The sequence below is a fragment of the Halomonas sp. E14 genome, from assembly GCF_052568415.1.
Map to the genome: position 1 here is coordinate 446,458 of NZ_CP199423.1, position 902,621 is coordinate 1,349,078.

Annotated in this window: 813 protein-coding genes, 23 tRNA genes, 1 other RNA gene, 3 pseudogenes and 1 riboswitch (2 of these 841 only partly in view); of the genes and pseudogenes, 493 read left to right on the forward strand and 347 right to left on the reverse strand. The window is 65.4% G+C overall.

Annotated features, from left to right (window positions below; all coding sequences use genetic code 11):
• Window positions 1-366, forward strand: the final stretch of a protein-coding gene (rpoH, locus tag ACT7B3_RS02035; protein WP_444678551.1) for an RNA polymerase sigma factor RpoH. 501 nt of this gene lie to the left of the window's left edge; 366 of the gene's 867 nt are visible here — the last part of the coding sequence; the start codon falls outside the window, past its left edge; its stop codon occupies window positions 364-366.
• Between the two features lie 65 nt (window positions 367-431).
• On the opposite strand, the gene slmA is transcribed toward rpoH, so the two are convergent.
• The 5 genes from slmA to coaBC form a co-directional block, all read right to left on the reverse strand.
• Window positions 432-1,046 (reverse strand): nucleoid occlusion factor SlmA, encoded by a 615-nt coding sequence (gene slmA, locus ACT7B3_RS02040; RefSeq protein WP_445156692.1) that lies wholly within the window; start codon window positions 1,044-1,046, stop codon window positions 432-434.
• A gap of 72 nt (window positions 1,047-1,118) precedes the next feature.
• Window positions 1,119-2,036 carry an acetylglutamate kinase gene (gene argB, locus ACT7B3_RS02045; RefSeq protein ID WP_444678550.1) on the reverse strand — a complete coding sequence of 306 codons (918 nt, stop codon included), beginning with the start codon at window positions 2,034-2,036 and terminating at the stop codon, window positions 1,119-1,121.
• Window positions 2,037-2,075: 39 nt separating this feature from the next.
• The gene (locus ACT7B3_RS02050) at window positions 2,076-3,473 is read right to left on the reverse strand and encodes a phosphomannomutase/phosphoglucomutase (RefSeq protein ID WP_445156693.1); all 1,398 of its coding nucleotides are present in this window, start codon (window positions 3,471-3,473) and stop codon (window positions 2,076-2,078) included.
• 104 nt (window positions 3,474-3,577) lie between these two features.
• A complete protein-coding gene (gene dut, locus ACT7B3_RS02055; protein WP_444678548.1) occupies window positions 3,578-4,060 on the reverse strand; it encodes a dUTP diphosphatase in 483 nt (160 codons plus the stop codon).
• A gap of 27 nt (window positions 4,061-4,087) precedes the next feature.
• Window positions 4,088-5,353, reverse strand: coding sequence for a bifunctional phosphopantothenoylcysteine decarboxylase/phosphopantothenate--cysteine ligase CoaBC (gene coaBC, locus ACT7B3_RS02060; protein WP_445156694.1), 1,266 nt, complete (start codon window positions 5,351-5,353; stop codon window positions 4,088-4,090).
• A 145-nt stretch (window positions 5,354-5,498) separates the two neighbouring features.
• On the opposite strand from coaBC, the gene radC reads away from it, so the two are divergent.
• The 12 genes from radC (at window position 5,499) to ACT7B3_RS02120 (ending at window position 16,700) form a co-directional block, all read left to right on the forward strand.
• On the forward strand, window positions 5,499-6,173 hold the full coding sequence (radC, locus tag ACT7B3_RS02065; RefSeq protein WP_444678547.1) for a RadC family protein: 675 nt from the start codon (window positions 5,499-5,501) through the stop codon (window positions 6,171-6,173).
• A 325-nt stretch (window positions 6,174-6,498) separates the two neighbouring features.
• Window positions 6,499-6,735 (forward strand): 50S ribosomal protein L28, encoded by a 237-nt coding sequence (rpmB, locus tag ACT7B3_RS02070; RefSeq protein WP_444678546.1) that lies wholly within the window; start codon window positions 6,499-6,501, stop codon window positions 6,733-6,735.
• Between the two features lie 25 nt (window positions 6,736-6,760).
• Entirely contained in the window at window positions 6,761-6,916 is a 156-nt protein-coding gene (gene rpmG / locus ACT7B3_RS02075; protein ID WP_086509014.1) for a 50S ribosomal protein L33, read from the forward strand.
• Between the two features lie 167 nt (window positions 6,917-7,083).
• Complete coding sequence (gene mutM / locus ACT7B3_RS02080; protein WP_445156695.1) at window positions 7,084-7,932, forward strand: bifunctional DNA-formamidopyrimidine glycosylase/DNA-(apurinic or apyrimidinic site) lyase; 849 nt, start codon at window positions 7,084-7,086, stop codon at window positions 7,930-7,932.
• 19 nt (window positions 7,933-7,951) lie between these two features.
• Window positions 7,952-9,142, forward strand: a complete 1,191-nt coding sequence (locus tag ACT7B3_RS02085) for a class I SAM-dependent rRNA methyltransferase (RefSeq protein ID WP_445156696.1) — start codon at window positions 7,952-7,954, stop codon at window positions 9,140-9,142.
• 21 nt (window positions 9,143-9,163) lie between these two features.
• Entirely contained in the window at window positions 9,164-9,475 is a 312-nt protein-coding gene (locus ACT7B3_RS02090; protein WP_445156697.1) for a putative signal transducing protein, read from the forward strand.
• A 36-nt stretch (window positions 9,476-9,511) separates the two neighbouring features.
• Window positions 9,512-9,946, forward strand: coding sequence for an acyl-CoA thioesterase (locus ACT7B3_RS02095; protein WP_445158832.1), 435 nt, complete (start codon window positions 9,512-9,514; stop codon window positions 9,944-9,946).
• 93 nt (window positions 9,947-10,039) lie between these two features.
• Window positions 10,040-11,065 (forward strand): tryptophan--tRNA ligase, encoded by a 1,026-nt coding sequence (locus ACT7B3_RS02100; protein WP_445156698.1) that lies wholly within the window; start codon window positions 10,040-10,042, stop codon window positions 11,063-11,065.
• A 139-nt stretch (window positions 11,066-11,204) separates the two neighbouring features.
• Window positions 11,205-12,410, forward strand: coding sequence for a YeeE/YedE family protein (locus ACT7B3_RS02105; RefSeq protein ID WP_445156699.1), 1,206 nt, complete (start codon window positions 11,205-11,207; stop codon window positions 12,408-12,410).
• A gap of 128 nt (window positions 12,411-12,538) precedes the next feature.
• On the forward strand, window positions 12,539-14,218 hold the full coding sequence (locus ACT7B3_RS02110) for an NAD-dependent malic enzyme (RefSeq protein WP_445156700.1): 1,680 nt from the start codon (window positions 12,539-12,541) through the stop codon (window positions 14,216-14,218).
• A gap of 89 nt (window positions 14,219-14,307) precedes the next feature.
• A complete protein-coding gene (locus tag ACT7B3_RS02115) occupies window positions 14,308-15,588 on the forward strand; it encodes a hypothetical protein (RefSeq protein WP_445156701.1) in 1,281 nt (426 codons plus the stop codon).
• A gap of 2 nt (window positions 15,589-15,590) precedes the next feature.
• Window positions 15,591-16,700 carry a hypothetical protein gene (locus tag ACT7B3_RS02120; protein WP_445156702.1) on the forward strand — a complete coding sequence of 370 codons (1,110 nt, stop codon included), beginning with the start codon at window positions 15,591-15,593 and terminating at the stop codon, window positions 16,698-16,700.
• Between the two features lie 43 nt (window positions 16,701-16,743).
• Here the strand turns inward: ACT7B3_RS02120 and acnA are convergent, their stop codons facing one another.
• Window positions 16,744-19,494 (reverse strand): aconitate hydratase AcnA, encoded by a 2,751-nt coding sequence (gene acnA / locus ACT7B3_RS02125; RefSeq protein WP_445156703.1) that lies wholly within the window; start codon window positions 19,492-19,494, stop codon window positions 16,744-16,746.
• Between the two features lie 276 nt (window positions 19,495-19,770).
• Between acnA and trxB the strand changes: the two genes are divergently transcribed.
• On the forward strand, window positions 19,771-20,724 hold the full coding sequence (gene trxB, locus ACT7B3_RS02130; RefSeq protein WP_445156704.1) for a thioredoxin-disulfide reductase: 954 nt from the start codon (window positions 19,771-19,773) through the stop codon (window positions 20,722-20,724).
• Between the two features lie 65 nt (window positions 20,725-20,789).
• On the opposite strand, the gene ACT7B3_RS02135 is transcribed toward trxB, so the two are convergent.
• Window positions 20,790-21,059, reverse strand: a complete 270-nt coding sequence (locus tag ACT7B3_RS02135; protein ID WP_445156705.1) for a SlyX family protein — start codon at window positions 21,057-21,059, stop codon at window positions 20,790-20,792.
• 96 nt (window positions 21,060-21,155) lie between these two features.
• Here ACT7B3_RS02135 and ACT7B3_RS02140 point away from each other — a divergent pair, with 96 nt between their 5' ends.
• Window positions 21,156-21,620 (forward strand): cold-shock protein, encoded by a 465-nt coding sequence (locus tag ACT7B3_RS02140; protein ID WP_444678539.1) that lies wholly within the window; start codon window positions 21,156-21,158, stop codon window positions 21,618-21,620.
• A gap of 190 nt (window positions 21,621-21,810) precedes the next feature.
• On the opposite strand, the gene ACT7B3_RS02145 is transcribed toward ACT7B3_RS02140, so the two are convergent.
• From ACT7B3_RS02145 to map, 7 genes are all read right to left on the reverse strand, one after another.
• Window positions 21,811-22,218, reverse strand: coding sequence for a hypothetical protein (locus ACT7B3_RS02145; protein WP_445156706.1), 408 nt, complete (start codon window positions 22,216-22,218; stop codon window positions 21,811-21,813).
• Between the two features lie 20 nt (window positions 22,219-22,238).
• Window positions 22,239-23,408, reverse strand: a complete 1,170-nt coding sequence (gene dapE / locus ACT7B3_RS02150; RefSeq protein WP_444678538.1) for a succinyl-diaminopimelate desuccinylase — start codon at window positions 23,406-23,408, stop codon at window positions 22,239-22,241.
• A gap of 51 nt (window positions 23,409-23,459) precedes the next feature.
• Window positions 23,460-24,485: a 2,3,4,5-tetrahydropyridine-2,6-dicarboxylate N-succinyltransferase gene (dapD, locus tag ACT7B3_RS02155; protein WP_445156707.1), complete on the reverse strand. Its 1,026-nt coding sequence runs from the start codon at window positions 24,483-24,485 to the stop codon at window positions 23,460-23,462.
• 34 nt (window positions 24,486-24,519) lie between these two features.
• Window positions 24,520-24,864 carry a Spx/MgsR family RNA polymerase-binding regulatory protein gene (locus tag ACT7B3_RS02160; protein ID WP_445156708.1) on the reverse strand — a complete coding sequence of 115 codons (345 nt, stop codon included), beginning with the start codon at window positions 24,862-24,864 and terminating at the stop codon, window positions 24,520-24,522.
• Window positions 24,864-26,063 carry a succinyldiaminopimelate transaminase gene (gene dapC, locus ACT7B3_RS02165; protein ID WP_445156709.1) on the reverse strand — a complete coding sequence of 400 codons (1,200 nt, stop codon included), beginning with the start codon at window positions 26,061-26,063 and terminating at the stop codon, window positions 24,864-24,866. Before dapC ends, ACT7B3_RS02160 begins: the two co-directional genes overlap by 1 nt.
• Window positions 26,064-26,184: 121 nt before the next feature.
• Window positions 26,185-28,866, reverse strand: a complete 2,682-nt coding sequence (locus ACT7B3_RS02170) for a [protein-PII] uridylyltransferase (protein ID WP_445156710.1) — start codon at window positions 28,864-28,866, stop codon at window positions 26,185-26,187.
• 12 nt (window positions 28,867-28,878) lie between these two features.
• Window positions 28,879-29,670 carry a type I methionyl aminopeptidase gene (gene map / locus ACT7B3_RS02175; RefSeq protein ID WP_445156711.1) on the reverse strand — a complete coding sequence of 264 codons (792 nt, stop codon included), beginning with the start codon at window positions 29,668-29,670 and terminating at the stop codon, window positions 28,879-28,881.
• Between the two features lie 372 nt (window positions 29,671-30,042).
• On the opposite strand from map, the gene rpsB reads away from it, so the two are divergent.
• The 18 genes from rpsB (at window position 30,043) to tilS (ending at window position 50,913) form a co-directional block, all read left to right on the forward strand.
• Window positions 30,043-30,789 (forward strand): 30S ribosomal protein S2, encoded by a 747-nt coding sequence (gene rpsB / locus ACT7B3_RS02180; RefSeq protein ID WP_444678536.1) that lies wholly within the window; start codon window positions 30,043-30,045, stop codon window positions 30,787-30,789.
• Between the two features lie 165 nt (window positions 30,790-30,954).
• Entirely contained in the window at window positions 30,955-31,824 is an 870-nt protein-coding gene (gene tsf, locus ACT7B3_RS02185) for a translation elongation factor Ts (protein WP_444678535.1), read from the forward strand.
• A 109-nt stretch (window positions 31,825-31,933) separates the two neighbouring features.
• The gene (gene pyrH, locus ACT7B3_RS02190; RefSeq protein WP_445156712.1) at window positions 31,934-32,692 is read left to right on the forward strand and encodes a UMP kinase; all 759 of its coding nucleotides are present in this window, start codon (window positions 31,934-31,936) and stop codon (window positions 32,690-32,692) included.
• 4 nt (window positions 32,693-32,696) lie between these two features.
• Window positions 32,697-33,254 (forward strand): ribosome recycling factor, encoded by a 558-nt coding sequence (gene frr, locus ACT7B3_RS02195; RefSeq protein WP_444678533.1) that lies wholly within the window; start codon window positions 32,697-32,699, stop codon window positions 33,252-33,254.
• A gap of 61 nt (window positions 33,255-33,315) precedes the next feature.
• Window positions 33,316-34,086 (forward strand): polyprenyl diphosphate synthase, encoded by a 771-nt coding sequence (gene uppS / locus ACT7B3_RS02200; RefSeq protein WP_444678532.1) that lies wholly within the window; start codon window positions 33,316-33,318, stop codon window positions 34,084-34,086.
• On the forward strand, window positions 34,079-34,879 hold the full coding sequence (locus ACT7B3_RS02205) for a phosphatidate cytidylyltransferase (protein ID WP_445156713.1): 801 nt from the start codon (window positions 34,079-34,081) through the stop codon (window positions 34,877-34,879). The genes uppS and ACT7B3_RS02205 overlap by 8 nt, the downstream gene beginning before the upstream one ends.
• A 2-nt stretch (window positions 34,880-34,881) precedes the next feature.
• The gene (gene ispC / locus ACT7B3_RS02210; protein WP_445156714.1) at window positions 34,882-36,063 is read left to right on the forward strand and encodes a 1-deoxy-D-xylulose-5-phosphate reductoisomerase; all 1,182 of its coding nucleotides are present in this window, start codon (window positions 34,882-34,884) and stop codon (window positions 36,061-36,063) included.
• Window positions 36,064-36,105: 42 nt separating this feature from the next.
• Window positions 36,106-37,464: an RIP metalloprotease RseP gene (rseP, locus tag ACT7B3_RS02215; RefSeq protein WP_445156715.1), complete on the forward strand. Its 1,359-nt coding sequence runs from the start codon at window positions 36,106-36,108 to the stop codon at window positions 37,462-37,464.
• Between the two features lie 128 nt (window positions 37,465-37,592).
• Entirely contained in the window at window positions 37,593-39,932 is a 2,340-nt protein-coding gene (gene bamA / locus ACT7B3_RS02220; protein ID WP_445156716.1) for an outer membrane protein assembly factor BamA, read from the forward strand.
• Window positions 39,933-39,957: 25 nt separating this feature from the next.
• On the forward strand, window positions 39,958-40,461 hold the full coding sequence (locus ACT7B3_RS02225) for an OmpH family outer membrane protein (RefSeq protein WP_445156717.1): 504 nt from the start codon (window positions 39,958-39,960) through the stop codon (window positions 40,459-40,461).
• Window positions 40,462-40,506: 45 nt separating this feature from the next.
• Window positions 40,507-41,547 (forward strand): UDP-3-O-(3-hydroxymyristoyl)glucosamine N-acyltransferase, encoded by a 1,041-nt coding sequence (gene lpxD, locus ACT7B3_RS02230; protein WP_445156718.1) that lies wholly within the window; start codon window positions 40,507-40,509, stop codon window positions 41,545-41,547.
• 123 nt (window positions 41,548-41,670) lie between these two features.
• On the forward strand, window positions 41,671-42,114 hold the full coding sequence (fabZ, locus tag ACT7B3_RS02235) for a 3-hydroxyacyl-ACP dehydratase FabZ (protein ID WP_444678528.1): 444 nt from the start codon (window positions 41,671-41,673) through the stop codon (window positions 42,112-42,114).
• Window positions 42,111-42,878 (forward strand): acyl-ACP--UDP-N-acetylglucosamine O-acyltransferase, encoded by a 768-nt coding sequence (gene lpxA / locus ACT7B3_RS02240; RefSeq protein WP_444678527.1) that lies wholly within the window; start codon window positions 42,111-42,113, stop codon window positions 42,876-42,878. The genes fabZ and lpxA overlap by 4 nt, the downstream gene beginning before the upstream one ends.
• Window positions 42,879-42,901: 23 nt before the next feature.
• Window positions 42,902-44,122 carry a lipid-A-disaccharide synthase gene (lpxB, locus tag ACT7B3_RS02245; protein WP_444678526.1) on the forward strand — a complete coding sequence of 407 codons (1,221 nt, stop codon included), beginning with the start codon at window positions 42,902-42,904 and terminating at the stop codon, window positions 44,120-44,122.
• Window positions 44,119-44,730 (forward strand): ribonuclease HII, encoded by a 612-nt coding sequence (gene rnhB / locus ACT7B3_RS02250; protein ID WP_445156719.1) that lies wholly within the window; start codon window positions 44,119-44,121, stop codon window positions 44,728-44,730. Before lpxB ends, rnhB begins: the two co-directional genes overlap by 4 nt.
• 28 nt (window positions 44,731-44,758) lie before the next feature.
• Window positions 44,759-48,262: a DNA polymerase III subunit alpha gene (gene dnaE, locus ACT7B3_RS02255; RefSeq protein ID WP_445156720.1), complete on the forward strand. Its 3,504-nt coding sequence runs from the start codon at window positions 44,759-44,761 to the stop codon at window positions 48,260-48,262.
• Window positions 48,263-48,668: 406 nt separating this feature from the next.
• The gene (gene accA, locus ACT7B3_RS02260) at window positions 48,669-49,622 is read left to right on the forward strand and encodes an acetyl-CoA carboxylase carboxyl transferase subunit alpha (RefSeq protein WP_445156721.1); all 954 of its coding nucleotides are present in this window, start codon (window positions 48,669-48,671) and stop codon (window positions 49,620-49,622) included.
• A complete protein-coding gene (gene tilS / locus ACT7B3_RS02265; protein ID WP_445156722.1) occupies window positions 49,606-50,913 on the forward strand; it encodes a tRNA lysidine(34) synthetase TilS in 1,308 nt (435 codons plus the stop codon). The genes accA and tilS overlap by 17 nt, the downstream gene beginning before the upstream one ends.
• Here tilS and ACT7B3_RS02270 read toward each other — a convergent pair.
• Window positions 50,900-52,429, reverse strand: a complete 1,530-nt coding sequence (locus ACT7B3_RS02270) for a Ppx/GppA phosphatase family protein (protein WP_445158833.1) — start codon at window positions 52,427-52,429, stop codon at window positions 50,900-50,902. The genes tilS and ACT7B3_RS02270 overlap by 14 nt on opposite strands.
• A gap of 460 nt (window positions 52,430-52,889) precedes the next feature.
• On the opposite strand from ACT7B3_RS02270, the gene rho reads away from it, so the two are divergent.
• The 7 genes from rho (at window position 52,890) to ACT7B3_RS02305 (ending at window position 59,618) form a co-directional block, all read left to right on the forward strand.
• On the forward strand, window positions 52,890-54,149 hold the full coding sequence (gene rho / locus ACT7B3_RS02275; protein ID WP_444678524.1) for a transcription termination factor Rho: 1,260 nt from the start codon (window positions 52,890-52,892) through the stop codon (window positions 54,147-54,149).
• A 72-nt stretch (window positions 54,150-54,221) separates the two neighbouring features.
• Window positions 54,222-55,721: a 4-hydroxy-3-polyprenylbenzoate decarboxylase gene (gene ubiD / locus ACT7B3_RS02280; protein ID WP_445156723.1), complete on the forward strand. Its 1,500-nt coding sequence runs from the start codon at window positions 54,222-54,224 to the stop codon at window positions 55,719-55,721.
• Complete coding sequence (locus ACT7B3_RS02285) at window positions 55,718-56,497, forward strand: NAD(P)H-flavin reductase (protein WP_444678523.1); 780 nt, start codon at window positions 55,718-55,720, stop codon at window positions 56,495-56,497. Before ubiD ends, ACT7B3_RS02285 begins: the two co-directional genes overlap by 4 nt.
• A complete protein-coding gene (folM, locus tag ACT7B3_RS02290; RefSeq protein ID WP_444678522.1) occupies window positions 56,494-57,207 on the forward strand; it encodes a dihydromonapterin reductase in 714 nt (237 codons plus the stop codon). The genes ACT7B3_RS02285 and folM overlap by 4 nt, the downstream gene beginning before the upstream one ends.
• 83 nt (window positions 57,208-57,290) lie before the next feature.
• Window positions 57,291-57,413, forward strand: a complete 123-nt coding sequence (locus ACT7B3_RS02295; protein WP_444678521.1) for a hypothetical protein — start codon at window positions 57,291-57,293, stop codon at window positions 57,411-57,413.
• A 528-nt stretch (window positions 57,414-57,941) separates the two neighbouring features.
• On the forward strand, window positions 57,942-59,030 hold the full coding sequence (locus ACT7B3_RS02300) for a 3-deoxy-7-phosphoheptulonate synthase (RefSeq protein ID WP_444679384.1): 1,089 nt from the start codon (window positions 57,942-57,944) through the stop codon (window positions 59,028-59,030).
• 75 nt (window positions 59,031-59,105) lie between these two features.
• On the forward strand, window positions 59,106-59,618 hold the full coding sequence (locus ACT7B3_RS02305) for a DUF3087 family protein (protein WP_444678520.1): 513 nt from the start codon (window positions 59,106-59,108) through the stop codon (window positions 59,616-59,618).
• Window positions 59,619-59,648: 30 nt separating this feature from the next.
• Here ACT7B3_RS02305 and hemB read toward each other — a convergent pair whose 3' ends face one another.
• A complete protein-coding gene (gene hemB, locus ACT7B3_RS02310; protein WP_445158834.1) occupies window positions 59,649-60,647 on the reverse strand; it encodes a porphobilinogen synthase in 999 nt (332 codons plus the stop codon).
• 235 nt (window positions 60,648-60,882) lie between these two features.
• Here hemB and elbB point away from each other — a divergent pair, with 235 nt between their 5' ends.
• Complete coding sequence (elbB, locus tag ACT7B3_RS02315; RefSeq protein WP_445156724.1) at window positions 60,883-61,545, forward strand: isoprenoid biosynthesis glyoxalase ElbB; 663 nt, start codon at window positions 60,883-60,885, stop codon at window positions 61,543-61,545.
• A 120-nt stretch (window positions 61,546-61,665) separates the two neighbouring features.
• Here elbB and tatC read toward each other — a convergent pair whose 3' ends face one another.
• From tatC to ACT7B3_RS02380, 13 genes are all read right to left on the reverse strand, one after another.
• Window positions 61,666-62,457 carry a twin-arginine translocase subunit TatC gene (gene tatC / locus ACT7B3_RS02320; protein WP_444678519.1) on the reverse strand — a complete coding sequence of 264 codons (792 nt, stop codon included), beginning with the start codon at window positions 62,455-62,457 and terminating at the stop codon, window positions 61,666-61,668.
• Window positions 62,454-62,951 (reverse strand): Sec-independent protein translocase protein TatB, encoded by a 498-nt coding sequence (tatB, locus tag ACT7B3_RS02325; protein ID WP_444678518.1) that lies wholly within the window; start codon window positions 62,949-62,951, stop codon window positions 62,454-62,456. Before tatB ends, tatC begins: the two co-directional genes overlap by 4 nt.
• Window positions 62,952-62,957: 6 nt before the next feature.
• Window positions 62,958-63,212 (reverse strand): Sec-independent protein translocase subunit TatA, encoded by a 255-nt coding sequence (gene tatA / locus ACT7B3_RS02330; RefSeq protein WP_444678517.1) that lies wholly within the window; start codon window positions 63,210-63,212, stop codon window positions 62,958-62,960.
• Window positions 63,213-63,260: 48 nt separating this feature from the next.
• A complete protein-coding gene (locus ACT7B3_RS02335; RefSeq protein ID WP_444678516.1) occupies window positions 63,261-63,596 on the reverse strand; it encodes a phosphoribosyl-ATP diphosphatase in 336 nt (111 codons plus the stop codon).
• Between the two features lie 30 nt (window positions 63,597-63,626).
• On the reverse strand, window positions 63,627-65,249 hold the full coding sequence (ubiB, locus tag ACT7B3_RS02340; protein ID WP_444679382.1) for a ubiquinone biosynthesis regulatory protein kinase UbiB: 1,623 nt from the start codon (window positions 65,247-65,249) through the stop codon (window positions 63,627-63,629).
• Complete coding sequence (locus ACT7B3_RS02345) at window positions 65,249-65,887, reverse strand: ubiquinone biosynthesis accessory factor UbiJ (protein WP_445156725.1); 639 nt, start codon at window positions 65,885-65,887, stop codon at window positions 65,249-65,251. Before ACT7B3_RS02345 ends, ubiB begins: the two co-directional genes overlap by 1 nt.
• 7 nt (window positions 65,888-65,894) lie before the next feature.
• Complete coding sequence (gene ubiE, locus ACT7B3_RS02350) at window positions 65,895-66,662, reverse strand: bifunctional demethylmenaquinone methyltransferase/2-methoxy-6-polyprenyl-1,4-benzoquinol methylase UbiE (RefSeq protein WP_444678514.1); 768 nt, start codon at window positions 66,660-66,662, stop codon at window positions 65,895-65,897.
• Between the two features lie 113 nt (window positions 66,663-66,775).
• Window positions 66,776-67,159 (reverse strand): gamma-butyrobetaine hydroxylase-like domain-containing protein, encoded by a 384-nt coding sequence (locus ACT7B3_RS02355; RefSeq protein ID WP_444678513.1) that lies wholly within the window; start codon window positions 67,157-67,159, stop codon window positions 66,776-66,778.
• A gap of 196 nt (window positions 67,160-67,355) precedes the next feature.
• Window positions 67,356-68,678: an ATP-dependent protease ATPase subunit HslU gene (gene hslU / locus ACT7B3_RS02360; protein ID WP_445156726.1), complete on the reverse strand. Its 1,323-nt coding sequence runs from the start codon at window positions 68,676-68,678 to the stop codon at window positions 67,356-67,358.
• An 11-nt stretch (window positions 68,679-68,689) separates the two neighbouring features.
• Window positions 68,690-69,208 carry an ATP-dependent protease subunit HslV gene (hslV, locus tag ACT7B3_RS02365; protein WP_444678511.1) on the reverse strand — a complete coding sequence of 173 codons (519 nt, stop codon included), beginning with the start codon at window positions 69,206-69,208 and terminating at the stop codon, window positions 68,690-68,692.
• 142 nt (window positions 69,209-69,350) lie between these two features.
• Window positions 69,351-70,064 carry an SPOR domain-containing protein gene (locus ACT7B3_RS02370; protein WP_445156727.1) on the reverse strand — a complete coding sequence of 238 codons (714 nt, stop codon included), beginning with the start codon at window positions 70,062-70,064 and terminating at the stop codon, window positions 69,351-69,353.
• 3 nt (window positions 70,065-70,067) lie between these two features.
• Window positions 70,068-71,753, reverse strand: a complete 1,686-nt coding sequence (gene argS / locus ACT7B3_RS02375; RefSeq protein ID WP_445156728.1) for an arginine--tRNA ligase — start codon at window positions 71,751-71,753, stop codon at window positions 70,068-70,070.
• Window positions 71,754-71,894: 141 nt separating this feature from the next.
• Window positions 71,895-74,156: a primosomal protein N' gene (locus tag ACT7B3_RS02380; protein ID WP_445156729.1), complete on the reverse strand. Its 2,262-nt coding sequence runs from the start codon at window positions 74,154-74,156 to the stop codon at window positions 71,895-71,897.
• A 160-nt stretch (window positions 74,157-74,316) separates the two neighbouring features.
• Between ACT7B3_RS02380 and rpmE the strand changes: the two genes are divergently transcribed.
• Window positions 74,317-74,532, forward strand: a complete 216-nt coding sequence (gene rpmE / locus ACT7B3_RS02385; protein WP_444678508.1) for a 50S ribosomal protein L31 — start codon at window positions 74,317-74,319, stop codon at window positions 74,530-74,532.
• A gap of 351 nt (window positions 74,533-74,883) precedes the next feature.
• Complete coding sequence (locus ACT7B3_RS02390; protein ID WP_444678507.1) at window positions 74,884-76,155, forward strand: malic enzyme-like NAD(P)-binding protein; 1,272 nt, start codon at window positions 74,884-74,886, stop codon at window positions 76,153-76,155.
• A gap of 132 nt (window positions 76,156-76,287) precedes the next feature.
• Here the strand turns inward: ACT7B3_RS02390 and ACT7B3_RS02395 are convergent, their stop codons facing one another.
• Both ACT7B3_RS02395 and ACT7B3_RS02400 read right to left on the reverse strand, forming a co-directional pair.
• Window positions 76,288-77,040 (reverse strand): DUF481 domain-containing protein, encoded by a 753-nt coding sequence (locus ACT7B3_RS02395; RefSeq protein WP_444678506.1) that lies wholly within the window; start codon window positions 77,038-77,040, stop codon window positions 76,288-76,290.
• 205 nt (window positions 77,041-77,245) lie between these two features.
• Window positions 77,246-79,771, reverse strand: coding sequence for a penicillin-binding protein 1A (locus tag ACT7B3_RS02400; protein ID WP_445156730.1), 2,526 nt, complete (start codon window positions 79,769-79,771; stop codon window positions 77,246-77,248).
• A 256-nt stretch (window positions 79,772-80,027) separates the two neighbouring features.
• Between ACT7B3_RS02400 and pilM the strand changes: the two genes are divergently transcribed.
• The 13 genes from pilM (at window position 80,028) to eno (ending at window position 97,175) form a co-directional block, all read left to right on the forward strand.
• Window positions 80,028-81,089 carry a type IV pilus assembly protein PilM gene (pilM, locus tag ACT7B3_RS02405; RefSeq protein ID WP_444678505.1) on the forward strand — a complete coding sequence of 354 codons (1,062 nt, stop codon included), beginning with the start codon at window positions 80,028-80,030 and terminating at the stop codon, window positions 81,087-81,089.
• Entirely contained in the window at window positions 81,086-81,661 is a 576-nt protein-coding gene (locus ACT7B3_RS02410; protein ID WP_445156731.1) for a PilN domain-containing protein, read from the forward strand. Before pilM ends, ACT7B3_RS02410 begins: the two co-directional genes overlap by 4 nt.
• A complete protein-coding gene (locus ACT7B3_RS02415; RefSeq protein WP_445156732.1) occupies window positions 81,658-82,281 on the forward strand; it encodes a type 4a pilus biogenesis protein PilO in 624 nt (207 codons plus the stop codon). The genes ACT7B3_RS02410 and ACT7B3_RS02415 overlap by 4 nt, the downstream gene beginning before the upstream one ends.
• Window positions 82,278-82,799, forward strand: coding sequence for a pilus assembly protein PilP (locus ACT7B3_RS02420; protein WP_445156733.1), 522 nt, complete (start codon window positions 82,278-82,280; stop codon window positions 82,797-82,799). The genes ACT7B3_RS02415 and ACT7B3_RS02420 overlap by 4 nt, the downstream gene beginning before the upstream one ends.
• 70 nt (window positions 82,800-82,869) lie before the next feature.
• Complete coding sequence (pilQ, locus tag ACT7B3_RS02425) at window positions 82,870-84,981, forward strand: type IV pilus secretin PilQ (protein WP_445156734.1); 2,112 nt, start codon at window positions 82,870-82,872, stop codon at window positions 84,979-84,981.
• A complete protein-coding gene (gene aroK / locus ACT7B3_RS02430; protein ID WP_444678501.1) occupies window positions 84,981-85,523 on the forward strand; it encodes a shikimate kinase AroK in 543 nt (180 codons plus the stop codon). The genes pilQ and aroK overlap by 1 nt, the downstream gene beginning before the upstream one ends.
• Window positions 85,524-85,526: 3 nt before the next feature.
• The gene (gene aroB / locus ACT7B3_RS02435; RefSeq protein WP_445156735.1) at window positions 85,527-86,639 is read left to right on the forward strand and encodes a 3-dehydroquinate synthase; all 1,113 of its coding nucleotides are present in this window, start codon (window positions 85,527-85,529) and stop codon (window positions 86,637-86,639) included.
• Window positions 86,640-86,779: 140 nt separating this feature from the next.
• Window positions 86,780-87,073: a hypothetical protein gene (locus tag ACT7B3_RS02440; RefSeq protein WP_445156736.1), complete on the forward strand. Its 294-nt coding sequence runs from the start codon at window positions 86,780-86,782 to the stop codon at window positions 87,071-87,073.
• Window positions 87,074-87,123: 50 nt separating this feature from the next.
• Window positions 87,124-91,575, forward strand: coding sequence for a glutamate synthase large subunit (gltB, locus tag ACT7B3_RS02445; protein WP_445156737.1), 4,452 nt, complete (start codon window positions 87,124-87,126; stop codon window positions 91,573-91,575).
• A gap of 23 nt (window positions 91,576-91,598) precedes the next feature.
• The gene (locus ACT7B3_RS02450) at window positions 91,599-93,020 is read left to right on the forward strand and encodes an FAD-dependent oxidoreductase (protein ID WP_445156738.1); all 1,422 of its coding nucleotides are present in this window, start codon (window positions 91,599-91,601) and stop codon (window positions 93,018-93,020) included.
• 282 nt (window positions 93,021-93,302) lie between these two features.
• Window positions 93,303-94,958, forward strand: a complete 1,656-nt coding sequence (locus ACT7B3_RS02455) for a CTP synthase (protein WP_444678497.1) — start codon at window positions 93,303-93,305, stop codon at window positions 94,956-94,958.
• Window positions 94,959-94,972: 14 nt separating this feature from the next.
• Entirely contained in the window at window positions 94,973-95,830 is an 858-nt protein-coding gene (gene kdsA, locus ACT7B3_RS02460) for a 3-deoxy-8-phosphooctulonate synthase (protein ID WP_444679381.1), read from the forward strand.
• A 52-nt stretch (window positions 95,831-95,882) separates the two neighbouring features.
• Window positions 95,883-97,175 (forward strand): phosphopyruvate hydratase, encoded by a 1,293-nt coding sequence (gene eno / locus ACT7B3_RS02465; protein WP_444678496.1) that lies wholly within the window; start codon window positions 95,883-95,885, stop codon window positions 97,173-97,175.
• Window positions 97,176-97,802: 627 nt separating this feature from the next.
• Here eno and fdxA read toward each other — a convergent pair.
• Together fdxA and mutS are read right to left on the reverse strand one after the other, a co-directional pair.
• Window positions 97,803-98,126 (reverse strand): ferredoxin FdxA, encoded by a 324-nt coding sequence (gene fdxA / locus ACT7B3_RS02470; protein WP_444678495.1) that lies wholly within the window; start codon window positions 98,124-98,126, stop codon window positions 97,803-97,805.
• A gap of 168 nt (window positions 98,127-98,294) precedes the next feature.
• Window positions 98,295-100,871, reverse strand: coding sequence for a DNA mismatch repair protein MutS (gene mutS / locus ACT7B3_RS02475; protein ID WP_444678494.1), 2,577 nt, complete (start codon window positions 100,869-100,871; stop codon window positions 98,295-98,297).
• 140 nt (window positions 100,872-101,011) lie between these two features.
• On the opposite strand from mutS, the gene ACT7B3_RS02480 reads away from it, so the two are divergent.
• From ACT7B3_RS02480 to ACT7B3_RS02520, 9 genes are all read left to right on the forward strand, one after another.
• Entirely contained in the window at window positions 101,012-101,530 is a 519-nt protein-coding gene (locus tag ACT7B3_RS02480; RefSeq protein ID WP_445156739.1) for a CinA family protein, read from the forward strand.
• 134 nt (window positions 101,531-101,664) lie between these two features.
• On the forward strand, window positions 101,665-102,726 hold the full coding sequence (gene recA / locus ACT7B3_RS02485) for a recombinase RecA (RefSeq protein WP_444678493.1): 1,062 nt from the start codon (window positions 101,665-101,667) through the stop codon (window positions 102,724-102,726).
• A gap of 2 nt (window positions 102,727-102,728) precedes the next feature.
• Window positions 102,729-103,217: a regulatory protein RecX gene (locus tag ACT7B3_RS02490; RefSeq protein WP_445156740.1), complete on the forward strand. Its 489-nt coding sequence runs from the start codon at window positions 102,729-102,731 to the stop codon at window positions 103,215-103,217.
• A 244-nt stretch (window positions 103,218-103,461) separates the two neighbouring features.
• On the forward strand, window positions 103,462-106,071 hold the full coding sequence (gene alaS, locus ACT7B3_RS02495) for an alanine--tRNA ligase (RefSeq protein ID WP_445156741.1): 2,610 nt from the start codon (window positions 103,462-103,464) through the stop codon (window positions 106,069-106,071).
• Window positions 106,072-106,172: 101 nt separating this feature from the next.
• The gene (locus ACT7B3_RS02500) at window positions 106,173-107,423 is read left to right on the forward strand and encodes an aspartate kinase (protein ID WP_445156742.1); all 1,251 of its coding nucleotides are present in this window, start codon (window positions 106,173-106,175) and stop codon (window positions 107,421-107,423) included.
• Window positions 107,424-107,649: 226 nt separating this feature from the next.
• Complete coding sequence (gene csrA / locus ACT7B3_RS02505) at window positions 107,650-107,850, forward strand: carbon storage regulator CsrA (RefSeq protein WP_444678489.1); 201 nt, start codon at window positions 107,650-107,652, stop codon at window positions 107,848-107,850.
• 97 nt (window positions 107,851-107,947) lie between these two features.
• Window positions 107,948-108,040 (forward strand) — tRNA-Ser (locus ACT7B3_RS02510).
• A 29-nt stretch (window positions 108,041-108,069) separates the two neighbouring features.
• Window positions 108,070-108,146: transfer RNA gene (locus ACT7B3_RS02515), tRNA-Arg, on the forward strand.
• Between the two features lie 91 nt (window positions 108,147-108,237).
• Window positions 108,238-108,314 (forward strand) — tRNA-Arg (locus tag ACT7B3_RS02520).
• A gap of 281 nt (window positions 108,315-108,595) precedes the next feature.
• Here the strand turns inward: ACT7B3_RS02520 and ACT7B3_RS02525 are convergent.
• Window positions 108,596-109,564 (reverse strand): tRNA dihydrouridine synthase, encoded by a 969-nt coding sequence (locus ACT7B3_RS02525; RefSeq protein ID WP_445156743.1) that lies wholly within the window; start codon window positions 109,562-109,564, stop codon window positions 108,596-108,598.
• Between the two features lie 170 nt (window positions 109,565-109,734).
• On the opposite strand from ACT7B3_RS02525, the gene ACT7B3_RS02530 reads away from it, so the two are divergent.
• The 3 genes from ACT7B3_RS02530 to ACT7B3_RS02540 all read left to right on the forward strand — a co-directional run bounded on the left by ACT7B3_RS02530 (window position 109,735) and on the right by ACT7B3_RS02540 (window position 113,207).
• Window positions 109,735-109,977, forward strand: coding sequence for an OadG family protein (locus ACT7B3_RS02530; protein ID WP_445156744.1), 243 nt, complete (start codon window positions 109,735-109,737; stop codon window positions 109,975-109,977).
• 63 nt (window positions 109,978-110,040) lie between these two features.
• Window positions 110,041-111,873 carry a sodium-extruding oxaloacetate decarboxylase subunit alpha gene (oadA, locus tag ACT7B3_RS02535; RefSeq protein WP_445156745.1) on the forward strand — a complete coding sequence of 611 codons (1,833 nt, stop codon included), beginning with the start codon at window positions 110,041-110,043 and terminating at the stop codon, window positions 111,871-111,873.
• 11 nt (window positions 111,874-111,884) lie between these two features.
• Window positions 111,885-113,207: a sodium ion-translocating decarboxylase subunit beta gene (locus ACT7B3_RS02540; protein WP_445156746.1), complete on the forward strand. Its 1,323-nt coding sequence runs from the start codon at window positions 111,885-111,887 to the stop codon at window positions 113,205-113,207.
• Window positions 113,208-113,290: 83 nt separating this feature from the next.
• Here ACT7B3_RS02540 and ACT7B3_RS02545 read toward each other — a convergent pair whose 3' ends face one another.
• The 4 genes from ACT7B3_RS02545 to ACT7B3_RS02560 form a co-directional block, all read right to left on the reverse strand.
• A complete protein-coding gene (locus ACT7B3_RS02545) occupies window positions 113,291-113,632 on the reverse strand; it encodes a 2Fe-2S iron-sulfur cluster-binding protein (RefSeq protein ID WP_445156747.1) in 342 nt (113 codons plus the stop codon).
• A gap of 223 nt (window positions 113,633-113,855) precedes the next feature.
• A complete protein-coding gene (locus ACT7B3_RS02550) occupies window positions 113,856-115,337 on the reverse strand; it encodes a hypothetical protein (protein ID WP_445156748.1) in 1,482 nt (493 codons plus the stop codon).
• A gap of 242 nt (window positions 115,338-115,579) precedes the next feature.
• Window positions 115,580-116,110 carry a chromate transporter gene (locus tag ACT7B3_RS02555; protein WP_445156749.1) on the reverse strand — a complete coding sequence of 177 codons (531 nt, stop codon included), beginning with the start codon at window positions 116,108-116,110 and terminating at the stop codon, window positions 115,580-115,582.
• Window positions 116,107-116,676 (reverse strand): chromate transporter, encoded by a 570-nt coding sequence (locus tag ACT7B3_RS02560; RefSeq protein ID WP_445156750.1) that lies wholly within the window; start codon window positions 116,674-116,676, stop codon window positions 116,107-116,109. The genes ACT7B3_RS02555 and ACT7B3_RS02560 overlap by 4 nt, the downstream gene beginning before the upstream one ends.
• Window positions 116,677-116,853: 177 nt before the next feature.
• Between ACT7B3_RS02560 and ACT7B3_RS02565 the strand changes: the two genes are divergently transcribed.
• The 4 genes from ACT7B3_RS02565 to ACT7B3_RS02580 all read left to right on the forward strand — a co-directional run bounded on the left by ACT7B3_RS02565 (window position 116,854) and on the right by ACT7B3_RS02580 (window position 119,661).
• A complete protein-coding gene (locus ACT7B3_RS02565; protein ID WP_444678482.1) occupies window positions 116,854-117,516 on the forward strand; it encodes a GntR family transcriptional regulator in 663 nt (220 codons plus the stop codon).
• A gap of 159 nt (window positions 117,517-117,675) precedes the next feature.
• The gene (locus ACT7B3_RS02570) at window positions 117,676-118,476 is read left to right on the forward strand and encodes a creatininase family protein (protein WP_444678481.1); all 801 of its coding nucleotides are present in this window, start codon (window positions 117,676-117,678) and stop codon (window positions 118,474-118,476) included.
• 63 nt (window positions 118,477-118,539) lie between these two features.
• Window positions 118,540-118,845, forward strand: a complete 306-nt coding sequence (locus tag ACT7B3_RS02575; protein WP_445156751.1) for a hypothetical protein — start codon at window positions 118,540-118,542, stop codon at window positions 118,843-118,845.
• A 156-nt stretch (window positions 118,846-119,001) separates the two neighbouring features.
• The gene (locus ACT7B3_RS02580) at window positions 119,002-119,661 is read left to right on the forward strand and encodes a GntR family transcriptional regulator (RefSeq protein ID WP_444678479.1); all 660 of its coding nucleotides are present in this window, start codon (window positions 119,002-119,004) and stop codon (window positions 119,659-119,661) included.
• Window positions 119,662-119,747: 86 nt separating this feature from the next.
• On the opposite strand, the gene ACT7B3_RS02585 is transcribed toward ACT7B3_RS02580, so the two are convergent.
• The 10 genes from ACT7B3_RS02585 to ACT7B3_RS02630 all read right to left on the reverse strand — a co-directional run bounded on the left by ACT7B3_RS02585 (window position 119,748) and on the right by ACT7B3_RS02630 (window position 128,462).
• The gene (locus ACT7B3_RS02585; protein WP_445156752.1) at window positions 119,748-120,038 is read right to left on the reverse strand and encodes a DUF1330 domain-containing protein; all 291 of its coding nucleotides are present in this window, start codon (window positions 120,036-120,038) and stop codon (window positions 119,748-119,750) included.
• A 29-nt stretch (window positions 120,039-120,067) separates the two neighbouring features.
• Window positions 120,068-120,871, reverse strand: coding sequence for an aspartate dehydrogenase (gene nadX, locus ACT7B3_RS02590; RefSeq protein WP_445156753.1), 804 nt, complete (start codon window positions 120,869-120,871; stop codon window positions 120,068-120,070).
• Window positions 120,872-120,883: 12 nt separating this feature from the next.
• Entirely contained in the window at window positions 120,884-121,222 is a 339-nt protein-coding gene (locus tag ACT7B3_RS02595) for a 2Fe-2S iron-sulfur cluster-binding protein (protein WP_445156754.1), read from the reverse strand.
• 28 nt (window positions 121,223-121,250) lie between these two features.
• Entirely contained in the window at window positions 121,251-122,267 is a 1,017-nt protein-coding gene (locus ACT7B3_RS02600) for a 2Fe-2S iron-sulfur cluster-binding protein (protein WP_445156755.1), read from the reverse strand.
• Between the two features lie 132 nt (window positions 122,268-122,399).
• Window positions 122,400-122,879 (reverse strand): GlcG/HbpS family heme-binding protein, encoded by a 480-nt coding sequence (locus ACT7B3_RS02605; protein WP_010630074.1) that lies wholly within the window; start codon window positions 122,877-122,879, stop codon window positions 122,400-122,402.
• A gap of 42 nt (window positions 122,880-122,921) precedes the next feature.
• Complete coding sequence (locus tag ACT7B3_RS02610) at window positions 122,922-124,376, reverse strand: aldehyde dehydrogenase family protein (RefSeq protein ID WP_445156756.1); 1,455 nt, start codon at window positions 124,374-124,376, stop codon at window positions 122,922-122,924.
• Between the two features lie 122 nt (window positions 124,377-124,498).
• The gene (locus tag ACT7B3_RS02615; protein ID WP_445156757.1) at window positions 124,499-125,230 is read right to left on the reverse strand and encodes a TenA family transcriptional regulator; all 732 of its coding nucleotides are present in this window, start codon (window positions 125,228-125,230) and stop codon (window positions 124,499-124,501) included.
• 511 nt (window positions 125,231-125,741) lie between these two features.
• On the reverse strand, window positions 125,742-127,349 hold the full coding sequence (locus tag ACT7B3_RS02620) for a gamma-glutamyltransferase family protein (RefSeq protein ID WP_445156758.1): 1,608 nt from the start codon (window positions 127,347-127,349) through the stop codon (window positions 125,742-125,744).
• Between the two features lie 10 nt (window positions 127,350-127,359).
• Entirely contained in the window at window positions 127,360-127,980 is a 621-nt protein-coding gene (locus ACT7B3_RS02625; RefSeq protein WP_445156759.1) for an IMPACT family protein, read from the reverse strand.
• Window positions 127,980-128,462, reverse strand: a complete 483-nt coding sequence (locus tag ACT7B3_RS02630) for a LexA family protein (protein WP_444678469.1) — start codon at window positions 128,460-128,462, stop codon at window positions 127,980-127,982. Before ACT7B3_RS02630 ends, ACT7B3_RS02625 begins: the two co-directional genes overlap by 1 nt.
• 208 nt (window positions 128,463-128,670) lie before the next feature.
• On the opposite strand from ACT7B3_RS02630, the gene ccmA reads away from it, so the two are divergent.
• From ccmA to ACT7B3_RS02700, 14 genes and pseudogenes are all read left to right on the forward strand, one after another.
• The gene (gene ccmA, locus ACT7B3_RS02635) at window positions 128,671-129,315 is read left to right on the forward strand and encodes a cytochrome c biogenesis heme-transporting ATPase CcmA (RefSeq protein ID WP_445156760.1); all 645 of its coding nucleotides are present in this window, start codon (window positions 128,671-128,673) and stop codon (window positions 129,313-129,315) included.
• Window positions 129,302-130,039, forward strand: coding sequence for a heme exporter protein CcmB (gene ccmB / locus ACT7B3_RS02640; RefSeq protein WP_445156761.1), 738 nt, complete (start codon window positions 129,302-129,304; stop codon window positions 130,037-130,039). Before ccmA ends, ccmB begins: the two co-directional genes overlap by 14 nt.
• A 13-nt stretch (window positions 130,040-130,052) precedes the next feature.
• Window positions 130,053-130,793 carry a heme ABC transporter permease gene (locus ACT7B3_RS02645; protein ID WP_445156762.1) on the forward strand — a complete coding sequence of 247 codons (741 nt, stop codon included), beginning with the start codon at window positions 130,053-130,055 and terminating at the stop codon, window positions 130,791-130,793.
• Window positions 130,793-131,032, forward strand: coding sequence for a heme exporter protein CcmD (ccmD, locus tag ACT7B3_RS02650; RefSeq protein WP_445156763.1), 240 nt, complete (start codon window positions 130,793-130,795; stop codon window positions 131,030-131,032). The genes ACT7B3_RS02645 and ccmD overlap by 1 nt, the downstream gene beginning before the upstream one ends.
• Window positions 131,022-131,534, forward strand: a complete 513-nt coding sequence (gene ccmE, locus ACT7B3_RS02655) for a cytochrome c maturation protein CcmE (protein WP_444678467.1) — start codon at window positions 131,022-131,024, stop codon at window positions 131,532-131,534. The genes ccmD and ccmE overlap by 11 nt, the downstream gene beginning before the upstream one ends.
• A 12-nt stretch (window positions 131,535-131,546) precedes the next feature.
• The gene (locus ACT7B3_RS02660) at window positions 131,547-133,568 is read left to right on the forward strand and encodes a heme lyase CcmF/NrfE family subunit (RefSeq protein WP_445156764.1); all 2,022 of its coding nucleotides are present in this window, start codon (window positions 131,547-131,549) and stop codon (window positions 133,566-133,568) included.
• On the forward strand, window positions 133,565-134,095 hold the full coding sequence (locus tag ACT7B3_RS02665) for a DsbE family thiol:disulfide interchange protein (RefSeq protein ID WP_444678466.1): 531 nt from the start codon (window positions 133,565-133,567) through the stop codon (window positions 134,093-134,095). The genes ACT7B3_RS02660 and ACT7B3_RS02665 overlap by 4 nt, the downstream gene beginning before the upstream one ends.
• Window positions 134,086-134,559, forward strand: coding sequence for a cytochrome c-type biogenesis protein (locus tag ACT7B3_RS02670; RefSeq protein ID WP_444678465.1), 474 nt, complete (start codon window positions 134,086-134,088; stop codon window positions 134,557-134,559). Before ACT7B3_RS02665 ends, ACT7B3_RS02670 begins: the two co-directional genes overlap by 10 nt.
• Window positions 134,556-135,782, forward strand: coding sequence for a c-type cytochrome biogenesis protein CcmI (ccmI, locus tag ACT7B3_RS02675; protein ID WP_445156765.1), 1,227 nt, complete (start codon window positions 134,556-134,558; stop codon window positions 135,780-135,782). The genes ACT7B3_RS02670 and ccmI overlap by 4 nt, the downstream gene beginning before the upstream one ends.
• A 5-nt stretch (window positions 135,783-135,787) precedes the next feature.
• Window positions 135,788-139,282 carry a chromosome segregation protein SMC gene (gene smc, locus ACT7B3_RS02680; RefSeq protein WP_445156766.1) on the forward strand — a complete coding sequence of 1,165 codons (3,495 nt, stop codon included), beginning with the start codon at window positions 135,788-135,790 and terminating at the stop codon, window positions 139,280-139,282.
• A gap of 223 nt (window positions 139,283-139,505) precedes the next feature.
• A complete protein-coding gene (gene zipA / locus ACT7B3_RS02685) occupies window positions 139,506-141,266 on the forward strand; it encodes a cell division protein ZipA (RefSeq protein ID WP_445156767.1) in 1,761 nt (586 codons plus the stop codon).
• A 104-nt stretch (window positions 141,267-141,370) separates the two neighbouring features.
• Window positions 141,371-143,365: pseudogene (gene ligA, locus ACT7B3_RS02690) on the forward strand (NAD-dependent DNA ligase LigA); the annotation flags it as partial.
• Window positions 143,366-143,431: 66 nt separating this feature from the next.
• Window positions 143,432-143,701, forward strand: a complete 270-nt coding sequence (locus ACT7B3_RS02695) for a YheU family protein (protein ID WP_010630056.1) — start codon at window positions 143,432-143,434, stop codon at window positions 143,699-143,701.
• Between the two features lie 164 nt (window positions 143,702-143,865).
• Window positions 143,866-146,481 carry a putative bifunctional diguanylate cyclase/phosphodiesterase gene (locus tag ACT7B3_RS02700; protein ID WP_445156768.1) on the forward strand — a complete coding sequence of 872 codons (2,616 nt, stop codon included), beginning with the start codon at window positions 143,866-143,868 and terminating at the stop codon, window positions 146,479-146,481.
• A 57-nt stretch (window positions 146,482-146,538) separates the two neighbouring features.
• On the opposite strand, the gene mnmC is transcribed toward ACT7B3_RS02700, so the two are convergent.
• Window positions 146,539-148,554: a bifunctional tRNA (5-methylaminomethyl-2-thiouridine)(34)-methyltransferase MnmD/FAD-dependent 5-carboxymethylaminomethyl-2-thiouridine(34) oxidoreductase MnmC gene (mnmC, locus tag ACT7B3_RS02705; RefSeq protein ID WP_445156769.1), complete on the reverse strand. Its 2,016-nt coding sequence runs from the start codon at window positions 148,552-148,554 to the stop codon at window positions 146,539-146,541.
• Window positions 148,555-148,770: 216 nt separating this feature from the next.
• Window positions 148,771-149,070 carry a YciI family protein gene (locus ACT7B3_RS02710; protein ID WP_444678461.1) on the reverse strand — a complete coding sequence of 100 codons (300 nt, stop codon included), beginning with the start codon at window positions 149,068-149,070 and terminating at the stop codon, window positions 148,771-148,773.
• Window positions 149,071-149,189: 119 nt separating this feature from the next.
• On the opposite strand from ACT7B3_RS02710, the gene ACT7B3_RS02715 reads away from it, so the two are divergent.
• Both ACT7B3_RS02715 and ACT7B3_RS02720 read left to right on the forward strand, forming a co-directional pair.
• The gene (locus tag ACT7B3_RS02715; protein WP_445156770.1) at window positions 149,190-150,113 is read left to right on the forward strand and encodes a PHP domain-containing protein; all 924 of its coding nucleotides are present in this window, start codon (window positions 149,190-149,192) and stop codon (window positions 150,111-150,113) included.
• Between the two features lie 31 nt (window positions 150,114-150,144).
• Window positions 150,145-150,768 (forward strand): L-threonylcarbamoyladenylate synthase, encoded by a 624-nt coding sequence (locus tag ACT7B3_RS02720; RefSeq protein WP_445156771.1) that lies wholly within the window; start codon window positions 150,145-150,147, stop codon window positions 150,766-150,768.
• A gap of 15 nt (window positions 150,769-150,783) precedes the next feature.
• Here ACT7B3_RS02720 and ACT7B3_RS02725 read toward each other — a convergent pair whose 3' ends face one another.
• Both ACT7B3_RS02725 and ACT7B3_RS02730 read right to left on the reverse strand, forming a co-directional pair.
• The gene (locus ACT7B3_RS02725) at window positions 150,784-151,665 is read right to left on the reverse strand and encodes an ion transporter (protein WP_445156772.1); all 882 of its coding nucleotides are present in this window, start codon (window positions 151,663-151,665) and stop codon (window positions 150,784-150,786) included.
• A gap of 45 nt (window positions 151,666-151,710) precedes the next feature.
• The gene (locus tag ACT7B3_RS02730; protein ID WP_445156773.1) at window positions 151,711-152,553 is read right to left on the reverse strand and encodes a CYTH domain-containing protein; all 843 of its coding nucleotides are present in this window, start codon (window positions 152,551-152,553) and stop codon (window positions 151,711-151,713) included.
• Between the two features lie 114 nt (window positions 152,554-152,667).
• Here ACT7B3_RS02730 and ACT7B3_RS02735 point away from each other — a divergent pair, with 114 nt between their 5' ends.
• From ACT7B3_RS02735 to glrR, 6 genes are all read left to right on the forward strand, one after another.
• Window positions 152,668-153,348, forward strand: a complete 681-nt coding sequence (locus ACT7B3_RS02735; protein ID WP_444678458.1) for a TIGR00153 family protein — start codon at window positions 152,668-152,670, stop codon at window positions 153,346-153,348.
• A 67-nt stretch (window positions 153,349-153,415) separates the two neighbouring features.
• Window positions 153,416-154,681, forward strand: a complete 1,266-nt coding sequence (locus tag ACT7B3_RS02740; protein WP_444678457.1) for an inorganic phosphate transporter — start codon at window positions 153,416-153,418, stop codon at window positions 154,679-154,681.
• Between the two features lie 128 nt (window positions 154,682-154,809).
• Window positions 154,810-156,123, forward strand: coding sequence for an amino-acid N-acetyltransferase (gene argA / locus ACT7B3_RS02745; RefSeq protein WP_444678456.1), 1,314 nt, complete (start codon window positions 154,810-154,812; stop codon window positions 156,121-156,123).
• Window positions 156,124-156,989: 866 nt separating this feature from the next.
• Complete coding sequence (locus tag ACT7B3_RS02750; protein ID WP_444678455.1) at window positions 156,990-158,489, forward strand: sensor histidine kinase; 1,500 nt, start codon at window positions 156,990-156,992, stop codon at window positions 158,487-158,489.
• The gene (locus ACT7B3_RS02755; protein WP_445156774.1) at window positions 158,486-159,040 is read left to right on the forward strand and encodes a hypothetical protein; all 555 of its coding nucleotides are present in this window, start codon (window positions 158,486-158,488) and stop codon (window positions 159,038-159,040) included. Before ACT7B3_RS02750 ends, ACT7B3_RS02755 begins: the two co-directional genes overlap by 4 nt.
• Before the next feature lie 23 nt (window positions 159,041-159,063).
• The gene (gene glrR, locus ACT7B3_RS02760) at window positions 159,064-160,473 is read left to right on the forward strand and encodes a two-component system response regulator GlrR (RefSeq protein WP_444678453.1); all 1,410 of its coding nucleotides are present in this window, start codon (window positions 159,064-159,066) and stop codon (window positions 160,471-160,473) included.
• Window positions 160,474-160,516: 43 nt separating this feature from the next.
• Here the strand turns inward: glrR and xseA are convergent, their stop codons facing one another.
• The 3 genes from xseA to ACT7B3_RS02775 form a co-directional block, all read right to left on the reverse strand.
• Window positions 160,517-161,854, reverse strand: a complete 1,338-nt coding sequence (gene xseA, locus ACT7B3_RS02765) for an exodeoxyribonuclease VII large subunit (RefSeq protein WP_445156775.1) — start codon at window positions 161,852-161,854, stop codon at window positions 160,517-160,519.
• A 133-nt stretch (window positions 161,855-161,987) separates the two neighbouring features.
• The gene (locus ACT7B3_RS02770; protein WP_444678452.1) at window positions 161,988-162,632 is read right to left on the reverse strand and encodes a PRC-barrel domain-containing protein; all 645 of its coding nucleotides are present in this window, start codon (window positions 162,630-162,632) and stop codon (window positions 161,988-161,990) included.
• 61 nt (window positions 162,633-162,693) lie between these two features.
• Complete coding sequence (locus ACT7B3_RS02775; RefSeq protein WP_444678451.1) at window positions 162,694-162,891, reverse strand: CsbD family protein; 198 nt, start codon at window positions 162,889-162,891, stop codon at window positions 162,694-162,696.
• A 228-nt stretch (window positions 162,892-163,119) separates the two neighbouring features.
• On the opposite strand from ACT7B3_RS02775, the gene guaB reads away from it, so the two are divergent.
• The 9 genes from guaB to ACT7B3_RS02820 all read left to right on the forward strand — a co-directional run bounded on the left by guaB (window position 163,120) and on the right by ACT7B3_RS02820 (window position 174,122).
• Window positions 163,120-164,589: an IMP dehydrogenase gene (guaB, locus tag ACT7B3_RS02780; RefSeq protein ID WP_444678450.1), complete on the forward strand. Its 1,470-nt coding sequence runs from the start codon at window positions 163,120-163,122 to the stop codon at window positions 164,587-164,589.
• 103 nt (window positions 164,590-164,692) lie between these two features.
• Window positions 164,693-166,267, forward strand: a complete 1,575-nt coding sequence (gene guaA / locus ACT7B3_RS02785; RefSeq protein ID WP_445156776.1) for a glutamine-hydrolyzing GMP synthase — start codon at window positions 164,693-164,695, stop codon at window positions 166,265-166,267.
• Between the two features lie 489 nt (window positions 166,268-166,756).
• On the forward strand, window positions 166,757-167,191 hold the full coding sequence (locus tag ACT7B3_RS02790; RefSeq protein ID WP_445156777.1) for a TIR domain-containing protein: 435 nt from the start codon (window positions 166,757-166,759) through the stop codon (window positions 167,189-167,191).
• Window positions 167,184-168,068: a DUF4231 domain-containing protein gene (locus tag ACT7B3_RS02795; RefSeq protein WP_445156778.1), complete on the forward strand. Its 885-nt coding sequence runs from the start codon at window positions 167,184-167,186 to the stop codon at window positions 168,066-168,068. The genes ACT7B3_RS02790 and ACT7B3_RS02795 overlap by 8 nt, the downstream gene beginning before the upstream one ends.
• Before the next feature lie 126 nt (window positions 168,069-168,194).
• Entirely contained in the window at window positions 168,195-168,587 is a 393-nt protein-coding gene (locus tag ACT7B3_RS02800; RefSeq protein WP_445156779.1) for a TIR domain-containing protein, read from the forward strand.
• Between the two features lie 12 nt (window positions 168,588-168,599).
• On the forward strand, window positions 168,600-169,919 hold the full coding sequence (locus tag ACT7B3_RS02805) for a TRAFs-binding domain-containing protein (RefSeq protein WP_445156780.1): 1,320 nt from the start codon (window positions 168,600-168,602) through the stop codon (window positions 169,917-169,919).
• A gap of 261 nt (window positions 169,920-170,180) precedes the next feature.
• A complete protein-coding gene (locus ACT7B3_RS02810; protein ID WP_445156781.1) occupies window positions 170,181-171,062 on the forward strand; it encodes a HamA C-terminal domain-containing protein in 882 nt (293 codons plus the stop codon).
• Window positions 171,063-171,075: 13 nt separating this feature from the next.
• On the forward strand, window positions 171,076-173,307 hold the full coding sequence (locus tag ACT7B3_RS02815) for a DEAD/DEAH box helicase (RefSeq protein ID WP_445156782.1): 2,232 nt from the start codon (window positions 171,076-171,078) through the stop codon (window positions 173,305-173,307).
• A gap of 362 nt (window positions 173,308-173,669) precedes the next feature.
• Window positions 173,670-174,122, forward strand: a complete 453-nt coding sequence (locus ACT7B3_RS02820; RefSeq protein ID WP_445156783.1) for an HNH endonuclease — start codon at window positions 173,670-173,672, stop codon at window positions 174,120-174,122.
• Window positions 174,123-174,476: 354 nt separating this feature from the next.
• Here the strand turns inward: ACT7B3_RS02820 and ACT7B3_RS02825 are convergent, their stop codons facing one another.
• From ACT7B3_RS02825 to ACT7B3_RS02835, 3 genes are all read right to left on the reverse strand, one after another.
• The gene (locus tag ACT7B3_RS02825; protein WP_445156784.1) at window positions 174,477-175,718 is read right to left on the reverse strand and encodes an NAD(P)/FAD-dependent oxidoreductase; all 1,242 of its coding nucleotides are present in this window, start codon (window positions 175,716-175,718) and stop codon (window positions 174,477-174,479) included.
• 343 nt (window positions 175,719-176,061) lie between these two features.
• A complete protein-coding gene (locus ACT7B3_RS02830; protein ID WP_445156785.1) occupies window positions 176,062-176,604 on the reverse strand; it encodes an HD domain-containing protein in 543 nt (180 codons plus the stop codon).
• A 294-nt stretch (window positions 176,605-176,898) separates the two neighbouring features.
• Window positions 176,899-177,105 (reverse strand): cold-shock protein, encoded by a 207-nt coding sequence (locus ACT7B3_RS02835; RefSeq protein WP_444678443.1) that lies wholly within the window; start codon window positions 177,103-177,105, stop codon window positions 176,899-176,901.
• A gap of 96 nt (window positions 177,106-177,201) precedes the next feature.
• On the opposite strand from ACT7B3_RS02835, the gene ACT7B3_RS02840 reads away from it, so the two are divergent.
• The 4 genes from ACT7B3_RS02840 (at window position 177,202) to ACT7B3_RS02855 (ending at window position 180,692) form a co-directional block, all read left to right on the forward strand.
• The gene (locus ACT7B3_RS02840; RefSeq protein WP_445156786.1) at window positions 177,202-177,486 is read left to right on the forward strand and encodes a hypothetical protein; all 285 of its coding nucleotides are present in this window, start codon (window positions 177,202-177,204) and stop codon (window positions 177,484-177,486) included.
• A 70-nt stretch (window positions 177,487-177,556) separates the two neighbouring features.
• The gene (locus tag ACT7B3_RS02845) at window positions 177,557-179,290 is read left to right on the forward strand and encodes a mechanosensitive ion channel family protein (RefSeq protein WP_445156787.1); all 1,734 of its coding nucleotides are present in this window, start codon (window positions 177,557-177,559) and stop codon (window positions 179,288-179,290) included.
• A gap of 117 nt (window positions 179,291-179,407) precedes the next feature.
• A complete protein-coding gene (gene yghU / locus ACT7B3_RS02850; protein ID WP_445156788.1) occupies window positions 179,408-180,283 on the forward strand; it encodes a glutathione-dependent disulfide-bond oxidoreductase in 876 nt (291 codons plus the stop codon).
• 187 nt (window positions 180,284-180,470) lie between these two features.
• On the forward strand, window positions 180,471-180,692 hold the full coding sequence (locus tag ACT7B3_RS02855) for a hypothetical protein (RefSeq protein ID WP_444678440.1): 222 nt from the start codon (window positions 180,471-180,473) through the stop codon (window positions 180,690-180,692).
• A 160-nt stretch (window positions 180,693-180,852) separates the two neighbouring features.
• Here ACT7B3_RS02855 and ACT7B3_RS02860 read toward each other — a convergent pair whose 3' ends face one another.
• Window positions 180,853-181,236, reverse strand: a complete 384-nt coding sequence (locus tag ACT7B3_RS02860; protein ID WP_445156789.1) for a septal ring lytic transglycosylase RlpA family protein — start codon at window positions 181,234-181,236, stop codon at window positions 180,853-180,855.
• A 196-nt stretch (window positions 181,237-181,432) separates the two neighbouring features.
• The gene (locus ACT7B3_RS02865) at window positions 181,433-182,317 is read right to left on the reverse strand and encodes a diguanylate cyclase (RefSeq protein ID WP_445156790.1); all 885 of its coding nucleotides are present in this window, start codon (window positions 182,315-182,317) and stop codon (window positions 181,433-181,435) included.
• Between the two features lie 612 nt (window positions 182,318-182,929).
• Between ACT7B3_RS02865 and ACT7B3_RS02870 the strand changes: the two genes are divergently transcribed.
• On the forward strand, window positions 182,930-183,322 hold the full coding sequence (locus ACT7B3_RS02870; RefSeq protein WP_445156791.1) for an HIT family protein: 393 nt from the start codon (window positions 182,930-182,932) through the stop codon (window positions 183,320-183,322).
• A 475-nt stretch (window positions 183,323-183,797) separates the two neighbouring features.
• Here ACT7B3_RS02870 and ACT7B3_RS02875 read toward each other — a convergent pair whose 3' ends face one another.
• Entirely contained in the window at window positions 183,798-184,109 is a 312-nt protein-coding gene (locus tag ACT7B3_RS02875) for a hypothetical protein (RefSeq protein WP_445156792.1), read from the reverse strand.
• A 363-nt stretch (window positions 184,110-184,472) separates the two neighbouring features.
• The gene (locus tag ACT7B3_RS02880) at window positions 184,473-184,784 is read right to left on the reverse strand and encodes a hypothetical protein (RefSeq protein ID WP_444678436.1); all 312 of its coding nucleotides are present in this window, start codon (window positions 184,782-184,784) and stop codon (window positions 184,473-184,475) included.
• Window positions 184,785-185,017: 233 nt separating this feature from the next.
• Between ACT7B3_RS02880 and ACT7B3_RS02885 the strand changes: the two genes are divergently transcribed.
• Window positions 185,018-187,711 (forward strand): AsmA family protein, encoded by a 2,694-nt coding sequence (locus ACT7B3_RS02885; protein WP_445156793.1) that lies wholly within the window; start codon window positions 185,018-185,020, stop codon window positions 187,709-187,711.
• A 16-nt stretch (window positions 187,712-187,727) separates the two neighbouring features.
• On the opposite strand, the gene ACT7B3_RS02890 is transcribed toward ACT7B3_RS02885, so the two are convergent.
• From ACT7B3_RS02890 to ACT7B3_RS02900, 3 genes are all read right to left on the reverse strand, one after another.
• A complete protein-coding gene (locus ACT7B3_RS02890) occupies window positions 187,728-188,060 on the reverse strand; it encodes a hypothetical protein (protein WP_444678433.1) in 333 nt (110 codons plus the stop codon).
• Window positions 188,061-188,162: 102 nt separating this feature from the next.
• Window positions 188,163-189,629, reverse strand: coding sequence for a dihydrolipoyl dehydrogenase (locus ACT7B3_RS02895; RefSeq protein WP_445156794.1), 1,467 nt, complete (start codon window positions 189,627-189,629; stop codon window positions 188,163-188,165).
• A gap of 184 nt (window positions 189,630-189,813) precedes the next feature.
• Complete coding sequence (locus ACT7B3_RS02900; protein ID WP_444678431.1) at window positions 189,814-190,002, reverse strand: DUF3008 family protein; 189 nt, start codon at window positions 190,000-190,002, stop codon at window positions 189,814-189,816.
• Between the two features lie 146 nt (window positions 190,003-190,148).
• On the opposite strand from ACT7B3_RS02900, the gene ACT7B3_RS02905 reads away from it, so the two are divergent.
• The 5 genes from ACT7B3_RS02905 (at window position 190,149) to ACT7B3_RS02925 (ending at window position 193,686) form a co-directional block, all read left to right on the forward strand.
• Window positions 190,149-190,361: a tautomerase family protein gene (locus ACT7B3_RS02905; protein ID WP_445156795.1), complete on the forward strand. Its 213-nt coding sequence runs from the start codon at window positions 190,149-190,151 to the stop codon at window positions 190,359-190,361.
• Window positions 190,362-190,434: 73 nt separating this feature from the next.
• Complete coding sequence (locus ACT7B3_RS02910) at window positions 190,435-191,184, forward strand: creatininase family protein (protein ID WP_445156796.1); 750 nt, start codon at window positions 190,435-190,437, stop codon at window positions 191,182-191,184.
• A 324-nt stretch (window positions 191,185-191,508) separates the two neighbouring features.
• Window positions 191,509-191,997, forward strand: coding sequence for a hypothetical protein (locus ACT7B3_RS02915; protein ID WP_444678428.1), 489 nt, complete (start codon window positions 191,509-191,511; stop codon window positions 191,995-191,997).
• Between the two features lie 97 nt (window positions 191,998-192,094).
• On the forward strand, window positions 192,095-192,547 hold the full coding sequence (locus ACT7B3_RS02920) for a phage holin family protein (RefSeq protein WP_444678427.1): 453 nt from the start codon (window positions 192,095-192,097) through the stop codon (window positions 192,545-192,547).
• Window positions 192,544-193,686 (forward strand): DUF3618 domain-containing protein, encoded by a 1,143-nt coding sequence (locus tag ACT7B3_RS02925; RefSeq protein WP_445156797.1) that lies wholly within the window; start codon window positions 192,544-192,546, stop codon window positions 193,684-193,686. The genes ACT7B3_RS02920 and ACT7B3_RS02925 overlap by 4 nt, the downstream gene beginning before the upstream one ends.
• Before the next feature lie 93 nt (window positions 193,687-193,779).
• On the opposite strand, the gene ACT7B3_RS02930 is transcribed toward ACT7B3_RS02925, so the two are convergent.
• The gene (locus tag ACT7B3_RS02930) at window positions 193,780-194,502 is read right to left on the reverse strand and encodes a YebC/PmpR family DNA-binding transcriptional regulator (protein WP_444678425.1); all 723 of its coding nucleotides are present in this window, start codon (window positions 194,500-194,502) and stop codon (window positions 193,780-193,782) included.
• A gap of 372 nt (window positions 194,503-194,874) precedes the next feature.
• On the opposite strand from ACT7B3_RS02930, the gene dbpA reads away from it, so the two are divergent.
• The 3 genes from dbpA (at window position 194,875) to ACT7B3_RS02945 (ending at window position 199,104) form a co-directional block, all read left to right on the forward strand.
• Window positions 194,875-196,275: an ATP-dependent RNA helicase DbpA gene (gene dbpA / locus ACT7B3_RS02935; protein WP_445156798.1), complete on the forward strand. Its 1,401-nt coding sequence runs from the start codon at window positions 194,875-194,877 to the stop codon at window positions 196,273-196,275.
• A gap of 27 nt (window positions 196,276-196,302) precedes the next feature.
• Window positions 196,303-197,205 (forward strand): PA4780 family RIO1-like protein kinase, encoded by a 903-nt coding sequence (locus tag ACT7B3_RS02940; protein WP_445156799.1) that lies wholly within the window; start codon window positions 196,303-196,305, stop codon window positions 197,203-197,205.
• Between the two features lie 114 nt (window positions 197,206-197,319).
• A complete protein-coding gene (locus tag ACT7B3_RS02945; RefSeq protein WP_444678424.1) occupies window positions 197,320-199,104 on the forward strand; it encodes a sensor domain-containing phosphodiesterase in 1,785 nt (594 codons plus the stop codon).
• 224 nt (window positions 199,105-199,328) lie between these two features.
• On the opposite strand, the pseudogene ACT7B3_RS02950 reads toward ACT7B3_RS02945, so the two are convergent.
• Window positions 199,329-199,548: pseudogene (locus ACT7B3_RS02950) on the reverse strand (methyl-accepting chemotaxis protein); the annotation flags it as partial.
• A 59-nt stretch (window positions 199,549-199,607) separates the two neighbouring features.
• Window positions 199,608-202,043, reverse strand: coding sequence for a membrane-bound PQQ-dependent dehydrogenase, glucose/quinate/shikimate family (locus tag ACT7B3_RS02955; protein ID WP_445156800.1), 2,436 nt, complete (start codon window positions 202,041-202,043; stop codon window positions 199,608-199,610).
• 366 nt (window positions 202,044-202,409) lie between these two features.
• Here ACT7B3_RS02955 and ACT7B3_RS02960 point away from each other — a divergent pair, with 366 nt between their 5' ends.
• Window positions 202,410-203,078 carry a glutathione S-transferase family protein gene (locus ACT7B3_RS02960; protein ID WP_445156801.1) on the forward strand — a complete coding sequence of 223 codons (669 nt, stop codon included), beginning with the start codon at window positions 202,410-202,412 and terminating at the stop codon, window positions 203,076-203,078.
• A 10-nt stretch (window positions 203,079-203,088) separates the two neighbouring features.
• Here ACT7B3_RS02960 and ACT7B3_RS02965 read toward each other — a convergent pair whose 3' ends face one another.
• Window positions 203,089-204,153, reverse strand: a complete 1,065-nt coding sequence (locus ACT7B3_RS02965; RefSeq protein WP_445156802.1) for a calcium/sodium antiporter — start codon at window positions 204,151-204,153, stop codon at window positions 203,089-203,091.
• Window positions 204,154-204,370: 217 nt separating this feature from the next.
• Window positions 204,371-205,669: an NAD(P)/FAD-dependent oxidoreductase gene (locus ACT7B3_RS02970; protein WP_445156803.1), complete on the reverse strand. Its 1,299-nt coding sequence runs from the start codon at window positions 205,667-205,669 to the stop codon at window positions 204,371-204,373.
• Between the two features lie 229 nt (window positions 205,670-205,898).
• Between ACT7B3_RS02970 and ACT7B3_RS02975 the strand changes: the two genes are divergently transcribed.
• Entirely contained in the window at window positions 205,899-206,033 is a 135-nt protein-coding gene (locus ACT7B3_RS02975) for a hypothetical protein (RefSeq protein WP_445156804.1), read from the forward strand.
• 38 nt (window positions 206,034-206,071) lie between these two features.
• On the opposite strand, the gene ACT7B3_RS02980 is transcribed toward ACT7B3_RS02975, so the two are convergent.
• A complete protein-coding gene (locus ACT7B3_RS02980; RefSeq protein WP_444678418.1) occupies window positions 206,072-206,230 on the reverse strand; it encodes a hypothetical protein in 159 nt (52 codons plus the stop codon).
• A gap of 214 nt (window positions 206,231-206,444) precedes the next feature.
• Here ACT7B3_RS02980 and ACT7B3_RS02985 point away from each other — a divergent pair, with 214 nt between their 5' ends.
• The 7 genes from ACT7B3_RS02985 (at window position 206,445) to ACT7B3_RS03015 (ending at window position 212,013) form a co-directional block, all read left to right on the forward strand.
• The gene (locus tag ACT7B3_RS02985; RefSeq protein ID WP_445156805.1) at window positions 206,445-207,452 is read left to right on the forward strand and encodes a zinc-dependent alcohol dehydrogenase family protein; all 1,008 of its coding nucleotides are present in this window, start codon (window positions 206,445-206,447) and stop codon (window positions 207,450-207,452) included.
• A 327-nt stretch (window positions 207,453-207,779) separates the two neighbouring features.
• Window positions 207,780-207,854: a pyrroloquinoline quinone precursor peptide PqqA gene (gene pqqA / locus ACT7B3_RS02990; protein ID WP_444679379.1), complete on the forward strand. Its 75-nt coding sequence runs from the start codon at window positions 207,780-207,782 to the stop codon at window positions 207,852-207,854.
• Window positions 207,855-207,960: 106 nt separating this feature from the next.
• Entirely contained in the window at window positions 207,961-208,215 is a 255-nt protein-coding gene (gene pqqD, locus ACT7B3_RS02995; protein WP_444678417.1) for a pyrroloquinoline quinone biosynthesis peptide chaperone PqqD, read from the forward strand.
• Window positions 208,184-209,326 (forward strand): pyrroloquinoline quinone biosynthesis protein PqqE, encoded by a 1,143-nt coding sequence (gene pqqE / locus ACT7B3_RS03000; protein WP_445156806.1) that lies wholly within the window; start codon window positions 208,184-208,186, stop codon window positions 209,324-209,326. Before pqqD ends, pqqE begins: the two co-directional genes overlap by 32 nt.
• Window positions 209,327-209,425: 99 nt before the next feature.
• A complete protein-coding gene (locus ACT7B3_RS03005) occupies window positions 209,426-209,926 on the forward strand; it encodes a urate hydroxylase PuuD (protein WP_444678416.1) in 501 nt (166 codons plus the stop codon).
• Window positions 209,927-209,968: 42 nt separating this feature from the next.
• Entirely contained in the window at window positions 209,969-211,099 is a 1,131-nt protein-coding gene (gene serC, locus ACT7B3_RS03010) for a 3-phosphoserine/phosphohydroxythreonine transaminase (protein WP_444678415.1), read from the forward strand.
• The gene (locus ACT7B3_RS03015) at window positions 211,084-212,013 is read left to right on the forward strand and encodes a hypothetical protein (RefSeq protein WP_445156807.1); all 930 of its coding nucleotides are present in this window, start codon (window positions 211,084-211,086) and stop codon (window positions 212,011-212,013) included. The genes serC and ACT7B3_RS03015 overlap by 16 nt, the downstream gene beginning before the upstream one ends.
• On the opposite strand, the gene nfo is transcribed toward ACT7B3_RS03015, so the two are convergent.
• A complete protein-coding gene (gene nfo / locus ACT7B3_RS03020) occupies window positions 211,986-212,843 on the reverse strand; it encodes a deoxyribonuclease IV (protein WP_444678413.1) in 858 nt (285 codons plus the stop codon). The two genes, ACT7B3_RS03015 and nfo, sit on opposite strands and share 28 nt — an antisense overlap.
• 158 nt (window positions 212,844-213,001) lie before the next feature.
• Between nfo and ACT7B3_RS03025 the strand changes: the two genes are divergently transcribed.
• Genes ACT7B3_RS03025 through pdxR form a run of 3 tightly spaced genes read left to right on the forward strand, consistent with a single transcriptional unit; the run spans window position 213,002 to window position 216,103 of the window.
• Entirely contained in the window at window positions 213,002-213,517 is a 516-nt protein-coding gene (locus tag ACT7B3_RS03025) for an SRPBCC family protein (RefSeq protein WP_444678412.1), read from the forward strand.
• Between the two features lie 47 nt (window positions 213,518-213,564).
• Window positions 213,565-214,572, forward strand: coding sequence for a GGDEF domain-containing protein (locus tag ACT7B3_RS03030; RefSeq protein ID WP_445156808.1), 1,008 nt, complete (start codon window positions 213,565-213,567; stop codon window positions 214,570-214,572).
• Window positions 214,556-216,103 (forward strand): MocR-like pyridoxine biosynthesis transcription factor PdxR, encoded by a 1,548-nt coding sequence (pdxR, locus tag ACT7B3_RS03035; protein WP_445156809.1) that lies wholly within the window; start codon window positions 214,556-214,558, stop codon window positions 216,101-216,103. Before ACT7B3_RS03030 ends, pdxR begins: the two co-directional genes overlap by 17 nt.
• Here the strand turns inward: pdxR and ACT7B3_RS03040 are convergent.
• Genes ACT7B3_RS03040 through ACT7B3_RS03050 form a run of 3 tightly spaced genes read right to left on the reverse strand, consistent with a single transcriptional unit; the run spans window position 216,095 to window position 217,898 of the window.
• Window positions 216,095-216,814, reverse strand: coding sequence for a GNAT family N-acetyltransferase (locus ACT7B3_RS03040; RefSeq protein ID WP_445156810.1), 720 nt, complete (start codon window positions 216,812-216,814; stop codon window positions 216,095-216,097). The two genes, pdxR and ACT7B3_RS03040, sit on opposite strands and share 9 nt — an antisense overlap.
• On the reverse strand, window positions 216,811-217,422 hold the full coding sequence (locus ACT7B3_RS03045; RefSeq protein ID WP_445156811.1) for an FMN-binding negative transcriptional regulator: 612 nt from the start codon (window positions 217,420-217,422) through the stop codon (window positions 216,811-216,813). The genes ACT7B3_RS03040 and ACT7B3_RS03045 overlap by 4 nt, the downstream gene beginning before the upstream one ends.
• 11 nt (window positions 217,423-217,433) lie before the next feature.
• Window positions 217,434-217,898 (reverse strand): GNAT family N-acetyltransferase, encoded by a 465-nt coding sequence (locus tag ACT7B3_RS03050; RefSeq protein WP_445156812.1) that lies wholly within the window; start codon window positions 217,896-217,898, stop codon window positions 217,434-217,436.
• Between the two features lie 368 nt (window positions 217,899-218,266).
• Here ACT7B3_RS03050 and ogt point away from each other — a divergent pair, with 368 nt between their 5' ends.
• On the forward strand, window positions 218,267-218,788 hold the full coding sequence (gene ogt / locus ACT7B3_RS03055; protein WP_445156813.1) for a methylated-DNA--[protein]-cysteine S-methyltransferase: 522 nt from the start codon (window positions 218,267-218,269) through the stop codon (window positions 218,786-218,788).
• A gap of 23 nt (window positions 218,789-218,811) precedes the next feature.
• Here the strand turns inward: ogt and ACT7B3_RS03060 are convergent, their stop codons facing one another.
• On the reverse strand, window positions 218,812-220,089 hold the full coding sequence (locus ACT7B3_RS03060; protein WP_444678406.1) for an MgtC/SapB family protein: 1,278 nt from the start codon (window positions 220,087-220,089) through the stop codon (window positions 218,812-218,814).
• A 155-nt stretch (window positions 220,090-220,244) separates the two neighbouring features.
• Here ACT7B3_RS03060 and ACT7B3_RS03065 point away from each other — a divergent pair, with 155 nt between their 5' ends.
• The 3 genes from ACT7B3_RS03065 (at window position 220,245) to ACT7B3_RS03075 (ending at window position 222,948) form a co-directional block, all read left to right on the forward strand.
• Window positions 220,245-220,697 carry a LexA family protein gene (locus ACT7B3_RS03065; RefSeq protein ID WP_445156814.1) on the forward strand — a complete coding sequence of 151 codons (453 nt, stop codon included), beginning with the start codon at window positions 220,245-220,247 and terminating at the stop codon, window positions 220,695-220,697.
• A 2-nt stretch (window positions 220,698-220,699) separates the two neighbouring features.
• The gene (locus ACT7B3_RS03070) at window positions 220,700-221,974 is read left to right on the forward strand and encodes a Y-family DNA polymerase (RefSeq protein ID WP_444678405.1); all 1,275 of its coding nucleotides are present in this window, start codon (window positions 220,700-220,702) and stop codon (window positions 221,972-221,974) included.
• Window positions 221,975-222,078: 104 nt separating this feature from the next.
• Complete coding sequence (locus ACT7B3_RS03075) at window positions 222,079-222,948, forward strand: bifunctional nuclease domain-containing protein (protein ID WP_445156815.1); 870 nt, start codon at window positions 222,079-222,081, stop codon at window positions 222,946-222,948.
• 43 nt (window positions 222,949-222,991) lie between these two features.
• Here the strand turns inward: ACT7B3_RS03075 and ACT7B3_RS03080 are convergent, their stop codons facing one another.
• Together ACT7B3_RS03080 and ACT7B3_RS03085 are read right to left on the reverse strand one after the other, a co-directional pair.
• The gene (locus tag ACT7B3_RS03080) at window positions 222,992-224,746 is read right to left on the reverse strand and encodes a methyl-accepting chemotaxis protein (protein ID WP_445156816.1); all 1,755 of its coding nucleotides are present in this window, start codon (window positions 224,744-224,746) and stop codon (window positions 222,992-222,994) included.
• 116 nt (window positions 224,747-224,862) lie between these two features.
• The gene (locus tag ACT7B3_RS03085; RefSeq protein ID WP_444678403.1) at window positions 224,863-225,684 is read right to left on the reverse strand and encodes an acyl-CoA thioesterase; all 822 of its coding nucleotides are present in this window, start codon (window positions 225,682-225,684) and stop codon (window positions 224,863-224,865) included.
• Window positions 225,685-225,743: 59 nt separating this feature from the next.
• Here ACT7B3_RS03085 and tadA point away from each other — a divergent pair, with 59 nt between their 5' ends.
• Entirely contained in the window at window positions 225,744-226,235 is a 492-nt protein-coding gene (tadA, locus tag ACT7B3_RS03090) for a tRNA adenosine(34) deaminase TadA (protein WP_445156817.1), read from the forward strand.
• On the opposite strand, the gene ACT7B3_RS03095 is transcribed toward tadA, so the two are convergent.
• Together ACT7B3_RS03095 and mltF are read right to left on the reverse strand one after the other, a co-directional pair.
• Window positions 226,212-228,182 carry a diguanylate cyclase gene (locus ACT7B3_RS03095; RefSeq protein ID WP_445156818.1) on the reverse strand — a complete coding sequence of 657 codons (1,971 nt, stop codon included), beginning with the start codon at window positions 228,180-228,182 and terminating at the stop codon, window positions 226,212-226,214. The genes tadA and ACT7B3_RS03095 overlap by 24 nt on opposite strands.
• A gap of 12 nt (window positions 228,183-228,194) precedes the next feature.
• On the reverse strand, window positions 228,195-229,661 hold the full coding sequence (gene mltF, locus ACT7B3_RS03100; RefSeq protein WP_444678400.1) for a membrane-bound lytic murein transglycosylase MltF: 1,467 nt from the start codon (window positions 229,659-229,661) through the stop codon (window positions 228,195-228,197).
• 153 nt (window positions 229,662-229,814) lie between these two features.
• On the opposite strand from mltF, the gene purL reads away from it, so the two are divergent.
• The gene (gene purL, locus ACT7B3_RS03105; RefSeq protein WP_445156819.1) at window positions 229,815-233,768 is read left to right on the forward strand and encodes a phosphoribosylformylglycinamidine synthase; all 3,954 of its coding nucleotides are present in this window, start codon (window positions 229,815-229,817) and stop codon (window positions 233,766-233,768) included.
• An 81-nt stretch (window positions 233,769-233,849) separates the two neighbouring features.
• On the opposite strand, the gene ACT7B3_RS03110 is transcribed toward purL, so the two are convergent.
• The gene (locus tag ACT7B3_RS03110) at window positions 233,850-234,314 is read right to left on the reverse strand and encodes a hypothetical protein (RefSeq protein WP_445156820.1); all 465 of its coding nucleotides are present in this window, start codon (window positions 234,312-234,314) and stop codon (window positions 233,850-233,852) included.
• Between the two features lie 345 nt (window positions 234,315-234,659).
• Between ACT7B3_RS03110 and ACT7B3_RS03115 the strand changes: the two genes are divergently transcribed.
• The 8 genes from ACT7B3_RS03115 to nadA all read left to right on the forward strand — a co-directional run bounded on the left by ACT7B3_RS03115 (window position 234,660) and on the right by nadA (window position 241,667).
• Window positions 234,660-235,454 carry a crotonase/enoyl-CoA hydratase family protein gene (locus ACT7B3_RS03115; protein ID WP_445156821.1) on the forward strand — a complete coding sequence of 265 codons (795 nt, stop codon included), beginning with the start codon at window positions 234,660-234,662 and terminating at the stop codon, window positions 235,452-235,454.
• A gap of 12 nt (window positions 235,455-235,466) precedes the next feature.
• Window positions 235,467-237,371, forward strand: coding sequence for a DEAD/DEAH box helicase family protein (locus ACT7B3_RS03120; protein WP_445156822.1), 1,905 nt, complete (start codon window positions 235,467-235,469; stop codon window positions 237,369-237,371).
• A 100-nt stretch (window positions 237,372-237,471) separates the two neighbouring features.
• Window positions 237,472-238,413: a segregation and condensation protein A gene (locus ACT7B3_RS03125; protein ID WP_445156823.1), complete on the forward strand. Its 942-nt coding sequence runs from the start codon at window positions 237,472-237,474 to the stop codon at window positions 238,411-238,413.
• Window positions 238,410-239,249 (forward strand): SMC-Scp complex subunit ScpB, encoded by an 840-nt coding sequence (gene scpB / locus ACT7B3_RS03130; RefSeq protein WP_445156824.1) that lies wholly within the window; start codon window positions 238,410-238,412, stop codon window positions 239,247-239,249. Before ACT7B3_RS03125 ends, scpB begins: the two co-directional genes overlap by 4 nt.
• Complete coding sequence (gene rluB, locus ACT7B3_RS03135; protein WP_445156825.1) at window positions 239,246-240,103, forward strand: 23S rRNA pseudouridine(2605) synthase RluB; 858 nt, start codon at window positions 239,246-239,248, stop codon at window positions 240,101-240,103. Before scpB ends, rluB begins: the two co-directional genes overlap by 4 nt.
• 97 nt (window positions 240,104-240,200) lie before the next feature.
• Window positions 240,201-240,276 (forward strand) — tRNA-Lys (locus ACT7B3_RS03140).
• Between the two features lie 30 nt (window positions 240,277-240,306).
• Window positions 240,307-240,382: transfer RNA gene (locus tag ACT7B3_RS03145), tRNA-Lys, on the forward strand.
• A gap of 256 nt (window positions 240,383-240,638) precedes the next feature.
• A complete protein-coding gene (gene nadA / locus ACT7B3_RS03150) occupies window positions 240,639-241,667 on the forward strand; it encodes a quinolinate synthase NadA (protein ID WP_445156826.1) in 1,029 nt (342 codons plus the stop codon).
• A gap of 64 nt (window positions 241,668-241,731) precedes the next feature.
• Here the strand turns inward: nadA and ACT7B3_RS03155 are convergent, their stop codons facing one another.
• On the reverse strand, window positions 241,732-243,198 hold the full coding sequence (locus ACT7B3_RS03155) for a M48 family metalloprotease (protein WP_445156827.1): 1,467 nt from the start codon (window positions 243,196-243,198) through the stop codon (window positions 241,732-241,734).
• A 146-nt stretch (window positions 243,199-243,344) separates the two neighbouring features.
• On the opposite strand from ACT7B3_RS03155, the gene ACT7B3_RS03160 reads away from it, so the two are divergent.
• Together ACT7B3_RS03160 and ACT7B3_RS03165 are read left to right on the forward strand one after the other, a co-directional pair.
• Entirely contained in the window at window positions 243,345-243,593 is a 249-nt protein-coding gene (locus ACT7B3_RS03160) for a sulfurtransferase TusA family protein (protein WP_445156828.1), read from the forward strand.
• Complete coding sequence (locus ACT7B3_RS03165; protein ID WP_444678394.1) at window positions 243,590-244,693, forward strand: AI-2E family transporter; 1,104 nt, start codon at window positions 243,590-243,592, stop codon at window positions 244,691-244,693. Before ACT7B3_RS03160 ends, ACT7B3_RS03165 begins: the two co-directional genes overlap by 4 nt.
• A gap of 41 nt (window positions 244,694-244,734) precedes the next feature.
• Here the strand turns inward: ACT7B3_RS03165 and ACT7B3_RS03170 are convergent, their stop codons facing one another.
• On the reverse strand, window positions 244,735-245,211 hold the full coding sequence (locus ACT7B3_RS03170) for a peroxiredoxin (protein WP_445156829.1): 477 nt from the start codon (window positions 245,209-245,211) through the stop codon (window positions 244,735-244,737).
• A gap of 184 nt (window positions 245,212-245,395) precedes the next feature.
• Between ACT7B3_RS03170 and dapA the strand changes: the two genes are divergently transcribed.
• Genes dapA through purC form a run of 4 tightly spaced genes read left to right on the forward strand, consistent with a single transcriptional unit; the run spans window position 245,396 to window position 248,865 of the window.
• Entirely contained in the window at window positions 245,396-246,280 is an 885-nt protein-coding gene (dapA, locus tag ACT7B3_RS03175) for a 4-hydroxy-tetrahydrodipicolinate synthase (RefSeq protein ID WP_445156830.1), read from the forward strand.
• A gap of 47 nt (window positions 246,281-246,327) precedes the next feature.
• The gene (locus ACT7B3_RS03180) at window positions 246,328-247,299 is read left to right on the forward strand and encodes a lipoprotein, NlpB (protein ID WP_445156831.1); all 972 of its coding nucleotides are present in this window, start codon (window positions 246,328-246,330) and stop codon (window positions 247,297-247,299) included.
• Window positions 247,299-248,108, forward strand: a complete 810-nt coding sequence (locus ACT7B3_RS03185) for an MBL fold metallo-hydrolase (RefSeq protein ID WP_445156832.1) — start codon at window positions 247,299-247,301, stop codon at window positions 248,106-248,108. The genes ACT7B3_RS03180 and ACT7B3_RS03185 overlap by 1 nt, the downstream gene beginning before the upstream one ends.
• Before the next feature lie 43 nt (window positions 248,109-248,151).
• Entirely contained in the window at window positions 248,152-248,865 is a 714-nt protein-coding gene (purC, locus tag ACT7B3_RS03190) for a phosphoribosylaminoimidazolesuccinocarboxamide synthase (protein ID WP_445156833.1), read from the forward strand.
• Between the two features lie 62 nt (window positions 248,866-248,927).
• Here purC and tsaA read toward each other — a convergent pair whose 3' ends face one another.
• Window positions 248,928-249,653, reverse strand: coding sequence for a tRNA (N6-threonylcarbamoyladenosine(37)-N6)-methyltransferase TrmO (tsaA, locus tag ACT7B3_RS03195; protein ID WP_445156834.1), 726 nt, complete (start codon window positions 249,651-249,653; stop codon window positions 248,928-248,930).
• Window positions 249,654-249,737: 84 nt separating this feature from the next.
• Here tsaA and ACT7B3_RS03200 point away from each other — a divergent pair, with 84 nt between their 5' ends.
• Window positions 249,738-250,271, forward strand: coding sequence for a GNAT family N-acetyltransferase (locus ACT7B3_RS03200; RefSeq protein WP_445156835.1), 534 nt, complete (start codon window positions 249,738-249,740; stop codon window positions 250,269-250,271).
• A gap of 49 nt (window positions 250,272-250,320) precedes the next feature.
• Here the strand turns inward: ACT7B3_RS03200 and nadC are convergent, their stop codons facing one another.
• Window positions 250,321-251,175: a carboxylating nicotinate-nucleotide diphosphorylase gene (gene nadC, locus ACT7B3_RS03205; protein ID WP_445158835.1), complete on the reverse strand. Its 855-nt coding sequence runs from the start codon at window positions 251,173-251,175 to the stop codon at window positions 250,321-250,323.
• 79 nt (window positions 251,176-251,254) lie between these two features.
• Between nadC and ampD the strand changes: the two genes are divergently transcribed.
• From ampD to ACT7B3_RS03235, 6 genes are all read left to right on the forward strand, one after another.
• Entirely contained in the window at window positions 251,255-251,827 is a 573-nt protein-coding gene (ampD, locus tag ACT7B3_RS03210; RefSeq protein WP_445156836.1) for a 1,6-anhydro-N-acetylmuramyl-L-alanine amidase AmpD, read from the forward strand.
• Between the two features lie 316 nt (window positions 251,828-252,143).
• Complete coding sequence (aceE, locus tag ACT7B3_RS03215; protein ID WP_444678387.1) at window positions 252,144-254,816, forward strand: pyruvate dehydrogenase (acetyl-transferring), homodimeric type; 2,673 nt, start codon at window positions 252,144-252,146, stop codon at window positions 254,814-254,816.
• Between the two features lie 61 nt (window positions 254,817-254,877).
• On the forward strand, window positions 254,878-256,902 hold the full coding sequence (gene aceF, locus ACT7B3_RS03220; RefSeq protein ID WP_444678386.1) for a pyruvate dehydrogenase complex dihydrolipoyllysine-residue acetyltransferase: 2,025 nt from the start codon (window positions 254,878-254,880) through the stop codon (window positions 256,900-256,902).
• A gap of 237 nt (window positions 256,903-257,139) precedes the next feature.
• Window positions 257,140-257,796, forward strand: a complete 657-nt coding sequence (gene adk, locus ACT7B3_RS03225; protein WP_444678385.1) for an adenylate kinase — start codon at window positions 257,140-257,142, stop codon at window positions 257,794-257,796.
• Window positions 257,797-257,932: 136 nt separating this feature from the next.
• Window positions 257,933-258,637 (forward strand): tRNA (adenosine(37)-N6)-threonylcarbamoyltransferase complex dimerization subunit type 1 TsaB, encoded by a 705-nt coding sequence (tsaB, locus tag ACT7B3_RS03230; protein ID WP_445156837.1) that lies wholly within the window; start codon window positions 257,933-257,935, stop codon window positions 258,635-258,637.
• Complete coding sequence (locus ACT7B3_RS03235; protein ID WP_445156838.1) at window positions 258,619-259,350, forward strand: class I SAM-dependent methyltransferase; 732 nt, start codon at window positions 258,619-258,621, stop codon at window positions 259,348-259,350. Before tsaB ends, ACT7B3_RS03235 begins: the two co-directional genes overlap by 19 nt.
• A 54-nt stretch (window positions 259,351-259,404) precedes the next feature.
• Here ACT7B3_RS03235 and plsB read toward each other — a convergent pair whose 3' ends face one another.
• The gene (plsB, locus tag ACT7B3_RS03240; protein ID WP_445156839.1) at window positions 259,405-261,822 is read right to left on the reverse strand and encodes a glycerol-3-phosphate 1-O-acyltransferase PlsB; all 2,418 of its coding nucleotides are present in this window, start codon (window positions 261,820-261,822) and stop codon (window positions 259,405-259,407) included.
• Window positions 261,823-261,940: 118 nt separating this feature from the next.
• Between plsB and ACT7B3_RS03245 the strand changes: the two genes are divergently transcribed.
• Window positions 261,941-263,062, forward strand: a complete 1,122-nt coding sequence (locus tag ACT7B3_RS03245; RefSeq protein ID WP_445156840.1) for a phospholipase D-like domain-containing protein — start codon at window positions 261,941-261,943, stop codon at window positions 263,060-263,062.
• Between the two features lie 4 nt (window positions 263,063-263,066).
• On the opposite strand, the gene ACT7B3_RS03250 is transcribed toward ACT7B3_RS03245, so the two are convergent.
• Window positions 263,067-263,741 carry a YecA/YgfB family protein gene (locus ACT7B3_RS03250; RefSeq protein WP_444678379.1) on the reverse strand — a complete coding sequence of 225 codons (675 nt, stop codon included), beginning with the start codon at window positions 263,739-263,741 and terminating at the stop codon, window positions 263,067-263,069.
• Between the two features lie 110 nt (window positions 263,742-263,851).
• Here ACT7B3_RS03250 and ACT7B3_RS03255 point away from each other — a divergent pair, with 110 nt between their 5' ends.
• On the forward strand, window positions 263,852-264,424 hold the full coding sequence (locus tag ACT7B3_RS03255; protein ID WP_445156841.1) for a SprT family zinc-dependent metalloprotease: 573 nt from the start codon (window positions 263,852-263,854) through the stop codon (window positions 264,422-264,424).
• A 144-nt stretch (window positions 264,425-264,568) separates the two neighbouring features.
• Window positions 264,569-266,518: an acetate--CoA ligase gene (gene acs, locus ACT7B3_RS03260; RefSeq protein ID WP_444678377.1), complete on the forward strand. Its 1,950-nt coding sequence runs from the start codon at window positions 264,569-264,571 to the stop codon at window positions 266,516-266,518.
• Window positions 266,519-266,571: 53 nt separating this feature from the next.
• Here acs and ku (ACT7B3_RS03265) read toward each other — a convergent pair whose 3' ends face one another.
• From ku (ACT7B3_RS03265) to ACT7B3_RS03285, 5 genes are all read right to left on the reverse strand, one after another.
• Window positions 266,572-267,849, reverse strand: coding sequence for a non-homologous end joining protein Ku (gene ku, locus ACT7B3_RS03265; RefSeq protein WP_445156842.1), 1,278 nt, complete (start codon window positions 267,847-267,849; stop codon window positions 266,572-266,574).
• Entirely contained in the window at window positions 267,842-268,618 is a 777-nt protein-coding gene (gene ku / locus ACT7B3_RS03270; protein ID WP_444678374.1) for a non-homologous end joining protein Ku, read from the reverse strand. The genes ku (ACT7B3_RS03265) and ku (ACT7B3_RS03270) overlap by 8 nt, the downstream gene beginning before the upstream one ends.
• The gene (locus ACT7B3_RS03275) at window positions 268,618-268,836 is read right to left on the reverse strand and encodes a hypothetical protein (RefSeq protein ID WP_444678373.1); all 219 of its coding nucleotides are present in this window, start codon (window positions 268,834-268,836) and stop codon (window positions 268,618-268,620) included. Before ACT7B3_RS03275 ends, ku (ACT7B3_RS03270) begins: the two co-directional genes overlap by 1 nt.
• Before the next feature lie 27 nt (window positions 268,837-268,863).
• Window positions 268,864-271,407: a DNA ligase D gene (ligD, locus tag ACT7B3_RS03280; protein ID WP_445156843.1), complete on the reverse strand. Its 2,544-nt coding sequence runs from the start codon at window positions 271,405-271,407 to the stop codon at window positions 268,864-268,866.
• Window positions 271,408-271,575: 168 nt separating this feature from the next.
• Window positions 271,576-272,028 (reverse strand): hemerythrin domain-containing protein, encoded by a 453-nt coding sequence (locus tag ACT7B3_RS03285; protein WP_444678372.1) that lies wholly within the window; start codon window positions 272,026-272,028, stop codon window positions 271,576-271,578.
• A 252-nt stretch (window positions 272,029-272,280) separates the two neighbouring features.
• On the opposite strand from ACT7B3_RS03285, the gene ACT7B3_RS03290 reads away from it, so the two are divergent.
• Both ACT7B3_RS03290 and ACT7B3_RS03295 read left to right on the forward strand, forming a co-directional pair.
• Complete coding sequence (locus ACT7B3_RS03290) at window positions 272,281-273,570, forward strand: ATP-grasp domain-containing protein (protein WP_445156844.1); 1,290 nt, start codon at window positions 272,281-272,283, stop codon at window positions 273,568-273,570.
• 17 nt (window positions 273,571-273,587) lie between these two features.
• Complete coding sequence (locus ACT7B3_RS03295; RefSeq protein WP_445156845.1) at window positions 273,588-275,630, forward strand: CocE/NonD family hydrolase; 2,043 nt, start codon at window positions 273,588-273,590, stop codon at window positions 275,628-275,630.
• Between the two features lie 197 nt (window positions 275,631-275,827).
• On the opposite strand, the gene ACT7B3_RS03300 is transcribed toward ACT7B3_RS03295, so the two are convergent.
• The 3 genes from ACT7B3_RS03300 to ACT7B3_RS03310 all read right to left on the reverse strand — a co-directional run bounded on the left by ACT7B3_RS03300 (window position 275,828) and on the right by ACT7B3_RS03310 (window position 277,815).
• Window positions 275,828-276,346 (reverse strand): ferritin-like domain-containing protein, encoded by a 519-nt coding sequence (locus tag ACT7B3_RS03300; RefSeq protein WP_445156846.1) that lies wholly within the window; start codon window positions 276,344-276,346, stop codon window positions 275,828-275,830.
• 40 nt (window positions 276,347-276,386) lie between these two features.
• Window positions 276,387-277,223 carry a manganese catalase family protein gene (locus ACT7B3_RS03305; protein ID WP_445156847.1) on the reverse strand — a complete coding sequence of 279 codons (837 nt, stop codon included), beginning with the start codon at window positions 277,221-277,223 and terminating at the stop codon, window positions 276,387-276,389.
• A 163-nt stretch (window positions 277,224-277,386) separates the two neighbouring features.
• Window positions 277,387-277,815, reverse strand: coding sequence for a general stress protein (locus ACT7B3_RS03310; protein ID WP_444678369.1), 429 nt, complete (start codon window positions 277,813-277,815; stop codon window positions 277,387-277,389).
• Between the two features lie 309 nt (window positions 277,816-278,124).
• Here ACT7B3_RS03310 and ACT7B3_RS03315 point away from each other — a divergent pair, with 309 nt between their 5' ends.
• On the forward strand, window positions 278,125-278,787 hold the full coding sequence (locus ACT7B3_RS03315; protein ID WP_444678368.1) for a LuxR C-terminal-related transcriptional regulator: 663 nt from the start codon (window positions 278,125-278,127) through the stop codon (window positions 278,785-278,787).
• A 100-nt stretch (window positions 278,788-278,887) separates the two neighbouring features.
• Here the strand turns inward: ACT7B3_RS03315 and ACT7B3_RS03320 are convergent, their stop codons facing one another.
• The 4 genes from ACT7B3_RS03320 to ACT7B3_RS03335 all read right to left on the reverse strand — a co-directional run bounded on the left by ACT7B3_RS03320 (window position 278,888) and on the right by ACT7B3_RS03335 (window position 285,609).
• Window positions 278,888-282,835 carry a hybrid sensor histidine kinase/response regulator gene (locus ACT7B3_RS03320; protein ID WP_445156848.1) on the reverse strand — a complete coding sequence of 1,316 codons (3,948 nt, stop codon included), beginning with the start codon at window positions 282,833-282,835 and terminating at the stop codon, window positions 278,888-278,890.
• Between the two features lie 102 nt (window positions 282,836-282,937).
• Window positions 282,938-283,450: a hypothetical protein gene (locus ACT7B3_RS03325; protein ID WP_445156849.1), complete on the reverse strand. Its 513-nt coding sequence runs from the start codon at window positions 283,448-283,450 to the stop codon at window positions 282,938-282,940.
• Window positions 283,451-283,545: 95 nt separating this feature from the next.
• Window positions 283,546-285,342 carry a sodium:solute symporter family protein gene (locus tag ACT7B3_RS03330; protein WP_445156850.1) on the reverse strand — a complete coding sequence of 599 codons (1,797 nt, stop codon included), beginning with the start codon at window positions 285,340-285,342 and terminating at the stop codon, window positions 283,546-283,548.
• Window positions 285,343-285,348: 6 nt separating this feature from the next.
• Window positions 285,349-285,609, reverse strand: a complete 261-nt coding sequence (locus tag ACT7B3_RS03335; protein ID WP_445156851.1) for a DUF4212 domain-containing protein — start codon at window positions 285,607-285,609, stop codon at window positions 285,349-285,351.
• Between the two features lie 736 nt (window positions 285,610-286,345).
• On the opposite strand from ACT7B3_RS03335, the gene ACT7B3_RS03340 reads away from it, so the two are divergent.
• The 3 genes from ACT7B3_RS03340 to ttcA all read left to right on the forward strand — a co-directional run bounded on the left by ACT7B3_RS03340 (window position 286,346) and on the right by ttcA (window position 289,872).
• The gene (locus ACT7B3_RS03340; protein WP_444678366.1) at window positions 286,346-288,166 is read left to right on the forward strand and encodes a putative nucleotidyltransferase substrate binding domain-containing protein; all 1,821 of its coding nucleotides are present in this window, start codon (window positions 286,346-286,348) and stop codon (window positions 288,164-288,166) included.
• 47 nt (window positions 288,167-288,213) lie between these two features.
• On the forward strand, window positions 288,214-288,843 hold the full coding sequence (locus ACT7B3_RS03345) for a 3'-5' exonuclease (protein WP_445156852.1): 630 nt from the start codon (window positions 288,214-288,216) through the stop codon (window positions 288,841-288,843).
• Window positions 288,844-288,927: 84 nt separating this feature from the next.
• Window positions 288,928-289,872, forward strand: coding sequence for a tRNA 2-thiocytidine(32) synthetase TtcA (gene ttcA / locus ACT7B3_RS03350; protein ID WP_445156853.1), 945 nt, complete (start codon window positions 288,928-288,930; stop codon window positions 289,870-289,872).
• Between the two features lie 113 nt (window positions 289,873-289,985).
• Here ttcA and fnr read toward each other — a convergent pair whose 3' ends face one another.
• The 11 genes from fnr to ccoN all read right to left on the reverse strand — a co-directional run bounded on the left by fnr (window position 289,986) and on the right by ccoN (window position 301,090).
• Window positions 289,986-290,732 carry a fumarate/nitrate reduction transcriptional regulator Fnr gene (gene fnr, locus ACT7B3_RS03355; protein ID WP_445156854.1) on the reverse strand — a complete coding sequence of 249 codons (747 nt, stop codon included), beginning with the start codon at window positions 290,730-290,732 and terminating at the stop codon, window positions 289,986-289,988.
• A gap of 118 nt (window positions 290,733-290,850) precedes the next feature.
• Window positions 290,851-292,266, reverse strand: a complete 1,416-nt coding sequence (hemN, locus tag ACT7B3_RS03360) for an oxygen-independent coproporphyrinogen III oxidase (protein WP_444678363.1) — start codon at window positions 292,264-292,266, stop codon at window positions 290,851-290,853.
• A gap of 102 nt (window positions 292,267-292,368) precedes the next feature.
• Window positions 292,369-293,061, reverse strand: coding sequence for a sulfite exporter TauE/SafE family protein (locus tag ACT7B3_RS03365; protein WP_444678362.1), 693 nt, complete (start codon window positions 293,059-293,061; stop codon window positions 292,369-292,371).
• Window positions 293,061-293,276 (reverse strand): cbb3-type cytochrome oxidase assembly protein CcoS, encoded by a 216-nt coding sequence (ccoS, locus tag ACT7B3_RS03370; protein WP_444678361.1) that lies wholly within the window; start codon window positions 293,274-293,276, stop codon window positions 293,061-293,063. Before ccoS ends, ACT7B3_RS03365 begins: the two co-directional genes overlap by 1 nt.
• A complete protein-coding gene (locus tag ACT7B3_RS03375) occupies window positions 293,273-295,750 on the reverse strand; it encodes a heavy metal translocating P-type ATPase (protein WP_445156855.1) in 2,478 nt (825 codons plus the stop codon). Before ACT7B3_RS03375 ends, ccoS begins: the two co-directional genes overlap by 4 nt.
• A 28-nt stretch (window positions 295,751-295,778) precedes the next feature.
• Window positions 295,779-296,291: a FixH family protein gene (locus ACT7B3_RS03380; protein WP_445156856.1), complete on the reverse strand. Its 513-nt coding sequence runs from the start codon at window positions 296,289-296,291 to the stop codon at window positions 295,779-295,781.
• A 4-nt stretch (window positions 296,292-296,295) separates the two neighbouring features.
• Window positions 296,296-297,735 carry a cytochrome c oxidase accessory protein CcoG gene (ccoG, locus tag ACT7B3_RS03385; RefSeq protein WP_445156857.1) on the reverse strand — a complete coding sequence of 480 codons (1,440 nt, stop codon included), beginning with the start codon at window positions 297,733-297,735 and terminating at the stop codon, window positions 296,296-296,298.
• A gap of 129 nt (window positions 297,736-297,864) precedes the next feature.
• Complete coding sequence (gene ccoP / locus ACT7B3_RS03390) at window positions 297,865-298,794, reverse strand: cytochrome-c oxidase, cbb3-type subunit III (RefSeq protein WP_445156858.1); 930 nt, start codon at window positions 298,792-298,794, stop codon at window positions 297,865-297,867.
• On the reverse strand, window positions 298,791-299,030 hold the full coding sequence (locus tag ACT7B3_RS03395) for a cbb3-type cytochrome oxidase subunit 3 (protein ID WP_444678360.1): 240 nt from the start codon (window positions 299,028-299,030) through the stop codon (window positions 298,791-298,793). The genes ccoP and ACT7B3_RS03395 overlap by 4 nt, the downstream gene beginning before the upstream one ends.
• Window position 299,031: 1 nt before the next feature.
• Window positions 299,032-299,640, reverse strand: coding sequence for a cytochrome-c oxidase, cbb3-type subunit II (gene ccoO, locus ACT7B3_RS03400; protein ID WP_445156859.1), 609 nt, complete (start codon window positions 299,638-299,640; stop codon window positions 299,032-299,034).
• Between the two features lie 22 nt (window positions 299,641-299,662).
• Window positions 299,663-301,090, reverse strand: coding sequence for a cytochrome-c oxidase, cbb3-type subunit I (ccoN, locus tag ACT7B3_RS03405; protein WP_444678358.1), 1,428 nt, complete (start codon window positions 301,088-301,090; stop codon window positions 299,663-299,665).
• A gap of 588 nt (window positions 301,091-301,678) precedes the next feature.
• Here ccoN and ACT7B3_RS03410 point away from each other — a divergent pair.
• From ACT7B3_RS03410 to ACT7B3_RS03450, 9 genes are all read left to right on the forward strand, one after another.
• A tRNA-Val gene (locus ACT7B3_RS03410) sits at window positions 301,679-301,754 on the forward strand.
• A 38-nt stretch (window positions 301,755-301,792) separates the two neighbouring features.
• Window positions 301,793-301,869: transfer RNA gene (locus ACT7B3_RS03415), tRNA-Asp, on the forward strand.
• Window positions 301,870-301,898: 29 nt separating this feature from the next.
• Window positions 301,899-301,975: transfer RNA gene (locus tag ACT7B3_RS03420), tRNA-Asp, on the forward strand.
• Between the two features lie 112 nt (window positions 301,976-302,087).
• A tRNA-Val gene (locus ACT7B3_RS03425) sits at window positions 302,088-302,164 on the forward strand.
• A gap of 3 nt (window positions 302,165-302,167) precedes the next feature.
• Window positions 302,168-302,244, forward strand: a tRNA-Asp gene (locus ACT7B3_RS03430).
• Between the two features lie 209 nt (window positions 302,245-302,453).
• The gene (locus ACT7B3_RS03435) at window positions 302,454-304,490 is read left to right on the forward strand and encodes an FAD-dependent oxidoreductase (protein ID WP_445156860.1); all 2,037 of its coding nucleotides are present in this window, start codon (window positions 302,454-302,456) and stop codon (window positions 304,488-304,490) included.
• A 391-nt stretch (window positions 304,491-304,881) separates the two neighbouring features.
• The gene (locus ACT7B3_RS03440) at window positions 304,882-306,804 is read left to right on the forward strand and encodes a PrkA family serine protein kinase (protein WP_445156861.1); all 1,923 of its coding nucleotides are present in this window, start codon (window positions 304,882-304,884) and stop codon (window positions 306,802-306,804) included.
• 23 nt (window positions 306,805-306,827) lie between these two features.
• A complete protein-coding gene (locus tag ACT7B3_RS03445; protein ID WP_445156862.1) occupies window positions 306,828-308,111 on the forward strand; it encodes a YeaH/YhbH family protein in 1,284 nt (427 codons plus the stop codon).
• An 18-nt stretch (window positions 308,112-308,129) separates the two neighbouring features.
• On the forward strand, window positions 308,130-309,689 hold the full coding sequence (locus ACT7B3_RS03450) for a SpoVR family protein (protein ID WP_445156863.1): 1,560 nt from the start codon (window positions 308,130-308,132) through the stop codon (window positions 309,687-309,689).
• A gap of 47 nt (window positions 309,690-309,736) precedes the next feature.
• Here ACT7B3_RS03450 and ACT7B3_RS03455 read toward each other — a convergent pair whose 3' ends face one another.
• Window positions 309,737-310,051 carry a high-potential iron-sulfur protein gene (locus tag ACT7B3_RS03455; protein WP_444678356.1) on the reverse strand — a complete coding sequence of 105 codons (315 nt, stop codon included), beginning with the start codon at window positions 310,049-310,051 and terminating at the stop codon, window positions 309,737-309,739.
• Window positions 310,052-310,306: 255 nt separating this feature from the next.
• Here ACT7B3_RS03455 and ACT7B3_RS03460 point away from each other — a divergent pair, with 255 nt between their 5' ends.
• A complete protein-coding gene (locus ACT7B3_RS03460; protein WP_444678355.1) occupies window positions 310,307-310,726 on the forward strand; it encodes a CopD family protein in 420 nt (139 codons plus the stop codon).
• A gap of 54 nt (window positions 310,727-310,780) precedes the next feature.
• Here the strand turns inward: ACT7B3_RS03460 and ACT7B3_RS03465 are convergent, their stop codons facing one another.
• A complete protein-coding gene (locus ACT7B3_RS03465) occupies window positions 310,781-311,245 on the reverse strand; it encodes a DUF2231 domain-containing protein (protein ID WP_444678354.1) in 465 nt (154 codons plus the stop codon).
• 21 nt (window positions 311,246-311,266) lie between these two features.
• On the opposite strand from ACT7B3_RS03465, the gene coxB reads away from it, so the two are divergent.
• The 5 genes from coxB to ACT7B3_RS03490 all read left to right on the forward strand — a co-directional run bounded on the left by coxB (window position 311,267) and on the right by ACT7B3_RS03490 (window position 316,597).
• Window positions 311,267-312,346 (forward strand): cytochrome c oxidase subunit II, encoded by a 1,080-nt coding sequence (gene coxB / locus ACT7B3_RS03470; protein ID WP_445156864.1) that lies wholly within the window; start codon window positions 311,267-311,269, stop codon window positions 312,344-312,346.
• The gene (ctaD, locus tag ACT7B3_RS03475; protein WP_445156865.1) at window positions 312,343-314,874 is read left to right on the forward strand and encodes a cytochrome c oxidase subunit I; all 2,532 of its coding nucleotides are present in this window, start codon (window positions 312,343-312,345) and stop codon (window positions 314,872-314,874) included. The genes coxB and ctaD overlap by 4 nt, the downstream gene beginning before the upstream one ends.
• The gene (locus ACT7B3_RS03480; RefSeq protein ID WP_444678351.1) at window positions 314,871-315,221 is read left to right on the forward strand and encodes a hypothetical protein; all 351 of its coding nucleotides are present in this window, start codon (window positions 314,871-314,873) and stop codon (window positions 315,219-315,221) included. Before ctaD ends, ACT7B3_RS03480 begins: the two co-directional genes overlap by 4 nt.
• A 138-nt stretch (window positions 315,222-315,359) precedes the next feature.
• Complete coding sequence (locus ACT7B3_RS03485) at window positions 315,360-315,635, forward strand: Lrp/AsnC family transcriptional regulator (protein WP_086508531.1); 276 nt, start codon at window positions 315,360-315,362, stop codon at window positions 315,633-315,635.
• A 77-nt stretch (window positions 315,636-315,712) separates the two neighbouring features.
• Window positions 315,713-316,597 carry a DNA/RNA non-specific endonuclease gene (locus ACT7B3_RS03490; RefSeq protein WP_444678350.1) on the forward strand — a complete coding sequence of 295 codons (885 nt, stop codon included), beginning with the start codon at window positions 315,713-315,715 and terminating at the stop codon, window positions 316,595-316,597.
• A 227-nt stretch (window positions 316,598-316,824) separates the two neighbouring features.
• Here the strand turns inward: ACT7B3_RS03490 and ACT7B3_RS03495 are convergent.
• From ACT7B3_RS03495 to ACT7B3_RS03505, 3 genes are all read right to left on the reverse strand, one after another.
• Window positions 316,825-316,911 (reverse strand) — tRNA-Leu (locus ACT7B3_RS03495).
• A gap of 44 nt (window positions 316,912-316,955) precedes the next feature.
• Window positions 316,956-317,042, reverse strand: a tRNA-Leu gene (locus tag ACT7B3_RS03500).
• 67 nt (window positions 317,043-317,109) lie between these two features.
• Window positions 317,110-317,196: transfer RNA gene (locus ACT7B3_RS03505), tRNA-Leu, on the reverse strand.
• 221 nt (window positions 317,197-317,417) lie between these two features.
• Between ACT7B3_RS03505 and rnr the strand changes: the two genes are divergently transcribed.
• From rnr to ACT7B3_RS03550, 9 genes are all read left to right on the forward strand, one after another.
• Complete coding sequence (rnr, locus tag ACT7B3_RS03510; protein ID WP_444678349.1) at window positions 317,418-319,814, forward strand: ribonuclease R; 2,397 nt, start codon at window positions 317,418-317,420, stop codon at window positions 319,812-319,814.
• 107 nt (window positions 319,815-319,921) lie between these two features.
• A complete protein-coding gene (gene rlmB, locus ACT7B3_RS03515; protein ID WP_445158836.1) occupies window positions 319,922-320,647 on the forward strand; it encodes a 23S rRNA (guanosine(2251)-2'-O)-methyltransferase RlmB in 726 nt (241 codons plus the stop codon).
• 158 nt (window positions 320,648-320,805) lie between these two features.
• The gene (gene rpsF / locus ACT7B3_RS03520) at window positions 320,806-321,189 is read left to right on the forward strand and encodes a 30S ribosomal protein S6 (protein ID WP_444678347.1); all 384 of its coding nucleotides are present in this window, start codon (window positions 320,806-320,808) and stop codon (window positions 321,187-321,189) included.
• Between the two features lie 23 nt (window positions 321,190-321,212).
• Window positions 321,213-321,440, forward strand: coding sequence for a 30S ribosomal protein S18 (gene rpsR / locus ACT7B3_RS03525; RefSeq protein WP_010629658.1), 228 nt, complete (start codon window positions 321,213-321,215; stop codon window positions 321,438-321,440).
• A gap of 12 nt (window positions 321,441-321,452) precedes the next feature.
• The gene (locus ACT7B3_RS03530; RefSeq protein WP_444678346.1) at window positions 321,453-322,307 is read left to right on the forward strand and encodes a hypothetical protein; all 855 of its coding nucleotides are present in this window, start codon (window positions 321,453-321,455) and stop codon (window positions 322,305-322,307) included.
• A 15-nt stretch (window positions 322,308-322,322) separates the two neighbouring features.
• On the forward strand, window positions 322,323-322,769 hold the full coding sequence (rplI, locus tag ACT7B3_RS03535) for a 50S ribosomal protein L9 (protein ID WP_444678345.1): 447 nt from the start codon (window positions 322,323-322,325) through the stop codon (window positions 322,767-322,769).
• 201 nt (window positions 322,770-322,970) lie between these two features.
• Window positions 322,971-324,359 carry a replicative DNA helicase gene (gene dnaB / locus ACT7B3_RS03540; RefSeq protein ID WP_444678344.1) on the forward strand — a complete coding sequence of 463 codons (1,389 nt, stop codon included), beginning with the start codon at window positions 322,971-322,973 and terminating at the stop codon, window positions 324,357-324,359.
• 72 nt (window positions 324,360-324,431) lie between these two features.
• Window positions 324,432-324,725, forward strand: coding sequence for a hypothetical protein (locus ACT7B3_RS03545; RefSeq protein ID WP_444678343.1), 294 nt, complete (start codon window positions 324,432-324,434; stop codon window positions 324,723-324,725).
• A gap of 132 nt (window positions 324,726-324,857) precedes the next feature.
• Window positions 324,858-325,160 carry a DUF6482 family protein gene (locus tag ACT7B3_RS03550; protein WP_444678342.1) on the forward strand — a complete coding sequence of 101 codons (303 nt, stop codon included), beginning with the start codon at window positions 324,858-324,860 and terminating at the stop codon, window positions 325,158-325,160.
• 158 nt (window positions 325,161-325,318) lie between these two features.
• Here ACT7B3_RS03550 and ACT7B3_RS03555 read toward each other — a convergent pair whose 3' ends face one another.
• Window positions 325,319-325,594 carry a thiol-disulfide oxidoreductase DCC family protein gene (locus ACT7B3_RS03555; RefSeq protein ID WP_445156866.1) on the reverse strand — a complete coding sequence of 92 codons (276 nt, stop codon included), beginning with the start codon at window positions 325,592-325,594 and terminating at the stop codon, window positions 325,319-325,321.
• Between the two features lie 131 nt (window positions 325,595-325,725).
• Here ACT7B3_RS03555 and hemH point away from each other — a divergent pair, with 131 nt between their 5' ends.
• On the forward strand, window positions 325,726-326,814 hold the full coding sequence (gene hemH, locus ACT7B3_RS03560) for a ferrochelatase (protein WP_445156867.1): 1,089 nt from the start codon (window positions 325,726-325,728) through the stop codon (window positions 326,812-326,814).
• Window positions 326,815-326,902: 88 nt separating this feature from the next.
• On the opposite strand, the gene ACT7B3_RS03565 is transcribed toward hemH, so the two are convergent.
• From ACT7B3_RS03565 to ACT7B3_RS03590, 6 genes are read right to left on the reverse strand one after another with little or no spacing between them, the layout of a single operon-like run.
• Window positions 326,903-327,337: a Na+/H+ antiporter subunit G gene (locus tag ACT7B3_RS03565; protein WP_444678341.1), complete on the reverse strand. Its 435-nt coding sequence runs from the start codon at window positions 327,335-327,337 to the stop codon at window positions 326,903-326,905.
• Between the two features lie 12 nt (window positions 327,338-327,349).
• Window positions 327,350-327,619, reverse strand: coding sequence for a K+/H+ antiporter subunit F (locus ACT7B3_RS03570; RefSeq protein WP_444678340.1), 270 nt, complete (start codon window positions 327,617-327,619; stop codon window positions 327,350-327,352).
• Window positions 327,613-328,110, reverse strand: a complete 498-nt coding sequence (locus ACT7B3_RS03575) for a Na+/H+ antiporter subunit E (RefSeq protein WP_445156868.1) — start codon at window positions 328,108-328,110, stop codon at window positions 327,613-327,615. Before ACT7B3_RS03575 ends, ACT7B3_RS03570 begins: the two co-directional genes overlap by 7 nt.
• Complete coding sequence (locus ACT7B3_RS03580; RefSeq protein ID WP_445158837.1) at window positions 328,107-329,657, reverse strand: monovalent cation/H+ antiporter subunit D; 1,551 nt, start codon at window positions 329,655-329,657, stop codon at window positions 328,107-328,109. Before ACT7B3_RS03580 ends, ACT7B3_RS03575 begins: the two co-directional genes overlap by 4 nt.
• Window positions 329,654-329,995 (reverse strand): Na+/H+ antiporter subunit C, encoded by a 342-nt coding sequence (locus ACT7B3_RS03585; RefSeq protein ID WP_445158838.1) that lies wholly within the window; start codon window positions 329,993-329,995, stop codon window positions 329,654-329,656. The genes ACT7B3_RS03580 and ACT7B3_RS03585 overlap by 4 nt, the downstream gene beginning before the upstream one ends.
• On the reverse strand, window positions 329,995-332,805 hold the full coding sequence (locus ACT7B3_RS03590) for a monovalent cation/H+ antiporter subunit A (RefSeq protein WP_445156869.1): 2,811 nt from the start codon (window positions 332,803-332,805) through the stop codon (window positions 329,995-329,997). The genes ACT7B3_RS03585 and ACT7B3_RS03590 overlap by 1 nt, the downstream gene beginning before the upstream one ends.
• A 449-nt stretch (window positions 332,806-333,254) precedes the next feature.
• On the opposite strand from ACT7B3_RS03590, the gene ACT7B3_RS03595 reads away from it, so the two are divergent.
• The 8 genes from ACT7B3_RS03595 (at window position 333,255) to ACT7B3_RS03630 (ending at window position 340,522) form a co-directional block, all read left to right on the forward strand.
• Entirely contained in the window at window positions 333,255-335,585 is a 2,331-nt protein-coding gene (locus tag ACT7B3_RS03595) for a putative monovalent cation/H+ antiporter subunit A (protein WP_445156870.1), read from the forward strand.
• A complete protein-coding gene (locus tag ACT7B3_RS03600; protein WP_444678338.1) occupies window positions 335,578-336,009 on the forward strand; it encodes a Na+/H+ antiporter subunit B in 432 nt (143 codons plus the stop codon). Before ACT7B3_RS03595 ends, ACT7B3_RS03600 begins: the two co-directional genes overlap by 8 nt.
• A gap of 51 nt (window positions 336,010-336,060) precedes the next feature.
• Window positions 336,061-336,408, forward strand: a complete 348-nt coding sequence (locus ACT7B3_RS03605) for a Na+/H+ antiporter subunit C (protein ID WP_445156871.1) — start codon at window positions 336,061-336,063, stop codon at window positions 336,406-336,408.
• Entirely contained in the window at window positions 336,405-337,979 is a 1,575-nt protein-coding gene (locus ACT7B3_RS03610) for a Na+/H+ antiporter subunit D (protein WP_445156872.1), read from the forward strand. Before ACT7B3_RS03605 ends, ACT7B3_RS03610 begins: the two co-directional genes overlap by 4 nt.
• Entirely contained in the window at window positions 337,976-338,449 is a 474-nt protein-coding gene (locus ACT7B3_RS03615; RefSeq protein WP_444678337.1) for a Na+/H+ antiporter subunit E, read from the forward strand. The genes ACT7B3_RS03610 and ACT7B3_RS03615 overlap by 4 nt, the downstream gene beginning before the upstream one ends.
• Before the next feature lie 24 nt (window positions 338,450-338,473).
• Window positions 338,474-338,743 carry a monovalent cation/H+ antiporter complex subunit F gene (locus ACT7B3_RS03620; RefSeq protein ID WP_444678336.1) on the forward strand — a complete coding sequence of 90 codons (270 nt, stop codon included), beginning with the start codon at window positions 338,474-338,476 and terminating at the stop codon, window positions 338,741-338,743.
• Window positions 338,736-339,140 (forward strand): monovalent cation/H(+) antiporter subunit G, encoded by a 405-nt coding sequence (gene mnhG / locus ACT7B3_RS03625; RefSeq protein ID WP_444678335.1) that lies wholly within the window; start codon window positions 338,736-338,738, stop codon window positions 339,138-339,140. Before ACT7B3_RS03620 ends, mnhG begins: the two co-directional genes overlap by 8 nt.
• A 104-nt stretch (window positions 339,141-339,244) precedes the next feature.
• Window positions 339,245-340,522 carry a lytic murein transglycosylase gene (locus tag ACT7B3_RS03630; RefSeq protein ID WP_445156873.1) on the forward strand — a complete coding sequence of 426 codons (1,278 nt, stop codon included), beginning with the start codon at window positions 339,245-339,247 and terminating at the stop codon, window positions 340,520-340,522.
• 45 nt (window positions 340,523-340,567) lie between these two features.
• On the opposite strand, the gene ACT7B3_RS03635 is transcribed toward ACT7B3_RS03630, so the two are convergent.
• Window positions 340,568-341,152, reverse strand: coding sequence for a hypothetical protein (locus tag ACT7B3_RS03635; protein ID WP_445156874.1), 585 nt, complete (start codon window positions 341,150-341,152; stop codon window positions 340,568-340,570).
• Between the two features lie 154 nt (window positions 341,153-341,306).
• Between ACT7B3_RS03635 and rloA3 the strand changes: the two genes are divergently transcribed.
• On the forward strand, window positions 341,307-341,921 hold the full coding sequence (gene rloA3, locus ACT7B3_RS03640; RefSeq protein ID WP_444678332.1) for a retropepsin-like aspartic peptidase RloA3: 615 nt from the start codon (window positions 341,307-341,309) through the stop codon (window positions 341,919-341,921).
• Between the two features lie 11 nt (window positions 341,922-341,932).
• Here the strand turns inward: rloA3 and ACT7B3_RS03645 are convergent, their stop codons facing one another.
• A complete protein-coding gene (locus tag ACT7B3_RS03645) occupies window positions 341,933-342,646 on the reverse strand; it encodes a 16S rRNA (uracil(1498)-N(3))-methyltransferase (RefSeq protein ID WP_445156875.1) in 714 nt (237 codons plus the stop codon).
• 92 nt (window positions 342,647-342,738) lie between these two features.
• Here ACT7B3_RS03645 and phaR point away from each other — a divergent pair, with 92 nt between their 5' ends.
• The 6 genes from phaR (at window position 342,739) to coq7 (ending at window position 347,329) form a co-directional block, all read left to right on the forward strand.
• Window positions 342,739-343,230 carry a polyhydroxyalkanoate synthesis repressor PhaR gene (phaR, locus tag ACT7B3_RS03650; protein ID WP_444678331.1) on the forward strand — a complete coding sequence of 164 codons (492 nt, stop codon included), beginning with the start codon at window positions 342,739-342,741 and terminating at the stop codon, window positions 343,228-343,230.
• A gap of 161 nt (window positions 343,231-343,391) precedes the next feature.
• Window positions 343,392-344,687 carry a phosphoribosylamine--glycine ligase gene (gene purD / locus ACT7B3_RS03655; protein WP_445156876.1) on the forward strand — a complete coding sequence of 432 codons (1,296 nt, stop codon included), beginning with the start codon at window positions 343,392-343,394 and terminating at the stop codon, window positions 344,685-344,687.
• 35 nt (window positions 344,688-344,722) lie between these two features.
• Window positions 344,723-345,163 (forward strand): acyl-CoA thioesterase, encoded by a 441-nt coding sequence (locus tag ACT7B3_RS03660; RefSeq protein WP_444678330.1) that lies wholly within the window; start codon window positions 344,723-344,725, stop codon window positions 345,161-345,163.
• Window positions 345,163-346,035, forward strand: a complete 873-nt coding sequence (locus ACT7B3_RS03665; RefSeq protein WP_445156877.1) for a phosphoribulokinase — start codon at window positions 345,163-345,165, stop codon at window positions 346,033-346,035. Before ACT7B3_RS03660 ends, ACT7B3_RS03665 begins: the two co-directional genes overlap by 1 nt.
• A gap of 159 nt (window positions 346,036-346,194) precedes the next feature.
• Window positions 346,195-346,539 (forward strand): histidine triad nucleotide-binding protein, encoded by a 345-nt coding sequence (locus ACT7B3_RS03670; protein WP_444678329.1) that lies wholly within the window; start codon window positions 346,195-346,197, stop codon window positions 346,537-346,539.
• Window positions 346,540-346,684: 145 nt separating this feature from the next.
• A complete protein-coding gene (gene coq7 / locus ACT7B3_RS03675; protein ID WP_445156878.1) occupies window positions 346,685-347,329 on the forward strand; it encodes a 2-polyprenyl-3-methyl-6-methoxy-1,4-benzoquinone monooxygenase in 645 nt (214 codons plus the stop codon).
• Window positions 347,330-347,401: 72 nt separating this feature from the next.
• On the opposite strand, the gene ACT7B3_RS03680 is transcribed toward coq7, so the two are convergent.
• The 3 genes from ACT7B3_RS03680 to ACT7B3_RS03690 all read right to left on the reverse strand — a co-directional run bounded on the left by ACT7B3_RS03680 (window position 347,402) and on the right by ACT7B3_RS03690 (window position 349,592).
• On the reverse strand, window positions 347,402-347,821 hold the full coding sequence (locus ACT7B3_RS03680) for an OsmC family protein (protein ID WP_445156879.1): 420 nt from the start codon (window positions 347,819-347,821) through the stop codon (window positions 347,402-347,404).
• 65 nt (window positions 347,822-347,886) lie between these two features.
• Complete coding sequence (murU, locus tag ACT7B3_RS03685) at window positions 347,887-348,555, reverse strand: N-acetylmuramate alpha-1-phosphate uridylyltransferase MurU (RefSeq protein ID WP_445156880.1); 669 nt, start codon at window positions 348,553-348,555, stop codon at window positions 347,887-347,889.
• Window positions 348,552-349,592 (reverse strand): aminoglycoside phosphotransferase family protein, encoded by a 1,041-nt coding sequence (locus ACT7B3_RS03690; protein ID WP_445156881.1) that lies wholly within the window; start codon window positions 349,590-349,592, stop codon window positions 348,552-348,554. The genes murU and ACT7B3_RS03690 overlap by 4 nt, the downstream gene beginning before the upstream one ends.
• 139 nt (window positions 349,593-349,731) lie before the next feature.
• Here ACT7B3_RS03690 and ACT7B3_RS03695 point away from each other — a divergent pair, with 139 nt between their 5' ends.
• The 8 genes from ACT7B3_RS03695 to ACT7B3_RS03730 all read left to right on the forward strand — a co-directional run bounded on the left by ACT7B3_RS03695 (window position 349,732) and on the right by ACT7B3_RS03730 (window position 357,612).
• Complete coding sequence (locus tag ACT7B3_RS03695) at window positions 349,732-352,173, forward strand: LPS-assembly protein LptD (RefSeq protein ID WP_445156882.1); 2,442 nt, start codon at window positions 349,732-349,734, stop codon at window positions 352,171-352,173.
• Window positions 352,174-352,218: 45 nt separating this feature from the next.
• Window positions 352,219-352,884 carry a SurA N-terminal domain-containing protein gene (locus ACT7B3_RS03700; RefSeq protein ID WP_445156883.1) on the forward strand — a complete coding sequence of 222 codons (666 nt, stop codon included), beginning with the start codon at window positions 352,219-352,221 and terminating at the stop codon, window positions 352,882-352,884.
• Window positions 352,884-353,948 carry a 4-hydroxythreonine-4-phosphate dehydrogenase PdxA gene (pdxA, locus tag ACT7B3_RS03705; RefSeq protein WP_445156884.1) on the forward strand — a complete coding sequence of 355 codons (1,065 nt, stop codon included), beginning with the start codon at window positions 352,884-352,886 and terminating at the stop codon, window positions 353,946-353,948. Before ACT7B3_RS03700 ends, pdxA begins: the two co-directional genes overlap by 1 nt.
• 25 nt (window positions 353,949-353,973) lie before the next feature.
• Complete coding sequence (gene rsmA / locus ACT7B3_RS03710) at window positions 353,974-354,786, forward strand: 16S rRNA (adenine(1518)-N(6)/adenine(1519)-N(6))-dimethyltransferase RsmA (RefSeq protein WP_445156885.1); 813 nt, start codon at window positions 353,974-353,976, stop codon at window positions 354,784-354,786.
• Window positions 354,783-355,181: a Co2+/Mg2+ efflux protein ApaG gene (apaG, locus tag ACT7B3_RS03715; RefSeq protein ID WP_445156886.1), complete on the forward strand. Its 399-nt coding sequence runs from the start codon at window positions 354,783-354,785 to the stop codon at window positions 355,179-355,181. The genes rsmA and apaG overlap by 4 nt, the downstream gene beginning before the upstream one ends.
• A gap of 48 nt (window positions 355,182-355,229) precedes the next feature.
• Window positions 355,230-356,057 carry a symmetrical bis(5'-nucleosyl)-tetraphosphatase gene (locus ACT7B3_RS03720; RefSeq protein WP_444678324.1) on the forward strand — a complete coding sequence of 276 codons (828 nt, stop codon included), beginning with the start codon at window positions 355,230-355,232 and terminating at the stop codon, window positions 356,055-356,057.
• Window positions 356,058-356,147: 90 nt separating this feature from the next.
• Complete coding sequence (glpE, locus tag ACT7B3_RS03725) at window positions 356,148-356,477, forward strand: thiosulfate sulfurtransferase GlpE (RefSeq protein WP_444678323.1); 330 nt, start codon at window positions 356,148-356,150, stop codon at window positions 356,475-356,477.
• Entirely contained in the window at window positions 356,464-357,612 is a 1,149-nt protein-coding gene (locus ACT7B3_RS03730) for a polynucleotide adenylyltransferase (RefSeq protein WP_445156887.1), read from the forward strand. The genes glpE and ACT7B3_RS03730 overlap by 14 nt, the downstream gene beginning before the upstream one ends.
• A 15-nt stretch (window positions 357,613-357,627) precedes the next feature.
• Here the strand turns inward: ACT7B3_RS03730 and ACT7B3_RS03735 are convergent, their stop codons facing one another.
• From ACT7B3_RS03735 to folB, 3 genes are read right to left on the reverse strand one after another with little or no spacing between them, the layout of a single operon-like run.
• Entirely contained in the window at window positions 357,628-358,557 is a 930-nt protein-coding gene (locus ACT7B3_RS03735) for an exopolyphosphatase (protein ID WP_445156888.1), read from the reverse strand.
• A 60-nt stretch (window positions 358,558-358,617) separates the two neighbouring features.
• The gene (folK, locus tag ACT7B3_RS03740; RefSeq protein ID WP_445156889.1) at window positions 358,618-359,115 is read right to left on the reverse strand and encodes a 2-amino-4-hydroxy-6-hydroxymethyldihydropteridine diphosphokinase; all 498 of its coding nucleotides are present in this window, start codon (window positions 359,113-359,115) and stop codon (window positions 358,618-358,620) included.
• A complete protein-coding gene (gene folB / locus ACT7B3_RS03745) occupies window positions 359,115-359,480 on the reverse strand; it encodes a dihydroneopterin aldolase (protein WP_445156890.1) in 366 nt (121 codons plus the stop codon). Before folB ends, folK begins: the two co-directional genes overlap by 1 nt.
• Window positions 359,481-359,611: 131 nt before the next feature.
• On the opposite strand from folB, the gene plsY reads away from it, so the two are divergent.
• Window positions 359,612-360,202, forward strand: coding sequence for a glycerol-3-phosphate 1-O-acyltransferase PlsY (gene plsY, locus ACT7B3_RS03750; protein ID WP_444678320.1), 591 nt, complete (start codon window positions 359,612-359,614; stop codon window positions 360,200-360,202).
• Between the two features lie 2 nt (window positions 360,203-360,204).
• Here plsY and tsaD read toward each other — a convergent pair whose 3' ends face one another.
• Complete coding sequence (tsaD, locus tag ACT7B3_RS03755) at window positions 360,205-361,242, reverse strand: tRNA (adenosine(37)-N6)-threonylcarbamoyltransferase complex transferase subunit TsaD (protein ID WP_444678319.1); 1,038 nt, start codon at window positions 361,240-361,242, stop codon at window positions 360,205-360,207.
• Window positions 361,243-361,500: 258 nt separating this feature from the next.
• Between tsaD and ACT7B3_RS03760 the strand changes: the two genes are divergently transcribed.
• Window positions 361,501-363,492, forward strand: a complete 1,992-nt coding sequence (locus tag ACT7B3_RS03760; protein ID WP_445156891.1) for a methyl-accepting chemotaxis protein — start codon at window positions 361,501-361,503, stop codon at window positions 363,490-363,492.
• Between the two features lie 105 nt (window positions 363,493-363,597).
• Here ACT7B3_RS03760 and ACT7B3_RS03765 read toward each other — a convergent pair whose 3' ends face one another.
• On the reverse strand, window positions 363,598-367,260 hold the full coding sequence (locus ACT7B3_RS03765) for an EAL domain-containing protein (protein ID WP_445156892.1): 3,663 nt from the start codon (window positions 367,258-367,260) through the stop codon (window positions 363,598-363,600).
• A gap of 358 nt (window positions 367,261-367,618) precedes the next feature.
• On the opposite strand from ACT7B3_RS03765, the gene rpsU reads away from it, so the two are divergent.
• The 3 genes from rpsU (at window position 367,619) to rpoD (ending at window position 371,891) form a co-directional block, all read left to right on the forward strand.
• Window positions 367,619-367,834: a 30S ribosomal protein S21 gene (gene rpsU, locus ACT7B3_RS03770; protein ID WP_444678316.1), complete on the forward strand. Its 216-nt coding sequence runs from the start codon at window positions 367,619-367,621 to the stop codon at window positions 367,832-367,834.
• Window positions 367,835-367,976: 142 nt separating this feature from the next.
• Window positions 367,977-369,812, forward strand: a complete 1,836-nt coding sequence (gene dnaG, locus ACT7B3_RS03775; RefSeq protein WP_445156893.1) for a DNA primase — start codon at window positions 367,977-367,979, stop codon at window positions 369,810-369,812.
• A gap of 222 nt (window positions 369,813-370,034) precedes the next feature.
• Complete coding sequence (gene rpoD / locus ACT7B3_RS03780) at window positions 370,035-371,891, forward strand: RNA polymerase sigma factor RpoD (RefSeq protein WP_444678315.1); 1,857 nt, start codon at window positions 370,035-370,037, stop codon at window positions 371,889-371,891.
• 128 nt (window positions 371,892-372,019) lie between these two features.
• Here rpoD and ACT7B3_RS03785 read toward each other — a convergent pair whose 3' ends face one another.
• Entirely contained in the window at window positions 372,020-372,958 is a 939-nt protein-coding gene (locus ACT7B3_RS03785) for a LysR substrate-binding domain-containing protein (RefSeq protein WP_445156894.1), read from the reverse strand.
• Window positions 372,959-373,105: 147 nt separating this feature from the next.
• Here ACT7B3_RS03785 and ACT7B3_RS03790 point away from each other — a divergent pair, with 147 nt between their 5' ends.
• From ACT7B3_RS03790 to ACT7B3_RS03815, 6 genes are all read left to right on the forward strand, one after another.
• Entirely contained in the window at window positions 373,106-374,485 is a 1,380-nt protein-coding gene (locus ACT7B3_RS03790) for an L-serine ammonia-lyase (protein WP_445156895.1), read from the forward strand.
• 299 nt (window positions 374,486-374,784) lie between these two features.
• Window positions 374,785-375,555: an ABC transporter ATP-binding protein gene (locus ACT7B3_RS03795; protein ID WP_444678314.1), complete on the forward strand. Its 771-nt coding sequence runs from the start codon at window positions 374,785-374,787 to the stop codon at window positions 375,553-375,555.
• Window positions 375,552-376,304, forward strand: a complete 753-nt coding sequence (locus tag ACT7B3_RS03800; RefSeq protein WP_444678313.1) for an ABC transporter ATP-binding protein — start codon at window positions 375,552-375,554, stop codon at window positions 376,302-376,304. The genes ACT7B3_RS03795 and ACT7B3_RS03800 overlap by 4 nt, the downstream gene beginning before the upstream one ends.
• Before the next feature lie 174 nt (window positions 376,305-376,478).
• Window positions 376,479-377,699 (forward strand): ABC transporter substrate-binding protein, encoded by a 1,221-nt coding sequence (locus ACT7B3_RS03805; RefSeq protein ID WP_445156896.1) that lies wholly within the window; start codon window positions 376,479-376,481, stop codon window positions 377,697-377,699.
• A 60-nt stretch (window positions 377,700-377,759) separates the two neighbouring features.
• Window positions 377,760-378,647 carry a branched-chain amino acid ABC transporter permease gene (locus tag ACT7B3_RS03810; protein WP_444678311.1) on the forward strand — a complete coding sequence of 296 codons (888 nt, stop codon included), beginning with the start codon at window positions 377,760-377,762 and terminating at the stop codon, window positions 378,645-378,647.
• A gap of 4 nt (window positions 378,648-378,651) precedes the next feature.
• A complete protein-coding gene (locus tag ACT7B3_RS03815) occupies window positions 378,652-379,635 on the forward strand; it encodes a branched-chain amino acid ABC transporter permease (RefSeq protein WP_444678310.1) in 984 nt (327 codons plus the stop codon).
• 68 nt (window positions 379,636-379,703) lie between these two features.
• Here the strand turns inward: ACT7B3_RS03815 and ACT7B3_RS03820 are convergent, their stop codons facing one another.
• Window positions 379,704-380,600 (reverse strand): LysR family transcriptional regulator, encoded by an 897-nt coding sequence (locus ACT7B3_RS03820; protein WP_445156897.1) that lies wholly within the window; start codon window positions 380,598-380,600, stop codon window positions 379,704-379,706.
• A 123-nt stretch (window positions 380,601-380,723) separates the two neighbouring features.
• Between ACT7B3_RS03820 and ACT7B3_RS03825 the strand changes: the two genes are divergently transcribed.
• The 3 genes from ACT7B3_RS03825 to mtgA all read left to right on the forward strand — a co-directional run bounded on the left by ACT7B3_RS03825 (window position 380,724) and on the right by mtgA (window position 383,545).
• Window positions 380,724-381,833 (forward strand): S-(hydroxymethyl)glutathione dehydrogenase/class III alcohol dehydrogenase, encoded by a 1,110-nt coding sequence (locus tag ACT7B3_RS03825; RefSeq protein WP_444678309.1) that lies wholly within the window; start codon window positions 380,724-380,726, stop codon window positions 381,831-381,833.
• A gap of 125 nt (window positions 381,834-381,958) precedes the next feature.
• Window positions 381,959-382,813: an S-formylglutathione hydrolase gene (gene fghA, locus ACT7B3_RS03830; RefSeq protein WP_444678308.1), complete on the forward strand. Its 855-nt coding sequence runs from the start codon at window positions 381,959-381,961 to the stop codon at window positions 382,811-382,813.
• A 66-nt stretch (window positions 382,814-382,879) separates the two neighbouring features.
• Window positions 382,880-383,545 carry a monofunctional biosynthetic peptidoglycan transglycosylase gene (gene mtgA / locus ACT7B3_RS03835; RefSeq protein ID WP_444678307.1) on the forward strand — a complete coding sequence of 222 codons (666 nt, stop codon included), beginning with the start codon at window positions 382,880-382,882 and terminating at the stop codon, window positions 383,543-383,545.
• A 7-nt stretch (window positions 383,546-383,552) separates the two neighbouring features.
• On the opposite strand, the gene ACT7B3_RS03840 is transcribed toward mtgA, so the two are convergent.
• On the reverse strand, window positions 383,553-384,467 hold the full coding sequence (locus tag ACT7B3_RS03840; protein ID WP_445156898.1) for a DMT family transporter: 915 nt from the start codon (window positions 384,465-384,467) through the stop codon (window positions 383,553-383,555).
• Window positions 384,468-384,754: 287 nt separating this feature from the next.
• Here ACT7B3_RS03840 and ACT7B3_RS03845 point away from each other — a divergent pair, with 287 nt between their 5' ends.
• From ACT7B3_RS03845 to ACT7B3_RS03855, 3 genes are all read left to right on the forward strand, one after another.
• Window positions 384,755-385,144, forward strand: a complete 390-nt coding sequence (locus ACT7B3_RS03845; protein ID WP_445156899.1) for a DUF4168 domain-containing protein — start codon at window positions 384,755-384,757, stop codon at window positions 385,142-385,144.
• 121 nt (window positions 385,145-385,265) lie between these two features.
• Entirely contained in the window at window positions 385,266-387,173 is a 1,908-nt protein-coding gene (locus ACT7B3_RS03850; RefSeq protein WP_445156900.1) for a DUF294 nucleotidyltransferase-like domain-containing protein, read from the forward strand.
• 1 nt (window position 387,174) lies between these two features.
• Window positions 387,175-387,897 carry a 3'-5' exonuclease gene (locus ACT7B3_RS03855; protein WP_444678305.1) on the forward strand — a complete coding sequence of 241 codons (723 nt, stop codon included), beginning with the start codon at window positions 387,175-387,177 and terminating at the stop codon, window positions 387,895-387,897.
• Window positions 387,898-387,906: 9 nt separating this feature from the next.
• On the opposite strand, the gene ACT7B3_RS03860 is transcribed toward ACT7B3_RS03855, so the two are convergent.
• Both ACT7B3_RS03860 and ACT7B3_RS03865 read right to left on the reverse strand, forming a co-directional pair.
• Entirely contained in the window at window positions 387,907-389,691 is a 1,785-nt protein-coding gene (locus ACT7B3_RS03860; protein WP_445156901.1) for a putative bifunctional diguanylate cyclase/phosphodiesterase, read from the reverse strand.
• Window positions 389,692-389,874: 183 nt separating this feature from the next.
• The gene (locus tag ACT7B3_RS03865) at window positions 389,875-391,536 is read right to left on the reverse strand and encodes a BCCT family transporter (protein ID WP_445156902.1); all 1,662 of its coding nucleotides are present in this window, start codon (window positions 391,534-391,536) and stop codon (window positions 389,875-389,877) included.
• 447 nt (window positions 391,537-391,983) lie between these two features.
• Here ACT7B3_RS03865 and ACT7B3_RS03870 point away from each other — a divergent pair, with 447 nt between their 5' ends.
• A complete protein-coding gene (locus tag ACT7B3_RS03870) occupies window positions 391,984-392,391 on the forward strand; it encodes a hypothetical protein (protein WP_445156903.1) in 408 nt (135 codons plus the stop codon).
• A 117-nt stretch (window positions 392,392-392,508) separates the two neighbouring features.
• Window positions 392,509-393,258, forward strand: coding sequence for a hypothetical protein (locus ACT7B3_RS03875; protein WP_445156904.1), 750 nt, complete (start codon window positions 392,509-392,511; stop codon window positions 393,256-393,258).
• Between the two features lie 395 nt (window positions 393,259-393,653).
• On the opposite strand, the gene ACT7B3_RS03880 is transcribed toward ACT7B3_RS03875, so the two are convergent.
• From ACT7B3_RS03880 to ACT7B3_RS03895, 4 genes are all read right to left on the reverse strand, one after another.
• Entirely contained in the window at window positions 393,654-395,045 is a 1,392-nt protein-coding gene (locus ACT7B3_RS03880; RefSeq protein WP_445156905.1) for a sigma-54-dependent transcriptional regulator, read from the reverse strand.
• A complete protein-coding gene (locus tag ACT7B3_RS03885) occupies window positions 395,042-396,499 on the reverse strand; it encodes an ATP-binding protein (RefSeq protein WP_445156906.1) in 1,458 nt (485 codons plus the stop codon). Before ACT7B3_RS03885 ends, ACT7B3_RS03880 begins: the two co-directional genes overlap by 4 nt.
• A 60-nt stretch (window positions 396,500-396,559) precedes the next feature.
• Window positions 396,560-397,690: a PQQ-dependent sugar dehydrogenase gene (locus tag ACT7B3_RS03890; protein ID WP_445156907.1), complete on the reverse strand. Its 1,131-nt coding sequence runs from the start codon at window positions 397,688-397,690 to the stop codon at window positions 396,560-396,562.
• Window positions 397,691-397,797: 107 nt separating this feature from the next.
• On the reverse strand, window positions 397,798-398,673 hold the full coding sequence (locus ACT7B3_RS03895) for an AEC family transporter (protein WP_445156908.1): 876 nt from the start codon (window positions 398,671-398,673) through the stop codon (window positions 397,798-397,800).
• A 243-nt stretch (window positions 398,674-398,916) separates the two neighbouring features.
• Here ACT7B3_RS03895 and ACT7B3_RS03900 point away from each other — a divergent pair, with 243 nt between their 5' ends.
• Window positions 398,917-399,963: an extracellular solute-binding protein gene (locus tag ACT7B3_RS03900; protein WP_445156909.1), complete on the forward strand. Its 1,047-nt coding sequence runs from the start codon at window positions 398,917-398,919 to the stop codon at window positions 399,961-399,963.
• Window positions 399,964-400,024: 61 nt separating this feature from the next.
• Window positions 400,025-401,845 (forward strand): ABC transporter ATP-binding protein, encoded by a 1,821-nt coding sequence (locus ACT7B3_RS03905; protein ID WP_445156910.1) that lies wholly within the window; start codon window positions 400,025-400,027, stop codon window positions 401,843-401,845.
• 164 nt (window positions 401,846-402,009) lie between these two features.
• Here the strand turns inward: ACT7B3_RS03905 and ACT7B3_RS03910 are convergent, their stop codons facing one another.
• Window positions 402,010-402,594, reverse strand: coding sequence for a YceI family protein (locus ACT7B3_RS03910; protein ID WP_445156911.1), 585 nt, complete (start codon window positions 402,592-402,594; stop codon window positions 402,010-402,012).
• 145 nt (window positions 402,595-402,739) lie between these two features.
• Between ACT7B3_RS03910 and ACT7B3_RS03915 the strand changes: the two genes are divergently transcribed.
• A tRNA-Ile gene (locus ACT7B3_RS03915) sits at window positions 402,740-402,816 on the forward strand.
• A 187-nt stretch (window positions 402,817-403,003) separates the two neighbouring features.
• Here ACT7B3_RS03915 and ACT7B3_RS03920 read toward each other — a convergent pair.
• Window positions 403,004-404,053, reverse strand: a complete 1,050-nt coding sequence (locus ACT7B3_RS03920) for a bile acid:sodium symporter family protein (RefSeq protein WP_445156912.1) — start codon at window positions 404,051-404,053, stop codon at window positions 403,004-403,006.
• Window positions 404,054-404,151: 98 nt separating this feature from the next.
• Between ACT7B3_RS03920 and ACT7B3_RS03925 the strand changes: the two genes are divergently transcribed.
• The gene (locus ACT7B3_RS03925; protein WP_445156913.1) at window positions 404,152-404,931 is read left to right on the forward strand and encodes a helix-turn-helix domain-containing protein; all 780 of its coding nucleotides are present in this window, start codon (window positions 404,152-404,154) and stop codon (window positions 404,929-404,931) included.
• Window positions 404,932-405,000: 69 nt separating this feature from the next.
• Here ACT7B3_RS03925 and ACT7B3_RS03930 read toward each other — a convergent pair whose 3' ends face one another.
• The 5 genes from ACT7B3_RS03930 to ACT7B3_RS03950 all read right to left on the reverse strand — a co-directional run bounded on the left by ACT7B3_RS03930 (window position 405,001) and on the right by ACT7B3_RS03950 (window position 411,307).
• On the reverse strand, window positions 405,001-406,662 hold the full coding sequence (locus ACT7B3_RS03930; RefSeq protein WP_444678291.1) for a methyl-accepting chemotaxis protein: 1,662 nt from the start codon (window positions 406,660-406,662) through the stop codon (window positions 405,001-405,003).
• A gap of 81 nt (window positions 406,663-406,743) precedes the next feature.
• The gene (locus tag ACT7B3_RS03935) at window positions 406,744-408,186 is read right to left on the reverse strand and encodes a uracil-xanthine permease family protein (protein WP_445156914.1); all 1,443 of its coding nucleotides are present in this window, start codon (window positions 408,184-408,186) and stop codon (window positions 406,744-406,746) included.
• A gap of 205 nt (window positions 408,187-408,391) precedes the next feature.
• On the reverse strand, window positions 408,392-410,122 hold the full coding sequence (locus ACT7B3_RS03940; protein WP_445156915.1) for an ExeM/NucH family extracellular endonuclease: 1,731 nt from the start codon (window positions 410,120-410,122) through the stop codon (window positions 408,392-408,394).
• A gap of 67 nt (window positions 410,123-410,189) precedes the next feature.
• Complete coding sequence (gene luxS, locus ACT7B3_RS03945; protein WP_444678289.1) at window positions 410,190-410,714, reverse strand: S-ribosylhomocysteine lyase; 525 nt, start codon at window positions 410,712-410,714, stop codon at window positions 410,190-410,192.
• Window positions 410,715-410,815: 101 nt separating this feature from the next.
• Window positions 410,816-411,307: a YciE/YciF ferroxidase family protein gene (locus ACT7B3_RS03950; protein ID WP_444678288.1), complete on the reverse strand. Its 492-nt coding sequence runs from the start codon at window positions 411,305-411,307 to the stop codon at window positions 410,816-410,818.
• Between the two features lie 229 nt (window positions 411,308-411,536).
• Between ACT7B3_RS03950 and ACT7B3_RS03955 the strand changes: the two genes are divergently transcribed.
• A complete protein-coding gene (locus ACT7B3_RS03955; RefSeq protein ID WP_445156916.1) occupies window positions 411,537-413,039 on the forward strand; it encodes an FAD-dependent oxidoreductase in 1,503 nt (500 codons plus the stop codon).
• 26 nt (window positions 413,040-413,065) lie between these two features.
• On the opposite strand, the gene ACT7B3_RS03960 is transcribed toward ACT7B3_RS03955, so the two are convergent.
• Both ACT7B3_RS03960 and ACT7B3_RS03965 read right to left on the reverse strand, forming a co-directional pair.
• Window positions 413,066-413,851, reverse strand: a complete 786-nt coding sequence (locus ACT7B3_RS03960; protein WP_445156917.1) for a cytochrome c oxidase assembly protein — start codon at window positions 413,849-413,851, stop codon at window positions 413,066-413,068.
• Window positions 413,852-413,853: 2 nt separating this feature from the next.
• The gene (locus ACT7B3_RS03965) at window positions 413,854-414,321 is read right to left on the reverse strand and encodes a DUF2243 domain-containing protein (protein WP_445156918.1); all 468 of its coding nucleotides are present in this window, start codon (window positions 414,319-414,321) and stop codon (window positions 413,854-413,856) included.
• Between the two features lie 194 nt (window positions 414,322-414,515).
• Between ACT7B3_RS03965 and ACT7B3_RS03970 the strand changes: the two genes are divergently transcribed.
• Window positions 414,516-415,082: an NnrU family protein gene (locus ACT7B3_RS03970; protein WP_445156919.1), complete on the forward strand. Its 567-nt coding sequence runs from the start codon at window positions 414,516-414,518 to the stop codon at window positions 415,080-415,082.
• 115 nt (window positions 415,083-415,197) lie between these two features.
• Complete coding sequence (locus tag ACT7B3_RS03975) at window positions 415,198-416,277, forward strand: NAD(P)-dependent alcohol dehydrogenase (protein ID WP_445156920.1); 1,080 nt, start codon at window positions 415,198-415,200, stop codon at window positions 416,275-416,277.
• A gap of 39 nt (window positions 416,278-416,316) precedes the next feature.
• Here ACT7B3_RS03975 and ACT7B3_RS03980 read toward each other — a convergent pair whose 3' ends face one another.
• The 3 genes from ACT7B3_RS03980 to ACT7B3_RS03990 form a co-directional block, all read right to left on the reverse strand.
• Window positions 416,317-418,278 (reverse strand): alkaline phosphatase D family protein, encoded by a 1,962-nt coding sequence (locus ACT7B3_RS03980; RefSeq protein ID WP_445156921.1) that lies wholly within the window; start codon window positions 418,276-418,278, stop codon window positions 416,317-416,319.
• 295 nt (window positions 418,279-418,573) lie between these two features.
• Entirely contained in the window at window positions 418,574-420,307 is a 1,734-nt protein-coding gene (locus tag ACT7B3_RS03985) for an isocitrate/isopropylmalate family dehydrogenase (RefSeq protein ID WP_445156922.1), read from the reverse strand.
• A 135-nt stretch (window positions 420,308-420,442) separates the two neighbouring features.
• Window positions 420,443-421,345 (reverse strand): LysR family transcriptional regulator, encoded by a 903-nt coding sequence (locus ACT7B3_RS03990; protein WP_445156923.1) that lies wholly within the window; start codon window positions 421,343-421,345, stop codon window positions 420,443-420,445.
• 172 nt (window positions 421,346-421,517) lie between these two features.
• On the opposite strand from ACT7B3_RS03990, the gene ACT7B3_RS03995 reads away from it, so the two are divergent.
• From ACT7B3_RS03995 to ACT7B3_RS04050, 12 genes are all read left to right on the forward strand, one after another.
• On the forward strand, window positions 421,518-423,029 hold the full coding sequence (locus ACT7B3_RS03995) for a CoA-acylating methylmalonate-semialdehyde dehydrogenase (RefSeq protein ID WP_445156924.1): 1,512 nt from the start codon (window positions 421,518-421,520) through the stop codon (window positions 423,027-423,029).
• 19 nt (window positions 423,030-423,048) lie between these two features.
• Entirely contained in the window at window positions 423,049-424,698 is a 1,650-nt protein-coding gene (locus ACT7B3_RS04000; RefSeq protein WP_444678278.1) for a GMC family oxidoreductase, read from the forward strand.
• A gap of 200 nt (window positions 424,699-424,898) precedes the next feature.
• The gene (locus ACT7B3_RS04005) at window positions 424,899-425,105 is read left to right on the forward strand and encodes a cold-shock protein (RefSeq protein WP_010629501.1); all 207 of its coding nucleotides are present in this window, start codon (window positions 424,899-424,901) and stop codon (window positions 425,103-425,105) included.
• A 189-nt stretch (window positions 425,106-425,294) separates the two neighbouring features.
• Window positions 425,295-427,064, forward strand: a complete 1,770-nt coding sequence (locus ACT7B3_RS04010; RefSeq protein ID WP_445158839.1) for an SLC13 family permease — start codon at window positions 425,295-425,297, stop codon at window positions 427,062-427,064.
• A gap of 78 nt (window positions 427,065-427,142) precedes the next feature.
• Window positions 427,143-427,808, forward strand: coding sequence for an alpha/beta hydrolase (locus ACT7B3_RS04015; protein WP_444678277.1), 666 nt, complete (start codon window positions 427,143-427,145; stop codon window positions 427,806-427,808).
• Window positions 427,809-427,813: 5 nt separating this feature from the next.
• Window positions 427,814-428,746: a prenyltransferase gene (locus tag ACT7B3_RS04020; RefSeq protein ID WP_445156925.1), complete on the forward strand. Its 933-nt coding sequence runs from the start codon at window positions 427,814-427,816 to the stop codon at window positions 428,744-428,746.
• Between the two features lie 89 nt (window positions 428,747-428,835).
• Window positions 428,836-430,038: a tryptophan synthase subunit beta gene (gene trpB / locus ACT7B3_RS04025; RefSeq protein ID WP_444678275.1), complete on the forward strand. Its 1,203-nt coding sequence runs from the start codon at window positions 428,836-428,838 to the stop codon at window positions 430,036-430,038.
• A gap of 136 nt (window positions 430,039-430,174) precedes the next feature.
• Window positions 430,175-430,399, forward strand: coding sequence for a hypothetical protein (locus ACT7B3_RS04030; RefSeq protein WP_445156926.1), 225 nt, complete (start codon window positions 430,175-430,177; stop codon window positions 430,397-430,399).
• A gap of 10 nt (window positions 430,400-430,409) precedes the next feature.
• Complete coding sequence (locus tag ACT7B3_RS04035; RefSeq protein WP_445156927.1) at window positions 430,410-431,084, forward strand: NADH-quinone oxidoreductase subunit K; 675 nt, start codon at window positions 430,410-430,412, stop codon at window positions 431,082-431,084.
• Window positions 431,081-432,571: a complex I subunit 5 family protein gene (locus tag ACT7B3_RS04040; protein ID WP_191223353.1), complete on the forward strand. Its 1,491-nt coding sequence runs from the start codon at window positions 431,081-431,083 to the stop codon at window positions 432,569-432,571. Before ACT7B3_RS04035 ends, ACT7B3_RS04040 begins: the two co-directional genes overlap by 4 nt.
• Window positions 432,568-434,073, forward strand: a complete 1,506-nt coding sequence (locus ACT7B3_RS04045) for a proton-conducting transporter transmembrane domain-containing protein (protein WP_444678271.1) — start codon at window positions 432,568-432,570, stop codon at window positions 434,071-434,073. Before ACT7B3_RS04040 ends, ACT7B3_RS04045 begins: the two co-directional genes overlap by 4 nt.
• Window positions 434,070-435,872: a complex I subunit 5 family protein gene (locus ACT7B3_RS04050; protein ID WP_445156928.1), complete on the forward strand. Its 1,803-nt coding sequence runs from the start codon at window positions 434,070-434,072 to the stop codon at window positions 435,870-435,872. Before ACT7B3_RS04045 ends, ACT7B3_RS04050 begins: the two co-directional genes overlap by 4 nt.
• A gap of 51 nt (window positions 435,873-435,923) precedes the next feature.
• Here the strand turns inward: ACT7B3_RS04050 and ACT7B3_RS04055 are convergent, their stop codons facing one another.
• Entirely contained in the window at window positions 435,924-437,339 is a 1,416-nt protein-coding gene (locus ACT7B3_RS04055) for a PhoH family protein (RefSeq protein ID WP_445156929.1), read from the reverse strand.
• Between the two features lie 280 nt (window positions 437,340-437,619).
• Window positions 437,620-438,105, reverse strand: a complete 486-nt coding sequence (locus ACT7B3_RS04060) for a phosphate-starvation-inducible PsiE family protein (protein ID WP_444678269.1) — start codon at window positions 438,103-438,105, stop codon at window positions 437,620-437,622.
• A 312-nt stretch (window positions 438,106-438,417) separates the two neighbouring features.
• Here ACT7B3_RS04060 and ACT7B3_RS04065 point away from each other — a divergent pair, with 312 nt between their 5' ends.
• The 3 genes from ACT7B3_RS04065 to ACT7B3_RS04075 all read left to right on the forward strand — a co-directional run bounded on the left by ACT7B3_RS04065 (window position 438,418) and on the right by ACT7B3_RS04075 (window position 441,186).
• The gene (locus ACT7B3_RS04065) at window positions 438,418-438,792 is read left to right on the forward strand and encodes a CidA/LrgA family protein (RefSeq protein WP_444678268.1); all 375 of its coding nucleotides are present in this window, start codon (window positions 438,418-438,420) and stop codon (window positions 438,790-438,792) included.
• The gene (locus tag ACT7B3_RS04070) at window positions 438,789-439,499 is read left to right on the forward strand and encodes an LrgB family protein (RefSeq protein ID WP_445156930.1); all 711 of its coding nucleotides are present in this window, start codon (window positions 438,789-438,791) and stop codon (window positions 439,497-439,499) included. Before ACT7B3_RS04065 ends, ACT7B3_RS04070 begins: the two co-directional genes overlap by 4 nt.
• Window positions 439,500-439,977: 478 nt before the next feature.
• A complete protein-coding gene (locus ACT7B3_RS04075) occupies window positions 439,978-441,186 on the forward strand; it encodes a hypothetical protein (RefSeq protein WP_445156931.1) in 1,209 nt (402 codons plus the stop codon).
• A gap of 197 nt (window positions 441,187-441,383) precedes the next feature.
• Here the strand turns inward: ACT7B3_RS04075 and ACT7B3_RS04080 are convergent, their stop codons facing one another.
• Window positions 441,384-442,124: a dienelactone hydrolase family protein gene (locus tag ACT7B3_RS04080; RefSeq protein ID WP_445156932.1), complete on the reverse strand. Its 741-nt coding sequence runs from the start codon at window positions 442,122-442,124 to the stop codon at window positions 441,384-441,386.
• Between the two features lie 196 nt (window positions 442,125-442,320).
• On the opposite strand from ACT7B3_RS04080, the gene ACT7B3_RS04085 reads away from it, so the two are divergent.
• Window positions 442,321-442,884: a hypothetical protein gene (locus ACT7B3_RS04085; RefSeq protein ID WP_445156933.1), complete on the forward strand. Its 564-nt coding sequence runs from the start codon at window positions 442,321-442,323 to the stop codon at window positions 442,882-442,884.
• Between the two features lie 297 nt (window positions 442,885-443,181).
• Complete coding sequence (locus tag ACT7B3_RS04090) at window positions 443,182-443,952, forward strand: NERD domain-containing protein (RefSeq protein WP_445156934.1); 771 nt, start codon at window positions 443,182-443,184, stop codon at window positions 443,950-443,952.
• Between the two features lie 190 nt (window positions 443,953-444,142).
• On the opposite strand, the gene ACT7B3_RS04095 is transcribed toward ACT7B3_RS04090, so the two are convergent.
• Window positions 444,143-444,403, reverse strand: coding sequence for a tyrosine-type recombinase/integrase (locus tag ACT7B3_RS04095; RefSeq protein WP_445156935.1), 261 nt, complete (start codon window positions 444,401-444,403; stop codon window positions 444,143-444,145).
• Between the two features lie 198 nt (window positions 444,404-444,601).
• On the reverse strand, window positions 444,602-444,832 hold the full coding sequence (locus ACT7B3_RS04100) for a site-specific integrase (protein ID WP_445156936.1): 231 nt from the start codon (window positions 444,830-444,832) through the stop codon (window positions 444,602-444,604).
• A gap of 227 nt (window positions 444,833-445,059) precedes the next feature.
• On the opposite strand from ACT7B3_RS04100, the gene ACT7B3_RS04105 reads away from it, so the two are divergent.
• The 3 genes from ACT7B3_RS04105 (at window position 445,060) to ACT7B3_RS04115 (ending at window position 448,666) form a co-directional block, all read left to right on the forward strand.
• Complete coding sequence (locus ACT7B3_RS04105; protein ID WP_445156937.1) at window positions 445,060-445,770, forward strand: DUF6414 family protein; 711 nt, start codon at window positions 445,060-445,062, stop codon at window positions 445,768-445,770.
• A gap of 391 nt (window positions 445,771-446,161) precedes the next feature.
• Window positions 446,162-446,521: a hypothetical protein gene (locus ACT7B3_RS04110; RefSeq protein ID WP_445156938.1), complete on the forward strand. Its 360-nt coding sequence runs from the start codon at window positions 446,162-446,164 to the stop codon at window positions 446,519-446,521.
• Window positions 446,522-446,929: 408 nt separating this feature from the next.
• Window positions 446,930-448,666, forward strand: a complete 1,737-nt coding sequence (locus ACT7B3_RS04115; protein WP_445156939.1) for an Eco57I restriction-modification methylase domain-containing protein — start codon at window positions 446,930-446,932, stop codon at window positions 448,664-448,666.
• Window positions 448,667-448,705: 39 nt separating this feature from the next.
• Here ACT7B3_RS04115 and ACT7B3_RS04120 read toward each other — a convergent pair whose 3' ends face one another.
• Window positions 448,706-449,758: a hypothetical protein gene (locus tag ACT7B3_RS04120; RefSeq protein WP_445156940.1), complete on the reverse strand. Its 1,053-nt coding sequence runs from the start codon at window positions 449,756-449,758 to the stop codon at window positions 448,706-448,708.
• The gene (locus ACT7B3_RS04125) at window positions 449,748-450,005 is read right to left on the reverse strand and encodes a helix-turn-helix domain-containing protein (RefSeq protein ID WP_445156941.1); all 258 of its coding nucleotides are present in this window, start codon (window positions 450,003-450,005) and stop codon (window positions 449,748-449,750) included. The genes ACT7B3_RS04120 and ACT7B3_RS04125 overlap by 11 nt, the downstream gene beginning before the upstream one ends.
• Before the next feature lie 278 nt (window positions 450,006-450,283).
• On the opposite strand from ACT7B3_RS04125, the gene ACT7B3_RS04130 reads away from it, so the two are divergent.
• Complete coding sequence (locus tag ACT7B3_RS04130; protein WP_445156942.1) at window positions 450,284-450,769, forward strand: VOC family protein; 486 nt, start codon at window positions 450,284-450,286, stop codon at window positions 450,767-450,769.
• Between the two features lie 85 nt (window positions 450,770-450,854).
• Here ACT7B3_RS04130 and nirD read toward each other — a convergent pair whose 3' ends face one another.
• The 5 genes from nirD to ACT7B3_RS04155 form a co-directional block, all read right to left on the reverse strand.
• Window positions 450,855-451,226, reverse strand: coding sequence for a nitrite reductase small subunit NirD (gene nirD, locus ACT7B3_RS04135; RefSeq protein ID WP_445156943.1), 372 nt, complete (start codon window positions 451,224-451,226; stop codon window positions 450,855-450,857).
• A 71-nt stretch (window positions 451,227-451,297) separates the two neighbouring features.
• Window positions 451,298-453,820: a nitrite reductase large subunit NirB gene (gene nirB / locus ACT7B3_RS04140; RefSeq protein WP_445156944.1), complete on the reverse strand. Its 2,523-nt coding sequence runs from the start codon at window positions 453,818-453,820 to the stop codon at window positions 451,298-451,300.
• Complete coding sequence (locus ACT7B3_RS04145; protein ID WP_444678257.1) at window positions 453,817-455,145, reverse strand: NAD(P)/FAD-dependent oxidoreductase; 1,329 nt, start codon at window positions 455,143-455,145, stop codon at window positions 453,817-453,819. Before ACT7B3_RS04145 ends, nirB begins: the two co-directional genes overlap by 4 nt.
• A 268-nt stretch (window positions 455,146-455,413) precedes the next feature.
• Window positions 455,414-456,454, reverse strand: coding sequence for a CmpA/NrtA family ABC transporter substrate-binding protein (locus tag ACT7B3_RS04150; RefSeq protein WP_445156945.1), 1,041 nt, complete (start codon window positions 456,452-456,454; stop codon window positions 455,414-455,416).
• Window positions 456,451-457,083 carry an ANTAR domain-containing response regulator gene (locus tag ACT7B3_RS04155; protein ID WP_445156946.1) on the reverse strand — a complete coding sequence of 211 codons (633 nt, stop codon included), beginning with the start codon at window positions 457,081-457,083 and terminating at the stop codon, window positions 456,451-456,453. Before ACT7B3_RS04155 ends, ACT7B3_RS04150 begins: the two co-directional genes overlap by 4 nt.
• A 575-nt stretch (window positions 457,084-457,658) precedes the next feature.
• On the opposite strand from ACT7B3_RS04155, the gene ACT7B3_RS04160 reads away from it, so the two are divergent.
• The 3 genes from ACT7B3_RS04160 (at window position 457,659) to ACT7B3_RS04170 (ending at window position 462,583) form a co-directional block, all read left to right on the forward strand.
• On the forward strand, window positions 457,659-460,469 hold the full coding sequence (locus ACT7B3_RS04160; protein WP_445156947.1) for a nitrate reductase: 2,811 nt from the start codon (window positions 457,659-457,661) through the stop codon (window positions 460,467-460,469).
• Entirely contained in the window at window positions 460,429-461,391 is a 963-nt protein-coding gene (gene cobA, locus ACT7B3_RS04165; RefSeq protein ID WP_445156948.1) for a uroporphyrinogen-III C-methyltransferase, read from the forward strand. The genes ACT7B3_RS04160 and cobA overlap by 41 nt, the downstream gene beginning before the upstream one ends.
• Window positions 461,392-461,518: 127 nt before the next feature.
• Complete coding sequence (locus tag ACT7B3_RS04170; protein WP_444678254.1) at window positions 461,519-462,583, forward strand: AI-2E family transporter; 1,065 nt, start codon at window positions 461,519-461,521, stop codon at window positions 462,581-462,583.
• A gap of 61 nt (window positions 462,584-462,644) precedes the next feature.
• Here ACT7B3_RS04170 and ACT7B3_RS04175 read toward each other — a convergent pair whose 3' ends face one another.
• Together ACT7B3_RS04175 and ACT7B3_RS04180 are read right to left on the reverse strand one after the other, a co-directional pair.
• Entirely contained in the window at window positions 462,645-463,124 is a 480-nt protein-coding gene (locus ACT7B3_RS04175; protein ID WP_444678253.1) for a peroxiredoxin, read from the reverse strand.
• Window positions 463,125-463,208: 84 nt separating this feature from the next.
• Window positions 463,209-463,631 carry a GFA family protein gene (locus ACT7B3_RS04180; protein ID WP_444678252.1) on the reverse strand — a complete coding sequence of 141 codons (423 nt, stop codon included), beginning with the start codon at window positions 463,629-463,631 and terminating at the stop codon, window positions 463,209-463,211.
• 176 nt (window positions 463,632-463,807) lie between these two features.
• Between ACT7B3_RS04180 and ACT7B3_RS04185 the strand changes: the two genes are divergently transcribed.
• On the forward strand, window positions 463,808-465,097 hold the full coding sequence (locus ACT7B3_RS04185) for a phospholipase D-like domain-containing protein (protein WP_445156949.1): 1,290 nt from the start codon (window positions 463,808-463,810) through the stop codon (window positions 465,095-465,097).
• On the opposite strand, the gene ACT7B3_RS04190 is transcribed toward ACT7B3_RS04185, so the two are convergent.
• From ACT7B3_RS04190 to ACT7B3_RS04200, 3 genes are all read right to left on the reverse strand, one after another.
• Entirely contained in the window at window positions 465,091-466,254 is a 1,164-nt protein-coding gene (locus ACT7B3_RS04190) for a histone deacetylase family protein (RefSeq protein ID WP_445156950.1), read from the reverse strand. The two genes, ACT7B3_RS04185 and ACT7B3_RS04190, sit on opposite strands and share 7 nt — an antisense overlap.
• A gap of 261 nt (window positions 466,255-466,515) precedes the next feature.
• Window positions 466,516-467,868 carry a NarK family nitrate/nitrite MFS transporter gene (locus ACT7B3_RS04195; protein ID WP_445156951.1) on the reverse strand — a complete coding sequence of 451 codons (1,353 nt, stop codon included), beginning with the start codon at window positions 467,866-467,868 and terminating at the stop codon, window positions 466,516-466,518.
• A gap of 271 nt (window positions 467,869-468,139) precedes the next feature.
• A complete protein-coding gene (locus ACT7B3_RS04200; RefSeq protein WP_445156952.1) occupies window positions 468,140-468,910 on the reverse strand; it encodes a murein L,D-transpeptidase catalytic domain family protein in 771 nt (256 codons plus the stop codon).
• Window positions 468,911-469,073: 163 nt separating this feature from the next.
• On the opposite strand from ACT7B3_RS04200, the gene ACT7B3_RS04205 reads away from it, so the two are divergent.
• Window positions 469,074-470,702 carry a L,D-transpeptidase family protein gene (locus tag ACT7B3_RS04205; protein ID WP_445156953.1) on the forward strand — a complete coding sequence of 543 codons (1,629 nt, stop codon included), beginning with the start codon at window positions 469,074-469,076 and terminating at the stop codon, window positions 470,700-470,702.
• Window positions 470,703-470,717: 15 nt separating this feature from the next.
• Here the strand turns inward: ACT7B3_RS04205 and ACT7B3_RS04210 are convergent, their stop codons facing one another.
• The 3 genes from ACT7B3_RS04210 to ACT7B3_RS04220 form a co-directional block, all read right to left on the reverse strand.
• On the reverse strand, window positions 470,718-472,574 hold the full coding sequence (locus ACT7B3_RS04210) for an ABC transporter ATP-binding protein (RefSeq protein ID WP_445158840.1): 1,857 nt from the start codon (window positions 472,572-472,574) through the stop codon (window positions 470,718-470,720).
• 113 nt (window positions 472,575-472,687) lie between these two features.
• Window positions 472,688-474,403 carry a peptidoglycan DD-metalloendopeptidase family protein gene (locus ACT7B3_RS04215; RefSeq protein ID WP_444678247.1) on the reverse strand — a complete coding sequence of 572 codons (1,716 nt, stop codon included), beginning with the start codon at window positions 474,401-474,403 and terminating at the stop codon, window positions 472,688-472,690.
• A gap of 281 nt (window positions 474,404-474,684) precedes the next feature.
• On the reverse strand, window positions 474,685-475,536 hold the full coding sequence (locus tag ACT7B3_RS04220) for a pirin family protein (RefSeq protein WP_444678246.1): 852 nt from the start codon (window positions 475,534-475,536) through the stop codon (window positions 474,685-474,687).
• A 94-nt stretch (window positions 475,537-475,630) separates the two neighbouring features.
• On the opposite strand from ACT7B3_RS04220, the gene ACT7B3_RS04225 reads away from it, so the two are divergent.
• The 3 genes from ACT7B3_RS04225 (at window position 475,631) to ACT7B3_RS04235 (ending at window position 478,498) form a co-directional block, all read left to right on the forward strand.
• Complete coding sequence (locus ACT7B3_RS04225; RefSeq protein WP_445156954.1) at window positions 475,631-476,524, forward strand: LysR family transcriptional regulator; 894 nt, start codon at window positions 475,631-475,633, stop codon at window positions 476,522-476,524.
• Between the two features lie 96 nt (window positions 476,525-476,620).
• On the forward strand, window positions 476,621-477,622 hold the full coding sequence (locus ACT7B3_RS04230) for a glutathione S-transferase family protein (RefSeq protein WP_445156955.1): 1,002 nt from the start codon (window positions 476,621-476,623) through the stop codon (window positions 477,620-477,622).
• A gap of 228 nt (window positions 477,623-477,850) precedes the next feature.
• The gene (locus tag ACT7B3_RS04235) at window positions 477,851-478,498 is read left to right on the forward strand and encodes an outer membrane protein (RefSeq protein WP_445156956.1); all 648 of its coding nucleotides are present in this window, start codon (window positions 477,851-477,853) and stop codon (window positions 478,496-478,498) included.
• A gap of 84 nt (window positions 478,499-478,582) precedes the next feature.
• Here the strand turns inward: ACT7B3_RS04235 and ACT7B3_RS04240 are convergent, their stop codons facing one another.
• Complete coding sequence (locus ACT7B3_RS04240; protein WP_445156957.1) at window positions 478,583-479,032, reverse strand: YaiI/YqxD family protein; 450 nt, start codon at window positions 479,030-479,032, stop codon at window positions 478,583-478,585.
• A 436-nt stretch (window positions 479,033-479,468) separates the two neighbouring features.
• Here ACT7B3_RS04240 and ACT7B3_RS04245 point away from each other — a divergent pair, with 436 nt between their 5' ends.
• Both ACT7B3_RS04245 and ACT7B3_RS04250 read left to right on the forward strand, forming a co-directional pair.
• On the forward strand, window positions 479,469-481,202 hold the full coding sequence (locus tag ACT7B3_RS04245) for a DEAD/DEAH box helicase (RefSeq protein ID WP_445156958.1): 1,734 nt from the start codon (window positions 479,469-479,471) through the stop codon (window positions 481,200-481,202).
• A gap of 246 nt (window positions 481,203-481,448) precedes the next feature.
• The gene (locus tag ACT7B3_RS04250; RefSeq protein WP_445156959.1) at window positions 481,449-482,567 is read left to right on the forward strand and encodes an alkene reductase; all 1,119 of its coding nucleotides are present in this window, start codon (window positions 481,449-481,451) and stop codon (window positions 482,565-482,567) included.
• A gap of 38 nt (window positions 482,568-482,605) precedes the next feature.
• Here ACT7B3_RS04250 and argE read toward each other — a convergent pair whose 3' ends face one another.
• Entirely contained in the window at window positions 482,606-483,757 is a 1,152-nt protein-coding gene (gene argE / locus ACT7B3_RS04255) for an acetylornithine deacetylase (RefSeq protein ID WP_445156960.1), read from the reverse strand.
• Window positions 483,758-483,978: 221 nt separating this feature from the next.
• Between argE and katG the strand changes: the two genes are divergently transcribed.
• The gene (gene katG / locus ACT7B3_RS04260) at window positions 483,979-486,204 is read left to right on the forward strand and encodes a catalase/peroxidase HPI (protein WP_445156961.1); all 2,226 of its coding nucleotides are present in this window, start codon (window positions 483,979-483,981) and stop codon (window positions 486,202-486,204) included.
• 252 nt (window positions 486,205-486,456) lie between these two features.
• Here the strand turns inward: katG and ACT7B3_RS04265 are convergent, their stop codons facing one another.
• The 3 genes from ACT7B3_RS04265 to ACT7B3_RS04275 form a co-directional block, all read right to left on the reverse strand.
• A complete protein-coding gene (locus ACT7B3_RS04265; protein ID WP_445156962.1) occupies window positions 486,457-487,335 on the reverse strand; it encodes an alpha/beta fold hydrolase in 879 nt (292 codons plus the stop codon).
• 129 nt (window positions 487,336-487,464) lie between these two features.
• The gene (locus tag ACT7B3_RS04270) at window positions 487,465-490,761 is read right to left on the reverse strand and encodes an AAA family ATPase (protein ID WP_445156963.1); all 3,297 of its coding nucleotides are present in this window, start codon (window positions 490,759-490,761) and stop codon (window positions 487,465-487,467) included.
• Window positions 490,758-492,080 (reverse strand): exonuclease SbcCD subunit D, encoded by a 1,323-nt coding sequence (locus ACT7B3_RS04275; RefSeq protein ID WP_445156964.1) that lies wholly within the window; start codon window positions 492,078-492,080, stop codon window positions 490,758-490,760. The genes ACT7B3_RS04270 and ACT7B3_RS04275 overlap by 4 nt, the downstream gene beginning before the upstream one ends.
• A gap of 132 nt (window positions 492,081-492,212) precedes the next feature.
• Here ACT7B3_RS04275 and nfi point away from each other — a divergent pair, with 132 nt between their 5' ends.
• Together nfi and ACT7B3_RS04285 are read left to right on the forward strand one after the other, a co-directional pair.
• A complete protein-coding gene (nfi, locus tag ACT7B3_RS04280) occupies window positions 492,213-492,908 on the forward strand; it encodes a deoxyribonuclease V (RefSeq protein ID WP_445156965.1) in 696 nt (231 codons plus the stop codon).
• A 61-nt stretch (window positions 492,909-492,969) separates the two neighbouring features.
• Window positions 492,970-493,536 carry a DUF1415 domain-containing protein gene (locus tag ACT7B3_RS04285; protein WP_445156966.1) on the forward strand — a complete coding sequence of 189 codons (567 nt, stop codon included), beginning with the start codon at window positions 492,970-492,972 and terminating at the stop codon, window positions 493,534-493,536.
• Here ACT7B3_RS04285 and ACT7B3_RS04290 read toward each other — a convergent pair.
• On the reverse strand, window positions 493,533-494,423 hold the full coding sequence (locus tag ACT7B3_RS04290) for an aldo/keto reductase (protein ID WP_445156967.1): 891 nt from the start codon (window positions 494,421-494,423) through the stop codon (window positions 493,533-493,535). The genes ACT7B3_RS04285 and ACT7B3_RS04290 overlap by 4 nt on opposite strands.
• A gap of 132 nt (window positions 494,424-494,555) precedes the next feature.
• Between ACT7B3_RS04290 and ACT7B3_RS04295 the strand changes: the two genes are divergently transcribed.
• Window positions 494,556-494,987 carry an OsmC family protein gene (locus ACT7B3_RS04295; RefSeq protein ID WP_444678233.1) on the forward strand — a complete coding sequence of 144 codons (432 nt, stop codon included), beginning with the start codon at window positions 494,556-494,558 and terminating at the stop codon, window positions 494,985-494,987.
• Window positions 494,988-495,030: 43 nt separating this feature from the next.
• Here the strand turns inward: ACT7B3_RS04295 and ACT7B3_RS04300 are convergent, their stop codons facing one another.
• Together ACT7B3_RS04300 and ACT7B3_RS04305 are read right to left on the reverse strand one after the other, a co-directional pair.
• Window positions 495,031-495,708 (reverse strand): gamma-glutamyl-gamma-aminobutyrate hydrolase family protein, encoded by a 678-nt coding sequence (locus tag ACT7B3_RS04300; RefSeq protein WP_445156968.1) that lies wholly within the window; start codon window positions 495,706-495,708, stop codon window positions 495,031-495,033.
• The gene (locus tag ACT7B3_RS04305) at window positions 495,705-496,724 is read right to left on the reverse strand and encodes an amidoligase family protein (RefSeq protein ID WP_445156969.1); all 1,020 of its coding nucleotides are present in this window, start codon (window positions 496,722-496,724) and stop codon (window positions 495,705-495,707) included. The genes ACT7B3_RS04300 and ACT7B3_RS04305 overlap by 4 nt, the downstream gene beginning before the upstream one ends.
• A gap of 122 nt (window positions 496,725-496,846) precedes the next feature.
• Here ACT7B3_RS04305 and ACT7B3_RS04310 point away from each other — a divergent pair, with 122 nt between their 5' ends.
• The 3 genes from ACT7B3_RS04310 to ACT7B3_RS04320 all read left to right on the forward strand — a co-directional run bounded on the left by ACT7B3_RS04310 (window position 496,847) and on the right by ACT7B3_RS04320 (window position 501,710).
• Window positions 496,847-499,201 carry a mechanosensitive ion channel domain-containing protein gene (locus ACT7B3_RS04310; RefSeq protein WP_445156970.1) on the forward strand — a complete coding sequence of 785 codons (2,355 nt, stop codon included), beginning with the start codon at window positions 496,847-496,849 and terminating at the stop codon, window positions 499,199-499,201.
• Window positions 499,202-499,333: 132 nt separating this feature from the next.
• On the forward strand, window positions 499,334-500,830 hold the full coding sequence (locus ACT7B3_RS04315) for a hypothetical protein (RefSeq protein ID WP_445156971.1): 1,497 nt from the start codon (window positions 499,334-499,336) through the stop codon (window positions 500,828-500,830).
• Between the two features lie 187 nt (window positions 500,831-501,017).
• Window positions 501,018-501,710 carry a CBS domain-containing protein gene (locus tag ACT7B3_RS04320; RefSeq protein WP_445156972.1) on the forward strand — a complete coding sequence of 231 codons (693 nt, stop codon included), beginning with the start codon at window positions 501,018-501,020 and terminating at the stop codon, window positions 501,708-501,710.
• A gap of 55 nt (window positions 501,711-501,765) precedes the next feature.
• Here the strand turns inward: ACT7B3_RS04320 and ACT7B3_RS04325 are convergent, their stop codons facing one another.
• On the reverse strand, window positions 501,766-502,890 hold the full coding sequence (locus ACT7B3_RS04325; protein ID WP_445156973.1) for an aminotransferase class V-fold PLP-dependent enzyme: 1,125 nt from the start codon (window positions 502,888-502,890) through the stop codon (window positions 501,766-501,768).
• A gap of 203 nt (window positions 502,891-503,093) precedes the next feature.
• On the reverse strand, window positions 503,094-503,696 hold the full coding sequence (locus tag ACT7B3_RS04330) for a class I SAM-dependent methyltransferase (protein WP_444678228.1): 603 nt from the start codon (window positions 503,694-503,696) through the stop codon (window positions 503,094-503,096).
• A gap of 297 nt (window positions 503,697-503,993) precedes the next feature.
• Here ACT7B3_RS04330 and ACT7B3_RS04335 point away from each other — a divergent pair, with 297 nt between their 5' ends.
• The 4 genes from ACT7B3_RS04335 to ACT7B3_RS04350 all read left to right on the forward strand — a co-directional run bounded on the left by ACT7B3_RS04335 (window position 503,994) and on the right by ACT7B3_RS04350 (window position 508,460).
• Complete coding sequence (locus ACT7B3_RS04335) at window positions 503,994-505,115, forward strand: ABC transporter ATP-binding protein (RefSeq protein ID WP_445156974.1); 1,122 nt, start codon at window positions 503,994-503,996, stop codon at window positions 505,113-505,115.
• 92 nt (window positions 505,116-505,207) lie between these two features.
• Entirely contained in the window at window positions 505,208-506,269 is a 1,062-nt protein-coding gene (locus ACT7B3_RS04340; RefSeq protein ID WP_445156975.1) for an ABC transporter substrate-binding protein, read from the forward strand.
• 97 nt (window positions 506,270-506,366) lie between these two features.
• Window positions 506,367-507,632 carry an ABC transporter permease gene (locus ACT7B3_RS04345; RefSeq protein ID WP_445156976.1) on the forward strand — a complete coding sequence of 422 codons (1,266 nt, stop codon included), beginning with the start codon at window positions 506,367-506,369 and terminating at the stop codon, window positions 507,630-507,632.
• Window positions 507,633-507,635: 3 nt separating this feature from the next.
• Complete coding sequence (locus ACT7B3_RS04350) at window positions 507,636-508,460, forward strand: ABC transporter permease (RefSeq protein WP_444678223.1); 825 nt, start codon at window positions 507,636-507,638, stop codon at window positions 508,458-508,460.
• Between the two features lie 40 nt (window positions 508,461-508,500).
• On the opposite strand, the gene pta is transcribed toward ACT7B3_RS04350, so the two are convergent.
• On the reverse strand, window positions 508,501-510,675 hold the full coding sequence (gene pta / locus ACT7B3_RS04355) for a phosphate acetyltransferase (protein ID WP_445156977.1): 2,175 nt from the start codon (window positions 510,673-510,675) through the stop codon (window positions 508,501-508,503).
• Window positions 510,672-511,850 (reverse strand): acetate/propionate family kinase, encoded by a 1,179-nt coding sequence (locus tag ACT7B3_RS04360; protein ID WP_445156978.1) that lies wholly within the window; start codon window positions 511,848-511,850, stop codon window positions 510,672-510,674. The genes pta and ACT7B3_RS04360 overlap by 4 nt, the downstream gene beginning before the upstream one ends.
• A gap of 172 nt (window positions 511,851-512,022) precedes the next feature.
• Here ACT7B3_RS04360 and ACT7B3_RS04365 point away from each other — a divergent pair, with 172 nt between their 5' ends.
• Together ACT7B3_RS04365 and ACT7B3_RS04370 are read left to right on the forward strand one after the other, a co-directional pair.
• The gene (locus ACT7B3_RS04365) at window positions 512,023-512,946 is read left to right on the forward strand and encodes an EamA family transporter (protein WP_445156979.1); all 924 of its coding nucleotides are present in this window, start codon (window positions 512,023-512,025) and stop codon (window positions 512,944-512,946) included.
• 78 nt (window positions 512,947-513,024) lie between these two features.
• Complete coding sequence (locus tag ACT7B3_RS04370; protein ID WP_445156980.1) at window positions 513,025-513,528, forward strand: porin family protein; 504 nt, start codon at window positions 513,025-513,027, stop codon at window positions 513,526-513,528.
• 76 nt (window positions 513,529-513,604) lie between these two features.
• On the opposite strand, the gene ACT7B3_RS04375 is transcribed toward ACT7B3_RS04370, so the two are convergent.
• From ACT7B3_RS04375 to ACT7B3_RS04405, 7 genes are all read right to left on the reverse strand, one after another.
• Complete coding sequence (locus ACT7B3_RS04375; RefSeq protein WP_445156981.1) at window positions 513,605-514,840, reverse strand: Card1-like endonuclease domain-containing protein; 1,236 nt, start codon at window positions 514,838-514,840, stop codon at window positions 513,605-513,607.
• Between the two features lie 126 nt (window positions 514,841-514,966).
• Complete coding sequence (thiC, locus tag ACT7B3_RS04380) at window positions 514,967-516,856, reverse strand: phosphomethylpyrimidine synthase ThiC (RefSeq protein ID WP_445156982.1); 1,890 nt, start codon at window positions 516,854-516,856, stop codon at window positions 514,967-514,969.
• A gap of 39 nt (window positions 516,857-516,895) precedes the next feature.
• Window positions 516,896-517,564, reverse strand: coding sequence for a thiaminase II (gene tenA, locus ACT7B3_RS04385; protein ID WP_445156983.1), 669 nt, complete (start codon window positions 517,562-517,564; stop codon window positions 516,896-516,898).
• Window positions 517,565-517,644: 80 nt separating this feature from the next.
• A riboswitch (TPP riboswitch) is annotated at window positions 517,645-517,778 on the reverse strand.
• 54 nt (window positions 517,779-517,832) lie between these two features.
• Complete coding sequence (locus ACT7B3_RS04390) at window positions 517,833-521,216, reverse strand: hypothetical protein (protein ID WP_445156984.1); 3,384 nt, start codon at window positions 521,214-521,216, stop codon at window positions 517,833-517,835.
• Window positions 521,217-521,267: 51 nt separating this feature from the next.
• Window positions 521,268-522,197, reverse strand: coding sequence for a lysophospholipid acyltransferase family protein (locus ACT7B3_RS04395; RefSeq protein ID WP_445156985.1), 930 nt, complete (start codon window positions 522,195-522,197; stop codon window positions 521,268-521,270).
• 18 nt (window positions 522,198-522,215) lie between these two features.
• Complete coding sequence (locus ACT7B3_RS04400; protein WP_445156986.1) at window positions 522,216-522,602, reverse strand: DUF4870 family protein; 387 nt, start codon at window positions 522,600-522,602, stop codon at window positions 522,216-522,218.
• A gap of 65 nt (window positions 522,603-522,667) precedes the next feature.
• A complete protein-coding gene (locus ACT7B3_RS04405; RefSeq protein WP_445156987.1) occupies window positions 522,668-523,060 on the reverse strand; it encodes a VOC family protein in 393 nt (130 codons plus the stop codon).
• Window positions 523,061-523,126: 66 nt separating this feature from the next.
• Here ACT7B3_RS04405 and ACT7B3_RS04410 point away from each other — a divergent pair, with 66 nt between their 5' ends.
• From ACT7B3_RS04410 to ACT7B3_RS04435, 6 genes are all read left to right on the forward strand, one after another.
• Window positions 523,127-523,762 (forward strand): class I SAM-dependent methyltransferase, encoded by a 636-nt coding sequence (locus ACT7B3_RS04410; protein WP_445156988.1) that lies wholly within the window; start codon window positions 523,127-523,129, stop codon window positions 523,760-523,762.
• 217 nt (window positions 523,763-523,979) lie between these two features.
• A complete protein-coding gene (locus ACT7B3_RS04415) occupies window positions 523,980-525,380 on the forward strand; it encodes an MFS transporter (RefSeq protein WP_445156989.1) in 1,401 nt (466 codons plus the stop codon).
• A 153-nt stretch (window positions 525,381-525,533) separates the two neighbouring features.
• The gene (locus tag ACT7B3_RS04420) at window positions 525,534-527,315 is read left to right on the forward strand and encodes an acyl-CoA dehydrogenase (protein ID WP_445156990.1); all 1,782 of its coding nucleotides are present in this window, start codon (window positions 525,534-525,536) and stop codon (window positions 527,313-527,315) included.
• Between the two features lie 79 nt (window positions 527,316-527,394).
• Window positions 527,395-529,026 (forward strand): acyl-CoA synthetase, encoded by a 1,632-nt coding sequence (locus ACT7B3_RS04425; protein WP_445156991.1) that lies wholly within the window; start codon window positions 527,395-527,397, stop codon window positions 529,024-529,026.
• 14 nt (window positions 529,027-529,040) lie between these two features.
• Complete coding sequence (locus ACT7B3_RS04430; protein ID WP_445156992.1) at window positions 529,041-529,889, forward strand: 3-hydroxybutyryl-CoA dehydrogenase; 849 nt, start codon at window positions 529,041-529,043, stop codon at window positions 529,887-529,889.
• 94 nt (window positions 529,890-529,983) lie between these two features.
• The gene (locus ACT7B3_RS04435; RefSeq protein ID WP_445156993.1) at window positions 529,984-530,757 is read left to right on the forward strand and encodes an enoyl-CoA hydratase-related protein; all 774 of its coding nucleotides are present in this window, start codon (window positions 529,984-529,986) and stop codon (window positions 530,755-530,757) included.
• A 116-nt stretch (window positions 530,758-530,873) separates the two neighbouring features.
• Here ACT7B3_RS04435 and ACT7B3_RS04440 read toward each other — a convergent pair whose 3' ends face one another.
• From ACT7B3_RS04440 to ACT7B3_RS04455, 4 genes are all read right to left on the reverse strand, one after another.
• Window positions 530,874-531,299, reverse strand: a complete 426-nt coding sequence (locus ACT7B3_RS04440; RefSeq protein ID WP_445156994.1) for a VOC family protein — start codon at window positions 531,297-531,299, stop codon at window positions 530,874-530,876.
• Window positions 531,296-532,309, reverse strand: coding sequence for a DMT family transporter (locus ACT7B3_RS04445; RefSeq protein ID WP_445156995.1), 1,014 nt, complete (start codon window positions 532,307-532,309; stop codon window positions 531,296-531,298). The genes ACT7B3_RS04440 and ACT7B3_RS04445 overlap by 4 nt, the downstream gene beginning before the upstream one ends.
• A 109-nt stretch (window positions 532,310-532,418) precedes the next feature.
• Entirely contained in the window at window positions 532,419-532,805 is a 387-nt protein-coding gene (locus ACT7B3_RS04450; protein ID WP_445156996.1) for a Rieske (2Fe-2S) protein, read from the reverse strand.
• An 86-nt stretch (window positions 532,806-532,891) separates the two neighbouring features.
• On the reverse strand, window positions 532,892-533,164 hold the full coding sequence (locus ACT7B3_RS04455; protein WP_445156997.1) for a DUF5666 domain-containing protein: 273 nt from the start codon (window positions 533,162-533,164) through the stop codon (window positions 532,892-532,894).
• A 91-nt stretch (window positions 533,165-533,255) separates the two neighbouring features.
• On the opposite strand from ACT7B3_RS04455, the gene ACT7B3_RS04460 reads away from it, so the two are divergent.
• From ACT7B3_RS04460 to ACT7B3_RS04480, 5 genes are all read left to right on the forward strand, one after another.
• Entirely contained in the window at window positions 533,256-534,101 is an 846-nt protein-coding gene (locus ACT7B3_RS04460) for an MOSC domain-containing protein (protein WP_445156998.1), read from the forward strand.
• Between the two features lie 75 nt (window positions 534,102-534,176).
• Window positions 534,177-534,617 (forward strand): YtoQ family protein, encoded by a 441-nt coding sequence (locus ACT7B3_RS04465; RefSeq protein ID WP_445156999.1) that lies wholly within the window; start codon window positions 534,177-534,179, stop codon window positions 534,615-534,617.
• Between the two features lie 86 nt (window positions 534,618-534,703).
• The gene (gene trkI / locus ACT7B3_RS04470) at window positions 534,704-536,206 is read left to right on the forward strand and encodes a Trk system potassium transporter TrkI (protein ID WP_445157000.1); all 1,503 of its coding nucleotides are present in this window, start codon (window positions 534,704-534,706) and stop codon (window positions 536,204-536,206) included.
• A gap of 9 nt (window positions 536,207-536,215) precedes the next feature.
• Window positions 536,216-538,219 (forward strand): ATP-binding protein, encoded by a 2,004-nt coding sequence (locus ACT7B3_RS04475; RefSeq protein ID WP_445157001.1) that lies wholly within the window; start codon window positions 536,216-536,218, stop codon window positions 538,217-538,219.
• On the forward strand, window positions 538,209-538,922 hold the full coding sequence (locus ACT7B3_RS04480) for a response regulator (protein WP_445157002.1): 714 nt from the start codon (window positions 538,209-538,211) through the stop codon (window positions 538,920-538,922). Before ACT7B3_RS04475 ends, ACT7B3_RS04480 begins: the two co-directional genes overlap by 11 nt.
• Before the next feature lie 34 nt (window positions 538,923-538,956).
• On the opposite strand, the gene ACT7B3_RS04485 is transcribed toward ACT7B3_RS04480, so the two are convergent.
• The 8 genes from ACT7B3_RS04485 to ACT7B3_RS04520 all read right to left on the reverse strand — a co-directional run bounded on the left by ACT7B3_RS04485 (window position 538,957) and on the right by ACT7B3_RS04520 (window position 544,840).
• Window positions 538,957-539,400, reverse strand: coding sequence for a DUF411 domain-containing protein (locus tag ACT7B3_RS04485; protein WP_445157003.1), 444 nt, complete (start codon window positions 539,398-539,400; stop codon window positions 538,957-538,959).
• Window positions 539,397-539,549 carry a hypothetical protein gene (locus ACT7B3_RS04490; protein WP_445157004.1) on the reverse strand — a complete coding sequence of 51 codons (153 nt, stop codon included), beginning with the start codon at window positions 539,547-539,549 and terminating at the stop codon, window positions 539,397-539,399. Before ACT7B3_RS04490 ends, ACT7B3_RS04485 begins: the two co-directional genes overlap by 4 nt.
• 14 nt (window positions 539,550-539,563) lie before the next feature.
• Window positions 539,564-540,679 (reverse strand): YncE family protein, encoded by a 1,116-nt coding sequence (locus tag ACT7B3_RS04495; RefSeq protein ID WP_445157005.1) that lies wholly within the window; start codon window positions 540,677-540,679, stop codon window positions 539,564-539,566.
• 69 nt (window positions 540,680-540,748) lie between these two features.
• The gene (locus ACT7B3_RS04500) at window positions 540,749-541,060 is read right to left on the reverse strand and encodes a hypothetical protein (RefSeq protein WP_445157006.1); all 312 of its coding nucleotides are present in this window, start codon (window positions 541,058-541,060) and stop codon (window positions 540,749-540,751) included.
• Between the two features lie 78 nt (window positions 541,061-541,138).
• A complete protein-coding gene (locus ACT7B3_RS04505; RefSeq protein ID WP_103970527.1) occupies window positions 541,139-541,402 on the reverse strand; it encodes a DUF2933 domain-containing protein in 264 nt (87 codons plus the stop codon).
• Window positions 541,399-543,678 (reverse strand): heavy metal translocating P-type ATPase, encoded by a 2,280-nt coding sequence (locus ACT7B3_RS04510; protein ID WP_445157007.1) that lies wholly within the window; start codon window positions 543,676-543,678, stop codon window positions 541,399-541,401. Before ACT7B3_RS04510 ends, ACT7B3_RS04505 begins: the two co-directional genes overlap by 4 nt.
• Before the next feature lie 70 nt (window positions 543,679-543,748).
• A complete protein-coding gene (locus ACT7B3_RS04515) occupies window positions 543,749-544,333 on the reverse strand; it encodes a Spy/CpxP family protein refolding chaperone (protein ID WP_445157008.1) in 585 nt (194 codons plus the stop codon).
• 108 nt (window positions 544,334-544,441) lie between these two features.
• Window positions 544,442-544,840 (reverse strand): hypothetical protein, encoded by a 399-nt coding sequence (locus ACT7B3_RS04520; protein ID WP_445157009.1) that lies wholly within the window; start codon window positions 544,838-544,840, stop codon window positions 544,442-544,444.
• A gap of 701 nt (window positions 544,841-545,541) precedes the next feature.
• On the opposite strand from ACT7B3_RS04520, the gene lgt reads away from it, so the two are divergent.
• The 3 genes from lgt to ACT7B3_RS04535 all read left to right on the forward strand — a co-directional run bounded on the left by lgt (window position 545,542) and on the right by ACT7B3_RS04535 (window position 549,009).
• Window positions 545,542-546,357, forward strand: a complete 816-nt coding sequence (gene lgt / locus ACT7B3_RS04525) for a prolipoprotein diacylglyceryl transferase (protein ID WP_445157010.1) — start codon at window positions 545,542-545,544, stop codon at window positions 546,355-546,357.
• Window positions 546,357-547,823: a cardiolipin synthase gene (gene cls, locus ACT7B3_RS04530; protein WP_445157011.1), complete on the forward strand. Its 1,467-nt coding sequence runs from the start codon at window positions 546,357-546,359 to the stop codon at window positions 547,821-547,823. The genes lgt and cls overlap by 1 nt, the downstream gene beginning before the upstream one ends.
• 109 nt (window positions 547,824-547,932) lie before the next feature.
• A complete protein-coding gene (locus ACT7B3_RS04535; RefSeq protein WP_445157012.1) occupies window positions 547,933-549,009 on the forward strand; it encodes a L,D-transpeptidase family protein in 1,077 nt (358 codons plus the stop codon).
• A gap of 55 nt (window positions 549,010-549,064) precedes the next feature.
• Here ACT7B3_RS04535 and ACT7B3_RS04540 read toward each other — a convergent pair whose 3' ends face one another.
• Entirely contained in the window at window positions 549,065-549,427 is a 363-nt protein-coding gene (locus ACT7B3_RS04540) for a c-type cytochrome (RefSeq protein ID WP_445157013.1), read from the reverse strand.
• 36 nt (window positions 549,428-549,463) lie between these two features.
• Here ACT7B3_RS04540 and ACT7B3_RS04545 point away from each other — a divergent pair, with 36 nt between their 5' ends.
• Entirely contained in the window at window positions 549,464-549,949 is a 486-nt protein-coding gene (locus tag ACT7B3_RS04545) for a hypothetical protein (protein ID WP_445157014.1), read from the forward strand.
• Between the two features lie 137 nt (window positions 549,950-550,086).
• On the opposite strand, the gene ACT7B3_RS04550 is transcribed toward ACT7B3_RS04545, so the two are convergent.
• Window positions 550,087-550,410, reverse strand: coding sequence for a hypothetical protein (locus ACT7B3_RS04550; protein ID WP_445157015.1), 324 nt, complete (start codon window positions 550,408-550,410; stop codon window positions 550,087-550,089).
• 620 nt (window positions 550,411-551,030) lie between these two features.
• Here ACT7B3_RS04550 and ACT7B3_RS04555 point away from each other — a divergent pair.
• From ACT7B3_RS04555 to ACT7B3_RS04575, 5 genes are all read left to right on the forward strand, one after another.
• On the forward strand, window positions 551,031-552,671 hold the full coding sequence (locus ACT7B3_RS04555) for a multicopper oxidase family protein (protein WP_445157016.1): 1,641 nt from the start codon (window positions 551,031-551,033) through the stop codon (window positions 552,669-552,671).
• Window positions 552,672-552,743: 72 nt separating this feature from the next.
• A complete protein-coding gene (locus ACT7B3_RS04560) occupies window positions 552,744-553,613 on the forward strand; it encodes a WD40/YVTN/BNR-like repeat-containing protein (RefSeq protein WP_445157017.1) in 870 nt (289 codons plus the stop codon).
• Between the two features lie 68 nt (window positions 553,614-553,681).
• Window positions 553,682-554,452: a ferric reductase-like transmembrane domain-containing protein gene (locus ACT7B3_RS04565; RefSeq protein ID WP_445158841.1), complete on the forward strand. Its 771-nt coding sequence runs from the start codon at window positions 553,682-553,684 to the stop codon at window positions 554,450-554,452.
• 137 nt (window positions 554,453-554,589) lie between these two features.
• Window positions 554,590-554,958: a cation transporter gene (locus tag ACT7B3_RS04570; protein WP_191224382.1), complete on the forward strand. Its 369-nt coding sequence runs from the start codon at window positions 554,590-554,592 to the stop codon at window positions 554,956-554,958.
• Between the two features lie 128 nt (window positions 554,959-555,086).
• Entirely contained in the window at window positions 555,087-555,434 is a 348-nt protein-coding gene (locus tag ACT7B3_RS04575) for a hypothetical protein (RefSeq protein WP_234251131.1), read from the forward strand.
• Here the strand turns inward: ACT7B3_RS04575 and ACT7B3_RS04580 are convergent.
• Together ACT7B3_RS04580 and ACT7B3_RS04585 are read right to left on the reverse strand one after the other, a co-directional pair.
• On the reverse strand, window positions 555,413-556,477 hold the full coding sequence (locus ACT7B3_RS04580) for an AI-2E family transporter (RefSeq protein WP_445157018.1): 1,065 nt from the start codon (window positions 556,475-556,477) through the stop codon (window positions 555,413-555,415). The genes ACT7B3_RS04575 and ACT7B3_RS04580 overlap by 22 nt on opposite strands.
• 132 nt (window positions 556,478-556,609) lie before the next feature.
• Window positions 556,610-557,068 carry an ATPase gene (locus ACT7B3_RS04585; protein WP_445157019.1) on the reverse strand — a complete coding sequence of 153 codons (459 nt, stop codon included), beginning with the start codon at window positions 557,066-557,068 and terminating at the stop codon, window positions 556,610-556,612.
• Between the two features lie 362 nt (window positions 557,069-557,430).
• On the opposite strand from ACT7B3_RS04585, the gene ACT7B3_RS04590 reads away from it, so the two are divergent.
• Entirely contained in the window at window positions 557,431-557,868 is a 438-nt protein-coding gene (locus tag ACT7B3_RS04590; RefSeq protein WP_200825324.1) for a hypothetical protein, read from the forward strand.
• A 22-nt stretch (window positions 557,869-557,890) separates the two neighbouring features.
• Here ACT7B3_RS04590 and ACT7B3_RS04595 read toward each other — a convergent pair whose 3' ends face one another.
• Window positions 557,891-559,315, reverse strand: coding sequence for a heavy metal sensor histidine kinase (locus tag ACT7B3_RS04595; protein WP_445157020.1), 1,425 nt, complete (start codon window positions 559,313-559,315; stop codon window positions 557,891-557,893).
• A complete protein-coding gene (locus tag ACT7B3_RS04600; RefSeq protein ID WP_445157021.1) occupies window positions 559,315-559,992 on the reverse strand; it encodes a heavy metal response regulator transcription factor in 678 nt (225 codons plus the stop codon). Before ACT7B3_RS04600 ends, ACT7B3_RS04595 begins: the two co-directional genes overlap by 1 nt.
• A gap of 217 nt (window positions 559,993-560,209) precedes the next feature.
• Here ACT7B3_RS04600 and ACT7B3_RS04605 point away from each other — a divergent pair, with 217 nt between their 5' ends.
• The 5 genes from ACT7B3_RS04605 (at window position 560,210) to ACT7B3_RS04625 (ending at window position 566,993) form a co-directional block, all read left to right on the forward strand.
• Complete coding sequence (locus ACT7B3_RS04605; protein WP_445157022.1) at window positions 560,210-560,626, forward strand: hypothetical protein; 417 nt, start codon at window positions 560,210-560,212, stop codon at window positions 560,624-560,626.
• A 164-nt stretch (window positions 560,627-560,790) separates the two neighbouring features.
• On the forward strand, window positions 560,791-562,011 hold the full coding sequence (locus ACT7B3_RS04610) for a TolC family protein (protein ID WP_234245967.1): 1,221 nt from the start codon (window positions 560,791-560,793) through the stop codon (window positions 562,009-562,011).
• Window positions 562,008-563,468, forward strand: coding sequence for an efflux RND transporter periplasmic adaptor subunit (locus ACT7B3_RS04615; RefSeq protein ID WP_445157023.1), 1,461 nt, complete (start codon window positions 562,008-562,010; stop codon window positions 563,466-563,468). The genes ACT7B3_RS04610 and ACT7B3_RS04615 overlap by 4 nt, the downstream gene beginning before the upstream one ends.
• Before the next feature lie 11 nt (window positions 563,469-563,479).
• Window positions 563,480-566,626, forward strand: a complete 3,147-nt coding sequence (locus ACT7B3_RS04620) for an efflux RND transporter permease subunit (RefSeq protein ID WP_445157024.1) — start codon at window positions 563,480-563,482, stop codon at window positions 566,624-566,626.
• 1 nt (window position 566,627) lies between these two features.
• Window positions 566,628-566,993, forward strand: coding sequence for a copper-binding protein (locus ACT7B3_RS04625; RefSeq protein WP_086511137.1), 366 nt, complete (start codon window positions 566,628-566,630; stop codon window positions 566,991-566,993).
• Window positions 566,994-567,051: 58 nt separating this feature from the next.
• Here the strand turns inward: ACT7B3_RS04625 and ACT7B3_RS04630 are convergent, their stop codons facing one another.
• From ACT7B3_RS04630 to ACT7B3_RS04645, 4 genes are read right to left on the reverse strand one after another with little or no spacing between them, the layout of a single operon-like run.
• Window positions 567,052-567,684, reverse strand: coding sequence for a response regulator transcription factor (locus ACT7B3_RS04630; RefSeq protein WP_086511136.1), 633 nt, complete (start codon window positions 567,682-567,684; stop codon window positions 567,052-567,054).
• Entirely contained in the window at window positions 567,681-569,306 is a 1,626-nt protein-coding gene (locus ACT7B3_RS04635; RefSeq protein WP_445157025.1) for an ATP-binding protein, read from the reverse strand. Before ACT7B3_RS04635 ends, ACT7B3_RS04630 begins: the two co-directional genes overlap by 4 nt.
• On the reverse strand, window positions 569,306-569,965 hold the full coding sequence (locus ACT7B3_RS04640; RefSeq protein WP_445157026.1) for a 2OG-Fe(II) oxygenase: 660 nt from the start codon (window positions 569,963-569,965) through the stop codon (window positions 569,306-569,308). The genes ACT7B3_RS04635 and ACT7B3_RS04640 overlap by 1 nt, the downstream gene beginning before the upstream one ends.
• Before the next feature lie 25 nt (window positions 569,966-569,990).
• The gene (locus tag ACT7B3_RS04645; RefSeq protein WP_445157027.1) at window positions 569,991-570,635 is read right to left on the reverse strand and encodes a CoA pyrophosphatase; all 645 of its coding nucleotides are present in this window, start codon (window positions 570,633-570,635) and stop codon (window positions 569,991-569,993) included.
• Window positions 570,636-570,705: 70 nt separating this feature from the next.
• On the opposite strand from ACT7B3_RS04645, the gene ACT7B3_RS04650 reads away from it, so the two are divergent.
• Complete coding sequence (locus ACT7B3_RS04650; protein ID WP_445157028.1) at window positions 570,706-571,263, forward strand: NUDIX hydrolase; 558 nt, start codon at window positions 570,706-570,708, stop codon at window positions 571,261-571,263.
• Between the two features lie 51 nt (window positions 571,264-571,314).
• Here the strand turns inward: ACT7B3_RS04650 and ACT7B3_RS04655 are convergent, their stop codons facing one another.
• Window positions 571,315-571,626 carry an NGG1p interacting factor NIF3 gene (locus ACT7B3_RS04655; protein ID WP_445157029.1) on the reverse strand — a complete coding sequence of 104 codons (312 nt, stop codon included), beginning with the start codon at window positions 571,624-571,626 and terminating at the stop codon, window positions 571,315-571,317.
• Window positions 571,627-571,855: 229 nt separating this feature from the next.
• Here ACT7B3_RS04655 and ACT7B3_RS04660 point away from each other — a divergent pair, with 229 nt between their 5' ends.
• From ACT7B3_RS04660 to ACT7B3_RS04675, 4 genes are all read left to right on the forward strand, one after another.
• The gene (locus ACT7B3_RS04660) at window positions 571,856-572,362 is read left to right on the forward strand and encodes a fasciclin domain-containing protein (RefSeq protein ID WP_445157030.1); all 507 of its coding nucleotides are present in this window, start codon (window positions 571,856-571,858) and stop codon (window positions 572,360-572,362) included.
• 220 nt (window positions 572,363-572,582) lie between these two features.
• Complete coding sequence (locus ACT7B3_RS04665; RefSeq protein WP_445157031.1) at window positions 572,583-573,560, forward strand: lipid A deacylase LpxR family protein; 978 nt, start codon at window positions 572,583-572,585, stop codon at window positions 573,558-573,560.
• A gap of 217 nt (window positions 573,561-573,777) precedes the next feature.
• Window positions 573,778-575,010: an efflux RND transporter periplasmic adaptor subunit gene (locus tag ACT7B3_RS04670; protein WP_445157032.1), complete on the forward strand. Its 1,233-nt coding sequence runs from the start codon at window positions 573,778-573,780 to the stop codon at window positions 575,008-575,010.
• On the forward strand, window positions 575,010-578,153 hold the full coding sequence (locus ACT7B3_RS04675) for an efflux RND transporter permease subunit (protein WP_445157033.1): 3,144 nt from the start codon (window positions 575,010-575,012) through the stop codon (window positions 578,151-578,153). The genes ACT7B3_RS04670 and ACT7B3_RS04675 overlap by 1 nt, the downstream gene beginning before the upstream one ends.
• 34 nt (window positions 578,154-578,187) lie before the next feature.
• Here the strand turns inward: ACT7B3_RS04675 and ACT7B3_RS04680 are convergent, their stop codons facing one another.
• From ACT7B3_RS04680 to ACT7B3_RS04690, 3 genes are all read right to left on the reverse strand, one after another.
• The gene (locus ACT7B3_RS04680) at window positions 578,188-581,241 is read right to left on the reverse strand and encodes an efflux RND transporter permease subunit (RefSeq protein WP_445157034.1); all 3,054 of its coding nucleotides are present in this window, start codon (window positions 581,239-581,241) and stop codon (window positions 578,188-578,190) included.
• Between the two features lie 10 nt (window positions 581,242-581,251).
• Window positions 581,252-582,304 carry an efflux RND transporter periplasmic adaptor subunit gene (locus ACT7B3_RS04685; protein WP_445157035.1) on the reverse strand — a complete coding sequence of 351 codons (1,053 nt, stop codon included), beginning with the start codon at window positions 582,302-582,304 and terminating at the stop codon, window positions 581,252-581,254.
• Between the two features lie 175 nt (window positions 582,305-582,479).
• The gene (locus ACT7B3_RS04690; RefSeq protein WP_445157036.1) at window positions 582,480-583,124 is read right to left on the reverse strand and encodes a TetR family transcriptional regulator; all 645 of its coding nucleotides are present in this window, start codon (window positions 583,122-583,124) and stop codon (window positions 582,480-582,482) included.
• 160 nt (window positions 583,125-583,284) lie between these two features.
• Between ACT7B3_RS04690 and ACT7B3_RS04695 the strand changes: the two genes are divergently transcribed.
• Window positions 583,285-584,316, forward strand: coding sequence for a succinylglutamate desuccinylase/aspartoacylase family protein (locus tag ACT7B3_RS04695; protein ID WP_445157037.1), 1,032 nt, complete (start codon window positions 583,285-583,287; stop codon window positions 584,314-584,316).
• Window positions 584,317-584,321: 5 nt separating this feature from the next.
• Here ACT7B3_RS04695 and dusA read toward each other — a convergent pair whose 3' ends face one another.
• Window positions 584,322-585,365 (reverse strand): tRNA dihydrouridine(20/20a) synthase DusA, encoded by a 1,044-nt coding sequence (gene dusA, locus ACT7B3_RS04700; protein ID WP_445157038.1) that lies wholly within the window; start codon window positions 585,363-585,365, stop codon window positions 584,322-584,324.
• A 100-nt stretch (window positions 585,366-585,465) separates the two neighbouring features.
• On the opposite strand from dusA, the gene ACT7B3_RS04705 reads away from it, so the two are divergent.
• Window positions 585,466-586,536, forward strand: a complete 1,071-nt coding sequence (locus ACT7B3_RS04705) for a site-specific integrase (RefSeq protein ID WP_445157039.1) — start codon at window positions 585,466-585,468, stop codon at window positions 586,534-586,536.
• Between the two features lie 4 nt (window positions 586,537-586,540).
• On the opposite strand, the gene ACT7B3_RS04710 is transcribed toward ACT7B3_RS04705, so the two are convergent.
• Genes ACT7B3_RS04710 through ACT7B3_RS04760 form a run of 11 tightly spaced genes read right to left on the reverse strand, consistent with a single transcriptional unit; the run spans window position 586,541 to window position 591,986 of the window.
• The gene (locus ACT7B3_RS04710; RefSeq protein ID WP_445157040.1) at window positions 586,541-586,798 is read right to left on the reverse strand and encodes a pyocin activator PrtN family protein; all 258 of its coding nucleotides are present in this window, start codon (window positions 586,796-586,798) and stop codon (window positions 586,541-586,543) included.
• Window positions 586,795-587,082: a hypothetical protein gene (locus ACT7B3_RS04715; RefSeq protein WP_445157041.1), complete on the reverse strand. Its 288-nt coding sequence runs from the start codon at window positions 587,080-587,082 to the stop codon at window positions 586,795-586,797. The genes ACT7B3_RS04710 and ACT7B3_RS04715 overlap by 4 nt, the downstream gene beginning before the upstream one ends.
• Complete coding sequence (locus ACT7B3_RS04720) at window positions 587,069-587,287, reverse strand: TraR/DksA C4-type zinc finger protein (protein ID WP_445157042.1); 219 nt, start codon at window positions 587,285-587,287, stop codon at window positions 587,069-587,071. Before ACT7B3_RS04720 ends, ACT7B3_RS04715 begins: the two co-directional genes overlap by 14 nt.
• Complete coding sequence (locus ACT7B3_RS04725) at window positions 587,280-587,495, reverse strand: hypothetical protein (RefSeq protein ID WP_445157043.1); 216 nt, start codon at window positions 587,493-587,495, stop codon at window positions 587,280-587,282. Before ACT7B3_RS04725 ends, ACT7B3_RS04720 begins: the two co-directional genes overlap by 8 nt.
• Window positions 587,492-587,890, reverse strand: a complete 399-nt coding sequence (locus tag ACT7B3_RS04730; RefSeq protein ID WP_445157044.1) for a DUF7673 family protein — start codon at window positions 587,888-587,890, stop codon at window positions 587,492-587,494. The genes ACT7B3_RS04725 and ACT7B3_RS04730 overlap by 4 nt, the downstream gene beginning before the upstream one ends.
• A gap of 2 nt (window positions 587,891-587,892) precedes the next feature.
• On the reverse strand, window positions 587,893-588,210 hold the full coding sequence (locus ACT7B3_RS04735) for a phage antirepressor KilAC domain-containing protein (protein ID WP_445157045.1): 318 nt from the start codon (window positions 588,208-588,210) through the stop codon (window positions 587,893-587,895).
• 19 nt (window positions 588,211-588,229) lie between these two features.
• Window positions 588,230-590,878 carry a toprim domain-containing protein gene (locus ACT7B3_RS04740; RefSeq protein ID WP_445157046.1) on the reverse strand — a complete coding sequence of 883 codons (2,649 nt, stop codon included), beginning with the start codon at window positions 590,876-590,878 and terminating at the stop codon, window positions 588,230-588,232.
• A gap of 22 nt (window positions 590,879-590,900) precedes the next feature.
• Complete coding sequence (locus tag ACT7B3_RS04745) at window positions 590,901-591,236, reverse strand: hypothetical protein (RefSeq protein ID WP_445157047.1); 336 nt, start codon at window positions 591,234-591,236, stop codon at window positions 590,901-590,903.
• A gap of 43 nt (window positions 591,237-591,279) precedes the next feature.
• Window positions 591,280-591,543, reverse strand: coding sequence for an ogr/Delta-like zinc finger family protein (locus ACT7B3_RS04750; protein ID WP_160113393.1), 264 nt, complete (start codon window positions 591,541-591,543; stop codon window positions 591,280-591,282).
• A gap of 2 nt (window positions 591,544-591,545) precedes the next feature.
• Entirely contained in the window at window positions 591,546-591,746 is a 201-nt protein-coding gene (locus ACT7B3_RS04755) for a hypothetical protein (RefSeq protein ID WP_234277656.1), read from the reverse strand.
• Between the two features lie 42 nt (window positions 591,747-591,788).
• A complete protein-coding gene (locus ACT7B3_RS04760) occupies window positions 591,789-591,986 on the reverse strand; it encodes a hypothetical protein (protein ID WP_445157048.1) in 198 nt (65 codons plus the stop codon).
• Window positions 591,987-592,094: 108 nt separating this feature from the next.
• On the opposite strand from ACT7B3_RS04760, the gene ACT7B3_RS04765 reads away from it, so the two are divergent.
• Window positions 592,095-592,550, forward strand: coding sequence for a hypothetical protein (locus tag ACT7B3_RS04765; RefSeq protein ID WP_445157049.1), 456 nt, complete (start codon window positions 592,095-592,097; stop codon window positions 592,548-592,550).
• On the opposite strand, the gene ACT7B3_RS04770 is transcribed toward ACT7B3_RS04765, so the two are convergent.
• Window positions 592,551-592,691: a hypothetical protein gene (locus ACT7B3_RS04770; protein ID WP_445157050.1), complete on the reverse strand. Its 141-nt coding sequence runs from the start codon at window positions 592,689-592,691 to the stop codon at window positions 592,551-592,553.
• 199 nt (window positions 592,692-592,890) lie between these two features.
• On the opposite strand from ACT7B3_RS04770, the gene ACT7B3_RS04775 reads away from it, so the two are divergent.
• From ACT7B3_RS04775 to ACT7B3_RS04790, 4 genes are read left to right on the forward strand one after another with little or no spacing between them, the layout of a single operon-like run.
• Window positions 592,891-593,541 carry an XRE family transcriptional regulator gene (locus tag ACT7B3_RS04775; RefSeq protein ID WP_445157051.1) on the forward strand — a complete coding sequence of 217 codons (651 nt, stop codon included), beginning with the start codon at window positions 592,891-592,893 and terminating at the stop codon, window positions 593,539-593,541.
• Between the two features lie 28 nt (window positions 593,542-593,569).
• Window positions 593,570-595,291 carry a DGQHR domain-containing protein gene (locus ACT7B3_RS04780; RefSeq protein WP_445157052.1) on the forward strand — a complete coding sequence of 574 codons (1,722 nt, stop codon included), beginning with the start codon at window positions 593,570-593,572 and terminating at the stop codon, window positions 595,289-595,291.
• On the forward strand, window positions 595,263-596,267 hold the full coding sequence (locus ACT7B3_RS04785) for a DNA-methyltransferase (protein ID WP_445157053.1): 1,005 nt from the start codon (window positions 595,263-595,265) through the stop codon (window positions 596,265-596,267). The genes ACT7B3_RS04780 and ACT7B3_RS04785 overlap by 29 nt, the downstream gene beginning before the upstream one ends.
• A gap of 2 nt (window positions 596,268-596,269) precedes the next feature.
• Complete coding sequence (locus ACT7B3_RS04790; protein WP_445157054.1) at window positions 596,270-596,929, forward strand: SOS response-associated peptidase; 660 nt, start codon at window positions 596,270-596,272, stop codon at window positions 596,927-596,929.
• 432 nt (window positions 596,930-597,361) lie between these two features.
• On the opposite strand, the gene ACT7B3_RS04795 is transcribed toward ACT7B3_RS04790, so the two are convergent.
• Both ACT7B3_RS04795 and ACT7B3_RS04800 read right to left on the reverse strand, forming a co-directional pair.
• Entirely contained in the window at window positions 597,362-598,645 is a 1,284-nt protein-coding gene (locus ACT7B3_RS04795; protein WP_445157055.1) for a Y-family DNA polymerase, read from the reverse strand.
• Window positions 598,642-599,082 (reverse strand): LexA family protein, encoded by a 441-nt coding sequence (locus ACT7B3_RS04800; protein ID WP_103970428.1) that lies wholly within the window; start codon window positions 599,080-599,082, stop codon window positions 598,642-598,644. The genes ACT7B3_RS04795 and ACT7B3_RS04800 overlap by 4 nt, the downstream gene beginning before the upstream one ends.
• Before the next feature lie 131 nt (window positions 599,083-599,213).
• Between ACT7B3_RS04800 and ACT7B3_RS04805 the strand changes: the two genes are divergently transcribed.
• The gene (locus ACT7B3_RS04805) at window positions 599,214-599,564 is read left to right on the forward strand and encodes a S24 family peptidase (protein WP_445157056.1); all 351 of its coding nucleotides are present in this window, start codon (window positions 599,214-599,216) and stop codon (window positions 599,562-599,564) included.
• Window positions 599,565-599,728: 164 nt separating this feature from the next.
• Here ACT7B3_RS04805 and ACT7B3_RS04810 read toward each other — a convergent pair whose 3' ends face one another.
• Both ACT7B3_RS04810 and ACT7B3_RS04815 read right to left on the reverse strand, forming a co-directional pair.
• Window positions 599,729-600,769 (reverse strand): contractile injection system protein, VgrG/Pvc8 family, encoded by a 1,041-nt coding sequence (locus ACT7B3_RS04810; protein WP_445157057.1) that lies wholly within the window; start codon window positions 600,767-600,769, stop codon window positions 599,729-599,731.
• Window positions 600,770-600,776: 7 nt separating this feature from the next.
• A complete protein-coding gene (locus ACT7B3_RS04815) occupies window positions 600,777-601,202 on the reverse strand; it encodes a phage tail protein (protein WP_445157058.1) in 426 nt (141 codons plus the stop codon).
• A 29-nt stretch (window positions 601,203-601,231) separates the two neighbouring features.
• Between ACT7B3_RS04815 and ACT7B3_RS04820 the strand changes: the two genes are divergently transcribed.
• Entirely contained in the window at window positions 601,232-601,702 is a 471-nt protein-coding gene (locus ACT7B3_RS04820) for a hypothetical protein (protein WP_445157059.1), read from the forward strand.
• On the opposite strand, the gene ACT7B3_RS04825 is transcribed toward ACT7B3_RS04820, so the two are convergent.
• Genes ACT7B3_RS04825 through ACT7B3_RS04845 form a run of 5 tightly spaced genes read right to left on the reverse strand, consistent with a single transcriptional unit; the run spans window position 601,662 to window position 606,481 of the window.
• Window positions 601,662-604,274 carry a phage tail tape measure protein gene (locus ACT7B3_RS04825; RefSeq protein WP_445157060.1) on the reverse strand — a complete coding sequence of 871 codons (2,613 nt, stop codon included), beginning with the start codon at window positions 604,272-604,274 and terminating at the stop codon, window positions 601,662-601,664. The two genes, ACT7B3_RS04820 and ACT7B3_RS04825, sit on opposite strands and share 41 nt — an antisense overlap.
• An 11-nt stretch (window positions 604,275-604,285) precedes the next feature.
• Entirely contained in the window at window positions 604,286-604,405 is a 120-nt protein-coding gene (locus ACT7B3_RS04830; protein WP_445157061.1) for a GpE family phage tail protein, read from the reverse strand.
• 26 nt (window positions 604,406-604,431) lie between these two features.
• The gene (locus ACT7B3_RS04835; protein ID WP_149328927.1) at window positions 604,432-604,728 is read right to left on the reverse strand and encodes a phage tail assembly protein; all 297 of its coding nucleotides are present in this window, start codon (window positions 604,726-604,728) and stop codon (window positions 604,432-604,434) included.
• 39 nt (window positions 604,729-604,767) lie between these two features.
• Window positions 604,768-605,277: a phage major tail tube protein gene (locus ACT7B3_RS04840; RefSeq protein WP_181517042.1), complete on the reverse strand. Its 510-nt coding sequence runs from the start codon at window positions 605,275-605,277 to the stop codon at window positions 604,768-604,770.
• Window positions 605,278-605,311: 34 nt separating this feature from the next.
• Window positions 605,312-606,481, reverse strand: coding sequence for a phage tail sheath protein (locus ACT7B3_RS04845; protein ID WP_445157062.1), 1,170 nt, complete (start codon window positions 606,479-606,481; stop codon window positions 605,312-605,314).
• Window positions 606,482-606,669: 188 nt separating this feature from the next.
• On the opposite strand from ACT7B3_RS04845, the gene ACT7B3_RS04850 reads away from it, so the two are divergent.
• Together ACT7B3_RS04850 and ACT7B3_RS04855 are read left to right on the forward strand one after the other, a co-directional pair.
• Window positions 606,670-608,163: an MBOAT family O-acyltransferase gene (locus ACT7B3_RS04850; protein WP_445157063.1), complete on the forward strand. Its 1,494-nt coding sequence runs from the start codon at window positions 606,670-606,672 to the stop codon at window positions 608,161-608,163.
• Entirely contained in the window at window positions 608,138-609,244 is a 1,107-nt protein-coding gene (locus ACT7B3_RS04855; RefSeq protein WP_445157064.1) for a hypothetical protein, read from the forward strand. The genes ACT7B3_RS04850 and ACT7B3_RS04855 overlap by 26 nt, the downstream gene beginning before the upstream one ends.
• A gap of 5 nt (window positions 609,245-609,249) precedes the next feature.
• Here ACT7B3_RS04855 and ACT7B3_RS04860 read toward each other — a convergent pair whose 3' ends face one another.
• From ACT7B3_RS04860 to ACT7B3_RS04945, 18 genes are all read right to left on the reverse strand, one after another.
• Complete coding sequence (locus ACT7B3_RS04860) at window positions 609,250-609,897, reverse strand: DUF4376 domain-containing protein (RefSeq protein WP_445157065.1); 648 nt, start codon at window positions 609,895-609,897, stop codon at window positions 609,250-609,252.
• Window positions 609,857-610,981, reverse strand: a complete 1,125-nt coding sequence (locus ACT7B3_RS04865; RefSeq protein ID WP_445157066.1) for a phage tail-collar fiber domain-containing protein — start codon at window positions 610,979-610,981, stop codon at window positions 609,857-609,859. The genes ACT7B3_RS04860 and ACT7B3_RS04865 overlap by 41 nt, the downstream gene beginning before the upstream one ends.
• On the reverse strand, window positions 610,974-611,600 hold the full coding sequence (locus ACT7B3_RS04870; protein ID WP_445157067.1) for a phage tail protein I: 627 nt from the start codon (window positions 611,598-611,600) through the stop codon (window positions 610,974-610,976). Before ACT7B3_RS04870 ends, ACT7B3_RS04865 begins: the two co-directional genes overlap by 8 nt.
• Window positions 611,593-612,510, reverse strand: coding sequence for a baseplate J/gp47 family protein (locus ACT7B3_RS04875; protein ID WP_445157068.1), 918 nt, complete (start codon window positions 612,508-612,510; stop codon window positions 611,593-611,595). Before ACT7B3_RS04875 ends, ACT7B3_RS04870 begins: the two co-directional genes overlap by 8 nt.
• The gene (locus ACT7B3_RS04880) at window positions 612,507-612,860 is read right to left on the reverse strand and encodes a GPW/gp25 family protein (RefSeq protein WP_445157069.1); all 354 of its coding nucleotides are present in this window, start codon (window positions 612,858-612,860) and stop codon (window positions 612,507-612,509) included. Before ACT7B3_RS04880 ends, ACT7B3_RS04875 begins: the two co-directional genes overlap by 4 nt.
• A 7-nt stretch (window positions 612,861-612,867) precedes the next feature.
• Window positions 612,868-613,065, reverse strand: coding sequence for a hypothetical protein (locus tag ACT7B3_RS04885; protein ID WP_445157070.1), 198 nt, complete (start codon window positions 613,063-613,065; stop codon window positions 612,868-612,870).
• 2 nt (window positions 613,066-613,067) lie between these two features.
• A complete protein-coding gene (locus tag ACT7B3_RS04890; RefSeq protein ID WP_445157071.1) occupies window positions 613,068-613,583 on the reverse strand; it encodes a phage baseplate assembly protein V in 516 nt (171 codons plus the stop codon).
• Between the two features lie 61 nt (window positions 613,584-613,644).
• Window positions 613,645-614,103: a phage virion morphogenesis protein gene (locus tag ACT7B3_RS04895; protein ID WP_445157072.1), complete on the reverse strand. Its 459-nt coding sequence runs from the start codon at window positions 614,101-614,103 to the stop codon at window positions 613,645-613,647.
• Window positions 614,096-614,584 carry a phage tail protein gene (locus tag ACT7B3_RS04900; protein WP_445157073.1) on the reverse strand — a complete coding sequence of 163 codons (489 nt, stop codon included), beginning with the start codon at window positions 614,582-614,584 and terminating at the stop codon, window positions 614,096-614,098. Before ACT7B3_RS04900 ends, ACT7B3_RS04895 begins: the two co-directional genes overlap by 8 nt.
• Before the next feature lie 105 nt (window positions 614,585-614,689).
• Window positions 614,690-615,061 (reverse strand): hypothetical protein, encoded by a 372-nt coding sequence (locus tag ACT7B3_RS04905; RefSeq protein ID WP_445157074.1) that lies wholly within the window; start codon window positions 615,059-615,061, stop codon window positions 614,690-614,692.
• The gene (locus ACT7B3_RS04910) at window positions 615,058-615,507 is read right to left on the reverse strand and encodes a D-Ala-D-Ala carboxypeptidase family metallohydrolase (protein ID WP_445157075.1); all 450 of its coding nucleotides are present in this window, start codon (window positions 615,505-615,507) and stop codon (window positions 615,058-615,060) included. The genes ACT7B3_RS04905 and ACT7B3_RS04910 overlap by 4 nt, the downstream gene beginning before the upstream one ends.
• Window positions 615,507-615,782 carry a phage holin family protein gene (locus tag ACT7B3_RS04915; RefSeq protein ID WP_160113422.1) on the reverse strand — a complete coding sequence of 92 codons (276 nt, stop codon included), beginning with the start codon at window positions 615,780-615,782 and terminating at the stop codon, window positions 615,507-615,509. Before ACT7B3_RS04915 ends, ACT7B3_RS04910 begins: the two co-directional genes overlap by 1 nt.
• The gene (locus ACT7B3_RS04920; protein WP_103970403.1) at window positions 615,779-616,165 is read right to left on the reverse strand and encodes a putative holin; all 387 of its coding nucleotides are present in this window, start codon (window positions 616,163-616,165) and stop codon (window positions 615,779-615,781) included. The genes ACT7B3_RS04915 and ACT7B3_RS04920 overlap by 4 nt, the downstream gene beginning before the upstream one ends.
• Before the next feature lie 4 nt (window positions 616,166-616,169).
• Window positions 616,170-616,382: a tail protein X gene (locus ACT7B3_RS04925; RefSeq protein WP_103970402.1), complete on the reverse strand. Its 213-nt coding sequence runs from the start codon at window positions 616,380-616,382 to the stop codon at window positions 616,170-616,172.
• On the reverse strand, window positions 616,382-616,852 hold the full coding sequence (locus ACT7B3_RS04930; protein ID WP_445157076.1) for a head completion/stabilization protein: 471 nt from the start codon (window positions 616,850-616,852) through the stop codon (window positions 616,382-616,384). Before ACT7B3_RS04930 ends, ACT7B3_RS04925 begins: the two co-directional genes overlap by 1 nt.
• A 95-nt stretch (window positions 616,853-616,947) precedes the next feature.
• Entirely contained in the window at window positions 616,948-617,628 is a 681-nt protein-coding gene (gene gpM, locus ACT7B3_RS04935; protein ID WP_445157077.1) for a phage terminase small subunit, read from the reverse strand.
• Window positions 617,629-617,637: 9 nt separating this feature from the next.
• Window positions 617,638-618,660 (reverse strand): phage major capsid protein, P2 family, encoded by a 1,023-nt coding sequence (locus ACT7B3_RS04940; RefSeq protein WP_445157078.1) that lies wholly within the window; start codon window positions 618,658-618,660, stop codon window positions 617,638-617,640.
• Between the two features lie 15 nt (window positions 618,661-618,675).
• Window positions 618,676-619,494, reverse strand: a complete 819-nt coding sequence (locus ACT7B3_RS04945; protein WP_445157079.1) for a GPO family capsid scaffolding protein — start codon at window positions 619,492-619,494, stop codon at window positions 618,676-618,678.
• 154 nt (window positions 619,495-619,648) lie between these two features.
• Between ACT7B3_RS04945 and ACT7B3_RS04950 the strand changes: the two genes are divergently transcribed.
• The 5 genes from ACT7B3_RS04950 (at window position 619,649) to ACT7B3_RS04970 (ending at window position 626,186) form a co-directional block, all read left to right on the forward strand.
• The gene (locus ACT7B3_RS04950; protein ID WP_445157080.1) at window positions 619,649-621,433 is read left to right on the forward strand and encodes a terminase large subunit domain-containing protein; all 1,785 of its coding nucleotides are present in this window, start codon (window positions 619,649-619,651) and stop codon (window positions 621,431-621,433) included.
• Window positions 621,430-622,476, forward strand: a complete 1,047-nt coding sequence (locus ACT7B3_RS04955; RefSeq protein ID WP_445157081.1) for a phage portal protein — start codon at window positions 621,430-621,432, stop codon at window positions 622,474-622,476. Before ACT7B3_RS04950 ends, ACT7B3_RS04955 begins: the two co-directional genes overlap by 4 nt.
• Before the next feature lie 131 nt (window positions 622,477-622,607).
• Window positions 622,608-623,369: a DNA adenine methylase gene (locus ACT7B3_RS04960; RefSeq protein ID WP_445157082.1), complete on the forward strand. Its 762-nt coding sequence runs from the start codon at window positions 622,608-622,610 to the stop codon at window positions 623,367-623,369.
• A gap of 1,488 nt (window positions 623,370-624,857) precedes the next feature.
• A complete protein-coding gene (locus tag ACT7B3_RS04965; protein WP_445157083.1) occupies window positions 624,858-625,466 on the forward strand; it encodes a hypothetical protein in 609 nt (202 codons plus the stop codon).
• A 120-nt stretch (window positions 625,467-625,586) separates the two neighbouring features.
• On the forward strand, window positions 625,587-626,186 hold the full coding sequence (locus ACT7B3_RS04970) for a hypothetical protein (protein ID WP_445157084.1): 600 nt from the start codon (window positions 625,587-625,589) through the stop codon (window positions 626,184-626,186).
• 10 nt (window positions 626,187-626,196) lie between these two features.
• Here ACT7B3_RS04970 and ACT7B3_RS04975 read toward each other — a convergent pair whose 3' ends face one another.
• Window positions 626,197-626,790, reverse strand: a complete 594-nt coding sequence (locus ACT7B3_RS04975; protein WP_445157085.1) for a helix-turn-helix domain-containing protein — start codon at window positions 626,788-626,790, stop codon at window positions 626,197-626,199.
• 228 nt (window positions 626,791-627,018) lie between these two features.
• On the opposite strand from ACT7B3_RS04975, the gene gltX reads away from it, so the two are divergent.
• From gltX to ACT7B3_RS04990, 3 genes are all read left to right on the forward strand, one after another.
• Window positions 627,019-628,500 carry a glutamate--tRNA ligase gene (gltX, locus tag ACT7B3_RS04980; protein ID WP_445157086.1) on the forward strand — a complete coding sequence of 494 codons (1,482 nt, stop codon included), beginning with the start codon at window positions 627,019-627,021 and terminating at the stop codon, window positions 628,498-628,500.
• A 168-nt stretch (window positions 628,501-628,668) separates the two neighbouring features.
• Window positions 628,669-628,744, forward strand: a tRNA-Ala gene (locus ACT7B3_RS04985).
• Between the two features lie 20 nt (window positions 628,745-628,764).
• Window positions 628,765-628,840: transfer RNA gene (locus ACT7B3_RS04990), tRNA-Glu, on the forward strand.
• Window positions 628,841-629,317: 477 nt separating this feature from the next.
• Here the strand turns inward: ACT7B3_RS04990 and ACT7B3_RS04995 are convergent.
• Both ACT7B3_RS04995 and gltA read right to left on the reverse strand, forming a co-directional pair.
• Window positions 629,318-630,202: an NAD(P)-dependent oxidoreductase gene (locus tag ACT7B3_RS04995; protein WP_445158842.1), complete on the reverse strand. Its 885-nt coding sequence runs from the start codon at window positions 630,200-630,202 to the stop codon at window positions 629,318-629,320.
• A gap of 133 nt (window positions 630,203-630,335) precedes the next feature.
• The gene (gltA, locus tag ACT7B3_RS05000; RefSeq protein WP_444678165.1) at window positions 630,336-631,619 is read right to left on the reverse strand and encodes a citrate synthase; all 1,284 of its coding nucleotides are present in this window, start codon (window positions 631,617-631,619) and stop codon (window positions 630,336-630,338) included.
• Between the two features lie 458 nt (window positions 631,620-632,077).
• Between gltA and sdhC the strand changes: the two genes are divergently transcribed.
• The 9 genes from sdhC (at window position 632,078) to sucD (ending at window position 643,635) form a co-directional block, all read left to right on the forward strand.
• Window positions 632,078-632,455, forward strand: coding sequence for a succinate dehydrogenase, cytochrome b556 subunit (gene sdhC, locus ACT7B3_RS05005; RefSeq protein WP_444678164.1), 378 nt, complete (start codon window positions 632,078-632,080; stop codon window positions 632,453-632,455).
• Complete coding sequence (gene sdhD, locus ACT7B3_RS05010) at window positions 632,449-632,796, forward strand: succinate dehydrogenase, hydrophobic membrane anchor protein (protein WP_444678163.1); 348 nt, start codon at window positions 632,449-632,451, stop codon at window positions 632,794-632,796. Before sdhC ends, sdhD begins: the two co-directional genes overlap by 7 nt.
• Window positions 632,797-632,799: 3 nt before the next feature.
• The gene (gene sdhA / locus ACT7B3_RS05015; RefSeq protein ID WP_444678162.1) at window positions 632,800-634,572 is read left to right on the forward strand and encodes a succinate dehydrogenase flavoprotein subunit; all 1,773 of its coding nucleotides are present in this window, start codon (window positions 632,800-632,802) and stop codon (window positions 634,570-634,572) included.
• Window positions 634,573-634,585: 13 nt separating this feature from the next.
• Window positions 634,586-635,290, forward strand: coding sequence for a succinate dehydrogenase iron-sulfur subunit (locus ACT7B3_RS05020; protein WP_444678161.1), 705 nt, complete (start codon window positions 634,586-634,588; stop codon window positions 635,288-635,290).
• Window positions 635,291-635,560: 270 nt separating this feature from the next.
• Window positions 635,561-638,392 carry a 2-oxoglutarate dehydrogenase E1 component gene (locus ACT7B3_RS05025; RefSeq protein ID WP_445157087.1) on the forward strand — a complete coding sequence of 944 codons (2,832 nt, stop codon included), beginning with the start codon at window positions 635,561-635,563 and terminating at the stop codon, window positions 638,390-638,392.
• Window positions 638,393-638,434: 42 nt separating this feature from the next.
• Window positions 638,435-639,970, forward strand: coding sequence for a 2-oxoglutarate dehydrogenase complex dihydrolipoyllysine-residue succinyltransferase (odhB, locus tag ACT7B3_RS05030; protein ID WP_445157088.1), 1,536 nt, complete (start codon window positions 638,435-638,437; stop codon window positions 639,968-639,970).
• A gap of 49 nt (window positions 639,971-640,019) precedes the next feature.
• Entirely contained in the window at window positions 640,020-641,459 is a 1,440-nt protein-coding gene (gene lpdA, locus ACT7B3_RS05035) for a dihydrolipoyl dehydrogenase (RefSeq protein ID WP_444678159.1), read from the forward strand.
• 137 nt (window positions 641,460-641,596) lie between these two features.
• Window positions 641,597-642,763: an ADP-forming succinate--CoA ligase subunit beta gene (sucC, locus tag ACT7B3_RS05040; RefSeq protein WP_444678158.1), complete on the forward strand. Its 1,167-nt coding sequence runs from the start codon at window positions 641,597-641,599 to the stop codon at window positions 642,761-642,763.
• On the forward strand, window positions 642,763-643,635 hold the full coding sequence (sucD, locus tag ACT7B3_RS05045) for a succinate--CoA ligase subunit alpha (protein ID WP_445157089.1): 873 nt from the start codon (window positions 642,763-642,765) through the stop codon (window positions 643,633-643,635). Before sucC ends, sucD begins: the two co-directional genes overlap by 1 nt.
• A 101-nt stretch (window positions 643,636-643,736) precedes the next feature.
• Here sucD and siaD read toward each other — a convergent pair whose 3' ends face one another.
• The 9 genes from siaD to ACT7B3_RS05090 all read right to left on the reverse strand — a co-directional run bounded on the left by siaD (window position 643,737) and on the right by ACT7B3_RS05090 (window position 653,203).
• Window positions 643,737-644,507: a biofilm regulation diguanylate cyclase SiaD gene (siaD, locus tag ACT7B3_RS05050; RefSeq protein WP_445157090.1), complete on the reverse strand. Its 771-nt coding sequence runs from the start codon at window positions 644,505-644,507 to the stop codon at window positions 643,737-643,739.
• On the reverse strand, window positions 644,504-644,893 hold the full coding sequence (gene siaC / locus ACT7B3_RS05055; protein ID WP_444678156.1) for a biofilm regulation phosphoprotein SiaC: 390 nt from the start codon (window positions 644,891-644,893) through the stop codon (window positions 644,504-644,506). Before siaC ends, siaD begins: the two co-directional genes overlap by 4 nt.
• A 17-nt stretch (window positions 644,894-644,910) precedes the next feature.
• Entirely contained in the window at window positions 644,911-645,447 is a 537-nt protein-coding gene (siaB, locus tag ACT7B3_RS05060) for a biofilm regulation protein kinase SiaB (RefSeq protein ID WP_445157091.1), read from the reverse strand.
• Window positions 645,448-647,517 carry a biofilm regulation protein phosphatase SiaA gene (gene siaA / locus ACT7B3_RS05065; RefSeq protein ID WP_445157092.1) on the reverse strand — a complete coding sequence of 690 codons (2,070 nt, stop codon included), beginning with the start codon at window positions 647,515-647,517 and terminating at the stop codon, window positions 645,448-645,450.
• A 275-nt stretch (window positions 647,518-647,792) separates the two neighbouring features.
• The gene (locus ACT7B3_RS05070) at window positions 647,793-649,733 is read right to left on the reverse strand and encodes an exoribonuclease II (protein ID WP_445158843.1); all 1,941 of its coding nucleotides are present in this window, start codon (window positions 649,731-649,733) and stop codon (window positions 647,793-647,795) included.
• A 201-nt stretch (window positions 649,734-649,934) separates the two neighbouring features.
• A complete protein-coding gene (locus ACT7B3_RS05075) occupies window positions 649,935-650,375 on the reverse strand; it encodes a universal stress protein (RefSeq protein ID WP_445157093.1) in 441 nt (146 codons plus the stop codon).
• A gap of 105 nt (window positions 650,376-650,480) precedes the next feature.
• Window positions 650,481-651,539: a TIGR01620 family protein gene (locus ACT7B3_RS05080; protein WP_445157094.1), complete on the reverse strand. Its 1,059-nt coding sequence runs from the start codon at window positions 651,537-651,539 to the stop codon at window positions 650,481-650,483.
• Window positions 651,536-652,927, reverse strand: coding sequence for a YcjX family protein (locus ACT7B3_RS05085; RefSeq protein WP_444678151.1), 1,392 nt, complete (start codon window positions 652,925-652,927; stop codon window positions 651,536-651,538). The genes ACT7B3_RS05080 and ACT7B3_RS05085 overlap by 4 nt, the downstream gene beginning before the upstream one ends.
• Window positions 652,928-653,023: 96 nt before the next feature.
• Window positions 653,024-653,203, reverse strand: a complete 180-nt coding sequence (locus ACT7B3_RS05090; protein WP_444678150.1) for a hypothetical protein — start codon at window positions 653,201-653,203, stop codon at window positions 653,024-653,026.
• A 97-nt stretch (window positions 653,204-653,300) separates the two neighbouring features.
• Between ACT7B3_RS05090 and ACT7B3_RS05095 the strand changes: the two genes are divergently transcribed.
• Entirely contained in the window at window positions 653,301-653,855 is a 555-nt protein-coding gene (locus ACT7B3_RS05095) for a DUF924 family protein (protein WP_445157095.1), read from the forward strand.
• 86 nt (window positions 653,856-653,941) lie between these two features.
• The gene (locus ACT7B3_RS05100; protein ID WP_444678149.1) at window positions 653,942-654,184 is read left to right on the forward strand and encodes a GlsB/YeaQ/YmgE family stress response membrane protein; all 243 of its coding nucleotides are present in this window, start codon (window positions 653,942-653,944) and stop codon (window positions 654,182-654,184) included.
• Between the two features lie 69 nt (window positions 654,185-654,253).
• On the opposite strand, the gene ACT7B3_RS05105 is transcribed toward ACT7B3_RS05100, so the two are convergent.
• Window positions 654,254-654,928 (reverse strand): hypothetical protein, encoded by a 675-nt coding sequence (locus tag ACT7B3_RS05105; RefSeq protein ID WP_444678148.1) that lies wholly within the window; start codon window positions 654,926-654,928, stop codon window positions 654,254-654,256.
• A 236-nt stretch (window positions 654,929-655,164) separates the two neighbouring features.
• Here ACT7B3_RS05105 and katE point away from each other — a divergent pair, with 236 nt between their 5' ends.
• A complete protein-coding gene (gene katE / locus ACT7B3_RS05110; protein WP_445157096.1) occupies window positions 655,165-657,315 on the forward strand; it encodes a catalase HPII in 2,151 nt (716 codons plus the stop codon).
• 91 nt (window positions 657,316-657,406) lie between these two features.
• Here katE and gabT read toward each other — a convergent pair whose 3' ends face one another.
• Window positions 657,407-658,702: a 4-aminobutyrate--2-oxoglutarate transaminase gene (gabT, locus tag ACT7B3_RS05115; protein WP_445157097.1), complete on the reverse strand. Its 1,296-nt coding sequence runs from the start codon at window positions 658,700-658,702 to the stop codon at window positions 657,407-657,409.
• 34 nt (window positions 658,703-658,736) lie between these two features.
• On the reverse strand, window positions 658,737-660,182 hold the full coding sequence (locus tag ACT7B3_RS05120) for an NAD-dependent succinate-semialdehyde dehydrogenase (protein WP_445157098.1): 1,446 nt from the start codon (window positions 660,180-660,182) through the stop codon (window positions 658,737-658,739).
• Window positions 660,183-660,441: 259 nt separating this feature from the next.
• Between ACT7B3_RS05120 and ACT7B3_RS05125 the strand changes: the two genes are divergently transcribed.
• A complete protein-coding gene (locus tag ACT7B3_RS05125) occupies window positions 660,442-662,913 on the forward strand; it encodes a DUF1266 domain-containing protein (protein ID WP_445157099.1) in 2,472 nt (823 codons plus the stop codon).
• 240 nt (window positions 662,914-663,153) lie between these two features.
• Window positions 663,154-663,774: a C40 family peptidase gene (locus ACT7B3_RS05130; protein WP_444678145.1), complete on the forward strand. Its 621-nt coding sequence runs from the start codon at window positions 663,154-663,156 to the stop codon at window positions 663,772-663,774.
• A gap of 13 nt (window positions 663,775-663,787) precedes the next feature.
• Here ACT7B3_RS05130 and ACT7B3_RS05135 read toward each other — a convergent pair whose 3' ends face one another.
• The gene (locus ACT7B3_RS05135) at window positions 663,788-664,675 is read right to left on the reverse strand and encodes a LysR family transcriptional regulator (protein ID WP_445157100.1); all 888 of its coding nucleotides are present in this window, start codon (window positions 664,673-664,675) and stop codon (window positions 663,788-663,790) included.
• A 107-nt stretch (window positions 664,676-664,782) separates the two neighbouring features.
• On the opposite strand from ACT7B3_RS05135, the gene ACT7B3_RS05140 reads away from it, so the two are divergent.
• Complete coding sequence (locus ACT7B3_RS05140) at window positions 664,783-665,985, forward strand: MFS transporter (protein ID WP_445157101.1); 1,203 nt, start codon at window positions 664,783-664,785, stop codon at window positions 665,983-665,985.
• A gap of 118 nt (window positions 665,986-666,103) precedes the next feature.
• On the opposite strand, the gene ACT7B3_RS05145 is transcribed toward ACT7B3_RS05140, so the two are convergent.
• Complete coding sequence (locus tag ACT7B3_RS05145; protein WP_444678144.1) at window positions 666,104-666,586, reverse strand: FKBP-type peptidyl-prolyl cis-trans isomerase; 483 nt, start codon at window positions 666,584-666,586, stop codon at window positions 666,104-666,106.
• A gap of 204 nt (window positions 666,587-666,790) precedes the next feature.
• Between ACT7B3_RS05145 and ACT7B3_RS05150 the strand changes: the two genes are divergently transcribed.
• Window positions 666,791-667,075 (forward strand): hypothetical protein, encoded by a 285-nt coding sequence (locus ACT7B3_RS05150; protein ID WP_444678143.1) that lies wholly within the window; start codon window positions 666,791-666,793, stop codon window positions 667,073-667,075.
• Between the two features lie 141 nt (window positions 667,076-667,216).
• Here the strand turns inward: ACT7B3_RS05150 and ACT7B3_RS05155 are convergent, their stop codons facing one another.
• The 11 genes from ACT7B3_RS05155 to ACT7B3_RS05205 form a co-directional block, all read right to left on the reverse strand.
• Entirely contained in the window at window positions 667,217-667,684 is a 468-nt protein-coding gene (locus ACT7B3_RS05155) for a hypothetical protein (RefSeq protein ID WP_445157102.1), read from the reverse strand.
• A 290-nt stretch (window positions 667,685-667,974) separates the two neighbouring features.
• Complete coding sequence (locus ACT7B3_RS05160) at window positions 667,975-669,570, reverse strand: isocitrate lyase (RefSeq protein WP_445157103.1); 1,596 nt, start codon at window positions 669,568-669,570, stop codon at window positions 667,975-667,977.
• Between the two features lie 326 nt (window positions 669,571-669,896).
• Window positions 669,897-670,331, reverse strand: a complete 435-nt coding sequence (locus ACT7B3_RS05165) for a GNAT family N-acetyltransferase (RefSeq protein WP_445157104.1) — start codon at window positions 670,329-670,331, stop codon at window positions 669,897-669,899.
• A 4-nt stretch (window positions 670,332-670,335) separates the two neighbouring features.
• Complete coding sequence (locus ACT7B3_RS05170; protein ID WP_445157105.1) at window positions 670,336-671,508, reverse strand: JmjC domain-containing protein; 1,173 nt, start codon at window positions 671,506-671,508, stop codon at window positions 670,336-670,338.
• Window positions 671,509-671,610: 102 nt separating this feature from the next.
• Window positions 671,611-671,790 carry a DUF1289 domain-containing protein gene (locus ACT7B3_RS05175; RefSeq protein WP_445157106.1) on the reverse strand — a complete coding sequence of 60 codons (180 nt, stop codon included), beginning with the start codon at window positions 671,788-671,790 and terminating at the stop codon, window positions 671,611-671,613.
• Window positions 671,787-672,350 carry a cob(I)yrinic acid a,c-diamide adenosyltransferase gene (locus ACT7B3_RS05180; RefSeq protein ID WP_445157107.1) on the reverse strand — a complete coding sequence of 188 codons (564 nt, stop codon included), beginning with the start codon at window positions 672,348-672,350 and terminating at the stop codon, window positions 671,787-671,789. The genes ACT7B3_RS05175 and ACT7B3_RS05180 overlap by 4 nt, the downstream gene beginning before the upstream one ends.
• 28 nt (window positions 672,351-672,378) lie before the next feature.
• A complete protein-coding gene (gene purB, locus ACT7B3_RS05185; protein WP_445158844.1) occupies window positions 672,379-673,743 on the reverse strand; it encodes an adenylosuccinate lyase in 1,365 nt (454 codons plus the stop codon).
• Window positions 673,744-673,788: 45 nt separating this feature from the next.
• Complete coding sequence (hflD, locus tag ACT7B3_RS05190; protein ID WP_445157108.1) at window positions 673,789-674,427, reverse strand: high frequency lysogenization protein HflD; 639 nt, start codon at window positions 674,425-674,427, stop codon at window positions 673,789-673,791.
• Window positions 674,424-675,536, reverse strand: a complete 1,113-nt coding sequence (gene mnmA / locus ACT7B3_RS05195; protein WP_445157109.1) for a tRNA 2-thiouridine(34) synthase MnmA — start codon at window positions 675,534-675,536, stop codon at window positions 674,424-674,426. Before mnmA ends, hflD begins: the two co-directional genes overlap by 4 nt.
• Window positions 675,537-675,738: 202 nt before the next feature.
• Complete coding sequence (locus ACT7B3_RS05200; protein WP_444678139.1) at window positions 675,739-676,191, reverse strand: NUDIX domain-containing protein; 453 nt, start codon at window positions 676,189-676,191, stop codon at window positions 675,739-675,741.
• On the reverse strand, window positions 676,188-676,796 hold the full coding sequence (locus tag ACT7B3_RS05205; RefSeq protein ID WP_445157110.1) for a pseudouridine synthase: 609 nt from the start codon (window positions 676,794-676,796) through the stop codon (window positions 676,188-676,190). The genes ACT7B3_RS05200 and ACT7B3_RS05205 overlap by 4 nt, the downstream gene beginning before the upstream one ends.
• A gap of 284 nt (window positions 676,797-677,080) precedes the next feature.
• Here ACT7B3_RS05205 and ACT7B3_RS05210 point away from each other — a divergent pair, with 284 nt between their 5' ends.
• From ACT7B3_RS05210 to clpA, 4 genes are all read left to right on the forward strand, one after another.
• Window positions 677,081-679,318: an NADP-dependent isocitrate dehydrogenase gene (locus tag ACT7B3_RS05210; RefSeq protein ID WP_445157111.1), complete on the forward strand. Its 2,238-nt coding sequence runs from the start codon at window positions 677,081-677,083 to the stop codon at window positions 679,316-679,318.
• A gap of 140 nt (window positions 679,319-679,458) precedes the next feature.
• Window positions 679,459-680,715 carry an NADP-dependent isocitrate dehydrogenase gene (gene icd, locus ACT7B3_RS05215; protein WP_445157112.1) on the forward strand — a complete coding sequence of 419 codons (1,257 nt, stop codon included), beginning with the start codon at window positions 679,459-679,461 and terminating at the stop codon, window positions 680,713-680,715.
• A 189-nt stretch (window positions 680,716-680,904) separates the two neighbouring features.
• Window positions 680,905-681,243, forward strand: coding sequence for an ATP-dependent Clp protease adapter ClpS (clpS, locus tag ACT7B3_RS05220; protein WP_444679360.1), 339 nt, complete (start codon window positions 680,905-680,907; stop codon window positions 681,241-681,243).
• A gap of 140 nt (window positions 681,244-681,383) precedes the next feature.
• Complete coding sequence (clpA, locus tag ACT7B3_RS05225) at window positions 681,384-683,660, forward strand: ATP-dependent Clp protease ATP-binding subunit ClpA (RefSeq protein ID WP_445157113.1); 2,277 nt, start codon at window positions 681,384-681,386, stop codon at window positions 683,658-683,660.
• Between the two features lie 94 nt (window positions 683,661-683,754).
• On the opposite strand, the gene infA is transcribed toward clpA, so the two are convergent.
• The 3 genes from infA to aat form a co-directional block, all read right to left on the reverse strand.
• Window positions 683,755-683,973 (reverse strand): translation initiation factor IF-1, encoded by a 219-nt coding sequence (infA, locus tag ACT7B3_RS05230; protein ID WP_010627817.1) that lies wholly within the window; start codon window positions 683,971-683,973, stop codon window positions 683,755-683,757.
• Between the two features lie 113 nt (window positions 683,974-684,086).
• Window positions 684,087-684,842, reverse strand: a complete 756-nt coding sequence (locus ACT7B3_RS05235) for an arginyltransferase (RefSeq protein ID WP_445157114.1) — start codon at window positions 684,840-684,842, stop codon at window positions 684,087-684,089.
• Window positions 684,839-685,597, reverse strand: a complete 759-nt coding sequence (aat, locus tag ACT7B3_RS05240) for a leucyl/phenylalanyl-tRNA--protein transferase (RefSeq protein ID WP_445157115.1) — start codon at window positions 685,595-685,597, stop codon at window positions 684,839-684,841. Before aat ends, ACT7B3_RS05235 begins: the two co-directional genes overlap by 4 nt.
• A 235-nt stretch (window positions 685,598-685,832) precedes the next feature.
• On the opposite strand from aat, the gene ACT7B3_RS05245 reads away from it, so the two are divergent.
• The 3 genes from ACT7B3_RS05245 to ACT7B3_RS05255 all read left to right on the forward strand — a co-directional run bounded on the left by ACT7B3_RS05245 (window position 685,833) and on the right by ACT7B3_RS05255 (window position 691,678).
• Window positions 685,833-689,165 (forward strand): DNA translocase FtsK 4TM domain-containing protein, encoded by a 3,333-nt coding sequence (locus ACT7B3_RS05245; RefSeq protein ID WP_445157116.1) that lies wholly within the window; start codon window positions 685,833-685,835, stop codon window positions 689,163-689,165.
• 120 nt (window positions 689,166-689,285) lie between these two features.
• Window positions 689,286-689,915: an outer membrane lipoprotein chaperone LolA gene (gene lolA, locus ACT7B3_RS05250; protein ID WP_445157117.1), complete on the forward strand. Its 630-nt coding sequence runs from the start codon at window positions 689,286-689,288 to the stop codon at window positions 689,913-689,915.
• Between the two features lie 320 nt (window positions 689,916-690,235).
• Window positions 690,236-691,678 (forward strand): APC family permease, encoded by a 1,443-nt coding sequence (locus ACT7B3_RS05255; protein WP_445157118.1) that lies wholly within the window; start codon window positions 690,236-690,238, stop codon window positions 691,676-691,678.
• A gap of 71 nt (window positions 691,679-691,749) precedes the next feature.
• Here the strand turns inward: ACT7B3_RS05255 and ACT7B3_RS05260 are convergent, their stop codons facing one another.
• On the reverse strand, window positions 691,750-693,084 hold the full coding sequence (locus ACT7B3_RS05260) for a replication-associated recombination protein A (protein ID WP_445157119.1): 1,335 nt from the start codon (window positions 693,082-693,084) through the stop codon (window positions 691,750-691,752).
• Between the two features lie 224 nt (window positions 693,085-693,308).
• Between ACT7B3_RS05260 and ACT7B3_RS05265 the strand changes: the two genes are divergently transcribed.
• The 5 genes from ACT7B3_RS05265 (at window position 693,309) to ACT7B3_RS05285 (ending at window position 702,042) form a co-directional block, all read left to right on the forward strand.
• Window positions 693,309-693,854, forward strand: coding sequence for a hemerythrin domain-containing protein (locus ACT7B3_RS05265; RefSeq protein ID WP_444679359.1), 546 nt, complete (start codon window positions 693,309-693,311; stop codon window positions 693,852-693,854).
• A 97-nt stretch (window positions 693,855-693,951) separates the two neighbouring features.
• Window positions 693,952-694,728, forward strand: coding sequence for a glutamate racemase (gene murI / locus ACT7B3_RS05270; protein WP_445157120.1), 777 nt, complete (start codon window positions 693,952-693,954; stop codon window positions 694,726-694,728).
• A 39-nt stretch (window positions 694,729-694,767) separates the two neighbouring features.
• Window positions 694,768-695,877, forward strand: coding sequence for a tRNA (uridine(54)-C5)-methyltransferase TrmA (gene trmA, locus ACT7B3_RS05275; RefSeq protein WP_445157121.1), 1,110 nt, complete (start codon window positions 694,768-694,770; stop codon window positions 695,875-695,877).
• A gap of 193 nt (window positions 695,878-696,070) precedes the next feature.
• Window positions 696,071-700,909 carry an NAD-glutamate dehydrogenase gene (locus tag ACT7B3_RS05280; protein ID WP_445157122.1) on the forward strand — a complete coding sequence of 1,613 codons (4,839 nt, stop codon included), beginning with the start codon at window positions 696,071-696,073 and terminating at the stop codon, window positions 700,907-700,909.
• A 107-nt stretch (window positions 700,910-701,016) separates the two neighbouring features.
• The gene (locus tag ACT7B3_RS05285; protein WP_445157123.1) at window positions 701,017-702,042 is read left to right on the forward strand and encodes a quinone-dependent dihydroorotate dehydrogenase; all 1,026 of its coding nucleotides are present in this window, start codon (window positions 701,017-701,019) and stop codon (window positions 702,040-702,042) included.
• A gap of 90 nt (window positions 702,043-702,132) precedes the next feature.
• Here the strand turns inward: ACT7B3_RS05285 and rmf are convergent, their stop codons facing one another.
• The gene (gene rmf, locus ACT7B3_RS05290) at window positions 702,133-702,339 is read right to left on the reverse strand and encodes a ribosome modulation factor (RefSeq protein ID WP_043516906.1); all 207 of its coding nucleotides are present in this window, start codon (window positions 702,337-702,339) and stop codon (window positions 702,133-702,135) included.
• A 277-nt stretch (window positions 702,340-702,616) separates the two neighbouring features.
• On the opposite strand from rmf, the gene rlmKL reads away from it, so the two are divergent.
• Window positions 702,617-704,809, forward strand: a complete 2,193-nt coding sequence (gene rlmKL, locus ACT7B3_RS05295; protein WP_445157124.1) for a bifunctional 23S rRNA (guanine(2069)-N(7))-methyltransferase RlmK/23S rRNA (guanine(2445)-N(2))-methyltransferase RlmL — start codon at window positions 702,617-702,619, stop codon at window positions 704,807-704,809.
• A complete protein-coding gene (locus tag ACT7B3_RS05300) occupies window positions 704,806-705,159 on the forward strand; it encodes a glutaredoxin family protein (RefSeq protein WP_445157125.1) in 354 nt (117 codons plus the stop codon). Before rlmKL ends, ACT7B3_RS05300 begins: the two co-directional genes overlap by 4 nt.
• Window positions 705,160-705,177: 18 nt before the next feature.
• On the opposite strand, the gene ACT7B3_RS05305 is transcribed toward ACT7B3_RS05300, so the two are convergent.
• The gene (locus tag ACT7B3_RS05305; protein ID WP_445157126.1) at window positions 705,178-705,459 is read right to left on the reverse strand and encodes a hypothetical protein; all 282 of its coding nucleotides are present in this window, start codon (window positions 705,457-705,459) and stop codon (window positions 705,178-705,180) included.
• A 154-nt stretch (window positions 705,460-705,613) separates the two neighbouring features.
• On the opposite strand from ACT7B3_RS05305, the gene pdxB reads away from it, so the two are divergent.
• Both pdxB and ACT7B3_RS05315 read left to right on the forward strand, forming a co-directional pair.
• Window positions 705,614-706,789 carry a 4-phosphoerythronate dehydrogenase PdxB gene (gene pdxB / locus ACT7B3_RS05310; RefSeq protein WP_445157127.1) on the forward strand — a complete coding sequence of 392 codons (1,176 nt, stop codon included), beginning with the start codon at window positions 705,614-705,616 and terminating at the stop codon, window positions 706,787-706,789.
• 465 nt (window positions 706,790-707,254) lie between these two features.
• Window positions 707,255-708,505 carry a sensor domain-containing phosphodiesterase gene (locus ACT7B3_RS05315; protein ID WP_445157128.1) on the forward strand — a complete coding sequence of 417 codons (1,251 nt, stop codon included), beginning with the start codon at window positions 707,255-707,257 and terminating at the stop codon, window positions 708,503-708,505.
• Between the two features lie 34 nt (window positions 708,506-708,539).
• On the opposite strand, the gene htpX is transcribed toward ACT7B3_RS05315, so the two are convergent.
• From htpX to msrB, 4 genes are all read right to left on the reverse strand, one after another.
• Window positions 708,540-709,439, reverse strand: a complete 900-nt coding sequence (gene htpX / locus ACT7B3_RS05320) for a protease HtpX (protein WP_444678129.1) — start codon at window positions 709,437-709,439, stop codon at window positions 708,540-708,542.
• A gap of 127 nt (window positions 709,440-709,566) precedes the next feature.
• Window positions 709,567-710,799 carry a pyridoxal phosphate-dependent aminotransferase gene (locus ACT7B3_RS05325; RefSeq protein WP_444678128.1) on the reverse strand — a complete coding sequence of 411 codons (1,233 nt, stop codon included), beginning with the start codon at window positions 710,797-710,799 and terminating at the stop codon, window positions 709,567-709,569.
• Between the two features lie 64 nt (window positions 710,800-710,863).
• Window positions 710,864-711,844 carry a ribosome biogenesis GTPase YlqF gene (ylqF, locus tag ACT7B3_RS05330; protein ID WP_445157129.1) on the reverse strand — a complete coding sequence of 327 codons (981 nt, stop codon included), beginning with the start codon at window positions 711,842-711,844 and terminating at the stop codon, window positions 710,864-710,866.
• A 70-nt stretch (window positions 711,845-711,914) separates the two neighbouring features.
• A complete protein-coding gene (gene msrB / locus ACT7B3_RS05335; protein WP_444678127.1) occupies window positions 711,915-712,316 on the reverse strand; it encodes a peptide-methionine (R)-S-oxide reductase MsrB in 402 nt (133 codons plus the stop codon).
• Between the two features lie 151 nt (window positions 712,317-712,467).
• Between msrB and ACT7B3_RS05340 the strand changes: the two genes are divergently transcribed.
• From ACT7B3_RS05340 to ACT7B3_RS05395, 12 genes are all read left to right on the forward strand, one after another.
• Window positions 712,468-712,543: transfer RNA gene (locus ACT7B3_RS05340), tRNA-Glu, on the forward strand.
• Between the two features lie 53 nt (window positions 712,544-712,596).
• Window positions 712,597-712,671, forward strand: a tRNA-Gly gene (locus tag ACT7B3_RS05345).
• A gap of 40 nt (window positions 712,672-712,711) precedes the next feature.
• Window positions 712,712-712,787 (forward strand) — tRNA-Glu (locus ACT7B3_RS05350).
• Between the two features lie 52 nt (window positions 712,788-712,839).
• Window positions 712,840-712,914 (forward strand) — tRNA-Gly (locus ACT7B3_RS05355).
• A gap of 18 nt (window positions 712,915-712,932) precedes the next feature.
• Window positions 712,933-713,008: transfer RNA gene (locus ACT7B3_RS05360), tRNA-Glu, on the forward strand.
• Window positions 713,009-713,053: 45 nt separating this feature from the next.
• Window positions 713,054-713,128: transfer RNA gene (locus ACT7B3_RS05365), tRNA-Gly, on the forward strand.
• A gap of 163 nt (window positions 713,129-713,291) precedes the next feature.
• Window positions 713,292-714,254 carry an ABC transporter ATP-binding protein gene (locus ACT7B3_RS05370; RefSeq protein ID WP_445157130.1) on the forward strand — a complete coding sequence of 321 codons (963 nt, stop codon included), beginning with the start codon at window positions 713,292-713,294 and terminating at the stop codon, window positions 714,252-714,254.
• Window positions 714,251-715,024: an ABC transporter permease gene (locus ACT7B3_RS05375; RefSeq protein WP_086511757.1), complete on the forward strand. Its 774-nt coding sequence runs from the start codon at window positions 714,251-714,253 to the stop codon at window positions 715,022-715,024. Before ACT7B3_RS05370 ends, ACT7B3_RS05375 begins: the two co-directional genes overlap by 4 nt.
• Window positions 715,021-715,854 carry an NADPH-dependent 7-cyano-7-deazaguanine reductase QueF gene (queF, locus tag ACT7B3_RS05380; RefSeq protein WP_445157131.1) on the forward strand — a complete coding sequence of 278 codons (834 nt, stop codon included), beginning with the start codon at window positions 715,021-715,023 and terminating at the stop codon, window positions 715,852-715,854. Before ACT7B3_RS05375 ends, queF begins: the two co-directional genes overlap by 4 nt.
• 105 nt (window positions 715,855-715,959) lie before the next feature.
• Complete coding sequence (locus ACT7B3_RS05385) at window positions 715,960-716,520, forward strand: nitroreductase family protein (RefSeq protein WP_445157132.1); 561 nt, start codon at window positions 715,960-715,962, stop codon at window positions 716,518-716,520.
• A gap of 3 nt (window positions 716,521-716,523) precedes the next feature.
• The gene (locus ACT7B3_RS05390; protein WP_445157133.1) at window positions 716,524-717,027 is read left to right on the forward strand and encodes a YiiD C-terminal domain-containing protein; all 504 of its coding nucleotides are present in this window, start codon (window positions 716,524-716,526) and stop codon (window positions 717,025-717,027) included.
• Window positions 717,028-717,132: 105 nt separating this feature from the next.
• Window positions 717,133-717,220: transfer RNA gene (locus tag ACT7B3_RS05395), tRNA-Ser, on the forward strand.
• A 133-nt stretch (window positions 717,221-717,353) separates the two neighbouring features.
• On the opposite strand, the gene ACT7B3_RS05400 is transcribed toward ACT7B3_RS05395, so the two are convergent.
• The gene (locus ACT7B3_RS05400) at window positions 717,354-717,551 is read right to left on the reverse strand and encodes a hypothetical protein (protein ID WP_444678123.1); all 198 of its coding nucleotides are present in this window, start codon (window positions 717,549-717,551) and stop codon (window positions 717,354-717,356) included.
• An 809-nt stretch (window positions 717,552-718,360) separates the two neighbouring features.
• Between ACT7B3_RS05400 and ACT7B3_RS05405 the strand changes: the two genes are divergently transcribed.
• On the forward strand, window positions 718,361-718,789 hold the full coding sequence (locus ACT7B3_RS05405; protein ID WP_445157134.1) for a DUF3617 domain-containing protein: 429 nt from the start codon (window positions 718,361-718,363) through the stop codon (window positions 718,787-718,789).
• A 123-nt stretch (window positions 718,790-718,912) separates the two neighbouring features.
• Here ACT7B3_RS05405 and ACT7B3_RS05410 read toward each other — a convergent pair whose 3' ends face one another.
• Together ACT7B3_RS05410 and ACT7B3_RS05415 are read right to left on the reverse strand one after the other, a co-directional pair.
• A complete protein-coding gene (locus tag ACT7B3_RS05410; protein WP_445157135.1) occupies window positions 718,913-722,035 on the reverse strand; it encodes an efflux RND transporter permease subunit in 3,123 nt (1,040 codons plus the stop codon).
• Window positions 722,035-723,168: an efflux RND transporter periplasmic adaptor subunit gene (locus ACT7B3_RS05415; protein WP_445157136.1), complete on the reverse strand. Its 1,134-nt coding sequence runs from the start codon at window positions 723,166-723,168 to the stop codon at window positions 722,035-722,037. The genes ACT7B3_RS05410 and ACT7B3_RS05415 overlap by 1 nt, the downstream gene beginning before the upstream one ends.
• A 238-nt stretch (window positions 723,169-723,406) precedes the next feature.
• On the opposite strand from ACT7B3_RS05415, the gene ACT7B3_RS05420 reads away from it, so the two are divergent.
• The 4 genes from ACT7B3_RS05420 to ACT7B3_RS05435 all read left to right on the forward strand — a co-directional run bounded on the left by ACT7B3_RS05420 (window position 723,407) and on the right by ACT7B3_RS05435 (window position 727,687).
• Window positions 723,407-724,612: an NAD(P)/FAD-dependent oxidoreductase gene (locus tag ACT7B3_RS05420; protein ID WP_445157137.1), complete on the forward strand. Its 1,206-nt coding sequence runs from the start codon at window positions 723,407-723,409 to the stop codon at window positions 724,610-724,612.
• 102 nt (window positions 724,613-724,714) lie between these two features.
• Window positions 724,715-726,010 carry an ergothioneine biosynthesis protein EgtB gene (egtB, locus tag ACT7B3_RS05425; protein WP_445157138.1) on the forward strand — a complete coding sequence of 432 codons (1,296 nt, stop codon included), beginning with the start codon at window positions 724,715-724,717 and terminating at the stop codon, window positions 726,008-726,010.
• A gap of 1 nt (window position 726,011) precedes the next feature.
• Window positions 726,012-726,977: an L-histidine N(alpha)-methyltransferase gene (gene egtD / locus ACT7B3_RS05430; RefSeq protein ID WP_445157139.1), complete on the forward strand. Its 966-nt coding sequence runs from the start codon at window positions 726,012-726,014 to the stop codon at window positions 726,975-726,977.
• 56 nt (window positions 726,978-727,033) lie between these two features.
• Window positions 727,034-727,687 (forward strand): hypothetical protein, encoded by a 654-nt coding sequence (locus ACT7B3_RS05435; RefSeq protein WP_444678119.1) that lies wholly within the window; start codon window positions 727,034-727,036, stop codon window positions 727,685-727,687.
• 64 nt (window positions 727,688-727,751) lie between these two features.
• Here the strand turns inward: ACT7B3_RS05435 and ACT7B3_RS05440 are convergent, their stop codons facing one another.
• From ACT7B3_RS05440 to ACT7B3_RS05455, 4 genes are all read right to left on the reverse strand, one after another.
• Entirely contained in the window at window positions 727,752-728,075 is a 324-nt protein-coding gene (locus ACT7B3_RS05440; protein ID WP_445157140.1) for a YqjK family protein, read from the reverse strand.
• Complete coding sequence (locus ACT7B3_RS05445) at window positions 728,056-728,454, reverse strand: phage holin family protein (protein ID WP_444678117.1); 399 nt, start codon at window positions 728,452-728,454, stop codon at window positions 728,056-728,058. Before ACT7B3_RS05445 ends, ACT7B3_RS05440 begins: the two co-directional genes overlap by 20 nt.
• A complete protein-coding gene (locus tag ACT7B3_RS05450; RefSeq protein WP_444678116.1) occupies window positions 728,454-728,786 on the reverse strand; it encodes a DUF883 family protein in 333 nt (110 codons plus the stop codon). Before ACT7B3_RS05450 ends, ACT7B3_RS05445 begins: the two co-directional genes overlap by 1 nt.
• 91 nt (window positions 728,787-728,877) lie before the next feature.
• Window positions 728,878-729,891: a phospholipase A gene (locus ACT7B3_RS05455; protein ID WP_444678115.1), complete on the reverse strand. Its 1,014-nt coding sequence runs from the start codon at window positions 729,889-729,891 to the stop codon at window positions 728,878-728,880.
• 128 nt (window positions 729,892-730,019) lie between these two features.
• Between ACT7B3_RS05455 and mscK the strand changes: the two are divergent.
• A pseudogene (gene mscK / locus ACT7B3_RS05460) lies at window positions 730,020-733,443 on the forward strand (mechanosensitive channel MscK).
• Window positions 733,444-733,452: 9 nt separating this feature from the next.
• On the opposite strand, the gene ACT7B3_RS05465 reads toward mscK, so the two are convergent.
• Entirely contained in the window at window positions 733,453-734,217 is a 765-nt protein-coding gene (locus ACT7B3_RS05465; RefSeq protein WP_445157141.1) for a TlyA family RNA methyltransferase, read from the reverse strand.
• A 94-nt stretch (window positions 734,218-734,311) separates the two neighbouring features.
• Between ACT7B3_RS05465 and ACT7B3_RS05470 the strand changes: the two genes are divergently transcribed.
• Window positions 734,312-735,334 carry an AbrB family transcriptional regulator gene (locus tag ACT7B3_RS05470; RefSeq protein WP_445157142.1) on the forward strand — a complete coding sequence of 341 codons (1,023 nt, stop codon included), beginning with the start codon at window positions 734,312-734,314 and terminating at the stop codon, window positions 735,332-735,334.
• 69 nt (window positions 735,335-735,403) lie between these two features.
• On the forward strand, window positions 735,404-737,395 hold the full coding sequence (locus ACT7B3_RS05475; RefSeq protein ID WP_445157143.1) for a cation:proton antiporter domain-containing protein: 1,992 nt from the start codon (window positions 735,404-735,406) through the stop codon (window positions 737,393-737,395).
• 3 nt (window positions 737,396-737,398) lie between these two features.
• On the opposite strand, the gene ACT7B3_RS05480 is transcribed toward ACT7B3_RS05475, so the two are convergent.
• From ACT7B3_RS05480 to ACT7B3_RS05490, 3 genes are all read right to left on the reverse strand, one after another.
• Window positions 737,399-737,746: a P-II family nitrogen regulator gene (locus ACT7B3_RS05480; RefSeq protein ID WP_086508445.1), complete on the reverse strand. Its 348-nt coding sequence runs from the start codon at window positions 737,744-737,746 to the stop codon at window positions 737,399-737,401.
• 77 nt (window positions 737,747-737,823) lie between these two features.
• Complete coding sequence (locus ACT7B3_RS05485) at window positions 737,824-739,845, reverse strand: hypothetical protein (protein WP_445158845.1); 2,022 nt, start codon at window positions 739,843-739,845, stop codon at window positions 737,824-737,826.
• A gap of 66 nt (window positions 739,846-739,911) precedes the next feature.
• Window positions 739,912-741,135, reverse strand: a complete 1,224-nt coding sequence (locus tag ACT7B3_RS05490) for an ATP-grasp domain-containing protein (protein WP_444678108.1) — start codon at window positions 741,133-741,135, stop codon at window positions 739,912-739,914.
• 190 nt (window positions 741,136-741,325) lie between these two features.
• On the opposite strand from ACT7B3_RS05490, the gene ffs reads away from it, so the two are divergent.
• Together ffs and ACT7B3_RS05500 are read left to right on the forward strand one after the other, a co-directional pair.
• Window positions 741,326-741,422: signal recognition particle sRNA small type (ffs, locus tag ACT7B3_RS05495), an RNA gene on the forward strand.
• Window positions 741,423-741,719: 297 nt separating this feature from the next.
• Window positions 741,720-742,025: a hypothetical protein gene (locus ACT7B3_RS05500; RefSeq protein ID WP_444678107.1), complete on the forward strand. Its 306-nt coding sequence runs from the start codon at window positions 741,720-741,722 to the stop codon at window positions 742,023-742,025.
• 166 nt (window positions 742,026-742,191) lie between these two features.
• Here the strand turns inward: ACT7B3_RS05500 and ACT7B3_RS05505 are convergent, their stop codons facing one another.
• Both ACT7B3_RS05505 and ACT7B3_RS05510 read right to left on the reverse strand, forming a co-directional pair.
• Window positions 742,192-743,403 (reverse strand): iron-containing alcohol dehydrogenase, encoded by a 1,212-nt coding sequence (locus ACT7B3_RS05505; RefSeq protein WP_444678106.1) that lies wholly within the window; start codon window positions 743,401-743,403, stop codon window positions 742,192-742,194.
• Between the two features lie 175 nt (window positions 743,404-743,578).
• The gene (locus ACT7B3_RS05510) at window positions 743,579-744,865 is read right to left on the reverse strand and encodes an NAD(P)/FAD-dependent oxidoreductase (RefSeq protein WP_445157144.1); all 1,287 of its coding nucleotides are present in this window, start codon (window positions 744,863-744,865) and stop codon (window positions 743,579-743,581) included.
• Between the two features lie 226 nt (window positions 744,866-745,091).
• Here ACT7B3_RS05510 and dnaX point away from each other — a divergent pair, with 226 nt between their 5' ends.
• The 6 genes from dnaX to ACT7B3_RS05540 all read left to right on the forward strand — a co-directional run bounded on the left by dnaX (window position 745,092) and on the right by ACT7B3_RS05540 (window position 750,184).
• Window positions 745,092-747,137, forward strand: a complete 2,046-nt coding sequence (dnaX, locus tag ACT7B3_RS05515) for a DNA polymerase III subunit gamma/tau (protein ID WP_445157145.1) — start codon at window positions 745,092-745,094, stop codon at window positions 747,135-747,137.
• 31 nt (window positions 747,138-747,168) lie between these two features.
• Window positions 747,169-747,495, forward strand: coding sequence for a YbaB/EbfC family nucleoid-associated protein (locus ACT7B3_RS05520; protein ID WP_444678104.1), 327 nt, complete (start codon window positions 747,169-747,171; stop codon window positions 747,493-747,495).
• 169 nt (window positions 747,496-747,664) lie between these two features.
• Entirely contained in the window at window positions 747,665-748,270 is a 606-nt protein-coding gene (recR, locus tag ACT7B3_RS05525) for a recombination mediator RecR (protein WP_445157146.1), read from the forward strand.
• Between the two features lie 25 nt (window positions 748,271-748,295).
• The gene (rnd, locus tag ACT7B3_RS05530; protein ID WP_445157147.1) at window positions 748,296-749,426 is read left to right on the forward strand and encodes a ribonuclease D; all 1,131 of its coding nucleotides are present in this window, start codon (window positions 748,296-748,298) and stop codon (window positions 749,424-749,426) included.
• Window positions 749,423-749,734, forward strand: coding sequence for a YcgL domain-containing protein (locus tag ACT7B3_RS05535; RefSeq protein WP_444678101.1), 312 nt, complete (start codon window positions 749,423-749,425; stop codon window positions 749,732-749,734). Before rnd ends, ACT7B3_RS05535 begins: the two co-directional genes overlap by 4 nt.
• Window positions 749,735-750,184, forward strand: a complete 450-nt coding sequence (locus ACT7B3_RS05540; RefSeq protein ID WP_444678100.1) for a YcgN family cysteine cluster protein — start codon at window positions 749,735-749,737, stop codon at window positions 750,182-750,184.
• 15 nt (window positions 750,185-750,199) lie between these two features.
• On the opposite strand, the gene ACT7B3_RS05545 is transcribed toward ACT7B3_RS05540, so the two are convergent.
• Window positions 750,200-752,284 carry a S9 family peptidase gene (locus ACT7B3_RS05545; RefSeq protein ID WP_445157148.1) on the reverse strand — a complete coding sequence of 695 codons (2,085 nt, stop codon included), beginning with the start codon at window positions 752,282-752,284 and terminating at the stop codon, window positions 750,200-750,202.
• An 84-nt stretch (window positions 752,285-752,368) separates the two neighbouring features.
• On the opposite strand from ACT7B3_RS05545, the gene ACT7B3_RS05550 reads away from it, so the two are divergent.
• From ACT7B3_RS05550 to ACT7B3_RS05590, 9 genes are all read left to right on the forward strand, one after another.
• Window positions 752,369-752,845, forward strand: coding sequence for a hypothetical protein (locus tag ACT7B3_RS05550; RefSeq protein ID WP_445157149.1), 477 nt, complete (start codon window positions 752,369-752,371; stop codon window positions 752,843-752,845).
• A gap of 27 nt (window positions 752,846-752,872) precedes the next feature.
• Window positions 752,873-754,696: a VWA domain-containing protein gene (locus ACT7B3_RS05555; RefSeq protein ID WP_445157150.1), complete on the forward strand. Its 1,824-nt coding sequence runs from the start codon at window positions 752,873-752,875 to the stop codon at window positions 754,694-754,696.
• Complete coding sequence (locus tag ACT7B3_RS05560; protein ID WP_445157151.1) at window positions 754,689-755,507, forward strand: class II glutamine amidotransferase; 819 nt, start codon at window positions 754,689-754,691, stop codon at window positions 755,505-755,507. The genes ACT7B3_RS05555 and ACT7B3_RS05560 overlap by 8 nt, the downstream gene beginning before the upstream one ends.
• A gap of 234 nt (window positions 755,508-755,741) precedes the next feature.
• Window positions 755,742-757,421, forward strand: a complete 1,680-nt coding sequence (locus ACT7B3_RS05565) for an AMP-binding protein (RefSeq protein ID WP_445157152.1) — start codon at window positions 755,742-755,744, stop codon at window positions 757,419-757,421.
• A gap of 127 nt (window positions 757,422-757,548) precedes the next feature.
• Window positions 757,549-761,577 carry an ATP-dependent RNA helicase HrpA gene (gene hrpA, locus ACT7B3_RS05570; protein ID WP_445157153.1) on the forward strand — a complete coding sequence of 1,343 codons (4,029 nt, stop codon included), beginning with the start codon at window positions 757,549-757,551 and terminating at the stop codon, window positions 761,575-761,577.
• A gap of 92 nt (window positions 761,578-761,669) precedes the next feature.
• On the forward strand, window positions 761,670-762,791 hold the full coding sequence (locus ACT7B3_RS05575; RefSeq protein ID WP_445157154.1) for a beta-ketoacyl-ACP synthase III: 1,122 nt from the start codon (window positions 761,670-761,672) through the stop codon (window positions 762,789-762,791).
• Window positions 762,792-762,828: 37 nt separating this feature from the next.
• Window positions 762,829-763,608, forward strand: coding sequence for an MlaA family lipoprotein (locus ACT7B3_RS05580; protein WP_445157155.1), 780 nt, complete (start codon window positions 762,829-762,831; stop codon window positions 763,606-763,608).
• A gap of 11 nt (window positions 763,609-763,619) precedes the next feature.
• A complete protein-coding gene (locus ACT7B3_RS05585; RefSeq protein WP_445157156.1) occupies window positions 763,620-764,828 on the forward strand; it encodes a PP2C family protein-serine/threonine phosphatase in 1,209 nt (402 codons plus the stop codon).
• Entirely contained in the window at window positions 764,815-765,327 is a 513-nt protein-coding gene (locus tag ACT7B3_RS05590; protein WP_444678094.1) for an STAS domain-containing protein, read from the forward strand. Before ACT7B3_RS05585 ends, ACT7B3_RS05590 begins: the two co-directional genes overlap by 14 nt.
• 130 nt (window positions 765,328-765,457) lie before the next feature.
• On the opposite strand, the gene tal is transcribed toward ACT7B3_RS05590, so the two are convergent.
• Window positions 765,458-766,402, reverse strand: coding sequence for a transaldolase (gene tal / locus ACT7B3_RS05595; protein WP_445157157.1), 945 nt, complete (start codon window positions 766,400-766,402; stop codon window positions 765,458-765,460).
• Window positions 766,403-766,551: 149 nt separating this feature from the next.
• Between tal and ACT7B3_RS05600 the strand changes: the two genes are divergently transcribed.
• From ACT7B3_RS05600 to ACT7B3_RS05630, 7 genes are all read left to right on the forward strand, one after another.
• A complete protein-coding gene (locus ACT7B3_RS05600) occupies window positions 766,552-767,736 on the forward strand; it encodes a multidrug effflux MFS transporter (RefSeq protein WP_445157158.1) in 1,185 nt (394 codons plus the stop codon).
• Window positions 767,729-768,463 (forward strand): TSUP family transporter, encoded by a 735-nt coding sequence (locus tag ACT7B3_RS05605; protein ID WP_445157159.1) that lies wholly within the window; start codon window positions 767,729-767,731, stop codon window positions 768,461-768,463. The genes ACT7B3_RS05600 and ACT7B3_RS05605 overlap by 8 nt, the downstream gene beginning before the upstream one ends.
• Window positions 768,464-768,600: 137 nt before the next feature.
• The gene (locus tag ACT7B3_RS05610) at window positions 768,601-769,617 is read left to right on the forward strand and encodes a substrate-binding domain-containing protein (protein WP_445157160.1); all 1,017 of its coding nucleotides are present in this window, start codon (window positions 768,601-768,603) and stop codon (window positions 769,615-769,617) included.
• Window positions 769,618-769,689: 72 nt separating this feature from the next.
• A complete protein-coding gene (pstC, locus tag ACT7B3_RS05615) occupies window positions 769,690-771,060 on the forward strand; it encodes a phosphate ABC transporter permease subunit PstC (protein ID WP_086508411.1) in 1,371 nt (456 codons plus the stop codon).
• A 6-nt stretch (window positions 771,061-771,066) separates the two neighbouring features.
• Window positions 771,067-772,437, forward strand: coding sequence for a phosphate ABC transporter permease PstA (gene pstA, locus ACT7B3_RS05620; protein WP_445157161.1), 1,371 nt, complete (start codon window positions 771,067-771,069; stop codon window positions 772,435-772,437).
• Between the two features lie 2 nt (window positions 772,438-772,439).
• Window positions 772,440-773,252, forward strand: a complete 813-nt coding sequence (gene pstB / locus ACT7B3_RS05625) for a phosphate ABC transporter ATP-binding protein PstB (RefSeq protein WP_445157162.1) — start codon at window positions 772,440-772,442, stop codon at window positions 773,250-773,252.
• An 88-nt stretch (window positions 773,253-773,340) separates the two neighbouring features.
• The gene (locus ACT7B3_RS05630; RefSeq protein WP_444678085.1) at window positions 773,341-773,694 is read left to right on the forward strand and encodes a metalloregulator ArsR/SmtB family transcription factor; all 354 of its coding nucleotides are present in this window, start codon (window positions 773,341-773,343) and stop codon (window positions 773,692-773,694) included.
• Between the two features lie 7 nt (window positions 773,695-773,701).
• On the opposite strand, the gene ACT7B3_RS05635 is transcribed toward ACT7B3_RS05630, so the two are convergent.
• Together ACT7B3_RS05635 and arsB are read right to left on the reverse strand one after the other, a co-directional pair.
• Window positions 773,702-774,904: an MFS transporter gene (locus ACT7B3_RS05635; protein WP_445157163.1), complete on the reverse strand. Its 1,203-nt coding sequence runs from the start codon at window positions 774,902-774,904 to the stop codon at window positions 773,702-773,704.
• Between the two features lie 52 nt (window positions 774,905-774,956).
• Entirely contained in the window at window positions 774,957-776,027 is a 1,071-nt protein-coding gene (arsB, locus tag ACT7B3_RS05640; protein ID WP_445157164.1) for an ACR3 family arsenite efflux transporter, read from the reverse strand.
• 131 nt (window positions 776,028-776,158) lie between these two features.
• Between arsB and ACT7B3_RS05645 the strand changes: the two genes are divergently transcribed.
• On the forward strand, window positions 776,159-776,773 hold the full coding sequence (locus ACT7B3_RS05645) for an ABC transporter ATP-binding protein (protein WP_445157165.1): 615 nt from the start codon (window positions 776,159-776,161) through the stop codon (window positions 776,771-776,773).
• Window positions 776,770-777,573, forward strand: a complete 804-nt coding sequence (locus ACT7B3_RS05650; RefSeq protein WP_445157166.1) for an ABC transporter permease — start codon at window positions 776,770-776,772, stop codon at window positions 777,571-777,573. Before ACT7B3_RS05645 ends, ACT7B3_RS05650 begins: the two co-directional genes overlap by 4 nt.
• A 92-nt stretch (window positions 777,574-777,665) precedes the next feature.
• Here the strand turns inward: ACT7B3_RS05650 and ACT7B3_RS05655 are convergent, their stop codons facing one another.
• Window positions 777,666-778,853 carry an acetyl-CoA C-acyltransferase gene (locus ACT7B3_RS05655; RefSeq protein ID WP_445157167.1) on the reverse strand — a complete coding sequence of 396 codons (1,188 nt, stop codon included), beginning with the start codon at window positions 778,851-778,853 and terminating at the stop codon, window positions 777,666-777,668.
• A 164-nt stretch (window positions 778,854-779,017) separates the two neighbouring features.
• Here ACT7B3_RS05655 and ACT7B3_RS05660 point away from each other — a divergent pair, with 164 nt between their 5' ends.
• From ACT7B3_RS05660 to ACT7B3_RS05675, 4 genes are all read left to right on the forward strand, one after another.
• Window positions 779,018-779,623 carry a TetR/AcrR family transcriptional regulator gene (locus ACT7B3_RS05660; RefSeq protein ID WP_445157168.1) on the forward strand — a complete coding sequence of 202 codons (606 nt, stop codon included), beginning with the start codon at window positions 779,018-779,020 and terminating at the stop codon, window positions 779,621-779,623.
• A gap of 220 nt (window positions 779,624-779,843) precedes the next feature.
• On the forward strand, window positions 779,844-781,520 hold the full coding sequence (locus ACT7B3_RS05665; protein WP_445157169.1) for an AMP-binding protein: 1,677 nt from the start codon (window positions 779,844-779,846) through the stop codon (window positions 781,518-781,520).
• A 17-nt stretch (window positions 781,521-781,537) separates the two neighbouring features.
• Window positions 781,538-782,305, forward strand: a complete 768-nt coding sequence (locus ACT7B3_RS05670) for an SDR family NAD(P)-dependent oxidoreductase (protein ID WP_444678078.1) — start codon at window positions 781,538-781,540, stop codon at window positions 782,303-782,305.
• A gap of 238 nt (window positions 782,306-782,543) precedes the next feature.
• Window positions 782,544-784,355: an acyl-CoA dehydrogenase C-terminal domain-containing protein gene (locus ACT7B3_RS05675; RefSeq protein ID WP_445157170.1), complete on the forward strand. Its 1,812-nt coding sequence runs from the start codon at window positions 782,544-782,546 to the stop codon at window positions 784,353-784,355.
• Window positions 784,356-784,511: 156 nt separating this feature from the next.
• Here the strand turns inward: ACT7B3_RS05675 and ACT7B3_RS05680 are convergent, their stop codons facing one another.
• Together ACT7B3_RS05680 and ACT7B3_RS05685 are read right to left on the reverse strand one after the other, a co-directional pair.
• A complete protein-coding gene (locus tag ACT7B3_RS05680; protein WP_445157171.1) occupies window positions 784,512-785,552 on the reverse strand; it encodes an alpha/beta fold hydrolase in 1,041 nt (346 codons plus the stop codon).
• Window positions 785,549-785,851: a winged helix-turn-helix domain-containing protein gene (locus ACT7B3_RS05685; protein WP_445157172.1), complete on the reverse strand. Its 303-nt coding sequence runs from the start codon at window positions 785,849-785,851 to the stop codon at window positions 785,549-785,551. The genes ACT7B3_RS05680 and ACT7B3_RS05685 overlap by 4 nt, the downstream gene beginning before the upstream one ends.
• A 211-nt stretch (window positions 785,852-786,062) precedes the next feature.
• On the opposite strand from ACT7B3_RS05685, the gene ACT7B3_RS05690 reads away from it, so the two are divergent.
• The gene (locus tag ACT7B3_RS05690; RefSeq protein ID WP_445157173.1) at window positions 786,063-786,323 is read left to right on the forward strand and encodes a hypothetical protein; all 261 of its coding nucleotides are present in this window, start codon (window positions 786,063-786,065) and stop codon (window positions 786,321-786,323) included.
• 21 nt (window positions 786,324-786,344) lie between these two features.
• On the opposite strand, the gene ACT7B3_RS05695 is transcribed toward ACT7B3_RS05690, so the two are convergent.
• Window positions 786,345-786,806, reverse strand: a complete 462-nt coding sequence (locus ACT7B3_RS05695; RefSeq protein WP_445157174.1) for a DUF721 domain-containing protein — start codon at window positions 786,804-786,806, stop codon at window positions 786,345-786,347.
• Between the two features lie 239 nt (window positions 786,807-787,045).
• Between ACT7B3_RS05695 and ACT7B3_RS05700 the strand changes: the two genes are divergently transcribed.
• The 4 genes from ACT7B3_RS05700 (at window position 787,046) to ACT7B3_RS05715 (ending at window position 792,563) form a co-directional block, all read left to right on the forward strand.
• Window positions 787,046-787,369, forward strand: coding sequence for a hypothetical protein (locus ACT7B3_RS05700; protein WP_445157175.1), 324 nt, complete (start codon window positions 787,046-787,048; stop codon window positions 787,367-787,369).
• A gap of 85 nt (window positions 787,370-787,454) precedes the next feature.
• Entirely contained in the window at window positions 787,455-790,187 is a 2,733-nt protein-coding gene (secA, locus tag ACT7B3_RS05705) for a preprotein translocase subunit SecA (protein WP_445157176.1), read from the forward strand.
• Between the two features lie 86 nt (window positions 790,188-790,273).
• On the forward strand, window positions 790,274-791,503 hold the full coding sequence (argJ, locus tag ACT7B3_RS05710; RefSeq protein WP_445157177.1) for a bifunctional glutamate N-acetyltransferase/amino-acid acetyltransferase ArgJ: 1,230 nt from the start codon (window positions 790,274-790,276) through the stop codon (window positions 791,501-791,503).
• Between the two features lie 100 nt (window positions 791,504-791,603).
• Complete coding sequence (locus tag ACT7B3_RS05715; RefSeq protein WP_445158846.1) at window positions 791,604-792,563, forward strand: Nudix family hydrolase; 960 nt, start codon at window positions 791,604-791,606, stop codon at window positions 792,561-792,563.
• 298 nt (window positions 792,564-792,861) lie between these two features.
• Here ACT7B3_RS05715 and ACT7B3_RS05720 read toward each other — a convergent pair whose 3' ends face one another.
• A complete protein-coding gene (locus tag ACT7B3_RS05720) occupies window positions 792,862-793,764 on the reverse strand; it encodes a carbon-nitrogen hydrolase (RefSeq protein ID WP_445157178.1) in 903 nt (300 codons plus the stop codon).
• The gene (locus tag ACT7B3_RS05725) at window positions 793,761-794,822 is read right to left on the reverse strand and encodes an agmatine deiminase family protein (RefSeq protein WP_444678073.1); all 1,062 of its coding nucleotides are present in this window, start codon (window positions 794,820-794,822) and stop codon (window positions 793,761-793,763) included. Before ACT7B3_RS05725 ends, ACT7B3_RS05720 begins: the two co-directional genes overlap by 4 nt.
• A gap of 186 nt (window positions 794,823-795,008) precedes the next feature.
• On the opposite strand from ACT7B3_RS05725, the gene ACT7B3_RS05730 reads away from it, so the two are divergent.
• Entirely contained in the window at window positions 795,009-796,250 is a 1,242-nt protein-coding gene (locus ACT7B3_RS05730; RefSeq protein ID WP_444678072.1) for a lipoprotein-releasing ABC transporter permease subunit, read from the forward strand.
• Complete coding sequence (locus ACT7B3_RS05735; protein WP_444678071.1) at window positions 796,243-796,974, forward strand: ABC transporter ATP-binding protein; 732 nt, start codon at window positions 796,243-796,245, stop codon at window positions 796,972-796,974. The genes ACT7B3_RS05730 and ACT7B3_RS05735 overlap by 8 nt, the downstream gene beginning before the upstream one ends.
• A 95-nt stretch (window positions 796,975-797,069) precedes the next feature.
• Here the strand turns inward: ACT7B3_RS05735 and ACT7B3_RS05740 are convergent, their stop codons facing one another.
• Complete coding sequence (locus ACT7B3_RS05740) at window positions 797,070-797,609, reverse strand: DUF2062 domain-containing protein (RefSeq protein ID WP_445157179.1); 540 nt, start codon at window positions 797,607-797,609, stop codon at window positions 797,070-797,072.
• Window positions 797,610-797,736: 127 nt separating this feature from the next.
• On the opposite strand from ACT7B3_RS05740, the gene ACT7B3_RS05745 reads away from it, so the two are divergent.
• From ACT7B3_RS05745 to murB, 9 genes are read left to right on the forward strand one after another with little or no spacing between them, the layout of a single operon-like run.
• A complete protein-coding gene (locus tag ACT7B3_RS05745) occupies window positions 797,737-800,028 on the forward strand; it encodes a DNA internalization-related competence protein ComEC/Rec2 (protein WP_445157180.1) in 2,292 nt (763 codons plus the stop codon).
• 36 nt (window positions 800,029-800,064) lie between these two features.
• Complete coding sequence (locus ACT7B3_RS05750) at window positions 800,065-800,751, forward strand: MotA/TolQ/ExbB proton channel family protein (RefSeq protein WP_445157181.1); 687 nt, start codon at window positions 800,065-800,067, stop codon at window positions 800,749-800,751.
• Window positions 800,748-801,176, forward strand: coding sequence for an ExbD/TolR family protein (locus tag ACT7B3_RS05755; protein WP_444678067.1), 429 nt, complete (start codon window positions 800,748-800,750; stop codon window positions 801,174-801,176). Before ACT7B3_RS05750 ends, ACT7B3_RS05755 begins: the two co-directional genes overlap by 4 nt.
• Window positions 801,173-802,927 carry a lipid A export permease/ATP-binding protein MsbA gene (gene msbA / locus ACT7B3_RS05760; RefSeq protein ID WP_445157182.1) on the forward strand — a complete coding sequence of 585 codons (1,755 nt, stop codon included), beginning with the start codon at window positions 801,173-801,175 and terminating at the stop codon, window positions 802,925-802,927. Before ACT7B3_RS05755 ends, msbA begins: the two co-directional genes overlap by 4 nt.
• A complete protein-coding gene (lpxK, locus tag ACT7B3_RS05765) occupies window positions 802,924-803,955 on the forward strand; it encodes a tetraacyldisaccharide 4'-kinase (RefSeq protein ID WP_445157183.1) in 1,032 nt (343 codons plus the stop codon). The genes msbA and lpxK overlap by 4 nt, the downstream gene beginning before the upstream one ends.
• A gap of 30 nt (window positions 803,956-803,985) precedes the next feature.
• Window positions 803,986-804,195 carry a Trm112 family protein gene (locus ACT7B3_RS05770; protein WP_444678065.1) on the forward strand — a complete coding sequence of 70 codons (210 nt, stop codon included), beginning with the start codon at window positions 803,986-803,988 and terminating at the stop codon, window positions 804,193-804,195.
• Window positions 804,195-804,968 carry a 3-deoxy-manno-octulosonate cytidylyltransferase gene (kdsB, locus tag ACT7B3_RS05775; protein ID WP_444678064.1) on the forward strand — a complete coding sequence of 258 codons (774 nt, stop codon included), beginning with the start codon at window positions 804,195-804,197 and terminating at the stop codon, window positions 804,966-804,968. The genes ACT7B3_RS05770 and kdsB overlap by 1 nt, the downstream gene beginning before the upstream one ends.
• A gap of 12 nt (window positions 804,969-804,980) precedes the next feature.
• Complete coding sequence (locus tag ACT7B3_RS05780; RefSeq protein WP_445157184.1) at window positions 804,981-805,475, forward strand: low molecular weight protein-tyrosine-phosphatase; 495 nt, start codon at window positions 804,981-804,983, stop codon at window positions 805,473-805,475.
• 11 nt (window positions 805,476-805,486) lie between these two features.
• On the forward strand, window positions 805,487-806,479 hold the full coding sequence (gene murB, locus ACT7B3_RS05785; RefSeq protein WP_445157185.1) for a UDP-N-acetylmuramate dehydrogenase: 993 nt from the start codon (window positions 805,487-805,489) through the stop codon (window positions 806,477-806,479).
• An 88-nt stretch (window positions 806,480-806,567) separates the two neighbouring features.
• Here murB and rne read toward each other — a convergent pair whose 3' ends face one another.
• On the reverse strand, window positions 806,568-809,837 hold the full coding sequence (gene rne / locus ACT7B3_RS05790) for a ribonuclease E (RefSeq protein ID WP_445157186.1): 3,270 nt from the start codon (window positions 809,835-809,837) through the stop codon (window positions 806,568-806,570).
• A gap of 574 nt (window positions 809,838-810,411) precedes the next feature.
• Between rne and ACT7B3_RS05795 the strand changes: the two genes are divergently transcribed.
• From ACT7B3_RS05795 to sppA, 3 genes are read left to right on the forward strand one after another with little or no spacing between them, the layout of a single operon-like run.
• Window positions 810,412-811,362, forward strand: coding sequence for an RluA family pseudouridine synthase (locus ACT7B3_RS05795; RefSeq protein ID WP_445157187.1), 951 nt, complete (start codon window positions 810,412-810,414; stop codon window positions 811,360-811,362).
• A gap of 18 nt (window positions 811,363-811,380) precedes the next feature.
• Window positions 811,381-812,031 (forward strand): HAD family hydrolase, encoded by a 651-nt coding sequence (locus tag ACT7B3_RS05800; protein ID WP_445157188.1) that lies wholly within the window; start codon window positions 811,381-811,383, stop codon window positions 812,029-812,031.
• Window positions 812,032-812,054: 23 nt separating this feature from the next.
• The gene (sppA, locus tag ACT7B3_RS05805; RefSeq protein WP_444678060.1) at window positions 812,055-813,134 is read left to right on the forward strand and encodes a signal peptide peptidase SppA; all 1,080 of its coding nucleotides are present in this window, start codon (window positions 812,055-812,057) and stop codon (window positions 813,132-813,134) included.
• Window positions 813,135-813,172: 38 nt separating this feature from the next.
• Here sppA and ACT7B3_RS05810 read toward each other — a convergent pair whose 3' ends face one another.
• Window positions 813,173-813,769 (reverse strand): Maf family protein, encoded by a 597-nt coding sequence (locus ACT7B3_RS05810; protein WP_444678059.1) that lies wholly within the window; start codon window positions 813,767-813,769, stop codon window positions 813,173-813,175.
• Window positions 813,770-813,902: 133 nt separating this feature from the next.
• Here ACT7B3_RS05810 and ACT7B3_RS05815 point away from each other — a divergent pair, with 133 nt between their 5' ends.
• From ACT7B3_RS05815 to ACT7B3_RS05900, 18 genes are all read left to right on the forward strand, one after another.
• Entirely contained in the window at window positions 813,903-814,427 is a 525-nt protein-coding gene (locus ACT7B3_RS05815; RefSeq protein WP_445157189.1) for a YceD family protein, read from the forward strand.
• Between the two features lie 35 nt (window positions 814,428-814,462).
• Window positions 814,463-814,633 (forward strand): 50S ribosomal protein L32, encoded by a 171-nt coding sequence (gene rpmF / locus ACT7B3_RS05820; RefSeq protein WP_102588615.1) that lies wholly within the window; start codon window positions 814,463-814,465, stop codon window positions 814,631-814,633.
• Window positions 814,634-814,668: 35 nt separating this feature from the next.
• Window positions 814,669-815,706, forward strand: coding sequence for a phosphate acyltransferase PlsX (gene plsX, locus ACT7B3_RS05825; RefSeq protein ID WP_444679355.1), 1,038 nt, complete (start codon window positions 814,669-814,671; stop codon window positions 815,704-815,706).
• A 5-nt stretch (window positions 815,707-815,711) separates the two neighbouring features.
• The gene (fabD, locus tag ACT7B3_RS05830; protein WP_444678058.1) at window positions 815,712-816,665 is read left to right on the forward strand and encodes an ACP S-malonyltransferase; all 954 of its coding nucleotides are present in this window, start codon (window positions 815,712-815,714) and stop codon (window positions 816,663-816,665) included.
• A gap of 58 nt (window positions 816,666-816,723) precedes the next feature.
• Window positions 816,724-817,467, forward strand: a complete 744-nt coding sequence (fabG, locus tag ACT7B3_RS05835) for a 3-oxoacyl-ACP reductase FabG (protein ID WP_445157190.1) — start codon at window positions 816,724-816,726, stop codon at window positions 817,465-817,467.
• A gap of 123 nt (window positions 817,468-817,590) precedes the next feature.
• A complete protein-coding gene (gene acpP / locus ACT7B3_RS05840) occupies window positions 817,591-817,824 on the forward strand; it encodes an acyl carrier protein (protein WP_008956801.1) in 234 nt (77 codons plus the stop codon).
• Window positions 817,825-818,015: 191 nt separating this feature from the next.
• Entirely contained in the window at window positions 818,016-819,257 is a 1,242-nt protein-coding gene (fabF, locus tag ACT7B3_RS05845; protein ID WP_445158847.1) for a beta-ketoacyl-ACP synthase II, read from the forward strand.
• A gap of 24 nt (window positions 819,258-819,281) precedes the next feature.
• On the forward strand, window positions 819,282-820,103 hold the full coding sequence (pabC, locus tag ACT7B3_RS05850; protein ID WP_444678056.1) for an aminodeoxychorismate lyase: 822 nt from the start codon (window positions 819,282-819,284) through the stop codon (window positions 820,101-820,103).
• A 10-nt stretch (window positions 820,104-820,113) separates the two neighbouring features.
• The gene (gene mltG, locus ACT7B3_RS05855; protein ID WP_444678055.1) at window positions 820,114-821,118 is read left to right on the forward strand and encodes an endolytic transglycosylase MltG; all 1,005 of its coding nucleotides are present in this window, start codon (window positions 820,114-820,116) and stop codon (window positions 821,116-821,118) included.
• 35 nt (window positions 821,119-821,153) lie between these two features.
• Complete coding sequence (tmk, locus tag ACT7B3_RS05860) at window positions 821,154-821,807, forward strand: dTMP kinase (protein WP_445157191.1); 654 nt, start codon at window positions 821,154-821,156, stop codon at window positions 821,805-821,807.
• Window positions 821,808-821,818: 11 nt separating this feature from the next.
• Entirely contained in the window at window positions 821,819-822,799 is a 981-nt protein-coding gene (locus tag ACT7B3_RS05865) for a DNA polymerase III subunit delta' (protein WP_445157192.1), read from the forward strand.
• 25 nt (window positions 822,800-822,824) lie between these two features.
• Window positions 822,825-823,160: a PilZ domain-containing protein gene (locus tag ACT7B3_RS05870; protein WP_444678052.1), complete on the forward strand. Its 336-nt coding sequence runs from the start codon at window positions 822,825-822,827 to the stop codon at window positions 823,158-823,160.
• Window positions 823,161-823,198: 38 nt separating this feature from the next.
• Window positions 823,199-824,053: a TatD family hydrolase gene (locus ACT7B3_RS05875; protein ID WP_445157193.1), complete on the forward strand. Its 855-nt coding sequence runs from the start codon at window positions 823,199-823,201 to the stop codon at window positions 824,051-824,053.
• Between the two features lie 53 nt (window positions 824,054-824,106).
• Window positions 824,107-824,661 (forward strand): DUF1285 domain-containing protein, encoded by a 555-nt coding sequence (locus tag ACT7B3_RS05880; protein ID WP_445157194.1) that lies wholly within the window; start codon window positions 824,107-824,109, stop codon window positions 824,659-824,661.
• Complete coding sequence (locus ACT7B3_RS05885) at window positions 824,658-826,889, forward strand: ATP-dependent helicase (RefSeq protein ID WP_445157195.1); 2,232 nt, start codon at window positions 824,658-824,660, stop codon at window positions 826,887-826,889. Before ACT7B3_RS05880 ends, ACT7B3_RS05885 begins: the two co-directional genes overlap by 4 nt.
• The gene (locus ACT7B3_RS05890) at window positions 826,886-827,767 is read left to right on the forward strand and encodes a sulfurtransferase (RefSeq protein ID WP_445157196.1); all 882 of its coding nucleotides are present in this window, start codon (window positions 826,886-826,888) and stop codon (window positions 827,765-827,767) included. The genes ACT7B3_RS05885 and ACT7B3_RS05890 overlap by 4 nt, the downstream gene beginning before the upstream one ends.
• Window positions 827,768-827,849: 82 nt before the next feature.
• Window positions 827,850-828,827, forward strand: coding sequence for a Gfo/Idh/MocA family oxidoreductase (locus ACT7B3_RS05895; protein WP_445157197.1), 978 nt, complete (start codon window positions 827,850-827,852; stop codon window positions 828,825-828,827).
• Window positions 828,828-828,840: 13 nt separating this feature from the next.
• The gene (locus ACT7B3_RS05900) at window positions 828,841-829,929 is read left to right on the forward strand and encodes a DegT/DnrJ/EryC1/StrS family aminotransferase (protein ID WP_445157198.1); all 1,089 of its coding nucleotides are present in this window, start codon (window positions 828,841-828,843) and stop codon (window positions 829,927-829,929) included.
• A 206-nt stretch (window positions 829,930-830,135) separates the two neighbouring features.
• Here the strand turns inward: ACT7B3_RS05900 and ACT7B3_RS05905 are convergent, their stop codons facing one another.
• Window positions 830,136-831,806 (reverse strand): electron transfer flavoprotein-ubiquinone oxidoreductase, encoded by a 1,671-nt coding sequence (locus ACT7B3_RS05905; RefSeq protein WP_444678046.1) that lies wholly within the window; start codon window positions 831,804-831,806, stop codon window positions 830,136-830,138.
• Window positions 831,807-832,160: 354 nt separating this feature from the next.
• On the opposite strand from ACT7B3_RS05905, the gene ACT7B3_RS05910 reads away from it, so the two are divergent.
• From ACT7B3_RS05910 to ACT7B3_RS05950, 9 genes are all read left to right on the forward strand, one after another.
• On the forward strand, window positions 832,161-832,910 hold the full coding sequence (locus ACT7B3_RS05910) for an electron transfer flavoprotein subunit beta/FixA family protein (RefSeq protein WP_444678045.1): 750 nt from the start codon (window positions 832,161-832,163) through the stop codon (window positions 832,908-832,910).
• A gap of 70 nt (window positions 832,911-832,980) precedes the next feature.
• Window positions 832,981-833,907 (forward strand): electron transfer flavoprotein subunit alpha/FixB family protein, encoded by a 927-nt coding sequence (locus tag ACT7B3_RS05915; protein WP_444678044.1) that lies wholly within the window; start codon window positions 832,981-832,983, stop codon window positions 833,905-833,907.
• Between the two features lie 206 nt (window positions 833,908-834,113).
• On the forward strand, window positions 834,114-834,725 hold the full coding sequence (locus ACT7B3_RS05920; protein ID WP_444678043.1) for a superoxide dismutase: 612 nt from the start codon (window positions 834,114-834,116) through the stop codon (window positions 834,723-834,725).
• 341 nt (window positions 834,726-835,066) lie between these two features.
• The gene (locus ACT7B3_RS05925; protein ID WP_445157199.1) at window positions 835,067-835,837 is read left to right on the forward strand and encodes a DUF3450 domain-containing protein; all 771 of its coding nucleotides are present in this window, start codon (window positions 835,067-835,069) and stop codon (window positions 835,835-835,837) included.
• Window positions 835,834-837,207 (forward strand): MotA/TolQ/ExbB proton channel family protein, encoded by a 1,374-nt coding sequence (locus ACT7B3_RS05930; RefSeq protein WP_445157200.1) that lies wholly within the window; start codon window positions 835,834-835,836, stop codon window positions 837,205-837,207. The genes ACT7B3_RS05925 and ACT7B3_RS05930 overlap by 4 nt, the downstream gene beginning before the upstream one ends.
• A complete protein-coding gene (locus ACT7B3_RS05935) occupies window positions 837,191-837,739 on the forward strand; it encodes a MotA/TolQ/ExbB proton channel family protein (protein ID WP_445157201.1) in 549 nt (182 codons plus the stop codon). The genes ACT7B3_RS05930 and ACT7B3_RS05935 overlap by 17 nt, the downstream gene beginning before the upstream one ends.
• Window positions 837,732-838,139: an ExbD/TolR family protein gene (locus ACT7B3_RS05940; protein WP_445157202.1), complete on the forward strand. Its 408-nt coding sequence runs from the start codon at window positions 837,732-837,734 to the stop codon at window positions 838,137-838,139. The genes ACT7B3_RS05935 and ACT7B3_RS05940 overlap by 8 nt, the downstream gene beginning before the upstream one ends.
• The gene (locus tag ACT7B3_RS05945) at window positions 838,136-838,903 is read left to right on the forward strand and encodes an energy transducer TonB (protein WP_445157203.1); all 768 of its coding nucleotides are present in this window, start codon (window positions 838,136-838,138) and stop codon (window positions 838,901-838,903) included. The genes ACT7B3_RS05940 and ACT7B3_RS05945 overlap by 4 nt, the downstream gene beginning before the upstream one ends.
• A 4-nt stretch (window positions 838,904-838,907) precedes the next feature.
• Window positions 838,908-839,987, forward strand: a complete 1,080-nt coding sequence (locus ACT7B3_RS05950) for a hypothetical protein (protein WP_445157204.1) — start codon at window positions 838,908-838,910, stop codon at window positions 839,985-839,987.
• Between the two features lie 51 nt (window positions 839,988-840,038).
• Here ACT7B3_RS05950 and xthA read toward each other — a convergent pair whose 3' ends face one another.
• Both xthA and ACT7B3_RS05960 read right to left on the reverse strand, forming a co-directional pair.
• Window positions 840,039-840,869, reverse strand: a complete 831-nt coding sequence (xthA, locus tag ACT7B3_RS05955) for an exodeoxyribonuclease III (RefSeq protein ID WP_445158848.1) — start codon at window positions 840,867-840,869, stop codon at window positions 840,039-840,041.
• Window positions 840,869-841,117 carry a hypothetical protein gene (locus ACT7B3_RS05960; RefSeq protein WP_444678037.1) on the reverse strand — a complete coding sequence of 83 codons (249 nt, stop codon included), beginning with the start codon at window positions 841,115-841,117 and terminating at the stop codon, window positions 840,869-840,871. Before ACT7B3_RS05960 ends, xthA begins: the two co-directional genes overlap by 1 nt.
• Window positions 841,118-841,264: 147 nt before the next feature.
• Between ACT7B3_RS05960 and rhlB the strand changes: the two genes are divergently transcribed.
• Window positions 841,265-842,539 carry an ATP-dependent RNA helicase RhlB gene (rhlB, locus tag ACT7B3_RS05965; RefSeq protein ID WP_444678036.1) on the forward strand — a complete coding sequence of 425 codons (1,275 nt, stop codon included), beginning with the start codon at window positions 841,265-841,267 and terminating at the stop codon, window positions 842,537-842,539.
• 204 nt (window positions 842,540-842,743) lie between these two features.
• Window positions 842,744-844,876 carry an ATP-dependent DNA helicase DinG gene (dinG, locus tag ACT7B3_RS05970; RefSeq protein WP_445157205.1) on the forward strand — a complete coding sequence of 711 codons (2,133 nt, stop codon included), beginning with the start codon at window positions 842,744-842,746 and terminating at the stop codon, window positions 844,874-844,876.
• A 125-nt stretch (window positions 844,877-845,001) separates the two neighbouring features.
• On the opposite strand, the gene ACT7B3_RS05975 is transcribed toward dinG, so the two are convergent.
• Window positions 845,002-846,078 carry a 3-deoxy-7-phosphoheptulonate synthase gene (locus ACT7B3_RS05975; RefSeq protein WP_445157206.1) on the reverse strand — a complete coding sequence of 359 codons (1,077 nt, stop codon included), beginning with the start codon at window positions 846,076-846,078 and terminating at the stop codon, window positions 845,002-845,004.
• Window positions 846,079-846,376: 298 nt separating this feature from the next.
• Between ACT7B3_RS05975 and rpoE the strand changes: the two genes are divergently transcribed.
• The 11 genes from rpoE to acpS all read left to right on the forward strand — a co-directional run bounded on the left by rpoE (window position 846,377) and on the right by acpS (window position 856,812).
• The gene (rpoE, locus tag ACT7B3_RS05980; RefSeq protein ID WP_444678035.1) at window positions 846,377-846,982 is read left to right on the forward strand and encodes an RNA polymerase sigma factor RpoE; all 606 of its coding nucleotides are present in this window, start codon (window positions 846,377-846,379) and stop codon (window positions 846,980-846,982) included.
• A 180-nt stretch (window positions 846,983-847,162) separates the two neighbouring features.
• Window positions 847,163-847,861, forward strand: coding sequence for a sigma-E factor negative regulatory protein (locus ACT7B3_RS05985; RefSeq protein WP_445157207.1), 699 nt, complete (start codon window positions 847,163-847,165; stop codon window positions 847,859-847,861).
• Window positions 847,861-848,847, forward strand: coding sequence for a MucB/RseB C-terminal domain-containing protein (locus ACT7B3_RS05990; RefSeq protein ID WP_445157208.1), 987 nt, complete (start codon window positions 847,861-847,863; stop codon window positions 848,845-848,847). Before ACT7B3_RS05985 ends, ACT7B3_RS05990 begins: the two co-directional genes overlap by 1 nt.
• 191 nt (window positions 848,848-849,038) lie before the next feature.
• Entirely contained in the window at window positions 849,039-850,454 is a 1,416-nt protein-coding gene (locus ACT7B3_RS05995; protein WP_445157209.1) for a DegQ family serine endoprotease, read from the forward strand.
• Window positions 850,455-850,646: 192 nt separating this feature from the next.
• Window positions 850,647-852,464, forward strand: coding sequence for a translation elongation factor 4 (gene lepA, locus ACT7B3_RS06000; RefSeq protein WP_445157210.1), 1,818 nt, complete (start codon window positions 850,647-850,649; stop codon window positions 852,462-852,464).
• Between the two features lie 13 nt (window positions 852,465-852,477).
• Window positions 852,478-853,281 carry a signal peptidase I gene (gene lepB / locus ACT7B3_RS06005; protein ID WP_445157211.1) on the forward strand — a complete coding sequence of 268 codons (804 nt, stop codon included), beginning with the start codon at window positions 852,478-852,480 and terminating at the stop codon, window positions 853,279-853,281.
• A gap of 24 nt (window positions 853,282-853,305) precedes the next feature.
• Window positions 853,306-853,998 carry a ribonuclease III gene (gene rnc, locus ACT7B3_RS06010; RefSeq protein WP_444678031.1) on the forward strand — a complete coding sequence of 231 codons (693 nt, stop codon included), beginning with the start codon at window positions 853,306-853,308 and terminating at the stop codon, window positions 853,996-853,998.
• On the forward strand, window positions 853,995-854,894 hold the full coding sequence (era, locus tag ACT7B3_RS06015; RefSeq protein ID WP_444678030.1) for a GTPase Era: 900 nt from the start codon (window positions 853,995-853,997) through the stop codon (window positions 854,892-854,894). The genes rnc and era overlap by 4 nt, the downstream gene beginning before the upstream one ends.
• Before the next feature lie 3 nt (window positions 854,895-854,897).
• Entirely contained in the window at window positions 854,898-855,599 is a 702-nt protein-coding gene (gene recO / locus ACT7B3_RS06020) for a DNA repair protein RecO (RefSeq protein ID WP_445157212.1), read from the forward strand.
• 32 nt (window positions 855,600-855,631) lie between these two features.
• On the forward strand, window positions 855,632-856,438 hold the full coding sequence (pdxJ, locus tag ACT7B3_RS06025) for a pyridoxine 5'-phosphate synthase (RefSeq protein ID WP_445157213.1): 807 nt from the start codon (window positions 855,632-855,634) through the stop codon (window positions 856,436-856,438).
• Window positions 856,435-856,812, forward strand: a complete 378-nt coding sequence (gene acpS / locus ACT7B3_RS06030; RefSeq protein ID WP_445157214.1) for a holo-ACP synthase — start codon at window positions 856,435-856,437, stop codon at window positions 856,810-856,812. The genes pdxJ and acpS overlap by 4 nt, the downstream gene beginning before the upstream one ends.
• On the opposite strand, the gene ACT7B3_RS06035 is transcribed toward acpS, so the two are convergent.
• Window positions 856,752-859,463, reverse strand: coding sequence for an ATP-binding protein (locus tag ACT7B3_RS06035; RefSeq protein WP_445157215.1), 2,712 nt, complete (start codon window positions 859,461-859,463; stop codon window positions 856,752-856,754). The two genes, acpS and ACT7B3_RS06035, sit on opposite strands and share 61 nt — an antisense overlap.
• A gap of 137 nt (window positions 859,464-859,600) precedes the next feature.
• Between ACT7B3_RS06035 and cysM the strand changes: the two genes are divergently transcribed.
• The 5 genes from cysM to ppc are packed head-to-tail and all read left to right on the forward strand — an operon-like array spanning window position 859,601 to window position 867,758.
• Window positions 859,601-860,497, forward strand: coding sequence for a cysteine synthase CysM (gene cysM, locus ACT7B3_RS06040; protein ID WP_444678023.1), 897 nt, complete (start codon window positions 859,601-859,603; stop codon window positions 860,495-860,497).
• Window position 860,498: 1 nt separating this feature from the next.
• Window positions 860,499-861,917, forward strand: a complete 1,419-nt coding sequence (locus tag ACT7B3_RS06045; protein ID WP_445157216.1) for a TRAM domain-containing protein — start codon at window positions 860,499-860,501, stop codon at window positions 861,915-861,917.
• Window positions 861,918-861,919: 2 nt separating this feature from the next.
• A complete protein-coding gene (gene relA, locus ACT7B3_RS06050; RefSeq protein WP_445157217.1) occupies window positions 861,920-864,196 on the forward strand; it encodes a GTP diphosphokinase in 2,277 nt (758 codons plus the stop codon).
• Complete coding sequence (mazG, locus tag ACT7B3_RS06055; protein WP_445157218.1) at window positions 864,193-865,083, forward strand: nucleoside triphosphate pyrophosphohydrolase; 891 nt, start codon at window positions 864,193-864,195, stop codon at window positions 865,081-865,083. Before relA ends, mazG begins: the two co-directional genes overlap by 4 nt.
• The gene (ppc, locus tag ACT7B3_RS06060; protein WP_445157219.1) at window positions 865,080-867,758 is read left to right on the forward strand and encodes a phosphoenolpyruvate carboxylase; all 2,679 of its coding nucleotides are present in this window, start codon (window positions 865,080-865,082) and stop codon (window positions 867,756-867,758) included. Before mazG ends, ppc begins: the two co-directional genes overlap by 4 nt.
• A gap of 102 nt (window positions 867,759-867,860) precedes the next feature.
• Here ppc and ACT7B3_RS06065 read toward each other — a convergent pair whose 3' ends face one another.
• Together ACT7B3_RS06065 and ACT7B3_RS06070 are read right to left on the reverse strand one after the other, a co-directional pair.
• Entirely contained in the window at window positions 867,861-868,586 is a 726-nt protein-coding gene (locus tag ACT7B3_RS06065) for a hypothetical protein (protein ID WP_445157220.1), read from the reverse strand.
• A 108-nt stretch (window positions 868,587-868,694) separates the two neighbouring features.
• Window positions 868,695-869,594: a ketopantoate reductase family protein gene (locus ACT7B3_RS06070; RefSeq protein WP_445157221.1), complete on the reverse strand. Its 900-nt coding sequence runs from the start codon at window positions 869,592-869,594 to the stop codon at window positions 868,695-868,697.
• Window positions 869,595-869,726: 132 nt separating this feature from the next.
• Here ACT7B3_RS06070 and ACT7B3_RS06075 point away from each other — a divergent pair, with 132 nt between their 5' ends.
• Entirely contained in the window at window positions 869,727-870,755 is a 1,029-nt protein-coding gene (locus ACT7B3_RS06075) for an SDR family oxidoreductase (protein WP_445157222.1), read from the forward strand.
• Between the two features lie 24 nt (window positions 870,756-870,779).
• On the opposite strand, the gene ACT7B3_RS06080 is transcribed toward ACT7B3_RS06075, so the two are convergent.
• Window positions 870,780-872,720: a DNA topoisomerase III gene (locus tag ACT7B3_RS06080; RefSeq protein ID WP_445157223.1), complete on the reverse strand. Its 1,941-nt coding sequence runs from the start codon at window positions 872,718-872,720 to the stop codon at window positions 870,780-870,782.
• A gap of 207 nt (window positions 872,721-872,927) precedes the next feature.
• On the opposite strand from ACT7B3_RS06080, the gene ACT7B3_RS06085 reads away from it, so the two are divergent.
• Both ACT7B3_RS06085 and ACT7B3_RS06090 read left to right on the forward strand, forming a co-directional pair.
• Window positions 872,928-874,172, forward strand: coding sequence for an ABC1 kinase family protein (locus tag ACT7B3_RS06085; protein WP_445157224.1), 1,245 nt, complete (start codon window positions 872,928-872,930; stop codon window positions 874,170-874,172).
• Between the two features lie 89 nt (window positions 874,173-874,261).
• A complete protein-coding gene (locus ACT7B3_RS06090; RefSeq protein WP_445157225.1) occupies window positions 874,262-876,079 on the forward strand; it encodes an SEC-C metal-binding domain-containing protein in 1,818 nt (605 codons plus the stop codon).
• 37 nt (window positions 876,080-876,116) lie between these two features.
• Here the strand turns inward: ACT7B3_RS06090 and ACT7B3_RS06095 are convergent, their stop codons facing one another.
• Window positions 876,117-877,484, reverse strand: a complete 1,368-nt coding sequence (locus ACT7B3_RS06095) for an AmpG family muropeptide MFS transporter (protein ID WP_445157226.1) — start codon at window positions 877,482-877,484, stop codon at window positions 876,117-876,119.
• A gap of 158 nt (window positions 877,485-877,642) precedes the next feature.
• Here ACT7B3_RS06095 and rfaH point away from each other — a divergent pair, with 158 nt between their 5' ends.
• The 6 genes from rfaH (at window position 877,643) to ACT7B3_RS06125 (ending at window position 881,746) form a co-directional block, all read left to right on the forward strand.
• Window positions 877,643-878,182, forward strand: coding sequence for a transcription/translation regulatory transformer protein RfaH (gene rfaH / locus ACT7B3_RS06100; RefSeq protein ID WP_445157227.1), 540 nt, complete (start codon window positions 877,643-877,645; stop codon window positions 878,180-878,182).
• Window positions 878,183-878,371: 189 nt separating this feature from the next.
• The gene (gene ccoM / locus ACT7B3_RS06105) at window positions 878,372-878,488 is read left to right on the forward strand and encodes a cytochrome c oxidase subunit CcoM (protein WP_444678016.1); all 117 of its coding nucleotides are present in this window, start codon (window positions 878,372-878,374) and stop codon (window positions 878,486-878,488) included.
• A 164-nt stretch (window positions 878,489-878,652) separates the two neighbouring features.
• Entirely contained in the window at window positions 878,653-879,138 is a 486-nt protein-coding gene (locus ACT7B3_RS06110) for a hypothetical protein (RefSeq protein WP_444678015.1), read from the forward strand.
• A gap of 26 nt (window positions 879,139-879,164) precedes the next feature.
• Window positions 879,165-880,262 carry a diguanylate cyclase domain-containing protein gene (locus ACT7B3_RS06115; RefSeq protein ID WP_445157228.1) on the forward strand — a complete coding sequence of 366 codons (1,098 nt, stop codon included), beginning with the start codon at window positions 879,165-879,167 and terminating at the stop codon, window positions 880,260-880,262.
• A 93-nt stretch (window positions 880,263-880,355) separates the two neighbouring features.
• Window positions 880,356-881,306, forward strand: coding sequence for an alpha/beta fold hydrolase (locus tag ACT7B3_RS06120; protein ID WP_445157229.1), 951 nt, complete (start codon window positions 880,356-880,358; stop codon window positions 881,304-881,306).
• Window positions 881,303-881,746, forward strand: a complete 444-nt coding sequence (locus tag ACT7B3_RS06125) for a hypothetical protein (protein ID WP_445157230.1) — start codon at window positions 881,303-881,305, stop codon at window positions 881,744-881,746. The genes ACT7B3_RS06120 and ACT7B3_RS06125 overlap by 4 nt, the downstream gene beginning before the upstream one ends.
• Here ACT7B3_RS06125 and ACT7B3_RS06130 read toward each other — a convergent pair.
• Together ACT7B3_RS06130 and ACT7B3_RS06135 are read right to left on the reverse strand one after the other, a co-directional pair.
• Entirely contained in the window at window positions 881,738-882,367 is a 630-nt protein-coding gene (locus ACT7B3_RS06130) for a lytic transglycosylase domain-containing protein (RefSeq protein WP_445157231.1), read from the reverse strand. The two genes, ACT7B3_RS06125 and ACT7B3_RS06130, sit on opposite strands and share 9 nt — an antisense overlap.
• A 37-nt stretch (window positions 882,368-882,404) precedes the next feature.
• Entirely contained in the window at window positions 882,405-884,126 is a 1,722-nt protein-coding gene (locus ACT7B3_RS06135; protein WP_445157232.1) for a proline--tRNA ligase, read from the reverse strand.
• A 365-nt stretch (window positions 884,127-884,491) separates the two neighbouring features.
• Here ACT7B3_RS06135 and ACT7B3_RS06140 point away from each other — a divergent pair, with 365 nt between their 5' ends.
• The gene (locus ACT7B3_RS06140; protein ID WP_445157233.1) at window positions 884,492-884,929 is read left to right on the forward strand and encodes a hypothetical protein; all 438 of its coding nucleotides are present in this window, start codon (window positions 884,492-884,494) and stop codon (window positions 884,927-884,929) included.
• Between the two features lie 6 nt (window positions 884,930-884,935).
• On the opposite strand, the gene ACT7B3_RS06145 is transcribed toward ACT7B3_RS06140, so the two are convergent.
• The 8 genes from ACT7B3_RS06145 to ACT7B3_RS06180 form a co-directional block, all read right to left on the reverse strand.
• Window positions 884,936-885,844: an N-acetylmuramoyl-L-alanine amidase gene (locus ACT7B3_RS06145; protein WP_445157234.1), complete on the reverse strand. Its 909-nt coding sequence runs from the start codon at window positions 885,842-885,844 to the stop codon at window positions 884,936-884,938.
• Window positions 885,845-885,873: 29 nt separating this feature from the next.
• Complete coding sequence (locus tag ACT7B3_RS06150) at window positions 885,874-886,641, reverse strand: DUF3307 domain-containing protein (protein ID WP_445157235.1); 768 nt, start codon at window positions 886,639-886,641, stop codon at window positions 885,874-885,876.
• Window positions 886,638-887,300 carry a hypothetical protein gene (locus tag ACT7B3_RS06155; protein WP_445157236.1) on the reverse strand — a complete coding sequence of 221 codons (663 nt, stop codon included), beginning with the start codon at window positions 887,298-887,300 and terminating at the stop codon, window positions 886,638-886,640. The genes ACT7B3_RS06150 and ACT7B3_RS06155 overlap by 4 nt, the downstream gene beginning before the upstream one ends.
• 108 nt (window positions 887,301-887,408) lie before the next feature.
• The gene (locus ACT7B3_RS06160; RefSeq protein ID WP_445157237.1) at window positions 887,409-888,587 is read right to left on the reverse strand and encodes a vWA domain-containing protein; all 1,179 of its coding nucleotides are present in this window, start codon (window positions 888,585-888,587) and stop codon (window positions 887,409-887,411) included.
• A 3-nt stretch (window positions 888,588-888,590) separates the two neighbouring features.
• Entirely contained in the window at window positions 888,591-889,445 is an 855-nt protein-coding gene (locus tag ACT7B3_RS06165) for an AAA family ATPase (protein WP_445157238.1), read from the reverse strand.
• Between the two features lie 82 nt (window positions 889,446-889,527).
• A complete protein-coding gene (locus ACT7B3_RS06170; RefSeq protein WP_445157239.1) occupies window positions 889,528-890,292 on the reverse strand; it encodes an SDR family oxidoreductase in 765 nt (254 codons plus the stop codon).
• A gap of 13 nt (window positions 890,293-890,305) precedes the next feature.
• On the reverse strand, window positions 890,306-891,187 hold the full coding sequence (locus ACT7B3_RS06175) for an NAD(P)-dependent oxidoreductase (RefSeq protein WP_445157240.1): 882 nt from the start codon (window positions 891,185-891,187) through the stop codon (window positions 890,306-890,308).
• A gap of 250 nt (window positions 891,188-891,437) precedes the next feature.
• A complete protein-coding gene (locus ACT7B3_RS06180; protein WP_444678002.1) occupies window positions 891,438-892,013 on the reverse strand; it encodes a hemerythrin domain-containing protein in 576 nt (191 codons plus the stop codon).
• Between the two features lie 437 nt (window positions 892,014-892,450).
• Between ACT7B3_RS06180 and ACT7B3_RS06185 the strand changes: the two genes are divergently transcribed.
• The 3 genes from ACT7B3_RS06185 (at window position 892,451) to ACT7B3_RS06195 (ending at window position 894,802) form a co-directional block, all read left to right on the forward strand.
• On the forward strand, window positions 892,451-892,924 hold the full coding sequence (locus ACT7B3_RS06185; protein WP_445157241.1) for a cytochrome-c oxidase: 474 nt from the start codon (window positions 892,451-892,453) through the stop codon (window positions 892,922-892,924).
• A gap of 109 nt (window positions 892,925-893,033) precedes the next feature.
• Entirely contained in the window at window positions 893,034-893,315 is a 282-nt protein-coding gene (locus tag ACT7B3_RS06190; RefSeq protein ID WP_444678000.1) for a DUF503 domain-containing protein, read from the forward strand.
• Between the two features lie 509 nt (window positions 893,316-893,824).
• Window positions 893,825-894,802 (forward strand): patatin-like phospholipase family protein, encoded by a 978-nt coding sequence (locus ACT7B3_RS06195; protein WP_445157242.1) that lies wholly within the window; start codon window positions 893,825-893,827, stop codon window positions 894,800-894,802.
• A 211-nt stretch (window positions 894,803-895,013) separates the two neighbouring features.
• Here ACT7B3_RS06195 and ACT7B3_RS06200 read toward each other — a convergent pair whose 3' ends face one another.
• Window positions 895,014-895,304, reverse strand: a complete 291-nt coding sequence (locus ACT7B3_RS06200) for a general stress protein (protein WP_445157243.1) — start codon at window positions 895,302-895,304, stop codon at window positions 895,014-895,016.
• A gap of 360 nt (window positions 895,305-895,664) precedes the next feature.
• On the opposite strand from ACT7B3_RS06200, the gene ACT7B3_RS06205 reads away from it, so the two are divergent.
• Window positions 895,665-897,440 (forward strand): methyl-accepting chemotaxis protein, encoded by a 1,776-nt coding sequence (locus ACT7B3_RS06205; protein ID WP_445157244.1) that lies wholly within the window; start codon window positions 895,665-895,667, stop codon window positions 897,438-897,440.
• Window positions 897,441-897,579: 139 nt separating this feature from the next.
• On the opposite strand, the gene ACT7B3_RS06210 is transcribed toward ACT7B3_RS06205, so the two are convergent.
• The 5 genes from ACT7B3_RS06210 to ACT7B3_RS06230 form a co-directional block, all read right to left on the reverse strand.
• Entirely contained in the window at window positions 897,580-899,355 is a 1,776-nt protein-coding gene (locus ACT7B3_RS06210; RefSeq protein ID WP_445157245.1) for an ABC transporter transmembrane domain-containing protein, read from the reverse strand.
• 139 nt (window positions 899,356-899,494) lie between these two features.
• Window positions 899,495-900,508, reverse strand: coding sequence for a nucleoid-associated protein YejK (gene yejK / locus ACT7B3_RS06215; protein ID WP_445157246.1), 1,014 nt, complete (start codon window positions 900,506-900,508; stop codon window positions 899,495-899,497).
• A 158-nt stretch (window positions 900,509-900,666) separates the two neighbouring features.
• Window positions 900,667-901,428, reverse strand: coding sequence for an ABC transporter permease (locus ACT7B3_RS06220; RefSeq protein ID WP_445157247.1), 762 nt, complete (start codon window positions 901,426-901,428; stop codon window positions 900,667-900,669).
• Entirely contained in the window at window positions 901,425-902,348 is a 924-nt protein-coding gene (locus tag ACT7B3_RS06225; RefSeq protein ID WP_445158849.1) for an ABC transporter ATP-binding protein, read from the reverse strand. The genes ACT7B3_RS06220 and ACT7B3_RS06225 overlap by 4 nt, the downstream gene beginning before the upstream one ends.
• A 212-nt stretch (window positions 902,349-902,560) precedes the next feature.
• Window positions 902,561-902,621: the 3' end of a peptidylprolyl isomerase gene (locus ACT7B3_RS06230; protein ID WP_444677994.1), read on the reverse strand. Its footprint extends 218 nt past the window's final position; only the last 61 of its 279 coding nucleotides appear in the window; the start codon falls outside the window, past its right edge — the gene reads right to left on this strand; its stop codon occupies window positions 902,561-902,563.

A 902,621-nucleotide genomic window follows, 5' to 3' on the forward strand; every position in this document is an offset into this window, starting at 1 on the left:
GTAGTGCGCGAGATGGAAGGGCGCCTGGCGGCCCACGACGCCGGCTTCGATGCCGCGCCGAGTGACGACGAGGATTCCGCCTACCAGGCGCCGATCCACTACCTGGACGATGCCGGCGCCGACCCGGCGACCCAGCTCGAGGACAGCGACTGGGAGGACGACGCCAGCCGTCGGCTGCAGCTGGCGCTGGAGGCCCTCGACGAGCGTTCGCGCGATATTCTGCGCCAGCGCTGGCTGGCCGATGAGAAGGCCACCTTGCACGAGCTGGCCGACGTGTATGGCGTCTCCGCCGAGCGTATTCGCCAGCTCGAGAAGAATGCCATGAAGAAGATTCGCCAGCAGCTCGGCGATACCCTGGCTGCCTGAGCGCCGCGCTGGCGCTCACCTGGCGTACACATGGAAGCCCTGGCCTCTGCCAGGGCTTCTTGCGTTCAAGCGATTCTGGCGGTGGGTTCGCGCAGCAGCTGGCCAGCCAGCAGGCCCCACTGATCGTCCCAGTGCTCGGTGGGGCGGCGCTGGAAGTCGCTGCGCACGTACTGCGAAATGCGGCCTTCCGCCACGGCCATCAGCAGGTTGGCGGCCGCCGGTACCGGCAGGGTGGGGCGCCGCCCCTCGCGCAGTTCCGCTTCGCGCAGCACCTGCTTGAGCTGGGTCTCGAGGCGCTCGAAGAGCTGATGGATGCGCAGCCGCAGGCGAGCGGTCTCGCCGGTCAGCACGTCGCCGCCGAGCAGGCGGGAGAGGCCTGGGTTCTTCTCGGCGAAGGCCAGCAGCAGGGTGAGGATCTGCGCACAGCGCGGCACGGCGTGGGGAGTGTCGTCGAGGATGCGCGTGATGCGCTCGAACAGGGTCTCCTCGATGAAGGCGATGAGGTCTTCATACATGCGGGCCTTGCTCGGGAAGTGGCGGTAGAGCGCCGCTTCGGAAACCCCTACCTGGCGCGCCAGGGCGGCAATGGTGATGCGCTTGCCGCTGTCCTCCTCCAGCATCAGGGCGAGCGCCTGCAGGATCTGCTCGCGCCGGTGAGTCGTTGGTGTTGCCTGCGTCATGTCGAGTGATCTTTTCGTTATCGTGATGTCGTCAAGACGGCCCGCCGGGCGACAGCCGCGGCGGACCTGGCGTCAGGGCGTGTTTCCTTCCTGGTCGGCGTCGGTGATCAGGGTGCCGACGCCGGCATTGGTGAAGATCTCCAGCAGGGTGGCGTGGGCCACGCGGCCGTCGATGATATGTGCGCTCTTGACGCCACCCTTGACGGCCTCCAGGGCGCAGCGGATCTTCGGCAGCATGCCGCCATGGATGGTGCCGTCGGCAATCAGGCCGTCGACCTGAGCAGTGGTGAGCCCGGTGAGCACCTCGCCCTCGGCGTTCATCAGGCCGGCCACGTTGGTCAGCAGCATCAGTTTCTCCGCCCCCAGCGCCTCGGCGACCTTGCCGGCCACCAGGTCGGCGTTGATGTTGTAGCTGTTGCCCTTGGCATCGACGCCGATCGGGGCGATCACCGGGATGAAGTCGCGCTCGGCGAGCATCTCGATCAGCTCGGTGGAGACATGCTCCACCTCGCCGACGTGGCCGATGTCGATGATCTCGGGGGCGGTCATCTCCGGCGTCTGGTGCTCGACCTTGAGCTGGCGCGCGCGAATTTGGGCGCCGTCCTTGCCGGTCAGGCCGATCGCCTTGCCACCGCACTGGTTGATCAGGTTGACGATCTCCTTGTTGACCAGCCCACCCAGCACCATCTCCACCACGTCCATGGTCTGCGAGTCGGTGACCCGCATGCCGTTGACGAAGCGCGACTCGATCTTGAGCTTGGCCAGCAGGTCGCCGATCTGCGGGCCGCCGCCATGCACCACCACCGGGTTGATGCCCACTTCCTTCATCAGCACCATATTGCGGGCGAAGGAGTCGATCAGGGTGTCTTCGGTCATGGCATTGCCGCCGTACTTGACGACGACGGTCTTGCCAGAAAAGCGCTGGATGTAGGGAAGCGCCTCGGAGAGCACTTCCACCACCAGCCGCGGATCACGAGTCGTATCGGTCATGGTCCTTCCTTAAAGGAGCAGAACGGTAGGGCGCTGCCGTCAGCTCGGCAGCGTCAACGCCGGGTCGACCTGCTGTAGGGCCTCGGCGAAACGGTTGCGAATACGGTCCAGGGCGGCATCGCTCTTGCCTTCGAAGCGCAGCACCAGCACCGGGGTGGTGTTGGAGGCGCGGCACAGCCCCCAGCCGTCGGGATAGTCGACGCGGATGCCGTCGAGGGTGGTCTTGATGCCCTCGTCGCCGAAGTCGCCCTCGCGGGCCAGCTTCGCCACCAGGTCGAACTTGTTCTCGTCGGTCACCTGGACGTTGATCTCCGGCGTGCCGATGTCCTGCGGGTAGCGGGCGAAGAAGGCGTCGGCATCGACCTCCTGCTTCGACAGGATCTCGAGCAGCCGGGCGGCCCCGTACAGGCCGTCGTCGAAGCCGTACCAGCGCTCCTTGAAGAAGATGTGGCCGCTCATCTCGCCGGCGAGCTGGGCGCCGGTCTCCTTCATGCGCGCCTTGATCAGCGAATGGCCGGTGCGCCACATCTCCGGCGTGCCGCCCGCTTCCTCGACCACGCGGGCCAGGTTGCCGGTGCACTTGACGTCGAAGATCACCCGGGCGCCGGGGTTGCGAGAGAGCATGTCCTCGGCGAAGGCCATCATCAGGTGGTCGGGGTAGATCAGCTGGCCGCTTGGCGTCACCACGCCCAGGCGGTCGCCGTCGCCGTCGAAGGCCAGGCCGATGTCGGCACCGGTCTCCTTTACCGCGCGCATCACGTCCTGCAGGTTCTCCACCTTGCCGGGGTCGGGGTGATGGTTGGGGAAATTGCCGTCGATCTCGGCGAACAGCGGGATCATCTCGGCGCCGAGCCGTTCGATCAGCTTGGGGCCCAGCTCGCCGGCCACGCCGTTGCCGCAGTCGACCACCGCCTTGAGCGGGCGCTCCAGCTTGACGTCGCCAAGGATGCGCTCGAGATAGGCGTCGCGCACGTCCTCCTGGCGAACCTGGCCCTGGCCTTCGCTCAGGTCGCCGGTCTCGATGCGGCGGTACAGCGCGGTGATCGCCTCGCCGGACAGCGTCTCGCCGGCCAGCACGATCTTGAAGCCGTTGTAGTCGGGCGGGTTGTGGCTGCCGGTGACCATCACGCCGGAGGCGGTGCCGTCGAGCAGATGGGTGGCGAAATAGAGTACCGGGGTGGGCACCATGCCGATGTCGATTACGTCGCGTCCGGCGGCGGTCAGGCCGCGCATCAGCGCTTCGCTCAGCCGCGGCCCGGAGAGGCGCCCGTCGCGGGCCACCACTACGGTGGTTTCGCCGCGAGCGGCGGCCTCGGAGCCGATGGCGCGGCCGATCAGCTCGACCGCTTCCTCGGTCAAGGTGTCGTCGACGATGCCGCGGATGTCGTAGGCGCGGAAGATGGAGGCCGGGACGCTGCTGTTCGTGACTTGGCTCATGGCGGTTCCTTGTCAGACAGAATTGGTAGGTCGGTTGGGGTCAGGTTGCGGACACGGCCGCCCGGCTGCGGGTCCTTGAGGCGGGCGGCATGATGTGCGGGGCCTTACTGGCGGCCCGAGCTGCCGAAGCCGCCTTCGCCGCGCAGGCTGGCCGTGAAGCTGTCGACGACGTCGAGCTCGGCCTGCACCACGGGCACCAGCACATATTGCGCCAGGCGCTCGAAAGGCTCCAGTGTGAAGGGGGAGTCGCTGCGGTTCCAGGCGGAGATCATCAGCTCGCCTTGGTAGTCGGAGTCGATCAGTCCCACCAGGTTGCCCAGCACGATGCCGTGCTTATGGCCCAGGCCCGAGCGCGGCAGGATCAGGCCGGCCAGTCCCGGGTCGCCGATATGCACGGCGAGCCCGGTGCGGATCAGCTCGCACTGGCCGGGAGCCAGCGTCAGCGGCGCGTCGAGCAGGGCACGCAGGTCCATGCCGGCGGAGCCCTGGGTAGCATAGCCGGGCAGGTAGTCGCGCATGCGCTCGTCGAGCAGCTTGACCTCGAGGCGAGGACGGGCGGTTGGCAGGGCGTGTCGGGACTCGGGCATGGGGATTCCGTTGTGTTCAGGTCGAAGTCAGTGGGTGTGGCGGCTCGGCAGGCGGCTCAGGGCGCGCTCGATCACGGCGTCGGCCAGCCGGCGCTTGGGCTGGGGCGGCAGGCTTTCGCCACCCTCGCCATCGCCGTCGCGCCAGAGCAGCAGGGCTGCGTTGTCGTCCGACCCGAAGCCGAGCCCTGCGCTGGAGACGTCGTTGGCGACGATCATGTCGAGCCGCTTGCGCGCGAGCTTGTCGCGGGCGTAGGCCTCCAGGTCACGGGTCTCGGCAGCGAAGCCCACCACGAAGGGGCGTCCAGTGGCGGCATCGCGCCGGCTGGCCACCTCGGCGATGATGTCGGGGTTCTTGACCAGCCTGAGCGTCAGCCCTTCGTCGTCGTCACGCTTCTTGAGCTTGTGCTCGGCCGGCGCCTCGGCGCGGTAGTCGGCCACCGCCGCACAGCCGATGAAGAGGTCGCAGTCGTCCAGCAGGCGCAGGCTCGCCTCGTGCATTTGCCGCGCCGTTTCCACGTCCAGCCGCTCGACGCCCGCCGGGGTGGCGAGCGCGACCGGGCCACATATCAGCGTGACGCGGGCGCCGCGTTGCACCGCAGCGTCCGCCAGGGCGAAGCCCATCTTGCCGGAACTGTGGTTGGAGAGGTAACGCACCGGATCCAGCGGCTCGCGGGTGGGGCCTGCGGTGATCACCACGTGCAGGCCCTGGGCGGTGGCCTCCTGCGCCAAAGCGGCGGGCGACGGCAGCAGCTCGGCCACGATGGCCTCGGGCTCGAGCATGCGGCCCGGGCCCACGTCGCCGCAGGCCTGGTCGCCGCTGTCGGGCCCCAGCAGCCGCCAGCCGTCCTGCGCCAGGCGGGTGGCGTTGCGCTGGGTGGCGGGGTGGCGCCACATGGCCTGGTTCATGGCCGGCGCCAGCACCTTCTCGGCCTCGCTGGCCAGGCACAGGGTGGTGAGCAGGTCATCGGCCATGCCTTGGGCCATGCGCGCCATCAGGTCGGCCGTGGCGGGGGCGATGACGATGGTATCGGCCCAGCGGGCCAGTTCGATATGGCCCATGCCGGCTTCGGCTTCCGGGTCGAGCAGCGAGGTGCGCACCGGCTCGCCGGTAAGCGCCTGCAGCGTCAGCGGGGTGATGAAAGCCTGGGCGCCTTCGGTCATGACCACGCGAACCTCGCACCCCGCCTGCTTGAGCAGACGAGCGAGCTGGGCGCTCTTGTAGGCGGCAATGCCGGCGCTGATGCCGAGCAGAATGCGCCGTCCGGCGCTTCGGTTGCTTGTAAGCGTGGCCATGCTGAAATCCTGAACTCTAACCGACCGCCTACCTTACCATCGCCCCGCCGCGTGCGCAGCCGAAGGCTTCTACGGCAAAGGGTTTGACTGGATTGTAACAATGCGTGACGCTTGGCTCGCAAGGGGGCGTGGCAAGGAGTCAAGCATGTCGATTCGTGACTGGCCCGAGGGCGAGCGCCCGCGGGAAAAGCTGCTGGCGCTGGGGCCCGAGGCGCTTTCGGATGCCGAGCTGCTGGCGATCTTCCTGCGGGTGGGCGTGGCCGGGCGCTCGGCGGTGGACCTGGCCCGCGACCTGCTGAACGCCTTCGGCGGCCTGCGCCCGCTGCTCGAGGCCGACCAGGCGCGCTTCTGCGCTGAACGCGGGCTGGGCACGGCCAAGTTCGTCCAGCTCCAGGCGACTCTGGAGCTCTCCAAGCGCCACCTTGCCGCGCAATTGGCACGCGGCAATGCGCTGACCTCGCCCGCCCTGGTGCGCGCCTACCTGGCGACCCAGCTGCGCCATCTGGGCCATGAGGAGTTCGCCGCGCTGTTCCTCGACACCCAGCATCGGGTGATCCGCTTCGAGTCGCTGTTTCGCGGCACGCTGGACAGTGCCTCGGTCTATCCGCGCGAGGTGGCGCGCCGTGCCCTGGAGCTGGGCGCCGGAGCGATCATCTTTGCCCACAACCACCCCTCCGGCGTGGCCGAGCCCTCCGATGCCGACCGGCGCATCACCGAGCGGCTGCGCGAGGCGCTCGCGCTGTTCGAGATCCGCGTGCTGGATCACTTCGTCGTCGGTGACGGGGAGGTCGTTTCCTTCGCCGAAAGAGGGTGGATCTAGGTAGGAATCGGCTGAGCTCGGCCATGCATGGCCAACCCCGGTCCTGCAAGCGAAGCAGGGCAAATGTAGTGTCCAAGGATGAATTCGCAGCGCCTCCTCGCCGGGCATTGCCGCCGGCAAAGCCGGTATAGATGAGGAAAGCTTGCGGGAGAGGGGGTAAGGGAGTGTAGAATACGCGGCTACTATTGCCTGCCGGGGCGCGCTCTGCTATAAAGTGCAGCCTTTGAATTCCCTTGGGTCAAATGACAACGGGGTCGTTCCCGGTTTGCCCGACAGGTTTTGAACACTCAGGTTTGACCACCTGGCCAAGCGGTTGGAGGCTCCCATGTCCAAAGTATGTCAGGTTACCGGCAAGCGTCCGGTGACTGGTAACAACGTATCACACTCCCAGCGCAAGACCCGTCGTCGCTTCTTGCCGAACCTGCACACCCATCGTTTCTGGGTGGAGTCGGAGAATCGCTTCGTCAAGCTGCGCATCTCTTCCAAGGGCATGCGCATCATCGACAAGAAGGGCATCGACGAGGTGCTCAGCGACATCCGCAAGCGCGGCGAAGCCGTCTAAGCGACCATTCAGGGAGTAAGCAGCCATGCGTGACAAGATCAAGCTGGTGTCCAGTGCCGGTACCGGTCACTTCTACACCACCGACAAGAACAAGCGGAACACCCCGGACAAGCTCGAGTTCAAGAAATTCGATCCGGTCGTCCGCAAGCACGTGATGTACAAGGAAGCTAAGATCAAGTAAGCCTTGGTCGTCTTCCGCAGGTGTTCAAGCCTGTTCTTCTGAACCCGGCCATGTCAGCCGGGTTCAGGCGTTTCTGGGCGGCGCACCCTGCCATGCAGTGGTACCGTGCCGCCGCTCGCCGCTGAGGCACGCCTGCCCGCCCCACCCGCTGTCGTCACGAGTAAGCCATGCCTGAACTGCCCGAGGTCGAAACCACCCGACGCGGCATCGCGCCTCATGTGGAGGGCCGAGAGATCGTCGAGGTGATTGTGCGTCAGCCGCGCCTGCGCGTGCCGGTGCCCGGCGATTTCAGCGAGCGGCTGGTCGGTGCGCGCATCGGTATGCTGTCGCGCCGTGCCAAGTACCTGCTGCTGCCGATCGAGGGCGAGGGCGAGGGAGAGGGAGAGGGAGAGGGGGCCGGCAGCCTGATCTGGCACCTGGGCATGTCTGGCAGCCTGCGCATTGCCCGGCTGGGCGACCTGCCGAAGACGCATGATCACATCGACCTGGTGTTCGCCGACGGCGCCATCCTGCGTTACCACGATCCGCGCCGCTTCGGCTTCGTCGACTGGCTGGCAGGCGGCGCCGATTGTGACCCACGGCTGGCGAACCTGGGCCCGGAACCGCTGTCCGAGGCCTTTGACGGCGAGCGGCTGTATCGTCTTGCACAGGGGCGGCGCATCGCGGTGAAGCCGTTCCTGATGGACAACGCCGTGGTGGTGGGCGTGGGTAATATCTACGCCAGCGAGGCGCTGTTCCTGGCCGGCATCGACCCGCGGCGGGCGGCCGGCCGCATCTCCCGCGAGCGTTATGAGAGGCTTGCCGTCGCGGTGCGCGAGGTGCTGGCCGCGGCCATTTCACAGGGCGGGACGACGTTGCGCGACTTTGTCAGCGGTACCGGCGAGCCGGGCTACTTCAAGCAGCGGCTCAACGTCTACGGACGCCATGGGCAAGGCTGTCGGCGCTGCAACGCCGAACTTCGGCTGGTGACGCTGGGCCAGCGGGCCAGCGTGTTCTGCCCCACCTGCCAACGATGATATCCACACGAGACGAACCATGATCCAGACCCTGCGCCTCAAGAAGAATGCCGACCGCCGCCTCAAGGCCGGCCACCTATGGCTTTACTCCAATGAGGTGGATATCGAGGTCACGCCGCTCAAGGGCCTGGAGCCTGGCGCCCAGGTGGTGGTCGAGGCCGCGAACGGCAAGGCGATGGGGGTGGCCTACGTCAATCCCAACTCGCTGATCTGCGCCCGAGTGGTGTCGCGCGATCCCGAGATGCGCCTCGACCGTTCGCTGCTGGTGCACCGCTTCAACCAGGCGCTGGCGTTGCGTCAACGCCTCTACGCCAAGCCGTACTATCGCCTGGTGCACGGCGAGGGCGACCTGCTACCGGGGCTGGTGGTGGATCGCTTTGACGACGTGCTGGTGGTGCAGCTCAACACCCTGGGCATGGAGCGCCTGGCCGAGGAGATCGTCGCCGCCCTCGACAAGGTGATCGAGCCGCGCGTCATCGTGTTCAAGAACGACTCCTCCGGGCGTCGCCAGGAGCAGCTCGAGCGCCAGGTCACCCTGGCCAAGGGCGAGCTCGACGGCCCGGTGCTGGTGGAGGAGAACGGCGTGCGTTTCCACGTGCCGGTGCTCGACGGCCAGAAGACCGGCTGGTTCTACGATCACCGCGGCAACCGCGCCTGGCTTAACGGCCTGGTGGCCGGCAAGCGGGTGCTGGATATGTTCAGCTACGTCGGCGGCTGGGGCGTGCAGGCGGCGGCCCATGGCGCCCGCGAGGTGCTGTGCGTGGATTCAAGCGCCCAGGCGCTCGAGCGCGTGGCGGAGAACGCGGCGCTCAACGGCCTGCACGAGCAGGTGGCGGTGGGAGAAGCCGACGCCTTCGAGGCGTTGGCCGCGCTCAAGGCCGATGGTGAACAGTTCGACGTGGTGATTCTCGACCCGCCGGCCTTCATCAAGAAGCGCAAGGACATCCCCAACGGCGAACGCGCCTACGCCAGGCTCAACCGCGAGGCGATGCGCCTGCTGGGCCGTGACGGCCTGCTGCTCTCGGCCTCCTGTTCCATGCACCTGGCCCACGACCGGCTGGTGGACGTGGTGCGCGGCGCGGTGCGTCACCAGGACCGCCACGGCCAGATCGTCTATCAGGGCCACCAGGCGGCGGACCATCCGGTGCACCCGGCGATTCCCGAGACCGCCTACCTGAAGGCGCTGGGCGTTCGTGTCTTCCGCGACTGACATGCCATTCAGGGTGCGATCATGAGCCACGTGCGCGTCTTCGCCCACGCCAATGCGCTGCTGGTCAGCCACGTGCGCAACGTGCTGGCCGCGGCGGGCATCCCCGTGTCGCTGCGCAACATGGTGCTGGGCGGCGGAGCGGGGGAGCTGCCGCTGAGCGAATGCGAGCCCGAGGTGTGGGTGGCGGTGCATGACCGCGAGCGCGCCGAGGCCCTAATTCACGCCAGCCTGACCGGCGCGCCGGGCGCGCCGGACTGGCACTGTCCCGGCTGTGGCGAAGTGCTGGAGGGCACCTTCGACGCCTGCTGGCGTTGCGGCACTACCCGGCCCTGAGTCGCACCGGCTTCACCGCAAGGAGAGCACATGCCACTGGAATGGGACCTTCCCCAGCCCTATGTCATCGAACTCGAGGTGGGCGCCTCGGCCATCGACGAATACGGCCATGCCAACAATGCCGAGTACCTGCGCTGGATCGAGCAGGTGAGCTGGGCGCACTCCGAGCGCCTGGGGCTGAGCCTGGCGCGCTACCGTGAGCTCGACCGCGCCATGGCCGTGCATCGCCACGAGCTGGACTACCTGGCACCGGCCTTCGAGGGCGAGCGCCTGGCGCTTGCCACCTGGATCGTCGGCTGCGACGGCCGCCTGACCCTGACCCGGCGCTTCCAGCTCGTCCGACCGGCCGATGGCCGTACCCTGCTGCGCGCCCGTACCCGCTTCGCCTGCATCGAGCTTTCCAGCGGTCGGCCCCGGCGCCTGCCGGGTGAATACGTGCAACGCTATGGTGATGCGCTCGTCGCCGAGTGAGAGGCGCTTGCGGGCGTGGCCTCGGCCAGGTCGCCTTGACCGCCCCCTCGCGTTACCATAGCGGGCATTTCCGACAAGCAGAGTCCGCTTTCCATGAGTGCAGCTTCCCAGAAGACACGCGTTCTCACCGGTATCACCACCACCGGTACCCCGCACCTCGGCAACTATGTCGGCGCCATCAAGCCCGCCATCGCCGCGAGCCAGGACCCGAGCGTGCAGTCCTACTACTTTCTCGCCGACCTGCATGCACTGATCAAGTGCCAGGACCCGCAGCGGGTGCAGGAGTCGCGTCTGGAGATCGCCGCCACCTGGCTGGCGTTGGGACTCGATACCGACAACGCCATCTTCTACCGCCAGTCGGACATTCCCGAGATCCCCGAGCTGACCTGGATGCTCTCCTGCGTGTGCGCCAAGGGCCTGATGAACCGCGCCCACGCCTACAAGGCGGCGGTGGCCGAGAACGAGGCCGCCGGCAACCAGGACCCCGACAAGGGCATCACCATGGGCCTGTTCGGCTACCCGGTGCTGATGGCCGCCGACATCCTGATGTTCAACGCCCACAAGGTGCCGGTGGGGCGCGACCAGATCCAGCACATCGAGATGGCCCGCGACATCGGTGGGCGTTTCAACCACCTGTTCAAGGGCGAGTACTTCACCCTGCCCGAAGCGGTGGTCGACGACGAGGTGGCGGTGCTGGGCGGGCTCGACGGGCGCAAGATGTCCAAGAGCTACAACAACACCATCCCGCTGTTCGTCTCCGAGAAGAAGCTGCTCAAGCTGGTGCGCAAGATCAAGACCAACTCGCTGGAGCCCGGCGAGCCCAAGGACCCGGAAGGCTGCACCCTGTTCCAGATCTACTCCGCCTTCGCCAGCCGCGAGGAGCGCGAGGCGATGCGCGGCGAATACGCCAATGGCATCGGCTGGGGCGAGGTCAAGAATCGCCTGTTCGAACTGCTCGATGCCCAGCTGCGCGAGCCTCGCGAGCGCTACGAGGCGCTGATGCAGGACCCGGCGCACATTGAGAGCGTGCTGCTCAAGGGGGCCGAACGGGCCCGCGCCGAGGCCGCGCCGTTCATGGACCGGCTGCGCGTGGCGGTGGGCCTGGGACGTTTCGTCTAGCCTTCAAGCCTGACCTTCAAAGCTGACCTTGGAAGGAACTGTACGGGGCGCCTGCGGGCGCCCCGTTGCGTTGTGTCCACGCTGGCGGAGTGCGGCCTAACTTGCCAAGCTTCAGGAGCAAAACGAAAGGAGGAATTTCATGGCCACTGCTCTGGAAGCAAAACGGCCACGGCAGATCTCGCTGGCACTCGGTGCCCTGCTGCTGGCAGGTGCGCTGCTGGTGGGGCTTGCCTTCGGCACTCGCCTGGGGCTGCTGATGCTGGTCGGGGGGCTCCTGGGGGTGTCGCTCTACCACGCCGCCTTCGGCTTCACGGCGGCCTGGCGAGTGTTCATCAGCGAGCGCCGCGGGCGCGGGCTGCGCGCCCAGATGGTGATGCTGGCCATCGCCGTGCTGCTGTTCTTTCCTGCCCTGGGGGCGGGCAGCCTGTGGGGCCAGGAGGTGAACGGCTTCGTCTCGCCCATCGGGGTCTCGGTGGTGGTGGGCGCCTTCCTGTTCGGCATCGGCATGCAGCTCGGCGGCGGCTGCGCCTCGGGCACGCTGTTCACCGCCGGCGGCGGCAATGCGCGCATGGTGATTACGCTGCTGTTCTTCATCATCGGCTCGCTGATCGGTACCGCCCACTTCGCCTGGTGGATGAGCCTGCCGGCCTTCGAGCCGGTCTCGCTGGTGCATGCCTTCGGACCCCTGGGCGGCATCGCCGTGAGCCTGGCGCTGTTCGGCGGCATCGCCGCCCTGACGGTGCTGCTGGAGAAGCGCCGCCATGGTGGGCTGGAGGAGGTGCCGCGCTGGAACCTGCGCGACCGCCGCTGGCTGACCGGCCCCTGGCCGCTGCTGCTAGGGGCGGTGGCGCTGGCGCTGCTCAACTTCGCCACCCTGGCGCTGGCCGGGCGCCCCTGGGGCATCACCTCCGCCTTCGCCCTGTGGGGAGCCAAGGCCTACGAACTGGTGGGCGGCGACGTGACCCAGTGGAGCTATTGGCAGAGCCCGGCCAATGCCGCCGCGCTGCGCGCCAGCGTCTGGAGCGACATCACCACGGTGATGAACGTAGGCATCATCCTCGGCGCCATGGTGGCAGCCACGCTGGCCGGGCGTTTTGCCCCGACCCTGCGCATACCGCTGGGCTCGATCATGGCCGCCATTATCGGCGGGCTGATGCTGGGCTACGGCGCCCGGCTCGCCTTCGGCTGCAACATCGGCGCCTACTTCAGCGGCATCGCCTCGGGCAGCCTGCACGGTTGGGTATGGCTGGTGGCAGGGTTCGCCGGCAACCTGCTCGGGGTGCGCCTGCGCCCACTGTTCTTCGGCCGCGCGCCCGGCGACAGAACCCGCGCCAAGGTGAGCTGAATGGGCCGTGGCGCCGCCGCCGCAGAGGCGTGGTAGAGTTACGCCAAGGCGCCGCAGAGCGCTTGGGAAAACTCGGCCTGCCGAGCGTTCCTTACGGCCCGGTTCCAGTCACCGTATCGAGATCAGAGATGTCCACCGAAACCAAACGACCGCTCTATATTCCCTACGCAGGCCCCTCGTTGCTCGAGATGCCACTGCTCAACAAAGGCAGCGCCTTTTCCCGCGAGGAGCGGCTCGAATTCAACCTGATCGGCCTGCTGCCGCAGAACGTCGAATCCATCGAGGAGCAGGCCGAGCGGGCCTACCGCCAGTATCAGCAGTGCTACAGTGACCTGGACCGGCACATCCACCTGCGGGCGATCCAGGACGACAACGAAACGCTCTACTATCACCTGGTGATGGAGCATCTCGAGGAGATGCTGCCGATCATCTACACCCCCACGGTGGGCCAGGCGTGCGAGGAGTTCTCCAACATCTATCGTAGCCACCGCGGCCTGTTCGTCAGCTACCCGGACCGCGAGCGCATCGACGATATCCTGCGCAGCGCCACCAAGGGTAATGTCAGGGTGATCGTGGTGACCGACGGCGAACGCATCCTCGGCCTTGGCGACCAGGGTATCGGCGGCATGGGCATCCCGATCGGCAAGCTGGCACTCTACACCGCCTGTGGTGGCATCAGCCCGGCCTATACCTTGCCGATCATGCTCGACGTGGGTACCAACAACCAGGCGCTGCTCGACGACCCCATGTACATGGGTTGGCGGCATCCGCGGATCTCTCAGGAGGAGTACGACGCCTTCCTCGAGGACTTCATCGCCGCGGTGAAGCGCCGCTGGCCCAACGTGCTGCTGCAGTTCGAGGACTTCGCGCAGGCCAATGCGGTGCCGTTGCTGGAGCGCTATCGCGATCAGCTGTGCTGCTTCAACGACGACGTGCAGGGCACTGCGGCAGTGGCCGTGGGCACCCTGATGGCCGCCTGCCAGGCCCGCGACGAGACCATCGCCGACCAGCGCGTGGTTTTCGTCGGCGCCGGCTCCGCGGGCTGCGGCATCGCCGAGCAGGTGGTCGTCGCGATGCAGGCGGAGGGCCTCTCCGAGAAGGAGGCGCGCCGCCGGGTGTTCATGGTCGACCGCGAAGGCCTGGTCACCAGCGACCAGGCGTGGCTGCGCGACTTCCAGCGCCGCCTGGCGCACGACCCGGCGCTGGTCAAGGAGTGGCAGGACCAGTCGCTGCTCGAGGTGGCGCGGCATATCAAGCCGACGGTGCTGATCGGCGTGTCGGGCCAGCCGGGGCTGTTCTCCGAAGAGGTGATCCGCGCCATGCACGCCGGCTGCGAACGCCCGGTGGTCATGCCGCTCTCCAACCCCACGTCGCGCGCCGAGGCCACCCCGTGGGACGTGCTGCACTGGACCGACGGCCAGGCGCTGGTGGCCACCGGTAGCCCGTTCCAGCCGGTGGTCTACGACGGCACGACCTACCCCATCGCCCAGTGCAACAACGCCTATATCTTCCCCGGCATCGGCCTGGGCGTGGTGGCCAGCGGCGCCAAGCGTGTCACCGATGCCATGCTGATGTCCGCCTCGCGGGCGCTGGCCCGCGAGGCGCCGCTGGTGAAGGAGGGCGAGGGCGCACTGCTGCCGCCGCTGTCGCAGATCCGCGAGTTGTCCAAGGTCATCGCCTTCGACGTGGCGGCCCAGGCGCAGCAGGAGGGTGTGGCGCTGCGCACCGACGGCATCAAGCTGCGCCAGGCGATCGAGCGCAGCAGCTGGACGCCGGCGTATCGCAGCTATCGGCGGCGCTCCTTTTAACTAACTCAAGGACCTCCCGGTTGGGAGGTCTGTTTGTTTTTGGATAGTTAAAAAAATAGAAATGGTTTTTAAGTGCGCTGGGAGGTTCTATGGACAATAAAGTTGCGGTAGCAAGGTGTCATGAAATACAGCTTGCTGTGCGTGATAAGGAGGTTTCTCGGTTTGAGTCAATCACTGAAGTCGGCATGGCTGTCCAGCTTGCTTTGCATATTAGAGGGCTCCCGTTAGTAGATTACGAAATGCTGAAGTTGGTGGCTTCTACTATGCTAGGTGTGCCACGCCTTGCTGTGGATCGGATAGTTGAGCTGCTGGCGGAGATTGAATTTGTAAGAGTGCAGAGAGAAGGCCGGCGAATAAAAAGTGTTTTACCAGTAGTGCCTTATTTCGAAAAAATGTATGAGGGTATTGGGGAGTATTTTGAAAATACTGCTGCGCCCGATGAATTCGAGTTGCTGACTCTAGAGATAGTGGATCGGCTGGCTTCCGCTCCTCAAAATGCTGACTCACTTGCAAATAAACTTGGTGCTGATAGAAAAGCCTTTGATTCCAGTGTGGAAATAGGAACGAAAGGAAACTTTTTGTTATCAAGGAGGGCGCGTTCAAAAACAGTGCTTCTTAACCCTTCTTATTTTTCTGAAAACGCCGATATTTTTGTTGATCATGTTGCAAAGTGCGGAGCAAAAGGTGTCGAAAGAACCCTTCAGCTAATACAGTCAGCGCAGGGTTGGCCTTTGTCGTTAATCGAACGTACGGGTGAGATCGGTAGTAGAAAAGTAACAGTAGACGATATCGCACTTTTGAAGCGCTTGGCTCAGGAGGGTGCGGTAAAGCCGCCAAGAATTACAACTTCACATGCTGGTGATAGTCTTTTTATATTTACTCCCACGCCAAGCTTCGGAAAGCTTACACCTTTTAGAAGAGAGGTGTATGAACGTGCTCTAGCAATAGTTTCTGCTGTTCGGTTGGGTCAGTTGTTGCCAAATCGTTACCGCATCAGAAGTCCAGGCGCTGTGCTTTACAAATTGAAGCAAGAACTATGTTTGTCGCCAACTACAGACTATGCTGAACAATACAGAAATCTCGTTGATTACCGTATTGCCCAGCTAGTGTCTGTTACTGGAGGGTATAAGCAGCTCAGAATCATTGATACTCCTGAGAATAGGGAAGCGCTGCAAATCGCTTATGATTTGGTGCAGGGGAATGAACCTCCTGATTTGACGGTTGATAAGGAGGCGCATAAGGCGATGACGGGGTCTCAAGAATATGTAGAGTCTCTAATTAGCTCTCGATTGTTGCGTGAAAAAGAAACCGTAACTCTTTCGGACGAGAAGAGGTTTGAATATGAGCAACTTCTTCTAGAAGGGGTTTGAAAATGCTTAAAGATCGAGCCCAAAAAGCACTTGCGCTAAAGCTAAGTCTTTCTAAGCGCTGGCTTCCGCAGCTAGAGATAGAGGTAGAGCCGTCGACTCGGGTTGAACGCTCAAAATATGTCCTAACCGATGTCGATGTTTTGGCCGTTGTTCCTTCAGCGATTGGTGGCCATTCAAGGGTGATTTTTGATTGTAAAAGTGGTGCAAGAGAGTCGGCTATAGGTAGAGCTTTTTGGTTACATGGTGTCATGGAAAAAACGCACTCATCACATGGGTTCGTTTTTCTAAATCAGAAAGTAAGTATTACGCATGATCATAGGATAAGTGCGTCGGATTTAGAGGTTTCATTGTTGCATGAGGGTGAGATTGAGTCTTTAGCTCAATGCATGGGAGGTGGGGTGGAGATCCCCGATGCTGCCATGGGAAATATCGATCTATGGGATCAATTCCTTGCTTTGGGAAAAAAATACCCTGCACTTGAACCTTATCATATTTTTTCCAGATCAAGCTTTTGGATGATAAGGGACGTTGGTGAACAATGTCGCAAAGTTGTAGCGAAGTTGCGAGCCATTAAGACTGAGCTTGATCCTGAGAAGCCCGAACATCTCGCGATTTTCGGAGATGCGCTATGCTTATTCCTTTTGTCATTGTCAGAAATGGCAAATCGTTTGTACCTCGTCTTGCTAAGGCCTTCTTCCCATCACGAATTTTCATCTTCTTTGCTTTCGCTTCTTTATGGCGGTTATGATAATCTAGAGATTGCTCAGAGAATTAGAAAACTAACATCTAATGGTAGTGTGTCGAGTGACTCTCCCGCTATATTCCCCGAGCTGGACGCCTTTGAACAACTTGTTAGAGAGATACTTCAGGCTCCCCAGCAGGTTTTGCCGTCATCGATATTGGCCAGAGAAATAGGGTTCACACTGATGTCTTCAAAACCAATTACCGATATTACGAAAGATATCGTCTGGGAGTCCCCTTATGCTGCTAAGTTTCTGCTGGTGGCGGCTGAGTATTTGCAATTGGCATCTAAGTTGCCCAGTGAGTTTTCACTCCATTTTGGTGAAACCGCACTAAGAGCCTCGAGCTCTGCTTTGAAAAAAAGCAAATAAGCCCCGCTTCGGCGGGGCCTTTGCGTGAGCGCAGGAGGCGGGCCTACGCCGCGCCGATCATCCGCCGCAGCACGTAGTGGAGGATGCCGCCGTGGCGGTAGTACTCCAGCTCGTTGGCGGTGTCGATGCGGCACAGGGCCTCGATACGCTTCTCGCCCTTGGCGCTCTTCACCGTGACCTTCACCTTGCCGCCCGGGGTGAGGTCGGAGAGCCCCTCGATGGAGATCGTCTCGTCACCGGTCAGGCCCAGGCTCTTGCGGTCCTCGCCTTGGGGGAACTGCAACGGCACCACGCCCATGCCGATCAGGTTGGAGCGGTGGATGCGCTCGTAGGACTCTGCCAGTACCGCGCGCACCCCGAGCAGGCGCGTGCCCTTGGCGGCCCAGTCGCGCGAGGAGCCGGTGCCATACTCCTTGCCCGCCACCACCACCAGCGGCGTACCCTGCTCCTGGTATTTCATGGCGGCATCGTAGATCGCCATCTGCTCGCCCGAGGGCACGTGGCGGGTCTCGCCGCCGACCACGCCGTCGAGCATCTCGTTGCGGATGCGCACGTTGGCGAAGGTGCCGCGCATCATCACCTCGTGGTTGCCGCGCCGCGAGCCGTAGGAGTTGAAGTCCACCGGCTGGATGCCGTGCTCCTGCAGGTAGCGCCCGGCCGGGCTGGCGGGCTTGATGGCGCCGGCCGGCGAGATGTGGTCGGTGGTCACCGAGTCGCCCAGCAGGGCCAGGATGTGGGCGTCCTCGACATCCTCGATCGGCGCCGGGTCGCGGCCCATGCCTTCGAAGAAGGGCGGGTGCTGGATGTAGGTGGAGGCGGAGGACCACTCGTAGACCTGGCTCTGCGGCACCTGCAGCGATTTCCAGATCTCGTCGCCCTCGAACACTTCCGCATACTCCTTGCGGAACATGTCGGTCTTGACCTTTTCCACGGCGTCGGCGATCTCGGCCTGGGTGGGCCAGATGTCCTTCAGGTAGACCGGGCTGCCGTCCGAGCCCTCGCCCAGCGGGTCCCGGGTGAGGTCGAGACGCACGTTGCCGGCCAGGGCGTAGGCCACCACCAGCGGCGGCGAGGCGAGCCAGTTGGTCTTCACCAGCGGATGGATGCGCCCCTCGAAGTTGCGATTGCCGGACAGCACCGCGGCCACGGTCAGGTCGCCGTCCTCGATCGCCTTCTCGATCTGCTGCGGCAAGGGGCCGGAGTTGCCGATGCAGGTGGTGCAGCCGTAGCCGACCAGGTGGAAGCCCAGGGCGTCGAGATCCTCCTGTACCCCCGCAGCCTGGAAGTATTCCGTCACCACCTTGGAGCCCGGCGCCAACGAGGTCTTGACCCAGGGCTTGGTCGCCAGGCCCTTGGCGCGGGCCTTGCGCGCCAGCAGGCCGGCGGCGAGCATGACGCTGGGGTTGGAGGTGTTGGTGCAGGAGGTGATGGCGGCGATGACCACGGCGCCTGGGTTGAGCATAAACTGCTCGCCGTCCAGGTCGACGTTCTGGCTGTCGCGATGCTCGTAGCTCTCGTGCACGCCCACCGCCGTCTGGCCCCCTTCGGCATTGAGCCGCCCCTTCTCCACGCCACTCGGCGACTTGGCCTGCTCCTCACCCTCCATCAGCTTCTCGAAGGTGGTCTTCATGTCCTTCAGGGCGACGCGATCCTGGGGCCGCTTGGGGCCGGCCAGGCTGGCCTCGACGTCACCGAGGTCGAGATGCAGAACATCGCTGAAGATCGGCTCGTCGCCGGGCTCGCGCCACAGTCCCTGGGCCTTGCAGTAGGCCTCCACCAGTTCGATCTGTGCCGCGTCGCGCCCGGTGAGGCGCAGGTAGGCAAGCGTTTCGTCATCGACCGGGAAGAAGCCGCAGGTGGCGCCGTACTCCGGCGCCATGTTGCCGATGGTGGCGCGGTCGGCCAGCGGCAGGTCGGCCAGGCCGTCGCCGTAGAACTCGACGAACTTGCCCACCACGCCGTGGCTGCGCAGCATCTGGGTCACCGTCAGCACCAGGTCGGTGGCGGTGATGCCCTCCTTGAGCCTGCCGGTGAGCTTCAAGCCCACCACCTCGGGAATCAGCATTGAGACGGGCTGGCCGAGCATGGCGGCCTCGGCCTCGATGCCGCCCACGCCCCAGCCGAGTACGCCGAGCCCGTTGATCATGGTGGTGTGGGAGTCGGTGCCCACCAGGGTGTCCGGGTAGGCGAAGGTCTTGCCGTCCTCCTCCTTGGTCCACACCGTGCGGCCGAGGTACTCCAGGTTGACCTGGTGGCAGATCCCGGTGCCGGGCGGCACCACGCTGAAGTTGTCGAAGGCCTGCTGGCCCCAGCGCAGGAATTCGTAGCGCTCCTGGTTGCGCTCCATCTCGATGGCGACGTTGTCCTTGAAGGCGGTGGGGTTGCCGAACTTGTCGACCATCACCGAGTGGTCGATGACCAGGTCCACCGGCGAGAGCGGGTTGATGCGCGAGGGGTCCTCGCCGAGCTTCTGTACCGCGGCGCGCATGGAGGCCAGGTCCACCACGCCGGGCACGCCGGTGAAATCCTGCATCAGCACCCGCGCCGGACGATAGCCGACCTCGCGGCTGGCACGCCCCCCCTGCTGCCAGTCGACCAGCGCCTGAAGGTCTTCGTGCGCCACGCTCGGGTCATGCGCGAAGCGCAGCTGGTTTTCCAGCAGGATCTTCAGCGTCTTGGGCAGCCGATCAATGTTGCCGAGGCGTTCGGCGGCCTTCGGCAGGCTGTAGTAGTGGTAGGTGGTGCCGCCGGCGACCAGGGTCTGCAAGGTATCCGGCATCTCGTCACGGCTCATGAAGGCCTCCTGTCACGGTGTGAACGTTCCCTATCCTCAACGTCATAGGTAGCACATGGTCATGATAGGACCCTCTTTCAAGCAGTGCCCGAGGTTTCTCCGTGCAACGCAGGCCGGCGGCGTGCGCCAGGCGAGGATGGAGAAGGGGCGAGGCCCTGGGCGCACGGGGCTGGTACAATACGGCCCACTGTTGGCTGCGGCCGGCGACATGGGCGCCGCCGGCCGGGCGCGGCGTGGCACGCCACCTTCCCGATTTCGAGTTGCGAGGACTCCTGCATGAGCGATGTGCGTCATCACCGCCTGATCATTCTCGGCTCCGGTCCGGCCGGCTACACCGCCGCCGTCTACGCGGCGCGGGCCAACCTCAAGCCGGTGCTGATCACCGGCATCCAGGCCGGCGGCCAGCTGACCACCACCACCGAGGTGGACAACTGGCCCGGCGACGACGCCGGCGTGCAGGGGCCTGAGCTGATGGAGCGCATGAAGCGCCACGCCGAACGCTTCGATACCGAGGTTCTGTTCGACCACATCCACGAGGTGGACCTGCAGCGCCGTCCCTTCACCCTCAAGGGCGACAGCGGCAGCTATACCTGCGATGCGCTGATCGTCGCCACCGGCGCCAGCGCCCGCTACCTGGGGCTGCCCTCGGAGCAGCAGTTCATGGGCCAGGGGGTGTCGGCCTGCGCGACCTGCGACGGCTTCTTCTACCGTAACCAGGAGGTGGTGGTGGTGGGCGGCGGCAACACCGCCGTGGAAGAGGCGCTCTACCTCTCCAACATCGCCGCCAAGGTGACCCTGGTGCATCGCCGCGACACGCTGCGCGCCGAGAAGATCCTGCAGGACAGGCTGCGCGAGAAGGCCGAGAGCGGCAACGTGGTGCTGGAATGGAACCACGTGGTGGAGGAGGTGCTGGGCGACGCCAGCGGGGTCACCGGGGTACGCATCCGCTCGACCGTCGACGACGCCGTCAAGGAGCTCCAGGCTCCCGGTGTGTTCATCGCCATCGGCCACAGCCCCAATACCGCCATCTTCGAGGGCCAGCTCGCGATGCGCGACGGCTACATCACGGTGAAGTCGGGGCTCGACGGCAATGCCACCGCCACCAGCATCCCCGGCGTGTTCGCCGCCGGTGACGTGATGGACCATGTCTACCGCCAGGCGGTGACTTCCGCCGGCACCGGCTGCATGGCGGCACTGGATGCCGAGCGCTACCTGGACGATCTCACCTGATCCGTGCCGCCAGGTAACGACGCGAGCGAGTCCCTCCCGCTCCAGGCCCTGGGGGCCAGAACGGGTCAATAGTGCGGCGGCACCTCATCCTGCGGTGACGGTGCCGCCATCTCCGCTTCCTGCAGCGCCTGCTGCTGGTCACGCAGCTTTTCCTGCATCAGCGCATTGATGCGCTCCAGCTGGGCCAGGCGCCGCTCCTGCCCGGCCACGGCCTCATCCAGCGTATCCAGCCAGTGTTCCTGGTAGGCGATACGGCTCTCCAGTGCGTCCAGCCGGGCGGCAAGCGAAGCCTCCGGGCTCATGCTAGAATCGTCGCGCTGCGTGTCGCTGTTCATCGTGACACCTTCATTGGTCGACGGTCCGCTGTGTCGCGTCGACATTGGATATCTTGTTTCGCCAAATTCCACATAACAAGTGAGCAATACGGATCCATGAATCGCAAGGTTATCATTCGCTGTACGCTGATCAGTCTGCTGTTGGCGCTGCCGGCACCGCTGCTGATCGCCCTGTTCCTGTCGCTGACGGGGGACGGGCTGGCGCATTCGCTGTTTGCCCTGCTCGAGGTCGAGGCTGTCGCCCTAGTCTATGTTGCCGTAGCAGCCGCAGTAATGCTGCTGCTGCTGATCGCCACCCTGGCCACTCATGCGCTTAGCCCCCGCCTGGCCGTGCTGGCCGAGGTAGAGGACGACGATCGCGAGATCGGCGAGGTCAAGTGGTTCAATGTCAACAAGGGCTATGGTTTCATCAAGCGCGAAAGCGGCGAGGACGTCTTCGTGCACTTCCGCGCCATTCGCGGTCGCGGTCACCGCACCCTGGCCGAAGGGCAGAAGGTGCGCTACCACGTGATCGAAAATGATCGGGGGCTGCAGGCCGACGACGTCACGGTAATCACTTAGGATAGCGGCTGCGCTCGACCAGGCGGTGTGGGAATGGCAGCGCGAGGGCTCATTGACTAACGTAAGCTCCGCTCTCTCACTGCGATCCCGCCTAGCCTGGCCATCGCTCGCAGCTTCTCGCATTGCGTTTCGCTCTATCCCTGCTCATCGCCCCGCATGTTTCAAACATGCGGGGCGATGTCGTTTCGGGTCACTGGCCGGAGTCGGGCCAGTCGATGGCGCCTTCATGGCCGTCGGGAAGCACCTGCCAGAAGCGGTCGGGGTCGTCGCCGGGCTGCCAGCCGCCGAGCGAGCAGCGTACCTCGCAGCCGAGCCGGGCGGCGGCGTCGCGGGCGCAGTCGGCATCGCGCGGCCACGGCGTGTGGGCGCTGTCGAACCACAGGCTGGCGAAGCCGTCGGCGGCTTTCTCGACCAGCAGCACCGGCACCTCGTGTCCATCGCGGTGGCCGCGGGTCTGCCAGCGGTTGCGCCCGGCACCGCGCAGCGGGGCGGCATCCAGCGTCTCGCCGAGCCAGGCGTCGATGGCCGGGAGCGGGGCCTGGCGCAGGTAGATCTCGATGTCCGGGTAGCGCAATGGGGTGTCGGGCTGGTCTGGCATGGCGTCCTCTCTCGGCGCGTTCAGGGCTTGGCGGTACCGTTGACGAACAGCTTGGCCAGGATCGCTTCGTAGATCCGGCTGAGGTCGTCGAGGTCGGCGGCGCGCACGCGTTCGTTGGTCTGGTGAATGGTGGCGTTGCACGGCCCCAGCTCCACTACCTGGGTGCCCAGTGTGGCGATGAAACGCCCGTCAGACGTGCCGCCGCTGGTGGAGAGCCGCGGGCGGCGGCCAAGCACCGTTTCCACGCCGTGCAGGGCGGCTTCCACCAGTTCGCCTTCGGCGGTCAGGAACGGCTCGCCGTTGAGCGTCCAATCAAGCTGGTACTCGAGGCCATGGGTGTCGAGGATCGTCTGGGTTCGGCTGCGCAGCTGCTCGTGGGTCACTTCGGTGGAGAAGCGGAAGTTGAACACCACTTCCACGTCGCCGGGAATCACGTTGGTGGCGCCGGTGCCGGCGCGGATGTTGGAGATCTGGAAGCTGGTGGCCGGGAAGAAGGCGTTGCCGCTGTCCCAGTGCTCCTGTATCAGGGCGTCGAGCGCCGGCATCGCCTGGTGAATGGGATTGCGTGCCAGGTGCGGGTAGGCCACGTGACCCTGAATGCCTTTGATGTGCAGTACGCCGCCCAGCGAGCCGCGGCGGCCGTTCTTGATCACGTCGCCCAGCGCCTCGGTGGAGGAGGGCTCGCCGACGATGCAGTAGTCGAGCCGTTCGTGGCGCTCGCGCAGGTGCTCGACCACGGCGCGGGTGCCGTCCACCGCCGGTCCCTCCTCGTCGGAGGTGACCAGAAAGGCGATGCGCCCATGGTGGTCGGGGTGGGCGGTGACGAAGCGCTCCACGGCGGTGACCATAGCCGCCAGGCTGCCCTTCATGTCGGCCGCGCCGCGCCCGCGCAGCATGCCGTCGGCGTCGATGCTGGGCTCGAAGGGCGGGGTGCTCCAGTGCACATGGGGGCCGCTCGGCACCACGTCGGTGTGGCCGGCGAAGGCCAGCACCGGGCCGTGATGGCCGTGGGTCGCCCAGAAATTCTCTACATCGCCGAAGGGCAGCCGTTCGATATGAAAGCCGAGGCGTTCGAGGCGCTCGATCATCAGCGCCTGGCAGCCCAGGTCGTCGGGGGTGACCGAGGGCAGGCGCATCAGCGCCATGGCCAGGTCCAGGGTGGGGGACAGCTCAGAAGTCGTCGAGGACATGCAGGTTCCGGAGATGGGGCGGGCGGCACCGGACGGTGCCGCCTTCGCGCCTCAGTTGTGGGCGTGCAGCGCTTCGTTCAGCGCGATGGCGCTCTTGTTGGTCAGGCACTCGATGCGCCCGTTCTGGGAATTGCGGCGCAGCAGCAGGTCGCTGTGGCCGGCCAGCTCGCGGGCCGCCACGGTCTTGACCACCTGGCCCTGGTCATCGAGCAGGGTGACCTTGGCCCCGGCGGTGATATAGAGCCCCGCCTCGACGGTGCAGCGGTCGCCCAGCGGGATGCCGATGCCGGCGTTGGCCCCGATCAGGCAGCCTTCGCCCACTTTGATGACCAGGTTGCCGCCGCCGGAGAGGGTACCCATGGTGGAGCAGCCGCCGCCCAGGTCGGAGCCCTTGCCCACCACCACGCCAGCGGAGATGCGCCCTTCGATCATGCCGGGGCCTTCGGTGCCGGCATTGAAGTTGACGAAGCCCTCGTGCATCACGGTGGTGCCTTCGCCAAGGTAGGCGCCCAGGCGTACCCGGGCGGTGTCGCCGATGCGCACGCCGCTCGGCACCACGTAATCGGTCATCTTGGGAAACTTGTCCACGCAGTCCACCGACAGGGTGCGGCCCTCCAGGCGCGCCTTGAGGCGGCGTGCCGGCAGCTCGTCGATGTCGATCGGCCCTTCGCTGGTCCAGGCCACGTTGCGCAGCAGGCCGAACATGCCGGTCAGGTCGACCCCGTGCGGCTTGACCAGGCGGTGCGACAGCAGGTGCAGCTTGAGGTACACCTCGGGCACGCTCTGCGGTGCCGCGTCGTGCTCGAGGAAGGTGGCGACCAGCGGCCGCTGGCTGGCGGCCAGTGCCTCGACCAGCTCCGCCTGGGCGGCCTGCCCCGCGGCCTTGAGTGCCTCGGCCAGCGTGGCGCAGTGCTCTGGCAGGAAGCTGACGGCGCTGTTGCCGGCCGGCACCTCGAGCACCTGGCCGATGGCTTCCACCAGGCTGGCTTCCGGCTTGAGCAGCGGCGCCGGGTAGTAGATCTCCAGCCAATCGCCCTGGGTGTTCTGGGTGCCGATTCCGAAGGCAAAGCTCAGCATGGGGTGTCCTCGCGTCTTGATGGGAGTAAGGGGGTCAACCTTTGAGGTCGTCGTAGTCGCCGTCGCGATAGCCGACACGCAGCGTATCGCCGATGTCGAGCAGCGGCCGCTTGAGCAGCGTGGGGTTGGCCATGATCAGCTCGCGCGCCTTGTTGGCGTCGATCTCCTGCTTGTCCTCCTCGGGGAGGTTGCGCCAGGTGGTGCTGCGCCGGTTGAGCACCTCCAGCACCGGCACGCGCTCGAGGAGATGCTCGAGCAGGGCGGCGGAGAGGCCGTCCTCGCGTAGGTCATGCACCTGATAGGGGATTCCCTTCTCATCCAGCGCCTTGCGGGCCTTGCGACAGGTATCGCAGCTCTTGATCACGTACAGGGTCGCCATCATGCCCTCCTTTCGATGAAACGGCGAATGCGTCGGGCCGCCTCTACGGTGGGTTCGAGCTCGGCCACCAGCGCCAGGCGGATGCGCCCGGCACCGGGATTGGTGCCGTCGGTGCCCTGGCGACCCATATAGCTGCCGGGCAGCACGCTGACGTGGTCGGCGGCGAACAGCTCGCGGGTGAAGGCCTCGTCATCGCCGCCGGGCACTGCCGGCCATAGGTAGAAGCTGGCCTCGGGCACGGGAAATTCAAGCACCGGGGCGAGGATCTCGGTGACCGCGGCGAACTTCTCGCGGTAGGCGTCGCGATTGGCGCGCACGTGGGCCTCGTCGTTCCAGGCGGTGATCGAGGCGTGCTGCAGCGGCAGCGACATGGCGCAGCCGTGATAGGTGCGATAGCGCTTGAACGGCGCGATCAGCTCGGCGTCGCCGGCAACGAAGCCCGAGCGCAGCCCCGGCAGGTTGGAGCGCTTGGAGAGCGAGTGGAACACCAGGCAGCGACGGTAGTCGTGGCGGCCCATCGCCGCGCAGGCCTCCAGCAACCCCGGCGGCGGCGCGGCTTCGTCCAGGTAGAGCTCGGAGTAGCACTCGTCGGAGGCGATGATGAAGCCGTACTCGTCGGCCAGCGCGATCAGCTTCTGGAACTCGGCGAGCGGGGTCACCGCACCGGTGGGGTTGCCCGGCGAACAGAGGAAGAGGATCTGCACCTCGCGCCACACCTCGGCCGGCACGGCATCGAAGTCGGGGCGGAAGCCGTGCTCGGCCCGGCAGTCGAGGTAGAGCGGCTGGCCCCCGGCGAGCAGGGTAGCGCCTTCGTAGATTTGATAGAAGGGGTTGGGCACCGCCACCCGGGCCGGGCGGGTGCGGTCCAGCGTCGCCTGGACGAAGGCGAACAGCGCCTCGCGGGTGCCGTTGACCGGCAGCACCTGGCGCTCGGGGTCGAGCCCGTCAAGCTTGAAGCGTCGTGTGGCCCAGGCGGCGATGGCCCCGCGCAGCTCGGCGATACCGGCGGTGGCCGGATAGCGGGCGAAGTCGAGCTGATGCGCCTGCAGGGTCTGCAGGGCGGCGGCGAAGGGTGCGTGCTGCGGTTCGCCGATGGTCAGCGGAATGTGGGCAAGCCCTGCGGGAGGCGTCACGCCGGCCTTCAGCGCGGCAAGCTTCTCGAAGGGGTAGGGCTTCAAGGCGTCGAGATCGGGGTTCATCGGTGTCCAGGCGCCGTGGAGCGGCGTCGTTATCGTGGCTGCGGGCAGAGCGCCGATTATAGGGAAGGCCCCCACTCGCCTCAAATCCCGTGCGCTTGGCGCCAGCCAGTCGCGGCAGGCCTCAGCCCGCCACGTCGAGTACCTCGATCAGTCGCTCGCGCAGGCGCTGCTGGCGCTCGGGATCGGTCAGCGGTGCGCCGGCCTTGTCGGTGATGAAGAAGACGTCCTCCACGCGCTCGCCCAGGGTGGCGATCTTGGCCGCCGAGAGCGAGATGTCTTGTTCCATGAAGATGCGCCCCACCCGGGCCAGCAGGCCGGGGCGGTCGGGCGCGGTCAGCTCCAGCAGGGTGCGCTCGTTGGCCGGGTCCTGCTCGATCAGCACTTCGGTGGGCACCTTGAAGTGGCGCAGCTGGCGCGGCGTATGGCGGGTCACGATTTGCGGATAGTCGTCGGGGTCATCGAGCTCTTCGACCAGGTGGGCGCGGATTTCCTCGATGCGCAGCGGATCGCGGATGGCGCGTCCCTGGTCGTCGAGCACGATGAAAGTGTTGAGCGTCCAGTCGTTGCTCGAGGTGGCGATGCGGGCGTCGTGGATCGACAGCCCGAGCTGTTCCATGGCCGCGGCGGTGGCGGCGAACAGGTCGTCCACCGAGCGGGTGTGGATGAACACCTTGGTGCCGCCCTCGGACATGTCGTCGGTCGGTGCGCTGATCAGCACCAGCGGCAGCGGGGATTCGCGATGGGCAAGAATGCCCAGGGTCTGCCACACGATCTCGCTCGGCGCGTACTGCAGGAAATACTCCTCGCCGAGCAGCTCCCACAGGCGCTCGACCCGTTCCAGCTCGGCGCCCACCGCCGACAGCAGCGAGCGCGCCTCGCAGCGTGTTTCGTGCACCCAGTCGTCGCGGTCGAGCGGGTTGTCCAGGCCGCGGCGCAGGGCGCGCTTGGTCTCGGCGTGGAGCTGGCGCAGCAGCGAGGCGCGCCAGCCGTTCCACAGCGTCGGGTTGGTGGCGTTGATGTCGGCCACCGTCAGCACGTAGAGGTAGTCCAGGCGGGTCTCGTCACCGACATGGGCGGCGAATTCGCGGATCACGTCGGGGTCGGTGATGTCGCGCTTCTGAGCCACCATCGACATCAGCAGGTGGTTCTCCACCAGCCAGCTCACCAGTCGGGTGTCGCGGCTGGTCAGGCCGTGGCGTTCGGCGAAGCGCTCCACGTCGCGGGCGCCGAGAATCGAGTGGTCGCCGCCGCGTCCCTTGCCGATATCGTGATAGAGCCCGGCGATCCACAGCAGCTCGAGTTTGGGCAGCTGATGCACCAGTGCCGCCGCCACCGGGAATTCCTCGCGTGCCTCGGGCTTGCGGAACTGATGAATGAACTTGAGCAGGCGCAGCGTGTGGGCATCCACGGTGTAGATGTGGAACAGGTCGTGCTGCATCAGCCCCACCGCCTGGCCGAACTCCGGCAGGTACTTGCCCAGCACGCCGTAGCGATTCATGCGCCGCAGCTGGCGCGCCACGTTGCCGCTGGAGCACAGCAGCGACATGAACAGGTGCTGATGCCGGGGGTCGTCGCGGTAGAGGTCGTCGATCTGGTGGCGATGGTCGCGGATCAGGCGGATGGTGTCGGCGCGCACGCCCTCGATTTCGGGGTGCTCCGCCATCAGCAGGAACAGTTCGAGCAGCGCCGAGGGGTGGTCGCGGAACACCGAGCGCTGGCGCGCCTGGATGTAGCTGCCCTCGATCTCGAAGCGCTCGTTGAGGGGGTGCGTCTCCAGACGCTCGCCGCCACGCAGGATGGCCTCGTCGAAGTGCTGCAGCAGCATGTCGTTGAGCCCCGCCAGCGCCGTGACATGGCGATAGTAGCGCTTCATGAACTGCTCGACGGCGAGGCGCTCGGGAGTGTCGCGAAAGCCGAACAGCTCGGCGATGGTGCGCTGGTGATCGAACAGCAGGCGATCCTCGGCGCGGTCGGTGAGCATGTGCAGCGCATAGCGCACCTGCCATAGGAAGGCCTGGCCCTGGCTCAGGATGCGCAGCTCGGCGTCGTTCATGAAGCCTTCGGCGACCAGGTCCTCATAGCGCTGGCTGCCGAAATGACGCTTGGCTACCCAGCCGATCATCTGGATGTCGCGCAAGCCGCCCGGTGAGCTCTTGATATTGGGCTCGAGGTGATACTCGGTGTTGTTGAAGCGGTGATGGCGGCTGATCTGCTCCTGCCACTTGGCCTCGAAGAAGCGCGCCGCCGGCCACATGGCTTCGGGCGCGATACGCTCCTTCATGGCCTTGCGCAGCGATTCGGGGCCGGCCAGGGTGCGTGACTCCATCAGGTTGGTAATGATGGTGATGTCGCCTGCGGCCTCGCGCTCGCAGTCGGCGAGCGAGCGCACGCTGTGGCCGATCTCCAGTCCGATGTCCCAGAGGAAGGTGATGAAGGCGGTCAGGGCGTCGCGGTAGGGGGTGTCGTCGTCGTGGGCCAGCAGCAGCATGAGGTCGACGTCGGAGTGCGGGTGCAGCTCGCCGCGGCCGTAGCCGCCCACGGCGAGCAGCGCCACGCCGTCGTCGGGCCACGCCTGCAGCGACCAGGCCACGCCGAGCAGCTGGTCGAGGCACCAGGCGCGGCCATGCACCAGATCGCGAATGTCGGCCCCGGCGCGGAAGCGTTCGTCGAGCCGCTGCTGGATTTCCCGCAGTGCGGCCTTGAACGGCGCGATCGGCGAGCGGGTGCCGGCCAGCTCGCGGGTAAACTGCTCGGCATCGAACAGCGTGGGGTCGGGCGCGAAGCGATAGTGGTGCAGCAGCATGGCGGTCTCGACTCAGTGGTCGAGGAAGGAGAGATCTTCCTCGTGGCGTGCCGTGAGCACCTCGACGCCGGTCTCGGTGACCAGCAGCGTATGCTCCCACTGCGCGGAAAGGCTCTTGTCGCGAGTCACCGCGGTCCAGCCGTCGCGCAGTACCTTGGTCTGGTGGCTGCCGACGTTGATCATCGGTTCGATGGTCAGGCACATGCCGGCGCGCAGCACGGCGTCCGCTTCGGGGGCGTAGCCGTCGTAGTGCAGCACCTGCGGGTCTTCATGGAAGGTGGCGCCGATGCCGTGGCCGCAGAAGTCGCGTACCACCGAATAGCCGTTGGTCTCGGCGTGCTCCTGGATGGCGCGTGCCAGTTCGGACAGGCGCGCACCCGGGCGCACCAAAGCGATGCTACGGTAGAGGCATTCCTGGGTCACCCGGCACAGCCGCTCGCCCTGGATGTTCTCGCCGACGATGAACATGACGCTGGAGTCGCCGTGGTAGCCGGCAGCGGTCTTCACGGTGACATCGATGTTCATGATGTCGCCTTTCTTGAGCTTCTTGTCAGCGGCGGGAATGCCGTGACACACCACATGATTGATTGAGGTGCAGATTGACTTGGGAAAGCCGTGATAGTCGAGCGGCGCCGGGGTGGAGCCCAGCTCGTTGACGATAAAATCGTGGCACAGGCGGTCGAGCTCTCCGGTGGAGACGCCGGCCTGCACATGGGGCGCGATCATTTCTAGCACGCTGGCGGCCTGGCGGCCCGCCTCACGCATCTTCTCGATCTCGTCAGGGGTCTTGATGGGTATGTTCATGGACTCTCGCTGGCTGCGGGTGGCGGCGCCGGCAATTAAGGCGGTAAGAGCGGCGGGCGACTTCATCTCGCTAGCGAACTATGGTATAAAGCCGCGCGCTTTACTGCAATCGTCGCCCTGCGGCCCGCCGAGCTATCCCGGCAGCCGGCGGCGGAGCGCGTATCTTCCCCAGGCGGTGTTGGCCATGCGGCTCGCCGTTGGTGAAGGCGCCGACTCAGCCGGCAGTCGCTGTGAGGCAGCGTCGTAAAGTGCAGACACAGCCTTGAAAACACACACGCACCGGCACATGGTCCCGGGTGCTGTCGCGGTTCATCCCGTCAGTCGGATCCATGGGGTGCGTGGAGGCCTAACCCGATTTTTCAGGAGTCATCCATGGCACACGTCAATATGCGCGACCTGCTCAAGGCGGGCGCACACTTCGGTCACCAGACCCGTTACTGGAACCCGAAGATGGGCAAGTACATCTTCGGTGCACGTAACAAGATTCACATCATCAACCTCGAGCACACCCTGCCGGCCCTCAACGAGGTGATCGACGTGGTCGAGAAGATGGCGGCGTCGAACAACAAGATCATGTTCGTCGGCACCAAGCGCAGCGCCAGCAAGATCATCAAGGAAGAGGCAACCCGCGTCGGTATGCCCTTCGTCAATCATCGCTGGCTCGGCGGTATGCTGACCAACTACAAGACCATTCGTCAGTCGATCAAGCGTCTGCGCGACCTCGAGACCATGCGCGAGGACGGCACTTTCGACAAGCTGACCAAGAAAGAAGTCCTGATGGCGACCCGCGAGCAGGAGAAGCTCGAGCGTTCCATCGGCGGTATCAAGGAAATGGGCGGCCTGCCCGACGCGCTGTTCGTGATCGACGTGGACCACGAGCGCATCGCCATCAACGAGGCGAACAAGCTCGGCATCCCGGTCATCGGCGTGGTGGACACCAACTCCGATCCGGATGGCGTCGACTACGTGATCCCGGGCAACGATGACTCCATTCGTGCCATCCAGATCTACGTCCAGGCGATCGCCAATGCCTGCGCACGTGCGAAGGAAGGCCGCCCCGACGAATTCGTCGAGGTCACCGAGAGTGAAGGCGGCGACGCCACCGCCGCCGCCGAGTAACGGCGAGCTGCCCGGGCCGCATGTCGGTCCGGGTGGTGCGGCCGGCGAGCCGGCCGCTCCTCTTTCCCCCGCCTTGGCGGGGCAGAATTTTCCGGACTCGCGGTCCGGCGCCCTTATCTCCCCGGTCGAACCAGTCCCGGGTTCAACTATCAAGAGGTGAATTCCATGGCAGCGATCAGTGCCTCCCAGGTCAAGGAACTGCGCGAGCGTACCGGCCTCGGCATGATGGAGTGCAAGAAGGCACTCACCGAAGCAGAGGGTGACATCGAAGTTGCGATCGACAACCTGCGCAAAAGCTCCGGTCTGAAGGCCGCCAAGAAGGCCGGCCGCACCGCCGCCGAAGGCGCCGTGGTGACTCGTGTCGCCGAAGACGGCAGCTATGGCGTAGTGGTCGAGATCAACTCCGAGACCGACTTTGTCGCCCGTGACGCCAACTTCAAGGCCTTCGCCGACAAGGTGGTCGACGCCTTCTTCGCCGCCAAGAGCGAAGACGTCGCCGCCGTGACCGCCGGCGAGATCGAGACCGCACGCGAGCAGCTGGTGCAGAAGATCGGCGAGAACATCGGCGTGCGTCGCTGTGTGCTGGTCGAGGCCGGCGCCGGCGAGCTGGTGGGAGAGTACGTCCACGGCGGCCGTATCGGCGTGCTGACCGTACTCAAGGGCGGCAACAGCGAAGTGGCCAAGGACGTCGCCATGCACGTGGCCGCGATCAACCCGGCCGTGGCGCGTCCCGAGGACATGCCGCAGGAGCAGCTCGACAAGGAGAAGGCGATCATCCTGGCCCAGCCGGACATGGCCGGCAAGCCCGAGCAGATCGCCGAGAAGATGGTCGAAGGCCGCCTGAAGAAGTACCTGGCCGAGAACAGTCTGACCGAACAGCCTTTCGTCAAGGACCCCAACCAGACCGTCACTGACTTCGTCAAGGCGGCTGGCGGTGAGGTGGTTCGCTTCATTCGCTTTGAAGTGGGCGAAGGCATCGAGAAGGAAGAGGTCGACTTCGCCAAGGAAGTCATGGAACAGGCTGGCCGTCGCTGAGGTCAGAGGTTCCAGTCCCTGTACGGCGTGCGCGCAAGCGCACGCCGTTGCGTATCCGGCCGGTGCATCCGGCCATTCGCTCGCTCTGCTGATGCCCAAGGAGAAGGCCATGCCCACGACCGATCAGATCGACAGCACCAAGACCCGTACCGACAAGTCGAAATACAAGCGTATCCTGCTCAAGCTCTCCGGCGAGGCGCTGATGGGCGAGCATGACTTCGGCATCGACCCCAAGGTGCTGGACCGCATGGCGCTGGAGATCGGCCAACTGGTGGGCATTGGTGTGCAGGTGGGGATCGTGATCGGTGGTGGCAACCTGTTTCGCGGGGCCGCGCTGAATGAAGCGGGCATGGACCGGGTCACCGGCGACCACATGGGCATGTTGGCCACGGTGATGAACGCCCTGGCCATGCGAGACGCCCTGGAGCGCTCCAATATCCGCTCGCGCGTCATGTCGGCCATTCCCATGAGCGGGGTAGTGGAACACTACGACCGCCGCACCGCCATTCGCTACCTCACCTCCGGAGACGTGGTATTGTTCTCCGCCGGCACCGGCAACCCCTTCTTCACCACCGACTCCGCCGCCTGCCTGCGCGGCATCGAGATCGACGCCAACGTGGTGGTAAAGGCCACCAAGGTGGACGGGGTCTACGACAAGGATCCGGTGAAGCACAGCGATGCGGTCAAGTACGATCAGTTGAGCTACGATGACGCCCTTGACCAGAAGCTCGGTATCATGGATTTGACCGCTATCTGCCTGGTGCGGGACCATGACATGCCGGTACGCGTCTTCAACATGAACAAGCCGGGCGCCCTGCTGAACCTGGTAGTGGGCGGCAAGGAAGGCACGCTGATAGACAGAGGTTGACACCGTGATCAATGAGATCCAGAAAGATGCCGAAAGCCGCATGAAGAAGAGCCTCGACGCCCTTCATGCCAATTTCAACAAGATCCGTACCGGGCGTGCCCACGCCAGCATTCTCGATTCGGTCACCGTGGACTACTACGGCAGCCAGGTACCGCTCAATCAGGTGGCTTCGGTCAACGTCGAGGACGCCCGCACCCTCTCGGTGGTGCCCTGGGAGCAGAACATGGTGCCCAAGATCGAGAAGGCGATCATGAGCTCCGACCTGGGCCTCAACCCCTCCAGCGCCGGCAATGTCATCCGCGTGCCGATGCCGATGCTGACCGAAGAGACCCGCAAGGGCTACATCAAGCAGGCCCGCGCCGAGGCCGAGAACGGCCGGGTGGCAGTGCGCAACGTGCGTCGCGATGCCAACAACGATCTCAAGAACCTGCTCAAGGAGAAGGAGATCTCCGAGGACGAGCAGCGCCGTGCCGAGGATGTCATTCAGAAGCTGACCGATAAGTATATCGCCGAGATTGACAAGCAGCTCGAAGTGAAGGAACACGACCTGATGCAGGTCTGAGCCGCGCCGGGCACGGCCTGTGTGCCGCTGCCCGGTCCTCCCATCCCCATTGCGAGACATCATGACGTCAGCGCAAACCCCAGAGTCGCAGCCGGCCGCGTTCGGTTCGAACGTGCCGCGACATGTGGCCATCATCATGGACGGCAACAACCGCTGGGCGCGCGCCCACGGATTATCCGGAGTGCGCGGGCACCGCGCCGGCGTGGAAGCCGTACGCGCCGTGATCCGGCGCGCCGCCGAGCGCGGCGTACAAACCCTGACCCTGTTCGCCTTCTCCAGCGAGAACTGGCGCCGCCCCGAAGCGGAAGTCAGTGCGCTGATGGAGCTCTTCCTCCTCGCGCTCAAGCGGGAAGTGAAGAAGCTCCATGACAACGATATCCGCCTCACGGTGATCGGTGATCGCACTGCCTTCTCCGCCTCGATCCAGAAGTACATCGCCCGCGCCGAGGCGCTGACCCGCGACAACCGGCGCATGCACCTGGTGATCGCGGCCAACTACGGCGGCCAGTGGGACATCACCGAGGCGGCGCGGCGACTGGCTCTCAAGAGCCGGAACGGCGAGCTGGACCCGGCGGCCATCGACGAGGCGCGCCTGCAGCAGGAGCTGTGCCTGGGCGACGATGCCCCGGTGGATCTGTGCATCCGTACCAGCGGCGAGCAGCGCATCTCCAACTTCCTGCTGTGGCAGATGGCCTATGCCGAGCTCTACTTCACGCCACAGCTGTGGCCCGACTTCGACGGCGAGTCCTTCGATCTCGCCCTCGACGACTTCCGCCGACGGCAGCGCCGCTTCGGCATGACCGACGAACAGATCGAGGCTGAGGGTGCTTAGACAGCGAGTCATTACGGCGGTGTGGCTGGCGCCGCTGATGCTGGCCGGCCTGTTCGGCCTTTCCGGCAGCGCCTTCGCCGCCTTTACCGGGGGCATCGTGCTGCTGGCCACCTGGGAATGGACCAATCTGGCCGGGGTCGGAGAGACGACTCGGCGGCTGGCCCTGGTGGCGGGCATGGCGCTGCTGATGCTCGTGCTGTGGGGAGCGGGCGCCGCGCTGTCGGTCGGGCTCCTGTGGCTGGCGCTGGCGGGCTGGCTGGTCAACCTCTACTGGATCGTTCAGTACCCTGCGCGCAGTGAACAGTGGCAGTCCATGGCCATGCGCCTGGCCATGGGGCTGTGGGTGCTGCTGCCGACCTGGGTCGGCTTCAACGTGCTGCGCGATACCGGCGGCATCTGGCTGCTCTACGTGCTGCTGCTGGTATGGGGAGCCGACATCGGCGCCTATTTCAGCGGCCGCGCCTGGGGCCGGCGCAAGCTGGCGCCGGCGGTCAGCCCGGGCAAGTCGTGGGAAGGCGTGGCCGGTGGGATGTCGGTGACGCTGGTGCTGGCGCTAGTGTTCGCCACCTGGCAGGGGCTGGGTGCGGCGGCCGGCCTGGGGCTGATCGTGGTCACGGCGATCGTGACGCTGGTCTCGGTGATGGGCGACCTGTTCGAGAGCATGCTCAAGCGCTTCCGCGGCATCAAGGACTCCAGCAACCTGCTGCCGGGCCATGGCGGCGTGCTCGACCGCATCGACAGCCTGACGGCGGCGGTGCCGCTGTTCGCGCTGCTCTCGCTGGGAGTGCTGTAAGCATGCGGCAGCAGTGCGTCACGGTACTGGGGGCGACCGGCTCTATCGGCAAAAGTACGCTCGACGTGGTGGCGCGGCACCCCGAGCGCTACCGGGTGCATGCGCTGACCGCGCATCGCTCTCGCGAGGCGCTGTTGGCGCAGTGCCTGCGCCATCGCCCCCGCATGGCGGTGCTGGGCACGGAGCACGATGCCGCCTGGCTGCGCGCCCGGCTGACCGAGGCGGGGCTGGCCGTGGAGGTGCGCGCCGGCGACGAGGCACTCGTCGAGGCAGCCGGTGCGGTCGAGGTCGACGTGGTGATGGCAGCCATCGTCGGCGCCGCGGGGCTGTTGCCGACGCTGGCCGCGGTGCGCGGCGGCAAGCGCGTGCTGCTGGCCAACAAGGAAGCGCTGGTGATGTCCGGGGCGCTATTCATGGAAGCCGTCGAGCACCATGGCGCCACGCTGCTGCCGATCGATTCCGAACATAATGCCATCTACCAGTGTCTACCCTCCGAGCATCGCGGCGGCCTGGCGCGCCATGGTGTGACGCAGCTGCTGCTGACCGCTTCCGGCGGGCCGTTCCGCGGCTGGAGCGCGGCACGGCTGGCCAGCGTCACCCCGGAACAGGCCTGCGCGCATCCCAACTGGTCGATGGGTCGCAAGATCTCCGTAGACAGCGCCACCCTGATGAACAAGGGGCTGGAGCTGATCGAGGCGTGCTGGCTGTTCGATGCGCGGCCGGAGCAGATCCAGGTGGTGGTGCATCCGCAAAGTGTGATCCACTCGATGGCTGCCTATAGCGACGGCTCGGTACTGGCGCAGTTGGGCAACCCCGACATGCGCACGCCGATCGCCTACGGCCTGGCGTGGCCGGAGCGCATCGATGCCGGGGTCGAGGCGCTGGACCTGTTCCAGATCGCCCGGCTCGACTTCGAGGCGCCCGACGAGCGCGCCTTCCCCTGCCTGCGCCTGGCGCGTGACGCCATGGCAGCGGGCGGCACGGCGCCCGCGGTGCTCAATGCCGCCAACGAGGTGGCGGTGGACGCCTTCCTGTCCGGCCGGCTGCCCTTCGTCGGCATCGGCGAGCTGGTCGAGGCGACCCTGAATGCCCTGCCGGTGGAGGCGGGGCGCGATCTCGACACCATTCTGGCGATGGATGCGCACGCACGCACGCTGGCCAGGCAGTGGCTGCAACAGCGCTAAGCCTGCCGCACTCGCTTACACGTCATCATCAAGGAGGCTGACTTGGGCCTGATCCAGAACATACTGGCCGTCATCGTGGTGCTGGGTCTGCTGATCACCTTCCACGAGTTCGGTCACTACTGGGTGGCGCGTCGCTGCGGCGTGCGGGTGCTGCGCTTTTCGGTGGGGTTCGGCAAGCCGATCTGGTCGCGGGTCGACCGCCACGGAACCGAGTTCGCCGTGGCGGCGATTCCGCTCGGCGGCTACGTCAAGATGCTCGATGAGCGCGAAGCCCCGGTGCCCGAGGCGCAGTTGCACGAAGCCTTCAACCGCAAGACGGTGTGGCAGCGTATCGCCATCGTTGCCGCCGGCCCGCTGGCCAACTTCCTGCTCGCCATCGTCGCCTACTGGGCGCTATTCGTTGCCGGCATGACCACCGTGGCTCCGGTGGTGGGAGGGGTGGTGCCGGACTCCCCGGCGGCGCGCAGCGGTCTTTCCAGCGGCCAGGAGATCGTGGCGGTACAGGGCGACGCCGTGCGCTCGTGGGAGGAGATCAACCTGCGGCTGGTGGCGCTGATCGGACTCAGCGGCGATCTCGTCGTGGAGGCCCGCGACGGAACCTCGGAGCGGACTCGCGAGCATCGCCTGCCGGTGCAGAGCTACCTGGTCCGCCAGGATCCACCGCAGCCGCTGGCGACGCTGGGCATCACCCCCTGGCAGCCGCCGTTCCCGGCTGTGCTGGGGCAGGTGATCGAGGGTGAAGCCGCGGCCCGGGCGGGACTTGCCAGCGGCGATGAGGTGCTGAGCGTCAACGGCCGTGCGGTGGATGACTGGATGGCGTTCGTCAACACCGTGCGCGAAAGTCCGGGAGAGGCGCTGGCACTCGAGGTGGCGCGTGGCGATACGCGCTTCGAAACGACCCTGGTGCCGGGCGAGCGCGAGCTCGAGGGCGGCGCCTCGATCGGCTATGTCGGGGCCGGCGTGGCCCCGGTGGAGTGGCCGGAGGAGTTCCGCCGCGAGATTCGCTACGGTCCGGTGGCCGCGATCGGCCAGGCGGTGTCGCGTACCGGCGAGATGACGGTGCTGACCCTCGATGCCATCCGCAAGATGCTGGTGGGGCTGATCTCGCCCACCAACCTGTCCGGCCCCATCACCATCGCCCAGATGGCCGGGGACACGGCACGCTCCGGCCTGGAGACCTTCGTCAGTTTCCTGGCTTACCTCTCCATCAGCCTGGCGGTGCTCAACCTGCTGCCGATACCGGTGCTGGATGGCGGCCATCTGCTTTATTATTTCGTCGAGGCGGTTCGCGGGCGGCCGGTATCCGAGCAGGTCCAGGCGATCGGGCTGCGCATCGGCCTGGCCATGGTCGCCACGCTGATGCTGATGGCCTTGTATTTCGATTTAATGCGTCTCTGGTAGCGAGCGACTCATCCCCCACTGGGGGCGCACAGGGCGGAGCGTCGCTCCAGCCTTGTCAGTCACCCGCACATATGTATAAGGTGCCTGTTCTGGATAGGCAGGCGGATCAACGCGAGCGAAGCGACTGCATGAAGATCAAGACCCTCGGATTGGCGGCACTGCTGCTGGCCAGTTCCACTACGGTGCTGGCCGAACCTTTCGAAGTTACCGATATTCGCGTGGAGGGATTGCAGCGGGTTTCCGCGGCTTCCGTCTTCAACGCCTTTCCCATCAGCGCTCGCGATCGCGTGGATGACCGGGAGCTGGCCGAAGCGGTCCGCAGCCTGTTCGCCACCGGGCTGTTCGACGATATCGAGCTTGCCCGCGACGGCGACGTCTTGGTGATCCAGGTCGTCGAGCGGCCGACCATCTCGCGGCTCAACATCAGCGGCAATCGCCGGCTCTCCGAAAGCGACCTGCGCGATGGCCTGCGCCAGGCGGGCCTGGTCGAAGGCCAGGTGCTGCAGATCTCGACCCTGGAGGAGATCCAGCGCGAGCTCGAGGGCGTCTATCAGGCGCAGGGCCGCTACAGCGCCCGTATCGAGACCAATGTGCGCGAGATCGACCAGGGGCGGGTTCAGGTCGACATCGAGATCAACGAAGGGGCGGTGGCCAAGATCCGCCAGATCAATATCGTCGGCAACCGCCAGTTCGATGACGACCAGCTGCGCGATGTGTTCGAGCTCAACGACCGTCCCGGTCGTTTCTTCGGCTGGTTCTCCCGCGACGAGTATTCCCGCGAGGCGCTGGCTGGCGACCTGGAGCGGCTGCGCTCGTTCTATCTCGACCGTGGCTACGTCAACTTCGCCATCACCTCCACCCAGGTCTCGATCAGCCCCGACAAGTCGCAGATTTTCGTCACCGTCAACGTCGACGAGGGCAGCCAGTTCCGCCTTGGCGACATCCGCTTCGCCGGCGATCTGCAGATCAGCGAGCGCGAGGCGCGCGAGCTGCTGCAGGTCGAGCGTGGCCAGATCTTCTCGCGCACCGACGTCACTGCCTCCACCGAGGCGTTGCGCTCGCGGCTTGGGGCCGAGGGGTTCGCCTTCGCGCGCGTCGACGGCGTACCGGAGCCCGGTGCCGACGGTACCGTGAACCTGACCTTCCGCGTCGAGCCGGGTCAGCGTGCCTACGTGCGGCGCATCAACTTCATCGGCAACACCAGCACCCAGGATGAGGTGCTGCGCCGCGAGATGATCCAGATGGAGGGGGCGCCGGCCTCCACCGAGTCGATCAGCCAGTCGCGCCGGCGCCTCGAGCGCCTGGGCTTCTTCCGCCAGGTGGAAGTGGAAACCCAGCCGGTGGCCGGCGAGCCCGACAAGCTCGACGTCACCTATACCGTCGAGGAGCAGCCCTCCGGCTCGATCTCGGCAAGCGTCGGCTTCTCCCAGAGCGCCGGGGTGATCTACGGCCTGGCGCTGGCCCAGAACAACTTCCTGGGCACCGGCAATCGGGTCAACATCGGTGCGCAGCGCAGCGATACCTTCACCAGCCTCAACTTCGGCTTCACCGACCCGTACTGGACGCTGGACGGCATCTCGCGCGGCTACAACCTGTTCTACCGCGAGACCGACTACGAAGACTCCGACATCTCGACCTACTCCACCGACGCCTACGGCGCGGGGATCAATTTCGGCTACCCGGTCAGCGAGCTGTCGCGGCTCAACTTCGGCGCCAGCGTCGAGGACCTGACGGTCAAGACCTACCGCGACACGGCCTCCGAGATTGTGCGCTACGTCGAGGACCAGGGCGACAACGCCCAGAGCCTCAAGCTGACCGCCAGCTGGACGCGCAACAACCTGAACCGCGGCATCATGCCGACCGACGGCAACTACCAGCGCCTGGCGCTGGAAACCGCCGCCCCGGGCAGCGACGCCGACTACGTCAAGCTGCGCGCCCGCGCCCAGCAGCTGTTCCCGCTCAACGAGGAGCAGTCGTGGGTGCTCAAGTTCGGCACCACCCTGGGCTATGCCGACAGCATCGGCAGCGATCCCTATCCGTTCTACGAGAACTTCTTTGCCGGCGGCCTCGGCTCGGTGCGTGGCTTCACCGCCAACACCCTGGGCGAGCGCACCACGCCGCGCGAGGCGGGGCGCGACCGTACCCTGGGCGGCAACGTGCTGGTCGAAGGCAGCGCCGAGCTGCTCTTCCCGCTGCCCTTCGTCGAGGACCACCGCTCGCTGCAGACCGGCTTCTTCCTCGATGCCGGCAACACCTTCCTGACCAGCTGCTACGACGTGATGCCGGAAGACCAGCCGTCGCGCTGCACGTCGGGCGTCGACCTGGGCGAGCTGCGCTACAGCGTGGGCATCGGGCTCTCCTGGCTGACCCCGGTGGGGCCGCTGACCTTCAGCATTGCCGAGCCGCTCAACGACAAGAGCGGTGACGATACCCAGTTCTTCCAATTCTCCCTGGGCCAGACCTTCTGATCCGATTCGCTCGAGGAATCATGCAATGCGCAAGTTTTCCGCCATTCTCTGCCTGGGTCTGTTCGGCGCCCTGGCCCTTCCTGCCCAGGCGGCGGATGTCGCCGTGCTGGACTGGCGCCAGGCGCTGCTGACTTCCGATGCCGCCCAGCGCTCGATGGAGCAGATGGAGAGCCGGCTGAGCGGTCAGCAGCAGGAGGCCCAGTCGCTGGGCCAGGAGCTCCAGCAGCTGCAGCAGCGGCTACAGCAGGGCGGCAGCCTTCCCGACGCCGAGCGCCAGGCGCTGCTGCAGGAATTCCAGCAGAAGGGCAGCCGCTTCGAGCAGCTTCGCCAGCAGATCTTCGAGGAGCAGATGCGCTCGGAGCAGGCCTTCCTGCGGGAAGCCGAGCCCAAGCTCGAGCGTGCCGTCGAGCAGGTGATCCAGCGTCACGGCGTCCAGGTGCTGGTGGAACCGCAAGGCGTGCTGCACTCCGAGATCGACCTGCCGAACTTGACGCGGGAAGTGACCGAGATCCTCAATTCGCTCAACTGATCCGTCGCGACGGTTAACCGCGCGCGCTGCCGACTTCGGATACCCATGACACAGCCATCACGCCCCCAGCTCACCCTTCAGGACATTGCCGACCGGCTCGGTGCCCGGCTCGTCGGCGACGGTTCACGCCGCCTCTCCGGGCTGGCTACCTTGAAGCGGGCAGGCCCCGACCAGATCGCCTTCGTGGCCAACCGCTCCTACCTCAAGGACCTGGCCGCCACCCGCGCGGGCGCCGTGCTGCTGCATCCGGAGCATGCGGCCTCGTGTCCGGTGGACAGGCTCGAGCTGGACAACCCCTACCTCGGCTATGCCCAGGTGTCACGCCTGTTCGACCCGATCCTGGCCCAGCCGAGCGGCGGCATTCATGCCTCGGCGGTGGTCGCCGAGGACGTGGCCATCGGTGAGCGCGTCGAGATCGGGCCCAATGCGGTGATCGAGGCCGGCGTCGAGCTGGGCGACGAGGTGGTGATCGGCGCCGGCTGCTTCATCGGGGCCGGCACCCGTATCGGCGCGCAGTCGCTGCTGCATGCCAACGTCACCGTCAGCCATGGCGTGACCATCGGCCGGCGCGCCATCCTACACAGCGGCTGCGTGATCGGCGGCGATGGCTTCGGCTTTGCCCACGACGGTCGCGGCTGGCACAAGATCGCCCAGCTCGGCGGCGTGGTGCTGGGCGACGACGTCGAGGTGGGTAGTTGTTCGAGCATCGACCGCGGCGCACTGGACGACACCGTGATCGGCAACGACGTCAAGATCGACAGCCAGGTGCAGATTGCGCACAACGTCCACATCGGCGACCACACCGCGCTGGCCGGCTGCGTCGGTATCGCCGGTTCCACCCGGATCGGGCGCAACTGCCTGCTGGGCGGGGGCGTGGGGATCTCCGGCCACCTGACGATCTGCGACGGCGTGCAGGTCACCGGCATGAGCCTGGTGACCAATTCGATACACGAGGCGGGCATCTATTCATCGGGCACCGGGGCCATGCACAACGCCCAGTGGCGCAAGAACGCGGTGCGCTTCAAGCAGCTCGACGACATCGCCCGTCGACTGACGCGGCTGGAGAAGCGCGGCGAGCAGGGTTGAGCCGGCGACGCGCGACGCTATAATCCATCGCCTGCCCGGCCGACGTGCGGGCGTATCGGGAAGCCTGAGGCAGCCACCTGCTGCCTTGCCTGGCTTCCCTACTTCATTTCAGAGGTCGCTACGATGGTAATGGACATCAACGAGATTCGAGATTATCTACCGCACCGCTACCCGTTCCTGCTGATCGATCGGGTGACGGCGCTGAGCCTCGGCGAATCCATCGTTGCCTACAAGAACGTCAGCATCAATGAGCCGTTCTTCAATGGCCACTTCCCCCACCACCCGATCATGCCCGGCGTGCTGGTGCTTGAAGCCCTGGCCCAGGCCTGCGGTATCCTGGGGTTCAAGACCGTCAACAAGCTGCCCGCCGACGGCTACGTCTATTATCTGGTAGGCAGCGACAACGTGCGCTTCAAGCGGCCGGTCATGCCGGGCGACCGCCTGGTGCTGGAAGCCAAGGTCGAGCGTGAAAAGCGCGGCATCTGGAAGTTCGCCTGCCGTGCTACCGTAGACGGTGAACTGGTCTGCGAGGCCGATATCATCTGTGCCGAGAGGAAGGTTGCTTGATTCATTCCACAGCCATCGTCGATCCCAGCGCCCGCTTGGCCGAAGATGTCGAGGTCGGGCCCTTTTCCGTGATTGGACCCGACGTCGAGATCGGGCCCGGCAGCCGCATCGGGCCGCATGTGGTCATCAAGGGGCCCACCGTGCTCGGTGCACGCACCCGGATCTTCCAGTTCGCCTCGGTGGGCGAGGACTGCCAGGACAAGAAATACGCCGGTGAGCCGACGCGGCTGATCATGGGCGACGACAACGTCATTCGCGAGGGCGTGACCCTGCACCGCGGCACCGCGCAGGATCGCGGCGAGACCGTCATCGGCTCGCGCAACCTGTTCATGGCCTACTGCCACGTGGGCCACGACTGCCTGATCGGCAGCGACTGCGTCTTCGCCAACCAGGTCACCCTGGCCGGCCATGTCACTATCGGCAACTTCGTCATCCTCGGCGGCCTCTCCGCCATTCATCAGTTCTGCCACGTCGGGGCCCACGCCATGGCCGGCGGCGGCTCGATCATTACCAAGGACACCCCGGCCTACGTGCTGATCAACGGCAACCCTGCCGCGGCCCATGGGTTGAACCTGGTCGGACTGAAGCGGCGCGGCTTTTCCGCCGAGGCGATCAAGGCGCTGGGCGATGCCTACCGGCTGGTCTATCGCCAGGGCCTGACCGTGGCCCAGGCGCTCGAGGAGATCCGCAGCCGCTATGCGCTGCCTGAAACCGAAGCCTTTGCCGCTTCCATCGAGATTTCGTCGCGCGGCATCGTTCGCTGAGCTGGCGTCGAAACGGGTCTGATATGAGCCAGCTTGCGCGTGTCTACATTGTCGCCGGAGAGATGTCCGGCGACCTGCTCGGCGCCAGCCTGATGCGTGCGCTCAAGGCGCGTCATCCCGGCGTCGAGTTCCGCGGCATCGGCGGCCCGGGCATGCTTGCCGAAGGCATCGACAGCCGCTTTCCTCTCGAGACGCTCTCGGTGATGGGCCTGGTCGAGGTGCTCAAGCACCTGCCCGAGCTGATCCGGGTGCGACGCACGCTGCGTGCCGACGCCCTGGCCTGGCGGCCGGACGTGATGATCGGTATCGATGCCCCCGACTTCAACCTCGGCCTGGAGCGCCAGCTGCGCGAGGCGGGGCTCGCTACCGTGCACTATGTCAGCCCCACCGTCTGGGCCTGGCGCCAGGGGCGGGTCAAGGGCATCGCCAGGTCGGTCGATGCGATGCTCACCTTCCTGCCCTTCGAAGCTGCCTTCTACGCGCAGCACCACCTCCCGGTGGCCTTCGTCGGGCATCCGCTGGCCGACGAGCTGCCGCTGGTCAACGATCGCGGTGCGGCACGAGAGGAAATCGGCCTGCCGCTCGATGCCCAGGTGCTGGCCGTTCTGCCGGGCTCCCGAGCCAACGAGATCCGCTTTCTCGGCGAGACCTTCCTCGACGCCGCCGAGCGGCTGTGCCGCGAACGCCCCGACTTGCGCGTCGTGATACCGGCGGCCACCCCGCTGCGCCGCCAGGAGCTTGAACGCCTGCTGGACGCCAGGCCGCTGCTGGCCGAGCGGCTGACGCTGCTCGATGGCCAGGCGCGCCAGGCGATGGTTGCCAGCGACGCCGTGCTGCTCGCCTCGGGCACCGCCGCCCTGGAGGCGATGCTGTGCCACCGTGCCATGCTGGTGGCCTACCGCATGGCGCCGCTCACCCACTGGTTGGCCAGCCGCCTGGTCAAGACGCCCTGGATCTCGCTGCCTAACCTGATCGCCCAGGCGTCGATGGTTCCGGAGCTGATCCAAGATGCCGCCACGCCCGAGGCCATCGTCGAACGCCTCGGGCCGATGCTCGATGACGGCGAGGCACGTGGCGCTCTGGAGGCACGCTTCGCCGCGCTGCACGCCGGGCTGCAGCGCAACGCCAGCGCCAGGGCGGTGGAAGCCATCGAAGCCGTGGTGGCGGGCCGCCCGCTGCCCGAGTCGCTGGCCAGCGAGGCAATGGTGTCCGATTCAGGAAGCGTCGGCAGGAGCGAGACATGAACGTGGCGGCCTTTCCCCCGCTGGTGATCGACTACCAGGGCCACCTGCTGGCCGGCGTCGATGAAGTGGGCCGCGGCCCGCTGGTCGGCGCGGTGGTCGCCGCGGCGGTGATCCTCGATCCGCTGCGTCCCATTGCCGGCCTGACCGACTCCAAGAAGCTCGCGCCGCAGCGTCGCGTGGAACTGGACGCGGAGATTCGCGCCAAGGCGCTGGCCTTCGCCGTGGCCGAGGCGAGCCATGCCGAAGTCGATGCGCTGAACATCTACCATGCTACCCACCTGGCCATGCGCCGGGCGATCGATGCGCTGACGCTGCAGCCCGAATATCTGCTGGTCGACGGCAATCGGCTCCCGGGCCATCCACTGCCCGGCCAGGCGGTGGTGAAGGGTGACGCCAGGCATCCGGCCATCGCCGCCGCCTCGATACTCGCCAAGGTGGCGCGTGACGCCCAGATGGTGGCGCTCGACGGCCTCTATCCCGAATATGGTTTCTCCCGCCACAAGGGCTATGCCACGCCCGAGCACCTGGCGGCGCTGGAACGCCTCGGGCCCTTGCCCGAGCATCGTCGCTCCTTCGCCCCGATCAAGGGGCAGTTAGAGCTGCTCTGACCATTTACCGCCAAGCCCCGAGCCTCTTATGACCCCGCCTTTCGTCCACCTGCGCGTTCATACCGAATATTCCCTGGTCGACGGCCTGGTGCGGCTCAAGCCGCTGGTCAAGGCCACCGCCGAGCAGGGCATGCCGGCACTGGCCGTGACCGACGAGGCCAACCTGTTCGGCCTGGTCAAGTTCTACCGCGGCGCCCAGGGAGCGGGCCTCAAGCCGATCATCGGCGCCGACCTGTGGCTCGCCAACCCGCATGACGAGACGCACCCCTACCGGCTGACCCTGCTGGCGATGAACGACACCGGCTATCGCAACCTCACCGAGCTGATCTCGCGGGGCTGGATGGAAGGGCAGCGCCAGGGGCGGGCGCTGCTGGAGAAGGCCTGGGTGCTGGCGCAGAGCGAGGGCCTGATCGCGCTCTCAGGTGGCCGCGAAGGTGAGATCGGCCGCCACCTGCTGGCCGACCATCGCGACGAGGCGCGTGTGCTGCTCGAGGAGTGGCAGGCGGCCTTCCCGGAGCGCTTCTACCTGGAGCTGACCCGCACCGGGCGGCCGCTGGAGGAGGAGTGCGTGCACCTCTCGGTGGCGCTGGCCGTGGCCACGGGCACGCCGGTGGTGGCGACCAACGACGTGCGCTTCCTCGAGCGTGACGACTTCTGGGCCCACGAGACCCGGGTCGCCATCGGCGAGGGCAAGGCGCTGGACGACCCGCGCCGCGAGCGCAAGTACACCGAAGAGCAGTACCTCAAGAGCCCGGCGGAGATGGCCGAGCTGTTCGCCGACATCCCCGAGGCGCTCGAGAACAGCGTGATGATCGCCGCGCGCTGTAGCGTCGACGTGCGTCTGGGCGAGATATTCCTGCCGGAGTTCGAGATTCCCGAGGGCATGACCCAGGACGAATTCTTCCGCAAGGTCTCCCACGACGGCCTCGACGAGCGCCTCGACTTCCTCTACCCGGTCGAGACGTACCCGCGCGACGGCGCCGAGTACGTCGAGATCGACAAGCGCTATCGCGAGCGGCTGGACTTCGAGCTCGACATCATCATTCAGATGGGCTTCCCCGGCTACTTCCTGATCGTGATGGACTTCATCAAGTGGGCCAAGGACAACGACGTGCCGGTGGGACCGGGGCGGGGCTCGGGTGCCGGCTCGCTGGTGGCCTACGCGCAGAAGATCACCGACCTCGATCCGCTGGAGTACGACCTGCTGTTCGAGCGCTTCCTCAACCCCGAGCGGGTCTCGATGCCCGACTTCGACGTCGACTTCTGCATGGAGAAGCGCGACCGGGTGATCGAGTACGTGGCCGACCGCTACGGGCGCAACGCGGTGTCGCAGATCGTCACCTTCGGCACCATGGCCGCCAAGGCGGTGGTGCGCGACGTGGCCCGCGCCCAGGGCAAGCCCTATTCGCTGGGTGACAAGCTCTCCAAGCTGATCCCCTTTGAGGTGGGCATGACCCTGGCCAAGGCCATCGAGGCGGAGCCGGCGCTCAAGGAGTTCGTCGAGAACGACGAGGAGGCCGCCGAGATCTGGGAGATGGCGCTCAAGCTCGAGGGCATCACCCGCGGCACCGGCAAGCACGCCGGCGGCGTGGTGATCGCGCCGACCAAGCTCACCGACTTCTCGCCGCTGCTGTGCGACGAGGAGGGCAACGGCCTGGTGGTGCAGTTCGACAAGAACGACATCGAGGAGGCCGGGCTGGTCAAGTTCGACTTCCTCGGCCTGCGCACCCTGACCATCATCGACTGGGCGCTGGAGATGGTCGACAAGGTGCGCGCCGTGAAGGGCGAGGGGCCGCTCAATATCGACCGCATTCCGCTCGACGATGCGCCGACCTTCGAGATGCTCAAGCGCGCCGAGACCACGGCGGTGTTCCAGCTCGAATCGCGCGGCATGAAGGAGCTCATCAAGCGCCTGCTGCCCGACTCGCTGGAGGACATGATCGCCCTCGTCGCCCTGTTCCGCCCGGGGCCGCTGCAGTCGGGCATGGTCGACGACTTCATCAACCGCAAGCACGGCCGCGCCGAGCTCGCCTACCCGCATCCGGACTACCAGCACGAGTGGCTCAAGCCGGTGCTCGAGCCCACCTACGGCATCATCCTCTACCAGGAGCAGGTGATGCAGATTGCCCAGGTGTTGGCGGGCTACAGCCTGGGCCAGGCCGACATGCTGCGCCGCGCCATGGGCAAGAAGAAACCCGAGGAGATGGCCAAGCAGCGCAGCGGCTTCATGGAGGGCTGTGCGGCCAACGGCATCGACAAGGAGCTGGCCGGCAACATCTTCGACCTGGTGGAGAAGTTCGCCGGCTACGGCTTCAACAAGTCGCACTCGGCGGCTTACGGCCTGGTCTCCTACCAGACCGCCTGGCTCAAGACCCACTACCCCGGCCCGTTCATGGCCGCGGTGATGTCCACCGAAATGGACAACCTCGACAAGGTGGTGCCGCTGATCGAGGAGTCGCGGCGCCTCGGCCTTACCGTGACCCCGCCGGACGTGAACATCGGCGGCTACAAGTTCACCGTCGATACCGAGGGTCGCGTCGTCTACGGCCTGGGCGCGATTCGCGGCGTGGGCGAGGGGCCCATCGGCGCCATCGTCGAGGCCCGCGAGGCCGAGGGCCCGTTCAGCGACCTGTTCGACTTCTGCCGCCGGGTCGACCCCAAGCGCATGAACAAGCGCACCCTGGAGGCGTTGATCCGCTCCGGCGCCCTGGACAACCTGGGACCCAACCGGGCGGTGCTCAGCGCCGCCCTGGACGACGCCCTGCGCGCCGCGGCCCAGACCCAGACCAACCAGAACCTGGGCATGATGGACATGTTCGGCGAAGCCTTCGCCGACGACGAGACCCAGAGCGACCCCTACGAAGGCTATCGCCAGGTGCGCGAGTGGACCGACAAGGAGCGCCTGGCGGGCGAGAAGGAGACCCTGGGCCTCTATCTCACCGGGCACCCCATCGACGAATACGAGAAGGAGCTGGCCCGCTTCGTCTCGACTCGTATCAGCGACCTCAAGCCGTCGCGGGAGCCGCAGCGGGTCGCTGGCCTGGTGGTGGCGGTGCGCACCATGAAGTCCAAGCGCGGCGACACCATGGCCTTCATCACCCTGGACGACCGCACCGGACGCATCGAGGCCTCGCTGTTCGGCGAGCTGTACGATTCCCTGCGCGGCCAGATCGAGGCCGACCAGGTGTTGATCGTCGAGGGCGAGGTCTCAAGCGACGACTTCTCCGGCGGCCTGCGCCTGCGCGGCAAGGAGGTCACGCCGATGGTGGCCGCCCGCACGCGCTACGGCGAGGCGGTAGAGCTGTCGCTGGACGGCACCCGGGTCAACGGCCGGCTGGTGGAGAGCCTGCGCGAGAGCCTCATGCCGCATCGCAACGGCGACGGCCTGCCGGTGCGCCTGCGCTACCGCAACGAAGCCGCCGCCGGCTGGCTGGAGCTGGACGCCCAGTGGCGCGTGGCCCCCAGCGACGAGCTGCTGATCGCGCTGCGCGAGGTAGAGGGGCAGGACGGCGTGCGCCTCAAATACCGCTAGGCCTAAGAAAAGTGCCTGCGCTCGGTCATACGGCGTTAAAAAACGGCTTAAAATGCTCATTTACTAAAGTAAACTCGTGTGCGAGCCCAGTCCGTTTTGCGCCGTTTTTTGCCTTGTCTGACCATCGCTCGCCGACTTTTCGACAGGACCTGGACTCACCACCTTGGCTGCGAGCGGCGCCGGGGACAGGTCGCAGCGGAGGTCTTTTGCCATGGATGGCAAAAGTAGCGCCCAGGGATGGGTTCACAGCGCCTCCGCAGAGACCTGTCGCCGGAAAAGCCGCTTTTCCGCGCCTTGCGCCGTGCGTTGAGGGTGCGATAATGCCCGACACTCGATTTTATGGCTTCCGGGACGAACAGCGTTCATCATGCCCCGGCGACAGCAATGACAAGGCGGCCCAGCCACTATGAATCCCAATTACCTCGATTTCGAACAGCCCATCGCCGAACTCCAGGCCAAGATCGAAGAGCTGCGCCTGGTCGGCAACGACAGCCAGCTCAACCTCAGCGACGAGATCAGCCGCCTGGAGGAGAAGAGCCGCAAGCTCACCGAGTCGATCTTCAAGGACCTGAGCCCCTGGCAGGTGTCGCAGATTTCCCGCCACCCCCAGCGCCCCTATACGCTGGACTACCTCGAATACATCTTCACCGACTTCGACGAGCTGCACGGCGACCGCCGCTTCGCCGACGACCCGGCCATCGTCGGGGGCATCGCCCGTCTCGAGGGGCGTCCGGTGATGGTCATCGGCCATCAGAAAGGGCGTGAGGTGAAGGAGAAGGTGCGTCGCAACTTCGGCATGCCGCGTCCCGAGGGCTATCGCAAGGCGTGCCGCCTGATGGAGATGGCCGAGCGCTTCAAGATGCCGGTGCTGACCTTCATCGACACCCCCGGCGCCTACCCCGGTATCGACGCCGAAGAGCGCGGCCAGAGCGAAGCCATCGCCTACAACCTGGCGGTAATGTCGCGGCTCAAGACGCCGATACTCTCCACCGTGGTGGGCGAGGGCGGCTCCGGCGGCGCGCTGGCGATCGGCGTGTGCGACGAGCTGGCCATGCTGCAGTACTCCACCTATTCGGTCATCTCGCCGGAAGGCTGTGCCTCGATCCTGTGGAAGAGCGCCGAGAAGGCCGCCGATGCCGCCCAGGCCATGGGCATCACCGCCGAGCGGCTGCAGGAGCTGGGCTTCGTCGACACCCTGATCGAGGAGCCGCTGGGCGGCGCCCATCGGCAGCCGCAGGCCACCGCCGAGCGGGTCAGGGAGGCGCTGCTGGCGAGCCTGGATCGACTCGAAGCGATGGAGACCGATGCGCTGCTCGAACGCCGGTATGAGCGGTTGATGAGCTATGGCGCTCCAGCATAAGCGCGCATCGCTGCAAGCCCTGATCGACGACGCCCTGGCGGAGACCCCGCCGGGGCGTGTCGTCTGGGTGGCGCTCTCCGGCGGGCTGGATTCGAGCCTGCTGCTCACGCTGGCGGCCCAGGCCTGTCGGCGCCATCCCCGCCCGCTTCACGCACTGCACGTTCACCATGGCCTTCAGCATGCCGCCGACGGCTTCGAGCGGCACTGCCGTCGGCTGGCCTCTCGCCTCGGGGTGCCGCTCTTTGTCGAGCATGTGGCGGTCGAGCGTGACGCCGGGCTGGGGCTCGAGGGGGCGGCGCGGGAAGCGCGCTACGCGGCGTTCGCCCGCCGTGTGGTGCCGGGCGAGACGCTGTGGCTGGCTCAGCACCGCGATGACCAGGCCGAAACCTTCCTGCTCGCCGCCCTGCGCGGCAGCGGCGTGCGCGGCCTGGCGGGCATGCCAACGGTGCGCGAGTGGCAGGGCAGGTGCTTCGCGCGCCCGCTGCTGGCGCATTCGCGTGCGGAGCTGGAAGCCGAAGCGGCGCGGCTCGGCCTGAATTGGATCGACGATCCCACCAATCGCGACGAGGCGCTCGACCGCAACTTCCTGCGCCTCCGCCTGCTGCCGCTATTGCAGGCGCGCTGGCCCCACGCCGCCCAGGCGCTGGCGAGCAGTGCGGCGCATGCGACCGAAGCCGATAGCTTGATCGACGACCTGGCTGCGCAGGACCTGGCTGCGCTGGGCGGCGACGCCGCTCGCCTGCCACTGGCGGGGTTGGCGGGCCTTTCGCCGGCGCGACAGCGCGTGCTGGTGCGCCATGCCTGCCGGCGCCTTGGCCTGCCCACGCCGCCGCAGGGTCGCCTGGCCACGCTGCTGGCCCAGCTCGAGGCGCGCCCCGATGCTCAGGCCCATGTGGCCTGGGCCGAGGCCGAGGCGCGGATCTGGCGCGGCGGCCTCCATTTGCTGCGCCGTCAGCCTCCGCCCCGGGGCGCTTGGCCCCTGGCTTGGGACGGCCGGTCGCCGCTTGCCACCCCATGGGGCAAGGCCGAGGCCACGCTTGTGCCCGACGAGGGAGGCGAGGCCTGCCTTGAGCTTAGGCAGCGCGAAGGGGGCGAGCGGCTGCGCCTGGCGGGGCGGGGCTCGCGGGAGCTCAAGCGATTGCTGCAAGAAGCCGCCCTGCCGCCCTGGGCACGCGAGCGAGTGGTGGTGGTTTGGCACGCGGCAGAGCCGGTGGCGGCGCTGGCGCTGCCGGAAGGCCGTTGGCTGGCGGTGGCAGCGGGCTGGTCGGCCCACCCGGTCAGCTCAGGCTGAGGTTGAAGCCGGCGGCGCTCTGGTAGGCGATCTCCTGCTCGAGGTCGGTGCGCAGCAGGGTCTGGTCGCGCTCGTCATCCGCCAGGTGGAGCGTCAGGGCTTCGCCCTGAACTTCGAGCTGGGGAGTAGCCACGGGCTGTTCGCCTCGCGGGTGATTGAGCAGCACCGCCAGGCGCAGCAGGCGCGCCAGGCGGGCGTGGGAGCGCTGCTGCGACTCGGGCAGCGCGCGCCACTCGCGCAGCGGGAACTTGCGGCGATGCGCGCGCACCAGAAAGGCCAGCAGCCGCTGCTCGGGGCGCGAGAAGCCGGCCAGGTCGGAATGTTCCAGCAGGTAGGCGCCGTGGCGATGGAACTGGCTGTGGGAGATGGCCAGGCCGATCTCGTGCAGGCGGGCCGCCCAGTCGAGGAAGCGCGCCTGGTCGTCGTCGAGCGCCCATGCCGTGCGCACCTGGTCCAGCAGCTGGCCGGCCGAGTTCGCCACGTGCTCGGCCTGGCGCCCGTCCACGCCGTGGCGCTGCTGCAGCGAGGCGAGCGTCTTGTGGCGGATATCCTCGGAACTGTTGCGGCCCACCATGTCATACAGCACGCCTTCGCGCAGGGCGCCGTCGGCGTAGCGCAAGCGCTCCAGCGCGAAGGCGTCGAAGATGGCGCTGAGGATGGCAACGCCGGCGGGAAACACCCGGGCGCGGTCCGGCTTGAGCCCCTCCAGCGCCACCCGGTCGAGGTGTCCGCAGGCGATCAGCGTGCTGCGTACCTGCTGAAGGCCCTCGCGGGTCACCACGCCGTCGGGGGCGCCTCCGGCGGCGGCGATGACCGCGGCGGCCGCCTTGATCGTGCCGCTCGAGCCCACCGGGTCATCCCAGCCCAGCTCGCAGTAGGGGCGGCGGATGTTGGCCAGCTCCGACATGGCGGCGAGTTCGGCGAGGCGCATGTGCCGCTCGTTGATCTCGCCCCCTTCGAAGAAGCGGCGGGTAAAGGTCACGCAGCCCAGCTGCAAACTTTCCAGGGCCAGCGGTTCGAAGCGTTCGCCGATGATGAACTCGGTGGAGCCGCCGCCGATGTCGATGATCAGCCGCCGGCCGCTCTCGGCCAGGGAGTGGGCGGCGCCCAGATAGATCAGGCGAGCCTCCTCGCGTCCGCCGATGATCTCGATGCGATGCCCGAGCAGCGCTTCGGCACGGTCGATGAAGGCCTGGCTATTGCGTGCGCCGCGCAGCGCGTTGGTGCCGACCACGCGCAGCTGCCCCTGGGGGATGTCGGCCACGAAAGGCGCGAAGCGGGCCAGGCAGCCGAGCGCCCGCTGCATGGCGGCCTCTTCCAGCCGGCCGTCGCCGTCGAGTCCTGCGGCCAGCTGCACCTTCTCACCGCGGCGGGCCACCACTTGCAGTCGCTCGTCTTGGTAATGCGCCACCAGTAGGTGAAAGCTGTTGGAGCCCAGGTCGATCGCAGCCAGGCGCTGCGGGCAGGGTACCTGGGACGAAAGGGGGGCGTCGGTGGCGGGTTGGGGCCGTTCCATGGGTAAGATCATCACGCAGCGTCCTGATGGCGAATAGCTAAAGGTTGCGGCGATGGTGAGAACCTGTCAATCGCGAGGGGTTGATCGGTAGACTTGCGTTCGGCGGCGGCCTTGACTAACATCGGGTCGTTCGCCTGTTCCGAATGCTTTCCGACCGCGTCGCGGTCAACATCAAGTCGTCAGTCAGCCCCTTATTGTCGTTAGTTGTCTTGTGCCGGAAGCCATGTTGGCACTTGAAACGCACCAGGCGATTACACTCCAGGCGACATAAAGTGCTGCTTCCTCGAACACGATACCGTTTCGACGGCCCCTTCAGAGCGGTCGTGAGCGGCGGTCAATCGCCCTGCGAGTGGAAGCGTCTCCGGGCTCTGAACGCACCCAAGCGGCGTACCGTTCTTTTCCAGCTTCTTCCCACGGCGCCGTGCCGCCACGCTGACATGAGCAACTTCCGAACACACCGATGAATCTTACCGAACTCAAGCAAAAATCCGTGCCAGAGCTCCTGGAGCTTGCCCGCGAGATGGGCATCGATAACCTGGCGCGCTCACGCAAGCAGGACATTATCTTCGCCATCCTCAAGAAGCACGCCAAGAGCGGCGAGGATATCTATGGCGATGGCGTTCTGGAGATTCTCCAGGATGGTTTCGGCTTCCTGCGCAGCGCCGACAGCTCCTACCTGGCCGGCCCCGACGACATCTATGTCTCGCCGTCGCAGATCCGCCGCTTCAACCTGCGCAAGGGCGATTCGATCTCCGGCAAGATTCGTCCGCCGAAGGAAGGCGAGCGTTATTTCGCGCTGCTCAAGGTCAGTCAGATCAACTTTGACAAGCCCGAAAACGCCAAGCACAAGATCCTGTTCGAGAACCTCACGCCGCTGTTCCCCCAGGAGCGGCTGCGCATGGAGATCGGCAACGGCTCCACCGAGGATCTCACCGCTCGCATCATCGATCTCACCGCGCCCATCGGCAAGGGCCAGCGCGGGCTGATCGTCTCGCCGCCCAAGGCGGGCAAGACGCTGATGCTGCAGAATATCGCCACCTCGATCACGCGCAACAACCCCGAGTGCCACCTGATCGTGCTGCTGATCGACGAGCGTCCGGAAGAAGTGACCGAGATGTCGCGCACCGTGCGCGGCGAAGTGGTCGCCTCGACCTTCGACGAGCCGCCGGCGCGCCACGTGCAGGTTGCCGAGATGGTGATCGAGAAGGCCAAGCGCCTGGTCGAGCACAAGAAGGATGTGGTCATCCTGCTCGACTCCATTACCCGCCTGGCACGCGCCTACAACACCGTGGTGCCCAGCTCCGGCAAGGTGCTCACCGGCGGTGTCGACGCCCACGCCCTGGAGAAGCCCAAGCGCTTCTTCGGTGCCGCGCGTAACATCGAAGAGGGCGGCAGCCTGACCATCATCGCCACCGCGCTGGTCGATACCGGCTCGAAGATGGACGAGGTGATCTTCGAGGAGTTCAAGGGCACCGGCAACATGGAAGCCCACCTGGACCGCAAGCTCGCCGAGCGGCGCGTCTATCCGGCACTCAACATCCGCCGCTCCGGCACCCGCCGCGAGGACCTGATCGCCTCCGAGGACGAGATGCAGCGCATGTGGATCCTGCGCAAGCTGCTCAATCCGATGGACGACACGGCAGCTACCGAGTTCCTGATCGACCGCCTGAAGGATACCAAGACGAACCTGGAATTCTTCGAGGCGATGAAGCGCCGCTAGGCGGGTTCGGCGGTGCGCAAGGGGGCAGCATGCTATGCTGCCCCTTTCGTCGTTCCGGAAACGGGAATTGGAATGAAGTACAAGGACCTGCGTGACTTCATCGCGGCCCTGGAAGCCCAGGGCGAGCTGATACGAGTTTCAGCCGAGGTGGACCCCTACCTCGAGATCACCGAGATCTGCGACCGCACCCTGCGTGCCGGCGGCCCGGCGCTGCTGTTCGAGAACGTCAAGGGCCACGATATGCCGCTGCTCGGCAACCTGTTCGGCACGCCGAGGCGGGTCGCCCTGGGCATGGGCCAGGACTCGGTCGAGGCGCTGCGCGAGGTGGGGCAACTGCTCGCCTTCCTCAAGGAACCCGACCCGCCCAAGGGCTTTCGCGATGCCTGGGACAAGCTGCCGATCTTCAAGCAGGTGATGAGCATGGGGCCCAAGGTGGTGCGCAGCGCCCCGGTGCAGCAGGTGATCCTCGAAGGCGACGACGTCGACCTCGACCGCCTGCCGATCCAGCACTGCTGGCCCGGCGATGCCGCGCCGCTGGTCACCTGGCCGCTGGTGGTGACCCGCGGGCCGCACAAGAAGCGCCAGAACCTGGGCATCTATCGCCAGCAGAAGCTGGGCAAGAACCGCCTGATCATGCGCTGGCTGTCGCACCGTGGCGGTGCGCTGGACTTCCTCGAGTTCCAGCAGACCCATCCCGGCGAGCCCTTTCCGGTGGCGGTGGCGCTGGGCGCCGATCCGGCGACGATTCTCGGCGCGGTGACCCCGGTACCGGATTCGCTCTCCGAGTACGCCTTCGCCGGGCTGTTGCGCGGTTCGCGCACCGAGCTGGTCAAGTGCGGCCATGCCGATCTGGAAGTGCCTGCGTCTGCAGAAATCATTCTGGAAGGCTTCATCTATCCCGATGACATGGCGCCGGAAGGCCCCTACGGCGACCACACCGGCTACTACAACGAGGTCGACGAGTTCCCGGTGTTCACCGTGACGCGCATGACCCTGCGCCGCGACGCCATCTACCACTCGACCTACACCGGGCGGCCGCCCGATGAGCCGGCGATCCTCGGTGTCGCCCTCAACGAAGTGTTCGTGCCGATCCTGCGCAAGCAGTTTCCCGAGATCGTCGACTTCTACCTGCCGCCGGAGGGCTGCTCCTACCGCATGGCGGTGGTGACCATGAAGAAGCAGTACCCGGGCCACGCCAAGCGCGTGATGATGGGCGTGTGGAGCTTCCTGCGCCAGTTCATGTACACCAAGTTTGTGGTGGTGCTCGACGACGACGTCGACGCCCGTGACTGGAAGGATGTGATCTGGGCCATCACCACCCGCATGGACCCGGCCCGCGATACCGTGATGGTCGAGAACACGCCGATCGACTACCTCGACTTCGCCTCGCCGGTGGCGGGGCTGGGGTCCAAGATGGGGCTCGATGCCACCAGCAAGTGGCCCGGCGAGACCGATCGCGAATGGGGCACGCCCATCGTCATGGACGAGGCCGTCAAGGCCCGCGTCAGTGAGCGCTGGAACGAGCTGGGCATCGAGCTGCCCCCTTACCCTGACGACAAGAGGCACGCATGACCCCGAGGACCCTGAGCTGCCAGGTGACGGCAGTGGAGGACCTGACTCCCGACGTGTTTCGCGTACGCCTGGAAGGGCGCGCCGAGGCCATGGCCCATGAGCCGGGCCAGTATCTGGAGCTCAAGCTCGACGACGAGACCTGGGTGCCGTTTTCCATTGCCAGCGCGCATCGCGGCGACGGCAGCCTGGAGCTGCATATCCAGCACTGGCCGGAGCGTGAGAACTCCGCCCGGCTGCGCGAGCTGATCGTGGAGGCGCGCCATCTCGGTGTGCGTCTGCCGGGCGGTGACTGTGTGCTCGATCATGACAGCCAGCGGCCGCTGCTGCTGATCGCGGCCGGCACCGGCTTCGCCCAGATGAAGGCGATCGCCGAGGCCTCGCTGCAGGCCTCGCCCGAGCGGACAATCGAGCTGTGGTGGGCGGCGCGCCAGCGGCGCGATCTCTATCTCGAGAGCCTGCCACGGGAGTGGGCCGAGCAGCATGCCAACGTGCACTTCCATCTGGTCACCGAAGCCGCGCCGGAAGCGGCGGTGAGCGGCGAGCGTGTCCACGGCCACCTGGGGCGGATCGACCAGGCGCTCGCCACTGGCCTCGAGGATGTCAGCGGGCATGACGTCTACCTCTCCGGCTCGCCGGGCATGGTCTACGCCTGCGTCGACGTGCTGGCCTCGCTGGGTCTCGAGCCGTCGCGGGTCTTCTCCGACGTCTTCGCCTATGCGCCGCGCCAGCCGCTGGTGCCCACCGTCGGCGTGCTGCGCCGGGGGAGCGCGGGGTGAGCGCCTCGCCGATCCTGATCACCGGCGGCGCCCAGCGCCTGGGGCGGCACTGCGCCGAACGGCTGGTTGACGACGGGCATCCGGTCATTATCAGCTACCGGCGCGAGCGGCCGGCGCTCGAGGTGTTGCGCCGCCGCGGCATCGTCACCCTGATGGCGGATTTCGCCAGCGAGGCGGGCATTCTCGACTTCATCGCCCGGCTCAAGGCCGAGACCGGATCGCTGCGAGCGATCGTGCACAACGCCAGCGACTGGGCGCCGGACGGCCGCGACGAGCAGGCCGGGGCCACCTTCGAGCGGCTGTTCCGCGTGCACATGCTGGCGCCCTACCTGATCAACCTGCACTGTCGCGAGCTGCTCGAGGCCTGCGGCGAGCCGCAGCGCGACATCGTGCATATGACTGACTACGTGGCGCAGAAGGGCTCGGAAAAGCATGCTGCCTACGCCGCCACCAAGGCGGGGCTCGAGAATCTGACGCTCTCCTTCGCGGCCCTGTACGCTCCGCAGATCCAGGTCAACGCCATCGCCCCGGCGTTGATCATGCTCAATGAAGGCGACGACGAGGCCTATGCCGAGAAGGCCAGGGCCAAGTCGGCCATGGGTATGGTGCCGGGGCCGGGCGTGATCTACCAGAGCCTGCGCTACCTGCTCGACAACCGCTACGTGACCGGCATCACGCTGCCGGTCGATGGCGGGCGCCACCTTCGCTAGACTGTCAGTCACGCAGTCGCTTTGAAGGCACGATAGGCTGCGCAAAGACCAGCCCATGGCCAGCCAATGGAGAGGAGGCGAATATGGCACCCTTGAAGGAATATCACGATGAGAGCGGCCCGCTGTGGCTGCTGGCGATGCTGGCGGTACTGCCCCTGAACCTGCTGCCCCTGCTGATTGGCATCGTTCGTGCCGTGGCCGCCTGAGGTCGAGCTTGCCAAGCTTGTCGCGATGCGGCACGATGAAAAAAATGGAAAACAGGAACTCAACCATGACGCTGCTCCCCGGCCTGACACCTGATGCTCTTCGCTGCGCTTCCTGCGTGGCGCAGCAGCGTGGTGCGGGTTTTGGTGGCCAGTATTGGTACTGGTTTAGCGCCGGTGTGCCGGCGGCCGGGTCCTGAGTCGGACGCAGCTGCTAGGGCACACCCAACCGGGTTGCCTTCCTCCTAAAACCCCTGGTCGGCAACCCGACCGGGGGTTTTACGTTTGGTAGTTCCTTTTTAGAGCTTCGACTGACTAGAGCTTCAACTGACGAACATATCAACCGAGGAGACGCACCATGATCGCACGCCGCGCCACTTTCGCCGCCCGCTCTCGCCACGACTATTATGGCTGGGGTTATGGCTGGCGATTTAGCGCCACGCGGTCGGTTCAGTGCGCCACCTCCGACCGTGAGATGACTGGTGGCAACGCCACGACACGATGTTTACCGATCTCACGGAGCCGTTGACCATGAACGCCCACGCCTCACTTGCCGAACGTCTCATCCTCGAACCGCACGCGCCACAGCCCGGTGGCGACGCGGCGAATCACACCGAACTGCACCTGCCCTCACCGGGCGAACTGCGCCGCCACCTGCCCTTGGCCTCGCCGTTGGCCGAGCGCATTGACGCCCAGCGCCGTGCCGTGCAGGCCATCGTGCAAGGCCAGGACGACCGCCTGCTGATCGTCGTCGGGCCCTGTTCGATTCACGATCCGGTGGCGGCGCTGGAGTACGCCCAGCGCCTGGCGGCGCTCTCTGAGCGCGTGGACGACCGGCTGCTGCTGGTCATGCGGGTCTACGTGGAAAAGCCGAGGACCACCGTCGGCTGGAAGGGATTGGCGTACGACCCCGACCTGGACGGCAGCGGTGATATGGCGCGTGGGCTCCAGCTGTCGCGCCAACTGATGCGCGAAGTGGCCTCGCTGGGCCTGCCGGTGGCCACTGAGCTGCTGCAGCCGCTGCTGGCGCCCTACCTCGACGACCTGCTGGCCTGGGTGGCCATCGGGGCACGCACCACCGAATCCCAGCTGCATCGAGAGCTGGCCAGCGGGCTGCAGGCCGCGGTGGGCTTCAAGAATGGCACCGGCGGCGACGTCGACGTGGCGCTGCAGGCCATCCAGGCGGCGGCCCACCCGCACCAGCACTTTGCCCTGGCGGCCGATGGACGTCCGGTGATGCGTGAAACCGCCGGCAACCCGCATACCCATGTGGTGCTGCGCGGCGGCCACGCTGGTCCCAACTACGACTCGGTGTCGGTGCGTGCGGCCTGCCAAGGCCTTGAGCGCGCTGCCCTGGCGCCCCGCCTCATGGTGGATTGCAGCCATGCCAACGCGTGCAAGGACCACCGCCGCCAGGGCGCGGTGCTGCGAGACGTGCTGGCGCAGCGGCTGGCCGGCGAGAAAGCGCTGATGGGCCTGATGCTGGAAAGCCACCTGGAAGAAGGCCGTCAGGCCCTCGACCTTGGGGCGCTGCGCTATGGGGTATCGGTCACCGATGCCTGCCTAGGTTGGCAGGATACCGAAGCGCTGCTGCTCGAAACGGCAGAACGGCTGCGCTGAGCCTGGCCGGGGCGACTGTACCTGGACAGCCGATGCCGGGATAATCCCGGCATCTTGCTGCCACAGGAAGCCCTCATGTCCTTCACCTTCGAGCATCACGACCCGGAAACCTATCGCCGCAAGGCACGACTCATCAGCCTGGCCATGGCCGGCCAGCTCCTTGTCTTCGGCCTGGTATTTTCCCAGCTGCTGGTGGCGACCTTCGGCTCCAGCCTATGGCTCAACGCCCTCGGGGTCCTGCTTGGCCTGGTGGTGACCAGCCTGACCTTCGCCGTGCTGCGCGAGCGTCCCTGGATGACCGAGATGCGCTACGTGTGGCAGCTCAAGCACCATCTTTCCCGGGTCAGCGGTTACCTGTCGACCCTGCGGCGCGAAATGGAGCAGGGTAACGGCGTGGCCCTGCACCTGATGACCTTCTATCACCAGGGCATGGCCCAATTGGCCGAACTCAACGGACGCACGCTCGACGACGACGCCGAGCTGCTCGGCGAGCGTGCCAGGATTCGCCAGCTGCGTGAGGAGCGCGGGCTGCCCGAGCGGGTGGAAGGCTTCGATCCCAATGACCTTTCCGCCTTCCGCAAGAGCTGAAGGGAGCCCGGCGTGCGGCCGGGCCTGCCGTCAACATGCCAGCAGCGTCGCCGCCCGCTTGGCAAAGTAGGTCAGGATGCCGTCGGCGCCGGCGCGCTTGAAGCACACCAGCGACTCCAGCATCACCTCGTCGGCGTCGAGCCAGCCGTTGTCGAAGGCGGCCATGTGCATGGCGTACTCGCCGCTCACCTGGTAGGCATAGGTCGGTACCTTGAGCTCATCCTTGATGCGACGTACCACGTCGAGGTAGGGCATCCCCGGCTTCACCATCACCATGTCGGCGCCTTCGGCCAGGTCCAGGGCCACCTCGTGCAGGGCCTCGTCGCTGTTGGCCGGGTCCATCTGGTAGGTGCGCTTGTCCGCCTTGCCCAGGTTGGCGGCCGAGCCCACCGCGTCGCGGAAGGGGCCGTAGTAGCGCGAGGCGTACTTGGCGCTGTAGGCCATGATGCGCACGTTGTGCAGGTGTTCCTGCTCGAGCACCTGGCGGATCTCGCCGATGCGACCGTCCATCATGTCGGAGGGCGCGACGACGTCGGCGCCGGCCTCGGCGTGGGACAGCGCCTGCTTGAGCAGCGTCTCCACCGTGCGGTCGTTGAGCACGTAGCCGCTGTCGTCGATGATGCCGTCCTGGCCGTGGATGGTATAGGGGTCGAGCGCCACGTCGGTCATGATGCCGAGCTCAGGCACCGCCTCCTTCAGGGCCCGCACGCTGCGCTGCACCAGGCCGTTGGCGTTGTAGGACTCCTCGGCCAGCTCGCTCTTGAGTCCCTGATCCACCACCGGGAACAGGGCCAGGGCGGGAATGCCGAGCCGGTGCGCCTCGCGGGCCTCCTCGATCAGCAGGTCCAGCGACAGGCGCTCGACGCCAGGCATCGAGGGAATGGCCTCGCGACGCTGCTCGCCGTCGAGCACGAACACCGGCCAGATCAGGTCGGCGGCGGTCAGGGTCGATTCGCGCATCAGGCGGCGTGAGAAGTCGTCGCGGCGCATGCGGCGCATCCGCGTGGCAGGGAACTGGCGCGTGGTCATGAAGCTCAAGATGCTCTACTCCTGCGGTGGGCCACGTTCGCCTGGGCATCCAGTGGCGGCAGTGTGCCCGGAAACGATGACAGTCCAGGGTCGCTCAAGGCGTATCCGCAAAGTATATCAGCGACGATGCGGGCAGAAAGCTGATCCTTGTCGCCCTGTGCGCGACTCTCTAAAGTGTGGGCTTCGGATTCAGCTAGCACCCTCTCGCGGGGAGCCGTATTACAAGGAGAAAGGCATGAGCAAACAGGTGGCAGTCATCCTGTCGGGCTGCGGTGTGCAGGATGGCTCGGAAATCTACGAGACCACCCTGACCCTGCTGCGGTTGGACCAACTGGGCATCGGCTATCGCTGCTTTGCGCCGGATGTCATGCAGCGCCATGTGATCGATCATCAGAGCGGCGAGGTGTCCGAGGGTGAGCCGCGCAATGTGCTGGTGGAGTCGGCGCGCCTGGCACGCGGCGAGATCTCGCCGCTGCAGGAGCTTGACGCTGAGCAGTACGATGCGGTGATCCTGCCGGGTGGCTTCGGCGCGGCCAAGAACCTGTCGAATTTTGCCGAGACGGGCAGCGACATGGAGCTGCTGGAGGGCCTGGTCGATGCGGTGGCGCCGTTCCACGCGGCGCGCAAGCCGATCGGCCTGATGTGCATCAGTCCGGCCCTGGTGCCGAAACTGCTGGGGCCGGGCATCGCCGTGACCATCGGCCACGATCCCGGCGTGGCCGGCGCCATCAGTAACATGGGCGGGCTGCATCGCAGCTGCGGCGTGGAGGACATCGTCGTGGACTTCGAGAATCGGGTGGTGACCACGCCCGCCTACATGCTGGCCACACGCATCAGCGAGGCCGCTACCGGGATCTTCAAGCTGGTGGATCGCATCGACGAGCTGATGGATCGCTGAACCGGCGAGACGGTGCCAGGAGACCCCGCCGAAAACGGTCACGGCCCGCCCTTAGGGGCGGGCCGTAGCGTCTAGGGCGCTGATTGCAAAAGCGGCTTCGTCAGGGTCGACGGGTCGCCGTCACGACTCCTTGCGCTTGCTCACCTCTCCGGCCTCGGCTTCCGCCGCCTGGCGGCGGCGGTGGCGTACCAGCCTGCCGAACAGGATGCCCACTTCGTAGAGCAGGTACATGGGAATTGCCAGCAGGCTCTGCGAGATCACATCGGGCGGTGTGAGCAGCATGCCGACCACGAAGCAGCCGAGCAGGATATAGGGCCGCTTGCGCGACAGGCTCTCCACCGTGGTGGCGCCCGAGGCGATCAGCAGGAAAGTGGCAATGGGGATCTCGAAGGCCACGCCGAAGGCGAAGAATAGCTTGAGAACAAAGTTCAGGTACTGATTGATATCGGTCATCACCGCCACGTTCTCCGGCCCGGTCTGGGTGAAGAACTGGAACAGCAGCGGGAACACCACGTAATAGGCGAAAGCGGCGCCGGCGTAGAACAGCCCGATGCTGGACGCCAGCAGCGGCAGCGCCAGGGCCTTCTCGTTGTCGTAGAGGCCGGGGGCGACGAAGGCCCACGCCTGGTGCAGCACGTAGGGGATGGCGACGAATACCGCCACCACCAGGGTCAGCTTGAAGGGAGCCAGAAACGGCGAGGCCACTTCGGTGGCGATCATCTGCGAACCCTCGGGCAGCAGCGCCATCAGCGGCTGGGCCACGAAGGTGTAGATCTCGTTGGCGAAGGGGTACAGACCGAGAAAGATCACGAAGATCGCTACCACCGCGCGCAGCAGTCGCGAGCGAAGTTCGATGAGGTGCTCGATCAGGGGAGCCTGGCCAAGTTCCTGCTTGTCGTCGGAGTCGCTCATCGGGAAGCGGCGTCCTTGTCGTTGGGAGCGTTACCGGTGGGAGCGTTGCCGTCAGAAGCGCTGCCATCGGTGCTCTGCCCGGCCGGGGGCGGGGCGGGGTCTACGGGCTTGCGCACCCCGGCCAGGGCGTCGTCCAGGCGCGCCGATGCCGAGCGGGGCGGCGCATCCGCCGCTCCTCCCTTGTCGCCGGGGGACGAGTCGTGGTCGCCTCGGCGCGGGGTCGACGTGGTGTACGGCTTGGCGATACTTTCCACGTCTCGCTTGGCCCGTTCCAGGCTCTCGTCGAGCTTGGCCTGCTGCTCCTTGAGCTTCTGGCGAAGCTCTTCCGTCTCGAGCTGCGCATTGATCTCGCGCTGCATGCTCGATACGGTGCGCTTGATCTTGCCGACCCACAGGCCCAGGGTCCGGGCGGCCTTGGGCAGGCGCTCCGGGCCGAGAACCAGCAGGCCGACGATCCCGAGGATGAGGAGTTCCAGGAAACCAATATCGAACATGGCGGCTTATTTGCGCTCTTCCCGGTCCTGAATCGTTTCCCTGGCCTTCTCTTCCGCCCGCACGTCGTAGGTGTTGGGCTGCTCCTCGTGGGTCACCTTGGCCTGGGGCTTGTCCTTGTCGTCCTCGTTGACGGCCTGCTTGAAGCCCTTCACCGCTCCTCCCAGGTCGGAGCCGACGTTGCGCAGCTTCTTGGTGCCGAAGACCAGAATGATGATGCCGAGTACGATCAGCAGTTGCCAGATACTGATGCCACCTAACATGGGGGGTTCCTCATTGAATCGCGTTTCCGGCTGATCCGGAAGACATGGTCAGTTTGACCTCGCGGCCTTCTCATCGTGCCCCGAGATGCCGAAGCGACGGGCCAGCTCGTCGAGCACATCCTGCTGGTCGAGCCCAAGATGCGATAGCATCACCAGGCTATGAAACCACAGGTCGGCGGTTTCGGCGACCAGCGCCTGGCGCTGGGCGGCGTCGCCGTGCTCGGCGTCCTTGGCCGCCAGCAGGGTCTCCGTGGCCTCTTCGCCGACCTTCTCGAGTATCTTGTTCAGCCCCTTGTGGTGCAGGGCCGCCACGTAGGAGTCCTCGGGGGCGGCGCTGCGGCGCTGCTGCAGAACCTCGAAGAGTTCGCCGAGAATATCACGCATAAATGAACTCCTGATTGCGGTGGATCAAGATCACTGCCAGGCCAGCAGCAGCAGTGCCACGATGGCGGCGGCGAGGATCGGCAAGGGCTGCTGGGCGGCCCAGGCGGTGAGCGGCTGCCAGGCCAGGGCGAGGCCGCCCAGCAGCAGCCCGAGGCGCACACGTCGGCCGCGGCGGCGGTCCTGCGTCAGCTGCTGGTGGATGCCTCGCAGCGCCAGCGACTGGCGCTGGCGCTGGCGGTGCTCGTGCTCGAGCCGGGTCAGCGCCTGATGCGCCACCGAGGGCAGCTCCGGCAGCTGGCGCGAGAGTTCCGGCGCCTGGCGCTTGAGCGACTCCCACAGGCCGGTGGCGCCGGCGCGCTCTTGCATCCAGCGCTCCAGATAGGGCTTGGCGGTGGTCCACAGGTCGAGGTCGGGATGGAGCTGGCGTCCCAGACCCTCGATGTTGAGCAGGGTCTTCTGCAGTAGCACCAGCTGCGGCTGCACCTCCATGTTGAAGCGCCGGGCGGTCTGGAACAGTCCCAGCAGCACCTGGCCGAAGGAGATGTCTTTGAGTGGCTTCTCCAGGATCGGCTCGCATACCGTGCGGATGGCGGCGGCAAACTCGTTGGCACGGGTGTTCTCGCCGACCCAGCCCGACTCGATGTGCAGCGCGGCCACCTGATAATAGTCCTGGTGGAAGAAAGCCAGCAGATTGCGCGCCAGGTAGTCCTGATCCTCGCGGGTCAGGCTGCCGACGATGCCGCAGTCGATGGCGATGTACTGCGGGTCGCCGGGGTTCTCGCGGGACACGAAGATGTTGCCCGGGTGCATGTCGGCGTGGAAGAAATTGTCGCGGAACACCTGGGTGAAGAAGATCTCCACGCCGCGCTCGGCGAGCCGCTTGAGGTCGGTGCCCTGGGCCTTGAGCGCCGCGATGTCGGCCACCGGAATGCCGTGGATTCGCTCCTGCACCAAGACCCGCTTGCGGGTGTGCGACCAGTGGATGGTCGGAACGTAGAGCAGCGGGGAGGCGCCGAAGTTGCGCTTGAGCTGGGAGGTGTTGGCGGCCTCCTTGCGCAGGTCGAGTTCGTCGAACAGGGTCGCCTCGTAGTCGCGCACCACCTCCACCGGACGCAGGCGGCGCGCCTCGGGAATCAGCGACAGCAGGCCGGCCACGCGGTACATCAGCGCCATGTCCTGACGCATGACGCGATCGATGGCAGGGCGGATAATCTTGACCACCACGTCCTCGCCGCTGTGCAGGCGGGCGGCATGCACCTGGGCGATGGAGGCCGAGGCCAGCGGCTCGGCGTCGAAGTGGGCGAACGCGATGTCCAGCGGCATGCGTAGCTCGGCCTCCACCAGCGCCTGGGCCTCGGCACCGGGGAAGGGCGGTACCTGGTCCTGCAGGCGCCGGAGCTCGTCGGCGATCTCTTCGGGCAGCAGATCGCGGCGGGTGGAGAGCAGCTGGCCGAATTTGACGAACACCGGGCCGAGCGACTCCAGCGCCAGCCGCAGCCGCTCGCCGTCGCTGCGCCGGCCTATTGGCACCACGCGCAGCGGCGAGAGCAGGAATACCAGCCGCAGCCACAGGGGCATGCGCTGCAGCGGCAACAGGGTATCGAGCCGGTAGCGCGTGACCACCCAGATGATCCGCAGCAGGCGCAGCCCCATCATGTAGCGGCCTCGCTTTCCAGCCGGCGCCGCAGGCGGTTCAGGCGGGCTTCCAGGCGGTCGGCGGCCACTTCCAGCTCGGTGAGATGGTCACGCAGGTTGTCGAACTGCTGTCGGCCGGGCAGCAGCCGGGCCTCCTCGAACACGTACTCGGCGATGTCGGCGCGCATCTCTTCGTGGGCGCGCAGGCCCCAGCGGGCCAGGCGCCGCAGCCCCTCGGCCAGGCTGTGGGCGGGTACGTCGCCCACCCAGCGCGCCAGCTCCGCTTCCCAGTCGAGGTCGAGGTCGAGGAACAGGTCGCGAGCCTCTTCCAGCAGGTGGACGCGACCGCGCATGGCCAGCTTGCCCTGGAACATCAGCCGCTCCATGGGTTCGCCGCCGAGCAGTTCGCCGAGCGTCTCGGCGTCCAGTTCGATGACCGCATCGGCCTCGCTCTCGTGCCCCTCTTCCTGACGCATCAGGTCGACACCCTGGGCGTGAAATCCCATCAGCAGCGTCAGCGACGGGCGCTCCAGGCGCAGCAGCAGGCGTTGCCCGGTCAGCCGCGAGAGACGAGAGGGTGACGCGGGGTCGCGGGCGAGCACGGCGTTGACGGTACGCTCGATGCCGGCCAGCAGCAGGGTCGGGGTCAACGTCATTGCGCCCTCAGAGCTTGATGCCGCGGTGCAGGGCGACGATGCCCCCGGTGAGATTGGTGTACTCGACCCGCTCGAGGCCGGCGGTTTCCATCATTGCCTTGAGCGTCTCCTGGTCCGGGTGCATGCGAATCGACTCGGCCAGGTAGCGGTAGCTGTCGGAATCGCCCGCCACCACCTGGCCCATGAAGGGTAGCAGGCGGAAGGAGTACTCGTCGTAGGCGCGGGTCAGCAGCGGATTGGAGGGCTTGGAGAATTCGAGCACCAGCAGGCGGCCGCCGGGCTTGAGCACCCGGGCCATGGAGCGCAGCGCGGCGTCCTTGTCGGTGACGTTGCGCAGGCCGAAGGCGATGGTGATGCAGTCGAAGCTGTTGTCGGGGAAGGGCAGGCACTCGGCGTTGGCCTGCACGTATTCGACGTTGCCGCCGACGCCGTTGTCGAGCAGCTTGTCGCGGCCCACGCGCAGCATGGATTCGTTGATGTCCGCCAGCACCACTCGGCCGCGGGGGCCGACCATGCGCGAGAACTTGAGTGTCAGGTCACCCGTTCCGCCGGCGATGTCGAGCACGCTGTGGCCGGGTCGCACGCCTGAGCGTTCGATGGTGAGGCGCTTCCACAGGCGGTGGATCCCCAGCGACATGAGGTCGTTCATGACGTCGTAGCGCGCCGCCACGGAGTGGAAGACGTCGGCCACGCGCGAGGCCTTCTCCTCGATCGGCACTTCCTGGTAGCCGAAGTGAGTGGTGCGCTGGTCCCCGGGGGTGGAGTGAGGGCTCATGCGAAAAAGGCTCCCGAATCGCTGCGGAAAGGTGAGGGCTCGGCCTCATGATGGGCGACATTGTAGCCTTCCCTCGGCTGCCTTGTCTTTGACCTGCTGGGTTACTGGAGCCACTAGAGCTGCTTGATCTCGATGCCCAGCGGTTCGCGGCTGGCCCCGGCCTTCTCCAGGCGGGCCAGATAGTCGGCCCAGTAGGCTTCGTGACGGGTGGCCAGCTCGAAAAGGTACTCCCAGCTGTAGATGCCGCTGTCGTGGCCGTCGTCGAAGGCGAGCTTGACCGCGTAGCGGCCCACCGGCTCGATGTCCTTGAGGCCGACGTCCTTCTTGCCCACCTGCAGCACCGCCTGACTGGGATGGTGGCCGCGCACCTCGGCGGAGGGCGAGTAGACCCGCAGGTACTCCACCGGCAGGCGGTGGCTCTCGCCGTCGGCGTAGGTGAGTTCGAGCTCGCGGTCCTTCTTGTGGTAATGGATCTTGCTGGGGGTGGGGGCAGTCATTCAGGACTCCGCTTGCGTTGGTGAAGCGCAGCTGTCCGGCGACAGGCGCTTCGCGGAGGCGCTGTGAACCCATCCCTGGGCGCTACATTCGCCATCCCTGGCGAATGACCTCCGCTACGACCTGTCCCCGGCGCTGCGCTCATGTAGGCCTCGCTGCTGCGACACTGGCGAACCGAGCAGTACTACGACGCTCGTATCAAAGGATATACCGCGACAGATCCTCGTCCATGGCCAGTTCGCCGAGCTGGGAGTCGACATAGGCGGCATCGATCGACAGCGGGCTGCCGAAATCGCCGCCCTTGAACGAGGCTTCCTCGAGCAGCCGTTCCATCACCGTATGCAGGCGCCGTGCGCCGATGTTCTCGGTGCCCTCGTTGACCTTCCAGGCGATCTCGGCGATGCGCTCGATGCCGTCCTCGGTGAACTCGATCTCAAGCCCCTCGGTGGCCAGCAGCGCCTTGTACTGCTTGGTCAGGGCGGCAGAGGGCTCGGTGAGGATGCGCTTGAAGTCGTCGGGGGTGAGCGCCTCGAGCTCGACCCGGATCGGCAGGCGGCCCTGCAGCTCGGGGATCAGGTCGGAGGGGCGCGACAGGTGGAAGGCGCCGGAGGCGATGAACAGGATATGGTCGGTCTTGACCATGCCGTACTTGGTCGAGACGGTGGAGCCCTCGATCAGCGGCAGCAGGTCGCGCTGCACGCCCTCGCGGGACACCTCGCCGCCGCTGGACTGGCCGCTGCCCTTGGCCACCTTGTCGATCTCGTCGAGAAAGACGATGCCGTTCTGCTCCACGGCGTCGATGGCGCGGTGCTTGATCTCCTCCTCGTTGACCAGCTTGGCGGCTTCCTCGTCGCGCAGCAGGGCGAAGGCATCCTTGACCTTGACCCGGCGGGTCTCGGTCTTGTGACGGCCTATGTTGGAGAACAGGCTCTGCAGCTGGCTGGTCATCTCCTCCATGCCCGGCGGGGTCATGATGTCGATGCCCGGGCCCTGGGGCGTGATCTCGATGTCGATCTCCTTGTCGTCGAGATCGCCCTCGCGCAGCTTCTTGCGGAAGATCTGGCGCGTCGAGCTGTCGCTGCGGGCGCTCTCTTCCTGGCCGCGGGGCGGCGGCAGCAGGGCGTCGAGGATGCGATCCTCGGCGGCGTCCTCGGCGCGGTGGCGCACCTCGTCCTTGGCCTGCTCGCGCACCAGCTTGATGGCGGCTTCGGTGAGGTCGCGGACGATCGACTCCACGTCGCGGCCGACGTAGCCCACCTCGGTGAACTTGGTCGCCTCGACCTTGATGAACGGGGCGCGGGCGAGCTTGGCCAGGCGCCGGGCAATTTCGGTCTTGCCCACCCCGGTGGGGCCGATCATGAGGATGTTCTTGGGCGTGACCTCGGGGCGCAGCTCATCGTCGAGCTGCATGCGACGCCAGCGGTTGCGCAGGGCGATGGCCACAGCGCGCTTGGCGTCCTGCTGGCCGACGATGTACTGATCCAGGGCGTGGACGATCTCGCGGGGTGTCATCTGGGACATGGTGGCGGCCTTCACAGCGTTTCGAGGGTGACGTGGTGGTTGGTGAACACGCAGATGTCGCCGGCGATCGCCAGTGACTTCTCGGTGATCTCCTGGGCCGAGAGGTCGGTGTTCTCCAGCAGCGCTCGGGCCGCGGCCAGGGCGTAGTTGCCGCCCGAGCCGATGGCGATGATGCCGCGCTCCGGCTCCACCACGTCGCCGTTGCCGGTGATGATCAGCGAGGCGTTCTTGTCGGCCACGGCCAGCAGCGCCTCGAGGCGGCGCAGGGCGCGGTCGGTGCGCCAGTCCTTGGCCAGCTCCACGGCGGCCTTGACCAGATTGCCCTGGTACTTTTCCAGCTGCGCCTCGAAGCGCTCGAACAGGGTGAAGGCGTCGGCGGTGCCGCCGGCGAAGCCGGCCAGCACCTGGCCGCGATAGAGCCGCCGCACTTTGCTGGCGTTGCCCTTCATCACGGTATTGCCCAGCGATACCTGGCCGTCGCCGGCCAGGGCCACCTGGTCACCGCGGCGTACGGAAACGATCGTGGTCATGGAGATGACTCCGAAACGGGGAGCCTGGGGCTCCCGGTGACTTTCGGCCTCCGGCGTTGCCGGAGGCCGTAAACGAGCATTCAGGGGAAGTGCGGGCGAGCACCGGGGAATTCAAGCTCGGCCTTCAAGTGCGAAGCCAGGCTCAGTTGGTGGCGCGATGACGCAGCGGGGTGATGCCTTGCGTCACCATCAGGTCCTCGGCGCGATTCAGCTCGCGAGTGTCGTCGTAGGGGCCAACCATCACGCGGTGCCATGTTTGGCCGTCGGCCGACTGCACCTGGCTCACCTGGGCCACCAGGCTCAGGTTGCGCAGGCGCTGACGCAGCTGCTCGGCGTCCTGGGGCTGGCGGAAGGAGGCTGCCTGCAGCATGTAGCGCGTGCCTGCCGGGGCGGCGGCCTCGCTTGCTGGGGTGGCGTTCACCTCATCGCGCAGGTTGGCGGCGATCACCTGGGCGATGGGATCGTCGGCCGGGGCCGCCTGGGTGACGGCGTTGGCATCCAGCGGCGGCGGCACGTTGACGGTGGGTGGTGAGGCGGTGGAGGCGATGTCCTGCGGCGCTACCACCTCTTCGGGCAGCAGAGTGTAGAACTCGAAGGTCGGCATGCGCGGCTCGCTGCGTTCGGGCGCCGGTGCCGGCGATTCGACCGGCGTGCGCGGCATGAAGCGAGCGAGGGGCGAATCATGGCCTTCCTGCCAAGGCGCGGTGCCGTGCTGGTGCTGTGCCAGCAGGAAGCCGGCGATCACGCCTGCGACCCCCCATACCCAGCCTGGCAGCTGGAACCCCCGGCGCTGGCTGGAGGCACTCCTGCGGCTGGAGGTGGCGCCGCGCTTCCTTGGCGTGCGTCGGGTGGCCATGGCTTACATCTCCTCCGGGGCGCTGACGCCCATCAGGTCGAGGCCGTTGCGCAGCACCTGGCGCGTGGCCAGTCCCAGGGCCAGGCGGGCGTTGCGCAGCTCGTCGTCATCGACCATGACCTTGACCGCGTTGTAGCAGGAGTGGAACTCGGCGGCGAGGTCGAGCAGGTACTGGGCGACCTGCTGCGGCTCACGGCAGCGGGCGGCGTGGTCGATCACCTCGGGGAAGCGCGACAGGCGATTCATGACGGCCTTTTCCTGGTCCTCTTCCAGCCGGCCCAGGCTGACCATGGCCAGGTCGTGGTCGAAGCCGAGCCCCTGGGCCTCGGCCTTGCGCAGCATGCTGCACACCCGGGCATGGGCGTACTGCACGTAGTAGACCGGGTTGTCGTTGGACTGCGAGCGGGCCAGGTCGATGTCGAAGGTGAGCTGCGAGTCGGCGCGGCGCGCGGCGAGGAAGAAACGGGTGGCGTCGCGACCCACCTCGTCGATCAGGTCACGCACGGTGACGTAGCTGCCGGCACGCTTGGAGAGTTTCACCTCCACCCCGGAGCGGGTCACCATCACCATCTGGTGCAGCACGTAGTCGGGCCAGCCCTGGGGGATGCCGGCCTCCAGCGCCTGCAGGCCGGCGCGCACCCGGGTCACGGTGGAGTGGTGATCGGCGCCCTGTTCGTTGATCACCGTGGAGAAGCCGCGCTGCCACTTGTTCAGGTGGTAGGCCACGTCGGGCAGGAAGTAGGTATAGCTGCCGTCGGACTTGCGCATCACCCGGTCCTTGTCGTCGCCGAAGGCGGTGGTGCGCAGCCACAGGGCGCCGTCCTGCTCGTAAGTGTGGCCATTACCGATCAGGCGTTCGACCGCCTCTTCGACCTTGCCCTCGCGGTAGAGCGAGGACTCGAGGAAGTAGACGTCGAAGGCGACGCCGAAGGCCTTGAGGTCGAGATCCTGCTCGCGGCGCAGCCAGGCCACGGCGAAGTCGCGGATGGCGTCGAGGTCGTTCGGGTCGGCCTTGGCGATGACGTGGCGGTCGTCGGCATGCACCGTCTCGCCGGCCAGGTAGTCGTTGGCCACCTCGGTAATGTAGTCGCCGCGGTAGCCGTCGGCGGGCCAGCCGGCGTCGTCGGGCGTCAGCCCCTTGGCGCGAGCCTGCACCGAGAGCGCCAGGTTGGCGATCTGGGCGCCGGCGTCGTTGTAGTAGAACTCGCGGGTGACGTCGTAGCCGGTGGCTTCGAGTAGCCGGCTGATGCAGTCGCCGATGGCTGCGCCGCGGCCGTGGCCCACGTGCAACGGCCCGGTGGGGTTGGCCGAGACGAACTCGACCTGCACCTTCTGGCCGCGCCCGGCCAGGCTGCGGCCGAAGGTGTCGCCGGCATCGAGCACATGGCGCACGATTTGCGCGGCGGCGTCGGTGGCGGCGAAGAAGTTGACGAAGCCGGGACCGGCGATGGCGACCTTCTCCACAGCGTCGCTTTGCGGCAGCGCGGCGATCAGCGCCTCGGCCAGTTCGCGCGGCGGCTTGCCGGCCGGCTTGGCCAGCATCAGTGCCAGGTTGCTGGCGTAGTCGCCGTGGGCTTTGTCCTTGGTGGGATCGACCTTGATCACGGGAGCGAGGTCGGCAGGCAGGGTGCCCTGCTGCTTGAGGGTCTCAAGGGCGCGCTCGAGCAGGGAGATGATCGTCTCTTTCATGAAGCTATGTACGTCCTGTGATACCGGGCCCGCAGCGGATGGGAACGCCGTGCGACGCGCGGACGGTCGCAGGCGGGAACTCGCCCGGTTGGGCATGATGGGCCATTATCGGCAATTGTGGCGCGGCTTTAAAGGCCGGACTCAGCTCAGCGTCTGTGGGTCGACGTCCAGCGACCAGCGCACCCGACGCGCTTCCGCGCTCTCCTCCAGCCAGGCAGTGAGCTGGGCGCAGGCTTCATGCAGTGGGCTGCGCCGCGCTGCGGTCAGCATCAGCTGAAGGTGGTAGCGCCCTTGGCGCCGCTCCATGGGGGCCGGCACCGGGCCGAGGCAGTCCACGGGCAGGCCGCGTTCGGCCAGCCAGGGGCGCAGGCGGGCGGCGATCTCCCTGAGCAGGACGGCTGCGGTCTCCTCCTGGGGGCTTTCCACCCGTAGCAGGGCGAGAAAACGGAAGGGCGGCAGGCCGGCGGCCTGGCGCTCGGCCAGCAGCTGCTCGGCCAGCGCGTCGTAGCCTTGGCTAGCGAGCAGGCGCAGGTGCGGGTCGTCGGGATGCTGGGTCTGGACCAGCACGCGCCCCGGGTGGGCGGCGCGGCCGGCGCGGCCGGCGACCTGCACCAGCAGCTGGGCGCTGTGCTCCAGGGCGCGAAAGTCGCTGGCATAGAGCCCGGCGTCGGCGTTGACCACCACCACCAGGGTGACATGGGGCAGGTGATGACCCTTGGCCAGCATCTGGGTGCCGACCAGCAGGCAGGGCTCGCCGCGTCGTACCTGGCTGAGAGTGGTTTCGAGCGCGTCGCGGCGACGCGTGCTGTCGCGGTCGATGCGGTGTACCGGTACCTTGGGAAACAGCGCGGCCAGGGTCTCCTCGGTGCGCTCGGTGCCGCTGCCCAGCGGGCGCAGGTCGGCGCTGCCGCAAGCGGGGCAAGCGGCGGGCACGGCTTGGCGTCGGTCGCAGTGGTGGCAGGCTAGCATCGGCGGCTGGCGATGCAGGGTCATGCGCGCATCGCAGCGGTCGCAGTCGGCCAGCCAGCCGCAGGCGTGGCAGGAGAGGGTCGGGGCGAAGCCACGGCGATTGATGAACACCAGCACCTGGTGCCCGGCGGCGAGAGTCTCACGAATCGCCTCGATGGCTGGTGGAATGAGCCCGCCCTGGCGCGGGCGGCTGCGCATGTCGAGCAGCTCCAGGTGCGCCGGCGCGTGGCGCGTGGCGCGCTGCGTCAATCGCAGCAGGCGATAGTCACCGCGGCGCGCCCGGTGCAAGCTTTCCAGCGACGGCGTGGCGCTGCCCAGCAGCAGGGGAATGTCATGCTGCCGGGCGCGCACCACGGCCAGATCGCGGGCATGGTAGCGCAGCCCGTCCTGCTGCTTGAAGGAGGTGTCGTGCTCCTCGTCGATGATCAGCGCGCCAGGCCGCAGCAGCGGTGTGAAGATCGCCGAACGGGTGCCGATAACAATGGCGGCGCGTCCGCTGGCCGCCGCCTCCCAGGCATCGAGCCGCTCGTTTTCGGTCAGTGCCGAATGCAGGGCCACCACCGGCACCAGGAAGCGGCGCCGAAAGCGCGCCAGGGTCTGAGGGGTCAGGCCGATTTCGGGCACCAGCAGCAGGGCCTGGCGACCACGGCTGACCACGGCTTCGATCAGCTGCAGGTAGACCTCGGTCTTGCCGCTGCCGGTGACGCCATGCAGCAGGCAGGGGTGAAACGCCTCGAGCCGGGCATGCACGGTGGCCAGGGCGGCGGCCTGCTCGGCATTCAGCGGCAGCGCGGGTTCGGCCAGCACGCGACCGGCTGGGGGCGGGCGCGGAGCGGCCAGCGGTGTCTCGTGTCGCTCTACCAGCCCCTTGACGACCAAGGCCTTGAGCTGCTCGCGGCCGAACCCCTGGGCCAGTACGGCCTGAGTGGCGAGGCCGTGGGGGTGCTGGCGCAGTATGGCCAGCAGCGCCGCCTGGCGCGGCGCGCGCTTCAGTACTTCGGGCATATCGGCTGGCTGGGGCGCGGGCGAGCCGGCTGCGGCGCTGGCGCGCCACTGTTCACGTACGCGACCGGCAAGGGCGCGCCCCTGGCGCAGCAGCACCGGCATTGCCTGGTGGAAAGTGTCGCCCAGGGAGTGCTGGTAATAGCGCGCGGCGAAGTGGCACAGCCACTGCCAGTCCTCGGGCAGCGGGGCTTCATCGAGACAGGCGTCGATCGGCCTGAGCCGGGCCAGGGGCAGCTCGCTCTGCTGCGCGCAGGCCACCACGACCCCCACCGCCAGGCGCCGGCCGAAGGGAACGCGCACGCGCAGCCCCGGTCGCCAGCCTTCCGCTGGTGGATCGGGGCATGGCAGATAGTCGAAAAGGCGCCGCAGCGGCGTGGGCAGCGCGACCCGTAAAATGCAGGGGGCGGCGTGGCGTGGGGGAGCGGGCAATTGGCCTCCGGCGTCGGCTCTGGTATACTATGCGGCCGTCGTGCCGCAGTAGGGTCGGCGGCTGAACCGGTTACATGTCAACGTTCGTGAAGCAGACAACCCGTATGCGGTGCCTGGCACAGGATCAGGTGGCGGCATACAGCGCTAATTGAGGCTCAAGATGAAACAAGGTATTCACCCGGATTACAAGAAGGTCGCCGTGACCTGTTCCTGCGGCGCGTCCTTCGAGATCGGCTCCACCGTCGGTCACGACCTGTCACTGGATGTTTGCTCCCAGTGCCACCCGTTCTACACCGGCAAGCAGAAGCAGGCGTCCACCGGTGGCCGCGTCGAGCGCTTCAACAAGCGTTTCGGTGCCGCCATGAAGCGTGGCTGAAACTCGTCGCGCCTTGCCGAGACGAAAGCGGTAGCCAAGGACACCCGCCGACAGGCGGGTGTCTTTTTTTGCGCCGACTTTTTTTGCGTCGACTTTTTTTGCGCGCTGCCGTGTCGTGCGGCGCTTGCTGCGCCCTGGATGGCGCTGCGTCGATGCGTCGCGCTTGACTCTCAGGAGAACGATAAGCAAAGCGTTATGCATGGGCCTATAAGTATAAGTAGCAGCAAATAGTGGGTAATGTTCGCGAACGAGCGTTCAAAAGGCTCGATGTTGTCAATCTTGAGATATGGAAGCTTTTTCTATATTGTGGGGCTTCTTCTTTTCTTCTCAGTATGGATACCGGATCACAGCATGACAGACGCCAAGAAGCAGGCCGCGCTGGACTATCACGCCAAGCCCATCCCCGGGAAGCTTTCCGTGGAGCTGACCAAGCCGACGGCAACCGCTCGTGATCTCGCCCTGGCCTACAGTCCGGGCGTCGCCGAACCGGTGCGTGAGATCGCTCGTGACCCGGAGAATGCCTACCGCTACACCGGCAAGGGCAACCTGGTGGCGGTCATTTCCGACGGCACGGCCATCCTGGGGCTCGGCAACCTGGGCCCGCTGGCCAGCAAGCCGGTCATGGAAGGCAAGGGCGTACTGTTCAAGTGCTTCGCCGGAATCAACTCGGTGGACGTCGAGGTCAATGCGGAGAGTCCGCAGGCCTTCATCGACACCGTGGCGCGCATTGCCGACACCTGGGGCGGCATCAACCTCGAGGACATCAAGGCGCCGGAGTGCTTCGAGATCGAGCAGGCGCTGATCGAGCAGTGCAGCATCCCCGTGTTCCACGATGACCAGCACGGCACCGCCATCGTCACCGCCGCCGGCATGCTCAACGCGCTGGAGATCGCCGGCAAGCGCCTGGAAGAGGCGCGGATCGTCTGCCTGGGTGCCGGCGCGGCGGCCATTGCCTGCATGAAGCTGCTGGTCTCCTGCGGCGCGCGTGCCGAGAATTTGGTGATGCTCGATCGCCGTGGCGTCATCCACACCGGCCGCGAGGGGCTCAACCCCTACAAGGCGATGTTCGCCGTGGAGACCGACAAGCGGACGCTGGACGACGCCATCGACGGTGCCGACGTCTTCATCGGGCTCTCCGGGCCCAACCTGATGACGGCAGAGCACATGCGCAAGATGGCGCCGAACCCCATCGTGTTCGCCTGCACCAACCCTGACCCGGAGATTCATCCCGACGTGGCGCGCGAGGCGCGTCCGGACGTGATCATGGCCACCGGCCGCTCCGATTTTCCCAATCAGGTAAACAACGTGCTGGGCTTCCCGTTCATCTTCCGCGGCGCCCTGGACGTGCGTGCCACGCGCATCAACGAAGAGATGAAGGTGGCGGCGGTCCATGCGCTGAAGGACCTGGCGCGCGAGCCGGTGCCGCAGGAGGTGCTGGACGCCTATGAGCGTGAGCACATGGAATTCGGTCCTGAGTACATCATCCCCACCCCGGTCGATATACGTCTGCTGGAGCGAATTCCGGCGGCGGTGGCGCAGGCGGCGGTGGACTCGGGCGTGGCGCGCCGGCCCTACCCGGCGCACTACCCGCTGAAGACCGTGGACGATGTCTACGGCCAATGAGGCTCCGACGACGCATCCAGCTACGCAACAGCCGGCCCAAGGGCCGGCTGTTGCGTTGGCAGAACGCATTGCCCTGCCCACTATGGAAGTGACCTAGCAACTCTAGCATCGACCCAGCAGGTAAGAATTGTCCTACCAGGTATAAAGGAGGGTGACGTTCGACGTGTGGTCGGTGCGCTCCTCTGCCGACTGGGGCGGGTCGGAGTTGTGTCGCACCTCGTGGGAGAGCCGCAGCGAAAGGCGGGAGTTCAGCCGTGCGGTCAGCGACGAGAGCGAGCGGGTGGTGGTGTTCTCCTGGGTGCCTTCCACCGACAGCTCCTGGCGCAGGCTGGCAAAGCGCGACAGCGTCCAGTGATAGTCGAGCGCGCCATAGATCACCCCGAGATTCTCGTCCTCCTCATTTTCGACCCGATCCTGGCGAAACCCCGGTCCCGCTTCGAGCGACAGGCGATGTCGCTCGCGTTGGATGACATGGCGGCCATAGCCGCCGATGGCGGCGAGCTGGTAGTCGTAGCCGCTGAAGCGATCCTTCTCCCAGCGGGCGAAGCCGAACAAATAGTGGGGGCCGTAGAAGTCGAAGCGCTCGCGACCGGAGAGCAGGTACTGCTCGGCGCTGGTGTCGCCGTCGCGAGTGACGTTGCGCACCTCGCCGCGCAGGGTGTGCGTCCAGTCGCCGGTCAGCCAAGTAAGGCGGCTCTTGCCGATCAGCGTCTGGCTGTCGGTGTTGCCGGTGAGGTGGGTGTATCCCAGCTCGGCCTCGCCGCTGAAGGTCGGTGAGTCGTCGTCGGGCGGGGGTGGCGCGTAGAACACGCTGGCGCCCAGTGCTGTGCCTGGCAGCAGGGTCAGGCCAAGCAAGGTGCAGAGGAAGCGGAGCAGAGGTGACATGCGAAACATCCTGTTTTGCCTGGTTCGCTGAGCTGCAAGGCGAAGGCGTCGTCGCAAGACGAAGCCGGGGGCATCCTGCCCCTCAGGTTTGACCGGAGAATCGAGCCGAAGATCCCTCGCATGTCCCGTTCTGCGTGCAGCCTGGCTGACATGCTTTTCGCGCGGCACGCCGCCCTGGCCTGGCGAAGGCCGGGGCGGGCCTGCCTCAGAAGATCGCTTCGTAGCTGCCGGTGCCCTGGGCGCCGCTGCGCTGCTCGATCTCCTGTTCGACGCGCCGGGGTTCCAGCTCCGGCAGGTAGTCGGGATGGAAGATTTCCGTGATGCCGCCGGACTGGCCGTCGGCCAGGCGACGCCCCGTCTGCTCGTCGACCCGTGCGCGCACCAGCCCCAGGGGCGCTTGCGGCATGGCTTCCGGCCGGCCGTTCAGGGCATTGCCCATGAAGTCGATCCAGATCGGCAGTGCGGCGACGCCGCCATATTCGGCGATGGACTCGTTGTTGTCCTTGCCGATCCAGACGGTCACTACCAGGTCGCTGTTGTAGCCGGCGAACCAGCCGTCGCGCTGGTTGTTGGTTGTGCCCGTCTTGCCCACCACGTCCCTGCGGTTCAGTGATAGCGCCGAGCGGCCGGTGCCGCTCTCGATCACGTCACGCAGCATATCGCGCAGGATGTAGACGGCGATCGGATCGGCCACCCGCGGTGCGACGGGGAACAGGCGTCCGTCGATCTCGACTTCGCTTTGGCCGTCGCTGCAGTCGCGGCAGGCCACGGCGGGGCGGGCCTCCTCGATGACCTGCTCGTCGCTGCCGCGCGTGACCCGTTCGATGAACCAGGGCGCCACCTGATAGCCGCCGTTGGCCAGCACCGCATAGGCGTTGGTCATTTCCAGCGGAGTGAGGTCGGCGCTGCCCAGGGCCAGCGACAGGCCGCGCGGCAGGCGGCTTGAGGCGAAGCCGAAGCCTTCTAGATAGCGGATGGTGTTGTCGAGCCCCAGGGTCTGCAGCACGCGAATGGTGACCAGATTGCGCGAGCGCGCCAGCGCCACGCGAAGCCGCATCGGGCCGAGGAAGTCGCCGCTGGAATTGACGGGGCGCCACAGGCTGCTGCCGTCGTGCATCACCACCGGCGCGTCGTTGACCACGCTGGATGCGGTCATCAGGCCGGTGTCGAGGGCCGCCAGGAACACGAACGGCTTGAAGATCGAGCCGGACTGCCGCTGCGCCTGGACGGCACGGTTAAACTTGCTGGCATTGAAGCTGAAGCCGCCCTGCAGCGCCAGGATGGCGCCGGTGTCCGGCTCGAGCACCACGATGGAGCCTTCCGCGTCGGGGCGCTGGGAAAGCCGCCAGGAGCCGTTTTCACGCTGCAGGATGCGCACCAGGTCGCCGCGCCCGGCAATCTCTGCCGCCGAGCTTGGCTCGGGGCCGCGGGCGCGCGGATTGCGATAGGCGCGCGCCCAGGAGAGGCCATCCCAGCCCAGGGTGACGACTTCGCCGCCACGGGTCAGCACGCGCATCTCACGGCCTTCGCTGGCGACTACGATGGCCGGCTGCAGCGGCCCAAAGCCCGGCGTGCGCTCGAGCACGCGCAGCCAGTTGCTGACGTCGCCTTCGATGCCGGCGATCTCGGTCTGGCTGCGCTGGGCGGCTTGACGGGCGGTTTCCATGATTTCGGGCGATTCGGACAGCTCCTCCTCCAGCCCGCGGCGCTCGGTACGCGCCTGGGCCTCGGCCAGGCTCGAGGGGATGCCGCTCTCTTCCGGGCCGCGCCAGCCGTGACGCGTATCGTAGTCGATCAGGCCGCGCGCCAGCGCTTGCCGCGCATAGGGCTGCAGCTGGCTGTCCACCGTGGTATGGATGCGATAGCCGCCGGTGTAAGCTGTTTCGCCGAAGCGCTCCACGGCGTACTGACGCGCCATCTCCGCCACGTAGTCGGCGTCGACCTCGATCTGGGCCACGTGACGGCGGGCTGTGACCGGCTCCTGTACGGCAGCTTCGTAGGTCGCCTGATCGATGTTGCCGAGATGGCGCATGCGATAGAGGATCCAGTTGCGGCGGATCAACGAGCGCTCGGGATTGGCCAGCGGGTTGAACGACGACGGCGCCTTGGGCAGGCCGGCGATCATCGCCTTCTCTGCAAGGGTCAGCTCGTCGAGGGGCTTGTTGTAGTAGACCTCCGCGGCGGCGGCAATGCCGTAGGCGCGGTTGCCCAGAAAGATCTTGTTGACGTAGAGCTCGAGGATCTCCTCCTTGGTCAGGATGCGCTCCATCTGCAGCGCCAGCAGGATCTCGCGGATCTTGCGGGTGAAAGTCCGGTCGAGCGTCAGCAGGTAGTTGCGCGCCACCTGCATGGTGATGGTGGAGCCGCCCGACTGGATGTCGCCGCCGCTAGAAATCAACTCTACCGCCGCACGCGCTAGCCCGCGAGGGTCCACGCCGCGATGCTCGAAGAAAGCCGCATCCTCCGCGGCTAGCAGTGCCTGGATGAAGTCGGTGGGAATCTCGTCGAAGTCGACCGCCATGCGACGCTCTTCGCCGTACTCGCCGATCAGCTTGCCGTCGCGGGTAAAGATCCTCAGCGGCGTGTGCAGTTCGAAATCCTGGAGCTGGCGTACGTCGGGCAGGCCGGGCGAGAAGTACAGTGCGGCCCCGGCAATGCCGAGCAGGCCTGCCGTCAGTACCGACAACAGCAACCAAAAGGCCGAAAGAAACAGGGTCTTGATCCACTTCATGAAAAGGCGGTATCCGTGGTGGAAGCAGAAAAGGGGCGGGGCGAAGGGCCTTCATGGGCAAGAAGCCATTATATGAAGCCGAGCCCCAGGTCACCAGCACAGAGCCGAGCAGCTTCCCATTTCTTGCGCATTCCTGTCCGCTCGTGTGAGCCGGCCATGCTGGCGATATTATTTGCCTAAGCCATATTGCGGGATACGGCTTAAGGCGCGACGATAACAAATAGAAACGCAGCGGATACGCAGGGACAACAACACAATGCGACTCAGACCCTCCCGCAAGGGGTTGATAGGTGTCGATATCACCTCGGCCACCGTCAAGCTCATCGAGCTTCGGCAGGCCGGCTCGCGGCACCAGGTCGACAGTTACGCCGTACGGCCGCTGCGCGAAGGTGCTGTGGTCGAGCGCAGAATCCGCGACATGGGCGAGGTGGTCGACGCTTTGCGGCGGGCGGTGGAAAGCGCCAAGCCGACCTCCAGGCTTGCCGTGGCAGCGGTGCCGGCGAGCGCCGCCATCACCAAGACCCTTACGTTGCCCGCCTCGCTCAACGACGAGGAGATCGAGGCCCGCATTCAGCTTGAATCAGACAAGCACATCCCTTTTCCGTTCAGCGAGGTGGCCTTCGATTTCCAGCGCCTGGGTCTCAACGCGCGCTATGGCGACCAGCAGGACGTGCTGCTCGTGGCCTGCCGCCAGCAGGATGTGAGTCAATTGACCGACGCCTTGCACCAAGCCGGCCTGACTCCTGCGGCGGTCGATGTCGAGACCTTTGCCATGGAGCGCGCCTTCACCGAGCTGCGGCGCCAATTGCCCCACGCCAGCGGCACGCAAGACGGTGTTGCCCTGGTGGATATCGGCGCCACCATGAACGCCTTCCATGTGCTGCATGGCGGACGCATCGTCTATAGCCGCGACACCGTTTTCGGCGGGCGCCAGCTGACCGAGGAGGTACGCGTGCGCTATGGCCTCACGCTGGAGGAGGCGGGGCTGGCTAAGAAGCGCGGCGGGTTGCCGGAGGACTACCACACCAGCGTGCTGGGGCCTTTCGTCGACTCCCTGGTGCAGCAGGTGGGGCGCTCGCTGCAGCTTTACTATACCGCCGGGCGCAAGCAGGAGGTGCGCCGCATGCTGCTGGGCGGCGGTTGCAGCGTACTGCCTGGCCTGAAGGAGCGGCTGGCGCAGGAGACCGGCATGGAAGTGGTGATCGCCAATCCCTTCCAGAACATGCGTATCAGCTCGCGAATCGATGTCCAGACGCTGGCCAGCGATGCCCCCGCCATGCTGACCGCCTGTGGCCTGGCCATGAGGGCGCCGTCATGACGATCGAAATCAACCTGCTGTCCTGGCGGGAGCGCAGGCGTGAGCGCCGCAGCCGACGTTTCTACCTGGCCGTCATTGCCTTTGCCCTGCTGGGCGCGGCCGGTGGCCTTGGTCTGACCTACCACGTCGACGATCGGCTCGATGCCCAGAAGAAGCGCAACGCCTTCATTCGCGAGCAGACCCAGCGGCTGGAGGGTGATATCCGCCTGATCGGTGAGACCGAATCCATCCAGCAGCGCATGTCGCGCCAGATCGAGGTCTTTAGCGACCTGCAGCAGGGGCGTTCGCTCACCGTGCTGGTATTGCGCGACCTGGCCGTCAGTCTGGTCGACGGCGTGCACTATACCCAGCTGAGCCGCCAGGGCGACCAGCTGCACCTCTCGGGGCAGGCGGAAAGCAACCATCACGTGTCCGAGCAGTTGCGTAGCCTCGCCGCGGCGCCTGCCTTCGCTGAGCCGGTGCTTTCTGAGGTCGAGTCGGACGGCGGGCCGCGGCGTCGCTTCAGCCTCGGGATCAATCAACTGGTTCGGGCGAGTGAGCCGAGCGTGGCGGCTGGCGAGGAGGTGCCATGAACCTGCAAGCGGAAATCCGGCGTCTTCGTGAAGTGGACTGGCGATCGCTGGATCTCAAGGAGTCGGGCACCTGGCCGGTCCTGCTCCAGATGTTCTGCTGCGTGCTGGTGTTCGTGCTGTTGCTCGTTGCGACGCGCTGGTACCTGGTGGGCCCGAAGGTTGAAGAGCTGCAACGGGCCGAGGCCGAGGAGGCGCAGCTGCTGAGCGATTTTCGCAACCGGGCGGCCCAGGCGGCGCGCCTGCCCGACATGCTCGAGCAGATGGCGCATATCGAAACGCGCATGAGCGAAGTGATGGCGATGCTGCCCTCGGGAGCCGAGATCCCCGCCCTGCTCGACAGTATCAGCGAGCTTGCGCTGGACCAGCACCTGAGCATCGACTTCATTCGGCTGCGCAGCACCGTTGCACAGGATTTTTACATCGAGCGGCCTTTCGATATTCAGGTGGAGGGGGATTACCACCATATCGCCGGCTTCCTCGCCGGAATCGCGGCGTTGCCAAGAATCGTCACGCTGCATGATTTCACCCTTGTGCCCGCAGAAGACGGCGGCCGCCTCAGGCTCTCCATGCTGGCACGCACCTATAGCTACCGCGCGGCGAACGAGGAGGCCACTCCATGAGGCGTCTGGCCATCGTTATCGCCGCTGCGGCCCTCGGGCTGGCGGGCTGCGCCGATCCAGAGCTGGAGGCGCTCGACCGGCAGCTGGAAGAGATACGGCGCAATCCCGGCGGCATGGCCCGTATCGAGCTTCCCGAGGTACCGCGCTATGACGCCGTGCCGTACCGGGAGGGCAATCGCCGTAGCCCCTTCCGACAGGCGCTGCCCGAGCCGGAGGCCCAGGTGGCGCTGAACGGCGAGCTGGCACCCGATCACAACCGGCCGCGCGAACCGCTCGAAGCCTATGCCCTGGAAGACCTGGCGCTAGTCGGCCTGCTCAGCATTCGGGGGCAAACCTACGCCCTGGTCCGGTCGCCGGGAGGGGAGGTGCATCGATTGAGGACGGGCAGCTATCTGGGCAACAACCACGGTCGCATCGAGGAGGTATCGCAGCGCTCGATACGCCTCGTGGAGCTGGTGGCCACGGGGGGCGGCGGCTGGGTGGAGCGGCGTGTCCAATTGGCGCTGACCAACGAATAAGCGGGGCGATCGCAGCGGCGTACCCGGGCAAGGGGTGCACGCTATGCGTACCAGGCAGGGAAGGAAAACTATGACACACCTTTTACGCACCATGACGGGAATCTGCCTGCTGCTGGCCTCCGTGCAGGCACTGGCCAATACGGCACTGACGGCGCTCGACTTCCGCCAAGGTCAGGGCGGCGAACTGCAGGTGGACCTGACGTTCAGCCAGGGGGTGCCCGAGGTGCGCGGCTATCGCCTCGATGAACCGGCGCGCCTGTCGATCGACCTGATCGATGCCACGAACCAGCTGGAGCAGCGACGTATCGACCTCGGTATCGGCGGCGTCGAGCAGGTCACGGCGCTCGAGGCCGGCTCCCGCACCCGCCTGGTCTTCCACCTCGACGGCCCGCTGCCCTATGACACCGTGCAGCAGGGCAATCAGCTGCGCATTACCATTGGCGGCTCCCCTTTGGGCGTTGCCGCAGCGGCGAGCATCGAGCCCTCTGCCCCGCGTGTGGCGCTGCCGACAAGCCCGACGCTGCCGACGGTGACCGATATCGACTTTCGCCGCGGCGAAGGCGGCGCCGGGCGGGTCATCCTCACCTTCGACCGGGCCGGGGTCGACGCGCGGGTGCGCGAAGCGGGGCGCGGCCGCATCGTGGCGGAGCTAGTCGGGGTGGAGCTTCCTGAGGCACATAACCAGGTGCTCGATGTCACGGATTTCGGCACGCCGCTGCGGCGCATCACGCCGCGGGCCGGGCGCGACGGCGTGACCTTCGAGATCGAAGGCAGCGGTGAATTCGCCATGGTCTCGACCCAAAGCGGTCGCCAGCTGACCATTGAGGCGCAGCCGATCACCCCGCAGCAGCGCGAAGAGCGCGTGCGTCAGCAGTTTCCCTATAGCGGCGAGCGGATCACGCTGAACTTCCAGGATATCGAAGTGCGCTCGGTGCTGGCGATCATCGCCGACTTCACCGGCCTGAACCTAGTGGCCAGCGACAGCGTGACGGGGCGCGTCACCCTCAACCTGCAGGACGTGCCCTGGGACCAGGCGCTCGACCTGGTGCTCAAAAGCCATGGGCTGGCCAGCCGGCAGGAGGGCAACGTCATTGTCGTGGCGCCGGCCAGTGAGCTGGCCAGCATCGAGCGCCAGGCGCTCGAGGCCAGGACCCAGATCGAGACGCTGGCACCCCTGGTCACCGAATATGTGGAGGTGAGGTACGCGCGGGCCGAAGAGCTGGCGGCACTGCTGCGCGGCGCCGACGGCTTCGGCCTGCTCACCGAGCGCGGCCGGGTGGCCGTCGATCCGCGCACCAACATGCTGCTGATACAGGATACCGCCGAGCAGATCCAGGAGATCCTGCGTACCCTGGACCGGCTCGACGTGGCGGTGCGCCAGGTGCAGATCGAGGCGCGCATCGTGGTGGCGCGAGACGGGGTGGCGCAGCAGCTTGGCGTCAACTGGGGGGCGTCATCGCGGGGCAGCAGCCGGCTCAACCTGGGGGGGGCCTCAAGCGGCTCGCCCGTTGCTGTGTATGGAGATGACTTCACTGGGCAGCGCGATTCCCGCGGGCAGTTAATCGCCGGTAGTCTGACTGGCAATCAATATCAGCGGGGTGGTCTGGCCGTCGATCTGGGCAGCGCCAACCCCATGACCAGCTTCGGCTTCGGCTACCTGTCGGGCGATATCCTGCTTGACCTGGAGCTGCGTGCGCTGGAGAGCGAGAGCAAGAGCCAGACCATCTCGCAGCCCAGGGTGATCACCGCCAACCAGCGTACGGCGGTGATCAAGCAGGGCCAGGAGCGGGCCTACACCGCCCAGTCGGGCGATACGCTGAACACCGAGTTCAAGGAGGCGGTGCTGTCGCTAGAGGTGACGCCGCAGATTACTCCGGACAACCGCATCATCATGGACCTGATGATCACCAACGACAGCTTCCAGAATGTTCCGCGCGGTGAAGAGCCGGCCATCGACACCAACAGCATCGAGACCCAGGTGCTGGCGGACAACGGCGAGACGGTGGTGCTGGGCGGTATCCTCACCACCGAGCAGATCAGCCGCCTGGCCAAGACGCCCTTCTTCGGCGACCTGCCTGTGCTGGGCAGGCTTTTCCGGTACAATGAGAGCAGTAATGAAAAGGTGGAGCTGCTCATCTTCATCACTCCACGGATAATCGAAGACGGCCTGGCGATTCGCTGATGCAGGACTTGCCCAACCTTATCCTTGTCGGCCCCATGGGGGCCGGCAAGAGCACCATCGGCCGCCTTCTGGCGGCCGAGTTGTCACGCGATTTCTACGACACCGACCATGAGATCCAGGCGCGCTGCGGTGCCGACATCCCCTGGATCTTCGACGTAGAGGGCGAGGCCGGCTTTCGTCAGCGCGAAGAGCAGATGATCGAGGAGCTGACCGAGCTCGACGGGGTGGTGATTGCCACCGGCGGCGGCGCGGTGCTGCGCGAGGAGAACCGTCGCCGCCTGCGCGAGCGGGGCACCGTCATCTACCTGTTTACCACCGTCGAGCAGCAGCTCAAGCGCGTCGCCAAGGACCGCAACCGCCCGCTGCTGCAGCGCCCCGACCGCGAGCAGGTGCTGCGCGAGATGTTCGCCCTGCGCGATCCGCTGTATCGCGCCACGGCGGATGTCGTGGTGCGTACCGACCGGCGCAGCCCGCGCGCCGTCGTCAACGATATCGTGCGTCGCGTGCAGCGGCTGACCGATCCCCTACAAGCGAAGGTCTGACCCATGTCACAGAGCGAAACTTCCTCGGCCCGGCGCAGCCTGCAGGTGGCGCTGGGCGAGCGCAGCTATCCCATCCACATTGGCGCCGGCCTGCTCGGCGATGCCGGCTGCCTGGCGCCCTACCTGGCCGGCCGCCAGGTGATGATCGTGACCAACGAGACGGTGGCGCCGCTGTACCTGGAAACCCTGCGTCGCGGCTTGTCGTCCGATCTTGAGGTGCGCGAGCTGGTGCTGCCCGACGGCGAGGCGACCAAGACCCTGTCCAGCGTCGAGCGTATCTGGAATGCCTTGCTGGAAGCCGGCTTCAACCGCCGCTGCACGCTGATTGCCCTGGGGGGCGGCGTGATCGGCGACATGGTCGGCTTCGCCGCCGCCTGCTACCAGCGCGGCGTGGCCTTCATCCAGGTGCCCACCACCCTGCTCTCGCAGGTGGATTCGTCGGTGGGTGGCAAGACCGGCGTCAACCATCCGCTGGGCAAGAACATGATCGGCGCCTTCTGGCAGCCGCGGGCGGTGCTGATCGATACCGATACGCTGAAGACGCTGCCGCCCAAAGAGCTGTCGGCGGGGCTGGCCGAGGTGATCAAGTACGGCCTGATCCGCGATGCCGAGTTCCTGGCCTGGCTGGAAGCCGAAATGTCCGCGCTGAGGGGGCTTGATCCCGCGGCGCTGGCCTGGGCCATCGAGCGCAGCTGCGCCCTCAAGGCTGAGATCGTCGCCGAAGACGAGACCGAGCAGGGGGTGCGTGCGCTGCTCAACCTGGGCCACACCTTCGGCCATGCCATCGAGGCGCACCAGGGTTACGGCAGCTGGCTGCACGGCGAGGCGGTGGGGACCGGCATGATGATGGCGGCTGAGCTCTCGCACCGCCTTGGCTGGCTGGCCCAGGCGGAGGTCGAGCGTGCAGCGGCCATTATTGCCGCTGCGGGCCTGCCTCTGGCGGCTCCGGCCGCCATGGGTGTCGAGGACTTCCTGGCCCGGATGCGGCTGGACAAAAAGAACGTTGACCAGCGCCTGCGCCTGATCCTGCTCCAGGCGCTGGGTCAGGCGGTGGTGTACGACGAGACGCCACCTACGCTGCTCGACGAGCTGTTGGAGAGCTTCCCTAGGGCGTAAGTTCGCTAGCCCTGACGGGGCGCACCTGTCCCAGCAAAAGAGAGGCCGTGCGGAGAGATCCGCGCGGCCTTTCTTGTGGAGTGTGCAAAGCGCTGCTGGGCTGGCTGTCTTGTGGTCGCCGCCCTTGGAGCGGTTTCGGCATGAATCCGTATGCCTCATGCGTTATCGGCATGGGTAAAAACGACAATTTTAGACTAAAGTCTAATGCCTTGGTTTTGCCGTTTGAAAAACGTTTATGCGATCCGCAAGTGCTTGAACTATTGGTTGTTTTTGTTTGGCGCGGGTTGGCAAGTTGCGGATTTGACGAGAGTTTTAGGTGGGTGTGGCGATGCGGGCAATTGCACGTCGAGGGCGGAAGTGTCTATGCTGGGCGTCCTTTTCTCGCAACGGCAGCAGGCTGCTTATGCGGCCATAACAAAAAGAAAACCGATTAAAATATATAACTGCTGTCGCTTGGTCAATAGACATTCTTTGAGGCACGCCCATGAACCAAGGCCTACACCACCCCGGCGAGTTTCGTGACAACTGCGGCTTCGGCCTGATCGCCCATATGGAAGGGCAGGCCAGCCACGACCTGCTGCGCACCGCCATCGAATCCCTCACCTGCATGACGCATCGCGGCGGTATCGCCGCCGATGGCAAGACTGGCGATGGCTGTGGCCTGTTGCTGAAGATGCCCGAGGCCTTCATGCGCGAAGTGGCCGCCGAGGCGCTGGACGTCGAACTTGGCGATCGATTCGCCGTGGGTGCGGTATTCCTGCCCGACGACGACGCCAAGGAAGCGCGCGCGCGCGGCATTCTAGAGGGCGAGCTGCGTGCCTGCGGCCTGGTGATCCGGGGCTGGCGAGACGTGCCGGTGGACCCCGCCTACTGTGGCCCCATCGCACGAGCCTGCCTGCCGCGCATCCGCCACCTGTTCGTCGAGCCGGGCAAGCTGGGCGACCCCGAGCGCTTCGATGTCGACCTGTTCATGGCGCGCCGCCGCGCAGAACAGATGCTGCGTGACGAGCCGGATTTCTACGTCTGTTCGCTCTCCACCCAGGTCATCTCCTACAAGGGTCTGATGATGCCGGTGGATCTGCCGACCTTCTTCAAGGATCTTGGCGACGAGCGGCTGCACACCGCGATCTGCGTCTTCCATCAGCGCTTCTCCACCAACACCGCGCCGCGCTGGCCGCTGGCCCAGCCGTTCCGTCTGCTCGCCCACAATGGCGAGATCAACACCATCGAGGCCAACCGCAGCTGGGCCAACTCACGCAAGGCGAACTTCGTCAACGAGCGGCTGCCCGACATCGCCGAGCTCGACGAGATCGTCAACACCGTGGGCTCCGACTCCTCCAGCATGGACAACATGCTCGAAGTGCTGCTGATGGGCGGCATGGAGTTGCATCGCGCGGTGCGCATGATGGTGCCGCCGGCGTGGCAGAACGTTGAAACCATGAGCGGGGAGCTGCGCGCCTTCTACGAATACAACTCCATGCACATGGAGCCGTGGGATGGGCCCGCCGGGGTGGTCATGACAGATGGTCGCCAGGCGATCTGCATGCTCGACCGCAACGGCCTGCGTCCGGCGCGCTGGGTGATCACCAAGAACGGCTACATCACCCTGGCGTCGGAGATCGGTACCTATGGCTACAAGCCCGAGGACGTGGTAGCCAAGGGGCGCGTCGGGCCCGGCCAGATCCTTGCCGTGGATACCCAGACCGGCGAGGTGCTACATACCGCGGACATCGATGAGCGGCTCAAGTCCGCCTATCCCTACAAGCGCTGGCTGAAGGAGGAGGCGCACTACCTGGAGTCGGCGCTGACCGAGCTGGCCAGCTTCCAGAACATGGACGCCGACGAGGTCAAGGCGTGGCAGAAGATGTTCCAGGTCACCTTCGAGGAGCGCGACCAGGTGCTGCGCCCGCTGGCCGAAAGCGGCCAGGAGGCGGTCGGTTCCATGGGTGACGACACGCCCATGGCGGTGCTCTCGCGCCGCAGCCGCCTGCTCACCGACTTCTTCCGCCAGAAGTTCGCCCAGGTCACCAACCCGCCCATCGACCCGCTGCGCGAAGCGATCGTGATGTCGCTGGAAACCTGCATCGGCGCCGAGCTCAACGTGTTCAAGGCCACGCCCGAGCACGCCCACCGGATCATCCTGACCACGCCGGTGCTGTCGCCGCGCAAGTTCACCGCGCTGCTCGAGCAGGACGATCCCGCGTTCTGCCATGAGCGCCTGAGCCTGGGCTACGACCCGGAGCAGATGGGGCTCAAGGCAGCTATCGTTGAACTGTGCCGCCAGGCCGAGGCGGCGGTGCGCGACGGCAAGGTAATCATGGTGCTTTCCGATGCCGAACTGCCCCAGGGCCAGCTGCCGATTCATGCGGCGCTGGCGGTAGGGGCGGTGCACCACCATCTCAGCAAGCTGGCCCTGCGCCCGCGTGCCAACATCGTGGTGGAGACCGGCTACGCCCGCGACGCCCACCAGATGGCGGTGCTGTTCGGCGTGGGAGCCACCGCGGTGTTCCCGTGGCTGGCCTATCAGGTGATGGCCGACATGCACCGCACCGGCGAGCTGACCGGCAACCCGGCCGATGCCCGCGAGAACTATCGCAAGGGCATGCAGAAGGGGCTCTACAAGATCCTCTCCAAGATGGGCATCTCGACCCTGGCTTCCTATCGCGGTTCGCAGCTGTTCGAAGCGGTGGGGCTGTCGTCGGAAGTGGTCGAGCTGTGCTTCACCGGCATGGCCTCGCGCATCGAGGGCACCGGCTTCAGCGAACTGCAGCTGCAGCAGGAGTGGCTGGCCCGCGATGCCTGGACGCCGCGCAAGGGCATCAACCAGGGCGGCCTGCTCAAGTACGTGCACGATCACGAGTACCACGCCTACAACCCCGATGTGGTGAAGGCGCTGCAGGAGGCCGTGCAGGAGGGCGACTATCGGAAGTGGAAGAAGTTTGCCGGACTGGTCAATGAGCGCCCAGTGGCTACCATCCGCGACCTGCTGAAGCTCAAGGTCTCCGAGACACCGCTGCCGCTCGAGGAAGTAGAGTCCATCGACGAGCTGATCCCGCGCTTCGACAGTGCCGGGATGTCCCTTGGCGCGCTGTCGCCCGAGGCCCACGAGGCGCTGGCCCAGGCCATGAACGAAGCCGGCGGGCGCTCCAACTCCGGCGAGGGCGGCGAGGATCCGGCGCGCTACGGCACCATTCGCAGCTCCAAGATCAAGCAGATCGCCTCCGGGCGCTTCGGCGTCACCCCGGCCTACCTGGTCAACGCCGAGGTGCTGCAGATCAAGGTGGCCCAGGGCGCCAAGCCCGGCGAGGGCGGCCAGCTGCCCGGCGGCAAGGTCAACGCACTGATCGCCCGGCTGCGCTACTCGGTGCCCGGCGTGACGCTGATCTCGCCGCCGCCGCATCACGACATCTACTCCATCGAGGACCTGGCGCAGCTGATCTTCGACCTCAAGCAGGTCAATCCGGAGGCGCAGGTGTCGGTGAAGCTGGTCTCCGAGCCCGGCATCGGCACCATCGCCACCGGCGTGGCCAAGGCCTACGCCGACCTGATCACCGTGTCGGGCTACGACGGCGGTACCGCAGCGAGCCCGCTGACCTCGATCAAGCATGCCGGCTCGCCGTGGGAGCTGGGGCTGCCCGAGGTGCACCAGGCGCTGCGCATCAACGGTCTGCGCGACAAGATCCGCCTGCAGACCGACGGCGGCCTGAAGACCGGCCTCGACGTGGTCAAGGCAGCCATACTGGGCGCCGAGAGCTTTGGCTTCGGCACCGCGCCGATGGTGGCGCTGGGCTGCAAGTACCTGCGCATTTGTCACCTCAACAACTGCGCCACCGGGGTGGCCACCCAGCACCAGTATCTGCGCGACGAGCATTTCCGCGGCACCGTGGACATGGTCAAGAACTACTTCCGCTTCATCGCCGAAGAGGTGCGCGAGCTGCTGGCGCTGATGGGCGTGCGCAAGCTGACCGACCTGATCGGTCGCACCGACCTGCTCGAGGTGCTGGAGGGCGAGACCGCCTCCCAGCGCAGGCTCGACCTGACGCCGCTGCTGGCCAATGACTTCGTGCCGGCCGATGCACCGCAATTCTGCCAGGTCAGCCGCAACGTGCCGCATGACCCGGGTACCAAGAACCAGGAGGTGCTGGCCACCATCGAGAAGGCGATTGCCGACAAGAGCGGCGGTGAATTCCACTTTACCCTCACCAACTGCGACCGCTCGGTGCCGGCGCTCTCTTCCGGCGCGGTAGCCAAGCACTATGGCGAAGCCGGCCTCGAGGATGCGCCGATCACGCTGCGTTTCACCGGGGTGGCCGGGCAGAGCTTCGGCGTGTGGAACGCCCGCGGCCTCAACCTCTATCTGGAAGGTGATGCCAACGACTACGTCGGCAAGGGCATGAACGGCGGCAAGGTGGTACTGGTACCGCCGCGTGGCAGCCGCTTCGAGAGCCATAAGACGGCGATCATCGGCAACACCTGCCTGTACGGCGCCACCGGCGGCAAGCTGTTCGCCGCCGGTACCGCGGGCGAGCGCTTCGCCGTGCGCAACTCCGGCGCCCACGCGGTGATCGAAGGGGCCGGCGACCACTGCTGCGAATATATGACCGGCGGCCTGATCTGCGTGCTCGGCGAGACCGGCGTCAACTTCGGCGCCGGCATGACCGGCGGCTTCGCCTACGTGCTCGACGAGGATCGCTCCTTCGTCGATCGCTACAACCATGAGCTGGTGGAGATCCACCGAGTCAACACCGAGGCCATGGAGGCCTATCGGCGTCACTTGCGGGAGATCATCGAAGAGTTCGTGGCCGAGACGGGCTCTGCCCGCGGGCGCGAGATTCTCGACGACTTCAGCGACTTCGTCCGCCATTTCTGGCTGGTTAAGCCCAAGGCAGCGAGCCTGAACAGCCTGCTTGACGAATCGCGCAGACGCCCCGAGTGAGCCGGATTCCAGGAGATACACCGATGGCCAACCGTTTGACCAGAAATGACTTCCAGTTCATCGACGTGGGTCGCCAGGACCCGCAGAAGAAGGACGCCCGGACTCGCTCGCGCGAGTTCGCCGAGATCTACGAGCCGTTCAAGCCCCAGGAGGCGGCCAGCCAGTCGCACCGCTGCCTGCACTGCGGCAATCCGTACTGCGAGTGGAAGTGCCCGGTGCACAATTACATTCCCAACTGGCTGCAGCTGGTGGCCGAGGGCAACATCCTCGAGGCGGCGGAGCTGTCGCACAAGACCAACTCGCTGCCCGAGGTGTGCGGCCGGGTGTGCCCCCAGGACCGCCTGTGCGAGGGCGCCTGTACCCTCAACGACGGCTTCGGCGCGGTAACCATCGGCTCGGTGGAGAAGTACATCACCGACACCGCCTTCGCCATGGGCTGGCGCCCCGACATGTCCCAGGTGACCTGGACCGACAAGAAGGTCGCCATCGTCGGTGCCGGCCCCGCGGGGCTGGGTTGCGCCGACATCCTGGTGCGCAACGGCGTACGCCCGGTGATCTACGATCGCTATCCCGAGATCGGCGGCCTGCTGACCTTCGGCATCCCCGAATTCAAGCTCGACAAATCGGTCATGGAGCGGCGCCGTGCGGTCTTCGAAGAGATGGGCATCGAGTTTCGCCTGGGCGTCGAGATCGGCAAGGATATTCCCTTCGAAAAGCTGCTCGAGCAGTACGACGCGGTGTTCCTCGGCATGGGCACCTACAAGTACATGACCGGCGGCTTCCCCGGCGAGGACCTGCCCGGCGTGCACAAGGCGCTTGACTACCTGATCGCCAACGTCAACCACTGCCTCGGTTTCGAGAAGAATCCGGCCGACTTCGTCTCGCTGGAAGGTCAAAGGGTAGTGGTGCTGGGCGGTGGCGACACCGCCATGGACTGCAACCGCACGGCGATTCGTCAGGGCGCGGCCACGGTGACCTGTGCCTATCGTCGCGACGAGGAGAACATGCCCGGCTCCAAGCGCGAGGTGGCCAATGCCCGCGAGGAGGGCGTCGAGTTCCTGTTCAACCGCCAGCCGGTGGCGGTGGTGGGCGAAGACAAGGTCGAGGGCGTGAAGGTGGTGCGTACCCGCCTGGGCGAGCCCGACGAGAACGGTCGCCGTCGCCCCGAGGTGGTGCCCGGCTCCGAGGAGATCCTGCCCGCCGACGCGGTGGTCATCGCCTTCGGCTTCCAGCCGAGCCCGGCGCCCTGGTTCGATCAGTTCGGCATCGAGCTCGACGAGCGTGACCGTGTGGTGGCTCCCGAGAAGGGCACCTACCCCTTCCAGACCACCAACGAGAAAATCTTCGCCGGCGGCGACATGGTGCGCGGCTCCGACCTGGTGGTCACCGCCGTGTTCGAGGGCCGTCAGGCCGCCGAGGGTATCCTCGACTACCTGAAGGTTTGAGGCTCTGCTGATGTGGGGCGGGCCTATGGCGGCCCGCCATCGCGGCTACCCCGTCGGCAGGCGGGGGCGCCGTTAATACATCCCTGTACGCTACCGATTCCTTCCCTGGAATCGGACCCCCGCTGAGACCTGCCCGCGGCGCCGCTCATCTTCACAGGCTGGCGCTTGTTTGAGGGCTGCGGTCGGCCAAAATTGAGCCATTGGTCGCAATCTGCTACGCTGTCGTCCCATCCTGGCGCGGCTTTCTGTCGTGCCTCATGATCACGTTTCGACAGGTTCTCCATGACACGATATATCTTCGTGACCGGCGGCGTTGTGTCCTCACTTGGCAAGGGCATCGCGTCGGCCTCGCTGGCGGCGATTCTCGAGGCGCGCGGCCTCAAGGTCACCATGCTCAAGCTCGATCCCTACATCAACGTGGATCCGGGCACCATGAGCCCCTTCCAGCACGGCGAGGTGTTCGTCACCGAAGATGGCGCCGAGACCGACCTCGACCTGGGCCACTACGAGCGCTTCATCCGCACCAAGATGACCCAGGGCAACAACTTCACCACCGGCCGCGTCTACGAGCACGTGCTGCGCCGCGAGCGCCGCGGCGACTACCTGGGTGGCACCGTGCAGGTGATCCCGCACATCACCGACGAGATCAAGCGCCGCGTGTATGCCGGCGGCGAGGGCTTCGACGTGGCGCTGGTGGAGATCGGCGGCACCGTGGGCGACATCGAGTCGCTGCCGTTCCTCGAGTCGATCCGCCAGATCAGAAGCGAGCTGGGCGCCAGCCGGGCGATCTTCATGCACCTGACTCTGGTGCCCTACATCAAGACCGCCGGCGAGACCAAGACCAAGCCGACCCAGCACAGCGTCAAGGAGCTGCGCTCCATCGGTATCCAGCCCGACATCCTGATCTGCAGAAGTGAAGTCGAGCTGGAGGAGACCGAGCGGCGCAAGATTGCGCTGTTCACCAACGTCGAAGAGCGCGCCGTGGTGCCGCTGCAGGATGCCGACACCATCTACCGCATTCCGCTGATGCTCCACGAGCACGGCCTTGACGAGATCGTCTGCGACAAGCTGCGCCTCGAGGCCGACGAGGCCGACCTCACCGAGTGGGTGCACGTGCTCGATGCCAAGCTCAACCCGCTCAAGTCGATCAACATCGCCATGGTCGGCAAGTACATGGAGCTGCTCGACGCCTACAAGTCGCTCAACGAGGCGCTGATCCACGCCGGCATCCAGACCCGGGTCAAGGTCAACGTGGACTACATCGACTCCGAGATCATCGAGCGCCAGGGCACCGAGCGCCTGGCTGGCAAGGACGCGATCCTGGTGCCCGGCGGGTTCGGCGAGCGCGGCGTGGAAGGCAAGATCGAGACCGCCCGTTTCGCCCGCGAGAACGGCATCCCCTACCTCGGCATCTGCCTCGGCATGCAGGTGGCGGTGATCGAATTCGCCCGTCACGTGGCCGGTTGGGAAGACGCCAACTCCACCGAGTTCACCCACGACACCCAGCACCCGGTGGTCGGCCTGATCACCGAATGGATCAACGCCGAGGGCAAGATCGAGCTGCGCGATGCGGCCTCCGACCTGGGCGGCACCATGCGCCTGGGCGGCCAGGTCTGTCGTCTCGCCCCCGGCAGTAAGGCGCGTGAGGCCTACGGCAACGACGAGATCGTCGAGCGTCACCGCCATCGCTTCGAGGTCAACAACCAGTTCGTCGAGCAGCTCGAGCAGGCCGGCCTGGTAGTGTCGGGCAAGAGTGTGGACAACTCGCTGGTGGAGATGATCGAGCTGCCCGACCACCCCTGGTTCGTGGCCTGTCAGTTCCATCCCGAGTTCACTTCCACGCCGCGCGACGGCCATCCGCTGTTCACCGGCTTCGTCAACGCGGCGCTGGAGCACAAGGCGGCGCGCACCCGCGCGCTCTCCTCGCACCAGGAATGAGGCCCGTGTCTGCCATGATCCCGTCCACGCCCGAACGCCATCTTTCCTTTGCCGGCCTCACCGCCGGCAATTCTTTGCCGCTGATGCTGCTCGGCGGCATGAACGTGCTGGAGTCCCGTGAGCTGGCCCTCGAGGTGGCCGAGACCTATGTCGAGGTGACCGGTCGGCTCGGCATGCCCTATGTGTTCAAGGCCAGCTTCGACAAGGCCAACCGTAGCTCCATCCACTCCTTCCGCGGTCCCGGCCTGGAGAAGGGGCTGGAGATACTGGCTGAGATCAAGCAGCGCTTCGGCGTGCCGGTCATCACCGACGTGCACGAACCATGGCAGGCCGAGCCGGTGGCCGAGGTGGCCGACATCATCCAGCTGCCCGCCTTCCTGGCCCGCCAGACCGACCTGGTGGTGGCCATGGCCAAAACCGGTGCGGTGATCAACATCAAGAAGCCGCAGTTCCTGGCGCCCCACGAGATGCGTCATATCATTCGCAAATGCGAAGAGGCGGGTAACGATCGCGTGTTGCTTTGCGAGCGTGGCTCAAGCTTCGGGTATAATAATTTGGTGGTCGATATGCTCGGTTTCGGTGACATGAAGCAGACAGGCTGCCCTGTCTTTTTCGATGTCACGCACGCCCTGCAGCGCCCGGGCGGGCGTGCCGACAGTGCCGGCGGACGCCGCCAGCAGGTCGCTGAGCTGGCACGTGCCGGGGTGGCGGTGGGGCTGGCGGGGCTCTTCCTCGAGGCCCATCCGGACCCGGACAGCGCTCTGTGCGACGGTCCCTGCGCCCTGCCGCTGGATCAGCTCGAGCCGTTCTTGGCCCAGTTGAAGGCTCTGGACGAACTGGTCAAGGGTTTCCCGGCGCTGACGATCACCTGAACGGCCCCACCGACGATTCAAACAACGCTGACTCAATAAAAGGACGACTGAGATGACCAAGATTGTCGAAATCCGCGCCCTCGAAGTGCTCGATTCCCGCGGCAACCCCACCGTGCAGGCCGAAGTGCGCCTGGAAAGCGGTGCCGTGGGCGTGGCCTGTGCGCCGAGCGGTGCCTCCACTGGCTCCCGTGAGGCCCTGGAGCTGCGTGACGGTGATAAGTCCCGCTACCTGGGCAAGGGTGTACTGAAGGCGGTAGAGGCGGTCAATGGTGCCATCCGCGAGCGTCTGGTCGGCATGGATGCCCGCGATCAGCGCGGCCTCGACAATGCGATGCTTGAGCTCGACGGTACCGACAACAAGGCCAAGCTGGGCGCCAATGCCATCCTCGCCGTGTCACTGGCGGCGGCCAAGGCGGCGGCCAACGCCAAAGGCATGCCGCTGTACGCCCACATCGCCGAACTCTACGGCCAGCCGGGCCAGTACCGCATGCCGGTGCCGATGATGAACATCCTCAACGGCGGCGAGCATGCCGACAACAACGTCGACATTCAGGAGTTCATGGTGCAGCCGGTGGGTGCCGCGAACTTCCGCGAGGCCCTGCGGGTCGGCGCCGAGATCTTCCACGCGCTGAAGAAGGTGCTGTCGGCCAGGGGCCTCTCCACCGCCGTGGGCGACGAGGGCGGCTTCGCGCCCAACCTGGAGTCCAACGCCGAGGCGCTCGCCGTGATCAAGCAGGCCGTCGCCGATGCCGGCTACGAGCTTGGCCGTGACGTGACCCTGGCGCTGGACTGCGCCTCCTCCGAGTTCTACCAGGACGGCCAGTACAACCTCTCCGGTGAGGGCAAGAGCTTCGATGCCAATGGCTTCGTCGACTACCTGGCCGAGCTGTGCGACCAGTACCCCATCGTCTCCATCGAAGACGGCATGGACGAGTCCGACTGGGGCGGCTGGAAGGCGCTGACCGACAAGCTCGGTGACAAGGTGCAGCTGGTCGGCGACGACCTGTTCGTCACCAATACCAAGATCCTCAAGCGCGGTATCGACGAGAAGATCGGCAACTCCATCCTGATCAAGTTCAATCAGATTGGCTCGCTCTCCGAGACGCTGGACGCCATCAAGATGGCCCAGGACGCCGGCTTCACCGCGGTGATCTCCCACCGCAGCGGCGAGACCGAGGACACCACCATCGCCGACCTGGCCGTAGGTACCTCGGCCGGTCAGATCAAGACCGGTTCGCTGTGCCGCTCCGACCGCGTGGCCAAGTACAACCGCCTGCTGGTGATCGAGCAAGAGCTCGGCGAACGTGTGGGCTACCCTGGCCGTGCTGCGATCAAGGGTCAGTAACGCTTCGCCCGGCAGGCGTAAAAGCCTCTTAAGTGAGTTTTGGCTACAAGTTTTGTAGGAAATCGCTGACACATTGGCGACGCAATTCGCTGGTGAAGCTGTCAGAAATGCCGATGCCTTGGGTATCGGCATTTTTTTATCCTATTGATAAATATTGGGTATTTTTCCTGTTCTTGATAAGCATCAGGTGAATATGTGTGCGTTTGGCTATTTTGCACGCTACGGCGCAAATGCCACAATGAAAACAGGAAAAGGCAGAGCGGGATGCTCGCCGGCAGGATGCAAACGGGATGCTCTAAGGCGTGCCTGGTGTGGCTGGAAGTCGCTCTCTGGGCAGGGAAGTCGCCACAGGAAATCGAACGGAGGGAACCGTTCAAGGAATTGCTGGGAGCCGGGCGGCCTGAGGGCCGCCTTTTTCATGCCTGTGTATTCGCATTCCGTTCGTCAGCCGTCAACTTAGCGCCTGACCTGTCGCGCCGGTTTTCAGCCCCCGTGTTTCAGCCTATGCCTTAGCCGGGGCCAGAAGCGGGAAATATAGGGGCGGGAGAAGTAGCAGGCAGGGCGCCGAAGGCGAACGGCCTGGGGCGCCTTGTTTGTGCAGGCAGGTGCTTCGTGCAGGTGGGAGCTTCAGCGCTCGAGATACTGCAGCTTGCCGGCCTTGCCGTCCCACTCCTGGGCGTCAGGCAGAGGGTCCTTTTTCTCCGCGATGTTGGGCCACACTTCGGACAGCTCCGCATTGATCGCGATGAAGGCCTCCTGGCCTTCCGGGAGCTCATCCTCAGAAAAGATCGCCTCGGCAGGGCATTCCGGTTCGCACAGGGCGCAGTCGATGCACTCGTCCGGGTGAATCACCAGGAAATTGGGGCCTTCGTAGAAGCAGTCCACCGGGCAGACCTCGACGCAATCGGTGTACTTGCACTTGATGCAGTTTTCGGTGACGACAAAGGTCATTGCCTGTCTCCCTCCTTGCGGCCGGGTACGTGGCATGCGATGCCCGGTCGGGTGTTGATGTATCTCTGATAGTCAATTTGGTTATAAAAAACTGTTTTTTTATAAAACCAATAGGCTAAACGCATCATTCTAGACATGGCGTTAGGCTTGAGCAAGCGGCTTTCACGATTAGAGTTGTTCCCGCCAGCGGTAGATCAGCGCCAGCGCTTGGCGGGGCGTCAGGTCATCCGGATCGAGCCCGGCCAACGCGTCCAGCAGCGGATGAGGCGTGCTGGCGAAGAGATCGCTCTGCATCGGCTTGGCAGCGCTTGTCGCCTGCGCACCGCCACGGTGACCCTGGTCGACCTCCTGCTGTTCGAGCTGCGTCAATTTATCGCGCGCCCGCGCTATCACCGATGAGGGAACCCCGGCCAGTTGGGCTACCTGAAGACCGTAGCTCTGGCTGGCGGGGCCTTCCTCCACCCGATGCATAAAGACGATGCCGTCACGGTGCTCGGCGGCAGTCAGGTGCACGTTGGCCACCGCCTCGGCCTGATCCGCCAGGGCAGTCATCTCGAAGTAGTGGGTGGCGAACAGGGTGAAGGCGCGGGTGCGCGTCAGGTGCTCGGCGCTGGCCCAGGCCAGCGACAGCCCGTCGAAGGTGCTGGTGCCGCGGCCGATCTCGTCCATCAGCACCAGGCTGTGGTCGGTGGCGTTATGCAGGATGTTCGCCGTTTCGGTCATCTCCACCATGAAGGTGGAACGGCCTCCGGCCAGGTCGTCCGACGAGCCGATGCGAGTAAAGATACGGTCCACCGGCCCGATGCACGCCTCGTCGGCGGGAACGAAGCTGCCGGTATGGGCAAGCAGCACGATCAGCGCCGCCTGGCGCATGAAGGTCGACTTGCCGCCCATGTTGGGCCCGGTGATGACCAGCATGCGACGCCGTTCGTCGAGCCGCAGGTCGTTGGGCACGAAGGGGGCGTCGCTGACATGCTCCACTACCGGGTGGCGCCCGCCACGGATCTCGATGCCTGCCAGCTCCTGCAGCCTTGGGCGCGAGAAACCGAGCGCCTGGGCGCGCTCGGCGAAGGCGGCCAGCACGTCCAGCGCGGCCAGGGCGCGGCCGGTGCCTTGCAGCGCTGTCAGCTCGCCGTTAAGCGCATCGAGCAGGCTGTCGTAGAGCAGCTTCTCGCGGGCCAGGGCGCGTGATTTAGCCGACAGCGCCTTGTCCTCGAACGCCTTGAGTTCGGGAATGATGAAGCGCTCGGCGTTCTTCAGCGTCTGGCGGCGTACATAATCGACCGGGGCCTCGCGAGCCTGGGCGCGAGGAATCTCGATATAGTAGCCGTGCACACGGTTGTAGCCCACCTTGAGCCCGGCCAGGCCGGTGCGCTCGCGCTCGCGGGTCTCGAGCTGTACCAGGTAGTCGCCGGCGTGTTCGGCGAGCCCGCGGTAGTCGTCCAGCTCGGCATCGAAGCCGTCGCGGATCACGCCGCCCTCGCGGATCACCACCGGCGGGTTGTCGTTGAGTCCGCGGCTGAGCATGTCGGCAAGCTCGGGGTAGGGGCGAATATGGTGTGCCAGCTCGTCGATGGCAGTGCCTTCGCTGTAGTCCTGCAGCTCGCGCTGGAGCTCCGGCAGGGCGAGCAGGGCGTCGCGCAGGCGGGCCAGGTCTCGCGGCCGGGCGCTGTAGAGCGCCACGCGGGCGAGGATGCGCTCGACGTCGCCGATCGCCTTGAGCAGCTCGCGCAGGGCAACGAAGCCCTCCTGCTCGAGCAGAAGGGCGACCGCCGCCTGGCGCCCCTCGACCTGGGTGCGGTCGCGCAGCGGCCGGTTGAGCCAGCGCTTGAGCAGCCGCGACCCCATGGCGGTGGCGGTGGTGTCGAGCACACTGGCCAGGGTGTTGTCGCTGCCGCCGCCGAGATTGATGTCGATCTCGAGATTGCGGCGGCTGGCGGCGTCGATCACCACGGCGTCATCGCGGTTTTCCACGCCCAGCGCGGTGACGTGGGGCAGGCGCGAGCGCTGAGTGTCGCGGGCATACTCCACCAGCACCCCGGCGGCGGTGAGAGCGGCCTCGAGATGGGCGCAGCCGAAGCCGCGCAGGTCCTGCACCTCGAACTGGTCGCACAGCAGCCGGGTGGCGGCGTCGAGATTGAACAGCCAGTCGCTCTGTCGCCGCACGCCCGGGCGGTTTTCCAATGCAGGCGGCAGCGACAGGCTTTCGGGCACCAGCAGTTCGGCGGGATCGAGGCGCTGCAGTTCGGCCAGCATGTCGCCCTCGCTCTCCACCTCGAGCACGCTGAAGCGCCCGCTTGAGAGCTCCAGCCAGGCGATGCCCCAGCAGTCGCCGGAAGGGTGCACGGCCACCAGCAGGTTGTCGCGACGGGCGTCGAGCAGCGCCTCGTCGTGGAGCGTGCCGGGAGTGACGATGCGCACCACCTTGCGCTCCACCGGCCCCTTGCTCGCCGCCGGGTCGCCTATCTGCTCGCAGATCGCCACCGATTCGCCGGCCTTGACCAGGCGCGCCAGGTAGCCTTCGGCGCTGTGGTAGGGCACGCCGGCCATGGGAATCGGCTTGCCGGCCGACTGACCGCGGCTTGTCAGGGTGATGTCGAGCAGGGCAGCGGCGCGCCTGGCGTCGTCGAAAAAGAGCTCATAGAAATCGCCCATCCGATAGAACAGCAGCACGTCGGGGTGCTCGCGCTTGATCTTGAGGTACTGGGCCATCATCGGCGTGGGCTGAGCGCTGGCCTGGGACATGGAATTCCTGTGCTGATCCGTCGACGTGGAGCCGGCCGGGAGCGTCTGAACGCCACGGCCTGCACATGAAGGGCAAAGGCGCTATTGTACCAAAACTTCTCGCGTAAGCGCGCCGGCCACATCTTCTGCAGGAGCCTCCGATGCCTCACAGTGCCGCCAGCCTGGCCAATCTCGATCTCATCACCCTCGCCGAGCGCCTCGGCAGGCGTTGCCGCGAGCGTAGCCTCACGATCACGGCGGCCGAGTCCTGTACCGGCGGGGGCGTGGCCAGCGCCATCACCGCGGTGGCCGGCAGTTCCGCCTACTTCGAGACGGGCTATGTCACCTATTCGAACGGGGCCAAGACGCGCCTGCTCGGCGTTGCTGACGACCTGCTCGAGCGCCATGGCGCCGTCAGCCGTGAAGTGGTGGAGGCCATGGTGGCAGGCGCCTGCCGCGACAGTGGTGCCAGCCTCGGCGTGGCGGTCAGCGGCGTGGCCGGGCCCGACGGCGGTTCGCCGGACAAGCCGGTGGGTACCGTGTGGCTGGCCTGGGGCAATGCGGCGCAGCAGCAGGCCGAGCGCTTCCAGTTCCCGGGAGATCGCCGTGCGGTGCGCGAGCGAGCGGTGCGTGCGGCCCTTGTCGGCTTGATCCGCTACCTGGAAGCGCATCAGCAATAGCGTCATGGGCTAGTCGAGCGAGACTTTTTTCGCCATACTACTGGCCAATCATACAGTGTTAGGGCCTGCGTCTCGGCGGCCCACCCCATCTTCGTTTGCCCGGCAAACGTGAAGCGTTCTGCGAGGAGAGCCTCATGGCACAGGATGAAAACCGCTCCAAGGCATTGAATGCCGCCCTTTCCCAGATCGAGCGCCAGTTCGGCAAGGGAACCGTGATGCGCCTGGGCGATGCGCCGCGGGTGGTCATGCCCTCGGTCTCCACCGGCTCGCTGGGGCTCGATATCGCGCTCGGCATCGGCGGCCTGCCCTATGGCCGTGTCGTCGAGATCTTCGGTCCGGAATCTTCGGGCAAGACCACGCTGACCCTGTCGGTCATTGCCGAGGCGCAGAAGCAGGGCAAGACCTGCGCTTTCATCGACGCCGAGCACGCCCTCGACCCGAGCTACGCCGAGAAGCTCGGCGTCAATCTCGACGACCTGCTGGTCTCGCAGCCCGACACCGGCGAGCAGGCGCTGGAGATCTGCGACATGCTGGTGCGCTCTGGCGGCGTCGACGTGATCATCATCGACTCGGTGGCGGCGCTCACCCCGCGCGCCGAGATCGAGGGCGAGATGGGCGACTCCCACGTCGGCCTGCAGGCACGCCTGATGTCCCAGGCGCTGCGCAAGATCACCGGCCACATCAAGAACGCCAACTGCCTGGTGGTCTTCATCAACCAGATCCGCATGAAGATCGGCGTGATGTTCGGCAGCCCCGAGACCACTACCGGCGGCAACGCGCTCAAGTTTTACGCCAGCGTACGCCTCGACATTCGCCGTACCGGCTCGGTCAAGCAGGGCGACGAGGTGACCGGTAACGAGACGCGGGTCAAGGTGGTCAAGAACAAGGTGGCGCCGCCGTTCCGCCAGGCCGAGTTCCAGATTCTCTACGGCAAGGGCATCTACCACGCCGGCGAGGTGATCGACCTTGGCGTACAGTGCAACCTGGTCGACAAGGCCGGGGCCTGGTACAGCTACAAGGGCAACAAGATCGGCCAGGGCAAGGCCAATGCCGCCCAGTTCCTCGAGGACAACCCAGCGGTGATGGAGGAGATCGAGAGCCAGATCCGCGCCCAGCTGCTGGTGACCGCAGCGCCGAAGGAGGAGCCGAGCGAGCCGGCCGCCGCCGACGTCGAGCGTGAGGACGACCTGCTGTAGGCATGCGCGAACCTTCGGCAAACGCACCGACATCGTCCCCCCGAGACGATGCCATTCGCCTATTGGCTCGCCGCGACTATGCGCGCGGCGAGCTGTGCGAACGCCTGGTGGCCAAGGGGCATCCGATGGAGGCCGTCGCAGCGTGCCTGGACGAGCTGGCCGAACAGGGGCTGCAGTCCGATGCGCGCTTTGCGGCACTCTTTCTGCGCTCGCGCGTAGCGCGCGGCCAGGGTCCGTTGAAGATCCGCGTCGAGCTTGAGCGGCGCGGTGTTGATCGTGATCTGATTGCCGCGACGCTGGCCGAGGCCGAGCGGGAAGGCGAGGTCGACTGGTTTGCCCTGGCGGCCGAGACGCTGGCCAGGCGCTTCTCCCACCCTGATGTCTCCCCGCGCGAGCGCGCCCGGCGCGAGCGCTTCCTCGTGTCTCGCGGCTTCAGCTTCGATCACCTGCGGCATGCCCTGGCGCATGCCTGGGATGCCGACACCGGCTGACCCGGCCAGAGCAATGAACTTCACCATCGCGCGTGTCGTGCTCCTGGCTCCCGCTTTCCTGCCCTCCTTGCGCAGTGAACTCGGCGGCGCCCCTTTAGTCGCTTGACAACTGCGCTATAATGCATCCCTTTGCGAACGCCCTGGGTGGCATTCTCGATGCCCCAGGCGCGTGTTTTCGGCCCTGCTCAACGGAGTCGAGCGCGCCTGACCATCGGGTCACCACGCTCATCGCCACGGATATCCCATGAAAAGCGCAGACATCAGACAAGCCTTTCTGACCTACTTCGAGGAGCATGGCCACACCGTCGTTCCTTCGAGCTCCCTGGTGCCGGGCAACGACCCGACGCTGCTGTTTACCAATGCCGGGATGGTGCCGTTCAAGGACGTCTTCCTCGGCCGTGATCCGCGCCCCTACGTGCGCGCAGCCTCGTCGCAGCGCTGCGTACGCGCCGGCGGCAAGCACAACGACCTGGACAACGTCGGCTACACCGCGCGTCACCACACCTTCTTCGAGATGCTGGGCAACTTCAGCTTCGGTGACTATTTCAAGCGCGATGCGATCCGCTTTGCCTGGGTGTTCCTCACCGAGGTGCTGCAGCTGCCCAAGGAGAAACTATGGGTGACGGTGCACGTCAGCGATGACGAGGCGGAGGCGATCTGGAAGGAGGAGATGGGCATCGACCCGGCGCGCTTCTCCAAGCTCGACGAAGACAACTTCTGGCAGATGGGCGATACCGGCCCCTGCGGGCCCAGCTCTGAGATCTTTTACGATCACGGCCCCGAAGTGTGGGGCGGCCCGCCTGGAAGCCCCGAGGAGGACGGCGATCGCTACATCGAGATCTGGAACCTCGTCTTCATGCAGTTCGACCGCGATGCGGCCGGCAACCTCAACCCGCTGCCTAAGCCCTCGATCGATACCGGCATGGGGCTGGAGCGGATTGCAGCGGTCATGCAGGGCGTGCACTCGAACTACGAAATCGACCTGTTCCAGAGCCTGCTGGCAGCGGCCGCGCAGCGTACCGGCCACCAGGACACGGCGAACCCGTCGCTGCGAGTGATCGCCGACCATATCCGCTCCTGCGCCTTTCTCATTGCCGACGGGGTGATGCCCTCCAACGAGGGGCGTGGCTACGTGCTGCGTCGGATCATCCGTCGCGCCATCCGCCACGGCCACAAGCTTGGTGCCAAGGAGCCGTTCTTCCACAAGCTGGTGGGCGCCCTCGATGCCGAGATGGGGGCTGCCTATCCGGAGCTGCGCGAAGCCCGCCACCAGATCGAGCTCATCCTGCTGAAGGAGGAGGAGCAGTTCGCGCGCACCCTCGAGCACGGCATGAGCCTGCTCGAAGCTGCGCTGGCCGAGCTCGAGGGCGAGGTGCTGCCCGGCGAGACGGTGTTCAAGCTGTACGACACTTACGGCTTCCCCTACGACCTGACCGCCGACGTCTGCCGTGAACGCGGCGTGACGCTGGATGCGGCAGGCTTCGAGCGCGAACTCGAGGCGCAGCGCGAGCGGGCGCGGGCCGCCAGCCAGTTCGGCGCCGACTACCACGCCGCGCTGGAGCTTGACGGCGAGACCGCCTTTACCGGCTACGAGGTCCTCGAGGGACAGGCCAGCGTGACCGCCATCGTTGATCGCGAGGGCAATGCGCTGGTGGCGCTCGAGCCCGAGCAGCGCGGCATCGTGGTGCTCGACCGTACGCCGTTCTATGGTGAATCGGGCGGCCAGGTGGGCGACACCGGCTACCTGCTGTTGGACAGCGGACGCTTCCTGGTCACCGACACCCAAAAGCAGGGCGGCCACCACCTGCACCATGGCGTGCTGCTCGAGGGTAGTCTTCGCGTGGGGGCCGAGGTGCGTCCCCAGGTCGACGCTGCGCTGCGGGGCGCCACCATCCGCAACCACTCCGCCACCCACCTGATGCACAAGGCGCTGCGCCTGGTGCTGGGCGATCACGTGCAGCAGAAGGGCTCGCTGGTCACGCCGGAGCGGCTGCGCTTCGACTTCAGCCACTTCGAAGCGATGACGCCAGAGCAGCTCGCCGAGGTGGAGCGCCTGGTCAACGCGCAGATCCTGGCCAATGCGCCGACCCGCATCGAGCAGATGACCCTCGACCAGGCCAAGGCCAAGGGCGCGGCGGCGCTGTTCGAAGCCAAGTACGCCGACAGCGTGCGGGTGCTGACCATCGGCGCCGATGACTTCTCGATCGAGCTGTGCGGCGGCACCCACGTGGCCCGCAGCGGCGACATTGGCTGCTTCCACATCGTCACCGAGCAGGGCATTGCCGCAGGCGTGCGTCGTATCGAGGCGATCACCGGCGAGGGTGCGCTGGCCTACTTCCGTGAGCAGGAAGCGCGGGTCATGCGTCTTGGTGAGCGTCTCAAGGCCAGGCCTGAGCAGGTGGAGGAGCGCGTCGAGTCGCTGGTGGAGCGTAACCGCGCTCTGGAGAAGGAGCTCGAACGACTCAAGGCCAAGCTGGCCAGCGCTGCCGGGAGTGATATGCTCGGTCAGGCTCACGACGTGGCCGGGGTCAAGGTGCTGGCCACGCGGCTGGAAGGCGTCTCTGCCAAGGAGCTGCGCGGCGTGCTCGACCAGCTGAAGCACAAGCTCGGCTCGGGTGTGGTAGTGCTGGGCGTGGCGGATCGTGAGGCCGGCAAGGTCAGCCTGATCGCTGGCGTCACCGACGACCTCACCGGGCGCGTCAAGGCCGGCGAACTGGTCAACCACGTGGCCTCTCAGGTAGGCGGCAAGGGCGGCGGACGTGCGGACATGGCCCAGGCCGGCGGCAGCGATGCCGCGGCACTGCCGGGAGCGCTGGCGAGCGTTCCCGCCTGGGTCGAACAGCAGCTTCTGTAACAGGTACGGGGCCGGCGACAGCAATGTTTCCGGCCCTTGCGCTTGTAGCGAATTTCACTCATCCGAGCGTGACCCGCTCGACAAGCGAGGGAAAACCGTAGATGGCACTTTACGTACAGAAATTCGGCGGTACCTCGGTGGGCTCCGTGGAGCGCATCAAGGCCGTGGCCGAAAAGGTCAAAGGATTCCGCGATGCCGGCCACCAGGTGGTCGTCGTGGTATCTGCCATGAGTGGCGAGACCAACCGACTGATCGGCCTGGCCAACGAGATCAGCGACGAGCCCACGCCGCGCGAGATGGACATGCTGGTCTCCACCGGCGAGCAGGTCACCATCTCCCTGCTGGCTCTAGCGCTGCACAAGCTGGGCGTGCCGGCGACTTCCTATACCGGTTCCCAGGTGGGCATTCTCACTGACAGCGCCCACACCAAGGCCCGCATCCAGCGCATCGAGACCGATGAGATGCGCGAAGACCTCGATGAGGGCAAGGTGGTCGTAGTTGCCGGCTTCCAGGGTGTCGACGAGGAGGGCAACATCACGACCCTCGGTCGCGGTGGCTCCGACACCACCGGCGTGGCGCTGGCGGCAGCGCTTGGCGCCGACGAGTGCCAGATCTACACCGATGTGGACGGCGTCTACACCACCGACCCACGCGTCTGCTCCAAGGCGCAGCGCCTCGATACCATCACCGTCGAGGAGATGCTTGAGCTGGCGAGTCTTGGCTCCAAGGTGCTGCAGATTCGCTCGGTAGAGTTCGCCGGCAAGTACAATGTCCCGCTGCGCGTGCTGTCCAGCTTCGAGGATGGCCCCGGCACCCTGATCGTTGCTGAATCCGACCAAGATGAGGACTCCATGGAAGAACCGCTGATCTCCGGTATCGCCTTCACCGCCAACGAGGCCAAGCTGACCCTGCTCAACACGCCGGACGTACCGGGTGTGGCATCGCGTATTCTCGGCCCCATCGCAGATGCGAATATCGAAGTCGACATGATCGTGCAGAACGTGGCGCCGACAGGTGACTACACCGACTTTACCTTCACCGTGGCCAAGGGTGACTACAAGAAGACGCTCAAGATTCTTGAAGAGCAGGTTATCCCGGACCTTGGCGGCGGTGAGATCAACGGCGATGACAATATTGCCAAGGTTTCGCTGGTAGGCGTCGGCATGCGCTCCCATGCCGGTGTGGCGTCAAAGATGTTCCGCGTCCTGGCCGACGAGAATATCAATATCCGCATGGTTTCCACCTCGGAAATCAAGATCTCGGTGGTCATCGACGAGAAGCAGATGGAACTTGCTGTACGTGCCCTGCATACCGCTTTCGGTTTGGATAAAAGCGATATCGAAAGTGAATAGGGAAAAAAGACAACTTACAAGATAAGACGACTGACACGGCTTGCATCTCCTACCCTACAGGGGAGCTGTAACAAGCACGAGCGTGCTCACCTGTAGTGCAAGCGTATCTTAAGTGATACGGTTAGGTGGTGCGCCGTGGCACTTTGTTACATAATGGATGCAAAGTTGTAGTACTGATGGAGTCAGTACGCATTCCGTTGCCAGTCGTCTGAGAAGGAGATCAGTCATGCTCATCCTGACCCGCCGAGTCGGAGAAACCTTGATGATCGGTGATGACATCACCGTCACCGTCCTTGGCGTCAAGGGCAACCAGGTCCGTATCGGCGTCAACGCGCCCAAGGATGTCGCCGTACATCGCGAGGAAATCTATCAGCGTATCCAGCGCGAGAAGTCCGATGGAGAAGGAGGGAGTGGTTCCGGAGCCTGACGCCACGGTTGGGGCCATCTGTCCAGCGCAAAATAAATAGCTGAATGCACTGGACAATGGAGGGCTGAGGCGATAGGATGTGCGCCGTGTCGATGAGGGAGAGGTGGCCGAGTGGCTGAAGGCGCTCCCCTGCTAAGGGAGTATGGGGTTTATAGCCCCATCGAGGGTTCGAATCCCTCCCTCTCCGCCATGCGGCACGCGACACCAAGCAAGTATGATGCGCCCGTAGCTCAGCTGGATAGAGTACCTGACTACGAATCAGGTGGTCGGAGGTTCGAATCCTCCCGGGCGCGCCAAGCTGAAGTCGAAGCAAGATGTCGATATGAAGCTAGCTGCTTGGGAACGCCAAATAGGCAAGTTAGAAAAAACGGCTCAGCCGTACCTTAAGCGCCCGTAGCTCAGCTGGATAGAGTACCTGACTACGAATCAGGTGGTCGGAGGTTCGAATCCTCCCGGGCGCGCCAGTTTCAGACCCGTCCTCGTCAGAGGGCGGGTTTTCTGTCTGTAGGCTGCTGTTGGCGCATGGCGCTGCCATGCGCGCTTCGCTTTGGCTGGCTGCAGTGGCACGCCTGGCGTGTGTCGACTGCGCGATCGTTTGGGCGCCCATCGTTGCGATGGGCGCCTTCTTTTTGCCTTGCTTTCCTTTCCTATCCTTCTCTGGCTCTGTGCTCAGCGGCGTAACCCGTGGCCCACCGGCCTGGACTCTGGGCGGCGTCGTGGGTGCCTGGAGGGGCGTCAGGCGGGTTCAGGCGGGTTCAGACACGTTCGCGGCTGGCGCTGCCTGTCGGTCGCAGTGAAGCCCTTCGAGCAGCTGGTCGAGGTCGTTGATGCGCTTCACGCTGTGAAAGCGCTGCCTGGCATCGTCGCTGCCCTGCTGCATGTGATGAAGCCACTGCTTGACCAGGGAGGTGACGATTCTGTCGGGTAGCGTGCGGCGCTGCACGCTGGCGAACTCCGTCAGGATGTCGGCGCGTGCCTGCCAGGGGGTCTCGGGGAGTCGGTTGCCGGTGCTTTGCCAGTGGCGAATGCGAGGCGCAAGCCCTGGGTCGGCCAGGGCGCCGCGCCCCAGCATCACATCCTGGCAGCCTGACAGGGTCCTGGCTTTCCAGTAGTCCTCCAGCGTCCAGATCTCGCCGTTGGCAACGATCGGGATGCGCAGCCGGCAGCGAATACGGCCGATCCACTCCCAGTGGGCCGGAGGGCGGTAGCCTTCGTCGCGGGTGCGGGCATGCACGGTCAGCTGTGCTGCGCCGCCATCCTCGGCCGCCATGGCGCAGGCCAGCGCTAGACGGCGGTCGGCGAAGCCCAGGCGAATCTTGGCTGTCACCGGCACGCTGCCCTCTACCGCACGGTACACGGCGGCCACGGCCGCCTGTACGCGACTGGGGTTGCGCAGCAGGGAGGCGCCACCGTCGTGACGGTTCACCAGCTTGGCTGGGCAGCCGAAGTTGAGGTCGATGGCGCTGGCGCCCAGTTCGACCGCCTGGCGTGCATTGGCCGCCAGCGCGATCGGGTCGCTGCCCAATAGCTGCAGCGCTACCGGAACACCGGAAGGCGTGGATGGCGGGCAGTCGAGCAGTTCGGGGCAGTGCTTGTGAAAGACGCGGGGCGGCAGGCGAGCGTCGACCACCCGCACGAACTCAGTGACGGCCCAGTCGAACCCGGGTTGGCGCGTCAATAGATCGCGGGTGAGGGCATCGATGACGCCTTCCATGGGAGCAAGGCCGATCCGACCTTTTTGTAGTAAAACAACAACGCTGGCTTCCACCATATCGCACTTGCAATAATTCCAGAGTGTGGCAGTTTATAGGACAATTTGAAACGCTTCTCACCCTTTTAGCTTCAGGATGCTGACAAAAAAGAGAAGCTTTGAGGAGAAACGCTATGCAGGACACGCAGCTTCTGCAGGACGGCCTGGCCCTGATGGGGGTCGGCATGGGCTTCGTTTTTGTTTTTCTTACCGCGCTGGTGCTGGCCACGACCCTGATGTCGTTGGTAGTACGCCGCCTGGCGCCGACGCCGGTGCCCGCACCGTCGGCGCCCCGGCCCGCGGCCGACAAGGGGGATGAGGCCGAGCTGCTTGCCGTCATCAGCGCCGCCGTGCACCGCTATCGCCGCCGGCGCTGAGCGGTCAGCGCCAGCCGTCGGCGCCATCTTACACCCAAAACTATTAGCCATGGGATCATCCTCATGAGTGAGACCAAACGTCCGCTGGGCATCACCGACGTCGTGCTCCGCGACGCCCATCAGTCCCTGTTCGCCACCCGCCTGCGCCTCGATGACATGCTGCCGATCGCCGAGAAACTCGACAAGGTGGGTTTCTGGTCGCTGGAGTCCTGGGGCGGGGCCACCTTCGACGCCTGTATCCGCTACCTCGGCGAGGATCCGTGGGAGCGGATACGGGCGTTGAAGGAGGCGATGCCCAACACCCCCCAGCAGATGCTGCTGCGCGGCCAGAACCTGCTCGGCTACCGCCACTACGCCGATGACGTGGTCGACCGCTTCGTCGAGCGGGCCAAGACCAACGGCGTCGACGTGTTCCGCGTGTTCGATGCCATGAACGACCCGCGCAACCTCGAGCGTGCCATCCGCGCGGTGCGTCAGGTGGGCGGGCACGCCCAGGGCACCATCTCCTATACCGTGAGCCCGGTGCACACCCTGGACAGCTGGGTCGAATTGGCCGAGACCATCGCCGCCATGGGCGCCGATTCGCTGGCGATCAAGGACATGGCAGGCCTGCTGGCCCCCTACGATGCCTACGAGCTGGTCACGCGGCTGAAGAAATCGCTGTCGATTCCCATCCACATGCAGTGCCACGCTACCACCGGGATGTCCACCGCCACCATCCTCAAGGCGGTCGAGGCCGGGATCGACAACGTCGACACGGCCATCTCCTCGATGTCGATGACCTACGGCCACAGCCCCACCGAGTCGGTGGTGGCGATCCTCAAGGGCACCGAGCGCGACACCCACCTCGACCTCGAACTGCTCGAGGACATCGCCGGCTACTTCCGCGAGGTGCGCAAGAAGTACGCCGCCTTCGAAGGTTCGCTCAAGGGCATCGACTCGCGCATCTTGGTCGCCCAGGTGCCGGGCGGCATGCTCACCAACATGGAGAGCCAGCTCAAGGAGCAGGGCGCCGGCGACAGGCTCGACGACGTGCTGGCCGAGATTCCCCGCGTGCGCGAGGACCTGGGCTTCATCCCGCTGGTCACCCCCACCTCGCAGATCGTCGGCACCCAGGCGGTGATGAACGTGATGCTGGGCGAGCGCTACAAGTCGATCTCCAAGGAGGTGCAGGCGCTGCTCAAGGGCGAGTATGGCGCCGCGCCGGCTCCCTTCGACAAGGCGCTGCAGAATCGCGTGCTGGAGGGCGGCGAGCCGATCACCTGTCGCCCCGCCGACCTGCTCGAGCCCGAGATGGAGCGCCTGGCTGTCGAACTCAAGGAGAAGGCCAAGACCGACGGTATCCGCCTCGCTGAGGGTGAGCGCGAGATCGACGACGTGCTCACCTACGCGCTGTTCCCGCAGATCGGGCTCAAGTTCCTCAAGCATCGCGACAACCCTGATGCCTTCGAGCCCGTGCCCCAGGCGCCGGGCAAGGAAGAGGCCGATGCCACCCTGCCGGCGAAGGCGGGCGCCAAGCTGCCCGCGACTCCGGCTGCCGTGCCCGCCGGCCCCGAGACCTATACCGTCAAGGTCAACGGCAAGCAGTACGTGGTCGAAGTCGCCGAAGGCGGCGAGATCGGCGCCGTGAGCGAATCCACCGCCACGCCCGCCGCTCAGCCTGCCGCCGGCGCTGCGGCACCGACCGGCGAGACCATTGCTGCACCGCTGGCCGGCAACATCTTCAAGGTCAACGTGCGCCCGGGGGATACGGTCGAGGCGGGCGATGTGGTGATCATCCTCGAAGCCATGAAGATGGAAACCGAGGTGCGCGCCGCCAGCGCCGGTACGGTCTCGGCGGTCAAGGTCAGCGAAGGGGACAGCGTCTCCGTCGGTGACCCCCTGATCGTGCTGTAAGGACCACTTCCATGGAAAAGTTATTGACGCTATGGGAGGGGTCGGGTCTCTACAACCTGACCCTGGGCCAGGCGGTGATGATCGCCGTAGGGCTGGTGCTGCTCTATCTCGCCATTCACAAGAAGTTCGAACCGCTGCTGCTGGTGCCGATCGGCTTCGGCGGGATACTGGCCAACATCCCCGAGGCGGGCCTGGCGATCTCGGCGCTGGACCAGGCCATCGAGGTGGCGCGCCCAGCGGTGCTGCAGCAGATCGCCGCGGCGCTGGGGGCCACCCTCGATCCGCTGGCCGGTGACGAGGCCTGGCGCAACACCCTCAAGGCACTGCTCGACAACGGCGTCGCGCCGGATCAGCTGCGTGCCGCCCGCGACATCGCCATCAACGTCGGCTATGGCGACGGCCTGCTGTATGTCTTCTACAGCCTGGCCGTGACGTCGGGCATCGCCCCGCTGCTGATCTTCATGGGCGTGGGTGCCATGACCGACTTCGGCCCGCTGCTGGCCAACCCGCGCACGCTGTTTCTCGGCGCGGCGGCCCAGTTCGGTATCTTCGCCACCCTGTTCGGGGCGGTGGCCATGTCGACGCTGGGCTGGATGGACTTCTCCATCGAGCAGGCGGCGGCCATCGGCATCATCGGCGGCGCCGACGGCCCCACCTCGATCTACGTCTCGAGCGTGCTGGCTCCCGAGCTGCTGGGTGCCATCGCCGTGGCAGCCTACGCTTACATGGCGCTGGTGCCGATGATCCAGCCGCCGATCATGCGGCTGCTGACCACCCGCAAGGAGCGCGCCATCACCATGACGCAGCTGCGGCCGGTCTCAAAGCTGGAGAAGATCGCCTTTCCCGTGCTGCTGCTGTTGCTGGTGGCGCTGTTCCTGCCCGATGCCGCCCCGCTGCTGGGCATGTTCTGCTTCGGCAACCTGATGCGCGAGTGCGGCGTGGTCGAGCGACTGACCGATACCGCGCAGAATGCCCTGATCAACATCGTCACCATCGTGCTGGGGCTGGCCGTGGGCTCGCGGCTGATGGCCGAAAGCTTCCTGGCCCTGGAGACGCTGGGCATCATGGCGCTGGGCATGGTGGCGTTCGCCATCGGCACGGCGGCGGGGGTACTGATGGCCAAGCTGATGAACCTGGTGAGCCGCATGCCGATCAACCCGCTGATCGGCGCGGCCGGGGTCTCGGCGGTACCGATGGCCGCCCGGGTGGCGAACAAGGTGGGGCTGGAGTCGAACCCGCACAACTTCCTGCTGATGCACGCCATGGGGCCCAACGTGGCGGGCGTGATCGGTTCGGCGGTGGCGGCGGGGGTGATGATCAAGTACCTGGGCTGATAGCCAGGAATACCAAGAGCCCGCCGGCGCGTGCCGGCGGGCTCTTGCGTATCTGTCCCTGGCCTGGGTGGCCTGCGAGCGGTTCAGGAGGCGGTGGTGCTGCCGGCGGGCTTGGTGCCAGCGGCGGCGGTGGGGCTCTCCTGGGCCAGCTCGAGATCCTCTTCCACCCACAGCTGGCAGGCCAGCCGGTAGCCCTGCTCAAGGCGCGTACCGAGCATCTTCTTCTCTTTCCAGTTGGGCTCGGGCAGGGCCTCGCCGCCCTTGAGCACCTTGCACATGCACTTGGCGCACTTGCCCATGCCGCAGCCATAGCTCAGGTGGGGGTAGGGAAACTGGCGGATGCCCGCACGCACCACCAGGTTGGTGTTGGGCTGGACTTCGCCTTCGAAGACCTCGCCGTTCTTGTGAATCTTGATCAGGGGCATAGTCATCACCTAGTCGTTTCGTCAGGTTGCGCATCGCGGTGCGCTTGGTCAGTCTTGCCTTTTGGCATATGGTATACCATGTGCCACCTGCGGGTGTTCGTCAACCCTCCTTTGCGCTATTTTCCGGGTCTCCTCTTACCTTGAGCGAAGCCGCCCTAAACGAACACACCCGGCGCCATGGCGCCGGGTGAAGGGGGTTACTGCCTGTAGGACCTGCTCTTCGCTATATCAGCAGGAACACGGCGAGCAGCGAGGCCACGATGATGCCGGTGATGACCGGGACGAAGTTGCGTCGCACCAGGGCGGCGGGACTGACCCCGGCGATACCGGCATCGGCTGCCACGCCGAAGGCCCAGGCCGCCAGCGTGCCGCCACCGGCGAAGATCGCCGCTACCTGACCCAAGGCTGCCAGCACGTGGATGTCGACATCGGCAGCGGTTCCCAGCGCGCCCGACAGCGAGCCTACCAGCGGCAGGCCGGAGAAGCCCGAACCGTCCATGCCGGAAAGCAGGCCGATGAAGGCCATGCCGAAGACCAGCAGGAAGACGTTGCCGTCGATGAAGTGGCCGATGTTATGGCCGATATCGAACAGGTAGCCTGACGCACCGGCGCCGATCACCTCGGCGGAGTGGCCGGGGTGGCCGAGGAAGAAGAAGCCGGCGATCGGAATGATCGGGGCAAAGATCTTGATGGCGAAGAAGAAGCCCTCGCGGGTGTAGGTGCTGATGCCATCCAGGGCGTGGTGCCCGTGGGAGGCGAACGAGGAGAGTACCAGCAGCAGTGTGGCGGTACCGCCCAGCAGCGCCGTGGCTCCGCCGCCGCGAATGGCCTGGTCGGGCATGAACACGGCACGATAGATCATCAGGCCGGCAATACCAAGCAGGATGATGGGAACCGCGATAGCGAAAATCCGAGCGTAGGGACCGGCTTCGGGCTCCTCCTCATCCTTGACGGTACTGGCCTGCACGGCGGCGGCGCCGGCCGAGCGCGGGGTGAAGACCTCGTCGGTCTGGGGTGCCTCGAGCACGCCGGAGCGCATGTCACGACGCAGGGCGAGACAGGCCATGGTGATGGCCACGCCGCCCACCACCAGCGAGAACAGCAGGGTGTAGGGCACCAGCACGGTGGTGTCGATGCCCGCGGCGCCAGCGGTGAGGCGGCTGGCGCCCTGGATGACCGGGTCGGCGGAGAGCGCCATGCCGTGGCCGAACAGGTTCACCGCCATGGCGGCGCCGATGGCCGGCAGGCCGACCTGCATGGCGACAGGAATGAGGACCGTGCCGACCAAGGCCACGGCCGGGGTCGGCCAGAAGAAGGCGGCGGCGATGTACATGGTGATGCCGACCACGAAGAAGGCGGTCCAGGGGCCGACCATCAGCTTCTTCATCGGAGCCACCATCAGCCTGTCGGCGCCCTGGCTTTGCAGCGACTTGAGCATGGCCACCATCAGGGCGATGACCAGCATGATATCGAAGAGCTCGGTGCCGGCATTGAGCAGGGCCCGGAAGACCACCTGCACCGCAAAGATCGTTTGGTTGAGCACGCCCTCGTGGGGGGCGTCGGCCAGCAGGCCAAGCATGAAGATACCGGCGATGGAGGGGACGATGACTCCCTTGCGAAAGCCGATGGAGACGAAGATCGCCAGGATCACCAGCAGGAAGATCCAGTGCGAGGCGGTTAGTTGAACCTGTTCAAGCTGTTCCATATTGCACCTTGTCGTGTCGTCAGGCTGGGGCGATGGGGCCGAGTCACTCGGGACGCCATCGTCTGCTTGTAGTTGTCGGTTGCTGAATTGCCACGGTCGGTCTCGTGCATTGCCTTGCATGTCACGAAAGCGGTGCTGACGTCTTCCGCGCATGGGTTGTCGTTATCGCAATCGTCGTCGTTGCATGCTCCTCTCCTCCAGTGCAGGGGGTGGCTATCCATGAGGTAACCGGTAGCGCAGCGCTAGCCCAGCATCAGGCCGCCATAGGCCAGTGCGCCGACTACCACGAGAGCGGGGTGTGCCTTGAAGCGGAGCAGCGCAATGGCGGCCGCTGCACCGATCAAAAGGGTGTGAACGAGCCCGGCCCCGGCCAGACCCTCGGAAAAGAAGCTCAGGATCATGCCGGCCATCATGATGGCGATCACCGGGCGAACCCACTGACTCATGCGCTTGACCCGCGGCGAGTCGCGATAGCGGTAGAGCAGGCCCAGGGCACCCAGCATCAGCAGCAGGGTGGGCACCACGGTGGCCAGCACGGCGACCACTGCGCCGCCAACGCCGGCCACTTCATAGCCGACATAGCCCGCCATCTTGGTGGCGATGGGGCTTGGCAGGGCGTTGCCCAGTCCCAGGACCTCGGCGAACTCCTGGGGGTTCATCCAGCCGTAGCGACCTACCACCTCCGCCTCGATCAGCGGAATGATGGCGGGGCCACCGCCGTAGCCGACGATGTTGGGAATGAAGAAGGCCAGGAAGAGCTGTACGTAGATCATTGGGCCGCCTCCTTGGTCACCTTGCCTTTCGTCAGCGGCAGCATGGCGGCGACCAGCAGGGCACCGATGACCAGCCCGGGATGGAGACCGGCCCAATAGATCAGTATCCCGGCCACGCCGGCCATGATCAGGCTCACTCCCCAGCCCAGTGCCAGGCGCGACTTGTCGAGAAAGTCCCAGGCCAGCTGGCCCATCATCACCATGACCACCGGCACCATGCCCTGGCTCATGCCTTGGATCCAGGCCACGTCGCGATAGCGGCTGAACAGGCCGAGCAGCAGGATCATGACCACGATCATCGGCAGGATCACCGCCAGCACCGCATTGACACAGCCCAGGGCGCCACCTACGCGGTAGCCGATATAGCCCGGCATCTTGGTGGCGATGGGGCCCGGCAGGGTGTTGGCGATGGCCAGGACATCGGCGAACTCCTCATCCTTCATCCAGCCGTGGTGCTTGACCACTTCCTGGTGTACCAGAGGAATCATCGAAGGGCCCCCACCGAACCCCAGGAGGCCGATGCGGAGAAAGGAAAAAAACAGCTTGCCCTGTTGCGATGCCGTCATGTCAGCGAGCGCCTTTATTGGTTCCAGTTGATTATTTATAGAAAAACAACGCGGTAGTGATTCGGCTGTTGTACTTTTTCTAGGAATAATCGATTATTTGACTCAGACTATGACGCATCTGAGGAGCACGTCAATATCGGTATACCAAATTCCAAAGAAAATATGTGGAGCCACGCCATGACCGATATCATCAAGCAGGGCAACGCCACCGCGGCGAGCCGGATCTACGAGCTGTTGCGCCAGGACCTGCTCGACGGCCGCTACCGTGCCGGTGAGCGCCTCTCCATCACGCTGTTGCGGGAAACCTATCAGGTGGGGCTGAGCCCGTTGCGCGAGGCGCTCAATCGCCTGGCGGCCTATGGCCTGCTGCGCCAGGAGAACCAGCGCGGTTTTCGCGTGCTCGAACTCAGTCTGGAGGAGCTTGCCGACATCACGGCGATGCGCCTGCGCCTTGAAGGCACGGCGCTCGAGCTGGCCATAGCGCATGGTGATGCAGAGTGGGAGTCCCAGCTGCTGGCGGCCAATCATCGCCTGTCGCTGGCAGACAAGCGCACCTCCGTGGTGGAGTGGGAGCAGCTGCATTCGCGGTTTCACAATGCTCTGGTGGCACCCTGCGGCTCGGCCTGGCTGCTGCGCTTCATCAGCCAGCTGCACGACCAGTTCGACCGCTATCGCCGGGTGGCCCCGAGGGCCCTCGAGCTTCGCCACCGGCTCGATGCCCAGCACCAGGAGCTGGTCGACCTGGCCCTGGCACGCGATGCACGCCGTGCCCGGGAGCTGATCGAGGACCACATCTCCCTCTCCAGTGAAGTGGCCATGCTCAGCTGTCGAGAGGCTTGATTCGCCGGCCGGAGCGAGATTGTCGCGCGAGGGCTTTACAGGCGCAGCGGGATTCGACTAGTGTTGGTATATGGTATACCAGGCGCCAAGGCGCTTGCCCCTGACAACACCGCCTGCCGCAGCGAATACCTGACGAGCAGGCGCTCGAAGGAGAGCGGGATGGAAAGCTACCTGCTGACAGAGATGACCTGGCCGGAGGTCGAAGAGGCCCTCAAGACCGTGAAGCTGGCCATCGTGCCGGTCGGCGCCCACGAGCAGCACGGCCCGCACATGAACGAGAGCTGCGATGCCGTGCTGGCCACCGAGATGGCCAAGCGGCTTGCCGAAGTGCTCCACCCCCAGGTGCTGGTAACCCCGACGGTCAGCATGGGCGTCTCGCCCCACCACCTGAACTTCCCCGGCACCATCAGCCTGCGCCCCGAGACGCTGCTGGCGGTGCTGCGTGACATGGTGGTATCGCTCCAGCGTCATGGCATCGACAAGGTGCTCTTCCTCAACAGCCACGGCGGCAACCAGGGCACGCTGGGCCTGGCCTGCGCCACCTTCGCCCAGGAGCTGGGCGTGGACTGCTTCTACGCCAAGACCACGGCGTCGGCCAAGAAGGCCATGAAGGAGCACATCTCCTCCACCCTGTTCGGCCATAGCTGCGAGCGCGAGGTGTCCGAGGCGTACTACCTCGCCCCTCACCTGGTGCGTCCCGAAAGGCTCGTGAAGGGCGATATCGTGCACGGTGGGCGCTGGGAAGGCATGCGGCCCGGCAACCCCATCCAGGGCTTCTATCGCTATGAGGAGATGACCCGCAACGGCTGCATCGGCGATGCCACCCAGGCCAGCTATGCCATCGGCAAGGCCATCGTCGAAGAGGCGCTGGAGGAGCTTTCCGCCGCTCTGCGGCCGATGCTGGAGGAGCGTTCCGATGCAAGCCGTGCTGCAAGGGGCGAGCGGGAGCTTGCCACCTGAGCCTGCTCTTGCCGAGCAGCCATCACGACCGCGATGACCCGACCACAACAAGAGAGCAATGACATGTACATCATCCTGACAAGCAAGCTGGGCGAATACGATGCCAGGCCGGGGCAGGGCATCGCCCCGGTCGAGACCTACGAGTACTTCTTCTACGGCAAGAAAAAGGCCGACTTCACCATTGCCGAGGTCAATGGCGACGAGGGCCGGGTGAACATCGTCGAGACCGCCGAGGACGGCAAGACCAACAGCGTACCGCTGAAGTTCTTCGAGCGCTTCGACAGCGTGGAGGCGGCGCGTGCCGAACTCGAGCAGCTGGTCACCTTCGGCTCAATCGACGCTCGCTTGAAGAAAGCCGAGCTGCATTGAGCTTCTGACCAGCAGCCTTCACGGCCCCGTCACCGTCGGTGCGGGGCCGAGCGCATGGCGGTCCTCCGTGTACCAGATACCATCGCTTTGCCGTGATGTGTTACAATCATCTTTCCCTTTCTTATCCCAGCCCCGAGACGCCCGATGGTAGCCCGAATGGAAGAGTCCTGGACCCAGGAAGACCTCTCGCCGATCCGCGACAAGGTTTACGCCTATCTCAAGGACGCCATCCTGCGTGGCGAATACAAGGCGGGTGATCGCCTGGTCGAGAGAGTGCTGGCCGACAAGCTCAACATCAGTCGGACGCCCATCCGGGAGGCGCTGTTCCGCCTCGAGACCCAGCGCTTCGTACGCACGGTGCCGCGCAAGGGCGTGGTGGTTAACGAGATCACCCAGGCCGAGATTCTCGAGGTGTTCATGATTCTGGCCTCGCTGGAGTCGCTGGCGGCCCGCCTGGCGGCGCAGAAGATCAATGACGAGATCGCGGCCGATATCGACCAGCTCATCGCCGAGATCGATGCCGCGCTCGACATCGGCGGCGGCGACGAGGTGGAGCTCAACGTCCAGTACAACGAGCTGATTGGCCGGGCGGCGGGCAACCCCAAGCTCCACGAGATGCTGGTCGACCTCAAGGACTACGTGCGGGCCTTCTCCAACCTCAGCAGCGCCCTCCCGGGGCGTACTAAGGAAGCGTTGCGCGAGCATCGGGACATATTGAGCGCGATTCGCAACGGGGAAGAGGATCTGGCCGAGAGCTTTACCCGCATCCACCTCGAGAAGTCGCGCAAGGCCTACATGAGCCGCTCCCACGTCTGACGCTAGCCGACCACAGCACAACGCAACCCGGGCGCCTTGGCGCCCGGGTTGCTGTTTTTTACCTGCTGCCTGGCGGTGTCCTGGCGTCAGGCGCCCTCGACGATGCGGATGTCCCTGATCGCGCCGTCGCCCAGCGCTTCTAGCGCCGCCCCGTACGCCTCGCCATCGTGGGTCGCCCGTGCACTCTCGAGATCGGGAAACTCGATGATAATGGTGCGATCCTTGAGGCCCTGCTCATAGGCAAAGGCGGCGATGTCCCTGGCCAGGAAGTGGCCGCCGCCTGTGGTGATGGCAGGCAGGGCAAGCTCTATATAGCGGGCATACCTGGTCCTGTCCGAGATTTCCCGGTAGCAGGAGACCCAATAGGCTTTCTTCATTTTCGAGCTCCTTGAACGCGTCAGCGATGCTAGCCGATCACCAGCGGCGAGGAGAGGTTCTTCAGCGCCCGGGCGACGCTCATGGCGACGATATAGCCAGTCTTGGGGTTGCTGGGAGAGGGCGTGTTCTGCACTTCGATGCGCACCTCGCCGAATAGGCCCTTGGCGCTGACCTCGTGCACGTTCTTGTCGATGGTGGGATCGACCAGCACCCTCACCTCGGTGGCCTCGAAGCCGATACCGGCCAGGCTAAGTGCCGCCGAGACATTGACGCTCTCCGGGAACACCCGTGACGATTCGCGGGCATTGCCCTCGAAGATCACCGTCGGCTGCGTCACCGTGTCGAGGTTTACTACTTCCTCGGCAAAGGTGCCGCGCCAGGCCTTGACCGGCTTGCGTGTGGTCAGCGTGACGCGCTCCAGCGGCCCCTGGGCGGCGGCGGCGATGCGGTCGAGCCCGGCGATGGCCGCCGAGGGCACCAGTACCCGCTTGCCGTGTTGGCTGGCGCTGGCCATGACCCGGTCGAACAGGGCCTGGTCGCAAAAGGCGCCCACCGAGACCACCATGAAGTCGCAGCCGTGGGATAGCGCTGCCTCGGCGTAGCGGAACACCGCCGCGTGACCGGCGGTCTCGACCACCACGTCGGGGCGGCGCTCGAAGAAGGCCGCTTCGCTGTCGGTGATCAGACAGTCGCCCAGGGCGACGTCGGCGTACTTGGCCGCATCGCGCACCAGAACGGCGGCCAGACGCGTGTCACCCGCCTGACCGCCGAGGATGGCCTCGGCGACATCCTTGCCCGCCGTGCCATAGCCGATGAGTCCTACGTTCAGCATCGTCATGACTCCCTACGCTTCTGCCTTGGGCTTGACTTGGCCTGCGCCGGCATTGCCACCCTTGGTCGACTCTTCCCAGGAGACCTTGACGTCGCCCTTGAGGAAGGTCTGACAGGCCAGACGGTAGCCCTGCTCGATCTCTTCCTTGGTGAGCAGCTTTTCTTCCTTCTTTTTCACGGCGTCGGTGTTTTCCAGGCCTTCCTCGACCAAACACTTGCAGGTGCCACACAGGCCGCCGCCGCACTTGAATGGAATGCCCCCCTTCTCGCGCAGGGACATGCGCAGCAAGTTGGAGTCTTCGGGAACACTGATGACCTTGCCACCGTTGGTGATGAAAGTGATATCCGGCATGTCGATTACCTCGCTGGTTCCGGTTGCGTCAGGCAGCGCTGCCTTCGAGCTCATGGGTGAAGTTGAAGCTGTCGGCGTAGATCCGCTCGATGTCGAGCCCGCGCTTGGCAAAACTTGTCTTGGCCGCGGCGATCATCGGCGGGGGGCCGCACAGGTAGGCATCGAAGGCGCTCAGGTCGTTGAAGTCTTCGCATACCGCCTCATGCACGAAGCCGCGGCGACCGTCCCAGTCAGGGTCGGGCTCGGAGAGGACTGGCACGTAGCGGAAGCCGGGCAGCGTCCGGGCCCACTCGCTGAGCTGGTCGTGGAGGTAGAGGTCCTCGGCGCGGCGCACCCCCCAGTAAAGGGCGATGCCCGGGCGGTCGTCGTGGTCGAGCAGCGACTCGATAATGCTCTTGAGCGGTGCCAGGCCGGTGCCGCCGCCCACCATCAGCAGGTCGCGGGGACTCTCGGCGTCATGTCGGAAGTTGCCCAGCGGCAGCTCCACGTCGAGGGTGTCGCCAGGCTGGTAGTGAGTCTCCAGCCGGCCGGTGAAGTGCCCGCCCGGTACCCGGCGGACATGAAAGTCGAACAGCTCGCCGCGGTGGGGCGAGGCCATGGAGAAGCTGCGCGGGGTGCCGTCGTCGAGCATCACGTTGAGGTACTGCCCCGGGTGGAAGACCACCTCGCTCGCCGTGGGGATGCGCAGCACCAGGTGGGTCACGTCGTGGCTCAGCTTGTCGAGCGTCTCGATGGTGGCGACATGGAAATCGGCCGGAATGTGACCCGCAGGCAGCAGCTTGGCGCTGATGGTCAGGTCGCTCTGGGCACATGCCTGGCAGGCCAGCGCATAGCCCTCCTCGGCCTCCTCTTCGGTCAGGCCGAAGGGGAACTCCTCGTACTCGACCGTGCCTTCCAACAGTTTGACGCGGCAGGCGCCGCAGCCACCGAAGCGGCAGTCGTGAGCGAGCGGAAAGCCTGCTCGCTCGGCGGCTTCGAGCAGCGGCTCGCCGGCCTGGGCTTCGAAGCTTTCTGACGTGTCGGAGAGGGTAATACGGTAGCTCATGGCAGCCTCCTGGAGCGCACCCGTTTCAAGGCAGGGTCTTGTCGTTGTTGCCGAGTCGGTGCTTGGCCGGTCGTCTGGGGGGTCGGCAAGGGCGGGACGCCTTGCCGACGGTCATGCTTGGCTCGGCCGGGCTTACTTCTTGATGTCGGCCTCGACCACCACTTCGTGGCCGGACTCGCGCAGGTGGTCCTGCAGTGCTTGGAGCGCAGCCAGGCCGGCCTGGGTGTCCTGCTCGCCGTTGCCGCCGCTCAGGCCCACGCCACCGATCACCTCGCCGTCGACGACGATGGGGAAGCCGCCGACGAACACGGCGAACTTGCCCTCGAAGCTCCACTGGATGCCGAAGGCCTCGTTGCCGGGCAGGGCGGGGCCGTTGGGGGCGGTATTGAACAGGTGGGTCGAGCGCTTGTGGCCGGCGGCGGTGAAGGCCTTGTTCCAGGCGATCTGCGGGCCGGTGACGCGGGCACCGTTCATGCGCTCGAGTGCCAGGGGGTAGCCGCCGTCATCCACTACGCAGATGGTTTCCAGCACGCCGATCTCCTCGGAGCGCTTCTTGGCGGCTTCCACCATCAGCTTGGCTTCTTCCAGTTCCAGTCGAAATACCTGTTTCATGTCTTTCACCTTGTCGTCAGGTTGTCGTTGTAGGTGTCGCGCTTAGCGGCCGAGGTAGACGGTCTTGGTCTGGGTGAAGAAGTCGAGCCCGGCGCGTCCCGACTCACGGAACGTGGAGGTGCTCGACTGCTTCAGGCCGCCGAAGGGGGCGTTGACCAGATTGCCGGTGGTGGTGCGGTTGACCTTGACCGTGCCGGCCTGGATATCGAGCGGGAAGCGCTGGATATAGCCGATGTCGTTGGTCACCAGGGCAGCGGAGAGGCCATAAGGCGTGTCGTTGGCCTTGGCGATGGCATCCTCGTAGCCGTCGATCTCGATCACCGCGACCACCGGGCCGAAGATCTCCTCGCGGGCGATGCGCATCTGCTGGGTCACGTCGCTGAAGATGGCCGGTGCCATGTAGAAGCCCTTGGCGAACTCGCCTTCGGTGAGGTGCTCGCCGCCGTGAACGTGCGTGGCCTCCTGCTTGCCCGCCTCGACGTAGCCGAGCACGGTGTCGAGCTGCTGGCGGGTGGCCAGCGGGCCGATCTGGGTGCCCTCGGTCATGCCGTTGCCGATCTTCAGCGTCTTGACCTTCTCCACCAGTCGCGTGAGGTACTCCTCCTTGCGACTGCGGGAGATCAGCACCCGGCTGGTGCCGGTGCAGGCCTGGCCGGTCAGCGAGAAGCCGCCCTTGACGGTGAGGTCGACCGCGATGTCGATATCGGCATCGTCGAGCACGATCAGCGGGTTCTTGCCGCCGAGCTCCATCTGGGTGCGGGTGGCCATGGGCGCGGCGCGGTGGATGCGCTCGCCCGCGGCGGTGGAACCGGTGAAGGAGATGGCCTTGACCGTCGGGTTGGCGGTGAGCTCCTCGCCGATCGCCGAGGCGGCACCGGTGATGAAGTTGAACACGCCTGCCGGCACGCCGGCATGGTGCAGGGCCTCGGCCAGCCGATAGCCGATCAGCGGCGCGTCGGAGGAGGGCTTGAACACCACGGTGTTGCCGGTGATCAGGGCCGGGGCGATCTTGCGTGCCGGGATCGAGATGGGGAAGTTCCACGGCGAGATGATGGTGGCCACGCCGAGCGGCTCGCGCTGGGTGTAGACCATCATCTTGGCATCGTCCTGGGGGAAGGTCTCGCCGGTGATGGTCTGGCCTTCCACTGCGTAGAAGCGCAGGGTCTGGGCCGAGCGCGCGATCTCGTCGCGGCTGTTGGCCAGCAGCTTGCCCTCTTCGCGGGTCAGCTCCTCGGCAAACTGCTCGACGTTCTGCATCAGATAGTCGGCGGCCTGGTTAAGGATCTTGGCGCGCTGCGAGATCGGGGTCTCGCGCCAGGCGGCGAAGGCACGATCCGCGGCCTCGATGGCCCGACGGGCATCGTCGATGGAAGACGCCTGGAAGTGGCCGAGCAGGTCATCCTGGTCGGCGGGGCTGCGGTTCTCGAAGGTCTTCCCCGAGGCGCTGGCGACCCACTGGCCGTCGATGTAGTTGAGAAACTGGGTTGCGTTATCCAAGACGCTTACCTCTTTGTCGTCGCTGGCTGTGTCACTGCTGTCGTCACAGATGCGCGTCGCGCTGGCCATCTGCCGGCATGCCGCTGGCAGATGGCAGGGCGCGAGGCCGGGGCCGGTCTTGATCAAGCCGCCATGTCCAGCTCGGAGAGCGGCAGCTCGTCGACGACATAGTCGTAGTACAGCGCGGTGGTGTAGAGCAGGCGCATCTGGGCGCCGATCTCGCAAATCTTCAGGCAGCGCTGCTGCAGCTCGACGGTGTCGGCGTGCTCCAGCACGATCTGATAGCCGCGCTCGCCGTGGATCTCGTCGGAGACGATGTGCAGATCGAAGAACTCGACCTCTTCGTCGGTGAAGCCATACTTCTCGCGCAGGGTCGGGGTCTGGCGGCGGTAGATCGAGGGCACCTGGGACTCCAGGCCGACCACCAGCGCTGCCACGGCGACCACCGGATGCTCGCGCATGGCCACGGCATAGCACCAGCTCTGCAGGCCGCGAGTGGTAGGCGACATGTTGTCCGGATCTTCGACGCGCTCGCGGGTGGTGCCGCAGGCCTCGGCGAAGCGGATCAGCAGGTCGGTATGACGATCGCCGCCCAGCTCTTCCTCATACATGTTCTGCAGCAGGAAGTCCTTGGCCTCTTTGAAGTTCTCCGGGGTGTTTGCATAGATGTAGGCCAGGTAATCGGCGAACGGACCCACATAGTGGTAGTGGTTCTCGGCCCACTTGGCCAGGTGCTCGCGCGACAGCTTGCCGCTGGCCCAGGCCACGCTGAACGGTGCCTTGTTGGCGCTCTTGCCTTTGATGGCCTCTTCGAGGGCGGTGCGGAATTCGTCGCGATTCATCAACTGTGCCATGGGGAGGACTCCTGTGTTGTCGCTCTTGCGCCGCCTGGCCATCAGGCCGCGCTCTTGTTGTTAACTCTCATGGTGCCGGCCATTCGCCGGGTTTCGCTGGATGGCTCTTGGTATACCAAAAGCCATGTGTGCAGCGTAATTTCACGACGCTTTACCTGTCAAGGCTTTTTCTGACCTGGGTCAATTTTCCGTTATTGACCTTTTCGCATGGCTCGTAACGCGTGGGGGTTGTCGACTATATGACTGAATTTATTTGGGGTTTATGGAGGAGGGAGCGTTCGGGTGGGGTTGGTCAAAGGCCGGATATGGCTTTCGTACACGGTATACCATGTCTGATGGTATACCAAAGTGGAAGGCAGTTCACCCTGGGTTGGCTCACCGGCACGCGCGGGCGAGGCGGAAGACGTTGGTGGGCTTCAGCGAAGGACGCAGGTGGGTCGCAAAGACTGGGGCGGAAAGGCCGGGGCGAACGCGTTGCCGGGCAGCGGGCCTGCCTTGCAGGCCCGCGCCGTTACCAGGGCAGGATAGCGCTGTCGGTACGCGGCTCGGTGCCGCCGCAGTAGCTGCCGTGGCGGGGGTCGCGCAGGATGATCTGGCCGCGGCCGAAGGCCAGCGAGTCGGTGGCCTTGACGATGGTGTGGCCGCGACGTGCCAGGGCCTGGGCGAGATGATCGGGAAAGTGGGGTTCCACCTGAATCGTGGTGCCGTGAGTCCACATCCAGCGCGGCAGGTCCAGCGCGGCCTGCGGGTTCAGGCCCTCGTCGAGCATGGCGGTGACTACCTGCACGTGCCCCTGGGGTTGCATGAAGGCGCCCATCACGCCGAAGGGGCCCACGGCCTGGCCTTGGCGGGTGATGAAGCCGGGAATGATGGTGTGGTAGGGGCGCTTGCCGGGGGCGAGCACGTTGACGTGGTCGGCGTCAAGCGAGAAGGCGCGGCCGCGGTTGTGCAGGCTGATGCCGGTGCCCGGCGCGACAATGCCGGAACCGAAGCCTTCGTAGTTGCTCTGGATCAGCGACACCATGTTGCCCTCGGCATCCGCCGTGGCGAGGTAGACGGTGCCACCCTTGAGCGGATTGCCGTAGCTCGGCTGCAGGGCGTCATGGCCAATGAGGCGGGCCCGGCGGCGCAGGTAGTCGGCGTCCAGCAGCGCGTCCACGCCGACGTGCATGGCGCTGCGCTCGCTGAGGTAGTGCAGGCCGTCGGCGTAGGCCAGTTTGGTCGCCTCGATGCGCTGATGCAGCAGTTCCACCGGGTCGCGCAGCGGCTCGCCCAGCGCCTCTAGCATGCCGAAGGCCTGCAGGGCGACCAGGCCACTGCCGTTGGGCGGAAGCTCCCAGATTTCGTGGCCGCGATAGCCGATGCTGATGGGGTCGACCCATTCAGGCTGAAAGGTGGCCAGGTCGGCCTGGCGCAGGAAGCCGCCGTGACGCTGCATGAATCGGTCGATCCGTTCGGCCAGCTCGCCGCGATAGAAGGCTTCTGCGCGGCTGTCGGCGATGCGTCGCAGGGTGTCGGCCATTTCCCCTGAGCGCCAGATCTCGCCCGGCTGCGGTGCGCGTCCGTTCGGCGCGAAATGTGCGAACCAGGGGGCGAATGGCTCGCTCTGGCACGGGAGATAGCGCTGCAATGCCCGCTGCCAGGCCAGTGCCACCGTGGGCGAGACGGCGTAGCCGCCCTCGGCGTGGGCGATGGCCGGCGCCAGCAGGTCGGCGAAGGGCAGGCTGCCGAAGCGCTGCGAGAGCGCCGCCCAGGCGGAGGGAGCGCCGGGCACCGTGACCGGCGTCAGCCCCACGGCCGGCATCTCGCTGTGGCCCAAGGCCATGACCGCCTCGCGGGAGATGGCCTGCGGCGCCGGGCCGCTGGCGTTGAGGCCATGCAGTTGCCCGTGCATCCACACCAAGGCGAAGGCGTCGCCGCCGATGCCGTTGGCGGTTGGCTCCACCACCGTGAGGGCGGCAGCTGCCGCGATGGCGGCATCCACGGCGTTACCGCCACGCTTGAGCATCTCCATGCCGGCCTGGGTGGCCAGGGGCTGTGAGGTGGCCACCATGCCGCGGTGGCCGTAGGTAGCCGTGCGGCGCGAGGGGCTGGGGTAGTAGAGGGGATCGAAGGTCATGGGAGTCTCTTCAACGGGAGTCGAGGCGGGCGAGGCGCCCGCGCAGCCGGGTGGCGAGGGGTTGCAGGTCGACCTCGACGTCACTCGGCCAGGCGGCTGTCAGTACCACGCCATCGCTGAGATAGGCGGCTCCGTCAACTGGAGCGTCGTAAGCAGCCAGCCAGGCGCGGGCCTCGGCTTCGCCGGCGAAATCGACCTTTAGCCGCACGGGCAGACGCTCCACCACTTCACGGCAGGCCAGCCCCTCGAGCGCCTGGCTTACCGCCTGGGCATAGGCGCGGGCCAGGCCGCCGGTGCCGAGCTTGGTGCCCCCGAAGTGGCGGGTCACCACGCAGCCTACCTGGCCGATGCCGGCCCCTTCCAGTACCTGGTACATGGGGCGCCCGGCAGTGCCGCCGGGTTCACCGTCGTCGGAAAAGCCGATGGCGTTCTGCTCGCCCGGCGGGCCGGCGATGAAGGCGCTGCAGTGGTGGCTGGCATTGGGGTGGGTTTGCCTTGCTGCCGCCAGCAGGGCTTCGAAGGCGGCCACGCTCGGAGCGTGACAGAGCCAGGCGATGAAGCGGCTGCGCTCCACCTCGGTCACGCTCTCCTGCCACTTGCCCTCGGGCAGGTCGGGGGCCGGGTAGCGCATCAGTGTGTCAGCTCGCGCCGCCCGTCGCGCTGGCGTACCACACCCATCACCATGCCGAGCACCTGGATGTCGCTGTTCTTGAGGAAGATCGGGGCCATGCTCTCGTTGGCCGGCTGCAGGCGAACGCCGCTCTTCTCTATATAAAGCTTCTTCAGCGTGACCTCCTGCTGGTTGATCAGCACCACTGCCGTCTCGCCGTTCTCGGCGCTCTCCTGGCGTTCGATGATGATCACGTCGCCGTCGTGAATATTGCAATCCACCATCGAATTGCCGCGCACGCGCAGCGCGTAGGTATTGCGCCGAACCATGCAGGCGGGGGCCTGGATGGTATCGCCGGTGGGGCAGGCCTCGATGGGCAGGCCCGCGGAGACGTCGCCCAGCAGCGGCACGTCGACCAGCTGGGTGGCATCGATACTTGCCCAGGCGGTGGCTATCGGCAGGCTGGGGCGCCGTTGTAGGTACTGCACGGAAAGCGGCGGCATGGCGGTTTCCCCTCTCGTCGCGATGAAGACTGTCAAAATATACAGTCTTCTTGTATCTTATCAGTCGTACGCCGACTGACAAGTTCCCGGCCTCAACGCAAGCGTTGACCTGCGACAAGGAGGGCTTCGTGCGGCGTCGGGTTTGCTAGCAGCCAAAAACCATTCAGTGTAGCATTTCCCTAGAATTTACCATTCCTGGAGAGTGCCATTGAGCCTGCGGCTGCAAGCGCAAAGCCTGGCCTGTGAACGTGACGATCGTTGGCTGTTCCGGGGGCTGGATCTCGATATACGTGGCGGTGAAATCGTGCGTGTGGAAGGTCCGAACGGCAGTGGCAAGACCACCCTGCTCAAGATCTTGTCCGGCCAGCTGTCGGACTACGAAGGCGAGCTCTTCTGGGGCGAGCGCCCCATGCGCCAGGCGCGTGAATCCTTTCTGACCAATCTTCTCTACCTTGGGCATGCGCCCGGGGTGAAGGCGGCGCTGACCCCGTTGGAAAACCTGGCCTGGTACCAGGCGCTGGCCGGCCAGCCGGTCGACGAGCAGGCGCGTCTTGCCGCGCTGGAAGAGGTCGGGCTGGCTGGCTTCGAAGATGTTCCCGCAGGCCAGCTTTCGGCGGGGCAGCAGCGCCGGGTGGCGCTGGCGCGGCTCACCCTCACCCCCTGTTCGCTGTGGGTGCTCGATGAACCCTTCACTGCCATCGACCGTGATGGCGTCCAGGCGCTGGAACAGCGACTGGTCCTGCATGCCCGTCGGGGAGGCTGCGTGCTGGTGACGACCCACCACGAGCTCACGCCTTGCCCCGAGCTGCGCCGCATTCGCCTTGGTGAAGGAGGGCGCGATGAAAGCCACTGACGGCTCGATGCTGGAAAACGTCATGCTGAGCTGCGAGGAACCCCGCGGTGGATTGGCTGTCGCAGTGTGGGCAACGCTCAAGCGTGATCTGGTGCTGCTGATGCGGCGGCGCAGCGAAGTGCTTAACCCGCTGGTTTTCTTCGCGATCGTGATCACCCTTTTTCCCATTGGCATCTCGCCAGATCCGGCCCTGCTGGCGGCAATCGCGCCAGGCCTGCTGTGGGTGGCGGCGCTGCTGGCAGCCCTGCTGTCGCTGGACAGTCTGTTTCGTGCCGATTTCGATGACGGCTCGTTGGAGCAGCTGCTGCTGACGCCTCAGCCGCTGCCGTTGCTGGTGCTGGCCAAGGTGGCCGTGCACTGGCTGCTGACCGGGCTGCCGCTGGCGCTGATGGCGCCCTTGCTCGGGCTCATGTTGGCGCTGCCGGCGGGCAGCTACGTAGTTCTTGCGGTTTCACTGGCGCTGGGCAGCGCCAGTCTCAGCCTGATTGGTGCCATCGGAGCGGCGCTGACGGTGGGGCTGTCACGGGGAGGCGTGCTGCTCTCCCTGCTGGTACTGCCTCTTTACATTCCGGTGCTGATCTTCGGTGCTGGAGCCGTGCAGGCGGCCATCTTCGGCGATGGCGTGCTGGCGCATCTATCAATTCTCGGCGCGCTGCTGGCGCTGGCCTTGATCTTTGCACCCTTGGCAATCGCGGCATCGCTGCGCATCAGTATCAACGGTTGAGAGGTTGACGGGCATGTGGGCCTTCATTAACAAGTTGCGTTCCCCCAAGTGGTTCTATGCCATCAGCGCTCGGCTTCAGCCCTGGTTCTGGGCAGCGGCACTGATCCTCATCGTCACGGGCACGGTGTGGGGGCTGGCCTTCGCGCCGGCCGACTACCAGCAGGGCAACAGCTTCCGCATCATCTACGTGCACGTGCCGGCGGCCTTCCTGGCACAGTCGATCTTCGTCTCAATGGCGATGACCGGGTTGGTGTTCATGGTGTGGAAGATCAAGATCTGCGACATGGCCGCCGCCGTGATGGCACCGCTGGGCGCCGCCATGACCTTCGTCGCGCTGTTTTCCGGCGCAGTGTGGGGCGTGCCGACCTGGGGTACCTGGTGGATGTGGGACGCCCGCCTCACCTCGATGCTGATCCTGCTGTTCCTGTACCTGGGCGTGATCGCCCTGCGCGGCGCCTTCGCCAGCCGCGACAGCGCCTCGCGCGCCGCCTCGGTGCTGGCCATGGTCGGGGTCATCAACATTCCGATCATCAAGTACTCGGTGGACTGGTGGTACACCCTGCATCAGCCGGCCACCTTTACCGTCACCGGGCGGGTCGGCATGCCGATGGAAATGTGGCTGCCGCTGCTGATCATGGTGCTGGGCTTCTACAGCTTCTTCATCGCCTTTACCTTGATGCGCACTCGCAGTGAGATCCTGCGTCGCGAATCCAATAAGCACTGGGTCCGGGAACTGGCCGAGGAGACTCCGTGATGGCTTTCGACTCCTTTACCGAATTTTTTGCCATGGGTGGCCATGCCCCCTATGTCTGGGCGTCCTGGGGCGTTACCGCGGTGCTGCTGCTGGGCCTCGTGCTCCACGCGCGCGCCGAGCGTCGCCAGCTGCTGCGCCAATTGAAGCGCCGGATGCGCCGCGAAGACCATCAGTCCAGCCGCGCCATGGGCGCGGTCCAGATTCAAACTAGCAGGGGTGGAAACGCCAATGACGCCTAAACGTAAGCAAAAACTGTTCATGTTCCTGGGGCTGGTCTCACTCGCGGCTATCGCCGTGGGGCTGACCCTGTATGCGCTGCGCGCCAACATCAATCTGTTCTTCAGTCCGATCCAGATTGCCGCAGGCGATGCGCCGTTCGACCGCCAGATCCGTGCGGGTGGCATGGTGCGTGAAGGCAGCGTCTACCGGAACCCCGACAGTCTCGACGTCGAGTTCGTGGTGACCGACTACGTAGAAGACGTGCGCGTTCACTACAGCGGCATCCTGCCCGACCTGTTCCGCGAAGGGCAGGGCGTGGTGGTAGTGGGCCAACTGCAGCAAAGCGGCTACATCAAGGCCGACCAGGTGCTGGCGCGCCACGACGAGAACTACATGCCGCCCGAAGTTGCCGATGCGCTGGAAGCGGCGGGCTATTCTCCTGCGGACTTCCAGGCCAAGGCTGCCAAGGTGGCCAAGCGTGTCGAAGAGCGCGAGGAACAGGAAGGCGCAAGCCAGTACTAAGCCGGAGCTTCCATGCTGATTCAGATGATCCCCGAGGTCGGCCATTTCGCCCTGATAATTGCGCTGCTGTTCGCCGTGACGCAGTCGGTGCTGCCGCTGGCCGGCGCCGCGCTGCGCCGGCCGCTGTGGATGGCCTATGCAAGACCCATGGCGGCCGGGCAGTTCCTGTTCGTCGCCATCGCCTACGCGGCGTTGACGGCCAGCTACATGCTGGACGACTTCAGCGTGCTCAACGTGGCCAATAATTCCAACTCCATGCTGCCCTGGTACTACAAGTTCAGCGCCGTGTGGGGCAACCATGAAGGCTCGGTGCTGCTATGGAGCCTGATGCTGGCGGGGTGGGGCTACTTTGCCGCGCGCTATTCCCGCGAGCTGCCGCGGGACATGGTGGCCCGGGTGCTGGGCGTGCTGGGCCTGGTATGCGTCGGCTTCCTGCTGTTCATCCTGGTCACCTCCAACCCCTTCGAGCGCCTGCTGCCGCAGATGCCTCAGGACGGCGCCGACCTCAACCCGCTGCTGCAGGACATTGGCCTGATCCTACATCCGCCCATGCTCTACATGGGCTACGTGGGCTTCTCGGTGGTGTTCGCCTTCGCCATCGCCGCGCTGCTCGGTGGTCGGCTGGATGCCGCCTGGGCGCGCTGGGCACGGCCCTGGACCAACCTGGCGTGGGCCTTCCTCACGGTGGGTATCGCCCTGGGCAGCTGGTGGGCCTACTACGAGCTGGGCTGGGGCGGCTGGTGGTTCTGGGATCCGGTCGAGAACGCCTCGCTGCTGCCGTGGCTCACCGGCACCGCGCTGATGCACTCGCTGGCGGTGACCGAGAAGCGTGGCTCGTTCAAGAGCTGGACCCTGCTGCTGGCGATCACCACCTTCTCGCTGTCGCTGCTGGGCACCTTCCTGGTGCGTTCCGGCGTGCTGACCTCGGTGCACGCCTTCGCCAACGACCCCTCGCGCGGCTTCTTCATCCTGATGCTGCTTGGCATCACCGTGGGCCTGTCGCTGCTGATCTTTGCCCTGCGCGCGCCGCGAGTCAGCCACAAGGTGAGCTTCGGCTGGCTGTCGCGTGACGCGCTGCTGCTGATCAACAACATCATGCTGGTGATTATGACCGTCACCGTGCTGATGGGCACCGTCTATCCGCTGCTGCTCGATGCCCTCGACCTGGGCAAGATCAGCGTGGGTCCTCCCTACTTCAATGCGCTGTTCGTGCCGCTGACCCTGATCATGTGCATCTTCATGGGCCTGGGGCCGGTGGCGCGCTGGAAGGATACCAGCAGTAAACTGCTGATCCAGCGGCTGTGGCTCGCTGCCGCGGTGGCGCTGGTGCTGGGCATGGCGCTGCCGCTGATCTTCGCCGAGCGCTGGAGCGCGGCGGTGGCGATCGGCCTGATCGCCGCGCTGTGGATCGTGCTGCCCATGTTCCGCGACCTCTACGACAAGACCCGCCACGCCAGCTCACTGGGCGCCGGGCTCAAGAAACTGTCGCTGGCCTACTGGGGCATGCAGCTGGGTCACCTCGGCGTGGCGGTGACCATCATCGGCGTGGCGATCGTGTCGAACTACAACATCGAACGCAATGTCCGCATGAGTGTCGGCGACAGCGTCAACGTGGCCGGCTACACCTTCACCATGACCGAGCTGACCAGCCGTCGCGGCCCTAACTTCCTGGCCGACCGGGCGGTGATCGAGGTGCAGCGCGATGGCAGGAACCGCAGCTTCACCATGAACCCAGAGAAGCGCCTCTATATCGCCCGCGGCATGCCGATGACTCAGGTCGCATTGCGGCCCGGTTTCCTCCGTGACCTCTACGTGGCCATGGGCGAAGACCTCGGCGACGGCAGCTGGGCGATGCGGGTGCAGTACAAGCCGTTTGTGCGCTGGCTGTGGCTGGGTGCCCTGCTGATGGCAGCCGGTGGCGTGCTGGCCGTGGCCGACAAGCGCTATCGCCGCCTGGCCACCGCACCGGACCCCGAGAGCGAAGCCGCCCTTGCCGGCAGCCGTGACGGCAAGCCGCAGGAGGCCACCGCATGAATCGCCGCCTGCTGCTGCTATTGCCGCTGCTTGGCTTCCTGGTGCTGTCGGTATTCTTGTATCAGGGGCTGTCGCTCAACCCCTTCCATCGCGAGTCGGCGCTGATGGCGCGTGACTTCCCGGAGTTCGACCTGCCGACCCTGGAGGACCCGGATCGCCGCGTGGACCGCTCCCTGCTGCAGACCGGCGAGATGACGCTGGTCAATGTCTGGGGCGAGTGGTGCCCGGAGTGCAAGCGCGAGATGCCTCAGCTGCTGGATCTGGCAAGCCGCGGCATCCGCATGGTCGGGATCAGCTGGAAAGATACCCGCGATAAGGGGCTCGGCTTCCTCGAAGAGTTCGGCAACCCGTTCGAGATCAACATCTTCGATCCCGACAACGAACTCGGCTTCGAGCTGGGCGTGTTCGGCGCTCCCGAAACCTTCCTGGTGGATCGCGAAGGCATCATCCGCTACCACCATACGGGCTATATCTCGGCCCAGGACGTACGTGAACACATCCTGCCGGAGGTGCAGAAATGGCAGTGATCCGTTGGGCCTTGCTGGCCCTGCTGACCATGCTGGTGGCGAGCTCGGTTCAGGCCGCCGCCATCGAAGTGCGTGAATTCGACGACCCGGTGCTGGAACAGCGTTATCGTAGCCTCACGGCTTCGCTGCGCTGCCCCACCTGCGAGAATCAGGCCATCAACGACTCCGACGCGCCGGTCTCGGGCGACATGCGCGACCGCGTCTACTTCCTGCTCCATGAAGGTGTCTCCGACATGGAGATCCGTGACCACATGGTCGAGCGCTTCGGCAACTACGTGCTCTACAACCCGCGCCTTGAAGGCCGCACCTTCCTGCTGTGGGGCCTGCCTGCCGGCCTGGTGGTGGCGGGTGCCGTGCTGGTCGGGCTGGTGGTGCGGGCCCGTCGCAATGCCTCGGCGCGTGAGCTGAGTGCCGACGAGCGGGCTCGGCTGGATGCATTAATCAATCGCGGGAGACCCGAATGATCGAGCTATGGGTAGCCTTTGCCCTCCTGCTGCTTCCGGCCCTGTGGCTGCTGGTGGCACCGCTGCGGCGCGCACGCCTGGTGCACGACGCCCAGCGCGATTTTGAAGCCAACGACAAGTCCACCGAGCAGAACGTGGCCATCTACCAGCGGCGCCTGGCATCACTGGAGGCCGCGCTGGAGCGCGGTGACATCGACGAGGCGCGCTACGCCGAAGATCGTCTCGATCTCGATCGTAGCCTGCTCGAGGACGCCGAAGACCAGGTACGCAGGCCCCTGCATTCGCCGGCCTCCGGCCGTTTGGCGGTGCCGATCGTGGCCCTGGCGGTGGTGATCGGTGCGGTAGGCTGGTATCTGCAGCACGGCGCCGAGGACGACCTGATCCTCTACGACGTCTTCCAGACCAGCGACTCGCTGCCGATGCTGATGCAGCGCCTGGAAGGGGAGGCGCAGCGCCAGCCCGGCAACCCCAACATCTGGGCCACGCTCTATCCGATCTATCGTGATTCGGGTCAGGGGCCGGCCGCGCTGAATGCCCTGGAAAACCTGATCGCGATCGAAGGCCGGGTGCCGACGCTGCTGGCCCAGAAGGCGCAGCTCAAGTTCTTCATGGCCGACCGCAGCATGACCGATGAGGTCCAGGCCCTGGTCGATGAAACGCTGGCGTACAACCCCAGCGAGCCGACCATCATGGGGTTGCTGGGCGTGCTGGCATTCGATGACGAAAACTACGAGCAGGCCATCGACCACTGGCGTCGGGCCATTGCCGGCATGCCGGACTCTGGCTCGGCCGAGGCGCTGCGTGAAGGCATCCGCGTCGCTCAGCAGCGGCTGGGCGTGGCGCCCGAGCAGATGGAACCGGTGGCGCATGGCCCCGGCGTGCACCTGCAGGTGAGCCTCGACGAGCGCCTGCAAGGGCTGCTGGACGACGACACCCGCGTGTTCATTGTCGCCCGCGACATGGCAGGCGAGCTGCCGCCGCTGGCGGTGGCCCGGGTCACCCTGGGCGACCTGCCGACCACGCTGATCCTCGACGACCGCCACGCCATGTCCGCCGATGCCAGCCTGTCCCAGGTGAGCGAAGTCCGCCTGCTGGTGCGCGTCTCCAAGAGCGGGGGCACCACGCCGGAGGTCGGCGACATGTTCACCGACCTGGAGGGGGTGACAGTCGGCGACGTTGAAGGCGAACCTGTGGAGATCGTGATCGACCGCGTCATCGAGTAGCCGGGATGCGCCTGACCTCGATTCGCCTAAGCGGCTTCAAGTCCTTTGTCGATCCCGTCACGGTGCCGTTCGATGGCAACATGACCGCCATCGTCGGCCCCAACGGCTGCGGTAAATCCAACATCATCGACGCCGTCCGCTGGGTCATGGGCGAATCTTCGGCCAAGACCCTGCGCGGCGAATCGATGACGGATGTCATCTTCAACGGCTCCACCGCGCGCAAGCCGGTGGGGCAGGCTGCCATCGAGCTGCGCTTCGACAACAGCGACGGCACCATGGGCGGCCCCTATGCCCAGTACGCCGAGCTTGCGGTCAAGCGCCAGGTCTCCCGCGACGGCCAGTCCAGCTACTTCTTCAACGGCCAGAAGTGTCGCCGCCGCGATATCGCCGACCTGTTCCTCGGCACTGGCCTCGGCCCCCGCTCCTACGCCATCATCGGCCAAGGCATGATCTCGCGCCTGATCGAGGCACGTCCCGAAGAGCTGCGTGCCACGCTCGAAGAGGCTGCCGGCATCTCCAAGTACAAGGAGCGCCGCCGCGAGACCGAGAATCGCATGCGCCGTACCCGCGAGAACCTCGAGCGACTCGAGGACATTCGCGACGAACTCGACAAGCAGCTCGAGCGCCTGCGCCGCCAGGCGGAGGCCGCCCGTCGCTACCAGACCCTCAAGGCAGAAGAGCATCGGCTCAAGGGCGAGCTGGCGCTGCTGCGTGGCCGCGCCCTGCGTGTGCGCCAGGGCGAAGAGGAGCGGCGGGTGCGCGAGCTGGAAACCGCCGTCGAGCGCGAGGTGCTGGGACTGCGCCAGTGCGAGACCCGGCTGGAAGAAGCGCGGGCCGACCACGACAGCCTGGCCGAGACGCTCGAGGCGTGTCAGGCACGCTTCTTCGAGACCACCGGCGCCATCGCCCGCCTCGAGCAGAGCCTGGAGCACGCCCGCAGCCGCGAAGGGCAGCTCGCCCGCGACCTGGAAAGCGCCCGCCAGGAGCTGGCCGAGCTCGACCGCCTGGGCGAACACGACCACGACCGACTGCTGCGGCTCGACGAACGCCTGGTGACCCTGGTGCCGGAGCAGGAGGAGGTGGCCGAACAGCTCGCCGAGCTCGAGGCGATGCTGGAGGAGGCTGCGCCCGAGGCCGAAGAGGCCGAAGAGGCATTCGAGCGCTTCAGCGAGCAATGGCGTGAGGCCAGCCGCGAGGCCGAGCGCAGCCAGGACCGGCTGCGCGAACTCGAGAGTCGCCTGGCTCGGCTCGAGGTCGATGCCCAGCGGCGCCGCCAGCAGCAGCAAGAGCTTCCCGACCTGGCGGAACTTACCGCCCGGCGCGATGAGCTCGCGTCACGTCTGGAAGAGCTCGGCCTGGCCCAGGAAGAGGTCGAAGCGCGCCGAGCGGCGCTTCAGGGCGTTCGCGAGGCGGCCCGTGACGCCACCGCCGTACAGGAGCGCGAGCGCGAGGCCGAGCGCGCCCGGCGCAGCGCGCTGCAGGGCGAGCTGGCTTCCCTCGAAGCGCTGGTCCAGGCCGCGCTCGGCGATCCGGATGGCGCCCTGAGCGAGCACCTGGCAGGTCATGTTCTGCAGGAGCTGCCGCGGCTGGGCGAGTCGCTCGACGTCGACCCCGGCTGGGAGGCCAGCATTTCCTGGGTGCTGGCGCCCTGGCTCAAGGCCCGCCTGGCTGCCCCGGAAATTTTTCGTGCGGCAAGCGAGGCACCGCCCGCCGAGCTGGGCGCGCTGTCGCCCCAGGCCGAGGCGGCCTTCGCCCCGGCTAGCCTGGCCGCCAAGGTGCGCGGCGCCGGCGCCGCCGCGGCCTGGCTGGCGCCGATCCGCTGCGTGGACAGCAGCGACCAGGCCTGGGCCGAGCGTGCCCGACTGGGCGAGGGGGAGAGCCTGATCACCCCGCAGGGCCTGTGGCTAGGGCGTGACTGGGTGCGTCATCGCGGCCAGGGCGCCGGGCCGGATGCGCTGCTGGTCAGCCGGCGTCGTCTCGCGGAGGCGCGTGATGAACTCGATGAGATCGAGGCGCGCCTGGCTGCACGCGAGCTTGCCATCGAGGCCGAGCGGGAGCGCGCCGAGCAGGCCGAGCGTGACCTCGAGGCAATCCGCCAGGAGGAGCGACGCCTGGCCGGCGAGCAGCAGCAGTTGGCGGCGCAGGAGGGTGGCCTGGCCAGTCGCCTGGAGCACCTGCAGGGGCGTGCCGGCGAGCTGGCCGAGGAGCTGGCGGGCCTCGACGAGGCGCGTGAGGAGACACGCCTGGCCATCGAGGAGGCCCGCGAGCGCTGGCAGCAGGCTATGGCGAGCCTGGAGAAGGGCGCGGAGCAGCGCGAACGGCTTGAGCGCGCCCGCAGCGCTGTCCGTGAGCGTCTGGCGGGACTGCGCGGACGCCAGCGCCCGCTGCAAGAAAAAGCGCAGCAGTTGGCCCTGGAGCACCAGCGTCTCGCCACCGAGCGTGCCGGCCTGGCCGAACAGCAGGGTCGCAGCGGTGATTCCCGCGCGCGCCTGCTGGCTCGCTGCGAGGAGCTGACCGAGGCGCTCGAACACTTGCGCGAACCCGACGAGGAGCAGCGCGAGCGGCTCGACGAGCTGCTGCACCGGCGCGAGGGCGATGAGCGTGCGCTCAACGAGGCCAGGGCGCGCGCCGCGGAGCTGGTCGAGCGGCTGCGCGAGGACGAGCTGGCGCGGCAGGGCCACGAGCGCAGCCTGGAAGGCATCCGCGAGCGGCTGCAAGAAGCGCGGTTGCAGGTGCAGGCACTGGCGCTGAAGGCCGAGACCCAGGATGAACAGCTGACCGAGCTTGGCCATCAGGTCGCTCTGCTGGAGACCGAGCTCGACCCCAACGCCACCGAGTCGGCCTGGCAGGTGCGGCTAGAAGAGGTGGGCGAGCGGGTGCGTCGGCTGGGAGCGATCAACCTGGCCGCCATCGAGGAGTACGACCAGCAGGCTGAGCGCCGTGACTACCTCAAGGCCCAGCAGGCCGAACTCAACGAAGCGCTGGAGACGCTCGAGCGTGCGATCCGGCGCATCGACCAGGAGACGCGTAGCCGTTTTCGCGACACCTTTGAGCGGGTCAACCAAGGGCTGCAAGCGCTTTTCCCGCGGGTCTTCGGCGGCGGAACCGCATGGTTGACGCTGACCGGGGAGGATTTGCTCGATACGGGTGTGGCCATCATGGCCAGGCCGCCCGGTAAGAAGAACAGCACCATTCACCTGCTCTCGGGTGGCGAAAAGGCATTGACGGCACTATCGCTGGTCTTTGCTATCTTCCAACTCAACCCGGCACCTTTTTGCATGCTCGATGAAGTCGATGCGCCGTTGGATGATGCCAATGTCGGTCGCTATGCCAGACTAGTTAAGGATATGTCGGACACGGTTCAGTTCATTTACATTACGCATAATAAAATTGCGATGGAGGCCGCCGAAAGATTAATGGGCGTAACGATGCAGGAACCGGGCGTTTCACGGCTGGTGGCGGTAGGTGTCGAAGAGGCGGCAGCGCTAGCCGAGGCCTGACACCCTTGAAACTCACAGGCAAACGCGATATCAGAATGCACGTCATAGTCTAATTGCATACGGCTAGTGCAAGATGACAGGGAAAGGCGCAGGGTCGATTGACTCTCAAGCGAGAATGCCGGGGCTTGACAAACAAAAACAGTGGCCCTTTTTTTGGCGATCGCGCTATGCTGTTTACGGACATTCAACCGGCATGGCGCCCTAGTGATAGGCAAGACGACCCATGGAACTTAGAGAATGGCTGATCATTCTGGGGCTGGCTCTGGTGACCCTCATCGTCATTGATGGGGTGCGTCGCCTGAAACGCCAGCGCCGAGTGCCCCGCCTGGACCAGGTAGGGGAAAACAACCACCTCAGTGGACAGGGTGCCACTGCCGAAGACGAGGGAGATCCCAACTGGGAATTGCCTAACGGCGGCGCACGCGTCGTCAGCCCTGCCAAGTACGATGTAAAGGCCAAGCCGAAGCTGGAGCGCCAGGAGCATCCTGGGCCTTCGCGCGTGCTGGCCGAATTCAAGGAGAGGCCGGACCCTTCGCCTGTCACGCATTCCGAGCCTGCGGCAGCGACACGCAGCAAGCCGGCCGTACACGCATCGACAGGTGCAGCTGTCAAGGCGGCGCCGGACGCCGTGGCCGCCGCGCTGCGGTCGGGTGCCGCAACCCCGGCCGACGCTGCGTCTGCAGCGGCGGTAGAAAAGCCGAGCCCCGCGACCGATCCGGCACCCGCCAAGCGCGAGACCGAACGCAGCGAGCCGACCCTGGCCGACCTCCCTTCGCATGACGCTGCGCCTCCGGCCAAGCCGATCGAAGTCGAAAGCGCAAAAATCGAACGCGACGAGATACAAAGCGCTGCGGCCGAACGCGACGCCGTTGCCGCACGCCAGGCATCGACCTCCGCCGCCGAACCCGCTGCGACCAAGACCACGGCTACAACGGCCGAGTCGCCGCAGCCCACCAGCACCCAGCGGCGCGAGCCGGTGCTTTCTGCCCTTGACGACGAACCAACCCTGGCGGCAGCGGACGAGCCGCTGATGGCAGATCCCGAGGATCACGACGAGCTGCACGATGAAGACGAGCGCTACCGCCTGGTCGATCTCGAAGGCATGGGCGACTCGATCAAGAGCAGCTCGCGCCGCATGGGCCAGTCGGTGCAGCGCTTCGGCCTCTCCATGCAGCAGCGCATGGCCAAGCGCCGTGAGCAGAAGCGCGAGGAAAAGGCGCGCCGCGAGAAGGAGCGCGCCGAGAAGGCCGCCCGCGAAGCCGAGCGTCGTCGCGTAGAGGCCGAAGCCCAGGCCGCCCGGGATGCCGAGCGCCGTCGCCTGGAAGCCGAGGTCATCGACCTTGCCGATGACGATGATCCGCTGTTCGCCCCGTCGCGCCCGCGCTCCGCCGAGTTCGAGCATGCCGCCTACGGCGAGCCGGCCGCTCCGCTGCCTGAAGCCATCAACGACGATGACGACGTGGTACGCGCCCACCCGACCCTGGCGCGTGCGCTACGCCACAACGTCAACGCCGAGCGGGCGCGCGAGACGCTGAGCCAGGCCGACGAGATCATCGTCATCAGCGTGCTGTCGCGCGACGAGGAGGGCTTCTCGGGCGGGGCGCTGCTCAACCTGATGCTGGCCTGCGGCTTGCGCTACAGCAGCGAGATGGGCATCTTCCACCGCTTCGAGACCGAGAACCCCGACAGCGAACTGCAGTTCTCGATGGTCAACGTGCTCAAGCCGGGCACCTTCCCGATCGAAGCGATGGACGAGTTCCGTACCCCGGGCATCACTCTGCTGATGCCGCTGCCCGGCGCGCTGGATACCGCCGCGGCGTTCGAAGCCATGGTTGAGACCGCCATGGTCATCGTGCGCAACCTCGGCGGTGAGCTGAAGGACGAGAACCACAGCGTGATGACGGCCCAGACCGTGGAGTTTGCTCGCCAGAGAGTGAAGGAGTTCGAGCGACGCAACCGCCTCAACCGCTATCAGGTGAACTGACGCCAAGCCGACAAGCAGGCAAGGCGGCCCCGACAACCCCGTGAGCGATCACGGGGTTGTCGTGTTAGTGGCTGCCACCATTCAACACGAGACCTAGCCGATCCATGAACCAGCCAGACCAGGACACCCTCGACGAGATCGCCCGGCTGCGCGCCGAGCTCGATGACGCCAACTATCGCTACTACGTGCTCGACGAGCCGCACCTCACCGACGCCGAGTACGACCGTAAGCTGCGCCGCCTGCAGGAGCTGGAGCAGGCCCATCCCGAGCTGGTGACGCCCGACTCGCCGACCCAGCGGGTGGGCGCGCCGCCGGACACCGGCTTCCCCGCGGTTGAGCACGCGGTGCCCATGCTGTCGCTGGACAACGCCTTGAACGAAGAGGAGCTCGAAGCCTTCGTCAAGCGGGTGGCGGAGCGGCTGGAAATCGACTCCGAGACGATCCGCTTCTGCTGCGAGCCCAAGCTCGACGGCGCCGCCGTGTCACTGGTCTACGAGCGCGGCGTGCTGCTCAGCGGCGCGACCCGTGGCGACGGGCGCACCGGCGAGGGCATCACCTCCAACCTGCGCACGCTGCGCTCGATCCCGCTCAAGCTGCGTGGCGACGCTCCCGAGCTGCTCGAAGTGCGCGGCGAGGTGATCATGAGCCATGCGGGCTTCGAGCGGCTCAACGAGCGCGCCCGGGAAGAGGACGGCAAGGTGTTCGCCAATCCGCGCAACGCAGCGGCGGGCAGCCTGCGCCAGCTCGACCCCGAGATCACGGCCAAGCGGCCGCTGGAGTTCAGCGCCTACCAGGTGGCGCGTATCGAACCGGCTCCGGGCGATGCCAGCCACAGCGAGCTGATGACGCACCTCAAGGCCTTCGGCTTTCGCACCAGCAGCCTGCTGGAGGTGGTCAGCGGCAGCCAGGGCGTCGTCGACTACTGCCGGCGGCTGGGCGAGCGGCGCGACGGCCTCGGCTACGACATCGACGGTGCGGTGATCAAGGTCGATGACCTGCGCCTGCAGCGCGAGCTGGGCTTCGTCGCCCGGGCGCCGCGCTGGGCCACGGCGTTCAAGTTCCCCGCCCAGGAGGCGACCACCCGGCTCAACGACGTCGAGTTCCAGGTCGGTCGCACCGGCGCGATCACCCCGGTGGCGCGCCTCGAGCCGGTCTCGGTGGCCGGGGTCACCGTCTCCAATGCCAGCCTGCACAACGCCGACGAGATCGCCCGCCTCGATGTCATGATCGGCGACAGCGTGGTGATCCGCCGCGCCGGCGACGTCATTCCCCAGGTGGTGCGGGTGCTGCCCGAGAGGCGGCCCGCCGACGCGCGCGAGATCGTTTTTCCCGAGCGCTGTCCGGTGTGCGACGCCGAAATCGAGCGCCTCGAAGGGGAGGCGGTAGCGCGCTGCTCGGGCGGACTCTACTGCGCTGCTCAGCGCAAGGAGGCGCTCAAATACTTCGCCTCGCGCCGGGCCATGGACATCGACGGCCTAGGGGAGAAGCTGATCGACCAGCTGGTCGAGCTCGACTGGGTCAAGACGCCTGCCGATCTGTTCCGCCTCGATGCTGAACGCCTGGCCACGCTGCCGCGCATGGCGCAGAAGTCCTCCGAGAAGCTGGTGGCGGCGCTGGAGAAGGCCAAGAGCACCACGCTGCCGCGCTTCATCTTTGCCCTGGGCATTCGTGAGGTGGGCGAGGCCACGGCGGCCAACCTGGCCCGCCACTTCGGCACCCTGGACGCGCTGATGGAGGCCGAGCAGGCCGACCTCGAAGCGGTAGCAGACGTTGGCCCGGTGGTGGCCGCTCACGTGCATACTTTCTTCCGTCAGCCGCATAATCGCGAGACCATCGAGGCCCTGCGCGAGCAGGGCGTGAACTGGGCCGAGGAAACCATCGGCGAGCGGCCCCAGCCGCTGGCGGGGCAGACCTGGGTACTCACCGGTAGCCTGGAGAGCATGACCCGCGACGAAGGCAAGGAGCGGCTGCAGGCGCTGGGGGCCAAGGTGGCCGGCAGCGTCTCCAAGAAGACCACCGGCGTGGTGGCCGGCGAGGCCGCCGGCAGCAAGCTGGCCAAGGCGCAGGAGCTGGGCGTCGAAGTGCTCGACGAGGCCGCTTTCCTCGAACGGCTGGCGGCCTGGGAGCGCGGCGAGGGCGCGCCGGACAGTGAAGGGGAGCCGTTCATGAGCGGCCGTTTCATCGAAGTACCCTACCGTATGCTGCCGGGCGAGACGCTGGATGCCCTGCTGGAGGCCTTCGTCACCCGCCAGGGCTACGATACCACTGACACCGGCGAGGGCATGCGCGGCTGGGTCGCCGAGCTCAAGCGTCAGCTGGAGCGCGGCGAGCTGCTCATCGCCCACGACCTGCAGACCGAGACCACCGAGGTGATGACGCTGGCCCAGTGGCGCGCCTTCGGCCGCGACCTGGCCGACGACGAAGAGGAAGGATAGGCGGCCGACTCGACTAAGGATGAGTGCCGCCGCGGCGGAACATCGGGACATATTGATGCAGGTCAAAGGCAGGCGACGACAATGTGTCGAGAATGTAACAGCATTCTTCTGCCGTTAGCTCAGGGTTGAGGTTCGGCGCCTCCTGTCTTGTGATTGGGAACGTCATGTTGACCCATGCCCGCGCTTTGCTTTCCTGCATGCGAACCCTCAAGGGCTTCGTGCTGGTCGCCATCATCTCGGCCTCGATGACCGTCTTCGCCGGGGTGACCCTGGTGACCACCCTGCTCTACGAGAACATCCTGGCCCGCCAGGCCGAGCAGACCTCGGAAACCCTGGCCAGGCAGAGCTTCACGGCCATGCTGCAGATCATGCGCCAGGGCTGGACCCGAGAGCAGATGGAGGCCTTCATCGAGGAGACCCAGCAGCTCTATGCCGGAAGCGGCTATCGGTTCGCCTTCTACCGCGGCAAGCGCGTGTCCGAACGCTACGGCGAGATCGACCAGCCGGCCATGGATATCGTCATCCAGGCGGCCTTCGCCTCGGGCGAGGCGCGGGTCTGGAACCAGGATGGCCAGGTGCGCCGCGTCATGCCGCTGCTGGCCCGCTCGGACTGCCTGACCTGCCACCAGAATGCCGCCACCGGCGACGTGCTGGGGATCATCGACCTCCAGCACGACCTGTCGCCCATCAGCCGTGAGATGCGTCTCAACTATGTGGCGATGTTCCTGGTGGCGTCGGTGTTCGTCCTGCTACTGGCGCTGGCCATCTCGACCCTCTTCTCCGATCGAATCCAGCGCACCCTGGGGCTCTTTCGCCAGCGCATGTCCGCAGTGAATTCGATCGAGGACTTCCGCCAGCTCGACGTGACCGATGCCAATGTGCCGTTCATCGAACTCAACGATGCGCTGCAGCAGGTCAATGCCCTGGTGGGGCGGCTGCGCAACGTGGCGGTGGACAAGGACATCCTCGAGTTCGAGATCCGCCTGCTGAGCAAGTTCATCATCACTTCCGACGTGGTGCGCGACTGGCGCGAGTTCATCAAGGAGCTGCTGGGCGATATCAACACCATCATCGTGGCGCATACCCTGGTGACGATCTTCCAGGTCGAAGAGGAGGGCTACGAGCTAGAGGTATTCTGGTACCGCGAGGTGACGGCGCAGACGCAGCAGACCTTTGCCCACCTGCTGACCCAACTGCTGGAGCGACACCACAACGGCCAGGCCGCCGCCGTGCTCAAGGTGACGCACCACAGCGTCTGCAGCGCGGCAGAGGATGGCCAGCCCATGCACGACCTCTCGGCCGAGGATATCCGCCTACAGACCAAGTCGCTGCTGCTGGAGGCGCCGAAGATTGGCGGTATCGTTGGCATCGGCGTGCAGTCGGACCTGGCGCAGGACCCGATCCGCCACATCGTCATCGACGGCATCCTGTCGACGCTGCTCAACCTGGTGGGCTCGGTCAAGGCGATCTACAAGTACACCAAGGATCTTGAGTTCTACGCCACCCGCGATCCGCTGACCAACCTGCATAACCAGCGCGTCTTCAAGGACATGCTGCACTACGAGGTGGCCCGTGCGTCGCGCCACCAGGATCGCTTCAGCCTGCTGATGCTCGACATGGACAACTTCAAGTCGGTCAACGACCGTCACGGCCACGCCTTCGGCGACCAGTTCCTGCATGCCGTGGCCAATACCCTGGCGCACTCGGTGCGCCCCGGTGACTTCCTGGCGCGCTACGGCGGTGACGAGTTCACTGTCATCCTGCCGGAAACCAGCGAGGAGCAGGCCTACTCGGTGGCCATGCGCATTGCCCAGAACCTGACCAGCCAGGTGCTCACTGCTCCGGATGGCACGGCGGTGCGCGCCACCACCTCGGTGGGCATCGCCAGCTATCCCAACCATGCCGCCAATTCCCACGACCTCTTCCTGATGGCCGACAACATGATGTACAAGGCCAAGCGCAAGGGTAAGAACTGCGTGGCGCTGCCCGACGACGAGGAAGTGGCGGCGGTGTTCCGTGAGGTAGGCGAGAAGAACCAGATGGTGCTCAGCGCGCTGGAAGAGCAGCGCATCGTGCCCTACTTCCAGCCCATTGCCGACGTCAACACGGGTGAAGTCCATATCCACGAGCTGCTGATGCGCATCCAGATCGGCGAGCGCATCATCCCCGCCGGCGAGTTCATCGAGATCGCCGAGAGCATCGGCGTGATCCACAAGATGGACTACCTGCTGATCGAGAAGGCCTTCGCCCAGATCCGCGAGCAGGGCTACGACGGCATGCTGTTCATCAACCTGTCGCCCAAATCGCTGATCATCGGTGAGTTCATCGCTCACATTCACCAGTTGGCCATCGACTACGGCATCAAGCCCAGCCGCATCGTATTCGAGCTCACCGAGCGCGAGACCGTCAGCAACCTCACCCTGCTCGAGAAGTTCGTGCTCGACCTAAAGCTCGAAGGCTTCAATTTCGCCATCGACGACTTCGGTTCAGGCTTCTCCTCGTTCCGCTATCTCAAGCAGTTCCCCATCGACGTGATCAAGATCGAAGGGGAGTTCATCCGCAACATGCTGCAAGACGAGAAGTACATGGCCTTCGTCAAGAGCATCGTCACGCTGGCGGGGAGCCTGGGTGTCAGCACCATCGCCGAGTTCATCGAGGACGAGGAGGTGCTAGCCGCCGTGGCCGAACTGGGGATCGACTACGGCCAGGGCTACCACCTCGGCCGGCCTTCGCCGCGCTTCGTCACCGCCAGCCGGGCCGAGCGGCTCACGTCACAATGACGCCTGTGACTGAGTCGCCGGCGGGCGCGGCAACGCCCAAGTGACCGCAGCAACACCCTAGTGACCGCGGATCAAGTCGCGAATGATGCGCCGCCCCGGGTGGAGATGATCCACCAGCGGCCACTCCAGCGGCAGGGGCTCGTCGCAGATCCGCGAGGCGAGCAGCTCGGCGCACAGCGGGGCGCTGGCCATCCCCCGCGAGCCGTGGGCGGCGCTGATCCACAGTCCCGCATGGTGGCGTCCGGCGATCTCGGGCACTCGCGAAGCATCCTTGGCCAGCACGCCGTAGTCGTGCCGCCACGCCGCGGCGTCGGGCACCGGCCCGCAGTACGGTGACTTGTCGGGGCTGGCGGCACGCACGCCGACCCGCCCGGTGAGCCGCTGCGGCGAAAGGTCGGCCCCGGCGGCACGCAGGCCCGCCACCAGCGCGGGCAGGCCGCGCTCGAGCTCCGCCAGGTTGGCGGCGTGGTCGGCCTCGCGTTCCGCCATGTCGGTCTCCTTGGGCCCGAAGGTGGCGCCGAAGTTGAGCACGCCGTCCGCCGCTGGGGGCACATAGCCGCCGGCGCACACCACCCGGCCGAGCCTGGGAGCGCCTTCGGGCACTCGCAGCTGGCTGATCTGGCCGCGCACCGGCTGCAGCGGCAGCGCTTCGGACTGGGCAAAGCGGGCCGCCTCGACGGCGGCGGCGATCACCACCTGATCGGCCGCGAGGCGTTCGCCGTCGGCCAGCGCCAGGGTCCAGCCCGATGCGCCGGGCTCCAGCGCCGCCACCTCGGCCTGGCGGAAGCACACCCCCGGCGTGGCCGCCAGGCGCACGCACAGCTCCATCGGCTTGACCCAGGCGGCGCAGGGGTAGTCCAGCGCCGGCGCGCCGACATCGACACCGGCCACGGCGCTGGCCGTCTCGGCGTCGAGCCCACGCACCACGCTTTCGGGTAAGGGGTGGTTGGCCAGGAAGCGAGCCTGGCGCGCCTGTTCCTTGTCGTCCAGAGCGAGCTGCAGTACGCCGCTGGGCTGCCACAGCGCCTGCTGCGGGTCGAGCTGGGCCAGCCAGCGCCGGCTGTGCAGTAGCCCGGCCAGGTAGGTGCGGCTCTGCAGGTTGGTATCGGCGGCCAGCTTGACGTAGAGCGCCCCCTGCAGGTGAGTGGTGCCGAGGCTGGCGCGATCGAAGCGATCGATCAGCGTCACCGCGATGCCGCGCCGCGCCAGGGCAGCGGCGACGCTGGCCCCGGCGATGCCGGCGCCGATCACCGCTACGTGGCGGGGCGGCTGGACGGCGGGCGGAGTGAACCAGGGCGTAGCCTGGCGGCGCGCATCCGGCGGCGGCGAGGCGATTTCACCGACCAGCATCTCGCGCTTGCGACCGAACCCTGGCGCCTTACGCCAGGCAAAACCGGCCGCCGCCAGGCCGCGCTTGACCGCGCCGGCACAGGTAAAGGTGGCGAAGGTGGCGCCGGGGCGCGAGCGGGCGGCCATGGCGTCGAACAGCGCCTGCTGCCACATTTCGGGATTCTTCGCCGGAGCGAAGCCGTCGAGGAACCAGGCGTCGACCTGGCCGTCGAGCAGGGCCAGGCGCTCGGCGGCATCGCCCAGGTGCAGGTCAAGGGTCACCCGCGGGGAAAGCCACAGACGATGCACCCCGGTAACCGGCTCGGGCCACTGCGCCAGCAGCGCCTCGGCGCGCTCGGCCAGGTCGGGCCAGGCGGCAAGCGCGCGGGCCAGGTCGTCGCGGTGGAGCGGATACTTCTCGGTGGAGACCAGGTGCAGCCTCGCCTGTGCCGGGGCGTGCGTCTCGAAGCAGGCCCAGGCGCACAGCATGTTGAGCCCGGTGCCGAAGCCGGTCTCGCCGATCACGAAGGGGCGGCCGGCGGGCCATGCGGCCAGGCGCTGCGGTAGGCCGTTGCCCTGAATGAAGACATGCTCGGTCTCGGCGCGGCCGTCGTGGCGCGAGAAGTAGACGTCGTCGAAGGCCGGCGAATGGGGGGCTTCGCCGCCGGCCGCGTCGGGCTGCCAGTCGAGGCGGGCGGGCTCCAGGCCGGCTAGCGGCGGAAGGGGGGCGTAAGGGAAGGACACGGGCTTCTCCGAAGCGTGGGCACGCGATGCTCAAGAGTTGATCGATGGCGCCGGGCCGGCCTGCCATGGGGGCTGGCGGCAGGCATCCGCGGCGTGTCAACAGTGTTATCCACAGGAACTGTGAGTAAGGCGCCTGGGGGCCACGGCCAGGGGAAGGGGCGTATCGCGGGGGCCGGCCGGCGGCGTTCTGCGCGCCGCGCGCCCGGCCCCGGTGGCTCAGGGCAGGACCTTCTTGAACGGCTTCACGGTCACCTTGGCATAGACCCCGGCAATCATGTAGGGGTCGGCATCGGCCCACGCCTGCGCCGCCTCGAGGGTGTCGAACTCCGCCACCACCAGGCTACCGCTGAAACCGGCTTCGCCGGGGTTGTCGGCGTCGATGGCGGGGTGGGGGCCGGCCAGCACCAGGCGACCCTCGTCGCGAAGCTTCTCCAGGCGCGCCAGGTGGTCGGGACGGGCCGCCAGCCGGCGTTCCAGGCTGTTGTTGACGTCTTCACAGATAAAGGCGTAGAGCATTGCAGCGTTTCCTCGGGCAGCGCGGCACATACCGCGGTCTCGTAAGGTGCCGGCATTGACCGTCGTCGGGCGGACGCGCACCATGGGCGATTATTCTGACAAAGTTGCTCCCCTGCGTCATGCCAACCGCTCAGTTCCCCCTGCGTTTCACCGGCGATCCCGCGCCTATCGGGGTCGATTTCCACATGCACTCGACGGCCTCGGACGGCGCCCTCGCGCCCGCCGACCTGGTGGCCCTGTGCGCCCAGCGCGGCGTGCGGCTGATGGCGCTGACCGACCACGACACCATGGCCGGCGTGCCGGAGGCCGCGGCGGCCGCGGCAGACCTGGGGATCATGCTGGTGCCGGGAACCGAGCTCTCCACCCTGTGGCAGGGCATCGGTATTCATGTGGTGGGCCTGCTGCCTGAAGGGGCCAGCGGCGAACTCGCCGCCGGGCTCGAGGCCCAGGCCCGCTCCCGAGAGGCGCGAGCCAGAACCATCGCCGAGCGCATGGAAAAGCTCGGCCTCGACAACGCCCTGGCAAGGGCCCGCGAGCAGGCCGGGCCCTACCGCCCGCTAGGCCGGCCCGATTTTGCCCGCGCACTGGTGGCGGCGGGGCTGGTGCCCGACGTGGCCACGGCGTTTCGCAAGCACCTGGGCAGCGGCAAGGCGGGCGACGTCAAGGCCCACTGGCCGGCGCTGGACGAGGTGGTGGGCTGGATCGTGGCAGCGGGCGGGGTGGCGGTGCTGGCACATCCGCTGCGCCATGGCCTGACCCGGCGCAAGCGCGGCCTGCTGCTCGACAGCTTCGTCGAGGCCGGCGGCCAGGCCGCGGAGTGGGTCAACGGGTTCCAGAATGCCGACGTGACGCGGGACCTGGCGCGCCAGCTCGACGAGCGTGGCCTTTATGCCTCGCTCGGCAGCGACTTTCACTTCCCCGGCGGCCACCTGGCGCCGGGCAGCATGAGTCCGCTGCCGCGTGCCGCCGTGCCGCCGGTATGGGCGCACCCGACGCTAGCCGGTGTCATCGCAAACTACCACGGGCCTGCCGGCGCGCTATAGTGGGCAGATCGAACAGAGCAGGGAACCGAACATGAGCCAATTTCTACAGATCCACCCGGACAACCCGCAGCAGCGCCTGATCGCCCAGGCGGTACAGATCGTGCGCCAGGGCGGGGTAATCGCCTATCCCACCGACTCCGGCTACGCGCTGGGCTGCCACCTGGGCGACAAGAAGGCGATCGAGAAGATCAAGTGGCTGCGTTCGCTGGACGACAAGCATAACTTCACCCTGGTGTGCTCCGACCTTTCCGACATCGGCACCTACGCCAAGGTCGACAACAGCGTGTTTCGCCTGCTCAAGGCCAACACCCCGGGGGCCTATACCTTCATCCTCCATGCCACCACGGAAGTGCCGCGCCTGCTGCTGCACCCCAAGCGGCGCTCCATCGGCGTGCGCGTGCCCGATCATCGCATCACCCATGCGCTGCTTGCGGCGCTGGGCGAGCCGCTGATGAGTGTGACGCTGATCCCAGTGGGTGAGACGCTGCCGCTGACCGACCCGGAGGAGATTCGCGACCGCTACAGCGCCCACCTGGATGCGATCATCGATGGCGGTGCCTGCCACCTGGAGCCCACCAGCGTGATCGACCTGCGCGAACTGCCGCCGACCATCGTGCGCGAAGGGCGCGGCGACCTGGCGCCGTTCGGCGGCTGAGCGGGCCGCCCGGCGTCAGCGCGCCCTCTTGCCTCGCGGCTTGCGCTTGTTGGGATCGGGCGTTTCCTCATCCAGCCAGGTGCCGCACTTGAGGCAGTAGCGTGCCCGCCGCTCGTGGCGGTCGTGGCCACAGCCGGGGCAGGCTTGTTCAGAGTAGCGGTCGGCGCGAATCGAGCGGATCACCTCGGCGGAGAACACCCCGGTGGGCACGGCGATGATCGAGTAGCCGATCAGCATGATCAGCGTCGAGATGGACTGGCCAAGCGGCGTGACGGGAACGATGTCGCCATAGCCCACCGTGGTCAGGGTGACGATGGCCCAGTAGATCGAGATGGGGATGCTGGTGAAGCCCGCCTCGGCAGGCTCGATCATGTACATCAGCGAAGCGAACAGGGTCACCAGCAGGAACACGGTGAACAGGAATAGGAAGATCTGGTGCACGCTGTTCTTGAGGGCTTCCACCAACAGGCGGCCTTCGCCCACGAACTGCATCAGGCGCAGCACGCGGAAGATGCGCAGCACCCTCAGCAGGCGCACGATGACCAAGGTCTGGGTGCCGGGTATCAGCAGCATAAGCCAGGTGGGCAGGATGGCCACGATGTCGATCACGCCGTAGAAGCTGCGCACGTACCGCATCGGCTTGTCGAGGATATAGAGGCGTATCGCCAGCTCGACGGTGAACAGAAGGGTGAAGCCCCACTCGATCCAGTAGAACCACTCGCCGTAGGTGGTGCTGAAGCCCTCGACGGTATCGAGCATCACCACCAGCACGCTGGCCAGGATCACGACGATCAAGGCGATATCGAAGGCTTTTGCCAGCGGGGTGTCCGACTCGAAGATGATCTGGAACAGGCGCGTGCGCACGCCTTCGCCGGCTGGACGGAAAGGCGCTGTCATGGCTTGGCTTCCTGCATCAAGGGCTCCTGAATCCTTTCCTGTGACTTACGACGCCAGGCGCTGCGCGAGTTGCAGCGCGGTACGCCCAAAATCGACGCCGAGCCAATCGGGCTCTTCCAGCAGGGCCGCCAGCCGGCCGGCCTCGGGGTGGCCGTCGGCCTCCAGTACCTGCAGCGTCGCCCTGGCGTGCGCCTTCCAACCATCCTCGCCGGTATCGGCGTAGGCGTCCAATGCCAGCAGGGCACGGTGCAGCCGTTCACCTGCCAGGGTGCCATCGGGCAGGGTCCACTGGCCGGTGAGCAGCGCACTGCCTCGCAGGGCCTTGCTGGCGTCGGCTGGGCGCAGTGCCAGCGTTTCGGCGAAGGCCCTGGCCAGCGACCAGAGCGCCTCGGCGTCGCCATGCTTGAGTTCGAGCTCCAGCTCTCGAATCGGTACCTGCCGTCCGGCGGCGCGAATCTCGCCCTGGTCCAGCGCCACCTCGATGTGGGCCTCGGCCAGCTCCAATTGCCAACGGCGGCGCTCGAAGTCGGTGGTGAAGCGCGGCTCCAAGCGGGCCAGCAGGTCCGGGCCCAGCTCGGCCATGGGCGGCAGCGCGGCGAGCCGCTCGCGGTCGAGCGCCTCGCCGGCCACCGGCCACTCCCATTCGCCGCGCTGGCTGAGCCCGCCGCTGCCCACCCCGCTGGTCTTCAGCGTCTGTATCCAGTGCCCTTCCTGGTAGCGCAGGCGCAGCGCCATGCCGCGTGACTCCAGCGTGCCTTCGGCGGTGTCGTAATAGGTGTTGGCCAGGCGCCGGGTGTCGGCAGGCAGGCGCTGCAGCAGCGGATGCCGGCACAGGCGCTCGGCGCTCTCGCGGGCCAGCGCCAGCTTCATTTCGATCTCTTGGCTCACGTAGTAACTCCTTGAACCTGTTCCCGTGCGGCGGGCGTCAGGTGATTTTTTCGATGACGTAACAAAGGCCAGTCTCTATACTGGCGCCGCCATTCCACAAGCGCATGATACGCCATGGTAAAGCCCAACCCGTTTTCCGCGATGTTCGGCCGCTCGCCTTTCCAGCCCCTGCTGGCCCACATCGAAAAGGCCAGCGAATGTGCCGACCAGTTGCTGCCCTTCTTCGAGGCGTCGCTGGCCGGTGAGTGGGAGGACGCAGCTCGAATCCGCGAAACCATCACTCAGCTCGAGCACGACGCCGACAATCTCAAGACCGAGCTGCGCCTCAACCTGCCCAATACGCTATTCCTTCCCGTCTCCCGCAGTGACCTTCTCGACCTGATTACGGTTCAGGACAAGATCGCCAACAAGGTGCGCGATATCACCGGCATCATGCTGGGTCGCCGCATGCGGGTTCCCGACGAGCTGGCCCAGCCGATGCGCGACTACATGCAGACCTCCGTGGCCTGCGTCGCCCAGGCGCGCCAGGCCCTGGAAGAGCTCGAAGACCTGCTCGAGTCCGGCTTCGGGCGCCACGTGACCGACGTGATGCTCAACCTGATTCGTGAGCTGCACGTGCTCGAACAGCAGGCCGACCATCAGCAGATAGCGATTCGCCGCCAGCTCTTCGACCTGGAGGATCGCCTCAAGCCGGTCGATGTGGTCTTCCTCTACAAGATCATCGATTGGGTCGGCGAGCTTTCCGATCGCGCGGAACGCGTCGGCAGCCGCCTGCAGATTCTCACCGCACGGTAAGAGCTGACGCCACCGGCGATCCCGGGGCGGCATCTCTCACTCTGACAGCCACATAGGAACCAACCCTATGTCGATCATTGCGCAGCACGGTGAAGTGTTCATCATCCTCGCCTGCCTGTTCGGTTTCTTCATGGCCTGGGGCGTGGGGGCCAACGACGTCGCCAACGCCATGGGCACCTCGGTGGGCTCCAAGGCCATCACCATCAAGCAGGCGATCATCATCGCCGTGATCTTCGAATTCCTCGGCGCCTGGCTGGCCGGCGGCGAGGTGACCGCGACCATTCGCGGCGGCATCGTCGACCCCGTACTGCTGCAGGCCAATCCGGAGCTGCTGGTCTACGGCATGCTCTCGGCGCTGCTAGCCGCCGCCATCTGGCTGCTGGTGGCCTCAGCCAAGGGCTGGCCGGTGTCCACCACCCACTCCATCGTCGGTGCCATCGTCGGCTTCGGTGCGGTGGGGCTGGGCATGGAGGCGGTGGCCTGGGGCCGGGTCGGCACCATCGCCTCGAGCTGGGTGGTGTCGCCGCTGCTGGCCGGCACCATTGCCTTTATCCTGTTCAAGTCGGTGCAGCACCTGATCTTCGAGGCCAAGGACCCCTTCGCCGCGGCCAAGCGCACCGTGCCGTTCTATATCTTCCTGGTCGGCTTCATCGTCTCCATGGTTACCCTGACCAAGGGCTTGACTCATGTGGGGCTCGACTTCACCTTCGCCCAGAGTTTCCTGCTTTCCCTGCTGATGGGGCTTGGCATCATGGGCCTCGGCATCCTGATGGAGAGCCGAGTCAAGGGCGAGCGTCATATCGACGACCAGTTCGGCTACGGCAGCGTGGAGCGGGTGTTCGGCGTGCTGATGATCTTCACCGCCTGCGCCATGGCCTTCGCTCACGGCTCCAACGATGTGGCCAACGCTGTGGGGCCGCTGGCGGCGGTGATCAGCGTGGTGCGCAGTGATGGCGTGATCGACTCTGCGGCGCTGGTGCCCTGGTGGGTGCTGATGCTCGGCGGCGGCGGCATCGTGGCCGGTCTGGTCACCTACGGTCACAAGGTCATCGCCACCGTCGGCACCGGCATCACCGAGCTGACCCCCAGCCGCGGCTTTGCCGCCACCCTGGCGGCGGCTACCACCGTGGTGCTGGCCTCGGGCACCGGGCTGCCCATCTCCACCACCCATACCCTGGTGGGGGCGGTGCTCGGCGTGGGGCTGGCACGCGGCATGGCGGCGCTCAACCTGCGCGTGATCGGCACCATCGTCATGTCATGGCTGATTACCCTGCCGGCGGGGGCCGGCCTGGCGATCATGTTCTTCTTCCTGTTCCGCGCGATCTTCGGCTGACGCGCACCTCGCCTGGCAACAGCGGCTGGCGACCGCGGCGGCGGCATCCTACGGGTGCCGCCGTTTTCGTCGCTCTGATATAGTCGTCTCGCCACCCCTTCCTCTCATCTCCTGCCGGAGAGCGGCCTTTGGATAACCGTTTCCCTTTTGCCGACTGGTTTCGCAATTCGTCCCCCTATATCAATGCACACCGGGGCCGAACCTTCGTGATTCTCATCGAAGGCGAGGCCATGGCGCGCGGCCGCGGCGAGCAGCTGATCCAGGATCTGGCCCTGCTGCACACCCTGGGCGTGCGCCTGGTGGTGGCGTTCGGCATCCGCCCCCAGGTGGAGCGAGCGCTGAGTGAAAGCGGCATCGTGCCGCAGCACCACAACGGGCGCTGGGTGGCCGACGAGCAGCTGATGAGCTGCATCCAGCAGGTGGCGGCCGAACAGCGGCTGTGGCTGGAGGCGCGCCTCTCATTGGGCCTGCCCAATACTCCGTTGCACGGGGTCGAGCTGACCGCGGTATCCGGAAACCTGGTGATGGCCAAGCCGCTGGGCGTGCGTGACGGCGTCGACTATGACCACAGTGGCGAGGTGCGCCGGGTGCGCGTTTCGGCGGTGCAGGGGCTGCTCGACCGCGGCTCGCTGGTGCTGCTGCCGCCGCTGGGCTTCTCCAGCACCGGGGAGGTCTTCGACCTGGATGCCTCCGAGGTAGCGCAGCATGCCGCCATGGCGCTGGGGGCCGACAAGCTGATCCTGCTGGGCGAAGCGGCCGGGCTCTACGACGAGAACGGCGCGCTGCAGCGCCAGCTGACCCCGGCCGAGGCGGAAACCCTGCTGGCTCGTGCCACGCTTGGCGAGGAGCAGGCCAGGCACCTGGCCGCGGCCTGCGAGGCGGCGCGCCATGGCGTGGCACGTACCCACCTGCTGTCGTGGCACGATCACGATGCGCTGCTTGCCGAGCTCTTCACCCGAGATGGCGTGGGTACCATGATCACCCAGCATCGCTACGAACAGCTGCGCCTGGCCGAACTCGGCGACATTGGCGGCCTGCTCGAGCTGCTCGAGCCCCTGGAGCGGCGTGGCATGCTGGTACCGCGCTCGCGTGAGCGGCTGGAGCACGAGATCGACGACTATCTGGTCATCGAGCGCGACGGCATGGTAATCGGCTGTGCCGCGCTGCACTGCTTCGGTGACGCCGATATGGGTGAGCTCGCCTGCCTGGCCATTCACACCGAGTATCGCGGCGGCGCCCGCGGTGCGCTGCTGCTGTCGGGTATCGAGCGCCGTGCGCGGCGGCTGGGGATCGCCTCGCTGTTCGTGCTGACTACCCATACCGCCCACTGGTTCGTCGAGCACGGTTTCCGGCCGGCGGATATCGACGTGCTGCCACCGCTGAAGCGCGACACCTACAACCACGCCCGCAAGTCCAAGATCCTGGTCAAACCCCTCGCTTGATCCCTCAATAGCACGCCTGCGTGCTGCCGAGCCTGCCTCGGCAGCGCCTGTTGTCGCCGTGCGGCAACGCGGCCTGCCCTGTTGTCTCTTCGTGGCAACACCATAAGGCATTGATGTAATAATAGTTTCTTCCATGCCAAGGAATGCTGTCGCCAAATGCTGACAAAAAAGAGCGCCGAATGGCTCGTTTCGGCGCGGATCGGGTCGCTGCGCGACGCGCTGCCTTTTTGATATTACTTAAGCTGTTGTTTTTAAATTAAATTAAGAAAAGATGGCACGGCTATCGCAATAGTCTAGGTGAGCGGCGAAGAGGTGATTCACACGGCTCGAATCACCAGGTTGTCGAGAAGCTCGGGGACCACCCCCATGCCCTGTGCACCCGGGCGTCACGATGACAACGTTTGCTCCGCGATGTGTAACTCAGGTTGCGATGAGACGGGTACCGCCGCCAGGCATGGAAGGGTACCTGAAGGGCAAGGATGCCCCGGCAAGGATGCCTCATCCCCTTCGGGGGATCGAATTTCGGGCCAGCGCTTACGGTTGATGTAGCGATGGTGCCAAGGAACGAAGCCGAGCGGGCGTACCGCTTGTCTGCCCCGACCAGCTCCTGGAAGCTCATGGGCGTCGGCAGGGCTTCGCGGCCTTCGGGCCACGGAAAGTATGTGACATGGCTCGGCCAGGCGATCGATGTCGATATTTTCCACCCCCTTTAGTTCCCTGCGTACTTGGGCCGGCCTTGCCGGCCTTTTTTTTTTACATAGCGGCAGCATTTCCTGCCCCAGTGCACCGGTCAGGTGCGGAACTCTGTTATTCTTTCAGGCAAGGCTATGGTGGTCCCCACTTCTCTCCTGAGCACACTATTGGTCATGACCAAACGGGTCTCGCGCCGTTGGCGTCCGCGCTCCTTGCCGCAGCTGGTATTGATGGCGTTTCTGGTGGTAATGCTGCCGCTGGGCATTTTGATGTATCAGGCCGGTCAGGCGCTCGCCGAGCTTTCCCAACTGGCCGACGTGAGCGCGCGTCAGGCCGTAGAGCAGTCGCGTCGTGCGCGCCAGCTCAGTAATCTGGCGGTGGAGATGGAGCGCAGCGCGCGCCAGTACGCGGTGCTGGAGCAGGAGAGCCTGCTCGACATCTACCACGAGAAGCACACCGAGTTTACCGCGCTGCTGGCCCAGCAGCGCCGGCTGCTGGCCAACGACACCGACCTGCGCGCGCTCGAGGAGCAGCTGTTGCTGCTGTCGCAGCTGCCGGAGCTGGAGCCCGAGGCGCTGGAGCTGTGGCTCGCCCTGTTCGGCCCGTTCGCCGAGCACACCGAGGCGATTCGCCGCGCCACCAACCAGCAGATCGACAACCGCATCGAGCTGATTCGCGAACGCGCCCAGGCGGTGCAGACCCGGCTCTGGTCGCAGACCGCCGCGCTGGTATCGGCCAGCCTGTTGCTGATGCTGCTGTTCAGCTGGCTGATCGTGCGCCCCGTGCGCCAGCTCGAGCGCCGCATCCTCGGCATCGGCAGCGGCAAGGAACACATTCACCTCGAGCATATCCAGGGGCCCGCCGAGCTGGTCAGGCTGGGTGACAGGCTCGACTGGCTATCGACCCGGCTCAGCGATCTAGAGGCGCAGAAGCAGCAGTTCCTGCGCCACATGTCGCATGAACTCAAGACCCCGCTGGCCAGTGTCCGCGAAGGCTCGGCGCTGCTAGCCGACGGCGTGGCCGGCGAGCTGACGCCACGCCAGCGCGAGATCCTCTCGCTGATCGACGCCAGCGGCAGCGAGCTGCAGCGTCTGATCGAACAGCTGCTGGACTACAACCTGCTGCAGCACAGCCAGGGGATCCGCCTGGAGAGGGTCGACCTGGCCGGCTTGATCCAGGCCACGCTGGCCAAGCATCGCCTGGCGCTGGAAAAGAAAGGCATGCAGGTGACCGTGTTCCCCGGCCCCCTGGAGTGGGTGGTGGATCGCATGGCCATGGGGCGGATTTTCGACAACCTGATCTCCAATGCCATCGCCTACGGTGAAGATGGCGGCATTTTGCTGATCCGGGCGCATCCGGGGCGGGATCACCTGTTCCTCGAGGTGGCTAATAGCGGCCAGGCCATCGCCGCTACGGACAAGGCGCGTCTGTTCGAACCTTTCTATCAGGGCCGTTCGCGGCGCAAGGGGCCGCTGAAGGGCTCCGGCATCGGCCTGTCGGTCGCGGCGGACTGCGCCCGCCTTCATCAAGGCGCGTTGGCGCTGGTCGACGACCCGGAGCTTGCCGTCTGTTTCCGCCTGACGCTGCCGCGCCGCGCGGCTCCCTTGACCCAGCACGGACGCAAGAGAGAGCCCAAGGAAAGGGGCATCAGTGCACGGAGCGAGAGAGTATGAACCCTACGGTGTTCAATGCCGGCGTGGTGGCAGTGGCCCTGGTTCTGGGCGGCTGCCAGTACCTGCCTGACTATGCCTTGTTGCAGGACGAAGAGAACGAAGCCGAGGTCGATGTCGTCTGCGGGGGCGAGCCTTCCTTTGTCGAGGGCGCCTGCCTGCTGCCCGACTGGGTGGCCTTCGGCCTTGCCTCCCAGCGTGGCGACCACCACTGGCGCCGTGACAAGCTGCAGGAACTCGAGGGCCGGCAGGGCATTGATGTGAGCGAGCGTGAGCTGGTCCGCGCGGTTGCCCTGGCCTGGGGCACCGAGCGGCAGTGGGCGCAGGCTTCCGAGCTTTACCGGGCGCATATCGACCAGGCGCCGGCCGACCTGCAGCCGCTGCTGCGCTACTGGCTCAACGAGCTGGAGGGACGGCGCGCCATGGCCAGCCAGACTGAGCGCTCCCGCAGCCAGCTCTCGGCGCTGCAGCAGGAAAAGGCCGAGCTTGCCGACAAGCTCGAAGCGCTCACCACCATCGAGCAGAATATCAACCTGAGACAGCAGTCGCCCTGAGCGGCGAGGGAGTAGATGACGTGATGCAAGCGGCTCGACTCGCTGATCACTCCAGAACCGAGGCCCGCAGGAGCGCCGGCCGCGAGGCGCAGGCTTCCGGTGCCCATATCCTGCTGGTAGACGACGATGTCAGCCTACTGCGGCTGCTGGGCATGCGCCTGGAGAGCCGCGGCTTTCGTGTCACCACGGTGGAGAGCGGCCCCGAGGCGTTGCGCTGCCTGGCGGAAGAGCGCCCCGACCTCGTGCTGTCGGACCTGCGCATGGACGAGATGGACGGCCTGACGCTGTTCCAGGCGATACAGCGTCAGGTCCCCGGCCTGCCGGTGATCATCCTCACCGCCCACGGCTCGATTCCCGATGCGGTAAATGCCACCCAGCAGGGCGTATTCAGCTTCCTGACCAAGCCCGTCGACCGCGACGAGCTGTTTCGAGCCATTGATGAAGCCCTGGCCCAGGCGCCTCCCGTCGGCAGCGAGGGCGACGACACCTGGCGCGCCGCTATCCTTACCCGCAGCCCCGAAATGGAACGCGTGCTGGAGCAGGCCCACATGGTGGCGGCCTCCGATGTCAGCGTGCTGATCACCGGCCCCTCCGGCTCGGGCAAGGAGCTGCTGGCACGTGCCATCCACGATGCCAGCCCGCGCGCCAACAAGCCGTTCGTGGCGATCAACTGCGGTGCGCTGCCCGAGCAGCTGCTGGAGAGCGAACTTTTCGGCCATGCCAAAGGCGCCTTCACCGGCGCAGTGAGCGAGCACAAGGGCCTGTTCCAGGCGGCGGACGGCGGCACGCTGTTTCTCGACGAGATCGGCGACATGCCGCTGCCGCTGCAAGTCAAGCTGCTGCGTGCGCTGCAGGAGCGCCAGATACGTCCGCTCGGCTCGACCCAGTCGATTCCGGTCAACGTGCGCATTCTCTCCGCCACCCATCGTGACCTTAGTCAGGCCATGCACCAGGGCGAGTTCCGCGAGGACTTCTTCTACCGCCTCAACGTGGTCAACCTGAAGCTGCCGGCGCTGAAAGACCGTGCCGAGGACGTGCCGCTGCTGGCGCGCCACCTGGTGGCCCAGGCGGCGGCCCGCCACAAGCCGTTCGTGAAGGGGTTTTCGCCGGAGGCGCTCAACCTGCTGGCCACCAGCGCCTGGCCCGGCAACGTGCGGCAGCTGGTCAACGTGGTGGAGCAGTGCGTAGCGCTGACGCGTTCGCCGATGATCCCCGAAGCGCTGGTGGCGCAGGCCCTGGCCGCCGAAGACAGCGCGCTGCCCACCTTCAACGATGCCCGTGCCAGCTTCGAGCGTAGCTACCTGGTCAAGGTGCTCAAGATTACCGAAGGCAACGTGACCCAGGCCGCGCGTATCGCCGGACGCAACCGCACCGACTTCTACAAGCTGTTGGCTCGTCACGAGCTGGAGCCGAGCACCTTCAAGCCGGAGTAACGCCCGCCCCTGCCTAAAAGAGCGCCTGCCATAGGCGCTCTTTTCATTTCAGGCGGCGCTTCACCTCCACCCTCAGCCTTCCCTCTCCCAGTCGTGCGGTCAGCGCCTGGCCGGGCTGGGTGTCGGCTGCGCGCCGCACCACCTGGCCTTGCTCGTCCTGCAGGATAGCGTAGCCGCGCCCCAGCACCGCCAGCGGGCTCACCGTTTGCAGCTGACGGGCCAGGCCGGCCAGGCGGTCGTGCGAATGCGCCAACCTGCGGCGCATGGCCTGGGCCAGCCGTTCCTGGGCGCGCGCCAGCCGGCTCTCGGCCTGTTCGGCTTCGCGCTGCGGATGGCAGGCGGCGAGCCGCCGCGTCAGGTGGCGCAGCTGCTCGCGCTCGCCGGCAAGCCGGGTGCGCAGCGCACGTACCAGGCGGTCTTCGCGTTCGTTCAGGGCCTGGCGCTGACGGGCCAGCACGTCGCCGGGGTGACGCAGCCGGGCGCGGGCATGGTCGAGCCGTTGGCTTTCACGTGCCAGGCGTGCCTGGGTGCAGCGCGCCAGCCGCTGCTCCAGCTCCTGCAGGCGGCGCGACAGGTCGCGGCGATCCGGCACCAGCATCTCGGCGGCGGCGGAGGGGGTGGGTGCGCGCAGGTCGGCGGCCAGGTCCGCCAGGGTGGTGTCGATCTCGTGCCCGACGGCCGACACGACCGGCAAGCGCGAGTGGAAGATCGCCCGGGCCAGGTGCTCGTCGTTGAACGCCCACAGGTCTTCCAGGCTGCCACCGCCGCGGGTGATCAGCACCGCATCGCGGGCCGGATCCAGCGCCTGCTGGCGATTGAGCAGCCCCAGGGCGGCGATCAGCGCCGGTGCCGCTTCGCGGCCCTGCACCGGCACGCCGATCAGGGTGACCTGGGTCAGCGGCCAGCGGGCGCCGAGCACGGCCAGCACGTCGCGAATGGCGGCGCCGCTGGGGGACGTCAACACCAGCAGGTGGCGCGGCGGGTAGGGCAGGGGCCTAGCGTTGGCGAACACGCCCTCGTCGGCCAGGCGCTGGCGGAGCTGGGCCAGCGCCAGCAGCAGTTCGCCTTCGCCGGCCAGGCGCACGGCCTCGACGATCATCTGGTAGTCGCCCCGCGGCTCGAACAATGAGACCTGGCCACGCACGCGCACGCGGTCGCCGTCACGCATGGGCGCGGCGACGAAGCGGGCGCGTTGGCGAAACAGGGCGCAGCGCAGCTGTGCCGAGCTGTCCTTCAGCGTGAAATACAGGTGACCGGAGGCAGGCCGCGATACGCCGGAAAGCTCCCCTTCGACCCAAACCTCGCCGATGCCTTGCTCAAGCAGCTGGCGGGCGCGGCGATTCAGGTCGCTGACGGAGAGGGGCGTGTCGGCTGGGGGCATGGCGGTGACTCCTGCGGGCGATCGTGCCACTTTAGCACGGCTGCCGCGCAGCCAAGTTCACGAGCCAGCTTCACAACGAAGACGCCGGGCCACGAGGCCCGGCGTTGCGTTCTTCAGGGGAGGGGACGCTAACTCAATCGAAATCGTCCACCACATCCTCGTCGGTGTATTCGGCATCGTCGCGGTCGGTGCGGTCGCGGTTGACGCCGTCGGTGGCACCCACGGTGTCGCCATCGGCCTCGCCGTCGCGGAAGGCGGTGCCGCCATCGTCACCCCGCGTGCCGGTGCCCGCCGTGCCGGTGGTCTGCCAGACGCCCTCGCGATCGCCGCGCTCTTCGGTGCGACGGTTGCGCTCGTCGTTGAACCACTGCTCGTCGTAGGACGGGAAGTTCTCGAGTTCGTCTTCAGTGGCGTCGACCAGGATACGGTGGGTCACGTCGTTCTGGCCGAAGACGCCGCCGTCATCGCGCTCGGTTTCCATGCTGAAATGCTCGATGCCAACGACCACGTCGTCGCCACCCATGCCCCACAGGCCGCCGGCGCTGACGATCAGGGCCGTTACCTGGCCGTCATCGTCGATCAGGATGTTCTCGACGGTGCCGACTTCTTCGTCGGTGTCATTGGCGTGATAGACATCGGCGCCGATGATGTCGTTGGCGGAGTAGAGGCCCTGGGCCATCCGCTGGTCAGTCTGGTCCTGCTGTGCCACCGCTTGAGTGCCGAAGGCGAGGCTGCCGGCAATGGCAGCGACTGCGATAGTAAGAGCGTGCTTCTGCATGGTCACTTCTCCTTAGACCTGTCCGTAGACCTTGGATCGTGGTTTTGTGATGCGGGGGCGGTTAGAGGCCGCGAGCCCAATCATCGACCTGGCGTTCCGCTTCCTCGCGCTCCAGGCCATAGCGTTTCTGGATCTTGCCGACCAGCTCGTCCTTCTTGCCGCCGACTTGGTCCAGTTCGTCATCGGTCAGCTCGCCCCAACTGGCGCGGGCCTTGCCCTTCATTTCCTTCCAGGTGCCTTCGATCTGGTCCCAGTTCATTTCCGTCACTCCTATCCGTGAGTGGACCCGTTGCGCACTTCTCAAGCTAGTTCAGCTTCCTGCCGCTGTAAGTCAGCGTCGGTGTCTATCTGTTTCAGAATGTAGACGGGCGGTATGTCGGTGGGCGGCTGGCTCGGGACGGTGCCGCATTGCCCGTGTCTTGGAGCGAGCGTTATAATGGTCGATTCACTTTTCCCCCCTCCCCACCAGCACTGGGTGTTGCCGACTATGTTACGTATGGCCCAAGAAGCTCTTACGTTCGACGACGTATTACTCGTACCCGGCTACTCCGAGGTCCTGCCCAAGGACGTCAGCCTGCGAACCCGCCTGACCCGCGACCTATATCTCAACATTCCCCTCGTCTCTGCCGCCATGGACACCGTGACCGAAGCCCGCCTGGCCATCGCCATGGCCCAGGAAGGCGGCATCGGCATCATCCACAAGAACATGAGCGTTACCGCTCAGGCCGCCGAGGTGCGCAAGGTCAAGAAGCACGAGAGCGTAATCGTCAAGGACCCGGTCACCGTCGGGCCCAAGGCCAAGCTCGAAGACCTGCTGAGCATGGCCGAGGAGTACGGCTTCTCCGGCTTTCCGGTAGTCGAGGGCGAGACCCTGGTGGGGATCGTGACCGAGCGCGACATGCGCTTCCAGCCCAACCAGGGCGACAGCGTTGCCGACATCATGACCCCGCGTGAACGGCTGGTGACGGTGGCCGAGGGCACCGGGCTCGACGTGATCAAGGCCAAGATGCAGGAGCACCGGGTCGAGAAGATGCTGGTGGTGGACGAGGGCTTCCACCTGCGCGGTCTGGTCACCTTCCAGGACATCGAGAAGGCGCGCACCTTCCCCAACGCCGCCAAGGACGCCGACGGCCGCCTGCTGGTGGGCGCCGCCGTGGGCACCGGCCCCGAAACCCCCGACCGCGTCGCCGCGCTGGTGGAAGCCGGGGTCGACGTGATCATCGTCGACACCGCCCACGGCCACTCCAAGGGCGTGATCGACCGCGTGGCCTGGGTCAAGGAGCACTTTCCGCAGATCCAGGTGATCGGCGGCAACATTGCCACCGCCGCCGCCGCCCGTGCCTTGGCCGAGGCCGGCGCCGACGGCGTCAAGGTGGGCATCGGCCCCGGCTCCATCTGCACCACCCGCGTGGTGGCCGGCGTCGGCGTGCCGCAGATTACCGCGGTGTCCAACGTGGCCGAGGCGCTCAAGGCGTACGACATCCCGCTGATCGCCGACGGCGGCGTGCGCTACTCCGGCGACCTGGCCAAGGCGATTGCCGCCGGCGCCAGCGCGGTGATGGTGGGTGGCCTGTTGGCCGGTACCGAGGAAGCCCCGGGTGAGGTCGAACTGTTCCAGGGCCGTACCTATAAGGCCTACCGCGGCATGGGCTCGATGGGCGCCATGGCCCAGAGCCAGGGCAGCGCCGACCGCTACTTCCAGGACAAGGACGCCGGCGCCGAGAAGCTGGTGCCGGAAGGCATTGAAGGCCGCGTACCCTACAAGGGCGTGATGAGCGCCATCGTGCACCAGCTGATGGGCGGCCTGCGCGCCTCCATGGGCTACACCGGCTGCACCAACATCCAGGAGATGCGCACCAAGCCGGAGTTCGTGCAGATCACCGGCGCCGGCTTCGCCGAATCGCACGTGCATGATGTGCAGATCACCAAAGAAGCCCCGAACTATAGAGCGGGTTAACCGCTCGCTGAGTATCGACCGCGGCGGAGGCTAACTCCGCCGCTCGCTTTTCAGACGCCTTGCCCTTGGCCCGCCGCCATACGTTGCCAGTAGAGACGACCCGATGACCGACATTCACGCCCACAAGATCCTCATCCTCGACTTCGGCTCCCAGTACACTCAGCTGATCGCCCGCCGCGTGCGCGAGATCGGCGTGTACTCCGAAGTGCGTGCCTACGACATCACAGAGGAAGAGATCCGCGAATACGCCCCCAATGGCATCATCCTCTCCGGCGGGCCGGAATCCACCGTGGCCTCCGGCTCACCCCGCGCGCCCGAGTGCGTGTTCGAGATGGGCCTGCCGGTGCTCGGCATCTGCTACGGCATGCAGACCATGGCGGTGCAGCTCGGCGGCGCCGTGGAAGGCTCCGACAAGCAGGAGTTCGGCTACGCCCAGGTCAAGATCGACAGCGACGACGACCTGTTCCGCGACATCAAGGACCACGTGGACCACGACGGCAAGGCGCTGCTCGACGTGTGGATGAGCCACGGCGACAAGGTGGCCCGCGCCCCTGAACCGTTCACCGTGACCGCCTCCACCCCCAGCTGCCCTGTGGCCGCCATGACCTGGCCCGAGAAGCGCTTCTACGCCGTGCAGTTCCACCCCGAGGTGACCCACACCCTGCAAGGCCAGCGTATCCTCGAGCACTTCGTGGTTGGTGTTTGCCAAGCGGAATGCCTGTGGACCCCGGCCAAGATCATCGAAGACCAGATCGCCCGCGTGCGCGACCAGGTAGGCGACCGCCACGTGCTGCTCGGCCTCTCCGGCGGCGTGGACTCCTCAGTGGTGGCGGCGCTCTTGCACCGCGCCATTGGCGACCAGCTCACCTGCGTATTCGTGGATAACGGCCTGCTGCGCAAGAACGAAGGCGACCAGGTAATGGAAACCTTCGCCCGCCACATGGGCGTGAAGGTGATCCGCGTGGACGCCGAAGAACTGTTCCTCTCCAAGCTGAAAGGGGAGAACGACCCGGAAGCCAAGCGCAAGATCATCGGCAACACCTTCATCGACGTGTTCGATGAAGAGGCCAGCAAGATCGAAGGCGTGGACTTCCTGGCCCAGGGCACCATCTACCCCGACGTGATCGAATCCGCCGCCAGCAAGACCGGCAAGGCCCACGTGATCAAGTCGCACCACAACGTCGGCGGCCTGCCCGAGACCATGAAGCTGCAGCTGGTCGAACCGCTGCGCGAACTGTTCAAGGACGAAGTGCGCAAGCTCGGCCTGGAACTCGGCCTGCCCTACGACATGGTGTACCGCCACCCCTTCCCGGGGCCGGGCCTGGGCGTGCGCATTCTCGGCGAAGTGAAGAAGGAGTACGCCGACATCCTGCGCGAAGCCGACGCCATCTTCATCGAGGAGCTGCACAACGCCGACTGGTACCACAAGACCAGCCAGGCCTTCGCCGTGTTCCTGCCGGTGAAATCCGTCGGCGTGGTCGGCGACGGCCGCCGCTACGAATGGGTCATCGCCCTGCGCGCCGTGGAAACCATCGACTTCATGACCGCACGCTGGGCCCACCTGCCGTATGAGTTGCTGGAAAAGGTCTCCAACCGCATCATCAACGAGATCCGCGGCGTCTCCCGCGTGACGTACGACGTCAGCAGCAAGCCGCCTGCAACGATCGAGTGGGAGTGAGGTACGCCTAGGCAGAACGCCTGACACGGCTAAGCTGACCGGGATCAAGGGTCTACCAAAGGGTAGGCCCTTTTTCTTTGCAATCCGTTACAGGATTCAGTTAACTCAGTTTAAGGTCGCCGAGACGACTGCCGAAAGAACAGATAGGACAACGCAGACAGGGCTGTCGCAGGGAAAGGATGTCATCCCCGGGCGGTAGTGTGCTTTGAGCTATAAATGCAGTCGATCTTCGAAGACTACCTTTGAAATAGTCTAGCGGAAGTGTAGTGCGGGGTTCCGCTTCCGACCCAGAGCGGCCATGCTGGCTAAGGTAGCAGGCAGGTCCATTCAGTATGTGCTAGCCCGAACTATACTTTAACTTCTAACGTCTTCAATAGGATGAGATATGCTCCATCGCGCGGCACAACAATGTTGAACGATCATGAGCGTTCAAATGGAATGCCAAGCATGCTATATAATTTAACTTTCATGCACAACGAAGAGTGAAGAATGAGCACTAGAAGAATCAACGTATTTATTAGCCATGCTTGGTCCTATTCCGGGCATTACAATTCTTTGTCAAGTTGGATTTTTGATGAAAAATGGCGGTCGGGGCAGGCATCACTCGACTTTAGAGACTTCTCTGTCCCCAAAGATGATCCGATACACGATGCGAAAAATGACTCAGAGTTGAGGGATGCCCTTTACAGGCAGATTGGGTTGAGCCATGTAATCGTTATTCCGACGGGGATGTATGCGAACTACAGCAAATGGATTCAGAAAGAAATTGACGGTTCAAAAAAATACAACAAACCGATCCTTGCCGTGAATCCGTGGGCTTCTATAAGGAGGTCAAGCGTAGTGGCGGCGGCAGCTAAAAAAACAGTGGGCTGGAATAAAAAAAGTGTTGTAGTAGGGATATGGGATCTGTACATCAATGTGTAAAGTGAAGGTATCTTCTGAAGATCTTCCTGGTCTCTATCAATCAGCAAACAGTTGCTCTATACGCGCTCAGAAAGTTTATTTCCGCTCTCTGATGTGGTACTTGCTGCTCTTGATTGTAGCGGCACTTCTTCCTTTTCTAGTAAAATCCACTGCTATGGGCGCCCTAGCCTCTGCGATTCTTTTCCTGGCTACCTTGGGCATCCTAATATTTCTAAGAGTCAAACGACCTGACGATATATGGTACAACGGCCGGGCCGTCGCTGAATCGGTGAAAACAATTAGTTGGCGATGGATGATGAGGGCTGACCCTTATCATGATGCGGATACACTAGATAGCGTATCAAGAGACTTTATTCGTGATTTGAGAAAAATTCTTTCACATAACGAAAGCTTGTCTCATTCTCTGGAGGCGCGATCAGGAGCCAAAGAGCCGATTACAGATCGAATGAGGGAATGTCGGGGGTTATCGATTCAGGATCGGTTGGCAGTATATAAAAAGTACAGAATACAAGATCAAGCCAGTTTTTATTCAGAGAAAGCTGAGTTCAATAAAAGAAGAGCCTCTCAATGGTTCTGGGCTTCCGTAACTTTACACTCGCTTGCGATACTAATACTTTTGTTTCGTATAAAGGAACCTGCGTTCATATTCCCGGTTGAAGTCGTAGCAACCGCGGCTGGTGCTGCGCTTACCTGGCTCCAAGCCAAAAAACATAATGAACTTAGCTCAGCCTATTCATTGACGACTCATGAGATTGTGCTTATAGAGGGGGAGGCTCTATCAGTAAATGACGAGCAAGATTTGTCCGACTTCGTGGTTAGTAGCGAAGCCGCGTTCTCAAGGGAGCACACACAATGGGCAGCTCGTCGGATAGATTAGTGCATAAAAGTTGCTGCTCGCGGATAAATTACTCGCTGCGCTCCTAACCTACCAGTTAGCAATATGTTGGGCGGCGCATGATGCGCTCACCGATAAAAAATAGTTATTTTATCAAGGAGATATGAAATGCCTAATGTCTGTTTTTTTAGCTTCACAGAAGCTGATCGTGAAGTTGTCCTCACTATCAAGGGTCGGGCTGTAAATCCGAATTACAGGAATCTCAATTTTCGCGTTAAGGACCTTTTGAAGCGCTGGAATACTGAGGATGTTGGCGTAATCCGCCAGGCGATTTCTAAAGCCATGATTGGAACTTCACGGACAATCGTGTTCGTCGGAGAAAGAACGTATCGTAGTCGATGGGTACGTGAAGAGGTTGAAAAGACGCTAAGAAATAATAAGCCCGTGTACGCTATTCGTTTGAATAACACGAATGGCACTAAGCCTAAGGTTTTAGAGGAGAATGAGATCCATCTATACAACTGGAGCGAGGACAGGCTTCAAGATATCGCTACTCGGTGAAGGATAGAAACCATGAAGCCATATTGCTTTGTGCTTATGCCGTTCGGGCGGAAATCTGATGAAAGCGGGCGTTTTGTTGAATTTGATGCTGTGTACGATAAGATAATTGCGCCTGCAATAGAGGATGCAAGCTTAGAGCCTATAAGAGCTGATGAAGAGATAATTGGCGGCATAATACATAAACCAATGTTCGAGCGTCTAATGATGTGTGAATATGCCGTCGCGGATCTCACAACAGCAAACGCGAATGTCTTTTATGAGCTAGGAATCAGGCATGGAGTTAGACCATATAGCACAGTACCTATCGCTGCTAGTGGAATGCGTCTGCCGTTTGATGTAGCGCCTTTGAGGGCAATTTTCTATGAATTAGACGATTATGGGTTTCCAGTAAAGCCTGAGTCGGCACGTAAACTATTGAGGGAAAGGCTTGAGGCCTGCCGTGACCCTTCTGACGATAGTCCACTGTATCAATTATTAATGGATTTCCCACGACCTGATCTTCAAAGGTTAAAAACAGATTCTTTTAGAGATTTAGTTGAATATTCGAAATCAATAAAGGAGCGCTTAAGGCACGCGCGTGAGGAAGGTAGAGGTGCTGTCAATGTCATTGAAAAAGAAATAGAAGTAGTCGATGCTGACCCAGCTATTGTTATTGATATTTTCCTCTCTTATCGAGCAGTGAAAGACTGGCAGGGGATGATCGATTTGGTCAATAAAATGGCACCACCTCTAAAGCAAACCATTCTTGTTCAGGAGCAGCTGGGGTTTGCCTTGAACAGGCTGCAGCACCGCAAAGAATCCGAGCGTATATTAATCGAAATTATCGATAGCTATGGGCCAAGTAGCGAAACCAACGGAATACTTGGCCGGGTATATAAAGATCAGTGGGCAATAGCAAAGGAAAATGGAAGTCCTACAGCCAGTGCTTATTTGAAAAAGGCTATTGATGCCTATCTGCAAGGCTTTGAGGCAGATTGGAGGGATGCATACCCTGGAATCAATGCGGTAACGCTTATGGAGTGTTCTGATCCTCCTGATCCACGGCGAACTGAGCTTATTCCGGTGGTGGCGTATTCGGTAAAGAGGCGATTAGCCAGTAAAAACCCTGATTACTGGGATCACGCGACCGAATTAGAAGTACATGTTTTATCCCAGGAGGCTGAAAAGGCTCACGCTGCGCTTGGAATGGTTCTAGCATCGATTCGAGAAACGTGGGAGCCGGAGACGACTGCTAACAATATTAGAATGATAAGAAAAGCACGAGAAAGCAGAGGAGCTGACTGCGACTGGATTAAAGATATTGAAAGCGCTCTGGAGCAGGCCCAAAAATGACTCACAATTGAAGGTGCCCTACAAGGGGCACAAGCCAACCGGTTTTTTCGCTGCCGCTCCAAATCGGCGGCTTAGCCTAGGCGTTATACGTATCAAAAATCGCAATGTCCGCTCCTGGCCGTTAGCTGTCCGTTGATGAGGTAACTAATATTGAGCTGTGCTAACAAAGCGCTGCTGTTGGACAAATTTTCCGCTGCGCTCCAAATTTGCCGCAGAGCACGGCGTTCTGAGCAAAAGAAACATAGGAGTAAACTATAAGAAATGGACTCATCTCTTAAGACAAGACTATGCAATCAAATCTTCAAAGTTGAAGTTGGCGTCCAGTCAGCGGGCGAAGATGATGCTTCTTTTACACTTGATTATGAAGACGGAAGGTACCGGCAAAATGAACTGGTTGGCATAATTAGAGATGCCGTTCCATTTTTTGCACTCACAGAAGATGAGATTTCAACAATAGATAAATCCGAATGGAACAAAAACAGTTTTACGCGAATATCAGATGCAAATAGAAAGTCAAAAGGGGATTATGGCGAACTTTTATTGTTTTTAATCTTAAGCGTTTTTTATGACGTTCCAAAGTTTGTTACAAAAGCTAGACTACGATCAACTACAAGAGAGCAAATCAAAGGGTTTGATTGTGCGCACTTTTCCATTAGTGATTCAAAAGTCACATTATGGCTTGGTGAAGCTAAGTTCCATCAAAGCATTAGCAGCGCTATAACTTCGGCCCTCAAATCGCTCCAGGAGCATCTGAATGACTCGGGAAGGATAAAGTCAGAGCTAAGGTTGCTTGGGGGCGAAATAGAAATAAACAAACAGCTTGAAGAGGAAAAGTATGAACTATTAAAAAGTTATGTTGCTGGAGGAAGATCATTAGATAAAGTTGATATTGCGGTCCCTGTTTTGTGCACATACGACAGCAAGTGCATAAAGAATTTTTCTGGAAAAATGGATAGTGATATTGAATCTGATGATTTCAAAGATAAAATGAGTGTTGAGCTAGAAGAAAACTTTAAAAATATTTACAGTAAGGATTGGCCAAAAAGAAAAAACATAAAAATTGTCTTTTTCATTGTGCCTTTAGAGTCAGTTTCTGAGTTAAAGAAAAGCATTGAACTTGTAGAAAATGCCATGAAATTTTGATTGGAGTTAGTATATGAACCAGCGAATAGCTTATGGCATTGAAAAAATAAAAGATAAGCAAGAAGTTAGCATAGACATTCTTGAAAATTTACTTATTGATGTGTATCGATTGCTTGATTCCAAAGATGAACGAGATTATAACCAATGCCTTTCTGCAATATGTCATTTAGCCAACTACAATTCAACTGATAGCATGGTGCAGCAGCTTTTGCATGACTGCATCGTTAAATCGAGAATATTTTTATATGATAATCTTTTAAAAAAGAATAATGAAACCTATTTTCCAAACATTTCATTCCAAGATAATCTTCTTAGAAATTTTTATACCAGCAAAAAAACCAATACAACTTTAACAAGACCTCAAAAAGAAATATTTGACTCTTTTCAAAGAAACAGAAGACTAGTGGTCAGTGCCCCAACATCCTTTGGGAAAACGCGAATTGTTAGAGAAATTATCCTGCACAACAATTACAAGAATATTGCATTTATAATGCCCACAGTTTCTCTGCTCTCAGAGCAATATCAAGAACTAAGAAGCAGTGTTGAAGGATACACAATCTCAAAATCCTCAAAAGTTAAAGTTGATAAAGATAAAAGCTATATTTTTGTTTTAACACCAGAGAGAATGTCAGCATTTTTAGAAGAAAATCCAAAGTTTGAAATAGATTTTTTCGTCATGGACGAAATTTACAAAGTAGATTACAAGCTTGATGATGACCGGTTCAGGGTGTTTTCAGACATTCTCTACCGCTTAGCCAAAACTGGTTCTGATTTTTATCTCGCCGGCCCATACATATCAGATTTCAGCAAAAATTTCAGAGAGAAGTTTAAGGTAGAACTAAAAAAGTATTCAACTGAAATAGTACAAAAAGATTACTACGCTTTAGATAACGAAAAGGACAAGGGGCTTCACTCTATAGAAAACGGTTCTATTAAAATTATTGGGGATAAGTTTAAAAACCTTCTCAGGTTAGTGTCTGAAGAGTCTATTGATGGTAAATTTTTAATATACCGATATCAGAAACAATATGTGGAAGATACCGCAAAAAAGTTTTTAGGTACATGGCCAGTAAAGCCACATAACAAAGAACTAGTCGAGTATCTATCAAGTTCTGTATCGCCCACCTGGGATTTGATTTCATGTATCAAACGCGGGATAGCTTTTCATCATGGTGCGATGCCAAGGCATATTCAGGACTTGATTGTAGATGAGTTTAATGACAGTAGTGACAATGGGCTAAATTATCTTTTCTGTACTACTTCCCTAACTGAAGGTATCAATTCAGCTGCAAAAAACGTCGTCATTTACGACAAGAAAATTGGTACAGGTGACCTGCTTAAGACATTAGATAGAAAAAATATAGAAGGTCGCGCTGGGCGTTTTATGCAACATTTTATCGGACGTGTATTTCATCTTGAAACGCAAGAAGATGATGATAGAGAGACGTCTGTCGAAATTGAATACCTAGACAATGAATGTGCTTCACTAGAAACTTTAATTCAGTTGGAAAGTGATGATGTGCCAAGTTCAAGAGGTGAGCTTTTAAAGACTCATGCTGAAAATCTTGCTGAGCTAGAAATTGATCCATTAATCATAAAAGAAAATAGGTTTGTGAAAGTCGATGGGCAAATCGAGTTAATTAATCACCTAAGAACAGGCGGAAATCTAGATCGTTATTATTTTAAAGAGCAACTACCATTAAAAGACTGCTTGGAAAATATTTTATCATGTTGCTACGATTATCTTTTCACCGATCATGATAAAGGTAGAAATTTCGATACAGAAATCGGAAAGTCAATTCTAATCGGTCTCACGAAGTACTATATTTATTACACACCTTCGTTCAAAGAGCTTCTAAGTTCAGACACAGTACTAAGAGCAAGAGCGAACGAAAACTCTCGAATTAGATATGTGTTTGATTTGATGTCTAAGTACTTTGAGTTTTCATGGCCTAAGTATCTTAAAACGTTCTCTAACGTCTATAATTTTGTAGCATCAGAAAAGCGCCAGCCATTAATAGCCCTTGATATGGTTATAGCTAAACTAGAGTATGGAACTACCGAAAATCATGAAATTATATTAAGAGATTCCGGCCTCCCTAATGAAATTATAAAAAAAATATCACACTACTTTAAAGGATGTGAAACCTATGAAGACATATATAGTGTCAGTCGGTCAAAAAATAATGAAATAATAAATTCTATTCACCCTATAGAAAGTAAAATATTTCGTAAGTACATATAGGCACAGAACAAGTAAATCCAGGTGACGACTACAGCGCACCTGATTTAGGCGTTAGGTCCCTGGAGGAAGAATTGAGTACCGTGTATCCATTTAAGGCCGGAAACCAGTATGCCGAATAGATGTGTTTCGCATTCTTGGCATTGATGACCCTGGTGGCGACAGGGTATACCTCACACGAGGACGATCAATTCATTTTCTGCGGCGTCGGTACCACTGGCCGGACTGGTCACGATTAACGCAACAGATTTGTGGGCGACAAACTAATTTTGTTCGGGAGTCACAATCTAAGCTGCATCAGCCCTCCATTCAAAATTTTCTGAATCCCGCAGGGCACGTTTATCTCTTCTTCCGGGAAGATAATCGTGAAGCATTCACGTTCGCTGGCCCACCCAAAAAGCTACAAGGACTCCAGCCCAGTTGAAGTAACCTGGGGGTTCGGAGGAACTGATTTCAACCGCCCCGGAGTCCTTCCTGAAGAAATCGAAAACCCAGAGAGTGTTTCAGAGGAAGCGAAGAAGACGATAGCCGTAAACGTCTATGAGCGTGATCCCAACGCACGTAAAAAGTGTCTTAAGCATTGGGGCACAAAATGCGTAATCTGCAACTTTGATTTTGAACGCGTCTACGGAGAGCTGGGCCGTGGACTTATCCACGTACATCACCTGAAGCCGTTGGCTGAAGTGGGCGAGGAATACGATCTAAACCCGGTTTCGGATTTACGCCCAATCTGCCCCAATTGCCACGCTATGCTTCATCGAAAACGGCCCGCTTTGTCGATTGCAGAGCTGAAAGAATTCATAGTATACGGTGGTTAGTATCAAGGAGTAATCTAACAAAACGCTGCTGGCGAAGTTTGACCCGCTGCCATTATTGTTTCCAAAAAAGAGGCCGTCGGCTCAAACGCACCTGGAGTTAGACGTTTTAGGCGCGGCCATTGCCATTCAGTTTGAGACTGATAATCCCAAAGCTTCGTAACTCGCCATTGCGTTTGCCACCTAACCAGCTTGTCATTCTCTTTATTGTGAAAAATCTAGTCGCCAAGATGCTAGAGAGTTGTGAGTTTGCAAAAAGCAGGCGCCTCAATGAACTTCGCCCCAAAGGTTGGTTGGTGTCCAACTTTTGGGATGCAGTTCACACATTGGGCGCCCGCTTTCGTCATGGCCTTGCCTTCAAAAGCGATCGACCCGGAACGGAGCCATATCCACCGCGGGCGCTTCGCCATCCATCATCTGGGCGAGCAATTCGCCGGTGGCCGGGCCCAGGGTAAAGCCCTGGTGGCCATGGCCGAAGGCGAGCCACAGCCCTTCCTTGTCGGGGGCGGGGCCGATCACCGGCTTCATGTCGGGCAGGCAGGGGCGGGCGCCTTTCCAGGGCTGGCTGTCGCGGCGCTTGCCCAGCGGGAACAGCTTGCGTGCCACCTTTTCGGCGGCCTCCAGCTGCTTGTACTTGGGCGGCGAGTTTAGGTCGGCCAGCTCGGCGCCGGTGGTCAGGCGAATGCCGGCGCGCATGGGTTCGAGCAGGAAGCCCTTCTCGGCGTCCATCACCCAGTGGTTGAGCTTGGCATCCCGTTCGGCGGAGTAGTGCATGTGGTAGCCGCGCTTCACGAACAGCGGCACTTTCATGCCCAGCTTCGCCAGCAGCTCTCCGGCCCAGGGGCCCAGGGCCACCACCACTTCCTTAGCTTCCAGGGCGCCTTCGCTGGTATCGACTCGCCAGCCGCCCTCAACCTGGCGCACGTCCTCGACGCTGGCCTGCTTCACCTGGCCGCCTTGGTCGGCAAAGCTGCGGGCGTAGGCCTGTACCAGGCCGCCCGGGTCCGAGACCATCCAGGGCTGCGTCCAGTGGATCGCTCCGATCAGCCCTTTGGCCAGGTGCGGCTCCTTGGCGTAGAGCGCCTCGGCGTCCAGCACCTCGTATTCCACCCCGAAGCGCTCGTGGTTTTCTCGGGCTTCTTGCTGGCGCTCCTCAAATTCTTTCTGGGTGCGGTACAGCTCCAGCCAGCCGCCCTTGCGCACCAGCGCCTCGGCGCCGGCGGCTTCGATCATCGGCGCGTGGGCATCCTGGCAGCGCATGATCAGCGAGGCCCACTCGTTCACGATGCGCTCGTAGCGCTTACCGCTGGAGTTCAGCCAGTAGTTCAGCAGCGGGCCCGCCGCGCTCAGCATGCCAGTGGGGCGGTAGCGGATGTCTACCTGGCGGTTGGGCACCACCCGCAGCAGGGTGGCGACATCGCGGGGAAAGGCGTAAGGGCGCACCGCCTCGCGCTGGATGATGCCGGCATTGCCGAAGGAAGTCTCTAGGCCCGGCTCGCGGCGGTCCACCAGCGTGACATCATGACCGCGACGCACCAGATGCCAGGCTACAGATACGCCGACCATGCCGGCACCAAGAACGATGATTTTGCGGGCCATGAAGGTCTCCCTGCCGATGGAAAATGGAAAGCTCCGCCGCGGGCAGAGCCTGTCATTGCGCGGAGTGTATCAGCACTTCCCAGAAAATCGGCTGCCTGCTGGAAATTAAGATAAAGCCGCCATAACTCTGCTTTCAGACAGAATTTTCGCCCATAGTCATAAGGTTGAAGAGAATTTTTGTTTGTAGCGGGCTCCTGGTCCTGCTCGCGCCCTTATCGAATAGTGTAGGTGCTGCCTTGAGGGCCGCCATGGTCTGGCTGTGCTCTGATCAAGGGCGGGTGGGGCGGTCGTACTGCTGGTCTTTGGTGAATGGTAGCGATGAGGCTCGGGAGGCTGTCGCTGGTTATCGCGAAGCGCCGCGGATCTTGGCCTCGCCCTCCGTCAAGACGCTCCATGCCTGGCGCCTCAGTGCCTCGTCACCCGCCGTCATCACTTCCAGAAGCTGGCGCTTTTCGGCCAGGTAGACCCGGGCGAAGCCATGGTCTCGCGCGACAATGCTGCCGGTGTTGTCGATCAGGTCGGCGTACTTGATGGTCTGCGCCTGTGGGGATACCTGCGCCAGCCTGTCGCGCTCCAGTGCCTTGCGGTGGGCGCGATTGCCGATTTCCGGATTGGAGAACTGGTTCGTCAATTCCAGCACCAGCAGGGAGACACGCTGACCGAAGCACTCCTCGATGTCCAACGCCGTCACGTCGGTGTCTTCGAGCACGTCGTGAAGGTAGGCGGCGGCGATCATCTCTGCTGTTGCCGACCCTACGGCCGCCACCATCTCGGCAACGTCCACCGGGTGCTGCCAGTAGGGCTCGTCGGTGTACTTGCGTCGCTGCCCCACGGCCTGGTGGGCGGCGCGGCTGAACAGCGCAGCGTGTCTGATCATGTCGTGCATCTGGTCACTCCCGTTGCTGTACTTTCCATCCTGTTGCCAGCCATCGTCGAGCATGGAGTTCTTCACGGGGAGTATTAGCAGAGAACGAGCTGGTGTAATAGGTTGGTTGTAGATCAACGGCTGGATTGTATTGATGCAGAGGCAGAGTATTTCAATACTTTTGGGTTGCTCAGGCTAGACGCTAATTGATAAAGGCCACGCTCGATAAGTGTCATGTTTAATAAAGCAGCAAGGCCCGCCTAGGCGGGCCTTGCTATCGAGCCGTGAGACTCGACAAATCGTTTAACCGTTAGGTTAGGCGATTTGCTTGATATTCGAAGCCTGAAGGCCTTTCTTGCCCTGGGTCACGTCAAACGAGACGCTTTGACCTTCCTGCAGGGACTTGAAGCCATCAGATTGAATTTCGGAGAAATGGGCGAACACGTCGTCGCTGCCATCGGCAGGAGAAATGAAGCCAAAACCCTTGGAGTCGTTGAACCACTTGACTGTTCCAGTCGTCATAATCGAATTCCTTTCGCGCATTTTAGCGCCTTGCCTTTGTCCTGGTGTTACCCAGATGAGTAGCGGGTAAAACAAGGAAAATCACAGGGCTGCCGAATGAATCCGAACGCTACTGAAACCATGCCGCTTGCTTACCAACTGCAGCTACGGTGTCACGTTGACTGTTTCAGGTCAAAGCCTTTCGTTGCTGTTTTTAGTGAATGTCGTGAAGAGCATGTTTTCGTTGAAGTTAATAAAAAATTAAATTCCGGTTTGAACGGAAGTGCTGATCTCGACATAGGCAAGAGGGGGCTGGGCAGGTCGGAGGCGGCACTGGGCTGGACGAAGCGCAAGCCGTTGGCTGTACTGCAAGCAACCTTGGGGCTGGCTGGCGCGGCATGATCGCCGAGCGGGCAGCCCCACGCTGGCCGAGGGAGGCGCCAGCGTTTCGCTTCGTATCAGGATGAGCTGTATGACGGGAAACGGCACATGGCGACGAGTGGCAGTGTGGGCCGTCTTGCTGATGGGGATTGTCATTGCGCTGCCGGGCTTTGCGCAGGTGCCCCAAGGGGCGGGTGGCAATGGGCCTGAAAGCGAGAGTGAAAGCGAGGCCGAGGAGAAGGAGTGGTTTCCCCTCGACTCGCTGAATGTCGGGCTTGGTGAGGTACCCGAAGGCGTATTGCGCTCCACCCCGCGGGATTCGGTCCGCAGCTTCCAGCAGCTTACCGGGCAGGAGCGGTATGCCGACGCGGCGCACCTGCTCAATCTTTCCGAGCTGGAACCGGAGGCACAGCGCCAGCAAGGGGCGGAGTTGGTGCGGCAGCTGGCCGAGGTGTTTCAGCGCGGCGAGGGGCTGGATGCTTCCGAGCTTTCCGGGCGGCAGGATGCCGCCATCGAGGACCCTTCAGGGCAGCACCCCCAGGCGGGTGAGCCGCGGCGAGATATCGAGCTGGCATCGCTCGAGGCCGGCGGTGAAGCCTATGATATCCGCCTGGCTCGCTATCGGGTGGACGATGAAGACCCGGTCTGGCTGATTACGCCGAACAGCATCGCTTCCATTCCCGTGCTCTACGAGGCGTTCGGCCCCTCGCTGATCGAGCGCTATATCCCCGAGCGCTTCAAGACCCCGCTCGGCCGGCTTCAGCTCTGGGAGTGGATCGCCATTCCGCTCTTCTTGCTGTTGATCGGCCTGGTGGGCTGGGGGGTTTACTGGTTTGTGGGCCTGCTGGCCTACTGGTTTCCCAGCGGGGTGGTGAGCATCTTCACCGGCCGCATCCGTGGCCCCATGGCGCTGCTGATCATGGCGTTCGTGGCGCAGACGCTGCTCGACTACGTGGTGTCGTTCACGGCGATGGCCACCACCTTCATCAGCGTGATGCTCATTGCGCTGATCGCCTGGAGTGTCGCCAGCATTGCGCTGCGCCTGGTGGATACCTTCCTGCTCAAGGTCACCCGGCGCTTCGTGGGCGAAATCGACGACACCAAGCCCAAGGATGAGCGCAGACTTCTGACATCGCTCTATGCGCTGCGCCGGGTCATCATCCTGGTCACGGTCATCGCCGTTGCCGTTTATGTGCTGAGCCAGATCCAGCTCTTCGAGACGCTGGGCATGTCGCTGCTGGCGTCGGCCAGCGTGGTAGCCGTGCTGGTGGGTATCGCGGGCCAGGCGGTGCTGAGCAACATTCTTTCCTCGTTCCAGCTCTCGCTGGCCAAGCCCATCCGCATCGGCGACCTGGTGATGTTCGAAGGGCAGTGGTGCTACGTGGAGGGTATCTTCTATACCTATATCCGTCTGCGGGTGTGGGATGAGCGGCGGGTGATCGTGCCGGTGACCTACTTTGCCTCCAAGCCCTTCGAGAACTTCTCGGTGATCAATCCCAAGATGTACCGCAGCCTGGAGTTGACCCTGCACCTGAGCGCCGATATCGAGGTGATTCGTGAGAAATTCATGGCGCTGGCCGAGCAGGAGGAGAACGTCATCGAGCATCACAAGCTGTGCTGCTACGTGACCGGCCAGACCGAAAGGGCGCAGACCGTGGTCTGCTATCTGATGGGTTCCGACCCCTTCGCCGGCTGGGTGGCAGAGATGCAGATCCGCGAGAAGCTGATGGCCTTCATTCGTGACGAGCACCCGGAATGGTGGCCCCGCGAGGTGGTGGTCTTGAGCCAGCGAGATATCGCCCGTGGCGATAAGCCCGATGCCTAGCGAGAAGGCCGGCGGTATGCTCGAACCCCAACTTTTAACCGGCTATCTTTTGCCTACTGCTCGCGTTCGCTGTTCGGCAGCAGACGCGGCTGTTTCGCTAGCCGTTGGGGAATTGCCATGAGTTCAGACAATGCGTACGTGCCGCCCAGGGTATGGAAATGGGAGAGGGCGAGCGGCGGCCAGTTCGCCAGCATCAATCGACCGGTAGCGGGGCCGACCCACGACCAGGCGCTGCCGGTGGGCGAGCACCCGTTCCAGCTCTATTCGCTGGCCACGCCCAATGGGGTGAAGGTCACGGTGATGTTCGAGGAGCTGCTGGCGTTGGGCCACAGGCAGGCCGAGTACGATGCCTGGCTGATTCGTATCGCCGAGGGTGAGCAGTTCGGCAGCGGGTTCGTGGCGGTGAACCCCAACTCCAAGATCCCGGCGCTGATGGATCACAGCACCTCGCCGCCCACCCGAGTGTTCGAATCGGGCGCCATCCTGCTCTACCTGGCAGAAAAGTTCGGCGAGTTCCTACCCCGCGACCCGGCTGGGCGAACGGAGGCGTTGAACTGGCTATTCTGGCAGATGGGCAGCGCACCCTATCTCGGCGGCGGCTTCGGCCACTTCTATGCCTACGCACCCACCAAGATCGAATACGCCATCGACCGCTTCGCTATGGAGGCCAAGCGCCAGCTCGACGTGCTGGATCGTCGCCTGGCCGAAAGCCGCTACCTGGGGGGCGAGGCCTACACCATCGCCGACATCGCCAACTGGCCCTGGTATGGGCAGCTGGCGCTGGGGCGGCTTTACGAGGCGGGTGAATTTCTGCAGGTCGAGACGTACGAACACGTGCAGCGGTGGGCCAGGGAGATCGATGCCCGTCCGGCGGTAACGCGCGGTCGCATGGTCAACCGCACCTTCGGTGAGCCGGAAGAGCAGCTGCACGAGCGCCACGCCGCCAGCGACTTCGACACCGACACCCAGGACAAGCTCGTACCGCGGCGCTGAGGGAGGGGGCGATAGCGCGGGTAGCGAGGCGATGCTCATGTGATACGTTCAGGCTATTGAAGCGATAGGCTGGCTCTCTCGAACCTTCCCTGCATGGCTAGGCTCCAATGTCATACCCGTAACCACGTAAAGCATGAGCGGCAGTATGACAATACAAGCCATCCACCATCAGGGAAGGAGCTGGCATATGATGACGCGTCTAGGTTGTGTTCTGTATTTGATCGGGATCGGGGTGGCCATCGTGATGGTATTCCCGTTGATCTCGGCCTTGGCCTATTCAGCGCTGACAGGCTTCGAGCAGATTCGCTGGGGGCTCTTCTTCTCCGGCAGCCTGTTCTTCCTCGTTATCGCTGCGATGGCCTTCCTGCTTGGCAAAGGCGCCAACCACGCCCTCAGCAACGCGAGTTGAAGCTGAGGCTTCCTGCCTGACAATGTCACCCGCACAAGCCGGCAGCGTGAATCGCGCTGCCGGCTTGTGCTTTTGGTCGTCTCGATGAAAAAACAGCGCAAAGACGAATTTACCCAGGGTAAAGAAGTCTTTGCGCTGTTTTTTGTTGTGCCTGCCGAGGCTAGTTGATGGCGGTGACCTGAACGGGAACGGTGCCGCGCCGCAGCATGCCAAGCTCTCGTGCCGCCTGTTTCGAGAGATCGATGATCCGGCCTTCAATGAAGGGGCCGCGGTCGTTGATCAGCACCTTCACCTCCTGGCCCGTATCCGCACGGGTGACCAATACCTCGGTGCCGAGGGGGAGGCTGGGGTGGGCGGCCGTCAGGGCCTGTTGGTCGAAGGGTTCGCCACTGGCGGTGGTGGCGCCCTGAAAGCGATCGCTGTAGTAGGAGGCGATGCCTTCCTCGATGGTGTCGCTAGTCTCGGCGTGGGCGATGGTAGCGCTCAGTGCCAGGAGTAAGCCTGCAAGTAAGCAGGCGTAACGCGTTCGGGGTCGTGCTCCCATAGGGTTACCTCAGGTTTATCGTGTGGCGGTTATCGCTGACATCGATGAGGTGCTGGCGAGCTGTCTGGATAGTAACCGCCCAGCCTGATCGCGGCAACCCCACGGTTCCTGCAGTTCAAAACGGTTTGGCACTGATACCTGCAAAATGGGCGGCGATGAACTCAAGTTTCGAGGCTTGGCATCGCCGCCACAGGCTTCAGGCCTGCCCGGCCAGGCTGGGGGCGCTGTCCGGTTCGCTGGCGATCAGCCGCAGGCGCGGCACGCTGCCGGTTCGATTGCGCCCTTTCGCCTTGGCGAGATAGAGCCCCTCGTCGGCCTGCTTGATCAGGGTGTGGCGATCGCTGCCATGCTGGGGAAGCGTGGAGGCGACGCCGATGCTGACGGTGAGATGGTCGGCAACTGGCGACTCGGGGAAGCTGAGCGCACGCTCGGCCAGCAGGCTATGCACGCGCTGCGCCATGCGCGTCGCACCTTCCAGGCTGGTGCGCGGCATGATGATCGCCATCTCTTCGCCGCCGTAGCGTGCCACCAGGTCGCCGGGGCGAGCCGCTGCAGCCTGCAGCACATCGCCGACCTGGCGCAGGCATTCGTCACCTTCCAGGTGGCCGTAGCTGTCGTTGTAGAGCTTGAAGTGATCGACATCGATCAGCAGCAGGCTGATCGGCTGGTGCTCACGTGCGGCGCGGCGCCACTCCAGCTGGTAGACGCGCTCGAATTCGCGCCGATTGGCCATGGCAAGCAGGCCATCGCTGGCGGCCTGCTTGTGCAGTGCTTCGTTGCGGGCTCTAAGCGCCCGATGCTCGGCCTGCAGCTTGGCTTCACGCACCTGCTGCCATTTCCAGGCCGGGATGAGCAGGGTGGCCACGGTGGCCAGGATGCCCGCCAGGAAGGAGACGAGCATAGGATTGGCTTGAAGCGCCTGGGGAATCAGCAGTTGCAGCGCGTAGGCGGTAGCGGGGAACAGGGCCAGCTCTTGGGGCACCAGGTTGCCCAGGGCGAGCGCCGCGTCCAGCAGCAGAATGGTGCCGAGCACTGCGCCAGCATGGGCTGAGCTTAAATGGGACGGTAATTTGACCTTCATGTGCAACGCCTCTTCCTGAGTCTTACTGCAATGCCGGCGTGATAACGTCTTCCTATGGGGTGGCGACCAGTTCTCTTGCTGTCTAGACCGATAAAAAAAGAAGGCCGCGGAGCGGCCCAAGTACGCAGGGAACTATCGGTCATTGCCGGCTGACCGTGAAACTGCCGGAACGATCAGCAATGAAAACTGTGGGCCGAGCTTGCCGGGACTCCTGTCCCGTGGGCCTGTCCATGGCGAAGCAAGAGCTCCGGGCCTGGGGCGGCACGAGGGTTTTGCCAGCGTGCCTTCCTGTCTCGCCTGTCACTGGAACTAATGTAAGCGATAAACATGCCAGCTGTTAAAATTTTTGTTATCTAACAGTTTCTTAGTGTTACGAAAAAGCGGCGAGGGGAGCCTGGGTTGGCCAACTCCTTCTTTTCGGCACTCATATCTGTCGCCATTTGCGGACGCTTGGCAGGGGGTTTAGAAATAATTAAGTAAAATCATGTTGTTATGTGTCACTTTTTGGCGACATATTAAGTGTGCCGTTTCGCTCACCGTGCGTTCTATTGCGTTATCAGCGTAGTTGGGGTCTATTCGCTTTAGTGCAAAAGCCTGCTGAGGAGGCGTGAAATGGCAACGGTGTTTACCCGTATCATGCAAGGCGAGCTTCCGGGCCACTTCGTGTGGGACGACGAGCAGTGTGTGGCGATCATGACGCTGAACCCGATGAAGCCTGGCCACCTGCTGGTGATACCGCGCCAGGAGATCGACCATTGGGACGACCTGCCGGCCGAGCTCAGCGATCACCTGATGGCGGTTTCCCGAACGCTGGCCAAGGCCCTGAAAAAGGCCTTTCCCTGCGAGCGGGTCGGGCTGATGCTGGTCGGGCTCGAGGTACCTCATGTGCATGTTCACCTGGTGCCGCTCGATGCGATGGGGGACATCCAGGTCGTGGGGTTGCCCCAAGCCACGCCCGACGCGCTGTCGGCCGCTGCCCAGCGGGTGCGTGATGCGCTGGGTTGAAGCTAAGTTTCTTTGGTTAGGCTGGCGGTATGTCGGGCCAGGCGCGGTCCGTCGGGCCAAGCGCGTATTTCAGGACAGGCGCGTACCTTGGTAACTAAACAGGAGGCGTGACGCCTCCTGAGGGTGGGTTACTCCTAGTGGGGATTCCGCGAGGGCCCGCTGCGTCCTGGCTGGGCTCGGTTGGCGGGGTTGAGCCTAAGGTAGTCGGCGAAAGCGTCGAACGCGTTACGTTGCTCGCGGGCTTGCTGTGCCCAATGGAGTATTACTTCGGTGTTGAACGGCGTGGGTTTCACATCGGATAGAGTCATCGGGGGTCCTCCTTGTGGGACGACACCCTCAGGGTAGGCTGAATTGCTGCGGTGCAGCATGTATTTTTGTAACCATGCTGGAGGCTGAACCGCTCGCCTGCCCTACAACCCCTTTGACCTCATGCAGTTGGCTACAGCGCCCCATGGCATGGCCATGGGGCAAGTGATCACTGCGGGCGGCTTTGCTGGTAAAGTTCCGCTTTGGCGTCGCGCATGACATCCTCGCAGGCGGCCTGATGGGCCAACTGGGTGAGCAGGCTTTGCGTGACTTCAAAGCCCTTGCCAAGACAGTTGTCGATCTCCTGCCGGCTGACCAAGGGATAGACGGTGTATTGCACTTTCAAGGTTCTTCCGCCACCGTCCAGCTTGTCCGCGAATTCTCTAATGCGCCAGGCGATACGCTCCTTCCAGCTTGCGCGTTCTTCCGCCCCGTCGTTAACACTGAACGTGCACTGCCATTCAGGCTTGTAGACTTTCATGAGAACCTCCTGTGCAAGCTTGGAATGATCGAACGTGGCATTTTCTCCGTGGTAACAGGACTGCGTAATCAGCTTACCAATTTTACGAAATGGTGACATCCGTCGCGCTGGCGCGTATGCCGCTGTTCCTTTCGTAGGAAACAGGCATCAGTTCAGCCTACAGGCCCTCTTGGCGAGAGTCCCGGCTTTTCTTGCTTGTGTGAGTCCCTGGCTGCTTGGGCGGGACACCACGACTGGCTTGCTCTGCGGGTGGGCAGCAGGCGCAGCGGCAGTCGGCACGGCCTGTCTACCACAGAAAGGGCTGGCTGCGCTTAACGGCAGTGGGTGGGTGACCGACATGTGGCCGCAGGGCATGCCAAGGGCTCAGCGGTGCTGCTGCTCCTCGAAGAGCTCGGCCTTGGCATCGCGCATCACGTCTTCACAGGCGGCCTGCTGGGCCAGCTGATTCAACAGGTTATGCGTCACTTCGAAGCCCTTCACCAGGCAGGTATCGACGTCCTGGCGGCTGACTTCCGGCATCACGCTGCATTCGATCTTGACGGTTCTTCCGTTGCCATCGAGTCTGTCGGCCATTTGCCGCAGGTACCAGGCAATACGCTCCTTCCAGTTCGCATTTCCTTGCGCGCCTTCGTTCACGGTGAACGTGCATTGCCACTCAGGTTTATAGACCTTCATGTGAACCTCCTGTTCTGACCGGTAGGTATCAGGGTGGGTGGTACTCCTTGCGTGCAGGTTCCTGACTCTCAGCATAGAAGCTTTACCGCCTTTGGGCAGCGTTGGCCTGTACGCCTTGGTAAGGCTCCGTCACGCTCGGTGTGTTGGCGCGGTCAGCCAACAGCGCCTCGCCTGGGTTACGTTGCCGCTTCGCTTGGACTGTGGCGCCATCCCTGTCCATGGTTAGGGAAGGCGTGGCAGACAGGGATGACACCGTGGGCAAGCGAGCCAAGATCGTGGCAATTGCGCTGGGCATGCTGGTTGGGCTGGGAGTGGCCGCCGTGCTGTTCCTGGAGTCCGCCTGGATGCGGGGCTGGCTCGAGGACCAGGCCAGCGAGCAGCTGGGGCGCCCGGTAGAGATCGCCGATCATGGCATTCGCTGGGGTCTGCCGCTGACCCTGGAGCTTGACGAGGTGCGCATTGCCAACCCCGACTGGGCCGAGACGCCCGATCTGGCCCGTATCGACCAGCTTGCCATTACCCTCGACGTGGGTCGCCTGCTGCGCGGCGAGATCGAGCTGGAACGCGTCGCCCTGCAGCGCCCCGAGCTTCTGGTGCTTCGCCGCGACGACGGCAGCACCAACCTGGATGACCTGATGGACGGCGAGCCCACGCAGGAGCAGGAGGCCCCGCTCTGGCCCGAAGTCTTCGTCATCGAGCAGGGCGCGCTGAGTTTTCGCGATGAGGGGCAAACCATTGCGCTTGAGGTCGCCTTCGAGACACCCGGCGAGAGCACGGGGGCGCTAAGCCTGAGGCTGCAGGGTGAAGGCGAGGTGCAGCAGGATGACGTGCAGTTCCAGGCTGGTGCGCAGTTCGACATCGAGGCGCGCCGTGGCGCGGTCGAGGATTTCGTCGGTCAACTCGGCGATAGTCGACTGGAGGGCGCGCTGGCGTTCGACCTCGGGGCCGAGTCGCCCCAACTGGCCGTGCGGCTGCATGGCGATACCCTCGACCTGGACCGCCTCGGACTCATGCCGGGCCCCGACGAGGAAGACGCGGCGCAGCCGGATGACCCCGAGGCGGGCGAGTGGGATCGCGGCCTGGCGCAGGTGCTGGCCGAGCTCGAAGCCATCGAGGCGGAGCTCGATCTGGCGCTGGAGCGCCTGCACTACGGCGGCCAGTCGCTGCACGACCTGGAGGCCCAGGCCGCCGTGTCGCAAGGGCGGCTGACGATCGAGCGGCTGCAAGCCTACCAGGCCACGGACGAGGAGGGTGCGCGCTCGCTGTGGGCGCAGGGCTGGCTCGAATCGCAAGACGGCCGGCTGGCAGCCGACCTGTCGGCGCGCTTCGAGCGAATCGACCTGACGGCGGCGCTGGCACCGTTCGGCCTCGGGGAGATAGGCACGCTGGACGGCGAGCTCAACCTGCAGCGGGTCGAGGAGGGGCTGGTCTTCGATGACACGCGCCTGGACTACGAGGCGCCGCAGTGGGAGCTGTCGCTTTCGTTGCGTGCCGACAGCGTCGAGCGGGAGGGTGAGCCGCGGGTGCATCTGGTTGGTGATGGTCGCTACGCCGGTGAGCCTTTTGCCTTCGACCTGCACGTCGGGCCGCTGCTCGACCTTACCGACGATGAGACCCCCTATCCGGTGGCCGGGGAGCTGAGCGCCGGCGACACGCATCTCAGCCTGGATGGCAGCGCGGTACAACCCTTTGCCCTGGGGTCGGTGGAAGGGCACCTCACTCTGCAAGGGCCGAGCCCGGCGCAGCTGACCGACCTGACCGGGATCAACCTGCCTGAGCTGCCGCCCTACCGGGTAAGCGGCTACCTGAGCTACGCCGATGACCTGCTCACCCTCGACGGCCTCGACGGCTCCTTCGGCGACAGCGATGTGGCCGGTGATGTGCGCCTGCGGCTGGGCGAGCCGCCGCAGCTGTGGGCCACGCTGGTGTCACGGCAGCTGGAAGCCGACGACCTGTTGCCGATGCTGGGCGTGTCACCGGATACCGGACCCGGCGAGACGGCTTCTGCCGAACAGCAGCGCTGGGACGCGGAGGAGGAGAGCCGCCAGATGCTGTTCCCCGACCGCCCCTGGGACCTGGAGGCGCTGCGTGGCACCGATATCGTGCTGGACTACCAGGCGGCGAACGTTCAGGCGGAGCATGTGCCCTTCACCGACCTGGCCCTTGCGCTTGAGCTGGAAGGTGGAGTGATGAGCGTCGAGCCGCTGCAGGTGGGGCTCGGCGGTGGCCAGGTGAGTGCCTCCTGGATGATGGATGCACGCCAGGAGGCCTTGGAGGGTAGCCTCCAGCTCGCCATCGACCAGGTCAACCTGCAGGCGCTGCTGGACGAGGCGGGCCTGCCGGAGGTCGCCCGGGATACCCTGGGCGTGATCGGCGGGCGTGGCGACTTCCACTATCGCGGGCGCTCACTGCATGAGGTCATGGCCGGGCTCGATGGCGAACTTGAACTGGCAATGGCGCAGGGGTGGCTGGACATCATTGCCGCCGAGCTGCTGCCGCTGAACGTAGCCAACGCGCTGCTGGCCGCGCTCACCGGTGAGGAGCAGGTCCAGCTCGAATGCAGCTACGTGCAGCTGGTTGCCGAGCGAGGGGTGGTCGACCTGGCGCAGTTCTTCATGGCCACGGAGATCGCACACTTCACCGGTGCCGGGGCGATCAACCTGGAAACGGAGCAGCTCGACATGGCCTTCGAAGGGCACAACCGCGACCTGACCCTGTTCACCGGCAACTCGCCGGTGCAATTGCTAGGGCCGCTGCGCGAGCCGGAAGTCAACGTGATCACTCGTGAGCTGCTGGCGCGAGGGGCGCTGTCGGTGCTGGGCGCAATCGTGGCCCCGCCCCTGGCGATTCTGCCCTGGGTGGACCTGGGCGGCGGCGAGCAGGTCGGCATGGGCTGCGAGCAGGCGCTGCGGGAGTTCGAGCGCTAAGCGCGGTGGTGTGATATCAGTCGGCTTCGTGCCAGTCGCGGTGGCCGCAGCTCAGGCAGTGAAAGCGCGCCTCGAGGCCGGTGTCGGTATCGGCGCGACGCAGGGTGCCGGGTTCGAAGGTGAAGGCACGCAGCGAGCAGCGGGGGCAGCGCAGCACCTCGTGGCGGGGCCTGGTCGGAGTGGCCTGCCCGGCAGCGGTGGGCCCGGCCTCGGGAAAGGCCTGATCGAGCTCGGCCTGCAGGGAGTCGGCCAGGTGCTGGGCCTCGGCGACGTGCTCGCGGTCGGCCAGCTGGGCGAGGCGGGCAATGCCGGCACGCAGCGCCGCCAGGTGGGAGGTGGTATCGGCCATTGGCTTGTTTCTCCAGCGCATCGCCCGTGGGCGGCAGGGGGGCAGCTTAACGTGCGCGCTGGCGCAGGGAAAAGGGCTGGCCTCAGCAAGCGCTAGCCTCGCTCAATCCCCCGGGCCGTATTCGAGGCAGCGGGCCGTGATTGCCGGTCCATGCTCCAGCTTGGCGCTGAGATCGCGCAGCGCGCTGCGCAGAGCTTCTTCCAGCACCGGGTGGTAGAAGGGCATCTCGAGCAGGCGGCTGACGCAGGCTCGCTCCTCCACGGCCCAGGCCAGCAGGTGCGCCATGTGCTCCACCTGCGGCCCGAACAGCTCCGCTCCCAGTAGCAGCCCGGTGCCGTGCTCGGCATACAGGTGCAGGCGCCCGCGCTCCTGGCGCATCACCACGGCGCGCCCCTGGCCCTCGAAGGAGGCTTCGCCGGTGGCCACGTGGCGGCAGCCGCCCAGCCGCTCTTCATGTGCCTGGCGGCTGAGCCCGACCGTGGCGATCTGCGGGTCGGTGAAGACGATCGACAGCGGCGTGGTGCGGCGGCCGGCGCGCCGCTCGGGATAGCGGCCGGCATTGTCGCCGGCGATACGCCCCTGCAGGCTGGCTTCATGCAGCAGAGGCAGTTCGTGATTGGCGTCGCCGGCGATGAAGACCGGGCTTGGGCCGCCGTCGGCGGCGTGGCACTGCAGAGTGAAGCGGTCGAAATGGGGCACGCCGTGCTCGTCCAGCTCCAGTTCGGCCTGTTCCAGTGCCAGCGCTTCGAGGTTGGGGCGCCGGCCGGTGGCGGCCAGCAGGTAGTCGAAGCGTTCAGTGAGGCGGCGGCCGCTGTGGCGCTCCTGAAAGGTAATGACAACCTGGTTGCCCTCTCGCCTGATCTCCTCGACCTTGGCCTGCGGATCGACATAGAAGCTTTCGTTGAAGGTTCGGTCGGCATAGTCGCGCAGCTTGGCATCCTGGAAGGGGCCGAGGGAGCCGCTCTTGCCGAAGATGCGCAGCCGTACCCCCAGGCGATGCAGGGCCTGGCCTAGCTCCAGGCCGATGATGCCGGGGCCGAATACTGCCACGGACTCGGGCAGCGTCTGCCAGCGGAAGACGTCGTCGTTGACGACCAGCCGGTCGCCGGCGTTGCTCAAGAGGTCGGGCCAATGATTGCGCGAGCCCGTGGCAATGACGATGGCGCGTGCCTTCACGCGCAGGTCGTCGCCGACCCGCAGCACCTGGGGCGATTCGAAGCGGGCGGTGCCGGCCAGGCGCTGCTCGGCGGGGATGCGCTCCATGGAGTCGAGCACCTGGCCGACGAAGCGGTCGCGCTCCTGGTGCAGCCACGCCATGACGGCGCCCCCGTCGACCTCGACCGACCCCGTGCGGATGCCGAAGCCGGTGGCGTCGCGGGTGCGCTGGGCCGCCTCGGCGGCGGCGAGCAGCAGCTTGGATGGCATGCAGCCCACGCGCGCGCAGGTGGTGCCGCCTTCGCCGCCCTCGATCAGCACAATCTTATCGCCATGCTGCCGAGCGGCCTGCCAGGCGCTCAGCCCGGCGGTGCCGGCCCCGATGATGGCGACATCGACCTCTCGATTCTGCATTCGCTCTCCCTGGCCAGGCCCCTGCAGCTTGCTCTAGGCCGGCCGGCTGCGCCTTGCGGCCTTCATCCTGCTGCGTTTCGCCCTGCTGCATTCATTGCGCTGGATGGCGTCACGCAGCATCGTGCCGCGTTCAGCCACGCTTCATCACAGCGTAGTCGACCGGCGCGGCACGGGGCGTTCCCCTTCAGGACTTGCGATTGTGCTCGGGTTTGCCCTTCTGGCGGGTAGATGCCATCTTTTCCAGCTCTTTCTCGTCCATCGACTCGTACATCTGCTTGGCGGCCCCTTCCAGTTCGCTGACCTTCTTTTCGCCGCGCTTGGCCGAGAGTGCGGCACCGGCGGCCATCTGCTGGGCCTGGGACTTGGCGGGCATGGCTTCCTCCTTCCTGGTGGCAAGCATGGGTGTGCTTCGTTCAGCCTAGTCAGCGTGGCCGACGCCTGCCACCGCCATGCCGGAAGCAGGGTTGCGGCGAGCGGGCTTTCGCCGGACGATAGAGGCTTTTCAGCAGGGAGCCGGGCATGCCCATCGTGACCATTCAGCAGTTCCCCCGCGAGCTCGAGCAGCGCCGCGAACTCGCGCGGCGCATCACCGAGGCCTTCGTGGCGGTGTACGGCAGCACGCCGGAGAGCGTGCAGGTGTTCTTCAATGAAGTCGACGCGGCGCACTGGGCCAAGGGGGGAGTCATGGGCTGCGACACGGTTGCGCCGAGCCCCGCCCGCGACACCCAATGACAGGCTCGCCTCGGCAAGCCGGCGCCCGCAAGCCGGCCACTGCCGACAGGCCCCACCCAGCGAGGAAGAGACGATGAGGCTGCAGCATGCTACCTGGCAGGAGGTCGAGGCTTACCTGCAACACGCCACCGGCATCATCCTGCCCATAGGCTCCACCGAGCAGCACGGGCCCAACGGCCTGGTAGGCACCGACGCCATCTGCCCCGAGGCCATCGCCTGGGAGCTCGGTGAGCGCGAGGGGGTGCTGGTGGGGCCGACGCTGAGCCTTGGCATGGCGCAGCATCACCTGGCCTTTCCCGGCAGCATCAGCCTGCGCCCGAGCACTCTGATCGCGCTGGTACGCGATACCGTGGTGTCGCTGGGCCGCCATGGCTTCACCCATGTGTTCTTCCTCAACGGCCATGGCGGCAACATCGCCACCCTGAGTGCGGCCTATGCCGAGGTTTATGCGGAGCAGAGCATGGGCTACGCCTCTCCGCTCGCCTCGCTGAACCTGACCACCCACAACTGGTTCGCTGGCCCCCGCGTACGTGAGCTGGCGCAAGCCCTGTATGGCAACGCCGAAGGCTCCCACGCGACCGCCTCGGAGGTGTCGCTGTCGTGGTACGCCTGCCCACAGGCGGTCAAGCAGGTGGCCATGTCGCCGACCGTGGCGCCTGTCGGCAGCGCCCAGTGCCATGCCGAGGCGTTTCGTCGCCGCTTCCCCGACGGCCGCATGGGCTCCAATCCCGCGCTGGCCAGCGTCGAGCATGGGCGCCGGTTCCTCGAGGCAGGCGTTGACGATGCCTGGGAGGCGTACCAGGCGTTCATCGGTCAGGCGTGATGGGCATTCCTTTGGGCTCGCCACCGGCGAGCTCGTCTTCCTCCACTTTCCCCGCCGGTCGGCCGCGCTGTCAGGCCCTGGACGATCGGCGCCGCAACTAATTTACCCCGCCCTTTCTGAGGGCCCGCCCCTTTCTTTCGAGTGTCCGAAAGTTGCGATTTATTGCGCAGTGTTGTAACCCAAAGCGCCGCCACTGCTGGTTTGGCGGCTTGCATTGACAGGGTGGTGACGGCAGCTATTTTTCGAATGATAGCGAAGGAAAGGCGTGGCCTTATCCCTTGCGCGAAAGGCGACGGTGAACATTGCAGGACATGGAGGTAGCAAATGAGAGAGACCGACAGCCGCACAAACCAGGGCTATTCCGAGCATGCATCCGAGCTGGGTGACGAGCTCAAGCGTGAAGCCTCGCAAGCCAAGGAGGAGGTGCGCGATGCCGCCCGTGAGCAGGCGCAAGGGCTGCTTGATCGACAGAAGGCGGCCGCCGCGGAGCAGGCAGAGAAGGTATCGACTGTGCTGCACAAGATGGCCGACGAGTTCGAAGAGCAGCACCAGCCCTATTTTTCCGATTGTCTCCACGAGCTGGCCCACCGCTCCGACCAGGTGTCACGCACCCTGCGTGAGCGCGACCTGCAGAGTCTGATGGAACAGACCCGCGACTACGGCCGCCGCCATCCCGCGCTGTTTCTCGGCGGTGCCGTTGCGGCAGGCTTCATGTTGTCGCGCTTCCTGCGCAGCTCTGCCGAGCATGGCGCCCATTCGTCCGGTCGGTCGAGCCAGGCGTCATCCATGACGTCGATGAATGGCCCTCACTGAACGAGAGGGAGTTCATCGTCTGTTCCTCATAGCTCACGTGACACTGCGCTGGTGAGGCGAGCCCCGTCTTGCCGGTGAAACAAGGAGGCTTTTTCTCATGGAGCCAGAAAGCAGAGTCAGAACGGGAGGGGGCGGCACGGGAGAGAGCACCATCGGTGCGCTGTTTTCCAGCCTGACCCGTGAAGTCACCGCCCTGGTACGCAAGGAGTCCGAGCTGGCCAGGGTCGAAATGACGGAGAAGGCCGGCCAGGCCATGGGCGGCGTCGCGGCGATCGCCATTGCCGGCGGGGTGCTGCTGTGCGGCTTCCTGGTACTGCTGGCGGCGGCTGTCTTCGGGCTCAACACGGTGCTGCCGCCCGAGACCACGCCGTGGCTATCGGCGCTGATCGTCGGGGTGGTGGTTGTAATCATCGGCTTCATCATGCTGCAGGCCGGGCGCAAGAAGCTCGACCGCGAGGCCTTGATGCCGACGCGCACCATGGCCAGTTTCCGCCGTGACAGGGAGCTCGCTCAGCAGCATGAAGATGTGGTCAAGGAGGAGCTGAGATGAGCGACAGCAGGCGGCGCAAGCCGGAAGAGATCGAAAACGAGATCTATCAGGCACGGGCACGCCTGGATGAAACCCTGCATGAGATTGAGGAGCGCTTCTCGCCCCAGCAGCTCATGAATGCCACCTACGACTATCTGCGCCACGGCGGGGCACACGAGATCGCCGACAGCCTGGGCAGAACCGTGCGAGAGAATCCGCTGCCGGTGGTGCTCACCGGCGTCGGGCTTGGCTGGCTGATGCTTAGCCAGCGCGGCCAGCGGCACGCTTACCATCAAGACGACCACCATCAGGGCGAGACGGAACATCGACCCGGCGGGTACAGGCGCCAAGCAGGCTATCCTGGCGCCACCGTGCCCACTCATTCGCGTATGCCGAACGGAGGCGACATGGCAGACGATACCCATTCCCAGAGCAAGACCCCTACCGGCGCCGGCACCACCACCCTGGGGCATGACCCCGCGGCGCTCGGCGCCACGCAGCAGCATGCGTCAGGCGCAGGTTCTCAGTCCCCCGAGCATCAGTCCCACGAGCATGGCGGCCTGTCCGACAAGGCGCACCAGATGACTGACAAGGCCCAGCAGATGATGGGCAAGGTGAAGCATCAGGCCCAGCACGTAGGCAGCCAGCTGCGCAGCGGAGCGTCGCATGTCAATGAGCGCCAGCATGCGGCCATGGATGCGGTGAGCCACAGGGCCCGTGACACGGGGCATGGCATCACCCAGTTCGTGCAGGACCACCCGCTGATCGCCGGAGCGCTGGGGGTGGCGGTTGGCGCGGCCCTGGGCAGCCTGTTTGCCCCCACCCGCGTCGAGAATCGCCATCTCGGTGAGGTGCGCGACCGGGCCATGCATCGGGCCTCCGAGTACGGCCACGAGCAGATGGATCACGCCAAGGAAAAAATTCATGAAACTGCCGACAGGGTGCGTTCCGAGGTGCGCAGCCATGCGTCGGCGAACGAGGAGTCCCACGGTTCGTCGCGTGGCTATGTGGAGAATCCTTCCAGCGAGGAGCGCTATGCCAAGGCCGGTTCCGGCGGCAAGGGTGAAGGCGGGCTAAAGAGCGAAGGAGCCGCCAAGAGTGCAGGCACCGCTGCCTCGCGTGGCGACGGAGCGCACAAGGGCGGCAGCGGCCGGACCTGAGTGCTGCGCTCAAACGTCGAAACCCGCACCGGCTGAGGCTGGTGCGGGTTTTTTCTTGCGTATGGGCCTGCTTGGAGATGGTGCCGCTGGACGTCAGCCGGCGATCTCGGCGTTGTGGTAGACGTTCTGCACGTCATCCAGGTCGCTCAGCGTGTCGATCAGCTTCTCGAACAGGGCTACGTCGTCCCCCTCCACCGTGGTGGTGGTCTGGGGCACGAACTGGATCTCGCTGACCTCGAAGTCGATGTCGCCGAAGGCGTCGACCAGCGCCTGCCTGGCCTTGGCATACTCGGTGTGCGGCGCGAAGACGGTGATGCGGCCTTCCTCATTCTCGATGTCGGTGACGTCGACATCGGCCTCCATGAGCGCTTCAAGCGTCGCTTCCTCGTCGTTGCCGGCGAAGGCGAGAATGGCGCAGTGATCGAACATGTGGCTGACGCTGCCCGGCGTGCCGAGCTTGCTCTTGGCCTTGTTGAAACAGGCGCGTACGTCGCCGAAGGTGCGGTTCGGGTTGTCGGTAAGGCAGTCGACGATGACCATGCAGTTGCCCGGGCCGAAGCCTTCGTAGCGGGCCGGTGAATAATCCTCGCCGCCCACGCCGCTGGCCTTGTCGAGCGCCTTCTCGATCACGTGGCTCGGCACCTGATCCTTCTTCGCTCGTTCCATCAGCCCGCGCAGCGTCAGGTTGCCGTTGGGGTCGGTGCCGCCCTGCTTGGCGCAGACATAGATCTCGCGCCCGTACTTGCTGTACACCTTGGTCTTGGCGGCGGCCGTCTTGGCCATGGATTCCTTGCGGTTCTGAAAGGCCCTGCCCATAGCGTTGTCCTGTGGCATCGAATACGAGGCTGGATTCTACGAAACCGGCCTGCCGGGGAACAGCCCTAAATCGTCACTCCCGTCGCGGCCATGATGCGTGTCATGGCCTATTCTGCAGGCGGGCGCTCAACCGCGGGAGCTTGTCCATGGCGCAGCTTCGCTGCCGTCATGCCTTGCCGCGCCGGCCAGTGGCGTTAAGCTGCCGTTGGCCGCTGGCTTTTCGTGCAGCCAGCAAAGCCGGGCGGCTTCGCTCGTCAGCGCATGGCGCTTTCTGCTACCCTGACTGACTGGTTTTATCCCCGGCTTGTGCCTTGCCGCATCCCGCCTTTGCTTGCCGCCCCGGCAACCGCTCAATCTCTGCAGGTTCTTTCTGTGTCCGATACCCCCCACGATGAGGCGTTTGCCTCGCTGCCCCTGGCCCCGGAATTGCTGGCCAATCTCGATTCGCTCGGCTACCACGCCATGACGCCGGTGCAGGCCGCCAGCCTGCCGCCGGTGCTGGCGGGCCGCGACGTGATCGCCCAGGCCAGGACCGGTTCGGGCAAGACCGCGGCGTTCGGCCTGGGGCTGCTCTCGCGCCTCGAGGTCTCGCGCTTTCGGGTCCAGGCGCTGGTGCTCTGCCCCACGCGCGAGCTGGCCGACCAGGTGGCCGGCGAACTCCGGCGGCTGGCGCGCACGCTGCCCAACGTCAAGGTACTGACCCTGTGCGGCGGGGCGCCCTTCGGCCCGCAGCTGGCCTCGCTGGCGCATGGCGCGCATGTGGTGGTGGGCACGCCCGGTCGTATTGAGGAGCACCTGCGCAAGGGCGCGCTCGATCTCGCTGCGCTCGACGTACTGGTGCTGGACGAGGCCGACCGCATGCTCGACATGGGCTTTCAGGCGAGCCTGGAGGCGATCGTCGCCGCGACGCCCGCCAGCCGCCAGACCCTGCTGTTCAGCGCCACCTACAGCGACGAGGTCAGGGGCATCGCCCAGGGGCTGATGCGTGACCCGGCCGAGGTGGCGGTGGCCGAAACCCATGACGAGTGCACCATTCGCCAGCGCGTCTACCGGGTGGCCGACGAGACGCAGCGTTTCGCCGCGCTGCGCGGGCTGCTGCTGCAGCACCGGCCGCGCTCCAGCGTGGTGTTCTGCAACACCCGGCGTGAGGCCCAGGCGCTCGCCGACGCCCTCGCTGAGGCGGGCTTCAGCGCCCTGGCGCTGCACGGCGACCTGGAGCAGCGCGATCGCGACCGTATCCTGGTGCTGTTCGCCAATGGCAGCGTCTCCATCCTGGTGGCCACCGACGTGGCGGCCCGCGGGCTGGATATCGCCGCGCTGGATGCGGTATTCAACTATCAGATCGCCCGCGACCTGGAGGTCCACGTGCATCGCGTCGGACGTACCGGCCGCGCCGGCGGCTCCGGCATCGCCTGTACCCTGGTCAGCGAGAGCGAGGCCTATCGCCTCGAGCGGCTGAACGAATTCCTCGGTGAGCCGCTCGAGGAGGCACCGCTGCCGCCGCGCAGCGTGCTGACACGGGAGCCGTTCCTGCCGGAAATGGCCACGCTGCAGCTCGACGGCGGCAAGAAGCAGAAGGTGCGTCCCGGCGATATCCTCGGTGCCTTGACCGGCGAGGGGGGCATCGAGGGAGCCCAGGTGGGCAAGATCAAGGTGCTGGAGCGCAGCGCCTACGTGGCGGTGCAGCGCGAGGTCGCCAAGGCGGCGCTTGCCCAGCTCGGCACGGGCAAGCTCAAGGGGCGCTCGTTTCGCGCCCGACGCGTCAGCCGCTGATGGCCGCTTTGACCAGTAGGAGGATAGGTGAAGGTACCTAAACGATTGCAGCCGCTGATCGACGATGGCTTGGTCGACGCAGTCGAGAGCCAGCTGATGAGCGGCAAGGAGGCCCAGGTCTTCGTGGTGATTTCCCACGGCGAGCGGCGCTGTGCCAAGGTCTTCAAGGAGGCCAAGCAGCGCAGCTTCAAGCAGGCGGTGCAGTACCAGGAGGGGCGCCGCGAGCGCAACAGCCGCCGCTCGCGGGCCATGGCCAAGAAGACCCGCTACGGCCAGAAGGAGCAGGAGCAGGCCTGGCTCAACGCCGAGGTCGATGCCCTCTACCGGCTGGCGGCGGCGGACGTGCGGGTGCCGCAGCCCTACGGCTTCATCGACGGCGTGCTGCTGATGGAGATGATCAGCGATGCCGAGGGCCTGACCGCCCCGCGCCTGGACGACGTGACCCTGAACCCCGAACAGGCCCGCGAGTACTACGCCAAGATCCTGCGCGACGTGGTCAAGATGCTGTGCGCCGGCCTGGTGCACGGCGATCTCTCCGAGTTCAACGTGCTGCTGGCCACCGACGGCCCGGTGATCATCGACCTGCCCCAGGCGGTGGACGCCGCCGGCAACAACAGCGCCGAGTGGATGTTCGAGCGCGACGTGGACAACATGCGTCGCTACTTCGGGCGCTTCGCCCCGGAGCTGCTCGGCACCGACTACGGCAAGGAGATCTGGGCGCTCTACGAAGCCGGCGAACTGCACCCGGAGAGCCCGTTGACCGGCTGCTTCGAGCACGACACCGGCACCGTGGACGTGAACGAGCTGATGAGCGTGATCGACGACGTGCGCGAGGAAGAAGCCTACCGCCAGGGGAGGCGCAACCGCAGCGACGAACCCGGCGTGGAGGAGGCCGCCGAGGAGTGGCAGGAGTCCCAGCGGGAGCGTTGAGCCGGCGGCCCAGGTCAGCCTCCCGCCAATTATGGCTCCCATTGGGAAGGTTGATTAGGCCGGGGCGGTGGCCCATGGTTAAGTGCTGGCGCAAAATCGGCAGGGGACCCTTCGATGCATAACGACGTTCACGATCTCGATTATGAGCAGGCGCGGCTCTATGCGCTGCGCCAGCTCAATCTTCTGGACACGCCTCCCAGCGAGAGCTTTGATCGCATCACGCGCATGGCCAGCAAGTTTTTCGACATGCCGATCGCCGCCGTTTCGCTGACCGACGCCGATCGCCAGTGGTTCAAGTCGCGTGTCGGCGTCGATCACTGGGAGATTCCCCGCTACAAGGCCTGCTGCGGCGAAGTGGCGGACGAGTCCGAAGTGCTGGTGGTGCCGGACCTGCTTGAGTCCCCGACCTATCACGACAGCCTGCTGGCCCAGTCCGGCATTCGCTTTTATGCCGGGGCCCCGCTGCGGACACAGGATGGCTATACCCTGGGCGCCATGTGCGTGCTCGACACCCAGCCGCGAAAGATCGGCGAGGAGGAGTTGCGGGTGCTACAGGACATGGCCGCCATGGTCATGGCCCAGGTCGAACTGCAGCATGCTTTCGGCAGGATTGACCCGCTCAGTGGGCTGCCCAACCGCAGCCAGTTCGCCGAGGACCTCGACGATCTGAGCCGCGATGCGCCCGGCGAAAGCCGCTGTGCGATCTTCACCGAGGTGCTCGACATCAACGAGGTCAGCACCTTGCACCGTGTCATGGGACCGAGCTACGTCGATGAGTTTGCGCGGCTGGCCGGGCGCGGGCTGCAGCAGGCACTGGGCGGGGAGAACCGACTCTACTCGGTGGGGCCCGGCCAGTTCGTCCATCTGGTGGAGGTCTGCAGCGATGACGCGCTGATCGAAGGGGCGCTGCACCTGCGCGAAACCCTGCTGTCGCTGGAACTGCTGCGCGACTCGCCGATTCTGGTGCGTCCCGCGGTGGGGATCGCACCGCTACGCCTGGGCAGGGATCGTGCGGCGGACGTGTTGCGAACCGCCCACAGCGCCTGCCTGGATGCCCGCCAGACCGAGGCCGGCGCCGGGATCTACTCCCAGGCAATGGATGCCGCCCATCGGCGCCGCTTCCTGCTGCTGTCGGACTTTCGCGATGCGCTTAACGCTGCCGATCAACTGCGCCTGGTCTATCAGCCCCGCGTCGAGCTGAGCACTCACCGCTGCCTCGGGGTGGAAGCCCTGCTGCGCTGGCACCACCCCAAGCTCGGCGAGGTTTCCCCTGCCGAGTTCATTCCGCTGATCGAAAATACGCCGCTGGCTCGCCCGCTGACGGCCTGGGTGGTGACCAAGGCTATCGAGCAGGCTCGGGCCTGGCGGTGTCAGGGGCTGACCATCGGCGTCTCGCTCAACGTCTCGGCCTGCAACCTGGAGGAGGAGGATTTCGCCGAGCGGGTGCTGGCCCAGATTCGGCAGGCTGGCCTGCCCGCCTCGGCCATCGAGCTGGAGCTGACGGAAACGGCGCTATTCGGCCAGGGGCGTGCCGCCTCGCAGCAGCTCGATCGGCTGATCGAGGCAGGCATCGGCATCGCGATCGACGATTTTGGCACCGGTTACAGTAGCCTGGCCTACCTGCAGGAGATTCCCGCCGACGTCGTCAAGATCGACCGCTCCTTCGTCAAGGGACTGGACGACTCCGCCCGCAGCCGCACCATGGTCGAGGCAATGCTGAGCATGGCCAACAGCCTGGGCTATCGCGTGGTGGCCGAAGGCGTGGAAACCCGGCAGACCTACGACTATCTGGCAGCGCTTGGCTGCCACGAAGCCCAGGGGTTCTTGATCTCACGCCCCCTGGAGGTGGCCGACCTGGAACGCTGGGTGCGCAGCGCAAGCGGGTCACCCGGCAGCTGATGCTGCCGGGCGCCGCACGTTACGCCGCGAGGGGAGCCGTCAGGGCAGCGGAGCGCGGCATGCCCGGCAGCCTTCAATGTCGGCCAGGCAGGAGGCCACGTCACGAAGCGTGGTCAGCATCTGCTGTATGGTGCCGTCTACATCTTGGGTCTACTGCACATCCTGGCGCACGCTGTCGCCGGTTTGCTGCACTCGTTCACGAATGCGACCGGCCGTCTCGCTGGTGCGGCTCGCCAAGGTGCGCACTTCGCTGGCAACTACCGCGAAGCCGCGCCCATGCTCGCCGGCCCGTGCCGCCTCGACCGAAGCATTGAGTGCCAGCAGGTTGGTCTGGAAGGTGATGTCGTCGATCTCTCCCAGCAGGGAGGCGATCTTCTGGGAGTGCGCCTCCAGTACCCGCATCGCTTCGCGTAGGGAGGTGGCTTTCTCCCTGCATTGCCGGGCGGCACCCAAGGGGCGGTAGATGCCGAAGCGGCCCTTCGCCGATGCCTGCGCCGGGTGGCTCACTCGGGCAGGGCGTAGGCCATCACGCTGTCGCCCAGGCTGGTCTCGGCCTGAAAGGCACCGCCCGCGGCGATCACTACGTACTGACGCCCCTCGTGCATGTAGGTCAACGGCGTTGCCTGGCCGCCGGCGGGCAGGCGTGCCTCCCACAGCATGTCGCCGCTGGTGTTGTCAAAAGCGCGGATGTAGTCGTCCATGGTGGCGCCGATGAAGGTCACGCCGCCGGCGGTGGTGACCGGCCCCGCGCTGGTGGGCGCGCCGACGGTCATCTTGAGTCGCGTGGGAATGCCCCAGGGGCCCTGGTCGAAGCTGGTGCCGATCGGCCGGGACCAGACCAGTTCGCCGGTGGCGAGATCGGTGGCGCTGAGAAAGCCCCAGGGCGGCGCGGCACAGGGCATGTCCAGCGGCGAGAGCCAGGCGCCACGCTGCGCCGCCACCGGGGCGCCGAGCATGGGCTGTGCTTCCTGATCGATATAGCTGGCATCCTCTTCGCCGATGGGGGCGATGTTCTCCATCTCGTCGGCTTCCTCGCGCGGGTAGAGCACCACCCGTGACGGCATGCGGTTGTTGTTGACGATCATCAGACCGTTGTCGAGATCGAAGGCGGCGCTACCCCAGTTGATGCCACCGAGAATGCCCGGGAACTGTAGCATGCCGCCGGGATGGTCGAGGGTCGGGGGAGTGAACATGCCTTCGTAGCGCATGCGCTCGAACTGAATCCGGCAGTAGAGGTGGTCGATGGGGGTGGCGCCCCAGGTGTGGGCGCCGGTGAAATGCTCGACCTCCTGGCCGGGTATCGAGCCGAAGTTCGGCATCTGTGGAGAGAAGCGCTGCACCTCGGCGGTCCAGTCGCCCTCGATGGCGCCCTGGGGGGCCGGGCGCTCCTCGATGGGCAGCAGGGGCTCACCGGTCTCCCGGTCGAAGACGAACACCTGGCCGTACTTGGTCGCCTGAACCACGGCGGGACGGGGCCCGTCGTCGGTGGGAAAGTCGATCAGCGCGGGCTGGGCGCCGAGGTCGTAGTCCCACAGGTCGTGGAGCACCGTGGTGAATTTCCAGCGCACTTCACCGCTGTCGACCTCCACCGCCACCAGCGTCGAGGTGAACTCCTCCTCCTCGGGGCTGCGGTCGCCGCCGTACTGGTCATTGGCGGGGTTGCCGGTGGGCAGGTAGACCAGCCCCAGCTCTTCGTCCGCGGAGATCGCGGTCCACACGTTGGGCGTGCCGCGCGGGTAGACCTCGTCTTCGGGCGGCTGCCGGTCCGGTGTGGTCCATACCGAGTCCCAGGTCCACTGCCATTCGCCGCTGATGGCGTCGTAGGCACGTACGGCGCCGGAGGGCGCGTCGCGGCGCTGGTTGTCGGTGACCTGGTGGCCCACCACGACGATGCCGTTCACCACGATCGGCCCCGAGGTGTTGGAGAGCAGTCCCAGCGCCTGCGGGTCCATGCGGTCGTTGAGATCCACCGTGCCGTCGTCACCGAAGCCGCTGCACAGCGAGCCGTCTTCGGCGTCCAGTGCCATCAGGCGGCCGTCCAGCGTGCCCAGCAGCAGGCGACGAGGGCACTCCTCGACTGGCTCGGGAGCCTCGAAATAAGCCACCGAGCGGCAGGCGGTCGAGAACACGTGCTCCTGGGCCTCCACCGCCACTTGCGGGTCGAAGTGCCACTGCGGCTCGCCCGTGCCGGGGTCGAGGGCGAAGACCTGGTTGCTCTGGGTGCAGACGTAAAGGCTGTTGCCGATCTTCAGCGGCGTATTCTGGAAGGCGTAGGGGGCGGCATCGCTGGGCGGCTCGTCGCCGGTATTGAACTCCCAGGCCACCTCCAGCCGATCGGCGTTGTGCGGCGTGATCTGGTCGGCCGGCGAGAAGCGCTGGGCCAGATTGGTACCCCCGTAGGCAACCCAGTCGGTGTCGTCCGGGGCACTCGGCTGACGGATCTCCTCGGCCGCTGCCGTGGTGGGGGCGTCGGGGCCGGAGTCGACGACGAGCCACAGCACCGCTCCGGCATAGCCGACGAGGATCAGCACGCCGAGCAGCGGGCCGGCATAGGGCAGGGCGGGCTGGTAATAGCCGCGGCGGTACAGCACCGGCAATAACAGCAGGGCGACAGCCAGCAGCCCGGCCATGAGGCCGGTGCGTGCCATCAGGTCGATGTGCCAGACCGGCATCCAGCCCTTCATGGCAATTTCCCACAGCGACCAGAGGAAGGTGCCTGCCACGGTAGCGGCATAGACCCACGCCCCCGCTGGCAAGCCCAGCTTGAGCATGACGGCAGCCACCAGCGTGCCGATGCCGGCCAGGAGAAAGTAGAACGTACCGCCGAGGTAGAGCAGGTAGGCGCCACCCAGCGACATGGCCAGGCCGAGCAGCAGCAGAGCATAGGCGAGAACGGTGACGGCCCAGCCGGCCGCTCCTCGTGAGGTATGCACATCCATGGCGTTACCTGTGGTCAAGGGCGAGAAGATCGGGTCCGCTTGCGGGAATGGCTTAAAGCTAGGCCACATCCGGGGCAGGCGCCATGCTTGGGAGGGGAGCTAGCTCCGCGAGGTGTTGGGGTCGGCCGAGTGTTCCGGGTTGCCCTTCCGCCGGAATGTTGAACTAGTCTCATGACATTCCCTTCAGAACGACGGAAAGGGGTGCTGTGAGGAAGGTCGTTACCCTGGGCCTGACCTGCTGAGCTATCGGGACTCTCGAGCGTTTGACGTGCCGATCAGCAAGGCTCCCTGGCAGTGGCGGCTCAGCATCGCGCAGCCGCTTCGTGCCCGTAAGCCAACACGTTCAAGGACAGACCGGAGGCCGCCATGATCACACTCCATCACTGCATTAGCGCCCGCTCGTTTCGTCCCCTGTGGTTGCTCGAAGAGATTGGTGTGCCCTATGAGCTGGTGATGCACGACTTTCCGCCCCGGGTACGCGACGAAGCCTTTCTCGAGATCAATCCGCTGGGAACGGTGCCGGCGCTGTTCGACGACAGGGTGACGATGACCGAATCGGCGGCCATCTGCCAGTATCTCGCCGGTCGCCATCCCCAGGCGGGCCTCGCGGTAACGCCGGACGACCCCGCCTACGGCGACTACCTCAACTTCCTGCACTTCGGCGAAGCGACGCTGACCTTTCCCCAGACCCTGGTGCTGCGCTACGGCCGGTTCGAGCCCGAGGAGCGCCGTTCGCCCCAGGTGGTGGAGGACTACTCACGCTGGTTCCTCTCCCGCCTGCGTACCCTGGAGCCGCACCTGGAGCGTGAAGCGTTCGTCTGTGCCGGGCGCTTCACCGCGGCCGACGTGTCGGTGGGCTATGCGCTGCTGCTGGCCAGCTACATCGGCCTGGACGAGCGCTTCAAGCCCGCCGTGGCGGCCTATTGGCAGCGCCTGCAGGCGCGGGAGGCCTTCCAGCGGGCCAAGGCCGTCGAGCGGGAGGCGGCCCTGGCCCAGGGCGTCTCCCCCAAGCCGGCCATGGACATGCTGGGCTGAGCCTCAGGCGCTACTCGTTGGCTCTTCGGCGCAGCTCGGGCAGGACCAGCACGGCCAGGGTCAGGGCGGTGATCGGCAGCACGAAATAGAGCATCAGGGCACTGAAACCGGCCAGCGCGTCGTGGTGGGTGGCAGCCAGTACCAGGTAGGCGGTGTAGGCCACGTAGTAACCCAGCAGCACGGCCCCTTCCCAGCGATCGATGGCGCTGGCGGTGAAGCAGATCGGCAGACAGGCGGCGGCCACCGCGACCATCACCGGCAGGTCGAGGCTGAGCATGGCCTGGGTCACGGCGATGCCGGCAGGGGCGATCAGGGCGGTGATGCCCAGCACGCCGAGCAGGTTGAAGATGTTGCTGCCCACTACGTTGCCCACGGCGATGTCGCGCTGGCCGCGCAGGGCCGCAACGATCGAGGTCACGACCTCGGGTAGCGAGGTGCCTGCCGCCACCAGGGTCAGCCCGATCACCTGATCGCTGACCCCGAACCAGCCGGCCATGGTCACGGCCGAGTCGACGAACAGGCGTGAGCCGGCCACCAGCATGGCAAGCCCACCGAGGACGTAGAGTGCGTCATGCCATCCGGGGCGGGCCAGGGCCTCGCGGTCGGCTGCCGGCGCGTCGCTGGCCGCCTGGCGTTTACCCTGCCAAAGCAGGAAGACGGTGTAGACCACCAGGCCAAGGACCAGCAGCCCACCGTCGAGCCGGCCGACGCTGCCGTCCAGTGTCATCACCAGCACCGCCAGGGAAAGCACGATCATCAGCGGAATATCCAGGCGGATCAGCTGCTGGGCCACCGCCAGCGGCACGATCAGCGCCGAGACGCCGAGAATGAACAGCACGTTGAAGATATTGCTGCCCACCACGTTGCCCATGGCGATGCCCGCCTGACCGTCCAGAGCGGCCTTGAGGCTGACCACGAGCTCCGGTGCGCTGGTGCCGAAAGCCACCACCGTGAGCCCGATCACCAGCGGCGGAATGCCCAATCGCGCCGCCAGGCGCGACGCACCTTGCACCAGACCCTCCGCCCCCACGATCAACAGCCCCAGGCCGAGGGCCAACAGCAGCAGCGTCACCATTCGGGAGTTCCTCGCCGTGAAAAGGGTGTAAGACGAACGAGCCGCTGGGAGAGGTGAAAGCGTTCAGGCCGCCAAGCGGTCGGGTCGTTGTGGCTTCTTCGTCGCACATAATCGCTGGGTTAGGCTTCACCCACCCGCTTCGGCCCCGCGCCTGCAGGTGGACGCTGCCCTGGCAGGCGGCATCGTGGACACCGGGCAGTGGAGGCTTAGCCGGTGGTCAATGCAGCTTCATGCGCGGGCGGATAAAGCGGTTGAGCCCGTCCGAGAGCAGGATCAACGCTGTCTTGGCCGTGCCGTGGATGGCGCGCTGGTGCATACGATAGAGCGAGGCGTAGAAGAACTTGGCCAGGCGCCCCTCGATGAACAGGCTGCGCGCCGAGGCGCCGCGCATCAGGCTGCCGATCGCCTCGAAGTGAGCCAGCGAGATGAGCGAGCCGCGGTCACGATAGCGGAACGGCTTGAGGGTGCCGTTGTCGAGCCGGGCAAGCAGGTTCTTGTAGAGCCGCTGGGCCTGCTGGTGGGCGGCCTGCGCTCGTGGCGGTACCACGCTGCCGTCCGGCTGGGGGCAGCTGGCGCAGTCGCCGAGCACGAAGATGTCGGGGTCGTCGACGCTCTGCAGGGTCGGCTCCACCTGGATGCGCTGGTTGCGATCCAGGCTCAGCCCCAGGTCGCGCAGCACGTTGGGCGCCTTGATCCCGGCGGCCCAGACGTTGAGGTCCGTTTCGATGCGCTTCTCGTCGGCGGTGACGATGGCGTGCTCCTCCACGCGTACCACCCGGGTGGCGGTGTGCACCTTCACGCCGAGTCGTTCCAGCTCGGTACGCACGGCAATGCGAATGCGCTCGGGCAGGGCCGGCAGTACATCAGGGGCCGCTTCGATCAGGTGGACCTCCAGGTGGCGGCTGTCCATTTCGGTGAAGCCGTAGCTGTGCAGCATGCGCGAAGCGTCGTAGAGCTCCGCCGAAAGCTCTACGCCGGTGGCGCCGGCGCCGACGATGCCCACCGTGAGGTGCGGATGCTCTCGCCGTTCGGGGTCGCTGTAGCGCAAGAAGGTATTGAGCATGTCGTGGCGGAAGGCCTCGGCCTGGGCCGGGCTGTCGAGGAAGTGGCAATGATCGGCGACCCCCGCGGTGCCGAAGTCGTTGCTCACGCTGCCCAGCGCCAGCACTAGCAGGTCATAGTCCAGGCTGCGGGCCGGCAGCACTTCTTCGCCGTGGTCGTCGAGCACCGGGGCCAGGCGCAGCTGGCGGGCCTCGCGGTCGAGCCCTTCGAAGGTGCCGCGCTGGAAGCGGTAACCGTTGAGCTGGGCATGGCTCTGATAGGAAATCTCGTCGATGCTGGAGTCGAGCGCGCCGGTGGCGACCTCGTGCAGCAGCGGCTTCCAGATATGGGTGGGGTTGCGGTCGATCAGCGTAATCTCCGCCTTGCCGCGTCGTCCCAGTCGGCGGCCGAGGCGGGTGACCAGCTCCAGCCCGCCGGCGCCGCCACCGACTACAACGATTCGTCTTCCTGCCATGTAGGGCTCCGTCAGGATGAAGGTGTCATTGAGACATGGGTGCCTTTACTGTACCGCTGGGCGCCACTTCAGTGCGACATGGTGCCGATGGCGAGGGTCGTCGCCCGGCGGCCAAGGCGCCGAGATCCGCTTCGCACTGGCCGAGGGTTCGCTGGGAGCGCTGCTGGTGGCGGCAAGCGACAAGGGGTTTGCGCCATTTCCTGGGGAGAGGCCCCCGAGGCTTTGCTGCATGCGGGAAGATCGCTTTTCTGCGGCTAGCCTGGTCGCCGACGCCGGCGCCTTCGATGAAGGGTTGGCCACGGTGGCCGGCTTCGTCGAGGCGCCCGAGGAGCGGAGCCCTTGCGAATCAGCCCCCGACACCTAGGGTGGCGGGGGCTGCTGCGAACTCGATGACAAAGGCGCTCAATCGCGCCGCGGGCGATTCCGGCTGGGGCCGCGCTCAGGCTCTTCGATACGCGCTTCCTTGCGGACGGGACGCCGCTGTTTCCCGAGCATGGCGTGCGCCAAGGCCAACAGCGCCACTGCGGCCACGCCCACGGTCAGCGTCTCTATGATTCCCATGTGCATGTCCTCCTGTGGTGAATGGGCGACCCCGGGACGCCTTCTGCCCCGGCGAAAGTCCTGCCTCATGCTCAAGGTGGCAGCTTTCGGGCTGGCCGACAAATGCTTTGACCCAATGAAGCTCATTAAGTTTTCCCGCACCCGGGCGGCTGGGGTTGCCAGGGGGTGCCAGGAGTGCCAGGTTTCAGGAGGGTTTCCTCCACAGGAGAAAGCAATGAAAGCGGTGACCGTACCCAGCCCGGGCGGGCTGGAGCGACTCGAACTGACGGACCGAGCCGAGCCAGGTTCGCCCGGCCCCGGCGAGATCCGGGTGCGTATCCGGGCCAGCTCGCTCAACTTTCATGACTACGGTGTCGTCTCCGGCATGATTCCGGCGGCGGATGGTCGCATTCCCATGTCCGATGGCGCGGGCGACGTCGAGGCCGTGGGCGAGGGCGTGGATGAATTCGCGCCGGGCGATGCGGTGGTGTCGACCTTCTTCCCCGGCTGGCTCGACGGCCCGGCACGGGTGGGCGACTTCCGCACCACGCCGGGCGACGGCGTGGACGGCTACGCCTGCGAATGGGTGGTGCGTCCGGCGACCTGGTTCACCCACGCGCCGCGCGGCTACAGCCATGCCGAAGCGGCGACCCTGACCACGGCGGGCCTTACCGCCTGGCGGGCGCTGGTGGTCGATGCCGGGCTCAAGGCGGGGGACACCATCCTCACGCTGGGCACCGGGGGGGTGTCAATCTTCGCCCTGCAGTTCGCCAAGGCGATGGGTGCGCGTGTCATTGCCACCTCTTCTTCCGACGAAAAGATCGCTCGCCTGCAGCAGCTGGGTGCCGATCACACCATCAACTACCGGGCCGAGCCCGAGTGGGGCCGTCGCGTCAAGACGCTCACCGATGGGCGCGGCGTCGACCATGTGATCGAGGTCGGCGGGCCTGGCACGCTGCCGCAGTCGATCGAGGCGGTGCGCATCGGCGGCCATATCTCGCTCATCGGCGTGCTGACCGGCCGTGGCGGCGAGATTCCCACCGCCAAGCTGATGGCCAAGCAGGCCCGTCTTCAGGGCTTGATCGTCGGCAGCCGAACCCACCAGCAGGAGATGATTCGCGGCATCGAGGCCAGCGGCCTGCGCCCGATCATCGACAGCACCTTCTCGCTGGAAGAGATCGCCGATGCCTTCCGCCACGAGGAGGCGGGGCGCCACTTCGGCAAGATCTGCCTGGGCTGGTAGCCGGCGGCGCCGTTCCCCGCGGCAGCCTCGCTAAATGGCAGCGATCGTCATGGCACGATCGGCATCTCGCGTTTGGCGCTTCGCAGCGCTCATCAGCGCACACGCTTATCGCTAGGTAATGCTCCCCACTCTCGGCCCCAACGGCAGCGGTTCTTGCGCCGCCCGTGGGGCCTGCCTTGCCTTGCTGCTTCTTCGTGGAAAGCGACGTACCTGAGACCTAGGAAGGTCCGGCTTCCTTCCAAAGTGCTATACATGCATTTCATATGCCTCTCTAGTATCAATAGGCAACACCTGGGTAGAACAATCACACGCAATTGGAGGTGAATCATGCAATGGGTTGAGCCGGCTTTCTGTGACCTTCGGCTGGGATTTGAAGTCACGGCCTATGTCTACGTTCGGTAGTTGATACCGACCGGGAGCGGCCCGTGTCGCTCCCGGCTTCTCGCCAATAACAACAACGGAGGCGGGTGTGATTCCACAGCCAAAGGTGGCGATACACGATCGCTATATGATTAGTCCTACCTTCCTTTTTCGTTGGGAAGAATCCCAGGAAGCCCATGTGCTTCTCTACCCCGAGGGGGTGGTGAAGCTGAATGATACGGCCGCCAATATCCTCATGCTTTGCAATGGCGAAGCCACGGTGGACGTCCTGATTGACGAGCTTCAATCCCACTATGCTGCCGAGCGTGATCTCATCGCCAAAGGCGTCATCGATTTCCTGGAGGTGTCCCATGCCAAAGGCTGGATCCGCCTTGCGCCTTGACGGCGACGGCAAGCCCATCTGGGTGCTATTGGAGCTTACCTACCAGTGTCCGTTGAAGTGCGTCTTCTGCAGCAATCCGGTCGATTTCGATCGTGGTCGCGACAAGGAGTTGAGCACCGACGAGTGGAAGCGCGTCATTCACGATGCCCGCCAAATGGGCGCCATGCAGATCGGCTTTTCGGGGGGTGAACCCACGCTGCGCAAGGATCTCGAGGCGCTGGTGGCGGAGGCCAACGGGCTGGGCTACTACACCAACCTGATCACCTCCGGCATCGGGCTGACCGCCAAGCGGCTGGAAGCGCTCAAGGCCGCGGGTCTCAAGCATATCCAGCTGGGTTTCCAGTCGAGCGACCCGGCCACGGCGAACCGCCTGGCGGGTGTGGAATGTTTCGACAGGAAGCTCGCCATTGCCCGGGAGATCAAGGCCCAGGGGTTCCCCATGGTGCTCAATGTGCCGATCACCCGGCACAACATTGCGCAGGTACCGGAAATCATCGCGCTGGCCAGCGAGCTGGGCGTGGAGTACCTGGAGCTTGCCAACGTGCAGTACTACAACTGGGCGCTGCTCAACCGTGACGAACTGCTGCCGACCCGCGAAGCACTGGAACGGGCCGAGCGGGAAGTGAACCTGGCGCGCCAGCGGCTGGGCGATAGCATGACCATTTTCTTCGTCATTCCCGACTACTACGAGGGGCGTCCCAAGGCCTGTATGAACGGCTGGGGTGCGATTCACCTGACCATCGCCCCGGATGGCACGGCCTTGCCCTGCTCCCAGGCGCGCTCGATCGAAGGGCTGCAATTCCCCAACGTGCGCGAGCATAGCCTGGCGTGGCTGTGGCGCGAGTCGCCGGCGTTCCAGATGTTTCGCGGCGATGCGTGGATGAAGGAGCCCTGCCGCAGCTGCGACGAGCGGGAGCGGGACTTCGGCGGCTGCCGCTGCCAGGCCATGCTGCTGACCGGCGATGCCGCCAACACCGATCCCGCCTGCAGCAAGTCGCCCCATCACCATCTGATTCAGGAGGCGGTGCGCCAGGCAACGGCTGCGGAGCGCCCGGCCGGCGAGCTGATCGCACGCCAGGGCGGTGCCGCCCTGGGGCGGGAGGTGACATGAAGCTGCCGCACGATTCCCTGGGCGGCACCCTGGCCGCCGGGCTGGCCCTTACCGGCGTGCTCTTCCTGCTCGTCCGGACCCTGGTCTAGGAGGCTGCGCATGGCAATGCTCGACTTCGTGTTCCGCTGGGCGCACCTGCTCTTCGCGCTGATCTGGATCGGCCACAACTATGCCAATGTGGTGAAACACCCCACCTTCACGCCCTTGAACGGCGAGCCGAGCGAGACCGAGCGCAGCGCGGCCCTCGAGGCGCGCATGCAGCGCGAGCACGCCATCTTCCGCCATGCCTCCATCGTCGTCTGGCTGTCCGGCATGGGTATGCTGTGGTACCGCGGCTGGCTGGTCGATGCTCTGTTGCTCCAGGGCCCCTATGCCGTGATCGGCATGGGGGCCTGGATCGGCACCCTGATGCTGCTCAACCTGTGGCTGGTGCTGTGGCCCCACCAGAAGAAGGTGCTGGGCTTCGTGCCGGCGCCGATGGAGGAGCGGGTGCGCTGCTCGCGCATCACCTACCTGTCGTCGCGCACCAATACCATCCTGTCGATCCCGCTGCTGTTCTTCATGGCGGCCAGTGGCCATGGCCTGCATCTCTTCTTCTGATCGCCCTGTTCGATGCACGCCAGGGCCCGAGAGGTAACGCCCATGCCCCGTCCCTCCTACAACTTCGCCGCCGGCCCCGGCATGTTGCCCCGCGAGGTGCTGCAGCAGGCCCGCGACGAGCTGATGGACTGGCAGCACAGCGGCATGTCCGTGCTGGAGATGCCCTTCACCAGCGAGGCGTACCGGGCGATCGAACAGCAGGCGCTGCGCGACCTGGCCGAGCTGCTCGATCTGCCGGCGCACTACCGCATCCTGTTCCTGCAGGGTGGGGCCTCGGCGCAGTTCGCGCTGCTGCCGCTGAATCTGTTGCCGCCCGGCGGGCGGGCCGACTACCTCGACACCGGACACTGGTCGCGCAAGGCGATCGCCGAGGGGCGCCGTCATGCCCGGGTGCGGGTTGCCGCCAGCGGGGCCGCCCATGGCTACCGCCGGATTCCTCCGTTCGCCGAATGGCGACTCGATCCGCGGGCGGGCTACTGCCACCTGACCAGCAACGAAACGGCCGACGGCCTGGCCTACACTTGGCTGCCCGATACCGGCGAAGTGCCGCTGGTCGCCGATATGACCTCCGACTTCCTGTCGCGCCCGGTTCCCATCGAGCGTTTCGGGATGATCTATGCCGGGGCGCAGAAGAACATCGGCCCGACGGGGCTGACGATCGTCATTATCCGCGACGACCTGCTGCGCCCGGCGCGGCCGCAGACGCCGACGCTCTTCAGCTACCGCGAGCAGGCCTGCTGCGAGGGTCGTCTCAACACGCCGCTGACCTATGCCGTTTATCTGGCCGGCCTGACGTTTCGCTGGCTGCGGCGGCAGGGCGGGCTGGGCGCCATGGCGGTGCGCAACCGACGCAAGAGCGACAGGCTCTACGTCGCCATCGACGCCAGCGCGCTCTATGTCTGTCGGCAGCAGGCCGCCGACCGTTCCTGCATGAATGTCTGCTTCGAGCTTGCCGCCCCCGGCCTGACCGCCGAGTTTCTGGCCCAGGCCACCGCCCAGGGGCTGCTGCATCTGCACGGGCACCCGGCCGTCGGCGGGGTGCGGGCCAGCCTCTACAACGCCATGCCTGAAGCCGGGGTCGAGGCGCTGATCCGCTTCATGCAGGCGTTCGAGGCGCGATATGCCGGGCGCCGTGGAGTGCCGCCGGAGGCCGGGGCATGCCCCGCCGCCTGATGCTGGCGCTGATGCGCCGCTCGCCGGCGCTGGGGCGCCGGCTGGCCTTCGCCCGTACGTGCCTTGCCGCCAGGCGACGCGGCCAGGGGCAGGCCGGCCGGGCCCGCGCCCAGCCGCGCATGGCGCCGGTTCGGGTTATGGGGCTGGCGTTCGCCAATCCACTAGGCATTGCGGCCGGCTTCGACAAGCGGGGGCAACTGGGCCGGCAGGCAGGGGCACTGGGTTTTGGCGCCATCGAGATCGGCACCTTGACACCGCCCCAGGCGGCCGCCTGGGGCGCCGGCCAGGCCGCTGCGGCAGGCGGCGGCGCGGTGCTGGGCGTCAGCCTCGGCATGGCCGCGGACACCGAGCCGGGGGCTGCCGTCGACGATTACTTGGCCGGAATGTGCTCGGCCTGGGCGCACGCCGACTACTTGACCATCAACCTGTGCAGCCCCCAGGCCGGTGCGCTGCTGGCCCCCGCCTGCCGTGAATGGCTGGAGGCGCTGCTGGTAGCACTCAAGCAGCAGCAGCGGGATCTGGCCGCGCTGACCGGGCGCCAGGTGCCCCTGGCGGTGAAGCTTCGGCTACCGCTGGCGGGGCAGGCCCTGCCAGCGGTAGCGAGCCGGCTGGCGGCGCTGCGGTTCGATGCGCTGGTGGCGGCGTTCGACCTGGGTCCGCCGGCTACCCCGCAGCGCTACCTCGACTGGCAGACGCCCGAGCGGCAGCGTCAGGCCTGCATTCAGGTGAGCCGTCTGGCCGCCGCGCTGGCCGGGCGGCTGCCGATCATCTCGGTGGGCGGCATCTGCTCGGCGGCGCAGGTGGCCGCCCGGCTGCAGGCCGGTGCGGCCCTGGTGCAACTGCACGATGCGCTGGTCTACGAAGGGCCGCTGGTGGCCCGGGCCCTTCAGCCCTCGCCGTCAGTCACGGCCTGAGCGCGCAGCCAGGCGATCTCCTCGGCCCAGATTTCGGGCTCGATGGTTTCCAGCACCATGGGAATCTCGTCGATGCGTGGGTCGCGCATCAGCGTGGTGAAGGCGTCGAGCCCGATGTTGCCCTGGCCCAGGCTGTGGTGGCGGTCGACCCGGCTGGCGTACTCGCTCTTGGCGTCGTTGAGGTGCATGCCGCGCAGGTACGTGAAGCCGACCACTTCATCGAAGGTGTCCAGGGTGGCGGTGCAGGCCTCGGGGGTGCGCAGGTCGTAGCCGGCGGCGAAGGCGTGGCAGGTGTCGAGGCAAACGCCGACCCGCGACTTGTCCTCGACCTGCTCGATGATCTCGGCCAGGTGCTCGAAGCGCCAGCCCAGGTTGGTGCCCTGGCCGGCGGTGTTCTCGATCACGGCAGTGACGCCGCGGGTCTTGTCGAGGGCCAGGTTGATCGACTCGGCGATGCGGGTCAGGCATTCGCTTTCGCTGATCTTCTTCAGGTGGCTGCCCGGGTGGAAGTTGAGCAGCGTCAGGCCGAGCTGCTCGCAGCGCTGCATCTCGTCGAGGAAGGCCGCACGGGATTTCTCCAGGCCGGCCGGGTCCGGGTGGCCGAGGTTGATCAGGTAGCTGTCGTGGGGAAGGATCTGCCCCGGGCCGAAGCCGTGACGCTCGCAGGCGTTGCGAAAGGCCTTGATGGTGGCACCGTCGAGTGGCTTGGCGCGCCACTGGCGCTGGTTCTTGGTGAACAGCGCAAAGGCATCGGCGCCGATCTCGACGGCGCGCAGCACGGCCTGGTCCGGGCCGCCGGCCGCACTGACATGAGCCCCGAGGTATTTCATCTGACGTCTCCAGCTGGGGAAGGTGAGGGGAGTGAAGGTGAAGGGGAAATAGTAGCGCAGCCTGCCGCCCGGCGGCGCCGGGGCAAGGGAAAGACTAGGCTGAGCGAAGAGCGCGCCGTTGCGTTGCCTCGGCGTGGCGATATGACAAGGATGGTGTCATGGCGGATTTTCACTTCGTCTCCCGCTGGTATCTGGAGGCGCCTGTCGAGCAGGTCTACGAGGCCCTGGCGACCCCGTGCCACTGGCCGCAGTGGTGGCCGGAGCTGATCGACGTCGAGGAGCGTGAGCGCGGCGATCGGCAGGGCATCGGACGCACCGAGCATTTCGTGTGGCGAAGCCCGCTGCGCTATACCCTGCGCTTCGATATGCGCGTGTGCCGGGTGCGCTCGCCGTGGCTGATCGAGGGCGAGGCGAGCGGCGATGTGACTGGCCTGGGGCGCTGGGAGCTTAGCGAGCAGGCCGGCCGAACCTGCGTGAAGTATACCTGGCAGGTGCGCACCACCCGGCCATGGATGGGCTGGCTGGCGCGCCTGGCTCGGCCGCTGGTGATCTGGAGCCATCATGCCGTGATGCGGCATGGCGCCGAGGGCCTGGCGCGGCATCTGGCTCGGCCGCTGGAAGCCGCGGTGGAAGAACCGTCGCCCTTGCCGGGCAGGCATGGCAGTCGGCGTTAGGCGACGGTATCCTGCTGCTAAAACCCCTGATAGTTACTGCTGAAAACATGAAGAAAACGCGGGAACAGGAAGCCTTGGCGCCATCGGCCGGGCACAGCCCCGAGGTGGCGGCCGCCGGCGAATCCGACGCGCTGCGCCATGAGCTGGAGCGCCTGCGCAGCGAGAACGTTCGGCTCAAGCGCACCCTGCATCGTGTCCAGCAGATCGCCCGCCTGGGTTATTGGAAGCTCAGCCTGAAGACCCAGGACGTGTTCTGGTCGGATGTGATCTACGACATCTTCGGCGTCGCAGCGTCCTCGTTCACGCCCAGCGTGGAGGCGTTCAAGCAGCGCGTGCATCCGGAGGACCTGCCGATGGTCGAGGCCGCCATCGCCAAGGCGCTGGGGCGCGGCAACTACGATGTGATTCATCGCATCATCCGCCCCAATGGCGAGGTGCGCTGGGTGCATGAGCTGGCTGATTACGTGCCCGATGACGACGACCAGATGCTCATCGGCACGCTGCGCGACATCACCGATCAGAAGATTCTGGAGCAGCGTCTGCGCCTGCTGTCACGCACCGACGAACTCACCGGCCTGTTCAATCGGCGCTACTTCATGAAGCGCCTGGTGCAGGAGCTGGCGCGTTTCCGCCGCTATGCGCGGCCGGCTTCGGTGATCCTGTTCGATTTCGATCACTTCAAGCGCATCAATGACACCCATGGCCATCCTGCGGGTGACCAGGTGCTGGTTCAGACCAGCCGCATGCTGCGCGGCAAGCTGCGGGTCAACGACATTCCAGCGCGCCTGGGAGGCGAGGAGTTTGCGATCCTGCTGCCGGAAACCGAGCTCGATGGCGCCATCGGCGTAGCGGAGAAGCTGCGCCAGCAAGTCAGCGCGCTCTCCTTCGCTTCGGAAGAGGGCCACCTCTTCACCGCCTCGATCACCTGCGGCGTATCGGCCTTCCGCGACCGCGAGGAGACCATCGAAGCCACCCTGCATCGCGCCGACCGCAACCTCTATCAAGGCAAGCGCGCGGGGCGCAATCGGGTTATCGCGGATGAGTGGGATAGCTGACAGGGGGCTGTCTGCCACACCTGCCGGCATCGGGCAGACCGACTGGCTGGCCGATGCGCTGGGCTTGGCGCTGGTAGAAGGCTCGCCCCAGCCGCTGGCCACGCGTCTCTATCATCAGCTGCGCGAGTGGATCCAGACGGGACGCCTGGTTTGCGGTCAGCGACTGCCCTCATCGCGTCAGCTGGCTGGCGAGCTGGGGTTGGGGCGCAACACGGTGCTGGCTGCCTTCGATCAGCTGCTGGCTGAGGGCTTCCTGGTCACGCGTCATGGATCGGGCACTTTCGTTGCCGACCTGGCGTTTCCATGTACCGCTCAACCCATCGCCCAGCCGGCAAAAGCGGTTGGGCTCACTACGTCGCACACGCTACCGTCGCGAGCGGATGCGCCGTCGCTCTCTTCGCGCGGCACGTCGTTGCTGGCGTTCTGTCATGCCGGTCGGGAACGTCCCATCCTGGCCCCCGGCGTGCCGGCGCTGGATCGTTTTCCCCATGGCCCGTGGCAGCGGCTGATACGCCGCCACCAGCAGCGCATGCCGCAGGAGTGGCTGGCCTATCAGGCCCAGGGCGGCGTGCCGACGCTGCGCGAGGCGCTGGCCGACTACCTGCAGCTCTCGCGCTCGGTGCGCTGTCGCCCCGAGCAGATTCTCATCGTGCAGGGGGCGCAGCAGGGCTTCGAGCTGATCGCCAGGCTGCTCAGCGACCCCGGCGACAAGGTGTGGATCGAGGAGCCGGGCTACCCTGGCGCTCAGGCCTGCTTTGCGGCTGCCGGACTCGATTTGCAGGCGGTGCCGGTGGATGACGAAGGCCTCAGCGTCGCGGCTGCGGCGCACGCCGAGAGTCCGAGACTGATCTATGTGACGCCCTCGCATCAATACCCCAGCGGCGTGACCATGAGCCTGTCCCGTCGCTTGGCGCTGCTGGAAGCCGCGGAGCGGCACGGTGCCTGGATCGTCGAGGACGACTACGACAGCGAGTTTCGCTACGGGCAGCGTCCCATCGCCGCCCTGCAGGGGCTCGTCGACGATAGCCGTGTCATCTACGTGGGCACCTTCAGCAAGGTGATGTATCCCGGGCTGCGCCTGGGCTACGTGGTACTGCCCGAGGCCTTGGTCGAGCCGTTCCGCCGGGCCAACGCGCGGCTTCACCGCGAGGGGCAGTACCCGGTACAGGCGGCCTTGGCGGAGTTCATCGTCGGCGGGCAGTTCTCACGTCACATCCGACGCATGCGTGACTGCTACCGTCGGCGTCAGGCGCTGCTGCGCAAGGCCCTGGCGCCCGCCGTGGCACGCGGCCTGCGTCTCTCCGACGGGCAGGCCGGCATGCATCTGGTGGCCTGGCTCGACGAGGCGGAGCAAGAGCGTGAACTGCTCGGGCGGGGTGCGGCGCAGGGCCTCTCGCTGTCGCCGCTGTCGAGTTATTACCTCAAGGCACCCGCTCGCCCCGGCCTGGTGCTGGGCTATGCCGGTACCGTGGAGGCCGAGATCGAACGGGCCGGGCGCTGGCTGGCGCGCGAATGGCTGAGCCTAGGTTGACAGCGCCGATAGCGACGACCTCTGACGACCCGCGTCATCGAAGTTGTCCGCTGCGAGCCAGCGCATCAGGCGGGCTTCGTTGGCAGGCCATTCGTCGTCGAGCAGCGAGAACCAGGCGGTGTCGCGGTTGCGTCCCTCGACTACACGGTGCTGACGGAATATCCCCTCGAAGCGAAAGCCCAGGCGCTCGGCGGCACGCCGCGAGGCGGCGTTGAGCGCATCGCACTTCCATTCGTAGCGCCGGTAGCCCAGGGCGAAGGCGTGGCGCATCATCAGCAGCATGGCTTCGGTGGCCGCCGGCGTGCGGCGAAGCGGCGGCGTGAAATGGAGATGGCCGACCTCGATGCTGCCGTGCTCCGGCACGATGTTGAGGTAGCTGGCCAGCCCCAGGGCCCGCCCGGATTTTGCTTCGACGATGGCGAAGAAGAGTGGGTCCTCGCTGCGCGCACGCTCGGCCAGCCAGGCATGACACTGCTCGGCATCGCTGAACGGCATGCCGCCGGAATAGGCCCAGCGTGCTTGTGGTGTGTCATGGGGCCCCTCACCGGGCAATAGAAAGGCGGCGAACAGCGAATCGCCATGGCGCTCTGCCGACAGCGGTTCGAGGCGAACCCGTTCTCCCTGCAGAGGGGTTCGCTGCGGCCGGCTTGCCGGCTGCCAGCCGGGCAGGGCGACACCGAGGGGGCGGTCGTCTACGGGCCGCGTGCTCATGCCTGCCGCTCCTCGTCTGCCAGTGTCTGCATCTCGTGCCAAAGCTGGCGCGCCTGCGGGTCGGCGCTCTGCGCCAGGGCCGCTTCGACCCCTGCCTGATCGGCCCGGGAGCGCTGCCGGCCGAGTTTGGCCTTGCCTTCGAGGGCTTCGATGCGCAGGCGAAAGCCGACCACGCCGGCCTGCATCTTTTCCAGGTAGTCGTGCTCGCGGCCCAGCGAATCGAGCAGGGCGGGTTCGAAGTGGGCCAGGCTGCGCGCGAGCAGCTCCCGCGTGGCCGCGGCGTCCAGCAGCTCCAGGCGCCCCGTGGCATGCACGGCCAGGTAGTTCCAGGTGGGCACGGCAGGCCGGCTGGCGTACCAGCTCGGCGAGACATAGGCGTGGGGCCCGCTGAAGATCGCCAGCGCCCGGTTGCCGTCCAGCGCTCGCCAGTGAGGATTGGCCCGGGCGACGTGGCCGTAGAGCGAACCGAGCTCGCCTTCGCTTCGTTCCAGCGTCAGGGGCAGGTGGGTAGCCTGCAGATCGGCGCCGACCAGCACGGCGAAGCCGTAGCGCTCGACCAGCGCCCAGGCCTGCTCGCGCGTCAGCCGCATCGATGGGGGAACGTACATGGCGCCTCCGCTCAGCCCTGGTCTGCCTGGGTGTCGAACAGCAGACCGTAGTGATAGAAGGTCGTATCGCGCTGCCAGCCGAGCGATTCGTAGAGCGCCTGGGCGGTGCGGTTGTCGATCTCGGTGGCGAGCTTGAGATGGCCGACGCCATGGGCTCGGGCGAGCTCCCTGGCGGCCTGCATCAGGGCGCGCCCGACGCCGCTGCGACGAGCCTCGGGGGCGACGAACAGATCGTTGAGCAGCCACAGCGGAGCCAGGCGCACGGTGGAAAGCAGGGGGTAGAGCTGTACGAAACCCTGCAGTTCTCCCTGGCTGCCGGTATCGACCAGGATGTAGGAGTCGCCGCGCTCCAGGCGCGCCTGCAGGAACTGCCGGGCGCCTTCGAGATCGGGCGCCTGACGGTAGAACTGCCGGTAGCCGTCGAGCAGCTGGCTGAGTGGCTCCAGGTCGTTACGGGTGGCTTGGCGAATGGTCATGGGTGGCTCCTCTGCGTTGCGCTGGGTGAGGGCCAGTGTGGTATGAGTCTGGTTCCTTGCTAAGGGCCAGTTTGACGTCATTCAGGAGAACCACTTTGCGTTGGCAGGGAGGCTGCAAAAGATACCGGCCATCGGCCATGGGCGGGCTAGAATGGAGCGATGACGCTCTCGATCGCAGCGCATCGCTGAGGCGGCGCGCCATGCACGGGCTGCGGGAGAGCTTCGGGCTTGGCCGTGCAGCGGCGCTGACGGAGCCGGGCAAATGCTCCGCGCCGAGGCCTGGCGGCCCTGGCGTGGCTACGCCGTGATGCACCTATGGCATGCCGATGCGGTCGCAAGGCAGGCAACAGCGAGATAGGAGAGAGGCAATGCAACTCTGGCTGGATCGATTGGCGTCCCCGGTGGGCGAGCTGCGCCTGGTCGTGGACGAACAGGGCGCGCTGCGAGCGCTGGAATTCGACGATCACGACGAACGCCTGCACCGCCTGCTGAAGCGCCACTACGGCCGCTACGAGCTTATCCCGGGAGCGGCGCCCGCGGCCATTCGGCAGGCCCTGGCGGCCTACTTCGAGGACGATGCCTCCCGGCTTGCGGCACTAACGGTCGCTACCGGCGGCACGCCGTTCCAGCGCCTGGTGTGGCAGGCGCTGCGCGAGATCCCGGCGGGCAGCACGATCAGCTATGGCGAGCTGGCGAAGCGGATCGGGCGGCCAGGGGCCTGCCGCGCGGTAGGCCTGGCCAACGGTGCCAACCCCGTGGCGATCGTGGTGCCGTGCCATCGGGTTATCGGGGCCAACGGCACCCTTACCGGCTATGGCGGCGGGCTGCCGCGCAAGCAGTGGCTGGTGGCGCACGAGCGCCGCCTGAACGTGCCGGCAGTGCCGGCCTAGCCCAGGCTCAGGCCAGCCAGGGCTCAGGTTAGCCAGGCGACGGCCAGGCCCGCCGCCGCCGAGGCCGCGATCGGGCCGACGATGCAGCGGGTCAGGCGTGCATTGCCCGCGGTGGCGGTCAGCACCACCTTGAACAGGTTGTTTACCGAGGCGGCCAGCAGGATGCCCAGCACGGCGGTGGACACCGTGATGGTTTCCGGCGCCAGGCGGCTGAGCGACAGGGCGATGGCATGCACGTCGGCAATGCCGGAGGTGGCGGCCAGCAGGTAGATGCCGGCTTCGCCGAGCCAGTCGCGCAGCCACTCGCCCAGCACCATCACCACCGCCAGCAAGGCGCCGAGCACCAGCGCGGCGCGCAGCTCCAGCGGGTTCTGGGTCATCGGCTGGTGGGTCTTGAGGTGGCGGCGGTGGCGCCGCCACAGCCACAGCGCCGGCAGGGTGAGCGCCACCCCCATGGCGGCCAGCGGGGCCAGCAGCCGGGGCAACAGGGCCGGGCCGACCAGGGCGGCGTAGAGCAGCAGGCGCGGCAGCATGGTGCCGCAGGCGAGCAGGATGCCGGCGGCCAGCATCGGTGCCAGCTGCGGCTCGCGGCGGGCCTGGCGGGCGTACTGCAGGGTCAGTGCGGTGGACGAGCTCAGCCCGGCGAACAGCCCGGTGAACAGGATGCCCTTCTCGGTGCCGCCGATCCGCACGGCAAAGTAGCCGATGAACGAGATCGAGGCGATCAGCACCACCAGCCACCAGATCGCATAGGGGTTGAGCACCCCGCCGGGGCCCATGTCCTCGTTGGGCAGCAGCGGCAGCATCACCACACTGATCAGCAGCAGCTTGAGGCCGGCGGCGAGCTCATTGGCTTCGAGCTTGTGCAGCAGGCCGTGGATCTCGCGCTTGTTATCGAGGATCAGCGCGGTGACCACCGCACAGGCCGTGGCCAGGGCGATCTCCACCGCCACCGCCAGGGCACCGAAGCAGAAGGTCAACAGCAGCCCGATCAGGCCGGTGATGCTGTAGTCCCGGCTCTTTTCCATGCTGGCCCGGTAGCCGGCCAGGGCGATGCCGGCGACCGCCAGGAAGATCAGTGGAAACGCCCAGGAGGTGAGCGTTTCCGATAGCAGCGCCGCGATGCCGCCGAACAGCCCCACCAACGCGTGGGTGCGCACCCCGGCCACCCGCTCGCCCCATTCGCGCTTGCGCGCCGACCATCCGCGCTCGATGCCGATCAGCGCACCCAGCAGCAGCGCCACGGCCAGCTCCATGAGGATGGCATTATCGGCCAGAAACTCGCTGGCGATGTCGTCCATGGTGGTTTCCCTTCCCTGGAAAGCTCCTTCCCTCAGCATGGAGGGCGATCGCGCTGCCTTCAAACCTGGCGACGGTGTCGTGCTGCCCGTTCAGGGCTTGCCAAGGGGCGGCATCGCAAGAATACTGTATGGGAGTACAGTATATGGAGGCCCTCATGCCGCTCACTTCACTTCCTCTGCTGCGCGTTGTCGGTCGACCCGCCACGCGGCCCGTGCCGCAGCCCTTGCCCCTGCTGGGTTGCCGGGTCCGCGCCGGGTTTCCCAGCCCTGCCGACGACCATCTCGACATCGACCTGGACCTGCACGATCACGTGGTGAAGCGCCCGGCCTCCACCTATTTCGTGCGTGCCGAAGGTGACTCGATGCAGGGCGACGGCATTTATGACGGCGACCTGCTGGTGGTGGACCGCAGCCTGGAACCGCTGCCCGGCCGGGTGGTGATCATCGCCGTGGACGGCGAACCCACGGTCAAGCGGCTGGTGCGCCAGGGCGGGCGTACCGTGCTGCTGGCCAGCAACCCGCGCTTTGCGCCGATCCCGCTGGATGGCAGAACGTGCCACGTCTGGGGCGTGGTCACCCATGTGATTCACGCCTTGCCGGGGGGTTGACCATGATCGCGCTGGTGGATGGCGACAGCTTCTACGTGAGCTGCGAACGGGCGTTCAACCCGCGGCTGGAAGGACTGCCGGTCGGTGTGCTGTCGAACAACGACGGCTGCGTGGTGGCGCGCTCCCGCGAGCTCAAGGCGCTGGGGGTGGCCATGGGGGCACCGCTGCACCTGCTGCCGCCGGCCATTCGCCGCCAGGCGGTGCTGCTGTCGAGCAACTACGCCCTCTACGGCGACGTGTCGCGCCGGGTCAATCAGGTGCTGGCGGAGTTCTCCCCGGAGGTGGAGCTCTACTCCATCGACGAAAGCTTCGTGCACTTCGACGGCTTCGACCCCGCCGGGCTGGAGGCCCACTGCCAGCGGCTGCGCCAGACGGTGCGCCGCTGGACCGGCATCCCGGCCGGTGTGGGGGTGGCGCCCACCCGGGTGCTGGCCAAGGTGGCCAACCGCCTGACCAAGCGCGAGCCTGCCTACGAAGGGGTGTGCCTGCTCGAAGCCGACAGCGACGTGACGCGCCGGGTGCTGCAGGCGCTGCCGGTCGGCGACCTCTGGGGCGTGGCTCGGCGCACGGCCGAGCGGCTTGCACTGCTGGACATCACTACCGCCTGGGAGCTGCGGCAGGCCGATCCCAAGCGGATCCGCAGCGCCTTCTCGGTGGTGCTCGAGCGCATCGTCTGGGAGCTGCGCGGCCGACCCGCCATCCGTCTCGAGGACATGACGCTGCCGCGCCAGCGCATCCTGGTATCGCGCTCCTTCGGCAGGCTGACCCGCGACCTGGCCGATCTGCAGGCCGCCACCCGCCAGCATGCCGCACGCGCCGCCGAGAAGCTGCGTCGCCAGGGCAGCCTGGCGCGGGCGGTGCTGGTATTCGTGCGCACCAACCCCCACCGGCTGGGCGACCCGCAGTACACCAACAGCCAGATCGTCGCGCTGCCGGAGCCCAGCGCCGACACGCCCACGCTGCTCGCGGCGGCGCGCCGGGCGCTGGAAACGGTGTTCCTGGAGGAGCATCGCTACCAGAAGTGCGGCGTTATACTGCTGGACCTGGTGGAGGGCGAGCGCTGCCAGGGCTCGCTGCTCGATGAGCCCGGCGATGAGCATAGGCGCGACCGCAGCCGTCGGCTGATGGCCACCCTCGACCGGCTCAACCGCGAGATGGGGCGCGATACCGTGCGCTTCGGCCTGCCGCACAAGGACAATGCCTGGGCCCTGCGCTGTCAGCACCGCACCCAGCGCTACACCACCCGCTGGGATGAGCTGATGAAGGTCAGGTCCTGACCCCCCTCTCTATCTCGCACACCGGGTTCGCTCACCCCGCCGCATGGCGGGGTGCAGCCATGAGTGCCATGCTCTAGGCATTGTTGCTAGCAGGGGAGAAGTCCATGACATTGCCGGTTCGCGGTTATCGTCTGCTGTCGCTGCTGTGTGGCCTCGCGCTGCTGCTGAGCGCGCATGCCGTGAGTGCCCGCGAACTGGCGGCAGAGGTCGACGAGATGGTGGAAGTCGAGGTTGCCACCGTGGGCATCGCCGGCTTCGGTGTGCCAGTGGTGTTGCTGCGCGAGCCCGGTGCGCGCGAGGTGGTGCCGATCTTCGTCGGTTCCAACGAGGCCAGCGCCATTTTGCGCGGCCTGGGCGGTGCACGGGCGCCGCGCCCCATGACCCATGAGCTGTTCGGCGATGTGCTGGGCGGGATCGATGTCACCTTGGTGCGGGTATTCGTCGACGACCTGGTCGACAACACCTTTCTCGGCATGCTGGAGCTGCGCATCGCCGAGCGCGACGAGCCGGTCCGCATCGACAGCCGGCCGAGCGATGCGATCGCCCTGGCGCTGCAGGTCGGGGCCAGCATTCATGTGGCGCCCCAGGTGCTGGCGGCCGCACGCCAGATCGAGTTCGAGGGGCTGGAAGATCAGGTAGTGGCCGCCCTCGGCATCACGGTGGCCCCGGTCAGCGACGACCTGCGTGAAGCGCTGGGCCTGCCCGACCGCGAAGGGGTGCTGGTCAACGATACCCGCGGCCCGGCGCTGAGCGCCGGCCTGGCGCCCGGGGCGCTGCTGCTCGAGGTGAACGGCGAGATCCCCACCACGCCCATGCGCTTCCTCGAGCTGGTGCGGGACACGCCGGTGGGCGAGGAGGCGCAGCTGCGCTACTGGCAGGAAGGCGAGGAGCACACGCTGAGCCTGCCCACCGCCGTGCCGCCCCCGGGGCCGGTGCCGCAGCATCGGCTGCAGTCACCGGGTACCCAGGTGTGAGCCGCCAGCGGCCGCGGCTGCAAGGGCAGCGGCCTGCCTGGATTCAGAAGGCTTCCCATTCCGCCTGGGAGCCGGGCCGAGCGGGCGAGGCGGGCACCTTCCTGCTCGCGGCGGGTAGCGCAGGCAGCTGCCTGGCAGGCGTGGCAGCTGCGGCCCCGCCATTCTCGCGCTCGTCGCCCAGGATGAAAGTGCCGACCAGGTCGCTGAGTTGCTGCGAGTGACGGCGCATCTCGGCGGCCAGGGAGGACGTATGCTGCACCATGGCGGCATTCTGCTGCGTCATGGTGTCCATCTCGGCCACGGCCGTATTGATCTGGCCGATGCCGGCATTCTGTTCACGCGCGCCGGCGCTGATTTCGGCGATCACGTCGCTGACCCGTGCCACGCTGGACACGATCTCCTGCATGGTGGCGCCCGCCCGCTGGACGATCTCGCTGCCGCTGCGAGCGTGGGCCACGGAGGTATCGATCAGCGTTCGGATTTCCTTGGCGGCATCGCCAGAGCGGCTGGCCAGGGTGCGCACCTCCTGCGCCACCACGGCGAAGCCGCGGCCATGTTCGCCGGCCCGAGCGGCTTCCACCGAGGCGTTGAGCGCCAGTATGTTGGTCTGGAAGGCAATGCCGTCGATCAGGCTGACGATCTCGGCGATACGGCTCGATGAGGCGTCAATATCCGCCATGGTGCGCTCTACGCGCTGCATGGCGCTTTCGCCATCACGCGCTACCTGGGTAGTGGCGACGACCAGCTGATTCGCCTGTTGTGCCGATTCAGCGCTGTGATTCACCGTGGCGGTGATCTCCTCCATGGAGGCGGACGTTTCCTGCAGGTTGGCGGCGGCCTGCTCGGTGCGCGTGGCCAGTTCATCGCTGCCCTGGGCAATGTCTTCCGCGGCGAGATGCACGCTGGTAGTGCTGCGGCGCACGTCGCGCAGGGTCTCTTGCATGCGGGTGACGAAGGCATTGAACTGGGTGGCCAGCTCGCCGATCTCGTCCTGGGTTTCGGCGTTAAGGCGGCGGGTGAGGTCGCCCTGGCCCTGGGCGATGTCGCGCATGGCATCTGCGGTGCGACGTATGGGGCGAATCGTGCGGCGCACGAGCCATACCGAGGCGGCCGCCACCACAGCGAACAGCGCCAGCCCGGTCAGGATTGACGACAGAATGGCGCTGCGCAGCACGCTGGCGGCTTGGAGGTCGGCCTTGGCCATGGCGGCATCGATATCGGTGATATAGACCCCCGCGCCCAGCATCCAGCCCAGCTCGGGAACGGTGTCGACGAACGAATACTTGGGCTCCACGTCGTTGGTGCCGGGGTATTCCCATGGGTACTGATAAAAGCCGCCCCCCTGCTGCGCCAGCGAGATCATGTCGCGGATGATGAAGGCGCCATCGGGGGCGCGCAGGTTGCTGAGGTCGGTGCCCTCGCGTTCCCGACTGTAGGGCAGCACAATATTGGTACCGTCGTACTGGTAGGCAAAGATGTAGTTATCGCCTTCGAAGCGAATCGCACGGAGGATCTCGGCGGCTTGCTCGCGCCGCTGTGCCTCGCTGAGGCCGCGATTCTGCAGCACGGGCTGGATGGCCGTGCGGGCACTTTCGACGACGTCGCGAACCCCGGCCTGGCGCGTTTCGATCAGCATGGCACGCTGCATGGCCAGGGCATCCTGGTTGCCCACGATGCGGTCGCGGGCATCCAGCGTGACAAGCACGAGGGTCGTCACCAGCAGGGGAAGCAGCACCAGGGCCAGGAGCTTGCTTTGAAGCCCGAAGGCGCGCCTGGAGCCGCTTAAGGAATCTGTCATTATCCGAATCTCGTCGTGCGTTCCATGGAAGATTTTTCCAATATCGACGGTTCGGTAGGGAACTTTAGCCTCGGATGCGGCTGGTGCCGTGTCGAGAAGCGCTCAGCGCTCAGCGCTCAGCGCGCTTCGCGCAGGCGCGTCAGGCCTTCCTGCGCGGTGGAGGCCACCAGCCGCCCGCTGCGGTCGTAGATGCTGCCGCGGGTGAAGCCGCGGGCCCCGCCGGCCCAGGGGCTGTCCATGTCGTAGAGCAGCCAGTCGTTGACCTTGACGTCGTGGTGGAACCACAGCGCATGGTCGAGGCTGGCGATCTGCAGCTTGGGGTCGCGGAAGGTGATGCCGTGGGGCACCAGCGCCGTGGTCAGCAGGTTGAAGTCGGAGCTGTAGGTCAGCAGGTAGCGGTGCAGGGCCGGGTCGTCGGGCAGCTCGCCGGTCAGGCGGAACCACAGCCGCTTGCGCGAAGGCTGGCCGGGTTCGGCGTCATCGCCCAGGTGCAGGAATTCGATGGGGTGGCCGGGGAAGCGCTCCAGGCGGGCATCGGGCTGGTGAGCCAGCGCTTCGGGCGAGGCGAGTTCCGGCATCGCCATCTGGTGGGCCAGGCTCTCTTCGCGGCCATGGAAGGAGGCGCTGCAGAAGAAAATCGGCCGGCCTTTCTGAATGGCGGTGACGCGCCGGGTGGTGAAGCTGCCGCCGTCGCGCACGGCATCGACCTGATAGACTACCGGGCGATGCGGGTCGCCGGGACGCAGGAAGTAGCCGTGCAGCGAATGGGCCTGGCGGCTGGGGTCCACGGTGTGAGTGGCGGCCGAGAGCGCCTGGCCGAGCACCTGGCCACCGAACAGCTGCGGCAGACCCAGGTCCTGGCTGCGGCCACGGAACAGGTTCTCTTCGATTTCTTCCAGGCCGAGCAGGTTGACCAGCGCATTCAGGGCATCGGACATGAGGCTTCCTCGGGGCGTCTCATACGGTTGTTTCAGCAAGGATAACGGAGTCGGCGCCGATGCGCAGTGACGAATTCTACATGCATCGGGCGCTGGACCAGGCCCGCGAGGGGCTGGCAGCCGGCGAGGTGCCGGTGGGCGCGGTGGTGGTGGATGCGGCAGGCGAGATCATCGGGGCGGGCTACAATGCGCCGATCTCGGGGCATGATCCCAGCGCCCATGCCGAGATCCGCGCGCTGCGCGCCGCCGCCGAGCGGCTCGGCAACTACCGCCTCGACGGCTGCACGCTCTACGTCACCCTGGAGCCTTGCCTGATGTGCACCGGGGCGATCATTCATGCGCGCATCGCCCGCTTGGTCTACGGTGCCGCCGAGCCGCGCACCGGCATGGTGGAGTCGAAGGCCAACCTGTTCGCCCAGCCTTGGCACAATCACCGGGTCGTGGTGGAAGGCGGTGTGCTCGCCGTGCGCGCCTCGCGGCTGCTCAAGGCGTTCTTCGAAGCGCGCCGCCAGGTCGACGCGACGGCGTCAGGCGCGCTCGATGACGGCTAGGGCCGGCGCGGCCTTGACCCGGTTGCGCCCTTCGGCCTTGGCGCGATAGAGCGCCTCGTCGGCCGCCTGCATGAGCGTGGCGACATCCAGTGCCCCCTTCTCCAGCGTGACCACGCCGACGCTGACCGTCAGGGTGCTGCCATCATGTTGTGACAGCGCGGCGTCCTGCACGCTGCGGCGCAGCGTCTCGGCGATCTCCACGGCCTGGCTCCCGCCTGCCTGAGGCAGGCAAGCGACGAATTCCTCCCCGCCGTAGCGGGCGAACAGTCCGCCGTGTTGCTCGATCACTTTGCGACCGATGTCACCCAACTGGGTCAGGTAGCGGTCGCCGACCAGGTGGCCCTGGTGGTCGTTGACCCGCTTGAAATGGTCGATGTCGCAGATCAGTACGCTCAGCGGGCGCTGTGCGGCGTTGGCCTGCAGGGTTTCCATGAACAGCCGTCGGTTGGGCAGCCGGGTCAGCTCGTCGTGGCGGGCCAGCCATTCAATTTCCTGCTGGAGCTGGCTGCGCACGCGGATCTCGCGGCGCAGTTCGGTGTTGGCGGCATGCACCCGCCGGTGCTGACGGGCCAGGCGCGTGTAGCCGTGCAGCACCAGGTAAAGCAGGTAGGCCAGCAGCAGCCCGATGACCAGGCTGATGACCGGGTGGCGGGGCAGCCGCTGCAGCAGGCTGGCGTGGCTGGGCTGCACGCTGAGGGTCAGCGGCTCGCCGGCCACGCCGAGCGGCACCGCGTGATGCCAGGGGCCCAGGCGCCCTTCGGGCAGGCGCTCGGCCAGGTGCTGGTCGCCCTGGCGTAGCACAAGCCCGACATGGCGGCCATCCACTTCCTGAAACAGCGTCTCCGCGAGGATCGGCAGGCTGATGACCATGGCCACGGCGCCCAGGGTGCGCTGCTCGTCCAGCGGTATCGGCAGGTAGTGAATGATGCCCGGCACGCCCTGCAGCAGCGGAATAACGCCCGTGCGGCCGATGCGCTGCTCGACGAGCGCAAGGCTGACCGCCTCGCGGCTGGCGGGCTGGGCATCGAAGAGCCGAGTGCCCTGAATCCGGAGATTGAGCTCGCTGGCCGGGTAGACCCGGGTGAGACGACTGTCGGGATCGACGAAGGCGATATTGAGCAGGAAGCGGAAGTCGCGCGCATAGGGACCAGCCTGGCCGGCCCATTCCGCTTGGGTGGGGGGCGCGTCGAACAGGGTCCAGACGTTGGCGAAGCGCTCCACCGCCGCCAGGTGGTCGTATACCTCGCGGGTGAGTCGGCTGCCCAACTGCTGGGCCTCCGCTTCGACCGCGGTGCGCAGCCCGCGCTCGGTGACGCCTTGCTGGTGATGCCACAGCAGCAGGGTGGCCACGACGAGCGCCAGCGACGGGAACAGGGCGCGGCCGAGCGTGGCGGCGTGGGCACGCCAGCCGGGCTGGGCGGCCAGCCCCTGCCCGACCAGCAGCAGGGCCATGGCCAGCGTGGCCCAGGGGCCGGCGGCCAGGCGTAGCAGTGGCGCCTGGGCGGCAGCGGCGAGCAGACCCTGCAGGCTGACCAGCAGCGCAACCATGACCAGCAGCAGTGGGCCGCCCCGCGCGGCCTGGGAGCGCGTGATGATCAGCGCGCCGAGCAGGAGCAGGGTCAGGGTGGGCAGCAGGCCCGGGCGCCAGGCCTCGAGCGACAGGCTCGTATCCAGGCCGCGGCTCATGGCGTCCCAGCTTGCTGTCGCCACCCAATACTCTGGCAGGGTGTAGCTGAGCAGTGCCAGGCCGAGGGGCAGCAGGGCAGCACTCACCAGTCCCTTGGCCAGCGCTCGTGCGCCCAGCAGCAGCATCAGCTGGGCCAGGATGAGCATGGCCAGCAGGCCGAGGGTGACCAGCTCGTGCATCGGCTGGCCGCCGTGGGAGCCCGGTGCCAGCGGCACGCAGGCCAGGCAGGTGACGAGAAGGGCGCGGCGTTGCATGGTCATGCCCTGTTCCTGCTAGAGAAGGGGAGAAATGATGTCGAACAACGGGGCTTCGTCGGCCTCGCCGTTGGCCATCTCGTTGAGCTGCAGGTACTGCTGCTGGCTGCGATCCACGTAGCTCAGGATCTCATAGTAACGCCGGATGTTGCGCACGTAGATCACCGGCTCGCCGCCGCGGGCGTAGCCGTGGCGGGTCTGGCTGTGCCATTCGCGCTTCTGCAGCAGCGGCAGCGCCTCGCGCACGTCTTCCCAGCGATCGGGGTCGCCGCCCAACTGCTCGGCGATACGCCGGGCGTCGTAGAGATGCCCGAGGCCGACGTTATAGGCGGCCATGGCCATATAGAGCCGGTCATCTCCTGTTATCGACTCCGGCAGCCGATCCTTGAGATGGCGGAGATAGCGCGCCCCGCCGTCGATGCTCTGGGCGGGGTCGAGACGGTCGCTCACACCCATCTCGCCGGCGGTGGGCAGGGTCAGCATCATCAGGCCGCGCACGCCGGTGGGTGAGGTGGCTTCCGGGTCCCAGTGTGACTCCTGGTAGCCGAGGGAGGCCAACAGCTTCCAGTCGAAGCCGGTGTTGCGTGCCGCTTCACGAAACAGCGCGGTATAGGTGGGCAGCCGCGCATGCACGTGGGCGATGAAAACCCGGGCGCCGACGTATTCGAGGTAGTCGTCATGGCCGAAGTGGCGGTCGATGAGCGCATCGAGCCAGCCCTCCTGCCGCAGCTCTTCGAGGAAGCGGTTGGCCGCCTGCTGCAGCGTGAGGCCGCCGTGGGCGGGAAAGGCCCAGGCCATGGAGAGCGGCTGGCCCAGCAAGAAGCCGCGCTCTACGCCGGGGAAGAAGATTCGGTTGATGCGAAACTGATGCTCGAAGACTACCGCCGCATCCAGGTAGCCGTTTTCGACCTGGCTGAGCAATTCTGCCACTTCGACGTCCGAGGATTCCCGCCAGCCCAGCGCCGGGTGCTCGACCTGCAGTTCGCGCAGCACGCGGTCGGCTCCGGAGCCGCGAATGGTGCCGATGGTGAGTCCCGCCAGTCCCTCGATATCGGTGACCGGCGGCAGGCCGCGGCGGTAGACCAGCAGCGGTTGCAGGTCGAGGATCGGGCGGCTGTAGATGAGGCCCGGCTGGGTCAGGTCCAGCGGCAGCGCGGCGGCGGCCAGATCGCCCTCCAGGCGCACCGCGTCCAGTGCGCTCTGGATGTGGTGGCGCGCATCCAGGGTCAGGCTGACGCCGAGGAAGTCGGCGAAGCGGCGCACCAGCTCGTACTCGAAGCCGGTCGGGCCGTGGCGCCCTTCGTAATAGGTGGTCGGCGTATTGCGCGTGTGAATGCTGAGGAAGTCGCGCTCGCGTATTTCGTCCAGCAGGCCGCTGGCTGGCGTGAAGTGGCGATAGGGGGCCAGGCACAGCACGACACCCAGCAGCAGCAGGGCGGCCAGGCGCAGGCGGCTCAGCAGGATAGGACGTTCGGGCTCGGGCATTCAGGCGACGGTCGGCGAAGAGAGCTTCACGATAACGGCACGCGGCACGGCTGTCATCCGCCGCATTTCGTCTGTCCGGCGCTTTCCAGTATCATGGCGCCTTCTATGCCGCCGTGCGGCCCTCCCTCCGCTTGCTTCAGAGGCTTCCAAGACATGCTCGAACTTCGCGGCGCGCCTGCCCTTTCCGCTTTCCGTCACGACAAGCTGCTGGCTGCCCTGCGCGCACGGGTTCCCGAGGTCGAGTCCCTGCACGCTTCCTACGTGCATTTCGTGGATCACGACGGTGAGCTATCCGACGATGAACGGAGTCTGCTCGATCAGTTGCTCGACTATGGCATCAAAGACGGTGGCGACCAGGGCGAGGCCGACGGCCAGCTGTTTCTGGTGGTGCCGCGTATCGGTACCCAGTCGCCGTGGTCGTCCAAGGCTACCGACATCGCCCGCAACTGCGGCCTGGCGCGGGTGCGCCGCCTCGAGCGGGGCGTCGCCTATCGCGTGGCGCTCAGGGCGCCGATGTCCGAAGCGGCCTTCATGGCGATTCGCGAGACCCTGCACGACCGCATGACCGAGAGCGTGCTGGTCAATGCCTCCGATGCCGCCCGGCTGTTCGCGCATCACGAGCCGGCCCCGCTGGGGCGGGTGGACATTCTCGAGGGCGGCCGGGCGGCGCTGGAGCAGGCCAACGTCGCGCTGGGCCTGGCCCTGGCCGAGGACGAGATCGACTATCTCGTCGAGGCGTTCCGCGAGCTTGCGCGCAACCCCACCGACGTTGAACTGATGATGTTCGCCCAGGCCAACTCCGAGCACTGCCGACACAAGATCTTCAACGCCGACTGGGTGATCGACGGCGAGGCCCAGAGCCATTCGCTGTTCAAGATGATCAAGAACACCTACCAGGCTTCGCCCGGCGACATCCTTTCCGCCTACAGCGACAACGCCGCGGTGATCAAGGGCAGCGAGGCGGGGCGCTTCTTCGCCGCGCCGTTGACCGGCAAGGCCGCCGAGCGTGCCGTGTACGGCACGCACCGCGAGCCGATCCATATCCTGATGAAGGTGGAGACTCACAACCATCCCACCGCCATCGCGCCCTATCCGGGGGCGGCCACCGGCGCCGGCGGCGAGATCCGCGACGAAGGGGCCACGGGCATCGGCTCCAAGCCCAAGGCGGGCCTCACCGGCTTCACTGTCTCCAACCTGCGTATTCCCGAGTTCGTCCAGCCCTGGGAAGCCTTCGACTACGGCAAGCCCGAGCGCATGCAGTCGGCGCTGGCCATCATGCTCGAAGGACCCATCGGCGGGGCCTCGTTCAACAACGAGTTCGGCCGCCCCAACCTGACCGGCTACTTCCGTACCTATGAGCAGGACACCCTGAGTGCCGGCGGCATCGAGCGGCGCGGTTATCACAAGCCGATCATGATCGCTGGCGGCTACGGCAACATTCGCGAGGGCCACGTCCAGAAAGGCGAGATTCCGGTCGGCGGCAAGCTGATCGTGCTGGGCGGCCCGGCCATGCTGATCGGTCTGGGCGGTGGCGCCGCCTCGTCGATGGCCTCCGGCGCCTCCAGCGCCGATCTCGACTTCGCCTCGGTGCAACGCGACAACGCCGAGATCGAACGCCGTGCCCAGGAAGTGATCGACCGCTGCTGGGCGCTGGGCGAGGCCAATCCCATCCGCTTCATTCACGACGTCGGTGCCGGCGGGCTCTCCAATGCCCTGCCGGAGCTGGTCAAGGACGGCGGCCGTGGCGGCCTGTTCGATCTGCGTGCGGTGCCCAACGCCGAGCCGGGCATGAGCCCGCTGGAGATCTGGTGCAACGAGGCCCAGGAGCGCTACGTGCTGGCGGTAGCACCCGAGGACCTCGATACCTTCGATGCGCTGTGCAGGCGCGAACGCTGCCCCTACGCCGTAGTCGGCGAGGCCACCGAGGCCCATCACCTCGAGGTGCGCGACGGCCACTTCGAGGCCCAGTCCATGGCCAGCCAGCCGGTCGATCTGCCGATGAGCGTGCTGTTCGGCAAGCCACCCAAGATGCAGCGCGAGTTCCGGCGCGAGTCGCTGGAGCTGCCCGGCGTGATGCTCGACAACCTCGATCTGCGCGAGGCCATGGATCGCGTGCTGCGGCTGCCCACGGTAGCCTCCAAGAGCTTCTTGATCACCATCGGCGATCGCTCCATCACCGGTATGGTGGCCCGCGACCAGATGGTCGGCCCGTGGCAGGTGCCGGTGGCCGACGTCGCCGTGACCACGGCGAGCTACGACACCCATGCCGGCGAGGCGATGGCCATGGGCGAGCGTCCGCCGGTGGCGCTGATCGACCCCGCGGCCAGCGCCCGTCTGGCGGTGGCCGAGACCATCACCAACCTGGCGGCCGCGCCGATCGCCAAGCTGTCCGACATCAAGCTCTCCGCCAACTGGATGAGCGCCGCCGACCATGTCGGCGAGAACCAGGCGCTGTTCGATGCCGTGCATGCGGTGGGCATGGCGCTGTGCCCGCAGCTCGGCATCGCCATTCCGGTGGGCAAGGACTCCATGTCCATGCGCACCGCCTGGCAGGCCGAGAACGACAAGGGCGAAAGTGAAGAGAAGAGCGTCACCGCGCCGCTGTCGCTGGTGGTCACCGGCTTCGCCCCGGTCACCGATGCGCTGAAGACCCTGACCCCGCAGATCAACCTGGAGCAGGACGAGTCCGATCTGATTCTGATCGATCTGGGGGGTGGCAAGAACCGTCTGGGCGGCTCGGCGCTGGCGCAGGTCTACGGCCAGCTCGGCAACGAGTGCCCCGACCTCGACGATCCCGAGGATCTCAAGGCATTCTTCGCCGTGATCCAGGGGCTCAACGCCGACGGCAAGCTGCTGGCCTATCACGACCGCAGCGACGGCGGTCTGCTGGTCACGCTGCTGGAGATGGCCTTTGCCGCCCATGCCGGCCTCGAGATCAAGCTCGACTGGCTGATCGACGAGCCGACCCAGGCGGTGGATGCGCTGTTCGCCGAGGAGCTTGGTGCGGTGATTCAGGTCAACCGCCAGTACACCGAGGAGGTGCTGGCCCAGTTCGCTGCCGCGGGTATCGAGACCTGTGGCGTCATCGCCCGGCCGCGCTATGACGACCAGGTGCGCGTGACCCTGTTCGAGGAGCCGCTGCTCGAGACCACCCGGCTGCTGGCCCAACGCACCTGGGCCGAGACCAGCTATCGCCTGCAGGCGCTGCGCGACAACCCCGACTGCGCCAAGAGCGAGTTCGACGGCCTGCTCGACGGTCGCGACCCGGGCCTCTCCGCGAGCCCCACCTTCGATGTCAACGAGGACATCGCGGCGCCGTTCGTCAACACGTCACGCCCGGCGGTGGCCATCCTGCGCGAGCAGGGGGTCAATGGACACCTGGAGATGGCCTGGGCTTTCCACCATGCCGGCTTCGAGGCGGTGGACGTGCACATGAGCGACATTCTCGCCGGGCGTGTCGATCTTGCCTCGTTCAAGGGGCTCGTCGCCTGCGGCGGCTTCTCCTATGGCGACGTGTTGGGCGCTGGCGGCGGCTGGGCCAAATCGGTGCTGTTCAACCCGCGGGCGCGGGAGCAGTTCGCGGCGTTCTTCGAGCGCGACGACAGCTTCGGCCTCGGCGTGTGCAACGGCTGCCAGATGTTCTCCCAGCTGAAGGAGCTGATTCCCGGCGCCGACAGCTGGCCGCGCTTCGTACGTAATGAGTCCGAGCAGTTCGAGGCCCGGGTGGCGCTGGTGCAGGTGGAGCAGAGCCCGTCGATCCTGCTTGCCGGTATGGAAGGCTCGCGGCTGCCGATCGCCGTGGCGCACGGTGAAGGGCGCGCCGAGTTCCGCGACAGCGCTCACCTGCGCAGCATGCAGGGCAGCGCCCAGGTCGCCCTGCGCTACGTCGACAACTACGGCCAGGTCACCACCCACTACCCGTCCAACCCCAACGGCTCGCCTTCCGGCATTACCGGGCTGACCACGCCGGATGGCCGGGTGACCATCATGATGCCGCACCCCGAGCGGGTGGTACGGGCGGTCACCAACTCCTGGCGGCCCGCGGAGTGGACCCGCGACGGCGCCTGGATGCGGCTGTTCCGCAATGCCAGGGTATGGCTGGGCTGAGGCAGTCGATGCAGCAAGGACACGAGGCGACCCGCGGGTCGCCTCGTCGTTGAAGTTGCCGACCGTACGTCGGCGGATGGCTCAGGCGCGTTGCGCCATCGGCTCCAGCTCGATGCGTGAGGCGAGGAATTCTTCCAGCAGCGCATGCTCGCGGCGTTTCTGCTTGAGAATCGCCGTCAGCGCAGGGTAGAACGCCGCAACGCTGCTGGTGTCGCGCAGATGGCGATAAAAGCGCACCGAATAGTCGGCGTCGATCACGCTCTGCATGATGGCCTCAAGCGCCATGGTGGGGTTGGCCATGAACAGCAGCGGCGAGGCGGTAGCCGGCGCGCCATGGTCACGAAAGTCGGTGGGCGGGAGTCCCAGCTGCCGAACCAGGCGCCGCTGCTCCTCCAGGCAGGCTTCACACTGGATGCCCAGCGACGCCATCAGGTGGCTGACGGCGGTATCGTAGGGCAGGAAGCTGAACGCAAGGCGACGATAGCGGGTCAATTCTGCCCGCTCATGGGCCTCCGCCAGGTTGAGCTGTTCGGTGGGAGTCAACACAAGCCGAGTTGTCTTTGTTTGAATTTCTGGCATGGCAGTGTCCTCGAAACGGGCTTCACAGACGCTACCTGAGCATCCTGCGAAAGCGCTTGTCCTTTTTACATGATCTTCGTCAAGTCAAAGGGCATTCTTGATTGATAGACCAGTGATTCCATTCGCTAAGCATGACGAATTCCATTCCCGTCATCCCCCTGGCCCTGAGCGGGTAAGGAATTCGTCTGACACGGCTCTGAAGCTTCACTATAGCCAAAGCGCAGGGGAAAACCTGGAAAGAAATAAAACAGATGTTTGACAATTGTCACGCCGCGGCCAGACTGGCTGGATCCACTCCGTCGAGGTGCTTGCATGACACAGTCATCTTTCCATGAACGTGTGACGCTTTCCTTTCACCGGCACGTGGCCGAGGTCGCCCTCGCCCGGCCCCGCGAACATAATGGCCTCGACTGGGCGATGATCGACGGCCTGCTGGCCGCCCAGCGGCACCTGTGCGAGCTTGAGGACCTGCGCGCGGTGGTGCTCAGGGGGGAGGGCGAGAGCTTCTGCGCCGGGCTCGACATGGCGGCGGTCATGTCGCGGCCCGAGCGGCTTCCCGCGCTGTTGGCACCCGACGAGCAAGGCATCAATCCGGTGCAGCGTCTGGCGTTGGGCTGGCGCGATGCCGGCGTGCCGGTGATCGCCGCGCTGCACGGGCACGTCTACGGCGGCGGGCTGCAGATCGCCCTGGGGGCGGATATTCGCGTGGTGCATCCCGAGGCTCGGCTGGCGGTGCTCGAGATCGTCTGGGGCATCATTCCCGACATGGGCATCAGCGTGACGGGGGAGGCGGTTCGCAGCGACGTGCTGCGCGAGCTGACCTGGACCGGGCGTAAGGTCGACGGGCATGAGGCGGTGAGCCTGGGGCTCGCCACGCGCCTGGCCGACGATCCGCTGGCCGTGGCCCGCGACATTGCCGCGGCGGTGGCGACGCGCTCGCCCCGGGCGGTGGCGGCGTCACGCGAGCTGTTCACCCGCGCCCCCGGCATGTCAGAGCGCGAGCGGCTGGCGCTGGAGGCCAGCCTGCAACGCAGCCTGCTGGGCAGCGAGCAGCAGCAGGAGGCGGTGGCGGCACGCCTGGCCGGGCGCGAGCCGCGCTTTACCTGAGGCTGCCCGGCCATGACCACCTCGCCCACTCCCGATTTTCGGCCCGCCGCCCCGACGCTGCGCCCCTACCAGCAGGAGGCGGTGCGCCGTGTGGTGGCGCATTTCCGTGGCTCCGATGAGCCTGCGGTGGTGGTGTTGCCCACCGGCAGCGGCAAGTCGCTGGTCATCGCCGAACTGGCGCGCCTCGCCCGCGGGCGGGTGCTGGTGCTGGCCCACGTGCGCGAGCTGGTGGAGCAGAACCACGCCAAGTACCTGGCCTACGGCCTCGAAGCGGATATCTTCAGCGCCGGCCTGGGGCGCAAGGAGAGCGCGCGGCAGGTGGTGTTCGGCTCGGTGCAGTCGGTGGTGCGCAACCTGGCGCGCTTCGATGCCTCGGCACAGGCACAAGGCCAGTTCACGCTGCTGGTCATCGACGAGTGCCACCGGGTCGCGCCGGACAAGGACGCCAGCTATCGCCGCGTGATCGAGGCGCTGAGGCGGGCCAATCCGCGGCTCAAGGTGCTGGGCCTGACCGCCACGCCCTATCGCCTGGGCCAGGGCTTCATCTACCACCGCCATTACCACGGCATGGTGCGCGGCGGCGACGACGGCTTCTTTCGCGACTGCGTGTTCGAGCAGCCGCTGCGGCTGATGGTCAAGCAGGGCTACCTGGCCGAGCCTAGGCGCGTGGATGCCGCCGTGGAACGCTACGATTTTTCCGCGCTGGTGCCGGGGGCGGGCGGGCTGTACCGCGAGGAGGAACTCAACCGCGTGGCGGCGGGCAACCGCGCCACGCCGGGTATCGTCGCCGAGATCGCCGAGCGCGCGCGCAGCCGCCAGGGCGTGATGCTGTTCGCCGCCAGCGTGGCTCACGCCGAGGAGGTGCTCGGCTACCTGCCGGCCGCCGAGGCGGCGCTGATCACAGGCGAGACGCCATCGCGCGAGCGTGAGCGCATCATCGCCGCCTTCAAGGCGCGCGAGCTCAAGTATCTGGTCAACGTGGCGGTACTCACCACCGGTTTCGACGCACCTCATGTCGACCTGATCGCGATCCTGCGGCCCACCGAGTCGGTGAGCCTCTATCAGCAGATCGTCGGTCGCGGTCTGCGCCTTGCCTCGGGCAAGCGCGACTGCCTGATCCTCGACTACGCCGGTAACCCCTGGGATCTCTACGCGCCGGAAGTGGGCAGCCCGCGCCCGGCCTCGGACACCGAGCCGGTGCAGGTCGAGTGCCCCGCCTGCGGTCACGCCAACCTGTTCTGGGGCCGCAAGGAGGGCGAGATCGTCATCGAGCACTTCGGCCGCCGCTGTCAGGGGCTTGTCGAAAGCGCCCGAAGCCCCGCTCAAAGCGAAAAAACAGCAACGATGGCGGGTGGCGCTGATGGAGGCCATGGCGCGGCTTCGGGCGCCTGTAAACCGGAGCAGTGCTCGTTTCGCTACCGCTTCAAGGTGTGCGGCGAGTGCGGCGCCGAGAACGACATCGCCGCGCGGCGCTGCCACGGCTGCCAGGTGCTGCTGGTGGATGCCGATGACAAGCTCAAGGAGGCGCTGCGCCTCAGGGATGCCCGGGTGCTGCGGGTGGCCGGCATGCAGCTCGAGGCCACCATCAACGGCCGCGGCCTGCCGCGGCTCAGGGTTACCTACCACGACGAGGACGGCGCTAGCCTGAGCGAGTGGTTTGCCCTGGAGACCCCGGCTCAGCGCGCCGCCTTCAGCGCAGTGTTCCTGCGCCATCATCTGCGCGCGCCGGGTATCCGCTGGCAGCCGGTCAGCGCGGAAGAGGTCATCGCCGAGCGCCGGCGCCTGCGCCACCCCGACTTCGTGGTAGGGCGCAAGGTGGGGCGCCACTGGCAGGTGCGCGAGAAGCTGTTTGACTACACCGGGCGCTATCGCAAGGCCGAGGCGGCGGAGTCGGTGCTGTCGCCGGGCAAGCACTGAGCGAGCGAGGGGCGGTCGCATGGCAGCAGCGCTGTCTCTCAACCTGCCATCTTGCTAGACTGCGCTGTTGATCGTGTTCCCCCGAGAGGCCAGCCCCCGCGTGAGCGAGACGCCCCCCACGGCTGTTGCCGAGCAGCCGGCCGCGAACGACGCCGAGACCCGGTCGGCGGTGCTGGCGCGGCTGTTCGACGAGCCGATCACCGAGCTGCCCGAGGATCTCTACATCCCCCCCGAGGCGCTGCGTATCTTTCTCGAGGCCTTCGAAGGGCCGCTCGACCTGCTGCTTTACCTGATCCGCCGCCAGAACCTCGATATCCTGGCCATCGACGTGGCCGCCATCACCCGCCAGTACATCGAGTACGTCGAACTGATGAAGGCGATGGAGATCGAGCTGGCTGGCGAATACCTGCTGATGGCCGCCATGCTCGCCGAGATCAAATCGCGCACGCTGCTGCCGCGCCCGCCCCGCGAGGCGGGAGAGGACGACGAGGCCGACCCGCGCGCCGAGCTGATCCGGCGGCTGCAGGAGTACGAGCAGCTCAAGAGCGCCGCCGAGGCCCTGGCCGCACTGCCCCGGCTGGGGCGCGACTGGTTCCCGGCGCGGGCGGTGCTGCCGCCGCTGCAGGCGCGGGTGATTCATCCCGATGTGGAGCTGGGTGAGCTGCTGGGGGCCCTGGCCGGCATCCTGCGCCGGGCCGAACTCAATCAGGCCCACCAGATCGGGCGCGAGGTGCTCTCGACCCGCGAGCGCATGCTGGCGATCATGGAGCGGCTCAACCATGAGCACTACACCCCGTTCGAGGCGCTGTTTAGCCTGGAAGAGGGGCGCGCCGGGGTGATCGTCACCTTCATGGCCATTCTCGAGCTGGCCAAGGAGGCGATGATCGAGATCGTGCAGAATGCCCCGCTGTCGCCGATTCACGTGCGCGCCCGGGCGCCGCGCGAGTACACCGAGGAGGCGCCCTTCGAGGGTGAAGGCGACGAGGGCGAGAGCCCATTCGCCGAAGCGGACGAATTGCCGGGAGAGGACGACGGCGCATGACGGCCATGGAACTGCCTGACAGCCTCGATGAGATTCTCGAGGCGGCGCTGCTGGCGGCCGCCGAACCGCTCTCGCTGGAGCGGCTCGAGGCTCTGTTCGACGACCACGAGCGGCCGCGGCGGAGAAACCTGCGCGAAGCGCTGGAGCGGCTGGCCGGACGCCATGATCGCGGTGCGCTGGAGCTGATCGAGACCGCTTCGGGCTACCAGCTGCGCATCCGCCCGCGGCTGTCGCCCTGGGTGTCGCGGCTGTGGGATGAGCGGCCCCAGCGCTATTCTCGAGCGCTGCTCGAGACCCTGGCGCTGATCGCCTACCGCCAGCCGGTGACCCGCGGCGACATCGAGGAAGTACGTGGTGTGGCGGTCAGCAGCTCGATCATGCGCACCCTGGCCGAACGCGGTTGGATTCGCGTGGTCGGACAGCGTGACGTGCCAGGGCGCCCGGCCGTCTACGCCACCACGCGTCAGTTTCTCGACGACTTCGGCCTCAAGACGCTGGACGAGCTGCCGCCGATGCACGAGCTTAGAGGCATGGCGGAGCCGGTGTTCGAGGATGAGGCCGTGCCGCCGCCGAGTGCGCTGCTGGCCCAGGCCGATGCGGGACATGACGCGGAAGAGGGCGACGCGAACGACGAGGATGAGTGGGTCGATGACGACGACACGCTAGCCGACACGACGGCCGGGACGGCCGACGCAGCACACGCCGGGAAGGCGTCCGACCGGCCAGGGCTGAGCTTCGCCGATCTAGAAGCGCGCCTGGCCGAACGTGCCCGCACCAGCGTCGACGATGACGGCGGGGCGGGGGCGGAATTCACCGACGACGAGAAGTCAGAATGACGAGCACTACCGAAAAATTGCAGAAGGTCCTGGCTCGTGCCGGGCTGGGTTCACGCCGCGAGATGGAGGCGGCCATTGAGGCTGGCCGCGTCAAGGTCAACGGCAAGGTGGCCACCCTGGGCGATCGTATCGAGATGCGCGACCGGGTCACCTTCGACGACCGCCCGGTGACCCTGCGCGGCGCCGAGGAGACCCCGCGCCGCGTGATCATGTACAACAAACCGGAAGGCGAGCTGTGCACGCGCAAGGACCCGGAAGGGCGGCGCACCGTGTTCGAACGCCTGCCGCGCCTGAAGGGCGAGCGCTGGATCGCCATCGGCCGCCTGGACATCAACACCAGCGGCTTGCTGCTGTTCACCACCGACGGCGAGCTGGCCAACCGGCTGATGCACCCCTCCACCCAGATCGAGCGTGAGTACGCCGTGCGGGTGATGGGCGAGGTGCGCAAGGAGCACGTCAAGGCCATGGTCGAAGGCGTCATGCTCGAGGACGGCCCGGCGCGCTTCACCGACGTGCAGGAGTTCGGCGGCGAGGGGATCAATACCTGGTTCCATGTGGTGATCATGGAAGGGCGCAACCGCGAGGTGCGCCGGCTGTGGGAGTCCCAGGGGCTCACGGTCAGCCGCCTCAAGCGGGTTCGCTACGGCAATATCTTCCTCGACAAGCGGGCCAAGGCGGGCGAATGGGTCGAGCTGTCCCAGGACGAAATCGATGACCTGGCGCTGGCCGCCGGCCTGGCGCCGCGCAAGGTGCCTGAACTCACACCGGACGAGAAGAACCGCTGGAGCCGCGACAAGCACAAACGTCGCCCGGTGCAGGCGATGCGCAAGCCGAGTGGCGGCAGGGGCCGCTAGGTCTCGCCGATGGCGGTTCGGCTTGGCCTACGCCGAAAGGCGAAAAAAATCCTTGCCAGAAAAGGGTGTGGCCAGTAACATCTGCCCCCGTTCGGAAGGGTCGTTAGCTCAGTTGGTAGAGCAGTTGGCTTTTAACCAATTGGTCGTAGGTTCGAATCCTACACGACCCACCACTCCGAACCTGGATGCTGTTTGCAAGCGTCGGGTCGTTAGCTCAGTTGGTAGAGCAGTTGGCTTTTAACCAATTGGTCGTAGGTTCGAATCCTACACGACCCACCAGATTCCACACCCCGCCTCGAAGAGGCGGGGTGTTTTTGGTCTTGCCGGGCGAAAAGCCAACGGCTCACTTCGGCCTGGCGAGATGAGCAAAGTGCCGGGGGTAGGCAAGGCCCTGCCAATGTGGTTTACAATGGCACGATGGGCCACGGCGAGAGACGCCGATGACCCGCAGGCGTATCGCCCGTGCGGAGTGCACGACACGCGATGCACCCGGCACATGCAGGGGGAGCCCCTGCCAGTCACAGTGGTAGACACGATGACGATCATGACTTCCCAAATCGAGGTGCGTGAGCATCTCGCCCGCGCCTACTGCCCGACCCGCATCCCGGCTGAAGACGAAGCGCGTATCGAAGAGATCAAGCGCTTGCTCGTCCAGCACAATGCGGTGCTGGTGGCGCACTACTACACCGATGACGCGATCCAGCAACTGGCCGAAGAGACCGGCGGCTGCGTGGCCGATTCGCTGGAGATGGCCCGCTTCGGGGCGCGTCACTCGGCCGATACCCTGGTGGTGGCCGGCGTGCGCTTCATGGGCGAGACGGCCAAGATCCTCTCCCCCGAGAAGCGTGTGCTGATGCCTACCCTGGAGGCGACCTGTTCGCTCGACGTGGGCTGCCCGGCCGATGCCTTCAGCGCCTTCTGCGACCAGCATCCCGACCGCACCGTAGTGGTCTATGCCAACACTTCGGCGGCGGTGAAGGCGCGCGCCGACTGGGTGGTAACCTCCTCCATAGCGGTGGATGTCATCGAGCACCTGCAGGCGCGCGGCGAGAAGATCCTGTGGGCACCGGACAAGCACCTGGGCGGCTACATCCAGCAGAAGACCGGGGCCGACATGCTGTTGTGGGATGGCGCCTGCATCGTCCACGAGGAGTTCAAGGCCAAGGGCATCGAGGATCTCAAGGCGATCTACCCCGATGCTGCCGTGCTGGTGCATCCGGAGTCGCCGGCTTCGGTGGTGGCGCTGGCCGATGTGGCCGGCTCGACCTCGCAGCTGATCAAGGCGGCCACGGAGCTGCCCAATGACAAGCTGATCGTGGCCACCGACCGCGGCATCTTTTTCAAGATGCAGCAGATGGTGCCGGGGAAGACGCTGTTCGAGGCCCCTACCGCCGGCAGCGGCGCGACCTGCCGGAGCTGCGCGCACTGCCCGTGGATGGCGATGAACGCGCTGGACAACCTTGCCGGCGCCCTGCGTGAAGGCAGCGGCGAGATCTTCGTCGACGCCGAGCTGCGCCAGAGGGCGCTCAAGCCGCTGGAGCGCATGCTCAACTTCCAGAAGTGAAAGGGGCGGTTACACCGCTGGACTTATGAGCCTCGAGGCCCGCGCACCAGCGCGGGCCTTTGCGTTATCTAAACTTATCCATTGTCTCGCGATAGCCCACAAAGGCCTCGCGCCGCTGCTCGATGCGTGCCGCCGCGTTGGCGTCGCCGCTCTGCTCTGCGACCTGGCGTGCCACGTCGAGCTGGCGAATGGCGCGCTGGATGTCGCCGGTGAGCTGCATGTGCTCGGCGCGCGCCAGGTGGCCCCAGGCTTCGCGGCCGCTGCGCCCGGCGGCTTCAGCCAGCAGGTTGAACACCTGAGGGTCTTCCGGTCGCTGCTCCGCCAGCTCGCGCAGGATCCGGTAGGCCTCGTTGGGGTCGCGCTGCAGCAGCGCTTCGCCCAGAATGCGGGTCGCCGGCATGTAGCCGGGCATCACCCGCAGCAGGCGGCGGCTGCGTTCGATGGCGTCGTCGTAGCGACCGGCGGCGAAGGCTACCTCGGCGGTGCTGGCCCGCAGCAGAGCCAGGTCGGGCATTTCCTGGGCCAGCGCGTCGAGTTCGCGCAGGGCCGTGTCGGTCTGCCCGCGCTGTGCCGCGATCAGCGCGTCGAGGTAGCGCCGCGCCGAGGCGGGGGCTGCGTCCTGCTCCATGCGCGTGGCGGCCTGCTGCGGGTCGCGCTGATGCGTCGTCAGCAGCGCTCTGGCGCGAATCATGGAATAGATGGGCCCGTCATGGCGCGAGGCGACCGGTTCGAGCTGGCTGGCGCGGTCTTCGGCGTCGCTGATGCGCGACTCTGTCAGCGGGTGGGTAAGCAGGAACTCCGGTGGGTTGCCCCCCTGCAGGCTGGCCTGGCGCTGCATGGCGCGGAACATCCGCACCATAGCCTGGGGGTCGAAGCCGGCCTGAGCCATGGTCTGCAGGCCGAGGCGGTCGGCTTCCTGCTCGAAGCGGCGGGAATAGGCCAGCTGATCCTGAATGAAGGCGGCCTGGGAGCCCATGGCGGCGGCGATGCCGGCCTCGCCGCCGCCGCTGGCGGCGATCAGCATGCCGGCCAGCATGGCGGCCATGGCCGGCAGCTGGGTCTGCTCGGCGCGCGCCTGGCCGCGAGCGTAATGGCGCTGGGCGAGGTGGCCGAGCTCATGGGCAAGCACCGAGACGACGGCGTCCTCCTCGTCGGCGAAGGCGAACAGGCCCGCATTGACGCCGATTACCCCGCCCGGCACCGCAAAGGCGTTGAGCGTGCGGCTATCCACTAGGGTCACCACGGTGCGGCTATCGTTGATGCCGCTATGGGGGGCGAGGCGTGACAGCAGGCTCTCGACATACTCCTGGGCGATGGCGTCGTGCCAGATAGGCGCGCGCGCGCGGAACTGTCTGAGCCAGGCGCGGCCCAATCGATACTCCTCGCCGCTCATGGCCTGACTGCTGCCCATCAGACTGGGCAGGCCGTAGTCATCCGCGGCGGCTGCCGGCGCTGGCGCCACGGCAGAGAGGGAGAGCGCCAGCGCCAGGGTGCCGGCGGTGCTCAGGTGGGTCAAGGGCTTGCGCAGCATGTGCCTGTCTCGCTCGAAGAGGCCTTGGGGTTAGCATCCGACATTGATTCGACCTGCAAAGTGCCTTTAAATCTCAAGGGTTTCGTCGTTGTCTGCAAGAGCGCTTCCAGGCGGCAAACCCCTCACGCATTCTCCCGGGAGACAACATGGCTGTGCAACCAGATGACGTACTTGATGCCTGCGGCCTGCCCTGCCCCCTGCCGCTGCTCAAGGCGAAGCAGGCGCTGGCACGGCTCAGTGCCGGCCAGCTGCTCGAGATCATGGCGACCGATGCCGGCTCCTGGCGCGACTTCGAAACCTTTGCCGAGCACAGCACTCACGAGCTGGTAGGGCGCGAGGCGCGAGGCGAGGTCTACCATTACTGGCTTCGCAAGGGCGAGGGGCGCACTACATGACCCTGCGGCAAGTCTTCAAGGGCTGGGTGGATCACTACTTCTCCGATGAGGAGGCGGTGATCCTGCTGGTCGTGCTGATCCTGGGCTTTGCCGCAGTGATCCTGTTCGGCCGCATGCTGGCCCCGTTTCTCACCGCGCTGGTCCTGGCCTTCCTGCTGCAGGGGGCGGTCAATGCATTGACGCGCCGCGGGGTGCCGCATCTGATCGCCGTCACGCTCATCTTCCTCGGCTTTCTTGGTGCACTGCTGGCGCTGGCCTTCATCCTGGTGCCATTGATATGGAACCAGCTGGTGGGGCTGGTGCAGGAGACGCCACGCATGTTCGCCAGCGGCCAACGCTGGCTCGATGACATGCAGGCGCGCTACCCAAACCTTGTCACCCCCGACCAGGTCCAAGAGTGGATCGGCGTGGCCGGGCGCGAGATGACCCAGTTCGGCCAGCGTGCCCTGACCCTGTCGCTGGCCTCGCTGGGCAACGTGCTGTCGCTGATCATCTACCTGGTGCTGGTACCTATCCTGGTGTTCTTCCTGCTCAAGGATCGCGAGCAGCTGGTGAATTTCACGCTGTCTCTGCTACCCCAGCAGCGGACCTTGATGACGCGGATCTGGAAGGAGATGGACGACCAGATCGCCAACTATGTGCGCGGCAAGTTCATCGAAATCATCATCGTCGGCACGGTATCGTTCTTCACCTTTGCCTTCTTCGGCCTGCCCTATTCGGCGCTGCTGGCCGTGCTGGTGGGGTTCTCGGTGCTGGTACCCTACATCGGCGCCGCCGTGGCCACCCTGCCGGTGGCCGCCGTGGCGGGGTTCCATTTCGGCATGAGCGAGCAGTTCCTCTACGTGCTGGTCGCCTACGGCGTGATCCAGGCGCTGGATGGCAACGTGCTGGTGCCGATCCTGTTTTCCGAGGCGGTGAACCTGCACCCGGTGTCGATCATTGTGGCGGTACTGTTCTTCGGCGGGATCTGGGGCTTCTGGGGGATCTTCTTCGCCATTCCGCTGGCGACGCTGCTCAAGGCGCTGGTCTATGCCTGGCCAAGGGGCATGAAGCAGCATCAGGCCGAAGAGGCGCGGATCGCGGAGCCGGCGGGCAAGTGAGGCAGTGCCGGCCGGGCCTGGCGGCTCGGCCGGCCGGTCGCTCAGCTCTCGGCGTGCAGGGCCTGGGCGGCTTTCAGTACTTCCTGGGCGTGGCCGCCGACCTTGACCGCGCGCCATTCACGGGCAAGCCGACCTTCGGTGTCGATCAGGAAGGTGCTGCGTTCGATGCCGAGATGCTCCTTGCCGTACAACTTCTTCAGCTTGATGACGTCGAACAGCTTGCAGACTTCCTCGTCCTTGTCGGAGATGAGTTCGAAGTTGAAGGCCTGCTTGGTCTTGAAGTTCTCCTGGGCCCGCAGGCCGTCGCGGGAAACGCCGATCACCACCGTATTGGCCTCATCGAACGCTTCCTTGCGGTCGCGGAAGTCGCCACCTTCGGTGGTGCAGCCGGGCGTGCTGGCCTTGGGGTAGAAGAAGATCACCACCTGGTGGCCCTTGAGCGCCGACAGGGACAAGGTGGTGGCGCCGGTGGCGGGAGCGGTGAAGTCCGGAACGGACTGGCCGATGGCAAGCGTCATGCAAGACTCCTTGGCGGATGGAAGCCCTTCATTACACGCAGCGCGACAGCCGCTGTCAAAGAGCGCGTCGGCCGTGCTGTACAGGCCTGTGCGGCCTGAGTACCATTTACCCTTTGCTCGTGGCGGCGGCGGCGTACGACGCCCGGGTACGGCCTGAGCAGTCAATGCGTAGAGGAACGAGAGGATGATCACTGGCAGTATCGTCGCCCTGGCGACGCCGATGAAGCCCAATGGCGATATCGACTGGGAGGCGCTGCGCCGCTTGGTGAACTTCCACTTGGAGAACGGCACTGACGGCATCGTGGCGGCCGGCACCACCGGTGAACCCACCACCATGTCGTTCGCCGAACACTTCGACGTGATTCGCGCCGTGGTGGAGGAGGTCAACGGCCGCATTCCGGTCATCGCCGGCACTGGGGCTAACGCCACCTCCGAAGCCGTCGAGCTGGCCCGTTACGCCAGCGAAGTCGGCGCCGATTACTGCCTTTCCGTGTGCCCGTACTACAACAAGCCCACCCAGGAAGGCCTGTATCGCCACTTCAAGGCGGTAGCCGAGGGCAGCCGCCTGCCGGTGATCCTCTACAACGTGCCCGGCCGCACCTGCTCCGATCTCTACAACGAGACCGTGATGCGCCTGGCCGAGGTCGACGGTATCGTTGGGCTCAAGGATGCCACGGGCAACCTGGAGCGGGCCGAGGATCTGATCGCGCGCCTGAAGGGCAGCGACTTCATGCTCTACTCCGGCGACGATGGTACCGCCTGCGAGTACATGCTGATGGGGGGCAACGGTGACATCTCGGTGACCGCCAACGTTGCACCCAAGGCCATGCACGAGCTGTGCGTGGCGGCCGTGGCGGGTGACACCGACCGTGCGCACCAGATCAACACGCGCCTCATGCCCCTGCATACCAATCTGGGCATCGAGTCCAACCCGATTCCGGTCAAGTGGGCGCTGCACCGCATGGGCATGATCGACAAGGGCATTCGCCTGCCGTTGACCTGGCTGTCCGAAAAGTACCATGCAACGGTGGACGAGGCGCTGCAACTGGCCGGCGTGATCGAAGATTGACCGAGAGCGAGCCCCGCTGCCCGATAACCTGACTGCAAGGTGGATGCATGAAGTGTGCGCTGAAATGGATGCCGCTGGTGGCAATCGCTGCCATGGCCACCGCCGGCTGTGCCCGGGACGGCTTCTACGATGACCGCAATATCGACTATCGCGAGGCCCGGCTGAGCACACCCCTGGCCTTGCCCGAAGGCCGCGACATGCAGCGCTACCGCGACATCATGCCGGTGCCGGAGGCCAGCGGCTCGCTGCGCGAGCAGGAGGGCCGCTTCCGTGCGCCGAGCCCCGAGCGCATGGTGGCGGGCGGTGCGGCCGAGCGCGACTACGTCGAGCGGCGTGAGATCGGTAGCGATCGCTGGCTGGTGATCGGCGCCGACCCCGGCATGGTTTGGCCGCAGCTGCAGGACTTCGCCCGCGCCCGCGGGCTGCAGGTGCAATCCAGCGATGATGCCCGCGGCGTGCTGGACACGGCCCAGGGGCGGCTGAGCGTGCGTCAGGGGCTGCGTGCCGGCGACAGCGAGGTGCGCTGCGACCAGAACGGTCGCCCGGTGGCTGCCTGCCTCGATGCGCTGGAGCAGCACTTCAGCGCTCGCAGTGCCACCGCCAGCGCGGCCTCGCTGGCTGGCCAGCGGATGACCAGCGAAGACCGCCTGCGCTTCGAGCAGCTTGCCGGCGGCGACTGGGTAGTGCGCATCCCGCTTGACATCGATCGCGTCTGGGCCGAGCTGAGCCACCAGCTGGAAGCCGATTTTGCCGTCGAGGGCCGCCGCGAGCTGCTTGAGCAGAATCCGCAGCAGCATGACTTCCTGGTCAACTACATGACCGTATCGGAGCGCGGGCGAGGCTTCCTGCAGATCGCCCTCAGCCCCGACGTGCGCCAGATGCCTCAGGAGATTCGCCTGGTGCTTGAAGCCGACGGCAGCGGGCGTACCACGCTGCGGGCCGTCAACGAGAGCGAGCGTCGCTTCGAGGCCGAGGATGCCCGCGAGCTGCTGGAACGGGTAGCGGGCCTGCTGCGCTGATGCAACCACCGCAGCCGGGCAAGGCACCACCCAGCGGGATGGCGCGTCTGCGCTTTGCCTCGCTGGGCAGCGGCAGCAAGGGCAATGCCACCCTGGTCAGCGACGGTGAAACCCAGGTGCTAGTCGACTGCGGTTTTGGCCTGCGCGAGACCGAGCGGCGGTTGGCGCGCCTCGGCGTGCACCCGCGCCAGCTCGATGCCGTGCTGGTCACCCACGAGCACGGCGACCACCTGCGCGGCGTGGGCCCCCTGGCGCGGCGCTATCAGCTTCCGGTCTATCTGACCCCGGGGACCTGGCTCTCGGGCCGGTTGGGCGAGGTGGCACAGCGGCACTGGATCACGCCGCAGTCGCGCTTCGCGGTGAAGAGCCTCACCATCGACCCGGTTACGGTGCCCCACGATGCCCGCGAGCCGGTACAGTTCCGCTTCCGGGCCGGCGACCGCCACCTGGGGGTACTGACGGACCTGGGCCATGTCAGCGAGCATGTGGTCGAGGCGTTTCGCGGCTGTGATGCGCTGATCCTCGAGTGCAATCACGACCGCCATCTGCTCGAGGTCGGCCCTTACCCGCCGCGGCTCAAGCGCCGCGTCGGCGGCAACTGGGGGCACCTTGCCAATGCGCAGGCGGCGACCCTGCTGCGCCGGCTGGGGCTCGACCGCCTGCAGCAGATCGTCTGCTCGCATCTGTCCGAACATAACAACCGCCCCGAGCTCGCTCTCGAGGCCCTGACGCCGCTGCTCGACGGCGATGCGTCTCGTCTGACCGTGGCCGCCCAGGATGATGGGCTGCACTGGCAGGCGGTGAATTGAGTTGCCCCCTTCAGGTCACGCGAATTCCTCTCTGGAGACTCCCATGGAAAAGCGCCAAGAACTCTACGCCGGCAAGGCCAAATCGGTGTACGCCACCGACGATCCCGATCTGCTCGTCCTGCACTTCCGTGACGATACCAGCGCCTTCGACGGCCTGCGCATGGAGTCGCTCGATCGCAAGGGCATGGTCAACAACTGCTTCAACGCCTTCATCATGGAGAAGCTGGCCGCGGCGGGTATCCCCACCCATTTCGAGAAGCGCCTGTCCGCCACCGAGAGCCTGGTCAAGAAGCTCGACATGATTCCGGTCGAGTGCGTAGTGCGCAACCTCGCCGCCGGCGGCCTGGTCAAGCGCCTGGGCGTGGAGGAGGGACGCGAGCTGACGCCGCCGACCTTCGAGCTGTTCCTCAAGAACGACGCCCTGCACGACCCGATGATCAATGAGTCGCTGGCCGAGACCTTCGGCTGGGCCACGCCGGAGCAGCTGGCCGAGATGAAGGCGCTGACCTTCAAGGTCAACGCGGTGCTCAAGCAACTGTTCGCCGATGGCGACCTGCTGCTGGTGGACTACAAGCTCGAGTTCGGCCTGTTCAAGGGCCAGGTCGTGCTCGGCGACGAGTTCTCGCCGGACGGCTGCCGGCTGTGGGATGCCAAGACGCGCGACAAGATGGATAAAGACCGCTTCCGCCAGGGGCTGGGTGGCGTGATCGAGGCCTACGAGGAAGTGGGTCGCCGCATCGGCGTCACCTTCGCCTGACCGCGAGCTGCCGGCGTCGGAGAACCTCAAGGGCCCCGCGGGGCCCTTCGTCGTGTTCGGCGTCAGGCGGGGACGAGGTCGAGCACTTCCAGCAGGGTGGCCTGCGCTTCCTCGCCGGCGCGAAAGTGCACGTCGACGTCACGCAGGCGCACGCCGTAAGTGCGGTTTTCGGCGCCCCTGCGGTAGGCCGGGCGCGGGTCCTGGGCCAGCACCTGGCGAATCAGCTCGCGCAGCGAGTCGGCATCCTGGCGGGCGGCCAGTGCAGCCTCGGCCTCCTTGCTAAAATGTACCGCCAGCCGCGGCGGGGGCGTGGGGGCGAAGCCGGCGCGGGCGTCGGGGCGTGCCTCGGCCCAGGGTAGGTAGGGCTTGATGTCCAGCACCGGGGTGCCGCTGATCAGGTCGCAGCCGATCAGCGTCAGGCGCACGCCGCGCCGCGTATCGATCTCGCCAAGTTCGACCAGCGACAGCCCCAGCCGATTGGGGCGGTGCGTGCTGCGGCTAGCGAACACCCCGACCTTGGCGTTGCCGCCGAGCCGTGGCGGACGCACCAGCGGCGACCAGCGCTCGGGGCTGTGGTGGAACACGAAGGTCAGCCACAGGTGGCTGAAGGCCTCGAGGCCGCGTACCGCCAAGGGGTCGTCGTAAGGGGGGGTGAGCACCAGGGTGGCGCGGGCCGCCGGCGCGAGACCGGGCTGGCGCGGCACGCCGAACTTGTCGGGAAAGTCACTCACGACGTAGCCGATGGGCGGCATCATGTAGTGGCTGGGCGCAGGCGGGGAGGTGGACATGGCCGCGATTATGCCTGCCATTGGCCGCGGCGGCGAGCTTGTGTAATCTGCAGGCGGCTATTTCACTCGAGGGACAGGCAATCGATGAATGCGAAGACGAGGGACGGGGAGTCGTCGACGTCAACCAGCCCGCGGATCATCTACCGCCAGGCGAGGGCGCGGGACGGTGCCGATCAGGCCGAGGTCTATCATCACGCCGTGATGCAGGGTGCGGCCGCGCACTACAGCGTGGAGGAGCGCGAGGCGTGGGCCGCGACGATGCCGCGCGAGGCCAGCGTCTGGGTGGCGCGCCAGGCGCTCTATACCACCCTGGTGGCCACCTGCGATGGGCGCTGCGTGGGGTTTCTCGAGCTCGATGTCCCAGGCGGGCGCATCCATACGCTCTACGTCTGGCCCTCGCTGGCGCGGCGAGGCATTGGCTCGACCCTGCTGGTGCACGCCGAGCGGATGCTGCTGGAACAAGGCCACGGCGTTGCCACCATCAATGCCAGCCGCATGCTGGCGGAGAGCCTGATGCGCCGCGGCTGGCGCGACCAAGGCGTCGAATGGGTGACACGCGACGGGGTAAAGCTCGAGCGTCGGCGCCTGGAGAAGCGCCTCGCTGCCATCGAGACCTGAGCGCGCTCCTCCGTGGCGCGCCATTCGTCTCCTGGCAGGGAGCGCCGCTTCAGGTTTCGCGCAGCTCGATGATGCGCATCGACAGGTCGATCGCCTTGACGTCCTTGGTCAGGGCGCCGCTGGAGATGCAGTCGACGCCGGTTGCGGCGATCTGCCTCAGGGTGGTCTCGTCGACGTTGCCGGAGGCCTCCAGCGTCGCTCGCCCCGCAGTGCGCCTCACCGCCTCACGCATATCGTCCAGCGTGAAGTTGTCGAGCATGATGATGTCGGCCCCTGCCGCCAGCGCCTGGTCGAGCTCGTCGAAGGTTTCCACCTCCACTTCCACCGGCAGGTCGCGGGCGATGCTGCGCGCCTCCTTGACCGCGGCGGCGATACTGCCACAAGCGGCAATGTGATTTTCCTTGATCAGGAAGGCATCGTAGAGGCCGATGCGATGGTTGTGGCCGCCGCCGCAGGTCACCGCGTATTTCTGCGCCAGGCGCAGCCCGGGCAGGGTCTTGCGCGTGTCGAGCAGGCGTACGCCGGTGCCTTCGAGTAGGTCCACGTAGCGGCGGGTGCGGGTGGCGGTGGCGGACAGGGTCTGCAGCAGGTTGAGAGCGGCACGCTCCCCCGTCAGCAAGCTGCGGGCGGGGCCTTCAAGCTCGAGAAAGCACTGGCCGGCGTCGAGGCGGTCGCCATCGGCGGCGCTCCAGCGCAGGGACACGCTGATATCCAGCCGGCGAAAGATCTCCTCTACCCAAGCCACGCCGCACAGGATGGCTGGCTCGCGGGTGATGACCCGGGCCGTGCCCCACTGGCTGGCGGGAATCAGCTGAGCGGTGATGTCGCCGGGGCCGACGTCCTCGGCCAGCAAGTGAGCGGCGGCTTCGCGGATCGCTTCGACAAGGGCGTCCTGATAATGCATGCGGCGGGCCTTTTCATGTTCATGGGGCGTCGGGAGCGTCATTATAGGGAATCCATGTCCGGCACGTCAGGGGAGCGAGATGAGAATCGAGGATGGCTGGCTTGAAGGGGCCCGGCGCGTGCCGTCGCCCAACCAGGACGCACGCCCCGGCGGCGAGGTTTCGGCGGTGGTGTTGCACTCGATCAGCCTGCCGCCCGGTGAGTTCGGCGGGGCGTACATCGAGCGCCTCTTCACCAATTCGCTGGATCCTGCCGCACATCCCTATTTTGCTGATATCGCTCACCTGCGGGTGTCGGCCCACCTTCTCATCCGCCGCAACGGCGAATGCGTACAGTTCGTGCCCTTCGGCCGGCGTGCCTGGCATGCCGGCCGGTCGTGCTGGCTCGACCGAGGACGCCCACGGAGTGCGCTGAACGATTTCACCGTGGGCATCGAGCTCGAGGGTGACGAGGTCCATGCCTATCGCGATGCGCAGTACCGGGCCCTTGCCCTGGCTACCCAGGCGCTGATGGTGAGCTACGCTGAAATCGAGCCCGCGCGTATCACCAGCCATGCCAGGGTGGCGCCACTGCGCAAGAGCGATCCGGGACCCGCGTTTGACTGGGCCTATTTCAGGCAGTGTGTCGACTGCCTGGAACCGAGAAGTAATTGATTTCGCGGCGTTGCGCTTAATCATACGGTAGTTTTATTACATACCCGGCATTTTCGGCTGAAACTATCGCGAAGGCTCGTAACACCCTGTGTTGCAATGCAATATTGGTGTTTTGGAAAAAAATTCCATTCTATTCCGATTGGCAGAAGAGGCGCTTTGCGGTATGTTCTACGCCATTCGTTGTATACGCTTCTGTAAAATGACTACAACAGCCGCGTCGCGGCCTGACATTCCCCTGATCGTCAGCAGTGCGAACCGCCCCGGTACCATCGCCAGGGGCTAGCCTGACATCACATTGTCACTCGGAGAGACGTCTATGAGTCTGGAGGCAAGAGAAGATTTCGATCCGGTCGAAACCACGGAATGGTTGGATTCCCTGGAGTCGGTCCTGGATCGTGAGGGCGAGGAACGCGCCCGGTTCCTGCTGTCACGCCTGGCCGACCGGCTGCGCCGTGACGGCATGCAGGCACCCTTCTCGGTGACCACGCCGCATCGCAACACCATTCCGGTGCACCGCGAGGCGCCGATGCCGGGCGACCTGTTCATGGAGCGTCGTATCCGCTCGCTGATTCGCTACAACGCGATTGCCCAGGTCATCCGCAATAACCGCGCCAACCCCGGGCTCGGCGGCCACATTGCCAGCTTTATGTCCGCCGCCACGCTCTACGACGTCGGCTTCAACCACTTCTTCCGCGCGCCCAACGGCGACTTCGGCGGTGACCTGGTCTACATCCAGGGCCACGTGGCGCCGGGGGTGTATGCCCGGGCCTATCTGGAGGGGCGTCTCACCGAGGCGCAGATGGACAAGTACCGTCAGGAAGTCGATGGCGACGGTCTGTCCTCCTACCCCCATCCGTGGCTGATGCCGGACTTCTGGCAGTTCCCCACCGTCTCCATGGGGCTGGGGCCGATCCAGGCGATCTACCAGGCTCACGTGATGAAGTACCTCGACTCGCGCGAGCTGCGTGATATGCAGGATCGCAAGATCTGGTGCTTCATGGGCGACGGCGAGTGCGACGAGCCGGAATCGCTGGGTGCCATCCATCTGGCCAGCCGCGAGAAGCTCGACAACCTGATTTTCGTCATCAACTGCAACCTGCAGCGCCTCGACGGCCCGGTGCGCGGCAACGGGCGCATCATGGACGAACTCGAAGGCGTCTTCCGCGGTGCCGGCTGGAACGTGCTCAAGGTGGTCTGGGGCCGGCTGTGGGATCCGCTGTTCGAGAAGGACAAGAAGGGCATCCTGCAGAAGCGCATGGACGAGGCGGTGGACGGCGAGTACCAGAACTACAAGGCCATCGACGGCGGCTACACCCGCGAGCACTTCTTCGGCAAGTACCCGGAAACCGCCGAAATGGTCAAGGACATGTCCGATGAGGACATCTGGCGCCTCAACCGGGGCGGCCACGACCCGTTCAAGGTCTACGCGGCCTACCACGAAGCGGTGAACAACGCCAACGGCCGTCCCACCGTGATCCTGGCGCATACCGTCAAGGGCTACGGCATGGGCAGCGGCGAGGGCGAGGCTTCCATGGAAGCTCACCAGGTCAAGACCATGGAGTACGAGGCGCTGCGCAAATTCCGCGACCGCTTCGGCATTCCGCTGACCGACGAGCAGCTCAAGGAGGTGCCGTACTACAAGCCGGAGGACGACTCGCCCGAGCTCAGGTACATGCACCTGCAGCGCGAGCGCCTGGGCGGCTACCTGCCGCAGCGCCGCAGCGACTTCGAGGCGCTGACGATCCCGTCGCTCGAGGACAAGACCTTCGCTACCCAGCTGGCGGGCTCCAAGGGGCGCGAGGTGTCCACCACCATGTCGTTCGTGCGCATCCTCAACGGCCTGGTGAAGGACAAGAAGATCGGCCAGCAGGTGGTGCCGATCGTGCCCGACGAGGCGCGTACCTTCGGCATGGAGGGGATGTTCCGCCAGCTCGGCATCTACACCTCCGAAGGCCAGAAGTACGAGCCCGTCGACAAGGGCCAGATCATGTTCTACCGCGAGGATAAGAAGGGCCAGATCCTCGAGGAGGGCATCACCGAGGCCGGGGCGATGTCGGCGTGGATTGCTGCGGCGACCTCCTACAGCAACCACAACCTGCCGCTGCTGCCGTTCTACATCTACTACTCGATGTTCGGCTTCCAGCGCATCGGCGACCTGGCCTGGGCGGCCGGCGACCTGCAGGCGCGCGGCTTCCTGGTTGGCGGCACCGCCGGGCGTACCACGCTCAACGGCGAGGGGCTGCAGCACCAGGACGGCCACAGCCACCTGCAGGCGGCCACCATTCCCAACTGCCGCAGCTACGACCCCACCTATGGCCATGAGGTCGCGGTGATCGTGCAGGACGGCCTGAAGCGCATGTTTGCCGACAAGGAAAACTGCTTCTACTACCTGACGGTGATGAACGAGAACTACGAGCACCCCGAGCTTGAGAACGTGCCCGTCGACGACATCATCAAGGGCATGTACCTGCTGCGCGAGCACCAGGGCGACAAGGGCCACGTGCAGCTGCTCGGCTCCGGAACCATCCTGCGCGAGGTGGAAGAGGCGGCGCGCATGCTGGCCGACGAGTGGGGCGTGGGCTCCGATGTGTGGAGCGTCACCAGCTTCAACGAGCTGCGTCGGGAGGCGCTGCTGCTCGAGCGCGAGGCGTTCCTGAACGCCGCCGACGAGCCGGTCAAACCGCACGTTACCCGCTGCCTGGAAGGTCGCAAGGGGCCGGTCATCGCCTCCACCGACTACATGCGTCTGTTCGCCGACCAGGTGCGTGCCTGGGTGCCGATGGACTACCACGTGCTCGGCACCGACGGCTACGGCCGCTCCGACACTCGCGAGAAGCTGCGCCATTTCTTCGAGGTCGACCGCTACTTCGTTACCGTCGCCTCGCTCAAGGCGCTGGCCGATCGTGGCGAGCTGGATCGCAAGGTGGTCGCCGAGGCGATCAAGAAGTACGGCATTGATCCCAACAAGCCCAATCCGCTGACGAGCTGATCCGGCGGCCAGGCGGGCTTTGGCCCGCCTGTTCCAGGCACGATTTGGAAGGAGCGCGACCTTGAGTAGCGAAATCATCAAAGTTCCCGATATCGGCGGCAGTGAAGACGTCGAGATCATCGAAATCGCCGTATCCGAAGGGGATGTCATCCAGCCCGAGGACACCCTGATCACGCTGGAGTCCGACAAGGCCAGCATGGACGTGCCGTCGCCCAAGGGCGGTAAGGTGGTGCGCGTGCTGGTGAAAGAGGGCGACACCGTCTCCGAGGGCGACGACATCGTCGAGCTCGAGGTGGAAGGCGGCGGCAGCGGAGACGCCGGTGGCCAGGAGCAGGGCGCCAAGTCCGAGCCCAAGCGCGACGCAGCGCCGCAGAAGGCTGCCGAGCCTGCCGCAGAGAAGCCGGCGGCGAAGAAGGCCAGTGGCGGCGGCAAGCGTACCGTCGAGATCAAGGTGCCCGACCTGGGCGGCTCCGAAAACGTCGAGATTATCGAAGTGGCGGTTGCCGAAGGTGACGAGGTAGCTGAAGAGGACACCCTGATCACGCTGGAGTCGGACAAGGCGTCGATGGATGTGCCGAGCCCTTACGGCGGCAAGCTGGTCACGCTCACCGTCAAGGAGGGCGACACCGTCTCCGAAGGTGACGTGATCGGTACCATGGAGATTGCCGGCGAGGGCGGTGATGAGGCCGATGGCGGCGAGTCCGAGGCCGTCGAGACCACCGCGGAACCTGCCGAGCAGGCCGAAGCGCCGGCCGAGGAGGAAGCGGTGAGCGGCGAGCCCGAGCGCCGCGAGATCCGCGTGCCCGACCTCTCCGGCGCCAGCGACGTGCCGATCATCGAGATCGCCGTTAGCGCCGGCGACGAGATCAACGAAGAAGACCCGCTGATCACCCTGGAGTCCGACAAGGCCTCCATGGACGTGCCGAGCCCCTACAAGGGCAAGCTGATCGAACTCACCGTCAAGGAGGGCGACAGCGTCTCCGAGGGTGACCTGATCGGCTATATCGAGGTGGCCGGAGCCAAGCCGCGGGCGGCCACGCCGAAGTCGAGCCCGGCGCCCAGCGAGCCCTCCGAGAAGCCGGCCTCGCCCACCCAGGCCAAGCCGACCCCGGCCGGCACGCCTAGCCCCGAGGCGCAGATGGCGGCCCACAAGCCGCGCGACGGCAAGCTGGTGCATGCCGGCCCTGCGGTGCGCATGCTGGCGCGCGAGCTCGGCGTCGACCTGGGGCTGGTCAAGCCGAGCGGACCGAAGGACCGCGTGCTGAAGGAAGACGTCCACGCCTACGTCAAGCAGGCGATGGCGGGCAAGGGCCAGGCGGCTGCCGCCGCGCCGGCGGCGGCCGGAGGTGCCGGCATCCCGCCGGTGCCGGACCAGGACTTCAGCCAGTACGGCGAGGTCGAAGAGAAGGCGATGGGACGCCTGCTCAAGATGGGCGCCACCAACCTGCATCGCAGCTGGCTCAACGTACCTCACGTGACCCAGTTCGACGAGGCGGACATTACCGAGCTCGAGGCCTTCCGCAAGTCGATGAAGGCCGAAGCCGAGGCCCAGGGTGCCAAGCTCACGCCGCTGCCGTTCCTGATCAAGGCGTGTGCCTTCGCCCTGCGCAAGTTCCCGCAGTTCAACGTCAGCCTGAAGAGCGACGGCGAGACCATGGTGTGGAAGAAGTATGTCCATATCGGTATCGCGGTCGATACGCCCGATGGCCTGATGGTGCCGGTGATCCGCGATGCCGATAAGAAGTCGCTGATCGAACTGGCCAAGGAGAGCGTGGAGCTGGCCGGCAAGGCGCAGTCGAAGAAGCTCAAGCGCGAGGAGATGACCGGTGGCTGCTTCACCATCTCTAGCCTGGGCTCCATTGGCGGCACCGCCTTCACGCCGATCGTCAACGCGCCGGAGGTCGCCATCCTCGGCGTCTCCAAGGCGCAGATGAAGCCGGTGTGGAACGGCGCTGAGTTCGAGCCGCGCCTGATGATGCCGCTCTGTCTCTCCTATGACCATCGCGCAGTCAACGGTGCCGATGCGGCGCGCTTCACCGCCTTCCTGGCGGCGGCGCTAGGCGATCTACGGCGCTTGCTGATGTGATGCCCGCGTAGCGAGAACGGCGGCGCCTCACGAGGCGCCGCCGTTGTTTTGGTGCCACCGCCAGGTGGGAATACCAAAGTGCAACTAAGCAGCTAACCTTATGAATTTCTTGCGGCTTCAGCAGCAATTGGCGAAGCGGCCGGCGTAGCTGCGGTTGTCTGGCTGCGGTGGCACGGTTATCGTTCACGACAGTCCATTTCTCGGTAAAGATTTTCCACTTTTTAAAGGAGCAGCCAGATGCGTTTGATCCTGTTGGGCGCCCCGGGGGCCGGCAAGGGCACCCAGGCCCAGTTCATCTGCGAACGGTTCAATATCCCGCAGATTTCCACCGGCGACATGCTGCGTGCTGCGGTCAAGGAGGGCAGCGAACTGGGGCTCAAGGTCAAGGAGATCATGACCAGCGGTGGCCTGGTCTCCGATGACCTGATCATTGCCCTGGTCAAGGAGCGCATCAGCCAGCCCGACTGCGAGAACGGCTTCCTGTTCGACGGCTTTCCGCGCACCATTCCCCAGGCCGACGCCATGAAGGAAGCCGGGGTCAAGATCGATCACGTGCTGGAGATCGCCGTGGCCGACGAGGAGATCGTCAAGCGCCTGGCGGGCCGTCGGGTGCACCCGAGTTCTGGTCGCGTCTATCACGTCGAGTACAACCCGCCGAAGGAAGAGGGCAAGGACGACGTCACCGGCGAGCCGCTGATCCAGCGTGATGACGACCGCGAGTCCACCGTGCGCAACCGCCTGGCGGTCTACCACGAGCAGACCGCTCCGCTGGTCGACTACTACCAGCAGTGGGCCGAGGAAGATCCGCAGGCGGCGCCGGCCTACCACCGTGTGGAAGGGGTCGGCAGCGTCGACCAGATCACCGCCCAGGTGATCGAGGCGCTGAAAGGCTGAAGCCTCGCTGACTGGCTGTGCCCGAGTGAACGACGCTGGCCCGCTTTGGCGGGCCAGCGTCGTTTCCGCCATCGTCCCGCGCCCGGCGGCAACGTATAATGTTCGCCCCATTCCCATTCCCGAGCGAAATCCCGCTATGCCGATTCTGCTGGCGCTCGACGCCTCTTCCAGTGCCTGCTCCGCTGCCCTGTTGCTCCAGCGTGAGGGGCACGAGGCCACCCTGGTCTCGCGCTTCGCGCTCACGCCGCGCGAACACACCCGGCGGCTACTGCCGATGGTCGACGAGGTGCTTGCCGAGGCGGGCATCGCGCCGTCGGCGCTGGATGCCGTGGCCTATGGCCGTGGCCCCGGCTCGTTTACCGGGCTGCGTATCGCAGCAGGCACCGCGCAGGGCCTGGCTTACGGCCTGGAGCGGCCCCTGCTGGGGGTGTCGACCCTTGAAGCGCTGGCGCTGGCCGCCCATCGGCGCGACGGCGTCGAGCATGCAGTGACGGCGCTGGATGCGCGCATGGGCGAGATTTACGTGGCCGCCTGGCGCTGCCGTGCGGGTGCCACCGAGGCGCTGCTGGATGAAGCGGTGCTTGCACCGCAGCGTCTTGTGCTGCCGGCGCTGGACGAAACGGCTGACTGGTACGGCATCGGCTCCGGCTGGGCGCTGCGCGATGCGATGCCGGCCGCCGTCCAGGCCGCGGTGACGCGCTTCGACAGCACCGCAGAGCCGGCCGCCGAAGCCATGGTGCTGCTGGCCGCGCGCGATTTTGCGCTGGGCATGCGTCCGGCTCCCCACGAGAGCCAGCCGATCTACCTACGTGACCAGGTCGCATGGCAGAAGGGCGGATGAGCCGCGGCGACCCGAGGGTGTCAGCGGAGCCGGCAGAAAAGCTGGTCCTGCGTCGTGAAGAGGGTGCCCTGGTGCTGATCGGTGACCCGGTTCGCCATGGCAAGCCGCTGCGCGTCGATTTCGCCGAGGGGCGAGCCGCTCACCGGCGCCGCTTCGGCGGCGGCCGCGGCCAGCTCATCGCCCGCGCCTGCGGCCTTGCCGCCGGGGTCACGCCCAGCGTGGTCGACGCCACCGCCGGCCTTGGCCGAGATGCCTTCGTGTTGGCGAGCCTCGGTGCCGAGGTGCTGCTCGTGGAGCGTGTGGCTCAGATCCACGCGCTGCTGGAAGACGGCCTGGCACGTGCCGCCCGCGATGCCGACACGGCCGAGATCGTCGCCCGCATGCACCTGGCACATGGCGACGCCACCCGCGATCTGGCGGCGCTGGTGGCCGCCAGCGGTGTCGCACCCCAGGTGGTGCACCTCGATCCGATGTTCCCCCACCGCGAGAAGTCGGCGCTGGTGAAGAAGGAGATGCGCCTGTTTCGCGAGCTGGCCGGCGACGACGACGACGCGCCGCGGCTGCTGCAAGCGGCGCTCGATGTCGCCACCCACCGCGTGGTGGTAAAGCGTCCGCGCAAGGCGCCGCCCATCGCAGGGCCGGCGCCGCAGCATGTCATCGAAGGCAAGACCAGCCGCTACGACCTCTACGTCCACCGCTCGCTCAAGGCGTGAGATGGAGTTTTCCCGCGCTGCCCGCCGGTTTTACGCCACGCCAAGCGCTCATCGCTAGCCATGGCTGACGAGCTGCAGCCGATGCCTCAGCGCCGGGTCGTACAGCTCGCCGGTGCGCTGTGCGGCGCTGCGCAGCCGCTCGTCGTAGCACAGTACCCCTGCTTCCTCACGGACCCACCCTTCGGCCTCCAGGTTCTGGATCAGGCTGGCGAACAGCGTGCGATCGAAGTACTCCGGCGCATCGCGCCCGGAAAGCAGGGCCAGCCGCTGAGTCAGCTGCTGGCTGCGCTCGGCGAGCGCCTCGCGATCGAGCGTGCCGGAAGGCTCGCCGAGCAGCAGGCTCAGTAGCAGGTAGCCGCGCTCGAGCGAGGGCTGCATCAGCCGCCCGAGCAGGCGCAGCTGCTCGCCAGCCTCGAGCGACCGGGAGCGCTGCCAGCCGCCCTCGCAGGGGACCAGTAGCCCTTGACTGCACAGGGCATCCAGCATGCTGGGCAGCCCCTGGTGCAGGTCGTCCGGCCCCAGGAAAAGCTCACGGGCCAGGATTGGCCAGGGCGGGGCAAGTCGGGCCAGCAGGCCTTCCAGGTCCTGCATCGGCGTGTGGCGAAACGCGAAGGCGCTCAGGCTCGCCAGGGCGAAGAGGTGCAGCACATTGTTGCGATACCACACCAGCAGGTTGGCCTGGTCGGGGGTAGCCACCAAGATATCGCCCAGCGCATGCGGGCGACGCTCGATCATGCCCAGCGAGACCACTTGGGCGATCCAGTCGTCGGGTTCACCGCTTGGCAGGCTGTAGTCGCGTCCGCCGGGGCAGTGGCGCTGCAGTGCGCTTAGCAGCGCGAGCTGGCGCGCCATCAGGCTGGCTTCGATGGCGCGGTGGGGCGTGGCCAGTAGCACCAGGGCCACCAGGTTGACCGGGTTGAGGGCCGCCGCGGCGTTGATGCGCCGGGCCAGCTCGTCACCGAGGCGAGGCACGGCCTGACTGAGCCAGGCCGGCTTCGGCGAGACCTCGTCGCGCCAGCCGGGAGCGCCCGCATCGAGCCAGGGCCCGAGCGCCAGCGGTTCACCCACGTTGACCGTCACCTTGCCGAACGGCTGGCGCAGCTGGCCGAGCACGCGCAGCAGCCCCCAGGGCGTTTCCTTGGGTTTCTTGCCGCCACGCAGCTCGCGCTGATAGCTTCCGCCTTCGATGATCTTCTCGTAGCCGATATAGACCGGGATGAAGGCGAACCGCGAGGCATCGCTGCAACGAGCGAACGAGCGCAGGGTCATCGCCAGCATGCCGGGGCGCGGCGCCAGCATCCTGCCGCTGCGCGAGCGACCCCCCTCCATGAAGTACTCCAGCGGATGGCCATGGGCCAGCAGCCGGTGCAGGTATTCGTGGAACACGGCGGCATAGAGCGGCTTGTCGCGAAAGCTGCGGCGCATGAAGAAGGCGCCGCAGCGGCGCAGCAACGGGCCGATCATCGGCATGTTCAGGTTGCGCCCGGCGGCGATGTGCGGCGGCATCAGGCCGTCGCGATAGAGCACGTAGGAGAGCAGCAGGTAGTCGATGTGGCTGCGATGGCAGGGCACGTAGACCAGCGTATGGTCGCCGGCCAGTGCCTTCACCCGGTCGAGCCCGTGCACCTCGACGCCGTCGTAGAGCCGGTTCCACAGGCGCCGCAGCAGGCCGTCCATGAAGCGCAGCACCGGGTACGACATGCTGGAGGCGATCTCGTGGCCGTAACGCAGGGCGCGGCGCTGTAGCCGGGCGGGGGAACGTTTTTCGGTCGACGCCAGGGTATCGATGACCTCGCGAACCTCGGGGCTCTTGGCCACGCCTTCGATCAGCGTACGGCGATGCGAGAGATCCGGGCCCAGCACGCGTGTGCGCATGCGGCGAAAGTGAACCCGCAGCAGGCGTGCACACTTGCGGTTGGCCAGCGCGGCGCCGCGGGCGTCGAGCAGGTTGCTGAGCTTCAGCGGCGCACCGAACTGCACCTCCACGCTGCGGGTGTGCAGCAGGATCGACAGCGCCCGCCGCAGCCTGCCGGTGAGCTGCCAGCTGTCGGCCGCCAGCAGGTGCCAGAGGCCGAAGCGCTTGCCGGGCGCGCGGCCCCAGAAGATGCTCACGGGCACCAGCTGGAGGTCTGTCCCGGGGTGCTGCGCCACCTGGTCGAGCGCCTCCTGAAAGGGCGCCTGTAGGCCGCTGCCGCGCCGCCACAGTCGGCGCTGCGGTGCCGGCAGCGCCAGGCAGGCGGGCAGGGCGACCTCCCCGATCAGGTGGCGGCCGCGGGCGGGAGGCAGGCCATGGCGTTCGCACAGGGTCTCCAGCAGCAGCGTGTCGGAGAGCGCGACATGGGGCAGGACGTACACGACGGGAAGCGAGGGGTCCAGCGGCAGCGCCTGCGGCGCGGGTTCGATGTGCCGGGCCTCGACCCAGGCTTTGATCAGGCGGCGCAACGGGGTGCGAAGGAAAGTGCCAGCTACCATTCCACGGCCTCGGCTTGGGGCGAAAAGCCAGTATAGACGCCTCGCCGGGGCCGGGTCAGGTGCTTTCCCTCGACACGCAAACGTGCGTCAATCACGGCTCGGATGAGGGGGGCAGGCCATGCATGGCGTGTGGCGGGATGGTAATCGGTTTGAACTCTTGGCGGAGTCGGCGCGTTTCCTGCCGGCGATGTTTGCAGCCATCGAACGGGCGCAGCACTCGATCCTGATCGAGCTCTACCTGATGGAGTCCGGGCAGCTGGCTTCGGTGCTGATCGACTCGCTCACGCATGCCGCCGAGCGCGGCGTGAAGGTGGCGCTGATGCTGGACGGCTATGGCGCCATGGGGCTGGCGGGAGAGGACCGGCGGCGGCTGGAAGAAGCGGGAGTGGCGCTTAGGTTCTTCAATCCGCTGGGCTTTCACTCGCTGGCGCTCAACCTCACCCGCGATCATCGCAAGCTGATGGTGATCGATGGCCAGGTGGCCTTCACCGGTGGCTTCGGGGCGGTCGACGAGTTTCTCGATGCCTGGTACGAGGTAGCGGTGCGCATCGAGGGGCCGGTAGTGGCCGACTGGGTGCGCTTGTTCTCGCGACTATGGGACTCCCCGCTGACGCGCGGCGGCGGCGACCCCGGCCTGGTGCGCGATCTGGGCCTGGCCTATACCCTGCGCGAGGATTACCGCGGCATGCGTGGCCGCGTGGTGTGGGGGCAGGGCTATCGCTACCAGGCCATTCGCCACTCCCTCTATGCGCGGGTCTCGGCATCGCAGCGGCGTATCTGGCTGTGCACGCCCTATTTCGTACCCACTTTCAGCCTGCGGCTGCGCCTGGTGCGTGCCGCACGGCGTGGTGTTGATGTGCGCCTGCTGCTGCCCGGCGTCGACCACGACCATCCCTGGGTGCGCTACGCCGGCCAGCGTTTCTATCGCCGCATGCTGCGTGCCGGAGTGCGCATCTACGAGTTCCAGCCCACCTTCATCCACGCCAAGTTCTCGCTGGTCGACCAGTGGTCGAGCGTCGGCTCGTGCAACTTCGACCACTGGAGCCTGCACTGGAACCTGGAAGCCAACCAGGAAGTGGAGGATGCCCGCTTCGCCGGGGAGGTGGCGGCGCTGTTCGAGCGCAACTTCGCCGCCAGCCGCGAGATCACCTATCAGATCTGGCTGCAGCGACCCCGCTGGCAGCGCTTCAAGGAGTGGATCTTCGGCACCTTCGACGCCTGGCTGACGCGGCTGCGGTAATCGGCTATCGCTTGCCGCCCGGCTTGCCCTTGCCAGAGCCCTTGCCAGAGCCGCGGCCTGCCGGCTTCTTCTTACGCGGCATGGGCTTGGGCGTTTCTGGGGGTACGCGATAGTGCAGGTAGAGGTCTAGCACCAGGTCGGGCAGCTGGGCCACCAGCGACTCCAGGCGAGCCCCGTCCGCTACCATCTCGGCCATGTCGGGCTCGTCATCGAACAGCCCCGACAGCGCCATGAACGGCAGTAGCAGCGTGGCCACCGTCTCCTCGTCCTGGGCGAACCAGGCGTCTTCATCGAGGAACACGCCCTCCATGAAGCCCGCGCACCAGTCGCCGACCGGGGTCTCCTCTGCGGGCAGGCCTTCCAGGGTCAGGTCGAAGGGCAGCTCGGGCAGCCCGCCCTGCTCCAGGGTGTCGATGGCATTGACACGCAGTTTCTCAAGCAGGCCGAGGATCTCGCCGCGTTCGGCATCGTCGGCGAAAGTCGGCTCGCCGTGGAACAGCTCGGCGACCCAGGTGGCGGCATCGTGCTCCCGCGGGGCCACGGCCAGGGCCACGAGGAAGCCATGGGCCGCGATCAGGTCTAGGGCATCGGGATCGACGCTTTCCGAGTCGAGGAATTCATCGAGGCGCTCGAGCTCTTCGTCCTCGAGCAGGGGCTGGGGCAGGGGCGTGTCGGACATTGGGCCTCTCGCATGGCTTCGTGACATGACTTCGTGGCAAGGCTTCGTGAAGCGGGCGGCGGCCAGCCTGGGCTGGACGTCGCCGGGGCGGGGCGTCATTCTAGCACCCCATGAGACAACCCGCGCTGCCTGATCCTTGCCCACAATGGCTCGCTCGCCTCGACGATGCGGCGCTTCACCAGGCCTTGCTGGACCGCGTGGAGGCCGCCTGGCAGCTGTGCCGCCGCTACCACCCCGGGCTGCCGCGGCCGAAGGTTTGGTGCGACCTGCGCGGCCAGTGTGCCGGCCAGGCCCACTATGGCCGCGGCGGGCTGCGCTTCAACCCGGTGCTGCTGGGCGAGAACCGCCAGGCCTTTCTGGTTGAGGTGGTGCCGCACGAGATGGCCCATTGGCTGGTGCGGCACCTGAGCGACGGCCGCCAGGCCAGGCCTCACGGTCGGGAGTGGCGCACCGTGATGGCCCGCCTGTTCGGCCTCGAACCGCGGGTCACCCACCGCTTCGATACCCGGCGCGCGAGCCCGTCGCCCTTCCGCTACCACTGCGGATGCCAGGCCCATTTCTTCACTTCCCGGCGCCATTCGCTGGCCCGCGGCGGGCGGCGCTACCGCTGCCTGAGCTGCGCTCAGACCTTGGTCTATCAGCCCTTTGTCGACCCGGAGTCGACTTCCAACTCTATGAATTGAAACAGAAATTTCTTGATACCAAGGTCTAAGGGGAAGGCCGCTTCAGGCGGTATATCCTTGCTCATCATCAAGGTGCCGGCGCAGCCAACAATAACGGGCCGGTGAATACACCGAGAGGGTGCATCTCCTGGAAGAGGCTATTCAATGACCGATCAACAGAAACTCTATCCGGTACGCGACGAGGTCGCCGCCAATGCCTGGATCGATCGTGAAAAATATCAGGCCATGTATCGGCAGTCCGTGGACGACCCCGAGGGCTTCTGGGCCGAGCAGGCCAAGCGCGTCGACTGGATCAAGGCACCCACCAAGATCAAGCACACCTCCTTCGACCCGCACAATGTCGACATCCGCTGGTTCGAAGACGGCACCCTGAACGCCAGCGCCAACTGTCTCGATCGCCACCTGGAGACGCGCGGCGACCAGACCGCCATCATCTGGGAGGGCGACGATCCCAAGGATTCCAAACACGTCACCTACCGCGAACTGCACGCCAAGACCTGCCAGCTCGCCAATGCCCTCAAGGAGCTCGGCATCGGCAAGGGTGACGTGGTCACGCTGTACATGCCGATGATCCCCGAGGCCGCCGTGGCCATGCTGGCCTGCGCCCGCATCGGGGCGGTGCACTCGGTGGTGTTCGGCGGCTTCTCCCCGGACGCCCTCGCGCAGCGCATCGTTGGCGCCGACTCCCGGCTCGTGATCACCGCCGACGAGTCCGTGCGTGGCGGCAAGCACGTTCCGCTCAAGGACAACGTCGATGCCGCCCTGACCCGCCAGGGCACCGAGGTCTGCGAGAAGGTGCTGGTGGTCAAGCGCACCGGTGGCGAGATCGAGTGGAAGGAAGGCCGCGACGTCTGGTACGACGAGCTGGTCGACAAGCAGTCCAGCGACTGCGCGGCCGAGGCGATGAACGCCGAGGATCCGCTGTTCATCCTCTATACCTCCGGCTCCACCGGCGCACCCAAGGGCCTCAAGCACACCACCGGTGGCTATCTGGTCTATGCCAGCCTGACCCACCAGTACATCTTCGACTACCAGGACGGCGAGACCTACTGGTGTACGGCCGACGTGGGCTGGGTCACCGGTCACAGCTACATCGTCTATGGCCCGCTGGCCAACGGCGCCACCACCCTGATGTTCGAGGGCGTGCCGAGCTATCCGACCCACGGCCGCATGGGCGAGATCGTCGACAAGCACAAGGTCAACATCCTCTACACCGCGCCGACCGCCATCCGCGCCCTGATGGCCCACGGCGACGGCGTGATGGACTCCAGCAAGCGCGACACTCTGCGCATCATGGGTTCGGTCGGCGAGCCGATCAACCCCGAGGCCTGGGAGTGGTATTACCGGGTCATCGGAAACGCCAAGTGCCCTATCGTCGACACTTGGTGGCAGACCGAGACCGGCGGCATCATGATCGCGCCGCTGCCCGGCGCCATGGACCTCAAGCCGGGCTCGGCCACGCTGCCGTTCTTCGGCGTGCAGCCGGCGCTGCTCGACAGCGAAGGCAACGAGCTCCAGGGTTCGGTTGACGGCAACCTTGTGATCAGCGACTCCTGGCCCGGCCAGGCGCGCTCGATCTGGGGCGACCATGACCGCTTCATCCAGACCTACTTCTCCACCTACAAGGGCTACTACTTCACCGGCGACGGCTGTCGTCGTGACGAAGACGGCTACTACTGGATCACCGGCCGCGTCGACGACGTGCTCAACGTCTCTGGCCATCGCATGGGTACCGCCGAGATCGAGTCCTCGCTGGTCGCCCACGAGGCCGTGGCCGAGGCTGCCGTGGTGGGCTTCCCGCATGACATCAAGGGGCAGGGTATCTACATCTACGTGACCCTGAACGACGGCATCGAGCCCAGCGACGAGCTCAAGAAGGAGCTGACCCAGTGGGTTCGCAAGGACATCGGTCCGATCGCCTCGCCGGACGTCATCCAGTGGGCGCCGGGGCTGCCCAAGACGCGTTCGGGCAAGATCATGCGCCGGATCCTGCGCAAGATCGCGGCCAACGAGTGCGACGGCCTGGGCGATACCAGCACCCTGGCCGATCCGAGCGTGGTCGACGACCTGATCGAGAATCGCGCCATTCGTTGAGCACTAGCCTGAGCCAACGACTCTCAGCCGGCCCCAGGGCCGGCTGTTTTGTGTTAGTCCAGTTTCGCGATCGCCTCGATCAGTTCGGCCTTGCTCATGCGGCTGCGGCCGGGCACGTCGTGCCGCTGGGCGCGGGCGTAAAGCGCATTGCGGCTGAGGCTTTCCAACGTGGCGGCGTGGCGCTTGCCGCGCGGTTTCTCCTTGGCGTCGCCTCGGGCGGCGTTTTGCTTTCGCGTGGTGTGCGGGTCTGACGACCCTTTCTTCGCCTCGCTGCGTGTGCCCTGCCGGCCGCTGTGGGTCATGTCGCGCTTGTTGCTCTTGGCGCTCTCTTTGTTCTTGCCGCTCTCTCTGTCCTGGCTGTTCGCGTTGCTCTGGCCAGTGTCGTTGCGCGTCGCCTGGCCGGGCGGACGGCCTTCGGCCAGGCTCTGCTTGAGCACCTGCATCAGGTCGATCACCTCGCCGCCTGCTTCCGCTGCCTCGTCGGGCGGGGGCTCCTCGGCCAGGGCGATGACATCCTCGCCGCGTGCGAGCTTCTCCTCGGCCCGGGCGACGATGCGCTGGCTCTGCAGGTCCGTGAGTTCGTCACGCGAGAAGTCGTCCTCGGTCAGGGCCGCCATCGCCTGCTGCATGGCCTTGACCCGCTGGGCGTCGGCTTCGCCGGCTTTGGGCAGGGGCAGGTCGGCAGGGGTGCGCAGCTCATCGGCAAAGCGCAGCGTCTCGGCGCGCAGGATGCCGCGCTCGGCGATGATCGCCACCAGGTACTCCTTGCCGCGCATGACGAAGGTGGCAATGCCGGCACGCCTGGCGGACTCCATGCCTTCGGCCAGCAGGCGGTAGGCCTTGGTCACGCCCTTGTCGGGGGTCATGAAATAGGCACGCTGAAAGTACATCGGGTCGATCTCGTCCAGGCCGACGAAGCGCTTGAGGTCGATCTCCTGGGTCTTCTCCGGGGCCAGCGAATCGAGCTCGTCGTCCTCCACCACCACGAATTCGTCCTTCGCCACCTCGTAGCCGCGCACCAGCTCGTCGTGGTCGAGCACGCGGGCCTCCTTCTCGCAGAAGTAGCGTCGCGCCAGCGGGGTGCCTTCACTGTCGACCATGCGCAGCGACACCGGCTTGGCCCGGTTGGCCGGGTAGAGGTTGACGGGCAGGCTGACCAGGCCGAAGGTAATGGTGCCCGACCACAGCGGGCGTGGTCCGCTGGTGTGGAAGCGTGCCTTCTCCTCACCCTGGGGCGGCTCGCTCTTTTCCTTCTTCTTGCGGTTCGCCTTTGGGCCGGTGTCCTTCGGACGGGTCTTTGCCTTGGTGTTGGCTTTGCTGGGGCTAGGCACGCTTGCGCTCCTTCTTCAGGCTGGCCTCGAGCGCCTTGGTGAGATCGTCGGAGGGTTCGCGGCGGCGAATCGGCGTGACCTTGGGACGCTTGCCCTGCCGCTTGGCCTCGATCAGCGCCAGCACACGCTCGCGGTAGTCGTCGTGGTATTCGGTGGGGTCGAACTCGGCCTCCAGCATACCGATCAGCTGGCGCGCCATGCCCAGCTCCTTGGCGTCCAGCGCCTTGCCCCCGGGCGGCTCGAGGGCGTCGACCGAGACCACCTGCTCGGTATGGCGCAGCGACATCAGCATCGGCACGCCGCGATGCAGGCGCAGGGCGCCAACGTAACTCTTCTTGCGCATGACCCAGTGCGCCAGCCCCTCCTTGCCGCTATTGCCCAGCGCCTCGGCCAGCGCGGCGTAGAGCGCCTCGCTGCCGTCGGGGCCCAGATAGTAGGGTCTGTCGTACCAGCGGTGGTCGATGGCCTGGGGCGGCATGAAGCGCAGCACCTCGATGTCGCGGCCAGTATCAGGCTCCAGCGCCTCAAGCTCTTCCTTGTCGAACACCACCAGGCTGCCCTTGTCGGTGCGATAGGCGCGCCGAGTCTCGGCATAGGGCACGACCTCGTCGGTCTCGGGGTTGACCATGGCCTGCTTGACCGGCGAGCGGTCCTTCGCGTGGAGCAGGCGAAAGTGCACGCTGCGGTCCTGCACCGCGGAGTAGAGCTTCACCGGTACCTCCACCTCGCCGAAGCGGATCACGCCTTTCCACAGCGCCCGGGCGCTCATCAGCGCTCCTCCTGACGGGTAGCGTCTTCACTGCGGCATGCCTCTTCGTGGCACTCGGGGCACAGTGTGTCGCGGCTCGCGAAGCGCGCTGCCACGCAGCCGGGGCAGATCGGCCGGTCGCAGTCGACGCAGTAATGACCCGCCTCGTAGTGGAAGGTGCACAGGCAGAACAGGCAGGTCTCGGCGCCGGCTTCCAGCCACCAGGGTGCTTCGCTCATGTCGTTCTCTCCGGTACAAGGCCAGCGTCACTTAACGCCCATGGCCTTGAGCAACTTGGCATCCAGCGGGCGTGCCGCCTCGGCGAAATCCGCCCAGGGGTCGTGGCGCAGGGCGGAGAGCCGGCGGCGCAGATTCTGGACGTTGTAGCGATCGGCGCGCAGGGCGGCGTTGAGTTCGTCCCAGCGAATCGGCACTGCGACCGGGGCGCTCTCGCGGGCGCGCACCGTGTAGGAAGCCACCGCCGTGGCGCCGCGCCCGTTGCGCAGGTAGTCGATGAAGATGCGCCCCTCGCGCTTGGCCTTGGCCATGTGGGTGGTGAGCCGCTGCGGATCGTCCCTGGCGTGGGCTTCGGCGACGCCCTTGGCGAAGGCCTTGGCCTGCTCCCACTCGGCGCTGGGTTCGATCGGCACCACCAGGTGCAGCCCTTTGCCGCCGGTGGTACGCAGGAACGGCGTGAGGCCCAGCGATTCGAGGCGCTCGCGCAGGGTGCCGGCGACGCGCAGGATCTCCTTCCAGGCCATGCCTTCATCCGGGTCGAGGTCGAACACCAGGCTGTCGGGCTGCTCGAGGTGGTCGATGCAACTGCCCCAGGGGTGGATCTCCAGGGCACCGGCCTGCACCAGGCCGATCAGGTCGGCGGCGGACTCGACGTAGACATACTCGGCGCTGCCTTTCTTCTCGGGCACGTCGATGCGCGGCACGTCGGCAGGAATGGCGCGGCGCGGGTGCTTCTGGAAGAAGCATTCGTCGGTGCGGCCCTGGGGGCAGCGCACCAGCGACAGCGGCCGGCGCGCCAGCCGGGGCAGCACCCACTCATGGATCTGTGCATAGAAGCGTGCCAGGTCAAGCTTGGTCAGCCCCTGTTCGGGAAACAGCACCCGGTCGGGGCTGGTCAAACGCACGCCAAGCAGCGAGGTCTCGTCCTTGCGCCTGCGTGCGCTGGGCTTGCCCGCTGGCGGGGTCGGCTCCGCAGCGTCGTCGGCAGCCAGCTCCTTGGTCGGGGTCATGCGGATCTCCTCGGGGTTGCGATCCTCGCGCAGGCCGCGGAAGGACGGGTGGCGCAGGCGACCGTCGCGGGTGCGCTCGGTGAACTCCACCTCGATCACCAGCTCGGGGCGCACCCAGTGCACCGCACGGCTGTCCGGTACGCTGCCATGGAAGGGCGAGCGCTTCACTTCGCGCTCCTGCAGGGTGGCGCTCAGCTGATCGAGCAGGCGATGGCTGAAACCGGTGCCCACGCGCCCGGCATAGACCAGCCCCTGCTTGCCGTAGGCGCCCATCAGCAGCGAGCCGAAGCCGCTGCGCGACCCGCTGGGCTCGGTGTAGCCGCCGACCACGAACTCCTCGTGGCTGACGCACTTCACCTTGAGCCAGTCGCGGCTGCGCTTCTGCTGGTAGCGGCTGTCGGCGCGCTTGCAGATGATGCCTTCGAGTCCCATCTGGCAGGCGCGCTCGTGAAAGGCTTCACCCTGGTGGTCGAGATGATCGGAGTAGCGTAGGGTGCCGGCCTGGAGACCGGCGGCGTCGAGCAGCGCGGCGAGGGTGCGTTTGCGCTCGCGCAGCGCGACGCCGGAAAGGTCATGGCCTTCGAGGTAGGGCAGGTCGAAGAGCTGGTAGACGAGGGCTGACGTGCGGCCGCTGGAGAGCGCCTCCTGCAGCTCGCCGAAGCGGCTGATGCCATCCTGGCCCAGGGCCACCACCTCGCCGTCGAGCAGCGCCGAGGTCACTGGCAGCGGTGCCAGCGCCCGGGCGATCTCGGGGAAGCGGTGGGACCAGTCCTTGCCGTTGCGGGTGATCAGCCTTACATCGCCCTGCTCGATGCGGGCCAGCAGGCGGTAGCCGTCGAGCTTGATCTCGTAAAGCCAGTCGCCCTTGGCCGGCACTTCGCGTGCCAGGGTGGCCAGCTGCGGCTTTACGTCTCTGGGCAGCCTGGCCTTGCGCGCCCCTTCGAGGCGGCCGGGGGCGGGTACGTTGCGCTTGCCGGCCTCGGCGGTGCCCCAGGTGTTGTCGCGATCCTCAGCGATCTCGGCCATGCTGCGGCCGCTGGCTATGCTTTCATCGAGCTCCGCGGTTAGCGAGGTGTCCATGCGCGGCTTGTCGTCGTGGCGCTTGATGAGCAGCCAGTTGCGTCCGTGCTTGTCCTGGCGCTTGCCGCTCATGCGGGCCAGGGTCCAGCTGCCCTTGAGGCGTTCGCCGTCGAGTTCGATGTCGATCCGGTCCTGTCTGGGTTTGCCCTTGAGCTTCCAGCGGCCGCGGTCCCACAGCATCACGCTGCCGCCGCCGTAGGCCTTTTCGGGGATCACCCCTTCGAACTCGCCGTACTCCAGCGGGTGGTCCTCGACCTCCACGGCCAGGCGCTTTTCGCCGGGTGCGAGGCTCGGCCCCTTGGGCAGCGCCCAGCTCCTGAGCACCCCGTCCTGCTCCAGGCGCAGATCGAAGTGATCGTGGCTGGCCGCGTGCTTGTGCATCACATAGCGATCGCCCGGGCCGGCAGCCCCGCCGCTGTCGCCGGCGGGCTCCCGGGTATGCGTGAAGTCGCGCTTGCGGCGGTACGCCTCGAGTCGTTCCATCGGCTGCATCCTTGGCCGCTGTCCAGACCGCTGGTTCGAGCCCGTAGTCGAGGGCTCCACCGTTCAGCCTAGTCGCCCCCTGCCGCTGCGCCAGTGCGGCGTAACGCAGGGGGCCCGGCATTTGCCGGGCCCCTGTCCTTGCCTTGGCGCTGGTAGACCGGTGCAGACCTAGGCGGCCATGAGCTCCTTCTTGCGCGCCTGCATCTTCTCACCGAGTTCCTCGAGCTGGCGCTGCGACATGGTCTTGCGCGCCTGGGGGAACATCTCCTCCTCTTCCTCCTCGGCGTGATGCTCGATCAGCTCCTTGAGCACCTTGGCCCGCCCCGAGAACTGGGTGCTGGCGGGGTCGGCCTTCTTGAGGTCGGGCAGCACCAGGTCCTCGACGGCGCGATGTTCCTCATGCGCTTCGTAGTACATCTTGTCGTTGGCCTTGCCGCTTGCCTCCTTAAAGGCGGGGTAGAAGATCTCTTCCTCGATCTGGGTGTGGACCTTCATTTCCTTCTCGATTTTCGCCAGCAGCTCGGGCCGTTTCTTTTCGGCCCGCTCCGTGGTGTTGACCAGCTGTTCCAGCAGATCGCGCACCTTGTCGTGGTCTTCCTTGAGCAGCTCGAGTGCATTCATGACGTTACCTCCTGTAGTCATCCAGCCGGCAACTGGCGCCGGCCTGCGGCGTCACTTGTTCAACGTAGCCAGACCTGTGCCGCTGTCAAACCAGGGCCGGAGGTGTGCTACGGCTTTGTTTCGTGCGGGTTTGAATGCGTAAAGAATCGTCCTGTCCATGGAACCTTCGTTGGGCCCTGCATATCTTGAGTGGGGCATAGGGAAGAGCGGGGGCCTGAGCGCCCCTATCGATACTGTCAAGGAGAATGACGGATGAAGCGTAATATCTTTGTCGTGGCGCTTGAGGCGCAGCAGCGGGAAGAGCTGAAGACCCTGCGCCACTCAGAGGAATTCGAAGTTCACAGCCTGCTGTCGGTCAAAGATGCCGTGGAAGCCCCCAGCTTCTCATTCGATGCGCTGCTCAACGAGGCGCGCCGCAAGCTCGACGCTTTTGACGGCTCGGTGGATGCCATCGTGGCTCAATGGGATTTTCCCACCAGCGTGATGGTGCCCATCCTGTGCCAGGAACGAGGCATTCCGGCTCCTTCGGTCGAAAGCGTGCTCAAGTGCGAGCACAAGTATTGGAGCCGCCTGGAGCAGCAGAAGGTCATTCCGGAAGTAGTGCCCGAATTCTGTGCTGTCGACCCCTTTGCCGACGACCCCCTCGCCCAAGTGACCCTGGATTACCCGTTCTGGATCAAGCCGGTCAAGGCGTTCTCGTCCCACCTGGGTTTCAAGATCGAAAACGAGGCGCAGTTCCACGAGGCCATCAAGGAGATCCGTGAAGGTATCCGCCAGCTGGGCGATCCCTTTAACGAAGCGCTTCGGCACGTCGAGCTGCCGCCGGAAATCCGGCAGATGGACGGTAACTCCTGTATTGCCGAGCAGATCGTTTCCGGTGCGCAGGGCGCCCCGGAGGGCACGGTCTTCCATGGTGAATTCAATGTGCATGGCATCATTGCCCAGCCCAACTCGGTCAGCAAGGACATCCCCTACGACCGCCTGGAGTACCCCAGCAACCTGCCCGAGCGCGTGCATCGCCAGATGATCGATGTGTCGCGGCGTTTCCTTGAGCATATCGGCTACGACAACGGCTGCTTCAACGCCGAATTCATGTGGGACGAGGCGACCGACAAGCTCTGGCTGATCGAGTTCAACACCCGGATCTCCCAGTCCCACAGCGAGATCTTCATTATGGTCGATGGCATGTCGAACCATGAGGTGGCGGTCGACATCGCCTTTGGCGAGCGTCCCTCAATGGCCAATCGCCAGGGCATCGCGGCCGTGGCGGCCAAGTGCTACATCCCCTACGAGCATCGTGACGGAATCGTCAAGCGAGTGCCGAGCGAGGCGGAGGTCCAGGCGATCTGCGAGCGTTTTCCCGGCACCAAGGTGCGGCTCGACGTGGAGCCCGGCATGCGCCTGGGCGATCTCATGCACCAGGACAGCTTCAGCTATCGCCTGGGAACGCTCTATGTGGCGGGCGAGGATCACGAGGAGATTGAGCAGCGCTATAAGGCGTGCCTGGAGGCGCTCCAGTTCGAGATCGAACCCATCGGATGAACCCAGGAGGAGGAGCCGTGAGCATCGTGGATTCGTTTCCCTACAAGGTTCGCGAGATCGAAAACGTCTTCATCCCGATGCGCGACGGGGCGCAGCTGGCCGCGCGGATCTGGCTGCCGGAGGAGGCCGAGCACACGCCGATGCCGGCAATTCTGGAATACATCCCCTATCGCAAGCGGGATATCACCCGGGCCCGTGACAATGCCAACCACGCCTATCTTGCTGGGCATGGCTATGTCTGCATACGCGTGGACATGCGCGGCAGCGGCGATTCCGACGGCGTGCTCACCGATGAGTACACCCAGCAAGAGCAGGAAGATGCGGTGGACGCCATTGCTTGGCTGGCGGAGCAGGCGTGGTGCGATGGCAAGGTGGGAATGTTCGGTATCTCCTGGGGTGGCTTCAACAGCCTGCAGGTAGCGGCCAAGCAGCCACCTGCATTGAAGGCGATCATCAGCCTCTGCTCGAGCGACGATCTCTACGCAGACAACATGCACTACATGGGCGGCTGCCTGCTGGGCGACAACCTCTCCGAGGCCACCGTCATGTTCGCCTTCAATACCTTGCCGCCCGACCCGCAGATCGTCGGCGACCGCTGGCGCGACATGTGGTTCGACCGGATGGAGAACAGCGGCCTATGGCTCGAACCGTGGCTGGAGAACCAGCGACGCAACGCCTATTGGACGACCAGCTCGGTGTGCGAGTACTACTCGGCGGTCCAGTGCCCCGTCTATGCCATCGGCGGCTGGGCCGATGGCTTCACCAATACCGTGCTGCGGTTGATGCAGCATCTCGAGGTGCCGCGCAAGGGGCTGATCGGCCCCTGGGGGCACAAATATCCCCACCAGGGGCTGCCGGGGCCTGCCATCGGCTTTCTGCAGGAAGCGCTGCGCTGGTGGGACTACTGGCTGAAGGGCAAGGAGACCGGGATCATGGCCGAGCCGATGCTGCGCGCCTGGCAGCAGGACAGCGTGCCGCCCGATACCTCCTACGAGGAGCGGCCGGGGCGCTGGATCGGTGAGTCCGGCTGGCCGTCGTCCAACATCACCGAGCGGCGCTATGCGCTGGGCCCCTATACCATTGCGCTGGGGGAGGGGCATGGCGGCGCCCACCAGCGCCAGGGCCAGGAGAGCGTGCTGGCGCTTCAGTCGCCACTCAGCGTCGGCATGGCCGCAGGCAAGTGGTGCTCATATGCCGCCACGCCCGACCTGCCCGGTGATCAGCGCGAAGAGGACGGCGGCTCGCTGATCTTCAGCAGCCGCGAACTGGTCGAGCCGCTCGATATCTTCGGCATGCCGGAGCTGGAGCTTGAGATTTCCAGCCACAAGCCGCAGGCCATGCTGGCGGTGCGCCTGTCCGACGTGGCGCCGGATGGCAAGGCGACCCGCGTAACCTACGGCCTGCTGAACCTTTCCCACCGTGACGGCGATGCCAACCCCGAGCCGCTGGTGCCGCACCAGCGCTACCGGGTGCGTATTCCCATGAATGGTATCGCCCAACGATTCCCCGTCGGGCACCAGCTGCGTGTCTCGGTCTCCACTTCCTACTGGCCGCTGGCCTGGCTGCCGCCCGAGCCGGCCCAGGTGGATATCTATCCCGACAGCAGCGCCCTGATCCTGCCCGTGCGTACGGCGGGGCAGGAAGATGCCCGCCTGCCCGAGTTCGACGAGCCGCAGGAAGCGCCGCCACTGGAGGTGACGACCTTCGAAGCGAGTGAGCATAACTGGCTGTTGTACCGCAACCTGGCGACCAAGGAATCGACCCTGGAAGTGATCAACGACCAGGGGCATTTTCGCATTGAGGATATCGGCACCGAGGTACGGCGCAGCACGCGAGAGTGGTACAGCACCGCCAACGACGACTTCTCCTCGGCGCGGGGCGAGACCTACACCGAGCGCTCCTTCAAGCGCGACGACTGGAATGTGGAGATCTACACCCGCACCGTGCTCAGTTGCACTGAGACCGACTTCCATATCCATGCCCAGCTGGACGCCTACGAGGACGACTACCGCGTCTTCTCTAAGAACTGGGAAAAGGTGATCCCGCGCGACCACATGTAGCGCAATCGCGCCAGATGGCACCACGGCCGCAGGCTCACTGAGCCTGCGGCTTTTTTCCGCTTTGTGCAGCGGGGCGCCCTGTTGGCGAGCGTTTGATTGCGGTTCGATGCAGTGGCAAACCGGAGCAGAGCGGAGCTAATAAAAGGCCCGGGTGGAATCCCGGGCAAGGAGGGGCATGGATAATAGGGGAAACGGGTTCAAGTCTTGGCGCGAAGATCGCCATCTTCTGAGCGTGCCAGGAACTGGCGAGTGGTATCGTCAAGGTGGTCGCCGAGCCACTGCGCCATGGCTTCCTCCTCTTTGAGAATTTCCTGGCAGATCCTCGCAATCTCGGGCTTGCCGACGGTTTCGGCGGCCTGTATCAGCGCCTTGTAGCTGGCAATTTCGAAGTGCTCGAAGGCGTAATGGGCCAGGCCAGCCTTCATCACTTCGTCGCCAGACATCATGGCCCCCATGGCTTGGCCAAAGGCGCTCATCTGGGCGCCCAGGTCCTTGAAGGTAGAGACATCGGTGCCGAGCAGCGACAGGCATTGCTCGATCCGCTCGGTCTGGCCGCGGGTCTCGGTCAGGTGCTGTTCAATGCGCGCCTGCAGCTGCGGATAGTGCTCGAGGCGCTTGGCATGCGTCTCCAGCATCTGCTCGGCCTGCTTTTCCATGGCATGTGCATCGCGCAGCCAGTCTTCCAGATGCTTGGGTGCCTGCGGTTCGGTGCCCATAGGTTACCTCCTTGCGTGATGTGCATGATCCTGCCGGGTGTCACTTCGGCGGGTTGATCTGCTCTTCCTGAGCCCCGGAGTGGGGCTTGGCCGGGCCTAGCTTGGGCTCCTGGCCTTCCGGTGCCGGCTGGTTTCTGACCGAGAACTCGCCGCGGCCGTCGAACGAGGGCCCCTGGCCCCAGCGGCCCTGCGGTGCTTCCTTGTCCAGCAGGGTGTTGAGGTAGTAGTAGGAGTGTTCGGTCGCTTCATGGGCTTCAGGGGTGGAGTTGGGTATCGGAAGCTGGGCCTGCAGGCCGCCCATCTCCTCGATCACGGCCAGCCACTGCTGCTGATGCATGGTGTCGCGTGCAATGAGGAAGGCGAGAAAGTCCTTCATGCCGTGGTCGTCGGTCCAGTTGTAGAGCCGTGTCGCCAGCACTCGGCCACCAGCCTCGGCGGTCACGTTGGCCATCATGTCGGCTGCCACGTTGCCGGTAGCGTAGATATGGCTCATGTCGAACGGCACGCCGTTGGCATTGACCGGCATGGCCGACAGGCCCGACGAAAGCAGGTGGCGCGGGTTGGTGCCGCCGAGAATGGCGCGGATCACCGGGTCCTTGGCCGACTCCTCCTGATACGAGACCGGAGCGCCTTCCAAGTTGAGTGCCACGGCGTGGCCCAGCATCTCGATGTGCGAAAGTTCTTCGGTGGCCGTCGACAGCAGCAGGTCGCGAATACGGTCGTCGCCACGGGCGCCCATGGCCTGGAAAAAATACTGCATGGCCACGCGAATTTCTCCCTCCACGCCGCCGATGGCCTGCTGCAGCAGCATGGCGAACTGTGGGTCGGGCTTGTCCACCTTGACCGGATATTGCAGCTTCGAGGAATGATGGAACATCGATAACTCCTTCGCTCTTCGTTACGCCATGACATCCCTGTCTTGGCCACTCGGGGACATGATAAGGCGCGGTACTAAGGGGGGGAGTGAAGCCCTAATCACCCAGCAACCAGTCGGGCTTCACGACTAAGGCTGCTGGAGAGACATCCAGCAGCCCCAGGGATCAATGCCCTTGGCTTTTGCCACCCTTACGGCCGGCTTCGGCAGCTTTCTGGCGGTCGTTGGCGAAATTGCCACCGCTGTTCTTTCCGCCTTTCTGGCCAGCCGACGATGCCTTTTGCGTGTCGTTGGCGAAATTTCCGCCGCTGTTCTGGCCGCCCTTGCGCCCTGCCTCGGAGGCTTTCTCCGGGTCGTTGGCGAAGTTTCCACCGCTGTTCTGGCCGCCCTTGCGGCCTGCTTCAGCCGCTTTCTTGGGGTCGTTGGCAAAGTTGCCGGGGTTCTGATTGCGCTGCGCCATGACTGACTCCTTCAGGTTGGTGCTGCAAACGGAACACGGTGTTCCGGTGCAATCCGTACTTCCTTTTATCGGCATTCCGGCGCGACTGGTTTCGCCGTTGACTTCAAAGTAGGTAATGAGAAGAAATTGCAGCAAGAACTAAGCTGTTTCCGTGTGAAAAGAAAGGTGTCGCTATGAGGGTGGGTAGGAAAATCAGGAAAAAGGGATGGGGCGGTGGGAAAGTTCACGCTACGCTTGGCAACAACCGTGCAGTTCCGAGGCGGTCGCTTGCTCCGGATGCGATTTCTGACCCAGGTCAGTAAGAGAGAGCTGGCCCCATGGCATTGTCGACAACGGCCGGGATAGGCTTGGGAAAGCCTTCCTGCATGGGGTAACATGCGGTATCACAAGATCAGCCCAGTGTGGCGGCTCAGGCCCGCTGCGCAAGGAACCGGAGGAGAATCCATGGCCTTTGCCCAGAAATTCATCGTTGCCGATGATCATCCGCTGTTCCGAGCAGCCTTGACCCAGGCGCTGCGCCAGCTGGCGCCCCAGGCTGAGATCGTGGAAGCCGACACCATGGCGGCGACCAGCGAAGTGGTCACACGCCACCCCGATGCGGACTTGATCCTGCTGGATCTGCATATGCCGGGTGCGCACGGCTTTTCCGGGCTGATTCAACTCCGTGGGCAGACCCCCGATATTCCGGTGGCGGTAGTATCAGGCAGCGACGAGCCGCACGTGGTGCGTCGGGCCATCGACTATGGTGCTTCGGGCTTCATCCCCAAATCCTCTTCGCTGGCGCTGATCGCCGAGGCCGTGGGCGAGATCCTCGACGGTGAAGTGTGGCTGCCCAAGGAGCTCGCCGATGTGATGGGTGACTCCAACGAAGAGGAGACGCGTTTTGCCGAAGCGATCGCCTCGCTCACGCCGCAGCAGTTCCGCGTGCTCAATATGTTGACCGAGGGGCTGCTCAATAAGCAGATCGCTTACGAGCTCAACGTTTCGGAAGCCACGATCAAGGCGCATGTCACGGCGATCTTGCGCAAGCTCGGGGTGCATTCGCGCACCCAGGCCGTGATTGCCGCTCAGAAGCTCGAGGTCGAGCCGCCCAAGGTCGACTCCTGATCCTCCCCGGCGATTCTCACCTACGCATCGGCCCGGCATCTGCCGGGCCGATGCGCTGAGCGGCGCCATAACGGATCACTCGCAGGCCTACTCGCGGCTTTCACTCTTCCAGGCGGTTGGCCCGGCTGGCCTGCAGGGTCCTTGTCAGCAGCGCGCGCAGGGCGGCGGGGCGCACCGGCTTCTGCAGCAGGTGGTAGCCGCTGCGACGGATCTCCTCGGCCACCTCCTCGGTACGATCCGCGGTGATCACGATGCCTGGTACGGCGCCCTGCAGCCGTTCGCTGATCGCCTCCAGCGCCATCAGTCCGGTGATCTCATTGTCGAGGTGGTAATCGGCCAGTATCGCGTCGGGCTCGCCATCGAGATTACGCAGGATCGACTTGGCGCCACCGATGGTGGTGGCGGTGAACACTACGCAGCCCCAGCCCGATAGCATCGCCTTCATGCCTTCCAGGATGAGCGTTTCATTGTCGATGCACAGGATGTGGGTGCCGGCGAGCTTGTTGCCGGCGCGTCGCGGGGCCTGCTCCTGCTCTTCCTGATGGGGGCGAGCGGCCACGATGGGCACCGTGACCGAGAACACCGTGCCGATGCCCTCCCACGAGCGTACCCGAATCGGATGGTCGAGCACCCGGCTCATGCGATCGGCGATCGACAGCCCCAGCCCCAGCCCCTTCTCGCTCTCCTTGTGCCGCGACGCCTGATCCAGGCGGCGAAACTCCTGGAAGATCTCGGTCTGCTTCGATTCGGGTATCCCTGGTCCGCTGTCCCAAACCTCGATCGACAGGCGCTGGCCGTGACGGCGGCAGCCGAGCAGCACGCGTCCCTCCTGGGTGTAGCGAATGGCGTTAGAGAGGAAGTTCTGAATGATTCGCCGCAGCATCTGGGGATCGCTGTCGACCCACTGACGAGTGGGCACCATGGCGAGATCGAGGCCGCGATCATCGGCCATGACGGCAAACTCGGCGTACAGCGGCTTGAGAATGTCGGTGAGGGGGAAGTGGCTGCGCCGCGGTGTCAGCGCCCCGGCATCGAGCTTGGAGATGTCAAGCAGGGTGCCCAGCAGCTCCTCGGCGGCCTGCAATGAGTTGTCGATATGGCCGATGGTGCGCTTCATGGTGTCATCGGTCACATCCTGCGACAGTGCAGAGGTGAACAGGCGGGCCGCGTTGAGCGGTTGCAGCAGGTCGTGGCTGGCCGCGGCCAGGAAGCGGGTCTTGGAGGCGTTGGCGTCCTCGGCGAGCTGCTTGGCCTGGCGCAGGGCTTGCTCGGCCTCCGCGCGCACGCGATTCTCCTGGCGCAGCGCGGCGTTGGCCTCGGAGAGAGCCAGGGTGCGCTCGCGTACGCGCACTTCCAGGGTCTCGTTGGTCTCCTTGAGCGCGATCTCCGCCAGGCGTCGCTCGGTGATGTCCTGATACAGAGAGAAGAAGCCGAGGATGGCGCCGCTGTCGCCGAAGTGGGGAGTATAGGTCACCAGCATGTAGCGCAGCCCTTCTTCGCTGTGCATCGACACTTCGAAGCTGACCCGTTCGCCGGCCAGGGCGCGACGAATCCAGGGTTCGCGCTCCAGGGCCAGGTCCCCGCCGATCACCGAGTTGACATGCTTGCCGATCACCTCGTTGCGGTCGATGCCGAACGCCTGCTCGTAGGCACGGTTGGTGAAGAGGTAGCGGCACTCCTTGTCGAAGTAGGCGATCAGCGCCGGCACGTTGTCGGTGTAGATGCGGATATTGTTCTCGGAGCGAATCAGCGCTTCCTCGATGCGCTTCTGCTGGGTGATGTCCTGGTAGGTGTAGACGAAGCCGCCGCCCGGCATGGGGTTGCCCTGCACCTCCAGCACGCTGCCGTCCTGTCGGTAGCGCACGTAGCGGTGGGGCTGGCCGTCGCGGATATTGTCGATCAGCAGCTGAACGTGCTCCTCGGGGTCGCCGGGGCCGTATTCGCCGTTATGGGCGTTGTAGCGGAAGATCTTGTCGATGGGCGCCCCGACCCGGATCAGATGATCCGGGAAGCGGAACAGCTCGAGGTAGCGCTGGTTCCACACCACCAGGCGCATGTTCTGGTCGACCACGCTGATGCCCTGGTTGATGTTCTCGATGGTGGCCTGCAGCAGGGCGCGGTTGAACTCCAGCACCTGCGAGGCTTCGTCGACGATGGATATCACGTCGGAGATGCCGATCCCGCGCCCCTGCAGCGCCGAGTTGACCACGATGCGCGCCGACGAGGCGCCGAGCACCGAGGCGAGGAAGCGCTCGGTGAACTGGATCACGTCGATGGAGGCGCGGTTGCCGTCTTCCAGGGGCTTGCTGGTGCGTCGGGCATAGTCATCAAAGGCCCGCTGAACCTGGTTGGCGCCGAGGAAGCGTTCGCACAGCACCTTGAGATCACCCACCGTGGTGGCGCCGGTCCAGGGGCGGTTGATCGAGGTCTGACGGGTCTCGACGCTGTCGACGAACAGCGAGGCCTGGATTCTCTCCACGACACGCTGGGAAGTGACCTGCGAAATGAAGATGTAGCAGAACAGGTTGACCCCCAGCGAGAGCATCACGCCGTGAGTGAAGGTATCGCCGAAGTTGAGGCCGAACAGCGAGGTGGGAGTCAGCCAGGCGATGCCGAAGGGGCCGCCGGCCAGCCAGTGGGCGGGTAACACGCCGCCCTGGATCATCGCCGGCATCAGCAGGCTGTAGGCCCAGATCAGGAAGCCGGCGTTCATGCCGACGATCACCCCCAGGCGATTGCCGCGTTTCCAGTACAGGCCGCCCAGCAGGGCCGGCGCGAACTGGGCGGCAGCGGCAAAGGAGAGCATGCCGATCGCTGCCAGCGAGCTGAATTCGCCGATCAGGTGATAGAAGCCGTAGGCCAGCGCCAGGATAAACACGATGGTGATGCGCCGCGCCTGCAGCACCAACCTGCCATAGTCGCGCGGCCGCGTATCCAGCCAGCGCAGGCGGAACAGCAGCGGGATGACGATCTCGTTGGAGATCATGATCGACACCGCCACCGTAGCCACGATGACCATGCCGGTGGCCGCCGAGAAGCCACCGATGTAGGTCAGCAGCGTCAGCCAGTCGTTCCCCGCTGCCATGGGCAGGGCCAGCACGAAGGTATCGGGCTCGACCGAGCCGTCGGGGAACAGGGCCAGGCCGGCCGCGGCGATGGGCAGGATGAAGAAGGCGAAGGCGATCAGATAAAGCGGGAAGAGCCAGCGCGCCTTGGCCGCATCGTCCGGGTGGGTGTTCTCCACCACGGCGACATGGAACTGACGCGGCAGGCAGAAGACCGCCAGCATGGCCAGCAGCGTCTGGGCCCAGAAGCTCTGACCGAAATTCTGGTCGGCCAGCTGGCGCTGCAGTTCAAGCTGGCTATCGGCCCGGCTCATCAGGTCGCCGAGGCCGTTGAACATCCCCCAGGTGACGTAGGCTCCGAGGAGCAGGAAGGCAAGCAGCTTTACCAGCGACTCGAAGGCGACTGCGTGAATCAGCCCCTCGTGGTGCTCCGTCGCATCGGTGTGCCGGGTGCCGAACAGAATGGCGAAGGCCGCCATGACCAGTGCCACATAGAAGGCTGTGTCGGCAAACAGCGGGGTGTGGGTGATGTCCGTGGCGTCGGTGAGCACCGCAAAGGAAGTGGCGACCGCCTTCAGCTGCAGGGCGATGTAGGGCAGGGTGCCGATCAGAGCGACCAGGCTGGCGAAGGCGGCCAGCGACTGGGTCTTGCCGTAGCGCGAGGCGATGAAATCGGCGATGGAGGTAATGTTCTGGCGCTTCGCCACCCGGATCATCTTGGCCAGTACGGGCCAGAACAGCAGGAAGGTCAGGATCGGCCCCACATAGATGCTGGCAAAGGACCAGCCGGCCGTGGCGGCCTGGCCGACCGCCCCGTAAAAGCTCCACGAGGTGCAGTAGATCGCCAGCGCAAGGATATAGATGATCGGCCGGCGGCGGCTAGCCCCATGCTTTCGCGCATGGCGATCGCCGCGCCAGGCGATGGCGAACAGTACGGCAATGTAGAGCAGCGAGACGGTAACCAGCAGCCAACCGGAATACATGCGTAGCCCCCTGGGTGTCGCGTTTCATTCTATGGGATTACGGTGTCAGGAACAGCCGCGCTGGGTGCATGGCCGGCATGGCGAATGCCGGCCCGCCAGGGGTCAGGCGTGGCAGACTGCCTGATAGAGTCGAGACTGCCTGTCGATGGCGCGCAGCTGTGAAACGCGCGGTTGGCGAGGTTCACCGGCCAGGGGGGCCATTTCGGCGGAAGTGCAGTTCATCAGGTACGCCTGGTGCGAGAGCCTGTCGACGTAATCCTTCTCGAAGCGATAGAGGATGAATTCGACCAGTTGGTGCTCGTCGCTCTGGTAGATCGCCATGCTGGCGGTATCCACCACGGTGAAGGCAATGGTCATGGGGAAGAAGAAGGTCCAGGGGCGCCAGTACGCCTGGCCCTGTTCGGTCTCGACCACCTGGGAGGTGGCAGGGAGCTGGCTCTGCTTGTGGTCGATCCAGGTGTATTCATAGTGAATCTGATAGCCCAGCATGCCGAGGCCGGCAAACACCGGAATGATCCACCGCGGCAGGCGCTTGCCGCTGGCAAAGCGCAACAGTAAGCCAATGCCTGCGGCCCCCAGGCCAGCGAAGGCGGCTGCAATCAGATGCCAAATCATATGCCTTTTTCCTGAAAGAAATCGGGCTTCCCGAGGGAAGCCCGATCCAGATTGAGTCCCGGCCGGCATGGGCCGAGCCGGGATGCCATTATGGCTTAGTGGTCGATGGCTGCGCCAGCGCCTTTCGGATAGCGCACGCTTTCCACCAGGTCCTGGATCTCCTGCGGCGGCTCCGCGGTGACGCTGGAGATAGCGTAGGCGACGCCGAAGTTGATGAGCGCACCGACGGCTCCGAAGGAGAGCGGCGAGATGCCCATGACCCAGTTCGGCTCCGTGTTGGGCAGCATGTTGGTGCCCGGAATGAAGAACCAGCCCAGGTAGGTGAAGATGTAGAGCAGCGTCGAGAGCAGGCCGGCCAGCATGCCGACGATGGCGCCCGTGCTGTTCACCCGCTTGGAGAAGATACCCATCATGATGGCCGGGAAGAGTGACGCACCGGCGATACCGAAGGCCAAGGCAACCACCTGCGCGGCAAAGCCAGGCGGGTTCAAGCCCAGGTAGGTTGCCAGCAGGATGGCACCAGCCATGGCGATCCGCGCGGCAAGCATTTCCCCTTTCTCGGAAATGTTGGGATTGATGGTCTTCTTGATCAGGTCATGACTGATGGCGGAAGAGATCGCCAGCAGCAGGCCCGCTGCGGTGGAGAGTGCGGCGGCAATACCACCAGCAGCGATCAGGCCCACGACCCACGGCGGAAGGTTGGCGATTTCCGGGTTGGCCAGTACCAGAATGTCGTTGTTGACCACCAGCTCGTTGCCGGCCCAGCCGCGCTCTTCTGCGGTTCCCGCGAACGCCGGGTTGGCATCGTTGTAGAGCTGGATGCGGCCGTCGTTGTTGTGATCCGTGAAGGTGATCAGACCGGTGTCTTCCCAGGTACGGAACCAGTCCGGACGCTCTTCATAGAGGATCGGCTCGGCCATGGCGTCTTCGTAGCTGGCAACCTGGCCGGCCGCCTCGGGATAGACGGTGGTCAGCAGGTTCAGGCGTGCCATGGAGGCCACTGCCGGTGCGGTCAGGTAGAGCAGGGCGATGAACACCAGCGCCCAGCCGGCAGACCAGCGTGCATCGGCCACCTTCGGTACCGTGAAGAAGCGAATGATGACGTGGGGCAGACCCGCGGTACCCACCATCAACGATAGGGTGAACAGCGTCATGTTCAGCTTGTTGTCCACGTCTGCGGCGTAGTCGCGGAAGCCCAGTTCGACCAGCACTTCACTCAGCTTGGCCAGCAGCGGCATGCCGGACTCGTTGTGCGTGCTGAACATGCCGAACATCGGGATCGGGTTGCCGGTCAGCTGCAGGGCAATGAACACCGCCGGGATGGTGTAGGCGATGATCAGAACGATGTACTGCGCCACCTGGGTGTAGGTGATGCCCTTCATACCGCCGAAAACGGCATAGAAGAAAACGATGATCGCCGCGATCCAGATGCCCGTGTTGTTGCTCACCTCGAGGAAGCGTGAGAACGCCACGCCGGCACCGGTCATCTGACCGATAACGTAGGTGACGGAAGCGATGATCAGACACACCACCGCCACGGTACGCGCCGTGGTGCTGTAGAAGCGGTCACCGATGAAGTCGGGCACGGTGAACTTGCCGAACTTGCGCAGATAGGGCGCAAGCAGCATGGCCAGGATGACGTAGCCACCGGTCCAGCCCATCAGGAACGAGGAGTTGGCGTAGCCGCCAGAGGCCAGCAGGCCGGCCATGGAGATGAACGAGGCCGCGGACATCCAGTCGGCCGCCGTTGCCATGCCGTTGGTCACGGGGTGCACGCCGCCACCGGCGACGTAGAAGTCTTTAGTGGAGCCGGCACGCGCCCAGATGGCGATGCCGATGTAGATGGCGAAGGAGCCGCCTACGAATAGCAGGTTGATGGCAAACTGACTCATTCTGGCTTACTCCCCGAGGCCGTACTTCTGGTCCAGCCTGTTCATCTTCCATGAGTAGAAGAAGATCAGGCCGATAAAGGTCAGAATGGAACCCTGCTGGGCGAACCAGAAGCCGAGATCCGTTCCCCCGATGGGGATGCCTGACAGCAGGGGGCGCAGGAGAATGGCGAAGCCATAGGAAACCAGGGCCCAAACGATCAAACAGCCTGTGATCAGGCGAAGGTTCGCCGACCAGTACGCAGCAGCATTGGATTTATCATCTGCCATAGTGTTGCTCTCCACTTGTTTTTGAGGTTGGGGAATTGCTCGGAGCGTTACCATGCCTCATCAGGGTCACCTACAAAGTCAAAGGACAGGTCGCTTTTTTGTCAGCGCTCGCTAGCGCCTTTTCTTGTCATGCTTCCTTGGTCTCGTGTCGCTGACAGCGTCGCCTTTTATCCTGGTGGCGAAGCGCTATTTTGATGTGCGTATGCCCTGTGTGACTCAGAAGCAATACTGGTCAATAACCCTCAAAAATAAATCCCAGACTTTGGTATCATGAGCAAAATGTAATCGACTGGTTTTTATTTTTCACGTTTTAAATCAATAACTTAGTATTGTAATTAGAGTAAGATCGCCGCAAGATCCCCGCCGGGGTTGGACGATTGTCTAGCGCCGTATTCTCTTTGACTTTTGTCTATAAGGTGGAGGGTTATACCATCGTCTAGTGTTGTTGATGTCAATGTAACGTTCACCGGGTGCGCTAGGACGATGGTCTAGCTTATATCGCAAAAGATGAAGTTGTTATTCTGCCCTTGATGAAGCGCGTGCAGTGTGCGGATGCAGCATTTTCGTCACGGCCGGGGCTCACGGCTTGCCGCATCAAGCCGGTCTCGGTATCCGGTCAGCATGTGCGATAGCGACGGAAGCCGGCCGGCTTCGGCAGCGTCACGCGTCGGCGACTTCAGGGTGCCCATGAACAGGATTGAATCCGGCCGAGGCCGAACTACGAGGGCAGCAGCACATGGTCGATGTGGATCTCTCTCAGCCGCCGTTCTCCTTTCTGGATGAAGCCGGGCGTGAGCGCGTTCGTGGTGGCATCGACCTGGCTTACTTCGATCGTGACGAGATCATCCTCGAAACCGGGCAGCCGGGAGAGTACGTCTTCCTGATCCACAAGGGTGAGGTCGCCGAACTCGACACCACCCTGCCGGGCGCCCGCGAACGGATCGGCCACTACACGGCGGGCGATCTGTTCGGTGCCATCAGCATCCTGAACGGCAAGAGCCGCTACCGCTTCCGCGCCGAGCAGGAGAGCCTCTGCTACCTGCTGCCCAAGGCGCTGTTCCTGCAGCTGTGCGAAGATTTTCCTCCCTTTGCTGAGTTCTTCCGCCAGACCCTGGCCCATAAGGCGCGCCTGCTGACCGAGCAGCGCGCGGAGGGCGGGGTGACCATGGCGGGGTTCATGTTGGCGAAGGTCAGCGAATGCATGCGCGCCCCGTTATGCGTGGGGCCTCAGGCGACCATTGCCGAGGCGGTGGCCACCTTGCACGACAGCCATGCCGACAGCCTGCTCGTCAAGGATACCCAGGGCGCCGGGATGGTCACCAAGACCGACCTGCTCAATGCGCTGGTGCTCGAGGGGAAGGCGCTCGATAGCCTGATTCGGGATGTCGCGCATTTCGAACTGGTGACGGTGGGTCCGGACCAGTACCTGTTCGAAGTGCTGGTGACCATGACGCGCTTCAAGGTCGAGCGAGTGGTGGTCATGGACGCAGCAACGCCCATCGGGGTTGTCGAGCTGACCGATGTGCTGAGCTACTTCTCCAGTCGCAGCTATGTGGTCAGCCTGCAGGTCGAACAGGCCGAGAGCCTGGACGCGCTGTTCCGCGCCAGCCGCCGTACGCCGGAGCTGGTCAAGGCGCTGATGGCCCAGGGCGTCAAGCTGCGCTTTGCCATGGGGCTGTTGGCGGCGCTGAACGGCCGAATCATGTCGAAGGCGTGGGGCTTTCTCATCGACGAGCGCTACCACCGCGACAGCTGCCTGATGGTGATGGGTAGTGAAGGGCGCGGCGAGCAGATCCTCAAGACCGACCAGGACAATGGGCTGATCCTGGCCGACGGCCTCGAATGGCCCGATGTGCAGGCGCAGATGCAGCGGCTCACGGAGACCCTGATCGAGCTGGGCTATCCGCCGTGCCCCGGCAACATCATGGTATGCAACCCGGAGTGGGTCGGCAGCGTGGCGAAATGGCGCGAGCGAATTGCGCGCTGGGCGCGGGCCCGTGACGGCGACAGCCTGATGAAGCTGGCCATTCTGCTCGACTCCCATGCCGTGGCGGGTAACCCCGCGCTGCTGGACAGGGTGCGCGAAGCGATGTTCGAGCACTGTTCCCGCGACGAGATACTGCTCTCCTATTTTGCCCGTGCGGCGCTGCGTTTTTCCACACCGCTGACGCTGTTCGGCTCGCTGAAAAAACCGCAGCACGGTATCGACATTAAGAAGGGCGGGATCTTCCCCATCGTGCATGGGGTGAGGACCATGGCGCTCGAGCGGCGCATCAAGCCCACCTCGACGCTGGAACGGCTCGAGGCGCTGGCGGCCGACGGCCGCCTGGAGGAGCGCATGGCCGAGGATCTCGCCGAGGCGCTGTCACTGTTCACCGAGCTCAGGCTCAAGCAGCAGCTGGCACGCCTCGACGGCAAGGCGGAAGGCAAGAGCCCCGACCGTGTCGTGGTGCAGCAGCTGTCGTCGCTGGAACGCGACCTGTTGCGCGAAGCCCTGCATATCGTCAAGGAATTCAAGCAGCACCTCTCACAACGCTACCACCTGGAGTATTCCTGATCCGCAGGGTCGGAGGCCAGGCTTAGGACAACAACAGGAGGTCCTGAATGTTACGCGCACTGCGCCGGGTCAACGATCGGCGCCGACACGCCAATGGCGAATATGCCTGGCTGTTCCACCCCTATACCGGCGACGAGCTGGTGGCCATCGACTGCGAAACGACAGGTACCGACCCGCGTAAGGCAGAGCCTGTTTCCATCGCTGCCGTCAAGGTGCGGGGCGACCGGGTGCTGACCAGCGAGTCCCTGGTTCTGCATCTGCAGCGCCCGGCCACGCTGACCGGCGACTCCATCCGCATCCACGGGCTGCGAGGCGTCGACCTGGTCGATGGCGAGAACCTGGATCAGGCTCTGGACAAGCTGCTCGATTTCATCGGCAATCGCCCCCTGCTGGGCTGGCGGCTGGAGTTCGATCTGGCGATTCTCAACCGCCAGCTGAGGCCGCGCTTCGGCTTCGACCTGCCCAACAGCGGAATCGATGTTGCCCAGCACTATTTGCGCCAGCAGCGGCGCAGCGTCATGGAACCCGAGGCTACGGGGGTTCGCTTCGAGGCGGCGGCGGAAAGCCTCGGCGTGCCGGTGATGGGCCGCCATACTGCCCTGGGTGACGCCGTTACCACGGCGCTGATCTACCTTCGCCTCGAGCGGGGTGCGCTGCCGCTGTGCCAGCAGGCGTGACGGCCGGCGCGGCATCGCCTGGCGACTCGGGTAATGGTAGGATGTGCGCCCATTACCCACCCCGTTTTCATGGCAGCGCCGACCATGCTCAACCCGATGACCTTCGATCCGCGTCACCTCGATGTGCGTAGCGACGCCGTTGTTCCCGAATCGCCAGGCAGCGTGAGGAGCGACCCGCTTGCCGAGCTCGATGCCAAGCAGAAGCGCGAGTTCAACAAGCTGCAGAAGCGCCTGCGGCGCCAGGTCGGACACGCGATCATCGATTACGGCATGATCCATGAGGGTGATCGCGTGATGGTGTGCCTGTCCGGCGGCAAGGACAGCTACACGCTGCTGGAAATCCTGCGCAACCTGCAGCGCAATGCGCCGGTGAATTTCTCGCTGGTGGCGGTCAACCTGGACCAGAAGCAGCCCGGCTTTCCCGAGCACGTGCTGCCGGCCTATCTCGATTCGATCGGCATCGAATACTACATTCTGGAGCGCGACACCTATTCGGTGGTGAAGGAGAAGACCCCGGAGGGCAAGACCACTTGCGCGCTCTGCTCCCGGCTTCGCCGCGGCTCGCTGTACGGCTTTGCCGAAGAGATCGGTGCCACCAAGGTGGCGCTCGGCCATCATCGGGAAGACATACTGGAGACACTGTTCCTGAACATGTTCTATGGTGGCAGTCTCAAGGCCATGCCGCCCAAGCTGCTTTCCGATGATGGTAAGAACATCCTGATTCGCCCGCTGGCCTACTGCCGCGAGGCTGATATCGCCGAGTTTGCGAGGCTGATGGATTTTCCGATCATCCCCTGCAACCTGTGCGGCTCGCAGCCCAACTTGCAGCGCCAAATCGTCAAGGAGATGCTGGCCGAGTGGGAGGCCAAGCATCCGGGGCGGCTCGAGACCATGTTCAAGGCGGTGACCAATGTGGCACCCTCACAGCTGGCCGACCGCGATCTGTTCGACTTCGCCGGCCTGGAAGAGGAGCGCTCACGGCGGCGCGCCAACCGCATCGACGCCCTGGAGCTGGGCCGCCACGCCTGAGTTGGCCAGGCGGCGCTTGCCGCAAGCCACAGCATGAACAACCCCTGCGAAGCTTGCCTCGCAGGGGTTGTTGCTTTTACGTCGTCTTGTTCAGGAGTGCGCGAGCGCGGTGTTCAGTGGTCGTCCTGGGCCTGGGCAATCAACGCCTCGAGGTTGAGGATATTGACCTCGCGACCGGAGACCTCCACCAGGCCCTGCTGCTGGAAGCGCCCGAGAATGCGGCTGACCGTTTCCACGGCAAGCCCCAGATAGTTGCCGATATCGGCACGCGACATGGAGAGCCGGAAGCTGTACGGCGAGTAGCCACGCCTCCGGAAACGGTCCGACAGGCTGGAGAAGAAGCTCGCCAGGCGCTGGTCGGCGGTCTTGCGTGACAGCAGTCGCATCATGCGGCGGTCGTCGCGCAGCTCCTTGCTCATGCTGCGATAGAGCTGGCCGCGCAGCTCTGGCAGCTGCTCGGAGAGCGAGTCGAGACGGTCGAAGGGGATCTCGCAGACCGTGGTGGTCTCCAGCGCGATCACGCTGCCGGGGTAGACCTCTTCATCGATACCGTCGAGGCCGACCAGTTCGCTGGGCAGGTAGAAATTGGTGACCTGGTCGTCACCCGAGCCTTCGGTGGTGATCTGCTTGAGGCTGCCGGAGCGCACCGCAAAGACGCTGTTGAAGGCATTGCCCTGCCGAAACAGCGACTCGCCTTTTTTCAGCGGGGCGCGCCGCCGAATGATGGCGTCAAATTGCTCCATGTCTTCCAGCTCGAGGGCGAGCGGAAGACAGAGAGAACTCAGGCTGCAGTTCTGGCACCGGGTCTCATGCAGTAGCGAACGCCGCTTGCCGACCGCATTGGCCGCATCGACAGCCATGGCCGCCTCCTTGATGGGGATCATGGAGGCATTATGGAACATTCTGCCTTCGGGGAAAATGCCCCCCTTGTCGATTAGTGCACCATTTTCCTGACAGGGTGTCGCGAGGCGCCGGAGACTACAGGATTCGTGAGTAGCGAGCGGCGGCGTGCGGCGCTAGCCGACCGTCGAAAGCCATGGCCAGGTGCCGTACCAGCAGGCGTCCCATAGGGGTGGCAACGAGGCGCCGACCGTCGAACTCGACCAGCCCATCCTGCTGGGCAATCTGAAGCCGGGCCAGGGCCTCGGCGAAATAGCGCAAGGCATCGATGCCGAAGCGTTCACCCAGTAGGCCGAGATCCAGCTGCATGTCGCACATCAGCCGTTCGATGGCATAGCGCCTGACGCGGTCGTCGAAGCTCAGGCGAATGCCGCGGGCTATGGGCAGATGGCTGGCGTCCAGCGCCGTCTCGTAGTCGTCCATGTTGGTGGCGTTCTGGGCGTAGACGTCGTCGATGCAGGAGATCGCCGACATGCCCAGCCCCACCAGGTCGCACTGGGCATGGCTCGAATAGCCCTGGAAGTTGCGCTGCAGGGTGCCCTGGCGCTGGGCGATGGCCAGGCTGTCGCTGGGTCTGGCGAAGTGGTCCATGCCGATGTGAACGTAGCCCGCCTCGGTCAGCATAGTGATGGTGGTGCGCAGGATGGCCAGCTTTTCTTCCGCGCCGGGTAGGTCTTCCTCGCGGATGCGCCGCTGAGGCGCGAAGCGATCCGGCATGTGGGCATAGTTGAAGATTGATAGCCTGGCCGGGGCCATGGCGATCACTTGCTCCAGGGTGGCGGCGAAGCTATCACGGGTCTGGAAGGGCAGGCCGTAGATCAAATCTAGGTTCAATGAGCGAAAGCCGAGGCGGTCGGCCTCGTCGAGCAGTGCCTCGGTCAGGATGCGCGGCTGCACGCGATTGACGGCGCGCTGAACGCGGGGGTCAAGATCCTGAACCCCGAGGCTGAGCCGATTGAAGCCCAGTGCCTGAATATGGCGAAGGGTGAAGACGTCGGCCTCGCGCGGGTCAATCTCGATGGCATAGTCACGGCTACGGTCGCTGGAAAGGCCGAACCGGGCATCGAGGCGGTCGATGAGGTCGCTCATCTGGTCGAGGCTGAAATAGGTAGGCGTACCGCCTCCCCAGTGCAGCTGGGCTACCTCGCGACGGGTGTCGAGGTGCGACCTGGCCAGGACCATTTCCCGGTCCAGCCGCGAGATGTAGGGCTCGACCACCCGCGTCGCCTTGCTGACGATCTTGTGGCAGGCGCAGTAGGAGCAAGTCCTGCGGCAGAACGGGATATGCACGTAGAGCGAAAGCGGTTTGCCGCCGGCATTGCTGCGTGCCAGCGCCGAAACATAGTCCGCTTCGGTGAAGCGTTCCTCGAAGGAGAGCACGGTCGGATACGAGGCATACCTCGGGCCGCTGGTGTCGTAGCGGCGCAGCAGCGCCTCGTCCCAGACGAAGGGATCGGACATCGCTCGATGCTCGGACATCGCAGGGACTGACATGTGGGCACTCCGCAGTGCGTTGGGTGTTCACATGCTAGCGGCAGGCGGCTTTAGGCGGATTGAGCTGAGTCAAGCGAAGTGAAATGTGCCGTTAAAGTCGCGTCAATGGCCGTGCGGCAGTGCGGCGAACAGTTGCCAGACGGCGAATAGGATGATGAGCAATGCCGCCAGGGTGCGCGTGGCGCGGTGGCGTATGAGTGCCCCCAGCTGGCGCGCGGCCAGGCCGGTGGCCAGCAGCGCAGGCAGGGTGCCCAGGCCAAAGGCGCCCATCAGCAGCGCGCCTTGCAACGGCTGGGCCGTGGCGAGGCTCCAGGCCAACATGGAGTAGACCAGCCCGCACGGCAGCCAGCCCCATATTGCGCCCAGCGCCAAGGCCTGGGGTACCTTGACCACGGGCATCAGGCGCCGGCTGAAGGGCTCGAGGTGACGCCACAGCCGCTTGCCCATCGCTTCGACCCTGAGCAGCCCCTTCCACCAGTCGGCGATGTAAAGTGCCATCAGGATCAGCATGATTGCAGCGAAGACCTGCATCGCCAGGCGGGTGGCGGGCGCCAGGGCAATCACGGTGCCGAGCGCGGCGACCAGCGCACCGGCCGCCATGTAGCTCAGGATTCGCCCCAGGTTATAGCCGAGCAGCAGCCCGCTCAGACGGGCAGGGCTGCGCATGCTGGGCGGCACGGCGAAAGTCAGCGCGCTCATGATGCCGCCGCACATGCCGATGCAGTGGGCCCCGCCGAGCAGGCCGAAGACGAAGGCCGCCAGCAGCGGCGGCAGGCCGAGCCCCGTCGGGTCCATCAGTGCTTCGCCGGCCCGTCGTGCTTCTCGGCCGGCTTGCGACGCTTCTCGCGCTCCTCCGCGGTCAGGTCGTTCTCGTCCTCGTCGAACAGGATGCGGTGGGCAGGGCCTTCCAGGTCCTCGAACTGATCGTTCTTCACCGCCCAGAAGAAGGCCCATACGGCCAGGCCGAGCAGAATCAGCGAGAGCGGAATAAGCAGGTACAGAATGGTCATGCATTCACCAATCGTGCGTCGGGTGTCGGCACCGGCGCCGGGCGCAGCCGGAAACGGTTGAGCCGCAGGGCATTGCCCACTACCACCAGCGAGCTGCCCGACATCCCCAGCGCAGCGACCCAGGGCGGCACGATGCCGATGGCGGCCAGGGGCAGCGCCGAGAAGTTATAGCACACTGACCAGATCATGTTCTGGCGCATGATGCGCCGGGTGGCGCGGGCGATCTCGATCGCCTCGACGATACGCAACAGGCGCGGACTCAGCAACACGGCGTCGGCGCTGGTCCGGGCGAGGTCGGTGGCGCCATTCATGGCGATCGAGACATCGGCGCCGGCCAGCACCGGGACGTCGTTGATGCCGTCGCCGATCATGGCCACTTTCTCGCCGGCCGCCTGGCACTCGCGAATGCGCGCCAGCTTGTCCTCGGGGCTGGCGCCGGCCTGCCAGGTGTCGATGCCCAGCTGCTCGGCCATGCCGCGCACGGCCTCGGCGGTATCCCCGGAGAGCAGCTCGACCTGAATGCCGCGGTTTTTTAGCTCGACAATGGTATCTACTGCGTCTTCGCGCAGTCGGTCGCGCAGGGCGAACCAGGCGCGGGGCTCCCCCTCTTCGCCGAGCAGTAGCCACTGGCCTTCCCCGGGCGGCGCAAGGGTGAGATCCGGCGCAACGAAGTCGGCGCGTCCCAAGCGCCAACGCTTGCCATCTATCACCCCTTCGACCCCTTGGCCGGTGCGGCTGGCTCTGTCGCTGGCATCCACCGTGGCCTGACGCCATGGGCGGAAGGCGCGGGCAATGGGGTGCTCCGAGTGCGCTTCCAGGGCGGCGGCGAGGGTGCGTGCCCGCTCGCCGGTAATGCCTTCGAAAGGGCGGGTGTCGATGAGCTGCATTTCACCGCAGGTCAGGGTGCCGGTCTTGTCGAAGATCACCCGGTCCACCTGTGACAGCGACTCGATGGCGTCGGCGCGGGTGATCAGGATGCCCCGGCGGCGCAGCTGACCGTGGCCGGCGGTTAAGGCGGTGGGGGTGGCCAGCGCCAGGGCGCAGGGGCAGGTCACCACCAGCACCGAGAGCATCACCCACAGCATGCGGCTGGGGTCGATGAACCACCAGGCGGTGGTGACACAGACGGTCACCAGCAGCAGCCGCAGCACGAACAGGTGCGACATGCGTGCGGCCAGTTGGGCCAGGCGCGGGCGGCTGGCGAAGGCGCGGTCGGTCAGGTCGACGATGCTCGCCACCCTAGCGTCCTTGCCGGCATGGGTGACGCGCACCACCAGCGGGCTTTCGATGTTCTGGCTGCCGCCGGTGATGCTGTCGCCGACGCGGCGGGTCACCGGCAGATATTCGCCGGTGAGCATTGACTCATCGAGGCTCGATTCTCCCTCCTCGATGACCCCGTCGGCGGGCACCCCATGGCCAGGCTTGATCAGCACGCGATCGCCGGCGACGAGCTCGCTGGCCGGCAGAATGCGCTCTTGACCTTCAGGCTCCAGGCGCATGGCGGAAAGCGGCAGGGCGCCGGCCATGGCGTTGCCGCTGTGGCCGCTGCGGCGCCGCGCGCGGGCTTCTACATAGCGGCCGAACAGCAGGAAGAAGGTGAACATGGCCACCGAGTCGAAGTAGACCTCACCGGTGTCGGCAAGCACCGCGTAGCCGCTGGCGAGATAGGCGCCACCGATGGCGATGGAGACCGGTACGTCCATGCCCAGCACGCGGGTGCGCAGGTCGCGTACCGCATTGCGGAAGAACGGCATGGCCGAGAAGAACACCACCGGCGTGGCCAGGGCGAACGACAGCCAATGGAACAGGGCGTAGAAGTCCTCGCTGATCTCGCCGGGGCCGGACATGTAAATGGGGATCGAGAACATCATGACCTGGGCCATGCCCACCGCCGCCACGATCAAGCGACGAATGTTCATGCGCTCCTCGAACTGCAGCCGCTGCTGGGCGGCGTCCGGCTCGTAAGGCTGGGCGCTGTAGCCGATGGCGGCCATCTCGGCGAGGATACGCGACAGCTTGAGCCGGGCCGGGTCCCAGGCTACGCGGACGCGATGGTGGCTCAGGTTGACGGCACTGGACGTCACCCCCTCGAGGGCATTGAGCCGATGCTCGATCAGCCAGGCGCAGGCGGCGCAGGTGATGCCGTCCACCGCCAAGGTGGCGTACAGCTCCCCATCGTCCCCTTCCGTATGCACGAACTGGCGCTGCAACCCCGGGTCGTCGAACACTGCCCAAGTCTCGGCCTTGACCGCCTGGCGCTCGTCGGGGCGCTCGGGCAGCTCGGTGCGAAAGCGATAATAGCTGCCAAGACCGCCGTCGACGATGGCGTGGGCCACCGCCTCGCAGCCGGGGCAGCACAGCGGGTGCGTCCTGTCGTCCAGAACGATGGTCCAGGGCGCCCCTGGCGGTACGCTGCTGCCGCAGTGATAGCAGCCGGTGTCGGCCGGCTCCATCGGGTCGACTGACTGAGTCATGGTGGGCTGGCTCAAGGCGTGGCTCGGCTCACGTGCGTGCCGGTACGCCCGGCGTCAGATCAAAGCTCGTTTCGCTGGGAAAGCTGGCTTCGCCGACCAGGCGCCACTCGGGCTGCTGCTCGCTCGGATGCAGCTGCAGGTACCAGCGGTAGCGCAGGTTGTCGGGCGCCTGGCCAAGATAGCGGCCGTCGCGTACATGCTCGAGCACCAGGTCTTGGTCGCGGTTGTCCTGGGTGGGGAAGATCAGACGCAGGTAGAGCCGCTCGGGGCGGTCGTCGCCGTCGAGCTGGACGATGATGTCACTGGTCAGCGGGTCGACGCGCAGGTCGGCCGCAAGATTGAGCTCATGGGCGCGCTGCTGCTTGGCCAGCACCATGTTGATGGCGCGGCCGTGTTCGTAGTAATCCTCCTGCACCATGCCGTCCGCTGAGCGTACGGCGAGCACGGCGAAGGTGGAGCTGACGCTGATCGACAGCATCAGCAGGCCGAGCAGGAACCAGGGCCAGAACTGCTTGTACCAGGGGGAGGGAGTCGTCGTCATGGGGTCATCTCCGGGTGTCGCCGATGAAGCGAGTGTCGCGATCGATGCGGATCTGCGTGTTTTGCTGCGACGCCAGGTGCAGCTGAATCGGATGGCTGGGGAGTTCCAGCACCGCAGGGTCTGCCGTGACCTGTACGGCGAACAGGCGCGAGCTCCCGGCGGGCACGCTGAGCGTTGCGGTGTCGAGTGCCAGCCCCGGCAGGCCGCTGGCGCTCAGGTCGTATACGTGGTCGCTGTCGTCGAGGTTGCGCACGGTGAGGGTGTAGACATTGCTGATACGGCCGTCGCGGGTCATGTGGTAGAGCTGGCCACGCTCGCGCTCCACTTCGAAGCCAAGCGGCATGCGGTCGCCCAGCGCCCACACGAACAGGCCCACCATCACCACCAGAGCGGCGAAATAGCCAAGCAGGCGCGGCCGCAGGATATGGGACCGCTTTCCTTCCAGGGCGTTCTCGGTGGTATAGCGAATCAGCCCGCGCGGGTAGTTCATGCGGTCCATCACGCTGTCGCAGGCGTCGATGCAGGCCGCGCAGGTGATGCACTCGTACTGCAGCCCCTTGCGAATATCGATGCCGGTGGGGCAGACCTGCACGCAGAGGTCGCAGTCGATGCAGTCGCCGTGCCCGGCGGCGCGCGCCTGCTCGTGGGTCAGGCTTTTTTTGCGTGAGCCGCGGGGCTCACCGCGGGCCGCGTCGTAGGAGACGATCAAGGTGTCGGCGTCGAACATCACCGACTGGAAGCGGGCATAGGGGCACATGTAAATGCACACCTGCTCGCGTAGCCAGCCGGCGTTGAGATAGGTGAAGACAACGAAGAACCCGACCCAGAAATAGGACCAGCCGTGGGCCCGCAGGGTAGGGAGTTCGATCACGAGTTCGCGGATCGGCGTAAAATAACCGACGAAAGTTACCCCGGTGGCCAGGGCGATGGCCAGCCACACGGCATGCTTGGCGCTCTTGCGCCAGGCCTTATCGAAGCTCATCGGCTCGCGGTCGAGCTTGATACGGCGATTGCGCGAGCCTTCCAGGCGGTGCTCCACCCAGATATAGAGATAGGTCCAGACGCTTTGCGGACACGTATAGCCGCACCAGACGCGGCCGGCAAAGACGGTGATGAAGAACAGTCCGAAGGCGCAGATGATCAGCAGCCAGGAGAGCAGAATGAACTCCTGGGGATAGAAGGTGGCGGCAAAGATATGAAACTCACGCCCCGGCAGGTCGAACCAGATCATCGGCCGATCGCCCCAGGTGAGCCAGGGCAGGGCGAAGAAGGCCAGCATCAGGGCCCAGTTCGCAACACGCCGCACCCGCTGAAACAGTCCCTTGATTTCACGCACGTAGATGTGCTGCCGCTTGGCATACATCTCCTGCTGGACGGTGCCAGGCGTCGCTGGCTGAACCGCCGGTTCCGGGGTCACGTCTTGCGTTGGGATTTTCTGGCTCATGTCGGACTCGCGGCGGGGTTGAGGGGCCCGCAGAAGGAGGGCAATGAAGAGGCTTCATTGTACCGAGCGCCCTGACTTAAACGGCTGGCCTGCGACAGGAGGTCGCAGGCCAGCCATGCCTGGCGTCGATTAATCGCGGAAACGCAGACTGTAGACGTAGGCGGCGACCAGATGGACGCGTTCCTCACCGATATAGGCAGCCTGAGCCGGCATGTGGCCGTTACGCCCGTTGCGCAGCGTCTGGCGCACGGAGTCGGCCACGCTCTGACCAGGGGCCTGATACAGCCAGATATCGTTGGTCAGGTTGGGTGCGCCCAGCGCCTGGTTGCCGGTGCCGCTGGGGCCGTGGCAGGCCGCACACACCGAGGCGAAGACCGCGGCGCCCACTTCGGCCCGCTCGGCATCGTGCTCGAGGCCCGACAGCGCGAGCACGTGCTGGGTCACGTTCTCGATGTTGTTCTCGCCCAAGGTCTGGAACGAAGGCATGAGGCCGTTGCGGCCACGCACCAGCGTGGTCATGAGCTGTTCGGGCTCACCGCCGTAGAGCCAGTCGTCGTTGGTCAGGTTGGGGAAGCCGTAGCCGCCCTGGGCGTTGGCGCCGTGACAGACCGCGCAGTTGTTCTGGTAGATTCGCTCGGCGACCTGCATGGCCTCGGCGTCCCGCGCCAGCTCGGGGATGGGGATCTCCTGGAAGCGGGAGAAGATCGGGGTGAAACGCTCTTCGGCGCGCGCTACCTCGCGCTCCCACTGGCCTTCCTGGCTCCAGCCCAGTAGCCCGGTGAAGTTGCCCAGGCCCGGATAGAGCAGCAGGTAGCCCAGCGAGAACACCACGGTGGCCACGTAGAGTTGGAACCACCAGCGCGGCAGAGGGTTGTCGTACTCCTCGATCTCGTCGGCCGCGTGCCCGGTGGTTTCCACGTTGCCATCGGCATCCGGCACCTTGTCGGTCTTGCGGTTGGCGTAGAGGATCCAGAAGGCGAAGGCGATGGAGCCCAGCGTCAGAATGATGATCCAGGCACTCCAGAACCCGGAAAGGGAGTCATCCCAGAAGTTGCTCATGTGTTCTTGTCTCCCCTGTCTTTTCGGGAATCTGCGTCGCCTTCTTGACCACTCTGCGAGTACGGCTGCGAGGCGCTGCTGTCACGGTTGAGTTGCTCATCGTCTTCGGCGAAGGGCAGTTGGGCTGCCTCTTCGAAATCCGGCTTGCGCCGCCGGGAGTAGGCCCACCAGGTAATGCCCAGGAAAGCCACGATCAGCAAAAAGGTAATGATGCCGCGAAACGTCCCGGTATCCATGTCAGCGCGTGCCCTCGAGCACGGTGCCCAGCTGCTGGAGGTAGGCGACCAGCGCGGTGATCTCCTGCTGTCCGCGCACGTCGCGCGTGGCGTTGGCGATGTCCTCGTCGGTGTAAGGCACGCCCAGCCGGCGCAGGGCTTCCATCTTGCGCGGCGTGTCGCGGCCGTCGAGGGTGCGCTCGAACAGCCACGGATAGGAGGGCATGATCGAGGTGGGCACCACGTCGCGCGGGTTGTACATGTGGGCACGGTGCCAGTCGTCGCTGTAGCGGCCGCCAACGCGCGCCAGGTCCGGGCCGGTGCGCTTGGAGCCCCACAGGAAGTTGTGCTCGTAGATGAATTCGCCGGCCACGCTGTAATGACCGTAGCGCTCGGTCTCGGCGCGGAACGGGCGGATCATCTGCGAGTGGCAGCCGACGCAGCCTTCGCGACGGTAGATGTCGCGGCCTTCGAGCTCCAGGGCGGAGAGCGGGCGCAGCCCGTCGACCGGCTCTGTGGTCTGCTTCTGGAAGAATAGCGGCACGATCTCGGCCAGGCCGCCAAAACTGATCACCACCAGTATCAGCACGGCAAGCAGGCCAACGTTCTTTTCGACAATCTCGTGTTTCATGGGTGACGTTTTCCCTGTTTGCTCAGGCGGTCTGTGCCAGCGGCTGGCGCTCGGCGGCTTCGCTGCGCTTGATGGTCATGAAGACGTTGTACGCCATGATCAGCATGCCGACGATCCAGAACAGGCCGCCGATGAGGCGTACGACATAGCCCGGACCGCTGGCCTCGACCGACTCGATGAAGGTGTACATCAGCGTGCCGTCGGGGTTGATGGCGCGCCACATCAGGCCCTGCAGGATGCCGTTGACCCACATGGAGGCGATGTAGAGCACGGTGCCGATGGTGGCCAGCCAGAAGTGCACGGCGATGAGCCCGACCGAATGCATCTCGGTGCGGCCGAACAGGCGCGGAATCAGGTGATACATGGAGCCGATGGTGATCATCGCCACCCAGCCCAGGGCGCCGGCGTGGACGTGACCGATGGTCCAGTCGGTGTAGTGGGAGAGGGCGTTGACGGTCTTCACCGCCATCATCGGGCCTTCGAAGGTCGACATGCCGTAGAAGGAGAGGGCGACGACCAGGAAACGCAGGGTCGGGTCGGTGCGCAGCTTATGCCAGGCGCCGGACAGGGTCATCATGCCGTTGATCATGCCGCCCCAGGAGGGCGCCAGCAGGATGATCGACATGACCATGCCCAGCGACTGCGCCCAGTCGGGCAGCGCGGTGTAGTGCAGGTGGTGCGGGCCGGCCCACATGTAGATCATGATCAGGGCCCAGAAATGCACGATCGACAGGCGATAGGAGTAGATCGGGCGCTCGGCCTGCTTGGGCACGAAGTAGTACATCATGCCGAGGAAGCCGGCAGTCAGGAAGAAGCCCACCGCGTTATGGCCGTACCACCACTGCACCATGGCATCGATGGTGCCGGCGTAGATGGAGGTGGAGTACATGAAGGTGACCGGGATCGCCGCGTTGTTGACGATGTGCAGCACCGCCACGGTGAGGATGAAGGCGGCGAAGAACCAGTTGGCCACGTAGATGTGGGAGGTCCTGCGCTGCTTGATGGTCATCAGGAAGACAACGGCATAGCTGACCCATACCACGGCGATCAGGATGTTGATCGGCCACTCCAGCTCGGCGTACTCCTTGGTGGTGGTGTAGCCCAGCGGCAGGGTGATGACCGCCGACACGATGACGGCTTGCCAACCCCAGAAGGTGAAGGCCGCCAGCTTGTCGGAGAACAGCCGGGTCTGGCAGGTGCGCTGCACCACGTAATAGGAAGTCGCCATCAGGGCGGAGCCGCCGAAGGCGAAGATGACGGCGTTGGTGTGCAAAGGCCGCAGGCGGCCGAAGCTCGTCCAAGGCAGATCGAGGTTGAGTTGCGGCCAAACCAGCTGTGCGGCAAGGATGACACCGAGGAGCATGCCCACGATGCCCCACACCACTGTCATGATCGCAAACTGCCGAACTACTTTGTAATTGTAGGTCGGGTGCTCTAATGCTGTGCTCATGTCAGGTTCCCATCGAACGCGTAACGAGAGCCAGCATGGCGGGCTGCCATGGCTGACGCTCCCGGTTGGGTGATGCAGGTCGAAAAATCAGAGCGATTCTATCGCAGCCGCAGCAAAGACTGAAACACGCCCAATGGCGAAACTCGTATAGGAATTTGACGATTGTCGAACTTTGCACGAGTTGAGCCTGGTGCGTGAAGGCTTGGGCGGCTTGGTGATCGAGTGGTCACGGGGCTCTGGCAATAGGCGGTGCGAGGCAGCATGGTAGAAGAATTCTGCCGGGGGTGCGACATTCTGCCACACCTGGGCGGAGGTACCTCGTCGCAAAGGACGCCTGGCGGGCGCGCAAGCGGGACCTGGCGACGGCGTCGCCAGGCGGAGAAAATCGGCCTTCGGCAAATCGAATCGGCGCGACAACTGAGATCAGGTTTGGCAAGTGCCAACCGGTGGTCGTTGCGAGCGGGTGTCGTGGGTGCGGCGTCGGCTGAGCGGTCGGCTCTGCCTTGAAAACGCTGAATTCGCAGGGCTGGTTTCGAAGGGCGTTGACAACGTACGGAATCTCTGTAGAATTCAGCGCCACGTGACTAGGGGTGGTTAGCTCAGCTGGGAGAGCACCAGCCTTACAAGCTGGGGGTCACAGGTTCGAACCCTGTACCACCCACCATCGCCTCGGCGATCCCGATCACGTAGGAAGCACGCAGCGGACCGGTAGTTCAGTCGGTTAGAATGCCGGCCTGTCACGCCGGAGGTCGCGGGTTCGAGTCCCGTCCGGTCCGCCAATGTTTCCACCGCTAGTGTCATCGATTGTGGACCGGTAGTTCAGTCGGTTAGAATGCCGGCCTGTCACGCCGGAGGTCGCGGGTTCGAGTCCCGTCCGGTCCGCCACGATGGCATGACGGCAAAAGGCTAGTGGTAGTAAAAAAGCTAGTTGAAGTAATCGCATAGCCTGCAAAAAATTGTGCTAGCAAAACTAGCAGTAAGTCGTTGCGTTATCCGTGGGTGATTAGCTCAGTTGGTTAGAGCACCAGCCTCACATGCTGGGGGTCACTGGTTCGAATCCGGTATCACCCACCACGCGGACCGGTAGTTCAGTCGGTTAGAATGCCGGCCTGTCACGCCGGAGGTCGCGGGTTCGAGTCCCGTCCGGTCCGCCATCGAATTCCGAGACCCTGAGCCTATGCTCGGGGTCTTCTCGTTTTTGTCTATACTCCTTGCTCTGCCGGTTCCGTGACCGGGCCTGCCTGAGCGCGTGCCTCCAGGACGCGCCGAGCCAGCGTGGCCTGCAATACCCGTCGCTCTCGCCAAATCGCGCTTTTCCTTTGCGCCCGCCGCCTGGCTATCATACAGTTGTTTGAAAATAACCGTGACTCGACCCAAGAAGGAGTTCGGCGTGCGCTATCCTCATCTTTTCCGTCCGCTCGAGGTGGGCCACCTGACGCTGCCCAACCGTGTGCTGATGGGCTCCATGCATACCAACCTTGAAGAAACGCGAGGCGGCTTCGAGCGGCTTGCCGCCTTCTATGCCGAACGTGCCCGTGCCGGCGTCGGCCTGATCGTCACCGGGGGTATCGCGCCCAATCCGGAAGGGGCGGTATTCCAAGGGGCGGCCACGCTGGAGCGCGCCGAGCAGGTGGAAGACCACCGCCAGGTGGTCGAGGCGGTGCATGCCGAAGGTGGCCGGCTGTGCATGCAGATTCTCCACGCGGGGCGCTATGCGTATTCGCCCGAACTGGTGGCACCGTCGCCGATCCAGGCCCCGATCAATCCCTTTGCGCCGCGTGAGCTCAGCGACGAGGAAGTGGAAGGGCAGATTGCCGACTACGTGCGCTGCGCTTCTCTGGCGCGCGAGGCGGGTTACGACGGCGTCGAGGTGATGGGTTCCGAAGGCTACCTGATCAACCAGTTTCTGTGTCGGCGCACCAATCAGCGCGAGGATCGCTGGGGTGGGCCTTTCGAGCAGCGCATGCGCTTCGCCGTCGAGATCGTGTCGCGAATTCGCCAGGCGGTGGGCGACGACTTCCTGATCATCTTCCGTCTGTCGATGATCGACCTGGTCGAAGAGGGCAGCACCTGGGAGGAAGTGGTGACGCTCGGGCGTGCCGTCGAGGCGGCCGGCGCCAGCCTGATCAATACCGGCATCGGCTGGCACGAGGCGCGGGTGCCGACCATCGTCACCAGCGTGCCGCGGGCGGCCTTCACCGAGGTCACCCGGCGCATGAAGGCCGAGCTCTCGATCCCGCTGATCACCACCAACCGCATCAACATGCCGGAGGTGGCCGAGCGGGTGCTGTCCGAGGGGCATGCCGACATGGTCTCAATGGCGCGCCCGTTCCTCGCCGACCCGGCGTGGGTGGCTAAGGCGGCTGAGGGGCGCGACGACGAGATCAATACCTGCATCGCCTGCAACCAGGCGTGCCTGGACCACACCTTCCAGGGCAAGCTCACTTCGTGCCTGGTCAACCCCCAGGCCTGCCACGAGACCGAGCTGGTGATCGAGCCGGCCGAGACGCCGCGAGATGTCGCCGTGGTGGGCGGTGGGCCGGCGGGGATGGCGGCGGCGCTCACCGCGGCACGGCGTGGACACCGGGTGGTGCTGTTCGAACGCACCGCTGAGCTGGGTGGGCAGTTCAACCTCGCCCGCAAGATTCCCGGCAAGGAGGAGTTCGACGAGACGCTGCGCTACTTCAAGGTAATGCTCGACAAGCACGGCGTCTCGATCCGGCTGCGTACCGAGCCCGACGTGCAGCGGCTGCTCGAATTCGATGCGGTCATCCTGGCCTCGGGGGTGCGCCCGCGGCGGCTGGAGCTGCCGGGCATCGACCATCCCAAGGTCATGAGCTATCCGGCGGCCATCCTCCACCCCGAGCGCGTGGGGCGTCGGGTGGCGGTGATCGGTGCCGGTGGCATCGGCTTCGATGTGGCCGAGCTTCTGACCCATATCGGTCATCCGGCCCTGGATACTGCCGCATGGTGTGCCGAGTGGGGGGTCGACCTCAGCGTATCCGGGCGCGGTGGCCTGGCGCCTCCCAGCAAGCCTGAAACGCCGCGTGAGGTGGTGCTGCTGCAGCGCAAGCACTCCAAGCCCGGCAAGGGGTTGGGCAAAACCACGGGCTGGGTGCACCGGGCGTCGTTGAAGCACCGCGGCGTGGAGACCCTGGCTGGCTGCGAGTATCTCGCGATCGACGATGAGGGGCTGCGTATCCGCCACCAGGAGCAACAGCGGCTGCTCGAGGTGGACACCGTGGTGGTTTGTGCCGGGCAGGAGCCGGTGCGCGAACTGCTCGAGCCGCTGCAGGCAGCCGGCGTGGCCGTGCATTTGATCGGTGGTGCCGATGAGGCCGCGGAGCTGGATGCCAAGCGTGCCATCGACCAAGGCACGCGCGTGGCGGCGGGGCTGTAGCGACAAACGTTGACAGCAGTTTGTGCCGTATCGGCTACGCTGGCGATAATCCTCTGCGTGACTTCCTTCTCGCTGTGAAGCTTCCGCTGCGACCCGCCTTCCGGCGGGTCGCATTGTTTTTCCGTCGGTAGGGTGCACATGCACGGCGCGGCGTGTCGTCTACGGTTTTCCAGTCCGGCAGCCCGGTTTTTTTACCAGCGTCCTTTCAGCGTTTAAACCCTGAATGCGCGCAAGCGAACCCTCTCCCTGATCGGTACTCTCAAGTGGTGACTGCCCCCCTGCGTTGAGAATTTGTCCCCATGTCGCCCGGAAGCTGTCTAGTCTGATGGGTAACTCATGACGACTAACCGGCTAACGGATCGTCGTCGGGGTGGGCAAACAGGAGGTTTCGATGAGCATCTTTGATCATGTGCAGAACCGCTTTACTCAGGTCCAGCAGGAAGAGATGAGCCTGCAGGAGTATCTGGAACTGTGTCGTGAGGACCCCATGGCCTACGCCAGTGCTGCCGAGCGCATGCTCAAGGCCATCGGCGAGCCGGAAGTGATCGACACCGCCAGAGATTCGCGGCTCTCCAGGATCTTTTCCAACAAGGTGATCCGCCGCTATCCGGCTTTTTCCGAGTTCTACGGCATGGAGGAGGCGATCGAACAGATCGTGGCCTACTTCCGTCATGCCGCCCAGGGCCTGGAGGAGCGCAAGCAGATCCTGTATCTGCTGGGGCCGGTGGGGGGCGGCAAGTCATCGCTGGCCGAGCGGCTCAAGCTGCTGATGGAACGGATTCCCTTCTATGCCATCAAGGGTTCGCCGGTCTACGAGTCGCCGCTCGGGCTGTTCTCTCCGGAAGAGGATGGCGAGCTGCTGGAGAAGGAGTATGGCATTCCCCGCCGCTACGTGAAGAGCATCATGTCGCCCTGGGCGGCCAAGCGGCTCAAGGAGTACGGGGGGGACATCACGCAGTTCAAGGTGGTGCGCCTGTACCCGTCGCGGCTCAACCAGGTGGCGATCTCCAAGACCGAGCCGGGCGACGAGAACAACCAGGACATCTCCTCGCTGGTGGGCAAGGTCGACATTCGCCAGCTCGAGCTCTACTCCCAGGACGATCCGGATGCCTACAGCTTCTCCGGCGGCCTGTGTAAGGCCAACCAGGGCCTGATGGAGTTCATCGAGATGTTCAAGGCGCCGATCAAGGTGCTCCACCCCCTGCTCACCGCCACCCAGGAGGGCAACTACAACCCCACCGAGGGCATGGGGGCGATCCCCTTCGACGGCGTCGTGCTGGCCCACTCCAACGAGAGCGAGTGGCAGGCGTTTCGCAACAACCGCAACAACGAGGCCTTCCTCGACCGCGTCTACATCGTCAAGGTGCCCTACTGCCTGCGCGTGACCGAAGAGATCAAGATCTACCAAAAACTGCTCGAGCACTCTTCGCTCGACCAGGCGCCCTGTGCGCCCGATACCCTGCGCATGCTGGCGCAGTTTTCGGTGCTCTCGCGGCTCAAGGAGACGGAGAATTCCAGCATCTACTCCAAGATGCGCGTCTACGACGGCGAGAACCTCAAGGACACCGACCCCAAGGCCAAATCGATCCAGGAGTACCGCGACGCCGCAGGAGTCGACGAAGGGATGGACGGGCTCTCGACCCGCTTTGCCTTCAAGATCCTGTCGAAGGTATTCAACTTCGACAATCACGAGATCGCCGCCAACCCGGTGCACCTGCTGTATGTGTTGGAGCAGCGCCTGGAGCAGGAGCAGTTGCCTAAGGATACCTTCGATCGCTACCTGCGTTTCATCAAGGAGTTCCTGGCACCTCGCTACGTCGACTTCATCGGCAAGGAGATCCAGACCGCCTACCTGGAGTCCTACTCCGAGTACGGCCAGAACATCTTCGACCGCTACGTCACCTACGCCGACTTCTGGATTCAGGATCAGGAGTACCGCGATCCGGAAACCGGCGAGCTGTTCAACCGTCAGTCGCTCAATGAGGAGCTGGAGAAGATCGAGAAGCCGGCCGGGATCTCCAACCCCAAGGACTTCCGCCACGAGGTGGTCAACTTCGTGCTGCGGGCGCGTGCCCAGAACAACGGCATGAACCCGAGCTGGCAGTCCTACGAGAAGCTGCGCGGCGTGATCGAGCACAAGATGTTCGCCAATACCGAGGAGCTGCTGCCGGTCATCTCCTTCAACGCCAAGGCCTCGGCCGCCGACCAGAAGAAGCACGAGGACTTCGTGGCCAGGATGAAAGATCGGGGCTACACCGAAAAGCAGGTGCGGCTGCTTTCCGAGTGGTACCTGCGGGTGCGCAAGTCGCAGTAACCGGCGTGGCTTCAGGAGGTCACATGACCTATTTCATCGATAGACGCGCCAATGCCAAGCGCAAGAGTGCCGTGAATCGCCAGCGCTTTCTCGACCGCTACCGGACGCATATCAAGCGTTCGGTGGAGGAGGCGGTCAACCGGCGCTCGATCACCGACATGGAGCGTGGCGAGAAGGTCTCGATTCCCAGCCGCGACATCTCCGAGCCGGTGTTCCAGCATGGGCCGGGCGGCAAGCGCACGATCGTCAGCCCCGGCAACAAGGAGTTCGTGCAGGGGGATCGCATCCGCCGCCCCGGAGGGGGCGGCGGCGGTGGCGGCTCCGGCGAGGGCAACGCTTCCGACCAGGGCGAAGGCATGGACGAATTCGCCTTCTCCCTCTCCCGCGACGAGTTCCTCGACTTCGTATTCGACGGACTGGAGCTTCCCCACCTCGAGCGCAAGGCGCTCAAGGATCTCGAGGAAGTGAAACCGGTTCGCGCCGGGGTCACCCGCGACGGTGTGCCGTCGCGGATCAATATCGTGCGCTCCATGCGCGAGGCGCAGGCGCGGCGCATCGCCATGCGCGCGCCCATCCGGCGTGCGCTGCGCGACGCCCAGGAAGCGCTAGATGAGGAGGAGCGCAAGGATCCGGTGCTGCGCAACCCGGCGCGGATCGCCGAGCTCAAGGCCGAGATCGAGCGGCTGGAGAAGCGGCTCGATGCGGTGCCGTTCATCGACACCTACGACCTGCGCTACAACAACCTGGTGAACCAGCCTCAGCCCTCGAGCAAGGCGGTGATGTTCTGCGTAATGGATGTCTCCGGCTCCATGACCCAGGCCCACAAGGACATCGCCAAGCGCTTCTTCCTGCTGCTCTACCTCTTTCTCGAGCGCAACTACGAAAAGGTCGAGCTGGTGTTCGTGCGCCATCATACGGCGGCCAAGGAGGTCGACGAAGAGGAGTTTTTCTACTCGCGCGAGACCGGCGGCACCATCGTCTCCAGCGCCCTGACCCTAGTCGACGAGATCATCACCCGCCGCTATCCACCAAGCCAGTGGAATCTCTACGTGGCGCAGGCATCGGACGGCGATAACTGGGACGACGATTCGGTGTCCTGCCGTGAGCTGCTGATGAAGAAGCTCATGCAGCGGCTGCAGTACTATACCTACGTGGAGATCACGCCGCATGCCCACCAGGCGCTGTGGGAGGAGTATGAGACGGTGGCGGCCGAGTTTCCCCAGCGTTTCGCCATGCGCCAGATCGTCGAGGCGGGGGACATCTATCCCGTGTTCCGCGAGCTGTTCCGGCGTCGAGCCGTCAACTAGGGCGTACGAGGAGGCACCATGACCCGACGCAAGCCGATCGCCACCGGCTCCGACTGGAACTTCGAGATTCTGGAAACCTTCGAAAAGGAGCTGGCACGCCTGGCCGACGAGTATCGGCTGGATACCTACCCTAACCAGATCGAGATCATCACTACCGAACAGATGATGGATGCCTATGCCAGCGTGGGCATGCCGGTGGGCTACCATCACTGGTCGTTCGGCAAGCAGTTCCTGGCGGTGGAACAGGCCTACCGCCGTGGGCAGATGGGGCTCGCCTACGAGCTGGTGATCAACTCCGACCCCTGTATCGCCTATCTGATGGAGGAGAACACCCTGATGATGCAGGTGCTGGTGATGGCGCACGCCTGCTACGGGCACAACTCCTTCTTCAAAGGAAACTACCTGTTCCGCGCCTGGACGGACGCCAGCTCGATCATTGATTACCTGGTCTTTGCCCGCAAGTACGTGGCCCAGTGCGAGGAGCGCCACGGTATCGCGGCGGTGGAGCAGCTGCTCGATGCCTGCCACGCGCTGCAGAACTACGGCGTCGATCGCTACAAGCGGCCTTCGCCGATCTCGGCCGAAGAGGAGATGCGCCGCCAGGCGGAGCGCGAGGAGTACCTGCAGGCGCAGGTCAATACCCTTTGGCGCACCATTCCGGGGCGTCCCTCGGCAGATAGCCTGCCCGGTTCGCTGAGCAGTGAGGAGGATCCCCTTGGCCTGCGCGAAGGCGGACGCTATCCGCCCGAGCCCCAGGAAAACCTGCTCTATTTCATCGAGAAGAACGCGCCGCTGCTGGCACCCTGGCAGCGCGAGATCGTGCGCATCGTGCGCAAGCTAGCCCAGTATTTCTACCCGCAGCGCCAGACCCAGGTGATGAACGAGGGCTGGGCCTCGTTCTGGCATTACACGCTGATGAACCGTCTCTACGACGATGGGTTGGTCGACGAGGGGCTGATCCTCGAATTCCTGCAGTCGCATACCGCGGTAGTCAACCAACCCGACTTCGATAGCCCCTACTACAGCGGCATCAACCCCTATGCGCTGGGGTTCGCCATGTTCAGCGACATCAAGCGAATGTGCGAAAACCCCACCGACGAGGATCGCGCCTGGTTCCCCGATACCGCGGGCGGCGACTGGCTGGAGGCCGTGCACTTCGCAATGCGCAACTTCAAGGACGAGTCGTTCATCCAGCAGTACCTCTCGCCCAAGGTGATTCGCGACCTGAAGCTTTTCACCGTGGTGGACGACGACCAGGAGGAGATGCTGGAGGTAACCGCGATTCACGACGAGCGTGGCTACCGCCGGGTGCGCGAGGCGCTGGCCACCCAGTATGCGCTATCGCTGCGGGAGCCCAATATCCAGGTCTACTCGGCCAATGTGCGCGGCGACCGCTCGCTGACCCTGCATCATGTGCAGGACAGCCGCCGCCCCTTGGCGCGCAGCGTCTACCCGGTAATTCGCCACCTGCACCAGCTGTGGGGGTTCCCCGTCTATCTTGAATCGCTCGGCGGGGAGGGGGCGGTGGCGCGGCGCTATCAATGGCCACTGCCCGACGAGGAGGGGCGGGGGAACTGAAGCGGCACGAGTGGGCCAGGCCTGCTCGTGCCGTGCGTCCCAAGGGTTCAGTTCGCCGATACCCAGGACTGGCACCACCCCTGGGGTTCCACGCTGTGCTGCGGGAACAGCTGGCAGCCTTCGGTCGCGGGGTCAAAGAACATGCAGTTGCGACAGGCCTCGCCCGGTGCGTAGGCGGGGTGATCGCTGGCCTGCTCGGCTCGCGTCACGTAGTTCAGCGCCTGGGCCTGCTCGTCGGCTGGGTTGAGTCGCGGCAGCGTCTGGGCGAAAGCTTGGCGTGAAACGAGGCCGATGCCCAGGGGTAGTGCAGCGGCACCGAGAAGGGTAATGCGCAGAAAATCGCGCCGACTCTGTTTGGCCATGGTGTCTCCTTGGGGCTCGGAACCAGAGGGGTGAGCATACCCGGTTTTTCCGGCCCTGCCGCTGGGGTTCATGTGGGGGCGTAGGGAAATGTTCCGAGAGCGTGGGCAAGCGCTGACTCACCAGCTACGACCCGACCGCTGGTCGGAAGTTCGCACCGGCGGCGCGTGGCCGGCGTTTCAGCGCAAGCGAAGCCCTGGCGCTTGCTCCCCACTTTGGCTAGGGTGGGTGGACACTGCAACTGCAAGGATGCTGTCATGCCGTGGATAAAAATTGTTCATATCGCCACACTGCTGTGCTGGTGCGGCGTTCTGCTCTATCTCCCGGCACTGCTCATCACCAGCGCCAGGCCGCGAGCGGCATCGTCCCTCGACGTGCCGGCGCCGGTCGTCCTGCGGTTTCTCTTCACCCGAGTGGCCACCCCTTTTGCCCTGCTGGCCATCGCCAGCGGCACCCTGCTGTTCATCGTCGGGCAGCTGATCGGCGGTTGGCTGGCGCTGAAGCTTGGCGCTGTGACCGGTATGGTGCTGTGCCATGTGCTGTGCGGCGCCCTGATCGTGCGCCTGGAGCAGGGCAAGCGCTGGGGGCTGGTGCCGATCAGTGCGGCCATCGCAATGCTGTCGGCCGCGCTGATGCTGGCGGTGCTGGTGCTGGTACTCAGCAAGCCCTTCGATTGAGGCTGGACAAGGAGAGTCAAGATGCGCGATTCACCAGGGCGCGAGTGGCCAGCGCTACTTGTCGTCGATTTCCACCCCCACCGCCTCGTCATAGACGAGCATGCCACCGAGAATGCCGGCCAGCATGATCAGGCCCGCCGTGAGCAGGGTCAGCCCGATGGCCCAGGGCAGCAGGTCGACGATATCCTGATAGCGCCACAGCCAGTTGAGCGAGGCGAGAGACAGCATCATCACCGCCAGGATGGCATGACACCAGCCCAGAATCATGTGCCGAATGCGGCGCACGGTGACCAGGTCGATCAACCCCGCGACGCTGGCGACCCAGCCGCCCAGCGCGCCGATTCCCGCCAGCCACAGGCTGACGCGAGCCCAGAACAAGTCCTCGGTGTAGAGGAAGGCGCCGTCGCTGAGCACCAGCAGCATCAGGCAGGCGATGGGGAAGTGGATCATCACCGGGTGAAGCGGGTGGCCGGCAATGGCGGCACGACTCTTGATCGAACGGGGTTGTGTCTCGGCCATGTTCGCGTCCTTTGCGATCGGATGGGTTTGTCTACTGGCATTCAACGCGCCTGCTGCCGGTGGGTCAACCGCCTGCGCCGGCCTGCGATGCTGGCCACGGCGCCCGCCCTGTTGCTGGCAGGCTGCGGCGGGGAGATGTCGATCCTCGATCCCTCCGGCCCGGCGGCACGCTCCCAGTACTGGGTGTGGTGGGCCATGCTGATCGTAAGCCTAGTGGTCTCCGTCGCACTTTTCTCGCTCTGGCTCTACACGTTCTGGCGAAAAGCGCCGCCGCCGGAGCGCACCGCCCAGCAGGAGCACCGCATCATGCTGCGCTGGGTGCTGGGGGGTGGCCTGGCGCTGCCCATCATCAGCATCGTGCTGCTGCTGGTCTTCGCCGCTCCCACCGGGCGCAGCATGATTCCGCTGCCGCTGCCCGACGGGGGCAGCGCCGAGGTCATCGAGGTGATCGGTCACCAGTGGTGGTGGGAGATTCGCTACCCCGGTGACGAGGAGGGCGAGGTGGTGACGGCCAACCGGCTGGTGATGCCGGCCGGCGAGCCCGTCGATTTCCGCATCACCAGTGCAGACGTGATCCACGCGTTCTGGATCCCCCGCCTGGGCGGCAAGCGCGATATGGTGCCGGGCCGCCACACGACCATCCGGCTAGAAGCCGATGCGCCTGGCGTGTTCGGCGCCCAGTGCGCCGAATTCTGCGGCGCCCAGCACACCAACATGCTGCTACACGTGGAGGCGGTGGAGCGCGAGGAGTACGACGCCTGGCTGGCGGCACGCCGTACGGCGCCCGCGCAGCTGGCCGGCCATGACGATGCGCGCGAGGCCTTCGGCGAGCACTGCGCTGCCTGCCACCGGGTCGACGGTTTTCCCGCCGAGTTGATTCACGATGACGTGGCCCATGACATCCTCGGGCCCGATCTCAGCGATATTGGCTCGCGCCCGACCCTGGGGAGCGGCGTCATGGCCCGGGAGGAGGGGGCGATCGCCTACTGGCTGCAGTTCCACCAGACACTGAAGCCGGGCAACCGCATGCCGCCCCACAACCACCTCGATAACGAGACGCTGCAGGACATCGGCGCCTGGCTGGAGACGTTGCAACCATGAGCGATACCTCGAACGCTTCCCTGCCCCCCGAGACCCGGCGGCTGCACGAAGGCCTGGATCGGGTGTGGGGCAATCCTAAGGGCCTAAGGGCGCTGACTGTGGTGAACCACACCACCATTGGCCTGCGCTTCATGGTGACCGGGGCGATCTTCTTCCTGATCGGTGGCCTGCTGGCGATGCTGATCCGCACCCAGCTGGCCTTTCCCGATAACGCCTTCATGTCGCACGAGATCTACAACCAGGTCTTCACCATGCACGGCACGGTGATGATGTTCCTGTTCGCCATTCCCATTCTCGAGGGGCTGGCGATCTACATGATCCCCAAGATGATCGGTGCGCGGGATCTGGTGTGCCCGCGCCTGACCGCCTTCGGCTACTACTGCTACCTGTTCGGCGGCATCATCCTGGCTTCCAGCATGGTGCTCGAGATGGCGCCGGAGAGCGGCTGGTTCATGTATACCCCGCTGAGCAGCGGCGACTATTCGCCTGGGCCTGGCTCCGACTTCTGGCTGCTGGGCATCACCTTCGTCGAGATCTCGGCGCTCTCCGCCGGCGTGGAGCTGGTGGTGTCGATCCTGCGCACCCGCACCCAGGGCATGGCGCTGCACAAGATGCCGCTGTTCGCCTGGTACATCCTGGCCATGGCATTGATGATCGTGGTCGGCTTCCCGCCGCTGATCCTCGGCAGCATCCTGCTGGAGCTCGAGCGCGCCGCGGGCATGCCATTCTTCGAGGTGGCGGGGGGCGGCGACCCGGTGCTATGGGCACACCTGTTCTGGCTGTTCGGCCACCCCGAGGTCTACATCATCTTCCTGCCCGGCGCGGGGATCGTCTCGACGCTGATCCCCGTGTTCGCCGGACGCCCGATCGTGGGCTACGCCTGGGTGGTGGCGGCGATCGTCATCATGGGCTTCGTCAGCTTCGGCCTGTGGGTCCACCACATGTTCACCCTGGGCATCCCGCAGCTGGCGCTGGCCTTCTTCTCGGCGGCCAGCATGCTGGTGGCCATTCCCACCGGCATCCAGATCTTTGTCTGGCTCTCCACCCTGTGGCTGGGCCGGCCGAAGATGACGCTGCCGATGCTGTGGATCGTCGGCTTCCTGGTGATCTTTGTACTGGGCGGCCTGACCGGGGTGATGCTGGCGCTGGTGCCGTTCAACTGGCAGGTCCACGACACCCACTTCGTGGTCGCCCACATGCACTACGTGCTGGTGGGGGGGATGCTGTTCCCGCTGCTGGCCGGGCTCTACTACTGGCTGCCGCAGGTGTCCGGACGCATGCCGTCGGAGCGGCTGGGCAAGTGGAGCTTCTGGCTGATCTTCCTGGGCTTCAACGTCACCTTCCTGGTCATGCACTGGACGGGGCTGCTGGGCATGCGGCGGCGCGTTTTCACCTACGACACCGCCATGGGCTGGGATATCTATAACCTGATCTCCTCGGTGGGCGGCTTCATGATGTCGGCCGGGGTGGCCCTGCTGATCCTGGATGTGGCGCTGCACTTCCGCTTCGGCAGAAAGGCGCCGCAGAACCCCTGGAACGCCGATGGCCTGGAGTGGGCCATGCCCAAACCCCCCACGGCGTACAACTTCGTCAGCCTGCCCGCGGTGGAGACGCGTCACCCGCTATGGGAGCGTCCCGAGCTTTCGCGCACCCTCTACGAGGGCCAGCATGGCCTCAATACCATCGACCATGGACGGCGCGAGACTTGGGGCAGCGACGCCCTGACCGGCAAGCTGCGCGAGACCATTCACCTGCCCACCAACTCCTGGTGGCCGCTATTCTCCTCACTGATGCTGGCGGTGGTCTGCATCGGCCTGCTGGTGCGGGTCTACTGGGTGGCGGCAGCAGCGGCGCTGGTGGCAGTGGTGCTGCTGCTGCGCTGGTCGTGGGAGAACGGCGCGCACCCCAATGTGGCGCCCGGGGCCAGCCGAGCGCCGACTGAACCGCCGCTGCACTACCGCACCATGAATGGTCCTGGTGTATGGTGCATGTCGGTCTCTCACCTGGCCAACGGCTCGCTCTACCTGTCGCTGCTGTTCGGCTGGTTCTACCTGTGGGTGGTGGCACCTGAGTGGCAGATGCCCGACAGCTCACCGCTCTCGCTGCCGCTGCTGGTCGCGGCCGGCGTGGCGCTGACCCTGGGCACGCTGCTGCTGGCGAAGCTGGTAGCCCGGTTGCGCCGCCGCGAGGCCGCCGGACTCGGTGTACTGATGTATAGCGCAGGGGGGCTGGGTACGCTCGCGGCGGGGCTGGTCGTGGCGGTCATGTGGCTAGCCGACCTGGCCCCCACCGACAACGCCCACGACGCCACCCTGTTCGTGGCGCTGAGCTATGTACTGATTCTGACCTCCCTGGGTGGCGTGCTGTGCCTGCTGCAGGGGCTGCGCGTGGGATATGGGTATGTCGGCCTGGAGGCGCCCATGGAGCCGGTGGTGGTGCAGCGGCTGTGGTACTACAACCTGGTGGTTTACTGGACCCTGTTCGTGGCGATCTGGGTCATGCCGACCCTGCTGGGAGGGGACGCATGAGACATCTGCTGCGACTGACTCATCCCATTCACCTGGTGGGCGGTGTCACGCTCTGGGGGATCTGGTTCGTGGCGATCTACGCCGGTCTCTCGGTGGCCTGCTCGGTGGCGCCGCCGGACCCCGGGCGCGACATGCTGACCGGCATCAACCTCGGGGTGGGGCTGGCCACCCTGGCAACCACCCTGGGGCTGCTGTGGCTGACCTGGGCCGGCGTCAAGGCGGCGCGCCGGGCGGAAGTGCGCCGCGACTGCTACTTCGCCTACACCTCGGCCGGCGTCTACTTCTTCTCGGCGGGGGCGACGCTGTTTGTCGGCTACCCGGTGGTGTTCCTGCCACCCTGCCTATAGGGCGCCATTAAAGCGTGACTAAGGCGTGACGCTAGCCGTCAGAGCGAGCCATTCAGCCGCCGCGGCTCGCCTGCTATACTCGCGCCAGGCTGCGGCGGCCCCATGCCGCCCGCGGCAATGCCAAACGGGGGAGTGTCGATGCAGAATGCCGTGATCCTGATCAATACCGAAAAGGGGCAGGTGAAGGCGGTGGCCGAGCGGCTTGCCGACGTCGAAGGAATCAGCGAGGTCTATTCCACCTGCGGTCGCTACGACCTGGTGGCGATTGCCCGAACCCGCGATTTCGAGAGCCTGGCCGAGCTGGTCACCGAGCGCCTCAATGCCGTCGAGGGCATCCGCGACACCGAGACGCTGAATGCCATGCAGGTACACTCCCGGCACGACCTTGAAACCATGTTCTCGCTGGGCTGGTAGCCCGGCGAGTCTCCTCTGGCTGACCTCGGCCTGCCGGTGCCCAAGCGTGCCGGCGGCGCCACCCTTCGGATCGAGACATGGCCCTAGCACGTTCCCGCGGCAGGCGGCGTCGCTCCCTGCTTTCCACCGGGCGCTTCCGCCTCCGCCAGTTCGGCATCACCCTTATTTTCGTGCTGGTGGGCAGCGGCCTGTGGTACGCCCAGGAGCAGGAGTATCGTGACCAGCTGAGCTGGATGGGCGTGCCCACCTGGGACAGCCTGACCCCGCTGACTGTGCACCGCGTGCTGCGCAACGACGGCTTCCTGGTGGGCTGGTCGGACGTGCGGGTCAATCCGCTGTGGGTCAGCTACCTGCTGCATGAGGTGGAGGAACCGCGCGCCGGCCCCCGACCCGAGTTCCGCAGCGATTGGCGCACGCTGTGGCCGATCGCCGCCGACAGCTATTTCGGCAGCGGCTACGATCGCGGCCACCTGGCGCCCAACTACGCTATCGCCGTGGTCCATGGTCGCCAGGCCCAGGAGCAGTCGTTCCTGATGAGCAACATCTCGCCCCAGCGTCCCGACCTCAACCGGCGGCTCTGGCAGCGCCTGGAAGAAGTAGTGATCGACCACTTCGTGCCGCGTTTCGGCGTGGTGCAGGTCATCACCGGTCCGGTCTTCCCCGAGCGCTTCATCGACAACGTCACCAACCGGGTGGGGCTGGTCGAGATTCCAGAAGCCTTCTACAAGATTATCGTGGTGCCGGCCGAGGCGCCGATGGCGCTGGCCTTCATCATGCCCCAGGAGGTACGCGGCAACGAGCCGCTGGACGCTTACCTGGTGAGCATCGACGAGGTGGAGGCGCGTACGGGGCTCAACTTCTTCCCGCGCTTGCCCGACGGCGTGGCGGAAGTGCTGGAAGGGGAAGTGGTGGCGGAAGGCTGGGACCTGGACAGGGTGGCTCGCCTGCCTGCCCGCTTCTAAAAGATGCAACGCTGCGCGAGCGGATTCCAAATGCAAGCCAGGCAAAAACCAGGCACAAAAAAACCGCGGTAGGTCACGGTTTCTTGGATTGCTGCGTTGCTCGCAGCATTTCTTGCTCTTGCTCTTGCTCTTGCTCTTGCTCTTGCTCTTGCTCTTGCTCTTGCTCTTCTTGCTTCGGCCATTGCTAGGCCTTCAGCTTGCATGACGCAGTTCGCTCGAAAGAGCGGTGGTGCCCAGGAGAGGACTTGAACCTCCACATCCGTAAGGATACTAGCACCTGAAGCTAGCGCGTCTACCAATTCCGCCACCTGGGCGCATCATGCAGTCGTCATCTTGCGTCGTGTTCGCGTGTCTGGGCTGGTGCCCAGGAGAGGACTTGAACCTCCACATCCGTAAGGATACTAGCACCTGAAGCTAGCGCGTCTACCAATTCCGCCACCTGGGCGAACACGAGCGACTCGAACTGACAAAGAGCGTGGGTGCCTACCCGACCAGACCCTCGAAGAGAGCGATGGTGCCCAGAAGAGGACTTGAACCTCCACGTCCGTAAGGACACTAGCACCTGAAGCTAGCGCGTCTACCAATTCCGCCATCTGGGCAGGCGACGCGTATCTTACCCAATTTATGGCCCAATGCAAGCGTGTCGCTGTGCATGAGCAGAATTTTCGCCCGGGATCGGTGTTGCCACGGTTGGGTGGAGCCTGCTCCAGCGCTATACTGCCGGCATGACAAACGACTTCATTAGCAACACCCTACGTACGCGGCCCTCTGCCCGCGCCTTTCCCGTGACGCTGCTCCCGTTTCCAAGGATGCCTTACGCATGACTCACTGGACGCTCAGCGACGACCCCCATGCCAGCCGTGAGGCCCACAAGTACGACAATCCGGCTCCCAGCCGAGAGTACCTGCTGGCGCGCCTGGAAGAGTACGGCAAGCCGATCACCCACGAGAAGATGAGCCGCATGCTGGGCCTCGACGACGAGGACCTGCAGGAGGCGGTGCGCCGCCGCCTGGCGGCCATGGAGCGTGACGGTCAGGTGCTGCGCAACCGCGCCGGCGCCTATGCGCTGATCGACAAGCTCGACCTCATCAAGGGCAAGGTGCTGGGCCATCGTGACGGCTTCGGCTTCGTGCTGCGCGACGACGGCAAGAAGCCCGACCTGGTGCTGCCGCCACGGCAGATGCGCCGGGTCTTCCACGGCGACTACGTGCTGGTGCGTGTCAGCGGGCGCGACCGTCGCGGCCGCGACGAGGCCACCATTGCCGAGGTGCTGGCGCGCAACACCCAGACCATCGTCGGCGTCTATCGCGAGAACACCCCCGAATTCGGCGTGCTGATTCCGGAGAATCCGCGCATTACCCAGGAGGTGATCATCCCGCACAGCGCCTGTGGCGGTGCGCGCGACGGCCAGGTGGTGTCGGCCCGGGTCGTGCAGCAGCCCGAGACGCGCGTACAGCCGGTAGGCGAGGTGGTCGAGGTGCTCGGCGAGCGCATGGACCCGGGGATGGAGATCGACATCGCCATCCGCAGCTACGAGATTCCCGCCGAGTTCCCGCCGGAAGTGCACGACCAGATCGCCGAGATGTCCGCCGAAGTGGTCGAGCAGGACAAGCAGCACCGCGTCGACCTGCGCGACATTCCGCTCGTCACCATCGACGGCGAGGACGCCAAGGACTTCGACGACGCGGTGTGCGCCTGGAAGACCAAGTCCGGCAGCTGGAAGCTGATCGTCGCCATTGCCGACGTCTCGCACTACGTGCGCCCCGGCAGCGCGCTGGACGAAGAAGCGATTCGGCGCGGCAACTCGGTCTATTTCCCCGGGCAGGTGGTGCCGATGCTGCCCGAGCTGCTCTCCAACGGCCTGTGTTCGCTCAACCCCCACGTTGACCGCCTGGCCATGGTCTGCGAGATGAACATCTCGAAGCAGGGCGTGATCAGCCGCTACCGCTTCTATGAGGCGGTGTTCCGCTCCCATGCGCGGCTGACCTACAACAAGGTGGCGGCGATCCTCGAAGGCGAGGATGCCGAGGCGGATGCGCTGCGTGAAGAGTACCGCGACCTGGTCAAGCCGCTGCAGGGGCTGCATGAGCTCTACAAGGTGCTGCGTCAGGCCCGCGAGGAGCGCGGCGCCATCGACTTCGAGACCACCGAGACGGCAATCCTGTTCAACGAGGAACGCAAGATCGAGAAGATCGTGCCGCGCACGCGCAACGATGCCCACAAGCTGATCGAGGAGTGCATGTTGGCGGCCAACGTGGCCACCGCCCGCTTCCTCGACAAGCACGACCTGCCGGCGCTCTACCGCATCCACGAGCGCCCCTCGCCGGAGCGGCTCGACAAGCTGCGCCTGTTCCTCAACGAGCTGGGGCTTGCGGTGGGTGGCGGCGACGAACCGACGCCGCAGGACTACCAGACCCTGGCCGAGGCGATTCGCGGCCGGCCGGATGCCGACGTAATCCAGACCGTGATGTTGCGCTCGATGAGCCAGGCGGTCTACTCGCCGCAGAACGAAGGGCACTTCGGCCTGGCCTATCCGGCCTATGCCCACTTCACCTCGCCGATTCGCCGCTATCCCGACCTGCTGGTGCACCGCGCCATCCGCTCGGTGATCCGCGGGCCGCGTCAGACCAATACCGTACTGCGCGTCGAAGGGGCGCCGGTCGAGCCGCCCAGCAAGTGGTGTCCTTACACCTTCGAGCAGATGCTCGAGCTCGGCGAGCACTGCTCGATGACCGAGCGGCGCGCCGACGATGCCACCCGAGACGTCGAGGACTGGCTAAAGTGCGAGTTCATGTCCGACAAGCTCGGCGAGGTCTATGAAGGCACCATCGCCTCGGTGACGCAGTTCGGCATCTTCGTGCGCCTCGATGAGGTCTATGTCGAGGGCCTGGTTCACGTCACCTCGCTGCCCTCGGACTATTATCACTACGAGCCCGAAAAGCACCGCCTCAAGGGTGAGCGCACCGGCATGAGTTATCGGCTCGGCGACGGTGTCACCGTTCAGGTGGCGCGCGTCGACCTCGAGGAGCGCAAGATCGACTTCGTGCTCGAAGACGAGAAGCCGCGGCCCAAGCGCCAACCGCGCAAACGGCGCGGCGACGGCGAGGCGGGCGTCACGCTCGACGCCGCGGCGCCGAAGAGTGCGGCGGATGAAGGCGAGCGCGGCAAGGGCGGCAAGCGTCGCCGCGGGCCGCGTCGGTCGAGGTCGCGCGGCTGATGGCTCAGGGACGCAGCAAGGAGAGGTCGCGAGCACAGGGCAGGGGGGCACCGCGGCGCAAGCCGGAGCTGCCCGGTGTCCCAGGCGGCCTCGATGCCGTGTTCGGCGTGCATGCGGTGCGCGCCCTGCTGGACCGCGGTGAAACGGTCAGGGTGCTGTGGGTGCAGGAGGGTGAGGCGCAGCAGCGCCTGGGCGACCTCGTCGAGGCGGCACGCAGGGGCGGCGCGCGCGTGGAGCCGCACCCGCGCGACGATCTCGATCGCTTGGCGCAAGAGGCCTCGCACCAGGGCGTCATCGCCTTCGCCGCACCGCTCGCCTGCGAAAGCGAAGCGGCGCTGTGGTTCAAGCTCGAAGCCTGGCCCCACGCCGCGCCGCCGCTGCTGCTGGTGCTCGATGGCGTCACCGACGTGCATAACTTCGGCGCCTGCCTGCGCAGCGCTGATGCCGCCGGCGTGCATGGGGTGATCGTGCCCAAGGACAAGGCCGCGCCGCTCAACGCCACGGTGCGCAAGGTGGCCTGCGGCGCCGCCGAGAGCGTGCCGGTCTATCAGGTGACTAACCTGGCCCGTGCCCTGGCCCGGCTCAAGGCGTACGGAGTGTGGATCACCGGCACCGCTGGCGAGGCCGAATCCCTGCTCTATGCCGCCGATTTCTGCGGCCCCACCGCACTGGTGATGGGCGCCGAGGGCAAGGGCATGCGCCGGCTCACGCGTGAAGCCTGCGATGGGCTGGTCAAGCTGCCCATGGCCGGCAGCGTTTCCAGTCTCAACGTCTCGGTGGCCACCGGCATCTGCCTGTTCGAGGCGGTGCGTCAGCGCGGCGGTGTCCGCTGAGCCGCCGCTTGGGTTGCGCCTTGCAAGTCGCGCCTCGGCTCACTAGAATGCATGCGCCCGTTCCTGTGTGAGCGGGCGTTGCCATTTCGACTATCACCTCCTTGCTTCCCCGGGGTCCTCGACCTCATGCGGAAGCTGCCAACCCGAAAGGAGATCCCATGCGTCATTACGAAATCGTGTTCATGGTCCACCCGGACCAGAGCGAGCAAGTGCCGTCCATGGTTGAGCGTTACTCCAGCATCGTCACCGAAAGCGGTGGCACCGTGCATCGTCTGGAGGACTGGGGCCGCCGTCACCTGGCCTACCCGATCAACAAGATCCACAAGGCTCACTACGTGCTGATGAACGTCGAGTGCAGCGGCGAGGTTCTCGAGGAGATCGAGAACATCTTCCGCTTCAACGACGCCATCATTCGCAGCCTGGTGGTGCGCTGCAAGGAAGCCATCACCGAAGCTTCGCCGATGATGAAGCCGGCAGACGACAAGCGAGCGCGTCGCGAAGAGCGTCCGCGCTCTGAAGAAGAAACTGCCGAAGCCCACTGATCGCACGTACCGAGGAGTCTCCCATGGCACGCTTTTTCCGTCGCCGCAAGTTTTGCCGTTTCACCGCTGAAGGCGTGAAGCAGATCGACTACAAGGATCTGGATACGCTCAAGGCCTACATCACCGAGACCGGCAAGATCGTACCCAGCCGTATCACCGGTACCAAGGCCCGTTACCAGCGTCAGCTGGCGACTGCCATCAAGCGCGCGCGCTACCTGGCCCTGCTGCCCTACACCGACAGCCACCAGTAAGCCGCCGACTCGATGCTGCCGATTGCTCGATGGCTGATGCGCGGCACGCCCTACGCCGTTGGCGGGGCGGCGCTGGCCGCGGTCATCCCCTGGCTGTTCTGGCTCAGTGGCGCCATCGTGGCCCTGGTCACACTGCGCCGCGGCCTGTCGCCGGCGCTGCCGGTGCTGGTGGCCGCGGCGGTACCGGCCGGCTGGTGGTGGACCCAGGGTGACGCCATTCCGCTGGCCAGCGTGCTGCTGGTCACGCTTATGGGCGTGGTGCTGCGCTCGCGCACGCGCTGGAGCGAGGCGCTGATCGTCGGCACCCTGGCCGCGGCGGCCATGATCCAGCTCGGCGTTTTCGTGCCGCCAGGCGGAACCGGTCCGCTGCTGGAACAGCTGCGCCAAGGCTCGACCGAGATCGACCGCATGCTGACCGAGCTCGGCCGCCAGGGTTTCGACACTGAGGAGCTGGCGACGCTGCTGATCGGCGGCGTCACCGGGCTGATCGTGCTGCTGGCCGCCATCGGCTGTCTGGCCCTGGCGCGCAGCTGGCAGGCCGGGCTTTACAATCCCGGCGGCTTCCGCGAGGAGTTCCACGCGCTGCGCCTGGTGCCGCGTGAACTTGGCCTGCTGGTCCTGCTCGGCGTGGTGGGCATGGTGCTGGGGCTGCCGTCGCTCTCTATGCTGGCCTGGGTGCCGCTGCTGGTGGCCGGTATTGCCCTGGTGCACGGCTTCATCGGGCTAAAAGGTATGAACGGGCTGTGGCTGATCGTGTTCTACGTACTGCTGATCACCACCTGGCCCATGATTCTGATCGTGCTGCTGGCGGCCTTTATCGACGTGTTCGTGGATTTCCGCGGCCGTCTGGCCTCTCGCAGCGACTGACACGAGGTTAACGAGATGGAAGTCATTCTGCTCGACAACATTGGCAAGCTGGGCGGCCTGGGCGACAAGGTTGCCGTCAAGGCTGGCTACGGCCGTAACTATCTGGTGCCCTACGGCCTGGCCGTGCCGGCCACCAAGGACAACCTGGAGGCCTTCGAGGCCCAGCGCGCCGAGCTCGAGGCCCAGGCCTCCGAGCGCAAGGCGATCGCCGAATCCCGCGCCGCTCAGCTGGCCGAGATCGAGCTGTCGCTGGTCGCCAAGGCCGGTGACGAAGGCAAGCTGTTCGGCTCCATCGGTCCGCGTGACCTGGCCGAAGCGCTGGGCCAGGCCGGCATCGAAGTCGCCAAGAGCGAAGTTCGCATGCCCGAAGGTCCGATTCGCCAGACCGGCGAGTACGACATCGACCTGCACCTGCATGCCGAAGTCGACGCCACCGTTCGCGTGGTCGTGGTAGCCGAGTAATTCGCTGCCGCATGCTGCGAGGGCGCGGGGGAGACCCCGCGCCCTTTCTGTGTCTGTACTACACGAATCCCCTCTCCCGACTCCCCGTTCCCTTGCCAGTTCGTCGGCGCACGAACCGGCCGCCTCAGTCATGCGCGGGCGCTAGGGTAAGCTCGGCGTTCGGGTAGAATGGCTACGCATGTTTCATCGAGGTTGCCCGCCATGAACGATACCTTCGAGCTCGACCAGGAAACCGCCGCCTTGAAGGTGCCGCCCCATTCGCTGGAAGCGGAGCAGTCGGTGCTGGGCGGCCTGATGCTCGACAACCAGGCCTGGGATACGGTATCCGAACGCCTGGTGGCCGACGACTTCTATCGCTACGAGAATCGCCTGATCTTCAATGCCATGACGGGCCTGGCCGAAGCCGGGCAGCCGCTGGATGTGGTCACGCTTTCCGAGGCGCTGGAGCGGCGCGACCACCTGGATACGGTTGGCGGACTCGCCTACTTGGCCGAGCTGGCGCGCAATACGCCTTCGGCCAGCAACATTCGCGCCTATGCCGACATCGTTCGCGAGCGGGCTACCCTGCGCAAGCTGATCCGCGCGGCCAACCAGATCGCCGACGGGGCCTTCAGCCCCCAGGGGCGGCCGGCCGACGAACTGCTCGACGAGGCGGAGCGGCTGGTGTTCCAGATCAGCGAGGAGCGCCCCAAGTCGGGCGGTCCCATCGGCATGAGCGAGCTGCTGGCCAAGGCCGTGGACCGCATCGACGAGCTGTTCAACATGAAGGGCGAGATGACCGGCCTGTCCACCGGGTTTCGCGACCTCGACGAGATGACCTCGGGGCTGCAGCCCTCCGACCTGGTGATCATCGCGGGACGCCCCTCCATGGGCAAGACCACGTTCGCCATGAACCTGGTGGAGCATGCGGTGATCGCCAGCGACCGGCCGGTCATGGTGTTTTCCATGGAGATGCCCGCCGAATCGCTGATGTTGCGCATGCTCTCCTCCCTTGGCCGCATCGACCAGACGCGGGTGCGTACCGGCCAGTTGGAAGACGAGGACTGGCCGCGCCTGACCTCGGCGGTCAACCTGCTCAAGGACAAGCAGCTGTTCATCGACGATACGGCGGCGCTGTCGCCCAACGAGATGCGCTCGCGCATCCGGCGCGTGGTGCGCGAGCACGGCAACATGGCGCTGATCATGATCGACTATCTGCAGCTGATGCAGATTCCCGGCTTCTCCGAGAACCGTACCGGCGAGATCTCGGAGATATCGCGCTCGCTCAAGGGCATGGCGAAGGAGTTCGGCTGCCCGGTAGTGGCGCTGTCGCAGCTCAACCGCTCGCTGGAGCAGCGCCCCAACAAGCGCCCGGTCATGTCGGACCTGCGCGAGTCGGGCGCCATCGAGCAGGACGCCGACCTGATCGCCTTCGTCTACCGCGATGAAGTCTACAATCCGGATAATCCCGATAACCAGGGGCTGGCCGAGCTGATCATTGGTAAGCAGCGTAACGGGCCCATCGGTACGGTGCACATGGCGTTCATCGGCCGCTATACGCGCTTTGAGGACCTGGCGCCAGACAGCTACGGTGAAGCGTTTGGGGAGTGACAATGGGGGTTGAGCCCTGCGTACGGCCCCGTATAATGCCGGGCCCCGGACGGTAGATTGCAAGGAGACAACATGGCGGGCGGATTTCGGCGCGGCAAGCGCCAACGTACACCCAAGCTCGAGGCGCGCGGCGTGCTGCAATCGCTGGAGCGGGAAGGGCCCTTCAAGGAGTGGCTGGGCATGCCGGATCTCTATCGCTTCCGGCTGATGGTCGATGGCGAAACCTACAGCTACCAGACCGAGGACGCCGAACTCACGGTGGCGGTAGGCGACCGCGTGGTATTTCGCTACAAGGAAACCAAGGCGGGGAAGTGGGTCGATCGCAACTCGCTTGGCAAGGCCATCGATCCGTCCAGCCTATCCTAGGTTTTCCCGGGTGACAGGAACCTCTCCTGCGTAGCGGTGGTCATACCAGTGTTATGCTACTGTCATGAAGCTGATATCGGGCACAGAGATACTGTGCCCGACTTGTATCAGTTGACCGTCATGGAGGGAGCCATGGAATTCAAAGATCTCAAGGCATTTGTCGGCCGCCACGACAACTTCGAAGTTCGCGTCATCACCCATACCGGCAGCCACTGCTACCAGGTGGAGCTGGAAGATGTGGAAGGGAAGCGCCACATGCTGTCTCGGCGCGGCAAGCCGGCGGTGTTCCGCTCGCTGGAGGATGTCTACCTCGAGCTGCAGCGCGCCGGCATCCACCGTGCCTATCTGGTGCAGCATGTGCCGCATGAGGAGGTGATCGGGCGCGATGCGCATTACCACGACCCGTTGACCTCACGCATGCCGCTGGTGTTTTGACCCGCGCTGCGTGATAGCTCCGACTGGCGCTATCCCTTTTCTCGCCGTCGCCTCGCAGTCATCCAGCGCCCCAGGCGCACGCGGCGGCGGGCACACAGGTAGCTGGCATCCAGCAGCGGGGCCAGGCCGGGCAGCAGGCTCAGCCTGATCAGCCAGCGCTAGCCCAGCACCGCGTACAAGGCGCGGCTGGCGTCCATTCCGATATACCACCTCCCCTGGGCATCAAGCGCATGCAGCCTGCCCATCATCTTGGTGAAGGCCGTGCCCAGCGGTGCGGCATCGAAGTCTTTCGCCCGTATATCGACGAAGAGCCCCCTGTCGCTGTGCCGCTGTGCGGTCAGCCAGTCGACCTCCTTGCGGCACAGCGGGCATCGGCCGTCATAGAACGGCGTGGCCGGGGGGGCCTGGGCGCGCAGTGTCTCGGCTCGATTCATCGTGCTCCTGGTGGGATCCACCCTGATCATTAGCTGTACAATTTTATGCGATAGTACAACTTCATTCCCGGCGACGCGACGACCCTGATAGACTAGCCGGCATGGCGACATCGACCTCAAGGAGCTCATGAATGACCACGCCTTCCCGGGACCCAGCCTCCGTCCTTCCGGACTCGGCAAGCCAGTATTGCCCGGTACATGCGCCGTCGGACCACCCCCCCGTGACACGCCCTCGCGTCGGCGTGCTGCTGGCCAATCTAGGGACGCCCGACGGCACCGATTACTGGTCGATGCGTCGTTACCTCAATGAGTTCCTCTCCGACAAGCGGGTGGTCGACTACCCCAGCTGGAAGTGGCAGCCGCTGCTGCAGCTGATCATTCTTACCCGCCGTCCGTTCAAGTCGGGCGAGGCCTACCGCGGCATCTGGAACCAGGAGCGCAACGAAAGCCCGCTGCTGACCATCACCCGCGAGCAGACCCGCAAGGTGGCAGAGTCGCTCAAGGCGCTGTACGGCGATAGGGTGATGGTCGACTTCTGCATGCGCTACGGTAACCCTTCGACCGAGAGCGTACTGCGCCGCATGCAGGCGGCCGGCTGCGATCGCATTCTCTTCTTCCCGCTCTATCCGCAGTACGCCTCGCCCACCACCGCCACCGCCAACGATCAAGCCTTCCGCACCTTGATGAAGCTGAAGTGGCAGCCGGCCATTCGCACCGTCCCGGCCTATTTCGAAGAGCCGACCTATCTCGATGCGCTGGCCGCTTCCGTGCGCGAGGCCTACGATGCGGCCGAATCCCGACCTGAAGTGCTGGTGGCGTCCTACCACGGCGTGCCCAAGCGCTTCCTGATGGAAGGCGATCCCTACCACTGCCAGTGCCAAAAGACCACGCGCCTGCTGCGCGAGCGGCTCGGCTGGAAGGAGAGCGAGGTCCAGACGGCCTTCCAGTCCCAGTTCGGGCCGGAGGAGTGGGTCGGGCCGCAAACGGTGGACCACGTGGCCGCGCTGGCGCGCCAGGGCAAGAAGCATATTGCCGTGGTGTCGCCGGCCTTCTCGTCCGACTGTGTCGAGACGCTGGAGGAGATCAACGAGGAGATCAAGGAGAGCTTCTTGCATGCGGGCGGCGAGCGCTTCACCTACGTGCCGTGCCTCAACGCTCGCGGGGACCATGTCGCGGCGCTGACTGCGATCATTCGCCGCGAGCTGTCAGGCTGGTGTTGAAAGGCTAAGATGAAACGAAGAGGCGGCCCGCAGCCATGCTGCGGGCCGCCTCTCATGCTGGCGGCAGCTCCTTGCGACAGCGGCTATATCAGCGCTGCAGCCGCGAGCGCTTGGCCTTGCGGTACTTCCACGGATGCTTGGCGCTGGCAGGACGCGCCACCCGGCTCTGGCCCACGTCCTCGTCGCGGAACTCCGGCACCGAGCCGCGGGTGCCGGTGATGAAGCGCAGATGCATGTGCAGACCTGTCTTGGCCAGCATGTGGCCGGTGACCGGCGCGGTGATGAACAGGAACAGCGTGATCAGCAGTTCCTGCACGTGGAGTTCGCGTTGGGTGATGGAAAAGTAGAGCATCGAGGCGATCAGCACGCAGCCGATGCCCAGGGTAGTGCCCTTGGTCGGCCCGTGCAGCCGCATGAAGAAATCCTTGAACTGCAGCATGCCCAGCGAACCGGTGAAGGCAAAGATGCCGCCGGCCACCAGCAGCAGGGCGATCACGGCTTCGGCAATGACGTACAGGGTCATGGCACTGTCTCCTTATTCGATGATGTCGCCGCGCAGCAAGTAGCGACAGATGGCCATGGTGCCGACGAAACCCAGCATGGCAATCAGCATCGCCGCCTCGAAGTAGGTCTTGGTATTCAGCCATAGCCCCAGCAGCACGATCAGCGCAATGGAGTTGACGTACAGGGTGTCGAGGGCCAGCAGGCGGTCGGGCACGTCGGGCCCGACGGCGAGGCGATAGACGTTCATCCCCATGGCTAGCACGATCAGGGCCAGGCTGATGAGCAGCGCGGTATCTAGCATTCGAAGATCTCCTTGAGCGGCCGCTCGTAGCGCTCGCGAATCTCGCGGATCAGCGCCTGTTCGTCGGTCATGTCCAGCACGTGGATCAGCAGCGAGGAGCCGTCCAGGCGAACGTTGGTGGAGACGGTGCCCGGCGTCATGGTGATGGTGTTGGCCAGCAGCGTGATGGTCAGGCGATCAGTGACTTCCAGCGGATACTCGACGAAGCCGGGGTGCGGCTCGCGCTTGGGCAACAGGATCAGCAGGCTCACGTGGATGTTGGCCTTGACGATGTCATACAGCACCACCAGCACGAACCAGGCCAGCTTGAGCGGATGCTTGACCCTTGGCAGCGGGTCCCAAAAATTCTGCGTCAGCAGCGGGATGACCACGGCGAGGAAGGCCCCCAGCAGCAGCTGGCCCGGCGCGATGCTGCGCACCATCAGCAGCCACACCACCAACAGGACCAGCGACAGGGTGGGCGTGGGCAGGTAGCGACCCATGGCTTTCATAGTGCCTCTCCTTGTTGGCCTTGCGGCGTCACGCGCTGGGCTGGGACCTGGGCAAGCGGATCGCCGAGCAGCTGCTGGATCGGCTCGTGGGGAGCGGCCAGCTGGGCGGCGGTGGCCTGGGTGTAACTGCTGACCGGGCCGCCGAAGATGACCAGCAGCGGGGCGGCGGCCAGTAGCCATACGACGCCGGCCAGCTGGGCGCGACTGACCTTGCCCGAGGCCACTTCGCCCTTGTAGCTGGCCCAGAAGAAGACCGAGCCGGCACGCGACATGGCGATCAGGGCGGCCAGGCTGGCCAGCAGCAGCAGCGGCCAGAGCCACAGGCGGGCCGAGCCTTCTACTGCCTGCATCAGCAGCAGCTTGCCCAGCGCGCCTGCCAGCGGCGGCAGGCCCACCGCGCCGATGGCGGCAATCAGGAACAGCCCCCCGAGCAGGAAGCGCTGGTGCAGGCGGCGGCCGCGCACCAGGCGCGTACCCGCCTTGCCGCGCTGTTGGCCGATCAGTTCGGCGATCAGGAACAGGGCGCCACAGATCAGCGTGGTATGCGGCAGGTAGTAGAGCAGGGCGGTGTTGGCTTCCGGCGTGCCCAGCGCGGTGCCGGCCAGCAGGGTGCCGACCGAGACCAGCACCAGATAGGCCACCAGCGGGCGCAGGTCACGTGCGGCGAGCACGCCAATACCGGCCAGCACGATGGTGGCCAGGCCGGACCACCACAGCCAGGCGGTGATTGCCGGGGCGGCCTCGCTGTCGATGAAGATCAGGCTCTGTACCCGCAGGATCGCGTAGAGCCCCACCTTGGTCATGATCGCGAACAGCGCCGCCACCGGCGCCGGGGCGGAGGCGTAGGTGCGCGGCAGCCAGAAGTAGAGTGGCAGCAGCGCGGCCTTGAGACTGAAGACGACGATCAGCAGCAGCGCACCGGCGGTGGCCAGGGCGGCCTGGTCGCCGGAAAGCTGGGCGACGCGGCGCGCCATGTCGGCCATGTTGAGCGTGCCGGTGGCGCCGTAGAGTACGCCGAGCGCGATCAGGAACAGCGCCGAGCCGGCCAGGTTAAGGATGACGTAGTGCAGCCCCGCCCCCACCCGCGCCTTGCCGCCGCCGTGCAGCAGTAGCGCATAGGAGGCCAACAGCAGGATCTCGAAGAACACGAACAGGTTGAACAGGTCGCCGGTCAGGAAGGCGCCGTTCAGGCCCATCAGCTGTAGATGGAAGATGCCGTGGAAGTTGCTGCCCTGCACGTCGTCGCCGGCGCAGGCGAAGAGCACGCAGCCCAGCGCCAGGAAGGCGGTAAGGATGAGCATCAGGGCGGCCAGGCGGTCGAGCATCAGCACGATGCCGAAGGGTGCCTGCCAGTTGCCGAGGGCGTAGAAGGTCAGCTCACCGCCGGCCGCCTGGCGCAGAAGCAGCAGGTTGATCACTACCAGCAGCGCGGTGATCCCGACGCTGAGGCGACGATGCGTCGCGTGGCTGGCCTTGCTGGTCAGCAGCAGGACGATGGCGCCGACCATGGGGACTAGGATGGGGAGGGCGATCAGGTGTTGCATCAGCGTACGTCTCCATCTTCGCCTTGCTGGCCGTCCACATGGTCGGAGCCAAGCTCGCCGCGGGCGCGAATCGCCAGGATCACCACGAAGGCGGTCATGGCGAAGCCGATCACGATGGCGGTCAGTACCAGCGCCTGGGGCAGCGGGTCGGTCGGGGTGATCGACTCGCCAATCACCGCGGCGGCGTGGGTGTTGAGGCCGCCGGTGGAGAACAGGAACATGTTCACGGCATAGCCGAGCAGTGCCAGGCCCACGATCACGGGGAAGGTGCGCCCGCGCAGCAGCAGGTAGATGCCGCTGGCGGTCAGAACACCCACCACGAGCGAGTAGATAGCTTCCATCAGCGTTCCTCCAGTCGCGGGCGGTCTTCGGTGGTGACACTGCCCAGGTTGACCAGGATCATCAGGGTGGCGCCGACCACCGCCAGATAGACCCCGATGTCGAAGAGCATGGCCGAGGCCAGCTCGAACTCACCGATCAGCGGGAGGTGGAAATGACCGAAGGCGGAGGTGAGGAACGGGTAGCCGAACAGCCAGCTCGCCAGACCGGTGGCCGTGGCCACGGCCAGGCCGGAGACGGCCACCGCGGAGTAGGATAGCGGCAGCCGCTCGCGGGTCCAGTCGTGGCCGCGGGCCATGTACTGCAGGATCAGCGCCACGGCGGTGATCAGGCCGGCGATGAAGCCGCCGCCGGGCTGGTTGTGGCCGCGCAGGAAGATGTATACCGACACCAGCAGCGCCAGCGGCAGCAGGATCTGGGCCACCACGGCAAGGATCAGCGGATAGCGGTGGCGCGACCAGCGAATCCCTTCCAGGTTGCCCGAAGGCTTGAACAGACGCAGGCGATTGAGCAGCTTGAAGGTGGCAAGCCCGGCCAGGGTCAGCACGGTGATTTCACCGAAGGTGTCGAAGCCGCGGAAGTCGACCAGGATGACGTTGACCACGTTGGTGCCGCCGCCGCCGGGGACCGATTCGCGCAGGAAGTAGTCGGCGATGGACAGGGTCTCGCGGGTCAGCAGGGCGTAGTTGAGCATTGCTACCGCCAGGCCCAGCGAGGCCGCCAGGAACAGGTCGCGCAGGATGCGCCGGCCCGACACCAGCAGCGGCGGGCGCTGCGGCAGGAAGAACAGCGCCAGGATCATCAGGATCATCGAGACCACTTCCACCGACAGCTGGGTGAGCGCCAGGTCCGGTGCGGAAAAGCGCACGAAGGTCAGCGACACCGTCAGGCCCACCACCGAGAGCATCAATAGCGAGACCAGGCGCCAGCGGTGGCTGAGCGCGCTGCCGATGGCGCCGAACACCATCAGCGCCGCACCCAGCACCAGGATGCCATCGACTGGCTGCACGCCGCGCTCGCCGGTCAGGTTGCCGAGCTGGGAGAGGCCGATGCCGGCCATGATCAGGGCACACAGGATCAACAGCGCCTGATAGCGCTGCAGCGAGCCGTTCTCCAGGCGCAGCGTGAGCCAGAGGGTGGCCTTGATGACGCGCAGCATGATGGCTTCGAAGAGCAGGCTGGCGTTGCGGGCCGGGAACAGCGAAGCGATGCGGGCGAAGCGGCGGTGCTGGCTGAGCACGGCCACACCCCCTGCTACCGCGGCAAGGCTCATGATCAGCGGCAGGTTGATGCCGTGCCACAGAGCCAGCGTGAACAGCGGGGTGGTATCGCCCTGAACGGCCAGGCTGGCGGCATGCACCAGCGGGGCGGCCAGGGTCATCGGGAACAGGCCCACCAGCAGACTCATGGCGGCAAGGAACAGGCCGGGCAGCAGCATGCCGCGCGCCGGGTCGTGGACCTTCATCGGCGGCAGCGCCTTCTGCTCGCGGGTCAGCTTGGGGGCGGCAAAGAACAGGCTGTAGACCAGGCGCATAGAGTAGGCCACCGAGAGCGTGGCGCCCACCATGACCAGCAGCGGGATCAGGGTGCTGAGCGCGCCGAACACGTCGTTGACCAGGCTCTGCTCGAACAGCATCTCCTTGGACAGGAAGCCGTTGAATGGCGGAAAGCCCGCCATGGCAGCGCCGGCCAGCAGGGTCATGGTGCCGGTCAGCGGCATCATCGACCACAGTGCGCCGAGGCGGTCGATGTCGCGGGTGCCGGTCTCGTGGTCGATGATCCCCACGCTCATGAACAGCGCCGCCTTGAAGGTGGCGTGGTTGAGGATGTGGAAAACCGCGGCGACAATGGCCAGCGGGCTGCCGAGACCCAGCAGCAGGGTGATCAGGCCCAGGTGGCTGACCGTGGAAAAGGCCAGGATGCCCTTAAGGTCGCGTTCGAGCAGGGCGAACCAGGCGGCGTACATCAGCGTGGCCAGGCCCACCAGGGAGAGCGTGATGGCCCACAGCGGGGTATCGCCCAGCGCCGGATTGAGCCGCGCCAGCAGAAACACGCCGGCCTTGACCATGGTGGCGGAGTGCAGGAACGCGGAGACCGGCGTCGGTGCGGCCATGGCGTGGGGCAGCCAGAAGTGAAACGGGAACTGCGCCGACTTGGTGAAGGCGCCGAACAGCACCAGCGCCACGATCAGCGGATAGTTCGCCGAGGCGCGAATGGTGTCGCCAGCGGCCAGCACGTCGCCCAGCGCATAGCTGCCGGCGGCCTGGCCAAGCAGCAGCAGGCCGGCCAGCAGGGCCAGGCCGCCGGCGCCGGTCACGGTCAGCGCCATCCGGGCGCCGCGGCGGGCATCGCTGCGATGCCCCCAGAAGCCGATCAGCAGGAACGAGGAGATGCTGGTCAGCTCCCAGAACAGCCACAGCAGGATCAGGTTGTCGGCCATCACGATGCCGATCATGGCGGTCATGAACAGCATCATGTAGGAGAGGAAGCGGCCGTCGTCCTCCTCCTTGGAGAGATAGTGCCCGGCATAAAACAGGATCAGGCTGCCGATGCCGAGGATGAGCAGGGCGAACAGCAGGGTCAGCCCGTCGATGCGCAGGGCGAGGTCGAGGCCCAGCAGCGGCATCCAGGACAGCCGCAGGCTGACGACGTTGCCGCCGATCACCTCGGGGGCATGCAGCAAGGCGATGCCCAGCGCCAGCAGCGGGGCGATCAGCGTGGCCGAGACGCATTTCTTGCGGCCATGGCGGGACGTCATCACCGGCACCAGGGTGCCGATGATGGTAAGTAGGGGTATCCACAGCAGCGACATGGGTGATTCGTCCATTCTGGTGGCGAGTCGGCGTCGAATCGCCACGTCACCGAAGGGGCGTGGCGTTGCTGCGCCTGTGACCACTAGGCTTAGTTGGAGCGATCGCAAGATCGACAGCGGGCCGTTGGAGGCGACGATGAAGAGACGGCAGAAAATCGTTATACTACAAGCCGTTTCGCTCAGGCTTCGGGGCTTGCCATTGCCAGCTGCGGCGCCGAGTTTAAAACTTTTGCGATGCAATAAACAGCCTGGCGAGGCGCTGTAGACTCATACCTTGGGCGTATCTTCTGCTAAAGAAGTGGCAATTGATCCAAGGCAAAAAATGCCCCGCTCGTGCGGGGCGAAACGACGCTGCCCAGTGGCGGCGGAATGATCTTGACGAGCTCGAAGCCCCTTGGTGGTAGCGCTGAGGGCGGCTCGGCACAGGAAAAGGGATTAGGGAGCTGCTGATGCAACTAGCCGTGCTGTCGGGTTTCGTGCTGGCCGCCTTTGCGCCCCTGCTGCATCGCTGGTTCGGCGAGCGAACCAGCTTCGTGCTGGCGGCCTTTCCGGCGCTGCTGGCGCTAGGATTCATGGTCCAGCTGCCGGCGGTGATGGCGGGTGATACGCTGCACTTCGCGCTGGAGTGGGTGCCTTCGCTGGGCATGAGCCTGACCTTCGTACTCGATGGCCTGTCGCTGCTGTTCGCCCTGCTGATCACGGTGATCGGCACCTTCGTGCTGATCTACGCGGGGGGCTACCTGCGCGGGCATCCCGACCTGGTGCGCTTCCATATCGTTATTCTGGCCTTCATGGTCTCGATGCTGGGGCTGGTGCTGGCCGATGGCCTGCTGACGCTGTTCGTGTTCTGGGAGCTGACCAGCATCACCTCCTACCTGCTGATTGGCTTCAGCCACGCCGACATCGAGGCGCGCAAGTCGGCGCGCCAGGGCTTGTTCGTGACCTTCGCCGGAGGCCTGGCGCTGATGGCCGGGCTGGCTATGCTGGGCGTCGCCGGCGGCAGCTGGTCGCTCAGTGAGCTCAACGGCATGGGCGACGTGCTGCGTGAGCACGATCTCTACCTGCCGCTGCTGCTCTGCCTGCTGCTGGGCGCCTTCACCAAGTCGGCACAGTTCCCGTTTCACTTCTGGCTGCCCAACGCCATGGCCGCGCCCACGCCGGTCTCCGCGTTCCTGCACTCGGCCACCATGGTCAAGGCCGGCATCTACCTGATGGCGCGGCTGCAGCCGAGTCTGGGAGGCACCGAGGCATGGGTCGGCATCCTGACGGTGGTGGGGGCGCTGACGATGTTTACCGGGGCCTTCCTGGCCATCCGCCATACCAATATCAAGAAGCTGCTGGCGTACTCCACGATCATGGCGCTGGGCACCCTGACCATGCTGCTGGGCATCGGCACCGAAGGGGCGCTGATCGCCTTCGTCACCTTCCTGCTCGCGCACTCGCTCTACAAGGGGGCGCTGTTCATGGTGGCGGGGATTCTCGATCACGAGACCGGCACCAAGGACGTCACGGCCATGGGCGGGCTGCGACCGCTGATGCCGGTCACGGCCATCGTGGCGCTGATCGCCGCGCTGTCGCTGGCCGGGGCACCGCCGCTGTTCGGCTTCATTGCCAAGGAGCTGATGTTCGAGGCGGCGCTGGAAGCGGAGGTCTATGGCCTGCTGGTGCTGCTGCTGGCCTTCCTGTCGGCGTTTCTCACCATCGCCGTGGCCGCCATCGTCTCGCTGCGGCCGTTCTTCGGCGAGCGTCGGGCCACGCCCAAAGTGGCCCACGAGGCGCCGCTGTCGATGCTGCTGGGGCCGGGCGTGCTGGCGGTGCTGTCGCTGCTGCTGGGGCTGCTGCCGGTCATGGCCGGCATGGGCGTGCTGACTGCCGCGGCCTCGGCGGTGATGGGCGAGCCGGTGACCGTCTACCTGTCGCTGTGGCATGGCATCAACCTGCCGCTGGTCATGTCACTGCTCAGCCTCGGGCTCGGCTTCCTGCTGTTCAAGCGCTGGGACCGCGTGCGTGCGCACCTGGCCAGGCTCGATCCGCTGATGGCCCGCGGCCCGGAAGCGGGGTACGAGGCTTTCATGCACGGGGTCACGGTGGTGTCCGACTGGCAGACCCGCATTCTGCAGAACGGCTACATGCGCAACTACATCATGGTCATGGTGCTGGTGGTGATCGCCCTGGTGGGCAATTCGCTGCTGCTGCGCCATCCGTTGCAGATCGCCTTCGAGCTCGACGTGCGCTTCCATGAGGTGGTGGTGGTCACCATGATGGTGATGGGGGCGCTGTTTGCCGCCATCGCGCGGTCGCGGCTGGGCGCGGTGGTGTCGGTGGGCATCATGGGTTTCTCCATCGCGCTGACCTTCATCCTGTTCAGTGCCCCCGACCTGGGCATCACCCAGCTGCTGGTGGAGACGCTGACGGTGATCCTGCTGGTGCTGGTGCTGTTCCGCCTGCCGCGCTTCGCCAGCCTGTCCACGCCTGTCGAGCGGGTGCGCGACATCCTGGTGGCGGGCGCCTTGGGCGTACTGGTCACGCTGCTGATCCTGACGGCCTGGGGCGTGGACCAGTTCGTGCCGATCTCCGACTACATGATCGAGCAGAGCGTGCCGCTCGCCCATGGTCGCAACATCGTCAACGTGATTCTGGTGGACTACCGGGCGCTGGACACCCTGGGTGAGATCTTCGTGCTGGCGCTGGCCGCCATCGGCGTGATCGCCATGCTCAAGCTGCGGGCGCCGGTGAGGCCGGCCAGGGCGATCCCGGAAAAGGAGACGAAGGATGGTTAAGTCCGGCACCCTGATCCTGCACACGGCAGCGCGTATCCTGATGCCGCTGCAGCTGCTGTTTTCGGTGTTCCTGCTGCTGCGCGGCCACGATGAGCCGGGCGGCGGCTTCATCGCCGGGCTGGTGGCGGCGGGCGCCTTCACCCTCTACCTGTTCGCCTTCGGCGTCTCGGCCACCCGCGAGGTGCTGCGCATGGTCGATCCGCGCGACCTGATCGGCATGGGGCTGCTGCTGGGCATGATCTCGGTGTTCCCCGCCTGGTTCGTTGGCCAGCCGTTTCTCACCGCGCAGTGGTGGACCCTGCCCGGCGTCGACTTCTATGCCTCGACGCCGCTGATCTTCGATATCGGCGTCTACCTGGCCGTACTGGGGTCGGTGCTGGCCATGGTCATGACGCTGATGGAGGTGGACAAGGATGAGCCATGAACGCCTCGGCGCCCGCCGCGCCGTTTTGCCAATTCGCCCGGGAGGTTCGCCATGGAGCCGGTAATGGCCGTGTCCATCGGCCTGATGTATGCGGCCGCCATCTTCCTCATGCTGCGTCGTTCGATCGTCAAGCTGGTGATCGGGCTGATGCTGCTGTCGAATGCCGCCAACCTGCTGATCTTCACCTCGGCCGGCATGACCCGCGGCGCGCCGCCGCTGATCCCCGAGGGGCTCGCCGCCCCGCTGGGGGCGGTCGCCGACCCGCTGCCCCAGGCCGTGGTGCTGACCGCCATCGTGATCGCCTTCGGCGTGCTGGCCTTCGCCGTGGTGCTGATTCGCCGTGCCTACGAGATCGTCAAGGCCGATGACCTGGACAAGATGAAGGATACCGACACGTGAGGCCTGAAGTTGCTCTGCCCGTTCTTCTGCCGCTGCTGTCGGGAGCCATCTCGCTGCTGTTCTGGCGCTCGCGGCCCATGCAGCGCTTCGTGGCGGTGGTCGGCAATGCGGCGCTGCTCGGCGTGGCGCTGTGGCTGCTGGCATCCGTCAGCCAGGATGGCTACGTGGTCATCCAGATGGGCGGCTGGGAGGCGCCGATCGGCATCACCCTGATCGCCGACACCCTGAGCGCGGTCATGGTGGTGCTGACCGGCATCATCGGCCTGGCGCTGGCCATCTACGCTCTGGCCTCGAACGGTCCCGGCCACGAGCGCTTCGGCTACTATCCGCTGATGCACCTGCTGCTGGCCGGTGTGGCCGGCGCCTTCCTCACCGGCGACATCTTCAACCTGTACGTGTGGTTCGAGGTGATGCTGGTGGCCTCCTTTGCGCTGCTCATCCTGGGCGGCGAGAAGGCGCAGATGGAGGGCGCGATCAAGTATGTGACCCTCAACCTGCTGGCTTCGGTCATCTTCCTCACCGCGATCGGCCTGACCTACGGCATGGTCGGCACGCTCAACATGGCCGACATCGCCCAGCGCCTGGCGGTGGCCGAGCACCAGGGTATGGTCGAGGTGCTGGCGGTGATGTACATGATCGCCTTCGGCATCAAGGCGGCGGCGTTTCCCCTGTTCTTCTGGCTGCCTGCCTCCTATCACACCCCGCCGGTGGCGGTCTCCGCCCTGTTTGCCGGGCTGCTCACCAAGGTCGGCGTCTACGCGCTGTTCCGCGTGTTCACGCTGATGTTCGACCAGACCATGGGCTACACCCAGGATTTGCTGCTGTGGGGTGCGGCGCTCACTATGGTGACCGGCGTGCTGGGAGCGGCGGCGCAGTTCGAATTCAGGCGCATCCTGTCGTTCCATATCGTCAGCCAGATCGGCTACATGATCCTGGGGCTCGCTCTCTACACGCCGCTGGCCATCGCCGGCGGGGTGTTCGCGGTGATGCACAACATCATCGTCAAGACCAATCTGTTCCTGATCAGCGGCATCACTCGGCGCCTGCAGGGCACCTACGAGCTGAAGAAAATGGGCGGGCTCTACCGCGAACGGCCCTGGCTGTCGGTCGCCTTTTTCCTTTCCGCCTTCTCGCTGGCCGGGATACCGCCACTGTCGGGCTTCTTCGCCAAGTTCGTCATCGTGCGCGCCGGCATCGAGGCCGAGGCCTATGTGGTTACGGCGGTGGCGCTCGCGGTCGGCCTGCTGACCCTCTATTCGATGGTGAAGATCTGGAACGAGGTATTCTGGAAGACCCTGCCGGAGGACAACCTGGTGCCGGCCGAGGAAACCGTGATCGGCGACGACAGCCGCATGGTGCCGCCGAGCCTGTGGTTGATGTACCTGCCGGTGGCGGTGCTGGCGCTGTTTGCGCTGCTGATCGGCGTGTTTGCCGAGCCGCTGATGGGGATGATGAACCAGATCGGTGACCAGCTGATGCACCCGCAGGGCTATATTGAGGCGGTGCTGGGCAGCGTGGGTGGGGTGGAAGATGCATTCATTGAGCCCCTGGAACAGGAGGAGTGGCCATGACAGGCGCGATCTGGAACCTGCTGCTGGCGCTGGCCTGGGTCATCCTGTCCGGTGACTTCTCGGGCCTGAACCTGGTGGTCGGCCTGGTCTTCGGCTATATCACCCTGGTCCTGATCGAGCCCCAGGTCGAGGCGCTCGCCGGCTACCCGGCTCGAATACCGAGGATCCTCGGCTTCATCGGCTTCTTCATCAAGGAGCTGGTCCAGGCCAACCTGCGCGTCGGCTTCGACATCCTGACTCCGCCCTGGCACATGAAGCCCGGCGTGATCGCCATGCCGCTGGAGGCGCGCACCGAGCTGGAGATCACCATGGTGGCCAACCTGATCTCGCTGACGCCGGGCACGCTGAGCCTGGACGTGTCCGACGACCGCCGGGTGCTCTACATCCATGCCATGTTCCTTGACGACGAAGAGGAGCTCAGGCGCAACCTCAAGGAGATGGAGTCCCGTGCCCTTGCGCTGTTCCGCTGAGCCTGCCGATGACGAGAGAGTGATATGGAGACTGTGATCCTGATCAGCCAGGTGCTGATGAGCCTGGCCCTGGTGCTGGCATTCGTGCGCGTGGTGCGGGGCCCTAGCCTGCCCGACCGCGTGGTGGCGCTGGAGCTGTTTGCCAGCATCGTGGTGGGCCTGGTCGGGGTCTATGCGATCAAGGTGGATGTCTCCAGTTTTCTGGATGCCGCCATCGTGATTGCGCTGATGGGCTTTCTCGCCGCCATCGGCTTTGCCCGTTTCCTGGAGCGAGGAGGTCCGCGCGATGATTGAGGTGATCAAGGGCTTTCTGGTGCTGACCGGGGCTATCTTCATGCTGCTGGCCGCGCTCGGCATCCTGCGCCTGCCGGATCTGCTGACGCGCATGCACGCCACCACCAAGGCGGCAGCGCTGGGGGTGATCCTGATCATGCTGGCGGTGGCGCTGCACTTCGCCGAGGTGGCGGTCATGGCACGGGCCTTCGCCATCATCGTATTCGTGCTGATGACGGCGCCGGTGGCGGCCCACGTGATCGGCCGGGCGGGCTACTTTGTCGGCTCGAAACTGTGGGCCGGCACCGTCAAGGATGAGCTACGTCCCAATTACGACCCGCTGACCCATGAGCTGAAGAGCGGTCTCGAGACCGAAGCCAATGCGATTCACCAGTCCCGCGACGACGATCCGCGCTGAGGCGGGCGTTACATAAAAGCCACGTTCCGTGGGGCTTGGATACTGGCCTGGTTTGCGCTTCTGAGCCATTATCGGTGCCAAATCGGCTTAGGAACGTCATCACCATGATTCGCCAGACATTACCCGCCTCACTGCTGCTCGTGCTGCTGGCCGGCTGCCAGAGTCCCCCGGTCCAGGAGGCTGTGGCCAGCGGGTCTGAGCCCTCCGCGACGGCTACCCAAGGGCAGGCGGCGTCGGCAGCGCCACAGGCCGAGCCGGCGGCACCGGCCGATTTCCAGGCATGGCTGGCGTCATTTCGGCGCGATGCCCGGGCCGAGGGCGTCAGCGAGGCGACCTTGGAGCGTGCCCTGACCGGTGTTCGCTATCGCCCGCGCGTGATTGAGCTCGATCGCTCGCAGCCCGAGTTCGTCCGCCCGATCTGGCAATACCTCGACTCTGCCGTGTCCGCCGCCCGGGTCAGCCAGGGGCGCGCCAAGCTCGATGAGCACCGCGCCACCGCGCAGCGCATGGCCCAGCAATACGGCGTGCCTGCCGAGGTGATCGTGGCGATCTGGGGAATCGAGAGCAATTACGGGGGCAACTTCGGCGACTTCTCTACCCTGGAGGCTCTCGCTACCCTGGCGTTCGACGGCCGCAGGCGGGATTTCGCCCGCGGCGAGCTGATGGCTGCGCTGCGGATTATCGATGCCGGGGATATCGCCCCCGAGCGCATGGTCGGCTCCTGGGCCGGGGCCATGGGGCATACGCAGTTCATTCCCTCGAGCTTCGAGTCCTACGCCGTGGATGGTGACGGCGACGGGCGGCGCGACATTTGGGGCAGCATCCCCGATGTCATGGCCTCCACCGCCAACTACCTGGCGCGGGCCGGCTGGCAGCCCGGCGAACCCTGGGGCGTGGAGGTGCGTTTGCCGGCGCAGTTCGACTACGCCCAGACCGAGCTGAGCACCCGGCGCTCGAGCCGCGAGTGGGCCGACCAGGGCGTGCGCAGCCTCAGCGGTGCCGCGCTGCCGGCCTTCGACCAGGCCTCGGTCATCGCGCCCGCGGGTGCGCAGGGGCCGGCCTTCCTGGTCGGGCCCAATTTCCGCGCCATCCTGCGCTACAACAACGCCACCAGCTATGCCTTGGCCGTGGGCACCCTGGCGGATCGCATCGCCGGGCGTGGCGGCATCCAGTCCGACTGGCCGCGTGATGAGCAGCCGCTGAGCCGCAGCCAGGTTCGCGAGCTGCAGCAGGCCCTGAATGCGCGGGGCTTCGATGTGGGCACCCCCGACGGCATCATGGGGCCCAATACACGCAGCGGGCTGCGCCGGTACCAGCAGTCCATCGGCGTCACGCCGGATGGCTTCGCCACGGTCAGCCTGCTGCAGCGGCTGCAGCGCTAGCTGCACTCGGCCCCGGCGTGATTGCCGGGGCCGACAGTATCGGAATCAGTTGGTCGACCAGCGGTCGAAGGTTTCGCTGATGGTACGGCCGGCTCGATCAGCGCCCTCCTGGGTGCGCTGCCAGGCCTCGTCGGCGGCATCGCCGACGCGGTGTGCGCCGCGCTGGGTCTGGTGCCAGGCGCTCTCGGCGCCTTCACCGGCGCTGTGCCACACTTCGCGCGTGCGCTCGCGGGCCATATCCCACCACTGGGCGTCGTAGCGCGGCATCTCGTCCAGCGCATCGGCATCGATGTGCACGATGATGTCATGGGCGGTCTCGCCCTCTTCCTCGTGATTGACGAGGCGGAAGTGCGCATTGGTGAGCACCAGGCGGTCGCCGTTCTGGCCCACCTCATCGTGGGTATCGACGACCAGCGCGTGGACCCGCTTGTCGTCGCCCATCAGCATATCGAAGACGCTGCTGGGCGGGCTGTCGGGGGCCGATTCGAAGTGCACGTCGGCATTGAAGATGGCGCGTGCCGAATAGAGGCCCTGGGGATCGTATTGGGCGTGGGCAGCGAGCGCCAGGCTGCCCATGACCAGGCCGGCGGAGACGGCGAAGGCCGTCTTAGTCAGGCGTTGCATCCGCATGGTATTGCCTCCTTGTGGTACGTTTCACCCTTCCAGTGTAGACGACGACCTTTCTGCAGCGCCGAGCGCCGCCAGGCGAACGGCGAGCCTTACTGGCTGGCGCTCCGCCATCCGGCGGGGCCAAGACCAGCAACACAACAGGGAGTGTGGTGGTATGAAGCATCGTTTCGCATCAATGCGTGCATTTTCCGGGCGTGGACTGATCGTGGCCGGTAGCCTGCTGCTGGCCGGCTGGGCCGGTTCACTGGCGGCGGACGAACGGCCGGTGTTCGGCTGGGTCGAGAAAGGCACCCTGGAACCCTGGGGCGTCGAGGTCAAGACCAAGCTCGACAGTGGGGCGCTCACCTCGTCGCTGGATGCGCGTGACATCGAGACCTTCGAACGGGACGACGAGGAGTGGGTACGCTTCCGCCTGGAGCTGACCGATGAAGCGAGCGGTGAGGCGTTCGAGGAGCAGCTGGAGCTGCCGCTCTATCGCGACATTCGCGTGCGCGGCGCCGGCGGGCGCGACGAGCGTCCCGTGGTGCTGATGAAGATCTGCATGGGCGGTACCGTCTACGAGGAGCAGTTCAGCCTGCGTGACCGCGAGGAGATGATCTATCCCATACTGCTGGGGCGTCGCACCATCGGGCACCTGGGGCTGCTCGATGTGACCCGCACCTTCTTGCAGGCCCCGGGCTGCGATGCCGACTCCGACGTGATGCGCTACGAGGATGAGAGCGACGAAGAGCTCGAGGACGAAGAGGAGTTCGAGGACGACGAGGCCTAGGCACGGCTCGTTCAGAACAGCCGGGCAAGCAGGGCGGTGACCGCCGTCTCTACGCGCAGGATGCGGGGGCCAAGGTGGATGCCCTCGCAGCCGGCTTCGAGCAGTCGCGCCACCTCGTGGGGGATGAACCCCCCTTCCGGTCCCACCAGCAGCAGGGTGGGTTCGTCGATGCCGCGGGGGCACGCCTGCGGCATGCCGGGGTGAGCGAGCAGGCCACGGCGTCCGGCCAGCAGTCCCGGCAGCTTGTCCTCGATGAAGGGACGAAAGCCCTTGGCCAGCTCGACTTCGGGCAGGATCGTGTCACGTGCCTGCTCCAGCCCCAGCACGAGGTGCTGGCGAATCTTCTCGGCCTCGAGTTCCGGCGACTGCCAGTAGCTTTTCTCCACTCGGCGAGTGTGCAGCAGGGTGATCTGCTTCACCCCCAGCGCCGTGACGTGTTCCAGGCTGCGGGCCAGCATGCGCGGCCTGGGCAGCGCCAGCACTAGGTGCACCGGCAGGGGCGGCGGCGGGGGCTGGTCCAGGCCTTCCAGGGAGAAGTGTGCCTCGTCGTCGCTCAGCAGCGTCAGCGTACCGCGCCCGACGCCGCCCCCTTCCACGCCAAGGGTGAAGCAGTCGCCGGGGCGGGCGCGGTGAACCTCGCGCAGGTGCTGCAGGCGGCGCGGGTCGCGCACGCAGGCCAGGTGCGGCTGGGGAACATCCTCGGCGGCCAGCAGAATCAGGTTCATCGCATCTCGTTGAGTCAGTTGGTTTTGCAAGGGCGGTGGCGCGGTGCACAATACGCTTAGGGCAAGCCTGCCTACCGACAAGGAGTGCCACTGTGCGCGTAATTCGCAAGTATGCCAATCGTAGGCTCTATGATACCCAACAGAGCCGCTATGTGACGCTCGAGGATCTGCGCCGCCTGATCCTCGACGAGGAGCCGTTTCGGGTCGAGGACGCCAAGAGCGGTGAAGACCTGACCCGCACCATCCTGCTGTCGATCATCATCGAACAGGAGCAGGCGGACGGCGAGGCCGAGGTTTTCTCCAACGACCTGCTGGCCCAGTTTATTCGCGTCTACGACATGGCCCAGCCGCTACCGCTGGCGCGCTATCTGGAGCAGGGCACGCGCCTGATGCTCGAGCAGCAGAAACGCATGCAGGACCAGTGGCAGCAGGCCATGCGTCACTCGCCCATGGAGCTGATGCGGGAAATGGCCGAGGAGAACATGAAGTTCTGGCAGCAGGCGATCGGCCAGGGGCAGGCGGACAAGAAGGATCCCGGCACGCCAGGCGACGACAAGCAGCGGGATGACCCTACTGACCGATAGCGGCGTCGGCAGCGGCTTTCTGCCATAATGCCGCGATGTTTCCCCCGGACGGATGCCGTGGCCGGCCGCCTGGCCGTGCGCAAGGCGCCTGGACGTTTGACAGGCTCGGTACGCCGCGCCGACTTCACAGCCCGACAGTATCGGTATAGGTAGAGCAGCGGATGAAGGTTCTGATCATCGGCGGCGGTGGCCGCGAACACGCCCTGGCCTGGAAGGTCAGCCAGTCCCCCCGGGTCGAGGGTGTCTTCGTGGCTCCCGGCAATGCCGGCACGGCGCGCGAGCCAGGCTTGACCAACGTGGCCATTGAGGTGAGCGAGCTCGAACGGTTGGTGGCGTTTGCTCGTGACGAACGTATCGCGCTGACCATCGTCGGCCCAGAGGCGCCACTGGTCGAGGGGGTGGTGGACCGTTTCCGCGAGGCGGGGCTGGCCATTTTCGGCCCCACCCAGGGCGCCGCCCAGCTCGAGGGATCCAAGTCCTTCACCAAGGACTTCCTGGCGCGCCACGCCATTCCCACCGCGGCCTACCGCACCTTCACCGAGGTCGAGCCGGCGCTGGCCTACCTGGCCGAGCAGGGCGCACCCATCGTGATCAAGGCCGACGGCCTGGCGGCGGGCAAGGGCGTGATCGTGGCCATGACCCTGGCCGAGGCCGAGGCCGCGGTGCGCGACATGCTCGAGGCCAACGCCTTCGGCGATGCCGGCGCCCGGGTGGTGATCGAGGAGTTCCTCGAAGGCGAGGAGGCGAGCTTCATCGTCATGGTCGACGGCACCACGGTGCTGCCCATGGCCACCAGCCAGGACCACAAGCGCGCCCTCGACGGTGACCAGGGGCCCAACACCGGCGGCATGGGCGCCTACTCGCCGGCCCCGGTGGTGACCGACAGCGTGCATGAACGGATCATGCAGCAGGTCATCATGCCTACGGTGCACGGCATGGCGGCGGAGGGGCATCCCTACACCGGCTTCCTCTATGCCGGGCTGATGATCGACGCTGAAGGCAACCCCAAGGTGATCGAATACAACTGCCGTTTCGGCGACCCGGAAACCCAGCCGATCATGCTGCGGCTGCGTTCCGACCTGGCCGAGCTGTGCCTGGCCGGGGCTCGTGGCGAGCTGGCCGGGCATACCTGCGACTGGGACCCGCGCGCCGCGATCGGCGTGGTGATGGCCGCCGCCGGCTATCCCGGGAGCTATCCCAAGGGCGACGCGATCACCGGCCTCGAGGCAGCGGCCGCCACCGGTTGCCTGGTGTTCCATGCCGGCACCGCGGAGAACGATCAGGGTCAGGTAGTGACCAGCGGTGGGCGGGTGCTGTGCGTGACGGCGCTAGGCGAAGGGGTCTCCCGTGCGCGCGACCTGGCCTATGCCGGCGTCGCCGAGATTCACTGGAACGGGGCGCAGTTCCGCCGCGATATCGCCTATCGGGCCATCGAACGGGAAACGCGGCGCGACTGACAGGACCCGGCCACTACGAGCATCAGGGAGCGAGAATGGAACGCATCAAGCTGGATTTCCCGGAAACCGCCATCCTGCACCGTCATCCGCTGACGGTGCGTATCACTGACATGAACTACGGCCGGCACCTGGGCCATGACACCCTGGTATCGCTGCTGCACGAGGCGCGCATCCAGGCGTTCGGTGCCCTGGGCCTGACCGAGTGGGACATGGGCGGCTTCCCCAGCGTGGTGGCCGATCTCGCGGTGCAGTATCAGTCCGAGGCACGTTGGCCGGATGCGCTGGTGATCGAGACGGCCATTCCCGAGCCGGCGGGCAAGGCGATGACCGTCTACCAGCGGATCCTTCATGCCGAAGGCGGCCGGCCGGTGGCCACGGCGCGCCTGAACGTGATGCTGGTCGACCCCGCTCAAGGGCGCAGCGTGGCCATTCCCGAGGGCGTGCGCCAAGCCATCGCCGGGGCGGAGCGCGCCTGATGTCGCGCGAATACCCGATCATCGCGGTCACCGGCTCTTCGGGGGCCGGGACCACTACCGTCAGGCGCACCTTCGAGCGCATGTTCGCCCGCGAGGACGTGCATGCCGCCTTCGTGGATGGCGACGCCTTCCATCGCTATACCCGCGACGAACTGGCGCGCATCTACCGCGAGGAGCCGGAGCGCAAGGACCAGCTCTCCCACTTCGCCGTGGAAGCCAACCTGCTGGACCGCCTCGAGGCGCTGTTCCATGAGTACGGCGAGGAGGGAACCGGCACCTATCGGCACTATATCCACGCCGAAGACAAGCAGATGATCGAGGCCGGCCAGCGGGTCGGAACCTTCACCGAATGGCAGCCGCTGCCCTGCGGCACCGACCTGCTGTTCTACGAGGGGCTGCACGGGGGGCTGGTGACGGCCGAGCACGATATCGCCCGCCACGTGGATCTGCTCGTCGGGGTGGCGCCGACCATGAACCTCGAGTGGATCCAGAAGATCGACCGCGACATCAAGCTGCGCGGCTACTCCCAGGAGGCGGTGATCGACACCATTCTGGGGCGCATGAACGACTATGTGCGCTACATCCAGCCGCAGTTCTCGCGCACCCATATCAATTTCCAGCGCGTGCCCACGGTGGATACCTCCAACCCCTTCGAGGTGCAGGACATCCCCAATGACGCCGAGTCGTTCGTGGTGATCCGCTTTCGCGACCCCTCGACGGTGGACTTCCCCTGGCTGCTGGCGATGATCCAGGATGCCTTCATGAGCCGCCCGCACACCCTGGTGGTGCCCGGGGCGCGCATGTCGCTGGCCATCGAGCTGATCCTGGCGCCGCTGGTGCGTCACCTGCTGGCTCAGCGGCGCTTTCGCTGAGGCCGGTGCCAAAGTGTCTCAACGGTAATGCGTCGAAGCATCAATGTGTCGAAGCGTCAACGTGTCTAAGCTCAATGACGTTGGCGAAGCCCCGCCGCGCTTGCCCGGCGCCGGGCCGGCCTCGCCCTCAACCCATGTGATCCCAAGGAGCACAAGCCGATGCAAGACTGCCTGTTCTGCAAGATCATCCAGCGCCAGATCCCGGCCGACATCGTCTACGAGGATGAACATGTCCTGGCCTTCCGCGACATCAACCCGCAGGCGCCGACCCATATCCTGATCATCCCCAAGCGGCATATTGCGACCCTCAACGATATCGAGGAAACCGACCTGGCGCTGGTCGGACGACTGCAGTTCACCGCCGCCAGGCTGGCCCGTGAGCTGGGCTTTGCCGATGCCGGCTACCGGGTGGTGATGAACTGCAATGACCAGGGTGGGCAGACGGTCTATCATATCCATATGCACCTGATGGGCGGTCGACGCTTCACATGGCCGGCTGGCTAGCCGGCGCTCTGCGGATCCTTCCGCGCGCGTCGCGGCGTGCGACGCATCAGGTGCACCTGCTTCCGACGGCACGGCCGGGCTCAGCCGCCCAAGGGAGAGGCAGCGATGCCTGCCGATGCCGTGCCAAGATCGTCAAGAGGGTGAGATGAACCGCCACTATTCCCGCGCCGACAACCTGATCCACCAGTTCGACACCGTGATGCGTACCCTGATCCCGGGCACCGCCCGCTCGTCGCGGCCTTCGCCGGTCACTGCCGATGTCCAGGACGAGCCGATGACGGTGGAGGAGCGTCGCCACGCCGCCGGGCTGATGCGCGTCAACCATACCGGAGAGGTGTGCGCCCAGGCGCTCTATCAGGGCCAGGGTTTCACCGCGCGGCTGCCCGAAGTGCGTGCCCAGATGGAGCAGTCCGCCCAGGAGGAGATCGATCACCTGGCCTGGTGCGACGAGCGGCTGCGGGAACTCGACAGCCACCCCAGCGTGCTCAACCCGCTGTTCTATGCCGCTTCCTTCGGCATGGGGGCGGTGGCGGGCGCCATCGGCGACCGCATCAGCCTGGGCTTCGTCGCCGCCACCGAGGAGCAGGTCGGCAGGCACCTGGAGGATCACCTGGTCAGGCTGCCGCCCGGCGACCATCGCTCCCGGGCGGTGCTGCGCCAGATGGCCATCGACGAGGCGCACCATGCCCAGCTCGCCCTGGAGGCGGGCGGGGTGCGTTTCCCGGCCCCGGTGAAGTTCGGCATGTCGCTGATGTCCAAGGTGATGACCAAGAGCGTCTATCGCTGCTAGGACGGCAAGGGCGTTCCCAGCCGCACAGGGCCCGCCATTGGCGGGCCCTGGCGTTTCAGCGCGTGGGGAGCCTCAAGCTTCCTCGATGGTGAACGAGTGGCTTAGCGCCACGCCCCCCTTGGCCAGCATGATCGAGGCGCTGCAGTACTTTTCGGCCGACAGCTCCACGGCACGCTTGACCTGGCTCTCCTTGAGGCTGCGCCCGGTGACGGTGAAGTGCACGTGGATCTTGGTGAAGACCGCCGGGACGGCATCGGCACGCTCCGCCTCCACCTGGGCGCTGCAGTCGGTCACCTCGGCGCGCGATTTCTCGAGGATCTCCAGCACGTCGAAGGAGGCACACGCGCCCATGCCCATCAGCAGCAGCTCCATGGGGCGGGGGCCGGTATTGCGGCCGCCGTGGTCCGGCGGGCCGTCGATGACCACACAGTGGCCGCTGCCGGACTCGGCCACGAACTGGCGGCCGTCGGTCCACTTGACGCTGGCTTTCATGGGGTACGTTTCCTTGCAGGTAGTGAACGGGTGATGGCGCAGCATAGCACCCCGCGGCGCGGCGCTCAGCCCCGGCTGCGCAGCGCCTGGTCGAGCTCGGCCAGGCGCTGCGGCGTGCCGACGTCGACCCAGCCGCCGCGATGGTGGGTGCCGCCGACCCGCCCCGCCGCCATGGCCTGGCGCAGCAGCGGGGCCAGGGGGAAGGCGCCCGGCGCCTGGCTGGCCACCAGCGCCGGGTCGAGCAGGCTGATGCCGGCGAAGGTGAGCCGCGGCCCGCCGTTCGCCTGCACGCGGCCGGCCGCGGTCAGGTGGAAGTCGCCGTCGGGATGGTGGTCCGGGTTGTCCACCAGCACCAGATGCGCGAGATCGCGCCCAAGGGCCGGCAGCCCGCGCGGGTCGAGGTCGCACCAGACGTCGCCGTTGACGAGCAGGAACGGGGCCTGGCCCAGCAGCGGCAGCGCCTGGCGAAGGCCGCCGCCGGTCTCCAGCGGCTCGGCTTCCCGGCTCCAGGCGATCGATACGCCGAAGGCGGCGCCGTCGCCCAGCGCCTGGAGGATCTGCTCGGCGCGGTAGCTGACGTTGATCACCACCTCCTCGATGCCGGCCGCCGCCAGGCGCTCCAGGTGGTGGACGATCAGCGGCTTGCCGGCGACCGGCAGCAGCGGCTTGGGGCAATGGTCGGTCAGCGGGCGCATGCGCGTGCCGAGCCCGGCCGCCAGGATCATTGCCTTCATGGCGCCGGCTCCGCGGCGTCGAGGGCCAGCCGGCGCGCCATGGCGGGCTGGAAGTGGTCGACGAGCCATTGCCGGAAGGCGGCGTGCTCGGGCAGGTCGGCGAGGCTGTCCTGGAGGTGGGCGAGGAAGTGCGGCAGGCGCTCGAGGTAGCCGCTGCGCGCGTCGCGCAGGGTCAGGCGGCAGAAGATGCCGAGTACCTTGAGCGCGCGCTGGGCGGCCATGGCCTGTACCTGGCGGTGGAAGGTGGCCTCGTCCAGGCTGCCGCTCAGCCGGCCTTCGGCAACCGCCCGGCGGCGGAAGGCGGCGACCCAGGCGGCGAAGCGGTCGGCCGGGAAGCGGCAGTAGCGCCCGCGCAGCAGCGAGATCAGGTCGTAGCTGATGGGGCCGGCCACGGCGTCCTGGAAGTCGATCACGAAGAGCCGGTCGTCGCGGACCATCAGGTTCATGGCGTCGTAGTCGCGGTGCACCGTGACCACCGGCTGGGCCAGGGCGGCTTCCACCAGCGCCGTGCGCAGGGCGGGCCAGCTCGGCGGAGGCGGCAGCGCCAGCCAGCGCTCGAGGCACCAGTCGGTGAACAGGTCGAGTTCACGGCCCAGCAGCTCGGCATCATAGGCGGGAAGGGCGCTCGGGTTGGCGCGGTTCTGCAGTTCGTGGATCAGCGCCAGGGCGTGCTCGTGCCAGGCCAGCGTGTCCGGGTGGGCCTCGCCGGCCAGGCGCGCCTGCAGCGGCGTGTCGCCGAGGTCCTCCAGTTCCAGGAAGCCGGCCTCGAGATCGGCGGCGTGCAGTACCGGCACCGGCAGCCCCCCAGCGTGCCAGCGCCGGGCGATCTCGACGAAGGCGCGGCTGTCCTCCTTGTCCGGCGGGGCGTCCATCAGCATGCGCGTGGCGCCGCCTGGCAGGGTCAGGCGGAAATAGCGGCGAAAGCTGGCGTCGCCTGCGGCCAGGCGCAGGTCGAGTGCAGCGAGGGGAAGTCCATGCCGCTCGGCGGCCCAGCGGCGCAGGGCATCGAGTCGCGGCGAAGTGTCGGCCTGGGGCATGCGGGTTCCTCGGTAGTCTCGGGCGGTGGCGGTTGACGCCCGCTGGGCACCGCCGCATGCTGACCCGCTCAAGGAGCATACGACAGGCTGGATGCGGCCTGTATAATACCGATTCTCTTCGCCAAGGACATCGAGGGACATGGGCAAGCGACACGCAGGTGGCACTTGGGTTGGGCTGATCGCTTCCGCATTGGCGCTGGGAACGTCGCAGGCGGCGGCGCTCGAGCCCCTGCCGGCCGCCGAGCTGGACTGGCGCCCCTGGGGCGAGGATCGCCCGGCCGGCGCACTGTGCCGCGGCACCTACGTGATGCCGGCCTACCGGCTTCCCGCCGCCGATGCCCCGGACGTGGTGCAGACCGAATCCGATTCGGCCTACCACGGCGAGCAGGGCGAGGTCAGCCTGGCCGGCGAGGTGGTGCTGCGGCGTGGCGACAGCCAGCTCGAATCCCCGCGGGTGAGCGTGCCGGCCAGCCGCGAAACCGCCCATGCCGAAGGCCCCCTGGCGCTGCGCGACATCAACCTGCTGGTGCGCGGCGACGAGGCCGAGGTCTCGCTGGTCAGCGATGCGGCCCGCATTGCCTCGGCGCACTACGTGCTGCACGACGAGTTCCTGCGCGGCAGCGCGCTGCAGCTCTCGCGGCTCGAGGATGGCCGCTTCCGGCTCTCGTCGGCCAATTTCACCACCTGCGAGCCGAGCAACGAGCTGTGGCGGCTGGCCACCAGCGACCTGGTGCTGGATCGCGAGAGCGGCTTTGGCACCGCGCGCCATGCACGCCTCGAGCTGGGCCAGGTGCCGGTCTTCTACTGGCCCTGGGTGCGCTTTCCCATCGATGACCGCCGCCACACCGGTTTCCTGTGGCCCGAGTTCGGCGTCTCCAGCGGCGGCTTCGACCTGTCCACGCCGTTTTACTGGAACATCGCGCCCAACCAGGATGCCACCCTGACGCCGCGCTGGATCAGCGATCGTGGCCTGCTGCTGGGCGGCGAGTATCGCTACCTCTTCCCCACCGATGCCGGGCAGCTGGAGGGGGCCTACCTGGCCAATGACGGCGGCGGCACGGATGAGCCGGGCTCGCCGTCGCGGCGCTACGAAGGCGAGGAGCGCTGGTACCTCGACTATCACCACAGCGGCTATTTCGATGCGCGCACGCGCTACAACCTGCGCTACGGCGCCGCCAGCGACGGTCGCTACTTCAATGATTTCGGCAGTGTCTTCGGCGACGACCCCGACAACCTGCAGCGTCTGGCCCAGATCGGCTACCAGGGCGAGCAGTGGCGGCTCGATGCCCGGGCCCAAGGCTTCCAGCGCCTGGACGACCCGCTGCGCGACAGCGACAAGCCGTTCTATCGCCTGCCGAGCCTGACGGCGAGTTCCCGCTGGGCGCTGCCGGCGGGGGCCTACCAGGAGTGGCGCTCCAACCTGACCTACTTCTGGCGCGACGTGGACCCCAACCGCGTACCGTTGCGCGAGGCGGCGACAGGCAGCCGCCTGCACCTTTCGCCGGCCACCGGCTGGCGCTTTGACGAGAGCTGGGGCCATCTCGAGCCGCGGGTGGAGTGGCTCTATACCGCCTACGACCTCGACTACGGAGCGCGCGACACCGATCGCGACACCGCGCCCCAGCGGGCCGTGCCGGTCTCCTCCATCGATGGCGGGCTGGTCTTCGAGCGCGAGCTGGACCTGGGCGGGCGCGACTATCGCCAGACGCTGGAGCCGCGGCTCAACTACGCCTATGTGCCGGCCCGCGACCAGAGCGAGTTCCCGAGCTTCGACGCCAGCGAGCGTGCCTTTTCGTGGAACCAGCTGTGGTCGCCGTATCGCTTCTCCGGCGCCGACCGGGTGGGCGATCTCAACCGGGTGTCGGTGGGCCTCGATTCGCGCCTGATCGAGGATGCCCGCGGGCGCGAGCGGCTGGCCGTCGGCGTGGGGCAGGCGTTCTACTTCGACGACCGCTACATCGACATGAACGGCGACCCCGATACGCTGCCGCGTGCGCCGGAGGCGGGCGGTAACTTCATACGCTACTACACGGCCACCCGCGACCGCTCGCCGCTGGTGGCGCGGCTCGACTGGCGCATGACCGACGCCTGGCGCAGCCGCTGGGAGTGGCTCTACGACGACCACCTGCAGCGCACCGAGAGCACGTCGCTCAGCCTGCACTATCGCAGCCCGGCCGGCCACGTAGTGAACCTCGGCTACCGTTGGGAGCTCCAAGGCTTCGACCCCTCGGTGCAGCCCGGCGATGACGACTTTCGTAACTACAACCGCGAGGAGTACGACCTGTCGTTCGCCTGGAAGGCGTCGCACCGGGTCGACCTGATCGGGCGAGCGGTCTACGACCACACCAACCGCCGCTTCCTCGAGCAGCTCGGCGGGGTGCAGTGGAACGACTGCTGCTACGGCGTGCAGCTCGTGTGGCGCGAGTGGGTCGAGAACAACGATTCGGCGCGCATCGACAACGACACCACCGAACGCGGCCTGTTCCTGCGCTTCGTCCTCAAGGGGCTGGGCGGGGTGGGCGGCGACGCCGGCAACTACTTCGAACGGGCCATACCCGGCTACCGGGCCACGGCCTTCTAGCATCGTGACACTATGACACGCATCACCATGAGAGGAATGAACGACATGCGCACACCGCGAAATGCCGCCCTGGGGGCGCTCCTGGCCGCGGCGATCTGGCTGGGCGGCGTGCCGCTGGCGGCCCAGGCCCAGGACTTCCAGCCAGTGCAGCGGCAGTCGCTGGATCGCATCGTGGCGGTGGTCAACCAGCAGGCGATCATGCACAGCCAGCTGGAAGAGCGGCTGGCCCAGGCCCGCAGCCAGATCGCCGCCCAGGGCCAGGGCCTGCCCCCCGAGGCCATGCTGCGCGAGCATGTGCTCGAGCAGATCATCCTCGAGGAGGTCCAACTGCAGCTGGCCGAGAACGCCGGCCTGCGCGTCGACGATACCGAACTTAACCGCCAGATGCGTGCCATCGCCGAAAGCAACGGCATGTCCCTGGACCAGTTTGCCGACGCGCTGGAAGCCGACGGCCTGACCATGGCGGCGGTGCGCGAAGAGGTGCGCCGCGAAATGCTGCTGCACGAGCTGCACCAGCGCCAGGTGGGCAGCCGCGTCAATGTCAGCGAGCGCGAGGTCGAGCGCTTCATCGAGCAGCAGGGCGGCACGGTCAGCCGCGAGCAGGCACGCCAGATGGTGTTCCAGCGCAAGGCCAACGAAGCGCTGGACGCCTGGATCCAGGAGGTCCGCGCCGAGGCGTTCGTCGACAACCGCCTGAACAGCGGGCGCTGATGGCTCGCCCGCAGCCCGCGTCGCCGTCTCCCGTGCTGGCCGTCACCACCGGCGAGCCGGCCGGCATCGGCCCGGAGCTGACCCTTCAACTGGCCGCCGCCGAGGCGCTGCCGGCGGCGCTGGTAGCGGTGGGCGACCCGCAGCTGCTGGCCGAGCGCGCGGGCCTGCTGGGTCTCGAGGTCGCGCTGCCGCTGCTGGCGCCGGGCATGGCGGTGCCGGCCCATCGGCCGGGCGTGCTGCCGGTGTGGCCGGTGGCGCTGCGCGAGCCGAGCCGGCCGGGGCGGCTCGCCACGGGCAATGCGGCCTACGTGCTCGAGACCCTCGACGTGGCCATCGCGGCATGCCGCAGCGGGCAGGCCGACGGCATGGTGACCGCGCCGCTGCACAAAGGCGTGATTCTCGATGCCGGCCACGCCGGCTTTCGCGGCCACACCGAGTACCTGCGCGACGCCTGTGGCGTCGACGAGGTCGTGATGATGCTGGCCACCGACAGCGCGCTGCATGCACGGCAGCCGGAGTGGGCGCAGGGCAAGGCGCTGCGGGTGGCGCTGGCTACCACGCATCTGCCGCTGCGCGAGGTCGCCGAGGCGATCAGCGGGCCGGGGCTGGCACGCATCCTGCGGATCCTGCACGACGACCTGCAGCGCTGGTTCGGCATCGAGGCACCGCACATCGCCGTCTGCGGGCTCAATCCCCACGCCGGCGAAGGGGGGCATCTGGGCCGCGAGGAGCTCGACGTCATCGCGCCATGCCTCGAGCGGCTGCGCCGGGAGGGGCTGCACCTGGAGGGGCCGCTGCCGGCCGACACCCTGTTCACACCGCGCCACCTGGCGGGGGCGGATGCCGTGCTGGCGATGTATCATGACCAAGGCCTGCCGGTGCTCAAGTACGCCGGCTTCGGCCGCGCCGCCAACATCACCCTGGGCTTGCCGCTGGTGCGTACCTCGGTCGATCACGGCACGGCGCTGGACCTGGCCGGGCGAGGCGTGGCCGATCCCGGCAGCCTGCGCGTAGCCGTGGCGCTGGCCGCCGACATGGCGCGGCGCGGTGCAATTAACTCCTGAAGAACCTCACGACAAGGACACTTTCATGGCTGTGCGCCCGCCCGTCCATCGCGCCCGCAAGCGCTTCGGTCAGAATTTCCTGCGCGACCCCGGCATCATCTCGCGCATCGTGCGGGCCATCCAGCCGCGCCCGGGCGATCGCCTGGTGGAGATCGGGCCCGGCCAGGGGGCGCTGACCGAGCCGCTGCTCATGGCCGCCGACGGCCACCTCGAGGTGATCGAGCTGGACCGCGACCTGGTGCCGGGGCTGCGTGTGAAGTTCTTCAACCAGCCGGGCTTCGTGGTTCATGAAGGCGATGCGCTGAAGTTCGACTTTCGCGCGCTGCGCGGCGAGGGTGCGGCGCTGCGCGTGGTGGGTAACCTGCCCTACAACATCTCCACGCCGCTGATCGCGCATCTGCTCGATGCCGGCGATGCCATCGCCGACATGCACTTCATGCTGCAGAAGGAAGTGGTCGAACGCCTGGCCGCCGAGCCGGGCGGACCCGATTGGGGGCGCCTGTCGGTCATGGCGCAGTATCGCTGCCGCGTGGACTCGCTGTTTCTCGTGCCGCCCGAGGCGTTCGTACCGCGGCCCAAGGTCGATTCGGCCATCGTCAGACTGACTCCCCATGCCACGCTGCCGCATCCCGCCAAGGACGAGGCGCTGCTGTTCCAGCTGGTACGCCAGGCCTTCGCCCAGCGGCGCAAGACCTTGCGCAATAACCTCAAGGGGCTGGTCGAGGCGGAAGCGCTCGAGGGGCTGGGCATCGACCCGGCGCGCCGACCGCAGACGCTTGGCATCGACGAGTACGTGCGCATCGCCAACCATCTGGCCGACGCGGAGGTGAGGCCATGACCCAGCCGACCGGCACGGCGCCCGCCGAGGAGATCTTCGTCGATGTGGTGCCCACCTTTCGCGAGGAGGAGTCCTCGGCGGGTGAGTCGCGCTACGTGTTCAGCTACACCGTGACGATCCACAACCGCTCGGCGCACAGCGTTCAGCTGCTGGCACGTCATTGGAAAATCACCCAGGGCAGTGGCAAGGTGCAGGAAGTGCGCGGCAAGGGCGTGGTGGGCCAACAGCCGCTGATCGGCCCCGGCCAGACCTTTCGCTACACCAGCCGTGCCATCCTCGACGGCCCGGTAGGCGTGATGGAGGGTGCCTACACCTGCATCGAGACGGCCACCCAGCGCCCCTTCGAGGTAACCATTGCGCCGTTTCGCCTGGCCAACCCCAGTCAGGTTCACTGAGCGCCGCCCAGGGATTCGCGCGTCGTAGAGCAGAGAAAAGGGAGAGTCATGACCACCTACGCCATTGGAGACCTGCAGGGCTGCCACGCGGAATTCGTCGAGCTGCTCGAGCGCATCGAGTTCGAGCCGCGCCGCGATCGCCTCTGGGTCGCGGGCGACCTGGTCAATCGCGGCCCGGCCTCGCTCGACTGCCTGCGCGAAGTGCAGCGCCTGGGCGATGCCGCCCGGACGGTGCTCGGCAACCATGACCTGCATCTGCTGGCGGTGGCCCGCGGCGGGGCGCGGCTCAATCGCAAGGATACCCTTGGCGGCATCCTGGAGGCGCCCGACCGCGAGGCGCTGCTTGACTGGCTGCAGGCGCAGCCGCTGCTGGTGCGCGCAGCCGAAGCCGGCCAGGATGCCACCGTGATGACCCACGCCGGGCTGCTGCCGCAGTGGTCGCTCGACGAGGCCGAGGCGCTCGCCGGGGAAGTGGCCCAGGCGCTTTGCGGCGAGCGCAGCGGCGCCTTCCTCGAGCGCATGTACGGCAACCAGCCGGCCTGCTGGCAGGCCGAGCTGGAAGGCATCGACCGGCTGCGCGCCATCGTCAACGTGCTGACGCGCATGCGCTTCATCGACGCGGCAGGCTGCCTCGACTTCCACGCCAAGGAGGGGCTCGACAGCGCCCCCGCAGGCTTCGCCCCCTGGTTCTGCTATCCACGCCAAGACGACGCCCGCCTGGTGTTCGGGCACTGGGCGGCCCTGGAGGGTCAGGCACCGGGCGCCAGGGTGCGGGCCGAAGCCCTAGACACCGGCTGCGTGTGGGGCGGCAGCCTGACTGCGCTGAACCTGACCACGGGCGAGCGGCTGCAGGTTCCCAGCCGCCAGCACCGCTGAACGGCGGAGCAAAAAAGAGCGCCAAGCAGGGCGTTAAGAAAAGGCGACAAGCCAAGGCGACAAGAGCGCAAAGCCAGAAAGGAGAGCCCCATGGCATTTCACCACCTCGATATCGCCACGCTGCAGGCGTGGCTCGAGCGCGAAAAACCGCTGACGCTGGTCGATATTCGCGACCCGGCGAGCTTCGGTGCGGGCCATATTCCCGGCAGCGCCCACCTCGACAACGATAGCGTCGCGGCACTGCTCGCGGCCGCCCCGCGCGACCAGCCACTGGTGGTGGTCTGCTACCACGGCCACTCCAGCCAGCAGGCGGCGGCCTGGCTGGCCGGCCAGGGCTTCGACACGGTCTACAGTCTCGACGGCGGCTTCACCGAATGGGCGCACCGTCACCCTCAGCGGATCGATCGTGACTCCGCATGACGCCGCATGCGACCGCCGCCTGCAGGGGCTGGCGGTCTATCGCGTCGGCGGTGCGGTGCGCGATGCCCGGCTGGGCTGGCCCGTCGCCGACACCGACTGGGTCGTGGTGGGTGCCACCCCAGAGCAGCTGCGCCGGCGCGGCTTTCGCCCGGTAGGGCGCGACTTTCCGGTTTTTCTGCACCCCGATACCCATGAGGAGTACGCCCTGGCGCGTACCGAGCGCAAGTCGGGCCACGGCTATACCGGCTTCGAGGTGCATGCCAGCCCCGAGGTCACGCTGGAGGAGGACCTGGCCCGGCGCGACCTCACCCTCAATGCCATGGCCGAGACGCCGGAGGGTGAGCTGATCGACCCCTACGGCGGCCTGGCGGACCTAGAGGCGCGGGTGCTGCGACATGTTTCGCCGGCCTTCGTCGAGGATCCGCTGCGCGTGCTGCGCACGGCGCGCTTCCTGGCCCGCTACGCTTCGCTCGGCTTCGTCATCGCCGGGGAGACGCAGCGGCTGATGCAGGCGCTGGTGCAGAGCGGCGAAATTGGTCATCTGGTAGCCGAGCGGGTCTGGACCGAGACGGAAAAGGCGCTGGGGGAACCGCAGCCGGCGGTCTATTTCGACACCCTGGCGGCGTGCGGAGCGCTAGACGTGCTGATGCCCGAGCTGAGCCGTGATACGGCGACGCTGTCCCGGGCGCTGGCGAGAATGGCGCGGCTGCCGCCCGAACTTGCCGACGCCGAGCGGCCACGCTGGCGCTGGGCGCGGCTGGTCGAGCATCTCGACGATGCAGCCCGTGACGCGTTGGCTGAACGGCTGCGCCTGCCGCGGGCCTACCGTGACCTGGGGCGGCAGGCGGCATTGACGCGGCAGCTGCGCGAGCTGGCCGCGCCGGATGCCGATGCGGTGGAGGCCTGGTTCGGCGGCATCGATGCCTGGCGGCGCAGCGAGCGGGTCTCGCCGCTGCTGGCGCTGATGGCACTGGACGCCCCTGAGCTGGCTAATCGGCTCGCACGCGCCTGGGCCAAGGCCGCGGCGTTAGAGGCGAAGGCGCTGGTAACGGAAGGCTTTTGTGGCGGGGCGCTGGGCGAGGAGCTGGCCCGGCGGCGCCGGGCCATCATCGAGGCCGAGCTGGAGGCGCCGTAGCCAGCTCGGGAAGGCTCAGCCGTCGGCGTTGATACGCGCGATGATCTCGCCCAGTCGGGCTTCGGCTTGATCGTTGTCGATCTGGCAGGTGCCGGCGTTGAAGTGCCCGCCGCCGCCGTACTCCAGGCACAGCTGACCGACATTGGTGCGGCTGCTGCGATCGAGGATCGACTTGCCGATGGCGAAGACGGTGTTCTGCTGCTTGAGGCCCCACATCACGTGGATGGAGATGTTGCACTCGGGGTAGAGCGCATAGATGACGAAGCGGTTAGTGGCGTAGATGGTCGCTTCGTTGCGCAGGTCTAGCACCACCAGCTTGTCGTGCACCCGCGCGCAGCGCTCGATCTGCTCTCGCGCCAGCTTGCCGTGCTCGCGGTAAAGGTCGATGCGCTCGCGCACGTCGGGCAGATCGAGAATCTGCTCGATCGAGTGATCTCGGCAGTAGTCGATCAGCTTCATCATCAGCTGGTAGTTAGAGATGCGGAAGTCGCGGAAGCGGCCGAGCCCGGTGCGGGCGTCCATGATGAAGTTGAGCAGCACCCACCCCTGCGGGTCGAGCACCTCGTCGCGGCTGAACTGGGCCGAATCGCCCTTGTCCACCGCCTCCATCATGTCGTCCCAGCGCTGGGGAAACGCCTGGTGGCCGCCGTAGTGCCGCCACACCACCCGTGCCGCCGAGGGGGCTTCGGGGTCGATCACATGGTTGTCGGCGCGATCGACGTTGCGCAGCGTCTCGCTCAGGTGGTGGTCGAAGGCGAGGTGGCAGCCGGCCACATAGGGGAGGTTGGTGGTGATGTCGCGTTCGCCGATGGCGATCTTGCCATCCTGCATATCCTTGGGATGGACGAAGAGAATGTCATCGATCAGGTCGAGGTGCTTGAGCAGGGCTCCGCAGACCAGACCGTCGAAATCGCTGCGCGTGACCAGGCGAAACTTGGCGGACATTGCCGACTCCTTCTTGTTGTCGGTTTTTCGAGTGCACTGCGCGTGAGTCTACCGCAATAGTTAACTATTGCTAACTAATGTAACGGGCCACAGGCGCTGGTTGTCCGCCCGGAATTCGGACCACAGTTCGGCGTAGCGGCGTCCCGCTACGGGGTGGGGGGTGTCGGGCAGCAGCTCGGCGAGCGGCAGCAGCACGAAGGCGTGATGCAGGATCTCGTCGCGTGGCAGCATGACACCGTCGTGCTCGCCGACCAGGTCGCCCACCGTCAGCAGGTCAATGTCCAACGTGCGCGGGCTGAACTTGGGCGTGCCGTCCCGTCGGCCGTGCTCGCGCTCGATGCGCTTGCACCAGGCCTGGAGCTCGCCCACCGACCAGTCGCTGTCGAAGACGACCACCAGGTTGTAGAAATTGCGCCCGTCCTCGAAGCCTACCGGCTCGCTCTCGTATACCTGCGATACCGCCAGGTGGCCGAAGGTGGCGGCAAGCGCCGCCAGACAGGCCTGCACATGGTATTCGCGCTCGATATTGCTGCCGATGCTGACGCTGACCAGGGCCATCAGGGGGCCTCCGGCCGCGTGCCGCGCTCGATGCGCACGCCGACGGCCGCGGCCGTGGCGACTGCGCCGGGCTTGCGCACGGTCAGGCGCAGCCAGGGAATGGCGAACTCTGTCTTCAGCAGCGCCGCCAGGCGCTCGGCGAAGGTTTCCACCAGCGCGAAGTCATGTGCTTCGGCGAAGCGGGCGATGCGCTGGCTGATGGCGGCATAGTCCAGGGTCAGCGCCAGATCGTCCGCTGCCGCCGCGGGGCGAATGTCGGTGGCCAGTTCCAGGTCGAGCACCAAACGTTGGCGTAGGCTGCGCTCCCAGTCGTAGACGCCAATGACCGTCTCGATCTCGAGCGATTCGATCAGTACGCAATCCATGGGCGGCTTCCGTGTCGGCTTTAGGGGGTCCGATTGTACGTGAGCGCTTTCGGCGAGGACAGCGCACGGCGCTGTTCCCGTGGCGGCGGGGCTGGCAGAATCGGGGCATTAACCAGGGAGGTGCGGGTGGCGTGACGTTAGAGGCAGGACTGCTGCTGAGTTTGATGCTGCTGGGATACCTGTGCGGCTCCTGGCTGGGGGCGCTGTGGGTATGTCGGTTGGCTGGCGTGGGCGACCCGCGCCGGGCGGGCTCCGGCAACCCCGGCTTTTCCAACGTGCTGCGCCTGCATGGGCGAGGGCTGGCCGCCCTGACCCTGCTGCTGGATGCCGCCAAGGGCATGCCGGTACTGTGGCTGTCCATGGCGCTGGGGCTGGCGCCCTGGGCACAGGGCATGGTCGGGCTGTCCGTGCTGCTGGGTCACAGCTTTCCGCTCTGGCATCGTTTTCGCGGGGGCAAGGCGGTGGCCAGCGCCTTTGGCGTCATGCTGGTGCTGACGCCCTGGGTGGCGCTGTGCTGTGCCCTGCTGTGGGCGCTGTTGGCGTGGAAGGTGCGCACCGCGGCGATCGCATCGCTGGCCAGCGCCGCGGTCGCCCCGCTGGCCAGCCTATGGCTGGCCCCGGCCTACGTGGGGGTAGTGCTGGTCTTCACCGGCCTGGTACTGCTGCGCCATCTGCTCAATATTCGCCGTCTTGGCCGGGGTGACGAACCCAGCCTGCATTGAGCCTAGGGCTTGGCAGGCGGCAGCAGGCTTTCCATGGGCCAGCGCGGCACCGCTTTCATCTGGCCTACGACATCGTGCTCGCCGGCCAGCAGCCGCTGGGCGCCGGTGTAGGCGATCATCGCACCGTTGTCGGTGCAGAAGCGTCCGCGCGGGTAGTAGACCTGCGCACCGCGCTGGCCCGCCTCGTACTCCAGGCGCTCGCGCAGCCGCGCGTTGGCGCTCACGCCGCCCGCCATCACCAGCCGCTTCAGGCCGGTGTCGTCCAGCGCGCGCCGGCACTTGATCACCAGTGTATCTACCACCGCTTCCTCGAAGGCCCGCGCCACGTCTGCCTTGGCCTGGTCGTCCAGATCGTCGGCCTGTTCGAGCTGGCGCAGGGTGGTCAGGGTGTGGGTCTTGAGCCCGGAAAAGCTGAAGTCGAGGCCGGGACGGTCGGTCATGGGCCGCGGGAAGCGGAAGCGCGTCGGGTCGCCGGCTTCGGCCAGGCGAGCCACCTGCGGGCCGCCGGGATAGGCCAGCCCCAGCATCTTGGCGGCCTTGTCGAAGGCTTCGCCAGCGGCATCGTCCACCGACTCGCCTAGCAGCCGATAGCGGCCCAGGCCCTGCACCTCCACCAATTGGGTATGCCCGCCGGATACCAGCAGGGCGACGAAGGGAAACGCCGGCGGAGCCTCCTCGAGCATAGGCGCCATGAGGTGGCCTTCCATGTGATGCACCCCAAGCACCGGAATGCCAAGGGCGCGCGCCATGCCGTGGGCGGTGCTGGCGCCGACCATCAGCGCACCGACCAGGCCGGGCCCGGCGGTGTAGGCGATGGCATCGAGCTGGTGGCAGCTGATGCCGGCACCGTCGAGCACTTGCTGGATCAGCGGCAGCAGGCGGCGGGTATGGTCGCGAGAGGCGAGTTCGGGCACGACGCCGCCAAACTCGGCATGCATGGCCACCTGGCTGTAGAGCGCGTCGGCGGTGAGGCCACGCTCGGTATCGTAGATCGCGACGCCGGTTTCATCGCAGGAGGTTTCGATGCCAAGGACTCGCATGGTTCAGGCTCATGAAAAAGTGGGAGGCGGACATTCTAGCAAACTCACCGGAGCCTCGGCTGGCGTTAGTGCCGGGAGCGGAAAAGCAAGCCCTGAGTTTGGGTGCCATTCAACGCCTTGCCTCCGATCGAGGCTGAAGTGTTATCGGAAAACTTGATCTGAATCATGGGGATAATCGGGTATTGGCCTAGGCTGCGGGGTTGGGAACAACAATAACAAGCTTGGCAGAGCGCTGCCGGCGCGTCTCGGGGGATCGTCATGCACCTGTTTCGTCATATTTCCATCGGCCACAAGATACTGCTGGCGCTGATGCTGCCGCTGCTGGCCATGGGAGGCTTCGCCGGCCTGCAGGTGGTAGAGCGTCAGCAGCTTGCCAGCAGCATGAGCCAGCTGCACCAACTCACCGGCCTGGCCCTGACCGCCGGTGATCTGGTCCATGAGCTGCAGCGCGAGCGGGGCGGTAGTGCCATCTTCCTTGGTACCCAGGGGCGCCAGTACGGCGCCGAGCTGCAGGCGCAGCGAGCGCAGACAGACCGACGAATCGAGCGTTTCGAAACGCGACTGCAGGCGCTGGGGCAGGGCGATGGCAGCGATCCTGCCTGGCAGACGATGGGGGTCGTCAGGGATCACCTTGCCGGTCTGGCCGCACTTCGCCAACGGGTGGATGCCCACGCGGCCTCGGCCTCCGAGGTGACCGGCCGCTATACCGAGCTCAACGCCGAGCTGATCGGGATCGTGGGGCGGCTCACCCATGTCACCGGTGAGGCGCAGACCACTCGCAGCCTGGCAGCCTACTACAGCCTGCTGCGCGCCAAGGAGCTGGCCGGCATCGAGCGGGCGCTACTCTCGGGCGCGTTCGGAGCGGACCGCATCGATGGTCAGGCGTACCAGCGCTTCGTCTCGCTGATCGGTGCCCAGGACGCACAGCTGAGCACCTTCCAGATCCTCGCCTCCTCGTCGCAGCGCGCGCTGCTCGCTACTCAGCTGGCCGGCCCTGAGGTCGAGCGGCTGGAAGCGCTTCGGGAAACGGTGCTGCTCAGTGCCGCTCGCCAAGGCTTCGGCATCGACCCGGAGCGCTGGTTCGAGTGGCAGTCGGTCAAGATCGATCGTCTCAAGGTCGTCGAGGATACCGTCGCCGAGAGCGTACTGGCGCTGGTGGCCGGGCTGCGCGACGGCGCTCGGCGCGACCTGGTGAGCAACGGCGTGATAGCCGCCGTGATCGCGGGGCTGGTGGTGCTGGTGGCGGTGTCGATCGGGCGCAGCACCGTACTGCGGCTGCGCCAGACGGCGCAGGCCATGCGCGAGATTGCCGAAGGCGACGGCGACCTGACGCGCCGCCTGAGTGTGACTCACCATGACGAGATCGGTAGCCTCGCTGCCCAGTTCAATGCCTTTGCGGCGCGCATGCAGGGGCTGCTGCTGGACGTCAAGGAGAGCGCCCAGCGGGTCTATCTCAGCGCCGAGGAGATCGCCCAGGGGAGCGAGACCCTGGCCACCCATGCCGAGCAGGAGGCGTCGAGCCTGCAGGAGACCTCGGCTTCCATGGAGCAGATCACCGCGACGGTCAACCATAGCGCCGACTCGGCCCAGCAGGCGGACGCGCTGGCACAGTCCACCGCCGAGGTGGCCCGCAGGGGGAAGGCTGCCATGCAGGAGGTGGGCGGCACCATGGAAGACATCAGTACGTCTGCGGGGCGTATCGGCGAGATCATCACGCTGATCGACAGCATCGCCTTCCAAACCAACATCCTGGCCCTCAACGCCTCGGTGGAGGCGGCCCGCGCCGGCGAGCACGGGCGCGGTTTCGCCGTGGTGGCCCAGGAAGTGCGCACCCTGGCCAGCCGCAGCGCCAATGCCGCCCACGAGATTCGTCAGCTGATCGATGTCTCGGTAGTGAATACCCAGCGTGGGGCGCAGATCGTGGAGCATGCCGGCGCGACCATGGAGGAGATACTCACTAGCGTCGAGCGGGTCAGTGCGGTGATTGCCGAGATCAGCGCCGGCGCCCGCGAACAGAGCGCAGGCATCGTTCAGGTCAACCAGGCTGTCGGCGAACTGGATGGCAACACCCAGCGCAACGTCGCTCTGGTGGAGCAGACTTCCAACGCCGCTACCGACATGCGCGAGCAGGCCGAGCACCTCAATGCCTTGATGAACGCCTTCGTCCTGGGACAGCGTGAGCGGTGCGAACCCGAAGCAGCCTCCTCGCAGCCGGCTCCCTGGGAGAAGCCGCTGCCGGCGCTGGCCTGAGCGCCAGGAGCAGGATGGCACGGCGAAGCGAGACGGCAAAGGGCGAGCCGAGGCGCAGCCGCTGTGCCAGGTGTGGCATCCGCGGCAGCTGCCGAAGTAGCAGTTTCACGGTGTTACGCTCGACGGGTCGGGGGAGAAGGCCGCCTCCACCTGGGCGACCAGCGTCTCCGCCTGGCTGCCCGGGTCGATCCAGCTGTAGAGCACACCTTGCTCGACGGCGGTGGTGGCCAAGGGGGCGTCCTTCGCGGCGGCAAAGGCGAGACAGGCGATCTCGGGATAGAGCGCCCTGACGCGGCGGTGGAATTCGAGTCCCGGCATGTCAGGCAGGTGCATGCTGCCGATCACCACGCCGATGCCGTTCATGGCCAGCAGGTCGAACGCTTCGTTGCTGCGAGTGGCCGTCAGGGGCCGGTAGCCGGCTGCACGCAGCGGGTTGCTCAGTGCCGCGACGACGTCTGGGTTAGGGTCCAGCAGCAGCAGCGAGCGCTTGTCGGCAGCCGTGTCGATGGCCGGCAGCTCCAGCCGCCGCCGTGCTTGCAGCAGCTCTGTCATCTGCGCGCCTGGCAGTGGACGGCTGTACAGGTAGCCCTGCAGCTGGTCACAGTGCCGGCGGCGCAGGTAGGCCGCCTGAGCCAGGGTTTCCACCCCTTCGGCCACTATCTGCAGGCGCAGCCCGTGGCCCATGGCGATGATGGTCTGCGCGATGGAGGCTTCATCGGGCGACGTGGTGACATTGGTAATGAAGCTGCGGTCGATCTTCAGGGTGTCGAAGGGGAAGCGGCGCAGATAGGCCAGGCTGGAGTAGCCGGTACCGAAGTCGTCGATGGCCAGGTGCACGCCTTGGGCCTTCAGCGCATTCAGCACGGCGATGGTCTCTTCGGGCCGCTCCATCACTGCGCTTTCGGTCAGCTCCAGCTCGAGGCTTTCCGGGGGAAAGCCGCTGTCGGCCAGGATCCTGCCCACCGAGTCTGCCAATTCTGGCTGATGCAACTGACGTGCCGAGAGATTGACCGCAAGGATCAACGGACCCAGCCCCTGCTCCTGCCACATCCGGCCTTGCCGACAGGCCTCGCGCAGTGCCCATTCGCCCAGCGGCTGGATCAGTCCGGTCTCTTCGGCCACCGGGATGAAGTGCATGGGTGAGATAGGGCCTTTGCTGGGGTGGTGCCAGCGAGCCAGGGCTTCCACTCCCACTACCTTGCCGCTGGCAAAGTCCACCTTGGGCTGGTAATGCAGCTCCAGGGCGCCTTGCTCCAGGGCGCGGCGCAGGTCCTGCTCGAGCGAGAGTCGCATCAAGGCAGCGGTGTTGAGGTCCTCGGTAAAGAAACGGAACACCCGCTGCCCCTCACGCGCGGCGATATGGTGGGCGGTGGTGGCATTGCTGAGCAGGGTCTCCAGATCCTGGCCGTCCTGTGGCAGTACGCTGATGCCTGCATGCATGTTGATGTGCAGCTCGTGGCCGTCGATGGATATTGGGCGGTAGACGGCGTCGATCATGCGCTGGGCCACTGCGGCAATGCCGTCATAGTGGGGTATGTCGCTGAGGAGCACCACGAACTCGTCGCCGGCATAGCGGGCCACCGTGTCCTGGCCCCGGGCGCAGTCGGCAAGCCGTTGGCCGACTCTCTGCAGCACCTTGTCGCCGGTGCGGTGGCCCAGGCTGTCGTTGATCAGGTGGAAGCGGCTGATGTCCAGCGAGAGTACGGCGACCTGCTGGCCCCGTTGCAGCGCCCGTTCGGCGAGCTTGTCGAAACGCTTGGCCAGCAGGGTGCGGTTGGGCAGGCCGGTCAGGTCGTCGTAGTAGGCAAGCTGATTGATCTGTTCTTCCATCTGCTTGCGCTCGCTGATGTCGTACTGGATGCCCACGAAGTGGGTGACGATGCCGTGCTGGTTGCGTACCGGGCTGATGGAGGTCAGCTCCCAATAGGGTTCGCCATTCTTGCGGCGGTTGAGGATCTCGCCTTCCCACACCTTGCCCTGCTGCAAGGTGCGGCGCATGTTCTGGTACTGGCTGCGGGGGAGGTGCCCCGGCTCCAGCAGCGGGATGCGTCGTCCCTTGATCTCTTCGGGGTGGTAGCCGGTGGTGCGCGTGAACTGGGGATTGACGTATTCGGTGATACCGCTGGCGTCGGTAATGACGATCGAGCTGACGCTTTGGTCGATCGCCTGGTTGAGTTTCTTGAGCTCCTGCTCCGTGCGCATCCGTTCGGTCACGTCGCGCCCGTTGGCCACGTAGTGGCTGATCGCTCCGGCGTCATCGTACAGCGGCGAGACGGTGATCTCTTCGTAGTAGAGCTCGCCCTGGGCGCTGAGGTTGATCAGGATGGTGCGGAAGGCCTCGCCTTTTTCCAGCGCCTCGCGAAAGCCCTGGTAGACCTCCGGGGAGTTGCGCTCATGGCTTTTCAGCAGGCGGGCGTTCATGCCGATGATGTCCTCGCGGCGGTAGCCGCGTAGCTGCTCGAAGGCGCGGTTGACGTACTCGATGTTGCGGTGGCGGTCGGTGATGATTACCGAGTCCGCGCTCTGTTCCACAGCGTGGGAGAGCTTGCGCAGCTCGGCTTCACTGGCTTCGCGCCGTGCAATGTCCTCGACCAGGCTGGTGCGTAGCTGCTCGAAGGCACCCGCCACGGTGCCGATTTCATCACGGCTGAAAGGCGGCAGCGGGCGGTCGAGATGGCCCTCGGTCACTTGGTTCATCGACGTTTCGAGCCGCCGCAGCGGATGCAGGATGCGGCGCCGTATGGACCAGACGGCAAACAGAAAGACGCTGACGGCGGTCGTGATCGATATGGCTACCATCAGCAGCGAGAGTCGGGCGTAATTGTGCAGCTGCTCCAGGTGGGCTTCGAAGTGCCCGCTGACCGCCTCGGAGAGGGCCAGCAGCGTGCCGATGCCGCTGGTCGAGCGCCGGTACCATTCACTGGCGCTGACCGGGTAGGGGTGGCCACTGCGGCTGGCCGCGTAGACCTCCTGGCGCAACGACTGATAATCCCCTAGGAATTCGGCCTCCAACGCTTTCCTGGCCGCGACCAGTCCGGGGACATCGGAAAGCTGCTCGATCAAGGCGTGAGCGCGTTCCAGCGAGGCGTCGACGGTATCGCGATAGCGCTGCAGCTGTGCCAGCTCGGCTCCGCTCAGTGGACGCCCTTGGGCAATGGCGGCGCCGACGAGGGCGCGCTCACGGCCGGCATGTTCGCTGGCGTTGAACAGCACTTCCTTGATGATCGGGTTGGAGGTATGGGAATAGAGGTTGCCTGGCTTGGGCTGGTTGGCCGCGTCGCGCAGATTGGAGAGTGCCTCGATATGGCGGGTTGCCAGCTGGATCCACTGCTGCTCGTTCAAGGGTGCGGCGTCGCCGACGATCAGCCGGTCCACCTGATGGCGTGCGTCGACGAGCGCTTCGCGTTGGCCGACCAGCTGGGCCAGGCTGCGCGATAGCGGCAGGTCGGCGCTAGCGGCGGTCAGCTCCGTCGCCAGCGCTTCGAGGGAGCGGTATAGCTCATCGCCGCTGCGGCGCTGCTGGGCCATCTCGTAAAGCATCTCCGGGTTGCCCCGGTCGGAAAGCGACAAAATGGCGGCGGTGATGCCCCGCTCCATGGCCATGACGCCGCTGGCGCGCAGGGAAAGGTCGGCCACCTGGTTGTTCTGGTGCACCCAGCGGGCGGCGTCCTGCTTGGCTCGAAGCTCGCGAACTTCCCAGCTGGAGCCGATCAGGATCAATAGCCCCATCACGGTCAGTAGCATGGTCAACAGGTTACGGATGGTCATCGGCGAAGCCACCTCTCGGCCCTGCCCACGCGTGATCGCGACTGGGAGCTCAGGGTTGATATTCTTGTAAAAAATTCATGTGTTGCTAATGCACCATGGCGCACGCTATCCCGTGGGGCGGGTGGCTGGCAATCCACCCGTGTCAACGACTTCGGCCAGGTCAAGGGGAGGTGAGGTTCGCCCCTCGAGCGTTTGCAAAGCATCGATGCGACGACTAAACTACCGTGCGCTGTACAACTGGGTCGTGCATCCAGTGGCGTTTTACTCGTCGTTCATGCGGCTCTGGCCCAGGCGACGAGGCGTCGAAGAGGGTGTGCGTACAAACCGAACTCATGATCCTAAGGTAGGTGAGTGCTTAATGCCTTCTGTTAAAGTACGTGACAACGAGCCGTTTGACGTCGCCCTGCGTCGCTTCAAGCGTTCCTGCGAAAAAGCCGGCATTCTCTCTGAAGTTCGCCGTCGCGAGCATTACGAGAAGCCGACTTCCGAGCGCAAGCGCAAGGCAGCCGCTGCAGTCAAGCGTCATGCCAAGAAGCTGCAGCGCGAGCGCAAGCGCTTCGAACGGCTCTATTGATCCGTACAGAAGGAAGCGGCGAGGCGTCAGCTTCGGCCTTCCTGGAAGGATGAGCAAGCGGCCGCCGTTGGGTGGCCGCTTGTTTTTCACGCCCTAGCTCCATTCTTTGTTCATCTGCCTGCCAGGAGGTGGTATCGCTTGCATGGCCGGACAGATACCCCAACGCTTCATAGATGACCTGCTGGCTCGTGCCGATGTGACCGAAATTGTCGGCGAACGAGTGACGCTGAAAAAGACGGGTCGCAATTTCTCTGGCCTGTGTCCCTTCCATCAGGAAAAGACGCCGTCCTTCACCGTCAGTGCGGACAAGCAGTTCTACCACTGCTTCGGCTGCGGAGCGCACGGCAATGCGCTGCGCTTTCTGATGGAGTACGACAAGTTGCGCTTTCCCGAGGCGGTGGAGCAGTTGGCATCCCGTCTGGGGCTCGAGGTGCCGCGCGAGGGGGCCGACGACCCCCGCGCCCAGGCGCGCGAGCGCAAGCGCCAGGAGGGTGTCAACCTGCTGGAGCTGGCGGCGAGCTTCTTTCGTGAGCGCCTCAAGATGGCCGAAGGGCAGCATGCCCGCGACTACCTGGCGCAGCGCGGCCTGTCGCGGGAGGTGCAGCAGGCGTTCGGCATCGGCTATGCGCCGGATGGCTGGGAGGCGCTCAAGCGACACCTGAGCGCTCGAGGCGTGGCCGAAGCGGTGCAGGTCGAGTACGGCCTGCTGGTGCAGCGCGAGGAGAGCGGCCGCACCTACGACCGCTTCCGCGATCGGGTGATGTTCCCGATCCGCGACGTGCGGGGGCGCACCATCGCCTTCGGCGGCCGGGTGCTTGGCGATGCCAAGCCCAAATACCTCAACTCGCCCGAGACACCGGTCTTCCACAAGGGGCGCGAGCTTTACGGGCTGTACGAGGCACGGCAGGCCGAGCCGCGGCTCGAACGGCTGCTGATCGTGGAAGGCTACATGGATGTGGTGGCGCTGGCTCAGTTCGGCATTCGCAACGCCGTGGCCACCCTGGGTACCTCGACCAGCGAGGAGCACCTCGTGCGGCTGTTTCGCCTGGTCAGCGAGGTGGTGTTCTGCTTCGACGGCGACCGGGCCGGGCGCCAGGCCGCCGCCCGGGCGCTAGAAACCGTGCTGCCGCTGATGATCGATGGACGGCAGGCGCGCTTCCTCTTCCTGCCGGAGGGGGAGGACCCGGATACGCTGGTCCGGCGCGAGGGAGCTGAGGCCTTTGTCGATCGCATCACTTGTGCGAGCCCGCTGTCGGAATTCCTGTTCGACCAGGCGGCGCAGGGTCGCGATCTGGCCCGTATCGAAGACCGCGAGCGCTATGCCAGCCAGGTGCTGGGAGCCCTGGGCAAGCTGCCGGAGGGCGTGCTCAAGTCGCTGCTGCTCAGCGAGCTGGCGCGACGTACCGGAGTCGAGCCGGCGCGCTTCGAAGCCTTGCTAGAAGCGGCTCGTCCGGCCCACGAGGCTGGTGCCGACCCGGGCGTCGCGCCGCCGGCGCCTTCGCCCCAGGCGACGCCGAGCCGCAGCGAGCCGCAGTTGCCGGCCATGGGGAGAAGTGCGCCGCTGGGCGTCATCTCGCGGCTGGTTCAGCTGCTGGTGCACGAGCCGACGCTGGTCGCGCAGCTGCCGGAGGGGGGTGACTGGATCGAAGTGTCGCAGCAGGACGCCGAGCTGTGCCGTGAGCTGGTGGCGCTGCTGCGTGCCGGCCGTTACCGCAGCCCGCATGTGCTGCTGGCGCACTTTCACGGCAGTCAGCACGGCCAGCGGCTGCAGGCGCTGGCGCAGCGCGAGCTGCTGATTCCGCGCGAAGCTAGGGCGCGTGAGCTGGAAGGACTGGTGGAATGCTTGAGCCGCGAGCGGCGGCGTCAGTCGCCGCAGCAGGAGCTCGAATCGCTGCTGGCGCGTGACCGCGGCGGTGAACGTCTATCCTTGGAGGCAAGGCGGCGGCTGATGGAGTTGTTGCGGGAGCTTAAGGGGTAGGCGAACGCGTGGAGAGGTTGAAAGCGCGGCGTTCATCACTATATATAGCCGGCATGCGAATTCCGGCAGCGGGATAACCGACTAAACTAACACACCTGAGTCGAGGTGCAACAGGGCCGGGCTGGCGGGCAGTAGGGTTGACCCGCTATAATATCGGGCTTCGCAACTTTCTCCACTCCACCGCTCAGGTGCTTCATTCTTCTTCGTCGAGATAGGGTTTCTATGGCTGGAAATGCGCAGCAGCAGTCACGTCTGAAGGAGTTGATCGCGCGAGGCAAGGAACAGGGCTACCTGACCTATGCCGAGGTCAACGACCACCTTCCCGAGGATATTGCCGATCCCGACCAGGTGGAAGACATTATCGGCATGATCAACGACATGGGGATCAGCGTCGTCGAGGAAGCTCCCGACGAAGATACCCTGATGATGTCGGATCACTCTGCCGACGAGTCGGCTGCCGAAGAGGCAGTGGCTGCGCTGGCGGCCGTGGAGAGCGATGTCGGACGCACCACCGACCCGGTGCGCATGTACATGCGCGAAATGGGCACCGTGGAACTGCTGACCCGCGAGGGCGAGATCGAGATTGCCAAGCGCATCGAGGAAGGGACGCGTGAGGTGATGTCGGCCCTGGCCTGGCTGCCTGGCGCCGTGGAGTCCATCCTCGACGCCTACGATACCACCCAGGACGAAGAGGTTCCTGGGCGCCTTTCCGACCTCTTTTCCGGCTTCATCGACCCCGACGAGGGCATTCCTGGCGTGGCTGAGGCCGAGGAGCCGGAAGTCATCCTCGACGAAGACGGCGTCTCCGACAGCGACAGCGACGACGATGATGACGATGATTCATCCGGCGAGGAAGAGAGCTCCGGTGGCCCGGACCCCGAGGAAGCCAGGGCGCGCTTCGAGCAGATCCGCGAGCAAAATGCCCTGGTGAGATCCGCCATCGAGGCGCATGGGCGCAACAGCCAGCAGGCGAGGGTCGAGCTCGAGCGTTTGGCCGAGCTGTTCTCGCCGATCAAACTGGTGCCCAAGCACTTCGAGCGCCTGGTGGGCCAGGTGCGCATCAGCGTCGAGCAGGTCCGCACCCAGGAAAAGGCGGTGATGCAGCTCTTCACCAAGATGGCCAAGGTCCCGCGCAAGACCTTCATCAAGGCCTTTCCGGGCAACGAGTCGCGCCAGGCGTGGCTCGACGAGTTCATCGCCGAGCACAGCAAGTATGCCGATCGCCTGGAGCCGCTGCGGGCCGACATCCAGCGCGCCCAGCGTCGCATCGGCTTCGAAGAGGACATGGTGCAGCTGCCCGTGCCCGAGCTCAAGGAGATCAATCGCAAGCTCTCCATCGGCGAGGCCAAGGCGCGCCGGGCCAAGAAGGAGATGGTCGAGGCCAACCTGCGCCTGGTGATCTCCATCGCCAAGAAGTACACCAACCGTGGCCTGCAGTTCCTCGACCTGATCCAGGAAGGCAACATCGGCCTGATGAAGGCGGTCGACAAGTTCGAATACCGCCGCGGTTACAAGTTCTCGACCTACGCCACCTGGTGGATCCGCCAGGCGATCACGCGTTCGATCGCCGACCAGGCGCGCACCATCCGGATTCCGGTGCACATGATCGAGACGATCAACAAGCTCAACCGGGTGTCGCGCCAGATGCTGCAGGAGATGGGCCGCGAGCCGACGCCCGAGGAGCTGGGCGAGCGCCTCGAGATGCCTGAGGACAAGGTGCGCAAGGTGCTCAAGATCGCCAAGGAGCCAATCTCCATGGAGACGCCGATCGGTGACGACGACGACTCGCACCTGGGCGACTTCATCGAGGACAGCACCATGCAGCTGCCGGTTGATCTGGCCACCGGGGAGGGCCTGATCGAGGCCACTCGCAACGTGCTGGGTGGGCTGACCGCTCGCGAGGCCAAGGTGCTGCGCATGCGCTTCGGGATCGACATGAACACCGACCACACCCTCGAGGAGGTCGGCAAGCAGTTCGATGTGACCCGTGAACGGATTCGCCAGATTGAGGCCAAGGCCCTGCGCAAGCTGCGCCACCCCAGCCGCTCGGAACCGCTGCGCTCGTTCCTCGACGACTGAGCCTGGCCGCTGCCTGAGGCCGAAGGCTAGGAGCCGATGGCTTGGAGAGTGAAGTGTCAAAAACCGCGACCCCAAGGTCGCGGTTTTTTTATGGCAGCACTACCGGCGTGACGATGGAGAAGGCTCGCTCATCTGGCGTGAGCCGGCGGGCCGGCATGGCGCTGCGCCTCCTCCACGATCCAGTCATGCACGGCGGCCACCCGGCGGTCATCGAGGGCGCCGCTGGGGTAGACGATGCCGTAGCGTTTGCCGGTGTCGATACGCTGGGGAAAGGGGGCGATCAGCGCGCCCGTGGTGAGCTCGTCGGCCAGCAGCGCTTGGCGGGCGATGGCGACCCCCATGCCGGCCATGGCGGCCTCCATGGCCAGGCGATGGCGATTGAAGGTATAGCCCCGTCGGGGATTCAGCGCCGTGACGCCCAGTGCCTGCAGATAGTGCTCCCATTCGGCATAGGTGTGGCCGCCACGCCAGGCCGTAACGTCATGCAGCAAGGGGTACCAGGCGAGGTCCTCGGGGCGCGACAGGGGCGGGCGCCGGCGCAGCAGGGCGGGTGCGCAAACGGGAAAGATCACCTCTTCCATCAGGGGGGTGATCGAGAGGCCGGGATAGTGGCCGTCGTTCAGGTCGATGGCCAGGTCGAACTCACCTTCACGCAGCGACAGGCTGCTGTCCTCGGCGATCACGTGCAGCTCGATATCGGGAAAGCGGGCCTGCAGGCGCGGCAGGCGAGGCATCACCCACTTGCTGAGGAAGGCCGGTACGCTGCGCAGGCGAATCACCCCGCTCATCACCCCGCTGCGCAGGCGCTTCACCTCAAGGCCGACCGCCTGGTAGGCCTCGTCGACCACCGCCGCCAGACGCTTGCCTTCCTCGGTCAGCTCCAGGCGGCGTGGCAGTCGGCGAAACAGCTTGAAGCCCAGACGCTCTTCTAGCTGCTTGATCTGCTGGCTGACGGCCCCGGTGGTCACGTGCAGCTCCTCGGCGGCGCGGGTAAAGGAGAGGTGGCGGGCGCTGGTGGCGAAGACCTTCAGCCAGGCGTGGGTCTGGGCGTGCAGTAGGCGGCTCATGTCCTGCTTATTCGTTTAGTTTTACTATACTCAAGGCGAGTTTTAATCGTTTGTTCAGCGCCAAGTCAGCCTCCACCATAAGGTCAAGAAAGGGCTTTGCGCAATGTTGTTTAGCAAGGCTCATTTATTGAAGCATCGGGAGAGGTTATGGCAATCAGCGTCTTCGATCTGTTCAAGATCGGCATCGGGCCGTCCAGCTCGCATACCGTGGGGCCGATGCGGGCCGCCTATGATTTCGTCCAGCAGCTGAAGCAGGTCGAATTACTCGAGCGCACCGCCCGCGTGGAAGTGCATCTGTACGGTTCGCTGAGCGCCACCGGCAAGGGGCATGGCACCGACCGTGCGGTGATCATGGGGCTTATGGGCGAGCGTCCCGACCGGATCGACCCGGCTATCGTCGAGCCGTGCCTGGAAGAGTTGCTGGAATCCCATACCCTGCAGCTCGACGGGCGCCTGACGATTCCCTTCCTGTGGTCGCGCGATCTACAGTGGCACGAGCGCAGCCTGCCCTACCACCCCAATGCGCTGACACTGGTGGCGCACGGGCACAGCGAGGAGCTGTTGCGCAACACCTACTACTCCGTGGGTGGAGGCTTCGTCATCGACGAGGCCCAGGCGGAGCGGGGCGAGCTGGACCAAGACCACACCACGCTGCCCTATGACTTCAACTCTGCGGCCGAGCTGATGGCGCTGTGTCGCATGCACCGCCTGAGCATCAGCGAACTGATGCTGGAAAATGAGAAGGCCTGGCGCAGCGAAGCCGAGATCCATGACGGCCTGCGGCAGGTCTGGCAGGCCATGCAGGCGTGCGTCGATGCCGGCCTGCAGCATGAGGGTGTGCTGCCTGGCGGCCTCAACGTCAAGCGCCGCGCCGCCTCGCTGCATCGCCGCCTGCTGGCGGCGCGCGATGACAGGAGCCTGATCGCCTCGACCTTCGGTGCCATGGACTGGGTCAATGTCTTCGCCCTGGCGGTGAACGAGGAAAATGCCGCCGGCGGACGCATGGTTACCGCGCCTACCAACGGGGCGGCGGGTATCATTCCGGCGGTGCTGCACTACTACATGAAGTTCCAGCCGGGAGCCAGCGAGCGCGATGTGGTGAAGTTCCTGCTGGCCGCCGGTGCGGTAGGCATCCTATGCAAGAAGAACGCTTCGATCTCCGGAGCGGAGGTGGGCTGCCAGGGCGAGGTGGGTTCGGCCTGCGCCATGGCGGCGGCCGGGCTCGCCGAGGTCATGGGGGGCAGCGTGGGCCAGGTCGAAAACGCGGCCGAGATCGGTCTGGAGCACAACCTTGGCTTGACCTGCGACCCGGTGGGGGGGCTGGTTCAGGTGCCGTGCATCGAGCGCAACGCCATTGCCTCGGTCAAGGCGATCAATGCCGCCCAGATGGCGCTGCGCGGCGATGGCGAGCATTTCATCTCGCTGGACAAGGCGATTCGCACCATGCGCGACACCGGGCGCGACATGCAGGACAAATACAAGGAAACCTCCCGCGGCGGCCTGGCGGTCAACGCCATCGAATGCTGACGTCCTGAAAGTCGTTTACTTCTCGCTGTTTAGCCAAGCCAACTGCACACGACGAAGCGATGCCGCCTTGGCATCGCTTCGTCGTGTGCGCCTTAGCAACAACACTATAACGACTTCAGAACTACACCATTGGTCGAGTTCAACGATTCAGGTGTTGCCCAGCGAGTGGCTCTCCTCTAGCTTACGTTAACGTAAAGGTCAGAAAGGCTCAGGCGACCCAATAACAACGGCAGCCTTGACGACGCAACAACGACAACAAAGCACAAGGATCGCTGCCAGCGGTCCGGAGAGGACGTCACATGACCCAGGAGTTCATTCTGGAAACTCGCGGGTTGACCAAGCAGTTTCGCGGCTTCACCGCCGTGGACGATGTCAACCTGCAGGTCCGGGAAGGGCATATCCATGCCTTGATCGGCCCCAACGGGGCCGGCAAGACAACCGTCTTCAACCTTCTCACCAAATTCCTGCCGCCCACCCAAGGCGAAATTCTGTACCGCGGCAAGCCGATCACCGGCATGAAGGCCAACGAGATCGCTCGCCTGGGCCTGGTGCGCTCCTTCCAGATCTCCGCGGTGTTCGCCCACATGACCGCGCTGGAGAACGTGCGCGTGGCGCTGCAGCGCCCCATGGGCACCTCGTTTCATTTCTGGAAGTCCGAACGTAGCCTGGAGCCGCTCAACGAGCGCGCCATGGAACTGCTGCACCAGGTCGGTCTTGCCGACTATGCCGACGTCCTCACCGTAGAGATGCCCTATGGGCGCAAGCGCGCCCTGGAAGTGGCCACCACCCTGGCGATGGAACCGACCCTGATGCTGCTCGATGAGCCGACCCAGGGCATGGGCGCCGAGGACGTCGACCGTATCGTCGAGCTGATTCGCCGGGTCGCCAAGGGCCGCACCGTGCTGATGGTAGAGCACAACCTCAGCGTCGTGAGCCGGCTGTGCGATCGCATTACCGTGCTGGCGCGCGGCGCCGTGCTGGCCGAGGGCGACTACGCCAGCGTGTCTGCCGACCCGCGGGTGAAGGAAGCCTACATGGGTAGAGAAGCAGAAGAGGAGGTCGGCGCATGAACCAGGTAGTGGAACAGCCGACGGCGCTGGAGTATCGCGACCATGACGGCGCCGAGATGCTGCGCGTGCGCGACCTGCATGCCTTCTACGGTGAATCGCATATCCTGCACGGGGTCGACTTCGAGGTGCGCCGCGGCGAACTGGTGACGCTACTGGGGCGCAATGGTGCCGGGCGCAGCACCACTCTCAAGGCGATCATGAACATGGTCGGCCGCCGCACCGGCTCGATCATGATCAACGGCACCGAGACCATCGGCATGAAGGCCCACCGTATTCCGCGGCTGGGCATCGGCTACTGCCCGGAAGAGCGGGGCATCTTCGCCAGCCTCGACGTCGAGGAGAACCTGCTGCTGCCGCCCACGGTACGCTCCGGGGGCATGTCGATCGACGAGATCTACGCGATGTTCCCCAACCTCTACGAGCGTCGCCGCAGTCAGGGCACGCGGCTGTCGGGCGGGGAGCAGCAGATGCTGGCCATGGCGCGCATCCTGCGCACCGGGGCGCGCATGCTGCTGCTCGACGAGATCACCGAGGGCCTGGCGCCGGTCATCGTGCAGAAGCTTGGCGAGGTGCTGGTGAAGCTGCGTGATCGGGGCATGACCATCGTGCTGGTGGAGCAGAACTTCCGCTTCGCAGCACCCTTGGCCGATCGTCACTACGTGATGGAGCACGGCCGCATCATCGAAGAGATTTCCGCCGCCGAGCTGCCATCGCGGCGCGACCACCTTCACACCCTGCTGGGAGTCTGAGCCAACCCGACAGTGACAGCCTGGGCGGTGCCTCGCGCGGCCCGGCCGAAACATTGCGCCATCGGCGCGCCAAGAAGAACCACAACAGCAACTTTCGTAACCACAGCAGAACAGCGACCTGCCGTGCAGCGTCGCCACAACAACAAGCCGCCCGGATGGGCTACGGAGACGAAAATGACCTTCATCAAGAAGACTCTCGCCAGCAGTATCGCCATTGCCGCCACCGCTGCCATGGCCACCGCCGCCCAGGCGCAGATCAGCGATGGCGCAGTGCGCATCGGCTACCTGGCCGACATGTCCGGTACCTACCGTGACCTGGCCGGCCCCGGCGGCCTGGAAGCGCTGCGCATGGCCGTGGAAGACTTTGGCGGCAGCGTCAACGGCGCGCCGATCGAAGTCTTCAGTGCCGATGACCGCAACAGCGCCGACGTAGGCGCCAACACCGTGCGCGAGTGGGTCGACCAGCGTAACGTCGACCTCGTTGCCGGCATGGTGGCGTCGTCGGTCACCATCGCCGTGACCAATGTGCTGCAGGCCAACGACAAGCTGGGGATCATCTCCGGGTCGGCTGCCTCGAGCATCACCAACGAGCACTGCTCGCCTAACCACATCCACTGGGTCTACGACACCTACCCGCTGGCCAACGGCACGGCCAAGGCCGTTGTCGAGCAGGGCGGCGACACCTGGTTCATGCTGACTGCCGACTACGCCTTCGGCCATGCGCTGGAAGGCGACGTGGAGCGCGTGGTGACCGAGAATGGCGGCACCATCGTGGGCAAGATTCGCCATCCGTTCCCCACCGACGACTTCTCGTCCTACATCCTGCAGGCGCAGGGCTCCGGAGCCAAGATCATCGGCCTGGCCAACGCCGGCGCGGACACCGTCAACGCCATCAACACGGCTAGCCAGTTCGGCATGGTGGAGGCCGGGCAGCAGCTTGCCGGCCTGCTGGTGTTCCTCAACGACGTTCACGCCATGGGCCTTGACGCCACTCAGGGCCTGCTGCTGACCACCGGCTGGTACTGGGACATGGACGACGAGGCGCGCGAGTGGTCCCAGCGCTACTACGACCGCGTTGGCCGTATGCCGACCATGGTGCAGGCGGGCGTCTACTCTAGCACCATGCACTACCTCAAGGCCGTCGAGGCCACCGGAACCGACGACACCCAGACGGTGCGCGAGCACATGATGAGCCAGGAGATCAACGACTTCTTCGCTCGCAATGGCCGCCTCCGCGAGGATGGCCGCATGGTGCACGACATGTACCTGGCTCAGGTGAAAACGCCGGCCGAGTCCGAGCACGAGTGGGATCTCTACGAGATTCTCGCCACCATTCCTGCCGAAGAGGCGTATCGCCCGCTCTCCGAAAGCCAGTGCAAGCTGGTGCAGAACTGAAGCACGCAAGACCGGCGGCGGCCACGGCCGCCGCCCCTCTGACGGCGAGGAGAACCTAACATGACGATGATATTCGGGGTGCCGTTGGCGGTGTTCATGGGTCAGCTGCTGCTGGGCCTGATCAACGGCGCCTTCTATGCCCTGCTGAGCCTTGGGCTGGCGGTAATCTTCGGTCTGCTGAAGATCGTCAACTTCGCCCATGGGGCCATGTACATGCTGGGGGCGTTCGCCACCCTGCTGGGAATGCGCTATCTGGGCATCAACTACTGGACGGCCCTGCTGCTGGCGCCGCTGTTCGTCGGCCTGTTCGGCATGCTGATTGAGCGGCTGCTGCTGCGCCGCATCGGCCATCTGGACCACCTCTACGGCCTGCTGCTGACCTTCGGCCTGGCGCTGATCTTCGAAGGTACCCTGGTCAACTTCTTCGGCGTGTCCGGGGCGCGCTACCCCACGCCCGAGGCACTGCAGGGCGGCTTCCAGACCGGCTTCATGTTCCTGCCCAAGTACCGTGCCTGGGTACTGGTAGCAGCCATCGCCGTCTGCCTAGCGACCTGGTACATCATCGAGCGCACGCGGCTTGGCGCCTACCTGCGGGCCGGCACCGAGAACCCGGCGCTGATGCAGGCCTTCGGCGTCAACGTGCCGCTGCTGGTCACCCTGACCTACGGCTTCGGCGTTGGCCTGGCCGCCTTTGCCGGGGTGCTGGCTGCTCCGCTCTACCCGGTGTCGCCTACTATGGGCTCCAACCTGCTGATCGTGGTCTTCGCCGTGGTGGTCATCGGCGGCATGGGCTCCATCCTCGGCGCCATCGTCACCGGACTGGCCATGGGTTTGATCGAAGGCCTGACCAAGGTGTACTACCCAGAAGCCGCCAATACCGTGATCTTCCTGGTGATGATCCTGGTGCTGCTGCTCAGACCCGCCGGCCTGTTCGGCAAGGAGGCATGACATCATGGCCATTTCGCAAACGATGACGCCTTCCATGAAGCGCCAGCGGCGTGCCAACCTGCGCCGCAACGCCTTCTACCTGGCGCTGGTCGCCATTGGCCTGGTCGCGCCTTTCGTCGCTTACCCCGTGTTCCTGATGAAGGTGCTGTGCTTCGCGCTGTTCGCCTGCGCCTTCAACCTGCTGCTGGGCTACGCCGGGCTGCTTTCGTTCGGCCATGCGGCCTTCCTGGCCACCGGCGGCTACGTCACCGGCTACCTGCTGTCGAGCTACCCCGGCATCACGCCGGAGCTCGGCATCCTCGCCGGTACTTCCGCGGCGTTGGTGCTGGGGGCGGTGTTCGGTGCGCTGTCGATCCGCCGCCAGGGCATCTACTTCGCCATGGTGACCCTGGCGCTGGCCCAGCTGGTGTTCTTCTTCTACATCCAGGCGCCGTTCACCGGCGGCGAGGACGGCCTGCACGGGGTGCCGCGGGGTCACCTGTTCGGCGTGATCAACCTGCGCAGTAACCTTGCCATGTACTACTTCGTGTTCGCCGTCTTCCTGTTCGGCTTCGCGCTGATCCAGCGCACCGTGCACTCCCCGTTCGGGCAGGTGCTCAAGGCGATTCGCGAGAACGAGCCGCGGGCGGTGTCGCTGGGCTACAACGTCGATGCCTACAAGCTGGTGGCCTTCATCCTCTCGGCCGGCCTGGCCGGCCTGGCCGGCTCCACCAAGACCGTGGTGTTCCAGCTCGCCTCGCTGACCGACGCCCACTGGCACATGTCGGGCGAAGTGATCCTGATGACCCTGCTGGGCGGCGTCGGCACCCTGTTCGGCCCGGTGGTCGGCGCTGGCATCGTGGTCAGCCTGCAGCACATGCTGGCGCAGTCGGCGCTGGGCAATTGGGTGGGGCCGATCCTCGGTGTGATCTTCGTCATCTGCGTGCTGAGTTTCCGCAGCGGCATCGTCGGCGAAGCGATGAAGATGTATCGCAAAAATTTCAAGTGAGCGTGACCGCAGGTCTCTTCCTGGCGCCCTTCGGGGCGCTTTTTTCTTATTCATCGCCACCTGGCGTTTCAGCGCTGGGTGGCCTGCTGGAGCCGCTGCGGTAGCTGGGCGACCAGGTAGTCGACGAACTGACGAACCTTGGCGGCATGCTGGCGGTGCCTGGGCATCACGGCCCAGACCCCGGTGTCGCAGCACTGGAAGGCATCGAGCACCGAGATGAGTTCGCCGCTGGCCAGGTAGGGCGCCACGTAGTAGTCGGGCAGCTGGGCCAGGCCGAGGCCCTTGAGGGCGGCATCCAGCAGCGCCGGGCCCGAGTTGGCCTGCCAGGGGCCTTGCACGCGGACGTCGCGATGCACGCCGTCGATGTCGAAACGCCACAGGTCGCGGGTGCCGATCAGGCAGCGGTGGCGGCTCAGCTCCGCCACCGAGTGCGGTTGGGACACGCCGAGGAAATAGGCGGGTGAGCCGACGATGAACTCGCGCCGCCCGCTGAGCCTGCGTGCCACCAACGAAGAGTCCTGCAGCGTACCCATGCGGATGACCACGTCGTAGCCTTCGTCGATCACGTCGACCTGTCGGTTGGTCAGGTGCAGGCGCAGTTCCAACTGGGGATGCAGGCACAGAAAGTCATTGACCATCGGTGCGATGAAGCGCTCGCCAAAGGTGGTGGCGCAGCTCAGGTGCAGCACCCCCTGGGGCCGTTCCTGCAGCTGCTGCAGCGCCGTTTCGGCGTCGCGGAAACCGTCGAGCAGCTCACGGCAGCGCAGGTAGTAGCGCTCGCCGGCATCGGTAAGGTGGATCTGGCGCGTGGTGCGGTAGAGCAGCGGCAGGCCCAACTGCTGCTCGAGCTGGGCGACCTGGCGGCTGATGTGCGAATTGGACACCTGCAGCCGACGAGCGGCCGCCGCGAAGGTACCGAGGCGTACGACCTCAACGAAGGCTTCGATACCGTCCCAGTGCGCCATGTGTCTCCTCTTGTTCCTGAGATTATTGCTGAGCGGAAATAATATTGTGCCGTTGTTTCGGTATCAACTTGAGGGCTTGCACGCCTAGACTGGTAGCCATCAATCCATCTCGGGAGTTGCATCATGAAGTCGCGTGCCGCCGTTGCCCTGGAAGCTGGCAAGCCCCTGGAGCTGCTGGAGATCGACGTGGAGGGGCCGAAGGCCGGCGAGGTGCTGGTGCGCATCAAGGCCACCAGCGTCTGCCATACTGATGCCTACACGCTTTCCGGCGCCGACCCGGAAGGGCTGTTCCCCTCGGTGCTGGGCCATGAAGGCGCCGGCATCGTCGAGGCGGTAGGTGAAGGCGTCACCAGCGTAAAGCCCGGTGACCATGTCATTCCGCTCTATACCGCCGAGTGCGGCAAGTGCAAGTTCTGCCTCTCCGGCAAGACCAACCTGTGCCAGGCGGTGCGCGCCACCCAGGGCCAGGGCCTGATGCCCGACGGCACCTCGCGCTTCTCGCTCGACGGCAAGAGGCTGCACCACTACATGGGCTGCTCCACCTTCAGCGAGTATACCGTGCTGCCCGAGGTCTCCCTGGCGGTGGTCTCGAAGGAGGCGCCGCTGGACAAGATCTGCCTGCTCGGCTGCGGCGTGACCACCGGCATCGGCGCGGTGCTCAACACCGCCAAGGTGGAGCCGGGTTCCACCGTGGCCGTGTTCGGCCTCGGTGCCATCGGCCTGGCGGTGATCCAGGGCGCGCAGATGGCCAAGGCCAGCCGCATCATCGCCATCGACGTCAACCCGGACAAGTTTGACCTGGCGCGCCAGTTCGGTGCCACCGACTTCGTCAATCCCAAGGAGCATTCCGATCCGATCCAGCAGGTGATCGTCGACATGACCGACGGTGGGGTCGACTACTCCTTCGAGTGCATCGGCAACGTCAACGTGATGCGCCAGGCGCTGGAGTGCTGCCACAAGGGTTGGGGCGAATCGGTGATCATCGGCGTGGCCGGGGCCGGCGAGGAGATCTCGACGCGGCCGTTCCAGCTGGTCACCGGGCGGGTGTGGCGCGGTTCGGCGTTCGGCGGGGTGAAGGGGCGCAGCGAGCTGCCCGGCTACGTGCAGCGCTACATGGACGGCGAGATCAAGATCGACGAGTTCATCACCCATGACATGCCGTTCGAGAAGATCAACGAGGCGTTCGACCTGCTGCATGCGGGCAAGAGCATTCGTACGGTGCTGCACTTTTAATAGGCACCCGGAGCCGCGCCGAACGGGTTACAGGCGCCCGGTGCCGCCCCGGACGGGGGCGCCTGGCGCCGCGTGGCGTGTGAGCCCCAGCGAAGCCATAACGAACAGGTGGAAGGAGACGCAGCATGAGCATGACTGAACATCTCGAGCTGGTATCGGCCAACAAGAGTTTCGGCGGCTGGCACAAGCGCTACCGCCACCGCTCGCGCGCGCTGGACTGCGAGATGGTATTTGCCATCTACCTGCCGCCCCAGGCGGAAACACAGCGCGTGCCGCTGCTGTGGTGGCTATCGGGGCTGACTTGTAGCGACGAGAACTTCATGCAGAAGGCCGGGGCACAGCGTGTGGCGGCTGAACTGGGCATCGCCATCATCTGCCCCGACACCAGCCCCCGCGGAACCGACCTGCCTGGCGAGCACGACAGCTACGACCTGGGCTCGGGAGCAGGCTTCTACGTTAATGCCACACGCGAACCCTGGAAGTCGCACTACCGCATGTATGACTATGTGTCCGAGGAGCTGCCGTCGGTGGTGCGCCAGCACTTTCCGGTCAATGGGCGCGAGGCGATCAGCGGGCACTCCATGGGCGGCCATGGGGCGCTGATGCTGGCACTGCGACGGCCCGGGCACTACCGCTCGGTCTCGGCGTTCTCTCCCATCGTCAACCCCTCCCAGTGCCCCTGGGGGCGCAAGGCGTTCCAGACCTACCTGGGCGACGACCCCGGCAACTGGACGCAGTACGACGCCTGCGAGCTGGTGGCCAAGGGCGCCTCGCGCCAGCCGTTGTTCATCGACCAGGGGGAGGCGGACGACTTCCTCGATGAACAGCTGAAACCGGAGCGGCTGGAGGCGGTGTGCGCCGAGCATGATCACCCCCTGACGCTGCGGCGTCAGCCAGGGTATGATCACAGCTACTTTTTCATCGCCAGCTTCATCGAGGATCACCTGCGCTACCATGCGGAGCATCTCTTCAAGTCATGAGCGGACCTGGGGCGCGCCCTGATGCGCGTTCTGCTGATCAGGGTTATACGTTGGGCGGCCATTTCCATGGCCGCCTTCGTCGTACTATCGGTGATGCTGGTATTGCTGCTGCGTCATGTCCCCGCCGTGGGCTCAATGGTGATGGTGGAGCGCAAGCTCCAGGCGACGCTAGCCGGCGAATCCCTGACCATCCAACACCAGTGGCGGCCCTGGGAAGAGCTCTCCGTCAATGCCAAGCTGGCGGTGATTGCAGCGGAAGATCAGCGCTTTCCCGAGCACCGGGGGTTCGATGTGGCCGAGATGCGTCGCGCCTGGGAGGCCAGCCGCAGCGGGGCGCGGCTGCGCGGGGCGAGCACCATCAGCCAACAGACGGCCAAGAACCTGTTCCTGTGGACCGGGCGCAGCTGGCTGCGTAAGGGGCTCGAGGCGTGGTTCACCGTGCTGATCGAGGCGCTATGGCCGAAGCAGCGAATCCTCGAGGTCTATCTCAATATCGTCGAGTGGGATCATGGCGTGTTTGGGCTTGAAGCTGCCGCACAGCACTACTTCGGCGTGCCGGCCGATCGCTTGACCGAGGTGCAGGCCAGCCGGTTGGCGGCGATCCTGCCCAACCCGCGCGCCTGGGATGCGGCGCGGCCGGGGCCGCACGTAGAGCGGCGCAGCCAGTGGATTCGCCAGCAGATGCGCAATCTCGGCGGGCCGCGCTACCTCGAACGGCTCGACGCCTCCTAACCGCCGCCTAGCGTGTCGCCTTGCCGCGCACGGCCATCACTACCCCCACGATGGTGATCAGCATGCCAAGCAGCCCGGCCGGTGGCAGCCGCTCATCGAACAGCCACCAGGCCTGCAGCGCAGTGACCGGCGGCACCAGATAGAACAGACTGGCCACGCGTGATGCCTCGCCACGTCGGATCAGCGCCATCAGCAACAGGATGGCAGCGATCGACAGCACCAGCACCAGCCACGCCAGGGTCAGCACGAAGGTGGGGCTCCATTCGATCTGCCGCTCTTCGAAAAGCAGCGCCCCCAGGCCCAGCAGGACGCCTGCGGCTAGGTACTGCACCACGGTGCCGGAGAGCAGTGGCATGCCGGTACAGAAGCGCTTCTGGTAGAGCGTACCGAAGGTGATGCCGCCCAGTGCGATCAGCACGCAGGCCAGGGCGTCGAGCCCGAACCCCTGAAACAGCGCGGCGCCGGGGTCGAGCTTGCTGCCCAGTACCAGCACGATGCCACCCAAGCCTACTGCCAGCCCCAACCATTGAACCGGGGCGATGCGTTCACCCAGCAGTGGCCCCGCCAGGGTGGCCGTGAGCAGCGGCTGCAGGCCTACCAGCAGGGCGGTCAGCCCGGCCGGCATGCCCAGGTAGATGCCATAAAAGACCCCGCCCAGGTAGGCACCATGCACCAGCATGCCCGAGACGCCGATATGTGCCCATAGCCGTGCACCGCTTGGCCAGCCGCTGTCGAGCAGGCGTACCAGCGGCACCAGCAGCGCCAGGGTAAGCGCGAAGCGCACCACCAGGAAGGTGAAGGGCTCGGCGTGCGGCAGCCCGAACTTGGCGCCGATGAAGCCGGTGCTCCATAGGGCCACGAAGAGAATGGGCATGGCGGCCAGCAGCAGAGGCTCGAAGCGGGAGGAGGGCGAGGGCGGCATCGGGGGCGGTGTCCTGGGCGGCGCTGTCACGGCGATACTGCGTCATCGACGCGGCGAAGGATAGCAGAGTAAGCATTATCGCCCGGACAATCCAGCTGGCTGCGCTTGCGGCAGTGAACCCATGCGACGGCAAACTCATGCAAGGGCGCTCTGTGCGGGCGCTCAGCACCATCGGCAACTCCTAACGATCTTGCGGGGTTGCATTTCGTTACAATAAAATCTGAACCCTGCCGGTTCAGCTACGTCAGACCTTCTACATTCACCGCAAGACCCTTGGAGGTTTCAAGATGCAAAGGATGACTGCACTGTTCTCGGCCGCTCTGCTGGCGGCAGGCATGATGACCGCCCAGGCCCAGGCGCAGCAGGATCCCGCCCAGGACCCGGGTGCCCAGCCGCAGGCCACTGCGCCCGCTCAGGAATTTTCCGATGAGCAACTGCAGCAGTTCGCCGATGCCTCCCAGGACATCGCGGTGATCTCCCAGGAGTACACCGAGCGCCTGCACGCCGCTGAAGATGAGCAGACCCAGCAGGAAGTTCGCATGGAAGCCAATGACCGCATGGTGGAAGTCGTCGAGGACAGCGGCCTCGATGTCGACACCTTCAACGCCATCGGCCATGCGATTCAGCAGGATCCCGAACTGATGCAGCGCGTGCAGCAGATGGCCGAGCAGTCCTGATACTCGCCGCACTGACAGATGAAAGGCCGCCCCCGGGCGGCCTTTCGCGTTTCGGGCGGGCTTTACAGGGCTGGCTCCGGTAAACACACTGGGCGTATTCCCCAGCCGGCGAGCGTGTTGCATGGAACTGCTAGAAATTCGACGGCACATGGGCCGTTTCCCACCCTTCGACGGGCTGTCTGATGCGCTGCTCGATGCAGTGGCCGGCCAGGTTGAGGTCGGCTACTTCAGGGCCGGTACCGACATCCTAGTGCTGGACCAACCCATCACCGAGCTATGCTACATCCGCAGCGGGGCGGTGGAGGTCTTTCGCCGCACCGGCGCGCTCTACAATCGCCTGGGCGAGGGTGATATCTTCGGTCACTTCAGCCTGCTGCGCAGCCAGCGGGTGCGCTTTCCTGCCCGCGCGCTCGAAGATACCCTGATCTACTTCATCCCGGCCGACGTCTTCCAGCACCTGTGCGAAAGCGACGACCACTTTGCCGACTTCGTCGAGCTGGAGCGGCCACGGCTGGAAGCCGCCGTTGCGGAGCTGAGCAAGGCCAACGACATGACGGTCACGCGGATACGCAAGCTGCTGTCACGTCCGCCGGTGATGCTCGAGGCCACCACCACGGTCCAAGCCGCGGCGCAGCAGATGAGCGAAGCCCAGGCCTCAGCGGCGCTGGTGCTCGACGACGACGACGCGGACCCACGCCACACCTTCACCGACGCCGGAGGTTGCGCCTGGCGGCTGCGCGGCATCCTGACCAACAGCGATTTTCGCACCCGCGTGGTTGCCCGCGGCCTGCCCCCACAGACCCCCATCGGCGAACTGATGGGGGAAAGGCTGATCACCGTGCAGTCCGACGAATCCGTGCATGAGGCAATGCTGTGCATGCTGCGCAACAATATTCACCACCTGCCGGTGCTGCTGCGGCGCCTGCCGGTAGGCATCGTGCATCTCTCCGACATTATCCGCTACGAAACCCAGAGCAGCCTCTACCTGGTCAGCAACATCTTTCACCAGCCCGGCGTCGAGGGGCTGGCGCGGCTGGCGGGAGACGTGCGCGGGGCCTTCGTGCGCATGGTGGGGGAGGGCGCCACCTCGCAGATGGTGGGCAGCGCCATGTCGACCATCGGGCGCAGCTTCATTCGTCGGCTGCTGGAACTTGCCGAAGAGGCGCTGGGGCCGCCGCCGGTGGCCTACTGCTTCATGGTCAACGGTTCCATGGCGCGCAACGAGCAGACCATCGTCACCGATCAGGACAATGCCCTGGTGCTGGCCGACGACTTCGTCCCGCACCTCCATGACGCCTACTTCAAAGCCCTGGCCCAGTTCGTTTGCGATGGGTTGGCCGCTTGCGGCTACGCCTACTGCAAGGGCGATGTGATGGCCACCAACGCCAGGTGGCGCCAGCCGCTGGCGGTATGGAAGCGCTACTTCTGCGAGTGGATCGAGCAGCCCACGCCGGAGCGGCTGCTGCGTAGCTCGATCTTCTTCGACCTGGACGCGGCCTATGGCGACGAGGCCTTCATCGAGCAGTTGCAGGACCTGATTGCCGCGAAGGCCCCGCAAAGCCCGCTGTTCCTGGCGGCGATGGCGCGCAACGCGCTGCAGCGCACGCCGCCGCTGGGGGTCTTTCGCACCTTCGTGATGGAGCAGGACGGCAAGCAAAACAACACGATCAACCTCAAGCGGCGCGGTACGGCGCCGATGGTGGACCTGATCCGGGTGCATGCCCTGGCCTGTGGTTCTCGGGCCCAGAACAGCTTCGAACGGCTTGATGACATCGCCAGCACCCAGCTGTTGGCACCGGGGGCCGGCGAGAAGTTGCGCTATGCGATGGAGTACCTCTCCATGGTGCGCATTCGCCACCAGGTGATCGACCTCGAGCGCCACCAGGCGCCCGACAATACGTTCGTGCCGGAGGACGTCGACGGCAGCGAACGCCACCACCTCAAGGATGCCTTCCAGGTGCTGAGCAACGCACAGAAATTCCTCAAGTATCGCTACCCGATCCCGGCGCGCACTGGGGCGGTGCGCTGAGATGCTGTCGCATCGAATGCCCTCGCGCCAGGCGCAGGGATGGCCGGACTACCTTGAACAGCGCGCCCGGGCGGCCAGCCACCCGGTGCTCAAGCGCTTCCTGGAAGCCGGCTGCCCGGCGACCGACACGCCGATCGGCGAGGCAGCGCTGGTGGCGCTCGACCTGGAAACTACCGGGCTCGATGCCCGCCGGCATGCCATCGTCAGCATCGGGCTGGTGCCGTTCACGCTGGCGCGGATTCACTTGTCGCAGCGGCGCTACTGGGTGGTCCGGCCGGGCGGCGCGCTGTCGAGCGAATCGGTGGTACTTCACCGCATCACCCATGCGGAGGTGGCCGAGGCGCCCGCGCTCGAGTCGGTCCTGCCGGAGGTGCTTGACGCTTTGGCAGGCCGGTTGGCCGTGGTCCACTTTCGTCATATCGAACGACCCTTCCTCGATGCTGCGGCCCAGCGCTGCCTGGGCGAGGGGCTACGCTTTCCCATGATCGATACCATGTCGCTCGAAGCGCGACGTCACCGGCTCTCGCCGTGGTCGCGGCTGCGTCGCTGGCTGCGGCGGCCGCCGGTGTCGATCCGGCTGGGCGACAGCCGCCGCCGCTACGGGCTGCCCGATTACCTGGGGCACCATGCGATGGTCGATGCGCTGGCGACGGCCGAGCTTCTGCAGGCGCAGATCGCCACGCACTATCGCGCCGAGACGCGGGTGGCAGAGCTGTGGAGCTGAGCGGTGCCGCTACAGCCAGCGCTTGGCGAAGGTGGCACCGTCCACCGGGCGACCGTAATGGAAGCCCTGCACGCTGGTGCAGCCCAGTGAACGCAGCGCCTCGGCCTGCTCGGGGCTCTCGACCCCTTCGGCCACGGTCAGCATGCCGAGGGTCTGGGCCATGGCGATGATGGTTTCCACGATGGCATGGTCGTGGCTGCTCTTGAGCATGTCCCGAACAAAGGACATGTCGATCTTGAGCGTATCGGCGGCGAAGCGCTTGAGGTAGGAGAGCGAGGAGTAGCCGGTGCCGAAGTCGTCGATGGCCAGGCCGATGCCCGCATCGCACAGGGTGCGGGTGATGCGCACGGTCTGCTCGGGGTTGCGCATCAGGCCGCTTTCGGTGAGTTCCAGGCCGAGCCGGCCGGGGCTGATGCGCGTGGCGATGCGCTGCACGTGCTCGGCCAGGCAGGGGTCGTCCATCTGCTGGGCCGACACATTGACGCACAGCCGCCCGGGAAAGGGGGTGCACTGAGCATCCCACTCTTGCAGCTGCTGGCAGGCCGTATCCAGCACCCACTCACCGAGCTGGAGCATCAGCCCCTGCTCTTCGGCAAGCGGTATGAAGGTGGCGGGGCTGACCTGGCCGAGTACCTCGTCCTGCCAGCGGCACAGCGCCTCGGCACCGACCAGCTTGCCGGTGGAGAGGCTGAACTGCGGCTGGAAGTGCAAGGTGAGCTCGCCCTGGTTCAGGGCATGCACGAAGCGCGCCTGCAGAAGCTCCCGCTGATGCAGCTCGTCGGCCATGGTGGTGCTGAAGAAGCGCGTGCGGTTGTTGTCACGCTTGGCGTGGTTGAGGGCGATGCTGGCGTGCTGGAACAGCGACTGGGCGTTGTCGGCATCGCGGGGAAACAGGGCAGCCCCGACGCTGGCCGATATCGAGAAGCAGCGCCCGGCAATCTGCAGCGGCTCGGCCAGGCAGTGGCGGTAGCGCTCGATGGCATGAGCCATGGCGGCAGGCCGGGTGTCGCTCAGCAGCACCATGAACTCATCGCCGCCCAGGCGTGCGACGAATTCGCCAAGCTCGGCCATGGCGCCGAAGCGCCCGGCAACTTCCGCCAGCACCTGGTCGCCGAATTCATGCCCCTGGGTGTCGTTGATCTGGCGAAAGCGCTGCAGGTCGAGGTAGAGCAGGCCGATATGGCTGCCTTGCAGCCTGGCCTGGTCGCAGGCCTCGGCCAGGCGATCCATGAAGCAGCGCCGGTTCGGCAGCCCCGTTACGCTGTCCCAGTGGACCAGCTGCTGGAGGCGGTAGTCGCTGTTGCGCTGTTTCTCCTCAGCCGCTCGCCGGGCCATCTCCACGCCTGCCTGGGCGGCGGCGATCCGCAGCACCTCTTGGGCGTAAGCGGGAAGCGCCAGGGGGCGGTTGCGCATGACCGCCAGCAGGCCAATGAGCGAACCGTCGGGTGCACGCAGCGGCAGTCCGATATAGCTCTGGGCGCCCAGCACGTGCAGCAGTTCGTCGGCGGGGAAGCGCTGGGCCAGGTTGTCGGGGAAGGTGCAGATGCGGTCGTGCAGCACATGCTCGCAGGGGGAGCCTGCCAGGGCATAGACGGCCGCCGGCTGCAGCGCGCCGCGGGACCAGAAGGCAACGGTGCGAATTGTGGGGCTTTCGGCCTGGATCTTGCCGATGACGACATGGTCGCCGTCGAGGATTGCTGCAAGTCGCTCGACCAGATGGTCGAGCGCCTGAGGAGTACCGGCTTTGCCCAAGCCATCAGCGAGCAGACGGAATGCGTCTTCGGGGGCCATCATGGGCGACAGCGGCTCCTTGGCATCATTATCGAGTGACTGAAATATGCACGAACCAGCATCACGATGCTAGTGGGCTTATGTTGCTGCCCTTTTCCCTGGGTGTCAGGTCGTTTTTCCTTAGGCGAATCAGCCAGGCGGTTCGCCGGGAAGCAGAGGCGGCCCGAAGGCCGCCCCAAGGTAGGTTCAGGCCCGTGGTTCGCTCATCAGTCCCTTGAGGATGGCGTAGCAACCCACCAACAGTACCAGCGTGAACGGAAGCCCGGTAGAGACGGCCATGGCCTGCAGGGCGACCAGCCCGCCGCCGAGCAGCAGGGCGATGGCGATGACGCCTTCGATGATGGCCCAGAATACTCGCTGCGGCTTGGGCGCATCGACCTTGCCGCCGGCGGTGATGGTGTCGATCACCAGCGAGCCTGAATCCGAGGAGGTGATGAAGAAAACCACCACCAGTACGATGCCGATGAAGGAGGTGATGGCACTGAGCGGCAGCTCGCCGAGCATCACGAACAGCTGCAGTTCGAGAGCCGCGTCGCGCACGCCCTCGACGCCATCGTTCACCAATTGGTCGATCGCCGTGCCGCCGAAGGCGGTCATCCACAGCACCGAGACCAGCGAGGGCACCAGCAGCACGGCGATCAGGAACTCGCGCACCGTGCGCCCGCGGCTGACCCGCGCGATGAACATGCCGACGAAGGGCGACCAGGAAATCCACCAGGCCCAGTAGAAGGCGGTCCAGCCCTGGGTGAAGTTGGCGTCTTCGCGGCCGAAGGGATTCGACAGGGCCGGCAGGTGGCGCAGGTAGCCGCCCAGGTTCTGGAAGAAGCCCGACAGGATCGCCAGCGTCGGGCCGACCAGCACGACGAACAGCAGCAGCAGCAAGGCGAGCCCCATGTTGATTTCAGAGAGGCGGCGGACCCCCTTGTCGACGCCTGCCACGATCGACAGGATGGCGACGGCGGTGATGCCGAGGATCAGCAGCACCATGGTGGCATTGGTGGCCGGTATGCCGAACAGCTGGCTGAGGCCGGCCGTGGCCTGGGAGGCGCCCAGCCCCAGCGAGGTGGCCAGACCGAACAGCGTGGCAAACACCGCCAGGATATCGATGACGTGGCCGGGCCAGCCCCATACCCGCTCGCCCAGCAGCGGATAGAAGATCGAGCGCATGGTCAGCGGCAAGCCCTTGTTGAACGAGAAGATGGCCAGGGCCAGGGCCACCACGGCGTAGATTGCCCACGGATGCAGGCCCCAGTGGAAGATGGTGGCGGCCATGCCGAGCCCGGTAGCCGCAGCGGTATCGCCTGCGGCCGCCCCCAGCGGTGCCCAGTCGGTGCGTACCCCGTCTTCCACGCTGGTACCGCCCAGAGCGGCGTTGAAATGGGACATCGGCTCGGATACGCCGTAGAACATCAGCCCGATGCCCATGCCGGCGGCGAACAGCATGGCGAACCAGCCGCTGTAGCTGAAATCCGGTGTGGCATGCATGCCGCCGATTCTCACCTTGCCCAGCGGTGAGACGATCAGGCCCAGGCAGAGCAGTACAAACAGGTTGCCGGCCAGTAGGAAGAACCACGCCAAGTGGCTGGTCAGCCAATTGCGCACCGCGTTGAACAGCGGCTCCACCTCGGTCTGCAGCGCCAGGGTGAGCACCACGAAAAAGACCGTGACCAGCGCGGAGATGGCGAACACCTTGCCGTGCAGATCGATGCTGAACCCTAGCCTGTCCGTCGCCAGGTTGTCCTGGCCAATGACGTAGTCGGTGTCGATTAGGTTGGCTGGGCCCTCTGGCGCCGGTACGCCTTCCGAAGGAGTCTCTTCGCTGCGGTTGTCGTGTGAAGACTCGTTCACTTTTTATTCCCCTGCAGGTCGTTGGTTGCGACATGGCGGGATCAGCTGCACCTGGTGGGCGGTACGGCAGGTGGAGCTTGCGTCGCGAGACGAGGCTGAGCAGCGTTGCATGCCATGCCATAGGAAGAGTGCGGCCGGACATGGTCGCTACATTTCTGCTGAACCTCCCGCCGCCTGATGCGACCGGTCGCTTTGCCGGTCATTGTTGAGATTTTCATTATACCGCAAAGCGGAGTGGCTTCCGACCGTAGCGGCCCGCCTGCCTGTGACAGTAAGGCCCATGTGTCACTTTGCGCCATCCGATAGAGAGGCGGAGGAGGCATTCATGGCGTCTTTCTGTTTTTATAAATGTTTGTTTATAAATAATTTTTATTTTTCATTGCTGCCGTTGGCACAACTCGTGCTACTTGTTGGGTGAAGACGGATCAACCAAGGGAGACCATCCGTATGAGCCACGATAAGCAATCAGGGTTTATGTCAAAGGGACGTTTGACAGCCTTGGCCTCGGCGATCGCACTGACGCTGGGTACGGTATCTCTGGCTGGCTGTGGCAATGACGATGATGACCTGCCGCCGGTCAATGAAGAGCGTCCTACCATCGAGGAGCAGGGCTCACCGATGCAAGACACCACGGCAGATCCTGGCCTTGACCAGACCAACACGGCCGGTGGTGATGGAAGCGAAGAGCCTGTTGGCAGCGTCCAGCAGCCTGAGGGTGATCAGTTCCCGCAGGAGGAAACGACGCCGCAGGCCGAGCAGGAACCGGTGCCGCAGGGCCAGCAGGATACGATGAATCCAGACGATGGCGGCCAAGACCCGTTGTTGCAGGATGAGGACGAGCAAGGCGGTATGTAATACGCCGCGCATCGATCTCAAGCTGTTGCCTGAGGCAACATCTGGCGACAGCCGAGGGTGAGAAGCCCTCCCACAAACAGTCGTTAACACGACGCTAGTAGGAGGAGAGGAACTATGATGTCCAAGGAATTTCTCAAGAAACTCGGCGTTTTGGGTGTAACCGTCGGCTTGACCGCGAGCCCCTTCGCAATGGCCCAGCAGGGCACGCAGCAGGACTCGCGTGCCGACAATATGCCGGAAGCCGTTCAGGGCGCGCCGGGTGCCGAGCCTACCCCGGGCACTGATGCCGCCGCGGGTACCGGCCCGGGCGCAGACCCGGATCGCATGGAAGGCGGCGTGGCGCCGGGCGATGCTGAGATGGGCACGCAGCAGGGTCAGGGTGCTGGTGTCGGGGCCGATACTGGCGTTGGCACGGGTGCCGGTGCTGGCGCAGGTGCTACCCAGCAGCAGCCGGGTACGGCCGAGAGCATGCCGGAAGCCGTTCAAGGTGCACCGGGCGCGGAGCCGACCCCCGGTACCGATGCCGCACCGCGCATGGGGCCTGGAGCCGACCCGACCGCCATGGATAACGGCGTAGCGCCGGGCTTCGATGGTCAAGATCAGCAAGGTCAGCAAGGCGGCTTCGACCAGGGCACCCAGCAGGGTGGCACCGATGCCTTCGAAGACCAGGGCACCCAGCAGGGCAGCGCCGGTGGCTTCGACCAGGGTACTCAGCAGGGTGAGGCCGGCTTCGGCCAGGGTACCCAGACCATGCCGGGCAACGACGGTTACGATGCGGACATGCCGCAAGAATTCGAGGAAGAAGAAGAGGAATACCCTATCGAGGACCATGACAAGGACCGCGATAAGGATAAGGATCGCTACTGATTGAAGTTCGAATGATGGAGGTTTGCGGCTCCGGCGGGATGCCGGAGCCGGTCAGGCTCATCGGGCAGGAAGCCCACGACCGCAAGGAGGCGGTAGAGCAAGGAGGCAACCTGGCGGCAAGGATGCAGCCACAAGGAAGCCACTCTGCGCAAGGAAGCGAAAGCAAGGATGCAGAGCCTGACCCTATCTGCGGGTGATCCTCCCGCCGGCTGCCCCCCTCCCCTTTGAGCCGTCGGCAGGATTGCATGGCGCACTTCGCCCCCGAACTCCCACGGGGGCTTTTTTATGTCGCCCTTTCTTGCTCTTGCTCTTGCTCTTGCTCTTGCTCTTGCTCTTGCTCTTGCTCGTCGTCTTGCTTGTGTTCTCTTTCAAGCCATCATGCTGACTTTTTCCCGCTACTCATCTTCTAATCGGCGATAGAGGGTGCGCCTGGCGATGCCGAGGATGTCCGCAGTTCTGCGCTTGTTGCCTCCGGTGGCTTCCAGCACTTTCTGGATATAGCGTTTTTCGACCTCCTCCAGGCTTGGCCAGCGCTGCTGGGGTAGGGCCACCAGCGCGCCGCCCTGGGGTTCGACCTGGGGTATGACCCGGCGATGTTCCTGTTCATACTGGCGGATGCGCTCGGGCAGGTCGGCGTGGCTCAGCACCCCTTCTTCGGCCAGGGTCACGGCCCGCATGATGGCGTTCTCGAGTTCGCGCACGTTGCCGGGGTAGGGGTATTCCAGCAGGGCATGCAGCGCCTCCGGCTCGACTTGCTCGATGCCCTTGCCCTGGCTGGCAGCGTGCTTTTCGATCAGCGCCGAGATCAGGCGCTCGATGTCGCCGTTGCGCTCGCGCAGGGGCGGTATACGCAGCGAGAAGGTTTCCAGGCGATAGAAGAGGTCGCTGCGAAAATTGCCATCCTCGATTTCTCGTTCCAGGTCGCGGTGGGTGGCAGCAATGATGCGCACGTCCACCGACTCTTCCTTCTCCGAGCCCACGGCCTTGATGGTCTTTTCCTGCAGCGCTCGCAGTAGTTTGGCCTGCAGGCCTGGCGACATCTCCCCGATCTCGTCGAGAAACAGGCTGCCGCCGTTGGCAGCTTGAAACAGGCCCTGGCGGGCATCGCTGGCGCCGGTAAAGGCCCCCTTCACGTGACCAAAGAATTCGCTCTCCATCAGCTCCGAGGGAATGCTGGCGCAGTTGATGGCCACGAACGGTCCCGTGTTGCGCTCGCTTTCGGCATGAATGGCGCGGGCCAGCAGCTCCTTGCCCGTGCCGCTCTCGCCGAGAATCAGAATGGGGGCGTCGCTCTTGGCCAGCCGGGCGGCATCGTGGAACAGGGTCTGCATCGGCTCGCTCTCGCCGACGATGCCGTGGAAATGGCCGGGCGGGCGGTCCTGGTGAAAGCGTTCGGCCAGGCGGTGATTCTCCAGCACGCGATAGACGGCCTCGCCGACGCTCTCCAGATCCAGCGGCTTGGTCAGGAAGTCGTCAGCGCCGATCTTCAGCGCCTCAACGGCCTGGTCGATGGTGCCGAAGGCAGTGATCACGATGAAGCCCAGTCGGCTGCCTTCGCTGCGCAGCTGTTCAAGCAGCTGCATGCCGCTCATGCCGGGCAGGCGAACGTCGCTAATGACCAGCGCCACGCGACTGTGGCTCAGGGTGGCCAAGGCTTCCTCTGCGCTGCTGGTGCCCAGGGTCTGATAGCCGGCTTCCTGCAGCTCTTCCTCGAGCAGCTCGAGAATGGCCGCGTCGTCCTCGACAATGAGAATCGGCAGTTCAGGTGGGTTGTGGTTTCCGTTCACTTGGCGACTCCTCCTAAGGCGGTATCGTTCAGCGGCAGCCCGACTTCAAAGCCTGCGCCGCCCAGTTCGCTGTCGAAGACGCCAACCGTACCGCCGTGATCATTGATGATGCGATGCACCATGGAGAGCCCGAGGCCGCTTCCCTGGCCGACGGGCTTGGTGGTGAAGAAAGGGTCGAACACCCGGGACTGGTTTTCCGCCGCAATGCCTGGCCCGTCATCCTCGACCCACAGGGTCAGCCAGCTATCGTCATGCCGGCACGTGATCCTTACGCGGCTGACGCCCTTGGCCTGGGCCGCGTTGCGCAGCAGGTTGGTGAGCACTTGCACCAGCTGCTGGCCGTTGGCCAGCAGTTCCGGGGTAGGCGAGGGCAGGTCCAGCTCCAGATCAATGGCATTCTGCTCAAGGTCCTCCTCAACCAGGCTGCAGCTGGTGTTGACCAGCTCGCTGAGCGACAGCGGCGCCTTCTCGACGTTGTGGCGGCGGCCCAGTTCCATAAGCTGGCGCACGATCTCGACGATGCGCTCCACCTCGCCGCGAATCCGGCCGAGCCGGGCGCGCTCGTCGTCGCCGATGCGCTCACGGCGCGAGAGGCGCTGGGCCTGGCCGTTGATCACGGTAAGCGGAGCGCCGATCTCGTGCGCCACCCCTGCGGCCAGCACGCCGAGCTCGGCCAGCTTCTTCGACTTGCGCAGGCGCTTCTCCAGTTCGATCTCCTTGCGGCGGCGGGCCTCGATATCGGCATCCTTCTCGACCATGGCGTCCAGCATGCCGTTGAGCGCCGTGGCCAGCCGCTTGTACTCCTGCGGGCCTTCGACCACGGCGCGCTGGCGGCGGTCGCCCTCTTCGACGCGCTGCATGACCGCCAGCAGCCGCTCGAGCGGCCGTTCGATGTGGCGACGAAAGCCCCACCAGATGCCGAACACGATGCCGCTGGCGCCGATGATGAAGGCCAGCAGGGCAAGCTGGCTGAGCACCCCGGTGTAATTTTCGATCCCGGTATTGAGGCGATTGACCTGCAGCACGCCATGCACCTCGCCGGTGGGTGAGGTGAGCGGCTTCAGCACCGAGTAGTAGTGCCAGCCTTCGTGCTCGCGGTAGGCCGCGCGCATTTCGCGGTGCTCGGCGACATCGCGGATGACCTGGGGGCTGAACAGGGCCTGCCCCAGCCCCAGCCCATAGATCTCCTGGCCGTTGGGGTCGAATACATAGGCGCCATAGATACGGTGGAAGGAGAACGCCGAATAGAGCGACTCCTCCAGCGGTTCGGCGGCGTCACGGCTCAGGGAGTGGCTGAGGGTGGTGCCGATCACGTTGGTGATGACCTGCACTTCGCGCTCCAGGCGCGAACGCACGTTGTCCTCGAGCGACTTGATGGCCACCAGGCTAAAGATCAACAGCACCAGGAACAGCGGTGCAATGACCGTGAGAATGATGAGATTGCGTAGGCGCATGTGGGCTCGCCGGCTGGTCGGGAGAAGTCGGCGCCGCCGAAAGGGGCGGTGCCGTGGCGGTCATTCGGTTGGTACCAGTCGGTACAGGCTGCCCTGTGCGGCGTCGTCGAGCAGATAGATGGCCCCGTCCGGCCCCTGTCGAACGTCGCGGATGCGCCCGATCTGGCCATCCAGCACGATCTCACTGGCGGTGACCTGTCCGTTCTCGATCACCAGACGCTGCAGTTGTTCGCTGCGCAGGCCGCCGGCCAGCAGATGGTGTTCCCAGGCGGGGAAGGTGTCCCCGCTGACCTGGGTCAGGCCGGATGGCGCGAAGCGCCCCTCGAAGACGTGCACGGGCTCGCGCATGCCGGGCAGCGAGCGCTCGCCGATGGGGGCACGCGTGGCGTAGTCCGCTCCCTGGCTCACCTCGGGCCAGCCGTAGTTCTCGCCGGCCATCAGGTGGTTGAGTTCGTCGCCGCCCAGCGGGCCGTGCTCGGTGGCCCAGGCCTCGCCCTGGGCGTCGACGATCAGGCCCTGGATGTTGCGGTTGCCGAGCGTGAAGAGCTCATCGAGGGCGTCGTCGTCGATGAAGGGGTTGTCGGTGGGAGCCTGCCCGGTGGCCGTCAGGCGCAGCACGCTGCCGGCATGATCGTCGCTTGCCTGGGCGCGCTCCGGCGACTGGCCACGGTCGCCGATGCTCATCAGCAGGGTGCCGTCGGGCCGCCAGGCAAGGCGGGAACCATAGTGGCGGCCGGGGCTGGAGTAGCGTGACTGTTCGAACAGGGTCTCGACGTCAGTCAGGCTCGTTTCGGCGAGCCGAGCGCGGCTCAGCGCGGTGGCAGTGCGGCCGCTGTCGGGCTTGCTCCAGGTGAAGTAGATCCAGTCGTTTTCGCCATCGCCATAGTCGGGATGCAGGGCGAGATCGAGCAGCCCGCCCTGGCCATGGGCGTGCACCTCGGGGACTCCGCCTAGGTGGATGATTTCGCCGCCGGGTTCGACCAGTGCCAGTCGTCCGGCACGCTCGCTGACCAAGTAGCGCCCATCCGGCAGGAAGGCCAGCGCCCAGGGGTTCTCGAATCCGCTGGCGAGTCGCTCCAGGCGCAGGTCATGGTGTTCGGTGGAGATGGGCGCTTCGATGAGTTCGGCGGCCTGAGCGGTGGCGGCTCCTGCCATCAGCGGGGCCAGTAGCCATTTGCATGACGCATGCATCCCGTCGTTCTCCCTTTGTTGATGTTCCGCTATCAGGATAGTGACTCCCCGGCGGCGTGGGTGTTCCGATCACCCAGCGTTGGCTCGTGACGCAGCCTGCCCGCATGCTACAGCAACAGCGCCAGCAATATCGGCAGATAGAGCAGCGATAGCAGCGTGGAGCAGAACACCAGGCTGGCGACATACTCCGGCTCGCGACCGGCACGCTGCGCGAACAGGTAGTTGAATACCGCCACCGGCATACTCATCTGCAGCACCAGGATGCTCAGTGCTAGCGGCGGCAGCTGCAGCAGGCTGCCGATGCCCCAGGCCAGCAACGCGGCCAGCGGCAGGCGCAGCAGGCTGAAGCCCACGCCGGACGACAGGCTCTTCACCTGGATGCTGGCCAGTGAGACACCCAGCGTGATCAGCATCAGCGGCACGGTGAAACCCGAGATCAGCTCCACGCTGTTGTAGAGCCAGCGCGGCAGCGTGGTATCGGTCAATAGCAGCGTCAAGGCGAGCAGGATGGCATAGACGGTGGGCGTGCGGGCGAGGGTTTTCAACGGGCTGCCCTGGCTCGACAGCACCGCGCCCAGGGTGAATTGGAACAGCGATACCGTCACCATCACAGTAATGCCGAAGGCGAACCCAGCGCTGCCGAAGGCGTACAACACCACCGGCAGGCCCATGTTGCCCGTGTTGGGATACATCATCGGTGCCAGCAGCACGCGCCAATCGCGCTGCAGCAGCCTGGCTACGATGAAGGTGGCGCCTCCCAAGGTAATCATCACCAGGGCAGTGGCGAGCATGGTGCGGCCGAAGCTGCCGGCGTCGATCTCGGCCCCGGCGAGAGAGGCCAGCACGAGCGCCGGGGTGCCGATGTTGAACACCAGCCGGGTGACGAACTCGACGGGATAAGGATGCCCCAGGCGAATCCAGGTAAAGCCGAGCCCGGCGCCTGCAAGAACGGGCGCCATCACGGCGAAGAGGTTGGCGAGCATGGCATCCTCGAAAGATAAGCAGGCGAAACATTGTCGTGAATCATGCCCGGCCGATGCAAGCGCTCACTCCGCGGCGGGCATTTTGTCCTGCAAGCCGGGCTTGGCGTGAGCCGCTCCGGGGCCTGCCGAGCTGTGCCGCTTGCGGTTGCGCACAGGCGAACATGTCGTTCGGCGTTGGCTCGACGTTTTTGAGGGTGAGATTGATTAACATTCGTTGCCTGCCAACTCTCTCTAGGAAACCCCATGTCATCGATCTCTCGTACGCTATGGCTGCTCTTGCTGTCCGGCTCCCTGGCGGCTCCCGTTGCACAGGCCATGGAGCCGCTGCGGGTGGCCGGCCCACGCCTGGATGATCCCCAGGCACCGATCTTCACCTCCTTCACCGAGGCCACCGGCATTGCCGTGGCGCTGGTGACCCTGCCCATGGACGAGCTCGCGGCGGCCCTGGCCGAGAGCGCGCAGCACGGGGTGGAGCCTCCCGTCGATGTGCTGATGGTCGTCGACAGCGGCACCATCCAAGGCCAGGTGGCGGAAGGCTGGTTCCAGCCGGTTGAGTCCACGCGGCTGGCTGAGCGCGTGCCTGAAGGGCTGCGTGATCTCGCGGCGGGGTGGATCGGCTATGCGACCCGCGCGCGGGTGATCTACGTCAACCCCGACAAGCTGGCGTGGGTTCCGCAGAGCTACGAAGCGCTGGCCGACAAGCGCCTGGCCGGCCGGCTGTGCCTCGGCAATGGCCGTTCGCCCTATAACGCGTCGCTGGTAAGCTCGATGCTAGCGCATCACGGCGAGGCCGGCGCCGAGGTTTGGGGCGAGGCGCTGATGGCGAACCTGGCCCAGCCGACCGGCGGCCGTGACGGCGAGCTGCTGCGCGCCGTGGCTGAACCCGGTGAGTGCGCCGTGACCCTGGCCAACCACTACTATTACCTGCGCATGCTGGCCTCGGACGACGCCGAGGAACGGGCCTTGGCCGAGCAACTCGAGTTGATCTGGCCCAACCAGCAGGGCGAAGGGCTTGAGGGGCGTGGCGCTTACCGCAACGTGGCTGGATTCGCCATGGTGCGTGGCACTCCCCATGCCGAGGCGGCGCTGCGCTTCCTCGAGCATACCGCCGGGGACGAGGTGCAGCGTGACGTGGCCGAAGGGATCTTCTACCCGGTCGTCGAGGGCGTGAGCGACGTCGAGGCCGAGCGCCAGCTCGGGGAAGCGCGCATGGATGCCATCGCGATGCCCGAGCTGGGCCGCCACTACCCGGCGGCTGTTGCGTTGCTGGAACGGCTCGGCTGGCAGTAACGCCATGGTGGGGGAGGCGGCTCTCGGGTAAGCTTCGCTGGCTAACGACAAGGACACGCGAATGACGACTTCCGCCTCTCCCAACAGCTTCCACGCGCTGGTGCGCCTGCTGCGCTATGCGCGCGGCTACCGACGCCGCATCGTTGCCGCCACCACCTGCTCGGTGATCAACAAGATCTTCGACATCGCACCGGAGATCCTCATCGGCGTGGCCATCGACGTGGTGGTCAACCAGGAGCGCAGCTTCGTCGCCCGGCTCGGCTTCACCACGCCCCAGGAGCAGATCCTGGTGCTCGCCGTGCTTACCTTCTTCATCTGGGCCGGCGAGTCCATCTTCGAATATCTCTACAAGATCCTGTGGCGCAACCTGGCCCAGCGGCTGCAGGCCGACATGCGCCTGGACACCTATGAGCACGCCCAGCGTCTCGACATGGCCTACTTCGAGTCGAAGAGTTCGGGCCAGCTGGTGGCGACCATGAACGACGACGTCAACCAGCTCGAACGCTTTCTGGACGGCGGCGCCAACTCGCTGATCCAGGTCGGCGTCACCGTGGTGGCGGTAGGCGCGGTGTTCTTCGTCATCTCGCCCTTGATCGCGCTGCTCGCCTTCACGCCGATCCCGCTGATCATCTGGGGCGCCTTCTTCTTCCAGCGCAAGGCCGGCCCGCTCTACGCCGACGTGCGCGAGAAGGTCGGCGATCTCGCCAGCCGGCTCTCCAACAACCTGGCCGGCATCGCCACCATCAAGAGCTTCACCAGCGAGGCGCGCGAGGCCGAGCGGCTGCGCACGGTCAGTGAGGCCTACGTAGAAGCCAACCGTCGCGCCATCCGGGTCAGCTCCGCTTTCATCCCGGTGATCCGCATGGCGATCCTGGCCGGCTTTCTGGCCACCTTCACCGTGGGCGGCATGCTGGCGCTGCGCGGCGACCTCAACGTGGGCGCCTACGGCGTGCTGGTGTTCCTCACCCAGCGCCTGCTGTGGCCGCTCACCGGCCTCGCCGAGGTGATCGACCTGTTTGAACGCGCCATGGCCAGCACGCGGCGCATCCTCGACCTGCTGGCGGTACCGATCACGGTGAAGGACAACGAAGGCCAGCCGCTGGCCGAGCCGGTGCGCGGCGAGGTGAGCTTCAGTGATATCAGCTTCCGCTATGCGGCCAGCGGCGTCGGCGTCGATGGCATCAGCTTGCACGTGCCCGCCGGCAACACCCTGGCCCTGGTGGGCGCCACCGGCTCCGGCAAGTCGACCCTGATGAAACTGCTGCTGCGCTTCTACGACCCCTCGGCCGGCGAGGTGCGCATCGATGGCCAACCGATCGCCGAGGTCAGTCTCGAATCGCTGCGCCGTGCCATCGGTCTGGTGAGTCAGGATGTCTATCTGTTCGAGGGTTCGATCCGCGACAACATCGCCTATGGCAAGCCCGACGCCTCTGAGGAGGCGGTGATCGAGGCGGCGCGCACCGCTGAAGCGTGGGAGTTCATCCAGGCGCTGCCGCAGGGGCTCGATACCCCCGTGGGCGAGCGCGGCGTGCGCCTCTCCGGTGGCCAGCGTCAGCGGCTTTCCCTGGCCCGGGCGCTGCTCAAGAACCCACCGATCCTGGTGCTCGACGAGGCCACCAGCGCGGTGGACAACGAGACCGAGGCGGCCATCCAGCGCTCGCTGGCCAAGATCGGTCACGGTCGCACCGTGATCATGATCGCTCACCGGCTCTCCACCATCGTTCACGCCGACGAGATCGTGGTCGTCGACGGCGGGCGGGTGGTGGAGCAGGGCAGCCATGCCGAGCTGCTCGAGCGCGGTGGCCGCTACGCCGCGCAGTGGCGGGTGCAGACCGGCGCGCTGACGGCCAGTTTCCGCGAAGGAGAGATCAGCGATGCATGATTTTCCCGCGCTGGCCGGGGTGATCGCGCAAGGCCGGGCTTGGGTTGGCGGTACGTGGCGTTGGCACGTCGAGCCGGGCGCTGCGCGAAGCATGCAGTCTTCATTACTACAACAAGGGCTTGGCCGGCTCATGCCGGGCCGAGCCCTTGGCGGTATTGCGTTTCTCAGCGCTTGATCAATACGGCATCCAGGCTGACCGGCACGTCATCACCGATCTGCTCATAGCCAAGCAGCAGCATCACCGTGCGCAGGGAGGCGTCAGCCATCAGGGCCTGGCCGTCGAGCGAGACCCGCTCGGCGTTGGTGACCTGAACCTGCCCGCTGCCGGTTTTGGTGAAGCGCACCGGCAGCGACTCCTCGCGCACAACATTGCCCGACTGGACCCGCATCGTCAGGGTTTCCACCAACGAATCCCCCACCGTCAGCCGCTCCAGCCGCTCCGGCGGGAACTGGGTGGTCAGAGTGGCCATGGGCCGCTCGGTTAGGCCGGAGAGCCAGGGCGGCAGCGGCCCCAGCCGCTCCACCACGTCGCTCTGATTGAGCCGCAGCGGCAGCTGTAGGGTGCCGCTGGCATCCGCGCTGCCGGAGAGTCGACGCACCTCGTGCTGGCGTGGTACCGGGCCATCGGGTGTGATCTGCATGACGGTGGCAGATACGCGTGAGTGCTCGGGAGCCAGCTCCCAGGCCGCCAGCGGCAGGGTGGAAGCACCCAAGGCCAGCATGGAAAAAGAGGACAATAAGCGTTTCATGGACGGCGTATCTCCTGGAGCGAAAAGGCTCACCCCAAAGACACGCCAAACGCCGGGAAGTGCCCGGCACAGCGGCGCGAATTTGCCGCCGCCCAGGCTCTGGCCACACCCACCAGCTTTCGCTATCATACGGCGGCGCAATGCAGGGCCTATAGCTCAGTTGGTTAGAGCAGGGGACTCATAATCCCTTGGTCGCTGGTTCGAGTCCAGCTGGGCCCACCATCCTCTGTTACCTTCTCGATCTACTGCTATTCGGCAAGTTCATGGCTCTTGCCCAGTTACCATGCGCAATGTGGCTTCGCTGGTTTTTAGCATTCAATGGCGGGTTACAAAGCTCCCGAACAGCTCCATCGCCACTCGATAGGCCGCCGGGAGCTAAGGGACGATTTCGTCACCCATCACTGCATCATCATCGCGCTTCCTTCCTCGGGCTTGCGCCGCTTGCTTCCATCAGCGTGTCACCCGTTCCAAAAGAGGGCGGCTTTTCGACGACGCCCGCAAGATAGCGTCGGGCGAGCACGGCACACGCCATCAGCTGGATCTGGTGAAAGATCAATAGCGGTAACAGCATCGGGCCCAGCGCGGCGCCGGGGAACAGAACCTGGGCCATGGGCACGCCCGTGGCCATGCTTTTCTTGGAAGCGCAGAACACGATGGTCACTTCATCGTCGCGGCTGAAACGCAGCCACTGGGCCAGTCGAGTCGTCAGCCACAGGACCAGGGCGAGCAGCACGCAGCAGACCAGGGTCAGGCTGAGCAGTGCGGTCGGGGATACGCTGTGCCACAGCCCGGAGACGACCGAAGCGCTGAAGGCGGTATAGACCACCAGCAGGATCGAGCCTTGGTCCACCCCGGTGAGCCAGTGTCGGTTGCGCTCTACCCAGACGCCAATCACCGGCCGGGCGAGATGGCCCGCGACAAACGGGAGCAGTAGCTGAAGACTGATCTTGCCAACGGAATCGACGAGGGCAATGCTGTTGCCGGCGTCCTGAGCATCCAACAGCCACATCAGCAGCAGCGGGGTGAGCAGAATGCCGATGAGGCTGGAGGAGGAGGCGCTGCAGATCGCCGCAGGCACGTTGCCACGTGCCAGGGATGTGAAGGCGATGGCCGATTGGACGGTACCCGGCAGCACGCACAGGTAGAGCACCCCCAGGGCCAGCTGCTCGCCCAGCAGTGGGCTCAGCAGGGGGTGCAGCAGCAGGCCGATCAGCGGAAAGGCACCGAAGGTAAACACGAAGATGACGAGATGCAGGCGCCAATGGGTCGCACCGGCAATGATCGCCTGGCGTGACAGCTTGGCGCTATGCAGAAAGAAGAGCAGGGCGATGGCCGCCTGGGTCAGCAGTTCGAAGCCGCTGGCCGCCGCTCCTCGCGCCGGCAGCAGGCTGGCGATGAGCACGACCGCGATCAGGATCAGGGTGAAGGCATCGAGATTCGCCTTGAGGGTTTTCAACATGATCGATGCTCCTAGGTGGAAAGCTTTTCCACAAGATCATATCCTCATGTCGTCAGGAGCTTTTGCGGATATCGGAAGTGATTCGTCGAGAAACGGACATGCTGGCCGCCCTTGCTGCCTTGTCACGGCTGCCAAGGCCGCTCTATGGCAGTGAGCACTCGCTTCCCAACCAGGCGATCGGCCATCCCCACCGCCATCCCTGGGCACAGCTCTCCCATGCCCTGCGCGGCACCCTGCGTGTGGAGACCGAGCGCGGGCATTTCCTGGCTCCTCCAGGCCAGGCGGCCTGGGTGCCGGCGGGCATGCGTCATGCGGTGCGCTGTTCACCGGGTACCGTCATCCGTAGCCTCTACGTCGCGGCTGATGCCGTTCCCTCCTTGAGCCAACGCTGCCGCGTGCTGCGTATCGATGCGCTGCTGCGAGAGCTGATCCAGGCCTTCAGCCAACTACCGGAAGCGTATGACGAGAGCGGGGCGGATGGCCGGTTGGCCGCGGTCCTGATCGACCGGCTGGCAGTGGCCGAAGAGGCCGGTATCAGGCTGCCCTGGCCGGAAGATCCTCGCCTGCAGGCACTTTGCCGCCATCTTCAGGCGCGCCCCGACGACCGCGCCGGACTGGAGGAGCATGCTGAACGCTTCGGGGTATCAGGGCGCACGCTTAGTCGCTGGTTTCTCGCCCAGACCGGGCTGAACTTTCGGCAATGGCGCAAGCGCTGTCGCGTGATTGCCGCCTTGCCGCTGCTGGAACGAGGGGAGCGCGTCACGGATGCCGCGCTGGCGTGCGGCTACGACAGCTTGTCCGCTTTTATTGCCGCCTTTCATGAACAGCTTGGGGTTCCGCCCGGCGCCTTCCAGCAGGAGGGGGGCGCGGGTGGGTGACAGCGACGCCCGCTCTTACAAGCCAGGCGCCGCCACAAGGTGGCGCCTGGTGGTGCGGTCAGGGTGGGCTCAGGCGGCTACCAGGCCCGCCTTTTTCGCTGCGTTGGGCGCAGTGCCCAGGGTGAGGGTAACCGCAGGGACGGGTGCCTGGGCCTCTGTCAGCTTGAACCTGGCAACGGCTTCATCCAGGCGCTGCGCTTCGGCCTGGAGCTGGCTGGCGGCCAGGCTGGCCTGCTCGACCAGGGTGGCGTTCTGCTGGGTGGTGTGATCCATGTCGCCTACCGCGGTGTTGACCTCGCCAATGCCGGCACGCTGCTCGTTGGAAGCCATGGCGATCTCATCCACCAAGGCGTTTACCCGCTGTACCGAGGTCATGATCGAGGCCATGGTGCTGCTGGCGCTGTCGGCCTGCTGGGTGCCGGCCTCTACCTGACGCACGGCAGTCTCGATCAGCTGGCGAATCTCCGTGGCGGCGTCGGCGCTGCGCGTGGCGAGGTTGCGGACTTCATTGGCCACCACCGCAAAGCCTCGACCGTGTTCACCGGCACGAGCCGCTTCCACCGAGGCATTCAAGGCCAGAATGTTGGTTTGAAAGGTGATGGAGTCGATCAATCCGATGATCTCCGTGACCTGCTGCGAGCTTTCGCGGATCTCCTGCATCCCGAGCACCACGTGAGCCACGACGTCGCCCCCTTCATGGGCCCGCTCGGCCGCCTCCCGGGCCATGGCGCTAGCCAGCGAGGCATTCTCGCTGTTGCGCTCCATCGTGGACGCCATTTCTTCCATGCTCGACGCCGTTTCTGACAAGGAGGCGGACTGGCGCTCGGTACGCGCCGCGAGGTCGCGGTTGCCGCTGGCGATTTCGCGTGAGTGGGCAAGGATCTCCGCGCTGCTGTCGCGCACCGTGACCACGGTGGAGGCCAGGCCCTGCTGCATCGCGGCAAGGGCCGCGTAAAGTTTGCCGATCTCATTTCTGCCGTGGGTCTCGATGGTCGCAGAGAGGTCGCCGGCGGCCATGCGCTGGAAGTGCTGCACAATGCGCTCCAGGGGACGAATCAAGTTGGCGCTCATGCCTCGGTAGACGACGCCGATCACCGCCAGGGCAATGAGGAAGACGAAGACGATCACCCGCTGTGCGGTCGTGACCACCGAGCCGAAGCTCTCCGCTCGTGCAGCCCCTTCGGCCTCCACCTGGTGAAAGAAACCCACGGCAGCCTGATAGAAACTGGCGTTCTGCGTGGCGGCCCGCTCACGCAGTGCCCGGTAGCCGGCAAGATCGCCGCTGGCCAGCGCTTCGGCCTGTGGCCGCAAGCTGTTCTCCAGTAGGGCATGGAAACTGGCTTCAATGGGGCCCATCAGCTGCGCATGCTCGGAGCGAACGGGCAGCTCGAGAAAGAGGCTGAAGATGCTGGCCACTTCATCGAGCTGCGCGCTGAGCCGCTGGGCGTCGGCCTGGATAGCGGCGTTGCCGGTGCCACTGACCTCACGGGAGCGTTCGAGCAGCGCTTCATAAACGTCGGCCATGTCGATGCGGGTGCTCAGCAGCACCGAGTTGGCCCGGTTGAGTGCGGCCTGTTGGGTGACGTTCACCGCGCTGAAGGTATCGAAGTTGCGCTGGCTATGCTGAACGGCATAGAGCCCCATGGCACTCAGGGCGATCAACAGGCAAAGAAAGGTGAGCAGGACCAGCGTCCAGCTCATTCTGACGGAAAGGTGGTTCAGGCTTTTCACTTCTTACTCCTGGTGGCCCTGGACGGGGCGCAAGATGCATCGCGTGGAAACGAAGGCTCGGCCCCGGGGGCCGAGCCGGTCTCAGCTGCTGCTGGCGTTACCAGCCGAGCCTTCCTGCCGATGGGAGCGAAGTGAGGACTCGCGGGCTTGAAGGGGGCTGCAGTCGGCGCTGTCATCGGTGCGGGCCATGAGCTCGCGCTCGCGCTCCTCGTCGGCCAGGGTGACCCTGGGCAGCAGCAGATTGAGGCTGAACGCGGTAATGGCCGCCACTACGATGGGTGAGCCGCCGATCACGCTTTGTATCCAGGTGGGGAGCTGCGCTATCGCTTCGGGCACCTGGGCAATGCCGAGGCTCAGCGCCAGCGACAGGCCGACGATGGTCATGTTGCGAGCCGAAAGCTCATCCTTGATCAGCAGCTTGATGCCGGTCATGGTGATCATGCCGAAGACGATGACCGTGGCACCGCCGAGCACGGGATAGGGGATGGTCGTTACCAGGGCGCTGAACTTGGGGCTGAACCCGGCCAGCAGCATGAAGCCACCGGCGAGCGCCAGCACGAAGCGGCTGATCACGCGGGTCATTGCCACGATGCCGACATTCTGGCTGAAGGTGGCGGTGGGCAGGGCGCCGAAGAAGGCGCTCAGCGCGGTGGTCAAGCCGTTGCCCAGCAGGCCGCCGGTGAGTTCACGCGTCTTCAGCTCGCGGTTCATGCCGCCCACGGTGGTGGCGGAAAGATCGCCGATGGTCTGCACCGAGTTGATCACGCAGATAATCACCATGGCGATGATTGCCGAGGTATGAAACTCCAGCTCGAAGGGCATGAACTGCGGTACTGCCACCCAGCCGGCTTCGGCCACCGACTCGAAGCTGACCATGCCGAGCAGCAGCGACAGCAGGTAGCCCACCACGATGCCGACGATGATGGCCGAGAGCTTCACCACGCCCTTGCCGAACTGCGAGGCGATCAGCACCGTGGTCAGGGTGACCAGGGCCACGAACCAGTTGATCGGCTCGCCGAAGCCAGGCGCTTGTACGTTGCCGCTTCCCGCCATGTAGCGAATCGCGATGTCGTAGAGCGACAGCCCGATTACCAGTACCACAGTGCCGGCGACCACCGGTGGAAACAGGTGGCGGATGTACTGAATGAAGTAGCCCACCACGAGCATGCTGATGCCGCCGATGAGCTGGGCGCCGAGGATGCCGGCAATGCCGAACTGACTGCCCACGGCGATCAGCGTTGGCACATAGGCGAAGCCCACGCCGAAGATGGCCGGCAGGCGGGCGCCGAATTTCCAGAAGCCATAGAGCTGAAACAGCGTACTGACGCCTGACGCCAGGACGGCGACCTGAATCAATAGGAGTCGCTCCTCCACGCTGGCGCCTATCACGCCTGCCACGATGATGGGCGGCGTGATGACCCCGGCGATCATCGCCAGTACATGCTGCAGCGAGAGGGGCAGGGCCTTGCCTAGGGACGGCCTGCCGTGAAAGTCAAAGATGGAGGCGTTGACTTGCTTGGGCATAGGATTTCCGATCTGTTCTTGGAATTGTATTACTTAGTGAGCTGCTAATGACTACCGTAGCCTATAAAATTGTATACTAAAATCCTTTTTTCGTATCCTGTGCAGCCTGGCAGGCACCTCTGTCGCCTGCAGCGCGCTCACAAGCGCAACGGCCGCCCTATGGAGAGCGGCCGTTGCGTACGTGGCACAAGCAGGTCGACGGCACTCAGGGCCAGCGCAGGTCCACCGCGATCGGGTCGTGGTCGGAGGAGCGGAAGGGGTCGGGACGGAAGTAGGCTGCCGCATTGTCCGGTGCGGCGTAGCCGAGGAACGGGGGCTCGTCGGCGTTGATCGGCCACGGCTGCACCGCTGCCACCGCCGCGGCCAGCCCGGGGCTGGCCATGGCATGATCCAGATAGCCCGACTCACCGCGGAACACATAGGTATAGCGTTGTTCCGGCGGCAGCCTTGCGGCCATCAGGTCGACCATGCCCGTGCCGGTCAGGGTTCGAATCGGGTCCTCGGCACCGTAGGCGTTGAGATCACCCAGCAGCAGCAGGGACGATTGCCCTTCGGCCGCAGCCAGGCGGCCTAAAAAAGCGTTCAAGGCCTGGGCCTGTTCCACCCGACGCTGGTTCCAGCAGCCCTGGCCGCGGTCGATATCGCCCCGGGGCGGGCAGCCGGTCTTCGACTTGAAGTGCGCGGTGACAACCCCGAACGTCGAACCACCTTCCGCCCTGCGGAAGAAGGCCGCCAGCGGCGGGCGGTGGTGGGCTGGATGGGGGTCGGCGTGGAGCTCGCTCACGGCCTCGACCCGGTCGGGCCGGTAGAGCAGGGCAAGCTTGATGGCATCGCTGCCGCGGTCGACACTGCCGCCGACCGCACGATAGCGGACCCCGGTGCGCTCGCTGAGCTGCTCGACCAGGTCGGCGAGTGCGCGCGGGTCGTTCTCTACTTCCACCAGCGCGAGGATGTCGGCCTGCAGGCCCGCTACCGCCGCGGCGAGCTTGGCCCGCTGGCGCTCCAGCGCGGCGGCACTCTCGGCGCCGCGCTGGCCCAGGGTGACGAAATAGTTCTCGACGTTGAACGTTGCCACGCGCAGGTGGTCACCCGGTTCGGGCAAGGGCGCCGGGCGCGGGTTGGCGGCCACGAAGCGTGGCTCGAGGGTCGGGTGCAGACGGTAGGCGTCGAAGGCGTGGGTTAGTATCCCTGTCAGGCCCTGTACGGTGCTGCCGACGCGTCGGCTGCCGTTCTCGTCCACGTAGGGGATGGGGCTCGGAGAGGCGCGGTAGCTGCCGTCGTCGAGCTCGAGAATGTCCCGCGGCTGGGGCTCGTCGGGCGTATTCGTGGGGCGGAACAGGCGGTTGGCGGCCAGTCTCAGGGTGCCGTAGCGGCCAAGCTCGTAGTTGCCGGTCACGGTCAGCGGCTGAGGAAACGTGAGCAGCAGCCCTTCCTTGCGTGACAGCTGCTCGTTGCTGAGCGGCCATGCTACCGGCAGCGGTTCAGGCAGCCGGTCGCCGACGCAGGTCTCGATCCGCTCGACCCGCTGCAACTGGGTCTGGCCGCGGTACTCGCCGGTGCGGGCATGCAGCTGCAGGTGAGCACCGGGGACGATGAGCCCGGCCTGGTTCGGCGAAGGCTGCGGCAGGTAGACGAACAGGCCGACGGGGCCATGCTCGGTCGCCTGCTGCAGGTAGAAGCCATTGAGCCGTTCGCGGCCGAGAAACTCGCCGGTCACCACTCCGTCGACGATCACTTCCTGGCCGGAGGGCAGGGCCGGGCGCTTGTCGATACCTTTGACGACGGCCAGGTCGGCGCTGGACGGGACGGGGCAGCTGGCCGACGCCGGTGCGCTTGTCAGCAGCAGGGACATCAGCCACGCCAGGGCGGCCAGGGGAAGGTGCCGCCCCTTGCCGCATGGGCGGGGCTGGGAACTATCGGTCAGTAAGAAAGGCATGTCCCGGCGCTCGCTAGAGACCAGTAGAGGGGGCATTTCGCCCCTTTGGCCGCTGTGGGGGTCTCGGTCAGCTGGGTTTGTTGCCGAGTGCCTGCAGCTGTTCTGCGCTCAGCGCGAGCTCCTCGTTTCGGTTGACGCCGATGCCGCGCTCGATGATGCCCCTGGCGATCTGCTGGGCTTCTTCGAGCGAGTGCATCACGAAGGTGCCGCACTGGTACTCGTTGAGCTCCGGAATGTCTTCCATCCGCTTGACGTTCAGCACATCCTGCATGGCGGCAAGCCAGGCGTCACCGACGCGTTTCTCGCTGGGGCTGCCCAGCAGGCTCATGTAGAAGCCCGTGCGACAGCCCATGGGGGAGATGTCGATGATCTCCACGTCGCTGCCATTGAGGTGGTTGCGCATGAACCCGGCGAACAGGTGCTCCAGGGTGTGGATGCCTTTCTCGCCCATCATGTCTTCGTTCGGCTTGTTGAAGCGCAGGTCGAACACCGTGATGGTGTCGCCGGAAGGCGATGTCATGGTCTTGGCGACGCGGACCGCCGGGGCGTTCATGATCGTGTGGTCGACGGTGAAACTATCCAGTAACGGCATGCTCGACTCTCTCTTCCAGCCAGGTTGCGAAGCCCTTCATGGTAGCAGAATGACGTCGCAATGGCCGCCTGCGCAAGGCGGCGGCCTTCTCAAGCGCCTGTTCAGCCCGCCTTCCTGTTGATATCCATCTTGGCCAGCTTGCTCAGCTTGTCGTCAGCCGCCTTCTCTTCCTTGAGCGTTTCGGCCAGGATCTGCTTGGCTTGCGTATGGCCCAGTTGTTCGGCCAGTTCGCAGAGCGTTCCGTAGGCGGCGATCTCGAAGTGCTCGACCTTCTGGGCGGAAGCGATCAGCCCGGCATCGCGAACCGGCCCCTTCTCGGTGGCATCGACCAGATCCTCGGCCTCCTGGATCAGGCTCTCCATGGCATGGCACTTGAGGCGCTTCACGCGCACTTCGGGAATCGAATCGGCGGCCTGTTCGATGCGCTCCAGCTGGCCCTGGGTCTCCTCAAGGTGCTCCTTGAAGGCTTCCACCAGCTTCTGGTCGTCGGCGGCCCGTGCCATCTTGGGCAGCGCGCGCGTCATTTGCTTCTCGGCACTGTTGGCCTCGGACAGTAGGCGGATAAACAGTTCCTGAGCGTTCTTGATGACCATGAGGTGCCTCCTCTTACGTTGAACAACGTCCGTTTTCCTTCACGGTCCACCTAACGTAGCAGGCGCATCGCGTCACGTTCTTTGCCGTTTGGCGAAGATATGTAGGGAACTGCAATGCTTGCCGGATCCGGCCGCCGCGCTGCTGCCGCATCCGGTTCGCATCCCCCGGCGCTTGCTTCTATAAATTGTGTCAGCACAGGACGCTCGCAGGTATTGAAGGGAGATACGAATGGATGCCATCTGGAAACTGGGCAGCAAGGGTGTGGCGCAGTACGCACCGCTGGATCGGGACATGTCGGTCGATGTCGTGGTGATCGGGGCTGGCATTACCGGCCTGACCACTGCCATGGCGCTGGCCGAGGCCGGACAGCATGTGATGGTGCTGGAGGCGCTGTCGGTCGGGGCGGGAGTCACGGGGGGTTCTACCGGAAATCTCTATGCCACCTTGGCGTCCGGGCAGGCGCCGCTTCGCCGCAAGTGGGGTGATGAGGTGGCCCGTGAGGTAGTGAAGGCCCGCGCCGAGGCGGTGGACGACATCGAAGCTATGGTGGATCGGCTGGGCATTGATTGCCAGTTCAAGCGCCAACCGGCCTTTCGCCTGCTCAATGACGATCGCCAGAGCACCCAGCATGACCTCAACGACGAGCTGGACGCCTTGATCAGCGCGGGGCTCGATGCCGAACGGGTCGATGCCACGGCGCTGCCGTTCGACAACTGGGGAATTCGCATTTCCAATCAGGCGCAGTTCAACCCCCTGCACTACGTGCAGGGGCTGGCCAATGCCGCGATCCGTCAAGGCGTGGTGGTGCACCCGCACACGCCGGTTAGGGCGGTGGATGCCAGGCAGGGTATCGTGACGACCGACCGTGGCCAGGTGACGGCGCGGGAGATCGTCTTTGCCACCCACACTCCCAAGGGCATCAACCTGCTGCAGGCAGGCATGCTGGTGTCGCGGGAGTACGCGGTGGCCGCTCGCCTGCGCAGCGGCGACTATCCGGAAGGCATCTTTTGGGTGCTGGACCCCTTCCACTCGCTGCGCAGCTACCATTACCAGGACGAGCGCTACCTGATCGTGATCGGCGAGAAGCACAAGACGGGTGAGCACCACGCGGACCACTACCAGCAGCTGCGCGACTACCTCTCGGCGCATTTCGATATCGCCGCCTTCACCCACCAATGGTCCGCCCAGCAGTACAGCTCGCCCGATGGGCTGCCTTACATCGGTCGCGTGCATGGGCATGACCATCTCTACATGGCCACCGGCTTCGCCGCCGACGGCCTGGTGTGGGGCACGCTGGCCGGCCAAATCATCGCCGACCAGGTCATGGGCAGCGATAGCCCTTGGGCGGCGCGCTTCGGCGCCCGGCGTATCACGCCCGGAAAGTCGGCGCTGCAGTACGCCAAGGAGAACGCCACGGTCACCAAGCACATGGTCAAGGACTACCTGGGCACGGCCAAGCTGGAGGATTTCGACGATATTGTCGCCGGCGAAGGGCGGGTGGCCACGGTAGATGGCGAGAAGCTGGCCATTCACCGCAACAGCGCCGGCGAGCTAAAGGTGCTGTCGGCAGTCTGCCCGCACATGAAGTGCATCGTGCACTGGAACGGCGCCGAATCGACCTGGGACTGCCCCTGCCATGGCAGCCGCTTCGATATCGACGGGGAGGTGTTGGAAGGGCCTGCCTTTCATGCGCTGGAGCGCAAGTACAACAACGGCGATCGGCAAGGCTGAGCGTACCTCAGCCGGCGCGGCGCCCTTCAGCGGGTGAGCAAGCCCTGGCGGCGTTCGGGTGGCGTGCGCAGCCAGAGCGCCAGCAGTGCCACTGCAAGCAGGAGTTCGGCCAGGTCACCGCCGTAATACATCCACTGGGCGGCGGCCTGGATCTCCGCCACGCTGTGGCCGGTGCCGCGTGGCCAGTGGTAGCCGTACATTAGCTTGCCCAGCAGGGCGTGGGCGGCCATGGAGAGGAACAGCACCCCCAGGCGAAAGTGCAGGCTGAGCCGGTGGGGCGAAGCATCGGGAGCTGCCAGGATCGCCCAGCAGAAGAGATAGCCCGCCACCAGGAAGTGCAGGTGTACCCAGTGGTGCAGGAGGGCGTGGTGCAGCGAGAGGGCATATAGTGGGGTGAGGTAGAGCAGGTACATGCCGCCGATGTTGAGCAGCAGGGCGCTTAGCGGGTGCGATACGACGCGAACCGGCACGCTGCCAAGCCAGGCGGCAACTCGGCGTGCAGCCGCCTGTGGCAGGGCGCGCAGCAGCAAAGTCACGGGGGCGGCCAGCACCCAGGCCAGCGGTGCCAGCATGCCCAGCACCAGGTGCAGGGCCATGTGGCTGTTCAGGTCGTGATGCGCCCGGCTCATCATGGGAGGCGCCAGGGCCAGGATAACCAGCAGGCTGCCCAGGACGAAGAAGGCGCTGCGCCAGTGGCTCCAGGGGTTGCCTAGCCGCCGTTGTCGCCGCGCAGCCAGCAGGTAGGCTACGGTGACCAGGCAGGCGAGGGCAAGGGGCAGCCAGGCCAGCAGCGCTGTGTCGTTGGTGTGCATGGTCAGCGGTCCCGCCGCTTGGCACGCCGATAGAGCCACATTCCCATTAGCAGCAGCCCCAGGGCGGAGAGATTCCAGGCGAGGTCATAGGCGAATAGGTCGACCCCGTAGCGTATCTGATGGATGCGCAGCAGCTTATGGCTGACGATACCGTCGAAGAGCTGGAAGCCGCCCATGCCGAGGAAAAGACCGGCCCAGGCCCAGTGCGCCGCCAGCCGGCGCCGCTGTGCCAGGTCGAGCAGCAGGAAGGCACCGATCACGATGGCCAGCAGCTCTGCCGCATGCAGCAGGCCATCCGAGACGATGCCGATGGTCGGCGTGGCATGGTCGAAGAAGTGATGCCACTGCAGCAATTGATGGAAGACGATCTCGTCGATACCGGCCATGATGCCGGCGCCGACCAAGGCAGCGGACCACAGTGACCGCCGAGCGGCCGTCTCCTTGGGCGGTGGCGTCTGGGACGTCGGCATAGGCATCCTTGCGCTTGGTGACGTCTCTCAACAGTAGGCCAGCCGAGTCACGACGCAAGTGGATGACCCTATTTGCGGCGCCCGTGTGGTGCACGAAGGTTGGTGTCACCCGCCAGTGTGGTTAAGCTGCACGCTGTTTCATTTGCGGCCGCTGCATAGCCGCCGTATCCATCTGCACTGCATAGGAAGCGCTCATGCTCGTGATGATCCTTGGCCTCGTGATATTTCTCGGCTCGCACTCCGTGCGCATCGTTGCCGAAGACTGGCGCACCGCCCAAGTCCAGCGCCTGGGCGAGCAGCGCTGGAAGCTGCTGTTTTCCCTGGTGTCTCTGTTCGGCCTGGCGATAGCCATCTGGGGCTATGGGCGCATGCGGCTCGACCCCACATGGGTATGGTTCCCGCCGATGGGGCTGCGCCATGCCGTGGCGCTGCTGATGATCCCGGCATTCATCCTGCTGGTAGCCGCCTATGTGCCCAACAATCACATCAAGGCCAAGCTGGGCCACCCCATGGTGCTGGCCGTCAAGCTGTGGGCATTCGGGCATCTGCTGGCCAATGGCAGGCTGGGCGACATCATCTTCTTCGGTGCCTTCCTGCTGTGGGCCGTGCTCGACTTTCGCTCTGCTCGCCGCCGCCAGCCCAGCCCGTCCGTCGCACCGCGTCCGGTCGGCACCGCCATTGCGGTCGTCGGCGGCCTGATCGCTTACTACCTCTTTGCCTTCCATCTGCACGTATGGATCACCGGTGTGCCGGTGATGTAATCAGCGCGTGTCCCTGCGGTGAAAATGACGTTGATTTAAATCAAGGCGGCATGGCAGCGCATGGTCAAAGCTAGGAGAGTCGCCGGTTGCCGGCTTCACGATCCGAGGAACGACCATGCCTGCCATGATGAAAGCCGCGATCTTCGTTGAGCCTGGCCGCATCGAAATCGACGACAAGCCCATTCCCGAGATTGGCCCCAACGATGCCTTGGTGCGCGTCACCACCACGACCATCTGCGGCACCGACATCCATATCCTCAAGGGGGAGTACCCGGTCGAGCGGGGCCTGACCATCGGCCATGAGCCGGTCGGCGTGATCGAGAAGCTGGGCGCCAACGTTCAGGGTTACCAGGAAGGACAGCGGGTGATCGCCGGCGCCATATGCCCAAGCTTCACCTCCTACGCCTGCCAGGATGGTTGCAGCGCCCAGGATGGCGGACACCATGCCCACGGCTACAAGCCGATGGGCGGCTGGCGCTTCGGCAACACCATCGACGGTGCCCAGGCCGAATACCTGCTGGTGCCCGACGCCCAGGCCAACCTGGCGCCGGTGCCCGACGGCCTCAGCGACGAACAGGTGCTGATGTGCCCCGACATCATGTCGACCGGCTTTGCCGGCGCCGAGTCCGCGGGCATCAAGATCGGCGACAGCGTGGCGGTGTTCGCCCAGGGCCCGATCGGGCTGTGCGCCACGGCCGGGGCCAGGCTGCGTGGCGCCGGGCTGATCATCGCCGTGGACGGCGTCGACGAGCGCCTGGCCATGGCACGCCAGATGGGCGCCGACATTACCCTCGATTTTCGCAAGGTCGACGTGGTCGAGGAGATCCTGCGCCTCACCGGCGGGCGGGGCGCGGACGCTTCCATCGAAGCGCTGGGGCTGCAGTCCACCTTCGAGGCGGCGCTGCGGGTCATCAAGCCGGGCGGCACCCTGTCGAGCCTGGGCGTCTACTCCAGCGACCTCTCCCTCCCCCTCGGTGCCTTCTGCGCCGGCCTGGGCGACCACAAGATCATTACCTCGCTGTGCCCGGGCGGAAAGGAGCGCATGCGCCGCCTGATGCAGGTGATCGAAACCGGGCGCATCGACCTCGGCCCCATGGTGACCCACCGCTACGCCCTGGAGGACATCGTCGCGGCCTATGATCTCTTCTCCCACCAGCGCGATGGGGTCTTGAAGGTCGCCATTCAGGCAAGTTGAGCCCTGCGGGCCGTTTCTTTTCGTACCGAGGCGGCGGCGTCAGCCGTCGTCCTGAGTCGCCAAGGGAAAGCGGACATCGAAGCCGCGGGCGTCGAGCTGGCGAATCTCGCGGGGTCGGCCCTGGTCGTCGAAGTCCACCAGGCCGATCCCGCAGCCGTTCCACAGCCGTTCGCCGGCCTTGGCGCGGTCCGGGTCGCGCGGGGTGATGGCCAGGCGACGGCGCTGGGTCAGCCAGTTGAGCGGCGAGCGGGGGGCATAGAGCCAGCGGTTCAGCCGGTCGAACCAGTCGAGCAGGGTGTTGGGAAAGGTGTTCTTGATGCCGCTGGAGGTGACCTGCCACAGGTGCGGCCCCTGCCTGCGATGGCGGATCCTGATGTAGTAGGCGAAGGAGTAGTGCACGTCGCCGGAGAGGATCACGTAGTTCCCCGGGGTGCGCGAATGGCGGAAGATGTTGAGCAGCACGCTGGCCGCGCCGCGGTGAGCCATCCAGTTCTCGGCATCCACCACCAGCGGTTTGCCGGCCAGGGTGAAGAGCTTCTGCACCACCTCGATCAGCTTGACGCCGAACATCGGCGCCGGCGAGACGATGACCACCGAGCGGTAATCCAGCAGCGCCTGCTGGAGGTCGCTCAACGCTTCCCAATCCATCAGCCCCGATGGACGCCTGGGGCTGCGTTCGCTGCGCCAGCGGCGGGTGCGGGTGTCCAGCACCACCAGCGGCGGTTCGCCGGGCACCTGGTACTCCCAGCCCTCGAAGCGCAGCAGCCGGCGGATCAGGGTGTCCAGCGCCTTGCCGTCGAGCCAGCCGTCGTTCGCGGCGGCGCCCTCGAGCAGGCGCACGCATTCGTTCAGCGGCTCGGCGAGGCGGTCCGGGTCGTTGCCCCAGCCTTGGCAGAGCAGGTAGCCGACCAGGGCATTGCCGATGATCCGCCGCGAGAAGGGGTGGCCATAGGCGGTGCTTTCCCAGTCGGCGGTGAGATTCCAGTCGTCGGTGACGTCGTGGTCGTCGAAGATCATCAGAGTGGGCAGGCGGGCCAGCAGCCGCGCGCAGGCCGGCATGCCCTGCACGAAGCGTTCGATGACCGCCTGCTGCTGCTGAAACAGGGCGAATTGCGTCTCCGCCAGCGGGGGCGCTTCGATCTCGATCAACCGCCAGGGCGTCGGTGACCAGGTCAGCAGGTACATGGCCACCATCTCGGCCAGGGTGACCAGGTGGTTGTGGGCGTTGGCCGAGGTGAACACCGGCTTGCGCACGCCACCGAAGAAGCGCTCGCGCAGGTTCTTGCTGCTCTCGACGTCGGGCAGCAGCGACTCGCGGGCATAGTAGTGGGCGGCCTCGCCGTGAAGGGCGCGGCTGTCGGTCGCCACGGCGCCCTCCAGCGGCTCGTCAAACAGTCCCAGGCGCCGGATCAGCGCATGGATGGCCACCAGCATCGGGCCGGCGACGTCGTCGGCGTATATCTGGTCGCCGGTCATCAGCAGCCAGGCGGGGCGCTCGTCGGGCTGGTGGCGCCTTTCCGCCAGCCAGGCCTCGGCGCGTACCAGGCCATCGGGGCCATCGTGGTGGGGCTTGCGGCAGGAGCCATGGAGCAGCCGGTGGTGGCGGCTGCTCAGCACGAAGCTGGGCAGCTCGCCGTCGGTATCGAGCAGGTGGGGCCCCCAGTCGGCGATTCCCCGCGCCAGGCCTGCGTCCCGAAAGCCGAGGTCGTAGGTGATCAGGCTGTCGCGGGGCAGCGGTGTTTCCAGCGGCAGGTCGATCAGGTGCAGCCAGGCGTGGCGCCCCACGGGCAGGCACCGGCAGTGTTCGTCCAGGGTGAGCCACCGGGTTGCCTCACCCGCCGGGGTGAGGACGAGGGTCAGCTCGAGGCGGCGGGTGGTGGCCAGCCAGAGCACCAGGCGCTCGGGCGACAGGCGCCGCAGCAGCGGGCCGGCCAGGACTGCAGGAAGCGGGACTTCGTTGCAGAGGGTGCCGTTCAAGTTAGCTCCATATCGCAGTGGCATGATCATCGGAGGCCTGGCGGCGCTAGCGAAGCGGGCTCGACGGCAGCCAGCCCCGGCAGGCCGGGGCGCGCCTGCGCTGGGCGGCGAGCCATGCACCCGGGAAGCGGGGCGAAACCGTAGCGTCATGCGGCCAAGGATGCCGGGTCCGGCATGAACGCAGCATGAACGCTAACGCCAGCATCGGGCAAGCCGGCGCGGCAGGGTGTCATCGTCAACGCCCGCCGGGTACTCTCCGGCGGGCTTTTCGCTGGGGTAGGGACGATGGCTCGCGCGTGAGCGGCCTTCGGGGACGGCGCTACAGGCGGCTGGCGACGGCGTCGAGGAAGCCGTTCATGTCGACCAGGGTCTCGCGTGCCGGGTCGTTGGTCTTGCCCCTGAGGTCGCCGGTAATGATGCCGGCGTCAACGGTGTCGATCAGCGCCGCCTTGAGGCGGTGGGCATAGTCGACCAGGGCATCGTTCTCCTCGCGCTCGCCCAGGGTCTCCAGGGCGTTGGCCACGGCGAAGAGCAGCGCCGACGAGTTGAAGTGCGCCTCCTTGCCGTCGGTTTCCAGGTATTTCAGGTAGAGGTCGTGGGCGGTGCCGTGGGGCGCCTCGAAGAGCATGGTGCCGTCCTTGCTCTCGATGATGGAGCTGGCGGTGGCGAGGCTGCCGCCCAGTGCGGCGGAAATGTCCGAGAAGATGTCGCCGTCCAGGTTCTGGGCCGGGTAAAGGGCATTGCGGGGTGGGTCGGTGATCATCTTGATGAGCTGGCTGGAGGGCCGCATGATCATGAAGGACGGCGGCGGTGTGCCGCCCTGGGCCAGCTCCCGGCGCACGTCGGTGATCACGGTGCTGAACACCTCGTCGTACTCCATGTACTCGCGCTTGAGGCCGAAATAGACCTCCTTGCCCTTGCGCGAGGCGTCGCGGAAAACCTGCAGCACCCAGTCCTTGATCGCCGCTTGGTCGTTGGACATCAGCAGGATGGGGTCGCCCTTGCTGACCCGGCGTGCATGTTTCTCCTCGCCGTCGATGATCACCTTGAGGATGCCGTCCTCCTCGGCGGGAGCGTTGAAGCTGCCGTACTGGTCGCCGCCGCCGGCGCTCATGCGCGAGATGGAGACCTGGACCTTGCGGTCGGGAATGCCGTAGCGCTTGAGCTGCTCCACCAGCTTGTAGAGCTTGCGGCCGGTGGTGTTGTCCGGCACTCCCCACAGTGCCCGCTGCGGCGGGTTGGCCACCAGGCGCGCCGCCTGGGCGTCGATCAGCTCGTAGAAGTACTTGAGCCCCAGGGCCTCGACCTGCTCCCGATAGTTCGCCTCGTATACCCCTTCGATGGCGGCGCGCATCACGCCGTCGTAGCCGGCGATCACGGTGTCCTTGAGCCCCAGGTAGATGTCGCGCTTCTCGCCGATGGCCCGCTGGAAGAAGCGGTGGGCCCACGCCTTCACCTCCTCCAGGTCGTTGGTGGCCAGGAGCCAGGGGTCGCCCTTGTTGACCTCGCGTCGGTGCAGCTCCACCGGGTCGCCGCTGGCTCCCACGAACATCAGCTTGACCACGCCGGTCGCCCGCGAGAGCTCGTTGTAGCTGTCCTTGATGCCGCCGAACTCCATGGTGTCGACCACGATGTCGCGGCCGACCCATTCTGGGCGCTTCACCTTGAGGTTGCGGAACTGGATGTCCTCGCGGGTGATGTTGCCGCCGATGCCCTTGCGGATGGCGCCATTGGGTGACTTGGTGGCCAGCGGGTGCAGCCGGGTGCCGTCGATCTCGGGGTGCTTGGCGAGCAGCTCGCCGAGCTGGCTGCGGTTGACCGTCATGCCGGCGTTCTTGATCCCCACGCCGTGCTTGCGCAGCGCCTCGATGGCGTCGATCACCACCTGCCCGTTGGAGACCAGCCGGTTTTCCGCCGAGAGATCGATCTCCACCAGGGGAATCTTCAGCCGGGAGGTCACGAAGGTCTCGAGAATCCTCGCGAAGGCGACCTGGGCCATCTCGTCGCCATGCAGGATGACGAGAGGGGCATCGACGCGGATCTTGTTGCTCATCACGGCTTCCTGTCTGTGGTAAACGCTTGCTTGTGTTGGGTGATCGTGGCGCTGCGCGACTGGCCCAAGGGTACGCCTGGTACGGCCACACCGCTACGCGCAGAAAGCAGTAAGGCGTGCAGTAGGGAATGCGCTTCAGCGCTTCCCCCATACGTTCTCCAGCACTTCCAGCGCTGCCGCGATGGCGGGCTCCTCGCCGCGCTCGCGCCGCCAGGCGAAGCACAGCGCGCAGGGCAGTCGGACCCCCTCGACCACCACCAGCCCGCGCTCCTGGCGCTCGGCCATGGCCAGAGCGTCGCGGGCCAGGCTCAGGCCCACGCCGGCCCGCACCAGGTCGAGCATGCACGCCTCCTGGTCTACCTGGGCCACGCCGTGAGGCGTCACGCCCAGCGGGTCGAGTACGCCATGCAGCAGGCGGTGGTGGGCCGAGAGCGGCGGCGTGACGATCCACGGCAGGGCGGCAAGGCTCGCCCAGTCGCTGCTGGCCACCCGATTGCCCCAGCCGGGCGGGGCCACCACGTGGTAATCGAAGTGGGTCAGCTCGCGGTGGTCGATATCCGGTGTCTCCGTCCCCGGGCCCTCGCCGGGTGGGGCGAGGAAAAAGCCGACGTCGAGGTCCTCGCGGCGAATCCACTCCAGCACGCTGCCGCTCATGCCGTGCTGCAGCTCGGTCTCGAGCTGGGGTGCGCGCTCCACCAGGCGATGCAGGAAGGCACCCAGGCGAATGAATTCGGGGTCGACGATGGTGCCGATGCGCAGCCTGCCGCGCAGCGTGCTGTGCAGGCTGCGGGCGCTCTGCTCGAAATCGGCCATGGCGGCCAGGGCCCGCTCCGCCGCGGGCAGCAGGGCCTGGCCGTCGGCGGTCAGCGAAAGCCCCTGGGGGCGGCGCTGGAACAGCGCCAGCCCTAGCCCTTCCTGCAGGTGCTTGAGCTTGAGGCTGACTGCCGGCTGGGTCAGGTGCAGGCGTTCGGCGGCGCGCGAGACGCTGCCTTCACGGGCCACGGTCACGAAGGCGCGCAGGGTGGGGAGGTCATGCATGCGAGTCGTCCCTCCAAGATATAAGCGTAACTTATATCTGGCTTTTGAATTACTCAATTGATCCTTGCCGTAGGCAGCGTAGGCTAGTCGGTCAATGTCATGTGCCTCTCGCTGAAAGCGACGAATGACGCGGCACTCGACCATAGATAGCCAACGACAAGACGGAGACCTCATGACGCAGAACATGATCGGACATTATATCGGTGGGCAAATGACGGCCGGCGAGTCGGGCCGCTCCCAGGATGTCTTTAACCCGGCGACGGGGCAGGTCTCCGGTCAGGTGGCGCTGGCCGCTCGCGCCGATGTGGCGACTGCCGTTGCCGCCGCCCAGGCTGCCTTCCCGGCCTGGGCCGACACGCCGCCGATCCGCCGCGCGCGGGTGCTGTTCAAGTTCCTCGAACTGCTCAACGCCAATAAGGACGAGCTGGCCCGCGCCATCACCCTGGAGCACGGCAAGGTCTTCACCGACGCCCAGGGCGAGGTGGCCCGCGGCATCGACATCGTCGAGTTCGCCTGCGGCATCCCGCAGCTGCTCAAGGGCGACTACACCGAGCAGGTGAGCACCGGCATCGACAACTGGACGATGCGCCAGCCGCTGGGCGTGGTGGCCGGCATCACGCCGTTCAACTTCCCGGTCATGGTGCCGATGTGGATGTTCCCCGTGGCCATCGCCGCCGGCAACACCTTCATCCTCAAGCCGAGCCCCACCGACCCCAGCGCCTCGCTGCTGATCGCCGAGCTGCTCAAGCAGGCCGGCCTGCCCGACGGCGTATTCAACGTGGTGCAGGGCGACAAGGAGTCGGTCGATGCGCTGATCGAGCATCCCGACGTGCAAGCGCTCTCCTTTGTCGGCTCCACGCCCATCGCCAACCTGATCTACGAGAACGGCGCGCGCCACGGCAAGCGTGTCCAGGCCTTGGGCGGGGCCAAGAACCATATGGTGGTGATGCCCGACGCCGACCTCGACAAGGCCGTCGACGCCCTGATCGGTGCCGCCTACGGCAGCGCCGGCGAGCGCTGCATGGCGATCAGCGTGGCGGTGATGGTGGGCGACGTGGCCGACAAGATCGTGCCGCGCCTGGCCGAGCGCGCTCGCGCACTGAAGGTCAAGAATGGCCTCGAGCTCGACGCCGAGATGGGCCCCATCGTCACCGCCCAGGCCCACCAGCGCATTACCGGCTACATCGAGAAGGGCGTCGCCGAGGGTGCCGAGCTGGTGGTCGATGGCCGTGAGTTCGATGCCGCCACCACCGGCGACGGCTGCGGCGAAGGCTTCTGGATGGGTGGCTCGCTGTTCGACCACGTCACCCCGGAGATGACCATCTACAAGGAAGAGATCTTCGGCCCGGTGCTGGCCTGCGTGCGGGTGCCCGATATCGCCACCGCCATCCAACTGATCAACGACCACGAGTTCGGCAACGGCGTGAGCTGCTTCACCGAGAGCGGCAGCGTGGCCCGCGAGTTCGGCCGTCGCATTCAGGTCGGCATGGTCGGCATCAACGTGCCGATCCCGGTGCCCATGGCGTGGCACGGCTTCGGCGGCTGGAAGCGCTCGCTGTTCGGTGACACCCACGCCTACGGCGAAGAGGGTGTGCGCTTCTACACCAGGCAGAAGTCGATCATGCAACGCTGGTCCGACTCGATCAACGCAGGCGCAGAGTTCGCCATGCCGACCCATAAATGAGTGGGACGGGAGAGCCCCCATGGCAGAGCAGGAATTCGACTACATCGTGGTGGGAGCCGGCACCGCCGGCTGCCTGCTGGCCAACCGCCTCAGCGCCGACCCGGCCAACCGGGTGCTGCTGATCGAGGCGGGCGGTCGCGACAACTACCACTGGGTGCATATCCCGGTGGGCTATCTCTACTGCATCAACAACCCGCGTACCGACTGGTGTTTCAAGACCGAGCCGGACAAGGGGCTCAACGGCCGCTCGCTGATCTACCCGCGCGGCAAGACCCTGGGCGGCTGCTCCAGCATCAACGGCATGCTCTATCTGCGCGGCCAGGCCCGCGACTACGACGGCTGGGCCGAGCTGGTGGGCGATGACGACTGGCGCTGGGAGAACTGCCTGCCCGACTTCATGAAGCATGAAGACCACTACCGCCTGGACGAGGGCGGCGATGCCGATGCCGCCCACCGCGACTATCACGGCCACGGCGGCGAATGGCGGATCGAGAAGCAGCGCCTCAAGTGGGAGGTGCTCGACGACTTCGCCGAAGCGGCGGTGCAGGCGGGCATCCCGCGTACGCGGGACTTCAATCGCGGCGACAACGAGGGCGTCGACTACTTCGAGGTCAACCAGCGCGACGGCTGGCGCTGGAACGCCGCCAAGGCCTTCCTGCGTCCGGTGTGCGAGAAGCGCGACAACTTTACCCTGTGGCACTCCACCCAGGTCCACCGCCTGCTGTTCGACACCGCGGAGGGCAAGCCCCGTGCCAGCGGCGTCGAGCTCGAGCGCAACGGCACGGTCAGCCGGGTCAGCGCTAAACGCGAGGTGATCCTGGCCGCCGGCGCCATCGGCTCGCCGCAGCTGCTGCAGCTCTCCGGCATCGGCCCGGCGGGGCTCCTGGCCGAGCATGGCATTCCGCTGGTTCACGAGCTGCCCGGGGTAGGGGAGAACCTGCAGGACCACCTGCAGATCCGCTCGGTCTACAAGGTCACCGGCGCCAAGACGCTCAATACCCTGGCCGCCTCCTGGCTGGGCAAGGCGAAGATCGGCATGGAGTACCTGCTGCGCCGCACCGGGCCGATGAGCATGGCCCCCTCGCAGCTGTGCATCTTCACCCGCAGCAGCGACGAGTATGAACATCCCAACATCGAATACCACGTCCAGCCGCTGAGCCTCGAGGCCTTCGGCCAGCCGCTGCACGACTACCCGGCAATCACCGCCAGCGTGTGCAACCTCAACCCCACCAGCCGCGGCAGCGTGCGCATCAAGAGCCGCGACCCGCGTCAGGCCCCGGCCATCGCGCCCAACTACCTCAGCACCGAGGAGGATCGCAGGGTGGCGGCTGACTCGCTGCGAGTCACGCGGCGTATCGCCGAGCAGCCCGCCTTCGCCAAGTATCGGCCGGAAGAGGTCAAGCCGGGTGTGGAGTACCAGAGCGATGAGGACCTGGCGCGCCTGGCCGGCGACATCGGCACCACCATCTTCCACCCGGTGGGCACGGCCAAGATGGGCCGTGGCGACGATCCCCTGGCGGTGGTGGACGCCCACCTGCGCGTGCATGGCGTCGAGGGGCTGCGGGTAGTGGATGCCAGCATCATGCCCACCATCACCAGCGGCAACACCAACTCTCCGACGCTGATGATTGCCGAGAAGGCGGCGGGCTGGATTCTCGCGGGGCGGTAACAATTACGTCATCCACACAAAATAGTATTTGACGTGGGTGAGTGAAGAGCGCAAGATGCGTGCAGTTGGTTGGCAAGTCGAACATCGCAAGTGGTCATCGTAACGCTCCGGCGTCGATTTCCCGGTGAAAAGTTTCTTGTTTTGCCCACTGCAACTCGGGTATTTCCCGGAAAATCAATGCTGTTAGAGGAATTACGATAATGGCTACTGGTACTGTCAAGTGGTTCAACGACACTAAGGGCTTCGGCTTCATCTCTCCGGACGACAACGGTGACGACCTGTTCGCTCACTTCTCCGAGATTCAGGCTGACGGCTTCAAGACTCTGCAGGACGGCCAGAAGGTTTCCTTCGACGTCACTCAGGGCAAGAAAGGCCTCCAGGCTTCCAACATCAAGGTCATCGGCTAAGCTTCGGCTCACCATGAACTGATGTGCCACCTCGGTGGCAAGAAAGGCCCGCGAAAGCGGGCCTTTTTGCGTGAGTGCTGCTTCGGTTTATATTCGTTTTTGGCATTTAGGAATTTCTAAAAATAACTTTTTAGAATATGCGGCTGCCGTCACAATGGCCGGGCTCCTTGGTGAACGGAACCCATGAACATGCCGCTGGATGCCTGGATCTCTTTGGCCGTGGTCACGGCCGTCTTTCCCCTGATGGCTTTCTCGCGCCTCGGCCCCGACATCGTACTGCTGGGGGCGGTGATCCTGCTGCTGACCTTGGGCGTGATCGACCCGAGCCAGGCGCTGGGCGGTTTTTCCAGCACTGGATTGTTCACCGTGGCCTTCATGTACGTGCTGGTAGCCAGCATCCGCGAGACCGGCGGCATCGACCTGATCATTCGCCATGTGCTGGGTCGGCCGCGGCGTGAAGGCATCGCCCTGGCCCGCCTGGTTGTACCGGTAGCCGCCCTCAGCGGCTTTCTCAACAACACGCCGGTCGTTGCTACCTACATTCCCGCCGTGCTGAGCTGGAGTCGCCGCCTGCAGCTGCCCGCGCACCGGCTGCTGATGCCGCTCAGCTTCGCCTCCATCCTAGGGGGCACGGTTACCTTGATCGGCACCAGCACCAACCTGGTGGTGCACGGCCTGCTGGTGGAGCGTTATCCGAGCCTGGAGATGGGGCTGTTCGACCTCGCCTGGGTGGGGTTGCCCGTGGCGCTGATCGGGGTGCTCTATCTGATCTTCATTGCCCCGCGCCTGCTTCCCGCCCGCCGTGGCGCAGCCTCGGCCTTCGAGAATCCCCGCGAATTCACCATCGAGATGGAAGTCGACCCCGCCGGCCCGCTGGTTGACCGCAGCGTGGAGGAGGCCGGCCTGCGCCACCTGCGCGAGCTGTTCCTGGTAGAGATCGAGCGCGAGGGCAACGTGGTCAGCGTGGTGGGGCCAGGCGAACGACTCAAGGGCGGCGATCGGCTGGTGTTTGCCGGTACCTCCGACGGCGCCGTGGAGCTGCAGCAGATTCGCGGACTTAGGCCGTCGCGGCACGGTGAATCGAGCCTGGAAAAGGAGTTCCAGGAGCGGCGCCTGGTGGAGGCGGTGGTGTCCGACCAGTGCCAGTTCGTCGGCAAGCGCATTCGTGACGGCCACTTCCGCAGCCTTTACGGTGCTGCCGTGCTGGCGGTGTGCCGCGGCGGCGAGCGCGTGGCGGGCAACCTCGGCCAGGTGCGCCTGCAGCCTGCCGACGTGCTGCTGCTGGAGGCGCGTCCGCCGTTCATCGAGCGCCACCGCCAGTCGCGTGACTTCCTGCTGATCAGCCAGGTCAACGGCCAGGCGCGTCCCAAGCACGAGAAGGCCTGGCTGGCCTGGAGCATCCTGGCCGGCGTGGTAGCGCTCGCCACCTTCGGCGTGATGAGCATGATGAACGCCGCCATGCTGGGTGCGGTGCTGGTGCTGGTCACCGGCTGCTGCTCGGTGGGAGCGGCCAAACGTGGGCTCGATACCCAGGTGCTGCTCACCATCGCCGCCTCCTTCGGCCTGGGCGCGGCGCTGGAGAGCTCCGGCGCCGCCGCCACCCTGGCCGGCCTCGCCCTGGGCCTGGCCGACGGCAACCCCTGGCTGCTGCTGATCGGCAGCTACCTGCTGGTAGCGCTGCTGACCGAGCTGGTCACCAACAACGCGGCGGCGGTGATCACCTTCCCGGTGGTCATGGCGAGCGCCGAGAGTCTGGGCGTCAACCCCATGCCCTTCGTGGTGGCGGTGATGTTTGCCGCCTCGGCCAGCTTTCTCACCCCTATCGGCTACCAGACCAACCTGATGGTGCACGGCCCCGGTGGCTACCGCTTCGGCGACTTCCTGCGCGTGGGCGGCCTGCTCAACGTGCTGACGGCGATCGTTGCCCTGGCGCTGATTCCTCTGGTGTGGCCGTTCTGAGCCGCCCGATGCTCGCCGTGGTCATGGCTTTGCGGTAGGGTGTCGGCTTTCGACCGACTGCGACGAAGGAAGCCCGCCATGAGCCACCCCGGCGAACTGATCATCGAACCCAGGAGCGGCCGTCCCGCCGACGCCTGTGTCTTTATCCTGCATGGCCTGGGGGCCGACGGCCACGACTTCGAGCCCCTGGTGCCGGCGCTTCCGCTGCCCGCCGAGGCCAGCGTGCGTTTCATCCTGCCCCATGCGCCGCGGCTGCCGGTGACCATCAACGGCGGCATGGTCATGCCGGCGTGGTACGACATTCTCGAGATGAGCCTGGACCGGCGTGTCGACACGACACAGCTGGTGGCCTCCGCCGAGCGCATTCAGGAGCTGATGCAGGAGCAGATCGACCTCGGCATCGACAGTCGGCGCATCATCCTCGCCGGCTTCTCCCAGGGCGGGGCGGTGGCCTACCAGGCGGCACTCTCGTTCCCGGCGCCGCTAGGCGGGCTGTTGGCGCTCTCCACCTACTTCGCCACCGCCGACACCATCGAGCTGAACGAAGCCAACCGCGAGCTGCCGATTGCCATCCACCATGGCAGCTTCGACCCGGTGGTGCCCGACATGCTCGGCAGGGCCGCCAGTCAGCGCCTGCAGGAGCTGGGCTACGCCGTGGAGTACCACAGCTACCCGATGGCGCATGCGGTCTGCCCGCAGCAGGTAAGCGACATCGCCAAGTGGCTGAGCGCCCGACTGGGTTGAGCGGCATGCGCGAGACCGTCGCGGCCCCCAGCCGGCTGCGTACCTGCCTGCACAGCAGCCGGCCGAACTTCCTGCTGCTGGCGCCGCTGTGCGCCGGACTTGCGCTGACCGCCGCCTGGGCCGACGGCCTTGGCACGAGCGGGCTCGATGCGCTGCTGGTGCTGCTCGGCGCGCTGCTGGCCCACGCCGCCGTCAACCTGTTCAACGAGCACCATGACTACCGCTCAGGGCTCGATGCGCTGACCCAGCGCACAGCGTTTTCCGGCGGCAGCGGGGCGCTGCAGGCAAGCCCCGCTGCCGCCCGGGCGGTGTTGGCCGCCGCGCAGGTCTGCCTGGCCGGCGTCGTCGGCATCGGTGCCTGGTTCCTGTGGCGTACGGGCCCCGCCATGCTGCTTTACGGTCTCGCCGGCGTGGGGCTGGTGGTGGCCTATACCGGCTGGCTGACTCGCCGGCCCTGGCTCTGTCTGATGGCGCCGGGGGTCGGCTTTGGCCTGCTGATGGTGGCGGGCGGCTACCAAGCGCTGACCGGTACGCTGAGCGCAACGGCGGTGTCGGCGGCGCTGGTGCCCACGTCCATGGTGAGCGCGCTGCTGCTGCTCAACCAACTGCCCGATATCGAGGCCGATCGCCGGGTGGGGCGCGACCACCTGGCGATTCGCCTGGGGCCGCGGCGAGCGGCCCGGCTGGTGGCGCTGCTGATGGTTGCGGCCTTCGCTGTGGTGCCCCTGGCCTGGCAGCTCGGCGCGTTGCCCAGCACGGCCTGGCTGATGTGGCTGGCGCTGCCGCTGCTGGCCTGGCTGGTGCGCGGCCTGTGGCGGCTGCCGCCCGAGGTGGAACAGGGCGAGCTGGCGCCGCTGCTGCCGCTGATGGGGAGCAATGTGGCCGTGCTGCTGGGAAGCTTGACCTTGCTCAACCTGGGGCTCATTGCGGCGGCCTGAGCGGCGTTTGCGCCCTTGGCTGTATCGACACGGCCAGGCCTGCTGGGCAAGATGGCAGCATCCGTTTCCGTTACCCTCAGGACGCTTCAATGAGCACTTCCCCGTACGCCAACCTTCCCGACGCTCAAGGTTTCTTCGGCCGCTTTGGCGGGCAATTTATCCCGCCCGAGCTCAAGGCAGTGATGGACGAGATCCACGCTGCCTACGAAGAGATTCGCGTACGCGACGACTTCCAGCAGGAGCTGGCCGAGCTGTTTGCCGACTACGTCGGTCGCCCCAGCCCGATCTTCCACGCCCGGCGCCTTTCCGAAAAGCTCGGCGGTGCCCAGCTGTACCTCAAGCGCGAGGACCTCAACCACACCGGCGCGCACAAGATCAACCACTGCCTGGGCGAGGCGCTGCTGGCCAAGTTCATGGGCAAGACCAAGGTGATCGCCGAGACCGGTGCCGGCCAGCACGGCGTGGCGCTGGCCACCGCCTGCGCCCTGGTAGGCATTCCCTGCGAGATCCACATGGGCCAGGTGGACATCGAGAAGGAGCACCCCAACGTCACCAAGATGAAGATCCTCGGCTGCAAGCTGGTGGCGGTCACGCGTGGTACCGCCACGCTCAAGGATGCCGTGGACAGCGCCTTCGAGGAGTACCTGAAGGACCCGCAGAACTACATCTATGCCATCGGCTCGGTGGTGGGGCCGCACCCCTTCCCGAAGATGGTGCGCGACTTCCAGTCGATCATCGGCCGCGAAGCGCGCGAGCAGTTCCTGGCGCGCCACGGGCGGCTGCCCGACTACGTCACCGCCTGCGTCGGCGGTGGCTCCAACGCTATCGGTATGTTCACCGCCTTCCTCGATGACGACGCGGTTCGGCTGGTGGGTGTGGAGCCCGCCGGCGAGGGCCTCGATACCCAGCGCCACTCGGCCACCCTGACCCTGGGCAAGCCCGGCGAGATCCACGGCATGGCGTGCTACGTGCTGGAGGACGAGCAGGGCAATCCGCTGCCGGTGCACTCCATCGCTTCGGGGCTCGACTACCCGGGCGTGGGCCCGCAGCACAGCTACCTCAAGGAGCAGGGCCGGGTCGATTACGAGACTGCCACCGACGCCGAATGCCTCGACGCCTTCCTGACCCTGTCGCGGGTGGAGGGCATCATCCCGGCGCTGGAGAGCGCCCATGCGGTGGCCTGGGCCATGCGCGTGGCGCCCCGTCTGCCGAAGGACCACCATATCCTGATCAACCTGTCCGGCCGCGGCGACAAGGATGCCGACTACGTGGCGCAAAAGCTCGGACTCTGACAGGCTAGTAGGGGACGTACCTGCCCGAAATTGGCCTTCCACGGTTGAGTCGGGCAGGATAAATCCCAAGGTATTGGACGAGAACGCCCAATCCGTTCACTCGATGCTGGACATTCAACACAAGGAGACTGTGATGATGCCCGATACTTCCGAGGATCTTCGCCTGCCGGTGGCCTGTCCCTCATGCGGCAGCCACCTCTACCGCGTCAACCAGGTACGCAACCCCACCGATCAGGTCCACTGCGCGTCCTGCAAGCGCTATCTGTGCGACTACCACGAAGCCGTCGACATGCTCGAAAAAGTGCCCAAGGATGAGTCCGAGGCGTTGATCGAAGAGGTCGTGAACCGCCGCCATCACTGAGGCACGGTGCATGCCGCTATTTCTGGAGGTGCTATCGGCCCTGGCCATGACGGTATTGGCAGCCTTGACGCTGCTGGACCGGCATATGGTCAGGGCATGCGCCTGGTTTGTGTTCTTTGCGCTGAGCGTGGCGCTGACCTGGTGGCTCTCCGGTTTCATCTGGCTGGCGCTGCTGGAGCTGCTGCTGGGCGCCGCGCTGACCAGCCTGTTCCTGTTCCATTCACTGGGGATGCGGCTCGGCGAGATCACGCCAAGGGGGCGTCTCACGCGCTGGCGCGACCCGGTGCCGCTGACCTGGCGGCGCGGCCTGCTGCGGCTGATGCCTGCCCTGCTGGTAATGGCCATGCTGGGCATGGCGCTGGCGGCGCACCCCAACGAGAGCGGCACCGAGCCGCTGCGCCTCGGCGGGCTGGGGCTGGTCGGCCTGGGCCTGTGGGCCTTCGCGCTGCACCGCCACCTGCTGCGCCGGCTGCTGGCCTTCAATGTGATCGGCACCGGCATTTTCCTGATGCTGATGTCCCTGGTGCGTGACACCACCCCGGCGGCGGGCCATGGCCTGGTCATCACCGGGCTGGTGATTGCGCTGCTGGGTACTGCCCTTGGGTCATTGCTGATTCGCCGAATCAACGGACTCGAGGCGTTCAGCGCCGCGGCCTTCCATCCGCCAGGGCGGGGCGCCGAATGATCGAACGCCTGGGCCTGCATGTGCTTCCCCACGCCACTTCCACGGAGCTGCACTGGGTGCTGCTGGTGCTCGGCCTGCCGCTGCTGATGGGCGTGCTGGGCGCGCTGACCCGCCCGGTGCGCAGCTGGCCGGTGATCCTGGTCTGCCTGCTGCCGCTGGTGGCGCTGGCGCTGCTTTCGCGCCAGGTGCTCGACGAGGGCGCCCAGGCCTGGCTAATTGCGCTGGGCCCGCTGGAGCTGCACTGGCGGGCCAACGCCCTGACCCTGCTGCTGCTGCTGCTGACCCAGCTGCTGACGCTGACCAGTGCCGCCTACGCGCCGGCCTACCTGAGCGTGGAGATCGGCGCCCGCGTCGGCCAGGCATGGCTGTGGCCGCTGCAGGGCGCGCTGGCCAGCAGCCTGTCGCTGATCTGGCTGGCGGGAGACCTGCTTACGCTCTATATCGGCCTGGAGCTGATGGGGCTGGCGGCGGTCGGACTGATGCTGCTGCCCGGGCGGGTGGAAGCCCTGGCCGCCGGGATGCGCTACCTGCTGCTGGCGCTGGTCGGCTCGCTGGCGTTCCTGCTCGGCGTGGCGCTGCTGCTAGGCGCCTGGCAGCGCCTGGACCTGGCCGGGCTGGCATTGGCGGCCGAGCCCGGCCCGCTGCTGTGGGTCGCGGTGGCGCTGCTCAGCGCCGGGCTGCTGCTCAAGGCGGCGATCTTTCCCCTGCATGCCTGGCTGGCGCCGGTGCACGGCGCGGCCTGGACGCCGGTCAGCGCGCTGCATGCCGCGTTGGTGGTGAAGGGCTCCTTCTTCATCGCCCTGCAGCTGATCCTGGTGCTGGTGCCTGGCGCCAGCGTGGCCGGCTGGCTGCTCGGTGCCATGGGCAGCGCCGCCGTCGTCTGGGGCGGGCTGCTGGCGTGGCGGGCGGCCAAGCTGAAGGATGTGGTGGCCTGGTCCACGGTGTCGCAGCTCGGCTATCTCATGCTGGGGCTGGCGCTGATGGTCGGCACCTCGCCGTCGGTATCGGCCGCCGCCTGGGAGGGCACCTGGCTGCAGCTGGCGGCGCATAGCCTGGCCAAGGCGGGCATGTTCTTCGCCACCGGTAATCTGGTCTTCTCCACGCGCCAGTCCAGCGTGCGGGGGCTGGCCGGCGTCAGTCGAGGCATGCCGCTGTCGCTGCTCAGCTTCGGCATCGCTTCGATCAGCCTGATCGGGCTGCCGCCCAGCGGCGGCTTCACCGCCAAGTGGCTGCTGCTGCAGGCGGCGCTGGAGGGGGGATACTGGCTGTGGCTGACCGCCCTGGCGATGGGCACTCTGCTGGGCGCGGCCTACGTGTTTCGCATCCTGCGCTATTCGTTCGTCGAAGGCGGCGAACTTGGCGAGTTCCGCCGCGTACCCTGGAGCATGGAGATCCTGGCCCTGATGCTGGCGCTGGCCTCGCTGCTGCTGGGGCTGGTGGCGGAATGGCCGCTGTCGCTGCTGCGGGTTGCAGGAGGTGCGCCATGAGCCAGGCCTGGCTGCCGCTGGCCACGTTGGCCACATCGCTGTTGATGGTGCCGTTGATCTTCGCGCTGCCCGAGCGGGCCTGGCGCCTGCGCACCGTGCTCAACCTGACGGCGGCGCTGCTCAAGCTGGGGCTGGTGGCACTGATGGTGCTGGGGGTCTACCAAGGCGCGGAGTACCGCTTCAGCTTCACCGTGGTGCAGGGGGTTACCTTCCTGTTCCAGGTCGATGCGCTGGGCCTCATGTTCGCCGGCCTGTCGTCGCTGCTGTGGCTGGCCACCACCATCTTCGCCATCGGCTACCTGGAAGACTCGCCCAATCGCAAGCGCTTCTTCGGCTTCTTCAGCCTGTGCGTGGCCAGCACCATCGGCATTGCCCTGGCCGGCAACCTGTTTACCTTCCTGCTGTTCTACGAGCTGCTCACGCTGTCGACCTATCCGCTGGTGGTGCACCGCGGCCACCCCAAGGCGCTGGCGGCGGGCACAGTCTATTTGCGCTATACCCTGACCGGCGGGCTGCTGCTGCTGCTCGGCGTGGTGGCCCTGCATGCCCTGGTGGGTGACGTTGCCTTCGGTGAACGCGAGCGGCTGGCCGAGCTGGGGCCGGACGCCCACCTGATGCTCACCGTGGTGTTCGTGCTCATGCTGGTGGGGCTGGGGGTGAAGGCCGCGCTGGTGCCGCTGCACGGCTGGCTGCCGCGCGCCATGGTGGCGCCGGCGCCGGTCAGTGCGCTGCTGCACGCGGTAGCGGTGGTGAAGGCGGGCGCCTTCGGTATCGTGCGGCTGGTGTACGACGTCTACGGCATTTCGCTGACCTATGAGCTGGGCCTGCTCACCCTGCTCAGCGTGATCGCCACCGTGACCATCCTATATGGCTCGCTGCGTGCGCTGGCCCAGCAGGAGCTCAAGCCGCGGCTGGCCTTCTCCACCATTAGCCAGGTCTCCTACATCGTGCTCGGCATCAGCCTGTTCGGTCCCTTCGGCACCATTGCCGGGCTGATGCACCTGATGCACCAAGGCCTGATGAAGGTCACGCTGTTCTACTGCGCCGGCAACTATGCCGAGGAGCTCGGTATCCATCGTATCGATGAGCTCGACGGCGCGGGGCGGCGCATGCCGCTGACCAGCCTGGCGTTCACGGTGGGGGCACTGGGCATGATCGGCCTGCCGCCGGTGGCCGGCTTCGTCAGCAAGTGGTACCTCGGCATGGGCGCGGTGGAAGCGAACATGCCGTGGGTGATCGGCGTGCTGGTGGCCAGCAGCCTGCTCAATTCGGCCTACTTCCTGCCCATCCTGTACCGCCTGTGGTTCCGCCACGGGCCGGCGCACGGGCAGGGCGAATGGCCGGACGAGCGGCGCCGGGGGCGCTTCGAGACCAGCGGCTGGCTGCTGTGGCCCACCGTGGCCACCGCCGTGTTCAGCCTGATGGCAGGACTGTTCGCCGGGCTGCCGTTCAGCCCGCTCGACCTGGCCTCCTTCGTTGCCGCCGAGGAGTACCTGCCATGACGGGAACGCTGCTGTTGCTGCTGGCGCTGCTGTGGCCGCTGCTGCTGGCACTGCGCAACCCGCTGCGCCTGGCGCTGGAGCACGGGGCGCTGGCGCGGCCCGGCAAGCGCCCGCAGCTGCTGGATGCCTGGTGGGTGTCGGCGCCCGTGCCGGCGCTGCTGCTGGCGCTGTGGCCCGGCGATGCCTGGCTGGTGCTGAATGGCTGGCTGCTGGGTGGCGATTGGCAGCTCGACGGCACACGGCGCCCGTGGCTGCTGTTCAGTGCGCTGCTGTGGGCGCTGGCGGGGCTCTATGCACGCGGCTACCTGCAGCCAGAGCAGCAGGCGGCCGAGCAGGGCGATGCCGATGCTTTCCGCCGCCTGCTGGGTTTCGCGCTGCTGTGGCAGCTCACCCTGGCCGGCAACCTGCTGCTGCTGCTGGCCGAGGACATCCCGAGCTTCTACCTGGGCTTCGCCCTGATGACCTTCGCCGCCTACGGCCTGGTGGTGCATGCCGGCCACCGCGATGCCCACCTGGGCGGGCGCGCCTACCTGGTCATGGCGGTGCTCGGCGAGGGCATGATCCTTGGCGGCCTGCTGTGGTCGGCCGGCTCGGCCCAGGTGCTTACCCTCGGCGAGCTGCGGGTGGCCATCGCCGCGGCCGAGTACGGCCACTGGATGGCCACCATCCTGTGGCTCGGGTTCGGCGTGAAGGCCGGCGTGCTGGGGCTGCATGTCTGGCTGCCGCTGGCCCACCCGGTGGCGCCCACCCCGGCCAGCGCGGTGCTCTCGGGGGTGATGGTCAAGGCCGGCCTGGTGGGCTGGCTCAGCACCCTGCCGCTGGGCAACCCCGAGGCCGGGCTCGAACTGCTGGGCCGGGTAGTGATGGTGCTGGGGCTGCTTGGCGCGCTGGCGGCGGCGCTCTATGGAGTAACTCAGCGCCACCCCAAGGCCGTGCTGGCCTATTCCAGCGTCAGCCAGCTGGGCATGATGGCCACGCTGGTGGGGGTGGGCATGATGGCACCCAGCCTGTGGCCGGCGCTGCTGGTCGCGGTGGCGCTGTTCGCCACCCACCACGCCATGACCAAGGGCGCGCTGTTCCTCGGGGTGGGGATCAGCCAGCACCCTCCGCGGCTGCCGGTCTGGCTCGTCTGGCTGCTGCTGGCGTTGCCGGCGCTGTCGCTGACCGGCGCCTTCACCTCGGGCCTGGTCACCAAAGGCACCTTCAAGGAAGTGCTCTACGACGGCGGCTACGGCACGCTGGTGACCTGGCTGAGCGTGGCGGCGATTGGCACCACGCTGCTAATGGCGCGCACCCTGTGGCGGCAGTGGGACGAGCGCAGCGACGACTCGGTGCCCTGGTACGCCCCCATGTCGCTGGCCTGGCTGGGCAGCGTGGCCGCCGCGCTGAGCGTGCCGCTGTGGGTGCCGCTGGCCGGCGGCGTGCTGCACTGGCCGCCACTCGCCGAATGGCCAAGCCTACTGTGGCCGCCGCTGCTGGGCCTGGTGCTGGCGGGGCTGGCAATGGCGGTGCTGGCACGCTCCCGGCACGAGTGGCGTGCCCTGTCGCGCCTGCTGCCGGGCGACCTGTGGTGGCTGTATGCCCGTCTGGCCCGCGGGCTGGCCGCTCGGCTGCGCCGCTTCAACGATGCCGGCGAGCGGCGCGGTGCCCGGGTGCGCGAGTATCTATCGGGGTGGGAGCAGCGTGCGGTGCACTTCGCCACCGGCCTGGTGGCCTATGAGCGCAGCTTCCGCCGCTTGGCGGTGCCGCTGCTGGTCGCGGTGGCGGTAGCGCTGCTGCTGGGGCTATGGCTGGGCTGACCCGATGACCTGGGCGCCCAGCCAGGGGTGGCGAAAGCGGGGCGGGCCCCGCTACATCAGCTCCTCGCCGGCCAGCGCCAGGCGCGAGCGTTCGACGCTGCGCAGCGTGACGTGCCCGGCATGGGGCCAGTTGCTGAAGCGCTGCACCACCGCCGCCATGCCGCAGGTGTTGGCGGTGAGGTAGGGCGTGTCAATCTGGCCGACGTTGCCCAGGCAGACGATCTTGGTGTTGCGCCCGGCGCGGGTGAGCAGGGTCTTGAGCTGCTTGGGGGTGAAGTTCTGGGCCTCGTCGATGATCAGGAAGGTGTCGTTCAGGGTGCGCCCGCGCATGAAGCCGGGGGCGCGGATCTGCACGCGTGAGCCGATCAGGCTGCGCGTGGCGTCCTGGCTCCAGCTGGTGCTGCCGTCGCCCTCGTCGCGCAGCAGGTTGTCCATGTTGTCGTGGAAGGCGCCCATCCAGGGCGACATCTTCTCCTCTTCGGTGCCGGGCAGGAAGCCGATGTCCTCGCTCATGGAGATCGGCGCACGGGTGAAGACGATGCGCTCGAAGCGCTTGACGTCCAGGGTCTGCTGGAAGGCCGCAGCCAGGGTCATGAAGGTCTTGCCGGTACCGGCGCTGCCGGCAATGGTGACCAGGTCGATCTCGTCGTCCATCAGCAGGTTCAGGGCGAAGTTCTGCCGGCTGTCATGGGCGTGGACGCCCCATACGCCCTCCTTGTGGCGGTAGTTGGTCAGCAGCTGCAGCCGCGCATGGCCGGGGCTCAGTTCGCGCACGATGGCCTCGAAGCTGGCGCCGTTCTCGCTGTCGGACACCAGCATGCCGAGGTGCCAGTCGCCGGGCATGCGCCCTTCCAGCCGGTAGAAGGTGTGGCGGTCGACCCGTTCCACCGATACCTCTGCGTCGAGCTGACTCCAGGGTCCGCTGCCGCCGGTCTCGGCGCCGGGGAAGATGCGTACGCCCTCGAGCATGACATCGCTGTCGCTGAAGGCGCGGTCGGTCAGGTAGTCCTCCACCGGCATGCGCAGGGCGGCCGCCTTGACCCGCAGGTTGATGTCTTTGGTGACAAGCACCACCGACGCGTCGGGGCGTTCGTCGCGCAGGCGGAAGGTTTCGGCCAGGATGCGGTTGTCGGGGCTCTCCTCGAGTTGCTCCAGGGATTTCAGTTCGGGGTAGCAGAGAAAGCGCAGGTGGCCCAGGGTCTGACCGCCGGCACGCGGAATCGGTATGCCTCGCTGTATCTCGTCGAAGGTGACCTGGCTGGTGAAGTCGGAAAGGGTACGGCTGACCTGGCGGGCGGTGCGGGCGATTTCGCGCAGGCCATTCTTGAGTTTGTCGAGTTCCTCGAGGACGGTCATCGGGATGACCACCTCGTGCTCCTCGAACTGGTAGAGGGCAGCGGGGTCGTGAAGCAGGACGTTGGTGTCCAGCACGTAGAGCCGCTTGGCTTTCTTGTCGAGTCGTACCATCGGGCAACACTCCTAGTAGACGGCACCCATGACACTGGCCTACGAATCATTCCGTTGCGTGACAGTTCGTAGCACTGGAGGCCAATGCCCCTGCAGACTGCTTTTTCCTCCCCGGGTTGGCTGCGGTTAGTTCTAGCATGGTGCCTAGCGGCGCCCTGCGCCATCGTTTCGCTTCAACGCCGACAGCGAAGCGTTGAACGGGGCGGGGCGAGGCGCGCTGCTCCTCGCCCCTGATCGACGTAACCAGCCGTTGTCGCCGTCGGTGGTCAAGGCGTCTCGCTCAAGGCCTTCGGGTCACCAGCCAGTGGGTGATGCCCAGGGCCAGTACCACGGCGGCAATCGCCATGATCTCCATGGCGGTGACGTAGTCGGTATCCATGATGATCACCTTGCGCGCAATCGCCATCAGCGCGGTCGCGATAACCAACTGGATCGGCAGCATGTTGGTGCCGAGGTAGAGGCGGATGTTGATGAAAATCTCGATGGCGATCAGCACCACCATGAAGGCGCTGAAGATGGCGAAGATATCGCTCACTTCGAACAGCATGAACGGCGGCGTCATCAGCCGGGTGTAGAGCATGTAGACCACGTCGATCACGCCCCAGATGATCACCACCACCATCAGGATCGAGAGCACCTTCACGGCAAGGCGGATGATCCGGTGCAGCTGGCGGATCAACGGGTCTTCATGCTCCTGAGGCAGTTCGTCATGATAGAGGCGATGGTTCAACAAGCGCTTGGGGTCTTCTTTGCGAGACTCTTCCATTGTGCCCACCCTTAAGGCTGCGTCAGGCCTTGTTGCCTCGCCGTTGGATCGCGTTAAGCCCTGAAAAGTTTGATGAGTAGGCGCAAATGTAGGCTGCAGCCCCGCCGCCCGAGCCTTGGCGTAGGTTTGCAATACGCTAGGCAAAGGCTATCCCATGCCCGGTTGGTTGCCTTAAGCGAGGGGCCGCTAAAGTGAGCGGTAGAACTCGGCATCTCTCGTCAAAATTGTTAGCATAGTAATCTTTTTTGGCGCGGACCTTAGCCCGGCCTTGTCGCTGCTGCGTTACAGGCCGGTAACGATGCCTGGAGGCACATGAAACTACTGCAAGGGTTTCTCTGGCTGCTCGGCTTTCAGCTGCTCGGCCACCTGCTCGTCGAGCTGCTGGCGCTTCCCGTTTCCCACGCCATGGCCGGGCTGCTGCTGCTGCTGGCCTGGCTGCTGGCGCGGCGGCGGCTGAACGAGCCCGTGGCCACGGCCAGCCAGGCGCTGATACCGCTGCTGGCCATGCTGGTGATGCCGGGAGTGGTAGGGGTGTTCTTTGTCATCGATGAATTTGCCGGCCACTGGACCGCCGTGATGGTGGCACTGGTATTGGGCACCTTCCTCAGCGTGCTGACTACCCTGTGGCTGATGCGCCGCTTCATTCCCGGCGAAATCCCGCCGACCGACAGGCAGGGCCAGGCATGAGCGCGCTGCACGCTTCGCTGCTCGACACCCCTATCCTGGCCGTGGCGCTGACCCTGGCCGCCTATCTGGGCGGTGTGGCCCTGTTCGAACGGCTCGGTCGGCCGAGCTGGTGCCCTGCGGTATTGATCGGTGCGCTGTTCACCGCCGCCGGCCTGTGGCTGCTGGGCTATGAATTCGCCGACTACCAGCGTAACGTGGCCTGGCTGACCCTGCTGCTGGGCCCCGCCACCGTGGCGCTGGCCGTACCGCTCTACCAGCAGCGCCAGCACATCTTTGAGCTGTGGAAACCCATCCTGTGCTGCCTGCCGCTGGCCGCCGCCCTGGCCGCGCTCTATGCCGTGCTGATCGCCTGGCTGCTCGGCGCGCCGCCCGCGGTGCTCGCCTCGCTGGTGCCCAAGTCGGTCACAGCGCCCATCGCCATGGGCATCCTGGAGCAGATCGGCGGCTCGCTCTCGCTGATGCTCGGCGGCCTGCTGATCACCGGGGTAATGTCGACCATCTTCGTCTCGCTGCTGGCCCGCCCGCTCAAGATCACCGACCCGCGCATCCTCGGCTTCGCTTTGGGCGTGAACGGCCACGCCATCGGCATTGTGCGTGCCTTCGAACTCGGCCCCACCGCCGGTGCCTTCGCCTCGCTCGGCATGAGCCTGACGGGCGTCTTCACCGCGCTGTTCCTGCCGCTGGTGTGGCGGCTATTCCTCGGTTGAGCAGGGGGTACCACTGGAGCGCTTCAAGTATGCGCTGATCAAAGAACCCCCTAGCGTCTCGGAAGCGAAGACCTTGAGACGTCACGCGCAAGAAACATGCTAAATCAATAATTTCTTCGTTCTCATGCCAGGCTCTGCCACTCTGAGTTTATGGGTCGCTCACCATGGATCGGTGAGACTATCCTTGGGCTGGGGATCGGGCTTGGTTCATTGTGTAAAGAAATAAGGTTATTTACGAAGGGTGCGCCTACGTGCTGCGGTGGAAATTTTGATCGAATGGTTTTCTTTTGGCCGAAGGAGGAGCGTTAGACTAAGCTAAACAATAGCGTTTGCCTGCTCTGGATCCTCGGCATGGTAGTTGCAGTTTATGCTACCGAATAGCACTCTTTTATTTAAATAGTTGGGAGTAAGGAAAAAATGGAAAATGCATTAGGGGTTTAATGAAAGTCTCAATATTCCATATATTGGGTGATTAAATATGTTTGAAATTTTTACTGATGGGCAGCCCGAAAATTCTCTCATCTACCTTTTGTTAGCCTCTATTATTGGCGGGGTAATAGGTGCTTCCCTGAAGCTTGTATTTGAAGTTGTGCTGGGGGGAAAAATTGCGCATCAGCGCCACGTAGAGAATTCACTTCAACAATACAAGGTTCCGTTAGTCTCTGCATCTGAGGCTCTCGCGGCTCGTATTGGAAATCTTTTGTCACCACAAGGTAAAAATTGGTTCCAAACTTCCGATTACTACTATTTAAGCACTTTGTATATATTTTGTTCGTATTTTGGATGGGTTGAGATCATGAATAATAAGATCCTCCAGTTGCGGATTTCCGATACGAAAAGATCGCGTGAGATGTTTAGGGCGTTTATACTTGTTGAGAAAGCCCTGAATAACAACATTTATTTTCGCTGTGGTAATTATCGAAAAAACAACCTGGGCACTGGGGAACTTCCCAAGTTAATATGCAAGGCGTTAGGGGAGTTGATTGTTGTTGAGAATAGTCAGGGGGAAAAAGAATGTTTAGGATTCGCAGAATTTTGCGAAAAAGTAGAGAATGATAAGGGGCTTGTTAGATGGCTGATTTATTTGGAGGATTTTATAAGTTCTGCCAATGATGAATTCGGTAATGCTCGTTGGGATAGGTTGCATTTAGTAGAGCTTGCTTTGTTGGTTCTTTCCAATGTCCTTGATCCAAAAAACCTGCATAGCTCTAAATTGCCTAGAGCGAAAGCTAAGGCAATTTTATCTGGCGTTAAGGAGCCATATGCACGCGAAGTATTTGTTGCTGATACGGTAAAATGGTGCCTGCCTATTCACGTAGAGCCTGCATTTTCCACTTTCAAGAGAAAGTTTAGGCGAGTTGTGGGAATGTCGCCAGAGCTTGGCTGTTTCAAGCGTTATTATGAATACCCAAAGAGTGGGGTTGAATATGTCTTCGAGCCTAAGAACAGGCAGCTTGAATCTGAGAAAGGGAGGTCGAAATTTTATCAACAAATTAGGCAGCATTTTAAAAAAGAGATTAATAATATCCCATTTGGAGTCAGGGTTAATCTCGTTGTGAGGTTTTTCGAGGATAAAATTCCGGATGATGCGCTGGAAAGAATTCCTAAAAATATCGCTAATGCAAGTAGAAAGTTCACTCTTCCTGAATGGGTTTCACTGACCAAAATACATTCTGCTAATTTATAGGGTTTTAGTTGATTTTTTACTTCAGCGTAGCTGGTTTTCGCTTGCGATGTGAAACGTCCCTCTACGTCAGTCTTAATCAGACATTGCTAAACCTCCAATAATCCTAAAAGAAGCCAAAATTTGGCAAGCATAACTAATCTCGTCTGTCTCCTCTGCGGCCCACACCGGGGCCGCAGCTGGCTCACCAAGTTCTCCAACTACAGCGCCTCCTCCAGCAGCAGCGCGATCCGCCTGTGATGCAGGGCATCGGCGGTAGCATCGTAGGAGGGTGCATCCTTGGCGGTGAAACCGTGGGCGGCACCCTGGTAGAGCTCGGTGGTGAAGTGCACGCCGGCGGCGGCCAGCGCTTCGTCCATGCGGGCGATCTGCTCGGGGGGCAGCAGATCGTCCTTGTCGGCGTGGCCGAGGTAGACCCGCCCAGCGATGCGGTCCACTACCTGCACGACGCTGTTCGCGTCGCCGGCTACCGCCAGGTTGGCAGAATGGAAACCCGCCGCGGCGGCGATGCGCTCGGGGTGTTCGGCCGCCATGCGCAGCGCGAAGGCCCCGGTCATGCAGTAGCCGACCACACCGATCTTCCCTTCGGCAAACTCCGCCTCCTTGTCGATGCAATCGAGCAGAGCGGTGAAGTCGCGTGACTGTGCCACGGGGGTGAGCAGGCCGGCATAGCCGAACAGCACCTGGCGCACGTCCGGGTCGCGGAACGACCTGCCTTCCGGCACCACGCGGCCGCGTGCGCTGCGGTAATAGATGTTGGGCATCAGCACGGCGTAGCCATTGTCGGCCACGTGCTGGGCCTTCTCGTGGTAGCAGGGGCGCAGGCCACCGATATCGGTGAAGAGCACCACCGCAGGAAGCGGGCCGTCGGCGTTGGCGGGCGTGAAGATATGGGCATCGATGGCGCCGTCGGTACTGGCGATTTCGATAGCACGAGACATGGCGGGCTCCGGTTGTCGATGGCGAGTGCTGCTCAGCATAGCGGCAACGCATCCAGCCTGCTTCTATCGCGTCAGCCAGCTTACAAGGTGCCGAAGCCGCTTTTGGCCGGGCGCCCCCCCTGGCCTATGCTCACAAGATATCGGGATCGTGGTTGGATGTCCGTGTATACGAAGAGCGCATAGGGAGTCCATCGATATGAACGTCGGGGAGCTCACAGCCTTTATTGCTGAGCATTGGGCGACGATCGTGGCCACGGTCGTGGTGGTAGCGCCAATATTATGGGTGATGCTTCACTTCTTGTTCAGGCATCGAATCGAGCTGTTCAAGGCGCAGGAAGAGGCGCTGAAGCAACAGAATGACTCTCTCAAGCAAGAGAATAACGCGCTTCGCCAGCAGTTAGACGCCATGAGATCGCAGCATCAGCAAGCACCTGTGCCCGCCCGGGCAAGCGCAAACCACGACACCGCTGAGCTGATCGGCGAGTGGACGAGGCTGATTTATGAGGTCAAGTCGCGGTACCAAACTGCGATGCAGAATCAGCTGCCTTGGCCGGGAGACTCGCTGCCGCTGGTGGAACGCGAAAACGCGCTCTATTCGAAGATACTGAGCCGGCTCGACCGTAGCGAACTCGCCCAGGACAGGCTGGCCAGCGAGCTTTCATCATTCAGGGAAATGGACGACACCAGCAGCTGGTACAAGCGAAGGGAGAGCCTGATGAGCTCCTTGGGCTATGCGCTGCGCAGCGACACTAGCCGCTGACGCTTGCCGGTGCAGTATTGAACGCTACACCGTTGTGCGGTGGCTGGGAGGGAGGCGTGACCTTGTATTGTCCAGTAGCCATGGGAGTAGGAGAGCTCGGTTCCTTATTTTGAAAGAGGAAAATCGCAACGACTTTTGTATGATATTTCTTACTACAAGTAAGCCACTCGCCACACGACTACGACCAAGATCAAAATCCAAGCTTGTTACGTGGCTTTACACGAAGGATGGGGTTAGGTTTGCCTAATCAGGCAGAAGCCAAGGCTTCATGCACTAACCTTTCCGCGAGACGAGATCTTGGATTACTCCCTCTTCCTTGAAGTCGCCAGGCCGCTGTGGTGGGTGCTGCCCCTCCTGGTGATACTCGGCATTCTCAGGTCTCGTTCGGTCAAGGGCATGTTCGGCGAAGCCTTCGTCAAGCTGATCGCCAAGGTGCGGCTACCGGCAGAGGCGTACCGCGGCGTTCACAACGTCACGCTGCCCACGCCCGACGGCACCACCCAGATCGACCACGTGCTGGTCTCCCGCTATGGCATCTTCGTCATCGAAACCAAGCACATGGCGGGCTGGATCTTCGGCAGCGAACGCCAGGCCCAATGGACCCAGAAGCTCTACCGCAAGAGCTTCAAGTTCCAGAACCCGCTGCGTCAGAACTACAAGCACGTGAAGGCGCTGGAAGCCCTGCTCGACGTGCCGGCAGATACCATCCATTCGCTGGTGGTCTTCTCCGGCAGCGCCGTATTCAAGACCCGCATACCCGACAACGTCACCATCGGCGGCGGCTACGTGCGCTACATCAAGTCGTTCCGCGAGCCCGTGCTGACGCAAGCCCAGGTAGAGCAAGTGCTGGAAAAGATCACCACCGGCCGCCTGGCGCCCGCGCGACAAACGCACCGCCAGCATGTGAAACAGCTCCAGGCCCGCTTCGAATCCAGCTCCGACAGAACCTGCCTCAAGTGCGGCAGCGCCATGGTGCTGCGCACATCGAAACGGGGAGCAAACGCCGGCAACCGATTCTGGGGCTGCTCGTCCTATCCCAAGTGCCGAGAGGTGCAGGATGTGGCGTAGGGCGGGGTATCAGACTCAAGATGCCACGGCACGTGTCGATGGTTTATTTGGAAAGACTAATCTACAACAGTGCTTTGAATCGGAGTTCAGCATCGTCCGATAGAGGCATGCGGCGGCCTGATAACGCCAAGAGGGGAGGCCGAAGAGCGGCATTCCCGGGCGGTAGCGTGCTTGAATGCCTGGCGTCCTCCTATACCAAAGGGCTGCGTACGCCAGCAAAGCCCTTGCCCAGTACATGCGTATAGATTTGAGTGGTTTCCAGGCACTTGTGTCCCAGCAATTCCTGAACGGTGCGGATATCGGTTCCCTGGCTCAGCAGGTGGGTGGCGAAGCTGTGCCGCAAAGTATGGCAGGAGCCGGGGCGTGGTAGCGATGCGGCTCGCATGGCGTGCCTGACCGCTCTTTGCACTGCCGATGGGTGAATATGGTGGAGAACCACCTTGCCATCCATATCGCAGCAAGGCCGGGTGGCAGGGAAAAGCCAATGTCCCCATCAGATACATGGAGCCGGAAAGGTGGCCCAGTACGCGCATCACTTCTTCGTGGGATAGCACTACTGGTAGCCGGCGAGGTCGCTTGGCGCGTGAGAATTCACCGGTCTCTCCCAAGGACTGCTCGAGAACATGGTGATAGAGAAAGACGATAGCATTCAGCGCCTGGTTCTGAGTGGCAGCTGCACCTGGCGCTCCACCGTAAGATGCTCCAGGAAAGCACGCACCTCGGAACCGCCCATGCTGGCAGGTTGGCGCACGCCATGGAAGCGAATGAAATAGCGAATCCAGTAGCAGTAGGTTTTCTCGGTACGCGGGCTGTAGCGCTTCACCCGCATGATGGCCTTCACACGGTCTATCAGCTTTGGCGGTCTGGTCTGCGTATCCATACGGCAGCTCCCTCTTAATATGGATATGCATACAGTATTATTGGTTCCGGCAAAACGCGCAAGCGCGCGAATTCTGGATAGGTGGCCGAGCTATATTTAGGTCTAAAAAATCAATGAGTTGGAAGAAATGAAGCGCGTCAGATAATATTGTTAAAAGCGCAGAGGTGTTCATCCAATATCAGGACTCGCAGTCCAATCACTGTTAGCAACAAAAAATTGGAGAAGATATGGGATATTTGGAGCCCTTGTATTTGAATGAGAAAATGGTTTTGAATGCTGCCGCATACTTGTTTAAAGGCGTTGGCTCAGAATCCGAGGAGAAAGTTTCTTCTTCAGCAAATAGTCAGGCCAATGTAAAAATAGGCATTTCTTTCTTGCAGGGCTTGCTTGGAAAAGCGGAGTTAGGCGTTGAAGGGAAAAGTGCAAGCGCTAACGAAGTTACAACTATAAAGCGATATACGCTGGGCGGCTTGCATATGACTGTCGTTGATGAACTAGAAGAGAGAAAGGATATAAAAGACTTCCCAAGTGCTGATATGAAAAAAGGCCAATACATTAAAACAAATGCCATATTGCAACCGGTTGACATTTTTCAGCTTGTAGAGACACTCCAAACATCGGCACCCCTGATTGTTCAAGGCTTAAAAAACTTTGGCGTTAAAATTGGTATTCAGAAGAAGTCTCTTGATGAGTTTCTTAAATATGAAAAGCCGCTCGTTCAATTAATTGATGCAATAGAACAAGATTACTTAAAGTCCAAGCAACTTGAAATGCTTTTGTGCAATCCTGAAACCGGAATCCCATTTGGGGTTGTCGACTTAGATGTTACTGACTATGACCCGAAAGAAATTAAGGCCAAGCTTACTGATGGTGAGTTTGCTGTCATTGGGAAATTAACAAAGCGCATTGGTGATGGAGAGACTTTGAGCTTAGTTTAAAGAACATTTTTGTCATATGTTATGGGTGTTTTAGATACGCTAATGGCAGTGACTAATGACATAAATGGCTTAAATAACTATAGAGCTTCGATAGATTTGGCAAAGCCATTTGTCGAGAATTTTTGTCGTCTTTCGATAAATGGGCCTGCTTATAGAATGACAGCAATGTCGGTATGTGCATAATTGCTAACAATCGCAGTCACTGGGACAAAATTTCCGCTGCGCTTCAATTTTGCCCGTGCTGTGGGCGTTATGTTTTCAAGGAGGTCAAATGCCAGTACCTGACTTAGTAATTGAAGAAATTAGAAATGCTGCAAAAGAAGCGTGGCCTGAAGACAAGGAAATGTAAACCTATACAGTCAAGGAAGAGCTTGATGCGTACAGAAATTTCGTGGCTCTAGACTATTCAGGTGTTTCTGATGAAGAAAAAGAGTCCTTAATCCAAGAAGCGAAGAAAAATTTCGACAGCTGGCAAGAGCGTGTTTCTTCCATTCAAGACGAATTAGAAGCAATCATAGAATTAAAAGAGCTTTCAAGCGGCAATCAAGCAAACGAGTTATATAGCCAATGGCTGCTTGAGGCTCAATCAGAAAATGAAAACTATTTTCGGGGGCAGCTTGAATATGTACAGAACAAAATCTCAAAATATGAGGCGATCCAACGTACTCGAGCAGAAATTGATCCGCTGAAAAACATTTTGATTGATATCGAGAACATCATAGGCAGCGAATGTTATAACCGTAATATTTAAAATTACGGAAGTTGGGGAGAATTAGAAAGTGAAGGTCGCTCATTTCGTTACCCAGTAAAATTTTACGATGGTGAAAATGAATATAAACGGAGAGCTGTGCCCACAGACATACCCGCCGAACAGTTAATCAGTGGATACTACCCATTTGGTGATAATGAATTAAATATATATAGGGCGCTACATAAAGTTCTTAAATATCTAGAGGCTGAGCATGGGTTTAAACTACCAAAAACATAACAAGCGCATGTTGTCGGACTGGTTTTCCGCTGCGCTCCAAACCAGCCGCAAATGCGGACGTTAGCTGGCACACATTGAGCTGCACAGGAGGCCGCCGCTAGTTTGCAAATGAGGCTTGCAATTCCTGGCTGAAATGAATACTATAAGTAGCATTTGGCTCATGGGAAAAACATGTCTACTGCTGAGCAAGCCGTTTCGGTATCACGCTACTCTTCCGTCACGGAGGACAAGTCTGCTGGTGCCACCTATACCCCGAAATTGCTGGCGGATTTTGTAGCCAAGCAGATCGTCCAGGGTGTCGGGAAATTTTCCGGCAAGGGGACCCTTCGAATTCTTGATCCGGCCGTAGGGCATGGAGAGCTACTTGTAAGCTTGTTGGAACAATTGCCGTCCCAAAGAGCTTTAAAGCTCGAAGTTTATGGCTTTGAGACAGACCTAAACGCGCTCAATATCGCATCCGAGCGACTTCAGAATAAATTTCCCTTAGTATCATTTCATTTTGAATCAGTTAGCTTTCTGGATTTTGTGCTCGAGAATTTTGGGATTCACGACTATGGGGATCTTTTTGGCCCTTCTGTTCCTGAGGCCTATGATCTTATTATTGCCAATCCACCGTATGTCCGCACTCAAATCTTGGGGGCAAAGCAGGCAAAGCTTCTAGCAAGTCAGTTCGGTCTTTCTGGTCGTTTAGATTTGTACTACGCCTTTATTCTTGGCATGTCACGAGTTTTGAAACCAAAGGGTATTGCTGGACTTATTGTTTCTAACCGCTTTATGACCACAAAGTCAGGCGCCTCTATCCGCCAGGCTATTTTCGACCGTTTCAATATTCGGCACGCTTGGGATTTTGGTGATACCAAACTATTTGAAGCGGCTGTGCTTCCTGCGGTTCTTCTCGTAGAAGGGAAGAACGGCCATAGTGACATTAGGCCTGAGTTTTCTACGATCTACGAGACCAAAAATCAGGAAACTGATGTGGCCTCAAATCCAATCGAAGCGCTTTCCAAAGAAGGTGTTATTAAGGTCAATGATGGGCGGCGTTTTCATGTTCAACACGGAAAACTCCATACCAATGATACCCCGGATGGGGTTTGGCGCGTTGCTACAGAAGCTGTTGATTCATGGTTAAAGAAAGTAGATTCTTATACTTGGGGGACCTTCCGCGATATTGGAAAGATTCGTGTTGGGGTGAAAACCTGCGCAGATAAAGTGTTCATCCGAAAAGACTGGGAGAACTTGTCTTTAGGGGATCGCCCCGAGCTGCTCAAACCCCTGATCACTCATCATATAGCGCACCGTTTCAAGCCTCGCGAACTCGCCCAGAAAACGGAAATTCTTTACCCTCATGAAATCGCGCAGGGGCGTCGGCGCGCGGTAAATCTAGATAATTATCCGCAAAGCCAAGCCTACCTTGAACAGTACCGAGACACCCTAGAAGGGCGCAAGTACGTGATTGAATCTGGGAGGGAATGGTACGAAATTTGGGTTCCCCAAGACCCTGGTTCCTGGGATCAACCTAAGCTTGTCTTCCGAGATATTGCCGAGGAACCTACCTTCTGGATTGACTTGAGTGGCTCGGTTGTTAATGGCGATTGTTACTGGCTTATATGTGAAAAAATAGATCAGACAGATCTCTTGTGGCTGGCTTGTGCTGTCGGCAACTCCACGTTTATTGAAAAATTTTACGACCTTAGCTTTAACAATAAACTTTATGCAGGTCGCCGCCGCTTCATTACTCAATATGTTGAAAAATTTCCTATTCCAGATCCATATAGCCATCTCGGACAAAAAATTATAAATCTGGCGAAGCAGGTATATGATTGCAGCCCATCGCCAGAAGCTGAGCAGCTAGCAGAAAAGTTGGACGCCTTGGTATGGAGCGCCCTTACAGATGATAAAGAAGGTTGACGTGGAATTTTATTTCCAGTTGATCGAGGAGTAGCATTCCTAATCGTCAAAAAATCCAGCAGGGAGAGGTATCTGAAGTTTTTTGTTAAGCACCTTTCCTTGGAATTGTGGAAAGCGGGTGAAAAAGTCTTCGCCAGTAGTCAGGAACAACTTTGTTAATGTGACGTCTTGGCCGTTCGTGAACGCATAAAATAGGGCATAACGCACATCACAATGTCGGATTTGTCTTCCCTCGATCATTGGTACATCCAAAGCTTCAGTGCTATTCGGACAGACTAGACCAAGGTCAATGGTCGGTGAAGTTTGCAGTTTAACTTCTAAAAGCTGATGGCGAACGTCCGGGAACTGCCCATCATCCCGATAGTCTGCGTACCCTAAGCTTTGACAAACAAGTCGGTGGAGTGCTGCTCCTCGATTGCGCTCTTGGTCATAGCCACTATCAGCAAAGCTTTTTCCAACCAGTGATTCTAGCCGATCGAATATTTCCCCAATAGGCAGCAGCTGATCCGCCTGGGGCTGATTGACCGGGCTAGCTACGGCGGCTAGATCCAATGTCGGTCGAACAAATCGGCGAAGGAGTTCTGTGTCCTTGTTGCTAATGAGTTCCAGCTCGGCCTCTCCGGGGTTTAGCCTAGCTTGGTATTTTTGTGTCAAAGTTCCAGTGGTATCCAGCATGGCCAGCGTATCACCCGTCACAACTTTTACCTTGACGACAATATCTTCGTCATTTAAACGAATGATTACATAGCGCCGCGAAGGCGCAAGCTCTTCGTTCCAAACCTGAAGGTTGTTCGATTTCTGAACATACGTGTCGAAGAACTGACCTTGAAATCTTGGCTGCGTCTTTTTAAAGCTGGCGGGGACAGGATATCCAAGAGCTCGACAAACATGTTCTTTCACTACTTTTGAACGTGTTCTAAGAGGTAGGCCAGTAAGGGAAAGTCCCTGCATTTCGGTGTTGAGTAAATGCTCCAGCTCTGGTGTTGGAATCCAAAGATCAGGATCACCAATTTCAATGGCATCATAAATCGTTAAGCCGCTCTCTTTTATCATGGTAGCGTAATGATTCGGCTCAAGAGAGTCATACTTCATCGTTTATATCTCGCTTACTTAATAGCTCTATGATGCTGACGTCGAGGGCTAAGGCCAGGGTTTCCAGAGTGCTCAGGGTTACATTCCTCTCGCCTCTTTCCACTGAGCCGATGTATGTTCGGTGTAACCCACAGCGCTCGGCTAGCTCCTCTTGCGAAAGCCTCTTGGCGTGTCGAAAGCCACGGACATTTGCTGCAAGCATCCGCATCAAAGCGTCACTGGGTTTTCTCAAGCCGCCCTGTTTCATATTAATTTCAACCACTTATCGGAACATGCTACTTTTACGTTAAAGATGATTATGAGTCGACCGACTATGAGTAGCGTTTTTATCGATGGCCAAGTGGAGAGTGAGTGGGGAGAGACAAGCCAGCTAACAAAAGCGTCAACGCGGACCAGCTTTTCCGCTGGCGCTCCAAAGCCGGCCGGTTACGCTAAGCGTTAACCACCACCCCCTGTCGATTTCGACCAGCTCCGTTCGACGTTAGATTGCCACTCACAGCAATCACCCAGAGAAGAGAGCCGATCATGAAACACATGGCAAAGAACACGATCTGCCTTTGGTACGATGGCGGAGCTGAGGAAGCTGCACGGTTTTATGCCGAGACCTTCCCCGACTCATCGCTCGACGCGGTGCACCGGGCCCCTGGGGATTTTCCCTCGGGCAAGGAGGGGAGCGTGTTGACGGTCGAGTTCACCGTGTTGGGCGTTGCGTGCCTCGGGCTGAACGGCGGACCTATGTTCAAGCACAGCGAGGCGTTCTCGTTTCAGGTGGCGACCGAAGACCAGGAGGAGACGGATCGCTACTGGAGCGCCATCGTCGGCAATAGCGGCGAGGAGAGCCAGTGCGGGTGGTGCAAGGACAAGTGGGGCATCTCCTGGCAGATTACCCCGGTAGCGCTGACGAAGGCGTTCACCAGCCCGGACCGTGCTGCTGCCAAGCGGGCGTTCGACGCCATGATGACGATGCGGAAAATCGACATCGCACAGATCGAGGCTGCGTTTCGCGGTTGACGCGGTTGAGATGAGAACGGGCTTACCTAAAGCCGCCGACGCTTCCCCAGCGTCGGCGGCTTTTTCGTTTCTAAGGGCTGCAACCTCACGCCTCGATCCACACCTCATCGCCCTTAAAGCTCACCTTCCAGGTGCGCAGGATGACGCTTTCGTCTTCCAGGCACTGGCCGTCTTCCAGGCGGAAGTGCTGCTTGTAGATCGGCGAGGCGACCACGGGCTGCCCCTTGAGGTCGCCGACGATGCCGCGGGCGATGACGTTGGCGCCGGAGAAGGGGTCGTGGTGGTCGAGGGCGTAGAGTTCCTGGTCGTGACCTGGCAGGTAGAAGATGGCTACCTGGGCCGGGCCTTCGGCGGTTTCCACCCAGGCGGCAATGCCGGAGTAGGGCACCAGGTCGGCGTGGGTGCAGAGGGTTTGCCAGGTCTGGGTCATGGTCTTGGCCGCAGTTGCTGTGCTCATTTCGAATCCTTTTGATCTTTTATGCCAGTAGCGGTCAGGGAAGGGCGGCGCGCTGGGCGCCGCCACTCTCCTTAGGCTGGCCTAAGCTGGCCGCGCTCGGTGGTGTAGATGATGTCCGGGTCCGGGCGCGCGTCGTTGACGAAGCTGCGGAAGCGCTTGAGCTTCTCCGGGTCGCTGATGGCGTTGGCCCATTCGCACTCGTAGGTGTCGACGACGGCTTGCATCTGCCGCTCCAGCTCTTCGCCGATGCCGAGGCTGTCCTCGAGAATCACCTGCTTGAGGTAGTCCAGGCCGCCTTCCAGGTTCTCGCGCCACACCGAGGTGCGCTGCAGGCGGTCGGCGGTGCGGATGTAGAACATCAGGAAGCGATCGATGTAGCGGAACAGCTCCTCGTCGCTGAGGTCGGTGGCGAACAGTTCGGCGTGGCGGGGGCGCATGCCGCCGTTACCGCACACGTACAGGTTCCAGCCGTTCTCGGTGGCGATCACGCCGACGTCCTTGCTCTGGGCTTCGGCGCACTCGCGGGTGCAGCCGGAAACGGCGAACTTGAGCTTGTGCGGCGCGCGCAGGCCCTTGTAGCGGTCCTCCAGCCGGATTGCCATGCCCACGCTGTCCTGCACGCCGTAGCGGCACCAGGTGCTGCCCACGCAGGATTTCACGGTACGGGTCGACTTGCCGTAGGCGTGACCGGTCTCGAAGCCGGCTTCGATCAGCTCGCCCCAGATCGCCGGCAGGTCCTCCAGGCGGGCGCCGAACAGGTCGATGCGCTGGCCGCCGGTGATCTTGGTGTAGAGCTCGTACTTCTGCGCCACCTGGCCCAGCACCACCAGCTTGTTGGGGGTGATCTCCCCGCCGGCGATGCGCGGCACCACCGAGTAGGTGCCGTTTTTCTGCATGTTGGCCATGAAGGTGTCGTTGGTGTCCTGCAGCGGGATGTGGGCCGCGTCGGTGATCGGCTCGTTGAAGCAGGAGGCCAGGATCGAGGCCACCGCCGGCTTGCAGATATCGCAGCCGAGACCATGACCCACTTTGGAACCGTGCTTCTCCATCAGCTCGCTGAAGGTCTTGATGCCCTCCACCCGCACGATGTCGTAGAGCTCCTGGCGGGTGTAGTGAAAGTGTTCGCAGATCGACTTGTCGACCTCCACGCCGCGGCTTTCGAGTTCGTGATCCACCAGGGTCTTGAGCAGGGCGGCACAGCCGCCGCAGCCGGTGCTGGCCTTGGTGGCGCCTTTCACCGCGCCCAGGTCGACCGCGCCGCCGTCGATGGAGGCGCACACGTCCGCCTTGGTGACGTTGTGGCACGAGCAGATCATGGCCGTATCGGGTAAGGCGTCGGGCCCCAGCGCGGGGGCGGCGCCGCTGCCGGCGGGCAGGATCAGCGAGGCCGGGTCGGCGGGCAGTTCGATGCGGTTGGCGTAGTACTGCAGCAGGGTGTCGTAGACGCTGTTGTCGCCCACCAGCATGGCGCCGACCAGGCGCTTGCCGTCGCTGGAGACCACCAGCTTGCGGTACTGCTGCTTGAGCGGGTCGAGGAAGCGGAACATGCGCGCGCCTGGGGTGCGGTCGCCGTGGGCGTCGCCGATGGAGCCCACGTCGACCCCCATTAGCTTGAGCTTGGTGCTCATGTCGGCGCCCTTGAAGGTTTCGCTGGCCTTGCCCTCGCCGGCCAGCAGGGTGGCGCAGGCCACCTTGGCCATCTGGTAGCCGGGGGCGACCAGGCCGAAGATGCTGTTGTTCCACAGCGCCACTTCGCCGACGGCGAGGATCGCCGGGTCGCTGGTGAGGCAGCGGTCGTCGATCACCACGCCGCCGCGTTCGCCAAGCTCCAGGCGGCAGTCGCGGGCCAGCTCGTCGCGCGGGCGAATGCCGGCGGAGAAGACGATCAGGTCGGTTTCCAGCACCTTGCCGTCCTGGAACACCATGCGGTGGCGGCTGGCCTCGCCGTCGACGATCTCCTGGGTGGCGCGGCCGGTGAGCACCTGCACGCCGAGCGACTCGATCTTCTCGCGCAGCAGTTCGCCACCTTCGCTGTCCACCTGCATCGGCATCAGGCGCGGGGCGAACTCCACCACGGCGGTATCGAGGTTCAGCCCGCGCAGGGCGTTGGCCGCTTCCAGGCCGAGCAGGCCGCCGCCCACCACCACGCCGGTAGAGGCGCTTTCGGCGGCTTCGCGGATGGCGTCGAGGTCTTCCAGGGTGCGGTAGACCAGGCAGCCCTCACGGTCGTTGCCGGGGATCGGCGGCACGAAGGGGTAGGAGCCGGTGGCCAGCACCAGGCGGTCGTAGCGGTGGCGGCCCTGGTCGGTCACCACTTCGCCGGCGTCGCGGTTGATCGCGCTCACCGCTTCGCCAAGGCGCAGCGCGATGCCGTGCTCGGCGTAGTAGTCGGCGGTGGAAAGCGCGAGTGAGGCAGCGTCGCGGCCGCTGAAGTACTCCGAGAGGTGCACGCGGTCGTAAGCCAGGTGGCGCTCTTCGCCGAACACGGTGATGGCGTAGCGCGCGGTGGCGCCCTGTTCGACCAACTGCTCGACCAGGTGGTGGCCGACCATGCCGTTGCCGATGATGATCAGGTTCTGCTTGGGCGTGTTCATGCGGCCTCCTTCGCGGGGCTGTGCGGTGATTCGTGGGCGTGTTCGGCGGCGTCGTCGAGCAGGGCCTGGGCGTCGGCGGCACCAAGCAGCAGCGCGGCGCGGCAGGCGGTGAGGTCGCGCCCGGCCAGGGCCTGTTCGAAGTACCAGGGGCCGGCGGCGGTGTCGCCGTAGAGCACGGCGCCTTCCAGGCGGCCGTTACGCAGCAGCAGGCGGCGGTAGTCGCCCTGCTGGGGGTCGCGGTAGCTCAGCACGTCGTGGTCGGGCTCGGCCTCGGTGGGGCCGAAGGCGTAGAGCGAGATGCCGCTTACCTTGAGCTTGGTGGCGGTCGGTTTCTCGACGTAGCCCTGGGCACTGTTGGCATCAGAGCGCTCGGCGTCAGAGCGGCACAGCTTGTCGGCTAGCACCTCGACCTGGCGCCAGATCGGCTCGACCAGGCCGTAGAGGTTGCCGCGGTGCTCGCAGCATTCGCCCAGGGCGTGAATGGCCGGGTCGCTGGTGGTGAGCCACTCGTCGACGATCACCCCGCGTTGGGTGTCGAGGCCGGCGTCGCGCCCCAGCGTGGCGTTGGGCACGATGCCGATGGCCACCACCACGCAGTCCGCGGCCAGACGGGTGCCGTCGGCGAGCAGGGCAGCGCATACCTGGCCTTCGGCATTGGCTTCCAGGCGCTCGAGCTGGGCGTCGGTGTGAATGTCGAGCCCGCGCCCGCGCAGCTCGCTTTCCAGCAGCCGGGCGGCGGTGAGGTCGAGCTGGCGGTTCATCAGGCGGTCGTCGCGCTGCAGCAGGCTCACCTGCATGCCGCGCTTGCGCAGCCCTTCCGCCGCCTCCAGGCCAAGCAGACCGCCGCCTATCACTACGGCGCTTCCGCCACGCTGGGCGGCGCGCGCCAGGGCGTCGGCGTCGTGCAGGTCGCGGAACACGTGCACACCGGGTAGCTCCAGCCCCGGCACCGGCGGGCGGGCCGGGTTTGAGCCGGTGGCCAGCACCAGGCGGTCATAGGCGAGCTCGCGTCCGGCGCCGGTGGTCAGCCGTTGGGCGCAGCGGTCGATCTGCTCCACCCGTTCGCCGAGGATCAGCTCGATGCCGTGTTCGGCGTACCACTCGGCGCCGCGCAGGGTAAGGTCGCGCTTGTCCATTTCGCCGGCCAGCAGCGGCGAGAGCAGGATGCGGTTGTAGGCCGGCGCGGATTCGGCACCGATCACGGTGATCGTGGCGGGCCGCTCGGGCCGGGCCAGGAGCGCTTCCACCAGGCGGTGGCCGGCCATGCCGTTGCCGACGATGACCAGGTGCTCAATGGCGGAACTCTCGGGATGTCGCTGGGGCATGCGAACACCTCCTTTCGCTGCGCGTCGTGATGACGGAGACAAAACGCAACGACGCCTCGGCGCTTGCCCTGTCGATGCGAGGATCGAGCCGGGGGCGCAGAGACGTCGTTGTCCAGTCATGCGAGCGATCGCCGTTGATCGCGTTATGCCCAGATGGTTTCAAGAACCTGGCCAGGGTGCCTTAAAAAGAAGGTTAATTCTTTTTTTTCATTGGTTTACTAGTATGGTTGGGGTGGGCCGGAGTGCCGCCTCCGGCCGGGGCTGCACATCAGTGGTGCATGGCAGCATCGAAATGCACAGGGCTGTAGCATGCCGCGACGCTGGCGGGATCGAAGGTGTCACCGGCAGCTTCCAGCTGGCGCGCCATGGGACTGGCGAAGTGCTGGGCATCCTGCGGCGTGGGGCGCAGCATGCCGGCACCGTAGAAGCGTTGGTGAATCGGTGCGGTATCGAGGTCGAGCGTTTCCAGGTGGCGCACCGAGCGGTCGAGGTAGGGCGGCAGCGCCAGCCAGGCCAGGGCCTGGCGGCGATGCTCCGGTGAGTCGGCCAGCCACACACTGGCCGCCGCCAGGGCGCGCAGCAGGGCGGCCAGGGTGGCCGGGTAGCGTTCGGCCCACGAGCGCGTCACGCCGAGCACCTTCTCGGGGTGGTCGGGCCACAGCTGGGCGCCGGTGGCCGCCAGCCGGCCCACGCCGCAGTGGCGCGCCAGGGTGCCCCAGGGTTCCCCGGCGCAGAAGCCGTCAATCTGGCCGATGCGCAGCGCTTCCACCATGCGTGGCGGCGGCATGGCCACCAGTTCCACGTCGCGTTCGGGGGTGATGTCGCCCAGGTCGAGCCAGTCGCGCAGCTGATAGTGCTGGCAGGCGTAGGGGTAGACCATGGCCAGGCGCGGGCGGGGGGCGCTGCCTTGGCGGCGCAGCCAGTCGCCCAGCGCCATGGCGCTGGTGGCGGGGTCGTCGGCCAGCTCGGCGCCGCACGCCTCGCTCAGCCGGGTGGAGAGCGTCAGTGTGTTGCCGTTGCGGCTGAGCAGCAACGGGGCCAGGGTGTCACAGGGCGCTCGGCCAAGCCCCAGGCTCATGGCCAGCGGCATGGGGGCAAGCATCTGGGCGCCGTCGAGCAGGCCGGCGGCGACCTTGTCGCGCAGGGTGCTCCAGGCGTTCTCGCGCGAGAGGTTTACCTCCAGCCCCTGGTCGGCGAAGCAGCCGCGTTCGCGGGCCACCACCAGCAGGGCGGCATCGAGCAGGGGCACGAAGCCAAGCGTTAGGCAGGTGCGTTCCGGGGTGGCGGCGTAAGGGTGCGTCGGGCTCATGAGCGGGGTTCCCGTTTGTCGGCGGATCGCCCCTGGGGCGATGACGTATTCAGGCGGCCAAGCACGTCGACGACGCTGTCGGCAACGTCGGCGATGCGCTGGCCGCGGTCCATGGCGAGCTTGCGCAGCATGCGGTAGGCCTGCTCTTCGTCGCAGTCTTGGTGCTTCATCAACAGGCCCTTGGCGCGCTCGATGCGCTTGCGCTCGGCCAGCTGGCTGCGCGCCTTGTCGAGTTCCTGGCGCATGCTGTGGAAGGCGTCGAAGCGGGCAATGGCCACCTCGACGATGGCTTCCACGCGTTCCGGCACCAGGCCGTCGACCACGTAGGCGCTGACCCCGGCCTTGAGCGCGGCCTTGAGCATGTCGGAGTCGTGCTGGTCGGCGAAGAACACCACCGGCCGCGGGTTCTCGCGGTTGAGCAGGGCCATGCTCTCCAGGGTGTCGCGGTCGGGGCTCTCCATGTCGATGATCACCACGTCGGGCTGGTATCGCTCGACCATCTCGTTGAGGTTGGCGGGGCTGGCGAGCCGGCAGATGACCTGGTGTCCTTCGGCCATCAACGCCTCCTCGACCATGGCGGCCCGCACCATCTCGTCGTCGACCAGCAGAATGTTCAAGGGAGAAGGCATAGAGAGTCGCTCGTGTCGGGCTGAGGGGCTAGGCGCTGCATAGCCCAACCCTAGCAAGAAATATTCCAGCTGCGACCTTTTCGGCCTGGCATGGCATACGACAGGTGTTTGCCTGCGCGCTGCTGGCCGACGTATGACCAGAAGTCGCGACAGGAGCTGCCGATGGTCAGGAAACTGGCCGGGATCTTGAGGATGTAAGGGGATAGGTGAGGGTGAGGACTCGATGAGGACGGTAGAGCGCCGGGTGAAGGCAGCACGGTGGAATCCCCGACACGGATGCACCATGCGGGTGCATCGGCGGCCGCCGCTGCCGACCGATGGTGCGCCATGACCCCCTCGCATCACGCCGCGGGCTGCGGTGTGCCGCCGGGCGAGGGGCCATATCTGACTGAAACACTCGGTTGAAGCCGCTCGATGGCACGTTTTCTGCTTAAAGCATGGCATACGTCAGGTTTAATCCTGACACAGGTGAGCGCAGAGCCGCGCTTCCCATGGCAACGACGCCCGCCACCGCCGCCCTTTGGGGGCGGCAGTGGCGGGCGTCGTCGTTTCGACAGCAATGACAGGAGAGCGACATGCGCGAGGCCCGAACCACTTGCCCCTACTGCGGCGTTGGCTGTGGCGTGGTGGCCAGCGTCGAGAACGGCGAAATCGTCGACGTGCAGGGCGATCCGCAGCATCCGGCCAACTTCGGCCGCCTGTGCGTGAAAGGCTCGGCCCTGCACGAGACGCTGGGTCATGGCGGTCGTCTGACCCGGCCCATCGTCGACGGCGTGGAGAGCGATTGGGACACCGCGCTGGATGCGGTGGCCGGCCGCTTGAAAGAGGCGCGTGCCGCCCACGGCCCCAATGCCATTGCCGCCTACCTCTCCGGGCAGCTGCTCACCGAGGACTATTACGTCGCCAACAAGCTGTTCAAGGGCTTTCTCGGCACGCCGCACCTGGATACCAATTCGCGCCTGTGCATGGCCTCGGCGGTGGCGGCCCACAAGCGTGCCTTCGGCGCCGACGCCGTGCCGTGCAGCTACGAGGACCTCGAGGAGGCCGAGCTGGTGGTGCTGGTAGGCTCCAACCTGGCCTGGAACCATCCGGTGCTCTATCAGCGTCTCAAGGTGGCCAAGCAGCGCAACCCGCTGCTGCGGGTGGTGGTGATCGACCCGCGGGTGACCGATACCTGCGAGCTCGCCGACCTCTACCTGGGGCTCAAGCCGGGCAGCGACGCCCGTCTGTTCACCGGGCTGCTGGCATGGATGGCTGCGCGCAACAAGCTCGACCGCATCTATCTGGAGGCGCATACCCAGGGCTTCGACGAGGCGCTGGCCGCGGCGCGGGAGCAGGAGGCCGACGTGGAGGCCATCGCCGCCGACTGCGATCTCGACCCCGAGCGTCTGGAAACCTTCTTCTACTGGTTCGCCAGCCACCTGCATGTGGTCACGCTGTTTTCCCAGGGGGTGAATCAGTCGAGCAGCGGCACTGACAAGGGCAACGCCATCATCAACTGCCACCTGGCCGGCGGCAAGATCGGCCTGCCGGGGGCGGGACCGTTCTCGATCACCGGCCAGCCCAACGCCATGGGCGGGCGCGAGGTGGGCGGGCTGGCCAACCAGCTGGCCGCCCACATGGACTATGACACCCCCGGCGCACGGGATCGCGTCACACGCTTCTGGGCCACCGAGCGGCTGGTGCCATGCCTGCCGGAAGGGCCCGGCCACAAGGCGGTGGCACTGTTCGAGGCGATCGAGCGCGGCGAGGTGCAGGCGCTGTGGATCATGGCCACCAACCCGGCAGTGAGCCTGCCGCGCACCGACCGCGTGCGTGCGGCGCTGGCGAAATGCCCGCTGGTGATCGTCTCCGAGTGCATGGCCAATGCCGATCTGCTGGCCTATGCCGACATCGTGCTGCCGGCTTCGAGCTGGTCGGAGAAGGACGGCACCGTGACCAACTCCGAGCGACGCATCTCACGCCAGCGCGGCATCCTGTCGCCACCTGGCGAGGCCCGGCACGACTGGTGGGCGCTGTGCGAGGTGGCCAGGCGGCTGGGCTTCGGCGAGGCCTTCGCCTACACCCATCCGTGCGAGATCTTCGACGAGCACGCCCGGCTCTCGGGCTTCGAGAATGGCAAGGGCCCGGGCGATAGCCGCCGGCTGTTCGACATTTCGGGCCTGGCCGGGCTCGACCGAGCGGCCTACGATGCGCTGGCGCCGATCCAGTGGCCGGTCAACGCCGACGCCCCCCACGGCACCGCGCGGCTGTTCACCGACGGCCGCTTCGCCACGCCCGACGGCCTGGCGCGGATGGTGCCGGTGCGCCCGCGCCCGCCGGCCCAGGCGCTGGACGCGGCGCGCCCGCTGCGGCTCAACACCGGGCGCGTGCGCGACCAGTGGCACACCATGACCCGTACCGCCCGAGCGCCGCGGCTGATGAACCACCGCGCCGAGCCGTTCATCGAGATCGCCCCGGAGGATGCCGCCGCGCTGGGGGTGGAGGAACAGGGCCTGGCGCGCCTGGAAGGGGTGGGTGGCACCTATGTTGGCCGGGTTCGGCTGTCGCGGGGGCAGCGCCGCGGGGAAGTGTTCGTGCCGATGCACTGGAGCGGCCACTTCAGCGGCTCGGCCCTCTCCGGGGCGCTGATCGAGGCGCATGTCGATCCCGTTTCCGGCCAGCCGGAATCCAAGCACGGGGCGGTGGCGCTGGCGCCGCTGGCGGTGGCGTGGGAGGCCACCCTGCTGGTGGCCGACGACCTGGGCGTGGCGGAATCGAACTGGTGCGATGCCAGCCGCTACTGGGCACGCATACCGCTGGGTGCCGCCCAGCGCTGGCAGCTTGCCGGTGATGGCCAGAGCGCCCGCGGCGGGGTTGAGAGCGCCCGCGGCGCGGTTGGTAGCGTCAGCAGTGAGGATAAGGACCTGCCCCAGCGTGACTGGCTTGCCTGGCTCGAGGCGACCCTGCCGGTGGCGCCCACCCTGTGGTGCACCGACCCGGCCAGTGGGCGCCTGCGCGCGGCGGGGGTCGATGAGCACGGGCGCCTGCGCTGGTGGTTCATGTCGGGGGCGCCGGTGGAGCTGCCCAACCTGGCCTGGCTGGTGGCCCGCTTCGCCGAGGCGGCAGCGGGGCAGGCCCTGGCGTCGACGCAGCGCCGTCGCCTGCTGGCCGGCTGCGACGACGGCGCCGCCAATCAGGGCCCGGTGGTATGCAGCTGCCACCAGGTGGGCCAACGCGCTATTCTGGGAGCCATCCGTGACGGCGACGACAGCGTCGAGGCGCTGGGCGCCCGGCTGGCCTGTGGCACCCAGTGCGGTAGCTGTATTCCCGAGCTGAAATCGCTTATCGAGGAGGAGAAGGCCCATGCGCGCACTGAGCCAACTGAAGACCCTGCTGTCGCCTGAGGCCTGGCTCAAGGCACAGCTGCCCGGAACGCTGGGCCATGCGGCCCTGTCGCGGCTGCACAGCCTAGGCCATCTCGTACGCTCGCCGTTCGGCGGCACGCGCGGCACCCCGGCGCCCACCCTGACCCTGGACGGCGACTGCCGCGCCGGGCGTGTCTACCTGGTGGGCGCGGGCAGCGGCGACGTCGAGCTGCTCACACTCAAGGCTGCGCGGCTGCTGCAGCAGGCCGATGCGGTGGTGTATGACCGCCTGGTGGGTGGCGACGTGCTGGCGTTGATTCCCACCGGCCGCGAGCGCTACTACGTGGGCAAGGAGCGTGGCCACCACAGCGTGCCCCAGGAGGAGATCGGCGCGCTGCTAGTGAAGCTGGCGGGGCAGGGCAAGTCGGTGGTGCGGCTCAAGGGCGGCGACCCCGGTATCTTCGGGCGCATGGGGGAGGAGCTCGCCGCACTGGCCGAGGCCGGCATCCAGGCCGAGATCGTGCCGGGCATCACCGCCGCCTCGGCGGCGGCAGCCGGCATGGGCATTCCGCTCACCGACCGCGCCCACGCCCAGCAGCTGCGCTTCATCACCGCGCAACTGTGCCGCAAGGATGGCGAGCCCGATTGGGCCACCCTGGCGCGCCAGGATGAGACGCTGATCTTCTACATGGGCCTGACTAAGGTCGATGCCATCTGCAATGGGCTGCGCCATGCCGGGCTGCCCGACGACTGGCCGATCATGCTGGTGGCCAACGCCAGCCTGCCCGAGCAGGCCTCGCTGGTGGGCACCCTGGCCGACATGCCGGCCAGCCTTGCCGCCTCGCCGCTGCCTTCACCCTGCCTGATCGTGGTGGGCAGCGTGGTGCGCATGGTGGCCGACAGCCCCGCGGCGCGTCACATGGCCACGCCTGCCGGCCACGCGGGTCGCACCGCCCATTGAGGCGCGCCTTGCCGTAACTTGGACGCTGACGGCACGCAGCGTCTAGGCTGATGACAACCGTCACGCGGGCAGCACATCGCTCGACAGCGGGCAGGAAGCCCATCGGCAGGTACGGCAAGGAGCTGACATGGAGGATGGCGTTCAATCCATTACGGGGTTCACGCGGCGGGTACTGATCGTTATCGGGCTGGCCAGCCTGGTGGCGGTGCTGATCTACTTCGCCGGCCAGCTCATCGACGTGATGCTGCTGGTCTTCGCCGGGGTGCTAGTGGCGGTGGCCATCGACGGTGCGGTGCGGCTGTGTCAGCGCTATCTGCCGCTTGGCCGGCAATGGGCGCTGGTGCTGGCGCTGGCGCTGATCGTGCTGATGCTGACTGGCATAGGCGCGCTGATCGGGCCGCGCATTTCGTCGCAGTTGCCGCAGCTGGTCGAACAGCTGCCTCAGGCGTTTAGCCGCCTGCTCGAGCTGGTCCGCGAGCTGCCCGGCTTCGATGCGCTGATGCGCGAGGTCGACGAGCCGGCCCAACTGATCGGCCAGCCCGTCATCGACCGCTTCACCGGGTTCTTCTCCACCACCTTCGGCGCCATCGCCAGCTTCCTGCTGATCGTGCTGATCGGCTTCTACCTGGTGCTCAGCCCATCGAAGTACATCGGCAACGTGGTGCAGCTGTGCCCACCCGCCTACCGCCCGCGGCTGGAGCAGGTGATGTGCATGCAGGGGCGCGCGCTGCGCCTGTGGCTGCTGAGCCGGCTGGTCTCGATGGTGTTCGTGGGGGTCTCGGTGGCCCTGGGGCTGGTCTTTCTTGGCATTCCCATGGCCGGTGCTCTGGGGCTAATCGCCGGGCTGTTCACCTTCATTCCCTACCTGGGGCCGATCATCGGGGCGATCCCGACCGTGCTGATCGCCTTCCTGGAGTCGCCTCAGCTGGCGGTCTACGCCATCGTGCTCTACTTCGTAGTCGAGACGCTGGAGTCCAACCTGGTGATGCCGCTGGCGGCCAAGGGCATGGTGCGCCTGCCGCCGGCCTATACCGTGGTGGTGCAGCTGGCCGGGGCGGCGGTGGCCGGGGTGGGCGGCGTGATTCTGTCGACCCCGCTGGCGGTGGTGGCGGTGGTCACGCTGCAGGCGCTTTACATCAACGATGTACTGGGTGACGACATCGAGGTGCTGGGCGAGAAGAACGAGGAGTAGCGGTTCGGCGGGGAAGCGCCGGGCCGTGGCGAGCCCGGCGTGGTGATAAGGTAGCGGCAGCCTAGAGCTGGGCCAGCACGGTGTCGACGCTGCTCTTGTCGACCACGCCGCGCTCGGTGTCGATGCCAACGTAGCTGACCACGCCGTCATCGGCGATCAGCGCGAAGCGCACGCTGCGAATCCCCATGCCGGCCTCGCTGGCGTCTTTCTCCATGCCGATTGCCCGGGTGAACTCGGCATTGCCGTCGGCCAGCATCAGAATTTCCTGGGCATTCTGGCTTTGCTGCCAGGCGCGCATCACGAAGCCATCGTTGACCGACACGCAGGCCAGGATATCGGCCTTCTCCAATACCTTGTCGGCCTGAACGACGAAGCCGGGCATATGGGTGTTCGAACAGCCAGGGGTGAAGGCGCCGGGCACGCCGAACAGCACCACGCGCTTGCCGGCGAACAGCTCGCCGGTGGCGATATCCGCGGGCCCTTCGGGGCCACAGGTCTTGATCCGGACATCGGGGATCTTGTCGCCTACGGAGATGGGCATGGAGCGCTCCTTCCTGCGGTTTGATGAGTGTCACTCACTGTAGCGCAAGCCGTCCGTACATGGTGGTCTGCGGCTTGCCAACGGTCACGTCCCCGGATAAGCGTCGAAGACCTCCTGGCCGGTCATGTTGTGAGTCTCGTTGGCGAAGTGGTAATAGGGCGGCTTCTGATCGATGAAGATCTGGGTGTCGAAGGTCCAGGCCTCGCCGCCGTCGACCAGCCCGACCGGAATGGCGTAGTGGTCGCCGGTCTTGAGGCGGTAGAACAGGTGCGTGCCGCAGCGCTGGCAGAAACCGCGCTCCGCCCAGTCCGACGAGGCGTAGACCGCCACGTTCTCCTCGCCCTCTATGCGGACCTCGCTGACCGACTCTAGCGCCAGCAGCGGACCGCCGCCCCAGGTGCGGCACATGCTGCAGTGGCAGGCGCCGACATTCTGCTTGCGTGTGGCGACTGCCACGTTCACGGCGCCGCACAGGCAGCTACCACGCGCACTCATTCCGTCCTTCATGATTGTCTCCTGCTGTGCCAAGGCAAAGCCTCCATCGACTTCCGCAGTTTAGACACATCAGCGCCATGCTACTCGCCCACTTTTCACGCAGGCCCCACGCGGTGCGGCTGGGCAGGAACGTCGAGAGGCGGCCAAGTTTGCTAGGGTGTGTAGAGACGTTGAAAAGGGGAGCCACTTTGAAGCGACGAACCAAATGCCGCTTGATTGGCGGGACTGCGCTGGCGGTGGCCATTCTGCTGGTGATCGGCGGCGTCATTCTTTCCAACGCGACCCCCAAGCCCAAGCGGCTGGTTGAGCCCGTGGTAGTCGACTATGGGGTCGAAGACGCCCGCTTCGTCAGGTCGCTGCAGCACATCCTGCCCCATCCCATTCTCGACGGTAATCACATCGAACATATCGAGGGCGGCGAGGCCATCTACGCGGCAAAGCTTGCCGCCATCGCTGCGGCAGAGCACACCATCTCCTTCGAGGTTTTTGAGTTCTTTGGTGACAAGGCGGCAGCTGCCTTCGCCGAAGCCTTGGCGGAAGCGGCGCAGCGAGGGGTGACCGTGCATGCGCTGCTCGATTTCGTCGGCTCCATGCCGGCCAAGGAAGAGCACCTCAAGCGCATGGAAGAGGCCGGCGTCGAGGTGATTCGCTGGCGCGAGCCCTCCTGGTACCAGCTGCCGCAGTTCAACCACCGCACCCACCGCAAGCTGCTGATCGTCGATGGCCAAATCGGCTTTACCGGGGGCGCCAACGTGACCGACAGCTGGCTGCCGGATGACGACGAGCCGGGCTACCGCGATCATCACTTTCGCATTACCGGCCCCGTGGTGGGCAACATGCAGGGCGCTTTCGCCGAGGTCTGGCTCGAGGCAAGCGGCGAGCTACTGCATGGCGAGGCGTATTTTCCCGAGCTTGAACCCCAGGGCGAGCTGCGCATGCAGATGGTCAGCAGCAAGCCCCGTGAAGGCATGCATCGCATCCGCATGATGTTCAAGTACGCCGTCGCCGCTGCCCAGGAGCGCATCACCATCTCCTCCGCTTATTTCTACCCCGATCCAAGCTTCCTCGAGGCCCTTACCGAGGCGGCAGAGCGAGGTGTCGAGGTGCGCATCCTGCTGCCTGGCGACAGCATCGACTATGGCTTCGTCAGGCAGGCCTCGATCAACCGCTGGCGACCCATGCTTGAAGCAGGTGTGGAGATCTACGAGTACCAGCCGTCGATGTATCACGCCAAGCTGATCAGCATTGACGACCGCTGGGCCAGTATCGGCTCGACCAACATCGACAACCGTTCCTTTCGCATCAACAAGGAGGGCAACGTCAACATCTACGACGAGGACTTCGCCCGCTACGTTCGCGGCCTGGTCGAAGAGGACCTGAACGACGCGATCCCCTTCACCTTGGCGCGTTGGGAAGAGCGTCCTTGGCGCAAGCGGCTGGCTGGCTGGGTGAGCATGATCGCGGGGGCGCACTATTGAGTATCGGGAGCATCTGTGTATGGGGTGTGTTGTGTGGTCGGGCCGGGCGCTTCTGTGGCAAAGGCCGGAAGGTGAAATTCGGCCGCTGCCTTGACCTCATCCATGCCGGCGCTACCTGGTGGGGAGACGCTGCCCCCAGCCAGTACGTCGAGAACCGTCTTGACCCCGCGGGAGAGCGACAGCAGGTGATAGCCTCCTTCGAGCACGAAAACCAGGCGCCCCAGACAATGGCGACGCGCTACCTGCTGCAGGATGCCGGTCATGGCGGCAAACCCTTCGAAAGAGACGTTCATGGCCAAGTCGAAGGGGTGCGGGTCGAAGCCTGCCGAGACCAGCAGCAGCTCCGGTTCGAACCAGTCGGCAGCCGGCACCAGAATCTCGTTGAAGGCCTTAAGATAGGCCTGGTCGCCAGCGCCGGCGGGCAGTGGTACGTTGACCGTGGTGCCTTCCCCTAACCCGGCGCCGGTTTCTTCCAGTCGCCCCGTGCCCGGGTAGAAGGGCGATGCCCGGTGTATGTCGAAGAACAGCACGCTGGGGTCAGCATAAAAGATGTCCTGAGTGCCGTTGCCGTGGTGGGCGTCCCAATCTACGATCATGACTCGCTGGCAGCCCCACTCGGCCTGTGCATATGTTGCGGCCACCGCGACGTTGTTGAGTAGACAGAAGCCTCGGGCCCGGGCCGGCTCGGCATGATGGCCTGGCGGGCGGACTAGGGCGAAGGCACTCTCGCAGCGGCTGTTCAGCACGGCCTCGACTGCTGTGACCGCGGTACCGGCGGCCACTTCGGCAGCCTCGATGCTGCCGGGCGATACGGCTGTGGTATCAACGTCGAGCCAAGCATTCTTGCCGCACAATTCGAAGATGTGACTGAGATAGGAGCTGGTATGGACGCGCGCCAGCTGCTCCCGTGTGGCAGCCTTGCCGCCCTCGAAGATGAGGCCGGCTACCGGTTCGATTTCTAGCAGGTGGCGAATGGCTGTCAGTCGGCCGGCATGCTCGGGGTATTTCCACGGAACGTTCAAACTGGAAAGTCGCTGACGTATTCGGCGATCCATGCGGCCGGGCAGGAAGGAGGCTTCGCCATCCGGCTGGTGGGAGAGGACGCGTTCGTCGTAGAAGGCAATGATGCTATTGGGCTCGGCCACACACAGCTCCATGCGGGGCAGCTCTCGGTAGCCTTCAGCATAGTCTCTTTGCCAACGCTTGCGGGACCGCCTGGTTGGCTGCCCTTAGGCGTGTCGGCGGATGGGTGCTACGTGGTTAGTACTGGCAAACGAGCCACCCGTCGGTGGCCCGTTTGTCTTCGCGTATTAGTGGCCAGATGAAAATTTTCGTACGGCTGTCGGTATACATGGGCAATACGCCAGCCGCCGCCCGAAGGCGGCGGTTGTCAGGGGGCAACGCAGCGCTGCCAGAGGCTAGCGCAGCGACAGCGCGCCGGCGCCGGTGTCCTCGCCCATGGCCTCGCGGTAGGCCTTGGCCTCCTCGGCCTCTGTCTCGTCGCTGAAGCGCACCAGCAGCGCGCACGAGGCCAGTACCAGCACCACCAGGCCGAGGTAGAACAGCCCCTGCTGGTAGGTGATCGCCTCGGAGCGGAAGAGGAAGGCCGCGGCCACCGCGCCGACGTTGCCGCCGGCCCCGACGATGCCGGCCACTGCGCCCAGGGCCTTCTTGTTGATGAACGGCACCACGCCGTAGGTGGCCCCTTCGGCCATCTGCACGAACAGGCTGAATACCAGCATGATGCCGATGGCGTACGACAGCACGTGCATCTGCGAGAAGGCGACCAGCGCGATGCCTTCGCAGATCAAGGCGATAAACAGCCAGCGCACCCGGCCCTTGAGGCCGCCGTTGCGGGCGAACAGGTCGGAGAAGATGCCGCCCAGGGTGCGGGCAAAGACGTTCATCAGGCCGAACAGGCCGGCAATCATGCCGGCAGTGGCCAGCGTCAGGTCGAAGTGGTCGAAGAAATAGATGGCGGCGATGTTGTTGATGGTCAGCTCGACGCCGAAGCAGATGGCATAGACCACGAACAGCGCCCACACGCGGATGTCCTTGGCGGCGGCCATGAAGCTCTTGCCGGCACCGTGCTCGCCGTTGGCCGGCGGCAGCTCGCCGCGCGCACGCAGTTCGTCGAAGTTCCCGTTGGGTGCGTCCTGGGTGAACAGCCAGTAGCCGATGCCGGTCACGAACATCACCACGCCCGGTACCACCATCGCTAGCCGCCAACCGAGGGTTTCGCTGACCCCGAGCATCAGCAGCCCGGAGAAGATCAGCGGCATCACGATCTGGGTGGTGCCGCCGCCCAGGTTGCCCCAGCCGGCGCTGGTAGCGTTGGCGGTGCCGACCACGTTGGGCGCGAACATCATGGTGGTGTGGTACTGGGTGATGACGAAGGCGGCGCCGATCGCCCCGATGGCCAGGCGCGCCAGCAGGAAGGTCTCGAAGCTGTTGGCGAAGCCGATGCTCATCACCGGCACGGAGCCGAGCAGCAGTAGGCCGGTGTAGGTCTTGCGCGGGCCGATGCGGTCGCACAGCACGCCGATGGCCATGCGCACCACCACCGTGATCAGCACCGAGGCGATGATGGTGTTGCCGATCTGGGTCTGGGTCAGCGCCAGGTCCTCGCGCACCACCGCCATCAGCGGGGCGATGCCGAACCAGCCGAAGAAGCAGATATGAAAGGCAAACCAGGAGAAGTGGAAGGCACGCATCTGCGGCGTGCTCAGGCTGAGCAGGCGAATCCTGTTGGCCTTGTTACGCAGTTCCATGGGCAGACCTCATACGGATGAGAAATGGGGTTGTCCTTCTCCGTTGAAGGTCAGGTCTGACGCACTCGTACTCCTGGGGAGCCTGGTCCACGTCTACCAGTGGTTGACCTGGATCAGGCAATTCATTTGCCAATTTAGCGATAGGCGAGGGGGGACAAGGAGTTGCGAAGGAATGTGGCGAAAGCGGGCGCCAGGCCATGCCGCGGCGGAGCACAGCCATGGTGCAGCGCCGCACGCCGGCGCCCCGCGCTGGTGCCGCCGCCGGCCCCGGTCAGTTCATGGCCAGCTGGCGGTCGGCGCGGTCGCAGCGGAGGAAGGCGGAGCCTTCGAGCCAGGCCTGGTCGGGGTAGTAGGCGAACAGGTAGTGCTCCTCCTTGAGGCTGTCGATCAGCGGGTAGGTGACTTCCTGGCGTACTGCCGGGCAGCCGTGGCTGCGCCCGAGCCGCCCGGTCTGGCGAATGAACTCCTCGCTGACGTAGTCGGCGCCGTGGATCACGATGGCGCGCTGGTAGGCCAGATCGTTGACGCCTGCCTCCAGCCCTTCCAGACGCAGCGAGTAGCCGTTGCGCCCGTAGTAGCTGTTCAGCGTGCGAAACAGGCCGAGGCTCGACTGGTAGCTCTCCGGAGTGTTGGAGAATATCGTTGCTTCGGCATCGCCCGAGCCGCGCCCGTGGGAGACCAGCTCCTCGAACAGCAGACGCTCTTCGGCAAGATCGAACACCCACAGGCGCGGCTCCACCGAAGGCCGCGAGAAGTCGATGACCGCCAGCCGTTCGGCCTGGGGGTCGGCGCAGGCCATGGCATTGGCGGCAAGGGTGAGCACCTGGGGGTCGGCGCCGGGGGCCAGCTGTGCCAGGCTGGTGGCTAGCCGTGCCTGCGGCGTAGCGTCCAGCGTGGCCTGGGCCAGGAAGGTGCCTGCCTGGGTGGCAAGCGGCACGACCAGCAGGGCCACGGGCAGGGCCGAGCGGGTTAAGAAAGAGCGGGCCAAGCGTGCACGGGTCGAGAAAGAGCGGGTCAAGCGGCAGCGGGTTTGGATTCGCATCGTCGGGCACCTGAAGCGTCATCGTGCCGCCGGCTGCGGAAAGCCGTGGGCGGCTTGGGCAAAAGGCCGCCGGGCCGCTTCCAAGCGCCCCGCGGAACCGCCACTATTATGAAGAGGACGGCCGGGAACGCCAGGCGCGGAATCAACGGAGCAGGAGGAAATGATGCGTGCAATTGCCTGGATGGGCATGCTGCTGTGGCTGCTAGGCTCGGTCGGTGCAAGTTGGGCCGAGGAGAACGCTACGCCCGATGCGTCCGTGGAGGCGCCGCTGGCGGCTGAGCTGGCGCGGCTAGTGGCGTCGGAAGACGTCTTAATGCAGGCATGGTATGCCCAGCGTGCCTATCGCCCGGCCTGGCATGATGGCGAGACGGTGGCGGCCTTCACCTCGGCTCTGCACACCCTCGACAGCGATGGACTCTCGCCCCAGGACTACCGCCCGGAAGCCCTCAAGGCGGGGCATCGCCACGCCTATGGCGAGCATGGCAGCGAGGTGCTCCAGGCCCAGTTCGATCTCGACGCCAGTCGGGTGCTGCTCACGGCCCTGACGCACCTGCAGCGCGGCAAGGTCGACCCGCATTCGCTCGGCACGGGCTGGGAGGTGCCGGTCGAGGCGCCCGACCTGGATCTGGCGCTGATTGCGCGCGCGCTGGATGCCCAGCGCTTCGAGCAGGTGCTGGCCGCGGCCCGCCCACCTTATGCCCCCTACGAGCGGCTGCGCTCGGGGCTTGCCCGCTATCGCAACATCGAACGGCTGGGAGGCTGGCCACAGCTGCCGGAGCGCGAGCGCGCCCTGCGTCCGGGTGACATCGACGACGACGTGGCGCTGCTGCGCGAGCGCCTGGCCGTGGTAGGCGAGCTGGAGGTGATGGCCGCCGATACCACCGCCTTTCCCGGCGCCGAGCTCGAGGCACCCGACCCGCGCCGCTACGATGCCCGGCTCGAAGCGGCGGTGAAGCGCTTTCAGCGGCGCCACCTGCTGGAGCCGGATGGGATCGTCGGGCGCCAGACCCGGGCCGCGCTCAACGTGCCGGTGGCGCGGCGCATCGATGAGATCCGCCTCAATATGGAGCGCGCCCGCTGGCTGCTGCACGGCCTGCCGGAGGCCTACGTGCTGGTGGATATCGCCGGCTACCGGCTGAGCTATTTTCGCCCCAACGGCGAGGTGTGGCGCTCGCGCATCGTGGTCGGCACGCCCTATCGCCACACGCCCTCGCTGCGCTCGGAGATCACCCACATGACGGTGAATCCGACCTGGACGATACCGCCGACCATTCGCCGCGAAGACGTGCTGCCGCGGGTGCGCGAGGACCTCGGCTACCTGATCAGGGAAAATATCCGCGTGCTGAGTCCTGCCGGCGAACCGCTGGACCCGCGCGAGATCGACTGGGCCAACCCCGGTAACGTTGTGCTGCGCCAGGGGGCCGGGCCGCAAAATGCGCTTGGCCAGCTGGTGGTGCGCTTCCCCAACGACCACCTGGTCTACCTGCACGATACGCCGGCCCAGGGCCTGTTCGCACGGGAGCAGCGAGCGTTCAGCTCCGGCTGCATCCGGGTCGAGAACATCCAGCAATTCGGTCAGCTGCTCTCCGACGATACCGGTAGCGGCCATGAGGTGCGGCGGCTGATCGAGGCCGGCAGAACCGGCAACGTACCGCTGGCACAGCGGATGCCGGTCATCCTTCACTACTGGACCGTGCATCCGGCCGAGGATGGCGAGCTGGCGTTCCGGCCCGATATCTACCAGCGCGACGATGTGCTGCTGCGCGAGTTGGACCGCCCGCTGGCGCTGTGAGCGTGGGCCCCAGGCTCAGCGGTAACCTTCGGCCTGCAGGCGGAACAGCCGCGCATAGCGCCCGTTCTGCGCCATCAGGCTGGCGTGGTCGCCGCGCTCGATCACCTCGCCGCCGTCGATCACCAGGATCTGGTCGGCGGCGCGCACCGTGGAGAAGCGGTGCGAGATCAGGATAGTCATCTTGTCCTGGCTGTGGCGGCGGAAGTCGGCAAAAACCGCCGCCTCGGCCGCCGCATCCATGGCCGCGGTGGGCTCGTCGAGCACCAGGATGTCGGCACGCTCGCGCATGTGGGCCCGGGCCAGGGCGATCTTCTGCCATTGCCCGCCGGACAGCTCCTGGCCGCCCTTGAACCAGCGCCCTAGCTGGGTGTGGTAGCCGCCGGGCATGCTGCGGATGAAGTCGTCGGCCAGGCCGCGCTCGGCCGCCTGATGCCAGCGCTGCTCGTCCTCGAACGACTCGACGTCGCCGGCGCCGAGGTTCTCGCCCACCTTGAGCTGGTAGCGCACGAAGTCCTGGAAAATCACCCCAATGCGCCGGCGCAGCGTGGCCACGTCCCACTCGCGCAGGTCGCTGCCGTCGAGCAGGATGCGCCCTTCGCTGGGGGCATAGAGCCGCGTGAGCAGCTTGATCAGGGTGGTCTTGCCCGAGCCGTTGGCGCCCACCAGGGCCAGGCTTTGCCCCGGCGCCAGGTGCAGCGATACCTGGCGCAGTGCCGGGCGCTCGGCGCCGGGGTAGGTGAAGCTCACCTGCTCGAAGCGAATGCCGTCGCCTGGCTGCGCCCCTTCGGTAAGGGTGCCTTGCTCGGGCGCCACCGGCTGCTCCAGGTACTCGTAGAGGTTCGACAGGTAGAGGTTGTCCTCGTACATGCCGCTGATCGAGGTGAGGCTGGCCGAAAGCGCCGCCTGGCCCTGCTTGAACACCAGCAGGTACATGGTCATCTCGCCCAGGGTCAGCGCGCCCGAGACCGTTTCCACCACCACCCAGGCATAGGCGCCGTAGAAGGCCAGGGTGCCGAGCAGCCCGAGCAGGAACCCCCAGCTCTCGCGGCGCAGGGTCAGGCGGCGGTCCTCGCCGTAGAGGGTATCGAAGATGCGGCGGTAGCGCTCCAGCAGCAGCGGCTCCAGGCCGAACAGCTTGACCTCCTTGATGCTATCCTCGCGGGCTAGCACGGTTTCCAGGTACATCTGCATGCGGGTCTGGGGCGAGCGCCAGCGGAACAGGCGGAAGGCGTCGCCGGAGAACTTGGCCTCGGAGATGAACACCGGCAGGGCGCCGACCAGCAGCACCAGCAGCGCCCAGGGCGAGAACTGCACCAGCAGCACGCCGAAGCTGGCCAGCGAGATGGCGTTCTGCAGCAGCCCGAAGGTCTTGTTGACCAGCCCCAGCGGGCGGATCGAGGCCTCGCGGCGGGCTCGGGTGAGCTTGTCGTAGAACTCGGAGTCCTCGAACTGGGCCAGGGTCAGGGTGCCGGCCTTCTCCAGGATCATCACGTTGACCTTCTGCCCCAGCAGCGCCCGCAGCAGCGACTGCTGTGCCGACAGGCCGCGCTGGGCCAGGGCGATGGCGGCGATCACGCCCGCTTCCGCCAGCACGTAGCGCATCACCGGCCAGGTCGACTCCAGGCTCAGCTCGGCGCCGGTCTCGCGGTGGTAGGCCATGGCCTCGACCACGGCATCGACGATCAGCTGGCCAAGCCAGGCGGCCACGGCGGGCAGCACGCCGGCGATCAGCGTGCAGATCGCCAGCCCCACCGTCAGCCCGCGCGAGGTCTGCCAGACCAGCGCCAGCGCACGGCGGCTGTAGCGGAACACGCCGAAGAAGGCGGCCAGGCGGTTGGCTTCGGGGGGCGGGGTGGGAATGGCGCGCTGCATGTGGGGCGAGGACACGCGGGGTCTCCGATCAGGCGAGCCGCGGCGGCGGCGGTGGGCCAACGCACCGACGCCCCAGCAGTGTGGGGCGTCGAAGAGGGGTGCTGGGCGGTGGATCAGCCGTCGCTGTCGTCGCTGGCGCTGCTGGCCTGCGCCACCACCGGGCCGGTCTGGCCGGAGCGCAGGGCAGCCAGCAGGGGCTCGGCCTCGCGCTGGAAGGCCAGCAGCTGTTGGCCCTGCAGGCTCTTGCTTTCCGGCAGCTCGACCTTCATGGCATCCACCGCGTTATTGTTGACGATCACCTCATAGTGCAGGTGCGGCCCCGTGCTGCGGCCCGTATTGCCGGACAGCGCGATGCGTTCGCCCATGCTGACGCGGTCGCCGCGATTGACCAGCGCTCGCGACAGGTGCAGGTAGCGGGTGCGGTAGCCATTGTCATGCCGAACGACCACGTAGCGGCCCGCCACTGGGTGGTTGCCAATCTTCTCGACGCGGCCGTCCGCCGGCGCCACGATCGGCGTGCCAATGGGCATCGCCCAGTCGGTGCCGCGATGCGGGCTCACGCGGCCGGTGACCGGGTGCGTGCGGCGCGGGTTGAAGCCCGAGCTCATGCGGTAGCTGCCCTCGAACGGGTAGCGGCTGAAGGCGGGGTCGAGGCTCTGACCATCCGGGGTGTAGAAGTTGTTGTCGGCGCTGTTGCGCACCAGGGTCAGGTCCATGCGGTCGCCCTGGTACTGGATGGCCAACACGCGGGGATCGAAGCTGGTGCCGTCGATGATGTCGGACTCGATCAGTACCTGGAAGGTGTCTCCACGGCGTGAATCGCGGCGGAAGTCGAGCTTCTTCTCCAGCAGCCGCGAGACCTGGGCCACTTCCGTGCTCGACAGACCGGTAGCCTGCGCCGAGCGGGCGAAGCTGCCGCTCACGCTGCCGGCGAACAGGCGCTGGGAGGCCTCCCCGGCACGCTGGATGGTGGCGACCTCGAAGCCGTCGTCGCTGCGCTCGAGCAGGAAGCCTTCACGGGGATTGTGCATCAGGCGCATGGCCAGCAGCCGATCCTGCTCATCGAGCTGGTATTCGAAGGTGTTGCCGACCCGCCAATGCGTCAATGCGCGCTTGTTGGGGAGGCTGTCGAGCAGGCGCATCGCCTCGCTGTAGCCAAGCCCCAGCTCGTTCTGGGCCAGCACCGCGAAGGTGTCGCCCTGTCTTACGGTGTAGGTGCGCCACTGCGGCACGAACGGTTCGGTGGCGGCGATCTCGCGCTCAAGCAGGATCGGGCCGTCCTCGAACAGCTCCAGCTCGTCGTCCGGGTAGTCCTCGTAGGAAGTGGCGTCGGCCGCCAGGGCTTCGTCGTCGGTGAAGGTGTCGTCGAGCATGCCGCTGGCCAAGGTACCAATGACCAGCGCCATGTGCACGGCGCCGGAATCGAGCACCGGGCCAACATCGGCAACGCTATCCATTGGTGCATCGGCAACCGGCTGCTGCACGGCCACCCACTCGGCTTCCGCACGAGCACTGGCCATGCCGCTCAGGTCGATGATCTCGCTGGGTTTCAGCTGCGACAGCGGGATGTGGTCACGGGTGGCGTCCAGGGCCTGGGCGGCGATTTCGATGGCATCGGCGACCGAGTAGCGGTCGCTGTTCAGGGAGGGCAGGCCGGGTTGGGCCTCGGGCGACAGCGGGAAGAGCACGGTGGCGGGTGCTTGCCCCTGTCGCTGGGTGGTTTCCACAAGGGTGACGATCTTTTGCGCGCCCAGCACCGTCACCATGGTGGCGACCGGTAGCAGCATCAACTTATGCGTGCGGGGCAGCGAATGAAGAATTCGCAACATGAGCAAGGGCCATAAAAAAAGGTGACATAACGATAATAAAGGCATGGGAACCTTACCCCATGACATATGGCCTGCCTAGTCTGTATAAGCATACAGACCGGCTCGCTTCCAGGGAGTCAGTTCCCGAGGAGGCGTATCGTCATGTTGTCGAACGGCGTTCAACAACACTCATGGGCATTGAACGTGAACGAAGCGCGGCTTGACAAGCCCGATTTCGGAAAAGAAGTGTGTGAAAATGTCACCTTTTCGACCGGAGCGACTGAGCGCTCCGGTACGCTGAGTTACAGGGATGTGAACGTTCCGTTACGATAATCTCGCAATGCCTCCTCGATTTCGCTCATGTGATTCATTACGAACGGTCCGTAGTGGGCGATCGGCTCGCCGTGCGGCGTGCCGGCCAGCAGCAGGGCCTGGGCACCTGCAGTAGTCGCCAGAGTGAGGCTGTCGCCGGGGCCGAGGCGCGCCAGCTGCCCCGCTTCGATGGCGGTATCACCGACCTGCAGCGTGCCCTCGAAGACATAAAGCGCCACGGTTGCCGCACTCAGGGCCAGCGCCAGCTCACCGCCTTCCTTCAATCGCACGTGGGCCACCGCGCCGTCTCCGGCCAGCGCATCCAGTGGGCCCTCCACGCTTTCGCCATCGTCACTCTGCCAATGTCCGCCGAGCGCAATCAGCTCGCTTGCCTGGCCCGCCAGGTGCGGCATCTCATCGCTGCGCACGTCGCGGTAGCGGGCGGGGCTCAGCTTGTCCTTGGCCGCCAGGTTGAGCCAGAGCTGGAAGGCGTGCAGGCCGTGGCTGTCGGTCAGCGGCATCTCGGAGTGCACGATGCCACGGCCGGTGTGCATCCACTGGGCGTCGCCGGCGCGGATGCTGCTGGCATGACCGAGATGGTCTTCATGGGTAAGCCCACCGTGGATCACGTAGGTGAGGGTCTGGATGCCGCGGTGGGGGTGGGGCGGGAAGCCGCCGATGTAATCGTCGGGGCTGTCGGAGCCCAGCTCGTCGAGCATCAGGAAGGGGTCCAGCGAGCCTTCGAAGCGGTGAATGCGCTTGATTTTCACGCCGTCACCGTCCTGGCTCGGCTGGCTGCGGATAATGTCGATCACGTGGCGAAGCAGCGGGGATGCGGCCATGGGAAACCCTCCAGGCAAGTGATACTGGTATTTTAGGCCGTTTTTTTCGAAAATTAATCGCATAGTTTTGCTTTAACGATTCGAGGAATTCGAAATGTCCCGTGTCACCCTGGCCCAGTGGCGTATGCTGGCGGCGGTCGTCGAGCATGGTGGCTTCGCCCGTGCGGCCGAAGCGATCCACAAGAGCCCGTCCACGCTCAATCATGCGGTACATAAGCTCGAAGAGCAGCTGGGCGTGCAGGTGCTCGAACCCGTGGGCCGCCAGGTACGGCTGACCGAGGCGGGCGAGATGCTGCTGCGCCGGGCACACCAACTGCTCGAAAGCGCCGAGGCGCTGGAGGATGTCGCCGGGCGCCTGGCCGCCGGCCTGGAGGCGGAGGTGGTGCTGGCGGTGGACCAGATCTTCCCCAGCGGCGCCTTGGCGCAGGCGCTGAACCGCTTTTCCGCCGCCTTTCCTTACGTGCGGGTGCAGCTGCACGAGACGGTGCTCAACGGTGGCATCGAGATGCTCTATGACGGTCGCGCCGACCTGACCCTGACCGGGCTCGCGGCCCAGGGTTTTCTCGGCGATCCGCTGGTACAGGTGCGCTTCATTGCCGTGGCGCATCCCGACCATGCGCTGCATGCGCTGGGCCGCGAGCTGGACCTGCGTGACCTGCTGCGCCACCGCCAGATGGTGGTACGCGACTCGGCCCAGCGCCAGTCGATGGACGCCGGCTGGCTGAAGGCGGAGCAGCGCTGGACGGTGAGCCACCTGGAGACCTCGATCGACATGGTGCGCCGCGGACTCGCCTTCGCCTGGCTGCCGGAAACCCGCATCCAGGCCGAACTGGAGCGCGGCGTGCTGGTGCCGCTGCCACTCGCCGCCGGCGGCAACCGCGAGGTGTCGATCCAGATGATCTACCGCGACCGCGATCGTGCCGGCCCGGCGACCCACGCCATGGCCGAGGCGCTGAAGGCGGCCGTGAGCGAGCAGTGTACGGCGTGAGCTTTCGCTTTTTTACGACGATTGGGCGCAATTTCTCCGCTTGAGCCACGAGGCGATCGGCTTACCCTGAAGAAAAGCCATTCGAGGAGAGCAAAGATGGGTCTGTTGATCGACGGCACCTGGCATGACCAGTGGTACGACACCAAGAAGCACGGCGGCGAGTTCGTGCGGGAATCCGCCCAGCTGCGCGACTGGGTCACTGCGGACGGCTCGCCGGGCCCCGACGGCCAGCGCGCCGTGCCGGCCGAGGCGGGGCGCTTCCACCTCTATGTCTCGCTGGCCTGCCCCTGGGCGCACCGCACCCTGATCATGCGCAAGCTCAAGGGCCTAGAGTCGCTGATCGGCGTTTCTTGGGTCAGCCCGCTGATGCTCGACCAGGGCTGGAGCTACCACGAAGAGGAGGGCGCCAGCGGTGACTCGGTCAACGGCGTGGCCTATCACCGCGAACTCTACACCCTGACCGACCCGCACTACACCGGCCGGGTCACGGTGCCGGTGCTGTGGGATAAGCGGGAAGGGCGCATCGTCAACAACGAGTCCGCCGAGCTGCTGCGCATCCTCAACGGTGCCTTCGACGGCCTCACCGGCAACCGGCTCGACTTCTATCCGGAGGACCTGCGCGAGACCATCGACGAGGTCAACGCCGAGGTGTACGAGCACATCAACAACGGCGTCTACAAGTCGGGCTTCGCCACCGAGCAGCAGGTGTACGAAAAGCACGTCACCGCGCTGTTCGCCTCGCTCGATCGCATCGAGGCACGGCTGGGCGAGCACCGCTACTTGGCCGGTGAGTGGCTCACCGAGGCTGACATCCGCCTGTTCACTACCCTGGTGCGCTTCGACGCCGTCTACCACGGCCACTTCAAATGCAACTTCCGCCGCATCGAGGACTACCCCAACCTCTCACACTACCTGCGCGAGCTCTATCAATGGCCGGGCGTGGCCGAGACGGTCAACCTCGATCACATCAAGCGCCACTACTATTACAGCCACGACACCATTAACCCCACCCGCATCGTGCCCAAGGGGCCGCTGCTCGATTTCGACCGGCCTCACGACCGCGAGCGGCTGGCGGGACGGAGTGTGCGGGAAAGGTAGGCGGCACGGGTGCAGCACCCGTTGGACGGCGGGAGCGCTATAGCGATGAATCCATCAAGGTTTTTGTTCCTAAACGAAAATTCAATGAAGTCGAGGATCAGTCGGTGTAGGCAAAGGCTTACATTTTTAATCTTTTGGGTACTATATAACTCATTCTATTGCCCCTGCATCATCACGCTGCCGCCTGCGAGGGTGGACTGATATCAGCTACGCAAGGGAACAGAAAAAATGAAAAAAATCGTGCAAATGGCGGCGGTTGCCGCCGTCGCGGCCGGGGCATCTTCCATGGCCTTGGCTGCTCCCAGCTTTTATGTGGGGGCTCAGGCGGGTTATCAAAATGTTGATATGGAAGAGAAGGAGTCGTGGGGGAATGCCTCTTTTACCACTGACTATTCTATGACCGGATTGGCAGGTGGCGTTTTTGCCGGTGCGAAATTCCACCTGACGCCAGAATTCTACCTGGCACCAGAGGTTAACCTGGGTACAAGTAATGCCGATGGTGGTGATCGGTTCAATATGCCGGGCTATAGCGCAAGCTATGAGTTTGAGGCAGGGCGCTCCTATGGAATTGGCGTTCTGGCTGGGTACAATGTGACCCCTGCTACGAGTGTTTACGGTCGTCTTGGCTATCAGCGTACGAAATTTAAGGTTAGCTATAACGAGACCGGCGAGCCTACTGAATCTGATAGCGAGAATTTCAGTGGTGCTCGATTCGGCGTCGGTATGGATACAGCCTTAAGCTCTAACGTTGCCTTGCGTCTGGATTGGTCACATACTCCCTATTCGAGCAAATCATATGAAGATGAGTGGGGTGATCGCATCACCTTTGATCCGACCGAAAGTCTCTTCCAAGTCGGTGTTCTTGTGAGTTTCTAAACAAAGTTCCACACTGCCTGAATCGATCATGTTTGAGGCAGGGCTTGCGCCCTGCCTCTTTTGGTTTTGGCCCTGCCCGCACGATCACCTGTTCTTCGCCAGCCACCGGTCCAGCGCGTTGGCAAACTCGCGGCGGTCGCTGTCCGAATAGCCTTTCGGCCCGCCGGTGTGTTCGCCGCTGGAGCGCATCGTTTCCATGAAATCACGCAGCTGTACCTTGGCGCGAATGTTGTTCCTGTCGAGGATCTCGCCGCGGGTGGTCATCACCGCCGCGCCCTTGTCGATGGCCTCCATGGCCAGCGGCAGGTCGGAGCTGATCAGCAGGTCGCCTGACTCTAGGCGCGCCACGATCTCGTTGTCGGCGGCGTCGAAGCCGTGGCTCACCGACAGAGCCTTGACCCACTTGGAGGGCGGCAGCGGGATCGAGTGGTTGGCGACGAACCAGGCCGGCGTGGTGGTGCGCTCGGCGGCGCGAACGATGATGTCGCGTGCCACCCGGGGGCAGGCATCGGCATCGACCCAGAGTGTGGGCATTCAGGCGGGCTCCTCGAAGAAAATTTAAGGTTTAGGTGAACGCAGCGTTGAAAGTGCTGGTTTTGGCTCGGGCCCGATGGTAGCATGCGCGCTCCTCGCATGTGCTGACCCCGCCATCATGACGATTCGCTCCATACGCCCCGCGTATGAGAGGCAATCACCGAGACCGACAGCTATCGCTGCGTCCGAGATGTGAAGATGGAGCGCCAAACAAGATGCCGCCAACCGGGCAGCATCGGCGCAGAAAGGTCGCCACGCGGTTCGATGCCCGTTGGCGCGAACCGGATGCCAGGTGCGACCGGCGTCCCACGTACCCCGTGATCCGCTCTGTTGAGGCCAGTTGGCCTACGACGACAGGGCCACCGACCTGCCTAGTGCTGCGTCGGGGATGCCTCAATGTTTTGCCGGCGAGTGCCGGCCTACCAAGGTGTGATTGATGACCTCGACTTCTGTCGCCTCGCCGAGCTTCGGCGATCTTGCTCTGCTGCCTGCCGTTCTCGCCGCTGTAGAAACACTGGGTTACGAAACTCCCTCCCCGATTCAGACACAGACCATTCCGGCACTGCTGGAAGGGCGCGACATGCTGGGCCAGGCACAGACCGGCACCGGCAAGACCGCGGCGTTCGCGCTGCCGCTGCTCTCGCGGCTGGAACTGACCCGCCGTGAGCCCCAGGTACTGGTACTGGCACCGACCCGTGAGCTGGCCCAGCAGGTGGCCGTCTCCTTTACCAAGTACGGCCAGAACCTGCAGGGTCTGGAAGTGGCCATCCTGTGCGGTGGCATGGAATACCGCGACCAGCTGGCCGCCCTGAAGCGCGGCGCCCAGGTGGTGGTGGGCACCCCCGGCCGAGTGATCGACCACCTCGACCGCGGCAGCCTCAAGCTCGACGGCCTGAATGCCCTGGTGCTGGACGAAGCCGACGAGATGCTGCGCATGGGCTTCATCGACGACGTCAAGCGCGTGGTCGCCGATACCCCGAAGGACGCCCAGCGCGTGTTCTTCTCTGCCACGCTGCCGGCCGAGATCGAGCGCATCGTCAACCGCTACCTGGTCGATCCGGTGAAGGTGGCGATCGAGTCGCGCACCACTACCGCCGAGCTCATCGAGCAGCGGCTGGTGCGCGTCGAGGGTGGCGCCAAGCTGGAAGCGCTGGCGCGCATCCTTGAAGTCGAGCCGGTGGATGCCGCCATCGTCTTCGTGCGCACCCGTGCCGCCTGCACCACCCTGATGGAGCAGCTTTCCGCCCGCGGCGTGAACGTGGCTAGCCTATCCGGCGACCTGGACCAGAGCCTGCGCGAGCGCACCATCCAGCGCCTGAAGCGCGGCAAGATCGACGTGCTGATCGCTACCGACGTGGCCGCCCGCGGCCTCGACGTGCCGCGCATCACCCACGTGATCAACTACGATCTGCCCCAGGACAGCGAGGCCTACACCCACCGCATCGGGCGTACCGGCCGGGCCGGCCGCGAAGGCGTGGCGATCACCTTCGCCGGCTTCCGCGAAGGCCGCAAGATCGGCTGGCTGGAGCAGGCCACCGGCCAGCGCATGAGTGAAATGGCGCTGCCCGACGAGGCGGCCATCCGCGCCCACCGCGACGAGGTGTTCCACCAGCGCGTCATCGCCGCACTGACCGCCGGTGCCGACGAGCAGCGTGCCCTGGTCGAGCGCCTGGTGGCCGAGGGTCATGACCCGCTCGAGCTGGCCTGTGCCTTCGCCGCCCTGGCGCGTGCCGACGAGGCGCCCATTGGTCGCCTGCAGGCGCCGCGCAAGGAGCGTAGCGATCGCGGTGAGCGCGGCGAGCGTGCCCCGCGCGACGGCAAGCCGCCGCGTCGCGGTGAGCGCGATGGCCGTGGCCCCAGCGAGGGCATGACCCGCTATCGCGTCGCCGTTGGTCACAAGGATGGCGTCAAGCCGGGCCAGCTAGTCGGCGCCCTGGCCAACGAAGGTGGCATCGAAGGTTCGCGGATTGGCCGCATCGATATCCGCAACGCCTTCTCCGTGGTGGAGCTGCCAAGCTCGCTGCCGCCGAGCATCCTGGCCAAGATGGCCCGCGCCCGCGTCGCCGGTCGTGCGCTGGAAATCAGCGAGGATTCCGGCGCCCCCGAGCGTGCCCCGCGCCGCCGCCGTGAGGATGGCGAGGCACCGGTGCGTCGCCGCACCAGCGCCTGAGAATCGCCGGGCCCGCTGCCCGGCAGCTTGAAACATCCCGGCAGCGCCTGATGTCCCCCGGCAGCGCCTGAAAAGCCCCGGCACCGTTCTTCGGTGTCGGGGATTTTTCTATTAAGCGATTGTTTTGCGTGACATTTTCCTGGAGATCATCGTTACGATAGCCGCATCCTATTGTGAGCGGTGCTACTGTGGTGCGACGGAAGTCATTAACGTGCTCATCATTCCGATCCGCGACAGGAGAACACCGTGCAGGAGACGAACCTCTTTACCCCGCTTCAGCTGGGCAAGCTGAGCCTTCCCAATCGCGTGATCATGGCCCCGCTGACCCGCTCGCGCACGCCCGATAGCGTGCCCGGCAAGCTGCAGGAGTTCTACTACGGCCAGCGCGCCAGCGCCGGGCTGATCATCAGCGAGGCGACCAATATTTCGCCCACCGCGCGCGGCTACGTCTATACGCCGGGCATCTGGACCGACGAGCAGGAAGCCGGCTGGAAAGGCGTCGTCGAGGCGGTGCACGCCAAGGGCGGGCGCATCGCGCTGCAGCTGTGGCACGTGGGGCGTGTTTCCCACGAGATGGTGCAGCCCAACGGCGAGCCGCCGGTGGCGCCCAGCGCCATCAAGGGGGAGGGCGCCGAGTGCTTCGTCGAGTTCGAGGACGGCAGCGCGGGGCCGCATCCCACCAGCACCCCGCGGGCGCTGGAAACCGACGAGATCCCCGGCATCGTCGAGGATTACCGCCAGGCCGCCGTGCGCGCCAAGCGGGCCGGTTTCGACATGGTCGAAGTGCATGCGGCCAATGCCTACCTGCTCAACCAGTTCCTGGCCACCGGCACCAACCAGCGTACCGATCGCTACGGCGGCTCCGTCGAGAATCGTGCGCGTTTCCCGCTGGAAGTGGTGGATGCGGTCGCCGAAGTGTTTGGCCCCGAGCGGGTCGGCATCCGCCTGACGCCGTTCATCGAGCTGTTCGGCCTCACCGACGATGAGCCCGAGGAGATGGCTTACTACCTGGCCGAGCAGCTCTCAAGACGCGGCCTGGCCTACCTGCACTTCAACGAGCCCAACTGGGCGGGTGGGGACATCCACTTTCCGGAAGGCTTCCACGAGCAGATGCGCCAGCGCTTCCGCGGTGCCCTGATCTACTGCGGTGGCTACGACGCCGAGCGGGCCCGCCAGCGGCTCGCCGACGGCACCGCCGATGCCGTGGCCTTCGGGCGCCCCTACATTGCCAACCCGGACCTGCCCGAGCGCTTCCGCACGGGGGCCGCGCTCAACGAGCCCGATTCGCGTACCTTCTACGGCGGCGCCGAGAAGGGTTATACCGACTACCCGTTCCTCGATAACGGCCACGACCGCCTGGGCTGACCTCGTACCAGGCGGTGGTTGGCAGATCGGCTCCGTCGCTACCGGCCTAACCGCCGCCCCAGCGCCTGCATGAAGCGGCTGCCAGCCGCCAGCTGTTCGATCTCGATGAACTCGTCGGGCTGGTGCGCCTGGCGAATGCTGCCGGGGCCGCAGATCACCGTGGGCAACCCCACCCGCTGGAACTGCCCGGCCTCGGTGGCGTAGGCCACCGCGCCGTGGGGCTGCTCGCCGAGCAGCTCGCGGCACAGGTCGAGCACCTCGGCGTTGTTGTCGTCGGCCAGGGCCGGCACCGTCTCGTTGAGCGCCTCGGTGACAATGCTGGTCTCGGGGGCGCGGCGCTGCATTTCGGCTTCCAGCTCGGCGGCAAAGGCATTCACGCGGCCGATCAGGTCCTCGAAGTGATCCTGGGGCAGGTGGCGAATCTCCCACTCGAAGGTGCACTCCCGCGCCATGATGTTGATCGCGGTGCCGCCGGCGATCTTGCCCACATGCAGGCTGGAGTGAGCGACGTTGAAGGCTTCGTCGATGCGCCCCTCGGCGCGCAGCTCGCTCATCACGTCTTCGATCTTCGTCACCAGCCGTGCGGCGACGTGGATGGCCGACACGCCCTGGTCGATCTGGCTCGAATGGGAGGCACGGCCGGTCACGGTGGTGCGCAGGTTGGTGGCGCCCTTGTGCGCCACCACCGGCTGCATCAGGGTCGGTTCGCCGACGATTACCGCCGCGGGGCGTGGGTGGTCGGCCATCAGCCGCTCGATCATGCGCGGTGCGCCGATGCAGCCGACCTCTTCGTCGTAGGAGAGCGCCAGGAGGATCGGCGCCTGCAGGTCGAGCCGGGTCCAGGTGGGAACCTCGGCCAGGGCGCAGGCGATGAAGCCCTTCATGTCGCAGGTGCCGCGCCCGTAGAGCTTGCCGTCGCCCTTGTCGACCAGGGTGAACGGGTCGCTCGACCACGGCTGGCCGGCCACCGGCACCACGTCGGTATGGCCCGAGAGCACCACGCCGCCCGCCACGTCGGGCCCGATGCGGGCCAGCAGGTTGGCCTTGGTGCCGTCGTCGTTCTCGACCCGCCAGTGTTCCACGCCGTATTGATCGAGATAGCGTTCAACGAAGGCGATCAGATCGAGGTTGGAGTCGCGCGAAACGGTGGCAAAGCCCACCAGGCGCTCAAGCATCTCGGCGGCGGTCATGGGTCCCTCCTGACAGTTATTGTTCCTAGCCTATCACGCCATCGGCTCGCAACGATGGCTTGGTGCCTGAAAGTCTGTCTCAATCGAATTTTTCATTATTATTGAAAAAGACTATTAATCCGGTGTTGAAAAACAAGTCTCTCTCTTTCAGTTTCGCTGATATACCTATTCTTACGGTACAGCAACATGCACGACAGCCACGTCACCGAAGGGAGAGCGTCATGGATAAAAAAGTCGACAGCAGCGCAGGCAAGTGTCCCGTCATGCACGGGTCGCGTACCAAGCATGGAGACACCGGGAATTCCGTCTTCGATTGGTGGCCCAACCAGCTGAACCTTAACATTCTTCATCAGCACGCCCCCAGGTCCAATCCGTTGGGCGAAGCGTTCGATTATGCCGAGGCGTTCAAGTCGCTCGACCTGGGCGCGGTCAAGCAAGATCTCGAAGCCCTGATGACCGACTCCCAAGACTGGTGGCCGGCCGATTACGGCCATTATGGGCCGCTGTTCATCCGCATGGCGTGGCATAGCGCCGGCAGCTACCGGGTGGGCGACGGGCGGGGCGGCGCCGGCACCGGCACCCAGCGTTTCGCGCCGCTCAACAGCTGGCCCGACAACGGCAACCTGGACAAGGCGCGCCGCCTGCTGTGGCCGATCAAGCGCAAGTATGGCAACAAGCTCTCCTGGGCCGACCTGTACATCCTGGCGGGCAATGTCGCGCTGGAATCCATGGGTTTCAAGACCTTCGGCTTCGCCGGTGGGCGCGAGGACGTCTACCAGCCGGAAGAGGATATCTACTGGGGCGCCGAGGACGAGTGGCTGGCCGACAGTAGCCATGCCAAGAGCCGCTACACCGGCGAGCGCGACCTGGAGAACCCGCTGGCGGCGGTGCAGATGGGCCTCATCTACGTCAACCCCGAAGGGCCGGACGGCAACCCGGACCCGCTCGCCTCGGCCAGGGATATCCGCGAGACCTTCGCTCGCATGGCGATGAACGACTACGAGACGGTGGCGCTCACCGCTGGCGGCCACACCTTCGGCAAGGCCCACGGCGCCGGCGATCCGGTCAACGTCGGCCCCGAGCCGGAAGCCGCGCCCATGGAGGAGATGGGCTTCGGCTGGAAGAGCGGCTACAAGAGCGGCAAGGGCCGCGACACCATCACCAGCGGCCTGGAGGGCGCCTGGACGCCGACACCGACGAAGTGGGACATGAGCTACTTCGACGTGCTGTTCGGCTACGAGTGGGAGCTGACCACCAGCCCGGCCGGTGCCAAGCAGTGGGCGCCGAAGGGACTTGCCGAGAAGGACATGGCGCCGGACGCCGAGGACCCGGCCAAGCGCGTGGGCATCATGATGTCCACCGCCGACATGGCCATGCGCGAGGACCCCGAGTACCGCAGAATCGCCGAGCACTTCCACAACAATCCGGACGAGTTCGCCGACGCCTTTGCCCGCGCCTGGTTCAAGCTGACCCACCGTGATATGGGCCCCAAGGCGCGCTACCTCGGTCCGGAAGTGCCGACCGAGGAGCTGCTGTGGCAGGATCCGGTGCCCGCCTTGGATCATGAACTGGTCGATGCCCAGGACATCGCCAGCCTCAAGGGCAAGATCCTTGCCTCGGGCCTGACGGTGGCTGAACTGGTCTACACCGCCTGGTCGTCGGCTTCCACCTTCCGCGGCTCCGACATGCGCGGTGGGGCCAACGGGGCCCGTATCCGCCTGGCGCCGCAGAAGGAGTGGGAAGTCAACCAGCCCGAGCAGCTGGCCAAGGTGCTGAAGACCCTGGAGAGCATTCAGAGCGACTTCAACGCGACCCAGGGGGGGCGCAAGCGGGTCTCGCTGGCTGACCTGATCGTGCTCGGCGGTGCCGCCGCCATCGAGCAGGCGGCCGGGGATGCCGGTCACGCCATCGAGGTGCCGTTCTCGCCGGGCCGCACCGACGCCAGCGCCGAGCAGACCGACGTCGAGTCGTTCGAGTGGCTGCGCCCCGAGGCCGACGGCTTCCGTAACTATCGCCGCGCTAGATTCACCGTCTCCGACGAGGAGATGCTGATCGACAAGGCTCAGCTGCTGGGCCTGAGCGCGCCGGAGATGACCGTGCTGGTGGGCGGCCTGCGGGTGCTCGAGGCCAACTACGGCAACTCGCGCCACGGCGTGTTCACCGACCGCCCCGGGACGTTGACCAATGACTTCTTCGTCAACCTGGTCGACATGGGTACGCAGTGGCAGCCGGCCTCGGTGGATGCCGACGTGTTCGAGGGCCGCGACCGCAAGAGCGGTGAAGTGAAGTGGACCGGCACCCGGGTCGACCTGGTGTTCGGCTCCAACTCGCAGCTGCGTGCCATCGCCGAGGTCTATGCCCAGGACGATGCCAAGGAGAAGTTCGTCGAGGACTTCGTCGCCGCCTGGAACAAGGTGATGAACGCGGATCGCTTCGACCTGGCCTAAGCCCGGATTGAAGAGAAGTGAAAGAAGCGCCCCGGTAACGGGGCGCTTTTTTTCGGTTTCAGGGGGCTGCCTGGCCAAATGTGCTGGGTAGAAACCTTGATCAGGCCGTTGCAAAAAGCCAGCTTATTCGACGCCGTGACATGTTCACGCATCTTGTTTTTTTCGACAGGTTCCAGGACATGTGGATGGCATGCAAGCTGCAGCAGCGCGTTCTGAGGACGCTGCTCGGGCCTTCCTCAACACCCCCGGCCGTCACGGCGGCGTGCCGATGATCCGCTCCAGCTCCCGGTTGAACGCTGCCGGCCGGGCCATGTGCAGGAAGTGGTCGGTGCCTTCCATGATCACGGCGTCGAACTTGGCCAGCAGCTGCCGGTTGGCGTCGATGTCGGTCGGCCACAGGTCGGCGTTGATGGCCACCACCGGCACGGTCAGCGCTTCGAACTGCTGCGCCGCCAGACCCTCGGCATGTTGGGTGAGCATCTCCTGCATGGCACTGATTGCGACCTGGGGAGGTGCTGCCGCCATGTCCTGCACCACCCAGTCGCGCAGGTTGGCATCGGTGGTGTCGATGAACATCGAGGTGACGAAGTGAGCAGCGGCCGAAACGAAGTCCTGCTGGATCGGCGCCAGCATGGCGTCGATCTCGGCCTGGCTGAGCGGTGCCGCCATAACATGAAAGGTATCGACGCCGATGATGCCGATCACACGCTCGGGCATGAGGTGCGCCGCTTCTACGGCGACGGGCCCGCCCATGGAGTGGCCAATCAGCAGGGCCTGCTGAACCTCCAGGTCGTCCAGCACCGCCCTCACGTCTTCGCCGAAGGCGCGCATGGTGAAGTCTTCACGCGCCAGGCCGGAATGGCCGTGACCGGCAAGGTCGATCGTCACCACCCGATGCTGCTGCGAGAAATGCGGCACCTGTCCGCGCCAGTAGCGCCCGTCGCAGCTCCAGCCGTGGAGGAACACGAGGGTCGGTTCGCCACTGCCGTGAACCTCATAGGCAATCGGCACGCCGTCTGCCGACTCGGTCATGCGCGGCCAGTTGACTTCGGCTGCCAGCGCCTGGCCCGCCACGGCCAGCAGCAGCGCCAGGCCCAGAATACGCATGCCGTGCAGTGCGAACGCTTTCATGAGGCTCTCCCTTATCTGAGCGGTGCTGTGACCTATGCAGCATAGCCGAGCCGCCGAATCCCCAGCTGGCCTTTTGACCGCGGCGGGCAGCCACAGGAGCGCCCCGGTTGCGGTGCAAGGGCGGCGATGCTAGAGGCTGACCAGTCGCGCCCGGCTGGTGCCGTTGCCCAGCGGTTCCACCTGGATCTGTACCGGAATTCTTTCGTGCATCTCCTGCACGTGGGAGATCACTCCGACGCGGCGGCCGAGGGCCTGCAGGCCGTCGAGCGCTTCCATGGCCAGTGCCAGCGACTGCGGGTCGAGGCTGCCGAAGCCCTCGTCGATGAACAGCGACTCGATGACGAGCTCGCCCGAGGCCATGGAGGCGAGCCCCAGCGCCAGGGCCAGCGAGACGAGGAAGGTCTCGCCGCCGGAGAGCGAGTGCACCGAGCGGCGCTCGTCGCCCATGTCGTGGTCCACCACCAGCAGGCCCAGCTCGCTGCCGCCGCGGGCCAGCCGATAGCGGCGGCTGAGGTTGGCCAGGTGGGCGTTGGCGTGCTCCAGCAACTGCTCCAGGTTGTAGGCCTGGGCGATGCGGCGAAACGCCTTGCCATCGGCGGAGCCGATCAGTTCGCTGATGCGTCCCCAGCGCACCTGTTCGGCACGGGCGGCTTCCAGTTCGGCCTGGCCCTGCTGCTGGCGCAGGCGCCGACGGTCGTCGTCGCGCAGGGCATGAACGGCATCGTCGCGAACCTGCTGGGCTTCCGCCAGTTTGGGCTGTAGCGCCGTCTGCTGGGCATCCAGCGCCTCCCGGAGGCTGGCGATCCGGGCTTCGACCGCTTCGCTCAGCAGTTCGGTCTCGCTGTCGGCCAGCGCCCGCTCGCGACGGTGCTCGAGCAGGGCATGACGCCGCTCGGCGAGGCTGGCCTCGCTGCGCTGGCGTGCCTCGTCGGCATCGGCAAGCTCTCGTTCCTGGCGGGCGGCCTCTTCCTCGGGCTGTGCCAACAACCGCGCCAGGGTGGTGTCGTCCAACTGCGGATGGGCGTGGCGCCACTCGGCCAGTCGAGCTTTCAGCTCGACCTGCTCCTGACGGAGCCCTTCGATGCGCTCGGCTTCGTGAGCGGCCTGCTGGGTGAACCGGGCCTGCTCGCGTTCGGCGCCGTGGCAGCGCTCGATGGCCTGGTCGCGCTCACGACGGGCGGCCTCCTGGCCGGCTTCCAGCCGTTGTTGCCAGGCGTCGGCCGAGGCGTGCTCGCCGAGCAGGGCCTGGAGCCGCTCGGCAAGTGACTGCTGCTCCTGGCGCAGAGGTGGCAGCTGGGCGTCGAGCTGGGCCTGGGTTTCCGCCAGCGAGGCGCGCCGGGCCTCATGCTGGGCGCGTTCGAGCTCGACCTGGCGCAGGGCCTCTTCCAATGGGCTCAGCGCCGCCTCGGCGCGGGCCAGCTCCTGCAGCGTACGCTCGGCCCGTTCACGCTCGGCGGCGCTGTGCTGGCGCTGGTGAGCGAGCCAGGCTTCACGCTCCGCAGGCGCAATGTCGGCCAGCTCCGCGTGCAGGGGATGGCCGCTCAGGGCGTGCCGGGCCTGAGCCAGTCTCTCCTCGGCCTGCTGCAGCTCCTGCCGTCCGCGTGCGATCGACGCCAGCGCGGCGCGGTACTCGCCCTCGAGTTCGCTGCGTGCCAGCTGGGCCTGCTCGAAGGTCTGTCTGGCCTCGGCCAGTTGTGCCTCTTCCTGCTCCTGTTGGGCGGCCAGTTGGGCTGCCTCCGGGGTGGCCGGCGGTCGGTGACGGAAGGGGTGGTCGTGGCCGCCGCAAACCGGGCAGGGCTCGCCTTCCCGCAGCGTGTCGCGCAGCCGTGCCACGCTCTCGCTGCGGGCGGCACGGCTGCGCTCGATGAAATCGCGCAGGGTGGCGTAGCGCTGTTCGCTGCCGTCGAGCCGCTCACGGGCAGCCTTGCCCTGAACGGTCAGTTCGGCCTGTCGCTTCTCATCCCCGGCCAGGCGTTCGCTCAGCTGACGCTGGGCCAGCTCGGTGTGCAGAAGCTCCTGCCAGCGGCTGGCCAGTTCCTCCAGCGCCAGGCCGCGGCGGGCGGCGCGGTCGTGGGTCTGCTGCGCCGCCTGGCGGGCGGCATCGAGTCGTTCGTGACTGCCCATCAGCTGGCGCAGGGTGGCCTGCCACTCGTCGCGCCGGCGTTGCAGCTCGCGCAGCCTGGCCGCGGTGGCCTGGTGCTGCTGGTCCAGTGCCTCTGCCTGCTGGCGGCAGTCGTGATGGCGGGATTCGAGCTCGGCCAGCTGACGCTCCAGGCTGGCTAGCGCCTGGGCGTGCTCGCGCGCCTCGCGCAGGCTCGGTTCGGCCTGCTGGCGGGCTTGACTTGCGGATTCCAATTGACGGGCGGCCTGATCCCGGGCCTGCTCGGCCTGGGTTTGCAGGACGCGGGCCTGCTCGAGGGCCTCTCGGGTCCGGCGATGTGCCTGCTCCAGCGCGGCGACTTCGTCCGGCAGCGCGGCCTGGCGCAGCAGGTGGTGGCGCTGGGGCGCAAGCAGGCGGCGACAGTCGCGGTCGGCCCGGGCAGCGGCCAGCGCCTGCCAGCGATCCTCGGCATCGCGCTGCTGGTGAATCCCTTCGGCGTAGGCCTGGCGCAGCCGTTCGTCGGCGCTATGCCACTGTCGCTGGGCATCGAGCTCCCTGGCCTGCTGCTGCAGGTCGGTCAGGGCCTGCTCGGCGCTCTCGGCCTGGCGTTCCAGCGCGCTGCGGGCCTCGGACTCGGCGGGCAGGTCGTCGGCGAGCTTCGTCTGCAGGGCGTCGACGTGCCGCTTCGCCGTGATGGCCCGCCGGTAGGCGGCTTCGGAGATGCGCGAATACTCGGCGGTGCCGGTGAGCCGTTCCAGCAGGTCGCTGCGCTCGTTGTCGTCGGCCTTGAGGAAGGCGGCGAATTCGCTCTGGGCCAGCAGCACGGCGCGGGTGAACTGATCGAAGGTCAGCCCCAGGCGCTCCGGCAACAGCTCGGCGAACTCGCGCTTCTGGGCGGTGAGCAGGCGTTCGTCGTCGAGGTCGGTGAGCGATTGTTCGACCGCCTGCAGGCGCCCGCTGGCCTTCTCGCGGGCGCGGCGCACGGCCCAGCGGGCGCGGTAACGACGCCCGTCGCGACCGAGAAAGTCGACTTCGGCGTAGCCGCCGGCGGTGCCACGGCGCAGCAGGGTGCGCGGGTCGGCGGTGCTCACCGTCTCGCCTTCCACGTCGGGCAGCGGCGCGTTCTGGCTGGGCGCATGGCGCAGCCGCGGCGTGCTGCCGTAGAGTGCCAGACACAGGGCGTCGAGCAGGGTGCTCTTGCCGGCGCCGGTGGGGCCGGTGATGGCGAACAGGCCGGCATCGCTGAGCGGAGGAGCCGTGAAATCGAGCTCCAGCGGGCCGGGCAGGGAGGCGAGGTTGGCCAGGCGCAGGGCGAGGATCTTCATGGGCGACGCTCCCCGGTGCGCGGCTCGTCGGGGCTATCGAGCACGTCCTGCAGCAGCTGGTCGAAGTCGGCCAGTACGTCGTCGCCGGGGGGCTCTCCCCACTGCTTTTCCCAGGTGCGCTCAAACAGCTTTCTCGGCCCCAGCTGCTGCAGATCGATTCGCTCCGGCCTGCCATCGGCAGCCTGCTGGGGCAGACGCCGCTCCAGGCGCAGCAGGCGCACGGCCTTGCCGTCGAGGGCCGCTTCCACCCGGGCGCGCAGGTCGGGTACGGGGGCGGTGAGGGTGACGCGCACTTCCAGCCAGGGCCATTGTTCCCGTGGCACGGCGGGGTCGTGGGGCAGCCCCTCGAGCTCCGCCAGCACCGCGTCGAGTTCGCCGGGGCCGACACGCTGCATGGCCACGGGGCGCGGCACGGGGATCGCTTCCGTGGTGGCCAGGGTTTCACCTTCCAGCACCGCTTCCACCACCTGGTGCGGGTAATTCACCTCGCTGAAATCCAGCGGCAGCGGGCTGCCGCTGTAGCGGATGCGTGCCTCGCCCACCTGCTGGGCGCGGTGCAGGTGGCCCAGTGCCACGTAGGCGATGTCGGCGGGAAAGAGCCCGGCGGAGATCGACTCCTCGCCGCCGATCACGATGGGCCGCTCGCTGGCCTCGGAAACGGCGGCGCCGTGCAGGTGGGCGTGGCTCATGGCCACCAGCGCCTGGCCGGGCTGACGCCGCTTGCGGGCGGCATCGATCAGCTGCTGGTGAACGCGGGAGATGCCGGCCACATAGTCGTTGCGCGCGCTGTCGTTGCGAGCGCAGTCTTTGCCCGGTGTGCCGTGCTCCGTCTGGCCTGCATCGTCGTCGCGGGCCAGGCCGCGGCCGGTGACCTCGGCGGGGCGCAGAAAGGGCAGCGCCAGGCACCAGGCGCGGGTCTCGCCGCTGGCGTCGGTGAGCGGCAGCAGCAGGCGCTCGGCGTCGAGGCTGCCGTCGTCGAGCCAGCTCACCCGGCCCAGGGCGTGGGTGCGCAGGCGACGCATCAGCGGCGCCGGCAGCTCGATGCGATTGCCGCTGTCGTGGTTGCCGGCGATCAACACGATGTCGAGTGCCGGCAGGCGCTCGTGGGCACTGACGATGAAGTCGTAGAGCAGCGCCTGGGCGGCAAGCGAGGGATTGACCACGTCGAAGACGTCGCCGGCGACGAGCAGGGCGTCGGCCTCGCGTGCGACGAGGGTGTCGAGCAGCCAGTCGAGAAAGAGACGGTGTTCGGCGTGGCGCTCCTGGCCGTGAAAGGTCTGGCCCAGATGCCAGTCGGCGGTATGGATCAGCTTGAGCACGGTGTCCCTCGTCGTCGGTTCTGCGCCGATGATACACGAACGTACCCCGACCTCGTCGTTGTCGACCGACCTTGGGAAGTGCACCCTGACCGCCTACACTGCGGACCAGCTTACGCTGTGAGGAAGGCAAGGATGACGCCACTGCATGAATGGACCCCCACGCCGGAGAAGGCCATCGCGCTGCAGCGCGAGCTGGCGCCACGCATCGAGCGCGAGGACCGCCTGGCACCGGTGCGTCATATCGCCGGGGTCGACATCGGCTTCGAGCAGAACGGCGAGATCACCCGGGCGGCGGTGGTGGTGCTGGCCTGGCCCGGCGACCCCATGGTCGGCTTCGAGGTGGTGGAGCAGGTAGTGCATCGCGAGCCGACCCGCATGCCCTACATTCCGGGGCTGCTCTCCTTTCGCGAGATTCCCGCGGCGCTGGCGGCCTTCGACAGGCTCGCCACACGGCCCGAGCTGGTGATGGTCGACGGCCAGGGCATCGCCCATCCGCGTCGTCTCGGCGTGGCCTCGCACCTGGGGCTGTGGCTCGACCTGCCGACCATCGGCGTGGCCAAGTCGCGGCTGTGCGGGGTTCACGACGAGGTGCCCACGGGGCGCGGCGAGTGGACGCCGCTGCGCCATCGCGGCGAGACGATCGGTGCGGTGCTGCGCAGCCGGGTAGGCGTCAAGCCGGTGTTCGTCTCGCTGGGGCATCGCATCAGCCTGACGACCTCGCTCGACTGGGTGGTGCAGTGCCTGGGCCGCACCAAGCTGCCGGAGCCCACGCGGCTGGCCGACAGGCTCGCCTCGCGGCGCGGGCCCATGCCGCAACCGGGGGATTGAACCCCGCTGCGCGCCGGCTCGGGTATACTGCCAGGCCCTTTTTTTGCCGACGAGGCCCATCATGCCCGACACCCTGACCCCCGCCTGCGCTGCCACTCGTGACTGGGTCGAGGGCTTCGTCGTGGCTCACAACGTCTGCCCCTTCGCCCGCCGCGAGCTGGTGGGGGAGACCATTCGCTTCGTCGAGGTGGCGGCCAGCGAATGGGAGCCTGCCCTCGAGGCGCTGATCGACGAGTGCCGCCGGCTCGACGCGACACCGGCCATCGAGACCACCCTGCTGGTGCTGCGCCCGGGGCTCGAGGACTTCGACGATTATCTCGACTTCCTCGCCGTGGCCGAGGCGCTGCTGGTGGAGCAGGGCTACGAGGGGATCTACCAGCTCGCCAGCTTCCATCCCGACTACTGCTTCGACGGCGCCGAACAGGACGACCCGGCCAACTTCACCAACCGTTCGCCCTGGCCCATGCTGCACCTGCTGCGCGAGGCGGGGCTCGAACATGCCCTGGCCCACTACCCGGACCCCGAGGCGATTCCCGAGCGCAACATCGAACGCATGGGCCAGCTCGGCAGCGAACGCCTGAGCGCCGAGTTGGCGGCGCTGCGTGGTCAGGCCCCCGACCGAGACTAGACGATGTCGAGCGGCACCTTGCGCCCCGGCGCCGGGAAGGCCTCGTTGAGTCGAGCCAAGGCCTCATCGCTGAGCTCGACCACGAGGGCGGCGGCGTTCTCTGCGACGTGCTGCGGCTGCACCGCCTTGGGGATGGCGATGGCGTCGCGTCGGCCGTTCAGCGGTCGAATGGCCCAGGCCAGCAGCAGCTGGGCGGGGGTGATGCCGAGCCCGTCGGCCACCTCGCGTACCGCGCTGTGCTCGAACAGGTCACGGCGCAGCTGGCCGGCCTGGGCCAGCGGGCAGTAGGCCATCAGCGGCATGCCGAGGCGCTGCATCCGCGGGCGCAGGGCATGTTCGATGCCGCGCGAACCCAGATGGTAGAGCACCTGGTTCACCGCACACTCGCCACCGCCGGGCAGTGCCACCAGCGAGTCGAGCTCCTCCACGTCGAAGTTGGAGACACCGAAGCGACGGATCTTGCCTTGCTCACGCAGGCGCTCGGAGGCTTCCAGCGTCTCCGCCAGCGGGATGCTGCCGGGCCAGTGGAGCAGGTAGAGATCGAGATGATCGGTGCCCAGGCGCCTCAGGCTGCGCTCGCAGGCGGCAATGGCGCTGTCGCGTCCGGCGTTCCAGGGGTAGACCTTGGAGACCAGGAAGGCCTGGTCGCGACGGCCGACCAGGGCTTCGCCGACCACCTCCTCGGCGCCGCCGTCGGCGTACATCTCGGCGGTGTCGATCAGCGTCAGCCCCAGTTCCAGGCCCTGCTGCAGGGCGCGTACCTCGTCGTTTCGCGATGCCAGGCCCTCGCCCATGTACCAGGTGCCCTGGCCGATGGCGGGAAGTTGCACGGCCGGGGCAGGGGCGCTGGCGGGAAGCGTGACCAGGGGGATGGGGGCGTTTGGCATGTGTCACTCCGTTTTGTGGAAAATGTTTTCAAAATCATTTGCAAAAGGGATGGCGAAGACAAGGCGATGCGCTATGGTGAGGAGGGCGGCTTTCAAGGCCGCCACCTCGTTCTATCGCAAGGAGTCGTGCACATGAGCAACAAGAAAACCGGTAGCGCTGTCTGGGAAGGTAGCCTGAAGGAGGGCAAAGGGCAGGTTTCGACCGAGAGCGGCGCACTCCAGGATGCTTCCTACAGCTTCGGCAAGCGCTTTGAAGGGGAGGCCGGCTCCAACCCTGAGGAGCTGATCGGTGCCGCCCATGCCAGCTGCTACTCGATGGCGCTGTCGATGATCATGGGCGATGCCGGCCTGACCCCTGAGCGCATCGCGACCGAGGCCGCGGTGACCCTGGAGCAGGGTGACGGCGGTTTCAGCATCACCAAGATTCATCTCACCACCCGGGTGCGCAGCCCCGGCGCCGACGAGCAGGCTTTCCAGGATGCCGCGAACAAGGCCAAGGAGGGCTGCCCGGTCTCCAAGCTGTTCAAGGCCGAGATTACGCTCGACGCCTCGCTGGAGAGCTGAGCCGTTTCCGCTCCCGCTGCGGCCACCCTGAGGGTGGCCGCTGTCATGTTGAGGGCATGGTGCGCCGTGCGGCATCGACCAGGGCGCGAATCAGGCGCTGCTGGGGGCGATTGAAGATCAGCCACTCCGGATGCCACTGCACGCCGATCAGGAACTCGTGGTCGCGGGATTCGATGCCCTGCACCAGTCCGTCGCGGTCGCGGGCGACGATCTCGATGCCGCGCCCTGCTTCCTGCACGGCCTGGTGATGCAGGCTGTTGATGCGGCACCAGCTCACCTTGAGGATACGACGCAGCTGCGTGTCGGGAACGATATCCACGGTCTTGCGCGGCAGCACGGTGCGGCGGCGCTTGAGCCCCTCATGTGTGGTGTAGATGTCGGGGTCCAGGGTGCCGCCCAGGTGGACGTTGAGCATCTGGGCGCCACGACAGATCCCCAGCACCGGCTTGCCCTGAGGAATGAAGCGCTCCATCAGTTCCAGCTCCAGCTCGTCGCGCTGGGGGTCGAGGCGCACGTCGAGCTGCACCTCGCCGCCGTAGAGATGCGCCTGGATGTCGTCGCCGCCGCCGATGATCAGACCGTCGAGCGCTTCCGGCAGCGGGCGCGAGGGCGACAGCCGCAGCGGCCTGCCGCCGTGCCGCCATACGGCGAACCAGTCGAACCACCAGGCGATGCGGCTCTTGTAGTCGGAGGTGGTGATGCCGATAAGGGGGCGAGTCATGACCGGGGGCGCTCCTCCTTGAGCCAGAAGCGCAGCTTGCCCAGCCAGCGCGACAGCCTGGTCTGCGTATGGTAGCGCACGAAGGCGGCCGCGCGTTCGGCCAGCAGCTTGCGGTTGGCGGCGAGTCGTTCGACTTCCACCCAGCGGTTCCACTCCACCACCGCGCCCCAGCCGGGCTGGGAGAGCTGGGCGTTGGGCAGGCGATAATGAAAGGTGGGCCGCGGCTTGACCAGGCTATTGTGGAACAGCTCGTTGGGATAGTCGGGCCGCAGGTGAGCGAACAGCGGGTAGAGGTCGAGCTCGCGATTGCGGGTGGGGTTGCACTCGATGTAGTCGGCGATCAGGCCGTCGAGGTCCGGCGCATAGCCGGCGTCCAGCACTTTCAGTACGTAGGGCCTGGGAAAGGGGTTGGCGTGCGGCAGCACCTCGCGGGTGATGTCGACATTGATCTCCTTTCGCAGCCAGGCGGCGCTGAGCAGGAAGGCGCGGAACTGGGCCAGGATGGCCTCGACGCGATGATCGGCCACCTCGGGGTTGAGATGCAGCCCGAAGCCGTACAGCAGGCTGGCATCGGTGCCCTTGGCCCCATGCGCCTGCAGGGCGGCGAGCAGGGCATCGAGCTCGCCCAGCTCGTGCCAGGGCACTGGGGGACAGACGATCTCGGTGGGCACCAGGCCGGTCACCACGTCGCCGATCAGCTCGCGCGTCTTGTTGTGCAGGTCCAGGCGCATCTGGTGGCGGTGGCGCTCCCACTCGGTATCGCGCCTTGGCACCTTGGCCATCACTCGGGCGTCGGGGTGGGCGTACTGGGTGTCGAGCTCGATGATGAAGTCGCCCCAGCGCGTGGCTTCGACTCTGAAACGATGCGGGCTCAGGGGGCAGAGCGTGCCGCCAAACAGGCGGCGTACCAGCTCCGCGGTCTGCACGGGGGGCAGCCCGGCAAACTCGATCTCGACGCCGACCCGGCGCGGATTTCCCTGTGGATTCAACGGCTCGGGCGGTGTTTGCGGGAGCATGAGGCGTCCTGTGCAACTCGAGCGATTCTCGACGCCAGCCTAGCATAGTGCGAAGGTGAACCGGCAGGAGCCCGGGGGCTCCCAAATTCACAGGAGACAAACCGACAAGGAGTGCAGTGGCAATGCCAGGCGGTTTTCCTCGTATCGCGAAGTATCGTTCAGGGGTGCATGCAGGGGCTTGGTGGTGGCGCCTGCTGTGTGGCGTGGCGCTGCTGCTGCTGGTCAGCGGCCCGCTGAACGCCCAGACGCTCTCCCTTGCCGGGCTGGGGGCGGAAGGCGAGCAAGACCCCGATGCCACCTACGACAGCGCCTCGTTCCTGCAGTCCCTGGACGAGGTGATCGCCACCCTGGAAGACGAGCAGCGGCGCGGCGCGCTGCTCGACGAGCTGCGCGAGATGCAGGTCGCGGCCGAAGCCACGGCCGATACCAGCCCGGTGCAGCGCCAGGGGCTGCTGGGTGCGCTGGCCGGAACGCTGAGCGACCTGGGCGAGCAGGCGGAAGCCGGCGAGTCGCCGCTCGACGACTGGCAGCGGCAGCTGGAGCAGGGCTGGGGGGACCTCAGCGAGCTGGTGGTGGAAACCGGCACGCCGCAGATGCTGCGCTTCCTGGTCGAGAGCGCCGTCATGTTTGGCATCTGGGCCGGTATGCTGGTGATCCTGGTGGCGCTGGGGCGAATGTTGTTCGTGCGCCGCCAGCTGCCGCTCGACCTGCCGCGCGACCCCCGGGCCTGGCTATTGGCGCTGCACTTCCTGCGCCGTATGGCGCCCTGGGCAATCGCCTTCCTGCTCATCCTGGGCCTGGATCAGGTGCTGCCGCCAAGTCCGGGGCGCACCCTGGCGCTGATCGTCGGCTATTTGGCGCTGTGTGGGCGCACGCTGTCGGTGATTGTCGAATGCGTGGTCTCGGTGTTTACCCGCGGCCACCGTTTCGTGGCCGTGCAGATTCTGCAGCAGCAGGGCCTGCGCATGCTGTTCCTGATCGGCGCGCTGATCGCCCTGGGCGATGCGCTCAATGCGGCCCGTCTGTCCTGGATCGTTGGCGAAGAGCTGGCGGCGCTTGGCTCGTCCTTGGCCAACATGCTGGCGGCGCTGCTCACCCTTCGCTTCATCACCAAGTTCAAGCGTCCGATCAAGCACCTGATCCGCAACCGCGCCTGGCGCGTGCGCCGCGAAGGTGGCACCACCGTGGAGCTGGCGCGCATCGTCGCCAAGCTGTGGCATATACCCGCGCTGCTGCTGGTGGTGGTTTCGCTGCTGGCGATCTTCATCACCGTCGGTGATGTCGGCACGGCGCTGGCGCGCTCGGTGATCTCGGCCGCGCTGTTGATCCTGACCCTGGTGGTCACCGGGCTGATGCAGCGCCACAGCGAGCGGCGCGCCAAGCGTCGCCGCATCAGCGAGTATCGCCGGCGGCTGGAGCGGGTCGGCTACGCGCTGTCGCACATGCTGACCTGGGTGGTGTTTGCCGAGCTGTCGATGCAGGTGTGGGGCGGTTCGCTGTTCGGGCTGGGCCAGCAGGGCATGGCTGGGGTGGGCATCGGCCAGGCCCTGCTGGCGCTGGGCTTCACCATTCTGCTGGCCTGGCTGGCCTGGATCTTCGCCGACACCGCCATCCAGCGCGCGCTGATGTCCTCGGCGCGTTCGCGCGGACGGCGCGTCAACCAGGCACGGGCCCAGACGATCACGCCGATGATCCGCAACGTGATCTTCGCCACCATCGTGATCATCGCGGTCATCGTCGGGCTGGCCAATCTCGGCGTCAACGTCACGCCGCTGCTGGCGGGTGCCGGGGTGATCGGCCTGGCCGTGGGCTTCGGTGCCCAGACCCTGGTGCAGGACCTGATCACCGGCATCTTTATCATTGTCGAGGACTCTCTGGCGGTGGACGATTTCGTCGAGATCAACGGCCACATGGGTACGGTGGAGGGGCTGACCCTGCGCACGGTGCGCCTGCGCGACCTCGACGGCATCCTGCACATCATCACCTTCAGCGCCATTCAGTCGATCCACAACATGTCGCGCCACTTCGGCATCGCGCTGATGCGCATCCGCATCCCCCACACCATGAAGATCGACGATGCGATCACGCTGATGCAGGAGACCGCCCAGGAGCTGCGCCAGGACCCGGTGATGCGCCACCACATCTGGTCGCCGCTGGAGATGCAGGGCATTGACCGCTTCGATGAAGGTGCCGCGGTGCTGCGCATGCGCTTTCGCACCGCACCGGTAATGCAGTGGGACGTGGCGCGCGCCTTCAACCTGCTGCTCAAGCAGCGTATGGAGAGCCAGGGGCTCGACCTGGGCCTGCCGCGGCTCAGCGTCAGCATGGAGGGTGTGCCCGGCGACACCCTCACCGATCGCGGCCGCGACGAGCCGGCGCCGCCGCGCGATGCCAAGGGGCGCGCGCCGGGCGAAGCCGGTATCGCCGACCTGGAGGGCAGCCTTAACCCCCAGCGCGCCTCGCCAGACTCCTCCTGACCCGCGATCCGCCGCGCCGCGATGGCAAGCGGCCGGCCCTTGCTCGTACTATGGCAGGATGGCAGCCCCACCCGCCGGGACCATCGCCCAGCCGCGGTTGGCCCCCGATCCGTGACAAGGAGCAGCGACGACGTGATCACCGTCGAGCGCAAGGACAGCTATCACCTCAAGGTTTCCCGCGTGCTGCAGGAGGAGACCTCGCATCGGCTCGACCTCTTCCTCTTCGTGCCCGGCGAGCTCGGCCTGAACACTCATGTGCTGTCCGAGGATGAGTTCTACCACGGGGCGATTCACGTCAAGCGCACCTACTTCAGCGACAAGCACCACCTGCCGCTGGTGTTAAGCCGCCTGGCCAGTCGCGGCAAGCTCAGCTCCGAGCAGTACCGTCTGAGCCTGAGCCTTTACGCCTACCAGTACGTGGTGGCCCTGGAGCGCGCCACCCAGAGCCTGCTCGATGCCGCCCGCGAAGTGAAGGAGGCCGAGCAGCGCAGCGGACGCAGCGACGAACCGGAGGGCGGCGAGACCGGCCCGGGGGAAGCGGACCCGGCGGGCGTCGAGGGCGCCGACGAGGAGGAGGAGGAAGCCCCCGACACGCCGGCGGGGCGCTTGCAGGAGCGCCTCGAGGAGCTCTGCGAGCTGGCGCTGGGCATCCTGCGCCGGCTGCGGCGCAACAAGCCGAACGGCGAAGAACTCTACAAGTACTACGCCAATATCGACAACTACCTCTCATGGTTCACCGAGCAGCGGCTGCTGGCGCTGGTGGCGCACATGCCGCGCGGGCGCGGCTTTCGCGCCATCCGCGCACGGCTGCTGGAGATCTGCGAGCTGGAGGGCAGCCACCGCGAGCAGGCGGAGTACAACTCCCGGCGGGTGACCGAAGACCCCACCCGCATGTCCAACAAGATGCGCCTGCTGCGGCGCCTGATCGAATATCCCGTCACCCTGAAGCAGAAGAGCCAGGAGCTGGGCGAGGGGGAGCAGAAGGCGGTGAAGGGGCTCGCCACCGGGGTGGTGATGATCTTCGTGTCGCTGGGCCTGCTGCACCTGCGCGATATCGTGGGCAACATCACCGCCCTGTTCGTGCTGGCCATGGCGCTGCTCTATGCCATGCGCGAAGTGTTCAAGGACGACCTGCGCAATACCCTGTGGCGCTGGCTGCGCAAGGGTCGGCCCAAGTGGCGTCGCCAGTACTTCGATGCCACCAGCAACGAGCTGGTGGGCCGCCAGCTCGAATGGTTCGACTACAAGCGCTACGACAAGCTCGACGAGCCGATACGCCGCGTGCGCAAGCGCAACGTGGCACAGCGCGAAGAGGTCGTGCTGCACTACCGTTCCAGCTCGCGGATGTCGCCCACGCGGTTTCTCAGCGGCTACGAGAAGACTCGCGAGACCCTGACCCTGGACCTGACGCCGTTGACCCGGCTGATGGACAAGGGCACCCACCACGTCTATCGGCTCAAGGATGGCCAGGTCTCGCGGGAATCGGTGGAGAAGCGCCACCTGTTCAATCTGGTGATCCGCGAACAGGGCGGGCAGGCCGAGCCGGTGCTGCAGCGCTGGAAGATCGTCATGAGCCGCTCGCGCATCGTCGACGTGGAAAAGGTCCACCAGGAAGGGGAGCAAGCCTGAGCGGACAAGGCCGCGCGCGATGCGGGCGGGCTGAGGATGTCTTCCCGCACCAGAGCCTTGTGTCGTGTGGTTGGCTTGTGTCAAACCTTGTCTACGGCGGGTCTGCTAACGTGAAGAGAGCGGCCCCTGCAACGCTGCGCTTGCCCTGCGCCGACCGCTTCCCTTTCGCAACTTCGGAGAAATTGCCATGCAAGCAGTGGATGTCATGACACCCAAGGTGGTGACCGTCTCGCCCGACACCGACGTCAGAGAGATCGCCCGCCTGCTGCTCGAACACAACATCAGCGCCGTGCCGGTGGTGGACGACGGCGACAAGGTGCTGGGCATCGTCAGCGAAGGCGACCTGATGCGGCGGATCGAGAACGGCACCGAGCGCAAGTCGTGGTGGCTGAAGTCGATCTTCTCCGCGGCCAACAATGCCAACGACTACATCAAGTCCCATGCGCGGCGGGCGAGCGAGATCATGACCCGCGACCCCATCACCATTCCCGAGGACATGCCGCTTGCGCGCGTGGCCAAGCTGCTGGAAAAGCACCGCATCAAGCGGGTGCCGGTGGTGCGCGAGGGCAGGCTGGTCGGCATCGTCAGCCGCGCCAACCTGCTGCGCGGCTTTTCCGCCACGGCGCCGGACGCGGTGACGCCGGTGAGCACCAGCGACCGCGAAATCCGTGAGGCCATCCTCAGGGAGGTGGACCAGAACACGGGAGTCTGGGTCGACCGGATCAACGTGATCGTGACCGAGGGCGCCGTGCAGCTGTGGGGGCTGGTGGAGAGCCAGGAGGAGCGGCTGGCGGTGCAGGTGGCGGCGGAGAACACTCCCGGCGTGACGTCGGTGGAAAACCACCTGGGCTTCTTGCCGAGAGGCGTGGGCGGCTACTGAGCGGGCGCTTGGCAGTATGATAGGTAGCGGGGCGGCATGGACCGCCCCGCGGCCGTTAGCCGACCTGCTTGAGGGCGGCTTCCAGGTTGGCCAGGCTGCGCTCGCGCGCGTGGAGCTTGTCGAGGCCGAACAGGCCGATGCGGAAGGCCTGGTAGGCGTCGCCTTCGTCGCACATCAGCGGTACGCCGCCTGCCACCTGAATACCGGCTGCGGCAAACTTGCCCACGATACCCGCATCGGTGGTATAGCAGACCACCACGCCGGGTGCCTCGAAGCCGGGGGCAGCCACGCTGCGGTAGCCGTTGCGCGCCAGCAGGTCGCGCACGTCGCGGCCCAACGCCCACTGCTCCTCGCGCACCCGCTCGAAGCCGTATTCCTGCGTTTCGGTCATGATGTCGCGCAGCCGGGCCAGGCCGTCGGTGGGCATGGTGGCGTGGTAGGCGTGGCCGCCGTTTTCATAGGTTTCCATGATGCCCAGCCACTTGCGCAGGTCGCAGGCGAAGCTGGTGCTGACCGTCTGCTCGATACGTTCGCGAGCGCGCTCCGAGAGCATCACCATGCCGCAGCAGGGCAGGCCGCTCCAACCTTTCTGGGGAGCGCTGACGAGCACGTCGACGCCGAGCTTGCGCATGTCCACCCACAGCGTGCCGGACGCGATGCAGTCGAGCACCAGCAGGCCGCCAACCGCGTGCACGGCGGTGGCCAGTCGCTGCAGGTAGTCGTCCGGCAGCAGCAGGCCGGCCGAAGTTTCCACATGCGGGGCGAACACCAGGGCGGGGCGCTCGTCGCGAATGGTCTGCTCGACCTCTTCGATGGGCGCCGGGGCAAAGGGCGACTGCGGGTCGTCCGCGGCCAGCCGCCGTGCCTTGAGCACGCTGGTCGAGGCGGGGATGGCACCCATCTCGAGGATCTGCGACCAGCGATAGCTGAACTGCCCGTTGCGCACGATCAGGCAGTGCTGGCCGGTGGCGAACTGGCGGGCCACCGCTTCCATGCCGAAGGTGCCGCTGCCGGGCACGATGGCGACGCTGTGCGCCTGGTAGACCTGCTTGAGCGTGGCCGACACATCGCGCATCACGCCCTGGAAGCGCTGGGACATGTGATTGAGCGAGCGGTCGGTGTAGACCACGGAATATTCGAGCAGGCCATCGGGGTCGACATCGGGCAGCAGGCCGGGCATGGGTTTCTCCCTTGCGGTAGGTGACTGATGAGTCTGGAAACGATGAGGATATGCCGATTTCCAGCACCGAGCCAGCGGGGTTCCCGCGAGCCGCAGGCGGGTGGGTGGCGTCGACCTGGCTAAAGCCGACTGTCAACGGGGGTGGGTCAAGGAAGCGTGAGGCGAGCCGCCGGCCGAGCAGGCTTGCGGCCCGTTCCTGATGACTACTTATGACAGAAGTAGACCCTGGCCGGTGGGATGTTGATCGGCTCGAAGGTGCTTTCCACGCGGTTGAAGGTCTGGCGCAGGTCGGAGGAGACCTTGGGCGAGAACTGGTAGATCAACATCGAGCCCTCGGGCGCAAGCGCCTCGTGGCTGCCTTGCAGGATGCGTTCGCGGATCTTGGCGGGCATGGTGCTGAACGGCAGCCCTGCTACCACGTAATCGGCGGCGGGCAGTCCTAGGCGCTCAAGTTCGGCTTCGATTGTCTCGGCCGAGCCTGCGATCACCTTGAGACGCGGGTCGGACAGGGAGCGATTGAGGAAGTCCACGAAGTCGTCGTTGGTCTCGATGACCACCAGGGTGGCATCCGGGTGTAGGCGGTTGAGGATCTCGCGGGTGATAGTCCCGACGCCGGGGCCGTACTCGACGATGACTCGTGCGCGTTCCCAGTCGACCGGTTCCAGCAGGCGGCGTATCAAGAAAGAAGAGCTGGGAATGATCGACCCCAGCATGCGCGGATGTTTGAAAAAATTGCGCGCGAAAAGCGTAAGCTGGGCACGTCGTTCCGGGCCGGCTGTGATCGAGGGTCGATCTTGCACCGCCATGGCATTCCTCCTCCATTATTCGTACATGCCTCCACTCTAGGCCAGGCGTCGCTGGCATGAAAGGCTGAGTTGCATTCGCACCTTGGCAGACAATGCGCAGAAGCGGGCGGCGTAGGGCTTGCCCAAGGCTGGAAGGGCGACGCAGCGTGAAGCGTTGAAACTGCGGCTAAAGGAGGGTGTGTAATATACTTGACGACGAATTTGTTCACCTTTAGCTTCGAACGTGGAAATTCCGGGTGAACGTCTTATATTGTTGACGCCGCTTCACCCCTTCTCAACACGTCCTCGGGTGAGCCGATGTCCAACAACAAGACCCGCGAACCGACCCCCTCTTTGGCCAGCAGTCTGATCCGTTTCGTCGGGGTGCAGAAGACCTACGATGGTGAGCACCTGGTCGTGAAGGATCTCAACCTGACCATCCAGCAGGGCGAATTCGTGACTCTGCTGGGCCCGTCCGGCTCTGGCAAGACTACCTGCCTGATGATGCTGGCAGGTTTCGAAGTTCCTACCAGCGGTGACATCTTCCTTCGCGAGCAGCGGCTCAATAGCGTGCCTCCCCACAAGCGCAACTTCGGCATGGTGTTCCAGAACTATGCGCTGTTCCCGCATATGACGGTCGAGGAGAACATTCGCTACCCGCTCAAGACCCGCAGGCTCCCGTCTGCCGAGGCCGACCGCAAGGTGGCCGAGGTGCTCGACAAGATCCAGCTGCGTCAATTCGCCAAGCGCCGCCCCACCCAGCTTTCCGGCGGTCAACAGCAGCGCGTGGCGCTGGCCCGGGCCCTGGTGTTCGAACCGCAGCTGGTCCTCATGGACGAGCCGCTGGGTGCGCTGGACAAGCAGCTGCGCGAGCAGATGCAGCTGGAGATCAAGCACCTGCATGAACAGCTCGGTCTCACCGTGGTCTTCGTGACCCACGACCAGAGCGAAGCGCTGACCATGTCGGACCGCGTCGCGGTGTTCAACGACGGCGTCATCCAGCAGATCGACTCCCCCAGCGCGCTCTACGAACACCCTGCCAACGCTTTTGTCGCCCAGTTCATCGGCGAGAACAACACCTTGCCCGGGCGCATCGAGTCGGCGGCCGGCGGGCAGTGCCGCGTCAGCTTCGGCAGCGGCTTCAGCACCGGCGCGCTGCTGGGACCCAACCTGGCCTTGGGCGACAGCGCCTGCCTGTCGATCCGTCCGGAGCGCGTCAAGCTCAACGGCTCCGCGCGGCAGTTGCCCAACCGCCTCCAGGCGCGGGTGCAGGAGTTCATCTATCTCGGCGACCACCTGCGCGTGCGCTGCGAAGTGGCCGGCAACAGCGAATTCATGGCTCGCGTGCCCGTCGACGAGGTGTGCAGCAGCATGAAGCCTGGCGATGTGATCGAGCTGGGCTGGCGCGACGAGGATGTGCGCGCCCTCAGCGAAGGCTGAACGGCGAACGAAAGCAACAACAACCTGGCGCCCTTGTGGCTGCCACTCTGCGTCATACCAACAACAAGGCCTTTCGGCCGGGAGACAACACCATGACCCACCACCGCTTCCCACTGTCCCGTCTTAGCCGTGGCGTCGCCATCGGCAGCCTGCTCACGGCCGGGCTGGTGCTGTCCACCGGCGCCCAGGCGCTGACGGTGATCTCGTTCGGCGGCGCCTCCGGCGATGCCATGCAGCAGGCCTACTACGGCCCCTTCGTCGAGAAGACCGGCATCAACCTCACCCCGGGCGACTACAACGGCGAGCTGGCGCGCATTCGCGCCATGGTCGAAACCGGCAATGTCAGCTGGGACCTGGTCGAGATGGAGTCGCCGGAGCTGGTGCGCGGCTGCTTCGAGGGATTGTTCGAGCCGATCGACTGGGCCCGCCTGGGGCTCGGTGGTGAACTGATCGACGCAGCCTTCGACGAGTGCGGCGTGGGTACCTTCGTGTGGTCCACCGTGCTGGCCTACGATGCCGATGCGCTGGCGACACCGCCGACCTCCTGGGTCGACTTCTGGGACGTCGAGCAATTCCCCGGCACCCGCGGGCTGCGCCGCGGCGCCAAGTACACTCTGGAGTTCGCCCTGATGGCCGACGGGGTGCCCGCCGAGGAAGTGTACGCGGTGCTGGCCACCCCGGAGGGGGTCGACCGCGCCTTCGCCAAGCTCGACGAACTGAAGCCGCACATCCAGTGGTGGGAGGCCGGCGCGCAGCCGCCGCAGTGGCTGGTGGCCGGCGACGTGGTGATGACTTCGTCCTACAACGGCCGGATCGCTGCCGCCCAGGAGGAGGGCAGCAATCTGGAGATCGTCTGGAATGGCAGCCTCTACGACCTCGACTACTGGGCCATCGTGGCCGGCAGCGAGCACGTCGATGAAGCCTACGAGTTTATCAAGTTCGCCAGCCAGCCTGAGACCCAGGCGGCCTATTCGGCGCAGATTCCCTACGGCCCCGTGCATCCGGACGCCATCGCCCAGCTCGACGATAAGCAGGCGCGGCGCATGCCCACCTATTCCGCCAACATGGAGGGCGCCCTGGCCATCGACACCGCGTTCTGGGTCGACCACGGCGAGGAGCTGGAGCAGCGCTTCAACGCCTGGGCGGCGCGCTGACATCTCCTGACCGGCGGTGACCTACGGGTCGCCGCCGCTTCTTTCGAGGGCGCGCTCGGCCGGGCCGGGCGTGCCAGGCTTTCGCATGGGGAAGGCAATGACCCAATTTGCAACGGCAGCGACGGCCCAGCCGCTCGACGGGCGTCGCCTCAAGGCACAGCTGCGACGAGCCGAACGGCTGCGCAAGCTCAAGGCGATCGGCCTGGTCGCTCCCCTGGCGCTGTTTCTCTTCGTGATCTTCGTGGTACCCATCGGCAGCATGCTGTGGCGCAGCGTCGACAACACCGAGTTTGACTCGGTGATGCCGCTGACGGCGGCAGGGCTGCGCGAATGGGACGGCACGGGGCTACCCCACGAGGCGACCCTGGCGGCCTTCGCCGCCGAGCTGCGCGAGTCGCGCCAGGGCGGCGGGCTGGGCCGCATCGGGCGGCGCCTCAACTACGAGGACCCGCAGTACCGCGGGCTGCTGATGCGCACCCTGCGCGAACTGCCGGCGGCGGAAAGCGTCACGCCCGATACCCTCTGGAGCGAGACGCTGATCGCCATCGACCCGGCTTGGGGCGAGACCGCGACCTGGCGCGGCATCCAGCGCGCCGCCCCCACCACGACCGACCGCTACATGCTGGCGTCGCTGGACTTCGAGCGCGGCGAGCACGGCAGGCTGCAGCGCATCGCCGAGCAGGAGCGTATCTACCAGGCGGTGTTCCAGCGCACCCTGGTGATTGCCGGCGGAGTGACCCTGATTTGCCTGGCGCTGGGCTTCCCGCTGGCCTACCTGCTGGCCACGCTGCCGGCACGCACCAGCAACCTGCTGATGATCCTGGTGCTGCTGCCGTTCTGGACCTCGCTGCTGGTGCGCACCGCGGCCTGGATCATCCTGCTGCAGTCCAACGGTTTAGTGAACAAGTCGCTGCTGGCCACGGGCCTGATCGACTCCCCGCTGCAGCTGGTGTTCAACCGCATCGGCGTGTTCTTCGCCATGGTGCACATCCTGCTGCCGTTCATGGTGCTGCCGCTCTACAGCGTGATGAAGGGCATTTCGCCCAGCTACCAGCGTGCCGCGGTGTCGCTCGGGGCGCACCCGTTCGCCGCCTTCTGGCAGGTGTACGCACCGCAGACGATCTCGGGCGTGGCGGCAGGCACCATCCTGGTCTTCATCATGGCGCTGGGCTACTACATCACCCCGGCCCTGGTGGGCGGCCCGGCCGACCAGATGGTGAGCTACTACGTGGCCTACTACACCAACACCACCAACAACTGGGGCATGGCCGCCGCCCTGGGCAGCCTGCTGCTGCTCATCACGCTGCTGCTCTACCTGGTCTACCACCGCCTGGTGAACCGCAAACAGCTGATCAGGAGATGAACCATGGCACTGCCTCCCTATGCGTCACCCCTGGAAAGGGTCTGGTTCTGGACGTTCCGCCTCTTCTGCGGCCTGGTGCTGCTGTTCCTGATCGCACCGGTGCTGGTGATCATCCCGCTGTCGTTCAGCAGCGGCTCCTTCCTCACCTACCCGCTGCCGGGTTTCTCGCTGCGCTGGTACGAGGCGATCTTCACCTCGTCGGCCTGGATGGGGGCACTGAAAAACAGCATGATCGTGGCACCGCTGGCCACGCTGCTGGCCATGGTGTTCGGTACCCTGGCCGCCGTCGGGCTCAACCGCGCCGACTTCCCTGGCAAGGGGCTGATCATCGCGCTGCTGATCTCGCCGATGGTGGTGCCGCTGGTCATCGTCGCGGTGGGCATGTACTTCTTCTTCGCCCAGGTGGGCCTGCTCAACTCCTTCACGGGCCTGGTGCTGGCGCACACGGTGCTGGGGGTGCCCTTCGTGGTGATCACGGTGAACGCCACGCTGCAGGGGTTCGACTTCAACCAGGTGCGCGCCGGGGCGAGCCTGGGAGCCAACCCGCTGCGGGTGTTCTTCACGGTGGTGCTGCCGCAGATCGTGCCGGGCGTGGTTTCGGGCGGGTTGTTCGCCTTCGCGACCTCGTTCGATGAAGTGGTGGTGGCGCTGTTCATCGCCAGCCCTACCGAGCGTACGCTGCCGATCCAGATGTTCTCGGGCATCCGCGAGAACATCAGCCCGGCCATCGCCGCCATGGCGACCATCCTGATCCTGATTTCGACGCTGCTGCTGCTGACCATGGAGCTGCTGCGGCGGCGCAGCGAACGGCTGAAGGGCACGGCCTGAGCCACCGGCCGGCGCAGCGCTGCGCCGGCCGGGCCTCCGCTCAGTCGCGCTGGGCGGCCTGGATGGCGGTCAGCGCGATGGTGTAGACGATGTCATCCACCAGCGCACCCCGCGAGAGGTCGTTGACCGGCTTGTTGAGGCCCTGCAGCATCGGCCCCACGCTGACCACCCGGGCGCTGCGCTGCACCGCCTTGTAGGTGGTGTTGCCGGTGTTGAGGTCGGGAAACACGAACACCGTGGCGCGGCCCGCCACCGGCGAGTCGGGCGCCTTCTGGCGCCCCACGCTCTCAATGGCGGCGGCGTCGTACTGCAGCGGTCCGTCGATCAGCAGGTCCGGCGCCAGCTCGCGCGCCAGCCGCGTGGCCTGGCGCACCTTGTCGACGTCGGCACCGCTGCCGGACTCGCCGGTGGAGTAGCTGATCATCGCCACCCGCGGCTCGATGCCGAAGGCCTGGGCCGAGCGCGCGCTCTGGATGGCAATCTCGGCCAGCGCTTCGGCGTCAGGGTCGGGGTTCACCGCACAGTCGCCGTAGACCACCACCTGCTCCGGCAGCAGCATGAAGAAGATCGATGACACCTGCCGATAGTCGGGCGAGGTCTTGATCAGCTGAAAGGCGGGGCGCACGGTATTGGCGGTGGTGTGTTCCGCTCCCGACACCAGGCCGTCGACCTCGTCGAGCTGCAGCATCATGGTGCCCAGCACCACGTTGTCCTGCAGCTGGTCTTCCGCCGTCAGCTCGTTCACCTTGCCGCGCCGGCGCTCCACCATGGGCGCCACGTAGCGCCCGCGGATCTGCTCGGGGTCGATGATCTCGAGCCCCTCCGGCAGTTCGATGCCGCGGTTGCGGGCCACTTCCTCCACTTCCTCGCGCCGGGCCAGCAGCACGCAGTTGGCGATGCCGCGATGCTGGCAGATCGCCGCGGCCTCGACCGTGCGCGGCTCGCTGCCTTCGGGCAGCACGATGCGCCGGTTGGCGCGCTGGGCCAGCTTGACCAGCTGGTGGCGAAACGCCGAGGGCGAGAGGCGCCGGGCGAAGCCGCGGCTCAGGTGGTCCTTAAGCCACTGCAGGTCGAGGTTGCCAGCCACGTAGTGCATCACCTGCTCGGCGCGCTCGAGGTCGTCCATGGGGATGTCGTTGCCCATCCGCCCGAGGTTCTTGGCCGTGGTGAAGCTGTCGGTGTCCACCGCCAGCACCGGCATGCCGGTCTTCAGCGCCGGGCGGCACATCTCGATCATGTTGTCGTTGGGCATGTAGCCGTTGGTCAGCAGCACGCCGGCCATGGGTACGCCGTTCATGGTGGCCAGCGCCGAGGCCAGCACGATGTCGTCGCGGTCGCCGGAGGTCACGATCAGGCTGCCGGGGCGGAACACGTGCAGGGCATTGGCCGCGCTGCGAGCGCACAGGCTGGTGGAGAGCACCCGGCGGGTAGCGGCCTCGCCCTCGTTGAGGAAGCGCGCGTTCAGCGCGCGAGCCACGTCGACCACGCGCGGCGCCACCAGCGTCGGGTTGTAGGGCACTACGCCGATCAGGTGGAAGCGGTCGGTGGCCAGCGCCGGCGAATAGCGGCGCAGCTCGGCGAGAAAGGCATCGTCGAGCAGGGTATGACCGTTGCCGGCGGCGAGCGCCGGATTCTCCTCGACCCCCGGCAGGTTGTGCATGCGCATCAGGATGCAGCCGAGCGTGCGCGTGGAGCCCACGCCGCCGAAGGCCTGGGCGTGCATGTCGAGCTGCTCGACCAGCGCCTCCGGTTCCGCGGCATCGCCGCTGCCGACCAGGATGATGCGGGCGTTGAGCGCATGGGCCAGCTGGGCATTGAGCTGGGTGGCGTAGGTGCCGTGGGCGGTGGGCACCAGCCCTTCCACCACCACCAGGTCGGGCGTGGCGTCCTCCTGGTTGAGCGCGTCGTCGAACAGCTCGATGACCTGCTCCATCAGCACGTCGAGGCGATCCTGGCGCAGCAGCCGCTCCATGTTGGTCTGGGCGATGGGCGCCGGCGGATGCAGCCCGAGGGTGCTGCTGACCAGTGCGGTGGAGCGGTCGGGGCCGGGGCCGTTCAGCTCGTCCTGGCGGAACGGCTTGAGAAAGCCGGTCTTGAGGCCGATGGTGTCGAGCGCCTGCATCAGCCCGAGGCTGGCGGAGGTGAGGCCAACCCCGACGCCGGTTGGCACCATCAGCAGGACCTGGGTCTGGGGGCGTACGTCGCGGGGCGTCATGCGGTGGTCTCTTTCAGTCGTTGACAGGTTTCGGTGGCGATCTGGCCTTCTTCATCGGTGGGGATCACCCACAGCTGGCGGCCGCCGGCGTCGATGCGCCCCTCGCGCCCGCGCACCGTCTCGCCGTTGACGGTACGGTTGAGCTGCAGGCCGAAGTGCGGCAGCAGGGCCACAACCTGTTCGCGCACCCGCGGTGAGTTCTCGCCGATGCCGCCGGTGAAGACCAGGCCGTCGAGGCGGGGCAGGGCGCAGGAGAGCGCAGCCAGCGACTTGGCGATGCGATAGCAGAACACCTCGACGGCCAGGGCGGCGCCGGCGTGGCCTTCGGCTTCGGCGGCTTCCAGTTCGCGCATGTCGTTGCTCAGGCCGGACAGGCCCAACAGGCCGCTCTCGCGGTTCAGCAGCGTGTCGATGCGCTCCAGCGTCCAGCCGAGCTGGCGTGCCAGGTGGGCGTGCAGGCCCGGGTCGACGTCGCCGCTGCGCGTGCCCATCACCAGCCCCTCCAGCGGCGTCAGCCCCATGCTGGTATCGAGGCTCCGGCCCTTCCATACCGCACAGGTGGAGCAGCCGTTACCCAGGTGGGCGGTGAGCCAGCCGCCGCCCTCCAGGCCGCTCAGTGCATCGGCGCGTCGGCTGACATAGGCATGGCTGGTGCCATGGAAGCCGTAGCGGCGAATGGCGTGGTCGCGGTAGAGCGCCTCGGGCACGGCGTAGCGATACGCCTGGGCGGGCAGGGTCTGGTGAAAGGCGGTGTCGAACACGGCCACCTGGGGCAGGTCGGGGAACAGGCGGCGGGTGGCGGCCACGCCCGCCAGGTTGGCCGGGTTGTGCAGCGGGGCCAGGGCGGAGGTCTGTTCGATGGCGGCGATCACCGTGTCATCGATCAGCGCGGCTTGGGTGAAGTGCTCGCCGCCGTGCACGATGCGGTGGCCGACCGCCTGCGGCAGGCGTCCTTCGAGGCGGTCGAGAATGGCTTCCAGCGCGGTGGTATGGTCGGCGTTGCCCAGCGGCTGCTCGAAGGGCTCGCCCAGGCTGTCAGTGCCCTTGAGCCGGGCATTGCCGCTGCCGAGGCGCTCAGCCAGCCCGGCCAGCCGCACGTCGCCGGGGTCGCCGGGCACCAGCGCGTACTTGATCGAAGAGGAACCGCAGTTGATGACCAGTACCGTAGCGTTCATCAAGTCTCCACTCGGAGGGGGTGTAGGGGCAGCATAGACATAAGACCTTAGTCTATCATGACCACATCCACGGACACTGCGTCACGTCATGTTGCGAACGGTTGCCAAAGGTTCGGTTGGGTAGCCGTCGCAACCCTGGCATGCTGGGCGCTTTGTGCTCGGAAGCCCCGCGATGCCCGCCTTGTCTCCCTCCGTGCCCTCCTTGTTGCCCCGCCGAGTCGCCTTCGCGCTGCTGGCCGGCGTGGCCACGCTCTTTGCCGGCAACCATGTGGCAGCACGCCTGGCCTTCGACGAGGGCACCGGCCTGCTGCTGGCCGTGCTGGTGCGCTCGTCCGTAGCGCTGCTGGTGCTGGTTGGGCTGTGGCGGTGGCAGCGCCAGCGGCTTTGGCTACCGCCCGGCACGCGGCGCTGGCAGCTGCTGGCCGGCGTGATGGTGGCGATCCAGAGCCTGTGCCTCTATTCGGCGGTGGCGCGCATCCCCGTGGTGGTGGCGCTGCTGCTCATGAACACCTTTCCTATTCAGCTGGCGCTGCTGACCTGGGCGCTCGGCGGCCCGCGGCCGACCTGGCGCGCGGCGTTGATCATGACGGTGATTCTGGTTGGGCTGGTGGTAGTGCTGGACGTGCCGGCCTGGCTGCTGGCACCCGAGACGCTGGGCCCCGAGTGGCTGACCGGAGTGGCGTTCGGGCTGGCCGCGGCGAGTGCGTTCGCCTGTGCGCTGTGGATCACCGAGCACCATCTGGGTGAGGTCGGCAGCACCCTGCGCAGCCTGCTGACCATGCTTACCGTGCTCGTCGTGATGCTGCTGGGAGCTGCGCTGCAGCTGGTGCCAGGGGGCATGGCCCTGCCGGCAAGCCCCCTGGGCTGGGGCGCGCTTGGCGCGCTGGCGCTGCTCTACAGCGTGGCCTTCTCGGTGCTGTTCATCAGCGTGCCGCGCCTGGACATGGCGCGTAACGCGCCGGTGATGAACGTCGAGCCGGTAGCCTCACTGGCACTGGGTTACCTGGTGCTGGGGCAGATACTGGCTCCGCTGCAGCTGCTGGGCGGCGCGATCGTGCTGGGGGGCATCGTGGTACTAAGCTTCTCGCCGCGGTAAGCGGCCTTGCGCAATCCCGATGGCTGTACCAGACTTGGAACGGTGATAGGAAACGCTGTTTCTTAACGGAGGTTTGCCATGAAACTGCTCGCCATTCCCGCCGCTCTGATCCTGGCCGGTGCCTTTGCCAGCACTGCCCAGGCCCAGCAATACCAGATGCCCATGTATCCCCAGGGCTATTTTGGCGGCGATGCCATGTTCTGGGATCTCGACCGCGACCACGGAGAAGATGCCAACAGCGTCGGCCTGCGCCTGCGCGGCGGTGCCCAGTTCAACGAGTTCTTCGCCGCCGAGGCGCACCTCGGCATCGGCGGCTCGGATGGTCCGGTGGAGCTCGACTATCTGGTCGGCGCCTATGCCAAGGGCATCCTGCCGCTCTCCCAGGAGTTTCGCCTCTATGGCCTGGTCGGCGTGACCGAAGTCGACTACGACGTCGATCGGGAAAACGGCTTCTCCTACGGGGCCGGGGCCGAGTTCGACGTGGCACCGAACCTGGCGGTGGGCGCCGACTACATGCGCTACCTGGACAAGTCCGACCACACCTTCGATGCGGCCAGCGTGGGGCTGACCTTCCGCTTCTAGCCGCTTTCGCACAGGTGGCGCTCCTCCAGCGCCCTCGGCCATCGCCGGGGGCGCTGTCGTGTGTGACTCATGTGACTCAGCTACCGGGCCAGCGGCCATGCTCCTTCCAGTGGCGCAGCAGGGCGGGCAGGTGACGCAGCTCGGCGCCCTCCAGCACCTCGATGCGCCGGCCTCGGCGGTGCTGCAGGTCGTCCAACTGCCGGCGCGCCGGGCCGAAGTCGCCGCAGGCCAGCAGCACGCGGGTGGCATCCAGCCCGGCGGTATGCTCGAGCATCGCTTGCAGCCGCTCGAGGCCCTGCGCCAGGCACGCGCCCGGCCCCGACCCGGCTACCAGGCATTCGATGCACAGCAGGCGGTTGTGCTCGATGGCCAGGCAGTCGGCCACCACCGGCAGCGCGTTGCGGTCGACGTCCAGATCGAGGATGTGGGTGGCGCCGCAGACCTGCGCCAGCCCGGCATCGCAGGCGCTGTGCCAGGCATATTCGGCGAGCCAGCCGCCGCCCAGGTAGTCGGCTGCGTCGGCCGAGGTGAAGTCCACCTGCTGCGGTGCGTCGCTGGACCACCTCAGCAGGCCGGCGTCCGCCAGCCGCGCAAGTGCCTCGGTGGCGGGAAAGGGCGGTGGCTGCGGCAGGGTCAGCCCGGCGGCAGTTGTAGTCGCTGCATCGCCCCGGTGCTCTCCCAGGCCTTCTTGCACCAGCCGGGCCGCCAGGTCGCCGAGCAGCTCGCCCAGGCGGTCGGCGTGCTGGGCCAGGTAGAGGGTCGCGGCGCGCCGCTGCTGGCTGCGGCGGCGCCACTCGGGGCGCTCGGAGAGCGTGCGCACGCGCTTGCGCCCGCTGGCTTGCAGGTAGCGGTCGACGTCGAGTACGGGCTCGATGGCGGTGGCTTCCGGAACGTCGTCCGGGGCGTCGTGCGCCAGGCGATAGAGCACGCCGGCCTCGCGGTCCACGTAGAGCCAGTCGGCCGCCAGGCGGCGCATGGCCTGCTGGAACAGCAGGGCGGTGAAGGTATCGCAGTGACCCAGGTCGTAGGTGAGGGCGAGGCCGGGGGCGGCGAACTGTTCGCGCTGCAGTGCATCCACCAGCGGGCCGATATGCTGGGCGAGGCGTACGGGGTCGCCACAGGGCAGGGTTGGGTGCAGCGCCACCTCGCTGCTGGAAGGCAGCTCATGGCGCAGCAGGATCGCCAGCCGCTCGGCGGCCTGAGGTGACGACTGGCACGGCACCAGCACGATTCGACGAGGGCGCAGCTGGAGAATGGGAATCAGGCTGGTTTCAGGGCGCTCGGTAACCAGCGCGATGTGCAGGTGTGGCATAGGCTCGCTCCCCAACGCGGATTCCTGGCTGATGCCTACAGGCTAATCCGAGCGTGGCGTGCTGTCGCCTGTGCCGGTAACAAAACACGCCGGCCTGGGCCGGCGTGCTGTATCGCAGGGCAAGGCTCACACTTTCTTGTAGAGCGCCGCCCCCGACTCGCGGAACTTCTCCGCCTGCGCTTCCATGCCCTTCATCACCGCATCGGCGTCGCCGGTGAGGCCGTGCTCGGCGGCGTAGTCGCGCACTTCCTGGGTGATCTTCATGGAGCAGAACTTGGGTCCGCACATGGAGCAGAAGTGGGCCACCTTGGCGGAGTCCTTGGGCAGCGTCTCGTCGTGGTACTCGCGGGCGGTGTCCGGGTCCAGGCCGAGGTTGAACTGGTCCTCCCAGCGGAACTCGAAGCGCGCCTTGGACAGCGCGTTGTCGCGGCGCTGGGCGGCCGGGTGGCCCTTGGCCAGGTCTGCCGCGTGGGCGGCGATCTTGTAGGTGATGATGCCGGTCTTGACGTCGTCCTTGTTGGGCAGGCCGAGGTGCTCCTTGGGCGTGACGTAGCACAGCATGGCGCAGCCGAACCAGCCGATCATCGCCGCGCCGATGCCGGAGGTGATGTGGTCGTAGCCCGGGGCGATGTCGGTGACCAGCGGGCCGAGGGTGTAGAAGGGCGCCTCGTCGCAGTACTCCAGCTGCTTGTCCATGTTCTCCTTGACCAGGTGCATGGGCACGTGGCCGGGGCCTTCGATCATCACCTGCACGTCGTGCTTCCAGGCGATGTGGGTCAGCTCGCCGAGGGTCTTGAGCTCGGCCATCTGCGCTTCGTCGTTGGCGTCGGCGATGGAGCCGGGGCGCAGGCCGTCACCCAGCGAGAAGGCGACATCGTAGCGCTTGCAGATCTCGCAGATCTCCTCGAAGTGGGTGTAGAGGAAGCTCTCCTGGTGGTGATAGAGGCACCACTTGGCCATGATCGAGCCGCCGCGGGAGACGATGCCGGTGACGCGCTTGGCGGTGAGCGGCACGTAGCGCAGCAGCACGCCGGCGTGGATGGTGAAGTAGTCTACGCCCTGCTCGGCCTGCTCGATCAGGGTGTCGCGGAACACCTCCCAGGTGAGGTTCTCGGCCACGCCGTTGACCTTCTCCAGCGCCTGGTAGATCGGCACCGTACCGATCGGCACCGGCGAGTTGCGGATGATCCACTCGCGGGTCTCGTGGATGTTCTGGCCGGTGGAGAGGTCCATGATGGTATCCGCACCCCAGCGGATGCCCCAGGTCATCTTGTCGACCTCCTCCTCGATGGAGGAGGTCACCGCCGAATTGCCCAGGTTGCCGTTGATCTTCACCAGGAAGTTGCGGCCGATGATCATCGGCTCCGACTCCGGGTGGTTGATGTTGCAGGGAATGATGGCGCGGCCGGCGGCCACTTCATCGCGCACGAATTCCGGGGTGATCTCCTCGGGAATACGGGCGCCGAAGCTGTGGCCGGCATGCTGGTGGCCGAGGATGCGTTCGACCTCGGCGGTGCCCAACGCCTGGCGGCGCTGGTTCTCGCGGATGGCGATGAACTCCATCTCCGGCGTGACGATGCCCTGGCGAGCGTAGTGCAGCTGAGTGACGTTCTTCCCGGGTTTGGCGCGGCGCGGCGTGCGGCTCAGGTCGAAGCGCAGCTGGGCCAGGGTCGGGTCGTTGGCGCGACGCTTGCCGTACTCGCTGGTGGGGCCGTCGAGGAACTCGGTATCGCCGCGCTCTTCGATCCAGGCGCGGCGCAGCTCGGGCAGGCCACGGCGCAGGTCGATCTCAGCCTGCGGGTCGGTGTAGGGGCCGGAGGTATCGTAGACCAGCAGCGGCGGGTTCTCCTCGTCGGCGCCGGAGGTCTTGGTCGGCGACAGCGAGATCTCGCGGAAGGGCACGCGGATGTCGGGGCGCGAGCCTTCCAGGTAGATCTTGCGTGAGCCGGGCAGCGGCTGGATGGCGGCCTCGTCGACCTTGGCGGTCTCGGCGAGGAAGTGGGCAGTCTTGCTCATGATGCTGTCCTTGGTGTGTTGTTGTCGTTGCGCGAAAGGTCAGAGGCTGCGGTCGAGCCCCATCTGCCAGAAATCGATCTCGAGCCGGGTGGCATCGCGGAACACCTCGACGAGCTCGTCGAAGCGTGCCGGGGTGGCGTCGGCCAGGCGGGCGTCGAGCCAGGCCAGTTCGGCGCGCATGGCGGCCTGGAACTCCTCGCCCTCGTACATGGCGATCCAGGCGTCATAGGGGTTGGCGTCACCGCGCACCGTAGCGTCCTGGGCGCCCAGCCAGTTGGCGATCTCGCCGTAGCCCACCAGGCAGGGGGCAAGCGCCACGTGCAGGTCGAGCAGGTCGCCGCGGTTGCCGGTGTCGAGCACGTAGCGGGTATAGGCCATGGTGGCCCGCGCCTCGGGCAGCGCGGCAAGTTCCGCTTCACTGATACCCCATTCGCGGCAGTAGCCCACGTGCAGGCCAAGCTCCACGTCGACGATCGCTTTCAGGCCCTCATGGGCCTGGCGCAGGTCGGCCAGGGTGCGGCTCTTGTAGGCGGCCAGCGCGTAGGCGCGGGCGAAGTGGATCAGGAACAGGTAGTCCTGCTGCAGATAGTGGCGAAAGGCGCCTTCGTCCAGAGTGCCGGTGCCCAGGCCGCGGACGAAGTCGTGCTCGATATAGGCACGCCAGTCGTCGTGGCAGGCGCGGGTCAGGTCGGTGAAGCGATAGCCCATCTTGCCTCCGGGTGTAAGCGGATCCGGAGCGGGGGCGAAGGGGAAAGAGTGGGTCAGGGCGGAAGAAAGAGAGAACTGGCGCCTGGCCACCGCTTGATTCCTACGCCGGTACGAGCCGGATCAGGTTCAACGGGCCCCGCCGTGACGACGCGTCTGCAGTAGACATGTCGTATGGCGATCTCAGCCGGTTCCACCGGCACCCCGTCAAGCGTATCGCCTGAGTCTAACAGGTCGGCTGCGAGTTGCCAGCCGCACGTGGCGAGCGGCCTCATCTCGGCTCGACGTCAAGCCGCTCGAACCAGGCCTCGCTCTCGGGCAGCGCCAGCTCGCTGGCGGGCTGCCCGCTGGCGTACCACGCGCGGGCGTTGCGCAGCTGCCAGCGACGCCTGCCGTCATCGATTTCGATGCCCAGCCGCAGCGGCCCGAAGCGGGCGAAGGCGCGACCGGCAAGCTGGGAGTCGCGCAGGGCGAGGTTGGCCAGCAATTCCAGGCGCCCACCGGCCTGCACGGCGAGGTTCTCCAGCCGTACGGTGTCGTCGTTCAGCATCACCCGCGCCTCGCCCTGCACCTCGCCGAGGGTGAGACGCTCGCGCAGCCAGCGTCGTTCGCGGGCGGCATCGACGAGCAGGTTCACCAGCAGACCGCTGTCGCGCATGGCCAGTTCGAGCCGGGCGTCGAGTTGGAGTGGCCGCTCCCAGCGCATGCGCCCCTCGGGCAGCGCGAGCCGCGCCCACCAGCCGTGGCTGAGGCTGCCGTCGGCGTCCGCCAGGCGCACGCCGTCGAGACTGAGCCGCGAGCCGGAGACGTCGAAGTCGAGGGTTTCCAGGTCGCCATCGGCGAGCCTGGTCTCCAGGTGCAGAGCGCCCTCGAGGGTCTGCTCGTGCAGAGCGAGCCGGGCATCCGGCGCGTGCAGCGCTAGCCGGCCGTGGGCACGCGTGCCTTTGAGCTGCAGATGGGTGGCGAGGCGCGCCTGGCCGCCCAGCAGCTCGATGGCGCCGCCCTGGGGCAGGTAGTCGTTGAGCGCGGCCAGATCCGGCGCTACCAGGTGAGGCAGATCGATGCGCGTACTCAGTTCGCGCAGCCCTTCGGGCAGATCGAAGTGGCGTGCCCGGCTGTGCAGGTCCAGCAGCCGGCCTTCGATTAGCGCGCCACCGTCGGCCTGGCGGCGCAGGCCGAAGCGGGGCAGCGACAGGCTGAGTTCGGCGCCGGGGTCGCCGACCGTGACGATCAGCGAGCCGTCGCCGAAGGCCTCGTAGTGCAGGAAGCGGGCACCGAGCCGCTCGGAGTGGACGCGCAGCTGGCTGCCGGCCATGGCTTCGCCGTCGGCGAAGCGCAGGTCGGCGCTCAGGCGCCCGCCGCCCTGAATCGCCAGGCCGTGCTCGTCGGGCAGAAAGGCGTTGAGAAAGCCGAGCCGGTCGAGCAGGCCGTCCAGCCGCAGCGTGCCGGAAAGCGGCCGCCGCGGCGCTTCGCTGCCGGGCCAGTCGAAGCCGCCCTGGAGCCTTGCCTGGCGAACCGCCAACTGGGTACGCAGGGGCTCGCCGCCATTCGTTGCGGCGTTCAGGATCAGGCGGCTGCCGGAGAGATCGAGGTACTGGCGGGCGGGGTGAAGGTCGCGCAGCACGAGGCTCATGTCCAGCTCGCCGTCGAACGCTTCCTGCAGCAGGCGGCCACGAATGGCATCCCCCGTCAGGGTAGCCCGTCCCTGGGCACGCTCCCCGGTGATCACCAGCTCCCCATCGCTGGCGGCCCAGCCGCCGTGCAAGCGTAGCGGCGCCGCCTGGGGTAGGTAGGCATCGAGCACGCTGACGTCGGGAATGCGCGCGCCGCGCCAGGCGATCTCGGCGGTGGTGAGGCGCGCCGTCCGAGGGCTCGCCGCGGCGCTGGCGGCAAGCGCGAGACGTTCGGCCTGGAACAGCCGGCGACCGTCGCTGAGTCGGGTGAGGTCCACCTCGCCGAAGACGAGTTCGAGGCTGGCCTCGGGGTGGGGCACGCCGGGGCCGAGCACGAAATGCGCGCGGCCGTCGCCACGGGCGTGAAAGCCGAGCAGGCGTGCGCCCAGCGCTTCGGAGTAAACGTCGAGCCGGCTGCCCGGCAGTGGCTGCCCGTTGCGCACCTGGAGCGCACCATCGAGCCGGCCGCCACCCTGCAGGGCGAGGCCGCGCCCATCGAACAGTTCGCTGAGAAAGGGGTCGAGCACGCCGAGATTGGCGACATGGCCGGACAGCTCCAGCTCCGCTTGCCATGGAGTCTCTCCATCGCGCAGGGCGTCGTCATCCAGTTCGCGCCATGCCAGCGGCGAGTGGAAGCGGGCGACAGGCAGTTCGAGGGCGGTGACCAGTGGCTGCGCCTCGCCTGGAGCGGCCGCCTCGAGCTCGAAGCGCGTGCCGGAAACGTCCACTGCGCCACCTTCGACGTCGAGTGCGACGATGGGTAGGTGCAGGCCCAGCCGGCCGCTCAGCGGCTGCTCGCCGAGGCGCGCCGAGATGGCCTCTCCGGCGAGATCGAAACCGCCGGTGAGGCGCTCGGCATCGTAGCTGAGTCCGCCTTGCAACCTGGCCGTGCCCCCTTCCAGCGTCAGCGGTACGGGAGGCGGCAGGTAACGCTGGAGGGCGGCGATGTCGATTGCCTCGGCGTTGCGCCAGTGCAGTTCGGCGCGCTGCAGCTCCTCCGGCGGGGCGTACAGGCGAAGCGTGGGGGTCTCCAGCGCCAGCCGGAAGCCTTCGCCGCCGAGCAGCGGCTGGGCCGGGGCGGCGAGCGAAGCGTCGGGTGTCGCTTCGCCCATCTCGATGTCGTCGAGCTCAAGCGCCAGGCGTGCGCTCTGTGCCACCTCGACCTCGACGGCGCCGGAGCCGTCGATCCGGTAGAGCGCTCCTGCTTCCAGCCAGTGGCGCTCGTCGAGCCGCACGCTCAGGCGAGGGGAGTCCAGACGCAGACGGCTGCCCGGCAGCACCTCGCCGCGCTCGATGGCGATGTCGCCGGTGAGATCGCCGCGTCCGTCGATCTCGAGCCAGCCCAGCGCCGCAAGGTAGGGATTGAAGACGTCGTAGGCGTCGCTGCGCCCGGCCAGCGCGAGGGTGCCTGAGACGAAGCGTGTCGCCTCGCCGCCCGGGTGCTCGGCCAGCGTCAGCGGGGCGAGATGCAGCTCGACGTCCAGCGCCACCCCTTCCATCAGTGGTGTATCGCCATGCAGCACGCTGCCCTCGTCCAACTGCAGCGAAACGCGCTCGGCGCCGATCTCGCCGGCGCGCCAATGAACGCCGGCCAGCTCCAGGGTGCCGCTGCCCTGCAAGCGGTAGGCGTCGAGGCCGGCCTGGCGGATGCCCTCGGCTTCCAAGGTATGGATGCTGACTTCACGGTCGAGCAGGGGGGTGAGGGCGAAACGCAGGCTGGCGCGTTCGGCTGCCAGCGTGAAGCGCCGCTCGGCGGTGCGGCCGGCCAGGTGCAGCTGGGTGACCTCGAGGTGGCCGGGGAAGAGCGTCCAGGCGCGCTCCCACTCGAGCGAGAGACGCGGCGAGCGCTCGAGCTGATCGCGGCCCCAGGCGCTGGCCAGCAGGGCATTGGCGGTAGCGAGATAGAGCGCGTAGAGCAGCGCCAGGGTAAACGCGAGCCACCCCAGCGCCCTGAGCGGCGTGGGCCGGTGCATCAGGCGCATGGGTGTCCTTGCGACATGGGCTCTCCTTGCGACGCGCCTTGGCAGCTGCGCTCAGTAGAGGCGAAACGCTTGGTGGTTCGGCACGCCCTGTTGCTCCTCGATCACCTTGCGGTAGCGCTTGTACTCCCACTGGTACTGGGCCGGGTCCAGGGCGATGGCGTCCTCCACGCAGGCGTTGACGCCGGTGGCCGACTGCGCCTCGTCGGTGGCGTAGACACGCTCGTCGGCGGCGAGGAAGTGGATGGCGAAGCCGCGCCCGGGAATGCGCCGGGCCACGCCGGTGACGACCCGGGCCTCGGTGCGTGCCACCAGCTTGGGCAGCAGCGTCGCGGTGTAGGCCAGGCGCTGATAGAAGGGAGCGAACACGCCACTGCCCCAATCGGGCTCCTGATCGGGCAGGATGCCTACCGCTTCGCTGCGCTTGAGGGCCTTGAGCAGGGCGGCCACGCCGCGCGGATTGGTCGGTACCAGGCTTGCGCCCATGCGCTCGCGGCCGTGGCGGATCACCGGGTCAAGTTCGGCGATCTTGGGCGGCTCGTACATGGCGGTGAAGGGAAAGTGGCTGGAGAGCCAGAAGTTGAGCACCTCCCAGTTGCCGAAGTGCGGCGCCAGCACGATCACGCCGCGCCCCTGGGCGCGGGCCTCGTCGAGCAGCTCGCGGCCGTGGATCTCGATGATCGACTCCTCTACCCGCTGCGGCTCGCCCATCCAGGCGAAGCCCAGCTCCAGCATGGTGGCGGTGGAGTGGGTCAGGCTCTCCCGGGCCAGCCGGCGGCGCGTAGCGGCATCCTGCTCGGGGTAGACCTCGGCGAGGTTGATCTCGGTGACTTCGCGCTCGCGGCGGCTGAAGCGGTACACCAGCGGGCCTGCCAGGCGCGATAGGTGCCAGAGGCTGGACAGTCGCCGGTCGGCCAGCGACTTCCACAGGCAAGCGATGGCGCGGGCCTGGCGGGGGCTGGAGTGGGAGCGAATCTCGGCCATCTTGTGAGAATCCCGGGCCTAGAACAGCCAGCTGTCCACGTTGTCTGGCGCGCGCTTCTCCTGCAGGGCGCGCAGCCCCTTGACGCAGCGCACCACCAGCCACACCACGGCTAGCAGCCAGGTCACGAAGCCGATCATCACCAGGGTCAGTATCCCGGACAGGGTGAAATAGAGCAGCGAGATCCAGAAGGTGCGGATCTGGTAGCGGTAGTGCTCGTCGAACCAGTGGGGGCCCTTGCCGCGATAGACATAGGCGATGACCCCGCCGATCAGGGTGGTGATGCCGCCGCTGACGATACCCGCCAGGAACAGGGCGTAGACGATGATCGGCAGCGTGGTGTCGGGGGTGCCGCCCGGCTCGGTCACGGAGCGGGGCGGCTCGTTGGGGGTCGATTTGTCGTTCATCAGTCATCCACGTGGTGGGTGGTGGTCGTCCATGATACCGCCCGCGATCGGCATTGCCAGGGGCGTCACTCCACGGCCGGCTTGAGCGCCCGGCTGATCTCCAGCAGGTTGCCGTCCGGGTCGCGCAGGTAGAGCGACTCAATGGGCCCGGTGGCGCCCTGGCGCGTGACCGGCCCGAGCTCGACCTCCACGTCGAGCGCCTCGAGGTGGCGGTGAACCTCGTCCAGCGGCAGCATGCTGCGCAGGCACAGGTCGAGGCTGCCCGGGGTGGGGGTGGCGGCGCGTGGCTCGATGTCGGTGGCGGTCCAGTGCAGGCGCAGGGCGATGTCGCCAAGCAGCAGGTCGACGCGCTCGCGATCGCGGTAGCGCACTTCGAGCCCGAGCACGCGGGAGTAGAAATCCACGGCGCGGGAAATGTCGGTCACGGTAATGACCAGGTGGTCCAGACCTGACAGCATTGCCGGCCTCCTTGTTGTGATGTGTTCCAGTAAACTCTGGCTTGCCAGGGCCAAAAGGATACGACGATGCCGTTCTGCCCGCTATGCGCTTGCTCCCGTTGCGAACATTTTCATCGCGATGCGCGGCGTGACTACTACCGCTGCGATACCTGCCGGCTGGTGTTCGTCCCCCCCGAGCAGCGCCTTTCGCCCGACCGGGAGAGGGCGGTCTACGACCAGCACCAGAACCGCCCCGACGACCTCGGCTACCGGCGCTTCCTGGGGCGGCTGTTCGAGCCGCTGGCGCGGCGCCTGGCGCCGGGCGCCCGTGGGCTGGATTTCGGCTCAGGCCCCGGCCCGACCCTGTCGCTGATGTTCGAGGAGACCGGGCACCCGATGGCGATCTACGACCCCTTCTACGCGCCCGACCCCGCCGTGCTCGAACGCCCATACGACTTCATTACCGCCACCGAGGTGGTGGAGCACCTGTTTGCCCCGGGCCGCGAGCTGGCGCGCCTCGCGGCCCTGCTGCCCGCCGGGGGCTGGCTCGGGCTGATGACCAAGCGGGTCACCGACGACGAGGACTTCGCCGGCTGGCACTACATCCTCGATCCCACCCATGTGGTGTTCTTCAGCGAGACGACCTTCGCCTGGCTGGCCCGGCACCTGGCGATGACGGTCGAGTTCCCCGCAGCGGACGTGGTGATATTGCAAAAAAAGTAAGTTTTACTCTTTAGTTTTCTCTTGCCAGCAGGAAATTCTGGTCTTTTTGATAAGAAGATATCAAGCGATTGACAAGCGGCTAGGCGGGCGTATGATTCGCGCTCCCTACCGCTGCGCTTGTTCCATTTCCCGCTGTTGAAATCGGCCGGGGGCAGCGTTCCACGGCGTTTTCTGCCATCTTCTGTCGTTGTTTCCACTGCTGTCGAGAGGCGCGCTCATGTCGCGGCAACTGCTGGCCATGGCCCTGGCTCCCCTGCTGGGGCTTTTCATTCTGGGCATCGGCAATGGCTTCCTGGCCACTTTGATAACCCTGCGGCTGGATGCGGCCGGCGAATCCCCCGTGGTGATCGGCTGGGTCTCCTCGGCCTACTTCATCGGCCTGGCGCTGGGGGCGGTATTCAACGACCGGCTGCTGCTGCGCATCGGCCATATTCGCGCCTACGGTAGCTTCGCTTCGCTGGTGGCGGTCACGGTGCTGCTGCAGGCCCTGGTGTTCGACCCCTGGGCCTGGTTCGCCCTGCGCCTGGTCGGCGGCTGGGCCACCGTGGGGGTCTACCTGGTCATCGAGAGCTGGCTGCTTACCTCAGGTGACCAGAAGGTGCGTGGCCGGCTGCTGGCGCTCTACATGATCTCGCTCTACGCGGCGGGGGTGATCGGCCAGCTGCTGCTCGGAGTGACCGATGCCATGGGCGAGGCCGCGCCGTTCATGGTAATCGGCATGCTGGCCTCGCTGTCGGTGCTGCCCATGGCGATGATCCCGCGGGTGTCGCCGCTGATCGAGCACGCCGAGCCGCTGTCGCCGATGCGCCTGATCACGCTGACACCCACCGGGGTGATGGGCAGCTTCGGTTCGGGGCTGGCGGTCGCCGCCGTCTATACCCTGCTGCCGCTTTACCTGCAGCGCATCGGCCTGTCGGTGGCCCAGGTCGGCCAGATGATGGCGGTGGTGATCCTCGGCGCCATGCTGCTGCAGTACCCCATCGGACGCTGGTCCGATCGTCACGACCGCCAGATCGTACTGATCATGATCGGCGCCTTCTGTGCCTTGATCTCGGCCGGCATGCTGCTGCTGCCGCTCAACCCCTGGCTGCTGGCGGCGCTGCTGTTCCTGCTCGGCGGTGGGGTGTTCGCGCTCTATCCGGTGGCGGTGAGCCACGCCGCCGACCGCGCCCCGGCCGGCGCCCTGGTGCGCATGAGCCAGGGCCTGCTGCTGATCAACGCCATCGGCTCGACCCTGAGCCCGCCGCTGATCTCGCCGGTGATGGCCACCGTTGGCGATGCCGGGCTGTTCTGGGCCTTCGGCGGCCTGGGAGTGTTCCTGCTGGCCTTCTTCGGCTGGCGACGCAGCGTGCGCCCGGCGCCGGTGCCGGTGGCGCCGTTCGCACCCAATACCCCGATGACGACACTGGGCGCCGAGCTCACCGTTACCGAGGCGCTAATGCAAGGGGCCACCGAGCACGAATACGTGGAGGATCTTTCCCAGGTGGTGCCCGAGGTGGAGGTGGCCGAGCCGCTGGTCGGCCCGCCGCCGCCTGACGAACCCCATATCGTCTTCTACACCGAAGACGATGAGGCCGCGGGACAGGTGGCGGTACCCGCCGCCGACACTCGCCGCTGACTCCGTTCATCCTGTCCAACGCAGCGCGCCCGATGCTCCCGCATCGGGCGCGTTGCGTTGGAGCCGCTGGGCAAGCGGCTGCGACCTAGGGATAATGGCTAACGAAAAATAGTGAATCTACTATCGCCGTTATCAATTTCCCGAGGTATCGCCATGTTCCCCTTCGTTGCCCCCGTCCGTGACCTTCGCTTCGTGCTCGAGGAGCTGCTCGAGCATCGCTCGCTTGAGCTTCCCGGTTTCGAGGAGGCCAGCCCCGACCTGGTCGAGGCGGTGCTGGAGGAGGCGGCCAGGCTGGCCGGTGAAGTATGGGCCCCGCTGAATGCCAGCGGCGACCGCCAGGGCTGCGTGCGGCGTGAGGATGGCGGCGTGACCCTGCCGGACGGCTTCGCCGAGGCCTACCAGGCCTACGTGGAAGGCGGGTGGAACGGCATCGGCGTGTCCCAGGCGCTGGGCGGCCAGGGGCTGCCCGAGGTGGTGGCCAGCAGCGTGCAGGAGATGCTGCACGGCGCCAACATGGCGCTGGGGCTGTGCCCGATGCTCACCGCTGGCGCCATCGAGGCGCTGGCCCACCACGGCAGCGACACCCTCAAGGCGACCTACCTGCCCAGGCTGGTCGAGGGCAGCTGGACCGGCACCATGAACCTTACCGAGCCCCAGGCCGGCTCGGACCTCTCCAAGGTGCGCACCCGCGCGGTGCCCGAAGGCGACCACTACCGCCTGTTCGGCCAGAAGATCTTCATTACCTGGGGCGAGCACGATGCCAGCGAGAACATCATCCACCTAGTGCTGGCGCGCAAGCCCGATGCCCCCGAAGGCAACAAGGGCATCTCGCTGTTCCTGGTACCCAAGTTCCTGGTCAACGAGGACGGTAGCCTGGGCGAGCGCAACGACGTCACCTGCGCCTCCATCGAGCACAAGCTGGGGATCCACGGCTCACCCACCTGCACGCTGAGCTTCGGCGAGAACGACGGTGCGATCGGCTTCCTGGTAGGCGAGGAGGGGCGCGGCCTCAACCATATGTTCACCATGATGAACGAGGCGCGCCACAAGGTCGGGATCCAGGGCATTGGCGTGGCCGAGCGTGCCTGCCAGCACGCCTTCGGCTATGCGCTCGATCGCGTGCAGGGCAAGGCGCGTGGCAGCGAGGCCACTATCAGCGAACACCTCGACGTGCGCCGCATGCTGCTCTCCATGCGCGCCCGCACCGACGCCCTGCGCGCCCTGGCGCTTTACTGCGCCGCCCAGCTCGACCAGGCCCGCCACGCCGCCGATGCCGACGTGCGCGACGCGGCCCAGGCCCGCGCCGAGGTGCTGATCCCGGTGGTCAAGGCGTTCTCCACCGACCAGGCGGTGGACATCGCCTCCATGGGCGTGCAGGTGCATGGCGGCATGGGCTTCATCGAGGAAACCGGTGCCGCCCAGCTGCTGCGCGATGCCCGCATCGCACCGATCTACGAAGGCACCAACGGCATCCAGGCGCTTGACCTGGCCGGGCGCAAGCTCTCTCGCGACGGCGGCGCGGCGCTGGCCGGACTGATCGACGAGGTCGAAGCCACTGCCAATGCGCTGCGCGACAGCGGCGAGCTCGTTGCCCTGGGTGACAGCCTGGCCGCCGGCGCCGCCGACCTGCGGGCCGCTATGGCGGTGGTGCTCGAGGCGGGCCGCGACCCGCAGACAGGGGCCGACGCCATCCAGGCTTACGCCACGCCGTTCCTGAGCCTGGCCGGCCACGTGCTGTGCGCCTGGCAGATGGGTCGCGCTGCGCTCAAGGCCAGCGCCGCGCAGGCCGCCGGCAACAACGAGCCGTTCTATCAGACCAAGCTGCACAGCGCCGACTGGGCCCTGCGCCAGTGGCTGCCGGTCGGCCGCGCCAACCGGGCGGTGATCGAAGCCGGCATGGCCTGCCTGGCCGAGCTCAGCGTCGGCCATCACTGACAGCAGCGCGCCGCCGATGCCCGCATCGGCGGCGCGCGTGTTTCCACAATAACGACTCTCTTCGGATTCGGAGCCCACCATGAATCACAGCATTTTCGAGCAGGGACTGCCCAAGACCCAGGCCAACCACGTGCCGCTGTCGCCGCTGACCTTCATCGAGCGCAGCGCCGCCATCTACCCCGACTACCCCGCGGTGGTACACGGCGAGATCCGTCGCAGCTGGCGCGAGACCTGGACCCGCTGCCGCAGGTTGGCCTCGGCGCTGGAGAAGCGCGGCATCAAGCCCGGCGAGACGGTGGCCGCCATGCTGCCCAACGTGCCGGCGATGTTCGAGGCGCACTTCGGCGTGCCGCTGGCCGGCTGCGTGCTCAATACGCTGAACATTCGCCTCGACGCCGAGGCCATTGCCTACATGCTGGAGCACGGTGAGGCCCAGGCGGTGCTGGTCGACCCGGAGTTCGCCGGGGTGATCGAGGATGCCGTCTCGCGGCTGGCGATCAAGCCGCTGGTAATCGACGTCGACGATGCCCTGTTTGAGGGCGAAGCGCGCCGCATTGGCGAGGTCGAGTACGAAGCCCTGCTGGCCGAGGGCGACCCGGCGTTCGCCTACCGCCTTCCCGAGGACGAGTGGGACGCCATTTCGCTCAACTACACGTCCGGCACCACCGGCAAGCCCAAGGGCGTGGTCTACCACCATCGCGGCGCCTATCTCAACGCGGTGAGCAACATCCTCGAATGGGCCATGCCGCACCACCCGGTCTACCTCTGGACCCTGCCGATGTTCCACTGCAACGGCTGGTGCTTCCCCTGGACCATCGCCGCCAACGCGGGCGTCAGCGTCTGCCTGCGCCGGGTCGATCCCAAGAAGATTACCGACCTGATTGCCGACGAGAAGGTGACTCACTTCAGCGGCGCGCCGATTGTGCTCAACGGCCTGGTCAACCTGCCGGCGGAGCAGAAGCGTGAGTTCGGCCATGCGGTCAAGGTCACCACCGCCGGCGCCGCGCCGCCCGCCTCGGTGATCGCAGGGGTCGAGAAACTGGGCATCGAGGTCACCCACGTCTACGGCCTCACCGAGGTCTATGGCCCGGTGACGGTGTGCGCCTGGCGCGAGGCGTGGGACGAGCTGTCGCTCGAGCAGCGGGCCAAGATCAAGGCACGCCAGGGCGTGCGCTACCACATGCTGGAAGCGCTCTGCGTCGCCGACCCGAACACGCTGGAGCCGGTGCCCAAGGACGGCGAGACCATCGGTGAGATCCTCATGCGCGGCAACAACGTGATGAAGGGCTACCTCAAGAACGAGGCGGCGACCGAGCAGGCGCTGGAGGGCGGCTGGTACCACACCGGTGACCTCGCCGTGTGGCATGCCGATGGCTACATCGAGATCAAGGATCGCTCCAAGGACATCATTATTTCCGGCGGCGAGAACATCTCTACCATTGAGGTGGAGGACGCCATCTACTCGCACCCGGCGGTTGAAGAGGCCGCGGTGGTGGCCAAGCCCGACGAGAAGTGGGGCGAGACGCCGTGCGCCTTCGTCAAGCTCAAGGTGGGCTACGGCGAGGTCACCGAGGCCGACATCATCGAGCACTGCCGCCAGCACCTGGCGCGCTTCAAGGTACCCAAGACGGTGATCTTCACCGAGCTGCCCAAGACCTCCACCGGCAAGATCCAGAAATTCGTCCTGCGCGAAGAAGCGCGCAAGCAGTGAACGGGAGAAGCACGATGAGCCAACAACGTATCGGTGTGGTCGGTGCCGGCACCATGGGCCAGGGCATCGCCCAGGTCCTGGTCACCAGCGGTTTTCCCGTGCAGCTCTATGATGTGGCCGACGAGCAGCTTGGCCGCGCCCGGGCCGCCATCGACAAGGGCCTGGGCAAGCTCGTGGCCAAGGAGAAGCTGGGCGAGAGCGAAAAGGGCGAGGCCATGGCGCGCCTGGAGACGACCACCTCGCTGGAAGCGCTGCGCGACTGCGAGGTGATCATCGAGGCCGCCCCCGAGCAGCCGGCGTTGAAGGAGAAGCTGTTCCGCGACCTGAGCCGGCTCAGCCATGATGCCATACTCGCCTCGAACACCTCGTCGCTGTCGCTGACCCGGCTCGCCGCGGTGTGCGAACGCCCGGAGCGGGTGGTGGGCATGCACTTCTTCAATCCGGTGCCGGTGCTCAAGCTGGTCGAGGTGATCCGCGCCGAGCAGACCAGCGACGCCACCGTGGCGCGCATCGAGGCGCTGGCCAAGGCGCTGGGCAAGACCTCGGTGGCGATTGCCGACTCGCCCGGCTTCGCCGTCAACCGCCTGCTGGTGCCGATGATCAACGAGGCGGCCTTCCTGCTTCAGGAGGGGGCGGCCAGCGCCGAGGACATCGACCAGTCGATGAAACTGGGCGCGGCCCACCCCATGGGCCCGCTGGCGCTGGCCGACCTGATCGGCCTGGACGTCTGCCTGGCGATCATGGAGGTGTTGCAGGAGGGCTTCGGCGATCCCAAGTATCGTCCCTGCCCGCTGCTTCGGCGCATGGTGGCGGCCGGCTATCTGGGGCGCAAGACGGGGCGCGGTTTCCATATCTATGACTGATCGGTAGCGGCTCGACGAAAAAGGGGATTGCCGGCCAACCAAGCGTTCGCTAGGGTTGGTCGGTATCGCCCTCACAACAAGCAAGGAGCCCCACATGAGCGAGAAGCTGATCGACGTCGTCGACAATGCCGGCGTCGTGCGCCTTACCATCACCCGTCCCAAGGCGCTCAACGCGCTGAACAGCGCCGTGCTCACCGAGCTGGAAGCCGTGCTCACCGAGCTGGAACAGCGCAGCGACCTGCGTGCGGTGCTGATCACCGGCGCGGGCGAGAAGTCCTTTGTTGCCGGTGCCGATATCACCGAGATGCGTGACAAGACCCCGGAGCAGGCGCGTGCCTTCGCCAGCCAGGCGCTGCGCACCATCAAGCGGCTCGAGATGCTGCCGGTGCCGGTGGTCGCCCTGGTGAACGGGTTTTGCCTTGGCGGCGGCTGCGAACTGGCGCTGGCCTGCGACTGGGCCGTAGCCAGCGACAACGCCATCTTCGGCCAGCCCGAGGTGCTGCTGGGCGTGATCCCGGGCTTTGGCGGCACTCAGCGCCTGCCGCGCCGCGTGGGGCCTGCCATGGCGCTTGATCTGGTCACCACCGGACGCAAGATCGATGCCCAGGAGGCCCTGCGCATCGGCCTGGTCAATCGCGTGATGCCCCAGGCCGAGCTCGAGGCCTACGCCGAGGAGCTGACCCAGCAGCTGGCCGGCAATGGTCCGCAGGCGGTGCGCGCCTCCAAGCAGGCGGTGCATGACGGCATGGACCAGGACCTTGACAGCGCCCTGGCGCTGGAGACCGCCCTGTTCGCCGTGTGCTTCGCCGGTGAAGAGCAGAAGGAAGGCATGAGCGCCTTCGTCGAGAAGCGCAAGCCGAACTTCTGATTCTGCCGGCTCGACCCCGAACGACGGCGCGGCCGTGGCAGTCAGCCACGGCCGCGCTGTCGTTCGGCGACGCCATTCCGGTGCGTGCCAGCCAGTAGGATGCTGCCCCGGTTCGCTTACTTGGCGAACAGCTGGCCCATATCCTTGAACGCCTTGAACTCCAGGGCGTTGCCGCAGGGGTCGAGCAGGAACATGGTGGCCTGCTCGCCCACCTGACCCTTGAAGCGAACATAGGGTTCGATCACGAACTCGGTGTCTCGGGCGCGCAGCCGCTCGGCCAGGCGCTCCCACTCCTCCCAGCCCAGCACCACCCCGAAATGGGGTACCGGCACGTCGTGGCCGTCCACCGCGTTGGTATTGGCCTGTTCCTGGTAGGGCATCTTCGGGTGCTCGTGGATTACCAGCTGATGGCCGAAGAAGTCGAAGTCCACCCACTGCTCGCTGGAACGGCCTTCCGCCAAGCCGAACACCTCACCGTAGAAGGTGCGGGCTGCGGCCAGGTCGTGAACGGGGATCGCCAGATGAAAGGGGGAAAGGCTCATGGGGTTCTCCTTTTTCTCAGGTGGGTCGTCACGGTTTCGCTTGGGGCTCGTGACTGTGGCGAGCACCGCGGGTCGTGCGGCGTATCGACGGGTGTTGCATCGAGTGTGGCATCGGGCGTCGTGGCCAGGGGCGGCAGGGCGCGCCGTTTCAGCTGCAGCAGGCCGGTGGCGATGGCGGTGCCCGCCAGGGTGATGGCCATGCCCACCACAACCTGCAGGCTCAGGCGCTCGTCCAGCAGCAGAAAGCCCCACAGCAGGGCGCTGACCGGTACCAGGAAGGTCACGGTAGAAGTGGCGGTGGCGCCGGCGCTGGAGATCAGCCCGAAGTAGAGCAGGAAAGCCACGGTGGTGCTGAACACGGCCAGCCCTAGGGCGTTGGCCCAGGCCAGGCCGCTGATCGGCTCGGCCGGCCACAGCCACAGGCCGGGCACCAGCAGGATCAGCGCTGACATGGCTGAACTGCCCGCCGCGAGCACGCGCACCGGAAGATGCGACAGGTGGGTCTTGGAGTAGTTGCTGGCCACGCCGTAGCAGAAGGTGGCGCCCAGGGCCGAGAGGATGAACCAGCCGTCGCCGCCCAGGGCGAAGTCGAGGCGGTCGGCCGACAGCACGTAGACGCCGCCGAAGGCCAGCGCCAGCCCCAGGTACTGCCGGCGCTGCACCGGCGTACTGAAGAACAGCGCACCGAGCAGGGCGGTGAACAACGGCGTGGTGGCATTGATCAGCGAGGTGAACCCGGCTTCCAGGCGCACGGTGGCCAGGGCCAGCAGAATGAAGGGCATCACGTGGTTGATCAGCCCCAGCAGCAGCAGGGCGCGCCAGTTCTCGCGTACCAGCTGGAGATAGCGCAGGCTGAGCAGCAGCGGAAGCAGCAGCAGCGCACCGATGCCCATGCGCACCAGGATCAGCGGTACCGGGCCGAACTCCGGCACGGCCACGCGCATGAAGATGAACGACATGCCCCATAGCGAAGAGAGCAGGATCAGGCGCAGAGAGTCGGCCGGCGTCATGCAGCGGTCCTTGGCGTGCAGTGGCTGAATGACGAGCGTAAACGAAACGGCCGGGCGATAGATAGCCTTCTATCCATCAATGAACATGAGGGTATACATTCCTGTATGCCTAGCCGTCGGCTCCGTCGCCGATGACCATCCACCCTTCGCTATCGACGCTCAGCGGCACCGGGTCGAGCGCACAGCCGACGCCGAGTCCGCCGGTGCCTTCCCCGGTACGGGTGGCGAAAGTGGCAGCGTGATTGGTGCAGCGCAGTGACTCGCCATCCTGACTCAGGATGCGCGGGCCGCGCTGGTCGAGTGGCAGGTACTGGTGGGGGCAGGCGTTGACGTAGCCGAGCAGCGTATCGTCGAGTCGCACCAGCAGCAGCGGAAAGCTGCCCTGTTCGCCTTGCAGGGTCAGGCTGAGGGTGGTGCCGGGGGCCAGCTCGTCGAGCCGGACGAGGCGCGTGCCCGGCGCGGGTGCGCTACGATATTGTTGCCATCCCTGGGACATGTCGACACCCTCGTAATTGGACGCGGGCCGACATTGTCGCCAATGCCGGCCCGCTTGTCAGTGTTCTGTCGCGTTAGCTTAAGCGATCAATCCTCGAGCTCGATTTCCTTGGCCAGGTGACGTTCGCCGTCGTACTCGAAGTCGATTTCGACTTTCTGACCCTCTTCGAGGTCATCGAAGCTGCTCAAGCCGTCGTCATAGTCGGTGTCATCGTCGGTATGAAAGACGATGCCCTGTACGGTCAGGGTGCGTGCTTCGCGGTCCACCGATTCGATCTTGCCTTCCACGTCATTGGCGCTTGCACTGCCGGCAAAGGTAAGCATCAGAGCGGAAACGAGAGCCATAAAGGGTTTCAGCATGGGGCCTCTCCTTGGTCCATTGATAGGGCTCTATCAGAGTAATAAGAATTGTTCGCGGGATCGAGTGTCAATTTGTTTCGGAGGATGCACAGTGAAGATAGTTGAACTCAACGTTTATCCTGTCAAATCATTGGGCGGCATCCGTCTTGAGAAGGCTTCCGTGGGTGTACGTGGCCTTGCTTATGACCGTCGCTGGATGGTAGTCGACCAGGTCGGGCGCTTCGTCACCCAACGGCAGCTGCCGGCCATGGCGCGAGTCTCGGTGCGCCTCGACAGCGACCGGCTGGTGCTCGAGCACCCCGAGGCGGAGCCACTGGCCATCGCACTGGCGCGCCGTGACCAGGCGCGGCTCACCGCCTATGTCTGGGACGACGCCTGCCAGGCGCTGGACGAAGGGGAAGTGGCCGCCGAATGGCTGACCCGGGTGCTGGGCGACCTGCGCGGCAGCCGGCTGCGCCTGGTGCGCTTCGACGACACCCGGCAGCGCCCCGTCGAGGCGCGCTACCTGAAAGGCGAAAAAGCCCATACCGCCTTTGCCGACGGTTACCCGTTCCTGATTGCCTCGCAGGCCTCTCTGGATGCCCTCAACCAGCGCTTGATCGACAAGAGGCTCGCGGCGCTGCCGATGAATCGTTTTCGCCCCAATATCGTGATCGAGGGGGCGCCGGCCTTCGCCGAGGATGGCTGGGACGAGCTGGCCCTGCAGGCGGGCGGCTGTCGTTTCGGCCTGCGCAAGCCCTGTCAGCGCTGCAAGATCACCACCGTGGACCAGGTGCGAGGGGTCGTCGCGGTGCCGGGCGAGCCGCTGCAGACGCTGATCGAGATGAAAACCCTGCCGCTGCCGGGGGCCTACTTCGGCCAGAACGCCACGCTGCTGGAGGGCGAAGGGCGCAGCATCGCCGTGGGCGATCCGCTGTGTGGCAGCGTCTCGGACTAAGTCGCCAGGCCTCTGCTTTTGGCCCCGCCTTTTGGGCTGGGCTAAGATAGGCGCTTTTGCTCTTGGAGAGTCTTGATGAGTTTTTACGTGTACCTGTCCGGCGAGATCCATACCGACTGGCGCGACGAGATCGAGCGCGGCGCCAAGGCTGCCGGTCTGGATGTCGTGTTCACCGCCCCCGTGACCGATCACGAGGCGAGCGATGCCGCCGGAGATCACCTGGGCGAGCAAAGCCAACCCTTCTGGCGCGACCATCAATCGGCCAAGGTCAACGCGATTCGCACCAAGACGTTGATCGAACAGAGCGACCTGGTGGTGGTGCGCTTCGGCGACAAGTACAAGCAGTGGAATGCGGCCTTCGATGCCGGCTACTGCGCCGCACTCGGCAAACCGTACGTGACCCTTCACGGCGAGGAGATCATCCACCCGCTGAAGGAGGTCGATGCCGCCGCTATGGCCTGGGCAACCACCACCGCGCAGGTGGTCGAGATTCTGCGCTATGTCATTCGTGGCTGAGGCATGGCCAGCCGCGATTTTTTACGGCTTTTTTAGGTAGGGCTGTGCTTTGATGCCATCACGTTCGCAGGTGAGGTGATGGCTGAATGCGTACCGCCGGATACGGTGTCAACGAGGTTGGCGTACGGCTCAGGTACCACTGGCGTAGCTGGTTGCCCGTGCTCAAGGTCATGTCGGTGCTGTGGACGGTGCTGGCCGTCTTCATGACCGTTCCCTGGCTGGTGCTGGTCGTCGAGCGGGACCCCGACGCCCGCGCGTTCGGCCTCTCGATCATGCTGGTGATGGCGGCCGTGGCGCTGGTGTGGCTGTCCACGGCTCGCACGCGGATCGAGCTCAAGCCCTGGCAGATGTTCGTCGTCACCACCTTCAGCTGGATCAGCGTCAGCGGCTTTGCCAGCCTGCCGCTGGTGCTGGGTGCGCCGCAGCTCAGTTTCACCAACGCCGTGTTCGAATCGGTCTCGGCCATTACCACCACGGGCTCCACCATCCTGGTCGGCATTGAGGGTCTCTCCGATGGGCTGAAGCTGTGGCGGGGCATCATGCAGTGGCTGGGCGGCATCGGCATCATCGTCATGGGTATTGCCATCCTGCCCTTCCTCAAGGTGGGCGGCATGCGCCTGTTCCATACCGAGTCGTCGGACTGGTCGGACAAGGTGATGCCGCGCACCGGGGGCATCGCCAAGGCCACCCTGGGCATCTATTGCGGCTTTACCCTGATCGCGATGCTGGCCTACTGGGCGGGAGGCATGACGCTGCTGGATGCGGTGGTGCACGGCATGACGTCGTTGGCCACCGGCGGCTTCGCCAATTCCGATGCCTCGTTCGGCGCCTACGCCGAGCAGCCCCATCTGCTGTGGATGGGGTCGCTGTTCATGCTGGCCGGCGCGCTCCCTTTCGTGCTCTACATCCGTACGCTGCGCGGCTCCCGCACTGCGCTGTGGCGTGACCAGCAGGTACAGGGACTGCTGTTCCTGCTGGCGCTGGTCATTCTGGGCCTCTCGCTGTGGCGCATCTGGCACGGTACGGCGCCGTTCGAGGCGCTCACTCACGTTGCCTTCAACGTCATCTCGGTGGTCACCACCACCGGCTATGCTTCCGACGACTACAGCGTCTGGGGGCCGCTGGCCTACGTGGCATTCTTCTATCTCACTTTCATTGGCGGCTGCAGCGGCTCCACCAGCGGCGGCATGAAGATCTTCCGCTTTCAGGTGGCCACTCTCCTGCTGCGCAATCAGCTGCGTTTTCTGGTCCACTCCCAGGGGGTCTTCGCTTCGCGTTACAACGGCCAGCCGCTCACCGACGACATCACCCGTGGCGTGGTGGCGTTCTCGTTCTTCTTCTTCCTCACCATCGCCGGCCTGGCCCTGGGGCTTGCGCTGATGGGGCTGGATTTCACCACGGCCCTTTCGGGAGCCGCTACCGCGGTGGCCAACGTAGGCCCTGGGCTTGGCGACATCATCGGGCCGGCGGGCAATTTCGCACCGCTGCCGGATGCGGCGAAATGGCTGCTGTGCGTCGGCATGCTGCTGGGACGGCTGGAGATCCTCACCGTACTGGTTCTGCTGACGCCGATGTTCTGGCGCAAGTGAGGAGGAACGATGTCAGCGCCACCACTGCCACAGGAAGCGCTCTCACTCGACCCGGTCAAACCGGTGCGGCCGCAGCTGCTGGTCGCGCTGGGCGGCCGCAGCGAGGAAGATGCCGCGCTGGTACGGGCGGCGCATCGCCATGCCCAGCGCGAGGGAGTCGCCTGGCGGGCGGTGCATGTCGACAACGGCCGTGCAGGCCCCAGACAGCGGCTGGCGCTGGATCAGACCCTGGCGCTGGTGAGCAGACTCGGAGGTGAGGTACGCATCCTGCAGGGAGCAGGGCGGGCCCGGGAGCTGCATGAGTATGCGCTGGAGCAGGGTGTCGCCACGCTGATGGTAGGGCGCACACGTCCTTCAGGGTGGCGCTTCTGGCGTCGACCGCTGGCGGAGCGCCTGCTGCATCATGGCGGTGCCTACGACCTGGTGGTGGTCGCCGAGGCCCGGCCGCGGCCTCGATTTCGTCATGCTCACCACCTGCGCCGCTGGCAGCCGCTGGGTTGGCGCGAGGCTTGGGTCGTGGCTGGCTGTTTCCTGGTAGCCGTGGCCATGGCCTGGGCACTGGAGTTCTGGCTGGAACTGGCCAACCTGTCGTTGATCTTCCTCGCCGCGGTGCTTGCCAGCGCCGCCCTGGCGGGCACGCGTGCCGCCATGATTTCCGCCGTGCTGGGGTTTCTCGCCTTTAATTTCCTGTTCACCCGGCCGCGTTTCTCGCTGGCGATGGTCGAGCGCGAGCAGCTGCTGACCGTCATCTTCTTCCTGCTGGTGGCGGTGGTGGTCGGCCAGCTCGCCGGCAGCGCACGGCAGCGTCTCATGGCGCTGCGCAGCAGCCGTGAACAGACCCATCGCCTGCTCACTTTCTCCCGTGCGCTCTCCGTTGCCACCGACCGGGAGCAGGTGCGTGACGCCGGCGTCACCACGCTGGAGCGGTGGCTGGGAGTGCCGGTGGCGTTTCTCGATGAGGATGAGGCAGGCGCCGGCCTGTCACTACGCTGTGCGTTACCGGCGAACGTCAGGCTGAGCCCCGCAGAGGAAGCCGCCGCCGCATGGAGCTGGCAGCATCGCAAGCCGAGCGGTACCGGCACGGCGACACAGTCGGGGCTGCGCTGGCGCTTCATTCCGCTCGTCGAACAGGAACGTGTGCTGGGAGTCCTGGGGCTAGAGCTCGCCGTGCGCGAGCGTCCCCTGGGCCCCGATCAGGAGACGATGATCGTGACGTTGACCCGTCAGCTCGGCATGGCCCTGGAGCGTACGCGGCTGGTGGCAGAGCTGGGCACTTCACGGCTCTCGGAAGAGAACGAGCGGCTGCGCTCGGCGCTGCTTTCATCGGTATCCCACGACCTGCGTACGCCGCTCGCTTCGATCATCGGGTCGGCTAGCTCGCTCAGAGAACTGGAGCCACAGCTCAGCCGCGACGATCGGCATGAGTTGCTCGATGGCATCCTGGCCGAAAGTGAGCGCCTCAACCGCTATATCCAGAATCTGCTCGACATGACACGGCTCGGCCATGGCGGCCTCAAGCTCGAGCAGGACTGGGTCTCGCTCGACGACCTCATCACCGCGGCGCTGAAACGGCTCGGTGCCTCGTTGGAAGGCGTGAGAGTGGAGCGCGAGGGGGCGGCCGGGCTGCCGTTGCTCTACGTACACCCGGCGCTGATCGAGCAGGCGCTGGTCAATGTCATCGACAACGCCGTACGGTTTTCGCCGCCGGGCGGGAAGGTGGGAATCGTGGCGGGTCTCGACGCCACCCAATGCGGCTTGGAAATTCGCATCACCGACGAAGGACCGGGCATCCCGCCGGCGCAGCGCGAGGCGGTTTTCGACATGTTCTTCACCGGCGGCGAGGGCGACAGGGGGCGCCACGGCAGCGGGCTGGGCTTGGCCATCTGTCGTGGCATGCTGGGTGCCCATGGCGGCAGCGTCGAAGCGCTGCCCGGACCCGATGGGCGTGGCACTGCCATCGTCATGCGACTGCCGCTGGCCAACCCCGAGGAGGCGGCCGCCGATGACGACTGAACGCTCGCGCATACTCATCGTCGATGACGAGCCGCAGATCCGCCGCTTCCTGCGTATCAGCCTGCTGTCCCAGGGCTTCGACGTCAGCGAGGCGGGCTCGGGGAGAGAAGGACTCGAGCTGGCCGACACTCAGCGGCCCGACCTGGTGCTGCTGGATCTCGGGCTGCCGGACATGGATGGACAGCGTGTGCTCGACGAGCTGCGCAGAACCAGCCAGGTGCCGGTCATCGTGGTGTCGGTGCGGGAGCAGGAGGCGGAAAAGGTGCGTGCACTCGACTCGGGGGCCAACGACTACGTCACCAAACCGTTCGGCATCCAGGAGCTGCTGGCACGGATTCGTGGGCTATTGAGGCGCCACAACGTGGCGGGGAGCGGCTTCAGCACGCTGCGCCTGGGGCGCGCAGGGCTCGAGATCGATCTGGCGGCGCGCCGCGTGACGCTGGAAGGCAACGCCGTGCACCTCACTCCCAAGGAGTACGCCGTGCTCGACCAGTTGGCACGCCATGCCGGCCGGGTGGTGAGCCAGACCCAACTGCTGCGCCACGTCTGGGGCCCCACTCACACACACGACACCCACTATCTGCGCATCGTCATCAGCAAGCTGCGTCACAAGCTGGGTGACGACCCCCATGCGCCCCGGTTGCTGCAAACCGAAGCCGGCATCGGCTACCGGCTGTTGATGGAACCGGCGCCACCGCAGTGACGCCGGCCCCGGCCACAGGCCGGGGGCTCGGGGTCTACAGCGTCATGAACGGCATCGGCTGCTGGTCGGTGAACTGGTAGACGTCCCAGTCACCGCGCTTGGGTCCGGGCATGCCGGGGGTGCCGATGGGCATGCCGGCCAGCCCGATGCCGCCGATCCTCGGGCGCTCCTGGAACAGTCGCTCCACGGCTTCGAAGGGCACATGCCCCTCGATGGCGTAGCCGCCCATCAGCGTGGTGTGGCAGGAGCCCAGGCCGAAGGGCAGGCCGACCTGCTGCTTGATCTTGCCGACTTCCACGTCGTCGATAACGGTGACCGAGACGCCTTTCTCTTCCAGTTGGCGGGCATATTCGTGACAGCAGCCGCACTCGGGGTTCATGTAGAGGGTGGCCTCGGCGGGCAGAGCGGCGTGGGCAGTGCCGGCGGCGCCCAGCAGCAGGCTGGCGGAAAGCAGCAGGGATGAGATGCGAGGGTTCATGAGCTTGCTCCGGTGGTGGGCTTGGTCGAGGTGAACAGGTACTTGAGCAGGGCGGCAATGCCGAGGCCCAGCAGAGCGAGAACGGCCAGCGGCATCAGCCAGCCCAGCCAGCTCATGTGGCCCATCAGGGCGAGGCAGTCGGTCATCATGGTGGTGCTCCTTCTCAGTGGGCCAGCCAGGTCACGCCGTTGGGACCGTGGCCGGTGGCATGGGTGGCAACGATGTCGCCGGTTGTCAGATCGATGATCGACAGCGAATCGTCGAACAGGCTGGTGACGAAGGCGAAGCGACCGTTGGCGTCGATGCTGATGCCGTGAGCGCCCGCACCGACCACATGGGTGACAACGATCTGCTGGGTAGCGGTGTCGATCACCGAGACGCGGTTGTCGGGCTCGTCGCTCGTTCCTTCATTGGCCACCAGCATGAGCCTGCTATCTGGGGTGCCGTAGACCTGGATCGGCAGCCGATTGACCTCGACCGCGGTGGTGACTTCCCGAGTGGCGGTGTCGATCACCGCCACTCGGTTCTCGTCACGCAGCGAGACGTAGAGCTGGGCGCCGTCGGCGGTAAAGCCCACCTGTACGGGGGTTGCCCCCACGGGGATGCGCGCTACTTCCTCGCGGGCTGCCACGTCGATCACCGAGACGCTGCCATCCATCACGTTGGCCACGTAGAGTTCGCTCCCGTCGGGGCTCAGACGCAGGCCGTGGGGGTACTCTCCGGTGGCGATGGTGGCGACCACTTCTCGGGCGGCCAGATCGACCACCGACACGCTGGCATCGCCGGCATTGGTCACGAAGGCGAACTGGCTGCTCAGGTCGCTCACCACGTGCGCCGGATGGCTGCCTACCGGTATGACGGCGAGCGGTGTGCCATCGAAATCGAGGGCATCGAACACCTTCAGCTTGCCCGGCTCGTCGCCATGGGTGTGGCCATGGGTGTGGCCATCGTCGCCATGCGCGTGTCCGGCGCGCTCGCCGACCGCCAGCAGGTAGCGCCCGTCGGCGCTGACCTGAACGTTATGCGGTGCAATGGCGATGTCATGTGTGGTCGTGGTGCCTTCGTCCAGTTGGATATGAGTCAGCGAGGCGCCATGCTCGTTGGCGGTGAACACCTGGCCGTGAGGCATCTGACCGGCCTGGCTGACGGTGCTGGCAAGCGTCAGACCGGCTGCGAGCAGCCAGCCGAAGGCAGGGTGGAACCGCGTGGCCAGGTGTGTGTGGGAAATGGCAGCGGTGACGGGGCGACGAGCAAGGGTGCCTTTGCGAAAAAGGGTCATGATGAAACTCCTGATCTACGAAATCGTGTACGGCTCGGAATGGCCAGGCGGCGAGGCCGCCGATGTCGATCAGGCTCTAGGAGGGCGCTGCGGGGGCAACGAGGAGTGGGGCATGAAGGCCGCGTCGGGCGTGGCCGTTTGCTCGGCGGGCTCGGTGAGCGCCAGCCGCATGCGGGGTATAACTGCGGTGCAGGTGCCGCAGTTGTGTTCTTCGCTGTCGTTTGCTTCATGAAGCTGTTCGACGGCGATGCAGTCGACCGAGTCGGCCTGTATGGCGGCGTGCGTCGTGAGGCTGCTCATCGCCACCAGCAACGCGAGCAGCAGCGCCAGCAAGCGCAGGATGCGTCGATGTTGCAGGTTAGAAGGGGCGAATCGCGTCATGGTGTTGCCTCACGGTGCTTGGTCTCATCCTAAGGCGAGACGAGTTGCGCTGCATTGACCCAGCGCAACTCATCACCGTCACTTATCGCGATGCCGATGGCCATGGCCATGACGGTGCATCAGGAAGTGCATGCCCAGGCATAGCAGCATGGGCAGCAGCAGCCAGGCGCCGCCAGCGGTTTGTCCGCGCCACATGACCAGGACGAAGGCGCCGCCCATCAGGATCAGGCAGAGGGGCATCAGCCAGGCGTGCAAACCGCCTGAAGACGAGCCTCGGGATTCATCCGTCGAGCCGCGGTCCTGATGGGATTCCTGCGGCCGGGGGTCGGGAAGGGCGTTCATGAGGCATCTCCTCGGGGTTGTAGGCGGGCGTAACGGCGCTTGAGCAGCAGCGAGTTGCCGATCACCGACAGCGAACTGGCGGTCATGGCAATGACGCCGATCATGGGGTGCAGCAGGCCTGCGGCGGCCATGGGAATCGCTGCCACGTTGTAGCCGCTGGCCCACAGCAGGTTCTGCACGATCTTGCTGAAGGTGGCGCGGGAGAGGTGCATGGCCTCCACCACGCCGGTGAGCTCGCCGCGTACCAGGGTCACGTCGGCGGCCTCGATGGCCACGTCGGCGCCGGCGCCGATGGCGATACCGACGTTGGCCTGCTTGAGGGCGGCGGCATCGTTGATACCGTCACCCACCATGGCCACGTGGGGGCCGTGCTTCTCCTGCAGCTTGCGAATGGCCTCGACCTTGCCTTCGGGCAGCACGCCGGCCTGGACCTCGTCGATGCCGACCTCGGCGGCCACCGCCCGGGCGGCGCGCTCGTTGTCGCCGGTGATCATTACCACGTGCAGGCCGAGCGCGTGCATCCCGCGAATGGCCTCGACCGACTCGCCCTTGAGCGTGTCGGCGACTGCCAGGACACCTCGGGCACGGCCCTCGGCGGCGACGATGACGGCGGTACGCCCCTTGCCTTCGAGCTCATGCATGGCCGCGTCCAGCGCTTCCAGCCCTGTGATGCCCTCCTCCTCGAGCAGTCGGCGGTTGCCGATCAACACCTGCTTGTCTTCGACTCTGCCGGAGACGCCGCGGGCGCCGGTGGAGCGAAACTCGCTGACCTCGCCGGGCTTGATGCCGCGCTCGATGGAGCCGTCGACGATGGCGCGAGCGATGGGGTGCTCCGAGGCGTTCTCGACGCTTGCCGCCAGTCTCAGCAGCTCTTTCTCTTCGACTCCTTCCGCCGTGACCACCTCAGTGAGCTTCGGCTCGCCGCGGGTGATGGTGCCGGTCTTGTCGAGCACCATGACCTTGATGTCCTTGAAGGTCTGGATCGCCTCGCCGGAACGGATCAGGATGCCGCGCTCGGCGCCGATGCCGGAGCCGACCATCAGGGCCGTCGGCGTGGCAAGACCCAGCGCGCAGGGGCAGGCGATGACCAGCACGGCGATGGCGGCGATGAGTGCCAGCACCGGTGTACTGGCTTCCGGGTTCACCCAGGGCAGGAAGTTCGCGCCCCAGTCGAGGATCGGGCGCAAGACGTCGGGAAGCAGCAGCCAGGCGACCAGGCTGGCCAGCGAGATCAGCAGCACCGCCGGCACGAAGCGGCCGGTCATGCGGTCGGCGAACTCCTGGATCGGCACCCGCGAGCCCTGGGCCTGGTCGATCAGGCGTACCACCTGGGAGAGGAAGGTATCGCCACCGACCTTGGTGGCCCTCACTCGCAGCCGCCCCTCCTTGTTGATGGTGGCGCCGATCACGCTGTCGCCGACGCTCTTGTAGACGGGGATCGATTCGCCGGTGGCGATGGATTCGTCGAGGTGGCTCTCGCCCTCGATCACCTCGCCGTCGGTGGGGATCTTGTCGCCGGGGCGCACGACCATGATGTCGCCGGGCTCGAGCTCCTTCACCGGCACTTCTACCTCTTCGCCACCGCGTTCCACTCGAGCGGTCTTGGCGCCGAGGGTCAGCAGGCGACGAATGGCTTGCGAAGCGCGCCCCTTGGCCAGGGCCTCGAGATAACGACCCAGTAGATGGAAGGTCATGATGGTGGCGGCCATCTCGACGAAGGAGGTCATCGGGTAGACGAAGCCGACCAGACCGATCAGGTAGGGCGGTAGGCTGCCCATGGAGATCAGCACGTCCATGTTGAAGGTGCCGTTCTTCAGCGAGCGCCAGCTCGAGCGATGGGTGGCCGCACCGCCATGGAGAAACACCACCGGAAAGGCGAGCAGCACGACGATGGCCAGGTAGCCGGGAATCGGCTGCCAGAACATGTGTGGCATCATCAGGATCATGATCAGCGTGGTGGGCACGCCGGCGATCCACAGCCGCTTGCGGGCCTGACGCAGGTAGTCTTCCTCGATGACGGCATCTGCCTCGCCATCCGCCTCGGCTTCGCCGCTTACCGCCGCGACGTCATAGCCGGCCCCTTCCACCGCCTGCTTCAAGGCATCGGCGTCGGGGCCGCCCTGCGCGACGCCGACGCTGACTCGGTGGCTGGCGATATTGGTCTGGATTTCGCCGACGCCATCGAGACGCTGGAGCGTCGTGCGTACGATACCGGCACAGTGGTCGCTGCCCATGCCGGGCACTGTCAGGGTGATCCGTTTTGTCGCTGTGGTCATCGCATGCTCCCTCGCGCCGTGTTCCCGGGCGGCCGTGGCCGGCCGCCCGATACCAGGCGGCTATCAACGATCAGTGGTGGGCCGCGTGGTCATCCGACTCGTCGGCTTGCGGTGTGGCCTGCTGTTGCCATTGTTCGCGTTGCTCATCGGTGAGCAGGTCGTGCATGGCGTTTCGCATGCGCACCATCTCCGCCATCATCTCGCCATGGAGTTCCGCCATCTGAGCATGAATGGCTTGGACCTCTTCGGGGTCGGGACGCTCGCCATGCATGGCAGCCATCAGGTCGTCGCGCAGATTCATCAGCTGCCCCATGCGCTCGAACTGGGCGGGGCGATGCTCGCGCATGAGTTCGCGCATCTCGTTGCGCTGTTCGGGCTCGAGCATCTGCATCATGCCTTTCCCGTCATCCATCATCGGGCAGGGCATCATGCCACCGCCCATCATGCCGGGGCCCATGCCGCCGCCCATCATGCCGGGACCCATGCCGCCGCCCATCATGCCGGGACCCATGCCGCCGCCCATCATGCCGGGGCCCATGCCACCGCCCATCATGCCGCCTCCTGGCCCCATCCCCTGGGCAAGAGTCAGGCCGGAGGCGGTAGTACCGATAGCCAGGGCGAGACCCGTGGCAATTGCGAGCTTGCGCAGTTTCATGTCGTTCTCCTGCGAGCGTGAACGCTCGGGGTTTGCTGCTGGAATGGGCGAGCGTCCAGTGGGACGTCACCGGGAATTGCCGCAAGACAGATGGGGTGCTGCGAGGAGTCAGGGACGCAGGCGCTGCGTCAACAGATAGAGCGGTGGGCTGGCAAGCGTGGGAGCGGCACTGGGCAGGCCGATGGTGACGGCGACGGGCGGCGGTGTCACCGCGGGAACAGGGCGATGGCAAGGAGTGCCATCGACGTCCAGGCGCTCCGCGCGCAGCAGGAGCTCTGCGGCATGTTCCCCGCCGTGGCCGTGCTCGCAGTGTGGCGCAGGTGCCGGCGGGTTTGCTTGCGCAAGGTTTTCGACCACGGAGTGTGGGGATGCCGGCGCTGGATGCGCCATGGCCTGAACGCCTAACACCACGGCCATCGACAGCAGCAGCAGGCTGAAAAGCCAGCTGCGGCACCACCCGCGACGGGTGATGCGGTGCTGTATGACAGTGTATGGTCGCTGCGACATGGCGCTGCGCTCCGACATGAAAGGCACCCTCAGGATAGCCGACCCCGGCGGATGTTCCTTTGACCTGCATCAATCTTGATCGCACCCCTCAACCTGAGTGCTGCACATAGGTTGTTGTTTTAATAATGATTATGACGCGCCCCAAGGAGGTGCTTGCGGCTGGCCTGCGACCATGGAAGACTAGACGCGACCCTGACCTACACTCGGCTGATTCATTTCGATGCGTTTTCGTCCTTTCGCCTGGTTGCTCTGCCTAGTGCTCGGCATTGTGCTTGCGCTGCCGCCGGTAGCCATGAGCGCCTGGCTCCATGGCGATGAGGAGTGCCAGGCTGGCCCCGCTGCGGTTTTGGACAAGTCATTCGTGATCGAGGCCGACAGCAGCCAGCCGCACGCGGTTGAGCAAGCTGCCTGTACCGTTGCGACTCCCGTTTGTTCTGGTGCGTCTCTCGCGCTTCCCTCGTTAGCCCCTCGCTCGCTCGAGCCTCGCTGGTCACTGGAGACGGCGCTGCTTCGTGCTCCGCGCGCCCGGCCGGAACGTCCTCCTCGGGCATAGGCCTTTTTTCCTTTTCGGCCGAGGCTAGCCTGTTCGGCGGTATTGCTGTGCACGGCTGGCATCGGAACGCGGAACCGCGACGAAATTTCGCCCTATTAGAATCGGGCGTGTGGATTCATGCCATGCGCCTGCAAGGAGGACAATCGAGATGAACTACCCCAACATCGACCCGGTGGCGATCGCCATCGGCCCGCTGCAAATCCACTGGTACGGCCTGATGTACGTGGTGGGTTTCGTCGCCGCCTGGTTGCTGGGGCGCTATCGTGCCCACCGGCTGGGGCTTACCCATGACGACATTGGCGATCTGCTGTTCTACGCCGCGATTGGCGTGGTGGCCGGTGGCCGCCTGGGCTATGTGCTGTTCTACGGTATGGACCAGTTCCTGGCCAACCCGCTGTGGGCCTTCCGGCTCTGGGATGGGGGAATGAGTTTCCACGGCGGCCTGATCGGGGTGCTGCTGGCAGCGCTGCTCTTTGCTCGCAAGAAGCGCCTGGCCTTTTTCCAGCTGACCGACTTCATCGCACCGCTGGTGCCGATCGGGCTGGGTGCGGGACGCCTCGGCAACTTCATCAACCACGAGCTACCGGGGCGCGTCAGCGATCTGCCCTGGGCCATGCCGTTCCCGCACCTGGGGCCCGAGCCACGCCACCCTTCGGCGCTCTACGAGTTTGTCCTCGAAGGTGTGGTGGTGTTCGCGGTGCTGTGGTGGATCTCGAGCCGCCCCCGGCGCAGAGGCTTGGTGTCAGGGCTGTTCCTGCTGCTCTACGGCGTCTTCCGCTTTGCCGTGGAGTTCGTGCGCATGCCCGATGCCCATATCGGCTTCATCGCCTTCGGCTGGGTGACCATGGGTATGCTGCTGACCCTGCCGATGATCGCCGCCGGCGCAGCGCTTATCGCCTGGTCGCGGCGCCAGGAACGTGACGAGCCGGCGCGAGCCGCTGCCGCTGCGCCAGGGGCCGGCTGATGATCGGCTGGTTTGCGCGCAAGCCCGCCACGCAGCGGCGCCGGTCCTGGGGCAAGCTGGCCATCTTCGTCGCGCTGGCCCATGCGCTGGGGCTGGTGTCGTCGGTGGAGGCGCTGATGTCGAGTCGCACCTCTCAGGGGGCGATCGCCTGGATCGTCTCGCTCAATACCATCCCCTACGTGGCGGTTCCGACCTATTGGGTGTTCGGTCGCAACAAGTTCGAGGGGTACGTGCTCTCGCGACGCGACGAGGACTCCGAGCTGACCCGGGCACTGGCCGAGAAGCTCGGCGAGCTGCGGGTGCATCGGGTGGAGTGGTCCAACGAGGATCGTCAGCTGGCCGGCGTTGAGCAACTGGCCAAGCTGCCCTACCTGGGGGGCAACGAGGCCATGCTGCTGGTGGACGGTGAGGAGACCTTCGCCAGCCTGTTCGAGGGAATCGATTCCGCCGAGCGCTACCTGCTGGTGCAGTTCTACATCGTGCGCGACGACGATATCGGGCAAGCGTTCCAGCAGCGCCTGATCGACAAGGCCAGGGAGGGCGTCGAGGTCTATTTCCTGTACGACGAGATCGGCAGCTACAAGCTGCCCAGCGCCTATCTCAGACGCCTGCGCGAGGCGGGGGTGAACGTGCATCGCTTCCATTCGACGCGCGGGCCGGGCAACCGCTTCCAGCTCAACTTCCGCAACCACCGCAAGATCATGGTGGCCGACGGTGCCCGGGCCTGGGTCGGTGGCTTCAACATTGGCGATGAATACCTTGAGGGGCACGAAAAGCTCGGCCCCTGGCGCGATACGCACCTGAAACTGTCGGGGCCGGCGGCGCTGGCGCTGCAGCTGGTGTTCATCGAAGACTGGCACTGGGCCACCGAAGAGGTGCCCGACCTGCCGTGGGTGCCCACGGTGCCTTCATCCAATGGGGTGCCGGCGCTGGTGCTGCCCTCCGGTCCGGCGGATCGCTTCGAAACGGCAAGCCTGATGATGCAGCAGGCGATTCATGCCGCCAGCGAGCGGGTCTGGATTTCAAGCCCCTATTTCGTACCTGACGAGGCGGTGCAGTCGAAGCTCAAGCTGGCGGCCCTGAACGGGGTCGACGTACGCATCCTGATCCCGGAGCGGCCCGATAACGTGCTGACCTTCTATGCCGCCTATGCTTTTCTCGGCCCGCTGCTGGATGCCGGTGTCGAGATCCATCGCTACCAGGAGGGCTTCCTTCATGGCAAGGCATTTCTGGTTGATGACGTGGGGGCGGCGGTCGGCACGGTGAATCTCGACAACCGCTCCTTCCGCCTCAACTTCGAGGTTACGGCCCTGGTAATGGACCGAGATTTTGCCAGCGATGTGGAAGCAATGTTCGAACAGGATTTCGCCCGCTCGCGCCGAATGACTCGCGAGGATATCGACGATCGGCCGCTGTGGCATCGGGTGGCTGCACGAGGGGCTTATCTGTTTGCTCCGGTACTGTAACCGCGGTGGATCGGAACCCCGCCGCTGGTCGCTGTCGAATACACAATAGTTACAAAGGCAGGCGCCATGCGGCCTGACCTTCCTGACGAAAAAGAATCGAGGCAATGCTATGAACTATCACACGACAGTCGTTGGCTACCTTGGGCCATGGGCGCGCCGGGCCTGGCTGGCCCTGGGCGTGAGCCTGCTGCTTCTCGTCCTTGGGTCCGCCGTGGGGTGGGCGGAGGAAGAAGGGGCGCGCAACGCCGCCGAGACGGCCGAGGCATGGCCGAAGGGCCACTATCCGCTGCCCGAGCGTGGCGATGTCATTGGCGAGGATTATGTCATTGAGGCGCAAGCCGAGCAGACCCTGCTCGACATCGCTCGCGAGCATAACGTCGGCTATGAGGAGATTCGTCTTGCCAACCCCGAGGTTAGCGTCTGGCTGCCTGGCGAAGGTACCGAGGTGGTGATCCCGGGGCGCTTCATCCTGCCGCCGGTGGCGCGCGAGGGTATCGTGATCAACATAGCGGAGCTGAGGCTCTACTATTACCCACCGGCGCGCGCTGGCGAAACGCCGCGGGTGGAGACCTACCCGATCGGCATCGGCCGCGAAGGCTACGATACCCCGTTGGGCAAGACCAAGACCACCATGCGGCTTAAGGATCCTGCGTGGTACCCGCCGCGCTCGATGCGTCAGGAGGCGGCCGAACGCGGCGAGCCGGCGCCCGCGGTAGTGCCGCCGGGGCCGGACAACCCGCTGGGCCGGCATGCCATCCTGCTCGATATCCCGGGCTACCTGATTCATGGCACCAATCAGCCCGATGGCATCGGCATGCGCGCCAGCCGTGGCTGCATCCGCATGTTCCCCGAGGATATCGAATCGATCTTCGATCGCGTGCCGGTGGGCACCCAGGTGCATATCATCAACCAGCCGTTCAAGGCGGGATGGGAGGGCGATACGCCCTATGTTCAGGTCTACGAGTCATTGGAAGCCCAGGAGTACGGCATGGCCGCGCTGATGGAGACGCTGGCGATGCTCGAGCGCGGCGAGGAAGAGCTCGCGGTGGCGCTCAACTACGAGCTGCTGCGGGAGTTGCTGGAAAATCCTACCGGCAAGGTGGTGCCGTTGACCTTGCCTGAAACGCCGGAGCCGGAGCAGGCGCCGAGCGAGCGCAGCCTGCTGTGGGAAGAACTTGAGGTGTAGCCAGGGCGAACACTCAGCCTGACGAAGCGGGCGCCCCAGGGCGCCCGCTTCGCTTTCAGTGCTGGTGGGCTTGGGCGTACTGGCCTTGCTGGCCTTCCTGGCTCTCCGCCAGGCCATGGCGGATGTAGTGCACCACCGACCAGATCTGGTTCTCGTTCAGTTTTTCGCTGAAGCGTGGCATGGCGCTATCCGGGTTGCCTGTGCTGATTACCCAGGCGTATTCGGCTGCGCCATGAGCCGGGCCGTGTAAAGCCAGGTCGGTAGGGCTGGGGTCGAAGAAGGCAGCGGCAGGCGCCAGTCCATCGCCCAGGCCAGACGGTCCATGGCAGGCCGAGCAGAACTGCTGGTAGACCTGCTGGCCATTGGCAAGCACTTCAGCTGTGAGCGGCAGCGGGTTATCGAGTGCCAGCCACTCCAAGGGGATCTCGCGGCCATGGTCATGAGCATGTGCAGCATGGCCCGCTTCGTCGCCATGATCATGAGCGTGTGCGGCATGGCCCGCTTCGTCGCCATGATCATGAGCGTGTGCGGCATGGCCCGCTTCGTCGCCATGATCATGAGCGTGTGCGGCATGGCCCGCTTCGTCGCCATGGTCATGAGCGTGTGCGGCATGGCCCGCTTCGTCGCCATGGTCATGAGCGTGTGCGGCATGGCCCGCTTCGTCGCCATGGTCATGAGCGTGTGCGGCATGGCCCGCTTCGTCGCCATGGTCGTGAGCGTGTGCGGCATGGTCTTCGCCTGCGCCATGGCCATGATCATGCGCTGCGTTGTCAGCTACGCCGCTAGGGTCGTGGGCAGTATGGGCATGTTTGTTTTCGCCATGGTCATGAGCGTGCTTCGTCTCGCCATGGGAGGAGGCCGCATGCGAGGCGGGTGCGTCATGGGCAAGGCTTGGGTGCGCCGCTACCGTCATGGCGGCGGCGGTCAGAAGTGCGAGTAGCGTGTTGCGATAGCCGACATTCGATACGGCAAGGCCGCTCGACTGAGCGGAGGAGAAACGGGCTGAACGGGTCATGGTGACTTTCCTGTTTACGTCAAACGGGGACGGCGCCAGGGCGCCGCTTCGCAAGCGGTAAATCAGGAAATTCTTGGCGGTCGTTCGTCGAGAGTGCAGGGCGGTACGGGTTGGCTTTCCGTCAGGGAGTCGGCCCGTTTGGCGATAGCCGAGACGTCGAGCGTGGCAGCAAGCGGCACGGCGCCACTCATGCAGTGGCCGCTCTCCTGGCACTCCTCCACGCTGGCGTGGGTCGCCTGGCCACAGGCCGAGACCTGCTCATGGTCGGTGAGAAGGTGAGCATGGGCCACGTCGCGAGCCGCGTCGAGGCCGGCAAGCGCCGTAGACCCTGCCGACAACGACAGGATCAGGCACAGGCTGACCAAGACTGACAGTATTCGGCGCATGCGGCTGCTATCCCATGATGACCTGTCGCCTATCATCGCCATGCGCCGACCGGCAGACAAGCCCAGCCTGGGCAAAGGAAAGGGAAAAGTGGTGAATCCATGATGTCGGTCAGGGCCCAGGGGCCAACACGGTAAAAGGTATGGGCAGGACCCAGGTTGCGCCTTCTCTTGCCGCCATGAAATACTCAGCTCGTCACCGGCTTAGTTGTCCTTTCTACATGCTCCGACCCTCCTGTCACTGGCTTCTCTGCCTGATACTGGCCCTGCTGTTGGGCCTGTCGCCTGCCGTGGCGGCGGGGGGGCATCATGGCAATGCTTCCTGTCTGCAGAGCCTTGTCGGGGAGGAGCAGCCTATGGCATGGGGCGTGGCCGATGGGGATGAGTCGACCTCCAGCAAGGCGTCCCCCTGCTGCCTGCCCTGTGCCCAGTGCGGTACCACCATGGCGGCGCTGACCGGCACTCCGGTGTCGGCTTCTGCTGATTCATTCGGCCCTGGCGTGGGCCTCCCTTCGGGTCCTCCCGACCCTTTCGAGCGTCCACCTCGTACCTGAGCTCATCCCCTGATGGCGCCGTGGGCCAGCGACCCATGGCGGTAGTGTTCATGTCACGAGGACAAGTCAATGAAGCGTCGCGAATTCCTGGGCTACTCAGCGCTGGGTGCCTTGCTGCTTTCCACGGCCGGCACCATGGGCTATGCCCTGGCACGCCAGCATTCCCATGGGGCACCGCCCGTCAGCCTTGCTGTCTTGCCGCCGGGCGGCCAGCCGCTGCAACCGCTGCCCCGTATCGTCAACTTGAGCGATGCGGCCGGCCGCTTTCGTAGCGCGCTCACTCCGGGTTCTCACCGGGTTCCTCTCAGCGAGGAACTCGAGGCCCGGCTGTGGCTGTATAACGGCAAGGTGGCGCCGCTGATCGAGGTGCGGGAAGGCGATGAGCTGGATATCACCCTGATCAACGAGCTGGAGCAGGACACCACCCTGCACTGGCATGGCGTACCCGTGCCCCACGCCCACGATGGTGCGCCCTGGGATGCCGTGGCGCCGGGTGAGTCGCGTCGCTACCGCTACGCCTTCCCCCCGGGGAGTGCGGGCCTGCACTGGTTCCACCCCCACCCGCACGAGGGCACGGCCTGGCAGGTCGCCCACGGCCTCGCGGGGGCGCTGCTGGTTCGTCCCGCCGTTGATGTCCTGCCTGACGAGATCGAGGAGCACCTGCTGGTGGTCAGCGATCTGCGCCTGCGGGCCAACGGCGAGGTGGCGCCGCACACCGCCGAGGACTGGATGAACGGGCGCGAGGGCGAACTGCTGCTGGTCAACGGCCAGCACGAGCCGTATCTGGATGTGGTGCCGGGCACAACGCTGCGCCTGCGCTTGATCAATGCTTGTGCCGGGCGCTACCTGCGCCTGCGTCTGGATGATCACGAGCTGATCCTGATCGGCACCGACGGCGGGCTGATCGAGCGGCCGCAGCCGCTGGAGGAATTGCTGCTCACCCCGGGTGAGCGGGCCGATCTGCTGGTGCGGATCAGCGAGCGGGCAGAGGCGAGCTTCCTGCTGGCCAGCCACCCCTACGAGCGTGGCTGGATGGGTGACAGGCCGCTCCACCTGGGCCAGGTGGCACCTCTATTGGCGATCCAGACCCTCAATGCCGGCGTCAAGCCCGCCGTTGCACTACCCGAGCGGCTCGGCAGCGTCGAACCCCTGGGCGAGCCGGCCGTACGCCGCCAGGTGGAACTGACCGAGGTGATGCCGGGGCATGCCGATCACGGTGGCGGCCACGGCGACCCGCACGCCGGTCATGGCGATCCACATGCTGGCCATGGCAGTGGCAGCAGCAGCGGCAGCCAGCATGGTGCCCACCCTGAAATTCACAGCCCGGGGCATGGGGCTGACCATGCCATGGGAGAAGCGGCACGGCGTCCCGAGGTGGATTTCCTGATCAACGGCCGTGCCTTCGCCATGGATGAGATTCTGTTCGATGGCAAGGTGGGCGAGGTGGAGGAGTGGGAGGTCTTCAACAACTCCCACATGGACCACCCCTTCCACGTGCACGGCACCCATTTCCAGGTGATCGCCACCCGCGATGCCGAAGGCGAATGGCAGCAGGTACCCTGGCTGGCCTGGAAAGACACCGTCAATCTGGCGCCTTATCAGCGTCTGAAGCTGCGAATGGTATTCCGTGAACCCGGCGACTGGCTGTTCCATTGCCACATCATCGAGCACGAGGAGCTCGGCATGATGGCGACGATCCGCGTGAGCTGAGATCGCCGCTGCTTCTTCAATCCGGGGCCGCCGGGCGGCTCCGGGTCCAATCATGATGAGAGAGATTTCACGATGCGCTATTTCCAAAGCGCCTTTCTGCTGCTGACTGCGTTGGCGACCCTGCTGTTGGCGGGCTGCTCACGCGAAGAGAAGGGTATCAGCCTGGAGCAGCTGCGCCAGCAAACCCATATACACGGCCTGGCCTTCGACCGCTCGGACAGCGATCGCCTCTGGCTGGCTACCCACCATGGCTTCTACGCCGTTGGTGCCGACCGAATGGCGCGCCGGATTTCGGAAGAGACCCATGACTTCATGGGCTTCACGCCGCACCCTGCCGACGCCGAAACGTTCTTCGCCAGCGGCCACCCGGCCCGAGGCGGTAACCTTGGCCTGGTGGTTTCCACCGATGGCGGCAAGCGCTGGGAGCAGCGTTCGCCAGGTGTCGATGGCCCGATGGATTTTCATCAACTTACCGTCAGTGAGGCCGACCCGAATGTGCTCTACGGCGCTTACGCTGGCTGGCTGCAGGTCAGCCATGACGGGGGGCATCAATGGGAGATCCAGGGACGAGCTCCCGACGGCCTGATCGCTCTGGCGGCTTCCAGCCGTGACCCCGAGCATCTTTTTGCTGCCACCCAGGGCGGATTGCTGATGAGCCCCAATGGCGGCCAGCGCTGGCGTCCCATTCACCCCGAGCGCCGTCCCGTAAGTCTGGTGGTGGCCCATGATGGGCGGCTCTATGCCTTCATGCTGGATAGCGGTCTGTTGATGGCCGAAGAGGCCAACCGCGAGTGGGAAGTCGTGAAGCGTGGTTGGGGAGAGCGTTATCTCCTGCACCTGGCGGTGGATCCCAGCAACCCTGAGCGCCTGGTGGCAGCCGATGACGAAGGGCGGCTGCTGCAGAGCGACAACGGCGGTCGCGACTGGGTACGCCTCGACTGACGCCATTTATCAGCGCGCTTAGCCCGGCGAAGTCGAGACGTCAGGATAAAGAGGAGAGAGGGTTGGAGATGGAGCATAGAGCACAGGCTAGTGGAATCATGGATGAAGGGGCATCACCAAGAAAAACCAAGGAGCAGACAAAGAGCTGGCACTTTGGCAAGCACTTCGCTGTCGCCCTGACCGGTGCCGCGGCAGCCGGGCTATTCTGGTTGAGCCGTATGGAGTGGGACGCGGAAATGCGCACTTGGCGGGCCTTCGGTGATGCCGCCTTCATTCTATTGGTTGTCGTCATGGCGATAGGTCCGCTGGCAAGGCTGTGGCCCCGGAGACTAGGTTATCTCGTCAATTGGCGGCGAGCTTTTGGAATCTGGTTTGCCATCTTTGCCTTGGTACACGGTTTCCTGGTGTGGGATGGCTGGGCACGCTGGTCGATCCGCGGTTTTTTAGGCTATCAGGACTTGCCGGTAGTGGGGCTTTCGGACCCAGTTCTCGTTGACCCGGGCTTCGGGCTTGCCAACATGATCGGTCTGATCGCTCTCTTCCTTGGGCTCGTGCTGTTCGCCATATCGTCCGACAAGGCCATGCACTTCCTGGGCAGCTCAACATGGAAGCACCTTCAGAATTACGCTTACGTAATTTTCTATCTTGTAGCCCTTCATGCAAGCTACTTCCTCTTCTTGCACTATGAGCTGAGCCTCAGGAATCTGGTTTTTCAGCGTGGGGTTCCGGATCCAAACTGGTTTCGATTCTGGTTCCTTGCTCTTATCGGAAGCGTCTTGATCTTGCAATCGGCAGCTTCGTTGAAAATTTTCTTTCAAAGAAAGCGAAGAGGCGCATAAAGAAATAACGTCATGTCTGGCTGTTTTTTTAAGGTGAGATCAAACTTGATCCATATCAATGTGAGTGGCTCCAGTCCGAGCAATACTTAAAGGACTGATGCGCTAGCACGATACTCTTGAAGAATAAGGTAATTGATATGAGCGATAAAGATCGCCGCTTGGGTGTGTCCGAGATCAATCTGGTAACCCGGCATCTGAAGCTGGTGCCCTGTGATGAGGCGGCGATTCAGGCGGCAATCGCCGACATCGATCAGCTTTATGGGCTAGAGAGTGTATCGTATGACTCAAGGAAAAGTCGGCTCGACCTTGCTTATGATGCAACGCGAATATGCCTCGACTGTGTGGAGGATATACTGAGGAAGCATGCAGTCGAGGTAAGCCATGATTGGTGGACGAGGTTGAAGGAAGAACACTACCGTTTTGTCGATCAGAACGTAAAGGATAATGCAACTCATGAGCCTTGGAGTTGCCACCAAAAAACGCATGGTAGTGGGAAGAGAAAATAGGAGAAGCTTTTTTTGGGAGAAAGGCCATGAATTGTTTTAGAAAGTCTCTGCTTCTTATTGCCTGCTTGACATTATGGAGTACTGGGTCATTGTCAGCCGAGGATAGATACTCCCAGTCGGCTGATGGCATGACCGTATATATTGGTATTCTGCCAGCAGAGATGATAAGGGAGCATCGAGTCATTCATCAGGGGCGTGAGGGTATCACGACCCGGGAGCAACACCTCATCGTTACTGTAGTAGATGAGGAATCCGGCCAGCGAATCGAGGACGCTGAAGTTGCTGCACGCATACGGCATGAAGGTCATGCTGGAACGTATCGGTCGCTGGAGCCCATGTCTATCGCCGATACGATTACTTATGGCAATTTCTTCAGTTTTCCAGAAGAGGGGGGGTACCATCTTCAGTTGCGGATAAAACGAAGTGGAGAGCCCACCACAGAGATGGAATTTCATCATCGCCATGTGCTTGAGTGAGGGGGTTTTCGTCCACCTGGAGTCAACATTCGCGTTATCCAGCAGGTGTCATGGAAATGATGACAAATCGTGACGATGGCGATCAGTAAGGGGACGCCCATAAAAGCCCCGGGTGTGCCCCAAAGCATTCCCCAGAAAAAAATGGAAAATACGACGGAAATTGGTGAAATGGCCAGCGCATGACCTTCGAGTTTGGGATCCAGGAGGTTGCCAATCGAAAACTGTATCAATGTCATACCGAGAAGAATCAGAGCCGGATCTTGCCAGCTATCGAACTGGACAACGGCAAAAATTACTGGTGGGAAAACGGCTAGAATGGAACCCAGGAAAGGAATGTAGTTCAACGCAAAGGCCAAAATTCCCCAGGCGATGGCGAGATCGAGACCTGTCAGCAATGCGAATAGCCAGGTCAAAATGCCTGTCAAGAAGCTGACTACGGAGCGGACGAGCATATAGCGGCGGAATTTCCATCCGAGAGCATGGCATGCACTCAACAACCGTCCGGCTACGTCTTCTCCCAGGGCATGCGGAAGACGCCGCTGCATGTCATTGGCTTCCAGTAACCCCAAAATAAGAAAGATCAGGGATAACGCCATAAATCCAATGATTGCATTGATGCGCATCACTGTCTCATGGAGCAGATGAAACACTTGGCTGAGACTGAATGGGTCGCCGGCGGTGGGCCAAAAGGCAATACCCCGCTCTTCGACCCACATGCCGATGCTGTAGTAAGTCTCCTGCGCACGCGGACCGTACTGCGATAGACCGTCCACAACGACGCGGACGCCGTAGCCCATAAGCAGGAGAATGGCTGAGGTTGCAATGAGCACAAGGAGCACTGCAATGACAAGGGCGAGTACACGCAGCGCTCGCTTCCCCTTGAATATACGGTGCTGATATACCGGCCACACCAGTGCCATAAGAAAGAGGGAAAAAGCCATGGGTGCGACAAGAACGCGAAGCCAATATAGCGAAGCTGCAAAGAGTATTATCGCAATCAAGCCAAGGGCGGTGATATGAGGTGACCTTCGATCATCGTTCATGGCCTTGCTTTGCCTCTGCATGATATAGATCGGCCTCTAACGCCCAGCAGCCCTGTGACGAACCGCCGAGCGGGATATCGCTCGGCGATGCTTGCGTCAACGGTGCCGTTGGCGTGGTGGAAGCATTGTCCTTCATAGATTTCGTGTGCGGTTGGTCTGGTGGGCCAGGCGCATTGCTTCATGATGTTCCAGCTTGAGTAGCTCGCCGATCAGCTCACGTGTTTCGGGAATCTCTGTACGTCCCTCGAGGTAGCGATAGAAGTCGATGATTTGATTGTGAAGATCGAAGATTTCCTGGCAGATCTCGTCGAAGCTCATTTCCGCATAGGGTGCATTGCATGACTGGTGCGGCTTGATGGGCTGGTAGGAAATGTAGTCGTAGAGCCAGGTATTCAACGCCTTGGGATCGGCCTGTTTCTCGAAGCCGGCGACGACCTTTTCCAAGGCCGCCTCATGGTCTGCCAGATAGGTCAGCAGCCACTTGGCACGCTCTTCATCCTGCTGCGTTGAGCAGTGTTTCAGGCAGTGCGCCATATGTTCATGCAGGGTGCGTGTCCACTCCACCACGTCTTGGAAGGTTGAGACGTACATGATTCATTCTCGCTGTATTGATGGATTCTGAAATCTGGCCTGTGCAAAGGCCAGCTGTAGGCGAGCTGATTCGCAGCATCAGGTTCAACCCGCCATTGATTGGCACGGCGTATGGGTGTCTGACGCCGATTGGCCTTTTCACCATAGCTCACTGTCCAAGGAGATCGCTTGACCGGTATCAAGGAACGATGGCTGCTCGAGCTGTAAGCATGGCAGCTGTTGCCTGGCTTCGAATGGCGTGAAACACTGTCTCAAGCTGTTGCCCAGCATCGCCTTCTCTCTGTTCTGGAGCCCTGATAATGGCGGGAGCACGAGCCGGATACAGCAGGTCTAGCCGGCTATTGGCCATCCCGGAGTTCAACGTGGCGCTATTTGCGTTTCTGTTGAACTATCCGTGGGAATTCCTGCAAGTTCCCTACTTCGTCGCAATGCCTGAGATGGCTCACTGGGATGCGGTCATCTTTTGCACCCGGGCAACCATGGGCGATGTGCTTATTGCCCTGGTGGCTTTCTGGGTCGTAGCGATGTTTCGGCGCCAGCGCTCTTGGCTGCTCCGGCCCGATGCGCGAGCGATCTTCGCCTTCATTGCCACTGGTATCGTGATTACAGTCGGTCTCGAGTGGCATGCCACTGAGCTTCAGCAGCGTTGGCAGTACGCCGAGCGGATGCCGACACTGCCTCTTGTGGGCACCGGGCTGACACCTCTGCTGCAGTGGCTCGTGCTACCGCCGATAATCGTGTGGTTGGCACGCCGCCAGATGCTCGGAGAGCGCTATCTACAACAAATTGATCGCAAATGAGCCGGCAACGGATTTCTGCCTGTCACTCGCCATCAGCGTCGGCGCCACGATGGTATGATGTACTTTGCCTGCCGGAGAGGGGCAGGGAGAGGCAGAAGCTCGTAATGCCATTCTGCGAACTGACCGCAACATCTCCACCATGAGCCTTGACGATGGATCGTGTGATGGCGAGCCCCAGTCCTGCTCCCTCGCCATGGTGGCTGCGGATGTTGTCGGCGCGGTGGAAGCGCTCGAACAGTTTGGCTAACTGATCGGTGGGAATGGTCTCACCAGGATTGCTGACACTCAGACGTGCCATCTCCTTAGCTTGGGTAATCGTGATCTCGATCATGCCGCCAGGGGAGGTGTGCCGCACTGCATTGGACACCAGATTGGCAATCGCACGGCGTAGCATCAGGTGGTCGCCGGTAACTGTGGCGGCGCCACTGAGCTGCATCGTAACCTGCTTCTCCTCGGCAAGAGCCTCGTAGAATTCCAGCAAAGCGTCTACTTCCCGCTCCAGATGCACCGGCTCGGCGGGATTGGGCAGCAAACCATGATCGGCCTTGGCCAGGAACAACATGTCGGCGATCATTCGCGCCAGCCTTTCCAACTCCTCCAGGTTGGAGTGCAGTGTGTCCTGGTATTCCCCTGTGCTACGTGGTCGTGACAGGGCAACCTGGGTTTCGGTAAGCAGGTTGGACACCGGGGTACGCAGTTCATGGGCGATATCCGCTGAGAACTCGCTGAGGCGCTGAAAGTCGGCCTCGAGCCTGTTCAGCATGCCATTGAACGCATTGGCCAGTTCGAGCATTTCCGGTGGGGTGGCTTGCAGGTCGAGGCGCTCACCCAGGCGCTCAGCTGAAAGCCGCTTGGCCGTTGCCGTGATCCGCTTGAGGGGAGTCAGACCTTGACGTGCGACCAGCCAGCCGAGCAATGCCGTCAGCAGGGCGGCAAGTGCAATGCCCGTCCAAAGATAACGTCGAATGTCCTGGAGAAAGTGGGCATGATGGGTGATATCCAGGCCCAGCAGGACGCGTACCGGTATGGGCTGTGCAAGAGGAAGGAGCTGCTGAACTTCATGGCCAATGAATTCGTGGCCGGCCACGCTCCAGCGAGCGCTGGGTGAGCTGACCTCTCCATTCTTTACTGGCTCGAGAAAGTCCGGTTGGTAGGCGTAGAGTATTTGTCCCGCTTCATCGCGGATGGAAACGGAGAGTGTGGCATGGCTCGTCAATAGGTCGTCGAGATATCTGGGCAGTGTATTCAGCGCGGCAGGGCTATCGACTCGATCAAGCAGGTTCTCGATCATGTTCAGCTTTGCTGTCAACTCCATATGGTCGATTTCGTCGAAGTGATCCCGAATCAGGTACTCGAGCCACAGGCCAAGCAGCAGCAGCAGGATTGCCACCAGCAAGGAGTAGAGTGTGGCCAGGCGGGCCGTCAAGGAACGTGGGTAAAGGCTCATTAGCTATTTCCCGGCTCCAGCACATAACCCATGCCGCGTACGGTCCGGATCAACTTCTCGGGGAAGGGACCATCGACCTTGGCGCGTAGCCGTCTGACGGCTACGTCGATGACGTTGGTATCGCTATCGAAGTTCATGTCCCACACCTGCGAGGCTATCAGTGAACGTGGCAGAACCTCTCCCTGGCGGCGAATCAAGAGCTCTAGCAGGGCAAACTCCTTGGCGGTGAGGTCGATACGTTCGCCGGCTCGAGTCACACGCCGTCGCAGCAGGTCGAGTTCCAGATCGGCAGCGCGGAACACTTCCGGCTCACGTGCCTTGCCGCGCCTGAGCAGGGAGCGAATCCGCGCCAGTAGTTCGGAGAAGGCAAATGGTTTGACCAAGTAGTCGTCTGCGCCGAGCTCGAGCCCCCGCACTCGGTCGTCCACTTCGTCTCGTGCCGTCAGAAACAGAACGGGTACGTCCTGCCCTGCGCGGCGCACCATTTGCAGGATGGTCCAGCCATCCACTCCGGGCAGCATGACGTCGAGAAGCAACAGATCATATGCTTCGCTCTGGGCCAGGTGCAGGCCATCCAGCCCATCGCGAGCCAGGTCGACGACGAACCCGGCTTCTCTAAGGCCTTGAGCCAGGTAGTCACCGGTTTTTGGCTCATCTTCAACGATCAATATCTTCACAGAACCTCCGTCAACCTGCTCCGATCGAAAATGACAAAAATGTCATTTTTGAGTCAGCTTTCTGTCCGCTACTGCATCGTACTATACCTACATGAACAAGCAACAAGGGGGATGAGTAGCCTGAGTGATTACTCTATCGCGCCCGAAGTTAAAAATTGTAGTCCTGACGGTATTAAGGTTGTTATAGAAAACTCTCCATTGAGAAATGAGGTGTATCATGATCAAGAAAATCGCTCTTGCCACTGCTGTTGTCAGCATGTTCTCTCTGCCTGCCTTTGCTAGTTTTGGAACTTCTGTATCAAATGGAAATATTCTGCAGGAGGGCAGTACGCCCAGCAGCATTATCAACACCGGGCAGCCGCACACTTATCAGCTGAATTTGGAACATGCCGCAACGGTCAGGATTGCCACTAGCCACTTTCCGGGTACACAGAACCCCATGCTTCCAATGACCGCAAAATTGATCGATGCTCAGGGTAACACCGTGCAGGAAGTACGCTCATCCGGTGGAGAGTTCGAAATTCTTGAATCCTTGCAGGCGGGTCAATATAGCCTGGTAGTGTCAGGAAGTTCTGCGCCGGGTGGCGATGGCTGGGATGCACATCGCTACAGCCTGCACGTCGCTTTCCAATAACACTCGTCCATTTCTTGAAAATAAAACTGGCCGGCTCGAGCCGGCCAGTTTGGTGAGTAGTGTCTGACGAATAAATTGGCTGGTCATGAATATAAAGGAGTGCCGCTCTTTTAATGCACTCTGGCGAAGACGGAGGGTGGCTAATGGGGTCTCGATTACCAACGATGCTCGCAGTGTTGCTGAGCACAGCATTTCTATTACCTCTCTCGGCACTTTCAGAGCAAGTGTTATCGCTCAGTGAAGCGGAACGACTTGCTCTAATCGACGACCCAGCCACGCTGCGTTATCGAGAGCTGGCGGAGGCTCGCCGCGAGGCCGCCATCTCAGTCAGACAGCTCCCTGACCCCATGCTGATCATGGAGGTCATGGATGTTGCAAGAGATGGTATTTCCATCGATGACGATTCCATGACCCAGCTCCGTGTGGGCGTGCGCCAGACCTTCCCTCGAGGTGACAGCCGTCGGTTGGCCAGCGAGCGGGAATCGGCCATGGCCCAGGCGGAAGCGGCGCGAAGCAGCAATGCAGAACTGGCTGCAGTGCGCGCCGTACGGCGCTCTTACCTGGTGCTTGCCGAGCAGCGCGCCATCCTCGGCGTGCTGGAGCAGAGCCAGCCTTTGTTCGAGGACCTGCGTGAAATCACTGAGCGCGAGTTCGCTTCCGGCTTTGCCGACCAGCAGGATCTGCTGCGCGCCGAGCTGGAGCTGAGCCGATTGCATGACCGCTTGTTGAATGTCCAGGCGCAGGAGGCAGTAGCACAGGCTCAGCTAGCGCGCTGGGTGGGTAATGAAGCCCTCTCGCGCCCCTTGTCTCTCGACCTTCCCGAGCTGGCCGAGCCCGCGGGAACCTTGCTGGCGCATCCACTGCTGGATGCCGAGCAGGCCGTTATCGATGCCGGCAACCATGGCGTGGAACTGGCTCGTCAAGGATACAAACCGCAGTGGTCGGTCGAGCTGACCTACGGTACGCCGACGCAACGGGGCATGGGCATGCCGGATCGCATGTCGGCGATGGTCATGGTCGACCTGCCGCTTTTCACTCGTCAGCGCCAGGATCGCGACCTATCGGCCAGCGTGCATCGACGTGAAGCCGCCCAGTATGCCTGGGATGAACAGGCCCGCGAGTTGCAGCGCCAACTGGGAGAGAGCCAAGCCAGATGGCAGCTGATGAGCGAGCGTGAACGCCGTTATCAGCAGCTTCTGCTGCCCCAGGCCAGGGAGAACGCCGAAGCCGCCGAGCATGGGTATCGCAACCGTACGACGGATTTCAATTCGCTCGTGCGCGCCCGCCTGACCGAACTGGAAACACGCATCGAGGCCGTGCGTATCGGCACCCAGCGCCGCCTCGAGCAGGTGGATCTGCTCTATCTGTTGGGAGAAAACGCATGAAGGCATTGGCTGTTATCGTCCTGCTGGGGGCAGGGGCGGCGGCAGGCGCCGCCGCGGTGATCTATTGGCCGGATTCACATGCCCATGTCGCGCAAGCGGCGGGCGCGGCCAATGGTGAGAGGCAGGTCCTCTATTACCGTCACCCGCACAATCCCTCCGTGACCTCTCCTGAACCGCGTAAGGATGAGATGGGCATGGATTTCATTCCAATCTACGCGGGTGATGGCGACGCGACGCCCGGCACCGTGAGCATCAGCCCTGTCGTTCAGCAGAACATGAACGTACGTATCGGCTCGGTGGCTCGTGGCGATCTGGCGCGCCTGGTCGAGACGGTCGGCTTCGTCGACTACGACGAATCGAGACTCAGCCATATTCACCTGCGTACCCAAGGCTGGATAGAGGATCTCAGCGTAAGAACCACCGGCGAGCGGGTAGAGGAGGGGCAGCTCTTGTTCCGCCTTTATTCGCCGGAACTGGTCAATGCCCAGGAAGAGCTGCTGCATGTCATGCGGCGTGGTGGTAGCCCAGCTCCGGCACGGGAGCGCCTCAGGGCGCTGGGGATTAGTGCCGCCGAAATTGCCGAGATCGAACGGGCCGGCCAGCCGCGCCGACTGATCTCCGTATGGGCGGGGCAGAGTGGGGTAGTGGAGTCGCTGAACGTGCGTGAAGGCATGTATGTCACACCGGGCACCGAGGTGATGACCATTGCCGACCTCTCGCAGGTATGGGTGATTGCCGACCTGTTCGAGCATCAGGTGGATGCCGTGGCTCGAGGTGACGCCGCCCATGTGAAGCTGCCATTCCGCCCGGGCGAGCGTCTCGAGGGCAAGATCGACTATATCTATCCGAGCCTGAACAGCCCGACGCGAACCGTTCAGGTTCGCCTGGCCTTCGACAATCCCGATGAGCGGCTCAAGCCGGGAATGTATGCCGATGTCCAACTGACCACTCGACCGCTGCAGGGCGTCCTGTACCTGCCGGCCGAGGCCGTGATCCGTACCGGCAGGCAGGACCGCGTCATCCTGGCGCTGGGTGAAGGGCGTTTCCAGGCGCGTGAAGTTCAGGTAGGGCGTCGTGCCAACGGCGACCTGGAGATCATCGAAGGCCTCAAGGAAGGAGAGCGCGTGGTTCTCTCCGGCCACTTCCTGCTCGACTCCGAAGCGGCAGCCAGCGCTGAGCTGGCGCGCATGACCGAAGCCGAGGAGGAGAGCGCCGACGACGACATCTGGGCCGATGGTCGTCTGCTTGGTATCGATCGCGACGCCCGCATGTTGAACGTCGACCATGAACCGATCCCGCTATTGGGCTGGCCGGCCATGGTCATGGACTTTGCCATGGCTGATGGGCTCGAGCTTGATGGGCTGCACGATGACATGCCGATGCGCTTCCGCATGCGTGAGCGCGAGGAGTTCGTCTTCGAAATCACCGCTATCGAGCCGCTGGCTCACGACCACTGAGGAGTCGTTTCATGATCGAAAGGATCATCACGTGGTCGTTGCATAATCGCCTGCTGGTGCTCTTGGTGACGGCTATTTTCGTCGTCTGGGGGCTCTTCACAGCCAGGCAAATGCCGCTGGATGCCATCCCCGACCTCTCCGACGTCCAGGTGATCGTGCACACCAGCTATCCCGGCCAGGCACCTCAGGTGGTAGAGGATCAGGTCACCTACCCGCTGTCGACGGCCATGCTGGCCGTGCCCCAGGCGCGGGATGTGCGAGGTTTCTCCATGTTCGGTGATTCCTACGTCTACGTGCTGTTCGAGGATGGCACCGACCCCTACTGGGCACGCTCTCGCGTGCTGGAATACCTGAGCCAGGTGGCACCCCGCCTGCCGGCTGGCGCCACGCCGGCGCTGGGGCCAGATGCTACCGGGGTGGGCTGGGTCTATCAGTACGCCTTGGTGGACCGCAGCGGTAAGCTCGATCTGGCGGACCTGCGCTCACTGCAAGACTGGTTTCTGAAGTTCGAATTGCAGTCCGTGGTAGGCGTTTCCGAGGTCGCTACGCTAGGCGGCATGGTCAAGCAGTACCAGGTGGTGCTCGATCCGCATCGGGCGCGCGCTTATGGCCTGACACTTGCCGGCATCCGTTCGGCCATCGAGGGCGCCAACCGAGAGGCGGGCGGTTCGGTTATCGAGATGGGTGAAGCGGAATACATGGTTCGCTCCCGTGGTTATCTGACCGGCATCGAGGAGCTTCGCCTGGTGCCGGTTGGCCTTGGCGGTGACGGCACTCCAGTACTGCTCGAAGATGTGGCCGAGATCCGCATCGGCCCCGCTGCCCGCCGCGGCATCGCTGAGCTGGATGGCGAGGGCGAGGCTGTGGGAGCCCTGGTAGTCATGCGCCATGGCGAGAATGCGCTTGCCACCATCGAGCGTGTCAAGGCCCGCCTCGAAGAGCTGCGGCCGAGCCTGCCGGAAGGCGTCGAAATCGTGGAGACTTACGACCGCTCAGTACTGATTCAGGAGTCGGTGGACAACCTGACGGTCAAGCTGTTGCAGGAATTCCTCATCATTGCGCTGGTCTGTGTCGTCTTTCTGCTCCACTTCCGCTCCGCTCTGGTGGCGATCGTTGCACTGCCGATCGGCATCCTGGCGGCACTGATGATCATGCAGGCCAAGGGCATCAACGCCAACATCATGTCGCTGGGCGGCATTGCCGTGACCATCGGCGCCATGGTGGATGCCGCCATCGTCATGGTGGAGAACCTGCACAAGCGACTGGAGAAGGCGCCGCCAGGGGAGGATCGCTGGCATACCGTGGCGGAGGCGGCCAAGGAAACAGGGCGGCCGATCTTCTTTGCGCTGTTGATCATCGTGGTCAGCTTTCTGCCGCTCTTCACTCTCCAAGGGCAAGAAGGCCGCATGTTCCAGCCCTTGGCCTTTACCGGTACCTATGCCATGGCAGCGGCGGCCGGGCTGGGTATCACCCTGGTCCCGGTGCTCATGGGCTATCTGGTGCGCGGGCGCATACGCCCTGAGTCTGCCCATCCGCTGAGCCGCATGTTGATCGCCATCTACCGTCCCGGGCTCGATGCTCTGCTGCGCTACCCTTGGGCAACCATTGCAGCAGCAGTGTTGGTTGCCGCCAGCGTGGCCTACCCAGCCAGCAAGCTTGGCAGCGAGTTCATGCCTCAGCTCGACGAAGGCGATCTCATGTATATGCCGTCGCTGGAACCTGGCGCTTCGATTGGCAAGGTGCGTGAATTCGTGCAGCAAACTAACCGATTGATCATGTCGGTGCCGGAAGTGGAAGGGGTCTTTGGCAAGGCGGGGCGGGCTGATACGGCCACCGACCCGGCCCCCATCGGCATGCTGGAAACCGTCATTCGCTTCAAGCCGCGTGACCAGTGGCGCGATGGCATGACCAAGGCCGATATCATTCGCGAACTCGATGAGGCAGTCAGTTTCCCGGGGGTGGCCAATGTCTGGGTGCCGCCGATCAAGACGCGCATCGACATGCTCTCGACCGGCATCCGCTCGCCGGTGGGCATCAAGGTGGCTGGATCCGACCTGGCAGAGATCGAGCGTGTTGGGCGGGAGATCGAACGCGTGCTCCAAGATGTGCCGGGTACAGCGTCGGCGTATGCCGATCGCACCGCCGCCGGGCGTTACGTCGAAGTGGATATTGACCGGCGAGCCGCCGCGCGCCATGGCGTCAATGTCAGCGACCTTCAGGCCATCATTCAAACCGCCGTCGGGGGGATGAATGTGAGCGAAACCGTCGAGGGGCTGGAGCGCTACCCCATCAACCTGCGCTATCCCCAGGACTGGCGCGACTCGCTGGAGAGCCTGCGGGATCTACCGGTGATCACCTCGGCGGGGGCCTACCTTCCCCTGCAGGCGCTGGCACAGGTGGACATCGTGGACGGTCCGGCCATGATTCGTACCGAGAACGCACGTCTCAACGGCTGGGTGGTGGTCGACATCCGCGGGCGCGATATCGGCTCCTATGTGGCCGAGGCGCGGCAACGGGTGATGGAACAGGTCACGTTGCCTGCCGGGTACTCGGTGACCTGGTCAGGCCAGTACGAGTACATGGAACGGGCCAAGGAGCGCCTGCAGTGGGTGGTCCCGGTGACCATCGTGCTGATCTTCCTGCTGCTATACCTATGCTTCCGTAACGCTGCCGAGACTTTCATGCTCATGGGTTCGCTGCCATTCGCCGCCGTCGGTGGCGTGTGGCTGCTCTACTGGCTCACCTATGACGTCTCGGTGGCCGTGGCGGCGGGTTTCATCCTGTTGATAGGCCTGGCAGCAGAGTTCGCCGTGGTGATGCTGATGTATGTCCGCGGGGCAGTGGAGCAGCGGCGGCCCCGTACCCGAGGTGAACTGCGTGAAGCGATCATCGAAGGGGCGGTCATGCGGGTCCGTCCCAAGGCCATGACCTCGCTCACGGTGGTGCTGGGTCTGAGTCCGCTGCTGCTGGATTCCGGCCCAGGATCCGAGGCCATGCAGCGTATTGCCACGCCCGTGGTCGGCGGCATGATTTCTGCCCCCCTGGTATCGCTGCTGCTCATTCCCGTTCTTTATTGGCTATGGCAGCGACGACACTTCCCCGAGTCCGTCTCATCCGAGGCTGCGCTCAGCAACTCCAAAACCGAAGGAAACCTTTGATATGAAAAACAGTATGCTTCAGTTGGTGGTCGTGATGGGACTCATTATGGCAGCTCCGGCAGTGGCGAGCAGTGATCATGGACATGGCAAGCACGCGGCTCATGGTGCCCAGACTGGTCATGAACATCAGGAAATGCGCACGGCGGAAGGTGTCGGGATCGTACGGTCGATAGCGCAGGATGGCAGCAGTGTGCTGGTAGCACATGAACCTATCGCCGAGCTTCGCTGGCCAGCCATGACCATGGAGCTGGCGCTGGCAGATCCGGCGCTGGCCGAGCTGGTGAATACGGAAGACCAGATCATCTTCGTACTGCGTCAAACCGGCGAGACCGACTACGAAATCGTCTCTCTCGAGACCATCGACTGAGATTGGGTGCGCTACCAGCAAGAAGCCGGACGGCCGCTCTCTTCGGAGGCGGCCGTTCTTACTTCGGCAAGGGCTCCACCAGCCCCAGCGCCACGCAGAAGCGCACCAGCTCGGCCAGATTGCCGGCACCCAGCGCCTTCATGCCTCGCAGGCGGTAGATCTCCACCGTCTTGGCGCTGACGTCGAGGCGCTCGGCGATCTCACGGCTGGTCAGGCCCTCGGCCACCAGCACCAGGATTTGGCGCTCCTTGGGGCGCAGGGCGTCGTAGCGCGCGCGCAGGGTGTCGATGCGCTCGCTCACGGCGCGCTGGCGCCGATACTCGGCGAGCGCCTGCTGCACGGCGTCGATCAGCTGCTGCTGGTTGAAGGGTTTCTCGATGAAGTCGAAGGCGCCGGCCTTGAGGGCGGCCACCGCCATGGGCACGTCGCCGTGGCCGGTCATGAAGATCACCGGGGCGCTGTCGCCACGCTCCAGCAGGCGTTGCTGTACCTGCAGGCCGGAGAGACCGGGCATGCGTACGTCGAGCAGTACCGCATCGAAGCTTGCGGGGTCGGCGGCGAGAAACGCCTCGCCGTCGGCAAAGGCGCGCGTGGCCAGGCCTACGGAGTCGAGCAGCCAGGCCAGCGAGTCGCGCAGTGCCTCGTCGTCGTCGACCACGGCGATACGGGGGGCACGAGTAGGCTCGGTCACGGCTGGCTCCGGGGCGGCTTGCTGCGGTGGATGGGGCTTGGTTCGGCCAGCAGTGTACCGGTAAAGGTGGCGCCCTCGGAACCGTCGGTCAGTGCCAGGCTGCCGCCCATGGCTTCCATCAGCGAGCGGCTGATGGCAAGGCCCATGCCGAGGCCCTCCGGACGGCTGGAGTGGAACGGTGCGAAGATGGCCTGAGCGTCGTCGTCGGTAACGCCGGGACCCTGGTCGCTGACGCTGAAGGTCACCTCACGCCGGCCGCTGCGTCGCGCGCGGATCTCGACCCGCACGGCGGCAGGCCGTTCGCGGCTCGCTTCCAGCGCGTTGAGCAGCAGATTGACCAGCACCTGTTCCAGGGCGATGGGGTCGGCCATCACGCGGGGCAGCGTTTCCGGCAGCGCGTGGTCGAGGGCGATGCCGGCCTGCTGGTACTGCCACTCGCACAGGCGGCAGGCGGCATCGACCACGTCAAGCAGGACCACGGGGCGCGGTCGAGTCTGGCCCTTGCGCACGAAGGTACGGATATGGCGCAGGCGCTCGGCCAGTCGCTGCACCTGGGCATCGATCCGCTCGAGCGGCAGGGCCAGGTCGCCTGCGGGTCGGCTGGGGTCGGCGCGCAGCTGCAGCAGCGCGCCGCTGACGTAGTTGGCGATGGCGCCCAGCGGCTGGTTGAGCTCATGGGCGATATTGGAGGCGAGCTCGCCGGTGGTGGCCAGCCGGTTGGCATGGGCGATCTGTTCCTGGTGGCGCCGCGCCTGGGCCTCGGCGGCCTTGCGCAGGCCGATGTCGCGGTTGAGCAGCGAGAGGTGGTCGGGCTCGGCGCCGGGGCCGCGGTGGGCCAGCACCACGCTGAGCACCGGCACTGCCCCCTGGGTGCCGCGCATCTCCAGCTCGCCGCTCCAGGAGCCGTAGCGGGCCACGGCGGGCAGCACGATCTCTCGCAGGATGGCAAGCGAGCTTGGCGTGTAGGCGCGCTCGAGCCGGGCGTCGAGGCCCTCACGCGGCAGACCCAGCAGCCTTCTTGCCGCCTCGTTGGAGTAGAACAGCCGCTCGTTGCCGTCGCTGAACAGCACGTAGTCGGTGGTCGATTCCACCACTCGCGCCAAGCGCTCGCGGTTGGCCTCGGCGCGAATGCGCCGGCCCACGTCGCGGGAGACGCAGAGCACGTCGACCAGTTCACCGGTGGCTGGGTCGCGGCGGGTGCGGCTGGTGGTTTCGAACCAGACGTAGTGGCCGTCCTTGGCGCGAAAGCGGTAGGTCTGCTGGTAGAAGCCATCGTGGTAATAAATGCGCGGCGACTTGTTGAGCAGGTCGGCCAGGTCGGCAGGGTGGAACAGCTCGTAGGCGGATACGCCGACCAGTTCCTCGGGTTCATAGCCGAGCAGGTCGCGGGCGGCCTGCGAGGCGTAAAGGAAGGTGCCGTCGCGGGCGTGGCGCGAGATCAGGTCGGTGGTGCTTTCGGCCAGCCATTGGTAGTGGCGTTTCTCTGCGTCAAGCTCGGCGGCCTGTGCTTCGAGCTCTTGCCGAGCTCGTTCGAGAGCGGCATTGCGGGCTTCGAGTTCGGCGACCCGTGCTTCGAGGTCGGCATTGCGCGCCGTCAGGTGCGCTTTGCTGTCGCCGGCCATCAGCGTGCCGGGTCCACCCGGCCGCCCAGCGAGGCGTTGCGCCGGAACCAGCCGGCGATGCTGGCTCGCGGTAGGCGGGTGGGCAGCACCTCGTGGGGTACCTGCTCGGAAAGAAAGCAGGCGAAGTTGCCGGCCTCGGGACGTACCCGGGCCACTTCTCGCTCGGGGTCGTCGACGGCGAAGATCGCCATCTCGCCGCCGCCGTCGGCCGGCCAGTCGGGATTGAGATAGCCCACCGTGGAGACCACCCGGTTGGCGCGCCCGCGGAAGCTGTCCAGGTGCTTCTTGTAGAAGGCCCCGGGCGGGTAGTGCGCGAAGTGCGCTTCGTACTCGAACAACCCGAGGAACAGCGCCTGGTTCAGCTCGCGCTGCAGTTCGCCCATGGCCTCGAGGTAGCGGCGCTGGGCCAGGCTTTCGCGGTCGAGCCAGCGGATTGCATCGCCGCGAATGTCGCGACGCAGCTGGTGCTCGCCGCCGCGGCCGATGCCGGCGGCGGCCAGGGCGTCGTGCGCTGCCATTTCCGTCAGCTCCCGGTGCAGGTCGTGACACAGCTCGGTATCGAGAAAGCCTTCGCCAACGTACCAACCCTGTTCCACCAGGGCGTCGACCAGACGGGGCAGGGCGCTGGCCGCGTAGGCCGGTCGGGTGAGCAGCGACATGAGCGAGGTAGGACCTCCGGGGCAGTTAGGGCAGGCGCGTCTCGGTCGTCGAGCTGCGCAGCAGGCGCTCGGGAAAATAGCACAGTCGGCCGTGCGGCGGTTCATCGAACAGGCTGATGGGGCGTTCGAAACCTTCGGCCAGCAGCTCCACCAGCATCATGGCCGACAGCCCCCAGATCACCTGGCCCTGGGTATGGTAGCTGGGCACGTAGTGGGCCCGGCCGTTGACCGGTATCACGTCGGTGTGGTGGCGGCGGTCCTCAAGGAACAGCGCCAACGGCACTTCGAAGATGGCGTCGAGCTCGGTGGGGTCGGGTGCCAGCGGCAGGTCCGGCGGGATCAGGCCCACGTAGGGCGTGACCAGAATGCCGTGCAGCGAGATCACGTCCGACAAGCGGCCGAGCAGTTCGACCCGCTCCGGCGGCAGGGCAATCTCCTCATGGGACTCCCTTAGCGCGGTGACCAGCAGGTCGCGGTCGGCCTGCTCGCGCTTGCCGCCGGGAAAGGCCACCTGGCCGCTGTGGGTGTTGAGGTGGCCCGCGCGCCGGGTGAACAGCAGCGTCGGCTCCGGGCGGTCGACGATCGGCATCAGCACGGCGGCCTGGGGCATGTCGAGGCGCAGGCGGCGGGGAGCGTGTGCTTGCAGGCGCTGGCGAAGTTTCTCTAACATGGAGTTTCCGTCGGGTTTGGTTCCTTCTACCCGGGGGCCTTTGCCGACGTCAAGCCTGCCAGGGGAGACCATGAACTTCTGCAGCCACTGTGGCCATACCGTGCGCTTCGCGATCCCGGCAGGAGACGACCGCCCGCGCTACCTGTGCGACGACTGCGGTTCGATCCACTACCAGAACCCGCGCATCGTCGCCGGCACGCTGCCGGTGATGGGTTCGCGCATCCTGCTGTGCCGCCGTGCCATCGCCCCGCGCAAGGGCTACTGGACGCTGCCGGCAGGCTTCATGGAAAACGCCGAGACCACGGTGGAGGCCGCCGCCCGCGAAACCTGGGAGGAAGCCTGCGCCGAGGTCGCGATCCAAGGGCTCTACACCCTGATCAATCTGCCGCATATCAACCAGGTCTACATGATCTTCCGCGCAGAGCTGACCGGCGCCTTTTGCGCCGGGCCGGAAAGCCTCGAAGTGGCGCTATTCGAGGAGCATGAGATCCCCTGGGATGAGCTGGCCTTTCCCACCATCGAGCGTACCCTGCGCCATTTCTATGTCGATCGCGGCAAGGGCCACTACCCGCTGCACATCAGCGACATCACCGCCGAGGACCGCGAGCGCTACTTCGGCTCGGCCTGAGGCCGCGTGCCGCCTTGCCCGCAGGCGCAGCGGCACGGCAAGCCTGGCGCGTCACAGTGCTTCCAGCTTCCACACGTCGAAGGCCGGCTCCTCGTAGGGGTGGGCTGCCCTAAGGGCGTCGACGGCGTCACGGATCAGGTGATCCTCACAGACGAGCTCCACCTTCAGTTCCTCGACTTCTTCCAGGGTGCCCACCTGCCCGATATGCGGGCTGGCGCCTTGCAGCGGGCGGAACTGCCCCGTGCCAATGGTCTGGAAACAGCACGCTTCGTAGTCGCCGATGCGCCCGGCGCCGGTGGCGAAAACGGCGTCCTTGACGGCTTCGGCATCGTTCAGCGGAACGAAAAACACCAGCTTGTACATGGCGTCTCCTTGTCTTGGTGGCTGTCTGCCGTGAGTTGAGCGGGCCGCTGGACTGTGCCCCTCGCTGCCTTTTTGCCTAGCGTAGCGGTCTCGCAAGCCCAGGTCATGGTGGCGCGTTCAGGCTTGGGTCAAAAATTATTTGTTCAAAACTTGTACAGAATATATATTCAGTACAGAGAGTGGCGGCCATCGCCACCCCTTAATCATCCCCCTGCGAGGTAAAACACTGATGAAAACGCTTCAAGTGGTTGCCATGAAGTGGATGAGCGCAAGCCTGCTGGGCCTGATGACGGTGGGTGCCGTCCAGGCTGACCATCATGGTGACAAGCAGGATATCGTCGATACCGCGGCGGCAACTGGGCAGTTCGAGACCTTGGCCGCCGCGCTGGAAGCCGCTGGGCTGGTGGAAACGCTCAAGGGCGAGGGTCCGTTCACCGTCTTTGCCCCCACCGATGAGGCTTTCGCCGCGCTGCCGGAAGGCACCGTTGAGTCGCTGCTCGAGCCGGAAAACCTGGACCAGCTACAGGCCGTGCTGACCTACCACGTGGTACCGGGCAAGGTGATGGCCGAGCAGGCCATGGACCTGGACAGCGCCACCACGGTGCAGGGCCAGGACATCACCATCAGCACCTCGTATGGCAACGTGATGGTCAACGATGCCACGGTGATCCAGGCCGATATCGAGGCCAGCAATGGTGTCATCCATGTCATCGACAGCGTGCTGCTGCCCGAATAAGGCAGTCGCCCATGGCTGCACATTGCCAGCCACCCCTAGGGGTGGCTTTTTGCTGGCCGCCGCTTGGGCGTGGTTGCCAAGGGCCGTCGAGCGAAGCCTAGAACGGTTTGGGGCTGCGGGGTTTGAGTTTCAAAAGTGCGTTTGATTGAACTTGCCTGTCTCGCGCTTGGCTACATACACTCCAGTATGTTTGTTAGCTTGCTCAAGGAAGAGGCCCCGCATGAATCGAAGTCTCGGTTGCCTGATCGGTGCTCTGGTCCTGTCACTGGCGATACCGGCCGTGGCGGACGTGATCACGCTGCAGGTCGACAACGACGGCCTGGTGAGCAGCGACGATGACCACTACACCTCCGGCGTCGAGCTTGGCTGGGCTCGGTCAGTTACGGCCGACCACTGGTCCCAGTCACTGATGGCGGGTCTACCGGACGCCTGGTGGCGCCAGGTCGATAGCGTGGGCTACCGCGTCAGTCATCGCATGTATACCCCGGTGGACGTTGAGCGGCGCAGCCTGATTCCTGATGACAGGCCCTACGCCGGGCTGGTGCTGGCGGGTTTCTCGCTGCACGAGATCCGCCAGCGGGGCGCCTGGGAGCGGCTCAATGTGCTGCAGTTCGATGTCGGTCTGGTGGGCCCGGCCACCGGCACCGACAGTCTGCAGCGCGAGGTGCACCGTTTCACCAACAGCGATCGCCCGCGTGGCTGGCGCCACCAGCTGGGCAACGAGCCGCTGTTCAACCTGGCTTACCGACGCAGCTGGTGGCGCTCCCATCAGCTTGCCGGGCTGGAGTGGCTGCACGGCCCTGCCGCGGTAGGCGCGGTGGGCAACCTGATTACCCAGGCCGGGCTCGGCTACGGGCTGCGCCTGGGTCACGGCATGATGAACCGTCATGCCGTACCGTCGGCAGGCCCGGAGCGCATGGGCCTGCTGCCTGTGCAGCACCAGTCCGGTTTCGGCTGGCAGCTCTTTGCCGGCGCGGAGGGGCGCTATGTGGCGCATAACCTGCTGCTGGACGGCAACACGCTACGCGACAGCCATTCGGTCGAGCGCCAGGAGTTCGTCGCTGACGCTATCGTGGGACTGGCGCTGAGCTGGGAGCGTTGGCAGGCCAGCCTGGCGCACGTCTGGCGCAGCAAGGAGTTCCGCGGGCAGGAAAGCGCCGACACGCATGGCTCACTGTCTCTCTCCTATCGGCTGTAGCGTCGCTGTGTGCGGCCTGCAGGCGTTCCTTGTACACCACCCTGATGTGTCCTGCCGCTATGCAGCGGCGCTTTGCACATAGCGTCCAGGCTGATACAAGACTGGCATACATGCATGTATGTAACTATAATCGCCCACCTGTTTTCATCCCTGAGCGAGAGCGGGCGCCGGCCGGGCTCTCGCCGAAGCATCAGCCTTCCTGCAGCGGAGACCGCAAATGAACTTGTCGCCACGAGGGGGATTCCCCGCGAAATGGATCCTGCCATTGGGCCTGCTCGCCGTGCTGCTGGTCGGCTGTGACCGCGACGAGGGCGGTGGCGGTGCGCCCATGGGCGGTGGCGGAGAGCGTCCGCCCCCCCCGGTGGTGGTGGTAGGCGTCGAGCCGCGCAGCGTGGAGGTGATCGAAGAGTATGCGGCACGCGCCCGGGGTTCCCGGGAGGTGCAGGTGCGCGCCCGTGTCGAAGGCATTCTCGAGGAGCGGCTCTATACCGAAGGCCAATTGGTCAGCGAGGGCGACGCGCTGTTCCGCATCGACCGCGAGCCCTACGAGATCGCCCTCAAGCGCGCCGAGGCCGAACGCGCCAACGCCCAGGCCGAGCTGAACCAGGCCAACCGCGAGTGGCGGCGCATTTCGACCCTGTTCAACCAGAGCGCCATCAGCGAACGCGAGCGCGACAGCGCACTCTCCGCGCGGGAACTGGCGGAGGCGCGCTACGCGCTGGCGGAGACTGGCGTGGCCAATGCCGAACTCAACCTCAGCTATACCGAAGTGCAGGCGCCGCTGGATGGCCTGACCGGCCTTGAAAGCTTCCCCGAAGGCAGCCTGATCGAGCGTGGCACGCTGCTGACCAGCGTGACCCAGCAGGATCCGATCCATGTGCGCTTCTCGCTGCCCGAGCGTGATGCTGCGCTGCAGCGTGCCGCACGCCGCGCGATGAGCGATGCCCAGACCGAGGCGCCGCGGGAGGCGTGGCTGACCCTGCCCGATGGCAGCGAGTACGCCGAGCGGGGCCTGATCGACTTCACCGATAGCACCATCGACCCGCGTACCGGCAGCGTGTCGGCGCGGGCCGTCTTTCCCAACTCGGAAGGACTGGTGGTGCCGGGGCAGTTCGTGCGGGTGCGTGTGCTGGTTCAGGAGCTTGACGACGTCTTCCTGATCCCCCAGCAGGCGGTGGGCCAGGGCCCCGGCGGCCCGCGCGTCTTCGTGGTCGCCGAGGACCGGGCGCAGGCTCGCGATGTGGACCTAGGGCCCATCGTCGATAACCACCAGGTGGTGCTGAGCGGACTCGATGCGGGGGATCGCATCATTGTCAGCGGCTTGGTGATGCTGCAGGACGGCATGCCGGTTCAGGCTCGCGAGGCCGAGTCGGCCGATCAAGCCACGGGCGACGAGACCGCCGCCGAGGTGTCGCTCGACGCCGCCGACGTCGACGTCGAGGAGGCGTGATGCTCAGGTTCTTCATCGATCGACCGATCTTTGCCTCGGTCATCTCCATCATCATCATGCTGGTGGGGCTGGCGGCACTGCGGGCGCTGCCGGTGGAGCAGTACCCCGACGTGGTGCCGCCCCAGGTGGTGGTGCAGGCCGCCTATCCCGGCGCCAGCTCCACGGTGATCGCCGAGGCGGTGGCCGCGCCGCTGGAGCAGGAGATCAACGGCGTCGACAACATGCTCTACATGGAGTCGACCTCGACCGATGCCGGCAGCCTGCAGATCACCATTTCCTTTGCCATGGGCACCGACCCCGACCAGGCGGCGATCAACGTCAACAACCGCGTGCAGGCCGCGCTCTCGCGGCTGCCCCAGCAGGTGCAGACGCTGGGGGTGAGGGTCGAGGCGCGCTCGAACAACATCCTGATGGTGCCGGTGCTGTTCTCGCCGGATGGCAGCCGCGACGTGCTGTTCATGTCCAACTATGCGCTGCTCAACGTGCTCGACGAGCTGGTCCGCATCCCCGGGGTGGGTGACGCCTCGCTGTTCGGCGCCCAGGACTACTCCATGCGCATCTGGCTCAGTCCCGACAAGCTGGCCCAGTTCGACCTGACGCCCAACGACGTGGCCGCGGCGATTCGCGAGCAGAATGCCCAGTTCGCCGCCGGCAGCCTGGGCGCCGAGCCTTCGCCCCAGGGCCAGGCCTTCACCTTCTCGGTGACCACCCGCGGCCAGCTCTCCGAGGCCGAGGAGTTCGAGGCCATCATCCTGCGCGCCGAAGAGGACGGCAGCACCCTGCGCCTGGGCGACGTGGCCCGCGCTGAGCTGGGGGCGCAGAACTACGCCTTCTCGGCCACCTACAACGGCCAGAACGCCGTGCCCATGGGGGTCTACCTGCAACCGGGGGCCAATGCCCTCGAGACCGCCACCGCCGTCCACGAGGCGCTGGAGGAGATGGCGTCACGCTTCCCGGAAGGCCTGTCCTACACGGTGCCGTACGACACCACCGAGTTCGTCGAGATCTCCATTCGCGAGGTATTCATCACGCTGCTGATCGCCGTGGCGCTGGTGGTGGTGGTGACCTTCATGTTCCTCCAGCACTGGCGCGCCACCCTGATCCCGGTGGCGGCGATTCCGGTCTCGCTGGTCGGCACCTTCGCCGGCATGCTCGCCTTCGGCTTCTCGGTCAACCTGCTGACGCTGTTCGGGCTGGTGCTGGCCATCGGCATCGTGGTGGACAACGCCATCATCGTGCTGGAGAACGTCGACCGCCTGATCAGGGAGCAGGGCATGAAGGCCCGCGAGGCCTCCATCGAGACCATGAAGCAGGTGGCCGGCGCCGTGGTGGCCTCGACCCTGGTGCTGGTGGCGGTATTCGCCCCGGTAACCTTCCTGGGCGGCCTGACCGGCGAACTCTATCGCCAGTTCGCGGTGACCATCGCCGTCTCCGTGGTGGTCTCCGGCGTGGTGGCCCTGACCCTGACGCCGGCCATGTGCGCGCTGCTGCTCGACAGCCAGTCGCATCGCGTGGCCAAGCCGTTCCAGTGGTTCAACGCCGGCTTCGACCGCCTCACCCGCGGCTTCACCTGGCTGGTCGGCAAGCTCTTGCGCCATGCGCTGGTCGGCGTGGTGCTGTTTGCCGGCGTCCTGGCCGCCACGCTGTTCAGCATGTCGCGCCTGCCGCCGGGGCTGGTGCCCCAGGAGGACCAGGGCGTGGCGCTGGTGATGTACCAGCTGCCGCAGGTGTCGGCACTGCCGCGCACCGAGGCGGTGCGCGACCAGGTCTCGGCGATGCTGCTGGAGATGGACGAGGTGGATGAATTCACCTCCTTCGCCGGCTTCGACATCATCGCCGGCGCCCTGCGCAGCAACGTCGGCGTGGGCTTCGCCAACCTGGCCGACTGGAGTGAGCGCGAAGGCCCAGGCCAGGATGCCCAGTCGCTGACCGGCCGGATCATGGGCATGGGGGGCGGTATGCCCGAGGCCTTCGTGATCGCCTTCACGCCGCCGCCGATCATGGGGCTGTCGCTGACCGGCGGGGTAGAGGGCTATGTGCAGGTGCGCGGCGATGCCACCACCGAGGAGATCGCCGAGCTGGCCGGCCACCTGGCAGCCGCGGCCAATGCGCGCCCTGAGCTGACCAACGCCCGCACCACCCTGGACACCTCCATCCCGCGCTATCGGGCCGAAGTGGACCGCGAGAAGGCCCGCGCCATGGGCGTGCCGATCAACGAGGTCTTCGCCAGCATGCAGAGCACCTTCGGCTCTATGTATGTGAACGACTTCACCCTGGCCGGGCGCAACTGGCAGGTGAACCTGCAGTCCGAGGGCGAGTTCCGCAGCCAGCCCGAGGATCTCAATAAGGTGTTCGTGCGCTCCCAGGGCGGCGAGATGATCCCGCTCAGCTCCCTGGTGACCCTGACGCGTGAGGCCGGGGCCGATATCCTCAACCGCTACAACGTCTATTCGGCCGCCAAGTTCCTAGCCGATGCGGCACCTGGCTATACCACCGGGCAGGCCAAGACGGCCATGGAGGAGGTGGCCGCCGAGGTACTGCAGAGCGGCGATGTGCAGCTGGGCTGGACCGGCGAGGCCTACCAGCTCGACGCGGCCGCCGGCGCCGGTGGCCTGGCCTTTGGCCTGGGGCTGCTGATGGTATTCCTGATCCTGGCGGCGCAGTACGAGCGCTGGTCGCTGCCCTTGGCGGTGGCCACGGCGGTGCCCTTCGGGGTGTTGGGGGCGGCGCTGGCGGCCATGCTGCGCGGTTTCCCCAATGACATCTACTTCCAAGTGGGCCTGCTGGTGCTGATCGGCCTGGCGGCCAAGAACGCCATCCTGATCGTGGAGTTCGCCGCCCAGAACCGCCGCGAGGGACACAGCTCAACCGAGGCGGCCCTGGCCGCGGCCCAGCAGCGTTTCCGGGCCATCCTGATGACGGCGCTGACTTTCATCATCGGCACCCTGCCGCTGGTGTTCGCGACCGGCGCCGGGGCCAACAGCCGCCAGGAGATCGGCACCGTGGTGGTGGGCGGCATGATCCTGGCCAGCTCGCTGGCGCTGATCTTCGTGCCGCTGGCCTACAAGCTGCTCGACGACCTGACCACCTGGCGGCGCGAGCGCAAGGCGTCTCGGCAGGCGGCGGCGCACGCCAAGGGGTGAGGTACCGGCTCGCCGCCGGCTGCCGGGCGGCGGGTCAGGCCTTGTACGGCTGGCGTTCGGGCCGGATGCCGAAGAACAGCGCGTAGAGCACCGGCACCGCGATCAGCGTGAGCAGGGAGGCGAAGGCCAACCCGCCCATGATGGTCACCGCCATGCTGTTGAAGAAGGCGTCGGCCAGCAGCGGCAGCATGCCGAGGATGGTGGTGCCGGCGGCCAGCAGCACCGGGCGCAGGCGGCTGACGCTGGCGTCGATAAGTCCATCCAGGCGCGCTTTGCCGGTGTCGATCTGGGCGTCGATCTCGTCGACCAGCACGATGGCGTTCTTCATCAGCATGCCCGACAGGCTGAGCATGCCCAGCAGGGCGGTGAACGAGAACGGCAGCCCGGTGAGCAGCAGTCCAATCACCACCCCGCATACCGACATCGGCACCACCAGCCAGATGATCAGCGGCTGGTGCAGCTTGCCGAACAGCAGGATCGACGTCAGCAGCATCACCAGGGCGCTGATCGGCAGCTGCCGGGCCAGGGCGGCCTGGGCCTCCGCCGAATCCTCGTGCTCGCCGCCCCATGCCATGCGGTAGCCGGTAGGCAGCGCCATGTCCTCGAGGCGGTCGCGCACCGCAGTGAAGGCCTGGTCGGCGGTATAGCCTTCGGCGGGGTCTGCCTCGACCGTCAGGGTGCGCACCCGGTTGCGGCGCACGATCAACGCTTCCTCGCTGTGGGTCTCGAAGGCGTCCACCACCTGGGTGAGGGGGATGAAGGTCTGCTCGGCGGCGCTCCAGATCAGCCGGTCGGCGAGTAGCGCCACGTCGTTGCGCTCTGCTTCCGGGGGGCGCGCCACGATGGGCAGCAGCGTGTCGTCTTCCCGGTAGGTGCCGGCCTGCACCCCCGAGGAGGCAAACTGCAGCGTTTGGGCGATCTCGTCGCGGCCGACGCCGGCCATGCGCGCCCGCTCCTCGTTGATCTGCGGCACCACCACCAGCTCCTGCTGGCGCCAGTTCTGGCGGATGTCGATCAACTGCGGGTATTCCGCCATCCTGCGCTGGGCCTCGTTGCCCAGTTCGCGCAGGACGCTTGGGTCGTTGCCGCTGAAGCGCGCCTCGATCCTGGCGCCGTCGCCGGGGCCGAACTGCAGCCGGCGGGTGCGCACTTCCGCGTTCGGGTAGGCCTCGCTCAGCTCCCGGTAGATGCGCCGGTCGAGCGCCGGGATGTCGTCGAGGCTCTCGGTGCGAATGATGAACTGCGCGTAGCCGGGGTTGGGCTGCTCCGGTGCGTAGGTGAGCATGAAGCGGGTGGCCCCCTGGCCGATGAAGCTGGAGACCGCCTCCACGCCCGGCTGCTCCAGCAGGTAGCGGTCGATCTCGCGGGCGTCGCGTGCCGTGGCGCGAATGTCGCTGCCCTGGGGCAGCACATAGTTGACGTAGAAGATCGGCGTGTTGGAGTCGGGGAAGAACGACTGGGGGATGAAGCCGAAGGCCCAGAAGCACAGCGCCGTGATGGCGACCAGGGCGCTGACGGTCAGCGCCCGCAGCTTCAGGGCCAGGCCCAGCAGGCGCTTGTACAGGCGGTAGAGCAGGCCCTTGTAAGGGTCTTCGTCGCCGTCGCCGGACTGGCGCAGCAGGTAGTAGCCGAACAGCGGCGTGACCGTGATGGCGAGCAGCCAGCTGAGCATCAGCGAGATCAGGATGACCATGAACAGGGAGAACAGGAACTCACCGGTCACATCGTCGGACAGGCCGATCCCGGCGAAGGCCATGATGCCGATGACGGTGGCCCCGAGCAGCGGGACCTGGGTGCGGCGAGCGGCGGCGCTGGCGGCTTCGGTGGCGTTCTGCCCGCGCTTCATGTTGATCACCATGCCTTCCGCCACCACGATGGCGTTGTCCACCAACATGCCCATGGCGATGATCAGCGCCCCCAGCGAGATACGCTCCATCTCGATGTTCAGCAGCGCCATGAACAGCAGGGTGCCGAGCACGGTGAGCAGCAGGGTGGCCCCCACCACCAGGCCGATGCGCCAGCCCATGAACAGGCACAACACGCCGATCACGATGGATACCGACATGGCCAGGTTGAGCAGGAAATCGTTGATGGCGTCGTCAACGACGCGATGCTGCTCGTAGATCGGGTGCAGCTCGACTCCCAGCGGAATGCGCCCCTGCAGGCTCTCCAGGTGCGCTTCGACGGCGTCGCCGACTTCAATGATGTTTTCCGTCTCGATGCCGGCCACCGCCAGGGTGAAGGCGTCGCTGCCGTTGTGGCGGACGAGGTGGTTGGGAATCTCGCTGGGCTGGCGGTAGACGTTGGCAATGTCGACCAGCGAGATCTGCTCGGTGGTGCCGGGTCGCCCGATGCGTATCGCCTCGATGGCGGTCACGCTGTCCACGGCCGTGCGGGCGACGATGCGCACATGGCTGTCGCCCACGCGCAGCGCCCCGGCGTCCTCCACGGTGTTTTCCGTCTGGATGGTATTGACCACCTGCTCGACGGGGATGCCGAGCGTGGTCAGGCGCTCGTTGGGAATTTCGACATAGATCGTCTCCTCGCGCTCGCCCGCCGTGGTGACCCTGGCCACGCCGGGTACGGTCAGCAGCTCCCGCTGCAGGAAGGTGGAGATGTCGAGGATCTCCTGCGCCGAGAACCCCTCGGCCGTGACCGCGTAGAACAGCCCGTAGACCTCACCGAAGTCGTCGTTGACCTGCGACGGTTGGGCGCCCGCGGGAAGCGCGCCCTGGGTGTCGTTGATCTTGCGCCGCAGCTCGTCCCAGATCTGCGGCAGTTCATGGCTGCGATAGTCGGAATGGACCTCCACCTCGATCTCCGAGCGCCCGGGCAGCGAGGTGGAGGTGATCACGTCGATCTGCTGCAGCTCCTGTATCGCACGCTCCAGCCGCTCGGTGACTTCCTCCTCGACCTCGCTGGCGGTGGCACCGGGGTAGGGGGTGTTGATGATGGCGTTGGGGATGGTGAAGGCGGGATCTTCCAGCTTGCCCACGGTATTGAAGCCCCACAGCCCCCCGAAGAAGCACACCACCACGATCAACCAGGTAGTGAGCGGTCGCTCGATGGAGCGTCGTGCGATATCCATGCGCGGCTCCTTATAGCGAATCCCGTAGCGGTGCCACCGTCATACCTTCGCGCAGCAGATGCACGCCGGCAGCGACGATGGTTTCGCCATGGCGCAGCCCGGCGATCACCGGCACGTAGTCACCGCTGATCTCGCCGACGGTGACTCGCTGGGCCGCGACGGTCTCGCTGTCGGCGTCGTAGCGCCACACGTGAAACCGTCCGGCCTCGTCCTTCGCCAGCGCGCTGACCGGCACCATTACGATGGGCGGCACCACCGCCTCGCGCAGCTCGACGTATACACTGGCGGTCATGCCGGGCAGCGCGACCAGGGGAACGTCGTCGTCCAGCGCGAACTCGACCTCGTAGGTCTGGGCAACCGGATCGGGTTCGGTGACGCGTTCGCGGAACGTCAGGGGCAGGCGCTGGCCTGGCATCGAGACGAGTTCCGCCTGCACCCGGAAACGCGAGGGATCATCGAGATGACGCACCAGTGACTCCGGTACATTGATGCGTATGCGCAGTTCGGACACATCCTGCACCCGCACGACTTCGGCATTGGCCGGCACATTGCTGTGATTCTCGACCAGGCGCCGCGTCACCAGGGCATCGAAGGGGGCTTCCAGGGTGGTGTGTTCGAGGTCGCGCCTGGCGCTGTCGAGCTGCACGTCGGCGAGTTCGTACTCGGTGCGGACCGCGTCGACGTCGGCCTGGGCGATAGCATTCTGCTCCAGCAGGCTGCGCTGGCGCGCCAGTTGGCGCCGGGCCAGCTCCTGCTCGGCTTCGGCACGGCGCACGGCGAGTTCGTAGTCGGTGGGGTCGAGGCGGGCGATCAGCTCGCCGCGGGGGATCACCGTGCCCTGCACGGCGGGGAATTCCTGCAGCCGACCGCTCACGCGAAAGGAAAGATCGACGCTCTGCAGCGCAGCGACACGGCCGACGAAGCGGCGGCTGGGAGCGACTTCCTGCTGTCCGGCCTGGTACAGCTTCACCACCCGCGTGGGGGGCTCGGTGGGCTCTTCCGTGTCGTTGCAGCCCGACAGGCCAAGCGCAATGAGCAACAGCCACGCGATGCCGCGTTTCATGATAGGCCTCCCTGCCTTGATCAACGATGTCTCAATCTAGTCGCTACGGCACGATGTTGCACGCCCGTGGGAAATGAGACGCTTTATCCATATCGGAGAAGGGGGATGTGCAATGGTGAGTACCACCTGACGGCAGCACCCCGGGCTGGTGATTGTGCCGAAGGCAGCGCGACGGCTACACAGGGCGCGCCGCGCCTGTGGCGCTCGGGCTGCGGGAGACCAGGCGCAGCATGGTGTCCACCAGCTCCATGCCGCGCTGCACCAGCGAATACTGTTCGTGATTGCGCAGCCAGTCATGGAACAGGCCACCCAGAGACGCCTGGAGAAGGCGGGCAGCCTGCTCGGGGGAGATGTCCTCGCGCAGCTGCTGCTGTTCGGCGGCGACGCTGAAATACTCAATGAGGGCGCCGCACGCCTCCTGAGCAATCTCGTTTTGCATGGCCAGCGGGTCGATCTCACCGAAGGTTTCGCAATGGTGGATCAGAATGGCATGCACGCGCCGATAGCGTGGTTGTTCGAGGCGGGCGAATCCACGTTGGCAGGCCTGGCGAATGGCCTCCAGCGGGCGCTCGGCCAGCCCCGGGTCGCCGATCTCCTCGACCAGCTCCTCGAACGGCATGCGTACCCGCAGCAGCATGGCCCGGAACAGATCGGCCTTGTTGTGGAAGTGCCAGTACACGGCGCCCCGTGTCATGCCGGCGTGGCGGGCGATCTGTTCCAGCGAGGTGCGTGCGACGCCGCGCTCGAGGAAGATGGCCTCTGCAGCATCGAGCAGCATTTCTCGGGTGGCGGCGGCTTCCGCTTTGGTACGTCGTGCCATGATGGGGCGACTCTCTTCTTTCGTGCAGACGGCGATAGGCTCATTCTACCCCAGTTCAGGAGGGTTTACATACAGCTATGTATGGTTGGTGGGCGCTGCCTCGCCAAGCCTAACGCACTGCGGTATAAAGGAAACGCCGTTTTCTGCCTCGGAGTTGCCCATGGCTCGCCCCTCCTTCGAACTCGCCGGTACCCGGATCAAGCCAGGCAGTCGGCTGCAGATCGACGTGCCGGTGGCGCGCCTTTATACCCACGCTCCCTTGCATATTCCCGTGGAAGTCGTGCATGGGCGCCTGGACGGCCCGGTGCTGCTGGTGTGCGGCGGTATCCACGGTGACGAGATCAACAGCGTGGAGATCGTGCGCCGGCTGATGCGCTCCAAGCAGATCCAGGGCCTGCATGGCACGCTGATCGCCGTGCCCATCGTCAACGTGTTCGGCTTCATGCAGCACAGTCGCTACCTGCCCGACCGGCGCGATCTCAACCGCTGCTTTCCCGGCAGCGAGACGGGCTCGCTGGGCGCTCGGGTGGCGGCGCTCTTCCGCGAGCAGATCGTCGATCACGCCACGCACATCATCGACCTGCACACCGGTGCTATTCACCGCACCAATCTTCCACAGATCCGCGCCCAGCTGAGCCCAGGCAGCGAGACCGAGCGTATGGCCAATGCCTTCGGCGCGCCGGTAATCCTCAATGCCGAACTGCGTGAGGGCAGCCTGCGCCATTACGCCCAGACACGGGGTATCCCGGTGCTCACCTACGAGGCCGGCGAGGCGCTGCGTTTCGATGAATGGGCGATTACCCCGGGTGTGCGGGGAGTGCTGAGGGTCATGCGGCGACTGGGTATGCTGACCGGCGAGCATCGCCGCCGGCCGCCGCCGGCCGCCGAGCTGGCGAACGGTTCGAGCTGGGCGCGTGCACCTATCGACGGCATCCTGCGGCCCAAGGTGCGGCTCGGCGCGCGGGTGGCCAAGGGTGATGTGCTGGGCAAGGTGGCGGACCCCTTTGGCAACGCGGAGTCCAGCGTCAGGGCCATGGCCGACGGTATCGTGATCGGTATGAGCCGGCTGCCGCTGGCTAACGAGGGCGAGGCGCTGTTCCATATCGCCCGCTTCGACGCCATCGAAGAGGCCGAGAGCGCCATCGAGACCTTCCACTCCAGCCTCGAGCCGCCGCCCGACCCGCTCTATTGAAGGGCTCAGACCGTTTTGGTGGGTTCGCGCTCCGGCACCAGGCTAAGCGCATCGTCGTACACCCGCAGGCAGGCGCCGTCCCGGTGGCCGTTTTCGGAGAGATGCCGACGGAAACGGCGCCCGCCCGGCTGGCCCTGGAACAGCCCCAGCAGGTGGCGGGTCACGTGATTGAGCTTGGCGCCTTCCTCGAGCCGGCGGGCGATATAGGGGCGGAACGCTCTGGCCGCGGCGTGGCGGCTCACGGCCGGCCCCGGCATTCCGTACAGCGCTTCGTCCACCCCGGCCAGTAGCCAGGGGTTCTGGTACGCCTCGCGGCCCACCATCACGCTGTCGACGTGGTCGAGCTGTTCGCGGCACTCGTCCAGCGTCTTGATGCCGCCGTTGATGCCGATGTGCAGCTCCGGCCGGCTCGCCTTCAGGCGGTGCACGCGAGGGTAGTTGAGCGGCGGGATGTCGCGATTTTCCTTGGGCGAGAGCCCCTGCAGCCAGGCCTTGCGTGCATGCACGATGAACACCTCGCAGCCGGCGTCCGCGACCTGGGCGATGAAGCGCTCCAGGTCGGTGTCCTCGTCCTGATCGTCGATGCCGATGCGGCACTTCACCGTGACCGGGATCTTTACCGCCCCGCGCATGGCGCGCACCGCTGCCGCCACCTTCTCCGGGTGGCCCATCAGGCAAGCGCCGATCATGTTGTTTTGCACTCGGTCGCTGGGACAGCCGACGTTGAGGTTCACCTCGTCGTAGCCCCACGCCTCGGCAATTGCCGCGCACTCCGCCAGCTCGCCCGGGTCGCTGCCGCCCAGCTGCAGCGCGATGGGATGCTCCACCTCGTCGTAGCCGAGAAAACGCTCCCGCGGGCTGCCGTGCAGGATGGCGCCGGTGGTCACCATCTCGGTATACAGCAGTGCCTGGTGGGTCAGGGTGCGAGCGAAGGCCCGGTAATCGCGGGTCGTCCAGTCCATCATAGGGGCTACGGAGAACGTCCTGTTCAGCGCAGGACGCGCTGTGCCAGTATCCATGCGGGTTGTGGCGGTTGCCTTGTCAGTCATAACTGTTCATATTTACAGTATATATGCCTCGTTTTGCGCTAATGCTTGGTACATTTTTGGCACACGAGGCACTGGCGATTTGGTACATCGGAGGATGCGCGTGGCGACGATCAGGAAGCGTCGAAAAAAGGACGGCAGTTTCTCATACATGGCCCAGATCCGCATCGCTCGGCGTGGACAACCAGACCACTCCGAATCGCGGACGTTCCCGAAGAAGGCGATGGCCGAGGAGTGGGCCAAGCGCCGCGAACTCGAGCTGATGCAGCCCGGCGGTATCCTGACGGCGAAGTGGCGGGGCGTGACTATGGGCGACGCCTTCGAGCGCTACCTGCATGAGTTTGCCCAGGACGCCGGCCGCAGCAAGCGGGCCACTATCCAGCAGCTGCAGCGCCTCCCGATCGCTCGGGTGAAGATCACCGAGCTGGGCAGCGAGCAGATCATCGAGCATGCCGTAATGCGCAAGAATAGCGGCATCAAGCCAGCTACCATCAACCAGGATATCGTCTGGATCGGGATCATCCTGAAGACGGCCGCGGCCGCCTGGAAAATGCCGGTAAACCTCAACGACTTCGAAGCGGCAAAGCTGCTACTACGCAGCAAGGGACTGATCAGTAAGCCAAGCTCTCGTGACCGGCGACCGACGGATGCCGAGCTAGAGCAGATCCGCGTCTATTTTCAACGCTCCCAGCGGATCCGGCCGAGTGCCATCATCCCCATGGAGGACATCATGGACTTCGCGATCGCCTCTTCGCGGCGCCAGGAGGAGATTACCCGGCTGCAGTGGTCTGATCTGGACGAGGTGGCGATGACCTGCTGGGTGCGGGACGCGAAGCATCCGCGGCAGAAGTGGGGCAACCACAAGCGCTTCAAGCTGACCCACGAGGCGATGGCCATCGTCCAGCGACAGCACAGGGCAGCTGGCGAAGACCGCATCTTCCCCTACAACGGCAAATCGATTGGGACCCGGTGGCGGGCGGCCACGGCCGCTTGCGGGATCGAGGATCTGCGCTTCCACGACCTGCGTCATGAAGCGACGTCGCGGTTGTTCGAGGCAGGGTATGAGATCGTCGAGGTGCAGCAGTTCACACTGCACGAGAGCTGGGAGGTGCTCAAGCGCTACACGCATCTCCGCCCGGAGAACCTGGCCCTTCGCCAGGCCCCGGGCGGGTAGTCCTTCATTCGTTCACATGCTTCCAGAGTTCATGCGCCTCGGCCCGCTTCGCGTCCAGGTACCTGGCTAGATCCACGGCGCTGACCAGCCAGGGCGACTTCTGCGAGTCTCCAGCGCGATAGACGGGCACCGGCAGCGCTTGAGCGCCGGCGCGCATGCTGGCGGTACGAGCGTTGATGCCAAAGTAGCGCGGGGCAACCTCCTCGAGGGGGATCTCGGCGCGGCCGTTGAACTCGGCGAGCAGTCCGAAGTAGGTATTCATGCTTGGCTCCTCTGCGTAGCATGCCAGCGGCCGAAGCGGGCGCGGATGCCCTTGAAGGTGGCGGCGGCGTAGGGGTTGTGATCGAGCTCGGCTCGGCTTTCGATACGGCAGGCCTGGCAGAGCCAGTCCCGCGCGTCTTGTTCGCTGTGGGTACCGTCGGGCAACTGGCTAGGCGTAAGGCCGAATTTATGTCGCTTGCGCCGATCCAAGTAGAGCCGAAACAGCTCGTCTTGGCAGAGCAGAGCGGCGATCTTGGCCAGCCGGCCGCCCTTAACGGGCGGCATGTTTGCCCCTCCTTTCACGAAGGCTCTGGCATCCGATGCAGGTGGTTGCCCAGGGCGCGGCGAGGCGCCGTGCCTGTGGGATCTCCTCGCCGCACTCCTCGCACCAGGGATCGGTGGCCACGGTGCTGGGCAGTTTGGTGCGACTCAGTGCGCTGGCCAGTGAAGTTTCGATGATCTCGCCGGCGAGATCCGCGGAATCAGCCATGGGTTTGCTCCTGGTGGTGAAGGGTGAATTGCCGGACTCGGTAGCCCTTGGTTTCCCGTACGTGCCAGAAGGCTGGGCGGCGCTTTGGCTCGACGTTGTGGCAGGCGCAGAAGCGGTACTTCGCGCCGTGCGGTGTGGGGTGAAGCGAGCCAACGATCGGCTCGCCGGCGGGCGTTACGACGCCCCAGAGGGGGGTGGCCATGGTCATTCCGCCTCGCTCGTTTCGGTGAGCCAGAAGCGCTGCATCACCTTGCTGCCGTCGTCCAGGTACTCGTGCAGTTCGCGGCCGGCGTACGTGGCCCACTCGATGACGGTGAGCGCTGCGCGCTGCAGATCGCGGTCGATCACGCGCAGGCGGGTGAGCTCGAGCGGCCACTTGCCGTCGTTGTATATGGCCAGCAGGATGCGACGGCAGTGGTGGCTTTGGCCGGTGTGGCCCTGAGCGACCTCGACCAGGCGCAGCAGTGCCGTTGGGCCGAGCTTCTCAATCTTGGCCAGCCGGTTCTCGGCGTCGGTTTCGGCGGCGAGAATCGCTTCCAGGGCCTGGCGATTGCGCTCGCGAAGGCGTTCAGAGACGCGGGGCATACGTGATTCATGGCTCATGATCAGCTCCTTGCGTGGTTCGGTTGTTGCGGTACCTGCCGGGTGGCGTGCAGCACCGGCAAGTGGTCGATATCGATACCGAGCTTTTCGGCGATGTGGTCCAGGCCGGCGTCGGAGACTTCGGTACGGCCGTAGTGGGTCCAGCCGGCGACCGGGTGCCGAAAGGTGCCGGTCTTCACGCGAAGTAGGCGGCCACCGCGGTAGGCGCCGGCGGGCAGGTTGTCGGGGCCGAGCATGCCGGCCTGGCGCAGCCGGCGGGTGAGGGTGTTGCGGCCCAGGTTGAGCAGGGCAGCGGCCTGGTCGAGGGTGTAGGTATGCATCGCTGATCTCCCTTTCCTGTCAGCCACGCTCGAACAGCCAGCACTTGACGGTGCCGCCGTTCGGCCGGGTCTTCGAATAAACGGGGTGGTTGGACGCCACGAACTTGCGCGCCTTGCTGCCCTTGAGCTGGCGTTTCAGCTCGCGCATGTCGAAGCGGAAGTGATGGTCGGCGGCGAGCTTCTCGAACTCCTTCAGGTTGATGGCGAGGTAGCCTTGGCCGGCGTTGTGGTCGAGCACGTTCTCCACGCGGGTGCGCTCCAGGTACTCGACGGTTTCCCAGAACTCCTCGACCAGCGGGTGATCGGCATTGATGGCCTGTTGCCGCTCGATGGCCATCGCGGCCACCAGGTGGTGCGCCTGGGCGATTGCCTCGGCGGTGAACAGGCCGAGGCCTTTCGGCCCCAGGCAATCCACCAGGGCGGCGATCTGGGCGTGGTTCTGGGCGATGCGCAGCGAGCGCACCTCGGGCATGGCGTGGATCTGCTCGAAGTAGTGCGACATTTGCTTGGCGTAGAGGCCGAGCAGCTCGCTCTCACGTGAGGTGGCCTCGAGGATGAAGCGCGAGACGTGGTCGATCTTCATGCCCTCGAGTGCCTTGGCCGCGGCGAAGGTTTCGCGGGTCTGGCCTTCCTTAGTGAAGAACAGGTGCACGATGCGCTGCATGATGGCGTCGGAGCCGGCCACGGCGGCGTTCTGGCTGATCACGATGGCGCCACGGAAGGGCGGCTCGTAGGTATCGCTGCCCATGTTCTTCACGCCGGTGGCGCGCACGCTGCGGCCGTTGTAAGCCGTCTTGAGTTCGTCCCAGTCGAACTGCTTGGCCTTGTTGCCGCCCTCGGCGTCGCGATCGGACTCGATCAGCACCACCGGCAGGTTGGCGACCTGGACGAAGCGCCGGGCGCGGCCGGCGGCGGACGACTTGGCCGGGTCGAAGCCTTCCTCGTCGTTGCGGCCGAGCAGCTTCCACATGAACTCGATCAGGGTCGACTTGCCGGCGCCGGCCTCGCCGACGATCTCGAGGAAGGGGAAGCTCTTGTCGCGGGAACGAATCTGCTCGGCGAACAGGGTGCCCAGCCAGAAGGCCAGGGCAACGACGCCCTTGCTGCCGAAGGCGTGCTGGATCAGCCCGGCCCAGTCGGTGCGGTAGTCGTTCGGGTCGTTGTTGATGTGCAACTGGGTGGACTGCGAGAGGGTCTTGAGCGCGGTGCGGCCCAGTTCGAAGAAGTCCTCGTCGTTGCGCTGATAGATCTTGCCGCCCTTCACGGCGAAATCGCCCAGCACGTAGGCCTCGTACTCGCGGGCGTAGCCGACGAAGTTGATCGTTTCCACGGTGCGGATGGGCAAGTGCTGCGCCAGGGTGGCGTCGAGCTGCTCGGTGGAGCCCGTCCACTGCGCGCCGGGGGCGATCGACAGCAGGCGCTTTTTGAACTCTGTGGCCGAGGCCAGGGCGCTGCCGGTTACGGTGTTCTTCACCGTGTAGCGCTCGCCCGGGTACTCGATGCGGTAGTAGTACCAGCTCTCATCGGTGAGGGCGTTGCGCTGGAAATAGAGCGGACGCGGGTGGCAGTTGGCGATGCGCTTGATGGCACCGGACTGCTCCAGGGCCTTGTCACGGGCCTGGCGCTCGCTCATGGGGCGATCGCCGTCGATCAGGTCGCTGTAGATCTTCTGGTACTTGTCGAGGTCGAGCTTGAACCAGTAGGTCTGGCTGCGGTGCACGAAGGGGAACTCGCGGCGCTCGGTCTTCTCGTAGATCAGCAGCGCCTTGTCGTTGGCGCTGGGCGCGATCAACAGCGCGCCGTTGTAGCGGTACTCCTCGAGGTGCTTCTCGGTGAGCTCGCCGCGCTGATGCAGGTCGTTCCAGTCGCGCCCTTCGCTGGGCTGGGCGGCTTCGCACTCCCAGCCGGCGGCACGCGCCCGGCGGATCAGCTTGAGCGTCCACTCCTGGCCGGCCTTGCCGGTATCCAGCGCCCACACCAGGGTAGGCCGAGTGCGCCCGGCTTGCCGGCAGGCCTGATCCAGCGCTTCGAGCGCCTTCTCGGGGTAGTTGTTGCAGCTCATCGCCGACACGGCGGCGATGCCGTGATGGGTGAGGGCGATGGCGTCGAAGATGCCCTCGACGACCCACAGCTCATCGACCGCGGCGAGCTCCACCGCCGGCGGGCACCACCACTGGCCGCGGTAGCTGCCGCGGAAGTTGGCCTTCTGCTTGCCGAAGCGGGCGGGCTTATCGATCAGCCGTTCCCACCACACGCCAGCGCCCAGGGTGAAGCGCACGGTGGCGGAGGCGGCATCAATCTTGGGATCGAAGAAGCTCTCCTGGGTGTACCAGCCCTGGATGCGCTCGAGCTCGAAGCCGCGGCCCATGCTCAGGTAGGCATCGGCCACCGGCGTGCTGCTTTGCGGCTTGCCCGTGGCGGGTGGCAGGTTGGCGAAGCGCTCGCTCCAGGAATCGAACAGCTCGGGGAACAGCTCTTTCACGTGGACCTGGCTGCCGCACTTGTTCTCGCGGCCGCACTTCACCATCCAGGGCGCGTCAGACTTGATGAAGGCTTCGCGCTTGCCGCACTCGGGGCAGCGCACCTTCTGCAGGTACGTGCCGCGCTCTTCGGCTTCGAAGTCGCGGATCAGTCGCGTCACGATGTCGTCGCGCAGCCGGTTATCCATGTACGGTGCCTTCTCTACGGGTTCAGTGCTGGGAAGTAGCCGGGGGCATCGGTGTGCTGCGTTCCTGGGCATGCAGGCGCAGCAGGTCGGCCACGGAGAAGGCCAATGCGTTACGACCCGGGCGGCGCACGACCACCACGTGGGCGGTGGAGGCCTCGGCGTCGATATAGGCGGTCTGGTTCAGCGTCTCGAGCTCGGCCAGCGCCTGCAGGGCGGCCAGGCCGGCGCGTTCCAGGGTGATGCCGTGGGACTCGACCAGGTGAGAGGTACAGCGCTCCAGCGCGACGGTGCGCTGATAGGGCCGGGGCATTTTCAACAGGTACGCGCAAGCCGCGTCATTGATAGTCAATGCGTGCATGGGTCTCGCTCCGATTGTGGGTGTTGCTGGGGTGGGGTGGCGGCTACCCGGTAGCCGCCTGAGCCATGGCCAGTTCGCGCAGGCGTGGCACCAGCGGCAGGGCTACCGTGGGATTCGGCATGTCGCTGGGCGTGATGGTGTGGGTGATCTCGATAGAGATCTTGCCGCGCCAACCGCATTCTGGGTTACGGCACTCGATGACCGCCTCGCGGTACACCGGGGTGAGCCCCTGGCTCTTACGGATACCCGCCGTTTCACCGCAGTGGGGGCAAGGGATACGCGGCTTGTTTCGGAACTGAGTGGTCAAGGTCAGTTTCTCCCTGCGAGATAGAGGGCGCGCCCGCGCCCGGTGAGCCCTTGAGCGCCCTTGCGCAGCCTTCTGCGCAGCAGCCACTCGGCGGCTTCTTCGTTCGTTCTGAGGTTCTGCTGTACGCGAACCTGATCGAGTACGGCTTCGAGCTCGTCATCCAGCGGGAGCTGCAGGTCGCCGCGGCGGGACTCGTCAGCCATAAATCCAGTGCTCCTTGAGGTCCTCAAAAGGGCCTGCCATTCCTACGCCCGGCGGGGCACATTGAGTTCGAGATCGGCGATGCCCAGGGTTTCCAGGGCTTCCTTCATCACCAGCTGACGCAGCAGCACGGCTTTATCGATGCCGGTGTAATCGACCAGCGCATCGATCAGGCGCCGCTCGTACTCGTCGAGGTTGATGGCGCCGTAACGGGAGCGCACAAGTTTTGGGTCCTGGTACATGGTGGGTGTCCTTTCTGATGTACATCAGTGAGGGGCGATAGAATCGGAGCGACTCGATGGGCAGCCAGTGGCATCGGGTGGCACCGTAGACGACAAAGGAGTAGGGGAATGAAGCAGGTGAGTGTCATTGGGGACGCGATCAAACGCGCCCACGGACTGTGGGACTTCATTGACTCTGGCGGTGAGGCCGCTAAGCGGCTTTCCGACCTTCAAAGGGCGTTGGTAGAAGCCCAGATACGCGAGACGGCGTTGATTGAGGAGAACGCTGCGCTGAAGCAGACGGTTGCCGGCTATGAACAGTTTGAGATTGAAAAGCAGCACTACGAAGCGGAGCAATTGCCCAGCTCGGCTTGGGTGATGCGGCTCCGCGTCGGGGTGCATGTCGATACGCATCTTGCGCAGCAGGGCATGCAGTTTTGTACACAGTGCTTCTTCAAGCGTCAGCTTTCGATACTCCAGCCGCTCGATAAGCGCTCGACGTCCTGCCGGTTTCTTAAATGTCATGTGTGTAGCTCCGAAGTGATGATCGATCCGCCCCCGCGGGGCTGCGTGGATGTCTGTTGATCAGCTGGCGGCGAGGGTGTCGTCTTCGTACTGCTGGATGCCGCGAAGCATCAGCATTCGCGCCGTGGCGGAGAGCGAGCGCATCTCGGTTTGGGCGATATGCTCCACCTTCTCGCGCTCCGCCTCGGTCAGCTGCGTCATCACCGGTTTGTTGCAACCGTTCGGTGCACGAGCCGGCACTGTCCGCATGGTTTCAACGGGGCTCATGGGGTAGGCTTCCTTAAGGTTGTCTAAGACTGTAACGACAGGATGAAACCGAACGGTTTCCTTGTCAAGTGGAGTATGAGACTGAATGGTATCTTTTGGCGAGAGGCTGCGTAAGGAAAGGGACCGATTGGGCATGACTCAAGCCCAGTTCGGTGACCTGGCTGGCGTGACCAAAAAGACGCAGATGCTTTACGAGAGTGATCAGCGCAGCCCAAAGGCCGACTATCTCGCTGCTCTGAGTGGTGGCGGTGTTGATGTCCATTATGTGCTGACAGGAAACCGTACGGTGACAGAACCGAACGGTGCTCCGGAAGCTTCTCGGGTTGCTGACGGGGCGCATGTGGTTGCCTCAAGTCAGCCGGGATCAGGCCTCGCCGAGGTAAAGCTCTACGATGTAGAAGGTGCCGCCGGCGCAGGCCGCTCGCTGGAAGAGGAGCGAATCGAGGGCATGCTCTACTTCCCCGAGGCGCAGCTGGCCGCCCTGGGCATCCAACCCGGGCAGGTGGCCGGCATCAAGGTGCGCGGAGATTCGATGGAAGGCACCCTGGCCGATGGCGACTGGGTGCTGGTCGATCTGGCCAACCGCGACATTCGGCAGGAAGGGGTGTTTCTACTGACGGTGAGCGGCGAGCGGCGCATCAAGCGCCTGCAGCGCTTGGCCGGCGGCGCGCTGTACCTGATTAGTGATAACGAGCACTACCAGCCAGAGATGATCACTCCGCAGCAGATGGGGGAGGTAGAGATATTGGGGCGGTGTGAGATAAGGATAGGCAGGGTTAGTTAGCTCAAATTAAGGTTACTTTGAGGCTATTATGGCGCAGGGTGAAAAAGTAGTTAGAAAGAAAAAACCAGCTGTGGCAAAAGCAAAAAGAAATTCGCTTTTGCGTACAGTGTTTACAGGGTGTGGGTTTGGTGAAATTAAGTCAGAAAATATCGAATTTGTCTTTAAGGGGGATGCATCTGAATTTGACTATATATTTGTTTTTAATAATTTAGTAGTGATTTGCGAAGAGACTGAGGGTGCAAAAAGAGGCAGTGATCATTTCAGAAAAAAACAAACATTCGCGACTCTTTTAAGTTCTGATTTGACCAAAGCGCTTGAGGAATATTCGAGATTAAACAAGAATTTCTCTTCCTATCTTGAAGATCAGGAGCTTGAGGTCGATGATCTTGAGGTAAGGTTTTTATATTATTCTTGTGAGAAAGAACAAGAGGCCGCTAATACTGGGCCTTATAAAATACTTAAAATAGAAACAGCTAAGTATTTTGAGGAAACGATTAAAACTATTGGTGGTTCAGCTAGGTATGAATTGCTAAAGTACCTTGATGTTAAGTTGAGTCAGTTGGGAGATCAGCGTATCAAAGGTCGGCCTGATAAGCCGGCTGAGGATACCTTTGATGCCTTCATATTGTCCGGGAAGCAAACTAATTATCCGGAAGGGTTTTATGTAGTTTCGTTTTATGCTGATCCCGAATCTCTTATTGAGAGAGCTTATGTTTTAAGAAGACATGGTTGGGAGAGTCCTGAGATATCTTATCAGCGCATGTTGAGTAATAAAAAATTAAAAGAAATGCGTATGCATCTGTCTTCGGATGAGAAAGTATACGTAAACAATTTGGTCATTACATTACCATCAGACATGGTTGTTTATGAGGCCAAAGATGGTACGAAGAAGCAAGTGGATTTTCATGACATAACAACTGTTAAGCCAGTTGTTATAAATCTCCCTAAAGAGCTTGCTTCTATAGGCATAATTGATGGTCAACATCGCATATATTCTTACCATGAGGGTGTTGATCAGAGTGAGTCAAAAATAAGAAAAATTCGGAAGCGCCAAAATTTATTGGTTACTGGTATCGTTTTTCCTGATAATTACACCGATAAAGAGCGGGTGAGATTTGAAGCCGAGCTTTTTCTTAAGATTAATAATACACAAACAGCGGTTTCATCAGGATTGAGGCAAGAAATTGAAACCTTAGTCAATCCGCTGTCAGGCCTTGCTATTGCAAAAGCCGTTGCGGATCAGCTGTCAAAACATAGTGCAATAAAAGGAGTTCTTAAAACATCCGTATTTGACAGAAGCTCTCGTATCCCAACAGCTTCAATTGTTAGGTATATTCTTAAGCCATTGGTTGATCCAGAGTCAAAGGGGTCAAATGAACTTTTCAAGCTCTGGGCATGCAAAAACCCAGTGCCCTTGACTGACAGCTTTCGAGATGAATACGTGAAATTTTGCAAGCAAATTATAAACGAAATGCTGGTGGGGGTTAAACAAAATCTTACTTCTGAGCAGTGGGCGCCCAAAAATCCGAAAAATAAAGGCGTGCTTTCACCAACTTTCATTAACGGTCTGCTGGTTTGCTTAAGAGAGCTTATTTCCAATGACAAGATTTACTATGATGATGGTGGGGGGTTGATTTCGCCTGACTATCAAAAGGCTTTTTCTAACATTGCTTCTTTTAGGCTGCGGGCATATACTTCTAGTCGCTGGGCAGAGCTTGGCCGTGAACTTTATAGCGCCTACTTTAAATGATCGGGATGTTGAAATGAGCATTGTTTGCAATAGTAGTGTTTCTGCTATCAATAATATTCATAATGGTGGCCTTTGCTCAATTTTTGAAGGCGACTGCATAGAGCTCCTTGCCAACATCCCTGACGCATCTGTTGATATGGCTTTTTCTTCACCTCCTTACTGCATGGGTAAGGCGTACGAATCTACGAAGGAATTGTCAGATTTTATCGCTGCCCATGAAATGCTCTTTCAGCACATTGTGCGTATCCTGAAGCCAGGGGGAAGCTTGTGTTGGCAAGTTGGTATGCATGTAAAAGATGGGGTCAGCACGCCTCTAGATGCTTTGGTTTATGCTGAATCTTTAAAACATGCAGAGCTTAAGTTAAGAAACAGAATTATTTGGACGTTTGGACATGGTTTGCACTGTTCCAACCGTTTTAGTGGGCGTCACGAGACAGTAATGTGGTTTACAAAAGGCGATGCTTACTCTTTTAATCTTGATGCTGTAAGAGTAGCTCAGAAATATCCTGGTAAAACTTCATCGCGAGGGGTGAATAAAGGTCGGCCAAGCGGTAATCCATTAGGCAAAAATCCGGGCGATGTCTGGAATATCCCAAATGTAAAGCAAAATCATGTCGAGAAAACTGCTCATCCTTGCCAGTTCCCCGTTGCGTTGCCGCAAATCTTTATTCGGGCGCTTGTGCCTGAAAGTGGATTAGTGTTGGATCCATTCTCTGGGAGTGGAACAACAGCGGTGGCAAGCTTGGTAGAAGGTCGGCGATTTATTGGCTCTGAGATCAACAAAGAGTATAACCAGATCGCTAGTTGCCGAATTAGTGATGCTCTTGAAGGAGTGGCAAAGGTACGCCCTTGGAATAAAGAGGTTGCTGTACCCGATGCTAAATCAAAAGTAGCAAGGGTGCCTGAGGGATACGAGCATCGAGAAAGGGTGATGGATACCTTAGTTCAAAGTTTGATTCCGACCTTCCAAGCGTAACTATGTGCGGCCGCTTTGCTTCCTACAACGCCTACCCCAAGCTAGCTCGCCGGCTGGGTGTCGTGGTGGCCGAGGAAGGGCCGCCACCCCGCTACAACATTCCACCGGGCACCTGGATAACCGGGTTTCGGCAGGTGGCGCATGATGCCCCACCCGAGCAGCTCGAGCTATGGTGGGGCTATCGGCCGAAGTGGGCGAAGGGCAAGGCCGCGCAGCCAATCAATGCCCGAGTCGAGACGGTGGCCACCAGCGGCTACTTCAAGCACGCCTTCGCACGTGCACGTTGCATCGTACCTGCCGATGGCTGGTTCGAGTGGTTGGCCACCGATAACGGCAACCAGCCGCACTACTTGACCAGGATCGACCGCGAGGCGATCGCTTTTGCTGGCATCTACGCTGAGCGGGAGGATGGCAGCCTAGGCTGTGCGATTCTCACCGAGCCCGCCCGAGGCACTGCCGCCGAGGTGCACGACCGCATGCCGCTGATTCTCGACGACGCCAGCCTTGAACCATGGCTTGATCCGGACCTGACGGATCGGGAGACGATCCGACACGTGGTGCGTCACCTGGATGCGTCGCTGTACGAGCACTGGCCGGTTAGCCGGGCTGTGAACTCAGCCAACAGTGAAAGCTTTGAGTTGATTGAAAAATTGCCAGTTTGAAGCGGTCACTGTGTGGGAATAAGCTCAATCCCGAGCATAAGTCGAGTTAACATGCCGCCACTTACACCGAAAAGTAACGATAGGCCTACTCCGGTAAGATATATGTCATAAGTTGTTAAGGGGGAGCTCCTCTCTTTTTTTGTAATCATTGAGTCAGAGAGTCCTTTGAGTACTAGCCATCCGGCCAATATTACATAGGCTCCGGATGCTGAGGATAAAAAGTAAATGGTTCTTTCAACCAAGCCTAGATAGACGACAGGCCTTCTATCAACGTTTCCTTCCGAATCGGCCTTGAGGCTTCCGTATTGCCTGTCTAGGTATAGGTATAAAAGATGTATGATGATGCCGCCCGCAACTACGGACCAAGCAAACCCCATTATAAATGGCCACATCTTGTAACCTCATTTTTATATCTTAGCGCCAAAGCGTGGCTTATATTCCAACTGTAGGCAATTCCATCCACTCTGTCGTCCATCTGTTACTGCGGTTTGCGCAGCGCAAATGCCAGGCTGCACCTGGGCTAGGCATACCTAACTTAACAGTATCACGCCCCATGCGCTGATTGAGCGCGTCCATGGCTGACATCAGCTTTGCACTGCGCTGCCGCTCCGCGTCGCTTTGTGGCGTATCGAGCAACGAGAGCTGTTGTCGATCGGCGTCGATCAGGTCGAGCAGCATCACGCCGCCTTTCTGGTACAGGTAGCCTTTGCGGTAGATCCGCTGCAGGGCCTGGCCGGCGGTGTGCAGTATCTCGCGGCTATCGGCCGTGGGGCGGGGTAGTTCGAGCAGCAGGCTCGGCGAGTACTGGTGCAGGTCCTGCCGGAACGGATTGGTCTTCAGGAACACCAACACGGCCTTGGCCAAGCCGTTCTGCCGGCGGAGCTTTTCGGCGCCGCGTTGACCGTGCTGCCGGATCGCTTCGCGGATCTCGTTGATGTCGTCGGTGAGCTTGCCGAAGCTGCGGCTGGTCATGATGCGCTGGCGGGCTTCGTCGAAGTCATTCATTTCGATGCAGGGCACGCCGCGCAGCTCCAGGGCGGTGCGCTCCAGAGTGACCGAGAAGCGACGGCGGATCTCCTTGGGGTTGACGTGGGCGAGGTCCCAGGCGCTCTTGATACCCATCAGGGCCAGGCGCTCGACGAGCCGGCGGCCAACGCCCCAGACGTCGCCCAGCTCGATTTTCTTCAGCAGTACCTGCGTATCCCTGCTGTCTCGCTGTAGTACGCATACGCCCTGGTAAGCCGATATCTTCTTGGCCGCACGGTTCGCCAGCTTGGCGAGGGTTCGCGTGGGCGCGACACCCACGCAGACCGGTATGCCGGTGAATTGACGCACCTTCTGATGCAACTGCCGGGCATGCTCGAGCAGCTGCTCATGGGCGAAGCCATCGAATCTCACGAACATCTCGTCGATGGAGTAGGGCTCAACGGCGGGGGCGAACTCCTCGAGCACGGATTGCACTCGTTGGCTCATGTCGCCGTATAGCTCGTAATTGCTGGAGAGGAGATGGATGCGCCCCTGCCGGACCAGGTGTTGCAGCTCAAACGCTGGCGTGCCCATGGTGATGCCAAGCGCCTTCAGCTCGTTGGAGAGCGCTATCACGCAGCCGTCGTTGTTCGACATCACACCCACCGGGAGGCCACGCAGCCGCGGTTGAAACACGCGCTCGCAGCTGACGTAGAACGAGTTGCAGTCGACCAGACCGATCATGCTCATACCGGGTACTCGTGAATGACCGAGCGCACCACGCCCCAGACCTGGCACTCGATATCAACGAGCGGGATGGGGGCGTAGCGGGGGTTACCTGAGCAAAGGAACGGCACGTTGCCCTTCAGCTCGTAGCGCTTGATGGTGATTTCGCCGTCAACCATTGCGACCAGGATGTGGCCGGGGCGGGGCTCGAGTGAGCGATCGACCAACAGCAGGTCGCCTTCGTAGATGCCCAGACGCTCCATACTGTCGCCGGTCACACTCATGAAGAACGTCGCCGAGGGGCGTTTGACCAGCCGTTCATTGAGGTCGAGCGTGCGGCCTTCGTAGTCCTGCGCGGGGCTGGGGAAGCCCGAGAGCCCGGCGCGGCCGAGGGCCAGGGGGTAGGGAAGCGCAAGCGATGGCGGCTCGGGATGAGCCGCGATGAGGTTTGCCAGTGTCATGGTGAGTCCCTTTGTACTGCTGTCGTTTTATACAGTATTCTCGACATCGTCGGTTTCAGGCAACAGGCAAACGCTAATGGAAATTAGCGGCTCGACGGTCAGCAGAGAAAAAAGTGAGGCGAGGCAGGGGCATGCGCGTGAACTATCTGGGTCCGCTGCGGGAGGGCATTCATCCGGCTATGGACGGGCTCAACCTGAAGCAGTTCAAGGCTGGCTGCTACTTGGTCGAGGTGAGCTCGGAGGCGGGGGTGGATGGCCCGATCATCGAGGGCGATGTGCTGGTGGTGGATGAGTCCCGGCCGGTAGGCCATGCCGACCTGGTAGTGGCGGAGCTGGATGGGGAGCAGCGGCTGTACCAAACGCATCGAATTGGCGGTGCCTACCGGCTGCTGCCAACGGCAGGGCCACGGCATTCGGTAATCGCGCGAATATCGGACCTGCGCGGTGTGGTGGTCAGCCAGGCGCGTCGGTATGCAGTGTGAATGGTGAATGGCTTACACATCGTTGCGCAATGGCTCCTTTTCACGGAGATCGTGCGGTTGATAGGTTAAACCAGACGCTTCGATTGTGACCGGTTTGCCACGGTCGCCAGGGATGAACAGAGGCGCACCTGCGAAGCCCCGGCCAGGGATGGTCGGGGCTTCGCTTATTCCTGCTCCTGCTCCTGCTCCTGATCGTGCTCGGCGCCGAGTACTTCGCACCTTGCCCGGGTGCCGTAGCCGTTGTCGTCGAGGGTGTGTTCCACCTCGGTGACGAGCCAGGGCGTGGCGTCAATCTCGGGCTTGAAGCCGCTGACCTGTAGCGGCGATTCCGGCAGAACATCGGCGCGGCCGTGGGCGAGTGTCAGCTCGAACTCGGCCAGCCCGCGCTGAATGCGGCGCCACTCGGCACGCGCGGCATCTAGGGCGTCGGCCTCGCTGGCGTATGTGGGGCGGAGCTGCTTGGCGTTCTCGCCGTCTCCGGAGAGAACGGTGCGCCGCTGGGCACCGCTAGTGTCGTTCCAGTAGGCCTTCACACCGCTGTAGGCATCGCGCTCGGTAACGCTGTAGCGATGCTGATCGCCATCGCGCCGGGTCAGGGTGATGGTGGGCATGGCCTGGCCGCTGGCGGTGAGTGCCTCGCCGGCCAGGGTGAAGAGCAGGCGGCCGGCCTTTACTGCGGCAATGGCGTCATAGCGCTGGCCGAGTCGGGTCAGAAAATTGAGGTCCGACTCCTCGGTCTGGTCGATATGGCCGACGCGAATGCCGCCCAGGGTGTGGCCGATGACTGGCTCAAGCTCGTGTCGGCGGGCGATGGTCTCGACGATCTCACTCAGGGCGAGGTTGTGCCAGCCATAGGTGCGTTTACCGGGTAGCTTGCCGCGCATATCGGCGGAGCGCGCGCGGATGATGAGCTGATCCGGCGTGCCGGTGTGCTGGATCTCGTCGACGATAAAGGTGCCTTTCTCGACGAGGCCTTCGTGCTGCCAGCCGAAGGCGAGGGTGAGCTCGGCGCCGCGGCGGGGCAAGGCCAGGGCGCCGTCGTGGTCGGCCAGGGTGATGTCGAGCTGGTCGGCCTCAAGGCCGCGCTGTTCGCGCAGGGTGAGGCTGACCAGGCGACCGTTGAGGCGTGGCGTGATGTCGGTACCGGCCAGGGTGAGGCGGTAGCTGGGCCGGCGATAGCGGTAGGGCGTGGCATTGGCGTTCATGGCGGGCTCACACGTAGGCGCCGGCCAGGCGGGCGATGGTGTAGGTGGTCAGGCTGCCTAGCAGGTCGGTGCGGGTGTCATCGACGTGCTCGAGCGTGAGTGTGAACTCGATTTTCTGGGGCATGCCGTCGCGGAAGAAGTGGCTGGTGGTTTCCTCGACCTGCGTCACTACCCACAGGCCGTACTGCCGGCCGGTGCCTTCCACCAGTGGCCAGGCCTGTCCCTGGTCGGCCATATCGCGGATCTCATCCAGGTCGAGGCGGCCGCCGGTGAATTCCGGTAGCAGCGTGCCGGAGAGAGTAATGATGTCGGTACCGGGACCGACGAACTGATACGCCGGCCGATCGCCAACGCGGGACTGGTTGGCGTGGCGCCATTGGGTGATCCGCTTGAGCTCCTGATAGGGCACGGTGCGGGTCTGAAAAACGAACATTCCTAAAGCCATCAACATATGGGGATCCTATGGCAGAGAAAAATGCGAAATCTGCAACGCGGCCTGATTCACAAGCGAAGCATTTTCTATGGGTATATTTGGGCTCGGTTCTGGTCGCGGGCTCCATCACCATCTTGTTAGGTGAGATGGTCGGTTGGGCGACGATTTTCAATTCACTTCGTGAAGCTCAAGTCACCGGACTCCTTGCCTTTTCTGGCTTAGCTGTTGGCATAGGTATTCAATCTGCAGGCAGCCGAAGATACATCGCTGTTGCTTATGCTTTCGGTTTCCTCATGGCGCTTGGACATCTCATGGCAACGATGGCACCGAAGCAGGAAATTGAATCGAATTTGGTTCTTGTATACATCTGCCCCGTCTTATTCATTACCGGCATTGTGACGATGTTTTCCAGCAGTGTTTTAGCTTTTCGAGCCCACATCGATGAGGGAGAAGGGGTAGCTATTCCGTATCCCACAAGGAAGATCGATGACGAGCCTTAGCCTGATCGGACTGTTGTGCCAGGGCGCGTTGAACCTCGGCAGCGACGTACCTGGCCAGCGTCTTTTCATCCATGCCCGGTGATCCGTAAACGTTGATCGTCATTTCTCCGCTACCCATCTGGGCCGGCGCCTGGGCACTGAGAGCCGGGCGTCGGTCGATGGGGATATCCGCCACGGCGGGCAGGCCGGCGGTACCGATGGCGATGCCGGCGCCGGCGGTGGCCACGCGGCGGGCGATGTCGCGCACACGCTTGGCAGGCTCGTCGCGCTGACGGTCTAGCCCGACGTTGAAGCCGTCCACCGTGAAGCCGCCGTACTCGGCAAACACGCGGCTGGGGGAGTTGATGCCCAGGGCGTCGCGGAACCAGCCGGTAACGCCATCGGTAAGGCTGCCGACCTTGTCCTTGAGCGCCTGCCACTTGGCATCGATGCCGGCCATCAGGCCGTCGATCATGGCGTTGCCCAGGGTGGAGAAGCGCTCCGGGATCTCCACGCCCATGCTCTGCAGGCCAGCGGTAATGCCGCGCCAGAGAATACCCATGGGCGACCAGTCGAGTAGCAGCCGTGAGACGCCAGCGATACCTCCCGCGCCGGCTTCCTGGATGGCCTGCCAGGCGTTGCCGAACAGCTCCGTGACGCCGTTCCACAGGTTGCGGAAGAAGCCGCTGATCGGTTCCCAGTATTTGATGATGAGGAACACGGCGGCGGCGATCGTCGCGACGGCCAGGCCGATGGGGTTGGCGGCGAGGAATACGGCCATGCCCGTCACCGCGGCGAGCACGGCGGGGATGGCAACGCCGGCGAGCCGCACCAGGGTGCCGATCAGCCCACCGCCGTTGATGGCGAGCAGGGCGAAGCCGTAGCGCAGCATGACCAGCGGCCCGAGGATCGAGGCCAGTGAGAGGGTGATGGCGCCGCCGATGGTGACCAGGGCAATGAGCCCGACGGCGAGTTTGGCGATGGTACCTGCCAGCTCCGGATTCGCTTTGATCCAGTCGCCCACGCCGCGCAGGATTCGCGTCACGGTTTGCACGAGCTCGCGCAGCGGGCCGTTGTTGGTATCCGTGACGCTGATGCCCACTTCTTCCCACGCCGAGCGCATGTTCTTCAGGTCGCCGCCGATATTGTCGGCCATTACCCGGGCCATCTCGGCATTCTCGCCGTAACTTTCGCCCAGGGCTCGGATGAGCTCATCGAGCTGGCCCGCGCTCATGGCTTCCACGAGCTCGGTCATTCCGCTACCCGCCTCGGCACCGAAGATGTCCTGCAGGATGGCCTTTCTCTCGACGTTGCCCAGGTCGGCCGTTGCCCGGTTGATGTCGCGCAGGATCTCCGGCATCTCCCGCAGGTTGCCGTTGGCATCAGCGACTTTGAGGCCGATTTGCTCGATGGCGTCGGCGCCGGCGCCACGGGCATTGGTCAGACGGTTCATCATCGCCCGCATGGTGGTGCCGGCCTGGCTGGCCTGGATGCCGATGTTGCCGAGCAAGCCGGCCATCGCCGCGGCTTGCTCCATCGTGAGATCAAGCCCTTCGGCGCCGCCCAGGTACTTGATGGTGTCGCCGAGCATCTCGAGGTTGACGTTGGCGCGGCTGGCGGTGCCCGAGAGAATGTCGGCGACCCGGGCCATGGCGCCCTCGGCTTCCATGTCTACTTTGAAAGTGCCGGCGATGTTCGAAGCGATGTCGGCGGCGCGGCCGAGCTCGGTGTTGTTGGCCAGGGCGAGATCCAACACGTCGCGCATGGAGGCCTGGATGGCCTCCGCCGACATACCGGCGCGCAGCAGGAATTCCTGCCCGGAGCCGACTTCCGTCGCGCTGAAGGCGGTGCTACCGCCGAGCTCTCGGGACTGCGCGCGCAGGGCCTGGTAACGCTCGTCGTCCGCCGAGAAGCGGCCTACCGCCTGGAGCGTGCTCATCTGCTCGGCCCAGGAGACACCGGGGGCAAGCAGGCGAGAGGCGGCGTAGCCTTTGGCCAGGCCGCTGCCCACGCCAGCGGCACCGACGCCGGCCATGCGATTCACGCGGCCCATGGATTGGCTGTAGGCCTGGCTTGCCTGGGCGGCGCGACGCTGCTGCTCAGCCACACGGCGCAGGTGGCTCTGGTGCTGCTCGAGCTGTTGGTTGGCGTTGCGTACTCGCTGGGCCAGCTCGCGCTGCTGGTTGCCCAGGGAGCCGGTAACGCCGCTGACGTCGCGCATGCTGCCGCGCAGTCGCTGTAGTTCGCGCTGCTCACCTTCGTACTGCTGCTTGAGTTCGCGTGCCTTGCGGATCGCCGCGTCGCGCTGGCGTGTCAGCTGGCGAGTGGGGCCGTCGGCTTGTCGAATCTGCTGGGTGAGTTCACGCACCTGGCGCTGCTGCGACTGCAGGGCGGTGGCGGTCTGCTCGCTGGATCGTTTGAGGGCGGTGAAGCCGCGCATGTCGCGCTGGGCGCGCTCCAGGGTACGCAGCTCGTCGCGGCTGGCTCGCAGTGCGCGAGCGGTCTGGTCGCTGCCCTGGGTGATCTTGCGTAGCGGGCCGGTGGCCTGGTCGATCGCCCCCAGGAGAACCTGCATTCTGAGCGGCTTGGCCACCGGTGGCTCCTTCAGTCAGCGTCGCGCTGGGTGCGGCGACGGGCGCGCTCGCGCCATTGCATGAGTTCGGCGAGGGAGAAGCCGGCACAGTCGGCCGGCGTCCAGTGGAAGGTAACGGCGAGATCCGCCATGGCTTCTTCGACGTGCTCCGGTAGGCTCAGGCGCTCTCGCCCTTGGCCCGCTTCGTCAGCAAAAAACCGGCGATGGCGCCCCCGATCTGCACCAGATCGGCGGGATCGAGGTTGCGCATCTCGGGTTCGGTCAGCGCCGGGCTCGAGAGGCGCGGCGTGAGCTTGACCAGGGCGTCGACCTGCATCTGCAGCACGTCGGAGAGGGCCAGGCCGCGCAGCTCGCCGGCGTTGGGTTTGCGCAGGAAGAGCTTCTCGATCTTCTGCTCGCCGCGCTGGATGGGGGTGTCGAGTACGATCTCTTCGGTGGTGGCGTTCTTGGGCATGCTTGGTGTTCCTATGTCGAGGTAGAAAGGAGAGGGGGGTTACAGGCCCAGCGCGCGGCGGCGCTCGGCGTAGCGATCCTGGCCGTTGACCTTGAACACCAGGCCGGGCACGTCGATCTCGATGACGGTGGCGCCGTCGATCACGAGCTTGTAGTAGCTGCAGGTGGTGGTGACCTGGTGGGCGGTGTTCTCGCCGGCCTTGGCTTCACCCATGGCGATGCGCTGGTGGCGGCCGCGCACGACGACAGTGACGGCGGAGGTCTGGCCGACGTCGTCGCGCTCATAGAAGCCTTCAAAGCGCAGCAGGTCGGCATCCAGGCGGTTGGTGCCGAAGTTGTCGAAGATGGCCGGGACCAGGCCGCCGACGGTCCATTCGAAGGTGAGCTTCTCGCCGCCCAGGTCGATATCGACCGGGGCGTCCATACCGCCACCGCGCCACTCTTCCATCTTGCGGGCGAGCTCGGGCAGGGTGAGGGTGTCGACCAGGCCCTGCCAGTTATCGCCATTGCCAAACAGGTTCAGGTCCTTGAGTTTCTTGGGCAGTGCCATCGATCAGGCTCCTTGTGGTTCTCGGTGCCGACCGTCAGGCGGCGATGCGCGCGGCGAAATCCACCAGGTACTGATCGGTGATTCGCTGCTGGAACATGAGGTTTTCCAAGGGCGGCACGGGCGTGTAGTCGTAGTCGATGTACAACTTGCCGTCCTTGAGGGTGGTTTCGGAGTTGGCCTGTTCGTTGAACCAGGCGTTGCCGTCGATGATGTAGCCCAGCGCCTTCCACTCTCGAAACTTGGCATTGATGCCCTCGATGATGTCCCGCGCGAGGGAGGGGTGCATGGGCTTGTCGACGGCCCAGAGGTGAGCCTCGGCCATGGTGTCCGCCACGACTTGCGCGGTCCTGGTGTAGTTCTCGAACGGGAACAGGCCGTCGGTATCGCAGGTGCGTGAGCCCCAGAAGCGGTAGCCGCCCTGGTTGATCAGCGTGGTGATGTCCGCCGCGTTGAGCACGCCGGCGTCGGTGGCCGGATCCTGAAGATCCCAGAACACGTCGCGGGAGATACCGGTGACGCCTTGCACGGGGACGTTCGAGAGCGTCTTGTGCCAGCCGACGGTTTGGTCCAGGTAGGCGCGCAGGCCGAGTGCCCGAGCCACGGCAGAGAGGGTGACGGTTTCGCCGGCGTCGGTATCGAAGCCGGTGAACTCCGGCCACAGCACCATGACTTCGCGCTGGCCGAAGTTCTCGCGATACATCATCGCCTCTTCAACAGTTTCGCAGCCGTGTGCCGATACATAGGCGAAGGCGCGTAGCTGACGCGCGGCGGCGATCAGTTCGGCGGCCACGTCGACGTCGTCGAGCTCCGGCACGCCCAGGATCCTGGGCTTGATGCCGAAGCGCTGGTGGGCGGCAAGCAGCGCCTTGATGCCGGTCTTTTGGCCGCTGGCGGTAACGGTGCCGATGAGGTTGGCCTTGGTTTCGGCAGCATCTGCGCCTTCGGCCACGCGCACCACGACGATCAGCGGCTTGGCCTGGTCGGCAATGGCATCGAGCGAGCGCTTCAGGGTGCCGCTGGCACCGGCTTTGCCGATGGCGGCATAGACGTCGGTGACCAGCACCGGCGTATCGAGAGGGAAGGTGGCGGCATCGGCATCCTCGGCGGTGGCCACCAGGCCGATCACCGCCGTGCTGACGGTGCGGATCGGTCGGGTGCCTTCGTTGATCTCGATGACGCGCACGCCGTGGTGGTAATCGGCCATTCGGGGCTCCTGCGTGGGCTGAGAGGGTCAGCGGGTGTACGCAGGTATCGTGCGGGGGCGGGCGCGGTAGGCGAAGCGGCGGCGGGTGTGGGTGCGGATGGCTACACCGCTAATGGCCTTAGATGATGAGAGGCTCTAGAATGCGCGCTTCGATTAGAAAAACGATATAGCCGTACCAGGGAATACTAATGCTTTTCAATTCCTACGAGTTCATTCTGGCGTTCCTGCCAGTGACGTTCTTCGTTTATTTCTGGCTGAACGGGGCCAAGCTGGTGATCGCCGCGAAGGCCTGGCTGGTTCTGTGCAGCTTGTTCTTCTACAGCTGGTGGAACGTTGCCTACCTGCCGTTGATCCTGACCTCAATGCTGGTCAACTATGCCATCGGCACGTCGCTTGGGAAGGGCGAGAGCAGCGGCAAGGCTGCCTTGGCAAGCATGGCAGGGGCCAGTATAGCCGGCGGTAGGGTGATCTCCCGCAAGGCTGTGCTGACTGCTGGGGTCGTCTTCAATCTGGGGTTGCTGGGCTATTTCAAATACGCCGACTTTTTCGTCGCCAACATGAATGTACTGGGCGCTGACTTCGCGCTGCCCAACGTCGTTCTACCGTTGGCAATCTCGTTCTTCACCTTCCAGCAGATCGCCTATCTGGTCGATAGCTACCGGGAAGAGACACGAGAGTACGACTTCCTGAACTACGCCTTGTTCGTGACCTTCTTCCCGCAGCTGATCGCGGGGCCGATCGTGCACCACAAGGAGATGATGCCGCAGTTTGCATCACGCTGGAATCTGGTTAAGCGCTACCGGAACATTGCGCTCGGCCTCTTCATCTTCTCGATGGGATTGTTCAAGAAAGTTGTCATTGCCGACAACTTCGCTCAGTGGGCTACGCCCGGCTTCGATGTCGCGCCAACACTCAACTTCTTCGAGGCCTGGGCCACCAGTCTGAGCTACACCTTCCAGCTCTACTTCGACTTCAGCGGCTACACCGATATGGCCATCGGCGCTGCGCTGCTATTCAACATCAAGCTTCCGATCAACTTCAACTCCCCCTATAAGGCGCTGGACATACAGGACTTCTGGCGGCGCTGGCACATCACCCTAAGCCGCTTCCTTCGCGACTACCTCTATATCCCGCTGGGTGGTAACCGTAATGGACCCACTAGCACCTACTTGAATCTGTTCGCCACTTTCCTACTGGGTGGCCTATGGCATGGTGCCAGTTGGATGTTCGTGATCTGGGGCGCTCTCCATGGCCTGGCCCTGGTTATGCATCGCTTCTGGCGGCAGTTGGGCTTCGTTATGCCGGCGGTATTGGCTTGGATAGTCACTTTCAATTTCATCAACTTCACTTGGATCTTCTTTCGAGCGAAGGAATTGGATGATGCAATGAAAGTGATCAAAGGCATGCTGGGAGCGGAGGGGGTAGTGATTCCTAGCCGGCTCAGCAGCACCTTTCGAATGTTGGAGAAATTAGGCGTTGAGTTCGGGAGTTTGCTCTCTAATGGTTTTATTAACCATTTGACATTGGTGTTTATAGCTGCTGGTTTTTTTGTAACTCTAGTTTTGAAAAACTCATGGCAGTCTCGCCTAGGAATGCCTGGATTGGTAATGGCTTCCATTATGTTTGCAATTTCTTTTTCCATGCTGGGAGGCGAAAGTGAGTTCTTGTATTTCAACTTCTAACGTTGATGTTTCGCATAAGGTGGCGATACGTGTTGGGCTTTCTGTGGTTCTGCTGTGTTTGTTATTTATAGCCTTGATTAATATTATTATTGATCCAGAGGGAGTTTATCTTAGAGATTATTTGGGTAAGAAACATAGCGAAAGCCAAGCTGCTCAATTGCTATCGTCTGAATTTGGATTGCCATATACTGGTGCCGAGAGGCCGTTTAAGTACGCACTTGCTCGTGTGTCCAAAGCCGATTGTTATGTAATAGGATCAAGCAGAGCTTTTCAGATATCGCTTCGCAAAGAAGGTTGGTTGCCTGAAGAGTGCGCCACGCTTGCTAATTTGGGCGTTTCTGGCGGCTCGATGGAGGATATGCTTATATTGTCTGATGGCCTTCGGCGAAAAAGGTTCTCAGGGGTTTTTTTGGTCTTGGATCCTTGGGATTTAAATTCTGGTTTACCCTCAAGATGGGTGGGGTATGAAAGGCAGTTCGATAGAATCGCAGAGAGTTTAGGAGTCAGTTTCCCTCAGAGATCCACTAATATATTTGATCGCGTGAGAAATGTAATAAATTTTTCTTATTTTATGGCCTCTTATGAGAAGGTGGCCGAGCTGGGTCTAGGAGCTTTACCAAATTTTGAATATGTGCCTTTGTCCGAAGTGGCAAGATTTGATACGGATGTAGGGTTGTCCAGTGCTGTTACGTTGACAGATGGCAGCCACGTTTATGCAGCTACCTTCATAGAAAATTCCAAGGAACCTGACTTATCGCGTCTGAATTATATGGAAGACCGTGTGGCGCATGATACGTTAGGAGTCGAAGTTCTGGAGGGGCTGTTGGATTTTTATAATAATATTGATGTTAAGGTAACTTTGTTATTGTCGCCTTATCATCATCGGGTTTTTAATGACTCTAATTCGGCATACAGGGAGGCTATAACAAATATAGAGAAATTGATTAGAGAAATCGCAGAAGATAAGGACGTAAAAGTACGGGGGTCTTATGACCCCCGTGTTGTTGGCTGTAATGAAACTGAGTTTTTTGACGCTTTCCATCCAACGATCAATTGTATGAGTCGTATTGATTTGAATTAATAAAATCACCAAGCGATGTTTTCTAGTTGTGTTCGTTTGTCGGCCTCGTCAAGTGCCGACTCGCCAAGGATAGAATCAATGCTATCCTTCCGTTCCCAACTGCGCTGGTAGATCGATTCGATATGGTCCAGGGCTGCCAAGGCGAGTTTGTCCATTTCGACTGCGGTCAACTCGTGGTTGATGTTGCTCAGCCCGCGGAAGGTGAAGACGGCATCCGTATGGCCAGCTGCAATCAGACGCTGGGCTTTGGCAGATAGCCCCAAGAGGTTGATCTGATCTTGGGGACGTGTCTGGATGACGTCAGGCTCGCCAATGATTGTGTACTCTAGACCGGCGGCGAAGGTAGCGTCGCGGGCTTGGTCAATCTCTCGCCGCTTGCGATCGGCCAGAGCATCTAGTTCAGGCGGTGGGATCGGTACCCATGCTGGACGACCGTTATTGCCAGCGCCACGCTGCATCCCGGCAGGGGGATGGCCATTCATATATTTTGTTACTTCGTCATCAGAAACTTGAATCGCATCACATGGCCATGCTCCCTTACTTTCAAACTCCCCTTTCAATGAAGAAGGGTAAAAAATATTTCTTTCAGCGCTGTAAAACATAATTTTATCCTCAGTGGCCAATAGCGAAGTAATGCATTCTTTCTCCAGCAATGGTCCCGTTCATCCTTTGCGCATAGGATCTGAAATTTGTCGTTGTATATTCTTCACGTTGCGCTATGATGATCGCAAAATTTGCAATGTCATCATCGGCGCAGAACACACGAAAGCACTTCGTTGGAAACTCGATGTTGAAACTGGTCAGGGCGCCCGAAGGACCGCCAGATACCCCTACTCCCCATTGAAAAATAAGCCCTCCCAGCCAAGACGGAAAAACCATATACCCGTTTTGCCCGATATTGTAAGAGCATCCCCAACGCAGTTTCCTTGGAGTGACTGCTGTATTGTCATTTGCGCCCTCATTGACTTGTGATTGAGTAGCCACGTTAAGCATCCCAACGACAGTCTCAGTCGCTTGCTTAACCCACTGCGTTGCCCAGCCTTTGAGCTTCTTCGGTGTGATGAACTTACCGTCATCTTCGCCGGTATAGACCGTTGCATGGTCGGCGACACGATCATCCAGTGCCGCTTTTACACCTTCCGGATGCACGCTCCGATCGGTACGTGTGCCTTGCCGGGTTTCATCAGATGTGGCGAGCCGCGTCATGCCCTGCTGCGTAGTAGTGGCTGTTGGATGATCGCGGCTGGCGATGTGGGCTTCGATCACGTCGTCGACGTATTTGCGAGTGGCCAGTACCACGCTGGGATCGATTCTGAGCTGGACGTTGGCCGTATTGCTGACGATGAGGTGCATGCGCACCACCTGGTTGCGCCCGGAGCCTTGGGCGAGCAGGGGCTTGTAGCTGGGTGGACAGTTAGCCACCGCGACGAAATCTCCATCCTCGTCTTCCATGGCGAGTTCGCGGATCCACCAGCCGCCTATGTTGGGTGGCAGCACGACCTCGGCGATCAGGATCGCCGGGTTGGCCGGGTCGACGAAGAGCTGGTTGATAGCGGCGCGGTACACCTGGTTGATCAGCTTGGTCTGGCTGGGCTGCGGTACCGGATCGGTGCCGTTGGCGTCGCCCAGCAGCATATGGGTGAGCTTCCAGGGCTGGCTGAGGGCATTGGCATTGGCCTGCTTGGCCTCGCCGACGTCGGTGAGGAAGCCGCCGAAGGTGGAGTTCTGGTCAATCATGCAGGTGGATATCCATCGTGTCGTGGAAGGTGGTGGCCAGGGCCTGTCGCGTGTGGCAGGTCACGTCGATGTCGGGGGACTCCCAGGGCAGCACGTCGAGTTCGTCGCCGTCGTTGATGGCAACGCCGACGTAGGCGGTCAGGGAGGTGCTCAGGGTGATGTCGAGACCGGTGATGTGGCGCGTGAGTGGCTTGGCCTCGGTGATGAGCCGTTCGAGCTCGATGAACATCTCTTCGGTGATGCCATGGTCGAGTACTCCGATGCTCAAGGAGAAAGTGCCGCGCGGGCCGGGCGGCTGGGTTTGCCACCACTCCGTGACTTCCAGCAAGTAGCCAAGCGGCTCGACGACACGGCGCAGTGCCGAGATCGTGCCCTTCTTGCGGTGGACGAAGTAGGAGCTGCGGATCACCGAACGCTTGGCGGCTTCCGACCAGGTGGGATCCCAGCGATCGACCGAGAATGCCCAGGCTAGGTAGGGCAAAAGGGCGGCCAAGCAGCGGTCCGGGTCCCAGAGGTCGCGCAGCGGTACCGGAACGTGCTCGATCTCTGCCAGCGCCTGGGCAGCCGACCGCTCCAGAAAGGTGGCATTGGGCGGCAGCAATGACGGTGCATTAGCCATTGGCGCCCCCCAGCGAGATGTCGATACCGGTGCAGTAGGCAGCCTGGGTGAGGTTGCGCAGGATGTGGCCGGCTGGCGAGATCAGTTCGACGTGCTTCACGCCTTCGACGTGTAGTGATGCCTCGATGGCGTCGGTGTAGACGCTGAAGCCCAGCTTGCGCAGAGCGGCGGCATAGTCGTTGGCCCGGCGCTGAGCCGCGGCCAGGATCAGTTCCTGCTCGGGGCCATAGCCGGCATGCAGGTGCAGAATCGCCTGGATGGCGAACTCGTCGATGTCAGCCGACTGCACCGTGACGCGATCGCCTACCGGGCGAATGTCCTCTGGCGTGAGGGCGGCTTCGACGATGTCGAGCAGGTCCTGCGGCGCTTCGCCATTGCCCTGGCGGGAAAGCACGGTGATGAGCGCTTCGCAGGGAGCAGGGGAAATGGCTCTGGCATCGGCCACGCGGCCGTCGGCGGATCTGGCGTAGAACTCATAGGCGCGGGTGGGGCCGGCGACGCTGAGCCCCTCGAAGGCTTCGGGACCGCGCAGGCGCAGGTCATCGTCCGGTTCCAAGGTGGGCGGTACCGGTGGCATGGCCGTCGGGTTACCGGGATCCACGGTCAGCCGCTTGACGTTGAAATTGGCGACCAGGTTGTCGAGATCGCCGTTGCGGGCGTGAGCGATCATCACCGCCTTGGCGGCTTCATTGACTCGTTGCCGCAAGTGGAGCTCGCGATAAGCGTTCTCCTGGCAGAGCTTGGCCAAAGGCTCGGATTCGAGCTCGAGCAGGGCGGCGATGCCCTGGCGTTCCTCGCTGGGGTAGAGCGCGACCAGGGCGGCCTTGCGCTGGGCGAGGATCTCCTCGAAGTCGAGTGGCTCGACGACGTTCGGCGCCGGCAGGCGCGAGAGGTCGATGGGGCTGCTCATGCGCTACCTCCACGGCCTTGGCGCAGGGGCACGCTGAGGTCGATGGATTCACCGGTGTCGGTGCGTTGGGCGGTCATGTCGAGAATGAGTGAGCCGGGCTGGTCGGCCGGGGCTAGCCGGGTGATCTGGCGCACGCGGATGCGAGGCTCCCATTTCATCAGAGCAACTACCGTGGCGGAGTAAGCGCGAAGCGCGGTGGCGCCGTTGAGCGGCTGGTCGATGAGCTCGGGCAGCAGTGAGCCGTAGTCGCGCCGCATCACGCGGCTGCCGATCGGCGTGGTGAGGATGTCGCGCACGGATTGCTGGATGTGTTCGATGCCTTCGAGTTGGCGGCCGGTCGCTGCGCTCATGCCCATGTCATTCCACCTTGTAGGTTCCCGACGAGCTGCCGCTCGTGACCTGCACTTCGGCGTTGGCCTGGATCTCATCGATCACGCCGTTGGCAATGGCCTGGGCTAGCCGATCTACCCAGCTGTGCTCACCATGGCGGGAGGCGCCGAGGTTCACGAGCTCGCGGGCGATACGTTCCTTGAGGCCGGCTTTGTCGAGTGCCATGGCTACTTCCCCGCAGTGACCGTGGAGGAGCCGTCGCCGTGGGGCAGGCCGGTGAGATGGCAGATGTGGTCCTGGGTGACGATGCCCTTGCCACCGTTGTGGTGGATCTTGGCGGCCTCGACGTTCACGGTGCCGCTGGCCTTCACCTGGACGTTGCCGACGCACTCGATCGTGAGCTTGTGGGCGGCGTGGTCGTATTCCAGGCGTGTGCCGTCGGGCAGCCAGCGACCGATCAAATTGCCGTCGTCGGTGGGGGCCGGGTGGTCATCGCTAAAGACGCCGGTGAGCACTACGCCGGCGGCAGGATCGCCGCCAGGCGAGAGCACCAGGACCTGCTCGCCGACCGTGGGCGGGCTCCAGTCGCGGGTGGTGCCGGCGCGAGGTGAGAGCCAGTGCAGCCAGTCGGTGACGAGTTCGCCGGAGGCGACACGCACGCGGGCACGAGCGTGATCCACCTCGTGGACGGTGCCGAGGCGGATCAGGTTGTGCAGCAGGCGCAGGAGTTCGATGGGATTCATGCCGCTATCGTGCGGCGGCAAGCTGGGCGGGCGAAGCGGTGGGCGGTGTGACTCGTCGTAGCTACACCGGGTCGAGGTGATCGATCAGCAGGTCGCGGATGCGCGTGCGATCCTGCGCGGTGAAACCGAACAGTTCGCGCTGCGGGTACTCGACGGTGGGGCCGTTACGGCTGACGCGATCGCGCAGGCCAAGCTGGTGGGTGCGCGCGATACGCGCAACGCTGCCGAAGAAGCCGAGCACGGCGGTGTCGCCCTGGGTGGTGGCCTTGAGCCACTTGGCGGTGGAGAGCTTAGCGAACATGGCGCGCCGGCGGATGGCACCTTGCCGGCCGCGCAGCCGCTGCGGCTGGCGGGGCGCGTAGGGCGTGCCGTCGGGATTGCGCTGGGCGCGGATGCGGGCGCGTTGGCTGCGGCGCAGGTCCTGGGCGATGGTGCGGGCCAGGGCGCGACGCTCTCGGGCTTCGAGTTTGGCCAGTAGCGGCGCGGCCCAGTCGGCGAGCTGCTGCAGGTCGTCAGCCATGGGGGGCGTCCCATTCAGCCGCCACGCTCCACTCCTGTTCGGTGGTTTCGCGGACAAGTAGCTGCCAGCGCGTTGCCATGCAGGCGTGGCTGGGGAAGTGGGACAGGGAATGCTCGGCCTGGATGTGGCCGGTATCACAGTCGACGCGAGCGATGACGCGCTCCGTGAGAGGAACGCGCAGGGCAAGATCCACGGCGCGGTTGGCCAGGATCTCGGCCTCGAAAGTGAGGGCCTCGCCGGGGTCGAGATCCGGCTGGTACTCGGCGAGCCACTGCAGCAGCGGCAGCATGACGGTATCGAGATCGCCGGTGAAGTCGGTCAGCACCAATTGAGCGACGAAGCGGTATTCGTGGGTGAGGTCGCGGCCGCGGCGAAACTCAATGCTGCCTTCCTCGACGAAGGTGAGCAGGCGGTCGGGATCCCGGTCGAGCCCGGGTACGGCCGTCACCAGGCGTTCGCGGAGTCGGTGCAGCTTCTTCATTGGCGCGCCTCGAGCAGCTCGACGAGTCCGTTATGCCGTGTGGTGCAGACGTGGTACTGGCTGGCCCAGCTTGCCATGGTGAGGGCGACGTCTTGCCCGGTGCCGTCAGTCAGGGGCGGGAGCGTGACGGGACAAGGGCGCAGCAAGGTCTGCTGGATCGGGTCGGCGCCCGGCGGCGGCGTCGTTGAGCAGGCGGACAGCGTCGTCGCCAAGACAAACGCGCTGGTAAATCGGCTTCTGCACTTCACGAATGATCCCTCGGTCGATGATGCGTTCGTTCGCCTCGAGCTCGGCCAGACGCACCTCGACGGCTTGGGCGATGCGCGACTCCCGGGCGAGCGCGGCATCGATGGCCTGTTGAGTGGCCCGCTCGGCGGTGAGGCGGCGGCTGTCCTCGTGCCAGCCCCGGGCCTGCCAGCCGGCGAGCAGAGCGCCGGCCAGCAGCAGGACAGCGATGGGCAGCTTGAAGCGGCTCATGCCCTGGCCCTGTCGAGCCCGAGACGGGTGCCGCGGTTGTCGATGGTGAGCAGTTGGCGACGATCACCTGACTGACGCAGACCCAGATGAATCCAGCGGTCGTATTCGTTGATGAGCTGGTCGAAGCAAAGCCCGGGCGCATCGGCGATGGCCTGACAGGTGGTCAGCACGCTTCCAAAGCGAGGCACGGTGAAGTCGGCGGCGAGTCCCAGGCGGTGGGCGCTGTTGGGTACGCCACCTACGGCACGGTTGACCCGTTCACTGCGAAAGCCCGAGGTGATGATGATCGGGTGTCCGCCCAGATGGGCGCGCACCTGCTCGAGGCATTCGGCCAGGCGCTTGAGGTTGGCCACCTCCTGGGCGTTGGGCTGGTTGCCGTCGCCGAGGCGCTGGGCGGTGCTCGAGCGGGTGAACTCGGAAAGCTGGAAGTGGGGTGTGAGCTGCATCAGGGTCTCCGGATCGGTAGAAGGTGAGCGACGTTGCCGCGTGCGCGCAGCAGCAGTGCGGCGACGATGACCAGGGCGAGGGCCAGGACGATGGCGGCCGGCTCGGGAATTGCCAGGGCCGGGAGCTTGAAGATCAGCACCACGTGGGCGCAGGCCAGCAGCCAGGCGAGGAACGAGACGCCTCGGCGGAAGCGGCTGCCTCGACGCTGGAAGGTGAGGATGCGCAGCAGGCTGACGATGGCGGCGAGAATCGCGATCTCGATGAAGACGTTCACTGTTTCCCTCCAGGACCTAGCCAGGCTTTCAGGTCGAAGTGCTTGACCGCGTCGATGATCCGGAGCCCGGCGGTAACGGAAATGGCGGCGGCAATGAAGGCCGAGACGGCGGTGTGCTCGAAGAGGTGGCTCAGCTGCGAGGGGCCGCCGAGGTATCCGATCAGAAACGAGATGACCAGATAGATAAGCCGCTCGAGCAGGGTGAGGCCCTTGGCGCTGACGACGAACAGCGCCGCACCGCAAAGGGCGCCGACGATAGCGTTGGCGTCGACGCCGGGAATCAGCCCGAAGAGGGTGGCGCCGAGTGTGACGATGCCGGTGAAGGTGGCGGTGCTGGGTTCGGCCATGAGGTCCTCGGCGTTTTGGCGCGGGTGGCGCGTCATGTGTTCAGTCCCACAGCTGCACGGCAGGCGGGCGCTGGGGAGTCGGTGTGAGGTCGGGTAGGCGCACCGCGGTGCCTTGGGGTAGCACGGGGCCGAGCGTGGCCAAGCCGGGGTTGAGCTCGAGCACTTGCTCCGTGATGCCCTGGGTGCGGCCGAAGTGGCGGTAGCAGAGGGCGTCGACCGTGTCGTGCTGGTGGGCGTGGACGGTGCGCGGCATCAGATCAACTCGACGGTGCTGTGCGGCCGGCCTTCGATCTCGGCGATGGCCCAGACGGCGTCGCGGCGATAGCTCTCGGCAGGGTCCACCAGACGCTCGGCGCGATCCCGGCCGCTGTTGGTGGCATCGAAGTCGGCGTAGCGCTCGATCAGGCTGGCGTGGGCCATGGAGTAGACGGCGCGCTGGTAGAGGCCGAGGTAGACACCGGGCGCCTGCCAGATCGGCACCGGTACCTCGGCTACCGTGGCGTGGCCGGTCGCGACCTGACTCGCCTGCCAGTCGCGCAGGGTGCGGTTGACCGTGGCGACGGCGGCGAGCAGGGCGCCTTCCAGCCGATCGGCGGTGACGGTGCCGTCCAGGCGGTGTCGGGCGCGAAAATCCGCCGGCACGATATCGGGCCAGAAGCCGTTGTTGGCGATGGCCTCGGGATCCTGACTGCTGGCGGTACCGGTGGAAACGAAGCTGTTCATCGGCTCTCCTGGTTAAGAAGGGGGTGGGCGGCTTGCACCTCGAGGTGGAACCTTCGGTGCCGGCCGCGCCCCCTTGGCGTCGGCGGTCGACTCGGTCAGCCGCTGGGCTGTTCGGTGGTGGTTTTCTTGATCTCTCGGGCGATCTGCTCGAGGTCGCGCTTGACGCCCACGCGCTCGTTCAGTTCGATCGCCCGCGTGAGGTGCTGCTGGGCCAGCTCGAGCTGGCCGGCGTCGCGCGCGGCGTACCCCAGCGACTTGTGGAGCTTGGCGCGGATCTGGTCGTGCATGTCCGCTCCGGCGGAGAGGGTTTCCACTTCGCTGAGCAGGTCGAGAAGCGCGGCGGCATCGCTGCTTCCGGACTCGAGCTGCTTGAGTGCCTGGTCGGCAACTTCCTCGGCGATGACGGCCGCCGTGCCACGCTCGAACTGGTCGGGCGGGTTGAGGCCATGGGCGAGGGCGTAGCGGGCGATCTCGACGGCGCCGGCCAGGTCGCCGGCGTCGATGCGCCAGAGCATGACGCGCATCAGCACGTCGTCCTGGGCGCCCTGACCCCGCTCGAGCACGCCGGCAACGTAATCGGCGTACTGGGGCAGGATCTCGCGCTTGATCTCGGCCTTGCGTTCCATGGACTGAGTCGCCTTGAGGCGGCGGTAGTCCTCGAACAGGGCGGCCTGCATCAGTTCAAAGGCGTCGCCCTGCATGGGCTGTTCGCCGGCGTCAGCCGCGGCGAGGGCCGCGGTGACGCGCTGAAAGTGTCGGCGGGCTGGGCTGGTCATGGCGCTTCCTTACTCCCCGCTGGTGAAGTCGCCGAGCTCGATGTTCTCCACCAGGCAGCCAGCACCGAAGTCCTCGACCACGTAGGCGTCGTTCGAGCTCTCGTAGTTCTCGATGCGGTTGCGCTTGGGGTTCTCGCTGACGTGGCGGCGACGGGCACCGTTCTGCCAGTAGATCGAGAGGTTATCCAGCGTGGTGACCATGAGGGCGTTTTCGGGGAAGAAGGGCACGTCCATGCCCTGCTGACCGCCGATGCGCCGCTGGCTGATGACCACGTCGGCGGCCATCTGCTCGCTGGGCGGCTGCTCGGTGTTGATCAGCGGGAAGTACTTGTCGGACATGAGGTTGCGACCGACCAGCACGACCAGGCCCGGCACGCGGCGATACCAAGGCTCGATCAGGCTGTGCACGGCGTCGTAAACCAGGGCGTCGAGGTTGAGATAGTCGCCGCCCTTGCCCACACGCACCTTGCCGGCGACGTTGCCCGCCTTCATCACACGAGCCTCGGCGTGCAGGCGGTACTGCTGCAGCCAGCCGATGTTCACGTCCTGAAGCATGGGGTTGGTAGCACGGTTGGTCTGGGCCGCGGCGGTGGTGCCGTTGAAGCCGATCGCCATGCGGTCCAGTGCCTGCTGACGCACGATGGCGTCGCGGATCATGGCTTGGAAGTTGGGGAACTTGGCCCAGGCATCGATCTTGTTGTAGCCGAGATGGGTGTCGAACTCGGTGAAGCGGCACTCGTAGCCGTGCGGGTCGAGGGTAGTCAGATCGCGAGTCTCGCGGTCCTTCTGGCTGACGTCGGTACGCCCGGCGATCGGGCCGGAGATGCCGAGGCCGAGCTTCTCGCCCTTCAGCTCGTCAACGCCGATGATGTTGATCCGCGAGAGGAAGTCGCTCGACTCCTGGATACGCTTCTCAAGGCGCTGCTGGATGGTCGGATCCACGGCGAACTTCTGGGTGGCATCCGGCACGCCATTGAGCTTGGCCACCTGGGCGGTGAATTGGTTGAACAGTACGCGAGTGTCGTTGCGCATGAGCGGGTCGGTTCCTTAGCAGTCGGTGACCATGCCGCCGTCGGTGCCGGTGGCGCGGGAGCGGTGGTGCTGGGGGGCGGGTTCGTTGTCGAGTCGGGTGAACAGCTCGTCGAAGCGCTGTTTCAGCTCGTCGTGAGCGGCTTGCAGGGTGCTGAAGGCATCGCCGGTGGGACGCTTGGCCAGCTCGCCTTCGAGCGCGGTGTGCTTCTCGACGAAGAGCGCGAGGGTCTGTTGCAGGTCGGCCTGGAAGGCCGCGAGCTCATGCTTGTGCTTGCCGCTGTGTTTGCTGAACAGCGCCTTCACGGTGTCGAGCAGGCTGGCACCGGTCTCTTCCGGCTGCTCTTCGGTGAAGTCGAGGGTGGTCTCGATGGCGGCTGAGAACAGGTTCTCTGGGCGCTGCTTGCGAGCGGCCAGCGGGGAGTTTTGGCCCTGCTCGGCGCTGAACTTGAGCATTGAGGTGCCGAGCGAGGCGGGAGTGTCGGTGACGGCCAGGCCCACCAGGTAGGCTTCGCCGCTGTCGGCGAAGTCGGGGTCGACTTCCATCGACGTGTAGACCTTTTGGCGCTTCTGAACCATGGCCTTGAGTTCGTCGGTGGGGTCGATCTCGGCGAACAGGGCCAGCTTGCCGTCGTCGTCTTTCTCCACTTTCAGAGCGGTGACATCGCCGTAGGCCTTGAAGGGGCTGTCGGGCAACACGCCCTTGATGTGTTCCAGATTGATCCGGCAGCCGTATTTCGCCGGATTGAAGTTGTTGGCCATCTGCGTGAGCCACTCGGCGCTGATGGTGCGGCCATCGGTGGTGGCGCCTTCGGTTGCGATGCGATGCCAGGGCATGAGGGGTCCTCGGCGGGAGTTGTCTGGGTGCGGTGCGCTAGTGCCGTCAGGTTCCGCGCCCGTGGGGCGAGGCTCAACGCGCGGCGGGTGTGTGAGGCGGGACTTACACCAGGCCCGCTGCTATGGGCTTCGCGCGCGCGGGTACGCTGGGCGCATGACGACAGCCGCCCCCGACCTGGACAATCTCGACGCTTCGCGCCACTCCGCCCGGCACCTCTACTGGATGGGCTGGCGGATCGCGCGTATCGCCGAGCACCTGGACATTCCCCGGGCCACCATCGACAGCTGGAAGAAGCGCGATGGCTGGGACGAGGCCTCGCCTAGCCAGCGGGTGGAAGGCGCGCTCGAGGCGCGCATGGTCCAACTGATCTGGAAGGAGCGGAAGGAAGGGAAGGACTTCAAGGAGCTGGATTTGCTCGGTCGTCAGATCGAGCGCCTGGCCCGGGTCCACAAATACGAGCGCACGGGCAAGGAGACCGACCTCAACCCCAACATCGAGCGGCGCAATGCCGGCGAGAAGCGCAAGCCGGCGCGCAACGATGTGGGCGACGAGGGGGTGATCCAGATCGTCGAGGCCTTCGAGGCGTCGCTGTTCGATTACCAGCGCGCCTGGTACCGGGCCGGCCAGCATGAGCGGATCCGCAACCTGCTCAAGTCGAGGCAAATTGGGGCCACTTGGTACTTCGCCAGGGAAGCGATCGCTGACGCGATGGAGACCGGCAAGAACAAGATCTTCATGTCAGCCAGCAAGGCCCAAGCGCATATCTTCCGGCACTACATCGTGCAGTTCGTGAAGGAGATCACCGGCGTCGAGCTGAAGGGTGATCCGATCATCTTGGCCAACGGTGCAGAGCTCCACTTCCTCGGCACGAATGCAAAGACGGCACAGGGCTATCACGGCGACACGTACTTGGACGAGTACTTCTGGATCCACGGCTTCGAGCAGTTCCGGAAGGTGACCAGCGGCATGGCCATGCACAAGCGCTGGAAGCAGACCTACTTCTCGACGCCCTCGAGCGTAGCCCACGAGGCCTATCCGTTCTGGACCGGTGACCGCTTCAACAAGCGGCGCAAGAAGTCCGAGCGGGTGACGATCGATGTCAGTCACACCGCGCTGAAGGGCGGGGCGCGCGGTCCGGATGGCCAGTGGCGCCAGATCGTGACGATCGAGGATGCGATCGCTGGCGGATGCGACCTGTTCGATATCGACCAGCTGCGGCTGGAGTACTCCGACGATGAGTTCGCGAACCTCTTGATGTGCGAGTTCGTGGACGACACCCAGAGCGCCTTCCCGCTGGCCATGATGCAGAAATGCATGGTCGACAGCTGGGACGTATGGCGGGACATCAAGCCGTTCGCACCGCGGCCCTATGGGGAGTTTCCGGTCTGGGTCGGCTATGACCCAGCCGGCGATGGCGAGGAAGGCGATGGGGCGGGGCTCGTCGTCGTCGCTCCGCCACGCACGGCCGAGGGCAAGCATCGCGTACTCGAACGGCACCGCATCAAGGGGCGCGACTACGAGGCACAGGCGGAGTTCATCCGCGGCGTGACGCGCCGCTACAACGTCACCTTCATCGGCATCGACACCTCGGGGCTGGGCGAGGCCGTGGCCCAGCTGGTCGCCAAGTTTTTCCCCACCGTCACGCGGTACCGCTACACGCCCGAGGTCAAGGCGCGCCTGGTGATGCAGGCCCAGCAGATCATCAACAAAGGGCGCCTGGAGTTCGATGCCGGCTGGGCAGATCTTGCTCAGTCCTTCATGGCGATCCGGCGCGAGCTCACCGCCTCGGGCCGCCACCTGACCTACACCGCAGGGCGCAACAGCCAGACTGGGCACGCCGATCTGGCGTGGGCCACGATGCACGCCCTGCACAACGAACCGCTGGACGGGCCGGTTTCCCTCGGTACCGGGCGATCAATGATGGAGATGTACGGATGAGCGAAACGCTTGTTGAGAAGCCCCGGGTGCGCGTGCCGGCCTACCGCGTCGAGGAGCCGGCCGCAGCGGCACCGCCCCGAGTGGAGGCCTTCAGCTTCGGCGATCCGGTACCGGTCATCGATGGCTACGATTTCTTCTACACCGGTTGCTGGATGATGGGGACCGAGTGGTATGAGCCTCCGGTGGACTTCCCTGCACTGGCGCAGACCTATCGCGCCACGGCGCACCACGGATCGGCGATCCAGGTGAAGCGCAACATCCTGGTGCGTTCATTCATCCCGCATCGGCTGCTCAGCCGGCAGGCCTTCAGCGCGCTGGTGACCGACTACCTGGTCTTCGGCAATTGCTACCTCGAACGGATCTGGGGTCGCCTGGGCAAGCTGCTCGAGCTGCGTCCGGCCCGGGCCAAGTACGTGCGTCGTGGCGCTGACCTGGAGCGTTACTTCTGGGTGCCCAACTGGTCGGATCGCAGCGAGTTCGCCGCCGGCAGTGTGATCCACCTGCTCGAGCCGGATCTCAACCAGGAGGTCTACGGCGTGCCGGACTACCTGGGTGCGCTGCAGTCGATTTACCTCAATGAGAACGCCACGCTGTTCCGACGCAAGTACTACCTCAACGGCTCTCACGCCGGTTTCATCATGTATGTCTCGGACGCGGCGCAGAACCAGGAAGACATCGATGCCATGCGCACCGCTCTGAAGGAGAGCAAGGGCGTCGGCAACTTCCGCAACCTGTTCCTCTACTCGCCGAACGGCAAGAAGGACGGCATCCAGATCATTCCCATCTCGGAAGTCGCCGCCAAGGATGAATTCGCCGCGATCAAGAACCTGACCCGAGATGACCAGCTCGCCGGCCACCGCACGCCGCCGCAGCTCATGGGCATCATTCCCAACAATACCGGTGGCTTCGGCGACGTGGAGAAGGCAGCGCGGGTGTTCGTGACCAACGAGCTCGAGCCGGTGCAGGCCATCTTCACCGAGATCAACGATCGCCTGGGGGAAGAGGTGGTGCGGTTCCGACCGTACTCGCTCGAGCCGACCTGAAAGAAAGCGCTCGCAGACAAAGCTGCAAGCGCCTGTCGCTCATGAATCGTCCCTGATCCTGTGGAGCTTCCTACTCCCTGACCGACAACGAGAGGATAACCAAAAACTGGATAAATGAACAGGTATCAAGGATGCAATCGAAACCGATTCTCCCATGGATGGGAGGCAAGCGACGCCTGGCCAAGCAGATCATCCCGCTGTTCCAGAAGCACACCGCCTACGTCGAGCCCTTCTGCGGTGGCGCCGCGGTATTCTTCATGAAGTCCCCTAGCCAGGTCGAAGTGATCAACGACGTGCACGGTGAACTAGTCAACCTGTACCGCGTGGTCAAGCATCACCCCGACGAGCTCGTGCGGCAGTTCCGCTGGGGGCTGGTGAGCCGTGAGGAGTACCTCACCCAACGTCAGATCGATCCTCGCCACCTGACCGACATCCAACGCGCGGCCCGGTTCTTCTACCTGCAGAAGCTGGCTTTCGGTGGCAAGGTGGCAGGGCAGACCTTCGGCACTTCTGCCACCAGCCCACCGCGCCTAAACCTGATGCGGATTGAGGAAGATCTCAGCACGGCACATCTGCGCCTGGCCCGCACTGTGGTGGAGCACCTGGACTGGGCCGAGTGTATGCGGCGCTACGACCGGCCGGGCACGCTCTTCTACCTCGATCCGCCCTACTGGGGCACCGCTGGGTACGGCAACGACTTCGGGCTCGAGCAGTATCACCTTATGGCCAGCCTGACACGCGAGGTCAAAGGGCAAGTCGTCATCAGCGTAAACGACGTGCCGGAGATGCGAGAGGCCTTCGAAGGCCTGACGATCCACACCACCAGCATCCGCTACACCGTCGGCCGGGAAGCAACCGACCAGCGGGGGGAGCTGATCATCACCAACCGATGACCAGCGCCTACCTCTTCCAACAGCCGCCCAACCGGGCGGCTTTCTCATGCCAACACCATCAGCCAGACAGGCGGAGCACGCCCCCTGGCGCGCCGTCGACTCCCCGCCCCGCCTGCGCGCTAAACCTGTCGCTTTTTGGGCACCCATGCAGCGGAGCGGAAGCCGCACGGATCCTGGGCGCTCTGGCGGTTTCAGCTGGTCCTGAAGTCTTGCGGAATCATGCGAAATTGAACGACCTGCCAGGACTTCGAAAAGCACGAAGAGATGAGAGTGGCTCTCAGGAAGGTGGGGGGTGTTCGGAAAAAGGTAATAACGGTTAGGTCGGTGAAAGGCGTCTGTAAGTCACTGTTCTAAAAAGAGGCTGTCATTACCTCTCAGGGGTTAGAAAAGGTAATGAAAAAGGTAATGGATTTCTAAGTGACTGAAAAATAATGGTTTCTTTATAGCCCAAAATCACCCAAGGCAGGGGTAATGGCATTACCTCATCATTACCTTTTTATTACCTTTTTGAAATGCTATATTTTATTTATAATTCAATTACTTACGATTTGTTTGTGAAGTTCATTACCTTTCTTACCCTTTTCCGGACCCCCCACCAATTTTGGCGATAGGCCAACCACGCGCCCATGCATGCGCGCGTAATACATGCGCGTCATTCATTCATCGTGCTCTATCAGTTGCTCAGCTCGTGCCGGCGGGAGTCTAGGGGTGGATTGCTAGGATGTGTTGGTACTTTTTTGGCACTAAAGGGCTGAAAGCCGCGTGATATCTAAGGTGAACTCCGATCCATCATCGGGGCTACGGAAAAGGTACGGTCGAGCTGACGCATCGGTATCACGGGTTGGGAGTGGTCGCGCATTTTACCAGCCTGCCGGCGGCTGCGTTAGACCGTCGCCTCCCGCGTTTAACAGGCCAGCTTCCTTGGGCAGAGGCGGCCGGGCGGCGCTTGTAGGTTATTTCTTACAAATAAATAGCTAATTTCCTACAGTTTTGTTAACGCATGTTAATTCGTCATTTGTAGTGAAATGTCACTTTAGGCGCCGAGGAGCACGGACGCTCTTGCAAGGAAGCGGGTCAGGACGACCAGCCCATCCAGGGATGCATGAACATGAGGTTCATGGCAGGCAAAAGGACTTGGGATCGAAGCCCGACGAGCGTCGGGCTTTCTCATGGCCCTTGCGCTGTGCTGTCCGGTTCTTGCCCTTGGGCAGTCATTCAATGCTTCCCGTCATTCACGGCCGGCCGCTTCGGTCACCTTGCCGCCGTGAGGGGCGCATTGCTATTACCTTCATGCCACCCCATCGGGGCGCAGTCGCCAGGGAGCACGCTGTGCACATGATGAGCTGTCATCGACCGTCATGACGGTGGCAGGTTGCTGCTGAATCGCATCTCTCGCTGTGCCCGCTGGGTGCAGCAATGAGCTGCGCGCCGGTTTTATCGAGGAGTCGAATTCAACATCTAAGAATAGCTAGCGCAGGAGGAAGGGACATGTTCAGGATGAATTGGAAAAAAAGGCTAGGAATGCTCGAGCGCAAGGCGCCGGCGTTCGCTTTGTTACTCTTCATGACGTTTGCGTTGGGAAATGCGCTGTGGCCCTTGCATTCTGCCATTCGGGTCGCAGAAGGGCAGGGGCAGGAGCCAAGGCAGGCGCAATATCAGCAAGCCCGGCTTGCCTACACCGCTGGTGTAGCCGAGCTCGTGGTCAACCATAGCTATCTCTTTGACTTGTCACAGGGCATCCTGGAGAACAAGAAGCTCTATTGCCTCATGGGGGAGTTCCTGCAGCAGAGCTCCGACGCCATGCCCGTCTCAGCCGAAATGCTCAGCCGCTACGCCAACCTGTGTAATGTCTTCAGCACGGCAGTGGACATGTTGGATACCTACGCGGACCGTATGGCCCAGCATGAAGGCCTGCCGCCGACGCTGTATCGCTTCACCTTCAAGGAGCGCGGTGAGGTTAAGGAGGTCGGGCCTTTTTTCACCCTGCAGGAGTGCGGTGAGATCACGTCGCGCATGACCTTCCTGGAAGTCCAGGTATCGGCCTGCGTGCCCTATGAAGACTGGCATTACCCCTACATCTTTTCCCAGCACAGTTAGTCGGAATCGCCCCATTGCCTGAGACGCAAAGTGCCGGCAAGCCCTTTCCCGTTGACCGGCAGGACGAACTGACCGCCGCGATGGTAGTCTAGAAAGGCACGAATCGTCTGGAGGATGCCCATGAAGACACGCCGTCGACTGGTCTATGCGGGAGGTATCATGCTGCTGCTGGCGGGCTGTGGCGGGGATGACAATGGGGATGAGGCGACCAACGGAGCGCTGCAGGAGCCGCAAGGCGTTGAGGCGCCGCCGCCAGACGAAGCCGAGCCGCCGGTCGCCGAGGTGGCGCCCGTCGACCCGCTTGAGGTGGAGGTCGAGGCTTCGGCCTCGCTGCGCCCCGACAGACGGTTGATGGTGGAGGGCGAGACCAACCTGCCGGATGGCGCGCTGCTGCGTATCGTCGTCGAGCGTGAACTCAGCGGCGTGCGCTGGCAGTCGCGCACCAGCGTGCAGCAGGGTGGCTTCAACGCAGGACCTTTCGGCCCGGGCAGCGGCCTGCCTGATGGCGGCTATACCATCAATGTGCTGTTGACTGAGGCCAATGTGCAGCCTGCCGGTGTTCGCGAGCGTATCGGTGAACAGGGGCAGTATCTGGCCGGTCCCTTGGTTCAGACCTCGCGGCATGGGTTGGGTCAGACCATTGCTTATTCCCATCGTTTGCTGATCGGCAGCGAGCCACGCCGTACCAGCGATCGCGTCGAGGTGCTGCAAGTTGATTGAAGGCGCCGACTCAGGCCAGGGTAGACCGCCACCGGGCCAGCAGCTTGCCCACCACCCGGGCCTGGTTGCCAAGCGGCTGCGGAACGTCACCCAGCCGGCCGGAACGTTGGCACAGCAGCTTGCCGCTGATGCTCTGCTCGAGCCTGCCGATGAACAGGGTGTCGTCTTCAATCAGGTAGTGCCCGGGCGCCTCGAACGCTTCGGTAGCGCCAAAGGCTGCCAGGTCTCCTCTCTCGAGGTAGTCGAAATGCACCCCAGGGGCGGGCGTGACCAGATACCATTCTCCCTGCCAGTGGGTTCCGGGAGGCAAGGCCTGATCCAGGTTGGCAGAGTGCGCGCCAAGGTTCAGCCAAGGCACGGGCGGGGTGCTTTCCAGCACGAGGATGCCGGTTGCTGGCCGGGGGGCGTCGTCGAGCAGCGCCTGCAGGGAACAGCCCAGTGCGCCGGCTAGTGCCAGCAAACGCTCGTGACCGATCTGCTTGATCGCGCCCGACTCCCAATAGGAAACGGTGACATCCGAAACGCCGACCTGTCTGGCCAGAGCGGCCTTGTTCAGCTTGGCCTGCAAGCGGAGTCGCTTGATTCGATTACCCAGGGATTCCATCTTTCAGCCTGCCAGACAAGATCAGAGTAAGAGTGAGAATGGTCATGTACCTTTGCGGTCTGTGCAAATTCGGCAATCAACGTTAAAAATCCTTTTGTAGATGTTTCGGCCTGTCTGGGGGCTCGCCGCAGCGCCTGATAGGTGTGGGGGCATATGCCGAGCGCGGCTGTCGGACTCTCGGCAGGTGCGTATAATGCCGTCATGCCATCCACAACGGATAAGGACGACATGACCGTACGTACCCGTATCGCGCCATCGCCGACCGGCGATCCCCACGTCGGCACGGCTTATATCGCGCTGTTCAATCTCTGCTTCGCACGACAGCACGGCGGGCAGTTCATCCTTCGTATCGAGGACACCGACCGGGTTCGTTCAACGTCGGAATCCGAGCAGATGATTCTCGATTCGCTGCGCTGGCTGGGTCTCGAGTGGGACGAGGGGCCGGACGTGGGCGGTCCGCACGGGCCTTACCGGCAGAGCGAGCGCGGCGAGATCTATGCTGAGCATGCACGCAGGCTGATCGAGGCTGGGCACGCCTTCCGGTGCTACCGCACCAGCGAGGAACTCGACGAGCTGCGCGAGGCCCGCAAGGCGGCCGGTATGCACCTGGCGCTCAAGCCTGCCGACCTGGCGCTGCCGGAGGACGAGCGTGCCCGCCGCGAGCGGGAGGGCTGGCCCTATGTCGTGCGCATGAAGGTGCCGAGCGTCGGAACCTGTGTCATCGATGACATGCTGCGCGGTCCCATCGAGGTGGATTGGGCGCAGGTGGATGCGCAGATCCTGCTCAAGTCGGATGGCATGCCCACCTATCACCTGGCAAACGTCGTCGACGATCACCTCATGGGCATCACCCATGTGCTGCGCGGTGAGGAGTGGATCAACTCGGCACCCAAGCATCAGCTTCTTTATGACTACTTCGGCTGGCAGATGCCAGTGCTCTGCCACATGCCGCTGCTGCGCAACCCCGACAAGTCAAAGCTTTCCAAGCGCAAGAACCCGACCTCTATCAACTATTACCGGCGCATGGGCTTCCTGCCCCAGGCGGTGATCAACTACCTGGGCCGCATGGGCTGGTCAATGCCCGATGAGCGCGAGAAGTTCAGCCTCGACGAGATGATGACCCACTTCGATATCCAGCGTGTGTCGCTGGGCGGTCCGGTGTTCGATCTCGAGAAGCTCACCTGGCTCAATGGGCTTTATATCCGCGAGGATCTGGATGATCAGGCTTTCCTCAAGGCCCTGATGACATGGGCCTTCAACGAGGAGTACCTCCGCGAGATCCTGCCGCAGGTGAGGACACGGGTGGAGACGCTCTCTCAGGTCGCGCCCCTGGCAAGCCACTTCTTTTCTGGCTTGCCGGCACTCAAGGACGAGGACTTCGACGGCGTCAAGCTGGACCGCGAGGAGCTCGTTAGGCTGCTGCAGTTCCTGGTCTGGCGCTTCGAGGCCGTGCCCGCCTGGGACAAGACGCTGCTGCTGGAAGAGGTGAAGGCGCTTGCTGGGCACTTCGAGCTGAAGATGAAGGACTTCCTTGCGCCAGTGTTTATCGCGATCACCGGTTCGGCGTCGAGCACTTCCGTCATGGATGCCATGGCCATACTCGGTTCCGACGTAACCCGGGCCAGGCTGCGACATGCCATCGAGGTGCTGGGTGGTGTCTCGAAAAAGCAGGCCAAGCGCTTCGAGAAGGAGTTCCGCGAGCTGGCCTAAGGCCTCTCGTTTCGCGGCTCTGCCATCGTGTCCCTGGCTTCGTCGTGTCACTGGCCTGGTTGCCTCTGTTCCAACTGCGGAGGCTTCATGGACCCGAGCTGAGAAGCGGAATAGGTGTTGACGGAGGCGAGGCGAATCAGTACTATACGCCTCGTCTTCGCGACATGTGGGGCCTTAGCTCAGCTGGGAGAGCGCGACACTGGCAGTGTCGAGGTCAGCGGTTCGATCCCGCTAGGCTCCACCATTTCTCGTCAAGAGACTTGCGTCCCATTCGTCTAGTGGTCTAGGACACCGCCCTTTCACGGCGGGAACAGGGGTTCGAACCCCCTATGGGACGCCACTTCTAGCTCTCAATTTCTGCAAGATCTCTATCAGTATTCTCTTCTGATATTTCGCCTGAGCCCCTGCCCGGAACATCCGTGCGGATGGTTTCCTGTTGCGTTCTTCGTGCCAAAGCACTGGTTTTTTCAGTGTTTAGAGGTTGACTTGTCCACTTGTTCAGTGCTGGCCCCGCCTGGCTGTGGGTAATCGCCTGGCTGACGGCTTGCGCCCTCGCATCTGCAAAAAATCTATTTAAATCAATGCACTAAAATTGGTCAAAAAATGACCAATCTAAGCCCGGGCCCCTGATCATGCCGATTCGATGGGGTTATAGGAGGGTTTTTAACAGGGTTATCCACAGAATGTGTGGAAAACGCTGGGCGGCCTGAGATGGGGCGCCGGCAACGTGAAAAATGGCGTATGTCAAGCGGGCGAGGTGAGATTTTTGATGCTTTACGTAACGGGGTGCGGCGCGGTGCGCAGCACCCCGAGTGCGTCATCCGATCGCGCGCAGCCGCTTGAGCAGAGCTGACGTGTCCCAGCGCCCTCCGCCCAAGGACTGGACATCACCATAGAACTGATCGACCAGCGCAGTGACCGGAAGCCGGGCCTGGAGCCGCCGAGCCTGCTCTAGGCAGATGCCAAGATCCTTGCGCATCCAGTCGACGGCGAAGCCGTGCTCGTACTCATCGGCGATCATTGTCTTGTGGCGGTTCTCCATTTGCCAGGAGCCGGCAGCGCCCTTGGAGATCACGTCGATGACCCGCTGCTGGTCGAGCCCGGCCTGTTCGGCGAAATGCAGTCCTTCGGCGAGGCCCTGCACCAAGCCGGCGATGCAGATCTGATTGACCATCTTCGTCAATTGCCCGCTGCCGGCCGGACCCATGAGCGTGACCGCCTTGGCATAGCAGCGAAGCGTGGCTTCGGCCCTGGTAAAGTCCGCCTCGGTGCCGCCGCACATGACCGTGAGGGTGCCATTTTCCGCGCCCTGCTGGCCGCCGGACACGGGAGCGTCGAGGAAGCCGATGCCGCGCGCGCGGCAGGCGGCGTCCAGTTCAGCGGCCAGGTCGCAGGAGGCCGTGGTGTGGTCGACCAGCAGGCTGCCTTCGTGCATGCCGAGAAGCGCTCCGTCACTCCCCGTGGTGACGTGGCGCACATCATCGTCGTTGCCGACACAGACCAGCACGAGATCGGCGCCCTGGGCGGCCTCCCTCGGCGTGGTGTGATGGCTGCCGCCATGCTCCGCGACCCAGGATTTGGCTTTGGTCTCGGTGCGGTTGTAGACGCGTACGTTAAGCCCTGCGCGGGCCAGGTGGCCGGCCATGGGAGAGCCCATGACGCCAAGCCCGATAAAGGCGACGGTGATAGCGGCGTTGCTCATTGGTGCTTCCTCTTCATAGGTGATGCTGCATGCGGAGCGGGAGGAGGGCGCCAGTGCGCCGAGGCCAAGACGCATGAAGCCGCCCGAAGGCGGCTTCATGACATGGCGCCCCGCTAGGGTCGCGGCTGCCGGCTTACTTGGCAGGATAGTCGCGCTGCGGGTGGCCGGTGTAGAGCTGACGCGGGCGACCGATCTTGTAGTCGTTGGACAGCATCTCGTGCCAATGGGAGATCCAGCCGATGGTGCGCGACACGGCGAAGATCACCGTGAACATATTGGTCGGAATGCCCATGGCCTTGAGGATGATGCCTGAATAGAAGTCGACGTTCGGATACAGCTTGCGCTCGATGAAGTATTCATCTTCCAGCGCGATCTGCTCCAGGCGCTTGGCGATCTTCAGCTGCGGATCGTCGATACCCAGCTCTGCCAGCACCTCGTCACAGGTCTCCTTCATCACCTTGGCGCGCGGATCGAAGTTGCGGTAGACGCGGTGGCCGAAGCCCATCAGCTTGAACGGGTCGTCCTTGTCCTTGGCCTTGTCGATGAAGCGCTGGATGTTCTCTTCGGAATCATCGCCGATCTCGTCGAGCATCTTCAGCACCGCTTCGTTGGCGCCGCCGTGGGCCGGGCCCCACAGCGCAGCGATGCCGGCGCTGATGCAGGCGAAGGGGTTGGCGCCGGTGGAGCCTGCCAGGCGCACCGTGGAGGTCGAGGCGTTCTGCTCATGATCGGCATGCAGCATGAAGATCCGATCCATTGCCTTGGCGTAGACCGGGTTGACCTTATATTCATCGCACGGGGTGCTGAACATCATGTAGAGGAAGTTCTCTGCATAGTTCAGGTCATTGCGCGGATAGTTGAACGGCTGGCCCACATTGTACTTGTAGGACATGGCCGCAATGGTCGGCATCTTGGCGACCAGGCGAATCGCGCTGATAACGCGATCCTCTTCCACCGTGATATCCATGTGGTCGTGATAGAAGGCCGCCAGGCCGCCGACCACGCCGCACAGGATCGACATCGGATGGGCGTCGCGACGGAAGCCCTTGAAGAAGTTGTTGATCTGGTCGTGCACCATAGTGTGGTTGCGGACCCGTGACTCGAAGTCGGCGTACTGCTCGTCGTTGGGCAGTTCGCCGAACAGCAGCGTGTAGCACAGCTCGACGAAGTTGGATTCCTTGGCCAGCTGGTCGATCGGGTAGCCGCGATGCAGCAGCACTCCCTTGGCGCCGTCGATATAGGTGATCGCCGACTGGCAGGAGGAGGTGGCCATGAAGCCCGGGTCGTAGGTGAACAGGCCTTCGGCGCCAAGGCCGCGTACATCGACCACGTCAGGCCCGAGGGTGCCTGAGTAGACTGGCAATTCGATGGTTTTCTCCAGGCCGTCTACCGTCAGTGTCGCTTTCCTGTCAGCCATTCTGGCCTCCTCTCGAAGTCGAATTGATCGTTAACCTGTTCTTTCGCAAACCCTGTTGGACGGGTTGGTCGGCGAAAAAGGTTCGCCCACTATAGAAGCGTTCCCGGGATTGTCAATTAGGCATAAGTGACTGCTTTGTTGTGCGGGATTTCCTATACAATACAAGCTTTGTATAGATAATGGTGCTTTGCATCAGTCCCGTCTGAAGGCGGCGCGATGCGGCGAGGCGGCCGTTTCCGGCGTGCAATCGCCAAGGGCAGCAGCAGCTTGAACCATGGTCGAGTTCCGCCGGAGTGTATTTGTCACTGGGTGTTCATATCCCTATAATCCACTCCGCGCGACTGGCAGGTACTCGTTGTCATGCCCGTCCCGGCAGCGGCGAGCCCCCTACCTCAAACCACCGCCCGCTTGAGCCTGGTCCCACTGCAAGAGCGAGCCAAGAGAGTGTGTATAGAGCCGTGAATAGCAAACGACCCGTCAACCTAGACCTCACCACGATACAGTTTCCGCTACCCGCCCTTACGTCGATCGCTCATCGGATCAGCGGCGTCATTCTTTTCGTGGGCCTCATCTTTGCCTTCTGGGCCCTCGACAAGTCGCTGTCGTCACCGGAAGGCTTCATCGCCGTCCGCGATACGCTGGCCAACAATGTCCTGGCCAAACTGATCGCCTGGGGTCTGCTGTCCTCTCTGGCGTTTCACTTTGTGGCCGGCATCACCCATATGCTGATGGACGCCGGTTATGGCGTGACCCTGGAAGGGGGCACCAAGAAGGCGCAGATCACCGTGGTGGCGAGTGCCGTTCTGATCATTCTGGCGGGAGTCTGGGTATGGTAACCAACATCACCAATCTGGGTCGCAGCGGCCTCTCCGACTGGCTGATCCAGCGCGTAACGGCGGTCATTCTCGCGCTCTACACGGTTTTCATCGTCGCGTACCTGCTCTTCAATCCGGGCCTCGACTACATCACCTGGAGCAACCTGTTTGCCCAGACCTGGATGCGCATCTTCTCGCTGCTGGCGATTATCTCCCTCGTCGCCCATGCCTGGGTGGGTCTGTGGACCGTGACCACCGACTACCTCAAGTCGACCGGCCAGCGTATCGGCGCCCAGGTCGTCATCATCCTGGCCATCTTCGTGTTCCTGGTTTGGGGCATCATTGTTCTTTGGGGAGCCTGATTCATGCCTACCATGCGTACCTTGTCCTACGACGCCATCATCATCGGCGGTGGCGGCTCCGGTCTGCGGGCCGCGCTAGAGCTGGCCAAGTCCGGCAAGAAGACCGCCGTGCTCTCCAAGGTCTTTCCGACGCGCTCGCACACCGTGTCCGCCCAGGGCGGCATCACCTGCGCCATCGCCTCGGCCGACCCCAACGACGACTGGCGCTGGCACATGTACGACACGGTCAAGGGCGGTGACTACATCACCGACCAGGACGCCGCCGAGTACATGTGCTCCGAGGGCCCCAAGGCCGTGTTCGAGCTGGAGCACATGGGGCTGCCATTCTCGCGTTTCGATAACGGCCGTATCTATCAGCGCCCGTTCGGCGGCCAGTCGAAGAACTTCGGCGAAGGCGGCCAGGCGGCGCGTACCTGTGCCGCGGCCGACCGTACCGGTCACGCCCTGCTGCACACCCTTTACCAGAACAACCTGAAGAACAACACCGTGTTCCTCAACGAGTGGTTCGCGGTGGACCTGGTCAAGAATGCCAACGGCGACGTGGTCGGCTGCATCGCCATGTGCATCGAGACCGGTGAGGTGGTGCACGTTCAGTCCAAGGCCACGGTGCTCGCCACCGGCGGCGCTGGCCGCATCTACGCCTCCACCACCAATGCGTTGATCAATACTGGTGACGGCATCGGTATGGCGCTGCGCGCCGGCTTCCCGATGCAGGACATGGAGATGTGGCAGTTCCACCCGACCGGTATCTACGGCGCCGGCGTGCTGGTCACCGAAGGCTGCCGTGGGGAAGGCGGCTACCTGGTCAACAAGGACGGCGAGCGCTTCATGGAGCGCTATGCGCCCAACGCCAAGGACCTCGCCGGCCGCGACGTGGTGGCGCGTTCCATGGTCATGGAGATCCTCGAGGGCCGCGGCTGCGGCGAGAAGGGCGACCACGTCTACCTCAAGCTCGACCATCTGGGCGAAGAGGTGCTTAACAAGCGCCTGCCCGGCATCAGCGAGCTGTCCAAGATCTTCGCCCACGCCGACCCGGTCAAGGCGCCGATCCCGGTCGTGCCGACCTGTCACTACATGATGGGCGGTATTCCGACCAACGTGCATGGCCAGGCGATCATGCAGGACGCCGACGGCAACGACCGCATCGTCAACGGCCTTTTCGCCTGCGGCGAAGCAGCCTGTGTATCGGTGCATGGAGCCAACCGCCTGGGCGGCAACTCGCTGCTCGACCTGGTGGTGTTCGGCCGCGCTTCCGGCATGTTCATCGAAGGCGCACTCAACGAAGGCATCGATTACCTGGCGGCCTCCGAGTCCGACGTCGAGGCGGCCATGCAGCGCATGACCCGCTGGAACGAGTCCAAGGGTGGCGAATCCGTGGCGGCGCTCAAGACCGAGCTGCAGAGCATCATGCAGAACGCCTTCGGCGTGTTCCGCCAGGAGGATCACATGCAGGAAGGCGTCAAGAAGCTGGCCGACCTGCGCGGTCGCATCGGCGAGGCGCACCTGGTCGACAAGTCCGGTGCCTTCAATACCGCCCGCGTCGAGGCGCTTGAGCTCGACAACCTGATGGAAGTGGCCGAAGCTACCGCCATCGCCGCTCTGGAGCGCAAGGAGAGCCGCGGCGCCCATTCGCGCTACGACTACCCGGATCGCGACGACGCCAACTGGCTGAAGCACTCCATGTACTTCCCGGCCGAGAAGCGTGTCGGCAAGCGTGACGTCAACTTCAAGCCGAAGACCGTCGCCACCTTCGAGCCGAAAGTCCGTACCTACTGAGGGGAGTCACGAGATGCTTCAGGTATCCATTTACCGCTACAACCCGGAAACCGACTCCGCGCCCTACATGCAGGAGTACCAGCTCGACACCCAGGGCCGTGACCTGATGGTGCTGAACGTGCTGGAGATGCTCAAGGCCCAGGACACGACCCTGGCCTTCCGTCGCAGCTGCCGCGAGGGCGTGTGCGGCTCCGACGGCATGAACATGAACGGCAAGAACGGCCTGGCCTGCATCACCTCGCTGTCCGACGTGGTCAAGGACAACAAGCTGGTGCTGCGCCCGCTGCCGGGCCTGCCGGTGGTGCGCGACCTGGCAGTCGACATGGGGCTGTTCTACAAGCAGTACGAGCGCATCCAGCCGTACCTGCAGAACGACACCCCGGCGCCGGCCATCGAACGCCTGCAGTCGCCGGAGGACCGCGACAAGCTCGACGGGCTCTACGAATGTATCCTGTGCGCCTGCTGCTCGACCTCGTGCCCGTCGTTCTGGTGGAATCCGGACAAGTTCGTCGGCCCGGCCGGTCTGCTGCAGTCCTACCGCTTCCTGGCCGATTCGCGCGACACCGCGACACGCGAGCGCCTGGCCGAGCTGGAGGATCCGTTCAGCGTGTTCCGCTGCCGCGGCATCATGAACTGCGTCGCCGTCTGCCCCAAGGGGCTCAACCCGACGCGGGCCATCGGCAAGATCCGTGACATGCTGCTGGCCAATGCCACTTAAATCGTGGCGCGGGGCTTGCTATCATGGCAGCCGGCTTCTGGCCGCGACGCGCTGTCGCGGTTGGAAGCGTCAAGCATGTTACGCATGCCAAGCATAAAGAGAGCCGGTGCCTTGGGCGCCGGCTCTCGACCATGGATTTCCAGGTTTCTGGCCGACGGTCGGATTCGCCGGGTAATGAAGACGCCCCCTCCCGGCAGGGCATCAGCCAAGCCGCCGCGGCTGGCCCGTGACGGCGCCGACAACACCCCATCAGTGTAGGGTGACCGAGAGATGCAACAAGGCATAATGGAGTTGATGTGGAACAGCTCCCATGTGAGCGGCAGCAACGTTCACTATGTGGAAGCGCTCTACGAGCAGTACCTCGACGACCCAAGTACCGTGCCCGACGAGTGGCGAACGTACTTCGACCAGCTGCCCGGCGTCGAAGGCGGTGCCGCCCACGATGTCCCCCTCAGTCCTGTGCGCGAGCAGTTCCAACAGTTGGCTCGTGCACGCCGGACTGCCACGGCAGCCTCCGCCGACAGCGATGAAAACCGAAAGCAAGTCAAGGTGTTGCAGCTGATCAACGCCTACCGCTTCCGGGGCCATCAGAAGGCCGATATCGATCCGCTCAAGCTGCGCAGCCAGGCCTCGGTGCCTGACCTCGACCTCTCCTTCCACCAGCTTTCCAAGGCCGATCTGGATACCGAGTTCCAGACCGGCTCTTTCTTTCTGGGAATGGACAAGGCGCCGCTGCGCGAGATCGTTGACGCCCTGGAGCAGACCTACTGCCGCTCCATCGGCTGCGAGATCATGCACATCGTCGATACCGAGGAGAAACGCTGGCTGCAGCAGCGCTTCGAGTCGGTGCGCTCGGCTCCCAAGTTCAGCGACGAGGTGCGCAAGCACCTGCTGGAGCGCCTGACCGCGGCGGAAGGCCTGGAGAACTATCTGGCCTCCAAGTACCCCGGCACCAAGCGCTTCGGCCTCGAGGGCGGCGAATCGTTCATACCGATGATGGACGAGATCATTCAGCGCGCGGGGGGGTACGGGGTCAAGGAAGTGGTCATCGGCATGGCCCACCGTGGCCGCCTCAACCTGCTGGTGAATATCCTCGGCAAGAATCCGTCTGAGCTGATCGACGAGTTCGACGGCAAGAAGCTGATTGAGCGCGGTTCCGGCGACGTCAAGTACCACCAGGGCTTCAGCTCCAACGTGATGACGCCTGGCGGCGAGGTGCACCTGGCGCTGGCCTTCAACCCCTCGCACCTGGAGATTGTCTCCCCGGTGGTCGAAGGTTCGGTGCGGGCTCGCCAGGATCGCCGCGACGACTTCGAAGGCACCAAGGTACTGCCGATCAACATCCACGGCGATGCCGCCTTCGCCGGCCAGGGCGTGGTCATGGAGACATTCCAGATGTCCCAGACCCGTGCCTACAGGACCGGTGGCACGATCCATGTGGTGATCAACAACCAGGTCGGCTTCACCACCTCGAATCCGCAGGACACGCGCTCCACCGAGTACTGCACCGACATCGCCAAGATGGTTCAGGCGCCGATCTTCCACGTCAACGGTGACGACCCGGATGCGGTGCTGCATGCCACCCAGGTGGCGCTGGACTTCCGCCAGCAGTTCCGCAAGGACGTGGTCATCGACCTGGTCTGCTATCGTCGTCGCGGCCACAACGAGGCCGACGAGCCCTCCGGCACCCAGCCGATGATGTACCAGAAGATCAAGGATCACCCCTCTTCACGCACCCTCTATGCCCAGCGTCTGGTGGAGCAGGGCGTGGTGAGCGAGGAGGAGACCCAGGCGATGGTCGAGACCTATCGCGAGGATCTCATGGCCGGCAACCATGTCGCCAACGCCCTGGTGCAGGAGCCCAACACCTCGCTGTTCGTCGACTGGAAGCCTTACCTCGGCCACGAGTGGAGCGGTCATGCCGACACCGGCGTCGAGATGAAGCGCCTGCAGCGGCTCGCTGCGAAGATGTGCGACATTCCCGACGGAGTCGAGGTCCAGCGTCAGGTCGCCAAGATCTACGAGGACCGTCGCAAGATGCAGGCCGGCGGACTGGCCTTGAACTGGGGCTTCGCCGAGACCCTGGCCTACGCCACCCTGCTCGATGAAGGGCATCCGGTGCGCATCACCGGCCAGGACGTGGGCCGCGGCACCTTCTCCCACCGCCATGCCGTGGTGCACAACCAGAAGGACGGCAGCACCTACGTGCCGCTGCAGCACATGGCCGATGGCCAGCCGCGCTTCACCATCCACGACTCCTTCCTCTCCGAGGAAGCGGTGCTGGCGTTCGAGTATGGCTATGCCACCACGGCGCCCAACGATCTGGTGATCTGGGAGGCGCAGTTCGGCGACTTCTTCAACGGCGCCCAGGTGGTGGTCGACCAGTTCATCTCTTCCGGCGAGACCAAGTGGGGGCGGCTGTGCGGCCTGACCATGTTGCTGCCCCACGGCTACGAAGGGCAGGGGCCGGAACACTCTTCCGCGCGCCTGGAGCGCTTCCTGCAGCTGTGCGCCGAGCACAACATGCAGGTCTGCGTGCCGACCACCCCGGCGCAGATCTTCCACCTTCTGCGCCGCCAGGTAATCCGCCCGTTGCGCAAGCCGCTGGTGGTGATGTCGCCCAAGAGCCTGCTGCGCCACAAGGAGGCGATTTCCAGCCTCGACGACCTGGCCAACGGCCACTTCCAGATGGTGCTGCCGGACCAGGGCAACCTCGAGGCCAAGCGAGTCAAGCGGGTCGTCATGTGCGCCGGCAAGGTCTACTACGACCTCGCCGCGTGGCGTGAGGAGAACGCCTGCGAGGATACCGCCATCGTGCGTATCGAGCAGCTGTACCCCTTCCCGAAGGAAGAGCTCTTCGAGGCGCTCAAGGAGTACGACAACCTCGAGACCGTGGTGTGGTGTCAGGAGGAGCCGCTCAACCAGGGTGCCTGGTACCCGAGCCAGCATCACATGCGTGCCGTGGCCGACATGCTCAAGAGCGGCCTGGGCGGCAGCCTGAAGTTTGCCGGACGCCCGGCATCGGCGGCACCCGCGGCGGGCTACATGTCCGTGCACACCGAACAGCAGCGCCAGCTGGTGGAAGACGCCTTTACCCTCTAAGGCGACCCACCGGGACGAGAGAGAACATACAAGGGAAACGACATGGCTACCGAGATCAAAGCGCCCACCTTTCCGGAATCCGTTGCCGAAGGCAGCGTGGCCGCCTGGCACAAGAAGCCAGGTGACAGCGTCGAGCGCGACGAGCTGATCGTCGAGATCGAGACCGACAAGGTGGTGCTCGAGGTGCTGGCGCCGGAAGCCGGCACGCTGACCGAGGTGATGGCCGAGGAAGGCGACACCGTGCAGTCCGAGCAGATCCTGGGCAAGATCGGGGCGGCGGGTGCCAAGGGAGGCGAGAGCAAGGGTGGCAAGGCCGATGCGAAAGCCGAGGCCAAGGCTGCGCCGGCTGCCGGCGGCAAGTCTCACCAGGTGAAGGCGCCGACCTTCCCCGAGTCGATCCAGGAAGGCACCGTGGCCACCTGGCACAAGAAGGTGGGTGAGGCGGTCAAGCGCGACGAGGTGCTGGCCGACATCGAGACCGACAAGGTGGTGCTGGAGGTGGTGGCGCCCGCGGATGGCGTTATCGCCGAGATCAAGGCTGAGGAGGGTAGTCAGGTGGCCTCCGAAGAGGTGCTGGCAATCTTCACCGAAGGTGCCGGCGGCGAAGGTGCTTCCGCCGAGTCCCATGGCGACGAGGACGAAGCCAGTGCCGGCGGTGACGCGGACGAGAAGATCGGCGACAAGATCCTGGCGCCGGCAGCGCGCAAGCTGGTGGCCGAGCACGATCTCGACGTCAGCAAGATCGAAGGCACCGGCAAGGGCGGCCGCATCCTCAAGGAGGACGTGCAGCGCGCCGTGCAGGCCGGTTCAGCCAAGAAGAGCGCCGCGCCTGCCGCCGCGCCGAAGCAGGCCGCAGCGGCGCCGGCCTTCGAGGGCGAGCGCCCCGAGAAGCGCGTGCCGATGAGCCGCCTGCGCCAGACCATCGCCAAGCGCCTGGTCCAGGCCCAGCAGACCGCCGCCATGCTGACCACCTACAACGAGGTGGACATGGGTGCGGTGATGGATCTGCGTGCACAGTACAAGGACGCCTTCCAGAAGAGCCACGACGTCAAGCTCGGCTTCATGGGCTTCTTCGTCAAGGCGGCCTCCGAGGCGCTCAAGCGCTTCCCGGATGTCAACGCCTCCATCGACGGCACCGACATCGTCTACCACGGCTATCAGGACATCGGCGTGGCAGTTTCCACCGAACGTGGCCTGGTGGTGCCGGTGCTGCGCGACACCGACAGCATGAAGATCGCCGACGTCGAGAAGGGCATCGTAGACTTCGGCAAGCGGGCGCGTGACGGCAAGCTCGGCATCGAGGAGATGCAGGGCGGTACCTTCACCATCACCAACGGCGGCATCTTCGGCTCGCTGATGTCCACGCCGATCCTCAACCCGCCGCAGACCGCCATCCTGGGCATGCACAAGATCCAGGAGCGTCCCATGGCCGTCAAGGGTAAGGTCGAGATCCGCCCGATGATGTACCTGGCCCTGTCATACGACCACCGTATGATCGACGGCAAGGATGCGGTGCAGTTCCTGGTCACCATCAAGGAACTGCTCGAGGATCCGGCTCGCCTGCTGCTGGATATCTGAGGCGCTGCCGCAACGGACTCAAACGCGAACCGATCAACAGGAAAACGACATGGCCGACAAATTTGATGTGATCGTCATCGGCGCGGGCCCCGGGGGCTACGTAGCCGCCATCCGCGCCGCCCAGATGGGGCTGAAGACCGCCTGCGTCGAGAAATGGGTCAACAAGGAAGGCAAAACCGTCCACGGCGGCACCTGTCTGAACGTAGGCTGCATTCCTTCCAAGGCGCTGCTCGAGACATCCCACAAGTTCGTCGAGGCACGCGATCATTTCGCCGAGATCGGCATCGACCTGGAGCCGCCCAAGCCCAACGTCGCCAAGATGCTGGAGTTCAAGAACTCCGTCATCGCCAAGAACGTGGGCGGCATCAGCGCCCTGTTCAAGGCCAACGGCGTCACCGCCATCGACGGCACCGGCAAGGTCGTGGCCGCCAAGCAGGTCGAAGTCACCGACCATGACGGCGGCAAGACCACCTATGAAGCCGACAACATCGTCATCGCCGCAGGTTCGGTGCCGGTGGAGATCCCGCCGACCCCGCTGCACGAGGACATCGTCGTCACTTCCACCGGCGCGCTGGAGTTTACCGAAGTGCCGAAGCGCCTGGGCGTGATCGGCGCCGGCGTCATCGGCCTGGAGCTGGGCAGCGTGTGGAGCCGCCTGGGTGCCGAGGTGACTGTGCTCGAAGCCATGGACAGCTTCCTGCCGATGGTCGACACCGCCATCGCCAAGGAGACCCAGAAGCTGCTCAAGAAGCAGGGCCTGGACATCAAGCTGGGCGCTCGCGTCACCGGCTCCGAGGTCAAGGGCAGCGAGGTCGTGGTCAAGTATAGCGACAGCGCCGGCGACCAGGAGCTGACCTTCGACAAGCTGATCGTCTGCGTCGGCCGCCGCCCCTACACCCAGGGCGTGGTCGATGAGAACGTCGGCGTGGGCCTCGACGAGCGTGGCTTCATCCATGTCGATGACCAGTGTCGCACCAGCGTGCCGGGCATCTACGCCATCGGTGACTGCGTGCGCGGTCCGATGCTGGCGCACAAGGCCTCGGAAGAGGGCGTGATGGTGGCTGACATCATCGCTGGCCACAAGGCCGAGATGAACTACGACGCCATTCCCAGCGTGATCTACACCTCGCCGGAAGTGGCCTGGGTTGGCCTGACCGAGCAGGACGCCAAGGCCAAGGGCATCGAGGTCAATATTGGTACCTTCCCGTTCTCGGCCAACGGCCGGGCGCTGGCCAACAACGCGCCGGAAGGCATGGTCAAGATCATTGCCGATGCCGAGACCGACCGTATCCTGGGCATGCACATCGTCAGCCAGCACGCCGGTGAGCTGATCGCTCAGGGCGTCATCGCGCTGGAGTTCGGCTCCAGCGCCGAAGACCTGGCGCTGACCTGCTACGCCCACCCGAGCACGGCGGAAGCGATTCACGAAGCGGCCCTGGCCGTGGATGGCCATGCCATTCACATGGCCAACCGCAAGAAGCGCAAGTAAGCCAGTTCACGCAGTAGCCGTAACAACAAGCGCCACCTGCGGGTGGCGCGTCGCGCCCGACCATGCATCAGGCGCGAACGGGGGTGGCCCGTTCAGTGGCCACCATTCGAGTCACATGCAACCAATGGCATGAATCGATGAACCTTCACGAGTATCAGGGCAAACAGCTGTTTGCCGATTATGGTCTGCCGGTCTCCAAGGGCTTCGCCGTCGACACCCCTGAGGAAGCCGCGGAAGCCTGCAAGAAGATCGGTGGCGACATGTGGGTCGTCAAGGCCCAGGTGCACGCGGGTGGCCGCGGCAAGGCCGGCGGCGTCAAGCTGATCAAGAGCCCGGAAGAGGCCAAGGCCTTCGCCGAGCAGTGGCTGGGCAAGAACCTGGTGACCTACCAGACCGATGCGAACGGTCAGCCGGTGGCCAAGATTCTGGTCGAGAACTGCACCGACATCGCCAGCGAGCTCTACCTGGGCGCCGTGGTCGACCGCACCACGCGTCGCGTGGTGTTCATGGCTTCGACTGAAGGTGGCGTCGAGATCGAGAAGGTCGCCGAGGAAACCCCCGAGAAGATTCTCAAGGCCGAGATCGACCCGCTGGTCGGTGCGCAGCCGTACCAGGCGCGTGAGCTGGCCTTCGCCCTGGGCCTGAAGGGCGACCAGGTCAAGCAGTTCACCAAGATCTTCCTGGGCCTGTCGCGGCTGTTCCACGAGAAGGATCTGGCGCTGCTCGAGATCAACCCGCTGGTGATCACCGACGAAGGCAACCTGCACTGCCTCGACGCCAAGATCAATCTGGACAGCAACGCCCTGTACCGTCATCCGGACCTGCAGGCCATGCGCGACCCGTCGCAGGAGGACGAGCGCGAGGCCGAAGCGGCGGCGTGGGAGCTCAACTACGTGGCGCTTGACGGCAACATCGGCTGCATGGTCAACGGCGCCGGTCTGGCCATGGGCACCATGGACATCGTCAACCTCAACGGCGGCAAGCCGGCCAACTTCCTCGACGTGGGCGGTGGCGCCACCAAGGAGCGCGTGGCCGAGGCCTTCAAGCTGATCCTGTCCGACGACAACGTCAAGGCCGTGCTGGTCAACATCTTCGGCGGTATTGTGCGCTGCGACATGATCGCGGAAGGCATCATCGGAGCCGTCGAGCAGGTCGGCGTCAACGTGCCGGTGGTGGTTCGCCTGGAAGGTAACAACGCCGAGCTGGGCGCCGAGAAACTGGCCTCCAGCGGTCTGAACATCATCGCTGCCACGAGCCTGACCGATGCGGCTCAGCAGGTTGTCAAGGCAGCGGAGGGCAAGTAATGAGTATCCTGATCGACAAGAACACCAAGGTCATCTGCCAGGGTTTCACCGGCGGCCAGGGGACCTTCCATTCCGAGCAGGCGCTTGCCTACGGTACCAAGATGGTTGGCGGCGTGACCCCGGGCAAGGGCGGCCAGGAGCACCTGGGTCTGCCGGTGTTCAATACCGTCAAGGAAGCCGTCGAGAAGACTGGCGCCGAGGCCAGCGTGATCTACGTGCCGGCCGCCTTCTGCAAGGATTCGATCCTCGAAGCCGCCAACGCCGGCATCAAGCTGATCGTCTGCATCACCGAAGGCATCCCGACGCTGGACATGCTCGACGTCAAGGTCAAGTGCGATGAGCTGGGCGTACGCCTGATCGGGCCGAACTGCCCCGGCGTGATCACCCCGGGCGAGTGCAAGATCGGCATCATGCCGGGCCACATCCACAAGCCGGGCCGGGTCGGCATCGTGTCGCGTTCCGGCACCCTGACCTACGAAGCGGTCAAGCAGACCACCGACCACGGTTTCGGCCAGTCCACCTGCGTGGGCATCGGCGGCGACCCGATCCCGGGTTCCAACTTCATCGACATCCTCGCGATGTTCGAGAAGGACCCCAAGACCGAGGCCATCGTGATGATCGGTGAGATCGGCGGTACCGCCGAGGAAGAAGCCGCCGCCTACATCAAGGCCAACGTGACCAAGCCGGTGGTCTCCTACATTGCCGGCGTCACTGCGCCTCCGGGCAAGCGCATGGGCCATGCCGGCGCGATCATCTCCGGTGGCAAGGGCACTGCCGACGAGAAGTTCGCCGCGCTGGAAGACGCGGGTGTCCGCACCGTGCGCTCCCTGGCTGAGATCGGCGATGCACTGAAGGATGTCACCGGCTGGTAAGCTGTTGGTATCTGGCAAGGCTGAAAGGGCACCCTCGCGGGTGCCCTTTTTCATGAGATGCTTTCAGCCGCTGAGGCCGCCATACTGCGCTAACGGCACCTTCAGGCCGCAATGCAGCTGCGGTTGCGCCCAGTGCGCTTGGCTTCCAGCAACGCCTGGTCGGCACGCTGTAGCGTATGGTCGAGTAGGTCCTCTCCCTCGCGAAACTCACTCAAACCGGCGCTTGCAGTGATCGAGAGCTGGGTTTGATTCACCGTGACCGACAGTGCAGACAGCCGCTGGCGCAGGCGATCGACAATGGCCCTGGCTTCGTCGAGGCCGACGTTGGCCAGCATGAGCAGAAACTCCTCACCTCCCCAGCGTGCACAGAGATCGCAGTCGCGCAGCGCCGCGCGAATTTCCTGGGCGATCGCAACCAGCACTCTGTCGCCTGCCTCGTGACCGTACAGGTCGTTGATCTGCTTGAAATGATCGATGTCGAGCATCACTAGCGTGTAGCGTCGGGTCAGCTTGGACAGCCGCTCGTCGATCATGCGTCGGTTGGGCAGGCCGGTGAGGGCGTCGTGGGTCGAGGCTTGCTGGAGATCCTGGTTGTGCTCACGCATGAGCTGTTGATACCCATCGGAGATGCGTGACAGTTTCTCCTGGCGGCGTAAGGTGTTCTGGTAGCGTCGCCGGGCAACGATCTCGTCTTCGCGAAGGTAGCGCTGATAGTTGTCGGCGATCGTTACCAGGCGCTCGAGGCGTTTCTTCTCGGTGCAATGAAACGCATACAGCTGGGCAAGCGCGTCCTTAAGCGGATGCTCCGCATAGGCGGCATCGCTGAGCAGGGCTTCGACCCGTGCCAGAAGTTCCGACTCTTCACGCATCATACGCAAGCCGGGGCGGGCGTGATGTCGAACGGGAAAGTGCAATCTTCTCGAAACTCCTCGGCCAGCTCCGCGATTCGCTCATTGCGCGGATCGTAGTGCCAGGTGACCTGGATGCCGCGGCCGCCCTGGTGCGCCTCTTCGAGCAGGTCGAAGATATCCATCATGGCCTTCACCGAGCTGGTGTTCAGGTAGATGAGTGCCAACGTCAGCGTCAGCGGTCGCGTTTCTTCGGCGAGAAAGCGTTGGACCCAGTCGATGACGCTGTCAAAGAGTTCGAAGGAGTTCTCCGGATAGGAGTCACCCTGCATGGAAAGCATGCCGGCCTGCCAATCGCTGACGATGGTGGGCGTCGACTGGCTGCCGGAAATGTTGAGGTCATTTGTCATGGCAAAGACTCGATTGATCAGATCACGGCGGTGAGGCTGAAGAAGCCCCGTCCGTCGGCAAGGGGCTGCAGGGAAGCCTGCATCGGCTCGCTCGACTTGCGCGCAATGTCGAGCAGGCCAAGGCCGGCCCCTGAGCCAGACTGAGGATCGTTGCGTGGCATGCGCAGCTGCTGCTTGTACGCCTTCTTCAGGGCTTGTGCATCCAATAACGCGAGCTCGCCGATGGTCTCCAGCAGACGCTCACCATCGGCGAGCTCGACAATGTTCCCGGCCGAGACGAGGTATAGCCCCTGCTCGTTCTTGGCAACCGCCACGGTGGCCGACGCCGTTTCCTCGTCATACCCCTGGCGCGCGGCATAGTGGCGAATGTTCTGGGTCATCTCGATGTAAGCGGCGAAGACGTCCATGGCAGCCGATGGCGTGGCCTGCTGGGAGCTGAGGTAGTTGCGCAGGGCATTACCGATCTCCTCGATCAAGCTGCGCGAAATCGGGCCATTGAAGCACAGCATGATGCGCTGCTCGAGATAGTTTTCTCGCATGCTCAACAGGTTCATTCACGCCTTCTCCTGTAGGGGGACGACTGCCTCGGCAGGCAGCAGGGGGATGCGGTCGCTACCGCGGGAGCAATCCTGTTCGGTGAAGCGAAAGCTCAAGAGGGTGATGTTGTCGCGCTGGGGAAGCGTGCCCTGATAGGTGTTCAGGGCCAGCTCGAAGGCTTCCATTTGTGCCGTCAACGAGTTGGGTGCCTGGGCCTTGAGCAACGCCTCGAAGCGTGAGCTGCCAAAACCGAAGCCGTCGCTGCCGCCGGCCTGGTCGAAGAAGCCGTCGGTGCACAGCGTATAGGTCCAGCCGGGCTTCAGCTCGAGTGACTGGTTGCGGTAGGCGATCCTGCGCTTGTGGCCAAGGGGGCGCTTGTCGCCGGTGAGGTGAACCAGCGCCGTGCCGTCGGTGGCATACAGGCCGATCTTGGCCCCGGCGAAGGTGATCTGTCGAGTGACCAGGTCGACCCAGGCCAGGCCGACATCCATATGCGTGGCGACCGACGCCGGCAGCTGCTCGGCTCCAAGCAGCTCGCGGCTCTGTCCATCGGTCTCGTTGAGGATGGCCGCAGGGTCCTGGCAGCCTACCTTGAGAATGGCATGGTCGAGAATGGCCCTGGCCAGCATGGTCATCAATGAACCGGGTACGCCATGGCCGGCACAATCCACTACCCCGAAAAGATAGCCGCCGGCCGCCGGGCGAAAGAGATAGAAATCGCCGCCGACCGTGTCACGAGGCTTCCACAGTACGCCGTGGTGATGCTCCAGATGGCGCGCGAGCTGGCGGTCGGGGAGGATGGCGCGCTGTATGAAGCTGGCATAGTCGATCGAGTCGCCCAGCTTCTTCTGCGTCGCCGCCATTTCCGCATTGGTCTGCTCGAGCGCCTGGGTGCGTTCACGCACCTTGGCCTCCAGCTCGCGGGTATGGCGCTGGACCTGGTCGACCATGTGCGAGAAGGCCTGGGAAAGCTGGCCGATCTCATCGTTGCGAGAGGTGGGCAAGGGCGAATCGTAGTGGCCGGCGGCAATGGCCTGGGCCGATTGCTTGAAACGATTGAGTGGCGCGAGGATCAACCGCTCGATGGCCAGAGCGAAGACGATGAAGACAATGACCAGAACCAGCGCGGCGGCAAACAGCAGCGGCCACAGCCAGCGGCGATCGAGGATCTGCGCCACGCTCATGTCCAGTGCCGTGATCAGGTACCAGTCGAGTTCGGGAATGAAGCCTACCGAGAGCAGGCGCTCCTGGGTTTCCAGCGTGGCCCACAGAGTCTGGGTGGTGTCGGGAGCCAGCGCGGCGGCCTGCAGGGCGTTGGCGAGTGCGGCACGCTGCTCTTCGTTGCCGAGCAGGGGGTGGATGGTGTGTCTCTCGTCGAGCTCGCCTGCGCCGGAGCCGAATGCAATGTGTTCACGGGACGGGTGCGCCTGCAGGGCGCCGTGCCGATCGACGATCATTGGGGTCAGTCCCTCGGCTTCGTCGCGAATGAAAGCATTGAGAAAGTCGCCAAGCTCGAAGCCGGTGCCGGCTAATCCCAGCAGCCTGTCGCCATCTCGTACCGGGACGTTGAGCCAGACCTTGGTCACGTCGAGCTCCCGGTCGATGTTGACGTTGAGGTTGTAAGGCCTGTCGGTGCGGCGTAGCTGGAAATACCAGGCGTCGTTCGGTTGGCTGGCGTCGAGGCGATAGCGGGGCGTCTCGGCGCTGGGATCGTCAGCGCTGGCATAGTAGTAGTTGCCGCTGGCATCGGCGATCACGAAATAGGAGCGGTCGGCAAAGGCATGCCGATAGCCCTCCGCTTCTGTCAGGAACCGATCGCGGCGCGCAGTATCTTCTTCGCCGATCAGCCACTCCCGCAGCGAGAGACTCTCTGCGAAGCGCTGGGCCAGTGCCAGTTCGCGCGACACCGGCGCCAGGATTCGCTGCATGTGCAGCAGGGTGTAGTTTTCCGCGTAGGCGTGTGCGAAGTGGCGACGAATATCATCGACGGCCTTCCAGCCCAGCAGTAATGCCGGTATCAAGGAAAGCAGGCAGGCGAGTAGCAGCGTCGCAACCGATTTGCCACGCAATCCCCATCGTGCGGCCATGATGTATGTGTTCCCTGCTGCGCAACGACTAGAAAGGTCACGCTTATGGTTTGATTTTTATCAGTAGGAAAATGCCACAAGGCAGAGGGCAAAGCGAGAGGGAGGCAAGCATAAATACGTCGTAGGCGAACTCGTGCGCCTACCTGGCCTTGCTTCGTCACGTGCGAGCGGATACGAGCCGCATGTCCCAGGCCGCGGTCATACGGCTCGCATGCGGCGTGACAAAAAACGCCTCGACCCAGGTCGAGGCGTGTTGCATGGTTTGCCGGTCGGAGTCAGACGGCAGGACGCGCCACCAGCGAGCGGGTCTCCTCACGGGCCTCGACCAGCTCGATGCGAATCACATCCCCAAGCTTGTAGCGCTCTTCGCCTTCGACCTGAATGCGGCCTTCCTTGTCGTCGATGACCACTTTGTCGCGATCGCTGTGGATCATCGGGGCGGGCACGAAGGCCGTGGCACCGTTGGCGGTCAGGCGCACGCGCATGCCGCCGCGGCTGATACCGAAGATTTCCGCCTCGAAGGCTTCCTGCGCCTCGGCGGCCGGGCTCAGGTAGCGCACATAGAGCCAGTCCTTGACGTCGCGCTCGGCCATGCGGTTGAGCCGGCGGCGCTCGGTCAGCTGTTCGGTGAGGGCCTGAGTGGCTTCCACCGGGGCCTGTTCACCCTTCAATACCCGCTTGATCAGGCGATGGTTGACCATGTCGCCGTACTTACGGATCGGCGAGGTCCAGGTGGCATAGGCTGCCAGGCCCAGGCCGAAGTGTGGGCCGGGGCGGGCCGACATGCTGGTGAAGCCCTGGAAGCGGCGCAGGCGGGCGTCGAGCCAGGCGTCGTCGCGGCTCTCCAGGGCACGCTTGAGCTCCTTGTAGCGCGGCAGCTCGGAGAGCGCTTCGAGCTCCACTTCGATCTGCTGGGCGGTGAGGAACTCGTGGGCGGCCTCGGCCTTTTCCGGGTCGAAGGCGCGATGCACATTGAAGATGCCGTGGCCCACGTGCTCGGCAAGATAGTGCGCACAGCAGGCGTTGGCCGCGATCATCGACTCCTCGATCATGCGGTTGGCGATGCGGCGCTCTTCGATGCGCACGTCGAGCACATTGCCCGCCGGGTCGAGGTCGAACACGTAGTCGGGCCGGTCCTTGAACACCAGCGCATGCTCGGCGCGCCAGGCGGCGCGCGCCTCGGTCATGTCGCGCAGGGCGCGCAGCTGCTCGCCGATCTCGTCGGTCGGCGTCCACTCGCCCTGGCCGTCCAGCCAGTCGGAGATCCGGTCGTAGACCAGCTTGGCGCGGGAGCGCATGGTGGCGGCGAAGAAACGGTAGTCACCCAGGCTGCCGTCGGCTTCGACGTCGAGCGTGCATGCCAGCACCGGACGCGTCTCGCCCTCGCGCAGCGAACAGAGATCGTCGGCCAGAAGCTCGGGCAGCATGGTGACGTTCTGGCCCGGCAGGTAGACCGTGAAGGCACGGGTGCGGGCCTCCAGGTCGGCAGCATGGCCCTCCTCGACATAGGCGGTGGGGTCGGCAATGGCCACCGTCAGGTGCCAGCCTCCCTCCTCGCGTGGGGCGATACGCAGGGCATCGTCCATGTCGCGGGTCTTCTCGCTGTCGATAGTGAAGAAAGGCTCGGCGGTAAGGTCCTCGCGCACGAGCCCTTCGTCGCGCAGCGGCCAATCGTCGCCCGCATGCGGGCATTCCTGCTCGAGCGCATGGCGAGCCAGGGTAACGCGCCACGGCACGGCGGGGTCGTCGACCTTGGCCACCAGTTCGTCGATCTGGGTGAAGAAGGCTCGGTCGTCGGGCTTGAGCGGATGGCGCACCAGCCGCGCCACGACCCAGTCGCCGTCGCCGATGCTGGCCTCGTCGAGGCTGTTCTTGATCCTTGCCTTGAGCGCGCTCTTGATCAGCGGGTGATCGGGCACCACGGCCAGGCGACCTTCGCGCTTCTGCACCCGGGCGATGAAGCGGCTCAGACCTGCTTCGAGCAGGGCGTCCGGCTCTACGGAGGTCTTGTCGCCATTCTCGTGGATCACGGCTTGGACGCGATCGCCGTGCAGCACCAGCTTCATGGCCGGCGGCGGCACGAAGTAGGACTGGCCATCGTCGGTTTCGAGGAAGCCGAAACCCTTGTCGGTGGCCTTGATGACCCCCTCGGCGCGCGGCGTGGTTTCACGGATCTGTTGCTTGAGCTGGGCGAGCAGCGGGTTGTTCTGCAGCATGGTCACGGACGTGTGGCGGGATAGGAGGGCCACTATACGGATTCCCGCGGCCGGCGCCAAACGTGTCGGCGGGGATGACAGGAAATCAGCGGCTTGCCGCCGTCGGGCGACACCGGCTGTGAAGAGCGCCGGTGCGCCATGAACTGACGGATAAAGGGAGCGATTGCCCGACCCCAGCCCGATGGCTGGTCGGGCCCGGAATCAGCGCACGGTGATGACGGTGCAGTCGGCGGTATGACTGACCTTGTGCGATACGCTGCCGACCATCAGCCCCTTGAAGTCGCTGAGGCCGCGGCTGCCCATGACGATGGCGGCGATGCCGCGCCGGCGCGCCTCGCTGAGAATGGTGCGGGCCGGGTCACCCTGGCCAATGACCGTCTCGACCTTGGTGATGCCCTGGGCACGTGCCTCGGCGGCGGCTTTCTCGACCACCTGGCGGCCAATGTCCTCGCGCTCCTGGCGGGACGCCTCGATGGCGATGGCGCCGATGCCCCATACCAGCGTGGTCTCGTGGGAGAGCTCTTCGGGGATGTGTAGCAGGTGCAGGGTGGTGTCGGTCTGGCTGGCGAGCTGGCAGGCGACGGCCAAGGCTTTCTTCGCGCCTTCCGAGCCGTCGACGGGAACGAGGATGGAGTCGAACATGACGTTTCCTTTTTTCTGGTTTGAGCCCGAGCATACTCACTTCGAGCCTAGCGGTTTGCGCCGAGGTTGTCATGACCCGGGTCAAGACCCTGGGCTGACGCTGGCTTATTCCGGCTTTTCCAGCCGACGCAGCTGCTGCCACAGTTCGCTGCGCAGGTCGGCCATGCGCGGCGCCTCCTGGGCGGTGAAGACCAGAGGGCGGGTCAGGCGCTGGGCCCTCAGCCCCAGCCGGGCGCTAAGCAGCCCCACGCCCATGCCCTGGCCGGCGCGCGCCGAGAGGCGTCCGGCCAGGTTCAGCGAGATCAGCTCCATGCCCGCTTCGCTGGCCATCTCCGTGGCGCCGGCAAAGGCCATGTTGTAGAGCACGCTGCGCAGCAGGCGCAGGCGGCTGGCGTAGCCGAGCTCGAGACCGTAGAGCCGGCTGATGCGGTCGAGCATGGCCAGGTTGCGCCACGCCACCAGCGCCATGTCGACCAGGGTGAGAGGGCTGACTGCGACCATCACCGCGGTTTCGCCGGACATGCGTGAGATCAGGCGTCGCACCTCGCGGTCGCGCGGGGCCAAAAGGTGGTGCGCGAGCAGGGCGTGGATATCGGCGCCAAGGTGATGGGGCTGGCGGGCGGCGAGATAGGCCTGCCAGTGAGGGTGGTCGTCGTCGAGGCGTAGCTGCTGCTTGAGTGTCTGCGCCAGGGCGTGCGCCTCTTCGGCGCCGGCCTCGGGCAGGCGGCTGAGCCGGGTGCGCAGCCGGTCGTGGCGGCGCAGCCGGCGCAGGCGCCAGGCTTCGCGTACCAGCGCCATGGCGCCGAGGCCGAGTGCCCCCAGGCCCAGCAGGCTCCAAGCACCGCTCAGCCAGTTACCGCCCAGCATCGCCGCCGGCAGGTTCAGGGCGAGTTCCAGCGTGCCCAGGACCAGGCCACCGCCAAGCACTGCCAGCAACCCCCAGCGACGCTTGCGCGGCCGGGCCAGGCTGGCATCCAGCGCCAGTTCGGCGGGTGTTTCCTGCGTGGCGGGCAGGGCGCGGCTGGGCAGGTCGGGGGCGAAGGCGTGGCGCGGCCGGGGCGGCTCAGGCTGCGGCGCACTGCCGGGTTGCGGCTCGTCCAGGGTGAAGCGATGCGCCGGACGGGGGTCGCCGGTGGGCGGGTCGCTGCGGCGTGGATCACTCATTTCAGCTTGTCTCCGATCAGCCAGTCCAAGGCGGCGTCGAGGCGAATGTGGGGCAGGGCGCCGCCTTCGCGCGAGGCGGGCTGGAAGGCACGGAAATCGAACCCCTGGCGGTGCCAGAAGTCGGCCTCGGGCAGGCGTGCCGGTACTTCGCCGGGAAAGACCAGCACCGACTCGCCGTCGAGGGTCGTGCCGCGCAGCGCCGGGGTTCGCTGGCCCTGGTGAACCACCTCGTGCACCTCGGTGGCGCGAATCGAGGCTAGCGACAGCGCTTTGACCGGCACGGCGGCGTAGCGCAGGTCCTGCAGCGGCTCGGCCAGCAGGGCCTCGAGCAGCGCGGTGAGGTTGGCGTGCTGCTCCGGCGTGACGTGGTCGGCCTTAGTGGCGGCGATCGCTAGGCGGTCGATTCGCGGAGAAAACAGCCGCGACAGCAGGCTGCGCTTGCCGTAGTCGAAGCTTTGCATCAGCGTGGCCAGCGCCCGCGAGAGATCCTCGAAGCGCTCGGGACCGGCGTTGAGGGCGCCGAGCACGTCGACCAGCACGATCTGGCGGTCGAAGCGACGAAAGTGGTCGCGGTAGAAGGGCCGCACGATGTGCTGCTGGTAGTGGCGAAAGCGCGCCGACAGGGTGGCGTAGTTGCTCTCGGGCGGAAGCTTGGCAAGCTCGGCCTCGTTGCGTTGCAGCAGCGCCGGCAGAGGGAAGAACTGCAGCACCGGGGCGCCATCGAGATCGCCCGGCAGCAGGAAGCGCCCCGGTTGCAGGTTGGCGAAGCCGGCCTCGCGGGCGGCCTGCAGGCTGCGCGCATAGAGCGCGGCGATATCGGCCAGCTGCGCCTCGTTGGCTTCCGCGGCGGGGTCGAGCGCGGCGGCAGCCTGCTCCCACTCTGCTAGCAGGGCGCGCCGCTGCTCGCCGGTATCGGTGAGCATGGCACGGCTCCAGCCGGGGTAGTCGTGGTCCATCAGCGGCAGGTCGAGCAGCCACTCGCCTGGGTAGTCGAACAGATCGAGGCTCAGCTCGGCGGCCTCGCCGCCGAGCAGCGAACGGCGCGCCGGGCGATAGCGAATCGACAGGCGCAGCTCGCTGATACCACGCGTGGGCTCGGGCCAGTGGGGCACCGTGGCGTCCAGGGCCGCCATGGCCTGGTCATAGGGAAAGCGCGGTACGCCGATGTCGGGCTGGCTGACCCGTCGGGCGCCGAGCAGGCGGCCTTCGCGGGCGGCCGGCATCAGGTCCAGTCTCGCTTCCAGGCCGGCGTGGCGCAGTTGGTTGACCAGCGAGGTGAGAAAGGCTGTCTTGCCGGCGCGAGACAGGCCGGTTACCGCCAGGCGCAGCTGGCGGTCGCGACCGCGCTCGATCAGGTTGCTCAGTTCTCGGGTCAACGACTGATGCATGGGCGAGGCATCCCTTCTCTACGGTTCAGTTCAACGGCTAATGTGAGGCTCATGGCCGTGTCTGGCAAGGCATGCCGGGAAAGCGCCGGGGCGGAATCACTGGCCGGTGAACAGTCGCATCCACAGCGGCAGGGCGGCGATCAGGAAGCCTGCCACCGCCAGCGCATAGCCGGGCCAGCGCCGCGTCATGCGCTGGGCGAGGGTCAGGCCGACCAAGCAGATCACCAGGCCGACGAGGTTGAAGACGAAGGTGAACATGCCGAGCATCGGAGTCATGGAGTCTCCCTTGGCCGATGATGGAGGAACGCGGCAAGCGTGAAAACAGGCATAGCCAAGTCCATGATATCAGGAGCACTCACCACGAGGACATGCGATGGACAACCGGCTTCCCGACCGCGCTGCGGTGCTGCACTTCTGGTTCGAGACGCTCGAACCCGCCCATTGGTTTCGCAAGGACGCGGCGCTCGACGATACGATTCGCGCTCGCTTCGGTCTGCTGCACGAGGCGGGCGCCGCCGGTGAGCTGTGGGAGTGGCGTGATACGCCCCGGGGGCGGCTGGCCGAGATCCTGGTGCTCGACCAGTTCTCGCGCAACCTGTATCGCGATGACGCGCGGGCCTTCGACCAGGACCCCATGGCGCTGGTGCTGGCGCAGGAAGCCGTGGCGCAGGGGCTCGACCTTGCGCTGCCGGTGGTGGAAAGAAGCTTCCTCTACATGCCCTACATGCACAGCGAGTCGCTCAAGGTTCACGAGGAAGCACTGCGTCTGTTCGACCAGCCGGGGCTGGAAGACAGCCTGCGTTTCGAACATCTGCACCGCGATATCCTGCTGCGTTTCGGCCGCTACCCGCACCGCAATGCCGTGCTTGGCCGGGAGTCGAGCGCCGCGGAGAGGGAGTTCCTCACGCAGCCGGGCTCGTCATTCTGAGCTACCCTTGGCAGTGAAGCTGCGCTTCGGCACCCTCAAGGTTCACCACGGGAACCGAAATCGATCAAAAGGAGAGGAGAGAGGACATGGGACTTATCGCCTGGCTGATCATTGGCGGTCTGGCCGGCTGGATTGCCGGTAACATCATGCGGGGTGGCGGCTTCGGTATCCTGCCCAACATCGGCGTGGGCATCGTAGGCGCGGTAATCGGCGGTTTCCTGTTCCGCCTGCTGGGGCTGGGAGCCGAAGGCATGATCGGTTCGCTGGTTACGGCAACGGTGGGGGCGGTGCTATTGCTGTGGATCATTTCGAAGGTGCGCAAGACATAGCCCCGCACGCCTGAGACGATGCGGCCCGGGCTTTGCTCGGGCCGCTTGCGTTATGACTGGCCGCAGGCGTTAGAAGGTGTAGCTGATGCCGATCACGGCCACCGGGTAGAAGGGCAGCTTGTCGGCTTCGTCTTTCAGGCGCTGCTCTTCACTACGGATATTCTGGCGCAAGTCGGTGTCTCTCTGCTCGCGTCCGCTGGACGTGCTCAATGAAACATCGATATTAGTGGTCATTACGCCCACTTCGGAGAAGAAGCCGAAGCCGCTGCGGTGCGAGCTGCGCCAGCCCAGCCCGGCATAGGGCTGCACGCCGTCGGCGATGGTCAGGGTGCCATTCAGCGTACCGATCTCACTAGTCTGGTAGTCGGTCTCTCCGATCTTTATCGTTTGATTGTCCTTGGCGCGACCCACCACGTTGGCTTCCATGTCCGGCAGCATCACACCGGCGGTGAGGAAGAAACGACCGCCGAAAGGATAGTAGTCCAGCGCGAGCTTGCCCGCGGAAAGGCTCACGTCGCCTGTATAGTTGATGTCGTCGCTATCGAAGTCGCCGTCCCAGTCCAGCCCGCCGGTATAGCGCGCCGAGACCCCCAGCCGTTCATGGAAGCGCCATGCGACATCCGCGCCCACGCCGGTGGTGCCGGCAACCGCACCCAGCGTGACGCGGTTTTCGAAGGCTTGGGCCTGGGCCGTGCCCAGGGTGACGAGAGCCGCGGCGATTCCTGTGGCCAGTAATTTTTTCATTGCAATTTCCTTGGTAGGTGAAGCGAGGCACATCACGTACCCCATACCCCTATCGGCGGCCTGCTTGGCAGCTTGAACCGGATTGGCTGCGCCTTTCGTCGTGATAGGCGGAGTCGATTGGCGCTGCCCAGCCTGCCAGCTACCTTTGACAGGCGAGGCCCGAACGCAGCGCGATGGCCGGACGTGCAGGAAGCGCGGCGCAGGGTGAAGTCAGACCGGACAAAAGGAGCTTGCCCATGGCGAACAATCCCCACACCACGCCCAACAGTGGACCGCCCAACGACACGGATTTCAGTACCGACGAACACAGCAAGTCGGCGCAGCTCGAGACGTATCGACGCGATGCCACCGGTCACGACCTGCGTACCAACCACGGTGCGCGCATTGCCGATAACCACAATTCGCTGAAGGCGGGCGAGCGGGGGCCCACGCTGCTCGAGGACTTCATCTTCCGTGAGAAGCTCAACCACTTCGACAACGAGCGCATTCCGGAACGCATCGTGCACGCCCGCGGCGCGGCGGCCCACGGCTACTTCCAGCCCTACGACAATGCCGCCCAGTACTCCAAGGCGGGGCTGTTCCAGGACCCGGGCAAGAAGACCCCTGTTTTCGTGCGTTTCTCCACCGTGCAGGGCGCGCGCGGCTCCAACGACACCGTACGCGACGTGCGCGGCTTCGCCACCAAGTTCTATACCGATGAGGGCAACTGGGACCTGGTGGCCAACAACATGCCGGTATTCTTCATCCAGGATGCAATCAAGTTTCCTGATTTCGTCCACGCGGTGAAGCCCGAGCCGCACAACGAGATTCCCCAGGGCCAGTCGGCCCACGACACCTTCTGGGACTTCGTCTCGCTGATGCCGGAATCGACCCATATGGTGCTGTGGACCATGTCCGACCGCGCCTTCCCACGCCACTACCGCAACATGGAAGGTTTCGGCGTGCACACCTTCCGCCTGATCGACAAGCAGGGCAAGGCGCGCTTCGTCAAGTTCCACTGGAAGCCGCTGGCCGGCACCTGCTCGCTGATCTGGGATGAGGCGCAGAAGCTGTGGGGCCGCGACCCCGACTTCAACCGGCGCATGATGTGGGAGGATATTGAGAACGGCGATTTTCTCGAGTTCGAGTTCGGCATTCAGGTAGTCGAGGAAGAGGATGAGCACACCTTCGACTTCGACCTGCTCGACCCGACCAAGCTGATCCCAGAGGAGCTGGTGCCTGTCGTTCCCATCGGCAAGATGGTGCTCAACCGCAACCCGGACAATTACTTCGCCGAGACCGAGCAGGTTGCGTTCAACCCTGCCCATATCGTGCCGGGGATCGACTTCAGCAACGACCCGCTGCTGCAGGGCCGGCTGTTCTCCTACCTGGATACCCAGATGCTGCGCCTGGGCGGGCCCAACTTCAATGAGCTGCCGATCAACCAGCCGGTATGCCCGTTCCACAACAACCAGCGTGACTCGATGCATCGCCAGACCATCGACAAGGGCCAGGCCTCCTACGAGCCCAACTCCATCGACGGCGGCTGGCCCAGCGAAACCCCGGCAGGGCCGGAACATGGTGGCTTCGAGTCGCACTACGAGCGCATCGACGCACACAAGGTTCGCGCCCGCAGCGCTTCGTTCGGCGATCACTACTCGCAGGCCACGCTGTTCTGGAACAGCCAGACGGACGTGGAGAAGGAGCACATCATTGCCGCCTACACCTTCGAGCTCTCCAAGGTGCAGCGTCCCTGGATCCGCGAACGCGTGATCAAGGAGATCCTGCCCAATATCGACCTGGAGCTGGCGCGCCGGGTGGGCGAGAGCCACGGCATCGAGACACCCAGCAAGAAGCCGGCCTCAGCGGAGCAGCTGGGCAAGAGCACCCAGCTCGAATCGCCGACCCTGAGCCTGATGGCACGGCTGCCGGGGAACATCCAGTTCCGTAAGGTGGCGATCCTGGCCGCCGACGGCGTCGATGCCGGCCAGGTCGAGGCGATCAAGCAGAAGCTCGAGGCCGAGGGTGCCGAAGGCAAGGTGATTGCGCCCAGCATGGCGCCGCTGAAGGCCGCCAACGGCAAGAGCGTGACGCCTGACGCCATGCTCAATGGCATGCCGTCGGTGGCGGTGGATGCAGTGATCGTGCCCGGTGGCAGCGCCAGCGTGGATGTCCTGGCAAGCTCGGGGCTGGGGCGCTACTACGTGCAGGAGGCCTACAAGCACCTCAAGGCGATTGCCGCGGTGGGCGACGGCAAGGGGTTGCTGGACGCTGCGGGCGTGCCCACCGGCGAAGAGGGCGTGTTGACCGACAGCTCGCTGGATGCTGTCTTCACGCAGCTGCGTGACGCCATGGCCCAGCACCGGGTGTGGGCGCGCGACGCCAAGGCCAACGACATGCCGGCCTGAGGGGAGTCGCACGTCCACCCTGCCTGAACGACGACGCCCGCCGGCAGTCGCCGGCAGTCGCCGGCGGGCGTCGTCAGGTGCACGGGTGGGATCAGGCGGTGGCCGGGCTGCCCACCAGTTCCTTGAGGGAAGCCTCGATGATGCCCAGCCCCTCTTCGAGCACCTCGTCCTCGATGGTCACCGGCATCAGGAAGCGGATGGTGTTGCCGTACATGCCGCAGGAGAGCAGGATCAGTCCCTTTTCCCGGGCCTTCTTGCACAGCGCCGCGGCCAGATCGGCGTCGGGCGTGCGGCTGCCCTTGTCGGTGACCAGTTCGAAGGCGGCCATGGCGCCCAGGTGGCGCACGTTGTCGACGCACTCGTAGGCCTGCTGCCAGGCGTTGAAACGCTTGGCCAGCGTCTCGCCCAGGGCGTGGCTGCGTGCCAGGATGTTCTCCTCTTCCATCACCTCGATCACGGCCAGGGCTGCGGCGCAGGAGAGCGGGTTACCGCTGTAGGTGCCGCCCAGCGAGTTGGGGCCGGAGCTGTCCATCACGTCGGCGCGGCCGACCACGGCGGAGATCGGCATGCCGTCCGCCAGGCTCTTGGCGGTAGTCAGCAGGTCCGGCTTGACCCCGCTGTGCTCGCAGGCGAACAGCTTGCCGGTGCGGCCGAAGCCGGACTGCACTTCGTCGATGATCAGCATGATGCCGTGCTCATCGCAGATTGCCCGCAGCGCTTTGAGGAAGCTGGGTGGGGCGACATAGAAACCGCCTTCGCCCAGTACCGGCTCGATCACGATGGCGGCGGTGCGGTGGGCGGGGATGTCGGTCTTGAACAGCATCTTCAGGCCGCGCAGCGCCTGCTCTTCGGTGATGCCGTGGTAGGGCACCGGGAAAGGCGCGCGGAACACTTCCCCCGGCATGGGGCCGAAGTCGTTCTTATAGGGCACAACCTTGCCGGTCATGGCCAGGGTCATGAAGGTGCGGCCGTGGTAGCCGCCGTCGAAGCAGATCACGCCGCTGCGGCCGGTGGCGGCCCGCGCGATCTTGACGGCGTTCTCCAGGGCTTCGGCACCAGAATTGACCAGCATGACCTTGGCGGCATCGCCGTTGACGGGAGTGAGGGTGGCCAGCTTCTCGGCCAGCTGCACATAGGGTGCGTAGGGCATGACCACGGCGCAGGTGTGCATCAGCTTGTCTAGCTGCGCCTTGACCGCCTCGACCACGCGAGGGTGGCGATGCCCGATGTTGAGCACCCCGATGCCGCCGGCGAAATCGATCAGGCGATTGCCGTCGGCGTCCCAGATCTCGGCGTTCTCGCCGCGCTCGGCGAACTGGGTAGCGGGGCTGGCGCAGCCGTTGGCCACGTAGCGCTGTTTGAGTTCGTTGAGCTGTGCGTTGTTCATCTAGCGTACCTCCATGGAAAGACGGTGAAGGCGATCAGAGGCCGCCGACACAGACGTATTTTAGTTCAGTGAATTCGTCCAGGCCGTGATGCGAGCCTTCGCGGCCGAGGCCCGACTCCTTCACGCCGCCGAACGGGGCCAGCTCGGTGGACAGGATGCCTTCGTTGACCGCCACCATGCCGTATTCCAGGCCTTCCATGACGTGCCAGATGCGCCGATAGTCACGCGCATAGAAATAGGCCGCCAAGCCGAATTCGGTGGCGTTGGCCATGGCGATCGCCTGCTCATCGCTGTCGAAGCGGAACACCGGGGCCAGCGGGCCGAAGGTCTCTTCACGGGCCACGCGCATCGCGTCGGTGACGTCCGCAATGACCGTGGGCTGGAAGAAGGTGCCGCCGAGGGTATGGGGCTCGCCGCCGCACACCAGCCGGCCGCCCTTGGCCAAGGCATCGGCGATGTGGGACTGCACCTTGTCCACCGCCGCCTGGTTGATCAAGGGGCCCTGCACCACGCCTTCCTCCAGGCCGTTGCCAACCTGCAGCTGGGCGACCCGGGCGGCCAGCTTGTCGACGAAGGCGTCATACACGCCGGACTGGACCAGCAGGCGGTTGGTGCACACGCAGGTCTGGCCGGAGTTGCGGTACTTTGATGCCACGGCGCCCTCCACCGCGGCATCCAGGTCGGCATCGTCGAAGACGATGAAGGGGGCGTTGCCACCGAGTTCCATGGAGGCCTTCTTGACCGTGATAGCGCACTGGGCGAGCAGCCGTTTGCCTACCGGGGTGGAGCCGGTGAAGGAGATCTTGCGTACCCGCGGGTCGGTGGTCAGGACCTCGCCGATCTCGGCGGGGCGGCTTGCGGTAACCACGTTGAGCACCCCGGCGGGGAAGCCGACGTCCTGCGCCAGCTTGGCGAGCGCCAAGGCGGTGAGCGGTGTGGCCTCGGCCGGTTTGATCACCACCGGGCAGCCGGCGGCCAGCGCCGGGGCGCACTTGCGCGTGATCATCGCTAGCGGGAAATTCCACGGGGTGATTGCCGCCACCACGCCGATCGGCTCGCGAAATACCAGAATGCGCTTGTCGGCGCCGTGGCTCGGCAGGGTCTCACCAGCCATGCGCTTGGCTTCCTCGGCATAGAACTCCACGAAGGAGGCGCCGTAAGCCACCTCACCGCGGGACTCGGCCAGCGGCTTGCCCTGTTCCAGGGTCATCAGGCGTGCCAGCGCTTCCTGGTGCCTCATGATGGCGTCGAACCAGGCGCGCAAGAGGGTGGCACGCTGCTTGGCGGTCTGCCGCCGCCAGGCCGGCCAGGCGGCTTCAGCGGCGGCCACGGCATCGCGGGCATCGGCGGCGGTGAGGTCGGGCACTTGGGCCAGCACCTCGCCGGTGGCGGGGTTGGTGACGGCGAAGCGCAGCTCGGCATCGCGCCACTCACCGCCAATCAAGGCCTTGTCGATCAGGATTTCCGCAGGGAGAGACATGGGGGCTCCATGTGTGTTGATTATCTTGTCTATAGAGTGTGCATTATTTAAAACGATGCGCCAAGATGCGCATTGCTCGGCAGAACACCTTTTTTTGCTTTGGCAAGGATCCTGCCCGGGCTGAGTAGCGCCGGGTCAAGGGCACCGATGTCTACCTGTTGCCCATCGGCGAAAGGGGCGCTTTCCGCTACACTAGGCGCCGATTCGTTCTGGCGCGGTGAACCGTGCCGTTCCCTTGAGGCAGACTCCGAGGTGAGACTTGGTCGACCCCCTTTACGCCTGGTGGGCCCAGCAGCTGGTGCTGTGCGAATGGGCTTTCGAGCCTGAACCCATCATGATCGAGACCGATGCCGCAACGGCCAGGCTAGCCGAGCTCGGCGTCATGGAAAGCGGTGAGCTCGGCTGGCGCCTGATCGAGGCACTGCGCACGGGAAGCCCCGACCCCGCCCGTCTGCTGGCGGGGCTCGAGCTGGTGGCGCTGGCGGGGGCTGCCGGCTGGCTGACCGAGACGCGTGCCCGCCACTGGGCACTGCGGCTAACCGACGAGATCACTGGCCACTTCGCCAGCCTGGATGCCTGGCACGAGGCGCTGCTGCATGCCAAGAGTGCCGAAGGCTGGGTGCGGGGCGACGATGTCTTCTGGGAGGCCTGCGAAGCCCTGGCCGCCTTGGAGCATCAGGGCGAGGGCATTACCTGGGAACTGATCGCCGAGTGGGTAACGCACCACCGGCGCAAGCCGCTGTCGCTGTGGCCCGATGGGCCGGGTGAGGGCGTTTGGCGGCTGCGCGCCGCCTTCGCTCCGCTGCCAGGGTTGCCGGCGGCGCGTCCCGACGGCCCTGAGGGCGAGGAGGCGCGGCGTTGGCTCAGCCATGACTGGCAGCTCGAGGATCGCACCGCACTGATCCAGAACCTGCTGTGGATGGCGGGCCAGGGGCAGCGCCACGGCTGGGATCTCGACGCGACCCGCCTGCTGCAGGCGCAGGGCGATGCCCGTGGCCAGTGGCGCGAGAGCCTGGGTGAAGCCGAGCAGGACTATGGCCAGGTCATGCTCGACTTCATCGACAAGGGCGAACCGCTGGAGTGGGCCGCCTGGGACTGGCTGAGAATGGTCGACCTGGCGTGGCTCGGGATCTGCGCGGGCTGGCTCACGCTCGACGAGGGCCATGACTTCGCCGTGCATGCGGCCGACCTGCTGCAGCGGCGCTACAGCGACTGGTCGGCGTTGGCACGCTCCTACCAGCGTGGCCGTAGCCTGTTCGAAGGCAGCAACTGCCTGGCGGACATGGCTCGCGACTGGGAGCTGCTGCTGGGCTCCCCGGTCAGCCCCTGGCGAGTGCCGCTGCAGGAGCTGCTCGATGAGCAGGAGAAGCAAGCGTCGCGTCAGGCGGTGGCCGAGTGGCGGCGCTCCGCCCGGCACTGGGTGCTGGCGCTCGCCTCGGTGCGCGAACCGGAGCTCGCCATGCGCCAGGGCCTGCTGCAACCGCTGCCCCAGGCGCGCCGCGATGACGCGCTGCAGTATCTGCAGGAAACGCTTGGCCTCTACCCGGATGAAGGCATCGAAGCCCTGGCCCGCTATTGGCTACCGGCCCAGGCGCATCACCTGAACCAGCTGGCCGCAGACGCCGCCCATAGCGCCTTGCCGCCCAGCGACACGCCATTCGGTAGGCCGGCGCTTGCTGATCTGGGCAGCCTAGCTGCGCTGAAGCAGGGCAGCCGCCATGCGGCCACCATCCACATGGCCGAGAAGTACGCCTTTTACCTGCAAATGGCGATGGACAGCGAGGCCTTCGATCCGACAGCGCTGGAAGCGCTGGCCGAATCGCTGCGGGGTACTCTGAGTCGCTTCTATCCCGATGCGCGCCGCCTGCTCGAAGCCTGGGCCCAGTGGGAGGCACTGCTGCCCGAGGGAGAGCACCCGCCGCTGGTCAACGAGATCCGCTGGCACCTCGACGACCCGGGCAGTCCTTTCCATTGGCTCGACTGGCGCAGCACTCAGTGGCAGGAGCCGGGCCCGCGTCCCACGCTGTCGCGCTTCACCGCCATGGCGTTGGTCGGACCGCTGAACAGTGCGGCCTGGAGCGAACCTCACCGCGAGAGCGAGCGCGAGGCGGCGTCGATCCATGAGTGGATCGACAGTCACTACGGCTTGCATGGACAGGCCGAGCTCATCGAGTTTCTCGATTTCCTGCTTGAAGCGGGGGATCGGCAGGATTACCAGATCAACTATGCCCCCTATACCCTGAACGCCCAGCGCCTTGCCTCCGAGATCGCCATGCTCGACTCCGGCGACCTCAGCGAGGAGGACCGCAACCACCTGCTGCGACTGCAGCGAGTGCGAGACAACACCGACGGCTGCAACGAGCTGGACATGACCGCCTGGGACATCGCCCAAGCGGTGGACCTGGCAATTGCCGGGCGCCAGCTGGGATGGCTGGACGAGTCCGCTTTTGCCAGTGTGCTGGAGCGATCCCATGCCCTGGCTGCCGCACACTATGGTGGTTGGCGTGCCTACGCCAGCGGCCTGCATGCCGGCTTCTCGTTCTTCATGGGCGACACCCCCGAACGGGAAAGCTTCCTGGAGGGTTTCCGCCAGGCGCTGGTGGCGTGGCTGTCGGGAGCGCCGCCGCTGGCCGGGGCCTGGGCAAGCCTGGATTTCCCGGGCGCCAGACCGTCTCACTGGGCGCCCCAGCACATCGATACCTTGCCGGGGGATACACGCACGCTACATTAGGGCTCGCTCTAGTGAAAAAGTGTGGTTATAGTCATCACGTTTATGGGAACGGCCCCGCGCTCTAGGGGCCTTTAAAAAAAATATCGCGAGCCGCCAAAGGCCGCTTTGGCAGTGGTACGGGCAGGTTGCCAGGCACCACTACCACAGCGAATGTCCTGAAGTTAAGCAGCAGTTGGTCAGCGCTGAGCCAGCCTTGGCTCATCGGGACGCGTGCGGCTCAGGGAATAAGGAATTCGCAGGATGGTCGCAACGGGATCGACGCGTATCGTGTTGCTTTGCATCTCTCTGGGGTTATTGACCGGATGTGCCGGTTCGGCGAAGCAGTCTCAGGGCGTGGAAGATTACTTCGCCCTTCAGCTGCCCGGCATGCCAGCGTCCTGGAACCCCATGATGTCCCCGGTGGACAACCCGCTGTTGCGCGCCGACAGCCTTCACGGCCCCAACCAGGCCGTGGTCCGCGAGGCGCTGCTGGCACAGCATCGCCGCTGGGCGGGCACCCCCTACCGGCTGGGCGGCACCACCGAGCGAGGTATCGATTGCTCGGCGCTGGTGCGCAACGTCTTCAGCGAAACTTTCCGCCTCGACCTGCCTCGCTCCACCGGGGAACAGGTTCAGAAGGGCACCCAGGTCGGGCTCGATGAGCTGCAGGTCGGTGATCTGGTCTTCTTCCGCCCGCCAGGCGCCTATGATCATGTCGGAATCTATGTCGGCGAGGGTTTCTTCCTGCACGCTTCCACCTCGCAGGGCGTGATCCTATCGGAGCTCGACAATACCTACTGGAAGCGTCACTTCTGGCAGGCGCGCCGAACGCTGGAGCCGACGACCCTGGCGCAGCGCGTCGCCGACCTCGGCGAAGGCTGAGTCCAGGCTTCTGCTAGAGCGTCTCATGGTGTTCGGTCACGAACGCCACGAAGGCGCTCTCGGCGCGAGACAGGTACCCCCCCTTGGCCCAGGCCAGCGATAGGTCGAGCCAGGCCGGGCGGTCGAACGAGACCGCGGCAAGGCCAGGCTCGTCAACCACCCGGCGCAGGAAGGTGGTGATGCCGAAACCCTGGCGCACGATCGCCTTGGTCAGCGGGATCAAGTTCGACTGGAAGGCAATATTGGCGACAAGCCCGGTTTGACGCGACAGGGCGTCGACAAATTCGCGATGGAAGTAGCCATCCTGAAACAGCACCAGCGGCTCCTGAAAGAATTCGGCGGCGCTCACGCTGCGCCGCTGAGCAAACGGATGGTCGCGGGGCACGCAAACCACCATCTCTTCCCGCACCAGCCGTCGCCGCTCCATCTGACGGCTCTGCTCGTCGTCGATTACCACCCCCAGATCCAGCTCCCCCGCGGCAATCATGCTCTGCAGTCGGCGTGCGCCCGCTTCCACCACGGTCAGGCGAATGCCGGGATGGCGTGCCTTGAACCCCATCAGCAGCGGCGGGAAATAGTACGAGCCGAGCATCGACGGAATGCCGATGCGGACCTCGCCCTTGACCAGTCCGTGCAGTTCCCGCATGGCCAGGTGGGTCGCCTCGGCGCGCTCGAGCAGTTCGCGGGCATGGGCATAGAGCGCCTCGCCCTCCGGGGTCAGGGCGATGCGCCGCTCGTGGCGGTGGAAGAGCCGCAGCTCCAGCTGGCGCTCGAGGTTGGCGATGGTCTGGCTGACGGCCGACTGGGCCACGTGCAGCTCGCGGGCCGCGGCGCTGAAGCCGGCATGTTCGGCTACGGTGACGAAGACGCGCAGGGCACGCAGGTCGAAGGGCAGGCTCATATCGCTCCGCAATAAGAAAAAGAGATGTTTGTCATCGTTTTCTTCTGTTTGGCTTATTATGTGGCATCACTGATCATGTGACACCGGTAATCGCTCAGGTTCTTCGCATGATCGCTGCACACTCGCGCGCCTGGTGGCGCGCTACCCTGGCTCTCTGCCTGGGTTCCATTCTGGTCTTCTTCAATCTCTATGCGCCGCAGCCGCTGCTGCCCGACCTGCGCCAGCTGTACGGGGTCTCGACCCTGGCGGTCAGCCTGATCATGTCGGTCGCTACCCTGGCCCTGGCGGCATCGCTGCTGGTCTTCGGCCCGCTGTCGGATGCCATCGGGCGCGGCGGAATTATGCGCATCACTCTGCTGCTGACCGGACTGTGCTCGCTGGGGCTAGCCTTGGCGCCCAACTTCGAGACGCTGCTGGCCCTGCGCCTGGTACAGGGCTTCGTGCTCGGTGGGCTGCCGGCGGTGGCCATCGCCTGGATGGGCGACGAGTTCGATCGCCCGGCGCTGATGGCGGCGGTGGGGCTCTATATCGGCGCCAATACGCTGGGGGGAATCGGCGGTCGCCTGATCGGTGGCGGCGTCGGTGAGCTGGGGGGGGCCGGCGCCGGCTTCCTCACCGTCGGGCTGGTCACGCTGGTTGGTGTGGCGCTGTTCTGGAAGCTGCTGCCGCCGCCTCGCCAGTTCAGCCCGCGGCGCTTCGAGCTGCGTGCCGCCCTGGCCGACCTGGGCGGGCACCTACGCCACCCGCTGCTGCTGGCCGCCTACCTGCTCGGCGGCATCAACTTCCTCATTTTCATCAACCAGTACAGCTACATCACCTTTCGCCTGGCCGATGAGCCGTTTGGCCTCAGCGCCCGCTGGCTGGGGATGATCTTCCTCACCTACCTCGGCGGCACGCTGAGTTCGGCGCTCTCCGGCCGGCTGACCCGGCATCTCAGCCAGCCGGCCTGCATGACGCTGGGCATCGCCATCCTGATGGCGGGTACCTACATCACTCTGTCGCCCTCGCTGGCCTGGATCATCGTCGGGCTGACGATCAATGCGGTGGGGTTCTTTCTCGCTCACTCGATGGCCTCGAGCTGGGTCAGCCGCCAGGCGCAGACGGCACGCGGCAGTGCCTCGGCCCTCTACCTGGTGTTCTACTACCTGGGTGCCAGCCTGGGCAGCCTGTGGCTCGAGCCGTTCTGGCAGCGGGCCGGCTGGTTCGGGGTTGCCGTCGGTTCGTGGCTACTGCTCGGCGTCACCCTCGCCATCGCGCTGTGGTTGTGGCAGGGCGAGCGCAGCCGTGCCCGGGTAGCCCTGGTACGCTAGGCGGGTCGCTCCTCGCCGTGGCTAGCCCGATGCTGGCCGTTGTAAGGCGGGGCGCTGAAAAACAGAGGGGCAGCCATCTGGCTGCCCCTGGTCGTCTCGCGTGGAAACGTGCGTCGACTCAGTGTTCGACGCCGCCTTCACCGTGGACGTGGCCGTGCTCGATTTCTTCCTGGCTGGCTTCACGCACGTTGGCGATCTCGACATCGAAGTTGAGCTTCTGTCCGGCCAGCGGGTGGTTGCCGTCGACGGTGACGGTATCGCCTTCGACCTTGGTGACGGTGACCATCATCGGACCACCTTGGGTCTGGGCCTGGAACTGCATGCCCGGCTCCACGGCCTCCACGCCCTGGAAGGCATCGCGCGGCACTTCCTGCACGAGCTGCGGCTGCACCTCGCCGTAGCCTTCTTCCGGCGACACGGAGACGTTCAGCTTATCGCCGGCGGCACGACCCTCAAGCTGGCGCTCGAGCCCGGGAATGATGTTACCGGCACCGTGCAGGTAGGTCAGCGGCTGACGGCCCTCGGAGCTGTCGAGCACTTCGCCCGCATCGTTGGTCAGGGTGTAGTGGAATGCGACGACGGAATTCTGCGCAATCTGCATGAGTAGCCTTTCTTTGGGTGCATGTAGCCAATATGGTAACGCGCCATTCCAAGGCTGTCAGGGGAGGAGAGACATTTTCAGGTTGCTCGCCAACGGCCTGAGCCTCATTCACGCCTATTGGCCTAGTTGCGCGGCCCGTGCCGCGAGGCTACCCTAGCGGGATTCTTTTTGCCCTGTCCCTGAAACCTACCATGGAGCCTACCCATGACCGAGATCGTGCTCTGGCTGATCGCCTTTGCCCTCATCCTGTACTTCTGCATCAAGCAGTGGGAAACCACCGTCAGCGCCGGAGTGAGCAAGGTCGTTCCGCGTGTGATCAAGAGCAACGACGACAACCGCTGGGTCTGGAGCCTGGCGCTGGCCGTGCTGGGTGCCACCGCGTTGGTGCGTCCTGTCGATATGCTGCTGACTCTGATCCTGGTCGCACTGCTGGCCCTGATCGTGCGCAAGGCGGTGAGCTGGGGCATGAACAAGGCCACCTTTCACTAACACATGGTGGCCGGGTCGGGGCGACACCCGACCCGTGGCTCGCAGAGTTGCTGCATAAAGCTGCGCTATGAAAGAAGGCCCGTGGCATCGCCACGGGCCTTCTTATTACTGGGGCCTACGCTTGCTGCGAGAGAGTGGGCTTCAGTAGGGCGCTACGCTCACATTGGCGCCGCTGCCAATGATGCGAACGCGCTGGCCGACCTGGAAGGGGCGGTCGGCTTTCTGCACGATCACCACGTTCTGGCCGTCGTCGCGGCGGATCTCCATTTCCCAGGCGCGCACGCGGTTGGTGGACTCCTCGATGGCGCTGCCGGCCACGGCACCGCCGATCACACCCGCCGCGGTTGCCAGCTGACGGCCAGTGCCGCCACCTACCTGCCTGCCGAGCATGCCGCCGACCACGGCGCCGCCGCCGGTGCCGACGATACCGCCCATGCGGCTGTCAGCTTGGAGCTGCACCTGACGCAGGGCAGTGATGGTGCCGAAGGTGACGGTCTGGGCCGTCTGGGCCTGGCTACCGCGATAGACGTCGCCGCCCATGGTCGAGGTGTTGGCACAGCCGGCCAGGGTAAGCGCGCCAAGGGCCAGCACGGGAAGAAGACGCTTCATGGACACCTCCTGAGGGCAAGGTCGATTCCGATCTCGTAGGAGCATCGTCGTTGCCGTGATTATACGAAACACTGTTTGCTAACTAGCCTAACTCGTCATGGCCCATTTGACCAGTACGGCGCCGGGGAGTGCCCGGGGCAGCGAAATAAGCCAGGCTCAAGGCTGACTCACCAGCGACAGACGCAAGGTCTGTTCCGGCTGCACCCGCCAAGGCGCTGGGCAAGGGAAGCACGAAAAAAAGGGAGGCACAAGGCCTCCCCAAGGGTTCCAGTCGTTTACGTCACGCCATGTCAGCCGAACTGGTTCATGGTGTTGTCCTTGCCACCGGCCTTCAGGGCCGCTTCGCCGTGGAAGAACTCCTTGTGGTCGTCGCCGATGTTGGAGCCGGCCATGTCCTGGTGCTTCACGGTGGCGATACCTTCGCGAATCTCGCGGCGCTGAACGCCCGCCACGTAGGCCAGCATGCCTTCGTCGCCGAAGTAGCCCTTGGCCAGGTTGTCGGTGGACAGCGCGGCGGTGTGGTAGGTCGGCAGCGTGATCAGGTGGTGGAAGATGCCTGCCTCGCGCGCGGCGTCGCGCTGGAAGTTGCGAGTCCACTCGTCGGCCAGCTTGCCCAGGTCGGTGTTGTCGTACTCGGCGCTCATCAGCTTGCTGCGCTCGTAGGCGGAGACGTCCTTGCCTTCCTTCTCCCAGGCGTCGAACACCTGCTGGCGGAAGTTCAGCGTCCAGTTGAAGGACGGGGAGTTGTTGTAGACCAGCTTGGCGTCCGGCACCACTTCGCGGATACGGTTGACCATGCTGGCGATCTGGCCGACGTGGGGCTTCTCGGTCTCGATCCACAGCAGGTCGGCGCCGTTCTGCAGGCTGGTGATGCAGTCCAGCACCACGCGGTCCTCGCCGGTACCCGGCTTGAACTGGTAGAGGCCGGAGGCCAGGCGCTTGACCTTGACCAGCTTGCCGTTCTGCTTGATCACCACGTCGCCGTTGTCGATGTCGGAGGCGCTGGTGATCTCGTCGCCGTCGAGGAAGCTGTTGTACTGGTCGCCCAGGTCGCCCGGCTCCTTGGTCACGGCGATCTTCTGGGTCAGGCCGGCGCCCAGGGAGTCGGTGCGGGCGATGATGACGCCATCATCAACGCCCAGCTCGAGGAAGGCGTAACGCACGGCGTTGATCTTGGCCAGGAAGTCCTCGTGGGGCACGGTGACTTTGCCGTCCTGGTGGCCGCACTGCTTCTCGTCGGAGACCTGGTTCTCGATCTGGATGCAGCAGGCACCCGCTTCGATCATCTTCTTGGCCAGCAGGTAGGTCGCCTCGGCGTTGCCGAAACCGGCGTCGATGTCGGCGATGATCGGCACCACGTGGGTCTCGTGGTTGTCGATCTTGGCGATCAGCTCCTCGGCCTTAGCCGTGTCGCCGGCCTTCTGGGCCTCTTCCAGGTCGCGGAACAGGTGGTTGAGTTCCCAGGCGTCGGCCTGGCGCAGGAAGGTGTAGAGCTCTTCGATCAGGCCTGCGACGGTGGTCTTCTCGTGCATGGACTGGTCGGGCAGCGGGCCGAATTCGGAGCGCAGCGCGGCCACCATCCAGCCGGAGAGGTAGAGGTAGCGGCGCTTGGTGGTGCCGAAGTGCTTCTTGATGGAGATCAGCTTCTGCTGGCCGATGAAGCCGTGCCAGCAGCCCAGCGACTGGGTGTACTGAGCGCTGTCGGCGTCATAGGCGGCCATGTCCTCGCGCATGATCTTGGCGGTGTACTTGGCAATGTCCAGGCCGGTCTTGAAGCGGTTCTGGGCGCGCATGCGGGCAGCGCTCTCGGGGCTGATGCTAGCCCACTTGCCTTGCTGGGCTTCACGCAGTTGAGCCAGTGCCTTGATGTCGTCTTTGTAGGACATGGAACCATCCTCCTCGGGTCTGGTGCGGTCGAGCAGGGCATGCATAATGCTGCACCCGCGAAATGAGATCAGGTTCGGCCTTCGGAAGCGGCTTGTCTGTGCTGCCTTGGTCGTACCTTGGCGAATTTGAAACGTCTGTATGAATTCGACTACAGGGATGTGATCGAACAGTCGTTTCGTCCCTCGCCCTGGCATGCACTATGGCGCATGTGGCGCGGGCTTCACAATGGGCACTTTGGGGAAGGCAGGGTTGTAGTATGACTACAAGAGGGCGTTGGGGCGCCCTCTTGCTGTAGTGGTTTTTCGTTTGAAGTTCGGGGAGACGCCTAGCTGCCGTTGAGCAAAAGGCGCATGTTGCGGTGCGGAATGCCGGCGTCCATGAAAATTTCGCCGAAGGCGACGAAGCCCAGATTTTCATAGAAGGCGAGGGCGTGGGTCTGAGCCGCGAGTTCCACCTGGGCGTGGCCCAGGCGTCGCGCGGAGTCGATGGCGGCTTCCATTAGCGCCGCGCCGATGCCCAGCCCGCGCGCGTCGCGCAGCACGGCGACCCGGCCGATATGGCCGTCGGGCAGCAGCCGGGCCGTGCCCAGCGCCGCCTCGCCGCGCAGGGCGACGAAATGGCGGCAGGTGTCGTCGCGCCCGTCCCACTCCTCGGCGAGCGGTACTCGCTGCTCGTCAATGAACACCACGCGGCGGATCTCGCCGGCCAGCTTGCCAAGCTCCGCCCAGCTGCCCTCCTGAATGATGACTGGCTCTGGCACTCGCTTACTCCTCTTCGTCATACCAGCCGAGGCTGCCGGCATCGAGCAGCCTGGCAAGCAGTTCGGCAGCGCCTTCGAGCAACAGCAGATCGGCGTCTAGCGGAGTGTCGGCGGCCAGGGCACGGGCCAGCGGCAGCGCGCATTCGATGCCGTCGCCATCGACGAACAGGGTGGCGCGCTCGCCCTCGCCGGCGCGCCAGGCGAAGCGCGATCCGGGGCTGCGCAGCAACTCCTCGCCATCCTGTAGTATCGCGACAAGCGCATCGACGTCGGTCGGGCGTTCGCTTGGCACCAACTGGTCGGGATACTTGGGCTGGGTCATCACCCGGCCGAACCACTGGGCCAACTGAGCCGGGTCGTCGAGGGTGGCCAGGATCAGGCGGCGCATGCGCTCGAGCGAGGCGTCATCGAGTTCCGCGGGGTCGGCGGGCGGTGCCATGCCGGCATCGCCGTAGCGCAGCGACGCGGGCAGCTGCTCGCCGAGGTAGTCGGCGAACGAGGTGATAGCTTCATCCGCCGACGGGGCGCGAAAGCCCACCGAGTAGGTCATGCAGTCGTCGGACTGGCTGACGCCATGGTGGGCCCAGCCCGGCGGCAGGTAGAGCATGTCGCCGGGTTCCAGCACCCAGTCGTCGCCGGGCTCGACCTCGAAGCGCTCGAGAATACGCAGGTCGATGCCGCCGAGGATCGGGGCGTCGTCTGCCACCTTACCGCCGAGCTGCCAGCGACGCTTGCCCAGGCCCTGGATCAGGAAGACGTCGTACTGATCGACGTGGGGGCCGACGCTGCCCCCCGGCGGGGCGTAGCTGATCATGATGTCATCGAGTCGCCAGCGTGGCAGGAAGTCGAAATTCGCGAGCAGCTCGGCCACCTCAGGCACGTAGTGGTCTACCGCCTGCACCAGCAGGGTCCAGTCGCGCTCGGGCAGCTCGCCGAACACGGCCTCGTCGAAGGGGCCGTGGCTGACCTGCCAGGGGCCGTCTGGGCCATCCTCCTCCACCAGCCGGGCCTCGACGCCCTCTTCGCAGGCAAGCCCGGCCAGCTCGTCGGGATCGAGCGGACTTTCGAAATCGGGAAAGGCGCCGCGGATCAGCAGCGGCTTGCGCTGCCAGTAATCGTGCAGGAACTCGGCGGCGGTGAGGCCGCCCAGCAGGGTGAGGGGGCTGTCGGTCGGCATAGGGACTCGCTATCCGGCAAAGGGCACGAAGGCCGCAGGCGGCAAGTGCCGTCTGCGGAAGCAAGCGCTAATGGTAGCGTATCGTGCAGTGGCTGGCGCCAGTCAGTGCGCCCTGCGGCTCGGCAGCTGGCGCAAGATGGTGCGACGCCTGGCGTCGTCGAGCGACGACCAGGCGGCGATCTCGTCCAGTGTGCGCAGGCAGCCGAGGCAGTGCTGCGAGGCTGGGTCGAGGCGGCACACGCCGATGCAGGGCGAGGCCGCTGTGGCCTTGTCGGTATTCATCGGTTGGCGCCGGGCACCCAAAGCACATCGCCTTCGCCATTGCCGTTGGCCCGCCGCGCCAGGACGAACAGCAGGTCGGAGAGGCGGTTGAGGTAGCGCAGCACCTCGGGATTGACCGTCTGCTGCGTCATCAGCGCCGTGACCGTGCGCTCGGCGCGGCGCGTCACGGTGCGGGCCAGGTGCAGGTGGGCGGCAAGCGCGGTGCCGCCCGGCAGGATGAACGAGCGCAGGGTGGTGAGCTCGGCGTTGTAGGCGTCGATGCGCGCTTCCAGATACTCGACCTGGCCAGCCGTGACGCGCAGCGGCGGGTACGGCGGGTTCTCCTGCTCCGGCGTGCACAGGTCGGCGCCGACGTCGAACAGGTCGTTCTGTGCTCGGGTCAGCACCTCGGCGAGCTCGCCCTCGGCGTGAAGCTGGGCCAGGCCGAGGGTGGCGTTGGCCTCGTCCACCGTGCCGAAGGCCTCGACGCGCAGGTCGTGCTTGGCCACGCGGCTGCCGTCGCCGAGACCGGTGTCGCCCTTGTCGCCGGTGCGGGTGTAGATCTTGGTCAGCTTGACCATGGCGCCTCCTGGTACGATGCCGGCCGGCTCACAGCCGGCGGGCCTGGGCCTCGGCGTTGCCGATGTAGCTGGCCGGCGTCAGCGCCTTGAGCTCGGTCTTGACCTCGGCCGGCAGTGCCAGCGTATCGATGAAGGCGGCAAAGCCGGCCTGATCGATCCGCTTGCCGCGGGTCAGCTCCTTGAGTTTCTCGTAGGGCTTCTCGATACCGTAGCGACGCATCACCGTCTGGATCGGCTCGGCGAGCACCTCCCAGCTGGCGTCGAGGTCCTCGGCCAGGCGCGCCGGGTTGGCCTCGAGCTTGCCGATGCCCTTGAGCGCCGCCTCGTAGGCGATCAGGCCGTAGGCCAGGCCGACGCCGAGGTTGCGCAGCACGGTGGAGTCGGTGAGGTCGCGCTGCCAGCGCGAGATCGGCAGCTTCTGCGCCAGGTGGCCGAGCACGGCGTTGGCCAGGCCCAGATTGCCCTCGGAGTTCTCGAAGTCGATGGGGTTGACCTTGTGCGGCATGGTCGAGGAGCCGATCTCGCCCTCGACCGTCTTCTGCTTGAAGTAGCCCAGCGAGATGTAGCCCCACACGTCGCGGTCGAAGTCGATCAGCACGGTGTTGAAGCGGCACACGGCGTCGAACAGCTCGGCAATGTAGTCGTGGGGCTCGATCTGGGTGGTGTAGGGGTTGAAGGTCAGCCCCAGGCCCTCGACGAAAGTGCGCGCGTTGGCCTCCCAGTCGACGTCCGGATAGGTGGCCAGATGAGCGTTGTAGTTGCCCACCGCGCCGTTGATCTTGCCGAGGATCTCGACGCTTTCGATCTGGGCGAGCTGGCGGCGCAGGCGGTAGGCGACGTTGGCCATCTCCTTGCCCAGGGTGGTGGGGCTGGCCGTCTGGCCGTGGGTGCGCGAGAGCATCGGCAGGGCAGCGTGCTCGTGGGCCAGCTTGGCGATCTCGTCGGCCACCCGGTGCATCACCGGCAGCAGGGTCTTCAGGCCGTCGGCGAGCATCACGCCGTAGGAGAGATTGTTGATGTCTTCGCTGGTGCAGGCGAAGTGCACGAACTCGGTGATGGCGTGCAGCTCGGGCTGCGCGACGATCTTCTCCTTGATGAAGTACTCCACCGCCTTGACGTCGTGGTTGGTGGTGCGCTCGATCTCCTTGATGCGCTCGGCGTCGGCCAGCGAGAAGTCGCGGATCATCGCCTCGAGGAAGACCGTGGCCTCGGCCGAGAGCGGCGGCACCTCGACGATGCCGCCCTGCTCGGCGAGGCGCTGCAGCCAGCGGATCTCGACGATCACGCGGGCGCGGATCAGGCCGAACTCGCTGAAGTGCTCGCGCAGGCTCGCGGCCTTGCTGCCGTAGCGGCCATCGACGGGGGAGAGGGCGGTAAGAGCGGTAAGGGGCAGGGAAGCGGCGTGCATGGTCAGTGTCCGGGTACGTGTAGGAAAAGGTCAGCTCAGCTGGTCCAGGGCGTTCTTGAGGGCGCCGCGCTGGAACACCAGCTTCCAGCGGCGGCCACCCTGCTGATGCCAGAGCAGGGCGAAGCGGATGCCGGCGAGCAGGATGGCGCGTACCCGCTCGGGCATCATGCGGCTTTGCAGCATCGAGGGGTCGCCTTGTACCACGATGCGGGTCTTCAGGGTCGAGAGCGTCTCCTGGTAGGCCTCACCGAGGCTGGCGATGACGTTCTCGTGGGTGGCGCCGAAATGCTCTGCCTGGCCCTGGATGCGGTTCAGATGCTGGCCGAGGGTGCTCATCATGGCATCGTCCTGGCGCAGCTTGCTCATCAGCAGCAGCAGTGAGAAGCCATAGCGCAGCACCACCGGATTGGCCTGGCGGCGCCCCACCACGGCTTCGAGCACTTCCAGGCCGCGACGCAGGTTGTTGGGGTGGCCGCCGTAGATCGCCTCGAAGCTTTCCGGGTCGGTATCCAGCGTGGCACGAATCAGCGTTTCCCAGGGGCGCGGTTCGACCTGGCCGGTGCGGGCCAGCTCGTCGACCAGACTGGCGGCCTGGAACACGCCGGCAAGGGCCAGCGCCTGGCGCGCCGCGGGGGAGTCCGGCGCACGGTGAATCGGGGTGGTGGTCATGCGGCTCGCTCCGTGGCATTCCAGATGTCGCGAATCACCCCGCCGCCCAGGCAGATCTCGCCGTCATAGAGCACCAGCGACTGGCCGGGGGTGACGGCGCGCTGAGGGTCATCGAAGCGTACCTCGACGCCGCCATCCTCCCGCGTGTGCATGTGGCAAGGCACGTCGCTCTGGCGATAGCGGGTCTTGGCGGTGAAACGGCCCTCGGCGGCAGGCGGCTCGCCGGCGACCCAGTCCATCGCCTCGGTGGCCAGCGAATCGGTGTACAGCAGCGGGTGGTGCTTGCCCTGCACGGCGACCAGCACGTTGCGCTCGAGATCCTTGCCCGCCACGTACCAGGGCGCCTCGGGGTGGTTGGCCAGCCCGCCGATGCCGAGCCCCTGGCGCTGGCCCAGGGTGTAGTACATCAGCCCCATGTGCTCGCCGATGGCTTCGCCCTCGGCCGTCTCGATCACGCCCGGCTGCGCCGGCAGGTACTGCTGCAGGAAGTCGCGGAAACGCCGCTCACCGATGAAGCAGATGCCGGTGGAGTCCTTCTTGCGGGCGGTGACCAGGCCGTGGCGCTCGGCGATGGCGCGTACCTCGGGCTTCTCCAGTTCGCCTACCGGGAACAGCGTGCGGGCGATGGCGGCTTCCGGCACGGCGTGCAGGAAATAGCTCTGATCCTTGTTGGCGTCGATGCCCTTGAGCAGCCGTGGCCGGCCGTGGCGCACGCCGCCACGAACATAGTGGCCGGTGGCGATCTTCTCGGCGCCGAGCATCTCGGCGTATTCGAGGAACACCTTGAACTTGATCTCGCGGTTGCACAGGATGTCCGGGTTCGGCGTGCGGCCGGCCTTGTACTCGGCCAGGAAGTGCTCGAACACGTTGTCCCAGTACTCGGCGGCAAAGTTGGCCGTATGTAGCTTGATGCCCAGCTTCTCGCACACGGCCTGGGCGTCCGCCAGGTCGGCCTTGGCGGTACAGTACTCGGTGCCGTCGTCCTCGTCCCAGTTCTTCATAAACAGGCCTTCGACCTGATAGCCCTGCTCCAGCAGCAGCAGGGCGGAAACGGAGGAGTCGACGCCGCCGGACATGCCGACGATCACCTTGCCTGAGGTGGCGGTCATGGGCGCTCTCGGAATCGGTGGTTTACAAATGGGGCAGAATTATACCCGATCTCGGCGCGAGGCGCCGAGCCCGTTGGTGCGACCCCATCGAGCGGCTCGTCGCACTTAGGCCAGGCCAGGCGGTTGGGCCAGGCCAGGCGGTTGGGCCGGGCCTAGCGATGCCCGGGCTCTTGGGGCGGCCTGGCGGCGCGGTGAGCCACCGCTACCGCTCGTGGATCACCTCCATGGGGAAGAAGCGCTCGGCCAGGGCGTCGCGTAGGCGGCGCAGCACCAGCGGGCTGCGCAGCCGCCCCTCGCGGTCCAGCGCTTCGATCTCGTCGAGGGTCAACCAGTGCACGCCGAGGATGGCCGGGTCGAGCGGCGTGCCTTGATGCGCCAGCGCCATGCCCAGAAAGCCGTGGCTATGAAAGGTCTTCCCATCCGCAGAAGCGTAGACGTACATGCCGAGGTAATGGGTGATGCCCACCTGCCAGGCGGTCTCCTCGCGCAGTTCGCGCAGAGCGGCTTCCTTTATTCTCTCGCCGGGCTCCAGATGGCCGGCCGGCTGGTTGAACAGCGTGGTCGGGCTGCCTCGCGGTGCTTCCTCCACCATCAGGAAGCGTCCGGCGCGCTCCACGACCGTGGCCACGGTGACGTGCGGTTGCCAGCGACTCATCGACGATCTCCTTGGTGGCGCGTCGGGCGCCGTGATGGGGTGCGCGGGGCGTGCAGGATTTCCTTGCGCCAAGCGCCGGGGGGCAGGCCATCTAGGCGCCAGGGACCGATGGCCACGCGCACCAGCCGCAGGGTGGGGTGACCGACATGGGCGGTCATGCGGCGTACCTGACGATTGCGGCCTTCGCTGATGGTCAGTTCGAGCCAGGTTGTGATCGGGTGGCGCCTCGGGTCGAGCGGCGGCGTGCGCTCCGCCAGGCCGCTCTCGGCCAGGCGCCGCACTTTGGCCGGACGGGTCATGCCGTCGCTGAGCGCGACACCTTGACGCAGTGCCGCCAGTGCCGACTCGTCGGGGCTGCCTTCCACCTGCACGCGATAGGTCTTGGGTTGCTTGTGGCGGGGGTCGCTGATCCGGTGAATCAGCGCACCGTCGTCGGTCAGCAGCAGCAGGCCTTCGGAATCGTAATCCAGGCGTCCGGCCGCGTAGATGCCCGGCACGTCGATGACGTCCGCCAGGGTGGCACGCTGCGCTTCACCGGCGTGTCGGTCGTCGGTGAACTGGGAAAGCATGCGGTAGGGCTTGTGCAGCAGATAGAGAGTGCTCATGGAGCAAGCTTACCGGCAAGCGAGGCGGGATGGGAGAGGGCGGCGTGTCAGTCTTATTGACCATACGCAGCGGCGGGGCGGCTGATATAATGCGCTCGCTCGCCGGGAGCGCCCTCGTCGTCACGGGGCCTGCCGTGACTCCGCCACCGGGTCGATGCCAAGTGCATCCCCGCCTGTAGAGAATCGTAGGTGGAGCATGCCGGGGTCCCTGTTTCGTACAGTGTGAGTGCGCGCAACCGTTCCAGTTATTGCCACCGCAAGCGACCAGAGAGATCAACGTCACCATGTCTAAAACGCCGAAGATTATCTACACCTTCACCGACGAAGCGCCTGCGCTGGCGACTCACTCGCTGTTGCCGATCATCGATGCCTTCACCGACGCCGCCGGTGTCGAGGTGGAGACCCGGGACATCTCCCTGGCGGCTCGAATTCTCTCCCAGTTCCCCGATTACCTGACCGCCGAGCAGCGCGTCGAGGATCACCTTGCCGAGCTGGGTGCCCTGGCCAAGACGCCGGAAGCCAATATCATCAAGCTGCCCAATATCAGCGCTTCCGTGCCGCAGCTCAGGGCGGCGATCAAAGAGCTGCAGCAGCAGGGCTACGCGCTGCCGGAGTATCCGGACGAGCCGAAGAACGACGCAGAGAAAGAAATCAAGGCGCGCTACGACAAGACCAAGGGCAGCGCCGTCAACCCGGTGCTGCGCGAGGGTAACTCCGACCGCCGCGCGCCCAAGGCGGTCAAGGAATACGCCCGCAAGTACCCGCACTCCATGGGGGAGTGGAGCCAGGCTTCACGTACCCATGTCTCGCACATGCACGGCGGCGACTTCTACCACGGCGAGAAGTCGATGACGCTGGACCGCGCCCGCAACGTGAAGATGGAGCTGATCACCAAGAGCGGTGAAGCTCGGGTGCTCAAGCCCAAGGTTGCGCTGCTCGAGGGCGAGATCATCGACAGCATGTTCATGAGCAAGAAGGCGCTGTGCGAATTCTATGAGCGCGAGATCGAGGACGCGCGCAAGACCGGCGTGATGTTCTCCCTGCACGTCAAGGCCACCATGATGAAGGTCTCGCACCCGATCGTCTTCGGCCACTGCGTCAAGATCTTCTACAAAGAGGCCTTCGAGAAGCACGGTGCGCTGTTCGAGGAGCTTGGCGTCGACGTCAACAACGGCATGGTGAACCTCTACGACAAGCTCGACACCCTGCCCGAATCCCAGCGTGAGGAGGTCATCCGCGACCTGCACGCCTGTCACGACCAGCGTCCGGAGCTGGCCATGGTGGATTCTGCCCGCGGCATCACCAACTTCCACTCGCCCAGCGACGTGATCGTCGACGCCTCCATGCCGGCCATGATCCGCGCCGGCGGCCAGATGTACGGTGCCGATGGCCGCATGAAGGACGTCAAGGCGGTGATCCCGGAGTCCACCTTCGCGCGCATCTACCAGGAGATGATCAACTTCTGCAAATGGCACGGCGCCTTCGACCCGGCCACCATGGGCACCGTGCCCAACGTTGGCCTGATGGCGCAGAAGGCGGAGGAGTACGGTTCCCACGACAAGACCTTCGAGGTGCCGGAGGACGGCGTCGCCAACATCACCGACCTGGAGTCCGGCGAGGTGCTGCTGTCCCAGAACGTCGAGAAGGGCGATATCTGGCGGATGTGTCAGGTCAAGGACGCCCCGATCCGCGACTGGGTCAAGCTGGCTGTGGACCGCTGCCGCGATTCCGGCATGCCGGCGGTGTTCTGGCTCGACCCCTATCGCCCGCACGAGAACGAGCTGATCAAGAAGGTGAAGACCTACCTCAAGGATCACGACACCAGCGGGCTCGACATCCAGATCATGTCCCAGGTTCGTGCCATGCGCTACACCCTGGAGCGGGTGATCCGTGGCCTCGACACCATCTCGGTGACCGGCAACATCCTGCGCGACTACCTCACCGACCTGTTCCCGATCATGGAGCTTGGCACCAGCGCCAAGATGCTCTCCATCGTGCCGCTGATGGCCGGTGGCGGCATGTTCGAGACCGGCGCCGGCGGCTCCGCGCCCAAGCATGTGCAGCAGCTGCTGGAGGAGAACCACCTGCGCTGGGACAGCCTTGGCGAATTCCTGGCGCTGACCGCCTCCCTGGAGCATCTCGCCAAGCGTTTCGACAACGCGCGTGCCGCGCTGCTGGCCGACGCCCTGGACAAGGCCATCGGCCAGTTCCTGGAGAACGACAAGTCGCCCTCGCGCAAGGTCGGCGAGCTGGACAACCGCGGCAGCCACTTCTACCTGGCGCTGTACTGGGCCCAGGCCCTGGCCGCCCAGGACGAGGATGCCAATCTCAAGGCGCTGTTCGCCCGCCTGGCCGAGACCCTGGAGGCCAACGAGGCGACCATCCTCGATGAGCTGAATGGCGTGCAGGGCCAGCCGGTCGACATTGGCGGCTACTACCATGCCGACCCCGCGCTTGCCCGTGCGGTCATGCGCCCCAGCAAGACCTTGAACGAGGCGCTGGCGATGGTCGCCAACGGCTGACGTTCCGCTAGGTCCTTTCGGCCTGCCCAGGACCCCCGTTCGCCGTTCGGCGGGCGGGGGTCCTTAGGTCATATGGGCCGGTTGGGAGGGGAATGCTATACTCCGCGCTCCACTGAACCTACCAGACAGGGGAGTTCTCAATGGGTTTTCAGAAAATTGTCGTCCCTGAAGGCGGCGAGAAGATTACCGTCAACGCCGACAACACCCTGAACGTGCCGAACCATCCGATCATCCCGTTCATCGAGGGTGACGGCATCGGCGTCGACGTGACGCCAGCGATGAAGATCGCCATCGACGCTGCCGTGCAGAAGGCCTACAACGGCGAGCGCAAGATCCACTGGATGGAAGTCTACGCCGGTGAGAAGGCGACCCAGGTCTACGACGCCGACACCTGGCTACCCGAGGAAACCCTGGAAGCGGTCAAGGATTTCGTGGTGTCCATCAAGGGCCCGCTGACCACGCCCGTAGGCGGTGGCATTCGTTCCCTGAACGTGGCCCTGCGCCAGAAGCTCGACCTCTACGTCTGCCTGCGCCCGGTGCGCTGGTTCGAAGGCGTGCCGAGCCCTGTGAAGAAGCCCGCCGATGTCGACATGGTGATCTTCCGCGAGAACTCCGAGGACATCTACGCTGGCATCGAGTGGAAGGCCGGGACTCCGGAAGCCGACAAGGTCATCAAGTTCCTGCGAGAGGAGATGGGGGTCACCAACATCCGCTTTCCCGAGAACTGCGGCATCGGCGTCAAGCCGGTTTCGGTGGAAGGCACCAAGCGCCTGGTGCGTCAGGCCCTGCAGTACACCGTGGACAACGACCGCGAGTCGCTGACCTTGGTGCACAAGGGCAATATCATGAAGTTCACTGAAGGTGCCTTCAAGGATTGGGGCTACGAGATCGCCAAGGAGGAGTTCGGTGCCGAGCTGCTCGACGGCGGCCCGTGGATGCAGTTCAAGAACCCCAAGACCGGCAAGAACATCGTGGTCAAGGACGTCATCGCCGACGCCATGCTGCAGCAGATCCTGCTGCGTCCGGCCGAGTACGACGTCATCGCCACCCTCAACCTCAACGGTGACTATCTCTCCGACGCCCTGGCGGCCGAAGTGGGCGGCATCGGCATCGCGCCGGGTGCCAACCTGTCCGACAACGTGGCCATGTTCGAGGCTACCCACGGCACCGCGCCGAAGTATGCCGGCCAGGACAAGGTCAACCCCGGTTCGGTCATTCTCTCCGCCGAGATGATGCTGCGCCACATGGGCTGGGTCGAGGCGGCCGACCTGGTGCTCAAGGGCATGGAGAAGGCCATCGCCAAGGGCGAAGTCACCTATGACTTCCATCGCCTGATGGACAATGCCAAGCTGCTGAAGTGCTCCGAGTTCGGCCAGGCCGTCGCTGACAACATGTAAGCGGCCTCTAGCCTCTCGGGCCCCCGTCCGCTCGGCGTTCGGGGGCCTTTTGCGTGGAAACCCTGAACCCTGCTGCCCCTGCCGCGTCTAACCGATGCGTAGACGCCTGGACGGGACGGCATGTCGAGATGGTGCGTGGCTCTTATGTGGAAAATGGAAGGCGCAAGTGAATGGAGGGCGGTGGCGATCATGGCCGGCATGACGCAGCCGCCTCAGTCCGACCCGGAAGACGAAGGAGACCTGGCGGTAAGGCCGGCCGACCCGGAAGTGGCGCGGCCGCCGCTGTACAAGGTCGTACTGCACAACGATGACTACACTCCCATGGAGTTCGTGGTCGAAGTGCTGCAGAGCTTCTTCCATATGGATAGCGAAAAGGCGGTGCAGGTGATGCTGGCGGTCCACACCCAGGGCAAGGCGACCTGCGGTATCTTTACCCGTGATATCGCGGAAACCAAAAGCCACCAGGTTAATCAATATGCAAGAGAGCGGCAGCATCCGCTGTTGTCTGATATCGAGGCGGCGGACTGACCCAGAGGTATGCGCGGCACGGGGCGGGAATGGCAGTCGTTGAGGAAGAGACTTGCAACGGCAGCGTTTGTGCCCGATGTTGAATATGCCGGACCACGAAAGATCCGATGCAAGCCCTATGCGGCGATAAGGGGACTGCCATGCTGAGCAAAGAACTTGAACTGACCCTGAACACGGCATTTACCGTGGCACGCTCCAAGCGCCACGAGTTCATGACCGTCGAGCACCTGCTTCTGGCCTTGCTGGACAATGCGTCAGCCGCAGACGTGCTGAGAGCCTGCGGGGCCAACCTCGACAAGTTGCGGTCCGACCTGCAGGATTTCATCAATTCCACCACACCCCTGATCCCCGAGGATCAGAGCGACCGCGAGACCCAGCCCACGCTGGGCTTCCAGCGCGTGCTGCAACGTGCCGTGTTTCACGTGCAGTCTTCCGGCAAGAGCGAAGTGACCGGAGCCAACGTACTGGTCGCCATCTTCTCCGAGCAGGAGAGCCAGGCGGTCTATTTCCTGAAACAGCAGAATGTGGCTCGGGTCGATGCGGTGAACTACATCGCCCACGGCATTTCCAAGGTGGCCGGCCACGGCCAGAGCCCTTCGTCGTCGCCCAACGATGCCGAGGACGCCGAGGAGGGCGGCAGCGAGAGCGGTGCCAATCCGCTGACCGGCTATGCTACCAACCTCAACGAGCAGGCGCGGATGGGCAAGATCGATCCGCTGATCGGCCGTGAGCACGAGCTTGAGCGGGTCATCCAGATACTTGCCCGGCGGCGCAAGAACAATCCGCTGCTGGTGGGCGAGGCCGGGGTGGGCAAGACCGCCATCGCCGAAGGCCTGGCCAAGCGTATCGTCGAGGAAGACGTGCCCGAGGTGATCGGCGATGCCGTGGTCTACTCGCTCGACATGGGTGCACTGCTGGCCGGTACCAAGTACCGCGGCGATTTCGAGAAGCGCCTGAAGAGCCTGCTGGGCGAGCTGCGCAAGCAGCCCAACGCCATTCTGTTCATCGACGAGATTCACACCGTAATTGGTGCTGGCGCGGCCTCGGGTGGCGTCATGGACGCCTCCAACCTGCTCAAGCCGCTGCTCTCTTCCGGCGAGCTGCGCTGCATCGGCTCCACCACCTTTCAGGAGTTTCGCGGCATCTTCGAGAAGGATAGGGCGCTGGCGCGTCGCTTCCAGAAGGTCGACGTCATGGCACCTTCGGTGGACGACACCATCCGCATTCTCAAGGGCCTACGCTCGCGCTTCGAGGAGCACCACCACCTCAAGTACACCGACGCCGCTCTGGAGAGCGCGGCACGGCTGTCGGATCGCTACATCAACGATCGCCACCTGCCCGACAAGGCTATCGACGTGATCGACGAGGCCGGAGCACACCAGCGCCTGCTGCCGCCCGAGGTGCGGGTCGACACCATCGACGTCGATCAGGTCGAGGCGGTGGTGGCCTCCATTGCGCGGATTCCGCCGAAGAGCGTCTCCAGCTCCGATCGCAAGCTGCTCGCAAACCTCGACCGCGACCTGAAGATGCTGGTATTCGGTCAGGACGAGGCCATCGATAGCCTCTCCGCCGCCATCAAGCTGTCGCGGGCCGGACTCAAGTCGCCCGACAAGCCGGTAGGCAGCTTCCTCTTTGCCGGCCCCACCGGGGTGGGCAAGACCGAGGTGGCCCGCCAGCTGGCGCGCAACATGGGCATCGAGCTGGTGCGCTTCGATATGTCGGAGTACATGGAGCGGCACACCGTGTCACGGCTGATCGGCGCGCCTCCGGGCTACGTCGGCTATGACCAGGGTGGGCTGCTCACCGAGGCGATCACCAAGCAGCCGCACTGCGTGCTGCTGCTCGACGAGATCGAGAAGGCGCACCCCGAGGTCTTCAACCTGCTGCTGCAGGTGATGGACCATGGCCGGCTCACCGACAATAACGGCCGGGAGGCGGATTTCCGCCACGTAATCCTGATCATGACCTCGAACGCCGGGGCGGAGCAGCAGTCGCGTCGCTCCATCGGCTTCCAGCATCAGGACCATTCGACCGATGCCATGGAGGTGATTCGCAAGACCTTTTCACCGGAGTTCCGCAACCGACTGGATGGCATCATCCAGTTCCATGCCCTGCCCACCGCGGTGGTACGCAATGTGGTGGACAAGTTCCTGGTGGAGCTGCAGGCGCAGCTCGACGAGAAGCGGGTCCAGCTCGATGTGGACCTGGAGGCGCGGGACTGGCTGGCGGAAAAGGGCTACGACCCCAGCATGGGCGCAAGGCCCATGGCGAGGCTGATCCAGGAGAAGCTCAAGAAGCCGCTGGCGGAGCTGATCCTGTTCGGGGAGCTCTCCGAGCACGGCGGAGTGGTTCACGTCACGGTGGAGGAGGGCGAGCTGCATCTCTCCACGGAGTCGGAGATGGCCGACGCACCCTGACCTTGAAGCTTGCCTCAACTCGTACAGCGCCCTGTCTTCGGACGGGGCGTTGTCGTAAGGGCTTACGGATCGCTGCCGTGAGCTGGGTCGGGGCTCAGCGTGAGCGGTAGACGATGCGGCCCTTGGTCAGGTCATAAGGCGTCAGTTCGACCTTGACCTTGTCGCCGGTGAGGATGCGGATGTAGTTCTTGCGCATCTTGCCGGAAATATGCGCGGTCACGACGTGGCCGTTCTCCAGCTCGACGCGAAAGGTGGTATTGGGAAGGGTGTCGACGACGACGCCTTCCATTTCGATATGGTCTTCACGTGCCATATAGGCGGTTCCTCGCTGAGCAAGTTATGCAACGTAGCAGCAGGCGCAAAACGCCCAGCGCTACGGATAGCGCGGTATTGTGCCGCAAGCGGGGCGTCAAGGCAAAGCGGGCCTTAGGGTGAGGAGGCTTCCGCCAGCGTCAGCAGGCGTCGCCAGTGGCGTCCGTCCAGCACTTCCAGTGGACGGTAGGCCTCCTTGTAGGCCATCTTGCGGCATTCCCGAATCCAGTAGCCCAGGTAGACATGGGGCAGCCCCTGACGGCGGGCTTTCTCGATCAGGCTGAGCACGGCGAAGGTGCCCAGGGAGCGGCGATCCCATTCGGGCGCCGGATCATAGAAGGTATAGATGGCCGACAGGCCGTGTTCCAGGTGGTCGAAGGCCGACACCGCTACCAAGCGATCGCCGTGGCGAAATTCAAGCAGGCGCGAATAGGGTTCGTCGAGAGTCAGGAAGGTGCGGTACTGCTCATGGCTTGGGGGAAACATGTCCCCATCCGCATGGCGAACCCGAATATAGCGGTCGTACAGCGCATAATGCTCCTCTTCGAACAGCGCCGGCCGCTCGACCAGGCGCAGGTCGGCGTTGCGCCTGACCACCCGGCGCTGGCTGCGGCCGTAGCGGAAGTCCGCTACCGGGATACGCACGGAAACGCAGGCGCTGCAGCCCTCGCAGTGTGGGCGATAGAGGTGGCGCCCGCTGCGGCGAAACCCCAGCAGTGCCAGGGCGTCATACACCCCCTGGCTATGCGATTCCTGGGGATCGAGGAACAGCGTGGTGGCCTCGCGCGCCTCCAGGTAGCTGCAGGCATGAGGCACCGTCAGGAAGAAGCGAAGATCACGCACGGGATGGCGAGGCGCATTGCTGCTCACGTCGGTCGCCTCCTTGGCTCAAGCGGAAGTAGCAGGTTGCAGGTGGCAGCGTCCGGCAGGGGCCAGCAGGGCAGCGGGTAGCTGCCATTCGTTGCATCCCCGGTGGACAGGCAACTCTCAAGATAGTCGATGAATACGGCGCGGGCGATACCGCGGGCGCCGAGGGTAGCGAGGTGGCGTGTGTGCATCTGGCAGTCGATCAGCCGGCCGCCCCCGGCCCGCATGGCCTGTACCAGGGCCACCAGCGCCACCTTCGAGGCATCGGTGACGCGGGTGAACATCGACTCGCCGAAAAACACCGGGCCCATGGCGACACCGTATAGCCCACCAGCCAGCCGCCCTGCCTGCCACACTTCAACAGAGCGGGCATAGCCCAGGCGGTGAAGCTCACGGTAGGCGTTTGCCATCTCCTCGGTGATCCAGGTGCCGGGCTGTCCGCTGCGAGGGGCTGCGCAGGCGTGAATCACGGCGTCGAAATCGCGGTTGAAGGTCACGGTGAAGGCGCTGCTACGCAGGCGCTTGACCAGGCTGCGGCGGATGTGCAGCTCATCGGGGAAGAGCACCATGCGCGGGTCGGGGCTCCACCACAGGATCGGCTGATCATCGCTGTACCAGGGGAAGATGCCGTGGCGATAGGCGGCCAGGAGCCAGTCGGAGGAGAGTTCGCCACCGGCTGCCAGCAAACCATCGGGATCGCGCAGGGCACGCGCGACAGGAGGGAAACGCACCGGTCGCCGGGGTAACCAGGAGAGCATGCCAGAGAGCTCCAACGCCACGGAAGCGACTAGTCTGACGCTCTGATCGCTGCAGCTCAAGCCGTGCCCTGTGCCGAAACTTTGAGTCCCGGTATGATGGCGGCTGAATCTGGTACCTGACTGTTGGAAACAGCGCTATCGGAGATGGCGCGAGGGGGTTGGCGAGTTGAGTGCAAAGGAGAAAAGCGCGCCTCGGCGCGTGGCGGAGGAGAATTCCCGGCAGACGACGCGGCGCATGGGGCTCCACCTGCACGGCGCTGCCCGGGAAGGGGCGACGATCATTCTGCTGGCCGGCTGTGTATTCCTGCTGCTGGCTCTGTTCAGCTATACCCCGGCGGACCCCGGCTGGTCGCATCGCGGCCCGGAAACCGACGTGGCGAACTGGATGGGGCCCATCGGTGCCTGGCTGGCCGACGTGCTCTATTCCCTGTTTGGCGCCAGTGCGCTGTGGTGGCCCGGCATGCTTGGCTATGCCAGCTGGTGGATGATCCGCACACGCCGGGCCAGCATCGACTGGGACGCCACGGCGGCTGCCGTGCGCCTGGGCGGCTTGGTCCTCTTGCTGCTGGGCACCACCACCCTGGGGGCACTGCACTTCTATTCGCCGCAGAGCGTGCTGCCCTACTCGTCGGGAGGCATTCTGGGAGAAGGGCTGGTCGGTGCCCTGGTGCCCCTGGTCGATTCCGGCGGCACAGGGCTGCTGGCACTAGCTGCCATGCTGTGTGGCTTCCCGCTGTTCACCGGTGTTTCCTGGTTCACGGTGATGGACGAGCTGGGCCATCGCATGCTCAGGCTCTGGCGCTGGGCGGCCACGCCCTTCGGACTGGTGCGCGAGCGCTATGAGGCGCGTCACGAGGCGCATGAACCTGGGCTGGGTGACGGCAGCGAGGCGCAGGAGGCGGAGGAGGTCCAGGAGGAGGATGCCTACGACGAGCCAGTATCGCGTCGCCCGCGGCGCTGGGCTTTCTGGCGCCGTAAGGCGGTGGAGCCGGCTGTGGCTCATGCTCAGCGCGAGCCCGGCATGTCCTCCGCGTTCGGCGCTGATGGCGACACCCAGATTCCCTGGGACGTGGTGGAGCAGACCCCCTCGGCGAAGCAGCCGGAAGCGGCCTATGCTGAGGCGCACAAGGCGCCCAATAATAGCGCTGTGGGCTCCGCTCCCCAGGGCCCTGTCGTGCCGCCTTCCGCACCGATTTCTGCACCGACGGCTACGCCCGTGTCTGCTTCGACGGCTGCCTCGTCCACTGTGCCGCCTGCTGCCTCAAACGGCGCTGTTGCGGCGGCCTCCGTCGCGGCGGCGGGGGCTGCCTCGGGCGGCCTCAAGGCGAGCCGTGACGAAGAGCCGACGCCTTCCGTCGCGATGCCGCTGCGTGCCACCCATGATGACGAGGCGCCCGCCGCAACTGCCAGCCCCGAGCCCGCGAGCGAGGCGCCCTCGACGCTCACAGCCCCCACAAGTCCCGAACTGCGCGAACCTTCGCTGGCCGCGCCTGCCTTCGATACGTCGCCTGCGCGCAGCCCGTCGGGCGCGGAAGCTACCGCAGGCAAGGCCGCATCGGTACGTCGCGAGCCGGAGCTGAGCGCCTGGCAGCCCGCCGAGCCTGAAGACACTCACGAGCCGCGCCTGAGCTGGGGTGACAGTGATGCGGCAACGGAGGAGGCCGCGGCCACCGAGCCAGCCCGTACGGATTCGCCGCTTTCGTCATCGGCGCCTGCACCGTTAGCCGTGCAAACGCCTGAGCTGGAAGAGAAGGCGCCGCCCATGGCCGGCGACCAGGCGGCGGGGCTACGGGCCTGGCGCGAGCCCCCGTCACCGCCGCACGCCGACCCCCGTGTCGACCCGCGAACGCCGGAAGCCGCCGTGCCTTCGGCACCAGCACCGGAGCCCGCCCCTGAGCCCGCGTCTCAGACTGAGCCGGCGACGAGTCCGGTAGCCGAGCCGTCGATCGCCACCGCCGAGCAGGCGCGTGCGGCGGCAGCGGACCCCGAAGGCCCCACGCTGTGGACGGTGGAGCACCTGCAGAGCCAGCGCCCCGTGCTCGACGACATGCCGGAGCCAGACGGCGAGCTGCCAAGCCTGCGGCTGCTCACGCCGCCGGAGCCGCACCAGCAGAACTATACCGAGCAGCAGCTGGCCGACATGGCCGAGCTGCTCGAGACGCGCCTGCGCGAGTACGGCGTCAAGGCAGAGGTGGTGCACACCTGGCCGGGCCCGGTGATCACCCGCTTCGAGATCAAGCCTGCCGCCGGCGTGAAGGTGTCCAAGATCAGCAACCTGGCCAAGGACCTGGCGCGTTCGCTGATGGTCAAGAGCGTGCGCGTGGTGGAAGTCATCCCCGGGCGGCCCACGGTCGGCATCGAGATCCCCAATCCGCACCGCGCCATGATCCGCCTGCGCGAGGTGATCGACTCGGACCGCTACCAGCAGGAGGGCTCGGCGCTGACCCTGGCGCTGGGACAGGACATCGGCGGCGGGCCCGTGGTGGCCAACCTGGGCAAGATGCCCCACCTGCTGGTGGCCGGTACTACCGGCTCGGGCAAGTCGGTGGGGGTCAATGCCATGCTGATCTCGATGCTGCTCAAGGGCACACCCGACGACCTGCGCCTGATCATGGTCGATCCGAAGATGCTGGAGCTTTCCGTCTACGATGGCATTCCGCACCTGCTGGCGCCGGTGGTCACCGATATGAAGGAAGCCGCCAACGCGCTGCGCTGGTGCGTGGCCGAGATGGAGCGTCGCTACAAGCTGATGGCGGCCATGGGCGTGCGCAATATTGCCGGCTTCAACGGTAAGCTCGACGAAGCCGAGCGCGCTGGCGCCCAGGTGGCTGACCCGCTGTGGGAGCCGCAGCCGTGGGAGATGCACGAGCCACCGCCCGTGCTGGAAAAGCTGCCTTATATCGTGGTGGTGATCGACGAGTTTGCCGACATGTTCATGATCGTCGGCAAGAAGGTCGAGGAGCTGATTGCCCGCCTGGCACAGAAGGCGCGGGCGGCCGGCATCCACCTGATACTCGCCACCCAGCGACCCTCGGTGGACGTGGTGACCGGCCTGATCAAGGCCAACATTCCCACCCGCATGGCCTTCCAAGTATCGTCCAAGGTCGACTCGCGCACGATCCTCGATCAGGGCGGCGCCGAGAACCTGCTGGGGCATGGTGACATGCTCTACCTGCCTGCGGGTTCGGGACTGCCGACCCGCGTACACGGTGCCTTCGTCGATGACGACGAGGTGCACCGGGTGGTCGAGGACTGGAAGCGCCGTGGTGAGCCGGAGTATGTCGACGAGATCCTTTCCGGTGGCGTTTCGGCCGATGCCCTGACCGGGCTCGAGGCCGACGCCGGCGAAGGCGGCGGCGACGCCGAACAGGATGCGCTGTACGACGAAGCGGTGCAGTTCGTCACTGACAGTCGGCGCGCCTCCATCTCGGCCGTGCAGCGCCGCTTCAAGATCGGCTACAACCGCGCCGCCCGGCTGGTGGAAGCCATGGAGGCGGCCGGCGTGGTCTCCTCGATGGGGTCCAATGGCGGCCGTGAAGTGCTGGCGCCGCCGCCGGTAGGCCATTGATGTCGTAAGCTGGCGACAACCCATGCAGCAATCATGAAAGCACAGGCGGGCATGCAACCCGCCGTCATGCCGCGGGTCGGAGAGACAGGATCCATCCGGACCCGCCCAGGAGAGAGACGAATGAGCGTAAAGAAGACCTTGACCGTACTGGCACTCACCCTTGCCATGCCGGTTGTGGCCATGGCCAGTGAAGGCGCCGACCGTCTGGCGCGGATGCTGGAGCCGCTGCAGACCTACGAGGCCCGCTTCGAGCAGCAGATCCTCGATGCCAGCGGCCAGCGCCTGCAGCAGGCCAGCGGCCATATGTGGTTGTCGCGCCCTGGCAAGTTCCGCTGGGAGGTGGCCGCCCCCTATCAGCAGGAGGTAGTGTCCAATGGTAGCGAGGCCTATCTCTACGACCCCGACCTGGAGCAGGTCACGGTGCAGGCTCTGGACCAGCGGGTCACCCACACGCCGGCGCTGCTGCTGTCCGGCAGTGCCAGCGAGCTGACCGCAAATTACGAGGTCAGCCGCAGCCAGCAGGGCAGTGCCGAAACCTTCCGGCTAGTGCCGAAGACCGCCGATACCCTGTTCGAGGAGCTGGAGATGACGTTCCGCGGCGAGCAACTGCGCGGCTTGCAGATGACCGACAGCACCGGCCAGCGAACCGCTATCGAATTCCTGGACGTGCGCGCCAACCATGCTATTGACGATGGCATCTTCACCTTCGATATTCCGGCCGGTACCGATGTGATTCGCGACACGCACTGACCTTGTCGTACCTTCCCTGCGTCAGCGCCGCCCCTCGAGGCGGCGCTGTTGTTTTCTATGCCAGCGAGGGAGGTGTGTTTCCCCCAGAGGGCTGGCCGTTGTGATCATTAACGCTCACTCGGTATTGTGCAATATTCTTTACACAAAGAGGCCGGGGAGCTGTTGTCTTTCTGTATAATTCCTTGTTTTTCAGTTATTTGTTTGTTTTTTCGACTAATGTCTAGAATAAAAAATATGAAACATCCTTGATGATGCTTCTGATGTTTTTTCTCGACAGCTTGTGCAAAATTTTATGACAATATGCCAAATCTGAGAAACTTATGACTCAAGACACTACGACCTCACAGAACCAGCTGGCGCGTGTGCTGGCGCGCAAGGATGTCCTCGCCCTGGCCTTTGGGGCCATGATCGGCTGGGGCTGGATCGTGCTCACCGGCAGTTGGATCCAGACCGCCGGTAGCCTGGGCGCCATCACTGCGTTTCTTCTGGGCGGGCTGGTCATCGTGCTGGTGGGCTTGACCTATGCCGAGCTGGCCTCGGCCATGCCACAGGTCGGCGGCGAGCATGTGTACAGCTACCGGGCCATGGGCCACTTTGCCTCTTTCCTCTGTACCTGGGCGATCACCCTTGGCTATGTGAGCGTAGTCGCCTTCGAGGCCGTGGCGCTGCCGACCGTGGTCGAGCATCTGTTCCCTGGCTATGCGGTGGGGCACCTGTGGACCATCGCCGGCTGGGAGGTAAAGGCGACCTGGGTGGCGGTCGGCGTGGCAGGCTCGGTGGCAATGATGTGGGTGAACTACGTCGGTATCCGCACCGCAGCCCTGCTGCAGAAGGTGGTCACACTGTTGATTCTGGTCGTCGGCATCCTGTTCATCACCGGGGCGCTGTTTCAGGGCGAGCGTGCAACCATGGAGCCGCTGTTCAACGTTCGTGAAGGCGTCGTCGGTGGGGTGATGATGGTGATCATCATGGTGCCCTTCATGTTCGTGGGCTTCGACGTCATCCCCCAGGCGGCCGAGGAAATCAACCTGCCGTTCCGGGAGATCGGCCGGGTGCTGATGATTTCGGTGATCCTGGCGGTGTTCTGGTACTCCTTCATCATTCTGGGCACTTCGCTGATGCTGAACCCCGAGGCGCTGGCCGCCAGCTCGCTGGCCGTGCCTGATGCCATGCAGGCGGCGTTCCGTGCGCCCTGGGCCGGCACGCTGATGATCCTGGCTGGGATCGCCGGCATCGTCACCAGCTGGAACGCCTTCTACGTGGGCGGCTCGCGCGCCATCTACGCCCTGGCCCATTCGGGGATGCTGCCGGCTTTCCTGGGCAAGCTGCACCCCCGACATCGCACCCCGACCAACGCCATCCTGGTAATGGGCGTGCTCTCTTGCATCGCACCCTTCTTCGGACGACCGGCGCTGGTCTGGCTGGTGGTGGCCGGTGGCCTGGGGATCGTCATTGCCTACCTGTTCGTGGCGCTGTCGTTCGTGCTGCTGCGCCTGCGCGAGCCGGAGATGCCGCGTCCGTTCCGAGTGCGCCACGGCAAGCTGGTCGGGACTCTCTCGGTCGTCCTCTCGCTCTGCCTGATCGGGCTTTACCTGCCGGGCAGTCCGGCCGCGCTCGCCACCGTCGAGTGGATCATGTTCGCCGGCTGGATGCTGATCGGCTTGGCCCTCTACGCCTGGTCGCGGGCGCGTTATGGCACGGCCTACAGTGACGAGATGATGAACCGCGAGCTGGTCGGGGCAGACCCCTATCCAGGGCGCTGACAGCACTCTTGCGCTGTGTCACAGCCCCGGCCCGGTGCCGGGGCTGTGGTGTTTCTTCTCGGCCGGCCGCGCTACGCCTTGCCGTCCGCCTCGGCGTCGCGCTGTTCACGCCACGCCATCAGCTGTGCGTAGCGCTTCTCCTGGCCGTGTTCGGTAGGGCGGTAGAAGGCCTCGTACGGCAGCTCCTGGGGCCAGCAGTCGTGGGCGCTGCCCGCCGGATAGCCCTCTGGCTCGTGGTGGGCATAGCGATAGCCCTGACCGTGGCCGAGCGATTCCATCAGTTTGGTAGGAGCATTGCGCAGGTAGGTGGGAACCTCCAGGCGCGGCTGGGCCGCCGCGAACGCCTTGGCGCGCTTCCAGGCCTGGTCGATGGCATTGCTCTTGGGCGCGATGGAGAGGTGAATGGCGGCGTGGGCGATGGCGCGCTGGCCCTCGTAGTCACCCAGGCGCAGGTAGGCGTCCCAGGCCGCCATCACCAGCGGCAGCGCACGCGGGTCGGCATTGCCGACATCTTCGGAGGCGATGGCGGCGAGGCGGCGGATTACGTCGAGCGGGTCGCCGCCGCCCTGCAGGAAGCGAGCAATATAGAGCAGCGCCGCGTCCTGGCGCGATGAGCGGACCGACTTGTGAATCGCCGAGAGCAGGTCGTAATAGTAGTCGCCTTGCTTGTCGAAGGCGCTGGCCTGGTGGCCGATCACCGCCGCCAGGGCTTCGCGGGGCAAGCGCTCGCCTTCGCCGGCGGGTTCGGTGAAGTCGCAGGCGACCTCCAGCAGGCCCAGCGCGCGGCGGGCATCGCCAGCAGCGGCGCGGGCCAGAATGTCCAGCACCTCGTCGTCGGCAACGATGCGGCGGCTGCCCAGCCCGCGTGCTTCGTCGGCAAGGGCATGCTTGAGCACCGTCACCAGCTCAGCCTCATCGAGCATTTGCAGCACGTAGACCCGGGCGCGCGAGAGCAGGGCGGAGTTGACCTCGAAGGAGGGATTCTCGGTGGTGGCGCCGATCAGCGTCAGCAGGCCCGACTCCACATGCGGCAGCAGGGCGTCCTGCTGACTCTTGTTGAGGCGGTGGATTTCGTCGAGAAACAGCAGGGTGGCGCGGCCCTGGGCCTGTACGGCGCGGGCGCGCTCCACCGCGGCACGAATCTCCTTGACCCCGGCCATCACGGCCGACAGCCGCTCAAGGTGGGCACCGGAGTGCTCGGCCAAGATCTCGGCCAGGGTGGTCTTGCCGGTGCCTGGAGGTCCCCACAGGATCATCGAACGTACGCTGCCGCTTTCGGCCATGCGCCGCAGCGGCTTGTCCGGCCCCACCAGCGCCTGCTGGCCCACGTACTCCTCCAGTCGGCGGGGGCGCATGCGGTAGGCCAGCGGGGCGCCGGCGTCATTGGCCTGACCGAATAGATCCATGCTTCTCTCCTTGAATGCCTGGGCCGCTATTGCGCCCAGCAGGCTGAGCCTGCCTTACGACCTTGGCCGTTATGCAGAAGTGAGTCAAACGGGCTACGGTTAAACGATATCTTGCCTGAACGGGCCGCTCCGTTGACGGTTCGTTCAATGAACCTGCGCCCGTCCCGCGACTCCAACGTAAGACACCCCGCCCATCGGAAGGTAGAGGAGGCCTCGACATGCCCATGCTGACTCAATTGCGTCAGGATCATGCCAACATGGCGCGCATGTTGCACGTTCTTCAGTTGAAGCAAAAATCGCTGGCGGATGGCAATCGCCCGAACTTCAAGCAGGTTCGGGAGGTAGTCGATTACATTCTGGAGTACATGGAAGGCTTCACCGTACCGCTGGAGCGGGTCTGCGCCGAACGGCTCCAGGCGATCAGTCCGGCTTGCAAGGAAGTGACCGAGCGGCTCTCCAGCGACTACCTGGCCCTGCGCCAGCGCCTGCTGCGACTCTCCGACGACATCGATATGATCCTGATGGACGCGGTCGTGCCCATGGACCGTTTCGCCGCCGACCTCAAGGCCTATCTCGACGCGCATCGCCAATACCTGCGCGACGAGCGTGAGCTGCTGTTCCCGATGCTGCGCGAGCACTTCGACGACCGTGATATGGAGCGGCTGGCCGAGGCGCTGCCCGAGGGCGCGGCTGCCAGGCTGGAGCGCTTGCAGCAGTCCTATCCCGAGCTCTACGCCGAGCTGAAGGAGGCGCCGGAGCCGGCTACCTGAGTGCTCGGGCCGGGCAGGCCCTTTCGGCGCCACGACAGGCTGTTTAGAATGTGGGCTTTTCAGCCGTCGAGCGAGTCCGAATGAGCGACGTTGCGTCATGCCCGGCCCGATCCTGATCTTCGACTCCGGCGTCGGCGGCCTCTCGGTCGTGCCGTCGCTGCGTAGCCGCCTTCCGGGCGTGGCGCTGACCTACGCATGCGACAACGCCATGCTGCCCTACGGTACGCGGCCCAGCGCCTGGCTGGTGGAGCGCATCCTGGCCGTGTGCGAGGCGGCCGTGATCGCCAGCGGTGCCAGTGTGCTGGTGGTGGCCTGCAATACCGCCAGCACCCTGGCGCTGGACGCCCTGCGTGCCCGGCTCTCGGTCCCGGTCGTGGGCACGGTGCCGGCGATCAAGCCCGCCGCCGCGCTCAGCCGCAGCCGCCATATCGGTCTGCTGGCCACCAGCGCGACCGTCTCGCGCCCCTACACCGACCGGCTGATCGAAGCCTTTGCTGCCGACTGCCGGGTCACGCGGGTCGCCGGCGATCCGCTGGTCACCCTGGCCGAGCGGCTGTTGGCCGGCGAGGCGCCCGAGCTTGCTGCGGTGCAGGCCGTGACGGCGCCGCTGTGGGTGGCCGAGGACCTGGACACCGTAGTATTGGGGTGCACCCACTTTCCGCTGCTCGGCCAGTGGATCGCGGCCGCCGCGCCGCGCCCCATTCAACTTGTGGATTCCAGCGACGCCATTGCCAGGCGTACCCAGGACATCAGCCGAGGGCTGGCGCTGAGCCACGGGCGCGACCTGAGCCTGGCTACCGCTCCCGATGCTCGCCTGGTGCGGGCCTTGACGCGCTTTGCCTTCGAGGAGCCGCGTCCTCTCGTCGTCGGCTGATCCCACGCTTTCTTTTTCCAGCACGCGACAGGAGCTGCCGTGTCCCTTCCCGTTGTCGACCCTGCCCGCTACGACCAGCAGCTCGAGGCCAAGCGCGAGCGCATCATTCGCCAGTTCGAGCGCTTCGCACCGCCCCCTCTGGAGGTTTTCGCCTCTCCGCCGAGCCATTACCGCCAGCGCTGCGAGTTTCGCATATGGCACGAAGGCGATGACCTCTACTACGCCATGTTCGAGGTCAATCCCGACGACCCCAAGCAGAAGCGCGTGATTCGCCTCGACGACTATCCCGTCGCCAGCCATCGCATCAATGCACTGATGCCACGGCTGCGCCAGGCACTGCTGGAAAGCGATACCCTGCGTCGGCGTCTGTTCCAGGTCGAGTTCCTGACCACGCTCTCCGGTGAGGCGCTGGTCACATTGATCTACCACCGACCACTCGATGCGGAGTGGGAAGCGGCGGCGCGAGCGCTGCAGGCCCAGCTCGAGGTGTTCATCATCGGTCGCTCTCGCAAGCAGCGCCTGGTACTGGAGCGCGACCATGTGTGGGAGCGGCTGGAGGTTGAGGGGCGCACCTATCGCTATCAGCAGGTGGAGAACAGCTTTACCCAGCCCAATGCCGAGATCAGCTGCGCCATGCTGAGCTGGGCGCGGGACGTGACCCGAGACAGTCAGGCCGGCGATCTGGTGGAGCTCTACTGCGGCAACGGCAACTTCACGGTCGCCCTGGCCGAGAACTTCCGCCGCGTGCTGGCCACCGAGATCTCGCGCACCTCGGTGGCCAGTGCACGTGAAAACCTCGCCGCCAACGGCATCGACAACGTCGCGGTGGGGCGCATGTCGGCCGAGGAGTTCGCCGACGCGCTCAAGGGTGACAAGGGCGGCCGGCGAGTCGAGGAGATGGCGCTCGACGCCTACACCTTCACAACCGTGCTGGTGGACCCGCCGCGGGCCGGGCTGGATGACGCCAGCTGCGCTCAGCTCGGCGACTATTCGCGCATCGTCTATATTTCATGCAATCCCGATACGCTGGAGCGCAACCTGGAGTCGCTGTGCCGCACCCATCGCATCGCTCGCTTTGCCTTGTTCGATCAGTTTCCCTGGACGCACCACTGCGAATGCGGGGTACTGCTGGAGAAAAGGCGCGACTGATTGCCCACGTTCGTCGCCCTTTTGCAAGCGGCAATACGCTGCCTGTCGATGCACAACCGACATGCTCCATGAGAAGGCTGGCAAGTCGATGGGGTGGGGCACGGTGCTGCAGTAAGCTTGCCGCAAGTGGCTGGCAGGCCACGCTGAATCCATCCCAGGGCCGACCCACGGCCCCAGGCAGCCGAGGTGAGGAATGCAAGACGAGACGATCGATGCAGGCAGGCAGGACATTCTCAAGCAGCTGCGGGAGCGCCTGGACAGCCGGCTGCCGAAGGAGCGGGCCGACGAGGTAGAAGCCTTTGCCTGCAACTTCTACGCCACGGTGCCCCTGGAAGACCTGGCCGACCGACGGCTGGACGATCTGTATGGGGCCACGCTGTCGGTGTGGCACTTCATCCAGCAGTTTGACGCCGGCTCGCCCAAGGTCCGGGTCTTCAACCCCGATTTCGAGGAGCACGGCTGGCTGTCGTCCCACTCCTTCGTCGCCGTGCTGCATGAAGACATGCCGTTCCTCGTCGACTCCGTGCGCATCGAGCTCAACCGCCGCGGCCTCACCGTGCATGCCATCCACAATGCGGTACTGGCGGTGGAGCGTGGCGCCGACCATGCGCTCAAGCGCGTCACCTCGCCGCGTGACGCGAACGCGCCAAGCCAGCGTGAATCGCTGATCGCCATCGAGATCGATCGGCACTCGAGCAAGGCGATGCTGGCCGACATCGAACAGGCGTTGCACGATGTGCTGGGCGACGTGCGCATCGCCGTGGGCGACTACCAGGCCATGTGCGACAAGGTTTCCGAAGCCCTGCATGAGCTGCGCGTGTGCCGCCCCGAGCAGGTGAACGAGCAGGATCACGACGAGGCCATCGCCTTCCTTGAATGGCTGCTGCACGACAACTTCACCTTCCTGGGCTATGACGCCTACACCATCGCTTCCGGTGACGCTGGCGATGAACTGGTGAAGGTCGAGGACAGCGAGCTGGGCGTGTTCCGCCTGGATCTGCCACGCTACCAGGAGCGCATCCGCACCGAGCTGGGCGTCGAGGGCAACCGCTTCGTGCTGGTGCCGCAGCTGCTGTCGTTCGCCAAGAGCGCCCATCATGCCCGGGTGCATCGCCCCACCTACCCTGACTACATCTCGGTGGATCGCTACGACGAGCACGGCCGCGTCATTGGCGAGCACCGCTTCCTTGGGCTGTTCACCTCCAGCGTCTACAACGAGTCGCCGCGCAACATCCCGCTGCTGCGGCGCAAGCTCAAGGCGGTGATGGAGATTGCCGGCTTCAACCCAAAGGGTCACAACGGCAAGCAGCTGATGCAGATCCTCGAGGTCTATCCGCGTGACGATCTGTTCCAGATCGATACCCAGGAGCTGGCGCGTACGGCGCTGGGGATCCTCGACATCCGCGAGCGCCGCCGGGTCAGGCTGTTCATCCGCACCGACCGCTCCGGGCGCTTCCACTCCTGCCTGGTGTTCGTACCCCGCGACGTCTTCTCCACCGACTTGCGCATGCGCATCCAGAACCTGCTTTGCGAGGAGCTCGACGCCAACTTCGGCGACTTCAACACCTACCTCTCCGAATCGATCCTTGCCCGCATCCAGTTCATCCTGCGCTTCAACGGCGATGCGCCACGTGAGATCGACCGCAAGCGGCTCGAGGCCAAGGTGGCCCAACTGGCGCGCAGCTGGCGTGACGAGCTGCATGAAGCGCTGGTAGAAGGCTTTGGCGAGGAGCAGGCCAACCGGCTGATGGACCGTTTCCGCGATGCCTTCCCGTCCAGCTACCGCGATGACTTCGGCTCGCGTACCGCGGTCTTCGACCTGCAGTACCTGGCCGAGCTTGACGAGGGCGCCCCGCTGGCCCTGACCCTCTATCGGCTGGTCGAGGAGGAGAGCAGCGGGGTCAACCTCAAGCTGTTCCAGCGCGACCGTACCATTCCGCTCTCCGACGTGCTGCCGGTGATGGAGAACCTGGGGCTGCGCGTGATCGGCGAGCGCCCCTACGAGATCGACACACCCGAGACCCGCTACTGGCTGCACGACTTCGACCTGGAGCACCACACCGCCACCGAGGTCAGCCTGCAGCAGATGCGCGAGCCCTTCATCGAAGCGTTCAAGCGCATCTGGGTGGGCGAGGCCGAGAACGACGGCTTCAATCGCCTGGTGATCGCAGCCAACCTGGACTGGCGCGAAGTGGCCATGCTGCGTGCCTATGCGCGCTACCTTAAGCAGATCCGCTTCGGCATGTCCCAGGACTACATCGCCGCCGCGCTGACCAACTACCCCGAGATCACCCGCGAGCTGGTGACCCTGTTCAAGCTGCGCTTCGACCCCGAGCAGCGCCCGGACGAGGCGCAGATGACGGCTTGCCAGGAGCGCATCCAGCGTCATCTCGAGGGGGTGGCCAGCCTCAATGACGACCAGCTGCTGCGCCGCTTCATGGAGCTAATCCTGGCCACCCTGCGCACCAACTACTACCAGCGCAGCGCCGATGGCCAGTTCAAGGACTATATCGCCTACAAGCTGGAGCCGCGGAAGATTACCGGCATGCCCAAGCCGCGGCCGGCCTACGAGATCTTTGTCTGCTCGCCGCGGGTAGAAGGCGTGCATTTGCGCGGCGGCAAGGTGGCCCGCGGGGGGCTGCGTTGGTCGGACCGCCACGAGGACTTCCGTACCGAGGTGCTGGGGCTGGTCAAGGCACAGCAGGTCAAGAACGCCGTGATCGTGCCGGTGGGGGCCAAGGGCGGCTTTGTCTGTAAGCGCCTGCCCGAGGGCGGCGACCGCGACGCCATCCAGCAGGAGGGCATCGCCTGCTACAAGATCTTCATCCGTGCCCTGCTCGACATCACCGACAACCTGGTTGGCGGCGAGGTGGTCCCGCCGCAAGGCGTGGTGCGCCATGACGACGACGACGCCTACCTGGTGGTTGCCGCCGACAAGGGCACCGCGACCTTCTCCGACATCGCCAACGAGATCTCCGCCGAGTATGGCCACTGGCTGGGCGACGCTTTCGCCTCGGGCGGCGCCAACGGCTACGACCACAAGAAGATGGGCATCACCGCGCGTGGCGCCTGGGAGTCGGTCAAGCGGCACTTCCGCAACCTGGGGCTAAACACTCAGGAAGAGGAATTTACCGTGGTCGGCATCGGCGACATGGCCGGCGACGTATTCGGCAACGGCATGCTGCTCTCCGACAAGATTCGCCTGGTGGGCGCGTTCAATCACCTGCATATCTTCATCGACCCGACCCCCGACGCCGCGGCCACCTTCGCCGAGCGCGAGCGGCTGTTCAAGCTGCCGCGCTCCAGCTGGGAGGACTTCGATGCCTCGCTGATCTCCGAGGGCGGCGGGGTGTTCAAGCGCAGCGCCAAGTCGCTCGTCATCACGCCGCAGATGCAGCAGGCGTTCGGCATCGAGGAAGAGCGGCTGTCACCCAACGACCTCATTCGCGCCATGCTGCAGTCGCAGGTCGACCTACTTTGGAATGGCGGGATCGGCACTTACGTCAAGGGCAGCGGCGAGACCGATGCCATGGTCGGCGACAAGGCCAATGACGCGCTGCGCATCGACGGTAGCGAGCTCAACTGCCGCGTGGTCGGCGAGGGCGGCAACCTGGGCCTGACCCAGCGCGGCCGCCGCGAAGCCGCCGCCAAGGGCGTGCTGGTCAACACCGACTTCATCGACAATGCCGGTGGCGTCAACTGCTCCGACCACGAGGTCAATATCAAGATCCTCATCGACGAGGTAGTCAAGCGCGGCGACATGACCGAGAAGCAGCGCAACCAGCTGCTGGCCGACATGACCGAGGAGGTGGCTCACCTGGTCATCCTCGACAACTATCGCCAGACCCAGGCGCTGGATCTGTCGCAGATCCTGTCGCGCTACGGCATCGACCCCTACCGGCGCTTCATCAGCGAGCTGGAAGCGGCCGGCCAGCTCGACCGCGAGCTGGAGTTCCTGCCTACCGACGAGGAGCTGCAGGAACGGGCGGGCAGCGACCAGGGCATGACGCATCCGGAGCTGTCGGTGCTCATCTCCTACGCCAAGAGCGTGCTCAAGGGCCATGTCCTCGCTTCCGATGTGCCTGACGACCCCTACATCCAGCAATACGTCGAGCGTGTCTTCCCGCGAGCGCTGGCCGAGCGCTTCCACGACGAGATGTACCAGCACCGACTCAAGCGCGAGATCGTCACCACCCAGGTGGCCAATGATCTGGTCGATCACATGGGCATCGTCTTCGTGCGTCGCTTGATCGATTCGACCGGGGCGAGCCCGGCCGATATCGCACGCGCCTACATCGTGGCGCGCGACAGCTTCCAGCTCTCGACCCTGTGGGAGCGCATTGAGGCGCTGGACAACCAGGTGCCGAGCCAGGTGCAGTACGGCATGATGCTCGACCTGATGCGCCTCATCCGGCGCACTACCCGCTGGTTCCTGCGCCAGCGCCTGGGGCTCTCCACCCGCGATGCCATCGAGTACTTCGCGCCAAGGGTCGCCCAGCTGCAGGAGGACATCGGCCAGCTGCTGCGAGGTGAAGAGCGCAGCCGCTGGGAGCTCAAGCGCGACGAGCTGCTGGCGGAAGGCGTACCCGAGGAGCTGGCGGCCACGGTGGCAGCCTCGAGCAGCCTATATGGCGCTCTGGGCATCATCCAGTCGGCGCGCCAGGCCGATGAGAAGCCGCAGCGGGTGGCCGAGGTGTTCTTCGAGATCGGCAACCGCCTCGAACTGCCGTGGATGATCCAGCAGGTGAGCAACCTGGAGGTGCGCGACAGCTGGCAGGCCCAGGCCCGCGAAACCTTCCGCGACGACATCGACCGCCAGCAGCTGGCCCTTACCGTCAGCGTGCTGAAGAGCGAGCAGGGTCGCGAGCCGGATGAGCGCGTCGAGACCTGGCTGGCGGCCCACGCCTCGCTGCACGAGCGCTGGTGCCGCCTGATCGCCGAAGTGCGCGGCGGCAACCAGGCGAGCTTCCCGCTGTTCGCGGTGGCCGTGCGTGAGCTGGTTGACCTGGCCGAGAGCAACGGCGAAGGCTGATCTCGCCCTTGCCGCGAGCCGTGACGAACCCCGCCTTGGCGGGGTTCGTCGTTTCTGGCGGCGCTGCTATAATCCGCCCGCTTCCTTCCCGACCGCCCGGAGTTGCCATGTACGCGCTTGCCCGATCGATCCTCTTTCGCCTCGATGCGGAAACCGCCCACGGCCGCGCGCTCGGTGCTCTGGATCTGGCTTACCGCCTGAAGCTGGCCGGCTGCCTCGGCGGACGGCGGGTGGATGACCCGGTGTCGCTGATGGGGCTGCGCTTCCCCAACCGGGTGGGGCTGGCCGCGGGGCTGGACAAGAACGCCGACCACCTCGACGCCCTGGGCGCGCTCGGCTTCGGCTTCGTCGAGGTGGGCACCGTCACGCCCAGGGCGCAGGAAGGCAATCCCAGGCCGCGCCTGTTTCGCCTGCCCGAGCGCGGCGCCATCATCAATCGCATGGGTTTCAACAATGCCGGCGTCGACCATCTGATCGAGCGGGTGAAGGCCGCGCGCTTCAACGGCGTGATCGGCATCAACATCGGCAAGAACCTCACCACGCCGGTCGAGCGGGCGGTCGATGACTACCTGATTTGCCTGGAGAAGGTTCACGCACATGCCCACTATGTGACGGTGAACATCTCATCGCCCAACACGCCGGGGCTGCGCAACCTGCAGTTCGGTGAGCACCTGGATACCCTGCTGGGCACCCTGCGTGACGCGGGGACCCGGCTGGACCAGGCGGCCGGCCGTCGGGTGCCGCTGGCAGTGAAGATCGCGCCGGACATGAGCGACGAGGAGGTGGGACTGGTGGCCCAGAGCATCGCCCGCAGCGGTATCGATGCGGTGATCGCCGCCAACACCACCGTTGCTCGAGACGCGGTGGCTGGACTGCCCCATGCCGACGAGCAAGGCGGCCTGTCGGGGCGGCCGGTGTTCGAGGCTTCCAACCGGGTGATTCGCGAGCTGCGCCGGCACCTGCCCGAGCTGCCCATCATCGGCGTGGGCGGCATCGACAGCGGCGAGGCGGCGGTAGCCAAGGTAGCGGCCGGGGCCGACCTGGTGCAGCTCTATACCGGATTCATCTATCGCGGCCCGGCCCTGGTGGGCGAGTGCGCCGAGGCGCTGAAGGCAGGCGTGGCGCGCCGCTAGGCACAAGAAAGCCCGTGAGATTGTCACGGGCTTAGCTCATGGTATTGGCGGGTCGAACACCCGGCAATGATAGTGGTTTGGAAAAACGTGTTACAAGACCATGGGGTTCTTGTGAATCCCGGAGACACCGGTCATGCCGGCCCACTGGTCTCCTCGGCCTTCACGCCAACCACTCATCCAGTATTCACGTATATTGACATCCTGACTGGGACAGTCGTCGCGGGAGCGCCCGGATATGCCGGCCTTGTAGCCATGAAGATAGGCGCGCTGGAAGCGATCACGTTTCTGTCTTTTCATCGGATGACCTCTTGTAAAGGTACCAATTTGGGACGCACGACATGCACGCCCCGGCGTTCCACCGTTGTTCGCTAGCCGCATCAATCCATTAACGACGGCAGAGCGAGGTCATTCGGGGCCTGACGGGACCCCGGGAGAACACATGTGTCTTTACAGTAGCTACCATGACTACCTTTAGCCCATCATGGGGGGCATTGTCGACCTATGTTTCGTCATAAGACCGAGATGAAATGGTAACGAAAGTAATATACCCGGCCGAAGGGGGCGGGCATCCAGCATGAGTGAGACATCGCAACGCGCAACATCCGCCTATCTGGCAACCTGTCCCCGGGGCTTGGAAGAACTGCTGGCCGACGAACTGCGCGCGCTGGGAGCCGAGCCGCACAGGACGACGGTCGCCGGCGTGCACTTCCAGGCCGACTTGGCGACTGCCTATCGCGCCTGCCTGTGGTCGCGGCTGGCCAACCGCGTCGTGCTGTGCCTGCTGCGCGAGGAGGGGATCGAGCGCCCCGACGCGCTGCATCGGGCGGTTGGCGCCGTCGACTGGAGCCTGCACCTGCGTCCCGGCGCCACCTTGGCGGTGGATTTCCACGGTCGCAGCGAGCAGATCCGCCATACCCGCTTCGGCGCGCAGACCGTCAAGGATGGCGTGGTCGATGCCCTACAGGCACAGGGGCGGGCGCGTCCCGGCATCGACCTGCAGCGTCCGGACCTGCGTCTCTATGCGCACTTGCACCGCGGGCGGCTGACGCTAGGGGTGGACCTCTCTGGCGACAGTCTGCATCGGCGCGGCTATCGCCGCGACGTGGGCCATGCGCCGCTCAAGGAGAACCTGGCCGCGGCCCTACTGATTCGCGCCGGGTGGCCGCAGCGACTGCGCGACGGCGAGGCGCTGGTCGACCCGCTGTGTGGCGCCGGTACGCTGCTGATCGAGGCGGCGCTGATGGCCGCCGACATGGCGCCCAACCTCCATCGGGTGCGCTTCGGGTTCCATGGCTGGGCGCAGCACGACGAGGCGCTGTGGGCCGAGCTGAAACGCGAGGCCGAGGCGCGTGCCAGCATCGGCCGCAAGCGCTGTCGCAACCGGCTGTACGGCTTCGACCAGAGCCCCCCGGCGCTGGCGGCGGCCAAGGCCAACGCCATGCGTGCCGGCATCCCGGCGCTGATCCAATTTCACGGCGAGGCGCTTGGCCAGCTGCAGCGGCCGGCAGCACTGGGCGAGGCGGAGCGGGGGCTGGTGATTGCCAACCCGCCCTACGGCGAGAGGCTCGGTGAACTGCCCGAATTGGTCTCGCTTTACCAGGAGCTGGGCGAAGGGGTGCGCCGCGCCTTTCCGGGCTGGCGGCTGGCCGTGTTCACTGCAAACCCTGACCTCGGCCACCGCATCGGGCTGCGTGCCGACAAGCAGTACTCGCTGAAGAACGGCCCGCTGGAGGCCCGGCTGCTGCTGATGGACGTACCCGTCGAGAGCGGCGAGGGCCAGGCGGAAAGCCGCCCGACCCCACGCAGCGAAGGCGCGCAGATGTTCGCCAACCGCCTGGAAAAGAACCGCAAGCGGCTGAAGAAGTGGCTCAAGCAGTCGGGTGAGACCTGCTACCGCCTGTATGACGCCGACATGCCCGAGTACGCCCTGGCGGTGGATGTCTATGACGGCCGGGTCCACGTTCAGGAATATGCGCCGCCGCGCTCGATCAACCCGGCCCAGGCGCAGAAACGGCTGTTCGATGCGCTGCAGGTGATTCCCGAAGTGCTGGGCGTCGATCCCGGCCAGGTAGTGATCAAACGCCGCGAGAGGCAGAGCGGCAAGGCTCAGTACCGCAAGCAGGCCAGTACCGGGGAGCGTTTCCAGGTGCGCGAAGGGCGCGCTAGGCTGTGGGTCAATTTGCGCGACTACCTCGATACGGGGCTTTTCCTCGATCACCGGCCGGTGCGCCGCCTGCTGGGTGAAATGGCCGCCGGCAAACGCTTTCTCAACCTGTTCTGCTATACCGCCGCGGCCACGGTGCAGGCAGCGTTGGGTACGCAAGAGGCGGGCGGTGCCAGCGACAGCGTCAGCGTCGATCTCTCCAATACCTATCTGGACTGGGCGCGCGACAACTTTACCCTCAACGGTCTCGATCCGTCGCGCCACCGAGTGGTGCGCGACGACTGCCTGCGCTGGCTGGAAACCGCCAAGGCCGAGTTCGACCTGATCTTCCTCGACCCGCCGACGTTCTCCAATTCGAAGAAGATGGAAGGCACGCTGGACGTGCAGCGTGACCACGTGCGCCTGATCGAGCTGGCCATGGCGCGCCTGGCGCCGGAAGGCACCCTGGTATTCTCGAACAATCAGCGGCGCTTCCAGCTCGACCAGGCCCTGGCCGAGCGCTTTGTGGTGAAGGAGATCTCCGCGCGTACTTTCGATCCGGATTTCGAACGCCGGCCCGACTTGCACCACGTGTTTCTGCTGCGCCATAGGGAGGCGACATGACCCACCTGACCCTGTATACCACCCTGGGCTGCCACCTATGCGAGCAGCTCGAGGCGCTGCTGGGCGCTCTCCATCAGGGCGAGTATCGGTTGGAGAGGGTCGAGATCAGCGAGAGCGATGCCTTGATGGCGCGCTACGGCGTGCGCATTCCGGTGTTGATGGACGAGGCGGGCGAGGAGCTCGACCTGGGCTTCGAGGCGCCGAGGTTGGCGGCATGGCTGGCCAAGCGCGGCTGGCTGGATGAGGCAGCCTGGCAGCGCCTTGAGCAAGGGGAGGCGCTCGAGCCGGTGAGGGGGCCGGCTGCTCCCGATGCGCCTCGGCGCCCTGCTGGGCGGCGCTATCTGGCCTAGACAGGCATCCTGGTCTGGTCAGGCATCGCCCAGCAGCGACAGTTGCCGGACGGCCGCCTGGCCTTCGGTGCTTTCCGCTTCCACTTCGAGCACCTTGCGCAGGCCCCGTGACGAAAGGATGGTGGCTTCGTCGGCAAGCCACATCAGCGCCTGGTCATGATCCTCGGCCAGCATGTGCTTGAGCCCCCCGAACTGGGTGCCGATCTGGCCCCAGGCGCGGCTGAAGATCCAGTCGCCGAACATGTCCTGATGAATATGCACCAGCACATAGTCGTGGTCACTTTCCCAGCGAACGATCACATTGGCTCCACGGGGGTTGATTCGCCGCAGCATGGCGGCAGCGGGGTTGCGAGGCGGTATTGTAAGGCTTCCCGAGAAAGGGGCAAGCAGCGGGGTGCTTCGCTGAGCAGGGCCATCACTTGGGCTATGCAATTACGTTGGCAAGGAGAATGCTGTGAAACTGCTGGTGGATGCCCAGGTGCCTGGCGCCGAGGCCTGCTTCGGGCCGCTGGGCCAACTGGTGAGAATGCCGGGGCGAGCAATAGATGCCGAGGCCTTGCGCGATATCGACGGGCTGGTGATTCGCTCGATCACGCGGCTGGATGCGGCCACCATCGACACCGCCAAGGCGCAGGGCTCACCGCTGCGCTTCGTCGGCACCTGTACCATCGGGACCGATCATGTCGATCAGCTTGCCCTAGCGCGTCATGGTATTGCCTTTGCCAGCGCGCCGGGATGCAACGCCGAAGCGGTGACCGACTATGTGCTGGGCAGCCTGCTCTGCCTGGCGGAGCGTCAGGGCTGGCGCCTGGCTGAGCGGCGTATCGGCATCGTCGGTGTGGGCAACGTGGGCCGCCGAATTCAACAGCGGCTGTCGGCCATGGGTGTGAGCACGCTCGCCTGTGACCCGCCCCGCGCCGAGACCGAGGGCGCGGGAGGCTTCCATGACCTGGAGTCCCTGATCGAGGCCTGTGACGTGATCTGCCTGCACACGCCGCTGGTGCGCGAAGGCCGGCATGCCACGCGGCATCTGATGGATGCCGAGCGAATCGCGCGTCTCTCCCCCGGGACCGTGCTGCTCAATGCAGGGCGCGGCGATTGTATCGACTCCGCTGCGCTTAAACGGCGCCTGACGCAGAGCGCTGACATCAGTGCCATCCTCGATGTCTGGGAGCACGAGCCTGGCATCGACTGCGCCTTGCACGCGCTGGTGGATATCGCCACGCCGCACATTGCAGGCCATAGCCTCGATGGCAAGCTGCGCGGTACCTACCAGATCTATCGCGCCCTGGCGAACCACCTGCAGCGGCCAGTGGACCTGGATATGCAGGCCTTGCTGCCGCCGCCTCCACTGCGACAGCTGACGCTGGGACAAGGGCTGAACCGGGAAGAGGTGCTGCGGCTCTGCGTGCGCGGGGTGCACGATGTTCGACGCGACCACGACAGCTTGCGGCGCGAAAGCTACCGGTTCGGCATGGCCAAGGGCTTCGATATGTGTCGCGCCGACTATCCGTTGCGGCGCGAATTTTCCTCGCTTAGTGTGAACTGCCCCGCTGGCGAAACTGAGCTTGCCGCTTGGCTGCACGGTGCCGGCTTCCAGCAAGTTAGCGAGGCCCGAGTCGACGGGTAGCGACCCGCGTGACTTCGCAAAACTTTAGTGAATGCCGATCATGACTGGCGAGACGACAACCGTCTACAAACCGCCGGTGGTTGAGCAAGCATTCCGGCCACTCTGGTTTCGTGCCTCTCCTCTGGTGGGCCTCACACGCTGTCGTTAAGAGAGGCCAGCAGCTCGTGGGTATTAGCGGTCAGTGGTTCGTCGGCGAGTAGGTCTGCTACACCCATCACGCCATTGAGCGGCGTAGCCTCTCTGAGCGTTACCCTTCGTTCTCCTTCCTGCGGCCCGACCGAGTGAGCCTTGTCCCGCCAAAGTCTGGCATTGCTGGTGCCTTGGATAGGCGATTTTTCCTGCTTGCTTCTCTATGCTGCGTCTATGCTCTCTCGACATGGCGCATGGATGCTCAGGAAGTGAATAAAAATCAACAAAATTCAGCATGGTAGGTGGGGTATGCTCCAGACTAGTTCAGCAGCAACTTTGGCCGGTGCCCTGCGTCTCATAGGCCAGGCTGAGGAGCGTGGCGAGAGCGTCAGCGAGTCGACCGACAAGCTTTTCCAGGAGGTGGTGCAGGCCATCCGCCTGCACCTCGGTATGGAAGTTGCGTTTCTCTCTGAATTCAAGGATGGCCAGCGTGTGTTCCGGATCGTGGACCATGATGCAGCGGCGCCTTTTATCCAGGTAGGCGACGCCTCGCCGCTGACTTCGAGTTATTGCCAGCGGATCGTGGAGGGCCGGCTGTCGCAGCTGATACGCGATGCTCAGTGCGAACCGGCGGCGCTGGAACTGCCCGCCACCCGCATGATGCCAATAGGGGCGCATATCAGCGTGCCGATTCGCTTCCAGGACGGGCGTGTCTTCGGCACGCTCTGTGCCTTCGACCGGCGCGGTGACGCCACGCTCAACGACCGCGACCTCGCCATGATGCTGGTATTTGCCGATTTCATGGCGCGCCAGCTGGAGCGGGACGAGGCAGTTCGCCAGGCTGACCAAGCGCTGTGCCGGCGAATCCGTCACCTGCTCGAGACGGATGGGTTGCGAACCGTGCTGCAGCCGATACACGATCTGCGCACCCAGGCAGTGGTGGGCTATGAAGCCCTGAGCCGCTTTGCCAACACACCCGCCACCGACAAGAGCAACTGGTTTGCCGAGGCAAGCAAGGTGGAACTGCAGGTGATGCTGGAGCTGCAGGCGATTCGCTCTGCGCTGGCCTGTCTCGATGATATGCCTGAAAGCGCTTATCTCTCGCTGAACGTCTCCCCCGAGACCCTTCTTTCAGAGGCTCTCGATCCCTTGTTGAGACAGCACCCACTCGAACGACTGATGCTGGAGGTGACGGAGCACAGCGTGGTGGAAGACTACCAGGCCCTGGCCGAGGCGCTGGCTCCGCTGAGGCGAGATGGATTGCGGCTGGCCATCGATGACGCCGGTGCCGGCTATGCCAGCTTTCGCCATATCCTCAAGCTGATGCCGGATGTCATCAAGCTGGACCAGTCGCTCACGCGCAAGATCCACCGGCGTGCCGAGAGTCGGGCGCTAACGGCTGCGCTGGTGGCGTTTGCCGCGGAAACCCGCATTACGCTGGTAGCCGAAGGGGTAGAAAGGGAGGAGGAGCTGGCTTGCCTGCGTCAGATTGGTGTTGCTCTGGTCCAGGGGCACCTTCTCGGCAAGCCCCTGTCGCCGCCTGAGTGGCTCAAGCAGAAGGCGCCCGCTCAGGGGCGGGCGCCTTAGGTCTGCAAGGTAGCGTTGCGCTGATTCCGAGCGATCAGCGGTAGGCGGCTTCCTTCAGTGCGCGAATGCGGTCGTCCAGCGGCGGGTGGCTAGCGAACAGTCGTTCCATGACCTTGCGTGTCTGACCCGCATTGATGCCAAAAGCGGTGAGGGTATCCGGCATCTGGTTGGGCATTTCGCTCTCTGCCTTTAGCCGGGCCAGGGCGTTGATCATCGCGCCGGTGCCGGCCAGCTGAGCGCCTGCGGCATCGGCGCGGTACTCGCGGAAGCGCGAGAACCAGGCGACGATGGCCGAGGCGATCAGGCCGAACACGATCTCGGCGACGATCACCACCGCGAAGTAGCCCATGAAGCCAAGCCCGGCACCGTCGCTGCGCGAGCGCAGGAAGTTATCCACCAGATGCGCCACGGCACGGGCGAAGAACATCACGAAGGTGTTCACCACGCCCTGGATCAGCGCCAGGGTGACCATGTCGCCGTTAGCCACGTGGCCGATCTCGTGGGCCAGCACCGCGCGCACTTCCTCGGGGCGCATGCGGTTGAGCAGCCCGGCGGAGACCGCCACCAGGGCGTCGTTCTTGTTCCATCCGGTGGCGAAGGCGTTGGACTGCTGGGCGGGGAAGATGCCGACTTCAGGCGTCTTGATGCCGGCTTCGCGAGACAGCTCCTCGACGGTATCGAGCAGCCACTTCTCGGTGCTGTTGCTCGGCTGGGTAATGATCACCGTGCCGGTGCCGCGCTTGGCCATCCACTTCGACATGAACAGGGAGATCATCGAGCCGGCCATACCGACGATGAAGCAGAAGAGCAGCAGGGCATTGAAGTTGAAGCCCTGGCCGCGCAGATAGCCCTCCACCCCCAGCAGTCGCAGCGTGATGCTGGCGACGAGGATCACCGCCAGGTTGGTGCCCAGGAAGAGCAGAATTCGCATCATCGTTCGGAATCTCCGTGCCTATCAAGGAAGTGAGGGCCGCAGGGCGGCCCGGAAAATCTGGTGATTAGATACGGCTGGTTAACGGAGGTTTCAAGCCTGAAGTGAAAAACCAGCCGGGTCTGTGCCGCTATTGGCGGTAGCGCGAGAGGAAGCGGGCGAAGCGATCCAGCGCGTCGCCCAACTGGTCGGCCCAGGGCAGGGTGACGATGCGCACGTGGTCCGGCTCGGGCCAGTTGAAGGCGGTACCTTGCACCAGCAGGATCTTCTCCTGCAGCAACAGGTCGAGCACCAGCTTCTGGTCGTCTTGGATGGGGTAGACCTTGGGGTCGAGTCGCGGGAAGGCGTAAAGCGCTCCCTTGGCCTTGGTGCAGCTCACGCCGGGAATGGCGTTGAGCTTTTCATAGGTGATGTCGCGCTGGGCCAGCAGTCGCCCGCCGGGCAGGATCAGGTCATTGATCGACTGGTAGCCGCCAAGGGCCGTCTGGATGGCGTGCTGGGCGGGTACGTTGGCGCACAGGCGCATCGAGGCGAGCATGTTGACGCCCTGCAGGTAGTCCTTGGCGCGCTGCATGGCCACGCTGCCGGAGAAGATCATCCAGCCGGAGCGGAAACCGGCGCAGCGGTAGCTCTTCGAGAGCCCGTTCAGGGTCACCACCAGCTGGTCCTCGTCGGCCAGCGCCGCCGTCGAGACGTGCTCGGTACCATCATAGAGAATCTTGTCGTAGATCTCGTCGGAGAACACGACGAGATCGTTCTCACGGGCGATGGCCAGCAGCTCGCGCACCACCTCGGGCGGATAGACCGCGCCAGTCGGGTTGTTGGGGTTGATGATGACGATGGCGCGGGTGTGGCTGGTCACCTTGGCGCGCACGTCGGCCATGTCCGGCGCCCAATCGGCCTGTTCGTCGCAGCGGTAGTGCACCGCATGGCCGCCGGCGAGGTTGGCGGCGGCGGTCCACAGCGGGTAGTCGGGGGCGGGAATCAGTACCTCGTCGCCGTCGTTGAGCAGCGCCTGCAGCGCCATCACGATCAGCTCGGACACCCCGTTGCCGATGTAGATGTCTTCGATGCCGACATTGGGTATGAGCTTGCGTTGGCACTCCTGCATGATCGCCTTGCGCGCCGAGTAGAGCCCCTTGGAATCGCAGTAACCCTGGGCGGTGGGCAGGTTGCGCATCACGTCCTGGAGGATCTCCTCCGGGGCCTCGAAGCCGAACGGTGCGGGGTTGCCGATGTTGAGCTTGAGGATGCGCTGGCCTTCGTCTTCCAGCCGCTTGGCGTGTTCGAGCACGGGCCCGCGGATGTCGTAGCAGACGTTGTCGAGCTTGTGCGATTTCCTGAACAGGGAGGGCGTGTCCATGAGGTGTCCGAGATTCCAGTGGTGTCCGGTGGTTCCGGTCAGCCGTGCTGCCGGAACTCAGTGATTATGCGGAACTATTGCCAGTGTCGCTATCGTTGTTCTCTGCTTCGTTGGCGCACTCTTCAGCGGCCTCCGGCACGGGAATATCGGCGGGAGTTTCCAGCGTGAGCCGGCCCAGCTTGCCGTCGCGCAGCTCGTGCAACAGCACTTCGGCGCCGCGATGCAGGTCGACTTCGCCGCCGGCGCGTAAGCCCCCGCGACGCCGTGCGATCTCGGCGAGAATCGCATGACCGTCGAAGCCGGCCAGCGCCATCAGGTCGATGCGCCGCGGGCCGTCGGCCTCGACCTGTTCGGCCTCGGGGTTGGCGGCATAGGGCGGCAGCTCGGTCAGCTTGTAGCGCGCCTTGAGCGCCTCGGGATAGCGCCGCGCCAGCTCGGCGGCGGTAACTACGGCTACGTCGACATAGTCGATGGCAGTGTCGCGAATGGCGCCGCTGGCGGCCAGGCGGTAGGCGCTGGCCTGATCCTCGATCTTCGGCCACAGCACCCCGGGTGTGTCGATCAGCGCCACGCGGCCTTCGATGCGTACCTTCTGCTGGCGCTTGGTCACCGCCGGCTCGTTGCCGGTCTTGGCGATGGCCTTGCCGGCCAGGCCGTTGATCAGCGTCGACTTGCCGACATTGGGGATGCCCATGATCATCACTCGCACATCGCGATCGGCGCGTACCTGGCCGGCCAGCTCATGACACAGCTTGGGAATGCGCTTGAGCTCGCGGGCGTTGGTGGTGGTCACCGCCAATGCGCGGGTATCGGGCAGCGCATCGAAGTGCGCCACCCACTCTTGGGTGCGCTCCGGGTCGGCCAGGTCGGCCCGCGAGAGGATCTTGAGCACCGGCTTGTGGCGGGTCAGGCCGGCCAGCATGGGGTTGGCGCTGGAGTAGGGCAGGCGGGCATCGAGCACCTCGATCGCCACGTCGATTTCCGGCAGCGCCTCCTGGATCTGGCGGCGCGCCTTGTTCATGTGTCCCGGATACCAGCCGAGCATGTGCCACTCCTGCAAACCGTACGAGGCCGCCCATCATAGCAGAAGGGCGGCCTCGGCAGGGTGGTGCGGGCTATTCGCCGGGATGGAAGGCGATGGACACCGAATTGATGCAGTAGCGTAGCCCAGTGGTGTGGGCTGGGCCGTCGGGGAACACATGGCCCAGATGGGCGTCGCAGTGGGCGCAGACCACCTCGGTGCGGCGCATGCCGTGGGAGTCGTCGAAGCGCTCCTCGACGGCGGCCTTGCCCAGCGGGCGGTCGAAGCTGGGCCAGCCGCAGCCGGCCTCGAACTTGTGCTCGTTCTCGAACAGCGGGGCATTGCAGCAGATGCAGTGGTAGATGCCGTGCTCGTCCGATACCTGGTAGTCACCGCTGAATGGACGCTCGGTGCCCTGCTGGCGCGTCACGCGAAACTGCTCCGGCGTGAGCTGGGCTTGCCACTCGGCATCGCTCTTGACGATCTTCTTGCGCATGGCCTCTCTCCTGCTGTGGCGATGTCGACATCAGACACCCAAAGCTTGGCCGTTTTCCTACCTTTCGGCCAGCCCCGGGCGACAGTTGACAGCCTTCGGGGGCTTGAGTAAGATTCGCGCCACCTCGTTGAGGCGAAAGCGAGACGGCTACGTCCCATTCGTCTAGTGGTCCAGGACACCGCCCTTTCACGGCGGGAACAGGGGTTCGAACCCCCTATGGGACGCCACTCGTTTGCAGCAGTTTCAACGGGTACCGGAGTGCAGCAAGTAAGAGCAGAGTGCGGGAATAGCTCAGTGGTAGAGCATCGCCTTGCCAAGGCGAGGGTCGGGAGTTCGAATCTCCTTTCCCGCTCCAACTTCTGCTTCGGCAGAATGTGCAGCAGGTGCTCCAATGCGTCCCATTCGTCTAGTGGTCCAGGACACCGCCCTTTCACGGCGGGAACAGGGGTTCGAACCCCCTATGGGACGCCATCTTCCGGTTGCGGTAGCGGTTGCTTTATCGATAGCATAGCTGTGCGTGCATGCGGGAATAGCTCAGTGGTAGAGCATCGCCTTGCCAAGGCGAGGGTCGGGAGTTCGAATCTCCTTTCCCGCTCCAGCACGTCCTGGCTTTTGCGTCCCATTCGTCTAGTGGCCTAGGACACCGCCCTTTCACGGCGGGAACAGGGGTTCGAACCCCCTATGGGACGCCACCTCGATACTCTGTGATGCCCATGTCGACATCCCAGAGGCAATAAGCGGGAATAGCTCAGTGGTAGAGCATCGCCTTGCCAAGGCGAGGGTCGGGAGTTCGAATCTCCTTTCCCGCTCCAATTTCTTCTACACCCATCAAGATGCCAAGGCTCGGCCCCCCTACTTAATTTGATGACCTTGCCCATGGGCGAGGGTTTCGGCGTTTTCCAGGCGGCGACTTGAAAAAAATCTTCACGCCCTAATCTCTTGAACTCGCTTTTCATCCCAACGCAAGGATGTCCCATGGCCGAACCGGCGCTGTCGATCCGTGGCCTGACCAAGGTCTACGGCAACGGCTTTCATGCCCTCAAGGGCATCGATCTCGACGTCGAGCAGGGGGATTTCTTTGCCCTGCTGGGCCCCAACGGGGCCGGCAAGTCCACCACCCTCGGCGTGGTGTGCTCGCTGGTGCAGAAAACCGCTGGCCGGGTCTCGATCTTCGGCATCGACATCGACCGCGACTTCGCCCGGGCTAAATACCACCTGGGCGTGGTGCCTCAGGAGTTCAACTTCAACCAGTTCGAGAAGGTCATCGACATCGTGCTGGCCCAGGCGGGCTATTACGGCATGCCGCGCCGCGAGGCGCTGCCCCGGGCCGAGCAGCTGCTCAAGGACCTTGGGCTGTGGGACAAGCGCGGCGGCAGCGCGCGCATGCTCTCCGGCGGCATGAAACGCCGCCTGATGATCGCCCGCGCCCTGATGCACCGCCCTAAGCTGCTGATTCTCGATGAGCCTACCGCCGGCGTCGATATCGAGCTGCGGCGCAGCATGTGGGAGTACATGCGCCGTATCAATCGCGAGGAGGGCACCACCATCATCCTCACCACCCACTATCTCGAGGAGGCGGAGAGTCTCTGCCGCAATATCGCGATCATCAACCATGGCGAGATCGTGCGGAATACCAGCGTGCGCGAGCTGCTCGCCGAGCTCGACACCGAAACCTTCCTGCTCGACCTGGCGCGTCCCGTGGAGCAGGCCCCGCAGGTCGAGGGTTTCGAAGTGCACAAGGTGGAAACGGCGCAGCTCGCTGTGGTGGTGCATCGCGGCCAGCGGCTCAATGACGTGTTCGCCGCCTTGGATGAACAAGGCATCGAGGTGGTCTCCATGCGCAACCGCGCCAACCGGTTGGAGGAGATGTTCGTGTCGATGGTGGAGCAGGGCAACGCAGCGCAGCGTGAACTCGACACAGTGGAGGTGAACAAGTGAGCCCCGCTCAGATCGCCATCGCCCTGTGGACCCTGGTGCTCAAGGAGATCAAACGCTTCACGCGGATCTGGCCGCAGACGCTGCTGCCGCCCTCGATCACCATGGCCATGTACTTCATCATTTTCGGCAGCTTGATCGGCCCGCGCATCGGCGAGATGGACGGCTTCAGCTACATGGACTTCATCGTCCCGGGGCTGATCATGATGGCGGTGATCACCAACAGCTACTCCAACGTGGCCTCCAGCTTCTTCTCCAACAAGTTCCAGCGCAGCGTGGAGGAGATGATGGTCTCGCCCATGCCCAACTGGGTGATCCTGGCCGGCTTCGTGCTGGGCGGCATGGCCCGCGGCCTGGGGGTGGGCGCCATCGTCACCCTGGTGTCGCTGTTCTTCACCCGCATCAGCGTGGCCCACCCGCTGCTGACCCTCGGCGTGGTGGTGCTCACTGCGGCGCTGTTCTCCATCGGCGGCTTCATCAATGCGCTGCTGGCCGACAAGTTCGACGACGTCTCCATCGTGCCGACCTTCGTGCTCACGCCGTTGACCTATCTGGGCGGGGTGTTCTACTCCATCTCGCTGCTGCCGACCTTCTGGCAGAACGTCTCGCTGCTCAACCCGATACTCTATATGGTCAACGTGTTCCGCCACGGCTTTCTCGGTATCTCCGACATCCCGGTAGGCTGGGCACTGACGGCCATCTTCGCTTTCATCATCGTGCTCTTCGCCATCGCCCTGTGGATGCTGGAGCGGGGCAAAGGAATACGCTCATGAATCACCGACCCAATACGCTCGAGCATGCCCCGCTGGGGCGCGAGTCCGCCTACCCTGAGCACTACGATGCCGGGCTGCTCTATCCCATTCCCCGCGCGGCCAATCGCGCGCCGCTGGGCATCGAGGAGGGCCGGCTGCCCTTCGTCGGCGAGGACGAGTGGCACGCCTTCGAGGTGAGCTGGCTCAACGCCCGCGGCAAGCCACGGGTGGCCGTGGCACGTTTTCGCCTGCCGGCCCAGTCGCCCAACCTGATCGAGTCGAAGTCGTGGAAGCTCTACCTCAACGGCTTCAACCAGACCCGTTTCGACAGCCGCGAGCAGGTGATCGACACCCTCGAGCGCGACCTGGCCCAGGCCGCCGGGGCGCCGGTCTCGGTGGAGCTGTTCGATGTCGACGACGCGGCGCTGGCGGTGTGTCGACTGCCCGGGGAGTGCCTGGACGAACTCGACATCGAGATCGACGCCTACTCGCCCAGCGCCGAGCACTTGAAGGTGGGGGAGGCGATCGTCGAGGAGACGCTCTACTCCCACCTGCTTAAGTCCAACTGCCCGGTCACCGGCCAGCCCGACTGGGGCAGCGTGCTGATTCGCTACCGCGGCCCCAAGCTCGACCGCGAAGGCCTGCTGCGCTACCTGATCGGCTACCGTCAGCACCAGGACTTCCACGAGCACTGCGTGGAGCACATCTTTACCGACCTGATGGCCAAGGCGAAGCCGGAGCGACTGCTGGTGCTGGCGCGCTACGTGCGCCGCGGCGGGCTCGACATCAGCCCCTGGCGCGCCACTCCCGGCGAGCGCCCGCCCGAGCCCCTGCGCTTGGCGAGACAGTAAGCCCTTCGCAACAGTGGCTCTGTCGAAATGCTAGGCCCGGCACGACAGCCAGCGGGGCAGCTGGTAGAGTTCGATCTATTTCGACGACCTGGCATGGGAACTGGTATGGACGCACTGACCCTGCTGCACCAGCGCAGCTCGATGGGCAAGCTGATGGGGCCGGCCCCCGGCCTCGAGCAGATGGAAGCGATCTATCGCGCCGCGCTGCGCGCGCCGGACCACAAGGAGCTGCGCCCCTGGCGCTTCATCGAGTTTTCCGGTGAGGGCCTCGAGCGGCTGGGCGAGCTGTTCGCCGAAGCCGAGTACCGTGAGGATCCGAGCATTGAGGATGCTGCGCTCGATGCCGTACGCAAGAAGCCGCTGCGCGCGCCCATGATCATCGCGGTGATCGCCAAGGTCACTCCCGATGTGCCCAAGGTACCCAAGATCGAACAGGTGATCTCCGCCGGCTGCGCCGCCCACGGCATCCTGCTCGCAGCCCATGCGTTGGGGCTCGGCGCCATGTGGCGCAGCGGTAAGTACGCTTTCGACCCCACCGTGCGCAAGGGGCTCGGTCTGGAGGAAGAGGACGAGTTGATCGCCTTCCTCTATCTGGGCCAGCTCGGCGGACGCCACAAGCCCATTGCCGAGCATGATATCGGCGACTTCGTCGAGCGTTGGACCTGACCCATGCGCGAGGTCGGCATACCCCACCCACGCCTGCCGCTGCCCGAGCCCGGCCAGGGCGATGACCCGCAGGCGTTCCTGGCCTGGCTCATGGATGCCATCCCCATGGTCGAGCATCTGGGCATTCGCGAGATGCGCTGGGAAGGGGAGAGCCTGCTGTGGGAGCTTGCGCTTGGCCCCAATCTCAACGACAAGGGCACCGGTTTCGGCGGGGCGCTCACCGCCCAGACCACCCTGCTGGGCTGGTGTTGGACCACCCTGTGGCTGCGCCAGCGCGGCTACGCCCGCGACGTCGTCGTGGCCGAAGCCAGCCAGCGTTTCCTGGCCCCCGTTACCGGCGATTACCGCATCGTCTGCGCTGCCCAGAGCGAACAGGGCCCGGCGAGCCTGGCGGAGCGCCTGACGAGCCGTGGGCGCGGCCGCATCGGTCTTGCCCAGCAGCTCTGGTGCGGCGATGTGCTGTGCCTGGAAGCCCACGGCGACTACGCCGTGCTGGCCGCCGGCTGAATGCGCTTGAACCGAAAAACCGGCTTGCAAACGCGTACTTAAGCCGTTAGACTTTGCGCCGTTCTGACGCACAAGGGCGTTGCCCCCGTGGAAGAACCACAATGTGGAGAGGTGTCCGAGTGGTCGAAGGAGCACGCCTGGAAAGTGTGTAAGTCGAAAGGCTTCGAGGGTTCGAATCCCTCCCTCTCCGCCACAGAATTTTAAAGGGGAATCAAGCGCTTAGCTAGATTCCCCTTTATATTTGGTGCATTCAGCGTTATCGCCTTCATCGCTGGAGTGGCTGGAACCCGCCTGGGAGCGCTTGCAGCTCGGGCCTGGCCAAGCCGCTATTTCTTCTTGCGCATAAAAGGCAAGACCTTGCCCATCGCATCCGCGAGCTCCTGGTCGAGAGGCTTATGGTGCAAGCTCACGGCGGCTCTCGCTGCGGTATAGGTTCCTTTGTATTCCTGGGCTATTTCGCGATCCGTCATGCTGTCTGGGAGGTTTTCTTTCTCCCGAATCGCATCGATTACCGCTTTGTCCATGTTGCCCTCCATAGCAGTGCCTTTGTCCGAGCATAGTGCAGAACGGCCAGGATGGTGGGCGCGCCACTATGACCTCACCAAGAGAGGAATTGGCTGACGTGTTATGTCAGCAATTTCCTACAGCGATTCTTATCCTGTGTTACATACAGGCGCGGCCGAGCCTGGCATTCTGCAACCCTGAGCCAGGGAGGCTCACCAGGGAAGACCGAGTCAGGACGACTCACTCCAGGGAAGCTTGAGCAGCGGGAGGCTCAAGGTGGGATGTAGGGAAGCGAAGATCTAGCCCGGCCGAAAGGCCGGGCTTTCTTTTTGTGGCACCAGCTTTTTTTGGTGCCTCCATCAGTTTGGCGCCACCCGCTGTTTCTGGCGGCCTTCCTCTCCTATCTTTCTTCTATGCTGCACCGGGCTGCTTTCCAAGGGATTCTTGGAGGTATGTCGGAAGGGATACGCCGTTGTAGGTATTTTCAGTACAAAACCTGTCGGCAATCTCTTACAACATTCTTGGCATTGGCGGGGTGTCATCCCGACCGCAAGCTGCCATGATGGTGTCCATGAGCACGGAGGCTCTACCAGGGAAGGCGAGGTCAGGACGACCAGACTCCAAGGATGCTTGGGCAGGACGCTCGAGGTTGTCGTAGGGATGCCAAGATGCAGCCCGGCCGAAAGGCCGGGCTTTGTTGTTTTTTGCGAGCTGGAAGTTGCCGTCATCATGGTGGCCGAATAAGCATCCGGCGTTTTCGCACTGGGTGGGTGTGTGAGGTAAGCTTGTGACGTGCCATGCCTACGACGAAAATGAACGGAGATTCCTCATGTCCTATCGTGTTTACCTGGCGGCTGCCGCCGCGCTGCTGCTGCCATTGTCGGCGCTGGCTGACAAGCCCAATATCGTTCCCGGGCAGTGGCAATTCACCAGCACGACCTCAGTGGTTGGCGATATTCCCATTCCTGATCAGACCGATTCCCACCAGGAGTGCATCGCCCAGGGGGATCTGGACGATGCCGACTTCCAGTTTCTCGACGTGGAAGAGGGCTGCGAGCTGCTCGAGCACAATGTCTCGGCCGAGGGCATCGACTACCGCATGGTGTGCCATGCCGAGGGCGGTGAAGCCAATATCGATGGGCATATGGCATTTCTGGGCGAGCGCGTGGAAGGCGGGGTGAATATCCATACCCAGTCGCCCATGGGCGAAATGACCATGCAGACCGTCATCGAGGGTGAGCGGATCGACGACTGCTAAGCGCTGCGAAAACAAATGCCTTGCAAACTGGCCACCCCCCTAGGGTGGCCTTGTCGTTTGTGGCGCCGGGCTTCTTGTGGCAGAAGTGTCTCCGGCGTTCGTTCCTCCACTTCATCGGTGCATTCAGGCGTTGCTGTCGTTGCCATGAGCCGCGGCCATCTCCGCTTCCAGGCGGCGACGGACGTCACCGGGCGAGCCAGTGCGTCGGGCCAGCAGGTCGTAGGCCACCGGCACCACGAACAGGGTGAAGAAGGTAGCGGCCGCCACGCCGGCCAGGATCACCGTGCCGATCACCATGCGTGATTCGGCGCCCGCACCTGTCGAGACGATCAGCGGAATGGCGCCGGCCATGGTGGTCACGGCCGTCATCAGGATTGGCCGCAGGCGCGTCACCGAGGCATCGAGCAGGGCGTCGCGGAAGGCCAGCCCTTCGTCGCGCAGCTGGTTGGCGAACTCGACGATCAGAATGCCGTTCTTCGATGCCAGCCCGATCAGCATCACCAGCCCCACCTGGCTGTAGATGTTGAGCGACTGCCCGGTGACGAACAGCCCCAGCATGGCCCCGCTCATGGCTAGCGGCACGGTGAGCATGATCACGAAGGGGTGGATGAAGCTCTCGAACTGGGCGGCCAGCACCAGAAAGACGACCAGCGCGCCGAGGATCAGCAGGTAGGTGGTGGCCCCGCTAGCTTGCTGAAAATCCCGCGAGGCCCCGCTGACATCGGTCTGCGCCTGGGGCGGCAGCACCTCGGCGGCGGCTGCCTCCAGGTACTCCAGTGCCTCGCCCAGCGAGTAGCCATCGGCCAGGTTGGCCTCGATGGTGATGGAGCGTATGCGGTTGAAGCGGTTGAGCGTGCTGGCCCCGGCAAAGTCGGAGAAGGTCACCAGGCTGGCCAGTGGAATCAGCTCGCCGGTGCGCGCCGAGCGCACCTGGATATTGTCGAGTGCCCGCGGGCTTGACTGGTTGGCGCGGTCGCCTTCCAGTATCACATCATACTCCTGGCCGTTGGCGAGGTAGCGGGTCACGTTGCGCCCGCCCAGCAGCACCTCCAGCGTGCGGCCTATCTCGGTTACCGTGACGCCGAGATCGGCGGCGCGGGCGTAGTCGATATCGACCCGCAGCTGCGGCTGGGTCTCCTGATAATTGCTGTCGACGCCGATCAGGCGCGGATTATCGGCGCGGATATGGTCCATCAACAGGTCGCGCCATTCGACCAGCTCCTCGTAGGTACCGCCGCCCAGCACGAACTCCACCGGCTTGCTGATGCGCTGGCCGAAGCCCTGGCGCATCACCGGGAAGGCCTGAACGCCGGGCAGGCCGGCGAGCTCGCGGCGCACCGCGTCCATGATCGTCCAAGCATCGCGGCGCTGGCCCCAGTCGGCCATGCTGATGATGACGAAGCCGTTATTGAAGTTTTCGATGTTGCCGAAGCCGCGTGGCGCCCGAACCACCACCCGCTGCAGTTCGCCGCTGTGCAGTAGGGGGTCGAGGCGTGCTTCGATCTCGTCCATGTAGTCCATGACATAGTCGAAGGTGGCGCCTTCCGGCCCATTGACCAGGATGATGAAGCTGCCGCGGTCCTCCTGAGGGGTGTACTCGCTGGGCAGGCGATCGGCCAGCCATACTGTGGCGGCGATCAGCCCGACGAACACTGCCAGCACGGCCATCCGTGCCTTGAGCACGCCCACCAGCAAAGAACGGTAGAGGCGCTGGGAGAATTCCAGCAGCCACTGTACGGCGTGGGCGATGCGCCCCTCGTGCATCGAGGGCTTGAGGATCTTCGAGGCCATCATCGGCGTGAGCGACAGGGCCAGCACGCTGGAGATGATCACCGCCGCGGCCATGGTCAGGGCGAATTCCGAGAACAGCCGCCCCACGTTGCCCTGCAGGAAGCCCAGCGGCACGAACACCGCCACCAGTACCAGGGTGGTGGCGATGACGGCGAAGGCAATCTGCCGCGTGCCGCGGAAGGCCGCCACCAGCGGCGTCTCGCCGTAGTCGTGCATGCGCCGGTGGATGTTTTCCAACACCACGATGGCGTCGTCGACGATCAGGCCGATGGCCAGCACCAAGGCGAGCAGGGTGAGCAGGTTGATCGAGAAGCCCATCAGCGCCAGCGCCATAAAGGCACCGATGAGGGCTACCGGCACGGTGACGGCGGGGATCAGGGTGGTGCGCACGTTGCCGAGGAACATGAAAATCACCACCACGACCAGGCCAAGGGCGATGAACAGCGTGACCACCACCTGCTGGATGGCGCCGGCCACGAACACCGAGGCATCGTAGTTGAGCGAGAGCGACATGCCCTCGGGCAGGCTGTCCTGCACGCGCTCGAGCTCGGCCTGAATGCCGCGCGAGACCTCCAGCACGTTGGCGGTGGACTGCTTCATGATGCCCAGGCCGACCATGGGGATGCCGTTGGCACGAAAGGTGGAGCGATCCTCCACCGAGCCGATCTCCACCCGGGCTACGTCGCCCAGCCGCACCAGGTAGCCGTCGCTGCCTTGGGCCAGGGCCAGGCGCTTGAAGTCGGCCGGTTCGACGAAGGCGCGTGGCAGGCGCACCACGAACTGGCGATCCTGAGACTCGATGGAACCCGCCGGCAGCTCGACGTTCTCGGCCCGCAAGGCGTTCTCGATGTCGCTCACGGTCAGGTTGCGTGCGGCCAGCGCGTTGCGGTCCAGCCATACGCGCATGGCGTATTCGCGCCCTCCGCCCAGGCGCACCCGCGCCACGCCGGGCTGTACCGAGAAGCCGTCGACGAGATAGCGGTCGGCGTAGTCGGTCAGCTCGGGAATGGTATAGCCGGCGCCGGAGAGCGAGAGCCACAGCACCACCTCCTCGCTGGAGTCGGCCTTCTGCACTTCGGGCGGGTCGGCCTCGCTTGGCAGGTTGCGCAGTGCGCCGGAGATGCGGTCGCGAATGTCGTTGGCCGCGGCATCAATGTCCATGTCCAGGCGGAATTCGATATTGATGCGCGAGCGGCCGTCTTCGCTGGAGGAGGTAATCAGCTCGATGCCTTCCACCCCGGCGATGCGATCTTCCAGCACCTGGGTGATGCGGGTCTCCACCACGCTGGCCGAGGCCCCGGGGTAGCGCGTGTCGATGCTGACCACCGGCGGGTCGATGGCGGGGTACTCCTGCAGCGGCAGGCGCTGCAGGGCGAGCAGGCCGAAGGCGACGATCAGCAGTGCCAGCACGGTGGCCAGCACCGGCCGCTGTACGGAGAGATCGGACAGCCGCATCAGGTGTCGCCCTCGCTGCGGTTCGCTTCGAGGATCTCGCGGATCGAGGTGTCGTCATCGGCAATGCCGATCAGTCGCACCCGGTCACCCTCATGGGCACGCTGCAGGCCGTGGCTGACCAGCAGTTCGTTGCCCTCCAGCCCTTCGACGATCTCGGCCTGGCCGATACGGCGTTCACCTACTTGCACCTGGCGGCGCACCAGCCGGTTGTCTTCGGCTTCGTCGATCACCAGCACGAACTGCTTGTCACCGCTGGGAATCAGCACCGACTCCGGTACCACCACCGCCTGGCGCGGGCTGCGCTGCAGCACCACTTCCATCAGCATGCCGGGGCGCAGGCGCAGTTCGGGATTGTCGAGTTCGGCGCGCACCGTGATGCTGCGGCTGACCGGGTCGACGCGCGAACCGATCATGGCCACCTCCCCCTCGAAGGCTTCATCGGGAAACGCAGCGCTGTGTGCGGTGAGGGGAAGGCCCGGCGCCAGAAAGGCGAGAAACGTCTCCGGCACGCTGAAGTCGAGCTTCATCACGTCGAGCTTGTCGAGAGTGACCAGCGCGGTACCGGGCGTGACCAGACTGCCGACGCTGATATTGCGAAAGCCGACCCGCCCGTCGAACGGAGCGCGCAGCCGGTAATTGGTCAGCCGCGCCTCTAGTGCCTGTATTTCTGCTTCCACCTGCCGCAGCCGCGCCTGGCTGTCCTCCACGTCGGCGCGTGGGGCCAGGTTGCGGCTCTGCAGCTGGCTGAGGCGCTCCACGGCGCTGCGGCGTTCGTCGCGCAGGGCCTGGGCCGCACGCAGCTGGGCCTGCTCTTCGCCGTCTTCCAGGCGAATCAGCAGCTGCCCGGCCTCCACCACCTCGCCGTCGCGAAAGTTCAGCTCGGCCACGATTTCGGTGACCGTGGCCGACAGCGTCACGCTTTCGTCGGCGCGCAGGGTGCCCAATGCCTCCACGGGGTCCGACCAGGGCTGCACCTTGGCGTGAGCGCCGATCACCGCGGCTCGCTCCTGGGCGGCGACGAGCGGGCTTGCCAGCAGCGCGATGGCCAGCAGCGTGACGGTCAGCAGCAGGCCTTGACTCACCTGGAAGGTAGTGGCAGCCCGTTCACGGGCAACAGAGCGCGATAGGGTCATGGTAGGGTCTTGTTCGTTCTTCTAGGTTCGGTGAGTCGCGAGGCACTCGCGGTGTCAGCGTATCGCTTAACAGGCTACCTTTCTTGCCGGCCAGGAATGCGGCAATAAATTCGCAAGATGGCGCCATATGTCGTCCTGAATTTATACGAAACAGAAAGGATTGTATAATTTATTGGGCAACTCCTACCGCCCTTGGCTGCTAGAATGCCCCTCTTTGCGGACATGACGAGAGCAGCGCATGACCTATGACGTGGTGATCATCGGCGCCGGTGCCGCCGGCCTGATGTGTGCACTGACGGCCGGCTATGCGGGGCGGCGGGTGCTGGTGCTCGACCACGCCAACAAGGCAGGCAAGAAGATCCTGATGTCCGGAGGCGGGCGCTGCAACTTCACCAACCTGGCCACCGGGCCGGCCAATTTCTTCTCGGCCAATCCGCGCTTCTGCATCTCGGCGCTCAAGCGCTACCGCCCCGAGCACTTCGTCGAGCTGGTCGAACGCCACGGGCTCGAATACGTGGAGAAGGCGCCGGGGCAGCTGTTCTGCGCCCATTCGGCCAAGGAGCTCCTCGACGTGCTGCTCACCGAGTGTGAGTGGGCGGGCGTTGAGCTGCGTCTGAAAACGAGCGTGGAACGCATCTCGCCGCAGGGCGAGGGGATGCGCCTGGTCACCTCGGTTGGGCGAATCGAGGCCGGGGCGGTGGTGGTCGCTACCGGCGGGCTCTCCATTCCCACCCTGGGGGCGACCGGCTTCGGCTACGACATCGCCCGCCAGTTTGGCCTGAGGGTGACCGAAACACGCCCGGCGCTGGTCCCCTTCACCCTGACCTCGCAGTGGAAGGGCCGCGCCGCGGCGCTGGCCGGGGTGGCCTGCGACGTGGCGGTGTCGGTTTTGCGAAACGGCCAGCGCCTGGGGCCGGGGCGGGATCGGCAGTATTGTGAGCCGATGCTTTTCACCCATCGTGGACTATCGGGGCCCGGCATGCTGCAGATCTCCAGCTACTGGCAGCCGGGCGATGAGCTGGCGATCAACCTGCTGCCCGGGGTAGATATCCCCGGTGCGCTTGCCGAGGCCCGCCGTGCGACGCCGCGCCGCCAGCTTTCCACGTGGTTCGCCGAGCGGCTGTCGCGGCGCCTGGCCCAGGCGCTGGCCGAGTGGCATGGCGAAGACCCCACGCTGGCAGAACTTTCCAATGGACATATCGATGTGTGGGCGGAACGGCTAGGCGAGTGGCGTATCAAGCCCGCCGGCACCGAGGGGTGGCGTACCGCCGAGGTGACGCTGGGCGGAGTGGCTACCGATGCGATCTCGTCGCGTGACTTCAGCGTCGAGGGCCTGCCCCAGCTGCGCTTCATCGGCGAGGTGCTCGACGTGACCGGGGAGCTTGGGGGCTACAACTTCCAGTGGGCCTGGGCCTCGGGCGTGGCCTGTGGCCAGGCCGTCTGAGCGCAACAAAGTCTTACGCGTCGTTACGGGCTGGCTTTTCCCGTGTTGCTACGCTTGTGACATTGCTTCGTCACGGTTGTGGCTCGTCACGGGAGTGCCTCCATGCCTCACGCCATCCAGCAGCTTGAAGTGTCCGATACCCTGCATACCAAGGAGTGGCTGAGGCGCTACCAGCGCGTTCGCCAGGCCAGCGAAGCCCTGTGCGCGCCGCTATGCACCGAGGACTACGTGATCCAGAGCATGGCGGACGTCAGCCCGCCGAAGTGGCACCTGGCCCACGTCACCTGGTTCTTCGAAGCCTTTCTGCTCACGCCCTTCCAGCCGCACTACCGACCGCTCGATCCCGTCTACGACTTCCTGTTCAACTCCTACTACGAGACCCACGGGGTGCCGTTTCCACGGCCCCGGCGCGGTACGCTGTCAAGGCCGACGGTGGCCGACGTCTACCGTTTTCGGGCCCATGTCGATGCCGCCATGTCCGAACTGCTCGAATCGCCCCCTCCCGAGCATGCCGAGGAGATCACCCGACGCGTCGAACTGGGACTGCACCACGAGCAGCAGCACCAGGAGCTGCTGCTGATGGATATCAAGCATATTCTAGCCCAGAACCCGCTGTGCCCCGCCTATCGCGACGACCTTGCCGCACCGCCGAGCCAAGTGCCGGGAGAGCTTGCCTGGCTCGACTACGCGGCCGGCGTGCGCCTGATCGGCCACGACCGCGATACCGGGTTCGGCTACGACAACGAAGGCCCAGTGCATCGCCAGTTCGTCGAGGCGTTCCAGCTTGCCAATCGCCCCGTCAGCAACGCCGACTGGCTGGCCTTCATGGCCGACGGCGGCTACACCCGCCCTGAGCTGTGGCTTTCCGACGGCTGGCAGCAGGTGGGTGAGGCGGGCTGGCAGGCGCCGCTCTATTGGGTCGAGCGTGACGACGGTTGGCATCACTACACCCTGGGCGGGCTGCGCCCGGTAGACCCGCATGCGCCGGTGGTGCACGTCAGCTTCTATGAGGCTGACGCCTACGCCCGTTGGGCCGGGGTGCGGCTGCCCAGCGAGGCCGAATGGGAGGTGGCCGCCCACGATGCCAGCCTGCGCGGCAACCTGGTCGAGAGCGATCACCTACAGCCGGTGGCGGCTCCGACCCTGACCTCCGCGCCGGTTCAGCTGTACGGTGACGTGTGGGAGTGGACCGGCAGCGCCTACCGGCCCTACCCGGGCTTTCGCCCGCTGCCGGGCACGCTGGGGGAGTACAACGGCAAGTTCATGTCGGGGCAGATGGTGCTGCGGGGCGGCTGCTGTGCCACCCCCGCCGACCACCTGCGCCCGACCTACCGCAACTTTTTCCCCCCGCACGCCCGCTGGGCGTTCTCCGGGCTGCGGCTTGCCAGGGAGGCCTGAGATGACACCCGTCGTGCATTTCCATGACCAGCACCTCCCCGCGGCGTCGCAGTCCCTGTGCGAAGAACTGCTGGCGGGCCTGGCGGCCAGCCCCAAGGTATGCTCGCCCAAGTTCTTTTACGACCGACGCGGCTCGGAGCTCTTCGACGCCATCTGCTGCCAGCCGGAGTACTATCCCACGCGCACCGAGGAAGCCATTCTCCAGGCGGCAGCCAGTGAGATTGCCGAGGTGGTGGGGCGCGATGCCACCCTGATTGAACTGGGCAGCGGGGCCAGTCGCAAGATCCGCCTGCTGCTGGAGGCGCTACGCCCGGCCTGCTACCTGGGGGTGGATATCTCCCGCGACTTCCTGCTCGAATGCACCCGCCGGCTGGCGGCGGATTACCCCTGGCTCGAGGTGCACGCCGCCTGTGCCGATTTTTCCCGGCCCATGGTGTGGCCCGACGGCCTGGCGGGCGAGCGCCCGGTGGCGTTCTTTCCCGGTTCCAGCATCGGCAACTTCTCGCCCGAGGAGGCCGAGGTGTTCCTCGACGGACTGGCCGCACTGCTGCCACCCGGCGGCGGGCTGCTGATCGGCGTCGACCTGATCAAGGAGCGCAAGATACTCGATGCCGCCTACAACGATGCCGCCGGAATCACCGCGGCCTTCAACCTCAACCTGCTGGAACGCCTGCGCCGCGAATTCGAGGCTGAGGTGGAGCCGAAACGCTTTGCCCACAGCGCTTTCTACAACGCTGAGGCGTGCCGCGTGGAGATGCACCTAGTGAGCCGCTGCGAGCAGGTGATCCGCCTGGCCGGGGCAAGCATTCCCTTTGCCGAGGGGGAAAGTCTGCACACCGAGAATTCTTACAAGTACAGCATCGACGGCTTTCGCGACCTGGCCGGTCGCGCCGGTTTCGTACCGCAGGCGCTGTGGACCGACCCGGATGCGCTGTTCAGCCTTCACTACCTGGAGCGCGCCGCCTGAGGCGCCATGACTGGTCTATGCTGCTGTCAGGACCACGCTGACGGGGGAGGCCCGCCATGACCATGATCGCCATTCACGAAGCCTCTGAGACCTCCGGTTCGCACTTCGCCGACCGAGTGGTCGAGGAGGCCGTGCGCCAGGCTGAGGCGACGCACTGGCAAGCCGTGCGGCTCAGTGACGTTGCTGAAGCCTTGGCGCTGCCCATGAGCGTGGTGCTGGAGCGCTTTCGCGACATGGACGACGTTGCCAATGCCTGGTTCGCGCGCGGCTGGCACGCCATGCTGGGCGCCAAGCCCGACACCTTCGCCGACTGGCCGGAGCGAGTGCGCATCGAGCACTGCCTGATGGCCTGGTTCGATGCCTTTGCCGCGCATCGCCGCGTCACGGTGCAGATGCTGCGCACCAAGGCGCACCTGCCGCACCTGCATACTTGGGTGCCGCTGGTGTTCGACCTGTCGCGCACCGTGCAGTGGCTGCGTGAAGCGGCGCGGCTGGAGGCGCGCTACGGCACCCGGCGAGCCCAGGCCGAGGAAATCGCCCTGACCGGGCTGTTCCTGGCGGCGTTAGGTGTGTGGGCGACCGACGCCAGTGACGGGCAGCGGCAGACGCGGCGCTTCATCGACCGTAGCCTGAGGCAGGGCGAGCAGTGCATGAAGTGGCTGCCGGGGGGCATGAAGCGCGGGGCTCGGCGGGCCGAAGCGCAGCTTTGAGGAAGCAGCCGCTTGGAGATAGCCGTAACGATTTGACACTGCGCGATGTGTACGACGCTTACGCCTAGCGCCGCGTCCGCAGCAGGCGACGTACGCGGTAAAACAGCAGGCCTGCTGAGGCAAGGTGCCGAGAAAGGCGGATCAGGCTGCCGGGATGGCGCGCATAGGCCACCACCAGCGCGCCGCCTGCCAGGTAGCACAGGCCGCGATAGCGCTGGGCCTGCTGGTACATGCCGTCGAGCGAGCGGCTCGCCTTCTGCCAGCGCTGGGTTTCCACCAGTATATCGATGCGCTGCTGTTCGATGCGCTTGAGCAGCAGGGCCTTAGACTCGCTGCGATCTGCGGGGGCAGGGGAAAATGAATGCCGTTCAGGCCTGGCGGAGGTCATCGCGGGAGCCTTCTGCCAGTTCGCGGTCCAGCGCCAGTTGCGCCAGGGTTTGCTTGAGCAGCGTATGGCGCCTGGCCTGACGCACGGCCAGCGCCGCCAGCAGGGCGCCGCCTCCCAGCAGGACGGCGGCACACAGGCCGATGGCGAGCAGTCGATGGGTGTCCCAAAAGACCACCACCACCAGCAGAATGAGCATGCCGAGTCCAAGCATGAGCATGATCATGCTCAGCCCCACCATGATCAGCAGGGCGATGAGCCGGGCGCGCTCCTCTTCGAGCTCCAGCACGGCGAGACGCAGGCGCGTCTCGCCGGCCGCCAGCAAGCTCCCGAGCAGGCGCTTGCCGGCACCGAACAGGCGTAGCGCAGGCCCGGGCTCCATCAGCGTCGCCCGATCAACAGGCCGATGACGATCCCAGCAGCGGCACCGATGCCGATGCTGGTCCAGGGGTTGTCGTGTACGTAGCGGTCGTAGACGTCGGCTTGGTGATGAAGCGACTCCCTGGCGTCGTCGTACAAACGCTCGCCGCGGGCTTCGAGGCGCTCGCGGGTCTCCTTCAGGCGCTTTTCGGCGCGTTCGCGCAGCTCCTTGACGTGACCGCGAGAGTCGTCGGCCGTGGCGCTGACCAGATCTTCGATGGTGCGGGTGAGGTGGTGGAGGTCTTCCTTGAGCTGGCGTGTGGTGTCTTCGGTGAACGGATTGCGGCTTGCCATGGCAGTCTTCCTCTGACGATGAATGACAGGCTCAGCATAGCAGTCACCCATTTGAGTTCAATGTGAGCGGCTGTGGCAGAATGTATCGTGCTCAGCGCGTACCGGTGCCGGTAAACAGCGGATTGACGCTGAAACCGAGGCTCAGCCGATGGCTGCGGTGATCGTAGTCGATCATGCTTTCCCCGTAGCCGTAGTAGTACTGCACGTGGCCGCGAATATTGCCGAACATGGGCCAGGAGTAGTCGAACTGCGTGCCCAGGTTGCCGGCACTGGGGTTGCCGCGCATCATCAGCGTGGCCTCCTGGTCGCCATTGATGCGGCGTGCCACGGTGACGTCGCCATAGCCCATGTAGCGGTCGATGTCGGGATTGTCATCGTCGCTCTTGGATTCGGGAACGCGCCAGTGCGGTGCCACGGCCACGGCCCAGTCGCCGCGCTGGAAGATGCTTTCCAGATAGAAGCGGTTCCAGCTGCGCGACAGCGGCATGGAGCGTCCGTTCGACAGGTGGTTGAAGGCGATGCGATTGCGCGTGTTGGTCCAGCCGAACAGGCGGAAAGCGTTGTCGAACTCCATGAACACTTCCGGCTCGTAGTTGGTCTCGCGGAAGGGAGAGGAGGATTCGGTATTGTAGGCCTGCCACCAGCTGCGCTGGGTGTAGGCGAAATAGAGATCGCCGGTGTTGCCGAAGAAGTCCTCGACCAGGTTCACCTTGGCGCTGAACTGAAACTTCACTTCAAGATCGTTCGGCCCGCTGGCGGTCGAGATATCGCGAAAGGCGGTGTAGTTGGGATGGGTGGCATAGCTCAGCGGAAACAGGTAATTGCGCCGGTGCGTGGTGATGGCAAAGGGGTTGCGGGTCGACTCGCGCTCGAGCTGACGACGCTGGGCGATCTCTTCGCGCACCGCGTCCTCGTCGTCGAGGAACGGGCTGGTCTCGTGCTCCGGCAGCGTGTCGAGCTGCAGCCGCAATGTCTCGATTTCCCCCGTGAGCGCGTCGATGCGTGCTTCGATGGCATCCCGCTGGGCATCGCTCTGGGCCAACGCAGTGAAGGGCACCAGGCCGAGCAGCGTCGCGCTGGTGAGCAGGAGGGAACGGATGGTCATAGGAGCACTCGAAGCGGGTCATGTGAGGTTCCGTTTCTACCATGTCGCCTTGGCAAGTCAACAGCTGAGCGGACATTGTCATCTTTCCACCTGGGGCCGAGAATCGCCTGGGGCGAGAGTCGTTACCAATGAGGGTTAATGTGAGCGCCAAGTGTCACTCCCTAACCGGCGTCTGGCGGGCCGGCCTGACCATCTGCCTGCTGTGGCTCGGCCTGCTGCTGCCACTGGTGGCGTTGTCCGAAGAGGCGCTGCCCGACCCTCAGGCCGTTGAGGCTCGGCTCGCCGAGCTGCGCGGCGAAGAGGGCGAGACGCCAAGCGCTGCCCAGCAGCGTGATATTGAAGCCCTGGAGGCGACCCTGGCGGCGCTGGAGCGCCTGGAAGCGGTCAACGAGCGTCTCGCCGCGCTGGAGCAGCGGTTGGAGGACGCGCCTGCCGAGCTGCTGCGGCTGGAGCGCGAGATGCTGCAGGAAGAGGAAGCCTCCATGGCGCGGTCGATCGCCGACCTGGATGGCCTGCCGCTCGACGAGCTGGAGTACCGCCAGCAGGAGGCGGTGTTCGACCTGCAGCAACTGCAGGACCGCCTGGCCGAGGTCAATGCCCAGCTGCTGTCGGCGCAGACCCTGCCGGAGCGCGTCCAGCAGGCAATCGGCGAGGCGATGCAGAATGCCGAGCGTTCGCGTCGGGCGCTGGATACGCTGGAAGCCCAGGGGGTGAGCGAGAACGCCCCGCGGCTGTGGCAGCGCCAGGCCGAGCGCCATCTGGCCGAGCGCTCGCTGCGGCTGCATCAGCGGGAGCTAGGCAGCAACGCGCGGCTGCGCGAGCTCAGCCAGCAGCGCCGCGACCTGCTGGTCCAGCAGATCGCCAGCCAGGAAGCCGAACTGGTGCTGCTGCAGAGCGTGATCGACCGCCAGCGGCGCATTGCCTCCGAGCAGGCGATTGCCGATGCCGCGCGCAGCGACCCGATGCTGGAGGCTGGCCATCCGGTGCTCGAGCGCGCCCAGCAGGTCAACCGCGAGCTCAGCCTGGAGCTGCTGCGGGCCAATGACCGCCACAACGGGCTGGTGCGCGAGAGCCTGGCCACGCGCAGCCAGCTCGATCACGTGCGCCAGCTGCAGCGTAGCCTCAACGAGCAGATCGAGGCGATCCGCGGCAGCCTGCTGCTGTCGCGCATCCTGCGTGAACAGCGCCGCTCGCTGCCCCAGGTAGACGCACGGCGCACCCTGCAGGACGAGATCGCCGATCTGCGGCTGCGTCAGTTCGACCTGGTGCGCCAGCGCGATGCCCTGCGTCAGAGCGAGCGCCTGGCCAGCCAGCGCCTGGAGGAAGCCGGGGTCGAGGTGAGTCCGGCGCTGCTCGACTCCCTGCAAGGGCTCTACTACTCGCGTCGCCAACTGGTGGACCAACTGGAGCAGACCTATGGCAGCCTGCTCAGTGCGGCTATCGAACTGCAGCTCAACCAGCAGCAGCTGCTCGAAAGCTCTCGCGAACTGCGCACCACCATCGACGAGCAGCTGTTCTGGATCGCCAATGCGCGACCGCTGGACATCGCCTGGTTCCGTCAGCTCCCGGCGCACCTGGCCGACGAGTGGCAGAACGGCGAGTGGCGGGCCGTGCTGCCGGCCAATTGGCGCATGCCGCAACCGTCGGGGCTAGCGGGGGCGCCCTTCGTGCTGGCGGCGCTGCTGCTGCTGTGGCAGCGCCGCCGTATCCAGCGCCGCCTGGCGGTGCTGCATGACCAGATCGGGCGCCTGCGCAGCGACTCCCAGGCCCATACTCCGCAGGCGGTGGCGCTCAATGCGCTGCTGGCGCTCCCCGGCCCGCTGGTACTGGCGGGCATCGGTATCGGCCTGATCGCCGATGGCGAGGGTGTGGCGGATGCGCTTGGGCAGGCGCTTGGGCATCTGGCGCTGGCCTGGGCCTTCATCGCCTGGTCGCGACGCCTGCTGGTGCGCGACGGGGTGGCCACCAAGCACTTCTATTGGCCGGCCGGCTATGCCTCGCGGCTGCGCTGGCTGCTGCGCTGGTTCGGCCTCGCGCTGGTGCCGGTGCTGATGATCGCCACCCTGGCACGAGACGGCGAATTCAGCCTGACCCTGCGCCCGCTGGCGCTGACACTGCTGCTGCTGGGCCTGCTCTCCATGAGCGTGGTGCTGGCACGCCTGATCCTCGCGCATACGCCGTTCTTCGGCGTCAAGCTGTTCCGGCTGGTGCTCGGGCTGATCATGGCGGCGGTGCCGCTGGCCCTGGTCGGGCTGATCGTGACCGGCTACGAATACACGGCGCTGAGCCTGGTTGGGCATTTCGTCGTCACGCTCTACCTGCTGGCCACCTGGGTGCTGGTCGAGGCCACGGTGGTGCGTGGCCTGGCAGTGGCGGCGCGCCAGGGCCCGCTTAAACGCCAGCCGCCGCGCCCAGGTGCAGGAAGGTGCGGAAGGGGGGCTCGAGGTCGTGGAGGAGCCCCCGCTCGACATGGAACAGATCAACCAGCAGTCGCTGCGCCTCTCCAAGCTGATCCTGCTGATCGGTTTCGCGCTGCTGCTCTACCTGGTGTGGGCGGACCTGCTCACGGTGCTGGGCTACCTGGACAACGTGGCGATCTGGGAAGGCGGCGAGGGCGTGGGCGCGGAGCTGGTGACCAGCGCGCTGTCGGTGACCGACGTTTTCACGGCGCTGCTGATCTTCGTGCTTACCCTGGTGATGGCGCGCAACCTGCCAGGTCTGCTCGAGGTGGTGGTGCTGTCGCGCCTGGAGCTGAAGCAGGGCAGCGCCTATGCCATCACCTCGCTGCTCTCCTACGCCATCGTCGGCGCCGGTTTCATCATGGCGCTGGCTACCCTGGGGGTAGCCTGGAGCCAGCTGCAGTGGCTGGTGGCGGCGCTGGGCGTGGGGCTGGGCTTCGGTTTGCAGGAGATCTTCGCCAACTTCGTCTCGGGTCTGATCATCCTGTTTGAGCGGCCGGTGCGTATCGGCGACACCATCACCCTGGGCAACCTCACCGGTACGGTGAGCCGGATCCGCATTCGTGCCACCACGGTGACCGACTTCGACCGCAAGGAAATCATCATTCCCAACAAGACCTTCGTCACCGATCAGCTGATCAACTGGTCGCTGTCGGACACCATCACCCGCGTGGTGCTGGGCTACCGTGTTTCCTACGGTTCCGATCAGGTGCTGGTGCATCGGTTGCTTTACCAGGCGGCCGAGGAGAACCCGCGGGTGCTGGGCGATCCCGAACCCCAGGTATTCTTCATGGACTATGGCGAGAGTACCCTCAACTTCGAGCTACGGGTCTTCGTCAACGCGTTGGGCGATCGGCTTTACGCCACCGATGAGCTCAACTGCCGGGTGGGTGAACTGTTTGCCGAAAATGGCATCAGTATTGCTTTCAACCAGCTCGAGGTGTGGTTGCACCGGGAGGATGGCGAAGAGAGAAAAGTCAAAAGTGTATCGCCCAAGTCCAGTAGGGTGTCTCGTCACCCGCCGCCCGGCGCGGGGGGCGACCCAGGCGATATCGATATCGGCGGCAGCGACGGCGGGGATGGCGGACGCTGAGCAACGCCGTCACTGCTTGACGGCGTGTAGCAGGAACTCGCGGTTACCGTCGCCGCCCAGCAGCGGGCTCTCCTGCCAGTGGCGAACGTCGAGTCCGTGCTCGGCGCAGCAGGCGCGAACGGTGGCTTCCACCTCGCCGTAGCGGGCCGGGTCGGAGACGATGCCGCGGGAATTGACCCCGCCCGGGCCCACCTCGAACTGCGGCTTGACCAGACTCAGCAGTTCGCCGCCGGGGCGCAGCAGCTGGGCGATCTGGGGCAGGATCAGCGTCTGCGAAATGAACGAGACGTCCATCACGACGATATCGGGGGCCGCGGCGCTCTGAGCGGCGAGGGCGTCGTGCAGGCGCGGCTCGTCGTGCATGGCCCGCGCATTGAGCCCCTCCAGGCAGGTCACGCGAGGGTCGCCACGCAGCTCCGGGTCTAGCTGGCCGTGGCCCACTTCGATACCGATCACATGGCGCGCACCGAAGGCCAGGGCACAGTCGGTGAAGCCGCCGGTGGACTGCCCCACGTCGAGCACCAGTCGGTCCGTCAGGTCTAGCTCCAGCGCTGCGACCAGCGCTTCCAGCTTCAGCCCCGCCCGTGAGACGTAGCGCTCCTCGGGGTCTTCGGTCACCGCCAGGCGCACCCCCTCGGGCAGCTTCTCACCGGGCTTGCTGAGTATTTTTCCGCTCTCCGCCAGGCTGACCCGGCCGTGGCGGATCAGCCGCTGGGCGCGGGTTCGCGAGCGGGCCAGGCCCTGGGAAACGAGCAGCTGATCGAGGCGGGGCATGCAAAAGTTCCTCATGCGGCAAGAGTGGCAGCCAGAAGCGGGGCCGCCATTATGGCATAATCGTTTAGTTAGCCAGTTAACAGAAGGGAGCCGCGTGGAGCGAAGCGAAGGAACGGCACTGGCCAGGTCGCTGGCCATCGGGGCGCTAGGCGGGCTGATTTTCCACCTCATCGGTATGCCGCTGGCGTGGATGCTGGGGCCGCTGACGGCCAACCTGATCGCGTCGGCGAAGGGCGGCGACGTGCGCGTGCCCGAACCGCTGCGCGAAACCTTCCTCGGCGTGCTCGGCCTGGTGCTGGGCAGCCAGGTCACGCCGCAGCTGGCCGAGCGGGTGCTCGACTGGCCGCTCTCCGCCGTTCTGCTGCTGCTGGGCGTGGCCGCTTCCACGGCGGCGGCCGCCGCCTGGTACCGTCGCTGCGGCTTCGATTCGGTGAGCGCCTGGTTCGCCTCGGCGCCCGGCGCGATGACGGCAATGATCCTGATGGGGGAGAAGTGCGGCGGCGATCCGCGGCGTATCGCCATCGCTCAGTCGCTGCGCATCGTGCTGGTGATCATGATCCTGCCGCCGCTGTTCTGGGCCTATGAAGGTGGCGCAGCGCCGCAGGCAGCGGAGATCGAGAACGGCTTTGCCTCCGCCTGGATGCTGCTGGCCCTGCCGCTGCTGTTTCCCCTGGGGCGTCGGTTGCGCCTGCCCAGCCACACGCTGCTCGCTCCGCTGCTCTTCGCCGGCCTGCTCTCCGGCTTCGACATTGCCAGCCTGCGCCTGCCGGACTGGGGTATGAACGTCATGCTGTGGGTACTCGGCTGTGCCATCGGCTCGCGCTTTCGCGGGCTCTCTTCCGCCAGGCTGGGACGCTATCTGTTCGAAGCCTTCATCGCCACGCTGCTGGCGCTGGCAGTGCTGGCGGGCTTCGCCGAACTGATCCATCGCCTGGTCGACGTGCCCCGCGACGTGGCGCTGCTGGCGCTGGCCCCCGGCGGTATCGGCGAGATGGCGATACTCGCCGTGGCGCTGGATCTCGACCCTGTCTTCGTCGCCTTTCATCACCTGCTGCGCATGGTGGCGCTGATGCTCTTCGCGCCGTTCTGGGCGCGCTGGTTGCTGCGTACACGTTGAATTTCAATGTCATGATACCCATTCAGGAACTTCACAGGGACGCTCCATCCAATGAGCAGGAACGAATGAATGCTTGAGCAGGCGCTGGTGCAGTTACTGCTGTTGCTTGGTGCAACGGTATTGGTCGTGCTGGTCTTTCAGCGCTTCAGGATCCCACCTAGCCTGGGATATCTGCTCGTCGGCGTAATGCTGGGCGCCCATACGGCCGGCCCGGTAATCGACAACGACTACATTGACGTCATCGCCGAGTTCGGCATCGTGTTTCTGCTCTTCACCATCGGCCTCAGCTTTTCCCTGCCGCAGATCTATGCGCTGCGCCATACCATTCTTGGATTGGGTACGGCACAGGTGGCGTTGACTACGCTGGTGGTGGCAATGATCGCATGGTGGCTGGGGTTGCCCGGGCCGGCGGCGTTCGTCGTCGGAGCGGTGTTCGCCCAGTCATCTACCTCCATCATCTCCAAGCAGCTGCTGGAGCAGGGTGAAAGCCAGGCGCGACATGGGCGGCTCGGCACTACCATGTCCGTCTTCCAAGACATTACTGCCGTTCCTTTCGTGGTAATCATCCCGGTGTTGGGTGTGGCTGCCATGCATGAGGTGGCAGGGGCGCTAGGGATGGCTCTGGCCAAGGCCTTCCTCGCGTTCGTGATCGTGCTGTTGTCGGGAAGATATCTGCTGCGTCCTCTGTTTCACCTGGTAGCCGAACGGCGCTCAGCGGAGCTGTTCACCCTCACGGTATTGTTCGTCTCTCTGGTATCCGCCTGGACCACCAAGACGCTCGGGCTGTCCATGGCGTTCGGCGCCTTTCTTGCCGGCATGGTGCTCGGTGACACGGAGTTCCGCCATCAGGTCGAGTCCACCATTCGTCCGTTCCGCGACGTATTGCTTGGGCTCTTCTTCGTCAGCATCGGCATGCTGGTCGAGCCCGCTCTGTTACCCGATATCTGGCTCGAAGCGCTGCTGGGAGCGCTGGGGCTGCTGGGCATAAAGGTGGTGCTGGTCACGCTGATCGTACGTTTCTCGGGGGTCGATCCCCAGACGGCGTTTCGTACCGGGCTGGTGCTGGCCGTCGGCGGTGAGTTCGGCTTCGCGCTGCTGGCCATTGGCCTGGATGGCAACATCATCGCCAGCCGGCCGGCACAGATCGTGCTGAACTCGGTACTGTTCTCGATGATCCTGGCGCCACTGCTGATTCGCTTCAATCAACCTTTGGCGCTGTGGGCATTCGGCCGCTCAAGAGGCCGAGCGAAACCGGCTGGCGACGTACCGACGCCGTCCGAGCCCACCGAGAGCCAGGGGCATGTGGTGATTTGCGGCTTTGGCCGTACCGGCCAGACGGTGAGCCGTTTTCTCGAAAGCGAAGGCTTCGACTACCTGGCGCTGGATATGGATCCGGCCATCGTGAGGGAGGCGCGGCTGGCGGGGCAGCAGGTGTTCTATGGCGACTCATCGGACCTTACCGTGCTGGAAAACGTCGGTGTGGAGCGTGCGGCGCTACTGGTCATCAGCCATGACGACAGGCCGGCGGCGCTGACGACGCTGCGCAATGCCAAGCGCCTGAATCCCGAGCTGGCGGCAGTGGTTCGTACGCGGGACCAACAGCATGTGGAGGAGCTGCGCAAGGCAGGTGCCACCGAGGTCATACCCGAGACACTGGAGGCGAGCATGCTGCTGACTTCCCATGCGCTGCAGTCGCTGGGCGTGCCCCTGTACCGGGTGGCACTGCGGCTGCAGGAGCAGCGCAGCAGCCACTACAGAATGCTCAGGGAGCTGTTTCGCGGTACGCTGGACAGCATCAAACCGGAGGCATCGGAGCAGGAGCGATTGCACTCGGTGCTGATGTCCGAGGGCTCACCGGCAATTGGCCAGAGCCTCTCGGAGCTTGATACCGAGCGGGATGATGTCTCCGTCACGACACTTGTACGTGATGATAAGCGTGAGCGCTATCCGGGCGGTGCCACCGAAGTCCAGATCAACGACGTGCTGGTACTGTTGGGCTCGCAGGACAATCTCGAGCGGGTGGAACGGCGCCTCACCGGCTCCGGTCAGCCACCCGAGTAGCGCTCAGTCGAGCGGGTGCTCCTTGCTCAGGGCCTTGATATGTTCCGTCAGCCCCAGCGCCTTGGACACCTCGATTTCCAGCGCAATGCCCGTGTCGAGACTCTCGTCGAGCTTGCCCGCCGTGCTCACGGCGTTCAGTACATCCTCTGAACGGCGGGCTTCCACCAGAATGAGAATCACGCTGCGAGACGCCATGAATTCCAGGCCGAAGAAGGTCAACTGCGGCTTGAGCCCCTGGCCTTGGGCGTTGTTGATGATGGTAGCCCCGGTGGCGCCTGCTTCCCGTGCGGCAGTCAGAACGGTATCGGTCCGGTCCTGATCGACGAAAACCATCAATAACTTGAAATCCATTCGAACTTCCTCGAAGCGAGCCTCACATTGAGATACTGCCATTCTGGCAGAGCTCCGCAGCATTGTCCTGATATGGGTCAAGTGCCAGGGTTCAGGTGGCCGCTATCGGCCTGCAGGTCGGCCGCGGGCACCCGGTCGGCCCCCCAGCTGCGGTGAAGGTAGCCGGTGACGCGGTCGAGCTCTTGCTGGGTGACATTGGCCAGTTCGCCGCGTTCCAGCGGGTCGTAGTGGAAGATGTACAGGCGCGAGGCGAACTGCTCGAAGGGCAGGGAAGCCTCGCCGAAGCGTTCGCCGTTGCCCGCCGTACTGACCTGTACGCCGTCGCCCCAGTCCTGGCCGCTGTCGTTGTTGGGGTTGTAGAAATAGACGCGCATGACCTCCGAGGGGTCGAGGGCGACCCGCAGAATGGTGATGGCGTGCCAGCCGATGAAGCGCGCGGCGCTATCGGTGATGGCGATACCGGCAGGCTGCGGATGAATGAGCGGTTGGTTGCCGTTGTAGTAGGGGTGGTAGCTGGCGTAGAAATGGCGCAGGAAGCCGTCGAGGTCTGCAAGCTGCCCTGTGGCCACGTCGACGTTGATGCGAAAGCCGCGGCCCGACCACCAGCCGTGAAATTCGGGATTCACCCAGCGATGGGGGTCGCCCTCACGGTCGGCGCAGCGCCGGCCCATTTCCGCATAGATGCGATCCAGATGTGGCACCACGATCAACGAGACGGGATCGAGGTCCATGGGCAGGCTTTGGGCCACGCCGGCACCGCTCTGCATCGAGGAGATGGCCTGCCCTTCGAAGTGCATGATGATCTCGTCGTCACGGGCCGCCCAGGCCACCATCTGCAGCAGGTAGTCGGGGTCGTTGTAGGCCCACATGGAGAGCGCCCGCGCCGACTGGCAGGTCGGGTTGTTGCCCTGGCCCACTCCCAGCGGCTGGCCGAGCATGCACAGCACGCCCTCGAGCAGCCTGGCGCGGGGGGAAACCGCCTCGCCGCAGGCCAGGTTGAGCCGCGCCTGGGACCAGGGTGAGAGCGAAAGCCCAAGCTGGCGCCACATGGCCGGCGCCACCGGTGGCTGGTAGAGAATCCCGCGTTCCAGCAGCAGGGCCAGGCCGTAGGCGGCCTGAGCGGTGTCGGGAAGCACGGCGCCGCGAATCAGCGCATGTACCAGCTCGCGGTAGCACAGCAGGCAGTCGCGGCCGGTGGAGGAGAGCCCCAGGGCCTCGGCGAGCAGGTGATCGCCGTGGTCGAGCAGGTGGCGCAGCAGCACCGGATGGTAGGCCGATACCAGCCCGGTGTCGTGCATGGCGCGGGCAAAGCCGGTAGCCTCGTTCTGCAGCGCCTTCTGGTCCATGCCGAACAGGCGCTCGCGGTAGAGTTCCACCCCGGGATCCTCGCGACACGCCTGGGTAGGCCCGAACAGCGAGCTGACCAGGCGGTCGGCGCCCTGTCCGCTGACGCCGAAGTCGATGTCGGGATTGGCCTGGCAGATGGCGATCTGGGTGATCATGCGCTTGACCGAGTCGACCTGGATCGGGCGCTGCTGCAGCAGTCGCCAGATCTCCTCGATCAGCTTGTCGATGATGTGCTCGTACCCGATGCGCTCGGCCAGGTGCTGGAACAGCTGCCTGGGGATCAGGGCCAGCCGCCCCTGGGTTTCTCGCTCCGCCTCGCTGGGGGTGCCGAACAGCAGCCACAGGTTCAGTGCCATTACCTGCGTCAGGTAGTGATGAGCCTGCTCGGCGGAGATCAGCGGATGCTGGTAATCGCCCTCGGCCACCGCCAGCAGGCGCAGCTCGCTCAGGGCTTCGATCACCACGATATTGGCGTCGGGGCTCTTGAGCGCCTGGGTTGTCAGCGAGGGCACCAGGTACTGCGGGGTCTGCCAGTCGGAGCCAAGGAACACGCCGGCAGCTTCCAACTGGCGCGAGCGCTGCTCCACCGCGGCGGCCCCGCCGGGCTGCTGCAGCACGCGCCGGGCGGTGTCCAACACCCGGGGCAGCTTCAGCGGCTTGGCGAAGTCGCGCGACTCGCCCAGCAGGGCAGTGGCCTCGTCCAGCTGGGCCAGCAGCCCTGGCAGCTTGTCTTGGCCTGGCGACGGATTCATGTGCGGGTAACCGTGGGGGCTCACGCCGGTTCCTTGTCCATGGGGCTCGCTCCCATGACGCCTGGCTCACACGTAGAAATCAAGCTCTTCCTGGTGCTTGAGCAGGTCGCGCAGTCGATTTGGGTCATCGCCCTTGAAGTAGATCAGCCCCCAATGGGTGCCGAAGGCGGTTCGCTTGGTCACGGTCTCCTCCATGGGTGGGGTCAGCTCGTGGGATTCGAAATAGGGGTCGTCTTCGACCTCTTCGGGTATCTCCAGGCGGCTGACCACGCGGCGCCGCGGATAGACGCCGAAGCAGCCTGCATAGCACCGGGCATCCTCGATCTCCTTGGGGAAGAAGGCCTTGACCTCCTCGGCACTGGTCTTGGGGTCGAACACCAGCATGCTGGCCTGGTAGGCATTGAAGCCGTACACGCGTTCGAGCAGCTCGAACACCTTGAACCCCGGCGGGCGATAGGCCACCTCACCGAAGTACATCTCGCCGTCGCTGGTGACGAAGTATTCCGGGTGGATCAGGCCGAAGTCGATATCGAAGGTCTTGATCAGCTTCTCGATCTGGGCGGTGATCTGCGGGCGATACCGTTCCAGCTCGGGCGAGGCGGGAACGAACACCGAATAGCCGAGGGTGACGTACTCCGAGATATTGAGAAAGGCGATCTTGCCGTCATGGATCCAGGCTTCCACGGCGAATTCCCAGCCATCCAGGTGCGACTCCATCAGCACGGGAAACTCTTCGTCGGGAATGGTATCGACCTCGTCCGGCGTGCGAATCACGCGGTGACCCAGGCAGCCGGCCTTGTCGAAGGCCTTGAGGTGAATCGGGTCGTTGGGATCGCCGTCGAGCTTGAGCAGGGTCTGGTTGACCCGCTTGAGGAAGCGGATGACGTCCGCCTTGTCGTGCGCTTCCTCGAAGATGCCGACGCGAATGCCGCCCAGTTGGGCGCGCCGCTTCATCAGTGCCTTGTCGCGCAGCAGCAGCGATTGGCCGTAGAGGCGCGGGTTGTCGAGCAGCAGGGAGTTGATGGCTCCCGCCCATTCGACGGTCTCCTCGAACAGCGGTATGGCGACATCGACGCCTATTTCCTTCAGGGTCTCGGCAATTTCCAGCGAGCGGTCGTTCAGGCGCTCGAAGTTCCAGGCCACGTGGGGTATGTCATGGCTCTTGCAGTACTCCTCGGCCCATTCCGGGGCGACCACGATATAGCGTCGGTCGAAATTTTCGGCGGCCTCGATGGCATTGAGGCTCCAGCCGAGCAGCGCGATGTAACCTTTGTTGGGATTCTTGTCCATGTGTGCCTCCTTGGGCCCTGCGTTGTTTCCCTTCGTTCCTACCTACAGGTTAGTTCATGGGTGGTCGGTTCACCGTGAATCCTTGGGGCGCCCTTGCCGCCCCAGGGCGGCGCTGGTATAGTGCGCGCACTCGGCAAGCCCTTGATGCAGGCCGGGTTCGATGCCTGAAGGCGTCGTGTCGTGGTGGCCCCGTTGGTCCTCCCGCAACGCTAAACCGCAAACCCCGCCAGGCCCGGAAGGGAGCAACGGTAGTGGTGGCCGCGTGTGCCGGGATGTGGCTGTCGGGGCCGCCTCCAATTCGGGCGTCATGTTTCCCTTCGCCCGCGCTTGTTGTCGCCAGCCTGTGTTGCCGCTCTGTTCTGCGCGCCTCCTGTCCTTTGTATTTTTGCTTTCCCTTGCCTTGCGCAGCCACTTCGTCTGCCGCCGGCCTGCGTTGCCGTTGCCGTTGCCGTTGCCGTTGCCGTTGTAAGGCAGGCCGAGCTTCCAGCCGCTGTGCTTGCTGCGCCGCTTCGATTAGACCTTGGTAGATATCGACTTTGGTGTTAATATGCGGCGCAGCAAAGCTCATGGGAGAGGATGTGTACATGCAGATCGACACCACGCCCAACGCCGGTATTCAGCGCAGCCTGCGCCAGTGCCTGTCGAATGCCGCCTTCCTGCTCTATCAGCAGGGCCATGTGCTGGAAACCATCACCATTCCCTTCCGCGGGCTCGACAGCCGCGCCCTGCGCCAGCTGCGCGAAAGCTCCCAGGAGTGGCTCGCCTGCCAGCGTGTGCTGGAGAGCAGCGAAGCCGCCGTCTACAACGAGCAGGGGCGCTTCGTGTTGTCGAGCCTGGGCCGCGAGCTGCTGTTCGACATGTTCGGCGAAGGTGCGGCGGACTGCGCCTGAGCTAGCCAGTCCTGTTGGTGGCAAGGCATAGGAATTCAGCAAGGGAGGCCATTGGCCTCCCTTGCTGCGTTTTGGGCTTCCATAAGCGCCATGTGGCTCGCCGTTCGCTATGTGCGTTTAGGTCTTGAAACTGCGAGGTGAGCTGGGCCTGGCGGGCCGACACCGTCTATAGACGAGCCGTCACGATCTCGCCCAGCTCGGCGTCGGTGAGTACCAGGGGATTGGTCTTCATGCTGCCGCCCCGAGCGCCGGCGACCACGCGTGGAATATCGTCATGCGTCATGCCGTAGTCGCCGAGCCTTGGCATGGCCAGTCGCCGGGTCCATTCGCGTAGCGTTGTTACCAGGGCGTCGCAGGCCTGGGCATCCTCCAGCGCATGGTTTTCGCTGACCAGCCGGCCGGCCTCGGCGTACTTGGCCAGGGCCGGGCTGCTTGCGTCGCGCTGGCGCAGGGCGGCGACATTGGCTGCCGTGGCTTCGGCCAGCAGGCTGCCACACACCGCGCCATGGGGAATCGGGAAGAAGGCGCCCAGCGGTGAGGCCAGCCCGTGTACCGAGCCCAGGCCCGCTTGGGCCAGGGTGATACCCGACATCAGCGACGCGTAGGCGAGCTGTCCATAGCCTTGCTCGGCCTCGGGGTGGTTCGCTTGCCAAGCCGGCCAGAAGCCGCGGCAGAATGCCTGCATGCCGGACCAGGCCAGGGCATCGGTGGCGGGGCTGGCATTGCGCGAGACGTAGGATTCGAGCAGCTGGGTGAAGGCGTCCATGCCGTTGGCGGCGATCTGCGCCTTGGGGCACCCCGCCAGCAGCTCTGGGTCGACCAGCGCCACGGCGGCGACCAGCCGCTCATCGCGGAACGACTTCTTGAACCCGTCGGCGCCCTGCACGCTGAGCACGGCATTCTTGGTGGCTTCGCTGCCGGTACCGGCGGTGGTGGGCACGGCAATCAGAGGTACCGCTGGACCGCGGTAGGGTAGGCCGCGGCCGACGCCCTCGAGGTGATCCATCACCGAATTGCCGGGGCGCAGCAGGCCGGCCACCGCCTTGGCCGCATCCAGCACGCTGCCGCCGCCAACGGCGACCACCACGTCGATGGCGTGGACCTGGTATTCGGCGACCATGGCATCCACCCGCTGCGGCGAGGGCTCTCCGTCCACGCTAACGTGATGCCAAGTGGCGCCTTGCGTCTCGAGCGCTGCGACCAACGCCTGCCAGCGTGGCGTCGCGGTAAAGGAGCGCCTGCCGGTGACCAGCAGCACGCACGTGCCGTAGTCGGCGATCAGCCCAGGCAGCAGTTCGATGCTGCCGGCACCGAAGCGGATATCCGGCAGGCGGGCGATACGAAAGGCGTCGATACGTTCGGGAAAGGAAGCTGTCATGGGCGGCCCGCTATTCTAGTTGTTGGATGATGCCGAAGCTTTGTCTGAAAAACCGGCGAGCGAAGGCCAGACAAGGCAAAATTCAGCGAGAAGACGGAGTTTACTGGTGTAAATGAGTATTTTAAGCTGAATTTTAACGCAGTATGGCCAAGCGCAGCCATTTTTCAGGCACAGCTCAGCGCCAGCGCTCGAGCAGTTGGTAATACCACATCCCCGCGGCCAGCAGCGGATTGCCCAGGGCGTCACCGAATGGCACCTTGAGGTGGCGGCAGGCGGCGAAAGTGTCGAACTCCTCTAGGTGACCGGCAATCGCCTTGGCCATGATCTCGCCGACGATGTGTGACGTGGCCAGGCCATGACCCGAGTAGCCCTGGGCGTAGTAGACATGGTCCGACAGCTTGCCGAGCATGGGGATACGGTTGACCACGATACCGGCCATGCCCTGCCAGGCGTAGTCGATCGGGGTGCCCCTGAGCTGGGGGAAGGTCGCCTCAAGGCGCGGGCGCAGTTCGGCGGCGATGTCTGGGGAGTCCTTGCCCGAGTAGTTGGCGCCGCCGCCGAACAGCAGTCGGCCGTCGGCGGTGAGGCGATAGTAGTCGAGTACGAAGCGACTGTCGTAGACGGCGAGATCGTAGGGGTTGATGGCCTCGGCCAGTCCGCCCAGCGGTGCAGTGGCGATGATGCCCAGCGAGGCCGGAAACAGCTTGCCGCCCAGGCGGCGACGCTCGAGCCGGTGGTAGGCATTGCCTGCTAACAGCACCCGTTCGGCGCGTATCTTGCCCTTGGCCGTGACCACGGTCGGCGTGGCGCCGTGCTCGATGCGCTCTACCGGGGAATGCTCGAATAGTTGGCCGCCCAGCCGCTCGGCGACGCGCGCCTCGCCCAGGCACAGGTTGAGCGGGTGAAGGTGCAGGTTGTAGCGGTTGAGCAGCCCGCCGTGGTAGCACTCAGTGCGGATGACCTCGCGTACCTGGCGTGCATCGAGCAGTTCGACATGGTCGCCCATGCCGCGGGCCTGGCAGGCCTCGAGATCGGCGCGCAGTTCCGCCATGTGGTCGGGTTTCCAGGCGGCCTGCAGGTGGCCGGGTTTCAGGTCGCAGGCGATGGCGTATTCCTCTACCCGCTCGCGGATGATGCGCTGGCCGCGCCAGCGCAGGTCCCAGATGAAGTCGTCCGCGGCGTCGCCCAGGGTGCGGCGCATCTGCTTGCGCATGGCGGCCGCGCCGGAGAGGCTGCCGGTCACCTGGCCGCCGTTGCGCCCGCTGGCGCCCCAGCCGATCTTGTTGGCCTCGACGAGTGCGATCCGGTAGCCGCGCTCGGCCAGCTCCACCGCCGTGGCCACCCCGGTGAAGCCGCCGCCGACGATGGCGATGTCGGCTTCCACCACACCTTCCAGCGGGGGGTAGGCGGATTCCTGCTGGATCGAGGCGGTGTAGTAGGAGGTGCAGCGCGGCTGGGTCATCTTGGCTCCGTTGGGCGTCGAAAATACTCAACGCATGCTAGCATATCAACGATGCCGTGCCTCCACGGGGCGGAGTGCAGCGGGAGGCGCGCTTTGCGCCCCCGACGCCAGCCGGTAGAATGGAACTTTTCGCGTGTCGGCGTTGCGCCGGACGACTCGCTGGGGAGCGTCAGGCCCTTTCTCGCCCGGCTGCACGCCGGCCACGCTGCAAGGATATCGTGCTGCAATGAGCTATCAGGTTCTGGCCCGCAAGTGGCGCCCGCGTACCTTCCACGAACTGGTCGGGCAGGAGCACGTCCAGCGTGCACTGGTCAACGCGCTCGACCAGGGGCGCCTGCACCACGCCTACCTGTTCACCGGCACGCGCGGGGTCGGCAAGACCACGTTGGCAAGAATACTTGCCAAATGTCTCAACTGTACGGCCAAGGGAAGGGGAGACGATGGCGTCACCTCCATGCCCTGCGGTGAGTGCAACAGCTGTCGCGCCATCGACGAGGGGCGCTTCGTCGACCTGATCGAGGTCGACGCGGCCTCGCGCACCAAGGTCGAGGATACTCGGGAGCTGCTTGACAACGTGCAGTACGCGCCCACCCAGGGGCGCTACAAGGTGTACCTCATCGACGAGGTGCACATGCTCTCCACCAGCAGCTTCAATGCCCTGCTGAAGACCCTCGAAGAGCCGCCGCCCCACGTCAAGTTCCTGCTCGCCACCACCGACCCGCAGAAGCTGCCGGCCACGGTGCTGTCGCGCTGCCTGCAGTTCACCCTCAAGAACATGCCGCCGGAGCGCATCGTCACCCACCTGGCCAAGGTGCTCGAAGCGGAGGGCATTGCCTACGACGAAAGCGCCCTCTGGCTGCTCGGGCGGGCCGCCGACGGCTCCATGCGCGATGCCATGAGCCTGGCCGACCAAGCCATCGCCTTCGGCCAGGGGCAGGTGCGTCAAGCCGACGTCGCCGCCATGCTGGGCACGCTCGACCATCGCCATGTGCTGGCGCTGGTCGAGGCGCTGGCCGACGTCGACGCGCCGCGGCTGCTGGCCGAGATCGCCCAGTTGGCCGAACAGGGCCCCGATTTTGCCGCCGTGCTCGATGACTTGGCCGCCGTGCTGCATCGCCTGGCCGTGGCGCAGATGGTGCCGGATGCCGTGGACAACGGCCATGGCGACCGCGAAACGATTCTGGCGCTGGCCTCACGCTTTACCGCCGAGGACGTACAGCTTTACTACCAGATCGGCATCCAGGGGCGCGGCGACATGGCCAATGCGCCCGACCTGCGTACGGCGCTGGAGATGACCCTGCTGCGCATGCTGGCCTTCCGCCCTCAGGGCGTGCCGCAGCCGGCCAGGACGCCACTACCGCTGCGCGGCGGTGCACCAGGCGCCGGTTCAAACGGCCAGTCAGGACAGAAAGGCGGCCCGGCTGCCTCCGGCGAGGAAGGGGAGAGCGCCTCATCCTCGCTCGCGCCGCTGGCGGGAATGGCGGCACAGGCCTACGGTGAGAGCCAGGTGCCCGCGCCGCAGGGTGGCAACACCGAGCCTGACGCTGGGCCTGGGCAAGCATCGCCTGCATCACAGCAGGCGATGCTTACTGCAGCGGTGGCTTTCGAGCAAACGCCGCCGCCGGAGGCGCCGCCCCCCTGGGAGTCGCTGCCCGAGCCCGAACCCCAGCCGGAAGCAGCGTGGCCCGTTGCTTCGGTACCTGTCGAGGCGGCGCCCAAGGCCGAAGCGCTTGCTGACAGCGGCGTTTCCCCGGAGTCAGCCGGATCGACCGACGCAGCCGTTGAGCCGGTGGGTGAAGCAGTGGCCCCTTCGGCTGACGCAGCGCCGGTGGCGCCGCACAGCGAGCCGGCAGCGGCGGGCGAAGCGTTTGATCACGAGCGCTGGCTGGCTTGCTTCGAGCGCTTGGGGCTGGGCGGGCTGACGCGCAACTTGGCGGCGCATTGCGTCGTCGAACAGGATGACGGCCAGCGGCTGCTGCTGCGCCTTGCGCCATCCCAGGAGGCGATGGCGGCTGAGATCCATGTCCGCCGGGTGCAGGAGGCGCTGGCCGGCTTCGGCGTGGTCCGCAAGGTGGTGATCGAGGTCGGCCCGCTGCCCGACCAGGTGGAAACGCCGCGCCAGCAGGCCGAGCGGCTGGCCGCGGAGCAGCATGCCTGCGCCATCGAGGCGCTGCAGAGCGACCCCCATGTACGCAAACTTCAGGACGCCTTCGGTGCACGGCTGATCGAATCCTCGGTCAAGCCGGTAGCCGCCGATGCGGCGAGAGCCTGAACCCCTTTACTGACAAGCGAGAGGAATCACCATGTTCAAAGGCGGAATGGGCAACCTGATGAAGCAGGCCCAGGAAATGCAGGAAAAGATGCAGCGCGTCCAGGAGGAGGTGGCCAAGGCCGAGGTAACCGGCGAAGCCGGCGCCGGCATGGTCAAGGTGACCATGAATGGACGCCACGACGTGAGCAAGGTCGACATTGACGCCAGCGTCATGCAGGAAGACAAGGAGCTGCTGGAAGACCTGCTGGCGGCGGCGGTGAACGACGCCGTGCGCAAGGTCGAGGCGAGCTCCCGGGCCAAGATGGAAGAGGCCACGGCGGGCCTCAATCTGCCGCCTGGTTTCAAGCTGCCGTTCTAAACCGGCTCGGCGCTGCCTAGGCGCCAGCGGCCGGCAGGCTGCACGAGGCAACGGCTATCGTGTACACTCGCTCCTCCTTTGCGAGGGTCGCCCGGTCGTTACGCCGGGACGTCACGATAGCCGTGTCGTTACATGGCCCTGGCAGCTTCGGTCGCGTTGAGAGCGGATCATGAGTTTTTCCCCCCTTGTCGAGCGGTTGATCGAGACGCTGCGGGTGCTGCCCGGCGTGGGCCCCAAGACGGCCCAGCGTATGGCGATGCATCTGCTCGAGCGTGATCGTGACGGCGGGCGCCGCCTGGCCAGCGTGCTCGAGCTGGCGCTCGAGCGGGTCGGCTATTGCCGACGCTGCCGCACCCTCACCGAAGAGGAGCTGTGCGGGCTGTGCACCAGCACGCGGCGCGACGATGCCCTGCTGTGCGTAGTGGAGTCGCCGGCCGACCAGCTCGCCATCGAGGATGCCGGAGGCTTCCGCGGTCGCTACTTCGTGTTGCATGGCCATCTCTCGCCGCTCGACGGCATCGGGCCTGAGGATATCGGCCTGGACCAGCTCGAGGCACGTGTCGCCGAGGGCGGCATTGACGAAGTGATCCTGGCCACCAACCCGACCGTGGAGGGCGAGGCCACCGCCCATTACATTGCCGCCCAGCTCTCGCCCTACGGCGTGGTGCTATCACGCCTGGCCTACGGCGTGCCCATGGGTGGTGAACTCGAATATGTCGACGGCGGCACCCTCAGCCGCGCCTTCAACGGCCGCCTGCCGTTTCGTGGTGACTGATCTCGCCGCTTACCTGGATGACTGCATGACCCTGACCCCCGAGATACGCTGGATCGATACGCCCGACGCCCTGGATGCCGCCTGTGCTGAAGTCGCCCAGGCCGAAGTGCTGGCGCTGGATACCGAGTTCTTCCGCGAGAAGACCTTTCATCCGATTCCGGCCCTGATTCAGTTCTCCGCGGGTGGGCCGGCGTGGCTGGTCGACCCCCAGGAGGTCGCCTGCACCGACAGCTTTCGTCGGCTGCTGGGCGAGGGGCCGCTGAAGCTGCTGCATGCCAGCAGCGAAGATCTTGAAGTGCTGGCGCACTGGGCCGGGGTCACCGTGGCACCGCTGGTCGATACTCAGGTGGCCCAGGCGCTGCTGGGGGAAGACCCGGCAATGGGCTACCAGCGCCTGGTGCAGCACTGGACCGGCGAGACGCTGCCCAAGGACGAGACTCGCTCCGACTGGTTGAAACGCCCGCTGAGCGACTCCCAGCAGCTTTATGCGGCGCTGGACGTTGTCTGCCTGCTCAAGGTGTGGGAGTGCCAGTGCGAGGCGCTCGACCGGCTGCAGCGTCGCGCCTGGCTCGACGCCGACTGCCGCGAGCTGATGGCCCAGGCGCTGCGCAGCGACGAGGCCGATGGTCAGTGGTATCGCCGCCATCGCCAGCTGTGGCGGCTCGCACCGCACCAAATTGAAGCGTACCGGCTGCTGACCACCTGGCGCGAAGGCGAGGCGCGGCGGCGCAACCTGCCACGTGGCTGGCTGGTCAACGACCGCGTGCTGTACGGTATCGCCGAGCGCATGCCGGAGAATCGCTACCAGCTCGCCGAGGTCGAGGAGATCAAGCCGAGCCTGATCAAGCGCGATGGCGATCTCCTGCTGGCGCTGGTGAAGCAGGCCCGTGAGTGCGCGGCGCAAGCGCTGCCGGCGGCACAGCCATCGCCGATGGAGGCGCCCTACAAGCGGCGTCTGAAGGTGCTCAAGCGGGTCGTCAACGAACAGGCCGAGCAGCTCGGGCTGGCGCCGGAGGTGCTGATGCGCCGACGCGATCTGGAGGCCATCATTGCCGCCGACCTGGCCGGCGAGCCGCTGCCGCTGCCTGAAGGCTGGCGCGGCGAGCGCCTGGCGGCCCCCCTCAAGCAGGCCTTGGACGAGGTAAACGCCGAATGAACGATGACCGCATGCAAGGCAACAAGCTCCTGTGCGAGATCTTCAAGAGCCCGCGCAAGGATGAGATGTATCTCTACGTGGACAAGCGCCAGGGGTTGGCCGAGGTGCCTGCGGCGCTGCTGGAGCGTTTCGGTAAGCCGATCTCGCTCATGACCCTGATCCTGACGCCGGAAAAGACGCTGGCGCGGGCCCAGGCAAGTGATGTCATCGCGGCGATCCGCGACAAAGGCTTTTACCTGCAGCTGCCGCCGGTCAAGGATGAGTATCTGCTGGACCTGTACCGCACCCCCACCGAGGCGCGCTACTAGATGCGCGAGCTGTTCTGGGAGCGCTTCGATCTCGAGGAGCTCACCGCCGAGGAGTGGGAGGCGCTGTGCGACGGCTGCGGGCAGTGCTGCCTACTCAAGTTCCAGGACGAGGAGAGCGGCGACCTGGCCGTGCTCGGCGTGGCCTGCGAACTGCTCGACATTCACAGCTGTCGGTGCAGCGACTACGCCAATCGCCAGGCCCAGGTGCCCGACTGCGAGCGGCTGACGCCCCAGCGCGTCGACGAATTCCGCTGGCTGCCGAAATCCTGCGCCTATCGCCGCATTGCCGAAGGGCGCCGCCTGGCCGGCTGGCACCCGCTGATCTCGGGCGACCCCGAGCGGGTCCATCGCAAGGGAATCAGCGTGCGCAACTTTGCCATCTCCCAGCGCGAGGTGCCGGAAGAGGCGCTGGAAGACCACATCATCGCCATCCTGCCCATCGACGGCTGAATTCGGGACGCACGGTCAGTCGCGCGGTTCCACCCCTAGCGCCCAGAGAATGAAAGCGTCCTGCCGGGCGTTGTCATGCCACGCCTTGAAGCGGCCCGACGCGCCGCCATGCCCGGCGGCCATGTCGGTGCGAAGCAGCACCGGACCGCGTGCGGTGCCCATTTCCGTGAGTCGGGCGTAGAGCTTGGCCGGTTCCCAGTAGGGCACGCGCGAATCGTGCCAGCTTCCCTGCAGCAGCACCGTTGGCCACGGCTGGGCCTCAAGGTTGTCCAGCGGCGAGTAGGCGCGGATGCGCTTGCGCGCGTCGGGCTCGTCAGGGTTGCCCCATTCGGTGTACTCGGCGGTGGTCAGCGGCAGGTCGGGGTTCTCCATGGTGCGCAGTACGTCCACGAAGGGCACGTCGAGCACCGCAGCACAGAAGGCCTCCGGCGCCAGGTTGAGGCTGGCGCCTACCAGCAGGCCGCCAGCGCTGGCGCCGTAGGCGGCGATACGCGCGGCGTCGCTCACGCCGTGCTCGACCAGCGCGTCACGCGCCGCCAGGAAGTCGCGGAAGCTGTTCTCCTTGTGCTCCAGCTTGCCGGCCAGGTACCAGGGTTCGCCGCGGTCGCCGCCGCCGCGCACATGGGCCACGGCAAAGGCCACGCCGCGGCTGAGCAGTTCGAGCCTGGACACCGAAAACCATGGGTCGAGCACCTCGCCGTAGGCGCCGTAGCCATAGAGCAGCGTGGGCAGGGGGTGGCCGGCCAGGTCGGCGCGCCGCACCACCGAGACGGGAATGCGCTCGCCGTCGTGAGCGCGCGCCCAGATCCGCTCGCAGCTGAGCGCTTCCGGCTGCAGGTCACCGTGGATCGGCTGACGCTTGAGCACTCGCCGTGTGCCGCTGTCGAGGTCATGCTCGAGCCAGCACACCGGCATGGTGAAGGACTCCTCGCGCAGGCGCAGGCGACGCTCGTCGAAGTGTGGCATGTCGCCCAGCGCCAGGCTGCAGGGCGATTCGGGCAGGGCCAGTCGCTCGTCGCGAAGTGGCCGATGCTGCGGGTCGAGTTCGATCACGCGGACGTGGACCTGGGCCTCGTGGTGATCGCGTTCGGTCAGCACCAGCCCCCAGGAGAAGGCGTCCACGCCCTCCAGGGTGGCCTCGTCGCGATGGGCGATCAGCGGCTGCCAGGGCGCCTCGGGGGACGATTCCTCCACCAGGTCGAGGCAGAAGTGCGGGGCCGCCCGGTTATGTAGCAGGTAGAAATGGCCGGGGCGGTGCTCGATGCCATACTCGACCCCCTTTTCCCGCGCGCGAAAGCAGCGCGGCAGCGTCTCAGGTGCGTGGGCGGGGATCAGATGACATTCGCTGGTGTCCTTCGAGGCGCTCTCCAGCACCAGCCACTGCCGGGAGCGGGTCTTGCCCAGGCCCAGCCAGAACTCGGGGTCCTCCTCGCGTAGCAGCAGCACCGGCTCGCCGGCGCGGCCCTGGTCGAGCCGCAGGCGCCACACGCTGTCGGGGCGCTGGGTGGCGTCGTAGCGGGTGAACAGCAGCGTGGCGTTGTCCTCGGCCCAGGTCAGCTCCGGGCCGATCTCCTCCAGCAACGGTTTGGGTTCGCCGTCCGGCAGCGCCTTGAGAAAGAGCGTGAAGCGCTCGTCGCCGCTGGTGTCCTCGGTCCAGGCCAGCCAGCGCTCGTCGGGCGACAGCGCCATATCGCCGAGCTCGAGAAAGGGCACCGCCGCGGCGCGGGCCTGCAGGTCGAGGAAGGGGGCGGCCTGCTGCTCGCAGCCGATGGGGTGGCGCCACCATACCGGGTAGTCGGCGTCCGCCGCGGTCTCGCTCCAGTAGGTGTAGTGATCAAGCGTTGAGCGCAAGCCGTGAACGGCCAGCTCGCGCCGCGCCAGGTGGCCGTGGTAGAGCCGTTCGACCAGCCCGCCCAGCGGTGCCAGCCAGGCCTTGGATTCGGCGTTGGCCGCATCGAGAAAGGCCTGAACACCGGGGTCGTCGCGCGCCTCCAGCCAGTGCCATTCAGGGTCGTCGGCGCGGCGGAAGCGTGCCACGGGGGAGGGTTCCCGGGCGGCATTGAAGGCGGAATCAGGGCGATGAGGCGGCTGTGCTTTCATTGGGGCGCGTGTACCATACTCAGTGAAGATTTCCATCCTCTACGTTCCGCGACATGGCGGATCGTCATACGAAATGAGGTGTCGATGCTGACGACCGACTCGATGTCCCTACTATGGCTGACCTATCTGGGTTTGTCGCTCGTTGTACTGGTCACCGGTTATCTGGGACTGGCCTTCCTGCCTCGCCTGGTGCGCCTGCCCCTCACCTGGGCGGTGGCCGGCATGCTGTGGGTGCCGACACGCTTCAGGCTACCGCTGGTCGAAGAGGGGGAATTCTATACCGGCTTCGCGCCGGCGGTGGTAGTCACCGCGGTGGCGTTCCTCGAACGCAACCTGTCGGGCGTACTGGCCTCGGGCCTGCTGGTGGCAGCCGGCGCTGGGCTGGGAGTGGCCTTGGGCCTGCTGCAGTGGTGGTGGCTGCGCTCGCCAGACGCAGACGAGGAAGCGCCGCGCAAAGGCGCCAGCGCCAAGGGGAAGGGCAAGAACAACAACAGGCGCAGCGAGCATGATGGCCGTCAGGCCCGCAAGCCGCAGGTGCGCCGGGAGCCGCGAGTCGGCTAGGGAGCCTCGATGGGGAGGGGATGGGGTATGTGTCGCGGGGGCTGGCTGGGACTGGTCGCCGTGCTGGCAGGCATGCTGCTTTCGAGCGGCGTGCAGGCGACGCCGATGGCGCAAGAGGAACGCCGCGACATTCGGGTGATCATCGATGTATCCGGCAGCATGCGTCACAACGACCCCGACCAGCTGGCGGGCGAGGCCCTCGAGCTGCTGGTCGGCCTGTTGCCCGACGGCGCCGTGGCGGGGATCTGGACCTTCGGCGAATACCCCGCCAATCCGTTGCCGTTGGCCAGGGTCGACGAGGCCTGGCGGGAGCAGGCCCGGGCGCTCTCTGCGGAGCTGGCCGACTACCAGCAGTTCACCGACATCGAGTTTGCCGTGCGCGAGGCTGCCTCGGCGCCATCCAATGGGCGTCGCCACTTGGTGCTGCTGACCGACGGCGTCATCGACCTGCCCGCCTGGCGCGGCAGCAAGCCGCAGATTGATGCGGCGTCGCGCGCCGCGCTGTTGGATGAAGCGGCGCCCCTGCTGGTGGCACAGGATACGGTGGTACATGCCATCGCCTTCTCGGCGGAGGCCGACGGCGATCTGGTGGAACGCTTGGCGCAGCAGACCGGCGGGCTGTCGGCCACCGTGGCATCGCCCGAGGAGCTGCTCACGGCCTTTCTCGCCATCGTCGATCGCATCGTACCGAGCGACCGCGTGCCGCTGACCGACGAGCGCTTCCTGATCGAGCCGGGGCTGGAAGCCTTCACCGCGCTGCTGTTCCACGGTGAGGAGCCCCCGGTACTGGTAGCGCCGGACGGTCGCCGCTACCGGGCCGACGCGCCGCCCCCCGGGGCGAGCTGGCGCAGCACGCCGCGCTATGACCTGGTGCAGGTGCCGTCGCCGATGCCCGGCCAGTGGCGCGTGGAGGGCGGCCTCGGCAGTGACAGCCGGGTCAGCGTGGCACCGCTGCATCTGCGCACCGCGCGTATTCCGAGCACGCTCTATCTGGGCTTCGGCGTGCCGGTGGAGGCCTGGTTGGCCGATGAGCAGGGCGATGTGGCACCCGAGGCGCTGCCGGCCTACCTGAACATGTTTGCCGAGCTGCACGACGACAGGGGAACGGTGCAGTCGCGCATCACGTTGCAGCAGGAGGCGGGGCATTTCGTGGGCGAGCTGCCGGCACCGGCGCTGGTCGGTACGGCCAGGCTGCTGGTGCGCGCCGAAGGGCAGGGTTTCCGCCGCCAGCGCGTGCAGCCGGTCAATGTGTTGCCGGCCATTGCGGCGTGGCACGAGGTGGCCCGGGGCGAGGTCGTGCTCAAGGCCGAGCATCCCGCGCTCGACCATGCCAACACCAAGCTGTACGGCCTGCTGCACGGCGCGCGCCTCGAGGCCCGGCCCGATGAGCCGGAACAGTGGCGCATCGCACTGCCTGAGCTGGATGAGGGCATTAGCCAGCCGCTGCTGCTGCGCGCACAGGTAACGCTGGACGGCAACGCCCGCGAACTCACGCTGCCGCGCCTGCTGCTGTTCCCGGAGGGCGCGATCGGGGTCGATCGGGCCGAGGCGCCGGTGCGCCTTGGCGTCGAACGTTTCCATGAGGAGCTGGCGCCGGTGCGCGAACCCCGCGCCGCGCCGCAGCGCCTGCCGGAAGGTGTGGAAAGGGTGATCGGTGCGATCCAGCGCCTGCCCCACGTGGCGCAGGAGCGCTGGCGGGCGTGGCGCCCACCGAGCGGGCCCGAGACCCACCTCGGGGTAAGCACGGCGTGGGCGTGGGCGCTGGGTGCCGGGCTGCTGCTGGTGCTGGGCGTGCTGTGGCAGGTGCGGCGGCGTCGCCGTTCCGTACAACGGGAGGAGCCGCATGTGTGAACTGTTGGGTATGAGTGCCAATGTGCCCACCGATATCTGTTTCAGCTTTACCGGTTTTCTGCATCGCGGGGGCGGCACCGGCCCGCATCGCGACGGCTGGGGAATCGCCTTCTACGAAGCAGGGGGCTATCGCGACTTTCGCGATCCCCACCCCTCGGTGCGCTCGCCGATCGCCCGGCTGATCAGCGACTACCCGATCCAGTCGCACATCGTGATCAGCCATATTCGCCAGGCCAACGTAGGCGGGGTACGGCTTGCCAACACCCACCCTTTCACGCGTGAAATGTGGGGTAAGACCTGGTGCTACGCCCACAATGGGCAGCTGGAGGCCTGGCAGGGCCTGCCCCTGGCGTTCTACCATCCGGTCGGTGACACCGACAGCGAACACGCCTTCTGTTGGCTGCTGGGTACGTTGCGCCAGCACTTTCCCCACCTGCCGGATGCCAATGACACCCAGCGCCAGGCCTGCTGGGCACGGCTCCATGCGCTGTGCGAGGAGCTGCGCTCGCTCGGGGTGTTCAATATGCTGCTGGCCGACGGCGACTATCTCTACACCTTCTGCTCGACCAAGCTGGCGCACATCACGCGGCGGGCGCCGTTCGGCCAGGCGGAGCTTTCCGATGCCGAGTTGACGGTCAATTTCGCCGAGCACACCACGCCCGCCGATATCGTCTCGGTCATCGCCACCGAGCCCCTGACCAGCAACGAGGCCTGGGTGCGCATGCAGCCCGGTGAGCTGCTGGTGTGGCATCAGGGCCGGATCGTGGCCCGCTTCACCGCCGAGGAGAAAGGCGCCGATAGCCCGCAGTGAGCACCGCCGCGACTGGCGGCGATGGCGGTGGCACCACTTGCCTTTCTCTGCGCCGTTGCCCAGCTTGAAGGCTAACGCCCACCCAAAGAGGGATGCCTTCTGAAGCCAACATCTGTTTGAATCGTACGTTTTACAGTGGCGCGACCCCTGGTATATCGTAAGGGGCTGTCACAATAAAAACGTCGATGCTGAGGGGTGAGCGACCGACATCGACATGCCGTGGAGATATCGCCAATGACTGAGCAAGACAACGCGCAGATGCTGAACGGGCCCGAACTGGAGGGCATGGAAGAGTACCGGTCGCTCATGGATGTGTTCCATGGGGCGGTGAAGCGGTTCGCCGACAAGCCGGCCTTCAGCTGCATGGGGCAGACCCTCACGTTCAACGATCTCGACCGCCTGTCGGCCAATTTCGCCGCCTGGCTGCAGAACGAGACCCGCCTGCAGCCGGGGGATCGCATCGCGATCCAACTGCCCAATGTCCTGCAGTTCCCGGTGGCGGTGTTCGGTGCCATGCGTGCCGGCCTGGTGGTGGTGAACACCAACCCGCTCTACACCGAGCGCGAGATGGCGCACCAGTTCAAGGATTCCGGAGCCAAGGCCATCGTGATCCTGGCCAACATGGCCGACAAGCTCGAGCGGGTGCTCGACCGCACCGAGATCGAGCACGTGCTGGTCACCGAGCTTGGCGACCTGCACGGCTTCCCCAAGCGGCTGCTGATCAACGCGGTGGTCAAGCACGTCAAGAAGATGGTGCCGGCCTATTCGCTGCCGCAGGCGGTGTCGTTCCGCAAGGCGCTCAAGGCGGGAGCCTCGAGCACGCACCGCGAAGTGCAGCGCGAACTCGACGATATCGCTGCCCTGCAGTACACCGGGGGCACGACCGGCATGCCCAAGGGCACCATGCTGACCCACTGCAATCTGGTGGCCAACATGCTCCAGGCCGAGGCGGCCATCGGCCCAGGGCTGGATGAAGGGAAGGAAGTGGTGATCGCGCCGCTGCCGGTCTATCACATCTACACCTTCACCGTGAACTGCCTGTTCCTGATGAAGACCGGCAACCACTCGATTCTCATCACCAACCCGCGCGACCTGCCCAATTTCGTCAAGGAGCTGAAGAAGGTGCAGTTCACGGCCTTCATCGGCCTGAACACCCTGTTCAACGCCCTATGCAATCGCGAGGACTTCCGCCAGCTTGACTTCTCTCGGCTGCACCTGACGATTTCCGGCGGCATGGCCCTGACCAAGGCCGCGGCGCAGCGCTGGGAAGACGTGACCGGCTGCTCCATCGCCGAAGGCTATGGTCTGACCGAGACCTCGCCGGTGGTGAGCTTCAACCCCGTCGATGCCATCCAGCTCGGCACCATCGGCAAGCCGGTAGCGGGCACGGCGGTGAAGGTGGTCGATACCGACGGCAATGCCCTGCCGCTGGGCGAGCCGGGTGAGCTGTGCGTGAAGGGGCCGCAGGTCATGAAGGGGTACTGGAACCTCGATGACGAGACCGCCAAGGTGCTGAGCGACGATGGCTGGTTCCAGACCGGCGACATCGCGGTGCTGCAGGAGGATGGCTACATCAAGATCGTCGACCGCAAGAAGGATATGATTCTGGTCTCGGGTTTCAACGTCTATCCCAACGAGGTCGAGGATGTCGTTGCCGCCCACCCCGGCGTGGTGGAAGTGGCGGCCGTGGGTGTTCCCGACGACAACAGCGGCGAAGCGGTCAAGCTGTTTGTGGTCAAGCGCGACGAGAACCTCGACGAGAAGAGCCTGCGCGAGTGGTGCAAGAAGGAGCTGGCCGGCTACAAGGTGCCCAAGCACGTTGAGTTCCGCGACGAGCTGCCCAAGACCAACGTCGGCAAGGTGCTGCGTCGCCAGCTGCGCGACGAGGAAATGGCCAAGCAAGAGACGGCCTGACGGCCCGCGGTCGCAGGCGCCGCCGCCGGTTCGGATTGGCGGCGACCCGGCCGCCGGCGTTACAATCTCTGCCCGCTCCGGCTCCGGCCGGTGCGGGCAGCTTATTTTCATTGGTGCGAGGACGTGCGTGACCTCCCAGAACCGATCCGACGATAGACGGGCCGAACAGCCACCCACCCTCGAGCGCCTGCGGCGCGCCCTCGGTGAGGTCATGCTGCGCGACCGGCCTGCGCTTTCACGTCGCCTGGGCGGCCTGGAACGGCGGCTCAAGGAAGGCAAGCCCATCGACCGCGGACTCGAGGAGCTCGCCACCGTGCAGGCGCGCTCGGCTGCCCTGGTCGCCCGGCGGGCCGCCCAGCCGGTGGCGCTGAACTATCCGCCCGAGCTGCCGGTGGCCGAGCGCCGCGATGAGATTCTCGCCGCCCTGCGCAAGCACCAGGTGGTGGTAGTGGCCGGCGAGACCGGCTCGGGCAAGACCACCCAGCTGCCCAAGCTGTGCCTGGAGCTGGGACTGGGGCGGCGTGGCCTGATCGGCCACACCCAGCCGCGGCGTCTGGCGGCGCGCTCGGTGGCCGCACGTCTGGCCGAGGAGCTGGAGGTGCCCCTGGGCGAGCAGGTCGGTTACCAGGTGCGCTTCACCGACCAGAGCAGCGATACCACCCTGGTCAAGCTCATGACCGACGGCATCCTGCTGGCCGAGACCCGCCACGACCCGGATCTCACCCGCTACGAGGCGATCATCATCGACGAGGCCCACGAGCGCAGCCTCAACATCGACTTCCTGCTTGGTTACCTCAAGCGTCTGCTGTCGCGGCGGCCCGAGCTCAAGCTGATCATCACCTCGGCCACCATCGACGTGGCGCGCTTCGCCCAGCACTTCGCCTCGCCCGGCCCCGACGGCGAGCCGCTGCCGGCGCCAGTGGTGGAGGTATCGGGGCGCACCTATCCGGTGGAAGTGCGCTACCGGCCGCTGTTGCGCGAGGCCGACGACGAGGAGGACCGCACGCTGCAGGAGGGCATTCTCCACGCGGTGGAGGAGATCGAGCAGGTCGAACGCGACAAGCGCTGGTTCCACGGTCCGCGCGACATTCTGGTATTCCTACCCGGCGAGCGCGAGATTCGCGAGACCGCCGATACCCTGCGGCGTGCCGATCTCAAGGGCACCGAGATCCTGCCGCTCTATGCGCGGCTCTCCAATGCCGAGCAGAACCGCGTGTTCGCCCCTCACGCCGGGCGGCGCATCGTGCTGGCCACCAACGTCGCTGAAACCTCGCTCACCGTGCCCGGCATCCGCTACGTGATCGACCCGGGGCTGGTGCGCATCAGCCGCTACAGTTACCGGGCCAAGATCCAGCGCCTGCCGGTGGAGCCGGTCAGCCAGGCCAGCGCCGACCAGCGCAAGGGGCGCTGCGGACGCGTGGCGGAAGGGGTCTGCATCCGGCTCTACGACGAGGAGGACTTCCTCTCTCGCCCCGACTTCACCGATCCCGAGATCCGCCGCACCAACCTGGCCTCGGTGATCCTGTCGATGCTGTCGCTCAAGCTAGGCGACATCGAGCAGTTCCCCTTCGTCGACCCGCCCGACTCGCGTTTCATCACCGACGGTTTCCGTCTGCTGTTCGAGCTGGGCGCGGTGGATGACGCCAATCGTCTGACCCCGGTGGGGCGCAAGCTGGCCCGGCTGCCCATCGACCCGCGCCTGGCGCGCATGGTGCTGGCCGGGGCCGAGCAGGGCGGGCTGCGCGACGTGCTGGTGGTGGTCTCGGCGCTGGCGGTGCAGGACCCCCGCGACCGCCCGGCTGACAAGCGCGAGGCCGCCGACCAGGCCCACCGGCGCTGGCACGACCCGGACTCCGATTTCGTCGCCCTGCTCAACCTGTGGCAGGGTTTTGAAGCGGCCCGCGAGGAGCTTTCTGGCAACCGCCTGCGGCGCTGGTGCAAGGATCACTACCTCAACTACCTGCGCCTGCGTGAGTGGCATGACACCTTCCGTCAGCTGCGCCAGCTGCTACGCGAGATGGAGATCGAGGTGCCGCCGCCCGCGCCGCTGCCCGAGCCCGCCGGTGAAGGGGAAACCCTCGACCAGGCGCGGCAGCAGGCCCGCCGCCAGAGCGCCGGACAGCTGCACAAGGCGCTGCTGCCAGGGCTGCTGTCGCACCTTGGCACGCTGACCGAGAATCGTGAATACCTGGGCGCTCGCAACCGCAAGTTCGTCATCCATCCTGGTTCGGGGCTGGCGAAGAAGTCGCCCAAGTGGCTGATGGCCTTCGAGCTGGTGGAGACCACGCGGCTGTTCGCCCGCACGGTGGCCAGGATCGAGCCGCAGTGGATCGAGCCGGTGGCGGGGCACCTGGTCAAGCGCAGCTACAGCGAGCCGCACTGGGAGATGAAGCGGGCCCAGGTGGTAGCCCAGGAGCAGGTCACCCTGTTTGGCTTACCGATCGTGGCCGGGCGCAGCGTGCACTTTGGGCCGATCGCCCCCGCCGAGTCGCGTGAGCTGTTCATCCGCCGCGCCCTGGTGGAAGGGGACTTTCGCACCCGGGGCGAGTTCTTCGCCCACAACCGTGCCCTGGTCGAAGAGGTCGAGGAGCTCGAGGACCGCGCCCGCAAGCGTGACATCCTAGTCGACGAGGAGACCCTGTTCGCCTTCTATGACGAGCGCATCCCCGAAGCCATCTTCAACGGCAAGGGCTTCGAGGCGTGGCGCCGCAAGGCCGAAGCTGCCGATCCGGCCGTGCTCAAGTTCGACCGTGCCGCCCTGTTGGCGCGGCAGGCCGAGGAAGTCACCGAAGCCCAGTACCCCGACGAGCTGAGCCTGAACGGCGTGCGCTACCCGCTCAGCTATCGCTTTGAGCCCGGCGCGCCCAACGATGGCGTGACCCTGACGGTGCCGGCAGCAATGCTGCCGCAGCTGCCGCGGGCACGGCTGGAGTGGCTGGTGCCTGGGCTGCTGCGCGAGAAGTGCATCGCCCTGCTCAAGTCGCTGCCCAAGGCGATCCGCCGCCAGGTGGTGCCGATTCCCGACTGGGTCGATGCGGCGCTGGAGACGCTCACCCCCGATGACGTGCCGCTGACCGAGGCGCTGGGCGAGTTCCTGCGGCGGCGTACCGGCGCACGGGTGCACCCCGACGACTGGCGTGCGGAGCAGCTCGACCCGCACCTGATCATGAACGTGCGCGTCGTCGACCATCAGGGCCAGACGTTGGGGCAGGGGCGCGATGTCGATGCCCTGGAGCGACGCTTTGAGGCCGCAGCGGGCGAGGGCGCACGGGCCCTGGCTGCCGAAGCCAGCGAAGCGCCGGCCATCGATGGCCTGCCGACAGTGCCGCTGCCGGAATCGCGCGTGACCACGCAGGCTGGCATCCGCGTCGAGGCCTTCACGGCGCTGGTGAGAGAGGGCGAGGCCTTCCGTGTCGAACTCTACGATCACCCCGGCAAGGCGGAGCAGGCGCACCGTCGCGGCGTAGCGCGCCTGGCCATGACGCGGCTGCCGGACCAGGTGCGGGCCATCGAGCGGCTCAAGGCGCTGGAGACCTGCGCGCTGCTGTTCGCCAAGGTGGGCAGCAAGCGTGCCTTGATCGACGATGTGGTCGAGGCGGTATTCACGCGCACGGTGGGCGTGGCGCCGCTGCCGCGCAGCGCCGCGGAGCTCGAGGCGCGCCTCGACGCCGTGCGCGATACCCTGGTGCCGAGCGCCGAGGCGCTGGTGGCGACGCTCAAGGCTGCCCTGGAAGGGCATCTGGCGGTGACCAAGGCGCTGAAGGGTAACCTGAACCTGGCGCTGGCTCTGGTATACAGTGATCTCAAGGCGCAGATGCAGCGGCTGGTGCATCCCGGCTTCGTGGGCGAGGCAGGCGAGTGGCTGGCGGAGTATCCTCGTTATATGGAAGCCGCCCTGATTCGCCTGGAGAAGGCGCCACGCGAGCGCATGCGCGACCAGATGCAGATGCAGGCCGTGCAGGACTTCCAGTCGCGCCTGGCGGCCCGCCGCGAGAGCCAGCGCCGCGGCGGCCACGAGGACCCGGCGCTGGTGGAGTTCGGCTGGTGGATCGAGGAACTGCGGGTGTCGCTGTTCGCCCAGCAGCTGGGTACCCGCATGCCGGTATCGGAGAAGCGCCTGGAGCGCCGCTGGGCCGAGCTGGTGGGGCAGCGCTGAGCGCCGCCACGCCGAAGAATGAACATGAGCCATCGCAGCGGTTCGCCGGTGCAAAAATTCTGCGGTAGAGACGCCGCACGAGGGAGATAAAGATGACAGACGTCGTGATGACCGGTACGGGCCTGTTTACGCCGGAGCACGCCATCGACAATGATGCCCTGGTGGCTGCGTTCAACGCTTGGGTGGACGCCGAGAATACCCGCCATGCCGCCGCCATCGAGGCGGGCGAGCGCGAGCCCCTGGCGTATTCCAGCAGCGAATTCATCGTCAAGGCCTCGGGCATCCACAGCCGCTTCGTGATGGATGCCGCCGGCATTCTCGATCCCGAGCGCATGCGTCCGCATCTGCCGAGGCGTAGCAACGACGAACCCTCCATCCAGTGCGAGATGGGCCTGAAGGCGGCACACCAGGCCCTGGCCGCCGCCGGCGTGCAGGCCACGGACATCGACATGATCATCGTCGCCTGCTCCAACCTCGAGCGGCCCTATCCCGCCATAGCGGTAGAGCTGCAGGCCCAGCTCGGTGCGGCGGGCTTCGCCTTCGACATGAACGTGGCGTGCAGCTCGGCCACCTTCGCCATCGACCTGGCAGCCAACGCGATTCGCGCCGGCAACGTTCGGCGGGCGCTGATCGTCAACCCCGAGATCTGCTCGGCGCACCTCAATTTCCGCGACCGCGACAGCCACTTCATCTTCGGCGATGCCTGCACCGCCATCGTGCTGGAAGATGCCGCACTGGCGACCGCCGCGTCGCGCTTCGAGATTCTCGGCACCCGGCTGGTGACGCGCTTCTCCAACGCGATCCGCAACAATGCCGGCTTCCTCAACCGGGTTACCGACAGCGATCCCCTGGCCACCGACAAGCTGTTCGTGCAGGAGGGGCGGCGGGTGTTCAAGGAGGTCTGCCCTATGGTGGCGGCGCTGATCAGCGACCACCTGGCGAGCCTGGGGCTGAGCGGCCAGGATCTTACGCGGATGTGGCTGCACCAGGCCAACCACCACATGAACGACCTGATCGCACGGCGCGTGCTGGGGCGCGACCCGGCGCCGGGTGAGGCGCCGATCATCCTCGACCGCTACGCCAATACCAGCTCGGCGGGCTCGATCATCGCCTTCCACCTGCACCGCGAGGATCTCGCTTCCGGTGCCACGGGGGTGGTCTGTTCCTTCGGTGCCGGGTACAGTGCCGGCTGCATCGTGGTGCGTCGCGTTTGACGCACCGGCTGGCGACAACCTTCAGGAGACCAACTCCATGGTCGTGAAGCACACCGGCTTTTTCACCCGGGCCCTGGTGGCCATGGCGGCCATGGCCATGCTGGCCGGCTGTGCCGGGCGCGTGGCGGTGGAAGACCGCCACCCCGATGACCCCTGGGAAGGCTTCAACCGCCGCGTCTTCGCCTTCAACGACGTGGTCGACCGTGCCGTGCTCAAGCCGGTGGCACGCGGCTATCGCACCATCACGCCGCAGCCGGTGCAGACCGGGGTGGGCAATTTCTTTTCCAACCTGGGCGAACCTCGCACCGCACTTAACAGTCTGTTGCAGGGCAAGCCGGGCAATGCCGGGATCGCTACCTCGCGCTTCGTGATCAACTCTACCGTGGGGATCGCCGGGCTGTGGGATTTTGCGACCCACATGGGGATAACCGGGCGCGACGAGGACTTCGGCCAGACGCTGGGGGTCTGGGGCGTGACGGAGGGCCCCTACCTGGTGCTGCCGTTCCTCGGCCCGAGCACGCTGCGCGACACCGTGGGCCAGCCCGTGGACACCATGACCTACCCGGTCTACTACGTTGAAGACGACGCGGTGCGCTACGGGCTGACCGCCCTGCGCATCGTGGACCTGCGTGCGGGCCTGATCGACCAGGAAGCGCTGATTCGCGGCGATCGCTACGTGTTCATCCGCGACGCCTACCTGCAGCGCCGTCGCTTCGAGGTCAGCGACGGCGAGCTGGGCGACGACCCGTTCGCCAGTGACGATTTCGACTTCGATTTCGACGATGCCGACTTTGACGACGCCGAGTTCGCCGACTGAGGCCTGAACCGATGGATGTAGCCAAGCCGCTGATAGGCGTACTCGATGAGCCGGGCGCATATCGTGACGCCCTGGCCGATACCATCGCACGCGATGGGCTGGCCGTGCTCGCCGCCGAGCGGCTGGAGGATCTGCCGCGAGACATCTCGCTGGTGGTGGCCCATGCCAGGACCGTGCCGAGCCTGGAGTGGGCCAAGCTGACCGAGCGGCTGCCCACGGTGGTGGTCAGCGATTCGCGCCTGGACGCCGACCTGCTCACCGCAGTGGACGTGGGACTGGTGGATTACGTGGTGGAGCCGATGCGTCACGGCCAGCTGCTGCGACGCATGATCCGCAAGGCGATCGAACTGCATCGACTCGAGGAGGGGCGGGCCCGCGATCGGGAAAGGCTGGCCCAGCTCAACCGCCATCTCGAGGAGCTCAACGAAAGCCTCGAGACGCACCTGGCGCTGCTGCGCCTGGACCAGCAGGCAGGGGGGCAGATCCAGCGCAAGCTGCTGCCGCCCCCGCACCAGGCCGCCAATGGCGTAGTCTGCCACTACTGGCTGAGGCCGTCGCTCTATCTCTCTGGCGACTTTCTCGACTTCCAGCGCTTTGACGAACGCTACACGCTGTTCTACTTTGCCGATGTGTCCGGCCACGGGGCTTCGTCGGCCTTCGTGACGGTACTGCTCAAGTACCTGTGCAACCGGTGGCTGGGCGAGTGGGATGGTCAACACCCCGAGGCGCTACCGGCACGCTGGCTGAAGGCGTTGAACCAGGAGCTGCTGGAGACCGGTATCGGCAAGCATGCGACCCTGTTCGTCGGCGTCATCGACCGCAACGAGCGCTGCCTGCACTACTCGATTGGCGCCCAGCTGCCCAAGCCGCTGCTGGTGGCCGACGACAAGGTGCTGGAACTGCCCGGTGAAGGCATGCCGGTGGGGCTGTTCCCCGACGTGGACTATCCACGTTTGACGTATGGGTTACCGCAGCACTTCCAGCTATGGTTGTGTTCGGATGGTATACTGGAGTGCCTGCCGGGCGACACGCTCGACATGCGGCTCAGGGAGCTCGAGCAGCGAGTTCTGACCTGCACCACGTTGGAACATTTTCGCGATGGTCTGGCCCTGGTTTCCCCTAGTGACGTCGATGACGACGGCGAGGGCGGCGGCGGCCAGGAGTTGCCTGATGATCTTACGATCATGATGTTGAGCGGATTTGGCAATGATCACGAATGAAGGCCGCATCAAGGCGGCGTTCGACTCCGGTGTCTTCGTTCTGAAGCTCTGCGGCGATGTTCGGCTTACCCTGTGTGCCACCCTGGATACCCAGGCGCAGCAGCTGGCCAGAACCCCGGGGCTGCAGTCCTTGATCATCGATCTGCGTGAGGCGAGCAACGTCGATTCGACGGCGTTGGGCTTTCTCGCCAAGGTGGCCATGGCGGTCAAGGACCGCATCACCTACAAGCCGACCATCGTGGTAGACAACCCCGACGTGAAGCGCATGCTGGAGGTGATGGGGTTCACCCAGTTCTTTGCCATGGTCGATGCCCCCATCACCGAAGGCTGCGCGATGTGCGACCTGCCCGAGGTGCCGGCCGACCTGGAGGCGACGCGCCAGCGCATCCTTGAGGCCCATCGCATCCTGATGCGCATGAGCGAGCACAACCGCGAGGAGTTCCAGCCCTTGGTGGAAATGCTGGAAGCTCAGGAAGCCGCCTCGCACACCCACCATTGACTCGCGGTACCGTCTTGCCTCCTGGCCGCAGCGCCCGGCACGGCCCCGCATTTTTCAATCGTTGACACCAAGGTCCTTGGGCGGTTAGCTGCATGGCCGGCGCCCCCTCGGGGCGCCGGCTGAGCGTCGTTCAGCCGCGCCCTTCGCGCAGCTCGCCGAGCAGCTTTTCCAGCTTGCGCTGGTCGTCGGTGAAGCGGCGGATGCCTTCGGCCAGCTTGGCGGTGGCCATGGCATCTTCGTTGTGCGCCCAGCGGAACTCGGCTTCGTCTAGCGGCTCCGGCGGCGACGTCTCGGCGCCGCTTGGCGAGAGTCGCCGCTCCAGCGGCTGGCATGTCTCTGCCAGCTCCTCGAGCAGAGTGGGGGAGATGGTTAGCCGGTCGCAGCCCGCCAGGGCGATGATCTCGCCCGTATTGCGGAAGCTGGCGCCCATCACGATGGTGCCGTAGCCGTGGCCCTTGTAGTGCTCGTAGATTTTCTTGACCGACTTGACGCCCGGATCGTTGTCGCCGCTGAAGTCGGCGTCGGGCCATTCGGCGCGATACCAGTCGAGGATACGACCCACGAACGGTGAGATCAGCGTGACGCCGGCATCGGCGCAGGCCTGGGCCTGGACGAAGCTGAACAGCAGCGTGAGGTTGGTGCGTATGCCTTCACGCTCCAGCTGGCGAGCGGCGCGTATGCCTTCCCAGGTGGCGGCCACCTTGATCAGGATGCGCTCGGGGCCGATGCCGTGGCGGTCGTAGCGCTCGATCAGCGAGCGGGCGCGGTTGAGGGTGGCGTCGGTGTCGAAGGAGAGGCGGGCGCTGACTTCGGTAGAGACGTAGCCGGGTACCAGGGAGCTGATCTCGCTGCCGATCTCGACCGCGACCGCATCCAGGGCGTCGTCGATATCGGTGGCCTGGCGGGCGATTTCGGCCAGGCGTTCGCGGCGGCCCTCGTGCTGGGCGGCCTGCAGGATCAGCGAGGGGTTGGTGGTGGCATCGGTGGGCTCGAAGCGGCGTATGGCGTCGATGTCACCCGTATCGGCTACCACCGTGCTCATCCCTTTGAGTTGTGTCAGCAGGTCCTCTGCCATGGTGTAGTGCTCCTGAGTGTGTGGGTCTGGCCACTTTAGCAAGCGGTTGAAATCGGTAACAGTCGCACGGCAGGGGCAAGCAACGAAGCCCTGCGCTATCATTAGCCGACTAGCGATATGCGCCGCTCTCTCACCGACACGGAGTCGCCTTGATTCTCACCGCTCGACGCGTGGCCATACTGGCTGCCGTGAACACGGCCCTGGCCCCCTTCGCCATCGATGCCTACCTCCCGGCCATGGCGGTGCTGGCTGACCACATCGGCACCAGCATTCACCATGCCGAACTCTCTATCAGCGTGTTCCTGGCCGGCTTCGCCATCGGCCAGCTGCTGTTCGGGCCGCTCTCCGACCGCTATGGCAGGCGGCCGATCCTGCTCGGCGGGCTGGTGGTGTTCCTGCTGGCCAGCTTGGCGATCACTTCCATCGGCTCGCTGGGTGAGCTGCTGGCCTGGCGTTTCGTGCAGGCCTTGGGCGGTGGGGCCTGCGTGGTCAATTCAGCGGCCATCGTGCGCGACTGCTTCAGCGGACGCGAGGCCGCCAGCGTGCTCTCGACCATGGCCATGGTGATGATGCTGGCGCCGCTGGTGGCGCCGGTGGTGGGCAGCGGGCTACTTTATCTCACCGACTGGTGGCTGATCTTCGTATTCCTGGCGGCGTACGCCGCCTTCCTGCTGTGGCTGATGGGCACGCAGCTGCCCGAGACGCGCCCTCCCGGCCAGCCGGCCGCCTCGTTTCGCCAGGTGCTTGGCCACTACGCCAGCCTGATGCGTCATCGTGAGGGCATGGGATATGTCTGTGCCGTGGCGGCGTCGTTTGGCGGCCTGTTTGCCTTCGTCACCGCCTCGCCCTTCGTCTACATGGAGCACTTTGGGCTGTCGCCGGCCAGCTATCCCTTCGCGCTAGGCTGCAATGTGGTGGTCATTGCCGCCTCTAACCGGATCAACATTGCCCTATTGAAGCATCGGGCGCCGCTGCAGAATCTCTTCCTTGGCCTGGGGCTACAGGGCATTGCGGTGCTGCTGTTGGTCGTGGCCGTGGCGCTGGGTCTGGCGTCCCTGCCCGTGGTGGTGGTGCTCGTCATGCTCTATTCCGGCATGCTCGGGCTGGTCACGCCTAACGCCATGTCGCTGTTGCTGGATCGCTTCGGCCATGTGAGCGCTACGGCTACCGCCTTCATGGGGGCGGCAAAATTCGGCGCGGCGGCGCTAGCCGGGGTGATGGTGGGGGTGTTCGAGATCGAGGGCCTATGGCCCATGGTGCTGACCATGCTGGCGGCCTCGCTGTTCGGTAACGTCATGCTGTCGCGGCTGGCCGGGCGCCCCGTGCATGCCTGACGCCTTCCTTCTGTGGCTCGACATGACGCCGATCACCTGGTTCGGCTGTGCCTTGGTGCTTGCCTTGGGCGCCTTCGTGCAGCGCGCCACCGGCTTCGGCCTGGCGGTGGTCGGTGCGCCTTTGCTGCTGATGCTCGAGCCGCGCCTGGTGCCGGTGATCCTGGTGCTGTTCGGTTTCACCGTGTCGCTGATGACGGTGCGTCACTACCGTCACGAGGTGCGGATCGGCGAGATCGGCATGGCGTTGATCGGGCGCCTGCCCGGCAATGCCCTGGGGCTGTGGCTGTTGCTCGCCGCCCCGATGGCGATGCTGGAAAAGTTCATCGCCTTCAGCGTGCTGTTCGCCGTGGCGGTGACGCTGTTTCGCCTGCGCCTGCCGGTCAACCGGGCAAGCCTGTTCGGCGCCGGCGTGGTCTCGGGCATTTTCGGCACCGTGGCCGCCATCGGCGGGCCGCCCATGGTGCTGCTGATGCACGGCCTGTCGCCGGACCGGCTGCGCGGCAACCTGTCGGCATTCTTCATCCTCACCGCCAGCCTGACGCTGGTGACCCTGGCGCTGGCCGGCCAGGTGCGCCTGTGGCACCTGGGGCTGGCGCTCACCTTCCTGCCGGCGGTGCTGGCCGGCAATGCCCTGGCTGATCGTATCGCCCACCGGCTCGACCGCCGCCGCCTGCAGGGCGCTTCACTCGCCTTGTGTACGCTGGCGGCACTGGGCCTTCTGCTGTAGTTCGTTACGCTTCGTTCGCGTGTCATCTTTCTGCAATCAAGCGTCTCCAGAATCACTCCTGCGAACGGCCCTCGGGCCAAGACGACACTGCCAGGCCGTGGGGTCTGTCGGATCAAAACGCAGAGAGGATCGTGAAGATGAGCTTCAAGAAGAGCACGCTGAGCATGGCGATCGCCGCTTCCCTCGCCGCCGGTCTGTCGACCGCCGCCCAGGCCCGCGATACCATCCAGATCGCCGGTTCCTCCACGGTGCTGCCGTTTGCCAGCATCGTTGCCGAGGAGTTCGGTGCTTCCTTCCCGCAGTTCAACACCCCGGTGGTGGGGTCCGGTGGCTCCGGCGGCGGCCTGCGTCAGTTCTGTCAGGGCGTCGGCGAGAACACCATCGACATCGCCAATTCCTCACGCGCCATTCGTTCCGGCGAGCTCGAGAACTGCGCTGCCAACGGCGTCAACGAGGTGCTCGAGGTCATGTTCGGCTATGACGGCATCGTCTTCGCCTCGCGCGCCGACCGCGGTGAGTTCGCCCTGACCCCGCAGCACGTCTTCGCCGCTGCCGCCGCTCAGATCCCCCAGGACGGCCAGCTGGTCGCCAACCCCTATACTCGCTGGTCCGAGATCGACGCCGATCTGCCCGACCAGGAGATCGTGCTGGTCATCCCGGCCTCCAACCACGGCACGCGTGAGGTCTTCGAGGAGAAGGTGCTGCACGCCGGCTGCGACAGTTACGCCGAGATCGAGGGCGATGCCTGTAACAACCTGCGCGGCGACGGTCGCATCATCGAGATCGCCGGCGACTACACCGAGACCCTGGCGCGACTGGATGCCCAGGCCGATGCGGTGGGCGTCTTCGGTCTGAGCTTCTATGACCAGAACCGTGACCGTCTGCAGGTGGCCACCGTCGACGGCGTGACGCCGAGCCTGGAGACCATCGGCTCCGGCGAGTATCCGGTATCGCGTCCGCTGTTCTTCTACGTCAAGGGTGAGCACCTCGACGTGATTCCCGGCCTGGCCGAGTACACCGAGTTCTTCCTCAGCGATGCCATCTCCGGCTTCGGCAGCCCGCTGGAGGATGCCGGTCTGATTCCGATGGACGACGACGAACGTGCCCAGGCGCTGGAGCAGTTCCAGGCGCGCACCGTGGTCTCCGCCGAGTAACACGGGAGCCGTAACGGGGAGCGGCAGCCGCCGCTCCCCGACTCGGACGCAAGAGCGCAAGCTGGAGAGACGATGAATCTTGTCTTGATCGCTACCGTGTTGATCGTGATGGCCATGGCCTATCAGGTCGGGCTGTCTCGCAGCAGGGCGGTGGCAAGCGGTGGGGTGCGCCTGCACTCTCGCCCCGGATATTACGGTGTGCTGGTCGCCCTCTGGTGTGGGCTGCCGGCACTGCTGCTTTTTGGCGTCTGGCTGCTGCTGCAGGACGCCATCGTCGAAGTGCTGGTCATCCAGCAACTGCCGGCCGAGCTGGCCGGGTTGAGTGAGCGCGAGACCCAGGTGCTGATGCGCCGCATCGGGGCGCTGGCCTCGGGGCAGGGCGTGAGCGGAGAGGTGCAGGCCTTCGAAGTGGCCGCCGCCCAGCAGATGGCCCGCCTCGAGAGCATGGGGCGGCTGGCCATGATCGCGGCCATGGCCGTACTGGCCGTCGTCGGCCTGGTCGCGGCGCAGCGGCGCATTGCGCCGCAGCTGCGTGCGCGCAACCATGTCGAGCGGTTGATCACGGCGCTGCTGGCGTTGAGTTCCGGCGTCGCCATTCTGACCACGGTGGGGATCGTGCTGTCGCTGGTGGGCGAGGCGCTCCATTTCTTCCGCTACATCAGCCCCGCGGAGTTCTTCTTCGGCACCGTCTGGAACCCGCGCTTCAGCACCTCCGGTACCGGTCAGCAGGGCGAGTTCGGGCTGTTACCGCTGCTGTGGGGCACGCTCATGGTCAGCGCCATCGCGCTGCTGGTGGCAATTCCGCTGGGGTTGATGACGGCCATCTACATGGCCGAGTATGCGCCGCCGTGGCTGCGCAACGTGGCCAAGCCGATCATCGAGGTGCTGGCAGGCATCCCGACCATCGTGTACGGCTTCTTCGCCCTGATCGTGATCGGCCCGTTCCTGTCCGGGCTGGGCGACATGCTGGGAATCGGCATACGTGCCACCAGCGCGCTGACGGCGGGGCTGGTGATGGGGATCATGATCATCCCCTTCGTCTCTTCGCTCTCCGACGACATCATCACCCAGGTGCCGAAATCGCTGCGCGACGGTGCCCTGGGGCTCGGTGCCACCAAGTCGGAGATGATCCGCCAGGTCGTGCTGCCCGCCGCGCTGCCGGGCATCGTCGGTGCCTTCCTGCTGGCCGCCAGTCGGGCCATCGGCGAGACCATGATCGTGGTACTGGCCGCCGGCAACAACCCGGTGCTGCATGCCAACCCCTTCGAGGCGATCTCCACCATCACCGTGACCATCGTCAACCAGTTAACCGGCGACATGGACTTCTCCAGCCCGCAGTCGCTGGTGGCGTTCGCGCTCGGTCTCACGCTGTTCGTCATCACCCTGGGGCTCAATGTGATCGCCCTGGTGGTGGTGCGCAAATACCGTCAGCAATATGAGTGACGCCCCGTGACCGCTACCAATTTCGACATTGCCGATACCCGACGCCGTCAGCGCCTCGCTACCATCCAGCGCTCGCTGAACGCCCGCCATGCCCGCGAGCGTCGCTTCAGGTTCATGGGCCTGGCCGCCGTCGTCACCGGCCTGGTGCTGGTGGCGATCCTGTTCACCAGTATCCTGGGTCGCGGGCTGCCGGCCTTCTGGCAGGCCACCCTCTATCTCGACGTCTACCTCAACCCCGAGATCATCCAGGTGGACGAGCGACCGGTGCGCCAGGCAGGGGAGAGCCCGGCCCAGTTTCGGGAGCGCGAACTCGCCTGGCTGAATCAACTTGGCCTGGTCAACTGGAATGCCCTGATCGACGAGGCGCTCAAGGCGCATCTGCCGGGGGAGATCGAGTCGCGCCAGGCCCGCGACCTGCGTGCCCTGGTGGCCAGCGGTGAGCGCTTCGCCCTGCGCGACCGTGTCATCGAGAATCCCGGGCTGATCGGGCAGACCATCACCGTCAAGATGCTGGCCAGTGCCAACGTGGACGTCTGGCTGAAGGGCAACATCGACCGCAGCCTTCCGGACCACCGCCAGCAGCTGAGCGCCCAGACCCGAGAATGGGCGGATCACCTCGAGGCTCAGGGCGTGATTCGCAACGCCTTCAGCACCTCACTGTTCCTCAATACCGATTCGCGCAGCTCGCCGGCCTCGGCGGGTCTGGCCGGTGCCTTCATGGGCTCGCTGTTCATGATGCTGATCGTCATCCTGCTGTCGGTGCCGCTGGGGGTGGCCAGCGCCATCTATCTGGAAGAGTTCGCCCCCCGGAACCGCCTGACCGATCTCATCGAGATCAACATCAACAACCTGGCGGCAGTGCCTTCGATCATCTTCGGCCTGCTGGGGGCGGCGATCTTCATCGGCTATCTGCGCCTGCCGCTTTCCGCGCCGCTGGTGGGCGGCCTGGTACTCACGCTGATGACGCTGCCCACCATCATCATCGCCACGCGTTCGGCGCTGCGCGCGATTCCGCCATCGATTCGCCAGGCGGCGCTGGGCATCGGTGCGTCGCGGGTGCAGACGGTCTTTCACCACGTGCTGCCGCTGGCACTGCCGGGAATTCTCACCGGCTCGATCCTGGGCGTGGCCCAGGCGCTGGGGGAGACGGCGCCGCTGCTGCTGATCGGCATGAACGCCTTCGTGGCCAACGTCCCCAGCTCGCCCATGGACCAGGCCACGGCGCTGCCGGTGCAGATTTACCTGTGGCAGGGCAACGAACTACGCAACTTCTTCGAGGCGCGCACCTCGGCGGCCATCATCGTGCTGCTGGGGCTGATGCTGAGCCTCAATGCGACGGCCATCTGGCTGCGCAAGAAATTCGAGACGAGGTGGTAACCATGACTGTATCCGTCACCGTGCCAACGGCCCTCAACAAGCGCACGGCGCAAGCGGCGAGCGTCAAGATGAGCGCCCGCGGCGTCAAGGTCTTCTACGGTGAGAACGAGGCGCTGCACGGCATCGATCTCGATATCATGGCGCATGAGGTGATCGCGTTCATCGGTCCGTCGGGCTGCGGCAAGTCGACCTTCCTGCGCTGCCTGAACCGTATGAACGACACCATTGCGGGGAGTCGCGTCGAGGGCCAGGTGACTCTCGACGGCAACGACATCTACGACCCCTCGCTCGACGTGGTGCTGCTGCGTGCCCAGGTCGGCATCGTGTTCCAGAAGCCCAATCCCTTCCCCAAGTCGATCTACGAGAACATCGCCTACGGCCCGCGCCTGCACGGTCTGGCCCGGCGCCGTGCCGAACTCGACGACATCGTCGAGAGCAGCCTGCGGCGTGCCGGGCTGTGGGACGAGGTGAAGGATCGCCTCAACGAGCCCGGTACCAGCCTCTCCGGCGGTCAGCAGCAGCGCCTGTGCATTGCGCGCACCATTGCGGTGAGCCCCGAGGTGATCCTGATGGACGAGCCCTGCTCGGCCCTCGATCCCATCGCCACGGGCAAGATCGAGCAGCTCATCGACGAGCTGAGCGAGAGCTACACCATCGTCATGGTGACCCACAACATGCAGCAGGCGGCGCGGGTGGCGCACAAGACGGCCTTCTTCCATCTGGGCGACCTGGTCGAAGTGGGCGATACCGACGACATCTTCACCAACCCGCGCGAACAGCGCACCCACGACTACATTACCGGTCGCTTCGGCTAGGCTGGGGTGCAGGCTCGAGGCGAACGCTGACGCCCGGGACGCCACTTCGCTAGAATGGGGGCTCCTATCGCGCCGTTGGAGACGTCTCGTGCCCGAGCTCGATCCCGTTCGCCTCTTCAAATGCCTTGCCGACGAGACCCGCCTGACGCTGACTCTGCTGATTCGTGAGGAAGGGGAGCTGTGCGTCTGCGAGATGACTCACGCCCTGCAGGAGTCGCAGCCCAAGGTCTCGCGGCACCTGGCGCAGCTGCGCGCCTGCGGGCTGCTCAGCGACCGCCGCGAGGGGCAGTGGGTCTACTACCGCATCTCCGAGGCGCTGCCGGGCTGGGTGACCGAGGTGCTGGCGGCGGCGAAGGCAGGGGAGAGGCGGCGCCTGGTCGAGCTGCAGCGCCGCCTGCAGGGCATGGGGAATCGGCCCGAGCGGAGAGCCGCTCTCTGCTGATTCGGCTTCATGCCTGCCGTGCCGGCGCGGGTTCTGCCGAGCCGCTCACGCCACGCAGCGCCCACAGGCCGAGGATCGGTCCCGGCAGCAGCCACCACAGCACCCAGAGTTCCTGCAGCGACCACAGCGTGGTGGTCAGCGAGATGGCGGGAATGGTCAGCGCGAAGCCGATGGCGTTCATCACCGCCAGGGTGGAGCCGACCCGCTCGCGGGGAGCCGTCGCGGCGGCCAGGGCGGAGAACTGCGGCGAGTCGGCGATCACCGTGAGTCCCCACAGGAACAGCAGTGCCAACAGCAGGCCCGGCGGAGCCCAGGCCAGCAGCGGGTAGATCAGGCAGAGCGCACCGGAGGCCGTCAGTGCCCAGCGCGCCACCCACAGGCTGCCCAGCCGCCGGCTCAGCGCACCGCCCCCCACGCACCCCGCCAGCCCCAGCGCAATGATGCCGAAGGAGAGCCACGCCACCAGATCGGTGGAGGCCATGAGCCGTTCGACTTCGCGCATGACCAGGAAGGGCGTCAGCATCCAGAAGGCGTAGAGTTCCCAGCAGTGACCGAAGTAACCGCCGGCCACGGCGCGAAAGCGCTTCACCCCCAGCGCAGCGAGCCCCTCGGAAAGCCGCGCCTTGCCCGCGGAAGGCGGCAGGTGCGGGCCGTCGCCGAGCCGCAGCACCAGGGCGCCGCCCAGCAGGGCCAGCAGCGAGGCGCCCAGCAGCGGCCACTCCCAGGGCATGCCCAGCGTACTGCCACGCAGCAAGTGGGGCAGGGCGGTGCCCAGGGTGAGCATGCCCACCAGCCAGGCGAGCGCGGCGCCGGTGTGCCTGGGCGTCCAGCCGATCACCAGCTTCATGCCCAGTGGGTAGATGCCGGCCAGGCACAGTCCGGTGACGAAGCGCAGCAGCACCGCCAGCGGAAACTGGGTAGCCGCCAGCACGAAGGCGCCATTGACCAGCGCGCCGGCCAGACAGGAGGCGGCGAAGATGCGGCTGGCGCGAAAGCGGTCGGCAAGCCCGGTGGTGGCGATGAACAGGGTGCCGCAGATGAAGCCCGCCTGTACGGCGAGCGTCAGCCGGCCCAGGTCGACCTCGGAGAAGCCGAGATCCCGCGACAGCGAGAGGCCCACGCCGTTGACGGAGAACCACAGCGAGGTGCCACACAGCTGGGCGAGGACGATGACGGTAAGCGCATGGCGCTGCAATGAGGTGGCGTTCATGCTTGCATCATCATTGCGCCCCTTCGGCGAGGCAAGCCGCCATTCGTCGGTCTCAGGCCGGGGAGAAGCGATGGCGGGTGCGGTTGGCGATGCGCACCAGGGCCAGCATCAGCGGTACCTCCACCAGCACGCCGACCACGGTGGCCAGCGCCGCGCCGGACTGCAGGCCGAACAGCGCGATGGCCACCGCCACCGCCAGCTCGAAGAAGTTGCTGGCGCCGATCATTGCCCCGGGGGCGGCCACGTTGTGCGGTACCTTCCAGGCCTTGGCCCAGCCATAGGCGATATAGAAGATCAGGAAGGTCTGCACGATCAGCGGAATGGCGATCAGCACGATGTGCAGCGGGTTGGCGAGAATCACGTCGCCCTGGAAGGCGAACAGCAGCACCAGGGTGACGATCAGGCCGATGGGGGTGATCGGTCCGATCCGCTTCATGAAGACATCGTCGTACCACGCGCTGCCGCGCCGGGCGACCAGGGTGCGGCGCGTCAGGTAGCCGGCCGTAAGCGGGATGACGATGTAGAGAAACACCGACAGCGCCACGGTATCCCATGGCACCTGGATGTTGGAAACGCCAAGCAGCAGCACCACGATGGGAGCGAAGGCGAACAGCATGATCAGGTCGTTGAGCGAGACCTGCACCAGGGTGTAGGCGGCGTCGCCGCGGGTCAGGGTACTCCAGACGAAGACCATGGCGGTGCAGGGCGCGGCGCCGAGCAGGATCGCCCCGGCCAGGTATTGCTGGGCCAGCGGCTCGGGGATCCACGGCCGGAACAGCACCATCAGGAAGAACCAGGCGATGGCGAACATGGTGAAGGGCTTGATCAGCCAGTTCACCGTGGTGGTGATGACGAGTCCCTTGGGCTGGCGGCGAACGCCGAGTACCGCGGCAAAATCGATCTGCGCCATCATCGGGAAGATCATGGCCCAGATCAGAATGGCCACCGGAATCGATACCTGGGCGACCTCGAATCGGGCCAACGTCTCGGGTATGGCTGGGGCGAACTGGCCAAGCAGTACGCCCGCGACGATGGCCAATGCCACCCACACGGAGAGAAAGCGTTCGAAGCGTCCCATGCCTGCGGCAGGGGAAGGCGCCTGGGGGAGGGTGTCCTCGGACATGTGTCGCTCCTGCGCGAGATGGGCTTGGCGAAAGATATATGGTTTTCCATATGTGAGCAACGCCAGCCGGCGTGTCGAACCCGGCGCCTGCGCTGTTATGATTCGGCCAGTACCGATGATGGGGAAGCGATTTGGGCTCAACCGAACCTCTGCGGCTTGCTGGCGTCGGCATCGGCGCGCTGAGCGATATCGATCTCGGGATAGCACCCGGCGAGATCGGCTGCATCTCCGGCGCCAGCGGCTCGGGCAAGAGCCGGCTGCTGCGCGCCGTGGCCGATCTCGAGCCTCACGCCGGCGAGGTGTGGCTGGGCGAGCAGGCCCAGTCGCAAACGCCGGGGCATGCCTGGCGCCGCCAGGTGATGCTGGTGCCGGCCGAGAGCCACTGGTGGGAGGAGAGGGTGGGGGAGCACTTCGCCCAGCGCCCCGCAGAAAGCGAGCTCGAGGCGCTGGGCTTCACGCCCGATACCCTGGAATGGCAGGTGAGCCGACTCTCCACCGGCGAGAAGCAGCGCCTCGGGCTGCTGCGGGCGGTGAGCCTCGAGCCGCGGGCGCTGCTGCTCGACGAGCCGACCGCCAACCTGGATGACGCTACCAGCGAGCGGGTGGAAGCCTGGCTGGTCGCGCATATCCGCTCCCGCGGCTGGCCCACCCTGTGGGTGGCCCACGACCGCGCGCAGATCGCCCGGGTGGCCAGTCATCACTGGCGGATTGCCGGTGCGCGGCTCGAGGAGTTGGAGCCCGCATGAACCTGATCGAACTCTCCTGGTGGCAGCTGGCGCTGGCAGCACTGATGGTGGTGGTGCTTGCCGGCTGCACCGCCGCCATGCGCCTGGGCATGAGCCGCAGCCTGCTGGTTGCGGCGCTGCGCACCGTGATTCAGCTGGCGCTGGTGGGCCTGGTGCTGGAGGCACTGTTCGCCGCCGAACGGCTGGTATGGGTGGTGCTGATGGCGCTGGCGATGCTGCTGATTGCCGGACGCGAGGTGATGGCGCGCCAGAAGCGCCGGCTGCTGGGCGGCTGGGCCTTCGGCATCGGCACGCTGTCGATGTTTCTCTCCTCGTTCACCGTCGCCGTGCTGACGCTGACCGTGATCATCGGCCCAGAGCCCTGGTACCGGCCGCAGTACGCCATCCCGCTGCTGGGCATGCTGCTGGGCAACACCATGACCGGCGTCGCCCTGGCGCTGGATCGGCTGACCGATACCGCCTGGCGGCAGCGCGGCGTGATCGAGAACCGGCTGATGCTCGGTCAGCCCTGGCAGGAGGCGATCGGCGACATTCGTCGCGAGGCGATGCGCAGTGGCTTGATGCCGATGATCAATGCCATGGCCGCGGCGGGCGTGGTCAGCCTACCGGGCATGATGACCGGGCAAATACTGGCCGGCACCGCGCCGGGCCTGGCGGTGAAGTACCAGATCCTGATCATGTTCGCGATCACCCTGGGCACCGGCTTCGGCACCCTGGCGGCGGTTTCGGCGGGCAGCCGGCGGCTGTTCGACTCCCGCGAGCGGCTGCGCCTCGACCGGCTCTCGATGCCTCGCGCCTAACCCAATGGCGGCCCAACACCTGCACATGAAAACGCCCGCCTCCTGTCGAGGAAGCGGGTCGTCGGTGCGGCGCTCGATCAACCGATCAGGTGCTAATCCACGAGTTCGATGGCCACCGCGGTGGCTTCGCCGCCGCCGATGCACAGGCTGGCGATGCCGCGCTTGCCACCCTTGGTGCGCAGGGCGTGGATCAGGGTTGCGATGATGCGCGACCCGGTGGAGCCGATGGGGTGGCCCTGGGCGCAGGCGCCGCCGAAGACGTTGACCTTGTCGTGCGGAATGTCGAGCCCGTCCATGGCCAGCAGCGTGACCACGGCGAAGGCCTCGTTGATCTCGAACAGGTCGACGTCGGCCACGCCCCAGCCCAGCTTCTTCATCAGCTTGTCGATGGCGCCCACCGGGGCGATGGTGAACTCGCTGGGGTGCTGGGAGTGGGTGCTGTGGCCGAGCATGCGGGCCAGCGGCTTGCTGCCGAGCCGGTCGGCCGCGGCCTGACTGGCCAGGATCAGCGCCGAGGCACCGTCGGAGATGGAGCTGGAGTTGGCCGCGGTGATGGTGCCGTCCTTGGCGAAGGCGGGGCGCAGCTGGCGGATCTTGTCGAGCTTGGCCTGGAACGGCTGCTCGTCGTGCTCGACCACGCTTTCACCCTGACGGCCGGTGACGGTGACCGGGGCCATCTCGGCCGTGAGATGACCGGCATTGGTGGCCGCCATGGCCCGCTCCAGCGAGGCGATGGCGAAGTCGTCCAGGCGCTCGCGGGAGTAGTCGCGCTGGCTGGCGATCTCCTGAGCGAACACGCCCATCAGCTTGCCGGTTTCGGCGTCTTCCAGGCCGTCGAGGAACATGTGATCCTTCAGCTCGCCGTGGCCCAGACGGTAGCCGGTGCGCGCCTTGGTCAGCACGTGCGGCGCATTGGACATCGACTCCATGCCGCCGGCCAGGATCACCTCGCCGCTGCCGGCGCGGATCAGGTCGTGGGCCAGCATGGCGGCCTTCATGCCCGAGCCGCACAGCTTGTTGATGGTGGTGGCGCCGATGCCGTCGGGAATGCCGGCCTGACGCATGGCCTGGCGAGCCGGCCCCTGCTTGACGCCGCCCGGCAGCACGCAGCCCATGATGCCCTCGTCGATGCTGCCGGCCTCGATGCCGGCGCGCTCGATGGCGGCGCGAATAGCCACGGCGGCAAGCTCGGGGGCGGTGATGCTGGAGAGGCTGCCCAGCATGCCGCCCATGGGGGTGCGGGCCGCGGACAGAAAGACGATGTCGGTGGGGCTGCTCATGGTGGCGATCTCCTGATGGTTCATCCGTTATGATTGTCGTCGAGCCGAACACAGCCTGACCAGTTCGATCATTTCCTGGCGCGTTCTGGCGGTATGTCGCGTTGACCTGTCGGCAGGGCTATGCTTTTCTCAAGATCAACCAAGCAAGCGCTAGTGTAAACCCGATGAATGCCATTAACGAGTCCCCCCGCCGCAAGGAACTGACCCGCCTGGCCGCTCAATTGTTCGTCCAGGAGGGCTTCGATCGGACCACCGTGCGCATGCTGGCCCAGGAGATGGGCATCAAGTCCGGCAGCCTGTTCCACCATTTTCGCGACAAGCAGGAGATTCTCGCCGCCGTCATCGAGGAGGGCACTCAGAACGCGCTAACGCTGGCCCGCCAGGCCCTGGAGGAGTGCGATGATTCCGCCGAGGCACGCCTGCACGCCATGGCCCGGGCGCATCTCCAGACCCTGCTGACCGATCGCAACGCCCATGTGGTGGCCCTGTACGAATGGCGGCGCCTGGACCCGGAGGCGCGCGACCATCTCATCCACCTGCGCGACGCTTACGAGGAGCTGTGGGAGCGGGTAATCGACGAAGCCCTGAATGATGGCCTGATCCACGGCGACCGCTTCCTGGTCTCGCGCTTCGTCATGGGGGCGCTCAACTGGACCGTGCGCTGGTACGACCCCGACGGGCCGCGCAAGCCCGAAGACCTGGCCCATGAGCTGATCGCCATGATCACGCCCTCCGCTGTGCCCGCGCGGGCGGAATCGACCAAGGTCTAGCCGTTTACCGCTCGCCAGGGGTTGCCCCGCTGTGGCTTTGCTTCTAGCTTGTACCTAGCGCTTGCTAGGTTGACGCTTACGTCAACTGTACTATGCAAACTGTACGGTAAAAGATTCGACGGTACCGAATAGACTTTGCAGAGTGACGCGGCTGCCAGCCATGGACGTGGCAGCCGTCCCAAGCTCCTACAACAAGCACAACAGGCCAAGAGGGCAGTCAATGAGCACGCAATCCCTTCCTGCGTATTCCGCCTACTACGAGCGTTTCTCGATCGATGAAGTCATCGCCCGTCTCGACGACCACGGCGACGGCAAGTTCAATGCCTACGAATCCTGCTGCGGTCGCCACCTGCGTGCCGGCCGTGGCGATGTGCTGGCGCTGGTCCACGAGGATACCCAGGGTCGCGTCAACCGCCTCACCTACGCCGAACTGGAAGCCCGGAGCGCGCGGCTGGCCGGCTGGTTCGCAGAGCGCGGTCTGGGGGTTGGCGACCGCATCGCCTGTATGCTGCCGCGCTCGCCGGAGCTGCTGGTAGCGGTGCTCGCCACCTGGCGCATCGGTGCGGTCTACCAACCGCTGTTCACCGCCTTCGGCCCCGATGCCGTGGACTATCGTCTTGGTCGCGCCGACACCAGACTGGTGATCACCGATCACGCCAACCGCTTCAAGTTCGACGGCCTCACCCAGTGCCCCGCGGTACTGGCCGTGGGTGGCCCGAGCGAGGGGCACGCCGACGACCTCGACTGGCGTGATGCCCTTGCGCACTCGCCGTTCCAGGCCACCCCGCCGCGGCTTGCGCCAGATGCGCCGTTCCTGCAGATGTTCACCTCGGGTACCGTGGGCAAGCCCAAGGGGGTGGCGGTGCCGCTCTCCGGCATGCCGGCCTTCGCGCTCTACATGGAACTCGCCATCGACCTGCGCGAGAGCGACCGCTTCTGGAACATGGCCGACCCGGGCTGGGCCTACGGCCTTTATTACGCCATCGCCGGGCCGCTGCTGTTGGGCGTGACCACGCACTTCTGCGAAGCGGGCTTCAGCGCCGACGGTGCGCTGGCGTTCATGCAGCGTCACCGTATCACCAACTTTGCCGCCGCCCCCACCGCTTACCGGCTGATGAAGGCCTCGGGCCTGTTCGACAATGCCCGCCAGGCGCTGGAGCTGCGCGTGGCCAGCTCCGCCGGCGAGCCGCTCAATACCGAGGTGGTCACCTGGGTCGAGCGTGCGCTGGGCTGCCCGGTGATGGATCACTACGGCCAGACCGAGACCGGCATGACCTGCTGCAACCATCATGCGCTGGAGCACCCCAAGCACGTCGGTGCCATGGGCGTGCCCATGCCCGGCTACCGGCTGGCGATTCTCGATGCCGAATACAACGAGCTGCCCCCGGGCGAGCCGGGCGTGCTGGCGGTGGATATCGAGCGTTCGCCGGCGCACTTCTTTCAGGGCTACACCTGGCAGGAGAAGCACCCCTTCGCCAACGGCTACTACCTCACCGGCGACGTGGTGGTGCGCAACGAGGACGGCACCTTCCAGTTCGCCGGCCGCGATGACGACATCATCACCACCGCCGGCTACCGCGTCGGTCCCACCGACGTGGAGAACACCGTGCTGACCCATCCGGCGGTGGCGGAATCAGCCGCGGTAGGTCAGCCCGACGAGATCCGCGGCGAGATCATCAAGTCCTATGTCGTGCTGCGCGAAGGCTTCGAGGCGAGCGATGCGCTGGCCGAGGAGATCCGCCAGCGGGTGCGCGAGCGGCTCTCCACCCACGCCTTCCCGCGGGTGATCGAATTCGTCGATGCCCTGCCCAAGACGCCCAGTGGCAAGATCCAGCGCTTCAAGCTGCGTGCCGATGCTGCCGACAAGGCGGACACGGCCGAACCCGCAGCGAAATGAACCGGGAGACCCCCTGAATGCAAGTGAAGGACCGTACCTTTCTGATTACCGGCGCCGCTTCCGGGCTTGGGGCGGCAACCGCCGAACGACTCGTCGCCGCGGGCGGCCGGGTGGTGCTGTGTGACTTGAGCGACGCCGTCGAGCGTCATGCCGAGGCGCTGGGGGAGGTGGCTCGCGCGGTGCGCGGCGACGTTACCTCGGCCGACGATATGCAGGCCGCGGTGGAGGCAGCCGTGACCCTGGGCGGCGACGCCGGCCTGGCCGGCGTGGTGCACTGTGCCGGCGTGGTCAGCGTGGCCAAGCTGGTCGACCGCCAAGGCCAGCCCGCCGATCTCGATGCCTACGCACGAACCGTGCAGATCAACCTGGTCGGCACTTTCAACGTGATGCGCCTGGCGGCGGCTGCGATGGCGAAGAATTCGCCAGGCGAGGATGGCGAGCGCGGCGTGATCGTCAACACCGCCTCCGTTGCCGCCTTCGACGGCCAGGTGGGACAGTGCGCATACAGTGCCTCCAAGGCCGGGGTGGTGGGCATGAGCCTGCCCGCGGCGCGCGAGCTGTCGCGCCACGGCATTCGTGTGATGGCGATCGCCCCAGGGGTGTTCCAGACGCCGATGATGAGCGAGATCCCCGACGAGGCCGCCCAGGCGCTGGCCGCCTCGGTGCCGTTTCCCAAGCGGCTGGGACATCCCGACGAGTTCGCCCGCCTGGCCGAGCAGATCATCACCAACCCCATGCTCAATGGCGAGGTGATTCGCCTCGACGGCAGCATTCGCATGCAGTGAAGGCAGTGCAGGAAGAACGCCCGCGGCCAATGGCTGCGGGCGTTCTCTTATTTCTCCCCAATAAAATTGCGACTAAAGTCCTAGCCTGAATCGCGCCCAATTTCAAACAAGCGCTTGACTAGCGTCGATGCGGCGGCTAGTTTCAAACACATGTTTGAAAGCGGCTGCCGCCGCCCCCCACGCGCCTACGTTCGGCGACTTATTTGTGGTTCGGCGACCAATTTTGTGGAGAGTTGAGATGCCCGATTATCAGGCCCCCCTGCGCGACCTTCGCTTCGTGATGGATGAAATGCTGGACTATCCCGCTCACTATGCCAGCCTGCCGGGCGGGGAAGAGGCGTCGCCCGACGTGGTGGCGGCGATTCTCGAAGAAGGCGCTCGCTTTGCGCGCGACGTGCTGCTGCCGCTGAACCAGAGCGGCGACCAGGAGGGCTGCCTGCTGGAGGGGGGCGAGGTTCGCACTCCCAAGGGCTTCAAGCAGGCCTACCAGCAGTATGTCGAGGGCGGCTGGCCGAGCCTGGCTGCCGACCCTGCCCATGGCGGCCAGGGCCTGCCGCACTCGCTGGCCATGGTGCTCAACGAGATGGTCTGCTCCACCAACCTGGCCTGGGGCATGTACCCCGGCCTGTCGCACGGTGCCGCCGACGCGCTGCGCCATCATGGCACCGAGGAGCAGCAGGCCACCTACCTCACCAAGCTGGTGGAAGGCGTGTGGACCGGCACCATGTGCCTCACCGAGCCGCACTGTGGCACCGATCTGGGCCTGATCAAGACCCGTGCGGTGCCCACCGCCGACGGTGCTTACGAGATCACCGGCACCAAGATCTTCATCTCTGCCGGCGAGCATGACCTGGCCGAGAACATCGTGCACCTGGTGCTGGCCAAGCTGCCCGATGCGCCGGAAGGCTCCAAGGGCATCTCGCTGTTTGTGGTGCCGAAGTTCATGCCCGATGCCGATGGCAACCCCGGCGAGCGCAACGGCGTGGCCTGTGGTTCGCTGGAGCACAAGATGGGCATCCACGGCAACGCCACCTGTGTGATGAACTTCGACGCTGCCCGGGGCTTCCTCGTCGGCCCGCCCAACAAGGGCCTGGCCTGCATGTTCACCATGATGAACGCCGCCCGCCTGGGTGTGGGCATCCAGGGGCTGGGCCTGACCGAGGCGAGCTTCCAGAACGCTCTGGCGTATGCCCGCGATCGCCTGCAGATGCGTGCGCTTTCCGGCCCCAAGGCGCCGGAGAAGGCCGCCGACCCGATCATCGTGCATCCGGACGTGCGCCGCATGCTGCTGACCCAGAAGGCCTTCGCCGAGGGCGGCCGGATGCTGGTGCTCTACACCGCCCAGCTGCTCGACGTGGTCGAGCACGGCCAGGATGCCGTTGAGCGCGAGCGCGCCGAGACCCTGCTGGGGCTGCTGACGCCGATCGTCAAGGCGTTCCTCACCGAGGTGGGCTTCGAGGCCACCAACGAGGGCGTGCAGGTCTTCGGCGGCCACGGCTTCATCCAGGAGTGGGGCATGGAGCAGCTGGTGCGCGACGCCCGCATCACGCGCCTCTATGAGGGCACCACCGGTATCCAGGCGCTCGACCTGCTCGGCCGCAAGGTGTTGATGAGCCAGGGTGAAAGCCTCAAGGTCTTCACCAAGGAGATCCACAAGTTCTGCCAGGCCGAGGAAGGCAACAGCGAGCTGGCCGAATTCATCGCACCGCTGGCCAAGCTCAATGCCGAGTGGGGCGAGCTGACCATGGGCATCGGCATGAAGGCCATGAACGATCGCGAGGAAGTGGGCGCGGCCAGCGTCGACTACCTGATGTACTCCGGCTACGTGGCGCTGGGCTACCTTTTCGCCCGGGCGGCCAAGCAGGCCAAGGCCACACTGGCCGCCGGTACCCAGGAAACCGCCTTCTACGAGGCCAAGGTGCACACAGCCCGATTCTACTTCCAGCGCCTGCTGCCGCGTACTCGCGCCCATGCGCAGATGATCCAGGCCGGTGCCGGCTCCCTGATGGCGCTTGGCGCCGAAGACTTCGGGCTTGGCTTCGAGATCTGATTCACCAGGCATCTCTCTCGGTCAGAATGACTGATCGGTGGTTTGCGGCGGGCCTTGCCCGCCGCTTTTTTTATTTTTCAGAGTGAGCGCTCGAGCGGCGGCGGCCCCGTGTGCTGGCGGGGCGTGCCGTGCGTTGCTTCGTCGTGGCATCTGCGTTCAGTCGGCGCACAGGGTCGCTTGCAGGATCGCCGGGGCCACCTCCAGTCCGGAGGGCAGGGCGGCGTGCGGGTCGCGCAGCCAGGCCGCTAGATCCCGTTCGGTACGCTGGCGCTGGCTGTAGCGCGTGAGCATGTGGTAACCGCCGGGGTAGAAGGCGAGGCGGATCGCATCATTATCGGGCAGGCGTTCGATCAAGGCGCAGTAGGCCTGGGTGGGGATCACTTGGTCCTCGTCGCCGTAAAGGATCAGCGCCGGGCCGGGCAGGTCGTCGACTGCGTCCAGCGCCAGCCCCATGGTGTGCGTCAGGCCGTGCAGCGTGTCGATGCGGGCGCTGCGCAGAATCAGCGGGTCGCTGGCGAGCTGGCGCTTGATCTCGTCGTCGTCGGTAGGCTCGATGCCCAGCCGGCGGGTGGCGCGCACCGAGAAGGTGGCCTGTGGCATCAGCCGCACACCGAGCCACAGTCCCAGCCGCTGGTACCACGGCATGGTGTACGAGCCCCACACGGCGGGGGCGATCAGCACGCTGCCGTTCACCGGCGGGGGTGGCTCGGCGCTCATGGCCAGCAGCGTCACCGCCGCGCCCATGCTCTTGCCGACCAGATAGATCGGCGTGTCGGGGTGGCTCTCGTGCAGGAGGTTGGCCAACAGCAGCACGTCGTCACGCATCCGCTCGTGCCCGGCCCACAGTCGGCGCTGGTCGGTGGTGCCGAAGCCACGCTGGTCGTGGGCATAGACCTCGATGCCCAGCGGGTTCAGGGCCTGGGCCATGATGTCGAAGCTGCCGGCGTGGTCGTTGAAGCCGTGCACGGCCAGCACCACGGCCTCGGGTTGCCCGATGGCGGGCCAGTGACGCAGCGGCAGGCGGTAGCCATCGTCGGCGATCACCTGATGAGGCAGCAGCCGAGGCTCGCCCTGGGTGGGCCCCGGTGTCTGTTCCACCGGGCCGGCGCAGCCGCCGTTCGGCAGCAGCAGGGCGGCGAAGGCAAGCCGGCCCAGCGAGCGGCGAAGGCGCTGCGAGTACGAACGGCGAAGCGTCATGGCAACGCAGGATAGCCGAGTGCCGCTCGGATGCGCTCTGCGTGCTCGGTGACCCAGCGACTGTCGATCGGGCCCCAGTCGTCGATGCGGTAGCCACCGCTGTTGTGCCGCTCTCCTGGGGTGGCGGCGAAGCTGCAGTGGATGTCGAGCTCTGCCAGGGCCTTGAGTGTGTCCTGCGCGGTACGCCGCGGCATGCCGGTGGCCGCCATCAGCCCCGGCACGCTGTCGATGCCGAGCGTGACCAGGTGGGCGACGTAGAGCCGGCGATAGAAACTGGACTGGGTCTTGCTGAGCGACATATGCGTTCCCCGAGCTAGCTGGGCGAGGCGTTTGATGCGCTAGGTGAGGCCACAGCATAGCGTCAGCCGGGCGCGGCTTGCCAGCGCGTGGTATGGCGAAAGCGTCTCACTCTTCTACAGTGAGCTATAGCGGCAGCGGGCGGTTCGCTGCCGGCTTCGAAGGTATGTACACCCCCGCCGAGGTGGCGGGGCAAGGCGAAAGGAGATCGCGATGACGGTTCAACGAGTCAGCGAAGAGGAGCTGATGGCGCAGGTACAGCGCTGCATGTTCGGCGAGCGGATGGTGGTCGAGCATGAAGGCAAGTGCTTCTCGGCGCGCGTGCAGCATGTCGGCATGACGGGCGTGAAGGTCATACCCGAGACGCGTCTCGCCGAGCATGAAGGGGAGCCGGGCGACATGAACGGTGTCACCATTGCCTACCATGAGATTCGCGAGGTCGAGCTCGACGGCATCACCTACCAACGGCAGTAACCGCCTGCGGCGAGCCGCGGCTCAGTCCGGGCGCTCGGCGTGGGAAGCCAGCCGCTCCAGGGCGCGCCTGAGCCGCGGGTTCTCGGTGTCGGCGGCGCAGGCGGCGATCTCGTCGGCGGCCCGTGCCGGCAGGTGGCGTGTCTGCCTGAGCGGTGTCTTGAGCGGCCTGACCGGGCGTACCTTGAGGTGAAAGCCGCGCACCGGGGCGAACTCGGGCAGGCGGTGCAGCAGTTCCAGTAACCGCGCCTGCTCGTAGCGCAGCCAGGTCGACCATACGGCGCGGTCGGTGATCAGGGTCAGCCTGCCGTCGCGGAAGCCTCCTACGAACACATGCTCCCTGACCTCCTCGGGCAGATGCTCGCGCAGATGTTGCTGGGCGTGGGCGATCAGCCGAGCCGTGCGCATCAGCGGCGCCAGTTCACCCTTTCCGTCGAGCAGGCGAGACATGGACTGTGCGCGTGAACGCTTAACCTTTATACTCATGGGCTTATTTTCTCGACTCGGCGGCCCCTTGGCCGGGTGGCAGCGGCCGGTTAAGGGCCGACGCTTGGCAGCGGCACTCCTTCAGATCGTCGCCACCGTCGACCGTGTAACGTCGACTTTGACAGCTGACCGTGAACATTTGACCGTGAACAAGAGCCTACCACGCTCGGGAGCACTCCTACAGCATGACCTCGGACCCGCACGCCCGCCTCGCTGACGCCTCGTCCAGGGGAGGCGCGATGCGCTGTCGGGCGCGTTCGCGCTGGTGGCTGGCGGGGTTGCTGGTCAGCTGCCTGCTTCCTGCAGGCCTGACCCAGGCGGAAACCCTGCGCCTGGCCGAGCGCGTCGTGCAGACCTGCATTCTGGCGCCCACCCTGATGCGCGCCCGCTGCCGCTACGTGGCCCGGCGTCGCGCGCTGTTGCCTTGTCTTGCCCGCCGTCGGCGGGCCTTGCCGCGCCTCGCCTCGGTGTGGCGCAGCGCGCCCGTTCTCCGGCGACGCTGGACGGCGGGACACGACGTGCTGACCCGTCGTGGCCCACCCACGTACCCGCACTGCAGCTAATGGATAACCGCCAGTGGGCGGCCCGGCGGGATTCACCTGCCGGAGCCCGGCCGCTACAAGCGAATTGCAGCTTTTGGGTCCTTTCATGATCAATACATTGTTACGCAAGGTGGTCGGCTCCAAGAACGACCGTGAAGTCAAGCGCATGCAGCGCCAGGTCAATCAGGTCAGCGTGCTGGAGCCCCAGGTCGAAGCGCTCGACGATGCCGCGCTCAAGCAGCGCACCGTCGAGCTGCGCGAGCGGCTCGAGCGTGGCGAGAGCCTCGACGCCCTGCTGCCGGAAGCCTTCGCCACGGTGCGCGAGGCGGGCAAGCGGGTGATGGGAATGCGCCACTTCGATGTGCAGATGATCGGCGGCATGACGCTTCATCGCGGTCGCATCGCCGAGATGAAGACCGGCGAGGGCAAGACCCTGGTCGCCACCCTGGCGGTCTACCTCAACGCTCTGCCCGGCAAGGGTGTGCACGTGGTTACGGTGAACGACTACCTGGCACGCCGCGACGCAGAGTGGATGCGCCCGCTGTATGAATTCCTCGGGCTTTCGGTAGGCATCATCTACGCCGGACAGTCGGCCGAGGAGAAGCGCGCCGCCTACGCCTGCGATATCACCTACGGCACCAACAACGAGTACGGCTTCGACTACCTGCGCGACAACATGGCGTTCTCACTGGAGGACAAGGTCCAGCGCGGCCTGCACTTCGCGATCATCGACGAGGTAGACTCCATCCTCATCGACGAGGCGCGCACGCCGCTGATCATCTCCGGCGCGGTGGATGAGAACACCGAACTCTACAAGGTGATCGACCGCCTGGCGGCACACCTGGAGCGGGGTGAAGTCTCCGAGGATGCCGATGCGCCGGTGGATGGCGACTTCCTGCTCGACGAGAAGCAGAAGCAGGTGGAGATCACCGAGGCAGGCCACAACAAGGTCGAGGAGCTGATGCGGGCCGAGGGGCTCTTGGGTGAGCACGACTCCCTCTATGCCGCCCAGAACCTCAACCTGCTGCATCATATGCACTCCGCGCTGCGTGCCCGCCATCTCTATCATCGCGACGTCGACTACATCGTGGCCGATAACCAGGTGGTGATCGTCGACGAGCACACCGGCCGTACCATGCCGGGCCGGCGCTGGTCGGAAGGCCTGCACCAGGCGGTGGAGGCCAAGGAGGGCGTGCCGGTACAGCGCGAGAGCCAGACCCTGGCTTCCACCACCTTCCAGAACTACTTCCGCCTTTACGAGAAGCTGGCCGGCATGACCGGGACCGCCGATACCGAGGCGTTCGAGTTCCGCCAGATCTACGGCCTCGATGTGGTGGTCATCCCGACCAACCGTCCGCTGGTTCGGCGCGACCTCAACGACCTGGTCTACCTCTCGGCGGAAGAGAAGTACGAGGCGATCATCAAGGACGTCAAGGCCGAGACCGAAGCGGGGCGCCCGGTGCTGGTCGGTACCGCCTCCATCGAGACCTCGGAGTACCTGGCCGGGCTGATGAAGAAGGAGGGGCTGCGCTTCAACGTGCTCAACGCCAAGCAGCACCAGAGCGAGGCGGAGATCATCGCCCAGGCCGGGCGACCCGGGGCGGTCACTATCGCCACCAACATGGCCGGACGCGGTACCGACATCGTGCTCGGCGGCAACTGGGAAGCCGAGGCGGCCAAGCTCGACAACCCCAGCGAAGAGCAGATCGCCAAGCTGCGCGAGGAGTGGCGCGCACGCCACGAGGCGGTGCTCCAGGCCGGGGGCCTGCACGTGATCGGCTCCGAGCGCCACGAATCGCGGCGCATCGACAACCAGCTGCGCGGCCGCGCCGGCCGCCAGGGCGACCCGGGTTCGACGCGCTTCTTCCTCTCCATGGAAGACAGCCTGATGCGCCTGTTCGGCTCCGATCGGGTGCAGCGCATGATGAAGGCGCTGGGGCTGGAGCGTGGCGAGGCGATCGAGCACAAGATGGTCACCAACGCCGTGGAGCGGGCGCAGAAGAAGGTCGAGAGCCGTAACTTCGACATCCGCAAGCAGCTGCTCGAGTACGACGACGTGGCCAACGATCAGCGCCGCGTGATCTACGAGCAGCGCAACGAGATCCTGGCCGCCGACGACGTTTCCCAGAACGTGCTGGGCATTCGCGACGAGGTGCTCGACCTTGCCATCAGCGACTTCGTGCCGCCCCAGAGCCTGCCGGAACAGTGGGACCTGGCAGGCCTGCAGGAGCACCTGAAAGCCGAGTTCCACCTCGATGCGCCGCTGGTCGATTGGGCAAAGCAGGACCAGCGCTTCCACGAAGAGCAGCTGCGCGAGCGACTGCACGAGCTGCATCGCCAGGTCTACCAGGAGAAGATCGACACGGCCGGCGCCGAGTTGATGCGCCGCTTCGAGAAGCAGATCATGCTCCAGGTGCTCGACACCCGCTGGAAGGAGCACCTGCAGTCGATGGATCACCTGCGGCGCGGGATTCACCTGCGCGGCTATGCACAGAAGAACCCCAAGCAGGAGTACAAGCGTGAATCCTTCGAGCTGTTCCAGTCCTTGCTGACCAACATCAAGGCCGACATCACGCGCATCACCAGCCATGTGCAGGTGCGCAAGCCGGAGGAGGTCGATGAGCTCGAGCGCCAGCGCCGCGAGGCCCTGGAGCGCGAGAAGGCCTCGGCCGCCAGCCGCCACGATGCCGCGGAGCTCAGCGAGGGCGAGGCGCCGACCGGTCCCGCAGCCGGCGATGGCCGTCCGGTGCGGCGCGAGGGGCCCAAGGTGGGGCGCAACGACCCCTGCCCGTGCGGCTCGGGCAAGAAGTACAAGCAGTGCTGCGGCAAGCTGAACTAGTCACTGGCCTGCCTACCGGCACCAAGGCCCGGAAGGCCTGGTGCCGGTGGTGCCTCGGCCGAGCATTCACGTAGGAGTTGCGCAACATGGCAGTGGGTGAGACACGTTTTCCGGCCATGCCGGGCATCGAGGGACTGCGGCTGGGGACTGCCATGGCGGGCATTAAGAAGCCGGGCCGCCGCGACCTGGTGGTGATCGAGATTGCTGAAGGCGCGACGGTGGCCGGCAGCTTCACGCTCAACGCCTTCTGCGCCGCCCCGGTGACGGTGGCCAAGGCGAACCTGGCGGGCTGCCAGGCTCGCGGCGAGGGGGCTCGCTTCCTTGTCATCAACACCGGCAATGCCAATGCCGGTACCGGCGAGATCGGCCTGCGCGATGCCAGGGCCACCTGTGCCGAGCTGGCCAAGCTGGCCGGCGTGGGCGAGGACAGCGTGCTGCCGTTCTCCACCGGGGTGATCGGCGAGCCGCTGCCGATGGAGCGGCTGCTGGCTGGCCTGCCCGCCGCCCTGGATAGCCTGGGCGAGGGCGCGCAGGCCTGGCAGCAGGCCGGCGAGGGTATCCTGACGACGGATACGCGGCCCAAGGGGGTCAGCGTGACCCTGGAGATCGGTGAGCAGCAGGTGACCATCAACGGCATCAGCAAGGGCTCGGGCATGGTCAATCCCAACATGGCGACCATGCTGGCCTTCGTCGCCACCGATGCTGCCATCGAACAGTCGCTGCTGGATTCGCTGCTGCGCGAGACGGTGGATCGCTCGTTCAACTGCATCACCGTTGACGGCGACACCTCGACCAACGATGCCTGCATGCTGATCGCCACCGGGCGTGGCGCGACGGTGGCCAGCGATGAGCAGGTGGCGATCTTCCGCAACGGCCTGCAGCGCGTCATGACCGAGCTGGCCCAGGCCATCGTGCGCGACGGCGAGGGTGCCACCAAGTTCGTGACGCTGCAGGTGGGCGAGGCGGCCACGCGCAAGGAGGCGCTGGACGTGGCCTTCACCGTGGCCCACTCGCCGCTGGTGAAGACAGCGCTGTTCGCCTCCGATGCCAACTGGGGACGGATCCTGGCGGCGGTGGGACGCGCCCCGGTGGCGGATTTCGACGTCAACCGCGTGGTCATCGACCTGGGAGACGTGCGCCTGGTCGAACATGGCGGGCGCGCCGCGGGCTACACCGAGGCGCAGGGCAGCCGGGTCATGGCGGGTGAAGAGATCACCATCCGCATTGCGTTGGGGCGCGGCGAGGAGAGTGCCACGGTGTGGACCACCGATCTCTCGCATGACTACGTCAGCATCAATGCCGACTATCGTAGTTGAGTCAGGGCACCGTTGAGACGGGCTATCGTTGAGACACAGGGCCGACGACGATCCTCCTGCCGAAGCCGGCTTGGAACATGTGGAAGAGTGAATGAACGTTATGGTGAAAAGAAGGGTGCACGTGGCGGCGGCGGCCATTATCAGTTCGGATGGCAAGAAGGCGCTGATCGCTCGTCGCCCCTCCAACGTCGATCATGGCGGGCTGTGGGAATTCCCCGGCGGCAAGCTGGCCCCCTACGAGACCGGCCTGGAGGGGCTCAAGCGGGAGCTACATGAGGAGCTGGGGGTGGAGATTCGGCGGGCTCAGCCGCTGATTCGCATCCACCACGAGTATCCCGACAAGCACATCCTGCTGGACGTGTGGCAGGTGCACGAGTTCAGCGGCGAGCCCTTCGGCCGAGAAGGCCAGGCGGTGCGCTGGGTGCCGCTCGAGGAGCTGGTCAGCTACCCGTTCCCCGCCGCCAACCTGCCCATCCTGCAGGCGGTGATGCTGCCTACCGAGTATCTCATCACCGATGAGGAAAGCGATGAAGGCCTGTTCGTTGCCTGCCTGGAGCGTGCTCTGGTGGAAGACGGCGTGCGCCTGGTGCAGCTGCGGGCCAAGACGCTCGACGAGACGGCCTACCTGGCCCGTGCCGAGCGCGCCCTGGCGCTGTGTCGCCAGTACGGTTCACGCCTGCTGCTCAACGGCGAACCCGCCCTGCTGGGCACGGTCGATGCCGATGGCATCCACCTTACCAGCGAGCGTTTGATGCAGCTGGAGCGGCGGCCCATCGCCGAAGGCAAGTGGCTGTCGGCCTCGACCCACGACCAGACGCAGCTCACCCAGGCCGCTCGCATCGGTTGCGACTTCGTCACGCTGTCGCCGCTGCGCACCACACCGTCGCACCCCGAGGTGGCGCCGATGGGCTGGCACGACTTCCAGCAGCTGGTGGAGCGGGCCGCCATGCCGGTGTTCGCGCTGGGCGGAATGACCCGTTTCGATGCCAACCATGCCCGCGCCGTGGGCGCCCAAGGCATCGCCTCGATCCGCGATTTCTGGAAAGCGCCGGACGCCTGAACCTGGCGGCAAACGAAAAACCCACCGCATGCTTTGGCAGCGGTGGGTTTTTCTTTATGAGTCCGACCAGTTCCAGCGAGAGCTCCCTGAGGTTCCGGAGATAGACCGGAGAGGAGGTTTTTTGCCATGGGTGAGGAGCAACGCTCCGAACGGGCTGGCCATGCATGGCCAGCCCCGGCCCTGCAAGTGGAGCAGGATGCGAGAGCGCAGCAGGGCAAAATTGGCGCCCAGGGAGGGGTTTACAGCGCCTCCTTGAAGGCCTGTCGCCGGAGCCGTTTGCGCGTAAGGCCCATGGGTGTCAATCCCGGTAGCGCCGGGTGAGGTCACCATAGGCATCGATGCGGCGGTCGCGCAGGTAGGGCCAGATGCGCCGCACGTCCTCGCCGCGGCTCATGTCGAGCGTGACTAGCATACGCTCGGCCTCGGTGCCGGCGTGGGCCAGCAGCTCCCCCTGGGGCCCGGCGACGAAGCTGCCCCCCCAGAAATCGATTCCGGCACCGACGCCCGAGTGGTCAGGCTCATGGCCGACGCGATTGGCAACGATGACCGGCAGCCCGTTGGCCACCGCGTGGCTGCGCTGGATCAGCGTCCAGGCCTCCTTCTGGCGCGTCTTCTCCTCGTCGTCATCGGGCGGGTTCCAGCCGATGGCGGTGGGGTAGAGCAGCAGTTCCGCGCCGGCTAGCGCCATCAGTCGCGCCGCCTCGGGATACCACTGGTCCCAGCACACCAGCAGGCCCAGCCTGCCCACCGAGGTGTCGATGGGCTGGAAGCCCTGCTGGCGGCTGTCGTCCTGGTCGCCCGGGGCGAAGTAGAACTTCTCGTAGAAGCCCGGGTCGTCGGGGATGTGCATCTTGCGGTACACGCCCACCTGGCCGCGGTCGCGGTCGTAGACCGCGGCGGTGTTGTGGTAGAGGCCCGGGGCGCGGCGCTCGAACAGCGAACCGACCAGCACGATGCCGAGCTCCGCCGCGAGCGCTGACAGGCGCTGGCCGGTGGGGCCGTCCAGCGGCTCGGCCAGGTCGAACAGTTCGGTGTCCTCGTACTGGCAGAAGTAGTGGGTGGCATGCAGCTCCTGCAGCAGCACCAGCTCGGCGCCGTGGGCAGCCAGCTCGCGCACGCCGGCCTCGCTCTCGGCCAGGCTCCGGCTCTTGTCGGGCCAGGCGGGTTGCTGGACCAGGCCGACCTTGAGGGTGCGGGTCATGAAGTTTCTCCTTGCTGAGTGGCGGCAGCGAGGCTGCCCCGGGGCAGCTGCATGGTCAGGCAGTGCAGGCTGCCGTGCTGGCGGATCACGCTGGTGCAGTCGATCGGCACGATGTCGCGGCCGGGGAAGGCGCCGGCCAGGGCGATGAGCGCCCGGCTGTCGGCAGCATCGCCATAGACAGGCACCAGCACCGCAGAGTTCACGATCAGGAAGTTGGCGTAGGTGGCCGGCAGGCGATGCCCGTCGGTGGGGTCGAAGCAGGGGCGCGGCCAGGGCAGTGCCACCAGGCGGTAGGGCTCGCCGTCGGAGCGGCGCAGCGCCTGAAGTTCGGCTTCCATGGCGGCCAGGGCCGGGTAGTGTGGGTCGCTTTCGTCGTCGCAGCGCACATAGGCGATGGTGGAGGGGTCGCAGAAGCGCGCCAGGGTGTCCACATGGCTGTCGGTGTCGTCGCCTTCCAAGTGGCCGTTGGCCAACCACAGCACCCGCTTGACGCCCAGGTCGGCCTTGAGCCGGGCCTCCACCGCCTGGCGGTCGAGCTCGGGGTTGCGGTTGGGGTTGAGCAGGCAGGCCTCGGTGGTGAGCAGCGTGCCCTCGCCGTCGGTTTCGATGGCACCGCCTTCGAGGACGATCGCCTGCGATTCCACTGGGCAGGCATAGTGGCCGGCCTCGGCCAGGCGGCGAGTCAGCGCGTTGTCGCGGTCCGCCTCGAACTTGCCGCCCCAGCCGGTGAAAACGTAGTCGAGCAGCACCGGCTTGCCGTCGCGTTCGATGGCGATGGGGCCGTGGTCGCGGGCCCAGGTGTCGTCGGCTTCGACCACCGCCATGTGCAGCCGCGAGGCATCGACCCCGAGGTAGGCGAAACGCTGGGCCAGGTGATGGCGCGTGGCAGCGTCGGGCACGGCGATCAGCACGTGCTGATAGCGGGCGATGGCCACTACCATGGCTTCCATGGTGGCCTCGATGCGCTCGATCAGCGGCGCCCAATCGCTTTCGGGGCTGGGCCAGGTGAGCTGGACGGCATCCTGAGGGTGCCATTCGGGAAGCAGGCGGTGGGCCATGGGATAACCTCGCGGGTGGCGGCGGGGGCGGTGTCAGGAACCTGGGTGATGCGGTGCGTGGCACCAAGACGGCGCAATGTAGGCGCAGCGTGGCAATGATGCAAGCTTGGGGGAAAGCGCATCGCAGCCGATGCAGTCGTCAGTAAAAAACCGTACCATGGGCCCCCTCTGACTAGGAACGCGATGATGCTCGACCGCCTGCCACTGCTGATCGGGTTGCGCTATGTCCGCGCCAAGCGCCGCAACCACTTCATTTCTTTTATCTCACTCACCTCCATGCTAGGCCTGATGCTGGGCGTGGCGGTGCTGATCCTGGTGCTCTCGGTGATGAACGGCTTCGACCACGAGCTGCGCACGCGCATCCTCGGTATGGTGCCGCACACCAAGATCGAGTCGCGCAGCGGCCTGGTCGAGTGGGAGGCCCTGGCCGAGCAGCTGATGCAGCGCGAAAGGGTGATCGGCGCCGCGCCTTACATCCAGCAGCAGGGCATGTTCTCGGTGGCCGGCCGCAACGAGGGCGCCATGGTCAACGGCATCCACCCGGAATGGGAGGATCGCGTCTCGATCATCGGCCGCCACATGCAGCGCGGCAGCCTCGACGACCTGCAGCCGGGCGAGTGGAACATCGTGCTGGGCTCGCTGCTGGCGCGTCACCTGGGGGTGGGCGTGGGCGACCGGGTCACGCTACTGGTGCCGGAAGCTTCGATTACCCCGGCCGGGGTCTTTCCGCGGCTCAAGCGCTTCACCGTGAGCGGCATCTTCAGCGTCGGCGCCGATCTCGATGCCAACCTGGCCTATGCCAACATCGAGGACATGCAGACACTGGCGCGACTGGGCGATGCGGTGGGCGGGCTACGCCTGGAGCTGGACGATCTGTTCGTGGCGGCCAGCGAGACCCGCGCCATCATCAACGAGCTGGGGCCAGGCTATCGCGGCATCGACTGGACCTTCTCCCACGGCAACCTGTTTCAGGCGATCCAGATGGAGAAACGCATGATCGCGCTGCTGCTCACCGTGATCATCGCCGTGGCGGCCTTCAACATTGTCTCCACCCTGGTAATGGTGGTGACCGACAAGCACGCCGATATCGCCATCCTGCGCACCATCGGCGCCACGCCGCGCTCGATCATGGGCATCTTCGTGGTGCAGGGGCTCGCCATCGGGGTGATCGGCATCGCCATCGGCGTGGGGCTCGGCATCCTGCTGGCGCTGACGATCTCCGACCTGATCGGCTGGGTGGAGTCGGTGCTCGGCATCCAGTTCCTCGACGCCGGGGTCTACTTCATCAGCGACCTGCCGTCGCGCCTGCACTGGGACGACGTGCGCGACATCGTTGCCGCGGCCTTCGTCCTGACCTTCCTGTCGACCCTCTACCCGGCCTGGCGCGCGTCGCGGGTCCAGCCGGCGGAGGTCCTGCGCTATGAGTGAGGCGGCCGTGAATAACGAGAATTCCGTGAGCACCCCTGCCAAGGCCCGGGTCATGCTGTCCTGCCGCGACCTGACGCGGGTCTATCGCGAGGGCCCTCAGGACATCACGGTGCTGGACGGCCTGTCGCTGGAGGTACGCGCCGGCGAGCGTGTGGCCATCGTCGGCAGCTCCGGCTCGGGCAAGACCACGCTGCTGAATCTGCTCGGCGGGCTCGATCGTCCCAGCCGCGGCGAGGTGGTGATCGCCGGCGAGTCGTTGCTCGAGCTTGGCGAGGCGGCGTTGGGCAAGTTCCGCAATCGACACATCGGTTTTGTGTACCAGTTCCATCATCTGCTGGCGGAGTTCACCGCGCTGGAGAACGCCGCGCTGCCGCTGATCATTCGCGGTCAGCGCAAGAAGGTCGCCGAGGCGAGGGCACGGCAGCTGCTGGTCAAGGTGGGTATCGAAGCGCGCGCCGACCACAAACCGGGCGAACTCTCGGGCGGCGAGCGCCAGCGCGTGGCCATTGCCCGGGCGCTGGTCACTGACCCTAGCCTGGTGCTGATGGACGAGCCGACCGGCAACCTGGACCAGAGCACTGCGGCGAGCATCCTGGCGCTGATGGACGAGCTGGCCCGAACCACCGAATGCGCTTTCGTGGTCGTCACGCACGATCCCTCGCTGGCCGCGCATCAGGATCGGGTGATGAAGCTCGATGCCGGGCGGCTCGAGGAGCAGCGCTGACCCCGGTGGGGTCGCCACGCCACGTCCTCGCCGGCCGAGTCGTCAAGCTGCGACTTGGCCGGCACTCCTGCCTTGCCTGACCGGGCACCCGCCCGTCAGTCGTCCAATTCCAGCCTCCTGAGGCGGCGACGCATGGCGCGCTGTTTCCAGCTGCGTGAAATGTGCCAGCGCCACACCAGGCGGATGAGGACGTTGCCCACGATGGCCAGCACAATGGCCGAGACCACCGAACCCAGCGCCAGGGCCGGCAGGATGTCGGCCATGCGTTCGGCGATCCAGCGCGTCGAGACGCGGTGTGGGGCCTCCCTCACGGGCATATCCATCAGCCAGGCGCCGATGCGGTAGTTGCCGTAGAAGATCAGCGGCATGGTCAGAGGATTGGTGATCCACACCAGCCCCACGGAGAGCGGCAGGTTGCAGCGCAGCACCCAGGCTCCGAACGCGGCTACTACCATCTGGAACGGAATCGGCAGCATGGCGCTGAACAGGCCCACCGAAAAGGCGTTGGCCACGCTGCGACGCGACAGAACCCACAGACCGGGGTCGCCGATGAGATGGCTCATGAAGCGCAGCGAGCGCTGGCGCCTGAGCGTATCGGGATTGGGCATGTAGCGCTGCAGGAATCGGCGCGGCATGTCGTATGGCTCGCTGCTTCGGGACCCGGGTATTATCCATGGATGCCCCCTGCCTCGCCATGCCGCATGGGGAAAAGCGCTGGTTGGGGTGGCGTCGGGGGCTGGCCGTGGGGGCCAGGGAGGGGGGATGAGAATCGGGTGGGCGATGGGACTGGCCGCGTCGACGCTGGCCGGCGTCGTGTTGGGCGCGTGGGTGCCCGCGGGGCTACTGGAAGGGTTGGCCATCGGCCTGCTGCTGCTGTTCGGCTGGGGCAGTCGGCTCGGCGTGATGCTGTGGCTGGTGATGGCCGCAACGGCGGGGCAAGTGCTGCTGGCGCAAGGGGCCGATCTGCCGGAGGGGCTGCTGCGCGCCGACCTGCGGCTGGAGGGACGGTTGGAAAGCGTCGATCAGGACGGCCAACTCACCCGGCTGCGCGTGCGCGTCGACGCCTGCCGGCCGCTCGACCCCGCACGGTTGCCGTGCGACCGCCTGCGCCGCGTTCGCGTCACGGCCTTCGAGGCGCCTCCCATGAGCGAGGGCGAGCGCTGGGCGCTGACGGTGCGCTTGCGGCCACCGAGCGGTTCCGCCAACCCGGGCGGCTTCGACTACCGAGCCTGGCTGTGGCGGGAAGGCATCCAGGCCACCGGCAGCATGCGCAATGAGCCGCCGCCCGAGCGGTTGAGCGAGGCGGGCGCCAGCCTGCGCCGCCTGGCACTGGCTCACCTCGACCGTCAGTCGCTCTCGCCCGAGGCGTCACGCTGGCTGGCGGCGCTGACTCTCGGTGCCGGCGAGCGGCTCGAGCGTGACGACTGGCAGCTGCTCAACGCCAGCGGCACCACGCACCTGGTGGTGATCTCGGGCCTGCACGTGGGACTGGTGGCAAGCTTCGTGCTGCTGCTTGCCCGCGTGGCGGCGCGCCTGCTGACCCCGCGTAGCTGGCGGCTGGCGACCTGGCCCTGGTGGCTGGCCGGGATCGCCGCCGTCGCCTATGCCGTGCTGGCGGGGCTGCAGCCGCCGGCCATGCGCGCCATGATCATGACGCTGGTCGGCCTGTGGGTGGCGAGCGGGCGCCATGCCCCCGGGCCGTGGCAGGCGTGGTGGCTGGCTCTCGGCCTGGTGGTGGGGATCGACCCGCTCTCGGCGTGGCGCCCCGGGCTGTGGCTGTCGTTTCTGGCCGTTGCCTTGCTGATCCTGATCTGGCAGGGGCGAGAGCGGCCGCGCGGGCTGCGCGGCTGGGGCTGGGCGCTGCTTCGCACGCAGCTGCTGCTGGCGCCGCTGATGGCCGCCGCCGTGCTGCTGGCCTTCGCCCGGCTGGCACCGGCTGCACCTTTGGTCAATCTTCTGGCGGTGCCGCTGGTCAGTACGGCGCTGGTGCCGCTCGGCCTGCTCGGCTGGCTGACGCTGCCGCTCGCACCCGTGAACGCGGCGTGCTGGTGGCTATTCGAGCAGCTAGCCACCGGGCTCATGCACCTGCTTGCCTTTGCCGTGGAGCGGCTGCCGCCCTGGACCCCGCCCGTCGAGCTCGTGGTGCCGCTGGCCGCCATGCTGGGCCTCATGTCGCTGCTTTGGGCGCTGCCCGGCCTGGCGGCTCGGCTGCGAGTCGGCGCTACGCTGCTGCTGGTGCCGGCCATGCTGGGGCTGCGCGAGCCCGCCGTGGCGCCGGGCCTGCTCCAGGTACGCATCTTCGACGTGGGCCAGGGTCAGCTGGTGGAGCTGCGCAGCGCCAATTATCGCCTGCTCTACGATACCGGCCCGCGCTTTGCCTCCGGCTTCGCGCCGCTGGCCACGCTGTGGCCAGAGGGCCAGCGCTTCGACGAGGTGATGGTCAGCCACGGCGACCTCGACCATGCCGGGGGCGTGGCCGCACTGACCCGGCTCCATTCGGTGGGGCGCTTCCTGGCGCCGCTCGGCGAGTCGCTCGACGCGTCCTTCGAGTTCTGCCTTCGCGGTCAGGCCTGGCAGCGCGACGGCGTCGCCTACCGCGTGCTGTGGCCGCCCGACGAGTCAGCGGGGCTCTCCAGCAACGATCGTTCCTGCGTGTTGGAGGTCACGGCGGGCCGACACCGCCTGCTGATCACCGGCGATGTCGGGCGAGAGATCGAACGCCGCTTCCTGCTCGACGTCGAGGGGCCCGTCACACTGCTGGTGGCCGGCCATCACGGCAGCCGCACCAGCTCCGGCCCGCAGCTGGTGCAGAGGCTCGCGCCTGGACACGTCATCTACAGCGCCGGTCGCTACAGTGGCTTCGGCCATCCGCATGGCGAGGTGGTGAGGCGCTTTCGTCGTGCCGGCAGCTGCCAGTGGAGCACTGCGCTGGAGGGTGCCGTGACGTTCTGGCTAGGCGGCGAGGAAACCTTGGCGTATCAGGCGTCTCGCCCCATTCCCTGGCGCCGCGGCGGTGTCGAAGGGGGGTGCCATGGGGTAGAATCGCCGCATTGATCGCGCCGCTTGCCATGCGCGAGGAGGGAAGACGGGATGGACATGATCGATGCGCTCATCGCCGGTGGCTGGCTGATGATCCCGCTGCTGGGCTGCTCGCTGCTGGCCACGGTGATCATCATCGAGCGCCTGTGGACCCTTCGCGCTCGGCGCATCGCGCCCTATGGGCTGGGCCAGGAGGTGTGCTCACTGGTGGCGCGCGGGCAGGTCAACCTCTTCTGGCTGGAAAGCCACTCGCCCCTGGGCGGGGTGCTAGCGGCCGGGCTGCGCAATGCGCGGCTGGGCCACGAGCAGGTGCGAGCGCGGCTGCAGGAGGCGGCCACGGCGGTAATCCATGACATGGAGCGCTTCCTCAGCCCGCTGGGCACCATCGCCGCCATCACCCCGCTGATCGGATTGCTGGGAACCGTGGTCGGCATGATCGAGGTGTTTGCGGTGATCGTCTCGGCAGACGGCGTGGGCCGCACCGCCGAGCTGGCCGGCGGCATCTCCCGCGCGCTGGTCACCACTGCGGCGGGGCTCACCGTGGCGATCCCGGCGCTGATGTTCCATCGCTACTTCGTGCGTCGGGTTGAAGAGATCACCGTGCGCATGGAGGAGCAGGCCGGCCAGGTGGTCGAGTTCCTGGCCCACTATCCGGGCGAGCTCGTTTTTCAGGAAGGAGCGGCAGGGCGCACTCCCCGCGAGGCGGGCGCCGGCCTGGCGGAGGCTCGCAGGCCGTGAGATTTGCCCGCCGTCGCCGTGAGCCGGTGGAGGTCAACCTGACGCCGCTGATCGACGTGGTGTTTCTGCTGTTGATCTTCTTCATGGTTTCGACCACCTTCGAGACCCGTCAGGCCCTGGAGCTGGAACTGCCGGAGAGCAGCGCCGGCGTTGACCTGGAGCGTACCCCCGTCGTGCTGGTCGTGACCGAGCAGGGCGACTACCGTTTGGGCGAACGCCGGCTGCCGGCGGATAGCCTCGCCAGCGCCATGGCCGGCGACGCCGAGCAGGCGCGCCAGCAGGGCCTCATCGTCGAAGCCGACGCCCGCGCCAGGCACGCCGATGTGGTGCGTGCGCTCGACGCCGCCGGCTCGCTCGGCATCCGTCAGGTCCGCATCGCCACGCGGGCGGCCCCGGCGACACCCACGCAAGCGGAGACACCGTGATACAAGACCACAGCGAAGCGACGGGCTGGGCCCTTTACAAGCGCCTGCTCGCCTACGTGAAGCCCCACTGGGTTTCCTTCCTGCTGGCCATTGTCGGCTACGCCCTCTACGCCGCCTCGAGCACCGCGCTGGCCGAAATGATGAAGCGCCTCATCGACGGCATCCAGAACCCGGATGCCGCCTTCCGCCTGCTGCTACCGCTGTTCGTGGTGGGCATGTTTGCCGCCCGAGGGGTGGGGACGTTCCTCGGCACCTACTTCATGAGCAACGTGGCACGCAACGTGGTCCATGCGCTGCGCTGCAACGTCTTCAACCACATGCTGCACCTGCCCAGCCGATTCTTCGACGCCCACTCCAGCGGCCACCTGATTTCGCGGGTGACCTATCACGTCGAGCAGGTCACCGGGGCGGCCACCAACGCTATTACTATCTTGTTGCGCGAAGGGCTGTTCGTCATCGGCCTGCTCGGCTACCTGTTCTGGACCAACTGGATGCTGACCCTGCTGTTCCTGGCAGTAACCCCGCTGATCGCCGGCGTGGTCAGCTATGCCAGCAAGCGCTTCCGGCGTATTTCGCAGCGCATCCAGAACTCCATGGGCGATGTCACCCACGTGGCCTCCGAGGCGCTCTCGGGCTACCGCGTGGTGCGTACTCACGGGGCCGAGGAGTACGAAAAGGCGCGCTTCGCCGGGGCCAGTGACTACAACCGCCAGCAGAAGATGAAGGAGGCGCTGACCAAGGCGATCAGCACGCCGGTGATTCAGCTGCTGGTGGCCCTGTCGCTGGCCTTGCTGGTATGGCTGGCGATGTCGCCGGCGCTGCTGGACAACATGACCCCAGGCGAGTTCGTCGCCTTCATTACCGCCGCTTCGCTGATGGCCAAGCCGGTGCGCCAGCTCACCGAGATCAACAGCGAGGTCCAGAAGGGCATCGCCGCCGCGGGCGAGCTGTTCAGCCTGCTTGAGGTGCCGACCGAGCAGGATGAAGGCACCCTGGCGCCGGCGCGGCTCGAGGGGCGGGTCGAGCTCAAGAACGTGCGCTTCCGCTACGACGATGACCAGCCCGAGGTACTCAAGGGCATCAGCTTGGCTATCGAGCCGGGCGAGATGGTGGCGATCGTCGGCCGTTCCGGCAGCGGCAAGACGACTCTCGCGGGTCTTTTGCCGCGCTTCTACCGGGCCAGCGCCGGGCAGGTGCTGATCGACGGAGTGCCGATCGACGATTATCGCCTGGCCCCGCTGCGCCGCCAGATCGCCCTGGTCTCGCAGCAGGTGACCCTGTTCAATGCCAGCATCGCCGAGAATATCGCCTACGGCATGCCCGGCGCCGACCCCGCGGCCATCGAGGCCGCCGCGCGCGCAGCCTATGCCCATGAGTTCATCGCGCCGCTGGCCCAAGGCTACGCCACCGTGGTCGGCGACAACGGGGTGATGCTCTCCGGCGGCCAGCGCCAGCGCCTGGCCATCGCCCGTGCCATCTACAAGGATGCGCCGCTGCTGATCCTCGACGAGGCGACCTCGGCGCTGGACAGCGAGTCGGAGCGCTATATCCAGCAGGCGCTGGAGGAGGTCTGCCGGGGGCGCACCACCCTGGTCATCGCCCACCGGCTCTCCACGATCGAGCGGGCCGACCGCATCGTGGTGATGGAACAGGGGTGCATCGTGGAGCAGGGCTCCCATGCCGACCTGCTGGCCCGTGACGGCGCCTATGCCGCCCTGCATCGGTTGCAGTTTCAGGAGAGCCCGGCATGAAGGAGGCGCTGGCCAGGCAGTGGCTGAAGGCCGCCTACGAGGACGGCGCCTGGCTGCGGGCGCTGCGTCCGCTGGAAGCGATTTACCGCTGTGGGGTGCAGCGCCGAGCCGAGGCCTACCGGGCCGGGCGCCGCCCGACATGGCGGGCCGAGGTGCCGGTGATCGTGGTCGGCAACGTCACCCTGGGGGGCACCGGCAAGTCGCCGCTGGTGGCCTGGCTGGCGCGGCACCTGGCGGCACGTGGCTGGCGGCCGGGCATCGTGTCGCGGGGCTACGGCGGCAAGGCGGCCCAGGGCGCCGGCTACCCTCTGCGAGTGACGCCACAGACCCCGTTGGCCCACAGCGGCGACGAGCCGCGCATGCTGGCACGCCAGACCGGCCTACCCGTGATGGTCGACCCCGATCGCCCGCGTGGCGCCAGGGCGCTGCTCGCCGAGGGGTGCGATATCCTGATCAGCGACGATGGCCTCCAGCACCTGGCGCTGGGGCGCGACCTCGAGCTGGTGGTGGTCGACGGCCCGCGAGGCTTCGGCAATGCCCGCTGCCTGCCGGCGGGGCCGCTGCGAGAGCCCCTCTCTCGCCTGGACGGCGTGGATGCGCTGCTGATCAATGGCGAGCCCGCCTTCACGCCACCCGACCGGGCCTGGGGCTTTCGCCTCGCGCCGGTGCGCTGGCGTGAGCTGCGTTCGGGCACGGCCCAGGCGCTCGTGCCGCTGCCGTTTGACGGCCCGGTGCATGCGGTGGCAGGCATAGGCAATCCGGTACGCTTCTTCGCCACGCTGGCCGAGCTTGGGGTTGAGGCGGTGCCGCATGCCTTTGCCGATCACCACCCTTTCACGCCCGGCGACCTGGCCTTTTCCGACGCACGTCCGCTGGTGATGACCGCCAAGGACGCCGAAAAGTGCCAGGCGATCGCGCCAGAAAACAGCTGGGTACTGGAAGTGGAGGCCGTGCCGGAGCCAGGCTTCATCGATTGGCTGGAGGCTCGGCTGGTCGCGCTGAACGACTCATTTCACCGTGGCCGATAAGCGGCGGCGGATATCTTGCGGAGGTGAACGATGGACAAGGAGCTGTTGGCCATGCTGGTCTGCCCGCTGTGCAAGGGCAAGCTCAAGTACGACCGCGAAGCCGGAGAGCTGCTGTGCCACTATGACGGCCTGGCGTACCCGATCCGCGACGGCATCCCGGTCATGCTGCCGGAAGAGGCGCGCCAGATGACGGTCGATGAGAAGCTGCCGGCTTCGCCCGGACGTACCGGGGAGGCGTGATGGCCGAGCGGAACGCGTACATCGCGGTAGTGCCGGCGCGCTTCGGCTCGTCGCGTCTGCCCGGCAAGCCGCTGCTCGATATCGCCGGCGAGCCGATGGTGGCGCATGTCTGGCGGCGTGCCGGGGAAAGCGCGGCCGAGCGCGTGGTCGTGGCCACCGACGATGAGCGGATACGCGAGGCGCTGAAGCCCTATGGCGCCGAAGTGATCCTGACGCGCAGCGACCACCCCTCCGGCACCGACCGGTTGGCCGAGGTGGCCGAGCGCCTCGGGCTCGCCGACGACGCCGTGCTGGTCAACGTGCAGGGCGACGAGCCGCTGATCCCGCCGCGCCTGATCGACCAGGTCGCCCAGCGGCTGCACGACGACCCCGGAGCCTCCATCGCCACCTTGGCTGAGCCGATTGGCGACGTCGAGACCCTGTTCAATCCCAATGTGGTCAAGGTGGTACGCTCGCTGGCGGGGCGTGCGCTCTATTTTTCCCGTGCCCCCATTCCCTGGGACCGCGAGGCCTTTGCCGCACGCCCCGAGTGGCTACAAACCGATGCCTGGCTGCGCCATATCGGTTTGTACGCCTATCGCGCCGCCTTTCTCGATGAATATCGGCACTGGGCGCCCTCGGCGCTCGAGCAGCTCGAGCAGCTTGAGCAGCTCCGGGCGCTGCAGCACGGCCACGCCATTCAGGTGGCGCTGGCCGCCGAGCCCAACCCGGCGGGCGTCGATACCCCGGAAGACCTGGCACGGGTACGGGCGCTGTTGGCTGGGCAACCGTGACAAGGAGGAAGCATGCGCGTTCTGTTCGTCTGCCTGGGTAACATTTGCCGCTCGCCGACCGCCGAGGGCGTGTTCCGGCGCGAGCTGGAGAAGGCGGGGTTGGCCCACCGGGTGGAAGTCGACTCCTGCGGCATCGCCGGCTGGCACGTGGGCAAGGGGCCCGACCCGCGCACAACGGCGGCCGCGCGTCAGCGTGGTATCAACCTGAGCGAGCTGCGGGCGCGCCAGCTGGTGGCCGAGGACTTCTCGCGCTTTGATTATCTGCTGGCGATGGACCACGACAACCTGGCGGCCATCCGGGAGCAGTGCCCCAAGGGCTGTGTCGCCCATATCGGTCTGTTTCTCGACTTCGCCGGTCACGTCGACCGCGCGGTGCCTGACCCTTACTACGGCAGCGAGCAGGGCTTCGAGGAAGTGCTGGACCTGGTCGAGGCGGCTTCGCGGGGGCTGCTCCAACAGATCGCCCAGCGCCTCGAAGGGCAGTGGCGCGAAGGGCGGCGGCATTGAACGAGGCGCTGTTGAGCGACTACGACCTCACCGCGGCCAACACCTTGGGACTGCCGTGCCGCGCCGAGCGCTTCGCCGCGCCGACCGGCGTCGAGGCGCTGCGTCGGCTATTGCGCCTTGCGAGCGAGCAGGGCTGGCCGCTGACGGTACTCGGTGGGGGCAGCAACCTGATCCTGCCGGAGCGCCTGCCGGGACTGGTGCTGTATCCGGCGCTGGATAACTGGTGGCTCGAGCGACAGGGGAGGCATGTACTGGCCCATGTCGGAGCGGGGGTCGAATGGCATCCGCTGGTCATGGCCCTGGCCCGCCGCGGGCTGTGGGGTACGGAGAATCTGGCCTTGATTCCGGGACGCTGCGGTGCGGCGCCGATCCAGAACATTGGCGCCTACGGCGTCGAGCTCTGCGACGTGGTCGAGGCGGTGCAGGTACTGTTCATCGAAGAGGGGCGCCGCGAAGAGCTGAGCGCCGAGACGTGCGCCTTCGGCTATCGCGACAGTATCTTCAAGCGCGAGCTGGAGGGCAGGGTGGTCATTACCGGCCTGACCCTGCGGCTTCAAGATAGTGCCGCGCCACGCCTGGATTATGGCGACCTGGCGCAGCGGGTAGGGGCGAACCCCGGCCCGCTGGAGGTGGCCCAAGCGGTGTGTGCCATTCGCCGCGAAAAGCTGCCGGACCCGGCAGAGCTTGGCAATGCCGGCAGCTTCTTCAAGAATCCTATTGTGACCGGCGAACAGGCCGAGGTGCTGCTGGCTCAGTGGCCCGACATGCCGCACTTCAGGCTGGGGGATGGAGGTGTCAAGCTGGCGGCCGGCTGGCTAATTGACCGCTGCGGACTGAAGGGCTGGCGGGAGGGCCATTTCGGCGTACATGATCGCCAGGCGCTGGTGCTGGTGCACTTCGGTGGTGGCAACGCCAGCGAGCTGCTGACATTCGCCCGTCGCGTTAGCGAACGGGTCGTCGCCCGGTTTGGCGTGCAGTTGGAGCGTGAACCCCGGCTGGCTTGAGGCGCCGGCACTGGTCGGTGCGGTTGTCTGCGTCAACGAAAATGGCCCGCGCTATGCGCGGGCCATTTCGTATCGACAAGCGGGGCCGTCAGCCCTGATTGCCCTTCTGCGCTTCCTGCTCGCGACGGCGAATCTCACGCGGGTCATTGTGCGCGCGGCGCCGCCGGCGAGGTGAAGCCTCTTCCTCGGCCTCTGGCTCCGCGTTGGCCGTCTCCGGCGCCTCGGGCTTGGGCGCGGCTGTTGGCTCGTCGGCTTTCGCTGGCGCTTCAGCTTTTACCGCAGCGTCCGGCTTCTCTTCCGATTTGGGCGCTTCGGCTCCGGCCTTCACCGCAGCGTCCGGCTGTGCTGCTGCCTTGGACGCTTCGGCCTTGGCTTGCTCGGGCTTGGGCGCCTCGGGCTTGGGCGCCTCGGTCTTCACCGCAGCGGCCGGCTGCTCTGCCGCCTTGGGCGCTTCGGCCTTGGCTTGCTCGGGCAGCTTCGACTCGGGCTTCGCCTGCTCGGGCTTAAACGCCTCGGTCTTCACCGCAGCGTCCGGCTGCTCTGCCGACTTGGGCGCTTCGGCCTTGGCTTGCTCGGGCAGCTTCGACTCGGGCTTCGCCTGCTCGGGCTTGAGCGCCTCGGTCTTCACCGCAGCGTCCGGCTGCTCTGCCGCCTTGGGCGCTTTGGCCTTGGCCAGGTTGGGCGTCTGCGGTTCGGGCTTCACCTGCTCGGGCTTGGGTGCCTCGGCTTTCACCGCAGCGGCCGGCTGTTCTACCGCCTTGGGGGCTTCGGCCTTGGCCTGGTCGAGTGGTTTCGGCTCGGACTTCGCCTGCTCGGGCTTGGGCGCCTCGGTCTTCACCGCAGCGTCCGGCTGCTCTGCCGCCTTGGGCTCGTCGGCCTTGGCTTGTTCGGATGTGAGCGGCTCGGACTTCGCCTGCTCGGGCTTGGGTGCCTCGGTCTTCACCGCAGCGGCCGGTTGCTCTGCCTTGGCAGTGTGTGTGTCCGCTGTGTCAGTGCTGGGCGGGGCGGTCGGCTTGCTTGGCTCGCCGGCCTGTAGCTGGGCGACTGGGCCGTTGGCGGCATCCTCCGCTACGCTCTCCTGTAGGCGTTGCTGTTCGGCTTCCGCCGCCGGATTGATGGCGTGCTGGCGCGAGCGGCTGCGCGGGTTGTTGCGGGTGCGCTTGGGCTTGCCGTCTTCTACCTTGTCCGCTTTGTCTGCCTTGGCCGGCTCGGCCTGCTTCTCGGCGGGCTTGTCCTGGCTTTCGGGTCTCTGGCGGCGCGGCTGGTCATCACGGCTGCGCGGCTGTTCGTCACGGCTGCGCGGCTGTTCGTCACGGCTGCGCTGCGCCGGCTTGCTCTGGCGGCCTTCTTCCTGCTGGGGCTTGTCTGCGCGGGCGTTGCGGCCGCCGCGGCCATTGCGCCCTTCACCGCGTCCGCCGCTGCTTTCCTGGCGAGCTTCGCCACGCGCATTGTCTTGCGGCTGCCGGGAAGCAGTGCGCTGGGGGCGGTTGTCGTCCTGCGAGGTTTCGCTGCGGCTGCGACGCCGCTGGCGGCCGTTGCGATCGCTGCGTTCTTCGCCGTCAGCGGTCCGCTCCATCTGGGTGCCGGCAGCTTTGGTGGGCTCCGGCTTGGCGGGCGCGGCGCCTTCATCGCTGCCGAGCCAGCGAGCCACGCCTTTGACCAGGCGGGACAGTACGCCTGCAGCCGGGGCCACCGGTGCTGTCGACGGTACCGGCTGGCTTGCCGGCTCCTGCTGCAGCGAGACGGGGGCCGGCTCGTTGTGGATGACCGTCTTTACCGCCGCTTCGGTGCGTACCACCGGCCTGGCAATGCTGGTGTCAGGCTCCTTGCCGATATCGGTCTCGATGGAGAGTTCGAAGCTGGATTTCTCTTGCTCGCCTACCTCTTCGATATGGTCGTCGCGCAGGCGCTGCACGTCGTAGTGGGGCGTGGACATGTCCGGATTGGGCAGCACCAGTACCTTCACGCCTTGGCGCTTCTCGATATCGGCCAGCACCGCCCGCTTCTCGTTGAGCAGGTAGGTGGCCACCGGCACCGGCAGGATGGCGCGAATCTGAGCGCTGCGCTCCTTCATGGCTTCTTCCTCGATCAGGCGCATGATCGAGAGCGACAGCGAGCGCACGTCGCGAATGGTGCCCTGGCCGTTGCAGCGCGGGCAGACCACGCCGCTGGTCTCGCCCAACGAGGGCCGCAGGCGCTGGCGCGACATCTCCATCAGGCCGAAGCGCGAGATGCGGCCGATCTGCACGCGGGCGCGATCGAGCTTGAGTGCGTCACGCATGCGGTTCTCGACCTCGCGCTGGTTGCGCGCCGGGCTCATGTCGATGAAGTCGATCACCACGAGGCCGCCGATGTCGCGCAGGCGCAGCTGGCGGGCGATCTCGTCGGCCGCTTCCAGGTTGGTCTGCAGCGCGGTTTCCTCGATATCGCTGCCGCGGGTGGCGCGCGCCGAGTTGATGTCGATAGAGACCAGCGCCTCGGTGTGGTCGATCACGATGGAACCGCCGGAAGGCAGCTTCACTTCGCGCTCGTAGGCGGTCTCGATCTGCGACTCGATCTGGAAGCGCGAGAACAGCGGCACTTCGTCGGCGTAGAGCTTGATCTTCTGCTGGTAGGAGGGCATCACCTGACGGATGAAGGTCAGGGCTTCCTGGTGCACCTCGGGGCTGTCGATCAGCACCTCGCCGATGTCCTGGCGCAGGTAGTCGCGCATGGCGCGAATGATGACGTTGGATTCACGGTAGATCAGGAAGGGGGCCGGGCGTTTGCCCGCTTCTTCGGTGATGGACTCCCACACCTGGACCAGGTAGTCGAGGTCCCACTGCAGCTCTTCGGCACTGCGGCCGATGCCGGCGGTGCGCACGATGACGCCCATCTTGTCCGGCACGGTGAGCAGGCCCATGGCTTCCTTGAGCTGAGTGCGCTCCTCGCCTTCGATGCGGCGCGAGATGCCGCCCGCGCGCGGGTTGTTGGGCATCAGCACAAGGAAGCGGCCGGCCAGGCTGATGAAGGTGGTCAGCGCCGCACCCTTGTTGCCGCGCTCCTCCTTGTCGACCTGAACGATGACTTCCTGGCCTTCCTTGAGAACTTCCTTGATGCTGGGGCGGCCCGAGCTCTCCTTCAGGAAGTACTCGCGAGAGATCTCCTTGAGGGGGAGGAAGCCGTGGCGATCGGCGCCAAAGTCGACGAAAGCGGCTTCAAGGGAGGGTTCGACGCGGGTGATTTTGCCGCGGTAGATATTGGCTTTCTTTTGCTCCCTGGCACCGGATTCGATGTCCAGGTCATAGAGGCGTTGTCCATCGACCAGCGCGACGCGCAGCTCTTCCGGCTGGGTCGCATTGATGAGCATCCGTTTCATGTTGTCTCGCAATCTGGACGCGCCGGGGGCATCGAAGAAGGCGAACCTCTGGGTGCTGCGTGCTTGTGCTCAGCGCATGTCGCGGATGCACAGTGGCGCCCGATCGTACCGGTACCCGAAAGGGCCCAGCACGACATGATCATGTTGAGTACGCGGCGGAGGCAGGACATGTCTCGGTGGGGCTTCTCCCATCCGGCCCTGCGGTCACCGCCAGACACCTGGCATTCATCGATTCGCCAACGCCGGCCACCGGCACGATGTGGAACGATTCCCGTGGCCACCGCCTGCCATCTCACTAGGCAAGCCGGGATCCGGGCGTGGCGTCACTGCTTGTCTTTAACTTCGTGTTTGTCGCTGGTTCGTCACTCGACGGCGGCGGAACCGCTCGTGCGGGTCGGCGCGCCTGATTTCGTCGCTCCGGCCTGCGTGTCTGTCGGGCAGGCGCCATGGGACCGAAGGGATCCATCCGAGCGAGCTGGCAATATAGCAGCAATGCAACTGGGCAGCAATTGGCGCAGCCCGCTCCAGAGTGCGTTAGAATGCTGGCTCACAACGAATTTTCAGCAGGAGAGTCATGGCCGACGGTCGCGACGTACAGTGGGTGGAAGTGGGCGAGGGGCAGTCCGGCCAGCGGGTCGACAACTTCCTCATGGCGCGCCTCAAAGGGGTTCCGCGGGCGCTGGTCTATCGCATCGTGCGCAAGGGCGAGGTGAGGGTCAACAAGAAGCGGGTCAAGGTCGACCATCGTCTGGCGACGGGTGACCTGGTGCGGATTCCGCCCTTGCGCGTGGCGCCTCGGGAGGCGGTCAAGGAGGTCAGCGAGGGGCTGCGCAACCTGCTGGCCGGCAGCGTGCTGGTGGAGGGGCCCGACTGGCTGGTGATCAACAAGCCGGCCGGCCTCGCCGTGCACGGTGGCAGCGGGGTCAAGATCGGCCTGATCGAGGCACTGCGCCAGGTGCGTGAGGATCTCGACTTCCTCGAGCTCGTGCATCGCCTCGACCGCGACACCTCGGGCTGCCTGCTGCTGGCCAAGTCGCGCCCGGCGCTGCTGGCGCTCAACGACTCTTTGAAGAAGCACCAGATGGACAAGCAGTACCTGGCCCTGGTGGGCGGGCGCTGGCCTGCCCGGCGCGACTTCGTCAGCGCTCGCCTGGAACGCTATGAGCTGGCCAACGGCGAGCGGCGCGTGCGCGTGGATCCCGCCGGCAAGGTGGCGCGTACGCGCTTCGCCGTGCGCGAAGCCTTCGCCGGGGTCACCCTGGTCGAAGCCGAGCCGATCACCGGGCGCACCCACCAGATTCGCGTGCATGCCGCCCACGCGGGGCATCCTCTACTTGGCGACGACAAGTACGGTACCCGCGAGGGTGAGGCCCAGGCACGCAGGCTGGGACTGTCGCGCCTGTTCCTGCACGCGGCGTCGCTGACCTTTCCGGAGCCCAGCAGCGGGCGGCCGGTGCAGATCCGGGCACCGCTTCCGGAAGAGCTGGAAGCCGCGCTGGTGCGAGCGCGGGCGGCCCTGGCCTGAATCGACCATGGAGTTTGCATGCGCTATCGGCTGGTGATCTTCGACTGGGACGGCACTCTGATGGACTCCGTCGCCCGCATCGTCTCCTGCATGCAGGCGGCGTCGGTGGATGCGGGTTGGGGCCGTCTGGAGGAGGCTGCGGTGCGCGACATCATCGGGCTGGGGCTTTCGGAAGCCATCGACCGGCTCTGTCCCGGTATCGACGCCGAACGCTTCGAGCGGCTGCGCAGTCGATACGCCTACCACTTCGTCGAGGGCAGCCGCACACCGATGCCGTTCTTTCCTGGCATCGAGGCGGGGATTGCGGCGCTGCGTGAGCGCCCGACCCGACGCCTGGCGGTGGCGACCGGCAAGAGTCGCCGCGGGCTCGACCGGGTGTTCCGCGAAAGCCGCAGCGGAGAATGGTTCCATGCCAGTCGCACGGCGGATGAAACGCGATCCAAGCCGCATCCGCAGATGCTCGAGGAGCTGCTGATCGAACTGGACATGCCCGTCGAGGACGCGGTCATGGTGGGTGACACCGAGTACGACCTGGCGATGGCCCAGGCGCTGGGCATGGACCGGGTGGGCGTGACCTGGGGCGTGCATGCCCCGGAAAGGCTGGCGGCATGCCGTCCCGTTTATACGGCCGGAACGGTAGGTGAACTGTTCGACTGGCTGACCCAATAGCAGGCGTAAAGGAAAGCGTGCCCATGAGTGACGACAAGCGTGAAGACCGCTGGACCGAGGGGCCGGAGCTGACGCCCGAGCAGGCGCGTGAAGCGCGCCGGGAGGCGTCGGTCGCGGCGGTGGCCCCGAGGGGCGAGAGCGCCGAGGCGCTGCGCGAGCGCCAGCGGCTGGCCCAGCAGGAGATGCTGGATCGCTGGATCGGCGGCGTGCTGACCGAACAGCGTCGCACGCGACGCTGGAAGCTCTTCTTCCGCTTCTTCTTTGCGCTGCTGATCCTGGCGTCGCTGGCCACCTCCTTCTATAGCCTCTTCGGTACGCCCGACCGGGAGCCCGAACGACGTCACATCGGCGTGGTGACCGTGCGGGGCGTGATCGACAGCGAATCGCCGGCCAGCGCCGAGCGCATCATCACCGGGCTCAACCGCGCCTGGGAGGCGCGCAATGCCGCGGCGGTAGTGGTGCATATCGACAGCCCCGGCGGCAGTCCGGTGCAGTCCCAGCGGGTGTACCACGAGATCATGCGGCTGCGTGAGCTGGGCGACAAACCGATCATCGCGGTAATCGAGGACGTGGGGGCCAGTGGCGCCTACTACATTGCCTCGGCGGCCGACGAGATCGTGGCGGCGCCCTCCAGTCTGGTCGGTTCCATCGGCGTCATCTTCGCCAGCTTCGGTTTCGAGGAGGCGATCGATCGCCTGGGAATCGAGCGGCGTATCTTCACCAGCGGCGAGAACAAGGGCTTCTTGGACCCCTTCACACCGCTGTCGAACGACGAGCGCGAATTCTGGCAGACGGTGATGGACACGACGCACCGGCAGTTCATCCACGATGTGCAGGCGGGGCGCGGCGAGCGGCTGGCCGAAGATGCGCGGCTCTTCACCGGTTTGGTGTGGAGCGGTGAGCAGGCGCTGGGGCTAGGGCTGGTCGACGTCATCGGCAGCCTCGACGCGGTATCGCGTGAGCTGCTTGGCGACGTCAGGCTGCACGACTATACCCCGCGCCTCGATCCGTTCGAGCGGCTCTCCCGCCAGTTCGGCCGGGTGGCGGCGGAGTGGGTGGGCATCCCCTCCAGCCAGTCGCCGGTGCGCTACCAGCTTCCCTGACGCGGGCGCATGCCGGCCCTGGCCGCCGGTACGCTTGCTCAGGCCTCGGCCGGCGTGCCCAGTGGGTCGAGGCCGGCCTCGCGCAGCAGGGCGCACAGGCGAATCAGCGGCAGGCCAACCAAGGTGTTGGGGTCGTCGCCTTCGAGCCTATCGAACAGCGTGATGCCCAGCCCCTCCATGCGAAAGCTGCCGGCGCAGTCAAGCGGCTGCTCCCGGGCGACGTAGCGCGCAATCTCCTCGCTCCCCAGCGAACGGAACACCACGTCGTAGTGCTCGTGGCAAACCTGATGTCGGGCCCTGGCGGTGTCGACCAGGGCCAGGCCCGTCAGGAAGCGCACCCGCTGGCCCGAAAAGCGCTCGAGCTGAGCGCAAGCGGCGGCTTCGCTGCCCGGTTTACCGAGTATTTCGTCGTTGAACAGCGCCACCTGGTCGGAGCCGATGATGATGTGGCGTGGGTACTGTTTGGCCACGGCGGTTGCCTTGGCCAGGGCGAGGCGGTGCACCAGCACCTCGGGAGGCTCGTCGGGTCGACGGCTCTCGTCGATATCGGGGCTCGCACAGAGGTAGGGCAGTCCGAGGCGATCGAGCAGCTGACGGCGCCATGGGGAGCTGGAGGCGAGGACGAGTTGAAGCATGGCAGGTGACTCCCTGTTGAAGCAGAGGAAGAAGGCGCAGGCGCGCTGCCTGCCGACGCCGGTGGTCGCTATTGTAGCGCGCAGTGATGGTGTCTTTGACAGGCGCAGGGCGAGTGCCTATCATTGCGCGCCTATGTTGACCACACGACTCCCCGACAAGGTCGAGCCCTACCGGCTCGCCGCACGCGCCGAACGCCTGGCCGGTCTGATGTCGCTCGATCGTTTCGAGCGCTTGGCCGAGCAGGTGGGTGCCCAGTCCGGTGACTGCCGGGTCTGGCTCGAGTTCGGCATCGATGCCCAAGGCCGGCGCGAAATTCGTGGGCGCCTCGAGGCCGAGCTGCAGCTGCCGTGCCGACGCTGTCTCGAGCCGCTGGCGCAATCGGTGGCAAGCGACTTCCTGCTGGGGATGGTGACCAGCGACACCCTGGCGGCCGACCTGCCGGGAACCCACGAGCCGGTGCTGGTGGAAAACGAACAGCTGAACCTTCTGGAGGTGGTCGAGGATGAGCTGATCCTCAGTCTGCCGCAGGTGGTTTACCACGATGAGGCCCATTGCCGGGTCTCGCGCGACCAGCTGAGCAGCGGCGAGGCGCCCGAACCTTCGGAGCCGGCCGCGAATCCCTTCGAGGTGCTGCGCCACCTCAAGGGAAAAAAGTGATGGTTGTTTATTGTCTCACTCTGGAGTGACACCCCATGGCAGTTCAACAGAATCGCAAGACCCGTTCCAAGCGCGGTATGCGTCGTAGCCACGATGCGCTGAGCGCGCCGACCCTGTCCCAGGACAAGGAAACCGGCACCACTCACCTGCGCCACCACGTTTCCCCCGACGGCTTCTACCGCGGCCGCAAGATCGTCGACGCCTGAGTCGTATCCCCGCCGGTGACGGACGGCAGTTGAGCGTGCGGATCGCCGTCGATGCGATGGGCGGAGACATCGGCCCGAAGGCAGCCGTGCAGGGCGCGGCGATCGCTGCTGAGGCCACGCCGGCGCTGACCATCGACCTTTTCGGCCCTGCAAGCCTGCTGGAATCCGAACTCGAGAGCCTGCCGCGGCACCTCGCCGCGGCGGGCTCGCGTTTGGTCGTTCATCACGCTCCGCTGGCCGTCAGCCAGGAACAGAAGCCTTCCGATGTCCTGCGGCGTGGCGGCGACACCAGCATGGCTCGCATGCTGGCGCAGGTGGCCAGCCGCCAGGCCATCGCCGGCGTCAGCGCCGGCAATACCGGGGCCCTGATGGCGCTGGCGCGCCGCGAGCTGGGCACGGTGGCCGATATTCCCAGGCCGGCGATCAGTACGGCCATTCCCACGCGTGGCGATGGCCGCTGCTACCTGCTCGATCTGGGCGCCAATGTCGATGTCTCCTACCAGCGTCTGGTCGACTTCGCCTGTATGGGTGACGTCATGGCACGCGAGGTGGATGGGCTGGCATCGCCGCGGGTGGCGCTGCTCAATGTAGGCAGCGAAGCGACCAAGGGGAGTGCCACGGTGCGCGAGGCCGATGCCAGGCTGCGTGCCATGCCGTCGTTGAATTACTGCGGCTTTGCCGAAGGCGACGCCATCTTCACCGGTGCGTACGATGTGGTGGTCTGCGACGGTTTCGTCGGCAATGCGGTCCTCAAGGCGAGTGAAGGGTTGGCGCGAATGCTCATCGAGCGGGTTCAGACCACCTTCGAGGCCCACTGGAGCAGTCGCTTGGTGGGCATGCTGGCACGACCGGCATTGAGGCGGCTCAAGGGCGAGCTGGACCCGGTACGATACAATGGCGCCAGCCTGCTCGGGCTTGGCGGCATCGTGATCAAGAGCCATGGCAGCGCTGATGCCATCGGCTTTTCCTATGCCGTGCTGCGGGCAGTCCAGGAGGTCAGTCGGGATCTTCCCTCCCGCATGGCCAGCGAGCTGCGCAGTCGGCATGACAGGACTCTACAAGATCAATGGTGAACGACATGACTCAACCCCTCGCCCTCCTTTTCCCCGGGCAGGGCTCACAGCAGATCGGCATGCTGCGTGAGCTGGCCGAGCGCTACAGCGTCGTGCGCACGACGTTCGAGGAGGCCGCCGATGCGCTGGGCTACGACCTGTGGAAGGTGGTGCAGGAAGGGCCGGAAGATGCGCTCAACGCCACGGCCTGCACGCAGCCTGCGCTGCTCACGGCCAGCGTGGCCATCTGGCGGGTCTGGCAGGAGCTCGAAGGCCCGCGGCCCGGGGCCATGGCGGGGCATAGCCTTGGCGAGTACAGCGCCATGGTGTGCGCCGGCGTAATCGGCTTCGCCGACGGGGTGCGCCTGGTCAGGCTGCGCGGTGAGGCCATGCAGGAGGCGGTCCCGCTGGGGCAGGGCGGCATGGCGGCCATCCTCGGGCTTGACGATGCGATGGTGGAGCGCGCCTGCGCCGAGGCGGCGCAGGGCGATGTGGTCGCCGCGGTGAACTACAATGCGCCAGGACAGGTGGTCATCGCCGGCAGCAAGGCAGCGGTCGAGCGCGCCATCGCGTTGTGCCAGGAGGCCGGGGCCAAGCGGGCCATGGCGCTGCCGGTGTCGGTGCCCTCGCACTGCACGCTGATGAAGCCAGCCGCCGAGCGGCTCCAGGCTGCCATGGAGGCGCTCGACATGCGCCCGCCGCGCTATACCATCTATCAAAACGTGGATGCCCAGGCGCATGCCGATGTGGGTACGCTGCGTACCCGGTTGATCGAGCAGCTCTATCAGCCCGTGCGCTGGACCTCCTGCGTGGAGGCGATGGTGAACCGTGGCGCCGAGGTATTCATCGAGTGCGGTCCTGGCAAGGTGCTGACCGGTCTTGGCAAGCGTATTGCCAAGGGCAGCAAGGGACTGGCGGTGAACGACCCCGACAGCCTTGAAGCGGCGTTGGAACTGGCGCGGGAAGCGGCCAGCCAGTGAGCCAGGAAGGAGACAGCCTCCTTCATCCGAACAATCACGACTCATATCGGAAGCAGCTATGACGAGCGAACGCAGAATCGCCCTGGTCACCGGGGCCAGTCGCGGCATCGGACGCGCCATCGCGCATGAACTGGGCCGCCAGGGGCGGGTGGTGATCGGCACGGCCACCACCGAAGATGGCGCGGCCAAGATCGGCGAGGACCTGCGGGCCCAGGGTTTCGAGGGCGCCGGTCGCGCGCTGGACGTAACCGATCCGGAGAGCGTTGATGCGCTGATCAAGGCGATCACCGAGGAGTTCGGTGCACCGACGATCCTGGTGAACAATGCCGGCATCACGCGCGACAACCTGCTGATGCGCATGAAAGAGGATGAGTGGGATACGGTGCTCGACACCAACCTCAAGTCCGTCTATCGCGTCACCAAGGCATGCCTGCGCGGCATGACCCGCGCTCGCTTCGGCCGCATCGTCAATATCAGCTCGGTGGTGGCCACCATGGGCAACCTGGGCCAGACCAACTATGCTGCCGCCAAGGCGGGGATGGAGGGCTTCACCCGTGCCCTGGCCCGCGAGGTGGCGTCTCGGGCCATTACGGTCAATGCCGTGGCACCTGGCTTCATCGCCACGGACATGACCCATGCACTGCCCGAAGAGCAGCACAAGATGCTGCTGACCCAGATTCCCCTGGCTCGCCTGGGCGAGCCGGAGGAAATTGCCGCGGCCGTCGGCTTCCTGACGGGCGAGAGCGCTGGCTACATCACCGGCGAGACGCTGCAGGTCAACGGCGGCATGAACATGCGTTGACGCTTCCGCGGGTCGGCGGTTGCGCCGACCGGGGGGCGTCTATAAACTACCCCGCAGCTTGAGTTTGCGGACCAAACGGTTGGTCATCCGAACGGCTAACTTGAACGACTGGAGTACGTCATAATGAGCACCATCGAAGAGCGCGTGAAGAAGGTTGTGGCCGAGCGCCTGAACGTCAAGGAAGAGGATATTCAGAACAGCTCCTCCTTCACCGAAGACCTGGGCGCCGATTCCCTGGATACCGTTGAGCTGGTCATGGCGCTCGAAGAGGAATTCGACACCGAGATTCCCGATGAGGAAGCCGAGAAGATCACCACCGTTCAGGAAGCCATCGACTACGTCAACGCCCACCAGTAAGGGCGCGGTCGTCCCCGCTTGCTGAGGTGACGGGCCTCCCAGTGAAGCCCATCAAGAGCCGTCCTGAATCCAGGGCGGCTTTTTGCTTCATGCCTTGGCAGTGGCTGCCCAAGCCGGGAGCTTGTTGGGTATAATGCGCGCAACGTCGGTCCCTGGAATGGGCCGTGTCGTCTAGGTTGTCTGGAGGAAAACTGATGGCTCGTAGAGTTGTGGTGACCGGGCTTGGCCTGGTCACGCCGGTGGGCAACACCGTCGAGGAGAGCTGGGAGAACATCCTGGCCGGCAAGAGCGGCATCGCCCCCATCGAGCATTTCGATGCCAGCAGCTTCAACACGCGCTTCGGGGGCTCGGTCAAGAACTTCGACATCAGCCCGTACCTGAATCCGAAGGATGCGCGCAAGATGGACCTGTTCATCCAGTACGGGGTGGCCGCTGGCGCGCAGGCCATCAGTGACTCGGGCATCGAATGCACCGAAGCCAACGCTGAGCGAATCGGCGTGGCCATCGGTTCGGGCATCGGCGGGCTGCCGATGATCGAGCAGAACCACAACGCGCTCAACAAGGGTGGCGCCCGACGCATCTCGCCGTTCTTCGTCCCCGGCTCGATCATCAACATGATCTCCGGCAACCTGGCGATCCAGCACGGCTTTCGTGGCCCCAACATCGCCATCACTACCGCCTGCACCACGGGCACGCACAACATCGGTTACAGCGCTCGCACCATCGCCTACGGCGATGCCGACGTGATGATCTGCGGCGGTGCCGAGATGGCCACCACGCCGCTGGGCCTGGGTGGCTTCTCCGCTGCCCGCGCGCTCTCGACCCGCAATGACAACCCGCAGGCGGCCAGCCGCCCGTGGGATCGCGATCGCGACGGCTTCGTGCTGTCCGACGGCGCTGGCGTGCTGGTGCTCGAGGAGTACGAGCATGCTAAGGCCCGCGGTGCGCGCATCTATGCCGAACTGATTGGCTTTGGCATGAGCGACGATGCCTTCCACATGACGGCACCGCCCGAGGATGGCAGCGGCGCGGCGCTCTCCATGCGCAACGCCATTCGCGATGCGCGCCTCGACCCCGCAGACGTTCACTACATCAATGCTCATGGCACCTCGACGCCGGCCGGCGACCTGGCCGAAAGCCGTGCGGTCTCGAAGGTGATGGGTGCCGCGGCTTCCTCGGTGGCCGTCAGCTCGACCAAGTCGATGATCGGCCATTTGCTGGGCGCTGCCGGGGCGGTCGAAGCCGTGTTCTGCATTCTGGCGATTCGCGACCAGGTGGCACCGCCGACCATCAACCTCGATAACCAGCAGGAAGGCTGCGATCTCGACTACGTACCGCATACGGCGCGCCAGATGAAGATCGACGTGGCGCTGTCGAACTCCTTTGGTTTCGGTGGAACCAACGGCACCCTGCTGTTCTCCAAGTTGCGCTGAAGCGAGTGAGAGGAGGGCGCTGCCGTGACGGATTGGCCTGGCCACGACAGCGTCCCGCTCGATGATCGTGGCCTGGCCTACGGCGACGGCCTCTTCGAGACCGTGCTGGTGCGTGATGGCCAGGCCCTGCTGTGGGACGAGCATATGGCGCGGCTGGCGCGTGGCTGTCGGGCGCTGTCCCTGCCGCCGCCCGACACGGCGCGCCTTGCCCAGTTGCCCGCCCGGGCCGGCCCCGGCCTGAAGGTACTCAAGATCATCCTGACGCGGGGCAGTGGAGGGCGCGGCTACCTGCCGCCCGAACCGGCGCAGCCACGGCTGCGCTGGAAGGTCGCTGACTTTGCGCCGCAGCCGGCCCGCTGGCGCGATGGAGTGCGGGTGCGCCATTGCCGGCTTCGGCTCGGCAGGCAGCCCGCACTGGCCGGCATCAAGCACCTCAATCGTCTCGAAAACGTCCTGGCGCGCCGTGAATGGCAAGACGCCGAGCTGGCCGAAGGGCTGCTCTGCGACAGCGAAGGCCTGCTGGTGGAAGCCACCGCGATGAACCTGATCTGGCGCCGTGACGGACGGCTCGAGACGCCGTGCCTGGCCCGATGCGGCGTGGCCGGTACCCTGCGCGCCGCGCTGATGGCCCGCCAGGCGATCGTCGAGGTGAGCTGCGGCCCCGAGGTGCTGGCCGAGGTTGAGGCGCTGTGGCTGCTCAATTCCGTGCAGGGCGTCTGGCCGGTGACGCGGCTGGATGACACGGCGGGCACAGAACTCAGGCGCTGGTGCATCGATGATGCGAATCGCCCGCTGCAGGCGATGGCACATGAGCTGCTGGGCTACCCGGCGGCGTTCGAACGGTGAGAGGAAAGGCATGCTGCGTCTAGTCAAATACCTGTTGCTGCTGGTGGTGGTCGCCGCGGTTGCCGCCCTGGCCGGCTATCACTATTGGGAGAGCCGACTGGAGGCACCCATTGCCGTCGACGAGGAGACGCTCTACGAGGTGCCACGCGGCGCCGGCTACAACCGCGTGGTCACTGACCTGGCCAGTCGCGGCATCATTCAGGACGACTGGGCGTTTCGCCTGCTGACGCGCCTCGAGCCAGAGGCAATTCCGCGGCTGCGCGCCGGCGAGTACATGCTCGAACCCGGCATGAGCGGTCGCGACCTCATTGCTCTGCTGGGCAGCGACCGGGTGGTGACCTATCCCATGACCTTCCCGGAAGGCTGGACCTTCCGCCAGATGCGGGCACAGCTGGATGCCGCCCCCAAGCTGGAAAACCTGACCCACGGACTTTCCGATGCCGAGGTCATGGCGCTGCTAGGGCGCGAGGACCGCCATCCCGAGGGGTGGTTCTTCCCCGATACGTACCGCTATTACAAGGGGATGAGCGACTTGGACATCCTGCGCCAGGCGCTGCTGCGCATGGAGCGTATTCTTGAGGAGGTGTGGGAACGGCGCAGTGATGAGCTGACCATCGATACCCCCTACGAGGCGCTGATCATGGCCTCGCTGATCGAGCGCGAAACCGGAGCCCCGGAGGAGCGCCGTGAGATTGCCGGGGTCTTCAAGCGTCGCATGCAAACCGGCATGCGCCTGCAGACCGACCCCACGGTGATCTACGGCATGGGCGAGCGCTATGAGGGGCGTATCACCCGGGCGGACCTGCAGGAGGCCACCCCCTACAACACCTATGTGATCAACGGCCTGCCGCCGACGCCCATTGCCATGCCCGGTCGTGCCTCGCTGGAGGCCGCCGTCGACCCGCTGCCCGGTGACACCTACTATTTCGTTTCTCGTGGCGACGGTACCCACCACTTCTCGCGCACCTTGCGCGAGCACAACAACGCCGTGAACCGCTACATCCGCAACCGCTGAGCAGGATGCACGCCATGCTGGCACAAGGAGTTTCGATGCAGCCGCGAGGACGTTTCATCACCCTGGAGGGCAGCGAGGGTGTTGGCAAGAGCACCAATATTGAAGCGGTGGCACAATGGCTCTCTTCGCGCGGCGTTGAGGTGGTGCGAACGCGGGAGCCCGGCGGCACCCAGCGGGCCGAGGCCATTCGCGAGCTGCTGCTGACGCCCGACAGCGACGAGACGCTGTGCGTCGACGCTGAGCTATTGCTGATCTTTGCCGCCCGCGCCCAGCACGTGGCGCAAAAGATCCTGCCCGCGCTGCAGCGCGGTGCCTGGGTGCTATGCGACCGCTTCACCGATGCCACCTTTGCCTACCAGGGCGGTGGACGGGGCATATCGTCCGAGCGCATCGCCGAGCTTGAGCGCTTCGTGCTGGGCGATTTTCAGCCCGACCTGACGCTGCTTTTGGACATGCCGGTGGCCGCCGCCCAGCAGCGGCTGCAGGGCCGCCTGGCGGCCAGCGGCGGTGAGCGGGACCGCTTCGAGCGGGAGCGCGGCGCGTTCTTCGAGGCGGTGCGCCAGGCCTACCTGGCGCGAGCCGAGGCGGCGCCCGGGCGGTTTGCCGTGATCGATGCCGCCGCACCGCTGGCCACCGTCCAGGCCCGGCTGGCCGACTGCCTGGATCAGCGGGTTGGCCCATGGCTCTAGGCGAACCGGGTATGGCGACACCGCTGCCCTGGCAGCTGCCCCTGTGGCAGCACTTCCTCGAGCGCTTCGAGCAGCAGCGCCTGCCCCACGCGCTGCTGCTGTCGGGGCCGCGCGGCGTAGGCAAGCAGCGCTTCAGCGAGGCGCTGGTGGCTCGGCTGCTGTGCACCTCGCCGGGCAGCCAGGCGTGCGGCCACTGCCATGGCTGCCACATGCTGGCGTCCGGCTACCACCCCGACCTGATGCGGGTGATGCCGGAAGAGGGCAAGCGGCAGATTCGCATCGACCCAATTCGCACGGTCAACGGCTTCGTGGCCCAGACTGCCCAGCAGGGCGGGCGGCGGGTGATCGTGGTTGCCCCGGCCGAGGCCATGAACGTGGCGGCCGCCAACGCGCTGCTCAAGAGCCTCGAGGAGCCGGGTGCGAATACCCATTTCCTGCTGCTCGCCGACGTGCCGTCGCGCATGCTGGCCACGATCCGTTCGCGCTGCCAGCACTGGAGCCTGCCGCTGCCCGAGCGTGAGGCGAGCCTGGCCTGGCTGACCGAGCGGCTTGGCAGCCATGAGGAAGCGCAGTTCTGGTGGCAGGTTTCGGGAGGGCTGCCGCTGCTGGCGGTGGAGCTGGCAGACCCCGGTTCACGGGCTCTGCGCAAGCAGCTTCACGACACCTTCGATGCCCTGGTGCGCGGCGCCGAGCCGGTGGCCGAGGCCGCGCGTCTCGACCGCCAGGCTATCGAATCGATCCTGTGGTACGGTATCGCCTGGCTCGAGGACCTGATTCGCCTTGGCCTGACCGGCGAAGCATCGCGGCTGCGCAACCCCGACCTGTTGCCGCTCTACCGCCAGGCGGTGAAGAACGCCCGGGTGCGCGACTGGTTCCGCCTGCTGGACTACGCTCGCGAGCAGCGGCGGCTGCTGGCCAGCGGGGGCAATCCCAACCCGCAGCTGGTGCTCGAGGCCTGGCTGGTGCGTTGGTCGGCGCTACTGCGTTCATGAAGCTCAACGGGGAGGAGTGAGGTCGATGTCACCGCAAAAGGCACTGTCGCTGACGATCCAGGACGAGCAGACGCTGCTCTCCGCCTACATGCCGTTGCTCGAGCGTGGCGGCATCTTCGTGCCTACCCGCGAGCGCTATGAGCTGGGCCAGGAGGTCTACCTGCTGCTAACGCTGCCGAGTGACAGCGAGCGGGTGCCCGTTACCGGCCAGGTGGTGTGGGTCTCGCCCGACGGCGTGGCAGGGCGACGGGTGCCCGGCATCGGCATTCACTTCAGTGCGGAGGACCAAGCCGTACGCGACCGCATCGAGACTCTGCTGGCGGGTCAATTGGACAAGGGAGCGCCTTCCTACACCCTGTAAGCCCCTCTCTTCACGGAACGCTATGAGCCGATTACCGCATGTTTGTTGATTCACACTGTCATTTGGACCGTCTCGACCCGGCCACGCATGCGGGTAGCGTGGCGGCCGCCCTCGAGGCCGCACGCGCACGCGACGTGCGCCAGTTTCTGGCCATCGCGGTGACGCTCGAGGACGTACCGGCGCTGGCCGCGCTTGGCCGCGAGCACCTGGACGTGGCCATCTCCGCCGGCGTGCATCCCCTCCACCTGCTGGAGCGGGAGCCGGAGATCGAAGGCATCAAGGAGGTCGCGGAGCGCTTCGGCGCGGTGGCCATCGGCGAATGCGGCCTCGACTATCATTACCTCGACAAGACGCCCGAGCGTGTCCCGTCGCGTGATGTGCAGCGCGAGCGCTTTCGCCGTCAGCTGATCGCCGCCACCGAACTCGAACTGCCGGTCATTGTGCATACCCGCGACGCCCGCGAGGATACGCTCGCCATGATTCGCGAGTACAGCGACCCGGCCATCGGCGGCGTGCTGCACTGCTTCACCGAGGATCTCGACATGGCCCGCGAGGCGGTGCGCCACGGGTTCTACATTTCGCTGTCGGGGATCGTCACGTTTCGCAACGCCGAGGCGCTGCGAGAAGTGGCCCGTCGGGTGCCGCTGGACCGGCTGCTGATCGAGACCGACAGCCCCTACCTGGCGCCGGTGCCCCACCGCGGCAAGCCCAATGAGCCGGCGTGGGTGGTGGAAGTGGCCCAGTGCATCGCCGAGGCTAGGGGAATCAGCCTCGACGAGGTGGCAATGCAGACCACGGCCAATTTCTACCAGCTGTTCCGCGCCGCCGCGCCTGACATTTCGGCAGAGGTGCGCCAGGCGCTGGCCCACGCCGGCCTGATCTCGGGCCGCTGACCCGAAGCAGCGGCTGGGCTAGAGTAGAACTCGAGCCTGGTGGAGTAGCGATCATGAACCTCGAACCTTTGCTGAAGCATGTCGAGCCGACCGGCGGGCTGCCTCCCGTCGAGACCTGGCACCCCGAGCGCGTGGGGGAAATGGACCTGGAAATAGCCGCCGACGGGCGCTGGTTCCACGAGGGGGGCGAGATGACCCGGCCGGCCCTGGTCCGGCTGCTCTCCACGCTGCTGCGCCGCGAGGCCGATGGCCATTACTACCTGGTGACGCCCGCCGAGAAACAGCGCATCCGGGTCGTCGATCGCCCATTCTTGATCGTCGATGCTGAGCGCGATGGTGACGGCGACTGGTGGTTGACTACCAATGCGGGGGATCGCCTGCGCCTCGATGCGGCACGCTCGCTGACGCCGAGCGCCACCCCCGAAGGCGAGGAGATTCCGGAAGTGCCCGTGCGACTGGGGCTTACCGCTCGGCTGGGGCGCAACGTCTACTATCGACTGGTGGAAGAGGCCGAGCAGCGCCCCGGCCGGCCGGGGTGGGTCGAGCTGGGGCTATTCAGCGGCGATACCTGGCAGCCGCTGGGCAGCGTACCGGCTGAGGCCCTGTGAAGCTGACCGACGAGCAGCGTGCCGTCGTCGAGCATGGCGCGGGCCACGCTCGAGTAGCCGCCGTGGCCGGGGCGGGCAAGACCACTACGCTGGTGGCACGGGTGCTGCACCTGCTGCAGCGGGGCGTGCCGGCCCAGCGTATCCTGGTGCTGATGTTCAACCGCTCGGCGCGAGAAGACTTCCAACGCCGTCTGGCCACCATGGCACCGAGCGGCGTTGCGCTGCCCGATATTCGCACCTTCCACTCGCTGGGGCATCGCCTCACGGCCAGCCTGACCCGCTGGGGCGCCCTGACGCCACGCCAGCTGCTTTCCGCCGACTGGCAGCTGGAGCGGCTGCTGCGCCAGGCCACCCAGGAGGTACTGAGCGGGGAAGCGGCGCAGCGCGACATGGCGCTGGAGCCGGATACCCTGGATGCCCTGTCCCATTTCTGTGCCCTGGTGAAGGCGGAAATGGTGACGCCGCAGGCGCTCTACGAGCGGCTCGACCTGGGCGAGGGCACCGGCCACTTCCCCGAGGCCTTCCAGCGGCTCGAGGCGCTGCTGGCGGAGCATGGGCTGATGACCTATGCCGACCTGCTCTACCGTCCGCTGCTGGCCTTCCAGGCCGAGCCCGCGCTGGTGGTGCGGGTGCAGGGTTTCCTCGACCAAGTCATCATCGACGAGTACCAGGACATCAATCAGGCCCAGCTGCGGCTGCTCGCCACCCTGGCCGGCCGCAGCGCCGAGGTCATGGCCGTCGGGGATGCCAACCAGTGCATCTACGAGTGGCGCGGGGCACACCCCGACACCATGCGCGATCATTTCACCGCCACTTTCGGCCCGGCCAGCGATTACCCGCTTTCCACCACCTTCCGCCACGGGCATGCGCTGGCACTGCTGGCCAACCATGCCATTGCCGCCAACCTGCGTCGGCCCGACCAGCTGTGCCTGGCGGCCGAGGGCAACCCCGCGACCACGCTGGAGGTGGCGCAGGGCAGAGGCGCGCTGCTGGAGGCGCTCGATGCCTGGCTCGCCGCGGGGCGGCGGCTCGATGAAGCCTGCCTGCTGGTGAGAAGCTGGGCCCTGTCGGTGCCGGTTCAGCTGCGGCTGCTGCAGGCGGGGGTACCGTTTCGGCTGTCCCGCGAGGCTCACTTTGTGTTTCGCCTGCCGCTGGTGCAGGCGCTCTCCGGCTACCTGCGGCTGGCACGTGACGGCGCCTTGCTGCGTGACCCGGGGCTGCTCCTGCGGCTGCTGGAACAGCCGACGCCGTTTGTCGCGCGTGAGCGGCTGGGCGCGCTGGCGCGACGGCTGGCCGAGACCGGCGAATTTCCCGGCAACCACGACCCCTTGATGGCGAGCCTCAAGCCCGTGCAGCGGCGCAACCTGAAGCGGCGCTGGGCGCTGCTAGGTGAGCTGCCGCGGCTGGGCCATTGGCCGCCGGCGCGGCTGCTGGCGCATATCGTCGATACTCTCGAGGCCGAGAAGGTGCTCAAGCGTGCGGCGGCGCGCCGGGAAAAGGGCGAACAGGACGTGCGTTTGCTGGATGTGCTGATTGAACAGGCCGGCGAGGCGCAGGCGATCGATGCCTTCATCGAGCTGCTCGAACGGCCGGTCGAGAACCACGCCGAGGGCCTGCTGATTACCACCGTGCACGGGGCCAAGGGGCTGGAGTGGCCGCTGGTGGCCATGGCCGGCGTCAATGAAGAGGATTTTCCCCATTACAGCCGGGACAACCCGCTGACGCCCGAACGGCTGGAGGAGGAGCGGCGTCTTTTCTATGTCGCCGTTACGCGGGCCCGAGAGCGGCTGCTCATCCTACACGACGGGGGCGAGCATCGCCCCAGCCGCTTCATCGCCGAAACGGCGTGGCAGGACTGCCTGCGACTCGACGCACGCCTGCGCGGGGCCGATGTCGGCAACGAGGCGCTGGCCGTGTCTTCACCGCGGCTGATGTCGCGCTACCTCGAGGCGTTGTCGCGGCAGGTGCCGCTGACGCAGCGCCAGGCAGAGGGGCTGCCGCTGGCCACGCCTGTCGACGCGGCAAGCTATCGGCCAGGGCAGTGGCTGCGTCATGCCGTGTTCGGCGAGGGGGAAGTCGTGCAGGTCGAGGGCGACCCGGCCGACCCCATCATCGAGGTCAATTTCACCCGGGCCGGTCGGCGCCGGCTGCTGGCCGGGCGAGCGCCCATCGAGCGCCTCGACGCCGGCCGCGCCCGCCCAGGCCTTGCCAAAGGAGAGCGAGCATGAACAGCCTGCTGATCACGGCGCACGAGCTGAGCGAAGCCCTGCAGGGCCAGCACCCCTTGCGGGTGCTGGACTGCCGGGCCCGGCTGGGAAAACCCGAGGCCGGGCGCCAGATGTGGGAAGCGGGGCATGTGGCGGGTAGCGCATCCCCCGCGAGTCTCACCACTGAGACAATGTGGGAAGCGGGGCATGTGGCGGGTAGCCTGCCGGTCAGCCTCGACCATGACCTGGCGGGGCCTCCGGGCGCAGGTGGGCGCCATCCGCTGCCGACGCCCGAGGCCTTCACCGCCACGCTGCAGCGGCTCGGGGTCTCCCCCGGCGAGCCGGTGGTGGTACTCGACGACCTGGGCGGGCAGCTGGCAGCGGCGCGGGCCTGGTGGATGCTGGCGATCTGGGCGGGGCATCCCGATGTGCGTGTGCTGGACGGCGGATTGCAGGCTTGGCTGGCGGCCGGCGGCGAGCTGGTGCAGGCCGCGTGGCAGCCTCCCGAGCCTGGCCGCTGGCAGCCGACGTTCAACGCCGGGGCGTGGATTGGCGCCGACCAGGTGCTTGCCGGGCGGGCGCTGCTGGTCGATGCGCGCAGCGAGGAGCGTTTTCGCGGTGAGGTCGAGCCCATCGACCCGGTGGCCGGCCGCATCCCGGGTGCGGTATGTCGGCCGAGCGCCGCCAACCTCGATGAGCAGGGCAGGTTCAAGCCGGCGCAACGGCTCGACGCCGAGCTGCCCCGGGCCGACCAGGTGGTTGCCTACTGCGGCTCGGGTGTGACGGCTTGCCACAATCTCCTGGCCTACGCCATCGCCGGTCGCCCCGTTCCGCGGCTCTACCCCGGCTCCTGGAGCGAATGGATCACCGCTCCGGCTAGGCCGGTGGCAAGTGGGTGACCGACCTGTCAAGCTTTGGCCGGCAGGTACCGTCAACCGGCTGGCAAGCTGATAACAACACGGACTTCAAGGAGGATAGACCATGAACTTTGCGCTGATTGGCGCGGCAGGGTACATCGCGCCGCGCCACATGCAGGCGATCAAGGATACCGGTAACGACTTGGTGGCGGCCTACGACATCAACGACTCGGTCGGCATCATCGACTCCATCTCTACCAACTGCTCTTTCTTCACCGAGTTCGAATACTTCCTGGAACATGCCTGGCGGCTGAAGCGCCAGGGCGAGCGGGCCATCGACCACTGGGTGGTGTGTTCGCCCAACCATCTGCACAGCGCCCATATCACCGCAGGGCTGCATCTGGACTGCGACGTGATCTGCGAGAAGCCGCTGGTGTCGACGCCGGCCCAGCTCGACGAGCTGCGCCAAGTCGAACAGGCCACCGGTCGGCGCGTCTACAGCATCATGCAGCTGCGCCATCATCCTGCCATCCATGAGCTGCGCGACAAGGTGCTGGCCGAGCAGCGGGACGGCCAGTATGAAGTCGAGCTGACCTACATCACTGCCCGCGGCCCCTGGTACCTGGCCAGTTGGAAGGGCGATTCGCGTAAGTCGTTCGGGGTCATGTCCGAAATCGGCATTCACTTCTTCGACATGCTGCACGTGATCTTCGGCGAGCTGAAGCGCATGGAGCTGCACCATCACGACGAGCGTAAGGCCGCGGGCTTCCTTGAATACGAGAAGGCGCGGGTACGCTGGTTCCTCTCCATCGACGCCGAGGACCTGCCCGCGCGGCTGCGTGGCCACCATTCGACCTTCCGCAGCATCACCTGCGACGGCGAGGAGTTCGAGTTCTCCAGCGGCTTCACCGACCTGCATACGGTCAGCTACCGTGAGATCCTGGCCGGGCGTGGCTTCGGCATCGAGACCGTGCGCCACTGCCTCGAGACGGTGTACGCGCTTGGCCAGGCCACCCCGGAAGCCCCCCGCGTAGATGAAGCGCATCCGCAGCTCGCCGCCGTGCTGGCGGCGCAGGACGCGCTCGCGGCCAGTCAGCGCTAAGGGGAGCCTACGCATGCATTTCATTGATCTTGCCGCGCAGCAGGCGCGGATCAAGCCACGCCTGGATGCCGCCATCCAGAGCGTGCTGGAACACGGGCGCTACGTGCTGGGCCCGGAAGTGACCGCGCTTGAGGAGCGCCTGGCCGAGTATGTTGGCGTGGCGCACTGCATCGGCTGCGCCAACGGCACCGATGCGCTGCAGATCGCGCTGATGGCGCTGGATATCGGCGCCGGTGACGAGGTGATCGTGCCCGGCTTCACCTTCATCGCTAGCGCCGAGAGCATCGTGCTGGCCGGTGCTCGGCCGGTCTACGTGGATATCGATCCGGCCACCTACCTGCTCGACCCGCAGCAGCTCGAGGCGGCGGTGACCCCGCGCACGCGGGCGATCATGCCGGTGTCGATGTTCGGCCAGTGTGCCGACATGGAGGCCATCGAGGCGGTGGCCCACCGCCATGGCCTGGCGGTGGTGGAGGATGCCGCCCAGAGCTTCGGCGCAACGCGCCACGGGCGGCGCTCCTGCGGGCTCAGCCGCGTGGCCTGCACCAGCTTCTTTCCGAGCAAGCCACTGGGCGCCTACGGAGACGGCGGGGCGCTGTTCACCGACGATGACGACCTGGCCGCCGGCATTCGCCTCGTGGCGCGCCATGGAGAGGCGCGGCGCTACCACCACACCCGGCTCGGCATGAACAGCCGGCTGGATACCCTGCAGGCCGCGGTGCTGCTGGCCAAGCTGGAGATCTTCGACGACGAGGTGGCGCGCCGTCAGGCCGTTGCCGAGCGCTATGATCGTCTGCTGGGTGAGGCCGGCATCGCCACTACCCCCCGCCTGGCGGCTGGCAACACCAGCGTCTATGCCCAATACAGTCTGCGGGTGGCGAACCGCGACCAGGTGCAGGCGCGGCTCACTGAAGCCGGGGTGCCGACGGCCGTACACTACCCGCTGCCGCTCAATCACCAACCGGCCGTGGCAGACCCCTGCTGCCGCCTGCCGGTGACCGAGGCGGTATGCCAGGAGATTCTCAGCCTGCCGATGCACCCCTACCTGGAGGCCGAGCAGCAGCGGCATGTGGTAACGGCGCTGGTGCAGGCGCTGGCCTGAGCTTCGGCAGCGTATCGCTGCGTGCGTGGCTCACTGGATGCTGTTCGCCCGACTGTACCGACAGCGGTGGCCAAGGGCGAGGCAAGAGAGAGCAGCCTAGGACAAAAGGGAAAGGGGAAAGGCGAGGGGGAGGCAAAAAAAGGGCATGCCGCGAGGCATGCCCTTGTCGGGTCCGAGCCGCTTCACCGCGGAAGCGAGCCCGGGCATTACATGTTGGGATAGTTCGGGCCGCCGCCGCCTTCCGGCGCCACCCAGCGAATGTTCTGCGCCGGGTCCTTGATGTCGCAGGTCTTGCAGTGCACGCAGTTCTGGAAGTTGATCTGGAAGCGTGGCTGGCCGGCGTCGTCCTCCACCACCTCGTAGACCCCGGCCGGGCAGTAACGCTGCGCCGGTTCGGCGTAGGTTGGCAGGTTGTCGCGGATCGGCACAGCCGGGTCCAGCAGCTGCAGGTGGCTGGGCTGGTCCTCTTCATGGTTGGTATTCGACAGGAACACCGAAGAGAGCTTATCGAAGGACAGCTTGCCGTCGGGCTTGGGGTAGACGATCTTCTCGAACTCGCTGGCCGGCTTGAGTGCGGCATGGTCCGGCGTGGTGTCGTGCACGTTGGGCAGCTTGCCGCCCAGCAGCTGGTTGATGAAGTTGTAGGCGCCACCACCCACGGTGCCGTACTTGTGGATGGCCGGGCCGAAGCTGGCGCTCTCCTTCAGCTCGGCGTAGGCCCAGCTCTGCTCCCATTTGGCGCTGAACGCGGTGAGCTCCTGGCCGCCTTCGTCGCCGGCGGTGAGCGCCTCGAACACGGTTTCCGCCGCCACCATGCCGGACTTCATAGCCGTGTGCAGGCCCTTGATCTTGGAGAAGTTCAGCGTGCCGGCATCGCAGCCGATCAGCAGGCCGCCGGGGAAGGTCATCTTCGGCAGGCAGTTCAGGCCGCCTTTGGTGATGGCGCGAGCGCCGTAGGCCACGCGCTTGCCGCCCTGGAGGTGCTTAGCCAGCACCGGGTGGTGCTTCATGCGCTGGAATTCGTCGAACGGCGAGAGCCAAGGATTCTGGTAGGCGAGGTCGATGATCAGGCCGACCACCACCTGCTGGTTCTCGGCGTGGTAAAGGAACCAGCCGCCGTGGGTGGACTTGTCGAGCGGCCAGCCGGAGCCATGCAGGACCAGTCCCGGCTCGTGCTGTTCGGCCGGGATGTCCCACAGCTCCTTGATCCCGATGCCGTAATGCTGGGGGTCCTTGCCGGCGTTGAGCTTGAAGCGCGAGATCAGCCCCTTGCCCAGGTGGCCGCGGGCGCCTTCGGCGAACAGCGTGTACTTGGCGCGCAGTTCCATGCCCGGGGTATAGCTGTCCTTGGGCTGGCCGTCGGTACCGACACCCATGTCGCCAATGAGAATGCCACGTACGGTGCCGTCCTCGTCGTGGAGCACTTCCTGTGCGGCAAAGCCGGGGAACACCTCGACGCCCAGCGCCTCGGCCTGCTCGGCCAGCCAGCGGCATAGGTTGCCGGCGCTGATCACGTAGCGGGTCAGGTCGCCCCCGGTATTGTGCATGCTCTTCGGTACCAGGCCGTTGGGCAGCTTTTGGGCCTTGTCGGCGTCCTTGAGCAGATAGACTTCATCGCGAGTGGCGGGGGTGTTCAACGGGGCGCCGCGCTCTTCCCAGTCGGGGAACAGCTCCTGCAGCGCACGTGGCTCGAAGACGGCGCCCGAAAGGATATGGGCGCCCACCTCGGAACCCTTCTCGACCACGCATACCGTCAGTTCCTGGCCGGCCTCATTGGCCTGCTGCATCAGGCGGCAGGCGGCCGATAGCCCGGAAGGGCCGGCGCCGACGATCACCACGTCAAAGTCCATCGAATCGCGTTCTACTTGCTCAGACATCCCCTTGCTCCTCCCTCGGCTTCGGCGTCGGGCCTGTTCCACCAACGTCGAAAGAAAATAAAACGGTCGTTTGCTTCTCGATATTCTCCATGATAGGCATAATAAACGACTCAGGATACCCCTACGATGGCAATGTGCGACCAGACTGCGCTGCGCCTGCGAAGGGATTGTTGCCACCTGCAGGGCTGTGGCACATTGGCAAGGTTTTTGGGTGTGGCGCCTATCAAACGCTTGCATGAAACACATAAAGGAAGACCACCCGGTTCTAAGGAGTCGCCGCCCTTTTCCTGCACAAGCCGGGCGTCAGCGAATCCCCAACCCAACGGTTCACCCAGCGAACCAAGCGAGGACACCATGAAAGTACTCGTCGCGGTCAAACGCGTCATCGACTACAACGTCAAGATTCGCGTCAAGGCGGATCACACCGACGTCGACCTCACCAACGTCAAGATGGCCATGAACCCCTTCTGCGAGATCGCCGTGGAAGAAGCGGTGCGCCTGAAGGAGAAGGGCGTGGCCAGCGAGGTCGTCGCCGTGACCATTGGCCCCAAGGCTGCTCAGGAGCAGCTGCGCACCGCGCTGGCGCTGGGCGCCGACCGGGCGATTCATGTCGAGACCGACGAGCGCGTCGAGTCGCTGGCCGCCGCCAAGCTGCTGGCCAAGGTGGTAGAGGCGGAGCAGCCGCAGCTGATTATCCTGGGCAAGCAGGCCATCGACACCGACAACAACCAGACCGGCCAGATGCTGGCTGCGCTGGCCGGGCTGCCCCAGGGCACCTTCGCCTCGGAAGTCGTGGTCGAGGGTGACAAGGTGCAGGTGACCCGCGAAGTCGATGGCGGCCTGCAGACCGTCGAACTGAGCCTGCCGGCCATCGTCACCACCGACCTGCGCTTGAACGAGCCGCGCTACGCCAAGCTGCCTGACATCATGAAGGCCAAGAAGAAGCCGCTGGACGTCAAGACCCCGGCCGATTTCGGCGTCGAGGTGAAGAGCAGCCTTACGCTGGTGAAGGTCGAATCTCCCGCCGAGCGCAAGGGCGGTATCAAGGTGGGCTCGGTGGACGAGCTCGTGGACAAACTGAAGAACGAAGCCAAGGTGCTGTGACGCAGTTCGCTGGCAACGGTTCTTTGAAGACAGCGCTTGGAAAAGCAGCGCTTAGAAAGGAGTGGAATCCATGAGCATCCTGGTACTCGCCGAACATCACGACGGTCAGCTCGCTGGCGCCACCGCCCACGTCGTGGCGGCCGCCCAAGCGATTGGCGGCGACATCGATATCCTGGTCGCCGGTGAAAATGTCGGCGCCGTGGCTGAAGCCGCCGCCAAGCTCGACGGCGTGGCCAAGGTCCGCGTGGCCGACAACGCCGTCTACGCCCACCAACTGGCCGAGCCCCTGGGCGCGCTGCTGGTCGAACTCGCCGGCGACTACAGCCACCTGCTGGCCGCCGCCTCCACCACCGGCAAGAACGTGCTGCCGCGTGTTGCCGCGCTGAAGGACGTCAGCCAGATCTCCGAGATCGTCGAAGTGGTCGACGCTGACACCTTCAAGCGCCCGATCTACGCCGGCAACGCCATCGCCACGGTGAAGAGTGCCGACAGTCTCAAGGTCATCACCGTGCGCAGCACCGGCTTCGATGCCGTTGGCGCCGGCGGTAGCGCCAGCGTCGAGAACGTCGAGGTGGTGGTCGACAACGGCCAATCTACCTTCGTCAAGCAGGAGCTGGCCCAGAGCGACCGTCCCGAGCTGGCCGGTGCGCGCGTGGTCATTTCCGGCGGGCGCGGCATGGGCAGCGGCGAGAACTTCAAGCTGCTCGACGGCATTGCCGACAAGCTGGGCGCGGCCATTGGCGCCTCGCGCGCCGCGGTGGACGCCGGCTTCGTGCCCAACGACATGCAGGTAGGCCAGACCGGCAAGATCGTCGCCCCGGAGCTCTACATCGCCGTGGGTATTTCCGGTGCCATCCAGCACCTGGCCGGCATGAAGGACTCCAAGGTGATCGTGGCGATCAACAAGGACGAAGAGGCGCCGATCTTCCAGGTGGCCGACTACGGCCTCGTCGGCGACCTGTTCCAGCTCCTCCCGGAGCTCGAGAGCAAGCTATAAGACGCAGCAGGCAAGACAAGCAAGCCGGCCACCGCGCCGGCTTGCTTGTTTCTGCGCTCCCAGGCTTTGGAAACTCGATGGCGAGCGGCTATGACAAGACTTGGGCGACGCTATTAGCGTGAATCGCGGGTATTTGCCATGCTGGATGAATGCAGCGAGGGGCCGTGTGCGTCCCCGCCTTTCATTGACGCCAAGGAGGAGCCAACATGCCGCACCAATTGCCCGAGCTACCGTACGCCTATGATGCGCTTGAGCCGCACATCGATGCGATGACGATGGAGATCCACCACTCGCGCCATCACAAGACCTACGTGGACAAGCTGAACGCCGCGCTGGAAGGGACCGGCCTTGAGGAGCTGCCGGTGGACGAACTGATGGCCAGCATCGACCGGGTGCCGCAAGAGAAGCGGCAGGAGGTCATCAACAACGGTGGGGGCCACTCCAACCATGCCAAATTCTGGCAGATGATGTCGCCCAACGGCGGCGGCCAGCCCCAGGGTAAGGTGGCCCAGGCCATCGACAGCGAGCTGGGCGGCTTCGACGCCTTCAAGGACGCCTTCACCAAGGCGGCGCTGGGGCGCTTCGGTAGCGGCTGGGCCTGGCTCAGCGTGACGCCGGAGAAGAAGCTGGTCGTCGAGAACACCCTCAACCAGGACAGCCCGCACATGCACGGCAACACCCCGGTGCTGGGTCTGGATGTGTGGGAGCACGCCTACTACCTGAAATACCAGAACAAGCGCCCCGACTACGTCTCGGCCTTTTTCAACGTGGTCAACTGGGAGGAGGTGGAGCGCCGCTATCAGCAGGCCGTTTCCTGACCTTTCCAGGCTTTCCCGTCAACGCCGCCGCAGCCCTTGGGCTGCGGCGGCGTTTTTTACGCCGGTGCGTTTTTTTGGGGCGTCATGAACGAAGGTCGATCGTTCGCGGGCGACGGGGCAGCCTGAGGCACCTCCGGCTGCGTCAACTTGCCGCTCTGTGGCGTGGTAGGAAAATGAACGAGCATGGGCACAATGGTGCCGCGTCGTCCATCGCGGAGCATTGATCTGCGTCATCGGCCGGGGCGCGCGCTTCATTGATAAGGATTATCATTCGTGGCAATATCGTGACCCTATCAAAGGCAGTGGAATTGCCTGTTCATCGCCGTTCCGGGGAGCTTTCCGTGACATCGTTTCGCCATTTCTGCCTACGAGCCGGCATCCTCTGGTTCCTTCTGCCTGCGTTGGCCTTCGCCGATCCCGCCCTGCAGCAGGAGGCGAGGGAGGCGCAGCGCACCCAGGCCGAGCTGCAGGCACGCATCGACGCCGCCGATGACGAGGCGCGCGCCATGCTTGAGTCGCTGCGCGAACTGGAGCGCGCAGAAACCCGGCTGTCGCGCGAGAATGCCGAGCTTGCCCCGCGCCTTGCCCAGCAGGCCGAAGCGCTCGACCGTCGCGAGGCCGCGCTCGATACCTTGGAGGAAACCCGCGAAGCACTGCCGGTGCTGCAGGAGCGCCTGGTCGAACGCCTGGAGCGCTGGGTCGAGAACGACATGCCCTTCCTGCATGAAGAGCGGCGGGCCCGGGTCGCCAGCCTGCGCTTCGGCGAGGAGCTCTCCACTGCCGAGCGCTGGGAGCGGGCCGTCTCGGCATGGCGGGCCGAGCTTGCCTATGGGCGTGAGGTCGATGCCTGGCGCGGCTACCTCGGCGAAGGGGAGTCGCGCCGCGAGGTCGACTACCTACGGCTGGGTCGCGTGGGTTTCTACTACCTGACGCCGGACGGCCGTGCCGGCCGCGTCTGGCAGGCCGAGGCCGGCAGTTGGGCGCCGCTCGACGAGGCGCAGCGCCGCGAGGTGCGCAACGGCCTGCGAATTGCCCGTGACCGGCGCGCCCCTGAGCTGCTGACGCTGCCCATATCCCAGCCGCTGGAACGACCCACGGAGGAGGACGCATGAGCCGGCCACGTTTTCTTGCGGCTCTGCTTGTCGGCGTGCTGCTGAGCCTTTCTGTCCTGTGCCAGGTGCAGGCGGAGCCGTTGACCAGCCTGCGCGCCGAGCGCGAGGCTGCCGAGGCGCGCGACCAGGCACGCCTGATCGCACTGCTCGAGGACCGCGATGCCCTGGAGGCGGCGCTGGAAGCGGCGCAAGCCGCCCATGCGCAGGCCGAAGTGCGTAACGAAGCGCTCAAGGCTCAGGCCCAGGCGCTGAGCGAGCGCCAGGCCGAACTGGAGGCGCGCCGGCAGGAGCAGGGTGACGATCTTGAGGCCGTGTTGGCGTCGCTGGCCCGTCACAGCGGCGAACTGCGTGACAGTCTCGCCGATAGCTGGCTGGTCGTGCCGAGCCCGGGGCTGCCGTCGCGGCTCGACGATGCCGAGGTGCTCGAGCTCGCCCATCTCGAGGAGTTCGCCGACCGCCTGGTGGCGCTGACCGCCGATACCGCCCGGGTGGTTCGCTTCGAGGCGCCGGTGGCCGCGGCCAGCGGCGAGATTGCGCCGCGGGAGGTGATCCGCCTTGGCGATTTCACTGCCTTCACCGCAGGCGAGCTGCTGCGCCGCGGTGCCGACCACCAGGCCCTGTCGGTAGTCGAGCGCACCCCGCGGGAAGTGGCCGCCAGCCTGGCGGCCTTTCATGCCGGTGAGTCGCGCTCGCTGACCTTCGATCCAACTCGTGGCCAGGTCATGGCGGCGCTGGCCCAGCGGCCGAGTCTGGTCGAACGCTTCCACCAGGGCGGGGCGGTCGGCTACGTGGTGGTGGGGCTGGGAGCCGTCGGCCTGCTGGTCGGCCTGCTGCAGTACGCTTACCTGCTGAAAGTGACGCTGGCCATGCGCCGTCAGTTGCGCGACCTCACCACGCTGCGCGAGGACAATCCGCTCGGGCGTGTGCTGCTGCGCTTTCGCGCACTGCGCGACGATCCCGTGCCGGAGGCGCTCGAGGCGCGCCTCGACGAAGCGGTGCTGGCCGAGCTGCCGCGCCTGGAGCGCGGCCAGCCGCTGGTCAAGCTGCTGGCCGCCGTGGCGCCGCTGCTGGGGCTGCTGGGCACCGTTACCGGCATGATCGTCACCTTTCAGGCGATCACCGTGTTTGGCACCGGCGACCCGCAGCTGATGGCAGGCGGCATCAGCCAGGCGCTGGTGACCACCGTGCTGGGCCTGGTCACCGCCGTGCCGCTGTTGTTCGTGCATACCGCCCTGGCTGGCCGCAGCCGTCACCTGGCCGGGCAGGTGGAAGGGCAGGCCAGCGCCGCCCTGGCCGAGCAGCTCGAACAGCGCCCGCACGGTCCCGATGGTGTCACTGGGAGCGCACGCCGCGATGCCGCCTTGGCTTGAGACAGGGGGGCTTGAACCGCTCCAGCGTTTGGTCGAGGCCGGAGGCACGGTACTGGTGGTGATCGCGATGGTGGCGATGGTGCTGTTCAGCCTGGCCCTGGAGCGGGTGTGGTATTTCCGCCTCACCTACCGCCGGGCCAGACGCGCCCTTATCGCACGTTGGGCGGCGCGCCAGGATCACCTGAGCTGGAGCGCGCTGACCCTGCGCGAGGTCTGGGCGCGCGAGCTGATCGGGCGGCTGCGTCGTCCGCTGCCGTGGCTCAAGCTGCTGGTGGCGCTGTGCCCGCTGCTGGGTCTGCTGGGCACCGTGACCGGCATGATCGCCGTGTTCGACAGCCTGGCGATGACCGATACCAGTCAGGCCCGCGCCATGGCCGATGGCGTGGCCCGCGCCACCCTGCCGACTTTGACCGGCATGGCGGTGGCGGTGGTGGGGCTGCTGTTCACCAGCCGCCTCGAGCAGATCATTCGACGCGAGGACCAGCGGCTGCACGACCGTCTGGCCCGCGCCGTGGAGGAGTCCGATGCGTAGACGCCGAGTTGGCGCCGACGACGGCGAGCCCAGCGAGGTCAACCTGACCCCGATGCTGGACGTCGTCTTCATCATGCTGATCTTTTTCATCGTCACCACCAGTTTCATCAAGGAGAGCGGGGTGGAGATCGAACGGCCGGAGTCGAGCGCCGCCACGCCGCGGCCCGATGCCCAGGTGATGGTCGCCATCACGCCCGAAGGGGCGGTGTGGGTCGATGGCCGAGCGGTGGATCTGCACCGCGTGGGTAACGAGGTGGCCGGGCTGGTAAGCGAAGAGGGCTCGGTGGTGATCCAGGCCGACCGCGACTCCACCACCGGTTTGTTGATCGAGGTGATGGACCGCATTCGCGAGGCCGGCGTGGAGCAGGTGGCCGTCGCCGCCAGCCGGAGTCGGTCGTGACGCGCATACCGCTCTCTTCGCTTGGCGGGGTGGCCCTGGCGCTGCTGCTGTTCTGGCTACTGGCGCTGCTGGTGTCGCCACCGGAGGAGGAGTTCGACGTCGTCGACGTCAGCATGACCATGAGCATGGTCGAGGCGCCGGAGCCGGTGCAGGAGGAGACGATCGAGCCCAGTGCCGAGCCACCGCCCCCGCAAGTAGAGGCGACTCCACCTCCGCAGCCGGAGCCGCTGCCGCCGCTGGAGAGTTCGATCGCCATGCCGGAGCCGGAGCTGCCGCCGGAGCCGATGGAGCCGGTAGAGCTCGACGCCACGCTACCCGAGCTTGCCGAGGCGCAGCCCGAACCGCCGCCTGAGCCGAGGCCGGAACCGCAATCCCAGCCCGAGCCGGCGCCACAGCCGGCCCCCGAGCCAGCGCCTGCGCCACAGCCGGCCCCAGCGCCCAGCGCTGCGCAGGAGGGGCCGGTTACCGAGCAGGCGGCGCCTGCCGAGTCGGGGCCGGTCGACGTGGGAGAGCTGACGCCGACCAACCGTGTGCCGCCGACCTATCCCTCGCGCGCTCAGCGGCGCGGCCTGGAAGGGCATGTGGAGCTGCAGTTCCTGATTCGGCCCGATGGTAGCGTCGACGCTTCGTCGATCCGGGTGATCACCGCGCAGCCGCGCGATGTGTTCGATTCGGCCGCCGAGCAGGCCGTAGCGCGCTGGCAGTTCGAGCCGGCCAGCGGTGTGCGCCGGGCGCGACAACGTCTCGAGTTCCAGCTGAGGTAAGGCCATGATGATGCGAGCCGCGATTCGCCTGATCGCCTGTATCGGTCTGCTGCTGGCCGCCGCGGCGCAAGCCGATGCGCCGGCACTCCCAGGCGATATCATCGCCGATCTGGAGCAGCTCCAGCGGCAGCTGCAGCAGGGCGCGCATGACAGCGTGGCCGAGCGTGCACGCATGCAGGCGCAGCGCCTGGAGGGTGGCAACACCGCCGACCGCTGGGCCGCTGCGCTGTATCGCCAGCTGGCGGCGGGGGCGGAAGCCGGGGCAGGGCGCAGCGAATCCGCTGCCGATCAGCTGCGCCAGGCGCGGCGGGTGCAGGAGGCACCGCTCTCTGAGCGCGACCGCTGGCTGCGCGAGGAGGCACGTTTGCGCTTGGCCTCGGGGCAGACCGAAGAGGCGGTGGCGCTGTGGCTCGACTGGCACGAACGCCACGCTGGCAGCAGCGATGACCGCTGGCGCCTGGCGCGTGCTCTGGCGGAGCTACAACGCTGGGACGAGGCGGCGGCGTGGGTCGAGCGTGCCTTGGCCGCTGATCCGGCTCCACTCGTGCGTCGCCAGGCCCTGGCCGCTACCGTCTTCCAGCGTGCCGGGCGCGGCGAAGACGCATTGGAGCAGCTGGAGGCCGTACTGAACGCCGAGGCTTCGCCCGAGGCCTGGCGGCGGGCGGCGGCACTGGCCCACGGGCTGGGCGATGCCCAGCGGGCTGCGGCGACCTGGGAGGCCGGCTGGCACCTCGGTGCGTTGAGCGGGGAAGAGGATCTTCGCCAGCGCATCGAGCTGCATCTCGCCGCGGGCACGCCGGCGCGTGCCGCCGAGTATCTCGACGCGGCCCTGGCCGAGGCGGCCTTGCCGGATAGCCTGGAACATCGACGCCTGCTGGCCCGGGCCTGGGAAGCGGCGCGCGACCGTGAGCGGGCACTGCAAGCCTGGCGCGAAGTGGCGCTGCGCAGCGGCGAAGGCGACGACTGGCGTCGGCTGGGACTGCTGGCCCATGCCTGGGGGCGGCCGGAGCTGGCGCGCCAGGCGATGCAGCAGGCCCAGGTCAAGGGCAGTGAGGTGCCGGAGCGCTGGCTCTCGGCCGGCTGACAGATCAGCCCCGGTCAGGCCTGGGCAAGGGCGGGTCGTCAGCCGGGGGAATCAGAGCGCGAAGTCGGTCCACACCGGGGCGTGATCCGATGGACGCTCCATGCCGCGCAGCTCGTAGTCGATGCCGGCGTCGTGCACGCGTTCGGCCAGCGGCTGTGTGACCAGCAGGTAGTCGATGCGCAGGCCGCGCCTGGGGTCGCGCTCGAAGGCGCGCGAACGGTAGTCGAACCAGCTGAAGCGGTCGTCAACGCTCGGGTGGCGCACCCGATAGCTGTCGCTGAGTCCCCACGCCTTGAGCGTGCCGAGCCACTCCCGTTCGATGGGCTGGAAGCTGGTCTTGCCTTCGCGCAGCCAGCGCTTGCGGTTGGCCTCGCCGATCCCGATGTCGATGTCTTCCGGCGAGATGTTGAAATCGCCCATTACCACCAGCCGCTCGTCCGGCCGATGGCGCTCGCGCAGCATCTCGGTCAGCCCGGCGTAGAACGCTTGCTTGTCAGGAAACTTGGTGGGGTGTTCGACATTCTCGCCCTGGGGAAAGTAGCCGTTCCATACCGTCAGCGCCTCGCCGTCGGCGGTGCGCAGCCGGGCGCCGATCAGCCGTCGCTGGGATGTCTCGCCGTCGCCCGGCAGGCCGAAGAAGACCTCTTCCGGGCCTTCGGGGCACAGCTCGCGGTGGCACAGCAGGGCGACGCCGTAGTGGCCCTTCTGGCCGTGGTAGTGGACGTGGTAGCCCAGCGCTTCCACCGCCTCGCGGGGGAATTCATCGTCGTGTACCTTGGTTTCCTGCAGGCCGATCACCAGCGGCTGGTGAGTGGCGACCAGCGCCTCGAGCTGATGCAGTCGCGCGCGCAAGCCATTGATGTTGAACGAGACCAGGCGAATCATTCGCTGGGCTCCGGCGGCGGCTCTGCGCTGCGCTCGGGGTGGATGGCAATGCTGGCGGCCTGCTCCTGGCGCGCCTGCTTGCGTGCCGCCTGCAGCTTGCGCTGCTGGCGCTTCTTCTGGCTGAAGCGCTGCGACGAGGTCACCTGGTCGGGATTCTCGTGGCGCCACTTCTTGTAGTCCTTGCGCTTGCCGGTGCGGATGGTCACCTTGTCGGCCAGCGAACGAGTTTTCTTGCGACGTGTCATCGGGCCTGGCTCCATGGGTGGCGTTTGTCGTCATCGGGGTACCATTCTACCAGTCCGATGCAAGAGGCGCGCCCTCATCGCCATAGGCTGGTACACTAGGCGGCTGTATGAGCTTTCACCCATTGCTACGGACAAGACACACAGCCTATGAGCGAGTCGGAACAGACCACAGCCCCGGCCGAGAACCGCAAGCCCAAGCGTCGTCGTCGCAAGCCGCGTCGCAGCCAATCGAACTGGGATCTGCGCCAGTTCCAGGTCCCTGCCGTGGCGGGCAAGTGGCGCTTTCACGACTTTGATCTGCCCCTGCCGCTGATGCGCGCCATCCATGCCCTGGGCTTCGAGTACTGCACGCCGATCCAGGCCGAGGCGCTGACCCACACGCTGCTGGGCGGCGACGTGGTCGGCAAGGCCCAGACCGGCACCGGCAAGACCGCCGCCTTTTTGATCTCGATTCTGGCCTACTTCCTCGAGGAAGAGGCGCCGGACGGCCAGAAGCCTGGTGCGCCGCGTGCGCTGATCGTGGCGCCGACCCGCGAGCTGGCGCTGCAGATCGAGAAGGACGCCAAGGCATTGGCGCGCTTCACCGACCTCAACGTGGCCAGCGTGGTCGGCGGCATGGACTACCAGAAGCAGCGCGAGCACCTGGGCAAGAAGCTCGACATTCTGGTGGCCACTCCCGGACGGCTGCTCGACTTCCACGAGAAGCGCGACGTCGATCTCACCCAGGTCGAAATCCTGGTGCTCGATGAGGCCGATCGCATGCTGTCGATGGGCTTCATCCCCGACGTCAAGCGCATCATTCGCCACACGCCGAAGAAGGAGGAGCGCCAGACCTTTCTCTTCTCGGCCACCTTCTCGCACGACATCCTCAACCTGGCCAGTCAGTGGACGCACCAGCCGACGCACGTCGAGATCGAGGTGACGGTCGACAACAAGGCCAACATCGATCAGCGCGTCTACATGGTCAGCGACGACGACAAGGCGAAGCTGCTGGTCAACTTGTTGAAGCAGGAGAGCTTCGACCGGGTGATGGTGTTCGGCAACCGCCGCGACCTGGTGCGCAAGCTCGAAGGTCTGCTGAAGAAGGCCGATATCAACGTGGCCATGCTCTCCGGCGACGTGCCGCAGAACCAGCGGATCAAGACCCTGGAGCGCTTCCGCGAGGGCGAGGTGCAGGTACTGGTCGCCACCGACGTGGCCGGCCGCGGCATCCACATCGAGGATGTCAGCCACGTGATCAACTACACCCTGCCGGAAGACCCGGAGGATTACGTCCACCGCATCGGCCGTACCGGCCGTGCCGGGGCCACCGGGGTGTCGATCAGCTTCGTCGGCGAGGAGGACGCCTTCTCGCTGCCGGAAATCGAGCGCTACATCCAGGACAAGCTGCCCTGCGAGCACCCGCCCGAGGGGCTGCTTTAAGCTATTTCGTTACGCTGAGTTGAGCGCTGATGTGCCTGCCTGTATCACCGTGGCGGGGAGGCCGTCGACAAGGTCTTCGAGGAGGCGCTGTGAACCCATCCCTGGGCGCTACTTTTGCCATCCATGGCAAAAGACCTCCTCTTCGACCTGTCCCCGGCCTCGCACATGCCGGGCAAGTCCCTTCGGCCTCGAGAGGGAGCGGCCATGCTGGATGACGCCCTCAAGGGTGAGATACAGGCCGCCTACCGTCGCGTGCTGGAGGTCCAGGGGCTGACGCCACGCTACGGCCAGCGGCTGATGATCGCCGAGATCGCCCGTACGCTGGGCGGCATCGAGGCCGACGACGCCGGCAAGCGGCTCTCCGACGAGCACGTCTGCGTGCTCGAGGCGGGTACCGGCACCGGCAAGACTTTGGCCTACCTGCTGGCGGCACTGCCGGTGGCCAAGGCCAAGGGCAAGCGCCTGGTGGTGGCCACCGCCACCATCGCCCTGCAGGAGCAGGTGCTGCTGCAGGACCTGCCCACTCTCAAGGCCCACAGCGGCATCGACTTCGACTACGCCCTGGCCAAGGGGCGAGGTCGCTACCTCTGCCTGACCCGCCTGGAGCAGGCCCTCGACGGCGTCGAAGACAACCCCACCCTGTCGCTGTTCGAGCAGAGTCTGGCCCAGGGCGCCGGCGATCACTTCCAGGCGCTGGTGCAGGAGATGGCCGAGGCCTACGGTAGCGGTCGCTGGGAAGGGGATCGCGAGAGCTGGCCGGTGGCCATCGACGACGGCGACTGGCGGCGGCTGACCATCGACCATCGCCAGTGCACCAATCGCCGCTGCGGTCATTTTGCCGCCTGCGCCTTCTTCCGTGCCCGCCGCGACCTCGAGAGTGCCGACATCATCGTCGCCAACCACGATCTGGTGCTGGCTGACCTGTCGCTGGGCGGCGGCGTGGTGCTGCCGCCCCCCAGCGACTGCATCTACGTCTTCGACGAAGGCCACCATCTGCCGGACAAGGCGTTGAACCACTTCGCCCACCGCGTGGGCGTCAACGGTACGCTGCGCTGGCTGGGCAACCTGAAGAAATCCCTGACCGAACTCAACCAGGCGCTGGCGATACAGCCGACCCTGGCGCGGCTGCTGGCCGGCCTGCCGGAAACCATCGCCGCGCTGGAGCCGCGTCTGGGCGAGGCCTACTCCCTGGGCCATCAGCTGGCCGGACGGCAGCACGGGCTCGCGGAAGACGAGGAGACTCACCAGTTTCGCTTCGAGATGGGGCGCGTTCCCGAGGCCCTGCGCGAGCATGCCGGTAGCCTGCTGGTGGGCTTCGCCGAACTCTCACGCACGCTGGAAACCATGAGCGACATCCTGCGTGAGAGCCTCGACCCCGACAAGCATACCGGCCTTTCCCGCGAGCAGGCCGAGGCGTGGCTGCCGCTGCTGGCGTTGTTGCACGGCCGCGCGCTGGAGGCCCACGGGCTGTGGGAGGCGTATGCCGAAACCGACATGGAAGGGGAGGCGCCGAAAGCGCGCTGGCTGACGCTGGAGCGTTTCGGTAGCGAACCCGAGCTGGTGTTCTCGGCAAGCCCCGTGTCGGCGGCGCCGACTTTGGCCAAGAGCCTGTGGGGCAGCTGCTTCGGTGCGGTGGTGACCTCGGCCACGCTGACCGCGCTGGGTCGCTTCGAGCGCCTGCAGGAGCGTGCCGGACTGGCCAATCGCTACCGCTACCAGCGCCTGCCGAGCCCCTTCGATTACTCCCGTGCGGTGCTCAGCGTGCCGCGCCAGGCCGTGGATCCCGGTGACCGCGATGCCCACGAGCGGGCCATCATCGATTTCGTCAGCGGACTGGACGACAAGGAGGCGGTGTTGATGCTGTTCTCGTCGCGAGCGCAGCTGCGCGCGGTGGAAAAGGCGCTGCCGGCGACGTGGCGCGAGCGGGTGCTGGCTCAGGACCGCTTGCCCAAGCGCGAGCTCATCGAGCGCCATCGGGCACGGGTGGATGGCGGCGAGGGCAGCGTGATCTTCGGCCTGGCGAGCTTCGCCGAGGGCATCGATCTGCCCGGCGACTATCTCACCCATGTGGTGATCACGCGGCTGCCGTTCGCCGTGCCCGACGACCCGGTCGGCGCCACCCTGGCCGAATGGATCGAGAGCCGGGGCGGCAATCCCTTCATGCGCATCAGCGTGCCCGATGCCTCGATCAAGCTGGTGCAGGCCTGTGGACGATTGATTCGCAAGGAGGCCGACCAGGGGCGCATCACGCTGCTCGACCGACGCGTGCTCACGCGGCGCTACGGCCAGGCGCTGCTCGATGCGCTGCCGCCGTTCAGAAGAGAGATCGACGGCTGAGCGAAGGGCGGCCGCAGGGTGAGAAGCCGCACCTCAGCCAGCGCTAGGGTGCGAATATAGGCGATGAAAACGAAAAAAGGCCCGCTAGCGGGCCTTTTTTCTCTGGTGCGAACCCGCGACCGGCTTCAGTCCTGGCGGCGAGCGGCCAGCATCGGGGTGAGCTTCTGCGCCATGCGGGTCAGGGTTTCCTCGGTGGTCGGCCAGTCGATGCAGGCGTCGGTCACCGAAACGCCGTACTGCATCTGGCTGTGGTCGTCGAGGATCTTCTGACTGCCCCAGCCGATGTGGGATTCCACCATCAGGCCCATGATCGAGCGGTTGCCTTCGAGGATCTGGTTGGTGACGTTGTCCATCACCAGCGGCTGCAGGGCCGGGTCCTTGTTGGAGTTGGCGTGGGAGCAGTCGATCATGATGTTGGGCTGGATGCCGGCCTTGTTCAGTTCCTGCTCGGCCAGCGCCACGCTCACGCTGTCATAGTTGGGCTTGCCGTTGCCGCCGCGCAGCACCACGTGGGCGTAGGCGTTGCCGCGGGTGCGGATGATCGCCACCTGGCCGCTCTGGTTGATGCCGAGGAAATTGTGCGGGTGCGAGACCGACTGCAGGGCGTTGATCGCCACGTCGAGGCTGCCGTCGGTGCCGTTCTTGAAGCCGACCGGGCTTGAGAGGCCGGAGGACATCTCGCGGTGGGTCTGGGATTCGGTGGTGCGCGCCCCGATGGCCGACCAGCTGATACAGTCCTGCAGGTACTGCGGTGAGATAGGATCGAGCGCTTCGGTGGCCAGCGGCAGGCCGAGTTCGGAGAGCTCCACCAGCAGCTTGCGGGCGATATGCAGGCCTTCCTCGATCTCGAAGGAGCCGTTGAGATGGGGGTCGTTGATCAGCCCCTTCCAGCCCACCGTGGTGCGGGGCTTCTCGAAGTAGACGCGCATCACGATGAACAGGCTGTCCTTCACCTCGTCAGCCAGCCGGCGCAGGCGCTGCGCGTAGTCGAGCGCGGCGTCGACGTCGTGAATCGAGCAGGGGCCCACCACGACCAGCAGGCGCGGGTCGCTGCCATCGAGTATGTTCTGGATCGTCCGGCGGCCCTCGATCACCGTTTTCTCGGCGACCGCGGTCAGAGGAATCTCGTTCTTCAGGGCTTCGGGAGTGATCAGGACGTCCTGGGACAGAACGTTGAGGTTGCTGACCTGCTGATCTGACATTTCGCTACCTGTGTCGTGATGCGTGGAAGGCAAAGGGGTGATCTACTATACACCCGCCAAGGTGGAAAATATCAATCGCCGGGAACCATAAGCCGGCGTGCATGTCGCAGCGCCTGGAGCGGGCAACCGGCTTGATGCGCGGGCAATAAACAGGAACACTTGGGGTCAGACAGGACCGATGCGTCCAGCAACTCACAGCGGCCGACAGGCGCCAGGTTGAAGCATGTACCCAGATTTCACTACCACGTTGGACCCCACCATTAGACCTTGCCTTCTCTCCCGGCCGGGGAGGGTGTGAATGGGCAGCCGGGAAACCGACCAGCAGCTCGTCGAGCGAGCGCAAAAAGGCGATACCCGTGCGTTCGACCTGCTGGTGAAGAAATATCAGCACAAGATCATTGGACTGATAGGGCGCTATGTCCAGGATCATGCCGAAGTGCAGGACGTGGCCCAGGAGGCCTTCATCAAGGCCTATCGGGCGCTGGGCAAGTTTCGTGCCGAAAGCGCCTTCTATACCTGGATGTACCGCATTGCCATTAATACGGCCAAGAACCATCTGGTGTCGAGGGGCCGGCGTCCGCCGGGCAGCGACCTGGATATCGTCGATGCCGAGATCCTCGATCATAGCGGGCGACTGGCCGATATCGAGACGCCCGAGTCGGCGATGGCGCGCGATCAGCTCGAGGCCGCGGTGTTTGAGGCCATCGAGAATCTCCCCGATGACCTGCGTACCGCGATTACCCTGCGCGAGCTCGATGGCCTCTCCTACGAGGATATCGCCAACATCATGCAGTGCCCGGTGGGGACGGTGCGCTCGCGGATTTTCCGGGCGCGGGAAGCTGTAGACCAGCATATCCAGCCGCTGGTGACCACGGCCAGGACACGCGAGTCGGTGGCGGAATGACATTTTCGTGCACAGAGTGCGCTTGGCGCTGAACTGTCTTGCGCCGATGGCGTCTGAAGCTTTGATCGCTGCCCTACCAGCAGTGGCGAAACGGGCTGTCGACATTCCGGTGCGGTGTGTAAGGAATGTCGGGAATCTAAGGTTGCAAGGCAGGGCGCCTTGACACTTGGGGGTGTAAGAATGAGTCAGAATGCACGGGAATCGCTTTCTGCCCTGATGGACAATGAAGGTGATGACCTCGAGCTGCGCCGGGCGCTGAAGTCCTTGGAGGACGACCCGGACGCCGCTGAAGCCTGGCGACGCTATCATCTGATGCGCAGCCTGCTGAATCGGGATCGCAGCATCGATGTCAGCACGGATCTGTCCGCCGGCATCATGGCCAGGTTGCAGGATGAGCCGGTGCCGGCCCCTGCCGAGGCGGAAACCGCACCACGCGCCTCCCTTTCGCTTACGCGCGGTGCCGGCATCGCCGCCGCGGTGGCGCTCATGGTGATCTCGGGCGTTCAGTTCTACCAGGGCAGCGGTTTTGTCGGCGGCGGCACCGAGCTTGCGGGTAGCGATGCCCAGGCGCCCGCGGCGCAGCCCCCGCGCAACCTCGCAGCCTCACCCGTGGGCGGTCAGGCTGCCCCGGTGGGCATGCCGCTGTTCTCGCCCGTCAGTGCGGGCGGTCAGTCCGGCTTCATGCCCGTCGGGGTAGGGTTCGACAACCCGCTGTTCATGACCCCCAGCCCGCGCCAGTCGCAGACCACCGACCAGGAGCAGGCGCGCCTGTTGCAGTCCTACCTCGATCGCCACGCCGAAGGGGCGACCTATCGCAGCGGCGATGCCTGGATGCCCCTGCTGCGCGCGTCGGGTAGCGAGACGCTGGGGCAACGCTGATGCTGGGGAGGCGCCTGCTGCACGCTCTGTTCGTCTCCTGCTCCTTGGGGGGGCTTGTGCTCTCCCTGCCCGCTGTCGCCCTGGCCGAAGATAGCGACGCCGAACGCTTCGACTGCCGTCAGCTGGCTGACTGGGAGGCGCCGGATTCGGCGCTGGCCTGGTTCGAGCGCAGCCTCTGGGCCAGCCACTGCCATGTCTTCAACGCCCGCGCCGTGCGCATCGGAATCGATGGCGTGCGTACCCTGGCGCTCTCCCATGATATCCAGGATGGCGTCGAGCGTGAGGTGGCTCGCTTTCTCGACGGCCCACCGGTGTTCTTCGAGCGGCGCGGACGCATCGGCCGGCTCGGCTGGTCCGACGACGAGGGCGAGACGCCGGTCTCACCCGCCGGCATCGCGGCCCACATCGACCGTTACTACCGCTTCGCCCTGGGCGCCGATGAACGCATCGCCAACCGCAGTGCCGTGCGCTTGGACATCGAGCCCCTCGACGGCATGCGCTTCGGGCAGCGCCTTTGGCTCGACGTGAATACGGCACTGCCGCTCAAGCGTGAACTGATCGACGACCGCGGCAGAGTGGTGGAGACTTTCCAGTTGACCGAGCTGCAGCCGCCGCGCCTCTATGAAGGCGGTGTGAATCTCGACACGGGTCGCGCTCCGCCGCGACAGCCCTGGCGCCCCGGCTGGCTGCCCGAGGGTTTCATCGACCAGCCGGTGGATACCCGCAGCGAACGCCATGACGCTTCGGTCGGGCATCGGATCTACAGTGACGGGCTGTCGTCCATCAGCCTGTTTGTCGAACCGCTGGAAGAGGGGCGGCCGCGCCTGATACCGGGACTGCATCGCCTGGGTATTTCACTGGCGGTGGTGCGGCATGTCGCCGTGGAGGGACGCCCCGTGCAGGTGGTGGCGATGGGCGAGCTGCCGCCGCGCGTGTTGGTGGAAGTGGCCGAGAACCTGACCTGGGCCCCGCCCACTAACGGCTGACAGCCCCGTCCTGGACGCTATTGCTGACGTAGATAGGCTAGTGCTGATCTAGGCAGAGAACTGCGCGGCTGCTGGCCGAGTTGGAAAACGATGTCCCCCTGCTGGATGTCGTGTGTTTGAAACTGTGACCTTTTTTCGCTTTCGAGCTGATTGGCATGAAAACAAGCAAGCAGATGCAGGAGCGTTTTTTTATGAAGCCAATGACGCGATACCTCTCCTTCTGGCTGCTGTTGGCGGTGCTGTTGCTGCCTTGGCAGTCGGGCTTCGCCCGGGAGCTTCCTGACTTCACGGTGCTCGTCGAGCAGGCAGCGCCCGGCGTAGTCAACATCTCCACGACCCGTACCGTTCCTGGCCGGGCTCAGACCTTTGAGGACTTCGGTCAGGATGTGCCCGATATCTTCCGCCATTTCTTCGGTGACCGCTTCCCGGCGCCCCCTGGCAGCGGCCCCGGGCGAGGGATGGAGCGTCAGTCGCTGGGCTCCGGCTTCATCATCAGCGACGACGGCTACATTCTCACCAACGCCCATGTGGTGGAGGGGGCCGACGAAATTCTGGTACGCCTGGCCGATCGCCGTGAGCTCGAGGCCGAGCTGATCGGCGCCGATCGGCAGACCGACGTGGCCCTGCTGAAGGTGGAGGCCTCTGAGCTGCCGACCCTGCGCATGGGCGATTCCGATCAGCTGCGTGTGGGGGAGTGGGTGGCGGCCATCGGCTCGCCGTTCGGCTTCGATCACTCCGTGACCGCCGGCATCATCAGCGCGATCAACCGCACCCTGCCGCGCGACGCCTACGTACCCTTCATCCAGACTGACGTGGCAATCAACCCGGGCAACTCTGGGGGGCCGCTGTTCAACCTGGACGGCGAAGTGGTGGGCATCAACGCGCAGATATTTACCCGCAGCGGCGGCTTCATGGGCGTGTCGTTCGCCATTCCCATCAACGTGGCGATGGATGTCGCCAACCAGCTGCGTGACGACGGTCGCGTGCGGCGCGGTTGGCTTGGCGTGATGATCCAGCCGGTCTCGCGCGACCTGGCCGAGTCCTTCGGCATGGAGAGCGCCAGCGGCGCGCTGATCGCCGATGTCGACCCCGCTGGCCCCGCCGCCGGCGCCGGCCTGCAGGCGGGCGACGTGGTCATCCAGGTGGACGGCGAGGAGGTCGAGCAGTCGCGCCACCTGCCGCGCCTGATCGGGCGCGTGTCGCCGGGCGACGAGGCCGAGCTGGTGATCATGCGCGACGGCCAGCGTCGTGAACTCTCGGTGACTATTGGCGATTGGCCGGACAGCGAAGGTGCCGGCGAGCAGCGCGAGGAGCGTGGTTCCCAGGCGCGCCTAGGCGTGGCGGTAGCCCCGCTCGAAGCGGCGGAGCTCGAGCGTCTGGGGCTGGAGGCCGGCGTGCGCGTCAGCGACGTCGACCCGCGCGGTGCGGCGGGACTGGCCGGCATTCGCGCGGGCGATATCCTGGTGAGCATCGACCACCATGCTGTCGAGAGCCCGGCGCAGTTGGTGGAGCTGGTGGAGTCCCTGCCCACGGATCGCGCACTGCCCGTGCGCCTGTTCCGCGAGGGGCGTTCGCTGTTCGTGGCGCTGCGGCTGGGGCAAGGCTGACACGACCCGGCTGGTCGGCTACCGGACACCTCCCGCCTGCGCGGGAGGTGTCTTCATTTAGGGCCTCGGGCGGCTGTGCTGTCCAACCCCTGGCCATGCCGGTACAATACCGGCCATCGCTTTCATATGACGTGAACGGGCGCCGTTGATACCGCCGCTGCCGCGCTCGTGTCGAACACCGGATTGGGCTAGATGAGCAACGAAGCACGCAACGAAAAACTCAAGCATATTCGGAATTTCTCGATTATCGCCCACATCGACCACGGCAAGTCGACCCTGGCGGATCGACTGATCCAGAGCTGTGGTGGGCTTTCGGAACGTGAGCTCAAGGAACAGGTGCTCGATTCCATGGATCTCGAGCGCGAGCGCGGCATCACCATCAAGGCGCAGTCGGTCACCCTCGACTATATCGCTCAAGACGGCAACACCTATCAGCTCAATTTCATCGACACCCCGGGCCACGTGGATTTCTCCTACGAGGTATCGCGCTCGCTGTATGCCTGCGAGGGCGCGCTGCTGGTGGTGGACGCCGCCCAGGGCGTCGAGGCGCAGTCGGTGGCCAACTGCTACACCGCCATCGAGCAGGGGCTCGAGGTGCTGCCGGTACTCAACAAGATGGACCTGCCCCAGGCCGATCCCGATAAGGTGGCCCAGGAGATCGAGGAGATCATCGGACTGGACGCGACCGACGCCTGCCAGGTGTCGGCCAAGAGCGGGCTTGGCATCGATGCATTGCTCGAGCGCCTGGTGCGTGACATTCCGCCGCCCAAGGGCGATCCGGCCGCGCCGCTGCAGGCGCTGATCATCGACTCCTGGTTCGACAACTACCTCGGCGTGGTGTCGCTGGTGCGCATTTTCGACGGCACCCTGAAGAAGGGCGAGAAGATCCGCATCAAGTCCACCGGCCGCGACTGGCAGGCCAACGAGGTAGGCATCTTCACCCCGCTGCGCAAGGAAACCGATATCCTGCGCGCCGGCGAGGTAGGCTTCGTGGTAGCCGGGATCAAGGACATTCACGGCGCCCCGGTAGGCGACACCATCACCCACGCCAAGACCCCGGACGTACCGCGCCTGCCCGGCTTTCAGAAGGTCAAGCCGCAGGTCTACGCCGGCATGTTCCCGGTCAGCGCCGACGACTATGAGGACTTCCGCGACGCGCTGGAAAAGCTGGCGCTCAACGACGCCTCGCTCGAGTACGAGCCCGAGAACTCCGATGCCCTGGGCTTCGGTTTCCGCGTCGGCTTCCTCGGCACGCTGCACATGGAAATCATCCAGGAGCGGCTCGAGCGCGAGTACGACCTGGACCTGCTCACCACCGCGCCCACCGTGGTGTACGAGCTGGCGATGAAGAACGGCGAGGTGAAATACGTCTCCAACCCCTCCAAGCTCCCCGACATGGCCGACGTGGAGGATATGCGCGAGCCGATCGTGCGGGCCAGCATCCTGGTGCCGCAAGAGTACGTGGGCAATGTCATCGCCGAGTGCGAGAACCGTCGCGGCAACCAGCTCGACATGCAGTTCCTCGGCAGCCAGATCCAGCTCACCTACGAGCTGCCGATGTCCGAAGTGGTGATGGACTTTTTCGATCGCTTGAAGTCGATTTCCCGCGGCTACGCCTCCCTCGACTACAACTTTGAGCGCTTCCAGTCGGCCAAGCTGGTGCGGCTCGACGTGCTGATCAACGGCGACAAGGTCGATGCGCTGGCCGTGATCATCCACCGCGACCATGCCCATACGCGTGGACGGGTGCTGGTGGACAAGATGAAGGAGCTGATCCCGCGCCAGATGTTCGACGTCGCCATCCAGGCGGCCATCGGCGGGCAGGTGGTAGCACGCTCCACGGTCAAGGCGCTGCGCAAGAACGTGACGGCCAAGTGCTACGGTGGCGACGTGAGCCGCAAGAAAAAGCTGCTCGAGAAACAGAAGGCGGGCAAGAAACGAATGAAACAGGTCGGTCGGGTGGAAATTCCCCAGGATGCTTTCCTGGCCGTACTCAAGGTGAACGACTAGGACCGACGTTAACATGGATTTCTCTCTTCTGCTGGTGATGGCCGTCGCGGTCACCGGCCTGATCTGGTTGCTCGATCTGCTCTGGTGGCGCCCCGTGCGTCGCCGCCGCCTGGCTGCTGCCGAGTCCGGCGCGCCCGAAGGACTGGATACGAATACACGCGAGCAGACGCTCAGGGAGCCCTGGCTGGTCGACTATGCCCGCTCCTTCTTTCCGGTGCTGCTGGTCGTGCTGCTGCTGCGCAGCTTCCTGGTGGAACCTTTTCAGATTCCCTCCGGTTCCATGCGCCCGACCCTGGAAGTGGGTGACTTCATCCTGGTCAACAAGTTTGCCTACGGGCTGCGGCTGCCGGTGACGCATACCCGTGTCGTCGAGCTGGGTGAGCCGCAGCGCGGCGATGTCATGGTGTTCCGCTTCCCCAACGAGCCCTCGGTGAACTTCATCAAGCGGGTCGTGGCCCTGCCGGGCGATACGGTGCGCTACGAGGAGAAGCAGCTTTACATCAACGGCGAGCCGGTTGCCAAGCGGCTGCTCGAGGAGAGCCCGGCCACGGCACGCGGCGAGTGGCTGATGGAGGAGCGGCTGGGCGAGGCGCAATACCGAATCTACAATAATCCTCGAGACCCCGGGCCGAGGGTGCGTGAGCTGGTGGTGCCGGAAGGCCACTACTTCACCATGGGCGACAATCGCGACCACTCCAATGACAGCCGCTACTGGGGCTTCGTCCCGGAAGAGAATATCGTTGGCCGCGCCTTCGCCGTCTGGATGCATTGGGACGGTGGATTGCCAAGCTTCACCGACGTTCGACGCATCCAGTGATGCCTTCGTTTTAACAGGAATTTCGTGAGCCATACTCTTAGCGCTTTCAGCCGACGCATCGGCCACTCCTTTCGTGACATCACCTTGCTGGAGCTGGCCATGACCCACCGCAGCTTCGGTGGTCGTAACAACGAACGCCTTGAGTTTCTGGGCGACTCCATCGTCAATTTCGTCATTGCCGAGGCGCTCTACGAGCGCTTTCCGGAAGCGCGAGAGGGCCAGCTGTCGCGTCTGCGGGCCCGCCTGGTGCGCGGCCAGACCCTGGCCGAGCTGGCCCGGGAGATGGCCTTTGGCGAATGCCTGCGGCTGGGCTCTGGCGAAATGAAGAGCGGCGGGCATCGGCGTGACTCGATCCTGGCCGATGCGGTGGAGGCGGTGCTGGGCGCCATCTATCTGGATGCCGGCATGGACGTGGCGCGCGCCCGTGTGCTGGCCTGGTACGCCGAGCGGCTGGAAGCCATCGACCTGCAGGACACTCAGAAGGACCCCAAGACTCGCCTGCAGGAGTTTCTCCAGTCGCGCCAGGTTCCGCTGCCGCGCTACGACGTGGTGTCGGTCGAGGGCGAAGCCCACGACCAGACCTTTACCGTGGAGTGTCACGTCGAACTGCTCGCGTCCCATACCCTGGGGCGTGGGTCCAGCCGTCGCCATGCCGAGCAGCAGGCCGCCGAACTTGCACTCGTTCAGCTCGAGAATCGGGGAGGAAACAAGGCATGAGCCAGACCTGTGGTTTCGTGGCCATCGTTGGTCGCCCCAACGTCGGCAAATCGACGCTGATGAACCGGATTCTCGGCCAGAAGATATCGATCACCTCGCGCCGGCCCCAAACCACCCGGCATCAGGTCATGGGCATCAAGACCGAAGGCGAGACGCAGTTCATCTATGTCGATACCCCAGGGATTCATATTCTCGGGCGCGATCGCAACAAGGCGATCAACCGCTTCATGAACCAGGCCGCAACCCAGGCCCTACGCGACGTCGACTGCGTGGTCTTCATCATCGACCGCACGCGCTGGACCGACGAGGACCAGGTGGTGCTGACACGCCTGGAGCACGTCGAGGCGCCGGTGATCCTCGCGGTGAACAAGGTCGACCGGCTCGAGGACAAGAGCACCTTGCTGCCGTGGCTGGCCCAGGTGGGCGCGCGGCGTGAGTTTGCCGCCATCGTGCCGATCTCCGCCAAGCATGGCACCAACGTGCCGGAGCTGGAGGCCGAGGTCGCCAAGCACCTCCCGGAAAACGTGCATTTCTTCCCCGAGGACCAGGTCACCGACAAGAGCCAGCGCTTCCTGGCCTCGGAGCTGGTGCGCGAGAAGATCATGCGCCAGCTCGGTGACGAGCTGCCCTACCAGGTCACGGTGGAAATCGAGGAGTTCCGTGACGAAGGCAAAGTCGTGCATATCAGCGCCCTGATCCTGGTCGAACGACCCGGGCAGAAGAAGATCCTGATCGGCGACAAGGGCGAGCGCATCAAGAGCATCGGCCGCGAGGCGCGGCTCGACATGGAGCGTGCGCTGGATGCCAAGGTGATGCTCAACCTGTGGGTCAAGGTGAAGCGCGGCTGGTCGGATGACGAAAGGGCGCTGAAGAGTCTGGGCTACGACCTGGACTGAGCCATGCAGCCGCAGCCGGCCTTCCTGCTTCACAAGCGCCCCTATCGCGAGACCAGTGCGCTGGTCGAGCTGCTGACGCTAGGGCATGGCCGGGTGCGTGCGGTGGCCCAGGGCGTGCAGCGCCCCGGCTCACGCTCGCGCGCCCAGCTGCAGCCCTTCGCACCGCTGCATGTGACCTGGGTGGGCGAGGGTGAACTCAAGCGCCTGCGCCTGATGGAGAGCCGCGGCGCGGCGGCCCTGCTGGTCGGCGAAGGGCTGCTGTGCGGGCTCTATGCCAATGAGCTGCTGACGCGCACCCTGCCGGTGGAACTCCCCGTCGCCGACGTGTTCGCCTTCTATACCGCCCTGCTCGAGGCGCTGCCGCGCCCCGAAGGGCGCGCCGAGGCCCTGCGGCGGTTGGAATTCACCCTGCTTGATGCCCTCGATGCCGCACCGCGTTTCACCACCCCGGAAGGCGCGGCGCTCGATCCCCAGGGCCGTTATCGCTTCGACGCCGCCTCGCGCGCCTTCGTGCCCGGTGAACCGGGCCTGGATGGGCGTACTCTGCGCCTGCTGGCGGGAGGCGACTGGGCGGCGCCAGGCCTGGCGGGGCCAGCCAAGGCCATCGCTCGCGCCGCGCTGGCGCCCTTGCTCGGCATGCGCCCGCTGCGGTCCCGTGAGCTGATGCGTCAGCTTGCCGAACGGCGCCGTCCCCCCTCACACTGATTCACTCATTCGACCAGCTGCTGGAGGCCATCATGCATCCCCCGCGCATTCTGCTTGGCGTCAATATCGACCACATTGCCACGTTGCGTCAGGCGCGCGGCACGCGCTACCCCGACCCGATCCAGGCGGCGCTGCTGGCCGAGGAGGCCGGTGCCGACGGCATCACCGTGCATCTGCGTGAGGACCGACGGCATATCCAGGAGCGTGACGTGCGCCTGCTCGCGGAGGTGCTCAACACTCGCATGAACCTGGAAATGGCGGTGACCGAGGAGATGCTGGCACTGGCCGAGGAGGTTCGTCCGGCCCACGTCTGCCTGGTGCCCGAGAAGCGCGAGGAGCTGACCACCGAGGGCGGACTGGACGTAGCCGGCAACTTCGAGGTGATCGCCGCAGCCTGTCGCCGGCTGGCCGCGGCCGGCTGTGAGGTTTCGCTATTCATCGACCCGGAGCCGACGCAGATCGAAGCCGCCAAGCGCACCGGGGCGCCGGTGATCGAGCTGCATACCGGGGCCTATGCCGAGTGCAGCGGGCAGGCCGCCTGCAACGAGCACGCCAGGCTCTCGGCCGCTGCGGAGATGGCGCTGGAGCTGGGGCTCACGGTCAACGCGGGGCACGGGCTGAACTACCACAACGTGGAGGCCATCGCGGCGATCCCAGGCCTGCATGAGCTCAACATCGGCCATGCCATCATCGCCCGGGCGCTGTTCGTCGGGCTGAAGGAAGCCGTGGCGGAAATGAAGCGGCTGATTATTGCCGGCCAGGAGGCGGGCTTCGTCGCCTCGCTTGAGCACGACCATGACCATGACCATGACCACGCGGAGGATGAGGCGTCCGCATGATCCTCGGCATCGGCACGGATATCGCCCGCGTTGCGCGCTTCGAGGCAGCCATGGCACGCCATGGCGCCCGCTTTTCCCAGCGCATCCTGGGAGACGCAGAGCGCCGCCAACTGGCCGGGCGGCAGGACAAGGCAGCTTTCCTGGCCAAACGTTTTGCTGCCAAGGAAGCCTTCGTCAAGGCGTTGGGCAGCGGGTTGCGCCATGGCATGCGCTGGACCGATATCCAGGTCGTCAATGATGCGCTGGGGCGGCCCGGCCTGGCGTTGAGCGGTAAGGCGCAGGAATTGGCCTGCGCGGCCGGGGTGCGGCGCCTTCACTTGTCGTTGAGCGACGAGGCCGAGCTGGCGCTGGCCATGGTGCTGCTCGAAAGCTGAGTGGGGTGGTTGGCCTGCCAGTCCTTGAGGCGGTCCATGGCCCGGAACAGATCGTCGATCAGCGTTTCCATGCCGGCCATGCCTCTTGAACGCAGTCGAGTCTCCAATGTTTCCGCCACCAGCCCCAGCTCCGGTGCTCCGCAGTAGCGGCAGGCGCCATTCAGAGCGTGTACGGCGTCCAGCAGTGCTTCCTCATCGTGGCTCGACAGGGCGGCACGCAGCTCGGCTGCGGTGGCCGGCAGCGTACCGATGAGTTCGCCAATGAGTTCGCGGGCCAGGCCAGCGTTGCCATTGGCCAGGCGCGTGCCGAGCGCCAGGTCGACGACGGCCAGCTCGGAGCTCTCCTGGGTTTGCTCGTCCTCCTCCTCTTGGGTGAGGCTGATCGAGGGCGGCGGCTTGGCAAGCTGCAGGTGGCGCTGCAGGATGCCTTCCAGCTCGTTGCTGTCCACCGGCTTGATCAGTACCTCCTGAAGCCCGGATTTCAGGAACATGGCGCGATCCGACTCGAGGGCATGGGCGGTGATCGCCACGACGGGGCAGTGCTGCCAGGCGGGGCTCAATCGGCGCAGTGCCTGGGTGGTTTCCACGCCGTCCATGCCGGGCATGCGGATGTCCATCAGCACCATGTCGAAGGGTTGGCGTTCGGCCAGCGCCAGCGCCTCCTCGCCGCTTGCTGCCTCTTCCACCACCATGCCGGGGCGGCGGAGAAGTTCCCGCAGCAGGCGGCGGTTGCTGGCGTTGTCGTCCACCACCATCACGCGAATCGAGGCGGGCGGGTGGGGCAGAGCTTGCTGCGGCGTCCGGCAGCGGCGCAGCGCCTCTGCCAGCACTTGCCGCGGCACCGGCTTGCACAGGATCTCGCCGCCGTTGGGCAGCCTCAGGTCGGGTATGTCGAGGGGGGTGGCGTTGACCAGCAGCAAGACCGGGCAGGGGCAGGAGGCCAGGCGCTCACGCCACTCATCCAGCACTTCGTCGCTCAGGCCGACAGGCAAGGCCGCCACCCACAGGGTCGGCGGCATGCCCGGCAGCAGGGGACGGGCGAGCTCCACCACGTTGGCGCCCCAGCCTTCCAGTAGATGGCACAGCACGTGGCGGGTGACGGCGTGCGGCTCGTACAGTGCGACTCGCTCGCCCTCGAAGATGGGAGCCTGCGGTGGCTCGCTGGCGATGATGACATCCAGCGGCAGGGTGAAGGAGAAGGTTGAGCCCACGGTCGGCTCGCTCTCGACCGTGATGCGGCCACCCATCTGCTCGACCAGCTGCCGGCTGATAGCCAGCCCCAGCCCGGAGCCACCGTACTGGCGCGTGTGCCCGGAGGAGGCCTGGCGAAACGCCTGGAACAGGTCATGCTGCTCCTGTGGGGTGAGTCCGATGCCGGTATCGCTGATGCTGACCCGCAGCAGGGCGCGCCCCGCGCCAGCCGGCTCGTCGACCATGACCCGCACGACGACTTCGCCCCGATCGGTGAACTTCAAGGCGTTGTGCACCAGATTGGTGAGCACCTGGCGGATGCGCAGCGGATCGCCGCGCAGCAGGGGGGGAACGTCATCGTACACCAGCCCGACGAGCTGAAGCCCCTTTTGATGGGCCAGCGGCGCCTGCAGGCCCAGCGCCTCGTCAACCAGGGTGACCATGTCGAGCTCGGAGCGATTCAGTTCGAGGCGACCGGCCTCGATACGCGAGAAGTCGAGCACGTCGTTGACCAGCGCAAGCAGGTTGTCGCAGGCGACCTGCACCTGGTCGAGCCATTCGCGCTGGCGGGGCTCCAGACGCGAGCGTCCCAGCAGTCGACAGAAGCCGATGATGCCGTTGAGCGGAGTGCGAATCTCATGGCTCATGCTGGCAAGAAACTCCGACTTGACGCGGTTGGCCTCGAGGGCGCGCCGGTGGGCCAGGTCGAGCTCAATGTTCTTGATCTCGATGGTCTCCATCGACTCCTGCAGCTCGGTGGTGGTCTGCTCGATCTGGCGCTGCATGTCCTCTTGCGACTGCTCCAGCTCGTCGCCCAGGGCATTGATGTGCCAGGCCAGATGATGCAGTTCGGGGGCGCCTTCCTCGGGCAGGCGGGCCGGCAGGTCGCCGCTGCGCAGGCGTTGAAGGGCTTCGGTGGCGCGGCGCAGGCTGCTGTCGAGGCGGCGGCCAAGGCTTGAGGCGAACACGAACAGCAGCAGGCCGATGAGCAGCAAGCCCAGGCCGGCCGTGGCGAGACGGCGATAGTGCGCCAGGGTGAGCGGGCGGGTGTCGATGTCGATCTCGAGCCAGGCGGGGTCTGTCAGGGGCAACTGATCGAGCAGCTCAAGCGGTACGAAGAGACGCCAGAGATCCCCCCTGGTATCGAGCACGATTTGCTGTGGTGGTTCGTTCGCTAGCTGGGCGCGGGCGCGGCCGAGCTCCAGCAGCGTCATGCCGCTCTGGGTGTAGATGCCGATGCCGCGGGTTTCATCGATGGTCAGTAGGCGGTGCGCCATGCCGTCAAGCTGAGCCTCGTCTTGCTGGCTCAAGGCATAGGCCATGGCCGGTGACTGTAGCTCGACGGCGGTGACCACGCGGTCGCGCAGCGCCGACTTGCGCCAGTCGGTGTCAAGATAGAGGGCGACGGCGGCGGCCAAGGTCAGCACCAGCAGCGGAAGGCTCAGTATCCAGAGGGTCAAGCGGTTTCCGAGCGACATCGGAAGATCCTGTTCAGGGGGAGTCTTCCTTTCAGTATGCCACAGCCGGGCAGGATGCCTGTCCACTCCCCCCGTGCCCGGATATAATCAAGAAAAGACCTTGCTCTAAGGACGCTTACATGCATTTTCCCACTATCGAGGACGTCATCGGCCAGACGCCGCTGGTTCGCCTCAGGCAGATCTCGGCAGGCCGTAACAACACGCTGCTGGCCAAGCTCGAAGGTAACAATCCCGCGGGTTCGGTCAAGGATCGCCCGGCGCTGTCGATGCTGGCGCAGGCCGAGGCGCGTGGCGAGATTCAGCCGGGCGATACGCTGGTCGAAGCCACGTCGGGCAATACCGGGATTGCGCTGGCCATGGCGGCGGCGATCAAGGGCTACCACATGGTGCTGATCATGCCGGAGAACGCCTCGAGCGAGCGCAAGCAGGCCATGGCGGCCTTCGGTGCCGAGCTGATCACCGTCAGCAAGGCCGGCGGCATGGAGGAGGCCCGTGACCTGGCCGATGCGATGATCGCTCGCGGCGAGGGCAAGCCGCTCAACCAGTTTGCCAATCCCGACAACCCGCTGGCGCACTATCGTGGTACCGGCCCCGAGCTGTGGGAGCAGACCCGCGGCACGCTCACGCACTTCGTCAGCTCCATGGGCACCACGGGTACCATCATGGGGGTGTCGCGCTATCTCAAGGAGCGCAACCCCGAGATCCAAATCGTCGGCCTGCAGCCGGAGGATGGCGCCAGCATCGCCGGGATCCGCCGCTGGCCGCAGGAGTACCTGCCGAGCATCTTCGATGCGTCGCAGGTTGATCGCGTGCTCGACATCGGCCAGCACGAGGCGGAGGTGCACATGCGCCGCCTGGCCCGCGAGGAGGGCATCCTGGCCGGAGTCTCGTCCGGTGGGGCACTGGCCGGCGCCCTGCGCATCGCCGAAGAGGTTGAGAACGCGGTGATCGTATTCATCGTCTGCGACCGCGGCGACCGCTACCTCTCGACCGGGCTGTTCGCCCCGGAGGCTTGAGTTGGCCATGCTAGGCAAACGCCGTCCGGGGCGACAGCATTCCGGCGGCTCGGGGCTGCAGAAGCGCTCGAACGAATCCCGTGCCGTCGCGCCGTCTGCGGTCGACACGACGATCGTCGTCGAGCGGCTGGCCCACGATGGGCGCGGCGTGGCCCGTACCCCCGAGGGCAAGATCCTGTTCATTGAAGGGGCACTGCCGGGCGAGCGCGTCGAGGCCGCCGTGCACCGGGCGCACAAGCGTTTCGACGAGGCTCATGTGCGCGCGCTGTGCGAGCCGGCAGCGACACGCGTCGATCCCCCTTGTGCCCACTACGGCCAGTGTGGCGGCTGCGACCTGCAGCATCTGGCGGTGGCAGCGCAGCGTGAACACAAGCGCGCGGCGCTTGTCGAGCTGCTGGCAAGGGAGGGCATAGTCCTGCCTGAGCCACCGCAGCTGCTGGCGGGCTCGCCGCTTGGCTATCGGCGGCGCGCCCGGCTGGGGGTCAAGGTGGACGCCGAGGGCGGCGTGCATCTCGGCTTTCGCGCCCGCCACACCAGCCGGCTGGTCGACCTGCAGGGCTGCGCGGTGCTGGAACCCCAGCTTGCCGCCCTGCTGCTCCCCCTGCGCGAGCAGCTGGCCCGGCTCGAAGCGCCTCGCCAGGTGGGCCACTTGGAACTGATCGCAGCTGACGGTGCGTGCGCGGTGGTGGTGCGCCAACTGCGCGACAACCCCGCCGACCGCCGCCGCTGGCAAGTCTTCGGTGAGCAGCACGGGGTGGCGGTGGGGCGTCTGCTGGGGCGCGAAGCGCCCACGCTCGAATGGCTGAGCCCCACACCCGAGCTGTTCTATCGCCTGCCCGGGGCCGGGCGGGAGCTGCAGCTGGACTTTGCGCCCGGCGACTTCGTGCAGGTCAATGCGCAGATCAACCGCGAGCTGGTGGCCACGGTGCGCCGCTGGCTGGCACCGGTGGCCGGGCAGGGGGTGCTCGACCTGTTCGCCGGCATCGGCAACTTCAGCCTGCCGCTGGCCGCCGACGGCGCCCACGTCGTCACGGTGGAGGGCAGCCCGGAAATGGTGGCCCGCCTTCGGCTCAACGCGAAAGACAACGCGCTGGGCATCGACGCGCGCCAGGCGGATCTCAACGACAGCGCGGCCGTGGTCGAACTTCTCGCACGGCAGGCGCCCGATGCGGTGGTGCTGGACCCGCCCCGCGACGGCGCCGAGGCGGCCTGCCGGGCGCTGGTGGAACGCCCGGTGGCGCGCCTGGTCTACATCGCTTGTGACCCGGCGACGCTGGCGCGTGATGCGGCACGCCTTGTGCATGGCGGTTATCGCCTCACACGAGGGGCCGTGGCCGACATGTTCGTGCACACCTCTCACCTCGAATCCATCCTGCTGTTCGAACACCCTGAACGGCAACCGCCACCTCAAGGAGCCTAGAGATGGTGAAAGTGCGCGACGACCAGCCCTTCACCGACACCGGCGAAGTCGATATCGGCCACTGGATCGTGCGTCTGCAGGACGACGTCAAGCTGCGCGATCCCGATGAGATGCGCGACGCCTGCGAGCTTGCGCTGCGCCTTTCACAGCAGGCTGACAAGCCGCACAAGGCCTGGCTGCCCCAGGACTCGAGCTTTCGCATGGGCCTCGAGATGGCCGATATCCTCGGCCAGCTCAAGCTCGACCAGCCGGCCCTGGAGGCTGCCGTGCTCTATCGCGCCGTGCGCGAAGGGCAGCTCACCCTGGAGGCCGTGAGCCGCCGCTTCGGCAGCGAGGTGGCGGGTCTGATCGACGGCGTGCTGCAGATGGCGGCCATCAGCAAGGTGCAGAGCCCCAGCCACGGCATGGCCCAGCACGACCAGCAGGACAATCTGCGCAAGATGCTGGTCAACATGATCGACGACGTGCGCGTGGCGCTGATCAAGATCGCCGAGCGTACCTGCGCCCTGCGCCAGGTGAAGGACGCCCCGCGCGAGAAGCGTCTGCAGGTTGCCCGTGAGGTGTTCGACATCTATGCGCCGCTGGCGCATCGCCTGGGCATCGGCCAGGTCAAGTGGGAACTCGAGGATCTCTCCTTCCGCTACCTGCACGAGGATGACTACAAGACCATCGCCCGCCAGCTGGCGGAGAAGCGCCTCGATCGCGACCGCTACATTCATGATGTGGTGGACGTACTCAAGGGGCTCCTGGAGGCCCACGGCATCACCCACTACGAGGTCAACGGCCGAGCGAAGCACATCTATTCGATCTGGCGCAAGATGAAGCGCAAGCGCATCGATTTCTCCCAGGTCAACGACGTGCGCGCCGTGCGCATCCTGGTGCCGTCGCTGTCCGATTGCTACACCGTGCTGGGACTGGTGCACTCGCGCTGGCACCATGTGCCCAACGAGTTCGACGACTACATTGCCAATCCCAAGAAAAACGGCTACCAGTCACTGCACACCGCTGTGCTCGGCCCCGAGAATAAGGTGCTGGAGATCCAGATCCGCACCTTCGCCATGCACGACGAGGCCGAGCTCGGCGTCTGCGCCCACTGGCGCTACAAGGGCCACGACACCGGCGGCAAGAGTTCCAGCTACGAAGAGAAGATCGCCTGGCTGCGCCAGGTGCTGGAGTGGCAGGAGGAGGTCGGCGACTTCAGCGACCTGCGCGAAGGGCTCTCCAGCGACGTGGCGCCGGATCGTATCTACGTGTTCACCCCGGACGGGCACGTCATCGACCTGCCGCGTATCGCCACGCCCATCGACTTCGCCTACCGCGTGCATACCGAGGTTGGCCACCGCTGCCGCGGCGCCAAGATCGATGGGCGCATCGTGCCGCTCACCTACAAGCTCAAGACCGGCCAGCAGGTCGAGATCCTCACCGCTAGCAAGGGTGGGCCCAGCCGCGACTGGCTCAACCCCAACCTCGGCTATGTGCGCACCTCGCGAGCGCGGGCCAAGATTCAATCATGGTTCAAGCACCAGGCGCGCGAGCAGAACCTGGAGGAGGGCAAGGCGCTGTTCGATCGCGAGATGCGCCGGCTCGACGTGGAGGACATGGACCTCGAGACCCTGGCGCGCAAGGTCAATTACCAGAGTCCCGACGACATGTACGCCGCCCTGGGGGCGGGCGACCTGCGCATCGGCCAGGTGCTGCACCAGGCCCAGCAGCTGTTCGGCGAGACCGATGACCAGGAGCAGCTCGACCGCCTGCTGGCCAAGCCCAAGCGCGACCAGGCCAAGGGCGGCGCCAGCGACATCACCGTGCTCGGCGTGGGCAACCTCAAGACCAGCATGGCCAACTGCTGCCATCCGGTGCCCGGTGAGCCGATCGTCGGCTTCATTACCCAGGGCCGCGGGGTCACCGTGCATCGCCAGGACTGCCCCAATATCCTGCAGCTGCGCATCGACGAGCCGCAGCGGGTGATCGAGGTGGAGTGGGGGCAGCGCGCCCGTACCCAGTACCCTGTCGATATCGAGATTCAGGCCTGGGATCGCTCCGGCCTGCTGCGCGACGTCACCGCCATTCTCAGCAACGACAAGGTCAACGTGCTCTCCGTGAACACCCTGACCGACACCCGCGATGGCATTGCCCGCATGCGCATTACCGTGGAGGTGGATGGCCTGGAGACCCTGGGGCGCCTGTTCTCGCGTATCCAGCAGCTCTCCAACGTGATCGAGGTGCAGCGCCTGCGCACCGGGGTCAAGGGTGCCAAGCGCAAGGGGGGGAGGCCATGAGCGAGACCGGCTACCGCCTCGATGATCTTCTTGCGTTGATGGCCGTACTGCGCGATCCCGCGCAGGGCTGCCCGTGGGATCTCAAGCAGGACTGGGACAGCATCGTGCCGCACACCCTGGAAGAAGCCTATGAGGTGGCCGATGTCATCGAGCGGCGCGCCTGGGACGAACTGCCCGGGGAGCTCGGCGACCTGCTGTTCCAGGTGGTCTACTACAGCCAGTTCGCCTGCGAAGAGGGGCGCTTCGATTTTCATGACGTGGTGCACACCCTGACGGCCAAGATGGTGTATCGCCACCCGCATGTCTTTCCCGACGGTACCCTGGCCTCGCGGCGACCGCCTGGCGTCAGCGCTGAGCAGGCCGAGGCCCGGCAGGCGGAACTGGAACAGGTCAACCGCCGCTGGGAGTCGCTCAAGGCCGATGAGCGCGCCCGGCGCGCCGACGACACCAGCTCGCCCTCGCTGCTCGATGACGTGCCGCGCACGCTGCCGGCGCTGTCACGCGCCGCCAAGCTTTCCAAGCGTGCCGCGCGGGCTGGCTTCGACTGGCCTGACACGACGGGCGTGATCGCCAAGATTCGCGAAGAGCTCGATGAGGTCGAGCAAGCCCTTGCGGCCGGTGACCGCGACCATGCGGCCAGCGAGGTCGGCGACCTGCTGTTCGCCGTGACCAACCTGGCGCGCACGCTGAAGGCCGACCCCGAACGCTGCCTGCGCGCGACCAACGCCAAGTTCGAACGGCGCTTCCGCTACGTCGAGGCGGCGCTGGCCCGGCAGGGCATGACGCCCCACGACGCCGACCTGGATACCATGGAGCGGCATTGGCAGGCTGCCAAGCGGCTCGAACCCCCTTTTTCCCCCACCCCTTCGGAAGGAGATCGGCCATGAGTGGCGATCTGCACGAATCCCTGCGCGACAATGTCCGCATCCTGGGCGACAGCCTGGGCCGTACCATCGCCGATGACCTGGGCCAAGGCTTTGTCGATCGCATCGAGACCATCCGCGGCCTGGCCAAGAGGGGACGTCAGGGAGACGTGCACAGCGGCCGTGAGCTGATCGAGTTTCTGCGCAAGCTGCCCGACCGCGAACTGCTGCCGGTGACCCGTGCGTTCAACCAGTTCCTCAACTTGGCCAACATCGCCGAGCAGCACTATCGCGCCCGCTTTCGCCGCGTGGAGGACTACAAGCCCGGTTCACAGCCGGTGCTCTCCGAGCTGCTCGAGCGTGCCCGTAGCGCCGGCCACGCGCCGCGCAAGCTGGTCGAGAACCTCGCTTCCATGCGCGTAGAGCTAGTGCTCACCGCGCATCCCACCGAAGTCATCCGGCGCACCCTGATCCAGAAATACGATGCTATCGACGAGTGTCTCACGGTGATCGAATCCTCCCTCGACTATCCCGAGCGCGCCAGCCGCGCCCGCGGTCGCCTCGAGGAGCTGATCAGCCAGGCCTGGCATACCGACGAGATTCGCCACGAGCGGCCCACCCCGGTGGACGAAGCGAAGTGGGGCTTCGCAGTGATCGAGAACTCGCTGTGGCAAGCGGTGCCGGCCTTTCATCGCGATCTCGACAACCTGCTGCTGGCCTCGGCCGGCGAGCGCCTGCCGCTGGACGCCGCGCCGATCGTCTTCGCCTCGTGGATGGGCGGCGACCGCGACGGCAACCCCAACGTCACTTCGCGGGTCACCCGCGAAGTGTTGCTGCTGGGACGCTGGATGGCTGCCGATCTCTACCTGCGCGACCTCGAGCAGCTCAAGGCCGAGCTCTCCATGTGGAAGTGCAACAGCGCGCTGCGGGCCGAGGTGGGCGGGGTGGCTGAACCCTACCGCGAGCTGCTGCGGCGGCTGCTGCAGCGGGTCGAGGCGACCCGCGACTGGGCCAAGGCCCAGCTCGACGGCAACGGCTTCGAAGGGAAGAGCTACGAAGGCAGGAGCTACGAAGGCGGGCCCATCATCGAGAACAGCGACCAGCTCTATGCGCCGCTGCTCACCTGCTACCGTTCGCTGTGCGACGTGGGTCTCGACACCATCGCCAACGGGGCGCTGCTCGACACCCTGCGTCGCGTGGCGGTGTTCGGTGTGACCCTGACCAAGCTCGACATTCGCCAGGAGGCCAGTCGCCATGCGCTGGTGATGGAGGAGCTGACCCATGCGTTGGCGCTGGGCAACTATCGCGACTGGAGCGAAGAGCAGCGCCAGGCCTTCCTACTGGCCGAACTCGAGTCGCGCCGCCCGCTGATCCCGCGCCGCTGGGAGTGCTCAGCCGAGACGCGCGAGGTGCTCGACACCTTCCGCGTCATCGCCCATGAGCAGGCTGAGGCGCTGGGCACCTATATCATTTCCATGGCGGCCCAGCCCTCCGACGTGCTCACGGTGGCGCTGCTGATGAAGGAGGTGGGCGGCGCCGTTTCGCTGCCCATCGCGCCGCTGTTCGAGACCCTGGACGATCTCAACCGGGCCGGTGACGTAATCGACCGGCTGCTTGCGCTGCCAGGCTACCGGGTCCTGGTCGGCGATCGCCAGGAGGTGATGATCGGCTACTCCGATTCGGCCAAGGATGCCGGCCAGCTGGCTGCCGCCTGGGCCCAGTACCGCGCCCAGGAGCGCCTGGTGGAGGTATGCCGAGGCCATGGCGTAGCGCTGACCCTGTTCCATGGCCGCGGCGGGGCGGTAGGCCGCGGCGGCGGCCCGGCCTACGCGGCCATCCTGTCGCAGCCGCCGGGCTCGGTGAACGGCAGCCTGCGTGTGACCGAGCAGGGCGAGATGATCCGCTTCAAGTTCGGCCAGCCGGACATCGCCCTGCGCTCCATGGAGATCTACGCCTGTGCCGTGCTCGAGGCGACCCTGCTGCCACCGCCGGCGCCTGAGCCGCGCTGGCGCGAGGAGATGGACCGCCTGGCGGCGTTGGCACACCGCAGCTACGTCAGCGTGGTTCGCGAGGACCCCGACTTCGTGCCCTATTTCCGTGCGGTGACCCCGGAAGGGGTGCTGGGACATCTGCCGCTGGGCTCGCGCCCCACCAAACGGCGCCAGGATGGCGGGGTGGAGACCCTGCGCGCCATTCCGTGGATCTTCGCCTGGACCCAGATCCGCCTGATGCTGCCGGCCTGGCTGGGCAGCGGTGAGGCGTTTGCCGCCCGGCTAGAGGAAGACGGCGGGCTCGAGGTGCTGCAGGAGATGCGCGACCGCTGGCCCTTCTTCGGTACCTACCTGGACATGCTGGAGATGCTGCTGGCCAAGGCCGATGTCGGCATTGCCGCCTACTATGAGCGGCGGCTGGTCGACGAGCCGGCGCTCAAGGAGCTGGGTGATGAGCTGCGTCAGCGCTTCACTCAGCTGCATTCGGTGCTGCTGGCGATTCTCGACCAGCCGCAGCTGCTGGACCAGACCCCGCTGATTCGCCAGGCCATTGAGGTGCGCAACCCCTACATCGACCCGCTGCACGGGCTGCAGGCCGAGCTGCTGCAGCGCAACCGCGACGCCGACGGCGCCATCAGCGGCGAGCTATCACGCGCGCTGATGGTGACCATGGCGGGTATCGCCGCGGGGCTGCGCAACACGGGCTGACGATACGCGGCAAGACGCCTCCCATCGGTCAGCGCCCCGCTTCGACTTGCGTCGAGGCGGGGCGTATCGCTTGTCAGGTCTGGGGCGGTCGGGCGTGGGTGCTCAGAAGGTGTAGTGCAGCGAAGCCGTGATCAGATTCAGGTGGGCCATGCTCGGCGCATTGATCTCTTCGAATTCCAGGCGGCTGACCAGGCGGTTGTGCTGGATTCGAGCGCCGAAGCCCTGGATTCGCGCCGTGCCGGTGGTGGCGGCATAGAGCGCGTCGCTCTGGGACACGGGGTCACCTTCCCATTCGGCGTAGCCCGACTTGGCGTAGACCCCGACCTGGCCGATGCGGATGCCGGCCATCAGGCTGCCACCCACGGTAGTGGTGTTGAGCAGCATGGCCTCGTCGCTGAGGCGTGTCGGCACTTCATCGCTTTCGCGGTAGGTGATCTCGGCGCCGATATCGAGGCGCGGCAGGTTGACCGGCGAGAACCCCGCCGTCAGGCGAAAGCCCGAGGTATAGCCGTCGGGCGATTCCAGGCCGGCGCCCTCCAGCACCATACCGTTGTCTAGGTAGAGCAGGTCGCTGCCCTTGCCCGCGTAGGCGGGCGTCTCCCAGCGGACCTGGCCAAGCGAGGCCAGCAGGTCGTGAGGCACTTCTTGGTAGGCGGGTTCGTCGCCGGAGCCATGGAGAGGCCAGTGCGCATCGATGGCGGTGGAGCGAGTTTCGCCGACAAGGCCGGGGTCGCGCTCCCAGGCGTCGCCCTCGTCTGCCGCGGCCAGGCTCGTGATTAGTGTCAGGCCGGCAACCATGGCAATGGTGCATGCGTAAGCCGTTTTCATGTTTCCTGACTCGCTTCCCTTGCTGTGTCCCTCGCCTTGTGTCGCCAAGGCTCATGGCACTGGTCGTTCAAGCTTAGCAGCCCTACGTCGGAGGTACCAGGCGTCGCCTCAGGGTGCGCTGGCCAGCCGTGCGAGCTGGGTGTAGAGCTCCCTGAGGGCAGGGGCGGCGAGCCGGTGGCGATCGGCGACGCTGAGCAGCGGGCGCAGGATCGCTTCATGCTCCAGCGGGCGGTCCGCCAGCACGTCCTGCAGCATCGAGGCGCGATTGTTCGCCGTGGCCTGCACCACCTGCCACACCAGCGCCTGCCAGCCCACCTCCGGTGGCGCAACCCCTGTGGCCGCCATCAGCGTGGCGATCTCGTCCACCACCCGCTCCACCATGGGGCGGAAGGGACGGTCGCGCAGTTGGCCGTTGCGAATGCGAAAGCGCGCCACCAGCGGGTTGATGGCGGCATTCACCGCCAGCTTGTGCCACAGCCGGGTATCGATGTCCGCGACCGCCTGGGCCCTGAGCCCTGCGCCTTCGAGCAGCGCCGCCAGCCGCTGGGCGAGCTCTGCATGGCGGCCACCCAGGCCACCGATGTAGGTGAGTCCGCGACCGGCGTGCACGACCCTGGCGTCGCCCGGTAGCCAGGCCCCTTCGGTGGTGGAAGCGCACAGCACGGGCCCTGGGTGTCGCTCGTCGAGCCTCGGCTGGATCTCGTAGCCATTTTGCCATAGCACCAACGGCGTGGAGGCAGGCACGCGTGCCATGATCTGGGCATAGGCCGCTTCGGCACTGTAGGCCTTGGTGGTCAGGTGCACCCAGGCCGGGGCCAGGGCCGGCAGCTGGTCGCTGAGATGGCAGGCGAGCCTGTGCGTGTACGCTGCGCCTTCCGGGGTTACCAGCGTCTGGTCGGCAGGCAGCGGCCGGCGGCCTGCCAGCTGCACCGGAACCGTCTTGGCCAGGGACAGGGCGAGTAGGCGGCCCAGCGCGCCCGGGCCGACGATGAGATGGGTATCGGACATGTCGAATGCCTTTTTGCCAGCGAGGGCGGCGTGCGGCCGCTTGGTGTCTCTACACTGAAGCCCAGGACAGTAGCAGGCTTTGGCGCAGGCGGCATGTGTCGCCTGCGCCATGGCGCAATGAAAGGAGGCTTCATGCATCTCAAGCCCTTGCGGGAACAGGTCCTGGTCTTGACCGGTGCCACCAGCGGTATCGGCCTCGTCACGGCGCGACAGGCCGCGCGGCGTGGCGCCCGGCTGTCGCTGGCGGCGCGCAGCGAGGAGGCCTTGGCGCAGCTGGTGGAGGAGCTTCGTCGCGATGGCTGCGACGCCATCTACACGGTGGTGGATGTGGGCGTCGAGGCGGACGTGCGCCGCCTGGCCGAGGCCACGCTGCGCCATTTTGGCGGCTTCGATACCTGGATCAACAACGCTGCGGCGGCCATCTACGGCAACCTCGAGGAAGTACCGCTGGAAGACCAGCGCCGGCTGTTCGAGACCAATTTCTGGGGCATGGTGTACGGCTCGCTGATCGCCTGCGAGCATCTGCGCCAGCGCGGCGGCAAGCTGATCACGATCGGCAGCGTGCTGTCCGAGCGGGCGATTCCCGTGCAGGGCGTCTACAGTGCCTCCAAGGCCGCGGTGATGGGCTATACCGACGCCCTGCGCATGGAGCTTGAGCAGGAGCGGGCGCCGGTCTCGGTGACGCTGATCAAGCCGGGCGCCATCGATACGCCTTACCAGGACCATGCGGCCAACTATACCTATCGCGGCGTGAAGAACCCGCCACCGGTCTATGCCCCAGAAACCGTGGCGAGAGCCATCTTCCATGCCGCCGAGCATCATGAGCGGGAGATCGTGGTCGGTGGCGGCGGCAAGGCGGTGACCACCCTAGGCAATGCCGCCCCGCGCCTGGCCGACAAGGTAATGGGTCACCTGATGCCTTGGCTGCAGCACGACCGCCGCCGCCTGTCCCATACCACCCAGGGGGCGCTCTACACGCCGAGCAACACGCTGGAGGAGCGCGGCGGCTACCCCCTCACCTTCGAGCACAGCCTCTATTCGGTGCTGATGCGCCACCGCGGCAAGGCGGCCATCGCCCTGACGCTGGCAGGCGGCACCTACTACGTGCTGCGCCGCCTGGCCGGTGCTCCCCGCCTCAGGTTCCCGCGGCCGCCGCGATAGCCCCGGCCATGGCGCTGAGCGCGCTCAGGCGCTGCGTCGCGGCTTGCGGCGTTTCGGTGCGGTGCTGGTAGCGCTCGTGCGGCGCGTGGCCCCGGACTTGCGCCGCTTGGCACTCGTCGTCCGGGTGGTGGCGGCCTCGCCCTGGGCAGCGGCCATGGCCTGGCGCAGCCGAGCGGCATCGGCGCGGGTCAGCAGGCCGCGCAGATCGTCGATGAGGGCAGCGAGGAACGGGGCAGGGTCGGCGCCATGCTCGGCGATGGCGGTCAGCCGCTGTTCCCACAGGGCGGTGCGCTCTGGCCGCGAGGCCGCCTCGGGCAGTGAGGCGATCAGGCCGCTGCCCAGGCGGGTGGCACGCAGCGCCTTGTGCTGGCGCACCAGATAGCCGCGCTCGATGAGTGTCTCGATGATGCCGGCACGGGTTGCCTCGGTGCCCAAGCCGTCATGTTCGCGCAGGGTTCGCTTGACCTCCGGGTCGTCGACGTAGCGACCGATGTTCATCATCGCCTTGATCAGGCTGGCGTCGGTGAAGGGCTCCGGGGGCCGGGTTTCGCGGTCCTCGACCGCGCTTCCGGCCACGCGACAGGTCTCGCCTTGGGTCATGGCGGGCAGCGGCGGCGCCTCGTCGCGAGTGGTGAACAGCGGCTTCCAGCCGGGCTCCAGCAGCGCCTGGCCGCTGGCACGGAAGCGTTCGTCGAGCACCAGGAACTCCGCCTTGACCTCCTGGGCCACCAGTGGCGGGTAGAACTGGGCCAGCACATTGCGGGCGATTAGGCGGAACACGTCGGCCTCGGCGCGCTCCAGGCGCGCGAGGTCGGCCGGCTTGCCGGTGGGGGCTAGGGCGTGGTGGGCGCCGACCTTGCTGTCGTCCCAGGCCTTGGAGCGCAGCCTGAAATCGGCTCCGGCGAGCCAGCCGTGCAGCGTCTCGTCCTTGCCGCAGGCGCTCGACAAGGTGGCGGGCGCCTGGGCCAGGTGCTCCTCGGGCAGGTAGCGGCAGTCCGAGCGGGGGTAGGTGATCAGCTTGTGGCGTTCATAGAGCCGCTGGCAGATATCCAGCACCGCCTGGGCCGAGAGGCCGAAGCGGCGAGCGGCGTCCACCTGCAGCGCGGAAAGCGAGTACGGCAGCGGCGCCGCCTGGCGCTTGCGGCGGCTGTCGAGGGCGACCAGCCGGCCCTCGGCGCCGGGCAGTCGGTCGGCCAGCGCCTGGGCCGGTGCGCGCTCCAGCAGGCGCCCCTGGGCGTCGAGCCGGTGGGCCTCGCCGGGCTGCCACCAGGCGCGCAGCTCGCCCTGGGCGACCCTGAGGTCCGCCCACAGCACATGGAAGGGGTAGGGGGTGAAGTCGCGGATCTCGGCGTCCCGGCGCACCACCAGCCCGAGCACCGGGGTCTGCACGCGACCCACCGAGAGCACGCCGTCGTGGCCGGCCTGGCGCCCGGTCAGGGTCCAGGCCCGGGTGAGGTTGATGCCGTACAGCCAGTCGGCCCGGGAGCGCGATTCGGCGGCACGGTAGAGCGGCTGGTAGCGGGCGTTGTCTTCCAGCCGGACCAGGGCGCGCTGAACCGCCGGCCGGTTGAGGTCGCTGACGAGCAGTCGTGATACCGGGCCCTTCCAGCCGAGGTACTCGATCACCTCTTGCACCAGCAGCTGCCCCTCGCGGTCGGGGTCGCCGGCATGCACCACCTCTTGCGCCTGCTTGAGCAGGCGGCGGATCACGCCGAGCTGGCCCCTGGCCTTGGGCCGCGGAGCCAGCTGCCAGTGTGCAGGCAGGATCGGCAGGTGATCGAGCCGCCACTGCTTGTAGGCGGGGTCGTAGGCGTCGGGCGGAGCTTGCTCGAGCAAGTGGCCGAGGCACCAGGTCACCACCGTGTCGCCCGCACGCAGTGCCCCCTCCTCGCGCTGCAGGCCGCCCGGCAGGGCCTCCGCAATGGCTCGGGCCAGGCTTGGCTTTTCTGCAATGATCAGGCGCATGCGACACTCTCCCGTTGGGGTATGGACATTTTTACAGCATTGCCTGCCCCAGGCCAGGTGTCATGCTAGGAAATCGTTGTACAAGCCTTGTATCATGCAGCGATGCCGTGTGCTGCTGGCGGAAGACGCCCCGGCAGGCAGGCGTGCAAGGTACAGCGGCCATGCCATTTAAAGGCGGCTATGCCATTCAGTCAGGAGAGCGACACCATGCGTGAGCGAGGTAGAACGCGGCGGCTGCTGGGCCTGGGGGCCCGCACGGGAGGCGCCATCCTGCGCACTCGCCTGGGCGGGCAGGCCGACTGGCGCGCGCTGGGCGAGGCCCTGTTCGAAGGGCTGTCCGAACTCAAGGGGCCGGCGATGAAACTGGCCCAGATCATGGCCCAGTGGGATGACCTGCTGCCCCCCGATCTCGCCGAGGAGCTGTCGCGCCTGCAGCGCCAGGCCGAGCCGATGCCGTGGGAGAGCATCCAGAGCACCCTGCAGGCGCAGTACGGCGAGCTCGAACGGCATTTTCGCAAGGTCGAGCCACAGCCCTTTGCCAGCGCGTCCATGGGCCAGGTACACCGCGCCGTCACCCATGACGGCGAGTGTGTGGGGCTCAAGGTCCAGTACCCTGGACTTGCCGAGGTGCTGGAAGGCGACCTGGCCCAGCTCAAGCGCATCATGCGCATCGGCCGCTGGCTGAAGATCCCCCAGGCGCGCCTCGATGCGCTGTTCGAGGAGCTTGCCGCGAGCCTGCGCGGCGAACTCGACTACCATGCCGAGGCCTGCGCCCTGGCGCGCTATCGCCAGCGCTATGCACAGTTGGACGGCCTGGTGATTCCCGAGCCGCTGCCCGAGCTCTCCGGCCCGCGGGTGCTGGCCATGCGCTACGTGGCGGGCACGCCGCTGCGCGAGCTGGAAGGCGCCAGCGAAGGGGTACGCCAGCGGGTGGCGACGACGCTGGCCGACTGGCTTACCCTCGAGCTGTTCACCCACGGCGAGCTGCATGCCGACCCCCACGCCGGCAACTTCGCCGCCGACGAGCAGGGGCGGCTGGTCATCTACGATCTGGGTGCGGTGATCCCGGTGGCGCAGGGGCATCTCACGGCCATGCTCCAGCTGCTCGAGGCCGCCCTGGCCGACGATGCCATGGCCATGGACGACGCCCTGCACCGGCTGGGTGGGCGCCAGGGGCAGGGCGCACCGCTGGCGCTGTATCGTGAATCGGCGCAGGCCATCGCGCCGCTATTCCAGCCCGGCAAGCAGGACTTCGCCGATGTTCGCGTTCACCGCCGCCTGCGCGACCTGAGCCCCAAGGTATGGGCCGCCATGGATCGCCTGCAGCCGCCTGCGGATATCCTGCTGCTATCGCGCACCCTCAATGGCCATTACTGGAATCTGGTGCGCCTGGGCGCCAAACTGGACATGCATGCCCGCACGCGGCCGCTGCTGGAAAGTCTGCGGCATTAAGCGCCGCCCGGCTTCGCGGCATGACGCTTCACGGCACAAGGGGCACGCTACCTGTTAGAATCAGCGGCTTTGGGATGGCGGAGAGCACAATGCTGGCAGTATGGGTCGAACGACTGCTGGGCTTTTCTTCAGGCGCGCTGGAAGTGATCCGCGAACAGGAGAACTACCCGGCCCTGATGGCATGGGCCCGTGAAGAAGGGGCCAGGCTCATGGGTGACCTGGCTATGGCCCAGGCGCTGGCGCCCGAGCTGTGGTCGCAGACGCCGCTTGAGCGCGCCGGCTTCGCCTGCGAGCCGCTGGCGCGTCCGGGCCGCAACGAGCCCTGCTGGTGCGATTCCGGGCGCAAGACCAAGCACTGCTGCGGGGCGGTGTCGATGCCGGCCGAGCTGCCCGATCACCTGATGTGGATGCTCTCGCTGCGCGACTGGAAGGGGCCGACCCTCAAGGCGGCGCTGGAAAGCGGGCGGGCACCGGCTCAAGCGCTGCTCGAGGCCGGGTTGATCGCCGCCGAAACGGGGCAGCGCGGGCGCGCCCAGCAGATTCTCGAGGCGCTGTTCCAGCGTGCCGACTGGTCGCGTCTGCCGGCCCAGGCCGAGCCCGCCTTCGAACTGCTGATCGACCTCTATCAGGAGCGCGGCTTCACCCGCAAGCGTGCCGAACTGCTCGATGAGGTGCTCGACCGCGGCCCGCTGTTCCTGCGCGGTGTGGCGTTGGAGCGACTGTGCCTGATGCACCTCGACAGCGACGACCTGGACAGTGCCCGAGCCGCCTTCGTGCGGGCCCAGCAGGCGCTGCCCGACTCCCCGACCCTTGCCTACATCGAGGCCATGCTGTTGCTGCATGAAGGTCATGAGAAGGAAGCTGCCGAGCGGGCGCGCTTCTGGTTTCGGCGCCTGGCGCGCAAGGGCGACCTCGAACCCGAGCAGCTGCAGTTCCTGGCCGACCTGGCGGAAAACCCCGGGGCCACCCTGGCCGACCAGCTGCTCAACGCCGAGGAAGACCTGGCGGAACCGCTCGCCGCGCTGCAGGCCCTGCTGGCGGAGCTGACCCCGGCCCCCGGGCTCGACGTCCGCTGCACGCCCTCGGGTGAGCTCGAATATCACAGCACCGCCCGCGAGGACACGCTGTTCGCTGCCTGGCAGAAGCATTTCCAGGTAGAGGTGGATGACGACAGCGCGCTGGGGCTCAAGGGTGACCCCTGGCTGCATGCCGGCGACTGGCTGGGTGCGCTGTGCGCCCACCCCGAATGGCTCGATTCGCCGCGGGTGGTGCAGGCCCTGACCCTGGCCCTGACCAGCCGTTTCGGCAGCCTGCCGTGGATGTCGCCGAGCCTGTTCGAGCCCTTGGCGGGGCGCCTCGAGCGCTGGCTTGCTCGCGTGCGCAGCGAGGGCGAGGGCTCTTTCCTGTGGGACGAAGCCGATAACGCCGTGCTGCTGCGTACCGGCCTGGCGCTGGTGGTAGGCATGGAGCGCGGTGCGCGTGCGCGTTCGCGCCAGCTTGCCGAGCAGCTGCTCGCCCTCGACGACCAGGACAGCCTGGGTCTGCAGGAGCTGGTGCTCGATCAGCTGCTGCGCGAAGGGCGCGACCAGGATGCGCTGGCGATGACCGAGGCTCAGGGCGACGAGCCCGTGGCGCTCGGCCTGCTGATGGGGCGGGTGCTGGCGCTGTTTCGCCTGCAGCGGCGCGACGAGGCGGAAGCCATGCTGGCAGAGGTGCAGCGCTACAATGCCCACGCCCTGCCCATGCTGTGTGCCGAGAACCCTCGCCCGGTGTCCTCGGGGCAGGAGGGGGTCGCCGACCCCGGCACGCGGGCCGAGGCCTGGCAGTACCGCACGCTCATGCGCGATCAGTGGCGCGCCACGCCGGGTGCCCTGGACTGGCTGCAGGCGCATGCCGTGCCGGGCTAGGGCACCCGGCGTGGCGCCAGCCCGGCAGGGGGAACGCTCAGGCAGGGCGCGGGGCGGGTGGCGGCACGATGTTGGGGTCGCGGCTGACCCAGATCGCCAGCGCGATGGCCGGCAGTCCCAGCGCCGTGGCAATCACGAAGAAGGTGGCATAGCCCTCTGCGGCCACCACCAGCCCGCCGAACCCGCTCAGGAACTTGCCTGGCAGTGTCATCAGCGAAGAGAACAGCGCGTACTGCGTGGCGGTATAGGCGCGCGAGGTCAGGCTCGACAGGAACGCGATGAACACGGCGCTGGCCAGCCCATTGGCCAAGTTGTCGCCCACGATGGCCAGTACCAGCATCGGCAGGCTCTGGCCTGCCAGCGCCAGGGCAGCGAACAGCAGGTTGGTCAGTGTGGCCGCGGCGGCGCCGAGTATCAGGATCGGCCCGATGCCGTAGCGGGCCACCAGCAGTCCGCCCAGAAGTCCGCCGCCCACGCTCATGGCAATGCCGAACACGTTGGTCACGTTGGCAATGGTGGCAAGCGAGAACCCTAGATCGATATAGAGCGGGTTGGCCATCGAGGCCATGGCCAGATCGCTGATGCGAAACACCGCGATGAACGCCAGCAGCCACAGCGCCTTGAACCGGTGGCGGCTGAAGAAGTCGGTGAAAGGGCAGACCACCGCACCGATCAGCCAGGCGCCGAGGCGCCGAGCGTGGCGTGGCTTGCCGCGGGTGGCGCGCAGGAAGGCGCGCACGCGCGGTTCGTGGATCAGCTGGGTGTTGAGCGAAAGGCGCTGGGGTTCGGGGCGCAGTAGCACCGTGACCACGCCGATGCCCACCAGCGCCGCCATGGTCAGGTAGGCAGCCTGCCAGGAGATCCATGACGCGACGTACAGCGCCCCGGCGCCAGCGGCCAGCAGGCCGCCGCGATAGCCGATGATGTAGGTCGAGGCCATGGCAGCCTGGACATCATCGGGCGCCGACTCGATGCGAAAGGCGTCGATGGCAATATCCTGCGTGGCTGAACCGAAGGCGACGAGCAGCGCGAAGGCAGCCACCAGCGCCAGGTTCTGCTGCGGGTCGAGGCTGGCCAGGCCCACCAGACCGGCGGCGATCAAGGCCTGGGCCAGCAGCATCCAGCCTCGCCGCTGGCCAAAGGTGCGCGTCAGTACCGGCAGGGCCAGGCGGTCCACTACCGGCGCCCAGAAGAACTTGATCGAGTAGAGCATACCGATCCACGCGAAGAAGCCGATGGCTGCCACCTGCACGCCGTCGCTGCGCAGCCAGGCGGAAAGCGTCGAGAACACCAGCAGAAACGGCAGGCCGGCCGAGAACCCCAGGAACAGCATGGTGAGGACGGGGGCGCGTAGGTAAATGGCCAGGGACGCTCGCCAGCTGCGCTGAGCGGTAAGGGGGGACATGCGCTTAGACACTCCTTGCGGATCGGGGCGGGTGCCGCCCGATGCCGGTCTCAACGATGATAGAATGGGCCATCGCTCGGCGGGGCGGGCGCTAGGCTGCCCGATTGTTGCAAAGCCCCGGCAGCGATACCAGCAGGATATCCGTTCAGGAGCGAACCATGCCTCATTCCGATCCACAGCCGAACGAACTCGAGGATAGCCTGCCGCGCTGGTACGTCATCCAGTGCAAGGGGGGAGAGTCCTTTCGCGCCGCCGAGCATCTGAGCAACCAGGGGTATGAGCTCTTCCATCCCGTGCTGGAAGTGCAAAAGAAGCGCGGCGGCCGGCTCGTCTGGCTGACCGAGCCGCTGTTTCCTTACTATCTCTTCATCCGCCTGGACAAGGTGGCCAGCAATTGGCGCCCAATTCGTTCCACCCGGGGCGTGCTGCGGCTCGTCACCTTCGGCGACCAGCCGCTGCCGGTCGAGGACGGGCTGATCGACATGCTGCGCGAGCGTGGCCACGCCAAGCCAGGCGAGACGGGCAGCATCTACTTTCGTGCCGGCGAGCAGGTGGAGATCATCGAGGGGCCATTCAGGGACCTTCAGGCCGTGTTCCAGAGCCACAAGGGCGAGGAGCGTGCCATCGTGCTGCTCAACCTGCTGAACCGCCAGCAACGCCTGGTGATGCCCGTCGCGCAGCTGCGCTCCCGTCACTGAACCAAGTTTGCCGAGCTCAGGCAGACTGCCCAGCGGTTTTCAGGCGCTATCCGCCCCCAAAAACTGACCTGTATCAAGTCTCGCGCGGCGCACCGCAGGGGCTCGCTTACTGTTTTGATTCAGGTCAGTTTTCCTTCCCCCCGACCGAGCTAGAGTGGAGCCATCAACAGACGCGACGGGAGAAGCACCATGTACTGGGATGATGCCGTAATCTTTGGACTGGTCACTGTCGCGATGATGATCGCATTTATGGGAGGTTGGGTAGGCTTCGTGATCCGCGACCATCGTCGCAAGCGCAAGCACTGACTACCCCGCCTGCTCAGCAAGTCGTCAGGGGAGGGGGGATTTTCCCCCCAGTAGCCGGCCCGCAAGGGCCGGCATTTTTATATGCCTCATTTGTATGCCTCAACGGAGCATAACGTTACACTCCCACACAAAACGCTACCGATAACAATATAGGGTGATTCGCCATGCCGACTCTCGCTTGTTTCAAGCCTTGGCTGCTGTGGCTGCTCCTCTCCTGCTGGTTTCCCGTTCAGGCCTGGGCCTGGTCCAACACCGACTACGTGCTGCTGCGCGACGGCGAGCGTGACATTCCGCTGGCCGTCGACGAGCTGCGCGCCGCGGCGAATGTCGAATTCCGCTTCTTCGACCCTTATATGGCCGAAGAAGTAGAGGTGCGTGGTCTGGTCTTCCGTGAGGTACTGATCGAACAGCTTGGCCGCGTGCCGGAAGCGCTACACTTCCTGGCCTGGGACGACTACGACGTGACCCTGGGCGGGTGGGACGACCCCAACTGGATCCTCGTGACCCACCAGAACGGTGAGCCGCTCTCCTTGCTGCAGCGCGGCCCGGTGCGACTGGTGGAGCGTGACTATGGTCGTCGCGATCCTGCCAACCTGCGTAACTTCAACGACTGGATCTGGATGATACGCAGTATCGAGGCGGTTAGGTGAAAATTGCCCCTCCCTGGAGGCGGCATATGCACTGGCTCTGGCTGAGCCTGATGTGTTTCACCGTGCTGGTGCTGTTGATCGCCTACCAGTCGCGCTGGGTCTACCCTGAGATACACGCCTACTTCAGTCAGACCGGCAACCTAACGGGACAGCAGCTGGCGACGCGCTCACGCGATTATCTGCAGGAGGCACTGGATGTCCTGCTTCTCGATCCTGATGACGAAGCGGCCAGGCAGCAGGCGCACTTCCGGGTAACCTTGGCCTACAGCCTGTTCGATATCGGCGTGTATCGCCGCGAGTATGCCTGCACGGCGACCAGCCTGGGCCGCCTGGACGTGCTGCTGCCACGGCTCGAGGCGGGAACGCTGCTGTCGCCCGCCGAGTTGAGCCATAGTTTGCTGGAGCCGATCCGCTGCCTGACGCAGATTGAAATGGACCAGCTCGACCGGCGTTCCGCCGTCACCCAGGCGTTCGTGGAAGAGACCCGCCGACACCAGGGGCAGGTGCTGAGCGGCAGCCTGGTGATCTTCCTGCTTGGGCTGACCTTTTGGCTGATGCACGAGCGCCAGCGTCGACAAGCCGCCAGGTCGGCGCGCGAGAGCCTGGAATGGATGGCGCGTGCGCTGCGCGACCCGCTTACCGGCGTCGGCAATCGCAGCGCCCTGGATGACGATGTCCTGGCGGCACAGGGCAGTGAGTTGGGCCTGCTGCTGGTCGATATCGACTACTTCAAGCAGTACAACGACAGCTTGGGCCACCCCGACGGCGATCGCCTGCTGCGTCGCCTGGTGCAACTAATCGAACAGTGTCTTGACGTCGATGCTCGGCTTTATCGCTTGGGCGGTGATGAGTTCGCTGGACTGATCGCATGCCACGACGATGCGACCCTGGCGCTGGCCTGCCAGCGCTTGATCGAGGGAGTGCATGATGCGGCCATTCCCCACCCCTCGCATCCAGGCTCCGCTTGCGTCACCCTCAGCGTGGGGGCGGTGCGCTTCAGGGCCGGGCATGCCGAGCTGGAAGCCAGCTATGCCGCCGCCGACGAAGCGCTTTACCGCGTCAAGGCGCGCGGGCGAGACGCCTGGGCCATGGCGCAAGTGGACACCCGCCGGGTGACTGGCTAGGTTCACTAGTGCATGGCGGGCCAGCGGGACAACGGGGTTTCGCCAGCCGCACCAATTCGTAGCCTTTTCGCAGCCAGTAAAAGGGGAGCCAGGATGACGATCCCCCACGGCAACAGGGATGTGTCTCGCCCGCCTGATCGCCAAAGCAGATGCCCAGAGTCGCGACTCAGCCGTCGCCGCTTTCTGTGGCTGTCCGGCGCTGGGGGGCTTGCGCTCGGCCTCGGCGGCTGCGGTGACGAGGAGCGCTTCGCCCCGCAGCTGCCTTCGCGGGAAGAGTGGCTCGACCGCGGTCCGTTGACTCCCCGGCTGATCGAGGTGAACGGTGTCTCGCTGCATGCGCTGGAAGCCACCGAGGCAGCGCCTGCCGATGCCACGCCGCTGGTGCTGATCCACGGTTCGGGCCTGTCCGGTCGCTACATGATTCCCACTGCGCGGGAGCTGGCGCCCCATTTTCCCGTCTACGTACCCGACCTGCCCGGCTATGGCGACAGCGGCGACCCCGGGCGAGTGCTGAACATCCCGCAACTGGCCGATTGGCTGGTGGCGTGGATGGATGCCATCGGGCTCGAGCGCGCCTCGTTTCTCGGCAACTCCTTCGGCTGTCAGGTCATCGTCGACCTGGCGATGCGCTACCCCGAGCGCACCGAGCGGCTGGTATTGCAGGGGCCAACCACGCCCCCCGACGAGCGCTCGACCTTCTGGCAATTCATTCGCTGGCGGCAGAACGAACCCTACAACCCCGAGATGTTGGGTGAGGTGACGATGCCGGAGTACGGCAAGGCCGGGCTGTGGCGCATGATTCGCTCCTATGTCTTCCAGGTCACCGACCCCATCGAAGAGAAGGTGCGTGAAATCGAGGCGCCGACCCTGGTGATCCGCGGCGAGCACGATCCCATCACCCACCAGGCCTTCGCCGAGCTGCTGGCGGACCGACTTCCCCGTGGCGAGCTGCTGATCCTGCCTGACGTGGCCCACACCCTGGTGTTCACCGCGCCGGTGCCACTGGCCGAGGCGACCCGCGCCTACCTGGAGGAAACCGCATGACGCCCACCGCGAGAAAGCGCGTGATGCTGGCAGAGGTCGTGCTGTTGCTGGTGCCGCTGACCCTGCTGATGGCGCTGCTGGTGCCGCTCACCTACGTGGCGTACCCGATCCCTGAGCTGCATGCGACACTGCTGGTATTCGACCTCGGCATGCTGCTCAAGCTGCTTGGCATCCTGGCGGCGTGGCGGCTGGCGGTGGGTTTCCTGCGCTTCGGCGCCGGGGGGGTGCGGCGTGCTCACCTGGCCTGGTTCGTGCTGCTGCTGGCCGCCGTCGTCGTCGGCATTGCCAGCGGGGTGGTAGCCATCGAGCAGAACCTGTTCTCGTCGGTGTATGCGACGCGGGTCGGTTTCAGTCTGCTGGCTCCCGCCGTGGTGCTGACACCGCTGGCCGCCCACCTGTGGTGGGAGCGCAGGCACGGTTCCGCCCAGGCGTCAGCGTGACACCCACCAGTGCTCCGTCCAGGCGCGCATCACCCGCTCGGGGTACCAGGTGTGGCCGAGGCTGCCGTTGTAGCGGGCCAGGGCGCGGGTGAGGTCGCCGCGCTCCACGGCGAGATAGTGGGCAAGAATGGTGCAGCCGTAGCGCAGGTTCAGCCACGGGTCCATCAGATCGTCGGCGGAGCGGCCCAGCTCGCGAATCCAGAACGGCATGATCTGCATCAGCCCCACCGCGCCCGCGGAGGACACTGCCTCGGCGCGAAAGGCGCTCTCCACCTGAATGACGGCGAGCACGATTTCCGGCGCCAGGCCGGCCAGGTGCGCTTCCTGATAGACGCGCGTAAGCAGCTCGGCGCGAAGCGCCTCGTCGCGCACGAAGCGCGCCAGGCGCGGCTCCATCTGGCTCATCCACTGGCGGGTGGCCCAGAGCTGGTCCGGCGAGGGGGGCGCAGACATCAGCGTATCGAGAGTCTGGCGCAGCGAAGGGGGAATAATAGCCGGCTCGGCCGACAGGCGGGCTGGGGCGGCGTTCAGCGACACGGGCAGCGCGCCGAGGAAGCTGGCTTCCCCGGCATGGCCGTCACTGTCGATGCGCGGCTCTGCCGCCACGGGTGCGGCGAGCAAGCCGGCCGCGACCAGCAGGGCCGCAGCCAGCGGCGGCTTAGGCGTTGACCTGTTCGCGCAGGAACTCGACGATCGTTTCGGCAGGCACCATGGTCGCTTCACTGTCACGCCGCCCCTTGTACTCCAGCTCGCCATTGTCCAGCCCGCGGTCGCCGACCACCAGGCGGTGGGGAATGCCGATCAGCTCCTGGTCGGCAAACTTCACCCCCGGGCGCAGGTCGCGGTCGTCCAGCAGCACGTCGATACCGGCCGCCGTCAGCGCCTGGTAGAGCCGCTCGGACTCTTCGCGCACGCGCTGCGACTTGTGGGCGTTCATCGGCACCAGGGCCACCTGGAAGGGGGCGATGGCGTTGGGCCAGATGATGCCGGCATCGTCATGGTTCTGCTCGATAGCGGCGGCCACCACGCGGGTCACGCCGATGCCGTAGCAGCCCATCCAGGGATGCGCCGCCTTGCCGGTGTCGTCGAGCACCGTGGCGTTCATCGCCTGGGAGTACTTCTTGCCCAGCTGGAACACGTGGCCGACCTCGATGCCGCGCTTGATCGAGAGCGTGCCCTTGCCGTCCGGCGAGGGGTCGCCTTCGACCACGTTGCGGATGTCGGCCACCTTGGGCAGTGCCACGTCGCGCTCCCAGTTGATGCCGAAGTAGTGCTTGCCGTCGATGTTGGCACCGGCGCCGAAGTCGCTCATCAGCGCCACGCTGCGGTCGACGATGATCGGCATGTCCAGGTTCACCGGGCCCAGCGAGCCGGGGCCGGCGCCCACCGCGGCGCGAATCTCTTCTTCCGTGGCCATGGTCAGCGGTGCGGCCACCTCGGGCAGGTTCTCGGCCTTGACCGTGTTGAGCTCGTGATCGCCGCGCACCAGCAGGGCGATCAGGCCGCCCTCGGCGGCGCGCACCATCAGGGTCTTGATGGTCTTCTCGATCGGCAGGCCGTGCTGCTCCACCAGGGCGGCAATCGTCTTGGCGTTGGGCGTGTCGACCAGGCGCAGTTCCTCGCCAGGCGCGGCGCGCTCGGGGTTGGTGCCCAGCGGTGCGGGCAGCGCCTCGGCCTTCTCGATGTTGGCGGCGTAGTCCGACTCGGTGGAGAACACGATGGCGTCCTCGCCGGAGTCGGCCAGCACGTGGAATTCGTGGGAGCCGGTGCCGCCGATGGCGCCGTTGTCGGCTAGCACCGGGCGGAAGTCCAAGCCCAGGCGGGTGAAGATGCGCGTGTAGGCATCGTACATTGCCTGGTAGGTCTCCTTGAGGCAGGCCTGGTCCAGGTGGAAGGAGTAGGCGTCCTTCATGATGAATTCGCGCGAGCGCATCACGCCGAAGCGCGGGCGGATCTCGTCGCGGAACTTGGTCTGAATCTGGTAGAAGTTGGCCGGCAGCTGCTTGTAGCTGGAGAGCTCGCGACGCATCAGGTCGGTGATCACTTCCTCATGGGTGGGACCGACGCAGTAGTCGCGCTCATGGCGGTCCTTCAGGCGCAGCAGCTCGGGGCCGTACTGCTCCCAGCGGCCCGATTCCTGCCACAGCTCGGCGGGCTGTACCGCCGGCATCAGCACCTCCTGGGCACCGGCGCGGTCCATCTCCTCGCGCACGATGCGTTCCACCTTGCGCAGGGTGCGCAACCCGACCGGCAGCCAGGTGTAGAGGCCCGAGGTGAGGCGGCGGATCATGCCGGCACGCAGCATCAGCTGGTGGCTGATGACCTCGGCGTCGGCGGGCGTTTCCTTGAGGGTAGCGATCAACAATTGGGTGGCGCGCATGGGTCCGGCGTTTCCTTCAGCGTGGGCTGACCTGAGTCGAGGTGCCGCAGCGAGCGGCGTTCGGGGCATTGTAAGGCCAACGGGGAGGCGCGGCAAAAGGCTCAGCCCCTGGGCCGCACGTTATCCAAGCGACTATCGTGATCGCGTCAAGCAGAAGGCGTGGCCAGGGAAGGGCGACGCCTAAGGCCATGGGAGGATGGCATCCTGCGCAGTGCCGTGGCGGTTCGCTCATCCATGCCAGGTGAGAAATGTAAACGTTCGTATCAGGACGTATTGTGGTAATCTCCCGCCATTCCCGTAGGCGCTGCGGTGAGCGATCACTGCCTAGACGCCGATAACCGATCATCCTGCGGAGCATCCATTCCATGCGGAATCGATTCCATCGCGCCCTGACCGGCCTGGTGCTGGGTGTTTCTCTCACCGCCCTGGTGGGCTGTGGCACCATCTTCCACCCCGAGCGCAAGGGCCAGATGAGCGGCCGCATCGACCCGGTGGTGGCCTTTGCCAACGGCGTGGGTCTGCTGTTCTTCATCGTTCCGGGCGTGATCGCCTACGCGGTGGATTTCTCCAACGGCACCATCTACCTGCCGGGTACCCAGGACAGCGCCAGCGTCGATACGCTGTTCCTCGATGTGAACATGGATGTCGCCACCCTGGAGAAGCTTCTCTCTGAGAAGACTGGTCAGCTGGTCAGCATGGACAGCGAACTGCTGCGGGTCGAAGAGGTGGAAAGCCTCGACGAGGCCCTGGCCCTGGTGCGCATGGCCGGAATCAACGACAGGCAGCGCCTGGCCACGATGTAACTCCGCCTACCGTTCCGCCATCGCCGCCTCGAGCCGCTCCAGCTCCTGGGGGCGATAGCGTTCCAGCAAGGCCCACAGCCTGGCGGCGGTTTCTGCGTCTGTCCGGCCACGATAGTCGGCGGGTCGAAAGCGCATCTGAAAGGCGCGCAGCACAGCGCGGGTCTCGCGGTCCAGTTCCCCTGTTATCTCCAACGCATAGCCCCAGGCTCGCAGCGCACGCTGCAGCTCGGCAAGCGTTGGCGGTGTATGCACGAATTGCGCCTGCCAGCGCGCCACGCTGTGCTCCTCCGGCCATGCCCCGATCCCGGCCTCGTAGAGTTCGCGCCAGGGAAAACGCGGGCCGGGGTCGACCTTGCGCGTCGGGGCGATATCGGAGTGCGCCACCACGTCGGTGGGGTGGATGCCGTGGCGCTCGATGATGTCGCGCGATAGCGCGATCAGCGCCTCGATCTGCGCCGCGGGGTAAGGCGCCCAGTCGATCTCGACGGCGGCCTCCGGATTCGCTTCGAGCAGGTGCTCCACTTCGGCGAAGGAGCGATCGGGGCCCAGGTTGACGATCTCGATGCCGATGGAGGTGTCGTTGATCTGGGTGCGGTTCTTCCAGGCGCTGGCGCCGGCGTGCCAGGCGCGACGCTCCTCGTCGACGAGCTGGAACACCAGCGGCTGGCCATGCCGCTCCCTGGCCGGCAGCGGCAGCACATAGTGGGCGCTGACATGGGGGCCGGTGAGCACCGCCAGCGACTCGGCCTCGCCCACATCGGTGTAGTGAAGGACCAGGTGGCGGACGCGGCTGGTGTGCGAGGGCGAGACGTGCGAGCGATCCACCGCGTAGCCGTCGCGTGGTTCCAGGTGCGTTGGGGTGCATCCGCCCAGCGCGGGCAGCAGGGCGAGAAGCGTGCCGAGGGTGCGCCACATGGTGTCTCTCCTGGAAAGTCGCTTCCGGCTCAGGTCGCCATCACCAGCAGGCGCAGCGTCAGGCCGAGTATCAGCGTCGAGGCCACGCTGAGCAAGGTGCCCAGCAGCACGTATTCGGTCAGCTTGCGGTCCTGGGATTCGCGCAGGTCGCCATAGCGCAGCACCGACTTCGCCGCCAGCAGGAAGCCTACCGCGGTGAGCTGGTCGAGCAGCACCAGGGTCAGCACCAGCACGCGTTCCAGCATGCCGATCCGGGCGCCGGCCCGGGCCAGGGTGTCCTTGTCCTCGATCTCGTGGCTCCAGCGCCCCATCACCATGGCAATGGCGAACGAGAAGGGGCGCGTCACCGCCAGGTAGGCCACGGCGACTCCCAGCACCTGAGGCGAGAGCAGCCAGGCCACCAAGCCCAGGAGCGGTGCCGCCGTGCCGATCCAGGCCAGCCACAGGGCCCCCAGCACCAGCAGATGCAGTGCCTGGTCGAGCAGGAACCAGCGCAGCTTGCCGGCGGCGAGGTGCGCCTTGCCCAGGTCGATCAGCCAGTGGCTGGCGCCCACCGCCAGTGCCCCGGCCAGGGCGGCGGGCAGCCCCGCTGCGCCGGGCATGGCCAGGCTGGCCGCGACCAGCACGGCGAGGGTGAGCGCCGCATGCACCAGCACGTGCTTGAGCAGGGAGATGGAGCGATGCTTGCGGCGTTCGCGGTCTGCGACCCAGCGGTAGGGCTGCAGCAGGAAGTCGCCGGCCAGATGCGCCAGTACCAGCGCCATCAGCAGCGAGAGCTGCATCGGTTCCGTGATCATTCGGCCGTGCTCCCATCGCCCAGGCGGGCCTCGAAGTGCGCCAGGGTATCCACCAGCAGCGCCCAGCGTGCTGCACGCAGGCGCTTGTGTACGCTGGGTTGGCGAATGCCGAGCCGTTCGGCCATCGCCTGCTGCGACGGGCTGCCTGCAAGACTCAGTCCCACCACTTCTGCCGAATAGCGCGACCAGCCGTCAATCAGTGCGTCCAGGTAGCGCAGCAGCAGCGCAAGGCTGCCATCGTCATGGGGGCCGGGCACCAGGGCGAGGCGCTCGTCACTTTGGCCCAGGGCATCCAGGGCAAGGCCCGATTGCACGAAGGGCGGCTCGTCGGCATCGGCCAGGCGCTGGTCGGGCTGCCAGCGGGCCGGGCCCACCGCGATGGCGATGCGGGCATCCCAGCGCTGCTCGGGTTCGGAGTGCTGGATCAGCGCGGCGCGCAGGGCGACGGCGGCCGCCAGCGCCTGCCCGGGATGAGGCAGGGCGAGCTGGAATCCATCGCCGCGGAAGCGTTCGGCGCGGCCGCCATGGCGCTGTGCCAAGGTCGCCAGGCTATCGTCCAGCCACCGGTAGAGCCGGGGGCGATCGCTGACACGGCGCGATTCGACCACGTCACCCGTCAGCACCGCGATCCGCGCAGGGCCAGTGTGAGTCTTGGGCATGGGGCGCTCCTTGAGGAAACGCCTCCAGTATAGTGCTTAAAGGCTATGGCAACAGGAAATAGCCTTTTTCGGCTATTTTCTAATTAAATAGCCCATTAGGCCTATTGGTTATTTGGCCAGCTCCCGCATGGCATCTTCGAGCCCTTCCAGGGTCATGGGGTACATACGATCGTCGATCAGCTGACGGATCAACTGGGTGGAGTGGGTGTACTCCCAGGCTCGCGGCGGCATGGGATTGAGCCAGGCCAGACGGGGGAACTTGTCGGCCAGGCGCTTGAGCCATACGGCACCGGCCTCGTCGTTGAAGTGCTCCACGCTGCCGCCGGGGTGGGTCACCTCGTAGGGCGACATGGCAGCATCGCCGACGATGACCACCTGGTAGTCGCGGCCGTAGGTGTGCAGCACGTCCATGGTGGGGATGCGCTCGCTGGAGCGACGGTAGTTGTTGCGCCACACGCCTTCGTACAGGCAGTTGTGAAAGTAGTAGTGCTCCAGGTGCTTGAACTCCGAGCGGGCGGCGGAGAACAGCTCCTCGCAGACGCGGATGTGGTCGTCCATGGAGCCGCCCACGTCGAGGAACAGCAGCACCTTCACCGCGTTGTGGCGCTCAGGGCGCATGCGCACGTTGAGCAGGCCGGCGTCGCGGGCGGTGTCGCGGATGGTAGCGTCGACGTCAAACTCCTCGGCCGCGCCCTGGCGGGCGAACTTGCGCAGGCGGCGCAGCGCCATCTTGATGTTGCGCGTGCCGAGCTCGAGCGAGTCGTCATAGTCGCGGAAGCGGCGTTCGTCCCACACCTTCACCGCGCGGCGGTGGCGCGAGCCTTCCTGGCCGATGCGAATGCCCTCGGGGTTGTAGCCGTAGGCACCGAAGGGGCTGGTGCCGCCGGTGCCGATCCACTTGCTGCCGCCGGCATGGCGCTCCTTCTGCTCCTCCAGCCGCTTCTTGAAGGTCTCGATCAGCTGCTCCAGGCCGCCCAGGGATTCGATCCGGGCCTTCTCCTCCTCGGAGAGCTGCTTCTCGAACTCGCGGCGCAGCCAGTCGTCGGGAATCAGCGCCTCGATGGCGGCATCCAGGTTCTCCAGGCCGTCGAACCAGGCGGCGAAGGCGCGATCGAAGCGGTCGAAGTGGCGTTCGTCCTTGACCATCACGGTACGCGCCACCTGGTAGAACGCCTCCATGTCGGCGAATACCACGCCACGCTCGACCACCGCGTGCAGGTCGAGCAGCTCGCGCAGCGATACCGGCACGCCGGCGCGCTTCAGGGTCTCGAACAGGCCGATGAACATGGCTCAGCGCCTCTGGTTGCCTTGGCGGCGCAGCATGAAGGCCAGCCGTTCCAGCAGTTGGGTGTCCTGCTCGTTCTTCACCAGGGCGCCGGCCAGCGGCGGGATCGCCTTCGCCGGGTCGCGGTGGTAGAGCGCCTCGCGGGCCAGCTCGTCGGCCATCAGCAGCTTGAGCCAGTCGACCAGCTCGGAGGTGGAGGGCTTCTTCTTCAGCCCCGGTGCCTGGCGCAGGTCGAAGAACACCTCCAGCGCCTCGCCCACCAGCCTCGGCGCGATGTCGGGGAAGTGCACATCGACGATCCGCTGCATGGTGTCGCGGTCGGGGAACTCGATGTAGTGGAAGAAGCAGCGGCGCAGGAAGGCGTCGGGCAGCTCCTTCTCGTTGTTCGAGGTGATCACGATGATCGGCCGGTGACGGGCGCGCACGGTCTCGCCGGTCTCGTAGACATGGAACTCCATGCGATCCAGCTCCTGGAGCAGGTCGTTGGGAAATTCGATGTCGGCCTTGTCGATCTCGTCGATCAGCAGCACTACGCGCTCGTCGGCGGTGAAGGCCTCCCACAGCTTGCCGGGCTTGATGTAGTTCTCGACGTTCTCCACGCCTTCGACGCCGAGCTGGGAGTCGCGCAGGCGGCTCACCGCATCGTACTCGTAGAGCCCCTGGGCGGCCTTGGTGGTGGACTTGATGTGCCAGGTGATCAGCCGTGTGCCCAGCGAGGCCGCCAGCTCCTCGGCCAGCAGGGTCTTGCCGGTACCCGGTTCGCCCTTGATCAGCAGCGGGCGCTCCAGGGTCACGGCGGCGTTCACCGCCTGCTTCAGGGCATCGGTAGCCACATAGGTAGAGGTCGAATCGAAAGCCATGGTCGTGCCTCGGCGAAAGCGTCGTGTAGGGGAAAGTCAAACAAGTGTACGGAAGGGCGGAGCGAGGGACAAACGCGAACCTTCACTCGGCATAGATCATCTTGCGCGTCATGCCGCCATCGACCACGAAGTTCTGCCCGGTGATGAAGCCCGCCGCATCGGAGAGCAGGTACTCGGCCATGGCGGCGATATCCTCGGGTCGGCCGATACGGCCGGCCGGGTGCTGCGCCAGGTCGACGGGGCGGTGTTCCACCGTACGGCGCTGCGTGGGTTTCTGCCAGTCGCCCACCTCGATCCAGCCGGGGCTGATGGCATTGACGCGCACCGCAGGCCCGAGGCTCACGGCCAGGGCGTGGGCCAGCGCTATCAGGCCGCCCTTGCCGGCGGCATAGGCCTCGGTGTGCGGCTCCGACTGCAGGGCCCGTGTCGAGCCGATCAGGATCAGGCCGCCGTTCGTGGTGCGCAGGTGGGGTGCGGCGTGCTTGGCGCACAGGAAGCCGCCGGTCAGGTGGGTGTCGAGATAGGCCTGCCAGGTAGCGAGCTCGAGGGCTTCCACCGGGGCCTGGAAGGGGTCGGCTAGCCCGGCGTTGTGGATCGCGCCGTCGAGCCGACCGAACTGTGCCATGCTGCGTGCGATGCTCTCGGCCACCTGCGTCTCCTCGCGCACGTCGGCCACCATCGCCAGCAGCTGCCCGGGCCGGCCCAGGCGCTCGCGGCACGCTTCGATGGCCTCGGCATCGATGTCGATCAGTGCCACCCGGTAGCCGCGGGCGAGGAAGTGGTCGGCCATGCCCAGGCCGATCCCCTGGGCGCCGCCGGTAAGAAAGATCACGCGGGCATCCTGCATGGCTAGGCTCCTGTCAGTCTCGCTGGCGATACGCGTCCACCAAGGTGGCTGGGTCGTGCTCGGCGTGACCATGGCGGGCATGGGCGCGCATCAGCTGGGCGGCCAGGGCGCTCATCGGCGTGGCGCTGCCGGCGCGCTGGCTCTGGGCCACGGCCATGTCGAGATCCTTGAGCAAGGTGCGCAGGTGCCAGGGCGGATTGGCGAACTCGCCGGCCGCCATGCGCGGGGCGAGGATCTGGAACGGCCTGGAGTCGGCGAAACCGCCTGCCAGCGCCTCGGTGAGGCGGGTGGCATCCACGCCGCTGGCCTCGGCCAGCGCCACCATTTCGGCGATCACCGCCGCCTGGCAGCCGACGATCATCTGGTTGCATACCTTGGTCACCTGGCCCGCGCCCACCGGGCCCATATGGGTGACACGGGCCGAGAGCGGAGCGAGCAGCGGGCGCACGGCCTCGATGTCCGCCTGGGCTCCGCCGCACATGACCGCCAGGCTGCCGGCCTTGGCCCCGGCCACGCCGCCGGATACCGGCGCATCCACCCAGGCCATGCCGCAAGCGCGTGCCAGGCGCTCGGCATAGTCGCGGGTGGCGGCTGGGTCGCTGCTGGAAAGGTCGATCAGCCGCTGCCCCGGGCGGCCATGGGCGGCCACGCCGCCTTTGCCAAACACCACCGCTTCCACCACGGCGGTATTGGCCAGGCACAGCATTACCACATCCACGCTTGCCACCAGCTCGCCAATGGAACCGGCCAACGTGGCGCCGGCCCCCCGCAGCGGTTCGGCCTTGGCCGGGGTGCGGTTCCACACCGTGACGGCGAAGCCGGCGTCCAGCAGGCGTCGGGTCATGGGATCGCCCATCAGACCGATACCGATGAAGCCGAGGCGAGGAAGTGTCATGGGGAGTCTCCGCGAGGCAATTAGGCAGGTTCTGCGCCATCATGCGGGATGGAAGGGATTTCCATCAACCATCCTCCATCCACCATCACGGGCAGCGGTGGAACAGTCAGTGCGAACTCGCCTTGCGAATGAGCCGAAGAAAGCAGGGCAGGGCGTGGAGAGGAGGTTGCCAAGAGGTGTCATGAGACCATAGGGAAAGCAGAGAGTTAGCGCAAAGGCCCGGGCCCGACCTGCAGGCCCGGGCGAAATCTCAGCCGGTGGCACGCCCGCTGAGCTTGTCGCGCAGGCGGTCGATCATCCCGACCCCAGCACCAACGCTCTTGTGAAAGAGTTCGGAGTGCGGTGCGCTGGGGTGCGGGCGGGTCGGGGCCAACTGTTTGGCGTTTTCGACTCGCCGCCCCATCTCGACCAGCTCGTCGCCCGGGATATGCGAGCGCAGCTTGGGAAACTGATCCGACTCTTCGTCGTCGGCGTGATGGCGCAGCTTCTGTTCCAGCTCGTGGATCTTGTCGAGAAAGCCCGGTGCGTCAGCGTCGCTATCCTCGAGCTGCTTCATCACCTGGACGATCTCGTCATGCTCCTGCTTGTCGTGTTCCACCTCTTCTTCACCGTTGGGCAGCTGCTTTTCCATCACCGGGTAAACATGCATCTCCTCGGCGACGGAATGGCGCATCACCTCGGCGATCAGCATGTCGGTGAGGTCTCGGCGCTGAGCGGCGTCCGGTGAACGTTTGATCTCTCCGATCAGGTTCACCATGTCCTGATGGTCCGAGGTGAGGATGTCGACGACATCCATGGCGGACCGGGTCACGTTAGGTTCCTTCATGAGACTCCCTCCATTGAGTCATTGCGCCCTTTGCAACAGGCCATCTCAACATAGACAGAGTCGGCTTCATCAGCCAAGCCCGGCGCAGGATATTGCGAGCTGCTGGGGTAACGCCCTCACGCGGCGAGGGCAACGGGTTGTGCAACGGTAGCCGGAACAGGATCTGGGCTGCCTAGGCCGCAAGTGCGTTGGCTGGTGCTTGATGACAGCCTCTTCGTACAGCCGGAAGGAGGCTTTGACGCCAGCCCAACCAAAGCTAGTACCCAATCGCCTGATTTGTGCCATAAAGAGATAGCGTGCCATGGTACGTGGTTGCGCCATTTCAGCCCTGGCAGCGCAGATTGTTACCACCCTGACAATGACGAAATCGACCCGTCGACGGCAGGCTGTCCGCGCCGTGTTGGCTTCATGAAGGCGCCACATGCCTGATCGGGGCCATGGCCAACCCGACGCCGCTCGCCGAGCAGGATATTCGTGGGAGAACGACAATGACCGGTGCAATGGCAGACAAGAAAATGGCCCTGTTGTGGCTGAAGATTGCGGTAGTGTATCTACTGGTTGGCGTCATCTACGGCATCGTGATTGCCGCCAGCCATCAATATGCCTTCCGAAGCGTGCATGCACACATCAACCTGCTGGGCTGGGCAAGCCTGGCCCTGGCCGGTCTGATGTATCACCTGTATCCGGTTGCCGCGCGCAGCGTTCTCGGCCGCCTTCACTTCTACCTTCACAACGCTGGTCTCCCGGTGCTGCTGGTGTCTCTGCATTTCTATGCGGGTGGCATGCGACAGCTCGAACCCGTGCTGGCGTTGGCTTCCGTGATCGTCGGCCTGGGCATCCTGGCGTTTACGGTCAACGTCATCATGAACATGAAAGTGGCCTTGTCGACTGGCAACGTCGATAGCGCCTGAAGCGCCACGGCTGCCGGTTGAAAGCGGCCTGCCTGGGCCGCATCTGAACAGGAGGGGGCGTCAGCTCGACTGGCCCAGGCGACCATCCACCGACAGGAGCCTCAGCCGCATGTTCATTGCCGTACTGACACTCGAAGTTGCCTTGCCGGGCTGCGCGTCGCTCAAGGAGAAGCGCCAGCGCATGGGCGGGATTCACGAGCGCTTCGGCCGCCACCCGGCCGTGGCAGTGTGCGAGAGCGGTCAGCACGACCGGCTCGAGGCAAGCGAGTGGACTTTCGTGGTGACAGGAAACGAGCGACAGAAGGTGGAGTCGCTATGCAGCGAGATCGAAGACAAAGTACAGCGTACGGTAGACGGGCGAGTGATGCAGGTCTCGCGTGACATGCTGTAGATGAGCGCCGGGGCTGATAGGCGCCTTGATTTTGCATTGCATCAAAATGCGTCAGCCAGCCATTTTCATGATCATCGATGGTGCAGAAAGGGGGCGGCTGGCGGCGGCTGGCACAAAGCCTGCGTGCTGTTTTTCTCGCAAGTCTTTGTATTTTAGGGAGTTTTGTGATTGTTGGCTCGGCTGTCGCATTGTGTTTGGCAACGAGGCAAGCAACTCAGTATCGGGTTACCCGCTCAGCACTGAGTTACCAACCAACGCCTAGGAAGCTCGAAGTGGTCCCGCCTTCCTGGGCAACGTCGCCAGACGCTGAAAGACAGCAGGCGATATAGCGATGTGAGCTGGCGTGCTCCACCTGACCCCCTTCGGGGGGTCTTTTTTATTTTCCCGAGCGTGTGCGAACGTGTCGGCAAAGGCAATGCGACCTTTGTCGGTCGCGGTGTTCACATTTGCTTGGCCGGTCTACCCTTGCGGAACGGTATTCGCAATGCAGCAAGTCGCAGGGAGGTGACATGCGGGAAAGAATCGTGCTCGTGCTCAATGGCGGTGGTGCCCTGGGGGCCTACCAGTACGGTGTCTATCGAGCCCTGGTGAGACACCTCGACGAACAAGCGAGACGTGACATGGTGGTGGTGGGCGCCTCGATCGGTGCCGTCAACGGGTACCTGATCGCAACGCACCAAGGAGCGCCTGACGGGGGCCTAGACGCCATGGCGCGCTTCTGGCGTGCGGTCACGCAGCCTTCGCTGCCGTTCGTGCCGTTCTTCGACGCCAATAGCAAGCGCCTCAGCGCCAGCCTGACCGGCCTTGCGCTGGGTAACCCGCCGGTATTCTCGGCCGTGCCCGGCGGCTTCCTCGCTGGGCTGGCGACCTATCCCGCCACGGCAGGCTACGACAATCGCAGGCTGGTCGATACTGTGGCTTGCCATGCCGAGCGCTACTCGGCCAAGGAGGGCGAAGGCCCGCGGCTGATGATTCGTGCCATCGATATCGAGGCGACCAAGCCTGTCTGGTTTGACAGCGCGGAGCAGCCCATCGTACCCACCATGATCGGTGCCAGCAGTGCCATTCCGCTGCTGTTCAAGCCGGGCTGGCATGAGGGACGGGCCTACTGGGACGGCGACATCTGGCACCGCGGCCTGTTGCAGCCTGCCCTGAAGCGGCTCGACTCGACGCTGCCAGGGCAGCGCTGGCATGTCATTACGGCGGAGCTGTTCAAGCAGACGCCGGGAACCCCTCAGGGATTTGGCGAAAGTCTGGATCACTTCAGGCGTCTGTTCTTCGGGGCGCGCAGCGACGATGAGGCCAATGAAGCGCTCCAATCGTATCCCGAGCTGCGCATAACGCGCATTCGACGTCAGCCTCACCCGGGCGAGAGCACTTCGCTGTGGGTCATGGACTGGGCGCCGGATCGGTTGGCGTACCTGATCGAGCAGGGAGAAAGCGACGCCCGGCAGGCTCTGGCCAAGGCAGGCACTCGCAGTGCTTGATGTTGGCCTATAACGACAAGAGGCTGCCAGGTGAGTCTGGCAGCCTCTTCCCACCTTGAACGGCCAGCGCAGCGGTCATCCTGTCTCACTGCGCGGCGATCTTGGCTGGCGTGTTTCCTTCATGGCGCTTGCAAGCCGTGCCTTCCTTGGCTCAGGGGCCGTTCGCCTATCCGGCGAACGGCCTGTGGCTTGGCGCCGCTCGGCAATGGCCTTAGCGGCCCTGGTTCTTGCCGCCCTTACGGCCGGCCTCGGCGGCCTTTTCACGGTCGTTGGCGAAATTGCCACCGCTGTGCTGGCCACCTTTCTGGCCCGCCTCGGAGGCGCGCTGCGGGTCGTTGGCGAAGTTGCCGCCGCTTTGCTGGCCGCCCTTGTGGCCTGCCTCGGAGGCGCGCTGCGGGTCGTTGGCGAAGTTGCCGCCGCTGTGCTGGCCGCCTTTCTGGCCGGCTTCGGAGGCCTTCTTCGGGTCGTTGGCAAAATTGCCTGGATTCTGGTTTTGTGCCATGTCAGAACTCCTTCCTCGTTTGCCTGTTGAACCACACAAGCGAGATCGTACTTCCGTTTACCGGCTTTCCGGCACTGCTGGCTCCTGCCATCACGACTAAACGTAGGAACCCCCAAGCCACCCATCAAGCTGTGCCGGGTTTCCTAATGCTAAGAATGGTGTAGTACCTAACGACACAATCCCTTGCACTGGGTGGCTTGGGCAGTCAGGGTGGCTTGGGGCGATAAATTGACATGGATCAATAAATGATGAGGTGGTCCCATGCATTAGTATTAAGTTGACTAGTGCTTCGCTGCGGCGTGAGGCTTGATGGCATGTCAAATACCCACATGCCTTTTCACTAATAATAACGGTCTCTCCATGAAAGCGACTCCTCCCAAACAGGCTGGTTTCACCCGCCTGAAGCAGCTGTTGGCCTTGAATCTGCAGAACAAGATTCTGCTCCTGGTCCTGGTGCCCCTGATCATCTCTTCTTCCTGCCTGCTGGTCCTCGAAGCACTCGAGCGCATCGATTCCAACCGCTCGCAGCTGGCGCAGCAGCGCGAGCTGATGCTCGAGGCACGCCGCCACGGGGTCGAAAGCATCGTCGGTATGGCCAGAACCCTGGCGCAGAGCGTCGGCAACGAAAGCGACGATCCGCGCATGGCGCAGCAGGTGGCCCTGGGCCTGCTGCGCGAGCTGCGTTTCGAGGAGGACAACTATGTCTTCGTCTTCGACTACGACGGCACCATGCTGGTCCAGCCGGCCGTGCCCCAGCAGGAGGGGCGCAACATGCTGGATGTGCAGGACGCCAACGGCAAGCCGCTGATCCGTGACATGATCGAGATCGCACGCGGCGGAGGCGGGCGGTATGCCTACGAGTGGACCAACCCGGCCACCGGCGAGGTGGAGCCCAAGTACTCCTACGCCACCCCCATCGCCGAGTGGAACTGGGTGATCGGTGCTGGCGTCTACGCCACCGGGGTGGATGCCGCCATGGCCGTGATCGAGCAGGTGGCCAGGCAGAATCTCATCGAGACGCTGGTTCGCCTGTTCTTCATTGCCTCGGCCATCAACCTGACCATTACCTTCTTTGCCATCTGGATCACCCGGCGTACGGTGCGCCAGATTCGTCAGACCGCCGCCGACATGAACGAGATTGCCCAGGGCGTGGCCGAGGGGCGGGGTGACCTGACCCGGCGCCTGCGCGTTACCAGCAAGGATGAGATCGGCGAGCTCGCCCGCCAGTTCAACGGCTTCCTGGCACGCATCCAGGCCACCCTGCGCGAGGTACGGGGGGGAGCCAACGACGTCTTGCTGGCGTCCCAGAGCATTGCACGCAGCAGCGACGAACTCGCTTCACGCACCGACCAGGCCGCATCGAGCCTGCAGCAGACGTCGTCGGCCATGGAAGAGATCACCTCAACGGTGCAGAACAACGCCGAACATGCCCAGCAGGCCGACCAGCTGGTCAGGGCCAGCGCCGAGGTGGCTCGCCAGGGCAAGGAGTCCATGGAGCTTGTCGAAACCACCATGGAGGACATTCGTTCCGCTTCGGCCAAGATTGCCGAAATCGTTGCGCTGATCGATGGCATCGCCTTCCAGACCAATATCCTGGCGCTCAATGCCTCCGTCGAGGCGGCTAGGGCCGGTGAGCATGGACGCGGCTTTGCGGTGGTGGCACAGGAAGTCCGTACGCTGGCGCAGCGCTCTGCCAACGCGGCACAGGACATTCGCCAACTGATCGATGACTCGGTGGCGCGCACTCAGCACGGCGCAGAAATCGTCCACAAGGCTGGGGCGACCATGCAGGAGATATTTGCCAGCATCACCAAGGTGAACGATGTCATTGCCGAGATCAGCGCCGGTTCGCGGGAGCAGAGCATCGGCATCCACGAGGTCAATGCCGCTGTCAGCCAGATGGATACCATGACCCAGCAGAACGCCGCCATGGTGGAGCACAACAGCGACACCTCCACGGCCATGCGCGACCAGGCCGAACGGTTGACCCGACTGATCAATACCTTCGTGCTGGGCGACGACCCGGCTGCCGCGCCGGCGCTTCCGGCCTTGGCCATGCACTTGCCGGCGCCGGGCGTGGCTTCGTCGGCGCCGAAGCGCCAGCGTGATGCCGAGGTGGAGTGGGAAACCTTCTGACGCCTGCCTGCCGGCAGGCCTAGTCACTGCCCTGGGGCGCCGAGAGGCGAGCGGGGCGGCACATGCAACACCGCAAGCGGGGGAGGCGATTGCCTCCCCTTTGCACTGCCGAGGTAGGAATCGGCAGGGTGCTGCCCGCTCAGGCTTCCTCTCGGTGTTGCCCGAACTGCAGTTGGGCCAGGTGGCGGTAGAGCGGGCTTTGTACGAGCAGTTCGGCGTGACGCCCGGCGGCCACCAGCCGGCCTTCGTCGAATACCAGCAGGCGATCGGCGGCGGTGACCGTGGCCAGCCGATGCGCGATCACCAGGCTGGTCCGCCCGGCCATCAGTCGGTCGAGTGCCTGCTGCACCAGGCGTTCGCTCTCGGCGTCCAGCGCACTCGTCGCCTCGTCGAGCAGCAGCACGCGAGGGTCCTTCAGCAGCGCTCGGGCAATCGCCAGGCGCTGGCGCTGGCCACCGGAAAGCTGCACGCCGCCGGGGCCGAGTTCGGTGTCGAAACCGGCCGGCAAGGCCTCGACGAAAGCGAGGGCATTGGCATCGCGGGCGGCAGCGCGCAGCTCGTCCAGGGTGGCGTCGGGCTTGCCGTAGCGCAGATTGTCGGCCACCGTGCCGGTAAACAGCACCGGCTCCTGGGCCACCAGGCCCATGGCGGCTCGCAGCACCTTGGGGTCGAACTGGCGCAGGTCGATGCCGTCCAGCGTGACCCGGCCACGCTCCGGGTCGTGAAAGCGCAGCAGCAGCGCGAACAACGTGCTTTTGCCGGCGCCGGAAGGACCGACCAAGGCCACGCGCTCGCCGGCACGAATCGTCAGATCGAGTGTGCCGAGGGCCGGCGTGTGCCGTGCGGGATAGGTAAAGCTCACCTGCTCCAGGCGGATCTCGCCGCGCAGCGGCACAGGCAGGGGGGCCGGCTCGTCCGGTGAACGAATATCGGGCTTGGCATCGAGCAGCTCCAGCAGCCTTTCGGCGGCGCCGGCGGCGCGCTGCACGTCGCCGGCCACTTCGGCCAGCGTGGCCGCCGCGCCTGCCGCCAGTACCGCATAGAACACGAAAGCCGAAAGCTCGCCGGCACTGATCTCGCCGGCCAGCACCGCCTGGCCGCCTTGCCACAGCATCAGCCCCACGGCGGCAAATACCGCCAGCATGGCCGCCGCAGTGAGCCAGGCACGCTGTTGTGTGCGTACCACGGCGGTGGCAAACGCCTGCTCGACGCGTTCGCCGTAGTCGCGCCGATCGATCGCTTCATGGGAGAAGGCCTGCACCGTACGGATCCCATTGAGTGCCTCGCTGGCATAGCGGCCAAGCTCTGCCACCCGGTCCTGACTATGGCGGGAGAGCCGCCTTACGCGGCGTCCGAACCACAGGATCGGCAGCAGCGTGGCGGGAATACCGATCAGTACCAGCGCCGATAGCCACGGCTGAGTCACCAGCATCAGCGCCACCGCACCCAGCAGCATCACCAGGTTGCGCAGCGCCAGTGAGATCGACGAGCCGAACAGCGTCTGCAGCACGCTGGTATCGGCGGTCAGGCGCGAGGCGATCTCGGCGGCACCGCGGTCGCGCCGTCCGGCGCTCTCGAAGTAGGCCGGCTCCAGCTCCAGCAGGTGATCGAATACCTGCCGTCGAAGGTCCGCGGCCAGGCGTTCGCCGATCCAGCTCACCTGGTAATAGCGCAGCGCCGAGGCGCCGGCGAGCAGGCTGACGATGGCCAGCATCACGCCCAAGGTCTGGTTGAGGCGGGTGGCATCCGCGGCGAGAAAGCCCTGATCGATCACCAGGCGCAGCCCCTGGCCCAGCAGCAGCACGCTGCCGGAGGCCGCCAGCAGCGCCGTGGCGGCAATGGCAAGGCGGCCACGATAGGGAGTGAGCAGCGTCAGCAGGCGCAGCAGTACCTTGGGGCTGGGGCGGTCGTTCATGTCGGGCGTGTCGCTCTTGGCTGGCAGGGGAACACCTTACCAGCGGCGGCAGTTGGCCGACAGCGATGCAGAACCGTCTTGCTCTGGCGGTTACGCCAGCCGCGATTTCGCCGGCATCTGGCTGGGCGTGAGGCCGGGATCAACCCTGGCGCTTGAGCTGTTCCTTGAGCTGCTTGGGCACCTGCTTGATGATCAGACGGTCCTGCTGCTCGTCGTACTCGATGCTGGACCCGAGCAGGTGGGAGTCGAAGCTGATGGATACGCCGCCGGCGCGACCGGTGAAACGGCGGAACTGACGCAGGGTGCGCTTGTCGGGCGGAATTTCCGGCGACAGGCCGTAATCGGCGTTGCGGATATGCTCGTAGAAGGCCCGGGGCTGCTGTTCGTCAAGCAGCTCCGAGAGCTCCTCCAGCGTAATCGGCTCGCCGCGGCTTGCCTGTGCGCTGGCGTAGTCGATCAGCGCTTCGGTCTTCTCCCGGCTCTGCTCCTCGGGCAGCTCCTCCTGTTCCACGAAGTCGCTGAAGGCCTTGAGCAGTGTGCGGGTTTCGCCGGTGGCGTCGATGCCTTCGGTGGCGCCCAGCGCGCCGGCCAGCGCCTCGGCGAGCTTCTTGCCGCCGCGGTCGTGGATCCACGAGAGATAGTGGCGCGAGGCGACCCCTTCCTGCCACTGGCTCAGGTTGAGGCGCAGTGCCAGGCTCATGCGCGCCAGGTTCAGCTGGGTCGCCGGCACCAGGGTGAGTGCGTCATCGATGCCGAAGCCCTCGCGCTGATGCACCAGCCCCAGAGTCAGGTAGCGGGTCTCGCCGTGGCGATAGTCGAAGCACAGCAGGTGCCCCGACGTCGATAGATGGTCGTCGACCAGCGGCAGCAGCCGCTCGGCGAGAGCGCGGGTCAGAGCGGGGAAATCGTGGCGTTCCGCCAGGTAGTCGGCCAGCGCCTGGGTGACAGGCTGGGTCGCAGCCTCGCCCTGGGCCTGCTCGGGCAGGAAATGCCCCCACGCCTTGGTCTTGGCATGGTAGGCGTCGTGGAAGGCGGCAAGCAGCGAGTCCACCAGCGGGGTGGCCGGCAGCGGGGTGCCTGCCGCGCGCAGGGTGGCAGGCTGCTCGCTGGTGGCCTTGTCGATGTGATGGACGATGCAGTGCAGTATCGGCATGGCCGTCTCCGCCGTGAGCGCGCTGCAGGCAGCGCGGGGTGGGCTGTGCCGCTAGGCAGGGAAGGCGAATGATACCGGCGTGCAGGTCGAGTTCAACCGGCGCTTCGCCCAGCGACGAATTGGGCGCCGCTGGCGGTGACCCGGCCGGCGGCACCCGGTCAGGGCTTGAGGCGGTAGCCGGTCTTAAATACCCAGTTGACCACTGCCAGGGCAACGGCCAGGAACAGCGCGATGATGACCAGGCTGAGCCAGATGCTTACGTCGCTGGTGCCGTAGAAGCTCCAGCGGAAGCCGCTGACCAGGTAGACCACCGGGTTGAGCAGCGTCACGGCTTGCCAGAAGGGAGGCAGCATGTCGATGGAGTAGAAGGTGCCGCCGAGGAAGGTCAGCGGGGTGACGATCAGCAGCGGCACCAGCTGCAGCTTCTCGAAGCCATCGGCCCAGATGCCGATGATGAAGCCGAGCAGGCTGAAGGTGATGGCGGTCAGCACCAGGAACAGCAGCATCACCAGCGGGTACTGGATGGAGAAGGGCACGAACAGGCGCGCCGTGGCCAGCACGATCAACCCCAGCACCACCGACTTGGTGGCTGCCGCGCCGACGTAGCCGAGCACGATCTCGAGATAGGAGATCGGCGCCGAGAGAATCTCGTAGATCGAGCCGGAAAAGCGCGGGAAGAAGATGCCGAAGGAGGCGGTGGAAACGCTCTGGGTCAGCAGCAGCAGCATGATCAGACCGGGCACGATGAAGGCGCCGTAGCTCACCCCGTCGACTTCGTTGATCTGCGAGCCGATGGCCGCGCCGAACACCACGAAATAGAGCGAGGTGGAGACCACCGGCGAAACGATGCTCTGCAGCACGGTACGCAGGCTGCGGGCCATCTCGGCCAGGTAGATGGTCTTGACCGATTGCAGGTTCATGCGCTCTCCCGAACCAGGTTGACGAAGATGTCCTCCAGCGAACTCTGGCGCGTGTGCAGGTCCTTGACCCGCACGCCGGTCGCCTCCAGGTCGGCCAGCAGCCCGGCGATGCCGGTGCCTTCTTCCTGGGGGGTGGCGTCGTAGGTGTAGACCAGCGCCTGGCCGTCGTCCGCCAGGGTCAGCTCATGGCCCGCCAGCGCCGCGGGGAGGCGCTCGAGCGGTTTGGCCAGGTGCAGGGTCAGCTCCTTGCGACCGAGCTGGCGCATCAGCACGGTTTTTTCCTCTACCAGCACCAGCTCGCCGCGGCGGATCACGCCGATGCGGTCGGCCATCTCCTCGGCCTCCTCGATGTAGTGGGTGGTGAGGATGATGGTCACGCCCTGGTCGCGCAGCCCGCGCACCACTTCCCACATCTCGCGGCGCAGCTCCACGTCGACGCCGGCGGTGGGTTCGTCAAGAAACAGCACCTGGGGCTGGTGCGACAGCGCCTTGGCGATCAGCACGCGCCGCTTCATGCCGCCGGAAAGCTCCAGCAGGCGGTTGTCGCGCTTGTCCCACAGCGCCAGCGCCCGTAGTACGTTCTCGATGTGCGCGGGGTCGCGGGGCTTGCCGAACAGCCCGCGGCTGAAGCTGACCGTATCCCACACCGTGGTGAAGGCCTCGTTGGTCAGCTCCTGCGGTACCAGGCCGATGCGCTCGCGGGCCTGGCGATACTCGGTCACGTTATCGAAGCCATCCACCCGCACGCGCCCGCTGCTGGCGTTCACCAAGCCGCAGATCACGCTGATCAGGGTGGTCTTGCCGGCCCCGTTGGGACCGAGCAGGGCGAAGATCTCGCCGCGGCGAATGGTCAGGTCGACCTCGTTGAGCGCCTGGAAGCCGTCGCGGTAGCGTTTTGAGAGTCGCTCGACCTGGATCATCGGCGTGCCGACAGCGCCTCCGGCGCTGGGGCTAGGGTCGGTCAGCGTCAGCGGCAAGGGGTGCGCTGGTAGGGTCATCGGGTGTCCCTGTCTCGGAGAAGGCGAATCATTCCCCCATCCTAACCCGTGGGGAACGCCGCTGCAGAGCGCAGAGGCGATAAGCCGCCGTGGCAGGCACGGCGGCTAGCGGCGAGGTCGCGGTCGACGCGGCCTCAGCTGCGGCTGGTGATTTCCAGCAGGTGGTAGCCGAACTGGGTCTTCACCGGGCCGTGC

Coding starts and splice junctions, on each gene's coding strand:
- slmA (WP_445156692.1), bottom strand. CDS start 1,046: ATGACGCAGGCAACACCAACGACTCACCGGCGCGAGCAGATCCTGCAG.
- argB (WP_444678550.1), bottom strand. CDS start 2,036: ATGACCGATACGACTCGTGATCCGCGGCTGGTGGTGGAAGTGCTCTCC.
- ACT7B3_RS02050 (WP_445156693.1), bottom strand. CDS start 3,473: ATGAGCCAAGTCACGAACAGCAGCGTCCCGGCCTCCATCTTCCGCGCC.
- dut (WP_444678548.1), bottom strand. CDS start 4,060: ATGCCCGAGTCCCGACACGCCCTGCCAACCGCCCGTCCTCGCCTCGAG.
- coaBC (WP_445156694.1), bottom strand. CDS start 5,353: ATGGCCACGCTTACAAGCAACCGAAGCGCCGGACGGCGCATTCTGCTC.
- radC (WP_444678547.1), top strand. CDS start 5,499: ATGTCGATTCGTGACTGGCCCGAGGGCGAGCGCCCGCGGGAAAAGCTG.
- rpmB (WP_444678546.1), top strand. CDS start 6,499: ATGTCCAAAGTATGTCAGGTTACCGGCAAGCGTCCGGTGACTGGTAAC.
- rpmG (WP_086509014.1), top strand. CDS start 6,761: ATGCGTGACAAGATCAAGCTGGTGTCCAGTGCCGGTACCGGTCACTTC.
- mutM (WP_445156695.1), top strand. CDS start 7,084: ATGCCTGAACTGCCCGAGGTCGAAACCACCCGACGCGGCATCGCGCCT.
- ACT7B3_RS02085 (WP_445156696.1), top strand. CDS start 7,952: ATGATCCAGACCCTGCGCCTCAAGAAGAATGCCGACCGCCGCCTCAAG.
- ACT7B3_RS02090 (WP_445156697.1), top strand. CDS start 9,164: ATGAGCCACGTGCGCGTCTTCGCCCACGCCAATGCGCTGCTGGTCAGC.
- ACT7B3_RS02100 (WP_445156698.1), top strand. CDS start 10,040: ATGAGTGCAGCTTCCCAGAAGACACGCGTTCTCACCGGTATCACCACC.
- ACT7B3_RS02105 (WP_445156699.1), top strand. CDS start 11,205: ATGGCCACTGCTCTGGAAGCAAAACGGCCACGGCAGATCTCGCTGGCA.
- ACT7B3_RS02110 (WP_445156700.1), top strand. CDS start 12,539: ATGTCCACCGAAACCAAACGACCGCTCTATATTCCCTACGCAGGCCCC.
- ACT7B3_RS02115 (WP_445156701.1), top strand. CDS start 14,308: ATGGACAATAAAGTTGCGGTAGCAAGGTGTCATGAAATACAGCTTGCT.
- ACT7B3_RS02120 (WP_445156702.1), top strand. CDS start 15,591: ATGCTTAAAGATCGAGCCCAAAAAGCACTTGCGCTAAAGCTAAGTCTT.
- acnA (WP_445156703.1), bottom strand. CDS start 19,494: ATGAGCCGTGACGAGATGCCGGATACCTTGCAGACCCTGGTCGCCGGC.
- trxB (WP_445156704.1), top strand. CDS start 19,771: ATGAGCGATGTGCGTCATCACCGCCTGATCATTCTCGGCTCCGGTCCG.
- ACT7B3_RS02135 (WP_445156705.1), bottom strand. CDS start 21,059: ATGAACAGCGACACGCAGCGCGACGATTCTAGCATGAGCCCGGAGGCT.
- ACT7B3_RS02140 (WP_444678539.1), top strand. CDS start 21,156: ATGAATCGCAAGGTTATCATTCGCTGTACGCTGATCAGTCTGCTGTTG.
- ACT7B3_RS02145 (WP_445156706.1), bottom strand. CDS start 22,218: ATGCCAGACCAGCCCGACACCCCATTGCGCTACCCGGACATCGAGATC.
- dapE (WP_444678538.1), bottom strand. CDS start 23,408: ATGTCCTCGACGACTTCTGAGCTGTCCCCCACCCTGGACCTGGCCATG.
- dapD (WP_445156707.1), bottom strand. CDS start 24,485: ATGCTGAGCTTTGCCTTCGGAATCGGCACCCAGAACACCCAGGGCGAT.
- ACT7B3_RS02160 (WP_445156708.1), bottom strand. CDS start 24,864: ATGGCGACCCTGTACGTGATCAAGAGCTGCGATACCTGTCGCAAGGCC.
- dapC (WP_445156709.1), bottom strand. CDS start 26,063: ATGAACCCCGATCTCGACGCCTTGAAGCCCTACCCCTTCGAGAAGCTT.
- ACT7B3_RS02170 (WP_445156710.1), bottom strand. CDS start 28,866: ATGCTGCTGCACCACTATCGCTTCGCGCCCGACCCCACGCTGTTCGAT.
- map (WP_445156711.1), bottom strand. CDS start 29,670: ATGAACATACCCATCAAGACCCCTGACGAGATCGAGAAGATGCGTGAG.
- rpsB (WP_444678536.1), top strand. CDS start 30,043: ATGGCACACGTCAATATGCGCGACCTGCTCAAGGCGGGCGCACACTTC.
- tsf (WP_444678535.1), top strand. CDS start 30,955: ATGGCAGCGATCAGTGCCTCCCAGGTCAAGGAACTGCGCGAGCGTACC.
- pyrH (WP_445156712.1), top strand. CDS start 31,934: ATGCCCACGACCGATCAGATCGACAGCACCAAGACCCGTACCGACAAG.
- uppS (WP_444678532.1), top strand. CDS start 33,316: ATGACGTCAGCGCAAACCCCAGAGTCGCAGCCGGCCGCGTTCGGTTCG.
- ispC (WP_445156714.1), top strand. CDS start 34,882: ATGCGGCAGCAGTGCGTCACGGTACTGGGGGCGACCGGCTCTATCGGC.
- bamA (WP_445156716.1), top strand. CDS start 37,593: ATGAAGATCAAGACCCTCGGATTGGCGGCACTGCTGCTGGCCAGTTCC.
- ACT7B3_RS02225 (WP_445156717.1), top strand. CDS start 39,958: ATGCGCAAGTTTTCCGCCATTCTCTGCCTGGGTCTGTTCGGCGCCCTG.
- lpxD (WP_445156718.1), top strand. CDS start 40,507: ATGACACAGCCATCACGCCCCCAGCTCACCCTTCAGGACATTGCCGAC.
- fabZ (WP_444678528.1), top strand. CDS start 41,671: ATGGTAATGGACATCAACGAGATTCGAGATTATCTACCGCACCGCTAC.
- lpxB (WP_444678526.1), top strand. CDS start 42,902: ATGAGCCAGCTTGCGCGTGTCTACATTGTCGCCGGAGAGATGTCCGGC.
- rnhB (WP_445156719.1), top strand. CDS start 44,119: ATGAACGTGGCGGCCTTTCCCCCGCTGGTGATCGACTACCAGGGCCAC.
- dnaE (WP_445156720.1), top strand. CDS start 44,759: ATGACCCCGCCTTTCGTCCACCTGCGCGTTCATACCGAATATTCCCTG.
- accA (WP_445156721.1), top strand. CDS start 48,669: ATGAATCCCAATTACCTCGATTTCGAACAGCCCATCGCCGAACTCCAG.
- tilS (WP_445156722.1), top strand. CDS start 49,606: ATGGCGCTCCAGCATAAGCGCGCATCGCTGCAAGCCCTGATCGACGAC.
- ACT7B3_RS02270 (WP_445158833.1), bottom strand. CDS start 52,429: ATGGAACGGCCCCAACCCGCCACCGACGCCCCCCTTTCGTCCCAGGTA.
- rho (WP_444678524.1), top strand. CDS start 52,890: ATGAATCTTACCGAACTCAAGCAAAAATCCGTGCCAGAGCTCCTGGAG.
- ubiD (WP_445156723.1), top strand. CDS start 54,222: ATGAAGTACAAGGACCTGCGTGACTTCATCGCGGCCCTGGAAGCCCAG.
- ACT7B3_RS02285 (WP_444678523.1), top strand. CDS start 55,718: ATGACCCCGAGGACCCTGAGCTGCCAGGTGACGGCAGTGGAGGACCTG.
- ACT7B3_RS02295 (WP_444678521.1), top strand. CDS start 57,291: ATGGCACCCTTGAAGGAATATCACGATGAGAGCGGCCCGCTGTGGCTG.
- ACT7B3_RS02300 (WP_444679384.1), top strand. CDS start 57,942: ATGAACGCCCACGCCTCACTTGCCGAACGTCTCATCCTCGAACCGCAC.
- ACT7B3_RS02305 (WP_444678520.1), top strand. CDS start 59,106: ATGTCCTTCACCTTCGAGCATCACGACCCGGAAACCTATCGCCGCAAG.
- hemB (WP_445158834.1), bottom strand. CDS start 60,647: ATGACCACGCGCCAGTTCCCTGCCACGCGGATGCGCCGCATGCGCCGC.
- elbB (WP_445156724.1), top strand. CDS start 60,883: ATGAGCAAACAGGTGGCAGTCATCCTGTCGGGCTGCGGTGTGCAGGAT.
- tatC (WP_444678519.1), bottom strand. CDS start 62,457: ATGAGCGACTCCGACGACAAGCAGGAACTTGGCCAGGCTCCCCTGATC.
- tatB (WP_444678518.1), bottom strand. CDS start 62,951: ATGTTCGATATTGGTTTCCTGGAACTCCTCATCCTCGGGATCGTCGGC.
- tatA (WP_444678517.1), bottom strand. CDS start 63,212: ATGTTAGGTGGCATCAGTATCTGGCAACTGCTGATCGTACTCGGCATC.
- ACT7B3_RS02335 (WP_444678516.1), bottom strand. CDS start 63,596: ATGCGTGATATTCTCGGCGAACTCTTCGAGGTTCTGCAGCAGCGCCGC.
- ubiB (WP_444679382.1), bottom strand. CDS start 65,249: ATGGGGCTGCGCCTGCTGCGGATCATCTGGGTGGTCACGCGCTACCGG.
- ACT7B3_RS02345 (WP_445156725.1), bottom strand. CDS start 65,887: ATGACGTTGACCCCGACCCTGCTGCTGGCCGGCATCGAGCGTACCGTC.
- ubiE (WP_444678514.1), bottom strand. CDS start 66,662: ATGAGCCCTCACTCCACCCCCGGGGACCAGCGCACCACTCACTTCGGC.
- ACT7B3_RS02355 (WP_444678513.1), bottom strand. CDS start 67,159: ATGACTGCCCCCACCCCCAGCAAGATCCATTACCACAAGAAGGACCGC.
- hslU (WP_445156726.1), bottom strand. CDS start 68,678: ATGTCCCAGATGACACCCCGCGAGATCGTCCACGCCCTGGATCAGTAC.
- hslV (WP_444678511.1), bottom strand. CDS start 69,208: ATGACCACGATCGTTTCCGTACGCCGCGGTGACCAGGTGGCCCTGGCC.
- ACT7B3_RS02370 (WP_445156727.1), bottom strand. CDS start 70,064: ATGGCCACCCGACGCACGCCAAGGAAGCGCGGCGCCACCTCCAGCCGC.
- argS (WP_445156728.1), bottom strand. CDS start 71,753: ATGAAAGAGACGATCATCTCCCTGCTCGAGCGCGCCCTTGAGACCCTC.
- rpmE (WP_444678508.1), top strand. CDS start 74,317: ATGAAACAAGGTATTCACCCGGATTACAAGAAGGTCGCCGTGACCTGT.
- ACT7B3_RS02390 (WP_444678507.1), top strand. CDS start 74,884: ATGACAGACGCCAAGAAGCAGGCCGCGCTGGACTATCACGCCAAGCCC.
- ACT7B3_RS02395 (WP_444678506.1), bottom strand. CDS start 77,040: ATGTCACCTCTGCTCCGCTTCCTCTGCACCTTGCTTGGCCTGACCCTG.
- ACT7B3_RS02400 (WP_445156730.1), bottom strand. CDS start 79,771: ATGAAGTGGATCAAGACCCTGTTTCTTTCGGCCTTTTGGTTGCTGTTG.
- pilM (WP_444678505.1), top strand. CDS start 80,028: ATGCGACTCAGACCCTCCCGCAAGGGGTTGATAGGTGTCGATATCACC.
- ACT7B3_RS02410 (WP_445156731.1), top strand. CDS start 81,086: ATGACGATCGAAATCAACCTGCTGTCCTGGCGGGAGCGCAGGCGTGAG.
- ACT7B3_RS02415 (WP_445156732.1), top strand. CDS start 81,658: ATGAACCTGCAAGCGGAAATCCGGCGTCTTCGTGAAGTGGACTGGCGA.
- ACT7B3_RS02420 (WP_445156733.1), top strand. CDS start 82,278: ATGAGGCGTCTGGCCATCGTTATCGCCGCTGCGGCCCTCGGGCTGGCG.
- pilQ (WP_445156734.1), top strand. CDS start 82,870: ATGACACACCTTTTACGCACCATGACGGGAATCTGCCTGCTGCTGGCC.
- aroK (WP_444678501.1), top strand. CDS start 84,981: ATGCAGGACTTGCCCAACCTTATCCTTGTCGGCCCCATGGGGGCCGGC.
- aroB (WP_445156735.1), top strand. CDS start 85,527: ATGTCACAGAGCGAAACTTCCTCGGCCCGGCGCAGCCTGCAGGTGGCG.
- ACT7B3_RS02440 (WP_445156736.1), top strand. CDS start 86,780: ATGAATCCGTATGCCTCATGCGTTATCGGCATGGGTAAAAACGACAAT.
- gltB (WP_445156737.1), top strand. CDS start 87,124: ATGAACCAAGGCCTACACCACCCCGGCGAGTTTCGTGACAACTGCGGC.
- ACT7B3_RS02450 (WP_445156738.1), top strand. CDS start 91,599: ATGGCCAACCGTTTGACCAGAAATGACTTCCAGTTCATCGACGTGGGT.
- ACT7B3_RS02455 (WP_444678497.1), top strand. CDS start 93,303: ATGACACGATATATCTTCGTGACCGGCGGCGTTGTGTCCTCACTTGGC.
- kdsA (WP_444679381.1), top strand. CDS start 94,973: ATGATCCCGTCCACGCCCGAACGCCATCTTTCCTTTGCCGGCCTCACC.
- eno (WP_444678496.1), top strand. CDS start 95,883: ATGACCAAGATTGTCGAAATCCGCGCCCTCGAAGTGCTCGATTCCCGC.
- fdxA (WP_444678495.1), bottom strand. CDS start 98,126: ATGACCTTTGTCGTCACCGAAAACTGCATCAAGTGCAAGTACACCGAT.
- mutS (WP_444678494.1), bottom strand. CDS start 100,871: ATGTCCCAGGCCAGCGCTCAGCCCACGCCGATGATGGCCCAGTACCTC.
- ACT7B3_RS02480 (WP_445156739.1), top strand. CDS start 101,012: ATGCCTCACAGTGCCGCCAGCCTGGCCAATCTCGATCTCATCACCCTC.
- recA (WP_444678493.1), top strand. CDS start 101,665: ATGGCACAGGATGAAAACCGCTCCAAGGCATTGAATGCCGCCCTTTCC.
- ACT7B3_RS02490 (WP_445156740.1), top strand. CDS start 102,729: ATGCGCGAACCTTCGGCAAACGCACCGACATCGTCCCCCCGAGACGAT.
- alaS (WP_445156741.1), top strand. CDS start 103,462: ATGAAAAGCGCAGACATCAGACAAGCCTTTCTGACCTACTTCGAGGAG.
- ACT7B3_RS02500 (WP_445156742.1), top strand. CDS start 106,173: ATGGCACTTTACGTACAGAAATTCGGCGGTACCTCGGTGGGCTCCGTG.
- csrA (WP_444678489.1), top strand. CDS start 107,650: ATGCTCATCCTGACCCGCCGAGTCGGAGAAACCTTGATGATCGGTGAT.
- ACT7B3_RS02525 (WP_445156743.1), bottom strand. CDS start 109,564: ATGGAAGGCGTCATCGATGCCCTCACCCGCGATCTATTGACGCGCCAA.
- ACT7B3_RS02530 (WP_445156744.1), top strand. CDS start 109,735: ATGCAGGACACGCAGCTTCTGCAGGACGGCCTGGCCCTGATGGGGGTC.
- oadA (WP_445156745.1), top strand. CDS start 110,041: ATGAGTGAGACCAAACGTCCGCTGGGCATCACCGACGTCGTGCTCCGC.
- ACT7B3_RS02540 (WP_445156746.1), top strand. CDS start 111,885: ATGGAAAAGTTATTGACGCTATGGGAGGGGTCGGGTCTCTACAACCTG.
- ACT7B3_RS02545 (WP_445156747.1), bottom strand. CDS start 113,632: ATGCCCCTGATCAAGATTCACAAGAACGGCGAGGTCTTCGAAGGCGAA.
- ACT7B3_RS02550 (WP_445156748.1), bottom strand. CDS start 115,337: ATGGAACAGCTTGAACAGGTTCAACTAACCGCCTCGCACTGGATCTTC.
- ACT7B3_RS02555 (WP_445156749.1), bottom strand. CDS start 116,110: ATGATCTACGTACAGCTCTTCCTGGCCTTCTTCATTCCCAACATCGTC.
- ACT7B3_RS02560 (WP_445156750.1), bottom strand. CDS start 116,676: ATGACGGCATCGCAACAGGGCAAGCTGTTTTTTTCCTTTCTCCGCATC.
- ACT7B3_RS02565 (WP_444678482.1), top strand. CDS start 116,854: ATGACCGATATCATCAAGCAGGGCAACGCCACCGCGGCGAGCCGGATC.
- ACT7B3_RS02570 (WP_444678481.1), top strand. CDS start 117,676: ATGGAAAGCTACCTGCTGACAGAGATGACCTGGCCGGAGGTCGAAGAG.
- ACT7B3_RS02575 (WP_445156751.1), top strand. CDS start 118,540: ATGTACATCATCCTGACAAGCAAGCTGGGCGAATACGATGCCAGGCCG.
- ACT7B3_RS02580 (WP_444678479.1), top strand. CDS start 119,002: ATGGAAGAGTCCTGGACCCAGGAAGACCTCTCGCCGATCCGCGACAAG.
- ACT7B3_RS02585 (WP_445156752.1), bottom strand. CDS start 120,038: ATGAAGAAAGCCTATTGGGTCTCCTGCTACCGGGAAATCTCGGACAGG.
- nadX (WP_445156753.1), bottom strand. CDS start 120,871: ATGCTGAACGTAGGACTCATCGGCTATGGCACGGCGGGCAAGGATGTC.
- ACT7B3_RS02595 (WP_445156754.1), bottom strand. CDS start 121,222: ATGCCGGATATCACTTTCATCACCAACGGTGGCAAGGTCATCAGTGTT.
- ACT7B3_RS02600 (WP_445156755.1), bottom strand. CDS start 122,267: ATGAGCTACCGTATTACCCTCTCCGACACGTCAGAAAGCTTCGAAGCC.
- ACT7B3_RS02605 (WP_010630074.1), bottom strand. CDS start 122,879: ATGAAACAGGTATTTCGACTGGAACTGGAAGAAGCCAAGCTGATGGTG.
- ACT7B3_RS02615 (WP_445156757.1), bottom strand. CDS start 125,230: ATGGCACAGTTGATGAATCGCGACGAATTCCGCACCGCCCTCGAAGAG.
- ACT7B3_RS02620 (WP_445156758.1), bottom strand. CDS start 127,349: ATGACCTTCGATCCCCTCTACTACCCCAGCCCCTCGCGCCGCACGGCT.
- ACT7B3_RS02625 (WP_445156759.1), bottom strand. CDS start 127,980: ATGCGCTACCCGGCCCCCGACCTGCCCGAGGGCAAGTGGCAGGAGAGC.
- ACT7B3_RS02630 (WP_444678469.1), bottom strand. CDS start 128,462: ATGCCGCCGCTTTCCGTGCAGTACCTACAACGGCGCCCCAGCCTGCCG.
- ccmB (WP_445156761.1), top strand. CDS start 129,302: ATGAAAGCCACTGACGGCTCGATGCTGGAAAACGTCATGCTGAGCTGC.
- ACT7B3_RS02645 (WP_445156762.1), top strand. CDS start 130,053: ATGTGGGCCTTCATTAACAAGTTGCGTTCCCCCAAGTGGTTCTATGCC.
- ccmD (WP_445156763.1), top strand. CDS start 130,793: ATGGCTTTCGACTCCTTTACCGAATTTTTTGCCATGGGTGGCCATGCC.
- ccmE (WP_444678467.1), top strand. CDS start 131,022: ATGACGCCTAAACGTAAGCAAAAACTGTTCATGTTCCTGGGGCTGGTC.
- ACT7B3_RS02660 (WP_445156764.1), top strand. CDS start 131,547: ATGCTGATTCAGATGATCCCCGAGGTCGGCCATTTCGCCCTGATAATT.
- ACT7B3_RS02665 (WP_444678466.1), top strand. CDS start 133,565: ATGAATCGCCGCCTGCTGCTGCTATTGCCGCTGCTTGGCTTCCTGGTG.
- ACT7B3_RS02670 (WP_444678465.1), top strand. CDS start 134,086: ATGGCAGTGATCCGTTGGGCCTTGCTGGCCCTGCTGACCATGCTGGTG.
- ccmI (WP_445156765.1), top strand. CDS start 134,556: ATGATCGAGCTATGGGTAGCCTTTGCCCTCCTGCTGCTTCCGGCCCTG.
- smc (WP_445156766.1), top strand. CDS start 135,788: ATGCGCCTGACCTCGATTCGCCTAAGCGGCTTCAAGTCCTTTGTCGAT.
- zipA (WP_445156767.1), top strand. CDS start 139,506: ATGGAACTTAGAGAATGGCTGATCATTCTGGGGCTGGCTCTGGTGACC.
- ACT7B3_RS02695 (WP_010630056.1), top strand. CDS start 143,432: ATGAGCGGCCGTTTCATCGAAGTACCCTACCGTATGCTGCCGGGCGAG.
- ACT7B3_RS02700 (WP_445156768.1), top strand. CDS start 143,866: ATGTTGACCCATGCCCGCGCTTTGCTTTCCTGCATGCGAACCCTCAAG.
- ACT7B3_RS02710 (WP_444678461.1), bottom strand. CDS start 149,070: ATGCTCTACGCCTTTATCTGTGAAGACGTCAACAACAGCCTGGAACGC.
- ACT7B3_RS02715 (WP_445156770.1), top strand. CDS start 149,190: ATGCCAACCGCTCAGTTCCCCCTGCGTTTCACCGGCGATCCCGCGCCT.
- ACT7B3_RS02720 (WP_445156771.1), top strand. CDS start 150,145: ATGAGCCAATTTCTACAGATCCACCCGGACAACCCGCAGCAGCGCCTG.
- ACT7B3_RS02725 (WP_445156772.1), bottom strand. CDS start 151,665: ATGACAGCGCCTTTCCGTCCAGCCGGCGAAGGCGTGCGCACGCGCCTG.
- ACT7B3_RS02735 (WP_444678458.1), top strand. CDS start 152,668: ATGGTAAAGCCCAACCCGTTTTCCGCGATGTTCGGCCGCTCGCCTTTC.
- ACT7B3_RS02740 (WP_444678457.1), top strand. CDS start 153,416: ATGTCGATCATTGCGCAGCACGGTGAAGTGTTCATCATCCTCGCCTGC.
- ACT7B3_RS02750 (WP_444678455.1), top strand. CDS start 156,990: ATGACCAAACGGGTCTCGCGCCGTTGGCGTCCGCGCTCCTTGCCGCAG.
- ACT7B3_RS02755 (WP_445156774.1), top strand. CDS start 158,486: ATGAACCCTACGGTGTTCAATGCCGGCGTGGTGGCAGTGGCCCTGGTT.
- glrR (WP_444678453.1), top strand. CDS start 159,064: ATGCAAGCGGCTCGACTCGCTGATCACTCCAGAACCGAGGCCCGCAGG.
- xseA (WP_445156775.1), bottom strand. CDS start 161,854: ATGCCCCCAGCCGACACGCCCCTCTCCGTCAGCGACCTGAATCGCCGC.
- ACT7B3_RS02770 (WP_444678452.1), bottom strand. CDS start 162,632: ATGCAGAAGCACGCTCTTACTATCGCAGTCGCTGCCATTGCCGGCAGC.
- ACT7B3_RS02775 (WP_444678451.1), bottom strand. CDS start 162,891: ATGAACTGGGACCAGATCGAAGGCACCTGGAAGGAAATGAAGGGCAAG.
- guaB (WP_444678450.1), top strand. CDS start 163,120: ATGTTACGTATGGCCCAAGAAGCTCTTACGTTCGACGACGTATTACTC.
- guaA (WP_445156776.1), top strand. CDS start 164,693: ATGACCGACATTCACGCCCACAAGATCCTCATCCTCGACTTCGGCTCC.
- ACT7B3_RS02790 (WP_445156777.1), top strand. CDS start 166,757: ATGAGCACTAGAAGAATCAACGTATTTATTAGCCATGCTTGGTCCTAT.
- ACT7B3_RS02795 (WP_445156778.1), top strand. CDS start 167,184: ATGTGTAAAGTGAAGGTATCTTCTGAAGATCTTCCTGGTCTCTATCAA.
- ACT7B3_RS02800 (WP_445156779.1), top strand. CDS start 168,195: ATGCCTAATGTCTGTTTTTTTAGCTTCACAGAAGCTGATCGTGAAGTT.
- ACT7B3_RS02805 (WP_445156780.1), top strand. CDS start 168,600: ATGAAGCCATATTGCTTTGTGCTTATGCCGTTCGGGCGGAAATCTGAT.
- ACT7B3_RS02810 (WP_445156781.1), top strand. CDS start 170,181: ATGGACTCATCTCTTAAGACAAGACTATGCAATCAAATCTTCAAAGTT.
- ACT7B3_RS02815 (WP_445156782.1), top strand. CDS start 171,076: ATGAACCAGCGAATAGCTTATGGCATTGAAAAAATAAAAGATAAGCAA.
- ACT7B3_RS02825 (WP_445156784.1), bottom strand. CDS start 175,718: ATGGCCCGCAAAATCATCGTTCTTGGTGCCGGCATGGTCGGCGTATCT.
- ACT7B3_RS02830 (WP_445156785.1), bottom strand. CDS start 176,604: ATGCACGACATGATCAGACACGCTGCGCTGTTCAGCCGCGCCGCCCAC.
- ACT7B3_RS02835 (WP_444678443.1), bottom strand. CDS start 177,105: ATGACGACTGGAACAGTCAAGTGGTTCAACGACTCCAAGGGTTTTGGC.
- ACT7B3_RS02840 (WP_445156786.1), top strand. CDS start 177,202: ATGAATCCGAACGCTACTGAAACCATGCCGCTTGCTTACCAACTGCAG.
- ACT7B3_RS02845 (WP_445156787.1), top strand. CDS start 177,557: ATGACGGGAAACGGCACATGGCGACGAGTGGCAGTGTGGGCCGTCTTG.
- yghU (WP_445156788.1), top strand. CDS start 179,408: ATGAGTTCAGACAATGCGTACGTGCCGCCCAGGGTATGGAAATGGGAG.
- ACT7B3_RS02855 (WP_444678440.1), top strand. CDS start 180,471: ATGATGACGCGTCTAGGTTGTGTTCTGTATTTGATCGGGATCGGGGTG.
- ACT7B3_RS02860 (WP_445156789.1), bottom strand. CDS start 181,236: ATGGGAGCACGACCCCGAACGCGTTACGCCTGCTTACTTGCAGGCTTA.
- ACT7B3_RS02865 (WP_445156790.1), bottom strand. CDS start 182,317: ATGAAGGTCAAATTACCGTCCCATTTAAGCTCAGCCCATGCTGGCGCA.
- ACT7B3_RS02870 (WP_445156791.1), top strand. CDS start 182,930: ATGGCAACGGTGTTTACCCGTATCATGCAAGGCGAGCTTCCGGGCCAC.
- ACT7B3_RS02875 (WP_445156792.1), bottom strand. CDS start 184,109: ATGAAAGTCTACAAGCCTGAATGGCAGTGCACGTTCAGTGTTAACGAC.
- ACT7B3_RS02880 (WP_444678436.1), bottom strand. CDS start 184,784: ATGAAGGTCTATAAACCTGAGTGGCAATGCACGTTCACCGTGAACGAA.
- ACT7B3_RS02890 (WP_444678433.1), bottom strand. CDS start 188,060: ATGGCCGATACCACCTCCCACCTGGCGGCGCTGCGTGCCGGCATTGCC.
- ACT7B3_RS02895 (WP_445156794.1), bottom strand. CDS start 189,629: ATGCAGAATCGAGAGGTCGATGTCGCCATCATCGGGGCCGGCACCGCC.
- ACT7B3_RS02900 (WP_444678431.1), bottom strand. CDS start 190,002: ATGCCCGCCAAGTCCCAGGCCCAGCAGATGGCCGCCGGTGCCGCACTC.
- ACT7B3_RS02905 (WP_445156795.1), top strand. CDS start 190,149: ATGCCCATCGTGACCATTCAGCAGTTCCCCCGCGAGCTCGAGCAGCGC.
- ACT7B3_RS02910 (WP_445156796.1), top strand. CDS start 190,435: ATGAGGCTGCAGCATGCTACCTGGCAGGAGGTCGAGGCTTACCTGCAA.
- ACT7B3_RS02915 (WP_444678428.1), top strand. CDS start 191,509: ATGAGAGAGACCGACAGCCGCACAAACCAGGGCTATTCCGAGCATGCA.
- ACT7B3_RS02920 (WP_444678427.1), top strand. CDS start 192,095: ATGGAGCCAGAAAGCAGAGTCAGAACGGGAGGGGGCGGCACGGGAGAG.
- ACT7B3_RS02925 (WP_445156797.1), top strand. CDS start 192,544: ATGAGCGACAGCAGGCGGCGCAAGCCGGAAGAGATCGAAAACGAGATC.
- ACT7B3_RS02930 (WP_444678425.1), bottom strand. CDS start 194,502: ATGGGCAGGGCCTTTCAGAACCGCAAGGAATCCATGGCCAAGACGGCC.
- ACT7B3_RS02945 (WP_444678424.1), top strand. CDS start 197,320: ATGCATAACGACGTTCACGATCTCGATTATGAGCAGGCGCGGCTCTAT.
- ACT7B3_RS02955 (WP_445156800.1), bottom strand. CDS start 202,043: ATGGATGTGCATACCTCACGAGGAGCGGCCGGCTGGGCCGTCACCGTT.
- ACT7B3_RS02960 (WP_445156801.1), top strand. CDS start 202,410: ATGATCACACTCCATCACTGCATTAGCGCCCGCTCGTTTCGTCCCCTG.
- ACT7B3_RS02965 (WP_445156802.1), bottom strand. CDS start 204,153: ATGGTGACGCTGCTGCTGTTGGCCCTCGGCCTGGGGCTGTTGATCGTG.
- ACT7B3_RS02970 (WP_445156803.1), bottom strand. CDS start 205,669: ATGGCAGGAAGACGAATCGTTGTAGTCGGTGGCGGCGCCGGCGGGCTG.
- ACT7B3_RS02975 (WP_445156804.1), top strand. CDS start 205,899: ATGCGGGAAGATCGCTTTTCTGCGGCTAGCCTGGTCGCCGACGCCGGC.
- ACT7B3_RS02980 (WP_444678418.1), bottom strand. CDS start 206,230: ATGGGAATCATAGAGACGCTGACCGTGGGCGTGGCCGCAGTGGCGCTG.
- ACT7B3_RS02985 (WP_445156805.1), top strand. CDS start 206,445: ATGAAAGCGGTGACCGTACCCAGCCCGGGCGGGCTGGAGCGACTCGAA.
- pqqD (WP_444678417.1), top strand. CDS start 207,961: ATGATTAGTCCTACCTTCCTTTTTCGTTGGGAAGAATCCCAGGAAGCC.
- pqqE (WP_445156806.1), top strand. CDS start 208,184: ATGCCAAAGGCTGGATCCGCCTTGCGCCTTGACGGCGACGGCAAGCCC.
- ACT7B3_RS03005 (WP_444678416.1), top strand. CDS start 209,426: ATGGCAATGCTCGACTTCGTGTTCCGCTGGGCGCACCTGCTCTTCGCG.
- serC (WP_444678415.1), top strand. CDS start 209,969: ATGCCCCGTCCCTCCTACAACTTCGCCGCCGGCCCCGGCATGTTGCCC.
- ACT7B3_RS03015 (WP_445156807.1), top strand. CDS start 211,084: ATGCCCCGCCGCCTGATGCTGGCGCTGATGCGCCGCTCGCCGGCGCTG.
- nfo (WP_444678413.1), bottom strand. CDS start 212,843: ATGAAATACCTCGGGGCTCATGTCAGTGCGGCCGGCGGCCCGGACCAG.
- ACT7B3_RS03025 (WP_444678412.1), top strand. CDS start 213,002: ATGGCGGATTTTCACTTCGTCTCCCGCTGGTATCTGGAGGCGCCTGTC.
- ACT7B3_RS03030 (WP_445156808.1), top strand. CDS start 213,565: ATGAAGAAAACGCGGGAACAGGAAGCCTTGGCGCCATCGGCCGGGCAC.
- pdxR (WP_445156809.1), top strand. CDS start 214,556: ATGAGTGGGATAGCTGACAGGGGGCTGTCTGCCACACCTGCCGGCATC.
- ACT7B3_RS03040 (WP_445156810.1), bottom strand. CDS start 216,814: ATGAGCACGCGGCCCGTAGACGACCGCCCCCTCGGTGTCGCCCTGCCC.
- ACT7B3_RS03045 (WP_445156811.1), bottom strand. CDS start 217,422: ATGTACGTTCCCCCATCGATGCGGCTGACGCGCGAGCAGGCCTGGGCG.
- ACT7B3_RS03050 (WP_445156812.1), bottom strand. CDS start 217,898: ATGACCATTCGCCAAGCCACCCGTAACGACCTGGAGCCACTCAGCCAG.
- ogt (WP_445156813.1), top strand. CDS start 218,267: ATGCAACTCTGGCTGGATCGATTGGCGTCCCCGGTGGGCGAGCTGCGC.
- ACT7B3_RS03060 (WP_444678406.1), bottom strand. CDS start 220,089: ATGGACGACATCGCCAGCGAGTTTCTGGCCGATAATGCCATCCTCATG.
- ACT7B3_RS03065 (WP_445156814.1), top strand. CDS start 220,245: ATGCCGCTCACTTCACTTCCTCTGCTGCGCGTTGTCGGTCGACCCGCC.
- ACT7B3_RS03070 (WP_444678405.1), top strand. CDS start 220,700: ATGATCGCGCTGGTGGATGGCGACAGCTTCTACGTGAGCTGCGAACGG.
- ACT7B3_RS03075 (WP_445156815.1), top strand. CDS start 222,079: ATGACATTGCCGGTTCGCGGTTATCGTCTGCTGTCGCTGCTGTGTGGC.
- ACT7B3_RS03080 (WP_445156816.1), bottom strand. CDS start 224,746: ATGACAGATTCCTTAAGCGGCTCCAGGCGCGCCTTCGGGCTTCAAAGC.
- ACT7B3_RS03085 (WP_444678403.1), bottom strand. CDS start 225,684: ATGTCCGATGCCCTGAATGCGCTGGTCAACCTGCTCGGCCTGGAAGAA.
- tadA (WP_445156817.1), top strand. CDS start 225,744: ATGCGCAGTGACGAATTCTACATGCATCGGGCGCTGGACCAGGCCCGC.
- ACT7B3_RS03095 (WP_445156818.1), bottom strand. CDS start 228,182: ATGACCATGCAACGCCGCGCCCTTCTCGTCACCTGCCTGGCCTGCGTG.
- mltF (WP_444678400.1), bottom strand. CDS start 229,661: ATGCCCGAGCCCGAACGTCCTATCCTGCTGAGCCGCCTGCGCCTGGCC.
- purL (WP_445156819.1), top strand. CDS start 229,815: ATGCTCGAACTTCGCGGCGCGCCTGCCCTTTCCGCTTTCCGTCACGAC.
- ACT7B3_RS03115 (WP_445156821.1), top strand. CDS start 234,660: ATGACACAGTCATCTTTCCATGAACGTGTGACGCTTTCCTTTCACCGG.
- ACT7B3_RS03120 (WP_445156822.1), top strand. CDS start 235,467: ATGACCACCTCGCCCACTCCCGATTTTCGGCCCGCCGCCCCGACGCTG.
- scpB (WP_445156824.1), top strand. CDS start 238,410: ATGACGGCCATGGAACTGCCTGACAGCCTCGATGAGATTCTCGAGGCG.
- rluB (WP_445156825.1), top strand. CDS start 239,246: ATGACGAGCACTACCGAAAAATTGCAGAAGGTCCTGGCTCGTGCCGGG.
- nadA (WP_445156826.1), top strand. CDS start 240,639: ATGACGATCATGACTTCCCAAATCGAGGTGCGTGAGCATCTCGCCCGC.
- ACT7B3_RS03155 (WP_445156827.1), bottom strand. CDS start 243,198: ATGCTGCGCAAGCCCTTGACCCACCTGAGCACCGCCGGCACCCTGGCG.
- ACT7B3_RS03160 (WP_445156828.1), top strand. CDS start 243,345: ATGGCTGTGCAACCAGATGACGTACTTGATGCCTGCGGCCTGCCCTGC.
- ACT7B3_RS03165 (WP_444678394.1), top strand. CDS start 243,590: ATGACCCTGCGGCAAGTCTTCAAGGGCTGGGTGGATCACTACTTCTCC.
- ACT7B3_RS03170 (WP_445156829.1), bottom strand. CDS start 245,211: ATGACGCTTGCCATCGGCCAGTCCGTTCCGGACTTCACCGCTCCCGCC.
- dapA (WP_445156830.1), top strand. CDS start 245,396: ATGATCACTGGCAGTATCGTCGCCCTGGCGACGCCGATGAAGCCCAAT.
- ACT7B3_RS03180 (WP_445156831.1), top strand. CDS start 246,328: ATGAAGTGTGCGCTGAAATGGATGCCGCTGGTGGCAATCGCTGCCATG.
- ACT7B3_RS03185 (WP_445156832.1), top strand. CDS start 247,299: ATGCAACCACCGCAGCCGGGCAAGGCACCACCCAGCGGGATGGCGCGT.
- purC (WP_445156833.1), top strand. CDS start 248,152: ATGGAAAAGCGCCAAGAACTCTACGCCGGCAAGGCCAAATCGGTGTAC.
- tsaA (WP_445156834.1), bottom strand. CDS start 249,653: ATGTCCACCTCCCCGCCTGCGCCCAGCCACTACATGATGCCGCCCATC.
- ACT7B3_RS03200 (WP_445156835.1), top strand. CDS start 249,738: ATGAATGCGAAGACGAGGGACGGGGAGTCGTCGACGTCAACCAGCCCG.
- nadC (WP_445158835.1), bottom strand. CDS start 251,175: ATGCATTATCAGGACGCCCTTGTCGAAGCGATCCGCGAAGCCGCCGCT.
- ampD (WP_445156836.1), top strand. CDS start 251,255: ATGAGAATCGAGGATGGCTGGCTTGAAGGGGCCCGGCGCGTGCCGTCG.
- aceE (WP_444678387.1), top strand. CDS start 252,144: ATGAGTCTGGAGGCAAGAGAAGATTTCGATCCGGTCGAAACCACGGAA.
- adk (WP_444678385.1), top strand. CDS start 257,140: ATGCGTTTGATCCTGTTGGGCGCCCCGGGGGCCGGCAAGGGCACCCAG.
- tsaB (WP_445156837.1), top strand. CDS start 257,933: ATGCCGATTCTGCTGGCGCTCGACGCCTCTTCCAGTGCCTGCTCCGCT.
- ACT7B3_RS03235 (WP_445156838.1), top strand. CDS start 258,619: ATGGCAGAAGGGCGGATGAGCCGCGGCGACCCGAGGGTGTCAGCGGAG.
- plsB (WP_445156839.1), bottom strand. CDS start 261,822: ATGGTAGCTGGCACTTTCCTTCGCACCCCGTTGCGCCGCCTGATCAAA.
- ACT7B3_RS03245 (WP_445156840.1), top strand. CDS start 261,941: ATGCATGGCGTGTGGCGGGATGGTAATCGGTTTGAACTCTTGGCGGAG.
- ACT7B3_RS03250 (WP_444678379.1), bottom strand. CDS start 263,741: ATGTCCGACACGCCCCTGCCCCAGCCCCTGCTCGAGGACGAAGAGCTC.
- ACT7B3_RS03255 (WP_445156841.1), top strand. CDS start 263,852: ATGAGACAACCCGCGCTGCCTGATCCTTGCCCACAATGGCTCGCTCGC.
- acs (WP_444678377.1), top strand. CDS start 264,569: ATGACCGATCAACAGAAACTCTATCCGGTACGCGACGAGGTCGCCGCC.
- ku (WP_444678374.1), bottom strand. CDS start 268,618: ATGAGCGCCCGGGCGCTGTGGAAAGGCGTGATCCGCTTCGGCGAGGTG.
- ACT7B3_RS03275 (WP_444678373.1), bottom strand. CDS start 268,836: ATGAGCGAAGCACCCTGGTGGCTGGAAGCCGGCGCCGAGACCTGCCTG.
- ligD (WP_445156843.1), bottom strand. CDS start 271,407: ATGGAACGACTCGAGGCGTACCGCCGCAAGCGCGACTTCACGCATACC.
- ACT7B3_RS03285 (WP_444678372.1), bottom strand. CDS start 272,028: ATGAATGCACTCGAGCTGCTCAAGGAAGACCACGACAAGGTGCGCGAT.
- ACT7B3_RS03290 (WP_445156844.1), top strand. CDS start 272,281: ATGAAGCGTAATATCTTTGTCGTGGCGCTTGAGGCGCAGCAGCGGGAA.
- ACT7B3_RS03300 (WP_445156846.1), bottom strand. CDS start 276,346: ATGGGCACCGAACCGCAGGCACCCAAGCATCTGGAAGACTGGCTGCGC.
- ACT7B3_RS03305 (WP_445156847.1), bottom strand. CDS start 277,223: ATGTTCCATCATTCCTCGAAGCTGCAATATCCGGTCAAGGTGGACAAG.
- ACT7B3_RS03315 (WP_444678368.1), top strand. CDS start 278,125: ATGGCCTTTGCCCAGAAATTCATCGTTGCCGATGATCATCCGCTGTTC.
- ACT7B3_RS03320 (WP_445156848.1), bottom strand. CDS start 282,835: ATGTATTCCGGTTGGCTGCTGGTTACCGTCTCGCTGCTCTACATTGCC.
- ACT7B3_RS03325 (WP_445156849.1), bottom strand. CDS start 283,450: ATGATTTGGCATCTGATTGCAGCCGCCTTCGCTGGCCTGGGGGCCGCA.
- ACT7B3_RS03330 (WP_445156850.1), bottom strand. CDS start 285,342: ATGAGTCAGTTTGCCATCAACCTGCTATTCGTAGGCGGCTCCTTCGCC.
- ACT7B3_RS03335 (WP_445156851.1), bottom strand. CDS start 285,609: ATGGCAGATGATAAATCCAATGCTGCTGCGTACTGGTCGGCGAACCTT.
- ACT7B3_RS03340 (WP_444678366.1), top strand. CDS start 286,346: ATGGTCGATGTGGATCTCTCTCAGCCGCCGTTCTCCTTTCTGGATGAA.
- ACT7B3_RS03345 (WP_445156852.1), top strand. CDS start 288,214: ATGTTACGCGCACTGCGCCGGGTCAACGATCGGCGCCGACACGCCAAT.
- ttcA (WP_445156853.1), top strand. CDS start 288,928: ATGCTCAACCCGATGACCTTCGATCCGCGTCACCTCGATGTGCGTAGC.
- fnr (WP_445156854.1), bottom strand. CDS start 290,732: ATGGCTGTCGATGCGGCCAATGCGGTCGGCAAGCGGCGTTCGCTACTG.
- hemN (WP_444678363.1), bottom strand. CDS start 292,266: ATGTCAGTCCCTGCGATGTCCGAGCATCGAGCGATGTCCGATCCCTTC.
- ACT7B3_RS03365 (WP_444678362.1), bottom strand. CDS start 293,061: ATGGACCCGACGGGGCTCGGCCTGCCGCCGCTGCTGGCGGCCTTCGTC.
- ccoS (WP_444678361.1), bottom strand. CDS start 293,276: ATGACCATTCTGTACCTGCTTATTCCGCTCTCGCTGATTCTGCTCGGC.
- ACT7B3_RS03375 (WP_445156855.1), bottom strand. CDS start 295,750: ATGACTCAGTCAGTCGACCCGATGGAGCCGGCCGACACCGGCTGCTAT.
- ACT7B3_RS03380 (WP_445156856.1), bottom strand. CDS start 296,291: ATGACGACGACTCCCTCCCCCTGGTACAAGCAGTTCTGGCCCTGGTTC.
- ccoG (WP_445156857.1), bottom strand. CDS start 297,735: ATGAGCCAGAAAATCCCAACGCAAGACGTGACCCCGGAACCGGCGGTT.
- ccoP (WP_445156858.1), bottom strand. CDS start 298,794: ATGAGCAACTTCTGGGATGACTCCCTTTCCGGGTTCTGGAGTGCCTGG.
- ACT7B3_RS03395 (WP_444678360.1), bottom strand. CDS start 299,030: ATGGATACCGGGACGTTTCGCGGCATCATTACCTTTTTGCTGATCGTG.
- ccoO (WP_445156859.1), bottom strand. CDS start 299,640: ATGAAACACGAGATTGTCGAAAAGAACGTTGGCCTGCTTGCCGTGCTG.
- ccoN (WP_444678358.1), bottom strand. CDS start 301,090: ATGAGCACAGCATTAGAGCACCCGACCTACAATTACAAAGTAGTTCGG.
- ACT7B3_RS03440 (WP_445156861.1), top strand. CDS start 304,882: ATGAGCATCTTTGATCATGTGCAGAACCGCTTTACTCAGGTCCAGCAG.
- ACT7B3_RS03445 (WP_445156862.1), top strand. CDS start 306,828: ATGACCTATTTCATCGATAGACGCGCCAATGCCAAGCGCAAGAGTGCC.
- ACT7B3_RS03450 (WP_445156863.1), top strand. CDS start 308,130: ATGACCCGACGCAAGCCGATCGCCACCGGCTCCGACTGGAACTTCGAG.
- ACT7B3_RS03455 (WP_444678356.1), bottom strand. CDS start 310,051: ATGGCCAAACAGAGTCGGCGCGATTTTCTGCGCATTACCCTTCTCGGT.
- ACT7B3_RS03460 (WP_444678355.1), top strand. CDS start 310,307: ATGCCGTGGATAAAAATTGTTCATATCGCCACACTGCTGTGCTGGTGC.
- ACT7B3_RS03465 (WP_444678354.1), bottom strand. CDS start 311,245: ATGGCCGAGACACAACCCCGTTCGATCAAGAGTCGTGCCGCCATTGCC.
- coxB (WP_445156864.1), top strand. CDS start 311,267: ATGGGTTTGTCTACTGGCATTCAACGCGCCTGCTGCCGGTGGGTCAAC.
- ctaD (WP_445156865.1), top strand. CDS start 312,343: ATGAGCGATACCTCGAACGCTTCCCTGCCCCCCGAGACCCGGCGGCTG.
- ACT7B3_RS03480 (WP_444678351.1), top strand. CDS start 314,871: ATGAGACATCTGCTGCGACTGACTCATCCCATTCACCTGGTGGGCGGT.
- ACT7B3_RS03485 (WP_086508531.1), top strand. CDS start 315,360: ATGCAGAATGCCGTGATCCTGATCAATACCGAAAAGGGGCAGGTGAAG.
- ACT7B3_RS03490 (WP_444678350.1), top strand. CDS start 315,713: ATGGCCCTAGCACGTTCCCGCGGCAGGCGGCGTCGCTCCCTGCTTTCC.
- rnr (WP_444678349.1), top strand. CDS start 317,418: ATGACTCACTGGACGCTCAGCGACGACCCCCATGCCAGCCGTGAGGCC.
- rpsF (WP_444678347.1), top strand. CDS start 320,806: ATGCGTCATTACGAAATCGTGTTCATGGTCCACCCGGACCAGAGCGAG.
- rpsR (WP_010629658.1), top strand. CDS start 321,213: ATGGCACGCTTTTTCCGTCGCCGCAAGTTTTGCCGTTTCACCGCTGAA.
- ACT7B3_RS03530 (WP_444678346.1), top strand. CDS start 321,453: ATGCTGCCGATTGCTCGATGGCTGATGCGCGGCACGCCCTACGCCGTT.
- rplI (WP_444678345.1), top strand. CDS start 322,323: ATGGAAGTCATTCTGCTCGACAACATTGGCAAGCTGGGCGGCCTGGGC.
- dnaB (WP_444678344.1), top strand. CDS start 322,971: ATGAACGATACCTTCGAGCTCGACCAGGAAACCGCCGCCTTGAAGGTG.
- ACT7B3_RS03545 (WP_444678343.1), top strand. CDS start 324,432: ATGGCGGGCGGATTTCGGCGCGGCAAGCGCCAACGTACACCCAAGCTC.
- ACT7B3_RS03550 (WP_444678342.1), top strand. CDS start 324,858: ATGGAATTCAAAGATCTCAAGGCATTTGTCGGCCGCCACGACAACTTC.
- ACT7B3_RS03555 (WP_445156866.1), bottom strand. CDS start 325,594: ATGAATCGAGCCGAGACACTGCGCGCCCAGGCCCCCCCGGCCACGCCG.
- hemH (WP_445156867.1), top strand. CDS start 325,726: ATGACCACGCCTTCCCGGGACCCAGCCTCCGTCCTTCCGGACTCGGCA.
- ACT7B3_RS03565 (WP_444678341.1), bottom strand. CDS start 327,337: ATGACCCTGTACGTCATTGCCGAAGCCGTGATCGCCCTGCTGCTGGTG.
- ACT7B3_RS03570 (WP_444678340.1), bottom strand. CDS start 327,619: ATGCTAGATACCGCGCTGCTCATCAGCCTGGCCCTGATCGTGCTAGCC.
- ACT7B3_RS03575 (WP_445156868.1), bottom strand. CDS start 328,110: ATGAAAGCCATGGGTCGCTACCTGCCCACGCCCACCCTGTCGCTGGTC.
- ACT7B3_RS03585 (WP_445158838.1), bottom strand. CDS start 329,995: ATGGAAGCTATCTACTCGCTCGTGGTGGGTGTTCTGACCGCCAGCGGC.
- ACT7B3_RS03590 (WP_445156869.1), bottom strand. CDS start 332,805: ATGTCGCTGCTGTGGATACCCCTACTTACCATCATCGGCACCCTGGTG.
- ACT7B3_RS03595 (WP_445156870.1), top strand. CDS start 333,255: ATGCAACTAGCCGTGCTGTCGGGTTTCGTGCTGGCCGCCTTTGCGCCC.
- ACT7B3_RS03600 (WP_444678338.1), top strand. CDS start 335,578: ATGGTTAAGTCCGGCACCCTGATCCTGCACACGGCAGCGCGTATCCTG.
- ACT7B3_RS03605 (WP_445156871.1), top strand. CDS start 336,061: ATGGAGCCGGTAATGGCCGTGTCCATCGGCCTGATGTATGCGGCCGCC.
- ACT7B3_RS03615 (WP_444678337.1), top strand. CDS start 337,976: ATGACAGGCGCGATCTGGAACCTGCTGCTGGCGCTGGCCTGGGTCATC.
- ACT7B3_RS03620 (WP_444678336.1), top strand. CDS start 338,474: ATGGAGACTGTGATCCTGATCAGCCAGGTGCTGATGAGCCTGGCCCTG.
- mnhG (WP_444678335.1), top strand. CDS start 338,736: ATGATTGAGGTGATCAAGGGCTTTCTGGTGCTGACCGGGGCTATCTTC.
- ACT7B3_RS03630 (WP_445156873.1), top strand. CDS start 339,245: ATGATTCGCCAGACATTACCCGCCTCACTGCTGCTCGTGCTGCTGGCC.
- ACT7B3_RS03635 (WP_445156874.1), bottom strand. CDS start 341,152: ATGCGGATGCAACGCCTGACTAAGACGGCCTTCGCCGTCTCCGCCGGC.
- rloA3 (WP_444678332.1), top strand. CDS start 341,307: ATGAAGCATCGTTTCGCATCAATGCGTGCATTTTCCGGGCGTGGACTG.
- ACT7B3_RS03645 (WP_445156875.1), bottom strand. CDS start 342,646: ATGAACCTGATTCTGCTGGCCGCCGAGGATGTTCCCCAGCCGCACCTG.
- purD (WP_445156876.1), top strand. CDS start 343,392: ATGAAGGTTCTGATCATCGGCGGCGGTGGCCGCGAACACGCCCTGGCC.
- ACT7B3_RS03660 (WP_444678330.1), top strand. CDS start 344,723: ATGGAACGCATCAAGCTGGATTTCCCGGAAACCGCCATCCTGCACCGT.
- ACT7B3_RS03665 (WP_445156877.1), top strand. CDS start 345,163: ATGTCGCGCGAATACCCGATCATCGCGGTCACCGGCTCTTCGGGGGCC.
- ACT7B3_RS03670 (WP_444678329.1), top strand. CDS start 346,195: ATGCAAGACTGCCTGTTCTGCAAGATCATCCAGCGCCAGATCCCGGCC.
- coq7 (WP_445156878.1), top strand. CDS start 346,685: ATGAACCGCCACTATTCCCGCGCCGACAACCTGATCCACCAGTTCGAC.
- ACT7B3_RS03680 (WP_445156879.1), bottom strand. CDS start 347,821: ATGAAAGCCAGCGTCAAGTGGACCGACGGCCGCCAGTTCGTGGCCGAG.
- murU (WP_445156880.1), bottom strand. CDS start 348,555: ATGAAGGCAATGATCCTGGCGGCCGGGCTCGGCACGCGCATGCGCCCG.
- ACT7B3_RS03690 (WP_445156881.1), bottom strand. CDS start 349,592: ATGCCCCAGGCCGACACTTCGCCGCGACTCGATGCCCTGCGCCGCTGG.
- ACT7B3_RS03695 (WP_445156882.1), top strand. CDS start 349,732: ATGGGCAAGCGACACGCAGGTGGCACTTGGGTTGGGCTGATCGCTTCC.
- ACT7B3_RS03700 (WP_445156883.1), top strand. CDS start 352,219: ATGCGCACACCGCGAAATGCCGCCCTGGGGGCGCTCCTGGCCGCGGCG.
- pdxA (WP_445156884.1), top strand. CDS start 352,884: ATGGCTCGCCCGCAGCCCGCGTCGCCGTCTCCCGTGCTGGCCGTCACC.
- rsmA (WP_445156885.1), top strand. CDS start 353,974: ATGGCTGTGCGCCCGCCCGTCCATCGCGCCCGCAAGCGCTTCGGTCAG.
- apaG (WP_445156886.1), top strand. CDS start 354,783: ATGACCCAGCCGACCGGCACGGCGCCCGCCGAGGAGATCTTCGTCGAT.
- ACT7B3_RS03720 (WP_444678324.1), top strand. CDS start 355,230: ATGACCACCTACGCCATTGGAGACCTGCAGGGCTGCCACGCGGAATTC.
- glpE (WP_444678323.1), top strand. CDS start 356,148: ATGGCATTTCACCACCTCGATATCGCCACGCTGCAGGCGTGGCTCGAG.
- ACT7B3_RS03735 (WP_445156888.1), bottom strand. CDS start 358,557: ATGTCCGCCAAGTTTCGCCTGGTCACGCGCAGCGATTTCGACGGTCTG.
- folK (WP_445156889.1), bottom strand. CDS start 359,115: ATGGCCCTGGTCAGCGTCAGCATCGGCAGCAATATCGAGCGCGAATAC.
- folB (WP_445156890.1), bottom strand. CDS start 359,480: ATGGATTGCGTACTGATCGAATCGCTCGAGATCGAGACGGTCATTGGC.
- tsaD (WP_444678319.1), bottom strand. CDS start 361,242: ATGCGAGTCCTTGGCATCGAAACCTCCTGCGATGAAACCGGCGTCGCG.
- ACT7B3_RS03760 (WP_445156891.1), top strand. CDS start 361,501: ATGCACCTGTTTCGTCATATTTCCATCGGCCACAAGATACTGCTGGCG.
- ACT7B3_RS03765 (WP_445156892.1), bottom strand. CDS start 367,260: ATGACCATCCGTAACCTGTTGACCATGCTACTGACCGTGATGGGGCTA.
- rpsU (WP_444678316.1), top strand. CDS start 367,619: ATGCCTTCTGTTAAAGTACGTGACAACGAGCCGTTTGACGTCGCCCTG.
- dnaG (WP_445156893.1), top strand. CDS start 367,977: ATGGCCGGACAGATACCCCAACGCTTCATAGATGACCTGCTGGCTCGT.
- rpoD (WP_444678315.1), top strand. CDS start 370,035: ATGGCTGGAAATGCGCAGCAGCAGTCACGTCTGAAGGAGTTGATCGCG.
- ACT7B3_RS03785 (WP_445156894.1), bottom strand. CDS start 372,958: ATGAGCCGCCTACTGCACGCCCAGACCCACGCCTGGCTGAAGGTCTTC.
- ACT7B3_RS03790 (WP_445156895.1), top strand. CDS start 373,106: ATGGCAATCAGCGTCTTCGATCTGTTCAAGATCGGCATCGGGCCGTCC.
- ACT7B3_RS03795 (WP_444678314.1), top strand. CDS start 374,785: ATGACCCAGGAGTTCATTCTGGAAACTCGCGGGTTGACCAAGCAGTTT.
- ACT7B3_RS03800 (WP_444678313.1), top strand. CDS start 375,552: ATGAACCAGGTAGTGGAACAGCCGACGGCGCTGGAGTATCGCGACCAT.
- ACT7B3_RS03805 (WP_445156896.1), top strand. CDS start 376,479: ATGACCTTCATCAAGAAGACTCTCGCCAGCAGTATCGCCATTGCCGCC.
- ACT7B3_RS03810 (WP_444678311.1), top strand. CDS start 377,760: ATGACGATGATATTCGGGGTGCCGTTGGCGGTGTTCATGGGTCAGCTG.
- ACT7B3_RS03815 (WP_444678310.1), top strand. CDS start 378,652: ATGGCCATTTCGCAAACGATGACGCCTTCCATGAAGCGCCAGCGGCGT.
- ACT7B3_RS03820 (WP_445156897.1), bottom strand. CDS start 380,600: ATGGCGCACTGGGACGGTATCGAAGCCTTCGTTGAGGTCGTACGCCTC.
- ACT7B3_RS03825 (WP_444678309.1), top strand. CDS start 380,724: ATGAAGTCGCGTGCCGCCGTTGCCCTGGAAGCTGGCAAGCCCCTGGAG.
- fghA (WP_444678308.1), top strand. CDS start 381,959: ATGAGCATGACTGAACATCTCGAGCTGGTATCGGCCAACAAGAGTTTC.
- mtgA (WP_444678307.1), top strand. CDS start 382,880: ATGGCCGCCTTCGTCGTACTATCGGTGATGCTGGTATTGCTGCTGCGT.
- ACT7B3_RS03840 (WP_445156898.1), bottom strand. CDS start 384,467: ATGCCGCCCTCGCCCTCCTCCCGCTTCGAGCCTCTGCTGCTGGCCGCC.
- ACT7B3_RS03845 (WP_445156899.1), top strand. CDS start 384,755: ATGCAAAGGATGACTGCACTGTTCTCGGCCGCTCTGCTGGCGGCAGGC.
- ACT7B3_RS03850 (WP_445156900.1), top strand. CDS start 385,266: ATGGAACTGCTAGAAATTCGACGGCACATGGGCCGTTTCCCACCCTTC.
- ACT7B3_RS03855 (WP_444678305.1), top strand. CDS start 387,175: ATGCTGTCGCATCGAATGCCCTCGCGCCAGGCGCAGGGATGGCCGGAC.
- ACT7B3_RS03860 (WP_445156901.1), bottom strand. CDS start 389,691: ATGATGGCCCCCGAAGACGCATTCCGTCTGCTCGCTGATGGCTTGGGC.
- ACT7B3_RS03870 (WP_445156903.1), top strand. CDS start 391,984: ATGAGCCACGATAAGCAATCAGGGTTTATGTCAAAGGGACGTTTGACA.
- ACT7B3_RS03875 (WP_445156904.1), top strand. CDS start 392,509: ATGTCCAAGGAATTTCTCAAGAAACTCGGCGTTTTGGGTGTAACCGTC.
- ACT7B3_RS03885 (WP_445156906.1), bottom strand. CDS start 396,499: ATGCGCCTACGCAATCTCATCATTCTCACGGTCATTGCACCGCTGTTC.
- ACT7B3_RS03890 (WP_445156907.1), bottom strand. CDS start 397,690: ATGCATGCGTCATGCAAATGGCTACTGGCCCCGCTGATGGCAGGAGCC.
- ACT7B3_RS03895 (WP_445156908.1), bottom strand. CDS start 398,673: ATGCTCGCCAACCTCTTCGCCGTGATGGCGCCCGTTCTTGCAGGCGCC.
- ACT7B3_RS03900 (WP_445156909.1), top strand. CDS start 398,917: ATGTCATCGATCTCTCGTACGCTATGGCTGCTCTTGCTGTCCGGCTCC.
- ACT7B3_RS03905 (WP_445156910.1), top strand. CDS start 400,025: ATGACGACTTCCGCCTCTCCCAACAGCTTCCACGCGCTGGTGCGCCTG.
- ACT7B3_RS03910 (WP_445156911.1), bottom strand. CDS start 402,594: ATGAAACGCTTATTGTCCTCTTTTTCCATGCTGGCCTTGGGTGCTTCC.
- ACT7B3_RS03920 (WP_445156912.1), bottom strand. CDS start 404,053: ATGTTGAAAACCCTCAAGGCGAATCTCGATGCCTTCACCCTGATCCTG.
- ACT7B3_RS03925 (WP_445156913.1), top strand. CDS start 404,152: ATGCTGGCCGCCCTTGCTGCCTTGTCACGGCTGCCAAGGCCGCTCTAT.
- ACT7B3_RS03935 (WP_445156914.1), bottom strand. CDS start 408,186: ATGCCCAAGCAAGTCAACGCCTCCATCTTTGACTTTCACGGCAGGCCG.
- ACT7B3_RS03940 (WP_445156915.1), bottom strand. CDS start 410,122: ATGCCTTTCTTACTGACCGATAGTTCCCAGCCCCGCCCATGCGGCAAG.
- luxS (WP_444678289.1), bottom strand. CDS start 410,714: ATGCCGTTACTGGATAGTTTCACCGTCGACCACACGATCATGAACGCC.
- ACT7B3_RS03950 (WP_444678288.1), bottom strand. CDS start 411,307: ATGGTCATCAAGAACGCTCAGGAACTGTTTATCCGCCTACTGTCCGAG.
- ACT7B3_RS03955 (WP_445156916.1), top strand. CDS start 411,537: ATGGATGCCATCTGGAAACTGGGCAGCAAGGGTGTGGCGCAGTACGCA.
- ACT7B3_RS03960 (WP_445156917.1), bottom strand. CDS start 413,851: ATGCACACCAACGACACAGCGCTGCTGGCCTGGCTGCCCCTTGCCCTC.
- ACT7B3_RS03965 (WP_445156918.1), bottom strand. CDS start 414,321: ATGCCGACGTCCCAGACGCCACCGCCCAAGGAGACGGCCGCTCGGCGG.
- ACT7B3_RS03970 (WP_445156919.1), top strand. CDS start 414,516: ATGCTCGTGATGATCCTTGGCCTCGTGATATTTCTCGGCTCGCACTCC.
- ACT7B3_RS03975 (WP_445156920.1), top strand. CDS start 415,198: ATGCCTGCCATGATGAAAGCCGCGATCTTCGTTGAGCCTGGCCGCATC.
- ACT7B3_RS03980 (WP_445156921.1), bottom strand. CDS start 418,278: ATGCCACTGCGATATGGAGCTAACTTGAACGGCACCCTCTGCAACGAA.
- ACT7B3_RS03985 (WP_445156922.1), bottom strand. CDS start 420,307: ATGAGCAACAAGATCCGCGTCGATGCCCCTCTCGTCATCCTGCATGGC.
- ACT7B3_RS03990 (WP_445156923.1), bottom strand. CDS start 421,345: ATGCATGACCTCCCCACCCTGCGCGCCTTCGTGACCGTGGCCCGTGAA.
- ACT7B3_RS03995 (WP_445156924.1), top strand. CDS start 421,518: ATGACGCAGAACATGATCGGACATTATATCGGTGGGCAAATGACGGCC.
- ACT7B3_RS04000 (WP_444678278.1), top strand. CDS start 423,049: ATGGCAGAGCAGGAATTCGACTACATCGTGGTGGGAGCCGGCACCGCC.
- ACT7B3_RS04005 (WP_010629501.1), top strand. CDS start 424,899: ATGGCTACTGGTACTGTCAAGTGGTTCAACGACACTAAGGGCTTCGGC.
- ACT7B3_RS04010 (WP_445158839.1), top strand. CDS start 425,295: ATGCCGCTGGATGCCTGGATCTCTTTGGCCGTGGTCACGGCCGTCTTT.
- ACT7B3_RS04015 (WP_444678277.1), top strand. CDS start 427,143: ATGAGCCACCCCGGCGAACTGATCATCGAACCCAGGAGCGGCCGTCCC.
- ACT7B3_RS04020 (WP_445156925.1), top strand. CDS start 427,814: ATGCGCGAGACCGTCGCGGCCCCCAGCCGGCTGCGTACCTGCCTGCAC.
- trpB (WP_444678275.1), top strand. CDS start 428,836: ATGAGCACTTCCCCGTACGCCAACCTTCCCGACGCTCAAGGTTTCTTC.
- ACT7B3_RS04030 (WP_445156926.1), top strand. CDS start 430,175: ATGCCCGATACTTCCGAGGATCTTCGCCTGCCGGTGGCCTGTCCCTCA.
- ACT7B3_RS04035 (WP_445156927.1), top strand. CDS start 430,410: ATGCCGCTATTTCTGGAGGTGCTATCGGCCCTGGCCATGACGGTATTG.
- ACT7B3_RS04040 (WP_191223353.1), top strand. CDS start 431,081: ATGATCGAACGCCTGGGCCTGCATGTGCTTCCCCACGCCACTTCCACG.
- ACT7B3_RS04045 (WP_444678271.1), top strand. CDS start 432,568: ATGAGCCAGGCCTGGCTGCCGCTGGCCACGTTGGCCACATCGCTGTTG.
- ACT7B3_RS04050 (WP_445156928.1), top strand. CDS start 434,070: ATGACGGGAACGCTGCTGTTGCTGCTGGCGCTGCTGTGGCCGCTGCTG.
- ACT7B3_RS04055 (WP_445156929.1), bottom strand. CDS start 437,339: ATGGTACGACTCGACAAGAAAGCCAAGCGGCTCTACGTGCTGGACACC.
- ACT7B3_RS04060 (WP_444678269.1), bottom strand. CDS start 438,105: ATGGAAGAGTCTCGCAAAGAAGACCCCAAGCGCTTGTTGAACCATCGC.
- ACT7B3_RS04065 (WP_444678268.1), top strand. CDS start 438,418: ATGAAACTACTGCAAGGGTTTCTCTGGCTGCTCGGCTTTCAGCTGCTC.
- ACT7B3_RS04070 (WP_445156930.1), top strand. CDS start 438,789: ATGAGCGCGCTGCACGCTTCGCTGCTCGACACCCCTATCCTGGCCGTG.
- ACT7B3_RS04075 (WP_445156931.1), top strand. CDS start 439,978: ATGTTTGAAATTTTTACTGATGGGCAGCCCGAAAATTCTCTCATCTAC.
- ACT7B3_RS04080 (WP_445156932.1), bottom strand. CDS start 442,124: ATGTCTCGTGCTATCGAAATCGCCAGTACCGACGGCGCCATCGATGCC.
- ACT7B3_RS04085 (WP_445156933.1), top strand. CDS start 442,321: ATGAACGTCGGGGAGCTCACAGCCTTTATTGCTGAGCATTGGGCGACG.
- ACT7B3_RS04095 (WP_445156935.1), bottom strand. CDS start 444,403: ATGGATGGCAAGGTGGTTCTCCACCATATTCACCCATCGGCAGTGCAA.
- ACT7B3_RS04100 (WP_445156936.1), bottom strand. CDS start 444,832: ATGGATACGCAGACCAGACCGCCAAAGCTGATAGACCGTGTGAAGGCC.
- ACT7B3_RS04105 (WP_445156937.1), top strand. CDS start 445,060: ATGGGATATTTGGAGCCCTTGTATTTGAATGAGAAAATGGTTTTGAAT.
- ACT7B3_RS04115 (WP_445156939.1), top strand. CDS start 446,930: ATGTCTACTGCTGAGCAAGCCGTTTCGGTATCACGCTACTCTTCCGTC.
- ACT7B3_RS04120 (WP_445156940.1), bottom strand. CDS start 449,758: ATGAAGTATGACTCTCTTGAGCCGAATCATTACGCTACCATGATAAAA.
- ACT7B3_RS04125 (WP_445156941.1), bottom strand. CDS start 450,005: ATGAAACAGGGCGGCTTGAGAAAACCCAGTGACGCTTTGATGCGGATG.
- ACT7B3_RS04130 (WP_445156942.1), top strand. CDS start 450,284: ATGAAACACATGGCAAAGAACACGATCTGCCTTTGGTACGATGGCGGA.
- nirD (WP_445156943.1), bottom strand. CDS start 451,226: ATGAGCACAGCAACTGCGGCCAAGACCATGACCCAGACCTGGCAAACC.
- nirB (WP_445156944.1), bottom strand. CDS start 453,820: ATGAACACGCCCAAGCAGAACCTGATCATCATCGGCAACGGCATGGTC.
- ACT7B3_RS04145 (WP_444678257.1), bottom strand. CDS start 455,145: ATGCCCCAGCGACATCCCGAGAGTTCCGCCATTGAGCACCTGGTCATC.
- ACT7B3_RS04150 (WP_445156945.1), bottom strand. CDS start 456,454: ATGAGCCCGACGCACCCTTACGCCGCCACCCCGGAACGCACCTGCCTA.
- ACT7B3_RS04155 (WP_445156946.1), bottom strand. CDS start 457,083: ATGCCTTCTCCCTTGAACATTCTGCTGGTCGACGACGAGATGGTGCGG.
- ACT7B3_RS04160 (WP_445156947.1), top strand. CDS start 457,659: ATGCGCGAGGCCCGAACCACTTGCCCCTACTGCGGCGTTGGCTGTGGC.
- cobA (WP_445156948.1), top strand. CDS start 460,429: ATGCGCGCACTGAGCCAACTGAAGACCCTGCTGTCGCCTGAGGCCTGG.
- ACT7B3_RS04170 (WP_444678254.1), top strand. CDS start 461,519: ATGGAGGATGGCGTTCAATCCATTACGGGGTTCACGCGGCGGGTACTG.
- ACT7B3_RS04175 (WP_444678253.1), bottom strand. CDS start 463,124: ATGCCCATCTCCGTAGGCGACAAGATCCCCGATGTCCGGATCAAGACC.
- ACT7B3_RS04180 (WP_444678252.1), bottom strand. CDS start 463,631: ATGAAGGACGGAATGAGTGCGCGTGGTAGCTGCCTGTGCGGCGCCGTG.
- ACT7B3_RS04190 (WP_445156950.1), bottom strand. CDS start 466,254: ATGGAGCTGTGTGTGGCCGAGCCCAATAGCATCATTGCCTTCTACGAC.
- ACT7B3_RS04195 (WP_445156951.1), bottom strand. CDS start 467,868: ATGGAACTGCGTAACAAGGCCAACAGGATTCGCCTGCTCAGCCTGAGC.
- ACT7B3_RS04200 (WP_445156952.1), bottom strand. CDS start 468,910: ATGCGAATCCAAACCCGCTGCCGCTTGACCCGCTCTTTCTCGACCCGT.
- ACT7B3_RS04205 (WP_445156953.1), top strand. CDS start 469,074: ATGCGTGCAATTGCCTGGATGGGCATGCTGCTGTGGCTGCTAGGCTCG.
- ACT7B3_RS04210 (WP_445158840.1), bottom strand. CDS start 472,574: ATGCAGCGCGCCATTCCCACCCCGCCCCCCGAAGCCAACCGCCTGGCC.
- ACT7B3_RS04215 (WP_444678247.1), bottom strand. CDS start 474,403: ATGTTGCGAATTCTTCATTCGCTGCCCCGCACGCATAAGTTGATGCTG.
- ACT7B3_RS04220 (WP_444678246.1), bottom strand. CDS start 475,536: ATGGCCGCATCCCCGCTGCTTCGCCACGTGATCGACATTATCCGCAGC.
- ACT7B3_RS04225 (WP_445156954.1), top strand. CDS start 475,631: ATGTCCCGTGTCACCCTGGCCCAGTGGCGTATGCTGGCGGCGGTCGTC.
- ACT7B3_RS04230 (WP_445156955.1), top strand. CDS start 476,621: ATGGGTCTGTTGATCGACGGCACCTGGCATGACCAGTGGTACGACACC.
- ACT7B3_RS04235 (WP_445156956.1), top strand. CDS start 477,851: ATGAAAAAAATCGTGCAAATGGCGGCGGTTGCCGCCGTCGCGGCCGGG.
- ACT7B3_RS04240 (WP_445156957.1), bottom strand. CDS start 479,032: ATGCCCACACTCTGGGTCGATGCCGATGCCTGCCCCCGGGTGGCACGC.
- ACT7B3_RS04245 (WP_445156958.1), top strand. CDS start 479,469: ATGACCTCGACTTCTGTCGCCTCGCCGAGCTTCGGCGATCTTGCTCTG.
- argE (WP_445156960.1), bottom strand. CDS start 483,757: ATGACCGCCGCCGAGATGCTTGAGCGCCTGGTGGGCTTTGCCACCGTT.
- katG (WP_445156961.1), top strand. CDS start 483,979: ATGGATAAAAAAGTCGACAGCAGCGCAGGCAAGTGTCCCGTCATGCAC.
- ACT7B3_RS04265 (WP_445156962.1), bottom strand. CDS start 487,335: ATGAAAGCGTTCGCACTGCACGGCATGCGTATTCTGGGCCTGGCGCTG.
- ACT7B3_RS04270 (WP_445156963.1), bottom strand. CDS start 490,761: ATGAAGATCCTCGCCCTGCGCCTGGCCAACCTCGCCTCCCTGCCCGGC.
- nfi (WP_445156965.1), top strand. CDS start 492,213: ATGACGCCACTGCATGAATGGACCCCCACGCCGGAGAAGGCCATCGCG.
- ACT7B3_RS04285 (WP_445156966.1), top strand. CDS start 492,970: ATGCCCGACACCCTGACCCCCGCCTGCGCTGCCACTCGTGACTGGGTC.
- ACT7B3_RS04290 (WP_445156967.1), bottom strand. CDS start 494,423: ATGCCAAACGCCCCCATCCCCCTGGTCACGCTTCCCGCCAGCGCCCCT.
- ACT7B3_RS04295 (WP_444678233.1), top strand. CDS start 494,556: ATGAGCAACAAGAAAACCGGTAGCGCTGTCTGGGAAGGTAGCCTGAAG.
- ACT7B3_RS04300 (WP_445156968.1), bottom strand. CDS start 495,708: ATGACTCGCCCCCTTATCGGCATCACCACCTCCGACTACAAGAGCCGC.
- ACT7B3_RS04305 (WP_445156969.1), bottom strand. CDS start 496,724: ATGCTCCCGCAAACACCGCCCGAGCCGTTGAATCCACAGGGAAATCCG.
- ACT7B3_RS04310 (WP_445156970.1), top strand. CDS start 496,847: ATGCCAGGCGGTTTTCCTCGTATCGCGAAGTATCGTTCAGGGGTGCAT.
- ACT7B3_RS04320 (WP_445156972.1), top strand. CDS start 501,018: ATGCAAGCAGTGGATGTCATGACACCCAAGGTGGTGACCGTCTCGCCC.
- ACT7B3_RS04325 (WP_445156973.1), bottom strand. CDS start 502,890: ATGCCCGGCCTGCTGCCCGATGTCGACCCCGATGGCCTGCTCGAATAT.
- ACT7B3_RS04330 (WP_444678228.1), bottom strand. CDS start 503,696: ATGGCGGTGCAAGATCGACCCTCGATCACAGCCGGCCCGGAACGACGT.
- ACT7B3_RS04335 (WP_445156974.1), top strand. CDS start 503,994: ATGTCCAACAACAAGACCCGCGAACCGACCCCCTCTTTGGCCAGCAGT.
- ACT7B3_RS04340 (WP_445156975.1), top strand. CDS start 505,208: ATGACCCACCACCGCTTCCCACTGTCCCGTCTTAGCCGTGGCGTCGCC.
- ACT7B3_RS04345 (WP_445156976.1), top strand. CDS start 506,367: ATGACCCAATTTGCAACGGCAGCGACGGCCCAGCCGCTCGACGGGCGT.
- ACT7B3_RS04350 (WP_444678223.1), top strand. CDS start 507,636: ATGGCACTGCCTCCCTATGCGTCACCCCTGGAAAGGGTCTGGTTCTGG.
- pta (WP_445156977.1), bottom strand. CDS start 510,675: ATGACGCCCCGCGACGTACGCCCCCAGACCCAGGTCCTGCTGATGGTG.
- ACT7B3_RS04360 (WP_445156978.1), bottom strand. CDS start 511,850: ATGAACGCTACGGTACTGGTCATCAACTGCGGTTCCTCTTCGATCAAG.
- ACT7B3_RS04365 (WP_445156979.1), top strand. CDS start 512,023: ATGCCCGCCTTGTCTCCCTCCGTGCCCTCCTTGTTGCCCCGCCGAGTC.
- ACT7B3_RS04370 (WP_445156980.1), top strand. CDS start 513,025: ATGAAACTGCTCGCCATTCCCGCCGCTCTGATCCTGGCCGGTGCCTTT.
- ACT7B3_RS04375 (WP_445156981.1), bottom strand. CDS start 514,840: ATGCCACACCTGCACATCGCGCTGGTTACCGAGCGCCCTGAAACCAGC.
- thiC (WP_445156982.1), bottom strand. CDS start 516,856: ATGAGCAAGACTGCCCACTTCCTCGCCGAGACCGCCAAGGTCGACGAG.
- tenA (WP_445156983.1), bottom strand. CDS start 517,564: ATGGGCTATCGCTTCACCGACCTGACCCGCGCCTGCCACGACGACTGG.
- ACT7B3_RS04390 (WP_445156984.1), bottom strand. CDS start 521,216: ATGCGCCTGATGCACCGGCCCACGCCGCTCAGGGCGCTGGGGTGGCTC.
- ACT7B3_RS04395 (WP_445156985.1), bottom strand. CDS start 522,197: ATGGCCGAGATTCGCTCCCACTCCAGCCCCCGCCAGGCCCGCGCCATC.
- ACT7B3_RS04400 (WP_445156986.1), bottom strand. CDS start 522,602: ATGAACGACAAATCGACCCCCAACGAGCCGCCCCGCTCCGTGACCGAG.
- ACT7B3_RS04405 (WP_445156987.1), bottom strand. CDS start 523,060: ATGCTGTCAGGTCTGGACCACCTGGTCATTACCGTGACCGACATTTCC.
- ACT7B3_RS04410 (WP_445156988.1), top strand. CDS start 523,127: ATGCCGTTCTGCCCGCTATGCGCTTGCTCCCGTTGCGAACATTTTCAT.
- ACT7B3_RS04415 (WP_445156989.1), top strand. CDS start 523,980: ATGTCGCGGCAACTGCTGGCCATGGCCCTGGCTCCCCTGCTGGGGCTT.
- ACT7B3_RS04420 (WP_445156990.1), top strand. CDS start 525,534: ATGTTCCCCTTCGTTGCCCCCGTCCGTGACCTTCGCTTCGTGCTCGAG.
- ACT7B3_RS04425 (WP_445156991.1), top strand. CDS start 527,395: ATGAATCACAGCATTTTCGAGCAGGGACTGCCCAAGACCCAGGCCAAC.
- ACT7B3_RS04430 (WP_445156992.1), top strand. CDS start 529,041: ATGAGCCAACAACGTATCGGTGTGGTCGGTGCCGGCACCATGGGCCAG.
- ACT7B3_RS04435 (WP_445156993.1), top strand. CDS start 529,984: ATGAGCGAGAAGCTGATCGACGTCGTCGACAATGCCGGCGTCGTGCGC.
- ACT7B3_RS04440 (WP_445156994.1), bottom strand. CDS start 531,299: ATGAGCCTTTCCCCCTTTCATCTGGCGATCCCCGTTCACGACCTGGCC.
- ACT7B3_RS04445 (WP_445156995.1), bottom strand. CDS start 532,309: ATGACGCCGGCCGACTCTCTGCGCCTGATCCTGCTCTCTTCGCTATGG.
- ACT7B3_RS04450 (WP_445156996.1), bottom strand. CDS start 532,805: ATGTCCCAGGGATGGCAACAATATCGTAGCGCACCCGCGCCGGGCACG.
- ACT7B3_RS04455 (WP_445156997.1), bottom strand. CDS start 533,164: ATGCTGAAACCCTTTATGGCTCTCGTTTCCGCTCTGATGCTTACCTTT.
- ACT7B3_RS04465 (WP_445156999.1), top strand. CDS start 534,177: ATGAGTTTTTACGTGTACCTGTCCGGCGAGATCCATACCGACTGGCGC.
- trkI (WP_445157000.1), top strand. CDS start 534,704: ATGCGTACCGCCGGATACGGTGTCAACGAGGTTGGCGTACGGCTCAGG.
- ACT7B3_RS04475 (WP_445157001.1), top strand. CDS start 536,216: ATGTCAGCGCCACCACTGCCACAGGAAGCGCTCTCACTCGACCCGGTC.
- ACT7B3_RS04480 (WP_445157002.1), top strand. CDS start 538,209: ATGACGACTGAACGCTCGCGCATACTCATCGTCGATGACGAGCCGCAG.
- ACT7B3_RS04485 (WP_445157003.1), bottom strand. CDS start 539,400: ATGAACCCTCGCATCTCATCCCTGCTGCTTTCCGCCAGCCTGCTGCTG.
- ACT7B3_RS04490 (WP_445157004.1), bottom strand. CDS start 539,549: ATGATGACCGACTGCCTCGCCCTGATGGGCCACATGAGCTGGCTGGGC.
- ACT7B3_RS04495 (WP_445157005.1), bottom strand. CDS start 540,679: ATGACCCTTTTTCGCAAAGGCACCCTTGCTCGTCGCCCCGTCACCGCT.
- ACT7B3_RS04500 (WP_445157006.1), bottom strand. CDS start 541,060: ATGACGCGATTCGCCCCTTCTAACCTGCAACATCGACGCATCCTGCGC.
- ACT7B3_RS04505 (WP_103970527.1), bottom strand. CDS start 541,402: ATGAACGCCCTTCCCGACCCCCGGCCGCAGGAATCCCATCAGGACCGC.
- ACT7B3_RS04510 (WP_445157007.1), bottom strand. CDS start 543,678: ATGACCACAGCGACAAAACGGATCACCCTGACAGTGCCCGGCATGGGC.
- ACT7B3_RS04515 (WP_445157008.1), bottom strand. CDS start 544,333: ATGAAACTGCGCAAGCTCGCAATTGCCACGGGTCTCGCCCTGGCTATC.
- ACT7B3_RS04520 (WP_445157009.1), bottom strand. CDS start 544,840: ATGTCGCAGCGACCATACACTGTCATACAGCACCGCATCACCCGTCGC.
- lgt (WP_445157010.1), top strand. CDS start 545,542: ATGAACTACCCCAACATCGACCCGGTGGCGATCGCCATCGGCCCGCTG.
- cls (WP_445157011.1), top strand. CDS start 546,357: ATGATCGGCTGGTTTGCGCGCAAGCCCGCCACGCAGCGGCGCCGGTCC.
- ACT7B3_RS04535 (WP_445157012.1), top strand. CDS start 547,933: ATGAACTATCACACGACAGTCGTTGGCTACCTTGGGCCATGGGCGCGC.
- ACT7B3_RS04545 (WP_445157014.1), top strand. CDS start 549,464: ATGGCCCGCTTCGTCGCCATGATCATGAGCGTGTGCGGCATGGCCCGC.
- ACT7B3_RS04550 (WP_445157015.1), bottom strand. CDS start 550,410: ATGCGCCGAATACTGTCAGTCTTGGTCAGCCTGTGCCTGATCCTGTCG.
- ACT7B3_RS04555 (WP_445157016.1), top strand. CDS start 551,031: ATGAAGCGTCGCGAATTCCTGGGCTACTCAGCGCTGGGTGCCTTGCTG.
- ACT7B3_RS04560 (WP_445157017.1), top strand. CDS start 552,744: ATGCGCTATTTCCAAAGCGCCTTTCTGCTGCTGACTGCGTTGGCGACC.
- ACT7B3_RS04565 (WP_445158841.1), top strand. CDS start 553,682: ATGGAGCATAGAGCACAGGCTAGTGGAATCATGGATGAAGGGGCATCA.
- ACT7B3_RS04570 (WP_191224382.1), top strand. CDS start 554,590: ATGAGCGATAAAGATCGCCGCTTGGGTGTGTCCGAGATCAATCTGGTA.
- ACT7B3_RS04575 (WP_234251131.1), top strand. CDS start 555,087: ATGACCGTATATATTGGTATTCTGCCAGCAGAGATGATAAGGGAGCAT.
- ACT7B3_RS04580 (WP_445157018.1), bottom strand. CDS start 556,477: ATGAACGATGATCGAAGGTCACCTCATATCACCGCCCTTGGCTTGATT.
- ACT7B3_RS04585 (WP_445157019.1), bottom strand. CDS start 557,068: ATGTACGTCTCAACCTTCCAAGACGTGGTGGAGTGGACACGCACCCTG.
- ACT7B3_RS04595 (WP_445157020.1), bottom strand. CDS start 559,315: ATGAGCCTTTACCCACGTTCCTTGACGGCCCGCCTGGCCACACTCTAC.
- ACT7B3_RS04605 (WP_445157022.1), top strand. CDS start 560,210: ATGATCAAGAAAATCGCTCTTGCCACTGCTGTTGTCAGCATGTTCTCT.
- ACT7B3_RS04610 (WP_234245967.1), top strand. CDS start 560,791: ATGCTCGCAGTGTTGCTGAGCACAGCATTTCTATTACCTCTCTCGGCA.
- ACT7B3_RS04615 (WP_445157023.1), top strand. CDS start 562,008: ATGAAGGCATTGGCTGTTATCGTCCTGCTGGGGGCAGGGGCGGCGGCA.
- ACT7B3_RS04620 (WP_445157024.1), top strand. CDS start 563,480: ATGATCGAAAGGATCATCACGTGGTCGTTGCATAATCGCCTGCTGGTG.
- ACT7B3_RS04625 (WP_086511137.1), top strand. CDS start 566,628: ATGAAAAACAGTATGCTTCAGTTGGTGGTCGTGATGGGACTCATTATG.
- ACT7B3_RS04635 (WP_445157025.1), bottom strand. CDS start 569,306: ATGGCCGGCGACAGCAAAGCGCACCTGACGGCGCGCAATGCCGACCTC.
- ACT7B3_RS04640 (WP_445157026.1), bottom strand. CDS start 569,965: ATGTCGCTGCTCACCCGACCGGCCTACGCGGCCAGCGCCCTGCCCCGT.
- ACT7B3_RS04645 (WP_445157027.1), bottom strand. CDS start 570,635: ATGTTAGAGAAACTTCGCCAGCGCCTGCAAGCACACGCTCCCCGCCGC.
- ACT7B3_RS04650 (WP_445157028.1), top strand. CDS start 570,706: ATGAACTTCTGCAGCCACTGTGGCCATACCGTGCGCTTCGCGATCCCG.
- ACT7B3_RS04655 (WP_445157029.1), bottom strand. CDS start 571,626: ATGTACAAGCTGGTGTTTTTCGTTCCGCTGAACGATGCCGAAGCCGTC.
- ACT7B3_RS04660 (WP_445157030.1), top strand. CDS start 571,856: ATGAAAACGCTTCAAGTGGTTGCCATGAAGTGGATGAGCGCAAGCCTG.
- ACT7B3_RS04665 (WP_445157031.1), top strand. CDS start 572,583: ATGAATCGAAGTCTCGGTTGCCTGATCGGTGCTCTGGTCCTGTCACTG.
- ACT7B3_RS04670 (WP_445157032.1), top strand. CDS start 573,778: ATGAACTTGTCGCCACGAGGGGGATTCCCCGCGAAATGGATCCTGCCA.
- ACT7B3_RS04675 (WP_445157033.1), top strand. CDS start 575,010: ATGCTCAGGTTCTTCATCGATCGACCGATCTTTGCCTCGGTCATCTCC.
- ACT7B3_RS04680 (WP_445157034.1), bottom strand. CDS start 581,241: ATGGATATCGCACGACGCTCCATCGAGCGACCGCTCACTACCTGGTTG.
- ACT7B3_RS04685 (WP_445157035.1), bottom strand. CDS start 582,304: ATGAAACGCGGCATCGCGTGGCTGTTGCTCATTGCGCTTGGCCTGTCG.
- ACT7B3_RS04690 (WP_445157036.1), bottom strand. CDS start 583,124: ATGGCACGACGTACCAAAGCGGAAGCCGCCGCCACCCGAGAAATGCTG.
- ACT7B3_RS04695 (WP_445157037.1), top strand. CDS start 583,285: ATGGCTCGCCCCTCCTTCGAACTCGCCGGTACCCGGATCAAGCCAGGC.
- dusA (WP_445157038.1), bottom strand. CDS start 585,365: ATGACTGACAAGGCAACCGCCACAACCCGCATGGATACTGGCACAGCG.
- ACT7B3_RS04710 (WP_445157040.1), bottom strand. CDS start 586,798: ATGAATACCTACTTCGGACTGCTCGCCGAGTTCAACGGCCGCGCCGAG.
- ACT7B3_RS04715 (WP_445157041.1), bottom strand. CDS start 587,082: ATGCCGCCCGTTAAGGGCGGCCGGCTGGCCAAGATCGCCGCTCTGCTC.
- ACT7B3_RS04720 (WP_445157042.1), bottom strand. CDS start 587,287: ATGGCTGATTCCGCGGATCTCGCCGGCGAGATCATCGAAACTTCACTG.
- ACT7B3_RS04725 (WP_445157043.1), bottom strand. CDS start 587,495: ATGACCATGGCCACCCCCCTCTGGGGCGTCGTAACGCCCGCCGGCGAG.
- ACT7B3_RS04730 (WP_445157044.1), bottom strand. CDS start 587,890: ATGAGCCATGAATCACGTATGCCCCGCGTCTCTGAACGCCTTCGCGAG.
- ACT7B3_RS04735 (WP_445157045.1), bottom strand. CDS start 588,210: ATGCATACCTACACCCTCGACCAGGCCGCTGCCCTGCTCAACCTGGGC.
- ACT7B3_RS04740 (WP_445157046.1), bottom strand. CDS start 590,878: ATGGATAACCGGCTGCGCGACGACATCGTGACGCGACTGATCCGCGAC.
- ACT7B3_RS04745 (WP_445157047.1), bottom strand. CDS start 591,236: ATGCACGCATTGACTATCAATGACGCGGCTTGCGCGTACCTGTTGAAA.
- ACT7B3_RS04755 (WP_234277656.1), bottom strand. CDS start 591,746: ATGGCTGACGAGTCCCGCCGCGGCGACCTGCAGCTCCCGCTGGATGAC.
- ACT7B3_RS04760 (WP_445157048.1), bottom strand. CDS start 591,986: ATGTACCAGGACCCAAAACTTGTGCGCTCCCGTTACGGCGCCATCAAC.
- ACT7B3_RS04765 (WP_445157049.1), top strand. CDS start 592,095: ATGAAGCAGGTGAGTGTCATTGGGGACGCGATCAAACGCGCCCACGGA.
- ACT7B3_RS04770 (WP_445157050.1), bottom strand. CDS start 592,691: ATGACGCAGCTGACCGAGGCGGAGCGCGAGAAGGTGGAGCATATCGCC.
- ACT7B3_RS04775 (WP_445157051.1), top strand. CDS start 592,891: ATGACTCAAGCCCAGTTCGGTGACCTGGCTGGCGTGACCAAAAAGACG.
- ACT7B3_RS04780 (WP_445157052.1), top strand. CDS start 593,570: ATGGCGCAGGGTGAAAAAGTAGTTAGAAAGAAAAAACCAGCTGTGGCA.
- ACT7B3_RS04790 (WP_445157054.1), top strand. CDS start 596,270: ATGTGCGGCCGCTTTGCTTCCTACAACGCCTACCCCAAGCTAGCTCGC.
- ACT7B3_RS04795 (WP_445157055.1), bottom strand. CDS start 598,645: ATGAGCATGATCGGTCTGGTCGACTGCAACTCGTTCTACGTCAGCTGC.
- ACT7B3_RS04800 (WP_103970428.1), bottom strand. CDS start 599,082: ATGACACTGGCAAACCTCATCGCGGCTCATCCCGAGCCGCCATCGCTT.
- ACT7B3_RS04805 (WP_445157056.1), top strand. CDS start 599,214: ATGCGCGTGAACTATCTGGGTCCGCTGCGGGAGGGCATTCATCCGGCT.
- ACT7B3_RS04810 (WP_445157057.1), bottom strand. CDS start 600,769: ATGAACGCCAATGCCACGCCCTACCGCTATCGCCGGCCCAGCTACCGC.
- ACT7B3_RS04815 (WP_445157058.1), bottom strand. CDS start 601,202: ATGTTCGTTTTTCAGACCCGCACCGTGCCCTATCAGGAGCTCAAGCGG.
- ACT7B3_RS04820 (WP_445157059.1), top strand. CDS start 601,232: ATGGCAGAGAAAAATGCGAAATCTGCAACGCGGCCTGATTCACAAGCG.
- ACT7B3_RS04830 (WP_445157061.1), bottom strand. CDS start 604,405: ATGGCGGATCTCGCCGTTACCTTCCACTGGACGCCGGCCGACTGTGCC.
- ACT7B3_RS04835 (WP_149328927.1), bottom strand. CDS start 604,728: ATGCCCAAGAACGCCACCACCGAAGAGATCGTACTCGACACCCCCATC.
- ACT7B3_RS04840 (WP_181517042.1), bottom strand. CDS start 605,277: ATGGCACTGCCCAAGAAACTCAAGGACCTGAACCTGTTTGGCAATGGC.
- ACT7B3_RS04845 (WP_445157062.1), bottom strand. CDS start 606,481: ATGGCCGATTACCACCACGGCGTGCGCGTCATCGAGATCAACGAAGGC.
- ACT7B3_RS04850 (WP_445157063.1), top strand. CDS start 606,670: ATGCTTTTCAATTCCTACGAGTTCATTCTGGCGTTCCTGCCAGTGACG.
- ACT7B3_RS04865 (WP_445157066.1), bottom strand. CDS start 610,981: ATGATTGACCAGAACTCCACCTTCGGCGGCTTCCTCACCGACGTCGGC.
- ACT7B3_RS04870 (WP_445157067.1), bottom strand. CDS start 611,600: ATGGCTAATGCACCGTCATTGCTGCCGCCCAATGCCACCTTTCTGGAG.
- ACT7B3_RS04875 (WP_445157068.1), bottom strand. CDS start 612,510: ATGAGCAGCCCCATCGACCTCTCGCGCCTGCCGGCGCCGAACGTCGTC.
- ACT7B3_RS04880 (WP_445157069.1), bottom strand. CDS start 612,860: ATGAGCGCAGCGACCGGCCGCCAACTCGAAGGCATCGAACACATCCAG.
- ACT7B3_RS04885 (WP_445157070.1), bottom strand. CDS start 613,065: ATGGCACTCGACAAAGCCGGCCTCAAGGAACGTATCGCCCGCGAGCTC.
- ACT7B3_RS04890 (WP_445157071.1), bottom strand. CDS start 613,583: ATGAATCCCATCGAACTCCTGCGCCTGCTGCACAACCTGATCCGCCTC.
- ACT7B3_RS04895 (WP_445157072.1), bottom strand. CDS start 614,103: ATGGCTGACGACCTGCAGCAGCTCGCCGACTGGGCCGCGCCGCTACTG.
- ACT7B3_RS04900 (WP_445157073.1), bottom strand. CDS start 614,584: ATGAAGAAGCTGCACCGACTCCGCGAACGCCTGGTGACGGCCGTACCC.
- ACT7B3_RS04905 (WP_445157074.1), bottom strand. CDS start 615,061: ATGAGCCGCTTCAAGCTGCCCATCGCTGTCCTGCTGCTGGCCGGCGCT.
- ACT7B3_RS04910 (WP_445157075.1), bottom strand. CDS start 615,507: ATGCAGCTCACACCCCACTTCCAGCTTTCCGAGTTCACCCGCTCGAGC.
- ACT7B3_RS04920 (WP_103970403.1), bottom strand. CDS start 616,165: ATGACGCGCCACCCGCGCCAAAACGCCGAGGACCTCATGGCCGAACCC.
- ACT7B3_RS04925 (WP_103970402.1), bottom strand. CDS start 616,382: ATGCCGCGCACCGTCCACGCCCACCAGCACGACACGGTCGACGCCCTC.
- ACT7B3_RS04930 (WP_445157076.1), bottom strand. CDS start 616,852: ATGAACAGCTTCGTTTCCACCGGTACCGCCAGCAGTCAGGATCCCGAG.
- gpM (WP_445157077.1), bottom strand. CDS start 617,628: ATGACCAGCCCAGCCCGCCGACACTTTCAGCGCGTCACCGCGGCCCTC.
- ACT7B3_RS04940 (WP_445157078.1), bottom strand. CDS start 618,660: ATGCGCAACGACACTCGCGTACTGTTCAACCAATTCACCGCCCAGGTG.
- ACT7B3_RS04945 (WP_445157079.1), bottom strand. CDS start 619,494: ATGCCCTGGCATCGCATCGCAACCGAAGGCGCCACCACCGATGGCCGC.
- ACT7B3_RS04950 (WP_445157080.1), top strand. CDS start 619,649: ATGACGACAGCCGCCCCCGACCTGGACAATCTCGACGCTTCGCGCCAC.
- ACT7B3_RS04955 (WP_445157081.1), top strand. CDS start 621,430: ATGAGCGAAACGCTTGTTGAGAAGCCCCGGGTGCGCGTGCCGGCCTAC.
- ACT7B3_RS04960 (WP_445157082.1), top strand. CDS start 622,608: ATGCAATCGAAACCGATTCTCCCATGGATGGGAGGCAAGCGACGCCTG.
- ACT7B3_RS04965 (WP_445157083.1), top strand. CDS start 624,858: ATGTTCAGGATGAATTGGAAAAAAAGGCTAGGAATGCTCGAGCGCAAG.
- ACT7B3_RS04970 (WP_445157084.1), top strand. CDS start 625,587: ATGAAGACACGCCGTCGACTGGTCTATGCGGGAGGTATCATGCTGCTG.
- ACT7B3_RS04975 (WP_445157085.1), bottom strand. CDS start 626,790: ATGGAATCCCTGGGTAATCGAATCAAGCGACTCCGCTTGCAGGCCAAG.
- gltX (WP_445157086.1), top strand. CDS start 627,019: ATGACCGTACGTACCCGTATCGCGCCATCGCCGACCGGCGATCCCCAC.
- ACT7B3_RS04995 (WP_445158842.1), bottom strand. CDS start 630,202: ATGAGCAACGCCGCTATCACCGTCGCCTTTATCGGGCTTGGCGTCATG.
- gltA (WP_444678165.1), bottom strand. CDS start 631,619: ATGGCTGACAGGAAAGCGACACTGACGGTAGACGGCCTGGAGAAAACC.
- sdhD (WP_444678163.1), top strand. CDS start 632,449: ATGGTAACCAACATCACCAATCTGGGTCGCAGCGGCCTCTCCGACTGG.
- sdhA (WP_444678162.1), top strand. CDS start 632,800: ATGCCTACCATGCGTACCTTGTCCTACGACGCCATCATCATCGGCGGT.
- ACT7B3_RS05020 (WP_444678161.1), top strand. CDS start 634,586: ATGCTTCAGGTATCCATTTACCGCTACAACCCGGAAACCGACTCCGCG.
- ACT7B3_RS05025 (WP_445157087.1), top strand. CDS start 635,561: ATGCAACAAGGCATAATGGAGTTGATGTGGAACAGCTCCCATGTGAGC.
- odhB (WP_445157088.1), top strand. CDS start 638,435: ATGGCTACCGAGATCAAAGCGCCCACCTTTCCGGAATCCGTTGCCGAA.
- lpdA (WP_444678159.1), top strand. CDS start 640,020: ATGGCCGACAAATTTGATGTGATCGTCATCGGCGCGGGCCCCGGGGGC.
- sucC (WP_444678158.1), top strand. CDS start 641,597: ATGAACCTTCACGAGTATCAGGGCAAACAGCTGTTTGCCGATTATGGT.
- sucD (WP_445157089.1), top strand. CDS start 642,763: ATGAGTATCCTGATCGACAAGAACACCAAGGTCATCTGCCAGGGTTTC.
- siaD (WP_445157090.1), bottom strand. CDS start 644,507: ATGATGCGTGAAGAGTCGGAACTTCTGGCACGGGTCGAAGCCCTGCTC.
- siaC (WP_444678156.1), bottom strand. CDS start 644,893: ATGACAAATGACCTCAACATTTCCGGCAGCCAGTCGACGCCCACCATC.
- siaB (WP_445157091.1), bottom strand. CDS start 645,447: ATGAACCTGTTGAGCATGCGAGAAAACTATCTCGAGCAGCGCATCATG.
- siaA (WP_445157092.1), bottom strand. CDS start 647,517: ATGGCCGCACGATGGGGATTGCGTGGCAAATCGGTTGCGACGCTGCTA.
- ACT7B3_RS05070 (WP_445158843.1), bottom strand. CDS start 649,733: ATGCTGCAGAACAACCCGCTGCTCGCCCAGCTCAAGCAACAGATCCGT.
- ACT7B3_RS05075 (WP_445157093.1), bottom strand. CDS start 650,375: ATGTTCGACTCCATCCTCGTTCCCGTCGACGGCTCGGAAGGCGCGAAG.
- ACT7B3_RS05080 (WP_445157094.1), bottom strand. CDS start 651,539: ATGAGTGATCCACGCCGCAGCGACCCGCCCACCGGCGACCCCCGTCCG.
- ACT7B3_RS05085 (WP_444678151.1), bottom strand. CDS start 652,927: ATGCATCAGTCGTTGACCCGAGAACTGAGCAACCTGATCGAGCGCGGT.
- ACT7B3_RS05090 (WP_444678150.1), bottom strand. CDS start 653,203: ATGACTCCGATGCTCGGCATGTTCACCTTCGTCTTCAACCTCGTCGGC.
- ACT7B3_RS05095 (WP_445157095.1), top strand. CDS start 653,301: ATGGACAACCGGCTTCCCGACCGCGCTGCGGTGCTGCACTTCTGGTTC.
- ACT7B3_RS05100 (WP_444678149.1), top strand. CDS start 653,942: ATGGGACTTATCGCCTGGCTGATCATTGGCGGTCTGGCCGGCTGGATT.
- ACT7B3_RS05105 (WP_444678148.1), bottom strand. CDS start 654,928: ATGAAAAAATTACTGGCCACAGGAATCGCCGCGGCTCTCGTCACCCTG.
- katE (WP_445157096.1), top strand. CDS start 655,165: ATGGCGAACAATCCCCACACCACGCCCAACAGTGGACCGCCCAACGAC.
- gabT (WP_445157097.1), bottom strand. CDS start 658,702: ATGAACAACGCACAGCTCAACGAACTCAAACAGCGCTACGTGGCCAAC.
- ACT7B3_RS05120 (WP_445157098.1), bottom strand. CDS start 660,182: ATGTCTCTCCCTGCGGAAATCCTGATCGACAAGGCCTTGATTGGCGGT.
- ACT7B3_RS05130 (WP_444678145.1), top strand. CDS start 663,154: ATGGTCGCAACGGGATCGACGCGTATCGTGTTGCTTTGCATCTCTCTG.
- ACT7B3_RS05135 (WP_445157100.1), bottom strand. CDS start 664,675: ATGAGCCTGCCCTTCGACCTGCGTGCCCTGCGCGTCTTCGTCACCGTA.
- ACT7B3_RS05140 (WP_445157101.1), top strand. CDS start 664,783: ATGATCGCTGCACACTCGCGCGCCTGGTGGCGCGCTACCCTGGCTCTC.
- ACT7B3_RS05145 (WP_444678144.1), bottom strand. CDS start 666,586: ATGCAGATTGCGCAGAATTCCGTCGTCGCATTCCACTACACCCTGACC.
- ACT7B3_RS05150 (WP_444678143.1), top strand. CDS start 666,791: ATGACCGAGATCGTGCTCTGGCTGATCGCCTTTGCCCTCATCCTGTAC.
- ACT7B3_RS05155 (WP_445157102.1), bottom strand. CDS start 667,684: ATGAAGCGTCTTCTTCCCGTGCTGGCCCTTGGCGCGCTTACCCTGGCC.
- ACT7B3_RS05160 (WP_445157103.1), bottom strand. CDS start 669,570: ATGTCCTACAAAGACGACATCAAGGCACTGGCTCAACTGCGTGAAGCC.
- ACT7B3_RS05170 (WP_445157105.1), bottom strand. CDS start 671,508: ATGCCGACCGACAGCCCCCTCACCCTGCTGGGCGGCCTCACCGCCGCC.
- ACT7B3_RS05175 (WP_445157106.1), bottom strand. CDS start 671,790: ATGAATACCGACAAGGCCACAGCGGCCTCGCCCTGCATCGGCGTGTGC.
- ACT7B3_RS05180 (WP_445157107.1), bottom strand. CDS start 672,350: ATGGTCAAGCTGACCAAGATCTACACCCGCACCGGCGACAAGGGCGAC.
- hflD (WP_445157108.1), bottom strand. CDS start 674,427: ATGACCACCACCCCGATTCACCGTGCGCCGGACTCCCCCGCGGCGCGC.
- mnmA (WP_445157109.1), bottom strand. CDS start 675,536: ATGACCGCCACCTCAGGCAAGGTGATCGTCGGCATGTCCGGCGGCGTC.
- ACT7B3_RS05200 (WP_444678139.1), bottom strand. CDS start 676,191: ATGAGTCGCTGGCAACCGCACGTCACCGTGGCCACGGTCGTGGAGCGC.
- ACT7B3_RS05205 (WP_445157110.1), bottom strand. CDS start 676,796: ATGAGCACTCTCTATCTGCTGCACAAGCCCTACCGCATGCTTTCCCAG.
- ACT7B3_RS05210 (WP_445157111.1), top strand. CDS start 677,081: ATGTCTAAAACGCCGAAGATTATCTACACCTTCACCGACGAAGCGCCT.
- icd (WP_445157112.1), top strand. CDS start 679,459: ATGGGTTTTCAGAAAATTGTCGTCCCTGAAGGCGGCGAGAAGATTACC.
- clpS (WP_444679360.1), top strand. CDS start 680,905: ATGGCCGGCATGACGCAGCCGCCTCAGTCCGACCCGGAAGACGAAGGA.
- clpA (WP_445157113.1), top strand. CDS start 681,384: ATGCTGAGCAAAGAACTTGAACTGACCCTGAACACGGCATTTACCGTG.
- infA (WP_010627817.1), bottom strand. CDS start 683,973: ATGGCACGTGAAGACCATATCGAAATGGAAGGCGTCGTCGTCGACACC.
- aat (WP_445157115.1), bottom strand. CDS start 685,597: ATGCTCTCCTGGTTACCCCGGCGACCGGTGCGTTTCCCTCCTGTCGCG.
- ACT7B3_RS05245 (WP_445157116.1), top strand. CDS start 685,833: ATGGGGCTCCACCTGCACGGCGCTGCCCGGGAAGGGGCGACGATCATT.
- lolA (WP_445157117.1), top strand. CDS start 689,286: ATGAGCGTAAAGAAGACCTTGACCGTACTGGCACTCACCCTTGCCATG.
- ACT7B3_RS05255 (WP_445157118.1), top strand. CDS start 690,236: ATGACTCAAGACACTACGACCTCACAGAACCAGCTGGCGCGTGTGCTG.
- ACT7B3_RS05260 (WP_445157119.1), bottom strand. CDS start 693,084: ATGGATCTATTCGGTCAGGCCAATGACGCCGGCGCCCCGCTGGCCTAC.
- ACT7B3_RS05265 (WP_444679359.1), top strand. CDS start 693,309: ATGCTGACTCAATTGCGTCAGGATCATGCCAACATGGCGCGCATGTTG.
- murI (WP_445157120.1), top strand. CDS start 693,952: ATGCCCGGCCCGATCCTGATCTTCGACTCCGGCGTCGGCGGCCTCTCG.
- ACT7B3_RS05280 (WP_445157122.1), top strand. CDS start 696,071: ATGCAAGACGAGACGATCGATGCAGGCAGGCAGGACATTCTCAAGCAG.
- ACT7B3_RS05285 (WP_445157123.1), top strand. CDS start 701,017: ATGTACGCGCTTGCCCGATCGATCCTCTTTCGCCTCGATGCGGAAACC.
- rmf (WP_043516906.1), bottom strand. CDS start 702,339: ATGAAAAGACAGAAACGTGATCGCTTCCAGCGCGCCTATCTTCATGGC.
- rlmKL (WP_445157124.1), top strand. CDS start 702,617: ATGAGTGAGACATCGCAACGCGCAACATCCGCCTATCTGGCAACCTGT.
- ACT7B3_RS05300 (WP_445157125.1), top strand. CDS start 704,806: ATGACCCACCTGACCCTGTATACCACCCTGGGCTGCCACCTATGCGAG.
- htpX (WP_444678129.1), bottom strand. CDS start 709,439: ATGATGCGAATTCTGCTCTTCCTGGGCACCAACCTGGCGGTGATCCTC.
- ACT7B3_RS05325 (WP_444678128.1), bottom strand. CDS start 710,799: ATGGACACGCCCTCCCTGTTCAGGAAATCGCACAAGCTCGACAACGTC.
- ylqF (WP_445157129.1), bottom strand. CDS start 711,844: ATGCTCGGCTGGTATCCGGGACACATGAACAAGGCGCGCCGCCAGATC.
- msrB (WP_444678127.1), bottom strand. CDS start 712,316: ATGCGCAAGAAGATCGTCAAGAGCGATGCCGAGTGGCAAGCCCAGCTC.
- ACT7B3_RS05370 (WP_445157130.1), top strand. CDS start 713,292: ATGGCCGAACCGGCGCTGTCGATCCGTGGCCTGACCAAGGTCTACGGC.
- queF (WP_445157131.1), top strand. CDS start 715,021: ATGAATCACCGACCCAATACGCTCGAGCATGCCCCGCTGGGGCGCGAG.
- ACT7B3_RS05385 (WP_445157132.1), top strand. CDS start 715,960: ATGGACGCACTGACCCTGCTGCACCAGCGCAGCTCGATGGGCAAGCTG.
- ACT7B3_RS05390 (WP_445157133.1), top strand. CDS start 716,524: ATGCGCGAGGTCGGCATACCCCACCCACGCCTGCCGCTGCCCGAGCCC.
- ACT7B3_RS05400 (WP_444678123.1), bottom strand. CDS start 717,551: ATGGACAAAGCGGTAATCGATGCGATTCGGGAGAAAGAAAACCTCCCA.
- ACT7B3_RS05405 (WP_445157134.1), top strand. CDS start 718,361: ATGTCCTATCGTGTTTACCTGGCGGCTGCCGCCGCGCTGCTGCTGCCA.
- ACT7B3_RS05410 (WP_445157135.1), bottom strand. CDS start 722,035: ATGCGGCTGTCCGATCTCTCCGTACAGCGGCCGGTGCTGGCCACCGTG.
- ACT7B3_RS05415 (WP_445157136.1), bottom strand. CDS start 723,168: ATGACCCTATCGCGCTCTGTTGCCCGTGAACGGGCTGCCACTACCTTC.
- ACT7B3_RS05420 (WP_445157137.1), top strand. CDS start 723,407: ATGACCTATGACGTGGTGATCATCGGCGCCGGTGCCGCCGGCCTGATG.
- egtB (WP_445157138.1), top strand. CDS start 724,715: ATGCCTCACGCCATCCAGCAGCTTGAAGTGTCCGATACCCTGCATACC.
- egtD (WP_445157139.1), top strand. CDS start 726,012: ATGACACCCGTCGTGCATTTCCATGACCAGCACCTCCCCGCGGCGTCG.
- ACT7B3_RS05435 (WP_444678119.1), top strand. CDS start 727,034: ATGACCATGATCGCCATTCACGAAGCCTCTGAGACCTCCGGTTCGCAC.
- ACT7B3_RS05440 (WP_445157140.1), bottom strand. CDS start 728,075: ATGACCTCCGCCAGGCCTGAACGGCATTCATTTTCCCCTGCCCCCGCA.
- ACT7B3_RS05445 (WP_444678117.1), bottom strand. CDS start 728,454: ATGGAGCCCGGGCCTGCGCTACGCCTGTTCGGTGCCGGCAAGCGCCTG.
- ACT7B3_RS05450 (WP_444678116.1), bottom strand. CDS start 728,786: ATGGCAAGCCGCAATCCGTTCACCGAAGACACCACACGCCAGCTCAAG.
- ACT7B3_RS05455 (WP_444678115.1), bottom strand. CDS start 729,891: ATGACCATCCGTTCCCTCCTGCTCACCAGCGCGACGCTGCTCGGCCTG.
- ACT7B3_RS05465 (WP_445157141.1), bottom strand. CDS start 734,217: ATGCCCCGCCTCGATCAGCTGCTCGTTTCCCAGGGCCTGGCCCGCTCG.
- ACT7B3_RS05475 (WP_445157143.1), top strand. CDS start 735,404: ATGCTTGAGCAGGCGCTGGTGCAGTTACTGCTGTTGCTTGGTGCAACG.
- ACT7B3_RS05480 (WP_086508445.1), bottom strand. CDS start 737,746: ATGGATTTCAAGTTATTGATGGTTTTCGTCGATCAGGACCGGACCGAT.
- ACT7B3_RS05485 (WP_445158845.1), bottom strand. CDS start 739,845: ATGAATCCGTCGCCAGGCCAAGACAAGCTGCCAGGGCTGCTGGCCCAG.
- ACT7B3_RS05490 (WP_444678108.1), bottom strand. CDS start 741,135: ATGGACAAGAATCCCAACAAAGGTTACATCGCGCTGCTCGGCTGGAGC.
- ACT7B3_RS05500 (WP_444678107.1), top strand. CDS start 741,720: ATGCAGATCGACACCACGCCCAACGCCGGTATTCAGCGCAGCCTGCGC.
- ACT7B3_RS05505 (WP_444678106.1), bottom strand. CDS start 743,403: ATGACAGCTTCCTTTCCCGAACGTATCGACGCCTTTCGTATCGCCCGC.
- ACT7B3_RS05510 (WP_445157144.1), bottom strand. CDS start 744,865: ATGACCCAGCCGCGCTGCACCTCCTACTACACCGCCTCGATCCAGCAG.
- dnaX (WP_445157145.1), top strand. CDS start 745,092: ATGAGCTATCAGGTTCTGGCCCGCAAGTGGCGCCCGCGTACCTTCCAC.
- ACT7B3_RS05520 (WP_444678104.1), top strand. CDS start 747,169: ATGTTCAAAGGCGGAATGGGCAACCTGATGAAGCAGGCCCAGGAAATG.
- recR (WP_445157146.1), top strand. CDS start 747,665: ATGAGTTTTTCCCCCCTTGTCGAGCGGTTGATCGAGACGCTGCGGGTG.
- rnd (WP_445157147.1), top strand. CDS start 748,296: ATGACCCTGACCCCCGAGATACGCTGGATCGATACGCCCGACGCCCTG.
- ACT7B3_RS05535 (WP_444678101.1), top strand. CDS start 749,423: ATGAACGATGACCGCATGCAAGGCAACAAGCTCCTGTGCGAGATCTTC.
- ACT7B3_RS05540 (WP_444678100.1), top strand. CDS start 749,735: ATGCGCGAGCTGTTCTGGGAGCGCTTCGATCTCGAGGAGCTCACCGCC.
- ACT7B3_RS05545 (WP_445157148.1), bottom strand. CDS start 752,284: ATGAAAGCACAGCCGCCTCATCGCCCTGATTCCGCCTTCAATGCCGCC.
- ACT7B3_RS05550 (WP_445157149.1), top strand. CDS start 752,369: ATGCTGACGACCGACTCGATGTCCCTACTATGGCTGACCTATCTGGGT.
- ACT7B3_RS05555 (WP_445157150.1), top strand. CDS start 752,873: ATGTGTCGCGGGGGCTGGCTGGGACTGGTCGCCGTGCTGGCAGGCATG.
- ACT7B3_RS05560 (WP_445157151.1), top strand. CDS start 754,689: ATGTGTGAACTGTTGGGTATGAGTGCCAATGTGCCCACCGATATCTGT.
- ACT7B3_RS05565 (WP_445157152.1), top strand. CDS start 755,742: ATGACTGAGCAAGACAACGCGCAGATGCTGAACGGGCCCGAACTGGAG.
- ACT7B3_RS05575 (WP_445157154.1), top strand. CDS start 761,670: ATGACAGACGTCGTGATGACCGGTACGGGCCTGTTTACGCCGGAGCAC.
- ACT7B3_RS05580 (WP_445157155.1), top strand. CDS start 762,829: ATGGTCGTGAAGCACACCGGCTTTTTCACCCGGGCCCTGGTGGCCATG.
- ACT7B3_RS05585 (WP_445157156.1), top strand. CDS start 763,620: ATGGATGTAGCCAAGCCGCTGATAGGCGTACTCGATGAGCCGGGCGCA.
- ACT7B3_RS05590 (WP_444678094.1), top strand. CDS start 764,815: ATGATCACGAATGAAGGCCGCATCAAGGCGGCGTTCGACTCCGGTGTC.
- tal (WP_445157157.1), bottom strand. CDS start 766,402: ATGGCAGAGGACCTGCTGACACAACTCAAAGGGATGAGCACGGTGGTA.
- ACT7B3_RS05605 (WP_445157159.1), top strand. CDS start 767,729: ATGCCTGACGCCTTCCTTCTGTGGCTCGACATGACGCCGATCACCTGG.
- ACT7B3_RS05610 (WP_445157160.1), top strand. CDS start 768,601: ATGAGCTTCAAGAAGAGCACGCTGAGCATGGCGATCGCCGCTTCCCTC.
- pstC (WP_086508411.1), top strand. CDS start 769,690: ATGAATCTTGTCTTGATCGCTACCGTGTTGATCGTGATGGCCATGGCC.
- pstB (WP_445157162.1), top strand. CDS start 772,440: ATGACTGTATCCGTCACCGTGCCAACGGCCCTCAACAAGCGCACGGCG.
- ACT7B3_RS05635 (WP_445157163.1), bottom strand. CDS start 774,904: ATGAACGCCACCTCATTGCAGCGCCATGCGCTTACCGTCATCGTCCTC.
- arsB (WP_445157164.1), bottom strand. CDS start 776,027: ATGTCCGAGGACACCCTCCCCCAGGCGCCTTCCCCTGCCGCAGGCATG.
- ACT7B3_RS05650 (WP_445157166.1), top strand. CDS start 776,770: ATGAACCTGATCGAACTCTCCTGGTGGCAGCTGGCGCTGGCAGCACTG.
- ACT7B3_RS05655 (WP_445157167.1), bottom strand. CDS start 778,853: ATGAGCAGCCCCACCGACATCGTCTTTCTGTCCGCGGCCCGCACCCCC.
- ACT7B3_RS05660 (WP_445157168.1), top strand. CDS start 779,018: ATGAATGCCATTAACGAGTCCCCCCGCCGCAAGGAACTGACCCGCCTG.
- ACT7B3_RS05665 (WP_445157169.1), top strand. CDS start 779,844: ATGAGCACGCAATCCCTTCCTGCGTATTCCGCCTACTACGAGCGTTTC.
- ACT7B3_RS05670 (WP_444678078.1), top strand. CDS start 781,538: ATGCAAGTGAAGGACCGTACCTTTCTGATTACCGGCGCCGCTTCCGGG.
- ACT7B3_RS05675 (WP_445157170.1), top strand. CDS start 782,544: ATGCCCGATTATCAGGCCCCCCTGCGCGACCTTCGCTTCGTGATGGAT.
- ACT7B3_RS05680 (WP_445157171.1), bottom strand. CDS start 785,552: ATGACGCTTCGCCGTTCGTACTCGCAGCGCCTTCGCCGCTCGCTGGGC.
- ACT7B3_RS05685 (WP_445157172.1), bottom strand. CDS start 785,851: ATGTCGCTCAGCAAGACCCAGTCCAGTTTCTATCGCCGGCTCTACGTC.
- ACT7B3_RS05690 (WP_445157173.1), top strand. CDS start 786,063: ATGACGGTTCAACGAGTCAGCGAAGAGGAGCTGATGGCGCAGGTACAG.
- ACT7B3_RS05695 (WP_445157174.1), bottom strand. CDS start 786,806: ATGAGTATAAAGGTTAAGCGTTCACGCGCACAGTCCATGTCTCGCCTG.
- ACT7B3_RS05700 (WP_445157175.1), top strand. CDS start 787,046: ATGCGCTGTCGGGCGCGTTCGCGCTGGTGGCTGGCGGGGTTGCTGGTC.
- secA (WP_445157176.1), top strand. CDS start 787,455: ATGATCAATACATTGTTACGCAAGGTGGTCGGCTCCAAGAACGACCGT.
- argJ (WP_445157177.1), top strand. CDS start 790,274: ATGGCAGTGGGTGAGACACGTTTTCCGGCCATGCCGGGCATCGAGGGA.
- ACT7B3_RS05715 (WP_445158846.1), top strand. CDS start 791,604: ATGGTGAAAAGAAGGGTGCACGTGGCGGCGGCGGCCATTATCAGTTCG.
- ACT7B3_RS05720 (WP_445157178.1), bottom strand. CDS start 793,764: ATGACCCGCACCCTCAAGGTCGGCCTGGTCCAGCAACCCGCCTGGCCC.
- ACT7B3_RS05725 (WP_444678073.1), bottom strand. CDS start 794,822: ATGGCCCACCGCCTGCTTCCCGAATGGCACCCTCAGGATGCCGTCCAG.
- ACT7B3_RS05730 (WP_444678072.1), top strand. CDS start 795,009: ATGCTCGACCGCCTGCCACTGCTGATCGGGTTGCGCTATGTCCGCGCC.
- ACT7B3_RS05735 (WP_444678071.1), top strand. CDS start 796,243: ATGAGTGAGGCGGCCGTGAATAACGAGAATTCCGTGAGCACCCCTGCC.
- ACT7B3_RS05740 (WP_445157179.1), bottom strand. CDS start 797,609: ATGCCGCGCCGATTCCTGCAGCGCTACATGCCCAATCCCGATACGCTC.
- ACT7B3_RS05745 (WP_445157180.1), top strand. CDS start 797,737: ATGAGAATCGGGTGGGCGATGGGACTGGCCGCGTCGACGCTGGCCGGC.
- ACT7B3_RS05750 (WP_445157181.1), top strand. CDS start 800,065: ATGGACATGATCGATGCGCTCATCGCCGGTGGCTGGCTGATGATCCCG.
- lpxK (WP_445157183.1), top strand. CDS start 802,924: ATGAAGGAGGCGCTGGCCAGGCAGTGGCTGAAGGCCGCCTACGAGGAC.
- ACT7B3_RS05770 (WP_444678065.1), top strand. CDS start 803,986: ATGGACAAGGAGCTGTTGGCCATGCTGGTCTGCCCGCTGTGCAAGGGC.
- kdsB (WP_444678064.1), top strand. CDS start 804,195: ATGGCCGAGCGGAACGCGTACATCGCGGTAGTGCCGGCGCGCTTCGGC.
- ACT7B3_RS05780 (WP_445157184.1), top strand. CDS start 804,981: ATGCGCGTTCTGTTCGTCTGCCTGGGTAACATTTGCCGCTCGCCGACC.
- rne (WP_445157186.1), bottom strand. CDS start 809,837: ATGAAACGGATGCTCATCAATGCGACCCAGCCGGAAGAGCTGCGCGTC.
- ACT7B3_RS05795 (WP_445157187.1), top strand. CDS start 810,412: ATGGCCGACGGTCGCGACGTACAGTGGGTGGAAGTGGGCGAGGGGCAG.
- ACT7B3_RS05800 (WP_445157188.1), top strand. CDS start 811,381: ATGCGCTATCGGCTGGTGATCTTCGACTGGGACGGCACTCTGATGGAC.
- sppA (WP_444678060.1), top strand. CDS start 812,055: ATGAGTGACGACAAGCGTGAAGACCGCTGGACCGAGGGGCCGGAGCTG.
- ACT7B3_RS05810 (WP_444678059.1), bottom strand. CDS start 813,769: ATGCTTCAACTCGTCCTCGCCTCCAGCTCCCCATGGCGCCGTCAGCTG.
- ACT7B3_RS05815 (WP_445157189.1), top strand. CDS start 813,903: ATGTTGACCACACGACTCCCCGACAAGGTCGAGCCCTACCGGCTCGCC.
- rpmF (WP_102588615.1), top strand. CDS start 814,463: ATGGCAGTTCAACAGAATCGCAAGACCCGTTCCAAGCGCGGTATGCGT.
- fabD (WP_444678058.1), top strand. CDS start 815,712: ATGACTCAACCCCTCGCCCTCCTTTTCCCCGGGCAGGGCTCACAGCAG.
- fabG (WP_445157190.1), top strand. CDS start 816,724: ATGACGAGCGAACGCAGAATCGCCCTGGTCACCGGGGCCAGTCGCGGC.
- acpP (WP_008956801.1), top strand. CDS start 817,591: ATGAGCACCATCGAAGAGCGCGTGAAGAAGGTTGTGGCCGAGCGCCTG.
- mltG (WP_444678055.1), top strand. CDS start 820,114: ATGCTGCGTCTAGTCAAATACCTGTTGCTGCTGGTGGTGGTCGCCGCG.
- tmk (WP_445157191.1), top strand. CDS start 821,154: ATGCAGCCGCGAGGACGTTTCATCACCCTGGAGGGCAGCGAGGGTGTT.
- ACT7B3_RS05865 (WP_445157192.1), top strand. CDS start 821,819: ATGGCGACACCGCTGCCCTGGCAGCTGCCCCTGTGGCAGCACTTCCTC.
- ACT7B3_RS05870 (WP_444678052.1), top strand. CDS start 822,825: ATGTCACCGCAAAAGGCACTGTCGCTGACGATCCAGGACGAGCAGACG.
- ACT7B3_RS05875 (WP_445157193.1), top strand. CDS start 823,199: ATGTTTGTTGATTCACACTGTCATTTGGACCGTCTCGACCCGGCCACG.
- ACT7B3_RS05880 (WP_445157194.1), top strand. CDS start 824,107: ATGAACCTCGAACCTTTGCTGAAGCATGTCGAGCCGACCGGCGGGCTG.
- ACT7B3_RS05890 (WP_445157196.1), top strand. CDS start 826,886: ATGAACAGCCTGCTGATCACGGCGCACGAGCTGAGCGAAGCCCTGCAG.
- ACT7B3_RS05895 (WP_445157197.1), top strand. CDS start 827,850: ATGAACTTTGCGCTGATTGGCGCGGCAGGGTACATCGCGCCGCGCCAC.
- ACT7B3_RS05900 (WP_445157198.1), top strand. CDS start 828,841: ATGCATTTCATTGATCTTGCCGCGCAGCAGGCGCGGATCAAGCCACGC.
- ACT7B3_RS05905 (WP_444678046.1), bottom strand. CDS start 831,806: ATGTCTGAGCAAGTAGAACGCGATTCGATGGACTTTGACGTGGTGATC.
- ACT7B3_RS05910 (WP_444678045.1), top strand. CDS start 832,161: ATGAAAGTACTCGTCGCGGTCAAACGCGTCATCGACTACAACGTCAAG.
- ACT7B3_RS05915 (WP_444678044.1), top strand. CDS start 832,981: ATGAGCATCCTGGTACTCGCCGAACATCACGACGGTCAGCTCGCTGGC.
- ACT7B3_RS05920 (WP_444678043.1), top strand. CDS start 834,114: ATGCCGCACCAATTGCCCGAGCTACCGTACGCCTATGATGCGCTTGAG.
- ACT7B3_RS05930 (WP_445157200.1), top strand. CDS start 835,834: ATGAGCCGGCCACGTTTTCTTGCGGCTCTGCTTGTCGGCGTGCTGCTG.
- ACT7B3_RS05935 (WP_445157201.1), top strand. CDS start 837,191: ATGCCGCCTTGGCTTGAGACAGGGGGGCTTGAACCGCTCCAGCGTTTG.
- ACT7B3_RS05940 (WP_445157202.1), top strand. CDS start 837,732: ATGCGTAGACGCCGAGTTGGCGCCGACGACGGCGAGCCCAGCGAGGTC.
- ACT7B3_RS05950 (WP_445157204.1), top strand. CDS start 838,908: ATGATGATGCGAGCCGCGATTCGCCTGATCGCCTGTATCGGTCTGCTG.
- ACT7B3_RS05960 (WP_444678037.1), bottom strand. CDS start 841,117: ATGACACGTCGCAAGAAAACTCGTTCGCTGGCCGACAAGGTGACCATC.
- rhlB (WP_444678036.1), top strand. CDS start 841,265: ATGAGCGAGTCGGAACAGACCACAGCCCCGGCCGAGAACCGCAAGCCC.
- dinG (WP_445157205.1), top strand. CDS start 842,744: ATGCTGGATGACGCCCTCAAGGGTGAGATACAGGCCGCCTACCGTCGC.
- ACT7B3_RS05975 (WP_445157206.1), bottom strand. CDS start 846,078: ATGTCAGATCAGCAGGTCAGCAACCTCAACGTTCTGTCCCAGGACGTC.
- rpoE (WP_444678035.1), top strand. CDS start 846,377: ATGGGCAGCCGGGAAACCGACCAGCAGCTCGTCGAGCGAGCGCAAAAA.
- ACT7B3_RS05985 (WP_445157207.1), top strand. CDS start 847,163: ATGAGTCAGAATGCACGGGAATCGCTTTCTGCCCTGATGGACAATGAA.
- ACT7B3_RS05990 (WP_445157208.1), top strand. CDS start 847,861: ATGCTGGGGAGGCGCCTGCTGCACGCTCTGTTCGTCTCCTGCTCCTTG.
- ACT7B3_RS05995 (WP_445157209.1), top strand. CDS start 849,039: ATGAAGCCAATGACGCGATACCTCTCCTTCTGGCTGCTGTTGGCGGTG.
- lepA (WP_445157210.1), top strand. CDS start 850,647: ATGAGCAACGAAGCACGCAACGAAAAACTCAAGCATATTCGGAATTTC.
- lepB (WP_445157211.1), top strand. CDS start 852,478: ATGGATTTCTCTCTTCTGCTGGTGATGGCCGTCGCGGTCACCGGCCTG.
- era (WP_444678030.1), top strand. CDS start 853,995: ATGAGCCAGACCTGTGGTTTCGTGGCCATCGTTGGTCGCCCCAACGTC.
- recO (WP_445157212.1), top strand. CDS start 854,898: ATGCAGCCGCAGCCGGCCTTCCTGCTTCACAAGCGCCCCTATCGCGAG.
- pdxJ (WP_445157213.1), top strand. CDS start 855,632: ATGCATCCCCCGCGCATTCTGCTTGGCGTCAATATCGACCACATTGCC.
- acpS (WP_445157214.1), top strand. CDS start 856,435: ATGATCCTCGGCATCGGCACGGATATCGCCCGCGTTGCGCGCTTCGAG.
- cysM (WP_444678023.1), top strand. CDS start 859,601: ATGCATTTTCCCACTATCGAGGACGTCATCGGCCAGACGCCGCTGGTT.
- relA (WP_445157217.1), top strand. CDS start 861,920: ATGGTGAAAGTGCGCGACGACCAGCCCTTCACCGACACCGGCGAAGTC.
- mazG (WP_445157218.1), top strand. CDS start 864,193: ATGAGCGAGACCGGCTACCGCCTCGATGATCTTCTTGCGTTGATGGCC.
- ppc (WP_445157219.1), top strand. CDS start 865,080: ATGAGTGGCGATCTGCACGAATCCCTGCGCGACAATGTCCGCATCCTG.
- ACT7B3_RS06065 (WP_445157220.1), bottom strand. CDS start 868,586: ATGAAAACGGCTTACGCATGCACCATTGCCATGGTTGCCGGCCTGACA.
- ACT7B3_RS06070 (WP_445157221.1), bottom strand. CDS start 869,594: ATGTCCGATACCCATCTCATCGTCGGCCCGGGCGCGCTGGGCCGCCTA.
- ACT7B3_RS06075 (WP_445157222.1), top strand. CDS start 869,727: ATGCATCTCAAGCCCTTGCGGGAACAGGTCCTGGTCTTGACCGGTGCC.
- ACT7B3_RS06080 (WP_445157223.1), bottom strand. CDS start 872,720: ATGCGCCTGATCATTGCAGAAAAGCCAAGCCTGGCCCGAGCCATTGCG.
- ACT7B3_RS06085 (WP_445157224.1), top strand. CDS start 872,928: ATGCGTGAGCGAGGTAGAACGCGGCGGCTGCTGGGCCTGGGGGCCCGC.
- ACT7B3_RS06090 (WP_445157225.1), top strand. CDS start 874,262: ATGCTGGCAGTATGGGTCGAACGACTGCTGGGCTTTTCTTCAGGCGCG.
- ACT7B3_RS06095 (WP_445157226.1), bottom strand. CDS start 877,484: ATGTCCCCCCTTACCGCTCAGCGCAGCTGGCGAGCGTCCCTGGCCATT.
- rfaH (WP_445157227.1), top strand. CDS start 877,643: ATGCCTCATTCCGATCCACAGCCGAACGAACTCGAGGATAGCCTGCCG.
- ccoM (WP_444678016.1), top strand. CDS start 878,372: ATGTACTGGGATGATGCCGTAATCTTTGGACTGGTCACTGTCGCGATG.
- ACT7B3_RS06110 (WP_444678015.1), top strand. CDS start 878,653: ATGCCGACTCTCGCTTGTTTCAAGCCTTGGCTGCTGTGGCTGCTCCTC.
- ACT7B3_RS06115 (WP_445157228.1), top strand. CDS start 879,165: ATGCACTGGCTCTGGCTGAGCCTGATGTGTTTCACCGTGCTGGTGCTG.
- ACT7B3_RS06120 (WP_445157229.1), top strand. CDS start 880,356: ATGACGATCCCCCACGGCAACAGGGATGTGTCTCGCCCGCCTGATCGC.
- ACT7B3_RS06125 (WP_445157230.1), top strand. CDS start 881,303: ATGACGCCCACCGCGAGAAAGCGCGTGATGCTGGCAGAGGTCGTGCTG.
- ACT7B3_RS06135 (WP_445157232.1), bottom strand. CDS start 884,126: ATGCGCGCCACCCAATTGTTGATCGCTACCCTCAAGGAAACGCCCGCC.
- ACT7B3_RS06140 (WP_445157233.1), top strand. CDS start 884,492: ATGCGGAATCGATTCCATCGCGCCCTGACCGGCCTGGTGCTGGGTGTT.
- ACT7B3_RS06145 (WP_445157234.1), bottom strand. CDS start 885,844: ATGTGGCGCACCCTCGGCACGCTTCTCGCCCTGCTGCCCGCGCTGGGC.
- ACT7B3_RS06150 (WP_445157235.1), bottom strand. CDS start 886,641: ATGATCACGGAACCGATGCAGCTCTCGCTGCTGATGGCGCTGGTACTG.
- ACT7B3_RS06155 (WP_445157236.1), bottom strand. CDS start 887,300: ATGCCCAAGACTCACACTGGCCCTGCGCGGATCGCGGTGCTGACGGGT.
- ACT7B3_RS06160 (WP_445157237.1), bottom strand. CDS start 888,587: ATGTTCATCGGCCTGTTCGAGACCCTGAAGCGCGCCGGCGTGCCGGTA.
- ACT7B3_RS06165 (WP_445157238.1), bottom strand. CDS start 889,445: ATGGCTTTCGATTCGACCTCTACCTATGTGGCTACCGATGCCCTGAAG.
- ACT7B3_RS06170 (WP_445157239.1), bottom strand. CDS start 890,292: ATGCAGGATGCCCGCGTGATCTTTCTTACCGGCGGCGCCCAGGGGATC.
- ACT7B3_RS06175 (WP_445157240.1), bottom strand. CDS start 891,187: ATGACACTTCCTCGCCTCGGCTTCATCGGTATCGGTCTGATGGGCGAT.
- ACT7B3_RS06180 (WP_444678002.1), bottom strand. CDS start 892,013: ATGAAGGAACCTAACGTGACCCGGTCCGCCATGGATGTCGTCGACATC.
- ACT7B3_RS06185 (WP_445157241.1), top strand. CDS start 892,451: ATGGCCAACCCGACGCCGCTCGCCGAGCAGGATATTCGTGGGAGAACG.
- ACT7B3_RS06190 (WP_444678000.1), top strand. CDS start 893,034: ATGTTCATTGCCGTACTGACACTCGAAGTTGCCTTGCCGGGCTGCGCG.
- ACT7B3_RS06195 (WP_445157242.1), top strand. CDS start 893,825: ATGCGGGAAAGAATCGTGCTCGTGCTCAATGGCGGTGGTGCCCTGGGG.
- ACT7B3_RS06200 (WP_445157243.1), bottom strand. CDS start 895,304: ATGGCACAAAACCAGAATCCAGGCAATTTTGCCAACGACCCGAAGAAG.
- ACT7B3_RS06205 (WP_445157244.1), top strand. CDS start 895,665: ATGAAAGCGACTCCTCCCAAACAGGCTGGTTTCACCCGCCTGAAGCAG.
- ACT7B3_RS06210 (WP_445157245.1), bottom strand. CDS start 899,355: ATGAACGACCGCCCCAGCCCCAAGGTACTGCTGCGCCTGCTGACGCTG.
- yejK (WP_445157246.1), bottom strand. CDS start 900,508: ATGCCGATACTGCACTGCATCGTCCATCACATCGACAAGGCCACCAGC.
- ACT7B3_RS06220 (WP_445157247.1), bottom strand. CDS start 901,428: ATGAACCTGCAATCGGTCAAGACCATCTACCTGGCCGAGATGGCCCGC.
- ACT7B3_RS06225 (WP_445158849.1), bottom strand. CDS start 902,348: ATGATCCAGGTCGAGCGACTCTCAAAACGCTACCGCGACGGCTTCCAG.